The organism is Candidatus Uabimicrobium helgolandensis (genome assembly GCF_041508025.1).
Taxonomy (GTDB): Bacteria; Planctomycetota; Uabimicrobiia; order Uabimicrobiales; family Uabimicrobiaceae; genus Uabimicrobium; species Uabimicrobium helgolandensis.
The window spans coordinates 5,069,917-5,992,662 of the sequence record NZ_CP165719.1; the positions used below are offsets into that span (position 1 = coordinate 5,069,917).

The following is a 922,746-nucleotide window of genomic DNA, read 5'->3' on the forward strand; positions in this document are numbered from 1 at the left end:
CAAACAAGGGATTGTTCATCGCGATTTAAAACCAGGAAATGTGATGCTTGAAGGCAAAGAACCAATGCTGATGGATTTTGGTTTAGCGAAACCTGTAGATGTCGATAATAGTTTTACCCAAATGGGAACAGTACTTGGAACGCCAAGTTATATGGCTCCAGAACAGGCCCAGGGACGTATCGATGAAATTGATGCACGCAGCGATGTTTACGGCTTGGGCGCCATTCTTTATTATATGCTAACCAAAAAAGCTCCTTTTGAGCGCAAGGTTGTTATGGCAACTCTGATGGCTGTAGTACGCGAAGATGTTGTTCCCCCTTCAGCAAATAATCCAGATGTTCCCGAAAAAATAGAGAAAATCTGTTTGAAATCGCTACAAAAAAAACCTAGTAATCGCTTTCAAAGTACCGAAGAGATGGCGAAGTATATTCGTGCTTACCTAGATCCTCAAGGTGCACAAAATCTCGAAATAAATCGCGAAACAATGGTGGAGAAAAGTAGCAAAACACCAAAGACTGGTTTAGCTGGTAAGCGTATAAAAAAAAGCGGTGCTTTAGCAAAATATATTGTAAAAAAAGAGCTTGCTAAAGGTGGTATGGGTGTTGTCTATCTTGCTGAAGATCCACAGCTACAACGTACAGTTGCGATCAAAATCTTACATTCGAGGCAACATGCTTCGGAGAAGGAGAATCAGCGTTTCATTCAAGAAGCGCGTATGGCGGCAAAACTTTCACATGGAAATATTGTTACCGTCTTCGAAGTAGGCGAATGTGAAGAAGGTTACTTCATTGCTATGGAATACTTCCCTGCAAAAGATCTAGAGCAATTGATAAAATCGCGACAAAAGTTTTTTCAACAAGACATTAAATATAGTTGTCAAGTAGCAATTAAAACGCTTGAAGGTATACAACACGCTCACGAGAATAATGTTTTACACCGCGATTTAAAACCCGCCAATATTCTTGTACGCGATAAAGATCTAAAAATCACCGATTTTGGTTTAGCAACAGACGCAACAACTAAAGCTAGTGGCAAAAAAATCTTTATGGGAACACCTGTTTACTGTTCTCCAGAGCAAATTAAATGTCAAAAATTGGATGCTAGGTCTGATTTGTATTCTATTGGTATTATTTTGTACCAAATGCTAACAGGATCAGTTCCTTTTACAGGAAAGTCTTTTGACCAACTATCAGCAAAAATTAGTAAACGTCCTCCAAAGGCACCAACAAAATTAAACGCTAATATTCCGCGTGATTTAGAAAATATAATTTTAACAGCCTTAAGTAAAAAAGCAGAAGAGCGTTATAGTGACGCCAACGATTTTAAATTAGATCTACAGCGCTTTCTGCTTGGCAAACCTATTTTTGCCAAGCCTCCATCGATGGGAGCGCAGATTTCCCGCTTTGTTCAGTCAAGTAAAATAGGTATTATTACTGGTGTTGCAATTGTGACGATTTTCTTTATGATAAGTAGTTTTTTGTCTAACAGCGCTGAAACTCAAAAACGAAAAGATAATCTGGACTCTATGATTGAAAAAGTGGATAGTTGGCTAGAACAAGCTCAAGAATATAAACAAAAAGGAAATTTTTTTGCAGCGATCCAAACGGCAAACAAAGCACAAAAAACAATTTTGTCTGAAGAGTTCGAAATATTAGCGAATGAATTTGTACCTTACATTCCAGATGTCGATGAGTTTTTAAAACCGACAATTTCTTTACGAGATATTCGTTTAAAAAGAGCCTTAAAAAAACTCAAAGAACTGCGTAAGGAAAACCAGTGGGATAAAATAGAGAAACAAGTAGTAAAATTCAAGTTGCTAGATGCACAGCACCCTTACTTAAAAGAGCTAGACACTTTTCTCAACAGTTCTCATGCCGAAATTACTTTTAGTGTAACCCCAAATGACGCTGATTTTAAAATATACGCTGTTAGCGCAGCAAAACTTATTCTTTTCGATAAGGTCATACACAGTGGAAAAGTTAATAGGCCTGTTAATATTACTCAGGATAAGTGGTACTTAATTGAATTTGTAAGAGATGAACATTTCACAGCTCGGCGATTTATATTTGCAGGAAGACAGCATAAAACATTATACGTTTCAATGAATATGCTTTCTAAGCAAGATTATGCCAATTATCGCAATATGATCTATATTCCAACAGCAAAAAATGTCAAACTTGGGCCAAAAAAACCATTGTCTGCTAAACGAAAACTACGCTATCCTTTAGGAACAAATTCTCGCGCAATATCTCATTTTTTGATGGATCGTAGTGAAGTTTCAAATAAAAAATATAGACAATATTTAGTTGAAACAAACAAAATTAGTGATGTGCGTTATAATCCAAAAAGCTGGAAAAAAGGCAAAATTCCACGTGGATTAGAGAATCATCCAGTTGTTGGTATTACTTGGAAACAAGCACGTGAATATGCAGAACACTATCGCAAAGACTTGCCAACTTCAGAACAATTAGAACTTGCTGCACTTGGCACAGATGCAAGACGTTATCCTTGGGGAAACATATCTCCGGTTAAGGAAGAAAACAAGCTTTTTTATAAAAAAGAGTTTATTTTCTTGACACAACCTAAGGAATATACAACAGTTGCAGTAGATAAAACAAACAAAGATGTGAGCCCGTACGGTATTCTTCATCTTGGAGGAAATGTTCGCGAGTGGACAAAAACATTAAGAAAGCAAAAAGTAAAAGGCCGCGGAACTGTAGAATTTTATGTTGCTCGCGGAGGTCATTTTCAAAAAAAGTGTTTTGATACAGATCAATATCCACTATGGAGCCACAGAGGTAAAGACTTTAGTTTATATGTGGGTTTTCGTTGCGTAAAAAATCTTGCAGGAGGAAGGTAACAATGAGATATATATTCTATGCGCTCGTCTGTAACTTGTGTTTATTCTCACAAGCGACAATGGAGTTCTCTAAGGAAAGAGTTGAGCAAGTAAATTATTGGATAATAAACGGACAAGTTGATTTACCAGAGCGAAATTGGGTAAATATTACTTTATACTTAGATAGTTATTTAGTTCCTCGAAGTGAAAAAATGGTATATGTGCGTCAAGGGCGTTTTAGTTACAAATTTCCTATAAAAAAACGTATTTTACCTGGGAATTACGAGATCAAATTAATATATAAAAAGAATAACAAACGACAGATAGAAACACAAAAAGAGTATGTTGGTAATCCTCAAAATGAAGTAAAAAAACGCAAAGAATATAATCTTTTTATTCGTAGTTTTGTCGATCAAGTAAGTGTTTTTCACGAACAGTTGCAACAACAAAGTAGTGAATATCTAAAAGAAAAACCTTCGCCGCCAAAAGTAGACGAGATTAGCGGTTGGCATCAACAAATGGAAGAGCAGTTAGTTGGAATGCAAAAAAATATTCGTCAGCACTCAGCCCGACGTGTTCTTATTCCTTATTCATTTAAAAGTATAAAGAAAATGCAAAATATTCTTACTTACTGCGAAGGGATACTTAATAGCGAGTACCAAAAAATTCTCGTACATCTAAAACTGAGCAAGAGCGAAAAAAAAATATTGAATGATTCTAGAACCAAGTTGTATAAAAATAATATTGTACGGCTTATCAATGAAATTAAAAAAGACGAAGAGTTTGCTGAGTTTCTGGATGAAAAAAGTGTCCAGCAGGATTTGGCGTGGATCAACTCTATTTATGGTAACTTTTCGGATTTATACATCAAGTTACAAACAAAATTTGGTAAAACATTTTGGGAAGAAAAACGTCAAAATTTTGTGGTACAAATACAAAACTTTGAAAAACGATTAAAAGACTATGAAAAATCAATATTTATGAAAAAACATCCGAAAATTCTACAAGACTTTAATGGTCTTGTAAATCTTCTCAATGAAGTAAGCGATGTTTATACTCGAGAACTATACAATAACGCACGTATTAACCTACCTGCAGATATTACAACGACGAGAGACGTCAGTGAGTTGCAAAATGCCATAAAAGATTCTTTTTTTTCTATATTTAACAAGATGCAAGGACTGATGAGCAAAGAAGAAAAAGAAAAAATAAAGTTACTTGCTCAAATGGAAGAAGCGCTTGTTAAAATTTCCAGTATGCAACAAGAAATCCAAGATAAATACATGTTTTTTATCGAAAGTCGCCAGCAAGAAAAATTTGATAAAAGAAAGTTAACACGTTGGCAAAAAAAATGGGAATCTAAGATAATTGGTTTAACAGCAGATACTAATAAAATATTGATTTTACAGAGAACTCATAGATTAAAAAATATCCCTGTTAGTTGGTACTTTTTTATAAAATATCTAAAGAGTATTGATTACAATTTTAAGAAAATTATGGAAATGCAGCAATCTCCAAACATGATGGTTGGAATTAACAAAGATCTCGCTCAAATTCAAAAAATGACAAACTCGATACGTTTAGCAATAGCCAAAGAAAAATAAAATGAAAATATTAACAAATTACATAGATGGTAAACTAGTATCACCTAGTTCTAATGAGTATATTGATATTTTTAATCCAGCAGAAGGAAAAATTTACGCTAAAGCGCCAAGATCTTGCGCAAAAGATATAGAAAATGCGGTAAGTGCAGCGCAAAGTGCTTTTTCTACTTGGTCACGATTGTCGGTGGATGAACGCAGCGGATTTTTACTACGTATTGCGGAAAAAATAGAACAACGTCACCAAGGTTTGGCTCTAGCGGAAACCAATGATAATGGTAAACCACTGTGGCTATCAAAAGCGGTTGATATTCCTAGAGCGGCAGCTAATTTTCGATTCTTTGCTACTGCTGTCGAACATTTTTGTTCCGAGTCGTACAGTAACGAAGAGATAACTAATTATACCCTACGTCAACCTATCGGAGTTGTAGGATGTATTTCACCGTGGAATTTACCACTTTATCTTTTTACATGGAAAATTGCTCCCGCATTAGCCGCTGGTAACTGTGTTATAGCAAAACCCTCAGAAATTACTCCAGTTACAGCTTATATGTTGAGTGAGATTTGTGAGGAAGTTGGGCTACCACGAGGAGTGCTAAACATCGTACATGGTTATGGCGCTGAAGTAGGAGCAGCAATTACTTTGCATAAAAAAATTCCAGTTATTTCGTTTACTGGCGGTTCTAAAACAGGTGCGCAAATTGCACAGTCTGCTGCTCCGTTATTCAAAAAAATATCGTTAGAGCTTGGAGGAAAAAATCCAAATATCATATTTGATGATTGTAATTTTGAAAGAATGATAAGTGAAACAGTGCGCTCTTCTTTTGTTAACCAAGGGCAAATTTGCTTATGTGGATCTCGAATTTTTGTTGAAAAATCAATTTACAATAAATTTATAGATGCCTTCGTCGCAAAAACGAAAGAATTGACTATTGGTGATCCTCTCGATCCAGAAATAAAACAAGGAGCTATCGTTTCCGAAGATCATATGCAAAAAATACTTTCTTATTTTACGATTGCAAAAAAAGAAGGTGGGACAATTCTTTGCGGTGGCAAGACGTATGAAGCCGCAGACCGTTGTAAAGATGGATGGTTTATTGAACCTACAGTAATAACAGACCTTGGCCCGCATTCGCGGATAAACCAAGAAGAAATTTTTGGACCAGTAGTCAGTGTTGTGCCTTTTGAAACAGAAGAACAAGCGTTAGAATTTGCAAATTGTACTCCTTATGGTTTATCTGCAACAGTCTGGACAGAAAACCTAACACGAGCGCATCGCTTTTCACGTGATTTACAGGCTGGTGTGGTGTGGGTAAATTGCTGGTTGGTGAGGGATTTACGCACACCATTTGGTGGTATGAAACAGTCTGGAGTTGGACGTGAAGGTGGTTTAGAAGCACTACGATTTTTTACTGAACCTAAAAATGTATCTATTTATCACGGGCCTTAATTTCGCAAAGATGTAAAAATACGCTTTTGTTGGTGCGTTTCTTGGTATGGATTCACGTAACAGCAGAAGAGGGCGTCATCGTTTTCATTCTTTTTAGGGACACCCATGGCAGGGTGTTCCTAAAATCTTGGTCATTGAATAGTTTTATCACAAATTACCCACCAAATAAAATAAATGGCAAAATACACTATTTTGTTGTACTATTGTAGTAGGAAATATTCTGTCTACTCATAAAAACAAATAATCTCTTAAGCAACATGTTTTAGATGGCTATGAATTCTTTATGACTTACTTGAATTTTTTTCTAAATCAAACCATTAACTTGCTTTATCTCAATATTTATTGCAAAATTTACATGCCTTTACAAATTAACCATGAATATTTCTGTTTGAAATACGTCTAAGTATATACACTCCGACAATTTGTTGGCGAACAACTAGGGCGTTATCATTTTTTTAAAGATAACATCCTAAGCAAACTCCTTCTCAGATTATGGTGAACGCTACTGCAAACCAGGAAGAAAGGAGGAAATATGAGACTAATACAATCTCACACACTCCACTTAGGATCTATATCATGAAAAATGTAGTTAGTATTTTTTCGTGGGTAGCTTCTGCTCTTTTGGAAGGTATAAGTCCTGGGTGTTTGATTATCGAAAATATCGTAGAGGGATTAAAAAAGTATGGTGAAAGTGTTTCTAAAATAGCTGACTCCATGCAACGTTCTTGGAATGAATCCATTCGCACTTTGAAAATTGCTTTGGGTGAAAATGAACTGCTTTCTCCTAAAAGTCGTAAGCAAATAGCTGCAAAATTTGCGCAAGAAGTCATTACGCCTTTTGCTGTTAAGTATGGCTATACAGGTGAACGCTTAGCGGATTTTCGTTCTAAAGTACTTCAACAGTGCCGAGATCTAGAAAAAATTCACGACAAGATAATCGATTTTTCTGCTTACAGTGAAGATCAGTTACTTGAGAATTTAAGTGGAGTAGATAAATTTGCTGCTTCTGGAGAAGAAATTGGTGAGGTAATAATCAACAACATCCAAAATGAACTTCCACAAGCAAAAGAGTTAATACAATTACTGTGGTTCCGCAATTTATTGATGGAAGGTTTAGTAGCACATTTCCATCTGGAAATAAGTTGCAATGTTAATTTATCGTCAGTTGTTAGTCGATTAGATAGAGAACGAATTCAGAAAGATTTGCAAGATGTAAAGCAGCAGATTAACGATTCGATGGAAAATCAAAACTTTGCGAACTTAAGTGTATTGGGAACTCAAGCAACACGTCTCTCAACAATTGATCAAGTTTGTGATTTACAAGAAAAGTACCGCGAGCTTTTAGGCCCTGTTATGTACAAGCTAGACGAGTTGGCGCAAGATCATCGCGATATGAATGCAAAGCTAGATATTATTTTGCGAACTCTTACACAGTTACAAGGGATACAGCGCAATAAAGTTCACGACTTAGAAAATGTATTACTACCAAACCGTTCTAATTCTTCTGAAGAACAACTCATGAAAAGTATTCGTGATGTTGTAGAGTCGATAGAATGGAGTACTTTGCCAGAAAATCATCGTTTACAAATAGTAAATTCTTTGACAATGAGTTTGTACGATCTAGATAAAATAGTTAGTACCATAACTATTGTAGAAAATCTCATCGAAAAAGGTGTACGCGATGCTCGTGTGTATTTTATTTACTTTCAAATGCTACAAGAAAGTGGTGAGCATAAAAAAGCAATTGAGGTTTATAACGAAATGATATTCCTCAATAAAAATTTTGCTCTTTTTCCTCATGAAAAATATAAAATGCTTGAGATTGTTGCTAAAGGTAGAACGGGTTTTGTATATAAAGTACTTCGGCATGCAACAAATGACATTGTTGCTATCAAAGTATTAAGACCCGAATACGATTCAGAAAAAAGAAGAGAAAATTTTTGGAGTGCTGTTGCAACAGCAAAGCGCTTAGATCATTCGCACATTGTTAAAATATATGATGTGTCATTAAAAAATGCGCGTCATTCGTGGGTAGCAATGGAATATCTTGAAGGTCCAAATCTACAGCAAAAAGTACACGAAAAAAATCTGTCTTTTGAAGAGTGTTTGAATATTGCTTATCAAATAGGGCAGGCTGTTGGCTATGCACATAAAGAAGGTGTTATTCACGGAGATTTAAAACCGATTAACTTTTTTTATGTAAACAGTGATGTTATAAAAATTGCTGATTTTGGATTGGCGGACTGGAAAAGCGATGTTCTTTTAGCAAATGAATTTTATTCTTCTGTCTATTATTCTGCTCCTGAAAAGCTAATGGATTCTGAAAAGTCCACTGTTTTTAGTGATGTATATTCTTTTGGTAAAACGTTGTATTATTTGTTTACGGGAGATGAACCCTATGATATGGAATGGGAACAAGTACCTTCAAAGGTAAAAAAAATCTTGCGAAAAGCAACGCGTAAATTACCTGAAAAACGTTATTCTTCATTAGATGAGATGCTTGACGATTTAGAAAAAGTAAATTGTGAAAATCTTATTGAAGATGAGCTAGTAGAGTCAGATGTTTTTCCGATATTTTATGTTCGCGATAAAGCAATTAGTTTGATACCTCAATATGTTCTCGAATATCTTCCTGTGGGATACAAAATAGTAAACGAAGAGATTATTTCTCTTGTGGATAATGCTCCAATGGTGTATATCCCAAAAGGAATTTTTGTTATGGGAGATAGTTCAATAGATGCTGATTTAGAAGAGGCTCCCGAACACAAAGTATATCTCGACGCTTATCTAATAGATAAGTTTCCTGTAACGAATAATCGTTACAAGCTATTTTTAGATGCTATTGGGCAAAATCCACAAACAAATGCGTTAATGGATAATACCCAAAAGTTGCATATTCCACAATTTTGGTATAATTCAAAGTGGAATACTCCTGAACAGCCTGTTGTAGGTATTGACTGGCACGATGCGCAAGCTTATTGTGATTGGTCATCGAAATCTCTACCAACAGAAGCTGAATGGGAGAAAGCAGCTCGCGGTACAGACTATCGTTATTATCCTTGGGGAAATGACATACCTAACCGCGAAAAGTGTAATTTTGACAATTATGTTGGTCAAACTTCACGTGTAGGTGAATATCCTGAAAATTGTTCGTCCTACCGCTGTTACGATATGAGTGGTAATGTTTGGGAATGGTGCCAAGATTGGTACGATGCTCATTATTACAATAAAAGCCCTCTTACAAATCCACAAGGACCGCAATATGGTAAATTTAAAATTGCTCGCGGCGGTTCTTGGCAACAAAGAATACGAAAAATACGAGTAACAACACGTGGTTATATTTCTGCAAAAGAAAGACGCAATCAAATTGGATTTCGCACTGTAAAAAGAATTTGTAAGAAAATATCTGGAAAATAGGGTGCGTCGACATTTAAGTTTTACGTAATACGAGTTGTTTTAGGAAGTTACGAAGTGTTTTAAAAGTGCAAAGTTGCACTCTACATTGGAAAGTAACGAAGCTAATTTCTAAAAGAACCAGGTTACAAGGAATATAAATGTCGGCATGTTCTAAGTGATAACATAAATAGTTATTCAATTGAAATTTGGGAAATACTTTTGTCAAGTCACTTAAAATGATACAATAGGGCGTGGCTACGCGCCCTACAAGATTTATATTTTTACATACTTCAAGTGGGCATCTTTTGATGTCCATTTTTTTTTATCAAGGTAAAAAAATTGAACTCTTTTATCTTAGGCTGTCCTTGTGGACATAAAATCAAGGTGAATGTAAAAGAACAGCGCAAAGAAATTCGCTGCCAAAACTGCAAAAGATACATAAAGGTTCCAGAGTCGCCAAAACTAATGACCACTCAAACACTTTTTTCCAAAAAAAATGACAATATGATTGGTAAAGTTTTAGCTAAAAGATTCAAAATGGAATCATATGTTGCTGATGGTGCAATGGGAAAAGTTTACCGTGGAACTGATTTGATCCTAAAAAAACCAGTCGCTGTTAAAATGTTGAAACTCGATACCTTCCCCAATGACATGCGAGAGCGCTACGAAAAGCGCTTTATCAACGAAGCGCGAATCGGTCTAGAACTACTTCATCCAAATATTGTTCCTGTACGTAGTGTTCATAAAACCAAACAAGGTACAATGTTCTTTGTTATGGATTTTTGTTCTGGGCAGAGTTTGCGCAATATTTTAATACAAAAAAAGCGCCTACCAATTTCTGAAACATTTACAATCGCCAAGCAAATTTTAGCTGCTTTACAGGTAGCACACGATAAGGGAATAGCTCATCGCGATATAAAGCCTGGTAACATAATGATCGAGTACAGCGCAAGTGGAATCAAGGTAAAGGTTCTTGATTTTGGAGTAGCTAAAATCTTTTCAGAAGTTAGTGGTTTAGAGCAGCAAACTCTTACAAAAACAGGATACATTATTGGTACAACTAGATATATGGCTCCTGAACAAATTCTCAATAAAAATGTTGGTGGGCATACTGATTTATATGCAGTAGGTGCTCTAATGTATCACATGATTTGCGGTACAACTCCTTTTGGTGGAACAAGGCAAAAAGTACTGAAATCTATTTTACGCGCTACTCCTATCTCTCTTAAAAAATTGTGTGCTACTCATTTTAAAGTAGACAATGTACCTCATATAGTTGATGCTATTATTTCGAAATCGTTGGAAAAAGATCCCCGAAAACGCTTTAAGAATGCACGTAGTTTTATACAGGCTCTTGACTATGAAAATAAAAATGGCGTTTGGCAATATTCTCTCATTGCTCAAGTCCACGCAAACCGTTTTTTAGGTAAACTTGATAAAAAAGCTCGTGTAGTTTTACCGGTATTTTTAGTGATACTTGTTATGTTTATTACCTATTTTATATTTATTTCTCCCTCATTCCAACGAGAGTACTACGTAGCTGAAGCGCAAAAAATGCTAACATCGCAAAAGTATGTCGCAGCGTTAGATTTCATTATTTCAGCCGAGAAACTCGGAAATGATGACAAAACTAGGCAATTAAAAAAAGAAATACTTCTCGAAGCTTTTATGTTAAGCCTCCAAGAAAAAAATTACAAAGAAGCAAAATACTATGCATATCTTTTGCAACAAACTGATTTAGTATTTCAACAAATATCTATATTCTTGGAAGAAGAAGCTTTTATTGATCAAATTGAAAAGCTTATCAAAAGTAAGTCGTTTGCTGAAGCTCTGGGCTCCCTAAAACAAAAAGTAACAGAAGATAATCGATTACGTAAAGAACGTATTTTGTGGTTGGAAAAGCAATTGCAAAAAAAAGAATAGGATATACGATGAAAAAGTGGTGGTTCTCAATTGTACTAGGAGTTTTATATATTTTAGTTTTCCACGCGTGGATGTTTTGCGAAACAAAATTTCAAGTACAATCAATCGCAATAGGATTATTTTCCGTACTTACTATAACGAGTATTTATTACAGGAAATATTTTGTCAACGGGTGGGATTATTTTGTTCACGCTTCTATTATTATCGATATTCTTTTGGAAGGTGTTCTTATATATCCACATGACAATTACTATTTTTATGGTTGTTTTGCCGCTTTTGCAGTGGTCTTAATCGGGCATCGATCATATTGCACAAAAAAACGAGCATAAGACTTTTACGGACACTTGGAACTTTAAAGAGGTGGGTTATGAAAACATGTCCTTCTTGTAAGCGCACTTATAGCGACCATATTTTATTTTGTCCTTCAGATGGAACAAAGTTAGAAAAAAAAGTGCATCAATCTTCGCCAGGGGTTTTTCCTGGACAAATTTTAAAAGATAAGTATGAAATAAAAGAGGCAATTAATACCGAAGGAAAATGGTTTGTCTACAAAGGTTCCGAAATTTCTACAGCGCGCGAAGTTGCAATTAAGATTTCATGTCAACCTGTCAATAAGGGTTTCAAAGTTCTAGAAAAATCGTTAAAAGAAGCGCAAAAAATTTCTCACCCTGGGTGGGTAAAAACTTTAGATTTTGGTCAAAATAAAGATAATTTTGCTTTTATTATTTCTGAATATATCGAAGGCGAAAGTTTGTGCAAAATAATGAAGGATGTTCCAAAAGTTTCGACAAAACTATGTTATTCTATCATAAAACAAACACTTGATATTATTGAAGTCACACATCAAAAAGGCATACTGCATCAAGGGCTTCAACCTTCCAAAATACTACTTGTAAAAAATGGTGATTCTAGTTCTTTTGTCAAAGTAGTTGGCCTGGGAGAAAGTAATTATACTAAGGAGTATGATACGAATATTCAAGGAGATGAAATTGCTGCGCCAAGACAAGGTAATAACTACACAGCACCAGAGGTTTTTTTTGCAAAAGCCTTAAATGGAACATGTGATGTATATTCTCTAGGCGTTATTTTTTACGAGTTAATAACGCGTGTTCTGCCTTTTCCTTCAGGTATCCTCATTCATCAAAAATCAAATAGTCGCTTTCCTGAAGCACCTCCAATGAGAAAAGTGCGGCCAGGATTAAAAATTTCGAAAAAACTTGAAAGAGCTATCATTAAAGCGATACAATGGAATCCTCTTAAAAGACACAAATCTGCAACAACGTTCTTAAAAACTGTAGAAGCTTCTGAGAAATCGCATATAATACCGTTCATAATTTTCACTACTATTTTTTCAACGGGCATCATTATGTTCTTGCGGCCGCACTTTTTTAACTATTTAGATCGCAATCATCACTATGTAAAAATTGATGTTGATGAGTCAGAATCAAAAAACAAAACAGAAGAAAAAAAAGAACAGCTCTCAGAAAAAGAAGTTTTTAAAAATAAATTAGAATATGTTTTACAACATCGAAAAGAACAAGAGAACTATCCGAATATGGTTGAGATCAGTGCTGGCGACGTTAGTATAGGAAACGAACAAGGTTTTTACGACGAAAAGCCTATAAAAAAACACTACACCAAAGCTTTTTTTATTGACGATCACGAAGTTACCAACGCCGAATATAATATTTTTTTAGAAGATATGGGTTTCGATTCACCGAAACATTGGAATGGGGTTTATCCCGAAAAACTAGCTAATTTTCCTGTTGTTGGTGTTAGCTGGTACGACGCAGCTCTTTATGCTTCTTGGGCAGGTAAACGTTTGCCTACTGAAATAGAATGGGAAAAAGCAGCGCGTTTTCCCGAAAAAGTAGCGCACACAAGTGTCAAATGGTCGTGGGGAAACGATTTTGATAAAAAACGCGCAAATATAGGTCAGAAATTGTTATCACTGGATCGAACATCTTTGAGAAAAACATCTACAAATATTTTCGACATGAGTGGTAATGTATGGGAGTGGACAGATTCGTGGTACGACTCTGAGACAAAAAAAGACAAAGTAATTCGTGGTGGCAGTTTTGAATGTAAAGAGCGGCATACTACGATAAGTTACCGCGAAGGATTCTTCTTGGATTTTTCGCGAAATGATATTGGATTTCGTTGTGTGAAAGATAAGGAGTAATTTGTGCGCCTAGTCTTATTGGTTATTCTTGTAGTGCTTATAGGCTGTGACTCTAATACTGCTGAAGTTGAAGCACTAAGAAAAAGTATAGAAGAAATAAAAATTAGTACTGAAAATATGGTCCAAGAAACAGAAGGGCTACACAAAGAATTGCGCGAAACGTGGAAAAATAGTCTTCGTTATCGCTTCCCAAATATTCGCCAAATTGCTTGGGGACGCGAAATGCATAACGATTTGCCCGATTTAGATTATTTAGCTACGATTAATTTTATTTCAAATAAAAAGCGTACTTTGAAATTAATTTTTAATTACAAAACAGAAAAAGAAAAAGTGCGCCCACATTTTTTCATTTACATATTTGACTCTAGAGGGATTAATATTCACAAACAAGAAGTTAGATATAAAGCTTTTTGGAATCATTATTTAAAGAAAGACAATTTAACGCCCCAAACAGTCAAACTTAAATTACCTGTTACTAAATCAACACCAACATATTTTCTGTTAAAGGAAATTTCTTCATGATTATCCGAGGATTTTTTATACTACTCTTCATTCTTGCTATTATAGGTTGTGAGACAGAACACGAACGTAAAAGAAGACTTCGTAAAGAAGAAGATCGAGTCAAAGTGGAATTTAAAAAACAAGAAAACGAATATAAACGCTATGAAGAACAACAACATCATATGCTGTATTCCACAGCGAAAGAACGTTTTGCATATCTGTACGACTTAAAGAAGTATAATGGAAAACGCTTAGAATATTACGACTATATAAAAAATGTTGAGCTGATAGAAGTGTCAAAAAGTAAATATCGCGCTGTAGTTAAAATGTATTCTGCCCAAGACTTAAAAATAAATTTCTACTTATTTTTACACGATGACAAAGGACTTCTCGTTGGTCAATATCGCTATTACAATAGAGTACCTCTTATGGGACGTTTAAAAAAACTACAAACAACAGAAAAAGAATTCACAGTAAAAACAACCGGTGTGCCTAGTTATTTTCGCGTAGCTTTGGTATACAAATAGGCAAATAAGTAGAGGAGAAAACAAGTGGATCAAGAACAAGAATGGCGCGAAAAATTAACTCCTGAGCAGTATCGTATTTTACGAGAAAAGGGCACTGAGCGACCTTTTGCGAATAAATATTACGACCACAAGGAGGAAGGAATTTACAAATGCGCAGCGTGCAATAATGATCTTTTCAACTCTGAAACCAAATACGATTCTGGCTCTGGCTGGCCAAGTTTTTGGCAGAGCATTTCAAAAGATAAAGTGGCTGTAAAAAAAGACAGTTCTATTCCTAATATACCGCGAGTTGAAGTGTTATGTAATGAATGCAAGTCGCATTTAGGGCATGTATTTGAAGATGGCCCTCAGCCAACAGGTCTTAGATATTGCATCAATTCTGCTGCGCTAGATTTTGAAAAAAATTAGATACACAAATATAATAAAAATATCCCTCGGTGAGTATTGAAATAGAGATACTTTTCGAGGGATATTTTTTTAAATAATCTGGTTTTCAGAAAATACTTTTAGAAAAGGATAATAAATGTTTTTATTCTCTTACTTAAATATGAAATCTGTTCTTTTAAAATTTGTAGTTTTTACTTCTCTCATATTTTCTTTCGTTGCTGCTGATGAAGCGGACAAACAAAAAATTCAAGGAACTTGGTACGCAGCGCAAATTTATACTTTTGATGGCAAAGAGATGCCAGAAGCACTACTTCGAAATGCTAGTGTTATTATAGATGGTAATTCGTTAACACTTCACAAAGGTCAAGATGTGAGGGCAATGACTTTTAAACTCGATCCTAAATCGAAAAAAATAGACATTACAGCGCAAAATTTTCAGTTAAAAGGACTTTATCAAATCAACAATGAAGGGCTAAAAATACACTGGACTATGCAAAACTATCCAGTAAATTTTCCGGAAAGCGCAAAGCCAGGATCTATGACATTGTATCTTAAGAAAGAACCTGTATATAAACCAGCAGTAATCAAACCTGGTTCCGATGAAGACAAATTACAAGGTGTGTGGAAAGCCACCAGTATAAAATCCTCTGGGCAAAACGTTCCAAAATCGTCATATGAAAATCTAAAGCTAATCGTAAAAGCAGATATAATGCTTCTTGATGACGGCCAGAATAAAGAAGAAAGTATATTTCAACTACGAACGACAAAAAAAACAAAACAAATAGATTTTAGAGGAGGCAATGAACACACAGGGAAAAAACAAGTGCTAGGAGTCTATGATTTAAAAGAAAATACACTGAAGATGTGTTGGCGAAAAAACGATGGTGAACGCCCAAAAGCATTTACCACAGATGTCAAAGACCGCAAAGTTATTTTAATGACTTTTACAAGAATGAAACCGCAACAAAAAAAATAAAATTTTGCAGTTTTGCGTATTAAAGATCAAGTTATTGATGTTACTATGGCACTGGCGTGGTGCAATAATTAATAATCATAACAGAGGGTTTTTCTGTGCTGAATTTCTTACGAAATAGAAAATACGATCTTTTTGAAGAAGAAACCTATCATGATTTTACAATAACAAGTTTTGATAGCGCATGCTCTCTACGACAACGAGGAGTAGCAATATGCTCGCATCCATCGCAACCAATATTTGCTGTAATCACAAATAGTAATACAGAGACAAGCAAATGTTTGATTTACCACTCGGAACAAAAAATACTACTTCATACTATCGAACTTGAAGAGGAACCATGTTGTTTAGTATTTCATGAAAATGAAAAGTGGTTACTTATTGGATTGCAAACAATCATTATTCTCTGGGATATAAAATCAGGAATGCGTCTCGAAGATATACATGTAGAAAAAGGTGTAGAAGATATCTATTCTGTGCAAATGGATTGTATTGTTTTTTGCGATATAGCAGGACTCGGTTCGCATACTGAGGGATTCATTGTGAAATGGGATGTTTTACAAAAACAAATTGTGCAAAAATACGCAATTCCAAAAGGCTCAAAATTTAGAAGTTGGACGTATTTAGCAACGAAAAATTTTCTTGCTATTTCTCGTTATCGCGATGTGCAAGGTCAATTTGGCTGCGAAATAGAAATTTATGATTGGAACAAGAACAAGTTAGTACAACTATTTCAGCATACTTTTTATTGTATTAAGATGATTTTTACTCACAACGGGAAATTTTTAATCTCTAGCCATAAACTAGATGGATTAAAAATTTGGGAAATTTCAACAGGAAAATGTACTGCTACCTTTAATGAAGGTCGTTATTCTTGGATATTGCAATTAACAAAAGATGATCGTTATTTATTTGTTCACGGATTGATTCACAATTATGACCTCTATGTTTTTGATTTAGCAAATTATGAACTTGTTTATAATTTTCCTAACAAGTGTTGGTTATTTTGTATCCATAATTTTGGGAAAAAAATAGTTTGTTGGTACTCAGATAGTGTTTATATCGAAGAACAAAACAATTTATTCCAAACGACTATGAAATCATGTAATATAGAAAAAATCGAAAACAATACTGAGTATCTTGGTTGTAGTTTTTATTTAAATGAAAACCTTCAACACGTAGCACAAGGCTGTATTTTTGAGAATTGTAGCTTTCGTTGTAATGTTGTATTTACCGAGTTAACAAGATCTAGGTTTATCAATTGTGGTTTTGGCCGTCAATTTGAATTAGATTTAAGTTGTAAGCACCTAAAGTTTATTCCCCCAGAACTATACATAAGATTTAAATTTCTGACGACTCTTAATTTGAGTAATAATAAATTAAAGAAAATATCTCCACAAATAACAAATCTTACTGCTGTTGTTTCTCTTGATCTCAGTAATAACAAGTTAAAGCATCTCCCTAAAGAAATTGTAAAATTAACATCACTTAGTGAATTAAATATAAAAGGAAACAAGCTATGCAGTAACGAAAAAGAGTTTTTGAAAAGTTCATTGCCAAATTGCCGTATATATTTCTAGTAACTCAAATAAAAAAAGTTATATTTTTTTTATAGCTATTCCATGATTGTTAATGGATACTTTTAAGCTTAGTTAGTTTAAACATGTTGATCTCTTTCAAAAATTTATACATATTAGGAGAAAACTTTGAAAAAAAATATTATTTTTATTCTTATGATGTTTTTAGTTTCTTTTTTATATTCTGATAGAATCAAAGATGCAGATATAAGAAAAGCGATTGAAGATATACCAAAGAAAAAACTTCCAAAAGTATTGACTAAAAAAAATTGGAAAAAAAATAAAGGGTTTTGGGCTAAGGTTTTCAAAAAAAAGACAGGTATTACAGATAAATTAGATGCATTAGAAGATGCATTTGAGCTCATAGCAGATGATAAGCGAGGAGATTTGTATTATCCGAATGTTTTTGATCCAAGTATTCAAAATGCGAGTGATTTCAATAAGCAATATAAAAAATCTTACAAAGCATGGGCTAATCTTGCCGACTTGAAAGATAAAGCTAAAGATTTACGAGAAGCTGCTGAAAGTGTCGAAGAAGATTTTAAAAAAAGCAAAAAAATACCTAAAAAATCTACTAAGCATGCTAAAAAAGTTAAAGAGGCAGCAGGAAAATTATATGATGCTTTGAAAGATGCTAAGCCTAAAAAGTGGCGAAAAAAATTCAAAGCAGAAAAGAAAAAAAGTTTGACAGTTATTAAAGCAATCGATGATTTAAAAGAAGAAGGTCTTAATAATCCGTTGAAAGTTATGCTTGCTGTAGGTGTTCTCGATGTAACTTTTAATGGAGAATTAGAAGACATCTGCGACTCATATGAAAAAGATATTGTTCCTCAGTTGGAAGAATTGAGAAATGACCCTCAAGCATTAGCAAGTAAATTCAATGCAATTGTTGTTGCGCAGGACAATGGTAGTCGACGTATTTCTAATAATACAGGTAATATCAGTACTTGGAATCAACAATTTAACATAGATTTTATCTATCCAACGGATACTATAGACGATGCAATGGCAGCATTTAATGATTGGGGTGGGAATAAAAGATCAGCGACTGCCCAAAATGCAGTAGCGGAATTAGATGATTATATTGAGTATTTAGGTGATTTAAAGGCTTGGGCAGTAAAATATAGTAAGAAGTGGAAAAAAGACAAAGCGCAATAATCACAGCTTTTCTTGTTTACGATTCATCTAAAAGCTCAGAGTTGTTTCTTTGAGCTTTTTTACTGTTTTGTGATATGGAGACAAAATGCTTAATTCGAAACCAAATCTTCCATTTCGTACGCGTATTTTGAACACTATAGGTAAATTACACAAACCAAATATTGATATAAATAAATTACATGCGCAAGCGCAAAAAAAAATTCAGTGGGATAATTTTGGAGATGAGTATTACAAAAAAGGTTTGGAGCGAGTGTTAGCAGAGATACAAAAACCAAACATAAATTTTTTAGGGCGTGAAAGTCTTAAGTATCTTTGCGAAACATCACTAGAAAATAGGTTACTATTAAATAAACTACATAACACTCAACCGCAAATATTCAAACCACTATCAATTCCACCTCTTATTGTATTAGGACTGCCGCGATCAGGTACTACTTTTTTACATCGCCTATTGGCTTTAGATTCACGTCACCGCGCCATTGAAATGTGGGAACTACTTCGCCCAATATCCCTTGAATTATTTTCTTCGAAAAATCGAGATCAACGATTGAAAATTGCGCACCGCGATGTTGATGGCAGCGATAAATATTACCCTGACTTTGATCATATTCATTATATACGTTCCAACTCTTACGAAGAATGTATGTGGCCAATGGGTAGTTCATTTTGTAGTTGGCAGTTTTGGATAACAGTGCCCGTTTATGATTATATGCACTGGTATAATGAACAGGATTTGACAAAAAAGTATTGCGAATATGTAAAGTGGTTACAAGTATTTCAGAACACCACACCTAATAAACGGCTAGTTCTAAAATCACCTTCGCATACAAGATCTATTGGCCATTTAGTTAATGTTTTGCCGAAAGCAATGATTGTACAGATTCATCGCGATCCTAGAGAAGTAGCGAGCAGTTTCAATAGTTTAACCTATTACTCTCATAGCATAGCAACACCACAAATCGAAGTGAAAAAAATGTCTGATACAAACTTATCCATTCTTCAATCAGAATTGAAAGAAAATTTTACTGCACGACAGTACTGTGAAGGTAATATATGTGATGTGTCCTATTCTAAATTTATTGCCAATCCAGTAGCAACAATTCAAAAAATCTATGCGCATTTTGATTTAGAGTGGACTAAAAAATTTTCAGAAACTTTGCATTTGTATATTACCAAAAACAAAAAAGGAAAATATGGACGACATAAGTATTCTTCTGACGATTTTGGCTATACCAATGAAGAAATAGCAGATCGATTTCAAGACTATATAAAATGGATGAAAAATCAACTCGATTCTAATAACTAGTTTTAGTGCAATTTATCAATGAGTGATGGTAAAATAAAAATTCAGTAGCAATTTGAAGTTACAGAAATGAGTAAAATGCGAAGTATAATATTAAATTATGATAATAATAAATAAATTTTTAAGGTATTTTTGTTTTATTTTTATTATTATAGTATATAGCAAATTCTTTATAAACTTTTAAAGGGGAAGAAATGAGTTTTCGTTTACTATCTGTTTTAATGTTAGTTTTGTCTGTGAGCGTATTTGCTGATGGCGAAGCTAAAAGAAGTTGTGGAATGGACCAACATCTACAACACTTAAGTACAATGGACTCCACTGTGTACGCTAGAATGGAACAATCAGAAAAAGAAGCTATGCGTCATCAAAGATTTCGTAGCTTTATGTCTCTTGAACAGCGTCAACAAGTGCGCACCATTCCTGTTGTTGTACATGTTGTTTATCGCAACGAGTCACAAAATATTTCGCAAAAGCAAATTGATTCGCAAATACGCATTATCAATGAAGATTTTCGTAAAAAACAAGGTTCTAAGGGTCATAACAATAACCCTCTTGGTGCCGATACTTTTATTGAATTTCGCTTAGCAACAGTAGATCCGAATGGTAATGCTACTAACGGTATTACTAGAACTCGCACAAATAGAAGTTCTTTTGGCGCTGATGACGCGATTAAATCTTCATCTCGTGGTGGTCAAGACGCATGGGACAGCACTCGTTATTTAAATCTTTGGGTAGGAAATTTATCTGGTGGTTTACTCGGTTATGCTCAATTCCCAGACACAGGTTCTGCAAGCACAGATGGTGTTGTATGTTTGTACAGCGCTTTTGGTGATACAGGTTCTGTTCGCGCACCTTTCGATCTAGGTCGTACCACAACACACGAAATAGGCCACTGGTTAGGACTTCGCCACATCTGGGGTGATGGTTCTTGCTCTGTTGATGATGGTTTTAGTGACACACCGCGTTCTGATTCTCCAAACTTCGGAAAGCCAAGTCACCCACTTCTAAAATGCAATAATGACAACATGTTTGAAAATTACATGGACTACACTGATGATGGTGCAATGAACATTTTTACTATGCAACAATCAGACAGAATGAATGGTGTTTTAGACACTTCGCGTTCTGACTTGTTGGGTTGGAATGCTTTCGGCAATTAAGTTGTAGTTTTGTTAATTTGTCATAAAAGCGTAAATGCGCTTGAGAAAAAGGTATGCATTTAATGCATACCTTTTTTACTTATTTCTAATTTTACTAGAAAACACTTTTTACTTCCAAATCCCCATCACACAAACCTAAACATTACATAGCACGTAAAACAATTACAATTGCACTGAGCAATGAGCCTAAAGCTAAACTCGCAGCTAACAATCTTTTGCCATGTAATCTTGTCCACAGCAATATTCCTGTTAATGATAGTAAAATGAAACTTCCTGCTATAGAGTCAGCGAGCAAAATCCAAGCAATGCTTGCGCCGCTTGCTGTGTGCAATCGATTGAGAATAGCGAATAAATTTCGATCAAAGCGACTTACCGAAGCAAACGAGTCTCCAAGCCAATAATCAGCACTATACGCCATATGCGGCGCTGAAAAACTTACACGCCATCTTTTTGGTTGTATTATAGACCGTCCTCCCCAAGTAATTTCTTTTGCTTCAAAAATTCGTATAGATTCTTTCCAATTGCTTGGTACTTTTAGATCTTTTTTTAACCACTGTGCAAAGATTTCGCTACTTGCACGTGCTTTTTCTGGAATCTCCAATTGCATTTTTGTTTTTTCTGTTTGCGCTGCTGGAATTTTCCATGTTCCTCGGTGATTAAGTAAAATACCAGTGACTCCAAACATTATACCTAGGAAAGCTCCCCACAATCCTAACCAAGCGTGAGTTCGTCGCAACCATTTTAAAAAATTTCCACGGCTAAATTTATAGGGTAAGAATAAGTAATTACTTTTACGGCGTTTTGTTTTCCCTATAGGTTTTTTCTCAACAGATGGATTCTCATTAATGTTTGCTTCTGACACAATATTCTCCTAGTTATTTTTAAATTCAACTGTAGACACAGCTATAATTTCTTTTCCAGTACGAAAAACAAAATAGTTATCGGTGACTGCAACGCCATAAACCAGTGTTTTTCCCACTGACAACTTATTTAACGAAATTTGCTGTAACTTTTCACTATTTTCTTTAGCAATAATGGTAGTGCCATCTTTGCAAAAAAAGTAAACGTAGTCGCCAACATTAATGGGTGATGCCCATACGGAACTTGGTAAGCGCGAAGACCATCGTTTTTTACCAGTAAGTAAATTTAGACAAAATACTATTCCTGCGCGATTGACAAAATAAACATTATCGGTCGTTATCAGGGGTGAAGCAAAAGAAGAAGCCACATTTGCATTCCACATTACTTTTGCTTTTCCTGTTCTACGTATTGCCATACACCAATTTTTGGCTGATGAACCAATAACAATAATGTCTTTATTACATGAAGGTGATGGCACGGTATTTTTCTTTATACCGTTGATAAACCACAACAATTTACCATCGCTAGTAGAGTAAACCTCAACAGATCCATTTGAACTAATAATAATTTCATTTTGAGAAACGAGAGGAGATGTCCACGAAACACGAGCACTGTGATTATTTTTCCAAATATTTTTGCCCGTTTTTTTATCAATACTCATCAAATATGATGGTCCCTCATGCTCAACGAAGACAATAACAGAGTTAGTTGTTTGTGCCAAAGAACTGCCAATTCCATGATTACCTTTGAAACTACCATATTCTTTAGTAAGAATTCTTTGCCATAGAATATTTCCTTCAAAGTCTACAGCAATAAGATCTCCACTTTCAAAAAAAGCATATAGTCCTTTACCATCAACAACAGGAGTTGAAGCAGCCTGAGCCACCATTTTATTGCGTTTACTTTTTACAGAAGAAGGAAATGTTTTTTTCCACAGCAAAGATCCTTTTTTCAAATCTATACAATAAATACAAAGAGTTTCCTTCATATTTCCTTCATTAGAAGTAACAAAGACTTTATCTTCCCAAATAACAGGGCTTGATTGTCCATAGTCAGAAATAGAAAATTTCCATGCCACTCCTTTAGTGTCAGACCAACTAATAGGGAGATTTTTTGCAACAGAGTGACTATTTCCATCGCCGCGAAAACCAGACCAAGAAGTTTGTGCATTTACAGATACTAACAATATACAAAGCATTAATATTTTCATGTTTTTTTCCTGAAACAGAGACTCATTCTCAAATTTTTTTTGAGTTTTACTTTTAATAGAATATATAATAGAATGTTTTTTAAGGAGAAGAAATGTATAAAAAAGCAAATCCAAAAGAGATTATTTGGCGTTGGGGGAAGAAAGCGGAAAAGCTAGTGCACTTGCAACAACTATGCTCGGAAGCTCATAATTTAATCAATTTATACGGTGTTACTGCTTTTTCTAACGAAATAAATGAAAAAGAAGAAATGCCAACTGTTTATGTAAGTGAATTACAGGAATATGGATTCGAAGTATACATAACCCCGATAAAATCAACGCCGGAACATCGAACAATTACTTTTCCTAAACCAATCACACAAAAAACTGTTGATTGTTGGAATAAATTGTGGCAAAAAGTTTAATAGTTGTCCAATGTTCCTGTTTTTTATAACGTACAATTTTTAGCTCAAAATAAATATATAAACAAGTACAACAACAATAACAATACCCAAAAATCCTATACTGCTCATTGCTGCAACTTTCTTTTTGTGTTTTTGTTCTAGCTCTTTTATCTTTTTCTTTTTATCAAGCGCACGTTTTTCAACTTTAGGTAACAATTTACGATTAAAAATAGGATTATTAAACGCTTCGTTAGCTTCTTTCCACTTATTTTGAGATATAAAGTTTTCAATTTGTGTGAGAATCTGATTCGCTTTGTTAGATGGTTGCATTGAGGCAACCATTTTACTAACGCGTTCTATGTCTTGCGATATATCAGTAACAGGGCAACTCCATGATCCCTGCTTTTGCTTGATTTTTTCAAAGGTTTGTAAAGCCTCTTGATAATTTTCTTTATCTTCCAAAAGCTTAGCTGTATACATAAGTTGCATGTATTCTTCTTCATCAGCAACTGTTTGTTTACGCGCGCTCTCAACCTTCGTAATCTGAGCATCAAGAATTTCAGAATGTTGAGGAAAAGAATCTTTTATAGTAAATAAAATATCAATAGCAGCTTGATATTGTTTTTTCTGAATATGATTGTTTACTTGGCCAATAGCTTTCTGAAATTCTTGCTCTTTATCATCTAGTTTACTATAAATTTCTTCATAAAGCCCCTGAACAAAATCATCTTGATTGTGTTCTATAACTTGATCAAGTAATTTTTTAGCTTCCCAAAATTCTTCATTATCTAAATGTTCTTGAGCTATTTCAACAGCCATATCAATAACTTGCATTAAACGCTCTTCAATTTCTACTGGATCAACGATATGGGCCACCTGCATCCATTTGTAAATAGCTTCCTCGAACAAATGGTCCATGGCAAGCTCATCACCTTCGTTGAGAACTTGCTGAATTTGTTTTATTTTGTCGGCATTTTCAGATTCAGACTTGCTGTTTGTGTCAGATTCGCTTTCGTCTTCGGTGTCAGATTCGTTAGACTGGCTTTTGGTGTCAGATTCGCTTTCAGTGTCAGATTTGCTTTCGTTTTTGGTGTCAGACTCGTTTTCGTCTTGGGTGTCAGATTCGCTTTCGGTGTCAGATTCGCTTTCGTCTTCGGTGTCAGATTCGCTTTCGTCTTCGGTGTCAGACTCACTTTTGTCTTCGGCGTTAGACTCACTTTTGTCTTCGGTGTCTTCGGTGTCAGACTCACTTTTGTCTTTGTCTTTGTTTTCGGTGTCAGACTCACTTTTGTCTTCGGCGTTAGACTCACTTTTGTCTTCGGTGTCAGACTCACTTTTGTCTTCGGTATCAGACTCACTTTTGTCTTCGGCGTCAGACTCACTTTTGTTTTCGGTGTCAGACTCACTTTTGTCTTCGGCGTTAGACTCACTTTTGTCTTCGGTGTCAGACTCACTTTTGTCTTCGGTGTCAGACTCACTTTTGTCTTCGGTATCAGACTCACTTTTGTCTTCGGTGTCAGATTCGCTTTCGTCTTCGGCGTTAGACTCACTTTTGTCTTCGGCGTCAGACTCACTTTTGTCTTCGGTGTCAGACTCACTTTTGTCTTTGGTGTCAAACTCACTTTCAGTGCTAGATTCGTTTTCGCCTTCGGTGTCAGACTCACTTTTGTCTTCGGTGTCAGACTCACTTTTGTCTTCGGTATCAGACTCACTTTTGTCTTCGGCGTCAGACTCACTTTTGTTTTCGGTGTCAGACTCACTTTTGTCTTCGGTGTCAGATTCGCTTTCGTCTTCGGCGTTAGACTCACTTTTGTCTTCGGCGTCAGACTCACTTTTGTCTTCGGTGTCAGACTCACTTTTGTCTTTGGTGTCAAACTCACTTTCAGTGCTAGATTCGTTTTCGCCTTCGGTGTCAGACTTGCTTTCGTTTTCCGTTTTGCTTTCTGTGTCAGGTTTGCTCTCAGATTCAGATTCATTTCCGATGTCCGATTCGCTTTCGGTGATAGACATATTTTCTGTGTCAGATTCGTTTTCGGCGCTAAGATTACTTTCTGTCTCTAGTTTGCTTCCATCACTAAGCTCTTTTTCACTTGTTGTGTGATTAAGTTTTTTGGTATCTGTTATATTATTTTTTTTCGGTGCTTGTAGCGACTCTAAATCTTTTTTGTAATCAATAGTTACAGAAAACTTTTTCTTCTTACTGCTTGTAGGGAGATATCTTTTCAATCTGTTATTGTTTGTTGCTTTGATTTCAGACGTTTGTTCTTCTGAATTATCCCCTTCGCTAGTTAGTTCACCTTTGCCTTCTGGTTCTTTTACTTTTTCTAGAATGCTTTGGGCATGAGCAAAGTCTTTTGCTATATTTTGATCTTTTTGTTCTTGAAGAGTGTTTATCAATTGCTTGTTTGTAATATGGCTTTTTTCTCGTTCTTCGTCGGTTACTTTTTTAGGAGTAACACCTGTGGCTTTCGCCCCCGGAAAATATTTCTTTAGTTTTAGTTTTTTAGGTTTATCTAAAAGAGTACCTTCACTTTGTTCTTTGTTTTCATTTTTATTTGCGATTTTGTGTTTTTTTAGATCGATAGTTCCTGTTGGATATTCTTCTGGACCAACAGGAATAGCTTCAAGTGGCCCAATTTCAGAAAGTGCTGGATCTTTTGTTTTTTGATTTTCTTCTGAAAACAGTTGTTCCATTGGGTTATCGGCAGGCTGTTTTTGAATTTGCTTTGAAAGTTCCACCAACTCTTCTTCATTTTTATGCGCTTTTTCCGTATCGTAAAAAGCAGGCGGTTGATCACTTTTCTTAGAAGTCTCTATTATCTTAAAGTGTTCTTGTTTATTTTTTAAAGAAGCATTAAATTCTTCAAATTTAGAAGCAATTTTTTCTTCTTCGCCTTCTGACTCTTCTTTTTGTTTCTCTTTTTCTTTGTATTTTTGAACAATTGCACCAAGTATTTGAGAGGCCTCGTGTAATTTTTCTTTTTCTTTTATTTCTGATTCTTTGAACCGCAATGTTTTTGCTTTGCGAGCGCGTATGTTTTTTTGAAATGTATTTAACTCAAGAGTAAACTCTTCTATATTTGGGTAACGCTCTAAAGGATTTATTTTTGTAGCTTTTGCAATAATATCATCTAAACCCGGAGGTATATCGTAACGAGTGGAGGATAAACGATGATGTTCTTCAAAATTTTGGAAAGTTAATATTTCATAAAAAATAGAACCTAACGAATAAATATCGCAAAGGCGGCCATTTACTGTTGAAGATGCACATTCTGGGGGTAAGTAGTGTTGATAATTTTCATGTATAGATAATGTTTCCCAAGCGTGTTGTGTTAACAATTCTTCTAAGCCTAGGTCAGCAATCTGTAAGGAAATAATATTATCTTCTTGTACGATAATATTATTAGGATGTAGTAACTTGTGTCCACGAGTTTCATGGAAATACTTAACTACTTCGCACAACTGCAAAATCATTTCGCAAGCATCAACAACTGAAACATACTTTCCTATATTTTTTTGCTGATAGAGCCATTCAGAAAGAGCGATACCTTCAATATGCTCCATAATAAAAAAATATAACTTTTTCTGCTTCCATAAATCAATAATTTCAACGTAGCGATTGTGCTCTAGTTGGTAAAGGTCATTAATTAGCGCAATAAAATTATCAACTTTTTCTTGTGTATTAAGATGATGTGGAATAATTATCTTGAGAACAAATAATTTCCCGGAATTTTCGTGATCTTTTACCAGATACACACAACCAATACAACCAGCTCCCAACAAAGTAATAATCTCGTAACGACGAGTATCACCGGTTTTGGGTCCTATAGTTGTACCAGGAGAAAGCTCAATTATTTTAGTCTCATCTAGTGATATATTGTGTATATCAGATAAAATTTTAAAATCTTTCCTCTTTATCATAAAGCATTCCGGAACGAAAACAGTATAAATGGGTTAGCTAAATCAATCTCAACTTAAAATATAAATTATTATGACTAATTTGTAAACCATAAAGTACTCGAACAAAGATTTTCTATCATTTTTTAACAAAAAAACAAGTTGAAATATCTTGTTTGAAATAGTAATTTTAACGTTACAGAAGTAGCATAATACTTAATTATCGATTTTACATAACACCTAAAACTATTTCTAAACAAAGATACTCTCTAACAAATTTTTTAAAAAAATATAAAAAAAGAATTGACATCCATTTCTTTTCTGTTACAATCCCTTCTCGAAACACGCGAGAGTGGCGGAATTGGCAGACGCGCTAGATTTAGGATCTAGTGCCTTCGGGCGTGCGGGTTCAACTCCCGCCTTTCGCACCAAAAGAAATTATAAGATTTTACGAGCATTACAAGTTGTAAAGTCATATAATATAAATGTTAGCGATGGTCGCGCTAACCAAAATCAAAAAAACAGCAGATTCTAACCATTTTAAATATGGTAGTCTGCTGTTTTTTTTTGCCCACATATACCCACTTGGGGTAAGAATGGGGGTAATCCTCTAAAACAGCTATATTTCCTAGAGGCCATAACAAAACTTCTAACTTTTCACCTATTTCTTAGAAGGAAAAATTATGGCAACTATCAAGCCAAAACCCTATCGCCATAAAAATGGATGGCGTGTAAGTTTTTGCTTTTTTGGAAAAAAATATGCAAAATATGTTGGCCAAAATGAGCAGTATGCATATTTTTTTCAAAGCAAAATAAATCATATAGTACTACAATTACGCTATGGATTTATCGAACTTCCTCAAGCGAATATTGGAGACTTTGTATTTTCACAGGTTATAAAAAAGCCCTCAGCCCCAAAGCCTGAATTACTACAAGAAAATATTTCTGTTAAAGAATTTATCAATGAGTGCATCACTGATGCTCGCGAATATGAAGATAATTCTAAAAAAACAGAAATCATTCACCTAAATCACCTAAAGAAATATTTACAACACTGTAAAAAAAATTGTTTTTTAAAAAATATTGATGTTGAATTTTTCATTCAATATAAAAAATTTCGTCAAAAACAAAGTGTCATGGCGAAAACAATCAATAAAGAAATTTATACTTTCCGCAAATTTTTTTATCAGGCAATTGATAAAAAATACATAGAGGAAAATATTGTCGAAAAGATAAAAAAAGACAAAGAAGATGGCAGTAGTAATATATTTCGAACGACAACACAAATCAAAGAACTTTTAGCGCAGGGAAATTACTCTGAAAAAGAAACAAAAAAAATTCAACGCTATCGTTATCTAGACTTTGAAGAAATCAATCAATTCATCGAATCCACCAAAAAACGCATGGGAATAAATCATTGGATTGTTCCCATAATTATAATCTTATCTGATACAGGAATACGCAGATCTGAACTCTTAGAATTAACATGGTTAGATGTAGATTTCGATAAAAATATTCTGTATATATATTCAAATAAACAATCCAAAAAGAGAAATAAAATACGCCGCGAAGTGTATATAACTCAACGGTTAAAGTCTACTTTGCAAAGGCAAAAAGAAGTTGCAAAAGAGCGTTGGGTATTTCCTGGACCAAATGGTGGTAAACTAAGTGTCAATACCTTGCGTACGGCTTTTTTAAAAGTTATTAAAGGTACAGATTACGAAGGCATAGGTTTCCACTGTTTTCGACATTCATATGTAAGTATTTTGGCAGAAAAAGGAGTAAATAAACAAGTAATTGGTGATCTTGTAGGGCACACTTCTCAAGAAATGACAGAACACTACAGACACTTGTTTCCAGGAGTGATAGAGGAGGCTGTAAAAAGAGTGTTTGGTTAACAACCAAGGTAGTGAATTGGAAAAAAGGAAGCTGGGATTCTGCGAAAAATCCCAGCCAAATGAATCTAGATTAATCCAGAGATTTTATTAAAACAAAAACCTCTTGAAAAATCTAGTACTTTTACATTTTCAGGAGAAGTGTTGTGAATATACAAGATTTTTTAACGCAATTACATAAGGTCAAAAAACTAAGTAAAGGTTGGTCTGCATGTTGCCCAAACCACGATGACAAAATTCGTAGTTTGTCTGTTGCTGAGGGCAAAAATGGAATTATTCTTTTAAAGTGTCACGCTGGTTGCGAAGGACAAGATATATTAGAATCAATGAGCCTAACTTGGAAAGATATTTTTCCACAAACATCAGCGAAAAATAAAAATAACACTACGGTAGAGAAATTGGCATTTGATAAAGGCGTTACCGAAGAATTTTTACGCTCTGTTGGCGTAGAAGAAAACGGTAGCGCCTTGCGTATTTCTTATTTTTTAGAAAACGGATCTTTAGCATCACGGCAAAGAAAAAGACGGGCACTTTCTGCCAAAAAAGGAAGTTCTTGGGAAAAGGGAAGAGGTAAGCCGGTTCTTTACGGGCTATGGAAATTAAAAGAGGCAAGAAAAAAGAAATGGATTACTTTTGTCGAAGGCGAAAGTGACTGTTGGAGTATGTGGCAGCATTCGCTGCCAGCTTTAGGTTTTCCTGGTGCTGATATGGCAAGTAAACTTGGTTCGACCCACATTAAGTCATTGAAAAAAATTTACGTGATAAAAGAACCAGATAAAGGTGGCGAAACGTTCATCAAAGGTGTTCGCAAGAGACTCCAACAACTAAACTACAAAGAAAATCTTTTTGTGATAGAAATGTCAGAATTTAAAGATATTAATCAAATGGCCCAAAGATCTTTTGATTTCAAAAAAGATTTTGCAAAACTGAAAAAAGCCGCAAAACCAGTATCTTTAACTGAAGGCGAAATTGTCATTGATTACGGAAACTTAATCCCTGAGCTACCTGCTCCTAAGAACAAAACCGTACTACAACTAATGATGTCAGCCGCAGCAAATGTTAAAGAAAATTTTTGCATCCTTGCCCCTCAAGGAGCAGGCAAGTCTTATGCTAATAGCCATGTTGCTGTTTCCGAACTAAAGAAAGGTAGATCTGTTATTTTATTTTCTCGTTCTCACGATGAACTTAACCAGTTAGGTAAATCAATAAGTACTCTTTTAGAGCAGGAAAAACTACCTTTGTATCACCTTTATCATCTAAAACGTGGTAACGAGAAAAGCGATTTAACAACAGGTATTGTTCCCGATGTAAGACCTATTATCGTCATCGCTCCTCATGCGTATCTAAAATTTAAAGGAGACACTCCTTATCACTATGCAATAGTAGATATGTTTTTCAATAAACAATTTGGAGAAAATCCACTTGTTCTTGTTGATGAAGTTGGATCTCTACTTGAAAGTTGCTTTGTATCGAAGTCTTTAGGATCACGCGAGTCTTTAAAGAAAATGTTCGGCCAAGAGTTGATTATTCGTAATAAATTGTGTCCATTGTTTACTTCCTCTGGAAACTGCACAAATTGCACAGGAAAAATGTTTCTTGTTCTAAGAAGAGGCTCTGGTGGAATGCTCGAATATAAACCGTTATCGCAGCGATATCAAGATGACAAAATTCGCGAAGAAAAAGTAGAGCTAAAACATGTTCGTTGGGATGCAGTTTGCCATGATAACACAATGAGCGTGTATCCAATATTGCCACCTAAAAATAATGAGGAGAGAGTTTGGTCAACTGGTAGTAAAGATGATTTGCAAAAAGAAATGTGCTTGCAGAATTGGTACGATGATATTATAGCGAGGACTCTGGAACCAAGTTTAGTCTTCTTCTATCCGTATAATAGAGAAACGCAAGAAAATTTAGGTCGTCCTCTTGAGGACAAAGAGCTAAAAACAAAAAGAAAAGATATTCTTCCTCCTCGGCAAGTTTGCGGAGTTCCTGTGTTTCAAGGATGGGATATTGCTGTCCTTAAACAAATAAACCAAAATGCACAAATTGGAATTACTGGACCAGGGGCAAGTGAAACAGAACGATATATTCTAAAACAAGTCCTTGATCTCAATAAAAGCAATTTTTACATAGCAGAAAAACCATTTTTTCAATTTAAAAAGGTATTAATTCTTTCATTAGAAAGCGATCTACCCTCAAAGAAATCAAACTTACAAGGTTTTTTTCAACAACTAACTTCTCAAACAAAAGTTTTAGCCTTTTATCCGACATATTTTGAAGCGAAAACCGCGGAGAAAAAAATAAGTAGCGAGGTAAGAACAATGTACTATGATGGAGAGCAAAAAGTAAGTAATGCTCCCATTAAAGGCACATCTATAGAATTCGATCTGTGTATTACTTGTATACATGGACCTCTGGGGCAAGGAATTAATCTTGGGCAGTTTAAAATGGCTGTTGTGTCAACGAACAATGAACGTCCAAAATGTTTATTTGCAAGCCGACCACACGTAAAAACTATTCGCGAGCACATTCTTGACGATGTTGCTGAAAAATCAAGACAAGCAGCTCTACGTATTTTGCGACTTGATGTCGATGAAAAGATAGATGAACCAAGAGTAATTTTATTTTATGGAAGAAACGCTACAGAAGTTTCCCACCGAGTACAAACTGAACTTATAAAAGTGGGGCATAAAATAAAAATAATAGATGCCAATGAAAATATTTCATACTCACAGGAAATTGCCAGTAAGTGGTTGGTGGGTAAAAGTATTACAAAGTTAGAAAAAATAGGAGAAGCAGGTTACCAATCGCAAAGAGACATAAAAAAACTACAGGAAGAAATCTCCAGATATGCAAAATCAACGGTTGAAGAGGTGACTTGGCGAAAAATACTACGTTACTCGAAGTGCATTCGTAGGATGCCTCCTCAAAGTAAAGAGTTAGCAAAAACGTGGTTTGAGAATAATTTCGAAGCAGAACAAAAGCCCAAAACCAATAAACTATTGGCAAAGGTAAGATCTTATTTAAATGAAAATCCAGAGTCAAACTTGCGAGAGATCTCTCGCAAGTTCAATTTTTCAAGAAAAAGTAAACAGCAAATACAATTAATTAAAAAAGAATTGGGATTATAGAAATGTCATCATTTTTGTCACAGCTACCTCTATATATAGAGGTTCTTGCGACAAAAATGATGACATTTATTGCGTAAATCTAGTGATAGGAGTTATTTATGGTGTTTTTTATTTATTCTCTTTTTTATGCTATAAACTGGTAAAAGAGAATTTATTGAAGGTTTTCCACTAAATGCAGACATACTTTTAATCGCAAATATAGACTATGCAGTTTATTAGCAATGACTTTTGGCATAGTCGAAGAAGTAACCTGATTTTAGGTGAACTTTTATGTAAAAGTTCACCTAGAGTTTCAATTATATTGGAATTGTTAAGTGATTAAATTTTTCGCCGATTTTTTAGATCAGTTACTTATATTTTTTCTGTAGTTTTTCCAACACTTTTTCATAGAAATTTTTCAATTTTACGCCGCTCAAAAATTGCGATTTATTTTGTGTAACAGGTGTTGTAAACTCGATAATGGGAAAATCATCCGTGTTTAGATATGTGTTTTGATGTTTCCATTCACCAATATATAAAGAAAAAAATCGCTGCTCGTCCAATAAATTATCTTTGGAAACAATTATTTTTACACGCCCCGCTTGTAATTTAACAGAAAATTTTTGTTTTATTTGTAATTTGCGCATTCGCTTCTTTGTGCTAGGCAAGTCGACAATATCTTGTTTAAAACCTATCAAGGCCATCAGGGGATAATCACTATTTGTTTCCCCGCGCCACAGTGAAGTGTTGGGAAAAATAGATGAAAAGCTATTAGTTATTATTTGAAATTCTCGTTCTCCCATTTGATATAAAGGTAACCACTGACAAAAAACGCCGTCTTTTTTTAGTGCTTTGTAAGCACTTTGATAGTGTTCTACTGTATACAAATATCCTGTATGACTGTGCCATGGAACAAAAAGGTCGGAGATAATTACATCATAAAATTTATCTTTATGATAGAGATGATGTCGTGCATCGTTGACGATAGCATTTACTCGTTTGTCTTCGAATATGTTGTTGCGTTCTTGATGGAAAAACTTTGCAGCACGAACAACTTCGGGAATTAGTTCGATAATGTCGATATGTTTTACTTGTTGATGCTGTAGAGCACCTTTTGCCGTTAGACCGGTTCCCATTCCAAGAAACGCAATACATTGCGGTGATGGATGTAGTAGTAACGGAATATGTGCCTGCCTTTTTTCGCGTATCTCTGCAAAGCTACTTCCTAATATGTAATGGTTGTTTTGCGTTATTTTTAGATTTCCAGAAGACTTTTCTTTGATGACTTTTATCGGACCGTAGAATGTATCTTTTTGCCATATCACTTGATGTTTTTTCTTTTGGTATTGGTGTGGCGGAGAAAAAAGACAAACCGCTAGTGCTAAAAGATTTTTTACAGCAACTTTATTGGTCATATTTTTTGTATTATTAATTCGTAGTCTTGTGTATATATACCCATTAGCTTTTTTGATAATAACAAACAATATACTAAGTTTTGCATTGCTTCTTACAATTGCAATCAATATTTTTTTACAGTTATTCCAACTCCAAAAAGCAAATATCAATGCTCTTGCAGCAGCAATATCTGTTTATTTGATGATAGGATTGGTATTTGGATTCATTTATGCAACAATGCACCATTTAAGCCCATTATGTTTCAGAATCACTCAGCAAGAAAACCATCTCTTACACCATTTTTCTATGTGGCTGTACTACAGTTTTGTAACCCTGACAACTCTTGGTTATGGAGATATAATCCCCTTATCTCCTTTTGCAAAGATGTTACCTTGCCTCGAAGCCATTCTTGGTCAGATGTACCTAGCTATCATTATTGCTTATGTTGTAGGGTTAAGGATTAATACATTGTATGCTCAGAGTAGCTAAAATTTAGCGATACATAAAATTAAGAAAAAACTATTTTGAATAGATTTGGAAAAGTTATTGAATGATTGATGCCACAAAGAATATTATCGTATAATACGAGTATTTATTTATACTTGGTTGGAGTTGAATTTATTGAATTGACATAACCTTCAATTTCAGTAATTGTAGAAAATCCCATTTCTATTGTACTTTCACAGCGCTTCAAAGTACTACCTAATCACGAAGTAGAAAAATTTAGTTTGAATAATTCATTACACTTTGCCAGATAATGAACATGTCAAGGATGCTCTAAAAATGCAACATAAGATTTGGATTTACCGAGTGTTCTCCCAAAGGGAGAGGAATGAGTCTGTAGAGAAACTGTAACCATACCTATCTTACAATAAAAAAATAAGCAAAAATCGAAAGTGATAGAATGATAAAGAAAAAAATCGCTATATTTTCGATTCGAGAATCCGTATCATCACTTTCCCAGTAGTTTTTGGAATAGGGATCATTGTTTGGAATAGTAGCATTTGTTATAGGCATCTCCATGGTCTCGTCATCCGAAACCATATTTTCATAGAAAATGAGTTTACAAAATCCAATAGTAACTTCGTCGCTGTGAGTAAGAATTTTTTTAGTAGTAATTGCTTTGCCATTCAGCATCGAACCATTGCGACTTAGGTTTTGCAAAGACCACTGTTGTGTAGACTCTATTTTAATTACAGCATGCGCTTTAGAGATAGCTGGATGGTGCAAGAGAATCGTATGAACTCCTTGTCCCTGCGAGCGACCAATAATATTATCTTGGTGAGGATCTAAAGTAAATACTTCTCCTGTATTTTGATCAATCAGGTAAACACCTGTATTTAATTTGGTTTTGTACATAATATAAGAACCTCTTTTTTCGTGAGAAAAAAGAGGTATTTCCTTCAAATAACGTAGAGTTTAGTGGTCATGATCATGGTGATGTTCTATGTTTATATTATATTTTATTCCTTTTATGGTAACAGCAATTCTCCCAGTAACTTCTTCCTTAAGAATTTTGTCTGTAGCTTCAAAATGGGAAGACTTATTCTCAGCAGTATTCATGGCAACGGTTTTCAGTTGTTTTTGAGTTCCTTTATACTTTAGATTTAGCATTGGTGTACCTTCGATCACTTCTGCCGTTTTTGCGTCTTTTCCCAAAATATAAAGAGTTATTTTGCCCATTTCTTCATTGTGAATCAATTCTATATGGGCAAGGTGTTCGCCTACTTCCAACAATTCGCCTCCATGAGGTCCATGTTCATCTTCATGTCCATGTTTTTTTTCTTCTGGCGTGTTAGAATTTTTGCTAATTGGAGAATCGCATCCCACAAAAGATAAAGCAATAACAATAAAAATACATGTAATTAGATGTTTCATTTCTTTTTCCTTAAATTTAAGAGTTACTACCATTTGCTGATTGGAATTCAGAAAATAATTTTTCTGTTGCTGCATCAAATTCTTCAGGAATTTGAGTAACGGTTTCTGCTGCATTTTTTCCAAAAAGCCAAAAAATAGCTGGGCGCACTAAAAAGTCCAAAATGGTACTAGATATTAAGCCACCGATGATTACAGTAGCGACAGGATATAAAATTTCGCTTCCAGGTTTATCTGGGTATAAAGCAATAGGTACAAGAGCAATTCCACTCGACAACGCTGTCATCATTACAGGAACCATTCTTTCCTGGCCTGCACGAATGATCATTTCCATGCCAAAAGGAATTTTTTCTTCTCGCATTAAATATAAATAGCGATCAACGAGAAGAATTGCGTTGCGAGAAGCAATTCCCCCTAATGAAATTAATCCCACAAGAGTTGCGATAGAAATAGGTTGCTCACTCCATACAATAAAAAAAACACCGCCAACAAAAGCCATTGGGATGCTCATTAGAATTTGGAGTGATAAATTCACCGATTTGAAATAAATATAAAGAACCATGAACATAATCAAAATGGAGGCAATGCTTAAAATAAAAATCATTCGTGTTGCTTGAACTTGCGCTTCATATTGACCGCCAATTTGAATCGAATATCCAGGTGTTTGTGCAAGCTCTTTACGTATAGGGTCTAATGCTTTGTCTACATCTGCAACCACTTCTCCCAAAGATCTCCCAGCAATATTATGTTGAATGACTATACGTCTGGATACATTCTCGCGATTGATATTGTTAGGGGTTTTGCCAACATAAACATTAGCAATATCAGAAAATAGTACTGATATGCCACTATCACGTTTTATACGAAAATTTCTTATTTTTTCTAGGTCGTTGCGGTCGTTTTCTTCCAACCGTAAAATAATCGGAAAGGTAAAAGATTCTACGCGCATACGAGAAATAATTTCGCCTTCCATTGCGAGTTCTATGAACTCGGAGATATCTTCTACTGTCAACCCCAGACGCGCAAGTTCTTCACGCTTTGGTTCAATAACAATATTATCTACAAGAACTTGTTGCTCAACATACAAATCCGCAATTCCAGGTATGTTCTCTATGGCTGCTTTTACTTTTTTGGCTTGACTTCGCAAAACATCCAAATCAGTGCCGAAGATTTTAATGGCAACCTGAGCGCGAACACCAGACATCATGTGACTTAGTAAATGTGATAGAGGTTGATCGACTTCTGTAGGAATTCCTCGAAAATCTTTTTTAATTTTCTGCCGTACTTCGCCAATAATTTCTTTTCGAGAACGTTTTGAGTTTGAATCAAAAGTTATGATAATCTCTGTGTTATTGACTCCTTCTGCATGTTCGTCACCTTCCGCTCGGCCTGTTCTTCGAGCTATGTGTTTAACTCCCTCTACTTGTGTCAATATCTTTTCTAAACGCCCTCCAAATAAATCCGATGTTTCCAGTCCTACTTCTGGAGGTAAGAACATATTGATTTGAGCAACTCCCTCATTAAAAGGTGGTAAAAATTGAGAGCCGCGTGTCATTAGTAGAAAAATACTGATGATTAGTAGCGATAAAAACAACCCAATAATGATTTTGGTTTGCTTGATACTGAAAAAAATCATTTTTCCAACAATTATTTTTAAACATCTTACGACCCAAGAGTCTCCCTTTTCTTTATGTTCTTCCTTATTTGATAATAAAGTGTAGCAGAGGATAGGAGTAACTGTTAGTGCAACGAAGAGAGAGGCAGAGACGCTCAAAATATATGCAATACCAATGGGAGTAAAAAGACGTCCTTCTAAACCAGATAAGAAAAAAAGAGGCAAATATACAACGATAACTAGTAACGTGCCGATTAAGATAGGCTGTCTAACTTCGCTAGAAGCACGAAAAATTACCCAAAGTTTGTTCTTGGGAAATTTTAATTGGGCATTTTCTTTCAAACGACGATGTACATTTTCCACATCAACAATTGCATCATCAACAAGAGCACCAATGGCTACAGCCAATCCTCCTAAAGTCATAGTATTGATAGATAAATCAAATATAGAAAAGATAATAGCTGTAATTGCGACAGATAGAGGAATTGCTGTGAGGGTTATAAAGGTAATGCGCAAATTCATCAAAAATAACAATAAAACAATAACAACTAAAATACCACCATCACGCACAGCTTCAATTACATTGTCTATAGCACGATGAATAAAAGTAGCTTGTTGGAAAAGGTCATTGACAAGTACAATATCTTCTGGAAATCCTTCTTGCATTAGCTGCAACTCTTTGTTGATACGATTTGTTAGTGTTACGGTATCGGTTTGCGGCTGTTTGAAAATGACCATAATGACACCGCCTTTACCATCGATTCCAGCTTCTCCTGTACGTACTAAAGCTGGTCCGAACTTGATTTCAGCTACATCTTTTAAGCGAATAGGACGTGTGGGGGAAATTTTTACTACAGCATCTTCAATTGCTTCTTCATCAACAGCAAATCCTATTACTGTAATAATCGGACTTTTTGCTCCCATACTTAGGAAGCCTCCTGAGCTGTTGATGTTTGTTTTTTGCACAGCGGTCTGTATCTCATCAAGAGATACATCTAGAAGCCTTAGTTTATCAATGTCGACAATGATTTGTAATTGACGTGGTGCTCCGCCAATAGTCACGATTTGAGCAACTCCCTGAATAGCCAACAGACGATATTTAATCGTATAGTCAGCCAAAACACGTAAGTCAGTAGGATCAATAGTACCGCTTTTACTCTGAACTCCAATCATTTGTATTTGTCCCATAATACTAGAGATCGGAGCCATCTGTGGAGTAATATCTGGTGGGAGTTTACTGGCAATTAATTGTAATTTTTCCTGGACAATTTGACGGTTACGATAAATATCTGTACCCCAATCAAATTCGACATAGATCACTGATAGCCCTAAACCAGAACCTGACCTCACTCTTGTAACACCGGTAGATCCATTGAGCACTTGTTCCATAGGAAGTGTAATCAGACGCTCTATGTCTTCAGGAACCATTGATGGTGCTTCTGTTAAAATTGTAACGAGTGGTCGATTTAAATCTGGAAGAACATCAATGGGCATATAAATAGCGATAATGGTACCGTAAGCCATGACCAAAAGAGCTATTGCCATGACAAATAGACGGTTTTTCAACGAAAATGCAATGATACGATTTAACATGATGAAATCTCCTTTCTAGTGAGCGTGCCCATGTCCGCCAGATTCCTCTGTTCCAGATTTTAGTGCTAGACCTAGTGCAAAAGCACCTGTTTGCACAATCGAATCACCAGGGAAAATATCTGGATTATTAGCGATTACTACTACTTTGTGATCTTGGTACAACACTTTTACCTTTATAGGCTCAAAACTTTTGCCATTCTGTAAAAAAACTATTTTTTCTGGTCCATCTTCTGTTACAGCTTCTTTTGGAAAAACATAAACTTTTTCCATTTTTTCTACAGGAATTTCTAACATGTACTGTTGTCCTTCCTGTACTTGCCACGTGCGAAATTGACCTCGCTCAGGATGTTTTATGATATGAAGAGGTTTATTTTTAACACGCATATATGCTTTCATGCGACTTTGATCATCACCGATAATATTTAAAAATGTCAGGTTTTTTAAATGTGTTCCAACTCCAGGAATTAAAGGAGAAGCTTCCATGCTCAAGTTTTGCGGCAATGTTTTTAAAACGATATTTTTTTCACTGCCTATTGGCTCTACCAGCAAATGCAATTCATAAAGATTTTCTAATGTTAAAAGTGTAGTTCCTTCCTCCACTAGTGAACCAACCTTCACCTCTATTTCATGGCAATCCCAATCTTTTACTAAGGAAGGTGCTTTAACTACTACAACAGGGTCAAAAGCACGTATCGCATATAAAGATTTTATTTTTTCCAGAGTGTTTCCACCTTGCAGTAAACCACCTATTTCCAAAAAATGTTGGCCTGCCTTGGGTTCTGTCTGTAGCCATCTTAAAAGTGCTTTATTTATTAAACCTGCGGCAACTAATTCTCCTATCGTAACAACAGTCCAATGAGTTTTTTGGATATCTTTCGGCAAAACTTTATAAATTTTATCGGCAATGGGCGGCCACAAGCCATTGCGCTTTAAAGGCAGATACCATATTTTAATATCAAGGTCAGGTCTTTCTCCCTTTTTAATATCATTGATTTGCTTTATGGATAATCCGTGCCGTACTAACTCATCTTTAGTTATGGATAGTTCTTGGTTTGCTCTTTCTAATTCATATTTGGCATCGATAAGAGTTTTTTTTGATACCACAGAAAATTTGTCACTTCCTGTGTTTTGGGTATATTGCTTTATACGTTTCAATTCCATTTGCGCAAGTTCAACATTTTTAATAGCTCTTCTATAGCTTCCTATGGCATCATGAACATCTTCTGTGGTCGGTTTTACGATATTCTCGGTCAATGTTAGATTTACTCGCGGAAAGGGATCACGAATAATTGTAACAAGAGCATCTCCTGATTTGACCATAGAGCCAAAGCGAACTTTCACTTCTTTTACATATCCGCGTACAGGAGAAAATACTGGCTGTATGTTTGTTGGAATAGCCTTTGTTGTTGCAGGTATAGAGTAATTTTTGACAAAAGTAGTCTGTTGCACCTCTTGTGTTGTTACTTCCATATTTTGAAGAGCTTCTTCTGAAAACTCTGTTGAATGTTCTCCATGAGATTCTGCTTCAGAGGACTCATTATCGACAGAGGGGCTTTTTTCCATGCCTGCGAACCAACCAGCAGCCAAACCTAAACCAGTACAAATAATGCTTAATAGTACAATCGGCAGCACTTTATATATTATATTTTTAATCATACTTATTCCCTTTCTTGTTGTGATAGGTCTTGGATGTTTTGCTCTGCATCAAACAAAATAATAGGCATACCGATAACTTTTTCTATTTCGAGCCACGCTGCATACATGTCTATTTCAGCTTGAACACTATTGAGTTTTATTCTTTGGCTAGTGCGTTGTACTTCTAAATATCTCAAAAAATCAACATTACCACTGCGAACTGCAATTTCAGTTAACTTAATATTTTCTTCAGCTTTACTCAATACTGTATCTCTTAATAATGAGAATCTTTTTTGGGTCAAGATGTAAGTTTCGTATGCTTTTTGCAAGTCGATTTTCTTATTCTGTAAGGTATTTTGACGTTGGTTTTGAATACTATTGCGATTTCCTTTACTGGCCGCTATTGCCTGTTGATTTCGATCAAAAATGGGCAGTGGAATTTCAACAGAAACACCCCATATTTTTGTGTCCTCGCCAGGATCTCCCTGAAAAGAACTTTGTAGTTTTATGTCTGGATATTGTTTTGCTACTTCAAGTTCCAGTTCTTTTTCAGCTACTTCGTAACTGCCGTATAAACTAACAATATCAGGATTGTTTTTTAGCATTATTTTGCGCAGTTCTTTTATACTGGGAATAGCTTTTAATTCTGGTATTTTTGGTGCTTCTAGCTTTTTTAAAGCGTGGACGTCCATACCCACAATAGCAAACAAATTAGCTGCTATTTTGAGAATTTCTGTTTGCAGTTGTAGCTGTTCATTTTTGCTTTGTTGTAATTCTATTTCCATAATGCTGACATCTAAACCTGTTGCTCCGCCAGCTTCTACTAGTTTTTTCGAGGTAGCAACAGATTTCTCTAAGCTTTTACTGATTTTACTTTGAACGTCATATTGCTTTTGCATTAGTAGCAGTTGGAAATAAAAAGTTCTCAACTGTAAGTATTCTGATCTATATTTGTACAGCAATTTAGTGTAAGCTAATTTTGCCTGCGCTGTATAAACATTATCTTGAGCCTTTAATCGACCTCCCAAAGGAACACCAATACCTATAGCTATATTTGGTTGAAGGCGTCGTTCAGTAGCGCCGTTCAATTCCGCGCCTATCAATAATCCGATTTGAATTTCAGGATTAGGCCAAGGGGTTTTGATTTGCGATTGTCTATGTGCATTTCTGTATTCTATACGCGCTTCTTTTATTCTGGGGTTATTGGCTCCTAACCATTCAACCAATACTGGTAAATCTATTTTTTTTTGCCCTACCTCTTGCTTTGCTATGCTTTGTTTTGTTTCTGGAATAGGTTTTTCTATATGTATTTGTCCTGGCATTGAAAGCATATCAATACGTTCTGGTGTATATGACTGGCAAGAAGTGATAAAAATTATGGCACTCACTAGAAAAAAATTATGGTTCACACCATACTCCTAAAAAGATTATCTTTTTTTATTATTTAGAATATTTCAGCGAATAATGGCTTTACATACTGAAAATACGAAATAATTTCATTGGAATAGGGCATGTTATCAATTAAGTGACTTGACAAAAGTAGTTCCCACTTCAGTGCAAGTCTTTATTTTTATAGCTAGGCGCGACGAGGGCACAACAAAGCTAGAAAATTAAAGAACAAAGTGTCAATGGTGTGAATACTTTTGGCAGGTCACTTAGCTTTATATAAGCTAGTTACATCAAATTTGAAACAACACAGATTAATACTGAGCTAAAACAAAAGCCTCATAACCTAGTTATATTAAATTTGAAATAACACAGATTAACACTGAGCTAAAGATTGGACAAAAGCTAACTGATGACATGCCTTAGATTAAAATATGAAAAGATAATTTTTTTAGATAAGTAAAGTAGTGGATTGCAATAGAGGAGGAATATTCGAGGTATTTGGGGGTGTTTGATAGTTATAAATCGTAGTAAATTGATAAAATATTATGCTCAAAAAATTGTGGAAGAATAGTGCACTTTTAGGTTTAGAAGTGCATAAAAATTGAAAATTCTCTAACTCAATATCTAAGCATTGGTACGGAGCAAACTGCGATGTTTTTTCTCCATGGCTTGGTTCGTGAGAATCATTGTCTGTATTATTATGTTGTTCTGGAGAACAACATAGATAATCTCCAAGATGGATATCGTGACACTGGCAAAAGTTTATGGAGAATCCAAAACATTGCGTCCACACTATAAAAAATAATAAAATCCATATTACTTGTTTTTTCACAATTGTTCCTATTTTTCTTGAGTTAAATGAAAAGTTACTATTATTAGTAATACTAGGTAAAAGAAATCTTGTCAATTTAAAAATAAACAATTTTCAAAAAAAAATTGCAAAAGCATATTCTTTTTTATATTATATGAATAAATTCTCATGTATTTGTTTAAAGGTTCAAAATGTCAAAATCCGAAGAAAAATTTAATTGTAGTGTAAATAAAATACATTATGAAAAGCTAAACCAAGTTAAAGCCAATATGCCATCGTTAGAAGACTTAAATCGTCTCAGTATTATTTTCAAAGCGTTGGGAGATTTGACAAGGTTGAAAATCGTAAATGCTCTTTTATGTGATGAGCTTTGTGTTTGTGATCTTGCTCTCTTACTTGGTGTAACCCAATCAGCAATGTCACACCAACTTAGAATTTTGCGTAATTTAGAAATTGTAAATCACAGAAAAGATGGAAAAGTAGTTTACTACTCTCTAAATGAAGAAAAAATAGATCTATTTAAAAAAGAAGTAGAAAAAGTATTTTCCGAAGAAAAGTTGAGTAGTATTGCTTGATACATAACACACTTTTTAGGCTTACAAATTTGAAAACATATGACAGAATTTTTGGAGCTGGACCAAGAGGCTTGCTGATAAGTTTGTTAGCACTCATAGCCGCTTGGAAATTTGAGTCACTATTAGGATTCTCAACTATATGCGATAATGCATTGGTGCGATGGTTTTTGTTTCTTATTACACTTATTGCGACTTTGTTGTTAGTAATTTGGAGTTTTTGGTCACTACCTCCAGCAATTCGTGGTAAAACATTGGTTACAACAGGTGCCTTTAAATACTTTCGACATCCTTTATATGCCTCGTTTCTCTCGTTTTTTAATTTCGGACTGGCAATCTTACTCAACAACTGGGTTTATATTTTTTGGGCTGTTATGCTGCATGGAGTATGGCACTTGAATATAATAAAAGAAGAAGAGCTCATGATGCAGGAGTTCCCAAAAGAATATGTTGAATACTGTGCTACAACTGGCCGTTTTGTACCAAGATTGTGGTAGTTTCGTTACGCTATAAGTGTTTATAACTAGATAATATTGTGTTTCTTTTCTAATTTTTGAATGTAAGAGTATGTGTATAAAAAAATTTTCTTTCACATTTATTATGATTTTTGCAATAAAGATGTGTTTCTGTACATTACTTTGTGATGAAATGTCTTGTTGTAAAAATTCATGTTCTTCAAAGAAAGAAAGTTGCTGTTCTCACTACCCTTTACTAATAAAAATTTCTGACGATCCCCAAAAATTTAAAATATTACTAGATTTTTATCATTCCAAATCTCATCATAACCCGTTCAGGTTACCTTCTTTTTTTGCCAATAACTTTCTTTTGAATTTTGTCCACCTTTCACCATTAACATTCCGCTCTCAAATTCTCCTTATATAAGCCAAATTAGAACTTAATTAATTATATAAAATATAGTAGTCCCATTTGTTTTACTTATGAGATTACGCTAAGTATGTATAAATTTGGTTAATAATATTAAGGAGATTCTCTGTGAAAAAATCTTTCAATATAATAATTTCTCTTATTGTGGTGGCAGGTGGTGCTATTGCTATTTTGGTTTTGCAGCCATACTATTGGTCGCCAAATTCCATGGAATCAAAAGACAACGTTGAGTTATGTTTAGAGCATGGTTATGCAAAAAATAATTGTTACCAATGTAACCCTAAGTTGGTAGATAAATTTAAAACATCACTGGATTGGTGCAACGAACATTCCTTGCCAGAATCCCAATGTGAATTATGTGATCCTTATGCAAAATTTAAAGCAAAAGGAAACTGGTGCAGAGAGCACGGTGTTCCAGAATCACAGTGTGTAAAATGTAATCCTGAATTGGCAAAAGATCAACCTAAATTTGTAGATTGGTGTAAAGAACATAGTATCGCAGAATCTCAGTGTACAATTTGCGATCCTAATTTAAAAATTTCAATGAAATCAGATTGGTGTCAAGAGCACAACGTTCGTAATTCAGAATGTGTTTTATGCAATCCGAGTCTTAGAAAACAACAGAGACAACCCAATACAAAACAAAGCAATTCTAGCATCTTTTGCGAACATGGTTTTGAAAAAGGAAACTGTTATCAGTGTGATCCGAAACTCGCAGATAAATTCAAGAAAGCTGGCGATTGGTGTGGAGGACATGATGTTCCAGAATCACAGTGTTTTCCATGTAATAGGGGTCTACAAGAAGAAGTAAATAAACGGTTAACTGAGAGTAACGAAAAAAATCACACTCGCCAAAAATGGTGCAAACATGGTTTTGAAAAAGGAAACTGTTATCAATGCGATCCAAAGCTCGCAAATAAATTCAAGAAGGCTGGTGATTGGTGTGGAGGACATGATGTTCCAGAGTCACAGTGTTTTCCATGTAATAGGGGTCTACAAGAAGAAGTAAATAAGCGGTTAGCTGAGAGTAGCGAAAAAAATCGCACTCGCCAAAAATGGTGCGAACATGGTTTTGAAAAAGGAAACTGTTATCAGTGTGATCCGAAACTTGCAGATAAATTCAAGAAGACTGGCGATTGGTGTGGAGGACACGATGTTCCAGAATCACAGTGTTTTCCATGTAACAGTGGTCTACAAGAAGAAGTAAATAAGCGATTAGCTGAAAGTAACACAAAAATTCACACTCGTCAAAAATGGTGCGAACATGGTTTTGAAAAAGGAAACTGTTATCAGTGTGATCCAAAACTTGCAGATAAATTCAAAAAGACTGGTGATTGGTGTCAAGGACACGATGTTCCAGAGTCACAGTGCTTTCCATGCAACAGTGGTCTACAAGAAGAAATAAATAAGCGATTAGCTGAAAGTAACACAAAAATTCACACTCGTCAAAAATGGTGCGAACATGGTTTTGAAAAAGGAAACTGTTATCAGTGTGATCCAAAACTTGCAGATAAATTCAAGAAGACTGGCGATTGGTGTAGAGGACACGATGTTCCCGAGTCGCAATGTTTTCCATGTAATCCCAAGCTTAAAGATCTTGTAACTAAAAGGCTAACAATTTCAGCAGTAAGGCCTGAATTACTCAAAAACGACAGTAATGCTATTGTTTCTTTGGACTCAACATTACCAAAGTCTGCTTTTTGCGGTACACATCATTTGCGTATTAAATTTTCGAGAAAAGAAATTGCTGATCTAATAGGGATCAAAATAGCACCCGTACGCAAAAGAGTAGTAAAAGAAATCTTAACACGTAACGGTGAAGTGATGTACAACTCTACCAGTCAAACAAGAATTGCTTCTAGATTTAGAGGAATTGTACAAAAAGTTAATATTCGTGTAGGACAGAAAATCAAAAAAGGTCAAGTTTTAGCCATAATTGATAGCCCCGATTTAGGACAACTCAGAACAAATATTGCCACCCAGAAAAAACTTTTCCAGAATAAGAGGAAAGTGTACTACAACATAAAGAAAATGTTGGCTTTATTGGCTAAAAGCAATATTTCTTCGAGTCAGGCCACAGAAAAAATGAAAACACTAGAAATTGGTTTAGCAAAATCCTCGCTTTTACAAAAACTTGCAGAACTTGAATTAATTCAATCGGAATTAAATCGTCAGAAAGAGATGGAGAAAGAAGGCGTTGGTCTGAAAAAAAATCTTATTCAAGCGCAAAAAAGATTCGATTCGATTTACACATCATATATTTCTCTACTTGAGCATACAAAAGTATCAGCAGAAAGAGAAATAATCGAAATTCAAGGACAGCTAAATAATGCTTTGCAAAATTTGGGGATTAAGATCAAAAGAATTTCAAAGAAGCCGTCAGAGTATCTAATTCGTGCTCTATTTGATGCAACAGTTATTTCTGTCAAAACTGTAAGAGGAGAACTTGTTGAATACGGAAAGTCTCTTTTGGTAATAGCAGATTTATCTTCTATGTGGGTAAGGTTAGATATATTTGAAAAAGATCTACCGCGATTAGAAAACGGTCAACCTGTTCTTTTTAAAACAGATTCTATCAAAGACGTAAATTTCGAAGGTAAGATATTGTGGCTAGGTTCTGAAGTTCATGACAAAACACGCACAGTTTCTGTTTTAGCCCAGATAGACAACAAAGATAATCTATTACGTGTCAACATGTTTGGAAAGGCCAAGATATTAATACATCAAAATGATAAAGTCGTCGTAGTTCCTAAAAAAGCGATACAGTGGGAAGGGTGTTGCCACATTGTCTTTGTCCAACTGGAAAACGATTTATACGCCCCAAGGAAAATTCGATTGGGATACGAAGGGAAGAATTTTTATGAAGTGAAAGCTGGCCTACTGGCTGGCGAACCTGTTGTTACACAAGGAAGTTTCCTTTTAAAAACAGAAATTCTAAAAAGTAGTATTGGTGCTGGTTGTACAGATTAAACCATTTCAGGCTACGTGAATATTATTTTTATAAGGAATTTTTCCATGTTGAATAAATTAATAGAGTTCTCTTTAGTTAACCGATTTCTCGTAATAACGCTGACGTTGATTCTTGCAGCAACCGGTTTTCTGTCTTTATCGAAACTTTCTATAGATGCTTTTCCTGATACAACTCCTGTACAGGTTCAAGTAAATACTGTTGCTTCAGCTTTAAACCCTGTAGAAATTGAGCAACAAATAACCTTTCCTGTAGAGCTTGCCATTAGTGGTTTACCAAAACTTAAATTAGTTCGGTCTATTTCTAAATTTGGATTATCTCAAGTCGTCGTGATATTTGAAGACGGGACTGATATCTATTTTGCTAGACAACTAGTAATGGAAAGACTTCAGAGTATAGAACTTCCCCAAAATACTCCACAACCAGCATTAGGACCTGTTGCAACAGGCTTAGGCGAGGTTTTTCATTATCTCGTAAAAAGTAAAACGCACAATTTAACGCAAATCACAACTGCTCAAAATTGGGTTATTAAACCACAGTTGCGTATGGTTCCTGGTGTTGCTGAAATAAATACCTGGGGAGGATTTGAAAAGCAGTACCATGTTCTTATCAAGCCAGAGCTTTTAGTTAAGTACGGATTAACATTCAAAGAAATTTTTGAAGCTCTTGAACGTAATAATCGGAACATCGGAGGAGGAACGATCACTCCTCACGAAGGAGAAGCCTTTCTGATTCATGGTTTAGGTTTAGTATCGTCTATTTCTGAAATCGAGAATATTGTCATCGAAGCCAGAGATGGTATTCCTACATATATTCGCGATATTGCAACTGTAGAAATTGGCCATGAAATTAGAAGAGCAGCAGTAACTGCAAATGGTAAAGGAGAGCAAGTTTTAGGGCTTGGTTTTATGCTCATGGGTGAGAATAGCCATGTTGTTACTCAGCGTTTAAAAACCAAATTAAAAGAGGCACAAAAATCATTGCCTCAAGAAATGACCGTCGAATTAGTCTATGATCGAACAGAACTTGTTGATGCTGTATTAAATACCGTTAAAAAGAATTTATTTGAAGGTGCACTTCTAGTTGTTGCGATTCTTTTTATATTTTTAGGTAATTTGAGAGCGGGATTAATAGTTGCTTTGGCAATACCTCTTTCGATGTTATTTGCTTTTAATGCAATGCTATATTTTGGTATTGCTGGAAGCTTAATGAGTCTGGGAGCTTTAGATTTCGGTCTTGTGGTTGATAGTTCTGTTATTATGGTAGAGAACAATGTTCATTGCTTATCTACACAGGATAAGAGATCTCGCTTAAATATTGTACGAGACGCCTCCATCGAAGTTAGAAAACCTACAATGTTTGGCGAACTCATTATAATGATTGTGTATTTACCTATATTATTTTTGGAAGGTGTAGAGGGAAAACTTTTTAGACCAATGGCCTTAACTGTGATTTTTGCACTTGCTGGCTCTATGGTTCTATCTATGACCTTAATGCCTGTTCTTTGCAGCTTGTTTATCAAAAAAAAGGTAAAAACAAAGGAGCCATGGCTAATTCGTGCTCTCAAATGGTTGTATCGCCCCATTTTATACTTGGCTCTGCGTTTGAAACTTCTAATTGTCACAGGGGCGATCTTATTACTCATATTTTCCGGCTGGATCGCTACTCGTCTAGGTTCGGAGTTCATTCCACGCTTAGAAGAGGGCGCTGTAGTTGTCAATACCGTAAGGCTTGCAGGAGTTTCCTTAGGAGAGTCAGTACGTTACGGAACTCGTATAGAAAAAATACTCATTGATGAATTTCCTGATGAAATAAAAAGTATCTGGACAAGAACAGGAACTCCAGAAGTGGCTACAGATCCCATGGGATTGGAAGTGTCTGACATTTTTATTACTTTGAAACCTAAAAAGGGATGGAAACAAGCAAAAACGCAGGAAGAATTAGTAATCCAATTGAGTCGTACTTTGCAAGGTTTACCTGGTATGCGATCCGCATTCACGCAACCAATTGAAATGCGCGTCAACGAAATGATAGCTGGTATTCGTACAGATTTGGGCGTCAAAATATTTGGAGAGGACTTTGACGTTTTAGTTCAATTGGCAGAGCAAGTGGAGGATATATTAAAAAAAACATATGGATCTGCTGAGCCAGTAACAGAACAACTTACAGGTCAGCCAGTTTTACAAATTCGCATTCGTCCAGACGATATTGCACGCTTTGGAATTTCCAGGGACGATGTTCTTTTGGCTGTAGAGTGTATTGGTGGACGCAAAATAGGAGAAATCCGCGAAGGACAAATGAGATTTGCCTTAGTGACGCGATTTCAAAAACAATACAGTCAAAATCCACAAGCAATCAAAAATATATTACTTAGGACTGTTGATGGGAAACAAATTCTTTTAGAAAAAGTTGCTGATGTTGAATTAGTCGAAGGTCCAACGGTTATAAACAGAGAATGGGGACAACGTCGAATTGTTGTATCTTGCAATGTACGTGATCGCGATGTGGGTTCATTCGTGGCTGAAGTGAAAAAAAGGATCAACAAAGAATTAGAATTTCCGCCAGGGTATTCTATAGACTACGGAGGACAATTTGAAAATCTTGAACGAGCGCGTTTGCGTTTAATGATAATTGTTCCACTAGCTCTCTTACTAATATTTATCCTCCTTTACACTACATACAATAGCATACGCGATGCGCTGATTATTTTTACAGGTGTCCCTTTTGCTACCGTCGGAGGTATTTTAGCCCTACATTTACGAGGGATGCCTTTTACTATAAGTGCAGGCGTTGGATTTATTGCTCTTTCTGGTGTAGCGGTACTAAATGGCTTGGTTATGGTTTCACGTATAAGGAAACTATTGGCAGAAAGAAACTCATTGGAAAAGGCTATTACTGAAGCAGCAGAGTCAAGACTTCGGGCAGTTTTAATGACAGCTTTAGTCGCAAGTTTTGGATTTATCCCCATGGCATTAGCCACAAGTGTTGGCGCCGAAGTCCAAAGACCATTAGCAACAGTTGTTATTGGGGGGATTATAACAGCAACAATACTTACTTTAATTGTTTTACCAGTGCTATACTCTTTTTTTGGAAAGGTAGATAATTATGAACCCAAAAATTAATTGCAAAATAGTAAATGGTAAAATAATCATAATTGTCGCTGCCATTTTTGTTATTTCTTGTACAAATTTGGAACCTAAAGAGCTGTTGGAACCAGAAGAAGTCATGTCCAAAGAGAAACTGCTAACAACACAAAGCGCAGAAAAGACAACTATCAAACAAGTAATAGATAAATCAGAATCATTAACTCTTAGTCAAGTACTTGCATGTATAAGAAAATACAATCCTACATTGCAAGCGACCAAAGCAAGAATTCTGGAAACTCAAGGAAAATCACAACAAAAAATGTTATATCCCAATCCTACTTTGGAATTCGAATCAGAAGATATGCCTGTTGATAATTTTGGCGATTTTGGGCGTGCTGAAAATAGTTTTATTTTAAGACAAAAATTTATCATGCCTTGGAAACGTAACGCTACACAGGCAACTTTAAATAAACAAATCGATATCGCAAAGCAAGATTATGTAATTCTTAAAAACAGGGTTTTAACAGAAGGCAAAAGAACATTCTTTCAACTTCTAGCCACACAAGAAAAACTCACCACGACAAGACGGTTGTTAGAGATTGTCCAAACAAGTTTAGATGTAAGTAAAAAACTTGTAAAAACAGGCGAAGCAAGAAATGTAGAATCCATACGTGCTCAGGTTGAATATTCGCAAGCTATTTTGAAAATGCAAGAACTAGAAGGTAAAGTGGATAACACTTATCAAAAATTATTTTTACTAATGGGGACTCCGAATTTAAAAATAAAGAAACTACAAGGAGTATTACTTACACAAATACCTGAATTTGATATGAAAGAATATAATTTAAAAGATCATCCGGAGCTTAAAAAAAATGAACTAGGCTATGATCTTTCACAGTTGAAGTTACAACAAGCTGAAGAAGAACGTTGGCCAGACGTACAGGTTGGATTTGGTGTTGGAAACAATAATAACGAAGATGAAGAGTTCTTTAGATTTTCCTTACAAATTCCGTTACCAATATTCAATCGTAATCAGGGGGGAATCTCTGAAGCAAAAGGGAGTAAACAAAGAGCAGAGAGCGAAACCCAAGCAACTCGTAATGAAATAAAAATAAACATCAATCAATACTTACGTCTGTACCTTGTGGCAAAGAAACAAGTAGACCGTTACAAAAAAGATATCATCCCTGAGGCGAACCAAGCATTTGAGTTAACAAAAAAATTATACCAGTCTAGCGAAGTCGGGCAAATTGAACTCCTTAATGCTCAACAAACACTCATTAAGACAGAGTTAGGTTATACTGATTCACTTGCAAAACTGTGGAACGCTGTAATATATTTGGAGTATTTCACAGGTTCAAGACTACTTCCTAAATCTATCGATAGGCAGTAAAAATTAATGTACTCATTCCCTTTTTATATAAGTTGTTTGCGTAAAAAATATGAAAAGGAGAAATTATGAGTTATTACGATAGCGGCAACACTGGTAGTATGCACTACGGAAAAATTCTGCATTATTCTATTTCTTAATGTGCGAATATTTTTATGTAAGTCATTACTGGTCTCTATTTTGGTTCTATATCACTATTGGCTAATATGTTGTCGATTTCTTTGCTGATGCTGTAACTAATTCACACAAATATTAGGAGAAATAAACGTGGGACACAAACACGATCATGGAGCAGAAAAAATGGGGGATGGCAAGCTTATCACTGCTGTTGGAGTAAATATGCTGTTGACTGTTGCACAAGTAATAGGAGGTATCTTTTCTGGTAGTTTATCTCTTATTGCCGACGCACTACACAATTTGAGTGATGCTGCTTCACTTGGCATCGCATTATTTGCAAGAAAAATTGGGCGCAAACCTGCTGACGAACATAAAACTTTTGGCTACAAACGTGCAGAGATTATTGCTGCACTTATCAATCTCACTACTCTGGTAATAGTAGGTTTATATTTGATTTACGAAGCTTTATGGCGTTTTACTAAGCCAGAGGAAATAGAAGGTTGGACGGTGGTAATTGTCGCAGGTATCGCATTAGCAGTAGATATCATCACTGCCATACTAACTTACACTATGTCAAAAAACAGTATGAATATCAAGGCGGCATTTTTGCATAATGTATCGGACGCGTTGGCTTCTGTAGGAGTTATTATCGCTGGGACATGCATCTTAGTCTATAGATGGTATTGGACTGACACACTGTTGACACTTCTTATTGCTGGTTATGTATTGTGGCAAGGTTTTACAATGTTACCAAAAACAATCCACATTTTAATGGAAGGAACACCAGAACATCTTTCTATTCAGGAAGTAATAACTGCGATGGAAGCAATAGACGGCGTGAAAAATGTACATCATGTCCATATCTGGCAACTAGATGAACAGCACAATGCATTAGAGGCACATGTGGTACCGTCAGACAATAATCCTATCAAAAATGAAAAGTTAAAGACTTTTCTTAAAACTATGCTTTCAGAAGAGTTTGATGTTGGGCATTCAACACTAGAATTTGAATTTAATAATAATTATTGCGATCAATAAAATTTTACTCCTTACTGCTAGCCTCTATTTGAAATTTAACCAAAAAAATTAGTAAGGAAAAATTTCTCCAAGTGATTATTACATGATGCCTTTGCTCAAGGGTGGGAGAATAGGCAAAGATTATTTACGATGGTAATAGCAGGATGTGTCAACCAAAAAATTCGCAGAGAAGATGAGTTACTTGGATGAGGGTGAGATCATTGAATAGACTGGCTACCTTCGAAAAATGGCAACCAACAAATTTGGAAGAAAGAGTGTTGATAATGCGCAAAACAATTTTGCGACTTCATTCATATTAGACCTATTTGAAAAGTAGGCTATTCAAATACTCATTAGAGAAGAAGTCGCATGTATTCGTGCATAACTTTATCATGCTCTTTCCATTGTTCCTCACTTAAATCGTATCTGTTATTATAAAAATTAAGCCAGAGTAACTCTAACTCCTTTATTCGTTGAAGTCTTTCGTTTTCGTTCATATAGTTGGTGTATTGACAAAGTGTAAAAAATATACTATGGTTAAATTCCTTTTAGATGGCGAGTTTCGAAAACACGAGAAAAGGAAACTCCTTTCGTGTTTTAAAATGCCATTTCATGGTAACTATAGCACATTTTGTATGTATAATAATTTTCTTCAACCTATCACTAAATTTAATTCATGTCTATTAAAACCTTCATATATGCTTAACCTTAGCCAAAAACATGTTTTTCGCGAGTTTCCTTTTCTCGTGAAAAGACAATCACATAAATCGCAAAAAAAATCACGCGGTCGTTATTCTCCGCGATGCCACCAAGTATTGAGCCAATTTGAGATATCGTTATTACTTCTTGTAAATTATCTCGAAAAAGAGGAGGCGTTTAAAAATAAAGAGCGGCACCATGTTATTGACTGGATGGTAATAAACACATCTTTGTGGGGTTTTCGAATAGCGGAATCTGCGAATTTACTGTGTGGGCATATTCATCAGTACACATTGTGTGAAAAAAACAGCCCAGTGTTACCGCAATCAGCAGTCGATGTTGTTGAGAAATTTGAAACGCAGAATAAAAAAGAGTTTGCTGATATTTTGCGAAGTACACTTCTTAGTTTGATGATTCAAGATAATCAAAAAATGCCTGCACATATTGGTTTAAAGAATACCAAAGGTAATATACCACGCGATGTTCCTATTTTTGGATGGTCTGCGCAATTTATTCTTCGCGAATATCTACAATGGAAGAAGTTTGCTGGTGAGTCAACTGACGCTGATGCACCGTTTTTTTTCTCACCGCGATCAAAAAATGGCCGTTACACTACTCAGGGACTGCGTAAATGTTTTCGACGTGCAAAGGTTAAGGCTGGTATCATAAAACCTATTACACCGCATTGTGGACGGCACACTATGGGTAGTCACATGACACAAGAGTCTAAATATTTACAGGAAGTAAAAAGTGCTCTTGGGCATGCTTCTATTAGTACAACAAATCAGTATTCACATATGTTTAGCCCTAAAATGTGTGAATTTAGCCGGGAGTATGAAAGAATTCTTTATAATCCTATTATGACAAATATTTTGAAAGCGAAATCGAAGGAAATAGACAAAACTAGTCGTAAATAGTTGTTGATGATGAATCGATAAAGCTATAAAAATCCTTGTCTAGAAAATATTCATTTCGAATTTCCAATTCCTACGCTTATTTGTGTATTTTGTTTTGCATCGCTGGTTGTAGGGAACAGTCCCAAGCTTTTTTTATTGCTATTTGTCAACTATTCTTTAAATGGTATGTATTAGTTGGATGAGCCAATAATAGGCTTCTTTCCGTATATTTTTCTACATTTCCCAATAAAATTTTTTTATCGATTCTTCTTTATTCTCATCAAAATCTCTCTATATTCCTTTATTGCATAAGCAAAAACGCTTTCGCGTTATAAGAAGAAATAGTGGTGTAACACAATATTACATTGTTTATTATTATTCTTTTGAAAGTACAAGACCCACAAATGCAATAAAATATTCACCAAAATTTGCATAAAATCCTACATTGTTGGTATGCTAGGGAAGTAGAATGCAAACTTCTTTAGCATTAACCTGAGACTTTTATGCAAAAAAGATCTTCGATCACTGAATCTATCAATATTCAAGGGGTGACTTATAGAAAAAGAATGAAAATGTGCAATACACCAAATTGTAAAACATGTACAAAAGCAAGATCACCAGAAGAAGCACACGGTCCATATATCGAAAAAGGATCGCGAGAAGGAAAAAAAATGAAGTGGATTCATGTGAGGAAAGACGAAGTGAAAAACAAATGCAGACCAATAAAGCAAATAGCTCATGAAATTCTAGGAGTACAAACAAATTTAATTGGCACTATTCAAAAACATAACATCAAAAAAATGGATGAAATAATTTATTCTTACTCATTGGAAGATGCAGAAAATGACAAACTTCTTTTTAATATCTGTAAAATAAACCCAAAATGGGGAAAAGGACTATTCAACTACATAACCATTAACCTTTTACATAAAAGCTATATTCAAGATACAAAAATAAAAGTAAACAATCTTCTTGATTTATTAAATCAGAGCAATCAAATTGTAAAAAAAAAATCTAAAAACTTTACAAAACCAGATACCTTTTTTTCAGGAGATATAGAACTTCCTTCTGGCTCACAACAAAAAATATTTATTGTCCAAAATGAAACACAAAAGTTTACTATTATGCTTCCAGAAGATTATTAGCATCACCAAAGATACTGCTATACTTCTTCGACATACATACCTTTTTCATGAAATCCCAAAAAAAATCAACTTAATTACGTTTCTCTTTTCAATGGAAAACATTTTATCTAAAAGAAGAGAAAAACTTCGAAGTAAACCAGAATCCTTATATCCTAAAAGTATTTTCTTATAAAGATATTGTTTTCAAATATATGTATGCAAGAAAATACTTTGGAATAAAAACACTAAGACGCATTCACAAAGAAACAAAGCACTCTGCAAGTATTGAGTTAATTTGAAATCGACAAAACTAGTCGCAAATAGTTGTTGATGATGAATCAACAAAGTTGTAAAAATCTTTATCTAGGAAATATTCATTTCGAATTTCCAACTCCCACGCTTGTTTGTGTATTTTATTTTGCATGGCTGATTGTAGGGAACAGTCCCAAGCTTTCTTTAGTGATCTTGGAACTGCTTTGCGTTTGTGGCCAATAATAAAGCGATCAAACTCATAATGAAAGTAGCGATTTTCCCAGTTTATAATTTCTTGGTATAAATTTTTGTCTGTTTTTTTCAAGCTTTTAAGGCTTGTTTGTTTTTTGTAAAGATCATGAAAATCTTTGCGATCTTGGTTTAGCTGGTCAAATCTTTCTTTGTACATCAATTCTATACCTAATGAATTTGTTTTCCAGCCTTGACGTAGTTGGTAAGCGGTAAAGAAAAGACCAGAGGCTATTGCAAGTGATTCTAAATTGTCGAACATATATTTTGGATTATCTGTTTTAGTTATTATATACCGCTATGCCATCATTGTGAATATTAACATTATTATGGTTAGAAGAGAGTAATGTTTCTATAGTTGAAATAATAGTTTCCAGACCACTTTTTCCTAGAGATTTTAGTTTTCTTTGTTGTTGCCTAATAATTTCTGGCCACAGATCCTTGTTTTCTAAAAATTTAGAAGCGCTTTTTTGTAATTGTTTTTGTACGAAAGAATCACAATCAAAACGCTCTATTGCTTTTAAAATAATACTTATCTTTTGTTGGCGCGGCATTGCATCTTTAAATCTTAATCCATAGCACTCTGTCCAAGAGAAGTATGAGCTTGTAACTGCGTGCTTAATAAAAATATCTAAATTTTCTTGATGCGAGTGGTTACTTGGAGGCAAGAAAAAAATGGGTAGTTTGTTTGCTGCATCTAAAAAACTGTGTATGCCAGGTACAGAAAATACGACCTGCGATTGCGATAATTCATAACACATTTCTTTTAAATTAAGCATCGCAAAAGATACGTTCTCTATAGAGAAACGTTTTGAGCACGCACTAATAATACTTTCTCGACCGACTACTAATACATGTTTGAAATAAGAACTTAGTAGAGGTAACAAAACGTGCAGCATAATAAATGGGTAATTGGTATTCTTACCAACAGTGACATGAGAATTACAAATTTTGCCATCACTTCCGCCGAAATTGATTATACATTGCTCTATTTTTTGGCTGTTAAAATCGTTTTCTTCTACAATTGGGCCAATTATATAAGCATTGCTTATGCCGTGTTCTTTTATTTTTAAAGAAGATGAGCGAAAGAAATCCTGCACAAAATAATAATCAGCGTAATCAATATCAGGCCGAAATGGATAAAACCACAGTAACGAATCAACAACTATACATTTACAGTTTGATTTTTTAGCGATGTTTCCCAATTCAAAATCCATCACATTAATAAACACGTCACTTTTATTCAAAATAGAAGAGATGTCAGCATTCTCATTATTTTCGAGATAGTGATATTCATCGAAAATATGAGCTTTGGCAAAGTCGTAGGTAACACCCGAACCAAAAAAAATTTTATATACACCATTTAGTTTTTCAGCAATGGCAATCATTTTACGCACAGGACCAAAGCCAAATGACTGCGCTGTAAAAGCAATTATTTTCATAATCGACACCGAGATTTTTGAAAATCTGGATACATTTTGCGCAATGTCTCATTAATTGTCGGCATCAAAGTGGAAAGATAGATCTGGGTTGTTTTGATATCGGTATGTCCCAATTGTTCTTGAACTGCTTTAATATCTTTGCCACTAGCCAAATAAAAATTAACGGCAAAACTATGACGCAATGAGTGCGGACTCAAGTGATTTCGGATGTTGAGCTTGGTTATTATTTTTTTCATGCAAAGTTGTAACGCCCTTTGAGAATAAGATCTCTCTTTTGTAACAGAGTAAAAAACCCAATCATCAAATTTATTCGGAAGTTTCCACTTCGAAAAAAGAGCGTGCGCATCAATTATTATCGGATTCACAATTGATGGCGAATAATAAACATACCGCGTTTTTTGACCTTTCCCATTACGTACAAATACGCAATTCGAATCAATAACAAAGTCTCCCCAACAAGTACTAGTAAGCTCTGTTATTCTAAGTCCTGTGTTTAGACCAATAATGATAATAAGTGCTTTAACAACAGCAGAAACACCTTTGTATACATTAGAAACTTTATTTGCATAAATAAGCTGCTCATAAGCATATTGCTGTAATTGAAGACATTCTAAGCCTGTTAAGCATTTTCGTGGTGATGCAGCATTCATTTGTGGAAGGCGGCCATTTTTAGGATATGGATATTGAGAAGTGAGGTTTTCGTAATCTGGAGAAAAAGCGAAATGTTTTTGAGTCATATCTCTTATTTTACAAGAGATTTATTTTTTCGTACAGCAGAGGAGAAAAATAGATGTGTGATAAAAACGTTGTATTTATTAGGAAAATAGAAAACAAGGTTTTCGCTTTTTCTCCATAAAGCGAAAACCTTGTATAAAATAATGGAAACATTGCGTGAAGTCAAGCGTCTATTTCGGTGACTTGTACCAAAGTATGCTTTTTATCTAAATTGCTTTTTGTGCGAAAAGTTATCCACAGGCGAGTATTTGACAATCTAAAAAAAGGGTTATAAGCTCCGGACAAGTAAGTTGTAATGTTATGACTTGCAATTGTTCCTTAGAGTTAGAGATAACTCAAAATATAGAATCTAGGAGATTTAGAATGAGTATAGTAGCTACTACTCAAGAAACGCCCACATTTCAACGAGGGCAAATATCCTCTGTCGATTTTGATCGAGTTGTAAAACGTATAGCGAAAGAACACAATTTTAGTTTAGATGAATCGCGCAGAATACTCAACAGCACAATCGACTTTTTGTCTTTATGTGCACACGTAAATAGCTTTGGCCGCAGAAATAAAAAAGGTTTGTCTCCTTCTCGAAAGGTAGATATTGGTTGGCATGAGTTTCTCATGTACACAAAAGCGTATACAAAATTCTCCAAATCTTTAGGAGTACCGTTTATTCACCACGAACCAAACGACAATCCGAATACAGATAAAAAACACTTTGGTGGTAAGCAAGCAACGGTCAACTATATGTTGGCAAATAATATTGTGTTTGATGCTGAAATCTGGGAAGTAAAGTCTAATTGTGATAACGACTGCCATGTTTCGTGCCAAGAAGGATATCCATGTATGTCAAGCATCGATGCCACAAAGAATCAAAATAAAAAAGATGACTGTATTCCTGATCCATGCACATGTTCAGATGACTAAATATAAAAATATTAACAAGTTACAAACAAAATAATTAATACCGAGGAAGGCTAAAATGTCTTCCTCTCTTAATTTTATGACAACAAATTGGAATAAATATTACAAAAAAGATGCTAAATACCTAAAGTTGAATCAAGTGCTTTTTGAGTTGATTACTTACGAAGTGTTGCAAAATTTACAAAAAAATCGTTTTACCAATGCATTGGACTTAGGGTGCGGCCGTGGCGAACTAGTTACGCAGGTTTCTCCTATAAGTGATTTTGTGCTAGGAGTTGATGGAAGTGAAATTGCTTTAGAGTACGCGCAATCACAAAATATTGCCAATGCAAAATTTACCCAAATAAACCTAGATAATATCAACCATTTTTCGCAACGTTATAGCAATCATTTTGATGTAATATTTTGTAAACTGACTTTCCCATTCGTTGAAGACAAGGGTGCTTTTCTTGAATATTGCAAAGAAATGCTCGTTCATCACGGTGCGTTGGTTATTATAAACCCTGTACAAGAAAAAGGAATTGTATATAACGGTAAGCAAGCTAACATATCATTTTCGCACGATAAGATGATGAAAATGTTGAATGTAACCTATGGCAATGCCATTTGTTTTAATAAATCTTTTTATCCAAAAAATGAGACTATTATCGGTTGTTACATTGCTTTTAAATAAAAAATATGCACCAAGGGAAATAAGCTAACAAAAGGCGAAAAATTTTCAGCAAAAAAATACATCTAAAAACAAACAAGCTCGCAAAAAACGATTGAGAACAAGTACACATATAACAAATGTAAAAATTAATAAGAAAATTTTGATTTAACAAATGAAGTTTTTGAGAGCAAAAATATATGATGCTCTCTCAAAAAAAATTATGAATAAAAAAATCAGTAATACCATCGGCAGAAAACCAAAACTCATAACGAAAAAACTTGAGAAACGATTCAACGAAATTGGCTATCAAGAGGAAAATAAAAACCCTATAGTCGTTGTTCGTTTTTTTTCCACATCGGGAGATATTTGGTATGCAACAGAGTATTTTCATGATGTTAAAGATTTCTATGGTTATGCTTCATTAGGCGATAATTTTAAGGAATGGGGGTATTTTTATTTAAAAGAGCTGGAAGATTATGAAAATCAAGGGTTCTATGTCGAACGAGACTTACATTTTAAAGAAGGTCCTCTCAATGAGTGTTTAAAAGCAGATGGTTTACTTTAGATAGGCTATGATTATTTTAACCATCATGTTCAACTCCGAATAAAGCTACCTTAAATAATAAAAAACCTACGATCAAGATGATTGTAGGTTTTTAGGAAAACTATTTCTTTTTATCACGCGCCTGCAAAGCAGCTTTCTTAATTCGCACAAGTTCGCTTTTAGATATCATACTGAGTTCATCATTTGAGTAATTGATAAATATAACAGGTATTTGGGAAGAATTAATACTCTTTGGCGATATGAGAATTTGTTGTCTTTTTTTGTCATTGTCTTCAAACGTATGAATTGGGCTGTATACATAATCATAGTTTTGTAACATTTTTTGATTTTGCGGTGTATTCTTTACTATTCGATTTTCGATTAACGCCTCAAGCGACTTAGGGTATCTAAATCGTTTTCCAAGAGTTTCCTGATAGACCTTACAAAGTTTTGCTATCGCTTTGAGTTCTTTTTGCAATGAATCTAAATCAATAGATTTGACAAAACCTTTTGCAATTTTCTCGACTTCTGACAATTGTTTTTTTTCTAGCAAAACTAATTTTATGTCGTTGAAAGAATAACCATGAGCATTTTTACTCGTGTTAATAAACGCAACAGCAACTACCTTTGTTGAAGATTTTTTGGGATAAATAAGAGCATGTTGCTTTTGCATATCATTATCCAAAAACGGGCTATTTGACGAATTTACATAGATATAATCATCAAACAGATTTTTCCTTAAATTTCGGGACCACCGACCAGCAACATCTTTTAGTTCTTTAGGATAGCCATTGCGGTAAGATGTACATGCTGAAGCAACTTGATAAAGTTCTTGAATTTGATTCCACCTAGAGTCGGTGCTAACTTCTGTTTTCAGGTTAGATTTGTCTATTTTATAGGGGATAGAACTTCCTTGCAAAAGTTTTGTTATCATAGATTGAAAGTTACTTAAACGATTGCTGCTTTTCATTTCCAAATTTACAAAAGAAGCATTTAGCTTTGCTGTTTCTAAGAACAGATAAAATTTATCTAATGATAGTTGCTTCTTTTTGTATAGCAAAGCATTCTCTGCTACGAAAAAATGAAACACTTTTAATTTGCCATCAGCTGCTTGTAAATTACCGCTTTGAAATTTATATTTATTATTATTCAGTTCAAAAAAAACGCTTGGGTCTTCAAGTACAACACCTGATTTTAACTTTGTAATTTGACCTCTTACCTGTACATCTTGAGTCTTTGGCATACTTAATAAAATTTCAGCGAGAAGCTCATCTTCTTGAAAAAAAACTTTAAATTCTTTTGAAACTAAAAAGCGAAAATTTCCTTCTTTTCTATAGCGCTCGTTTAAATCTTTGCGCTTAAAATTCCCTATGAAATTAGCTTTGATACCAAGGTTTTTTAATGGGTTTTGGTAAGGGCTTATATTAAATGTTTTCTTCATCTTTTTAAGTGTTGCTGCTGTTTGCATGTAGGATACGACATCTGAAGTTGTCAGTGTAGAATTTATATCTTTCAATCCCATCGCCGTTTGGTCAAGTCCCTTAACAACATTATTTATTACAAAACGAAAATCGAGATAGTTTTGCCCATCATAAGAATTTTTTTTCATTCGTAGTTTTAAATGACCTAACGCACTAATAAAATTTCCTTTTTCTAATTCAATGACTTTTGATTTGTTTTTTGTTTCCGCAATAAATGAAGAATATGGAAAAGACAAATGAAAGGGAAGATACTTGTTGCCAATAAACAAAGATTGAAATTGTACAATATACTGAGTAATTTTTTCTTCTGGATTTTCAGTATTAGGTATTGTTTCTTCATCAATATTCTTTACAACTCCAAACAACCTTGCTTGCTTTCCATTTGTAATTTTTGCCAACTTTTGTAAAGAGTCTTTTCTCTTCAATTTTGAATTTTGGGAGTTTGCCTGTGTTTGTAATACCAAGAATTCAAACAGATTAGTTTTTCCTACAGGTTTCTTGTTCTCTACCTTGGGTTTTGCAGGAACGTTTTGTTTATTTTGCTGATTTTGCTTTTCGCGATTTTTTTTCTCGTTTTGTTGTTGCGCAATTTTTTCTAAATCCTTGCCCAAATTTTTTGATCGCTCATCTATTTTTTTACGCATCTCTGCCGCAGATTGATGATCATCTTTTGGTTTTTCGTCATTGCATGCGACAAATATCAACATTGCTAAGAGAATTACCATCAAATATTTCATAGTTCTTACCTTTCTGTTGAAGAACTTCCATTACTGGATAAATGATTTTTTCATACTCCTGGCTAAATTCGATCATTTTTGGATTGAACATATGAGTGTATTGATTTGTAGTATTGATAGATGCGTGGCCTAAAGCACTTTTAAGCTCTTGAAGATACTTAGAATGTCTTCCCATATGAGAACCAATGGTATGGCGACCAGAATGCGATGTTATTGGCTTTAAGATACCAGCTTTAGTTTTAGCTCTTCTAAAAGCTTTTGCCAATCCTTGGATAGTGTATCTGTTATTCTTTCCTCTTATGGAGAAAAAAAATGGAGAATCAGGATCTGTAGGTTCACCAATAGCTTTTTTCCACTGCATATAATGGCGGATAATTAGCTCCGCGTTTTTGCCTATAGGAACATCGCGAGGAATACCATTCTTAGTATTCACCAAACCAAAATGAGAAGTTGTTGTTTTCTCATCTTCTTTACACAAAGTCACAAGAGTTGAATATAACGCTTCCGCTAAAATATCTTGCCCATCAGCCTTTAAATTATCAAGGATTTGCTGGACTGCTTTAGGTAGCGTTTGTTGTGTATTTTCAGGTGAACGATCAATGATGTTTATATGTCCGCATAATAGATTAGCAGACTCCGAAACTCTAAGTGTCCACAAAGATGTGTTTACAATCATCCAGTCAATAATCGGATGCTTGATACCTTTTTCTATCGCGTCTAAGTATTCTAAGAAATTCACCAATAACAAAATCGCTATTTCAAATTGAGTTAATACTTTCTGTAGAGGTGGCTTGTATCTATTTCTTTTTTTCTGAGTTTGCTTGAGTTTCATTTCCACAGGTTTTTGAAACTCAGAAAATACTCTTTTTAGGCTAAGGTTAGGCATAGATTGATATTAGTGATTATTAGTTGATTTTCGTGTTGCGATGTGAAAAATATTTGATGGGCTAAGATTAGCGGAAAATAAGGATTGGTGTTAAGAAAGGAGTTTAACTTTCCTGTGTTTTTGAAACTGATCTTGTATAACAATCTACCAATAGTAATTTTAGATGTCAATAAAGAAAAAGCACAAGAAGTTTTGATGCAACTGTATACAACTACATCAAAACTTTCTTGAGAACTGTAAAACATGTATTTAATCGACGTCAGCGTTGTATAAGGAGGAGCGATATTATCGCTTATTCTTCCTATCTATCACAAACTAATAGTTAATTGAAATACTTGATTGAATTTTATTTATTACAGGTGTATATATATCGATGTTTTGATCAGATGTATCAATTGATACTAGCAAAGAATACCTTGTCTTGCTATCCCATCTAACTAATTTTTGTCTTTCACGCCACCAACCTACTGTAGGAAAAATAGCTATCAAGTTGGACATCGCTAACTCAGAAGCCGTTCCTCTCCAGATATCAGAATGAATGGAACCTTTATCTCGCGCATTTTTTCCTATCATCCAGCATTTAGAAGTATCAGTTTTATCAACTATCTCATCTTCTTCACGTGCAGCAAGATTAACGCCTTTTATAAATTCATCTTTAGATTGCCCTGGAGAATTAATTTTAAACCTCAATCCGTGAGAAGGGTAACGATATCGGTCCTTCCAACCGAGTTCACCAGGGCCGGGCTCTATAAAATAGGACAAAGTTATTCTCATGGAGACTTTTACACTATCAGGTAAGCCAAGTAAAACTTCCTTAGGCCATGGTATTTCATGTAAATGCATATCTTTTGTTTTGCAACGGCCATCTTTTTTTTGAAAAGGTTGAATTTCTTCCTGAACTATTAATGTTAAAGAGTTAGAAGCACTATATAGTGCTTTTTCAAGGTTAGGTACTCCATAACCTGCAATCCTAAGTAATTTTTTTAAAGAACTTTTTTTATTATCTTTCAAAAACTGTTTTTTTAAAGATTCTGGCCATTCTGAAGAGTGAACAATCAAAGCACGTACCGTTTCAGGCCAAAAATTAGGATATTCTGCTTGGATTTGTGCTGCAAACCACGCGGCTTTTGCTGTCGCAGCACTAGTCATATTAAATGATGTAAAATATGAAGTTTGAGGATCTTTAGAGGTAGAAAGTATAGATAAATCGTCAAATGTGCTTACAAAATCATTTGTATCTATAGCTAAATTGCCTCCTTCCATTACAATTTCGGGTTTGATTGGCCATTTATCATCCCACATTAAAGAAGTTGTTGTGAAAGGAGATAGTTCTCCTTTTTGTGCTATAGGTGTATAATTTTTTAAACTTGAATCTTTAATTTCGTCTAGCTCAGTATACGCTCCAACAGTCAACACATTCCAAGATTGTGCAGGATCGTGTATTAACTGTTCAATTTGGGAATTAGGATAATTTTTTGCTATTTCAGATGAAATATCAGCATTTCCAGCACTAACTACGATTAATCGTTTTTCTGAAATTTCAGGATTATTACTTTCAGTAAAATCTTTTTTTATTGCTGCTACATCATAGTCAATTCCTGCAGCTAATTGATCTAGTTTTGATGACCAAGACGTAGGACAGCCATCTTCGATCGTATCTTCCGAACTCACAGCCATACACAACAGACGTATTTTGTTTGGTGATTGAATTTCAGCAAGGTTAATTCCTTGAGAAGTGATATATCCCCATAAATCTTGATTATTTTTACCTTGAGGTGGTATAATTTTTACTGACTCTAAAGAGTGTTTTAACTCAATAATATTACTACTTATTAGTTGCTTTTCTAAGTTGCCATATGCAGCAATACCAGCCATACAAGTTCCATGCCCATGAGTAACATGATCATCAGGTCCCCATTCTGGCATAACAGCTTGGCAATCATCTTGATTAAGAATGGGTTTTAGGAGAGGGTGGAGGTTAACTCCACTATCTAAAATACATATAGAAACCTGATCGTTCATTACTTTAACGCGGTCAATTAAATCTTGAGCCCATTCAGCTTGTTCAGAGTTTTTTATGTTTTCTGTCCAAAATGATGCTGTTGTTTTGGCTTTACGATACTCTGCTATATCATCAGAATATATTGTCAAACGCTTTAACTGCTCCATGTTTACTTTAATTATTTTTACAGTTCGTTCGGGGAAACGGATTATACTAGGCTTGGAAATAATACCCTCTTGTTTTAGTAGCTCCTCAAAACGCTCAATAACATAATTTTCATTGCTACTAAGCCAAACTTCGCACCATTCCTTTTCATTCCCAGGAATTAAATCTTCGTGATCTACCCAAAAAGATTTTATATTTAAAGCTTTTTTTATATTAGAAATGCTATTTATTAAATCAAAATGCTTGGGCTTTCCAGATTTTTTATTTATTTCATTGGAATAGCGTTCTATTTTTTTGAAAAAAGAATGTTTCTTACTATTAGGTATAAAAACTGTTGCATATTTGGTTTCAAATTTTTGCTTTTTATTGGTTTTTGGATTAACAACTTCTTTGATTACACTACGAACATTCAGTAAACGAGTCCATTTTTCTGAACTTTTAGCTCGTTTTTCTTCTAAACTCTTTGTAATTAAATCGTAACCTTCTTCTCCTTCGAACTCCAAATATATTCCGCTAGAAGTTGTGTGATGAATGACTTTTTCTTCATTTGCTTTTTCCCAACACTCATCTAACCTATTTCTTAAATATTTTGCATGATCTTCTCTGCTTCTTTTAGGAGTTTCAAACTGCAATACAACTTTTTGGGTGCTAGTAAAATCTAATTTATTGGGTAAAATATTTATTGCTATATGAGGTAATTTTTTCACTGTTCTCCGGCCTTAAAATAAACCACAATAAGCACTCTTTCGCTCATCTATAACTTTTAACAATTTTGTAGCACTGATTTTTTTATTTCCAAACAAAATCGCATTTTTTATCGCATCTCTACAAGCATGATCTATTTCCGCATGACTTAGACCTTCACTTTTAATTAATATTTTTTTCCATGCAAATCTCGATGTTAAATACAAACCTAAAATGTTTTTTATCAGGCATTTTCTTTCTTCTTCTTGAGGAATACCATAGTATAAAACATCATCAAAACGCCGAAACAAAGCAGGGTCAAGCAACTTGGGGTTATTTGTTGCTGCAACAATTATACTGTCAGAGGTATCTTGCTCGATAAACTGTAAAAGCGAATTTAAAACTCTCCGCATTTCCCCCACGTCATTATCTAAAGATCTATTTCCTCCAATCGCGTCAAATTCGTCAAAAAGATAAACACCATGTACTTTTTGTATTAAATCAAAAATTTGCCTTAGCTTAGAACTTGTTTCTCCCATAAATTTTGTCACCATTCTATCTACTTGAATAACATGGAGAGATAAATTTAATTCCGTTGCTAAAACTTTAGCAGTCATAGTTTTTCCAGTCCCAGGTGGTCCAATAAGAAGAACCTTACGGCGATGTTTTAAACCATGAAGTTTTAACTTTTTTTGTTCTCTGTATTCGTGAATAATACGTTTGATACGCGTTTCAATTAAAGATGATACAATTAGAATTGATTTTTTTATTTTTCCATTTTCAATTAGCACTAAGTTTTGCAAATCTTGAGAAAGAAAAATATTTTTAGAATTCTTGTTTTTTTCCTCATTAATACTATCGCGAATTTCTTTTGCTAAATTTATATGCCCTTGTTTAGCTTCATGGGCTGCTACTTGAAGTGCAACTGCGTAAAAACGCTCTTTGTCATCTTTAAAGTGTGATCGTATTAATGCCTTAATTTGATCTGCTGTTGCCATTACAACTCCATTTTCTACAACATGTATTACTCTCCTAGTAATCTTGTTTACTTGCATATATTATACAATACAACTTACGTTTTCGATTAAAAAACGCTATAAATCGATTAATAAAGCTACAATCAAATTGCAAATGAAAGTTAATTTTGAAGACTCTTAACTTTGAGTAATAACAGATGAAAAAGTAACTGATTGAGATCTCTTTTAATTTATTACTGTATAAATCAAATTATCGGCAAAATAATATAAAAAAGCTTTGCAGCTTTATTCTTCGGTTGTGCTCAAAAATTTATTTAAATTTCCCAACTAATTTTTGTCTAAGAAGACAACTATTTACAAAGCGCTATTTGCAACATCAATGGGTTGCATGTTAAAGTAATAGCATTAATCATTAGTCTCCAATAGGCAAGGCTGTTGGTTCTCTAACGTCAAAATAGAAAAACATTCCCAAATAGCTTTTTTTGGCTAGCGTTAGGTCAAAATTTATGTGCCAGTAGCTCAACTGGATAGAGCAACAGCCTTCTAAGCTGTAGGTCGGAGGTTCGAATCCTCCTGGGTACACCTTTTTGGCTAACATTAGCAAATATTCTCACTATTTTCTATTTTTTCTTTTGTTTGAGAACCTACAGCCAAAGACTGTTGGTCTACATTTATGAAAATAGATACACTCCTCGATGCATTTTGCCGCAAGCAAATACTTAAAGGTTGCACACCACGTACAATCAAATGGTATAAAAATTCTTTTCGCTATTTTGCGAACACAACAAAGATTAAAAACATAGAAGACATTTCACAATATCATCTAGAAGTATTTTTTTTTGAAGGTACAACACAGAATAAATGGAAAGATACAACATATTTAGCTTATTATAAAGCCATCAAATCTTTTCTAAAATGGTGTACAGAAGAAGGATACTTTGAAGACAATCCAATTGCAAAAGTAGGAAAGCCTAGTGGTAAAAATCAATATGTACCAGAATACTTCTCTGAGGAAAAAGTAGTGCGCATATTGAATGCCCTGACAAGTCTTTATGAAAATAATCGCTTCTTATTTGTGAGAAACTATGCGATTATTTCAACGTTTGTTCACTCTGGTATAAGAAAAAATGAACTTTTAAAACTGGAAGACTCGGACATTCAAATAGATAATGGAATCATTTTGGTTAGAGCTAGTAAATGGAATAAAGATCGAGAAATTCCAATACCAGATAATTTAGTAGTGGCTCTTAAAAGATACACTATTGAAAAAAATCGAAGACGTTCTTATTCAAATAAATTTTTTATTTCTTATGTAGGAAGAGAATTAACAGAAAGTTGTTTAAGAGGTCTATTTGAAAAACTAAAGAATACATTAGGATTTGGTATATCCTCACATCGTTTTCGACATACATACGCAACTATACTTGTAAGATCGGGCGTAGATTTAAAAACAGTTGCTCGCTTACTCGGTCACTCTAACATTAAAACAACATTGATCTATACGCATATCGCTGATGATCATTTAAAACAAATCATACGCGATAAGCTTCCAAGGTTTGTTTAGTATTCATTTCTAGATCAAGTAGTTGATTTGATTTTTTTCCAATGCTTTTTGCATGTGCTTTACTGTGGTATGCAAATAAATAACCGTTGATTTTATGCTGCTGTGCCCCATAAGAATTTGTAATGTCTTAATATCAACGCCACTTTCTAAGGCTTTTGTTGCAAAGGTATGGCGAAATTTATGAGTGTGAATATGAATTCCTGTTTTTCTTTGAATTCGTTTCAGTAATAGTTTTAGTCCACTGTCTGTGAATTTCGCATCTAAATTATACGATGCGAATAAATACAATGTACTTTTACCAATTCTTTCTCTTTCTGTAATATATTCAAGTAATATATCTTTTAAACGCTGAGGGATTGGTAATATGCGGTCTTTTTTTGATTTTGAGGTTTGTGCACGCACTTTGAGTTTCATTTCACTAAAAGTAATATCCGATAACTTCAAACCCAACAATTCTTCTCGCCTCAACCCTAGCGTCAGTAACATTGAAAGAATAGCGTAATCTCTTCTTCTTAGAAAATCTGAAACATATTGGTATTTTAAAACGGAGAGCATTAGTTTTTCTATTTCGTTGTTGGTGAAATGTCCAGGAATCTTTGATTCGATTTTAGGCTTTCCAATCTGTTCTAATGGATTTTCATTGATCAGCTTTTTTTTCGTGCACCACTTGAAGAAAGGCATTAAATTTTTGCGATGGTGAAGAATTGTATTTTTACTCCAGTGTTTTTCTTGCTGTCCTCGATAAAAAAATTGCCTCAATATTTCTTCGCTAATATCAAAAAGACTTTCAAGTGCAAAAAAACTATTTAAAGACTTCCAACTATATTGATAATTCCTTATCGTTCCACGAGCATAACCTTTTTCAAAAAGGCTATAATCACAAAAATCTTTGTGCAATTTTGTTAGTGTTTTCGATTGATAAACTTGTAGGGGCATTTTTTTTGATTTAATGAGATAGTGTACATCCGTTCCTTTTAAGTATAGACAGACTCTAGTATTCTTGTCATAAATAGATACGGGGGAGAGACATTTGCAATTGCAGCAAGTGTCTTTTTTATGTTATAGCTCTTTTAAAAAGAAACAAAAAGGCAGAAGTGATAATCATAATTGTGCATTTATTTTGGCAATCATCTCTGATTATCACTTTCGACCTTTTGTAAAAACCAAACTTAACCCATACTGAAATAGAACAAAGAAATGTATGACAAACAAATTTAAGAAAATCAGAAAGTCATTAGGGAAAAGTCGTTTGGATGTGATTCTTCTTACTTTAATCAATGGTTCACGTCTCTCTAGACTAGAGAAAGAGACACATATGCCAAAGTTAGTAAGGGATTGTTATAAGCTATGTGTTGTTTATGACAAAACTCTAGAAGACTTCTTTCCAGAAGAAACCCAAGAGATACGAAAGATAATTGAAGAACGGCAACAAATGATGGTGCATAAATGGCGCTGAATTTATCAACAAAATAACCAGGTAAAAACATCAACAATTTACCTGGTTATAATTTTTTACAGTATGAATAAAGTTTTTTACATGCAAAATTTATATATTGATAATTATGCAAAACAATGCTCCAAGGCGAGTTTGGTTTATATGGTGCTTTGCCGTCAATCGAATCGCGAAGGAAAATGTTATCCGAGTATAAAATATATGGCGCATAAACTCGGTGTATCAACAGACTCTGTATCACGCGGACTAAAGACTTTACTTAGATATAACGTTATAAGTCGTAAACTCACTAGAAGCCGAAAAGCTTGGGGGAATTATGAATATCAATTACTCGATCAATCGGTGTGGATAAGAGTGGATTAACTGTGGAAGTTTCGAGTCGAAACAGATTATGGCTTTGTGGAAAAACTATATATCTTTCCACAGCCACGCAGATCAACGTTTTACAGGAAACCGCTGAGACCGATACTAAGGAATAAAAAAATATATATTTATAAAAAATTATAAAAAAGTGCGAATAACACTTATCCCCAACTATATGAATTTACAAACCTACAAAAACAATCTTCGTAAAAAAATTCTCAACAACGATTTATCTAACTTTGATAAAGGTTTAGATCAAAACGGTAAAATTATTGCTGACTACCCTGTAGTAGAAAGAGTTGGTAGTACAAATATTATCGATGCAAAAGGTGATATTGATCGTTTGTATGAAATAAAACAACAACTAGAAAAAGAACAACCCTTCACTAGATTTCAAATCAAATACATACCTCAACGCACAAATATTTACAGTGAACTCTGCAAAGAATTGGGAGTCGTTCCGCGACTATACGGTGAATAGCTTCTAACTTTATGACTTTTGGCTCCTGCCTGTGTTTATGGGAATATATCAAATTCTTGGTCTACGAGTATTTGATTCCTGTTGTTGGTAAATAGACCTCTGCCAAGGACAGGAAGGTAGGAGTGAGGAGTTTTAAGCTGCTCATAGTATTTCTCAAGCAATATGTTCGAGAAATATAACTGAAATGTATTGTTCTTTACAATTTAAGTTAGAAGGAGATGTTTTGAAAACCGATAGACAAGAACTCATCCAAAAAACTTTGCAGTATATCATTCATTTGTTTAGCGAAGGAAACGTACCTCAAGCAATAAAGATAGCTACTTTTCCTAAACTAGATATTCCATCTAGTAATTGGTCGTTATCAAATCGTATCTTAATGTATTTACGTAACACCGAAGATGCTCGTACTTGGAAGCAATGGCAAAAAGCACAACGTCAGGTAAAAAAAGAAGAAAAAGCGTTTTACATTTTTGCACCGCGAAAATACAAAGTCAAATGTAAAGATGACAATGGTGAAGAAAATGAGAAGTATGTATTAAAAGGTTTTTCCGTTGTACCTGTTTTTACCGTAGAACAAACCGAGGGCGAAATTTTAGATTATCAGCAATTAGAGCTGCCTAGATTTCCTCTATTAGAAAAAGCGCAAGATTGGAATATAGATGTTTCAGCAATTGGCTTTTCGAGTGACTACTATGGATACTATCAATCATCAGGAGAGCAAGAAAAAATAAGGTTAGCTAGTCCTCACGAGATTGTCTTTTTTCATGAGTTAGCGCATAGTTCGCATCGTCGCGTTTTAGGCAAGCTCAAGAATGGACAAAATGAAGAGCAAGAGATTGTTGCTGAGTTATCCGCGCAAGTTCTTGCTCAAATTGTTGGTACACAAATAGAAAGTACACTAGGCAATTCATTTTTGTATATCAAATCATATGCTCAGCGTATGGGAAAAGATGTTGGTGTAGCCTGTTTATCAGTTTTATCTCAGGTAGAAAAAGTATTGCACTTAATACTTGATGTTCATACAGAAAAGGAGGTTATCAAACATGAAAGTAATCTCTGTTCGTGATCTAGAGCTTTACATGAGGTGTCCACGAGCTTATAAGTTCAAGGTAATCAATGATGCTATTTCACAGGAAAAACCACTATCTCTTTGTAAATCAATTACTACAAAGCGCGTTATCTTTTGGATGCATGAAAATAAGTTTAAATTGACTAAAGATGATATTGGGCAACAATGTAGCCTCATTTGGGATGAGGAACTCAGTGATCCGCGTGTTAATCAACAAGAACTGCAAGAAGTTGTTATTGCTGAAAAATTGGCAACGAAGAAGACGAAAGGAAAACCATCAATTAGTAAGCGAGAAAAGCTTTTGGAAAGTATTACTGTTTGGTGCCTCAACTATCACAAGATAGAAAAAGACACTAACGTTTTACATTTTAACATTCCTTATGAATGTCAGATCGGCGATGCCAGATTTACAGGAGCAATCGATCTTGTGAGACAAAACGATGATAACACTATAGAAATAGTAAAGCTAAGAACTTCCAGTCAAGCACCAGCCTTAGCATTTATTGAAAGAGATATATCCTTGACTTTGGCAAGTTACGCCTCTTGGAAAGGTAATTTCTTCATAAATGACCAAGGCTCCGATTTACAAATTTCCATAGCACAAATACCTAGAGCTTTTTATTACCATTTGCCATTTTTAGAAACATACAAGCGCAATGCTAAGAATGGAAAAAAAGGAGAAGTAAAAGGTAATCCGTTGATTGAAAGTAGTCGATCACAAGAAAAGCTATTGGATTTTGAATTTGAAATTCTGCAAGTTGTTGCTGGAATCGAAATGAATTACTTCCCAATGCGTATTATACAGCCCTGTGGTTGTTGTCTATGCGCTTTCCGTCATCAATGTGAGTCTTTTGTCGATTCACCAACCAAAGTAATGCTCTAGGAGATTACAGATGAAATTAGAAGAACTACAACAAATTGAAGCGCAAAGAAAAATCGGAGAATCAATCAACGAAGCCATGCAAAGAGTTGAGGAAACAGCTTTACCAGCGGAGATCTCTCAAGAAATAATTCCTGATGAAGAAGGATTTGTCGATTCAGACATAGTTATTCCACGTTATAAAATTTCACAGCCCACCACGAGAATTGAAGATGCACAACCAGGCAATTTTCGAAATATACTAACAGGTGAAGAATTTGCTGAACTAGAAAACGTTATTTTCCTCAAAAGAGCAAATGGCCGAGTTCTCTTTAAGAAAGATGATTACTCGGGTATGCGCGAATGTTGGAGCCACGATGGTGCTGAACCAAGCAATCATGTGTTAGAAAAAACTGGGCAAAGACCAAAATGCGAACGCTGTGTCACCTCAATGACCAATAAAAAAATTGTGCACTGCCATTTTGCCATATGGAAAGACGAACCACCAGAATGCAAAGAAGTGATTAGCTTTTTAGGCTTAGACCAAAGTGGACTACCTTTTTGGATTTGCTTTCACGGCTCAGCTATTCCGATAGTAAAAGGTTTTTTAGGAACGATGTATCTCAAAAAGAAGCAAGGAATCGCACAGGGAAAGAACATTTGCCTGAGAGACTTCAAACTAACAATTGGATTAAACCTTAAAGTTTCTGCTAAAGGAAAGTACTATACTCCTGTGTTCAAATCACAGCAGTATATACAAGATGAAGAAGAAAGAAGCGGTTTGTCGGCATTGTTTTCACAAATATGTGCCAAAACAATGGAAGAAACAATAACTGTTGAAGAAACACTCAATATCTAACTTAAACAAAAAACCATAATAGGGAGAAAACACTCCCTATTTTTTCAACTTTTATTTTGCAGTTTAAGTTACGCTTTTGATAGCGATTAGAAGCGAATGTTTTTGTGCAAAATTTACCACTAACAGCAAACTCGTGTGACCTCAACAAAATAGCCTAGTAATTAGCAAAGTGTTTTTAAGGCGCTTAGTCATAAAATAACTGCTAAATTCAATACCTTTAGCACTAAGAAAAACAAATTACATGTATCAACAAAAGTCAGCAAAATTATCACATAAAATATTAGAGTTTGTTGCGCATAATAAATACCTTTCAAAAACGCTCGCAATCTATCTATTTCCACAGTACTCGCAAAGTCATATTGAAAAAACTCTAAAAATTGTTTTTGATAACAAACTATTACTACGCAAAATGATTGAAAATGAACCGATTAGATCAGGTCGCGAATATGTATACTATCTTTCAAAAAAAGGTGCACAAAGAGTACTATTCGCTTCAGAAAAGTTTGCTGATGTAGAAGAAATGAATGTTGGTAGCGGAAATAGTAACTTTATTTACCATGATTTATCTGTAGCATGGACAGCAGCGATATGGCAAAAGCAAAGCGCAGAGTACAAAGGTGTCTTCTTTGATGAACTTACTATCGAAACAAGACGTAATTTTTTGCAAAACAAAGAACTTATTCCCGATTTAAAAATTGTATCGAAAAAGGGAGATAATACTCTGAAATACTATATCGAAATAGACAACTTCACTGTGCAATCAAAAGAATGGAGAAAGCGTTGTTTATATTATCAAAGCTATCTTACAAATAATACTTATTTGCTAATTGTATTAACGAAATACAATCCTAAACGGCTTAATAAATTGATAGCAATAGCGAGTAATGTAATCTCTAAAAAGAATAGCGTTTTTGGAACCAGCATCAAAGAAATTTACCACTGCACATATGCAGCGAATGTTTGGGTAGGAAAAGATAACGTAGATTTGGGAAATAACAATATAACAATGTATTTGCCTCTCTAGCGCTTATTTTATAACAGTTCTATATTGCGACTAGCTTCATCCGTTTTGCGAATTTTTTTATCTTTTACAAGAGCCTTTAATATATGATTTGCTCGTTCGCGGCTAATATCAAATTCTTTAGCAATTTCTGACAGATAAGGAGCTACACCGTTTTTATTTATGTAAATCTTAAGGTAGTTAAAAATATCGCGTTTGCGAGTGGACAAGTTTTCATATGACATATGAGTTGTAGTTTAATGTAATTTGACAAATTAAACAGAGTGCAGGTATAGTAGAAGTTATAAGAAAATAACCACGATATAAAGTTTTCTATCTAGCAAAGCGTGTGGCCGTGGAGTTTCTTATAAATAAAAGTTTTTTAGCAAATCTGTAGTTGCCCTACAGGTTTGTTACTATTATGATTATCTCAAACAAAGCTAACCAAACAAAGTAATTATTCATAGTTATCACCTCCTTTTAAAGTAGATTTTTTTTATGAGCTAGAACTTCATATACGCTTTGATTGTAGTTTATATCAACGGTCAAGTTCTGTCAAGTTCTGTCAAGTTTTACCATTACTTGTTTAGCGACAGTATTTTTCAGGTTTTTGTGGACGTTTTTTATTTTTTAGACTGATTTTTAAAGTGATGTTAAAAAAATTGCTTGTATACAGAATTGGTTTATGATAATAAAAGAATTGCTTCTGACTGAATTTTCGAACGATACGCTTTCATTTATTTCTATTGGTTTGAATTTTCGCCTTAATTATTTTAGGAAAATTTTTTTAGTAGGTTGAAAATGATTTAGAAACGCGCAAACCGTTTAGATTACTTTTAAAATCTGGGCTGTCAAAGTAGCGTTGCGCAGAGTTAAGAGCTGAATGAAGAAAAGTTAGATTCTCATTGAAACTACAACCTCTGAGAACTTTTGTAGTACTGTTGAACTGCAAATTACTATTATATTGACCGTACCAATCTCTACACCACTCCCAAACATTTCCTATAACGTCATGAAGACCAAACGCATTGGGCTTTTTCTGACCTACCGGATGTGTCTCATCACTACTATTATTTTCATACCATGCGAATTTGTCAGCAATATCACCGTTATCTCCCCAATAGTATTTTGTTACTGTACCTGCACGACAACTGTATTCCCATTGTGCTTCTATTGGTAATTCCAGTCCTACTTTTTGCGTAAATTCTTGAGCATCATACCAAGAAACATATTCAACTGGGAGATCGGAGCCTTCAAAATTGGATGGGTTATTTGGCATAAATTTTTTCCACACTTTTTGAGTTACTTGTGTTTTTGCCATTAGAAAGGAATCCAGAGTAACTTCATGTGCTGGTTTTTCATCATGGAATCCTCTATCATTCCCCATTGTAAAAGAACCAGCAGGAATCAATGCAAATTCTAACCCTGTTTTAATATGACAATATTCGTCAACCACATGCGTTTGGCCACCACAAGAATATTTTTCTTTTCGTAAATATTCAAACCCTTCAAAGGTTAATATTCTTATTTTTTTCTTCCAGAACATATCTCTATATCTCCGTTATTTTCATAAATGTTGGGACATGAAAAATTTAGTTAATAGTGATGCTAGCAACTCAGTTTTTGAAGCAAGACTAGGAAAGCAACAGTATTATCGTTTAGTTATTATCTGAATAAGATTATGGGCTTCGCGTTGTCAAATGCACATAATATCTTTGGTCAAAGAAGACAAACTAAACAGAGTTTACCCTACAACCTATTTGTTTTTTAGCATACCTGTTTTTAATATCGTTCAACAGAAATTTTTAGTAGCAATATTGCACCATATTTCAACTCACCGTCAACTACTCCCTGAATATAATGAATGCCATCTTCTTCTAAAGTTTCGCCTATTTTGACCTGATAACTTCCGACATTATCGTTGTTACTGAAATCGCTATCGGTAATTTTTATATTTAAAATACGGGCATCTACTGGATTTGTATTTTCGACGTTAAATGAAATATCCCAATGAGGAATACAGTCATCTTTGTTTACATATTGTTCTCCGCCATAAAGTGCATCATTAAATGTGATTTCTACGAAACAATCGGGAAGACTTTTTGCGGAATTTGTCCAACTAACGACCGCGTTTGTCACCTCTGAAGCAATAAATGCCTATGGTCCAGATAGTTCTGCGATTTGAGAAATAAAGTAACCTGTATCAACAGTGTCTAACGTTTTCTGTGAAAACCCATCCCAACGTTTACCGCTACTCGGTTTCCACGGCAAAATTACCGCATTGTGCACAGTTACTTTGTAGTTGTAATTGCCTAGACGTACATACTTATTTTGCACATAGTTAGTTTCGATGTTGTGGGTTAGTGCCGAATTGTATTTGTCTCTGGCTGTTGTATGTTCACTGTTGCTTTCGGCAATCTCCGCAGCAAGCTATCATACCACAAGAAAACAACAAAAAAGCTCGTTTTTAATGCGAGCAAGTAGTACATTTATTTTGACTCATAATTCTCTAACCAGGCAATAACATCTCTAAATTTGCGCTGAGGCAAGAAAGAATATCGAGCCACACCGAAATGTGATTTTAATTTTGCCCAAACGCTAATAGGATTGCCTTTTTTCTTTACTTTTGCTTTTAAGACATTTATCTGTTCAGCGGTTACATATTTGTCTGTAGAATAATTTTGGTATTGTTGTTCTAAGCTTTTTATTCTGCTTTTTGTTGCCTGTAAATCAGCATCTACTTTTTTGGTAAAATCGCGATTGGTATAAATCTCATCTACGATAACTTTTATCATGTGGCTTTGAGAGCGCATTTGCTGTGCATGTTCTTTTAACTCTCCTGCTTGATAAGAAAGTTGTCCTGCATTTTTAATCAATTGCTCAGCATGTTGATTTAGTTGCGCGACCATATGTTGTAAAATGTTTTGCGTTGCCGGAGAATAGGATAAATGTTCTTCTACGTTTAACAAATATGAACGAACTAATTTTGCCACAATAGAGTCTCTCAACAACATGCCAACTCTTAAAATGGCCTTGCGAGGAAATAGAGCTATTCCGCGATTGGATATTTCAAAAGATTCATCTTGAAACTTTTGAAAGTCTTTGCTAGAAAAAACTTTATAGCCATCCTCGGTTAATTCATCTCGGTGACGATGAACTATTGTTTTGATAGTTTCAATAGGAATGCCATAAAAATGAGCCACTTGCTTTATTGTTGCAAGATTGCTGTTACCAACAGTAGCTAATTGTCCAGCGTGATCCAGTAGATTTATGTTTTTATCTGTGCACAATTTTGTTCGCAATGATTTGCTTTCTAAGATTACAATTTCATCCATATTTTACCTATCTAGACTCAATTTTATATTTGGAAATCAATTATTTTTCGCATGTTTACAGTATCTTTGTAAAAATTTAAGAAGGCGAATAATTTTGTAAATTTGCCTTTTCTTTTACGCAAATTTTTCTTGTGTTTATTATACAAAAAAATAATATACTTGAAAGACAGAAAAAGTTCATCATAGGAGTACATAATGAATATTCGCGAAATCCAATTAATACAACGATATGATACATAAGAGTCAAAATTAATTGTAAAACAAGATACAAATTCCCAACGAACATCTGTGGATTACGGAGAATGTCATAAAATCCATTGAAGAAAATATTAGATTTAGAAAAGAGACTTAACATGTCTAGAGGATATACGCTAAGTATTAGCGAGCTAGTAAGAAGTATAGATAGAGGAGAATATTCGCTACCTGAATTTCAGCGTGGTTATGTGTGGAGTACAGATAAAGTAAAAGGATTGTTCAGTTCTCTTTACAAAGGTTACCCTACTGGAACTTTGTTGATATGGAAATCTTCGGTTGTTCCGAAAACTAGAAATAATGAAAAATCAGACTTGCTGATTGTCGATGGGCAACAAAGATTAACTACTTTATACGCAATTATCAGTGGCAATGAGCCTTTGTGGTTTGAAGGAAGAAATATCAATCGCAATTTGTATTTTCATCTCGATAAAGAGGAGTTTCGTTATTATCAACCATCTATTATGGAGGGAGATAATAGTTGGATCAATGTTTCTGAATTCTTGCAAATAGGTTTAAGTGAATATATGGGATGTTTGCAAGAGCGAGGTGAAAATGAGCTTTTGATAAAATACTTACGTACATTTACAAAACTAAATGATATTTTGAAATATGAATACTATATTCAAGAGATTAGTGGCATTAACTTGGAAGAAGTTGTGGACATTTTTAACCTTGTTAACAGCCGAGGAACATCACTAACAAATGCTGACTTTTCTTTGGCACTGGTAACAAGTCGTTGGGAAGGCTGTAAGGAAAAAATGCGCGAAGCGGTTGAAAAATATGATCAACAAGGATTTTATCTTTCTATTCCTTTTTTTATGCGTTCTATCTGCGTTCTTGGTACAGGTCGCGGCAAATTTGATTTAATGGATACTTTACAAGAAGAAGAATTAAAGCTTGTTTGGAAACGTGTTATAAGATCACTAGATTACTTAGTACATGTGTTGTCTGAACATGCGTATCTTCGTGATAACAGCGTTCTTAAAACAAGATATCCTTTATTTGTAATGTTGCATTACATTGATCAGCATGACGGGAAATTTCCTAGCGATGAAATTCGAGATAAGTTTTTATTCTGGTTTTTTCAAGCACTTATGTGGGGACGTTACAGTGGAAGCATGGAGAGTAAACTAGAACAAGACCTACGCATACTAAAGGAAAAAAAATCTCCCGATGACTTAATTAAAATCATACAATCTTCGCGTGGAGGCAACCTAGAAGTAGATGAAAAAGATCTTGAGCTACAAGGATACAATGGACGCTTTTTTCAAATATTTTACGCTACTGTTTTAAGCAATCATGCCTTTAACTGGTATGAAAAGTCAATGCCTTTATATCCAAAAACATACTCAAGAGAGCACAAAGTCGAAAAGTATTTCATTTTTCCCAAATCAATGCTCTACAAACAAAAAGATGACTCAGGCAGCAAAAAATACAATTCGAACAACTCGCATGATCAGCACTTAGTAAATGAAATTGCTAATATGTGTTTACAATCTGGCAATGCGGAAAAAAATATGTTTACCACACTTCCTCAAGATTATTTAAAAGAACTTGATATGATGGAACTTCAAAAACAATATATTCCTGAAAATCAAGAGCTTTGGCAAATAGATAACTATAAAGAATTTTTAAAGAAACGTCGTCGTTTAATCGCACGAGGGATCAATTCGTTTTTACATAAAATTTACCACGGCGAGCTATCTGAATACCATCCTGAAACTAAAGTATGGCAAGAACGTATAGATGAAGTAGAGCAAGCGCTGCGAAAATTGATAGCACAAGTAGCAGAAGATCACAAGCAAGACATTGACTCTTCTTTTGTTCCTAAAGATGTTTTGAATAGAACAAAATCGAGAATTGAGAAACATGTAATTGATAATCCCATTGAAAAAGTGGAGAATTTTTCAATGTTGGAAAAAATGGTTGATTTTTTTACCATCGGTGACTATCGCAGGTTAATTTGTAGTGGCAATAACTGGGAATATTTTGAGTCTATTTTTAAATCACGCGAGACTGTTATACAACGATTTGAGCTTTTGGAAAACTTGCGCAATCCTATTGCGCACAACAGAGAATTGCTTGTAACTGCAATTAAAGATGGCGATGCCGCCATTAGTTGGTTTATTGCTATACTTGACAGGTATTTATAGTAAACCTTTAATTCTTTTATAAGAATAGCTTTTATTTTAAGTTTTATTTGACAATGTTAATTAATAAGTTAGATATATGAAATTTTGTTATAGTTTTTTAACAATATGTTCTTGGCGTTTGACATTAGAATTCGAAATTTTTTTTAGATGGTAACTTTTGCGGTTAATCATATGTTTATTACTTTTTTAAAGCTTTATCAATACGATTCTTAATTTTGCCTACGCATTCTACAACAATTTTAGTATCGTTCAGTAAACCTTCTATATTTGTAGAGATGAAAGAGCCTTCTTTAAAATTATTTATATGAACTATTTGGTTTCTTTTACGTACGATTTTCTGAAGTTTCTCTATTTCTTCTCTTTCCAAACCCATTTTAAAGCATTTTGAATATATCCGATGTACTTCTTTAATATTTTGAAAACTCCTAATTTTTTCGATATATGTATCAATACATGTATCTTCGTACTTTTTCCTAAAATCATTAATATCTGTAAAATAGATATCTTTTAACATAATTTTTATTTCACGTTTTTCTATATTTTTGAGTAAAATCTGTCTAATTTTTTTTTGTGAGATCTTTGTTTCGAAAAAATCTTTAAGAAATACTTCTAAAGAGGTTACTAGAGCTATAACCATTGAATTGCATAATGAAATTCTAAGATTTTTATCTAAATTATGTCCTACTGTTTTCACTAGTAATTTTATTTCTTCAATATTTCTCAAAAAAGCCTCATAATGTTTTTTGGAGTTTTGTAGTAGCAAATGCTTTATATTTCTTTTGCACCTAGCACAAAACTGTGTGGAATGAAAACATTCGCAGTTTTCGCATAGTATAGAAACACAGTCTTCACATAGTTTTTCATTGTCATATTCTAGTAATTCTTCAACTAGAAGTCTACTTTTACAAACTGAACATTCATTATATTGGCAACTCTTACAAAATTTCTCATAATCTTCATTACAAAACTTTTTTTTGCATTTCAAGCAAAATTGCTGATGAAACTTATATTCTTCGGGTTCTATATAGTCATTACAAAATGAGCAATATCGACAATTTTCACACAGATCATAACCATCATCTGAACAAAAAGACAAACTACAACCAGCACAAGTTATAGAATGAAGATTGGAGATATGACCACAAATGTAATCTTCGCAATCATTACAAGAATATCCTGTACCGCAGTGCGGGCAATCATTATCTGACATAGTATATCCAATACTTACAAAACTATCTACAATAGATAGTTTCTATTATAGAAAATTTAAAAAAATTAATATAAATAAATATTAGCCTTGCTTTATTTAATTAAGCTCTTCAACAATTGTAAATTGTTTTATAGTCTACTTCAATTTTGCACTTCGAACTTTATTCAAAGTTTTCCACTGTTTGATCTTACGAAACTTAATGCAATTAGTATGAATATCAAATTCAAGATCCTCAATCATTTTAGGCACAAATATTTCATCTTTTGCATCTTCAGTGTTTGTATGTTCAGATACCTCTTCCAATGACTTAAAAAATCGCACTTTCACGCTACAACCTTCAATTGTTTTGGTAATAATAATAAGAAAATAAAATCGATAATCCTCCTCGGTATTACCAATAACATTACCTCTGGCTAAAGCATCAAGAGTATCTAACTTCATTTGTAATTCGCTTGGCAATGGTACATCTTTGGAAGCGGTTTTGCGTTCGCGAAAGATTATGGGAATAGGGCTTTGTCCACTTTGGCAATATTTCATGAATGCCCAGCCATTGTTTGATTCGTTTCCCAATAAAATTTGAATTAGCCTTGGCTCTAGTTTGGGAATCTTCAATGAAATACCTGGTGTAGGGAAGGGCGAAACCTTTTTATTAAAATCGAGCTCTTTATATCTGACTAAGTTTCGTGCAATTTCTTGTGCTTTATCTGGATCGTTTCCTAAAAATTCATTTATAATTTGTGCATCTCTTTTAAACTCTTCTCGCCATAGTTCATCTCTGTAGTTCGATATTTTAGTAATCTCAAATAAGAAGAATCTTTGTTTGTCGGTTTTCTTGGGTAGTTCTGGTAGTGTTTCAAATAAAGGTAAAATCACAAACATTAGGAAACAAATAACAGCGGTATATAGCAATGTAAGAAAAGCTAAGCGAGTGTAATGTAATTTTTTGAAACGCTTTTTAGTAATAATTAATTTTTCTTGTTCGACAAAGAAACCTTTTGTTATGTTCAATGATTCGCACAACACTTTTATATCACTAGGCTTACAGGAAACGATATGCGGTACGTTTTGTTGTTCTATTTGTTTGAATGTATTTTTTTCGAGCTGTACAAACCGGATTTCTTTATCGTTTAGACTCTTCTTAAGCAATATCGCATCTTTTTCGTGAAGTACGAGTACTTTACCGTTGTTATCACGAGTTGCTTGCCATTTTCTTTGAAGGGAATCAATGGCTTTTATGGAGCCGTCTTGACAAAGTGGTTTTATTATCGGATAGAATAGTTCGAGATTTTGTGGTTCGAAATCTATATCTGCGGAAAAAGCGATGAGCAGTGGATTTGTCTCTTGTTTTTTGTAAGACGAAAAGGCTGCTGCTATTGCCATTGCCCAGGCAAGAGAGTCCGATGTTCCGCGCCACGTAACAAAGTCACTGATATCTTCTGGGCGGAGTGGAGCTTCATCAAGGGTTATATCGGCATTGAGAGATTTTCCACTTCTTACAGGATCAAATTGAAAGCTGTATCTATCTTTGTATTGTTCGGAAATGCGTTGCCATAATTTGTATGCTCCTGAGTTCTTGGGTAAATCTGAGGCATAGCTTTTATTGTTTTCGCCCAGACAGAATGCTGTATCTTTGCCGTTACCTTTTATGTAATTGATTTTTACGATATAGGAATCGATATTTTCATCAACTGGAAAAGCAATTGTAATATTCATCGTTATCCTAATGGTTTTGATCTTGGTAGTATATTTCCACTTTATTTACAGGTTTTTTGTTAATTTTCCACGGTCTTGAAATGTTTCTTTTGTTTTTACTCGTTAGACTAATAGAATCTCCGTCCTCAAAAAAAACTTTTACTTGTAAGGATAAATAAATGGCGTAATCTAAATTTTTCAAGGATATATCCAGATATTGATCATTTTCACGGTTTACTCGAATAGTAAAAAGTGAATTTTCTTCTGCAAGTATTCCTTGTGGAATTGCTAAATCTCTTAGTTCATCCTTACTCACACCAGCATAACCAAATTTTGGAATTGAAGATGAGAAAACTGTTTTACCTATAGAGTTTATGATTTCGAGGATAGGGCTCTGAAATTTATCTGAAGTGTTGCTATTCAACAATTTCTCTAAGAATTGATTTTTTGATTCTTGCAATTTACTTTCAGAAATTTTTGGTACTAGTGAATCAAATACTTCATCAGAACAATCAAGAAGGAAAGCGCTATCATCATTCAGCCGTTTTTCTAGATAATGAACATCTTTTAATGAATGCTTTTTCTTACCTAGTATTTTTTTAATTTCATCACTCATCCTTGTTTTCCCCTAGCCATTGTTTGATCTGGTGATATATTTCGGTAATTTTTTGTTGAGGGAGATTGATTTTTCGGTAATCAAATATTTCTTGGAGAGATTCGCCCTGTAATAAGTAAATTGCAATTGCAATACGTTTCTTTATCTCTGCAATTCTTGTACTCAACGTTTTCGGATCTAAATTAAATTGTTTAGCGACTTCGCTTTTTTTTGAATTTTCTTCTATATAGCAAAAAAATATTGTTAACCCACAAGTCTCACTTCCCAAAAACTCCATCTTTTTTATTTTATCCCAATATTCTTGAAAATCTACTGACAATTCTTTTTCAACACGCTCACGAAAATCAAGGTCTGCATTTCCAATGAGAATTTCGCGATTTTTATTGCGCGCGTTTCGAATACAAGTCCATAAATAAGCTTTAGGGTTCTGGGGAGAATTATTGTAAATGTTAGTAAATATTTCTTGGGCTTTATCTTCTGCGCTTGCAATATCACCAAGCTTGTTGGCAAGTATTCTCACAGTTCGTTCATAGTAGCTATTCAAAAAATGAGTAAATGACTCTTCATTCATGGCTTTGGTTTCTATTTTTGGATATTTGCTTAGTTTGGATAATTATTTTCTCGAAAAAAAATATTTTTTTTAGTTTTCTAAGGTTATATATAGCTGATACTTAAGGATATTTTTCTGTCGAAATCAAATTTACTCTCCGCGTAAAACACCTTTTCGCAACTCTTCTTTAGTAGAGGCAAAGAATTTAGTAATCGCTATTGAATGCGTAATTGAATGCTAATTTTTTTTACAAAACTTTACCAAAGATGAAAACGGAAGGAGTTTCCATGTTTAAATCAGGGAAACAAAAAACGACTCCATCAATAGATACTCCACAAAAAGAAATTCCGGCAAAGATTTCTAAAAAAAGAGTAAAAAAATCAAATAAAAAGGAGAAAGATACTCTTAATAGTCGGCAGTTAGATATATTGCTTACGCTTTTTGTTCATCCATTTGTAAGCGAAAAAATAATGTTGGGCTTTATCAACCTGAAGCACAGTGTTAATGCCAGCACTATGCGCCGCGATTTAAATAAATTATCTAAAGAGGAATACTTGGTTCATGTAAACGGAAAAATTTTCTACACAAACAAGGGGATTTCAACTGTAGAGAAACAATTTGGAGTACCAAAAACATATGACATAAAAGAATCTGCTTGTGCATACGATATTGGCTCAAAGATGGCAGAAATTGAATATTATTTTCTTGAAAAGAACCATAGCTTTTACCTTGGTGGATTTTGTTCTTTCCATTATCGGCAGCAAGTGAGTGTTACCGATATTCAAATTGGTAATGAACAAGAACAAGTAGATGGTGTTTTTATGTGTGGAAATAGCAATAAAACGGTTTTGTATATTGTTCATTTTTTCAGCAATCCATTTCATTTTCCATCGTTAGCGAGGTCTTATTTTCACAAAACATCGCAAAGAATATATAAATTCAAAGAATTTCGCTTATCCCCTCAAGACAAAGCAAAATTTGATGCTTTGTTTGTGTGTTCCCTCAACGCAATGAAGTGCCTTATTATTGTTGATTCTGTTAACGAGAAATATATTCCTTCGAACCTCAATTTTTGTAAAATCCTAACGCTTGATGCATTTAAACAAGTAAATTGGGAGGAGTTCTAAAATGAATGTGAATTATTCTCTATTGTTCTTTTATGGCTGCATCGCAATTACATTTTATGTGATTCATTTGCTATGTAGAAATGATGAAAATCACGATATAAATGCGCCAAAACTTCTTATTCAATATTCAAAGCTAAAAACGGAGTTTATCCGTGTGGGACATTTCATTGGGAGAAACGGTACAAAATATCCTGGAGTTATACCAGCAGAATCTCTTCATACATACGCTTGCGGAGAAACTGGTTCGGGAAAGTCAACATATTTGTGTACAAAAGCTATGGGATATCTTTCTTCAAAAACGCCTAATTCGATTTGTGTGATTGAACCTCATTACAGTCTAAGCCGCGATTTGGCGCTGTTAGCACTATGCGAAGAATATGAAGTCTATCGAATATCTCCGTCGTTAGAGGATGGAATAATAACACCGTTCTCACCACAATTTTTATTCCAAGGACTTGATCGCAATTCACAAACAAGTTTTTTGGTGGATTCATTACAACAACACTTTTCAAGTATTAGTAGCAGTAGTCCTGTAATGCTGTTTACTCTTCGCGCTTGCTTAGAATTGCTTGACGATTTGCCGATGTTTCTTTTGCCAGAAATCTATCGCAATGCAGGTTTTCGTAAAAAACTTTTAAGCGAAGCAAAAAATTTAAGTAAATTCACACGGGATTTCTTTAAAGAATTTGAAAATCTCAGTCGTTCACAACGTGAAGCAAAGTTTTTTCCAGCGATCAATAAAATTGAAAACCTTCACTCTGATTTAGGACTTCTTTATTTATTTGGACAACCATCTCCAGCGCGTTATTCAATAGATATTGAAGAAGTTATCAATACGAAAAAGACATTATTAATTGTTGATTTAAATCGCGCATCAAATCCCTCAAGTGCAGCAATTATTGGCACGCTTGTGATGAATATTATTCGCCAAGTAATATTTCGTCGCAAGATAAAAAAGATGGATTATCCAATGTGCCATTTGTTTGCTGACGAATTCCAAGCATATACAAATCCCAATTTATCTATATTTTTAGCAGAAGCTCGAAAATATAAGATAGCAGTTACTCTTAGTAACCAATTTCCTGGGCAAATCGACAATTTGAGATTACGTGAAGAACTACGCGTTAATACTAATATTAATGTTTCTTTCTCACTACCTGAACACCATGCTAAGTTTTTTGGAAATCAGTTTGGTGAAAACACATCGCAGCGAATTGCAAATCTTCCAAAATACAGAGCGCTTCTTCTTGATAAAAGATACAAAAAGCATCCAGTAATGTTGGAAACCATTCCTACAGATTTACCAGATAAAGATCCATTTTTCTTTGGGACTATACCTGTCAAAGAAGCGAAGGAAAATGTAGAACAATTGATAGATGAAGTAGAAGCTTTACAAGAAAAAGTCCAGGTTAGTGTACAGAAGAAAAAAAATAACAAACCGCGAGAACTCCCTAAAGAAAAACCAGTAACTAAAAAAGTGCAAGAAACAACAGTAGATACTAAAAAAAAGAAGAGTATTCCTGATCGATTTTCAGAGCTTAAACAACACTTAGGTAAACGGAAAGGAAAGAAGAAATGAACCTAGACACGCCATTATCCCATTTTATATTACGAGTACTTGAACAGCCTGCTTTTCAAATAGGTCTCAATACAAATGAAGTTACAGAATTGTTTTGCGCAGACCAAGGTAAAGAATACACAGACAGTTCGTATAAAAGTATTTCACGGCGTTTGGGACAAATGCATAAAGCAAAAGTTCTTCAGCGATTTAAGCCCGAAAATAAATACTGTTATTATCTCAACCAAAAAGCTCTAGCGGCTATTCGGCAGTGGGCGCACAATCACGAACTTAAACCAAGACCAAATGTAATCAATACTATTGTTCATTCGCGCCTTGGCGCATCCTCAATTGCCAAAATCGTTTGTGCAAGTTTAAGGTCAGGGGAGATTGATAGTTATTTTGTTCTTGATGGGTTTGATGTTGAGATTTCTGATAACGAAAAGGAAAAAAAGTGTTTGCGTCCAGATGCTCTTTTGCAAATGAACAAACAAACATTCGCTATCGAAATTGATGCCAATACAGAAAGCAAAACGCAACTCGAAGAAAAGTTAATAAAATATCTGATTTTTTTGAATCGAGAGATCAATCAAGAAATTCGTGTTTTGTTTATCGCAACACATTTTCAACGTACAAAAATGATTTTTTCTATTTTGCGAGAAATTTTTGAAGGATTTTCCGAAAGTTCCGTTGCTCAAATTGCAAATCGTATTTATTTTTCTTATCCTCATTTTTTAGATAATAGTTTTCAAAGCGGTTGGGTAAAAGCCAGTATTGAGCGCGATATAACAACATCGGACTTTATTACAGGGATAATGCAATAAGATTACGCGTTACAACCATGTCTTGTACACAAAGAGCAACAAAAGCGACAACGGAAGTTGTTGTTTTTGTTGTCGATCAGGTTGATGATCGATTCATCAACCTGGGTTTTGTAAGTCTTTATTTTGCAGTTATTTAGTTTTTTGGCTATTACGGGGATTATAGAGAAATTTAATAATATTAAATTTCTCGTATAGATAATTGCCCGTTTTTTTAGAAAGGAATATCTATATGGATTTCATCTTTTCAGCGCGTTGCCCCCAAAAGGAATGTAAGGATGCTGATCAAATCAACTGTTTGGTATGCCCTAATTGTGGTTCTAATAAATTTAAGAAATGTAGAGAAACAAATGTTTTGACATGTAAAAATTGCAAAACGAACCTATCTACTATTCCATGTAATGTGTGTGGAACAAAAGTTAAATCCAAAGAGTACGATACATTATTCACTAGACTGGTAGGACTGTTTTTTTCTCTTCCGGTTCTTATTCTCATTGGCGGTATTATTACCGGAGTTGTAGAAAAAATCATTGAAGGAAAAGCACCATCTTGGGTTGCGGTTTTCGTTGGCATATTCTTCTGTATTGTTCTTCCATGTTTTTTGACATACTTCGTATTTCAAGACTATTTACAGCATCGAAAAGCAATTGCTATTTGGAAAAATGAAGATAGCGATTTTTAAAGTTAAATTTCGCTACCTTGGCAATTTCAGAAACATAAATCAGCCTGTTCCAGCAGGCTGGTTGTTATCAGTATCTATAGCACAATATTTCTCCATACAAACATCAAAAATGTGTAATATCCTGAAGATTGTACTTACCATTAAACTAGAAACTGAGAGGCTTAAATGCATGAAGAACAAGAAAAATTAAATGTACAACAAGTTTTAGAAGAACTGAAACGAAGCACCAACGAAATTCAGAAATCAAATCTACTTCTGCAAAAAATTTGTGATTCGTTTCGCCAGCAACTAAACGAACAACACAAAGAATTTCTATCAACAAAAGAAGCAGGAGAGATGATTTCAAAGACTAAATATACAATTTTGCGTTGGATCAAAGCAGGACAAATAGACGCTGTATGTATAAATCGCCGATACTTTATTAACCGATCTTCATTGTCACGATTTATACAACACTCAAAGTAATATTTACATGTTTATTATGGAAGGAGTGCCTATAGGAAATAAGCCATATTTAATATATAGAATCTGCTATTAAAGTAAGAGAAAAAAACGACCAATTTTCAGTCTCTTATTTGTTTTTTAGGGAGAACTACATCAACCAAATATAGTTCTCCCGTTTATCCCCCAAGGCACTTTGAAATCTATTATCGCAAGTCCATATACAACTAGGCAAGATAATTAGTAAATAGGGGTAAGAATGGGGGTAATATTTGCTAACAAAATGTAGTCATTTGTGTTATAATGTTATCATTAAAGAGTAAATCATAAGTACGAAACGCTTATGAATTGGTCTCTAGCTGTTGTTTTACGGGAATGGTGGGGTTTTCGACAGGCTGGCTTTAGGATCTAGTGCCTTCGGGCGTGCGGGTTCAACTCCCGCCTTTCGCACCAAACCAAACAAAAAAATTTTACAACCCAGTAAAATTAAACAAATCGCAGCAAAGCCAAATGCTGCGGTTTGAAAAAAACAACAAAATTTCTTCCCAAAAAACCATACCTTCAAAAATTAACTAATAACCATCATGTGTAATAATAACTCATCATAAACCAATATTCTATCCCCAATATCCCCAATTTTGAAGTAAATTATAAAACGTATAGTTTACACATTAAAAAATATTATTCTAATATTTAGATAAATTACTTTCTTTAAAAATCAAATTATAAACGTTAATTATAACTTCATCAAATGGCATTACGTTTTTTGCTATTAGTTATTAGCTTAAAATAAGGATTCGCAAATGAAAATAAATGAATATCTAATTAGTTTTCTAGAAAAAGAAGATCGTAAAGTTATGATTCTTAAAGGTCCTTGGGGAATAGGAAAAACATACGAGTGGCAAAATTTTATATCTAAAAACAAGGACAAACTTAAACAAAAAAGTTATTCATATGTATCGCTTTTCGGTGTTAATTCAATCGATAAACTTAATAAATTGATATTATCTGGATCTGAGATACTCAACGAAGATAATGTAAGAGGCTTTTTTTCTAAAATGTTAAAATTACCGATTACAGAACTTATAACCAAACATTCTGCTTTAGAAGATATTGCTGGTGTAGTTGAAGGAATGCTATTAAAAAATTACTTAATTTGTTTTGACGATATAGAAAGACGATCTAAAAGTTTTCAACTTGCGGACTTCTTAGGGTATGTATCTGTATTGGTAGAACAAAAAGATTGTAAAGTTGTAATTATTCTGAATGAAGAAGAACTAGAAGATAAAGATTTTGAAAAGTACAGAGAAAAAATAGTAGATATGGAAATCAAGTATATTCCGACTATAGGAGATAATTATAGGAAAATATTTGGCAGTGAAAGTATGTATTTAGATATCTTTCAACAATTAAATGTTAACAACATAAGGGTTATGAAAAAAGCAAATTTAGCGATTAATGATTTTGCTCAAGAAATGTCTACACTTGATAGTCAAATAATTTCAAAATTTAACAAGCAATTAGTATATTATACATCCTTTTATTACGATACATCGAACCCAGTTAAAAAGATAGAAAAAGTACATGATTACAACCCTCTTGTTCACTCAAAAGACAAAGAATTAGAATTCCAAAATATGTTTTTAAGGAATACGCATTTTTGGCCTAGCGACTATGATAGCATTATTGTATTTTTTTTAAAAAATGGCTTTTATAATGCAGATGAGCTCCGTGAAAAAAAACAACTTTGGTGTAAAGATTTAGAAAAAATCGAAATAGATGAGAAGTTACAAAATCTCTGGGGAAAATATAACGCTAGTTTTTGTTCTCAAGATGAATTTATTGCTAAAGCTAAGCAGTTTTTAAAAGAGTACAGCCAGAAAATAGGTTTTCAACAATTAGAAACATTGGTAGATTTTATAAAAAAGTTTGATAAAACGTTTGATGCTTATGCATATAAAGAAAAATATATTGCAGAAAAAATCGAAAATTCTTCAATAGAGAAACTCTCATCTTTCAAAGAAAAACTTAGCAAAGGTGACGTTTTGAACACTTTAGTAGAAGAAATAAATAAAAAGCAAAATAAGTATACTCTATGTGAATTGGTTAATAAGATAATAGACCATAAAGGTTTTAGTACAAAGCACTTTTTGATAATGAATAACTTTACAGAAAAAGACATTATGGCTTGGATAAAAAGCAATGATAAAAATCTTTTTGGTAAAATATCTTTTTTATTAAAATACTCTGTTATGGAAATAAATTCGAACAAAGAATATCCGAATGGATCGGCAGGCAAAGAGGTTTACGACAAAATCAAAGCGTGTTTAGATAAGATAGAAAAAATTGACGAATTTAATAAACGTAGGATACAAAGATGTATTTATCAAAACAAATATGGAGAAGTATAAACATATTAATTACATAAAATGGGCAGCAATATGCTGCCCATAGAAAAGATAACAAATTTTATTATTTATTTATGATAAAAGCTTTCCGATAAGCGTTCCTCCTTTTAAAAATACTAAACTCCTAGCCAAAATTTTTGCGCAAAAATTTATCAATTGATTCTCGTGTAATTAAGTAATGCGACTGTTTAGATTCATCTGACTTCACAGCTAAAATTTGCTGTGACTTGACCAATCGCATTACTGTTGATCTTGATTTTTTTAAAAATTCACAAGCTTCTTTTACTGTCAGGTAGTGTTCTTTTCTTTTACTTTGTGATAGCTCATCATGTATTTTTTCGAGTAAATATGTATGTACTTCTAACATACTGCTGATTTTCTCAAGTAGACGTACCTGCATTTCAAAATTGTGAACCCTTGGTGGCAAAGTTTTCATAAATAATTCCTGTTTGCAGTATCATTGTTGATTTGCTAAATTAGGTAAAAATGAGCCTGTTCCAGCAGGCTCATTTATGTTTATAAAATTGCGAAGGTAGCGAAATTTAACTTTAAAAATCGCTACCTTCATTTTTCCAAATAGCAATTGCTTTTCGATGCTGTAAATAGTCTTGAAATACGAAGTATGTCAAAAAACATGGAAGAACAATACAGAAGAATATGCCAACGAGAACCACAACCCAAGATAGTGCTTTTCCTTCAATGATTTTTTCTACAATTCCAGTAATAATACCGCCAATAAGAATAAGAACCGGAAGAGAAAAAAACAGTCCTACCAGTCTACTGAATAAGGTATCGTACTCTTTCGATTTAACTTTTGTTCCACACACATTACACGGAATAGTAGATAGGTTTGTTTTGCAATTTTTACATGTCAAAACATTTGTTTCTCTACATTTCTTAAATTTATTAGAATCACAATTAGGGCATACTAAACAGTTGATTTGATCAGCATCCTTACATTCCTTTTGGGGGCAACGCGCCGAAAAGATGAAATCCATATCGATATTCCTTTCTAAAAAACGGGCAATTACCTATACGAGAAATTTAATATTATTAAATTTCTCTATAATCCCCGTAATAGCCAAAAAACTAAATGACTGCAAAATAAAGACTTACAAAACCCAGGTTGATGAATCGATCATCAACCTGATCGACAACAAAAACAACAACTTCCGTTGTCGCTTTTGTTGCTATTTGCGTACAAGACATAGTTGTAACGCGTAATCTTATTGCATTATCCCTGTAATAAAGTCCGATGTTGTTATATCGCGCTCAATACTGGCTTTTACCCAACCGCTTTGAAAACTATTATCTAAAAAATGGGGATAAGAAAAATAAATACGATTTGCAATTTGAGCAACGGAACTTTCGGAAAATCCTTCAAAAATTTCTCGCAAAATAGAAAAAATCATTTTTGTACGTTGAAAATGTGTTGCGATAAACAAAACACGAATTTCTTGATTGATCTCTCGATTCAAAAAAATCAGATATTTTATTAACTTTTCTTCGAGTTGTGTTTTGCTTTCTGTATTGGCATCAATTTCGATAGCGAATGTTTGTTTGTTCATTTGCAAAAGAGCATCTGGACGCAAACACTTTTTTTCCTTTTCGTTATCAGAAATCTCAACATCAAACCCATCAAGAACAAAATAACTATCAATCTCCCCTGACCTTAAACTTGCACAAACGATTTTGGCAATTGAGGATGCGCCAAGGCGCGAATGAACAATAGTATTGATTACATTTGGTCTTGGTTTAAGCTCGTGATTGTGCGCCCACTGCCGAATAGCCGCTAGAGCTTTTTGGTTGAGATAATAACAGTATTTATTTTCGGGCTTAAATCGCTGAAGAACTTTTGCTTTGTACATTTGTCCCAAACGCCGTGAAATACTTTTGTACGAACTGTCTGTGTATTCTTTACCTTGGTCTGCGCAAAACAATTCTGTAACTTCATTCGTATTGAGACCTATTTGAAAAGCAGGCTGTTCAAGCACTTGTAATATAAAATGGGATAATGGCGTGTCTAGGTTCATTTCTTCTTTCCTTTCCGTTTACTTAAGTGTTGTTTAAGCTCTAAAAATCGATCAGGAATACTCTTCTTTTTTTTAGTATCTACTGTTGTTTCTTGCACTTTTTTAGTTACTGGTTTTTCTTTAGGGAGTTCTCGCGGTTTGTTATTTTTTTTCTTCTGTACACTAACCTGGACTTTTTCTTGTAAAGCTTCTACTTCATCTATCAATTGTTCTACATTTTCCTTCGCTTCTTTGACAGGTATAGTCCCAAAGAAAAATGGATCTTTATCTGGTAAATCTGTAGGAATGGTTTCCAATATTACTGGATGCTTTTTGTATCTTTTATCAAGAAGAAGCGCTCTGTATTTCGGAAGGTTTGCAATTCGTTGCGATGTTTTTTCGCCAAACTGATTTCCAAAAAACTTAGCATGGTGTTCAGGTAGTGAGAAAGAAACATTAATATTAGTATTAACGCGTAGTTCTTCACGTAATCTCAAATTGTCGATTTGCCCAGGAAATTGGTTACTAAGAGTAACTGCTATCTTATATTTTCGAGCTTCTGCTAAAAATATAGATAAATTGGGATTTGTATATGCTTGAAATTCGTCAGCAAACAAATGGCACATTGGATAATCCATCTTTTTTATCTTGCGACGAAAGATTACTTGGCGAATAATATTCATCACAAGCGTGCCAATAATTGCAGCACTTGAGGGATTTGATGCGCGATTTAAATCAACAATTAATAATGTCTTTTTCGTATTGATAACTTCTTCGATATCTATTGAATAACGCGCTGGAGATGGTTGTCCAAATAAATAAAGAAGTCCTAAATCAGAGTGAAGGTTTTCAATTTTATTGATCGCTGGAAAAAACTTTGCTTCACGTTGTGAACGACTGAGATTTTCAAATTCTTTAAAGAAATCCCGTGTGAATTTACTTAAATTTTTTGCTTCGCTTAAAAGTTTTTTACGAAAACCTGCATTGCGATAGATTTCTGGTAAAAGAAACATCGGCAAATCGTCAAGCAATTCTAAGCAAGCGCGAAGAGTAAACAGCATTACAGGACTACTGCTACTAATACTTGAAAAGTGTTGTTGTAGCGAATCTACCAAAAAACTTGTTTGTGAATTGCGATCAAGTCCTTGGAATAAAAATTGTGGTGAGAACGGTGTTATTATTCCATCCTCTAACGACGGAGATATTCAATAGACTTCATATTCTTCGCATAGTGCTAACAGCGCCAAATCGCGGCTTAGACTGTAATGAGGTTCAATCACGCAAATCGAATTAGGAGTTTTTGAAAAAAGATATCCCATAGCTTTTGTACACAAATACGTTGACTTACCACTCCCCGTTTCTCCGCAAGCGTATGTATGAAGAGATTCTGCGGGAATAACTCCTGGATATTTTGTACCATTTCTCCCAATGAAATGTCCCACACGGATAAACTCCGTTTTTAGCTTTGAATATTGAATAAGAAGTTTTGGCGCATTTATATCGTGATTTTCATCATTTCTACATAGCAAATGAATCACATAAAATGTAATTGCAATGCAGCCATAAAAGAACAATAAAGAATAATTTATGTTCACTTTAGAACTCCCTCCCAATCTAATTGTTTAAATTCATCAAGCGTTAGAACTTTGCAAAAATTGAGATTTGAAGGAATGTATTTCTTGTTGCCTGAATCAACGATGATAAGGCACTGCATGGCGTTGAGAGAACACGAAAACAACGCATCAAACTTTCCTTTGTCTTGAGGGGATAAACGAAACTCTTTAAATTTATATATTCTTTGCGATGTTTTGCGAAAATAAGATCTCGCTAACGATGGAAAATGAAATGGATTGCTAAAGAAATGAACAATGTACAAAACCGCTTTATCGCCATTTCCACAAACGAAAATACCATCTACTTGTTCTTGTTCACTACCAATCTGAATATCAGTAGTGTTCACTTGTTGCCGATAGTGGAAAGAGCAAAATCCACCGAGGTAAAAGTTATGGTTATTTTGAAGAAAATAATACTCAATTTCAGCCATCTTTGAGCCGATATCATATGCGCAGGCAAATTCTTTTATATCGTATGTCTTCGGTACGCCAAATTGTTTCTCTACAGTAGAAATCCCCTTGTTTGTGTAAAAAATTTTTCCACCTACGTGAACCAAGTATTCATCTTTAGATAATTTATTTAAATCGCGGCGCATAGTGCTGGCATTAACACTGTGCTTCAGATTGATAAAGCCCAACATTATTTTTTCGCTTACAAATGGATGAACAAAAAGCGTAAGCAATATATCTAACTGCCGACTATTAAGAGCATCTTTCTCCTTTTTATTTGATTTTTTTACTCTTTTTTTAGAAATCTTTGCCGGAATTTCTTTTTGTGGAGTATCTATTGATGGAGTCGTTTTTTGTTTTCCTGATTTAAACATGGAAACTCCTTCCGTTTTCATCTTTGGTAAAGTTTTGTAAAAAAAATTAGCATTCAATTACGCATTCAATAGCGATTACTAAATTCTTTGCCTCTACTAAAGAAGAGTTGCGAAAAGGTGTTTTACGCGGAGAGTAAATTTGATTTCAACAGAAAAATATCCTTAAGTATCTGCTATATATAATCTTAAAAAACTAAAAAAAATATATTTTTTTGAGAAAATAATTATCCAAACTAAGCAAATATCCAAAAATAGAAACCAAAGCCATGAATGAAGAGTCATTTACTCATTTTTTAAATAGCTACTATGAACGAACTGTGAGAATACTTGCCAGTAAGCTTGGTGATATTGCAAGCGCAGAAGATAAAGCCCAAGAAATATTTACTAACATTTACAATAATTCTCCCCAGAACCCTAAAGCTTATTTATGGACTTGTATTCGAAACGCGCGCAATAAAAATCGCGAAATTCTCATTGGAAATGCAGACCTTGATTTTCGTGAGCGTGTTGAAAAAGAATTGTCAGTAGATTTTCAAGAATATTGGGATAAAATAAAAAAGATGGAGTTTTTGGGAAGTGAGACTTGTGAGTTAACAATATTTTTTTGTTATATAGATGAAAATTCAAAAAAAAGCGAAGTCGCTAAACAATTTAATTTAGATCCGAAAACGTTGAGTTCAAGAATTGCAGAGATAAAGAAACGTATTGCAATTGCAATTTACTTATTACAGGGCGAATCTCTCCAAGAAATATTTGATTACCGAAAAATCAATCTCCCTCAACAAAAAATTACCGAAATATATCACCAGATCAAACAATGGCTAAGGGAAAACAAGAATGAGTGATGAAATAAAAAAAATACTAGGTAAGAAAAAACATTCATTAAAAGATGTTCATGATTTAGAAAAACGGCTGAATGATGATAGCGCTTTCCTTCTTGATTGTTCTGATGAAGTATTTGATTCACTAGTACCAAAAATTTCTGAAAGTAAATTGCAAGAATCAAAAAATCAGTTCTTAGAAAAATTGTCGAATAACAATACCTCAGATAAATTTCAGAGTCCCATTCTAGAAATAATAAATTCTATAGGAAAAACAGTATTCTCATCTTCTATTCCAAAATTTGGTTATGCTGGTGTGAGTAAGGATGAACTAAGAGATTTAGCAATTCCACAAGGAATACTTGCAGAAGAAAATTCACTTTTTACTATTCGAGTAAACCGTGAAAATGATCAATATCTAGATATATCCTTGAAAAATTTAGATTACGCTATTTATTTATCCTTACAAGTAAAAGTTTTTTTTGAGGACGGAGATTCTATTAGTCTAACAAGTAAAAACAAAAGAAACATTTCAAGGCCGTGGAGAATCGACAAAAAACCTGTAAATAAAGTGGAAATACACTACCAAGATCAAAACTATTAGGATAACGATGAATATTACAATTGCTTTTCCTGTTGATGAAAATATCGATTCCTATATCGTAAAAATCAATTACATAAAAGGTAACGGCAAAGATACAGCATTCTGCCTTGGCGAAAACAATAAAAGCTATGCCTCAGATTTGCCCAAGAACTCAGGAGCATACAAATTATGGCAACGCATTCCCGAACAATACAAAGATAGATACAGCTTTCAATTTGATCCTGTAAGAAGTGGAAAATCTCTCAATGCCGATATAACCCTTGATGAAGCTCCACTCCGCCCAGAAGATATCAGTGACTTTGTTACATGGCGCGGAACATCGGACTCTCTTGCCTGGGCAATGGCAATAGCAGCAGCCTTTTCGTCTTACAAAAAACAAGAGACAAATCCACTGCTCATCGCTTTTTCCGCAGATATAGATTTCGAACCACAAAATCTCGAACTATTCTATCCGATAATAAAACCACTTTGTCAAGACGGCTCCATAAAAGCCATTGATTCCCTTCAAAGAAAATGGCAAGCAACTCGTGATAACAACGGTAAAGTACTCGTACTTCACGAAAAAGATGCGATATTGCTTAAGAAGAGTCTAAACGATAAAGAGATCCGGTTTGTACAGCTCGAAAAAAATACATTCAAACAAATAGAACAACAAAACGTACCGCATATCGTTTCCTGTAAGCCTAGTGATATAAAAGTGTTGTGCGAATCATTGAACATAACAAAAGGTTTCTTTGTCGAACAAGAAAAATTAATTATTACTAAAAAGCGTTTCAAAAAATTACATTACACTCGCTTAGCTTTTCTTACATTGCTATATACCGCTGTTATTTGTTTCCTAATGTTTGTGATTTTACCTTTATTTGAAACACTACCAGAACTACCCAAGAAAACCGAAAAACAACGATTTTTCTTATTTGAGATTACGAAGATCTCTAATTACAGAGATGAGTTATGGAGAGAAGAATTCAAAAGAGATGCACAAATTATAAATGAATTTTTAGAAAACGATGATCTAGGTAAAGCACAAGAAATTGCGCGAAATTTGGTGAGATACAAAGAGCTTGATTTCAATAAAAAGGTTTCGCCCTTCCCTACACCAGGTATTTCATTGAAGATTCCCAAACTAGAGCCGAGGCTAATTCAAATTTTATTGGGAAACGAATCAAACAATGGCTGGGCATTCATGAAATATTGCCAAAGTGGACAAAGCCCTATTCCCATAATCTTTCGCGAACGCAAGACCGCCTCCAAAGATGTGCCGTTGCCAAGCGAATTACAAACAGAACTCGATACTCTCGATGCTTTGGCCAGAGGTAATGTTGTTGGCAATACCAAGGAGGATTATCGATTTTATTTTCTTATTGTTATTACCAAGACAATTGAAGGATGTAGTGTCAAGGTGCGATTTTTTAAGTCGTTGGAAGAGATATCCGAACATACAAATACTGAAGATGCGAAAGATGAGATCTTTGTGCCAAAAATGATCGAGAATCTCGAATTTGATATTCACACTAACTGCATCAAGTTTCGTAAGATCAAGCAGTGGAGAACGTCAAGTAAATCTCAAAGTGCGAAATTGAAGTAGTAATAGAATTAAATATGTATTTTTACAAAAAATTCTCTAGAACTAATGGCAAAGATTTGTAAAAACTATCGTGCTAAAATTATAAAGTTTGATGGGTACTACAATACCTAGATAACAAAGTTTTACGTTTACTTTCTTTTATCATTCTTCAAACGGATAAAATATTGATAGCTTTGATTCGATATTCCAAATATCACTGCAATTATTTTAAGGTAAAATAAGAATGATTCGCCTATTCCTGTATGCTCATCTTTTTTTATGTTCTGTGAATTGTTTGAATATATTCTATAGTATATTTGGTAATCAAGATATTATCCATACAGTTTTGCGGTTAACATTTTTACACTGTAGGAACATAATCTATTTTTTAAACGATATATCTTTTTTATTCCCTGTTGCTCTTTTATCAATATACATTACCAAGAGTTGCAGTATAAAAAAGGCCTACTTTTGGCCTATATTAATTTGTGATATAGCAATACTGTACCTTCAAATGTTAGCCTATGACAAAATGTTTGTATAATTATAACTCAATATTTCTTAATAGTTTCAGGCTCAGCAAACAAAAGGTGTTTATAGAAAAAAATTGGTTTACTAAAGCTCAAATGAGAGTAAAAAGCGTATTGCTTTTAACGGTTTTTACTCTCAATACTTACGCTGTTAATGAACTATATTCCCATTTACCAATATTTATGAAAATAACGGAGAGATAGGCATATGTTCTGGAAGAAAAAAATAAGAACATTAACCTTTGAAGGGTTTGAATATTTACGAAAAGAAGAATATTCTTGTGGTGGCCAAACGCATGTGGTTGACGAATATTGTCATATTAAAACAGGGTTAGAATTTGTATTGATTCCTGCTGGTTCTTTTACAATGGGAAATGATAGAGGATTTCATGATGAAAAACCAGCACATGAAGTTACTCTGGATTCCTTTCTAATGGCAAAAACACAAGTAACTCAAAAAGTGTGGAAAAAATTTATGCCAAATAACCCATCCAATTTTGAAGGCTCCGATCTCCCAGTTGAATATGTTTCTTGGTATGATGCTCAAGAATTTACGCAAAAAGTAGGACTGGAGTTGCCAATAGAAGCACAATGGGAATACAGTTGTCGTGCAGGTACAGTAACAAAGTACTATTGGGGAGATAACGGTGATATTGCTGACAAATTCGCATGGCATGAACATAATAGTAGTGATGAGACACATCCGGTAGGTCAGAAAAAGCCCAATGCGTTTGGCCTTCATGACGTTATAGGAAATGTTTGGGAGTGGTGTAGAGATTGGTACGGTCAATATAATAGTAATTTGCAGTTCAGCAGTACGACAAAAGTTCTCAGAGGTTGTAGTTTTAATGAGAATCTAACTTTTCTTCATTCAGCTCTTAATTCTGCGCAACGCTACTTTGACAGCCCAGATTTTAAAAGTAATCTAAACGGTTTGCGCGTTTCTAAATCATTTTCAACCCGCTAAAGAAATTTTCCTAAAATAATTAAAGCAAAAATTCAAATCAATTATTGGGAAACGAATCAAACAATGGCTGGGCATTCATGAAATATTGCCAAAGTGGACAAAGTCCTATTCCCATAATTTTTCGCGAACGCAAAACCGCCTCCAAAGATGTGCCGTTGCCAAGTGAATTACAAACAAAACTCGATGCTTTGGCAAGATAGTGTTGTTGGCAATACCAAGAAGGATTATCGATTTTTTTTCTTATTGTTATTTTATTACTAAGACAATTGAAGATGTAGTGTTAAGGGGCGATTTTTAAAGTCGCTGGAAAAGATATCCGAACATACAAATACTGAAGATGCGAAAGATGAGATTTTTGTACTAAAATCATCGAGGATCTAGAGTTTGATATTTATACCAACTGTATTAAGTTTCGCAAGCTCAAACAATGGAGAACGTCGAATAAAATGAAAGACGTGAAATTGAAGTAAGCCAGATGTATAATAATAAATATGGATTTGTAAAACATTGCAATCAATGACAATTAAGCATATTAGCCATAAGGTATACATGATGAACGAAATTGTTTTGGCAGAAAGTCAGAGTTTACGTTGTAGTTTGTGCACCGATAACAATACTTCTATACTAGACAACGTTGGCACATTAGTAACACTCAATGGCACAGATTTTGTAACAACTGTAAATGTAGCCAAGTTTTATCAGGTTCCGAAAAATACGATTGAATACACTGTGAAAAGGCACTATGAAGAGTTTGTATCTGATGGATATAAGGTATTCAAGAAAAAAGACTTGCAAAACTGGCACAATGCCAGTTTAAAAATTCCCAACCGTGGATTAGCTCTTTTTACAAAACGAGCTGTGTTGCGTTGTGGATGTATTCTCCGCGATAGCATCGTTGCAAAAAATGTTAGAACGTATTTACTAAATGTCCATGATTCGACAATGCAATCAAACGTTCTATCGCAAATAGCGCAACAACTCAATGACAACGCTTTGTGTCTCGCGAAACATACTCAAGAGCTTGTTGATCATTCGCGATTTGTTGTTGCAATTGTTACCGAAGTCAACAAGAATCAACAAGAAATACGTTTTCTTCATGATCAAGTAAAAACAAATTACAACGAAATTCAAAATCTAAAAAAATGTTTGGCACCAGCAGAATGTATAACAACTAACCAGATTGAAATTCTCAAAGCCGAAGTAAAGAAAAAAGGTCACCCCAATCGAATCTGGAAAAGATTAAACAAACACCTTGGTGTTTCTAGTTATAAAAACATCTCCAGAAGTCAATTTAACAAGGCTTTACGGTGGGTGAAATCGTTTTGAAAAGAAAATTTCCAAAATCAAATATTGCTACCTCCAAGGTTACAACACTTTTTTTGTATGGACAAAAATATAGAGAAAATAACGTAAAATGAAAAACGCAAAGAAAAAGAGGAAATGAATTTAGGAATTGTATACCTATTACCTGATTGGCAATACCTTGAGTATGTATTTTCATGCTCAAAGCTACATAAAGATCCTGAAAATTATGAACTTCGTATCGCAAATATGATGCGTACGGAAATCGAAATATGTAAAAAAAATGCTGTTGATGTTTACTATCTTTTAAACGGAAATACTCCACAACAATTTTTCATCGATCAAAACGGGCAGTGTCATGACTATGAATATCAGCTCTTTGATCAAAAGCATAATACGATTATGTCTTTGAATAAGAATCTGTTACTACGAAGTTCTTGTGCCGAAATAGAAAAACCTCTTTCATATTTACAATCATTAGGAAGCTTCAATATTCTTACTTGGAAAGATGAGTGTATTGTTGCAGACTGGCACAAGCATGTATCTCTAGAGTTTACAAAAAGAAATATACTAGAAATTGCAAAGGTAAAATTGAATACCGCGCTTTTGAAAAGTTTCTCGGCAAGAAACCGAGTTTTTATAAAATCAAAAACAAAAAATTTTGGTATTGTTACAGATACAAACATTTCACATTTTGATGTTGCCAATTCCCTCGCTGCGCTTCCGGATGACGAAATTCTTGTTATATCAGAACCTTTGGATCTTTGTTGTGATGAACATGGACCAATAGAATATCGCATATGGGTTTCGAAGTACCAAGCAACGAGCATTTCACGTTATATCGATGAGGCAACCCACTATCAAATTCCTAAAGAAATAAACAAGTTTGCCGAAAGATTTATTAAGGAGTACAAAGATGTGTTTCCAGCGCACTATATTTTGGATGTAGGAGTTAATTATAATATGGAGTTTTCTGTAATTGAGCTAAACGGGATGATCGCTAGCGGGCGCTACTATCGCAATGATTTTGATGTTTTTTTGAAAGTTCTTAGGTATAAGTAAGGTGTTTTTTCTTATTTTAAGTGAGGACATTCATATCAGAGTCAGTTTAAAATTAGTGCAGATCGATATGTTTGACGCTCATTTGTGTAACTATATTCTTTACGGTGTTAATGTCATTATTTGGTACCGCATGTAATAAGTTTTGTTGTGCCATTAGAATCAGCGTAAAAGGTGATAGATGGTAATATCCATATCTTAGAGGAAGAATAATTATGAAAAACTTAATGTTAATTTTAGCTATAATGTCAATTGGCTTTAGTGAAAACATCTATTACTTACCTGAAGATACTTTTTTTGTTGCTACAACAACAAGGAAGAGATTATCAAGTCAATGCGACTCTATAGATCAAATTACTCTTAGATATGATCGCCATTACTTCGATTCTGGAGATAGCTGGTGTGGAAGTATTGGCAATACAAAAATACTATATTACTCAACTAAAAATATGAGAAATTTTCTAGATGAAATCTCTCAGAAATACGATAGTGACGAAAATTTGTATATGTTCTTTTATGATCCGAGTTTTAATATCAAAAAGCACACTTTTGCCAAAAACTATAACCCTAATAATCTTTTTCAAATGAGAAGATATCATTCAAACACTTTAAAACATGACAAGCAGCTTTTACAAAAGGGTAAGTACGACTCGCAAACAGCAGAAAAGATAAAGGAGATGTTAGCTAAATCAGAAAAAAGGTTTCCTCTACCTGATGAAGCACCTCGACCACTAAAAACAGAAAAAATGACAGATGATATGCTAAAAGAACAAGTAGAAAAATCTCTAAGCTTACTAGAAGAAAAAGATTGGCTTGTTGAGGAAGGTTGGGCTGGTGAAGAGGTACGTCGTTTAAGTAAAGAGGAGATGATAGAACAACTAGAATACCGTATACTTAATCAAAGAATTATTGAATTACGCGAAAATTCACCTCATAACATATGGGTCATTTCACATAAGGATTTTACAGACTATAAAGAAGGCAAAGCCACTGTTTTTCATAAATGGGATGGCGAAGAACTTGAAGAAGTTGGTCAGCAACAACCCAAGCCTAGCCTCAATGTCGAACTAGAAAGTACCAAAGACATTATCGAAGGGGAAAAGTTTTCTCTAAATATTTATATCAAGAATAACTCTTATGTTCACATCAAAAAAGTAAAAGTTACCTACAAAATACCTAGTCAATTTAGGTTTGTTCAATCTCTGGATGCTAGAAAAGCAAGATATGTACCTTCAACAAAAGGATCTGGTTTTATACATTGGGAAGTAGAGTGCAACCGTCAAGGTGGTCCGATAATGAAAATAGAACTTTATTGCAAAACAGCGAAATCGAAAATCGAAAATAAATTCAGGCTGCGCTATATGGGAATTCAAAAAATTTGCCAGCAGGAGCTTCGGTTAGTAACGAATAAATAAGGATTGTTAAACGTTTTGCCAAGATCATGCTACTCTTTATAGACTCATCTAGTTCAATAATAGATTTTTACGAACACTAATTTATATAATACAGCGGTCTCCTCATCCACCCTGGGTTAATGGATCGAATATAGCCTGTGGGTAAAGATTCCTCCATAAGAGCGATTAACTGTTAACCAATAAGCTATCTAACATTTAAGAAAAGATCTCTAGGAGGAACTAGCTATAGCATAGAGAATAAACAATAGAAACATTGTCACTACAACAACTATGCCTACAATATTCTCTTTTTTTCTTTGTTGCTCCCAAAGTTTTCGATGCTTATCAAGTAAAGCTAAATCGATTTTCTTAATCTTTTTAGACTCGAGAAACTCTCCATCGCGTAAAAAAGCGGACAAAGCATCCTCTTTATCTTTATAACATTTAAACAATTGCGTAAGACCAAGCATCTCTAACAAATCAAAGTATCTTTCGGAAAATCCCACAAATTTTATTTTTATCCCATCATCAATTAATTTTATCAAAAACCCTAACCTGGTACTGTCAATATACGCAACCTTAGAAAAATCTAATAAAAAAAACATCATACCTTCATTTATCATCTCGGCCATTCTGCGGTATAAAGTATAATCGTTACTAGAATCAACTCCACCAAGTATTTCGATAATGCAAACTGAGTAACCATTTGACAACTGATATTTACTACAATCTAGCAAAATTCTCTTCATTTAGCCCTCCACAACACAGCCACGCAACTTCTGTTAGACAAGAAACTTCATTAGATTAAAGCCTCAGAATTATAGCAGAAACACAACATGTCACACCTGTATCAAGTGCTAGCTTCTCGTGGTTTATTTGCACATCTGTTACAGCAAGAGATATAATATTTTACGTAGCTCCCAAACTTCATCTAACTCTCATTGAACAGTAATCTATTTTTAATGAAGTTGTGAATTAATTTTCTCGTTACACGCTAAACTATCTTTGATTATATCTATCCACAATAATGGTTTTCTTTGGTCTTCCAATGATCCATAGGCCGGAACAATAATATAATTGGATTCCAGCCCATACTGAGTTGCAATTTCTCGGTGATAATCGCTATCATCTACTAAAAAATCAGCTCTTATTTTGCGAATATCTTTCCATTTTTCAGATATTTCGTCCCATGAGTATGTTTCTTCAAAATATTTTGCCATACCATACGCAAGTACTTTATCAAGGTAGACACGGTTGCTTACCGTCCACAAAATAAGCTCATAACAATTACTTAATTGGTCTAAAAGTGTAAAAATGTCGCGCCTAGTATTAAATCCAACTACTTTTTGAGAATCAACGATGGCTGTTCCCAATGTTTCGTCGAGATCAAAAGCAAGTCTTTTTCTTTTTTCCACAGAGGTTCTCCTATATAATTCTCTTATCAACCTTCGTCTTCTCAACAAATTGTTAGACAACGCTAAGAGTCGCTAACTTTATAGTTTTGATTTCAATATTCGTTGATTTTTCGGTACTAATTATTGATTGCCAAGACGATCTACCGCCATATCTTTTTTAAACCAATAATCGGATTTTTTGTAGTTTTTATCAACGCCTAGCCCCTCTTGATACATAAAACCCACAATATAATAGGCTCTGTGGTAACCTTCTTTTGCTGCTTTGTGATAATATTTAAAAGCTTTTATATAGTCTTTCTCTACATGTTGACCGTTGTAATACATATCTCCAAGTTTTTTTGCATAATAATTGTTATTCTGTGCTGCTTTATCAAGCCAAAAAAGAGCTTGTTGATCATTTTTCTTTATGCCGTATTTTCCTTCGCTGTAGATATTAGATAACTTCGACATACTATAATCATTGCCCAAATTAGCAGCTTTTTTTAACCAATACAACCCCTTGAGATCATCTTTTTTTACTCCACGACCTTCAAAGTAAAGATCAGATAATCGCCACATGCCGGCGGTATTTCCTAACTCAGAGGCCTTAAGCCACCACTTGAAGATTTCTTTTGAATTCTGTTCTATTTTATGACGATGTCTTCTTAAGCTAAGTTTTATATAGTAGTGAATCCCCATGTTTACCATTGCATTTGTATCACCGAGATGCACTGCTTGAGATGTCCACTCTAAAGACTTATTATGGTTTTTTGTTACTCCATGCCCATTAAAATACATCCTCGAAATCTGATTCATCGCCCTAGTATCTTGAGCATTAGCAGCTTTTTTATACCAATAGAAAGCTTTTTTGTAATTGCGCTTCCCTTCTAAACCATAGTGATAGTAAAAGCCTATTGCATAAAACGAAAAACCATCGTTGTTATTTTTAAGATTTTCCAAACATTCTTTTGGTATTATTTTTTGTTTATGATTCTGGTACCCGTAGCTTGCAATTATTTTTTGCATTAGATATCGATCATCTTTCACTAAAGTGTATGCCTTAGTCACCAACCGTAAAGATCTGCTCATAATCTGTTTATTGTAGCAATCTAAACTCATTTGAAAAAACTTTTCAGCATCATCTGAGTTTTGAACTTTTTCTTGGCTACATATAAAATGTATTAACATGCACAACAGCACTATTTTAAATATTTGTTGCATCTGTTGCTACCACCCTTCATTACTCACCAGAGTTAAATCAACAATTAAACCTGTAAGAGAATAGAGTTGCATAATCTCTTTTGTGAACAAAACAACATATGAACATTTTTTTTAACACAACAAAACTTTCTTTATGTTATGCGCAAGATATAAAAGAAATGAAAAAATGCTGCCATGAAGTCAATAGTTGAATATTTCTCGATCTTGGATAATAAGTAGTTGTACTATGACAATAAAATTTGGTCATGCCGGATTAATTTATGATACAGTATAAAGTTTGTAATCAATTAACAAAAATTAGAGTAAATTATTTTTGAAGTTTTTTATTGTTTCGTCTTCTTTTGAATCTACGGTAATTATTGGCTCTATTAACAAGACTTAACATAAATGAAGGAGTTTCCCAATAGTACTTCAAAGTCTCAATGGGAGCTTCGCGTAAAAGCTTGATATCTTCGTCATGTAAAGCTAAAAAAGAAACACAGCGTCGAATAAATTTTTTATCCTTTTTGTTAAGCTCACTATATTCCCAAAATACCTCACCGTATTTTTTTTGTTGAGATTGTGAAATAGAAGGTATGATGACAGAGAAAATCAATGGGATACACAAGGGAAAAAGAGGTAGACACAAGATTAAGAATAGTTTAGGAAAAACTTTCCAGCTAATTACCATTGCAACACTATAGACTAAAATCAGAATAGTGATACAAAATCCTTGTTTTTTATTTTCTAGAAAAGTTTCGTAGCAACAAAACAAAAAATAATCCACTATTACTCCGATCTTCGAACTTACAATTTTATCCACTTTTGCAGAATTTTATTTCGATAAACAAATTGATGTCTAAATATATTGAATGTCTCTTTGTTGAAATTGTACTTGATAAAACATCTGAATCAAATACATTCAGAATATAATATTCGCCTAACTAATTTACCTAGACAAAAACTCATCTGCCAAGAACACAGTATATCTAAAATATGACCAGTTCAGTAAGCCTATAGTTGATAAAGAAGTCTCATCAATATACAAATAAAACATGTAAATAAATCAAAAAGGAGAAAGTATGCGCTGGTGCTTAGTTGTTGCCTTGCTTATAGTTGCTATTCCATCCCAGGAAAGCACAGATCAGTTGTTGTTGGAACTTTCACAACACATTGCTCCGCCTCCTGATTGGCGCACGATTGAAATGGATTATCCTCCTAAGAATGAACATAAAATGTTGATAGAGAAATGTCTGTATCAAAAAAATCTCGATGTAGCAACACTGGACTTGTTGTTTGAAGCGTTACAACAATTTCCAGAGGATTTACATTTGTTTCTCAATCGTTTTCCAAATACTCCAAAAGTTCATAAAACAGTGAAGCAGATCATCGACTCGCAGAAACGCAGTAATCGTTCGCATAAAAAAATTCATAAATGGTTAATGTACAATAGTAAATACTACAGAAAAGAGCTAATTACTAAATGTCGTGCAGCAAAAGATGATGATGGTTGGATTACTGGGAAAGATGATTTATGGGCTTTGGCTCGATTGGACTGGGAGACAGCGTTATCGATTTTACAACAGCACATTACAGGAAAATCTGTACGTTTATCTACTTTGGCAATGAGTATTATGTATTTTCATGCGATTGAAGTAAAGGATCTTGTTGAGGTACGTAAATTACGCGAAGAATTTAAATCTATAGTTCTCGATCTTAACAAACCAGGATTGGCGAGGAACATTGCATTTCGCGCTCTTATACAAAGTAAGTGGCCAGGGAAAAAAAAGTGGATTATATCTATACTTCCTAGCAAAGCTATGTTGAATTCTAGAGATGGTTATGTTGCTCTTTCTTACCTCGATAGATTGATACACAAAGAACCGCAAACATGGATTCCTAAAGTGGGAGAGCTCATAGGCCATAAAGATTCTTCGATTCGCAGTAATGCGATCAATAATCTTGCTTCTTATCTTCAATATAGTGTTGAAGATAAAATTGCGTGTCGCCAAGCTATTCTCTATTTACTTCCATGGTTTTCAAATCCTCAATGGGCGGAGCAGGAGTCTACATCTGCTCGGTTAGGAGTAATACGAAAACTCGAAGAAGTATATTTGCCAGAAGCAATACCTGGTATTATTGCGATTTTGCAAAAAGAAAAAGGTTATAGTCTAGCTGCCGCTGCGGATGCTGTGGTTGCTCATCAATATAAAGAAGCCATTTCTGTATTGCAACAAGCGGCAAAGCGCGAAGTAAATGATTCTGTTGTAAAGGCACTTATTGGTTGCAAAGCAATTACTACAGGGGAAATAATTGCTGCTATTGAAGCATATGCTGAATTTAAATCTAAAGGCGGTGTGATTCGCGATCCTCTTTTTAGCAATAAAAAAACAGAAATTTCTACACAAGTGCAGATGGGAAAAATATTAGTTTATCGCAATCTCATCCCCGAAAATTCACTTACTGAATTAATGAATCGTTATAAAGAGATGACAAAGCAAAAACCTGAAGTGGCAAAAATGCTTTTACAGATTTTGGATAGAACGAAACACTCCATTGTAAATATAGTTAAAGTTCGCGATTTTATTGAAAACATTTCACAGCAAAAATGGGATGTAGATTTGATTGTGAGTAGTCTGAAATATCGTGAGAGTATGCAAAAATACGCAGGTGACGACTTGCTATCGTTATACTCTGTCAAAGGCTTTACCAAAGGTCTTGTGGCTATATTACTCGGTGATGAACAACGTAAAAAACAAGTGCTTATGTCCGATGATCTTATTGCGCAAAAAGCCCTATTGGCATGTGCGCGGCTTATTCGCGAAAATTTACCACTCGAAAACGTGGCACAGTTTATAACAAAACCGTCGCCACATAAACAACTTATACATATTGCCAAACTCTATCTAGAGAGTAACGACAGCCACTATGCACGACAAATTTTAATGGAGAACTCGGAACCCAAGATCTGGGGATTACGCCATGCTCATGATCCTGGACATTCTAGTTATAGATCTCTCAACGCTTGGGAAGAAAAATTACTGACGGATGTAAAAAAACAAGATGGTCTTGAAATATATGCTCTTTTAAGTGCCGGATATTTTGGAAGTAATGGACAACGTATTATTCGTGTTGTCAATAACAAAGCCACACTATATCACCGTTATAGCAACCTTGCTCGCTATAGCTATCGCAGTGTTTCGAATGATGAATTGCAAAAAATAAAAACATTTATTGCTAAATATGACATACACAATTTACCGCCATATAATCCCACAATTATGGATGGAATTCAGTACGAGTATGTTTATATTGGAAGAAAAGGTGGCCGTAGAATTTTTATGAACAATCCGCATTCACGCAATATCTACGGTGCTCTTTCGCAAAAATTTATTCAGTTAACGAAAGATAAGCCGATGACAGTTTGCTATCCGGTTATCGATCGTACTCCAGGAGCAAAGTTACTTTTACACAACGAAAATATTTGGGCAGTGTGCCAAGAAAATGGTCAGCTCAAACTTTTTATGGGCAATGATGAATCGCCGCGGTGGCATATTTTTGAAAAGGACAAAATTGGTAAACAAGTTGCTCGTCCACAATATTGTCCATTTCCACAAAAAAAAGATAAAATGCGTGAAAAATTTTATAGTACGGATTACAAAAATAGACCAAGTTGGCAAGTTAAAGTTGGTGATTATGAAGTAGTTATTGGTTGGTGGAAAAAAGGAAAGAATGGAGTATGGTTATACAAAAAAGGTGTAGAACCCAAATTCATTATTGCAGGACACTACTCTGATCCTGTTGTTACTCCCAATGGCAAATGGCTCATCGTTCGTAAAGACGATAAGTCACAGCAAGAACCCAACGACATAATACTCATTAATTTAGAAAATAATAAATCGCAAACTGTTTTTTTCCCCAATGAAGCAAGAGCATACCCTATTATGTATATTGCTGCACACAACAAAATTTTAGTTTCTCATGGGAATGAATACTATCTCGTAAATCCCGCAACAGGCTCATCAAGTTTAGTTTCTGGTGATTTTTCTCCATGGAATGAATTAACATCAAGGTGGAATAGGCGTACAATGCGCCCTTTCCAAAAAACAAAAAATCCTGATGAAGTTTGGGTGGCAATCGTCAAGCAGGACGAAACTAAAATTATGCGTTATAACACCAGAACTTTTGAATTAACACCTCAGATTTCCTTTACAGGAATTCAATTTTATACCATGAATACATGGGTTGATGAGCAACACGGTTTTATTTATGTCGTTTATAATAGAGATTTATTACGTTTTCCTTTAAGGAAGTAAGTTAAATAAATTGCAGACTCGGTATACGGAAACTTTCGCCACATTTTTCAAATGAATTTTTATTTGAATATATTGTCTCTTTTTTTAGAGAACATTCATTTATATTCAAGGACATTTCATATGCAGAATATTTTATTACAAATAACATTTGTGCTTTTCGAATGTACAATATTTCTTTCGGCACAAACTTTTAGTGTTGAAGGACGCATCGAAGAACTGATTCGTATGTTAGATGATGATAGGTTTTACAAAGTGAGGTATGCTGCAGAAGCTCTGGGAAATCTAGCAGGGAAAGATGTAGTACCTGAACTAATTACTGCTATTAGTAAACAAAGAAAAAACAGCATGCATTATGAAGTACCTAACGCTATTGCGACAGCTCTCAAGAAAATAGGCGGAGAACGGGCAACCGCATTTTTAATCGATTTAGCAAAAGAAGATTCCAACATAGTTGCTCTAGAGGCGCTTGGAACATTGTATAAAAACCAAAGAGATTTTGTAGAGCCTCTTCTTATAGAAAAACTTCACTCTAAGTCCATGGCTGTAAGATGCGCAGCTCTAAAATCACTTGGTACCTTGAAAAGTAAAGCAGCGATAAGTAGTATTATTCCTCTGTTAAAAACAAATGATTATTGGTCAGGAGGTGGAGGATGTGGTACATGTGATTTTTCCATAATGTCGCGAAATACTATTGACACCATTGTTGATGTTACTAGTCAATCACCAGAGGTTGCATCTCAACTCTTACCTTTGCTGCAAGAAAGTGATTGGAAACCGAGGTACATATGTACTAAAGTATTGGTAAAAACTAATAATACAGCGATTGCATTGCCAGCGGTTATCGCTAACCTCAGAAATCCTGATCCGGTTATTCGCGCTCGTTCTGCTGAAACTCTGGGGTATCTGAATGCGGATGTCGCTATTTTGGATCTCGCTGACTGTATTACTGATCCTAATCTGCAAGTAAGAGAATCGGTTATTTTAGCACTAAGAAGTATAGGACCTGAAGCAATAGGAAGTGTCGACTATATTATTGCATCTTTATCAAAGCAAACACCAAAGATACGTCGCGAAATTGTAGAAGCTTTTTCACAAATAGGATCGCGCTCTTTGACAAATATATTGCGAGCTTTACCACAACACCAAGGAGAAGCTAAAAAATCCCTTATTAGCATTCTCGGTGAAATAAACGCGGATAGTACGTTAGTAATTTCAACACTTATAGATCACTTAAAAGATTCACAAATGAGATATGAAGTTGTAGAAACGCTAGCCAAACTCGGCCCTAAGGCATTTTCTGCGGTACCAGAACTTTTACTTTTTGCAAATGATAAAGATATCCGCACAAGACAAAAAATTTTGTGGGCTTTAGGAAGGATTAAAAATCCTATTGCGTTACCACAGTTAATAGAAAATGCTTATGACAATGACGAAACCATTCGCAAAAATGCCATTACATCTTTGCGACAAATAGGCGTTTTTTCCACAGATGTTATCGGTGTATTTACTAGAGCCTTAAGTGATCCGAATAGAGATGTCGCAAGTGAAGCAGCAAGAGCATTTGTCGCAGTTCCTCCGCAGCAGGCTATTTCCTCTATACCTGCTCTTCTTAATGCTTTAGAATATCCATATTATAGTGTAAGAGAATATGCGATTGATGCCTTACAAAAAATATCTCCTGATCCACAATTAGTTGTTCCGACTCTTATTGAGGTATTAAACAAAAGACATGAGGTAAGAGAGATTGTGGAATTTTTAGGGGAAATGGGCGACAAAGCTTCGCCAGCAATACCAGAACTCATCGAAATATTGAAAACATATGATTATCATCAAAGAAGTAATAGAAACTTTAGGAAAGATTGGCCCCAAAGCACACTCTGCCCTTCCCGAATTAATACATATTTTGCAAAATAGCAACAATTGGACAAATCAAATCCAAGAAACTATCCAAAAAATTGGATTAAAGGCGAATCCATATTTACTAAAGATGCTTCAACATAAAAAGACAGAAGTGAGACAAAGAGCCATAGTAACGTTGGGAAAATTTGGGCTTGAAAACTCACATCTAATACCAATTCTGACACCTTTTCTAAAAGACGATTCCCCAGAAGTTAGAGAAGTTACTGTTACGGCGCTAGTAAATATGGGAGCTAAAATGTCTAATAGTAATTTTTTTGCGGCAGAAGATGTGAACACCCTATTACAACTTACACAAAATAATGATATTGATATAAAGAAAAAAGCTATTCGAACTTTAGGTAAAATGGGAAAATCCGATTTGATTCTCAAAGCACTGCAAAAAAATTTACAAGACTCATCATATGAGATTCGGTTAATAGCGGCATGTTCTCTTTTCCAACTAGGCGAAAAGGAAAAAACACGTCCAATACTTCTTACAGCACTAGGTTTAGACGAAGATTTGCAGCTTATAGCAATACAATTTTTGGAAAAAATGGGAGCAGAATCTTATTTTGCGGTAAAAGAACTAAGAAAAATTACCAAAAATTTTCGCAGATCAAGAGTATTTTTTACTGCACAAACTGCATTGAAAAAAATCAGGCAAAATTAAGGTGTTTGATTTTTGATTAATAGGATTCAAAATGCAGGAGTTTCCCAATAGTACTTCAAAGTTTCAATGGGAGCTTCGCGTAAAAGCTTGATATCTTCGTCATGTAAAGCTAAAAAAGAAGCACAGCGTCGAATAAATTTTTTATCCTTTTTATATTCCCAAAATACCTCACCGTATTTTTTTGTTGAGATTGCGAAGTAGAAGGTATGATGACAGAGAAAACCAATGGGATACACAAGGGAAAAAGAGGTAGATAACAAATTGGAGGTAAGTATGTTAAAGAGGTTTTGCAATCAAACAGTTTTATTAGTACTAATTTTTGTATCGCTGATCGCAATATATGTTATTAGCAATTATTCCAGATGGACTATTACTAGAGGTGAAAGTTCCGCTTATGAAATCCTAAACGATATAGTACTTTTACAATCAGAGTTTAAAAAACGTGCATTACTTGATCGCAACGGTAATAAAGTAGGCGAGTTTGCTGATTTAGAATTATTGTTAAAATCAAATATTGTTATACGTAATTTAAAATGGGATTCGTGAGCTCGCTCTAGTGTTGCTAGCCCTGGTAGGGTTGTAAAAATCAATGAACTATTAGAATTAAAAAAAAAGTAACGACGGTAAAATTATTGCAACAAATGGCTATTACAACTTCATAATGTACTTACCTCAAAATGCTGAGGAACAAGAAAAATTTTGGTCTTGTTATGCTTGGCCTGTTGAAAGAGGTCATACAGGACTTCGAGCTATGGTCTACACCTCTTATCAACATTTTGCTGCATTTAATAATGTTCAAAAATATTCTGGTGACAAAAAGCCTGATCGTGCAGCGACGATTCATCCTAAACAGAAATACATTCGATCTGGTGAATATGGTCGCGATGGAGAAATGTGGGTTACATGAGGCTAGAACTATACTTAACTGGTTCAGTTAAATGTTAGTTAAATATTCTGCTATATGCGATTACACGATATGAAATCTTTGTAGAGTAGATGGCGAGAGTGATATGAAGAGAATAAAGATTATTTATATGGGTCTAGCGATCACAATGATTATAACAGTTTCGTGTTGTAGTTCAAATGAAGCGAATTTGTACTCGTGCGAAAATAGCAAAATACACTTTGCGCCCCCTAAAAACAGCTATTTAGATCCTATGGTTGGGGTTTATTTGGAGCCTGGAATAGAATCTGCCGTGCAAGTTCCAGACTACCATGTATCAACACTTATTGGCATGGATGATCTCACACGAAAAAGAGATTTAGAAGAAGCAGCACATGATGAAAATTATAGAGCAATGACATTATTGGCGAATTTGTATATTCCACCTGAAAAAATAACTGAACCTAAAGTTTTGTCAGAAAAAAACGTAAAGAAAGGACTTTGTTGGCTTAGAAAAGCGTCTTTTCGCGATGATTACGTTGCTCTATGTCAATTAGCTTATTTCTACAATAACGGTTTATTTGTAGAACAAGATCATAACAAAGCCTTTTATCTTTACAAAAAAGCAGCAAGTTTACTACCTGATCATTCGAGGCAAGTTAGCATCGCAAAAATAAACTTGGCGGTTATGCACTTTTATGGACAAGGAGTGAGTAAAAACTATTCGAAAAGCCTTCAACTACTGCAATCGTCAGATAAGAACCCTTTGGTAATTAAAATGATACGCTACATAACTGAAAATGACTTCTCTCTTAAAAGTAGTTGTAAATTTGACGATTAATAAATCGCTGAAGCTGGATAGGAATACACGAAGTAACCCAAATGCAATGGCATACTATTATGAAAGAAAATCCTTCGTTTTTTCGAAAGAAAGAACACTATCCTGTAGAGAATGTTTCCTGGGAAGATTGTGAAATATAATTAACTATAATCCATACTCTCCTTCACTGAAGCATGAAAAGTTTTTAAATAGTACGCTAGAAGTTGGGGTTTTGCCAAATCAAAATGATTGGGAAAGGTTTTGATTTTCATGGTAATTTATTTGAATGGTCATCGATGTGTTTTGCACCTATTAACTGTAAGTTATATTTTTGATAAACTTAGTACACCTTTGTACTTTCCTCTTCTACTGCTTCTCTGTAAAAATTTTCAGATGTTAGGTGCACTTCAATACGCAAGTCACCTGGCTTAATGGCTCTCGCTTTAATTTTCCATATAATTTTTTTGTTAGGTTGTAAAAGTGCGTACGGAAAAAAACTTACGCGATTATTTTCAATAATGCTTGTTGTAACGCCTTCAGTCCTGATGGGCTGTATTTCTTCGGGAAATACCGCATCTACTTTTATGTTTCGATCTGCTGCCGTACTTAGATTTGTTACCTCAATGATGTAATAAGTTTCCTCATTAACAATCACAGGATCAAGCGTATCAATACATTCAAGTAATAATGTATTGCATCCACCTTTCCAGCTCGTACGACACTCGGCTTTACTGTAAGCGCCTCCCATGCTATTAGCAGTAACCTCAAAACAATACTTGCCACACTGACAAACGATTGTTGCAGAATATTTTTTTACTTCTCCCACAGCCAAGTTACCAATATTCCAAGTCGCCAAATTGGCGGAAATAACAGGATTACCTTCTGCAAAAACAATTTGCGCAACATTATTTTTATAGCGTTCTAAAGCTATAAGACTACCTTCAACATGAACATCTTCTAAATTTGTATTGCCGGCATTTTCGATCGTAATGTGTACTTGAACAGATTTTCTAGAAAATGCTATATCTGGACAGGTTACACTAACACATAGTTCTCTCTTTTGCTTTGCTGTGTTTGACACAACCATCGCTTTTTTCGAACTCTTTAGAAAAGAGGGTTTGGTCATCACATTGATTTTCGTTACATTGTTTGTATGCATTTTGCATGTAACACAACCATATGTTGACGATAATATTAGTATTCCGCAAATCTCTAAGAAAAATTTTACCATTGTGTGCCTTTTGAACATTTTGTTGTACAATTTAAAAAGATCGATCTATTATTCTATTTTACTGTATGAGTTTGGCATCGTAATATAAAAGTGAAGAGGAAAAACAATGAAAAGCGTAAAGTTATCGATATATTTTTTTATGTGTTATATGTTACTCCATGCTCATGAACCTACTTATTTTTTTGTAAAAAGAGAATTTTCTTTCATTCAAGATACGTTGAAATTTTCACATATTTCGAAGTTTATGACTAATGAACAAAACACTTTACGCTTATATATGGCGTGTCGGGAAATTCGCAAAGCACAATTGTATAAAACAAAAATGGCAACAACACTTATTGAAATTAAACAAGACCTTGTTTCTTTTGAAAAATTTTTGACTACCAGTGCAGAAGAACTAAAGCGTTTAGAAAACAATCTACTAAAGCTTTCGAAAAAAATAAAAGGCTTAAAGAAAAAGAATAGACAAAAACTAGTAACCCATTTTATTCGAAAGTATCGTCACTTTAATACAATAACACATTCAAGATATCCCAAAGACTTTGTTAATTTTTCAAATCTCATTGAGATATTTACACAAATCAATACAAAGTACCTACAAGTATCAAAAGATTTAGGTCACCTACTAAAATATTTTGAAAAAATAGAACAACGATTTGTTGCGCATCATCAAATAGAGCAAGAACACAAGACTACACTAGCAAATATTTCATACCTAGCTACTTTGGTTGTGGAGGCGCAAAAAGCTTTTCAAGAAATAGAACAAAAACATCATGGAATAACAAGTTTTCCACAGCGCTATCGCTTTAAGACAACAGTATCTGTGAATGTTGATCTTTACAAAAAAATAACAAGAACAAAAAACTCTTCATACAAAGATGCAACTATAAATCAAACACTTCTTGATAGTTTACTCCAACGATTAGACAAAGATGCGGTTATGAAGTCTAGTTCGATACCAACTAAAAAGGGTATGGAGTGTCAACAACAAATAATAAACAGTCTCCAACCTAAAGAGCTAGCTTTTCAAAAAGAAAAAATTATCCCCCACAGTTTGCCTAGCAACTTAAATCAACAAGAGCTAACTTTTATTGTTGATACTTCTTTCAGATTTCTAAATGCATTTTGTACTGCCGTTGGTTCTTATTCACGTAGTAAACTCAATTTTGCTAAAGACGGATTAAGCGCCTCTTTTGTAATGACTATATTTCACCATAACTATGGTTCTCTTAAATCAGCAGGCACTGCCTACAAGATACGCTGGCAAAAATTAGAGAAATGGTGGTTTATTGTTAGTTTTTCTTCATCCTCGTGGATATCTTAACCTTGTCCATATAGATTTAGAGCCTTTGGGCCAGAATTTTGATTATAGAATTCAAAGTCGAAAAAGAAATAAAATTTGGAAATATTTTTTCTTTTCGATAACCGGGTTTACAGTAAATATTACTAAACTAAGTAATTTAAAAAAGTTGAATAGTTACCAGCCACCGGTTTAACTAGAAAAAAGTTTAGATACAAATAAGAGGTCGCCATGAAAAACATAAGCAAAGAGATTGTAAATGTTCTACAGAAATTACTGCTTACAGGACTTGTTACTTTATTATGCGGACAGGTGCCACTTTCTTCACAAACTAATCCTGAACTCGACAAACTGGTGAGAGAATTTGAAGTCATTGACTTGATTGAAAAGCTTCAAGATGAAAACTGGCGAACAAGAAGAGATGCAGCAAAAGCTCTTGCTTCGATGGGAAAAGATGCACGACCAGCAGTGTCAATATTGATCAAAACTCTTAGGGATAAGAATAAAGAAGTAAGAAAAAATGCTCTATTGGCTCTTCTTTTCATTAAACCACGAGAAGAATCGTTACCAACTCTTATGGAGGTTTTTACAGATCCAGACATAACTATTAAAACTTCTGTAGTACACGTTCTTGGTTCTATAATTCCTAAATTACAAGCAACTATCTCTGCTCTTACTGGGGTTCTCAGTGATAAAAATAAATACGTGAGAAGAGCTGCGGTAGAGACAGTTTTGGAAAACGTAAAAACAAGAAGTATTATCCCTGCTCTTGTTCAGGCTGTTAGTGATAGGGACAGTTATGTAAGTATCACTGCAATTAAGTGTCTTGTCCGTATAGATCCTAAAGAGAAAGTATTAGCTTCTGTTTTAATAAAGACTTTAGGAGACAAAGATCGCAAAAAGCGTATATTTGCAATAGAAACGCTTGCAAAAATAGAGAGTGAAACAGTACTGCTTGCTTTAATTCAAACTCTTGAAGATGGAGACGAAGCTATAGTTTATACTGCTGTGAAAGCTCTAGGCGAAATCGGCGAAAAAGCAAAGATTGCAATACCTCACCTAGTAAAAACTTTTGAAAATCAAAGTTCATTTGTCAAAGAACAAGTTGTTCGTTCACTGGGAAAGATAAGTGCTGAAGTTGCACTGCCTACTTTGGTTCAAGCTCTCAATGATGAAGATTGCGATGTAAAGAGATCAGCAGTTGAAGTTCTTCGACAAATAAGTCGTAATAATCGAGGTGACCTGGGAATACAAGCCCAAAAAACTCTAGACAAATTAAATATAAACAAATAACCATATTTCACTTTGAAGCGTACGATTTTACGAAATAGCCATAAAATGAAAAAAATTTATTTTTCAGATATAGATTTGACAGGATATCTAACTAACAGCAGTTTCGATAACTTGTATAAGATGCCACTCGCTACTTCTCTTTTCCAAAATAAACTCCCACCAACATCCATCCAAGGGACCCCAAATACTGCTACCCTGTAATAGCACTCTATTCTTATCCGCATTAAAAAGCATTTTATCTACTTCAACTCTCATTGAGGACCAACATCCATTTTCTAGATCCCTCAACTTAACCCTGGACACAACTCCGTCTTTCTCAACATTCATAAACAAACTTAAATGTGGTAAATCCTCTAGTTTCACCTCAGACCAAGTGCCGCTATCATAAAAATATGCTCTTTTTTCATCACCGACATTTATCTCAAAATTTCCTGTAGGTATTGCAGATATTGGCCAAAAACCTGACTTTAGTAATCCCATAAAAATACGCTGTTTTTCTCCAGGTAACGGTTTGTAGATCCCTTTTAAATTAACTTTATTACCTGAGAAAAGTAGTAGCCATCTTTCAGTCCAGTAACTGTTTTTTGAGTCGCGATCTCTTATTTGTTCCAATAATATTTTACCTTTTTTTGATTTTCTAAATGCTAAAGCGCAAACTGCTTCTATCGAAAACCGACTATTTACCAGATCACACAATATATCCTCGGTTTCTTCATCTTGAGCATAAGAATATAGATGTAGCAAGGTCAAATCAATGATTGATGTTGTGGGGTGCCTAAGTATCTGTGGATTGTTCATCAATGTTCTTATCTTCAATGCACTGTCTTCGTTGGGAACGTATTTTAAGTTTGAAAAAATAGCGTTTCTAACACGCTGAGAAGAAGTTATTAAAAATCGGTGTAGTAGATCATGTTTGCAGTAATCCCCATAGATAAAACAAAATTTGTGAAAATTTTTAAAGAAATCCTTATCTAAAATGTCCTTCGTTTCAATGTAATACAAAAAAGCATCCAGATACTTTGGCACTTCATCTTCAGATATTGTTTTGTCAATGGATTCCTTCAGCTTTTTTTTACTTACGTACTTTCTATCTAATCTTGTTTCGTCCAACGTTTCAAAATTACAACAGCTAATAGAAGTAAAGCAGCAAATCAATACAAGAAATGTCCATCGATTCATCATTTTTCCTTTGATATGTGCCTCTAAAATACATACGACACTAGCCTCAATAGTAAAATACATATCGTGACCGCGCAAGCAATCGTATTGACAACATCCTAAAACAAATAATTCTAAAAACGCTCTCTATTTTACAACGCGCCAACGAGAGTTTTTTAAGCATAGTTGATAGCTATTTGTATTGGCTACAAAGCTCCGTCTCTTCTTTTTTCCAATAAGTTGCTGCCCACCCTTGACTGTGATTACATTTAGCTTGTCATCAAAGTATGCCTTGTGGTCATGTATCCAGCCAGGCATTTTACCAGAAGTCTTTACAGTATCTATGACCATTGAGTTGATATTCAGACGATATACTGGTGTAAATCCAGGGCGCCGCTCTTCAGGATATCCCAAGTTTCCGATAATATAGATATATTCACCCACTAAGGTTGCGGTATGAAAATCTGTGTCAGGGAACACTTCTTCGGGATAAGTATATATATCTATGTTGTCCTTACCTGAGAACACAAATACATCATTATAGATACAAAAATCTGGATCGTAAAAGTCTTCGTGTTCTCCTGCTATTTCAATAATACGTCCATCTGGTAGAATATTCGTAGACCTCCCAAATCGATCATAGCTCCATACAGTTTCTGATTCATCTTCGTCACCAAACATATCTCTTGGTGTCCAAGCCCAAGCACCCGACTTAATCATTTCAATCCAAAATTTCTGATTATTTTTTTGCGGGTTGCTGATTCCATATACTGGGGATTTTCCTTGATAGTATTCCTCTTTAGTCACTTGCGGTTTTCCATGCACTTCCAATCCGAGTAATAATGCATGTGTTTCCTTGCATATATCATTAATATCATCGCCACACGCAACTAAAATTTGCACAATCTCCACATTCGACGCAACTTGTATCGCACGTTCAGGAATATGATTTTCTTTGTATATGTCCGCACCAATATCAACTAAATATTTTACAATATCTGTATGTCCCCAAGAAGATGCTTCGGTTAAAGGGGTATTTAAAAACTCGTTTGTTGCTTCAATGTCAAATCCTTGCTCGACTAACCACTTAAGCATTTGTAAATTATTTTCTTCTACGGCATACAACAAAGGTGTTCTTCCACAGTGGCCAGTCACATTACGATTTGCTCCTAAACTGAGTAGTAAAGAAACTTTTTCAATATTTCCAACTTGAATGGCAAGAAGTAAGGGTGTTCTTTGCCAAAAATCTTTATGTTCTAAATCATGATGTTCTTCAATACTTTTTTTCAGATCACTAGTGCTTCCAAAGGCTATCTTAAAAAAAGATGGAGTCCATTTGAGCCGACTTTCGTCAACACCGGCATCTAACAACAAACGAACTAGCTCAAATTGACTTCCAGAGGCGTAAAACAAAGCTTCTTCGGCATATTGATTCACTAAGATTTCTTTTCCACTTTCAAGAACATATCGAAGTTCGGTTAAATCATTTTCTTTAGCAATTCGTAAAAGTTTTTCGCGGTCCATAGTGCTACCTCATGAATTTCGTGTTTTTCGAAATATCGAATCAAATTTTCGTCTTTTAGAGTATCTAATTCAATTAGAGTATAACGATATATCAAAAAAGGTAAACCTATAACAACAATAATACTATGGCTATATTGATTGCCTTGTTTTTATTACTCATAGTATTGTCTTTTCCCTATACAATTTTCGCTCTATTAATTCTAAAATCACATAATGATGTTATTCTGGTATATTTGGCATTTTAAAATACTTGTACGATCTGTTCCATTCGCAATTACTAAATTCGATGAAATATGCAGATAATGCAAAGGGTGTGTTGTCATTCTGATTGTCAATTGCGCAAATTTAACCATTACCATACAACAAAAAATAAGTGATAGGTAATTTTAAAGAACCAAGGTACACTCTTTTGGTAATCTATCTTTCAAAAAAGTACACATTTTTCTACTAACAGTGTTTCCAGAAAGCATAAGAGTTTTTAAATTTCGCAGTTGTATAATCTCTATTGGCAGTTCTTGTAAGTTATTTTTGCTTAAGTTCAATTCTTGAAGAGAAGAAAGCAAACTTATTTCTTTGGGAATTTCTTTCAGATTGTTTTGTGCGAGATTCAAAGTTGAAAGCGAAGACATTTTGCCTATTTCACGAGGAATAATCGCTATATTATTATTACTTATGTCTAAAAAAGTCAGTGGTGAATTGGCTATCTGTATGGGAAACTCCGTCAATTCATTTTGACATAAGTTTAGGTGTGTGAGGAAAGGAAAGTTCTCTGTAGAAAATTCCTGTAATTTATTATCGTGTAAATCTATCTTAGTCAGGGAAAATATTTTAGACAATGCCTGTGGTACAGATGTAAGGCTACTGTGAGGTATAGATAAAATTTTCAAAGAACCCAAACGACCTATTTGTGATGGTATTTCTTTTATCAGTGATCTTAGTGGTTGGAAACCGTTAGGTGTTGGAGAACGGGACTCTTTTAGTACCAGTTCTTCCAGTAAAGAAAGCTCGCCTATTTCACAAGGTAAATACTCTAAAAACCCTGCCCCATCAACGACAAATTTCTTCAAGCAATGTATTTTTTTAATTTCAGGCGGTATGACGTTGCATTCGTGGATCGTAATACCCGTTAATGAAGTAAGGGAAAAAAAACTTTTAGGGATTTCTTCATCTACCTCCAGGTAAAAATCACCGCTAAATTTACAATTTACAAACTCGCAATCTTTACAATCTTCGAAAGTAGCACTCGTACAAAACTCACAATTTTCAAAGTAACAATTTTCAAAGTAACAATTTTCAATATAATAAGATTCATTTTCGTCTAAAATAAAACGGCAAGAGTCGTACTCGATGTCAAAATCTACATCATCTAAGGTTTCCTTTTCCACACGAGACATATAGTCAATTCTACGATAGGTTTCGTGATCCGCAGCGGCTTTAGCTGTTTCACTTATATCTTCGAATAAAAATGCCCGTTGCCGATAATATTGCGCTTTGCGTGGTTTCAACTCTATTGCTTTGTTATAGTCCGTAAGAGCTTTGGTATAACACTTTTTTTGGTGATAAATGTAGCCTCGATGAATGTATAGATTAGCATCATCGCTAGATTTCATATTCATTGATTTTTCACACAAAGCAAGAGCTTCATCAAATTCTTCTTTTTCGATGTACACCAACGCCTTGTGAAAATAATTTCCAAAAAACTCAGGACGCATTTTTATTGTCTGCTCAAAATCATCAAGTGCTTGATCAAATTTATCTAGATGGTAATAAGCCATACCTCTATTGCTATATGCATCATAACACATAGGGTCGTACTCAATTGCTTTTGTAAAATCAGAAACAGCCTTATCTTCTCGTCCTGCATCGCTATATGACAAGGCTCTATTGTAATAAGCCATATATCGGTGGGGATCTATTTCTATAGCCTTAGTACAATCTTCAATCGCTTTAGTGTATTCTTTTTTAGAACGAAATATAATACTGCGATTATTATAGGCGCTATAAAAATTGGGTTTTATTGAAATTGCTTTGCTATAATCGCTAAACGCTTCACTGGGCCTGTTTTCGTCATCATGAAGGACACCTCTATTATAAAAAGCGCGGCTCTTTTGTGGGTTTAATTCTATAACCGCTGTGTAATCAGCGATTCCTTTGTCATTTTGCCCTAGCAGTTCATAAAGTAAAGCTCTCTCTAAATAGATATCTTCATCGTTCGGATTTAGCTTTATAGCGGTACAGTAATCCTTCAGGGCATCTTGATGATTTTGAACTTGTTTATATAATTCAGCCCTTTCGCAATAACAATCTATACATGATGGATTTACTTCTATTAGTTTCGTGTAATGTTCAATTGATTTGAGAATTTTCTGTGTTATAGTTCATCTCCTAAAATATTTATAATCACTTTGTGGCAAAACAACGCTTTATGTTTTTTATTAAACTTTATTTTTCGTAACGAAGGAAACTATCCGCATACCACATTTATCATTTGGTTATTCATTTTCTATTTTTCTTATAATCTCTGCCACTTGCTCTCGAATATTTCGATCATGACTATTTAATGCTTGCCTTAAAAGAGGAATAGATTGCTCACCTATATTTTTTAGTCCTTCCGCTGCACAGTCACTTATCCTTGGGTAACCATTTACTTCGGCAAGTGATTTAATCAAATAAGGTATTGCTGCTTGTGTATCTTTTCCCACACTTCCCAGAGCTTCTATGGCAAATAACCTTACCTCATGATCTGTCGAATAATCTAGAATTTCTAATAGCAAAGGAACTACTGTCTTTGGCTTTTTACCTATACGTCCTAGAGCACGTAATGCTTCAGACTTAGTTTCTGGATTATTTTCATTACGTATAATTGTAACAATATAATCTATCGCAGGCTCTGCTTTGGTACCAATCCTTCCCAATGTTTTTAAAATAAAATATTTAGTTTTTTGATCAAGTTTTGGTTTATTGAGAACATGTATAAGATCGGGTATTAACAAGGCAGCTTTTGTACCTAATCCAGCGAGGTACCTTATGGTAACTGTTCTTATTTTTTGATTGTGATGATGAATCGCGTATTGAAGGGCGGGGATAACATCAACATTTTCTTCTGAGATTAAACATCGAATAATATGAATTTTTACAGGTAAAAAAGTTGTGTCTTTTTGTAAATCATCTATAAGCTCTGGTGTTGTTTTTCGGTATGATTTTTTCAATTGTTTTTCAACGAGAATTACTCCTTGTTTTTTGAGTGGATTACTCGATTCGTCATTGGCAAGATATTCGTTTAGTAAATTCGTTAAGTATCTGTCGATGCTCTTATTGTTTTCCTCATTTTCCTTTGAATCTTGGAATGTAAGTTGTAAAGCTTTTGAAAAGTCTCTTTTGGCATTTTTTTCATCATCAAGAAAATAACGCATTGCTCCAGAAATGACTAGCATTTTTTTTTGGATACCTGGACTATCATTCGCAGCCATTATTTTTTTAGCTAGTTGCAAAGCCTTTATTCTAGCTTTTTTTGCTTGTTCATACTTTTCTTCTTCATCCAAATGATATGCTAGTCCCCTGTAAAACTTACACCAAAAAAAGTCATCTTTATTCAACTGCTCATATACTTTTTTTGCGACGTTTAAGCGTGTTACCATCGAAATTTGATGGTAACGCTGTGTATTTTCTCTGGGAATTTCTACGTTTGATAATATATTTTTCAAAGCATCTATTTTATTACTTGGAATTCTTTGAAAATCCCCCATGTAACAAGTTAGGTTGCATTTTTTACAACTATAAAGAACACGTGGATCTGTTAATGGCCAGAAAACATATTGAAATTTTGAAGGGCGATGGTAGATATAACTACCATAACTACTTATGACATTAAAGTGATTTTCTTGCTTGCAAACAAGACACTTCATTTTTTCTAAAGACCACATTATGGCCGATAGATTAACTGAACAGGTAACAATTGCAATAAATGAAAATATCAACCTATAGACTTTCATACCCCTATCCTTTGATCCCTCAAAAATCTGCTAATCACATTGTTGAGTGCATCTATATAAATTTTATCCATGGGTGACGTAACCTTATTTTTTGGCAACCAATGTGTCTGTCAATTCTACCCTATTTCTTGTCGTTACCTCTGATATCATGAAAATTATCATTTATACTCGCCAATTGCTTCTTTGATAAAATTTCGAGTCTCGATCCCAAATTTCTCCTCTATTTGTTTCATTTGTTCACCGCGAATGTTTTTCCAAAGGCTAATAATAGATTCTCTAAGTTCCTGTTTTTGATGCGTTTTTTTACTTCTTGAGAAGACACGCTAGTGGCAATCAATACAAGCATAATTGGTATTGCACAACGCAAATTCATCTTACTCCCCTTCCGTTATTTTTCAATATAAACGAATGTTTAGTTAAATACATCTACTTTCTTTGTAAAGTATCCATCAATTTGCGAAAGTCTTTGCGATTGTTATTTTTCTTTAAATACGCCATCAATATTTGCTGGTCAGCTACTACGCAATTTTGGACCATCTTGCGGAACGAAGATTTTGCGGTAAGCTTTTGCAAAAGCAGTAGCTGTTTTTCTGGAGAGCTTTGGTTCCTTATGCGCTCTAAATGATTTATTAGTCGCGAAATGGCAATATTATCCAGGTGTGGTATTATCCATCTATTTTGTACGGAAACTATTGATTTTTCGGCAAACAAATAACCATGGTAAAAACGTATTTTTTTACTACTCATGGGCATCATAATACGATAATTGTACTTATCTTTTTTGTGTATTTCGATATGATGTTGTTCTACTTTTTTGCCATCAATCGTAAAATCAAAGTCGTATGATATTCCATCAATAACAAATTGATTTTGGCTAATAGAAAAATACAATGGTTGTAAACGTACTAATGGGATTGGGAGTCTTTGCGGTTTTACTCCAGGTACTATTTTCATCTTAAATATAACCGTTGGGTAATTTGTAAACTTTGCGCATAATTCCAACTTTTTTCCTGGTGAGAACTCATCTTTTTTAGAAATAAACTTTTTGGTTTTGAGATTTTGCAGTTTGTAAATGTTAGCTTCCTGACCTATGGCATCTTTCATTGCAAATGCAATTTTACGCTTATGAGCTTTGAGGTTTCCGGTGATAAAAAATACTTCTTCACTTGGTCGAATGTATACTTCTTTATTGATAGAACGGTAGCCCTGTTGCGTAATTTTTATATCATATAAACCTGGATGAAGTTGTGGTGGACCGTGAAACATAAACAATACTCTCGTTTTTTTCGGTATAATCGATACTTGGTATGGTGGTAGGTCACTTGGTGGTGGCACATCGCGCGTAATCATGCACGATAATGGAATTGGTTTAGCATGAAGCTTTTGGTCAATGATATACGGACGATCATCTGGCCATACATGTTGCTTTACTTCTATTGTGTCATAACCATATTGTTTTATAGTCAACAAATATGATCCAGGTTTTATGGAATCCCCTCTCTTTATTTCTCTTTGCTCAGAAAGAAGGCCAAGAGGAGCCATTCTTATGCTACGCACGAATAGCCGTGTTGGAGGCTCAATATCGTAACAGATTTTGACTTTTACTTCGCGCAACTGAGTTACTAGTTCCTCTTTGATTAAAAATGGTGTGTGACTAGGCGGAATTGCAATTTCTTTGGTGAAGGGAACATAACCTGTTTGTTCAATGCGCAGTGTATATCTTCCAGGTACAAACTTATTACTGTCAACAGGTTTTGCATTTAGAGTAATCATTTTCGGTGTTATGATTTCATCTACAGGAAAATCTCCCGTGATATGTAATTTGATTTTTCTCGCAAGAACAGTAAAACGATCCTTTATTTGATAGTCTGTATCATCAGGTTTGATGTTGATATTTATCACTTTGGTTTGGTAACCATCTTTGGCAACAACAACTTCGTATTTTCCAGGTAAGTGACGTTGTCCAGAGCGAACTTTTCGTCCGTTCATGGTAATCGAGTCTGGAGCTACGATCTGTTGGTTTTTATCCACAAATTGATACACCACTTTGCGTGGAATCGCGTCCAGTTGTATCGCTAAAGTCAGAACTTCTTCGTGAGGTCTTACAACTATTGGTTTTCGAATACGACGATAACCGTTATGTTTTACCAATAGTAAGTAATACCCTGGCTTAAGGAATTTAGATTTACCCAAATCAATACCATTTATAGATACATGTTGTGGATGAATTTTCTTTTTGGTGTAGGAACTGACAAAAGAAATTTCCACTAAACGCAGTTTACTTTCTAACTCTTCAAATAAATAAAAATTCGGCGTCATAACTTTTATTTTGCGTTCAATTTTATGAAAGCCACTTTTTTCGATCAATAGTTTGTGAACTCCCTGCGGGATACAACGCGTAACATCCCACTTTTTTCCATTAAGCAATAAAGTGTCGACGCTCATCTCCCCATCAAAATCGCCACGAATAACATGAAATCCTGTTATACCGTGAGCAATCATGAATTCTTTGATGAAATATGGTTCTTTTCCACTGAGAATGGTGATTTGTTTGTTGATGGTAGTGTAACCTTGCTTTGATATCACTAAGCGATACTCCCCAGGTAAAACCGCATCGCCAAGGGGATTGATGGAGCGTTCATTTAAAGTTATCGTATCTGGTGTTATTTTTTGTAAGTTGCGAAACTTCGTAATTTCAAATGAAATTCTCCTCGTCTCCAAAACCTGGGCAAACGATAGACAACTAAAAAAACATAACATGGCAAAACAAAGCTTCATAATAGTTATTTCCTCTTTAGAGCTTGCAATTTACGTTCTTTTATTTCCTTCAGAGATCTCAGAGCATATACTCTTATCTTTTCATTTTTATCACCACAAGCGATTTTCAATTCTTGAACAGCATTCAAATTTCTCAACCCACGCATAATTTGCATGCGAACCTCAAGGTCTTCGTCTTGTGCAAATTCTGACATTATCTTTACAACAGGTGACTCCCATCCATTTAATACTGCTAGTAAAAATGCAACATTTTTTCGCGCTGGATGATCTTTTTTTCTTAATATTTTTGCTAGTTTATGCGCAAAATAATATTTTGTATCTGCGCAGAAACCATCAATACCTATTTTGCGAATTGCTCTTCGAGCTTCCTCACGTACAAGATGATCTTCGTCATCAAGCATTTTTTCTAAACTTAAAATAATCGACAGTGGCAATTCGTCCAAATTTTCAAAAAACTCCTTATTTGAAATATCAAAATCAAAAGTTGCATCACTAAGAGCTCTATGACCATAATATCCTAAAACATTTATACACACTTTTTTTGTGTAAATTATATTAGACTTCAACCCCTCTCTCAATATGGCTATGTGGTTACCTTTGATATCCTTTATTGCGTCTATGACACGAGAATCAAAAAAATAGCCTTTAAATGTAGTCATAAGAGGCTCAGTCGCTTTTTTGTATCTCATCTCTCCAAGAATTTCTAACTCATCCCAAAAAGAGCTCTCATTTTCACGTATAGAACTTAACAAACAAGAAGTTGCTTTCTTTTTAATTTTTTGCAACTCAACAACCACTTTCTTTTTTACATTACTGTTTCCGGTTTTCCACTGCTTTATCAATGCCTTGGCTTTTTCAGTATCAAGATTATCTTGTGTAAATAAGACAGTTACTAAGATAAACACCAATATAATTTTTTTACACATATTTTTCTCCATACATCTACAGAAATTCGGTTCTACGTTTTTTGGCAATCAACAGTTCCTTAATTTTCAAAGATTCTCCTGCAATATATTGTTGTTGAGCAATTTCACTATTTTCCGCGGCATAGGCACACAATAATTGAAATCCACAAAATAATACGTTGCATTTGTAACCTTCTGAATTTGATAAAAACTTTCTTACAAAGTAAGACACATTCTTGCAGAAAAAATTCATTCTAATCGTCATTTTCGCTGTGAAAATGAACATTACTAATGTAGTATAAAATATACATAACTATTTGGCTGTAGGATTTTAATGACATGAAAATAAAGCTGAAGAAACGTTTCTCTATTTGGGAACTCATGGCTATAGTAGCCTGTGCAGTAATATTAATAAGCTTTTTGCTACCAAATATTTTACGAACTTTTATTTTTATTAAGTTAACAATTTTTGATTACATTATCGTAAGTGGTTTGCCTAGTTTTCTTCTGTTTCCAGTCTCTTTTGCTATATGGCACAACTTCAAATTTGCACTGTTTTCTTGTTTTGCGATAGCTGCTTTTTTTAGTGCAATTTCTTTTTGTATCAATACGTTAATAATATCTATAGAATTATACAAATATCACCACAATATCTACTTCAATAAACAAGACCTTTATGTTATCAATTTGCTCATACTTCCATGGATATATTTATGGACAAGGCTTACGATAATAACTGTGCTTGAACCATTGTTGTCGATCAAAAATAAAGCAGAAGTTTAAAACTTGATAGCCTATCAAAGTCAATTAATAAATCTTTAGGTTCTTGAAATATTCTATACTTTGGGCAGTAATAATAAAACACACAACTTTTAGAAAGAACGGTTATCAGAGATGGATTTTGATGATGCAAAAGAAGTTTTAGCTATTCATAGTGGTTTTTCAAAAACATTTGATTATTCTAATGAAACAGATTTTCTTGGAACTTTAAGGCCATATCAAGGCATTGAAGACGAATATTTTCACGAGATAGTAGAAGCTTTATTTTCTATTCAAGATCACTTTAAACAAGATGTTGTGGATAGAGAACTAATGCTATACTTGTGGGAGATATGTTCCTCTACTATATGCCTAGCATTAAGAGAGGGCAGTCTATTAAGAAGAAATAAATTAATTTCAGATGAAGACCTTAAAAAGCTAAATTCTTGGATCCACATAATCGATAGTATTGGTAGATACCTATTAATAAAGTTGAGTTTAGCAGACATTATCTTTTCATATGTTGAATACTTACAAGATAATCATTATGGCGAAAATATTGAAAATATAATACCTTTCTTTTTAAAGGCCCTAGAAGCAATAGACCCAAAGAACGATATTAATGGCATATGTTACGCTGTTTTAGAATTGCTAGCTCAAATTGGTTCAAAAGCAAAATTTTGTTTGCCCTCGTTGCGCAAATTGTCCAAGAAAAAAAGTTTGAAAAAAATATCTAAACAAATAAATTACGCAATTTTAGAAATAGAAAAATCATAAATTATAATGAAAATTTGTTTTAGTATGTACTTGGCAGCAAACCTTTAAGCCATAATTCAGATTGCCTACGAAAGAAAAAAATGAAGACGATACTATTCTGCATATTTACATGCAACTTACTATTTATTAATGCACAAAAAATAAATGTTGCCGTGGACAAACAACTACAATCATTAACAATTCGTATTGAGAATCCATACGGTGATGCATTTGAAGTTGCGGAAACAATTATGTTTTTAACTACTTGTAGTACAACTTATTTACTGCACAGTCCATTTTATAAAGAAATAAGTAGCTATGAACAACATTGGGCAGCTTTAATCTCTTGGAGCCTAAACTCTGTAGGAGAAAAAATCGCAGAGGTGCCAAAGACAAATACGTTACTTATCGAGATATCAGAAGCTTTAGAAAAACAGGATGATTTTGCTAAAAAAGTGTCTTATCGTTTGATGCGTGAAAGTTTGCTTTTGGCGTGGAGTCCTCACATGCAAGATTTTATAGCACGTCATTTGCAACTGCGGCGTTTATCGCAGTTGATCTCACGCAAGGAAAATAAATGCAATGACCTTTACTCGGTGTCCTTTAATGACAAAAAAATCATTTTTACCACTACATTTGCTAATTTGTTATGTGACAAAGATATGAAGAAAATACAATCACTTTTACAGGCATACTACTCCAATATTCCACAAAGTTTTACTCAGTATCCCGACATTACACGGCGGCTAAAGGCATTGTACCCGTATCCTGAAGAAATTCCTGAACAGCAATACCGAAGTGGGATAGCAATAAATACATCTGAGCGAATGTACCAAATCTTTCTGCAATATTCTATGTGGGAGAGACACGTTTTAAATACACATAAAATTGCGCGAATATATTCCACAGTTTTATTGTCATCGCAAGAGTATTCAAAACAAGGACAACTTGATTTGCAAAAAGTAAATGTGGTTGCTAATGCCATAGAGAAAAAACTTTACAAAACCTTCTTGTTTCCCATTGATGTCAAGCGTATAAGCTGGACGGATTTGAATAAAAGACATAGCAGAAAAGATAATGTGTCTTTGGATCTGCAAGCATTTATTGCCGAAAGTAGTCGTCAGTATGGCAATAGGCAAAAAGGATGGCATACCGATGTAGTGCTTTCGATTTCTAACTTGTCGGAAATCCCTATGGAAAAAACAGTGTATGCGGAAGCCAATTTACACTCATATAATCAAAATAGTTACTTCAAAATGCCGTTATTTCAACGTAAAAAAGATAAACTTGTCGCGATGGCGTCCGATGTTGAAGTTAAATACACTGGTTCTCGGTGGTTGATAAAGTTGAAAGACAAGACAATGTACCTTTGGTCATTGGAAGGACATATGCGTTTCTTTTGTGATAACAAGAATGCGAAAAAGGAAATTACACAGCTTGTTATTCATCAAGCACATATTTCCTTGGAAAGTATCCTTGTGTACGAACTAAAGGGACGTCATATAAATCCGCAGCTTGTAAAAAGTACATTTGAAGATCTATCGATTCGCAAACAACGTGATAACGACTATAGTGTATTTTACTGGAATATTGGTTTCGATACGGGAGTCACAATTGTTCCAGTTACATCACAATTACAATTAGGTGGTGCTCCCTGAGGAGGTCTTTATGACTTCCTAGTTTGGGAAGAAAAAAACGACGATATAAATAGCCTTAAGAATTTGAGTAAGGCTTATGATATGGAATTTCTATTGATTGTTGATCAGGAAACCTTACCACAAGATCTATTTACTTATAAAAGTTTTATGGAGATTAAAGAGAAAAGCGATCAACTATCAACTCGCGAAATGTACACAGTGTTAGAGAAAATGTTTATTACAAGACACAAACGCCCCTCTTCTATTTATTTCAAGTGGACCGAAAATTTGTCAAATTTTTATTCGCAAGTTGACGAAGATGAGCGCCGCATACCGATGTTTAAATACTGGTATGATGGTAAACAAAAATTACGCATAGATATTCCCGAAGGATTTACCAAACCTGATAATTATAAATGGAATGACCATCCAAAATTATTTTTTCCATACAGTTTACGCCGAGAAAAATCGGTGAGCATATTATTAAAATTGACAGACAAAGCAAATCGACAAAAAATCAAGTACATCATGCGTGGCAAGAAGGTATTTACAAGTGTCACCAAATAGTCGATTTTTTTATGAAAGTTTAATTACGTGCAACGGCAAGAAAAACATGTAGATCGAATATTGAGAAACAACGTATCAAATAGCATAATCGATTTTCTCAAAGAAAAAAATACTATAGAGTCTTTGAGTTGTAGTGTCGATAAGTCAATTCAGCAAAACAACAGAGACAAATCCCTCAAAGTTATATTGCAGTATTTATGGGTTCAAATACAAATTTTACAGATTGCGGAACCTCATAAAAGTGAGACTACACAAATTAAAATTCATCCATACATATGGAATTTATTTGTAAGAACAGCGTTGTTTCTAAAAACAGACTTCGCAATTGTAAAACAAAAGAAAAAGATAGATAGTTGTGTCCTGGTATTTAGTTTTCCAATACTCATAATTCTTGGTGTAATTTTCAGGGAACTTCATCAGCTATACCTAAAAAATGCAACTATAGCGCTATACGCACTTATCTTTATAACAATACAATCGCTGTTAATGTTTGGAATACTTTTTATACCACAATACCGAAAGAAACATGAACTAATCCGCTATTTTACTAAAGTAGATCAAAATCATATAAACATCAAAAAACTCAGCCAGTTTTCACAAGATTTTTTCCCTTTTAAAAGTGAAAGTACTTGGAACTATTACAAAGAGAATTCTCACAACTTAGATATCTACAAAATAAAAACTTTATATGGTCGTAGTCAAAAATCTGAGCGACAAACGCCAAAAGTAGATACAGGAAAAACTATTCTTCTTCAAGAGGCTTTACTATCAGCTCAAAGTTCTTTTTATGGCTGGGGAAATATACCGGTATTAATTGGGTATTGCCATAAGCTGACTTCTCAAATAGATGAAGTTTGGAGTAAAAATGGGCGACGTTTAGAAGAGAGAAAAGTTCTAGGCTCACCTGATGAGGCTTGGGTATTTTACCACGCAGGCTTTGTTAAGATTCCACTCGAAAAACATGAACTACTTACGAAGAAGTATCGTATCGGTACTAGCTATATCATGGTATTTTTTAAATTTTTTATTGATACTTCAAATAATCTAGTGAAACGCAAAGAAGTACGAGGAAGTCTTGCTGGGCAAGGAGTTGAATATCAAATAATAATCAACAATCAAGAAATGACAATAATTCCCGGTCATTTTTCGATATCGTAAATTGAAAACTTTAGTATGTATATAAATTATTTACTTTAGCTAGCAGAAAGTAAAATTAATATTGTACTATTTGGAGTAAGATTTATTGAGCGTTTTTCTCTTTGGAAAAACAGTGAAACAATACTTTAAGTAGGAGGACTCCAGCTATTTATATACCAAACTACCTTTATAAATTTCGCGAAGTATCAAAAAATTCACTAGACATACTTAGAAATAGTCAAATATATCTTTCTCCAGCAAGTGCTTTAAATGACCCTTTTGAACTCAAAGCTAACTTTTTTTACGGCAAAGGAAATTTTAATACAAGTTTTGCGCAGTATATGAACCAAAAACAGTCTAATATGTCAGAAAAAGATGCCAAAGAATTTGTATCATCGGATCTTTTTAGAACGGATTTAATAAAACGATTGAAGACCAATCATTATATATTTAGCGTAAGCGAAGTTGCAAATGGTGCAGGACTATATAACTATCAGAGTTCACTAACATGTGACGACATAACATTATTTTCATACTATGCAAAAGGTCATACCGGTTTTGCCATTGAATTAGAGACCCGACACCTACCGCAAAGTTTTCTCCAATACTGTAGTCGAGTTCTATACACAGACGTTTATCCTCGAATTGACATGTCATGTACCCAGGAAGAAGTCGATCACAAACTAGTAGAAATAATATCAACTAAACATAGAAACTGGAGTAACGAGAAAGAGTGGCGCTTTGTACTTGATGCTGGCAACCTCGAAAAAATTGACTTAAATATCAAAAGCAAAGGGAAGGGCATTATTTGTGACATTCCGAAAAAAGCTATATCTTCTGTAATTTTAGGCTGCAAAATGTGCGAGCAAGATATCCAGACTATAATTGAGATAATTAAAGATACACACATACGAATATACAAAACACACGAACACAACACTAAGTATCAATTAGATTTAGAGTTGATAAAAAACTACTAAAAAAACACAAGCACAAAGTAAGGCAGACCTTACGCTGTCTTACTTAACGAATAAAATCGATTACATTGGCTAGCTACGCCGATACAAGGTATTGTATCGTTAACAATCTTTAAATACTATGGTCGAGCATTACTTCTGACACTTCTCAAGTTACATTTGTGGCAAAATAGCTTGCAAAAATTTGCTAATAGATGAAGTCCTATCTTGAAGTGATGAGTACGATAACTTTTCTTTAGTCATTCTTCAAAAGAAGACGAAACTTGACAAAACTTGACAGCTGGTATAAGCTGTAATCAAAGCGTATACAAAGTTCTAGCTTATATAAAATCTACTTAAGAGAGGAGGTGACGCATTATGGATAATTACTTTTTTTGGTTAGTTTTATTCGAAGTACTTATAGTAGCAACAAACCTGTAGGGGCACTACAGATTTGCTAAACAATTTCATTATAAGAAACCCCACGTCCACACGCTTTGCTAGATTCACAAAACTTTGTATCGTGGCTATTTCTTATAACTTCCACTATACCTCTACTATGTTTTATTTGTCAAACTACTAACATACAAACCCATGTCATACACGAACATATCTATTCGTAAACGTGATATTTTTGCTTACCTAAAGATTTACATCAAAAAACACGGGATGGCTCCCACACTAAATGAAATTGCGAAGGAATTTGGAATTAGCCGTGAGCGTGCAAACCAAATACTCGACATCCTAGTTACAGACGGAAAGATCCGCAAAACAAATGATGCTGCGCGTAATATAGAACTACTTTAGACCATGTCTACAATGGCAGGTACACAGTAACGTTGTTATTTCCAAGATCAACATTATCTTTTCCTACCCAAATATTTGCGGCAAACGTACAGTGATAAATCGCCTCTACACTTGTTCCAAATATGTCTCTGCTTGAGATTGTATTGTTGGCAATTGTCATGAGTTTACTCAACCGCTTAGGGTTGTATCGCGTCAATATAATCAATAGCTGAGCATCGTTATTTATATAATTTTGATAACTCAAGCAGCGTTTTCTCCACTCTTTTGATTGCACGGTAAAGTTATCCACTTCGATATAGTAATGTAGGGTTTTATCGCTCTTTGTTGATGTGATTTTTAAATCAGGTATCAATTCCTGGTCACGTAAAAAATTACGTCTAGTTTCAATGGTAATTTCGTCAAACAAAACCCCTTGGTACTCCTGGCTTTGTTTCTGCCACATTGCTGCGATCCACGCCACACTTAAGTCGTGGTAAATAAAATTGCCGTTACCACTACCAATGTTCATTTCCTCAACATCGGCAAACTGCTCGCAAATAGATAGAGCTTTTTGCGCTCCTTTTTTTGACAGGTAGTATACATATTCGCGCCCTGATTTAATCGGCTCGTTTTCAATCATTTTACGTAGCAATAGCTTGCGATCAAAGACCGCTTTTAGGGTTTTTTCTATGTGGCTTTGTGAATAGTCTGGGAACAAGTATGTTGCCAGAGTTTTAGATAGGTATTTATTTTGCGCAATAAATACTAATATTTTATAGGATAATTTTATTGTTTTGTTTGTGTGCATGTGTTTGGTGTTGTTAGTGCTTGTCAGTACCTATATTTATTGGTGTTTACGAGGTTGATTATGGAAGTTTTTTTGATAAAAGAGTAGCAGTTTCGCGAAGGTTACGAAGTTGTATTATTTGCTTTACTGTTTGTATAAAAAACTGCACTGGTGATCGTGGTGTTTTACGCTGTAAAACTGCTTTACGTTTGGGTTGAAAAAATAGGGAGTTTTTTTCTCCCTATTTTTGTTTTTTGTTTAAGTTAGATGTCGAGTGTTTCTTCAATAGTGATCGTTTCGGCCATTGTTTTGCTATTTAACTGTGAAAATAGAGCTGACATTGCTTCACGTTCTTCTTTGTTTTCTATGTATTCTTGCGACTTGAACGTTGGCACATAGTATTTACCTTTTGCAGAAACTTTCAAGTTCAGTCCGATTGTCAGTTTGAAATCACGCAGACAGATATTTTTGCCTTGGGCGATACCTTGCTTTTTCTTGAGATACATCGTACCTAAGAAGCCTTTGACAACAGGAATTGCAGAGCCGTGAAAACAAATCCAAAATGGCAAACCGCTTTGATCGAGTCCTAGAAAACTGATTACTTCTTTACATTGTGGTGGTTCATCTTTCCATATGGCGAAATGGCAGTGTACAATTTTCTTGTTGGCCATAGTTGTAATGCAACGGTCGCACTTGGGGTTATGCCCTGTTTTTTCTTTTACTTGAGGACTAGGCACAACTCCGTCATAGCTCCAGCATTCACGAGTTCCTGAGTAGTCATCTTTCTTGAAAAGTATACGACCATTGGCTCGCTTTAGAAAAATAACATTTTCCAACTCCGAGGATTCTTCGCCAGTTAAAACATTGCGAAAGTTACCTGGTTGCGCATCCTCTATTCTCGTCGTTGGTTGCGTAATTTTGTAGCGCGGAATTACAATATCGGAGTCGACAAAGCCTTCTTCGTCGGGTACCATTTCTTGTGCAACTTCTGGTGGCTGATTCTCAGTACGCAACATAACTTCGTTGATCGATTCCCCATTTTGCTTTTGGGCTTGTAGTTCGCGTAATTCTTCTAGCTTCATATCTACCTCCTAAGTAGTAGTCTCGACTTGTACAGACGATGCGCATTGATGGCGAAAAGCACACAAACAACAACCACATGGTTGTATAATTCGCATCGGAAAGTATTTCATTTCAATACCCGCGGCAATCTGCAACACCTCGAACTCAAAATCTAAAAGCATGTTTCTCGGTCTGCTACATTCGATAAGAGGATTGCCTTTTGCTTCACTCTTTTTGCCTTTTTTTGCGTTGCGTTTGTATATATCTAGAAAAGGTAAATGATAGTAAAAAACTTGCGGAACTTGGGCAATAGCAATTTGCAGAGTAGAACCATCCACACTAGGAAAAAAGTTTCCTTTCCATGTTGCATAACTCGCGAGAGTTAATGATAAATCTCTTTGCAAATACGCTTCCCCTGGTGGCTGACTTGAAGTGCGTAATTTTACAAGTTCAATACCATCATCACTGTTCTTGCGAATCAGATCTATTGATCCTGTGAATACGATGTCCCCTATCTGACATTCATAGGGAGTATTAAAGTGTAAAACGTCGCTGCTTCTTTCGGCTTGTTGATAGCGCAAACACCAGGTGGTGATATCTTTGAGGATCTTTTCTCTTTTACTAACAGCAGGCTTGGCTTTTGTTTTCTTTGTAGCGCGTTTTTCCATAACAACAACTTCTTCAAGTTCTTGTTGATTTACGCGAGGATCATCCAACTCTTCGTTCCAAAAAAAATCACATTGCTGCTGGATATCATCCTCGGTAAACTTGAATTTATTTTCGTGCATCCAAAAAATAACTCGTTTTGTAGCGATAGACCTACACAGTGATACCGTTTTCTGTTGCGCAACATGTTCTTCTAGTACTTTGAGTTTGTAAGCGCGTGGACATCTCATATAAAGCTCTAAATCACGAACAGAGATTACTTTCATGTTTGAGAACCTCCTTTTCTACATCGAGTATCAAGTGCAATACTTTTTCTACCTGAGATAACACTGATAAACAAGCTACTCCAATCTTTTCTCATACGTTGAGCATATGATCTGATATACAAAAATGAATTGCCTAGCGTACTTTCTATTTGTGTACCAACGATTTGAGCAAGAACTTGCGCAGATAGCTCAGCAACAATTTCTTGTTCTTCATTTTGTCCATTCTTGAGTTTACCCAAAACGCGACGGTGCGAACTATGCGCTAACTCGTGGAAAAAGACAATTTCATGAGGACTAGCTAATCTTATCTTCTCTTGTTCTCCTGATGATTGATAGTAGCCATAGTAATCACTCGAAAAACCAATTGCTGAAACATCAATGTTCCACTCTCGTGCTTTATCTAGCAGAGGAAATTTAGGCAGCTCTAATTGCTGATAATCTAAAATTTTACCCTCGGTTTGTTCTACAGTAAAAACAGGTAAAACAGAAAATCCTTTTAGTACATACTTCTCATTTTCTTCGCCATTGTCATCCTCACATTTCACTTTGTATTTTCGCGGTGCAAAAATATAAAACGCTTTTTCTTCTTTCTTCACATTGCGCTCTACCTTTTGCCATTGTTTCCAAGTACGAGCATCTTCGGTGTTGTGCAAATACATCAAAATACGATTTGATAATGACCAGCGATTTGATGGAATATCTAGCGTAGGAAAAGTGGCAATTTTTATTGCTTTAGGTACATTTCCTCGGCTAAATAAGCCAATAATATGTTGCAAAGTTTTTTGGATGAGTTCTTTTCTATTTGTTTTCAAAACATCTCCTTCTAACTTAAATTTTAAAGAACAATTACATTTCAGCTGTATTTCTCGAACATATTTATTGAGAAATGCTGTGAGCAGTTTAAAACTCCTCACTCCTACCTTCCTGTCCTTGGCAGAGGTCTATTTACCAACAACAGGAATCAAATACTCGTAGACCAAGAATTTGATATGTTCCCATAAACACAGGCAGGAGCCAAAAGTCATAAAATTAGAAATTACTCATCGTATAGTCGCGGAACGACTCCCAATTCTTTGCAAAGTTCACAGTAAATATTTGTACGTTGAGGTATGTATTTGATTTGAAATCTCGTGAAGGGTTGTTCTTTTTCTAGCTGCTGTTTTATTTCGTGCAAACGATCAATGTCACCCTTTGCATCGATAATATTTGTACTACCAACTCTTTCTACTACAGGATAGTCAGCAATAATTTTACCGTTTTGATCTAAACCTTTATCAAAGTTAGATAAATCGTTGTCGAGAATTTTTTTACGAAGATTGTTTTTGTAGGCTTGTAAATTCATATAGTTGGGGATAAGTGTTATTCGCACTTTTTTATAATTTTTTATAAATATATATTTTTTTATTCCTTAGTATCGGTCTCAGCGGTTTCCTGTAAAACATTGATCTGCGTGGTTGTGGAAAGATATATAGTTTTTCCACAAAGCCATAATCTGTTTCGACTCGAAACTTCCACAGTTAATCCGTTTTTATCCACACCGATTGATCAAGTAATTGATACTCATAATTTCCCCAAGCTTTTCGACTTCTAGTAAGTCTACGACTTATAACGTTATATCGAAGTAAAGTCTTTAATCCACGTGATACAGAATCTGTTGATATACCGAGTTTATGTGCCATGTATTTTATGCTGGGGTAGCACTTTCCTTCACGATTCGATAGGCGACAAAGCACCATATAAACCAAACTCGCCTTGGAGCATTGTTTTGCATAATTATCAATATATAAATTTTGCATGTAAAATACTTTATTCATACTGTAAAAAATTATAACCAGGTAAATTGTTGATGTTTTTACCTGGTTATTTTGTTAATAAATTCAGCGCCATTTATGCACCATCATTTGTTGCCGTTCTTCAATTATCTTTCGTATCTCTTGGGTTTCTTCTGGAAAGAAGTCTTCTAGAGTTTTGTCATAAACAACACATAGCTTATAACAATCCCTTACTAACTTTGGCATATGTGTCTCTTTCTCTAGTCTAGAGAGACGTGAACCATTGATTAAAGTAAGAAGAATCACATCCAAACGACTTTTCCCTAATGACTTTCTGATTTTCTTAAATTTGTTTGTCATACATTTCTTTGTTCTATTTCAGTATGGGTTAAGTTTGTTTTTTACAAAAGGTCGAAAGTGATAATCAGAGATGATTGCCAAAATAAATGCACAATTATGATTGTCACTTCTGCCTTTTTGTTTCTTTTTAAAAGAGCTATAACATAAAAAAGACACTTGCTGCAATTGCAAATGTCTCTCCCCCGTATCTATTTATGACAAGAATACTAGAGTCTGTCTATACTTAAAAGGAACGGATGTACACTATCTCATTAAATCAAAAAAAATGCCCCTACAAGTTTATCAATCGAAAACACTAACAAAATTGCACAAAGATTTTTGTGATTATAGCCTTTTTGAAAAAGGTTATGCTCGTGGAACGATAAGGAATTATCAATATAGTTGGAAGACTTTAAATAGTTTTTTTGCACTTGAAAGTCTTTTTGATATTAGTGAAGAAATATTGATGCAATTTTTTTATCGAGGACAGCAAGAAAAACACTGGAGTAAAAATACAATTCTTCACCATCGCAAAAATTTAATGCCTTTCTTCAAGTGGTGCACGAAAAAAAAGCTAATCAATGAAAATCCATTAGAACAGATTGGAAAGCCTAAAATCGAATCAAAAATACCTGAGCATTTTACGAATGAAGAAATAGAAAAAATGATGTATTTTGTTTTAAAACACCAATACTCTTCAGGCTTTATAAGGAAAAGAGATTATGCGCTTCTTTCGACTTTACTGATGCTTGGATTAAGACGAGAAGAATTATTGAGTTTGAAGTTGTTGGATATCACTTTCAGCGAAATGAAACTCAAAGTGCGTGCACAAACCTCAAAATCAAAAAAAGATCGCTTATTGCCCATTCCACAGCGTTTAAAAGATATATTACTTGAATATATTGCAGAAAGAGACAAGCTAGATAAAAGTACGTTGTATTTGTTTACTTCATATAATTCGGATTCTCGTTTTACTAACAGCGGTTTAAAGCGATTACTCAAAAGAATTCAAACAAAAACAGGCATCTATATTCATACGCATAAATTTCGACATACTTTCGCAACAAAAGCTTTAGAAAGTGGTGTGGACATCAAGACATTACAAACACTTATGGGACATAGTAGTATAGAATCAACGGTTATTTATTTGCACACCACAGTAAAACATATGCAAAAAGAATTGGAAAAAAACCAAATCAACTATTTAATCTAGAAGTCCAAAAAACTGGAGAATTCAGATCAAATAAATTTAGCTATATTGTTTTCATAATAAATTCATTAACCTTACTCTTCAATTCCTCAAATCCATACTCCGTATCAGAAGCTACAGCTTTATTCATGTTATACATCGCCCAACCATAAACGCGCTTAAATTTACGATTTGAAATTTTATATTGAGGGAAATTAGTTTCGAACCATTTACGATATGTTTTCTCGGTTAAGCCTTTAAATTTATAGTCATTAATATAAATAAAATTTAAAAGCAAAGTTAATGCTAAACGCTTATTACCATTGGTAAACAAATGACCACGATTAATTGAGATAAACAAAAAAGATGCCTTTTCAAAAAAACCCTTGTAGTAATTTGTTTGTATTTGAACAAGAATCGACTCAAGACGTGTAATGCCTCGTTTATTAGTAAGATAATGAGGAGTTACTTCTTCTGGAGAAGACGCTAAAGCTATATCAAATAATGAATTTTTACAGTCCTTCAATGTAATATAATTCATATAACTTATTCTTTAGCCAACTGCTTTAAAACATCCCCAAAGTTTTTGCGAATTTTTTGTGCCGCTTTTTGTTTTTTAGCTGCTAGAGATAATTGATCTTTTACTCGCCTCTTTCCAGTTTTTGAATTTATCTCTAATTTCTTTTTGCTAGATAATGTATTTCGCATATTCTTATGAATTTATTTTAGATTAGATTACCACCTATGTCTTTGCTTGTCTATTAAGACAATTATATGATAGAGTAAATCTAATTAATCGTTAGCCACCAAAAGTCTTGGCTGATGGTCCAAAAACAAGAAATTTAAACTTTGTAAAAATAGCCATATATAAGCTAATATTAGCCAAAAAGTGCCAAAAGTGGGAAATAAGCCTAGAGCCAACAGCCTTTTAAGCTGATGGTCGATGGTTCGAGTCCATCTTGGCCCACCCTTTCGCTAACCTTAGCACCGCAGATAGCTAAATTTTATTTTTTTTGTTCTTATAGGACCATTAGCCAAAGGCTGATGGTCTTAATTTATGAATTTACAATTACAAAAACTTCACCAAGATTTTTGCCGTAAACAAATTCTTAACAACTGCACTCCGCGCACTATCAAATGGTATAGAAATTCTTTTGAGTACTACGCCAAAGCTACCAAAACAAGGAAAATCCAAGACATAACACAATATCATTTAGAAATTTTCTTTTTCGAGGGAATAACTCAACGGAAATGGAAAGACACAACTTATATGTCTTATTACAAAGCGATTAAATCTTTTCTTCGTTGGTGTACAGAGGAAGGTTATTTTGAAGTAAATCCCATTGAAAAAATCAGCAAGCGCAAAGGGAAAAATCAATATATCCCTGAATATTACTCCAAAGAAAAAGTGCGAAGTATATTGAGCGCGGTAACTTCTAACTACCAAAATGACCGTTTTCTTTTTGTCAGAAATTATGCCATTATTTCAACGCTGATTCATTCAGGTATTCGTAAAAATGAACTTTTGAGATTGGAAGAAGATAGTTTCGACTTTGAACAAAAAGTACTATCAGTAAAGGCCAGTAAATGGAATAAAGATCGTGAAATCCCAATTACTGATAACTTAGCCATCGCTTTAAAAAGATACGTCATTGAACGAAATAAAAAACAACCATCTTCAAGTCAACTTTTTATATCCCACACCAAAAAGAAAATAACCGAAGATGGTCTTAACCATTTTTTTAACAACTTGAGTGAACTTGTAGACTTTAAAGTTTCATCACACCGTTTTCGCCATACTTATGCCACAATGCTGAGAAGAGCAGGCGTTGATCTAAAGACAATCTCTCGATTATTAGGGCATTCTAGTATACAGGCAACCCTAATTTATTCTCATGTTGTCGATGATGATTTGATAGATACGGTGAATAGCAAATTACCAAAGTTTATTTAGGAATTAGTTTGATCGAATGTGTTAAAAATAGTCTAAAACAATGAGGAATTTGCAACCTAGTACCTGTTTTTTTTATGCAAAGTATCTTACCAAGAACAAAGAAAAATTGACACAACTGCAACTTACTGTTATATTTTTTTCAGTAATAATTTTAGTTTCAGAAACAGGAAAATTAAATTCTTTTCTTAACACCAATCCTTAAAAAATAACTACTTCGTAATCAAAAACATGGTGGATAGACCAAATGAATGAAGATATATTAAAAAGATATGTCCATTTGAAGAGACTTATAAAGAATTTACAAAAAGAGTTAGATGATATATCTCCTAATGTTTATTCGATTGTTTCACCATACAAAAAATTAATAGTAGAAGGTGCAAATTTACAAGCAAATATATGTAAGTCTTGGGTTTACTCTAACGAAGTAGATCTTTTAAAAAAAATATTAGAACAAAAAAAACAAGATGAAATAAAAAAAGGTATCGCCAAACTCAAGAAAGAAACAAAGTTTGTTTCTCTTTTTGAAGTAAAAAAGGAAAGCGACGTCCTCCCCATAAATCAAGAAAAACATGACAATCAAGTCGATTCAGTAAAGCAAGAAAATATTAAGAAATTAGAAATAATAAGGGGGAAATATCCCAAAGCTTACCAAAAATGGTCTTTAGAGGATGATCTAAAATTAGAACAGAAATTCCAAGAAGACACTAATATTAAGAACTTAGCAGAGGAATTTCAAAGACAACCAGGAGCGATAAGAGCTCGTTTGAAAAAGCTGCGTTTAATAGAGTAATAACGAATTCGATATCAGTCTAGATATAAACACTTTATACGCTTGTTATCCTTTTATAGTTTTTTAGCTCTTTTCGAGCAGACAATTCATTTTATTTCTTCGCTTTACATTTTTGACACCGTTTTCATATCTGGTTTGAAGCGGTTTTCAAATTACTTGGCATTGTAGCTTGATAAAATTCTAATCAATGTACACCTTCGAAAACTATTTAAAAGCAATGTAACAACCGATAATAGTATCATTTTTGGGATAATAAGATTTATTAAAACAAATGGCATTGCCATAGGTTACATTCAACATTTTCATCATCTTATCGTGTGAAAATGATATGTTAGCTTGCTTACCGTTGTACATCACTCCTTTTTCTTGCACTGGGTTTATAATGACTAGTGCACCGTGATGAACAAGCATTTTTTTACAATATTCGAGAAAAACACTCTTGTTTTCTACGAATGGGAAAGTCAGTTTACAAAATATTACATCAAAATGATTGCTATAACGTTGCGAAAAATGATTGATATTATCTAGGTTTATTTGGGTAAATTTTGCATTGGCAATATTTTGTGATTGCGCGTACTCTAAAGCAATTTCACTTCCATCAACTCCTAGCACGAAATCACTTATACGAGAAACCTGCGTAACTAGTTCGCCACGGCCGCACCCTAAGTCCAATGCATTGGTAAAACGATTTTTTTGTAAATTTTGCAGCACTTCGTAAGTAATCAACTCAAAAAGCACTTGATTCAACTTTAGGTATTTAGCATCTTCTTTGTAATATTTATTCCAATTTGTTGTCATAAAATTAAGAGAGGAAGACATTTTAGCCTTCCTCGGTATTAATTATTTTGTTTGTAACTTGTTAATATTTTTATATTTAGTCATCTGAACATGTGCATGGATCAGGAACACAGTCATCTTTTTTATTTTGATTCTTTGTGGCATCGATGCTTGACATACATGGATATCCTTCTTGGCACGAAACATGGCAGTCGTTATCACAATTAGACTTTACTTCCCAGATTTCAGCATCAAACACAATATTATTTGCCAACATATAGTTGACCGTTGCTTGCTTACCACCAAAGTGTTTTTTATCTGTATTCGGATTGTCGTTTGGTTCGTGGTGAATAAACGGTACTCCTAAAGATTTGGAGAATTTTGTATACGCTTTTGTGTACATGAGAAACTCATGCCAACCAATATCTACCTTTCGAGAAGGAGACAAACCTTTTTTATTTCTGCGGCCAAAGCTATTTACGTGTGCACATAAAGACAAAAAGTCGATTGTGCTGTTGAGTATTCTGCGCGATTCATCTAAACTAAAATTGTGTTCTTTCGCTATACGTTTTACAACTCGATCAAAATCGACAGAGGATATTTGCCCTCGTTGAAATGTGGGCGTTTCTTGAGTAGTAGCTACTATACTCATTCTAAATCTCCTAGATTCTATGTTTTGAGTTATCTCTAACTCTAAGGAACAATTGCAAGTCATAACATTACAACTTACTTGTCCGGAGCTTATAACCCTTTTTTTAGATTGTCAAATACTCGCCTGTGGATAACTTTTCGCGCAAAAAGCAATTTAGATAAAAAGTATACTTTCGTACAAGTCACCGAAATAGACGCTTGACTTCACGCAATGTTTCCATTATTTTGTACAAGGTTTTCGCTTTATGGAGAAAAAGCGAAAACCTTATTTTCTATTTTCCTAATAAATACAGCGTTTTTATCACACATCTATTTTTCTCCTCTGCTGTACGAAAAAATAAATCTCTTGTAAAATAAGAGATATGACTCAAAAACATTTCGCTTTTTCTCCAGATTACGAAAACCTCACCTCTCAATATCCATATCCTAAAAATGGCCGCCTTCCACAAATGAATGCTGCATCACCACGAAAATGCTTAACAGGCTTAGAATGTCTTCAATTACAAAAGTATGCTTATGAGCAGCTTATTTATGCAAATAAAGTTTCTAATGTATACAAAGGTGTTTCTGCTGTTGTTAAAGCACTTATTATCATTATTGGTCTAAACACAGGACTTAGAATAACAGAGCTTACTAGTACTTGTTGGGGAGACTTTGTTATTGATTCGAATTGTGTGTTTGTACGTAATGGAAAAGGTCAAAAAACGCGGTATGTTTATTATCCACCATCAATTGTAAATCCTGCAATAATTGATGCGCACGCTCTTTTTTCGAAGTGGAAACTTCCAAATAAATTTGATGATTGGGTTTTTTATTCCGTCACGAAAGAAAACTCTTATTCTCAAAGGGCGTTACAGCTTTGCATGAAAAAAATAATCACCAAGCTCAATATTAGAAATCATTTGAGTCCGCACTCATTACGCCATAGTTTTGCAGTTAATTTTTATTTGGCTAGTGGCAAAGATATTAAAGCAGTTCAAGAGCAATTGGGACATACCGATATCAAAACAACACAGATCTATCTTTCCACTTTGATGCCGACAATTAATGAGACATTGCGCAAAATGTATCCAGATTTTCAAAAATCTCGGTGTCAGTTATGAAAATAGTTGCTTTTACAGCGCAGTCATTTGGCTTTGGTCCTGTGCGTAAAATGATTGCCATTGCTGAAAAACTAAATGGTGTATATAAAATTTTTTTTGGTTCGGGTGTCGCCTACGACTTTGCCAAGGCGCACTTTTTTGACGAATATCATTATTTGAAGCACAACGAAGACACAGAGATTCTTTCTATTCTTAACAGAAGTAATATATTTATCAATGTCATGGATTTTGAGCTAGGAGGTACTGCTAAAAAGTCGAGTTGTCAGTGCATTGTAGTGGATTCATTGCTATGGTTTTATCCATTTCGTCCAGATGTAGACTACGCGGACTATTATTTTGTGCAGGATTTTTTTCGCTCTTCTCGCGAAAGGTTAAAACAATATAGTATAAAAAATGCGCGTATCATTGGTCCAATCGTGGAATACAACGAAAAGAAATATAAAATCATAAAGCAGTGCATCATAAATTTTGGTGGAAGCGACGGTAAGGTTTGTAACTCTCATATTGCCGTAGGTAAGAATACCAACTACCCATTTATTATATTGCGCGTTTTGCTTCCATTATTACGCATCTATTTTAAAAACATCTTGGTTGTTGGCAGGCAAAGTGTTGTTGATGCGTGTTCCGAGAGATTTGCGATGAAAAATGTATCTTTTGTGATGCTGAAATCGAAAGACATGCTCAAGGAACTGTCGCGATCACAAGCATTATTTTCAGTGCCAGGTATACACAGCTTTTTAGACGCGGCAGACAAATTGCCTATTTTTTTCTTGCCGCCAAGTAATCATTCGCATCTAGAAAATCTTGATGTTTTTATCGAGCATGCGGTAACAACATCGTACTTTTCGTGGTCTCAGTACTATAAATTGCAGTTTGGCAATACAATGTCTCGCCAGCAAAAAATAGATACTGTTTTGCAGACAATAAATCATTTTGATCGTGATTACCATGCCCAGCAAGAGTTACAAAAAATAGTTCGTAGTTTTATAGAGAATGAGGGTGTATGGTCGCAAACAGTTCTTCAACAGAAGAAAAAACTACAATCTTTAGGAGAGAATGGTTTAGAAGCGATTATCATCACAGTAAAAGAGCTACTGCAATCGTTAAATAACGAGTATGCTCACAATAAGCACGCAGCGGTATAATAACTAAAAACTTTGACAGTCGATAAATAATATAGGCCTCAACGGCTTTAATAAAACTTCATATAAGATATAACAAGAATAACTAGTATTTTATTTTAGAGTGACAAAGTGTCACTTCAATTTCAAGTGCCAAAGTGTCACTTCAAAAATACTCGCTTTTCACACCTAAATATAAGATAATTAATATTTTATTTTAGAGTGACAAAATGTCACTTCAATTTCAAGTGCCAAAATGTCACTTCAAAAATATGATGCATTTTATAGGTAACAAAATGAACAAACCAGCTATTAATATAGAGAATACTTCGTATTCAGTGCTTGAGTTACCAGTAAGGCCAAAAGCTTTATTGGATAAAACTGTAGCAACAATATTCCAAATAGAAACGAAGTACCTCAACAGAATAGTTTCGCGTAACAAGAAAAAATTTCCCGAGGATTTTTGCTTTATACTAACAGACGAAGAAATAGAGATTTTGAAGTGCCAAAATGTCACTTCAAATCCAAGAGCGTTCAATCGAAGTAATCCTAAAGCGTTCACTTGGGAAGGATGCAACAGTATCGCTTTACTACTGCGCTCTGATCAAGCTGCGCAAAAGTCTGTTGAAATTATTCGTGCCTTTACCACTTTTGAAAGACTCAGCCATTCCACAGCGACAGATTTACCACAAATGATTTCATCAGCTGTTGTTCATGATCGACGCTTAATCAAAGCCGTTGTCAATGAAATTGATTTTATCAAAACAGCCATAAACTCTATGCAAAATAGACTTGATAGTCTAGAAGAGTTATTACATACACATACGCCGCAAATAGAAAAAGTAGACACAACATGTATATCTCCAGAGCAAGCAGAAAAACTACGGGAGATAGTTAAACAAAAGACAAAAAATCGCAAGCAAATGTACAAAATTTGGCGTGACTTTAAGCAGCACTTTAACCTGAATCGTTATACGCAATTGCAGACTAACGAGTTTAAAAATGCGGTGTTGTGGTTGAATATGTACAAACTCTAAATGTAAGTTGCTACTACGCTCTAGGTTGAATTTTTAACGTACATAGAGATAAATCGTAAAAGAACTACTGTACTCGTCAAACAACTCCACATGTTCACAATAAGCACGTAGCGGTATATAATATAATAACTAAAAAGTTTAACAATCAACTATATGTTTTATAATCTCGAATTACTTGCCGTAGCTATCGGTTTATTTTTCACTGCTTATCAAATGCGACAAACATGGAAAATGAATTCGCTTAAAATAGAATTGGTATATAAACAACGCTTCGATGAGCTTAACCAAGATCGCCAAGAATTTCATGATCTGCACAAAAAACAAACGAGTCTCAGTAGCCTAAAAAGAGAAGACGAAGAGTTGTACAATAAAATTATCAACTGGGAAAATCGGTACTTTCATTACGAATTTGATCGTTTTATCATTGGACACAAACGTAGAGCAGTCCCAAAATCACTAAAGAAAGCTTGGGATTGCTCTTTGCAATCGGCGATGAAAAACCCCATTCACAAGCAAGCGTGGGAACTAGAAATTCGCAAGGAATACTTCTTGGACAAAGATTTTTACAACTTTGTCGACACTTCATCTAGAAAAATTTGCGATTAATCGCTTGCGATATTTGTCTGTTGAGACTTTGTTTTTAATATACTTGTCATCACCGGATCATAGAGAATTCTTTCATACTCTCGGCTAAATTCGCGCATTTTAGGATTAAACATATGTGAATATTGATTTGTGGTACTAATCGAAGCGTGTCCAAGAGCACTTTTCACTTCTTGCAGATATTTTGACTCCTGCGTCATGTGACTTCCCATCGTGTGACGGCCACAATGCGGCGTAATCGGTTTTTCTATACCTGCCTTAACCTTTGCACGACGAAAACATTTTCGTAGCCCTTGAGTTGTATAACGGCCGTTTTTTGATCGTGGCGAGAAAAAAAACGGTGCGTCAGCATCGATGGACTCACCAATAGATTTCTTCCACTGTAAATACTCATGAATAATAAACTGCGCAGACCAACCAAATATCGGCACATCACGAGGAATATTTCCTTTGGTGTTCTTCAATCCAATATGCGCTGGCATTTTCTTGTGGTCTTGGAGCATAAGACCAAGCAATGTACTACGCAAAACGTCCGCAAATTCTGCTTTATTTTGCGTTTTGAACTTATCAATGATATCCATCGCTGATTGTGGTAATTGCGGTTTTTGTTTTTCACGCAATGCATCATTGTATTGGTGAATGTGACCACAGAGTAGATTAGGAGACTCTGCAATGCGAAATCCCCAAAGAGAGGTATTAACCACCATCCAATCAATAATATGATGCCTGTCACCATTTTTTATGGCATCTTCTTTTTCAAGATAATTTACAAGAAGTAATAATGATATCTCAAATTGACTCAATACTTGGTGGCATCGCGGAGAATAACGACCGCGTGATTTTTTTTGTGATTTATGTGATTGTCTTTTCACGAGAAAAGGAAACTCGCGAAAAACATGTTTTTGGCTAAGGTTAAGCATATATCAAGGATTTAGTAGACATGAATTAAATTTAGTGGTAGGTTGAAGAAAATTATTATAAATACAAAATTTGCTATCGTTACCACAAAATGGCATTTTTCAACACGAAAGGAGTTTCCTTTTCTCGTGTTTTCGAAACTCGCCGTGTAAAGGGACAGTAACCATAGTATATTTTTTACACTTTGTCAATATGTCTAAACAGATAGCCTCAACAGAAGAATTAAATAAAATACAGATGTTAGAATTCATCTGGATTAGTATCTATAACAACAGATACAATTTAAGTGATAAACAATGGAAAGAATACAACGAGTTTATGCACGACTATTTACTAAATGAACTAGAACTGAGATGGCTTGAATTTTATAGAAATAAAGATAATTTAAACCAAGATCAATGGAAAGTTTATGAGAGACTTATACATCAGTACTTACGGCTGGTCTATTCTAAAAGTTAACTTGAAAGTTTTTTATCAAAAGAGTACTAGATACTACTCAGATGTTTTTGTCGTGTAAGAATCGTTTAATCGCTTAATAATTTCTGGAGAGATGTCCATAGTATTTTTCCAATATAAAACTTTTCGATTGTCAAAATACTTCCAAAGCTTTTCAGTAGAAGGATGTCCCCAACTCTTATCTGAAGAAACGTGGGATGTATCAAGATCGTCAACTTTCAAAATAACGCTAATATTATTTATTTTAGCATATAGGTCAACCTCATCAAAAATTTCTTTAAAAATAACTTCTGCTGAACTGTTTAACTTTGTATACAAAATATTTTTTAAACGCTCAAACTCCTTTTTAAATTTTTCTCCAAGTATTTTTCTTTTTTTCCTAATCTCCAAATTGCTATTCACTCGACGAGATGACATCGGGTATATCGGGTATTTTGCTATATCTTTGTCATATTCATTCTTTGCCTTTATGGTATCTTTTTGGTAAGAGTCACGAATTTTATTTTTAATATCAATAGCTTTTTGATATTTAATAAATATCTCTCTTACGTTAACAACTTTAATACTTGGTGATTGTAATAGCTGTAATTTTAATTTGGTAATTTCCTCTTTTAATTTAGCATTTTCTTTTTTTAATTCATCAAAGGTTTGCGCCAAAGCTAATGAAAATAAAAAGTACAGAATAAATATAGATTTCATTTGTTTTTCCTAAAAATATGAACTCCGAAAATAGTATCATAGCTATTTTTTTAGTGGCGATTTTTAATAAGAGAGAATTTTTTGCAATAGAGACGTAATTTTACATTGGTAAAATTTAGCTTACAGGGATAGATTCTAATCTTTTTAAAAGATTATTTATTTTGGCATTCAGCTCGATACAAGGATGAATAAAACTACACTCATTACTTTCGAACTTACAATAAACCTTTATGCCTTGTTCGGAAAAATCAAAAGCGATGTACGGTTGATGTGGTTCCAAACCATACCTTCGCGATCTCGATAACATAAGAGTCCACAGAGATTGCCCTGCACGTAGTGTTTTATCGTAGCCATAATCACGCATCGTTTTAATGAAATTTTCAACTTCTGCAGAACAAGAAAAACTGCTGTGCTCATAAAAGTTTTCTATTCCTTGCCAACTTTTGACAAATTCTCCTTCTACAGGTTTACCTTTCTCGTAATAATCCGCAAGTTCTCCTATTTGAAGCCACGGAAAATTCTTACGCATTACGGAAGGTTTCGCGTTATCATAAATCCACTTCTTCAAAACATTTGCAAAAATCGAAGAGTTATCTACTTGGTATTCAAAAAGTACGCATTCATCCCAAGTAAACCTTGCATCAGGAAACTTATTTTTTCCATAAAATGAAAGATAACATGCGCGGTTTCCTTTTGAAAAGTTAAGATTGTAAATATCTGCTATATGATGTTCTATTTCTGAATGTATTGCATTTTCAATTTCGGGAATACTTACCATTACTTCTTTGCGCAGTCTTATAAAGTCTCGTTTGTGCTGATCAACAAATGGAAAGTTTTCATGTAGAACATTGATACTAGCATTTGTTAGCCAATTATCAACAGCTGCAATAGTTTGATCACTATCATTAATGCGAGATGTAGCTACTGGTTCTTCTTGATGCATAAAATCTGTATAATACTCGGGGTCATCAAAGCAATTAACAATACAAGAAAATTCGTTTCTCTGGACAATACATTCCCAATGCACTCCGGCACCTTTTATTGAGATTTTAAAAGCTTTTGATTTAAAATGCTTGCGCAGTTTTTTATGCATTTTCTTCGCATATACTTCCTCTTGGTATTTCACCGTTCTACACCTACTTTCTCTTCTTCCATCATCGTTCAATCGTTATTGGGAAACTTTGTTGTTTGTCTTTTTCACGTGTAAATATACGATTTTACCTTGTCATCTATTATAGATGCGTTTTCATTGTGCAAGTTCTATCCTTGACAAAATGTTTATTTTACCACTCATCCCACGTATCATCAAATTCTTCCAATGAATCATCCCATGTTGTTTTCTCTTGCTCTTCTGGAGTCAAAAATTTACTTGTATAATCTTTTCCTGTAATTTCATTTAAAGCTTTTACCAGTAATTTTTTTCTATCTGTAGATTTAAAATTCAATTTCAGCAATTCTGGTACTACACTAGATATTTTCTTATTGACAAACGTTAGTAAAATCATTTTTACTAATCGCTTACTATCATCATCTTCGGAATTAGTATACAAGTGTATTTTTTTCATGAATTTTGTAGCAATTTGCTGATCGACGAAATCCATTTTGTCGATTGCTTTGACTACTGAGATTTGAATATCGATACTTTTATGATCCAACAATCGTAAAAGTGATTTGCGCAAAAATGGATACTTTGGAGAGGCAACACGACTAATAAATTCAATAGCTTGCCACTGAATATATTCTTCTTTATCGTATAAAAGTTTGTGTATGAGTCTCATTACAACTTCATTTTCTTTTCCAATTTGTCGCAAAGACTCAAGTATACTAATTTTATTTACTTTTGACATTGATGGATACAAATCAACAAGTAATGAAGTCACAGGCGCTTTGACATTACCTAAAAAATATATTATTCCGTTTGTATTAGGAGAATGGGGTCTTTTCTTTAGTAAATCTATAAATGCTGTTGTTAACTTAGGGTAATTTTCGTGGTGTTTATTCGCAAATTCTAAAATAAGTTTTATTGTATCATCATTCGTTTTTGTTACATCCTTTAAGAAAAATGAAATTTTCTTAGGAAAAATCCATATAACTTCGTTTTGTTTCATTTTTGTATACGAGTTTGGTTGGTGCTTTTCTTTATTTTGTGGAGTTTTGGGATCATAAACAGAAGTTACTTCATAATCGGTAAAAGAGGAATAGACCTTAGTATAACTATCACTAGTGAGTTTCGCAGTACCAACAGCACTACCTACTGAAATAGCACGATATTTGATTTTGTAACTAAGTTTTTCATCTGGTGATAATAAAGAGATTTTCATAAAAGTTATTGTGTTTTTAGCTTGTTGGTAGTTTTTGGGCTCAGCTGCGATAAACTCTAGATGCTCAGAGAGAGTATATACTAAACGTATACCAGTTAAAGCCGACAAGCTATGATTGTGTATAGTTACTACATTCACTCCCTCTTCCCCAATTTTTAGTGGATCTTCAATATCATAAGTGGTAGCAATTGGAAAGCCAGAACAAATTAAGCATCTTATTGGTGAAGTTAGATAATTACGACAAATTAGTGTATTTTCGGAAAAAACTTCTACACGAAAATTGATCAGTGTATTGAAAAAACGATAGTACTGACGAGACCACATTAACGGTATAGCTACTGTTTTGCCTTCTTCAATTTTATCAAAATGCCAGATTAAAGTGCGATTTTTACGATCAAAATCATCAGCTAAGTACGAAACAAATTGTAAAGCAAACGGAACATGTAATACAACTTTTATACCGTAAACATTATAAGGTTGCAAATTCGCAATACGAATTTCCCATGGTGGTGACAATCCAGTACGATTATATTTAAAAAAAGCGTCTAAATCCCCTTGTACTTTTGTACGACTCTTCTCAACATACAAATCAATTTCTAACAACGTGTGTTTAGCAATTGCTTGAACTTGTGTATTTTTATCTTTTATAAGGGAAGATACAAAATGCTTCGCTACATTAGCTAAGTCCATTCGGGCAATATTTACAATCGTGTCAGCGGCAAGCTGTTTGTTTTCTCCACGCCTAACGATATCAACTAGAAGTATAAGTATTTTTTCACAAAGCTCTTGATTTTCTACTTGAAAAAAACGTTGGTACAATTTATGAATATTTTGTTCTTCGTTTTGCAGTAAGCGATTTTCTATTTCTGCTATCTCGTATTTCCATTGCGTTTTCTCATTTTGCGCAAATAGTGCAGCTAGAAATGATAACAGTAAAATCGATATTTTTGTTTTCATCGCTTCTCCCCTAAAAAAAGATCTCACGCTCTTGTACTGATGAAGGTGTCTTCAATTGTGCATACCATGAAATTTATCGTTTAGAACTTAAATGTTAGCTGGTTTTTGTTTGGATATTTTAAATGTGAATAAACAAATTTTTTTGTAAAAATTTCCATTTGCGTTGGACTATAGTCTTTGTGAAGTCATAATTTTTGTTGTAGTTCTAGTATAATCAGATCTTTGTTAGGGGTTTTAACGCGAGACAATATCACATCTATGTAGTTTTCTACACTTTGAAAAATATACCAAAGTTTATAGTAAACTTGTTTTGCCAGTTCTTCTAGTAGTGGAATTGCGTTGGCCAAAATATCAACAATATCCTGTGATATAAAATCACGCGCTAGTGCAAAAGCTGTCAAAACACGAACCATTTCCGAATGATGAGATAAAAAAGAATGTAAATTTAAATCAAGTAGTACATCGGCATCCGCCAACATACCAATTGTAAATATTAGATTAACTATTTCGACTGCATTAGAAGCTTTTGATAGATGTACTGCTAATAAAGGCAAAGTTTTCGCGCTATTTTCAGGGAACAAAGATAAAATATAAATGGTTGCTATTCTAAGTTGAATATCTTCGCTACCTAAGAAAGTTACTAGTATACAAACCCCATTTTGTACTGCGTTATAACATTTAACTTCATGTTCTTGCGAATCTTGACGAAAAACAAAAGCGTTTAAGCCATTTGCTACATATTCATCTGGATATCCTACAGCTAGGTAAGATAGTAACTCTACTATTTCATGTTTATCAGGTGTATCTGTTGAGGATAATAACTGATAGAAAAAAGGAATCGTATAGCTTGTCGCTTCATAACGTGTTCCCTGGTGGATAATATTGCTATAAAGTTTAGATAGAGCTTTTTCACGTAATTCTTTATCTTTACTCGTCAATGCACGAATTTGAAATGGAACATCGTATGCGGAATTATACGCATGACTAAGTTTTTCCCAGTCAATGTACCTTAATGCTTTTTCATTAAGCATTGTTTTCATCCTATTATTTTGCAGTTAGATCATAAATTAGTTGTCTACACAGAGTAACAATTTTACTATATGTAGAAAACAGCTATCTGATTTTGTTTTGAATAACGATATATCGCGTATGTAGATTTTTCAATTATTTCAAGATGCTTCATTGGAAGAAAGCAAAAAATATGAAAGATTGGTTTTTCCCCAAATGTAATAAATGTAAGGCAAAGAAAAATCCCGGCAGCTTGATTCGTTATCTGGACCTCTATTATTGCACAAGTTGTGTAGATGAAAAAAAATGTTGTAACAAATGCTCTCAAGAACATCACTTGGAGCTCTTTCAGTATTGTACTACATGTCATGAAGAATATTGCTATCTTTGCAATTGTAGGTGTGCAGACGAAATGATTTTGAATGCTGAGGAAAAATTTGCTAACTGCCCAAATAAGGGCAATGAAATGGGTAAATATCATGGTACTTTTAGTGGTAGGTGTGACATTTGTTATTATCCTCTGATTATAGAAACTCAAAAGGAAAAAACTTACACAGCAATACATCCAGATCAGATGTACTGTAATTGCGGCTGTAAATTTGATCTTTTACATTTTCCTCGTCGAATTTTTTGCGAAGTTTGCGATGGAACTTGGAAAGTGAAAGGAAATTATTGTGTTGATTGCGATGATGAAATAGACAATAAGCGAAAAGAAAAAAAATGTAATCGCTGTCTAAAATTTTATGAAAAACATGGTGTTTCTTATCTATGTAATTCATGCCAAAAACAATTAGGTGTTAGTTGGCTGAAGGACAAAAACGAATCAATTTGGGTTTGTAACAGTTGTAAATTTCTCCAAAATCAGAGATGGTAAAAAAACAGTTTTCTAGAAAAATCCTTGTTTCTGTGTCATAGATATAGCTACTATAAACAACAACATTAATTTACTACTCATTTCGTTTTACAAAGGCAAACAAATGAAAAACAAAACGAAAAAGATAATTGTTAAAGTTATTTTAGTTATGTCTATTATTGTTTCTGTCTTATCAGCTACCTACATTTCGTTAATTTACTACGGAAGTATAAAATTCAAATGGGAAAAGCAACAGCCCTAGTCACGAAAGATGGTACTTTTAGATGTACCGTGGGTTTAAGCGATAATTACAATTTATCTTTTTGTCAATACAAACCTTGGTGCTATTTTATTTATTTAGCTTTTGATGATGGTAAAACTTGGCAAGTTGTTTGGAGTTCGCTACATAAGTCTTACATTATATTTGAAGGCGGTTTGCCAATTAATTTTGACAATTAAATTTTATCTCGAAACATTGTTGCCATAGACTAATACACATCAGTAACTTCTTCTTCAGTGATAGGTATTTTAAAAAATTCGGATGTCATGTATATCTTTACCCGAGTCTCACCTGGATATACTGCTTTTGCTTGAATTTTCCATTCCTTTTTTTGCTTAGGTTGCAAAATAGGGTAAAAAATCGTAATCCGCTTATCGTTTATGGTGAATTTTGTGTCTCCATCTACATTGATAAGAGACATTTCTCTTGGGAGTACAATTTCAAATTTTACGTTACGAAATGGAGAAATATCTAAGTTTGTTATCTTAATGGTATAAATAGTTTCGTCACCTATTGTCAGCGGATCAATGCTGTCAAAGCATTCTAATAGAAACCTCCCTCCACACCCTTTCCAGTCTGTACAACATTCTGCTCTTTTACTTAAACCTTCCGCAGTTTTTACATTTACTTTAAAACAATGTGTGCAAATGCCAATAACCGTAAGATTGTATTCCTTTTCTTCACCAGGAGCTAACAAACCCACGTTCCAAGTTATTGACTTACCAGATATCGAAGGATTCCCCTCAACAGAAACGATTTTTATCAAGTCAGAATTTCCAGTAATGGTCACATAACGTCCATATATATTTACCCCAGTCAAATCTTTATTACCATTATTTCTAACCGTAACACTAAGGACAGTACGCTTGCCAGAATAAGCGATTCCCGGACAGTCATTGACGCTGATACTCAGTCCTGTATATGCTGTTTGAGTTTTATTCTGCTCGGCTATTTTTATAGCATTATCTATTTTTTCTTGGCTCTGTTCTATGTTAAGGATTTCTTGGTTATTCTCAATGTTATCCGAGATAACATCTATTTGAGTACTTTTCTCAGAGTAAACGTAAGTACTTTCTTCTTCAGTTACTGGTTTCTTCAAATAATCGGAAGTAACATAAACTTTTACTCGCGCATCTCCCGCTTCTATCGCTTTTGCTTTAATCTTCCATTGGATTTTTTGTTTAGGTTGTAAAAGAGGATATGGAACTACCACTACGCGATTACTGTTTATAGTGCATATAGAATCTCCACTAGCACTGATGGGACAAATTTCTTTAGGAAAGACAGCCTCTATCCTTACATTGTGTTGCGGCGAAAATCCTCCAATATTTGTAACTTCAATAGTGTAAACAGTTTCTTTATTTACAGTAAGTGGATCAACACTGTCGAAAACTTCAAGCAATAATCGTTCAGAACACCCAACCCACTGAATACAGCATTTTGCTTTTTGATAAACATCTTCTGTCGTATTTACTACAACTTTAAAGCAATGTTCGCAACCTTTGGCAAGAAGTGCCACAGAGTATGTTTTTTCTTGCTTTGCTTCCAAGCGATCTATTTTCCAAACAATAGAGCGTTGAGAAATAGAAGAATTATTTTCTCCAGAGATGATCACTGCGAGATTGGGATTTCCAATCGAAGTGACAAGGCTTCCAGTAATCACTATATCATTCAAGTTTTTATCACCAGTATTTTTGATAACGACGTCTGCTTTAACTCTCTTTCCTGCCCAAGTCTTACTGGGGCAATTTATTTTAACACTTAACGATGGTGATCTAGCATCGTCGATTTTTTGCTTTGGTATATCAGTAGATTTTTTTCCGTCTTTATTTGATGTTTCAGATACTTTTTCACTATCGACTGTTTTTACCGGCGCTTGCTCGTCTAATCTCAAAAAAATTTTGTTTTTCAACTTAGCACTATCTTGGCTTTGAGCACCTGTCTCTTCAGAATTTTTCTCGTGCTTGGGAATGAACTTACTTACACTTGGACCACGCTCTATGTTTTTATTGCAACCATTCATCAATATAATGGTCACAAAAATTCCCCATACAAATTTTCGCATAGCGTCTACCTCTTTTATTTTGTGTCCTTGATTATTTGAAGTGCCAAAATGTCACTTCAAAATACTGGCTTTTCGCACCTAAATATAAGATAATTATTATTTTACTTTAGAGTGCCAAAATATCACTTCGAAAAACATGATATATTTTGCAGGTAACAAAATGAACAAACCAGCTATCAATATCGAGAATACTTTGTATCCAGTACTTGAATTGCCTGGAAGACCGAAAGCTTTATTGGATAGAACTGTCGCAATCATTTTCCAAATAAATAAGGAAATCAAGGTGAAATACATAATCTTACTTCTCGTAACCCTGGCGTGTTTAAACGCACAACAAGACATCTCAAGCAATAGCTTAATATTATCGCTAACAAATAGTAGCAAAGTAATTTCTCTTAATACACCACTAACCACTACTATGACCGTCAAAAATACATCGTCGCAAGTACTAAGTAACTTGCAATTAGAGTTAAAACTTCCAAATGCATTGCAATCTATCCCCTCACAACCACATCAAAACACAAAGAAAACTTTTCGATGGAAAATTTCCGAACTTGGGGCACAACAAACAAAAGTTTTTAAAATCACCACACGTGGAGTTTTACAAGGTGTTTACTTACTAAAAGCTAGCTTATCGATACCATACAATGGCCTATTGTTAAATATTTGCCAAAGAGATGCATTAATAAAAATTGCTAGTTTTGGTTCACGTGTGGGGCCTCAATACGATACAGATGATCCTGTAGGAGTAGGGCAACAAACTACTTACGTTTTCACTCTAAAAAACGAAGGAACATCAGAAGCTACAATGATTTGGGGGATTGATCATATTCCACAACAAATGGAGTTTGTTAGAGCAGAAGGACCAACAGAGTATTGGTATGATCCACAGAAAAAAACTGTTATTTTTTTCTCCCGTTAAAGTACTTTCCCCTGGAGAAAAATTGGTATATAAAATCTATTGCAAAGCAATTAAACCCGGCTCAGCAACAAATACAATAAAAATATCTTACGACCAATTTTCCAAATTCATCATTTCCGAAGAATCTACATCCATTTACGAGTAAAGCAAAAAGATAGATAATAACAAACAACTTATTTATAGTCAGTATACATTGTGTACAAAACTGTCATGCGATCTTGTGGTTGAAGACATATAACCTATAGATGTTCGGAGAAATTTTTATGGTAAAAGCAAAAAATCCTTGGAAATACACATCATTTACCTGCATTCTAATCATAATAGGTCTGGGTATTACTTTAGTCATTATTTTACGCCAAGAAACCATAGAACACGATTTTGCTCTTGATAAGAACTACACTGTAAAAATTAGAGCTACAGGAAACTCTGTACAAGGCTATATTGTTGATTTTTGCATGCTACACAATGGAAAATATGATTTTATAAAAAAGATAGGTCATATCCAAAAACGTGAAAACTTTGCGAAATACTATAAACTTCTTCAAATGCGACCACACGGATTTTATTTACCCAATTCCCCTATGACAAAATACATCAAGTGTAATTGGGGATATTGGTTAAAAGGTGAATCATTAAACGGATTTCACTGGAGAAAAGGTTCTCCGCTATTAATTTCTATTGCGGACACTAACAATGATGGGATTGTAGATGTTTTATGTTGTAGTTCGTTGATTTTCGATAAAGACGGCTGCTATTTTGATGATTATACACCACCATTTTTCACCGATACAAATCATGATGGATTTTTTGATTTAGAACAGGATAAAGAAGGATGTTTTGGCGGAAGTCTACATCAAAAAGAAATATTACAACCTGTACCCCTTATATACGAGATAATAAAGAAGCGAAAATCAAAAGTGAAAAAAGCTACTATTGCTGCTCTTTTAAAAATGAAAGCTCGTGAAGATGAGGCTAAAAACATTGTTTTTCAATTAGCGCAAGATAAAGATTTATCGATAAGAAAGCTTTCTTTGCAGGCATTAGGGAATATGCCATACAGGGAAAAAACGATTACTGCCACGAAAAAGGCTCTTGTTGATCAGCAATGGGAAGTTCGGGTCGCCGCGATTGTAACTTTGGGGAAAATGAAAACATATTTAGTACGGCACTTATCTCGACGCGAAAGCAGTAGAATAGAAAACGAAGAGCAATATTTATATTCGCCGATAGAAATCATGCGAGAAGTCGATTGTATTGATCTACTAACACTAAGAGCGATAAACGATGATTCTTGGCAAGTAAGAGTTGCTGCTATTCAGGCTCTAGGCAAAATAGGTGTTGAATTTTTAACGTATAGAGGAATAGATTGTAAAAGAACAATACTGCAAAACAAAGTACTGCAAATAAAAAAAATACTTAGTTTATCTCGGCAAGATCAGCATGAATCAGTAGCACAAACAGCGACTAAAATGATTAAACAGATAGGTAATAAATAACCTTGCTGAATCTGGCCAAACTGAGAAATCTATTGTTGTGTTGAGATCTAAGTGTATTTTAGTCGTAGCAGATAGCGAAAGCTATTCCGTGGATTTTACCGCCTCGTAATTAGCAACAAAATCCTCAAATTTCTTTTGAACATTTTCATTTTCAAATCGTATGTCCATGGAGTGGTCATCATAGACTCTTTCAATAACAAAAGGATTATCGGTGTTTTTTGAAAGTTTAACCGCTGTTGTAAGTAAAGATATCGGAACTAGCATAATCAAGAACATATCAAATAACCGAAAATTATTTCCCGCAAAAAATTGAAAATAAATATAATTAACTCCAATAGCGAATAGTACATCTAGCCACGGCCTCAGCAAGTATTTTTTTGGCCTTTTACTACATTCTTCGCAAAGAGCCCATGCCAGATTATAAGAAACGCTTGCTCCTAAAGAAGCAAAAGCGATGTTCCAGCCCACAGGAGTATGAGAACTTTTCACTAAAAATTTAGGTTCTTTACCGCAATAACCACAAAAAGGGAACTCTGCCAACACTCTTGGATCTGCTTTTGTACTTTTGGATGTCATTTTGTACTCCGAAATTTAAATTATAGACTGCACAAATTCCTTTGCTCACGCTCAAGCCTAAAACATGCATCTAAGATTTAGCTACACATTTTTGACCTGTAATTATCCAAATAGCATTTTCTTTTTTTAGAAAATACAATATACATTCACTATTCAAATCGTTGTGGCTTTGATAAACGATAATTGCGGCAAGATTAGATGTCTAACTATATCCCACTCTTGACAAACGAATCAATCCCTTGGCATTGGAATATTCTTCGTAAAATTTTTTCCAATTATCTCCAAGTAGCTTGTCATTTAGAAAAATTTCTTCATGCTTTTTTTTTGAAAGAATATTTTTAGTGATTACATTTTGTAGATTGTACTTTTGCCGACTATTTGTAACTAAATCTTCTACAGCCTCAACATGTTCTTTGGATACAAAACTTTTTAGTAAACCGTTTGCTCCAAGTTCATATACCAAGTTTTCGATCTCTTCTACGCTTTTCCCTTTCAGGTGTGTAATTAGTTTTCTTGTTTCGGTTTTACTTCTGTGCTCTCTTCTTCGGTCATTGGCGGGAAACGGAACTTCTCTAGCGATCCAGAAGTTAAATACACTTTAACACGAGCATCACCTGGAGATATTGCTTTTGCTTTAATGTACCATTGTATTTGTTTTCCAGGTAATAATATAGGATATGGAGTAACTGTTACACGTTGGCCATTGATGATACATTTTCCACTTCCACTTACAGGTGAAATTTCTTTTGGGAATACAACTTCTATTTTTACATTGTGGTGTGGTAAAGTTCCGTGATGCGTTACTTTAATAGCATAGGTAGTTTCTTCATCCACGGCCAATGAATCAATAGTATCAGAGCATTCTAATAATAAACTATATTTTATTAAACAGCCCATCCACTCTGTACAGCATTCTGCTTGTTTATGAATACCTTCTGCCGTATCTACTACAACTTTCAAGCAATGTTTACAACCTCCGCAGAAAATTACTACGGAATATTTTTTCTTTTCTCTAACATTTAATGAACCAATATTCCAAGTTGCCACACGATCAGAAACAAAAGAACTACCTTCAGCAGAAATAAACCGAATAGAATCAGGTTTACCGTAATGTGTGGTAAAGCTTGCGCGAATATTTACATCACTTAGCTTCATGTCTCCAGTATTTTCAATGGTAATAGTCGTTTGTACACGCTTAGCTGAAAATGCGATAGCTGGACAATTTACATTTACGTTTAATCCAGGCTTGCTACCATTCGTAAAGTTGACTATTTGTTGATCATTTGGTTTAGCCAATGCTTCATTGTTTAGATAAACTTTGTTTTCGAGTTTAGTTTGACTATAGTTCACTTGCTGTTGAGTATCTTGTTTTTGTGATAATATAGTAGGTTTTATCTCTTCTGCAGACAGCTTTGTAGTTTTATGACAACTCAATACCATTAAAGTTAGTAATATCGAGAGAATAACGATTACAAATTTTTGCATACTGCTACCTTCTTGCGATGGTTATTTTAAGCAACGTCCATGTATCTACATTGTTTTCTTACAGCTCACTACTACAGTTGGTAACCATTTGTAAACTAGTTTGTGCTTTGCATAGCTTATACAACTGTGGTATTGAGTAGCGCATCTATTGCTTTTCTCACCTATTTTGCCAAGGCATGTAGGGTTTCTATAAAGACTTCCACCAACCTTTAACACCAAGTTTTCTTAAAAAAGAAGAAAAATTTGGTGCCCATTGGGGCCATGTAATACTGCCAGGTGAGTATTTGTTGAAAATGACACGTGGTTTTTGTCGGTTGTATTGGTAATCAAGCATAATAAAAGTATCATCTCCGAACTCATATCCTTCTCCAATTATAATTGCCATATCAGGGTCTATTCCGTCTAGATAGTGGTCAGGCAAACCAAAACAGTCAATATAATCACGTAAAAGACGTACAGAGTGTATGCTACACAAAATTATACTTTGAAGTTGCGAAGTCGACATACTTATAAAGAGTCGTGACGCCGGATCGTTAAATATTTGAGGACCGCTTATAGCCAAGCGTAAACAACTTGGTGGAAGTTGCAGTCCATTAATAGATTCACATGTTTCGATATTGTGACATTGGAAATTTTGAACATCTTCGTGGGTAATATTATTACCAAATAGTTTTAGAGAATCTAACGGTATTGATGATAGTTCGTCTGGCAATTCTTCTAGTAAGTTATAACGCAAGTTGACTTCGCGAAGACTTTTTATATTTACTAACTCAAGGGGAACTTTCCGCAAATTATTAAAGCTGAGATCTAAAGATTTAAGACTATCTCCCAATATAGCGAAGGGTATTTTTTCTAGTTGCATATGTGATTTATTAATCCGCAAACCACTAACGATCGTTTCCTCAATAAAGTCAAAGTTTACATCATCTATTTCTCCTCTTAAGTTCAAGTAAGAGATGCTTCCTTGATAAATTCGGATGTTTTCTAGGCCGTAAATATCAAGTTTATTGAAATTACAGCGTTCAAATACACAATTTTTTATATTGTTAAAGCAAGTATGCTTTTCGCGAAAACTACAGTCAATAAATTCACAATTCTGTATGTCTCTAAATGTATTTTGTAAATAGAAAGTGCATGCGGTGTAACATGTATTACTCTGTACATTATCGAGATTTTTCCTAGTTATTTGTGTTTTCATATTCGATTGATGTTTCTCTTTGACTTTATAGCTACATGTACTTTACTGCTATTTGATGTAATTCGTTGTAAGTTTTTACATACGCTATGGCTGCGAAAAAAAGCTATTTGTGCTTCAATTAATTATCGATTCATAGCTATTGGTTATTGATCTCATTTTATCTTTCGTTTTTGATTTTGTATATCGACTGTAATACAGCTCTACGGACCTCCTCGTGTTTGTCATTCTGCATATGCTCCATCATTGGCAATCCAAGAGATGCGTCTTTCCCGATATTCCCCAAGGATATGACAATTGCCCGTTGTAATCCTTTACCAAAGTAGTACTCTTGGAAAACGCGTAATATTGAAGTTCCACAGGCTCCTCTTGCGATGTCTTTTGGTAAAAAGTAGTCCTTTTGGTATTGTTCTTCTAAAACTTCCAGAAGTGTTGGTAAGGCTAATCTAGCATCCACTTTACTGAGAATTTCAGCGGCATAGTAACGCCTATTCTCGTAAAGTCGTTCTTGCTCCAATACCGCCATAAGAACAGGTACAAGATCCGCTCCTTTACTACACAATGTATCGAATATTCTTCTGTATTTCAGATCATATCGATCTTGTATCTGGAGTTTTTTTAGAAAACTTAGCCATTCATCAGGGTCATCTTTGATCAACAAAAGCTTATTTTGAATGCGAATCAGCGCCTTGCCAATCAATTTTTTGTGTTTTGTTTTTTTTGTTTTTGATAGTAGTTCCTTCAGAGACGGAAGGGCCTCTTGTGCCTTTGTATCTAAACCTCCTAAAGTTTCTACCGCAGTCATTTTGCATTTTTCGTTTTGCAGCATCTTAATTAGAAACTTGATGGCGTTCCCTGCTTGCGAATCTTTTCCTATTGCACGTATAGCAGCACGTCGAACTTTTGTGCTGGAATCGTTCTTTGCGATAGCTATTAATTTTTGTAAATAAGAATTTTTTGTATGCGATAGTGCCTCAGATATAGCTTCTATTGCTCCTAATCTTACTTGAACATTGTCATTCCCCAAAACATCGAACAAAGTGGAGATCATCTCTTTTGGAAAAATATCATCTTCGTATCTAAGTATACGTGATACCGAATCCAGTGCTAAGGTAAGCAACTTCTCGTCTTTCTTTTCGCTTTGTAAAATCTTTCTCAACTCAGGAAGGGCAACTACACCAAAGTTAACAATACGACGAGAAATAACATCACCCATCGTCTCTGAGTCGTCATATTTTGTCCTGTCTCCTAGTCTGGAAATGACATTGGGGATAATGGCGAATTTTTCGGGAGAATCAATGCCTTGCAGAGCTTCTAATATATATATAATGCTAGTGGTATCTTCCTTTTTGTACGCTTTGAGAAGCATGGGAACTACCCATGTACACTGTTCAGGAGTAAAGGTAATGTAATCAGCTGGAATGGCGTACTGCCGCATTTTATGATCTTTGCTGAACAATATTTCTGCAATCATTGGTTGAGCTTTCTTGCCTATTCGGTAAAAAATCTCACATATTTTCCTAGACTCAGATTCGTAATCTTCTTTGTGATAATTTTTATAGAACATCTTCTTGAGATAGGGGATTGCTGGAGCTGCGTGTTCTTTCATCTGATAAAATATGAGCAAAATATTCCAAGTAGTTCTGTAGTTGCAGTCGTCTAAAATCGCAAGCAGGTAAGGAATGGTACGCTGGTCAGAGATGATTCGCGGGTAATCCTCATATTGTTGCTCTCGAATAATATACAATACATAATGTCGTATTTTGCGGTTTGGTTCTTTAATCATCGCCAAAATGGTGTCATTGTCAAATTTTTTGTAATCGTAAAAAATATCACCAATGTAGCCCTCGACATCGTCGCTCGCATTTATAATTAGGGGTAACAGTTCCGTCACAATAAGATGTTTGTTTTTTGAGAAATCTATCGTTAGCAGGGCAGCAATTGCTTGCACTCTTATCTTCACATCCGATTTTTTTACTAGCGATTGCAAAAAAAGCATGGCGTTCTTGTGATGAATATTTCCTAAAACTTCCAGTCCCGCTCTTTTTGATTTGTTGTCCTTTTCTTCTAACAACGCTATTAAATGCGGATAGACAACCTCTTGTCCCATTTCCACTAAAGTATAAACCGCTTGTTGTCGTAGATCCTGGTCTTCAGAGGTAAGAAATTCTTCAATAATTGGCGCTGCGGTTTTGGAGAGATTTGAAATAGAGCGCAATATTTTTAAAGCGCGCTTTTTTACAAATAAACGTTTGTCCTGGCAGCAAGTCAGTAATTTGGGAATCAGCAGCGGATGAAAATGTACTTTGGCTTTTTCTACAAAAGGCACGCGATACTTTTCTCTGTATGATATTGTAGCATGAGAAAACAAGAATAGTGCGAGGTTTTCGCGACTGGAAAGCTTTTTTTTGGCATCATTGTGTCGAACAAGGCCAATTAATTCGCTCACTACCTCGGAAGAACAGATATGTCCAATCTTGCATAGCACGTTTAACTCGGGTGAAGTAATCAGAGTACCTCTTTCCGTAGGTACCAATTGCAATAAAGCTGGTAAAGCCGTTGCTGCTTTTTTTTCCATCTGTCCGATTGCCTTTATGGCAGCTTTGCGAATGTACTTGAGTCCCGTATTTTCTATATAAGCAGGCGCGGATTCCTTTTGCACAAATTCGATCAATTTTGGTATGGCTAAAGATGCTTGTGGACCTATTTCTCCCAATGCTGCAATTGCCGAATAGCGAACCATTAGGCTATCATCAGACAAGAGATTTGTCAGATGTGGAACAGCATTGATGTTAGAAAGTTGACCTAGCTCACGAGCTATACGACACTTTTGTACTGATTGTGCTGTAGGGAGTTGTTCAATTAGCTGATCCACTCGCTTTACAGAAGAACTTTGCGCAACAATAAACGAGAAGTTCAACACAACAATCAATAGAAAATATTTCACACAATTCTCCATAAATAACTTACAGATATTTGTTTTTAACTGTAGCAATGACAGAAACTTATTGAGATCGTAAATAATATTCATTATTCCATACCCCAATTCCAGTCAAAAAAAGGTTTTGTAATTGCAAATGGATATTGCAATGAAATGCGATTTATTACATCTTTACTCATCAAGTTTCCAGAGATGTCCAAAAATGAAAGTTTTCTTTTGCAAGTAAAGTCACGTATTCTGTTATGGCTAATATCAAGATGTTTAATATTTGGAGAAAGTCTATTTGAACAAAAGTGCTCCAGATGGTTACCACAAATCGCAAGTGTATGCAAATTTATCGAACTCGTGTTGGGGAAGTCGCGAAGTTTATTGCCACAGAGATACAACTCCTGTAAGTCTTCTAAGTTAATAATTTCTTTTGGTATCTCTTCTAGATCATTAAGCGCAAGGTTGAGTTTTATTAGTGGTAAGCGTAACAATTTTTGCGGAAAATTTTTAAGACGTGTTTGTGAAAGGTCTAAGAATTGTATTTTACTTTTGTCGCAGACCCAACCCAAACTTTGATCCTCTATATACGCACTACATAAATTAAGAAATTGTATGTGACAACCAATTATTTTCGAATTACTCCATTGTCCCAGTACGTTCAAGTTATTGAAATTGCAATTAATAAATTTACAGTTTTTTACCATCAAAATACTTAGATCATCTCCTCGAAAACTACAGTTTTCAAAAGTACTTTCTTGTAAATCCTCGACAACATTCGTTATATAAAATGTACATGCGCAATAGTTACTGTGACTACGGATTTCTGTTATGTTTTTTTTCTTTTCTGAAATAGAGTTATTGTCTAACGAAGTTTTTGTGGTAAATCGAATAGGAAAATCCCAGTCAATATATAGGTCAAAAACATCGTTAATAGATATTCCCCAAGTATCATCCCCTCCCATATCTTTTTTTCTTAGAGAATGGTTGAGTAACTCCCAATTAATAAGTATTCCCCAAGGGGCTTTACAAATTCCAAAGTCGCTATAGGCTATACAAAGGTCTGATTTTCCTTTGCTCGAAATTATCCAGCATGGATACAATTTTTGTCGGTATATACAATACCAATATTCTAATCTTGGCTCACATAGGCTATCTAAAAATCTATCTCTATCAAAGTTTTCATAACGTGAAAATTCTATTTCGTCAATCAAATCTTCACGCTTTTTACTTACTTCAATGGCGATGAGTTTTTGAACATCTCTCTTGCTCTTAATTCGAGTTGGTTTAACTTTTCAAGAGCTTTTTGATCGTTTCGCATCCTTCGCAACCTCAAGTTATTTATTCATTTTTATATCTGTTGACTTCTTCTTCGATAAAATTTCGAGTTTCCATCCCCAATTTTTCCTCTATTTGTTGTATTTCATCACTACGAATATTTTTCCAAAGATCAATAATCGTCTCTCTCAACTCATTCTTTTGGTATTTTTCTACCAATATTGGAATTAGCGTTATTTTATCATGATACCATAATCGCCATAGCGCTGTTTCCTGAGCTTTTAAATTTCCGCTTTGTAGAACTTTGTAAAGAGTTTTTATTCCAGTTTTACCAAATACAATCAAAGTTTCGCCAGCTTGATATCGAACACCATCATGCTCATGGCTGAGATTTTCAACAATTGTATTGTAGGTAGATTGAGTGATCACATCTTTACTATTTTTGTTTGACAAACGTATATTCATAATGACAACTAAAGCTCCATGTCTAAGACTACCAGTGTTTGACGTTAACGCAAGCTGCAATTGCGGAATAGATTTTTCGCCTAGGTATTGAAGAATAGTAGCAGCAGATATTCTTCTGGTAAAATATGGATCTGCATTTGTACTACAAAAAAATTCAAAACCAGTCCATCCCTCTAAACTATCAACAAGACAGGGAATAGGATCGCCTGACTCGGGAAGAGCATCTAAAATATCGCGATGTATTTCATTTAAAACTATTCGAGATCTTTCGCAAACTTTTGGATTAGAGTGCTGCAGTAATTCAAACAAAGCGAGTGTAATCATTTTTTTATCGGCCAAATAGCAAGTCCACCGCAAACTGCTAAGTGCATTTGCAACTATTTTGTCATTTTGATGCTTGGTTGCGTCAATCAAAAGTTTTACAACTTGCTTTTCTTTGCCTTTGTACACAAATTGGTACTTTGAACTTCTGATAGCGCGGAGCTTAATGTTGAGATCTTCGCTTTGAAGTCGCTTCAATATGTCTACTTGGCCTTGGTGTTTTACTTCTTGAGAATATACATTTGTGGAAATTACTAAAAATACAATTGGTATTATACAACGCAAATTCATATTAACCGCCTTTCATTGCTTTGACTCATAGATAGATGATAAAATCTTGCTTTTATTCAATTTAAAAGCAATTTTTCTAATAGTTTTGTTTTAGCTATGATTCCAAATTTTAAATAGCGATGATAGTAGAGATGGAAAAAAAATAGTGTGTTTATAGCTGTATTTAAGCCCAACTAAAAATTACATAGTGAGGAGACGGGAGTTTTGATATACAGACAAAGTATGAATGTACGCAAAGAGATATTATGATAGGTTTCTAAGCACACTGGTAACCATATTCACGAAGATTATTCCGTAGTGTGGTATAAATGTGAGAGCACTCGATATCGTTTTTAATCATATTCATTACTCGGTCAAGAAGCTCTTTGTTAAGTTGAATTCGCTCAGCTATTTTTTGTTTTTCTGCGACAATGAAGTTGCGATGCTTTTCGCACATTTTTTTGACAGTTTGCGCATATAAATTATCTTCGCTAAGACCAGCAAACGATGCTTCAAAAAGATTGAATACCAAATCACCAGATCCAGTGTAGTAAATGTCCAAATCGATTACGTTTGCATCGAGTATTTCGATAACGAGATGTTCTTGAACAACAAGTCTTTCAATTCTCGTATCCATATCAACCATTTTTTCTGGGTGATTACGGGTATAAATAATATTTCCATCCGTATAAAATATACCCTCTGGAAAATCTGAGACACAAGAGTGTACTAGTAATCCAACCGCTGCTTCTGGCGTATAGTTAATTTGACGGTATCGATTCACTTTGGTTTTAGGAAGATTGTGACTATCGCGAAAATAGCCTAATGTCCTCAAGCCTTCCTCCAAGCTTGAAATTGTGATATAGGTAGTCGTTTTGCCTTTTGTTTCCATCGTTATTCCCCTTATATGCCAGTGTAAAAATCAGATTTAAAATCCAAAATCTCGTTTCTTAAATCAGCATTTTGTAGATATAAACCCAATGGTGTATATCGCCTCTTGAGTACAAGTCCCATCATTTCCCCGATTTGTGTAATTGCGGTATTCATGTTTATTAGCATGCGAATTTCACTAACAGCATCTTTCCAATAATCTATCCCAACTTTCTGTACGACATCACCGATAAACTGCTTTATTTGTGAGCGACTGCATGGTTCCATTCTGTCGAAATCTATGGGAATATGAGCTCCATCTCGCCGAATTACATAATTGTGATCATGCATGTCTGTCAATGCAATTAATAGAGTGGTTGCTTTGAAATAAGTGTACCCTTCTATAAAATTTGCAGATGCAATAAACGTCTCGTACTGATCTCCCAACTCTTGTGGTAGTTGATTTGCAATAATGCCTTTCACTTCCCGCTCCGCAGTAACATGTGCATCGAAAACAAAATCGTATTTTACATTTGGAGGTTTCACGCGGTTAATCAGTGCAAGACCCAGTGGTCGCGGATCATCTACAAAAATACACGGCTTCAAATACATAACCTCTTTGGCATTTCTTATTTTCAATTCGATTTCAAGGGGAGATTTCCCCGATATCATCATCGCAACTTTGACAATTTCTACGTCTGTAACTTCACATTTGTAAAGGGCTGCTGCATATACTGGAATCATATCTTGGAGCGTAGAATTTTTGCACCAATCTAAATCAATTTTTGGACATCCTGGGTTCTCTGCTATCTGGGTATTGATTTTTGAAAGATCTTCTCCTGACAAACAACTTGAAATTTCTAACTCAAGGTTAAATTTTTCTCCTTGTTGGTGAAGAGGTTGCGGTCGAAACTCACCGGTTCTTTCGAAAAAAATTTGCGCTGCTTCTTCTAAATTGTTTCTTGCTATAGCTTTACCAAACGCATTTGTATTCAACTCTTGTAGTCCTGACAAAAAAAATAGATATTAAAATTATACTGTATTTAATAAAAAATCTTCAATAAATTCTCTTTTCTCAGTTTATAGCATGCCAACTGCAACGTGCAGAAATAACATAAACGACAGCTATAAATCCACTTACGTTAGAAGTGTCATCATTTTTGTCACAGCGACCTCTATATATAGAGGTTCTTGCGACAAAAATGATGACACTTATTCTATAACCCCAATTTCTTTTTTATTAATTGCATTTGCTGTTTGTTTTTTCTTGAAAGATTAAACTTGCGACAGATATCTCGCCAGTTTGACTCTGGATTTTTATTTAAATAAGATCTAGCTTGAGTCAATAAAATATTGGTTTTAGGCTTTTTTTCTATTTTAAAATTACTCTCGTACCATGTTTTAGCAACCTCTTTACTTTGAGGATTCATTCTGCGGATGCATTTCGAGTAACGAAGTATTTTTCGCCAAGTCACTTCTTCAGTTGTTGATTCTACATATCTGGAAATTTCATCCTGTAGCTTTTTAATGTCCTTTTGCGATTGGTAGCTTACCTCTCCTATTTTTTCTAACTTAGCGATACTTTTGCCAGCTAACCACTTACTGGCAATTTCTTGAGAGTATGAAATATTTTCATTTGCATCAATCATTTTTATTTTATGACCGACTTTTATGAGCTCAGTTTGTACTCGATGCGAAACTTCTGTAGCATTTCTTCCATAAAATAAAATTACTCTCGGTTCGTCTATCTTTTCATTTACATCAAGTCGCAAAATACGTAGAGCTGCTTGTCTTGATTTTTCAGCAACATCGTCGAGAATGTGCTCGCGAATAGTTTTTACATGTGGTCGACTTGCAAATAAACACTTCGGACGTTCATTATTTGTTGACACTACAGCCATCTTAAACTGCCCAAGGTTAATTCCCTGTCCCAAAGGTCCATGTATACAAGTAATGCACAGGTCAAATTCTATTGATGTTCCTTTAATGGGAGCGTTACTTACCTTTTGCTCTCCATCATAGTACATCGTTCTTACCTCGCTACTTATTTTTTTCTCTGCGGTTTTCGCTTCAAAATATGTCGGGTAAAAGGCTAAAACTTTTGTTTGAGAAGTTATTTGTTGAAAAAAATCTTGTAAGCTTGATTTCTTTGAGGGTAAATCGCTTTCTAATGAAAGAATTAATACCTTTTTAAATTGAAAAAACGGTTTTTCTGCTATGTGGAAATTGCTTTTATTGAGACCAAGGACTTGTTTTAGAATATATCGTTCTGTTTCACTTGCTCCTGGTCCAGTAATTCCTATTTGCGCATTTTGATTTATCTTTTTAAGAACAGCAATATCCCATCCTTGAAAGACAGGAACTCCGCAAACTTGTCGAGGAGGAAGAATATCTTTTCTTTTTGTTTTTAGCTCCTTGTCATCTAGAGGACGACCTAAATTTTCTTGCGTTTCTCTATTATACGGATAGAAAAAGACTAAACTTGGTTCCAGAGTCCTCGCTATAATATCATCGTACCAATTCTGCAAACACATTTCTTTTTGCAAATCATCTTTACTACCAGTTGACCAAGTTCTCTCTTCATTATTTTTAGGTGATGATATTGGATACACGCTCATCGTGTTATCATGGCAAACGGCATCCCAACGAACATGTTTTAGTTCTACTTTTTCTTCACGAATTCTGTCATCTTGATAGCGTTGCGATAACGGTTTATATTCTAACATTCCACCAGAGCCTCTTCTCAGAACAAGAAACATTTTTCCAGTACAATTTGTACAGTTTCCAGAGGAAGTGAACAACGGACATAACTTATTACGAATGATCAACTCTTGACCAAACATTTTTTTTAAAGACTCACGTGATCCCAGAGACTTAGATACAAAGCAACTTTCAAGTAGAGATCCAACTTCGTCAACAAGAACAAGTGGATTTTCTCCAAATTGTTTATTGAAAAACATATCTACTATTACATAGTGATAAGGAGTGTCTCCTTTAAATTTTAGATATGCATGAGGAGCAATAACGATAATTGGTCTTACGTCCGGAACAATACCTGTGGTTAAGTCACTTTTCTCGTTACCGCGTTTCAGATGATAAAGATGATACAGAGGCAATTTTTGTTGCTCTAAAAGAACGCTTATTGATTTACCTAACTGGTTAAGTTCATCGTGAGAACGAGAAAATAAAATAACAGACCTACCTTTTTTTAGTTCGGAAACAGCAACATGGCTATTAGCATAAGACTTGCCTGCTCCTTGAGGGGCAAGGATGCAAAAATTTTCTTTAACATTTGCTGCGGATGAAATCATTAGTTGTAGTACGGTTTTGTTCTTAGGAGCAGGTAGCTCAGGGATTAAGTTTCCGTAATCAACAACAATTTCGCCTTCAGTTAAAGATACTGGTTTTGCGGCTTTTTTCAGTTTTGCAAAATCTTTTTTGAAATCAAAAGATTTTTGAGCCATTTGATTAATATCTTTAAATTCTGACATTTCTATCACAAAAAGATTTTCTTTGTAGTTTAGTTGTTGGAGTCTCTTGCGAACACCTTTGAGGAATGTTTCGCCACCTTTATCTGGTTCTTTTATCACGTAAATTTTTTTCAATGACCTAATGTGGGTCGAACCAAGTTTACTTGCCATATCAGCACCAGGAAAACCTAAAGCTGGTAATGAGTGTTGCCACATACTCCAACAGTCACTTTCGCCTTCAACAAAAGTAATCCATTTCTTTTTTCTTGTCTCTTTTAATTTCCAGAGTCCGTAAAGAACGGGTTTACCTCTTCCCTTTTCCCAAGAACTTCCTCTTTTTGCAGAAAGTGCCCGCCTTCTTCTTTGTCGTGATGCTAAAGATCCATTTTCTAAAAAATAAGAAATACGCAAGGCGCTACCGTTTTCTTCTACGCCAACAGAGCGTAAAAATTCTTCGGTAACGCCTTTATCAAATGCCAACTTCTCTACCGTAATGTTATTTTTATTTTTCGCTGATGTTTGTGGGAAAATATCTTTCCAAGTTAGGCTTATTGAGCCTAATATATCTTGTGCTTCGCAACCAGCATGACACTTAAACAATATGATTCCATCTTTGCCTTCATCAACCGATAAACTACGGACTTTATCTCCATGACTTGGACAACACGCAGACCAACCGTTCGTCAGTTTTTTGACTTTACGTAAAAGTGTTAAAAAATCTTGAACATTCATATTCATCTCCCGAAATATAAAAAAATCTAGAAATTTCAGGAGTTTTTTGTTTTAATAATATCTCCTGATTATAGATTCAAGCTTCTTAATTTTGGGTCAATTTTATTGATCTAACTTGAGAGCTAATCTAGATTTTTTTAGAAGTAATAGCTGGGAGGATTTGGTCGTCGCATCCCAGCTTTTTTATTTAAAAACCTCTACACTTCACCCCAAACGCGATCTATAGCATCCTTTCGTTTTCCACTTGAAAGATGAGTATAATGTTGTCGCATTTCCTCTGTAGTATGTCCAAGTATGCGCGAACTCACCCAACTATCTACACCTGCAAGCGCAAAATTTGTCATTAAAGAATGTCGAAAACAATGAAAACCAATACCTTCAAAATCGCTATTTTTGATTACGCGCAAAAAAGAAGATCTAAGCGTATATTCACTTAATTGTCCGCCTTTTGGACCAGAGAAAACCCACGTTTCTTGACTTCTCAATTTCTGTTGCCAAAGTGTACCGCGTAGTCTTTTTGTCATCTCAATAATTCGACCTTGAGTAACTTTTGACTTGGATTGTTTGCGTGACTTTGCAACCAAAATATTTTGCTCAAAGTCGACATCGATCCACTGTAATCGTAATAATTCACATTGTCTAATTCCGGTATGGCAAAATGTAATTAGTACAGGAATTAGCCAATGATTTTCGGAATAGTGTTTCTTCGCCAACCCTATAAGTTGATCCATTTCTTGAGGTGTGAGATAACGATAACGTTTAACCGATTTTAAATTGTCGGTGTATTGCCCTGTTTTGATTAATTTGATTACTTCGGTGTGGGATTTAAAACGATCAGTAGGAATTTCTATTTGTCCTCGTTTAACATTGCGCACGATATTTTTTTCTATATACTCATGCTTAACCCCAAACTCAAACAAAGTTTGAAATGTACGCAACTCTTTATTGATTGTATTATTTAGAACTCTTTGCTTTTTACGGTGTATTTTGTAGTCGTTAAAAAAAGAAATGCTAATCTCTACAAGATAAGGATCGCAGTTTTTTTCTTTAAGAAATTTACGTAGATGGTTGAAGTGAATTTTTTCTGTAGCAATTGTTTTTGGCGCTTTTTCCTCTAAAGCAGTGGTTTGTTCCTCATACTTGTTCATAAGATGAGATAAACGACTAATCGTTTCATAGCTCATCACTTTTTCTGCATCAGGTTTTTGTAATACTTTAGAAAAAATAAAATTACTCAACGAATTATGAGGTGGTACAGAAACAAGACCACACTTAAATTCAGCAATTAAATTGTTAAGGCGACTTTGTAAAATATAGGCAGTACGCTCATTATTTCCAACATACTTCTTTTTTTGTTGACCGCTATATGAAAAATGTATTTTCCAACCGTTGTTATGACGCAACGGTTTAGGTGAAATTTTTGGAGGTTTCCATTTTGGAATGACCATAACTTTCTCCTTTATTGTAAATAATTACAAATTTGAAGAAGGTACGGCTTTTCGGAAGACTATCCCCATGTCTATCCCCAGAGATGTTCATAGGCATAAAAAAAGACAGCAGACCTCTACCACAAATGGGTAATAAAATCTGCTGTCTTTTCTGCTTTTACTATAAGAAAACTTTTTTGTTCTATCAAGGGAAAAATGAAATATTTTTTGGTTCCCATTGGATTTAGGATCTAGTGCCTTCGGGCGTGCGGGTTCAACTCCCGCCTTTCGCATTTAGGACAACAAGTAAACTTGTCGTCCTTTTTTTATGGGCACTACAATCCTACAACGAGTAAAATAGGGAAGAAACATTGAATTGAAAGCTAGGTTTGTTTGTCTACACCTCCAGAAATACTAATTCAATATATATAATCATCGATCAATATACAACAAAAATTTAACCACCAAATAACCACATCATTTACAATACATTTCCTTACTTTTCTCCAATAACTCATTATCAATCTCATTAATAATAGTCTGTAGTTTACAAATCTTCATATCCAGCTTTTCTAGTTTTTCACCGTAGGAGTTAAATCCCCTTTTATATTTTTTGTATTGCCCTGCGTTTTTTAACTTAGCTAACATGTACAAATTTTCACTGTATTGCAAATCAAGACTCTCTTCTTTCACCACTTCTAATAGTTTCCGTATTTTTTGCCTTTCCCGATCAATGGCCAAAAAACATCTTTCTTGAAAGCATTTTAAAAGTTGATAATAATCCATTTCCTTCTTTTTTATTTCTTCTTTAGTTTTTTGCCAATTGATGTTGTTATCTTCATCTATCAGGGGTCCATCCATTATGGGTTCATTTTCTAAGTTCCAATTTGTCTTTAAAAAAACTTGTGGATTTGATTGTACTAAAATCCAGCCCCATAAAGTAATAGAGGATAAAAAGTCATTTACTTTTTGATTATAGGCAACTTTAATATATTTATCTTCCAACTTTAAAGTAAAGAGGCTTTGTTTGTTTTGGCCTTTTCTTTTTATTCGCCAGCCTTGCTGCTGCTGTTGTTCTATTCGTAAATCTTCTTTTTCAGGAATATTGTTTTTGATTGAACACATGAACTCGTAAAAATCATCAGTAATTTCACCTTGATCCAAAAAGCTGCGATCTATTCTACATATCGTAGAAGGAAGTAAATATGACTTTCTATTTATAATCAGCAATCCTTTTTCTTCCAAGGTTTTTAACCTTTTTCTATTTGTTTTATCAAAGTTTTTTTGCTGCACGTTTCTGGCTCTGCCATAAACAATAGCAAAGTCATTTTCCTCCTCTCGGTTGATAAAGGAAAATAACAAGGATTGTTTTTCTGCAAGACCTAGGCTCCAATCTGTCTTGTCAAACTTTTGTATTTTTCTAGGGCAAAAAGTGCAGGGAAGCAAATCTTGAATGTCTTTATCTTTACCTAGAGAGAATTTCTTTATTAGTTTACATTGAAAATGTTCTGATTGTTTTTCAAAAACTATATTGTGAAAAGATACATTTTCTCCTAGATCGCTCAATGATTGGTAGATAAATTCACTGTAAGCGTCCATTTTTAGTCCTTAATAAAATTTTTTTAGCTATTTCTACCCACGAAGTAACTATCTCAATTACAGAATCAAATGATATAAATTTCGCGAATACTTATTTTACCTGAAATTAACAGAATTTTAAATCTCCATGATTATTTTTTCTAAATGTGGTTGCGAAATGGATATCGTTTTTTATCCTAGTAAAATAAAGCTCAAGAGACTTGCATATTTGCTATTAAGAGTGTACATTTACAACGAAGTACATAATTGATTTTGTTAAGGAAAGTAAAATTCTCCAATCACAACAAGATTTAAATAAAAAAATAGATGATATTCAAAAAAGGCTGAGAGAAATACTTAATATTTTACAAAAGAGAAAAGTAAACAGCGAATTTTTGAGTGTTAGAGAAGCAGCGATACTACTAAAAAAATCAGAAGTTACAATTAGGCGATTAATAAACGATGATTTTTTAAAAGCGGTAAAAATTGGAAAAGGAGGAAGGACAAGTCACTACAGAATATACAAAGAATCATTGGATGAATTAGTAAGGAAATCAAAAGGAGGATTGTAGATAGAAGATAAGATTTGGTTAAGAAAGGTAGCAGGAACTACCTTTCTTTTTACTAACATCAACCTTAACTTTTAAGAAAAGAAGGCATTATGAATATTAAAAGTATACCACAAGAGCCAAAAAATTGCGATAAGATAGTCATTGCAATTAGAGAAAAATTTGTTGGCATAGAAAGCTTATACGGATTATACAAAACGCAACCAAAAGGAACGAAATCTACTCCTATTACAAAGAAGCAAAAGCTTACAGATCAAGTTATAGGAGATCACATAACGGGTGTAAAGACCATAGGAGTTTATCCATATAAAAATAAAAACTCATATAAATGGTGTTGTTTAGATTTCGATGTGAGAAAAGAAATTAAAGGGAATTTGATCAAAAATAACGATGTGACTTCTTTTAAGAGAGAAAAAGATAACCTTTTGCATAAAGTGTCTGCGATATATCGGTTCCTTATAAAGGAAGATATACACTGTCTTTTAGAAGATTCATATGGAGGTTATCATATTTGGATATTTTTAGAAGAGGGAATCTCTTCAGTAGTGGCTTACGATTTTGTAAATGCTATCAAGAAGGATGAAAAGTTTGAACGGTTTCCGAAAAATAGAAGTCATCAAGGAGTCGGCAATTTTGTCAGGCTACCAGGTAAATACCACTCTTGTTCGTTAGGAGGAGAGTACCAGTGGTCTAAATTTTTTCACGGTAAAGAATGGTATTCTTTAGAAGATTTAGAAAACTGGAAATATGCTATTGAAACCACAAAAAATAGCAAAGAGAAAATAGAGCACTTTATCCGTAAGTATGGGAATATTAATGTTTCAAAAAGTAGAGAAAAAAGGAAAACAAGAGAAGTAAAAGAAATTAAGTCCTTGTTAGAGTGTCATTTCAATATTTCCATTACAAATGAGAAAAGCTTTTGTTGTCCTTTTCATCCAGATAAGGAGCCTAGCGGTAGCATCTTCGAACAACAAGGTAGAGAGCTTTTTAAGTGTCATTCCACAAATTGCCGAATGTCTGGCAAGGCAAAGAATTTTCTTCAGCTCCGAAGGCTTTTAAGTGGGAACAAGGTCTTTAAAAAAAGCCTTGCTCAATCACAGGTTAGTTCAGGAAACGAAATTCCAAAATTGACTCCAGACGAAATGATTAGGTTGACTCACGGCGAAATTGTTAGAAAGTTTTGCAAATCTAGGTCGCTTTTGTATACACAGAAATGTTTCTGGCATTATAACTCGGGCATTTGGAGAAAAAAAGGGCAACAGAATGTAAAAGCAGACATACAAGAATTTATTGGTTTAGATTTCGCATCTGTGGCGAAAATAAAAAATCTACTAGATATGATAAAAAATTACCTTACTAGAGAATATGTTCCATTTGATCAAAATAAAAATATTCTTTGTTTGAAGAATGGTGTTTTAGACATATATACAAAAGACTTTTCCGAACAAAATCCAAGATTTTGTTTTACTAAGAAGCTCAATTTTAAATACGATACGAATGCAAAGTATCCTACTTGGATAAGATTTTTGAAGTCTTTAGAATTTTCAGAAATAAAAATAAAAAGACTCCAAGAATGGTTTGGATATTGCCTTACTTCTGAAAGAAAAATTCAGAAAGCTTTGTATCTTTTAGGAAAAGAATCTAATGGTAAAAGCATTGTTCTAGATACCTTAAGAAATCTTTTAGGAGGTTATGCAGCCTGTTGCGATTTAACTAGGCTTATCAATGGACGCTTTGATTCATCATCCTTAGAAGGAATACGTTGCAACATTTCTGGTGATGTAGAAGTAAATAATATACAAATGTACTCTGGTGTTTTCAAGGATTTGATAACTGCGACTAAACACTCCGCTGAGAAAAAAGGAAAAGATCGTTACGAATTTACACCTGAGTTTAAATTGGCTTTTGCAGCTAATGGGCTATTAAACGTTTCAAGAGAAGATGAAGCTTTCTGGCGTAGGCTTGATATCTTTGTTTTTAAGAAAATTTTTCAGAAGGAAGAACAAGATGGGAACCTTCGTGAAAAAATTGACGCAGAACTTTCTGGAATACTAAACTGGGCTATTGAAGGGTTGCATCGTGTAGTTAGAAACGATTGGAAATTTAGTCCTTGTCCAGAAGTTGAAAATATAGATAAAAACAAGATTAGCGCCTTTTCTAAAGTCACAGTTGCAAGTTTCTTAATGGATTTTTGTGAATTCAACGTAAATAAATATACCAAGGCGAAAGAGTTATACAATAAGTATGTAGAAGTTTGTAAAAAACAGAGTACTATTTATTGCGATTCATCTACCTTCGGTAAACAAATAAGCAAACAAAACATAAAGAAAAATAGAAAAAAATTTGGTGACAAACAAGTAGCGGTTTATGAAGGAATAATGATAAAAAATTAGATATACAGGTTGCATAGGTTGCACGGCATTTATACCGCTTATTAAAATAATCTAGCTATTCATCTTCTGCCATGCAACCTATGCAACCTATCAACAGTATGTTAATAATATAGTGTCTATTCGTAACATACTGTTTTTTTAAGGAATTTATACTTATTAATACAACCTATGTTATAGGAGAAGAAATGACAAACAATACTACAAATATTGCAGTGCAAACAAAAAAAACAATCTCATTACAAACAAATCTCAACAACTATATTGTAACTCTTCTAAAAAAACAAAATGCGTTGCTACAAGAAGTCCTCGAAATACTAGACAAAAAAGAAGCAGACGAAAAACAAAAGTATCTAAAGGTAAAAGATGTGGCGGAAATATTAAAAATGTCACCTTCGCGTATTCGTCGTTTAGTAAAGCAAAAAAAATTAATAGGGGTAAAGCTAGGAGAAAGTCCAAAGTCTCACATCCTTATCACTCAAGAATCTATAAATACTCTAGTTACATCATCTCTTACAACATAACTCATGTACTACAGGTTCAGTATATCAGCATTCTTATATAGACCCCTATCTAGCTTTTCTTAAAAGGCTCTGCCACTAGTCGAAAACCGTATGAAAAAGATTACTAATTTGCCATTACCACCCCTATAGCGATATTTTAATTAGTATGAGTAGAGATGTTTTATAACATATGTAAAACATATAGAGAATGTATTGCACATTGTTAACACCACCTTCTGCTACAACATCTCTTAAAATTTAAGTGTTAACGTGGTTCTTTCTTGTTATATCGAGGTAAACTATCAACCTTAAATATCTTAACTCTTTGTATACGTTAATTAAATTTGATATAAAAGTGGCATAGATCCATTGTTTTATATAGGAAGAAACCAACCTTACCAGAACTCAGTTTAAAATTACGAGATAAAAGCCAATAGAAAGACATCTGTCGGTATTTTATTCGCAAGATACGCAGTGTGTCCGAAACTCTTACAATAAAAAAAGCCCGAACCAAACAGTAAAGTTGGTCGGGCTTTATATGTTATATGTCTAGATACCCGTAAGCTAACGAGCTTCTGACTATATCTGTTATATGATTTAAATTACGATGATTGTGCAGTATCATAATCATTGCTACCGCACAAATATGTTCTTCATCCCAATCGTTGGGGAAGAATTTCAAACTGCTATGTAGTTTGCGCTGTAAATTAGCGAAATAGCAGTCAATAAAGTTATCGAGTGAAGTCATATCCATATCCTAATTTTTAATACGAATGGATAGATCATCTTTGCCACCACGAGCATTAGGTTGGTATTCCACTTGCACTTCAGTGTTGGCTTTATAAATTTGAATTGAGAGATGTTCCTTACTGGAGATTGCATCTTCAATTAATTGCGGTATGCTTTTACCAGCAGGTGCAATTTTTTTGTTAAGCCGTTGATGTTTGCTATTAATTTGTCTGTTGTAATGAGACATAATTTTTTCCTTTTAGTTAGAATTAGGTACATCAATAACAAATCCTGATTGATCTAGGCCAGAGTTTCCTTTTGCCTTTAGACCAACAATAACAGGATTGTCTTGGGGATTACTGTCGAGAAATCTCAGGTCGTGTTTATCACCATCGATTACTTGGTACCCCCAAAAGGTTTTAGGTTTATGATTGCGAAATACCACAGCAACATTGACATGTTTACGCTGCAATATTTGCTTACAATAAGAGTCATTTGCTTCCGATTTGCTAAACGTTAAACTGTAGTTATCAGTTAACGACGCAAAATCGCGATCAGACCTCTTAGTATAGTCCCAGAACTGTACGCTAGGAAACATATCAAATATATTGATTACTCCGTAACGTTTAGCATCATTGGGATTCGTTTCTATAAGAACGGAACCACAACGAGGTTTTAGATCTGGATAGAAATATAAACATTCCCATGCCAGATCAGAGGTGCCGTTGAGACGCACTGCCGGTAGCTTTTCATTTTTTTTAGCTTCAGCAATAACGATATGAATGTCTTTAATGATTTGTTGTAAAGCATAGGTAGGATCAACAAGTAGCATACGTGTGCGCTGCATTCTCTTGCGATTAATATGCTCAAACACCTTACTTCTTCCACTGTAGTGTAGGCAATGTTGCCGACAACCACGCGAAGAAAAAGGACAAACATTATAGTAGTTTTTGTAAGTACCAATCCACTTGTGAAAAGTTTTCTTATTCGAAACTTGCACTTGGGATTCGTAATGAGGTGAAAGATTCAAAATAGCAGTAATATACCCAAGTTCAAGATTACATTTCTTTACCTTAGGATTACTACTTCCCCACGATAGGAAAAGTAGTTGCTTTGGCATAGCTTTTTTCCTATATTAAATATTACACATTTTTAATAAAGATAATAAAAAAGGGAGCCCTGGCAGGCTCCCTTACACATTTATACATCAGGAAAACTATTATCGCATCTAAATGTAGACTTGTTCGTTAATAAACCGTAAGTTTAAAAGAATCAATCTATAACTAGTGATTTCTGGTGGGAAATTGTATTGCGAATAGATGAAAAAATAGTTGAAATTTTGCGGTGTGTAGAGGGGAAATCTTCTAGGTTTGTACTTATATTATACAACACTCATGCGCAGTTTGCAACTAATAAATAGATCGTAACCCTTATACAATAAGGATTTTGGCTTTTTTTGTGCGTAGTTTTGAACTAAAAAATTGGTAGGCTAAATGAGTATTATATAACTGTTTTTTTCGCAATTTTTTGTTTAGCAAAAGATTATCATAGATAAACCTGTGTGTTATAAACCCAGATTTCTCAAAAACGATAGTACTATTTTTCTAATATAAAACACATTAAAACGCTTTAATAAATAACAGCAAACTTTTTTGCGAAAAATCAATTTCTAAAAGTGAAAGGACAACATGAGCGATTCCTCTTTTTCCTCCACAGCAGCGTTTATCTGGTCAGTAGCGGATTTACTGCGTGGTGACTACAAACAATCGGACTATGGAAAAGTCATTCTTCCTTTTACCTTACTACGCCGTCTCGAATGCGTACTCGAACCAACGCGCGACAAGGTAAGAGAAAAGCATGAGCAAATCAAAGATTCCAGCATCCCAGCGCATGATTTTCTGATACGCGAAGCCGAGCAGTCTTTTTATAATACGTCAAAACTCACTCTAGCAGCGCTAGGGCAAAACGATATAGGTGAAAACCTAAACAAATACGTAGATTCATTTTCCAAAGATGCTAGAGACGTTTTTGATCGTTTTAAGTTTCGCGATCAGATTGATTTTCTTGCTGATAAAAATCTGCTATATGAAATCGTGGGTAAATTCAAGAGCATAGACCTACACCCAGAAACGATTGACAACTATCATATGGGATTGGTGTTTGAGGAGTTGATTCGTCGTTTTGCGGAAGCGTCGAATGAGACAGCGGGGGAGCACTTTACTCCGCGAGATATTGTGCGTTTGACTACTTCGTTGGTGCTGATGCCAGATGATGAGGCAATTTCTGTTCCAGGAGCGATTCGCACTATTTATGATCCTACTGCGGGAACGGGTGGTTTCTTGTCAACGGCTACCGAGTATGTTCACGAACTCAATTCTGAAGCAGTGATTCGCGTATTTGGTCAGGAACTCAATGACGAGTCTTATGCGATTTGTAAAGCTGATATGTTGATCAAAGGGCAAGGAGTTTCCAATATCAAGCAGGGCAATACTTTGTCTCATGACCAGTTGTATGGAGAAAAGTTTGACTATATGCTCTCCAATCCTCCGTTTGGTGTGGAGTGGAAAAAGGTACAGAACGAAATCAAGCAAGAGCATGTAGAAAAAGGTCATGACGGACGTTTTGGTCCAGGTTTGCCAAGAGTAAGCGATGGTTCTTTGTTGTTCTTGCTGCATCTCATCTCCAAAATGCACGACTCGCGCGATGGGTGCAGTCGCATTGGCATTATCCTCAACGGCTCACCACTTTTTACCGGAAGTGCTGGATCAGGAGAATCGGAGATTCGTCGTTATGTCTTAGAACGCGATTTACTAGAAACGATTGTCGCTTTGCCAACAGATATGTTTTACAACACGGGAATTGCTACCTATATCTGGATTTTGAGCAACAACAAAAGCGAAGAACGTAAGGGAAAAGTACAACTGGTCAATGCCACGGATTTATTTGCCAAGATGCGCAAGTCTTTAGGAAGTAAACGCAATTACCTCACCGAAGAGCATATCGAAGAGATTACGCGTACTGTGGGGAATTTTGCGCAAAGTGAGTCTTGCAAGATTTTTAACAATAACAGTTTTGGTTATCGGCGTATTACTGTGGAGCGACCACTGCAACTCAATTTTATCATTAACGAAGAAAAGATCAACGAACTCACACAGGTGAGCGCTTGGGGAAAACTAAAGGGTGCTATACAAGAGAACATCGTCAACGCTTTAGAAAAACTCACTGGACAGGAATACAATAGCCGCGAGAAATTTATGACTGCATTTGAGCAAGCGCGTGAAAACGAGAAATTATCGGCAGCGCAATTAAAATTTGTTTGGAGTAATTTGGGCGAGCGTTGTGAGGATGCGGATATTTGTCGTGATAAAAAAGGAAAAATCGAGGCAGATAGTGAATTGCGTGATAATGAGAACGTACCACTGACAGAAGAGATCAAAGAATATTTCGCACGCGAAGTCAAACCTCATGTGTCACAGGCGTGGATTGACGAAAAGAAGAAAGATGATAAGGATGGACTTATAGGTATTGTAGGGTATGAGATTCCGTTCAATCGCCATTTTTACAAATATACTCCACCACGAAGTTTACAGGAAATCGATCGCGATTTGGATCAGGTGACCAAGGATATATTGAAACTTCTTAAGGAGGTTCATTCGTGAATTATCCATCCTATCCTGAGTATAAGAACACAAAAGTAAAATGGTTAGAAAAAATACCAAGTAATTGGCATACAAAGAAATTAAAGTATATTGCCAATTGTTATCCAAGTAACGTAGACAAAAAATCAAAAGAAGGTGAAGTACCTGTTCTTTTGTGTAATTACACAGATGTATATTATAACGAAGTAATAACATCTGCGATATCTTTCATGAAAGCCACAGCGACACAAGATCAATTTAAAAAATTTAAGTTACAAAAAAACGACATAATCATAACCAAAGATTCTGAAGATCCAAATGATATCGCCATTCCAAGTATAATTAAAGAAGAAATTGACCAATTAGTATGTGGTTACCATTTAACTATGATAAGAACAAAAAATCAAAGTGCCTTATACTACAAAAAAGTCCTAGATTCGCAATTTGCTAGGTGTAGCTTTGCAATAAGAGCAAATGGTCTAACAAGATATGGAATAAGTACATACTCAATTAATAATATTGAATTCCCGTTCCCCCCTCTCTCCGAACAAAAAGCCATTGCCGCATTTCTCGACAGGGAAACGGCAAAAATAGACAAAATCATTGCCAAACAACAAAAGTTAATCGAACTTTTACAGGAGAAACGCCAGGCAGTGATCTCACACGCCGTCACCAAAGGACTCGATCCCAATGTAAAAATGAAGGATTCTGGAGTGGAATGGTTGGGGGAAATTCCTGAGCATTGGAAAATAGTTAAAGTGAAACATGTTATTATAAAATTTGAACAGGGGTGGAGTCCTCAATGCCATTCAGAACCTGCAGAAAAAGAAGAGTATGGAGTATTAAAAGTTGGGTGTGTGAACAATAGCTTTTTTAAAAGTTATGAAAATAAGGCGTTGCCGAAGAATCTAAAGCCTAAACTTAGATATACTTTAAACAAGGGGGATTTATTAATCTCGCGAGCAAATACAAAAGAGCTAGTTGGTAGTGCTGCGGTAGTTGACAATGATTACAAAAAGCTTATTTTGTGCGATAAATTATATAGAATACGTTTTTCTAAATTAGCAAACAGTCAGTTTGTATCTTATTATTTAGCTTCATCTCCTGTGAGAAGGCAAATCGAACTAGAAGCTACAGGAGCTAGTCATTCTATGCAGAATATTGGGCAGGCAACAATTAAAGAATTAAGAATTCCCTTACCACCACTAACAGAAGTTGCTGGTTTAGTATTAGATATAAAAAAAATAACCAACAAATTAGATTTAGTAATAAAAAAAGTTACGAAACAGATAGAACTCTTAAAAGAAAAACGTACTGCGTTAATCTCCGCAGCCGTCACAGGAAAAATAGACGTAAGAAACAAAGTAACCCCAGAAGAAATCGAGAGTAATCAAAATGATTGACCGCGAAAAAGAACAAGCCTTTGAACGCGAGATAGTCGCCAAACTAACGCAAAACAACTGGCAAGAAGGCAAACCCAGCAACTACGACAAAGACCTAGCACTCTACCCAGAAGATCTCCTCGGTTTCCTAAAAGACACGCGCCCGAAAGAAATCGAAAAACTACGCCAGTTTTACAAAGACGAAACCGAAAATTCCATTTGCAAAATGGTAGCCAAACAAATGCAAACCAAGGGTGCGCTAAAAATTTTGCGCGAAGGTGTCAAAGACAGAGGAGCAAAGCTCAAACTATGCCAGTTCAAACCCGAACATAAAGCTAACCCTGATTTGCTAGATCACTACCAAAAAAACCGCTTGCGTGTGGTGCGACAACTCTATTATTCCAAACACAATAACAACTCCCTGGACTTGGTGCTATTTGTCAATGGCATTCCCGTTGCCACAGTGGAACTAAAGAGCGACATCACACAATCCATAGAAGATGCCATCACCCAATACAAGCAAGATCGTCTTCCCAAAGATGCCAAATCCAAAAAAGAAGAGCCACTTCTCGCATTCAACAAACGCGCACTGGTACACTTTGCAGTGAGTACCAGCGAAGTATACATGACCACCAAACTTTGTGGCAAAGACACGTTCTTTTTGCCTTTCAATCAGGGAAACAAAGGCGGAGCAGGAAATCCTCCCAACCCTAATGGCTATCCCATCTCCTACTTATGGGAAAAGATCTGGCAAAAGGATGCGTGGCTCGATATTCTCGGACGTTTTGTACATCTGAAAACAGAAAAAAAAGAAGACATTGCTGGCAAAAAGGAAACCAAAGAAACGCTCATTTTCCCGCGTTTTCATCAGTGGGAAGCGGTGACCAATGTACTCAACGCGGTAAAAACAGAAAAAGCAGGATACACATATCTCATTCAACACAGCGCTGGCTCTGGTAAATCAAATTCCATTGCCTGGACAGCGCACCAGCTTTCGACCTTGCACGATGAAAACGACCAAAAGATATTTGACGGAGTGATTGTGGTAACTGACCGTACCGTACTCGACAATCAGTTACAAAGCACTATTTCCAATATCGATCACCACAAGGGAGTCATTGCTCATATCAACCGCAAGGAATCAAACTCCAAATCAACACAATTGTCCCAGGCTCTAGGCGAAGAAAAAGCGATTATCATTGTCACTATACAAACCTTCCCGTTCGTTCTCGAAGAGATCCGCAAGAAGGCATCGCTCAAGAAACGCAATTTTGCGATCATTGCCGATGAAGCGCATTCTTCGCAAACGGGCAAAGCAGCCAAAAAACTACTGGAAACACTCACCACGCAAAAGATTGACGAAAACAGCGAGATCAGTGCCGAGGATATGTTATCTATGTCGATTACCTCGCTCAAGAAAGCAAAAAACATCAGCTACTTTGCCTTTACCGCTACGCCAAAAGAAAAAACCATACAACTCTTCGGACGCGCACCACATCCCGACAAGAAAATAGGCGAAGGAAACTTGCCAGCGCCATTTCACGTATACACCATGCAACAGGCGATTGAAGAAGGATTTATTCTCGACGTGTTGCGCAATTACACCACATACAACATGGTTTACCAGCTAGCGCATAAGAATCCTAGCAGAGACAACAAAGAAGTGGAGACAAAAAAAGCCAAGAGCGAAATATACAAATGGGTAAAACTCCACCCATACAATATCTCGCAAAAAATTACCATAATCGTCGACCACTATCGAAAATATGTGTCCAAGCAATTGAAAAACAAACAAGCAAAAGCAATGGTGGTAACAGGTAGTCGTAAAGAAGCGGTGCGCTATAAACTAGAATTCGACAAATACATAGCACAACAAAAATACGATGATGTGCACGCATTGGTAGCGTTTTCTGGCTCGGTGAAAGACGAAGAACTCAGCGACAAGGAATTTACCGAAAGCAATATGAATACGCAGCTAAAGGGACGTAATCTACGCAAAGCTTTCGACTCCAACGACTACCAGGTAATGATCGTCGCTAATAAATTCCAAACAGGTTTTGACCAACCAAAACTTTGCGCGATGTATGTAGACAAAGCTCTTGGTGGAGTTGGTTGTGTACAAACACTCTCGCGTTTGAATCGCACTTTTCCAGGTAAGAACGAAGTGTTTATTCTCGACTTTGTTAATAAAGCACAGGAAGTCAAAGCCGCGTTCGAACCATACTATCGCGCAGCCGAACTCACCGACATCTCCGATCCGAATCTTGTATATGATATGCAAGACAAACTCAACGAATCGCGCATTTATACGCTAGAAGAAGTGGACGAGTTTGCCAAAGCGTTTTACGATTACAAAAATACCACCCAAGAGAAATTAGAATCGGTGATACAACCAGCCGTGGATCGCTTTAAAAATAGATATAAAGAAGCAAAGAAAGATATCGAACACTGGAAAGACAATTTGCGCCACGCAAAACAAAATCAAGACAAAGTTGCGATGGGCAACGCACAATCCGAGATCAAAGAGATCCGAGAAAAAATCGACGAGTTAAAGATATTCAAAAAAGACCTTGGCAGCTTCTCACGCTACTATGACTTTATCTCACAAATCATTGACTTTGACGACGTTGATTTGGAAAAGCTCAATGTATTTAGTCGCTTCTTGTTTCGCCACTTGAAGATAGAAAAGACAAGTAATCCAATTGATTTAAACGATGTGGTACTCAACTATTATCGCCTCAAGAAATTGGATCAATATGCGATCAAACTCAGTGAAGAACAAAAACTACAACCAGCAAATGCCGTAGGATCAGCCAAAGCAAAAGATCCAAAAAAAGACCTACTCTCACAAATCATTTGCCAGATTAACGACTTGTTCAGTGGCGAAAACCTAAACGAGAATCACAAAGTCGACTATGCAACTATGATCAAAAACGAAGTGACAGGTAACAAGCAAATACTCGACGAAATCAAAAACAATAGCAAAGACAAGGTAATGAAGGGGAATTTACCAACTACTGTGGGAAATGCGGTGATGGATAGCTTGAGTGCGCATGGGAAGATGGCTACTTTGGTTTTGCAGGATCCAAATGTGAAGAAGAGGTTTATCGAATTGATTTATGACTTGATTAGTATTGATTTGAAGAGGGTAGAATAGTTTTTATAACAAAGATTCGAAGATACATAGTTTAGTAAGTAGTAGTAGTAGTAGTAATACGTTCGTTTTCACTTAAATAAAACAACCTTATTAAGGACTCAAGATGATTAATCGAATTTCTACTCGACTAACAAAACTTATATTTCGTTTAAGAAATGACTGGGAACCATCTCCTAAAACAGGATTACTTACAGATTTAAAACTAAATGACAAATTTTTGCTAGGGTGCACTTTCAGCTATTCTTTAGTCAGAAATAAATTTGTAGTTACGTGCTGGTCAGAGTTAATTTCCTTTCCAGAAACAGAAAATGTATTTTTAAATAAAGAAATGACATTTGAAGGACGTTTTGAAAATGATATAACAATTTATGGTAAAATATTTGTCACTAACCGAAAAATAAGCTTTAGTAAAAATGAAAGAAGTTGTATTGTACTGACTTCATTTGAATGGGAAATTAAAAAACAGGAAGATACATGTAGTATTTGGGTAACAAAAGTAAATGGTAAATTCCAATATGATGTTGGAAATATTGAATTAGACCATTCGGTCAAAAGAAAAAACAAATTGATATCAAAATATATGAGTAGTAGTAGATGTATATTTTTTGAGGGCGCATACGAACATTACCTGATCGCAGATAAAGATATAGAGACAAAGAAATGGTTTATAATTACAAAAACAAAAAATTTCAAATTTGACGAAAAAATTTACTATCTTGATATTATAGCTATGCAATTTTGCCTAGGAACGGCCATCTCTTCAAATTTAATTTTTAACTTAAATGATTTAGACGAAACAGTCTTTATTAGACCCTACACTATTAAAAACACAGATGGTGATAGTACTTTTTTTAACAAGCCAGTTGTACCAGATGAATACCTTTCCACTTTTTTCCAGCACCTCAGTAAATACCTACACTCTTTACCTAAACACAGTTTTAATATTCCTATAGAATATTATATAAATTCTCTTTCGTCACCTTTATCTGATAACTACTTGAAACTTCATGTAGGAATTTCGTCGTTATCTTTTTTGTTTTTGTCAAGTAAAGAGCTAAAAATAGAAAAAAACCATGACCCTGTTTTTGCGATTTTTGATTATTTTTCTCTCAAACCAGTAAGTGAAATGAAAACTGAGTTAACAAAAGGAAAAATGGAGATATTAAATAAAGGTATTATTGATGGTAGTATGGATGAAAAAATTAGAAAAGTACATGTATTGCAAATGATTTTCGTTTCTTTAGTTTCAAAAATCATTGGATATAAAGAACCTATATATCCATTTGTACAATATAAAAATTGGTTACCCAAGAAGCAAAATACAGAAGTAAAGAAGTACTATTCAACATTAGAAGAGTATCTGCAAAAAGATGAAAAGAAATACACTATTTTTGTTGAAAGCAAAAGCGATGCATATATCGTAAAAGAAGTACTCTCAGCTGCAAAATATCCACTAGAGAGATTATGTGTTGATGAATCGAGTAATTTGAATACAATTTTAGAGGCGGATTGGAAAAAAGAAGATCTTCAAAACACAATATTCCTAATATCTATGAGTGTCAAGAATATCACCGATGCAAAACTTGCAATTCAAAAGTTAACAAAAAATCGAAATCTTAATATTTTTTGTGCAATTCCAAATGTTTCTTCATGGTTATTTGCTGACGATAAGTTATTTATGCAAAAATATAGCGAAAATCAGGAATATTTTTTCAATAGATTACCTCTACCGGAAGAGATTCCAGACCCTGAAGAACTAGCTTTAAAAATATTCGGAGAATACACAAACTGGTCCTTTTTACAAAATATTGACATTGAACATGCTACTTCTCGATCACCATCTTTAAGAATGTTTTTAATTGGTTTAGCAGAATTACTAGATATCCCGTATTTATTTTTAAAAGAAGGTGGGTTTAGAAGCGCTAGTCGTAATTTGTTAGCTAGTTTACTAGATGAAATCCCTTCAGAGACAATTATTTGGCGAACTGTTGACAATCACTCGTTTACAGCAGAGGATTTAAAAAAAGAGATTCGAGCCGGAAGTGAAATTGGTCGTTTGTATGCTTCGGACTTACTCCGTGTTTCTCGCGATCTTTTAAATTACGAAGCTAATAGAGGAGAAAAACGACAATGATTATTTTTGCAACATATCACGATCCTGAAACTATTTCCAACTGTCAGGTTGCAGAAGAATTAACCGAGGAAAACGATATTGCTTTACTGCATAGCGACGCACACTGTGCAAATTTAATTAGCCACTTATCTACGAATGCTGTAGTATTTATAATGGCTCACGGTAACACAAATTTAATTGTAGGACAGCCGCCCACCCCAAGGATTACATTCGAAGATTTACAATTGATTCGGAAAAAAAAATTTTATGTATTTGCTTGTTGTACAGCGGATGAATTAGGGAGAGACCTTTGCCAAAACGATAATCTGTACTTTGGTTATACAGGCTCTATTACTGAACTTGATTTGGAAAAACCAGAGTTTCGAGAAGCATTTTTAGAAATTTTTAAGTATATAAAAGATAATTTTTTTACAATTAATACTACAGCACAATCCGAAATTTTTTTAAATGACTTAAGAAATATGTGTGAGTATTTCCGATCTGAAATTGCTAGTTGCGGAAGTATAAAACTTCATTATTCGATGCGAGATATTTGGCAGCGAATAAGAATTTGGTTACCTAATTCTCAATTACCAGAGAAACATCCTCTTGCAAGAATTGAACCTATAGATGATCCTGAAATGTAGTTTAGTAAAGTTTTTACGGTGCTGTTGCAAAAAAAAAATTTTCCATTCATTTTAAGTTTTTTTTTAAATTTACAATAAAAAATGAATGGAGCAATAATAAACGACTTTAAATGGCGTCACTTTCAAGGTGAAATAATATTATGGGCAGTGCGATGGTACTGTAAATACGGTATTAGCTACCGCGAACTGGAAGAGATGCTTGAAGAACGAGGAATTAAAGTCGATCATACAACGATCTACAGATGGGTTCAAAATTATGCTCCTGAAATCCATAAACGCTTGAAATGGCACACGAAAAATTCCTTCAATGATAGCCGCGTCGACGAAATGTACGTCAAGGTAAAAGGCAAATGGGCTTATTTGTATAGAGCTGTAGATTCAAACGGAAACACCATTGATTTCTATCTCTCCGCAACTCGCAACGCAAATGCAGCGAAACGTTTCTTAGAAAAAATTCTCCGTAACGTAAAGATTGGGAAATGCCCCGCGTAATCAATACTGATAAAGCTGGATGCTATAGCGCTGCTATTAGAGAACTCAAAGAAGAAAGTACACTCCCTCAAGAAACAGAACATCGGCAAGCCAAATATCTCAATAACATTGTTGAATCTGACCACTGAAAACTCAAAAGGCTTATAAAGCCTACTCTCGGTTTCAAATCAATGAAAACAGCTTACCGCTACTATCAAAGGCTTTGAAATTATGAGAGCCTTGAAAAAAGGACAGGCAAAGATCTTTCAGTTACAAAAAGGCATTATTGGCGAAGTGAGACTTGTTGAAAGATGCTTCAAAATTGGCGATTGTGCTATTGCAGAACTGATGAAAATACTCGAATCAGACCTTGAAATACAAAAAAGCTAAGCCAATTCTCAATAGCCCAACTTCGGATTTTTTTTCACCAAGTTTTTTGCAACAGCGCCATTACGAAAGGATGATACTTTCGTTGTTTATAGTTTAGATAGATTAGGACGGTCAGTAAAACAGCTTATCGAATTTGCAAATGACTTAAAAGAAGGAGATGTGGCATTTCGAAGTATAAGAGAATCTATAGATACTGAGACTCTTACAGGTAAATTTTTCTTTCATGTGACAGCAGCATTTGCAGAGTTAGAACGAAATCTTATACAAGAAAGAACAAAGGTTGGTTTGGCAGCTGCTCGAGCTCGAGGACGCAAGGGAGGTCGCAAAAGAGTAATCGATGACAAGACGTTTCAAATGGCGTTGCAACTATACAAAGAAAATAAAACACCTGTAACAGATATCTGTAAAAGTCTTGGAATCGCTACAAGAACTTTTTATCGTTACCTTGATGAACATAAACAGAAAATAAAACAAAATTAAAGATCAGTCGAAATAAACCATGTCCTTGCGGCTCTGGAAATAAATACGAAAATACTCCGGTAAGCAACATTAATGTGTAGTTTACCAAAAATTCATTGCTTTAATAGTGTTATGTGTCAAGAATTCTTTTTAGGTAGTTATTACTGTTTAATAGTATGCTTTGAAATGCTTCTGTACAAATTTCATAGGATATTATTTCCGCATGAACTCCTCCATTTCTGTAATTTTTTGATACGTTTTCTATTATGTTTTGAAATTCTTCAGATAAAATAAAAGATCCATTATTTAATCTAAGCATATTATTTCGCAAATTTGTATGTAACGGTTCTGACTCCTCTCTGAGATTTTTTAATATAGATTTCATCGGGCCAAGCATTAATTTTGCCTCCAGTTTTTTTACTAATTTTTTTTCTTTTTTATTCAAGTTTTTAACATTCGTATTCTTTTTTGTTTCTTTCCAGATTTGCAAGATTAGTTTTTTTAATTCTATTTCGAAAACCTTACACGTTTTCATTGTCGTACCTGCATAATCATAGTTATATTTTTTTTCGATTGCCTCAAATTGCCTAATAGCAGTTTCTAAAATTAACCTACATTTGAATAATAAATGTTCGTATGTATGACCTAGAGAAAACTTTATTTTTGCCTGAATTCTTTTATCTAACCTTTCGTTTACTTTTTTAATGTGATTTTTTATTTTTAATGCAATAGAATCTGGGTATGAGAGATATTCTTTATGAATTCCTAAATCCCCTAGATAACCACATTCTTCTATCTCTAAAGTCATTGATGTTCTATTAATAAAAAATTTCAATAATTCAGAATGTTCTACTTTACAACCATCTAGCAGAACTATCTCCAGTAAATTTTTCAGTGCTGTCTTTCTTTCGGCAAGGATATACTGTTCAATATCTTCATCAAAACCTTTATGCAAGGTGTCTGATTGGGAATGATAAAACCCCTCTATGTTTAATCTAAATTCTTCTGGAAACAACACATGATAAAAATACGAAATGGCATGAAGAATATCCGTAAACACAATCACTTCAAAAATATCACTGTTGCTCATACTTATACCTGTAATTTTATCAAACGCAAAAACTAAATATGAATCAGCCTCAATGTCTTTCAAGGGCTGTTTTTTATAGGTATCTTTCTTTACGAGCTTGTTGATTAATTCTTGTACTTCTTTACGAGAAATAGTGCTTTTCGTTTTAGATAAATGCTTTTTAAGAGGTATTTCTATGCTAGTTTTGAATTGTCTTAGGGTAGGATCAATGGTATTTGGATAATCAACAGTATCTTTTTTGGAGGTTTTTACTGTATTACCAACTTTACATAACCCTCCTTTATTTGTTAATTTGTAGGTGCCCAACACAGTTTTTATGTAATATTTCTCTTTTTCTATAATAAAATAACCTTGTAGATGTCTTCCTAATTCAGGGTTAAGACCTATGTCGTAGAAAGGATAAGTATAAGATATTTCACTTAGAAATAAAAATATGTCATCAATTTCTTGAATTTTATAAGCTGAATTATCCAACCCATAAGATTTAAAAAATATTTCTGCATTTTTTTTACCTGTAAATAGACAATAAGCTCCCATATCTGAGGTATATGGTCCATGCAGTGACGAACCATTTAGAAAAGCACAATGTGTAGTTTTAATATATCCTTTATTTGTAATAGTTATAGCGCAATCTTCTTTGTTTCTAATTACAATAGTAAATAAGTTGTCTTTTAAAGAAAAAGGTATTTCCTTGTGTAAACATCTTCTAATTACTTTATCTATTTTTGAATAATTTTTCCAACTACGAAAAATAATAGGACGGTTAACTTTTCCTAATGCACTTATGAAATGTTCGTAAGGGGTATAAGCAAAAGTAGGTAGTTCTAAATCTATATCCGAAAGATAATTCGCAAAAAAAATCGGAAAATTTTTAAAATACCAAATACCCGTAAATCCCATATTTGCCATATCTCTCATGAAATCATAAAATGACTCAAGGCGAATAATTTCAAAATTACGAATATTCTGACTGGTGTGTTGTAAATATTCTTTAATATCTTTTTTGTATCTGAAAAGCATAACAAAAATGCCGCTCAATTTAGATTTAAAGATGGGATAGTGACTGACTTTACTACAGATATAGTATGCTTTGTTGAGCTGTATAGAAATATCTTTAGCCATAAGTGTTAACTCCTTTTTAAAAATTAGCTACTACTTTTCCTTAAACTACACCGATACTTCGGATAAATACATTTCAATCTTAGTTGAAGAAAAAATATTCTCATCAATAAAAAAAAATCATCCCAGCCTTGTACAGTTTTTTCTAACGCAAAATGAGTATGCCTAGTACCTTTTAAGAGCTCAAGTCTAAATACCATATAATTAGCATCATACAAATCTTTACTCAAGTCACTAAAACTGTTTACGGAAATATATTACGCTGTATTTTTACGATTTAACCCTAGAGTTTCTAGTATAATATTTAAAAGAGATTGAGTTCCAACAAACTGTTGTTTTTTTTCTAATTTTGTATAACCATAGCAAACAAGATCATATCATGTCCTTTGTAAATAACTTATTTCTTCGTCTTGAGCTCCTAATTCCAATGAGCCTTCTATACTTCGATACCGTTCGTCTTGCTATTTGAAAACCTTGGTCTTTAAGACACATTTGAATTTTTTTATCTGAAAGTTTTTCTTCACCTTCATTAGCAACAATGTTTTCAATTGCCTGGATTAAATTGAGTTTTTTTGAGTAATCTTTTGGCTCAATAAAGAAAATAGAGCGGTATACTCTATTGCTAAATGAAAAGGTAATTTTTGAAGACCAGTACTTTATAAATTCGGGGCCACAATTATTATTGTGGCTATATTTGTTCTTGATGTTCGCAGTAAATTTTTCGATATCTATAATGCTTATATTTTGTGTATTTTTTTCTAAAAAAAATGAAGTGTTGTACTTAAATATTTCTTTAACAAGATCGGTTGCTGTTTCTCTAAAAGCCTTGTCTTGCCTTTGAGTAGGATTAAATAAAGTATCACCATTTTCATTAATGAATACTGTTGGTAGCATTAGCCCAACGTATGGATTTTCGTAATCTTCTTTATCCTGAATATGTAGTTGATAAGATGCTTTTGCGTTTTCTATGAAATTTTTAAACCGATTGGTTGTTTTATTTAATTTTAAAGCTTCAAATTCAACGATTAGATCAGAGCGCTCTTCAGAGAGAATACCATAAAAATTATCTATTGGTACAAATTTAACATCATTACGTTTTGTTAATTCGAAATTAGAATCTCCTTGTAAGTAAATAATCTCTAATTTATTTGACCACTCACTATATTTGCGTATAGTTTCTTCTACACCAATACTCCACGGACGAAGTTTAGCATCTATCCATTTCTTTTTATCAATATCATAAAAGTCTGGTTGTAACCGTAGAGGATTTTCTTCTTTACTAGGTCGTCCTAAGTTTTTATTTGTATACTCAAACGTTTCTCGCAATAAGGTTTCAAAAAAATATCCCTTATAAACTTCTCTTGTTCGATTTAAACGTATTTTCGCATAATTTAGACCACTATTTTCAAGAGCTTTTCCCCAACTACCAAAAAGATCACGAGCTGCGGCAAGCAATGCTCTGTCATATTCCACAATAAAGCTGTATTGAAGTGGCTTTTTCCTTTTTTTGAGTTTTTTTATTTTTGCTTTTATTTTTTCCGGATCGGAATATTTTTTTTCAATATTTTTTTCTAACGCTTCATGAGTAGAGTAATCCACTCCTATTATCGAAAAAGCATTTGATAACGTTTCAAAATTTTGAGAAATTTGATCTAATAAAAAAGGGGGATTTTTTTCTATATACCGCTTTGTCAAACAATAGCCCAAAGAATCACGCTTTTTTAAATACAGTAAAATTTTTTCTGAGGACCACTCATCTTTCTTTAATAACCAATTTCGATGACGAAGCTGAATGATATCTTCTTTGCTTTTTCGAAGCATGGAAGCAATTTCATTATCTGAAAGATATCTATGGTATTTTTGCACATACATTTTCTCTTGTAAAGTAAAGCGAGATCTATTGATATTGTATTGTTTTAACAACTTTTTTAGAAGATCTTCGCTACAATCATATTTTAAAACCAAATACTCTAAAGAGTAATACTGGTAATCTTTTCTTAATGTTTTTTCATCTATTTCCATATATACATCCCTTATCTATAAAAAAATAACGTTTTTTTGTATAGATACATTCCGCTATTCTTTACAATATCGCTCTCTCCCAAAAACCACAAATACAAAATAAACACAAACTGTTTTATAAAAATAGGTATTGTAATAACTAAAGTGGAAGTTATTGATTTTACAAATTATTACATTTTACAAATTAGAAATATGAAATCGCGTAAAATTCTATAGAAGTTTACAGCTTATTTTACTAAATTTCTCTTGATTTGCTTACTTGGCGAATACTATAGTATTCGTTAATGATTATACATCTTCGCAACCTATATTGAACATTATTTTAAGTTCTTTGCTCTTGTTCTACTTGAGAAAAAAACTCAGTAATGCTGATTTCTAATGCTTTACAAATCTTTTCAATAGTTCGCAGTGAGGGGCTTTTTAAGCCACGCTCCAACTGGCTGATATAGGTTCGATGAATACCGATGGAAAAACTAAAGGACTCTTGGCTTTCTTCCTTTTCTTTTCGCAATCGTTTCAGTACTGTAGCAAACGCGTTGTCTATAGTCATAGAGATATATTGTGTATGTAAAATTTAACTATAGTTTAGTACTTTGAATACCTTTGGTCTACATACTATAGTATTCAGTGGATTTTTTGAGGTGTATTATGGCAAAATTATCTTTTGTATTTTCGTATCGGAATTTTGCACGTTATCTATTTGGGAACTGCGACTCAGAGCAAATGACAGATGCCGTTGTTAGCGAAAGATGGTTATACAACAATATAGATGAATATGTGAGAAGTAAAGGTCGCCATTGGCCAAAATTTTGTTTTGACCAAATTAAACCTTCTGAGCTTGGAGGAAATAGCGCTTTAGATTTCGTTGCTTTTAAAAAAAACTCAGATCTGTACTCTGTTTGTATGGAAGCAAAAATGATGATTGATGATAACAGACAGTGGACAGAAGAAATTTTAACTGACCTTGTTCGTTTAGAGTGCTTAAAAGAAAACGTAAATTCAAAAACCAAAAGACTTTTTTTCGTTGCTGCACAAAGAAGAATATTTTTTAAAGAGTGGCAAAAAAATGATGGTTTTTTATCCAAAGTACTACCTGTGCCTAAATATTTAGGTGAGATAAAGTGGTGGGGTCGTATCAAGAAAAAACTTGCTATGAACAAAGAAACTAAAATTAATTTTATGCGACTGGGTAATGACAATGTACGCGGTATTTTCAATAAGATAAAGCAAAGGACCAATTTAGATTTTCCTCCCTACGCTAAAGTTAAATGTATAACGCCTTGTGCGAGTTCAAAATACAAAACCTTTAACCTGTAGAACAGGGAGGTCCGATAAATAATTAAGAAAATTAGCTAAATTGAAAGCAGCAATTTTGTTACTAATAGAATTAGCTAATCCTTTTATAGATCGCCTTTTAGTTGCGGAAAGAGAAAATTCGTTAACTAGAAGATTAATGGTAGTTTCAATAATTTTTCGAGCTTTTTGGAGAAGTTGATTAAGAGCACTTCCACGATTATTATATTCGCGCTGCATGGAAAGAAGTTCAACTCCATATTGTTTCTGAATAAATTTCTGAAACTCTTTACCAACGTAACCTTTATCGCTAATACAGAGAGAATGAGTTTTTATAACACGATGTTCTAGCATCTGTTGAACAACAAATTCAAAAGCTTTAACATCAGACATATTTGCTCCAGTAAGACAAGCAAATATAGGAATGCCTCTGAGATCAGAAACAAGATGACATTTGTAGCCATAATAGTTTGACTTTTTAGAGGCACAATGCCCAAAGTTAGCCCCATAATACTCAAATGGTTGCGATGAACTTTTAAGTCTTTGTAGATTACACAAGGAAATTGGAAAAGAATCTACCAAATAGTACTTTCCTGTGTTAGCACCTACTAAATTACAAAGATGCTGCTGAAAAAAACAAATAATTTCGTGCAAGCGAAATGTTCTTTTTACATACTGCGGACGGCAAATAAATTCTGGAAAAAGATACAGGTAATTTTTACGAATATATCTGTGCCAAGCATTTTGTGAATCTTGTTGACATAGCTCTTTGACTATATTGAGTGTTATTATTTCATCATCTGTGAATTTGGGATTATTGTTGTTACTTCTGCGTAATTGTTTTTGGCCGCCAATGCAATTTAAAAAGTTGTTTACTATGAAGTACACGATTATAAATAACTCTTCAACATTTAGTTTTTCTTTTTCTGAAAACTGGCCTAAAGTTGCCTTTACATCATCAATATTAACTTCAACATTTTTTACTAATTCTAATAGACTCTTTTGTTTCTCTTTACTCTGTGGTATCTTTGACATATAGGTATCCTTTAAATTTGTTTTTTTTATTTGGTATATATAGGATACCTTTTTTCTTACTGCATACTACAAATCAAATTTTCTTTACTATTTTGTATTTTTCAACTCGCACAAGGCGTAATGTATAGGATTTGCAACTGGCATCCCATCCAATGAAGAAGAAGAAAAATCGATGATGGTTGTTGGCATCTGGAGAATAACGCCTACAAAAAATTAATAACCTCTGTTTGATTTGTCATCACAATGATGTTGTGAGTAGTATGTAAGCAAGCTACTCACAACATCAGATAAAAAAAAGACAATATTTTCCGCTTCTGGGATTTTTTTATAGGAATCTACTCATCTACTCACAAAATGATGTAAAGTATTGTTAATCAGTAACTAATAGTGTGAGTAACATGTAAATACACTACACACATACTCAAACTTTTGAATTGCGACCTTGTGAGTAGCTGTTTTTTTATTACTCACACTTTAAATCCTTTTAAAATATGTATTTAACAAAGAATGTGAGTTTGTGAGCCATTTTCTAATATAAAAAGTCCTCAAAAACTGTTTCGTGTAGGTAGAGTGTATTTTTTTCATAAATGCCTATCCCTTGCTCAGCAGCCCACTTCAGCAATTTTTTTGCAGGAGTTGCCTTTTGGATTTTCATAAATCGGCTTTGATAGATGTTCTGGGCGGATATAGTTTTCTTGTTTCTCTTTTTAGCATACTCAATAATTTTTCGAATTTTCTCTTCGTGATCTGTTTCATCTAAAATGCCAAGAACTCTTCTTAGGTGTTGCTTGTAATATTCAATTATTTCTATAGCATCCGCAAGGGTGGTAAGAAGTAATTGTCTTTCGTTTTTGATAATAGCAAGTATTAAAGAAATTCTAAGCAGTTGGTTTGGCATTTTGTTTAGTGGATTTTGCAGAATTTCTTCTTGTTCAATAGAATTTCTCTTATGGCTTTCAAACCACTCTACCCATCTCTTTTTAGCCTTATCACTAAACTCTATTACTTGCTCTTTGTTATTGTGGTATAGCTTTAAGAAAAGCTCTTGCATTTCCTTTTCTACTTGCTGAGAAACCTCTTTCTCCGTCCATTTCATTGAACAAATGGGATCAGGGTATGAGAATAAAATACGATCAAGGAAGCCATCATCTTTTATCCCTTTTTTCAAAGTGTCCATTTCTTTAGGAGGAATTGCACCAGTGATAGCCAAAAAAGGTTTAAACAGGTATTGCGGAGCTTTTCCTTTGCGATCCACATGGCAAGATGCTCCTGCCCAGGTAGAAAGAAAGAATTGGCGATCACTACCATTTCCACCTTTGTACTGATTATGCGAATTTGTCCATGCTGTTAATTCGTCGCGTATTAGTATAACTCCCTGTGAGTTATTAGCTAATATTTCAGATATCGACTCGACAGTAGCATCTGAAATGCATGTACGTATATAGTAAAACGACTCCGGTTTTTCTGGAGCTACTTCATCTACACCTTTCTTAATTTGTTTTTTCCATAATTGCAATTTCGCTTCATATTCAATTACATCGTGTTCGTATTGCTGCTGTCTTTTTTTGTTGAGTTCATTATTCTCTTTCTCGATAACATCCAGTAGCTTAGTAATTTGTCCTAGGGCAGGACTTTTCCCAGTTCCAGGAGAAGCTACTATTGCAGAATATAGAGCGCTATTTTGTTGCCACGATCTTTTTATTTGGATTTTTTTATCATTACCAATTACACCTCCTATTACAGTTAAGAGAGGAGTGGCCACAAAATCGATGGGGCATTCTATTGCTTCAGCGACTTCTATGCAGAATTTTTTAAGCAATTCTGGCAGAGCATGAACGGGAAACTTGGGAACTTTATTTCTAGCAATAAGGCTTCTCTGCTCCAGCTCAAATTGCGATACCTGTGCATTTTTCATGTATAGTTCAACAGCTGCTTTAAAATTCTGCTGTTGCTCCTTTAGTAAATCGTTTACATCAAATTTATCATCTTTGGTCTTTTCAAAATAAATTGCCCTTATTTTGGGATACATATCGAGCATCTCTTCTACGAGATCTTCAGTACCTTTATCAAACCATATGTATATTTTTCTTGTGGAAAAAAGTTCTATGATTTGCGAAATGTTTTTTACTATACCAAAAGTAGCTACGCTAGTGATTCCTATGCTAACTAGAGAAATAGCATTTGCAAGAGACTCAACAATAACAATTTCATTACTATGTGTTTCAAAGCAACAGATTCCTTTTTTTGTACCATGAGCTATTTTCGTATTTTTTGCTAGGGAGATTTGTTCTATTCCTACCAAACTATCTTCTTTATATGAATAAATAGGGGCTACTATTGATGTATCATTTTTGTATGTATTTAACCTGAGCTTATTGCAAATTTTCTTTACAGCACTTTGAGCTTCATTATCTGGAAAACAACGTATTGTTTTTAAGTAATGTAAAGCGGTACGTTCATCGAGAGGTGATGAGTTTTTCCAAATGTATTTGTAAGTCTGTTTAGTTTTACTATTTGTACTTTTGACTTTATTCTCGAAAAGTATTTCTTTACCAAGTATTTTGCGGCAGGCTTCGCGAGGTTTACAATTACTATATTTTGCTTCAAAAGTAATAATATCTCCCCCGATATTGCATCCGAAACACCTAAAAAGGCCATTATTTATACTAAACCCTGTTTTATTACCGCAGAAAGGACATTGCTTCGCGCGATAATTTTCTCCAAAATTTTTAAACGCTATACCTGTTCTCTCGTTTATATATTCTTTTAAATCCTTTTGTTTTGCTTTTGAAAAGAAATCACTCATACTTTCTCCTAAGAAAAATATGGTATTTAGAAGAAGATTGTGCTATAAAAAAATATCTCCTAAATACCAGGGGTAATGTATTTAAATTAAAGCCAGAAGAGGTGAAGTCTTCTGGCTTTGCCTTTTTGAAGATATTAAGTATAGTCTAACAGTGCTATTGCTCTTGATTGTTGCTGTGGAAATAGATGCCTGTACCTTTCTCTTACTTGAGCACTTTGATGCCCAAGAATACTATCGATAATCCTCTGGTCTACGCTTTCCGCTGCTAAATTACTAGCCAATGAATGTCGAAATATATGAAGACCTACACCATCAAATTCGCTATCTTTTATAATGCGTTTAAATGAATGGTGTATTTGATTTATTGTTAGTGGTTCGCCATTTTTATTAGCAAAAACCCATCGATTTTCATGATTTTTTTCATAATGTTCTTCTAATTCACGACATAAGAGAGCAGGGATTTCTATTCTTCGTTTTACTTCTTTACGACTCCGCGATTGTTTCTTTGAATAAACCCAAAGTAAGCCTTTGTTTAAATCGACATCTGTCCACTGTAACTTTGGAAGTTCTCCTCTGCGCATTCCTGTATATGCAAAAACAAGAAGAATTAAATACATATCCGTATCTCTTGCTAGGTTAACAAGCTGCTTTACTTCCTCTTGCATAAGATAACGATATCTTCTCAACTCTTTTTCTTCTTGTGGAGTGTATAGATTGTTTTTTAAGGCGAGTAGTATTTCTTTGTTGGTGCGAAAACGAAAGTCTGGAACTTCACTTGGATCTCTTTTTACTTGTTTAACGACGTTTTCTTCTAGGTAAGTATTAGCGACCGCATGTTGTACAATAAGCTGAAAAGTACAAAGCTCTTTGTTTACAGTATCAGTGCGAAGACCTTGGCGATAACGATAGTTTTTATAAAGTTGGAAGAATTTTACGTTGAGGTGAGAAATAGGAATGTCGCCAACAGAATCTAAATATCTTAATAAATGACGTACATGTATTTTTTCTGTTCTTATTGTGCTTTCAGCTTTAGATTTTGGAGTTACTGTAGATAAATACTCATCGGCAAGCTGACTGAAAAGTGTTTCACTTTTTGATAGATTAGATTCTTGAGGAGGCTTGACAACAGTATTGAAAATATAGTTATCAATAGAAGTGTTAGGAGGTATTTGTTTTAAGCCATGCCTTACTAGAGTAACAAGACTGTTGATTTCACTTTGTAGCGCATTAGCAGCATGCTGATTGCGAATATAGTAGCGCCGATATTGTTTTTTGTTATAGCTAAATTGTAGCCTAAAACCATTTCTATGGGGAATAGGGGCTGGTTTGGGTTTTGTCATATTGTTCTCCTAAATAAATGTTTACTTAGGAGGTGTAGATATTACGATAACCACTATTTAACCACATGAGGGTGATTATCTCGATTTGATTTGGCTTATAATTACTCTTATAGCATTAAAAACACTCGGTTACAAGCCTTTTTTTAAAATAACTTTCTTCTTACTTTTCTTACCTTTAGGATCTAGTGTCTTAGGACGTGCGGGTTCAACTCCCGCCTTTCGCACCAAACCAAACAAGGCAATGACTTATACCTTTTAACGAGGTACGAATCATTGCCTTTTTTTATTGCCTAATGCACGCGTGTAGGTTAGTAAACAGGTTAGTTTTAAGAAAACTTATTCCTCCATTTACATTTATTCATCAATCAGGAGGAATGATGACCAAAAAAGTAAAAAAACCCAAACCAGCACCAATCCCCAACAAAAAAAGCGGTAGTTTTCGCTTACATTTCTATTATAACGGTAAACAATATCGATCTCGTTATATTCGTGATGAAAATATTGCAAATGCCTTACAAGGCAAAATCAATTCAATGGTGATCCAATTCAAAAATGGTTTGTTACATATTCCTGAAGAAACATCCATCAAAGATTTTATCTTTGGCTGTGTACAACCACCTAAACCCAAAGAAGAGACGAAACCAAAGTCTATTCCCACCACGACATTGTCGCAACTTCTTGCAGAATACATTGCTATTCTGCAACCACCCATTAAAGCGCAAACTACATGTGATTTAGAAAAAATACATATTCGCCACTTACAGCGATTTGTCAAACAACAAGGTTATAATGATCCATTGTTGACTGAGATTAATGTAGGATTCTTTAATCGTTACAAAATGCAACGTTATAAGAAAGTGCAACCTGATACTGTCAAAAAAGAGCTATTGACTTTCCAAAGTGCTTTTCGTGTGGCTGTTGAAAATAAATATATTGAGCATAATGTGGTAAAAGATGTGCAACGCGAAAAAAGTAATATTCCTTGTGAACGTTTTCGTACTCAAGAAGAAATCAATCAAACCTTACAATCAGGTAATTGTGATGAGAAAAAGAAAAAAGAGATTTGTCGCTTTCGTTATTTAACACCACCAGAAATAAAAGAGCTTACATCTCTTGCTAAAGGAAAATGGTTATACCCTGTTTTAAAAACATTTGCCTACACAGGTATCAGACGCGGAGAGTTAATTGACTTAAAATGGGAAAATGTCGATCTAGAAAGACGCATTATTTATGTAGCTTCAAAGAAGCAATCGAATAAATTGCAAAAAGTAACACGACATATTCCTATCTGCGAAGAATTACACAAAGTGCTGTTATTACAAAAGAGTAAAACAAACTATTGGGTATTTCCTAATCGTAACGGTCAACAATTAAGCAAGCATACTCTAACGAATGCAGTACGATCTCTAGTAAGAGATACTGAATTTGAAGGCATCGGTACACATACATTTCGCCATTCATTAGCTAGTAATTTGGCAAGCATTGGTGAAGATCAAAGGATCATTGATAAAATACTTGGTCATCAAACAGAGGCAATGCGCCAAAGATACCAACACTTATTCCCTAGGCAACTAAAAACAGCAATAGACAATCTTGGTTATATGTAAAGGAATCACAATGGACGAAATGATACTAATAGAAAGTGAAACACTACGGCAAAGATTATGCACAAATAAAAATACCGATTTGCTAGATAGAGTTGGTCAACTTGTAGAACTTCCAGGAACAGCATGGGCAACAGTGGAAAATATTGCAGATTTCTACATGGTCGGTATAGAAGCAATCAAAAGTATTGTAAAAAGACACAGAAAAGAGCTAAAGGAAGATGGTTATAAAGTACTATCACGTAAAGAGTTCGAAAAGGTTCAGCTTGAACCTTTTGAAATTTCTAACCGTGGTATTACAATCTTTCCACGCAGAGCGGTACTAAGAATTGGTATGCTGTTGCGGCATTCACAAGTTGCTCAACTACTACGTTCGTATTTATTGAATGTAGAAAAATCGCAAGCAAACTATGGTGATTCACTCATGAAAATGGCGAATCAATTGGCGCAACATTCATTACAAATAGGCAAAAACGTTGCAGAACTAGGAGAACTTGCACAAATGTCGATTAATCAATCGCGTATTATTTGTGCAGTTGTTGCAGATGTTTACAAGAATAAAGATAAAATTCAGCAAGTGCAAAGTGATGTTGGTCAATGCCTATCCAAAATCGATTTCTTGCATAAACGTGTTGCCACTATCGAAAGAAAAATAACCATTTCTGTATCAGAAGATTCTATATCAAAGGAACAAATTCAAATATTACGTGCCAAGGTTAAATCAAAGCAAGAAATGTCAACAAAGATATGGACAAATTTTCGCAAACATTTTTGCATCAAAAGTTATACTTATCTGCCAAAATCCAAATTTACTAATGCCATTAATTGGTTAGATATTCATTTCAAATAAAACTGCCTTACTATGCAAGCTCACTCTGTGAGCTTGCACCTCTGCCAACGTTACCAATGCATTGTCAACTAAAAGTATAAATCGCTGCTAACTTAATCCTAGTTTTGCTTGAACAAAAAGTTACCATTTCTCATCAATTTGGGTTCTGGATATATTTCATCTTCGCGATAATTTTGCATATTTTAGCTGTTTATTTGGTTTTAGAAATTACTTGTTTTACAGGTACTATTTTCTAATTTACTAAAAGATGAAATTTCAAACTACAATATGCAGACGCAAATTTCTTTGTTTGTAGCTAAAATCACGATCCTTTTATGTTTTTATTTTGTTAATTTAAGGTTTGCTTTTGAGCCTTATATTTTTTTTCGTGGTAAATCTTTTCTTTACAAGTACTTATGTTTCTTCGAACAAAAAACTCAAAAAAAAATGACTATTTTTCGATGTTTAACTATGAGTTATCATTAAATAGTAATAGTAGGGACCGATTATTTAGCTTGGCAAATGTAGAATTAAATTGTCTGTAGCTAAAATCATTATCCTTTTATGTTTTCATTTTGTTGATTTAAGGTTTGCTTTTGAGCCTTATATTTTTTTTCGTAGTAAATCTTTTTTTCAAGTACTTATGTTTCTTAGAGTAAATATACAACCTATGTTGTAACTCACCTTCCACACTTTTTGTCATTTTTTACAATAATACTAAAAACTTATGGCTAATTGTGTACTTCGTTTAGGGTTTCTCTAAATCCAAAGTTGGTAACAATGAAGTGTTTGCGTATTTACAAAACAAATTCTCAAGTGTAGAAAGGAAAAATATGGCAAATGCATTTACAGATAATGGTTATCACATTATCCATTTCTATTACAAAAAAAGACAATACAGAAATAGAACTAAGAATTGTAACCGAGTTAAAGAAGCACAGGAATACACTAATGATTTAATTTATGCTATTAAAAAAGATCTTATAGAGATTCCGCTAAATATGAATATTGACAATTTTATTTGGAGCAAGATTGAAATGAAATTTCCAGAATTTAAAAAAGACAACGGATATGCAAAAACAAACGGTAAAAATTTTCTAGAATTGTTGGAGGAATATCATGTTACTTTGGAATTAGGTAAACAAGCTCTGTCAACAAAAAAAACACAAATAATCCATATGCGACATCTTAAAAAATACTTAAAAGATAATTGCTATAGCAATGTTCAAATAACTAATCTTCCTGAGTACTTTTTTGAAGATTACAAACAACAACGCGAAAACACTGGAGTATGTGAGAATACTGCTCTGAAAGAACTAAAAACGTTTAAATATATTCTAAAAGAATATGACGAAGTCATAGCGAAAAAACTTTTTAAAAGGATGAAGATCTATAGAAAGCCAAATATTCCAAATTTTTTGAGCCACCAACAAGCAATACAAGCACTCAAAGCAAGCGATTTAGATGAAAAAAAAACCAGAGAGATAAAACGATATCGCTACTTTAATATTGACGAAACAAACGAAATTATCGCGTTGGCAAAAAATAGTTACATTTATCCTATTGTAGTGACAGTTGCTACTACAGGTGCAAGACGTGGTGAGCTTGCCAGATTAAGATGGGAAGATCTAAATTTTGCAACACGGGAAATAACGGTTTATTCGAAGAAACAATCTCGCCAATACAACGAAGTTTCAAGAGTAATTCCCATGGATAAATACCTCTACAGTCTACTACTTAAAAATCGAAAGAAACAAAACGGTTGTTATGTTTTTGGAGATGCGAAAAATCAACCATTGTCTGTGGACAAATTAAGTAAAGATTTTAAAAAATTACTTGCAGGAACTAAATTCGAAGGTATTGGGTTTCATAGCTTTAGACATTCGTTATCAAGTAATTTGTATAGAAAAAAAGTAGACCAACGTGCGACAGATGACATTCTTGGTCATAACACAGAGGAAGCGGCAAGAAGGTATCGTCATACATTTCCCCAGCAAAATGGAGACGTTCTCGAAAATTACTTAGGGAGAATTTAATGAATAGTACAGTGAATCAACTAGAAAAAATTACATATTACCTAGAAAAACAATTGTATATATTGGAATGCATATACAAAAAAGTTTGCCTACCAACACAAAATGAATATTGTGAAGAACAACTTTTGACTGTTAACGATGTAGCGAAAATTTTTCGTAATAGTCCTAGTACAATCAGAAGATGGATAAAAACTAACAAGATACGAGCACAAAAACTGCATGATAGTGGAAAAAAAAATCGATATTACATTATACGAAAAGATGTTATGCAGGCGATCAATAATAGTGAAGATGTAAGAATAATACTTTAATCAAACCTAATAAAGCCATTGCTATAGAAGTTGAATATCAAAATGCTCATATAAAAAGGGTATTACAATATTTTATCCAAAATTAAAGAAGCACCTCGCTAAAAGGTGCTTCTTTTCATTACATATCTGATTAATGTTTAAATAGTAATATTGCTTAACAGTCTGCTGATTTCTGCAACTACAACTAAGTACTTATCGATATATACAATTTGTACGCGTTAGTGTTTCGTTAATGTGTAACTAATGATTCAATGAATGATAAATACGTACAAACTGCTTTTTTTGCGTAATAAATTTTGAATGCCATATCTCTGTTCTTGCACAATAATGATTCATTAACTACTGATTAAACTCTATAGAAAAGTTGAAATTTAAATTGCAGTGGCGAACACTTATAGTAACTTAATTGATATTGAAGTAAACACAAAGTCAATCATCATTTATTAGTCAATTGTTTAACAACGGAAAGGATAAATATGAGTATTACGCCTTGTGCGAGTTCAAAATACAAAACCTTTAACCTGTAGAACAGGGAGGTCCGATAAATAATTAAGAAAATTAGCTAAATTGAAAGCAGCAATTTTGTTACTAATAGAATTAGCTAATCCTTTTATAGATCGCCTTTTAGTTGCGGAAAGAGAAAATTCGTTAACTAGAAGATTAATGGTAGTTTCAATAATTTTTCGAGCTTTTTGGAGAAGTTGATTAAGAGCACTTCCACGATTATTATATTCGCGCTGCATGGAAAGAAGTTCAACTCCATATTGTTTCTGAATAAATTTCTGAAACTCTTTACCAACGTAACCTTTATCGCTAATACAGAGAGAATGAGTTTTTATAACACGATGTTCTAGCATCTGTTGAACAACAAATTCAAAAGCTTTAACATCAGACATATTTGCTCCAGTAAGACAAGCAAATATAGGAATGCCTCTGAGATCAGAAACAAGATGACATTTGTAGCCATAATAGTTTGACTTTTTAGAGGCACAATGCCCAAAGTTAGCCCCATAATACTCAAATGGTTGCGATGAACTTTTAAGTCTTTGTAGATTACACAAGGAAATTGGAAAAGAATCTACCAAATAGTACTTTCCTGTGTTAGCACCTACTAAATTACAAAGATGCTGCTGAAAAAAACAAATAATTTCGTGCAAGCGAAATGTTCTTTTTACATACTGCGGACGGCAAATAAATTCTGGAAAAAGATACAGGTAATTTTTACGAATATATCTGTGCCAAGCATTTTGTGAATCTTGTTGACATAGCTCTTTGACTATATTGAGTGTTATTATTTCATCATCTGTGAATTTGGGATTATTGTTGTTACTTCTGCGTAATTGTTTTTGGCCGCCAATGCAATTTAAAAAGTTGTTTACTATGAAGTACACGATTATAAATAACTCTTCAACATTTAGTTTTTCTTTTTCTGAAAACTGGCCTAAAGTTGCCTTTACATCATCAATATTAACTTCAACATTTTTTACTAATTCTAATAGACTCTTTTGTTTCTCTTTACTCTGTGGTATCTTTGACATATAGGTATCCTTTAAATTTGTTTTTTTTATTTGGTATATATAGGATACCTTTTTTCTTACTGCATACTACAAATCAAATTTTCTTTACTATTTTGTATTTTTCAACTCGCACAAGGCGTGAGTATTATATTTTACGCTTATGCACGCGTAAGTACGAAAAGACAAAAAAATGATCTTGAAAAACAAATACAGAAAATAAATTCTTTTACTAATTTTCTTGGTGCGGTATGTAAAAAAGTGCATTCAGAAATTTCATCTGCTGATGCCCAACCTGAACTTAGAAAATTAATGAAGAAAATAAAAAGAGAAAGTAAAAATAATTCATCCAAATGTTTTTTTGTAATTACAAACATAAGTAGAGCTTTTAGAGGAAAAAAGTTAGCATACAAAGTTCAAAGATTTTTGAAGAGACAAGGTATAAAAACTCTATGTGCTAACGAACGTTATAAATACCTCAAACAAGCGCGTTTTCCAAGCGGTGAAGAAATAGAAAAATCTATCAATAAAAAAAATAGTATAAATGCCAAGACACTAGAAGGACGTAGAAGCAAAGTACAAAACGGTGAAATTGTCGGACATCGTATGCCTTTTGGATTTAAAGGTAAATTTGAAGTTGATGAACAACAAGCAGAAGAAGTCCAAAGACTTTTTAATCAATATCTAATATTAGGAAGTATTGCTAAACTTGAGTCATGGGCAAAGCAAAATGATTTGGGTAAGACAAAAAGTTTAGGATATATGCTGAAAAATGAAGCTTATGTTGGTAAACATGGATTTGGGAAATTGATGACGAGGTATTCAGAACCAATTATAAACAAAAATCTTTTTAGTAAAGTACAAAGTATGCTAAGGAAAAATACAAAATCAAAAGAGTAGTTTTACAGTCGTAGTTTTACGATTTGATATCTATGCATCGTCTCTTCTGTGTACATGGACAAATTTCTACTATCAATGTCGTTGGATAATGATAGATTACAAGATGTCTTTTCTTTGAACATCAAATTCTCGGAAAAGCTCTTCTAACGAAATATCCAAAGCATCAGCGATGCGAACAATAGAAACAAGAGTTGGATTTCTTTCTCCCCGTTCTATTCCACCAAAGTAAGTTCTATGAAGTTCTGCATAAGCAGCAAACTTTTCTTGAGAAATGTCTTTTTCTTCACGAAACTTTCTGACCGTAGCCCCAAATATCATACATAATTTATCTTTGTTATCCATAATCAAATTTTATAAAATGATACTTAATAGTCCACAGCCTATGAGTATCATTTTTAAATTATGTGCGACATTTCTTCAATTCAAAATAACTTTCAATTCACTATCACCCATCGTGGATAATTCATAAAGGAAACATAGATGCATAACTTAGATGTTAAAGACATTTCTTTACCTGCAACAATCAATTGTAGCTTTAATGCAGACTCCTACAAACAAATCATCCTTGCTTTATTGGCTTCGATCATCAATACCGACAATCGCATGTTTTTACCAGAGTACAACACATACATAAATGCCGCAGAATCCATTTTAGGAAAAATTGCAATTGAAGATGTCGAAACAAGAATACACGTAGGAGCTTTATTCTTAAATTTTGATAAGCAAACCAAAGACCTAGTAAGTAAGCTCAAAAAATCTGTCGTTTCACAACAAATAGCACTGAATGCACGTAAGCGCGATGTGGAATACATTTTGTCGATATTAGAATCATCCCCGCAAAACAATGAAAAAGGTTTGGATTTAGCAGAAGAAATAATATCTATTCTATTGAGAAAAGACATTGGTGAATATGTTACACGATTAGATAAAATTCGTATTAAAACACGCAAGGTGGTTTCTAATGCTGAATTAGAATCACAAGATTTCTTTTCATTCCTGACATTCTTCGGTTCAAACAATAAAAAAGCTGTTTTAGAGACACCAGTGAACAAGATAAATAACGAATGTGAAGAGTATGCTAAAAAACTTTTGTTCCTAGGAAAACAGATCAATAGTGTGCTTTTAATGGATAAAACAGAGAACTTTTTACAATTGGTAAAACCTCAACCATGTCGTATAGCATTTGTTGGTGAAATGAAGCATGGAAAAAGTACTTTGTTTAATGCCATTATTGAGAGTGAATTTAGTCCCATTGGTGAATCAGTAGCCACAACATCCGCAGTAATAGAACTGTTTTACTCTCCTGAGCCTTGTTATGAAGGAAAATGGTTTGATAATGATAATCTACAAAAAATACGCGATTATATTACCGAGAACAAAAGCAATCCACAAATAGCTGATTATGGGGAATGTCTCGAAAACATTGTCTCTTCTGATGAATTTAAAGAAGGTGGAATCATAGAGGATATCATTTCTCTAGATCAAGTATCATGCTATGTTACTAGTAAAGGCGATTATTCTCCTGGTGTTGAGCGTGTAAAGATAGGTTTGGCTATTCCCGAACTCAAATCAGGTACAGTAATAGTTGATGCTCCAGGTCTTAATGATCCAATGCACATTCGTGATTATTTAACCATTCAAGAGGCGAAGAAAGCCCATTGCGTCGTATTTGTGATGAAAGGTGATAAATTAGGTACACAATCAGAAAAGTCTTTCCTACAGTCGCTTCTTGCGGATGGTCGTGCAGTGGAGTTAATCATAGTTGTTACCCATATTGATCGAATATCCGAAGAAGCACAACAAAATATTGAAAACAATGTAATGAACTGGTTGCAAGGTATCATTGGACAAGACAACAGCCTAATTAAAAAAGTACAAATCTTTCCCATTCATGCATCAAAAGCGATGGATTTAAGGATTACAGGAAAGTACAACAAGGATAATGATATAACTGGTTTTGAAAGTTTTTGGCAAGCTCTGGTATGTGTAAGCGCAGATAAAGAAAGAGATCAACAATACATTGAATGGCTTAACAAAAGCCGTAAAGAGCTAGAGCAAGTTGCCATTGCCGAATGCCAAAACTTTTGGGAAAACTACCAAAAAGAATTCTTTTCATTATCGAAAGTAGATAACATAAAAACACTAGCTGAAAAATTTCATAATCTAGCTAAATCATACAAAAATCAAATCATTAGTCGACTACAGTCCATTAAAGAACGCTTACAATTGGCAATTACAAGATGTGATCAAGATATTCAAGAGTTACAAGAAAACCTACTAGAAGCAATTAGAGCAGAAATAGAAAGCCATGTACGAAAAGTCGGTGAAGAATATGCAGAACAAAAACACTGGCAAGAATTCGATCAAAAGCACATTCCCACAATAATAGATCATAAATGCACCAAGTTTCGTAGCAAATACGAAGAAGATATCCAGTCATGGCATCGAGAATTACAGTTATTTTCAAGAGAAATAAGCGAAAGCGTAGCAAACTGTATAGATAGCCTTAGAACTACCAGAAAAGAATTTACTGATGTGTGTATGGTTGATAGCAAAGTAGCAGCATTAAAGTGCAAAGCTGACAGAATTGTCGCCAGGATTGAAAGTGCGGTAAAAATGGGTGTATCATTCTTAACAGGACGTGCAACCGCTACAGGTATATTCGGTGCTGTGTTTGTTGTTTCTAACGTGTTTACCGTTGGTGGTGTTGCCGTAATTGGCTCAGTTGTTGGAAGTTGGGCATTATGGAAGTCAACATCCGATCCCGAAAAACGAAAAGAAAACTTTATTCAAGCACGTTTGGAAAAAGCAGAGAAAAATTTAGCTGATCGATTTGCTGAATTTATGAAGCTTTACAAGGAAAATCTCGAAAGCATTGGTAATGAGTTTATTGGTATTGCAGAAAGTAAATATGCACCGTTGATACGAGAAGCTTTATTGAGCGAACAGGAATCAAAATTGCAAGTTGATATTATCCAGCGATTGACCAATGATGGAAAAACTTATTATGATGATTTACAAAGGCAGATTTCTTATAAATCATAAATTTTCAAAAAATTTTCAAGAAAAGTTGCAAAAGGCTTACTGATTTCAGTAAGCTTTGTATGGGGGGGTGAATATGCAAAAAGAAAATATGTCAATAAATGAATTAGAATATTATCTTCTTAAAAGAAAAAAAGAAGCCATACGCGGCATGGCAGGCCATCATATTTTAGGTATGAAATTAATTATACAAAAGAACTGTAAGAAAATAGGCCAGCGTAGTTATGAATATGATAGCTTAATTGCATATGAATCAAGAAAAGGAAAGTCGATATTAATTCGATTGGATAACAGTTACGATCTTAATGAGGCAAAAAAAATGCTTGAAGAGAAAATTGAAAAAAAGGAAAAGTATTGGTGGTTGCATGTAAGGAAGGAATTTTGCAATTCATTTGATTATTTAAATTCCCTGACCAGAACAAACAATTTGATGCTTTATTTTGATGACCCAGGTTGTACGCCGACTTCTTTAGATTTTGAAAACCCTATTTTTCTTGAATTACAAAAGAGAATCGACCAGGAAGTAGGTAGTGGATATTGTTTTTGTTACAAAAGTCGTTATTGTGATAGTAATATTTCTAATGAAATGAAAAGAATTGCTGAAGTATTTAGACAAAAAATAAAGTGTTTAGGCGACTATGTAAAGATATTTTGCGAAGATAAAAAAGACTTATGTAGTTGTATTTTTACAGATGGAGATAAAAAAGAATGGTGCTTATACTTATATTTTCAAGATTTACAAAGCAAAATAGCGCTTTAAAAAATAGCTAATATTAAGGTCTAAGAATGAAAAAATACTCAATAATAAAAGTTGTTGAAGCTCTAACTAAATATTTTAGTGATCAAGAGTTAGAAAATATAGCCTCGGAACTTCTTGAAGATTACTCAAGTTTAGTTGGAGGAAAAAGTAAATACGAATATGCAAGCAGTTTAGTTGTTGTTGTTGAGAAGAGATTAAATATTGATTTGTTAGTAAATTTAGCAAAAAAGCTAAACTCTAAATTTAATGTAATAGAGTCCAGTACTTCATCCAATTTTAAATTTACATCAGGGAAGGTTTTTGAAGCAAAAGAAATTCTTACTGGAGATGAAATTACTTTTAGGGAGATTTCTTTTCTTAAAAAAGGCATAGAAGTGGCAGAGAGTGTAGGAATAATTCGTACACCCGAAGGTTTAGGATCGGGGTTTCTCATCTCAAAAAACCTTATAATGACTAACCATCATGTTTTAAAAAATAGAGATATCGCTTTATCTGCAACAGTTGAATTTGACTATGAGCAAGAAGCTAAAAAAACATGTAAAGTCTGTAGAGTAATCGATTATATTTGGTCTAATGAATCTCTGGATGTTGCAATTCTCGAAATTGAACAAAAGTTAGAGATACCATTTGTAAAATTTTGCTTACAAAATGTTAAAGTAGGCCAACAAGCTTTCATAATAGGACATCCCAACGGGGAAACAAAACAGATGTCACTTGGGCATAATGAGATTATCCATGTTGGTTATCCTGAAATTCACTACTTAACTGACACTCTTCGGGGATCTTCTGGCTCACCTGTATTCAATAAAAGTTGGGAAGTAATTGGAATTCACCATCGAGGATACAAAGAAGAGCGAGAAGGAGATTTAAAATTTTATAATAAAGGAAGTTTAGCTACAGCGATTAAAAACCATTGGGCAGACTTTAATAAGTATATAGATAACTAAGTTAAGAAAAGGTTCATTCTGTGCAAAATAAAATTTCAATCCAAAAACTTACTGACTCCTTAACTAGTAAGTTTGGTAGAACGCAATTAGAAAATATTGCAATAGATTTACTCGATAAAGATTCTGCTAAGGTAGGTGGAGTAAGCGATTATGATTATGCTTCAAGTTTGAGTAGAATTGTTGCACAGAAAAATATTATAGACGTACTTGTTAAACAAGCACAGAGTATTTGTTCTTTTCCCGATAGCAATTTTTTTTATAAAAAAGAAATTACTACCAATGTTCAAAGTTATGATAGTGATCATGTATTACAATCTTGTGTAGTCAAAATAACACAGCTTGAGAATGACAAAAAAACTTTTGAAGATAAAATAAATCAAGATTACAACGAAAGTATTGATAGATCCAAAAATCAAATAGAGCAAGGCTTATATTTTACGGCAAAAGAAAATTTACTTTTTATAGAGTCCAAATTAAATCAAGACAAAAGTATAAAAAATCCTTATTTATCTTTTCGAATTTATACCAACCTAGGAGTATGTTATTTAAAGTTAAACGAGATTACAAAATCAATAGACTATTTCAAAAGAGCTTCAACATATCATCCTGAAGATTTAAAGAGTATTACACATTTAGCCCTTTCGCAAATGTTAGATAAAGATTATTCAATGGCAACAAAAACAATCGATAAAGCATTGTCAATAGATCCAAATTGTGTTTATAGCATAAACGTTAAAAGTAATATTTTAGCTAAACAAAAAAAATACAATGAACTTTTTGCTTTCCTCAAAGAAAAAGACTCAGAAGAAAACTTAGTGCTGTTTTCAGCTTTAAAACATAGGGAAGAGGAAGATTATCAAAAAGCAAAAAGTCAGTTTGAAAAATTAGTTAAAAAATGGGGCGAAAATTTGGAGTATCTGTTACTCGCTGCTGAAAACTTAGTGGCAACTAATAGCCGGTTATTAGAAAATGCTTTTTTTTTCTCCTTTAATATGCCAGATGAAGTTTTGAAAAATGCTAAAGATGCAGAAAAGATATTTTCTGTAGTACTCGAAAAGATAAGCAAACATGAACTTTCTAAAACACAAACAATCGTCTATACAAATAGAGCAACTTGCCGCACAATTTTAACAATGTATACAGAAGCAATAGAAGACTGCAACCAAGCTATTTATATAGATAAAAATAATGCGTTAGCTTATCTGAGTAAGGCTATATGCCTAATGAAAAAGCAAAACTATACAGATGCTATTGAAGCTTTTCAAAAATATGATGATTTAGCGTGCATGGATATAAAATATGTTAGTGAATTCCTATATTGTCTTATCCAAGCAAAACAAATTAGAAAAAGTAAGATTCTTATATCTGAATGGCTTACAGACGAAATAGATTATAAACATTTTAAGATAGTTGAGTTAGCTCTAGAAGTTTACTATTCGAATTTTGAGTACGAACTAGCTGAACAATTGATTCAAAAATTAGAGAAACAATATTTTAATGATAGTAATTTTTTAATAGTAAAAGCTAAATATTATTCTCTTATAAAGAAAAAGGGCGTTATAGAGCTACTAGAGAAAGCGTTAGAAAAGTCGACTTGCCATAACCATGATTTTGCAAAAATTACATTAGCGAATCAATTATTTAAAGAAAAAGAATATAAAAAAGCTTCCTTATTTTACAAAGACTTTCTTAATGGAAGAACTGTAAATATTTGTGTTAGAAAGTACCTGATATGCCTTTATGAAATGCGAAAATTTGGTGAATGCTTAAATGTAATTTCTTATTATCAAAACAAAGATCCTAATAAAGATCGTTACTTTCAACAAATTGCAGATATTGAGGCTGAGGTTCACTTTGCTCTTGATAATTTAGCATCAGCATCAGCTCTGTGTTTACAAGTTTACCAAAAAACTTCTCATATCAGGTTTCTTATCTTATATGGAATTTGCCTTTTCCGTCAAAACAAAAAAGAAAAAGCGTTAGCTGTTTTTGAAAGAGTTGAAAGTAACGAATTAGGATTAGATGATACTCTTATGTTATCTGAATGGTATTGCGATATAGGCTTAATTAAAAAGACGGTTAAAATTTGCTATAAAGCATTGAAAAAAAACTATGACAGTGCCCAATTACATTTTTCCTACATAACGTCGTTTCTAGAAGCACAAAAAAATGAAATATCTTTTCCAAATGATTACCTACAACAGTTTAATGAATCTTTAATAAACTACAATAAAAGGTTTCCTGAAGAGAATTCGTTAATCAAAATAGAAAATGACAAAAATGGTACAATTTTATCTAATTTGATTAGTGAATCATCATATTACAGTCGTCGACTTTTGAGTTTATATAAAAGAAAGTCGATTTCTTTAAATGGGTATTCTTTACTCAGCCGAAAGAATGTATTCAAAGTTTGGAAGGATGTATGCCTTTCTGAAAATATTGGAGTTTGGATGTCTTTGGGCAGTATAGAAGAAATAAAAGAAGAAGAGTTGGTACTTGATAACTCCAAAAACATTGTAGTTGACTGGGTTGTATTTTTTACTTTAGCACATATGAATCAAATTAACATATTAACTATTCTATTTGAGAACATCTATGTGGCGCAAGATACTTTCGATCAGTTTACAAAAATATTGACTTCTCTCGCTGAGGTAAAGAATCTTAAGACGAGCACTTCTTTAAATAATTCAAAAAAATTTATAGAAAGAGTTATAGATTTCATAGTAGACGAATGCTTTATAAGTGGTATAAGCAGAGAGTTTAGTGATTATGAAAAACAACATGTTTACTCTCTCGGTACTACATCTCTTTGTTCATTAATACTTGCAGAAGATAAAGGGTTATCTTTATTATCTGATGAGGTGCTCGTTAGAGAATCTGCTAAGCAAAAAAATATAAAAAGTTTTTCAACTCAAAGCCTTTACAATTTCGCTTTAAAGAAATTTCATCTAGAAAAAGAATGCTTTTATGAATTGTTGTTAGGTTTTTCGAAAATTAACTACTACCATATACACTCTATCGACATAAATTGTATTAAGTATTTTGTTGCAAAAGAGGGGTATACTCTTCAAAATAAATATTTAGAACAATTGCTTTTAGAGATTACTAATCCAAAAACACCTACGAAAACAATAATTTATTTTTTATCATATCTTTTAAAAGATTTATGGTTAAGTAACACTCTAAATGTTCAACAAGACGCTATTCTTATTCGTATTCTTTCTTTGTTACACAAAAATCATTCTTTTATAAATGTGATTAGTAGATTACTTGAGAAGTTAAAACTTGATATGACATTGATACCTCACTGCTATCTTGAAATTGAAAATAAAGTGTTCAACTTTTCTCAATCTAAAATACTTTTCTAGTTCATTGATGAGGGTAAGCAATTTTTCTCGAAATTATTGTCTAGTTACTTCTTAAAATGTCAAATGTATATAGTAGGATAATTACTTTATGATTGTATGAGAATATGGATAAACTCATAGGTTATGCAATAAGTATAGTAGAATAATCCCCCTCTGTGCCACGAAAATGAGACAACTTTTTAATATTAAAATAAACTACATATAATCCTTTAAACGCAGTAATCACAATCACTACATTAGATTCTCTGATTTAAATATACTCAAATCCTTCTCTATCCCCGTCGCCATCGGCTTCGGCCCTTACCCTACCTCTAGGGGATGGAGTCGATGGTAGAGGGGATAGAGAAGGTCTATCCCTTGAGCTTGAAGGCGGAGGTCCAAATTATAATGTAAGCTTAATTATGAATTAAGAAGTGTCTCACTTTTTGTGGCACATTCCGCCAAGAGAAACAAAACTCCATTGTTAACACCTCCCATCATATTTTTAAAGCTTATTTTTAAAGGAAAGCAGCAAGCTACTTTAAAATAAAATTAACTTTTTTTTAAAAAGGTAATACATGGCAGAAACAAGAATTAAATTAATTAATGAGTTGTGTAATTATTTTTCAAAAACAGAAATGTCAAATATAGCAGTAGACCTACTTGGTGACAATAAAAAGCTAGGGGGACAAACTCCTTATGAGTACGCAACAAGCTTTGCCAACGAAATTTTAAAACAAAAAGTTTCCTTACAAGAACTAGTTAAAATAGCTCAAAAAGTTAATGGGAAATTTCCAAAGTTATCTAATAATTGTCATTACTCTAGTCTAAATGATTTAACAAGAACAATTCTAGCGAGCGAAGATAATACTATTGAAAAGATTAAGGTTGAAAAATCTAGAAATCCTAAATCAGCTATTTTACTGTTATTCTCAACATTAGAAATGAAGTTGAAATATATGCTAGGAAGTTTAGGATATCTAAAAGTGTATAAATTATGGCCTGCTACAGAGATGATGCTAAAGCAAACGCAAAGGAAAAATCTTTTAAATGACATTAACGAGTTGCGAAAGATACAAAGTTTTGTTGATGATGATAAATTAAATAATAAAGAGATTTCGTTTGTTGTAGATGAAGGGATAAGAATAGTAAGAGAGTTAAGAGATATTCCATATAACACTTATAAAGTTGTGTCTATAAATATTCCGCTATACTCTAATATTGAATGTACTCAAAAAGTGAAAGGTGTTAAGGCAATCATAATTGAAGAAACTTATGCTTCTACAGGAAAAAAAGAAATAGATGTTTGGCCAACTACTAAAAATCATTTCATAGAAGGAGAATTTGTTGCTTATGAAATGGGAAAACAGTGGTCTAAAATGTGGTACAAAAACGTAGAAAATTGTAGTTCAGTTTGTGGAAGTGCACAAGAATTTATAGGAAGAAATTTAAAAGATGGTAAATTTAAATAGTTGTATCTTTATGATCTCAATTTGCAAGTAACGAACACTTTATGTTTAAGATCTGAGGAAATATGACGAAGATAAAAGAATACAAAGTAATCTAACAACTGATGGTTTGGAACGCACGAAATTAAATCGGTTTGTACTCTATGATTCAAATACAAAATTATAGCTACAAGATCCAATCTTAGAAGCTCATGGTATAGATGAAGAAGAAGATTTTTTAGATGAAATAATCCAAACTTTCTATGAGCGTTGGTTCCAAGGGTGGAAACCTCAGAAGATCAGAGAATCAAGTTCGTAAATCTCACCCAACATATCAATTCTCACCCTGATTATCAACTAAAAGTTGCAGATAATACAGATACGCTAAATCGAGATCTTGCTTTCAATAAAATTTTCAATGAAGTTATTTCAAGGTAAAGAAGGCAAGAGCTCGAATTGTATAAGTTATAAGCAAAAGATGATGCTTTACCAAGCATTTTTCAACACAATGAAACGTTTGACTGATAATTCATTGAAATATTTTTATGATTTTAAGAAAATCAGTGTGATTATTTGATTTTCTTGCGACAGCCATATTTTCTCAACCTTATTTGCTCCATCACTTTTGCTATTCCAAAAATGAGACAAAATAGAGTAATGATATTACTTATTTTCTGGAGGCTAAATTTGGTATGGTTTACTGTACACTAAGAATAGATTTATGTTTTTATTATCAAGTCAACAACTTCATCTAATGGGACGTAGCTCTCATCACGAATAACATTAATGTTAAGAAAAGATCTTCTGCCTCTACTTCTTTTCGCAACAAGATGTTCTTTGTGTATTGCTTTTCTCCCATTATTGTCAGTATATACTTCCTCATAAAGTACTATATCTACATCTTGAAGATCAACAACAGTTCCCGATCTCATAATTAGTTTAAAGTCGCCTTGACCAACTGTTTTGTATTTACCGTTTCTTCTCATCTACTTCCTCATTTTCTTGGCTAATTTTTTCTTTTGTTTTTGTAAATTGAAGAACAGCAGCCCCTAGTGAATTACCTAGAAGGCAACCCAAACCGACTAAACAAAAGGCAGCTCCTGTTACATTTAGGGGACCTGGGTTACTCCACATATCCTTAACAAAGGTAGCTGTTCCTAAGGTTCCTAACAACCCGGTAACAATAAGTGTTAATATTGTTGTGTGGTTTTTGCTTGTACCTTCTGAACCTCGCATTCCTATATAAAAACATAGGAAAAAAGCAACTGTTATAAAGCCAATATAAAACCAGTGCATATCTAGTTCTTTTACAGTCACTTGATTTTTTATGGTTATTGGTTTTTCGCCTTGTTTTTGTGTAATTGTTATGGTGTAGCGAATATCCTTAGCTGTTTCTTTTGTTATTTCATTTTTTTGAAATTGATCATACCAAGTTGCTTTTGGCGCTTTTCTTAAGCCAGCTAATAACAAAATAAAGCTAATAACAACAATACAAAGATTTATCCACAATTTCTTATTAAACATTATTTCTCCAAACTATTTTATTTCGATTAGACTGTATTTAAAGTTTAACTCTCTATTATATTTAAAATTAAGAGTACGAATTCTGGTAATATTTTACATTTTTCAAGAAATAAAGTACTTCTAAGACTTTCTTGATTTGATGCATAAATTCATGTTCTAGTCTTATTTATAAATTAACAATTGTAAGTATTTTTTCGATTTTTATTTGAAAAAACACGCTACAGAAACCTATTTCATTTTTTAGCATGCTTTGGCATGCTTTGTCAATCTTTTTTCTTTTTTTTTAGCTGAAATATGTTATAGTGAATGTAATCATTCAAAATATAACTTATTTGTTTCGAGCCCGAATTCGCTAATGAACCTTAGCCCCAAGTGCTTGTTTTTTAGTTTAAATGTACTTGGTAAATATATGTAAGTTCGTAATTGAAATCGTTTGTTACCCCTTTATAAAATTTTTGGAAATGGTCCAGTTGTAGTTTTGAGTGATTTAAGATTTTATGAATCAATATTCATGTAGGTCTGTTATTTTTGCGAACTGAATGATGACAAGCACTAATTTAAAAGTCTAATTTATTGGAGTTGTAAATATGTCTAAACAAGAAGAAAAAGTTAAGAAACAGTTTTCCTTAAACAAAGAGATAGCAGATCTTATTGATTTAGCGTCAGCAAAGACAGGTATTAAAAATTCACAGATAGCCAATAATGCTATAGAGATATATTTATACCTTTTTTATGGTGAAAAAAGTGACTTATTAAGAGCTGAAATAAGAAAAATTTGCGAATCTGGTGGGGAACCTTGGGGTGAAGAAACTGATTATTTGGAAAATTTCTCAGGAGGAGTTGCTAATATTACGAAAGCGCAACCTACACCTGTAGATGAAAAAGTCGTTATTAAGAAAGCATGTCTTTTGTTTACTCGTTTGTACAGAGAGAATTTGATATCAAAGATTGAATCAAAAGCGGCAGAATTAGGCCGTAGTTCATCTGCTACTGTATGCGAAATGATAAGGAGTCACTAAATGCCTATGTTATCTGACGAAACGAGAGATATAAATCTTCCTGATGGATATCAATTTATTGATAGAATCGGTGAAGGAGGAATGGGGGCAGTTTTCTTGGTCAGTAAAGGAAATGAAAAAGTAGTACTAAAAACTGTGAAGGAAGAATTAAAGAATCAAATTAATATACATAAATTAGCAACAGAAGGAAAAATTCAATCATGTTTCAACCATGATAACATAGTAAAAGTTTTTGATATTCTTGATAATGGCGAAATGAAATATGTTGAAATGGAATACGTAGAAGGAAAAAGTTTACACCGGTATGTAGATGAAAACGAACATAAAAATGTTGGTTGTGACGACTATATGGAAATTGTAGTTAGAGGTATTGCAGAAGGTCTAAAGTATTTGCATAACCAAGGCTATATTCATTGTGATTTAAAACCGCAAAACGTACTCATACACAAAAATGGAGATAAAATAATACCAAAAGTTGCTGATTTTGGTTTGGCAAAAAAAGTAAATGAATTCAATGAAAAAACGGAAGTCTCTAAAGTTATTGGTACGGTTCATTATATGTCTGCCGATCGCTTGAAAGGGAAAACTGAAAGTAAAGTGGATGATTTATATTCTTTAGGAGCTATCATATTTTTCTGTGCACATGGTTATCCACCGTTTTTTGGAAAGCATATTGGTAATCTTGTAACTAAAATACTAGATATGAAATATGAATGGAAAGCTGATAATTACTCAGATAAGTGGAGAATTATTTGTTCAAAATGTTTGAAAAAAGAATATAGTGATATTGAAGACGTATGTAACGATATAGAAAAAAATTGCCCTGAACTTCAAGAAAGTACTCCAAAACACAAGGAAATTCTAAAGTTACAAACAAGTAGAGATTCAAATTTATTAAAGTATTCTTTAATGAGATATAGTTTTAACTTGTTAATGGTTTTATTAGTATTGGCAACGTTTTTGTTCATTTACAATGTAGATGTTCGTAAACAACAGTTTAAAGAGGACATCAAAATCATTGCTGAAAAAAATAATATAGAAAAGAGAGCTAAAGCTTTCATACGATTGATACAATACGGAAAACAAAATTTTATGGCTCTTGATCTACGGAGGGCTAGTTTGACTGGGCAACAAATCATAAAAATTAATTTGCCTAATACACTGTTTTCTGAAGCAAATCTACAAGGAACAACTTTGAGACAAAGCAACTTTACAAATGCTACGTTTATTGGTACAAATTTGCGCGGAGTGTATGCTGGAGGAGCAAAATTTCGTGGAGCAAATTTCACTAAGGCTGATTTAAGCGGTGCTTATATGAAAGGAACATTTTTAAAAGATGCTGATTTTACTGATGCTATTCTTGATAATGTAAACTTTACCATTGCCAAACAATTTGATTCTAAACAAATAGCAGCGTGTAAGAGTATGAACAATGCTTTTGGTTTAAGTAAAGAGTTCTTAGAAGAGGTGAAAAAACTCAATCCGAATTTACTAAACGACTGGTGGAATGGTGAATCAACTATACCTAGCTTTCAAAATGTAGAAGCGAAAGATGCCGAATTTTATAATGTACGTCTCGAAGGAGCAGATTTTTCAAATTCTAAATTTATACGCGCAAATTTTAAAAACAATAAATTTCAGAATGTAAATTTTATAAATAGTAACTTACAAGATACAGATTTCACAGGGGCAAATTTAAAGGGGGCAAATTTTAAATTTGCTAATTTACAAGGAGTTAATTTTAATCAAGCTATTTTAGATGGCTCAGATTTTCGTTACACAAAGAATTTAACATCCAAACAGATTGAAAAAGCAAAGAGCGCGAAAAATATTATTCGTTAGACTTAGACGTTTTCTTAAAAGTTGGAACGAAAAATTAAAAAATTAATTCAGTAAATTAATTACTTCAAATTAATACGTTAGTTATCGTGATTATCTAACCCATAGGTTAGAAATATATAGCATAATACGCGATAATGTACTATAATGAGCGAATTATTCTACGAATAAGTTTTCTTGCAAACCTCACGAAAGTCAATATTTGCAATGGTTTTAGCGGAAGTGACCGAAAAAAGGAATCTACCTTTAGGATCTAGTGCCTTCGGGCGTGCGGGTTCAACTCCCGCCTTTCGCACCAACTTGACTTTACTAAATAAATATGGTATAGTCTTGCACAGTCCAGCAAATACAATTACTACAGAAACATAAGTTTCTAAGTAGTAGAAAAAATAACAGATTGCACTTGAAAAAGTCGTGGTCTGTTATTTTTTTTTGTACCCACAAATATTGGCGCTGTTGCAAAAAACTTGGTGAAAAAAAATCCGAAGTTGGGCTATTGAGAATTGGCTTAGCTTTTTTGCATTTCAAGGTCTGATTCGAGTATTTTCATCATTTCTGCAATAGCACAATCACCAAGTTTGAAACATCTTTCAACAAGTCTCACTTCGCCAATAATACCTTTTTGTAGCTGAAAAATTTTTGCTTGTCCTTTTTTCAAGGTTCTCATAATTTCAAAGCCTTTTATAGTTGCATAAGCGGTTTTCATTGATTTAAATCCAAGCGTAGGCTTTATAAGTCTTTTGAGTTTTCCATGATCAGATTGAACAATATTATTGAGGTATTTGACTTGCCGATGTTGTGTTTCTTGAGGGAGTGTACTTTCTTCTTTGAGTTCTCTGATAGCAGCGCTATAGCATCCAGCTTTATCAGTATTAATTACGCGGGGCATTTCCCAATCTTTACGTTTGCTAAGAATTTTTCCTAAAAAACGTTTCGCTGCATTTGCATTGCGAGTTGCGGAGAGATAGAAATCAATGGTGTTTCCGTTTGAATCTACAGCTCTATACAAATAAGCCCATTTGCCTTTTACCTTGACGTACGTTTCGTCGACGCGCCAGCTATCATTGAAGGAATTTTTCGTGTGCCATTTCAAGCGTTTATGCATTTCAGGAGCATAATTTTGAACCCATCTGTAGATCGTTGTATGATCGACTTTAATTCCTCGTTCTTCAAGCATCTCTTCCAGTTCGCGGTAGCTAATACCGTATTTACAGTACCATCGCACTGCCCATAATATTATTTCACCTTGAAAGTGACGCCATTTAAAGTCGCTCATTATTGTTCCATTCATTTTTTATTGTGAATTATACAAAAAAACTTAAAATGAATGGAGAATTTATTTTTTGCAACAGCACCGTTTTTCTAGTGCCCTTGTTTATTTTTGGTTTTCGATAACGGAATGAGCTCTTTATATGGTGGCTATTTCTTTTGAGAACTCTGCTGTTTTGTAATAGTCGTAAAACTGATGTTTTAATCTTATCATTTACATAGATTGAACCAATCATCCAAAGTAGCCACTTTATGCGATTGGTCTAATAAAAATAACATCTGATCGTACTTTTCGTATATCGGTAGCATTTTTTTCGAACTATGCTTATCCCAGTTTTTTACTTCTAATTTTGCAAAATTTTCTAAGAGTTTTGTTTGTTTTTTCGAGAGATTACCAAATCGTTTTTTCAAAACTCTGGCGATATCTCTTTTGTATCTATTTTGAAAAAAAGAAAGATGTATCATCTTCATTTCTAATGCATCTTTAATGTCAACATCTTCCTTTAGCATTAAGTCAATAGCTTTTTGATACCTAGTATGTATCTTTGGATTTGGTAAGTATCCATAAGTAAGAACTTCATCTTTCAAAATAGGTCTTAAATTTGGGTATGATTTGATCATGTAATCAAACGCTTCTTCTTTTTGCGTTTGATGTAACCTATGCCAAATCAAAACTTGATTTGAATCTGAAATTTTATTCTTCTTGTTTTTAGTTAATATATCGTAATATTCTAGTTTTTGGACAAATTCTGCCAAATGGAAATTTATGAAATATTCTAAGTGGTAATTTAAGTAGTCGCTCACTAAAAATGTTTCACCTGGTATTTCTATTTCTAAACTAGGATGTCCATCTTCGTATCTTTGTAAATTTTCAATATAAGCGTTCAGTGACAAAGAAACAGCAGAGTGAAAAAAAGCCATATAAAAATAATGTTTATCTTTTCTTAAAATAATTAATTTTATTTTATCCTGAGAAGTAAGTATTTTTTTTGCTAACGATTTTAAATTTGCATTTTTTAAAAAGAACGAAAGATTTATTTTTGGATCAATAGGCATTTCTGACGAAAAGTAAAATTCTTTTGGGCCAAAATTGACTTTGTTAGAAAGATTATCTACAAAGTCCATAAAATTTTCGTTAATTTCGAAATTACCAATAGGAAATGATAAGATATTTACGTCTTCTTCTTTCAAAAAAGAAACGTAAAGAAAACGATTTTTTTCATCAAATTCATAAAAAAATGATGTATTTTCAAAAAAACGTTTAAGCGTTTGAGAAGGATTATCGGAATCAAAGAAAAACTTCTCTTTCCAATATTTTGATCCAACCTCCACGCTGTATAGTTGAGAATCCATCACAGTTTCATCAGGAGAAACAATAAATAAACTTAAATTTAATTTTTTTGATATATGTCTAAGTTGGTTAACAATATCAAGACTTGGTATTTTGTTTTCTTGTGTGTAGGTAGTACAAGAAATTACAAAAAATATTAAAATTGTTTTTTTCATTTTATTCTCCACTTTATTTTGTATCTGTCACTTCATATTGTAATCTTATTCGAAAGCTACTTACGTTTGGTACAGTTCTAATCCTTCTGTTAATCTCTAATTCTAATTTCTCCAGTTTTTTCCTGGTTTTTTTTGAGATTTTTTTTGTCAGCTTTTTTTTGACTGCAGCTAGTTTTTTTTCCAAAGTTTTAGTTGTTCTTTTTTGTCTACGACTCAAAATAGAAGACCTTACAACATTAAAAAAAGTCACAGTAGCTTTTCCTACCCACACTTCGGCAATTGGTTTTTCTCCTTCAATTGCTGCAAAACCTTTATGAATTATTTCAAAAAAGAATGCATCATCAATATCAGAAATAAATAAATTTATGCTTTTTGCTTTTATATCTGATATATCGAGACTTGCAAAAATGTTGTCCTGTATCAAGTTTCCATTAATTGCACCAATAAATTTCTGAGTTGTAGACTTCTGTTTCTTTATAGCATTAAAAATTTTATTTCTTAACTTTCTAAGACCAGGAGAATTAGGAAGTTTTCCTGAAAGGAATTCTTCTTTTACTTTCAATACTTTACCTCCTCTAAGTGAAAGGTTCATATCAAAACCATCTTGATCATGAATTCGATAAGTGTTACGAATATTGAATAGTAATATCCCATTACCATCTTTACTGCTTCTATCGAATACATCAGTAGTTATTGGAGGTGACTCTTGAGTAATGATAACTGTGTTTCCTCGCTTTTTTGCTATAGTTATAGGTCTTTTTACTGTATTTATATTTTTTTGTGTTCCTATAAGAGCTATCTTACTTTTTCTTTTACTGTTTTTTTTCTTTTTTCCAAATATCCCTAATGATTTATCCTCTGAAATTATTCTGTCTGATGTTTTAGGAATTGTTATTGCAAATTTAGCAGAATCTTCAACTGGTTTTTCTTCACCAGGGCAAGTATATTGAATTGTAACTTCTTTTAAAAGGCCTTGAGGTGTCGGATCTCTTTTGGCATTTTGGGAACTAAATTTAGTATCTTTATTATTGGGAGATCTAAAATTGACAAAGCCTGAATCGTTCTGTATCCATTTGTACTCACCTTTTTTTGGATTTGGGAAACCTTCTGATTCTAATTTATTAAATACACCCCTAAAAAATATTCTTGGAAGCGCTGATTCTCTTGCAAGAAAAATTCTTTTTATTTCAGTATCTACTTTAGCATCTATAGTTTTTTTTTGTCGTTGAAATTGCTTAGCTGCTTCTCTACGAATTTCCTTTAATCGCTTTTTTATACTTTTATCTGGGTCACTTTTTTGTACTGCATCTTCTATTGCTTTTTCTTCGATCTCATTCCTTATTTTTTTCTTAAGTATTTCCCTAAATTCGTTTGTTAATTCTTCTTTGCTTGTTCCTGGACTTTTAGTTATCTGTACGCTACATGCAGCAGTATTAGGAACTGTTAAATCATCACCTGGGTTTGGTTCTAATCTTGAATCAGAATCATCAAATACCTCTGTAAAAAGTACTCTCTTTTTCGCCGGACTTCTTTGGCGCCTTATATTTTCAATTCCAGAATTAAAACTTGTTACTTGTTGTCTTTTATTAAAACTGTAATTTTTAATAAAAGAATCTAAGTTTCTTGTACTGTTTATGATGTTGGAAATTGAACTACTATGGTGCAAAAATTTCGGGCCAATAAACTCTCTCTGATTGCCATCAACGTAATCCTGATTATTATTACTGCTTTGAGCAATCGTTATATTCAATGTAAACAGCAATATCAATAATAAAGATTTTTTGTACATTTTTTTCCCTTTATCTCTAGTAAGTAACCGTCATCCCAAATCGTATAAAAGTACGATCATAGTCAAAAATTTCAAATCCAAACTCTTTTTCACTTGAGTTATGGCTATAACTCAAATCAGAAAAAACTTCAAAATGATCTGTCATTTTTTTATTAACACTGATTGCTACAGTACCTGTTTTATCATCTCGCCCTCCTTCAAGGAGTAAATTTCCATTCTCATACTTTGTAAATGCATAATTAAAACTCCCTAATAATAAGATATCGTAGGGTAATTCAAAACTTAAAGATGCTTGAAGGATATGGGAACGGTATTCTAAATCTTCTCCTTCTGGACTATTTTCTCGATAACTATAACCAAATCCAAAAGTAACAATTGAAAATGTAAAACTCTTATTTATCCCTAATAAATTTCGAGGCCCTGATCTATTAAGTTCAGCAAAAAAATTATTAGTGAAGTCATTACTGTAGGTATGATTGTAAAACCACTCTAGTTTATTCCAAGAAGTGAATTCGTATGCTAACCGAAGAAACATGTTGCCCCTACTTTGGTATGATTCTCCTCCAAGATATATATATTGGTAACTCGCTTCAATATCAACAGATAACTTCTTTCCAAATTTGTACCCTATACCAAGTATAAATTCCATGCTATGAACATTTAGTTCACTAAAATCGTCATAGTATCTCGAAAAATATCTAAATCCCAAGTCGACATAGTTTTTTTCTGTTTCAAGTAATCTATACCCAATATAGAGTTCTAAAAAAGCTGCCCAGGCGGACTCATCGTTATCTTCTACAAAAATATCGACAAAGTCATTTCCAAAGCTGAAAACATTAGTGTCATATTGCCCACCAGTAGTTAATGAAATAAACCAAGGTTTTACTTTTTCTAACTCTCTTAGACTCTGTTGGGAAAAATCTACTAATTCTTTATTTTTCCCTTGTTCTACATATTGTCCAAGATATTTTTGAGCCTCCTCTTTTTTCCGGTTATGTAGAGCTATTATCCCCATTTCAAAATCAATGTCTTCTATGACTCCAAGCTTTTTTGCTTTCTTAAAATGTAATAATGCTCTTGAATAATTCTCAACGACACGATACGTTTTTCCCAAATAGTAGTGAACATAACCGTTCTCAGGATACTCTTTTTCAACTTTTAAAAACTGTTTGAGTGCTTTTTCATAATTTTTCTTTTGAAAGTGTTCTACTCCAGTATTTAGTTTTAAGTACACCTCTTTTTTCTGTTCTTTTTTTATTTGTTCCAGCATATCAGTTGCAAACTGACGTATTTCTGGATCAGGTTCCCTACTAATATATTGATGTAAAGATATCTGTGTTTCTGTTTTATTTCCTAAAGCGTTATAAACCATAGCTTTTTCTAAATAAACATCTAATAAGTCAGGTTTTTTATCTTGAGCTTTATTCAAATATTCTAACGATTTTTGGTATTCTTCTATTTTATGTAGAACCATCCCTCGAGTATAAAAAAAGTACGCTGTCAAATTAATATTTTGAGAATAAGCCTTCTTTTCGGTTTTCTTCAAACAAATGTCTGCTTTGTGATATCGATCCAAGCTAATCAATATCTGTGCCTTTAAATATAAAATTTTGACATTATCACTGTTTTCTTTTTCAAGCTTTTCTAACTTATCTAATGCTTGATCATATTGTTCTTTTTCGAGAAAAATATTGATTTCATTAAGTATTTCGTTAACATTTTCATGCCCCATGAGTAGTGGAGTTAGTAATACCAATAGTGATATAAAAGTATTTTTCAATTTATTCTCCCAAATACAATTGCGCCCAAGAGCAAGAGCAAAAACTAAAGTTGAAAGTTAATACCAGCATAGAACAAAGATCACGCGATCAATATGTACAGAGTATAAACTACAAAGCGACAAAATTTTCTGAAGGAGACAATTGAAAAGCATCTATCCTATTCTAGAAGAATGTTTTACCTTTTTTTGGGCTGTTGATTTTGAAAGAATATAGAGTAGTTTTAGGTGGGAATAAAAACTTTTTCGTAATCAAATGGAGTGAATAATAATGTAGAGAGAGTCTCAGCAACATCTATTTTTCCCTGTATGATTTTTGATAACTAAATCAGGAATATTAGTTTGTAAAACACAAATAAGTAATGGTTTATCTTGGTGTCTAAAAACTGAACTGGATGTCTAAAAATTTGTTGTATGATGTAGTACGATGTCATATGATGTGTGTTCAACACACATTTCGGAATAGTTGCAACGTTATGTTTTATATACATAAGTGCTTGTTTTTGTTATGTTTGCTGGCGAATAAGACCTTCGATTTAGGATCTAGTGCCTTCGGGCGTGCGGGTTCAACTCCCGCCTTTCGCACCAAAACCAAACAAGGCAATGACTTATACCTTTTGACGAGGTACGAATCATTGCCTTTTTTTATTGCCTAATGCACGCGTTTAGGTTAGTAAACAGGTTAGTTTTAAGAAAACTTATTTCTCCATTTACATTTATTCATCAATCAGGGGAATGATGACCCAAAAAGTAAAAAAGCCAAAACCAGCGCCAATCCCCAACAAAAAAAGCGATAATTTTCGCTTACATTTCTATTATAGGCCCTGTTGCAAAAAATATATGCTTCATTCATTTTAGGTTTTTGTATAATAGAAAGTCCAACTGAAACTTAATCAAGAATGGATGGAGCAAGCAATGAGCGACTTTAAATGGCGTCGCTTTCAGGGAGAGATAATATTATGGGCAGTACGTTGGTATTGCAAGTATGGTATAAGTTATCGCGAACTGGAAGAGATGCTTGAAGAACGAGGAATTAAAATCGATCATACAACCATCTACAGATGGGTTCAACATTACGCTCCAGAAATGTACAAACGTCTGAAATGGCATACAAAAAATTCTTTCAATGATAGCTGGAAAGTTGATGAGACGTATGTGAAGGTAAAAGCAAATGGGCTTATTTATATAGAGCTGTAGATTCAAATGGAAACACTATTGATTTCTATCTCTCCGCAACTTGCAACGCAAATGCAGCTAAACGTTTTTTAGGAAAAATTCTCTGTAAACGTAAAGATTGGGAAATGCCCCGCGTAATTAATACTGATAAAGCTGGATGCTATAGCGCTGCTATTAGAGAACTAAAAAAAGAAAATACACTTCCTGAAAAAACACAACACCGACAAGTCAAATATCTCAACAATATTGTCGAATCTGACCATGGAAAACTTAAAAGGCCTACTCTCGGTTTCAAATCAATGAAAACCGCTTACGCTACTATCAAAGGCTTTGAAATTATGAGAGCTTTGAAAAAAGGACAGGCAAAGATCTTTCAGTTACAAAAAGGCATTATTGGCGAAGTGAGACTCGTCGAAAGATGCTTCAAAATTGGTGATTGTGCTACTGCAGAACTGATGAAAATACTCGAATCAGACCTTGAAATACAAAAAAACTAAGCCAATTCTCAATAGCCCAACTTTGAATTTTTTTCACCAAGTTTTTTGCAACAGGGCTATGGATACAAGTGTTTCTACTCTTCTTTCCTTTGTAGTTGCAGCCGTGCATAAGCGCGTAATTCCCACGCTAAAATTCCATCATCGACAATAGCACGTAACCAACTTTTATCTTTCTTTGAGAGTATTAGAATCGCATCTATAACAGAGCATTTCCATTGAGTATCCCCAAAACGCGATCGAATGTTTTTTTTAAGATGTGGTATCGTTGATTGTCCAATTTTTAAAATAGTTTTCTTTGCTATAGTTACTAACGCCATATCTCTTAGTTTTCTTTTGAATATGTCCAAAATAAGGGGAGTATGTAGTGCGGTTGTCATATAAGGAATAATTTTCGCATATACATCGTCGTTAGCTTTGTATAAAAAATATCCCTTATACAGTGGGTGTAGTAAAATTCGAGAATCTTTTTGTACTACTTGGATAAAAATTTTATTGAGTAAACTACGGCTGGTAGAACGATTTAAATCACGATATACAAAAAAAAACATCTTTTTAAATTCCTCTTTAGAAAGAGAGCTTTTCAATAAAATCTCGCAAACAGCACTTTTAATTTTGATACTTTTTGTACTAAAAAGTATCTTCCATAAAGCGGTTTTTGATTCTACCTTAAGAGATTTTATCGCGGTAAGTTGATATTCATTTTGATTTCTTGCTTCCTTCTCCAAATATTGCACCGCAAGTGGTAGATCTATTTTCCCCAGACATTGTAATGCATAAATTTTTATCTCAGAATTCATAGAACGCTGATAGACATCGATTATTAACTGAAGGTCATCTGCATTTTTTGTAAAATTTACATATGCTGTAGCAGCTGCCAATTTCATTTTATCATCTTCTTGATCCAACATTTCCCGAAGTAATTGTACTGTTTTTAGCGTGTATCTTTTTTGTTGTGCGAGAGCTTCTAATATATATACTTGCGGTGTTTTTTTCATATAAGAAAGGACTTCGTCAATTGCATTCAGTTTTAACAGAGTTTTACAAGCTGCTTGAGACTTTTGTATTTGAGTAACAATATATGGAATACATGCTTCGTTATTTATATCTCCCAAGAGTTGTATAACTTCTTCTTTTCTTTGTAACTCTGAAGAAAGTAACTTTGCTAGAGGCAACGCCAAATCGCGATGTTTTACTTGAAGATCAAGGATAATAGGAACAGCAACTTCGTATCGCTCTTGCAGTATGTCTACAAGAAAACCTACTGAGGATTGTAAATTGATGAGTAGCGATGCTCCAAGTGTTACATTTCTTTGACTATCATCAGATACAATTTTTTGCAACTTTGTTATCACTTGTGATTTCTCATCTGTATTTAGAGCAGTGTTTTGTATACAAATAAGAACAGCGTATCGAATATGCTCCTGTTCATGATTTAGCATGTCTATGAGTAAAGGTTTTTTACCTGAAATTTGATTTATGTATTTTTGTAAGCGTTGAGGAGATTTATGAAGTTTATCTAAAAAAACAGGTAACATCTCAGGAGTTTTTGGTGTTGTTAATTCTAGTATTTTTAGAAAATGATAGTTGGTTGTGGTTTGTAATTCTTTTATGATTGTTGGAATATATTCTTCTTTTTGTCCAACACAGATAAGAGAATATGCTGCTTGATCAGAAAGTCGTTTATTGCGCAATTTATTTACGAGAGTAGCGGTAATATCTTTATGTACTGAAAATTTCCAGAGGGAGGTAACGGCTTCCCTTTCTACTATTCTGGATGAGTCTGAACACGCCGCAATAACATAAGGCAGTATTTGCTGACGATTTTTTTTTGAGGTCAAAGCACGTATGGCGCCAATACGTATGCTGGATCGTTTACTTTTTATATACAGAATTAAATTTTCGGTATCAATGTTACTATTGACAATAATAGAAACAATAGCAAGACTAGAAAAAGAATTTCTTTCTAGAAATTGCAATAATTGCGGTGCAAATTTTTTGGGAGGAGTTTTCATCCGTCCTACCAAAAAATGCATAGAGTAGCGCATAGCTGTATGTCTAAGTTTCAAATTTTTAGAAATAGTATTTCGCAATATTTCTCGTGGGGTATTTTCGATAGCATCATCTACTTTTTGTTTCAAATCATAAAATTCTTTATGAAAAGTTGCCATATCGCGATAGAGAACTTTTTTACTAAATTCATATAGTTCTTTTATAACCTGATCAATATCCTGTTGCGAAAAAACTTTACTTGGAATTCTATCAGTTGGGTTCTTAGTTTCTGGTTTTTGATTCGCGGCTTGTGGTTCTTGATTCGTGGCTTTTGGCTCGTGGGAAGATGTTTTCTGAGACGTTTTCTTCTCGGTAATTTTAGAAACATCGGATATTTGCTTAGAGGTTTTTGAAGGTTTGGAACGCGGTTTCTTAGGCCAATAAAATATTACCAAAAAAAGCAATAAAGATAAAATAACAGGAATATAAAGCTTTTTTGTATGAGATGGCTGTTTATAGTGATAGGGACTAATACCCAGCATTTTCGCCAGCGTAGGTAAATCGTGTTCTTCGACGCCAATAATTTGAGGTTCCTCCCCACCGCGCTGAATGACTTCCGACAAATGACACAGTTGTTTCCATTGTTTATTTAGACAATTACCAAGGATCTTTGCATCGCGGATGGGCAATACCAGTGCTGTACTTTTCGCAAATGTTGCTGCTTGATATTTACTTTGTAAACTATTAGCAATGGTATGTTCACGGGCATAAGTAGCGATTTTCGAATCAATAAACGATGGGGCTCCTTCTGGACATTCGATAGCAGCGCTAAACAATATTAAAGGTTGGGATGAATCAACCGGGGCTTTGCTAAATGCAGCAAGAACCAGTGCCAACTGCATAGATTTGCCTTGTCCAATAACATAACCCCGTCTGACTATACTTTTTCTATTGTCGTCTGTTTCTAACAATTCTCCTTTAACACCTTTCGACGAACGATTTAGGATCGCAGGTCCCTCATCTGATTCAACAAGTTTATATACATTGTTATCAGAATGTACATGCTTAAATCCTCTATACTTATTTGCAGAAAGTACTACTACCGCCTCGCGGATCGTTTGAGGATCACTGTTAGCGTAAGGATAGCCTATTCTCACTTTGTGCATAACATCTTCCATTATGATTTATTTTTTTGGATACGAATATGAGTCCATCCACGAATTTTATCAGGGGAGATAAGTTGCTCGGGAATTTGTTCGCTAACCTCGAATCTAAGCAATTGTTGTTTGTCCTTCATAAACAACAAAGTGTATGTCATTGCCGTACTTCCTTGAATACGGATTTCATATCCTTCTTCCAATATTTTACAGACAATGAGGATGTCTTCTTCTAACCCAGATTCATACAGTATACTAGAAGGGATAGTTTGTAATTCGTCAGTAGACCCTGCTGCTGCTGGCAGTTGAGAACGATTAATAACATAGTACTTATAAACGCGAGAAAAAAGGTTTTTGGCATTAGCAACGGATTGTGCAAAATCTTGGGAAGGGATTTTCTTCCATATAGTTGATAATAGTGCATCTGCTGTCAGTGAACTGATTTTAGAGGTGTTTTTTTCGAAAGCAGTATGTATTTCTTTGTCTGTACAATTTATCATTTTTTCTTCAAAAAAATTCCAGCACTTGGTACACTCGTAAAAGTGGTCGTCGGTACTCTCAATGAGTTCTAACATACCTTCTATCGTTTGTAAATATTGTGTAACAGTATCGCAGTTATTCATTTTCCTCTCCTCCAAAACCGCTATTACGCAAACATTGTTGTAGCATTCTTAGCGCTCTATAACGTTGCGTTTTAAGTGTACCAATGCATATAATTTTATTTTGCAAACGAGATAAACGTTCGTGTAACTGCGTAAGTGGCTCTTGGAAATTTTCACTAATCTCTAAAACAGATATAGTTTTTAAAGTTCGATGGAATTTTTCCGTAGAAAACTCACTCCAATCTTTTTCGTTAGGTAAAATCATCTTACATATAAGATCCCTATATTTAGGGGAAAATTTACTAATGCAACCTTGCAAAGTTTCTTTTATTTCATCTTCATAAGAAGAGAAGTCTGAATAGACAAAAACAATGTCTAATTCTTCACCAGTCACAAAATTTTTTCTTTTATTCTTCCTGATAATGTCAACTGCTTTGTTGTGTAAAATGCCGCAAAGCCAACTCCGAAAACTTCCAGAGTAGCTATTAAAATTATATAAGCTATTAAGAACACCCATCCATGCAAGTTGAACAGCTTCTTCGGCATCTTCTTGGTTTCCCAATTGCCAATATGCCCGAGATATCAATAGCTTATGGTAACGATCGACAAATTCACAAAATATATTCTCTTGCAGACTGTTATCGGCAGTAGAGCAATATATTTCTACGAGTTTTTCATCATCTTCATTCATAACTTTTTCGCTTATAGAAGAACAAAAGTTTCAAAATTTTTGAAACTTTTTTATAGGTACCAACGAATAGAAAGAGTATTTTTTCTTTCGGGAGTATTCAGTTTACTGTGTAAAACATAGACTACCATACTCGAAGAAGATCTGTTAGTAAAATTTGATTGTTATGGGTGAAACTCCAATATAATTAGCTAAACTTGGGACAGAAAAAAAATAGGAAAACTAATGTTAAAAACAAATAAAAAAATACAACAAATTATTAGTGGTTGTATCGTAGTATTTTCACTTATTGTATTGGTTTATATCTCTTATCTTTACAATGTCATACCTGATAATATTCCACAAATAGACGCTTCATTAGAAGAAAAACCTCTTCGAGCACAAGTAGAAGAGGTATACCAAGAACATATTCGAAATTTTCATCCGTATGGTTACTTTAGCCAAAGATACAGTAGTTGGACTTATTACACTATAAAGTGGAGTGAAACTCTGAATGCAGCAGTAACAGAACTAAACCAAGATATGGTATACGATTACGATGGTGCACGTACAACTCTAAAATTACTAATTTTTAGCCTTTCTCTCATCTTTTTAGGAGCGATATTAGTACTAATGAATCGTTCATTTTGGTTAGGGGCTATAATTATTTTTGTCAGTCCACTATTTACTTTCCCTCCTGTATCAATTTCACTAATGGAAATAAAGGGGAGCATTTATGGAACTTACTGGACCGTTCCTCACTGTTTTTTGATTTTTGTGGCAATGATTGTTCGTATCTCGCGGGCATCAACTCGGAGAAAATTACAAAAACAAAAAGATGTAGATATCCCAAAAAGATCAGAATTCCGATTTGATCGTCCAGTAACTACTACTCCACAAATTCATCACTTAGAAGAGGAAGCGCGCTTTGCTTATATATCTTTAGGGGTACTTATTGCATTAACTTTTTTCGGAATTCCAATTGCTATTTGGATTTGGACGAGAATTTCAAAAATGAGAGTCGAGTTTACGGAAGATAGGTTGATAGTTGCAGGTGCTCTTGTAACACAAGAATATAAGTTTGACGAAATACGCGATATTGCTATTTTTCAAATTCCTGTAGCTGCAAAAGGAATTGGTGGTTACCTTGCTCGGAAAAAAGTAGGGGGAAGAAGAATGGCCATGAATTTATGTATAAAAAAACAAAATAAAAAAATAGGAGCTTTTATTGCATCAAGTTACCAGAACGAATTAGAGATCATGTCAGGTTTAGAAGAGGCTGTGCAAAAAAGATGCGATATTATTGGTGAAAATAGCTGTTTACTGTGGCAGACAAGGGACTAAGTGACCTGACAAAAGTAGTTACCCGTTGAGTGCAGGGCTTTTATTTTCTAGCGAGGCGCGACGAGGGCACGCAGCTGTAGCTGCGTAACTAAGGAGTAACAAAGCTAGAAATTAAAAGAACAAAATGTCAATGGGTAAATACTTTTGGCGGGTCACTTAATTCAAAATATTAATCTAGGAATAATCTATGGTTAAGTAAAGATTATTCTGATTTTGAAAAATTATGTAAGCAGTCCCAAACTACACTATTTTCGCGATTAGATACTTTATTAATGGGGGATTGTTTATTTTTGTAGTCGTTAAAATTTACCTTATATCCATAAATCTTCGTTTTAAAAATGAATGAAATTTCAAAATTTTTGAAACTTTTGTACAAGTACCTACGAATAGAAAGAAAGTCTTTTACAAAAGAGGTCGTTACTGTACATAACAGACTACCATACTCAAAGAAAATCTGTTACAAATTTTAAAACCAAGAATTTGTAACAAGTTTTTAATAATGAAGGAAACAAATATGAAAAACCTACTTAGTTTTTTGCTTGCGCTACTTTTTCTTTGCTCTCCGTTGTTTGCAAAAGAGTATTATGTGTCAGCAAATCGTGGAAAAGGGAAAAAAGCTAGTAAGAAAAAACCTGCAAAAGACCTTGGTAACATTATCAAGAAATTAAAAGCCGGTGATACAATCAACATTGCTGGTGGTATTTATTATGGAAAAGGGCGCAATGGTTACGATCATATTCAGGTTCCAGTAAAAATTATTGGTGGCTGGAATGATAGTTTTACCAAAAGAGATCCTTGGGGCGAGCACAAAACCGTCTTATCGGGAGACAACAAAAGTCGCAACTTTAAGTCTATGCATCGTTTACATATTGATATCAGCAAATATCGAAAAAGAGAAGTTTCTGACATCGTAGTAGATGGAATCATCGTAGATAATGCTGCTCGCAATCAATACAAAAGCGATAAACAATTAGAAATTATTCGCGTTCATAATCCTAGAACAAAGCAATATGCTACGCCTGAAAGTGGGGGAATATTCATTCGCAGTGGCAAAACCGGGAATTTTCGTACACCAATTAATATTCGCGTTGAAAATTGCATTGTAATGAACACTGCTCCTAATAGAGGAGCGTTGTCAGTTTTTGCATATAAAAATGGAAAAGCAGTTATTCGCAATAATTTAGTGATCAATAATACTGGTACAGGTATTTTCGCAGGAGCCTCTTTTCATTCTCGTAACGAAGAAGGCTGGCCACAATTTACGATCGAAAACAACAGTGTTCTTTTTACCTGGAAACACGATCCTCTAGCCGGTAGCTATAGTGGCGTTGCTCTTGAATTTGATGCTCGGATAAGATGTACAATCACCAATAACGTATTTGCCTTTTCCGATCGTTTTTCGATATCTAATACGAAAAGAACACCTATCTTGTTACAAAATAATTTGTTTGGTATTAGCATAGAAGGTGACTATCTCGAATTTGATACTCGAATTGCTTTAGAAGATATTGAAGACGAAGCAGAATATTTACACGAAGACAGTGAAGAGAATTATAAAGAAAACTTTAAAGTTCACGTCAATAGCGAATGGGCAAAAGTTTACGGAGGTCGGGCATTAGTAGACCGCAATGCAGTTGAGGCAGATGTTTCTGTTCAGAAAACATCTGAAAATAATGTCCGCAGTATTTTGGGATTACCAGTACAAGGAACTAATATCGGAGAAATTGCAACTTCAGGATGGCTAAATCGCATGATGTTAGAAGATGCTATCCAAACAGGCTCAAACAAATTTAAAGATGTACATGGATGTAGTATACCAAAATAGTATATCTGTAACTTCTAAAGAATTCATAACTACAATGAGTAGTTATGAATTTTTTACTTTGTTAAAAATAAGTATATCCAAGAGGATGCCAAGCAATTTTTAGATTGTAATACATTCTCCTGTTTTAAATCTTTGTTACAAAAAGAGTAAAAGTTCAAAATTTTTGAACTTTTTTACAAATAAAAACGAACAATTGTTATTACAAACAAAGGAAAAAGTATGGATCCATATTTTATGATACAAAAACAATTCATAGAGAGTGTTGATCTCAATAGCTACAATCCAGAGTATATTGCAAAAATTACAGGTCTTCCACTACAACAAGTTTCTGATTTTATCTCTCCACAACGGAGATATATGGTGCAAAGCGAAAATCACTATGGTTTTCTTGCGGGAGCAAATGGAAATGGTCGTCCTACTATTCTATTTTGCAGAATGGACTTTTCTATAAATGTAGTTTCGTTTGAAGATAATTGGGAATTTAACTGTTACGAAATACAATTTTCCGAAGGCACTGATTGGAAAGAAATAGAAGAAGAAATTGGTTTTATGCATATGGGAAATGCACCTATGCGCTTTTTTAAACATCCTGAGATTTGGGATTGTGCGATTCTCCCTTTTCCTATGGGAATGCACTATAATGCGATAGGAGAATCTCAAGAAAAAGATGATTTTATATTATTGAAAAAATGGATCGAAGACGAAAGTTATACTCTTTATTGGGGAAATGATTACTTTTTAGATGTAGAAGGTTATGTCACTTCTTCTTAGAGTTATAAAGTGTTGGTCTTGATGAATTAATATTATGGGTACTGCGTGGAGAAAAAATGAAAATAAAAGGGAAGTCTTTAAAAAAAATAGAGAGCAACACAAGTTACTATGGTTGTACTTTTTACTTAGATGAAAAAAAATGGTATAAAATGGCAGACTCTGTTTTCAACAACTGCTCTTTTCGTAGTAGTGTCGGGTTTCAAGGTCTTAAAAATTGTAATTTTATAAATTGTAATTTTAGTGGAGAACTTAGATTAAAAATTACATCTTTTGCAAATTCAGAATATGTGGAAGCCTTCACCAAACTCACCTCTCTTGACCTAGGATATAGATGGATGAGGAATGAAGAATTGTTACATTTAAAATCATTAACAAATCTTCATTCTCTCAATTTGCAGCAGACGCTAATAACCGATGAAGGATTACAGCATTTAACATCGTTAACAAACCTTACTTCTCTTAACTTACAAGATACGGAAATAAGTGATGAAGGATTAAAGCATCTTAAATCTTTATCAAACCTCACTTTTCTTAACTTGAAGGGTACAAAGATAAGTGATGAAGGATTACAGCATTTAAAATCGTTAACAAATCTTACTTCTCTTAATTTGCTTTGTACAGAAATAAGCAATAAAGGATTAAAACATCTTAAATCTTTATCAAATCTGACTTCTCTTCATGTAACTGAGATGAATTATGTAATAGGTACAAGTAATAAACGGCGAAGAATTAGAGTACCTAAAACTATTAACTTAAAGCTAGAGTAAATCAAAACTCATAAGCAATTTCACATATCTGGGATTACATGGAGTAAAAAATGAAAATAAAAGAAAAGTCTCTAAAAGAAGTAGAGAGCAATGCAAACTATGATGGTTGTACTTTTTACTTAAATGAAGAGAAATGATATAAAGTCACGAATTCTACCTTTGATAACTGTTCTTTCCGTAGTAACGTAAGTTTCAAGTCTCTTAAAAATTGCAAATTTATAAATTGTGGTTTTGCTGGAGAATTTAAAACTAGCTCTGAATATTTTGGGGAACAATTAGGAATATTAACAAACCTTACTTCTCTTAGTGTGGGAGACCCAAATTTATATTTTGGAAAGGAAAATATAAGCGACGAGGGGCACACTGCAGTAACGATTTAACTTGTAAAAATCTAAAGTAAGCAGCCATGCAAAAGTTTTCGGATATCATCCGAAAAAGTAATAGAATAGGTAGAGACGGTATTCTTTATCATAAGTTTTATTTTTATACCCGAAAATTTATACTGGAGTACTTAGTAATGCTGAAAACCTAACTTACGGAAAACATACTTTTTTTATTTGAACTTTGTTTTATTATACGTTATAATAGTGTAAAACAAGTGAAATTACTGTGTCAGGAAGAAATAAAATGACATGGATAAGTATTGGGAAAGTAGCAGAGTTTTTTGGTGTAACAACACAGTCAATTCGCGATTGGACAAAACAGGGGAGATTAGAAGCAATACGGACATTAGGTGGACATAGAAGATACAAGCTGGAAGGCATAGAAAAAAAGCTTGGTATTGAAAACGAAAATAAAAAAACAATACTATATTCAAGAGTAAGTGCGCATGATCAAAAAGAAGACTTAGTGAGGCAAAAACAAGAGCTAAAGAATTATAGTGAAAAACACAAAACATCAAATGTAGTAGAAATATCAGAAATAGGATCTGGATTAAATTACGAAAAACGAGGTCTAAAAAAGTTACTAAGCTTAATACTAAATGATAATGTAAAGCAAGTGGTGGTATCTTATAAAGATAGGTTAATGCGCTTTGCAACACAAATATTAGAATATTAGAACAAGTTTGTACAGCGAAAAATGTAGAACTAGTAGTGCTAAATGAAAGACCAGAGAAAAAATTTGAAGAAGTAGTTGTAGAAGATGTTTTGTCAGTGTTAACGGTATATTGCGCAAAAATCTATGGACGGCGTTCGCATGAGCGAAGAAAAAAAAGACAAAATAAAAAACGGACAAGTACTGGCGTTTCCAATTCCAATAAAGAATAAGGAAGTAGCCGAAAAATTACGCGAAACATTGGCTTATGTACAAGAAAAAGCGAATGAGTACTTGGAGTTTGCGCACAAAAACAAGTTGTATAGTGTATTTGATGGAAATAACAGCAAGTATTCATACAAGGTGTTAGAGCCGATATTTGTAAAGTTATACAAAAAAAGTAAAATGCCAAGTCGAATCAATCGTGGGGTGCTGGAGATTGTTGGTCGAACGATGCGCCAAGTACGAGATCGCATGCGAGTATTTAATCTGCTGATGAAGGAAACAAATGATCCGAAGAAGTGGACAAACAAACTACTCATTAAAAACGAAATATTCGAAAAAGCACATTATGTCAAAAACATCAGAGAGCAAGTAATCAATTATAAACGTAAACATCGAAATATTCCTGAAGATTTTTACGCTTTACAGAAACCGCCGAAAGTAAAGAAGAAAATACTGACTTATGCGCCTGATGATGGACAAGCGATAAAACTAACGAAAGATAAAGACAAAATAAAACTCAGTTTCAAAGTGATAGATCGCTGTGGTAAACAAATAAAATGGCGTTGGTTAGAAACAAGTATAAAATTTCCCTCTTTTCTCGAAGAAAAACAAATAACATCTCCCGATCTTCGCTTTGATTGTGTTCATGGTGATTATTTGCCAATTCTTGACTTTAAAATCACTGTCGAAAAACCTAAAAAACAAAAAAGCGAAAATTTTATTACCATTGATTGGGGAGTACGTAAACTTCTTACTCTTTGTGTTTTTAATAACAAAGGCGAACAACTTTCGCAGCCATATTTTGCTAATTTTTGTGGGATACAAAGTAAATTACAACGAATTTACAAAGATATTGATCACTGGAAAAGCAAGCGCGATAAGCTTCTCCACAAAGATTCGTTATTCAAAAAATGTAATAGAGAAATTGCCAAAAGATGGAATAAAATTTCATTGATTAACAAAGAAATCTCACACACAACCGCGAACATCATTGTCTTTTTTGCCAAACACTATAATTGCTCAAAAATCTATTATGAAAACCTAAAATCACTTAAATCTCGTGGTTGCTCTCGTAATAAAAATCATCAAATAAACACCACTGTCCGCCAAAAAATTATTGCTCTGACTGATTATAAAGCCAGTCTGTGTGGTTATTCTTTACAAAAGCCTATTCATCCAGCAGGTACCAGCTCCATTTGCCCAAAATGTTCGCACAAAGGGCAACACTTTTCATCTTCTGATAACCACAAAAAACAACACAAATCTCTTCCTTGGTTTTATTGTCCAAATTGCACATTCTCCGCTGATCGTGATTATGTCGCGTGCTTGAATATTGCTCGGAAAGCCATTTTTAAAAAGAATCTCAAAAAATGTACAAAAACAGTCGTCTATAAGAAGACTCGTTTGCCTGATTCACTGTTCCGTCAGGACGCCTTTGCTACAACCCATTGCAAAGGTCACATTTATTATTTGAAGGGCTGGATACATTCTGTTTCCCTCTCTTCCAAAGTCGTACAAAAGAGTTTTAATTCTTTTAAAGGTACTATCTTTGGAATCCTTCGCGTATGAATGTTATCCACTACTTTGGATTTTTTAGTTTAAAGAGGAACGGTTACTCTATCTTAAATCTCTAACAAACCTTAATCAAACAAATGGTGGTGTCAGACTGACAAATGGATGACGATAATAGGCTATTTATCAAGTACTTATAAAAAACATAGCTTTGGCTCAGTGAAGTTTTTTCAAAATATGACAGATAAAGATATTAAAAACTTAGGAATGTCAAAAGCAGATTTTAGTAATACTCTGAAAGCAGAAAAAAAGAGTCTTCAACAGTTGGAGGGTAGCATATCTCAAAATGTAAAAATGTTTATTTACAGTATCATACATATGAAGATATTTGGGAATCAGCATTGAGAAATGTTGTAAAAACAAAGCGTAACGATCACCATATGCGAAGAACTAGGTTTTATATAGATAGTCCAAATAGTGTATTCTATCCAGATCCAAGTGAAACAATAGTTATGGATGATTATGCTAGTAATACTTTACTTTTTAGGAACGTTGCACATTTTATTAATGAAACAGGTTTCTTTTTTACAACAAAAAATAATAAATATTATTTACACTTAAGAATGGGGAATAAACATTTACTTAATAAAGTAGCAGGTCCAGGTAAAGTAAAACATACGGGAGACCAAACTCAAGTATAGGTACTAATGAATATGAAGGTCATTACGTTTTTGACACTGTTTTTAGTAATAGTTCTAACGTCGAAATTGATAAACTTTCTATCACTGACTTACATGCCAAGTTTAATTTGAAGTTTTCGGAATTGAAGTTTCAAAAATAACTTCACAGCTTGGTAACCAAGACCTTATTTCTTGTTTATGATCCTCAGAAAAATAAGGACCAAACAGAGAAGCAGCGTTGCTAGATAAATTTAAAATTTTAAGCTTTTTTAAATGTGATACTTCATTAGGAATGCTGGTTAATAAATTAAGATGCAAATCCAACACCTCTAAATTTTTTAATCGAATTATTTCTTTCGGTAAAATCTTTATATCCCCCCAAACTATGCGTAAATGAGTAAGATCGGTAATTCCAAATACATAATCAGGGATCTTGCCATTTGTTTCTGATAAGGACAAATGTAACCCCTCAGAAAATCCACAGTTATTAAATCTACAACCCCTAAGATTGCTAAAGCTTGCCTCATTCCTAAAGGAACAGTTATCAAAAATAGAGTCCTCAATAGAGCTATCTACTGAATAAAAAGTACAGCCTTGATAGTGGACATTACTCTCAACCCACTTCAATATTTTTCCCTTTATTACTTTCATTCAAACCTCACTAACTGGAATCGCTATGCCTGATCACCTAACCGGAACTGGAACCATAACTGACTTCTTTCCAGATAATTATATCAATCGGGTTAAGCCAGTTAAAGGAAACTATGAATTTAGTAGAAACATTGATTAGTTCGGGATATGGCAACGATTCGTGTAAAATCTTGTAAATCTGAGTTCAGACCTTGTAATTAAAGACTTTGGTAAACAAATGGTGGTGTCAGACTGACAAATGGATGAACACCTTATTTTATCTTCGATGTTTACATCCTAAACGTGTAGAAATGCAAATAAACACCTATGATGTTCCTCCTGAAAAAGACAGGTTATATCGAGTATTACTAAAGAACGAAATTGCATCTGGAATACCTGTAAAAACAGGAGATCGCATTTTCCCAGAGAGCTACGTGTATGATATTATACGGCCTGGTTATGAATTGGTGTCGCAACAAATGCTTATTATGCCTCGAGAGACACCATATGTTATAGCTCACTGCTTAAAAGCAAGAGAACGCGATGTGAATATCAAAATTTTAGACAAAAACGGTAACCTGATCGCACCAGATACAATTAGAATAGATAACAGAGTCATAAAACAAAACTTTAAAATTAAGCCTGGAAACTATAAAATTACTGTTGAAAAAGAGGGTTATAAGACCCTTTATAAAAAAATAGTTATCTTGGCTGATGATGAGACTTTTGTTATTAGAGAAGAACTTCAAAAATAGAATATAAAAAACAATGGAATTAAGTTTTGCAGGACATCTAGCATTAACTGTTATCTCTTATGCAATATCAAATCCTCTTCGGGAAGAGCCGGTCTAGTGTGAGTTACAAAATATTTTCCATCTATTTGAAAAACTCCTGACGTTTTCCGTAAATTTTGAAACTCTTCCATCAGAATCATGTTCAGATAACTCACATGCCACTTCGATACTTATGCACATTCCATTCTTTTGAACACATTACAACTTCTTTCAAAGAGGCAGAGCGATATGGAGTAAATACTATTTTTGAATGTGTTGGTTCCCAAATTTGAATATCTTTTTTTGTCAACCAATTCAAGTTGTTCAATTTGCGTTGTATAATATGAATAACTTGAGGTAAGTAGTTATTGTGAATGTAATCTTCCACAAAAATTCTCTTTATATTTTTTTTATTCCAAAAGTATAAAATCGTCCAAGATTGGTCTGTTTTTTCGCTATACGATGAATAGTCATCTTTCAAGTAAAACAATCTATGAGTTTTTAATTCGCCTAAAAGTTTTTCTATTTCTTTTTGTGTAATATAAGTGTGATAAAATTTGTTATGATTTCTACTGTAATCCCAAGCACCAAAATCCTCGGTCAATTCATACAATTCAGATGCTTTAAAAATAATTAAACCATCATCATACAAAACAAACATCGGCGCCTCCTTTTTATATTGTCCAAAGGCAAATAAAACCGACAAAGACAAAATAGGACGTCGTTTTCTTTGTGGTAGAAAGATTATAACATCTATGTATTTTACAAAATTTAATTTATTATACCTCACGATAATTCTGTGTCCTACATTAGTATTTACATGGTGGATGACAACTTTTTCTGCGCTAATAATCATTGAATTGCACCTTTTAACTCAAATGATAGACTGATACTGGAAATAGATGTTCCTCAAAGGATTTTTTATATTTTTTTGCCGCAATTATATTTTTCTCTGTTCTAATTATAAATTAGATATCTAGTTTTGTATTACTTTTTTGGCTAGCCGATGACTTACAAATTTTGGAGAAATCATGGACAATGATTTGTTATCACCTACACTAACAATAGAAGATGAATCAATTGGTATTGATGAACCATGGAATCCAAATATCATTTTGTTTATTACGTTCTTTTTCGGTTTGATAACAGGAGGTCTTCTACTCGCATATAACTTCGGGCGTTTAGGAATGGGTAAGTATCTACGCCTTACTATAATTATTACCATATTTTTGGCTACTATAATTTCAGTGTGTACTTTTCTTTTAATAGCGGAAAATATTATAGACGTTAAAAACTCAAAGGAAAAAACTCTTTTACGGGTTGGGCAAAGAGGTCTATCACTATTTATAGCGTTTTGTATTATCAGGAAGCAACGTAAGCGCTACCGATTAGCGCAAATGTGCGATATTGAGAATGGTAGTTTGTGGTCTCCGGCGATCGCGGCCATTGTCGCGGCGATCTTCATAGGTGGCTTTATCAATGGAGTCGTAAAGATTATTGTTATAGGATTACCATAATGGAAGAGAACTGTGATCTTGATCAAAATTTTCAAAAAATTGAAGATTGTCTTAGCATAGGACAATACGACGTAGCAAAAAAACTTATCCACGAGATGTTAAGTTTATTACCTGATAGTCCCAAACTTTACTGTTATTTAACACGGCTATTTTTAGCGAAAAATAACTTAGTTGAGGCGAAAGAAGCATGTGAAACAGCTTTAAGATTAGATCCAGAATATGTAGATGCTAAGTTATATTTAGGTAATATTTACATGTATGATCATCAACATTGTAAAGCAGAAGAAATATATTTAGCAATACTACATCTCTATCCTGAAGAGCCCTATTTATATTTGATGTATTCACATCTCATGTATAAGACAGGGCATCTAGAAAAAGCACAAAAATTGTTAGAGCGCTGTCTACAAATTAATCCAGAGTACGATGATGCGCACGCTGCTCTTGCTTCAGTACTAGCAGAAAGAAAAAATTTCTTTTCTTCGTTACAACACGGAAAAAAAGGTGTCGAGCTATCTCCAACAGGAGATATTTCACATTACAGTTTGGGAATATCTTTTTACTCGATGGGAAGACCGTTCAAGGCACGGCATCATTTACGAGAGGCCTTACGCTTAGATCCCAATGATTCAGGAACAGAAAAAGCCTTTTTACAAGCTGATTTCGCGACAAGATGGCTGTCTCTTCCGGTGTATTACTTTTCTTGGATTTGTGATAAAATCCCTGGAGAACAATTTACTTTATGGGCAATATTTGTTGCCGCATTTTATGTTCTTCCTATGTTAGGTGTGCATGAGAAAGTGGTCATTATTACAGCTTTGGCCTACTTAGGAATTGCTTTATATTCATGGGTATCTTATCCACTAACTAAGCTATGGATAAAACTGAGGCCTCCAAAATGAAAGAAAAAATCATACAGGCATTACAATCTGCAACTGAAAAAGACGCGAAAAATGCATACTTATGGATTCATTATGGCGATTTACTGTTAGAAAGTGAAAAGAGTTTAGAGGCATTAAATGCATATCGCATAGGGTCAGAGCTCATCGATGACAAACGAATGGTATATAAAAAAATGTTGCCTTTATTAAGAAACCAAGGGCATGTCGCAGAAGCGTTAATTCGTGCAGAAGTACTATTAGAAGAAAAAGATGAACCAGACATACGCCATGAATTATTGAAAATTCACCAACTCCGCGATGATGAACAAGGAATAAAAGAACAACAGAAATATTTGGATCAGACATTGCTAAAAAATGGTGAAAACAGCAAAGAAAATGAAGCTCCAGAGATAGAAAATTGCTCTGATGACCAAAAAACGCATGACGAGACAGATAAGTTACCGTCTCTTGCCCCTGTAACTCATGAAGTTTCCAATGACGAATTGGCCGAATTATTTGACTGGGATGATCTACATATTAATTTCGATAAAGTTGCGGGGTTAGATAGCGTAAAAAAACAAATCAACTTGAAAATAATAGCCCCTTTAAAAAATCCCAAAATATATGAAGCTTTCCATCGTCCAGCAGGTGGTGGAATTCTTCTCTATGGTCCTCCTGGTTGCGGTAAAACTTATATTGCAAGAGCAACTGCAGGGGAATGTCAAGCTAACTTTATGGCTGTAAACATTCATGATATTGTCGACAAATATTGGGGAGAAAGTGAAAAAATTATTCACTTTATTTTTGAAAAAGCACGCCAAAAAGCCCCTACAATTTTATTTTTCGATGAGTTTGACGCCTTAGGAGCTTCGCGAGGACAATCGGGCTCACAATTTTGGAAAACACTAGTAAATCAACTTCTTCAAGAAATGGACGGAGTAAAAAAACAAAACGACCAAGTATTACTTTTTGCCGCGACGAATATGCCATGGAATGTCGACACTGCTTTTCGACGTCCAGGTCGTTTTGATCGTATAATTTTTGTCTCAACACCTGATCAAAAGGCCCGCGCTCAAATGTTACGTTATGGTATAGAAAAACTACCAGGTAAAGAAAATATTCCAATAGAAAAATTAGTAAAAAAAACCCCATTGTTTACAGGAGCTGACCTAAAATCTTTATGCGAAAGAGCTTCTGAGAACGCACTAATCAAATCACTCGAAAGTGGAGAAATACATCATGTAAAAGCTGCTGATTTTTATGATGAAATAAAAAAAATGCAAAGTTCTGCAGAAGAATGGATTGCCTCCGGCAGAAACTATGCTCGCTATGCTAACGAAAGTGGTCAGTATGATGACTTATGTGAATTTTTAAAGAGATATAAAAAGTGGTAGTCTTTCTAGACTTGGTAATTTAAGCCATATTACCTCAGTAGCACTTGTGTATAAAATAGTCTCAGGATTGTAAATTAAAACGGAGAAAATAGAGCAAACTAAGTATGGAAAAACATATTTATTTTACTAGACAAATTGATCAAGAAAGCAGTAATAAAAAAACCATTATTTCAATATCTGGTGATAAAGAAGGTTATAGGTATTTTATTGACCTACTAGAAAAGGCGAATACTTCGAAAATCAACTTACATGTAGAAATAAATTCTCAGTCATATAGTATGGAAGTTGTTATTCTACCGACTGCGCCTTTCAGGGCTTATCCTACTGTAAAGCTTTTTGAACGACCTGTAACCAAAAATAAAAATAAAGATACATGGAATATGGAATTAGTAATATGTGGTAGTAAATTTGGATACAACTGCCTAAAAGAAGCGTTTACTCAAGTTCTGTCTAAAGATTTCTCCAGTGGCTGGCATCAACACATAGATGAAGATACGAAATGGTTAGCATTTAACAACATTGATATGATCATTGAAACTCCAATTGAAGATTGGAAACAAAAAAATAGGGATAAAGATGTTAAATATTATAAGAAAATTCCATATTCTAAAGATGAAAATGTTTTACCATCCATAGAATTTAGTGAACAGAGTTATCAAGAAGTAAATCCCAATGATATAGAATTTTAAAATTATTCATAATTTAGCAAAACCGATTCAAACAGATATTCAATTCTCTATTCCCAAAGATTACTTACATCAAATCTGCTTTCATAGGATATTCATAATGCATACTCAACATAGCTATATCCAAAAACTAGGTAACAAGAGTGACGAACAAATTGTGAAAGTAATCACTGATATGGGAAACAAAATGGCTGCTATGCGCTGTTCTATAGCTAATTTAGGAACAGACTTATGTCTGGAATGCATCGAAATTATAGAAAAAAATCAACCATCACAAGAAGCAATTACAAGTCTTCTCCAAATTTTTGAAGAACATGCTATCACAGTGCATCATTTGGATCATGTGCACTATCATTTTTTGGCATGGTGTATTTCAAGAGGACATTTTAAACCAGAACAAAAAATTGAAAAACATCCTGAAGTTAACGAAAAGATCAATGACCAAGTTATCAAAAAAATCTTTATTTACTCTGTATCTTTGCTAATCGTTTTTTCTAGTATTTTATTGTATTTCCTTAGAAAGTAGCTCTAAAAAATTAGGAGTTCACGTTGAATATCGCAGACCAAAAATGTTATAGATTATCCAATAAAATAGGCTTTTCATGGATCTTGGCGACGATTGTGGGAATCACAGTGATGAGTTTTGTTTATGGTTATGTAAGATTTAAAGCATCTTATGTTTACTATACGCTCATCGCTTCCATCGCTTTTCCTGCGATTGTTTGTTATGCATACTCTTTCTCTGGAGCACTAATGGTGGGGTGAATTGGAAACAAAGATTTGCTTACAGGTATACGGCATCTGACAATGCAAAAAATCAACGTACGCTAACTATTTTATTAAAAAATACGGACCGATTCCTGATTTTGAGCAATGTATATATGACTTTAAGTTTGGTGATATACATTTTAATACAATAATCATGAACTGCGATATATACCTCTTAAATTTGATGTACAACAAGAAAGTGGATAAACAGGAATTTTTTGGTGAAGTGTTGAGCATTGTCCCACTACCCCATACAGGATACTATCTAATTGATTTTTGCGATGTTATGGAAGCATTATACAATGTTCATTCTCATCTTCTAATCACAAACATTAAGGTATCTTTATCCAAGCTTTTGACAATATAATGAAATGGATAGACTTTTATCCTGATTATCTACCAGAATTGTTATCATTGGTGGCGATTATTCAGCAGGGAATTGTATTGTCTGATAGATTAAACTTATACAATTTTGACATTCGTAAGAAAAGCCTATGGGTTCAAAATGTCTATGGTTGGTCTAAATAGGAAGGATTATCAACCAAGTTCCCCAGGAATGACAACCTTCGTTAACTCTGCAGAAAGAATATAAATTTTTTCTGATGTCCAGCAACAAACTTGCCACAGATAGTAACATCACTCAAATCTTTTTTTCCGGTATTTTTAATGATAACAGATAACTTTGTGCGCTTACCAACAAATGAAACCAGTATAAGGAAATCAAAGTGAAATACATAATATTACTTATCGCAACTCTAACGTGTTTAAGTACACAGCAAGAAATATTAAACAATAGCTTAATATTATCGCTAACAAATAGTGACAAAGTAATTTATCTTAATAAATCGCTAACCACTACTATAGCCGTCAAAAATATATCGTCGCAAGTACTACGGAACTTGCAATTAGAGTTACAACTTCCAAATACATTGGAATATATATCTTCACAATCACAACAAAACACAAAGAAAACTTTTCGATTTCAATTCTGGTGCCAGACTCAGAAAAAAATAAACCCAAGGCTTTATTTAGCAATTGTTTATCGAAAATATCGTATTAATCTTAAATTTTTTGAACTCATAAAAAAAGCGCAGTTATTTTGTGCGCTTTTTTAGTATTAAGAAAATCATCTTACGTGATAAATGTTTTCTTAAATAAATTTTCTTAATCTTGGTGCCAGATTCAGTGATGGATAATTTCGTAGTATCTACCTCTCCTTTTTCCTACCGCACGTATAATACCCATTTCTGTTAATTTCTTTAAATCTCTTGTAGCTGTAGCAGATGAAACAGATAGTAAGTTTGCGTATTCTTGAGGATAAATGACTTTCTTTTGTTGAATAATTTCTATTGCTTTTTTTAATCTTTTTGAAAGAGAAGTACTGTTTGATGGTTTAAGCTCATTGCTACTACAAGTTATGATCTTGGTATAATCGTTGACTTTATACAACAAATTTCTTCCGTCTTTTTTTTCTAGATATACAAAGTCTAAATTCAAAAAGCTTTTGATTATTCTTGTAATATTTGGACCTTGCATTTTAAATTTTTTCTGCAGCATTGTGTTAGTAAAACTCTTCGCCTCTAAGCAGAATAGAAAAATTTTCCATTCTGTTGATGTCAGGTTATTTTGTACATGTTCCGTGACTAAGTTACGTAAACATTTTTTAGCCTTTTCAACTGGTATTGTTCTTGTTGTTGCAGAGTCAAATTCCGGCAAGATCATATTCATCGCATCCATAATGTATCTTAATTTACCGGAATATAAATCATATAAATATTCAATAAAAACATCTTCTACAGGATATACCACTTGCTTCTTTTTTATTTTCAGAAGTTCGTAGCGTTTATGTATAGCATTTAGAACTTGTTTTTTTGATAGTGGAGGAATTACAATAGGACGTCCGAAAAAGATACTTCTTACTCTTTCCAAAGGACTTATAACTTCTTGAAAGAATCCTTTTTTGGCAACAAACACAAAATAAATGTTTGGAGTTTGAATGCAATCTCTAATTTCTTCGAAAAAAGTTTTTGCTTTTTGTAATTTGTTATTGCTAAAGAGTTCAAGGTTATCAACATGTAAAAAAATACCGCTATACCCTATCCTCTTAATTTCACAAACCGCTTTATGCAAGTATTGCATCAGTTGCATTTCAGGAATAACAGGTGGTATGCTCATCTGATCCGCTTTGCCAAAACCTCCTCCAAAACCAAGAACACTACCTTGGACAGAAAAGTTTGTGTGGTAAAATATTCGCGAAAAAGCGATAAGATCTCTAAATACAGGTATTTTTACAAGTTCCTTCTCTCCTTTTATTTGAAGTAGTTTATCAACTATAGAACAAATTGTGTTAACAAGAAAATGACGTAAACGCCATTCTTCTGTTACTACGATTTCTTTATAAGTTGTAAATAACTTATCTTTCGCATGATTTTCCCATATGTAACGATGGTAATTGATAAAAGTCGTTTTTCCTACTCCTATATTACCTGTAACCATTACTCGTCCACCACCAGGATTTCTTAAAATATTCGTTATTAACTTTGACTCTTTGGTCTCAAAATCTCTACCAACTATTGCTTCAGATATAGGAAGTAGTGAATTTCTATCTTGAGATAGTGGGTTTATATCGAATGGGTTAGCAGCAAAACCATATTTACTCCAAAGGTCTTGCGATAAATTTGGTAGTTTCCAATTCATATTAGTTTCCAAAACACAGTGATAATTTAATCATTTTTGATAATTATATATTTTTGATTGTTAAAGTCAAGCTTCATGTGATTTTATCAATCATTTTTGATAACAATGATAACTATTATGATTAATTTGTATGTGGTTACACGATAGTAATTTGATGAATTCTAATCAGACAATTTAGAACAATAGATTTGATTGTTAAAAGTAACGGTATAACTATGATAACTGTTGAGTTGATTATTGCCGTAATGCAAATTATTACATTGAGTAAACCCAAGGTGTGATTTTAAAAAGAGAGACAGACCTTAATCACGTCAAGATTCTGGAGAATATCGGTGCCAGGCTCAGAAAACAAAGAGAAAAGAAAAATAAATCGTTTCACATCAGTATCTTACGGCAAACAAAAATCGCATATGTAGTGTGTTTTGTCAAACGAACTTGTAAAATGACACAGTTAAATAAAGTTATTTTGCAAAGGAAAACAAATGCGGCCGATTAGAATCTCGATGGTAAATGGTTTATTTCACATAACAACAAGATGCAATAATAAAAACTTCTATTTTAAAGAAGATGCGGATTTCATAGAATATTTAAAGGTAATAGAAAAAGCCCGCGAAAAATACTCTTTTAAGCTACACGCTTACTGTATCACCAGCAACCACACCCATTTGTTAATATCAACTCCAATAGAAGACAATCTGTCAAAGATAATGCAATATATCAATGGAGAGTACGCAAAAAACTACAACCGTAGACACAAACGCACAGGACATTTTTGGGGCGAAAGGTTCTATTCGACTATTATTGACTCCGAAAATCAGCTACTTAATACAATATTTTATATTGAACTTAACATGACGAGAAACAAAGTTACTAAGCACCCAAAAGAGTGGAGGTGGAGCAGCTATAGTCAACATGCGACTGGTAAAGGCCTTATCAATATTGACTATCACGAAATTTATATGAACCTTGGTAAGACTATGAAACAAAGGCAAAAAAAATATATAACAATGATAGAAGAAAGAATGAGAGAAAGAGGCTTACTCGTCAAACAACCACAAATTACTTATGGTTTAGTTTTTGGTTCCGAATCTTTTATCAAAGAAGTCATCACTAAGTACACTTCTCATAAATATTATCAGAAACGTAAAAGTTATGCTCTAGATCAGAGTACATCTTGTTTAAGGAAATTTAAAACCTAAATTTTGACTTATTCACTTAGCCTCTATTTTTTATAGTGATAGCCTACAAGGAAAGTCTGTCTCCATCTCTCAAGTGAGAAAAACATTTCACATTTATCTACCTAAATAGCAATTTTCTTCGCACTAATAATTTTGTGTTTTGTATCATTTTTATTGCCACTACAACATTTGTCTTATCTTGGATGATTATTACGTTTTAAGTTATTACAAGTCTGGCATGAATGTCTTTTCTTTATTATTACAAGTCTGGCATGAATGTCTTAATTTAAGTTATTACAAGTCTGGCATGAATGTCTTTTCTTTATTATTACAAGTCTGGCATGAATGTCTTAATGTCTTTTCTGTATGCTCACTGCTTAGCTCGTTAGAATATTTTATCATTTCAACTAGTTTTCGATTTTGTATGCTGTTTTCATCTTGTCAGAACAGACTCGGCTTTAAAATTTTAAAATTTTGAGTTACATGTGTATTCACTTTCGTTGCGTTTTACTGATTTGCTTGTCATTCTATGACTTTTTCAATGGGCTTTGAATACTTGATTTCTTACATATTCGCTGTTAAGCTACATAGTTATAGTTCTACTATGGAAGGATTTTTAACTTCTAGATAATTACAGCTTTACTAGGCGTTCTCTGATGCTAATTAAATATAATATTGTAGTTTTAACATTTATCGAAATAAATAAAGTTCGACTATAGAGGAAGAAAAATATGTTTAAAGATATGCTTCTTGTATTTTTGTTTGCGTTGTCGCTAGGGTTTTTAGTTTTATATACACCTTTTATCATTGTATGGTTTATCGTAGATAAACCTCCGCAAGAAGCCATATTTCTTTATTATGCGAACGCAGGGGTGGTATTTATTTCTTATTTCTTAATGAATTTATTCGTGCGGCCTACAGAAGCAACGACATCGGAAGATGAATCAGCTTATAATCGCGTATTTCGTATACCGAAGCGCTATAAAATCCCTTTTTTTAACGCCACGACATTATTTTTATTATTTAGTTGTGTTACTGTTACAGTTAATAACTACTTCGAAACTATCCCTATTATTATTGTCATTTTGTGTTGGCATTTTTGGAGGATAGATAAGAAAAATAAACTCAGAAAAATTTTTTCCAACCAGCGGATAGGTCTAAATGACAATGGCGTAACAGATTTAGAAACTCAGAAATTTGTCGCTTGGGAATCGATTGGACTTATGGATAATCACAAGCAAGAACATATGGAAGTTTTTGATCAGAATACGTGTATAAAGATATCTCACTGCATCGAAAATTTATATTTTCTACGTAATACTATTGAAAATGTTATCGAACAACGACGACTGTTATCTATAAAAAATGAAGTTGCATTTGACCTACCGCAAAAACGTATTGTTGGCTGGTCATTCGTAAAAACTATTCTAATGCTAGGTGGAATTGTTGGACTTTTATATGCTATTATCCCTTCCGAAGAGTATTTAGGAATGGCAAGTGTTGCTTTTTTTGCATTACTTTTACTGCTAATGTTGTTTACCACACCATTAGTCATAATTTTAAGCGAAAAGCATATCATTCTCTGGACACTCTTAGGAAAAAAGAAAATACTTTGGGCAGAAGTTGAAAAAATCGAAATAAACAATACTTATGATGATGAGAAATATTGTTTTGATCTATATATTTCAGAGACAAAAAGCTATTCTTTACGAGAATTCGAAGATGGCATGGAGCTTTACAAAATGATGAAATCACTACTGTCAACGTATGGTAAATACAATTCAGAAGAGGTCAAAGAGAACGGTACTCTTTAAAGGTGCGATTCAAGAATTATGAAGTTTTAACTATGAAATGTAAGGTAAACATAATAACATTTCATTTTAAAATACACACCCAAGCCTCTCTGCCTTTAATTTAAAAGAAAATCTAGGTGCTGAAAAACCCTTAAACTTATGATAGATAACTATTCACAAACAATAACGATATTCACGAATCTTTTTTTGAAAGTCATTAGCTTCTTTTAAAACTTCGCATTTATTACTTTGGGAATAAGATTTTTTAAATAAATCAAAAATATCAGATAGATTGATAATTTGCATCCGCGAAAAAGATGCTTTGTTATAGAAGTAATCTTCGTTAACCTTTGCACTACACATATCACTAAAAACTGTAATGAAAATCTCGTAAATTTGTTCATCTTTCAGGATCTTAATTTTTGAAAAATCTATTTCTTCGTTATTGTATACAGCGAACAATATTAATTTTCCAAATAGCTCTGTTATGATATCTTGTTCTTGTTCGTCTCTTATAGATTGTAAAAGATCGATTAATTTAATTACAGAATTATCTATGTGAGCCCGCTTTATCCAACTATATATAAGCTCTTCCTCGTTTTCCCATGAATCTTTTAAATAATATTTTAAAAGTTTTTTTCGGAAATCATTACTTACTCCTTGCGCTTGATTTTCATTCATAGTTTTAATGATTTTACTGGGTTCACCAGATTTGAGCGCTGTAATCAATTCTAATATTTCTTTTGCCATATCTTTATACACTGTAATTAATCTCTTTCCTCTCAAATAAGCGTTTGGTTCTTTTTGGTAATGTTTCAATTTTACGAATCGCTTTCTTTTGCACTTTCCGAGGGCGTGAGATATTCACTTATAGATATTTTATAAAGGTGATATTAAATATTTTTGTTATTTTTATTTAAGATAACTTTTTGATTTTCAGTGACAAGTCTTCGGCCTTATTGCCAGTAGTTAGCAGAGATTTCAAAGATTCTAATTGTGTAATCTCAGGTGGTATTGATGTTAATTCGTTATCAGTAACGTCGAGCTCTTGTAAGTAGTTAAGTAAACCTATTTCTTTAGGAAGTTCTTTGATACTATTACCGCGTAAAATTAAATATCGTAGAGCAGTTAGTTGACCAATCTCTTTTCTTAAAATAACCCAAGTTGCGACCTATAAAAGTTATCGTACAGTCTGGTATAATTACTCTTACAAATTCGATGTGCGCGGTTCGAATCTCGTGAGACGCAGTCGTGGCACATGGCACGAAGTAAGGGTAATGCAATGAATTTTAATCATGAAAAATTAGATGTATATCAAGTATCACTAGAATATACAAAAGAAACATTTAATGTGATGGAGAAAATGCCATCAGGTTACAGCTATTTAAAGGATCAGCTAAAAAGAGCATCGCCTTGAGTCCCTCTTAATATAGCAGAAGGCAATGCCAAATTTAGCAAAAAAGAGAAAGCAAGGTTTTTCTCTATAGCAAGAGCATCAGCAAATGAATGTAGTGCAGTATTCGATGTTGCTAAGATAGCCTAAATAATAGACTCAAAAGAAAAAACTACTCTATAGAATAATTTGTATGTTTTCAAAGTTAATAGTCTAATTTTCGCACATGGAATATCGATCCACGACCACGAACCTCAAAAATCGAATTGCACACATCGTTTTTTTTATACTGCTATAACGACTCTTCTCTTAAAGTAGGAAAAACAATAAGGAGAAAGTCATGGAAAAAGAAATTATAATTGTTTTCTGTATATGTGATGAGATAACACAAGCACTCAAGATTGTAGAAGATCCTCAAGTTAAAATGACTAATTCAGAAATTATGACAACAGCATTAGTTTCTATGCTCTACTTTTCTCGCAACTTTGAAAAAGGACGAAACTTTTTAGCTGAACATGGCTACATCAAAAAAATGCTAAGTAAAAGTCGTTTCAATCGCCGCATACGTGCTATTGGCGAAAGTGTATGGCTTTCTCTTTTTCATTTGTTTGCTGAAATTAGTCAGCGAAACAATCTGCGAGATTATATCATAGATAGTTTCCCTATTCCGGTCTGTGACAATATTCGCATTAGTCGTTGCAAAATATACAATAGAGCAAGTCTTTATGAGAATATAGGTAAATATAATTTAGCCCAAAAAGATTTAAATCAGGCAATAAAATTAGATCCTAATAACTCCAATGCTTATAACTCTAGAGCTATTGTCTACATGATCTTGATTTTGGTAATATTTTGCCCCATCTTAATTTAAGCAGTTTATACCGTCGGCAAAGAAAAGAAAAAATCGCTGAAAAGAAATACAATTCTTTTATAAAAAGTAGCTCTAATAAAGCTAAAGGTTATATGATGAAAGGCTTGTCATATTTTGTTACCGGAAAATATTTACTAGCAGAAAAAGATTACGATAGAGCAATAAAAATAGATCGAAAGCAATCATCTAAATGTTCTGTAGCCTTAGCATATAAAGTAGCGTCTGTAAAAAAATGGATGAACTCTTATAAAAGAACTAATTCAAAAAAATATAAGAACTGTCTATGTATTTTTCAATATTTTAGAGAAAGACGAAATTCTTTAACTTCTGCGCTAAACACTTGTTGTTTTACACACGGGTCGTTATTCATGATTTTTTGTGCTAGTTCTTGTGATTCTACCTCAATAATAGCGATTCCAAGTGAACCATCTTCACATGGTCCAGCCATCAACAATTTTTTTTCTGCTAACAAATTCTGTAAGTAAGCAAAATGCTCACCGAGAACTTGTTCTTCTTTTTTTGTTAGCGAATTTATAAAATTCTCGCGCTGTGGTTTATACATAATCAGATATGTTTGCGGCATAGTTTTTATTTCCTGTTCTACAATATTCTTTTTACCTATTAGAAAACCGATACGCTTTAAGCAAATGATTGTACATGCTCACCGATTGAAATTCAAGTTAGACGTACTTAAATTTACTAGCCTTGAGTAATGAAAACATATCTTGGCTGTGGTATAAAAGGATCAACGTTGGTGCTTTTCTCAATAAGAAGTTTAACTATTTTATCGTAAAGATGTATACTGGAATCTAGAACAAACCTTTTTTAAAACAATTCTCCTCTCAATAAAAATGTCGCATTAAAATTGATGAAAGTATAAGAAGAAAACGAATCTTATACAAAATGTTTTCGCTAAGCACGGTTAATAGAGAAACTCAACCATCCAAATATCATTTCTATTTATGATTGTTGCCGTGGGGGGTAATTTTTTTTATTATGGAGAATGTCTAGGAAATTTTGTTAGTACATCCATATAATTCTAGCATATTTTAAATTAAGATTTTCGCTGGTAATGTGAATAAAATTCTCCATATTCGTATCACGTAATAACGATTGGTTAGTTGCGCAGAGGATAGCATAATTCGCATGTGGCTTTTAACTATTTTGCCTTGAGCAGCGATAGAATACCTATCACTAGTGAAGCAAGTGACAAACGTCAGCGGTTGTTCTTTTTCAAAATATGGGATGCTTCACCTTCTAGATAGGTTTAAAAATACTTTAATTCATTTCAATATACAAGGACCGTAACATGTCAGATAACAATGATTTCCTCTTTGGTAAAAAAGCAGTAGAGTTACATTTACTTGATGAAAAACGTTTAAAAAATTGCTACCTAATCCAAAAACAATCTTTGCAGCAAGGAACAGAGTTATCGATAGCGGAAGTAATGCTAAAACTACGATTTATAAATGATTATCAAGCAGAAATGATCACCAACATAATTGAGCATGAAAACGTTTCTGCGAACTTTGTTCAGGAATATGATGATAAAAGTGTAAATCAAGGTAATTTGGTCCAAGAATATAATAATGGCGGTGTGAACTCTAGTAATTTAGTTCAAGAATACAAGGTGCAAGAAACGAAAACGGATCATTTTGTTCAAGAGTACATCGAAACGGACTTTGTCGAAGAGTATAGTGAAGTTAATACACAAATAACTAACACAGGTCAAAAGACCGGTAGTTCAAAAAAACGAAACCCCCTAGAAACGAAGCAAGACTTATTCGTTGGCAAAGAGACATTTGGAAGATATGTTGTCGAAAAACTATTGGGAAAAGGGGGAATGGGTAAAGTTTGCCTAGCTTATGATCCTCATCTAGACAGAAATGTCGCATTAAAATTGATGAAAGTGGAAGGAGAAGATGATTCTTATACAAAACGTTTTCTCCGCGAAGCGCGCGCAATTGCAAAACTCAATCATCCGAATATTATTTCTGTTTATGATATTGGTTACGACAAAGGGCAGTTTTTTTTCATCATGGATTATGTACGAGAGGGTTGCCTAAAAACTCTTGTTAACGATTCGATTTCTCTTGAAGAAAAAATTAGTCTAGTGATAAAAATAGTTAGAGCTGTAGGTTATGCTCATAGTTTGGAAATGGTTCATCGCGATCTAAAACCAGCCAATATCATGCTCGCCAAAATGAATGAACCGATGGTCATGGATTTTGGCTTGGTAAAGTTATTGCAAAGTAGCACAGCTTTATCGAGAACTGGAATGCTACTTGGTAGCTTACAGTACATGCCTCCAGAGCAAGCTACTGATGCCAGTAGTGTTGATGAAAGGAGTGACTTATATTCTATCGGAGCAATCTTATACGAACTAATTGTCGGGCAACTTCCTTTTCCAACAAAAACAAGAATGAAGTTGCTGATGGAAATCATCAATGATAAACCCAAATCTCCTCATGAAATCAAAGCAGATATTCCTCCTGAACTTTCAAAAATTTGTTTAAGAGCTTTAGAAAAAAGTCCTGATGATCGCTATCAAACAGCCGAAGAATTTGCAGCTGCTTTAGAGCAAGCCCGTGCCACATGCTTCTCAGTGAAAACAAGTTCACCAGGCCTAGAAACAGCAAGACTGTTTACAACGAGTATGATGGGTGATGACCGTAAATCGGATCTTAAACTAGGTGATACTTTTGGCCGTTATGTCATTGAGCAAAAACTCGGAGAAGGCGGTATGGGAGCTGTTTATCAGGTTCGCGATCAACAACTTGGTAGAAGTGTTGCCCTAAAAATTATGATTGGCGATGTTGGAGAAAAGCAAATCAAACGTTTTTTATTAGAGGCACGTGCCACTGCTTCTCTAAAAAATCCCAACATTGTAGAAGTATACGAAATTGGCGAAGTGCCGCAAAATTATTTTACCATGGATTTAATAGAAGGGCGCTCGTTGTCGGCTTTGCTTCGTAGTAAAAATCTTACCGCAAGAAAAGCAGCGATTATCATTGCTAAGTGCAGTAAAGCTCTGGCATATGCACACGAAAAAGGAATCATTCACCGTGATATCAAACCATCCAATATTATGATGGAGAACAATGTTGAACCAAAGGTCATGGACTTTGGTTTGGCAAAAGATGTGCAAAATGACAACAAACTCTCTAAATCTGGAGATGTTGTTGGAACGCCTGTTTACATGTCTCCCGAACAAGCAGATGGTCGAAAAATAGATGCGCGAAGCGATATATATTCACTAGGAGCTTCTCTCTACGAAGTTCTTACCAAAAGACCTCCATTTCAGGGAGAGAGTTCTATGCGTCTTCTGCACCAAATTTTTTCAGAAGACCCAATTGAACCAAGACTGCTAAACCCTGACATACCAAAAGAACTTGAAGCTATTTGTTTGAAGTGTCTACAAAAAAAACCGGAAAAACGCTATCAAACAGCAAAAGAGCTAACAAAAGACTTGACTAATTTTACCAGTAATCGTCCGGTAAGTGCCCAAACGATTACATGGTGGATTCGTTGCAAAAAAACCATAGCGCGGAATAAATTGCTAACGACTTTTATACTCACAATATTCTTTGTGTTAATTGGTGTTATTATTATCATTAACAACGAAATGAATATTACAAAAGAAGCAGAGACCAATGCTAGAAAAGCACAAGAGGAAGAAAGATTAGCGAAAGAAAAAGAAAGATCAGCGAAAGAAGAAGCCCAAGAAGCACAAGAGGAAGAAAAATTAGCGAAAGAAGAAGCCCAAGAATCGTTGTATAAAACAAATATACTACTGGCTGACCAATTTAATGAGAACAATCAAATAAAAGACGTTGAACGGGTACTAAAAAATATCAAAGATAAAAGAAATGATGCTGAGCAATATTGGGAATATCGTTGGCAAAAAAATCGTAAACATTTAGAGCGTAAACATCCTATTTCTAAAGATACTAGAGAAATAGAAGACATGGATATAAGTGCAAATGACTACATTGCTGCAATTGACAAAGAAAATGTCTACGTATATAGTCCTAAAACAAAATCATTTACTAATTTTAAAGATCGCAACAGATGGTTAAGTTGTGCCATTAGCCCAGATGCAAAATTTGTAGCAGCTAGTCATGAACATAATTTGTATATATGGAATAACCAAACGAAGGAAAAAATTTATGAGGAGTCTCTTGCAGCACCAGATTCTTTAATTTCTAAAAGAAGAAAACCAAGAAAAGATCGTAAACTTTATAATCAACGTATTGTAGATATGTGTTTTAGCAAAACCGGAAATAAGTTATTAATTGCTAGGGAAACGATAGACAATTATTCAGATAGTAAACTGTTTGATTCTCTAATATTATTTGATATGAGAAAACTAGAAATTATTAAAAAATACGCTGTTCCGGCGAAAGATAGAAATACTTTTGCTAATAATTTTCATGCTTGCGACATTAGTGATGACGAAAAATATATTATTGCGACACATGAAAATAAAAAAATATATATGTGGAATATTGCAACTAGAAAGCTACGTATTTTTCAACAAAACGAAAATAAGTTTAAACGTATTTCTCCACTTTCTAGGTGCAAAATACATCCTTCTAATAAATGGTTTACAGCATATAGCGGTCGAGAAATATATATCTTTTCTGTAAAAAAATCAAAAATAGTAAAAACCTTATTGGTAAAAGGGTATGTTAATCATTGTGACATTAGTCCTGACGGTAAAACTCTTGTTGCTGGATGCAAAGATGGAACTCTACACTTATGGGACATACAAAATGATATGAAGTATAAAGGAATTTTGACAGGTCACGTTCGAATAAAGTATTGCTTATTCTCACATGATAGTAAAAAAATTTACGCAGGTGGTGAACAAGGAATAAAAGTATGGGACAATAAAATACGCTCTAAACCTATCTCCATAAAATTAGCAAATACTTCAAAATTTTGCGCAATTCACCCAACGAAAAGTATGATTGCTGCATCTCCAATGCATGAAACAGCATTTACTCTCTATGATAGCAATACTGGGGAAAAAATAATCAAAAATGGAAAGGCTAAACTTGTGGGGCATTTTTCAGGAGCTTCTCAAGGAAGGTTTACCAGTACTAATATCTTATATACCTCTGGATATGATGGCTCTATTATTCAGTGGAACCTAGACACATTTGATTTGCAAAAAAGAATCCTCGTGATGTCCGAAATAGAAAACTTCGAACTCATTGATAACGACCAAAAAATTATAGCTATTGGTCGTGTGAAGAAAAAGAAAAAAGAATTTTTTCAAATAAGTATTATTGAATCATTAAATTCGAAACCTAAAAAAACCAATTACCAAATTGAACCGCTTGTCAAAGCTTATCTAGAATCTTTATCAGTGGAAGAAAGAAAAAAAAGAGAAAGAATGTCACAAGGAAAAAATCACAATTTTAATAGCAAAATGCACGCAATTTCATGGGATAAAAAAGATATCGTTGCAATAACAGGTAGAAGCAAGTGGGTATATTTATTTGACGTTAGAAAAAGACAAATCAGCGAAGCTTATTATCTTGGATATAAATCACGAGCATCTTTTATACAGCGGCAAGATAAAGTAAATCACTATATTTTATTTACCAGTAAACTCAAAAATGTCCATCAGTATAAAATCGAAAACGGGAATATATCTTTAATGAAGATTTTCGTAGGAAATGTTAATGATGTTCGCCATATTGATGCCACGAAGCAACGCCTAGTTAGTTGTGCTAAGGACGGTACAATTCGTATGTGGCCATTGACTTCGCAGCCAAAAGAAAAGGATGGTACAATTCACATACAGCCATCGACTTCACAAGTAAAAAAAGTCGATCCATATTTCTCAATAAAAAATTCAGGTTTTTTCGTTTATTTTACCTTCAGCAAAGATGGAAAAACACTTGTTACTAGTGAGGCCGGTAATCAAAACTTAGACAGCGGCTTTTCTTTTCTCAAAATATGGAATTCTTCACCCCCTGAATGATAGACCTACGAAAAGATTTATCAATACATAAGTTTTTTAATTGTTCTTCTTGCAAGAAGAGTATTGACCGCGATTTTAATGGAGCACGTGGAATCTTTCTACGTGCATTGGGAGATAAACCCTGGCTGCATTCTCTGTAGCTTGCATTTGTTAACTTTTGTTAACAAAAATTTATCGGTTCGATTATCTGATAGAATTTCGTACAGTATGCCGCGTTTGGATATTTTTTTTCACTGATCAATAATTTCTAAAGCCTTTTGGGTAAGAATATATCTATTGCAAACTTCAAAATCAAATCGCAATGAATCAGGTCCATCATTTGGATAACTCTGTATAAAATGACCTGCTTCGCTTCGATAAAAATATTTCTGTTGCAAGTTATATAGCGGCAGATCAGGATAAACAATCAAGTCTAAATGAGCAAACTTATCAAAATAGTCAAATTTCTTCGCGCCATAAGCATCACTTATATGATAAGGCGGAGAATTTGGCATTAAAAAATGACAAAGTTCGGCAAAATTTGGCCAAGGAGCTCTGCTGCAAACAACATATAATAAAACTCCCCATTGACAAAAAGTATCCAACCTTCCTTTGGGGCCAAAATCAATGCGAATATGTCGGCCATCTTTGATGTTTTCCACAGAACATTCAGAACTGTGGAACCAATATCGCCATTCCTCCTCCTGCCATGTAATAATACCGTCAAAATTAAAACCTACTCCTGGGTATAAAGACATCCATTCGTAGTAACCGACATTTATTGTGTTTTTTAAATCAGCTGCAATTAAAGGAAACACTTCCTGCTGATAATCAACAACATGTTTACATGCACACAAAAAATTATATTCGCGATCTGTAAGTTGATCTCTCAAATTCACTATCCTTAAGGTATTAATCCATGTTTTTTTCAAGCACCAATCCCCAAGCTTTCCACATAATCCATTTCGATTTTTCTTTCTGTCTTCGATTTTAGCTTCTGGAATCTTGGATAAAATACGCTTGAAAATTTACTGTGGTTGATATTGTTTGCTATTCTACCACCTGCTGTAAGTCGAAACATCGATCCATGCATATTAACTCAGTTCGTATCTCTTGTGTTAGCTACCTTTAAGGAGCTTCGTTATTTCTTCAAAGGCTAGTTTGTGATCTTTTTTTAGCCTTTCTAGGAGTAATTGGTAGTTTCCTTGCATAAATTTTAGAGGGGTATTTTTGTCTATATCCTTGACTTGAGGATTTACTCCTCTTTTAAGAAGGAGACGAACTACTTCAACTCTATATGTCCAACAAGCCATGTGAAGTGCTGTAATACCTCCAACTAGTTTTTCAGGGGCGGCACCAGCGTTTAACAAAATACTAACAACTTTTGTGTCCCCTTCTCTTGCTGATATGATTAGAGGAGAATATCCGTCTATTTTATGATTCAGCAATCTAGGATATTTTTTTATTAAGTAAGAAACATTTTCGTGATTTCCACGCTCAATAGCTTTCTCCCAAGATTCTTCAGGTTTAGGTTCGAAGGTAAAATAAACCGTAATCCCTGTTGCTATCAATACTAATAATCCAACTAGTTTTAGTTTAATGTTACTTTTTGACTCACTCACTACTCTCTCCTTAAAAAAATTAATGCATTTTAATCTAATATTTTGGCGCGAATATTACCTATCATAGTTTATTCAGTTTGTTTAATGTGCTAAGCGATTGAGAAAAAAACAACTATCCTGCACGTTGAACTCCACAGATAAAACAATAAATAAAACGAGTAAGAGACTAGAAGCCTTAATTTAACTGAATGGCTAAAAAAACTATAAAATTGAGTGCAAAAAATAATTTAAGCAAGTCGCAAAAAGTTTTTAAGAGCACGCAGCTTGCCTTTGAGTATCATAGCGGCGTTGAGCCTTCGGTTACATAGCTACAGCTATGTGCCTCTCAGGCTTTCCTTGCTCTGACACTCAAATTCTACGCTGACTTGAAACGTGCTCAAAAACTTTTTGCGACTCACTTAACTTTGAGATGAAAATCGCAATGTTTTTTGTAATAAAACCACAACAGCGAATAGTGCTAAAAATAACCACGACGCAACTGCTGATTTTTTTATCGGACGTTGTGCTCCTCGGTATATTTTGCCTTGACGCGAATAAACTTTTCGCTTTTTATGGAAACGGGTATTATAGTACATGTTGTCGTTTGTTGTCATTGTGTATTTGGAAAATGTCAAATTCTCATTGGCGATAATTTCTCGTGGAAAGTCACCATCGACAACGGTCATTGTCATGTATTTTAGGTCAGAAAGTGTTTGTGCAATGATGGAGGATCGTTCTTTTTGCAGCGCGGTGGCATTCAATGCATCGAGATCTGGGCCGCGTAAATCGAAGGCTTCACCGATATTAAGAAGCTTTTTTTCTTTTTCTTCGTGGCTATGAGAGAGTTTCTTGGTTTTTGCTGCGAGAAGATCTGTAGCAAAAAGTTCACCAGCTATGGCGTTGTGTGGTTTGGGATCACGTTGTTCTATTAAATTTTTCCAATGATCTTCGGTAATATCGTGTACTTCTCCTAAAACACGTAGTGGTAGTAGTTGTGTCAAATTGCGATATAACTCTTCTCCAGAAACTTGTTTAACTACATATTTCTTGGGAATAGAATTAATACGACATGGAATTTTGGTAAGTATGTAGACTATATTACGTAAACTACCTTTATTAAAGGTAGATAAGCGCATCGGAACAATGGGTTTATGGTAGAAAAATCGAAAACCCATTCCCTGTACATTTCCATCAAAAGTAGTGTCTACAGGAAGTTTGGCATCAATGTCGCGCATACCTGGACGTGCAGCAACTCCTTTTTGTTGTCCCACTCGTGTTTTCACTGCGACAAAGCACCAACGCATTTTGATATAATCATTGCACGCCTTATCCATCCCTTTGGGATATTTGTACCCATGGGTGTCCATCCAGTTATTTAACGCCCTGGTACTTCCAGCAGCAAGTACCACAACTTCGTACATACCTATAGCTTCTTCTCTGAGTACTTTTATCGTATTGTATTGTAGTGGTACTTCACCGAAATCATCTCCTGCTTCATCTCCCCACCCGTCTGCATCGTCATCATAAAGACTGGCGAAGACCTCTGGGGGATCAATCGCCGCTTCTATATGGGCAAAAATATCATCGGGAACCTTACGTAGTGCAGGAGGTTTTGGAAAAGGAATTAACATACCGAATTGATCTACTTTACCAGAAAACCCCGGACGAATGACAATTGTTTCTACTCCATTCTTGTAAAAAATGTAGGTTTTTTGTAGTCCAATTCGCGTAATCGTTGCTTTTGATCCTGCATTTATAGGTGGTACCATTCCACATGGATCACTCCACAATATCGCAGAAGTGAGGGCTAAGGCAATAAATAAATGTTTCATTTGTTCTCCTTGGTTTTTTGTTTACCAGTCCTCGTCTGAATCGTTGCTGTCAAAATAATCTTCCAAATCATAACTATGAGGTTTGAGAGGTTGTTGTGGTGATTTGTTTAGGATATAGAGTTTTTCTTTGTCAGCGCCTTGCTGTTTTAGTAAACGCAGTAGCTCATTTTTCCCTACCACTTTTCCCCACAATAACAGCCAATGATCTATTTTGACTTCTCCCGTTATCCAACTCGGATAACCTACGGCATTGGCTAACGGTTGGCTACGAATGTTGTTATGGATTTGCTGTTGTTCAGCCATTTTACCCATACGTTCGCACCATAATAACCACGATATTAAGTTTTCCACGAGTGCTTGTCCTGAAACGCGATCCCAATGTAAACGAGGGAGAAATAGTGGACCGTTTGCCCACGGGACATCTTTTGCTGTGACATCAAATTGGAAAAAATTTGCTACTCTTGTAGAGATTTCATTATTATTTTGCGCCATAGTGGCTAGGTATCCTGCAGCCAAACGCCGCATCTCCTGATTTTTATGCGAGGTCATTACGAGTATTACATTTTGTGGGTTTAGTTGTATAATTGTTTTTGTGAGAACAGGTTGCAATTTGGGAATATGCAGTGCTATGTTAATTAGTGTTTGTGCAGAAAGTTTTTTGTCTCGATCCAACAAAATAAGAAGGCGTTTGCCCATTGGATGGTTTATTACAGGAAACTGTGTAAGATATTGTGACATTTTCATGAGCTCTGATAACAATTGCATATTCTGAATACGTGCAGAAATAGCCCAAGTACGTACCAACGGAGGTTGATTATTATTTTGGTGTATTTTTTGTAAATGTGCGTCAACACGATCACCACCGATCTTAGATAAGCAAAAGATTGCCCAACCACGTCGTACGATATTATGCCCGTGTTTAGCTTCTCTGAGTAAATACGGGATAGCTTTTTGTTTTAATTTTACTAAACGTCGGATGGCGACTTTGGTATATTTAGGATTATCCAACTTTTGAATTATGCCATATACATGATCTTCACCTCCCGAATAACCATTGACTATAAGAGTACCAAAACAAATAATTATAGATGCGACTTGTAGCAGCACGCGTAGAAATTCTCTACCTATTCTTTTATATGAAGAAAACAATAATAACCTCCTCAACTAAAAATGCTTTTATTTTACAATTAGGATATTTAATCTCAGCTTGGTTAACTAATCATAGACCAATATGATCTAATATTTGAAAGAAAATGTAAAAATAAAACGAATTATTACATCTTAATGGTATGATTAAAATTAGTTTAGTGATTATACAAAGAAATGGTTGGTTTTCACAACAATGGAAAACACTTGTTATAAGTGGATACTTCTTACGTCAAGATCGATGACAGGCTCAGAAAAAAACTACAAATAAAGTCAAACTTTTAAGGTTTGATTCATTTATTAGCAGGATAAGTCTAGCTTCACTGGAAGTTGAATACAAATAGGGTTACAGAAAAACGTTTTTCTTGGAACACTTTATTTTGTAAGGATTTCGAAAATGGTTGTAGGTTATAAAAGATTTGTAATATATTTTTTCTTAACACTTTCTCTTCTAGCACAACAAGAACGTGTATTTTCAGGATTGTTGATTCCTTCTCTTGTCGATGAAAAAATAGATGCGTGGCGCAAAGTTCCGTTGGCCAAGTTCCTTCTATTTCTCAGGTTGATTTCGTCACAAGACATCAAATATTTAGCCTAGTGATACTTTTTCGTGATTTTGCCACAGATAAAGAGGATAGTGCAAATATTTCTTTTGAAATGCAACTCGTCTCGCCTGATAAGAATATTCATTCAGCTAAAAAGAATATCTTAGGTTACAAAGAAAAAGTCGCAATCAAAAACACTCTTTTGATGTCGCGCAGTTTGATAAAAATAGCTTTTAAAGAAAACGATCCTGTCGGAGAATATACAATAAAAATCCATGCTCAAGATCACATAGCAAAGAAAGACTGTGTGTTAACGAAGAAGATAACTTTGCGTGAGTGGGAATTGGGAAATGAGCCAAAAGATATAAAAGAATATCAAAATTTCATGTTTAAATACTACGGATCTCCTTCTCCTAATAAAGCCATAAAAGCTTATATAGAATATACAAACCTTATTGATCAACACCAACAACTCAATGTTGCAGAGATATATTTTTTTTACAAGATATTTCAAGAAAATACTTATTTAGTAGACCATTTACATCTCTTAGCGAAAAAATCAGATAATCAAACAAAAATAAAAGCCGCATTTATACTTTATCTCGTGGGAAAAAAGAAAGAAGCTTCATCTCTGTTGATGAAAAAGGATAAGCCGCTGCTAAAACTTTTTGTCTTACCAAACCCGTACCAGGAAATTACGCCTTCAGGATTAGATATGTTATGGTGCGATTTTTTTGCGACAGGTCAAATAAAACCTATCAAAAAACTAGTAGAGGCTCTTAAGTATGTAGATTATGCCGGATCAATCGAAAAGTTTTCCACTTCAAAAAAGACAGAAGAAGATAGAATGAAAGCCATTAAAGAAGCGACATTTCGCGCAGCAAATTGGTCATTAACAAGCAATTGCGAACAACATACTCTTGTACGAAACTACTGTTTGTACATCATACAAAACGAAAAATTACCTGGATTAACAAGAATTTATTTGGGTCTGATAATGCAAAAATTCTTTCCCAATCTTGTGAAAGTTGATATTCCCAAAGGTGGAGGAGAAGCCACCGTCAAGGTTTTTAAGAAATAAGATCTTTGTATCCTTGACCTGAGATACTTAGAACTTGAAATATCGTACTTTTTTTCTTCGTTAAGATAAAAAGTACATCCCAAATATGTAGTTTGGCTTTCTACATTTTGTAAAGATTGTAATTTGATACAATTCTGCATGTTTATATCCTAAAAATACTTATCATTTGTTCAAGAACGCTTTGTATCTTGTTTAGATATTTTATAGTATTATAATAAATAACTGTGGATCAAAATATTGAACTACCATTACAAATAATAACTTTTTTGAGGTAAAGATTATGAAAAAAATGCTTAATATCATTTTCTTAGTTGCAATATGTTATTTTGTTTATGAATCTTTTCAAGTTGAAAAACATTTAGACCAAGGTCATATGTGGATGAAGAAAGGAGAGTATGACAAAGCAATATTTGAATATGATAAAGCGATTGCAATTGATCCAGAAGATATTGAAGCTCTCAACAGTAAAGGAATAGTTTACTACGCCAAGGGTGAATATCGCACAGCGATAAAATTTTACAATCAGGTAGCTAAAATATCCCCAAGTGATAACGTTATTTATCATAATAGATCACTTGCCTACTATGAAATTAACGATTATGATAAAGCGATGAAGGATTGCAATAAAGCAATTCAGCTTAATCCTAACGACCCAGAATTTTATCTTGCCAGAGGAGATGTTTACGAGAGCTTGAAAGAATATAATAAAGCGATAAGCGACTATAATACAGCGATTAAGTTTAATCTTGTCGATAGCAATATTTATTTAGGCAAAGGAATAGCGTGTTATCATATAGGAGAATACGATAAAGCGATCAAAAGTTTGACAGAGGCTATTCGTATAAATCCAGAATGTGCAGAAGCTTACAATGGCAGAGGACTTGTTTGTTATGAAAAACGATTATATGATAAAGCAATGATGAATTATGATAAAGCAATACAGCTCAATCCTGAATATGCCGATGCTTACTACAACAGAGGATTTATCTATTACAACAAAAAAAAATATAACCAAGCGATTGCAGATTATAGCAAAGCTTTGAGACACCGGCCAGATGATGCTAATTTGTATTTTGTAAGAGGGAAAGCATTTATAAATAGTGGCAATAAAAATAAAGCAAGAGAAGATTTGAAAAAAGCGCTTTTTCTAGGTGATAGCGAAATTAAGATTGAGGCGCAAAAATTTCTGAAATCGCTAGGGAAATAATATTGCGCTTTCGTTCTCGTAAGATCCCGACAGACAACATTACTTTACGGTCTGAGGGGAGTAAAATCCTAGTCTGTTTGTTGCTGAATTTTTTGCAGATTTTTTTCCAATTCAAAAACATGTTGATCCACCACTTCCATAGAGCGCAAGCTCTCAGCAAGTTTTAGCAAATATTCACTATTTGTTCCACTTGGGCCTTTGGAGTGATAAATTTGTTTTGCCATATCAAGCATAGGAGCTGGTCCAAGGTAATCTGGATTATCATTAGAAGCTACATATGTATAAACATTATACAACAAATTATCTTGGCTACGAAATTCTAGTTTATAGCGATTAAAGCCACATTTTTCGCGATGATCAAGATAAGAGAATGTCGTGTGATATGAGTCAGCAGAGATTTGATAGGCAACGCCCCAACATTTAGACTGTGATTTTGGCAACAGAGTTACTACACGTCCAGGTGCTCCTGGAATTCCGCGATGATCTGGTGAGCCTTGATAAAAACAACGTACCCAGCCTTCAATATAACCGACTTGACGGTCTATAAAGTTAAACCCAGGCCTCCATAGCAAGGAACCATAACCAAAAACCCAGATATTGTTATCCATTTTGCGTCCCTAAGAATAAGTTATTTGCGATCCTGATTCTTTCTATTCATTATACATCCTAACATAGGATAAGAGCAAGAGCGAGATTTGTTTGGATTTTTGGAGTAACCGCTCCTATTAAAATCCGTCTACGAATTCAACAGATGTTCAAATGGGCGCAAGGAAAGATCTAACAACAGTTTTCTATTTGAATTTATTACTTTTTAACAATGAAAACATCCTCTTTCCATTATTGGCAGCAATTGTGAAAGTACTGTGTAATCTACGATGATTTCCATGATTAAGGACATACCAAAACCATACAAAATCCAAAAATATTACAATAACAAAGTCCAGATATCTCTGCAAGAGTTGAGAACTATCGCTGTAATTATTGAAAAACAACTAAAAGATAAATTCGCCAGATTGAATTAAATTGATTGAGCAATCTCAGTAATATGAGGATAGCTTAGCTTTTTTGTGATTCAAGATCCGGTAGAATATGTTAACCTTTTACCTCTCTAAAGAGGTAGATCAAAAAGGGGAAGAAAACTATGAACAAAATTCCAATGATTATTATTTTGACATTATTTTTTTTATTTATCTCAAAGGTTTTTACAGACGAATCTCAAAATAGTTTACCGATTATTTGGGAATCATCTACTGCATTACAAACTCCTGAAAGCAGTCATTATTCTTTCAAGCATAAGGCTATTTTTGTTTCGAATATGGCTGGTGGACCAACGGACAAGATCGGAAAAACAAAAGGATACAAAGGAGGATGGATTCAAAAAATTCGCTATAATAAAAATAATACATTTGAGATAGAAGCAGAAAAATGGGTAACAGTACTTAATTCTCCAAAAGGAATACACGTTAGTGGCGATTATTTATGGGTAGCTACTGTAGACTCAGTAATAGGAATTCATATTCCAACAGTAGAAAAAAAAATCACTATTCCCATTGTTGGGGCCAAATGTCTAAATGACATAGCAATTTCTACAACAGGAACTCTTTATATCTCTGATGTTTTTTCCGGAAATATATATAAAATAGATAATCCGAGAGATATCAAATTTCGTAAAGTCGAAGTATTTGCCAAATCTCCGGATATAGAGGTTGTCAACGGTTTGTTATTTTCAAATGATTATCTAATCGCTGGTGGTATGGGTAATTTATATCGAGGTGGCAACAAAAAAGGGAATTTTATTAGCATTAACACTATCGATAAGAAGTCGGATATTCTTATACCAGAATTAGGTATGATAGATGGAATAGAGCTCGATAATGATAACAATTATATAGTTTCAGAATTTTCTCAAAATGTGATTTACAAAATAAAAAATGGCCACAAAACGAAATTATTGTCTCTTCCTGGAGAAGGAACGGCAGATTTAGGTTTTATCAAAGAAAGTAATTTGTTGATAGTGCCTAAACTGATGAAAAACAAAATTACTATTTATGATTACAGCAAAATTGTAAAGTAATAGTAATAGTTTCTTTATAACTCGATCCGTTTTGAATATTTACCTGAACTAGGTGGTGCTTTTGAAAGAGGAAAATAAAAAACTATTGAGCTTCTGGGCTTTTCATAATTCGTCTTGCTGCCATACGAGCACCACTTATATTTCTAGAAGCTGTGCCGACTTCTAGTTCTGCGAGTGGACCCATCACAAACAAGCCTTTTTGCCACCTTAAAAAACCATCTACAATAGGGAATCCGTCCTTGGCTGTTTCTAAATCAAGAGTTTTAATGGTATTATCGATGAAGGATCCGCCAGGTCGTTTGTGTTCAAAACCGGTAGCTAGTACTACAGCATCTGCATCTAGTGTTAGAAACATGTTTTGGGTTGAGTTACAGTGTGCATTAAGTATCACTTTTTGGTATTGAGAATCGTAAATGGCATTATCAATTTTAGCCAGTTTCCAGTCTATTTTTTGATTATGTATGGCTATTTGCAAACTATGCATCACTTCAGGTGTTAAGGAGCCGCAGTTACGAGCCTCTTGAATCATCGTTCGGCGCTGAGCATAATCTCGTTCGAGATGAAACCCTTCTAAATATTTTGGCCCTAGCCAGCCTGGATCACTATCGAAATCTGATTCTCTTAGGTTGTGGTGAGAAACGATAGTAATTTGGCGGTTTGGGTTAGTTTCTAAGAGAGTTAATGCAAATTGTACAGCAGAAATACCAGCTCCGATAATCACAACACTGTCATCGTCATCAACTTGATTGCGATGAAAATCTGGATCAAAAATATGATGCACGCTATCAAAGCCACTAGACCGCTTAAGAGTTTTGGCCCACTTAGGCCAATTAGGCTGGTCTCCTATTCCAAGAGCTAAAACCACATTCTTAGTCTGAAACTGTACTCCGTTTTCTGTTTTTACTTTGTAACCATTGCTTGTTAATTCCATTGCTTTTGCACAACCTTGGCGCCAGCTTGACATTAACCCTATCTTGTCTATAATTGACTGAGAATGGTGCATAAACAACCCGAGCGACGGGCGATCACAAGGGAGAATAAAATCAAGTTCTCCCTCTTCTTCGGCATTAAATTTATCCGTTTGGAACTGGATTTCTTTGACGTAACTCTCAAGCTCAAAAGGCTCGATGCCAAGATTGTGTACTAAAGGGGAACGCATATGAGTCATACCAGTATTTGTTGTATGGTGATTCCACCGAGCTAAGGGCACACTGCAGTAACGATTTAACTTGTAAAAATCTAAAGTAAGCAGCCATGCAAAAGTTTTCGGATATCATCCGAAAAAGTAATAGAATAGGTGGAGACGGTATTCTTTATCATAAATTTTATTTTTATACCCGAAAATTTATACTGGAGTACTTAGTAATGCTGAAAACCTAACTTACGGAAAACATACTTTTTTTATTTGAACTTTGTTTTATTATACGTTATAATAGTGTAAAACAAATAAAATTACTGTGTCAGGAAGAAATAAAATGACATGGATAAGTATTGGGAAAGTAGCAGAGTTTTTTGGTGTAACAACACAGTCAATTCGCGATTGGACAAAACAGGGGAGATTAGAAGCAATACGGACATTAGGTGGACATAGAAGATACAACCTGGAAGGCATAGAAAAAAAGCTTGGTTTTGAAAACGAAAATAAAAAAACAATACTATATTCAAGAGTAAGTGCGCATGATCAAAAAGAAGACTTAGTGAGGCAAAAACAAGAGCTAAAGAATTATAGTGAAAAACACAAAACATCAAATGTAGTAGAAATATCAGAAATAGGATCTGGATTAAATTATGAAAAACGAGGTCTAAAAAAGTTACTAAGTTTAATACTAAATGATAATGTAAAGCAAGTGGTGGTATCTTATAAAGATAGGTTAATGCGCTTTGCAACACAAATATTAGAACAAGTTTGTACAGCGAAAAATGTAGAACTAGTAGTGCTAAATGAAAGACCAGAGAAAAAATTTGAAGAAGTAGTTGTAGAAGATGTTTTGTCAGTGTTAACGGTATATTGCGCAAAAATCTATGGACGGCGTTCGCATGAGCGAAGAAAAAAAAGACAAAATAAAAAACGGACAAGTGCTGGCGTTCCCGATTCCAATAAAGAATAAGGAAGTAGCCGAAAAATTACGCGAAACATTGGCTTATGTACAAGAAAAAGCGAATGAGTACTTGGAGTTTGCGCACAAAAACAAGTTGTATAGTGTATTTGATGGAAATAACAGCAAGTATTCATACAAGGTGTTAGAGCCGATATTTGTAAAGTTATACAAAAAAAGTAAAATGTCAAGTCGGATCAATCGTGGAGTACTGGAGATTGTTGGGCGAACGATGCGCCAAGTACGAGATCGCATGCGAGTATTTGATTTACTGATGAAGGAAACAAATGATCCGAAAAAGTGGACAAACAAACTACTCATTAAAAACGAAATATTCGAAAAAGCACATTATGTCAAAAACATCAGAGAGCAAGTAATCAATTATAAACGTAAACATCGAAATATTCCTGAAGATTTTTACGCTTTACAGAAACCGCCGAAAGTAAAGAAGAAAATACTGACTTACGCGCCTGATGATGGACAAGCGATAAAACTAACGAAAGATAAAGACAAAATAAAACTCAGTTTCAAAGTGATAGATCGCTGTGGTAAACAAATAAAATGGCGTTGGTTAGAAACAAATATAAAACTTCCCTCTTTTCTCGAAGAGAAACAAATAACATCTCCTGATCTTCGCTTTGATTGTGTTCATGGTGATTATTTGCCAATTCTTGACTTTAAAATCACTGTTGAAAAACCTAAAAAACAAAAAAGCGAAAATTTTATTACCATTGATTGGGGAGTACGTAAACTTCTTACTCTTTGTGTTTTTAATAACAAAGGCGAACAACTTTCGCAGCCATATTTTGCTAATTTTTGTGGGATACAAAGTAAATTACAACGAATTTACAAAGATATTGATCACTGGAAAAGCAAGCGCGATAAGCTTCTCCACAAAGATTCGTTATTCAAAAAATGTAATAGAGAAATTGCCAAAAGATGGAATAAAATTTCATTAATCAACAAAGAAATCTCACACACAGCCGCGAACATCATTGTCTTTTTTGCCAAACACTACAATTGCTCAAAAATCTATTATGAAAACCTAAAATCACTTAAATCTCGTGGTTACTCTCGTAATAAAAATCATCAAATAAACACCACTGTCCGCCAAAAAATTATTACTCTGACTGATTATAAAGCCAGTCTGTGTGGTTATTCTTTACAAAAGCCTATTCATCCAGCAGGTACCAGCTCCATTTGCCCAAAATGTTCGCACAAAGGGCAACACTTTTTATCTTCTGATAACCACAAAAAACAACACAAATCTCTTCCTTGGTTTTATTGTCCAAATTGCACATTCTCCGCTGATCGTGATTATGTCGCGTGCTTGAATATTGCTCGGAAAGCCATTTTTAAAAAGAATCTCAAAAAATGTACAAAAACAGTCGTCTATAAGAAGACTCGTTTGCCTGATTCACTGTTCCGTCAGGACGCCTTTGCTACAATCCATTGCAAAGGTCACATTTATTATTTGAAGGGCTGGATACATTCTGTTTCCCTCTCTTCCAAAGTCGTACAAAAGAGTTTTAATTCTTTTAAAGGTACTATCTTTGGAATCCTTCGCGTATGAATGTTATCCACTACTTTGGATTTTTTAGTTTAAAGAGGAACGGTATGGCATGGGGATCTAAGACAGCCAAACGACTGGAACAGATACCACCATACCGCAAATGGCTTGCTAAATGGGTACCATGAGGGCCTCCACCAACTATAAGCCAATCTAACATACAAAAAAAACAAGATTTCTTTACTATAAACACAGATAATGGAGAATACAAAAGTAAGTTTGTAATATGGGCCGCTGGAGAATATCAATATCCTAAGAAAATGTCTTTTAAAGGTGAACATCTCTGTACGCACTACTCTGAAATTACATCTTTCTCAGATATAAAAGGAGAAGATTGTATTGTAATTGGTGCATATGAATCTGGTTTTGATACGACAATTAATTTAGTAAAATCACAAAAAAAAGTAATACTTATTGACAGTTCTAATTATTTAGACGTAGTTAATAGCGACTCAAGTTATTCACTTTCGCCATTTACGCGAGACCGAATAAGGAAAGTGGCTAATGGTTATACATATTATAAGAATACTAGAGTAAAAGAAGTTGAATTTGATAAGGGCCTATACGTTGTAAAAACTACAAATAAAACATTTACTTCAAAAAATAAACCAATTAATTGTACAGGATTTGTAAGTCTTTCTCATGTGAAGGAATTATTTGATTTTAAAGAAGGTTATCCCGTATTAAATCATTATGATGAATCTACAAAAACAAAAAATTTATTCTTAGTAGGGCCTCAAGTAAAACACCGAAAAGCTTTATTTTGTGCCTTTGATATTTACCGTGATTTTTATCTTTTTTGTCGCAACATACTATCTAATAAAAATCATCTCGCGAAAATTTACATTATCAAAAAAACAAGAAGTCAGTTTAACGATGACTACAGCTGCAAGAAATGCTCCTTTAATGTTAGGAATAAGCTTAGTGCTTTTCCCGCAAGAAACTATAATTCACTTAGTGCTAGTTATTGGTATGCTTGTAGAATTTCCTCATTTAATTACAATAACTTATTTGCTAAAAAAATGCCCCAAATCTTTTCCATGCATTGTTACAGACTCGTAGTGCTTTAACATAAGGCAATAATATTTAAGTGAGTCGCAAAAAGTTTTTGAGTACGTTTCAAATCATTGTAGAATTTGAGTGTCAGAGCAAGGACAGCCTGAGAGGCGCATAACTGTGGCTATGTAACCGAAGGCTCAACACCACTATGACACTCAAAGGCAAGCTGTGTGCTCTTAAAAACTTTTTGCGACTTGCTTAACGACATCTGTTACTCATCGGAATGATGACAAACCTAATAACAGAGTGGTTATCACTAGGTCATTTTAATTGAGTACCGCAATAAGATCAAGGTGATGTAATTATTATTTGTACTCATTTTTGAGTACAAATAATAATTTTCTATTGAGCACCTGCTGCTAAAAGGATTTTTTCGATATTATCGAGTTTTTGTTCTTTTGCTCTCATAAGAGCAGTTACTTTTTGTGTACTTTTAATATTAACATCTGCTCCTGCCGAAATTAGAGTTTTGACTATATTGGCTCTGTTATTCATTACTGCTAGCATTAATGCTGTACCAGCAGGTCCTGTTTCGTTAATATTTACTTTATTTGCAATTAATACTTCCAGTATTTCTTTATGGCCATTTATCGCTGCTAGCGTTAGAAGAGGGTAGGGACTACTTCTATTTATATTTGCTTTCGCGGAAATAAGCATGTTTGTAATTTCTTTATCCCCATTTACTACGGCAACGAATAAAGCACTATATCCTTCATTATCAGTGTGGTTCACATTTGCCTTCGCTGCGATTAGCATTTCTACAATCTTTCGGTGCCCAAGTTCGCAAGCCAAAATCAAAGCACTTTTCCCAACGTTATTTTTTACATTTGGGTTTACCCTAGAAAGAGCTTCTTTTACTCCAGAGACACTACCTTTTTTTATCATTAGCAAAAGATAGATATTTGCATGTTCTGTTTTTAACGCGGTAGCACTCATATTTTTTTCGCTTAGCAATTGAGCAGTGTCTTTGTCAATTTTTGCACCTGCTTGAATTAGTATGTCTAAGATTTCTTTTTCACCATTCGCCGCTGCCCATTTAAGAGCTGAATTTCCATTATGATCTTTAATATTTACATTTGCGTTTGCAAGGATTAATTCTTTTACTACCTTTTTATAACTATATTTTGCTGAACGAATTAGGGCCGTTTCCATATTTTGGTTTTTTGCATCAATATTAGCGCCGGAAGAGATTAATGCGTTTGTCATTCTGAAGTTTTGAGAATGCATTAACAAGGTGTTTTCAAATGCATCTTGTTGATCTACATCTACTTCTTTTGACATTAATTTTTCAAATAAATCGGTATAATTATTTATAACGGACCACATTAACAAAGTACGTCCTTCATAATCGTATGGTAAAGTATTGGTATCGGCTCCAGAAAAGAGTAATATATTTACAATTTCTTCGCGATTTTCTTTAAATGCCCATGTTAAAGGAGAGTATTTATTTCGACTTCCTTTTAAATTAATATCAGCTTTTGCAGCGATTAGAAGCTGAACTATTTCTACATGGTTATGGACAATTGCAGAGATTAGAGCTGTGGCATAGTATTTACTTTTAGCATTGACATTTATATCTTCTTGAATTAAAACTTCTACAATTTTACGATGTCCATTTTCAACAGCTATGATTAAAACAGTACGTCCATCTTCGTCTGTTAGCTTAAGATTTGCTTTTTTTCGTATTAGAGTCTTAACAAGGTTGAGATGTCCAGCTTTTGCTGCCAGCATTAGCGCGGTATTCCCACAGCCTTCTTTTATATCAAGGTCGGCCTTAGCTGCGATTAATTCTTGTGCAACCTCTAAACGATTATTTTCAATGGCACATATCAAGGCAGTTTTTTTACTCTCATTAACAGTGTTGATGTCTATTTTTTGTGCAATTAATTTTTTTACTATATTTATTTTACCTAATAATGAAGCTGAAAACAGATCTACTTTGACACCAGCGCTAATTAAAGTGTTTATAATTTTCTTGTTCCCATATCTTGTAGCAAGAGAAAAAGGGGTATTTCCATATTTATCTTTACTGTTAATGTCAGCTTTAGCAGCAATTAGTGCCTTCATAATTTCAACATTTTTTCTACTTGCCGCCTTAGAAATAGCGGTTTCCCCATATGTATTCTTTATTTCTAGGTTGGTACCTGCCTTAATTAAAAATTCAACAGTTCTTATATTACCTTTTGAAACTGCAAACATAAGAGCTGTCTGATTGTAGTTGTCACAAAAGTTTACATCGGCTCCGCTATCTACTAATGTTTTTATTATTTTGTGGTCAGAGTATTGAGAGGCTAGAAGAAGAGGTGTATCACGATTGCTATTTTTTGCATTAACATTGGCACCTGCAGAAATTAGAGACTCGACAACCTCTTTACGGTTTTTCTTAATAGCTACCATGAGAGCCGATTCTTTATAAGAAAGGTTAACTGCATTTACATCAGCTCCTGCGGCTAACAAAGTTTTAACAATATCTTTAAAACCGCCTTGGGCCGCTAAAAAAAGAGCAGAATCATTAGGAGTTGCATTTACATCAGTCCCAGCATTTATCAAAATATTGACTATATTATGAAAACCTTTTTCTGCTGCGGATGTCAGAGCAGTTCTTAACTTACCTGTCGCATTAATATCCGCTCCAGCATTTATCAAACAGTTTATTGTCTCTTTAGAACCTGTTTTGGCTGCTACTTCTAACAAATAACCTTCAATTTTTGCTCCTGCAGAAATAAGAGCCTTTACGATCTTTGTATGCCCTTTGCTTACAGCAAAAAAAGTAGCTGTTTTATTATACCTATTCGCGATATTTATATTTGCTTTCGCTATAATTAACATATTAACTATTTCATAATCGCCATTTTGCGAAGCAATTATTAAGGCTGTATCTCCTGAGTTATTTTGAGTATCGATGTCCATCTTATGTTTTAATATAGCATTAACAATGTATGTATCGCCTATGCGGGCGGCTACTAACAGAGAATCATTTTTTGCTTTTGTATTGCAACGCGAAAGGATTGAATTTACAGCCGTAAGGTCTCTTTTTTTGACGAATTGTAGAAGCTCTGTCTCCTTATATTCTTGGACTTTTATAGAGATAGAGAATAGAAATAAAGTGATTGATAATAAAAGTAGCTTGTCCATTTTTTCCTCCTAGATTACTTATTATGTTTAGATGCAAATACAAATGTGGACTCTTCTTCTAAAACGCGATACTTACAAAAATCAGAGAACATCCATATCTTTAAACGGTGTTCCCCTGTTTTTACTGCTAACGCTTTAATTTTGTAACGAACTCCTCTTTTCGCTTCAAGATCTACGGGAGAAAAAACAACTTTGTGTCCTTTAATTAGCCCTTCAGAAGACCCTATTTTGTGGAATTGCGGTCTTTTTTTATATTTTTCTAAGGGATCACTAGGGATAATCGATACAGGAAGTAACCCTTTCGGGAATACTGCTTCAACAACAATATTTTTATCCTTTATTGTCCCAGCATTTGTAATTTCTATAACATATGTAGTCATTTGCCCAATCATAATAGGGTCGGTAGTATCGATAACTTCTAATAAAATTGCAGGGAAACCTTTTGCTTCAGTTTGATAACGCCGTACGGCATTATATTTATTACTTACAACAGAAAACTCTAAAGAATGTTTTTCTGGCACTTTTGTAACAAATGTGAATGTTAGCTCCCTCATTTTATTTGCCTTGAGATTGCCAAGAAGAAAAGTATTCTCTCCAACTGTTTTACCTGTATTATTTTTCGCAATACATGTCAAGTTTTTAGAAGCCTTCATAATTAACTTAGCATTAGAGATGTCAACTTCACATTTTACAGAAACCTTAGCTTTAATCCTTTTTCCTAAGTAAAAAATTTTAGGAACGAAAGCTTCAATACTTACTACCGAGGTATAGTGGTCAATGATGTTTAATAATTGCTTTGCTGATAGAGGTTGGTTAATTTTTTTTACGATTTTACGCATCGGATTTATAATCAAAATAGTCGATGTTTTTATTTTTGCATTCTTACTTTTTAATATAGGTATTTTGACCGCTATATTTTGTTTTAACCAAGACCTAATCTTTGTATTTTTCCACGTACTGTTTAGCATTTTTTTATCAAAGTTAGAGTGCTTTTTGACAAAATAAGCAATGATAAATTTATTACTTTTTTCAGCCTGAACATAGGCCTCGTCTAAACTTATAGATTGAAAAAGATTTTGTGCAGCAAGACTTCCATATAAGGTAAAAGCGATCATAATCATCAATAATATTTTTTGCATTTGTGCTCCTTTGACATTGATATTTCGAAACCTAACATTGTACTTGTAAACATATCCCTTGCGTTGTGTTTTTTTGGTACATTAAATTTCTAAAAATTTTTTAAGGTCTTGTTGGCACCTTAAATTCACGGAAAGAAGAAACAGTTGAGGCAGCAAGAGCTAATTATGAAAGATGTTCTAAAGGAGTGAGTTTGGATTTTATCGTAAATTATGTTGTCAGTGAAATGACAAGAAATGGAGAATAAGAGAAAAGTCTAAACATAAATATAGAAATGAAGTTAGCGCAAATGATAAGATGTACTTTTTGTAAAGTAAAACTTATAGAATACTTCGTGAAATGAGAATTTCATATACAGCTCAATGAATAGTTGAAACGTCTGCGCTTAAAAAGCACATGGCGGTTTTGAGGGGACAAAAGTGGAGATGGAAGAGAGGTAGAGAGCTACTTATCAAACAACCACAGAAAACTTATAGCCTAATTTTGGCTCAAAGTTTTCTATAAAAGAAGTTGTTAGTAAGTATACCTCTCATAAATACTATCAAAAACGCAAAAGTTACATCCTGAATCAAAAGATCTATAACTACCTAATACAGAAATGTCTCTATTAGCTTTATCTTTTTTTACATACATCTCCTCTGACGATATATCCTTCAGTAAACACTCCATTCTGATATTCAATCACTGCATTTATCAATAAATCACCTTTTCCTTTTTCTAGGCAATCTTCTACTGCTGATTTAATATCATATTTTTCTTCACTTTCGAATTTTCCAAGTACTTCGTATTCGCTAGAATCAAAGCTATTCACAGTTAAAGCAGTAAAATCTCCAATTCTTTCTGTACTTGAACAACCAATAACAAAAATAAAGATCAATAAGTAAAAAAATTTCATATTTTGTTTCCTCAATTTAACTACAATATTTAGAACGTGTTGACATCTAGTTTTTTTGATGTCTAGGACAATAGCAAAGCATTTAAAAACATGCAGTATCGTTACTAATAAGGCTTTAATACTCTTGAAAATAAGAGAATCATTTTTGTAAAGTTGGGGTATAGAGCTTTCTTGCCGTTGCGCATTACAGCCAAGAAATAGTAATGTAAGCTTCACTCTCTCAAAGTACAAATTTGCTAAAAAAACACATACCAATGCGCTCTAATAAAATAAGAAATTGCGAAATAATATTACGCAATATAAACTCGTGGAAAATTGCTATATACAAATCAAGGTTTTTAAAGAAGAGATGTAGCAAAGAATAATATACCAAATTTTACATAGAAATTTTATTCATCAGCTAGGTATTTTGAATGCGCATAGCAGTATTCTGTAAGTGAAAAATAACGACGCTGATGGATAAAAAATCATGTAAAATAGTAGATTGTTTTTCGCCGCATTCCTAAGGACTATCAATTCTTTCAAACCATAGATACGCGTTATTGTAAAATATTTTAATGCTTATGGTCAAGATTGTATTATTAATTTTGTTATTGAAATTACTAGTACCATAAAGTTGATGATGAATCTTTTAGCTCAAATTTTCGTTTTGAACTTTACTGTTTCTAAGTTACAGATCACTATACTATTAATTCTTGCATAGATAAATATGCAAAGCTTACAAATGATGTGGTAAAGTAATTGTAAGTGGCCTGACAAAACTGTGGGTCCTAAACATTACATTATTTTACAAAGGAGTGATATTAATGGCAGAAAAAAACTCAGTAGCCCAAAATTGTTATACAATGGCATACTATATACTTCCACCATATATCTTTAACGAAAAAGAAAAAGTTCTTACAGAACTCAAAATAGGTCGACTTGGAGCGATGTTTTTCTATACATTAACTTGCATGCAAGCTAATGATGAACCAACGCCTGAAGCAATGAACGCTTTAGCAGTAGATGCCGGAAGTTTTGAAAATCATGACTATTATGTGATCACCTACCCAACTCCACCTCCAGTAAATATGATGAACTCTGTAGAAGAACTTTTTGATAGCAAAGAGAGAAGTGTTTTAGCCCCTTATTTTTCGGCGGTAATACAAGAAAAAGAATCAAAAAAAATGAGATATTTTATTCTTGGACAATCACCACATGGAATGACCACTTTTCGTTCGGTGACAATAGATGCTGAAGGAATGTGTAATGCAAATTTAGGACCAGGATGCCTACCTGAACTACCACTGTTTTTGGAGATGTTGGACAACCATCTTACAAAATTGTAATTTATTTATTTTGTAGTAAGTTAGTTTGATGTATCAAATGTTTCTTAGTTGTGCACTTTTTTGTTGTCTTTAACTGAGAATACGAAGACAGGAGCGTTGTTCAATTTCTTTTGGTAATTCTGTGATTTTTGTGCCCGACAAATTCATATAAGTAAGAGAAGAGAGCTGGTTAATCTCTTTTGGTAATTCTGTTATTTTGGTGCAATTCAAGTATAGATAAGTAAGAGAAGAAAGTTGTGCAATCTCTTTTGGTAGTCGTGCTATACTTGTCGATTGCAAATTTAAATAAGTAAGAGAAGAAAGCTGGCCGATTTCTTTTGGTAATTTTGTTATTTTGGTCCAATTCAAGTATAAATAAGTGAGAGCATAAAGCTGACCAATCTCTTTTGGTAATTTTGTTATCTTGGTACCACTCAAATCTAGATGATTAAGAGAGGAAAGCTGACCAGTCTCTTTTGGTACTTCTATTACTTTAGTATAATCCAAGTATAAATGAGTAAGAAAAGAAAGCTTACTAATCTCTTTTGGTAATTCTGTTATTTCGGTACCACTCAAATATAGATGAGCTAGAGAAGAAAGTTGGCAGATTTCTTTTGGTACCTTTGTTATTTTTGTGTGTGCCAAACTCAGGTTGGTGAGAAAAGAAAGTTGACTAATCTCTTTTGGTAATTCTGTTATTTCAGTACTACTAAAATATAGATGGACTAGAGAAGAAAGTTGTCCAATTTCTTTTGGTACTTTTGTTATTTGTGTCCTACTCAAATATAGATGAGCTAGAGAAGAAAGTTGCCAAAAGAAGTCTGACAACTCTGTTATTTTAGTATTAATCAAATATAGGTGAGTAAGAGAAGAAAGTTGTCCAATTTCTTTTGGTAATTCTGTTATTTCAGTATTACTCAAGTATAGGTGAGTAAGAGAATAAAGTTGTCCGATTTCTTTTGGTATTTTTGTTATTCGAGTACCACTCAAATATAGACGAATGAGAGAAGAAAGCTGACCGATTTGTTTTGGTAACTCTGTTATTTTGGTCCAACTCACGGAATGTGTCAAGAAAAATGAGACACTAAAAAACAAATTCGTTAAAAAATTCTCCATCATAAGTGATAAGTATTGCGGCCATAAAGCATCTCCGCAACTTTTCGCTGAGTCAAAAATCTCGCCAGAAAATCTGTCAAGATTTTTGCTTTCATCGAAAAGCAGCTACGAACCTTTATTCTCAAAACAAGTAAATAATATTCGTTATTTTTTTCCTTCCCAATAAAAGCAAGGGAAGAAAAAAAACTATATAGAGTTTTGTTTGGGAGGATTAATCCAAACAGCATCAGGTACTAATTTAGGTATAGATATACCTTTTCTAAAACGTCCAGGATTTTGTAAGTATGCCTGATAGAGAGTATCTTTTCTAATATTATAAAAATGCTGAACTTGTCCATAGTGCACCATTTCAGGAGTAAAAAGAGCTATTCCAGTATGCCGATGTTCTTTGTTATACCACAGAAAAAATGTCCGACAAAAACTTCGCGCATCTTGTATAGAACCAAATCTCTCAGGAAAATCTGGTCGATACTTCAAAGTCTTAAATTGACTTTCACTAAAGGGGTTATCATTTGAAACGTAAGGTCTCGAATGTGTTTTTGTTATTCCTAAATCAGAGAGTAAAAGTGCAACATTTTTCGACCTCATTGAGGCTCCGCGATCAGCATGTATTGTAAGTTGTCCTTTAGGGATTTTTTGCTTTACCGTCGTTTCTTCAATTAAATCACTAGCTATTTTTTTACATTCTTTTTCGGCAATTGTCCAACCGACAACACAGCGACTATATACATCCAAAATTACATATAAATAAAAGTAGTTCCACTTTCTTGGACCTTTTAATTTACTGATGTCCCATGACCATAAGCAATTCGGAGCCGTAGCCAGTAGTTCTGGTTTTTCGTAATTACGATGCTGCCTTTGTTTTCTCCTTTCTTGCGAGCTCTCTTGATCGTGCAATAAACGATACATTGTTCTGTAAGAACATAGATATTTTCCTTCATCTAGCAATATCGCATAAACCTCTCGCGGCGACATGTCAACAAAACGCTCTGAGTTTAAAATTTCTAAAACATTTTCCTTTTCTTTTTTTGTTAGCGCATGGGGATAGCAACCCTTTTTCCTTATCTTTTTTCCTCCGTTTTTCCAACGATACCAACTTGCTCTTGCTATGCCAAAACTTTTACAAGCTTCTACTACTCCTATATCGTTCGCTAAAATAGCTACTGCTTTCATTATTTCGTATCGTTCTCTTCCTCTGACAGCTCTAGTATTTGGGATATTTTTTTTTGAGCTTCTATTATTAGCTCTGCTCGTTTTAATTTTCTTTCTAAAGCTTCTTTTTCTTTTTTCAATTTGGTTATTTCTGCTGAAGTGTCTATTTTTCTATCTGTTTTTTTCAACTTTGTTTGCTCCCATTTCCCCGATTCGTAATTGTCTCTCCACTTTTTTACTGCGGCATAATACAAGCCTTCTTTTCTCAAGAATGCTCCTATTTTACCTGTTCCGGCTAATGCATCCACTTTTTTTATTATCTCTTTTTTGTACTCTATTGTTCGCTTTCGTCTTGTAAGCTTTTTTTCTTGGAATTCTGGGTTTGGGATTTCTTCATTTTTTTGCGACACCTGTATTTTCCTTTTTCACCCTACTATTCTAAATTGATATTTTAAGGTGTCTCACTTATTATGGCACAGAGGGCAAGTTTAAATGAATGAGAAAAGAAAGTTGAGTAATCTCTTTTGGTATTTCCGTTATGTTTGTTGAATCTAATCTCAAGTAAGTGAGAAAAGAAAGTTGTCTAATTTCTTTTGGTAGTTCTGTTATTTGTGTGCTACTTAAATTCAGATGAGTAAGAGAAGAAAGTTGTCCAATTTCTTTTGGCAATTCTTTTATTTCGGTATCACTTAAATTTAGGTGTGTTAGGGAAGGAAGTTGACAGATTTCTATTGGCAACTCTGCTATTTTCGTATTACTCAAATCTAGTTCAGTAAGAGAAAATAGTTGACCAATTTCTTTTAATAAACCTGATGTTGAAGATGGATATAAACAAAATCTATTTGAGAAGTTACAATTGATGAATTGACAGTTTTCTATTTGACTAAAAACTACATCTGTTCGAAAACTACAGTTGTCAAAAATACACTCCTTTATTTTATATTTTTTATGGCTACTTAAGAAAAAAACGCAACCGTAGTATGAAGTGTAATTTTCTATTAATTCTAATGATCTAGATTTTACTTCCATTTGAAATTTCCTTGTTTTTCTGGTTATAATAAGACTTGTAGAGCTGACCTGTATAACAAGAATTGCGATTATTTCATAATTGTGGTATAATTATCTTGATATAGAATTTTTTATCAAATGTTGGTAGTTTATTCAAACTATACTTTTGTAAATAGAGAGACATCTAACGATGTCATAGCTCTAAAAAATAAAATGACCGATTTATCTCACTACAATTATCAAGAATCCAGTTATGTTTGGTACAGTGACAAGGCCAAAAAAAACCATCAAAAACACAAAGTTTCTTTTGAGGAAGCTGCAAGTGTTTTTCATCATCCCCTAGCGCAAACAATTGCTGACACGCTACATTCCTTTAATTACGAACGTTTTATTACTGTCGGTTGGTCAAACAAGCAACGTATTATTATTGTAGTTTACCGCGAATGGAACGATGCGATTAATATTATTTCTGCACGACGTGCTACTTCAGGAGAGCGTAAAAGTTATCAAGCAGGTGATGATCGTGCATTTTTATTCAACCGTGGTTAACATACCTATAACATTTTAGCAAAAGGTGTGGTAGGTAGACGAGACTGTGATTTGAGGTTGGGTCGTTTGCCATTTAACTAGGAAATTAACGATAGCATGTGCAATAAAAAGTCGAAAAAATTTCCCAGAAATACCGTATCTACCAGTTTGTTTTACAAATTTGGATAAAGCAAAATCATCTGCTAGTGCACTGTAACATTAATTCGCATTGACTTTGAGGACTAATACTTACAAAGGTTTGCGATCCCCTCCTGCTGGCGCAGCCAGCTGTTCTCCCACGGCAGGACCTACGTATGTTTTTCAGTACTTTTTGATATACGTAAACTCCCCTGTGAGGAGTAATCAGCTTTAGCTGATGTGAGGACATCGCAAATCAACATAATTTCTACTTTTGAACTAAGACAAGAATTAATGTTACAATGTACTAGATGGATTTATCACTCCCAAAAATTTCTATTTAGTTATGAATGCCACCGGAGCGCAGTCCTGTGTAAGCATTTCCTAAATCTAATAGTGGTTCATTGGCAGGTGTCAAAAATATTTCACTAAATACACGGTTGTTGATATAAGTAAAACCTTTTGTTTGTTCGCCTTCGCAAAACCATTGATGGATCTGAGAATGGAATTCATATTCGTTGCGAATAGTATCAACTGCGAGAGATTGTTCAAAATTACTTATTAAACGTGCTAATGGATTTTCGATAAGCGCTTTAGAAGCGGTAATTTTTATGGGATTTTGCCACTTGATAAAATTGAGACTTCCGCTATCAAGCTTTGCATTTTCGCCATGTAAATGCGCCATTTGTTGCCATGTACTTTTTAAGGTTTTTTGGCGTAAAGTAGATATTCCAGGTAATTTTTGAACAATTTGCATTACTGGAATCTCGATACCTCTTTTACTCTTTGTTCTTCTTACCGCTCGCATAGATTTGGAACTACCACTAGGCTTTGATTGAGAAATATTTGTTAAACCTAACTTTTTTAAATCGCGGTTCCAAGCTTTGCGGATTTTTTTAAGACGTACACGATGGTGTGCTTCCAATATTAACTCACGCCTGAAACCACTAACATCATTAACCATATCCCAAAGTCGAAAGCTTTCCGTTAGCACCTGTTGAAAAGTTTTTGCGCTATAAATACCAGGAATAACATCCAGTAGATTCCCTTGACTATCCATTACGTAATGAGCTGCATTACCAGTAATGGTACGTTTAACAATACGGCCATTGCCAAAATCAATTGTAACAACAGGCACAGGACGTTCTGATTGCCAGCATAAAATGAAATTATTGCGAAGATAAGTGGAAAGTCGTTTATTCGCGTACAACACGGTACGCATAAAACGTCCGTTTGCTCAACAAAACTCCTCGTCTAATCTTCCAAGAAGTTGTAGTAGTAAAATCGGTTTATTGTTTTTTTGCGCGATTTTTTTTGCCTCTTGGATGTCTGTGTACCAGTACAAGCCAGAAAAAATGGCATGCTTTTGTCCAGAAACGCGGTCAATAACATCAAATAGACGTTTTTGGGATTTTAATTCTGTAGGCAGACAATGATATTTTTGCAATAGCATTTGTAAGCCGTTATTTCCCATCTTTCGTAGAGTAGTGATTGCTTTTGCATCGTTTTTTTCCAGAGCTAAAGTGGTCAAATCTTGTGCTTGTAAAAGGCAATTTAAAAACAGCATAAAGATTAGTATATTACGCATTGCTTTCTCCCATATCGGAAAAGATTCACTATCAGTTTGAGTACCTGTATGATAGTGTACCACTGTTTTGCTGGTTGCAATGTAACGTGTATGTAACATTTCTGTGCGAAAGTTAAATGGGTAGGCGTATCATCAATTAAAACATTATACTAAAAAACTCGTGAGTCCTATAAAATCTATACTTTATACTTTGAATAGTTTTTACTAATTGATGACAGGCTCTAAATAAATAGGTACATTTTCACATAAAAATCACTTTAATAAAATTTTTAGTGTAACCTTTTGTGCTTCTTCGTCAATAAGAAGTATAAAGCACTCCTGAACCGTCATTAAACTTATGAAATAACCAAGCTGTAAAAGAAAGTATAATTATGAAATCTATGTTTGAACGGAAAATAATAGAAGCCATACCGCATTTGTTGCGTTATGCAAATATTTTTTTGTATGACAAACACCAGGCAGAAGATTTTGTCCAAGAAGTTGTTTTTAGAGCGCTTGAAAAAAAGCGGAGTTTTGATCCTAACAAAGGAAGTGTAAAGGCTTGGTTACGCGGTTTTGCAGTTAGAGTATTACGCGAATACCAGAGAAGCAATCGGACGATTCCCTATGAAAAAATAGAGGTAGAAAAAATATTAGTTACATGGCAGCAAGATGAAGACCATGATCCAATTCTTTTTGTACGCGAGTGTATGGATGAACTGCAAAGTAAGGATCAACACATGCTACACATGCGCTATCGCGAAGATTATTCTATAAAAGATATCGCTACTTTACTACAAAAGACCAGCCAAGCCGTAAAGACAAAATTGCATCGTTTGCGTACTGTACTATCGCGATGTATTACACAAAAACAGACTCGTCAGGATAGAACATGAAACAAGATGACTGGAAAGACAAACGATTAGAACAGATCTTATGGCAATATTTTGCTCATGATCGTAACCAAAGTCAAAAAATTTTTAGCGCTGCTAAGAGAAAACTCCACCGGCGAAAGTTTATTTTTGCCTTTGCAGCTGCAAGTATTTTTATCGTTGTAGCTACACTCAGCACTCTTGTATTTTTCTCGTCAACAAAGACAATCAATTTTGAAGGAGAACTTGCTACATTTGACAAAAAAAATAACCGTTTTGTTGCCACAAAGGAACTTTATAACAACGATCTTAAAAATGTAGGTAGCGAAGATGCAAATTTTACGTGGGGTAGTGGTTTTTTGCGCTTGCAACCTCTTGCCGAGATTTCTTTAGCTAAATTTCATCAAGATAATATCATCTACTGGCAAAACGGTACAGGTACTATTAAAACAACGAAAAAATTACAAGTACAAACGCTACTCTCATTGATTGAGATAAACAAGGGAACTATAAAATTACAACTATCACAAAAAAAGGAAATAGATATGAAAAAGCAATTAATCAGTTTAACATTTTTTCTTGTAGTGCAAGTAATTTCTGGGGAAGGATATGTAGAAGGTAACTACATTGAGTCAACGACAGTAAATACTTACGAAGAGAAGCGTAAAATTACCGTAACAAAAGTAAGTGCTCAACAAGTAACAACCTATTTTAGCTTGTGGAGAAAAAATAATTGGTACCATGGCGTACCAAAAACATTTCGCATAGGAGAAGAGATTCAATTTTTAGAGCAGATAGTTGGACTAGGAAAAGAAGAATGGAATACCGGTTACTACCTTGCAAAGATTACTTCGGAAGAACTGACATTAAAAAGCCATACTTATCCCCATTGGAAACACACTTTAAAACTTATTCCTAAAAAGCAAAAACAAAATATCCCACAAAATTTCCTACAAATAGAAAGTCCAAAGTATCACTCACCACTCACAACGGAAAAATACAAATTTATTGTTATGAACCCAGGCAATACCCAAATGGAAAATGCAAAAATTACCTGGGATTTCCCAGACAACCTACAATATGTCTCGGCAAATCGCGATATTCAAATAGAAGAAAACAACAAAGTATCGACAATAATTTCACTAGCTCCAAAACAATCTATACACATTGAGATGGACATCAAGGCATTAAAAGAAGGCAAAGCGCTAGGTAAAATTGTTTTACAAAGCAATAATGATCGCTACCAAAAAGAATGGGAAGTTTTTTTGTATGACTTAGTAGTTATGCTAGTTGAAGCATACGATACCAACGATCCGGTAGAAGTTGGGCAAGAAACTACGTACATCATCACTCTTAAAAATCAAGGAACAAACACTGCTACAAATGTACAAGTGAAAAATATTATTCCTCAAGGTATGCAGCTTGTAGAGGCAGAACCACAAGAGATAAGCATTGAAAATAATGTAATGACGCTGTTGCCAATAAAACGTCTAGAAGCAAACAAAACGTATACTTACAAAATAAAGTGTATTGCAAAAGAGCAAGGAAGTGTAAAAAACAAAGTCGAAATCTCTTATGATCAATTTAAAGATATAATAAAACTAGAAGAATCAACAACCATATATAAATAATACATACCGCTTAAAATTTTTTCATGCTCTAAAGATGTTATTTAATTTCGCGAGGTCATTCTTAGCTCAGACTATAGCCCATCAGTTGAAATTTTACTGGATGGAGAAAGTTAGGTCCTCGCGAGTTTATTTCCTACATCACCGAATACAAAGCAATTTCACACAATTCTTTAACCAAGTGTTTGTTGAAACTCTCAAATAGCAAAAATTGACATCGCAACGAGTATAAAATCCTTATTTTGCAGGGAGTAAGAGATGAGAAACCTTAGCTTAACTGAATTCATGACAGACCCTAATTTTTACAGAAATAATTTTTTAGAATATAATAGAAATAATTATCTTGTTTTGCTGTAAATAGTTGTCAGAATAACAAACTTTGCCGATGTTTTACCAACTCAGATTACTTTATTCTGCTTCACTAGATTTTTTTTATGAGAGGTATTTCAATGGATGAACAACTTAATCAGCTACGTGCCGAACGAGATATATTTATTTTTCAGCGAAACTGGGAAAAAGCATTGGTTGTTTTAGATGAAATGATTGCGATAGATGAAACAGCTTCTCGATATGTTAGACGTGCTATGCTTTTTATAAAACAAAAAAAATACGATATCGCAATTAAAAATATTCAACAATCATTAAAGCTTGAACCAAAACATGCAAAAGCAAATCATTTATTAGCATTACTACAAAAAAAAATACCAAAAACTTCCTTGAGTGATACAAAAACAGTTATTGAAAATCCCCATTTAGATACTTGGAAAACTCTTAAAATCGATATTGATAATATAAATTGTATGCGTACCTACAAAGGACAATATTTTGAAGAAGAAGATATAACGACCTATGATATCAATCAAGACAAAACGTTAATAGTCTCTAATGATTTAGTAGATCAAAATAAAGAAACTCTTTTAGATGAAATACAAGAACAAACATTTATAATTGATACACAAATATCTAATTCAATAGAAAAAATCAGCAATGAGTATCAAATAAAAAATCTAATTAATCAAGGTGGTATGGGTCTTATTTTTACAGGAATACAAGAAAGTCTGCATCGAAAAATTGCCATAAAAAAACTGAATTGTAAGCAAGATTTAAGTCAAAATTTTGTTTATAAAAAGAGATTTTTATCTGAAGCTATTACAACCGCGTATCTTGATCATCCAAATATTGTTCCTATTTATGATATCAAAGAAGTTGAAAATCGCGAAATTATACTAGCAATGAAACTCGTAAGAGGAACTTCGTGGAAAAAAATATTAGATGGTAAAGATGACCCAACATATTGTCTAGAAAAACATTTAGCAATTTTACTAGATGTTTGTAAAGCTATTTCATTTGCTCATAGCAAAGGAATTACCCACAATGATTTAAAACCTGATAATATTATGGTGGGAGAATTCGAAGAAATTTTAGTTATGGATTGGGGAATTGCGACAAGTGTAGACGAACAACACAACAAATATATAGTTGATAAATCTACAATAAATTTTCCAATGGGCACACCTCACTATATGCCACCAGAATTAGCAAATGGATTTGGTAAAGATATATGTTTTGGAACAGACACTTATCTATTAGGGTCTATACTTTATGAAATTTTAATGGGGAAACCTCCTCACACCGGAGAAAATTCATGGGCTATAATTCAATCAGCATGTTCAGGTAAAGTTCCTAAGTTTAACGACGATATACCTCAAGAACTACAAAATATTTGTACGAAAGCATTACAAAAAGAAATAGAAAAACGCTACGAAACAGTAGAAGAATTTAAATCGGCCATACAAGAGTTTTTACAACATCGCGAAAGTATAATTATCGCAAATGACGCGCTTAAAATTTTTAAGCATTGTCAACAACTTAGCCAAGAAAAAACAGATAACTTTTCATTATATAATAAATATGCAGAGTCCGTTTTTGGTTTTAAACAAGCATTGAGATTGTGGGAAAAAAATTCTTTAGCTTTTGCAAAACTGACAGAAGTTTGTGTCTCTTATGCACATGCAGCTCTACTAAACAAAGATATTGGCTTAGCAAGGTCTCTTATAGTTGATCTAGACAGATCTAGTGATGCAGTGAAAGAACTAGAAAAAGAAATTCAAAACATAGTACAAGCTAAATTTTCTCAAGAAAAAATGATAAAAAAACTACGTGCAGCGGTTGTCATAAGCATCACGATTGTTATTTTTGGGTTAACTTTGGGAATATGGAAAATCAACTTGTCTGCTGAAAGAACAAGAGATGTATTAAAAGAGTTAGCATTAGAAAATGCGAATGCAAAAAAAGGTCTTACTGCGGCAATGAATGCTATTCAATATGCTAATTCAAAAGTAGAAGGCTTACACAAAGATAAAAATTTTACAGAGCCTGCAAGAATTGTATCTTATCACCTTACAAGTATCACAAGGCAATCTAAAAGTGAGATATATTATACAAATCTTATTAAAGAAGGAGTTGAACTAGAAAGCTCTTATACTAAAAGAGGTCAGCAGTATTTTCATCAAGGAAATTTTGTGGCAGCTTTAAATGATTTTAATCAAGCAATATCTATTGCCCCGAAATACATAGATGCCTATATTTGGCGTGGAATAAATTACCACCAAGGTCTAAATGACGCGAATAAAGCTATTGATAGCTTCAACAAAGTTATTGTTTTCGATCCTAAAAGTTCTTTGGCTTATTCTCAGCGTGGAATCGTATACAGGAGTACAAAAGATTACGACAAAGCTTTACAAGATTTTAATAAAGCTATTTCTTTAGATTCAGAGAGTAAAGCAAATGATTATGTTGTAGATACTTCTGTTTTAGACGATAAAGGCCGCCAATATATGTCGCGCGGAATACTATATGATCTAACAAAACAAAAAGACAAAGCATTACGAGATTTTGAAAAAGGTATTTCTTTATCTCCTAAAAACTTACAAATAATTAACTATTACGTTTCATACAGTTATCGAATCGAAAGTAGCAAAGATATAAAAAAAAGTTTTTTAGAAGAATTGGAAAAATTTTCTTCTCTTTATCTAGATACTTTAGCATTGTACTATGCTTGGAAAGGTGAAAAAGAAAAAGCATTTCGTTATTCGCAAAATTTACCTAGAATACGAAAGAAAGTTGAGTTATTACTCTCAGGGAAAACTCCTTCTGAAGTAGAAAAAATAGACTAAGGTAGTTATTTTTAAAAGAATGAATAAAACAAAAGTAGCTTCTGGTAAACCTTTTTGTCAAAGTATTATAGAAAAGTTTCAATTTATTCAAGCAACATTAGCATATCATATTCCACAGCTTAAATAGGGGCGTTGGTAAAATAGTGTATGGTCAAGAGTAATAACTGTTCTTAATGTCGATATTGTAGTAAAAAATGAATAATTTAGTGGTAAGTTGGTGCCGATAATCATTCTTGGAATAGGAAAGAGTTTTTCGAACATAGCGAGAATCTCATTGACCAAGAATACCATTCCAATTTTCGGTATGAGCCGTTTTTCCACTGTTTTTGGAAACTTGAGTATTAAAAGGGAATTTTTTGCACGAGGCATAGAAGTCACTGTAACTACGGCAAGTGAGATAATTGTAAGGTTGATTAACAACTAAGCTAAGGGTAACGAAGGCCATCGCGACTTCCAATATCAAAAGATAAAACTTGCCTTGTCCTTCTACAAAGAGTAACCCATAGCCATCGCTCATTCCCTTTCTTTCCAACAAAAGAATGTAGTTCATCCCACTCGATTACATCTTCTGGTTGCCGATCTAGTAAAGTTCATGAAGTGGTGATCAACAATAAGTAAAGAGGTGATGAGAGTATGCTAAAATTCTTAGAGATTATTGGTGCGGCACTGTTTATTTCGTTGATGGTATGTAGTTGTAGTAAAGCCATAGAACCAAGGACGAAGAATAGCTCTAGTAAACCTTCACTAGTTACACCTATAAAAAGGAAAAACTTTTTAAAGGAAAATACGCAGCAGAAGTCTAATCATCTTCAAATAAAAACTCAGAAAAAGATTTTGTCTAAAACTAACCATCACAAAAAAATAGCGAGTAACGGCATAAAGCCTGGATTAAATGTAAGTGTAAGTTGTCCAGGTATCGCATTTTCAGGTAAGCGTGCTAGAGTAACGATTGTTATCGAAAATACGGGAAACATACAACTAAGCGATGTAACTATCCGTGGAAGTTTTATTACGGTTTATGGAAAGCCTGATTCGATTTCGTTTATCTCTGCCGAAGGTTGCGCTTCTATTTCTGATCGTTTGGCAACTTGGGATGTTGGCTTACTAGGTGTTGGAGAAAAAAAAGAATACCCAGTGGTAATTCTTTGTAAAGGCTGTAAACATTGTTTAAGAGTAACTGTTAATACGGCAGAAGGTATTCATGAGCAAGCAGAGTGTTGTACAAAATGGATGGGTTGCTTATTAGAATATCGTTTATTACTAGAATGCTTCGATACTACCGATTCATTAGCGGTGAGTGAAGAAACTACCTATGTTATAGAAGTAACACATCAAGGAACGTCACTACATCGCAATATAAAAATAGAAGTTATATTTCCCAAAGAAATCTCACCCATTAGTGGAAGCGGTGATAGTACATGCATTATAATGGGTCAACGCGTCACAGTTATCCCGTATTTAGAATTGCTACCTAGAAGACAAATAAAATGGAAAATTAAGGGAAAAGCTATACAACCAGGCGATGCTCGTGTGAGAGTGTATTTAACTTCTGGCTCACTAGAAGAATTGAACTTCCCACCAACAACGGAAGAAGAAAGTACTCATGTTTACTAATAACTTAGTTATCAGGTAATTTGGTCCATTCGAATTTTTGGTGTTCAAATTCAAGGATCGACTAAGAAGCGATGATTGTATACCGAAATTGTTTTTAGGAGTACTACATTGATAAAAGGAAAATCTTTGAGAAGCATAAAAGACAATATGGTTTACAGTGGGTGCGCTTTCTTTTTAAGAGAGTCGAAAGAATATACTCCTGTCAATTGTGTATTTGAAAACTGTAGTTTCCGTACTTCAGTTATTTTCAAGTCAATTGAGAATAGTACTTTCACAAATTGTAATTTTTCGGACAATGTTACTTTACGCTCTATATGCAAAGATTTCGAAAAATTTTCTTTTATTCAAACTCTCGATTTACACGACACAAAGATTAAAAAATTACCTAAACAGATAGTTCAGTTATCTTCTCTTTGTACTCTTAATTTAGCAGGTACTAGCATAAGAAAATTGCCAAGTGAAATAGGACAATTATCATCATTACAAAATCTTAATTTAGCAGGTACTAATATAAGAAAATTGCCAAGTGAAATAGGACAATTATCGTTACTAAAAAATCTTAATTTAGCAAGTACTAACATAAGAAAATTGCCAAGTGAAATAGGACAATTATCGTTACTAAAAAATCTCAACTTAGGGAGGACAGGGGTGATTGAACTACCAAATGAAATAGGTTTGTTATCTTCCCTGCAAGATCTTAATTTGAAATACACACGTATAACGCATCTTCCTAAAGAAATAGAAAAATTATCCTCTCTACAAAACCTAAACTTATATTTCTCTACCTTATTAGAACTGCCAAATGAAATAGGAAAATTATCCTCTCTGCAAAACCTCAACTTAGAGGGAACAAGAGTTCTTGAGTTGCCAAGTGAAATAGGACAATTATCTTCTCTGCAAAATCTTAACTTGGAGGAGACATATATAACATATCTTCCTAAAGAGATAGGAAAACTTACTTCTCTGCGAAATCTCAACTTATATCTTGTACCATTACGAGAGTTACCAAAAGAAATTGGTTTATTAATAGCTATTGAAGTTCTTGATTTATCTTTTGCGCAATTGAGTGAACTTCCGCGAGAAATAGGAAAGCTCACTTCTCTCCGCGAGCTTTCTGTGGGAAGTGAATTACTGCAAGAAAAATTGCTCATACCAAAAGAAATTGCACAGCTATCTTCACTGGAGGAACTTTATATACAAAATGCAAATATTGAGGAATTATTAACAGAAAAGTGGCTATTCATGTCCTTGCATACACTCGGCTTATCCATTATGGAAATACTCGAACTTCCAGAACAAGTATGCGAACTAACTTGTCTATGCCATTTAGATTTATGTGCAACAAAAATTAAGAAATTACCCTCTGAAATCAAGCAACTATCGCAACTGCAAACACTTAATTTATTTCGTACACATATAACAAAATTTCCAAAAGAGATAATACACTTGTCGTCTCTTCAGTATTTAAATTTAGCAGATACAAAAATAAGAACTATTCCTAGAGAAATAGAAAAACTAACACTACTGGAAAAACTAAACTTAAGCGGTACGAAAATAGAAAAACTTCCAGAAGAAATAAGCAAGTTACAATCTCTTCAAGAGATATATTTTGTTAATACAAAAATTAAAATACCGCCACAAGAATTAGATAATCTTCCGCTACTTCGTGTACGAGGTTCTTGGAAAGCTCAATAAAAAGCCACTTTAATTGGAAAGACTTCTCTCAAAGTTATGGTTGGGAATGACAACATCAAATTACGCAATTTTTTTGAATTGTACAACTGTGGTTTATCAAATATAGAAATTGGTGATTTTATCAAATAAAATTACCAACAACAACGTATAACACTACACTAGAACAAACCCACCTATAAAAAAATATGGATATACGATCCTTTATCAACTCTTTTTTGGTGCATTTGTACTTCTCAAAAATTAACAATGTCTATCTTGACAAACTCCCCGATACAAAACCTATTCTCTTTGTAAACTTACACCGTAATGGTGCTTGCGATGGTTGGGTGTATCAAAATAGCTTTTTGCGCAATCGTAGATTTCCCGCTCTCACATTCTCTTCGCAACTAACACGTTATATTATTGGACGTATGTTTTTTCACGGTATTGAATTTATTCGCAAGAAAGATGGCGTAAATCGCGAGAAAAACATACAGGCGCTTCAATATTGCGTTGACCATCTGCACAAAAAAAAAGATCTAGTTATCTTTCCCAGGGGGAACTTGCATGAAGAAACGCAACAACAAATCGCTACAGACGTACTACGCGGAATTCCTGGTAGCCCAGAAATTGTTGAAGAGCAAGTATTTCTATTGTAATCAACAGATGACTTCACGCGTTTTCCTAAAGGTACCATTTTAGTTGCAAGAACAACAAATCCGGCATGGACATCAATTCAAATTTAGTTATCAAATGAAATATTCTTATACGAAACTAAAATGAAAACAATAGTCGCAGAGGTAAGATTCCTTCTGTTTTTGCATTGCTAATGCAGAGCTGTAAATTCAAATCTTGTCACTTGCTCTTAAATGGATTCAACTTGGTCTGGAACGGTTAGATCCACAAATCCTAATGATACAGATGCGTCTGTTTCTGTTAATTCCATGCCCATATGATGGAAGTACCACACCTCTACAGGATCTGCTTGCGAAGCTTCGCATTCAGTTATTAGTTTAGCTAAACGTTCACTATCTTTTGCACGATTGTCCCGTTCGCTCTGTACTCCTGAAGTAATACCAAGTAGTACAGCTAACCCCATCGCTAAAACAGTAGTAAGTCCAAGAAGTATTGCTAATCCTAAAAAGCTCGAAAATGTGCGACTATCTAATGTGAATGATAGAATAGTTATAACGAAGATGAACATAATGAGCCAACAACGCGGTAGAAGAGATAATCTGGATTTTGTAATCATCCAATTTTGGTAGCGTTTACAGTGTGGACACAACGCTTCTCCAAGTTTTTTCTTTTTAGCTAACCTTAAACCACGTTTGTTCATGTGCTTTTTTAAATCGTTATCATCAGGCGCTAAAAAGCGTAAGCTTGTATCTGTTGTTTTACCTTTCTTCGTTACAATATAAGTAAATGGTTTACTACAGTGATGACATGCAATTTTTCGCGCTTGTAAAAATAGTGTTTGGATGGTTGTTTCTTTGATAAGTATCTTTCTAAGAATTCCCATATCTGAACCTTATTGCGCTCTTCAATTGAAGTGGCACTTTGATTTTGTAAATATTACTAGAGCTTGTCATCATTCAAAATATTTTTCCAAGTCCGTTTCCGAGCCCGAGCCCGATCCCGATTTCAAGGCTTTTGATTAAATAAAAAAGTATTTGTTACAACTCACAAAAAGCTCTATTTTTCTACCGCCTTTAGAATGTTTCGGAAGCGGGCTCGGGCTAAGAAACGGGCTCGATACTACTCGCAGTGTCATAATATAAGATAATATTTCAACGACATCTGTTATTCCTGTGAATGATAACACACGTCTAACAACAGAGTGTCATCATTAGGCCACTTTAATTGGGCACCGCAATAAGTAAAGTTTAGTTTTAGAATTTATCTACCACGCCAAGTAAATAACAACCTCAATGGCAAATAACTTCGGTCACTTAGAAATACGTACTACTGTATGTAGTTCGTTTGCAAAAATTTATATAATACTTCGTTTTTGAACTAAATACGGTCTAAATCAATGTCTGAAATGATAATTCGATAGTAATTTTTTTGAGAGGAAATTCTTGCTCAAAGCCCGTACTCCATCTAAGGAAACTGTTTTCTAAATCGCAAGTAACAGATTCAAATTCTATTTTTCTTATTAAATCAAGAGAGGTAGTTTTTTGGGTTCAAATCTTGTACTATTCTACAAACAGACGAGGAATTGTCCGCCGAATTTTGTCAAAGGAGGGTTTGGAATTTGTTGGTTATCGCTTCGATGTCGAGTATCCTGATTTAGATTTTAATTAAATCAGGATACTCGACATCGACTTTATTGACTAGCCATAAACCGATGCTATCCAGCATTTCGGCAATTTTGTTTTTGTCTGAAGTTGGTTTTAATGCTAGTTCAAGTACTTTCTTCATTTCTTCGCACTGTTCGGGATAATACTTAGAAAAAACGTCATAACACAGATCTAAATCTCGCGTGTACTTTTTTTCTCGTTCCATCAATATTTCAAAAGACGTTCTCAGAATGCGTTTAGCAATCCATCTACATTTCTCTTCATAGAAATGATCGTTATTATCTTTTGCCAGCATTTGTCTAAGATATTGAATATCTTTACCCAGTAGTGGAGTATGAACCATTGCGGGTATGCCTATTTTTATATTTTTAAATTCGTTATTTAAATCTTCTCCGTATATGCAAACTCCGTGTACTTTAATCATTAATGGAATATCACTAACATTTCTCTCATCGAAAGGAATGGCGCAAATTTCAACCCCTGTACAAAATGGATAATCTTTCTTTAGTTTTTCGTTGAAATTTTTTTCCCACGAAACATCAATATCTTTTTTTGCTAGTTTAATTATTGCAAGAGTATCTACGTCAGAAATATTTTCAACTGCTTCGCCTCTAACAACAGATCCTCGAATATAAACACTGTGTAAAGATGTGCCATATTGATTCAGGTAAGTATTCTTAACTTCTTCTACAATAGGAAGCCACTGTGATTGAATTTTATCAATGCTTGCTTCTTTTATGATATTTCCTTGTTGATCGACTTTTAAAAAAGTTCCCATATTTAATATTCCGTTGGATTAAAGTGATAAAAACTTGTTTACAGTTATCGCAGCTACGAATACTGCTAATAGTCTAATGAATCTACAAAAGCAAGCCGCTTAGTATCCGAAAAATAAACCTCCACTGCTATCAATATCATTACTATAACCTGATTTTTCCCATAGTTTCCAGGCCTCTTTACGGCTCTTTTCAAATATATCTGTCTTATAATGATCGATGAGTGCTTTTTGCATGGAGAATATATAACTCCTTGAAACCCAGTCTTTCACATCTGAGCTTAGAGACCCAATAATTCGGACCCTTATTTTGTATTTTTCCCATAAAATATTTCGATAGTGTCTATTTTGAGGCCATGAGGATGATACTCCCATCTCTTCTCCCCACCATAAACCAGCAGAAAAATCTTTTTGTGCTTGAGCTTTCCCTAAAAATTCGCAGGCTTCAATAATATTTTTGTAGTGTACGTCAATTAAACAATTTCCAAAGGCATCTTGTAGGAGTAATCTGTTGAGTTTTATTACTTCTTGTGGTGTTAATTTGCTTTGATTTTTAATTAGTTTTTTACATTTTGCGTTTGATATGTCTTTGTGAAATTGAGGATCGTAAAGGTGCTTGTGTTTGATTAAAATGTTAAGTTCTTCAGCTAGATTGTTCAAAGTCTCAATTTTGTTGTGTTTATTTTCTTCAATGTGTTTTATAAAATCTGGAGAGAAACTTTTCTTCAAATGCTGTACCCAAGGAATACTAGGATCATTAAACATTGAGAGTAGATCTTTTGTATATCGAAAGTCATCGGCTGATATGAGATAATTATTTACTCGAGTACGTTTAACAATTTCATTTATACTCACATCATTGTAGCAAGCGGGCAGCCCGTCAATATTCATACCACGAGAGAGTTCTTCTTTTTGCGCTTCATCTAATCCATAGTTTTCCTTATTAAATTTCCATAAACTAGACTTAACTAACTCGAACTTCAAACCGTATTTTTTATTTATATAATCACGAGTACGTTCTATTGTTTTCGGAGAGAAACCCATTACCTTGATTTTATATATGCCTTGCTCAACATCTTTATAGGCTTGTTCTTCTACTTTAGTTTGGGAATCACCATAGCAGTAGCATGATCCTATACACATTAAAACTATCAAAAAAGTATTTTTTGTAAACATATCTAGTGCTCCAATAGAGGTATACTTAAGAATTTTTAATTGTGTTAGAATTATTATTTAGCAGAGTTTTATTGACGAAATGTGCTTTCAAATAACTTTAAATGCGTTATCGCGAAACGTCGATCATCAAAAATGACGTGAGTTTTTATTTTAATGTAGAAACTACCAAAATTTTAACTATCCATTGATATCTCAGATAACTCGCCTAGATTGTTAAAAGTAACAGCCATCAGATAGTCAGTAAAATTTTTTGAGAACTGTATATCAAAAATTGCATAAGATTCAGAATTTTCAGGGTAAATACCAATGCGAGTCAGCACTAGAGTATTTAAAAAAAGAGTTTTATCTATCTCTTTGGTGCCAAAAATTTTATCTATTTCATTTTGACTAAATACGTCTAAGTGATGTTCAAGATAAAATCTTGCTGTTTCTGATTCTTCATCTAAATCCCAGTCTTCTGATATTGCTTTAAACGCTTTTTTTACCTCAGTATCTAATTTTTTGAGATAATTACTTAGTTCAACCAACAAAGAATCTTCAATTTTGTTCGATTCAAAATTTAAGTCAATCTCAACGATATTTCCTGAGATTGATATTTTTTCTTCATAATAGATTTTTGGTTCTAATGAATTTATTTGTCCAAATAGTGGTATTTCCATTTTAATTCATTTTAATATTTTATTCTAAAATGAAAAGAGTGATTCTACTACTGTTAGTGATATAATTATTATTTTAGAGAATAGTGAGACATTTTGAAAGCGCAAAGTTACGTTCTATAATTGAAAGAATAACGATAAAAGTCTCTAAAAGAACTAAATTAGAAGAAAGATAAATGTCGCCATGCGATAATAAAACATACTTTTGTTTTGTTATTTACACATTTTTGGCCATAACTTTTAAGGAACTACATTATGTCTACTCGACAAAACATGATGATCTTATTGATACTATTTACTGCTATTCATGCGCAACAAAAAGCGACACTGGTTCTAATCAATAGCAAAATTGTTACGATGAACTCCAAACAAGAGTCAGCTCAAGCCCTTGCCATTTTTCAGGATAAAATAATAGCTATTGGTAGCGACGAAGAAATAAAGTCTTACATTGATAAAGAAACACAAGTAATCGACTTAAAAGGAAAATTAGTTGTTCCAGGATTTATTGAATGTCATGCTCATCTTTTAAATATTGGTAGAGCTAGGCAACACCTCAATTTAGCGCGCGCAAGAAACTGGGACGAAGTGGTGAAAATTGTTAAAAATGCTGTGGCAAAATCGCAACCAGGACAATGGATTCGTGGTCGTGGTTGGCATCAAGAAAAATGGGACTCAATTCCTTCTCCCAATAAAAATGGGTTTCCTGTTCACGACAGCCTGAGTGCAATTTCTCCGAATAACCCGGTTTATCTAAGACATGCAAGTGGACATGCTGCTATTGTTAATGCAAAAGCAATGAAACTAACGAACATTAACCGCAGAACCCCTAACCCATATGGGGGAGAAATTGTTAGAGACGCCTTAGGTCATCCTACGGGCCTTCTAAGAGAAACGGCAGAATTCGTTATCCATAGACTTTATACATATAGTCAATTGCGTCTTTCAAAAGAGCAGAACGACAAAAAGATGTTACAACAAATTGAACTTGGTATAGAAGAATGTATTTCTAAAGGAATCACTAGCTTTCAAGACGCAGGAGTTTCTTTAGATTATATTGATACTCTCAAACAATTAGCTAACGAAAACAAATTAAAATTACGCATGTGGTTAATGATAGGTGCTTCCAATAAAACACTCGATAAAATTCTTGGAAAATACCGTACAGTAGGTTGGGGAAACAATTTCGTAACTATGAGAGCAATAAAAAGTAACATAGATGGTGCATTAGGATCTCATGGAGCGTGGTTACTAGAGTCTTATACTGATAAAGCGCAGCATTCCGGACTGAATACCACTCCCGCTTTCTATCTCAAAGAAACAGCAAAAATCGCCGCTAAATACAATGTACAACTTTGTATCCACGCAATAGGAGATCGTGCCAATCGCGAAGTATTAAATATTTTTGAAGAAACTTTCAAAAAGCACCCAAAGAAAAAAGATTGGCGCTGGCGTATAGAACATGCGCAGCATTTACATCCGCAGGACATACCGCGGTTTGCTCAGTTAGGTGTAATTGCTTCTATTCAAGGTGTACACTGCACTTCCGATGGATCATGGGTTCCGACGCGTCTTGGGCAAAAAAGATCAGAAGAAGGTGCTTATGTTTGGAGAAAACTTATTGATTCGGGCGCGGTTTTGTGTAATGGCACAGATGCTCCCGTAGAAGATGTTTCTCCTATTGCGAATTTTTATTCTTCTATTTCGCGCAAGCTTAAAAATGGCAAGACTTTTTTTCCTAAACAGTGTATGACACGTAAAGAAGCTCTCGCAACCTATACGATAAACGCTGCTTATGCTGCTTTTGAAGAAAAAATCAAAGGGTCTTTAGAAGTAGGAAAGTTAGCAGACATCGCAATTCTTTCCCAGGATATTTTAACGATTCCGCAAGATGACGTTCCAGCGACAAAAGTATTATATACTATTGTTGGTGGGAAAATAGTATATAAACGTTGAAAAGTAAAAGCGGCCACTATATCTAAATAGAAGGTTAACAGATGAAAAGACTGACAATATCAAATGCCCTTGAATCTCTTCAAGAGGAAAAAAACGTATTTAAAGAGTTATTCAAGCATGGTTCTATGAGTGTTGAAATATATAAACCTGATCAAGTCGACAACCAAAAACCTCATACGCGCGATGAACTTTATGTTGTCGCTTCAGGAACAGGTTATTTTGTAAATGGAGAATCTAGAGAGAAATTCGAAGCTGGCGAAGTTCTATTTGTTCCTGCTGGTGTTGTGCACAGATTCGAAAATTTTTCCCAAGACTTCTCTACTTGGGTATTCTTTTACGGTCCAGAGGGTGGAGAAAAGCCATAAAAACATGATAAACCAAAAGTGAGTTATAATCTTATTCTTATAGCAAAGAGTTCATTTTGTCCACCATTTGCAAAAGTTCTTTTTTAAAGTGATATTTCTCTTCTGGAAGTGTCATGAGATTATCAATAATTATTTTGGTGTTGATTTTTTGTAAAGAATTTTGCTTTAAAAGCATTCCCATCATAGCAATTGCACTAGACAATTTGAACCTTTGCGAAGGATCTTGATTCGTTTTTCCATGCTTCTTTACAGCTAAATTCATTTTTTTACCATTATTGTATGACATGCTAAGATTTAAAATGTTGTACTCGCGATGAGAAGCATTAGGCACGAAAACTCCGTCGATAATAAGAGCAGACTCATTGCGATACTCTGTAAAATCTCCTGAATGCTCAATCTCATAAAGTAGTGTTTTTGTATAGTTGGATTTCACTTCCTTTTCGTGAAAACTACTTAGATTGTCACCATCATTCACTAATCGGTGGCTTATCACATCGGACGCGAATGCAAGATCGATATGCAGGTTTTTAGCTATTATATTGCCTTGATTTTTTCTAGTTCCTTGAATTCCAATGAGAACAAGCCAATTTTTATTATTCCATGGACATTCGATAACTTCTGTATGAACAGAAAAAAGATTTTCTCCCGCTGGCGTCAAATAATCGTAGTAAAAGTCACTTACCATTTTAGATATATTGATTCTATCTTGGGGAGGAAGTTCATTATTATCTAAATACTTTTTTATATCCGAGAAAGAAATGTTTTTTGATGAATGTTCGATTTTTTCTGTATTATTTAGCGCCTGCTTTTGTGGCAAAGATTGGTTTTTTGAAGGTACCTGCGAAATACGATTCGAAGTACAACCAATTATAATTAGCAAAGTAAAAATATAAAATTTCATAGAAGCTCCTTTTGTCATAAAAGTTATTGTACTCTAAATTTTACAACAAAATTGTCATTACTAAGTCACAGCGCCGTCATATTACAGTAATTTTTCGATCAGTAAAGTGTAATATATTAAGAAAACAGCATAAAATCTGTTGTTAGGCAAAGATTCTACTATAACTTCTTACGCTACTAATAGATGTTTCTTTCTACGCACTAGGAAGGTTTCCATTAATAACATAGTCTAAAATATAGACGATTTGTTCTGGGTTCTCAGCAACGGCTAATGCTGCGGCATCCACTTCTTTTAACGCGTGGCGAAGTTGCGGCGAATGCAAAATAACGAGTGGTTTTCCTAAAGCAGAAGCGTAGCCAGCGTCAAAAGCAGCATTCCATTGTTTGTACTTCTCTCCAAATCTTACTACTACTATATCTGCGTTGCGCATTAAAGTTTTTGTGCGTATGGCGTTTAACTTTCCGCCTTTGTGATCAAACCAAAATGGTTTATCTTCTGCACCTAAGATAGCTACACCACAATTGTCGGAATTTTCGTGATTAGTAACAGGACTCGTAAAACAAACTGGTAACTTTTTTTGTTTTGTCATCGTTTCAATCTGCTCGCGCCAATCACTATGAATTTCACCAGATAAATAAACTTGCCAAATTTTAGTCATGTTTGATTTCCTTATTACCAGCGTTTTTTTGAATTATTAGGAGTGTTGAGTTGTTTTAGAAGGGCGTTGTGTCCTGCAATTGTAAATCAACAAAGTTAATCTAAAAGAGCAACCATAAAAAACATTTCTACACTCTAAATACAATAGTGTTGATTCACTAATTTCGATATTTCTTATTCTACAATATAACAAGTAACTGCGGAAGTTAATCGCAGGTAAAAAGTCCCTGTTTTTTTGCCTTACTATGAGAAATCCATGCATCTGTTCCAGCTGTTCCCCAATGTTCTCCATCATTACATCGATGCTTTTCTCTTAAAAAGCAAGCGCGGACAGATGGTTTTTTCTTGCCAGAGTATTGTTGTAAATTATTACCACAAGCATATACCCATCCTTGCTTGTCGATAGCGTAAGCTCTAAATCCTGTTTTACCATATTTTATAGGCCAAGCATAACAAATGAAATTCTTTTTTTGTTCTTTGTTTTTGTAAATGGATATATCACTTTCGTTTGAAAGTAAATATATGTAAAAATGGTATCCGCATAACGTTGAAACCCCATTTTTGATATTTTCTGTTAACCTTTGAAGTAATTTATTTTTTGAGAGTTCTGCTAGTTTATTAAGGCCAAGGTATGAATCCAATTTATCACCATAAAGATGCTGTTCACTCCAAATAGTTCTAAAAATTTCATTTACGCAAAAATGAGTTTTTTGCTTTTGGTATATTGACGATTTTTCTCGGACAACTACAGTTATAGTAATAGAAACAACTAAAACAATAAAACAAATTAATCCGATAATTAATTTTTTATTCATACTTTTCCTATTTAGCTACAGTTATCACTAATTTGAAATGCTACAGAGTTTACTTATTAAATACTTTCACGAATTTCACATAGATCTCTGAATATTTTTTGAATGTGTGGACAGTTGATTTTTTCTATTGCCGACATAAATTCGCTCAAGTCTTTTTTGTATATGTATTCATAAATACTCGCTTGCAAAATCATATCCAAGCGATCCATGTTTTTGACAAACTTGGCTTCTGGTGTTTGCTGCTCTTCGTACTCTTGCCACAATTCAATGTAGTATGCGCCGCGCGCTAATTTTGCTAATAATTGTTCCATTGCTTGTTGTTCTAAGTGTTGTTTTTCTGTTTTGGTGATTTGGTGTTGTGGAGTAAAGTCTCCTGTGTATGCTTCGGCAATATCATGTAGCAGACACATGCGCATAATTTTCTCGGTGTTTAATTCAGGGAACAAATGGTCAGCGACTATCATCGCTAGTGTCGTTAGAGAAAAAGAGTGCTCGGCAACGCTTTCACAGCGCTGGCGAGCAACTCCTCTTTGTAACCATCCTTGGCGATACAGTTGTTTTAGCTGGGCAAGTTCAAAGTAAAATTCGATGATTGGATTGGGTTTTTTGTCTTGTATAAATTGTATAGGTGGATCACCTTTCGTTTCCATTAGGTTCCTTAATTTGCAACGATGGGCTGTGCTTTTAAGCGAGGGCTTATGGTTGTGGTGTTGACAAACAGCGATCCTTCTTCGAACCATGACTTGGGAGCAGCATGTCCCCATAAAGTTTGACGTTGCGCGTCGTGAAGTCCCCAGCGTATAGGTTTAAAGTCAGGGTCGACTGTTAGGTAGTCACTGCTATAGAGTTCAATGCGGTGACCATCTGGGTCGCGGACGTACAAGAAGAAGGCGTTTGAAATTCCATGACGTCCTGGTCCGCGCTCAATGTTATCTACATATCCACTTGTGGCCATAACATCGCAAAGATGAATAATATCCATCGCTGTTGGACACCAAAAAGCTATATGATGTAGACGTGGTCCTATTCCGTTTGTAAGTGCCAAGTCATGAACATTTCCTTTGCGCTGCATCCACACTGCCCATAGTTGTGGATCGTCGTCATCGGTTTCTGTGTACTCAGTGAGATGAAATCCTAACTGTTTACTGTAAAATTCATGTGATTTTTGGACATCGGGCGTAAAACAGTTAAAGTGATCTATACGCATCGGGCGACAACCGCGGTAAGTACTATATTTTTGCAAATTGCGTGCAACTTGCGGCATCGATGCGTAAAACTCGATAGGCATCCCCAAAGGATCGCATGTTTGTAGTGTATGATGTCTATCATTGTTAAAATTCACTGGCAAATTTAGCTGTTGTAGTAATGCTTCTATTCGCGACAAATCTTCTTTGTTTTCTACCTGGAACCCCATTCTTTTCACTATTGGTTCACAAGATTTTGTAAGAACCACACAATGATGACTACTTTCTTCTAAACCTCTTAGATACAAGGAGTCTTCACATTGTTCTGTTTCTATAAGACCAAGTATATTAATGTAGAAATCGCGCGATTTTTGTATGTCTGTAACACCTAGTTCAATGTATCCGCTGCGAATTATATTAAAAGGGGTTTTGCGCGCTGGATGGTAAATAGCCATCAAAAAATCCTTTACTTCGGAATAAATGTATAGCGATTCAAATGTGCTACTGAGCACCTAACTTTGGAATATTGTGTTCGCCCATTGCAATCGCAATATTTTTGGTTTCCATATAAAAATCAAAACTATAATCACCACCATCGCGACCAATACCGCTATCTTTCATACCACCAAAAGGCGTTGGTAAATGGCGTACATTTTGTGAGTTTACCCACACCATTCCGGCATTTATTTTATGAGAAAAAGAATGCGCGCGAGTGATATCTTTTGTCCATAGGTAAGCTGCCAACCCGTAGCGAATGTCGTTGGCGATTTCTAGAGCTTGTTCTTCGGTATCAAAGGGAATGGAAACTAAAAAAGGGCCAAATATTTCTTCTTGAGAAATACGCATTTTGTTATCTACATCACCAAACAATGTCGGGGAAAAGTAATGCCCACTTGATTTGTCCAAATCTGTTGTGTTTTGCGCGAGTAGCTTGGCGCCTTCTTCTTTCCCTATTTGAACATACGATTGGACTTTTTGTAGGTGTTTTTCACTAATAAGTGGACCTATTTCAGTTTTAGGATCAAGCGGATTTCCTATTTTGAGGTTTTTTACTCGTTGTGTAAGTTGCGCGTTAAATTTGTCGTAGATCGAACGTTCAATAAGAACACGGCTACTAGAAGTACAACGTTCACCATTCAAACTATATTTCATAAAAATAACGGCGTCTACGGCGCGCTCAATATCAGCATCTGCGAATACTACTACCGGATTTTTGCCACCGAGCTCAAAATGAACGCGCTTTAAAGTATCGGCTCCTTGGCGCATGATAGAGCTACCTGTTTTCGATTCACCTACAAATGCAATTGCCTTGACATCAGGATGCTCGGAAAGGCTTTTTCCTGCAGTTTCGCCGTAACCATGCACAACGTTTACAACCCCTGGTGGAAGTCCTGCCTCTTGCATTAATAGCGTTAAACATTGGGCTGTCACTGGACTGAGTTCTGCGGGTTTGTGAACAACAGTACATCCGGCAGCGAGAGCAGGAGCTATTTTCCAAGTGCTCAACATAAATGGTGTATTCCATGGAGTAATAATTCCGACAGGTCCTATTGGCTGACGCACTGTGTAGTTAATGTGCTCGTCTGCTGGTAAAGAAAGACCGTTTCGCGCATTGACTATTTTATCAGCGAAGAAACGAAAATTATCCGCGCCGCGAATGGCGGCTTTTTGCATAAAACGTATAGGTTGTCCTGTGTCAAGTGATTCTAATATTGCGATTTCGCGGGCATTTTTTTCTATAATTTCGGCGATGCTATATAATAAATCGCGGCGCTTTTTTATGGAAAGAGTACTCCATGAAGGAAAAGCGTTTTTTGCAGCTTGTGCAGCACGATCGACATCTTGAGATTTACCTTCTGCTACCATGCAAATAAATGAGTTATCGTGAGGGCTGTTGTTGGCAAACATTGTATTGTCTAGTGAGGGTACACATTCGCCGTTAATAATATGAAATAGAGGTTCTTTTTTGAGCTTTTGTCGTAGAACAGAGGCTAAATAGATGTTTTCGTCGTTTGTCACATTTGCTCCTATCTGTTATTGTATAATTTGATTTTCTAATGTTCCGATAGCGTCGATTTGAATGCGGACTGTATCTCCAGCGTGGATATGTGAAATGCCTTTTGGAGTTCCGGTCCAGATCATATCGCCGCGATTTAAAGTCATGAATTGCGAAATGTAAGATACCAATTCTGCTGCACTGTGTCGTAAATTTTTAGTATTGCCTTGTTGACGCAGTTCACCGTTTACATAAGTACGGATTTCGCAATTTAATGGGTCGACTTCGTCAGCTGTTGCAATAACAGGCCCAATAGGACCAAAAGAATCGAATCCTTTGGCTTTAATTGGCGGACGATAATAATTGCCGACAAAATCGCGTACAGTGCAGTCATTACCTATTGTATAGCCAAAAACATAGTTGAGGGCGTCTGCGGTGTCGACTTTGCGACAAGAGCGTCCAATAATAACGACAAGTTCCCCTTCGTAGTGCATATAATCTACTTGTGGACGCGTTATTTTGGCTTGATGTCCAACAAATGTATGTGGCATTTTGTTGAACAAAATAGGTTCAGGTGGCACTTCAAGTTTTAATTCTTCCGCGTGATCTGCGTAGCCAAGAGCAACCCCAAAAGCGGTAGCACCTCGCGGGTCCATAGGAGGTAACCACATAACATCTTGTGGATCATAGGCAACACTACCTACCCACAATTGTTCTTTTTTGTAAACGGCCTCATGTATTTGGCCATTATATGCAAATCGTGCAAATTTCATGTTATTGCTTTCTAGTAAGTAATGACTACTGATTTGTGTTCTGTATAGAGATCAAAAATCTTATTACCGTGTTCTCTACCGATTCCCGATTGTTTGAAACCACCAAATGGCAGGTTGGGATCTGTACGTACAGGAGAATTGACAAATACTGTTCCTGCTTTTATTTGCGGAACTAAGTGGTGGACTTTTGATATATCTTGCGAGTAAATACTGGCAGCAAGGCCATAGCAACTATCGTTGGCCTTAATGATGACTTCTTCTTCATTGTCAAAAGGCATTGCAACGAGAACAGGACCAAAAATCTCTTGTTGTACAGCAGCCATTTCGTGGGTAGTATCAACGAGAATTGTTGGCTCAACAAAAAAACCTTGTTGTGGTAAATTTACACTATCGCCAAGTTTTTTTGCGCCGTTAGCCACAGAATCTTTTATGTACTGCGTTACTTTTTGTTGCTGGTTGCGCGAAATAAGTGGTCCAAGATCTGTGTCGTTGTCCATGCCACATCCTAACTTCATTTTTTCGGCTATTTGCACAACGCGTTCTACTGTCTCATCGAAGATGTTTCTTGCGACGTACAGGCGCGATCCAGCAGCACATATTTGGCCTTGGTTGTAAAAAATACCTTTGGCAATAAAAGCTGGGAGTAAACTTAAGTCTGCGTCTTCGCAGACAATCACCGGAGATTTTCCTCCCAGTTCTAAAGATAAACGCGTCATATTTTCTATGGCGATGTGACCAATTTTTTTACCGGTTTGCGTTGAACCAGTAAAAGTAATTTTGTTGATTCTAGGATGTTCGCACAGAAATTTACCTGCCGTGTGGCCATAGCCAGTAACTACATTGACAACTCCAGCAGGAATTTCAGCTTCTATAATTAATTGCGCTAAACGCAGAGAACTCAGAGGAGCTTCTTCTGAAGGTTTTAACACCACCGTACAACCACATACTAACGCTGGTACGATTTTCCAAATAGCCATCGCAAGCGGCATATTCCAAGGTATAATTGCTGCAACAACGCCGACAGGTTCACGCTTAGTGTAAGCAAAAAACTGCTGACTTTCAGAAGCAAAAGAGACATCGAGTGTGTCACCGGTTATTTTTGTTGCCCAACCAGCCATGTATCTCGTAAAGCGAACACTGTTACTTACCTCGCGCTTGGCATCTTTTAATAATTTGCCATTTTCATGAACAACGAGCATTGCTAATTCTTCTGCATTTTTTTCGAGTAAAGAAGCTAGTTGTAATAGTTTTTCTTCGCGCTGAGTTGCAGTATAGCGCAACCAAACTTTGCTCGAAAATGCTTTATTTGCACTACTTACGGCTTCATCAATATCTTCAATACACGCATCGGGAACTGTTGCAATGAGCTGCTCGTTTGCCGGATTGACAATTTCGATTTTTTGCGTCGCGTTTCCTTGGAATTGTTTCCCGTCGATAAACATGCTGTGGTCGAAGTCTCTCATGAAATTTTCAAGATTTTGTGGTACCATGGTCTATTCCTCTGCAATTAATTGATATTGTAAAGCAATATTGCGCAGTTTAGCATTGTTTTCTTCTGAAACAGCGCTAAGCGGTAAACGAACCTCAGGAGAAATTTTCCCCATCATACCTAGAACTGTTTTTACAGGAACAGGATTGATTTCCAAGAAAATAGCATCGTTAAGTGTCATCATTTCGTAATGTAAGTCCTGCGCTTGTTGCCATTTGTTGTCGCGAACAAAGTTATAGAGGTTGGCAACTTTTGTAGGAAGTAAATTACCTGTAGCGCTTATATAACCAGCGCCGCCTATAGCTAAAATTGGAAAGCATAAAAGTTCAATTCCCGAATACACGCAAAAGTCGCGCCCCATTCGCTGTAGTAAACGATTGATGTGCTCAAAATCTTTATTGGATTCTTTGACACCAATGATATTTTGATGATGTTCTTTTAGCCGGGCAACAGTGTCAATTGCAATATTCACAGCAGTGCGTCCTGGTATATTGTACAGTATAATCGGTAATTCTACTTGGGAAGCTACTTGTGAAAAATGTTGGAATAGTCCTTCTTGACTTGGGCGTAAATAGTAAGGAGCTATTAGCATAATAGCGTTTGCCCCTATCTGTTCGGCGTAACGGCTTAGTTCTATGGTTTCTAAGTGGTTTGCCGATCCTGTACCGGGTATAAAAGGCACGCGCCCATTTACTGTTTCGCACGCGGTTTTCATTACTTGTTTACGTTCCGTTATTGTGAGAGAGCTTGGTTCTCCTGTTGTACCAGTTACCGAAATTCCATGACTGCCACTAGCAATTTGCCACTCAATGAGTTGTGATAAAGAGTTATAGTCAACTTCCCCGTTTTTAAAAGGTGTGACAATAGGAACAATGGAGCCTCTGAAACTACTCATAAAAATTTCCTTAATTGTTGGTGACGGTTTTGTGGTTTTGGATTCCGAATGGTACAACAAAATTGTAACATATAAAATGAAATTTGTATAACGTCTGTTATAATAACTAGCGCTGTGTCGTTTAATTATGAATTTATACGAAAGGAATTTCAATGCGATTGAGATATTTATTATTAGTGATGATTTTTTGCTTACCAGCACTAGCAGATAAACAAAAAAAAGATTTTGATGTGCAGCAAAAACTTGAAGAAGATGTGCGTATGTTGTGCGAAACAATTGGAGAACGTAATCCTTATAAATATGAAAAATTGCAACAGGCAATGAAGTATATCGACAAAGAGGTTCCTGAAAATTTTGTGCGGAAGCATCAAACTTATACCATTAAAAATAAATCGTACACAAATTTAGCTTTTGAAAAAAAGGGTAGCAAAAAAATTATTGTTATAGGCGCGCATTATGATAGTGCCATGGGAACACCTGGAGCAGATGATAATGCTTCTGGGGTTGCGGTTCTTATCGCCCTAAGTCATATGTTGAAAAACTACGAAAATAAATACACTCTGCGATTTGTGGCTTTTACTTTAGAGGAACCACCATATTTTGCTTCAAATAACATGGGAAGTGCGCGTTATGCTGCGCTAATGGCGAAACAAAAAGAACAAGTGCAAGCCATGATTTGCTTAGAAATGTTAGGTTTTTATTCCGAAGAGCATATACAAAAGTATCCAGATCCAGCTTTGAAAAATCTATACCCAGCGCACGCAAATTACGTTGCAGTTGTCAGTAAATTTTCTGACAGTATGATTACTTCTAAGTTTTATAAGTTGTTAAAGAGTAATAATTCTTTATCAACGCAACTGCTTATTGCTCCTCCTCATCTTACAGGTGTTGATTTTTCGGACCACCGCTCTTTTTGGGAATACAACTATCCGGCGTTTATGATTACTGATACCTCCTTCTACCGTAATGATCACTACCACAAAGCAACGGATGTAGCAGAAACTTTAGATTATAAAAAAATGGCTATTCTCACCTCAGCGCTAGCCAAAACTATTCGTACTTTTGATCAAGATAAAACCACAAAGAAGTAGACGTAAACATCTTATTCGTTAGCAGGTCATTATTTGTATTTTTTTGATGTTACAGGAAAACTATTTTTCAAGTACCATGTTAAAATAGAAAGGAACAAAAAATGAAATTATTAATGGTTTTTATTTTGTTTGTAGGAATAACACTGAGCTTTTCGGATGACTCTGTGGAACAAGATTTACACACATTTGTAGATGCTTGGCATCATGCAGCAGCTGTTGCTGATGAGAAAAAGTTTTTTGGGAGTATGGATGAAAATAGTATCTATATTGGAACTGATGCTACTGAACGTTGGACTAAACCAGTGTTTCAGAAATGGTGCAAATTTGCATTTGCGCGTAAATCGGCATGGACATTTATTCCTCTTGAAAGAGAACTTTATATAGCCAAGGACAAAAAATATGCGTGGTTTGATGAAACACTTAATACATGGATGGGAATTTGCCGTGGATCAGGAGTTGTAGAATACAGCGATAACACTTGGAAAATAAAACACTATCATCTAGCAGTTACCATCCCTAATGAATTGATCACCGAGTTTACAGATCTTGTAAAACAAGATCCATATCAGCCTGTTGTTGAATTTGACACGAAAAGATCAGCAAGTAAAGATCTTGCTTATGCTATTTTACATGCTAAGAAAAATAAAAAAAGAATTCTCATTGAAGTTGGTGAAAAAGATTGTATGAAATGCCAAAAGTTTTTTGCATTTATTGACAAACAGCAAAAAATCAAAAACTATATTTCTGAAAATTATGTAGTTCTACGTGTAAGTAACACCGAAAAAAATCGATCTATTTTGGCTAAGTATTCTGCTAATGTTCAAGCTCCATTTTGGTTTACGTTAAATCATAATGCTGAACTTATTAAAATGGCAACTAGCGAAGGCTTTTTGGAACAAGGTGACTACGACGCGAATAAAATCATCTTGTTTTTACGAAATTCCTAAAACACTTCGTGGATAATTGTACAATGTATGTAAGTCGTTACTTAATTGTAGCAGATAGTTTTTGTTTTCAAGATGCGACCATGGCAGTGGTAAAGAGTTTTCTCCTAAGTATACTCCGCTAATAGCTCCAACCATTGCTGCTATCGTATCGCTATCACCGCCGTGAAAACCTGCTTGTAAAATACAGTCTTTGTATGAATGCTGGTTACATAAAAAAGTGTAGAGCGCAAATGGTACTGATTCACTAGCAAGTGTACCTGTTCCTAAACGACGAGCTGCGACAGATGTGTCGTTGCAGTGGCAATAAATGTCTTCGAGAAGTATGAGTTTTTCGATCATTTCTGGCGTGCGTGAAAAAACTTGTAAAGGACGAATAAAGTTATTGATCGTAAGTTCTTCGCGGCGGTAAGCGGCTATTGCGATTGCTTTTGCTATAATTGCAGCGCCATCAATTCCTACTGCGTGAGCGTTTGTAACCGCTGCGCAGTTTTCGACAAGAGAGTACAAGTCTTGGCGATGACCGTATAACAATGCTAACGGTGCGATGCGCATTGCCGCTCCATTTCCATATGAACCTTGTCCACCAAAAAGACTTTGTGCAGCCTTGCGATACGAAAGCCCTTGGTTATTTACTCTTTGAAAAATAATAGGTGGTCCAGCAGCATACCCACGCCAAGGTTCTTTATAAAAATTCGTTGCTAACGTATCTCCTAAATGCTGTTCATCAATTCCTCCATTTGCCAGAATAGACTCACAGAGACCTATGACCATTGCGGTATCATCGGTATATGTTAGGTCTTCCAAAAGGGAAATTCGCTGCTCAAGATCGGTGAGATACTGGTGTTTTGGTATTCCAAGTGGATATGCAAAAGCCATGTTACCAATAGCATCACCTAGCGCACTACCCACAATACAACCACGGAATCTTTGCCGAGAAATTTTTGTGTGCATATTGAAACTCCTAAAGCGACTTATAAACTATCATTTTCTAAGTGACCTGCCAAAAAAAGTTCCCCACTTGGATATGGGATTTAAATTTATATTTTTGGTGGGTTATTTAGTAGACGCGTGAAGGACAGTTTAGTTTAGTTGTTAGTTTTCCTTAACGCTTTGTACACTTAAAATGCAGTTAGATATACCAGCAGTAATTATTGCTAAACCTCTCCAAACAATCGTGCTACGGTTTAAATGCTTTGCGCAATAAATAGGCATTTTCCAGCAAAAAATCGATATACAAGGAACTAATATAGAAAGCATGAACTCTGAAAAATTTTTAGCGTTAATAATAAGAATAGGAAATGCGCCGCCACTACAAAAAGTAGCAAAACGTATAATTTTACTCGTTATTAGAGAACGCGGTGTATTTTGTTGTATTGGGTTGGTATATTCTTCGCTAGTGGTTTTTTCCATGGAATGCTTTCTTTAAAATTAGTGGTTTTTTGTAGAAGACGCCATATTTAAATATACTTAAAAACAAATAGTTTTAAAAGGAATTTTACAAAACGAGAAATAACGTTTCTCCTTGTCAGGTAAGTCAACAAACAACTAGAGAATTTGCAAAAAATGGGCTATAATAAATGCTGACCTAACCCAACTTATTGGTGCTTTCAAGGTGGAATATCTTATGACAACTTGCAGAAGAGCAGAAAAAATAAGTAAATAACCTCTTTTATAAAGTTAATAAATAAAAGAAAACTCCACCTTTAACTTAAAATTTACGGAGTTCATTATGAAAGTTCCTGCTATAAGAGGCTTAATGGATCGAAGAATACTTGCGAACTATCGAGTAGATCCACAGGTAATGGCAAAGGTTTTGCCTGCGCCTTTTCGGCCAAAAGTTATTAATGATTATGCCATTGGTGGTATATGTCTTATACGATTAAAAAAAATTCGCCCAGCATTTTTACCTTTTCCTTTTGGAGGAACATCAGAGAATGCAGCACATCGCATAGCTGTAGAATGGGACACAGATGGTAAAACTCACGAAGGTGTTTATGTTCCTCGTCGCGACACAGACTCTTATTTAAATGCAGTAATTGGTAGCAAGGTTTTTCCTACTTTACTCCACTATGCTGCGTTTGAAACAAAAGAAGAAAATGACAATTACTATGTAGCTATGAAAAGTAAAGATAATACAGCTTTTGTCGAAGTAGAAGGGCACCTCATTTCGGAATTGCCAAAAACATCTGTTTTTAAAAATTTGCAAGAAGCATCTGTTTTTTTTGAAGCAGGGGCTGTAGGATACTCTGACACGCGCCAAAAAGGAAAGTATGATGGTATTGAGTTGCAATGTAAAAATTGGAAAGTTGAAGCTCTGCAAATTGAAAATGTTCGCTCTAGTTTTTTCGATGACATAGCAAAATTTCCTAAAGGAACGGTTGAATTTGATTGTGCTTTACTTATGAGAGATATTGACCATAAGTGGCATAGTCGTAGCGCTATTTGTTGTTAACTACTTCGACTTAAAAAATACAAAATCTGGCATAAGATTTGCATATTTCTCTTAAATGAAAACAAAAAACTCAGAATTGTTAGAACAACTCAGTTGTAAAAAAACACAAAAAAGCGCTGCTCAAGAGTTGAGAAATAGAATTATGTCAGATTTTTTGCAAGATAACGCAAGCCATTCTGGCCTCAAACAACAGGTACATCGTTTAACTTCTCTACTTATTAAGAAGCTGCATGATGACCCTAACTTTTTAACTACAGATACTGCTTTGTTATTGTGGTTGAAAAAAAATATCTATAGCAATGAGAATCCTGAAAATTTAAAACCATTGAACCATGTTTTGCCAAAATGGCATTGGGATGAATGGAGATATAAGGCAAGCCCTATTGTTGGAATAAGTATAAAGAACTCTGTTGTTATCGTTAGTTGGAGCGAAAGTGAATTAGTATTTCACACTAAGACATATCTTATTCCAGATAAACAAAATCTATATAATACGTTCGTTAAAATTCGTAAATTAATTCAAAATCATTTGCATTTTAACTCTGTTAGAGCTGTGATCGCAGTACCTACTTACTTCAATGATAGGCAGCGTTCCTTTGTAAAAGAACAAGCGAAACTTGCCGAAATTGATTGCTGCCGTACTATTAGTAAATCGACAGCAACGCTACTATTTCATCATCTCAATGAATACCAAGAAAATTGCTATGCTATCATTGATTTTGGCTCTGACCGCACAGATATTGCTGTTGTAGATACAGAAGACGAAATTTATGAAACATTAAACCATGTTAATGAAAAGATCGGCATCGAAGATTTTGACCAAGAGATTATTGAGTGGTTGATAAAACGTTTTTATGAGCAAAATAGTGTTGATCTATATAAGGTTGTTAGCGCTGTTGAAAGAATAAAAGGCGAAGTTATTGAAGCTCGCATAAGGTTAATGACAAATATCGAAACTGTGATTTCTGTTCCATGTATTGCTTATGGAGATGGGCGGTTGTTACATTTATATTTTGTTATCAATCGCGCTAAGTATCGTAAATTGACAGCTAGCGTGTCGGAAAAAATTTTAAGCATATATAAAAAAGTCATTGATTCCAATAGAATAGAAGAAATTATTGTAATTGGAAAAATGGCAAACATCTTGAATTTTTGTCTACCTAGTTTTGTTGGAAGTACAGTTTTACCAGATGAAGTTATCGCAAAAGGAGCAGCTATACAAGGTCGCGGTCTTGCTGGCGCTTATTTGCCGTCTATTATCTTAGGAGAAAGAGAAGAACAAGAAACGCCAACCAAAATTTCTAAAAAAATATCAATTGATAAACTCCCTTCACGGAAACTACCACAGTCAGAGTTACAATCAACGGGAGACTTATTATTACTTGACGTAGCTACAAGTTCTGTTGGAATGGAAATTGATGGTAAGATGGAAGTTTTAATTCCTCGCAATTGTGCAATACCAACAGAAAAATTTTACCCGCTGTTTTTAAATAAAAAAAATATCGATATTCACATTCTCGAAGGAGAGCATTCTGATCCTAAAAATAATCTTCACATTGGTACTCTTAAACTTAGGAAACTTGCTAAAAAATCAAAGATAAACATTCGCTTTGTAATAGATACAAATGGCGACACTTGTGTTTATGCTAAAAATATTGATGGTGAATTAAAAGGATTTTTGCGTATTGATAGTGATAGAACCTATCAGAAGACAACACCAATACAACATGATTCTTATTTTGAAAAATACTTAGGTGAAGAAGCTGGTAATCCAGGACCGATAGAGAGAATTTTTTGCAAATCTAAATTTTTAATGAAGTGGTTACAGCAAATTGTTGGTTTTTATTTTATTTTAATTGCCCAGATATTTGATGTTATTATCGATACTGTTGTTGGTTATTTGATGAGAATTTACCACTGTTGGAAAATGTATTCTGCTCTCGAACGTCGTCTTACTAGAGATACGCCTAACAAACAGTTAGAAGCACTTGTCAAAGATTTTACTTGCGTGCGACATCAGCTTTCTAGAGTGTTGCAACTGTGCAACTATCATCCAGAAGATCACTTTAGAAATAGAGAGTTTGAACAAATAAATATTCGTTTTCCATTAGAACTTGCCATTGAAACAAGATGTACTTTAGAAAACATGAAACAAGATCTGTCGCTGGTAACAGATCAGCAAGCCGTTACCTTAGCAAAGCGCACAACAATAGATGTACTGAAGAGTTTTATTCCTAATCCTGTGGAGGCTTTAACTAGATGGAAAGATTTCTTAGTGTTAGTATTTTTTGCAAATTATTCGCGTGCAGATGTGGAAAAATCTTACATTGAATTCGTAGACGTATATCGCAATTTGGTTTGCACAATGAGTTGTTATTGTAATCAACTAGATCTTTATGAACAAAAATGGCGGTTACATCCACATGAAATTGATATTGTACACAGAAGTAATTATGCATTATCACAAAAAAAATCTTTAGAAAATTGCATAGACGAAGCCAAAATAAAAATTCAAAAATTAATATATACACTATTCTGTTCTTACAAGTTTATTTCACCACGTAAATGGAAACGCTTAGATTTAATTAGAGAAATTCAAAAAATGAAAGAATGCGAAAGTTGGCAACCTTTCTGGGTCTTAGAGTGGGAAAGATGGTTGACAAATCAAGTTATGAAGTTGCAAGCAACAAAAATAGACGATATTGAGAAGCAAAAACGTATAAGTGAAAAGAGTAAGTGGTTGAAACGTTATAAATTACAACAAAAAATGTTTTTTAAGAGCTTTTGAATTTGAAATTTTAGTTTTGTAAAGTGCAATTGGTTCTGATTCTCTAGTCAAGGGATGTACTTTAATAATAAGTCTTTTTTATTATAGCGAAATTTACTAGAGATCTTATATGTTGTAATTCGCTATCACTTATTTTTGTGTGGCTTAAATCTAGTGTAGTGAGATTTGTTAGAGATTTTATGTGCTGTAATCCGCTATAACTTATTTTTGTATAGCTTAAATTTAGCTTAGTGAGATTTGTCAGTGATTTTATATGTCGTAATCCATAATCACTTATTTTTGTGTGGCCTAAATCTAGTGTAGTGAGATTTGTTAGAGATTTTATGTGCTGTAATCCATAATCACTTATTTTTGTGTGGCTTAAATCTAGTGTAGTGAGATTTGTTAGAGATTTTATATGTTGTAATCCATTGCTAGTAATGTTTGTATCGTTCAAATAGAGTTCTATGAGATTTGTAAGTAGTTTTATATTTTGTAATTCACTAGCCTTTAAAGACCTACAACAATTCAAATTTAAATATCTGAGATTTTTTAATTTGTCAATATTTTTAATAGTTTTTAAGTTAGAACAAGCCCATAAACTAAGGGTTTTCATCTGTGTATATGCTAGTCCGTCTATACTTTTTAATAATGGACAACAACTTAGCTCTAAACTTTCTAGAACAGTTAAATTTTTTACGCTTCCTAATTTTTCTAGTGAATCCCAATGATGAAGTCTTAGCTCTTTGAGGTTTTTTAGTTGTTTAATAGGAAAAAAAATTTTCAAAGGACCATGGCACAAGTCTAATTTTGTAAGATGTTTAAGATTTGTTATTCCTTGAAAAGAACCACTTTGATAACAACGCATAGTAAGCGATTTTAAATTCAACAGATTTTCTAACCATTTTATATTTTGTACATTATTTACATTTAAAAATTGTAGCTGTTCTAGGTTCTTTAGAGGTTTTGAATCCTCTAGATTCCATGTATTCTCCAAGAAAACTAAATCTTTGAGTTGCTTTAAATTACTTAGCCCCTCTATGTTTGTCAAAGAAAGACAACATTTTATCTCTAGTTTTTTTAAATAACTATGGTTAGTTAAAAAATCAAGATTATTTAACAAACCACAATTCTCTATTTTGAGAGACTGCAAATTTTTCATGTTCGAAAGACCTTGTAAACATGTTAATTTGCGGCAATTTTCAATATTTACAGAAACGACTTGTTTGAGGGGTTGCAATCCGTCTAGGTTTTTTAACTCATAACAATCTTGTAAGTTTATAGTTTTTAAATTAGGAATATTTAAAGAGCCGATTTTCCTTAGATAAAACGGACCGTCTTCCTCTGGTTCAGAGTACCCGTAGATTCCCAAAGTAGTTAAAATTTTTAGTTTTGATAAAACATTATTATCTTTTTCTAAAGATGGGTGACCAATAATTTGTAACTCTTCTAAGTTTTCTAAGTATGCTAGAACATCAATGTTTTCTAACGATAAGCAGTCCCTTAGGTCCAACTTTCGCAATTTAGAAAGTTTTTTTAAGGCGTCCAAGTTTTCTAAGTCGTCACAATCTCTTAGGCTCAATTCTGTTAACTCTGTAAAATTAGCTAATGCATCGATATTTTTCATATAGTTATCAACTAATTTGAGTTTCTGGATATTTTTTAAATTTGGGAAATTTTCTAGGCTTGGTAAACATTGGTGGCTTAGATCTAGCTCAATCAAATTTGGTAATTGTGGGAAACCTAGAAGACTATCTGCGCCTTCTAGTAATTTTAAAAACTGTATGCTTTCTAATTTTGCCGTGCTTGTATTTCGTAAATCACTAATTTTATACTCATATAACTTTCCAAGAGCATTATTTGTCATATATGCGCTCCTTATTTCTGTTTTAAAAGATATGGCTTGTGTTGCAAATAGTACCACTTAGAAATTACTTTCGCTGTTAAATTTTTATTTTTTTGTAACAATGCCAATAGTATTTGGTTATTTTTGCAAGCAGTTGATTAAGGTGTGTCTTTATTCTTATTTCCAATAATTTGGCGCTTTTAAACACTGGTTTTGCTACTTTGAAAGCGCATAGCAAAACTACCACTTTCAAAGTGCCGCTCTACGATTTAAAATAACTCGAATTTTGTAAAATCTAAATAGGGATACGCTCTAAAGTTCTCCACTGGAAAGTTTAGTACACTGAAGTTGTACACATGGTTAATGTTTCGCTTTTAAAATTTCTTAGAGCAACTTTCTAGACCTAATATTTTATTATTTTGTGTATAGGCAAGTTGTTTTTTGATTGATGGTATATGTGACTTTCTGGTATTATTATAAAGTGAGTTGTATTTGTAGAAGTTGTAAATACGAAGGTATTTCGCCAAGTCACTATCAAGTAGTGAATACTTCAGTAGGATATAAAATGACCGAAAAAAAATCCCCCCACAACAAACATGGTGCTGAAGATGGCGACGGCCAAATGCGCCTTGATAAAAGACTTACTGTTAAATTAGAGCCAGGTAAGTCGTTAAATTTTAAAAAAACAACTGATGCCGATTTCAAAAATATATCAGATTTGGATGATGATTTTGATAGAACAATTGCTACTGGTGTAGATTTTAATCAAGCGCTGCAAGATGCTCAAAACGCTTTATCTGATTCTAATGAAAGGCTTGATCAAACTATTGCTACCGATGTAGATTTTGTTGAAGCAGTTCAAAATAATGAGCACACTCCGCCCCGTTCTAACACAGTTTTTGATCAAACTATTGCTACCGATGTAGACTTTGATCAAACAACTCAACATAATCAGTCCACTGAAAATAAACCTGATTTTAATTTATTTGAAAGAACAATAGATGTTGATGTAGATGTTGTCTCGCACAAAGTACAAACTTCAGAGATTAGGCTTATTGGTCGTTATCATGCTACTACTGAGATTGGTAGTGGAGGTTATGGAACTGTTTATAAAGGTTTTGACCCAAAACTTGGTCGCGAAATTGCGATAAAGACGATTAGATTTGATAAAAGTCTTGTAGAAGAAATTGAGTTCTTTGAAAAAGAAGCAAAAACTCTTGCCCAGTGTAATCATCCTAATATCGTCCAGGTTTATGACGTTGGACGACACAATAATAATCCTTACATTGTGATGGAATTTGTAAATGGTCCGGATATTTGTGAATACATGGAAAAACAAAGGGCAGAAAAAGACATAAAGCACATTCAGAAAATGGTTTGTTCGAATATGATGCTTTTAACAGATGCACTAGCGTATTTACACAAACATAAGATATATCATCAAGATATTAAGCCAAAAAATATTCTTGTTTCTTTGAACAATCACTGCGCTAAACTTGTTGATTTTGGTTTGGCAATTGAAAATCCTAACGCGCAACACAGTGAGGATATGTCAGGTACATATGCTTATATGCCACCTGAAAAATTCGAAGGGAAATCCACGGCTAAGATGAATGATATCTACGCTCTTGGAGCTGTTTTTTTTGAAATGTTAACCGGAAGACCTGCGCATCCTGGAAAAACAAATACGGAAGTGGTTCAACATGTTTTAAGCGCAGAGGTAACTTTTACTCATGAGGACGGCATCGATGAGCAGTTAAGAAATATTTGTCTAAAGTGCTTAAAGAATGATTCTCGCGAACGTTACCAAGACATCTCTCAAATATATAATGACTTAGTTCAATATTCGGGAAATGCTGTAGATATAAACGAATATCCTTATTTATTACTAACTGTCGATGAAAAAAAGTTAGTTTTTCCACTTACGTGTGAAAAAAACTTTATTGGTAGAACATTCGTTAATCAAATCGTTATCCCCGACGTAACAATTTCTCGTACACAAGCGCTTATCGAACTAGGCAGTAACAGAATTACAATGAAAAATCTTAGCGAAGTAAATAAAATTAAAGTAAATGACGCGGACATTGGATACGAGAAAGAGATAGAACTAACAGGACACGAGAAAATTGAAATAGCAGGATATACTTTCCACCTTATTCCAAGATCAGAAGTTTCGGAGTACAAAGAAATTGTTGTAGATACAGAAGATGGTTCTGTTGTTGGACATGTTATTTCTCACATTTCTGATTCGCAAAAACAAGCGGAAGATTTAGGTATTTCTCACGCGCAAATGGACAACAAAATGTTCGAACAGACGATATCGGTGCAAAGTAACGAGCCTTGTGTAGAGGAAGATGAAAAAATAGCTTTTGTGGCTGCCCCAAAAAGTAATAAATTGCAAACGCAAGATATACAAAGGCTAGAAGCATCTGTGCGCGAATTACAAGAAACAATTCGCTATTTTACAGAAAAGCTAAAAAACACATAAATTTAAGTTGATGCGCCATTCAAGTAAAATAAAAACGAAGTAGTTCATTATTTAGGAGATATGTTAAATTATTTATCATATCTCCTAAATGGAATATTCTAGTTACGAAAAAACTTTTCTAAAAATCTTTCCCACAATGTTTTGTGAATATAAAGATGCCAATCTAAATTATCATACCATTTCATATCATCATTGTAGAAGCGGATGAAGTACTGTTTTACTTCGCTAGCAGATAATGTGCTTGAACAAATATAAATTTGTTCATTTTTATCATAAAATCTCAAACTAAAATTCTCAAAGTTGTGCCCAGAAATGCAAAATAAAGATGTACAACCTTTAGACAAAGTGTAGACGTTGCCCATTACATCGGCCATATCCCACTTTTCGCGATTTTCAAAAGCTCTGGCAATGTCATCTTCACTAGGATTATCAATATTACCAATTGTATTGGCTTCAAGTCTCATATCAATCTCGCTAATTTGGGCTAGTTAGTTTGCTGTACTCTTTCGGGTGTGTCGATATTTATCTTTTCAATAAATTCGATACTTTGGGAAACTCGTTTCGTTGTTTTTCAATTATAGAAGAATACTATCCGTTTTGAAAATGCTTTGCTATTGTCCAAAATCACTCAAATTTCAAAAAAGCCTAAATGCCGACGCACCCTATTTCAAGATTATTAATCTTCAATTATGTTTTTAACACGACCAACTTCGCCTGACTCCAACATAACCTTAATACCATGTGGATGAAAAGATGAATTTGTTAATATTTTTTTGACCACTCCTTCAGTAAGATTACCGCTTCTCTGGTCTCGTTTTTTAACAACTTCGACTGTTTGTCCAACATGGATAGATGATCTGTTTTGTCCCATTTTCTGTCCTATCTATAGAGTGTAGGTACTGCGCGCTTTAAAATATTTTGATTTGTTATAGCACCGTGTTTTGTTTTTTGAAATAAATGAAATCTTACTAATTGTCAAGCGTCTAACAAGAAATATTGTGATCGGTAATACAAAGGTGTTATAATAAAAATATTCACCAAAGTTAAGAAAAAAATTATGATTATACTGCGTTTTGCGGTTACAACTTCCTTTTTTATTATTTAGTGAGTTTCAAATCACATAAATTACAAATTGCAAAATATAACAGTAGTATAGAAATTGAATATAAAACAACGAAAGAAAGTAAAATGAGTACACTTATTCAAGTAATGAATGTTGAAAAACTATATGGCAACCAAGAAATATTTAAAGAGGCTTCCACGGTAATTAATAGTGACCAAAAAATAGGAGTTATCGGCAGAAATGGCGCTGGTAAATCAACTCTTTTTAAAATTATTATCGGTGAAGAAGATGTCGATGATGGAAAAGTTAAAATACATCCAGACACACGCATTGGTTACTTAGAACAACATGATCCTTATACCCCAGAAGACAAGGTACTTGATTTTTTAGAATCTTATACCCAAAGAGAATCTTGGGAGTGCGGTAAAGTTGCCGCTCAGTTTCAATTGTACGATAAAGAATTAGAATTGCAAATCGGAAGCCTTTCTGGCGGCTACCAAATGCGAGTGAAATTAACGGCAATGTTGCTAAAAGAACCAAATATTTTAATGCTTGATGAGCCTACAAACTTCCTTGATTTATCAACTCTATTACTACTAGAGAAGTTTTTACGCGGTTATAGAGGAGCATTAATGGTTATCTCCCACGATCGCGAGTTTCTTGAGCGCACTTGTAACAGTACGCTAGATGTCGAGCATTGCCAATTATCTTTGCATTCCTTACCGCTGGGAAAATATTTAGATTTCAAACAACAGCAATTAGAAATGTATATAAAACAAAATGAGCAAACAGAAAAAAAGCGCCAACAACTTCAGCAATTTGTAGATCGTTTTGGAGCAAAAAATACTAAAGCGAGCCAAGCACGTTCTAAAGAAAAACAAATTAGTCGCTTACAATTTGTCGATGTTAAACAAGCTTTAAAAACAGTGCATATACATATTCCAGAAGTAAGTTCGCGTAAAGGTCCGGCAATAGAGCTTAAAGATCTTGCTATTGGTTATCCTGAAAAAATGGTGGCAAATGATATATCCTTTACTATAAATCATGGAGAAAAAATTGCTATTGTTGGTGACAATGGTCAAGGAAAAACAACACTGTTAAAAACATTAGTGGGAGAATTAGAACCGAAAGAAGGTTCTTTTCGCTATTTCGCACACATGGATATTGGTTACTATGCACAACATGTTTTACGTAATTTAAACGAAGCACTTAGTATATATGAGTACTTAGACTCTGTTACTGTTGAAACGACTCCGCGCGAAAAAATACTGCAAATGGCAGGAAGCTTTCTATTTCGCAATGATGATCTGAAGAAAAAGATCTCTGTTCTTAGTGGAGGTGAGAAAGCGCGTTTGTGTATGGCGGGACTTTTACTTCAAAAACACAATTGTTTATTTCTCGATGAGCCCTCCAACCACCTTGACTTTGAAACAGTGGAAGCGCTTGCTATAGCTCTAAAAAAATTCGAAGGTACTGTATTATTTGTAAGCCACAATCGCGCATTTGCTCGCTTAGTTGCGACAGAAATTGTCGAAGTCAAACAAGGAAGTGTACTGCGTTACTACGGAAACTACGACAGTTATCTAGAGGATTTAGAGAGAAAACTAGATGAAAAACCGCCAGAAGATGACTATGAAGAAGTAAAAGAAGAAAAGAAACCTGTGCCTAAAAAGCAAATCGACTTTCACGCAAAGCGCAACCTTAAAAAAGAGCTAAGTAAACTAGAAAAACAAATAGAAAAAAGTGAGAAAGAAAAAAAAGAACTGGATGACTGGTTTCACAAAAACGCTGTAATATATGATGAACAAAAAACGCAGCGCTACCAAGATGTAATAGAAGAATTAGAAAAATTAGAAGAAAAATGGCTTGAAATCCAAGAGCAATTATCATAATTCTTACAGTGAAAGACAATGTGGTGAATTCGAATCCCAAATATTCTATACTTGAAATAGAAAGACGTTGGCTGGTAAATGAAGCAAAATTACCGGATCTTGAGTACCTAGTATATTTTATTATAGAAGATTTGTATATTGACAACAGCCGCCTACGACTACGCAAGATGTATAATGATAAGGAGTGCATATATAAATTAGGAAAAAAGTATGGCAAAACTTCTATTATGAGTGAACCCATTGTCAATATCTATTTAAGTAGACAAGAGTATGAGATGTTTTGTGGTATTTTAAGTGGCAAAAAATTAGCACGCAAACGTTACAAATACAATTACAAAGGCCACAACTTTTCAATAACCACATGTGAGAAGTATCCTATTATTGCCGAATGCGAATTTACAAACGAACAAAGTGCTTTGAGTTGCCAAGTTCCACAGTGGTGTGCAAAAGAAATTACAGCTGAATTTGAAGCTATATCTTTTGCACATTGCTAGGTTTCGATAAGAAAAGAGAAGGTAATTGCGAGTAGTTAAAGGAAAAATCTTACAAAAAGTAGAAGCAAATCTAGGATCCTAAAAAAATAAGAAGTTCTCTTCTTAGAGGTTTAAAAGTTGTAGGAAATCCAATAAGTCGCGTTACTTACCCGAGGCACCTTTCTTAATCCACTCTAATCCTTGTGGTGAAAACCACGTCAATTGCCCTAATGAATCATCATTGTCTTTTGCCTCTTGTACTATTGTCGTTTGCGGTGTATTCTGATCTAAAGAAATTGTTTTTCCGGTAACAATTCCGATGCAGAAAATAGTTGATGCGGCAACGATGTAACGAAAATATTTAGGACTTTTACGTGTTGTTATTCGACTTTGCAACTGTCGTTGAAAGGAAAGTACTTCAAAGTCGCTAACTTTTAGAACTTGTAATTCATTTACCGTATTTTTCATATTCTCAAGGATATTGCGACAATTTTGGCAACGATTCAAATGGCTTTTTGTGTTTTCATCAGGTGTTTCATAAACATAGGTCCCAAGCTCTTCTTGAATTTTTTTACAATCGTCCATGACTTTCCTTTCCTAAATTAACAAGTGCTCGACTCAACTGTTTTTTTACTGTGCCTTCTGTAACATGCAACATTTCAGCTATTTTTTTTATAGGTAAGTTTACTTGATGGCGCAACAAAAAAACAGCTCTTTGTCCCTCTGGCAAAGCAATGATTTTTTTTTGTAGTATTTCTAATTGTTCTTGCTGTTCTAATTTATCACAAGCTGACTGCTCTAGTTTTGTTTTTTGGTTTTTTTCACGTGCCTTGCGCGATTGATTTTGCTTATAGAAATTAATTGCGCGGCGAATTGTAGTGCGATACAACCAACCTTCGTAATTGTCGATATTTGGTGTACGCAGCAAAACCATAAACACATCCTGAGAAACATCACGTGCGTCTTCTATGTTATGGAGAACGCCTCTTGCGAGGCGCAAAACCATTGCCGAATATTGCTCTATGATTTTTTCAATGTTCATATTAATCTTCTACAACAGAGACAGCTTGTAGCATTACATTACGGTTGGCTAAAGATTTTCCATTTGTTTCCCAAAAAACACCGTTTTTTTCTATTCTTTCGCCATTGGTAGAAATTATTCTTCCCGGCAGTGTCAGATGCACTTTAAAATTTTCGTCCATGATATCTTCTGAAAGTTGATATAGCTTTTTTGCTTTGTGAATATGCTTTTGAATTTCTGATACAGGATACGATGCAAAGTTCTCATTTAATATTTGGCTGTTGTATTCGTTTATTTTTTGTTCAGACAAGGTAATTTTTTGTGCTTGTTGTTGTTTCGAAAGACTTAAAAATAATTCTATGGTCTGCGCTGAAATAATTTCTCTGTATTTTTCGTCTAATTTTGAAAGAGTATTGTCTATTGCCGATAGCGCAAACTGTTTTTCTATAATCGCTTGTCCTAGCGCATCTTCTATAATTAGGAGGCGCTTTTTTACTTCAAAATTTGCCAAACCATTTAAGAATTTACTGCGCTCTTCTAGAGATAAACTATCAATACCTTTTTTTGAAACGCGTTTGGTTAATTTTTGGTCTATCTCTTGTTTTTTTAATCGTTCAAACTTCCACCAATCACGTCCTTGGTACTCTCGTGAAAAGAAATAATAGGTTTTGGAACCGTTTTTTTCTATACGCAAATTTTGTTCGATTTGTAAATCTTCTTCTGAAAAAGTGAGTGCTTTTGTGTAACTATCGATATTGGCAAACTTTCCTGAAGCCTTATGGACAAATCTTTTTTTATCGTTCTCTACAATTTCTTTTTGTTCTACTGTAAAAGATTTACTAGGTAGCTGTAAACCATTCACTACATCTTGCTTGTCACCTTTTATTTTCCACTTAGCGTATATTGAACCATCTTTGTCAATCTTGACTTCTTCTTTGCGTTCTAAACACCCTGTTAAGCCAATAAATATAAACAGCAATAAATATTTTGTCATGGTGTGATTCCTTTATGTAAACTAGTTAAAATTTTGTGTTGTTTACTATAAAGACAAAGTAATCAATGAAAAGGATGACAAGTTTTTATATTTTTTTTGTTTGCGAAGTTGTGGTAGCAGATTGATACACTAGTTATCTTTTGTATTAACTTTAAAATTATAGATTAAATCTTTTGCTGTTCCCTTTCCTCCTTCTTTGCCATCACTGCCTAGCGAGATTATTTTAAATTTATTTTTTCCTAAATAGACATATTGATATTCGTTTTCCCATGGATCAATTGTTGGAATGAATTTACTTATATGATGGTAATCTTTATCAAGTAATTTCTCTACTTTGTCTGGTATTGCCCTGAATTTTAGATAATAAAATATTACAGCAGCCTGATATGTACGACTTTCTCCATTCACTGTAGCAACTTTTCCATGGTATATATTATCATTCCAAGCGTGCCTAACAAATAAAAGAAAAGCAACAAAATACGCAAAAAACACCCACGTCACAGGATTTTTCATTTTTATACTCCGGATTATATCTTGTGGTTTGACTATCTTTGATTAAAGACGTTATTTTTTATACGTGGTTTAGTGGAAAGGGAAAACGCTGTGGGTTTAATTCATGAAAAAAGCGTGCGAAATTACACGCTTTTTATTTGCGGTTTGTTAATTGGCGATGTCATATTTTTTGAGTAATGCATCTTGTTGAGGACGTCTACCACGGAATCTTTCGAAGAGAACGAAGGGATTTTCGCTACCGCCTTTTTCCAGAATATTTTGGCGAAAACTTCTACCAACTTCGGGATTGAATATTCCTTTTTCTTTGAAAAGTTCAAAAGCATCGGCTTCCCAAACTTCTGCCCATTTGTACGAAAAATAGCCTGCGCTATATCCGCCAGCGAAAATATGATTAAAGGCTGCTAGAAACAAAGTATCTGGTAGCATTGGAAAAAAGGATAGTTTGTTGTGGATTTGTTCTGAGAATTCGAAAAGTGGTGTTCCATCGTAGTCGAAGTGAAGATGCATATCGAGTAGACTAAACTCTAGTTGTCTACGAAGTACAGTGGCGCTGTGAAAATTGCGCGATGCGATGAGTTTGTCACATAAATCATCGGGAATCACTTCTCCTGTTTTGTGATGTCTTGCAAACATTTTAAGCGCTTCTTTGTCCCACGCCCAATTTTCTAAAAATTGCGATGGCAATTCTACTACATCCCAAGGAACACCGTTTATGCCAGCAACACTATACTCATTGCATTTGGTGAACAAAAACTGTGACATATGGCCGAATTCGTGGAAAAGAGTTACCACCTCGCGATGATTTAGTAGTGCAGGAGTGTCTTCGGTTGCACGAGTGGCATTACCACCAATAAGACCAATCGGCATCTCAAAACCATCTTTTGTTCTTGATCGTCCTACCACATCTTGCATCCATGCGCCGCTGCGTTTAGTTTTTCGCGGATGATAGTCGAGAAAAAATTCCCCCAATATTTCGCCCGCACTATGCGCTTGAAAGTAACGTACTTCGGGATGCCAGCATTTTCTCGGCTCAATTTCTTTTACTTGCACTTCGTAGATTTTATCGACGATTTCGAATAGACCTTTTAGTACTGAGTCGATAGAAAAATATGGGCGAAGATCTTCTTCGCTAAAGTCGAGCTGTTTTTTACGTAACTTTTCTAAGTAAAAAGAATAGTCCCATGCTTTTAAATCGCCGCCATCTGTTTCTTTTTTAAATTGCGCAAGATCTTCAAATTCTTTTTTAGCTGGCTGTCTGGTTTTTTCTTCCAAAGAATATAAAAACTCTAGTACTTTTTCTGGTGACTCAGCGGTTTTTTTTGCAAGGGACAAATGAGCATAAGTTTTAAACCCCAGTAGGCTTGCTAATTCACTGCGTAGTTCTAGAATTTCTTTAATTAAAGGACGATTATCCTTGCCTTTACTTAGGCCACGCTTACTGTAAGCCATATGTATTTGGCGACGTATGTCTTCATTGTCGACATATTTGAGTATCGCATTTACCACTGGCATTTGCAAAGTACACAAGAACCCTTGCATATCATTTTTCGCTGCCTCTTCTTTTAAAGAAGTTTTTATTGATTGCGGCAAACCATTTAGTTCGTTTTCGTCGGTAACTAGTAACTGAAATTCTCCTGTAGAATCTAAAACATTTTCACCGAATGTAGATTGTAGATTACTTAACTCAAGAACAATATTTTTGTATTTTTCTTTTTGCTTTTCTTCTAGCGAGGCGCCATGTAAACGAAAATCTCTCACATAGTTTTCTAAAACGGTTTTTTGCTCTACAGAAAGTAATTCTTTCGATAGTTTCTCCAAATGATTATATATGAGAGAATTTGAACGCAAGGTGGTCTCGAACTGCGTTAACAGCTTGCGGCCTTCGTTGTAAGCAACTCTGATTTCTGACGAGTTTGCTAAAAAGTTTAAGATTGTCACAGGGGACCATAGACGATCGATTTTTAAGCTGATTTCATCTAATTTACAAACCAGCGTATTGTAACTATGGTTTTCGCCTTGTGCTATATTTTCTATGATTTGTGTACAATTGTTAATTGTTTCTTTTACTGCGGGAACAATGTGCTCTGTTTGTAGAAGTGAAAAATCAACACAGCCATGTTCAATTAAAAGAGGATTGTTATTCATAAATTTTCAATTCTAGGTTTTATCTAACAAAATATTTTGCTAATTTATATAGGTAACCTCAACTGGTTTTTATTTTGACAGTTGAAGTTTCTAATACACTACTAGGGGTTTCTATTTTTATTTTAGATAACTTAGTTGTTCTAGATTTTGTTACTTTATAAGTACATGTACTTTTGAAAGTACGTTGCTGCGCTCTAAAATAACTTGAGTTTTGTAAAGTCCAAATAGAGATACACCCTAATTATCATAATATATTTTATTCACGTAAGATACAACGATAATATTATCGTTGTAGCCTACAACTCAATATAATCAAGTAGTAGATCGGGGAAACCATGTTTAATTATTTAAGTTTGCTTTTAGTTATTTTGTGCTTGTGTGTTGGTTGTGACAAACCAAATAAGTCTAGCGAACAAACAAAAAATGTAGAGCCCAAACCACAAATGAAGGAGAAAAAAGTGGAATTAACAACTATTTCTCAAGGAGCTAATAGCGGTCACAACGAAAAAAAAGATTACACCATTACTAATGAAGATGATTGGAAGAAGTTATGGGCACAAGTACATGCAAATGTAGAACCGAAACCGGAACTTCCTAAAGTTGACTTTGGTAAAGAAATAGTAATTGCAGCTTTTAAAGGACAACATTCAAGTGGTGGGCATAGTATTACTATTACGGAAGCAATGATCAAAAGTGATGGCTGTACTGTACAAATAAAAGAAGTGAGTCCTGATCCAGGAGGAATGATGTCAATGGGGTTTTCTCAGCCATATCATATTGTAAAAACACCTAAAATAGAGCAAAAGGTAACTTTTAAACACATGCCTTAATCATTCAAAATATGAATTAAGGTATAATTCTATAAATTCAAATCTTGGCTCACTATAAACAAGATTTGAATTTACGGAGAAGTAATACTTTTTTATAGTAAATATAACTTAAGTTGCGACCTAAAAATAACAAGAAAAAGTGAAAGCGAGAACAAAAAGGACAACTTTTAACTCAAATCCATAAGAGGTAACAGCATGAATTTTCTTTGGAAAAAAAGAAGTGATCTGACTAAAAGTAGTTTCAATCCTTTTACGGGTAACCTTTTGAATAAACTCAGTAGCTCGGGAAAAAAACGATGTGTGCAATTCGATTTTTGAGGTTCGTGGTCGTGGATCGATATTCCATGTGCGAAAATTAGACTATTAACTTTGAAAGCATACAAATTATTCTATAGAGTAGTTTTTTGATTTTCTCTTTTTCTTTTGAGTCTATTATTTGGGCTATCTTAGCAACATCGAATACTGCACTACATTCATTTGCTGATGCTCTTGCTATAGAGAAAAACCTTGCTTTCTCTTTTTTGCTAAATTTGGCATTGCCTTCTGCTATATTAAGAGGGATTGAAAGCGATGCTCTTTTTAGCTGATCCTTTAAATAGCTGTAACCTGATGGCATTTTCTCCATCATATTAAATGTTTCTTTTGTATATTCTAGTGATACTTGATATACATCTAATTTTTCATGATTAAAATTCATTGCATTACCCTTACTTCGTGCCATGTGCCACGACTGCGTCTCACGAGATTCGAACCGCGCACATCAAATTTGTAAGAGTAATTATACCAGACTATACGACAAATTTTATAGGTCGCAACTTAAGTTAAATATATTGAAAAGATAAAAATCACCATAAGAAAGATCCTAATAAAAATAGATAAAAGCCATTTTACATCAGAGATCGTTTTTGTATTCTACCTATGACAAATTTACTAACTTCGAAAATTACGCATATTATAAAAAATATCGCAAGCACTGAGCCTACTGGACCCATAACTTCATTGGTTACCTTTATTGTAATTTCATCAGAAGTATCGCTGTGAAAAGTAATTAGTTTATATTTTCCTATCAAAGAAACAGCTCCCTTTTGTTCTTCGCCGTTACCTGCGTAACTAATTATTTTGCGTATAGAAAGTTCGAAGCGATCACTTCCGCTTATTTTTGTTAATTTTACATTGTTAGGAAAAAACAGTGTGCTGCTCAGTCCACTTATATATAAAGCAGGATTCCTTACTGTTTTTGCAAAAGAAATGGAACAACCTTTTTTATCAATATAAAATGAAATGGTGTTGTTTTTCTTATCTACTTGGGTAACATTACCTTGAAAATAAACAGTATTTGTGCCTATTTTCCCTACCACAGTAGAATTTATTTGAGACCATTCTACATCTTCATGGACTGATACTAATGCAACAATAGCGACTATTATTGTCATTAGCATCCCTGCAAAAAATCTGATCTGACCAAACCTGTAATCTTCCATATTTGCACTTTCTCAATTATGTTTATCTGTGCTAAATGTTGAAAAGCTACTAACTACGCATAGTAAAATCAATGGTTATTGTTTCTAAATTGTGGTCTTTGATTCTGCTGCTATCTAGGCCTTTGTAAATGTTTTCAGCATTCTCTCGCCACCATATACGAGCTTTGTTTTGTTCCCAGTCGCTCTTACAATCTTTTAGAAGTTCATAAAGCACTTGTGCATTGAGAGGCCTTTCCCTTGGTTTTTTTTTCAAGCACCTCATTATAATATCCTCAAGTTCTTTATTGACTTCTCTTCCTAATACTTCAGAAGGCAAACGCGGAATTGTTTTAATTTGGTGTCGACATACCTCTGCTGCATCTTTGCTATTAAATACGTGCTTACCTGTTAGTAGAAAATAGCCAACAGCTCCTATTGCATAGATATCACATTTTTGGTCTATCTCTTTAGGATTTAAAAGTGCTTCAGGAGCAATATAATGTGGACTACCGTAAATTGCACCGTTTTCGTGATCAGCATATTCTCTACTAATATCATTAATTTCTCTTGCTAGTCCGAAATCGAGAACTTTGACAAAATCATAAATTCCTCCGCGTTCGCCAATCATAATATTTGCAGGTTTAATATCGCGATGTATTAGACCTATACTGTGAGCTTCTGCAACAGATGAACACACTTGTGTCAAAAAATACATTACGCGCGATTCGTCGACAGCACCATTTTTGTACACAAGCTCGCTTAGAGTAATTCCAGGTAGATATTCCATGACGTAGTAAAAAATGCCTTTTGGAGTACGACCATAGTCATATACAGCAATGGTATTTGGGTGAGTTAAACGGCTTGTTAGCTGAACTTCTTGTTCAAAACGTTTTACATTTTCTTCGCTAATTTGATGAGGTTGAATTAATTTGAGAGCTGTAATACGGCGTAGGGTTGCGTGAGAAGCCTTATATACTTCTCCCATACCACCTTTACCAATCTTATCAATGATTTTATACTGTCCAAATTGCTGTGCAACTTTAGCTTTTTTGTAAAAGTGCATTATTATATAGAGAGAAATTAATAGTACAAAACCTGAAATGGCCAGCAGAAGAAAAAGGTACCAAAATAAACGTCGAAAACTATACAAAGTAGCATATGCTTCATCAAGTTCTATTTCTGTAGCAATGCCAATTTTATAGTCTTCTACCCACATCCATGCTCCAATTACTGGTACTCCTCTAAAGTCGCGATATCCATCGACATTAAAGCCTTTCGATGTTTTTAGAGCGTTTGTAACCAAGTAGGTAAAAGAAAGATCTTCATGAGTTACTTCTTCGCCTTTTAATAGATTACATTTTGGGTCGAGAATTTTTAATTTATATATAGGATGCACATCTTTAGATGTGATAAGGCCTATTTCACGTATTTGATCGTTGTGAACGCTACTTGAGAGCATCCAACCATCTGCATCAAAAGCATAATTATGACTTGTATTATTGACCTGGAAAATAGTAGAAAAATCCATCTGCGGTTGTATACCAAATATTAATGCTGCAATAATATCTCCTGCAGTATTATATAGAGGAGTACCTGATAGAATGAGAGCTTGTTGCTCACTAGAATCCAAATGTAAACTAGAATCTAGGGTTTTAAGAAAATCGCTAAGAAAAGGTGATGTTAAAACTGTTTCTCCTTGTAAAATGCGGTCAAAAAACTTCATTTGCAAAGAGGTTATCGTTGAACCAATTAGATGATCGTTGAGCGATGCGATAATTTTTTTCTGTGGAGTAATAATGGCAAAATCAGTATAGCCGTATACGCGACACATTGGTCGCAAATGCTGACGAATTACATCTAGAAAATTAGACTCTAATATTTTTTGCGATGAGTTTCCACTATCTGTTTCTAAAAAAGTTTGTGTAAGAGAGCGTACTTTGCGTTCTAATCCTTTACTTGTTGCCGCAGATTTTTGCGCTTCAATCCACAATTGCAACATCATATAAGTATTGCCTAGATTAATATCTAAATCCCGAGAAAGTTTATTTTTTATAACGCGGTCAATAAGAGAGTTCATTCCCAAACTGACAACAACCAAAATGAACGACACAACTCCCAGTAACATCCACTTTTGCATTTATATATTACTCCAGTATCCGAGGTGCATAATTTTATACAGGGTGACAATTACGATAACGATTGCGAGATGTTGTATTAGCTGAAAAATATAGAGTATAGGTGAAGTGTACTCTTTCGCAACCGATAACTCGCCCTACATTTATAACAAATAAAGAAACCGTTGTGAAAAATAAAATCAATGAGTGACTATAGATTTGAGCTCTTGCGGAATAGAAACTAGCTTGTTGTTACTAATATCAAATACAGAAAGATTTGCTAATTGTGCTAGGTTTTTTGGTAAAGAAGTTAGGCGGTTATTTGCAAGATTCAATTCACGAAGAGAAGATATTTCACCAAGTTCCTTAGGAAGGTAAGTTAAACGATTGTGTGAAAGATCTAACTCGGTAAGATTGTCTAAATTCCCCAATTCTTTAGGAATCGAAGATAGCTGGTTTTTGTGTAGACTTAGAACACTTAGACATGTGAAATTTTGTAAATCCTTGGTTATGTATGTAAGTCTATTTTCTCCTAGGTAAAGCTCGATAAGAGAAGTTAGTTGCGTTAATGTTTTTGGTATAGAGGATAACTCATTGTCATTTAACCATAGTTCTTCTAAGCAATTTATTTGCTCTAAATTTCCTGGTAAAGAGCTTAATTTATTGTGCGATAGTCGTAAATACATAAGAGAAGATAAATACAATATAGATCTAGGAAAAGATGAAAATTTGTTATTACTAAGGTTTAGATCCTCAATTTGAATTAATTTTTCTAGTTCTTTAGGTAAAGAACATAGCGTATTATCTGCAAAATTGAGGGACTCAAGTTTCTCAAGTTGTAGCAAGGCGCGTGGAAAAGATGAAAAACTATTTTTAGATAGATCAATAGCAGAGAGTGAGGTTAGAAAGCCAAATTCTTTTGGTAAAGATAATAGACTATTTTGCGCTAAACTCAAGTAGCTTAAAGAGTTTAACTCGTTAATGATTCGCGGAAAAGAAGTGATATTATTGTTATTATAGTATAAGCGTTCTAAAGAAGTAAGAGTGGCAAATTCTTTTGGCAAAAATGATATTTTATTATCATCTAGATACAGTTCTAGCAGAGTGCTTATATCGCCAATCTCTTTCGGAAGTATAGAGATATTGTTATTATTTAAGCTAAGAGCAAGAAGAGAGGACAAGCGACCAATTTCTTTGGGTAAAAATGACAATTGATTATCATCGATATTTAAAATGCGCAAAGAGCAAAGTTCACCAATTTCCTTTGGCAAAAATGATATTTTATTGCCGCTTAGTCTTAGTGTTTCCAGTTTATCTAATCTTCCTATTGCGGAAGGTAATTGAGTAATATTTAAATTGCGTAGATCTAGCTCGGTAGATTCATCGCGAATTGCTTGGTCAATAATATAGTGAATATCTTTGCTTTTTGAAACACTCATAAGCTTTCCTTTGTAAAACTTATTACATTTATAAGTTTTGCTATCCTATAGTTGAATATGTTTTTCGCATAGACTCCAATTCTTTACGAAGTCCAGGGCATATTTGTCGTGCAGTTTCAATGCGATATTTATGAGGGTTTTCTTGTGCTTCTCCTAGTAGGGGCATTCTTATGTCGTTAAATAAATCAGCAATAACCCCTGCGTTTTGCCAACGCACATCTGGATCTTTATGTAAGGCTTTCACAAGAACCTCAGATATTTTTTCATATGCAATCTGTTGTTCTGGAGAGGCCTCTGAAATATCAACAACAGTGCACAAATCAATTAGCTTTTCGTCGCGTATTTTTTTTATTGTTGCGTAGATATTATTTGTATAAAAAGGTGAGCGTTCTGACCAAGTAAAAAATTGATATAAAAGAACACCAAGGGAAAATATATCTGTTGACCAACATACTGCACCTTTTGTTTGTTCAGGGCTCATGTATGCACAAGTTCCGATTACAGATCCTGCCGTTGTTATTGAACTAAGTGCTTTGCTTAAACTTTTTGCCGTTCCTAGATCAACAATTTTTATCTCCCCTGTCTGGGGATTTAACATCACATTTTGTGGTTTAATATCGCGATGAATAATTCCGCCCATATTCATCACTTCTATACCACGTGCAATTTGACTAGCAATAGCTAGTTGCCCAACTAGAGTCATACTATACTTATTTTTAACAATGATTTCATCAATAGATTTACCATCAATGAACTCTAAAACCATGTAAGCACGATCGTTAGTAATAAAAAACTCATGGGCTTTCACTAGATTAGGATGATCGATGGTTTGTAAGAACAAGCATTCTCTTTTGAGTCGTTCGACCTGGTCATGTGAGTCTACAAAAATTTTCTTTATCGCCACTTTCCTGTCTAAAAAAGTATCGTAAGCTTGGAAAATAGCCCCAGCACCTCCTAAACCAATTTGTGATATGACCTCATAACGATTATTGATGAGCTCGTTGTCCATGTATATTCCTTCAATTTATATTAATATGTTTTAGGGCGTTCTCGCCATGAGTCAAACATCAAGTTTCTAAAGAAATTACAAACAAAATGATATAACTCCTACATCTTAATTCTATAGAACTAGGGCGTATGGCGCCTAATTCCACTATGCATATTTTTTTAAGTGAGTCGCAAAAAGTTTTTAAGAGCACGCAGCGTAGAATTTGAGTGTCATAGCGGCGTTGAGCCTTCGGTTACATAGCTACAGTTATGTGTCTCTCAGGCTGTCCTTCTTTGACACTCAAATTCTACGCTGACTTGAAACGTGCTCAAAAACTTTTTGCGACTCACTTAAGTGTGTCCTTATTTAAAATTCGCGTTGAAATAATGTGAACAGCGAAGTATTTTTAAGGTGGATAATATTATTATGTCTTTGAAAAAGGAACAAAGCTAGTTTAAAGCATTTAAGGTGTGTCAATGCTTTTTGATAAAATTGTACAAAGAGTACGTTTAAACGAACAATTTTATTCAATGATGGTCAATTTCATTTCTTGATCAACGCCAATAAACTGCCCCTGTTGCATTGGGAGCCAGATATTATCTCCTGCTAATTTTTCGCTAGAAAAAATCAAGTGATTGATATAACCACTTTCAGAAGGATTTTCACATTCAAATGAAAAACATGGGCAAGTATCACGGTCAATACAGTGGCTTTTATAGGTTGTGTAATGTAAATGTTTTCCGCCGTGATGGGCAAGCATTGTCGTACCGTTTGTAAGAACAAATGTCAAATATGTTTTTGTGGAATCTCCGTCTTCTTCTACGCAGCAAGGACCAACAATATCTATTATTTTTTTGACTGCTTGTTTAACAATACTCATTACTTTTTTTATCGATAAGTTATTTGCTGATAAAGAAATATGTTGTCGTAAGTGAGAAAGAATAAAGTAGAACATGATTTCACTATCAGTTTGTCCTAGTATAAAACGACGTAGTTCAGGAGCAACCATGGCTAGAAGTGGACGACGATGCTGAGCAAAATTTTCGATATTACCGTTATGTACAAAAACCCATTTTCCAAATTGAAAAGGATGTACATTTAGAATATTTTTTGACCCCAAAGTGGCTTTACGTATATGAGCAACTACTGTTTCAGAAGAAACAACCCCCGAAATTTTTTGAAAAATGCTATCGTGAACTGCAGCTTCAATTGATTTGATGATATGCGGAACACCTTGAACATAGTAAGCAACACCCCAACCATCAGAGTGGTAATTGCTTTGAATAGATAGCGCGTTTTCTGTTCCAACTAAACTTTTATGAACTTGGCTCTTGATTACGGATCTAAAACTAAATATTCTACACACGGTTTAATCCTTAGTTAATGTACAAAAATCTTGATTCGTATAGAAATTTTTCGCAAAATAAGAATGCTGTGGCATTAAATCACCTGAAATATACTTTTTGGAAAAAAATATGAAAGAATATAATTTGCGATGTCGTTGTGGAAACTCTGTCCGTATTGTAACACCGAAAGAACTACGTGCAAATATTATTTGTCAATTGTGCGGAAAATCTATGTACAGTAAAGGGCCCAAGCAAGACACTAGTAAACACTATCGAAGGATCGGAAACTATTTGTTGTTAAAATCTCTTGGAAAGGGAGGAATGAGCGAAGTTTTTTTGGGATATGATGAAACTAGTCATGAAAAAGTGGCAGTAAAAATGACGGATGTGACTAAAGACGCTCATGCTCAACAACATTTTGATCGCGAAGTAGATGTGCTTAGAAGGTTACATCACCCCAATATTATTAGATTACACCACTGGGGGCAAGATGGCAACAATGTATACTATGTTATGGATTATCATCCAGGAAAAAGTGTAGAAGATATTTTGCAACGTGGATTACCAACTTTAGGCGAAGCACTACGTATTACATACTACACTCTAGATGCCTTACAATATGCGCATAGTAAAAGTATAGTTCATCGCGATATAAAACCAGGTAATATCTATATTACAACAGAAGATCGTACGGTTAAGATTCTTGATCTAGGTATTGCAAAAGCTGGTTATGACAAGGAAAGCTTGGTAAAAACAGGCGAAATGATCGGAACTATTTTTTATATGGCATTAGAGCAATTTCGCGACTCAAAACACATAGACCACCGTGCGGATATATATGCCGTTGGAGCTACATTATTTCGTATTCTATGCCGTTACCCTCCTTTTGCAGAACACGGTCGCGATTTGCAAAAAATATTTCTAAGTAAAGCCGAGGACTCATATGTAAAATTATTAGAACGAAAATCTGACATTCCGCAAAGTGTTGTTGATGTCGTTGAGAAAGCTATGGCTCCAGAAGCGGAAGATCGGTACCAAACTGCGGAAGAAATGAAAGAAGCTGTTTACGAACAACTAACTAACGTGTGCTAATGGCGAGGATACAATGAAGATATATAAAGCTAAATGTGAATGTGGATGCTCTATTCGTATGGAAATGCGCGAAGACTTTTCTGGGCAGATCTTTTGTGGTTCATGTAAAAAACTTATCATGAGCACTCTCGCCAAAAAAAATCTAGAGGAAAATTTACAACGTATTGGAAATTACTTGCTGTTAAAAATACTTGGATATGGTTGTGCTGGGAATGTTTATTTAGCTTATCGCGACGATGATGGAATACAAGTCGCTTTAAAAATGCTTGAAAATGTAACTGAAGAAATTGCTACGCATTTTCAACAAGATATTCAAATTATATCTCGACTCCACCATCCAAATCTGATAAAAATTAAAGATTTTGGTAAACATAATGGCAAACTATATTTCGTTATGGAGTATTTGCAAGGAGAAACATTAGATAATCGTTTAAAAAGAGAAATATTACCTGCGCGACGTACATTAAAAATAGCTTATTACATACTGGATGCTTTAAGTTATTCTCACCGTAAAGGAATTATACACCGCGACGTCAAACCAAGTAATTTATACATTACCAAAGAAGGATTAGTTAAAGTAATTGATCTCGGAATAGCTAAAATTATTGGTAAAACCGTTGTGAAAACCACTCGCGGGGAAATATTGGGAAATATTGAATATACTGCCCCAGAACAAATACAAAACGCAAATCAAGTAACGATTCATAGCGATATTTATTCTGTCGGAGCAACAATGTTTCACTGTCTATGCGGCAAACCACCATACGCAGAATACAATAACAACTTGATGGATATATTTAACTGGAAAAGTCGCAACAAGTATATTTCTCTTCGCGATCAAAAACCTGGTTTACCGCCAGCAGTATTGCACGTCGTAGAAAAAGCAATGTCGCATAATCCTCAAGACCGCTATAAATCATGCGATGAAATGAAGGAAGAAATTTACGAACTCATCACTATTTTACCAAAATAAAACGATATTGCTCTAGTCTGGATTAGACTCAATCCAGTTGCGCATTTTTCTTGGCGTAAGTTTGCGAGGTGTTAGTTTTTTTACCTCGCTATTTTTATTTAGCTCACTTGCAACCTTGCTATAACTTAAGCCTTGTTGTCGCAACTCTTTTATCATAGCGATTATTTTTTGTTTGTTTTGTTGTTTTTCATCATCTTGATGTTTTTTATCGTTATAATACATTTCTTTGCATATATTATGAGCATGGTGTATGGGCAAGGGTTCACGAGTAGAACTTGTTATTTTTTTTACCAGTGACAGTGCAGTAGGGATATCAATTTTATGGCCGATAGACACGTATATCGGGTCTTCGCCTTTTTGACTTTGTAGTGCAACGCCTAAGGATTCTCCCATGTGACGAATTTCAGCAGAGTCACCTTGTTTTTTTAGAGGTTTGTGCTTTCCCATGAGTAGAGATTTTGCGCAACCGATAGTTGGTATATCAAGAGATAATCCTGCATGACAAGCAAGTCCAAAAGAACGAGGATGAAGAATACCATTACCATCGATAACAACTATATCTGGTATGATTTTTAATCGCTCAAAAGCACGTAATACACATGGAATTTCTCGTAAAGCTAGCAAACCAGGTTCGTAGTGAAATTCACATGGTCCTGTCCAAGTGGCTTCTTCTACAATTTTTTGCGAATCAGTATCAATGACAACAACAGCTGCATAAGCGCTATTTCCTTTATCTCCATAGGAAACATCTACTCCTGCAATAGTTGAAATCTTGTCGGCATGATTGTCGCGAATTACTTCAAGTGCATACTTTTCTTGGGCAACAAAAACTTCTTTTTTGTTCTCGGGTATGAATAATTTTCTGGCGATATCCATAAGTATCCTTTCTTTATTTATTTTGTAGCTCTTTTACTTTTTGAGCCATTTCTTTCTTGATACCTGAGCCAAGACCTTTTGGGATTTTTAACTGTAGAGCTTTTTGGTAATCGCGAATAGCAAGGGAATATTTTTGTTGTTTTTCGTATATCAAGCCACGGCTAGCATATGCGATAAAGTAATACGGATTGTACTTAATACTAACAGTATAATCCTCGATAGCCTTTTTCCATTGCCCAAGAACATCATATGTTACTCCACGATTAAAAAAATACGTATATCGCGGACGAATTTTTATTGCAGAATTGTAATCGTCAATTGCTTTCTTGTAACGTTTGAGTTTGCGAAAAACCATACCTCGTGAATTATAACGATCTGCGCTTTTAGGGTTTTTTTCGAGATAATAAGTAAAATCTTTAAGAGATTGTTCTAAATCTTCTGGTTTATTACTGCTAGATAAAATAAGACTTCTTACAGTGATTAATCGATTGTAGTTTAACTGCGTATCTAAATCTTGGTGAAACACTTCTATCATTTTCGAAGAAAATATTGGATCAGCAAATACTTTTGAATGTTGCTTTGTCATGTAATTGAGACTATCAAATATAATATTGGTTACTTTTTGTAACTGCTTTTTTTCCGCTTCTATTTTTTGCAGGTAGCCTAGTCGTTCTTCACTATACTCCATTTTTTGGTAAATAATGTAAATCCATGATAAAGAGAGTAAAATAAATCCAGTAAAAACGCAGCACAAAATCTTATTGCGCACGATATATTTATATAAACGCTGTGCATTAGTTGATGGTTTGGCAATAATTGGTTTTCCAGCCAATTGGTTAAGTAGATCTCTTTCTAAAGCTTTAGCACTGCTATAACGATTTTTTCGTGATTTTCGCATACACTTTAAGCAAATCGCTTCCACATACCGAGAGATATTACTATCATACTGACGAGGAGTAATGAAGTCGTTGCTACCAATTTTTAACATTAACTCCCAATGATCATGAGCGTTAAAAGGACGATGGCCTGTAATACATTCATAAAATACAACACCCAAAGAATAAATATCGCTAACTTTTTCTGGGCGCCCCTTCAACTGTTCAGCAGAACAGTATGCAGGAGTTCCAATGATAACATCGTCTTGGCTCTTATTCTCACTGAGAGTTTTAGCGATTCCAAAATCCATAAGTTTTACAACTTTTTCTTTGGTAACCATAATATTACCTGGTTTAATATCGCGATGAATTATATTTTCCTTGTGAACGTAATGCAAGGCGTTGGCTACACTTGCCAGAAAACGCATTGACTGTTCTATCGAAATACTATTATTTGCGATCAAATCATGAAGTGTATGACCTTCGATATATTCCATCGTGAAATGATACGAAGGTGTTGTACCTACATCGTATATTTTTACTATGTTTTTGTGATCTAGTGAAGCAAGAATCTGAGTTTCTTTAAGCAACGAAATTCTATCTTGTTGCGATTGACTACCATTAAGTATTTTAAGGGCTATAGTACGTTGTAATCTTGTATCGTAAGCTTTATATACAACGCCCATTCCCCCGCGCCCTAATACTTGGTATATTTGGTAATGAGAAAATATCTGACCTGTTTTGAGGTCGGCACCGCCAGGAATAACGGTTGTAACTTCATCGTGAACATCGCTCATATTCTCTCCTTATTTCCAAATAGCTTTTAGATTCTCCACATTGTTACGCATGGTACTCAAATAATCGCGTTTATTCTGTCTATCTTCATCACTGATAAGTTCACAAGGAGAAAATTCAATACTCGTAAGTTGAAATTTTTGTTGAAAAGCTTTAGCTATTTCTTTAGTAGGAGAAGACTCCCACAGAATGAATTTTGCTGGATGCTGTTTTAAAATTTCTTGAATCTCAGAAAATTGCTCTTCTGTTGGCATAACTTCTGGATTTAAGTCTAGATTTTTTATATTCCATGAAAATCGTCTTGCAATATAATTATAAGCGGGGTGAGAAGCAAGTAGCGGTTTGTTTTCATTTTCTTGGTATTTCTTCAATGTAGAAATAAGTTCATCAAAATCTTTTTCCAACATTTTAAAATTTTGCTCTAGTTTTTCTTGATGTTGCGGTAATAACTTCACAAGTGCATTTTTGATTTCCCGCGATTGTATTTTGGCATTGTGCGGATCTACCCAAGTATGCCCGTCTAAACCTTTGTGGCTATGTTCTTTTCCATCTCCGTGGCTATGTTTCGTTCCGCTTTCAATAAAAATAAACTCTTTTTTAAAAGGTTTTGCGGTATTTACAACTTTGTCTTGAGGTAGTGATACTTTGGATACCCACTTTGCAAATTTTGCGCCGTTTAAAATAATTAAATCTGCTTTTTGATACTCCTCAATGATTTTAGGATATTTGTATGCTTTCCAAAAAATAGCGTCTTCGTCTTCGGGAACTGGACAAACAACTTTTGCATAATCGCCAACAATACGCTCCGCAAAATAAGCTGTAGGATAGAAGGTTGTATAAATAACTTTTTGTTTTTGGGAATCTTTTTGAGGAGAATCACAGGAAACTAGAAAAGATAACAGAACAAGAATGTATACTTTTTTCATAATAAATCCTTAGATAAATAATTAGGGCAAGAGAATTAAATTTTTTGTCAGGTCACTTATTAAATCTTATTATCACAAGGGATAACTCTATGAAGGTTATCATAACAAAGAACTCTTTCATCTTTATAATCTATAAAGACATCAGCAAATCGATGATTAAACAGTATATCCTCGTAATGATAAATATGTCTTGCGTAGACCTTTTGCGAATGTTCGCTGTCTGTGCCTTGAAAAAGAACAATAAAATCAATATCAGTCAAGGAGTTATCAAATAACGGACTGCGTTCATCTATTTCATGAAAGATCATCCAAGTAAGTGAGAATATAGGAGTTTGAGAGCGAACAAGTGGGATATCTTTAAAACGGCGAATAGTATCTCCCTCAATTGTGGTTTCTGTGTAGATAAACATGACGCGTATAGATGTTTCTATAATATAATTTGTGCGTATATTTGCTAAACGAAAAATGAAGTGAGGCTTACCGTCGTAATTACGGATAATGGCATTTTTACTAAAGATAATGCGCGCCGTTGGTCGCGAAAATTTTGCAAATATAAGTCCGGTAGCTAGGGCGATAGACAGTAAACCTGCCAAAGATGCCACAGTCACAATAACATGAGCATAAAAAGTTTGTGGTGCCATTCCACCGTAACCGATGGTCGACATTGTTTGTACGCTAAAAAAGAAAACATCTTCGAAGTTCCCCGGTCGCGCGCCTGAAATACAATCACCTCCTAACAAAAATAATATTGTAAGAAGGACATTTAATAGCACATATGACAAGCTAATAATACCAATCATGATCCACCATGACGAGGAAATCAAAAAATGGTAAAGATCACTCATTGGATTCCATTCTCGACCAATACGACGTATTAATAAGTTACCATTTTTGTCAACTAGGCGTTTTCTCATATTTTGCTCGCAAAATTTTATAGTCTTTTAAGTTCGTTACAAAATTAGTGGAGGTAAAAAATTCAGACATTTTCATTTCTAATAAGGTATTTTTTTAGTGTAAAGTAATAAGGCGTGTCATCATTCGGCCCGTGAGAATAAACAGGTGCCATTGCCTTGTGTTAATACTACAAAAAGTATCGAGCCCGTTTCCGTTTCCGAAAACTTTCTAAAGATGGTAAAAAAACAGAACTTTTTACGAATTGTAACAATACTTACTTTCTTTGATTAAAAGCTTTTAAATCGGGCTCGGAAATGGGCTCGGGCTCGAAAAAACACTTTGAATGATGACAGGCCCTAATAAAAAAATAACGAAATTAGAGGTTAAAGGGAACAATTTTACAACTTAAAATAGTTTTACAACAGGTTCTTAGGGATGTGGCGGAAAATAATTTACCATTTTACATAGAAATTTTATCCATCAACGTCGTTATTCTTGACTTACAGAACTAAGGCTATGCGCGCTCAGAATGCCTAGTTGATGAATAAAATTTCTATGTAAAATCTGGTATATTATTTTCAACCATCTACCTTAGAAATAATTCATATTTTATGAAATCATTTATTTTCTTTTATAGTAACATAATTTTCTTTTATAATAAAAACACATAAAAAAATCAATCGATTCTATCGGTTTCTTGTTTCTGAGCGAAAAACCACAAAAGGAAAAGAACATGTATATTTTACAAATAGCACTACTCACTATTTTTTTTACAGTTAGCGTTTTTACACAGGAAATCTCATCACAAGGAGTTGCTATACACGAGCAATTGTTTAGCATGACTGTAGAAAATGAAACGCCTATTTTCCCTGAAGGTGATAATTTTAATACTGTGTTAAAAACATTTACAAATTTGCAATCGTTATCTGCGCAAGGGGATAATAGCGAACAATTACAATTTTCTTTTCCAACATCAAAAACAAAAGCTGTTGAGATCTCTAACCGTGGAGACCTGAATGGCGATGGAAAGTTTGACGAGCTAGAAGTAACTAAGTCAGGTATTCGTATTATTGATGGCGCTTCAAAAAAAACAAGTTTTTACTCTCTACAACCTCCTTACGCAATAAACGGTCAGTATGATCTTGACGGTGAACCAGGGAGTGAAGTAGGAGTGGTTACTCTCGGTAGTTTTGTTATTATCAATCATCGCACAGGTAAAAAGAAGGCTTATTCACTAAGTGGTGACTATGCAATTAACGGTAGTTATGATCTAGATGGTGAGCCTGGAGCAGAAATAGGCATTGTTCAACGCGGAGCTTTTCGCATATTAGACGACCGTGAAAAGAAAATGAAAGCCTATCCACTAAGCGGTGACTATGCCATTAACGGTAATTACGATCTAGATGACAAACCAGGGGCAGAAATAGGAATAATCCAACGTGGTGGATTTCGCGTTTTGCAACACCATACCCAAAAAATGAAAACCTATTCTCTTCACGGTGATTACGCAATTAACGGTAACTATGATACTGATGGACTGCCTGGTAATGAAATAGGTATTGTTCAACGTGGTGCTTTTCGCATCTTGTCCCACACAAATGGCAAAATAAAATCACATGCCTTGAGTGGCGATTACGCGATCAATGGTAACTACGACACTGATGGAAAACCAGGAGTAGAAATTGGCATTGTCCAACGCAGTGCCTTTCGAGTAATTTGTAATGGTCGTTTTATTAACTACCACTTAGATGGTGATTACGCAATCAACGGACAATATGATGCCGACGGGAAACCAGGAGCAGAAATAGGAATAGTGCAACGTGGTGCATTTCAAATTTTGCATCACAGCGGTAATCGCAAATCATTTTATCTACAAGGTGATTACGCTATAAATGGGCAATATGATACTGATGGTAACGCTGGTGTAGAAGTAGGCGTAGTGCAACGTGGCGCTTTTCGCATACTTCATTACACTACGGGAAAAACTAAATCCTACTCACTTTCTGGTGACTATGCAATTAATGGTAATTACGATAGTAATGGTGAACCAGGTAACGAAATAGGAATAGTGCAGCGCGGCGCTTTTCGCATACTAGATGACCGCAATAAAAAGACGCGAAGCTACGGACTAAGTGGTGACTATCAACTACAAGGTGCCTCTAACCAAGACGGGCAACCAGGAGTTGAAATTACAGTACTAAATAACAAGCGCACCGGTCAAATCACTGATCGCATCGGTAAAATAGTCTGGAAATAGATAAATGTACTATTTTTATTTATTTTTGGTGTGGTGGCATATTCTTGGGATAACTGTATGGCTAGGAGCAAATTTTTTCCTCGTACTGGTTTTTTTACCTGTAGCTAAAAAGAAAAAATACCAAGCACTGTATCCGCAATTATTTTCTGATGTAGTAATACGCTTACGCACGATTTCGTGGATGGTATTGAGCAGTGTTGTACTCAGCGGCGTATTTTTGATGTTTTTTCGTTTTGGTAGAGCTGTTGCCTCTTGGAATTTTTGGCAACAGTTCTATGGCGAAACTTTATTCATCAAACTTTGTCTTGTGGTAATAGTAATTATTGGTAGTTTTTTACACGATTTTTATTGGGGAGAGAAAGCGATAAAGCTACTAAAAGAATCACCTAATTCTCCCGTAACTCAAAAAATGCGCCGTTTGTCTTCTTACTTAGGACGAGCAATATTTTTACTTGGTTTAGTTATTGTATTTTTAGCAGTTAAATTTGTTCGTGGAGGTTAGGTTTGTTTAAGGTAAAACCTACGCTAATAATACGTTAATACGCTTTAAAATATCTATCCATTCAACTTTTACTAAAAACAGGTGTTGTAATGAACAAATCGTTATTTTTTATTTATACACTGCTCATCTCGCACATTTTTTGCGAATCTCTTGTTATAGAAAAAAAATTCTTACCACCAAAATCAGCAGATATCTATCGCTACGTCTCCTTTGAAGTCCCTGATAATATTCGTGAAACTCAAGTTAGTTACGAATATGACCGCCAAAAGCATACTGTAGATGTTGGTATTTTTGACAGCAATGGTTTAGGGAAGGAAGGTTTTCGCGGTTGGAGTGGTGGTAGTAAAAGTGAATTTATTATTGCTGAGAACCATGCAACCGCATCCTATTTACCAGGACCTCTCTATAAAGGCAAATGGCATGTCATTTTTGGTTTATACAAAGTCACTCCAACAAGAGTAGATATTACTATAAAAATTGATTTTAAATTGATGCCGACTAATCCTTCTCCGAATCCACGATCTCAATGGAATCCAAACAGGGTATTAGAGGACAATGCACGTTGGTACAAAGGTGACCTTCATATGCATACTAATCACAGTGATGGCAAACAAACAATTGAAGAACTAGTAACATAGTTCACGAAAACATTATCAAATATTACATTTAATGAATTTTCATTTAAAAAGGAGTGATCCTTTTGGGGAATACTACTATGCCCTCTATCCCGTTAGCAAAAGCATTCGGGATTGCTTTTCGAATAATGTTTGCTGCCCCGTTGATATCAGCATTAAACAAAATATTTTGTTTAGGCCTAAATAGACCTCGTTTAACACGGCGTCCCAAATAATTTTGATGTTTCTTAATCGGTTCACTGTCTAAGAAAGAACATTTAGAAGTGTAACTTTCTTCTTGAATAAGAACTTCAATACCAGCAAGTTGGGCTTTGTAGGTAAGTTGGTTAACAAACTGAGAATGGGGAATAGAAACAAAATTTTGATTATTCCTTTTGCCAATGTTAATCTGTTGCTTCCAATCATCGTTTTTGCCAATAACTAATGTTCCAATACTTTTCTCAACTAGCAATTTAATATAGTGCTAACGTTTGTCAATACCATTTTTTGATCTAAAATAAGAAAGAAAGACAGTGCCCTAACTAGCTATTTTTTTATTGTAAAAGCGAAAGTATATTTCGCGAGGGGTGGCATAATCAAGAGACTGATGTATCCTTTCATTGTTATAAAACTGAATATACTCGCGAATAGCAAGTTTAGCTTGCTCAACAGTGTGGTACTCATTGAGAAAGACTTCTTCGTATTTTAGACTCCTCCAAAATCGTTCAATTATAACGTTATCCAAACAGCGTCCTTTTCCATCCATAGATATTTTGATTCCGTTATTTTTGAGTACTTTCGTGAACTCATTAGAAGTAAATTGAGATCCTTGGTCAGTATTGAAAATACAGGGTTTATGTTTGGTATCTAAAGCATCTTGTAAAGCCTGAATACAAAAATCCTGATCCATAGTAGTAGAGATTTGATGAGAAATTACATACCGACTATGCCAATCAATAACAGCGGTAAGATAGACCCATCCCTTGTTTTTGATGCGTATAAACGTAATATCTGTCGCCCACACCATGTCAGAATAATTAATGTCTAAATCTTTAAGTAGATATGGATATTTCTTGTGATCCTTTCTTGGCACTGACAGCCTGGGCTTTGGATACAGCGTTTTGATTCCGAGTTGTTTTTTGAGTCGTCTGACTTTTCTGTAGCCTACATGATTTCCAAGCCTTTTTAGAATCTCTGCTGTTTTACGATAGCCGTAAAAAGGATGTTTTTCCCCTACCCACCGTATTTTCTCAGCTAAATCTAACTCAACTTTATTACATTTTCGTTTGTAGTATAGATTGCCTCTACGGACATCTAGAATTTCACATTGCTTGCGAACAGAGTATTCACTGTCATTTTTATCTACAAGTTCTAATCGGTGTTTACTACTCAACTTCTCCAAGCTTTTTTTTTAACCAGTTGTGCTCTGCCTGTAGCTTCCCCAATTCTCGATATAGCTTTTCAACCGTTTGTTCTTGTTCTTTTTCCTCTGGGCTTTTACCACGCTGAAATATTCCACACATACCTTCTTTTACTTGTTTTTTCCACTTTGATATCAACACTGTTGATACTTCGTATTTGTTGCTCAACTCTTGAATTGTTTTTTCTTCTTTTAAAGCTTCCAGCGCTACTTTAGCTTTAAAATCTTTGCTGTAACTTTTACGCATTCGTCCCATGCTCTTCTCCTAAATTTCTTGTAGCGCTGTATTATATCTTATTTTGCTTTAAATTTTGGCACGATTTTGCGTTACCATTATAGTGTACGGCGAGACGCATTCCTGGTACCAAATTAATATAACGACTTTCGCGATTAAAGCTATACATATAAGGAAGTATCTCTGAGAAAAGCAAAGGCAAAGAAGATGCAATGCGATTGATAGCAAGCCTCAATCCCCCAGGGCGTAAACGCTTATTGTGTTCTAACTTTTCCAAGGTTAGGCAAAACGAATCAAAAGATTCTTTTAACGCTTGTCTTTTTTCTGCTTCGTAAGAGAATATACGCTCTTTTTGCACTTCCACTTGCGCAATGAGATCTTTACCTTTTTTTACCCACGTCAAAGAAAAGTCTTTGTTATTTTCATCACTTTCTTTATCGCCATCTGTAACATCACCGGCAATATCTCTAATGTAAAGAATTAAATTATTCGGATTCTCTTGTCTTTTCTGATATTGCGCCTCTACTGTTTCCAAGGAAAGTTTTCGTCCATCTTTTGTAAAGTTAAGAGGATGTAAAGGAGTATTATCTTTGATATATGGTGGAAATAGAAAGGGGCCAAATTGCTTTCTATCTGCGGTTGAGAACATTATAACTTCATAATCATCATGGGGCATCTTTGTTCCTCAAGTTTGCAAAAATTTTAACCGATTTTGTATTTGAAATTTTATTCTATTTTCTATTTCAAATATAGAAATGATAGTAAATACATATTTCCTGATAACAATTATGATTAATTTAACTAATAATGCATATAATAGCAAAAAGCTAAATTTTTTAAAATTTAAAATTTTAAACATTTGTATTTTTTGGGCTATTGCGCTCTTCAATTGAAACTTTGATTTTATAGTATTAATAGGACTTGTTATCGTTCAAAATGTTGTTTCGAGCCTGAGTCCGATTTCAAAGTTTTTAATCAAACAAAGAAATATTTGTTACAACTCATAAAAGCTCTATTTTTCTACCACCTTTATAAAGTTTCGGAAACGGGCTTGGACTCGGAAACGGGCTCGATATTACTCGCAGTATCACAATATAGGCAATGATATTTCAGCAACTGGCTAGGAAATCCAATTGAAAAGAGAATGGATATTTAAAAATCGTAAGACTTTGGTGGTGATCGTAATCGAAATTATTACTGTGTTTGGTAAATTCTGGGAAGTTCACGAAAACAATAATAGGAGCTCTAAAGCCAAGATTATTGGATCGTAATTGTCACTGTAATAGTTGTTGTATTTCTTTGTAAAGGAATGTTCTTATAGGAGGAAATGAGTTATGTTGAGTGCTACTAAGTGACCTGACAACAGTAGTTGCCCGTTGAATGCAGAGCTTTTATTTTCTAGTGCGGCGCGACGAGGGCGCGTAGCTCTAGCTGCGTAACTAAGGAGCAACAAAACTAGAAATTAAAAGAACAAAATACCAATGGGTAAATACTTTTGGCGCGTCACTTAATACATTGATTCAAAATTATTTATACATTCTAACTTGTACTTTTGAGCGTCGGCGTCGTTATTTTTCAGTTATAAAACTATGGCTTTGCGCCTTCAAAGTGCCTAGCTGAACACTCAAAATTAACTGCGTTATAATGCGTAAAAATTTATGAATCAATGTACTTAATGTAATCATGATGCATTGCAATCCTTGAAAAAGAATTACGATACTTGGAGTACTTGATTCGTGCTACCAACTACCGAAAACGAGTCGTCATACTGAAGTTCTTTGTTTAATAAAGTTCGTCATTCTGTTCTCTTCCTTCTTCTTTTTCTAGAGTTTCTTTTTCTTTTAACTGTGTCGACTTGTTTTTTTCATCGATTTTTAACTTTTTATTATAAGCCTCTAACCATAGTTCGTAGTTTTTGTAGAATTCTCGTTCTTGTTTACTAACACCAAGAAACCTATTTTTATTATCTCTTGCACGCACTACCCGACCATTAATATTTCTGAAAGTGAATCTCTTTCGCCTCACTTAGTCGCATTTGCTGGTCTAATGTTTTCAAGCAGTGTTTTGTTTTTGACTATTTTACCAACACTTCTACGATGAAGTTATATCACATTTATTGTGAAATTGTCAGGTCATCTCCCAAAATTTTAGTTCTAACAGTCTCGGTTTATTGATTTTTTTAATCTGTAAAACAATGTGTATTGTTCTCTAGAGAAAAAGACGGTAAAATAGAACCATGATCTGACAAAATAGATTCCCTCGTAAAATTTCCTTAGGATAAAACAATGACACATAACGCAAATGATAAGACTTACAAATTACTCAAAAATATACCTGAGTCACAACAATCGATAGAGAAAGCTTCAAATAAGGTTGTCGAGGCGTATCGTATTGGACGATTTTTGCAACAGGCAAATGAAGTGTTTGCGGAGTTGAAAAAGAACAAAAATGTTGAGGAGCCTAAAGAGAAGAACAAGCAGGAGTTAAAAGAAGAAATCAAGAAAGAGCCAAAGCAAGAGGTTAGCCAATCAAAATTAAAACTTCAACAAAAACCACAGCTAAAAGTACAAAAATTAAAACTAAAAACAAAGCCCATTAAAAGTTTAAATTTTAAAAATGCAAACTCTAAAAATGCAAACTCTAAAAATACAAACTCTAAAAATACAAACTCTATGAAAGAGCAACTGTCTATTCCACCAATTGAATTGACATGGAGTACTTGGCATAACTGGAATGATCTTAAACAACATTTGCGCAAGAGCAAGATTAAACTACCTACATCCCCTGGTGTGTATCAAGTTAAATTGAAAAAACAAAAAGAACTACTTGCTGTAGGCAAAACTATGAATCTCAGGTCAAGAGTAAAGCAGGGGCTTGTTGTTGGTTCTGTTTCTTTTAGTTTAGGTAAAAAGATAAGAAAAAACGAAAAGTGCTCTGAGCTTGTGGTGCGTTGGGCAGAAACTAATAGAATATCAACTGTAGAAGAGACACTGCATTTAAAATATAAAGAAGATTTTGGGAAATTTCCAAAATATACGAAACAAATCTAAGGTAGGTTCTATAAAGGCCAACGAGGAGAATTGTATTGGAAAGAAAATGGATAGTTACTATACTTGAAAACTGTAAGGCTTTAGCAAGTGGTGATTCTAGTAAGTATTATGAGTGTGTCTGGCAAATTCTGACGAGTTCTCGCGAAGAACTAGAAGAAATTCTCCAACAATTATTAGAAATTTCGCTCTCTAACCTGCCTAATTGTTTAAAAGCATTAGTTAGTCATAGGTATATGTTAATACTACCTGATGGAGATTTTTATTCCTTGGCTAAAGATATTCTAGATAAATACTTGGTCAAACCGCAAGATAAAAGTTTAATAGAAATCTGTAATGAGTTGTCAAAAAGTGACATGGGATTTGCTGAAGAATTTGAGGCGTGCGCATTCTATATTATAACAGCCTCATTTGAAGAATTAGAACATATTGTTTCTATCGTATATGATACTTTTTTTAATGAACTATCAGTGCCTGTTTTATCTTTTATTGGACAAAGATGCGCTCTTATAGGAGGAGATGATGATTATGTTGATCACGCTACTGCTCTAATCACAATGCATTGTAGTCCTGGGGAAGATGACAATGCAATACTTGGAGTTTTTGATTAGCACTGCGATTATCGCGAATATTTTCTTGTCGTTTGAAAAATACTTATTTTTTAAAATGATACGTGTTATTTAGTTTTTACTTTAGGTAGTTTTTGTCTTTTTTGAACAAGAAGTGCGCAAAGTAAAAACAATACTAGATAAGTAGAGGGTTCTGGAACAGCGCTTATTATTAAAATGTCGCTATTAAAATTAGCAAAATCTCCCCCTAAGGCAAACGTTCCATCGAGTATGTCAGGATTGAGTTCTACAAATGCAGCGTCAGAGGGGTCGTATTCGTGAATAGCGTCGAACGTTATCACATCACCTATTGATGCGGTGAATACGTCATCAAAATTAAAAGTCAAGTCATCACCACCTACATTGTCTCCATCACTATCAATAGAGTTATTGTCAATGATGAGATTAACAATCTGCGAAGTTGTTTCATTTCTAACAGTTCCAATCGCTATTGCGTTTAGACCAGGATCTTGTACATTCTCGCTAATCAATTCATTGATTATTCCATTGTTTATAGCAACATCGGCAAATCTATTGGAACTGAAATCTCTATTTATAATATCTGTGCCTGTTATACTTTGAAAAATACCACCATCTCCTCGATCTCTTAGCGTTACAATAATTTCTGCTGTTGTAAAGTGTCCCATCATGAGAATAGTGGTAAATATTAGTATGTTTTTCATTATTTTTTCCCAAAATTTGAAACGTTCAGCGCCAAAGAAATGTACTTATACATATTTTGAGTACAATGGTTAAATAGATTTAGATCCTTTGTTTAGCTCACTCGGTAAATAAAAGTTTCCATCTTGTTGGCAATTAAAGTCAATCACCTTTACCACCACATTAACAGGCAAAGAATCATAAACATGAGGGAATAAAACTTCTCCTCCTTCAAGATTTTCATCTACGACTTTGCATTCGAGTTTTTGTCGTTCTATTTGCAAAATAACTAAATTCTTTTTGCCTTGAAAGAACTTGTTTGCAGAACCTACAATTTGTTGTAAGTATGAGCAGTGAATAAAGCCTTCTTCTGAAAAGCCTTGTGGTAGGTACGTTTCTTTTACTTGTGACCATTCGTCTTTTGAGGTTATGTGGTATAAATATTTTTCCATATCTTAAATTAGCCCTGTCATCATTCAAAATGTTCTTTCGAGCCCGGCTTCAAAGCTTTTACTCAAGCAAAGAAGCATTTGTTACAACTTGCAAAAGCTCTGTTTTTCTACCTTTAGAAAGTTTCAGAAGCGGATTTAATATTACCCGCAATATATAATATAAAGCAATGATATTTTAACGAGATGCCTGAGTCCTACACTGTGTAAAAGATAATCATATGAAAATGACACCAACTTCCACCTAAGACAAACATATGCCACACTGTGTGAAAAAACCGTATGCTATCTTTTACGTAGAAATAAACACCTAATGTATAAGAAGCACCACCAGCAAATAGCCATACTAAAGCGCCTGCAGGTAATACGGCAATCATTGACTTGATCATCACTAGAGCTAACCATCCCATTAGTAAATATAATACTAAACCAAAGACAGCGGTTTTTTCTAGGTGAAAACTTTTGATATATACACCTAAAAATGCCAAGCCCCAAATAACAGTAAGAACGATCATGGCATCGTGGTTTCCTATTTTGAACATCACTGGTGTATAACAACCTGCAATGAATAAATAAATGGCGGAGTGGTCGAGTATTTGGAATATTCTCTTAAGTTTTGGGGTTTTTACGGTGTGGTATAATGTGGAGGCTGCATACAAAAAAAATAGTGTGCTACCATAAACGATTAAACTCAACACTTCACTTTCATTTCCTTGCCAATCGCTAAAAGTAATAAATGCTATGATTGCAATGACCAAACCGATGCCGTGGGTTAAGCTGTTTGCTAGTTCTTCTTGTGTTGTTTGTTCGTTATTAAGTCGTTCGGTCATAATAATCCTCTTGTTTATTTAGATGAAATTTTTTAAAGTGTACTTTGGTTTGATCTTAAGATGAATATTCTAACGATATTTACGTTACCTGTCTAGAAATAAGGCGTTATTTCTAGAAAAACTTTTGGAGTGTACTTTCGTTATTGAGTACTCAAAGTTTTAATATTCGTGGTGCTTTAATTTGGATTATAATTATGCAAAGTAATAAGTTTTTACAATACACTATTGTCGAAAAAATAGGCCAAGGTGGTGTGGGTACGGTTTACAAGTGTATTGAAGATGTCAGTCAGCGCGTAGTTGCTGTTAAATTTCTTTTGCCAAGAGCAGTTCAGAATATCTCTCGCAAGAGATTTCTTCGTGAAGCAAATATACTTGGAGCATTAAACCACCCAAGTATTGTAAAAATTTACAATGCTGGTGAATTTAAAGGTAAATTGTTTATTGTGATGGAGCTTCTCGAAGGAATGACATTAAAGAGTACAGATACTAGTTCATGGTCTTTTACAGACAAAGTTGACATAGTGCAAAAAATTGCACAAGCACTTAACTATACTCACAAGCAACAAATTACTCATCGCGACATTAAACCTGAAAATATTTTTATAACTAGAGATTTAAGACCTATTGTTCTTGATTTTGGTTTAGCAAAAAAGGCAAATATTAAGTCTAAAAAATTAACTAAAACGGGCGATATCATTGGCACTGCGCATTACATGTCCCCAGAACAAGTCAATGGCGAAAAATTAGACGGCCAAACCGATATCTATGCATTAGGAGCAGTTCTGTTTGAATTACTATACGAGAAAAAAATGATCCCTGGAACTACAAATATGGAGATCCTTTTAAATAGTTTAAAACTCAAACGCGCTACTGTTAATAAAAAATTAGTTCCGTATGACTTAGACCTTATTTGTACAAAAGCAACGAGTTCTAAAAAATTGCGTTATGCAACAATGGATAATTTTCTTCAAGACTTACAAGATTTTGCTAAGGGAAACAAAGCGAAAGGATTACGAGAATTTAAATTTAGAATGGTTCTAAAAAAGAGTATTCCTTTTGTTATTGGAATACTCTTTTTTATGAGTATATTTTTTCTCAAAAATCAATCAGTATCTATACAACTGACAACAACAAAAGATTATATTTTATCTATTGAAAATTTATTACTTAACCAACAGTATGAGCAAGCGCGAATATTGCTTAATTCTATCGAAAAGAACAGCGACTCTTATGCTCAACAATTACGTATTCTAAAAGGAAGGACACTTCTTGGCTTAAAAGAATATAGTGCATTTTCTCATGAGTATTCTAACATAGATATATCAACAAATTGGTTGCTAATTATTGCAACGATCGAAATGTACTGTGATCAAGAAAACTACAATTCTGCGCAACTAGCACTTAATAATCTTCCTAATAATTCTTTGCAATACTTACAGGGAATCTCTTCTAATGACATGAAACACTATCTACAAGGTAAAGTGTATTTCTTTACGGAAAAAATGGAACAAGCTTATATTGAATTTTCTAAAATCACAACGCCCAAAAAGTTATTTTCTTGGTATCCATCTCTGTATTACTACCTAGGTATTATAAGCTCTTCAAAAGAAGAGCTACCAAGAGCGTTTTCCTATTTCCAACAAGCATATAAACGCCAACCAAACAAAAGTACCTTGTATGAAATGTCAAAGTGCGTGATTTCTTTTCTTGGCTCACAAGAAAAAATACCAACAAAATTGCAAAAAGAGCAAGTTGAATTTTGCATCTTAGCATTACAGAACACTATTGCTGTGGAGCCTAGCGTTGGCAAGTTATATTATTATTTAGGTGTAATTAAATACAATTACAAGCAAAATGCCTACCAAGATTTAATCCGCGCAGCAGAGTTAGGAGAAAGAAAACAGATATTTGATATACTGTTAAAAATATGCAAAAACGATTTTTATAAATACCAACAATTACTAAAGACATTTCGATATATTTTTCGTTATTATGAACGGTTTGAAAGACCAGATATATTTGAAGAAGTCATTCAAGAAGAGCAAAAGAAATATGAAAGAGATTATTATCGCAATCAGTTAGCTACAAAAACTAACTCTTATAAAAATACAGTTTCTTTATTGAAAAGAGCGCCGGAAGCTACGCAAAAAACGATAGTCGAATCTTTACCTGTTACTGAGAGTATTGCGCGTCTTTTAAAAACAAATTACCCCACTTTGTATAAAGATCACTACCAGCAAAAGTCAAAGAGGCTAATTCGCTATTATCTAACATATTTGTATTTTGTTGATAATTTACAAATGCAAAACGAAATTAAACTTAAAGTGGAGGAAGTTTTAAGCATCGCAAAAGATAAACGCGAAAACGCTATTATTCGTTATTTGGCAATGCGTATGTTATTGCGGGTATATGACTATGAAAACTTACATATGGAAAAGTTTGTGGATGAAACAGGTCAAATCATCAACTCTTTAGTCGCCTTTCGTCATGGTTTAATTAATATCTCAGCACAAGTGGCTAAAGATATGTGGGAGAAATGTAGTGGTTTGCGTTCTACCTTTCTTGGTAATTTATTGATCGATTCGTTTATTGAACGTCATAATACAAGTCTTGTCGGGATTGTTCCTTCTGATTTCAGTGAAGAAGCGTCTGGGATTCTTTATGCTAGTTACTTATACCTACTAAGCGAAAATAGTGGTGCTGAAACACACTTACGTTCTGTAATTGCAAAACAGAAAAACAAAAAACTTACTACGTATGCCTATTACATGTTACTGCAAAAAATAAGTATAAAGGATATCGCAAAGCAAAAAACATACACTCTTGGGTTAAGTACGGAATTATTAACGGATATAGCTTTAAAAGCTATTGTTTACGAGTTGGAAACAATACCTCTACCAAAAAACTCACTTGTTGTAAAAGAAAACGTAGGCGGAATATTCAAAGAAACGTTTTTTAAGAAAACGCTTTCGAAAATCATGCGTGGAGAAAATTTTACAATTACGAGTTTATCAGCGCGTATATGGAGTAAACTGCCTACTGTAAAAGATAATGACTTGCTTTCTTATTTAAACGATGATAATACTTCGATTGTTATGCGTTCTCTAACATATTTTTACTTCATGGAAAGCAATCCCGGTATTTTTATGAACCACTTCTTAAAAAATATAGAAAATATTGGCAAAGTAAAAATACCTGAAATAATCAAAACGTATGGTTTACTTCCAGAAGAGACGCCGATTAATATTCGGTTTTTGCTAGAACATTTGGAAAATCCAACATTAAAGATTTTACTATATCGTCAAATGCAGGAAGTTTTCTTACTTAGTAGTTTTGAAGTTTTACGCGGTTTAAAATTTTCTTATGAAGAGTACAAAGAATTTCTGAGTAGTCATGTGATTCATCCACTATCCGAAGCGATATATGATTTTCATCCACAGGCGGTTTGCGATCATATAGATAAAAATCCTTTCCCTTTTATAAATGATTTCTTTGTGGAAATATGTAAAAGTCTTCCTGATCTACACCGTAAGGAAATCGATTATCGTAAAGAACTGCGCAAAGAAATACTTAAGCAATTGAAAAAGCATTTTAATCGTAAGACGGGGCTTGATGTTTACCTTGCTGGCGTAGCCATTTACACTCCTCAAAATGAATGTTTGGGTATTTGTAAACAAAGCTTAAAGAAACTGTCTATTGAAAAACAAAAGCAAGTGGCTTTAGGTTTTTATATACGAGCCAAGAGAATTATATATAAATTAGATACAAAAAAAATGCGTAAACTTTTTCTTAAAAAAAATCGCTTACAGAGAACTTTTCCATTTCGCGGTAGCAATTTATATAAAGATCGTTATACAAAAGATATTAACTTACTAAAAGCCCAAAGTAATGATATTATCGATACCGTAGCTCAAAATCTTGATTACGCACTAAGCCTTGACCATAATTCAAAATACCTATTTGAACGTGCAGTAGTCTATCGTGCACAAAAAAAATACGAAAAAGCAGTGGAACTATTAGAGAAAGCTCTTTTACTTAGAGCGTCTCCGCACTATTTATTAGAAAAAATTGAAATAAAATCAATGCAAAATAAGCTAACTGACGAGCTTTGTCAGACTTTAACAAAATTAGAAAGTCGAACGACCAATCGCATGTTTCTGAAACGCATCGCCAAAATCTATGCTACGTGCAACAAGAAAAAAAGCCGGCAGTTGTATCAACAGCTTTTTATCGAAGATCCCTATGATATTTCATGTGTTGAGCATCTTATAAATATGTCCTCAACAATTTCGCAAAAACACTGGAGTTTATCTTTGTCTGTTATAAAAGAAAAAATTAAACGTCAAAAACTTCCTTTGGACTAAAATTAGGTCCTGCATACTAAAAAAGCCAATGGTCAAAAACATATTTACGAAAGAACATATTATGTCTAATCAAAGATACCAAGATCGATTAAAGAAGTACCAAGGAAAAAGAGTTGATCTACTTTCGCGAGAAAATGCATTTATGCTAACGCCAAAAGAAGAAGGATATTGGATATTACAAGAAGTGTGTGAGGACCACATTGTTCTAGAATCTAACGACTACCAAGAAATGTACCCACTGAGTTTAATTTTTTTGAGAAAAGCGAAAATGCCTAAAGAAGAAGCAAAGAAATAAAAGCGTAAATGCCGGTGCGTCCTAATAAAACGCAAAAATATATTAAGGCACTAGCCATAAAAGATATTTTTGCGTTTTTAACCGAAAATTTAGCGCTATAAAATTACTACTATTCTAAGATCTCAAATTCTTCATCGGAAAACATATCTATTTTTCCAATAATTACTTTTTTGACTGAATCAATAATATTAAAATAATTATTATCATCACTAACCATAAATTTGGAATTAGCAAAGTAAATTTTGTTAGGGTCTCTTACTTTAATATCCTGAAACTTCATATCTTTTATGTTTACAAGAAAAACTTTCGATTCGGTCCAAGAAGTTAGGGCAAGAGTATTATTTCCAAATGCGCATGATTCGCAATCAAGGTAGTGCTCTATTTCATCAATAAATTTTTGAAGTTCTATTGAGTATATCATCAATTTGTTGGAGCTTGCGATAAGTACTTTGTCTTCTGTTAATTGAAATATACGACCTAAGGTGCTGTCTTCCTCAAAAACACCATCCATTTCTGCAACTAGGCTCTTTTCCTGAAGATCAACAATTAAAATTGTATGATCTTCCATGTCAGAGATTAAGATACTTGCTACATTGTTATAAATTGAAACGTCTAGGGTCCTTCCTCGCCCTTCAAAAGGGCATGTATAAATCTCTTGTAATGTGTTTAGGTCTATAATCGTTATTTTATCAGAGAGCAATGCAAATAGTTTTGCATTACGCACTAAAAAAGCTGTTGGTTTCTCGGCTAATTCTAGTTGTTTTAACGTTTCTCCCTCTGTTACCGATAATATACTACTGTTGAGGTGTTTAAATACAAAGAAATTCTCGCCTGTTGAAATTTCATGCACATAATCTGGAAGATCAATGGTATGACTTTTCCTTTTGTCGATATCAAAAAAATGTGCTTCTTTTTTATTTACACTGACAAAGTAAGTAGAGCTCTTTTTAACTAGTCTACTGGGAATTACATTTTTAACGAGAGTTGTTTCAAAATTTTTAGTATTTAATAGACAGACTTTATCTTTGTAAATCAGACCTAAAGATTTTTCTTGGGAAGAGTTTGAAATAACTGGGGTAGAAGGAATTTCAGTTTCAATGAGTCCTTTTTTCACATCGCACGTATCTAAAAGCATAGTCTTATTAGTAGTGTGTACAAAAAAGTGATCGTGGTGAAAAGAAATAGCTAAATATGTATCCTCTGTCGCAGCTTCGAAAATTTTGCGACGATTGGAAGCATAAAAAACCTGTAATTTTGTTTCAGAAACGAAAGCAATTAATCCATTACCATAAGCAATTCCTATTGGCTTCTCAAGTCCGATAGGAATCATCTCTTTTTGCTGATATTTTCCATCAATTACTGAAAAAGGGACTAAAAAAGATATTCCAAATAAAGGGTTTTTTGCACCAACCCAAAAGTGTCCATTTCCATACGTAACAAAATTTTCGTCTATAATCAATTCTGCTTCTTTTGGCGTTACTTCAGTGAAATTGTCTTCATTTACCCCTTTAAAATGCATTTTGTTATTTTTGGTGTCGGCTAATACTAATGTAGTATCATTGTGTGCGTAAAACTCAAATGAAATATCAGCTGTTTCCTTTGGATTTGTTAGATCGTTTAATGGTATTTCAATTACTGTTCCTTGGTCTATAGAGAAACTTAGCACTATTTTATCTTGTAAAACAATCATGTTATTAAAGTAAAAAGTTTCTATTGAGGTCTCAATGGACGTTTCGCTTTCTATTTTATCACTATTTTCATTGATGGAATACAAAACGAAATTGCCGTTAAAAACATGCTCTCCTAGTACATAGAAAAAGCCATTTCCATAACGAATTGCGATAGGAATACTAGATAGTTGGTCCTCTGATATAATTTTTTTTATTGTATTATCTACAACGTCAAAGAAGTATATATTATCTGTATCTTGCTCTTCATTGTAAATAATGGCAGCAAACATATTTTTACCGTAAGCAATAGCTGTTCGTTCAGTAATGTATCCTTCGGAAAATGTTGTTTTGCTTTCGGGGTTATTTAGGTCGTAAAAAGACAATGCTCTGATTTCATCGTTTTCTGGAATGATTTTAGTAAAGGCAATTTTTTTTATATTCTCTATAATTATTTTGAATTTGACTTTACTAAATCCCAGCTTTTTAACAATATTGCCATTGTTGCGCGCTGCGATTTCAAATTCAGTGATATCTAAATTAGATGTTGGTGTGCCTTGAATAAACAATTTACTTTTGTCTTTTTTTTGCCCTCGAAAAAATGTTAAACCGGCTGGTAAATCAGGAGTAATATTCCATTCTGATGCAATAACTGATCTCCCAGAGTCGGTTTTTGTAGAGATAGTTATAGTTGGTATGGCATTTCCTTTTGAGAACCGAAATAGAGTTTTTTCTATTTCTAAATTTGTGACAGGGGGCGTTCCTGCAAATACAAGTGTTATACTTAAAAAATACAGATATAAAAGTATACGAAACATAACGTTCTCCGTTAATTTTGAAGCTGAGGAGATGTACCACCTATTAAAATGAGTGGTACATCTTAATTTTAATCTAACGCAATATATTCTATGACTTCGTTAAACGTGAAAAGCAAATCACAGCAATAATTCATTATTTCTTTTTTACCATGATCGAAAGATCACAGTCTACAAAAAATTGACTAGTAGACCCTTCTATAACGCTTTTTTCAGCAATAAGTTGAACTAAATCTGATTTCATGAAATCTTTGCGAAGCTTCAAAACCATTTCTTTAACATTACTTGAGATATCTGTCATTTCAACTGTACCTGAAACGAATTCTTTTCCTTGCAGGTCTATTTTGATAGTTTTACCTGTGTAACGTACGCTTTGTATTATTTCTTCTATTTCAAATACATTGTACACCAGTTTGATTTGAATTTTGATGTCAAAAGTACTTTTGCTATCAGCCATTAATACAAGTTGTGGACCAATAATTGGATTAGGAACTATGTGCGAAGTAATCTTGACATTGTTATTGCCGCCAATAATTTCTATAGATTCTTGGCTATCAAAATCATTTGGCAGTTTAACCATTTCAACGCTAGATGAAGAGGTTAATGCTATTTCTTTTTCAAAAACAGCTGTATTTCCCGAAGTTCTTGCAAACTCGAAACTATTTTCAATTTTTACTGCTGCAAGTGAAAAGTGAACTTCAAAAATACCTCTATGTATAAGTTGCTGATTAGTTAGTGGTTTGCTAAATGTACATTGAAAAACAACTTTCGATCCAGGAAGTGATTTTGGAGCTTTGTAGATACGACCTTTTTTCATACGTTGCTTGAAGACAACTTTACCATTAACAGTGATTTTTGCGTTACCATCAGCAACTGCTGATATTCCAAGAATTGGTTTTCCTGCTAACTGAAATAAATTTATAGGATCAATCACTTTTTGTTTCTTTTTTGAAGTAATTATTTTTGGAACAATACTTGTAACGCCATTGAAAGCTTGAGATTTTTGCGGCAATGCTATGTGTTTTGCATTTTCTATATCTTGTCGAGAAATTAACACTGGTCCAAAATATTTCGGAGATAAAGAGATGCAGTATAATTTATCGTTAGTGGTTATTAGAGTTTTAATAAACACTTGTTGGTCTTTTATAAATGCGCCAAAAGCTCCATTTGACTGCTTATGGTCTATTTCCGAGTTTTCCTCGTTTGACAAGTCCTCTATTGTGTAATTTCGAGATAATTCCCAAATAGTACTGAGCACAGAAGCACTATCTCTATGAGAGAGAAGTAAATTTTCATCTTCAGATAATTTATTTAGATGGGAATAGACTGTTTCAACAGATACATTTGCATTTAATGTTAAAATACATACAAATAAACACGCTATATATTTCATTGCGAAAAACCTTTCTTAAACTCTGACTTGATGCTAAAGTGATATACTGTTTATAGACAATATAGTATAACGTAAGTGGTTTATTTTACAATGACTCGCATATAAAACAAATTTAAATAATAAAAAATTAGGACTTGCCAACAAGTCCGCATAAAACCTCAAACAAAAGTGAGAATGTTATGAATACCCACCATAATATTTTGGCTAATTTATTTAGCAATAAACAAATTGATATCTTACATGGAAAATTATTAAATGAAACTCCCACAAAAATCGCTGTTGATTTTGATCGTATTACTGGAATGATTTGGGGAGTTGCTATTGGAGATGCTCTTGGTTTTCCAACAGAAGGCTTGTTACCTGATCGCAGAAAAAAGAGGCACGGTGACATTACTTCTTATACCAAAAACATTGGCTCTGTTTCTGATGATACTCAGCTTACAATGTGGACTTTAGAACAAATGATTGCTGATCAAGAGTTTATTCCTGAAAATATTGCAGCAAAGTTTTGCGAGGGCAATATTATTGGTATGGGGCAAACAGTAAGGGGATTTCGTAAAAATTTTAAACAAGGTTTACCATGGTATGAATGCGGTCCTAAATCTGCAGGAAATGGTGCTTTAATGCGTATAGCCCCTATAATTATTCCGCATATAAACGATAGTGCACTATTGTGGAAGAATACCACGCTGTTAGCAATGATGACTCATAATGATTCCGGCTCTATTTCTGCATGCCTCGCTTTTGTTTATATGCTACGTGAACTATTGCAAATGAGCAAGCCACCTCGAAGTCGTTGGTGGCTAGATACCTATGTTGAAATTGCAAAACAATTTGAACGCGATGCTTCTTATCGACCTCGTGGAGGTTCATTTCGTGGTTATCATGGTACAATTTATAGTTTCGCCAAGAAGCGGATCGCTGAAGCGAAAGAGAAAGACCTTTCGGTGCTCGATGCTTGTAATTCTTGGTACTCTGGAGCATATTTATTAGAAACAGTACCATCAGTAATTTATATTTTAACTAAGTATGGGAATGATCCACAACAAGCGATAACCCGTGCAGCAACAGATACCAAAGACAATGATACTATCGCTGCTATTGTCGGTGCTGCCATGGGTGCACTACATGGAAAAAAGAGCTTTCCACAAAAATGGATTGAGAATCATTGTGGGCGTGCTGATGTACATAGCCCTCTCATTGAAGAAACCCTGCAAAAAGCTCAAGAGCTGTGGACTTTATAGATTAAGAACAGAGGAACAATGATTATAAATAACTTTGAAGCATTTATAGGACAACATTGCGAAACTACAGCAACTGGTAGTCTTTTGAAGCAAAATAAGTTAACTCTTTCGGAACCAATGCTTTTTGGAATTGGTGAAGGATTGAGCTATATTTTTTGGAATATGAAGGGGATGGACTTTCCTTTTATTGGTGGTAGAGTAAAACCAGATCTTCTTACCATTAATATTTGCCGAAATTTAGGCTTGGTTTTGGAAATCAAAGAAACATCTTCCATAAAAAAAGCTTGGAAAAATGTCGCAGAATACTTACAAGTAGGACAAGCTGTTGGACTGAAGTTGGATTGCTACTATTTAGAATATTTCTCGACAAAAGTACATTTTGCAGCGCATTATGTTGCAATATACGGATACGACAATAAATATGCTTACCTTGTAGACACTAAACAGCAAGGAGGCCGAAAAGTGAAAACCTCTCTAAAAAGTCTTGAACTTGCTAGAAGCGAAAAAGGTCCTATGTCATCGAAAAACCGAAGTTATGTAATTAAGCCCAGTGAAAAGAAAATTGATTTAAAAGAAGCGGTCAAGAATGCTATCAAAAATAATACCAAAGACTATCTCAATCCACCCATTCGCAACATTAGTTATAAAGGTATATTTAAGACAAGCAAAGAAATCAAAAAGCTATTTCAGGAAGCTAAAGATATAAAGAAAAATTTTCAAATGACAGCAACCTTTATGGAAAGAGCCGGAACTGGTGGAGCACTATTTCGCAACTTGTACCGAGATTTTTTAAAAGAAAGCTACGAATTGCTCAAAATAGAAGATTTAAAGTTTGTACATCATGAGTTTGTGAAAATCGCAGAAAAATGGACGATTGTGGCAAATTTACTTCATAAAGCAGGTGATACTTTAAATGTCGTATACATAAATCAAGCTTCTGAAATATTGTTAAAATTATCCGAGCAAGAAAAAGATGCAATGGAACACTTGCAAAGTATTTTTTAAGTTTACTTATTAAGTAATTACTTTTGTCAGGTTACTAAGGGAAGTGGCGGAAAATAATTTACCATTTTACATGCTCTTTTATCCATCAACTTCGTTATTCTTCACTTACAGAACTAAGACTATGCGCGTTTAAAATGCCTAGTTGATAAATAAAATTTCTATGTAAAATCTGGTATATTATTTTCAACCACCTCCCTTATTTAGTACTACAGTTGTAATTAAAATAACAAATAGGTAGCTATAAAAATTAGACACTCTGTAGGTCTTATTTTATCGATAGCTCTTCTCAAATAGCAAAAAATACTGTTATTTGTAAACAGCTAGAAACACCGAAAAATAAGGAACTGTACTTAGTTACAACTGTAGTATTAGGGCGTGTCATCATTCAAAATATTGTGTGTTTTTTCGAGCCCGAGCCCGTTTCCGAGCCCGTTTCCGAAACTTTCACTAACAATTTATCAAAGAAGCAAAGTTTCTTTTTCCATCGCAAAAAACTAGTATTGAACCAATAAATCACTTTCTGTCGCTCTCAAAAAGTTTTCGGGCGCGGGCTCGCAAACGGGCTCGGGCTCAATACTACTGGCGTATCATTAAATGAATCCGTTATATTTTTATCTGTATTGAATGATGACACGCCCTAGTAATTTGTCCCTAAATTTTAGAGATTTTTATGATAAACAACAATGATCTATTATTATTTGCTAAAGCTTCGCTGAATACATTTACATTTTCGCATCTGAATATATGTAAAGAGAAGGCTATCTTTTTTCTAAAAGATGAAATAAGCGCAAATATAAACGAACTTAACTTACCAAAAGTGAAAGACAAAAGACACGAGTATTTTAAAATTGATGGCTCTTGTAGCAATGACTACACTGAAAAAATTTTGTCGTTAGGCACTGGAAAAAAAGTTATTTACGGAATTCGTCATTTCGGAGGAAATCGGGATTTTCCTTTTGTTCATTTTCAACCAAATTTCTCATTATCTTCTAAAGAAGAAGTAGTGTATGTTTACCAAAAAGTAAAAGCTGAATTCGAAATGTTTTGCCCTTTGTATGTCAATTTTTGGAGTAATATCCAATTAGAAGGTACCTCTTTAGGTTGTGTTTACATGGTCTCTACATCAAAAAACATGCAAGAACTTCCTCCTTGGAATAAAGAGAAGCAAATAAGTTTTGAAGATATTTGTGATCATTCTTACTATGATTGGTATAAAAAAGGCTATGATGCGTTTCATTGTGATTTTCCGAAATTGAAAGATCGCGTTACTGTTAACGATCTTGATACTATGAGAACTTCGTTAGATCAGGGTCTTCTTAAATTTGTTATTTACAAAGGAGAAAGAATCGGTCTTATTGCGGCAGAAAAAAGTTCTTTTTTAGATCATCCAGGCATTTACTTTAATGAAATTTATATTGAAAAAAAACTGAAAGGGCAGGGTTTAGCTAAAGCTATTCAGAGAAAATTTGTTACTTTGTTTACTAAAAATAGCTTTATTTGGGGAACAATTGACGCCCAAAATCTTCCGTCGTACAAGACAGCGTTAACAAATGCAAGAACACCTATCAGATATGAGTGTTTTGTGAAAATCAATTAGGCCTACGCGATTTATTGCAAACAACACAAATTTCTATTCTTTCTTTTTGTATGCATACAAATAACCATCAGCGCTGGTAATATAAATATTGTCTTTATAGATGACCGGTGAAGATTTATTGTAAGAAGATCGTCTGTCTACTAGGTGATATAATACTATTTCTTCATTTTCTAAATTTACGGAATAAAAACCTTGGTTGCTGTTAATAAATATCTCACCGCCAGCAATTACTGGAGATGACCGCACTAAATTATCTATGTTTTTTTTTATTTTCAGTATCGTTTTTCGCTGTTGTGAATCTATTCGATCTATAACCTTCATTTGTTTTAGATCTACGCTTTGTATAAGACCAGATCTATTTGTAATCCAAATCTTGTTATTATAAAAAACGCCAGTAGAAGAGATCTTTCCTTCCAAAGGACACACTTCCTTCTGTTTGCCGTTTTTGGCATCTAAAACTACAAGTTTGCCGTATAGCGAAATATATATATTGTCTCCTTTAATAATTGGACAACTATAGGTCTTTGCTTTTAAGTCTTTCTTCCACAATGTATTACCGTTATTGATATCTAAGCAGTAAACTTGTCCATCGTATGTAGAAAGAATAATTCCATTTTTGCAAAGAGATGGTGAGGAGTATATTGAGGCACCGTTTAATGGCGCAACCCACTTTTTTTGCGATGTTTTTAAATCTATAGCGTAGAAATAATCTTTTTCTGCGTTTGCGTAAAGGGTATCTTCTATGATCAGAGGAGAATAACGTAGTGACTGTTTTATATCGTAATGAAACAATTTTTGTCCGTTGTAGATATCTAAACCGTAAATACCTCCGCTCTCGTTACCAAAATAGACAATACCATTAGAAATAGACGCAAAGCCTTTAATAGGGGAAACAGAGTTAAACTTCCACAGAAGTTCACCTTGATCGTTTACACAGTAAAAGAAGCCATCGCGACAGCCAAAAAATATACAATCGTCTAAAACTATAGGAGAAAAGGTTATTACCGCATTCTCTACAGAAAACTTCCACTGTAATTGTAATGGAGTTATTTTATTTACTTTAGCCTTGGAAAACCTGGCTGTATTATCAAGAAATAGTGCCAAATTTTTTTGTTGAGTACGATGAATTTTTCGAATTAGTTTGTAATAGCGTTTTGACTGAGTAAATAAAGTTATTTTTAGTGAATTTTCTCCATATTTTAAAGGAATTTCCATACCGAATTGTGTTATTTTGGGATCCCAAGGAAACTGTTTATTTTTTGTATGTATTTCTACGATTCCTGGCGGTAAAGCAATTTTTAGATCGACTTTACTTGTCTTTGCCGAAACCAAAATAGAACTTTTTGTATCTAAAGGTTCGGGTAAAACGATTTTAGTATTTCGCCTTAGTATATCGATGTGCTCTATCAAAGATTTTGATTTTAACACTGCATAGATGTTTCCGATTAAACTAACAAACAATATAGTAAATAAAACAATATAATATCTATGTTGATGTGTCCAAAAAGATATTTTCTTCAAACTAGAAGATGATTGAGGTGTGACAATACTCACTCCATCTAAAAAGCGCTGTAAATCTTTTACCATTTCCTCTACAGACAAAAATCTATCTTTTTTATCTTTTGCGATAGCCTTCATACATATATTCTCAAGATCTTGGGGAATAATAGGGTTGATTTTTCTGACGGGAATTGGCGATGAATTAACCACTTTATGCAATGTACCAAGAGGTGTCGGAGCAGTAAATGGAAGCTGCTGAGTAAGCATCTTATATAAAGTAACTCCTAAAGCATAGATATCTGTTTGCTGATCTATGAGCTTTGTTTTTCCTCGAGCTTGTTCAGGAGCCATATAAGCAGGAGTTCCAATTAGAGAGCCTGTTTGGGTCAGGCGCGATCCTTCGCGAGTAAAACGCGCCAGACCAAAATCAGTAACTACTGGGTCTTTATCATTGCGCATAATTACATTTCCTGGTTTTATATCGCGATGTAAAATTTGTTTTTTATGAGCATGTTGAATTGCTTTTGCAATTTTAATAAAAATTTCTACGCATCGACGAGAACTAAACTTACGACTTTTTAAAAATGTCTCTAGGTCTGTTCCTTCTATACATTCCATAGTAAAAAAATTAATGCCATTATACCTGCCAACATCGTATATCTGAACAATATTAGGATGTTGTAATCTTTGCATCGCAGACGTTTCTACAAAGAAACGATTTTCTTGTTCTTGTTGGGCGTACTCACCAGCTAGCATAATTTTCAATGCCACTTTTGTGTCTCTATCAGGGTCATACGCGAGCAATACGCGCCCCATTGTTCCATTACCTAGTTCATCTACAGTTATATACTTTCCAAAATTTTTAGCTACTGTATTTGAGGTGGATGAATTTTCTGAAATATTTTCTTTAGGAGCCTTATAAAATTGCCTTAGCACGCTATCCAAAATACTTTGGTTTACATAGCTTTTTTCAATACAATGATTGATTAGCCATTTTAAATTTTCTGCGTCCTCTTTATTTGAACACTTTTGGTTCCAAATTGTTTGAATGGGAGCGGTGTCTATCTTATTTATTCTTAGTAAATGAAAAAAATAGTTTTTTAAAGGAAGAGTCATTTATTTATCCCTAGAAAAACATCAAATTTGTGGCCATTTCATAATAGGTTTTATTTTCGAGTGTATACGAAATAAGACGTTTCACCAAGAAAATTTTATTGCAAAAATAGAGCTCTTAATATATAAAATAAAGCGTAATTCTCTTAAAGAATCTTTTGTGTTTCGTTTAAGTAGCCTTTGCGTACTCTCGGTTCGCCTACTATATCCCAGAACGCCCTATCTGTATGTTTAAGCCCACTAAGTTAATGGTCAATTCGTTGAGTAAAGCTCAACTTTGGCATGAGCTAAGCTTTCGGTGCCCGCATGTTTATTGGGAATTTAAGATAAAAGTATTCAAATTACATGTTTAACTTACAAAGGAGAGCGAGATATGCCTGGAAAATGCTTTATTAGGCACGAGGAACATGATTATCCATTAAATAAAACTACTGTTTTTATTGGCGTAGGAGCGGATAATGAATTGATTTTTGGAGGAAATATTTCTCAACGAGTTATGAAAATTGTACAGAAAAAAGATAAGTTTTATGTTTGTCCGCTGTCAGATAATGTTGTTGTTAATAAAAAAGCAACTAACTTTCCTGAAAATCGCCTTCTTTCGCACAATGATACAATTGAATTTAATAATTTATTGCTTATGTTTGTTGACGAGGAAAATAATAGCAATTTACTACAAGAAAAATTCGATTACATTCCCAAAAAATACCAATTACAACGTGTTATTACAGAGCAACAGAATTTTGCTATCATATTTGCTCATGATATAAACGAGAACAGTGAGCTACTAATTAAAGTTCTTACAAGTCAAGGTGAAAAAGACGTAATTGTTACCAATGAATTTCGGCGAGAATGTCGCCTTGTGAGACAAATACAGTTACTACAGCATCCTTCTCTTGCCAAGATCGTGGACGTTGATAATGGAATGTGCCCACAGTATTATGTTATGGAAAACTCAACGGGAATTTCATTAAATAAATACTTAAAAAGACGCCGCACAATACAAATTCCCGTTGCCCTCAATATCATATATCAGCTTGCTGAAATTTTGAATATTTTACATCAAAAATTAGGTATTCTTCATCGAGACTTGAATCTCGAAAATGTTTTTTTATCGAAAATGTTAGTTCCAAAGTTATACAACTTAGAATCAATAAAAGGCGAAAGTGTAACTACTTTGACTGTGAAAGGTGATGTAAAAGGGACTATTTTTTTTACTGCCCCAGAAGTTTATCTAGAGGAAGCATCGTACTCTATTCAAAGTGACATCTATTCTCTCGGACTTATTTTCCTTTGCATGATAAAAGGAGATTTATTTATCCAATCTCCAGATTTAGTTTTTAATTTTGATATTTATCAAGTAGAAGTAGATAATGTTAAGGACATTCTTGTTGGTATGTTAGAACGCTCTCCTGAAAAGCGTTTTGCCACATACAATGATTTGATTTTGGCTCTTAAAGAGAAGATGCCAGCAGAAGCCAAAAAGAAAATGTCAAAAAACGATCAAGAAAATAAAACTACAGAACAACTAATGAAAGAAGTAACCGGTTTACAAAAACAACATGAATATTTTTTAAAATCAGTGCAAGCGGCCTTTGCAGATCTTCACAAAAAGATTCAAACATTAGAAGAAGAAAATATTAAAATAAAACAAGAAAATATTCGCACAAGAGACTTCTTACATTCAATGTACAAAAAGAGCAATAAAAAAAATTAACTGTTTTTTTTGATTAAAGAGTATGTTGGTATAAGTAAAACGATTGGAATTGTAGTAGCAAGTAAGAGAGTGAAAAATGGCCGTTCTTTTCCCCATGCTCCAAGAGTAGAAAATATAAATGCTTGAGGAATACTTCCACATAGCAAAGCAGTAATAAAAAAACTCATACGCATTTTTGCGAGTCCTGCTAAAGTGCACAATACTTCTGGAATAATTGGTAGTATTCGCGTCAAAGCAATTGCCCACATACCTCCTCTATCAAAAAAAATACGTAGTCTAGTGACGTTTTCTCCTGCGATAAAAATCGCAACCCTGTCTCCCATTATTCTGACTAAAGCATATGTGCAAAATCCCGCAAGAATATTACCTATAACTGAGTAGATACCTCCGACAACAGGGCCATATATTTGACCAAGAATAGCCATAATTGTAGTCCCTGGAATAGGCAATAAAATATCAGAGACAAGTAACAGTACACCGTATATTCCCGCTAGATGTCCTTGCTTTTGTATCCACTCTAGACCTTGTTCACTTTGAAACCAAATTTCAATGCTTTCACCAAAAGCAAAGAATGTCGCGAGTGAAAAAATGATAAAAAGGGTAATAAAAATAATTAAACGCATAGCTTCTCTTATAATTAACATATTCGGATAGTTTCATAGCTTTATTATAGTTAATCTTCTCAATAAACAACAAGATTATTTAGCGTCATTTGATCTTGTCTAATCTTATTAACAGTTGACCTTTATAATACTTAGCTTCTTACCAAGATATAAAAAATTAGCAGATTTTTGTCAAGTTCGACCGGAATAGGGAAACTATCTATGATATAATCTCGAGATTGTTTCGCTTACTAATTTCAGCAAACAAATGAAAAAGAGAAAGCCATACACTTTCACCAATAGCACGTATGCGGCGATTGAAACGACTTTTACTTAGCATTTTTTTGATGTAGCCATGTTCAGCTAAAAAATTTCGTCCTTTTCAAAGTTGCCAGAAAAGTAGAGCATAGAAACTAATGCTGTTGTCATAATTTCTGAATTAGTCATTTTAACTTGAGGATCTTCTACAATCTTGAGCGCTTGTGTTATCTCATCACATATACAGAAAACAATTATAATTTCTTTTTCCATGACTTTCTCGTTCTTGTTTTTCCTACTTTAAGAGAAGAGTCGTTATAACAGTATAAAAAAACGATGTGTGCAATTCGATTTTTGAGGTTCGTGGTCGTGGATCGATATTCCATGTGCGAAAATTAGACTATTAACTTTGAAAGCATACAAATTATTCTATAGAGTAGTTTTTTCTTTTGAGTCTATTATTTGGGCTATCTTGGCAACATCGAATACTGCACTACATTCATTTGCTGATGCTCTTGCTATAGAGAAAAACCTTACTTTCTCTTTTTTGCTAAATTTGGCATTTCCTTCTGCTATATTAAGAGGGACTCAAGGCGATGCCCTTTTTAGCTGATCCTTTAAATAGCTGTAACCTGATGGCATTTTCTCCATCACATTAAATGTTTCTTTTGTATATTCTAGTGATACTTGATATACATCTAATTTTTCATGATTAAAATTCATTGCATTACCCTTACTTCGTGCCATATGCCACGACTGCGTCTCACGAGATTCGAACCGCGCACATCGAATTTGTAAGAGTAATTATACCAGACTATACGACAAATTTTATAGGTCGCAACTTGGGTTAATATTAATATTTATCAGTAAAATTTTAACATCTATAGCGAAGATGAATTGAAAAAAGTACTGTTATGGATATAATCCCACAACATAAAACCACACTTCCAAAACAAAAATACGACATAGTAAGATCGGTGTGGTTTATATTTTTATTATTACCAATATCTTCACAAGATGAAGAACATTAGGAATAAATTTATGAATAAATTTATGGTCACTTGTACGTTTGTACTACTAATTAGTTGTAAAACAGCATCAAACAACACAATGCCTGAAAAACCAATAAAAGAAAAAAGTATTGCAGTGGAAAAGATACTTGAAAAAGCTCCTGTGGAAGAACAGCAAGCGAAAAAAATTCAAGAGCGATTTAATCCACAACAATCATTTACCATTAATTACACCGTTCCAGATATAGGATTTGAATGCACAGAAACGATCAAAAAAGTATCGGATATTGATATTATTCCTCCATTAATTGAACATGATGAGCGGTTAGTAATTGAAGGAAAAGTGACTTACAGAGTTTTACATAAAGAACAAGGTTTAATCACTCACTTAGAAGTAATATGCCATAAATTTGAAACGCGGACAAGCCGAGGAGGAAAGATCAAGGTCGTAGATAGCATTCCTGCGGAAAGTAGATTTATTTTTAGTAGTAAGCATCCAATTATGACAGATATAGACGAAAACCCTATCCCAAAACGCAAAGAGCGTTTGTTAAGAAATCTAACGATGCCTCAACTTCTTTTTATTGCTCATGAAAGTAAACAACAAAAATTTTCAGAAACAACTTTTAATTCAGAATCCGAGATTGACTCAAATATTGCCAAAGTTTTTTTGGCAGTAAATTCTGCGGTTGTCATTTTTAAAGGTACAGAAAGAGTTGGTAGCGTAGAGCAAGCTGCTTTTTCATTCGAAACGCAAGACAAGACTGGTTTAGTTTACACAGTTGATGGATTTCCAGTGAAATTAACTGTTTCTGAAAAAGATCAGTTTTTCCGAGGAAATGTAAAAATAAAGATCGCTACGAAAACGATAACTACAATCGTTTATAACGAAAATGAGAATCAATTCTAACACATTTTTACTGTTTGTATGTTAGAGTAACTTTATTTTTATAAGTAGGGATGTCTAAATACATTTAGTGGAGCAGTCCTCAACACCAAGGACTTTATTGCGCTCTTCAATTGAAGTGACACTTTGATTTTATAGATATTACTAAGACTTGTTATCGTTCAAATGTTTTTCGAGCCCGATTTCAAAGCTTCCTATCAAATAAAGAAACATTCGTTACAAGCGCTATTTTTCTACCACCTTTAGAAATTTTCGGAAACGGGCTTGATGCTACTCGCAGTATCATAATATAAGGCAATGATATTTTAGCAACATCTGTTATTCATTTGAATGATGACAGGCCTTTGGCTCAGCAGGAGCTTCGCCCTCCTGGTCTTTGTATCTATTGAATAATACTTTACTTCGGTTATCGCGGGCGGCGGGGTTCTCTGTTTCGGGTTTGCCTTGGTCGTTTGAAAATAAGTATCTCAGCGCGAAAATTTTCTTCTTAAGCCAACAATAGTCATGACACGCCTAATAACAGAGTGGTTATCACTAGGTCACTTTAATTGGGCATCGCAATAAATGGAATGATTCAACAAATTATGTAAAAAAGAGCCTATAAATAGCAAAAGGCCACCAGTGGAGGTGACCTTTTTTTTGTTAGAACTGTGAGTTAGTTTACTTTCATATCTAGGGACATGGAAGACTCTCTGAACTCAACTAGATATAGTGTCTAGTAAGTGTGCGGAACTACGATTGGCGCAGTTGCATCAGCCCGTCGCTTACTAGACACTATATCTAGTAATATGACGTTCTGAAACAGTCTTCCTTGTGCAGGAATGTAAAGAATGCTCTCGAACGGCGCTACGCCGTTCCTGGTAAACTACCAAGCTAAACTTTCAAGTTCTGTTTTAATTATCTAATAAGAGTATACCGGATATTTTTCGTAAGTCAAGTTGTATTTTTATTTTTTTTGTATTTTTTTTAAAGCGCGCTTTAAATAATTTTTTATATATAAAATTTATGAAAGCACGCTTTAATTTTATTCTTAATACTTCAAAAAAAATACAGTATATTCTCCGTATCTTTAATGAGCATTATTCTTTGTTTTTGAGATCGCAGCTTTTTATCTTTTTGAGTAATTCTTTTCCTTTTTGTGGTTGGCTCATGTAGATAAAGGCTATGTATCCTAAAATTTGCTCTATAGTCTCGCCTTCTTTTAATTTTTTACCTTGTTGTAAATTGTGAATAGCTGCTCTTATTTCGCGTTGTTTTTTTCTTGGCACGCGTGGCATTTGTTCACCATTTACAATTAATCCAGTTACGCACTGACGCCCACCTTTTCGCGCAACCCAGGTTTTTTTTCTGTTGATCTCAAAACCTTCATCGCTCACTATGCCTGGCACAGATTTTAATAATACTCCTAGTTGAGAATTACCTTTTTTGTAGCCTATTGGTAAACTAAAAGTCAAGTCATCAGCATAACGACTATAACGCCAACCTAGTTTTTTCACTAAACCACTTAAACGACGATCTAATTTTAGAGTTGCAATATTACTTAACGCTGGACTTGTTGGAGCACCTTGAGGCAGAGAACGAGGTCCCAGAGAAATATAATGCAGTTCATCTTCATGCTTAATTACTTCTCGTGGTGCTTCAGTGCAAACAAGTGCTAGTAGCGTCGCAATTTGTTCGCGATAACCAGCATGGCGAAAAATACCTTTTACTCTTGGAAATGTCAATGTTGGAAAAAAATCTTTTAGGTCCATTCTCACTACCATATGTGAATTACAGTGAACTTGGGCGTTTGATAAAATAGAACGACCAGCTACAAATCCATGGCATGAACCGTGAATAGGTAGCTTTTCTGCTATTTCTCTTAGAACCCATCGCTGTAATTCTTTTAATTTGGGCAAAGGAGCCCAAATACTGCGTTCTCCACCGCTTCGTTTAGGAATAGTGAATCGACGGTAGTGTATTTTTTTGGCATCGTCGCGATGATAAGTAAACCAGCGCAACTCTTCTATTGTTATATTCATTTCTTGTGCTAGCTGTTTTGGGCTATCTATAGGTGGAAGTTCATTGGCGCTTGCTTGTTCTTCTGCACGCGGATGATCCCATTGGTCGAAATTAGCACCATCATTCCAAAAAATACCTTCACCAAGGTGAACGATATGATTTGCCTTATATGCTAACCATGTTTTTTTCTTCAGTTCTTTTTTTGCTTTTGCCTCTTGCTTGAGTTGTTTTTTATATCTTTCTAGTTCACTTTTTTTCATATTTTCAGTGTCGCGGCGTTCGACTAGATAACCATTTTTTACGAGTTGCTTCTCTATGTAATTGTCTATATTTCCCGCCGCTTCGATTTCTTGCCACAATTTAAGAAAATCTGTCATTTTTTACCTCGTTGTATCTAGATAGTTTTTAGATTCTAGTGTTTTGATTTGTTGTCTGTAGACATCTCGTGCTTCTTCTACAGAGTTAAAAACTAGGTTTTGTAAGCGCAATTTCCCACCATCTAAACCCCACCTTTTGCGAACATGCTTGCGATCCAAAGAAACTTGGAATATTTGTTGTTCATTATCAATGCGTTTTGAAAATATTCTCGTTTCCACTGTTATTTTGTCTTGGTTTTTCTGACGACTATCTTCTTCTATTAAGTGTTGCATAAAGAGAGCCACTAGGTGACTACATGGACCATTTTTAAGTTTGTTTTTGCGATAAAAAGCGCAAGTGCACTCAGCCTTTACAGCTCGTCCACTTACATCTAAAAACAGTAGTGGCCGGTATTCTCTTTTTTCATGGGCAACATTTACAAGGCCAACTACCTCCACTCCTTTTGCAAAAATGTGATTTTCTTTTTCGATAGTCACTAGTTTTTTCTTCACAAAATCATGGGCGGTTTTTTCGCTGTCATTTCGATATTCGAGTTTCTCTAGATCAAGATCTTCTTCTGTTAACGGCCGCAATCGGTATTTGTATAAGTCGTACATCGCTTTGCCTTGTTGACATAATAGTTGTAGACCTCGTACAACATCTTTTTCCGATAACTTTGTTTTCTTAACAATTTCATCTTTACTTGCCACAAAGTTTTTTTGAAGAAACGCAACGATTTTTTCCAGCGATTTTATATTTTGATTTTGGCGAGGCAACAACGCATCAAAGTGAACAGATTTTGTCCAATCATTTGTTGTAAAGCCACTGAGCCCCAAAGTAAAACGAAACTGTGGCGCTTTGAGTTCCATGAAGCATGGTAAACCACTACCTATTAAATGCAAGTGAATAGATGATGCAAATGGCAAAATGCGTTGCAACATTTTTAAACGTCGTCGCCCCCACAATTTAACAACCTGCGCCATTTTACCGTCGTAAATTTGTTCAAGATGAATAACTTTTTGCCATGGCTCCATGACTAGGCGGATATTTTCTCCTGGGACCAATTCTATACGGATGGCACGCCCACCTTTTTTCTTGTCTTTATTAAAGCGTAGTTGACGCAAAACATTGTATAGATTGATTGGATCTAATAGTACTCTTTCTTTAACTAATGTTGCAGCGGATTGCACTTGCAAAAATCCACGAATCCATGATAACGGCACCTGTATTTTTTTTTCAATAACAGGATCTTCGTTTTTGGTTTCGACTTTAACTTCGTGTGTTTGTATAGAAATTTTTGTTTCGTGATAACTGCGCATTTTTTGAATAGCAGAGTATAAATTTTCTGAAAAGTCTATATTTGTCGTACCATATTTAGGTTTATCGCTACTTTTAAATAAAGACCAATCCAGCTGAAGATTTGCATAACTTCCTTCATCTTTACTAAACACTTCAAGTAACAAACCATCTGGATGAACGGATATAATTGGATCTAGTATTAAAAAAGCAAGAGGATCATTATGCGAGAGCCAATCAAAATAAGCTTGTTGTGCTTGCCACATATTGGCATTGCTATTTTGACTTCGCATTCTTTGATAAGCTAAATAACTAGAACGATCTTTAGGAACATAACGAAGATCACTACTTACGATCTCGTATAAAGCGCTTAGAGCTTCTCTCACTAGAATAGTTTCTTTGATTTCTCCTGTAAAACTTAAAGGCGTTCTCTTTATGTTACAAGCGAGTTGTAAATCTTGAGACTGCTGATCGTGGATTACATCACTAGTTTGATGATAGCCCATATTCACCTGTAAACGATCAGTTTTACCGGAGTCTTTTTTCTCTTTCATGAAATAATCCTTTACGATGCTTTTTGACGTCGTTTTGCTCTTCGTAGAGCGCGCCACGCAGCTTTACAAACTTCTTTGTCTTGTTTTTTCACTTTTGCTATTTTTTCTAACGCCTTTTGTGCTTTGTCATCTGCAATTACTGCCAATCCTTCGATAGCCCCCAAACGCGCCTGTTCAGAATTGTCTGTGTTTTTTGCAACATCCAGTAGTATTTTTACTTCGCCATGTTGTACAAAGAGTGGTAGTAATATTCCTTGGTAGTGCACTTCGTTAATAAACTCCGTTAATTCTAAAACTTTTTTACCACTACTTTGCAAAATATGGTGAGATGCATTGCGATGATCGATAAGTTCAGTTGCAAGAGTTATGTCTGCTTCTTTGTGCACAGCAAGAGTAAATGAAGCAAAATTCCGAATAAAACTAGCATTGTTTTTCGCTGTATTTATCAATGTTTGCGAAACAGCTTTATCACCAGAAAAATTTTCTAAAGCACAGACACAAATACAATGTAAATGAAACAGTTGTTGGTTTTTTGTTTCTAGAATAGCGCAAATAGTGTCTTTTGCTATTTTAATGCGTCCACAAGCCCAAACCAAGTAACTGCAAGCTAACAATTTTTCCTCTTTATGTAGAATCTTGGCATTAGTTTTCTGCTGATGGTTGAGATCTACAGAAAAGTCTTGCCATAATTTTGCTAAGCTATCAGTCGCTATTTTGTGTTGTGCTTTTGTTAGTTTTGTCCTCGCGATAATATGTGCGGCTAAAGAGATTACATTGTAATCGTTTGTTTTTATTGCGTTTAAAGCATCTTTAGCTGTGAGGTCTTCTCTTTCTAAGACTTTAGAAATTAGAATGTTTGCAATACTTTGGTTTTGAATTTTTGGCAGTACATCAAAAAGCTTTTTAAATGGTGTTTGTTGAGAAAATTTTTCTATTTGGCCGTCTTCAAGCAGATTTTGGCTACACTGTAACAATGCTTCTTCAACGATGAAACTCTGCGCTTTGGTAATTTTTCTCAAAGAAACGTGTGCTTGATTCAGAACATCGTAGTCATTATCTTTACGAATTATTTTTTGCAAGGTATCAATATTGGCGTTATCATCGTTAAACTGCAAGAGCTCAGCTACCTTTAGGCGAACTTCCCAATTGTTATGTTCCATGTAACTACGAATCAAATTCCAGCTGTTGTGATCGTTAAACCACCTAAGACCATGAAGAACTTTGCAAATTAGAGTGGTGTTATAAGTGCTACTCGATAGAATTTTTTGTAATTTTTCAAAGATAACTTTTGCCTTTTTAGATTTACGTAAATGTCCTAGAGCCTCTACCGCTTCTTCGTATAGCGCATGTTCACTATTTGATGTAATATCGTATAAGGTGTCAAATGCGTTGTCATTTGCTAATACTCCTACCGCTTTTACTGCGCGACGTCGATAGTTTAGTTCTGGTAATGTTTCTAAACAGGTTCGTAAGATATTTAATCCAGCAGCATCTTGGTGGAGAGCAAGTGCTTCTGCTGCAAGAAAACGATCAATAATTTCTTGGCTTTGCAAGCATTTTTGCAACATAACATTTGTTCCATCGCGTTTACGTAAACGCCATCCTACAATAGTAATAATTGTATGGCGAACGCGCTCATCAGAAATAGTGCACCAATCTTGAAGTGTACTATCAATTGAATTGTCTTTAATCCAATAAAGAGAATTTTTTTGCGCAACAATACTTTTGTACTTACCAAGATGATACCATTTATCTAACAGTTTTTGAAAAACTTCTAAATGACGTGGATGTTGCTTTTTAAACCAGTCACCATCATGTTCAATGTCTTGTATTTCCTGATCGAAACCACTGATTGTAAGCCACGCATCGCTAGCAGCAGTAAATGTTTTTTTGTGTTCAATAAACGTATTTAAAACATCTATATCTTTAGGGTTGCGGAAGTGTCCTACTGCGTTTAACATTTCTTTTGCTAGAGCAGTTTCCGCTGGATCATTTTCTATACGTTTGACAAAAAGTGTTGTACTTTCAGGATGTTGCAGTTTTCTCAAGGCGTTTATTGTTGTTTTTTGTGTGTAGCGATCATTACTAAAAAGTAGTTTACTCAAAGGTTCAAAAGCATACTCATCTTTTTTCATTGCTAATGAAAAAGCCACTTGTTCTCGAATTTCTTTGTAAGGAGATTGTAAGGCGGAATGCAAAACTTTATGCGATTTTTTATCTTCATCATAGAGTTCAATTAGTTTGTTAACAGCCATTTTACGAAGTGAAGGAGATTTAGCAGTTAAAGCTGCTTCCCAAGTTTTTATTCCTCCTTGTTTATCAACTAAAAGATGAGAAACTTCTACTTCTAAACCATTATCAAAACTCTTTTGAATGTCACTAAGCATTTTGGAAACATCACTCTTTTTTTGTTTATTTATCAGTAGCTCTAGTGCTAGCTTGCATATATCAATATGTCCTGTAACGAAGACTTGCGTTGTTAAATCTTCTATTGCAGTTCCTAGATTTTGTAAACCTGCAAACGCTTGTTCTCGTACTAGTGCACTACAGTCATTGAGCGTTAAAAACATTACCGATTGCACAGATAGTTGTAATGTTTTATCTTTTTGAGCGATATCGCATAGTTTAGAAAGTGCAACTTGACGATAGTGAGCAAATTTCGTTTGATCTCTACGTATACGAGAAAGTCCAACATAGGCTCCAAATATAATTTGCTGTGCTTGTTGTGGCTCAAGATTGTAATCAAAAGTTTCTACTTTTAGTTTTTCAATTCTTTTAGCAAAACGCTTTTCGAATAATAACCAGTTTTGATCGAAGTCTTTTCTTTTTTGATCTTCTAGTCGTGTTAACAAATGCTTGATTACCCACACCGTTAAGTGAGAATCACTACTTGCTAGAACGTTTGTCAGTGTTTGTAGTTTTTGTTCGTCTACTGTCCAAGTTTTACCATCTTGACGTTTATTAATGAAGTCCCATACAAATTGTTGAAATTTACTTTCATCAGCAAGATGTTCAAGAGCTGATATTGCCATCAAGCGTATATGAGGATATATGGAAGATAATAAGGAAATAAGTAGGTCAGGATTACGATACTGAGTCATGTATAATAGTAATGTCCTGAGTGCAAGATTTTGAATTGTGTGGGTGGATTGATTTATCATTGGAGACAGAAACATTTCTTCATTTTTTTGTCGCAAAGAAAAAGCCGCGATTAGATAATTTTTGTCTTCTGAAAATTTCTGTACGATGGCTAAACCACTGCGGTCTTCATAGTAAGCCAAGGCAAAAGCAATTTCGCGTTGTACGTTTTGATCTTTATGACTCAATTTTTCTTGTAAAAATGAGTGATCATTTTGGTTTGAAAGCCAGAACAATGCCTTCGCGCATGTTTCGCGAATAACCTTGTCATCACTATCTAAAAAAGGAATAACTAAATCTAAAGATGAAAATGAAAATAAATTTGCGACACCATTGATAGCAATTATGATTTGTTGCTGCCACTCTTTTTCAGGGTCTCTTTTCGGTTTGGGTTGCTGTAATAGTTGTTGCAATTGAGGAAGAGCTTTATTGTTACCAAACCAAGCAAGCGCCTGTGCGGCGTAGTTGCGTACATCAGAATGTTTGCTGTCTAGTGCAACTAGCAGCTCCTCTTCAGCACCATTAGCAACAAAAGCTTCTATAGCGAGTTGACGAATATTTTTTTGGTTGTCAGAAATCATTTTTAACAGTAAACGCCGAGTGTCTTTTGTTACCTTACGTGCAAGAGCTGTTGTTGCTAACTCTCTAATATCAGCATATGGACAAGCCGAGGCCTTTTCCAAAACCTGCACAATATCGCGTTTTTGTTTTTTGGCCATCTCAAAAGCTTGGTAGCGAATTTCAGCATAGGAATCTTGTTGCATTTCAAGAAGTAAATTCCACGCCCAGTCGTTTTTGAGTTGTGGTTTGAGTTCAATAAGCACTTTTTTGCGTATAGTAGAATCAATTGATTTTAAAATGAGTTGCAAACGTTCTTCCATTGTTAAGAAGTCAAGTGCAAGAATAACTTTAAAAGCTTCATTACTAATTGTGGTATTGTTTAGCGCTTGCTGTAGTAATGATAGGCATTGTGTTTTCTCGTTTTTCTTTTTAGTTTTCTTTAAGTGAGCCACCACAAGGTGTAATGAACGATCGTGTACTATTTCTGGATCAGCGGCTGCAAAGCCTGACTCAACAACCACAAGAGGATTCTTCTCGTAAATTTTCTCTAGTGCCGAAAAAGCTACATCGCGGACTTGCATGTCCTTATCTTGTAACATCATATTGAGCCGTTGTGTGGCATGAGGATCTTTTAATTTGCGAAAAGCAATGCATACTTGAACTCTGATATTCGCAGAAGAAGCGCGGCTTAGTTGTAGCAATGTTCCTAGCGCGCGAGTATCTTCTAACAAAGCGAGATAATATGCACCTTTTAAAGAAGTTTCGATATGGTTACACGCCATCGCTTGAAATAAAACTTGTAGGTTGTTTTCTGTTAGTTTTTTCGTTGTTTTTTTGGCTGCTGGGATTTTTTTACTTTTAGATTCTTTTCCCCAGTTTTCAATTTCGTAGATTTGACGATGAAGATCGGAACTTTTACTACGTAAAACTTCTACTAGTACCAGGTCTTGCAATAAACAAATTACAAAGCCAGTAAAACGTACTGTATCAGACTTGTCTTCGAGAGAAGAGCGAAGTACCGATTGTACATTTAAATCAGAGAGTAGATTTTTTTGTAATAAGCGAATCAATGCGAGACGACGTATATCTTCTTTGTCGCTTCCAAAGGCTATAATTTCTGCTTCGCTAGACTTTTCTCCGTAAATCTCTCCTAGGCTTTTTAAAACTCGTTGACGCACAACTTCTGATTTGTAATTTAAAGTAGCAACAAGAAACTCCATCGCTTCTTCATCTTTTTCGGCGGCAGTTTTTAATGCATCAATTGCCAATATCCCTATATTCTCAAATCCTGTTTTTAAAGCTAGTTGTATTGTAGGTAGTATTTTTTGTGAAGAGGATAGCCCAACAAAAGCAGCAATTCTTACTTTTTCACCTTGCGATTTCAACAGTTCTTCTAAAAAGCGAAAAGCTAGCTGGTGTTCCGTCGAAGCCAATAATTCTGTCGCTGCCACACAAATTCCCACATCGGTATTTGAAGTAACTACCTTGTAAATCAAATCAATGGCTTTTTTGTCATTAAATAATGCTAATTCTTTTAGAACAGGTTCGCATTGACGTGGATCTTTATTTATTTCATGTTCAGCCCAGTTGTAAGCATCTGAAATGGCTAAAGTTGCGCTACCAATATGTTTCTTCTCTTCTAATGGAAAAAAAGCAATGTCATTATTTTTTTTTGCCACAACTAAGTGAGGTTTGTCTTTCCAATTTGCAAAAACAAGTGCTGTAGATTTGGCAGATTTTATTGTACTAAAACGTTTCTTGCCTTTTTCCCAAACTTTGATGTTCCCAAGTGTATCAGTACCGTAGCATTTATTATCTCGTTCAATAATGTTATTGAACGCTGCTTTAGCAGAAGAGTCACTTTTGTCTTCTGGTTCCAACTCTCCGCGCACATGTGTCATAAACAACTTATAGTCATTTCCTGATGACAATACGCGCAACTCGTCGGAATCAAATGCCAAAGAAGTAATGGCTCCTTGGTGGATTTTTTTTGAATCACTAAACACAAATTGATCGCTATCTTCGCGAGAAAAAACAACTATCTCTCCTGCAACATTACCGGTAACAAGCCAATTGCCATCAGGGCTAGATACAAGGTGGCTAGTCTTTTGCTCTAGATCAATTTGCGAAAGAATAGATGCTTTTTTTATGCTGAGAATGTAGATCGTGTTCTCACAAAGTACAGCAAACTCTTTTTTATTTAAATATACAATGCAACTTGCATTAGGTTCTATTTGAGTGTCTAAAGTTTTTAGTTTTAAACTTTTGATATTTAGATGATGAATATAACCATCAGTACCTGTGACCAACAAACTGTCATCATGGACAATAGCATCTGTTGCGCTACAAGGTAAGTTATAAGATTCAAACGAGCCACTGTCTGGATCGAGAATGTAAACAGCAGTGGATTGCCCTTCATCGTGTTTTGTGACAAATAACAATTTTTCATCGTGGTAGCAAAGGGATGTTACCTGTCCGCGGTATTTGTAATATCTTTGTACTTTATCTGACATTTTTATCCTTTAACTAAGCTCTAAAACTTGAAATTCATCAAAAACATGACCTATGCGAGCAAGAGCAACTAGGCATGCTGATTTTTCACTTTGTCCATGAGAAGCAACAAACTCTTCAAATAACGGCACAATTAATTTTGCAAACTCTTTGTTTTTTAACGCAATGTCTCTCATCACTTCAATAATACGCAGTTTTACTTTGCGAAAAGAAGCGTAGTTTAAATTTGTATCTACCGGTGCGTCTTTTGCAAATTTCGCAGGAGAAATACGAAATAACATTCGTCGTAGAAAATCTTTTAACAATTCTTCTGTTGTTGGCAATTTTTGCGATTTGTCTAAAGATTCTTTTTGTTTTACTAAAACTTCTTTTTCCATATGTTGTTTGTAGGTAATTGTCGTGCCTTTTTCGTAATATAATTTCCAGATAACTTCAACAACAAAGGATAAAACACGACGGTCAGGGCTTTCTGTCAAACGAAATAGTTCTTCGGGAATGGCAAGATGAGAATTACTATGAATTAATCTCATACCAAGGGTTCGCGCTTCGTCTTGTGGAGATTCGCATAATTGGTAAACCGCATCAGCCGTGAGTATCTTAGGATCTAAACGATAAGTTTTATGTTCTTTTGTGTCTTCGGCAGTGAGAGCTAAGGTAAAAAAATCAACGACTTCTGAGGATGTATTATCACATAGTTTGACAATTTTGTAGATGTCCGGTTGTAAACGCGCTAATTCCCAGTATAAAATTTCTAAACCTAATGTACGTAAACTTTGTCGCTCATCACTCAAAAGTTGTTGTATACGTTCGAAAGTTAAGAACGTTTCTGGTATTTCGTTACCTGGGTCAACAGGACGATCTGTTAATTTAAGTGAAATTTGTGGATGATGTCTCTCGATGTAAGATTTTGCAAAACGCGCAAGAGGAGAATCTTCTTCTCCTAATAAATATTGCCAAATTATTTCGCAACCAGCAACTGCATCTTCTGCTGAATGATCACTTTTTTTACCCGTTAGCATTTGTAGAAAAGCTGTTTCTGAAATAATTTTTGTTGCAGCACCATCGGCAATGAGTTTTTCTGCTTTTACTTGCTTACTTCCCTTGCGCCCTTCTCCATACAAGGATGAACCTTCATCACCTATAACTAAATAATCCAAATTACCACTTACACCAGAAGCTTTTTTACCGTTGGCAGTTGTGACTTTGTTATTCGCTTCGCTACGCGTCATTGTTTTTAATTTACCAGTAAACAAAAACGTCTGTTCTTTTAGGTTTACTTTGATTTTGGATTTAGTTTTCTTTTCTACTTTTTTCGCTTTTTTAGCGGAAAAATCAGCTGGAACAAAAGCCTTGGTAAGATACTCACTAGCAAAATTGTGATAATGCTCTTCTTTTCGCTGTACTAGCTCAAATAACCACTCAAAACCAATATCACTAGCAGAAAACCTACGAACATCACTTAGCCACTCTTGCGCATTACGCATGAGATACTCATCAAATTCTAAATTTTTACACCACTCTAGGTTTGACTTCTTGAGTTCTTCCACCCACGATGAATTCTCCCATTCAACATGGTAAGCTAGTGTTTTTAAATACGCGACTCCAAGAAGTTCTGGTTTAATCTTCTCTTCTTTTAACCAAGGCAAAATATGAGAAAGAGTTGAAGGGTTTATTAATTGTGTTTTGATAAACTGTAAATCAATTTTTTTTGGGTCAAATTTTTCTAAAGTATACATACAAAAATCAACAGCTCTACCACTTTCGTCGTTTTCATCATTTAATTCTGAAAGCACGTTATAAAAAAAATCCGGCGTTAGAGATTTTAAAGAGTGGATTTTTAATAAATTTTTGCTGACAAAACTACAAGAAAAGTTGTTGTTTCTAAGTAGTCGCTGCTTGAACCACTCGGAAGTCAATTCTTTTGCTCCAAAGTGTTCACGAAGTATTTTTTCTGTGAATTCATTACAAGAATGAACTTCGAGCAATTGTCCCCACGCTTCTAAACCAACTTCATTGCGTGGATGACGATCTTGTAATAAGTCTACGACAAGTTTACATACCTCTTTGTTGTCATGATTTGCCAATAAAATGAGGTTATCTATGGGTAAATCGCGCGCGTATGTTCTTACGTACTTACAAGCGTATTTATTTGCAGAAGATGAAGATGAATGAAGCAAATTTAGCACTGGTTTGTGTAAACCTAATTTGCGAAAAGCACCTTGCTCAAATTTAGGAACATTGGTAAGTATCCACACGACAAATTCGTCTAAAATAGAGCGTTTAGCTTCTAACAAGCGTATGACCCAAATAGCTTCTATGTCTCTTAAATCAGCAACAAAATCTTTTTTAAGTGCAGAAATGACAAATTCACACACATCGTCAGATTTTGCTTCTTCAAGAAGATTAAATAGCGGTCGTGGAGAACGTTGCCATAAATCAGAAAAAGCACGATCTTTTAAAAAATTTTGTTTAAAGTAAGGCTTAAATTTGCGTCGCGTATATTTTTGGCTGTTGTGAAAAAAAATGTGGTTGGCGATCCACGTGCCACGCCAATTTGTATGAGGTGGATAAAATTTTAAAACATCGACAACATAATCCAAGTAACACGCAGGTAAATCCTGACCTATTTTTCTTAAATAGCGCCAACTTCGTCTGACAAGATAACGAAGAGTAGCTCTACTCACCTCATTTGTGTTGGAAAAACAAGCTAGTTCACAGTCAAAACGAGCGCTAAGAGCACCAAATATTTCACTATCTTTTTTAGCTTCCGCTTCTTTAAAGATTTGCTTAAGTCCTCGCCATGGACCCCACACCAAAGGTACATTGGCTATAATTTCGAACAAACACATTCGGCTATAACTACTATTTTCCTGCCATAATTGTAAAAGTAACTTATCTACTTTGAGGCGCTCAGGTAAATGCTCTTCTTCTGACTCCAATAACTTTAGACTTTCTTGACGAAAATGATCGCGCTGTGCTTTTTGTTTTTTAGACTGTAAATCTCTTAAAAAAGATTGGTATGTTAAAGACCCTTCTTTTACAGCCTTTTTAGGTTGTGGATCTTTTCTCACAAGGTGCACAAACATCTTTGCCAAGTCTGGATCTTTAATTTGAAATGCCTTTTCTAATTTTTCAAGTATTTCCACTAACTTACTCCATTCACAATCAAATATTTTTACTTCCCAGACAGACGCATAATCTCCATAAGAATATGGTAAAAAAAGTAATTTGTCAAGAAACATACGGTTTTCTTTTGGTTTTTTTACGCAAAAAATTATTGGTAATAATTAAACTTACACAAAAGATAGTCTGATCTTATAATACTACAAAATAAAAACTTTTATACAACCAAAAGATGTACGCTAGTGATTTTAGGGGTTTGAAGGGTTGGCTGTTTATAGAACTTTATTTTATAAGGCTTTGCGTTATGTGGTTTAGTGCACACAATAACAAAACAAATTAAGAATCAGCGTAACAGTACGCCAAACAACATGTTATAATGGAGATGGTTGTGGTACTGTTGTTTATAAAAATCAAAACACTTGCGAAAATAAAAGTACTAGGAACCTGTTACAAAATAAAAAAGCTTTACGCACATACTACCGGAGAACAGGGTGAAAGAAGAAAAAAAACAATCAAAACCGATGATATCAATAAATGACGATTTGGAGCAACTAAAAAAGTTGGTCACTAAAAGCAGCAATAGTTCATCTCAAATGTTTGGTAAATATCAAATTCTTGGGGAACTAGGTCGTGGTGGGATGGGTGTTGTTTACAAAGCTTATGACACGAAATTAAAAACAACTATAGCTCTAAAGATTATTATGTGCGGTGAGAAAGAACACATTGAACGCTTTTTTCTTGAAACAGCAACGGTCGCTAAACTAAATCATCCAAATATCATCAGATTTTATGAATGTGGGGGCACGCCGCGGCCTTATTTCACAATGGAATATATTGAAGGAATTACTCTTGCTGATTTGATTAAAAACAAAAGCATCAAACACGAGCAGTTAGTTGATTTGATGATTCCTCTTTGCGAAGCTTTACACTATGTGCACAGAAACAAAATTTTACATCGCGATATAAAACCGAGTAATATCATGCTTACAAAGGATGGAGTCCCTAAAATCATGGATTTTGGTTTGGCTAAAACATCAGAAATGACAAAACAACTATCAAAATCTGGTCAAATGCTTGGCACAATTTACTACATGGCTCCAGAACAAGTAGAGGGTCGGGCTAACTACCAAAGTGACATTTACTCTTTAGGCGCTTCGATCTATGAGGCATTGACTTACCGACCGGTGTATCAAGGAGAATTGCAGGTTAATATTCTTATACAGATCGCGACAAGCACACCGATTCCTTTGCGGCAGCTCAATCCAGATATCTCGCCTTTTCTCGAAGCGATATGCCTCAAATGCTTGCAACGAAATCCTCAAAAAAGATATGCCGATTTTAAACAACTAGCCACGGAATTGAAAAACTTCAAATCTAATCAACCAATTATCGCTCGTAAATATAGTTCCTGGAATGTGCTTGCTCATTTCGTGAGTAAACACAAAATAATATGCAGTAGTATTGTTTTTATTTTTGTTATTCTTTCTTGCTCTCTTGTTGTGACACTAAATGCCTTAAATTATGCTGAGGAAGAACGAAATAAAGCTCTAGAAGCTACACAAAAAACAGAAGAAGAAAAAAATAAAACAAAAACCGCACTCAACAAAGTAATGAAAATACTTAATTATTCTGTAAAAGAACATAAAATCCTACGAAGAGATAAAGAATTTGCCAATTTATTTTCGCAAATTTTCGAAGACGTAGAAAACTATGGAGAAAAAGAAGACTGGAGTTTCCTAAAGGGATTTATAACATCTCAAGCTGGAAATTCTTACAAGAGCATAGAATACTACACCTTACAAATAGCAAAGAATCCTCAGCATCCGCATACTTACAGTAACCGTGGACTTCGTTATAAAGATTTAAAAATGTATAAAGAGGCTTTCGCTGATTACAACAAAGCTATACAATTAAACCCCCAATATTTACAAGCTTATTTCAATCGTGGAAGCCTCTACTATAGTTTAAAAATGTATAATAAGGCAATTAGCGACTATAGTAAAGCTATACAGATAAATCCCCAATATTCTGGTGCTCATTCCAATCGCGGAAGTCTCTACCATAAACTAGGGAAGCACAAAGAAGCTCTCGCTGACTATAATAAAGCAATAGAACTCGACCCTAAAGATTCGTTGGTTTATAACAACCGTGGACTTCTTTATAGCGATTTAAACCAGCATAAAAAAGCTCTTGTTGATTACAATAAAGCGATACAACTAGATCCTGAAAATTCATTAGCTTATAGTAGCCGCGCTAATTTTTATAAAGGTTTAAATCGCTATAAGGAAGCTCTTGATGATTGTAATAAAGCGATACAACTCAATCCTAGAGATCCGCTGGTTTATAACAACCGTGGCAATGTTTACAGGAGTTTGAAGAAGTACAAGGAAGCTCTTGTTGATTATAATAAAGCGATACAACTAGATTCTAAATATTCATTGGTTTATTACAATCGTGGATTTTGTTATAAAAATCTGAACGAGTATGACAGGGCTCTTGCTGATTACAATAAATCGATACAACTAGATCCTAGATATTCACTGGCTTATTTCGATCGTGGAAATCTCTATTATAGACTAAAGAAATACAATAAAGCTCTTAATGATTATAATAATGTTATACAGCTTAACCCCAATGATTCAGAAGCTTACGGCAATCGCGGAGGTCTTTACCACCGTTTAAATAAATACAATGAGGCTCTCAGTGACTATAGTAAAGCGATATAATTAAATCCTGAATATTCAAATATTTACGCCAATAGAGGGAATCTTTACAAAAATCTAAATCAGTACAATAAGGCTTTTGCTGATTACAATAAGGCTATACAAATAGATCCTGAAAATTTACGATTCTACATCAATCGTGGACTTCTTTATCACTATTTAAACCAGGATAATAATGCCCTTGCTGATTGGAATAAAGTTATACAATCAAATCCCAAATATCCGTTGGCTTACTTCAATCGTGGAAGTCTTTATTATAAACAAAAGAAGTACAATAAAGCTCTCAGTGATTATAGTAAAGCTATACAATTAAATCCGAGATACGTGGAATCTTACAATAATCGCGGAAATCTTTACTATAATCTGAGAAATTACAGAAAGGCAATCAAAGATTTAACAAAAGTACTATCTCTTTCTCCTAGTATGTGGCAAAGTCATCAACTTTTGCATTTATGTTACAAAAATATAAATGAAATGCAAAAAGCACAGTACCATTTGCAAAAAGCACAACAGCTGCGACAACAGCATTAAAGCTATTGAGAGTAAAGCGACAAAATAAACCTTTGCAGTTAGATTAGCTTATCACTGAATATATTTTGACTCTGATATTTTTTTTAAGCTACAGAAGGTTTTACTGGGTCAAAATAATTGCTTAATGTATTTGCATACGTTTTGCTTTCCCCATCTAGTATCTACTGTACAAACATAAATACACAGATTTTTATCATCATTATACTTTGCAACAATAGAAGCACTATTATCGACTTTTGGGTATAGTAAAATAACTTTTCTACAGTTGTGAATCTTACCATAGGCGTACATTTGATACATATCACTTTGCGAAATACCGTAGTTACGCTTATTCAAATTTAAGTGTTTCCACTTTGTGTCAATGATACAACGTATTTCTTCATTGTTGTAAATAACAATATCTGGACGTAGGGAAAACTCACTTTTGTTATTCTTCGTTAATAAATGTTTATCCGTATTTTGAGTATCTACAATAAATTCGTTATCACATTCTTTTCGTAGTAAATTTGCAATGTACCTTTCAAAAACCACATTCATATCAAAAAGTAGACTATAAGTTTTTGCGCGACCATACAGATTTGGTGATTTACCATGGAGAATCATTGTGGCAAGTTCTATAATAGGAGAGAATCTATGTAGTAAGCGATTTATTTTTAGGTTTTTAAAATGATATTCAGAGATCACCACGTCCGAAATATGTTCAAATTCCTGCCATAATTCTTGGGCCTTTTTACGGCAATTATGCCAAGAGCTTTCTACGAGGCATATTTTTAGCGCTGCTTTTAGAATTTGTGCAAGCTTTACATCTTCTTGAAAAACATCCGTTGTCGTGAAAAAGTGATGTTTGTTAATGGCATTCTTGCGTAAATGTGCTGTTAATTCGAGTTTTCCGCGTAGAGCATGTCTGTTTTGCGACACTTTTTTGTAATCACAAATCCGACCGCGGCGCCATTCAAAAGCTAGTTTTATTACATATTGATACATGTAATGATCAAGAATTGTTGTTGTATAGTTTTCATCTAAAAAAGCTTGCCCTGCTTCTAAGTAAGGAACTTCTTTTGCAATTTGTAGCATGTGTATGAGATTTGCGCGTGTACTGTTATTATCTTTATCAATTTTTGGTAAAATATCGATAGAGTAGTTTTCAACAGCAAGTGTCCCTACAAAATTACATGCCTGAATAGAGTTTCTTGATATATTAAATATTTTTCTTTTAGTTTGTCTTTGGAGTATTTCTAGCTTAGAAACTAATTCATTGGGAATAATTGTTTTTTCTGGATTCCAGCTTTCTCCAATGTCGGCTTTTTGATATTCAGTTAGTACTAGTGGTTTGTACTTACTCATTGTTATATATTTTCTGAAAACTAGCTACAGAAAGCTCCTCAGCAATATGATAAATTCTACAACTTTCGTAGACACCTGTTTTGTAACCGAAAATATCCTTGGGTTTATAAATTTCATGTTCGATAATAGCTTGTTCGTGGCTTTTGTTTTCGCCATCAGAAGCCTTTTCCTCGACAAGATCAGCTAATATCATTTGTATTTTCTGCCAGTCGTTGTAAAAGTATTCTTGTAATAGTGGCAGCACTTTATTGCGAAAAACTTGTTCTAATTGTTCGAACGTTTTTACATCCACAAAGTAAGCATGACCAATGGTGTGGTCTCGATCTAATAAGAATTCAATTCTATTATTCATGTAAGTTAACATCTTGGCTAGATCAATTTCACCATCGTCAGTGCTAATTTTTTGGTTTAGTATTTCTGGCTTTGGAAAAAACTCATAAAAGCTAAATCGTCTGCGTAAAGCTGTATCGAGTAGAGCAATGGAACGATCAGCGGTATTCATTGTTCCAATAATATGCAAGTTATCAGGCACTCCAAACAGCCTTTGGGAGTAAGGAAGTTTTACTCTTACTCCATTAATCCACGTTTTTTGTTTAACACAATATGTCATTCTTTTATTTGCTTCGATAACAGTGATAAGCTCACCAAAAATATTAGCAATATTACCGCGATTAATTTCATCAATAAATAGAGAGTAGCTGTTATATGGATCTGCGATGGCTCGCTTGACTATCTTTTTGAAAATACCATCGACAATATCATAACCTATATCTTTTTGTTCTGAGAATTCACTTGAAATTACTGGCTTGATGCCTTCAACAAAATCTTCGTAACTATATGATTGATGAAAAGTTACAAATTCATAGCGCTGAATGGTAGTTACCTCAGGTTGATAGTTTTTTATTACTGTGGCTATATCATAAAGATCAGGAATAATTTCTTGTGCATTTTTGACTAATGACCAACAAGATTCTTCATTTTTTTCAAAAACCAATATTTGCGAGCGATTTTTGTATTTTACATATTCGCATTCCTCGACAGTATGAGATTGTAGTGTTGCCCACAATATAGCATTTATATTTTTTTCTCTTCCTAAATAACTAACTTTTGATTGAACAATATCGCTTTCTTTTAGATCTTTCACTTTTAAAAGTTGTTCACTAACAATCAAAGCTAGTGCGCAAACTTCAAACCATGTAAGATTCTCCACTAAACTACTCATGTAATCGCTTTTTGATAAAGTAACTTGTTGTTCCTTAAACAATATTGCCTGACTTAAAATTTTATGTGTTTTTCCCGTGCCTGGTGGTCCAGCTAAAATTAGGTTTAAAGGAATGTCATTTCGGTTTAGAACTACATTATTGTTAACAATAGGAGAATCACTTAGTTTTATTTTACTAATGTCACAATCTCGAACAACAAAATAAAAAGTATGTAAGTGTACGAAATCCTTAGGATTCCAATCAGAAATTTGCTGTTTTATTTCATCAAAAATAGCTAGCACTCTTTGATATTCGCTAATCGTTAAATTTTTACCACGCCCTAATTTTTTTTTCTCCAGTTTAGTTAAAAAACGATCAAAAATATCGGGTTTTATAGCAATATGTTTTTCTGGGCTCCAGAGAAATAGAAAGTAAGTAGAGAGAAGCTTACTGATATTTGCTTTGCAGTGAATTTCATTAAGCCACAAAAGTAATCTATTAAAATCCTGTGGCCACTCTGCTGTATGTAAACTTTTGAGGCATACAACTACCAAATTAGCAAACTGTAACCAGTAATCTGATTGCGAAAAGAGGGTTTTCTCAATGTATTGTTGGTCACGCCAATTTAAAAAATTAGTAAATCCCATCGCATCTTTAATAAGCTTTTTTGCTTCGTCATTATCACCGATTACCTTATTTTTTTCGACATAAGGAGCAAAAAGGTTTCTTAAATCTTTAGACGCTTCTCTTTTGTAATTCTCTTCTGTTTCGTAAAATAATTGTCCTGGGTTATTGAAGTCTTTGAAATCTACAAAATGTTGTTTAAAAACGTATTTCATTTTCTCGATAATCTGTTTTTCCATTTATTCTCCAATACCTTCATTGTTTTTTAATAAAATGAGTGAAAAAAATTCCTAAACTTAATTCGCCGCGATATCTTACCAAAGTGGATATTTCCGTTATTGGAAAATCATCTAGTTTGCAGAAACAAATTTTATGATATTTTATGGTTTTGGTACGTTGTAGTAAATCTCAAAAATCGGCAGTAATAAATGATCTTGTTTGTTGTATACTACAATAAACAAAAGTAGAACATATCTAATACATATTGCAAAATAAAATATAAATATTGAGTGCGTTAGGATCAGTTGTACACCTTATTTGGTCAGATGTAGCTTAGGATCTATTTGAGGCTATTAATCGGAGGAGTCTATGAATAAAAGTTTATTCTTACTTTTTATTATTTGTTTGTTTCTCAATAATGAAGCAAAAGCAGACAAAAACAATGATTTTTTACAAGATGTTAGAGAAGGAAATTTTGAAAAAGTTAAAACTCTTCTACCGATTATAGAATCTTTTACTTTTGATAAAGCTCTTGTATTAGCAACGCAAAAGAACTACAAAGAAATTGTTGCTATTTTGATCACAGCGAAATCTAATGTTAATGCTACAGATCAATATGGATACACTGCTTTGATGTTAGCAGCGGAAAATGGCCACAAGGAAATCATTGATATGTTACTCATGGCCAAGGCTAATGTTAATGCTACAGCTAGAACTACTGCTTTAATATTGGCAGCCAAAAATGGTTACAAAGAAATTGTCACTACTTTGATTGCTGCTAAAGCGAATATAAATGCACAAGCTCAATATCAAGACACTGCTTTAACATCAGCGGCAGAAAATGGCCATAAGGAAATAGTTGAGATTTTAATTACTGCTAAAGCTAAACAAGTCGATACTGCTTTAGTGTTGGCAGCGAAAAATGGACACAAAGAAATAGTTGAGATTTTAATTACTACTAAAGCTAAACAGGTCGATACTGCTTTAGTGTTGGCAGCGAAAAATGGACATAAAGAAATAGTTGAGATTTTAATTACCGCTAAAGCTAACGTTAATTCAACAAATCATTATGGACGTACTGCTTTGATAATGGCGGCTAGGAATGGTCACAAAGAAATAGTCAACATATTGATTGCTGCTAAAGCGAATGTTAATGTTAAAGATGCCACTAGACTTGGAAAAACGGCTTTGATTGTCGCAATAGAAAATGAACATAAAGAAATAGTTGATATACTTATCGCTGCTAAAGTTGATGTTAATGTTAAAGGTCGAACAACAGCTTTAATAGAAGCTTCTGTTAGAGGTTATCAAAAAGTAGTTAAAATTTTGATTGCTGCGAAAGCGAAAGTGAACGATAAAGACCATTACAATAACACAGCTTTGATAGCAGCAGCGGGGAAAGGACATAAAAAAGTAGTTAAAATTCTGATTTCTTCTAAAGCGGATGTTAATGTTGGACATAAGTATTCTGCCTTGATGCGAGCCTCAGTAAAAGGACATAAGGAAATAGTTGATATACTTATCGCTGCTAAAACTGACATTAATATGAAGAACCAGTTCAACAGTACAGCTCTTATTCATGCTGCAGGATACGGGCGTACAAGGATAGTTGAAACTTTACTTTATCATGGAGCTAACGTTGATACCAAGGATAGTTATGGAAATACAGCTATTATGTACGCAGCGCTAAATCGACATAAGGAAATAGTTGAAATACTAATAGCCGCCAAAGCTGATATCGACATTAGTAATAAAGAAGGTAAAACGGTTTTAGATTGCGCCAAACAGCATAATTCTCAAGAAGTTATTGAAGTATTAAAAAAAGCAATTCACAAATAAAAGATTTAGTTATAGAGTTAATGAATAGTACTGATATAGAAGTTGAAAAGTGCAACTTCTATAAAATTATTTCAGTTTTTTTTGTGCTCGTAGTATTAGTGGTTTTAATTTATTTGGTTGTGGATAATTTTGGATAATCGCTTCCTCCCAATCTTTTATAGCCAAAGAGTACATCTTAAGGTTAAAATATACACCGCCGCGAGAATAATATACTTTCCAATTCTTCAATCCAAGTGATAGTGCTTTTGTAAAATCATCTAAGGCTTTTTTATATTTCGTTAAATGATTATACACATCTCCTCTGTTAGCATAAGCATTACTGAATTGTGGATCTAATAGAATGGCTTTATTAAAATCATCGAGAGCTTTTTTATACTCTTGTAATAAAGCATAGTTAAGGCCTCTATTTGAGTAAGCATTTGCATATCTAGAATTTAAAACTATTGCTTGGCTATAGTGATTGATAGCTTTGTTGTATTTTTTCGCATGGCTATACAAATTTCCTATCTTGTTATAAGTGACATAACTTTTTTGATTGAGAGAAATTACTGTTTTGTAGTCTTGTAAAGCTTTTTGATGCTCGTTAAATATAAGGTATAAATCTCCTCGGTTGTTATAATCTTTATAATCTTGAGAACCTAAAGAAATAACGGTATTGTAGTCATTTAAAGCCTTAGGGTATTGTTTTAAGGCATTATATGAATAGGCTCTATAAGCATATATTATTATTTTTTTAGTGCCTAAAGAAATAGCTGTATTACAATCATTTAACGCCTTGGAGTATTGTTTTAAAGCATTATATATATACGCTCTACGTACATACGCTTTGGTAAATTTAGGATTTGAAGAAATAGCGGTATTGCAGTCATCTAAGGCTTTGGAATATTGTTGAAAACCAATATATGCACGTGCTCTGTTGTCATAAGCATCTAGAAATTTAGGGTCCAAAGAAATCGCTTTTGTGCAATCATTTATTGCTTCTTTATGTCTTCCTAGAAGGCTATATGTATAAGCTCTATTATTGTACGCTATTTTGTTGCGAGGTTCTTGTTTGATTTGTGCTGTGTATTCTTCAATGGCATGCTTTCTGAACCTACTATCTTGACTAAAAATAATTCCTCTTAAAAATTTGTATTGTTTTGTGTTTTTCATTTTCTTCGATTGATTGAAGAATTCAGCTAAAGGTTTTACAATTTTTGGATCAGAAAGTATGTGATTGTAGTTATTATTTTCTTGGATGTTCTTAGTAAATTCCATCATTGCTTTTGCTAAAGAAGCGAGTTGTTTTTTTTCTTCTTTAACTTGCTGTAAAGTATAGAATGTTACAATGAAAGATAGCGTCAAAATAGAGACTACGGTAGTTATACTAATACACAATGTTTTATGGCGTCGACCAATGTTTTTTAAACTATCCCAGTAAGTATATTTCTTTGCCAGTATAGGCTTGTTATTTTTTAGATTTTTTAACTCGCGTTTTAGTTGTTGAAAATCGTTATAGCGTTTTTTCTCTTTCTTTGATAAACATTTTAGACATATAGCTTCAAGATAAGGAGAGATCTCAGGGTTTAATTGCCGAGGAGGAATGGGATCATCATTTTGTATTTGAAAATACAAATTGTAAAAAGTATCCCCTTCGTGTACCGGTTGATAAGTCAAAGCTTCGTATATCGTTGCTCCAATAGAATAAATATCACTTTTGTTACTAACTTTTTGTTTTAATTGTTCTGGAGCAGCATAAAGAATTGTTCCCACAACTTGCCCTGAAGTAGATAATTCTTGTTCTGAGTCAATTATTTTTGCTAACCCAAAATCCATTACTTTTGGTTCACCGCTTTTAGTAATCATAATATTAGAAGGCTTTAAATCACGGTGCCAAATACCATTTTTATGAGCATGAGCGAGTGCATCGCAGATAGCAATCATAAGATTGATTAAAAATAACGGTTTTATTTTTTTTTGTTTTATTAGATCTTGAAGATTGCGGCCTTCAATATACTCCATCGTGATATGTGGTAGTGGCGAGATTACAAACTCATAAAGTCGAATAATATTAGGATGATTGAGTTGCGCCATTGCTAAAGACTCGGTACGCAATCTATTGGCATCTATATCTCGTAATTGCTGTAAGATTTTCAAGGCTACAGTTCGCTGTAGTTTTTGGTCATAAGCTTTGTAAACAATGCCCATTCCTCCACTACCAAGTTCCTCTTGGATTACATAACGCCCAAAATTTTGGCCAGGCTGTAGTGTTTTGCCATAGTTTATTTGGTTTGGCGAGGTAACTGATTTTGATAAATCAAAGCTATTTGCCATTTGTGTTTTTTGTGTTTTACAATTAGCACTAATATTATTATTTTCAGACATATTATTTTTCCAGCTGAATGACATAATTAATGGGCTTGAACAATGATGAATATCTCTCTGCTTCATAAAATTAGTAAAGTTAAGTAATTGCACTGTGGAGAGTAATATCTATTATAAAACTTTGTATAAATTTTACTTTATTCGAAGCTCTGTCATTAGGTTTATTTACATGGAAGACTTTTACGATACAGTATACAACTTTACCATCTACTATATAATTAGGCCATTCTTATTTAGAATAAAACTTCTATATCTTAAAGTGTTTAGTATAAAACCTAAATCTGACATCAGAATAACGAGATATAGGTTTATTCGTGAAATAGGTCATGGTGGAATGAGTAAGATTTATGCTGTTGAATATCTCAAACTATGACGTATCATTGCTTTAAAAATGATCTAAACTCAAACAAATGCCTGCGATTTAGGAAGAAATCGCAGGCATTTGTAATTCGCAAAGACTCAAAAAAATCGAATACGCAAGTCAATGTCCCAAAAAAACTTACAAGTTCCTTACATGGCTTCTCTTGATCTTGTTGGTTAGGTACTTGTAATGCAGAAACATATAGCAAAAAATTTTCCTCGAAGGTCCTTCGAATGTTTCCGAGAATTTCCGAAATGACTATAGAAATATAGAGGAATGATTATAAAGAGAAACAATATTTGGATGTTGTAACTTTGCTGCTGCCTCTGCTTCTCTTAATAATCTTTTTATTTCTTTTTCTTCAGCTTGTTGACCAGTTATTAAGAATTTCAAAGCGACAGTTCGTTGTAGAATATTATCTTGTGCTTTATAAACTTGGCCCATTCCTCCTTCACCAACTTTTTGAATTATAGTATAGCGTCCAATAACCGAATTTGGAGAGATGCTAAATTCTAACTGTTGCGCAAATGATTTTTGATGCGTATTATTAGAAGGAATATCGCCCATTATCATAGACTCTGGTATTTTTTGATCATCCATCAATTTAACTTTCGTTTTTCGAGCCTGCTTGGTTCCGAAAACACTACATTGCTTGTTGTATAAATTCAACTATGTGATTGTAAAAATCGCTTAGGGATTTTTTGTTTATGTAGTACATATGTCCGGCTTCATATCTATGATAGGTTATATTTTGCTGGCGAGTCTTGTCTAGTCGCATGTGAGAAACGGTGTAGTCCATAGCGAAATAAGGTGTTGCTAAGTCGTAGTAACCAACGCCGAGATATAATTTCATATATGGATTTAGGCTCATTGCTTTTTGAAGTGCTTGACTAGAGTCGTCATGCCCTGTTTCCCATTTCCACGAACTAACACCTGTTAAATTTTGATAAACCAAGTCGCTCTTGTATCCTAACTCTTCAGCTACATATTGATAAAAACAAGTGCTAAATGGTGGAATAATACTTGCTAAACTAGGATCTCCAGTTAAGGTTCCCGCAATATTTTCGTAGGCGTTTAGTCCTACAAATCGCGTATCCAAACGACCAACAATTTTATCTTCTGGCTTCATCAAGTTATAACAAAAGTCTTGTAGAAGAATACGTAAATCAACATTGCGCACAACATCTGATTTTAAGCCTGTGTATAAACACAATTTATCTACAATTTTGTTATACTTATCTTCAGATAGATTACTTCCTTCCATTAGTGCTGCGGCGTATTCAATTTTTGCCCACTGCTCTACCTCGTCTAGTAGATCTGGTAAATCGCGCTGCAGCAAACTTTCATCTAGTTTACGATGATGCCAAGCAGATGCAGTGTACGAAGGTAAAATCAAAATGTATGGTAAATCGTGCAAACGATAACCTAATCCAATATGCAAAGTATAAAAATTCAGAGCGCCTGATATAAGAATAACTCCGTTAAAAGTAATACCTTTTTGAAAAAGATCTCCTGCTAAACCCGATACGCGAAAGGCACCGTAACTCTCCCCTGCTAAAAATAATGGTGATCCCCAGCGTTGAAAACGGATTAAAAACAAACGAATAAATTCTCCCATCGATTCGATATCACCTGCAACATTAAAAAACTTTTCTTCGGTTTTACTGTCTTTTGCTTGGCTATAGCCGCAACCAACAGGATCGACAAAAACTAAGTCGGTTTCATCGAGCCATGTAAAATCGTTATCTATTAATTCGAAAGGAAGCTCAGGGAAAAATCCTTCGTCAGTCATTTTTACTCTTTTAGGACCTAAAGCTCCTAAATGCAACCATATTGACGGTGAGCCAGGTCCACCGTTGAATGCAAAAGTAACAGGACGCTTCTTGTTACTAGGTGTTTTTTGGTAGTATGTGAAAAATATTTGCGCTTCTATTTCTTGCTCTTTGTTTTTCAAAGGTATACGACCACTCGTTACTTGATAACGGAGTACTTGTGAACGAAAGTTAATTTGTTTCTCTTGGCTAATAAACTCTTCTTCACTAAATTTTTGTGCTGGGGTTTCTTTTTTGTCTGTCATAACTTTATATTACCTAACATAGAATGCATAACAAAGCACACACACCCCAAAATTAGTAGTATGTATACTATTGTTTTTTTATCTGTGAGCCTCAAATTCTTTTTGTCGGTACTTGCAAGTAAAATCGCTTCCATATTTTTTGGATTGTACAATATTTTTATTACTCCATTTTTTTGAATATTATTGTACACTTTCGGCGAAATGAAGCGGCTTACAACCATTTGTTGTTGTTGATCTTTCTTCTTATACTCTACTGTTACTAAGTAGCTTGTGTAGATAGAAAAAATACGATGTTGTTGTTTTGCAACAACAGATCCTGTAACTTTAACTCCGTGTTTTTTAAATCGGTATAAAACGCGAGCGTTGTTCTGCGTATAAAAAAATAAAACAATCATCATGAGAAAAGAGATAATACCAATAGTTAATAGCGTTACTTGAAAAATCTTTTTATATATTTGTGTATTTACCATAATAGTAGTTCCATGTACTCTTCAAAATTTTGCCGTACTTTTTCTGCCATTTTTTGGTACTCATGAGGGTTGCGCTCTTTAAATTCTTTTGCTACTTGTAGCATACACTCTGCATATTGAATATCTTGTTCTATTGTTTGTTGAAACAATCCGTCACTAATCATTTGAAAGCACTGAATGCGAATGCATTTTTTGCATACACCATTAATAAATATTATAGGAATTATTTCATCTGTAATCCCACAGTATAGGCACTGCTTTGCCATATAACCTTCTTTCTAAGAGTGTTTTATTGGTAATTGAACATATACTGTTGTTCCTACATTTTCTTTACTTTCGATACTAATCCTGCCGTGCATATTTTCAATGGATCTTTTGGTAATTGCAAGTCCTAAGCCACTTCCATAACTTTTGGTTGAAAAGTTTGGTTCAAACAAGCGTTCTTTGATGTGGTCGGGAACACCGCAACCATTATCTTCTACTTTTATCATTACATAGTCGATCTGTTTTTGCTGTTCATAATAGCAAATTACGTCTATCTGTCCACCAGATTCGCTGTCTTCCATTGCGTGAATTGCGTTGGTTATTAGATTGATAAAAGCACGTTTGGTTTGATGTGGATCAACAAAAACTTGCGGTATTTCATTTTGCAAGTGAAGTTGTATATTAATATCCCGTTCTTTATATTCTTCGAATAAGTTGACGCACGTTACTAAAATTTCTTCTAAGTCACACATTTCTAAATTTGGCTTAGTGAACTTAGCAAATTCTGAAAAACTTGTTGCGGTCTTTGCTAAAGAGTCTATAGCTTCGATAATATTTGACATACCTCTATCGAGAATGATTGGAAATTGTTTTGCTTTGTCGTCATATGCACGTAATATATGTTGAGCAGACAACCTCATTGGTGTAAGTGGATTCTTGATTTCGTGAGCAATTTGTCGCGACATTTCGCGCCAAGCAGCATTTTTTTCTGCTTGTACAAGTTTATGGCGACTGATTTCTAGGTCTTTTGTCATATGATTAAATGCTAAAATTAGGTCACCAATTTCATCGTTAGAACTTCGTGGAATTTCGACAGTCAAATCACCTGTAGAAACGCGCTTAATTCCAGAAATTAGCTTGCGAAGAGGTCGCACTATATGATTGATCAAAAGAAACGCTGCAACAATAATAACGAGTAAACATATCACATAGATGGTAATAATATTGATTAAAATAGAGGTTATTTCTTTCTCTACGCGTGATTTTTCGTAGACCATGGGAATCGATAGTATCAAATTTTGTAGGCGCGCATTGTCGTGAAAAAAAGCGGCCTTGTAACCAACAATAAACCCAGTATCTTGGCTATGTATGAATGTTTCTCTTTTTAACAAAATCAAATTATAGTATATTTCCCCAGGTAATCTCTCATTTAACAACTCTGTTTGAAAAAAATCTCGCCCATTAGAGACAAAAATTTTATTACGCATGTATACATTGAGAATTTGCCTATTTTCCTTATGCCACTGCTCGCAAAATTTACTACCGAGGTTATAGGAAATAATATTGCCATTCTCAGCAAATGGCTGCAACAAATAATCTTCTTCTTCCATCGCAGTGTAAGCGCCATCAAGATAGTTGGTCAAAGTATGTCGATAGTTTTCGTGGACTTTTTGTACTGCATTTTCGCGGCTAAAAATCCCTAGAAGTAAAACTGGTATGCCTGAAATAGTGAAGAAGCTAATAAGAAGCTTTCTTTCAAAAGAAAGTAGGTTGCGAAACTTATTTTCTTTAGTAATTGTGTGAGCACCATTCCATAAAAAATTAGGCATAATTACAAAGATGAGTCCTGAGAAAAACAGTTGCAGGAAGTAAAAAATCATAAAGATGATTGATGGCACAGGATAACCAATTAAACCGATAATTTTTCGGACTTGATACTTTGGTAGCTTGTCATCGTTTTCATCATAATATGGTAGTTGAATTTCATGAGGAAAATAGAAACAATCGTAAGGAGTATTTTCTATGTTTTGCGTTAGCCATACACTTTTATTGTCTTTGCCTACATTTTCTAAAACAATTTGCGGAGGACTAAACGTTTTTGTCATGTAAGGAATACTTGTTTCTATGAGTTTTTCTTTATCAAAATAAGCTCGTAACAATGAGTCGCGTATACTTTCTTGAGAAAATCCATAAGCAAGATAGTTGGTGTGCATCTGGCTAATTTTTTCGTACATAGTTAAAATAGCGACATAACCAATAATCTCTTCTCCGTTAAAAATAGGCTTTCCACCTAAAGTGAGAAGCGATTTTTTTTCTTGAGTAGAATAACCATAGCCACTTACACCAGCTAAAACAAATAGTCTATCATGAGGCAAATCTTTTTTTATCATCGCTTCGTACCACTGCTCTTTAGCTACACCAGATGAAAAGGACGATAGTTCGTAGTAAAGTTCGTCATCTCCCCAATAAAAAAAGCGATTAGTATCAAGCCCTAATGGAAGTGGTTGTGGTACTTTTACATATACTGAGATGTAAATATTTCGAAAATAGCTATTGAGAATTGTATTGTTAGCCCACAGTAAAAATGCAGCATCGTTGTTAAATGATTCTATCGATTTAATAAGTTCTTTGTTAAACCATAGTTGGTTGTCAAGTATCTGCTCTATAAAGTCTTTGCTTTTATAGTTAGATGCTATTTCTGCTTTCTCTTCTTGTTTACTAGAAATACTGTCGCGTATTGTCGCTTTGCTTTCATAGTACATTATTGGATACACTGTTAAACACACAAAAAACAAAATAACGATGCGTCTAATTGTCTGTACTTTGGGAAAATAAAAAACAAGAAGTAACACTGCCCAACAAAAAGAAATGGCCCCACCCATATATGACATAAGTAAATAAAAGTTATTCGTGACAGGAAGAATACTGTAAAAGCAAACAAAAGGAAGAGGAACAAATAAGTAATATTTATCCCAGCCTTCATATAGACATATAGAAGAGCGAATGAGTAGTGCATTAAAAAGAACGAGAGCCAAGCCTAAAAAAATAACTGAAAGCATGAGCAAAATTTGTGGAGATGAAGGTATTATTTCATCATTGATTATAAATTTTATACTCGAATCTTCAACAATAGAGCGCGTTGCTGTATGCAAAAAATAATAAGACCCTGTAAATATTATACAAAATAAACACAGTAAAAATATTTTAAATATGCTACTTGTTGTTAGTTTATTTATACAAATGCGTTGTTTCCAATATTCTTGGGTTGACCTTAGAACAATAAAGAAAAACAAATTTGTGATTAAAAAATCTACGGGTGTTTTACTCAATTCAAAAGGATATATTTGCGAGGAAAAGATAACTGTTGAGCCAGAGCAAAATTCTATAGGAAAGTTAAGTAATTCAAAAAGCCCTACAGGAAAAATAATTATTGAAAATATATAACGTGTTACAAACATTATCATTATGGAAAATAGCATTTTTTGGTAGTTTTTTACTGAGCTATAATAAATCTTATATAAGAACATAAGTAGAAAAATAAATAGGAAACATCCCCACAAAGCATTTTGTTTAGCGCTTCCATTTTTATATATATTTTCAAGTACTGTTTCTTTTGTCATCGGAACTAAAATTACCCAGCCCATATGTTCCATATTTAAATTAAAAAATGGTTGTTGCAAACCTTCTTCAAAAAGATCTGTTTTTTGTGTGAAATGAACTGCAATTTCTTGGATATGTTTGCTAGAGAGATCTTCTTCTAAATCGTTTTCTGTAAAATCTTGTGACTTTATGTAGTGGGATGATAATAAATAGCGTGTGTTTAATCGTGTTGATATGGCAAAAGATCCAATACACTTTCCATCACTAAAGACAGGAATAAAACAACATAGTACAGTATAAATTTTTTCCTGGCTATAAAGAATGTAAGATGTACGAACTCCTGATAATGCCTGGTTCAATACTGGGAAAGGCAAGTCGATTGACCAGTTTTTCCACGCAACGAGTGGCTCGTTTTTGTATGCTGCAAAAACAGCAACGCCGTAAGGTTGTATAGTTCTACTCATATCTTTGCGAAAAAGTTGTTCGAAAATCGCGGTTTTCTTTAGTTCTTTTTCTCGTTGAGATCGAGCTTTTGTGTATTCTTTGAAAGATTCTTTTAGCTGAGTTTTTTTTAATAGATTATCTAAATTATTGCGTAGTTTTTTTTCTAAATCAAAGAAACGGTTTTGTATAGCAAATAAACCGTCGTACAAAAGCTGTTGGCGATATTCTTCCCAGTTTTCATCAACATAAAGCATATCCCAGCTATAAGATATGTAATTTATTGTTGTTGTAAGACATAAACAAAGAACAACAATCCGCAATTTTTTCCAATGCATAACATTCCTGGTCAAAGATTAGGATACGATCACACCCTAAAGTAAAAAAAAAGAGCAACTGTACAAGACAGTTACTCTTTTTGTAGGTCAAGAGAAGTTTACTCTTTTGTCAGTTTGACATCTAAAATAGTTGCTGCAAATTCTTTATCAGCAACCTCTACGCCGCGAATAATTTTTGTTTCGTAGCCTGGTGCAGAAAATTGCAAATCATATGTACCAGGTAGTAGAACGCGATAGTAATCACCATGTAGTTGACTACTTCTAATCGTAGTATTAAGACCGTCAACAGTAACCGACGCTTTTAATTTTTCACCTGTTGCAGCATCTGTGACAATACCTTTTACACCTTTATGTGTTTGTGACATATACCACAGTAGCGATTGTTGATTATCTTTCCAGTAGCCGGCTAGTTCGCTTGCATCTGGCCATTTTACATCGGAAACTTCAAGAGTCAATTCAAGAGTTCCATACCAGTGATAGTTCCAGTCTTGCATACCACCGTCTACTTCGTACCAATTGTAGCCGTTGGTAATTCCTTGCGGAAATGAGCTAGAATTATACATAGGTTGATTGCGAGAAGAATAACCTAAGCTTAGGTATTTAACCAAATCAACATAAGGTGCGTCACCTGATTTAGTATCCCAAGGGTAATTCACTACAACAGCTCCACCATGAAAGTTAATCGACAATACAAAGTTATGTTTTTGATTAAAATGCATAAGCAGTTGTGTTTCTGTAGCACGACCATCAGGGTTATTTTTTTTATCATCCTCTACATCAGGAAAATTACGATTTAAATCAACCCAGTCAGCATTATAACGTCTGTGACTTTCTGTGCCGTCTGGATTCATGCTTGGCATAATCCAAATTTGTGTTTCATTTACCAAGCGAGTAATATCATCGCGTTTACCATAGTTGTTAAGAATATCATTAATGAGATACATCATTAATTCTTTTCCAACTACCTCATCTCCGTGCATGCTGGAAATATATTTAAACTCTGGTTCTGCTTCATTTTCAGTAACGTTATCAGATATTTTGATAACCCACAGTTCGCGTCCTTCTACACTTTTTCCGATAGTGTGTAATTGCGCTATATCACTGTGATCTGCTGCTAATTTTTGTAACTCTGCTGTTAGCGTTTCATAGGTATGATATGCCGCATCGCGGGTATTTTTACCAATAACAACCGGATTTGCTACAACTTGATAACCCTTTGTTTTTAGTAAACCAACTTGATAAGGCGTTGCGTAAACTTGCAGTTTATTATTACGGCAAGTAGCACAATCTAATTCAATACCTTCGCTCACAATTTTTTTAATATCTTTGTTACCTTGGATGGTAACAGCATATCGCTCTTTTAAGCTATTGATATGTACGTCATTGTTGTCAGCAAGAGTAAAAGCAAGAACTGCAATGAACAGTATAAACCCTTTATACATAAATTTTTGACCTCCTTTAGCCAGTAAAAAAATCATGCATTATTTTAGCAAGATTTTACTTTTAAAACCAGAACTGTTTCAATTATTTTTGTACTCTGGCTCTTTTTATATCGGCACTTAGTAGCTAATGATTACAAGTTGTTGAAGTCAATAAAATGGAAAGTAACAAGCTACAGGTTACTTCTATTTAGAGTGATGGTAGCCCAGTAAAAATCTTGCCAATTACGCTTATTTTGCTTACAATTGTTTTGTACCTATACAAATAGGTACTCAAAACATTTGAGTTACTTAGATTCCGGTTACCTAGCCTTTAAAACTATTGGACAATAAATAAGATGAGCAAAAATTTTGCACTTTTACGCAACCTAACAACAAAAGCGAAAAACTCAACGTTTTATTTGTGGGTTCTCAATAAAGTTATGTTGAGCGCTATTCCATTTAACAAACCACATCGATTTACGATCACTGAGGTAAAAAATGAAGAAGTAAAAGTGACCGCTAAATATCGCAAAAAAAATCTAAATCACCTACGCGGAATTCACGCTTGCGCTATCGCAACGATTGGTGAGTATTGCTCTGGCGTTTTATTAATTTCTAATCTTGATCCTAGCGAATATCGATTAATCATGGCGAGAATAGAAATTGATTATCACTACCAAGCAAAAAGTTCGATTACAGCAGTAGCAAGCCTTTCAGACGAAGAAAAAAATAAAAATATTATCGAACCGTTAAAAAGCAAAGATGCGATTTTTACTACAATGGAAGTACCAATCCATGATTCCGAAAATAACTTAGTTGCAACTGTCAATGTAAAATGGCAAATAAAACTTTGGAAATCTGTACGCACAAAATAGGAGATTGTAATGGAGTTTTTCGAAACTTTACAAAATGTTTGGACTGTAGTTTTGCAGTACAAATGGCTGACCGCACTGGTCATATTTGGTGTTACCAGTTTTGTTATTTATCGCTTAGTCGATTTTCTTCAATATTTACATACAAATAAGTTTCCAAAACCTGACGATATAAAAATAACAGACGATGCTTTTAAAGATAAAAAACGGCGTAAAAGTAGTCGTTCAATGAAAACAATATGGAAAGGTGCATCATCTTGGGGGGGACAACTTGTTTTTATCACCTCAATTCCTTTTCTAGTGCACTGGTGCAACCAAAAAGGAATCACTGATGGTTATGTCTACATGATTCTTATGGGACTGAGTTTTCTATTAAACTTGATGTTATCAAAACTTTTCCCTCTATGGACGCCTGTGCGCCCATATGCCTGTCGCGCTTTTCAAAATGAAAAGACATTACAACCAGGAAATATGGCCTTCCACTTTTGGGGAATTGTTTCTTGGAGCGTTCCTGCATACTTTTTTTGGGATTATTTCCAAGTGAATGGTTGGATCGGAAGCGTTTTCTTTATTGTGATTTCGCAATTAATACAGGTAGGACTGTTCATTTATTCTATTAAAAAAGCAGCAATTCCTTATCTAGAGTATCCAGGATTAAGTGACAATTTCAAAAAGAACATGCAAAAGTACTTGAAAGAGCATGGTATGCGCGACAGTGAAGTAGGTGTCTTACGCATGAATATGGGGCCAAATGCTTTCGCCACAAGTTTACTTGGTTATAAACAAATTGTTATTACCGAAGAGTTAATACAGGGTTACAAAGATCCTACAAATCCTGAGTACACTCTACAGTTAAGTGAAGACACCATCGAAGCGATTACCTCTCATGAGGTTGGTCATATTAAACATCGCCATGTTGAAAAAGGAATCACTATGGGGATTCTCATTTCTTCGGCAGTGACTATTGCTGTATACCATTTATTTTCAGCTGATCCATCTAATTATGTTCTTTTTAAAGAAGGAACATCTCAGCAGCTACTTCTATATTGGGGACAAAGTATTTTTAATACAATGTTACTATACCCAATTACTTTTATGATGTTATTTATCAGTCGTCGTAAGGAAACTCAGGCTGATACATACTTATTGAATAGTAATGGTTGCAAAAATGGTAAAGACTTTTTCCACCAAATTCGCCACATTGCACCGGTAAACAACTTATCACTATGGCACAGTTGTAATGGTACACATCCTCCAGCACACGAACGCGAAAAACGTATGTTAGAATGGGAAAAAGAGCACTGCAAATAGCATTGTTTTGAATTATGATGTAGGCATTACAAATGCCTACATCATAAGCTGACATAAACTTATAAATATTTAATTGGCTCTATAGGTGAATTGATGACTCCACAAGAAAAACTTTTTGCTCAAATTGCTATTAGAAAAAACTATATAACCCAAGCAATGGTTGAGAAAGCGCTACTGCTAAAAAATCAATATTCGCAACAAGGATATTCAGTATCTTTGCCACAAATATTATTGCAAAGTAAATCACTTTCTACGCAGCAAATGCAAGACATTGAAGTGGAATACAAATTTAGAACGTCGACAATTCCACCATTAAATTCACCTAGTAGTTCCAATGAATTGAATAATAATCGAGTTTCTAATGCCAATTCGAATACCTCTTCACCCAAACCACCGATAAGCGTTATTGGGTCAAACGAAGAATCAGCTAATGTTGCACCCAGATCATCGATAAGTGCTATTGGATCAAACGAAGAATCACCTAATGTTGTCTCTTCCAGACCACCGATAAGTGCTATTGCATCACATAAAACTGGCATAAGTGCAGGAACTTCGCCGGAAATTGTTGTTCCCGATCAAACAAAGCAATTTAAACCTGGTGACAAAACATTTAATCATTACAACATTGGTAAAGAATTAGGCCGTGGAGGTATGGGAGTTGTTTATAAAGTTTATGATACCAAGCTAAAAAGAACGGTTGCTCTTAAACTACTACTCTCGAAACAAGTTTCAGAAGTGCAACAAGAACGATTTCGTCGTGAAGCAGAAGCTATGGCGCAATTAGAACATTCTAATATTATAAAAGTATATGAAGTCGGTGAATTGCCACAGATGTTTTTGACAATGGAATATATTTCTGGACAAACTTTTTTGGATCATATTCTGCAAAACACAATGGATTTAAAAAAGCGGCTTGAAGTTATGCGCGATACAGCACTAGCAATTCACTTTATTCATAAAAGAGGCTATATTCATCGCGATATAAAACCTGCAAATATCATGATTAACGAAAATAAACAGCCCAAAGTGATGGATTTTGGTCTTGTAAAGTTTGACGATAGTAATTTATCAAAAACTTCTGATGTTTTAGGAACGCCAGTATTTATGCCTCCAGAACAGCTTGGAACAGGAAAAGTAGACCGGCGTTCAGATGTATATTCATTAGGAGCCTCTTTGTACCAAGCCTTGACAGGCAGACCTCCTTTTCAAGGAGATACAGCATTTAATATCATGTATCAAATTACTACTAAGGAACCTATTTCGCTACAGGAACTTAATCCCGATATTCCTCCGCAACTCGAAGCTATTTGTTTGAAATGCTTAGAAAAAAAAATGCATTATCGATACGCGACAGCCAAAGAATTTGCTGATGACATAACTAACTATTTATGTGGTAAACCTATTATTGCCCGTCCACCAACTCGCATGGAGCGAACTCGTAAATGGATTCGCAATAACAAACTGCCATCCTTTATTTTTTTAGTAATAACATTTTTATTAATACTGTCTGCCATACTAGGACGGGCGGCGCAAAAACAAACAAAAATAGCGCATGAAAACTTTGTTAAAGCACAAAAACAAACAAAGATAGCACAAGATCAAACAAAGATAGCACAAGATCAAACAAAAAAAGCGCACAAAAGCCGTTATGATTTAACTGTAACCTTGTTTAATGAGTATTTGAAAAAAGACAATATAAATAGCATCAAAACGCAGATAGAAAGTCAAAAAGATGATTCTTCGGTTACTTCGTATATTCAGGGGCTTAAAAACTGGGAGTGGGGTTGGATTCGCGATGCAACATTAGGACTTAATTTTAAAATTTTAGCTAGAGGTAGTGGAAATTCATTTTGCGCTTTTGGTAAAGGGCGTTATCAAAAATACGTTGCGGTATGTGGAGGAGGAATGAATGCTGGCTATCTTGCTCTTATTGATATTACCACTAATAAATTTTATAGATTAAAAATTACCCATAAAGCAAAGTTTTGTGATTTTACAAATAACGGAGAATATTTACTGTCTGGTGGAGAAGACCTAATACTGCGTTTGTGGTCTGTAAAAACAAAATCTTTACTAAAATACTTTGAAGATGGACGTGATGCCAAAAATGGCAGGCCTATTAGCCACGTCGATGAAATTAATTGTTGTCGGTTTTCGCAAAATGGTAAGTACGTCGTTTCGGGAGGTAACGATGATGAAGTTAAACTTTGGAGTGTAAAAACAGGTAAGAAAATAAAAAGTTTTCCCACGCCTCGACGCATAGAACTTTGTTGTTTTCTTGATAACGACACCAAGGTTCTTGCTGTTCTAGCAAATGGAGTTGTTACTATTTGGGATATAAAAACAGATAAGAAATTTTCTGTTCGATCTTTGCCAATCCTTGACGTTGTTGATTGTCATATTGGTCGCCTGGGTAAGAACCAAGTAATTGTTCTGTGTGGAGAAAAACAGTTACATGTATGGAAAATACGCGATCTTACCACAAAAAATGCGCTTCCTATTTTTTCACTAACTGCAAAACAAGAGTTTACCAGTACAAAAATATTTCAACAACGATTATTTGTTACAGACAATAATATATTAAGTATATGGGACTTAAAAACAAAAACGCTTGTAAAGTCTTTGTTTAATGACAAAAACATAACTCAAATTGCTCTACATAATAATGGCAGGGATCTTATAACACTTTCAATAGAAGGAATTGTTCAGTTATGGAATTTAAATTACCAACGTCCTATTAAACTAAATCGCAGTGAGAATAATAAATACATTTCTTTTGCTAAATTTGTCAAACAAGATGCTCAAATTCTTTTTGGCGAGTACAACAAGGTTAGTGTTTTTAATATTCCTGAGAAACATATTAAAGTTCCCGAAAAAGTTACTCGTGAAAATTTTAAAGAACTGTTGCGATTAGACCCGGTTACTGATGGAGATATTTCTGGTAAGTATAGAGTCAGCACAGGACAAAAAAGCTTGCTAACGGTTTCTGATATAGTTAGCGACGAGGTAATTGAAGCGAAAGAAACAGAAACAAGAAGTGTCACTAAATGTCGATTCTCCCCTATAAATCCTAACGAGATTGCTGCCACAGGTAAAAATATTATTTTCATATGGCAGATGCAAAATAAAAAATTAAATTTAGTATTTCGCAAAAAAATACGAGAGTTATTAAAAAACAAAGTTAGAAATCCAGATGGACGCCATATTACCTATAGAACAGATGGCAAACAAATAGCTATTGCTAGTGAATCTTACGAAATACTATTTCTTGATCCTGAAAAACGAGTTCTAGACTACAGTTTATATATAGAGGAAGACCTTAAAAGAAAACCACGTATTACACACTGCACTTATAGTCGTGATGGCAAAAAACTAGCTGTTTGCTCTGAGAAAAAAACAGTTATGGTATATTTTCTAAACGAAAAAACGAAACGTTTTGAAAGAAATAATAGAATTGTGCTGCGCGGACACTACCAAGAAGTATTGTGCTCATCATTTAGTCCAGATGGCAAAAGACTTATTTCTGGAGGAAATGACAAGCAATTATTGTTATGGAATGTTGATTTTAACAGTGTAAAAGATATAAAACCTCATAACTATTTACCTCTTCTTACTCTTGATACACATAACAAAGGCATTATCAATTGTCAATTTAGCGCAAACGGTAAACGTATACTTTCAGCGGACAAAGAAACTATATACATTTGGGATGTCACTGGTTGGTAGGGTCTGTCATCATTCAAAGCATTGTCTATTTTTTTATTTTTTCGAGCCTTAGCCCCAATTTTGTTAACTTAAGCCTAAGTTATAAAATTAAAAGACTTACAAATCTTGTCATTCCGCACTTGATGTGGGATCCACTACTGGATTCCCGATCAAAGCGGGGAATGACACAATCACTAAGTCTAAATTTATTCCAATTTCTTCTGAAATTTAAATAAAACTATTCTATGTTCTAGTTACTCTATCTTATTCTTTTTAAATTGCGAAGCAATGGCTATACCAAGAACAACAATGCCTGCACTCACAAGAAGTACTCCTTGTAAAATGCCGTGATCAACTCCAAATTTAATTATATAAACGAGTATATCAAGTACTAGGAAAGCAGTCGCAAAGTAGACGTAAAAGATATTGCGCAGAAGAAGACCTACAATAATCCCAACGAAAGAAATACCAGCAAGTAATAGAGCATAAAACGGATTTTGCAACTGCAAGAAAACCTGTGTTAATGATGATCCATAGATAAAAACAATTCCGCAAAACCTCAACCACCCAAAATATTTTTTATCTATTTCTTCACGATGAAATTCTGCAAATGCAAGTAAAGTAATCCCTAGAGGAATTCCATAAAACTGTGGATCGACAATTGCCCGAACTTGCCAATAGTGATATAGAGCAACATCTAAGAATACCAAAGCCGTTAAAAGTTGCCATGTATGTTTACTGTATCTATATATAAATCCAAAATGCGCAGCAAAAAGAAGGTAGAGTATACTTCCATGCGTTTGTAATTCCCATGGACTATAAGCAAAAACCGCGAGAGGGAGAATGTACGAAAATTTTATAAAAGCATTTAACTCTTGTCTTTCTTTTGAAAGCGATCCTATTTGGAAAAAACTCATTGCTAAAATCAATAAAACATGAGTTTCATAACCTCTTAAAAAATACAACCACTCACTGTAATGCTGCATAGATAAATATAGTGTGATAATTAAAATTTGTGAGCAGTAATAGTAAAACGCTTTTTTAGTCTTATTTCCCAATAGAAAAGTTGAACCCACCAAACATACTAATGGCAAAATAGGCACTTTCAGTGAAAATACCTGTAGCACCTCTACAATAGCAACTGTATTTAAAAGCATCGAAATATGAATAAGTAATTTTTTGTTTTCGTTATGTAAATATCTATGCATGGCAAAAACAGCAATACTTGTAAAAGCAGTGGCCAATGAAAATAGCTCCCACATTTGTGCTCTATCTTCGGCATAAAAATAGAGCACACCCAAGTAAAAAAAAGATATACTACTCGCGACTGAAAAATTTAACCACATTTTTTGCTGTTCGCTGTTACTTTTTAAAGTGCGCATTACAAAATAACAAGTAGACAAAAATAATACTATTGGCGTCATCGCATTTGTATAATCAAATTCGGTGCCAATAATAGCAATGCACAAGCAAATAAAACTATAGGAGCGTGTTGTCTTGTGCAAGTTAAAGACAATGGCGAGTAGCACCCATTCTATAGTGGGAATAGGGTTATTTTGAGGAAAAAAATGAGCTATAGGTGTGCTCAAACTCATGGTGAGCATGGCGCTGGTAACGACTAAAAAATTGGAAAAAGTTTGCGGTTTTTGTAGTTTTAAGGAAAGAACAGCAATAATTCCAGTGATAAACCACAGTATGCGATTTTGCGCAACTAACAATTCGACGTAATCATTAGCGTGGGTAGCCGAAATAACAAAGATTGCTGCACCACAAAGTGCTGAAATTGTAACAACATGACGTATCATCAACTCTATTACTTGACGCATTTGAGCATGGTCTATTTTCAGATATTTTAAAATATTTTGCGGTGTGTACGATAAAAAAGCGAGTGTGGTGATTGCAATAAGTGGCCAAAAAATCGTTGAAAGCCACGCACTACTAAAGAGTAACAAACCAGTTAATAAAAAGATTAATACTCGTAATAGTGATTCTGAAGTTTGTGTACGTGCGTACATGATAGAGTGACGTGCACTTAAAATAAGAGCACTTATCCACATAGTTTGAGTTGTAAAAGTAAAGGTGTAAAGCGAAATAATAACAACCGCTAAATCAAGTGTTGAAGCAAAACTTTGCAAGTTATTTGTGGAGAAGAAAGGCTGTTGTTGGCGCGGAGTATACATAGTGGCTACTAAAGCGGTTGTCGCAATATACATTATATACATTGGAAATTGCGCAATTGTGTAAGTTGAGGTAATGAACCACACAAGAATAGATAGTGCCGCAACCAAAGAAAAATTTCCAATAGCACGTTGTAGCCTTTGTTGCTTAATAAAAAGTGTCGATAGTGCTGGTAACAAAGCAATAAAGATATATGCACAGTGGTAAGGATGAATAAAATTGATCCAATTGGTATTTGCATATATAAAGAAAGGTATAAGCGCCCACAGTAGTAATCCCATATAGTACGAAAGCAAGCCAGATTGTTGCCCAGCAATGTAAAAGCATGCGCTAATGCATATAAGTCCACTCAAAATACCGGTAAAAACCATCATTGCAGTGCATTGAGGTAAAATAGAAAGAGTAATAAGCATTGTAACGGTTAAAGTTGTACAAAAATAAACCCCATCTTGGGTGTTTTTATAATTTCGGTTGACAGCAAATCCGCAAGCTGCTGCTGAAAAAACAATTGCTAGCAAAGAAAAATCGACTGAAGTTATCATTTGTAGAGGAGTATAACAAATAAACAAAATGCTAGAAGTAATGAGTAAACTAAAAGTACACAATCGATACCACATAGAATTAAAAAACAAAGAGCAAGCAAGTGCAGTACAAGCTGCGATAAATAGAGTGAAAATAGAAGCAATTTGCCAGAAATATATCAATGAAATGGCAATACTTGCACAAGAAAACAATATTCCCCAATACAAGTAAGATGTTTTACGAGAATAGTGAGCAATAAAAATGCAAAAAATTGCGTATAGAGCCCAATCACAACAAGGAAGACTACTCGTAGTAAATAGCGATGTAACAAGTGCCCAGCTAGTAAAAACTATCCCACCAAGTGCTGCAGAGAAGTGTTCTATTATTTTATTGCGCCGCACAGCTATATTTGCATAAAGTAAATAATAGCTAAGACTCCAAGCAACAATACTTGTCCACATATGTTCTGACTGTAAAAATGAATATCTATTATGAAAAGAGCCCAAATACGAGAGAATAAATATTATAAATACAACTATGGCACTATCAACAACTGCACTGTTCTTATCTCTGTAATCTTTGGATAGAAAAGTTGTGATAACTTTGTATAAGCACAATGTAATAGCTACTCCGCCAAGCAAAGCCAAATTATACCACTGTTCATCGCAGTATATTTGAATAAAACAAGCAAATAACAATATGTAGTAGTAGATAATACTGAGATAACTATACACAGCTGTTCGCAAAATGTAGTGTTTTAAAGCGAAAGATATGCTAAGCATAGCGAGGCCACTTGCCAATATCAAGTGATAACGATATAGTTGTTGGTAATTGTAAAAAGCATGAGCATAAAAATAAACAAAGATACCAGAAGCGAATATAACCAGTATATTTGCAATGTAGCCAATGACTTTGTGTTTTCTTTTGAAAAAATGTAACATCGTGTAGCAAGTTGCGAGGTAAGAAAATGCTACTCCATAGTAAATAAGGGAATATTGTAGGAAATCAACGAAAAAAGTAGTGCAAAGTATACCGCTGGCTAGTAAAAATGATAACGTCATATTACTACGAGTACGTACATAAATATATAAATAAGAGATACTACTTATAACTATAGGTAAGTAAGAAGATAAAACCCAAGAACTAAAACTAAGATCAGGAAACAAGCGCGTGATAATCGCAGTAATTGTTATTGTATGCAAAACAAAAGAACTGTAATCGTAGAGTTCTTTTACGTTGTTGTACCTAGCAACCCACAAAACAAAAAATATTCCGCTAACAAAATAAGTAAGAATATGTGGAAAGGCAATAATGTTGTTAAATAAAAGCATTGCGAAACTGAGTTGGTGAATTAAAAAAGCAAAAATCCACATAAACATTTTACTTCGCATTTGGAATGCAATTAAATGCGAGTATAGAATTGCCAATCCGAGAGCAAGAATAGCCAAAAGGTCTAGTTGCCATTTGCCAAACAGTACTTGTGAACTCAGGCCGTATATCACCATTGTTAGAATCGCAGAATAAGTAATAAAAGCTTTATTTGGTGCCAACAGTAACCTTTGTAATCTCAACCACAAAAAAGCGCATCCACAAAGAGCTAAAGCATGAACTTGCCACATTTGTGGAAAAAAATATTCGCAAAACAAAGTGGTCGTAGCAGCAATACATATAAAAAAGATAAATACCACACCGTTTTCTCGATGTCGTAAATAATGTAAGAAAGCCCAAGTTGTCGTAATAATGGCTGCAATTATTAGGCTAGCAGAGCTATGAAAGCTTTCAACTAAAATTGTTGCTATACCTGCAATGCTCATCGCTCCCATTATAAAACTATACGTTTGAAAACAGCGATTACAGTGTTTGTTTTTTACGAAAAAACACAGAATTGCGTAGAGCAAAGCTAAAAAAGCGCAAAAGATAAGTAATATTTCATATGAAAAATTAAAATGAATTCCAATGCGATAGACAGAAAATACAATTGCTAGTGCTCCTGTATAAAGAGCAGATATATCTGTTAACAAAAAAGCTATGTACGCAAAAGAAATACTTCCAACGCAGAAAAAAATGAGTCCGTACGACCATAAGTTTACGCAAATAGGTAATGCAAAAAATATAAAAAGCACTTGAGCTAGCCATGTTAGATTTGATGAAAACCTAAGAAGAAAAGGCATTGTTAAAGCTAAAATACTCATTGAATAAAAAGTGAGCATCACTGCTAAACTCGGTTGTAAAAAAGCTTTCTCATAAATCAAAATTGACAACGAAATAAGTAGTGCGCTAGGAATTAAATACCAAAGTGGCTTCATTAAAGATTCGCTATTGCGTTTTTTAGCGCGCATTATTCGATCGCGTGCTTTACTTGGTTTTTCAAACAAAAACTTCATAACGTAGCTAATAAATGTTAAACCGTATCCCCAAATAGCAAATGCATAAGCTAACGAATAAAGAGTGCTTTGTGTAGAAACAATTAAGTAGATTCCTGCTGAAGAAACAATAAAACAAGGAAACCATAACCATTCCTGCTGATAAATTAATACACAAATACTAATTAGTAAGCCACTTACCAATAAACTAGAACCTATAGATTGCCATGCATTTAAATTCCAAGCGCTATACACTTGTGAAAACACACAGAAAAATATAAGCAATGTATACACATCAATGAGACATTTACGAATATAGGATTTTCTTTGAGGCAATATCATTGCAGTAAAAAGCCATAGATTCGCTATGAATAAAACGCTATATGTTTGAATAGAGACGATATTTGTGAAGTATGTTGATATATCGTATCCCCAGATACTAATAGTAATGAAAACTAAATAGTAAAGAAAAGGCAATTGCAAGTATTTTGTTGCGAAGAAATACATGAGGGTGTATACCGGTAGAGAGATTATCGCGATCACCAGATCACCACTACCTATTTTTATTAAACAAATCAAACCAACAGAAATCAATACAAACCAAAGTTGCAGGGAAGCAAGATGTTGCGATTTCCCTTGGCGAAAGAAGTTTCCAAGAAAGCAAATTGCAATTAAGTAAGGTATAAAGGTAAGTACTTGATAACTAATTGGAAGTTGTCCTAAAGTCTGACTTAAAGAATTTAACCATGTATTTTGTGTAAATTGGATTACAACTTCTGGGAGTAAGAAATAGCCTATGCCGGATAAAATGAATGCAATGAATGATAGGTATGTTTTTTGAAAAAATTGAGCATATAGACTAAAAAGCCCACAACTTAATGCGACGCAAAAAAATAAAGTGTATATATTTGAAGTAGCAACAGTTAAAGCAAAAACGCAAAAAAGTGCTCCTAGTAAAGGTAATGCTTGTAAAGGAAGGTGTGATTTCAGAGACTTGCGGTCAAGCATTATAGGAAAATAAGCATATAAACCTAAAATAGGTGCACATAAATAAAAATGAATTGCGTTATCTAGGTTATATAGATTATATAACCAGTGACCTGCAAGAGAGAAAATAGTAACAAAACTCAAAAACAATGATGTCATTATAAATGAAAAAGATGTCGACTTTTCTACTATCCGAAAGCGATAACCGTAGACAACGATAGAACTATAAGCAATAAGAAACCAAATACTATAAAATGAACTAGCAAATAGCAAATGTGCACTACTCATAAACACAAAACAACGAACTATGCCTTTTCCATGGTTGCTATCAATAAAATTTCCAACAACATCACCGATAGCTGTAAACGTAATACAGGTGACAATAAAAACACCCATCTGCCAAAATAGCGAAGGTATATATAAAGTTACAACAAAAGTACAAGGCATCAGCAGTAAAGAAAGTAAATAAATAAAAAAGCCGCCACCCGTTACTCGTAACTTATGAACAGTAATATGCCCAATGAAAAAGAAAAATACACTAGAAGAAAATACCAAAAAATAACTACTTAGTATTTGCATAGAACCCGATAAATCAGGCCAAAAATTCGCAATTAAAAACACCTCTCCAGCCATAATCAAAAATAACCCCAAAAACAATAAAATATTGTCTTTAAAATTAATAAACCGAGAGCTGCTGTTGTTAATAGTTTTCGATTCTTCCGGTTTCTTTACTTTGTCAGTGGAAACTTTAACTTTTGGTATAGTTTCTTCTTGGTATAAAAGCTTTTCTGAATCGAATGTTTTTTGTCTTTTTTCCTTTAAATTTCCTACATACTGTGACAAAGAGTGGCTAGAGTGCGCCTGTACAATTTCTTGTTCAATTTGCGAGTCTGGTACCGTTTCGATTGCAATTTCTGTTTCAATTTGCGAGTCTGACACCGTTTTGATTTGCGAGTCTGGCACTTGTGCCTGTACAATTTCTTGTTCAATTTGCGAGTCTGGCACCGTTTCGATTTCAATTTCTGTTTCAATTTGCGAGTCTGGCACCGTTTCGATTTGCGAGTCTGGCACCGTTTCGATTTGCGAGTCTGGCACTTGCGCCTGTACAATTTTTTGCTCGATTTGCGAGTCTGGCACCGTTTTGATTTGCGAGTCTGGCACCGTTTCCAAGTCTGGCACTTGCGCCTGTGCAATTTTTTGCTCAATTTGCGAGTCTGGCACCGTTTCGAGCACCATTTCGATTTGCGAGTCTGACACTTGTGCCTGTGCAATTTTTTGCTCGATTTGCGAGTCTGGGACCGTTTCGATTTGCGAGTCTGGCACTTGTGCCTGTGCAATTTTTTGCTCAATTTGCGAGTCTGGCACCGTTTCCAAGTCTGGCACTTGCGCCTGTACAATTTTTTGCTCAATTTGCGAGTCTGGCACTGTTTTGACCTGTACAATTTCTTGTTCAATTTGCGAGTCTGGCACCGTTTCGATTTGCGAGTCTGGCACCGTTTCCAAGTCTGGCAAGTCTGGCACTTGCGCCTGTGCAATTTTTTGCTCAATTTGCGAGTCTGGCACCGTTTCGAGCGCCATTTCGAGCACCATTTCGATTTGCGAGTCTGACACTTGTGCCTGTGCAGTTTTTTGCTCGATTTGCGAGTCTGGCACCGTTTCGATTTGCGAGTCTGGCACTGTTTGGATAAGATTGGAAGAGCGTGAATTGGGTTCTTGTTCTGTTTGAGGTATATTTTGGGTTATTTTTTTATTTACAAGATTATTTTTTACGATCTCAATTGGTTCATCGTTGATTAATGCTTTTAAGTTTTTTTGGCAAACTGTTTTTATTTGTTGGTATTGTAGATAACTAATCGTTTTTTCTTCGTGGCATATCGAAGCTATTTTTTGTAGTTTTTGTAGGTTGTTTAGCTTGCCTTTTTTGCCTTCTTTGCTTTGCTTATTTTGTTTTTGTTGATCGCTAGGAGCAAATATTGTTGCGAACAATAAAATTATGAGAACAAGTATAAAAATATCCACTGCTCACTCCATTATGTTAAATTACCAATTAATTTTTTGCCCATCATATGCGAAGAATGCTCCGCTGTCGGTTGTTGTTTCTATTACCTTGCACATACCTTCAACGCTTTCTTTTGGTTTTAAAAGAGCGTTACTTCCACCCATGTCTGTTTCTACCCATCCTGGATGAAGTAATAGAACTGTAATTCCTTGTGGTTTTAAATCGCGGCTCATACTTACACCAACCATGTTAACTGCAGACTTACTTGTGCGGTAAACGTAACTACCACCACTTGTATTATCAGAAATACTTCCCATTTTACTTGTTATAATAGCGATCATTTTTTTTTGGCTAGCTGCAACATTATCAACTAGTATTTCACTTAGTTTCAGTGGGGCGATCGTATTGATTTTTAAAGTATTCAACCATGAGTCAACATCTACATTACCAAAACTATTTTTACTTCCGTAAACACCAGCGTTATGAATTAACAAATCTATAGGGGTGTTTGCGATTTCGCTTTTTAGTTCTTTCATATTGTCTAGAGAAGTTACATCTAGCTTATGAACAGTGACATTTTCTTCTTCTATTTGTAGTTGTTGTGGATTGCGACAACAAGCAAAAATGCGATTATTGCTACTCATTTTGTATTGATTGACAAATTCTAGCCCTAGGCCTCTGTTAGCTCCAGTAATTAAAATGTTCATTACAACTCCTTTGAAACTTGTAGTTAATATTGTTATTATGTGCGAAATTGATCTACAGTTAGGGGTGTTCGCGCGCCCTAATTGTGCCGCAAAATTTTTTGAGCTCGTGTTTAAGTCAACGTAGAATTTGGTTGTCAGAGCACAGATAGCCTGAAAGGCACATAACTATATAGCTATGAAGGGTTCATGCTGTTATATGTTTATCAGGTAGTTACGTGTCTCAAAAAAATTTTGTGACTTGCTTAAGATTATAAACCGTAATAATTAGCTTTCAATAAAATAATCGTTTTAGGAATTTAGAGATGCAAGATGTTGATCTATTGGTAAATAACATCGGACAACTTCTAACGGTGCCTTTACGGCCTGCGGAAGAAAATATCGAGTCCAAACTTGGTTTTATTAGTAGGGGAGCCATTGCTGTCAGAGATGGTAAGATCGTATGGGTAGGGAAGCACGAAGATATCCATAGAGAAATTCGCTCATTCCAAAGAGAGATAGACGCTAAAAATCAAGTTGTTTGTCCTGCTTTTATTGATGCACATACTCATATTAGTGGCTACCCTTATGGTCGCGCGGATGATTTTGAAGTACGTGTATTTGGAAGTGAAAACTATGCAGGAATTGCAAAAAAAGGTGGAGGAATTCGCACAACAATTGAACGCACACAAAAAACTAGTAGTGAAGAATTACAAAATCATGCAAAAAGAATTGCAGACGAGTTTATGCGTCATGGAGTTGGTACTATTGAAGCCAAAAGTGGTTACGGGCTCAACAAAGAAAATGAAATGCGGCAGATTCAAATAATAAATAAGCTTGCTTCTTCGCATTCAATGACAATTGTACCTACCTACTTGGCTCACGTTTTGGATCCTAGCCTTTCTCGTAATGAGTACGTTCAAAACATTATCGAAGATATTATTCCTAGTATTTGTGAAATAATTGAGAGTATTGATATTTTTTGTGATACCATTGCTTTTTCTGTAGAAGAAACGCAGAAAATTGTAGAAGCAGCTTTAAATAAGAAGCGTTTTGTTTCCGTACATGCAGACCAAACATCTCCTTTTAAGGGAGCAGAAGTTCTAGCTCCAATGGGAGTTACAAGCCTTAGTCATTTAGAACATATTAATGATAGTGGTATTGAAATGATGAGAAAACACAATACAATTGCCATTATATTCCCTACTTGTTCTCTACATTTGAATGCTCCGTATTCTCCATATGAAAAATTTTCGAAAGCTGGAATACGCGTTGCATTATCTACGGACTGGAATCCTGGATCTTCGCCATGCTCTAATATTCTTTTAGTGGGATATTTTGCGGCTAAATATTTACGTATGCCACTTCACGAAGTCATGAGATCTATCACTATTCATCCAGCAAGCGCATTACATCGAGATTCGAGTTTGGGTTCTCTAGAGGTAGAGAAATATGCTGATTTTTGCATATTTGAGTTACAGGATTGGCGGGATTTATTTACTCAGTGTGGTAATACACCAGGATTAACATTGTTTAAAAAAGGGAATATTGTTTTGCAAAGCTAAAACTTCCTGCCCATTGTTTTAATGATAAAACAATGGGCTGTTTATCATTTTTTGTTAGATGATTTTTGACGAGACCGAGATACTTTTTTAGTGATTTCTGTTTTGCTTTTTTTTGTTGTTGCTGCAGTCTTTGTTTTCTTCTCTACGCGTTTTTGCCCAAAATCACATTCTTTTACAAGAATACAGGAACTACAGTCATAGCCCGTTGATACACAAATATTTTCACCATAGAGAGATAAATAAGCATTGAGCTGTGTTAAATATTTCTCTAGTGCTTTATCAGCGTTTTTATTTAGGGATGAAGGAGTAGTTTCTGTCCATAAACCAATTCTTTTGCCAACTCTAACACATGTTTGTTGTGTTGTTATCAATTTTGAATTTGTTGTGATGTGTAATAAAAGGGTCGGTAGTAGTTGATAACTTGAATTTATTTGTTGTAATTGTTTCTGTACATCAATAAATTCTTGTTCCAGTAAAAATTCTAATCGCAGAGAGTTAAATATGTAATATAATTCGCCCAAAATTTCAGTGATTGTTATTGCTTTTTCGTACACGTTGTTTTTGATACTATTTTTCGTAGCATCTTCTATTTCTCGCGGATGTGTAACGCGTACTTCATTCCAATCAACAAATTCTTCTTTTAAATTGCTCAAAGCTTTTTCTGAATTCTTTTTTGTTTCATCTTTTTGTAAAATGTAATAGATGATCAAATCAAGAATACTGACCTTTGATTTTGTGGTAACACATGCATATTTTTTTTGCAGAAGATTGATTATTTTTGGGATTTTTTGTGTTTTTTTTGTTGTCATCACGCCTCCCAAAGGATTCCAAAAAAAAAGCAGCAAGAAAATCATTTTCTTGCTGCAAAAATCGTTTTATGATTTCTTTTGTTTCTTTGCTTTTTTGCCTTTTGGCTTTGCAGCTTTTTCTTTACTAGCTTTTTTTACTTTAGGCTTGTTAAGTACCACACCTGCTTTTTTAAGAAGAATGCCTGTTTTATGAGTAGGTAGAGCCCCTACTGATAACCAGTGCTGTACTCTTTCTAGTTTTACGCGAAGTTGGTTATCTTCCTCATCACAACAAGGATTATACCAGCCTAGATATTCTAAGCATTTTCCGTTGCGCGGAGCTCGAGAATCATAAGCTCCTATTCTGTAGAATGGAGAGTGTGTACGTCCTATTTTTGTCAATCTTATTCTTACAGCCATATATCTTTTTGTAGTATTCTATGTATAAAATACTACTTCCTCCGTTGAGTAAAAAATTTTATAACATCTCAGGGATATTACTCAATCCCTATCCAAAAACAAATTTTATTTCTTTTTTCTCTTTTTCTTTTTGCGTCGTGAACGTTGTTTAGAGCCGCCACCAAGACCAGGCATCATGTTGCCAAGGTCACCAAGACCACCGCCCATTCCCATACCCGACATCATATTTCCAAACATACCGCTTTTGCTCATGTTTTGCATCATTTTCCGCATCTCGCGAAATTGATTGAGCAATTGGTTTACTTCTTGAACTTTTGTTCCGCTACCTTTCGACATACGGAGTTTGCGACTTCCGTTTATCATATCAGGTGTTTCGCGTTCTTGTGGAGTCATAGAGTGTATGATTGCTTCTATGCGCGAAAATATCGATTCATCGATATCGGCATTTTGCATTTGAACTCCAAGTCCTCCAGGGAGCATTCCCATTAAGTCTCGTAAATTTCCCATTTTCTTGATCATTTGGAATTGTTCTAGCAAATCGTGCATGGTAAAAGAGGCGTCCACCATCTTTTGGTACATTTCCTCGGCTTTTTCTTCATCCATGACTTCTTCCGCTTTTTTTACCAGCGAAACAACGTCACCCATACCGAGAATACGGCTTGCCATACGGTCAGCGTGAAACTCTTCTAGTGCATCTAGTTTTTCACCAACACCAATAAACTTGATTGATTTACCTGTAACTTCTTTGATCGAAAGTGCAGCTCCACCTTTGGCATCACTATCAAGTTTAGTGAGAACAACACCATCAATGTTAATTTGCTCATCAAATGCTTTTGCAGAGTCAAAGGCATTTTGCCCTGTCATCGAGTCCATAACAAAGAAAACGTGGTCAGGTTTTGTTTTCTTGCGAATACTTAGAAGCTCTTTCATCAAAGCATCATCAATATGAAGACGCCCAGCAGTGTCGAGAATCAAAACATCGCAGTTGTTCTCTTTTGCTAAAGAAATGGAGTCTTTGCAAATTTTAGGTGGTGGATCTTGAGGCTCACTGTAGACAGGAACTTCAAACTCGCTTCCTGTTTCTTGTGAAATTTCTTCCCCGAGAGCTTTTCCAAGTACTTTAAGTTGTTCGATAGCAGCAGGTCTTTGCGTATCTGCCCCGACAAGAAAAGGTCGATGTCCTTTTTTGATGAGATATCTTGCTAGCTTACCACAAGTAGTTGTTTTACCACTTCCTTGTAAACCAACCATCATGATAATTGTAAAGTCTTTTGTAATTTCAAGACCTTGCTCATCAGTTTTCATTAATTCAACGAGTTCATCATTCACTATTTTGATGAATAATTGTGAAGGGGTAATGCTTTTTATTAGCTCTTCACCAATAGCTTTTTCTTTTACTCTTTTAACTAAGCCTTTGACAACTCGAAAGTTAACATCAGCATTAATCAGAGCTTTTTCTATTTCCTCAATACCCTCTTGGATATTTTTTTCACTAATCTTACCTGAGGAGAAAAACTTATTTTTTATATCGTCAAATTTGTTGGAAAGAGTCTTAAACATACATCTCTCAATATAATATCAATGTTTTTGAGGGGAAACACTAACAGCCGGACAATCTTAACATGTCTCCTTTGCTATTTCAATGTTTTTTTCTAAGTCAACGCAAAAGTTTTGAACATATTTCAATGTTAGTACCAATATCAGTCCTAGCAAAATGACAATTTTGACAGTAATATGAGCTATAACATTTATATGCGAAGAAAATGACCTGTTCTTAAGGATGAAGTTTATTATGAAACATTACAATGTTGTGGCTGCAATCATTTATAACACTAATAAATACCTCTGCGTACAGAAAGGGAAAAGCCGATATGAATATGTATCTTTCAAATACGAATTTCCTGGTGGAAAAGTAGAAAAAGGAGAAAGCAAAGAGCAGGCTCTACGTCGAGAAATAGAAGAAGAGTTACAAATGGTGATCTCTGTTGAAGATTTATTTACAACAGTGCATCATAAGTATCCTGATTTTGCAATCACTATGGATAGTTATTTTTGCTCTACGTCCTCACCAAGTTTACAATTATGTGAACATGTTTCTTTCAGATGGTTAGAAAAAAAAGACCTACATTTACTCGATTGGGCAGCTGCTGATATTCCCATTGTAAAAAAATTGCAAGTGGGATAATCTACAAACTTTTTACAATGGTATGCTTTTAGACTTCGTGATAAAATAGGGCGTGTCGACATTTTGGTCACTCAATCAAAACTCGAATGTTCTGTTGAAATGGAAAATAAATGAAGAATATATACATTATAGCAATGTTGCTATTGTGCACTGGTTGTGGTTCGTATTGTAATTTAAAATCTGAAGATCCTAATTTCTATGGAGGCTTTGTAAATGCGATTACCTTGCGACACTATGGTAACTCGTGCGAAGATATAAATTTGTATGATTGGGGTTACGCCGCTGCATTTGCCTTACCTCTTATGTTTGTTGATCCGCCAGCGAGTTTTGTCGTTGATACACTTACATTACCATTTATCCCCTTTTGGCAATCAGATGCCAAGCAAAGTGCGAGTGACAACCGAGAAAAGCAGAAAATAATGGCTGTCAAAAAACAGAAATCTAGTAAAAAAACATCTCAACAGTTGATCGAACTAGCTAAAGACAAAAGTGAAAAGAAAAGAATGGCCGTTGCTGCTGCCCCTAACACCCCACCTCAAACTCTAAAGAAACTCGCTAATGATAAGTCAAAGCTTGTCAAAATGTTAGTTGCTGAAAACCCAAGTACTCCAGAAGAAACGCTTATTGAAATGGCAAAAACCGAAGGGGTTGAAGTAAAAGCGCGTTTAGCAGAAAGAAAGAGCGCTAAATTACTAATACGATTAGCTCACGATCGCAATAAAAAAGTAAAGTTACTTGTTGCAAAAAACCCAAATGCTCCTCAAAAAGCGTTAGCAAAGTTAGCAACAGAAGACTATGTTGATATTAGAATATCGGTAGCGTTTAACAGCGCAACTTCCGCGGCAATACTAGAAAAACTTAAAAACGACCCCGAAGATTCTGTCAAAAATGCCGCCAAAAACCCAAATAAAAAATAGGAGAGGTAAATGAAATTTTTTTTATGTTTGATTTTTATATGTGCTGTTTATGCACAACCCTACGGTATTGAATCTCGTGTATCTAACGATATTCTTCTCATTGATGATATACCGCAAAAAAACCCTGGTAGTTTGCAATTAAAACAAGTGTTTACGTCCGCGAGTTTTTCGCAACCAGTTTTTATGACGGAAGATAAGAATGGACGCATTTTTGTCGTCGAGAAAAAAGGACGCATCGTATATTTATCTAAAGAAAATAATTTTACAGAAGCTAAAGTATTTTTAGATATAACAAGTCGCGTTCGCAGTCGTGGTGAACAAGGTCTTCTAAGCATGGCTTTAGATCCTGATTATATAAACAATGGAAAATTTTACGTCTACTATTCTTGGAATAAACACAATCCAGGAACTTCGCGTATTTCGCGTTTTTCGCATAATCTACAGCAGCAAAGTGTTGATAATAGTAGCGAAGAAGTGATACTGGAGATTCCGCAACCATATAGCAATCACAATGGTGGTATGATCGCTTTTGGACCAGATAATTTACTTTATATTGGTTTAGGAGATGGTGGTTCTGGAGGAGATCCATTAAACCACGGGCAAGATACAACGAGTTTACTTGGCAATATATTGCGTATAGATGTGCGCTCTGCACCGGACAAAGGACGAAAATATCATATTCCGCGTCACAATCCTTTTTATGCCAAAGGTCCTTCTGGTAGCTTAACCAAAAAAGAAATTTATGCTTACGGGCTGCGTAATCCATGGCGATTTAGTTTTGACCGCGAAATGGGACATTTGTTCGTTGGTGATGTTGGCCAAGGCAAAATAGAGGAAGTTGATGTCGTTGTATCTGGTGGAAACTATGGCTGGCGAATTATGGAGGGCATGAACTGTTTCAAAAAACCTAACTGCAATGTAAAAGGTTTAGTCACTCCTATTGCTACCTACGGAAGATCTGAAGGGTATAGTATTACAGGTGGCTATGTATATTACGGAAATAAAATACCTGCCTTATACGGAATGTACATTTACGGCGATTATGGAAGTGGTAATATTTGGGGACTTCGTTATGATGGTGAAAAAGTGGAAGGTCCTTTTGAACTTGTGCGTAACTCTTGGGTAAGTATTGCCAGCTTTGGACAAACAAACAACGGCGAAGTGTATGTTGTTGATTTATCAGGAGAAATATATACATTCGCAGCGCAACGCAGCAACGGTTTTCCTAACAAACTCAGTGATATTCCGGCCTTGCTTGAAGCTGGTAAAGGTGTTGACCAAACTCATTCGGGAATCATTCCTTATAAGCCTGTCTCCGAGTTGTGGACAGATGGTATGAAAAAGCAACGTTTTATGGCAATTCCTAATCTTGAACAAGTAGAACTAACAAATAATGGTTGGAATTTTCCGCAAAAGAGTGTTCTCATCAAAAATTTTTCGCTTGTTGCTGACGAAGGGGATCCAGAAAGCGAAGAAAAACGTATTGAAACGCGTATATTATACAAAAAAGGTGAACAGTGGCATGGCTTTTCTTATGAATGGAATGAGCAAGGTACAGATGCTAAACTACTTACAGGAGGAAAAACAAAAGAATACACAATTACCGATGCCAATGGCGTTCCGAAAAAAATAAAACATCTTTTTCCTAGTAGTAGCCAATGTATACAGTGTCACACAAAAGCCAGCAACGGAATTTTAGGACTTAGAACCAATCAACTAAATAGTACATTCCACTATCCTGGTTCTGATGTTGTTGACAATCAAATACGTTCATTGAATCACATTAAACTGTTCACAAAAGAAGTTCCACCGTCGAGCAAATTACCGCAAATGCCAAACCCTAAAGATAAGAATGCATCTCTTGAAAAAAGAGCACGTGCGTATTTGGCTGCAAACTGTGCTATGTGTCATCAACCAAACAGTTCGGCTCCGACAAGTTTAGACCTTCGCTTTGCTACGACAACAAAAGAAATGAGAGCGATAAATGTTATTCCTGGAAATGGTGACCTTGGTATAAAAGATGCACGCATTATATTTGCAGGACAACCGCAAAAGTCTATATTATTTAAACGCATTTCTTCGCGCCATCACGAAACCCAAATGCCTCCAATTGCTACTTCACGTATAGATGAAGAAGCTGTTGAACTTATACGTTTGTGGATAGAAAGTATGGAGTAAAAGCTACGATTTGCGTGTCAACATTTAAAATTTTAAATCGATAAACTCAAGCAATATCGAACTATTGCTACGCTGTACAGAATTTTTAGCGGCTGTAGACTTAGTTTCTTACATTATTTCGTTTTGTTAGTTTGAATGATGACACGCTCTATAAATCCAACTTTATTTGTAAAATATTTATCTGGTGACTTTATTATCTTCAAATATTAATGTTGTCGTCAAGAAATCTCCACCGTCATTATCGTTTTCAAAATTGTTATCATTGCTTTTTTGTGTGGTTACCAAAGAAGTCATCGCTTGAAACTTTCCCCTTGTCAACACCTTTGTTGAAGGGGTCCCACTCGCATAGTCCAAAACAATATAGTGTTAGCGCTGCGTTAAGACGTTGTGCTGTTCGTATGTAAAAACGCTTTGAATGTTGTCGTCGTAGTAATCCATGTAGTTTTCATATATGCTGTTAGAGCCGCAACTATATGGTTTACGCGGGCGACCTCTGTTCGGTTGATTGGCTTGCGGAGTATCGCTTACTTCCTCGTCTTTGGCTGCAACCGGCATTTCCTCAAATATGCTGTAATCCTAACTAATGTCTCACTTCATGTGTAGTTGTTCTTCCTAAATCAAAAGGTTTTTTGACACTTCCACCTATCCTGTAATAATTGGAAACTATATGAGATGCATGGTAATCTGCATGAGTGGTGTAGTAACTGGTATGGCGACTATGATATCTCCATAACAGTAGATTTTATTGCTGCTAATGTTGGTACTTACCGTGTCTTTCGCGGTGGTAGCTGGTTTAGCTTGTCCAGGCAGGTGGGCTCTGCGTACTGCAGCACGCGGCCCCGTCTTTCGCTACGGCGATGTTGGTTTCCGTTTTTGCCTAAGGCCATAATAGACAGCAGAGCTCTGTAAGAGAAACGAATATAAAAGTGCAATTTTCTGAATGAATTTTGGAGTTTGCGATGAAAAAATGTGTAAAAAGTAAGTCGTTGAAGGAAATAGAGCCTAATACTAAGTATATGGGCTGCACGTTTTATTTAGACTCTGCCGATGGCGAAGACTTTGTGGGAACAGAGTTTGACAATTGCTCTTTTCGCGGAAGTTTTTCCAATTGGGGCCGAGATGAATATGGTTTGTGGATGGGTTTTACTTATAAAGATATGCATCAAATAATGAGGTGGATCAGACCAGGAACATTTATGATGGGCTCCCCAGAAACGGAAAAAGGTAGATATGAAAACGAAACTCTGCATCAAGTAACGATTAGCAGAGGGTTTTGGTTGGCAGAAACAGTGTGTACTCAAAAATTGTGGGAAGCAGTGATTGGGAATAACCCAAGTAAGTTTAAGGGGAAGAAGTTTCCAGTAGAGACGGTAAGTTGGGATGACTGTAAGGCGTTTACTAAGAAACTAAACGAGCAAATGAAAGAATGGCAATGTTGTTTGCCAACGGAAGCGCAATGGGAATATGCGTGTCGCGCAGGAACAACAACAGCATTTAGTTTTGGTGATAGTATTACTAAAGATGAAGTGAACTATGACTACAGCTATAATGAATCAGTAGAAACAAAATCGTTACCATGTAATAATTGGGGATTGTATGAGATGCATGGCAACGTATATGAGTGGTGTAGCGATTGGTACCGCCGCGAATATGATATTTCGATAACAGTAGACTCTGTTGGTCCTAATGTTGGTTCTTACCGTGTCGTGCGCGGTGGTAGCTGGTACTACTCGTCCGGGGGCGTGCGCTCTGCGTACCGCTACTGGTTCAAGCCTGGTTACTGCAACCACCGTACTGGCTTTCGTTTTTGCCTGAAGTCACAAAGCTATCCGAAAAACAAATAAGTCTTGAAGACAAAGGGTTTTAGAACGATTTATCTATCAAATCCGTAGCATAGCTGTTACGCTACGAATTGGGTACAAACAGGAGAGTTTCTGGCACAGCAATGCTAAACGCTGTATGCGTAGCCCACTGCTACGCTACAAAAAATTTTAAATTAAATTAAATAAAATAAGAAATAACAAAAAATATGTAATATTCATTATGGTAAATAAGGGCAGACCTCTCCTATGTCTTGAAAAACCAAGGTTCAGATAAAGATACATTAATGAAGTAGACTTAACTCAATAGCTAACTACAGGATTTTAGGAATAATTTTAGCAGCTTTAAAAGTAGTAATTGCACATGCAAAATGCAAAAAAGCAATGTAGTTAATCGACTTCTTTGTCCAGCGGATAAAAAGGCTGCGATAGTTATTTAACCAAGCATGACTACGTTCAACAACCCATCTCTTTGGTTTCAATATTCGATTTTCAGGAGAAAGCTCAGGCTCTTGTTTGCGCCGAATATGAGCAATATAGTTCCATTTTTCAAGTATTTGATCAACTTCCACACAGCTTCACAATAGAGAGCAAGCTCTTATAGGAGACGGTGGACCGTCGACAAGACATTTCGAAGAAGAATTAATATAAAAGTGTAATCTCTTGAATGAATTTTGGAGTTTGCGATGAAAAAATGTGTAAAAGGCAGATCATTGAAGGAAATAGAGCCAACTTCACGTATAGATGAAGAAGTTGTTGAACTCATATGTTTGCGGATAGAAAGTATGGAGTAAACCTTAGGTGGGATTGATCGGGCCAATTTGCAAAATGAAATCAAATCCTATACAATGAACAAGTTAAATTTTACAATAAACAAAAGCGATAACAGCTTGATATAAAACATTATAATTCCATTGGCCAATCAACCTAAACAGTCTTTCATTATGGATTTTTAAAAATGCGAATTGCCATAGATATAGATGATACAATTACCCATGCACCTAAATTTTTCTCTGCTCTTACACAGTTCATAAAAGCAGAAATAATAATTGTAAGTTTTAGAGATAATTTAGAAGAAGCATTGTCGGTACTCCAAAACAGCCAGATATCTTATGATAAAGTTATTCTTTCAAACGATCGGGAGTTAGGACGCGAGAATAGCCAGGGATTAAGTGAGTGGAAAGCTAAAGTGGTGCAGAAAATTAAAGCGGATGTATTTTTCGAAGATATGCCTGAAGTGATTGCTCTAGTAAAGCCTCCGACTAAGGTTTTTATGACAATTGACAAGGTAATGCAGGAATGGGTTCAAGAAAACCTTTCGCGTTAATTATAAGTACTGGAAGTTTTACTTCCAGTACTTGTTTACATAGTTATAACATGTCGATTAAATTTTTTCTAAAATTTGGCAAAATACTTTCCAAAATTCGGCGACGGACTGAATGTGGACGCGTTCACTTGGAGAGTGAGGATTTTCGATTTGTGGACCGATTGATACCATATCCATACCAGGTATTTTCTCACCAATAACACCGCATTCCAATCCAGCATGAATTGCCTTGACTTCCGGTTCTTCGCCAAATGTTTCGCGATATTGTTCTTTTACTTTTTGTAAAATAGGAGAACTAAGATCTGGTTTCCAGCCAGGGTAGGCTTCTTCTTGCTCAACAACCGCTCCAACAAATTGCCCGCTTGCTGCAATTTGCTCGCGAGTGTTTTCCAGTGCTTCTTTCAATGAACTTCTAGTACTTGTTTGCACTAAACATTTATTACCTTCGCAATGTACTTTCGCTAAATTATTGGACGTATTGACTAAATCACCAATATCAGGATTCATCGCGAGTACACCATGCGGCAAAGTCACAAGAAGCATTAGAACTTTGTCACTGTCACCTTCAACTAATACTTCGCTACACTCTGTGTCAGTTATGGTAATCGCCAAATCAGGTTCTATATGTCCGAATTCATCTTTAATATTATTAAGTTTAGTATTACAAGCATCTACAAAAACTGAGCGTTTATCATCAGCTATAGCAACAATAGCAACTGCATTACGAGGAATTGCGTTGTGCTTATCTCCACCAATAAACTTATTTAAATATAAGGAATGCTCTTGACGTAATGACCATAAAATTCGCGCTAATATCTTAACAGCATTACCTTTTCCTACATGAATATCGCACCCTGAATGCCCGCCCTTTAAGCCAGAAATTGTTACTTCCATTGCTGTAAACCCTTGCGGTAGTTCGGATTTTTTAGTGTCGAGAGTCATGATCGTATCACCACCACCAGCGCATCCTACATAAATCATACGATGTTCTTCGGTGTCGAGATTAATAAGTATTTTGCCAGTAACAATAGAAGCATCAAGTTCCTTTGCACCAGTAAGACCCGTTTCTTCGTCGATGGTAAATAAACATTCGATAGGACCGTGTTGCCAATCCTTCTTGTCCATAACTGCAAGTTCGATAGCAACACCAATACCATTGTCTGCTCCTAACGTAGTACCTACAGCGTATAAATACTCGCCTTTTTGTGTTACTTGTATAGGATCTTTATCGAAATCGTGTTCTACACCTGGGTCTTTTTCACATACCATATCTAGATGAGATTGTAAGACAACTATTGGACTATTTTCTTTTCCAGAAGTTGCTGGTACAGTGACAACAATGTTACCAATACTATCTTCTTTGTAACTGAGGTTATTGCGCTCTGCTACTTTTTTAACGTACTGACGCATCGCTTCTTCATTTTTAGAAGTGCGTGGAGTACGTCTAATTTCATCGAAGTGTCCCCATACAGATGATGGCTCCAATGTTTTTAAATCTACCATTTATTTCCTTTCTCACGTTCTTTTAAAATGCTTTTCTAACTCTTTTAGGGTGATTTTTAATGTAGTTGGTCTACCATGTGGACAGTGAAATGGATTATCTGCATCTTGGCGACGTTGAATAAGAGAAACGACTTCTTCTGGCGTTAAATTGTCTCCTGCTTTTATCGCTGCTTTGCATGACATCATTTCAATAAGTGGATCGATAATATCGCTAATATTTACTTTGTTTTTGCGTTCAAATTCTTCGAGGATATCGCGCAGTAAATCTCCAGCGTGAATGTCACTTAGTAATTGTGGTAGTGCTCGAATAACAACATCATCGCGCACCACTTCCATTTCCATACCAAGCTCTTGTAAATGTTGTTGCGATTGATTAAAAGTTGCCATTTCTGTAGCAGTTAAACGCACGGTAACTGGAAAAAGTAGTAGCTGTGATTGCACATTTTTTTGCGCGACTTGCTTTTTTAATTTCGAATAGATAATTCTTTCGTGTAGAGCGTGCTGATCTATAATTTCTATTCCACGTAAAGTTTCAATAATAATATAGCTATCATGGATTTGAAACCAGCGCAGTGGCAGATTTTTTTCTTCTTCGTTAAAAAGATTGTTGGTACTTTGCGATGTTGTTTGTGTTGAAGAATTATTTGTTTTTGTTGTAGAGTAGCGTTCTTCAGAAATATTGTCAAATACCGGAACCTGTACTTGCGAAACTTCATTATAATTTGAAGTTGTTTCATTTATTGTCGACGTAGGAAAACTTGTTGTGGGCATATAGTTTTGCGTATTGCTTGTGTTAACTGTTGGCTCGTATGTTTTTTGAGCTTGTGTTGTAAAAGGTGTATAGTCATTGTTATCGGAAAAAATCGGAATTGAAGGTGTTAAGTCTCCCTTTCTTAGTCCTTCGAGGGTGGCATGATAAACAGCGCTATAAATGCCAGATGAATCACGATAACGAACTTCGGCTTTTGTTGGATGAACATTTACATCAACATCTTCAGGATGCATTTCTAAAAATAGAACAGCAACAGCGTGGCGTCTCATTGGTAAATAATCGCTATAGGCATCCGCAAGTGCACGAATCACGATGCGATCCTTGATACAACGCCCATTAATATACACGTATTGTTGTTTGCTATTAGGCCTATTTATTTCGGGAGGAGCTAAATATGCTTGCACTTCAATACCATTTCTCTCATAAGAGATTTCGAGCATTTCGCATTCTCCAATAGTGAGTAATTGTTCGATGCGCTCTTTTAAAGTCGGCATTTCTGGCACATCGAATACTGTTTTCCCATTATTGGTAAGTTTAAAAGCTGCTTTGTTGTATGAAAGCGCAAGTTTTATCAGGGTATCTGTTATATGTCCCATTTCGGTGGCATTTTTTTTCAAAAACTTACGTCGTGCTGGGATGTTAAAAAAAAGATCGTGTACTTCTATAATTGTTCCACAATTTACAGCAACAGGTTCTATTTCTCTGACTTCTCCACCAAATGATCGAATCTTATAGCCTGTCGTCTCATCTGAGGAACAAGAAGCAATAGACACATCTGCGACTGAGGCAACACTCGCTAAAGCTTCGCCACGAAAACCCAATGTCTTAATTTTTAGAAGGTCATCGACGCTTTGTAATTTACTAGTGGCATGACTAGTAATCGCAAGTGGCAAGTCGTCTTTTGTCATGCCACAGCCATTGTCAGTGATGCGAATAAGGCGCGTACCAGCTTCCTCTACAGCAACTTCTATTGAAGTTGCGCCAGCGTCAATACTATTTTCGACCAGTTCCTTGACTATAGAAGCTGGGCGCTCTATACACTCACCAGCAGCAATTTGATTTACCAAAAGTGGTGGTAACACCTTTATTTTACTCATCGCGTTCGCGGAAATCCCATAAAAAAAACTTTTGCACCTAATTCGAGATTACAACCTTCGCCTTTAGGGTATTTGTTATTGGCGTCAGCGCGTAAAGTTACTGCTCCGCTTTTGATAGGAAAATAGACCGGTAACTTCATTAACTTAGACTCTCCTGGTCGCAGGTTAATATTCGGATGGCGAAAAAAGCGTTTGCCATTAAGCAAAAATAAATTATCAATACCTACTGCTTCACGGAGACCATAATTGCGAATTACGTATTCAACGCGAAATCCGTAGCGTCCTTTTTTCGTAGCTATAGAATCGACTTTTTGCAGTTTCATCATGCCATTAATGGGTACTTTTTCTGCTATACGTAGCGCTTCAATGTGGATATGAGGTTCTTTGGAACTTCCTTTGCGGAACCCTTTAAATGCAATGTTAACCTTTATGTCGTTGTTACTTTCATCGTCCTCTTGGACTCTTGAAAATGCATCTGCTCGCACGATAAGATCACCATCTTTGATGTCTAGAACAGCTGTATCTTTCATTATTTGTGTATCATTAGCCCCTGCTGATAGATTTTTTTGTTGCGCAACAACTTTATCATTAAAGTAACAAAGATTATCAAAATCTTTTACTGCCATAAAGCCGTCGTTGTGAAGGTTATATTGCAATTTAAAATAGCTTTTACCAGCAATACTCTTTTTGGCAATATCATTAGGGGTTAAAATAATGATATCTCTAACCGCTGGTTTACCTGCTATTTTCAGACCATCTAAACGCAAGTCGCGTTTCTTTTTAGTTCCTCTACAGATTTCTTCTTCCATGGTTGTTCCTTTCTACTCTTTACTTATTCACCATTGGTAAATTCTTTAATACGGGATACAACATAAGTCCTGCAAAAAAACCTCCAAGATGAGCATCCCAAGCAATTCCTGTATTAAACATACTAAGTAAAACTTGAATAATCATCCACAAAATAAAATAATCGTAAGCATGCATCTTTATCAACACAAAAAAGACGACGGCTCCTATTTTTGCCTTGCGACATGCGTGAAAATAACCTCCCATAAGTCCACCGACTGCTCCACTAGCTCCCAAAATAGGAACATAACTGGTAGGATTAAGAACTATATGGACTAAACAAGCAACTGTACCACAAATAATATAAAAAAGAATATATTTAACAATACCTAAACGATCTTCGACATTATCTCCAAATACATATAAACAATACATATTACTAAGCAAATGAAACCAGCCAGCATGCATAAACATACTTGTAAGAATGTGACTTGCCTCTATTTGTTGAGGCACTAAACCGTAATAAATTGCTTCGTTATAAGAAAGGCAAATAAAAAACAGTATATTAGCAATGAGAAGTAGTGTTGTTACATATGGAGTTTTTTGTGGTGGAAGATTAATTTCGACAGGCATACCAGTAAAGAGGGAAAATAAATATTCTTTCATATCTATTTCCCTATCTTCTTCATACTTTTCGTAGTATGTGTCGTTGCAAATCATATAGCGACTTTTAAGGTATCTTTCCGTTTCTCCCTTGCGATGATCAGCTTTTTGTTTTTTCTTTAGCCACTTGAATTCTATATGACTAATAAACAGTCCTTGACAATGTACGCAGACGTCGGGATTTACATGGTGATATTCTCCTCCGCCTTCTATATTTTGTAAAGGTGCTTCGCATTCAGGGCAATCCATTTGCAGTACTTTGTGAAGTGACTGTTCGAATTGCCCGGAAGATTTTTCCATTTTGTCGTGCAAGATAAAGTTCCACTTACTCCCTTGATGTAGCCAAAGACCACAACCGTAGATGCAAGTATAACACTCTAACTCGCGATAGGAGTTTTGTCCCATGCTGCTTTTGCACGACGGGCATCTCATAGCTTACCTTCCTTTTTCAATATTGTTTCAACATTGCTAAAAACTTTTTCAGCATGTAACTCTTGCATGCACGCATGATGAGCATATAAACAAACCTTGAGATTACATGGCATGCACTCTAACCCTTCGTTACGAGTTACAATGGTATTTTCGAGCGGAGTATAAGTATGGCGCGGATCATTCGGTCCCATAAGTACTACTGAAGGAGTACGGAAGGCATGAGCTATGTGGCGTGGACCTGTATCATTACATACTACAAGATCAGCTTTGTCAATAAAAGCCTTGAGTAAGGCAAGGCCTTCTGCTGAAGGAGGGTGAATGTGGAACTTACTTTTTGCCAACTGCGAAATTTCTTGAGTAATCGCTTTGTCGTCTGGGCCTGGAACCATCATAATATTTGCTTGATATTTTTCTACCAGTAAGTCAATTAATTTTGCCCAATGTCGTGCTGGCCATAGTTTTGACGAACCAAATTTAGCACCAGGAGTCATTACTATTTTGAAAGCAGAGGAATGTGTTGCCTTGTTCCACGAGTCTTGCGCTTTTTTTTCTGTTTCTGGCAAAATCGGAAGTTCAGGGTATAACGATTCTGGCGTAGCATCAATAAGCTCTAGAAGTTTAGCATAGTATCCACCGGTATAGACAGGCATTTTTTTGCCATTTTCCTTAGGCCGTTTTAAAGTATTTGTGAGAAAAATATTCTTAGCCAAACGTTCATAACCAATGCGTTTCTGAGCGCGTGTTAAAAAACCAATGATTCCTGTACGAATACTATTTGGAAAAATAACCGCTAAATCATATTTGTTTTTTCGCAGCTCTTTAGAAAAACTAAGTAAACCAAAAAGTCCTTTGTGTTTCTTCTTTTTATCGTAGAAAATAAGATGATCGTAGTATTCTGCACCTTCAACTAAATATTTCATTAGAGGAGCCATACACAAAGTAATTTCTGCTTGCGGAAATTTATTGCGCAAAGACCTAATAGAAGGCGTTGCCATAATAAAATCACCTACCCATGTTGGGCATTGTACGAAAATAGATTGTATCTTTAAGTCTTTTATCATAATATATATAAGTAAAAAAGTTTTGTTTTCTATCGAATGTTTTATTATCAAAATATTCTAAATACAGGGGCAGTTTCGTTGCTTTTCTTTTTGCACAGACAACTTGTGCGCTCTCAGAATATCTTACTACTCCCTAAAATATCTCATATTATATAAATGCCAATATCCCTAAACGCAATTAAAATATAAATTTCACTTAAGTGAGTTACACAATTATGTTGTTTTGGGCTTTATAGTATATAACGCCACCTTTTTATTTCCAATAAAAATTTATGCGGAAAAAACGATGAATGTTGAAGAAAAACTTTATAAACTTACCGAAATAGGTATAGCCCTCTCTAGCGAAAGAAATCTAAGAGTACTTTTGGCAAAAATTTTGACGGAAGCGCGTGCATTTACCAATGCAGAAGGTGGAAGTCTTTATATACGCAAGCGAGATAAACTTGTATTCTCTGTTAGCCAAAACGATGTGTTATATTCTCAGCAAGATACTATACGCTGTCAAGTTTTTCGTGGAAAAATGCTAGAAATCGATAGTAACAGTATTGCAGGATATGCAGCCCTTACCAAAGAGACAATTAATATAGCTGATGCTTATCATATTCCAAAAGATGCGCCGTATAACATCGATCGCAGTTTTGATATACAAAATAAATATCGCACCAAATCAATGCTCGTTATTCCCATGGGAGAAACAAATGAGGAACTTATAGGAGTTCTGGCATTAATAAATGCGCGCGATAACGATGAAATCATTCCTTTTTCAAAAGAATATGAATCACTCATTTCTTCTTTGGCATCGCAAGCAGCTGTCGCAATTCATAACGCTCAGTTAAACCAACAATTACAAGATGCTTATCTCGATACAATATTGCGTTTATCGCGCGCAGCAGAATTTCGCGACAAAGATACAGCATTTCATTTGGAAAAAATTAGCACTTACTCTACTATTATTGCTAGACAGCTAGGTTTTTCACAAAAATATATTGATGATATTCGCTATGCAAGCCCAATGCACGATATTGGTAAAATCGGTATATCTGACTCTATCCTTTTAAAACCAGGTAAACTAACAAGCGATGAATTTGAACAGATGAAACAGCACACAATTTATGGCGCTGATATTTTAAAAAATGCAAAGTCAGATGTTCTCGAACTGTCCCTAAAAATTGCTCTGACTCACCATGAAAAATATGATGGAAGTGGTTATCCAACAGGTTTAAAAGGAGATGAAATTCCTTGGGGAGGACGGATTGTTGCCATTGCAGATGTGTTTGACGCTTTGACATCGAAACGTTGTTACAAAGAGGCTTGGGAAACACAAAAAGCTATCGACTATATCACAGAACTTTCTGGTAAGCAGTTTGATCCAAAGGTGGTAGAGGCTTTTCATATATCGTTAGAGAAAATACTAGAAGCAAAAGATACTTATGAATCAAATTGATTCATAATTTCTTTACTTGCGGTGGTTCTTTTCACATTGTTTGATAAGCCACTTAACTTGTTGTGTATTGTCTATACCCAATTGTAAGCTTTTTTCTAAATCAGACTTTGCTTTGCGAAACGACCGTAAACGATATAGCGCGCGCCCTCTTTTAGAATAAGAAACAGGATCATCACCTCGTAATTCAATCGCCTTAGTACAATCATCAACTACTTTCTCATATAAACTCAAAGAGCTATATATACTGGCGCGATTGACATAATAAGAAGCGTGAGATGGATCAAGCATAATGGCACGATCATAATCCTGTAATGCTTTTGTGTACTGAGATAAACGAAAATAAACGCCACCGCGATTGCTATAATAATAGGCATTACTATTATTGATATTGATAGCCTTATTATAAAACTCAAGAGCCGCAGTATAGTTTTTTTGCATTTGAAACAATAAACCTTTTCCAAAATAAGCATCGCTATAACTAGGCAATTTTTTAATAGCAGCATCGAAGTATTTTAGAGCTTGCTGCTGATCTTTATCTAAATAATAATTAGCTTGGATTAAATCCATTTCTACGCGATTTTTACTCAACAAGTCGTTTTTGATAATACGATCTATTAACATCTGACTAACAATAGATTTTTGATTTAGTAAGTCTGAAACTGTTTCTTCAAGTTTAGTTGTTTGCGAGATAAGGGAATTATTTTTACTTTTGAGAATATAGAAAAATACCAGCAATGTAATAATAAGTACAAAACTTACCACTTGCGAAATAACCAGCATATTTTGCACTTTGCGTGCCTGAGTAATCTGTGTGAGATTTTCTTCTTCTAGCACTGGTTCATCAGTTACTTTGTATTCATTAGTCGCTTGGTAACCGACATCCGCATAATCGATATCGCCATGAGAACTCTCGTTTTCCTGTAACGCTTGATAAATTTGTAAAAGCTCAACTCCTAGTTCTTTCGCACTCTTTGTGCGCTGATGCGGATTTTTCTCTAGTGCTTTATCAACAGCAGCGGATAACTTAGCGTAAGCAGAAGGATGTTTCTTATCTTTTACTTTATCTTTTATGAGAGGAAGCCTATCTCCCACAACTTTGTTTAAAGTTCCCGCTAAACTCTTCGTTAAAAACGGTGACTTCTTAAGCCCTAAAATAATTTGATAAATAACCACTCCAATAGAAAAAACATCACTATTAAAACGTTCTTTATCAGTTATTTGTTCCGGAGATATATATTCAGGTGTACCAATAATAACTCCGGTTTTAGTGATACCGCTAAGTTCTTTATTCGTAGTTTTAGCAATTCCCAAATCAAGCAATTTAATAATGCCTTTTTCAGTGACAATAATATTGTCAGGCTTAATATCGCGATGAACAATTCGATTGACATTTAAAGCTGAAACGGCCTTACAAATTTGAATAGCAATCTTTAACCTATGCAAAAGAGACAAAGGGTGTTCTTTCTCCAGTAAATCCCCTAAAGTAATTCCAGGAATGTACTCCATCACCAAAAAATAATTACTACGCTCCTGAAAAAAATCATAAGCCATAACAATATTAGGATGTTTTATAGAGCACAAAAACTTGTATTCACGCTTAAACCGCTCAACAATTTTCTCCGAAGTGTGCTTACACTGCTTAATCGCCACTTCTTGATTACGATGAAGATCCTGAGCCAAATAAACACAACCAATACCACCCTGCCCAATAACTTTCTCTAACCTATAACGCTGCTTTAGCACAAATTTTGTTTGATGTCTATCCGTCATGCTTTACCTTGAAAAGTACAAATGAAATCTCTAACCGCCCCGAAATACCACAAATTATATTATAGCATCTAAAAATAAGAAATAAATATCTAACCGCGAAAACCCATCCAAAAAAACACCAAAAATAAATCCCAAAAAAATCTTGACAATAAGGAAGCTCTGGTATAAACTATTCAACTCAATCGGACGATTAGCTCAGCTGGCTAGAGCGCCACGTTGACATCGTGGAGGTCACTGGTTCAAGTCCAGTATCGTCCATACAATGCTAAATATAAAAAAGACAACAAGTTACACCTGATGAGGGAGTAATCTGTTGTCTTTTTTTTTGCACTAATTTCCGCTATTCGGTTAGTTTTTTCGGTTAGTCGGGCAAAAACCCCAAAAAAAACACCTCAAAACTCCCGCCAAAGTTCACAAAGCATAAAACTCATTTTATAAAACGAAAAGAGGCATATTATGCTTAAAAAATCGAACACCAAACCAATATACGAAGAAAATACTATCGCGATGTGACAAAAGAGTGTTGAGCCTGACAAATAAATACAACACTGAAACTTAGCTTTGCTCCTGTTGAAGCTTTGTGCAAAAAGCAATATTTGCAACAATGATTGAGTTTAAAGCTTATAATATTCTATCTAGTAATTTAGAGTAAAATAATCTCTCCATTTACAACAACAACACCTATATTCATACTTTTTGCAGAAGCAATAGCATTTTCTTTCGTATGAACGATGGGTTCTTCCTTCTTGTTAAACGAAGTATTAATGAGACAAAAAACATTATGTTCTTGTTCTAAATAATCGAGCAAGTCATACATAAAAGGATTTTGATTTTTAGACGTTATAGATTGGATTCGAGCAGATTGATTGGTATGGATTACTCCAGGAATTTGCGCTTTGTACTCTTCTAATATGTGAAAATCTGCCAACATATAGTTGGTGATAATTGGGATGCTAGTTAAACCGGTGATTTTTTTCACATTTCTTTCTAACATAATAGGCGCTACAGGACGATACCACTCGCGTTTTTTATGATCGATACTCACTTTGTCTTTTAATTCTGTAGAATTAGGAAGTGCAATAAGGCTTCTATTTCCTAATGCGCGAGGGCCTATTTCACCGTATCCGTTACAAACCCCCACTATTTTATTATCTATTAAAAGAGACGCTATTTTTTTGATAGTCTCTTGGGAATAGGTTGTCTTGTAATGTTTGATTTTAAAATTATTGAGATATGGACTATGCCGTTTGATGTTTTTATGTTTCTTTTGTTCGACAAAAGAAGCAGCTCCGATTGCCAACCCACTATCACCGCAGCATGGAGGAATATAAATCTCTTTAAACAACCCACTTTGAATGATAGCAGTGTTGGCAATGATATTCAAAGCACAACCACCAGAGAGATACAAATATTCACATCTATGTTGTTCTTGCAATTGTGTTAATTTTGACAAAAACTGCGTTTGGAAATCATATTGAAATGTTGCCGCTATATCCTGTAAAAATGGATCTTTTAAATCAAATTGTTGTTTACACCACTCGAAATTTTTTTGCGCGCCTTGGTAGAAAGGGGTGTTGTCTTGCCAAATATCGCCAAAAAAGTCGTTGTTTTGTAACCATGTGTGGATTTTTGGTGAATGTTTACCATAACAAGAATAACCCATAAGTTTTCCAGGAACCGCCAAATGTTCATAGTGTTTCATTCCCAAAATCGCAAACGTTAATCCATTATCGTTAAAATATTTGGATAATTGCGCGAGTTCCCAGTGGCATTCTAAGAACTTTAATTCATCATTTTTGTATGTCCACGCAGAAAAATTACCTTGGCTCGCTCCACCGTCAAAGTGAATCAACATGCTATTGTCTTGAAAGTTACCATAAAAAGGCAAGCAACTGTATAAATGCGCTAACTCATGATTAAGAACATAAGCTTCTCGCTCTTGATCTTTCCACCAACAGTTACCTAGTTCAACATCTGTGGCCAATGGTCCGCCAATAGGGCCTTCAAAACGAATTTTTCCAGAGTTGGAAATAAAAGATCTTCCGACAAAAGAATCGACAAACACAATATCAAATTCATCAGGTAAATAAAAATCGTGTTCATCTAGTATATCTTCTATACAAATATGCATACGGTTATCATGTTTGCGACGTGTAAGACGTTCTAAATGCAGATAAGTAATTACTTTACCATTCTCCATAAGAACTAATGAATGATCATGAACATAGCCAGGGGAATCATAATTATGCCGATCCTGAATGCCATAAATCGCTAGCGTTGGCTTCATCACGACTCCATATCTTCAACAAAAATAAGTTTTCCATCAACTAAACAAAAGTCTTGCAAATTTAGCTCCCAAATACCAGCGAACGGAGTATGGCACAAAAAAGGACAAGTGTAGAGATAATCTAATACCGTTTTCTGCGGATCAAAATACTGGAGAATCATATTGATCGGTCCACAGTGGCTAAAAATAGCAGTGTTGCTCGTTATCAAATTTGACTTATTCCTAATCCAAGCTGTAACTCTTTCAACAAGGCTTTCATGCGACTCAACCTCTTTTTCTCTTTCCCACAGTGCTTTTTCAATAGTAGGGCTAACTTGTTCTAACCGCGTGTCAAGAAATGGTTGTAGTGTTTGTATTACACGAGTAAAGTTGCTAGTATAAACCTGCTGAATATTTTTATTGCGCAAGTATTTTGCCATCATGTGCGCCTGTTTGATTCCGCGTTGCCCCAATGGAGGACCAGGAAAATAATTTTTATAGTGTAAAGTTTGCGGTTCTGCATGACGAGCAAGATATAACTTTATTATTCTAGACATCATATTACTCCAAAGTTACTTAATCAATGTATTAGGGAATGTACGCACTTACCTTGCTCATCAATAATTACCTTGCTACCGTCAAATTTTTGAACTAAGGCACAGCCATTGTAAAATGGTTCTACAAAAGCATATCTTTCAGAGTAAATACCATCGCCTTCTGTATCGATGTGAAACCAGCCGTTTTCATCTTTGGCAGTTGCAAATCCTTTGTGATACACACCAAGATCTCTAAATGAAGTCTCATAAATAAAATTACCTGATTTATCGATGTGTTTGTAACAACCATTAGCTAACATAACACAAGAGTAATTGTCTTTATAATCTCCAGCATATTTATAGTTTTCTTTGGAGATGCGTTTACCTAAAGTATCTACATAAAAGTAATGCCGGTCAAAATCTCTGATAACACAACGATCGTATTGAAAATTTCCTACAAATGCATACTTGTTTTGATATACAAGTTTTCCATCAACATCGATGTGATACCAATTATTTTCAGACACTACGGCCGCTCTTTTCTGATAAAAACCAAAAGTCCGCTGGTATCGCTGTGAATATATATTCTCTCCGTTGATGTTTATGTGATACCAACCAGAAGTGTCAGACACCGCTGCAATACCTGGCTCATGGAATTTTAAAACTTCAGCAAAGCTTTTAAAAATCAATTTGTCATTGTATATAAATTGAGTATGGTCTTTGGAAACTTTGATTTCTTTCCAATTCATTGTGGTGGCCTCCTCATGTTACAACTTTTACACAACGGTATAGTTTGGTAATTATCGACTAAATTTTGATATTGTTCGCTCTGTAAAACGTCGACAATAGATGTTGTTTGAATATTGCCAAAGTCCCCTAATTGCTGCCTTTGTTCATCGGGAGCACAACAAGGAGAAATTTTTCCTGTCGCAGAAATCCATAACTCTTTATTTAGAAACGGACATTTATAACTTTCAGGTACTTCGAGACTACCATCTTCTACAGGTAATATATTTTCAAGAAGAACTTTTTCTCCGTTAGGTCTTCTATATTTCTCTTGTGCCTTGTAAGCTTCATTCACATAAGAATTCCATTTGGCGATATTCTCACTAGTTGACTTCATAGAAAGCGATTTTATTTCTGAAAAGTGCGCCCATAAATGATGTCCCTTGATTCGATCAACTCCTATTTCTGCGCCTAGCTTGACAATGTTAGCGAGTTCATGCATATTATTTGTCATAAAAGTCAGTTGGAAAGAAACACGACAATAATAATTTGATTGCTGGTAATACTCATCTCGTAGTTTAATAAACTGCTTTACATTGTCTAAAACTTTATCAAATGGAATTTTTAGCATTACTTTTTCTGCGGTCTCCTGCGTAGCTCCGTTCCATGAAAACTTGACATCAGAGATAACCGGAATAAGTATTTCGGCCCATTCTTGCACAGATTTTCGTGGAAATGTTCCATTGGTGGTGAGGTTAAGTTGAATATTATGTTTTTTGCAAAGACAAACTATATCTTCCATTCCCTCATATATAAGAGGTTCTCCCATCGTCGATGGTATAATTTCTTTTACACCAAGTTGCTTTGCTTGGAACATAATACTCTCAATCCAGGTTATAGGCATAACTCGTCTTTTTACACCAGTTTTCTCAAACAATTTTTGTTTAAAATCGCTATAGGGACTGTGCTCTTCACACATAATACACTGAAGATTGCAATCTTCTGGATTGGTGTCGAGTGTTATACGCCAAAGATTTTGCGGTGACATTTATTTATCCTTAACAACGTTTTGATAAAATTTCTCTAAAGCAGTGCAGTGGTTTTGAATGCTTGGTACCTGTCCATCATCAGAAAATAGATAACCTTTTTTTCCAAAATTTTTCATTTCACCTGGATGATCCAAAGCATATTGCATTTGCTCAGCTAAAGATTTCCAGTTGCGATGCGCAAACAAAAGGCCATTTACCTTATGATGCACATACTCTTTCATTCCTCCGTAGTTTGCTGTAATTACTGGTGTATGGCAAGCTTGTGCTTCATGTATCACTAATGGCGAATTTTCTCCCCATATAGAAGGCACAACAATAGCATCTGTAGCTGCAAAAACTTTATGTGCAATATCGCAGTTTGCATACTCGCCCATCCATTCAATTTTTTCAGCCATAGATGACGATAACCCTTTGGCAAGTGCTTGCAATGAAGCTGTTCCCTGGCCGTTGTTTCTCCCCCAAATCTTGAGCTTTGCTTTTCCTTTTAAACGAACAAAAGCCTTGATAAGTAGCGATACGCCTTTCGCAGGTATATGAGTTCCGATGTAGCTAAAAGTAAATTCTTCATTCTGTTTTTCGACAGGCTGTAAATACTCCAAGGGAAATCCGTAGTCTAAATAAACGATCTTTTCTTGAGGTAATTTGAACTCCTCAATAAAACGGCTTTGTAAATAGCGAGAAGGTGCTAAAAATAATTGAATTTTTTTACAAAGCCTCTTTGTTTCTTCCATTCGCGTTTGAATCCACTGTGTCCAGTATTCAACATCTCTCTCATAGTCGCTTTCTTGCCCTGAAAAATAAGCGCGGTAACAATTCTCTGTACACTTACGATTTTCCTGAAAGGAACACAGTTGATAAAAATTAGGATTCGCAAAATTTGTCTGCAAGAATTGTCCTCGCGGACACATCAGCCAAAAATCATGTAAGGTAAATATAATCGGTATTTTCTTTTCATTGAGTTTATCAATGATTCCCGTAGAAAGATGATTTAAATGCCCAATATGCGCAACATCAGGTTTTACTCTATCTAAAAGTTGCGCAAAAGCACTATCCAGTTGCGAATGTCGATAACCATCTTTTTCTCGTGGTAAATTAATAAAATATTTGGTTAGTGAACCATCCGCTTCTTCTCTAATAGAGAAATCTGAGGCAAATATATTTTGCTCGCGTGTAAAAATACTTACCTTATGCGATTTCGCCAATTGATTGCAAATAGACTGACTATAAACCTCCGAACCAGCATTATATTTCGGAGGATAACCATGAATAACTTTTAGTATGTGCATATCTATTTCTTTCTTTTTCCTTTGCGCTTTAGTTTTCTAAATTCATTCCATTGTTAGTTGAAAAGAAATCTCACTGTATTGTGTGTTACACTGCGAGATTTCTTTTTAATATTAATTAGTTTTGAGGGTGTTACAATATTTTTTTCCTAGTTGCACCTAAGCACATTCGTTGATCGATATTATCTCCAATATTTTACTATGTTGCAGCGTACCTATCATTACTTCCCTTTCATCGTTTCTATATCTCGTTTGATAATATCGACACTCAACTCAAAATCTTCCCAAGTCTCATTTTTAAGCGTTTCTACTTCACCAAGATCCACATCTTGTTTGCTATAGTACTGATCATATAACATCCGAAAATACGCGCGATCACTTCGCAGTTTGTTATCTATTTCATTGTTACGTTCGTCTAGTCTCTCTTTAATCGTTGTAAGTGACGACTTGATCAAATACGTTTTTGACGGCTTAGGAACATTGATTTCATCAAGTAAAGACTTAAGTACCTGCTTATCACTAAGACTGACAATATGGGTTACATAAGTCGAAAAAATAAAGCGATCGAGAACATAAATTTTGCCATCACTTTTCTTACTGCAAAAATACATATTTGCGGTAAGAAAAAATAAAAAACGTTCTAGTTTCGGTTTCTCCCAAAAATCAGGTATTATTTGATCAAATGGTGGCGGTGGAGATTTAGCAAAAACAACGCTCGAATCACCATGAAAGTAAGATTTTAATTTTTCAAAAATGGTTGTCTTACCTGTACCATCAATACCCTCAAGAGCAATAATTTTCATAGTAAAACCTTTCTAATATTCATAAAGACCACCGCGTTGACAAAATTTTTCGTGGGAAAACCCTACTTCCCATAGAGCTTTTTCTACTCCGATATTTAAAACTGGTTCGCTGTAAATATATTTGGTGTCGCTGTTGAAAATCTTTGAATTGCTTATTTGTAATAGCTAGCTCTGGATAGTGGTAGTTATTTTCACCATCAATAGGTAAAATTTGCAGCACCTTCCACCTCTCAACAGCGCAGTCCTCTACAAAAGAACTCATATCTTCTTCGTAGTTGTAGCGCGTAATTACCGAGTTGAGTTTTTTGCGAATTTTATGCCGCTTTTGGCGATTAAAGCGTTGTATTATATGGAAGGCTTTTTTTACTTTTTCGACCTGGTCTCCTTTGCCGCGACCAAGGCCTTGCTGCGTCGCTTCAATAGAACTATCACAGCTAATGGCAATCCAATGTAAAAAACGGCCATAGTTTTGCAACCACTCATCTGTAAGAAAATTTCCATTGGTAACAATCGATGTTTTGAGACCTATTTCGTAAGAGTAGCGAACAAGTTCACCGAGATCTCGATAGATAAAAGGTTCACCACCTGCAAAGTTGATTTTTATACATCCTGAATTTTTAAACATAAGCATTAGTTTTTTCATTTCGCATAGCGACAGTGGGTGTTTTTTCTTTACATCATAAAATCTAGCAAAACAGAACTTGCAACTAAGATTACAGTACTTGGTTAAGTGAAAATTTACGGTGGTGATGTTAAGCATAGTAAAACTCCTAAAAAGTCGTTGGGTTCTCTCTGAGGCTTTATATGCTTACTGAAAATAAAATCTGACCTTTTAAAAAAAAATAATGCTAAAATAATGGCAAAACAGTCATCAATGATAGAAAGAAACACATGAACTTAAGAGAATTTTGCGAAGACGAAGATGTGCAAAAAAGCTTTGAACAGCTATCTTTAGGAGCACAGCAACCTCTATATTTCTTACTAGAAAAAATATAAAATTTGGAGGTTGGTTATTTCGAAGTTACTTCAAAACTGGGGGCAAAAAGATTTGACTTGTCGCCAAACAACTGGGAAGAAATAGTGGAATCTATTCGCGATGCTTTGATCGATAAACTACTGGGTAATAAATTAAACTACTATGATCCACAAAAATCGAAGTTGATAACATACCTTACTACGGTTGTTGTAAATATTATTTTGCAAATCAAACGCAGCGAAACACTTCAAGTAGGAGAACGAAAAATAGCAAAAACAATATCGTTTGAGTTGTTCCCAAAACTTGAAAACCTCAACAACATAGCACATGAACAACAAATGGCATATCAAGCGCCATCGATAAAGCTAAAGGATGAAATCTACTATGAAATTCAACGCCTAACATGTTTACGCCGCACAATATTAAAACTATGGCTTCCGTATTTTTTTAACTATCGATTTGATCCCGATGAAAAGCACTTACTAATAAAATGCGAGCAACAAGTTCGTAAAATTCAGCACCAACTACAAGAACTTATTTTAGAGCTAATCAACAACGGAAATAAAAACCCTCATGTTTCGCCTGAAAAAATAGCCAACTGGCTCAAAAAGACGCGAAACGCGATTGATCGTCACTTGACTGTACTAAGAACAAAACTTACTTGGTTACAAAAAGGAAGCTTGAAAAATGCCTTGGCAGAAGAAAATTTTTGAAATTAATGACGGTGAAAAAACCGTTCGAATATCTTTTTTTCCGAATATAGAGTTATTCAAAAACAAATTAGAAAAGCATTTACTATCAGATGGAGAGCCAGGTTGGAAAAAAGTTTTTCCTGAAATTTTGCAAAAATACAATAAAAAAAGTCAGATTTCGCAACAAGAATGTGTAGATATATATGAAGAGGTTGCAAAAAGCGCAGAAAAAGACATTCAATTTATGTGGAAATACCCTTTACGTGCAGAATATCAAAGGCAAGAAAAAAAAGGCACATGGATAGATACTGTTGCAGGTATTTCTCCTTATGGTTTTGCTATTTTTTGTAAAAATAACATTGTTGTATCAATGTACTATGTTTGCCACTCTGAAAATAGCGGAAGTCTGCAAACCTTATTTGCCGCTATTGCAAAAATGCATGAAAAAACGGACAACAACCAAAACAAAGATGCTAAACACCGTAATATTAAGATGTATACAAACGCCACATGGACTTTTCCCTTTAAAAACAAAAACCAGTTCAGTAGTTTTTTTGACGCATATGAGGAAATAGAATCTGACAGCGAGTTAGTAAAAAAAATAGATGACCTACTAGCAAAATACCAGAGGTGAATAACATGCTAAAGCAACTAAAGTTTCAAGAAATTCGTCACTACATAGCCGAATGGGAAAATAACGACAAAAAGCCAAGTAATGCCTTTGGGATACTAATGTGTATTGGCTATTTACGCAAAGAAAGACTCAACCAAGACGAGCTAACAATTCTTCGCGAGATAGAAATTTTGGTAAAAGAGGATTTATCTAATTTTCTAAAACAATATGAATTTTTTATGGATGGATCTTTTTTATTAGATCGTGCACAAGAATTGAAAACAGAACTCGACGAAGAACTCGCCGAAATTTTTTGCCAATTACGCAACGAACAACAAATGGGGTTTAGTCTTATACAAGAGTATGCACAAGAGCTAGATTTACCTTCGACAACTATCCGCAAAGTGCGAGATTTTTTACTACAGTGCGACGAAGAAATTTGTTGGAACAAAGATATCGTTGTGGCAATACAAGAATTTGGCTGTGAAGATCCACTTTTAGATCCAGAAATATATTAATGACATAATAAATCAAATAGCTATGCATGCTGGATTCCAAGTTATATAAAAGAAAAGTGGACAGCTATGGCTTGCGATGATTCACTAACTCTGCAACAAAAAACAACTTTAGAGTGTCATTTACAACAATGCATCAACTGCAACACACAATATGAATGGCTGCAACAACATTTTCAGTCTGACACCAAAAACAACACCAAAAACAATGTGGTGCTAATTCCCCAAGAAGGTCTAATTTTGCCATGTATTTGGTCACCACAAGGTTTAGCCGCTGCTTCGAATGATGACTTTAAAGATATCAGTTTACTCGACGGTGAAATTGTCGGCAATGTAGCAAAAGAATATGATGAAATTGTCTATCGTCTTAGCACTAAAGAGATGAAATTTAAATCAATCAAAGTGATTATTGAAGTAGATAATTCTGAAAAGAAAAGCTGTATTTTTCTACCCTATGGTGATGAGCTAGCTCTTTTTCCTATAGAAAAAGGTCAAGTGAGTAACTTGCCCATCATCGCTTTCCCATACAAGGATAATATTCAAACAGATAAAGTTAAATTATTTCAGGAGTTATAGGCGATATGTCTCATACCCAATACCATCTTCAAAGTTGGACAAATTTTATACACAAAGAATCACATAATATTTTAGTGCCTTGGGTATCATTAGAAGAACTAGTCTGTGCTGAGCAAAGGTTAGAAAATTTTTATCGAGCGTTTTGCAAACCAGCGCAACGAAAAACAACAACTCCAATCAAACAATACGCTATATTTAAAAAGTTAATAAACGTTACCAAACGCTATATAGAAAATGATTTGCATGATGCCGAAGATTTACTAGAGCATGCCTTTCTAAATTTTTTATCAGACAATTATAAAGTGCTGCCCAAAGAAAGTATTGGCATTGCATTTGTGGACAAACAAAAAGGCAATAGTGGCATCACCGGAACACTCAACTTAACAATTGTCGACAACAACAAACAACTTATGTTTTCTTGCCCTAAACATAATCGCTTTCTGATAACCGACGATATATTTCGCCAATCCATAGAGAAAGTAAAACAATTTGCTCTTCAGTCCAAATTATGGAATAAAAATCATAGTATTTTCTGGAGCATACATCGCGATGACAATAAACCTCTTGACGACATACACGGAGCTTCCCTTGGCGGAGCATTTGCTATCGCAACAATGAAACTTCTCAACCAGAATCAAAACTATTGCCTAGATAAAATAGTGTGTTCTGCCACCTTTAGTGAAGATGGTAATTTTAACACAGTAGATTACATCAACGACAAAATAAAGAGCGCAAACAATAACTACTCCACCATAATCATCTCATCACAGCAAGCCTTTGATTTAGATGATAATCACACTAAAAATATAAATATTGTTCGCGTAAAAAATATCAACGAAGCTACGGAAGAAATCATTCGCTACCAAGATTCACGACGACACTTGCTACAAGAAATAGAAGCAAACTGCGAAACAATAAGACTTTTTGATGGTGTAGAGCTACAGATGGCAACAAACTACCAAAATATTCCTATTCTCCAAGAAATAAAAGCGCACAGGTTGCCAAAACAAGATTTACACTCTCAAGCAAGCCATTCCAAATGGGAACGCACAGAAAAAAATAAAGACACACAAACGCAAAAACTAGATATCAAAGACATACTTTTTTCCAAAGATCCCACCCCACGTTTGGTAGTAACTGGTGCGCCTGGCAGTGGCAAAAGTACGATGGTGCGTAATATAGTTTGGACACTTGCTAAAAAATCACTAAAAAATAGTTATGGCAAGATACCGATAAAAATAAAATTAAGCGATTGGGAAAAGTCTGAGGAAAAAAATCTCGAAGTATTTTTATATCAGCACTACTCACATAATGTTCAAAATATTGATAGCAAACAATGGGATTTTTGGCTAAGGCGCGGTGATATATTTTTACTTTTAGACGGTTTAGATGAAGTTGCAAATCCACAATTTTTAGACACGCATATAAAACCTACATTAATAAGAAAGTATCCACATTGCCCTGTGATCATCACATGCCGCACTATTAGTTTTCGGCAATACCAAGGATTAGCCAGCTCTATGCAAGTATACGCAGTTTCAGAACTAAATAACGAAATGCGCAACGACTACATCAAAAAATTTCCTGAATTAAAAAAGTATGAAAAAAAACTAACAAGCCAGCTAGCTACAAACAAAGCGATGAGCGCTATCTCCCGAAATCCTTTACTTCTTAGTATGATTTGTTATCTCGCTACCAAAGACATAAAACTTCCAAAAAAACGTTCAGAATTCTATAAAAAGATGCTCAACAATTTATTCGAGAATTTAGAATCTACAAACACACAAGCAGTAGGGAATAACATTCCATTATCGCCTACTAAAAAAATAATGATACTCGCAGATGCAATTTGGAAAATAGTTTATAACAGCGATATCCCGCAAAGATTCGACGAAGAAGATCTAATCATATCACTAGAAAAATCTTTACAACAGCACAACATATCAGATAGTGGTAGAGAAAGCAGCCGCATGCTTCGCGAATTCATAGGAAAATGCGGTGTATTGCGCAAAGACGAACAGAAATACTATTTTCAACATCTTTCCATCCAAGAATACCTGATAGCAAAAGCGATCGCGAATGACTTTAATAACAACAACGAAAATAAAAATACCTTAACCAAATTAAAAAATAACATGCAACGCAGTCATTGGCATTATCCAACGTTATTTGTTTTAGAAATGACCACAAATGCAAATGTCTTATTCGAGTTACTAAAAGACATTTCTAGATTTTATTTTATATATCCTAACTGGGAAGACTCGGTGTCTATAGCCGCAACAGCACTAAAACAAAAATCCCCCAAGTTATTTTACCGACTTCTCAATAAGATAATAGCGAAGAAAAACCAAGATTTATTTTACAATCAGCTATTTTTTGCGGCAACAATCATAGGTGTAACGAAAAGCTACGACTACAAAAAGCGTAATTACATCATCAAAAAATTACGCAAACTCATTCCTATATCTTACTACACAAAAAAAGTTTGCGATGCCTATGTTGATTTACAAGCCAAGGAATATTTACAAGATATAGTGCCTTTGTTGGATCACGAAGGTTGGGACTACAGAGAACAAGCATGTAAAACAATTGGTATACTTGGCAATCGCGACTATATTCCTTATCTTAGAGAATTGATTGAAGATCGCTACTCTGCGGATGCAGCATTGGATGCCATTTTTAAATGGGCGAATGAAGACGATCTGCAATGGATGGATGAGTTACTTTTGCAACCAAAAAGTAGCATGCTTTCTCCAATGGAAAATAAGATAGATTATGAATTGGTAGATAAGTTTGTAAAGTTTGTAAAAGAAAACCACATACAAAAAATATTACCTCGTTTGTTGTCTTCAGATGACAGGAGCGTACAATATCGCGCTCTCAACATACTCTCTAAGTTAAAAAATAAATCATATATTAAATATTTAGAACCATATTTTGAAGATCCTTGCGACAATATTAGAGAAATCTGTTGCCAAACCATACGTTCTTTAGAAGATTCTTCATATTTAAATTATATAAAAAGGCACCTAGATGATCCATGCGCCAATATCCGAACAATTGCATGTTATACAGTTATGGAGTTAGGAGAAAACAAAGATTTAGACAGTGTTCTACATTGTCGATACGACACTAACTTTTTTACTGTAATTGCTTTTTGTAAATGCATTGGCGAACTCGGCACAAGCAAAGATGTTGAAAAGTTGATGGATATTATCAGAAATCGGGATAAAGTTGCAATAGAACTTCTACAGAAGCACTCAAAACAAGAACTGACTCTAGAAACAATAGAAAAACTACGTTTTCGTCGAATAAAATACGACGATGTTTTAAACGAAACAGGAGTAGCATTAGCAGAAGATTTCTTCAAAGATTACTTATTAGGAGAAACAATTTGCGAAGCGATGATTAACGTAGCTACTCACGAACATGTTGATTTGGTATTCGAAATATTAGAATATTTCGATGATATACACATGACCGGTAAAGCCGCGGAACTTTTCGCGAAAATCGCAAAGCAAGAAGATTGGCAAAAATTAAAGAATCTACAATACGAAAAATCACCTTGCTTGCGTAGTTTTGCATATAGTGCAATGTATGAGTCTGACAAGGCAGAACTCTGTGCAATGTATGAGTCTGACAAGGCAGAACTCTGTGCAATGTATGAGTCTGACAAGGCAGAACTCTATACAAATGATCTAGCCAAAGCACTTTCCGACAATAATGTTATCATTGTAAGAGAAGCGTGTTGGATGCTAACAGAATGGGAAGCAGAAGATAAAATAGGTGATATAGTTAAACTTTTACAGCATTCAGATGAAGACGTGAAAGCTCAAGCATTATCCGCAATACGAATATTAGGTAATCGACAACATCTAAAGCTTGCAAGACCACTATTAGAATCTGAAAACCAACGTATTGCCGACGGAGCTTGGCGAGTATTCGAAAAATTGGCATCAGACCAAGAACTATTGGAATTAAAACCGTCATTTAAAAGTAAACAACAAGGTTCTCGCTCACATTCTGTTGCAGTATATGAGAACAGAGCTTCCCGACAGCATATAGAAGAAATCGTGATACCAAAGCTTAGTAGCGAAAGCGAATATGAGCAAGCTTGCGATGTACTCGCAAAAATAGGCAAAAACAAAGACTTTCCGCACTTGCTACCATTGCTAAGAGATAATGAAAAAGCTTGGGGAGCCTATCATACAGGAGCAAAATTAATCGACGAACACAATATCCCTGATATTTTACCACTATTGAAAAACCCAGGCTGGTATGTTCGACGCTGCGCATGTTGGTTACTAAGAGATCACGGGAAACCGGAAAACATCCCCTATATCTACCCACTAATAAAAGACGAAAATAGCTTTGTGCGTTACAGCGCCTATGATAGTATACAACAAATTGCACAGAGAAGTTTTGGCAAGCCTGTTTTGTTTAAAAAAAGACTAAGGGTCCCCGATTTTGGATCACGCGCAATTCATGGGGAAAAACTCTAGCAAGAGTAATTTCAATCGCTGATATTACGTCAGGCAAATTGGAAGGTTTAGGCCGGTATCCATACTTCAATGACGCGAAAGAAAAAGTGAAAGCTGAATTTTTCAAAATTGTCAGACGTGACGAAAGCGGCCTGTTTATTGAGCAAATTATGCCTATATTCAACATTTGTAGCGATGATGACAAACTTGCTATGGTGAGTTGCCCAAACACCTACAGCTATGGCATGCTTGATTTTTCTCAAACTCAAGTATTTGTAAAATATTTAGGTGCGAATGATTTTTCTAAAATTGTAGCTATAAAGCTTCATTTTTTTCAGGTAAAAAACCATTTTCGTTTAGATAGGTTTGTAGTAAAATAGCTTCCGCAAAAGCAGGACAAAAAGATTTTTCTAAGATAAAATAATCAATTTGTAAGGAGCCATATTTATCTAATAAGCCCTTAAACCAAATATTAGCAGGTGTTTTTTGGCTTCTTTCATTTGTCAGTCTTTTAAATAGCCCTTGTTGCTTAAATGTACCATCATTTTTTACCGTACCAGCCTTACCAATGTAGATAATTTTTAACGTGGTCGCTTGTCTAATAATATATACACCATAACTGTCGCAATACTCTTTTAAATTTTGTCTCGCAACAGCACTAAAATGTTGATCACAAAAATCATATGCAAAACTTCCAAAAGAAGAAGCTCTTTGTTTTACAAGAATTAAAGCTGTCTCGATATCTTCTAAATAGTCCATTTCCGTTTTCCTTTTTGTCATATGTTTTAAGAAAGCTTAAAGACAACAAAGAGTACGACTCTTTTCGCTACTTCCAAAACTTTACAAACCCAGCGGTAAATAATTCAGTTTTTCCTTATAAAAGCGCCACTTAGGCATAAATTTGTCCATGAATTTAATAAAGCGTTTGTTATGGCTTCCTTCAAGAAGATGCACTAACTCATGGACAATAATATATTCTAAGCACTCAATTGGCTTTTTGGCGAGTTCCAGATTTAGCCAAATTCTTTTTGCTTTTGTGTTACATGTTCCCCATTTGGTGCGCATTTTTCTTATTCTAAATTCGCTTGCTTTTACCCCTATGCGTTTTTCCCATTTTTTAAGTAGTTGTGGTATCAATTGTTTTAATTGTATACGGTACCATTCGTCTAGTATTTTTTTCTTTTTGTCGGTTGTTGCTTGTGGGCGGACGCATAGTTGTATTTCGCTGTGTTTTAGAATTACTTGTGGCTTTTTATTGCGTTCGATTACTTTTAGCAGGTATCTCTTTCCCTTAAAATAATGGCTTTCTTTGGTAATATATTCGCGCTTTGGTTCTCTTTTTTGATTTTGGAATTTGTGTTGTTGTTTTTTGATCCAACGCAATTTGGATATCGCAAATATGCGAATGGTATCTAAGTCTATATGAGCAGGTGCAGAGATTGTTACATTTCCTTGCGGCGGATGAACGTTTAAATGGATGTTTTTTATTTTTTTGTGCAGCACAACTATATTGAGATCTCCCAATTTGATATCGCTCATTTAGTATTCTCTCTGTTGACTAATGATTTCAAAAATTTGTTCCACTTTATCTACATCGTTTAGTAACTTAAAAAGTGGCTTTAACCTCTCATTCTTTGGCTTGATTACCGCGCCAATCGTCTTTTTTCACTTTTTTTACGGCGCTGTCTATTTCAATAGCTAGTTGTTCATTGCGCTCTAGATTGTTAAACAGCGCTCTTTGTCCTGCAGTTGTTAGCGAACGGGGAATATTTTCGCTGTTGCGTGTTTGTACTTGTCTTGCTAACTGCGCTATGCGCTGTAAGTATTCTTCGTGGGCAATGGCATTTTCACGCCTTTGATTGATGATCTCGATTAGCAAGCGCGAGATTCTGTCAAAAAATACTGGGTCTGTTGCGCTTTCATTGATAATGCAGCGCCTAATATTGTTTTCGATGGTCTCGGCAATGGCGTTATTATCTCCGTGAATGCTTGGTGGCAAACTGTCTATTGCTGCGGAAATATTTGCGATGGTAATGATCTCAAGCAATGACATTCCGCCAAAATTGGAAATAGGCCGCGGTTCGGATGCCGATATGTAATTGTCAATCAAGTGACGCATGTCGGCTTCATAAGCGCGAAGGTCCAAGGTTTTGCCACTTACTGCGCGAATCTCTGCGCGTACTTTTACATAAAAATCGACCTCTTGTTTTATTTCTTCTATTTGGGTATTACTATAACCTGCTTCGGTGATAGAATCCGCGATGTTTACATATGCACGCGTTAAAGTTACCACATGTTGGTACAAAGCGCTGCGCCTCACCTCTGTTTCTTTCAAATCTTCAGCGATTTCGGGATTTCCGCAAAAGTAGTGGCGATAGTCTTCGCTTGTTGGTGATGAAATTGGCTCGCACAGAAGAAATATCGCATTGCGAGCGACTTCTAAGTTTTCACGGTTTGCTTGCAAACCATCTTGGAGCATAATGTCAATGTCCTCGCGCTCAAAATTCTCGCAATCTAGCGGCGAGGTATAAACGAACATCGCGTCTTGCACAGAAGCAAACAAATTTTTATAGTCGACAATATAGCCAAAATCCTTGTCTTCGCCATCTAAACGATTTACGCGACAAATCGCCTGAAATAAACCGTGGTCGCGCATATTCTTATCGATATACAAATAAGTGCAGCTAGGTGCATCAAAACCGGTGAGTAGTTTAGACACTACAATTAGTAATTTCATGTTTTGTGGTTCATTGCAAAATTTTCGTTTGGCTTCATCTTCATGGTTTTCTGTGGATTTGCCATTTAAAATTTTGCGGTAATGATCATACATAAATTGTCGTTCTGTCTCACTGCCACTGTCTTCTGTTTTAATGTCTTTGGCACTTGGATTGTAAGAGGTAACAATCGCACACTGCGCGGCGAGAGTTGTTTGTAAGAATAACTCATGATAACGACAAGCTTCGTAAATAGACGACGCTACTAGTATAGCATTGCCACTGTCAGAACTAAGCCGTGTCTTTGTCGCAAAGTCGAGAACAATGTCGTCGACGATTCTCTCCATACGCGAGCGACTGCTGAGCACCTTTTGTATTGTTGCCCAACGTTGTCGCAATTGTGCTCTCTGGAAATCGTTGAGCGCTCTGGTTTTTCGATCAAACCAGCTATCGATAGAACTATGCGAAGTGATGATTTGATCGATATCTCTTGCCTCATAAACAAGATCGAGAATAATCCCATCGGCAACACCTTCGTGAAATTTATAGGTGTGGATGTATTTGCCAAAAACCTCCATGCTTGTTTTTTTATCTTCTTGCAACAACGGAGTTCCGGTAAAACCGATAAAGGTAGATTGCGGCAACATCGCCTTCATGGTGCGATGAAGTTTTCCGCTTTGGGTGCGGTGGCACTCATCGACAAACACAAATAAATCTCCGGCAACGATAGGCGGTTGTTGTTTGAGCTGTTTAATAAAACGTTCAAAGTTTTTAACATCCTTGCGTCCAAATTTATGCACAAGCGAGCATATCAAGCGAAATTTAGGGTTGTGCAGTTTGGCGATTAAATCATTGCCACTAGAAGAGCGGTAAATTTGCTGCTTCGCGTCTTTGAAGACTTTTTCAATTTGCTTGTCGAGCTCATCGCGGTCGGTAATAACAACAATGCGTGCATGCGGCTTGTTTTCAAGAATCCATTTACCAAGAAGCACCATGCCCACTTATCACTGATGTATTTAATGAAAAGCATAACCAGTACATAGTCCTTGTACTGACTAGCATCCATACCACCACGTAGTTCGTCGCAGCTCGCCCAAAGGCTACTGTATAACTCGGATTTCTTTATTGCCATGTGTTTGCTTTCTTTCGATTTTTGGTTGCGGAATATCTGTAGTGTCTAGACATAATTCTCTATGTAATTCAAATTTTATGTCTAGAAAATATTTAGATGTACTTGTCTGGTAGTAAACAACTTACAGAATAAATCGTTTATATTCTAGACATAATTCTCTGTGTAACGTATTTTTTTAGATATATTTTATGTCTAGAAAATATTTAGATGTATTTGTCTGGTGGTAAACAACTTACAAAACAAATAGCTTCTGTTCTAGACATAATTCTCTGTGTAACGTATTTTTTTAGATATATTTTATGTCTAAAAAATATTTAGATGTATTTGTCTGGTAGTAAATAACTTACAAAATAAACAGTTTCTGTTCTAGACATAATTCTCTGAATAACGTATTTTTTTAGATATATTTTATGTCTAGAAAATACTTAGATGTATTTGTCTGGTAGTAAATAACTTATTTTTTATGTAAATGTGTTTATCTGGCGTTTTTTATCTGAAAAAACTTCATTACTTTGGTATATTTTTTGTCGCAAATAAACACCATTTTGCCCAGCGATTTGTCCCAGTAGAATAAATGAGTTTTGTTGCTCTCATTCCTTGGAGCAAATTGTTAATTTTGTTTTTCTTTTGTTTACGATCAAGAACATCAGAAATCTTGTCGATAAGAAGTTCTTCAATATCTTTTCGCGTCGCTTCGCCAAACTTTTGGAGATATGAAATGATCATTTGTTCATAATATATTTTATTGAAGGCTTTTTGTTTAATGTAGAGAGCCTTTTTATTAGTCGCAGCGGCAACTTGGGCAGAAACAAATAGGTTTGGACGTCTTCCTTCTACTAGCTTGCGCGATTTTAAAGATTTGAACTCTTGCTGCGAGAGTTTGCGCTTTTTCTGTACTTTATCTAGTGCAATGACATCCCAAAGATCAAGATCTGTTTCTTTGATCAGTAGCTTGGTATAGTTTTCGTCGATTATCTCTCCGAAAAGCTTCGTTTTAACTCGCTCTACTTCGTGTAGTTCGTAGTCTGGCATGGGAAAAAAGCGCTCTTTTTGTTTTTCAAACATGCGCTTTATGCCACTACCGATAGTGTCAATCATATTTAAATTGACCATCGCTTGCGCGAGAAATGGGTTGCGGTATTGTTCTGTGGGAGTATCTTGGCGAATCACTTCTTCTACTGAACTGGGAAGAAAATCACCGCGATTTGTAAAGAGTAAAGAGTCTGGCAGCTCAACAACATTAACACGTGCCGATAAGTCGTAATCCTGGTGAGCAATACAATTGTGCAGCATTTCGCGAATTACCCATGGTTCATATTGCATTACTTCGATGGGAAATAAGGTGCCACTTGGCAGGTGCCTAATCGTTAGATTACGTATTTTTTTTAGCACTTCATCTACTGTGGTAATTAACGGTGGGTAAAAGTGTTGATAGTCTTTTTCTCTTCCTTTTTCATCTTTTAGTATCCACGTAATTTGGGCAATCGCAGGAGAGAGTAACTTGTCGACTCTTCTTTTCCTAGTAGTAACAGAGCGGTATGAGTAATTTTGCCACTAATACATAGTTTTGCTTTGTTGAGAAATGTCATATCATCCCAGTTATCTACCTCCTGAGATCGCTTGCGATTTTTTTCTTTGTACTGCTCTCTTGCGAACAAAATAGCATCAGGGTCAAGATCGTCAATGGTGGCTTGTTCGCAAATTTGCGCGGACCAATCTTGTTTTGCTAGAATTTGCCACAGTTTCCTTTCCTTTTCGGGAAAGTCTTTCAATTTTTTTTTGTAACTTCCTATGCGAATAAACTCTTCGCCTTTAAAGCGAACCGGCATGTACTTCGCAGGCTGTATAGCCATCATAACAATTGGCTTCTTTTTATATTCAAATTCGTGTATGCTAAAATCAATTGAAGGGCTAAGTAGTTTTAATAGCCAGTTTTCTAATTCTTCATTGCCTACTTTTTTTTGGCGTAGACTTTGGTTTGTGCCAACTACTTTGTGTGTGACATCTTCAATTCCCCAAACGATATAACCTTGCTTTTTTTGATAGAGGGTTACAGCATTAGCAATAGCGGAAATATATTCGCCGATGTTCTCTGGCTTTGAGTTATTGTGCTTAAACTCAATCCATTCTGTTTCTTTAGGGAAACTAAGCAGCTCATTCAGTTTATTTTTAGCTTCTATATCATTCACCGAAAATTTCTCCCTATTTTAAAATGAATTTGGTTGCTTTTTTTCGTAGTCAAGATGAAATTATAACTTCATTATAAGGGGAAAATTTGCGGTTCGCTGTAAAATTATCACTTCCCTGTATCTAAGTGACCCGCCAAAAGTATTACCCACTCAAGTTTTGTTCTTTTAATTTATAGTTTTGTTGCTCCTTAGTTACACAGCTACAGCTACGCGCCCTCGTCGCGCCGCACTAGAAAATAAAAGCCCTGCACTGAGCGGGTAACTACTTTTGTCAGGTCACTTAATTTTGAATTTTATTTTACGTTGAATATGTTTCTCTAATATTTTGTTAAGGCATTATTTATATTTACATGTTGTAAAAACTGATTTTCCAAGATGATAGTGACATCATAATTTTCTTTTTTTAACTTAAGAGCTGTTTTATGTTTTGATGTATCTTTTCCACCATCTCCCATAACTAAGTATTGTACATTTTTTCCCATCGAGTTCGTGACTAGCCCTCCGATATCAACAACCGCTTGCATAGCATCTTTTCTTTCCATTGACTTTAGTGTTCCTGTGAAACAAAACTTCTTTCCAAAGTAAACATGATCTTTGTCAAATTTTTCAGCGCGCACTTGAATATCTGAAATTTTGACAGAGTTACCAAATTTACTCTTACGCGGATTTAAAATACTGTAACGTTCATCATCAGAACGTATTTTTTTTACTTCGACACTCAGTTCTTCGGAGAACTGAGCAACGCAATTCATGTTACTTTCAACGCAAAACTTAATGGCCAATTTAGCACACGCTTTTGCGTCTGACAATGCATTATGGTGCTGCAATTCTATGTCATACATTTCCGAAAGAGTGCTTAACTTGTAGTTTTCTGAATTAGGCAAGTATTTTTTGCTCATATTTTTGGTACAAATGTAATCACAATTGGGATATGTTAATTTGTACTCATCAAGTGCTCTGCGAATGGCTGCCATGTCGAAACTTGCGTTGTGTGCAACTACTTTTTGGCCATCGATATAATTTCTTAGGGTAGGCCATAGCTCATTGAGCTTTGGTTGATCCTTTACATCCTCTTCGGTAATTCCGTGAATTGCAGTATTTCGCGGATTGAAAACTAAGCGTTTGGGGCGTATAAAAAAGTGCTTGCTGCTTTGTATGGTTCCGTTTTGAACTTCTACAATGCCAATGGAACAAATACTAGCAGGGTTTGTATTTGCAGTTTCCACATCCAAGAGCTAATTAATGCCTTATAGGCAGAAAAGTAATCAAGTTACATAGTTCTTCAGGATCTGATAATTGTGCAATGAGTTGTAAATCTTCGATCATATTTCTAATGGTAATATCAAGAGGTCTATAGTAAACAATGCCGTAAAAGTATTCTTCACGATTTTGAAAGTCGGAGGCAATTTCAAAGAAATCTTTGTCTGCTGTTATAAGTACGCGTTGCAATTCAGTTGCACGCCTTAAGAGATTTTGATCTGCTGCTTCATCTTTGCCGTCGTCTTGTCCACGTAAAACATCAATGCCTAATCTTGTTAAAGAATCATACACTGGTCCAAATACATGAATGTCAAAGTAGTACGTTATCACTTCTTAATCCTTGCTAATAACTCTGCTCTTGTTATTTGTTTAGAATTTTTTCGTCTACGTTCTATCTCTTCAGTATCTGTGACTATTTGTTCGTGAATTTTTTGTTCGTTATCATGGTAGTAAGCCATCGCAGAACAAATTTGCGATTTTGTTAGAAATGAGTATTGGCGATGTATTTCATCTGGAGACCATCCGTAAGCTAAGTAACATTCAACAATATCAATTACTTTGAAGCGCGTATTTTCGATAATGGTTATACCATTTTTAGTTGTTAGATGAGGATATTCCGTTGCTAACATTGTTTTCTCCTGTGAATTTATGTTATCGTGAAAGACTAATTTTATTATAAGGTGAAAACGCGCAGTTCGCAACTATTGTAAAATTACCTATTTTCCTTTCGGTTAGTTTCGGTTAGAATTGTTACTATAAAGGGATTCTTTATACCATAATCTACCATATATTTAAATACACCGTTCCTATTAAAACGCAAAAATCTAAAAAGATCTAAGACGATCACCAAACAGTGTTGTGATCGATTACCGCTAGAGAGTTGCACTCTAGAGGACAAGTAAGAGGACAAATTCGTTTAAAAAGGAAGATGCCGAGAGCAAAAAAGAAGCTCAACTTGTCGTTCTCTGTCGGAGACGGCGAGTTTGAGAAAAGCTTTCCAGGGTTTCCAGACGTGACAATGTCTATCCACAGGTAAACATCGGGCGGTTCTGGTGGAAAAGCGTTCCGAAAAATTTTGTGCGCGGCGAGCAATAACAAGGCTTGCGGCAAGATGTGTGCTGATTCCAAAGAAATGTGCAAATTTATAACGACCAATAACACTGGTGAAGGCTGGATTTACTTGATAATTTCGACGCCGTTTTTCATAGCTTGACTTTTGATGAGTGCAGCAAATTTGCTATAGGCAAAGGAAGAGACCATTCTTTTATATTTTGTATTTGACGACGAGATCAAGTTACTTTTCTTTTTTGAGAAATCTAGTTTTTCAATAGCAACAGGTTTTTGTTCTTTCACAGCACGTGAAATAATTTGTTTGCAAGCTTCAGCAAGAGTTGCAGTCACTTGATGACAAGTGCGATCTTGAATGAGAGTATGTATTTTTTGATGATGGACCAAGTTGCCATGCCTGTTTGTTTCAGCAACGGCTATATGAGAATGATTTAAGTCAACACCGATAGCTCCGAGATTTTTGTTGGTGATTATGTCGACTTTTTTGTATTTTGTGGTTACAAACAAATACCAATTTTCTTTCTTGCGCACAAAACGGTAGTTCATTGCTTGGTTTTTTTGTAATGCGTAGAAAATAATATCTTGTTTGTAGCTAAACTCTACTGTTACATCAACATGGCTTCCAAACTCTTTTTCTAAAGCAGGAATTACTCTCACCTTTAGTTTATTTCCAACCATCTGACAGTTTTGATTGCCGAATTTCTCATCCTTCGATCCGATAAAGAATATTCTATTTGTTTTCTAAAAGCCTCTCGCCACTCCTGATGGTTTTCGTAGCTATTTTCTTCTAGATGAAACTGCTTTTTTAATAGTTTTCTACCTCCAAGACAGATTCCTCTGTTTTTGAGTTTTTCTATTCTATTTTCAACATTACGCAACTTTCTCTTTTTGTGATGCAGCGCAAACAATATCTTTTCTCGGTTTTGTCTTTCTTTAGCTTTTTTAAAGCTTCTCGCTAGCTTTTTGATGGTGTATTTTAGCGCTTTTTTTCTGCGCTCTGCATCTTGAAGATTTATTTTTCTCAGCTCTTTAACTGACTTTATTATCCCTTTGACCTCTGAATGTAGAGAGTTGAATTGTCTTGCCAATATACCACGCTCTGAGATAAATGTTTTCTTTAATTCATTCAGCTTTTTTTCTTTTAGCAATGCGCATAACAATTCTCCGCGAAGTTTTGCAGTATATTCCCCTGCCTTTTCTAAATACTTCGCTGCTTCTTTATTCAATTTGGTTTGAATTGTTATTTGCATTTTTTTGTTTTCTTCTTCGCTCGTGAGATCTGCGTCCATAGATCTTCGAACAGAACACTGTTAATATTGAAATGATGTCTTGTGATAACTGCTCTTCAAAATTTTGTTCTTTTTTCTCATGAATTACAACTAAGGATATTCCTCTTGATAAGCATATTTCTTCTATTATTTCTCTACCAAACCTTATCAATCGATCTCCATCGCTGATTTAATGCGTTTAGTTGATCAATATATTGATCAATCGGAAGTCGCAGAGGGTTTATCTTTGAATGATAGACGAAGTGATTTATGGCAAATAAAGTTAGATCAGCAGGAAACATATACAGAAATAGTAAATCAAGTACTGCAAAAAAAATTACAAAAACTTTTACAAAAAGATATTTGGCAATATTGTTGTACCACAGCAAATTATCCGTTTTGCCTGCCAAGCAATATGTCCGGAAAAAATTATCTAGGCAATTTTTATTTTGAATTGCGATAATTTGAGAAATGTCAGTATTTCTTCTAACTACTGTATTGATAGTATTACTATATAGAAAACTCGTATTTATTCAACCACTCCACAGCGCTATCAAATTTTCTTAATGGCAAATCACTATATTTGGTCAATTCAAAATGCTGTTTAAATTCCAACCATATTCGATACATCTGCTTGCGATTTTTCGCTTTTGCTTTGACTATTGCTCGCAATTCCTGCGCTCGTTCTTCTGTAATAGCTGTATCTTCACATCTAACTCCCAACAAATTCTCCAAAGCACACAGTCTATTTTGCATAGAATGAATACCTTGCTTTAGGAAGTCTATCTCATTCACAACAGCCCGAATCAAATGTCGTTCACCAACTATCTCAGAAGAGATCATTTGTGGAAGGTTGCTCTCTTGTTGTTTGCCAAATTTCTCATACATAGTAAACGCGCGGATAATTTGTACTGATCGTTTAACAGCTATATCAGAACGAAGAAGCATCGCAACCATGTTGCATCCCTCGGCTGAAAATGCTTTTGGTTTAGCGCGATTGAACTCTCTTGAATTTGAAATCCCAAAATGGGATTTCAAGAAATTTATCTCTTGTTTATTGAGTTCAAAACAGAAATCATCTGGGAATCTTTCTGGATTTCTGGCTACGGCTCGATTCACATAGCGTGTTTCTACTTGAAAGAGTTTAGCAACTGTTCGATCTAGCAGCGCTTTTGGTCTTCCTGGAAAGTTTAGGAGAGTATGTTGTTCTTCATCAACTAGGATCTGCAATGCGTGCAATGTATCGCTCCTTATTTGGCAAATTTATGTTGGGATTTCAAATTGATTATAGCAAACTCTAATCACCACGTGTTAAACAACTTTTTTGAAAAAACTACCAATTTTTTTATATTATTTAATAACAAATTTATACGTTTTTGGTGTAATTATTTCTATTTTGCTATATCACGCTCAATCAATAAATTACTTAGGTAGTGAGAGATGAATTTACATCCTATACTACATATAATATAACTATATAGGAGAATAAGATTCGTTTTTATTAGAGAATGGTTTACCGCATCATATGATCGTAAAACCGACAAAGAAACCATTCCGTTATCATGCGTACTGTCCGTATTGTAAATTTACGGCTTTCTTTTTGAAACTCAATTTGAAGGATTTTTTGCGTAAGAGTTTGAAGTAGAAAAAAGTGATGGATTACAATATGACCAATGAGTACTTGTTTGCGTTTATGGATGTTAACTGTTTTCTTTGTCTGAAAGATTTACCTGTGAAGAAGTGTAAGTCTAAGCATCGGAAAATGGTCTCGGTGAGTTGTAGTGATTGTACTTATTGCTTTTTATTCCGGTGATCTTTTTTGATAAATTTTTTTAGTTGGTTTCTTGAGCGTAGAAGTTTGTGTAGTAGGAAATAGAATGGGAAAAGTATATCAGCTTACGGTGTTGGATCACATTGCCTCTCCTGAGATGTATTTTGTGAAAAGATATCATACCGTAGGAAAAGTTTCGAGAATGTTGGATTTGAATACGGCTACTTTGCAGCGCAAGGTAGAGAGGAATACTGTGCCGTATGCTCTTGTTATGGATTGGGATCGCCATGATACAGAGATGCGTCCGATGATTGAGAGTAAAGTGATTCTGTGGGAGAAAGAAAAGCGTTTGGCTAAGTTGCAGGAGAGAGAACCAAAGTTTAAGAAATATGATGCTTTGAAGTTTAGCAACGCTTTGCGTACGTTTGTTATTCCGCTTATTGATGTTGAAGAATCGGAGCTTGTTCGGATTTTGCGTGAAGAGGATTTTGATGAAGCTAAATATAAGTTCAAATCGCGTGCGATGAATGAAAAGAAGTATGAGCGTTGTGTTGAAATTTACAAAGAAGGTGGTTGTTTGTTGCAGGCGATTCCTTGTGAGATTGCGAAGTATGGTAGCGCTAAACGCAAGTTGAATTATAGTGTTCTATATGTTTTTTGGGAACCAGGTCAAAACACTGTTGTTGCGAGTATGCAAAATGAGAAATGGCTAGATATCCGCGAAGAGATTTTGACTGACAAGAGTTTGCAGTCGCGAAAATCTGAGATGTTTGTGGAGAACGCTATGGATTTTATTCAAAACAAATCTCGTCGAGCTTGATATGGCTAAAGTAGATTACACTAAACGTGAAGTAACGGTCAAGATCGTTTACTGTGGTCCTGATTTTTCAGGTAAGAAGACAACTTTGAAATTAGTTTATAGTAAACACCCAGATTGCATTAAGAGTGAAATGTATCGTACAATTCATGACGATGATGAAATACTACACTTTGAGTTTCGTCCAATAGAGTGGGGAACACTTTCTGGGATGAGTATAAAAGTATTAATGTACGCAATGCCAAATTCCCCAAGTGAGTCCACAAAGAATGTTGTTCTAAACAATATTGATAGTATTATATTCATCGCCGATAGTGGAAAGATACAAGAAAACTTTCAAAGCCTACGTAATTTAGATAATGATCTAAAAGTACGTGGGATAGATATTTTAGATGTCATAACGTCGATTCAATGGAATAAACGAGATATGATTAATGTGTATGAAATTAGCGATCTCCAACAACAAGTCAATTACTTAAACATTCCTTCTGTACCAAGTGTAGCATGTACGGGAGAAGGTTCATTCCCTGCCCTTAAAATATGTAGCCTTGTGACTCTACGATCTTTATATGATCAAAAGGAAGTAGAAAAGCAAGCGCTGGTTCTTGAAACAGAACAACAAGGAAGGTCTTTCACTTATATAAACGACGAAACGGAGTATAATGGTTGTACTTTTTACTTCAAAAAAGACAGTCTATCTTCACTAAAACGTTGTATATTCAGCGACTGTAGTTTTCGCGGTGATGGTGGTAAAATAGAGTTAGTGGAGTGTTGCTACTTTTCTAACTGTGGTTTTTGGGGGGAATTTGTTGTTGATTTGCCTTCTCAAGATATCAAATCTATCCCTGGCTGGATCTACTATACAACCTTTATTTCTACTCTTTCTCTGAAGAATAATAATATTTTAGGCCTTTCTTATAAGATAGGAAAATTAAAACGACTTTCGCATCTCTATCTAGACAATAATCAAATTACCTCACTTCCTAGCACTATTGAAAGACTGGATAGTCTTAAACTATTGAGTTTATCTGGAAATAACATTAACAAAGAACAACAAAATCTCATTCGATTATGGTTACCTAGCTGTGAGATTCTTTTTTAGTTTTTGTTTTAGTAAATTCAAAATTTCATACAATATGTATAAATACATACCAATTTGTTTTCTTTTTCGAATTATTTTCCCAAAATTCTCCTTACAAAATTAATGAAGCAAACTTACTGCTTAGTTACGGCATTCTTGGTTGACATAAGAATACCTAGTCGTTTTTGTACTTTTAAGGAGAAAGTTATCGAGAAAATAATTCGTTGTATTCGCTGTATTGAAGATAATCTAATCTAAATGTTATCAAGGTACAACTCGCTGATAAAACAACTTTTTTCAAGATGGTTATACACTGGAAGATATAGCGAAATTGTCAGGACGTTGTGTACAAACGATTCGCAACCATAGGAAGGCTGGTTTGTTAAAAGCGCGTTATCCTTTGGCAAAGAGAAAATTCCATGCTGATGATGTGGAAAACTACTTGTGTGGTTTAAAGTGAGGTTACTATGGAGGATACACATATTTTACATGCGATTCTGCAGATGCTACTTTCCTCCTTTGTGAAAAAATAAAAACAACTATTTTCACGAACTCGATAATTTTTATCAAGTCTGATAATTTTTGTTACTAACCTCACAGATCCATTCTTATCGATTTTAACATCTTCGTTCATCTCTAATCCTTTAATTAATTAGATTTTTTTTTTATTTGATATAAGGTTTACATTTGGTATGCAAATTGCTTTTGTACATAAAAAAAGGAGAAATAATGAACAAAATACTTCTATACCCATGTAATATTTTAGGCTACATAAGACTGGTTATGTTGCTGTGTGCTGTTGTTTTTCTTTACCTCTACCATCATAATAATTGGACTCTTGGTTATGAGCTGCGTTTTGCTGTTGCCATATGGATTTTTATTGGCCCTGCTGCTATTGATGCGATAGATGGATATTTTGCACGAAAATACCAACATTGTACAAAATTTGGAGCGTTATTCGAACTAACTATAGATATGTTGGTTCATACAGTGGTGTGGTCAATATCAGGCTTGAAAATAGCTCCTTTGATTATTGTTTTTGAATGGGTAGTCGCTTTGTATGTCGCCGCTTTTACTCTTTACAAAGACACAAGCTGGAAAAATATGTTAGCAACTCAAGGCCCGTGGTTACTTCGCGTCTACTATAAACCTATGAAATACAATATCTTTTGCGAATATTGCAATTTGGCGCATTTTGTATTTCCCATAGTATTTTTTGTATGTGGCTCAATGACAACACTTAGCTACATTGCATTGCCAGGAATCATTGTCTATGAAATTGTTAGTTTTGGAATGCTTTGTCTATTCATCAAACTACTTCTAAATGATAATGTGGATGAATTACCTTAGATTGTGAGGCAAAAATGAATAAACAACTTTTTAATTTTGTCGACTATTTAGAATCGAAAAAAACCGTAGACGATCGTGCTTTAAACCGCGTAGTTTTAAATAAAATGTGCGACTATTTACATGAGATGGCTAGGCAAAAACCTCTGCAGATTGTAGAGATCGCCTCCGGTATAGGTACTATGCTAGAGCGACTTATTGATTGGGATCTGTTACCTAGCGCCACATATACAATGGTTGATGTAAACGAAAAATACATTTTATGTGCTAAAGAACACATACAGGCTTGGGCAAAACAGCAAAATATAAAGTTCATTGAATTTGATGATAAATTTTTTCTGCAAAAAGATGACAAAAAGTTTGAAATCAACTTTTGCATTGCTGATGCAACAAGTTTTTTTTCAAAAACACATGAAAAATACGATTTAGTTATCGCACATGCTTTTTTAGATTTAGTTAATAGTGAAGAATTACTACCACTTTTATTTGGTGCTATACAAAAAAAAGGAGCATTTTATTTTTCCATTAACTTTGACGGAGAAACCATTTTTCTCCCGCAAATTAACGCAGACTTGGACCAGAAAATTATCTACGATTATCATCGAGTGATGGATGAACAAAAAGTAGGAGACAAAACGGTATCAGGAACAAAGGTTGGGCGTAATTTGTTTGCTTATATACATAACGCTGGCGGAAAAATCATAGAAGCTGGAAGTTCTGATTGGACGGTATTTCCCCGAGAAAACCGCTACCCTCATCGCGAAAATTACTTTCTTCACTGCATTATAGATACAGTATCTCAAACATTGACAGACCAAATAAATTATAACATAAACTCATGGATTACATCGCGTCATGATCAGATAGAAGATGCGGAACTTGTGTATATTGCTCATCAACTCGATTTTTTTGGCATTATTTAGAATGGCGACGGTGAATACATCGCAAGCCAAAGGAGTCTATATGAATTTACAACGGAAAATAGCTATGATCACAGAAAGAAAGACACTTCCCAAGTGTTTAGTGCAATCGTTAGACTGCCATGGATATAGTTATCAAATAGAAAATAGTATACAAGATGCTGTGCAAAAAAAATATGATGTGTTTGTAATCGATACATCTGTAACAAGTAATAACCTAAAAAATGCCAGATTACAAGTAATACCAACAAGTAAAACTTCTTTTTTTGCATCTCTTGATATTTTTGATATGCCAAATAAATTTACATCTAAGTGTTTAGCGAAGTTCTTGTTGAGAATAGAAATAGATCATTCAATAAACAATGAATTATATTCTTTCTTTGATGAGACTATTTTAAATACCGAATACGGAGATTTTGTTTACTTTGGTTTTCAATCGCGAATATCACAAAGAGAAATACTTGGGGTTCGTACTTCTTTTCTTCCTGAGGTACCGTTGGTACGTGTTCATTCCATGTGCTATACAGGCGATATATTTCACTCGCTACGTTGTAATTGTCGCGAAGAACTGGAAAACTCTCTTAAGGTTATACATAAAAAGGGAGGGATTTTAATTTATTCGCAACAGAGTGGACGCGGTATAGGCGCTCTAAACAAAATAAAAGTCTACGAACATCAAAAAAATGGCGTTGACACCGTGGAAGCGCAGTACCTAGAAAATTTCCCTAACGATTTGCGAACATATAATTATCTTAAGGACGTGTTTTTCCATTTTGACATAACACAGATAAGATTAATAACAAGTAACCCCGCAAAAGTAGTTGCCTGTCAGAATGCAGGTGTTGCAGTTGTTGAAACGGTTAAGTTATTGTCAACAGTAAACGAATACAATCGTGATTACTTGAAAACCAAAATGGAAAAAAATAATCATAATTTCCAGCAGGAATTGTCGATGACCTCCTCTAGATTTTAGGTTTTTATAAGGAATGAAATATGCATAAGAACGAACCCCTTGCGATTGTTGGTATAGGTTGCCGTTTTCCTGGAGGAGCTTCTCATCCTCAGAAATTTTGGGAGCTATTATTAAATGAAACAGATGCGATTATAGACGTTCCTCTAGACCGTTGGGATATGAGAAAATATTACAGTTTGAATACAAATCTACCAGGAAAAATGCGTCAAAAACAAGCGGGATTTTTACAGGAGAAAATCGACGAATTTGATCCTTTGTTTTTCGGAATTTCACCACGCGAAGCTGAATTTTTAGATCCACAACAGCGAATTTTGTTAGAAGTTGCATATGAAGCGATAGAAGATGCTGGAATTAGACTAGAGCAATTGCAGCAAGCAGTGGCAGGTGTTTTTGTTGGAGGATTTTGTTTAGATAATCTATTGCAAAAGACAAATCCTTTAAATCGCGATACTATCGGAGCCATGAGTCCGACTAGTTCATCGATGACAATGCTCTCAAATCGCCTTTCGTACATCTTTGATTTAAAAGGTCCTAGCCTGTCTATTGATACAGCATGCTCATCTTCTCTAGTTGCTTGTAACTATGCTTGTAATAGCATATGGAATGAGGAGTGTGACATCGCGTTAGTAGGTGGTGTTAATATTATGTTTCGTCCAGAATATAGTATTACGATGAGCAAGGGTGGCTTTTTATCTAGCCATAGCCGTTGTAAAGCTTTTGACAGCGATGCTGCTGGCTATGTACGTGCAGAAGGTGCAGGTATTGTAATAGTAAGGAGTTTAGCACAAGCTTTAGAAAATAACGATTTTATCTACGCTGTGGTAAAGGGGGTGGGAGTAAATCAGGATGGGAAAACCAAGGGTATTAGTGTTCCTAATGTAAAATCTCAGGAAGCTCTTATGCGGAAAGTCTACGAAAATGCTGGGGTAAAAGGCAAAGATATTTCTTATGTAGAAGCTCATGGTACAGGAACAAAAGTGGGAGATCCTATTGAGATAGAAGCTCTACAATCGGTTTTGAGCGAAAATCGCGATCACAAATGTCTTATTGGATCGGTAAAAACAAACATTGGCCATCTCGAAGCAGCGTCGGGTATTGCTGGCCTTATTAAAACTTCTTTATCCTTGAGTCACAGTAAAGTACCAGCGAACCTGCATTTAAATGAACGTAATAGCGACCTTTGTTTAGATACCGAAAATTTTGAAATTGTTACTAGTTTACAAACTCTTCCTCAAGATCGAGATTGCTACGCGTCTATTAACTCTTTTGGATACGGTGGTACCAATGCCCATGTATTGTTGCAACAGCACAATAACAAAATAAAAGCTGCTAGTGTGGATAAAGATATGTACTTTTTTGCTTTTTCCGCTGCTAATCAAGAAACATTAAAAAACCTCGCGGCCTCTTACCGAGATTTTTTATCTCTCAACTCAGAAGTTTCAATAGCTGACCTTGCATATTCTATAAACCGTCGTCGTAGTCATCATAACTATCGTCTGACATTAGCTGCGAATTCGCTACAAGATTTACATGATAAACTAGATAGTTATGCCGTAGATGCTTTTGTTGGTCATGGTATGTATGAAGGGTATTGTAAGACGGAGAAACCTGAAGAGGTAGTATTTGTATATACCGGTATGGGACCACAGTGGTGGAAAATGGGACGGCAGTTGTTTACTAATGATATTTTTCGTAGTAAAATCGAAGAGTGCGATCGTTTGTTTACACAAATTGCTGGATACTCGATTTTACCAGAATTTTTTGCTGACGAAGAGAATTCCCATATGGCGGAAACCGAGATTGCACAACCTGCAAATTTTATGCTGCAGGTTGGCTTAACTGCGCTGTGGGAATCATGGGGAATTTTACCTGACGCTGTAGTTGGACATAGTGTAGGGGAAGTAGCAGCATCTTATGTCGCTGGAGCTTTGACTTTAGAGGATGCTATTCTGGTAAGTTATCATCGAAGTCGTTTACAGCAAAAAACAGTTGGTTGTGGAGATATGCTTGCCATTGGCTTGGGGAAAGAAGACGCTACTGTTTTGTTAGAAAAATATCCTGAAATTTCGATCGCTGCGATCAATAGTTTGTTTGCTACTACACTAGCTGGCAGCAAAGAGTCGCTACAAAAAATAGTTGATCATCTCGAACAACGTGAGATATTTCATCGTTTTTTAAATGTTAATATTCCTTACCACAGCTCTGTGATGGAGACAATAAAGGATGATTTGATATCAGCAATTGCGTCTATTAAGCCACAAATACCTAGTATACCAATCTATTCTACTGTTACAGGAGAAATAACATCTACGCAAGGAAGTCGTTACTGGTGGGATAACGTTCGAGAACCGGTGTGTTTTGCAAAAGCAACTCTCAAAATAATTGACGATGGGTACACAAGTTTTCTGCAAGTTGGTCCACATCCTGTACTAAAAAACGCACTTTATGAATGTGCACAACACACACAAACTAAAATTACACAAATGTTTTCTTTGCAACGCAAAAAATGCGAATTTTCATCTATGTACCAGTCTTTGGGTCAGTTGCACTTACTGAATCATTCTTTAAATTGGAACGCTTTATCAGCACAAGGACAGTACATAAAGTTACCTTTATATCCTTGGCAAAAAGAACGCTATTGGCAGGAAACTACTAGGTCGTTAGAGGATAGAATCGGTTCTACGCGCCATCCATTTTTAACATCAAGTTGCCGCTCACCTCACCCTGCTTGGGAAGCGGAGTTAAATGAATACTACTTTCCTTACCTTCGCGATCATATCGTTCAGAATAAAGTTGTATGGCCTGGAGCTGCTTACATTGAAGCTGCTTTAGTTTTGCACAATGAATTGACAAACGAGAAAGTTTGTAGTTTGGAATCTATCCGCTTTCACCAAATACTTACTGTGGAAGATGATTCAATGAACCACATAAGAACTTCGTGGCACGAAAAAACGCAGACATTCACAGTTCATAGTACAACAGACAAAGACAACCCACAATGGCAAATTCATGCCTCTGGACGTATTCTTGACAAAGCAATTGCGACAGAGACACATAAAATTGATATACAACAATTACAACAAGTTTGCCGAGAAACAGTAAGCACTTCTTCTTTATACAATGAACTGGAAAGTCAGGGGCTTGTTTATGGGCCTCATTTTCGCACAATACGATCTCTTAGTCGTTGTAAAAATCAAGTCTTAGTACGATTAAAGGGATACGAGTCACAGCAGTATATGTGTCATCCAACAATGCTAGACGGAGCTTTTCAATCAATGATTGCTGTAGAAGATACAGGAGATAGCAAATTAATGATTCCTGTTTCTGTAGAACGAATGACTTTTTACGAAACGATGGGATCGACATGTTGGTGTCATGTTGTAATAATAGAGGTAAGTGATGATCAAATAAAGGGGAATATACGATTTTTTAGAAACGATGGTACGGTTCTTATGGAAATGCAAGGTGTCGTTTGTCAGGCTATTGCTGAATCTAAAGAGGACAATGCTAATTCATTTTACGAATACAATTGGCAAGAAACACCAGAAGTTTGTGCTGAAGAGCATCCTTCGCATGTAATTGTCTTTGCGGATAAAAGTGAATTGGCGCAAAAACTAGTGACAGAGATTTCTAGTACAGGAGATTGCTCGGTTGTGACAGAAGACGATTATCAAAATAGCTATAATATGTCCGCTTTGTTGGCCAAATTACCATCGTTTTCAAAAATCGTTTACCTCTGGGGACTGAAAGAGCAAGATGTTACGTTTACAAATATCTTGGAGCAAACAACACGATTTCTCTATTTGCTACAGGTACTATCTAAAAAAGGAGATAAATCGCAGGTTTGCATTGTGACGTGTAACTCACAAAAAGTAATCAAAAGCGATAAGGTGACAAATTTAACATCCTCTACTTTGTGGGGTCTAGGATACTTAATTACCAATGAAAATGCACAATTACAAACGTGCTCAATCGATATTCCTCTGAATTATGACGATGCGATGATTGTAAGAGTAAAAGATGAGATAATGGTTAAGGATAACGACACAGATATCGCACTACGCGATAAACGCTACGTTAAACGCTTGGTAAAGAAACAATTGCAAAGAAAAACGCAGCAAACATCTTTACAAGATATGCACAAGGCAAATCTCGAACTCTTTGTTCCGCAAACTGGTAGACTAGACAGCTTACAATATCGTGAAGTGGAACGCCGTGCTCCAGGGCCAGATGAAGTCGAAATTAAAATTCACACCACTGCTTTGAATTTTAAAGATATGTTAAAAGTATATGGACAAATTGATCGCAAAGCGATTGAGAATACATATTTGGGAACAACCATTGGTATGGAGTGTTCAGGAACAATTGTTGCTGTTGGGGAAAATGTTAAGCATTTTCAAGTAGGCGACGCAATTATTGCGACGGTTCCAGGTTGTTTTAAGTCTTACCTCACTGTACCACCGACGTTTGTAGTACACAAACCAGATTACTTGAGCTTTAACGAAGCACCACTCTATGTTTCGTATTTAACTACGTACTACGGGCTTATAGATATTGCAAAGATAAAAGAAGGCGAGACCATTCTTATTCATAATGCGAGTGGTGGAGTCGGGCTTGCGGCTATTCAAGTTGCTAAGTGGAAAAAAGCGAAGATTTTTGCGACAGCAGGCACAAAAGAAAAGCGTGATTATTTGCGTTCTATCGGGATAGAACATGTAATGAACTCGCGTGATTTAAAATTTGCACAAACAATATACAATCTCACTGCAGGTAAAGGTGTTGATATTGTTATAAATGCTATCTCGGGCGAGGCTCTTTTCCAAAGTTTTTCGTTGTTGGCTTCTTTTGGACGTTTCATTGAAATAGGTAAAAGAGATATTACTAACAACAGCTTGTTACCTATGGAGCGGTTTAACTACAACTTGACTTTTGCCGCTATAGATGTCGACAGAATGTTTGCCGAAAAACCTAAACTAGCCCAATCTGTATTCCAAAAAATAAGCCAATGTTTTGCAGAGGGACATTTTTATGCAATGCCTGTGACTGTTTTTCCTGCAGACAAAGCAACAGATGCTTTTCGCTTCTTTTCTCAGAGTAAGCATATTGGACGAGTAGTGATCCAAATGCAAGAACAGCAAGTCCCTGTTGTTAAAAAAGAGGATGTTGATATCGATAGCAAGGGTACATATCTTATCACTGGAGGAACACGGGGTTTAGGTCTTGTCATAGCAAAATGGTTAGCAGTAAAAAAAGCGGGGCAAATCGTTTTGATAAGTCGCAGTGGAAACTCTCCTGAGCTACAAGAAGAGATAGATTTCATAAAGAGCGAAGGTACAAAAGTTCATGTAGAAGCGATGGATATTAGTGATAAGGAAGCTGTAGATCGTATTATACAACGTGTGAGCAGTGAGATGCTTCCCTTAAAAGGGATATTCCATGGAGCAATGGTTTTAGACGACGGTTTTATCAATGATCTTGATCAGGAACGTTTTAGATATGTCATGCAACCTAAAGTCGCAGGAGCGATTTATCTACATAACTCTACGAAAAATATTCCTTTGGACTTTTTTGTGTGCTTCTCTTCTATTTCTTCAGTAATTGGCAACTCTGGTCAGGGAAACTATGTGGCGGCGAATGCTTTTCTCGATGCTTTTGCTTATTATCGGAATACACAACAGTTACCAGCGACGACGATTAATCTTGGAGTACTATCGGAAACAGGAGTTGCAATGCGCAACGAAGATGTGCGCAAAATACTTGAACAAAGTGGTATTCGCGGGTTATCAAATGAAAAATTTCTTGATGGCTTGGAACGTATATTACAAACTTCGCAAAGCGCGCAGTTGGGATTTTTTGATGTGGATTGGCATAAGTGGGCAAAGCTAAATACGCGTATTGCTACGACAACGCGTTTTCGCGATGTTGTTCATCTTGCAAATGAAAACCCCGGTCTAGAAAAACTAAGTAGTGCTATGGCTCATCTTTCACAAGAGCAGTATCAGCAGCATATTGAAAATATTATAAAGAAGATATTGTCGAGGATATTACAACTACCCACAGCGAAAATAGATATTCGTCAAAAACTGAGTCAGTTAGGAATTGACTCTTTGATGACTGTAGAGTTGAAAACTTTTATTGGCGAAGAAACTGGTGTTGAGTTGTCTAATGTAGAATTAATGGGGGCGACGACGGTGGCTGAAGTTTCTAAACTACTTATTTCTAAGATAGATACTTCGCAACTTGTTTACGCCGAAAAGCCACTACCACAAGTGGAAATTGTTGAAGATAAAACAGTAGACAGGCAACAACCGTCTCAAATACAAAACCTGGAAATTGCGAAGAATTTGTACAGTCCTGACCATTTTGAGGAGTGTTTGGATTTAGAAAAACAAAAACTTATTCTGCATGATCTACAAATCAAAAATCCTTATTTTCGTGTAAATGAAACAATTACTGCAGGAACCACACAAATAGAAGACAAAGAGTTGATTAGTTTTTCTAGCTATAACTACATTGGTTTGTCTGGTCATGATTATGTAAGTCAAGCAGCGCAAGAGGCTATCCGTCTTTATGGGACATCACCTTCCGCAAGTCGTATTGCCACAGGAGAGAAGCCTATTCATAAAGAATTAGAATCACAAATAGCGTTTCTTATGGGTACAGAAGATAGCATTGTTTTTGTTAGCGGTCATGCTACCAATGTTACAGCTATTGGCCATTTGTTTGGTGAAAATGACTTGATTATTCATGATTCTTTGGCACACAACAGCATTATTCAGGGATGTTTACTCTCTAAAGCCAAACGTATTCCTTTTGCGCACAATAATTGTGAATCGTTAGAATCTATTCTACGCGAGAATCGCCAAAACTATCAAAGAGTAGTTGTTATTGTCGAAGGAGTTTACAGTATGGATGGAGATATTGCTCCATTACCAAAACTCATCGAACTTAAACACAAATACAAGACCTTGTTGATGGTAGATGAAGCGCACTCGATTGGTACTATAGGAAAAACAGGGCGTGGGATTGGTGAACATTTTTCTATCGTAGCGCACAATGTGGATATTTGGATGGGTACATTGAGTAAATCTTTTGCGAGTTGTGGTGGGTATATTGCTGGTAGTCATCGGTTAATAGAGTATTTGAAGTATACAACACCTGGCTTCTTGTATAGCGTTGGTATAACCCCTGCTAATGCCGCGGCAGCGCACGCTGCAATCAAAGTCATGTTGGAAGAACCACAACGAATAGAAAAGCTACAACGCAATGCTCAGAGGTTTTTGGAAAAAGCAAAAACAAATGGTCTCAATACTGGGGATAGTAAAAATACACCAATTATTCCGGTCATTGTTGGAGATTCTCAAAAAACACTTATACTTGCAAATCAATTGTTTTTGGCAGGGATAAATGTCCACCCTATTCTTGCACCAGCAGTAGCAGAAGACGAAGCAAGATTGAGATTTTTTATCACCAGTGAACATTCGCAGGAGCAACTCGACTACACAATAGAAAAAATAGTTGAATTAAGTAGTAAGGGCTCTGAAAATATACAGATGAAAATAGAATATCAGCAAAATAATTGATTTACTTTGTAGTAAAGCTATCTCTCGCTCAAATGTAGATAATTGAAATGTATTGGAAACCTAAAGTATAGAAGTGAAATAAACTATGGATACTCAGATTTTGTATATGGGACTACTACTATTTGCTGGCAGTGGTATTTTTATTGGTATAATGAGCTTGCTGAAGAGAAAGTTATTCGTGGATATATGGCTCATTTATGTTATTACCGCTTTTACCACTAGTAGTGTAATCGTTCCTGCATATTTTCAAGGTGTAGTACTATTATTGTCACTACTGTTTTTTACAGGTCGCACCACATATGAAATGGCGACTATACTTAAGCTAGGACGACAAAAATTTGTATGCATGTTGTTTATGATGGTGATAATAACTGTTTTGTATTTTCATATGTATCAGATAGCCGTCGCGGCGTTTGTCTTGTATGTAATGTATTGTTTGATCCACTTATTGTGGGATGATACTTTACAATCTATCCATTGCCTTATAGTTGCTGTCTATCCTGGAATATTTTTGAGCTACTTTACCCTTTTAGTGTGTGGAGAGAATGGCTTTTACTATATTGTTTTTTTGTACGCTATTGTAGAAGTAAACGATGCTACTTCATACTTATGTGGAAAATTTTTTGGTCGTCATAAATTGTGGCCTGCGGTTAGTCCTAATAAAACATATGAAGGTATCATTTGCGGAGGAATTGCAGCATTTTGCGTTGGACTAAGTATTGGATTTGTGGTTCCTGAATTTGCATTTTGGGAACAAGTAATTTTAGTATTTATGATTGTTTTATTAAGCCCTTGCGGTGATTTGGTTGCTTCTAAAATAAAGCGTATATGTGATGTAAAAGATTTTAGCACTCTGATCCCAACACAAGGAGGAGCTTTAGATATGATAGATTCATTAATTTTTACAGCGCCAGTGTTTTATTATTTTCTTATTTTTACATCGTAACCACAAACGCAATTACAGAAATTTACAAGGTCGTTCCTTTTAAAACAGGAACTAATAGTATGAAGTAAACTTGTAATTAAGTCAGGGTGCATCATAGGAAAGCTTTCTAGCTCAGGAGAAAAACTATGCATCGCACTAAACTGGAAAGTACCATATTTACAGCAGAAGAGGAAAGCATTATGGCAAAAAAGCATGTATTAATTACTGGAGGTAGCTCAGGATTAGGGCTAGCAATGGCACAACAACTTGCTAAAGAAGATATGAAGGTAACTATTGTGGCTCGTAATCCGCAAAAGCTTAAAAATGCTCTTGAAGAGCTCCATAAAATACACAAGGATATATATGGAGTAGTTGCTGACATTAGCAATAGTAAAAGTATACAGTCTATTGTATCGCATATTAAAGAAAAGGGTTGTGTTGATTTCCTTGTAATGAATGCTGGTGTTGTCCATGTGGGCACCCTCTTAAAAATGCCAGAAAGCGAGCTGCGAGCGGACATCGAAATCAATTTAATTGGTACAATGCTATGTACAAAATACCTTTTACCATTACTTAGAAAAGATGCGCGTATTCTTTTTGTGTCGTCTGTACTTGGGTTGCTGGCTATGGCTGGTTATCCAGCTTATTGCCCAGCGAAAGCTGGTATTATTCATTTTGCTGCTGTTCTACGTAGAGAACTAAAAAACACCAAAATGCAAGTTTATGTGGCGTGCCCAGCAGATATTGATACACCACAGTACGACTATGAATTTGCCCATATGCCAGAGTGGATGAAAGGAGATGGTGGACGTCCAAGTGCGATGACAGCTGCACAAGCAGCAACGAAAATTTTGCGAAAATGTCGCGGCGGACAATGGCTTATTACGATCAACTTTGAGGTACGGTTGTTACTTACATTATCAAAGGTTTTACCACAAAAAATAGTAGATTTTATTTTAGATAGAATGTTTCCTATTCCTTCTGTGCAAGATGTTTTTACTGAGAATGCAATCGACGAGAAAGTCGAATAATGAAAAAAATAGGAATTATCTTTAATGGTAGCAAAAGCAAACGTAGGTTGCAAAAATTTCTCAATTTACTTCCACAAACTTATGAAGCTAAAGTTTTTACAACTAATAGCTGTGATGATATTGCCATCCAAACACAAAAAGCAATAGACTGCAAATGTGATCTTCTTATATCAGCGGGTGGAGATGGTACTCTGTTTTATGTGATCAATGCCTTGAGCGATTTTCAAGTACCACTAATGTCTCTACCTTTGGGAACGGGGAATGACTTTTCATGTATGTTGGGTATTCGTAGTATAGAAGAGGCAATCTCTGCTCTTGAGAAACATACTTTCGCAAAAATAGATCTTGTAGAGGTACGCTACCTAGGATTAAATCAGCAAAAACAAAATAACATTTTTTGCTCTACAGCAGGTATAGGAATTTTTGCAAATCTTTTTCGTCAGGAGAATTTTTTGGTAGTTAAGATGTTGCGCAAAATATTCGGCAATTTGATGAACTATGTATGTTTTGTTGTTAGCTTTTTTATCACACACCGCGTTAAGTGTCGGGTACATTTTAAAAATAAAAAACAAGATTTTCTATTGAAAGTTTTTGAAGTAAGTAATGTTCGCGAATGTGGAGGATTGGCGTTTACACCCTATGCAAGTATCAATAACAATATCTTTGATTTATGGATTGTGAGTAATACAAACGTTTTCGACGCTGTGCGAATTTTTTGTAAGATATTATTACAAAAACATATTGATGATACTAAGGTCGACTATTTTTGCCACACCAAAAAATATAACAACTTTGGACTTTCACACCTTACAAATATTCAATTGGAGATAGCGCAAGACTATCCATTTCACTTACATGGTGAATTTATTGGTTACAGTCCTGAATACTTTAAAATTCTTCCCCATAAGTTATCTTTTTTGTCATTGTTAGATGACTAATTTTTAACCACACGATACTTACTCTCTAATCAATAAGAAATGCTAGAATAAATACATACAATCATAACTGAAAAGTTGTATGCCGTAATTTATACTAGGGCGTGTCATCATTCAAAATATTGTCTGTTTTTTCGAGCCCGAGCCCGTTTCCGAAATTTTCATTAACAATGTTATCAAAGAAGCAAGGTTTCTTTTTCGATCGTAAAAAACTAAGTATTGAATCAATAAATCACTTTCTGTCCCTCTCAAAAGTTTTCGGGCGCGGGCTCGCAAACGGGCTCGGGCCCCATACTACTGGTGTATTATTAAATGAATCATATTTTTATCTGAATGATGACACGCCCTAGAGCGTTCTTCTAAAATTGAGACCTTTCGCAGTTTTTATCGATAAAAATTATCAACTATTATTGTCGTTATTGTTTTATTGATTGCGACTGTGAGTGATCGCAAGACTAATAAAACCAATGTGTTACCCTAATCTTTTTGTTGAATTTTTATTAAAAAAAATATGGTACGGAATTTGCTTTAAACCTACATATAGTATATTGATAGAAAATTTATGGCAAAGCTTTATCCATCAAATGGTCATACTTCTACATGTTAAGGATAAACAATGTTTTCGTTAGAAAAAAAGCAAAAAATGATAGAAAACATAGACCTGTTTAAATCCATATCACCAGAAAAACAAAAGATTATTGCGCAAAGATTGGGAGTAAAAAATTTTGCCAAAGGAGAAGTAATTTTCTCCGAAGGAAGCTGGGGAAATGAGGCTTTTGTTATTTGCGAAGGAGAAACGCAAATTTTGAAGGGTGAAACTTGTCTTGCAACTTTAAAACGAGGTGATATTTTTGGTGAAATGGCTATTATTTCTAAAGAAAGACGCTCGGCAACAGTTGTTGCCAGCCAAAAATTAAAGGTTTTATTTTTAAAAGAAAAAGTTTTGAAAAGCTTGATCCATGAAATTCCAGACCTTTCTTTTTCATTAATGACAGTTCTTGCGAACCGCTTACGAAATCAAAATGACGATATAGCAAGTGATCCTACAGATATTTATGCGACAGCGAATATTCCTAATGGATTAAAATGTTCGAACTGTTTTGAATGGAATACTTCTGACGTTAAGGTCTGTAAATACTGTGGATACAAGCTAACTAAAGATTACTTTCGTCTCTCGATAGTATCAGTGTTGTTTATAATAATAACTTTAGGTAGTTGGGGTGTGTATAAGCAACTCATAAATAACACAAAAAAATTGGTAAAAACATTAAAAGTAAAGATCCCTCTTGTAAGTGTAAGAAAAATTACTTACGAGAAAATCCAGCTACAAATAGAAAAGTATGGCCGTGTACGTGCTTCAAAAACGCTTAAACTAGCTTTTGAACTTCAAGGACGTGTGACAAAATTAAATCCTAAATTAAAAAAAGGTCATATTGTAAACAAAGGCGAACTTCTTGTTGCAATCTCGCAAAGTGAATACAAGAACAAAATAAGAAATATCAAAAATCAAATTCGTTCGATAGAAATTCGTTTAGATGAGTTAACAAATAAAAAAATCAGCATCGCTAATCAAATAAAGATCGTACAGCAGCAAAAAAAACTCGTCGAGAAAAAATTGCGCACAAACTCTAATCTGTACGGAAAACAAGCCGTGAGTGAATCTGTTGTTCTCGAAATTCAAAAAGAACTACTTTCCTTCAAAAAGAGTATTGCTGATCTACAGAGCCAAGAAAAGCAGCTACCCAATCAAGTTTCTGTAATGAAATTGGAACTGGCAGATGTCAAAATTAAACTGAATGAAGCATATACTAACATAGGTAAAACAAAAATTTTTGCCCCATTTAGCGCTCGAATTCGCGAAGTGTATGTTGAAAAAGATTCTCTTGTATCAATACGTAGTCCTATCGTTGTGATCGAGGACCTCAACTATGTAGAGATTCCTACATATGTTCCTTTGAGCCAAATTCCTGATTTGATAGGTAAAAACATGTCTTTAGATAATATTGACAATCTACAATTGGCAGCACAAATTTCGACAACTATTGGTAGCTACACACATAAATGGCAAGGCGAAGTTGTCCGTTTTGAACCAATGAATGAGAAAAATTATACAATTCCTGTTATTGTTCGCGTTAAAAATGCAAAAGGAAAACAAATTTTGCAGCCAGGTAATTTTGTCAAAGTAAACTTGCAAGGTAGAAACATCGAAAAGGCTTTACTATTATCGATAACAACTTTACGAGAAAACAATACTGTACACCTTGTACATAATGGCCGTTTGCAAATTCGTAAAATCAAAGTAAACCCATACAAAAATAAATTTCTTGTTACTGAAGGGCTGCGCGAAGGAGAAATGATTGTTTTACGTCCTCTACCATTTGTTATACCAGGAACACGATTGAAAGCCCACGAAATCGTAGAGGATAAAGGAGTAGTAAATGAATTTCATTGATTGGTGTGTTAAGCATCCTATTTTTTGTAATCTATTGATGATCTTTATTTTATTCTCTGGATTTATTGCTATAACAAATATCCCAAATCAGTCAACTCCTGTATTTAGCCGCGATGAAATCGAAATTTCGGTACTGTACCCAGGTGCCACACCGTTAGATGTAGAGGAAAGCATTTGCATAAAATTAGAAAATGCTCTAGAAGATGTTCCTGAAATTATTGATCTTGAATCTGTTGCTTCCGAAGCTCTAGGAGTGGTAAAAGCAAAGCTTAAAGTTCGCGTAGATCCATACAAGATATTAGAAAAAATAAAGTTACGTGTAGATAGCATTGAGGATTTTCCCTCCGGTGCCTTTGCACCACAAACACGTCTGCGTTTTTTTTCACCGGTTTTAATGCGCTTTGTATTGTTCGGTGACATCTCCAAACGAGAACTCAATAAAATAGCAAAGAACATACGTAGTGAAGTGATGGATTTACCAGATGTCGATTATGTACCATCTCAAGGAAGTGAAAACTATGAAGTAAAGATCGAAATATCAGAACTTTCGTTGCAAAAGTATAATTTAAAAATGTCAAATGTGTCTAATGCAATTAAGGCTCATAGTTTTAGTCGCGCAGAAGGTGAGTTAAAAACCGAAGACCACAATATAAAGATTTACACAGAAAAACGTTTATACTCTGCCAAAGAATATGAAACCATACCAATTATCACTAGCGAAAATGGTATCAAAATTCTCCTAAAAGATATTGCTAAAGTGTATGAAGGGTTTGACAACGACAATTTTTACTACCGCTTTAATGGCTTACCAGCAATTAGCATGAAAATAAAAACTCCACAGGAAGCCGACGCCATTACTGTGTCGCGACGTGTAAAGAAATACTTAGAAGAGAAAAAAAAGCAGTTCCCTGAAAATCTGAAGTTACGTTTATGGTTTGATCGATCGGAGTTCATTGTTGATCAAATAGTAACATTGTCTAATGGTGCAATAATCGGATCCATTTTAGTTATCGTATGTCTTTCTATTTTTTTAACTTTCCGCGTATCTTTTTGGGTAGCATTAGGCATTCCCATCTCATATGCAGGTGGATTTTTCGTACTATTTTTACTTGGCAAAAGTTTGAATCTTATCAGTATGTTCGCCATGATTATCGCTCTTGGGATAGTTGTGGATGACGCTATTATCGTCGGGGAAAATATCACTGCAAACCTGGAAAAAGGTTTATCTGGCCGCGAAGCTGCGATTCAAGGAGCAAATGAAATGTTCTTGCCTATTCTTGGAGCTGTTTCGACAACAGTGATTGCTTTCGTACCCCTGTTCTTTATACCTGGTATGGTGGGTAACTGGATTCGGGAAGTTCCTATTGCGGTAATCGCTACTTTAATAACTTCGCTTATCGAATGCATGTTTATTCTTCCATCGCACTTAAGTAAAAAGCCTAAAAAGCAAAATGTAATTCGCGAAAAAACAAATAGGTTAATTATTTTTTTGATTCAAAAGGTATTCGCAGCAGTATACAAGAAAGTTTTAGACTATAAAATCATTTTTGTTACCCTGATCTTGGGAATATCGCTAATTTCTGTTGGTCTGATACAATCGCGAACAGTAGAGTATATATTTTTTCCAGAAGTAGATAGCCTTCACATAAGAGCAGAGCTGCGTTTCCCATCGGGAACATCCAAAAAATTTATTGACCACCATACGCGTTTTTTAGAAAAAACTGTTGCAAAACTCAATGAATCATTTACTGACAATAAAGTTCCGGTGGTAAATAGTATGTTCGCTATTACCAACGAAAACTATGGATATGTAGAAGTTCAATTGTGTCCCCACAAACTTAGAAGTTACCACAGCCGCGAAATAATTACAAAGTGGGAAGAAATAGTAGGAGAAATTCCCGATGCAATATCAGTCAACTTTTGGGAAGATCAATATGCTCCAACAGGTATACCAATTGAAATAGAACTGCAATCATCAAACAACAAAGAGTTAATGTCTGCTGCCAATAAACTGAAAAAAGAGCTATATCAAATGGATGGTGTTTACAATATTCACGACAATTCTCCTCCACAAAGATTGGTTTTATCCGCAAATCTAAAAGACGAAGGTATTTTCTTGGGCATCACCCAGCAAGATATTTCGCAAAAATTGAGCAGCGGTTTTGGAAGACAAGAAGTTTTTAAACTGCAACGTAATTCAGAAGAAGTTGTAGTCAGACTAGGTTACGAACAGTCGGCACAAGAACTAAACACACTCAACATCCAAGCTGCAGGTAAGTTTGAAATCCCTTTGATGAATGTTGTCGATTTCGTATTAAATAATCGAGCACAGACTATTTTACGCAAAAATAAAAAGCGTTTTTTAGCTATTCGCGCAAATATAAATGACGAACGCATCACAAGTTTCGATGTCATCGAAAAATTAAAAGGACAATTTTTGGCTAATTTACGAAAAATTCATCCAGAAGTTGTTATTTCTATCGCAGGTCAAGAAAAAGAAAATCAGCAAACGATAAACTATCTAGTTTTAGGATTTACCTATGCGATGTTGGCTATTTTTATCATTTTGGCATTGATTTTAAACTCGTACATACAACCTTTAATTATCTTAGTCATTTTGCCTTTTGGTTTTGTTGGAGCCATATACGGTCATTGGATTTTAAACTTACCTATTTCCATAATGAGTCTCTTTGGAGTTGTTGCCCTTTCTGGTATTCTTGTGAACGATAGTTTAGTATTCATCGATCAGATAAACGTAGAAATTCGCAAAGGTCATTTGGTGAATGAAGCTATTTTTCAAGCAGGTATTTCTAGATTTCGTGCAATCGTTCTCACTTCCTTCACAACCATAGCAGGTTTAATTCCCACACTATATGAGACAGATTTAGAGGGATCGTCTATTATTCCGATGGCTGTATCTATTGTTTTTGGACTAGCTTTTGCAACAGTAATTACTCTTTTTCTCGTTCCCATACTCTTTTTGTGCGTAAACTTTTGTCGCCGCGTTATTTATTGGTTATTCAAAGGAAAGTGGGTTAACCGTGAAAACGTAGAGCCTAGTTACAAATTAACAACATTATAAAAGGTAAACACTACTCGTTATAGAACTTTTGGATAGAACGGAGAGAACTTTGGCACATGATAACAACAATTATATTGAAGAACTTGATGGATTACGAGGAATACCGGTTTTACCTGTTATTGCTTATCACTCAATAATTACCTATTTCTTAATTTATCCACAACATGGTGCAAATCTCAGTGTATTATCAAATTTTGTTTTAAAAATTATTAGTTTATTTTGGTGTAGTGTTGATTTATTCTTTGTTATATCTGGTTTTTTGATTACGAAAATACTGCTAAATAATAAAGAAGGAACAAACTATTTTAAGGCGTTTTATGGAAGACGGTTTCTACGGATATTTCCGTTGTATTATTTATTTTTATGTGTACACTTCCTTTTCATTGCTCCTTTACTAATAAAAGGTGGCATCAAAGCAGAATTAACAGGAGCTCCTCATCAATTTTATTATCTGTTCTATGTTTCTAATTTTCTTCGAGAACCAAGTGTTTTGTCTCATTTTTGGTCTCTTGCGGTAGAAGAGCAGTTTTATTGTATTTGGCCTTTTTGCGTATATTTTCTCTCAAAGCGTCAACTAATATGGACATGTTTTTTTATTATTGTGGTATCTATTGTTTCGCGATTTTGTCTTTGTATATTCGGTGATTTTAGCTATGCTTATACTGTAGTTTATGCAAGATCTGATACCATAATGATGGGAAGTTTAGTTGCTCTATTAAGAATAGAGTGGGATAATAAAAGTCTTTTAAAAATTGCTTCGTTTTTTTCTGTGGCTTTACTACTTCTTTACAGTAACTATCTTTTTGATTTTTCGAGACCAATGGTGGCTGATTTTTCCGTAGGTGAAAGAATTTTGCACTCCACATTTCGGCATTTTATTGTGGGAGTAATATTCTCTGTTATATTGATTATTGTGTTAAAAGAAAAGAAAACACGACTGCATAAAGTTTGCACATTGCCATTCTTCAAAATGCTCGGAAAATATTCTTACTCCATATACATCTGCCATGTTTTCATCGTTTTTGCTATTATAAAGTCACCATTGGGTTTTAGCAATTTGTTAGCTCTTGGTATTCCACCACTATTTGCTGTTATACTACAATTTACCATATGCTCATCAGTGTCATTGCTAATAGCTATTTTTACATGGTATTTGATTGAAATTCATTTTCTACGCATGAAAAAAATCTTTGCATACAAGATCAATGAAAAAACATCAACTTAATCTGTCATCATAAGTGTTAGGGCTAAGTTTTGAAAAACTTGTTTTTATTGTGATTTCAGAAGAAGTACACGGCTATGCAACAAGAATCTAGACGCTTGAATTTCGCAGCAAGTGCGGAATGACAAAGTGTTGTAATCGTTAATTTATTTGCTTAGGCTTATTTCAATAGTCTAGCTTGTGTCTGAAATATAAGTCTTTGACATTACGTATTTAAATAATATTCATTGTTCTTCATATACACATCCAAACAAAGAACAATCCCACCGCAAAACACCAGCGTATACATTCCGTCCGAAAAGCCCATGGTTTTTTATCAAAAATAGCAGCGACGGATATAAGCGAAAAAATTACAAAGCCTGCAATGAAAAACTTCTCTGTTCCCAAGTATTTGTAGTGAACAAATAGGAGAATAGCGCATATTGCTGTAATCACAAACTGTACTGATGCGTACATAGCAGCTTTTCGATTGATAGCAGGATTATATTTATATTTAAATCCGTAGTTTTTTTGTTTTTCGATATTCGTTTGTCGTGGCATCCAACCAGGAGGCATTACCCATAATTTAAATTTATCGATCATAAAAGGAGCTTTATAACTTAATTGTAGTAAATGTCCTAAAAACTGGAAGTTTACCGTAAAGGGATTCCATGTATTAATTGGTGTTGTTGTTCCATAAACGACTTCTTCTTTTTCTGGAGCAAAACTACCAAATAGACGATCCCACACAATAAATACTCCAGCGTAATTTTTATCAATATACTGTTCATTTTTACCGTGATGTACACGATGGTGCGAAGGAGTATTTAAAATTTTTTCTATGGGCCCCATTTTGTTTACCAACTTTGTGTGAATCCAAAATTGATATATTGTATTTAGTGATTTTGTGGATGCGTATATAAGAGGATGAAAGCCTATTATTGCTAAAGGAAGATAAAACCAGAAATTAAAAAGTGACTGCAAAATTCCATGGCGAATAGCAACAGCAAAATTAAATTCTTCGCTTTGATGATGAACGCAATGACCAGCCCACCCAATTGCAGTTGTGTGGCTAAAGCGATGTACCCAATAGTAAGTAAAATCTATTAATATAAATGCGATAATCCATGTAAATACATTGTGGGGAAGATAAAACAGTAAAACCCCTTTTGCTTTGCATATTTCGTATACTAAAGTATAAGAACCAAATAACACCGCTTTTACAGTAATGGTACTCAATTGCTCCGCTATTCCGCAGCTTAAATCGCAAATAGAGTCGTTTAAACGATATAAGTTACGCTTCATTATTTTAGCTGCAATTACTTCTATTAGGATAAGGGATACAAATATAGGAACAAACCATTTGACATAATCGGCAAAAAAACCTTGCTCTTTTTCTCGTGCTTCCTGCCAGCTAAGAGTTTGCAACTGTGCGCTGCTAATTTGACTATCAACTTCATGCAATGTTGTGTTAAAGCTATGCATTGCGTAAAGCATTAGAAATACCATGCTAAAAAAAACAATGATGAGTGTTATTAGTTTTCGTTTTGTCATCGTTTCTCACCTTATAATATTTACTGCGTAAACAACATAGAAGATGGATGCGGTTCACTTTTTGTTTTGAGTTACACTATTTATTGAGTTCATCGTTAACTTAAAGCAACTTATATACCAAAACATAAATACTACAGGTATCATTTATGAGAGGTACAAAAAATCTCACTTCTTTTTTACAAATCAACAACAAAACGGTTTGGTAAAAAATTGTTTTATGTGTATAAAAATTATCAAATTTGATAATTTTTATCAAGAATAAGTGATCAATAACGAAGCTTGTTAAAACCAGAAAAAACTAGGAAAGCGTATAAGAAATAGAGGAACTCAAACTTGTAAAAGTTGTTATTGTGATTGGCACATAATGTGCTTAGTATAAGATAGGGGAACCTTATCTATTTGTAATGAAAGTGATGACCAGTGACAAATAATTCCAAGCAACAGTTTAGTATACTATACTTTTCGAGCAGCGACTCTAGCAGTCAGCGCAATAAGTACGAGCTTTTTCAAAAAAGTGCTCAATTTGCAGATAACAATAATTTTTGCGCCGTGTGGATGCCAGAACGACATTTCCATCCTTTCGGTGGTCTGTATCCTAGCCCTGCTATTCTTGCGGCAACTCTTGCGACAACAACGCAAAAAATTCGTTTGCGCGCAGGAAGTGTCGTATTACCACTACACCACCCTGTACGTGTTGCTGAAGAATGGTCAGTAGTTGATAATCTTTCGCAAGGACGTGTAGATTTATCTATTGCGGCAGGATGGAGTAAAAATGACTTTATTTTTGCACCACAAAATTATGCCAAGCGCCATGAGCTTGCTTTGGAAAGAATCGAGAATATCAAGAAACTTTGGGCTGGAGAGTCGGTACTTTTTGAAGATGCCACAGGGAATTTTATTCCGGTCAATATTTACCCAAAACCACAGCAAAAAAAATTAAATATCTGGCTAACCTGTAGTAGTTCTGTGCAACGGTTTATAGACGCCGGAAAATACGGTTACAATATTTTGACGGCTCTGTTATTTCAAAACCCACAACAACTACATAGCAAAATAGTGCGCTATCGTCAAGCTCTACGCGAAAATGGCCACAAAAACGGTCATGTAACTCTTATGTTACATTGCTTTGTAGGAAAAAACGAAAACAAGCTACGTGAAATTGTTCGCCAACCTTTTTGTGATTATCTTAAAAGTTCAGCAGACTTATGGTCTAAAGAGTCAGAAGTTTTACATGATGTCAATCAAAAAAATCAAGAAAAAATGTTGCAATTTGCCTTTGAGCGTTACTTTCGTACTGCTGCGATGTTAGGTACAGTTGACCACTGTGTATCTCTCGCCAATGATTTTTTCCAAGCAGGTGTTGATGAAATAGCGTGTCTGATTGATTTCGGAATACAAACCTCTGTTGTCCTCGAACATTTGCAGTATATCAATGAATTAAAGAATCATTTTATCTCATAGTTAAGGGTTTACTTATCATGATAAAAATTACTCAAGTAGATACAAATATAGAAGAAGAAGCAGAGCGTTTTGTTGAAATTCCTTATCAGTTATACAAGGATAATATAAATTGGGTACCCCCTCTGCGCAATGATATTCGTTTATATTTGAACCGCAAACTTCACCCTATTCATCAATCGTGTATTGTGGATTTTTTTATTGCTTCGCGCGAAGAACGAGATGTGGGTAGAATTATGTTGATAAAAAAACCACAGCAAACATATGGACAGTTTTCTTTATTTGAATGCGAAAATTACGGTGAAACAGCCAAATTACTTTTTTTTGAGGCAGAGAAGTGGGCACAACGCAATGAAGTTAAGCAAATTTCTGGTCCACAACGCCTTGATTTTTTTGAAGGGGACGGTATTTTAATTCAAGGGTTTGAACATTCACAAATAATGGATATGGCTCCGTATCACCACTCTTACTATGCCCATTTATTGGAAAAAAACGGCTTCGCAAAAGAACTAGATTTTACTTCTCATCGTATCGAACGTCGATCGTTCGAGTTGCCAAAGTGGTTGGAAGAATTAGCAGACAAAATAGAAAATGATCAACAGCTTCGCATGCAAAGTTATGATGATGTAAATAGCATTCCTGTAGAGCAAATTTTAAATACTTTGCAACAATCGCTTGCTCAAAACGAAAATTTAGGGCATGCTGATGCACAACAAGTATATTTTTCTACGACACAACGTATAAAAAAAGGATTAATACCTCAATTTATCAAGACCATTTTTTATAAAGACACTATGATCAGTGCAATACTCGGTTTTCCTGATTTTTCCGATGCTTTGCGTCAATGCCAAGGCAATTACAATCACGAAATATTCAGCGAAGCATTACAAAAACCTCATGGCTTAATTATCAATGGTTTTGGTATTGTTCCTAAATTCCACCGAAAAGGAACGAATGCTATTCTTTTTCGCGAAATAAAAGACATGGTTCTTCGCTATAAAAGTTTACAAACGGTCAGCGTTGTGCAGGTAACAGCTACCAATAGTAAAATGCAATCAGAGCTTAATTCGTTAGGTATAAAAACGACACAGATAGCAAGGCGCTACTATAAAACATTCTTACCGCAAACGATTTGCTCTACAATAAAAGAGCGGCAAACATTACGAGATTTAATACAACATGGTGCACTTGAATATCCTGATAAACATGCTTTTGTGTTTCTTGAAGATGGCGAAAATCGCGAGTCGCACTTGAGTTTTCGCGAATTAGACAAGTGTGCACGTCGCATCGCACAAGAATTAATGAATTGCAACCTCACTAAAAAAAATGTTTTACTCGTTTATCCGCCAGGTCTTGATTTTATTAAAGCCTTCGTAGGGTGTATATATGCAAATGTTGTTGCAATCCCTTGCTATCCGGCCACTAAAAGTACTGTAGAAAGATTCAAGGCAATTTATCGTAATTCCAATGCTGTTGTTATTTTGAGCAACACAAAGACTCAGCAATTAATGAAAGTGCAAAAAATTAGTGGCATAGATACATCTTCGTGGCTTTATACAGATGATCTACCTGAGAATATTGCCAGTGGAGTTCTTCCAATAATAGCCAGTAGTGATGTTGCTATGATCCAATACACTTCAGGTAGTACACTTGCGCCGCGAGGTGTTGTTCTACGTCATGAAAATCTATTACATAATATTCGCTTTATCCAAAAACAATTTGGTGTAACTTTGAATTCGGCTGCTTTCACTTGGCTACCTCCTTATCACGATATGGGACTAATAGGCAGTATTCTTGTTCCTCTAGTTAGTTATACGACAACTGTATGCATGTCCCCTCTTGATTTTTTACGCAAGCCTTTGCGCTGGCTCCAGGCTATTTCTAAATACAAAATAGAAATAAGCGGTGGACCTAACTTTGCGTATGAATTGTGTATCGACAACATTAAAGATGAATATTGCCAAAATCTTGATTTGTCATGTTGGAAAGTAGCATACAATGGTGCTGAATTTGTCCAAAAAAATACATTAGAACGTTTTGTACAAAAATTTGCTTCTTGCGGTTTTAATCGTGAATCTTTTTATCCTTGTTATGGTTTAGCTGAAGCGACTTTAATGGTTTGCGGTGGTATTCGCGAACAACAACCAACAATTTGCTACGAAAAAAGTACTGACTTTGTTAGCTGCGGGCAGAGTTCTGATGATACGCAGCTTTATATTGTAAATCCCAACACTCAAGAAATTTGTTCGGAAAACGAGGAAGGCGAAATTTACGTCGCAAGTCCAAGTGTTGCACAAGAATACTGGGATAACTCTTTGGAAACAGCGCGCGTCTTTGCGCAACGTATTCCTGGAATTGCGATGCCAGTAATGTGTACTGGTGACATGGGATTTATCAAAAATGGCGAACTTTTTGTGTCAGGGCGTAGAAAAAATATTATTGTCGTCCGTGGTAAGAATTACTACCCACATGATTTGGAAAATGTTGCCCAGCAAAGCCATGAGACACTTAGGGCTAACACTGGAGCGGCATTTACTATTGATGACAATCAGCAACCAAAGATTATACTTGTCTTTGAGTTTAACGATCGTAGAATTGGTAAAGAGGAAGTCGCAGCAGATATTCGCGCTGCGATATCTAGTTCATTTCAGTTAGATATATACAATATCGTATTCATAAAACCTGGCCAAATGCCAAAAACGACAAGTGGCAAAATACAACACCACATGTGTCGTAAAGCCTATCTCGATGGTACACTCACAATCATTGCCCAAAGCATACGTAATTTTGAGAATTCTACCTCAACTGCACATCAAGGAAACATAGAAAAAGATCTTCGGTTACAGTTAGCGAATTTACTTGCGGTAGATATCAAAGCTATTGACTTTGAGACACCTGTAAAAAACTTAGGATTAAGTTCTCTAACAGGTGTGTCTTTAATCAGTTACATTGAAGAAAAATACAATATTGAAGTTCCAATAGAGCTTTTTTTTAGCGATAAAACGGTACATGAGCTAGTACAAGATATTTCACAAAATATGATGACAGAGGAATAATTTTATGTCAGAAAACGTTGAGAAAGTTATATCGTGGTTAAAAATGTTTGCGCAAACGAGAATCAATTTTCGCTTACAAAATGATCGTAGATGTGTGCAGCCACATGTGATATTAGAATTTGGTCGGCAACGAATTTTTGCAATTCAAATAGAAAAGCAATATGGTGGATTGGGGCTTTGTCATAGAGAGGCCTGTAAAGTAATTGAACAACTAGGAGGTATTGACCTTACTATAGCGTCAATGGTAGGGCAAAACAATATGGGAATACGCCCTATTGCAAACTTCGGTTCACAAGAACTTCGCGATGAATTTTTACCTATTTTGGCTAGAGGGCAAATGTTGACTTCTTTTGCAATGACTGAACCACAAGCAGGTTCACATATTCAAGGAATTACAAGCACAATAAAAAAAACGGCTGAAAATAAATATATGTTAAATGCACAAAAGATGTGGATTGGTATGGGAAGTTGGTCTGGTGTAACATGTGTAATTGCAAAGCAAGAACAACAAATTCCCAATAGTATGACTGCATGTGTTGTTCGTTCGGGAACTCCAGGTTTTAATATCGGCGAAGAGCAATTATCTATTGGAATGCGTGGTGCTGTGCAAAACCATATGTCATTTCGCAATGTCATTGTACCAAGTTCTGATATTGTTGGTAATGTAGAAGAAGGCTATATAATAGCCAATGATATCATGCAGTTTACACGACTAGGTGTCGCAGCAATGAGTTTAGGGGCAATGAAACGCTGTTTGTTGTACGCTACGCGCTACGCATCACGACGCAAGATAAATACTGGGCTTCTTATTGAAAATACCACAACAAAAATGAAAATCAATGCGTCTATTGCTAAAATTTCCGCTGTAGAAAGTTTGGTTTACACAACTTGTCAATTGCTAGAACAGAACATCATCATCCCTGAAATTCACATGGTTGCCAAAATTATGGGAACTGAGTTTTTATCAGAAGTAGTAGACGATGCTCTACAACTTTTAGGAGGAAGGGGTTATAGCGAAAACAATTTACTTGCCTATTTCTTCGTCGACGCTCGCGCGCTACGCATTTTTGAGGGGCCTTCCGAAACTCTACTTTACTATTGTGGGCAACTTATGAAATTACGTAGTCGACGTACAAAAGTATTCACACATCTCGCAGCAACCGATCTCAAAATCTATTTGGAAGAATTAGATTCCATTTTACAAAGCTCTTCACTAAAGAGTGACGAAAATTTTGCCAGTAGTATGCGTGGAAAAATAACATGCTGGTTGGTATTGCTAGCAACTTTGCGTTTTAGCAATAAAACGAAGACTTCACCTGAATTTTCCTTAACTCAGTCATGGATTCTAAGCCATATTGAAATGCAAATGCAACAGTTGCGTTCATTGCCATACAATGAGCTATTGAGGAAAATTGATACAGAAGAGATACTAAACTCTTTTGCAAATGTCGATGTTGAGCAGGTTATCCCCGATGAAGAACGTGATATTGATAGTTTGTTACGTCGAAAGCTCTAACCAAAGCCAAGTGAAAATGTATATTTGAATATTATATTCTACGGACAAGAACATACGCTTTTTTAATAAATAGAGTTTAGCACATCCATACATTTGTCTCTTTATGGTTTTTTAGCTTATTAATATATCCTTCAATAAGACCGCTGCTGTAGTTGCAAACAAGAGCATTATAAACTTCATTATCCTTATTCTCTTTACTCAACTCATTTTCAAATGTTTAGAACTAACTAACTTATCTTTTCACAGTGTTTGATATTCGCAAGATTTATAATTTTGATATTTGCTCTTTACCTTCTTGGGTATTTTTATCTCACAAGCAACCTGCGGTCCAATTTCTTTTTTTATTTTATTGATCCAACGATAAAAAGTTCCATTTATAGGAAAAGTATGATTTTTTTTATCACAAACTAGATCGTATAGAAATTTAAGTTTTATAAGTTCACTTTAAATAAAATAATGCAAGCATCAGAATAGTGCTCTTGCCAGTTTCTTCAGTGCAATTAATCAAACCTTTACAAATTTTCCTAAAAAAACTTGCAAAAACAGAATGAGAATGTTATGTTTCTATTTTGAAAACATAATGCATGTTCAAGCCCTGGAGGAAATCATGTTGAATACAAAAAAAGCTTTCGTATTGTTGTTTGTTACAGTGACTTTAGTTTGGTCTGATACAAATCAATCATTAAAACAACTTTCAGACAACGATCCAGATGTACGTATTTCTGCCATTGTTAAGTTAGCAAAGGTAAAAAACATTGAACAACATGTGCGAAATAAATTACACGAACTATTACACGATCCCAATTTTCGTGTGAGAAAACAGATTATTCAAACGCTACATTCAATAGGAACCCAAAATTCTATTTTACATTTAATCACAGCTTATCTAAAAAAAAACAACCAATCTTTTTCTAAAAATGAAGTGTCTGATTTACGCAAATCCATTCATAAGGCTATAGAAAAAATAGGCGTAACTAAAAATATAGTGAATGATTTAACAAAGTGCCTTGGTGAGTTAAAAAGAAATGAACCAGGTGGGATTGCTCTTGTTGTTGGTTTGTTAGAAAAAGTAGGTACCAAAGAAACTGTTCCACATTTAATTAGTAAGATATCAAACAACTGGTTTGTTAACTTTAGTGTAGAACAAGCGTTAAAAAAAATAGGCTTAGATGAAAAACATGGTGATAATTTGATCGTGGTGCTCAATTCGTTGAGAAAGGATGAGACAAATGGTATTAAGTTTGTCGCTGAATTGTTGGGAAAAATAAAAGCGAAACAAGCTATTCCACACTTGATCAAAAGAATAAACAATGAGTTTATACTACTTTCATCCTTAAATAATGCATTTGATAGTATTGGTGTAAAAGAAATCAGTGTCTCCGATTTAATTGAGGCGTTAAAGTCTCTAAAAGATGACGAAATTTATGCAATAAGGTTTATTGCTGAATTAGCAGGAAAAATAGGACCAGACGCGCAAGTTATCGTTCCTCATTTAGCCAAAAGAGCAACTAGCCATTTTGTAAGGGCGGCTATACGCGAAGCTTTCAAAAATATCTATGTGAATACCGAAGATATAATAGAACTGCTAAACTTCCCCGAACAAAATTATGTGTTCTATTTGGCCGTTAATTTATTAAAGACAAGAAATATTAAATCGAAAATTATCATAACAAAATTGATAAATAAAATTGGTGATGATCAATCTATAAATTTATCTATTGAAGAAATTATCAAGAAAATAGGTTTAGATCAAAGCCATGTTAAGCAACTAATTGAAGTACTAAATACGCGGTCTAACAAAAATAGTACTCTACTTATTGTGGACTTACTAAAAAGTATAGGCCCTGCTGCAAAGATTGCCGTTCCTCATTTAGTAGCGAAAATGGGTGATGAATTATCTTTAAACTTCTCAATAAAAGAGGCTATTGAAAAAATAGGTTTAAATCAAAGCCATGTTGTGCAACTTATGCAAATATTAAAGGCGCAATCTGATAAAAGTAGTGTCAAATTAACAATGGAATTATTGGCCGAAATAGGTCCTGCTGCGAAACCTACTATTCCTCATTTAATTGAACGAATAGGTGACGATTCATTTCTAAATTTGTCGATTCAGAAAACAATTCAAGCAATCGGGTTAGACGAAAGCCATGTTGCACAACTCGTAGAAGTACTTACGAAACAAAAAAGTAAATACGGTTTAGAACTCACTGCTGAACTATTGGCCGAAATAGGTCCTGCTGCGAAACCTGCCATTTCTTATTTAATTGAACGAATAGGTGACGATTCATCTCTGAATTCGTCGATTCGGAAAACAATCCAAGCAATCGGGTTAGACGAAAGCCATGTTATGCAACTCGTCAAAGTACTTACGAAACAAAAAAGTAAATACAGTTTAGAAGTCACTGCTGAATTATTGGCTGAAATAGGTCCTGCTGCGAAACCTGCCATTCCTCATTTAATTGAACGAATAGGTGACGATTCATCTCTGAATTCGTCGATTCAGAAAACAATCCAAGCAATCGGGTTGGACGAAAGCCATGTTGCACAACTCGTCGAAGTACTTACGAAACAAAAAAGTAAATACAGTTTAGAAGTCACTGCTGAATTATTGGCAGAAATAGGCCCTGCTGCGAAACCTGCCATTCCTCATTTACTTGAACGAATAGGTGATGACCTCTATCTAAATTCATTTGTAAAAAAGACAGTTGAAAAAGTAGGTTTAGATAAAAGTCACGTCGCACAACTTATCAAAATATTAGCTACACGAAGTAGCGAGAATGGTAAGCGATTTACTATGAAATTGTTGGCAAGAGTAGGGCCTGCCGCGAAAGTCGCCATTCCGCATTTACTTGAACAAATAGGTGATGACCTCTATCTAAATTCATTTATAGAAAAAACGATCGAAAAGATAGGTTTAAATAAGAGTCACGTCGCACAGCTTGTCAAGATACTACCTACACAAAATAGCGAACAAGGCACGCGACTTATTGTCAAATTATTAAAGGAAATAGGTTCTCCTGCTCAGTCTGCAATTCCAAGTCTAATCGCAAAAATGTCGTTAGATAATTCATCGCTTCATTCGACAATTGAAGAAACGATCCTGAACATCGGGGTCAATAAAACGCATATAGTGAATATCGTTAAAATACTTGATCAATCTCCGCAGAAATACAATGTAAAAACATTCATGAAAATAATTGAACGTTTAAATACTTCTGCAGGAGATACGGTACCTTACTTGATCGAAACAATTTCTCACAAAAACAGAGACAGCAAAAAAGTAAAAAACCTTATCTTAAAAATAGGTATAGACAAAAGCTATCTTCCCGATTTAATGAGTTCTTTTCGCAAGCTAGAAAAAATTGAAAATGACTACCATTATCTTTTTATCGTAGAACTATTAGGAGAAGTGGGGCCACCAGCGAAAAAAGCAGTTTCACCCATTTTAAAGAGAGCCGCGCGCGATATTATAGTCTTAGACGAAGTTAAAATCGCAATTGAGAAGATTGGCGTAGACGCAAGTCATCTTCCCGTTTTAACTGAATGGATCAACTCTAATCACTATGACTTTGCATGTGAATTGATCGTTAAACTAGGAGCAGATGCAAAAAAGACAATACCGCACATTTTAAATAAAATGATGACAAGATACTATTTGTATTCGAGTGTAAAACAAGATATTAGGAAAGTGGGAGCTCTCATCCGAAAAATCGGCGTAGATGAAAGTCATATTGATGATTTAGTTCAGGTATTGAAAACTTGCCAAAAAGGAGGGAGTTATAAGGATAAACTTCGTAACAAATATGCTTCACAACTTACTATTGAATTATTAGGTACTCTAGGCAAAAAAGCCCAAAAATTTATACCTCATATTCTTGAAAGCATTGCTTCGCAAAACATACCTTACCATACAGATATTGTAAAAAGCCTGAATGCAATTGGTGTGACAGTTGAACACCGTAAAAATATAATTCATATGTTTGGTAAACCAAAAAGCTGTGTTCTTTATGCTCTTAGTTTATTGAGTAATCCAAACATAGACAAGAGTTTAGCACAAGAATTATTTCCTCATATATTCAAAGTTTTTGTCGATAGTAATGCAGCAGAGGTTTATAAACACGCAGAGAAATGTCTTTTAACAATCATGTCGGAAGAACAAGTACCATTTTTATTGATAAACTTGCGCGAACAAAATAATTTTTACATCCTCAATTTCGTGATTTACATGCTGCGAAACCTTGAAGTTAAAAATGTAAATTTGACTGATGAATTGATAAAAATTTTACGTAAATCTTCATTGTATCGCGTAAGATATTTTGCTGCGAAAGCAATTTTTTTTATAGACAAAACGGCTTTAGACAAAATCGAAAACTGGGAAAGTTTAATAGGATTGCATAAAAACACAAAAGCGAATGCGCTAATGTGGGCTGTGTACGAGGGGGAAATTGAATTTGTTAAAGCCTTAATTGTTTCGGGAAGCGATGTTTTACATACGGACAAAGACGATGATATTGTTTTAACGTATATACACAATAAAATTTCACAATCTAAAAAGGTAGCTCTTATCAAAATTTTATGCCCTGTAATTTTGCGAAAAGCACAAAGTTGGGATTTGCGCTTTTATGTAGCGAAGAGATTATGCTATGTGGATGTTACATTTTTACAAACAATAGAAGGATGGCCTAATCTAATCGGAACTACGGAAGAAGGAAATACGGCATTGATGGTCGCCGCCAAAGACGATGTTCCTTTTGTGAAGGCACTCATCGAATCTGGGGCCAACATAGAAACCAAAAATCAACATGGAAAAACGGCTCTTGATTTTGCAAAAGAGGCGAAAAAACAAGAGATCATTGAACTGTTACAAAAACAAAGTAAATAAAGATAGTAGATATAAAATGATATTGTAATGCCAGTGGTAAACACTGGCATTATACTTAACAGTATTTCGTCCGGTTCTGTAAATAGTGGCGTGATCGACTTAAACTCCCCATTCTTAAAGCATTTCTTCCAATTCGCGAACTAATTCCATACTTCCGTTTTGTTATTTTAATTTCAGAAGCAGTCAGTGATAAATCCTACAAATTTTTAACTTGTCTGCCAATTCTTTTAACCTACCATCGCTTATTTTTGTACCACTCAAATCAAGTCGAGTAAGGTTTGTTAGTAACTTTATGTATTCTAATCCATTATCACTTATTCCTGTTCCGTTTAAGTTGAGTTGAGTAAGGCTTGTTAGTTTTAAATAACTTTTGCTTGACGTTTGAACAATATAATAGAGAATTCGTATTATTAGGCGAAACCAAAATGGCATATTATCTAAGTGACAGACGCAGACTTGTATCATACAAAGTAAGGTAATAGAGATAATTGTCTGATCTCTTTGGATAATCTCGCAATCTCTGTTTCACTTCAAAGCCTCCTACTAAGCAAATAAATTCCAAGATACAAAGCGCTACTTTTTACTGCGATCAACTATTTCAAATTGATGTCCATTCGCATCTTTAAAGATAACCATTTGAACAGGAAACTGCGAAAATTTTCTTAGCACTGCTTGCTTTTCGTCTAAGCAGAGTTTTTTCAAAGAAGTAAATTTTATCATATCTTCTGGAAGCTCTGTTATTCCTGTATAGTGTAAACTCAAACTAATCAAAGAAGAAAGCTTCGCTAGATCTTTTGGTAATTCTACTATTCTTGTATGATTCAATCTTAGATTAGCCAAGGAAAGAAGTTGGCATATTTCGTTTGGCAATTCTGTTATTTTTATATGACTTAGATTTAAATTCGTCAAAGAAGAAAGTTGGCGTATTTCGTTTGGCAATTCAGTTATTTCTGTATGACTTAAATCTAAATTCGCCAAAGAAGAAAGTTGACTTATCCCCTTTGGTAATTCTGTTATTCCTGTATGACTTAAATTCAAATTCTTCAAAGAAGAAAGTTGACTTATCCCCTCTGGTAATTCTGTTATTCCTGTATGACTTAAATTTAAATTCTTCAAAGAAGAAAGCTGCGTAAATCCTTCTGGAAGTTCGATTATGCCTGTTCTACTTAAATCAAGATATACAAAAGAAGAAAACAAGCCTATTTCTTTTGGTAACTCTGCTATGGCAGTGCTGCTTAAATTGAGTCCTTCTAGAGAGGAAAGTCGACTTATTTCTTTTGGTAATTTCGATATTTTTCTCCCCAATTTTAAGCGTCTTAAAGAATGCAGCTGACCTATCTCTTTTGGCAATTCTGTTATTTCTGTTTCGTCCAAATAAAGATATACTAAAGAACGTAACTGCCCTATCTCTTTTGGTAACTTTGTTATTCCTCCATAACTTAAATCCAAATATGTTAAAGAGGAGAGTTTACCTATCTCTTTTGGTAACTCTGTCAATACAACATTATGCAACCTAAGTTTTTCAAGAGAAGACAGCTGACCTATCTCTTTTGGTAATTCTACTATTCCTGCATAAGATAACGTAAGACGTCTTAAGGAAGAAAGCTGACCTATCTCCCTTGGTAGCTCCGCTATTTGTGTATGGCTTAAATCAAAATCTACTAAAGAAGATAATTGACCTATCTCTTTTGGCAATTCTGCCATTGTTTCTATGGAAGATAAGTTTAATTTTGTTAGGCAAGAAAGTTGACCTATCTCTTTTGGCAATCTTACTATAAATGTACTGTGTAGGTTTAAATGAGTTAAAGAAGAGAGTTGTCCTATCTCTTTCGGTATTTTTTTTATATTTACATAAGATAAATCTAAATGAGTCAAGGATGAAAGTCGCCCTATTTCCTTTGGTAATTCTATTATACTTAGACCAGATAAATTTAGATGAGCCAAAGAGGAAAGTTCCCCTATCTCTTTTGGCAATTCTGCCATTGTTTCTATGGAAGATAAGTTTAATTTTGTTAGGCAAGAAAGTTGACCTATCTCTTTTGGTAATTTCGCTATCAGCGTGTAATGTAAATTGAGTTCTTTTAGAGAAGAAAGCTGACCGATCTCCTGTGGAAGCTCTTCAATGCATACATCAGATAAATTTAAATGCGTTAAAGATGAGAGTTGCCCTATTTCTTTCGGTAAGTTAAAGAACTGGTGTCTTATAGATAAATCCAAATGTGTTAAAGACGAAAGTTGACCTATCTCCTCTGGTAAATAAAACATCTCTACATCAGATAAATTTAGATGAGTCAAAGAAGAAAGTTGACCTATCTCCTCTGGCAACTCTTCTATACCTGTATTCGATAAATCCAAATGTGTTAAAGACGAAAGTTGGCATATATCTTCTGTTAACATTTGTATACTTTGTCCACTCAAATCTAAACAAAACTTGCTTGAAAAATTACAATTGAGAAAACTACAATTTTCAATACGCCGGCAGGTAATATCTGTACGAAAACTGCAATTATCAAAAGTGCAGTTTTCTACCTTGTATTGTTCATCTTCTTTTAGAAAAAAAGCACAGCTATGATATGAAGTATTGTTATCTATCGTAGTTAATGTCTTTAACTTTACTTTCAACTTTAGACTCCACAACTAAGTTAGGATTAAATAGTTACAAAATTCTTAACTGTTTTGAATAGCAACGAATATATGAATTATATTTTAGTAGCGTTCTGATTACACAATACCTAAACTAAGTGACCTGCCAAAAGTATTTACCCATTGGCATTTTGTTCTTTAATTTTCTAGCTTTGTTGCTCCTCAGTTACGCAGCTACAGCTGTGCTCCATCGTCGCGCCTCGCTATAAAAATAAAGACCTTCATTCAATGGGTAACTACTTTTGTCAAGTCACTTACTTTAGTATAACTTCTTTCCATTTGGCATCTTTATATAAAACAAAATATCGTTCGTAGCATTTTTTCACTGGCATTCGTGACAGACTCAAATAAAAGATAACTCAGCCTGGTCTGGTATCCAAACAAAAACAGACTCCTCAATAGGATGTGTAATTGAATAGTTTGAGATTATTGGCATTGGTAGCTTTTCATTTTCACGAAGCATCTTTATTATTGTACTAGTTGTTTGGTAATGAACTGGCCAACGGCGGCGAAAAACTTGATCGTTTATTCGTTCTTCTATATGGTTCCATTGTCTTAGTATTGCATTTCGCTCCATTTTTTTACTTCCCCAATTGACATTTCTCAATGTTTACATCTTTTGTTACTCCACCTTCACTAATGAATAAATTGATGAGACCTCACAAAAGTACCATTTCGTGCTTTATTTCATCTAGAGTCTGGAATTTTCACTTAGTTAGGGCCTGTCATCATTCAAAGTATTGTCTATTTTTTCGAGCCCGCAACTCCGCCGACCTATCCGACGATGCAACAATAGTTAGAGCACACCAACACAGTGCAGGAGCACGAAAAAAAATGGAGAATGCCAGGCAATTGGAAAAAGTGCCGGAGGGTTAAGCACGAAAATCCATGCGACATATGATGCTCTTGGCAACCCAACAGGTTTTCATCTGACAGCTGGTCAAATGCATGATTTAGATGGAGCTGATGAGTTGTTGCCGTGTATTCAGGCAGATGCTTTGCTTGCAGACAAGGCATATTATGCCGAAGAACGTTTGCTGCAAAAATTAGATGGGAGAAAAATTACTCCTGTTATTCCTGCTAAATCTAATGTTAAACAGCCTCGTGAGTACGACAAGCATCTCTATAAAGCCTGGCATTTGATAGAAAACTTTTTCCAAAAATTAAAGCAATACCATGCTATTGCTACACGATATGATAAAACCGCTCAGAACTTTTTAGGGGCTATTTACCTGGCTTCTTGTGTTGTTTTACTTCATTGAATGAGGACAGGCCCTAGCATCCAGATTCGTAATTCAATTTACTTTCATCTGGTTCCTCGTTTTCGCGAGGATGAACCGCTTTGCAATTGTAGTTTCAGAGAATTAGGTAAATTTCTAAAATATGTAGCTTTTATGAAAACAATATATTCAATCTTCAACACTCCTCTTGCTTTTCTTAACGAATAAGGCTAGCAAAGCGAAAACCAACATAAGACATTCCATAATCGGGTCCCTCACTATGGCGATAAGCACTACGACAATTTTCACGATTCCAGTGACCTCCGCGAATGATTCGATACTTCCCTTTTTTGCACACAGGGTTAACTCTACCATTGATATATGTATCAGTATCTGTATTTATTACTGATTTGCGCTTTTTTCGAGCTTGACAGCGATCTTCACACCATTCATAAAGGTTACCACTCATGTCGTGCAAATCCCAACCATTGGGCTTCTTCTCTTTAACTTCGTAAATATTATCACCATGCCAAGCATAGTTATCTATTTGGTCATAATCATGGTCATTTCCCCAATAGAATCTTGCCAAAGTTCCTGCGCGACATGCATACTCCCACTGAGCTTCTGTTGGCAAAACAAATTTTTCCGGTAGTTTTGATAATTTTGACAATTTAGGAAGAAAAATTTGCTTAACATCATCCCAGCTCATAGAACTCGCTGCGTCGCGAGAATTTTCTCGTTTTTCACCTTTCCATGGTTTTTTTCTTGTTACTTTAAACCACTGTTTTTCTGTTACTTCGGTCGTGCATAAATAAAATGCTTTGCTTAGCAATACATCATGCTGTTTTTCTGCATTATTTTTCGATTGAAGTGAACCCATTAGAAATTTTCCCGGAGGAATCAACGCCATTTCAAATTCACAACCATTTACCTCAAACTTTTTGATCAAATCAATTTTCTTGAATTGCGCATACCAATCTCGATAACTTGCAGCATGCTTTACCTGCTCATCATGTGAAAAATTTTTCCAAGTTTTACAAGTAAAATCAAGGAAGTTTTTGTTCGAATTCCAACAAGCTTTCCAATTGCTTTCGCCCCAACCAGCAGGTACAGTAGGTGCAGCAGGTCTTGTTCCTTGACTTTCTTTTACATCATGCAATTTTTTGCTAACTTTGCTATTAGTAGATTTTTCGGTATTACGCATTAAATACATTGCAGAGGTCAGTGTCACGATCACCATCACAGCAGCAATTGCCATAGTATAAACTTTTGTTCGTTGCTGTCCCATCGCACCAGCAATTGGTTTTCCTTCGATATAACTTTCTAAATCTTGGGCTAACTCATTGGCATTTTTGTAGCGATTTTCTTTCTTTTTGGCAAGTGCTTTTAAACATATATAATCTAAAGATTTAATGCCACGGATTTTGACTAATGTGCTAGGTGGTTGAACGGGATCTTGAGTGATTTTTTTTAATACAGTTAGAGTTGTATTGGAGTGATGAGGAACTTTTCCAGTAATCATTTCGTAAATCATAGCTCCTAGCGAATAAATATCACTGCGTTGATCTACTTCACGATGTTTTCCTTCTGCCTGTTCCGGCGCCATATAAAAAAGGGTTCCCATTATGGTGCCTGTTTTGGTGAGTTTTTTATCACTGCTTTTGCTCTTAGCTAACCCAAAATCCATAACAAAGGGTTCTCCTTTTTTATCAACCATAATGTTCGCAGGCTTAAGATCGCGATGGATAATTTCATTTTGGTGCGCATAATACATCGCCTCGCAAACTTTTTTCATTATAGTGAGACCTTTGCGCAGAGGAAGCTTTTTTGACTTTATCTTTTGTTTTAACGAAGCGCCATTAATACAATCCATTGTGAAAAAGATTGTTCCTTTTTCGCTGCCGATTTCATAAACGCGCACAATGTTAGGATGTATCAATTTAGCCGTAGAACGAGCTTCTATTAAAAAACGTTGTGTCTGAATTTCGTTTGCATGACTCTGAGAAAGTAGTATTTTTAAAGCAACAGTTCTCTGTAGTTTTGTATCAAATACTTTATAAACACAACCCATGCCGCCACGTCCAAGTTCAGCTATCATATTAAAATGAGCAAATGTTTTGGCATTTTGTTGAGAGGTAGAATTGTTTTGATCAACCATAAATGTTTTAGCATGTTGTTGTGAAGTAGGATCGTTTTTATCGGCCACAAGCATTTCCTTATTTGGTAGTTGGTATTGCAACGCAAGAATGTAATAGAAAGAATCAAATGATTCTTTACAGTGTACAAAATTGATCGATCGTAGAGTACAACTAATTGCAGTTAATCGATAATTTACATTTTTTTATGTATTTTATTAGGCTCTGCTGACATTTTGTAAAAACAATCTCTGTAAATAGCCCGAAGGGCTTAATTTGATTCGCTGTGGGTGCAACTTCAAGCCTATTAGGTTAGTCCTAAATAATTAATTATAAGAGACTTACAGCTCCGTGTCATCCCGCATTTGATGCGGGGTCCATAAATTAATTTCAACTGCAATGCGTGGATTCCTGGTCGGAGCCAGGGATGACAAATACTATAAGTTTAATGTTCTGAGTATTTTAGAGCTTAACTTAATAGGCTTGGGGTTGCACCCACGGAATGGAGAAAAATAAAAACACAATCGCGAATGGGGTGCAATAAGTTCTTTGTTTGACTCCTTTAGGTCTTTTATTATGGGATATCTACCACCGTGGGCTTACGCCGCACGGCTAAGCGAATTTTTCCCTTGCAGGGAAATGTCAACAGCCCTAGAACCATTTCAAAAATATATGTAACATTTTTCAGATAACCATGATTTGATTTTCTCTTGGTGCTCTTGAGTAATCTGATTGTCACCCAAGTTTAATATAGAGAGATTTTGTAATTGTGCAATTTCTGAAGGTATGCTGCTAATCTGATTACCAGACAAGTAAAGTTCGCGAAGATTTTGCAGCTGTGCAATTTCGGGCATTAATGCCAGACTCATAATAACTTGAAACGTAATAATCTTTCAAGATAAGACAAATGTTATAGTAATAATAAAAAATGATGCGAAGCAAAAAATTATTAGCGCAAAATAAATTGCAATTTAGGTAGGTAAATGTGAAGCGTTTTTCTCACTTGAGAAATGGTGACAGACTTTCCTTGTAGGGTAGGTTTCTTTGTAACCTCCCTGTTATAAAAATTTAAGCGCTAAGTGAATGAGTCAGAATTTAGGTTTTAAATTTTCTTAAGTAAGATGTGCTTGGATTTAGAGCATAACTTTTACGTTTCTGATAGTATTTATGAGAAGCGTACTTAGTGATGACTTCTTTGATAAAAGATTCAGAACCAAAAATTAAACCATAAGTAATTTGTGGCTGTTTGACGAGTAAGCCTCTTTCTCTCATTCTTTCTTCTATCATTGTTATATATTTTTTCTGCCTTTGCTTCATAGTCTTACCAAGGTTCATATAAATTTCATGATAGTCAACATCGATAAGACCTTCACCTGTTGTGTGCCGACTGTAGCTACTCCATTTCCACTCTTTTGGATGTTTGGTAACGTTGTTCCTCGTCATGTTAAGTTCAATATAAAATATTGTATTAAGTAGCTGACTTTCCGAGTCAATGATCGTTGAATAGAACCTCTCGCCCCAAAAATGTCCTGTGCGTTTGTGTCTACGGTTGTAGTTCTTTGCATACTCACCATTGATATATTGCATTATCTTTGACAGATTGTCTTCTACTGGAGTTGATATTAACAAATGGGTGTGGTTGCTGGTTATGCAGTAAGCGTGTAGCTTAAAAGAGTATTTTTCGCGGGCTTTTTCTATTACCTTTAAATATTCTATGAAATCCTCATCTTCTTTAAAATAGAAGTTTTTATTATCGCACCTTGTTGTTATGTGAAATAAACCATTGATCATTGATATTCTCGCTGGGCGCATTTGTTGTTTTCCTTCATAAAATAACTTTATTTAACTATATTATTCTATAAGTTCGTTTGACAAAACATACCGAATGCATCATTTGTTTTTAATGTAAAACACTAATAAAAAACAACTTAAAAACTTCCTCTCCTTTTGCTTTTTGAGCCTGGCACCGATATTATATTAAAAAAGACAACAAGTTACACCTGGCAAAGGAGTAGCTTGTTGTCTTTTTTTTTGGACTTATTTTCGTAATTCGGTTAGTTTTTTCGGTTAGTTCATAAAAAACACATCAAAACTCCCACCAAAGTTTGCAAAGCATAAACCTCATTTTGAATAAAAAAGAGGCATATTATGCTTAGAAAATCAAAAACAAAACCGATATATGAAGAAAAATACGCATATCGAGTTCACTTTTACTATAACAAAAAACAATATCGCTCTTCTTATATTGATAATCATTACGAAGCTAAAGCACTAGAACAAGAAGTTAATGAAATTGTTAGTGCTGTAAAAAGCTACGTAATTCTGTCGCCGGAAGATATTCGTATTGATAAGTATATTTTTTCAACCGCAATTAACCGTTATCACCAAGAATACCCACAACAACAAAACCAACTCTCAATAGGCCAACCTTGGATTTTTTCTTACTTTATTTTTTGCAGCCCTAAATTATTAGTCTTGTATTTCCATTCGTGATTATAGGATCTTTATTTTGTTTTTATGCTTTATTAAAGCGACTTTTGTAAAAAAATTGTCATAATTTTTTTTAGCCTTGGTTCAGCCAAAATACAAACAAATTACAATCGATAAACTTATACCCCTTAGCCAGATAAGAAAACAGCATGCTATAGCAGGTAGCACTATTTTTTATTTTCATTCTTTACAACAGTTGCTTGAACAGCTAGAAAAGTGCCTAACAAATGAATCAAGAAGAAAAATGCTATTGGACCGAAAATGAGGAAAGCGTGTCATTGTGATAAAATATCAATGGATAACAGTCTAAAATTACAGTATTATTAGTAGTTGCTTATGATACAATTTTTCGTTTTGATAAAGAATTTATTATAGCTAGGCAAAAAAGAGGTGTTATAGTCATTTTGCGATAAAAAGTACTTATTTTTTTAAGTTTAATTGTGTTATTAAGTAATATTTTTTGCACAAGATTTTACAAACTTGAAAATTCATTAACATGATTGGAGTATTAATGAGTCCATCACAGAGTAAAACCCCATTTGAAAATAAGATATCCAGTTATCATACATTATTTCCATCTCCAGGGAGTAAAATTTCTGCGAAGTCTCCTTCTGTCTTAAGTCCCGAGGCATATTTCGTTGATTTAATGCGTTTAATTGATCAATATATTGATCAATCGGAAGTCGCAGAGGGTTTATCTTTGAATGATAGACGAAGTGATTTATGGCAAATAAAGTTAGATCAGCAGGAAACATATACAGAAATTCCCTATATAGAAATAGTAAATCAGGTACTGCAAAAAAAATTGCAAAAACTTTTACAAGAAAATATTTGGCAATATTGTTGTACCACAGCCAATTATCCGTTTTGTCTGCCAAGCAATATATTATTAGAAGAAATTCGGTACAGTTTAGAGGCTTTCCAGTTAAGTTTAGCTAAAATTTATAGCTCTCTATATGTCGATTTTGAAGATGTGGCAAAAGAGATATTAAATCTCAGTAATGAGCGTTACGATCTCATTACAACTCCTACTGCTAGCGATATAAGCGACCAAGATATCGCTGATAGATATGGACTCTATTCTGGAGAAAATACTGAAGGACTCAGCAGCCAAACGCTGTTCTGTAAAAAAGCAGGGTTGGATGCAAATCAACTTGAAGAACTTGTTTTACAAAATACTCGGCAAAGTGAGGTAATTATAGGAAAAGATGTAGAGATCTCTGAAAATTTATACCTGCTTTTTATCAATAAGGAACTAGATGATCTCCAATACATAACCTTGAGTAAAGAGCTATTACAAATTACTGATGGTACTAGTACTCCACAATCTCTTGACAATGCAACTCTAGATCGTTTGCAGCGTTTTATTCGTTTAGCACAATCTCTTGAGTGGTCTTTTAGTGATCTCGATTGGACATTGTGTTCACTCAATGCTTCGGACATGGATACAAACTCAACTGATGAATTAGCCAAAATAAAAAAGCTTCAAGATACCTATGGACAATCACTAGAAGTTTTGTGTGCTTTATTCTCGGATATAAAAACCATCGGCATGGGAAAAAGTGGGCGTTCTCAGGCGATGTTTGACAAAATATTCAATCAGCCACAGTTTTTTTACGACCAAAGCCAAGCACCTTATCATCCAAGTTTTCCCGAAGGTGCTAGTAATGCCAATTCTTTATATCAAGATATTCCTTTAAACTTAGACTACAAAGAATCATCCGATGAAAATAGCCAGATTATTTCTAGTTTGTTAGGTTGTTTAAAATTACCAAGCCGTGACTTAGCTCTTATCATTCACCATCTAGTAAGTAACGATGGGTTTTCTGGTGTTGTTGAAACCAGTATACCTTTAACTGTGAAAAACCTTAGTGCTTTATATCGCTATAGCCAACTCCCTAAAATTTTATCTCTATCAATAGTCGACTTTTTAACATGGCTCAAGCTTATTGAAATACCAGTAATACAAAGTTTAAACGATCTTGTCGTTGTTTGTTTGCGTAGCGAGTGGTTAAAAAAATCGAAACTTACCGCTAGTCAAATAGATTATTTGATCAACAGTGTAGAGTCTTCTAGTGACAAAAATTTTGTCAAAGATAAGTTACAACACTTTCTCACAAATTTACAAAAATCTTCTCAATGCTGCCAGTTAAAACCATTAAGTTTTGTCCAATCGCAGATCAGTAAGGCACAATCGTTGCTAATTTTTCAGACACTAGTTGCTGTGCAAGTAATTAGTGAAGATGGAGTGGTTCTAATACCTCATTTAACCGAGCAAAATAAAAGTTATCTACAAAATCTATTTTTAGATATAAACTCCAATAGTGTAATTGAGATACTAAATAGCACTCGGAATCGACAAAATTCTCTGATTATCCAAAGCTTAGCAGACCTATATCAACTCTCGCCACAAGATATGACAGCAGCTAGCGCTGTTATGAAAAAAATGTATCCAGCATATGCAAACTTCAATGGTACAGATGCAGGATTTAGCGTACCTTACAGTACCGATTTACCATCTGACACGTTTTCGATCACCGGTTGGTTTTATTTAAATAAAACGAAACGTTATTTAAATAACGTTTCGTCGCAACAGTATATATTTTCTTGCCGATCCGGTTCTTCAGGCTACGAACTTTACATGGACAATGATGTCATTACATGTGAAGTGGGAAACTTTGGTAGCTTAAGTTGTGGAGAATGGTATCACTTCGCATTTGCATACGATGGTGAAAAAATCTACCTTTTCATAAATGGTGATTCGCGTGGGAATTTTGCAGATGCTTCGTTTACTTCCAATAAGAAGCCTTTAACCTTTGGCTATGACTCTAGTCAAGGAAGCTATTTAAACGGGAAACTTTCACAAATACGTATGTATAGCGACTGTCTTGATCAAGACCAAGTAAAGCAAGATATGAATTCCTTTGATTCTCCACCAACTACTGATAATTTAGTGGCGTGGTGGCCACTCAATGAAGGTTTTCAACAACAAGATTTGCGGGGAAACTTTTACTCGATAATACTTGATGCCAGTGACAATAATCACAACGGAAGATTTGTCGGAACCGATGATAATATTTGGAATAACTGTTACTTAAATCAGCTTCTTATCCAAAACAACACATCAACGCAACAGTTTTTTCTCGCATTAAACCATAGTACAGCATATGTAAAGTGGCTCAATCTTACTTTTACTGAAACAATGAGTTTTCTCGACAACCCTGTTCCTTTTGCTATAGATGTATTTAATCCACTTACAAAGCTAACTCTCAATAACATAACTGCCGTTGTTGATTTTCATCACCTAGTAAATAGTTTTGATGATACAGAGAATGCGCTACTGCAATATTTGGATTCATCGCAAGACGCAACTGACAATGACCAAGTAAAATTACTATCGCAAATAACCCACTGGGATTCAAAACAAATCAAGCTCATTGAAGATGCCATAGATGGCAATGGTAACTCAATATGGCCACAGGACCCATCTCAATATTTCAATACTATAAACGGTTTGTTATCGCTAACAGAAGTTTTTGGTATTGCCAACAAACTAGGTGTTGATATTCCTTTTTTGCTATACTTGAGAGCGCTATATAATTTGTCAGGAGATGATTGGTCGACATTTCAACAAGCCGTACAGATGGTCACTCAAGTAACTCATGCCAATGTCGACTTGAAACAAACTCAAAATATACAAGGATCTCTAGCAGAGAAAAAACGTGATTTACTCTGTGAATTACTTATCTGGGAATTAGGAAAAACATTCTCTGGCATCAATAACCAACAAGATTTATACGAATTTTTATTGATCGATGTACAGATGGCTAGTAATGTACAAATATCTTACTTAAAGCAAGGGTTAGATGCTTTACAATTGTACATCAATAGAATACAAAACAATCTCGAAGCAGGAGTCATAAACAATATTCCACCAGTGTGGTGGTCTTGGATGAGTAGTTACCGTGTATGGCAGGCAAATCGAGAGGTTTATCTAAATCCTGAAAATTACGTTGATCCAACTCTACGACAAGTTCAAAGCCCGCTTTTCCAAGATTTATCCAGTAAACTACTACAAAACTCGCTTGATGAAAAAACTCTAATCCAAATTTATGCCGATTATTTAAATGGGTTAAGTGAAATCGCTCATTTAAGGATTGTTGATAGCTACTGCATCGATATCCCAAGTTTTACAGGCGCAAGCGCAAACCAAGTAACAAAAAACCTATTCTTATTTGGTTGTACTTATTCAGATCCCCAAACATTTTATTTTCGCAATGGATTAATTGTAAATAGTACAAATGAAAGTGATGAAGCAAACATCAGTTGGACTCCTTGGGAGCAAATACCACTCTCGATCAACTCCAGATACATTACTCCTATTTACGCATTCAAAAAACTGTTTGTTTTTTGGGTAGAGCAAACGCAAAAGAATATTAGTAGTGATGGTACTAGTGTAAGCGTGACTGCTACAACTGCTACGATTAAATACTCTTGTCAAAAGGTCAGCCAAGGTTGGAGTCAACCACAAACATTAGCGTCTTATGTAATCAAAGTTACTAGTAATAATGAAACAGAAATGCCTGGTAACGTTTGTTTGTGCGGTTTTGATGCAAATAGTTCCTATGAAGATAGTGAAGAGTGGAATAAAGTTCGTTTGTTTTACTTACCTGCAACTGGAGTAGAAGTCGAACAAATTTTAGTGACTTTGGGAAATTGGGTTACACAAGGTACAACGGCTCTATCCTCAAACACCGTTGGTGATAGCAAGGAAGAAATTCGATTTAGTGATATGCTGAAGCGTGCTTCGACTAACGCTGCTAGTATCAACTCTTCGAACACTACTGGCAGCTCTTCTAATTATACAACCGTTGTTCCTGTTGTTACTTTAAGCGCTTCTTTTGTTAAGGAAGAGAGAGTTCTAAATAGTAGCTCGACTGGAGATCTTTGGTTTCTTTTTTCTCAAAAACCTACTCCTCTTTTTTCGGTAAACATTGAACAGGTTAAAAATCAGTGTAACTGGCTAGTCGCGAATACAACAAAAGAGTCATTTTTATTGCTGATGAGCTCTTCATTTCCACAAACTCAAGAGGCATTGACTCTTTCGTATAGCAATGATCAAGTTGTAATAGAATTATCTTTTCCCAATCAACAAGGAACTCCTAGTTATCAGTGTATTCGTCTATCTACCAGCGTGGTTGAAAATTTACAACAACTTCTATTCGTTGGTGGTATAGACAATATGCTACAATTGTCTTCTCAATTGCTTCCAGAGTATAATTTTGCTAGTTACTCTTATAACAACAACCTGATAAAACCTCCTAAAAAACTAATGAATTTTAATGGAGCATACGGTCTCTATTTTTGGGAACTTTTCTTCTATATTCCATGGTTAATTGCCAAGAATTTAAATGCCCAACAGAACTTTTCTCTAGCTCAGACTTGGTATAAGTATATCTTCAATCCAACCCAAATAGAAAACTTGCCTGAGCCTCCTTTTCCTCCTTATTTCGATGGTAATAACTATGTTGAAATCCCATACAATGATAAACAAAGTACAGAGGTTTTTTCTATTAGTGTATGGTTATATCCAACAAATAAAGACGAAAACAGTGATGTTTACCACTGTGTATACTGCTCTCGTTCGGCTGATTCTTTTTCGGGATTCTGCGTTTACTATCACATTAATGAAAATAATCAAGCACAGATGGAGTTTTGGCTAGGAAGTGGTACTCTATGGTACTCAATGGTTGTTAACTCCGTGGTGCCTACTCAAGAGTGGACTTTGTTTACAGGCGTTTATGATGGAGAATCAATTTATGCTTACATAAACGGTGTTCAAGCTACAGTTAACGGCACGGACAACAACTGTTGGGACATGAGTAATTACGAACCTCTAACCTCTACACACGATACCAATTTTTTTATTGGCTGCATTGATGATCAAACCAATAAATTCATAGGATATATTACCAATGTAGCTATTTATAATAGAGTTCTAAAGCCAACGGAAATCCAACAAATTTATCAAACAAACGAATTACCAATGGAAGATATTACTGGTTACTGGACTCCCCAAGATACAGTTCCACCAACAATCGAGCATACAGTACAGTCGCTAGATCAAACTACATTCTATGATATATCTGAAACTAAAAACAACGGAAGCTGTACAAACCCTAACTTTGTACAAGATCCAAATTGCCTTACATTTCGTCCTCAATTTAATGGCTCAAACTACATTGAAATCCCATACAATGATAAACAAAGTACACAAGCATTTTCTATAAGTTTGTGGTTTTATCCTACGGGCACAGATAATAGCAAAAACTATTGTCTATATTGTTCCGCATCTGAGAACATAGGCTATGCCCTTTACTACCATGATCAATCGTTAGTTCTTGCCATGGGAGAAAGTGCCCCAACTAACAGCTACTTTGCATCGGACACTAGCTATATATCAATCCCTCCAAATCAATGGACTTTTGCCACTATAACTTTTAGTAACTCACAAGCTAATCTTTATATAAACGGTAGCCTTGTAGGATTCGAAAATGGAAACTTCATGAGTGATGCTTACTATCAGCCATTGACAGCAGAAAATGATACCAATTTTTTGATTGGTCTTGATAATCCAACTTACTACGATGGTTATTTTGTTGGTTACATTTGTGGTGTTGCTTTGTATAGCAAGGCATTGAGCCCATCTGAAGTTAAACAAGCTTATCAAGCAGATCCATTAAAGATTGTTGGGCTTGTTGGTTACTGGCCACTGCAAGGAAGTACATCCAATGCAATACAAGTCAACCAAGAACAAAATCTTAGTTCGTTCCAAGATTATCATTTTGGTACAGACAATAAATGCTGGCAATTTGCACCTTTTTTACCGAGTCTGTACCAATTGAAATACATGACTTTAACCGATAATGTACAACTTCTTACTTACGAATATGATCCTTTTCAACCAGATGCCATAGCGCATTTACGTCCTGAGGCGTACCAAAAAACGATCGTCCTCGATTACGTTAACAACCTAATTAACTATGGTGATGCTCTATTTACCGAAGATTCGTGGGAAACTCTTACTGAAGCGACTTTGGAGTATACTCTAGCCAAGGAAATCATCGGCAAACTTCCACCAATCAGTGTTGTTGATATAGAGTCTGCTGTAACTTACCAAGATATTGATGATGCATTAGACCCTGTACCACCATTTTTGATAGACTTAACTAGCGAAAGTGTTAGTACTGATTATCCTAATTTGCCAGAATCCTGGCAAGGAGCTTTACAGAATTGGCTTAGTGTAAACAACGCTTATTTTTGGGTGCCTGGAAACAGACAAGTCGCTATCTACCAGAAGACCATTGCCGATCGCTTATACAAAATTCACCATGGACTCAACATTCAAGGACAACAGGAACAACCGGCTTTGTTCCAACCACCAATCAATCCAGAATCATTGGTTACCTCGGCATCGAGTTATGGCAATTTTCCGAGTACATCGAGCGAGAGTGTTTCTATACCAGCATATCGTTTTAGCTATTTGATTCAACAGGCTAAAAACATAGCAGCTCAAGCCAGCTCATTCGGAAATGCTCTACTCGCGGCTTTAGAAAAACAGGATGCAGAGGGGTTAGCGCAACTTAACGCCGCTAACCAAACGCAAATTTACAGTTTAATGACACAGATAAAAGCAGACCAAATCAATCAACTACAGTGCACCCAACAAAGTTTACAAGCCTCTTTAAGCAATGCGCAACTACAACAACAAACATACAGCCAATGGCTCGAAGAAGGTCTTTCTACTGAAGAGAAAGGATCTCTTGGCTCACTAGAAGCTGCTATGGAATTTATGGCTGCAAGTAATGTAATCTCTTACATTGCTTCTCCCTTGTATATGATACCTAATATTTTTGGCTTGGCAGATGGAGGAATGAACTATGGCGGTACGATTGAAGCTGTGGGAAGAGCATTTGCTGGAACAGCAAATCTTTTATCAACAAGTTCGCAACTTTTTTCAACCGTAGGGCAATTTGATAGAAGAGACGATGATTGGAATTTACAACTACAAATTGCGACAAATAGCATCAACGAAATCAATGCGCAACTAGAGGCAAATCAGTATGCTTTAGAAATTGTACAACAAGACTACAATGTCAATCAAACGCAAATTCAACAGTCGCAAAGCGTGCAAAATTATTTAACTTCAAAATTTACCAACCAAGAATTATATCAATGGATGGCTGGACAACTTTCTACACTTTATAATCAAGCATATCAGTTAGCATGTGATCTTGCAGTTATGGCACAAAATGCTTACCAATATGAATTGAGTAACACCGATAAATTCATCAACACCAGTTCATGGAATAGTCAATACCAAGGATTACTGGCTGCCGATGCTTTATCTCTATCTCTTGATCAACTAGAACAAGCGTACTTACAAAACCACCGTCGCAAATTAGAAATTCACAAAACAGTTTCATTACTACAACTAGACCCGCAAGCACTGCTAACACTCAAATGCTGTGGTAATTGTACATTTGATTTGAGAGAAATAGACTTTGATCTTGATTTTCCTGGTCACTACAATCGCCAAATCAAAAGTATCAGCATTTCGATACCAGCAATTGTTGGTCCTTACCAAAATATTCACGCTACTTTGACGCAAAATTACAATAAAGTTTTAATAAAACCTAGTGAAATAGATGTTAAAAGTCTATTACAAGAAGGCACTGCACAGGAAGGAAATACTCCGCAAGACGCTAGTGTTCGCAGCAATTGGAATTCAAACCAGGGAATTGCGATATCAAAAGGTGTCGACGACAGTGGATTATTTGTACTGAACTTTAATGACGAACGCTATTTGCCTTTTGAAGGAACAGGTGCTATTTCCTGCTGGACTTTAGATATGCCCAAAGCGAGCAATCAAATAGATTTTGAAAGTATATCAGATGTTATCATTGATGTCAGTTACACTGCCGATGATGGTGGTAGTACTTTTCGCAATACAGTGATCGCTACCAATATTGGGGATGAAGATAATCCGGTGTGTCCTCTACAGAATTATAGTGGGTCGAAGTATCTCAGTTTAAAACAAACTTTCGCTAATGCCTGGCACGCTTTTACTACTATGCCGGTAAATGAAGTATATAACTTAAATTTTGCTCTTGCCAATAAGATGTTTCCTCCTAATATTACAGAAATGACTTTAGGAAACAGTGGTCAAGTTTATCTAGTTCCTATTTTTACAGAAGCAACGATCGAACAGATAAAAAGTGGAAACATTTCCCTGCCCACAATTACCTTAAACTCTAATAACTGGAATAGCACGAACAAAACTGTAGCAATAGGAGAAAATGCAAGTCCCCCAACAAAATGGGAAATCCAAGTTTCCAATCTACAGCAGAGTTTATTGATTGCACAAACAGATGCGATCAATACCGAGTTATGGCAAGACATCGTATTAATTATTCCTTATAACGGTGGCTTGGATTGGGGGAGTACCAACAATGGAGAATAATAAAAGTTCGCAAAAAATTGAAGTGCCCTCTGTTTCTATGCCTAAAGGCGGCGGAGCGATGGAAAGCTTAGGTGACAGTTTTTCCTTGCAACAATTTTCAGGAGCAGGTTCATTTTCGATTCCTGTGCCATTGCCATCTTCTCGCGCTTTGACACCAAGTTTAACTGTTGCTTATAGCTCTGGAGGTGGCAACGGCCCCTTTGGTATGGGTTTTGCCATTAACATTGATAGCATTGTGCGTAGAACGAAAAACGGCGCACCGCGTTACGATGATAGTGATCAATTTCTACTGTCTGGCGCTAGTATTGTCGAAAAGCTTGAAAATAACAATGGTCAATGGCAAAAAATTGTTCATAACAAAGAAATCGACAACCAACAATGGCAGAGTAGAAAATACTGCTCACGCCACGAAGGCTCTTTTAGCTCTATAGAATATTGTATAAATCTCACTACATATGAATCATTCTGGATGGTTCTTAGCGCTGACAATATTACCCACGTTTATGGCAAAAGCGCAAACAGTCGTATTGCTGATCCAGCAAATCCACAACATATATTTGAATGGCTACTCGAAGAGATATATGACAGTAAAGGAAATCGCGTTACCTATCAATATAAAGCAGAAGATAACTGTGGATTAGCGGCTCAATGTTTTGAAGTGGGCCGAGAAGTAAGTGCTAATCGCTACCTCGAAAAAATTTGTTATGGAAATTACACTATTTCAGGCGAGGATTCTTTTGCCTTTCAAGTTGTTTTTGACTATGGCGAATATGATTTATCAGATCCAGAGGCTGCGCCGCAAACATGGGATATTAGACCAGATCCATTTTCTTCTTATCGCAGTGGTTTTGAAATACGTACGCAACGCCTGTGCCAAAACATCTTGATCTACCATCAATTTATCGATCAACACTCAGGAGAGCCATTTTTAGTAAAATCCTTGAGTTTTGGTTACGAAATTGAAAGTGGCATGAGTTTTCTAAAGAAAGTGATAGAAAAAGGTTTTCTCAAAAACAACGATGGTAACTACATTCATCAACAAATACCAGCAACGGAACTTACTTACAATAAATTTTCTCCTAAAGGTCATCGTTATGAAGAGTTGCAAGTAGTTGGAGGAAAAAATTTTCCTGGATACTTAGCTACAAGTCAATACCAAACGATTGACTTAAATGGTGAAGGCATTGCTGGTTTATTGAAAATCAATGACGGCACAGCTCTTTACTGGGAACCATTAGGTAAAGGATGTTATGGATTTCCTCAGCCTCTAAAGCATTTTCCGAGTGAACAACAAACGGAGCAAACTCACTTTGCTTCGTTAAACGCCAATGGTGTATTGGATATAGTTGTCAATAAAACCGAGCGTGGAGGTTACTACAGCAATATAACGAAAGAACATTGGGATTCATATCGTGAATTTTCTTCGCGTCCTTATGATATGGCAAATGAAAAAACACAGCAAGTAGACTTAAATGGCGATGGTCGTGCTGACATTCTTGTGTGGCAAGAGAACTATTTAAAGTTTTATCCTTCCTTGGGAAAAGAAGGTTACGGACAAGCGCAGCTTGTACCTCTTAACAACGATTTTCCAGCAGTTGATAGTGAATATAAACAACAGCTCTTAAGTTTTTCTGACATGTTTGGCGATGGCTTGATGCATCGCGTTCGTATTCGTAGTGGTTCGGTAGAAGTATGGCCGAACCTTGGTCATGGTAACTTTGGCGATAAAGTAACCTTTGCCAATGCTCCTCATTTCGGAGATGATTTTGACAGTAAAAGGCTATTTCTTAGCGATATTGATGGTTCTGGTACAACAGATTTAGTCTATGTTAATAACGACTGCATGCATATCTATTTCAATAGAAGTGGCAATAGTTTTAGCAAAGCTGTACGTATACAACTGCCAGCTCCTTTTGACAACTTATCGCAAATCAATTTTTGTGATGTTTTAGGCAATGGCACGAGTTGTTTGGTTTTGACGCGTTTAGAACCGAATGTTGTACATTTTTACTACGACTTTTGCAACAATAGTAAACCTTACTTGCTCAATAACATTAATAACAATCAAGGATTATCAACCTCACTTACTTACTCTACAACTGTAAAACAATATCTTAAAGATAAACGTGATGGACGAACATGGCCAACAAAATTGTTTTTTCCGATGCATATAGTAGAAAAAATAGAGAATTATGATGAAACTACCCAAGCGAAATATGTTAGTAAATATCGCTACCATGATGGCTACTATGATCCCGAAGAAAGAGAGTTTCGTGGTTTTGGCTTTATTGAAAGTTGGGACACAGAACACTATGAAGAGTTTTCGATCGGAAAAACGAATATCTCAAATGCGTTAAACACAGAGCTTCATGTTCCTCCTGTGTATACTAAATCGTGGTATCACACCGGAAATTTTATTGAGTCGCCAGCAACATTAGCACAGTATCGCGAAGAATATTGGCAAGAAGATGATAAAGCTGTTATTGCTCCAGGACAAATATTCTCTAGTGAAATTTTCGGCCAAGGTGGAGAAGTGGTACGTCAGGCTTATGTTGCACTTGAAGGGCAACTTTTGCGCCAAGAAATCTATGGTCTTGACGACTCAGAAGTTGCCAAAAACCCTTACTCTGTATCGGAAACCACGACTAAAGTGCGTATGTTGCAGCCGCGGCAACAAAACTTATACGCTGTTTTTATGAGCTACACACAACAAGTATTGGAATACCATTACGAACGAGATCCTAGTGATCCACGTGTTTCACAGCAAGTTACTCTTGAAGTAGATGGGTACGGAAATGTCAAAAGTAATATAACTGTTTCTTATCCTCGTCGCAGCAATGCGCAAAATGTATACCCAGAGCAAACAAAGCTAAAAGCAGTGTTGACAGAAACATCGTACATCAATCACTTGCAAACTACAGCCGAGCCATATCGTTTATTAGGCGTTGCTTACCAAAGTAAAAATTACCAGATAGGTGGATTGTCTATTCCTGAAGATAGTATTGGATTCTTCGAACAACTAGAACATGCAGCTGTTACAGCACTACAAAATCCTATCAATATAGATGATGTGCTTGGACACACAGCACCTGATGGGCCGTGGAGTCGTTTATTATCGTGGAATCGTTCATATTTCTGGAATGATAACCAAGATGCGGCGCTTGCTTTGGGAGAAATCTCTACTCAGGCACTGCTTCATCATACGGAACAAGCAACGATTACCACAGATATGATTACCGAAGTGTTTGCCTCTAAGGTCACTGATGAAATGCTCAATAACGACTGTGGATATATGTTAGATGGTGATTTGTGGTGGAACCGTGGTTTGATCCAATACTACAACAATACTGATAGTTTTTACTTGCCATCACAAACGGATGGCGCTTTTGATGGTGTTGATGCTGCAAGTCACCTCAATCCGTGCACAATAATAAACTACGACTCTTATTTTCTACTAGCTACTTCTATCTCACAAGTATTGAGTGATGACATCACAATTGAACAACTAGTAGTAAATGACTATCGCGTAATGAGTCCATGGCAAATTACAGACGCAAACCAAAATACCAGTGAAGTGCTGTTTGACTGCTTAGGTATGGTTATCGCCACAAGTTCATACGGTACAGTTGCTGGAAAGCCAGCAGGTGATTACCCTTTAAGTAGTTATAACATAATTGCTGCTAGTTTTAACGAAGTGATTTCTGAACCGCAAAAATATTTGCAAAATGCCACCACTTACTTTTTTTACGATCTTTTTGCGTGGCAGTTACATCAGCAACCTATTTGTGCTGTAAGTTTAACGCGCCAGTTCCACGTTTATCAATTACCACAAAATGGGCAGAGCCCGATACAAATAGCCGTAGCTTACCACGATGGTACAGGGAACGCGCTAGAAACCAAGGCATTACAAGAATCAAAATGGATTGTCAGTGGACGCACTGTTTATAACAATAAAGGAGCAGCTACCCAGCAATATCTTCCTTATTATTCCGATAATCCGAATTATGAGAATCAAAGTGAGATTCAAAATGATACCTCATTTATTCCTCCAAGTATCTTGCATTACGATTCTTTAGGACGCGTAGTGCGTTCTGATAGCCCGAAAGGCTTTTTCTCAAAAGTAGAGTTTTCACCGTGGCAAGTATCTTCTTATGATTACAACGATACAGTAACTAGCTCGTTCTATTTTCAAAACTTTATGCAAAAATACAACGAATTTATGTCCACCTTTCCCACACAGCCAAATCAAAAACAACAAGCGCAGAAGAAATACTTAGACAATGAAAAAAGCGCTCTCGACAAAGCAACTGTTTTTTGTGATACACCAACCACCGCAATTTTAGACAACTTGGGACAAACTGTTCGCACACTGCAAGATAACCTCCAAGAATCCTTACTGACAACACTTTTCACATTGGATATCCAAGGACGAGAAATTTTTGCCGTCGACCCACGTTTGTTTCAAAATGAAAGCGAACAATATAATTTCCACTATGTTTATGACATTATGGGAAATAAAATCTACACAGACAGTGTAGATGCTGGAAAAAATTGGACTTTAGTTGATATTTTTGGCAATCAGATACATACTTGGAACACCAGGAATTTTCACATCACCAAAAGTTACGATCGCTTACAACGTCCTACACAAAAACAAGTTGTTGGTGGAGATGAGTCTGGCATAGAAAATTTGAATTACTTTCCTCAACCAATTGTTCCTGAGCTCATTATATATGGTGAAGAACAAGAAAATGCCATAGAAAATAATCTAATAGGACAAGTATACAAATACTATGACCAGGCAGGATTAAAAATAGCAAAATTATACGAATTACAAGGCAAAACAATTGCCAGTGCTCAATATATTAGAGATGATATTAACGTAGAAGCTAACTGGACATCTAGTGCGCAAAATGATATTGACAGCCAACAATATTTTACCAGTAGGGTAATATACAATGCCTTGGGACAAACAATTGCAAATATTACCCCTGACAATAGTATTCAATACACTAGCTATAACCTCACTGGGCAAATTACATCTGTCCAAGCAGCATTACAAGCAACTATTGATACAACAAAACAAATAGATCCTACACAAATCCCGATGCAGACTTTTGTTAGTAATGTACAATACGATGCTAATGGTCAGTCGATACAAATAGAATATGGCAATGGCATTACTAGCTATTATCACTATGAACCCACTACCCAAAAACTTGCACATCTGATTAGTGAAAAAGACGGTGTTCCTGTGCAAAGTTTATCCTACACATACGATCCGATGGGTCACATGACACTTTTAGAAAACAATACCGAAGCAACTGTATTTTCTAACAATTCGAAAGTAGATGCTTGTAGCGACTATACTTATGATGGTCTCTATCGCTTAATCCAAGCAACTGGTAGGCAACATCCGGCGTTACAAGGAGCTTTCGTAAATGCACAGAAAAAAACAGATAGTTTAAAGAACCTCTTGGGTCAAGAAAATATCAACAATGGACAACAGTTAGAAAACTATACAGAAACTTATCAATACGACGATGCGGGAAATTTGAAAACTTTGAGTCATGTTGTGCAATCCAATGCCAAATCTTTTACCCGAAATCTAGCAATTGCAACAGATTCCAACCGCTTAACGCAAACGACTATTGGGAGCTCTTCAAATACACAGACTGTCGGCTATAGCTATGATGCCAACGGAAACGCACAAAGTTTTGGCAATTCGTGCGACATTATTTGGAATTATCGCGATAACATTGCTCAAATAAATGTTATTACGCGGTATTCTGGTAATAACGACAGCCAAAGTTATCTCTACGATGCCGGTGGTAATAGAATTCTCAAGAGAACAACGCGTGTTATTAGTATCGACAATGAGATCACTGAGACCGAAGATAAAATTTATCTTGGAACTTATGAATGTAAAAAAGTATATAGCGAGCAAGGACTTATTTTACAACGAGAAAGTTTGAACATTGCTACTAAAACAAGGGTATGTCTAGTGCATAGCTGGAACCAAGACGAATTACAACGAGAGACAAATGATATTTCTACAAAAAAATATCGTTACCAATTAAGTAATGACAGTAAATCGGTCAACTTGGAAGTGGATGAAAATGGCTCAGTCATTAGTTATGAAGAATATTTTCCCTATGGAAGAACGGCTTTTCGTTTAGGTAATAATGCTATAGATGTGAAAACAAAGGAGTATTGCTATTCTGGAAAAGAACAGGACGAGCTTACAGGGCTTTATTACTATGGGATGCGGTACTATCCATGTTGGCTAGGACGCTGGATTAATCCAGATCCTGCAAGAACAGTTGACGGTCTAAACTTGTATGCTTTTGTCGGTGGTAATCCAATTGGCTATCAGGATATAGGAGGAATGGGAAAAAAGAAATCGCAGCAAAAGTGTAGCATTTGTCAGCAAAAAGGACATAACAAAAGAGAATGTTCAAATTCAGATTCTGGATATGATGGCGATGTCGAAACTCACGCATTTGGAGGAAACCAAAGCAGAGTAAACCTGAGATTAAAGGAAGGAGAAGCATATGATAAGACTATAAAAAAAACAAAGTGGGTAGTAAGCCGTGGTTATATGCGCTCAAAAAGAAAAATGACAACTGAAGAACAGCTTCCTAGACACATTGCATCAGTATTGAATGCTAACTATAAAGTGACAGAAGTTCAAGCAGCTATCAACTTTCAAGAGAAAAAGATAACAATAGCATCAAACAAAGAAGGAATCTTGATAAACCAACATTTAAGAACCTTAAAAGATATAAAAGAGCTGGCAGAAAAAACACCCAAAAACGGTAAAATTGGACGACATGCAAAAAAATTAGCGAAACTATCTGAAGAATATGAAAAGATCGAATTGGAAATAATAACTGGAAAAGAAGGGCAACATGGAGAAACAAAAATAGCAGATGAATACCCTGAGTTAATTGGTCACATCCATGGTACAATGCGACCATGCTATTGTTGTACGCTTTATCAAATGCATGAATCTTCAGAATTTAAACGTAAAGTACAAGGTGGAAAGATAACCGTCGGGGCTGAATGGCCTAGTAAAGCCAGTAATATGTCAATTGAAGATATGGGCGATCTTAAGGAAGAAAGAGCTATATTAGATAAAATCCTTACTGCTCTTACTGAGAATTTCGAAGAAGATGGAGTGACATTTCCATGGCAAACAAATAGCGATTCAGAGAGTGACAGTGAAAATTTTGGAGGTTACTCAAGCGATGTAGCTTTGAAACTTGATAAGAATAGCTAGAGAGAGCGTTCTACAGATTACACAATGGTAGCAGTTATAAATAAAAGAGTACTACAAAGAATAGAGCAGTTTCACTAGGGAATTTTGCGCTTTTCAAGTAGTAGCAAATAGTTGTGCAATATTAAAAAGAGTGTCGGACTTAGTGTGTCATGAACTTTATCACATCGAAATTAAGATCGCAAGGCTCGACTGCTTTCTCTTTCTTTGCTTTTGATATTTCATTTTTTATTGTATGTAAATTTAAAAGGAGTTTGCGATGTCAAAAAAATTAAGCGGTTATATTCTTTACATTCGTCCGATGTGCCCTTTTTGCTGGAAAGTACTCATAGCAATAAAAAAAAGAGGGCTACACATAGAAACGCGTAATAGATGGATTCCCAAATATGGAAGAGAACTAGTAAAAGGTGGTAGGAAAAAGATGGTTCCTTGTCTCAAGCATCCTAATGGCAATATGAAAGCGATGATATCATTGCTTTTTTAGATAAAAGTTTCGAAAAGAGAGTGTCAGACTTGAATGCCATTCAGTTAAGCTTAACCGAGATTTAGTGTGCGGCTTCTAAGCCGCAATAATAAAAGCTTGAGAGTTAATATCATTTTGAGAAATTTTTGCAAAAATTCGCCGTATATGCCATAAATACTTGCATTTTGGGGTCAGATGAACTTGAAAATTTAGAACATAGTGAATAGAATATTCAGAAAATAAATGATGAAGCGTCATATCAGGTTGAAAATTTTACAAAAAATGGTGGGGAATAAAATGGCTTGGTTTGTTCAATCTCAAAAAGACAAAAGTGTTTTTGGACCATATACAGAAGAAATCTTACAGTATTATATTCTTCAAGGGAAGATAAATCAAAATTATCAGATATCCCAAGACAAAAAAATATGGATTAGTGTTGAAAATTGGAAACAAAATCAACAAAAAAGCATTGGTAAGTACCGAATTATTAATGAACTTGGTCGTGGAGGAATGGGAGTTGTTTATCTTGCATATGATCCAAATTTACAAAGAAAATGTGCTCTAAAAGTAGTTTTAGACCACAATGATAATAGTATAAAACGTTTCCAATCAGAAGCAAAAGCCGTAGCAAAAATCCAGCACCCTAACATTATTCGCATATACGATATATGTGAAACTCCTTGTCACTTTTTTGTCATGGATTACGTTGAAGGACTACCTTTAAATCGATATACCGTCACATTATCTATAGAGGAAAAACTACAATTATTCAAGAAAATATGCGCCGCGATTCAGTATGCTCATGACCAAAATATATTACATCGCGACTTAAAACCTGAGAATATTTTGGTTCGTGATAATGGTGAGCCTGTTATTGTAGATTTCGGATTAGCTAAAAATATAAAAGAAGAAGATAACTTAACAAAAACAGGTGAAATTTTTGGGAGTTTAAAGTACATGGCCCCTGAAATTGCTCGCGCTAAAAAAGGTACAGAGCAAGTAGACGTTTACGCATTAGGCGTGATACTATATGAAATGTTAACAGGGCGGGTTCCTTTTGATGGAGAAAATCGCATAGAACTGTTATATCAATTAATGACATCAGAACCTATCCATCCTTCTCGCCTTAACACATCTATTCCAAAAGAAGGTCCTCTTGAGACCATCTGCATGAAAGCACTTGAGAAACAACCAGAGAAAAGAATTTCATCCGTGGAGTTTTTGCATGAAGAAATACAGCTTTATTTAAACGGAGATCTAATACGTTTAAAACCTCCGACAAAATGGCGAAAAAGTATAAAATTTGTGAAAGAGCACTATGTGGCGATATCACTAACATCTTGTATAATGTTTTGTATTTCCTTTAGTTACTTCTGGTCACTAGAAAAAGAAAAGAAACTGAGACAAAGTCAGGAGATTTCGAGCTCGGAAGAAATTTTTTACGCAAATAACGAACTTCGAAAAAGAAGTAAAGATACTATGAATAAATATTTTTCTTCTCGGAGGCAAGACCAATTTTTTCATTTATCTGTACTGAAAAAATATGAAGATCTTGAAAAAAAAATAAAAACCGAAGGTAAACTACACAGCGAATACGAAAAAAATCGCTTCGCTTATGCCCAGATCTAAAAAGAACCAAAATAAAAGAAATATCTTTTTAAAGAGTAAAAAGCAATGGTTCTCTAACAAAGAAAAATATCTTCAAGAAAATAAGCGTTACTATCGACGTTTAAATAATCACCTGAAGTTTTCTCTTCTACCAAATTTTCCTATACGAAAAAGCTTTTCTCTTATAGAAAGCTCTACGCGCGCATTTTCTTCTAGAAGGGGCAAGTATATAGTCCAAAAGGACCTCAACGAAAATTGGTTAATATGGAAAAGGCCTTTTTCACAATGAAACACAGAGATTTGCTATTGCTGATGAATATGGATATGTTCGGATATATCAAAATTTTAAAGATAAAGAATCCATGATGAGTTTTAAAGTTTATGGGAAACCATTAAAGCTTTCGTTTCATCCTAAAGGGGACTATATTGCTATCTTTACAAATAATGATGTATATATTTGGGATATAGATACTTACAGTCTAGAAAGTAACACCCGGAACGATCTTTTCAAAATATATAAGGGATATCTAAAATACTCTAGTTGTAACTTTACACCTGACTGGAAAAAAGTTTATTTTTCGTCGGCTGGATCAATTATTGCGGTTAATCAACCATACTTCGTAAGCCAAAAGGCTTTTGAAGAACAAATTCGCAAAGTAAATGTTTCAAAATCCGAAACAGGTAGTTTTTTTGAGCATAAAAATGAAATAGAAAATCTATTTAACAAAAAATAAGGGGTGTTAGTAAGAAACTCCTGCAAATTTCTAAGTGACAGACTCAAATAAAAGATAAGTCTGGTACCAGGATTTTTTTTGGAAAACGCTCGCCATACTCTCTTTAGCTTGCTTTTTCCACCTTGAGATTAATATCGTTAACACGTTATATTTATTACTTAGTTCTTACAGCGTTTTTTCTTCTTTTAGGGCTTCCAGTGCTACTTTGGCTTTGAACTCTTTACTGTAACTATTTACTGTAACTATTTCACTTTCTCGCCATTTCTATTTACTCCTCCTTTTTAGCACTGTATTATATCTTATTTACGCTGCTTTTTGGGTTGTATTTTCCGTTACCATTATAAGGATTACGTGTTAGCGAAATGGCTAATCTTGACATTTTATTTATAGCGTTTTCTAATTTATTTGAGAGATTGAAAATGGATAAGCGAGACAATTTACCTACTGGTAATGTCAATTTTGGTAAATATAGGATTGAGAAGGAACTGGGTCGAGGAGGTATGGGGGTTGTATATAAGGCTTATGACACTCAATATGATATCTATGTTGCTTTAAAATTGATTACTAAACAGGGATTCTCTGAAAAAGATTTGAAACAATTTTCTCAAGAAGTGAAGACTTTGGCGCGCTTGAACCATCCTAATATTGTGCGCTTTTATGAGTTTGCTACAGCTCCTAAATTGTACTTTACTATGGAGTATGTAGATGGCCATACTCTTGCGGAATCTATAGAAAACTATCAAGTAAAATCGTTGTGGTTGATCAATGCAATGATTACGGTGTGTCAGGCTTTGGATTATTCTCATAAACAAGGTGTTATTCATCGCGATATAAAGCCTTCTAACATTATGATTGATAACAGTGGTGCAGTAAAAATCATGGATTTTGGTGTTGCTAAACAAGACAATAAGCAAAGTTTATCTAAGAGTGGCCGTATTGTTGGTACAATGCATTATATGGCTCCTGAACAGGTCTTGGGCAAAGCTACTTTTAAGAGTGATATTTATTCTGTAGGGGCAACGCTTTACGAAGCACTGACTTATCGAACCGTTTACGAGGGAGACAGTCAGATGAATTTATGCTATCAAATCATTCGCAATAATTTTATCCCTCCGCGGCGTATTTGTCCTAAGATTTCTCCTTATCTTGAAGCGATTTGTATCAAATGTTTGCAGAAAAACGTTCGCAAAAGATACGACAGTTTTTCGGAGTTAGGGCATGAGTTCAGAAACTTTAAACTCAATAAACCAATTACTGCTAAAAAATACACTAGTTGGGATGCGTTTTGTAAATTTGTGAATCGTCATCGAATTGTATGTACCAGCCTTATATTTACTTTCTTCGTTCTCATTGCATCTCTTGTAATTACAATACATGCGCTTAACAAATCAGATCGTACTTCTAAAGAACTCGAACTTTTAAATAATGCGATGCTTGACTCTTTGTTATATGCTTCAAAAAGAAATATGGATTTTTTTTACGATCCGAATTTTCTAAAACCTGTGCATAAAATATTTAGCCAGTCAGTTTCATTACAGGTCGGAGAGAAATATAGAGGATTACGTGGAAATATACTTTCTGAAAGTCGTCGCAACGAAGATCTTATACAAGCAATTGAGGATTATAGTGTCGCGATTCAACATCAACCGCATTATTTTTTATATACCAATAGAGGAAAAACCTACCAAAAAATAGGACGTAAGAAAGAAGCTCTCGACGACTATAAGAAGGCAATTACGATAGATCCCCGGCGATATTTAGCGTACTTTCGCCGCGCAGAACTCTATTTTGATTCTGAAAAAGAGAAGGCATTGTTAGACTACACAAAAACAATTGAAGTCAATCCTGCGTACCATCATGCTTATTATGGTCGCGGACGTATTTATTACAATCTTAAGAAATATAACGAGGCGATAAAAGATTTCGATCAAACGCTGCGTATTTTTTCTAAACATCGCAATGCCCATTACTGGAAGGGTCTAACATTTAGAATGCAGGGAAAATTGGACCTAGCTATTAAAAGTTTTACGCGAGAAATAGAGCAAAATCGGCAAAGCTCTCAATCCTATTTCAATAGGGGAGCTGTCTATATACTGTTAGAAAAGTTTCGTATGGCAAAGTCCGATTTTGAGACAGCAATTTCAATGAACCCTAAGCTTTACAATGCCTATGTTCAACGTGGAATTTTACGCTATCGCTTTCTTAGATTATTTGAAGAAGCACACAACGATTTTACATTTGTGATAAAGAAAGATCATCGGAATGCACAGGCTTATTTACATCGTGGAGTTTTGTATTACAAAAAAAATCAATTTGTGAAATCTTATAGGGATTTACTCAAATCTTGCGAAATAGATTCAAACAACGCTACGACTTATTACCACTTGAATATTTGTTGTAAAGCACTTGGTAATGATAAGGAAGCGGAGAAATTTTTGCGTAAAATGAAGGTTTTAGAAAAGAAATAATCAAAGATGAATTTAAAATTTGTAAAGTCGTAATTTTTTTGCTGAAGTCATAGTGACTTGCAACTCTAAATTTTAGACTGCTAATCTTTATTGGATTTCTTTGTTTTTACGGATTCCTGATGAAGTCGAGTTCATCAACTCAATCCTAACTATATATAAAAGACTTTTATTTTTGACAGTGGGATTACTTCCTTGTAACTGCAATTTGGGCAGCTCGCGATCTGTGATAGGAGCGACGAACATACTCCCTCCCATTTCTGGCACAGGAATATCATCTTTATCTTTGTGGACGATACCGAAGCGCCATAAAGCGTCTAGTAAAATTGCTGGTATGCAAAAAACGTCTAATTCTTTCATCAACAAATTGGGGCAGTTAACTCTGGACTGCCCCGGCCAGATCGAAACGGAGAACCTAGGGCCTATCTTCTTGTCGGATAAGACACAAAGCAATACAAATATTCTTACTAGAAGACAATAAAATACATTTGGCAAGTATCATTTCAGTACCAACGAATATATATGGTGTGGGTAATATTTTCCGCGATATAAATGTTTGTTAGGATCTGTCTTTACTAAGACAAACTTCAATTTTTGTAAAAGCTTTTGCGAAAAAGTATTGTCTGTAGCAACACAAGCATTTACAGTATGCAGTTGTAAATTTTGTTTTGCATGGTGAAGCACAACATTTAAAGCCTCAGTCATGTATCCTTTATTCCAATGTTGATAAGCTAAATCATAACCAATCTCTGCACTTTTCATTTCGGCATCATATAAGTGAAAACCACAAGTACCAATAGGAATATCTTTTAGAGTAATACACCAGCGTATATGATCTTGAGAATCAAAATCCATAACCCAAGAAAGAAGTTTACTTGCCTCTTCTATACTTTTTAAGGGCTCCTGATCGTAAAGAAATCTAGTGACATTAGCATCTGAAAAATGTTTAAATATAAAATCGATATCACCTTTGTGAAATTTACGCAATAACAAATGTTTTGAAAATAGTTTTTTATAATGCATAACAAATGTTTTCTATAAAAAAGTTTGGTCTTACAAAACCAACAAAAGGAAAAGAGTATGTTCTATAAACATTTTTTGCTAGGTTCTGTTGACATTTCAAATTTCCCTGGAAGGGAAAAATATATTTAGCCGTGCGGCGAAGCCCACGGTATATGTATTATAGCAGTCTACGACCCCGAAGGCGGTCGAACAATGTTTCACCCCTCAGGGGGTTTGTTGTTTCTATTATCATAACCTCCAGGTTGCACCTGGGGCTAATCATGTTAAGCCCTTCGGGCTATTGTGTCAAAGTCTGTTTTTCCAAATGTCAACAGAACCGTTCCTCTTTAAACTAAAAAATCCAAAGTAGTGGATAACATTCATACGCGAAGGATTCCAAAGATAGTACCTTTAAAAGAATTAAAACTCTTTTGTACGACTTTGGAAGAGAGGGAAACAGAATGTATCCAGCCCTTCAAATAATAAATGTGACCTTTGCAATGGGTTGTAGCAAAGGCGTCCTGACGGAACAGTGAATCAGGCAAACGAGTCTTCTTATAGACGACTGTTTTTGTACATTTTTTGAGATTCTTTTTAAAAATGGCTTTCCGAGCAATATTCAAGCACGCGACATAATCACGATCAGCGGAGAATGTGCAATTTGGACAATAAAACCAAGGAAGAGATTTGTGTTGTTTTTTGTGGTTATCAGAAGATGAAAAGTGTTGCCCTTTGTGCGAACATTTTGGGCAAATGGAGCTGGTACCTGCTGGATGAATAGGCTTTTGTAAAGAATAACCACACAGACTCGCTTTATAATCAGTCAGAGTAATAATTTTTTGGCGGACAGTGGTGTTTATTTGATGATTTTTATTACGAGAGTAACCACGAGATTTAAGTGATTTTAGGTTTTCATAATAGATTTTTGAGCAATTGTAGTGTTTGGCAAAAAAGACAATGATGTTCGCGGCTGTGTGTGAGATTTCTTTGTTAATCAATGAAATTTTATTCCATCTTTTGGCAATTTCTCTATTACATTTTTTGAATAACGAATCTTTGTGAAGAAGCTTATCGCGCTTGCTTTTCCAGTGATCAATATCTTTGTAAATTCGTTGTAATTTACTTTGTATCCCACAAAAATTAGCAAAATATGGCTGCGAAAGTTGTTCGCCTTTGTTATTAAAAACACAAAGAGTAAGAAGTTTACGTACTCCCCAATCAATGGTAATAAAATTTTCGCTTTTTTGTTTTTTAGGTTTTTCGACAGTGATTTTAAAGTCAAGAATTGGCAAATAATCACCATGAACACAATCAAAGCGAAGATCGGGAGATGTTATTTGTTTTTCTTCGAGAAAAGAGGGAAATTTTATACTTGTTTCTAACCAACGCCATTTTATTTGTTTACCACAGCGATCTATCACTTTGAAACTGAGTTTTATTTTGTCTTCGTTTTTAGTTAGTTTTATCGCTTGTCCATCATCAGGCGCATAAGTCAGTATTTTCTTCTTTACTTTCGGCGGTTTCTGTAAAGCGTAAAAATCTTCAGGAATATTTCGATGTTTACGTTTATAATTGATTACTTGCTCTCTGATGTTTTTGACATAATGTGCTTTTTCGAATATTTCGTTTTTAATGAGTAGTTTGTTTGTCCACTTCTTCGGATCATTTGTTTCTTTCATCAGCAGATTAAATACTCGCATGCGATCTCGTACTTGGCGCATCGTTCGACCAACAATCTCCAGCACCCCACGATTGATTCGACTTGGCATTTTACTTTTTTTGTATAACTTTACAAATATCGGCTCTAACACCTTGTATGAATACTTGCTGTTATTTCCATCAAATACACTATACAACTTGTTTTTGTGCGCAAACTCCAAGTACTCATTCGCTTTTTCTTGTACATAAGCCAATGTTTCGCGTAATTTTTCGGCTACTTCCTTATTCTTTATTGGAATTGGAAACGCCAGTACTTGTCCGTTTTTTATTTTGTCTTTTTTTTCTTCGCTCATGCGAACGCCGTCCATAGATTTTTGCGCAATATACCGTTAACACTGACAAAACATCTTCTACAACTACTTCTTCAAATTTTTTCTCTGGTCTTTCATTTAGCACTACTAGTTCTACATTTTTCGCTGTACAAACTTGTTCTAATATTTGTGTTGCAAAGCGCATTAACCTATCTTTATAAGATACCACCACTTGCTTTACATTATCATTTAGTATTAAGCTTAGTAACTTTTTTAGACCTCGTTTTTCGTAATTTAATCCAGATCCTATTTCTGATATTTCTACTACATTTGATGTTTTGTGTTTTTCACTATAATTCTTTAGCTCTTGTTTTTGCCTCACTAAGTCTTCTTTTTGATCATGCGCACTTACTCTTGAATATAGTATTGTTTTTTTATTTTCGTTTTCAATACCAAGCTTTTTTTCTATGCCTTCCAGCTTGTATCTTCTATGTCCACCTAATGTCCGTATTGCTTCTAATCTCCCCTGTTTTGTCCAATCGCGAATTGACTGTGTTGTTACACCAAAAAACTCTGCTACTTTCCCAATACTTATCCATGTCATTTTATTTCTTCCTGACACAGTAATTTCACTTGTTTTACACTATTATAACGTATAATAAAACAAAGTTCAAATAAAAAAAAGTATGTTTTCCGTAAGTTAGGTTTTCAGCATTACTAAGTACTCCAGTATAAATTTTCGGGTATAAAAATAAAACTTATGATAAAGAATACCGTCTCTACCTATTCTATTACTTTTTCGGATGATATCCGAAAACTTTTGCATGGCTGCTTACTTTAGATTTTTACAAGTTAAATCGTTACTGCAGTGTGCCCTAGTGTATGCTAGTTTCTTTGTTGACTGAGTTCTTTCGCTTTTTTGAAATCTGCAATTGCTTTTTTCTGCTGTTTTAACTCTTGATAGGCAAACCCTCTCAGATAATATGAGCTTACATTTCGAGGTTGAATTTCAATCGCTTTGGTATAGTCAGCGGTTGCTTTTTCATACTCTTTTAAGCCATGATAGGATATTCCTCGGTTATTGTATGTATCTACATGATTAGGATTCAGTTCAATGATTTTGGTGTAATCAGCTATTGTTCTATTGTGCTCTTTCAAGCCTTCGTAAATCATTCCTCGGCTGTTGTATGCACTGATGCTTTTAGGTTCCAGTTCAATGGCTTTGGTATAGTCAGATATTGCCTTCTCGTATTCTTTCAGTCTCTCATAAACAGTTGCTCGACCATCATATGCGTCTGTATGTTTAGGATTTAACTCAATAGCTTTGGTATAGTCAGCTATCGCTTTACTATACTCTTTTAGATCTTTATAAACAAACCCTTGTGAGTAATACACATTCGCATTTTGAGGTTTCATTTTGATAATTTCGTTATAATCATTGATAGTTTTTTCGTACTCCTTTTCAATATGCAAACAGTGTTCCATTGCTGAGTCTGGCACCAAAACTAATAATATAATCACAGTTGGCCCAAGATGAAGCCTAAGGCTTTAATTTAGAGGCATTTACACTAAAAAAACTATTTGCATTTTGCGATTTAATATAATAGGAAATATTAAAAAAACTTGATAATATTTTACAAAGGAGTTGATATGAAGATTAATCCAAAATTAAAAGTATTACTTAATTCAAAACAACCTTTGTTAAACAAACTAAATCAACCAATTGCAAGTTATGTCGATTCAATCGAGAATTGTGAAAAAATAGCAAAATATTTAATCTATTACAGAGAAAAAAATACGCAAGGCCCAAACGAAGATACGATATTCGCTATTAAGCAGTTTTTTGAAAATAATGAAGTAAGTAATCACCTAACAAAACTAAAAAAATCTTTTGCATTTACGCTCGTCACCCATCTACTTTGGTATTTACCAGACGCCCAAAGGGAAACTTATATTATGGCAATTCTTTATATTAGTATTGCAGGTAAAAATTGGGATTTTTTAAGCAAGAAGAGAGGTCATAGTAGTGAAACGGCAACAAGGAGCCAAGTTAATCAAGCAATTGAAAAAATAGAACTATGGACAGATAAATTACTTGATCCGAAAATTAAACAAAAAAAGGAAAAAACAAATGAATGTGTCAGATCTATTTAGAGAAAAATACACAAGTAACAAAGATGAGATAAAAAAATTGCTACCCAACGGTAATGAAATTGTGCTTGATATAGAAAAGCTAAACACACAAAAAGCAAAGTTAGATGCACAAAAAACACACTTGGATATCCAAAAACTAGAGCTAGATGCACAAAAAGCAGATTTAGCCATTCAAAAGCTAGAATTAAATGTACAGAATAACCAAGCCAAAAAACAATTTGAAAAAATACAGGAAGACCAACTAACGAGAGAAAAGGATCAACTAACGAGAGAAAAGGATCAACTAACGAGAGAAAAAGACCAACTAGCTAGAGAAAAAAAACAACTAGCAGCGCAGAAAACAAACTAAAGTAGTTGATCTATTATAATTCTGGACTGTATATGGTGATTATAGTTATAAGTAAATGGTATCAATATTAATGGCGCTTTTTTCATTTTTTAAGCCACTAATTCTTGTTCTTAAGTGATCTGTCAAAAGTAATTATCCATTGATATTTTGTTCTTTAATTTTCTAGCTTTGTTGTTCTGAGTTACATAGTTATGTCTGTATGCTTTCGCTTCACTAGAAAATAAAGGATCTGTATTTAATGGGGAATTACTTTTGTCGGCAATGAATGCTTGTGTTATAATGTTCCAACACAGCGAAAGCCTAGACAACGTCCTCTAGCATACGGACTACGCCCGCGCCGATAAGAAGAGCGAAGTAAAGAAGCAGAACCAACCCAACTTCCCCCTCTTTCGCTTCTAATTCCGGTATAGCGGTGGTTTTGTGCATTGAGGTTTGTCGATAGCGAGTTTTTATAGAAATTTTCATCATACCAATCGCGACACCAGTTCCATACATTACCAGCCATATGATAAACTCCAAAAGGTGAAACTCCCAATGGGACTGATACATTCACACATTTGTAATCGGCTGCCGTATTATAAGTGCTTTTAAGATCATGTTGAGAGGCACAAGTCAATTCTGGTGTAGGAGAACTATTTCCCCACGGATACTCTTGAGTGTGTTTACCACGCGCCGCATATTCCCATTGTACCTCAGATGGGAGATAGCTATACATGTTTGTGTTTTTGGGTTCTGTTCCTTGACTACCTATTGTTTTTAATTCATCATGAATTTCGCCATTTCCCTTATAATAACGCCAATCATATCCATTAGCCCACAGAGAATAAGCATTAGCTCCATACCAAGATACCATTACAACTGGTTTACTTTCTGTGGAAGAAATTGGTTTCCACAACTTTTTATAGTGCAAACCGAAAGCACCGTGGCGCGTTCCCTTTTTGACCTCGCCACACCAGTCTTCGATAACTAGTTTAGGAATATTATCAATGTAATTTAAAAATCTCGCAAATGACCAATTTGTAATGGGTTCAATGTCTATCAAAAATGATTCAATTTTTACATTATGAATTGGCTTTTCATCATCCATTGCTGAATGATGTTCGCTGCCAATTACAACATTTTCATGCGGAATTAATACGCAAGACATATTATCTTTTTTTCTACGATAAACAGAGTAACCAGCATCGTTATTACCTTCATGCTGATAAATATTGAGTGTATCTTCGAAATCAGAACAGATGGGCAATTGTGTTTGTTGGCTTACCTCGTTTACAACTTTTAATGTTGGCCAACACTCATGTTTGAGTGTTGGCGTTAATATATTTTGTAGTTTTTTTGTTAAGCTATGTACAGATAAGCCCGTCGTGGTAAAAATTTTTTCACTAACGCTAATTTTAAACTGTTTTTCTAGTTGAGATAATAGTTCTAAACCTAATAGTGAATCTAACCCTAAATCTTCGAGTAATAAATCACTAGATAAAATTTTTTCGCTTTCACAATCTAAAACTTCTGCAATAACTCGTTTCACTTTTTGTTCTAATTTATCAATATCTTTCATGTACAAAGAACCTCCTAGATAAAAGAACAAGAACTCTACTTTATTTGAGTATTAATAAGGCAGAGTTCTTATATTTGCTTATTTTAAATAGAACCTACATTGGAAAATGTGTCTGTAGTCTTATATTTTACCAAATCTTATTATAATCGTTTATTCTTTGTCTTCTGGTTTGTTATATTTAAGTATCTGAGTTTCGTATTGCAATTAATCGAGGATAGACCAGGGCCAGTAAACGGTACTTAGATATAGAAAAAACAGGAAATACAGTTAAGCCTTACAATGCCCTGGCCCCTATATTAATTTGCTGAGCCTGTACAGTATGCGTTATACTGTTAACATTCGCCCTTTCGTTATGCGCGCTATTTCTAGTAGCGAAAAAACAAGTGGTGAGTACATTTAGCTTTGTTGAGGATACCAAAAAAAGGTAATTTATATTTAAAAATATTATCTTTTCCAAAATTGAGTTTTCTAGGCGTTGTTATCTTAGATTTGTTTTCTCTGCTAAAGCCACTCTGAAACCCCCCTTCAATAAATATAGATACTTTGGGGTCGATCAAGGTTTTCACTGGTCAGTAGGGATACATGAGTATGATCACATTAGTAAGGGTGTAGCTGTTTGGGGGCTGCGAGAATGGCGTCTAGATCATGACGAAATGAGATTTTATGCTACACACTTCTTTAACTATAGATCTGACGAAGAAGAATTTAGAAATAAGAAGTAAGGCCCTTTATTTAACTATATTATTCTATAAGTTCGTTTGACAAAACACACTACAGCTACCATCTTTATTTGCAGTAAGTCACTAATAAAAATCAACTTACTCTTTTTTATTTCTCTTTATCTGCTGAGGCTGGCACCTATATTGAAGAAATGTAGTAAGATATAAGATATTGTGGCACCGCTGAGAAACTAAGCGGCAAACAGAGAAAACAAACTTTGATCTAAGCTAACGCGCCAGCTCTCGACCCTACCGGAATTGGCAGTATAGGGGAGCGATCCCTTTGCTGACCATCTCATGGCGCGCCTGCTAACTGGTAACAGCTAGCAGGCGCGCCGTATTTATTTCATAATGCATTTTACATTACTTCTTAGTATGCTGTAATTTATATTCTTCGCGAATTCTTTTAGATGATTGCGCACTGCGTGCAAATATAGCGCGGTCCCAAGTATTGCTACGGTCATTATTCAATACTTGTATTTTATAATAATAGCTTTCTGTTTCAGGAAATGCTTGATCATCAAAATGTGTATACTCTCCGTTTGCATTTGTCGGGATTAATAAAGGAGATATTTTTTCGTAGTTTTCTCCTTTTTTTGCGCGCCAAACGTAGTAACCTAAAATATCTTGTCGAGAGTTTGTCCAACGTAATTTCACACCACGCACAGTTCTTTGAAAATTCATATTAGAAAGAGATTGTTTGGCTAATTGTAATTTTTTTTCTGCTTTTGCTACTATAGAGCCAATAATAAAAATTCCAAAAGGTCCGTTTAGCCCAGTATTATTCCCCACAATACTACGTTGGGGAGCAACATTTCCATCATCGTTTTGATTGAATACAGTCACAGTGTTATTGAAATTCGTGTTAAAAATGAGACCACTGAAGACAGATATCCCCTCTGGGCCGCTTATTGTGGTATTAGCCCCTACAATACGGCGTTGAGGAGCAACATCACCATCATCATTTACATTAAACACTGTTATCGAAGAAAGTATTTCGTCAACGACAAAAATTTCTCCACCTGCGACAAATATTCCTGAAGGGTCATTAAGCAGAGTATTGGCACCAATAATTTCTCTCTGAGGAGCAATATCTCCATCATCGTTTACATTAAACACCAATATATTGCCACCGTCATTACCTGCAACAAAAATTTCTCCACCTACGACAAATACTCCTAGTGGGGAATTAAGGTTGGTATTGGCACCACTAATCGTGCGCTGCGGAGCAACATCACCATCATCGTTTACATTAAACACCGTTATGCTATTGCCATCTTGGTTAGGGACAAAAATTTCTCCATTGGCAATGAATGCCTCATCAGGTCTCGAAAGGCCGGTATTAGCGCCAGCAATAGTACGTTGTGGGGCAATATCTCCATCATCATCCGCGTTAAACACTGTTATACTATCATTATTTCGGTTAGCAATAAAAGCCTCATTACCGAAAACAAACACTCCTCCAGCGCCACTAATCTGAGTATTAGCGCCAACAATATTTGTTATAGGAGCTACATCACCATCGTCATCTACATTGAAAGAACTAACGTTATCACTATTCAAGTTAGCGACAAAAAGATCGCCATTTACACCGCCTCCGACTCCACCGCCACCGCCTCCTTCACAACCAACTATGCAGCCAGCCAAAACAAGAAAAAAGGTTAAAAAGCGAAAGTGTTTTAAATTATTTGATTTTTTCATGATTATTCTCCATCAATGTGATAATATCACAAACTATTTTAGTATGTTTTACGGTTTTCCTAATTGATAACATTCCCTAACTAATCAAGAATTAATAATAAAGATCTTATGATTAATTATAATATTTTTATTATTAAGGTGAAAGAGGTTTTTGGAAAACTTTTGAACATAAAGATTGTCTTGTTTGTGTAGGGCGTATCAACATTTAGATATATATGCGTTTTAATTCACAACGATTATAATACTAAACTTTGAAAGTTATTTGCTATGTTGAGATTTTAGAGTAACTTGTAGCGAGTTTTGCGCTCTACTTTTCGTTATAAATTTTTTTAATGTGTATTTTCGATGATGTCAAAAATTTTACAAATGGTTTGCCAATTTCGTGCAGTAACCTAAAAGTAGAAGAGGTAGTGCCACACTAAAACACCTGTGGGAAGCAGCAGTTTCTTTACACGACGACTACAGTGCTCGGGAAATTTCAAAAGGTTTACGAGTAGAGTATAGTAAACTTCAAAGCCTGATTTCAGAAGCGTCAAAAACAAAGACAGGACCAAGTCCGGCTTTCATCCAAATGGAAATTCCTCCCCGATCAACACAACCAAAACAAAACGAATGGTCAATAGAAATGGAAAAAGCCAATGGCACTAAAATGAGAATAAGTGGTAGCGGTTTGCAAATACCTGATGTAGTTCTAATTTGCCAAAGTTTTGTGGAGAAAAAGTGATGCTGCATTTTTCAGTGCCAGGCTCAGTAGGTTTTAATTCAGTGTCAGGCTCAGTAGGAACGTATACAAGATAATGAGTGAAATACTACTTCACTCGTTATCTTGCGAAAATGAGGTAAGGTAATTCAATGCGAGACTCGTAATAACTTAAAACGTAATAATTATCCAAGATAAGACAAATGTTGAAAACATCATACCATCATTTTCTTTCTTCGGCAAATTTTTGCGACAGAACTAGATAACTTGGCTGTCCATAGATAGTTGTTCTGTAAACTGATTTAGTTTTGCAAAATTGTTGCATAAAAAAGCAAAATTTGTTGTAAACTTTGGTGGATTTCAAAGGACTCTAAAATTGTTACCAAACTCCACGATGAATTACTTATATGGAAGGTGTTTTGTATGATAAAGTGGCTTATTGAGAAATTACACTTTGGACCAATAAAGACTGCTCTATGTTTTTTAGTCGGTGGGATTATCATATACATGGGAACGGCAGAGCTGTATATTGCTCTAACAAATGAACAAACCCTTGTTGCAAAATGCAACCAACTCACAAGTGAAAATGCCAAACAGTCTTGGTATACCATTGAAAACTGCCATGTAGACTACACTCTTTCGATTGTTGTTGAAGATAATGTCTACGTTCCGATATACTCTTCTCCAACGAAAGATGTCAAGGTACGGAAAGTTCTAGAGATTACAGATGAAAAGCGCAAAAAGTTTATCATTATGTTTTTGAATAAAAGTGCTGATGAGCGAAAAAAGTTGGTGAAAGAGAACTCATCAGAGTTATCTTACCAAGGAAAATTATCAGGTATGATTTTGTCTAGCTTTGCAGAAACAAGCGAACAGAGACCAAACATTCGCAACAAATTGGCGATGAGTCATGGAAAACAAACGCAAGATGCGTTTATTATTTTTATTGAAAATCAAATTCCAAAACCATTAGAACAAAGCATTTTTCTTGTAGTCGGGATTATAGCATTGTTACTTGGTGTGTTTAACGTTCGTCGTACAATAAAAGCGATCAAGAATGGAAACGAATACAATTCTGATGATGATTCTTCTGACGAATACGAGCATGATGGTGGTTTTGATGATGATGATTCTTCTGACGAATACGAGCATGATGGTGATTTTGATGATGATGCTGATGATTCTTCTGACGAGTACGCTGATGTTGAAGACAATGAAACGAAAGACGACGATGATCCTGATGGCCAAAACATACTAACCAAGTTTTTAGCGAACGGTTTTCTTTTTCTTTTAGGAATTGGGTTGACGATGACAGGAATTGACAGTCTATATGTTGGCTTTGCTAATTTAAAACAAAGTAGTGTAGAGTACTCTACTTTGGTATCTGACAGCGCTCCTGCATGGATAAAAATCACAAATAGTAAATTGGATTATAAAAAAGCTATACTACAAGGTCCAAATGTTTACGTGCCTATTTTCTCTGCCGAGAATGACAAGGATGAAAAAATACAGATTGTTTTGAAACTAAACGATCAAGAAAAAATCTTTCAGGCATTTCATATTTTAAGAAGCGATAAAAAGCAAGATGCTCTGCAGGTAGATTTAGAAGGCTATGTGGTATCTGGATTAGAAGCTTTTTTGGACGATAGTGTAGACCTAGTTAAAGAAACCTTTGTTGAGAAAAACTACAAAATTGCAGATAACTTAAAGATAATACACGAACGGAGAGTACCAACTTGGGAAGGATTTATTAAATTAATTGTGGGAATAGGAATACTATGCTTATTGTGGTCTATTGTTAGAAAATATGGTTTTTTGTAAGACGATCTCCCACAGGAGTTTTACAAAGCTATTGAGAGTAGTTGCAAAATGTTATTTGTAAGGATCATTGATCCACCAAGTAAGACGCAATATCAAAAAAAATCGTACTGCCAATTCGTTTTTATACATTCTATGCTGAAGTAGAGAATGTTGATAATATTCCTATACCCATGGTTGATTAATATAAAGGCTTTAAAATAGATTTTTAGAGCCTTTACAAAAAATGTTTTACTCGAAAAAACAAGCAACTTAATATCCTTTGTAAGGGATTTATATATGAACATGAAAGTGATCCAAATCTTTTTTACAATAGCTGCCTTGTGGAATATTACAGGCGCTGGCGGAGCGCTATTATTTCCTGAATTTCACACTCAATTATTTTTTGAACTATCTAACAGTAAATTTGATATTGTTGCACATGTAAACACCCAAGCATTTTGGGTTTCAGTATTATTCTTTGGCGTTGGTTATGCAATTGTTGCGTACAATCCACGAAAAAATCACGGAATTTTGTTGATTGCGATTTTAGGCAAGTTATATGTCGCAGTACTATGGTCCTATTATTGGTGGAATGGCAAAATCAAGTTCTTTGGTCTTGTCGGAGCAGTTGGAGATTTTGTTTTTGCATTGCTATTCATTGCCTTTTTACTCTGGTTTTGGCAGCGAAGTAAAAATAATGATTGACTAAAGAATGATATTAGCAAAATAGGATAAAAAATTTTATTTTTGAGTCTGGCACTTTTCAAATTGCTAAATAGGATAAAAAATTTTATTTTTGAGTCTGGCATTTTTCAAATTGCTTTATAGCAGACTGTGGTTTAAAATTGCAAGAAATATCTAATAGTTTTATCGTTACCGGAAAGATCAAATGTGGAAATAAGAGGTAAATCTTTAGAAAAAGTAGAAAGCAATGTGAAATATTTTGGGTGCACTTTCTATTTAGAAAAAGATAAAGAATACAATATAAATAATTCATTGATCGATAATTGTAGCTTCAGAGGAGATGTGTATCTTGATTTTGAGAACTGCGATTTTGTCAACTGTGGGTTTTCCGGAGAACTGAAGTTAGGGAACAAGTCAACCGCCCGTTTAGATAAAATTACTCCTTATACAAATCTCACTTCTCTTAACCTTAGTCAGACGAAAATAAGAGATGCTGGGCTACAACACTTGAAAGGCCTAACCAATCTCACTTCTCTTACTCTCTCTGGAACGAAGATAGGGGATGTTGGACTACAGCATTTGAAAGGCCTAATCAACCTCACTTCTCTTGATCTATACGATACAGAAATATCAGATGTTGGACTACAGCATTTAAAAGGTTTGACTAACCTCACTTCTCTGGACCTTGGTTCTACAAAAATAGGTAATGTTGGACTAAAGCATTTGAAAGGTCTGTCAAACCTCACTTTTCTCGACCTTTATTCTACAGAAATAGAAGATGTTGGGTTACATCATTTGAAAGGCCTCACTAACCTTACTTCTCTCAACCTTTGGAGTACAGAAATATCAGATGTTGGACTACAGCATTTGAAAAGCTTGACTAATCTCGCTTCTCTCCACTTTAGTAATACAAAAATAGGCAATGTTGGACTAAGGCATTTGAAAGATCTGTCAAACCTCACTTTTCTCGATCTTTATTCTACAAAAATAGGCAATGCTGGACTACTACATCTACAAGGCCTCACTAACCTTACTTCTCTCCACCTTAGTAATACAGAAATAGGCAATACTGGGCTAAAGAATTTGAAAGGCCTAGCTAACCTCACTTCTCTGGATCTTGGTTCTACAAAAATAAGCAACGCTGGATTAAGGCATTTGAAAGGCCTAGCTAACCTCACTTCTTTGGATCTTGGTTCTACAAAAATAGGCAACGCTGGATTAAAGCATTTGAAAGGCCTAGCTAATCTCACTTCTTTGGATCTTGGTTCTACAAAAATAGGCAACGCTGGATTAAAGCATTTGAAAAGCCTAACTAACCTCGCTTTTCTTAATCTTGATGATATAGAAATAGAGGATACAGAACTAGAAAATTTGAAAAAACTGCTACCAAAAACTGAAATTTCACACAGTCTATAAAAGGAACGTTTTTCAAAATAACGTATAGTAAAGTTTAACATAAATCAATATCAAATATTATCAAAGAATGTCAACTTGTTCTTGTCGAAAAGAAAAACTAAAGTATAATAAAGTAATGAAACTATCAGAATATGCAAAAAAGAATTCAATAACTTATTTAACAGCTTATCGTCATTGGCAAAAAGGCTATATAAAAGGAAAACAACTCCCGTCAGGAACAATAGTTGTTTTCGACGAAAAGGAAAAAAAAGCTAAGGAAGAAAAGCCAAGCGTGATCATTTATGCACGAGTATCATCATCAGAAAATAAAAAAAATCTAGAGTCTCAGTGCAACCGCCTAAGAGATTATGCAAGTGCTAGAGGCTATCAAATAGCAAAAGAAGTCAAAGAAATAGGATCTGGATTAAATGATAAGAGAGCAAAATTAAAGAAAATTTTAGAATCAGATGATTGGGAAATTTTAATAGTAGAGCACAAAGATCGTTTGGCAAGATTTGGATTAAATTACATTGAAATATTATTAGCAAAAGAAAATAAAAAAATAGAAGTAATAAACAAAACAAGTGGTGATAAAGAGGACTTGATGCAAGATTTCGTAAATATAATTACTTCTTTTTGTGCTAGATTATATGGGTTGAGAAGAAACAAGAGGCGAACAGAGAAAATTATAAAAGAGTTAGAAGAAGAAATGAGTAAAACTGAAAAATAAGTGAGTTTAAGCAAAATTATGAAGCTCGTAGAAAAACATAATATAACAAAAAATAATAAAAAATACTCTGAACTGGACGACTTAAGTTTCCGTTCAAAAAATCTATATAATGCTGGATTGTATGTAGTGCGTCAAAATTTTTTCGCAGGAAAAGGTTTTATAGGTTACGAAAATCTTCAAAAAGAGCTACAACAAAGTAAGCAGCCAGACTATTACGCACTACCAACAAAAGCAAGTCAGCAGATATTAAGAGTATTGTGCAAAAACTTCGAATCATTTTTTAGAGGGTTAGAAGGATACAAGATCAATCCAAATAAATTCAAGGCAAAACCAAAATTGCCAAAGTATAAACATAAGAGTAACGGGCGGAATATAGTTTTATACCCAATAGATGCAATAAACAAAAAAGAATTAACAAAGAACAAAATCAAGCTATCAATGTGTAACATAACATTGTCATGTCAACAAAAACACATCAAACAGGTAAGAATAGTTCCTCGATATGGAATGTACAAAATAGAGATTGTTTACGAGAAATCAGTGTATCTACTCAAAGAAAAAGATATCACGTCGGAATTTCTCTTAGAACTACAAAAAGATACACCAATATCATTGTATTTGAGAAAAAAGTGTTCAAAAATATTGCAAGAAAAAATAGAAAACTACAAATGCGATAAACCAGCAAAGTTTTTAAAAAAAGCAATAGCAGATAAATTGAATTCTTTGATCAAAACAAAAATTTATAACAAAGATATTTTTGATTCTGTAACACTATCAAAAGTAACAAAACAAATATTAAGTCAAAAGCCAAAAGAAGAAAAGTTACTTGAGTTCAATAGATTATTATTAGAAGATTGTTACAAACAATTAGGAAAACATAAAGTTCTTAATCCTAACCTTGATAAAAACAAAATCGCTGGAATAGACATTGGGTTAAACAACTTAGCGGCTATAACTTCAAATCAAAAAGACTTCACTCCTGTCTTGATTAACGGTAGACCTCTAAAATCGATTAACCAATTTTTTAACAAAAAGCGTTCTTGTTTAATGTCTTATATCGGTAACAAAGGAACTAGTAGAAGAATTGAAAAACTTACATACAAAAGAAATTGCGTTGTTAGCAACTACCTTCATCAATCTAGTCGCTATATCATTAAATTGCTAGTTGAGAAAAGTATTGGAACATTAGTTATTGGCAAAAACGATGATTGGAAGCAACAGATTAACATTGGCAAAAGGAATAATCAAAATTTTGTTTCTATTCCCCATTCTCAGTTTGTTAACCAACTTACCTACAAAGCCCAACTTGCTGGTATTGAAGTTCTTATTCAAGAAGAAAGTTACACTTCTAAATGTTCTTTCTTAGACAGTGAACCGATCAAGAAACATCAAAATTATTTGGGACGCCGTGTTAAACGAGGTCTATTTAGGTCTAAACAAAATATTTTGCTTAATGCTGATATCAACGGGGCAGCAAACATTATTCGAAAAGCAATCCCGAATGCTTTTGCTAACGGGATAGAGGGCATAGTAGTATTCCCCAAAAGGATCACTCCTTTTTAAATGAAAATTCATTAAATGTAATATTTGATAATGTTTTCGTGAACTATACCTAGTTTGTCAATCGTTTGGTGGAAGGTATATAAGAAATCAAAACTGATAGGAGAGTTTCATGGCTAAAAACCAAACAAGTATTATTCAGCAAATACGGGAATGTATATTGCAATATCCAGAAGTACAAGAAAGTACTGTTTGCAATCGAATTTCATTTAAGGTAAACAAGAAAAATGTTGTATTTGTTGGTGAAAAAAATAATGATCTTATGGTAAAACTCGAATCTTCTTTACCACAAATTGAGAAGCTTGAAAAAAAATACCCGGAAAATTACAAGGTGGGGAAACACGGTTGGACAACCATTGTTTTAAGTGGAGAAAATCCTCCCTCTTTTTCGGTTATTAGAGAATGGCTTGATGAAAGTTATCGCTTGCTTACTCCAAAGAAATTGTTAAAACTTCTTGATGAGAAAAATAGTTCGCCAGATGTAAGATAGCAAACAAAAAGGCTAAACTGAGTGATTTCTTTTGGAAATTCAATTATTTTGTATTGCTGTCTTACATCAAGTTTATGAAGAAGGCCGATTCTACTCTCTTTTATTGTTCTGTTCTTTCTTCGCGTTTTTCGAACGATGTGAGTAAAATAAAAGCAGCAGTAACCAAATATATGACAGAAAATTCGCTTACAAATCCCAAACAAACCGTGGTTGTTGCTTACGAATTTAGTACTCACCACATTCAAAAAATAATTCAAATATTGAAAAGGTTTTTCCTGAATGTGGAATAAACATGAATGATATAATATTACTAAGTGAGGGAGAATCTGCCTGGCCTTTATTCCCGGACGCAAACCCCGCTGTTAACTTCTCTCCGCAACATCATCTCTACAGCGATTGTTTCTTTGCCGTTTTCAAGTTCGTAATCTTTTGAAAGAGTAGAACATTTTTTCCACATCAAGAAAAGCTAAACCATCGTTTTTTGGCAGGTTTTAATTCGTCGATCCAGTAGTCACCCACTCGTTTGATATTGCCTTTGGTAAATTGTACTGGTTTACTAAAGATAGGGCCATCATAGACAAAAGTGTGGTATTCGTTATGTTCTCCTAGAGGATCAATTCCTTTATCTATAATAAACTTCAATAAATCTTTGGTTAATGTTTGTCCAATAGCCTCTTTTCCTAATTTCGAGTTGCTGCAGCACATGATTATACTTTTAAAGCCGAGGTCTAAGAATTCATTAAAGGCTGCGATTGGATCAACTTGCCATAATGGAACCCATGCTTTCATACCTGCTTTTGCGCATGTTGTATTCGTTAAAGATAAACCATATTCGGTATCGCCAAATATTCCTCCTTGGACGCCGATTTTTGATAAACGTAGTAGCTCTGTTAGGAAAGCTTTCTCATAATCACCATAGCGTTTTTCTACAAACGGACAAGGTCTCAAAGGGATGCCCAAGGCTTGTGATTGCGCCTCTATTAAACGACTATCTAATTCATGCGTTTTTGTTAGGTTTGTTTCAGCAGAGAGCATAGTTACAAGATAGCTTGGGATTGCTCCTGTTTGCATAGCTCGATATAGAGAAAGACAGGAGTCTTTACCTCCACTCCACGAACAAAAAAATCTAAAATCTTTATCAAATGGTTTATTTGGACAGTCTTCATCTCTATTAAATTTAATGTCGGACATTTTTCTAATGATATTGCTAACCTGCACTGTGCCTATATTCACAACTTTTGCATGGATACCTGACAAATTGAGCTGCATACCTATTGAAGAATTGACAAACTTGAGAGCTTCCTGTCCAAACTGTTCTGCAAAATTTTCGTATTTGTTGTGTGGTACACTCGTAATTTCAATAATGGCAGTGCCAAGTGCCAGTTGCGTCCCAGGAGGTAAATTTTCGCGACTTAAGTCCATATCAATATACAGCTGGCTTTCGCTTAGAGGCCATCGAGATTTGTCTGGTTCTATAAGTGTCATTAGACGACAATTTACGATGGTTAGTTGGGTATCAGGCTGCGATTTGTCGCTAGTTTTCCAAATGTCACCTACAAGGCCTTCATCTTGATCTAGTTTGGCTTCTTGCAGTATTTCCCATTTTTTTATCACTGATTGTCGAGCAATCAACTCCAATATTCCCTCTTTTTTAGGAGATTGGCGGATTGTGGCCAATCCTATCTCTAAATTTTCCATTGTTTTTATCCTATAAAAATATAAATAATCAGAGTAATTTAAAAGGAATTTGTAAATGTCCCTACTAGAAATATAACATATTTATATTTGTAAATTACACGATTTGATAGTGAATTGTTTCTTTGTTATATGATATTAGACTACAGCATTCGAATCCGTACTTTTTTTAATTCAGTCTTTCACTGTTTTATGTAACCTTAGAGTCATGTTATCTGTCAAGGTCTTGCGAGAGTGGAGTTGATTACTCTCTCATTAATCGACTTCTAGATGTAATACAAAACCTGCTAGTCTGATTAGGTTTTGTGCTATCTTACGACAGTTCAACACATGTTCGTTTTCCTGCCCTTAGTTTTTTACTTACAGGGATTGCTCATGTCAGATTTAAAACTTAACCGTTTTTCACCCATGCTTATATTTACAATTTAGATTTATTTCTGTGGCATCAGAATTTAGGTTGCAAGTTAATAAAAATCTGTAGTAATATACACCATTCGCAAAACACAATTTAAATGTATAAGAACTTTACAAGGAAATGGTATGTCTCAGGAACAGAGTAGCAAATCCAAAGAATCTCATATGTTAGCTGCCATTTTGGGAAGTGAATTAAATGCGGGAGTTTCTTTTTACGGAACCCTGTTACAAAGGGATTTGCGAAAAAATATCAAATCTCCACTTCTTATCCAGCTTGCATAACTAGATAAACATGTAAATGCTACATGACTAGATTACGAGCAAGATTTAAAAGCGAATGATGTATCTTATTCAATGCATGACTACCCAGGAGCAAAACACAGATTTCATAATGATTCTACTGGAAGATATAATGAAAAAGCGGCTGAGTTAACTTGGCAAAGAACCATTGATTTTTTTAACAATCAGCTTAACTAGAGATATTTGAACTTAAGTGAAAAGTGCAGCGTTAGATTCGCGCGGGTTTTCAATCAGATTTAAATAAAGCAAGCAACAGTGATATTAGAGAAGATGAGCAAAATAGATTGGATAGAAGAAGCGAATGATTTGTATATAGACTAAGTTGATATTATAAATCGCAGTGAACGCAAGCAAACTATACTAAAGACGCTTGTAATAAAATGGTATGGTTAGATAGTGTCTCTTTACTACGAACTCAAAGACTTGTATAAAAAGATCTTGATAAACACTCGCTCAAAATGAAAACCTAATCAAGAAGTTTTTCTACTATTTCAGAAATCTTCTATTCAATTTTAAAACTCACTAAATTTTAAAATAAAACAAACATCTCAATTGAATTCTCCGTATTTAAAAACAAAACAAAACCAAAAAGGAATCAAAATAGGAAACGGAGAATAGTCATGAAGGTTTTTGCTAAAGAAACATCACAAAGTTTAGAGAGTAATACTATCTATGATAGTTGTGTTTTTACTTTACCTGAAGAATATTTTTTTGTTAAAAGATCTACTTTTTCCAACTGTAGTTTTAAATCGGATGTGTCATTTCAAAATTTATCTGAGTGTACTTTTGTAAACTGCAATTTTTCAGGTACGGTAACTCTCAAACAACCAGAGAAAAAAATACCAAATAGCCTTGGTAAAAATGTTAATGACCCAGCGATTTCAAAAAAATCTAGCCGTAGTCATTCAATAACTACTGAAAAAAAATCGAGCCGTAGTCATCCAATAGCTACTGAAAAAAAATCTAGCCGTAGTCATTCAACAATTACTGAAAAAAAATCTAGCCCTAGCCATTCAACAATTACTGAAAAAAAATCGAGCCCTAGTCATTCAACAATTACTGAAAAAAAATCTAGCCCTAGTCATTCAACAATTACTGAAAAAAAATCTAGCCCTAGCCATTCAACAATTACTGAAAAAAAATCTAGTCCTAGTCATTCAACAATTACTGAAAAAAAATCGAGCCCTAGTCATTCAACAATTACTGAAAAAAAAATTCCTAGTTCGTTTAGCAAAGATCACTCAGCAATTTCCAAAAGGTACATTTCATGTAAATACAGAACTGCTGATAAATTAGAAACACTCGATTTATCAGGCCGCAGTTTGTCTCATTTTCATATTGCAGTAGCGAACTCTAAATCTCTTGTCAGTTTACGTTTAAGAAACAATAATCTTTTGGAAATTCCTTCAGGAGTGCGCAATTTAAAATATCTAAAAAATTTATGTTTTAAAAATAATAACTTAAAGGAATTTCCTTTAGAGATAATTGATTTGGAATCATTGGAATCATTAAATTTAGACAATAATAACTTGAGTGAATTGCCAGAAAGTATTTCTCAGTTAAAGCAACTTAAATATTTGAGTATAAAAAACAATAATTTAAAGAAATTACCTTTCAGCATAGGTAACATGAAATCTCTTATTGTACTAAATTTACAGGGAAACGAACTAACGGAACCGCCTTTTGGAATAAATAATTTAAAAGATTTGCAAGTATTGTCTTTAAATCATAATAATTTATGTAAACCACCACAAAAAATTTCGCAATTAGCATCTTTAAAGCAACTAAGTTTACAGTCTAACAACTTGAATGCACTTCCTTCTGAAATAAAAAATCTATCTTGTCTTGACAATTCTTACATAGGTGGATTTCAGAAACAAAAGAGCAACTCAAGTCTAAATTTAGATTCAAAGGAGTATTTTCCTAAAAAAGTAATTAGAAAGTTAAGCAAATTAGTGTTGTCTAGTATTGTGTTCTTAAGTAAGTTCTTTGCTAAACTACTATTTCTTGTCTTTCGTTTATTGTCTCGTATTGTTGGGTATCCTGTTGTTTTACTAAAAACAAAATTGTTTTCTTAGATTGAATGTTTTGTACGTTGACTGAATCAAAAAAGAACAGTCAACGCACAAAATATTAAAAGTAAATCTAATAAAAGGTTATCCCTTTGATTTTTCTTGCTCTTCTATTTTTTCTTCCAAATATTTTATAAAATCCCAGGAGAAAGAATTTCTTTCTTTGCTAACTTTGTAAATAAATTTTCTGTTTGTTATTGGTATAACTATTTCAAGATGAAAACCGTTTGCAATTTTTGTATAAGTGAAATCTTGCAATGAGTAAAATTCTATCTGTTGGTTTAAATCGTCTAGCGAAGTAGGAAACTTATTATAGCTGTTATTGTAAGATAGTAATTCTAATAATAATATTGTCATATTTACGTTAGCATAGGCACGTAACTGAGTTTCATATGTTTTCATTGGTGATAAAAAATTGACAAAAAAGTGAGATTTTTCTACCTCTTTTTGGAGTTTGAGATAATTAGTCATTCCTGATTTATAACTGGATTTACAAATGTTTGTCATTTGGTAAGCATGCGCTGTGTACAAATCAAACGCTTGCAATATATACTTGGCAAAGGATTGTTTCGAAGTAAAAAAAGAAGGTTTAGCCTTAAGTAGTAATGCTAATTCTTCTCTATCTTTCTTTGTCGAAAATACTTGCTGTGGCTTTTTTTTAAACAAAGAATCTTGCCCAAAATGTTGTTTTATTATATCCCACGTAGTGCTTATATCGTTTTTTTGAAGTTGCTTACGAAAAGGTTCTATGAAAATCTTTGCTTCTGAATTAAAAGCTTGACCAAGGTGCATTTGAGAACTCACTTGTTTTAGAGTGCCTTTAATTTTTTCGCGAAGAGCATTGGGGAAATCCTTATTAATAATGGTTTTGCGAATAGCAGACAATGACATGCCTATTGTTGCATAACTTACTAAAGAAGTTATGAGAAAAGGATCTTGTCCAAGATGAGAGCTAAAGCGCATAGCGGCAATATAGCATTCAGCTGCTTGTTGCCACTGCTTTTTTAAAGCATAATGTCTGCCGCTGAGAACAACAAAACGACATAGTCCCATCATTTTTCCTAGATGAGGTAATAAAATATTGGGCCCTTCTTCGTATTCACAAGGAAGAATAAACCGACAATACGAAAGTTTAGAAGCTTTGATAACTTCTACGACAACTTGACTATTTTGCTTAAACAGATTATCTAACTTGCCTTCTTCGGTGAGTTTTGCGAATGAAGAGCTGTTGTCGTTTTGTTCCCAAACCTCAGAAGTGGTTAATGCGGACGCTTTCCAGTAAATAATAGCGGCATTTTGTTTAGAATATTGCGCTGTAGCAAATAAAATCATTGACAAAAAAAGTAGTAAATTTTTCATATATCTCTCCATTAATAGTTTTCTATATCTAAAAAGTCTCTAGTAGAAGCGGTAACCGTTGTGTGTGAAGAAAAAGAGTCAATAAGACTTTCTATGTTTACTCCATTTGTGATTATTTGATGGCGAATATGAAGTCTGCGGACTCTTCTAATATGTTCTGGATCTTTATCCACAAATTGCTGCTCTTTTTGCGTTTGTTGCGGTTGTGTGTTTATAAACCCGGAAACGGTCAATATTGCTATTAAAACAGCAGCGGCAGTGGCGCAAAGCATCAATGTTTTTTTATTTGATCTACCAAATATTTTATTATGTAAAGAAGATGATGGTTGTGTGGTAAAACCTTGCAAATATTTTTCAAAGTCTTCGGTCATCGTTGAACTCCTTTGTCATAATTTCTCTTAGATGTTTAATTCCATATTGGTAGCGAGAAGCAGTGGTATTTGGAGAGAGGTGTACTGTTTCTGCAATCTCTTTAAATGTCAATTGCCCCCATATTTTGAGAACAATAACTTCCCTTTGTTCCTGTGGTAAACAAGACAATGCAAAGGTCAATTTTTCGCGTTGTTCTTTTTTTTCTAAAGGTTGATTGAACCAAACGTTAGTGCAATCGTCAAGTGATTTAAGTGATGGAGAACGTTGGCAATTAAAGGCTCTATTTCGTACAGCCTGCATTAGATAACTTTTCGGCTTTTGCGGAACTTGATTGTTGTTCAGTAAATTGACAAAAATTTCCTGTACAATATCCTCTGCCATTTGAAAATCGCGGACAAAAGAACATGCGTATAAAGACATTGCTCCTGCATATTGTTCAAAGATTTTCTCTAATTCTCTCTTCTTGCTTTTCCACCATTTCATAATTATTACTCGCATCTTAAGAGATAAACGATCATTTGGAATGTAATGCTTTACTGAGTGTTTATAAGAGAGACACAAAAATAGAAAATTTTGTCTATAAAAAATTTTTTTTAGTGGAGTGTAGTTTTTTAAAGAAAAATTCTTATGTTTTGGCAAAGCTCAAAATTCTAAAGGATTATGATAAATTACTATAATCGTTGTCGTTCGTTATGATGACTATTTAATTGATGACAGGACCCGTTTGAGTGTCTAATATTTATTGAATATATTCCATTTTAGATATTCGCGTTTGTTGGGAGTGGAGTTAAAAAATTGATGACATTTGCGTGGCGTCATACCAGTGTGTGATTTTAATTCGTGAATGAAATGCGCTTGGTCAAAATAAACTAAAGGAATTTGTTTGTGATTTATAGAACCTGTGAGAAGTTGATATATATAGTACTGTGTGCGTACAATTTTACTATATTTTTTTGCTCCAATGCCAAAATAGGTTTTAAATAGCTGTTGTAGTCTTCTTTGGGAGAGACTGACATGAGTTGCTAACTCTACGATTTTCACATCACCTTTATTTTGTACAATATATAACCACGCAGCTATTACTCTTTTATCAATGGGCTGGTAGCATGCACATTTATGAAAAATGTTTTCAATTTCGAGAAACAGCTGTTCATTTTTTATAGTTTTACTTATTGCGTCTTCAAGTTGTTTTGCAAGATGACTATCAACTAAATGAAGTGGGATTTGACTATCTTGGAAGTGACATGAACTTTGATTAAAAATAAGCTTTAGTGCCCAAGGATGTATTTGAACCGCAACCATCTTGTTAATATGCGAATGAGTTCTCCACTTAAAAGGAGAGACAAACTGACCACAAAGGTAACTATAAATTTGTTTTTTTCGATGTTCTTTCTCTATAGAAACACCTGAATCTATAATTACCTCTATGTACGGATAGCCAATCGGAAATGCGGTGAAAGATGTTTTTCCAACACCTTCAATGATATTAATTTCATCAATGATTGCGCTGCCTAACGGTTTGTAGATTGATTTTTTCACTTTTTACATTTGCCTTTTAGTTTCTTATTTTGGAATATCCTAAACTTACTATAGTATAAAGAAAGAATCCTAAAGGACCAAAGAAAATACAAACAAATAAAATAGGCGAAATAAACCAGCTAGTAATTTTTTTCTCCATCGCATCTAAGTAGATCCATCTACCGACAAATAAGTCAAATGCGCCAGCATAAATCCAGAATAAGCTGCCCCCCCAAGGTTCTGACATAAGTTTAGTGGCTAATTCAGGTGAAGGTCCGTAAAAGATAGACATCGCAGCAGTAATGTTTGGCATAAGAACAATAATATAACAAATTGTTGCTGGCAGAATAATCCAAGGCACTTTTATGATAGATTTTGTTTTTGAGTAGTGAGGAAAAAAAATCATTATTGCCCAAAAAGGCAATACTGAATATGCCGAAAAATGAAATAAGAAATCCATAAACTCTCCTTAGAGTAATTGAAAAAGTTACATTGTGAAAGTATATTTTATAAGGAACTGTTACTAAAATATTGTAAAAAAGCGAAATAGTCTGTGTCTATTTTATAGAGAGATCTTATATGAATAGGTCGCAAGTAGAAAAATCAGAAACATTTATGAAACACTTAGGAAAGTGGTTTATTTTATTGTGGTTTATTTCATTGTCTTTGATTTCGGTATTTTCATTTTTATTGGTATTATTTTTTTTCACGGAACCAGAAATAGAAGTTTTTACTACTTCTGTTTCACCTAGTGGCAAATGGGAATTGACTGTGGAAACTGCTTTACCAAGCGCTGCTTTTGCGCCACAAGAAATGTTTGTCTATGTAAAGAAAAAAGGAAACTATTTTCGAAAATTTTTGATTAATTTTGAAATCGCAAATGATGGTGCAAGTCTTACCCAAGATAACTGTAATGTTATTTGGAAAAATAAAAAAAGCATAGAAATTGCTATTTTGAGATGTATTGGTGAAGAACAAAACTATATGGAGTATACCATTAAATTGGAAAATTGATTTTGTATTTAGGGCGTGTCATCATTCAAAATATTGCGTGTTTTTTCGAGCTCGAGCCCGTTTGCGAGCCCGTTTCCGAAACTTTCACTAACAATTTATCAAAGAAACAAAGTTTCTTTTTCCATCGCAAAAAACTAGTATTGGACCGGTGGATCACTTTCTGTCGCTCTCAAAAAGTTTTCGGGCGCGGGCTCGCAAACGGGCTCGGGCTCAATACTACTGGCGTATCATTAAATGAATCTGTTATATTTTTATCTGTATTGAATGATGACACGCCCTAATGGATTTGAAGGATTAATATCATATTTTTTAAGTCGTTCTCTGTACAGTTAAAACTCAAAAATGCGATATTGACAGGCAACATTAACAATACGACTATTGCCGATTTGCTCTTCTCGTTGTAGAGGGGAATGGATGTGTCCACATAATACTAAATTTGGTTGAGTTTCTTCGATAAAATTGCGAATTCCCAAACTACCACCATCGCTTATTTTTTGGTCTTTTCCAACACTATCTATAGGAGGACAGTGGGTCATAAAAATGTTTATTTTTTTGTGATAAGAAAGTTGTTGTAAGATGCTACTCTTTTCGCGACTTGCTGTAAAACTGCATCCACAGAATACAGTATTTTCTTTTTCATAAAAAGTATTGTCTAAATTTTGGGTAAAAGAAAAGTCTTGAAGTAATTGTGGAAAAAAGGTTTGTGGATATTCTTCGTGGTTACCAGATACAATTAGAGTTGGAATTTCTAACGGAGCAATACGCTTTAAAAAAAGATCACCGAATTGTCGATTAATAGTAAAATCGCCTACGCAGATAAGTAAATCAACGTTTTTGGCTAACTCTATAATGCGTTTGGAGGATTGGTATGAACCATGATTGTCGGCAAAGGCTAGGAATTTCATTTTACGATTCCTCGATATCAATCTTTATGTAAGTGACCAGTCAAAAGTATTTACCCATTGGCATTATTCTTTTCATTTCTAGTTTTGTTGCCTTAGGTTACGCAGTTTCAGTTGCAGCCTTCGTTACATCACACTAGAAAATAAAAGTTGCGCATTCAATAGATAACTATTTTTTTCAGGTCACTTATTCGCTCTAATTCTTAAGAAATAGAGCGAATATTATACGATCATTTCTCCTAAAGAACGTAACATATCAATAGCATCTTGAGGTAGAGTTTTTGGTGGTTTGCCAGCAGCGTAACACACCATTATTTTTTCAGCTGTTTGTTCAATAATATAAGTGAGATCAGCTGCTTGTCTCAAACTACCTGCGGCAACCACTAGACCATGGTTTTGTAATAGCACAGCTGTACCACTACCAATAGCCTTTGCTACTTCTTCTGCTAGTTCTCTACTACCAGGCATAATAAATGGGACTCTTGGAATCTCGCCAACAAACACTGCTTCAGTAGATATTGGCAAAAACGGTAATTCGCTAAGTGCTAGAGCCGTTGCTTTCGGTGCATGGGTGTGAATCACTGCATTTATTTGGGGCCGCTTTTGCATAATGAGAGTATGAAGATGTCTTTCGCTGGAAGGATTATATGCACTTTCTTTAATGGCATTTCCTTCTAGGTCTATGGCAACTATCATTTCACCTGTTAAACCACCTTTGTATACTTGGCTAGGTGTAATCCACACTTGTTTATTGTTTTTTTCATGTCGTACACTTACATTACCTCCTGTCGAAGTAATGAATCCTCCTTGGTACAGTTCGTTAAAGATTTGTACGACTTCGTCGCGTTCATCATTGCATTTCTGAGGCGTTGTTTGTTTAGTTACAGGTTTAGAGCTTGTGTTTTTTGTCGGTTCTTGGGTACTTGTAAGATTACTTAAATCTCCGGGATCACCTACCTGTTGGCGCGCATTTGTATATACGCGAATCATGTCTTTTTCAATTTTTTGTAAGCGCATTGCTTTTAAAGTGTCACCGCTAAATGAAAGTTTTCCGGTCATCGCTGCGCGTACACCGTTGATGTTTCCGGTAAGAATACCATCAAAAGTTGCCGCTTTCATTTTTAAAGTTACATTAGGCCGCTGCTTTGCTTCTCCCCAATGAGTAATAATTTGTCCTTTATTGTAATGAACAACAAACTTATATTCCGCATCAGGTATCACATATTGAACGCAAATATCTTGCTTTGTCGAAAATTTGCAAAGTGCTTCGTCTTTTTCTATGTGTTTGCAAAAGATTTCAACGATTGCTTTTAGTCCTCCACTTTGCGGTTTTTCTTTGGCCGCTGAAATTTGAGTAACAGTTTCTCGCGACACTACTTTAGTGTGAATTGCTTTTACTTCTCTTTTTGTGGTTACGATATCGCGCAGTTTAGAAAACATGCCTTTATTTTTATTGGTGTTTTGCGTTTGTTGTTGTTCTTGTTCTTGATCTAAATCAGTAATAGCAGGTCCGCTACTTGTATTTAGTTTTTGCAGCTCTTTTGCAGAGAGTTTTTTTGCTGTTTTTGTCCAGCTGAAGTTTTGTAACACTTGCGGGTTACGCACATGCTCTGGTTTTTTTCCGCAAAGCAGTTTTTGTAATTCTTGGACGACAATTTCGCCTTGGTGAGCAGAAACTTCATAAGTATTGCCAGCAACGTGAGGAGTTGCGATTACATTAGGAAAAGATAATAGTGGATGATCTGCTCCTGGAGGTTCAACAGCAAAAACATCTAGAGCAATGCCACCAATTTTTTCGTTTTGTAGAGCATCAATCAAGGCTTCTTCATCGATTAAATGAGCGCGCGCAGTGTTTACGATACCACAATTTTTTTTCATTTTAGCTATTTGATCATGAGAAATTAAACCACGTGTTTCTTTAGTAACAGCGGCATGCAAACTGATAAAATCACTATTTTCTAAAAGAAAAGGTAAAGATACCGAAGTTGCTCCTGTTGCAGCAATATCTTCCGCACTTAAGTAAGGGTCATAGACAAACACGTTGACTGAAAAAGGCAATAAACGCTCGACGACCTTGCGTCCAACAGCTCCCATCCCAATAAGTCCAACATTTTTCTCCCAAAGTTCGTGTCCTTGGAGTTGTTTGTGTGCCATACCCATACGCGCAATATCACCAGCCTCAACCTCTGGATCATGTAAAAACTTCACTGCACTTTGTAATTTACGTGCAAGCATTAAAATAAAAGCAACAGTTATGTCAGCAACCGCTACGGCATTACGACCAGGAGTATTGAAAACGGGCACTCCTAACATTGTACAAGCATCAATGTCAATATTGACAGCATTTCCACGGCAAGAAACCACTGCTTTTAAACTCGGAATTCGTTGTAGTGCTTCTGCGTCTAGCACATCTACTTCAGTAATAAATACGTGATAACCCTTTAATGCTTCAACCAGTGCATCACCTGTTAAAAGCTGCATTTCGTCTCGATAGCTACCGTAATGAACATCTGCTATTTTGCGTAATTTTGTCAACGACCTTTCATCAAAGTCAGCGGAAATAAAAACACGTGGACGAAATTGCGATGAAATATCGATAACCTGCGAATCACTTATCTCACTAACTCCTTGCAAGGCAGCTTCACCAGCAAGTTGGTTATACTCATTACTTGCTTTAGTCATTTGTAGCCAGTTTTCGCATAGTGATTGATAAGTTTCGCTGTTATTTGAATCGCTGGAATAAGTTGTTGATTTTGCGATTTTTTTAGCGCCACTAAGTAAGTCAGGAAAAACTCCAACTCCGACTCCAGCACATATTACAGCCCCCAGAGCAGTGGTTTCTTGTATTTCAGGAGTACGAACATCTACATTGTGCAAATCGCTTAGAATTTGTGCACACAATGAGCTACGTGACATTCCTCCTGTAAAAACAATATTTTTGTATTTTTTTGTGAGCTGATGTAAGTTACCACTTATTCCGTAACAAATGCCTTCAAGAATAGCCCGCGCAACATGTTCGCGTTTTGCTGTATTCTTAGGATAAATCATTGGTGCTATTGTTAAGTGCCCCAAAGGAATAGTCATATTTCGCGCATCAAAGATTCCAACTCCCATAGAAGATAAAATTCCGCGCGCTCCACAAATAGATTTTTTTGCTTGACCGCATAGCATTGCAACACCTTGCGGATGATTGTATAGCACATTTGCAATAAAATCTAGTGTTGCCCCTACAGGACCAGCATTGCTTTCTTGTACCCATAGTCCTGGAACAATATGACTTTCTGTCCACAAATTTTCTGTTGTTTTTGCTTTATCCATAACTAGTTGAATAGGGGTGGTTGTTCCACTAACAATGCATACATCTCCAAGTGCGATTGCGCCACTTCCTAACAAAGCACTTTGTGTATCTGCTCCCCCAACAACAACTGGTGTTCCGGCAGCTAAGCCGGTTTCGTTTGCTGCTTTGTTCTGAACTTGCCCGAGTATAGTACCAGCATGAGATATCTTAGGAAAGATATGGGTAGGTAATTGTAGTGATTCAATAAGAGTTTGCGACCAATTATTGGTAGTCAAATCAAAAAGCATAGAGCCGCTAGCGTGAGAAAGGTCTGTTGAAATTACACCGCTTAAGCGCATAGCGAACCAGTCGCCTATGCTCATTACGCGGTGAGCTCTTTGTAAAATTTCGCTATGTTCTTCGTGTAAATGATGTAGCCTTGCTCCTGTAAGAACGGCACTTGGCCAGTGCCCGGAAATTTTAGAGAATTCATTTCCACGTTCACTACCTAACCTTGCACCGTGCATTGCAGCACGCCCATCTATATTGGGAACAGCAAAAATTACGGTTTGGTTTTTATCTACAACGACCAAACCATAACGCACGCTAGTAACAGCTACTCCGATTATTTGTTTAGCTTCTATCGAGGCACTTTTTAGTGATTGGCCAATAACTTTTGCTAATTTTTGCCATATTTCTTGAGTATCAAGATCATAAAACCCAATTGAATTTGCGACCGCTTTGTGTTGCCAAGAAATTTTCTTACATAAGGTTTCACCACTATCAGTGTTGTATAACAAACAGCGACCACCACTACTTCCGATATCAATTCCCATTAAAAAGTTACTTGTCATTTTACTTTCCTATACTAGGTTAGGGCGTGTTCTACTTAGAAATAAAACTTCCCTAGAAAAATATATTGCAAAAAAGTGAAAATATATATATCTTAATATTAGTAAACAAGGTTGGTATAAAATTTAGCACCATCCACTAAAGGCAATTTTATTGCCATGTGAATTATATCAAGTAAAAAAACAACCTTTTTTTGCTGAATACAGTACTTATAGCTGTCTACTATAATATAGTTTAAGCTATTATAAAGCCGCGAAATTCGCGGCTTGTCTTTATTTTTATTTCAATTTCTCGCGTACAATTTCTACTGCTTTTTCGATTGAAATTCTTTCTTGTTTTGTGGTATCGCGATCGCGAATCGTCACAGTATTGTCTTCTAAAGTTTCTCCATCTATTGTCAAGCAGTACGGTGTTCCTATTTCATCATGACGACGATAACGTTTACCAATAGCATTGGCTTCATCATAACGGGCGTTAATTCCTGCATCAAAAAACATTTTTGCCACTTCTCGCGCTTTGCCTGTCATGTCTTCTTTACGTAAAAGAGGTAAAATAGCAACTTTGTAAGGAGCTAAACGTGGATGTAAACGAAGTACAGTTCTTTTTTGTAAAACACCTTTCGAATCAGGTATCTCATCATAGGTTAGCGCATCATTTAAAAAAGCAAGAACGCCTCTCGTTGCGCCTGCAGCAGGTTCAATAACATATGGATGATATACTTCATTAGTTTCATTATCGCGATATTGAAGTTTTTTTCCCGATCCAGCCTCGTGTTTTTTGAGATCATAATCTGTACGACTTGCGATCCCCTCTAATTCATCCCAACCCCAAGGAAAACTGTATTCGATGTCATAACAATTATCAGCATAGTGCGCTAGCTCGCTTTCATCATGTTGACGCAATTTGAAATCATCAGGAGAATTTGCGTATTTTTGCCACCATCCAAGCCTTTTATCTTTCCAATAATCAAGCCATTCTTTTGCTGTGTCTGGTTTACAAAAGAATTCCATTTCCATTTGTTCGAATTCACAAGAACGAAAGATAAAGTAACGTGTGGTAATTTCATTGCGAAAGGATTTACCAATTTGCGCTATACCAAAAGGTACCTTCATACTCATTGATCTTTGGACATTTTGGAACTGTACAAACATCGCTTGTGCTGTTTCTGGACGTAAATATACAGTTGAAGGGTCAATGGCTTTCTTTATTTCGTCGCGTAATTCGCGACCTGATAGTTCTTGTAATTTACCTTGCTCAATTTTTTGAGCAATTTCTTCCATCGGATCAACAGGCCCCAGAAAAGAACGAAACATCAAATTAAATTGACGCTCTTCTGATAAAAATTGTCCAGCCGCACCGCAACCAGGACACTTATAGCCGCGATTATCTGCTTTCGTACCTGACAAAGACTTACCACTTCGTTCTAATTCAATTTCGAAAGTCTCTTTTATATAGATAAGTGCCGCTTTGGCTTTGCCTTTATCTGGAAAAGAAATGACTATATCTTCTCCTTCTTCTGTTTTAGGGGCTTTGTCTGCACGAAAACGTTCTTTGCAAATCTTGCAATCAACAAGTGGATCGGAAAAACCAGAAAGATGACCAGATTCTTTCCATACTTGCGGGTGCATGATAATAGAAGCATCAAGACCTACGATGTCTTCTCTTGTATACACCATCTCATTCCACCATTCATTCATGATATTGCGTTTCAGCTCTACCCCTAAAGGTCCATAATCGTACGCGCTGCGCAATCCACCATAAATTTCACTTGAAGGAAAAATAAAGCCACGATTTTTACAAAGAGATGTCAATTCTTGCAATTTTTTTTCGTTATTTTCCATTGTTGTCCTCTATTTTTTTTAACCGCAATTCATTAATAAGTGAACTACGGTATTTGTATTGGTACTTTTCTTTGAATTTTAATTTTTTTAACAAATCAATTAATTCACTTACAAGTTCGCGTGAAAATTGAAAATCGTCTTTATATACAAAATGTGCTACTTTCTCTAATGTTTTTCCGCTTTCTAGTTGCTTCAAGTAAGTAACGAATTTTTTGTAATCGATATTTTGTAAGGCAATAATTATTCGTTCTTGTTTTGCATTTAATGTCTGTTCCGAAAAGTAAAAATCGTGTTCAACGCGTATTTTTTTTGCTGATTTAAGCAGCGATATTCGAAAGAGTCGCTTTTCATCTATCGCATTCATTTTTATTTTTTCAGAATCTATTTGATTTCCGTCTACTAAAAATATAAAGCTATCACTTTCGCGTTTTGTACATAACAATTCATAGGTTATTTCTTTAACAATTGTCTTTTTGGCAACAAGCGCAAGTTTCACTTTTACAGTAAATATTTTCGTTGATGGCAAAATCATTTTTTCAAGAAGTATACTTTCATAGTCTTCAAAGTCAAGACGTATTACCACTTTACCCGGAGTAATGACATTCTCTTGAAGTGCTTTATTATTAACTATTATTTTTTTAGTAGGAACTGTTTTCTCTGTTTGCAAGTCAACAATAGAAAAATCGATTTTTCTAGGCAAAACCTTCATTTTTTCTTCTATGTGCAGAGGTGACATATCTTTTTTGATTTCAAAGGGCTTTATAATAGTTTCGTAGCCTTGTTTCTCTATTTTATATACATATTTTCCGGGAACAAGGCGAGTCGTATGATTTTTAACTTGTGAAAAATTATTTTTCTCTTCGCGCATAATTGAAATTAAAAATTCTTGTGAAGGAAAAAAAGGATCACTTACTTTGAAATCAACTACATATTTTTGTGGTAAAGTCTTTGTATTACGCGATTTCCATAACTCATTCGCTTTCTTCTTTACAATTTGCCAGTTACTCTTTACTTTTTTAGAAAGCTCATGATTAGGGTACAGTTTTACTCCTGAAAATACGCTGGCGCCGGCGAACAATAATACAAGGAACACCACTTTAACTAATGATTTCTTTTTTTTGGGAGTTTTGTTGATTTTGTAGACTTTCTTTATATCTTGTTCCATATAACCTGTAATGGCTTCAACGATTTGCTTACCGTTTTGAAAACGATCTTCTGGATTTTTTGCCATCATCTTTGCAACAATACTTGCAAGTGCTTCGTCTATTTTAGAATTATACTTACCAATATCAACAGGGTTCTTATGAACATGAGCCATCATGATATTGTATAGATTGTCGCCCTTAAATGGTAGATTAGCACATAGCATTTCGTAAAGTGTGATTCCCAAAGAATATAAGTCGCTGCGATTATCAACAGGCTTTCCTTCTACTTGTTCAGGTGCCATATAAGACGGTGTACCTACAACTTGTCCTGATTGCGACAAAGAAGCAGCTGATGGCATTTTCGCCAAGCCAAAATCGGTTACTTTAGGTTCACTACCTTTTGATACCATTATGTTCGCTGGTTTTATATCGCGATGAATGATTTTTAGTTTGTGCGCTGCATCTAAACCTTCAGCTACTTTTTTGACAATAAGTAAAGCTCTGTCGACGTCTAAAGGAGATTGTGCTCTTATAATGTGCGATAACGGTTCTCCTTCTATATACTCTACGACGAGATAATAATTATTTCCTAGCTTCGAAATATCGTGTATTTGCATTATGTTTGGATGATTGAGACTAGCAACAGTCTGCGCTTCGCGTACAAATCTTTCTGAATGAACAGTATCTATTTGACTGTTAATTAGAACTTTTATTGCAACTGTACGTTTAAGTGTCTCATCTTCTGCTTTATATACAATTCCCATCCCACCGCGACCTAATCGTCCGGTAATAACGTAACGGCCAAGTTTTTGTCCAATAGCATTTCCTAAAAAAATACTTTCCTGGTGTTGAGGCTCTACTATGCTGCTTTCTGGTTCCGCATTTCTTGACATAGAACCAGGAGCTATTGTAAATTCTATTTGCGGTTGATCTTCACACATGGTCAATGTTTTGCTATGTGGTTCTTCATTCACTTGTAAATTTTGGCTAATTCTTGAATATATTTCTGCTATTTTCTCTTTAGAAAATACCTTGTTTTCTACAAGGAAATTTTCTAGAGAAATTGTTTTGTTTTTTTTACGTCGTACAGTCAATTCTTGAGCGTACTGACCTAATTTCTCTTCGCTAATGTATCCAAAAGAAACTGCTGCATGAGCGAATAAAGCATCTTTGGCATCCATATGCTACCTTTTCTCTCAAGAATGTTGTTGTGAGAAGCGTTTGATAAATTTTGTTACTGCGTTTCATGTGCAGTAGCTTTTACTAAGCTTCTTACAGTGTTTTTCGTTTTTGAAAAATAGATTTAGTCTAACACATTCAGCGAAAAACTCCGCGAATTTTATGTTTGTGTTTGTAGAGTTTGCTTTCTCATTACGAATTTGTCAAGAAACTATTGGCTTATTATGGCATAAAAAAATTATCTTGTCCACACTCCTGTTACAATAGCTAAATCAATAGTTATAGAGAAAATAACAAAAATATTTTTGGAGAGTATATATATGAAGATTTCGTCGGAAAAACCATTAAAACAGAAAGATTCATTTTCACAGCACTTACAACTTTTATACGATGAAATGCAAGCCGCGCAATTACAACGAGAATTTATGCGTCTTATAGGGAAACGGCGTCGCTCTCGATGTAAAGTCCGTACTTCTCTTATTTATGTTGGTTTTTTACTGTTGTGGATGATATTTGTTTTGCAAATTTATATTTGGCAGCAGTTTGTCGTTTTGCAAAATTAAGAGTGTTTTACTCTAAAGCTAGGTTTGCAGTAGCTTTTTATTTTGAATGACAACGCGCGCTGTGGTAAAATATATTCCGAAATATAGGGCATGTCCCTAAAGAATTTGTTCAACACCATATTAGGGTGTGTTCGCGCGCCCTAGACTTTTTTAGAGGTTTTTTACTATGTTACGAATAGTATGTATTCTTGCTTTGTCGTTTATTGCTCCATCGTGTTGTTCGCCATATTGTTCTATGAATCAATTTGCAAAAACCTCAAAAACCTTGTTTGCTACACAGTTCAAGGAAAGCCTAGTGAATACGCCAAAAACAGCACGCTTTCTTGCAGGCGTTCTCAGTGGAGATGGCAGATCATTTGCAACCAATGCCAAGTTTTTTTGGGAAGTAGGCAAAGGGGATTTAGGTAGTATGCAAATAGTTGGGCGTGTAATAAAAGAGCAGTGGAATGAATCAATAGAAAATCTTCCTCAACATGCCAAAACAATAGCACGTTATTCTTGTCTTTATTGCGACAAACAAAAATAAAAACGATGGAGGTAGTATGAAACTCTTTTTAGCATTGACACTATTTTTTAGTCTCTTTATCTTTTGCGATGATAGTGAACAAGATACCTCTTCACAAGAGATAAAAGATAATAAAAAATCACAGGAAAAGAAAAAAGTAAGAAAAGAAAAAAGAGAAGCACACATAAAAAAGATGCGCGAGAAATTTGATAAAAATAACGATGGGGAATTATCAAACGACGAAAAAAAGCGTTTTCGCAAGGCGCTGTTACGTTTTGAAATGAAGCGAAAACGTAAACGATTAGAGAAAAAAATGAGTCACGATGGTAAGTTATCTCCGGAAGAAAGAGAAGAAATAGAAAAATCTCTCGAAAAATTTAAGGCTAATTTTTTTAAACGGCAAAAAAACCAAAAACAACAAAATCGCAATAAAGACTTTCGTCGTGCTCCTCGACAACGAATTCTAAAACGTTTTGATACAAATAATGATGGTGTTTTGTCCGAAGAAGAGAAGCAAAAAATGCGTGAAGAACTTGGAGAAAAACGTAGAAGACCTGGTAAACGGGGTAGAAGACAAAACAAATAATCTCCTAAAATAGTCTATATTATACAGCAACCTTGATATCAACACATTTCAGTAAAAAACAAATGACCAACCAAAAATAAATTGCGAAACCAAAGATTGCATAAATATTTTTGCGAGGTCACTTAATAACATTGCAACTTTTATAGAAGTTACTATAATAGAATAGTAACAAGTCCAAAATACTAAACGATTTATATTTTTTTATATGGTCTAAAATCTATGTCTGATACTGGTGAAACAACAAAACGCAAAGTAAAAAACTGGGCTGATTTATTAAAACAAGTGGATGTACAAGGCAAACAAAACATCCAAGATCCCCTAGTTGAACACTTGCAGAAAATAGAGGCTGCTGAACAAAAAGTCCTACAAGAAAGCCAGCGCAAGAGAGAACGTCTAAAGGAATACCTAAAGCAACTCAAAGCCAAGCAAGAAGAGGAAAAAGCTTACAACCATCTAAATTTGTTGGAAAAACGACTATATAAAGCTCTTATTGCTTGGTATAAAGATCAAACGGAGACTATTCCTGATGGAATTTTAGAATTTCATTTTAAAAGCCGTGTATTGCAAAAAATTGATTTTGAGAAAATAGATGGTGATTTTGATTCGACGTTAAAAATCAAAAAACTAAATGCTAGTTCTAAACTAAAAGAAATGCTGTTGGTATTTAAACGCGGAAAAAACATTTTCTTGGAATTTTATAATCGCGATTTACGTAATAATATTTTTACGTTTATGTTTATGGAAGGCAAGGTTATTTCTAACCAAAAGTCTCCAGAAGTTAGCAACGTGATTGGTCACTTCAAAGAGTTCATTCTTGCCAAAAGAACAAAGTAGTCTCTTTATTATTCAAGTAGATTCCGTGGGATAATCCCACGGATTAAAAATTCTCACTGCCATAAATTTTCGACGGTATATGGCGCGCCTTCCATTTCCCAAAATTTACCATGAAAAAAGCGGTAATGCTGATCAATTTTAGCAATTGCGGCCATATTTTCTTCTGTTAACTCCACATCTAAAGATGAAAAATTTTGTTGTAAACGTTCGCTATTTGTCGATTTGGGGATTGTTACAGTCCCGCGTTGAGTAGCCCAACGAATCAAAACTTGCGCAGGGGTACAGTTATGCTCTTCTGCTATATCAGTTATAGTTGAATTAGTTAGTAAATCAGGCTCTTCCTCTTTGATATCACGACCTTTAGAACCTAAAGGAGCATAAGCTGTTAATACAATATTATTTGCATTACAGTACTCCAACATTTTTGGTTGGGCTAAAAGAGGGTGCAGTTCAATTTGATTTACTTGTGGTTTAATTTCAGCAGCTGACTTTATCAACTCTAGTTTAGTTACACTAAAATTAGAAACACCAATGTGGCGACACAATTCTTGGCGTGCGCAGTTTTCCATTCCCAACCATGTTTCTGTCAGAGGCACTTCTGTTAAATTCAAATATCCACTGGCATCTTGTGGAAAAATAGTTTTTGGTTTAAATGCTATCGGCCAATGTATTAAGTATAAATCTAGGTAGTCAAGTTGCAAATCATGTAAAGTTTTTTGCAAAGCAGGTAACACATCTTCTTTCTTATGAGAATCGTTCCATAGTTTTGAAGTAATCCATAGATCCTCACGCTTTACTTCTTTTGCAGAAAAAGCATCGGACAAAGCTTTGCCTATTTCCGGTTCATTTTGATAAATTGCTGCACAATCGATATGACGATACCCAATGCGAATGGCTTCGCGGATAGCGTTATATACCTCTCCAGGAGCAGATTTCCAAGTACCTAATCCTAAAGAAGGTATTTTTTTGCCACTAGATAACTCCATATATTTCATAAATGACTCCATATTTTAAAATTCTAAGTGATTACGTTGTTAGACTATTTATAATAGCATAAAAATAAATGGCTTAAATGAATAAAAATGACTGGCCTGAGAAAAGTAATTACCCACTTAATGCAAGATTTATTTTTTAATACAGCACGTTAAATAGGCTACTGAACTATGTAACTAAGGTAACACTAAGCTAGAAAATAAAAGAACAAAAGTTGGTGATACTTTTGGCACGTCACTTAATTTGTAGTTTTGTTATAATTTTAAAAGTGAATGTTAGGAAAATAATATGCTAATTTCTGTTGTTTCTGGATTTATTGCACTAGCTTCTGTAGGTTTTATCGTGATGTCAGGTATTTTTGCTGCAGGAGGCATGGCAAATAATAAAGGTTGTTCCACAACAAAAGCAAACGCTGTTTTTTATGGAAGTATTTTGTTTGCCATTGCTATTTTTAGTTTACATGTGTATGGGCAAAATACATATAATTCATTAAAAGAAGGACAATCTAATACTATTTCTCTTATATTTTTATTTGCAGGGATTCCGATTAATATAATATGGCTTGCAATTGTGTTCGTTATTTGGCCTAAAAATTAGATGTCGTTCTCACTACACAACAATAAATGTCGATAGCTGTAAATAGGGCGTGTCATCATTCAAAATATTGTGTGTTTTTTCGAGCCCGAGCCCGTTTGCGAGCCCGTTTCCGAAACTTTCACTAACAATTTATCAAAGAAGCAAAGTTTCTTTTTCCATCGCAAAAAACTATTATTGAACCAATAAATCACTTTCTGTCGCTCTCAAAAAGTTTTCGGGCGCAGGCTCGCAAACGGGCTCGGGCTCAATACTACTGGCGTATCATTAAATGAATCCGTTATATTTTTATCTGTATTGAATGATGACAGGCCCTAATTAATTTTATATTTTAGCAAACTTGAATTTTTATATTTCGTACTTAATAGTATAAAAGTAAATTAAGCGAACATTAAAGAATATTTTATGCCTCCTGAAAGGGTTGTTTATGAAAAAAATCTACTATTTCTTTTTGAAAATTACCGGACGAAAAGAAAAAAAATATCGTATTTTTCTAACAATATCTTTATTTTTAGGAATATTCCTACTGTGGAATTTGGCATCTCTATCTAAAGCTCTTTACCACAGCATTAAAACAAGAACTCCTTTAAATGACAATGCTTATGTTAAGCTCCATGTTCCAACTACATATGCTAAGTTTTTTCCTAAGGGAACACACATGTATAGTTATAGCCCAAATTTGGAATTGGCAGGGTTTATTTCTGATATTGAAGATTCTCAAAATGAAGTAGACTACAAGTATTTGAAAATAAGTGTTCTTGATAAACACAAGGGGCGTGTGTTACAAAAAAATACTAAATTTAAACTACTACATGCATCTCCATCTTTTTATACACTTCTTCTTAAATCGCTTAAAGATAATGAGGAAAGTCAACTCTTGTTTTCTCTCTCTCATGATTATCAATCAAAGCTGCAGAAAAATTTATTGACACAAGAAATAATTAAAGAGTTTAGCGCGCGTGGTTTAAGTATTGATGATGCAATAGTAAAGATTGACTCTCCTGATCGTAGATGGAAAATTATTAATGCGGATTCTAACGAGGTCTTATTTTTAATTGTCAAGGAGCAAACAGATCTAAAGGTATATGGAAAATGGCAAGATCTAGCGATGGTAGTGAGTAGTAATCAAAAAGAAAATTACCAAAGAATACTTGATATATTTATGAAAAAGATGGAAGAAAAAGGAATTGACAAGGACAAAGTACAACAAATTCTGAATGATAAATTTATTCAAGATCGCATTTTTGCTACTCTTAATACTGAAATACTACAAAAAATTGATTTCGAGAAAGCGCTGGGAGGAATCAGTAAATCAAAAGAAGTGGAACAATTACTTGGTGATATGCAGTATCGCAACATTCTTTTTGGGGCAATGGAAGGTTTGTGGTTAGGTAGTTCGGAACACCTACAAAAAGAGGCAAATAAGTATGAAAGTCGTTCTTTTTTTGGAAGTGCTTTAAATGGTGCACATCTCATGTATCGTATTCTACTTGACCGTGATAAAATGATGAGCAAGACGTTTTCCAGTGCGCAAGAAAAGGCTTTTGAAATTGGCTGGGGTGAAACATTTCGTTCAGTAAAAGAAACTATTCGCAAAAATGATGACGCTGCTAAAAAGATTCCTGTTGATTTTGCTAAAAAAGTTCAATTGAGCTCAAAACTTGGTATGGGATTACGTGCGATGTGGTATGATAAGAAGTTGAAAAAATATATCCAGGATCGTTATGGAAACGAATCTGCAGAGGCTTTCTTTTCCACACTACAGGGCATGGCAACAGACCCACAAGTTTCCGAGTTGTTACAAGGAACAAAAGACATGGTTGAAAAGCAAGTTGTTGGCATGACATCTAAGGTTTTACTTAATAAAAATAAAACAGGGGTGAATCCTGCGTTTTTGACATTTGCCCGCGAAAGACTTTTAGGCAAAAGGGAACCGCAAATTGTGTTTTTTCCAGAGAAAGATGATGACTTAGTAAATAATGGCTATGAGTATAACTGGCACAATGGACCAGATAGCAATGTAATTTGTTATATTGAGGGTAAGAGCAGTGAGTGATAAAAACATAATAAACATAAAAGACTTAGATATTAATTTACTAGATTTTTCGCAAGATTCTCCTCGCATACAAACTATATTACAAAACATATCGACACATGCAGACACAGAAGATGTTGTTCTACTTTTAGGTCCTAGTGGTAGTGGAAAATCGCTACTTACTAATATTCTACTAGGATTTATCAAGTACGATCATCCACAAATTATGGTAGAAAAAGATCGTGAAAACTCAGAGTTCAAAGTTAAATTACAGCAGGATGCTGATTTTGTGGATATGAAAGAAAATCTTTATCCACAAGTACTTGAAGGTAAGATTGGTATTATGTTTCAGGCTCTTGGTCTTTTTGATGACTTGACAGTAAAAGAAAATATTCGTTTTGCTTATGACCATTCCAAAAATAGCAATCGCAGTGCAAATAATTTCAAGAAATGGTTCAAAGAAACCACAGACAAACTTGGTTTAGAAAAGTTTATTGATCGCTATCCTGGTAATCTTTCTGGTGGCCAAAGGCAGAGAGTTGCTCTTGCGCGTTTGTTAGCGTATGCACCAAGTGTGATGATCTTGGACGAACCGACATCAGCTCTTGATCCAATGTCAGTAAAGGAATCTCTCAATCTCATAAGAGAAGTGCACAAAGAAACATCTTCTCTTACCATTATTATTACTCACGATTACAAAGAACCACCAAAGATCGCCGATCGCATTTGGTTCATTCATGATCATACAATTGAAAACTACTGTTTAAAAGACAAGAGTGAAGAGGAGAAACAATCTATTCTAAAAGAAATAGAAGAAAAGCTTCACGAAAACGCTAATAAAATTTCTCCGCGTATTGTAAAACCAGAAGAAGCAATAAAACGTCAAAATAAAGCTTTTGATGTTAAGTGGTCTAATATGTTTGGCGAGATAGGTAAAACACTTTCACAAGCGAAACACATGTTTTTGTCGCGTCGTATTCAGTGGTTCATGAAATTTTTCAAAAATATCTTTCACCGTTTAGTTACCTTATCACTGCCGTATAACATTATCGCTGGTTTTTTTCTGGGAATTGTGATCACTTATTTCACGCTTAATACCAATTTTGGTGAAATTCACTTAGAGTCGGGAGAAAATGTACAGGTAAAAGACTTTATGCTTCCCGCTTTCTACAAAGAAATGTTGACAGGGCTTGGAATTATAATGTTCAATGCTCTTATTCCTCTTATTAGCTGTATTCTTATTGCTTCGCGTTCTGGGACAGCGATCACCGCTTATCTTTCTGCGATTCACGATAGTAATACCAAACAGTGGGATGCTTTGCGAAACTTTGGGGTCAATCCCACGTTGTTTTTTTTACCACAAGTGCTATTTTCGTTTGTTTTTGGGTGCTTGCTGTTGTCGTATTTATCTTTTCTTGCTGCCGCATGTGGAACATTACTGACTTCTCTAGTTTTAAATCCACTGTGTACTTACTATGTTTGGCAACAAACTTTTTGGGCTAACTTGGGATCTTTTCCGTTTTTTACAGGTTTTGGAATGTTTACATTAAAAACATCGATTACAGGTTTAGCGATAGGTATTATTAGTTTTTATTATGGTACACGCAAAAAAACAAACCCAATGGATACCATAAAATTCTTAACAAGAGCAAATATTTGCAATATGTTGAGTATACTGCTAATTTTCTTTTTGATCCTGTGTTATGAATTTGGAGGGTAAGATTTAAATGACTTTATTACTAGGAGTAATCTCTGCACTTTTTCTTATTACAGGGTTATATGGCTTTTATGCCTATAAAAAATACCGCGGCGAAAAAATAGATGTGGAAATAGCTGTTTTAGGACACAGTGGCGCAGGTAAGACTACTGGTATTGTACAGCTTATTGATAAACTCAATAACAAAAAATGTAAGCGTATTTGGGGAAGTTTTGTTGAGGATAAACAAGAGTTAGAACTTCGCGAGCTTGACACATTTATTGCTGATGAACCTACTCACCGTCATACTTACCACATGGTAGATAAATTTGTTCGCGAAGGTGCAGCTCCTACTCTTGGGCCCGAAGACTGTTTTTTGAATATTCATTATAAACATGTTGAAGAAGCAGATGTGCAAGATGCTAAACACTTAGTGCGAATGTACGATATTCCTGGTGGAGATTTTGAAAAATTTCAAGAGAACAACCAACGTGGTTTAGAATTACAGAAGAAAATGCAAAATTCTTGTGGTGTACTTTTGTACATTGATGGTAAGAATCCTCCGCAAAAAGATCACGTCCACATGTATAACACCTACACACAAGCCATAGAAAAAGCCGCAAAGAATAAGAGTAATTACCCTGTGTGGTTAGCTGTAACCAAAGTAGATCTAATGGATAAAGAACCTAAATCTGCCGAAGATTTTTTAAAGAAAAACGCCAAACGTTTTCAACCTATACTTGAATTTTCATCGCATATAAAACCATACGCGCGTTTACAAAGCAAAACAGAAAATACTAGTCATTACGATGGAGACATCGATGGTTTTCGCGATTTTTATCAAGATGTATATTTATTGATGAAAAAACAAAAGAAAAAAAAATCACGCAAGATGTATTTGAGTTTAGCTATCGGAATTTTAAGTCTTTTTTTTAGCGCAGTCACCGTAACAGAAACATTCGATCATAACAGATATCGCAATTTGAAATTGCATTTTTTTGATGCTGTTACTACGTCAACGATGGATGGTAATATACAAGAAATTGCAGACAAGATAAATCAGATGAACACATTTATCAAAAAATCACCACGTTCTTTATTTGGTTACCATTTGTTTTACAAAGAAAAAGTGACCACTACTTTTGACAAGTTAACTTTACCGATTACAACAAGGCTTAGTTCTCGTCATCTCAACCAAAAAAACCTAGTTCGTAATATCAAACCACAAGTAAATACTAGTCTTGATTTGATTACGAGTATAGAACAACAAACGGATAAGGAAATTCGTAAAAGGCGCAATTGGTTGCGCATTCTAAAAAAGATACAACCGTATGTAGCGGTCACCAAAGAAGAGGTCAATGAATTAACCAATTTTTTAGAGATAACCGAAAATTGCTGGAGCGAATATAAAAACCTCAAAGGTTACGACCCAATAAAGTACATAAATATTGTAGAGATGTTTGTACCTATTTCTTCAAAAGAACACATACTTACTCTGAATATAGCTTTTTTAATCGAATATCGTTGTGCTTTGGGTTTAGAACACGTCAATACTGTTGCATTTAACGAAACATATCCACAGAGACTAGATCCTATCAATAAATGGATTCGCGCAACAAAAGATGCTGGCAACGATAGCAATTCTAATCGTTTATTGTTTAAGTTTATCGAAAAAAAAGCATGGGATGCGCAAGATGTTCATTGGAAAACAGCAATTAACACCTTGCAACAAGAGATTGAAAACAAAATAAAAACGAAAGACAAGCTAGATTTATTACTTGGTTTTTTACGCGAACGTGATCCTCTAAAAGGTTACCGTTTACATACCGATCGCGATTGTATACCTTTTTATGTTGAAAAATATATTTTAACAAAGTTTGTCGAGCAATTTGTTGCACTTCAAGAAGCAAATAGTACGAATGAACTTAGTTTACAACACTATAATAAAGAATATATCTTTTGGTTTAGAAATTTGTTTTTACAGTCACCTTATGCACGATATAAAAATATTCAGACACTCAATGAACTATTTACTGATCTTCCAAATGAGACTTATATTACTCCTGAAATAGCCATGTATTTTTTTAGTGAATATTTTCGATTGCAATTTAGTAAAATCAAAAAATTGCCTTATGAAGAAGTATCGCAACAACTTAAAATCATTAATGCATGGATTAATGCTATTCTTAAGGATGAATTGCCACCAAAAACATATTCCGCTTTTGATTATCGTTTTATCGATAAATACACATGGAATAAGGAATTTATACAACTTTGGCAAGAGCGTTCTTTATACTTGCAAGAAATAACAGAACCTAAAGAAGTGAATATTAATATTGCGAGTTTTGAATTTGATAACGGAGGAGAAAATCCCGATTTTTCTAAAGGGCAAAGCGCAAACGAGTGGAATGACGAATCTTTTGAGCGTTATTATTTATACATTCGTATATCTGTAGGTGAAACTCTTCTCGTATTAGAAAAAAATGCTTCAGGAAGTATCCCCAAATGGCATCCATGGTTGAAATTGTCTTATGTTTGGGCTGATTCTGACGGAGACACCGACGAAAAAGAAATCGTAGATGATGACGTTCTTCAAGAAACCCAAGCAAATTTTTGGGAATTACAAAAAGTGAAGGATAATACTGATGAATACTCAATCACAACGATTTTAAAAAATAATGAAAAGTATAATTTGCATATAAGGTGTAGTGACTTTATTCCTGCGTGGATACATAGCTATTAATTAAGGTGGTAAATGTGGAAGTAGAATTTACAAGTGGGTATACTACTGAAATTAGCAGTACCCAAGATTACGCCATTAAAAAGTTTCCAGAAAATATATCCTCAAAAATAAGAATTTCTTTAGAAAATTTTCTTAAAAAGCAAACGTTTTTGCAAAACCGAGCAGTAAAAACGGAAGCAATACTTGTTTGGGCGTATGATAAAAGTCGCCATATTTGTATTTGGTTTTTAGCTTCTGTAGATTACGATATCGTTGACCATGTACAAAGACAGACATTCAAAGTACAAGGAAATATTTTTGTCAAAAGCGGCAACGAAAATGTGAATTGGTGTATAGCTGTTATTTCCCAAAATAGACTATCTAATCTAAAGTTAGAATCTACAAGTTTTAAACAATTAGATATTTGTGTTCGTAGTTGGCCAGAATTTATAATATCTTCCCATCAATCAGATCAAAAACCTAAAAAACTAAACTCTTTTGCTACTATTAGTATTGGTTTATTTATGGTTGTTTGTATTTTTTATTTGTGCAGCGAAAATCGCAATGCCATCGAAATGTTAGCAAAAAGCAAAGAAAAAATTAGCACTTTAGAGAAGCAAACCCAGCAACAAATTGCTTCTCTTCAAGAAATAGAAAATACACTAGATAAAACGATAAAATCACTATTACTAAAAAAAATACAGGCAAGTGAAGGAATTTCTCAGTGGATAAGTAATCGTTATCCTTCCATTGAAAATGTGTTTAAAAAACTTGCAAAAGAACAAAGTTTTAGCCATGGTTTACAAGTTTTTATGAATATGGAGAAACAAGACAAAAGTGTACTTGAACTACGCAATAATTATGAACCAGGTTTTGAATATAATGCAGTAACGGGTGTATACAAAGAGAATATACAACAAAAGATTATTGCTAAGGAGAAAATAAATCAATACAAAGCCATCGCTTATTATCTTGGAGTGCTACAATTTTATAAAAATACAAAAAAACATTTAAAACACATACTTAAATAATAGGATCATCAATATGATTATATCAAATAAAGCAAAAGGAAATGCCGTTGTACTTCTAATTGTAATTATTGCACTTGTGGCTATGGGAGCTTTTTTTCTTCTAGCACAAGATAAAACTACAGATCTAAATTTTAACGCACTTACAACAAAAAAATACCAAGAAGCTAAAACGGTACTAGAACCTATTTTTGCAGATGAAAATGGTTTTGAGTCATTTAAAAAGGATATTGTTCGCGATAAAGTAAGGTTATATTTAGATTATATCTACCAAAGACTAGAGCCTGTAATAAACAACGAAGCAGAAAAAGCAAAATACGCACAAGAAATTGAGCACTGTTTACAAAATAGAAAGTTAAGTGCTGAGGAATTAATTAGTGTCAAAAAATTTGTTTATGAAACAACAGAAGAAAAAGATTTTACAGATAAGAAACTTGATAAAGAATTCTTTAATCAACATAAAAATATTTATATAATGAAAGTATACGAAAACTTGAACTCGGTATTATCTAAGTAATTTAACTGTAGTACATTAGTTTGTTCAAAAAATTTTGTAGCACTGTAGTTGTGGCTTGAAAAAATTCAAGCCACTTACTTAAATTTTAAAGGAGAGTAAATGAAACAGCTATTTTTAATTTTAGTTGTTGTAGCTTGCAGTATAGCGTGGTGCGATAGTGAAATACAATCGAAAGTTTCACTTACAAGTTCGAGTATTTTTAACAATGATGACCGTGCGCAATTTAAAGATCATCTTGGCGATGTTATCTTTGTTGAAATGTTTGCAACTACCTGAGGCCCTTGTCGAAGTGCCGTGCCGCACTTAAATAAATTAGACAAGAAGTATGGGGAAAAAGGTTTATCAGTGATTGCAGTTACTGCGGAAAATGTTGATATTGTAAAAGCCTTTTCTGTGCACCACACTAACATGGATTATAAAGTTTATACCAAATCTTCTCAGCGTGGTTTTCCAAACATGAGAGGAATACCACAGGCTCATATTATTGCCGCCGATGGTTCTATTGCTTGGTCTGGTCGTCCTTCAGGTGTTAGTGATAAAAAAATAGAAGAACTTCTAAAAGAACGTAGCTTATTTTTCTACAAAAAATTTAAAGGTTGTTCAAAGTCCGCGATTAACAATATATTGAAAAAGAAATACGGCAAAGCTTACAAATACGCTGATAAAAATTCAGAAAAGATAGACACCGCTAAAGATATGGTCAGTTATCTCGCCAAAATAGCTACGCGACAACTTGAACATACAAAGAGTCTTGTAAGTAAAGGTGAGCTAGCTCAAGCTTATATCATGACCTCTAAACTTCAAAAAGAGTGGTCTGGAACAGATACCGCAAAAAAAGCATATGAGATTCAAAAAGAAATAAAAAATAGAGATAATAAAAAAGAATATCGTGCTACAAAACAACTAGCAAAAATGGTATCAAAAATTCCTCGTAAAAGTAAAGATAAAGCACGTTTAGCATTAGTATTGAAAAAATTTGCCAAGAAATATGATGGTACAAAAGCAGCACAGAATGCACTGGATTGGGCAAAAACATTGGAAAGTAGTTGGCCATAAGCCTAATTCGTTATGAACGTGCGATTATTTTGGATTTGATTACTAGTTTATATTTTAGGGATGTGGCGGTGATGGCTAAAAAGTAATGTAAAACGGTAGATTATGTTTTGCTGCATCTCTTAGTTCTAGGTCTGCTAAATTTAACGGACCTAGAACTTTAATTTTACTAAAACTTACTAACAGCTACAATCGTTGGTACAACATTCATTTTTGTCAGCACATTTACTAGTGCAACATTCTTCTTTAGAAGAACACTTGTCATCAGTACATTTGTCATCACAACAAGACTCTGCTTTTTTAGTGCAACATTTATCAGCGCAACATTCTTCTTTACAAGAACACTTACCATCAGCGCATTTGCCATCACAACAAGAATCTACGGCTTTTTTAGTGCAACATTTATCAGCACAACATTCTTCTTTGCAAGAACATTTACCATCAGCGCATTTGCCATCACAACAAGACTCTACAGCTTTTTTAGTGCAACATTTATCAGCACAACATTCTTCTTTGCAAGAACATTTACCATCAGCGCATTTGCCATCACAACAAGACTCTGCGGCTTTTTTAGTGCAACATTTATCAGCACAACATTCTTCTTTGCAAGAACATTTACCATCAGCGCATTTGCCATCACAACAAGACTCTGCGGCTTTTTTAGTGCAACATTTATCAGCACAACATTCTTCTTTGCAAGAACATTTACCATCAGCGCATTTGCCATCGCAACAAGACGCTGCATCTTCTTTAGCACAACACCCATCAGCACAGCACTCAGTATCACAACAACTACTTTCAGTACATTTGCCATCACAACAAGAAGTAGCATCAGCAAAACTAAGTGGAGCAAGGAAAACGACTGTAATTGAGAGTATAAGTATAATTGTATTTTTCATGGTAATTCTCCAAGTAATATCTGTATATAAAATTTACTATAGCATATTCAGTTTCGCAAAATACATACGAGTAGATACGAAATAATAGTTGTAATATGCTGATTTTTAATTGTTATATGAGGTAGATATTTTTTGGATCAACACAAAAGAATAGATGATTGTTGTAATATGTTTGTTGGAGGAAGTATTGGTTGGTATACAAACAAAGTAGTTTTTTTTGTAGGTAAAAAAACTATGTTAGATGAAAGGTGTTTGTAAAAGATAACTCTTTGCTCTAAAACTGTATAATTGATACTGCTGCTGGTATCTTCACAACATATGCAGCACTCTTGAGCATTGTCAGTGTTTGTTTCGCAACATGAAGAGGTGTCGGCGTTACAACAGTCCGACGCTTGAGCTTTGTTGCATTCCTGTGAATTTTGAAGTTGAATGCAGCATGGATTTATATAATGTTGAGTGTTGATAAGTAGTAGCAAAGCTACTACAATATAAACTTTATATCGCAACATCTATTTCTCCTAAAACCGCAAACCTAAAATTACCCTTACAAAAGTACCTAATTCGACTTTACGATATCTTGATTCATATTTCAAATACTTTTTTAATAAACTTGAATTTAAAAACTAATTTAATGGAATTCAACTGATGACAAATCATTCGCTAAATGAGGAATATTACCCCGCGGCAAAAATTGTAAGCATGAATACGATGGAATGCATTCGTAAGCGTCCAGGAATGTATATCGGATCTACTTGTCAAAAAGGTATAGAACATTTGGTAAAGGAACTCGTGGCAAATACAGTTGATTTATTTTTAAGAAATAAAGCACGACGTGTAAAAATAAAAGTAACCAAAAATCAAATTATTGTAGGTGATGATGGACCAGGTCTTCCCTTTTTGGTAAAGGCACCGCAGTCGAAATACAGTTTAGCGCACCAATATTTAACAGAATATCATAATTCTGCGACTAGCGATGGACATGCTCCACACATTCACTTACAGTATACTGGTGCTGGCATGGTTGTTGTAAATGCGCTTAGTGAACGACTTGTGGTAGAAAGCTTTCAGAATAATCAAAAATGGACGCAAATATATAAAAGAGGTGTTATTGAAAACAGTTGCGTAGAGAAGAAAAAAGGCAAAGGTACTACTTTCACTTTCACTCCTGATAGAACAATTTTTCCAATATCTGACATACATAGAGAAAGCTTACGCAGTTCCCTTTTTCAATGTGCTCATCTGTTTCCAGGCTTAGAAATTAATTATAATCGCGAAAAGTTCCTCAGTAAAAATGGTCTAACTGACTTTATTTGTCTTTATGATTTTTATGCTGATCATACTATGCAGTATACACCACCATTTTCTTTTTATAGGGAAACGAAAGATTTCCTTATTCAAGTAGCAGCTATCGGTCAAAGAAAAAGAAAAGGATTATGGCTTTCCTGGGTGAATGGAACATCTACTTGCGAGCATGGTTCTCACGTAAATGCGCTAAAAAAAGCTTTACGCAACTGCAAATGGAAGCCAACAGTTGCTGCCATACATATAATTCTAAAACAACCACAGTTTGCTGGACCAGTGAAAGCCAAACTTTCAAATCGCGAAATTGTATCTCCCATCGTCCAGCTATTAGAAGAACCATTAAGAAAATATTTACACAAAATATCTAAAATATGAAATTTAGTACGACAAATCGGTAGTTGTGAATTGGCATATGGAATTTGAAGTCAAGAGTAGTCGAACGTTCCCTGGTTATTTTCCGCAGCATTTTTTGTATTTTTTACCACTTCCACAAGAACATGGGTCATTACGCCCAACTTTATTTACTTTCATGGCCATTACTTTTCCTTCGTCGAAAAACCACTCTCCTTCAATTTGTTTAAAAGTAGATTTTTCATGATGTTGTTTTTGTATACCTTTTTCGGAAAAGTGAGCAATAAATTCAACATATCCTTCTGAAGAATTTACAATTTCTAATCCACTCCATTTTGCACCTTTGGACCAAGCAAGAATCGATTCCTCATCGCAATCATCGCGATGATCAGGATGAGTTGTATCAATAATGTGTTGTGCAAAACTTTTTACATATGCTGTATATCTAGAGCGCATTAATACTTCTGCAGAGTCAGCTTGTTTCTTTTTTTCTATAATCGGTGCACAACAATCAGCATATGCTGTTTTTGATTGGCAAGGACATTGTTCTGTAGTACCCATAAAATCTCCCAAAATAAACGCTTGCTTTGGTTTAGAAAGCAAGCGTTTTTATTAGAACCAACACACTCTACTCTTCTTCGTTTTGTAAAGCTTGAATAAAGTCGTAACTGTATTTCTCAACAATGGTATTTGCTATAGTTTCAGAAAATCCATTTTTAATAAGTAAATCTTCCCATACACCATCAATAGATTTTACCTCTCCCGCAGTCATTGTACTTTGCATATCCATTTCGCAAATGAGTGGCGCAACTTCTTCCATTGTTTTATATGTTGCAATAAGGAACGATTTGTATTTGTCATCACTTACAGGAGAATTGCTATACAATTCCTCAATAGACCTTTGCAAACAAGGGTCGTTCATTTGGCAATTGCTATCAATCTCACTTGTAATAATATCGTAGGTAAATATTACAAAATTGCTTTTATCTATCATTTATATACTTTCTTTATTCATTTTGCATATACTAAAATTCAAAACTAATGTAACACTGTGCCAAGTACATTGACTCAAAATTCTTTATATTCAAAGTGTCTGAATGAACACTCAAAATTATCCGTGTTATGATACACAAATTAATGAATCGATGTACTAAATTTATTCATCAATAAATTCAGTTATATGATATTTACTCTTTAGTAAATGTGCTAAAGAAGTACTATCCAAATTATCTTTGTTTTCTAAAATATTTTGTATTTTTTCTAATAACGAACTCAGATTTTTTAGCGCTACGCTTTTTGCATCTGCTGGTATTGGCATTTGCATCTCATCATCAAGTAGATAGTATATCCAAAAACTCAAATATACTTGTTGTAGATTGCGACGAAAGCTAGAGATAAGGGGTTCTGAATTGCTATACTTCTTTTCTTTGTCGAATGCGTTTAGTTCAACCCACATGCCGTCTGTAAGGCCATCAAGTAGATCTGCAATGGTGAAAATTTCTTCACCCTTTTTTACCTGTAGTGGTGAGTTGCTTAAACGCATTAAGGTCATAGGCTCTATTAAATTAAATAATATGAGAGTTTGATAAGCGGTTACCATGTCATGTACTGGGTAAGTTGCGATAGCGTCGAGTTCATTAGTTCCCCAATGCCACCAAGTTCCTGGTGCAAGGTGATTTAAAACTTCTGAAGAAAAATTAGGAGAAGTAAAAATCGTCTGGTTTAAAAACTGTAGAGCTTTTCTTTGCTCTTCTGCTTTTACTACTACAAAAGGTGCGCGCGCATTAGGATCTCCTTTGTGATCCCAGTGTAGAAATTGTCCGCCAATGCTACGTGCAACAACAATACAACTATAGGCATTCTCCGCAAGAAGCATATCAAAAGCTTGGCGAACAGGATGAAATTCTTCTCCTTTTGAAACATAGCGCTGCAAAATATCATTCGATAACTGTTGCAGTAGTTTCATATTTTGTTTTGCGTGAGCAATGTGGTCACTACTTAAATCCCAGCGAAAAATAAAAGGATCAGAGTCAACAATCGAAGCGTATAGATCGTTTCCATAAGAAAGACCATCTTCAGCACAGCGCATTGCTATTTTTTGTAGTTCTGCGTCTTTTACTTGTTTGTAACCGTATTCAATAGCCCAATAATCGTAAGGACCAAGAGTAGTCGTTAAATAATTTCCTTGTGTAGTCCCTTTTGGAGCAAAGTTGATTGGATTATAATCCATTACCGAACCAGAAGTGGCTGCTGGCTTATCACTACTATTGATTTTATCAATAGATAACCAACTACTACCTTTAAAATTGTGATACAACCCTAAAGTATGTCCAACTTCATGCATGGTAACTTCTTTTATAAATTGTCCAATAAACGCCAAAGGTACATCTTTTTTACCAGCAGCTCTCATCATGCCATATGCAAGGCGTAACTGTTGACCTTTATGTTCTCCGTGTGTACAAACTGGTATATTGCGCTTGCGCATAACAGAGAGTAAATTTTGTTTGTGTTGTAATCTTATTTGTTCTTTTTGTGGAATTAAATGTTGTAAACGTTTCAATGGACTAAGCTTACCAAGACGCTCAATCATTTTCGAAAATTTTGCATCACTTTTTATAAGAGCAAGAGCATTGTTCATTGAATTATGAGAACTGGCAGCATAGCGTAACATGCTGTCATCGAAAATAATATCGGCATCGAGAATTTGACCTGTCATTGGGTTGACTCGCGAAGGACCAGCTGCAAAACCCAATTCATTTGTTGTCCAACGAAAAAAGTTATAGCGCGCATCTTCGGGATCAAGATCAGCAAATTGTGTCTTTGTTTGTTGACGGACTATTACGGCATCGACGATCCCTATTTTCTCAAAAGCTTTATTCCATTCCAAAATGCCTTCTTTTACATGTTTGCGATAGCGGTAAGGAACTGTTTTTTCAATGTAAAAAATAATTGGATTTTTTGCTGGCGAAAGCTCTAGAGAAGAATCAATTTTTTCTAAATGCCAACGATTGATGTAACGATTAAACTTATTCCGCTCATTGTATTTTTTAGAAAAATCTTTAACCGCAACCCCAAAATAACCAACGCGCGAATCGGCAACTCTTGGCTTGTAACCACTAGAAGGGATACTTGCTAAACTAAAATGGACAGACAAAGGGTAACTGCGTCTTGGATCTGTAGTGTCAGTGAAGTTTTCGTCGCCAGTAAATTTTGTTCCTGTAAAAGCTAATTTTACTCCTAATTCGATATTAGAAGGAAATACTTTTACCTTATTCCATGAGCTTAAAGTAGGGTTTAATTGTAGTCTACCACCTATTAAAAAGGGTGCGACTGCTGATAACCCAGCAATGTCACTTTTGAAAATACCAGCTAAATCAATTAAGTAGTTGCTTCCATTTTTACCAATGATGGGAACTGCGCGAATAATAGTAGCAGGGAAGGTGCGATTAACAACATTCTTCATTGTTGTTTTTTCCGCTCGATAACGTAAATCAGGACGCATAAGGAGCAGTTTTTTTCCTTGTTTTTGCCAGTAAACCATCATGTGATCCCACTGCATTCCGCCGTAAACACCACTAGAAATAGTCATTGCTAGTAAAAACGGTTTATTAAATTTACTTGATGGAACCAAAGCATACAGTTCTTCATTTTTTTTGTATAAAGATAAAAAACCTTTTAACGGTGTCATCTTTTTGACTATTTTATCTACTGATGGAAATTCAGGTTTTTCTTTTTTCTCATCAGCGACAACAATGGTTGCCGTTATAAAAGCAAAAAGTAGTGTTACAACCAAGTATTTTTTCATTATGTTTTGGCAAGGGTTTTGTATTTTGCGTTTAGATTTTCTTTAGAGTTTATTACAAAATTAATGTATAACGCGAAATCCCCCTCACATCTCCTCTCTTAAGGTAAAAATGGTGTTATCCAATTAAAGCTTTTAGCACCTAGCAAAACTTTTTGGCTGGTCACTTTATTCTATGTATTTTGTCGTTATAAAACAACTATCTTTTAAAACATATTGATGGTATTCATTCATTTAGATATACTATTTAGATATGCTATTAAAATACAAAATAATACAAAAAACTTAAATTCTTGAAGAGAGTGCGATGAAAAAAAAACAAATAGTTGCTGTGGTTGGTGGGGCATGCGCTGGTTCTGAAGCAGCACATCAACTGACTTCAAAGGGGATTGACGTTGTTGTTTTTGAACAAAACGCTCTGCCTTATGGAAAAATAGAAGACGGTTTACCACGCTGGCACGGAAAATTACAAGATCGTGAAATAAAGAAAATCGATGAAAAACTTTCGCAGAGCAATGTTCAATTTGTACCGAACTGTAAGCTAGGAAAAGACATTAGTTTACAGCAAATTTTAGATTTTAATTTTTCTGCGGTGGTGTTAGCAAGTGGCGCATGGAAAGATAGACCTCTTTCAGCAGAAGGGTTAGAAGAAATAGAAAACTCGAGTTTTTGTTATCAAAATCCTCTTATTTACTGGTTTAATCACTACCACGAAAAAAACTACGAAGGGGAAACATTCCCTATTAAAGAAGGTGCTGTTGTTATCGGTGGTGGCCTTGCTTCTATTGATGTTGCGAAAGTTTGTCAATTGGAAACGGTAAAGCAAAGACTTTCAGAGCGTGGAATTGAAGCTGATATTATCGAAATGGAACACAAGGGAATTCCCAAATATCTAAGTAATTTTGATATAAAATATGAAGAATTAAATATCAAACCCGCTTGTATCTATTATCGCCGACGTGATATTGATATGCCTCTAGCAGAAATGCCAAAAGGTTGTACTCCAGAAAAGAAAGAAAAAGTACAAAATGTTCGCAAAAAAATATTAGCCAACGCGCATAAAAAATATTTTTTTGAAGTACAACCGCTCTCTTTACCAAAGGAAATACACAATGAAAATGGTAACGTATGTGGAATTACTTTTTTCAAAATGAGATACGATGGTGATAAGCTAGAAAAAACTACCGAAGAAGTGTATGTTGAAACAAACTTTGTGGTGAGTTCTATAGGTAGTATTCCACAGCCAATAGAGGAAATTCCTATGAAATGGGAAACCTATGATATTTCTGATACTGTAACTGGATCCATAACTAAATATGACGGGGTTTACGGTGTTGGAAATGCAGTTACTGGTAAAGGTAACATCATGGTTTCGAATAAACATGCTAAAAATATGGGAGGTTTTATTGCGAGTTCGATCAACCAAGATTCGCAAGAAGAAATCGCTAAAAGCTGGGAAAAAGAAACAGAAGATATTGCAAATAAAATGCAGGAAATATATCAATATTTAGGAAGTAAATCCGGAATAAGTGATGAGGATTATGCGCGAATAACAACGTTCGTCGGAGATCTACAAAATAAATCCGAGTATAGTAGTTATAAAGAATGGAAAGATAGTATTCTTGAAAAGCGTTAATGGCAAAATTTTTTGATATAATGAGCTTACGCAACGATCTCTAAATAGAGATCGTTGTTTTGTAAGGTATGTTTAACCTACTACTTATCTAATAAACTCTTTTTAATAAGTAGGTGGCAACCATTGTATCCAGGAACTCCACCTTTTACAACTATAAGGCCTTTTTCTGTATCAACTTCTACTACCTCTAAATTGCGAACGGTACAGTTTTTATTTCCCATTTGCCCGGCCATTTTCATACCTTTGAAAACGCGAGCAGGAGTAGCTGAAGAACCGATAGAACCACGTGAACGTAAACGATCACCTTGTCCGTGACTTGCCGGTCCACCTTTAAAACCGTAACGTTTTACAGTTCCCTGAAAACCTTTACCTTTAGATACACCACAAACGTCTACTATTTTGAAATCAGTAACATCTGCTGCTGTTATTTCTTTACCTGCTTCTACTTCGCCTTCTCCATTCCATGAAATTTCTCTCACGAATTTTTTAGCAGCAGCAGCGCCAGCCTTTTTAGCATGACCTAGTTCTGCTTTTGTAGAACGCTTTTCTTTTTTATCATTATAACCTAGTTGTAGAGCAGTGTACCCATCTTTTTCTTGGGTCTTTACTTGAAGTACAGTACATGGGCCGACTTCAATAACTGTTACTGGAATACAGTCTCCGCGTTTGAAGATCTGTGTCATTCCGACTTTCTTGCCTAAGATGGCTGAAATCATGACTTTGTCCTTCTTTCTAATAAGAAACAAATTTAGTTCTGAAGTATGTCGTAATTTCCGAAAATTTCAAGAACTCAACTAATAGACTAACAAGCCTATCATTTAATACAAACTCTTAACAAAGAGTGCACGGCAATTCTAGTTTTTATATCTGCTTTGTCAAGAAAAAACATAAATCTATTTTGCACTTAACGAATTACACACAAGGATTACACTAAAACTAATTCATATTGTGGTAGATTACTTTAATTCTCTACAATTTTATCTGTAAGAATCACAAAATTGGAGAATTATTTTAAAATCAAGATGTTCATGGTTGAAATTATTCATCGTTACCGATAAATTTTTGTTAACAAATGCTAACAAATGCAAGCTACAAAGAATGCAGCCAGGGGTTATCTCCCAATGCACGTAGAAAGATTCCACGCGCTCCATTAAAATCGCGATCAATACGTTTCTTACAAGAAGAGCAATTAAAAAACTTGTGTCCACCGATATTTTCTTTAACATAGCCACAAGAGCTACAAGTTTTGGAGGTATATGCTTCGTTTTGTTCGATAACAATAGAAGACAAGAGCTCAGCTTTAGACTTCAAAGTATTTTTGAACTTGAAGTGCGACCAGTTGAGCATTGCTCTGACTGTTTTTGAGCGTATTTTTCGCTTTGAACGTAGCACCATTTGGCTGGTTTCAAAAGGTGGTATAATAATAATTTCAAAATGTTTGCACAAGAAATTGGCAGTTTTGTGATGGATTTCGCTGATGAGATCTTTGATTTTCCATCGCATGCAATCAGCGGCTTTTTTCATACGCTTTTTACGTCGTGATTTTGCTTTCGATATGCGACTGGTAAGTTGATCGAGATGATGACATAGTCGCACAATACGACCAAAATCACCACAGCCGACTTTGCCACAACTGTGTTTGGTGTAAAAAGTTTGAAAAGATCGAACTCCTGGATCTAAGGCAACGATGTCACTCCTTTGATTTTCAGGTTTCATGACAGGTTTGCCTTCAGGCTTAACAAGAAAAAAACGTCCTTGTTGGAAAACAACGCGGCAATCAAAATAAGCTTTACCAACAACTTCGCGAAGTAACAATTTTCCCATTTTGCGTTTATAAAAGGAATCTTGCTTTACAGCACTTTTTGGAATGTAGATGCACTCATCGCGTTTTTTGCGACTTTTGAATTTCACTTCCTGCACTTTACCAGTTTTTGCGAACTTCTTTTTGGCATTTTGTACAGCTTTGCACGCATCTTTAATAGCAATTGATTTGATTTGAAAAGGAGTTTCTTTTGACCACTCAGGTAGATCATCAAGTATTTGTTTCTTGATTTTCATCCAGCTTGCAGTTGTATTTGGCTGTTTTAGATAGTGAATCGTTTTGTTGTAAACAAACCGAGCGCAACCAAACCAGTTACGTAGAAGTTGCCGCTGTTTTTTGTTTGGATAGAATCTTATTTTCCTGCTTCTTTTTACTGCTATACCTTCGCATTCCGTGAAGTTTACACGAGAATACGTATATGATCGACATAAGATCTTCTGTGAGCTTTTGTTGTGCACTACTTTTATCTTCTTCGAGAACCACGACTCGCCCACCACCGATTTCCATAATCCACTGGATAAGTCGATATCCAAATCTACTAAGTCTGTCTCTGTGGGTACAAAGTACTTCTTCGATTTCTCCTCTAAGTCCTTGTTCCAGTACTTTGAGCAGCCCTTTTCGTTTGAAGTTGAGCCCTCATCCAATGTCGGTGATGATTTCATGATTTGGATACTTTTCCTTCATAAACTTCTTTTGTCTTTCCAAGTCGTCTTTTTGCTTACTGCTCGATACGCGACAATAACATACTTTTTTCTTTGGCTTTTTATTACCTAATATACTTTCCAAATTGTATCTTCGTTGGTTTGATTTTGTGCGTATTGTTTTGATAAGTCCTTTTTTGTCCCAGTTTCTTAAAGTATTTGCGTGCACTCCTAATATTTCGCAAGCTACTCGACTTGGTACCCACTGCATTTTTTACCCCTTTTTTACCCCTTTTTCACTCCTATTTTAACCTTTTTAATATTTGTTAGCAAATGTTAAAATAATAATTACTAGTAAACAACCTCTTTTAGAAGATGGAAATGGGCTCAAAGCATTTCCATCTGAATGATGGTATCCCCTAACCTAGTTACAGATTATCTTTTTTCCACTTTCTCACTACACAAGTGACTTGCTCAATAAATTCATTTGGGCGTTCTTTAATGCTCTCGATAATAGGATTTGTAGGAACAGTTACTAAATATTTTTCTGCCCACAAAATTACATCAACCATTATATTAACCATTCCCAAACCTGTTTCTGTCAAATAATACAACTTTTTGGTTTTGTTATCAGGATGTTCTATACAATTGATAACATCCAAAAATGTTAGTTTTTTTAAGCGATCTGTTAGTATATTTGTTGATATTTTTTCTGGCACATTTAAGAGTTCTCCGAATTCATGTTTCTCAAAAAACATCAACTCTCTTATGATGATAAGTGTCCATCGATCACCGATAATATCGAGAGCATGGGCTATTGGGCATTCAGATTTTTTTATGTGTGATTTTTTAGTATCCATAGTATTTATATTTTTTTCAAATTTTCACTTGCGTTTTACAAGTAATATGATTATAGTGTATTCACTTGCGTTTTGCAAGTAGATCTAGGTGTATATTCTATATTATTTTAAGAATGTCACTTGTGTTTTGCAAGTGATTTTTCGAAATCAATTTGAGTATATTTTTGATAGGTAACTTACTTTTAAGGAAGTTCTTAATGGGAAAATTGACACTTCATGGCGTAACTCTTTCACCATTTGTTCGCAAAATTAAAGTACTTTTGATTGAAAAAGGCGTTGAGCACGATCATGTACCTGTTCCACCTTCACAAGAAGCAGAGTTTTTAAAAATAAGTCCTCTTGGCAAAATACCTGTGTTGGTAGATGAAGATGGTCGTGCAATTAATGATAGTTCGGTAATGGTAAGTTATTTAGAAGAACGTTTTCCAAATAATTCGGCTTTACCCGAAGATCCATACGATCGTGCACGCGCAAGATGGTTTGAGGCATACGCAAGTAGTTCTTTTGCACCAGCTTTGGTTTTTGGCATTTTTGGTCAAAGAGTGGTTATGCCTTATTTGTTTGGTACACCTACAGATGAAAAAGTAGTAGAAGAAGCGCTTGCAGCTGCTCCAAAATATCTCGGTTATTTGGAAAGTGAATTAGGGGACAGTGATTATTTTGTCAATAATACTTATAGCTTGGCAGATATAGCACTCGCTAGTAATTTTTGTAATCTTCTTCACGGAGATTATCACATTGATGCAGAAAAATATCCGAAGTTAGCAAAGTGGTTTGCTAGAGTAATTGAGCGTGAGCATTACCAAGAGATACTTAAGCAAGAAAAAGCTTTCGTTGCTGATTTAAAATCAAAAGCCAAGTAAATTGTTGTTAGGGCGTCAATTACGCCCTAACAACAATAAGGCTTTTATCGAGCGTCTGATTGCAAAAAAATAACTAAGTCAAATTAGAAAGTCTATGTTATATTCGACAATGATAACACACCTGAAATCCCAAAAGAGCTTGTTCAATTCTCTTCTTTACAAAAATTAGATCTAAGTGACAATCAAATTTCTGAGATTCCTAAAGAACTTGCCCAACTCTCTTCTTTGCGAAATCTATGTTTACAAGACAATCAAATTTCTGAGATCTCAAAAGAATTAAATCAGCTTAATATCTATTATTTAGAAAACAGCTAACTACTCATAATTCAAGTTGTGAGTAGTTAGCTGTTTTCACAAGTGATGTAGCTTGATATTCGTATTTGTTGTTGATAGTCTTTACTTTAAATCACTCGTTTTCTGCAAAGAATAGTAGCCAAAGCGTGGTGTTCGATCAGTATGTCCAAAAGTTAATTCAGTAATAAAGCGATCACTTTCATAATAAACAATGCTAAAACGAAAATTAGCTTCATGTCTTAAGAAAACAAAATTTTCTGTTTGTGGAATTGTTGCAGGATAAGAATAGAACTGCGTACCGTTTGCCAAAATAGAAATTTTACTTTTTTCGCTCACCATAATACTCGAATCTTTTGCCATTGGCATTCCACCAATGTACTCTATGTTTGCTTGGTCAAATAGCAGAGCGCCATCGAAGCGCCACACAGGGTGGCTTTCTTTTATAAGATCGTTTCCTGGAGTTATTCTTGTATAGTTTTTACTTTTGAAGTCAAAAACAAAAATATCGTTGCGTCCATCGTAAGCAGCAATACTACGATTTCCACAAAATGCAATTTTTTGTTGCTTATGGTGCCAACTAGGTTGCCCTGCAGTGGCAAAAGAGTTAGTAATTGAATGTTCTTTTTGTGTAAGAATATCATACACGAATATTTCAGTTTTTTGGTTACGTGTACTTACATAAGCAATCTTTGTACTATCTGCAGACCAAGTAGGATGACTATTATTTGCCAACGAAGTGATGTATTTCCACTCATTTTTTTTATCAAAAGCGTAGTAGACTAGATCGTAACGTCCGCGTTTGTTGGTCGTGAATGCTAAATATTTGCCATCTGGAGAAGGTGAAGGTGTGCCATAGTCGTGATTGGTACCGCTAAGTACAGATGTAATATCTTTGTCTTCAAGGCAGCAAAAATATATCGACCAAAATCCATCGTCACCTTTACGCGAAAAATAAATACCTTCTTGCAGTTCACTGCAAACAAAACCACATAAAACAAAAATAATTACAAAAAATTTATAAATATAACCGGGCATTTGATTCTCCATTTTTTCAGAACAGCAACTTTTAATACACTTGAACATTATATAATAAAGATAAACAGACTAGCAACCAAAAGATCTGTTCATTGTGAAAATCAAATCGCGTTTTGTAAATTTTTAGTTGTTCTCGCGTAAAGCTGCTTTTAATTCTTGGATTTTTTTCATTAGCTGTTGTGATTCGCTATGAGAAAGTTCGACTGCTTTATTCCAATCGGCGAGCGCTTTGTGATACTTTCCTAATTGTAGAAACAGGTTTCCACGTAGATAATACCCTTCTTTTTGTTGTGGTTCATCGCGTAAGGCTCTTTGGTAATCATCAAGAGCTTTTTCTAGTTTTCCAGCTAATTGTAATAAAATTCCGCGTGATAAACGCGTTCCTGCATCACGCGGATTTAATTCTAGCGCACGATTAAAAAACTTAAATGCTTTTTTCTTGCTTCCTTGCATTTGATATGTCATTCCTGCATAACTGTACGCCATAAAATTTTTTGGTTCAATATTTCTAGCCTGTTCATAGTCGCGATGAGCAAGTGCATAATTTTTTTGTAAGCGGTGTAAATAGGCACGATTGATATAGTACGAATAAATATTAGGTTTTATACCTATTGCTGTAGAATAACTATTTACGGCTTCTTGGAGCTTACCTTGTCTTTCTAGTAAATCTCCTCTTGTTGCGTAAGCGCGGTGGTAATTCGAATTGTACTCAATAGCTCTTTTAAAGTCTTGTGTAGAAGATAAATACTTTTCCTCAAGCATGAATAATCTTCCGCGATTATGATAAGCCTGATAAAATTGAGGATTAATCGCAATTGCTTTAGTATAGTCATTGACCGCTTTTTGGTAGTTCTTAGTTTCTTCACGCATTCTGGCACGATTGTAGTAGGCACGAGCATAATTGGAATTGAGCGCAATAGAGGTATCGTAATCGCGAAGGGCTTGTGTATAATCTTTTCTTTTTTCGTATAATAATGCACGATTGTAATAACTCAAAGCCGATTTGGGATTATTTTTTATTACATTATTATAGTCAGAAATGGCTTGCAATACTTCTTTGTCATTTCCCGTTTGTCCGAGTACTAAACCGCGCAAGAAACCATAATCTTCTGCTGTTTTTAAATTCATAGATTGCTTAAAAATTTCTTTAAGCGGTTTCAAAAAAGAGGCATCAAAAAATAAACTATGATGATCTTCACTGTGTCTTGCATAGTCAAGAGCTTCGACCATTGCGCGATTGAGTTTTCTCAATTCGTTATTGCTTTTGTGCAACTCTATTTCTTTGGTTTGTAACTTTTCGTAAGCCATCGCCAAAAACGCACTAAACCCAATGACCGTTGTAAAAAAGACAATGATAAAGCTAAAAAGTAGTTTATGTTGTTTTATGAGCGTATGTATAGAATCCATTTTTGTGTATTGCCGTGCAATAATCGGGCGTTTATGCTGGTAATTTTTGAGTTCGATGTCTAATTGTCGAAAACTTTCGTAGCGTCTTCTCGGGCTACGAGAAATCGCTTTAAGGCATATAGCTTCCAAATACGGGCATACTTCCGGATTTAGTTGATGTGGAGGAATAGGAGGCTTTTCTAAAATTTGGACAATAATGTTTATATTTGTCGTTCCTTGATAAACAGTACGCCAAGTAAGCGCCTCGTATAGTGTAGCTCCAAATGAGTAAATATCGCTTTTTTTATTGGGATTTCCTTCAAGTTGTTCTGGAGCCATGTAGTAAGTAGTTCCAAGTGCTTCACCGGTATTGGTAAGATCTTGTTGCCCATGTATTGATTTTGCTAATCCAAAATCTAAAAGCTTTGTTTGGCCTTCTTTATCAACAATGATATTTGCAGGTTTTATGTCCCGATGTAGGATATTATTATTGTGAGCATGTGAGCATGCTTGACAAACTTGGCGCAAAATTCCTACTAAAAACGATGTTTTCATGCATCGTTCTTTGATCAAACTTGTGAGGGATACACCTTCAATGTATTCCATGGTAAAATGTAGTTGTGGAAATTCAGCAAACTCATAAAACCTCACAATATTAGGATGATTAAGTTGCGCCATAGTTTGCGATTCTTTAAAAAAGCGCTGGCGATTACCTGCATTTTTATTCATGATCACTTTAAGTGCGATTATGCGCTTCATTTGTGGATCATATGCTTGATAAACAATTCCCATTCCACCACGCCCAAGCTCTTTGTTGACAAGGTAACGGCCAAAGTAACTTCCCTGTGCCAAGGGAGCATAAGCGTCTTGTTCGCGAGTATAAAAATTTTTCTGAACATTAAATCTAACGGTTTTGTCTGGATCTTGGGAGACACTCACATTATTTCCCATCAAGTAATTTAATTGATTTGCGTAAAAATTTTTGTTGGTTTAAACCGAGTGATTCTAGAATAGTAGCTAATTCATCATAGCGCTTTGTTATATTAAAAGGTAAAAACCAGTTTACTTTATTCAAACACATCGGACAAAGCCATAATGGGTGCTTGTCTGACTCGCTGCGATTATTTGAGCCGTTCATACAACAATCAAAAGCAATACAGTGGCGAATACCCAACATGTGGCCAATTTCATGAGTAGCTGTTTTGGCCGTTCTTGAAAAACATAAACGAAACATTTCCTTGGACTCCGCAGGGTCACCATTTCGATACATCGAGAAAACACCTACACGGTTTACCAACGATGCTTGTCCGTAAACAAAGTTCCAACTAGCGCGAGGATAGAGGTCATAACTAGTAAGTGCAATATAAGCAATTGCATCCTTAGGGCGACGCGGCCTCAAAATTTTTCGCAAAATATACTTAGTGTGAATTTGCTTATCTCCCCAAGACGGATGGACACGTCGAGCTTTGGGCGAAATTTTTTCCAAAGGAATTGGTTTAGTAAACTTAACCGGAACCTGAAAAAATGCACCAATATAACGAGTAACAAGCGTAACGATTTTTTCCTGTTCAGGTGAAAATTGTCCTATCTTCTGTATATAAATCGTAGTCCATGCCTCGTTTTTCTTACGTTGTTTATATTCATAGAAGGTTTGCCCAGGCTCCTGTTTATTCGCATACCAATCGCCAGGTCCCCCTGGATGAAAAGTTTGATGTATCTTAACTAAGTCGATAAACGGTTTATGCAGTTCATTTACAATGTCAAAATGGTGTTTTTGTAATTTTTTATCCAAATGAGAAACATTCAGAGAATGCTCATTTTGACCACAGGTAATAATTATGCAAGAAAAAAGTAAAATCACTACAACATATCTATTCATGTAAATCCCCTTCATATGAATTTTCGTAAAAAATATTTGCAAAGCAATTATTCTAAGATAACCAGCGCTAAAAGGTTGTTACTTCATGTTTTTCTAAACTGTAAAAGCTTTTTCAATAAAATTTTGCAGAACTTGTACTTTTTTACTAACGTTTTTATGAGTAACAAAGAAAAAAGTAATGGGAATCTCTTCTTTCCCAATTAAAACGCGTTTCAATTTTCCACTTCTTAGCTCTTCTGTTATTAAGTATTTTGGCATAAAAGTAACACCTAAATTTTCTAACACACATTGTTTTAGAGTATCAAAACTTGTGGTTTCTATTGGACAAAAAGCTTTTTCTAAGTATTTACCATACTTTTTTTCCACTGTTTTGTAGCAGTAATCGAATCTGAGTGGATATGATAAGAAACGTACTTCTTGAAGGTATTTCGCTTCTATATGTTGTGGAATTTCTTTGTTTTTTGTAGAAGCAACGAAGAGTAGTTCATCTTGAAAAAAAGGCTTTATTACCAGTCTATTATCATTGGGAATATCACTAAGCACAGCGCAGTCTATTTGGTATTTTGCTACTTTTTCAAGAATAGTATTTGTGCTTTCGTAAGAATAAGTGATTCTTATATCAGGATAACCATCCAAAAAATCGGCGAGAACTTTTGGTAGTAGGTATGAAGAAATAGTTGTGTAAGTACCTAGATGTAGTGGTCCCTTTACACTATTTTGTAAATTTTGTACAGCTTCAATAGTATTTTCTAAAATGAAATGCATTTCTTGCACTTTTTGTAATAGTAACTCTCCTGTCGGTGTTAGTAGCAATCCTCGATTATGTCGATCAAACAAACGTTCCTCTAAGTAGATCTCTAATTTTTTTATTTGAGAACTTATAGCAGGCTGGGTTATGAATAAAATTTCTGAAGCTTTAGAAATCGAAAGTTGTTCTGCAACAACTTTAAAGCACATTAACAAATTCAAATTTAAATTAGAGAGTTCCATTGCGCACCTTGGTATAACCAAAAATTATATCTAATATAAAATCATATGTTTTGAATAATATTAAAAAGTGTGTTTATCTACAATAAGTTGATTAAAACAGCTCGAATAAAATTTTGAAAGGAAATTAAATGAAAAGATTATATTTTGTACTATTGGCTCTGTTTATTTCGTGTTGTGCTTATACAGAAGAGCCAGCGAAAAAAATACTGATGTTGGTATCAGATGGATTTCATCCTAAAGAATACTACACTCCTAGAGATTTATTTGAAAAATCCAAATACAAAATAGAGGTCGCATCAAAATATCTCTATCCAGTGTTACCTGATAGAAGAAAAATAGCCGAGTATCCTGCGATTATCGCGAACATTACCTTTAAAAAAGTAGATGTTTCTAAATACGACGCGATTGTGTTTGTTGGTGGAAACGGAGCATGGGAAGATTTTTTCCCCAATGAAGATATACACAAAATTCTCACAGATGCGATGAAGCAAAATAAAATCGTAGCTTTGATCTGCTCAGCTACCGGATTACTAGGTGTCGCAAATAATCTCGATGGCAAAGGTAATCCTGTTGCAAAAGGTAAAAAAGTAACAGGATACAAAAGAGTTGTAGGACTGTTAGTTGTTATGGGGAAAGTAAAGTTTAGCCCGGGAAAAAAAGGCAAACCTCATGTGGTTATCGATGGAAATTTAATTACAGCGAGAGATCCTATCTCAGCTAAGCTATTTGCAGAAACTATTGTCAAGCATTTAGAGGTTCGAAATTAGGATTACTATAATAGCAGAACGCTTGATCAAGCGTTCTAATTTTAAATTTGGATTTGATGGCACAATTAACTTGTTGATTTGAATGTATAACATACTATGAGTGAATTGTTTGAAAAACCCTAACTACTTTTTTTATAATAACTAAGGGTCTGTTATAAAATTATTTTAAGGCGCAAAATTATTTTTTTAAACTTTTGATTTTGTTATTTTTTTATTAAAAAATGCTTTATTAGAAGCTAAAATACTCGAATTTTCATCCTCAACGAATTTTGTAACAGGCTCTAAAAGATTTTGAGGGGTTTATTTAAGAATCGCGTTGTAACAAAGATTCAGAAAAAAGAAAAAAAACGCAAAAAAAGAAAAAATTACCAGGACATGTCGATACTCTAGTCTATAAAACGTCGAAACTTGTAACTCCTAATTAAAAGAACAATCAATAGTTTGATTTCTCTATGATTCGGAATACAAGGCTTTTACCGGTAGTGTTTTGATCAATTGGCAGTATTAAGTTTCTTTAGCCATTCTTTTGCAATTATAATTTCATCGTCGCTGAGTTTTATGAGCCATTGTTTTATCATTCTTTTCTTGTTTAAAAATTGCAATATCTTAACGAAATATTTTTGCTTATCTTGTTGCTTTATATCTATACCTAGAGAATACAAGGTAAAATCAACCGTGTTTTTTGAAACCCACCCCTTCGTTAAATCAGCGGCTAAACTGGCTATTTTCTGTTGGCTAAAATTTTCATCTCCGACCTCTAACCATCCGTTTCTTTTGACAAATACAATTCCTTGAGAGTCAAGACTTTCTAAGAAATTATGGAGCTGTCCGCGAGATTTGGTATATTTAATTATTTGCAAGTAGTGGTTTATCAATGAAGTTGTATTTTGTGTTTCTTGTGGCGGTTCTATATTAAGATGCATGATTGTGAATTTTACATTACTTTTTGTTAAACCATTATTTACAAAATCAATAGCCATTTCTTTTATTGTTTTTTCATCAATTAGGTTTTTTGCTTCTTCTGGTGTAGAAAAATTAACCATAAACCACACTAATATGATAATTAAAAAAAGCACACCGAAACAAATAATGTCATTTTTTTTATTCACTGATTGTCCTTTTCAATTGGTTTAGGTTACTATTTTTGAATTAGGGCCTATCATCACTAAAAATGTTTTTCGAGCCTGAGCAGCGCCAGTAAACGGTACTTAGATATAGAGAAACAGGAAATCAGTAACTAGTCGACCTAAGAGATAGTAACTAGAAACATTCAACGCTAATTCAATGGTAAGTCATTGACAAAATAAAGACTTTGTAAAGATTATATTGTTAATCGCTCAATAAAATAAGAAAGAACTCTTATTTTGTTATTTTTAAGTCTAAACTAAGTATAAAAAACGAAAATATTGGCAGAAAAAATCTAAATCGATTATTTATTGAATGGCATGTAATTTAAATAAAGTAAATAGATGTAGTTACTTTTGCAAAGCCTTTATTCACAGTCTTCATAAAGACTACTTGCTTGCAATTGCTTTAAATTAAGCCTTACAGTACCGTTTACTGACATCGATATTAAAAATATCAAGTTATCAATTTTTTTACATCAAAATTGCCTTTTACCCCCATTTTGCAATGGTTTAGGAAGAACGAGTCGCACCAGATAACTACAGCTTTGCTGGACGCTCTCTGGTACCAGAATTATTAGAAGCGATTTCTTTTGTACGTTTTACGCAAACCATCCTTTTGGCCCAATTTTATTTAAAAAACTAGAAAAACTTGGAGCCCACGTTACCCATTTATTCCCTACTAAAGCTCTTACAGATGGACTAGATTTATTTTTTTGATAGTCGAGAATAATTGGAATATCTGAACCAATATCGCATTCTCCAATCCACAATGCCTGATCTAAGTCAATGCTTTCAAACATATTATTAAATGCATATCGAAATTTATAATACTTTTTCACATCTCTAAGAATATAAATTGCTGGCAATGTAAAAATATAAACTTCATCTGCGTAAGAAACTAGTCTTTTAATAAAAAAACGCGATACAAAATCTTTAAATATGGCTCCATCATTTTTACTAGTAAAAACCAATCTTTTAGGTAGCTTTAAATCTAAAATTTCTGTTGTTTTTTCAATTTTGCAATTTTTGTATTTTTCATCTAAATCTTTTAGATCTTCTTCTTGTATAAAATTACCAAATAGTTTTAAAAAACAAAGATTTTTTGGTAATTTTGTTTTTAATGCACTCAGTCTATTATTACGAAGATTTAATATTTCAAGTTTTTGCATTTTTACTATTTCTTCGGGAATATTGGTAATTCGATTACCTCCCAAATCAAGAAAATTTAAGTTTTTGAAGCTAAAGACCTGTTGAGGGATTTGATTAAGTTGTAAAGACAATTTTAATTTTTGTACATTGGTATTAGTAATAAAATTTATTTCATTATCATCTGTTGCTCCTTGAATATTAAGATACTTAACATTACTATTTTTTATAGATATATTCTTGCAATCGAAGAGATTTAATTCGTAAAATTCACATTTTTCAAATACAAGTTCATTAGTTCGTACAAAAGTTAATTGTTCATTTTCAAAAGTACATTCGTGAAACTCACATTTAGAAACATCATTTACAATTTTTTGCAAATTAAACACACATGACTTATAGATAAAATTATTTTTCAATTCTGCTAAATGCAAATTTTCATTTACTTTTGACATGCTTTCTCCATAGCGCGGAATGTGCCTCAAAAAGTGAAACACTTTTTAATTTACAATTAAGCTCACAGTATAATCGGGACCTCTTCCTTCAAGTTCAAGATATAGACCTTCTCAATCCCCTCTGCTATCAACTTCAACCCTTATGAGTAGAGTGAGGGCTGAAATTAATAGCGACGGGGATAGAGGAGAAGAAGGTCAATTTAAATTATAGTTCACTCTCTACATGTAAAAATTGTAGAGAGTTATATTGAGTCTGTTTAAGCACTAAATAGTTAGTGCTCATTTTGTGTCACAGAGGGCCCGTTGTAGTTTTTATATGCGAACGTACTGTTGAATACTATTCATGCGCTACAAGTCTGGTTAATAAAACTTATCTCTCCATTAACGCTATCAGATTTATATATAATATCAAATTTACTTCCCTTGTATTTTTTATTCATTTTTAAGGTAAAAGCTAATACTCTGTTACTTTTGTTTAATCCCATGTGATCATAAATGTAAGCGTGACCTGCAGTATTTGCGACGAACCCATCAGGTGGCACATCTGCTTTTTTTAAACTAGCACCAATGCGAACATGTCCATCATCCAAATGAACAACACCCGACTCGCGCCAGTTTTCCATTGCTGAGTCTGTCTGGCACCAAAACTAGAACTTTTTTAAAAGGCCATGTTTTTGTTGCATCCATTACCAAGTCTGAATATTTAAAGTAAAAATCAGGATTAAAATCTATATTTCCATTTGTCAGTCTGACCCACCATTTTAATTTTGATCCTCAATAAAATCTTTGTATATTTTATTGAGCCATTTTTGATTATCATCTAGGACAATTTGAGGAAATAGATTTTTTATACGATTCTTTCCTTTACACCAAGAAGCAAAATCTGAATTTGTAATCTCTTTGTATGGAAATTGTTTAAGAAATATATTTTCAAAATTTATCTTTTTGCTTTTATATAAAGTAAATAATTTTTTTGTATTTTCTTTTCCGAAAAATTGATAAAAGTTATCAAATTTTTTTATCTTTTTTTCATCGAACTTCATTAACGGATGGTGTTTAGAATAAGAAAAATGTTCTCTATGTATAAAAATATTAGTTAGAGAAGTTTCGTAGCAATGCCAACGATGTTTATGAGATGGAACTATCTGTATGTCAGTCATAAACTTATAAATATCATTTTTTTGCGGTTCTACTTCGGAGAAAAAAGCAATACCAAAACTACCTACTCTATCTATAAAAGCAGTCTCATAACAAATCGAGCAAGCGTAAAATCCAGAAGATTTGTATAACCCAATTAGTATGAATAAAAATAATATTATTATTGTTTTTTTCCTTTGAACAGTCATTTCTCTACCCCTGTTCTATTTAGTACTTGTTGTATCGTAACATTGCGATTAACCAAGCTAAGGTTAATCACAATATAGTTTACGAAAATAAAATAAAACCAAACTATTTCAATAGAATGGTCTTTATGTAGGTTGCGAATATAAACAGTACGCTTCAAGAAATACTACTTCAAATAACAGTATGAACATAACAATTTACGAATTATTTTTCATCCAACATCTCTTTTTGTAAAACTCTTATCTGCTCCTTACTGGATGGTAAATTAATATTGAAAATTTTACCTAGTACTCCGTAAAGTTAGTTTTGAATCTGCCTTGTAAATCTTTTATAATCTAGCTTTTATTACTTTAAGGAGCTAGGAATGCGAAGAAGACAATATAAGATTAAGCTTAGAAAAGCAGAAAAAAAACAATTAGAAAATTATGTAAAGAGTGGAAAGAGATCAGCAAGAGCAATAACAAGAGCGCGTATTTTACTATTGGCCAATGAAGGAAAAACAGTTAACGAAATAGTGAAAGCTCTAAAAAGCAGTAAGCCAACAGTTTATAGAATTCGTAAGCGCTACATTGATGAAGGTTTAGAGTTTATTCTAGGAGAAAAACCTCGTAGCGGTAAACCGAGTAAAATAGATAGTTGTTTAGAAACTCAGTTAGCAACAATAGCGTGCTCAGAACCTCCTGAAGGCTTTAGTAAATGGAGCCTAAAATTATTAGCTAACAAATTAGTAGAGCTAAAGTTGATCGAATCTATTTCACATACGCATGTGGGAACGCTGCTAAAAAAAATGAACTTAAGCCTTGGTTAAAAAAGCAATGGTGTATTGGCCAGATTAATGCAGAATATTTATGGCGCATGGAGAATATTCTAGATTTATATTCACAGCCATACGACCCTAAAAGACCTGTGGTTTGTATAGATGAACGTCCTTGCCAACTTTTAGAAGAGGTTACAAGACCAGTCAAGAGCAAACGAGGTCGACCAAAGCGCGAAGATTCAGAATATCAACGTAATGGTACCTGCTGTGCATTTGTAGCTTTCGAGCGATTATCTGGTTGGCGATATATCGAAATAAAAGAGCGCAGAACAAAAGTTGATTATGCCCATTTTTTGAAAGAACTTACTGATAAGTATTATCCAGATGCTGATAGTATAAGGATAGTTCAAGATAATTTAAATACTCATACAAATGGCTCTTTTTATGAAGCTTTTCCTGCAGAAGAAGCCTTTAGATTAGCAAAAAGATTTGACTATCATTATACGCCTAAGAAGGCTAGCTGGCTTAATATGGTTGCAATTGAGCTTTCTGCTCTTTCTAAACAATGCTTAAATCGCCGTATTCCTACTATTGAAAAGCTAAAAAAAGAAGTACTCTTTTGGGAACGATACCGAAATAAACAACATTGCACTATAAATTGGAAATTTACAAAGAATGATGCTCGTATCAAATTGAATAAATTCTATCCTGACAACATATAGTTTTTATAAACCCTCTCTAATCACAGTTCTTGAAAAACAAAGAAACATGGGAGTTAGAGAGATGGCTCACAATTAACTTTATGGAGTACTAGATTATCAAGGTTTCAATCCTTGTTTTGATGGAAGATGATCATTGAGTTTAGAAAGGTTTCACCATGCAAACCGTGACGAAGTTTCAATCCTTGTTTTGATGGAAGATGATCATTGAGCATTGATATAGAGGATCTTGACGGTATAGGTAATCTGTTTCAATCCTTGTTTTGATGGAAGAGATCATTGAGACTAGTGTCAGGGAATCCGAAAAGCCGCAGCTTTGTTTCAATCCTTGTTTTGATGGAAGATGATCATTGAGTACGAGTACGAAAAGTGGAGAGACAAGAAGCCAACCAGTTTCAATCCTTGTTTTGATGGAAGATGATCATTGAGAATGTCTACGCCATTTATAAGCTCCAGGTATGTTAAGTTTCAATCCTTGTTTTGATGGAAGATGATCATTGAGGATTCTGCAATACCCGCTGAAATTCCTAAGCACACCAGTTTCAATCCTTGTTTTGATGGAAGATGATCATTGAGTTTTAGACGAATAAGCGAAGAGCGGCGGTGAGAGTGTTTCAATCCTTGTTTTGATGGAAGATGATCATTGAGCGGTGCTTCTGTAGCGTCTCGAAGTGTTGCCGGAAAAAGTTTCAATCCTTGTTTTGATGGAAGATGATCATTGAGCGTTACAAAGATAATAACCCTGTGTGCGCAACGCTTAGTTTCAATCCTTGTTTTGATGGAAGATGATCATTGAGAACAAAACATAGAGCGCGACATGTTCTTGTAAGTGAGTTTCAATCCTTGTTTTGATGGAAGATGATCATTGAGTTGGTTTTGTGTATATCTTCTGTCTCTACGCAAATGAGTTTCAATCCTTGTTTTGATGGAAGATGATCATTGAGCCGCGGCGCAGTTCTGGAAAACTAGAGGCTACGGAAGTTTCAATCCTTGTTTTGATGGAAGATGATCATTGAGGTTACAGGGCAAATCGAAAAAATAATAGAAAAAAAAGTTTCAATCCTTGTTTTGATGGAAGATGATCATTGAGAATGCGAAGCGATCGGTTTGGTTTTTGCTTCAATTGCTGTTTCAATCCTTGTTTTGATGGAAGATGATCATTGAGACAACATACCAAGATTACATTGTTATGACTACACTTGTTTCAATCCTTGTTTTGATGGAAGATGATCATTGAGAATTACTACTAAACAAGTCACGGAACCTAGTCTTCAAGTTTCAATCCTTGTTTTGATGGAAGATGATCATTGAGAAAGAAGAGTGTTTGCCAATTACGCTTTAGATAATGTTTCAATCCTTGTTTTGATGGAAGATGATCATTGAGGACAAAGAAATTGTCAGATCTACTTCAAAAGGCAGGTTTCAATCCTTGTTTTGATGGAAGATGATCATTGAGCAGCTATACAACCTATATCTCCAAAAAGCTTCCCAGTTTCAATCCTTGTTTTGATGGAAGATGATCATTGAGTCATGAAATAGTATCCGGCACGATGTAAAGCCTCGCGTTTCAATCCTTGTTTTGATGGAAGATGATCATTGAGTTGATATTCTCTATAGATTCAGCAGAAGCAGTTTTGTTTCAATCCTTGTTTTGATGGAAGATGATCATTGAGTGTACTTCTGCTTTCGCAAGGCAGTAAAGGAAATGTGGTTTCAATCCTTGTTTTGATGGAAGATGATCATTGAGTTTTCGCTCACTTCATCAAGATGTTTCACTCGAGTTTCAATCCTTGTTTTGATGGAAGATGATCATTGAGTGTACTTCTGCTTTCGCAAGGCAGTAAAGGAAATGTGGTTTCAATCCTTGTTTTGATGGAAGATGATCATTGAGTTTTCGCTCACTTCATCAAGATGTTTCACTCGAGTTTCAATCCTTGTTTTGATGGAAGATGATCATTGAGTTTCTGATCTTTTAGATGCGCATGTTGGAATTCTTAGGAACGGTTTCAATCCTTGTTTTGATGGAAGATGATCATTGAGAATATAGTCCTGAGCTGTACAAAAGCCGAATCAAGAGTTTCAATCCTTGTTTTGATGGAAGATGATCATTGAGCTTTTCCGCTAAAGAAATCAACCACAAACCGTAAACCAGTTTCAATCCTTGTTTTGATGGAAGATGATCATTGAGTAAAAGATATACCTATTTTATTTTCTCTGGCAGGAGGTTTCAATCCTTGTTTTGATGGAAGATGATCATTGAGCCTGGGTATTTTTCTTGCGGCACTTTTATTGTTCCCAGGGTTTCAATCCTTGTTTTGATGGAAGATGATCATTGAGCAGGTGTATCGAGATATCAATGCAGGGATTTTGACGTTTCAATCCTTGTTTTGATGGAAGATGATCATTGAGCTTAAGGAGTTGGTGTTGCTAATAGTGTGAGCCAAGAGTTTCAATCCTTGTTTTGATGGAAGATGATCATTGAGAGAAACGTTCGAATATTTTTGCATTGCTGACGATGGAAGTTTCAATCCTTGTTTTGATGGAAGATGATCATTGAGAACGAAATATCCCACGCAAGGCTTATTTGCCTCGTGTTTCAATCCTTGTTTTGATGGAAGATGATCATTGAGAATTGGAAGAAGAGTGTTTGCCAATTACGCTTCAGATAATGTTTCAATCCTTGTTTTGATGGAAGATGATCATTGAGTTTTCAGTCAAACAAATACCCATATCTGGGATTGTGAGTTTCAATCCTTGTTTTGATGGAAGATGATCATTGAGTAGACGCAAGCTCTCCGAAAGCAGTAAAGGGAGAAGTTTCAATCCTTGTTTTGATGGAAGATGATCATTGAGAACGGAGAGACCTTTACTATAGAGAAGATATTCATTGGTTTCAATCCTTGTTTTGATGGAAGATGATCATTGAGAATTTGGATTTGTGGGCCACAATATGAGCTCGCGGAGTTTCAATCCTTGTTTTGATGGAAGATGATCATTGAGGTTTTCGTTTTTCGACGGCTATATCTACTGTAGGGAGTTTCAATCCTTGTTTTGATGGAAGATGATCATTGAGTACCTTGAAGCACTCGTTTTGGTCTCTCGTTTTCTCGGTTTCAATCCTTGTTTTGATGGAAGATGATCATTGAGACCACATGCTTCCCGTTTTTTGCTTCACTAGAAACGTTTCAATCCTTGTTTTGATGGAAGATGATCATTGAGAATATACTTTTTTCTCCCGCAGCAAGATATACTTTCCCTCGTTTCAATCCTTGTTTTGATGGAAGATGATCATTGAGAAGAAAGGCCAATATATTGGGCTGAGTGTATAGGTAGTTTCAATCCTTGTTTTGATGGAAGATGATCATTGAGCGGTTGCACTTTTTATCTTAACCAGAGAGAAATTATCGGTTTCAATCCTTGTTTTGATGGAAGATGATCATTGAGTTAATCAGCTAAACGATTTAGAACATTTCCCCACTTTTGTTTCAATCCTTGTTTTGATGGAAGATGATCATTGAGAAAATCATGTTCATGGCTAGAATATAGCCACCTCCTAGTTTCAATCCTTGTTTTGATGGAAGATGATCATTGAGACATAGTCCGCGCTTGCGGCGTAGCCGCGCTACGTTCTCTAGCCAAGTTTCAATCCTTGTTTTGATGGAAGATGATCATTGAGGCTACAGAGATAATGGATTGTGCGGTGGACAAGAGGGGTTTCAATCCTTGTTTTGATGGAAGATGATCATTGAGTCTACAACAAATTACAGAGAGACGCCTAGAAAAATGTTTCAATCCTTGTTTTGATGGAAGATGATCATTGAGGCTGCTTGGTCTCTAAACGCCTTAGCGCCTTGAGGTCGTTTCAATCCTTGTTTTGATGGAAGATGATCATTGAGCTCTCTGTCCCTAGAGCAACATGAAAAAATAAATATAGTTTCAATCCTTGTTTTGATGGAAGATGATCATTGAGTTTAATGTTGACACCAGCAATTGTACTCATTTTTTGTTTCAATCCTTGTTTTGATGGAAGATGATCATTGAGCTCACGCAACGCGGGAGGGAGGGGAGGCAGAAGTCAGTTTCAATCCTTGTTTTGATGGAAGATGATCATTGAGTCTTTCTTAGTATTAACAATAAAAGTACGTTCTAACATGTTTCAATCCTTGTTTTGATGGAAGATGATCATTGAGATGGTTGTGTTGATTGTTCTGAGGATTCTTTTTGTTGTTTCAATCCTTGTTTTGATGGAAGATGATCATTGAGTAGAAGAGCACGTTAAAAACAATAAATGATTACAAAGGTTTCAATCCTTGTTTTGATGGAAGATGATCATTGAGTCCCAAAACTAAAAACCGGCAAAACTTCCATGTGTACGTTTCAATCCTTGTTTTGATGGAAGATGATCATTGAGATTGACCGAGATCTGTCTGGAAAAGCAATAGCAAGCAGTTTCAATCCTTGTTTTGATGGAAGATGATCATTGAGCATAACACCTACTCCGACAGAATAGCGTTGTCGTAAGTTTCAATCCTTGTTTTGATGGAAGATGATCATTGAGGATGACATTTCGCAGAGAGTCGCCAGATAAGTTTAAGTTTCAATCCTTGTTTTGATGGAAGATGATCATTGAGATATTTGACACAAGAAAATACATTATGGCACTGAGGAGTTTCAATCCTTGTTTTGATGGAAGATGATCATTGAGTACAGCCTTGACAAACAAAACCAAATCGTCGTCGCGCTGTTTCAATCCTTGTTTTGATGGAAGATGATCATTGAGTTTCCTTTGACCAGGTCGTTAGTTTAGATGATGTTCTGTTTCAATCCTTGTTTTGATGGAAGATGATCATTGAGCACAGCCAAGGGTTAGGCATTATGGCGCAGAAAATAGTTTCAATCCTTGTTTTGATGGAAGATGATCATTGAGTAGAAGAGGCATTTGGAAAACTTTCTGATCAAGCGTTTCAATCCTTGTTTTGATGGAAGATGATCATTGAGCGTCTGCTTTTCTGATTTTTATAGTTCCACCATCATGTTTCAATCCTTGTTTTGATGGAAGATGATCATTGAGTCTATCTTCGTACATCTAATGATTCTCTTATCAATGAGAAGCGTGCATTGGAAGAGTTTCAATCCTTGTTTTGATGGAAGATGATCATTGAGATTTTTTTCCTAATGCATCGAGTTGTCCTGCTATGTTTCAATCCTTGTTTTGATGGAAGATGATCATTGAGTTTCATATATGCCACCCATTTCTTCGCGAACATTTTCGTTTCAATCCTTGTTTTGATGGAAGATGATCATTGAGAACAACGTTCCCCCTCCGAAGAAGGGAGAATTAAGTTTCAATCCTTGTTTTGATGGAAGATGATCATTGAGAAAAAAATTTAGAAATTCCCGCACACCCGCACTTTGTTTCAATCCTTGTTTTGATGGAAGATGATCATTGAGTATCAACCAGCGCTGCCAAATAGGCTTCTGCGGGTTTCAATCCTTGTTTTGATGGAAGATGATCATTGAGTTTGAAACGAGACAAAAAGAAGAGTTAGAAGAGTTGTTTCAATCCTTGTTTTGATGGAAGATGATCATTGAGCCGTTTTTTCTAAAGAATGATTGAGTTGTCGCATATGTAGAACGTTTTTCAGCACACATAATCGCATTTTATACATCCGTATAACCTCAAATTTCGACTCAAATTACAAACTAAGATAGTAAGTAAACCTTTTTATTTCAAGCTAAGCAAGTAATTTTTATCATAAATAGAAATAATTTCCGCCTAGGCAATTTATAATTGTCAAAGAACGCAACCACTTACTGTGTGCAGATATTTTTATATGTACAGTCAAAACATCGACTTTTTACTTTTGTTCTTTTAGGATAGTAGTTTTTATCTATTATCTCAAATAGTTTTTCTACAATATTTCTGGCTTCCTTTTTAATTTGAGAAGTTATGGCAATTTTTTCTATATGACTTTTACTTCTAATATAAACTAAATAGGCATTTGGGGCAGAAATACCATAGTGTTCTTCTATAAGCATAGCATACAACGTTTGCTGCATTTTCAGAGTTAGGTATACCTTATTTTCCCAAAAAGTATATTTGTAATCTAACGGAGCTGCTTGCTCATGGAAGAACAATATTTCGTCGACTTTGCCTACCAGTCTTAGTTTTACAGAACTTAGATACACATCTGTTTCTTTTGAAATACATCCTATTTTTTTTCTCAAATATTCTTTATTAGTTGCTAATTTATGCAAATGAATATCGCGCCCTTTGTTTACTAATGTTCTTTTTTCTTCGTGTTGTTTGATTTTTAATACATTCATAAAAAAAGTAAATCGCGGACAATATAGATATTCTATTACTTCGGAAGGCGTAACAAACTCTTTCATTAAAGAAACAATCCTTTTATTTCTGCGCTAATTAGCTTTTTGTCAAATGCTTGGCCCAGAAGAGAGCAGTTATTGAAGTGTTCTTTACACATAGAAAAAATATAAACCGAATCCGTTTCTTTCGAAATTTGATCTTCAATGAAGGTTTGTAAATTTCTTTTTTGCGCTTTGTTTAATTTTCCGACAAAAACAGACTTTTGTACGCGGTATATACCGGCTTCTTCACAAGCTTTAGCAACTTTACTTCGTGCTTTATCTAAAGTGATATCATAAAATACCCATGCTAGCATAATAGTTCCTTAAAACGAGTTGTCAGCGATTAATTCATTTGCAAATGCATGTGCGTCTAGCTGGATTTGATTTATTTGCTGAATATTGCGACTTTTATGTCGCGTTGTTTTGCTGAAATGTTCTAAAAGTTCTGCTACAAAAAATTTCTTTCCTTCCTCGTTTAATTGAAAACCATTCTTTACTTGTTTATAGTGTTGTTTTTTGACTTTGCACCTCGAAAACAAGTAAAAAACAGGTTGTTCTACAAATATTCGATATGATTCTATGAAATCAAAAACTAGAGATTTTTTATTGTAGTTATCGCTGTGAAGCAAGCCTATGTAAGGATCTAATCCCGCAATAATGAGAGCTCTTTCCACCTTGCTGTATAGAATACCATAACCATAGTTTAAAAATGCATTAAAGGTATCCTTAGCTGGCCGACTACTGCGGCCTTTAAAGGCATATCTTTCTGGAAGTAAGTCAGACATGGCTCCAAAGTAATAACGAGAAATATTTCCTTCATATGCCATAATCAGCGCTGAATTTTCAGATAACTTACCTGTTAATGATAATAACTTGGATTTTAACTTTTCCATCGCTACTATCCTTTTATCAAAAGACTGCTTTTTTTGTGGACGTTTTGAAAGAAGCAGTTTGATAAAATCTATTTGGTTATTTACTTTTTGTAGCACCCATTCGAGAACAAATTCCAATCCACAATCATCATTATATATTTCAAGTAAGCGCCTTCTGATATAAGTAGTGCTACCTATTTTGGGAAACCAAATTCGTCCATAAGGATTACCATACTTATCTATGAATATTATATCGATGTTATGTTCCATTGCTAACTGGATAGCATCTGTCGATATTGTTGCTGCACTTGAAATAATAATAGAAGATAATCTCTTGGGAGACATCTTTTTTGTTTTGTCGGAAATTTTTATGAGAAATAATTCTCCTGATTTGTATAAATAACTACCAAATGAATTTAAATATAACTCCATACGCACTCCTACCAAATATAATTACTATCATCTCTTTTCCATCCCGTAGCCTCATCATAGGATTCTTCTATTCCTTCATTTGGAATATATACAACCCAGCTATTTGGATACTCTTCTTCGGGAACATACTTTTTAGGAACCGAAATCACATAATCAAAAAACTCTTTTTTGAACTTCAAAAACTTGATTCTGCGCTCAAATCGATTTTCTTCTTCTTGTAAAGATACAAATTTTTCCCATATTTTCTGCGCATTACTGTCAAGTTCAATAAATATGTCTTTTTTTTCATATCCTTGAGCATCAATCAAACGAAAAGATGAATTTACATCTTCGAACTGTAAATTTTGCATACACTCGATAATATTTAAAGATGTATCTTTGGCCATTTTTTGTTCTAGTTTTTGATAGTAACTGTCCATATTTTTAAGGAATTCTTTTTCTGTAATCTTGTCATTTCCTCCAAGCACATTTTTTGTTTCTATTAAACTTAATGGCGTTCTTCCATATACATAATGTGCATAAGGTTTATTATTGCGCGCTTCATCTACGATTTCGAATATACGTACATTGCCTTTTTTTTCGGAAGAATTGCGATTACATCTTCCACACACTTGATTGATAGATTCAAGAGGACCAAAATCACGCCACACATTTTCAATATCAAAGTCAACGCCCGCTTCAACCATTTGTGTTGAAACGATTATTTTTCGAGATTTACATGTCTTTATTTGGTGGATTCTTTGTAAGCGATGTTTTGGTATTATGTTGGTTGCTAAATAAAAATACTCAGCATCAAACTCGCAACTTTGTAAATGTTTAAATAACTCCAGAGAGCTATTGATAGTATTCATAATAAACAAAAAAGATTCGCTGCTATTTTCTACTGCTTGTTGACAAAGTTCGGTAAATTCGTCGAGAGTCACTTTTTGGGAGTGAAATTGCAGGTTAATTCGATCTAGTTTGTCAAAATAAACTTTTTTGTTCGCTACAAGTTCTGTGATTTCATGATCTGCAAATATTTTTGGTTGTGTTGCAGTGATTAAGACAAAATGTACGTGAAATAATTGTGAGAATTTAAGTATTATCTCACGTAGCAATTCCCAATATTTATATGGGACAGCTTGAATTTCGTCTAACAGAATAATAGAGTTGGCTAAGTTGTGAAACTTCTGAATCATTCGATTGCGATTGGTGAAAAGCGTGTGAAAAATTTGGTAAAACGTGGTAACGACTATTTCCGATTGCCAACTCTCCATCATAAATTTAGACTCGCCTGTTTCAAATTCAGCTTCTAAGTCTGTTATCTTGTAAGAAACCTCTGCTAAGTGATGGTGCTTTAGAAGCACATCAGACGAGGGATTTCCAAGTAGATCGTTAAACACTTGATAATTTTGGTCGATAATGCTCGTAAACGGTAAACCATAAATAATTTTGGGCGATAGACCTTGAGCATGTAGCTTTTCTCTTAATTGCAACGCAACGGCTAATGAAGTAAGCGTTTTACCTGTTCCCGTCGGAACATTAAGAGAAAAAATTTTGTGTGTACTGTTTACCGCCGTTTGTAATGCTTCTTTATAGATTTCTTCGCGCATTGTGTCCATGCTGCTAGAAGAGGATGCAAATTTACCACGCTTATATTCGTCGACTATATCTACAGGCAGCGCAATAGGAGAAGAATATATGGAACGACCAAACACCACATCTTCTTTGTCCGAATGCAGTAGTAAAGAATACAAGTACAGAAACATTAGATAGTAATCCGTTGTTTTGATTGCTTTTTTAAAACGCTTCTTTGCCTGACGTAAAAGATTTTTGTTAAAATACAATACTAAAGATTCTGGTAATAATTGCGCCTTGAAATCACAACTGTGTTTGTCATTGATCATATCAAATAATAGCTGCAACTCTTTTAATTCGAATGATTGCAACTGTTTATCTAAATGTTCAATAGGAATGTTGAGTTCATCGGAATCATTGTGTCTAGTTGGCATTGCATTATTAATATTCCCATGATGCTTTTTTATCGCTAGATATATAAATAAGGGCAATATTTCACTTAAATCGTTTTCCAAATGTGCAACTAGCTGCTTTACCATCCAGTGCGCTAAAACAGCAGAAATAAGCGCATGGCTGGTGAGAGGTCCCTTAAGTTGTTTCCTTTCCTTAGCATTAGTCGAGAGTAAGTATGTTTGGAAATAATTCGTTCCCTTGCCTAAGTCATGGGAAAAACCCATAATCCAAATGAGTTTTTCCCATATTTCCTGTGAAGCGTATTTATCTAAACAATGTTGCGTTTTTTGAAATTTATTTAGACAAGCATCCGCCACTTTCTCTAAGTGAACGCAAAGTAATTTTCCTGGGTGAGAATAAATATTAGAAGAAGACAATCTTCTCTCCTCCACCAGTGACCCAGCACTCTTTTACCTTGCAGCGCATACTTTGCCCGTTTCTTTCAAAAACAATATCTTCTCTTTTGCTAACAACGCGATCAGGTTCCATCCATATAGGATAATTGGTTTTGAAGACTTCCTTATTTGGTTCGAAATCAATTACATTGCTATCGTTTTGCAATTTAGAAAAAGGTACCACCGTTCGAATTTGTTGCCATGTAGCGCTTGTTTCTAATTGCAGTGTCTCCTTACCCAAGTAACTAAAATTAGCAAGCAATTCACTTAAGCCTAAACTAACGGTATATACACAAGTATGTTGCTCTAAATGCTGTTGTAATTTTTTGTGAATATTCTGGTTTTTATGGCGAAAATAGATAACAAATGCTGGGTTTTTTAAAAACTCTATGCGAATTTGTGTTCTGTTATCAATAAGCCAAAAATGCTGCTTTGTATCAATTAAATTTTGCGACCAGCGAACTTTTTTAACTGGGTTTACAATGGCCACAGCAATAGAAAACTCCTCATGGTTTTGAAAAGAATGAAGATACTCTTTTTTATCAAGACCTATTATTGCTGAGATAATGCCAATGATAGTTGCTGGTGGCGGAAATTCAAATGTAAGAGGAGAAGTTGTCGTATAGAATTTTTTAAAATGACCAAAATCTCCCCATAGTTTAAAAGACAAAACCTCCATCTCACACCACATCAATATTTTTAAACTTGTCTATTTGGGCAAGCTCAAGATCTTTTTCAGCATCGCAAAAACTCATTTGATCGCAGTGCGCAAATTCTACCGCTTCGATGTGCTCCTTATTTTTTTCGATTTTGTTTAGCAGCAATGATAGATCGATTTTATACTGAACTGGAGATCTAAGTTCTTCGTCACGCAGTTCACTCTTAAGCTTGATCAAATGGTCTAAATCTCCCATGAAGAAATTTGCTTTTTTGTATTTGATCAACAGTAAAAGACGCGGCATTTGTCCGAACTTGGATCTTGATATCAGCTCTTTTGTGCCGCTCCACAAAGCTTTTTTCAAACTCAAAACATCGTTATCTGACAATAATGTATGTTTTGCGGCATTTTCGTTGATAATACCATGAAAGGCTATCAAGGAATAGGGAAGCATGTATTCTTCGCGAAAGGTTTTCTGAGTACTATTTTGTTTAGAAGCAAATGCACCTGTTCCTTTTATAAAATTTATTTTCACTTTATGCAAAGACCTTCCCATTTTGAACTGCACAGGGCCTGTATAGGTAATAGAACCTTTTTGCGATTTTGATTTCAGCTTGATTTCAAGAGGAATTGTCGCCCCGAATAAACGAACATCTATACAACTTGAAAGAATATTTTTTGCAATAGCACCTTGAGCTTCTCCTATGGATACCTTGCTTAAGTCTAGGTCTTGTGCATAATCATTTGCTCTGAGTTTTGCGTCTTGAATATGGCCCTCTGTGCCATGCGTTTTCTCTTGAACAAAAATATCATTGCCCTGCTGATGTAGGTAATCGCGAATCGTTCTTTTTAACCTAACGTCTGTCACTAAGTTTTGCGATGTTTCTTCATCTATACGCGGTTTGTTTTCGTCGTTAGGATCTCCATTAGGGTTGCCATCTTTGATATCGTATAAAAATAAAATTTCATAGCGGTTTTTAATAGTGTTACTCATTTTTGTTCTCCTTTATTTCTGATTGGATTTTAAAGTGTTTACTTAAATTCATGCCTAGTGCAAAAATATAGTTCATTTCGTCAACCGCAATATTCCACTGGCGATAATCTCCTGCTGATAGTAAATGTTTTGAAATAAGTTCTTCTAAAGATGTATAGTAGTTAGCTCTGTACTGCTCCAATTTTTCTATTAATTGCGGAAGCAAGGTCGCAATATCTCTACTGTCCATTTTTAATCCCTTTAGGCGACTGCGAAAAGGCGTTGCTTGGCGTTCTCTTTTTTGTACATTTAATAAAAATTGAGTAAGGACACCTAATAGGAAGATCGCCTTATGAGAATCTTGAGAAAAAAAGGAGTCAAAGCTGCGAAAAAATAGTTGTACTTTTTCTTCAAATTCATTTTTCGATGTTATGGAAAAAGTAGTAAAAAACTGAATATCCATATTTTCCTTTCTGGTTGAAGAGTCTAGTAAATGTAATTTTCTTAAGAAATTTAGTAAAATAAACCCCTTAATTGTATCGTGCCAAAAAAATTGATCGTGAACAAATGAGTACCGAAGATGTTTCATATAATGTTTTAATAAATATGAGTAACTAATATAGCTACTAGAAAATATCTTTTGCACCATCTCTAAAAAAGCTTTGTTAAAATTCCCTTCTACTTTGTTGTTGGGAAAAAAAGTACGTAAAAAACCGAAATTAAAATTGAAAAGAGGTTGATTGTCTTTTTTCATAAATGCAAATGCATTATCAACATAGTCTTTTGCATTAAAGAGTTTACTGAGTGTTGATGGCAGTAGTTCCTCAATGGAGGCCAAAATACGAAACACAACTTTTTGCGGCTTATCATAGAACAGCAGAGTAAAAGCAATTTGGTTATTATAATTTGTTGCATATTCCAATATTTCACCTTCATCATTTGTTATTCTTTTTTTTAATTTGGCATTTACTTTTTGCTCTTTGCGCATTTCAAGATTCAAGATATCATTTATGATATCTTCTTTGTTTTGGCGCAAAAGTAATTTGGGTATAAAGTAATACTTCAAACCGTAAAACTGAAAATCTAATTTTGCTTCGATTACCTGAATGCCTTTCTCAATGTTTAAGGCGCAGTTTAAACACACAGGGTAATTTTTCCAACTTTTGTCTTGCTGAAATCCGCCGCTGACCATACCAGGTTTATCAACGGTATAAAACTTTAGAGATGTAAAATAACCATACACTTCTTCTTGGTTTTTCTGACAAATAGAACAAACTTTATTTTTAGCACAGGAATATTTATTAAACGTTTTGGAATACATGTAGTCTGCTTTTGATTCTTCAATAATAAATTTACTAAAAAAAGTTTTTTCGCCTACAAAAAAATCGTTACCTCCTTGATTAAACGTGCATGAAAGAACTACTCCGCCTTTAGATAACGTGTTTTGTTTTTCTACCAGCAACTCTTTGATAACTAAAGATTTTTCCGTTATGACATTTGAAATCTCTTGAATAAACAATCTTTCTTTGTCATTTAAAAAATCTTTCGACGATGCACCAGAAAACCAATTTACTATTTTCTGTTGAAATGAACTTTCAATTCCTTTTGCAACCTTACAGGTAGGCGTTTTGTCAGAGCCTCTAGAAGAACCTCGTTTGTATAAAAGTTTTCCTTTTAGTTGGGCGCTATGTTCTCTGTAACTAACGCCTGAAAATTGCCATTTTCCCTTTTCATTTTTTATAAACTCAATGAGTAGTAGATGCGGATAGTTTTTTTGGTGATATGAATCTTCCAACCAAATATCTAACTTACTATTCGAATCCTGTCCTTGATTAAACTGTCCTAACTCTGCAATGGCATTTATCATGCTAACTCCTTCTAATAACTCCAAAACCTCTTGCTGATTGTTTCCCCAAACCAAATAAGTCTGGAATACAAAAATTCGTCATAAAGCTGCCTGTAAAACCTTGCATTTTCACATTCTTAAAATTTACCTTTTTAGGAATAAAAATACCTTCAATACTCACCTTGTCTATATCGTCTATCGTATAATCGAAACCTTTAGCAAGAGTCATAAGATTCCCTTTGAGAATTTTTTTTAGCAATACTTGCTGTTCTAGCAAATCTGTTTTGCGGTATATTTGATAATTCTCTTTGTTGAGAGCTAGCCAAGGTGCAGTAAACGAATACTTATGAACTTCACTAGATTGCCCAAAAAAGCATTCCTTTACTTGAATCATCTTTTGATTTGTGTCAATAGTTTTTTTACTGCCAATAACAAGTTGCTGCGTTTGAAAAAAGACCTCTTCGATTACCTTGACCCCTTCTTCTATTGCAAGAAGAGCTGGATTATTTTCAATAATTCGATATTGAATACGCGGGAATTTATAATCAAATTTATTTCCTGGTAAATGATTGTGTAGCAATGTGTGATGCTTTAAGGTCGAAGCAAAATATCCTCTTAATTTGGGGATTTCGTAAGCTTTTAAAGTAACGTCTTTAAATATTAAAAATAAAATCTTTACCATTTTCATTTGTACAACTCGCTCATTTTTTTGATGTTTTCAATAACCAATGTTTGTAGCTCTAACGGTTCTAGAACCTTTACTTCAGGTCCATGATAAAGAACCCATCGTTTCAACTCGTTTAGGCCTCTAACTTTCATTGAAAGAATAAGAGATCCATCGTCTTGTTCTAATATTTTTTGAGTTCTATGCCATTTTCGTTCGCGAATCCAGTTTGCTTGATAAGCTGAAAAATGCAATTTTACGTTATAAACTTTCACCCCTCTTTCAAAATCAAAACTTTCTTTAATATACTTGTCTAAACAAAAGTTCTCATTTTTTTTGAAATTCTGACATGTTATTTTATATTTTTTTACGCGTGCAAGTGCAAAAGTCCGCATTTCTTGCCTTTTATTGCAAAAAGCAATAACATACCAATTGTCATTGCGTGTGATTAAATTATATGGATCAATCACTCTACTTGTTATCTCTCCATCTTTGTGGAAAGACTGATAAACCATATCTACCTGTCGTTTTTTTGCAGTGGCATCTTCAAAAATTTTTACTTTTTTCTTGCCTACTTTAACAAAAGGTCTTTCTTTAAAAGAAACGATATCCTGCTGCTGAAAAGCCTCTTCTGGCAAATGGTGTAAAACTTTATCGAGTATTTCTTTCGTCTCTTTAAAATAAGGTGAATTTTTGTACTGCGTAAGAATTTTATCTACAACAGACAACGAAAAAATATCTTTGTCGTTCACATATAAAGCAGGAAGAATATAATTAGTTTTGGTGTAATAAAAACCTTTTTTGATGCGATCAAAATCAATTGGTGCTCTTAGCCTATCTCGCATATAATCAAGATCTCTTTGTATCGTGCGAGTGTGAACACCAAAAATTTCAGCTATTTTGGAACGATCAGGATAAAGATTTTGACGAATTTGACTATCAATGTACTTTAATCTTTCAAAAGAGACATACGACATTTGCACCTCCAAATTTTTTATTAGATTGTAGCATCTTGTAGTGACATATAGTGTCACTGCAAGATTTTTGTAAATTTTATGGCTTTTACAAGTATTCAACGCTCTCTAACAAGTATTACTGATATTTTTTTAAAAGCGGCAAATCTAATCAATTTGAAGCAGTCATGGGGTTGTTTTTAGTAATAATTCTATAGATTTAGCTTTAGCTGAAGTAGGAGGTGTTCGGACAGCATTTGGAAGTGTTACAGGTGATGATGTACTTTTGCAGGACAGGCAGATATCGGTTCGTTTCTCCTGTAGAAGGAGGAAATACATTCCTATGGTACTATATCTTTTACTTCACTTTTGAAGCATTGGACAACGATTTAAATGTACTCAAGTCTTGAAATGGGAAAAATCTGCATATCCTACCTTTTATTACAAAAGAATAATCACATGCAATGATAATTGGCATGTAGCTAATATTTTTGCGAACCTATTTTTGTCGTGGCAAGTTCTCTAAAAATATATATTAGCTTTGCGAGCGACGACCTCTACGGTTATAGATTAGCGGCAATCCAATTTTCAATAAAGGGAAATACTTTTGTTGGAGCCGCTAGTCCCATACATAAGTCATTATGCCCGAATTTTTCAAAACATTTGTATTTTTTGTTGTCACTTCCCATTTTTAAAAAACCTTCGCGGTATATGACTGATGGTTTGGCTATTTTATCTTCGGCACCGACTACAATTAAAAGAGGACTGTCTATTTTGGAAAAATGTTCTGCGTATATGTGTGGCTTTTCGTTTCCATTTGGAAAAGAACGAAAGGTGCGGTTTTCAGCCCAATCAGCAAATTGTTCTAGTACTTTAGAGCATACGTCGTTTAGGGATTCTTTCATTAGGGTTTGGATTAAGTGACGGTTCATATTTGGTGGGTGCCAAAAAAGTGAAAATGCTTTTGTTGTGCCTATCTGTGCGAGAGGAAGATGTATGCATTTTCTGATCCATTTTCCGAATGATTTTTCTACAATATCTAGAGCAGAGGAGACGGGAAGGTAGGGAACTTTATTTAGTGTATTTCGCAAAAGTTTACGATTGCTTAGAAAAGACAGTATATGTAAATCTTGGCGTATAGGGTGGTTCATCATTTTTGTTAAAAAAGGGTCGTAAGACCAGGTCATTGCTACGGGAGAACCTACAGTAATAAGACCTCTGAGTTCAGCGTTTCTTTGGTGTGCTTTTTGCTCACAAGCGCTAACACTTATGCTGTGAACATTTTTCCATTCAACGTGGTTACCTAACTTGATAAACTCTTTTGCGACAATACGTTTTACATAGTGCGCGCCCTGTAAATACATGTATGCGAGAGTTCCTCCCATACTATGACCGACCCAAAAAGGATGTTGTTCGGTGGCTTGATACACTTTTTCGATAATAGCTGGAACATCGTAAATCGCTAGATCATCGATGTTCCAACTCCAGTCGGATTTGTTGTCGCTGTGTAAAGCGCCACGTCCATGCCCACGTAAACAAGGTAACCATACATCATAACCTTTTGTGAATAGATATTTTGCAAAACTATGATATTCAACAGGGAAATCCCAAAAATAACTATTTTGGGCAAGCCCATGTGCTAAAATCACTGGAATACCGTGGGAATTTTTGTAACGACCTAATGCTAAGCGTACATTATCTTGTGTGTGTGTGTGTTCTATTTTAGGTTGCATTCAAAAGTGACCATTATTTCGTTTTTTTACGTTTATCTTTGGCGCGAAAATCAAAAATTTGTACATCAATAAAATCAGCTCTACTAGTAGCACGCCGACGGTTATTTAGAACAAAAGCTTTGAAAAATTCACCAGTAGAAGTTACTTTATTGGTATACGATTTAAAAGTATCTTTACGTATTTTAATCTCTTTTCCGCTCGCAAAAAATGAACGAAAACGTCGCGGGCGTTTGAAAACAATGTCTTTGCCATTTACTTTATCTAGTAAAACAAAGTCCATCCCCTTAATATTCATTCCAACATTGCGTTTGCGTGCGTGTAGTAGCACAAACTCAAAATTGCCGTTGCAAAAAAGAATTAGCGCTTTGTTTTCTGTTTCGACAACAACAGCAACATCTTTTGTCTCTTCAGCAATTTGTTTTGCTCTAGAAATTTGTCTGTCTATAAAAAATTGGCGATCAGCAGCGCTGTTTTGCGCATATAGACCAATAGATAAAACAATCAGTAGAGAAATTCTCAGCAACATAACAAGTCCTATTCTTCGCCAAATTCAATGCGAGTAACTTTATATCCCTTTGCTTCTAGTAACTTTATAACACCACTCTCACCAACAAAGTGTCCTGCTCCTACAGCAATAAAAACATTACCTTCTTTAATGTGTTTCTCTATTTTTGGAATCCATTTTTTATTGCGGTTTACTATAACATGCTCTATTAGCTCTGGCGCTTCTTTCACATCTTCAGACTCTATGGTTACTTTTCTTAGTTTCTCTAAGTCTCCACTGCGATATGCTGCTAGCAGTTCTAGTGCTTGTTCTCGTGTACCAGGCAAATCATCAAGCATACGTTTAATTCCATCGATATGCTTTTCTTCCGGTATTGCATCAAGAGCGTTAAATTGATCGTCTACTGTTTCAAGAGCATCAATTTTCATCTTTTTTTCAGATGCTTTTGCTAATAACGTCATTTCTACTGCTGGAGTCATTGGCATGAATTTTTGTGCAGCAATTGTTTGTATAATCCAAGGTTTGAAGCGTTTGTACAGCATCGCTGGTGAAGGCTTTATAAACTCTTCAAATTTTGCCCAATAATCAGCACCAAGCATTTGATCTAGTGACTTGCCCGGTGGCAACTGCATTTTCATCATCATACTAAGTTGATTGACTTTGCTCATATCAATTTCTAAAACTAAAGTCTGGCATTTGTTCAGTTCTTCCCATACTTTTTTAGGAAATTCTTTACCAGCATCAACACCAAGATGTATTGTGCCTAGTAAGTAAACAGGCTTTTCTGCTTCTATTTTCCAAAAGACAGGTGTTGTTTTTTGGCTTTCTTGGGCAACAGTAATCGCAATAAACAGTAGTAGTAAAATTATTTTTTTCATAAAAGAACCTTTTCTAAATTTATATAACTAGATCACGAATTAAAACGCGTAGCTATTTTACATAAAAGTCAATTAAGATGCAAATATGCCAAATATTTAATATATTTGCGACAGAGCTTTAGCATCGCAAACTTCTTGATAAATAATAATAAATGGAATATTATAAGAAGGGATGTGGTCGAAATGAAATGTCCCAGTCTAAAATAGATTATACTAGAAAGGAAGCGCGAGACCAAATTACTTTCTTATATACTACAAATATGTAAAAGAATTATGAGCCGTCTGTTGGTTGCTTAAAAAATACTGAGACGCCCTAAATACAAGATAGGTATACTCGCCATAAAATAATGAAACCCGATTTTACAAAAGTTGAATATAGTACAGAGAATATAAACAGGTATTTAGAAAAATCTGATGATGTAGATGTTGGTGGGGCATGGCAAACTCCAGAGAAAATAGAAGTAAAAAAAATCTATTCTGCTGATGATGTTACTGACGTAGAGCATTTAGATTTTGCCGCAGGTCTTCCACCATTCTTACGTGGTCCATATGCTTCGATGTACACTGTTCGTCCATGGACAATTCGTCAATATGCAGGCTTTTCAACGGCAGAAGAGTCCAATGCGTTTTATCGTAGAAACCTCAAGGCGGGTCAAAAAGGTCTTTCTGTCGCATTTGATTTACCAACGCATCGTGGCTACGATTCAGATCATGCACGGGTAGAAGGAGATATTGGAAAAGCAGGCGTTGCAGTGGACTCTATTGTCGATATGGAAATATTGTTTTCGGAAATACCACTTGATAAAATTTCGGTGTCAATGACGATGAATGGAGCTGTACTACCAATATTAGCTTTTTATATTGCTGCCGCTGAAGAACAAGGTGTTGATCAAAAATTATTACGAGGAACAATACAAAACGACATTCTCAAAGAATTTATGGTTCGCAATACCTACATATATCCTCCAGATCCGTCAATGCGTATAATAGGTGATATTTTTTCTTACATGGCAGAAAACATGCCTAAGTTTAACTCTATTAGTGTAAGTGGATATCACATGCATGAAGCGGGAGCTACTGCTGATATAGAAGTGGCATATACACTCGCCAATGCTCTTGAATACTTGAGACTTGGCCTTAAATCAGGAATTGATATTGATTTATTTGCGCCGCGTATTTCCTTTTTTTGGGCGATTGGTATGAATCACTTTACTGAAATTGCCAAGATGCGTGCGGCGCGTATGTTGTGGGCAAAACTCGTTAAGCAATTTAACCCTAAAAACCAAAAATCAATGGCTTTGCGTGTACACTGTCAAACTTCAGGTTGGAGCCTTACTGAACAAGATCCTTTTAATAATGTCGCTCGTACTTGTATAGAAGCAATGGCAGCGGTGTGTGGTCATACACAGTCACTTCACACCAATGCTCTTGACGAAGCGCTTGCATTACCTACTGATTTTTCAGCACGTATTGCGCGCAATACGCAACTTGTTTTGCAAGAAGAAACAAATATTACTAAAAACATTGATCCCTGGGGTGGATCGTTTTATGTCGAAAAGTTAACCCACGATTTAGCGCATCGTGCTTGGAAGCTAATACAAGAAGTAGAAGACATGGGCGGGATGGCAAAAGCAATTGCCGCTGGACTTCCTAAAAAGCGAATTGAAGAAGCTGCTGCACGTAAACAAGCACGTATAGATAGTAAGCAGGATACGATTGTTGGGGTCAATAAATATAAAGTCGATGAAAAAAGCGACTTACAAATTCTAGAAGTAGATAATTCTTCTGTGCGCCAAAATCAAATTACGCGTTTACAGCAATTAAAAGAAAATCGCAATAGCGAAGAAGTCGAGAAAGCTCTCAGTGATATTACTGAAAGCGCTAAATCGGGAAAAAGAAATCTTCTCGCTTTAGCTGTCGAGGCTGCAAAGAAAAGAGCAACGCTTGGAGAGATTTCTTTGGCGTGTGAAAAAGTATTTGGACGCTACGAGGCACATACGCAAACGATCAGTGGTGTTTATGCTAGAGAAATTGCCGATGACAAGGATTTTATAAAAGCGCAAGAATTGGCAGATGAATTTGCAAAAGTAGAAGGGCGTCGTCCGCGCATTATGGTAGCAAAAATTGGACAAGATGGACATGACCGCGGTTCGAAAGTTGTGGCAACGAGTTTTGCTGATATAGGGTTTGATGTTGATATCGGCCCTTTATTCCAGACCCCGCAAGAAGCAGTAAAACAAGCGGCGGAAAACGACGTACACATACTCGGTATTTCGACACTTGCTGGTGGTCATAAGACTTTGGTACCACAAATTGTTAGCGAACTACAAAAAATTGATCGCGAAGATATTCTCGTCGTTGCAGGTGGAACAATTCCTCCACAAGATTACGATTATTTATATGAAAAAGGGGTTGTTGGGATTTTTGGCCCAGGTACTGTTATTGCTAGTGCTGCGCAAGAAATACTCACTTTGCTTATTGAAGCAACGAAAGAGGATATTGGTGGATGATAAGCGGTTTCATAACTGGCAAAAATCTTTAAAGGCGCGGCGTAAGAAACGCAGTGCTAAAGAATACATAGATAAAATCGTACAAGGTGATCGCTATACACTTAGCCAAGCGATTACCTTGGTGGAAAGCGATAGTTCGCGACATAAAACTCTTGCCGACGAAATTGTAAGTGGTTGTTTGCGTACACAATCCAAGAATACAATTCGCATAGGCATCACTGGAACACCTGGAGTAGGTAAAAGTACATTTATTGACAGCTTTGGCTTATATTTAATCAACCAAGGTTACAAAATCGCTGTTTTAGCTGTTGACCCAACTAGTGATCGCACTAAAGGGAGTATTCTAGGTGACAAAACGCGCATGGAAAAACTTTCCCGGAATGACAATGCTTATATTCGTCCATCTCCTGCAGGAGATTCTCTCGGAGGTGTAACGCGTAAAACCAAAGAATCGATCATTCTGTGTGAAACATGCGGATTTGATATAATTATTGTTGAAACAGTTGGGGTCGGGCAGTCGGAAACGACTGTTCATGGTATGGTTGATTTTTTTCTACTTTTGCTTTTGGCGAATTCAGGCGATGAATTGCAAGGAATTAAGAGAGGAATCATGGAAATTGCTGATGCTGTGGCGATAAATAAAGCAGATGGTGAGAATAAATCAGCGTCGGAGCTCGCAGCAAATAGATTTCAAAGTAGTCTTGATTTGTTTCCTCGTAAATATTCATGGCGGCCACAAGTAACAACCTGTTCTGCACTAAGAAATGAAGGTATTGAAAATATTTGGAGTATTATTTCAAACCATAAAACCTTAATGCAGGAAAACCATTTTTTTCATCATAAAAGGCAGCAACAAGAGAAAAAATGGTTGCACAATTTAATTTTGCAAAAATTAAAAGATGATTTCTATAATCACAAGCTCATCGAACGCGAGTTATCAACTGCAGAAGAAAATGTTTGCAACGGTTCTGCTCTTACAACAACCGCGGTAAAGCAACTAATGGATTTGTATCGTAGTGCAAGTCACGAATCTTAGGTATTATTGCGAAAAACAGGATTGCTTTCTTGATGCCACGGAGTGTACTTCGTCATAACAGATTGAAACAACTCACTTTGCTCATGGTATTCTAGCCATTTTTTCATTTTTTCTAGAGGCAAATTCTCAAAAGCTTGCTTATCTACTTTTGAAAACTGGCGAACAAAAGGAAAAATCGCAACATCAGCGAGAGATAAACTATCTGCAAATAAAAAGCGATGGTACGCTAACTTTTTTTGTAAAACATCTAGAAATTTACAACATTCTGAAAAGTGTATACTTGTATCATTTACTCCATATCTCTGGGGATATTTGTAACGATCAAGATGATGTTTAAAATCTTGGTCATTTGTCGATATAAGCTCATATATTTCTTTTTGAATATTTTCGGCAAAATTTAACCAATTCACAGGTGAGTTTTCAAGAGCCCACTGCATAATTTCAAGGCTTTCTTCGATAACATCGTTGTCATGAACAAGAATTGGTACAGTACCCTTAGGAGATACTTCTAACATTTGCGGTGGTTTATTTTTCAAAACTACTTCGCGAATTTCGAAATTTAACTCACCAGCAAACAAAGCCATTCTTGCTCTTATTGCGTAAGGACAACGGCGAAAAGTATATAAAATTGTAGACATATAACACTTTCTAGATTGTAAGTGAACAATTAAGTGAGTCGCAAAAATTTTTTGAGCACGTTTCAAGTCAGCGTAGAATTTGAGTGTCAGAGCAAGGAGAGCCTTCGGTTACATAACTGTAGCTATGTAACCGAAGGCTCAACGCCGCTATGACACTCAAAGGCAAGCTGCGTGTTCTTAAAAACTTTTTGCGACTTGCTTAAGGGATATTCTTTGTCGTATTCCTAATATTATGCTGAGTTTTACTCATATCGTACAAAAACGTTTTTTTAATTGCGATAAAAAAACGTTTTGGTGTGGTGGCACTTTGGAAGTGTTGTTATTTAAAAAAGTCAATTTTGCAAGGTAATCTATGAATTGTACTGTGTGTGCGAGTGGTGAACACGAATTTATGTTCAGTGGCAAGGATCAAATGCTAAACATCGAAGGCGAATATTCACTATATCGTTGTTGTAAATGCAAATCACTTTTAATAAAGCCTGTGCCTAAAAATCTGGATAAACATTATCCTAGAGAACGTTATTATGCTCTAAAAGGCGAAGATGGAATTCCTGGTTCTGGCGATGCTCTATTCCGCGTATTCTACGCCAAAAATTCTTCGCATATATTAAAACTACTTAGCTGGCCATTACGCAAGGCGTTTCGTTCGACAAAAATAGTTACCAATGGAAATTTTTTAGATGTTGGTTGTGGATCAGGGCATTTTTTAGTGTATATGCAAACACATGGAATGAATTGTTATGGTGTCGATTCGGGAAGGTTTTCTCAGGAATTTGCCGCAAAACACAATCTCAATATATTTCACGGAGAGGTAGCAAAAGCAAAATATCCAAGTGATTTTTTTGATGTCATAACTATGAATCATACACTTGAACACGTAGTAAATCCAAGTGAGACACTTCGCGAACTATGTCGGATTTTAAAGCCAAAAGGCCGACTTATTATAGGTGTTCCACAACTACATTCAATTGCCTACAAAATTTTTCAGCGCCACTGGGCAGAGTTAGATATCCCTAGACATATGTTTGTATGTTCAACTAAGAATTTGAAGAAACTTGTAACGCAAGCGGGGTTTACCACCACTAAAACTCGCTACAATTCAAATCCTGTTTCTTTTATCATGTCGATTATTTATTGGAAAAATTCACGCTCAAAGAACAAAATATTTTTCGAAAATATCGATTGGGGTAAACCATTATACGGTTTACTATTTTTTATATTTTTACCGATGTGTTTTATTTGTGATGTACTGCACCTTGGCGACCAAGTAGAATTATTTGTAACAAAAAGAGACGAGTAACTATGTCAAAATTAGAATTTTCCCCGCAAGAAATGAAAAAAATGGGCTATCAAGTCATTGATATGATCGTTGACCATTGGACTAATTTTCCGCAAAAAAGAGCGGCAACAACAGCTTCCCGTGGTGAAATGCGTAAAAAATTATCTCAATCATTTAGTGAAACTCCTATTCCCTTCGAAGAAATGCTCTCTATACTACAAAGAGATGTATTTTCTAATACTTTAAATTTAATGCATCCAAAGTTTTTTGCTTACATTCCAGGTCCCAATAATTTTATTGGCGTGCTTGCAGAAGCTATGGCCGCAGGATTTAATACATTTTCAGGAACATGGCTCGCTTCGGCAGGTCCTAGCCAAATAGAATGGGATACACTACATTTTTTGTGCAAGCAGTTAGATCTACCGGCTTGTGCAGGGGGGATTTTTGTAAGTGGTGGTTCTGCGGCAAACTTAACAGCTCTTGCCGTTGCGCGTAAACAAAAGTTAAATAATCATATCAACAATGCTACAATATACTACAGCGACCAAACCCACTCCGCAACAGATCGCGCCCTGACAATTCTCGGATTTCACGATAAAAATATTCGCCGCATTACTAGTAACAATAGCCACGTTTTATGTCTAGACACATTAGAACAACAAATAAGTGAAGATAAGCAAAACGGCGACAAACCTTTTTGCATTATAGCGAACTCTGGAACTACCAATACCGGAGCCGTCGAACCGTTAAATGCGATCGCTGATTTGTGCAAAAAATACAAGATGTGGTTCCACATAGATGGAGCTTACGGAGCTGCTGCCGTCTTGAGTGATCAAGGAAAAAAGCAACTCAGTGGCATTGAACGCGCCGACTCGATAGCGCTTGATCCTCATAAATGGCTATTTCAACCATTTGAAATAGGCTGCACCATTGTCCGCGATGTAGAGCACCTTAAGAATACTTTTCAAATCCTGCCAGAATACCTACAAGATGCGCACAAACACGACAAAGAAATCAACTTTTGTGACCACGGTATCCAGCTAAGTCGTAGTTTTCGCGCGTTAAAACTATGGCTTTCTTTGAAAGTTTTCGGTCTTAAGGCTTTTCGCGAAGCCATAGATAGAGGATTCTTTCTTGCCAACTTTGCTGAACAGCAAATACAAAAAAATCCACAATTGCAGCTCATAACTAGTGCACAAATGGCGATTTTAACTTTTCGCTACTACAAAGAAGGCCTCTGTGAAGAAACGCTGAATATTACGAATAGTGCTATTGTAAAAAAAACTATAGCAGAAGGAGTAGCTATGGTAAGCTCCACTGTTCTCAAAGGAAAGACAGTATTAAGATTTTGCACTATAAATCCACGTGCAACAGAAGAAGATATCAGCGAAACATTAGGTAAATTAGTAGAATATGGAGATGAATTTTAGTCAGCACTACCGACGACTTCCGTTTTTTTCACACCAATAAAATCAGTTGCGAGATCTTAGCTAATTATGGACAAAGACAAAATAGAAAACATATGGAAAAAAATAGTTCCTGATTTCGAAAATTCAAACCCAAGTGCTACTTATAAAAGTATTGATCTCGAAAAAGGAACAATTACTTCTCAAGAATTGCCTCTAATTACTCTCACAGGAGGACCAGTTGAGATTGAGAACACACTTGATCAAACAGTAGGTCAAAATGTCGTATCAGGTGATCATGAAAATAAAACTAGAGGTACATTGACTTGCGAATATAAATCAAATGAACCTATAAAAAAGGAGACATCAGCATCTACTTTAAAGTATGGTTCGTATGAAATTGATGGCGATTTCGATGTAGATCCCTCAGCAGAAACCTTAAATTACGAATTACTAGATGAAATTGCGCGCGGCGGTATGGGAATAGTTTTTAAGGGAAAACAAGTTAGTCTGCAACGCGAGGTCGCGATAAAAAAAATTAAAGATACAGGAGAAGATTCTATAAAAAAAGATAAGTTTATTTCTGAATCTTTAATAACGGCCTATCTTGATCACCCTAATATCGTACCAGTTTACGATTTAGGAAAAAATAAAAATGAAGAAGTCTTTTTGGCGATGAAGTTGGTTGGTGGCACAGAGTGGAAAAATTTGCTTAATCCAGAAACAAAAGAAGAGGAAGAGTTATCTGACAAGTATGATATAAAAGCTCATCTTAGTATTTTAATTAACGTTTGCAATGCGATTGCTTATGCTCACAGTAAACAAATTATACACAATGACTTAAAACCTTCTAATGTAATGGTGGGAGAATTCGGTGAAGTATTGGTTATGGATTGGGGTATTGCTGTAGATATTCGTACGAAAGAAGAACGTTCTGCAATAGCGCTGCACCGCTCAATGGTTAAGTCACCAATGGGAACTCCACATTATATGCCGTGGGAATTAGCAGAAGGATCTGGAAAAGATATTGGACCGTGGACTGATGTTTATCTGTTAGGAGGAATTCTCTGCCACATTTTAACGAAAAAACCGCCTCACATGGGGGGAATAGTTGAAGCTCTCGTTTCAGCTGTTACTGGAAAGTTACCAACATTTCCTAGTGATATTCCAAAAGAATTACAACAAATATGTCATAAAGCGCTTTCAAAAGAGATCACAGAACGCTATCAAAATGTTGGTGATTTCAAAAGTGCTATAGAGTCTTATCTCCAACACAGTGAAAGTCTTGTTATTTCGGAAAAAGCGCGCAAGATACTTAACAAATGTCTGGAAGTGAAACAGCAATTGTTGACGGAAAGCGAACGAAATGACCTGTATACTAAGTTTGCACAAGCCGTATCAGGGTTTGATCAAGCTCTTGATTTGTGGAAGGAAAATGAAGAGGCTATAAATGGACAAAAAGAAGCAAGGCTTTCTTATGCGAATGTAGCACTTGAAAATGGAGATTTTGGCTTGGCAAATGCACAAATTTCTCCTATTGCCAAAACAAATGAAATTAGAGAAATTAAAACTAAAATAAATAATGCCCAAAAATCAAAAATGCAAGCTGAGCAAGCGGCAAAAAGATTACGCGGTATTGTATATGTAGCTATTGTTCTTATTATTGTTGGATTGACCGTAGGTTTTTTATTGGTTAGTAAAGCGCAGTATGAATTGGCTGCGCAGAAAAAAACGGTTGAGGTTCAAAAAAACGCTATTGAATATCAGAAGGATGCGATTACCAAACAACTCGCAGAAATTAGCCTCAAAAAAGCAGAGGGAGCATACAAAGAGTCTTTACTTGATAAAGAAGAATTAAATATAAATAGTTACATGAAACAAGAACGAGCCTACAGGGCTTGCGGTGCTTATGCAGGAAAAGCTCTTCGTTACATAAACGAACTAGGAGAGTCAAGTTATATTAAACAGAAAAGCACGGCTTTTATAAAGTTAGCTCTGCAAAAAAGAAAAGAAATTTGGAGATCTCCAACATACGGATATGCACAAGCAGTTAAATTTGTGACTTTTGTTCCCAATACACAAATTCTTAGCTCTGTTTTTGAAGATGATCAAGTAAAATTTTGGAATTACAAAACAGGTAAGGAATTTCTGAAGTTCGCAGAGTACACACGTAAAACTTTCGCAATAGCTTTTAGCTCTGATGGCAAAACAGTTGCTTGTGGAGTAGCAAAATACAACGATGAGAAAGAGCAGTACCAAAACTGTACAATAGAACTACGGGACACAAGTTCTGGTAAAAAGTTGAATACTTTTACAGGACATACAAAGCCAATTAAATTAATTGCATTTAGCGCAAATGGTAAGTTTCTAGCTTCAAGTTCAGGAGAAAAAATTCTAAGGTTATGGGATGTCGAAAAAAATATAGAACTTGCCAAAATTAGTGATCATTCTGGTACAGTAAATTCTATGACTTTTTCTCCTGATAGTAAAATTCTAGCGTCTGGTTCGGATGATTCTATTGTTGTATTGTCAAATGTTCGTACTGGAAAAGTGTTAGCGAAATTTACAGGTCACTCGAATGCTATAACCTCAATCAAGTTTAGCCCAAACGGACAACTTCTAGCATCGTCTTCAAAAGATAAAAGTATAAGGTTATGGAATGTTAAAACAGGAGAAAAAATTACTACGTTGTCTGGGCATACAGACGCTATTAACTCTTTAGCATTTAGCCCTGATGGTAAAGTTATTGCCTCTGGTTCTTCAGATTCTACAGTGAGATTGTGGAATATCAAAATCAGTAAGGAGTTTGCAAAAATAAATGACCATATCGCAAGCGTAAATTCGGTGGATTTTAGTTGTGATGGAAAATTTTTGGTTTCTGGCTCAAGTGATGGAACAATAAGATTATGGAATACAAATACCTATAACCACCATTCAAAAATTCGCGGACATATCGATACAGTTCGCACATTAGCATTTAGTCCTGATGGAAAAATTTTGGCTTCTGGTTCTTCAGATAGAACAATAAGGTTGTGGGACACAAAAACTGGTAAGGATCTTGCTCAATACAGTGGGCATGTGGGTAGTGTAAATTCGATTGCATTTAGTCCTGATGGAAAAATTTTGGCTTCTGGTTCTTCAGATAAAACAATAAGGCTATGGGACACAAAAACTGGTAAACATACCGTAAACGCCTACAATGATAAAATCAATTCTGTAGCATTTAGCCCTGATGGAAAAATTTTGGCTTTTGGTTCTTCAGATAAAACAATAAGATTGTGGGATACTGAAAATCATAAAGATTTATCTATAATAGATGGACATACTGATGCTGTAAACTCGATTACATTTAGTCCTGATGGAAAGACTATTGCTTCTGGTTCTTCAGATACGACGATAAGGTTGTGGAATATTAAAACAGGTAGCCAAATTTCAAAATATACCGGGCACGATTATAAGGTATACTCTGTAGTGTTTAGCCCTGATGGTCAAAAAATTGCTTCAAGTTCTGGTGATGAGTACGGAAATTACAGTACCATAAAATTATGGGCATTAGATTCTAAGGAAGAAGTAATGAGTTTTGCTGGGCATTCTTACAGTATTTATTCCATAGGGTTTAATCCTGATGGCGCAACTCTTGTTTCTGGGTCGTACGACACCACAATAAGACTGTGGGACGTTAAAACGGGAAAGCAACGTTCAAAAATTACTGCGCACAATGATAGAGTGTATTCTGTCTTATTTAGTCCTGATGGCCAAAAATTTGCTTCCGCTTCTAAAGATAATACTGTGAGATTATGGGATTATGCTAGCGGAAAAAAATCTACAAAAATAATACAACTCACTGACAAGATTGATTCTGTAGAATTTAGTTCCGATGGTAAAAAGATTGCTTTTGGAACTCACGACTCGATACTTGGGATGCAAGATGTGTACACGGATAAACCGTTTTCAAAATTAATAGGACATTCAGGGGTTGTCTATTCGGTAACATTCAGCGCAGATGGCAAAATGCTTGCTTCTGGTTCAGGTGAATATAACGATGAAGCTGAAGACGAAGATGAAGAGTATCAAGATTGTAGCGTGCGATTATGGAGTTTAAAAACTCAAAAAGAAATTTTTAAATTTACTGGTCATACAGAACCTGTCAAAACAGTAATATTCAGTCCTGACAGTAAGGTAATTGCTTCGAGTTCTTGGGACAATACCATTCGATTGTGGGACATAGAAACAGGCAAAAATCTATTTGTGATAAATGGTTCATCTAAAAATGTTAGGTCGTTAGCTTTTAGCTCTGATAGTAAATTAATTGCTTCTTCTTGGGATAATATAATAAAATTGTGGGATGCAAAAACAGGTAAGGAAATTACAAGTTTTTCAGGACATTCTGATGACATATCTGCTTTGGTGTTTAGTCCTGATGGTAAAATACTTGCTTCTGGGTCAAATGATAAAATCATAAAGTTATGGAATATAGAGACAAATACTCTCTTTTCTAATTTAATTGGGCACACAAGTTATGTTTTGTCATTGGCATTTAGCTCTGATGGTCGAATTTTAGCTTCTGGTTGTTGGGATAAAACTATTCGTTTGTGGGATGTGGGAACAGGAAAAGAGTTTTTTAAATTTATAGGACATTCTGAAAGTATTAGTTCATTGGCATTTAGTCCTAATGGTGAACATTTAGTTTCTGGTTCTTGGGATAAAACTATTTGTTTATGGGATGTTACTAAAACCCTTACTAAAACAAACCTGTTAGAAAGTAGACAAAAAATAACAAGCCTCTCTTTATTTGACGCTTTAAACAAGAAACCCGAACAGTTGGCGCAACAACTATTTCGCTTAAAAGCTAATAAAAATATGGTACTTGAATCTTATACTCCGGCAAAATTCTTATGGGATTCTTCATTGATAAAGAATAAATAGTGCGATTCTTGTGTTAATGACTAAAAGATTCGTCTTGTATTTGCCTGTTAATTGTAGAAAAAATAAGATAACTGAATTAGGACATTGTCCTTTCGCTTCGTTTTAAATTTACAATAAAGGAACGGTAAAAATGAATAAGTTATGCATTCTGATATTGTTAGTTGCTTGTCCTATGTGCTTTTGTGATGGTCTTTATACTGGCAATGGGTATTATCTTCGAGCTGAATATGGTGGTGGAGACAAAGTAAATGCAAAAGCAAAGAAAAAAGGTGAATGGGAAGACTGGAAATTAGTCTCTTTGGGAAACAATTGGTATGCAATAAGAAGCGTTGGAGGTTACTACTTAAGAGCAAAAAATAATGGAGGAGGGAAAGTTGATGCGTTGAGCCGAAAAATTGGCAAGTCAGAAAAATGGAAACGCGAATCTGTAGGAGATGGTTATTTTACATTTAAAACAAGCGATGGTTATTACCTACGAGCAAAGAATAATGGTGGAGGAAGAACTGATGCTCGCACAAAAAAAGTAGGTGATTGGGAGAAATGGAAGGTCATTAAATAACTTGAAAGTGTTAGGCGTGTCGACAGACCTTAGATATAAATTGCGTAATTCTTTCAAAAAGTTTATACTAAGCCGTGTTGTCTATTAGAATATTCTTCATAGAAAGGTGAGTTATGAACCAAGATCCATTTGTCGGAAAAAAAATCCAAGGTTACACAATTGAATCTAGAATAAGAAGTAGCATCTATAAAGCTGTAGAAGATTTCACTAAGAGAGTTGTTCGTTTAAAAATTGTCCAAAAAAGCGATGATCTTGAAACCCAAAAATTACTTGAATTGGCAACTACTCTAGCAGCAGTAACAAGTGAAGCTATTCCCAAACTCTACACTGTAGTAGAAGACGAAACACATTACTACATGGCTCTAGAGCTTATAGAGGGAAAAACATTAGACAAGTGGTTCGAGGAGCAAAGAAAGTTTTCTCTTGATGAAATATTTCAAATACTATTTTCTATCATGGATGGACTAGACAAAGGACATCGTCTTGGTGTTGTTCATCAGAATATACATCCTAAATCAATTGCGTTGTCAGAAAACAATATTGTAAAGCTAATGACTTATGGTCTTAATCTCAAAATAGGAAAAACAGGCTTTGAGCTAGATGAGATTAAAAAGGGTAAATATGAGCAAGGTAGTGAATTAAGTGTTGATGAACAAGCATTCTACTACTGGTCGCCTGAGCTTTACCATAATAAGCCTCTTGACGCTCGTGCTGACATCTATTCATTAGGTGTGTTGTTTTATTATATGACAACAAACAAATACCCACTTGGCGAAGAACAGGGAATGAAATACTTAAATGCTCTAGACACCGAACAACCTACTCCACCAACAAAGCATAATGAAAGAATTCCGCAACAAGTAGAGCAAATCATTATCAAAATGCTACAAACAAATCCAGAGGATCGCTATCAAAGTGTTTCAGAGCTATTAGAAGATTTTGAAAATTACATGAAAGAACGTAGCAATGACATTCGCTTTGAAGAAAAAGAATACATTGCTAAAGCTTTTATCGCTATGCCATTCATGGAAAAATTTGATACTGTCTATGAACAAATAGAAAGTGCTTGTGAAGAAAACAAGGTACAAGCAATTCGCGTTGATAACATTGTTGATGTCGATAATATTTGGTATGCTATTTTGCGTGAAATAAAAGATTGCGAATTTATGATTGCAGACTTTTCCGGTGATAAGTATGAAGATGTTCCAAATAGCAATGTTGTTACCGAAGCTGCTCATGCCCGAGCCATTGGTAAACCAGTTGTACTTATTTCTCAGCAACCGGAACATATGTTTTTTGATTGGCGTACGCAGCACGCGATAAAATATAGTTTCGAAGAAAAAGATTTAGCTTATCTTAAAAGCAGTCTCTCACGTAAAGTTACTGGATGTCTAAAGTTAGTACAAAAACTAGAAAATGAAGGGACATCTAGTTAAAAAATCGGTAGTTTCCTACGATTATTTGTAGAAGACTACCGACTCTATAACTTTATCTGTTTTTAGATATTGCTATTAAGGGAATAACTATTATTTTGACTAGCGTTAAAGCTCCGTAGCCTAACCAAATAGCATGATTTTGCGATCCTTATATATACTCTATAAACGTTAAGAATTCTTCAAACTCTAGGTCTTTAATTTTTTTTCCATAGTTTCAATTACACTAAGTAATTCATTGTCCTCTTGTGGATTATTAAAATCGAAGGCAGAAACTACAATATAACGATCTTTTTGTTGTTGCCAGTCTATATTGAGAGTTTCTGCTAGAGGATCTTCAACCATAATTACTTTAGAAATGTCGTTATGAATCCAGCGCAAGTCTTTATTGGTAGAGAAATTATTTTCTTTGCGTGGAAATGCGTATATGTGCTGAGTAACATATTCGTCGTAAAGTTCGCCGAGTTTTCTTCTGCATTCTGACTCTCTAGAAAGAGTTAACAATGAAATTGTGGCAAAATTGCTAGCGCAAAATTCAAATAAAGTCTTTAGATGGGGCCGTAATACGGAATCTGGACCACCTAAAATCGTATCATCAACATCCAAAGCTACATGATATTCACTCATCGCAGTTTCCTATCTATTCTTCAGTGGTAATGTCATTACTTTCCGTACCTTCTCTTAACCAAATGGTCTTGTTACCTCTCCACCCTTCTTGGTGTGCATAACCTTCGTATCTATTTGCATGAATTCTCTGTAATTTAAAAAGTGCTACGCCATGCTCTCCCCAATCGGAACAAAAGCTCCATAGGTTACCGTCAAAACAAACATCTGTTAATGCTACGGGGTGAAGGAGGTCTAGATCTTCTGAGCCGTGCACCAATTTCATCTCGTATAGCGTTCCATTTTTTGATACTTCAAAAGTCCCATAGTATTCATAACTAAGAGAGTATTGTTTCCAACGACCGCGCATTTTTTTTCCAAGATCATCTTGCTCTTTCTCTTGTAATCGTTCGATAGTTTTTGCTAAATTTTCAATGGCTTTCAAAGCTTGTTTGTCAGCTTGAGTATCGGCTTTTTTATTGTAAACAAGGTTATTTGTTTTTTTGTGTGTTTTTGGAACAAATTCTAATTCTATGTTCATAGTTGCTCCACATTAAAATGTGTTGGAATAAAAATTGGAGTTATTTGTGGTTTTTTTGTACAATAGGCTCTGTTGAAAAAATTAGAAAACCAACGGGTTGCTTAGCATACCTTAATATTTATTGTACAATTTTTAATGAAGATCTTCTAAAAATTTTTTCAACGATGTTAAATACAATCAATTTTATTTAGGGTGCGAACGTGCCCTACAACCTATTTGGCTTAAATATATAAATATGTCTGAACATATAAGTTATAAAAAATCTAGGTTTTTTACGCGCCTTCCAACAAAGTATATATATACTCCTTCGCATTTTTGGATGTATGAACAGGAAGATAAACAGTGGCGTATTGGCTATACCAAGTTTGCGCTTCGTATGCTTGGAGATATCGTTGAATACGATTTTAGCATGCAAGAAAATGCCCAAATAAATATCGGTAAAGTCATTGGTTGGATCGAAGGGTTCAAAGCTGTTTCTGACCTGTTTAGTGTCGTGGATGGCTCTTTTATTAAACGCAACACCGATTTAGATGAAGATCCATCAGTGATCTATTCTGATCCATATAACCGGGGCTGGTTATATCTTGCAAACGGTAAGCCAGACGCCAATCATTTTGATGTGCACCAATATATAGAGTTTCTAGATAAGATCATCAATAAAATGTTAGAGGAAGGATATGAGGATGAGTAAAGCGCGCTATGTGATGATTGGAGGATTCCTCGGAGCAGGTAAATCCACTTCAATTTTACAAATCGCCAAACAGCTTTCTACGCGCTATAAAGTGGGTCTTATTACCAATGACCAAGGAGCTAGCTTAGTTGATACAGCAACATTTACAGCTGGTGGCTTCGCTGTTGAAGAGATTTCTGGTGGATGTTTTTGCTGTCGTTTTACATCGCTTATGGAAGCAGCGCAAAAATTGCAAAAAGAAACAACACCCGACATCTTTATCGCAGAACCTGTTGGAAGCTGCACAGATCTCATTGCAACTGTTAGCTATCCATTACGGCGTATATATGGCAACGAATTTTCTATTGCCCCACTAAGTGTTGTTGTTGATCCTATCCGCGCTATGCGCATTTTAGATTTACAACCAGGGAAAAAGTTCTCGCCAAAAGTGAGTTATATATATTTGAAACAATTAGAAGAAGCGGATATTATTGTTATAAATAAAACAGACTTATTAGAAGAGCAGCAACTAATATCGTTGCAAAAAACACTAGAAGAACGTTTTCCTAACGCAGAGATAATAAGCGTGTCAGCGCGCCATAGTCATGGGGTGGAACAGTGGATTGAAGAGATGATGAAGCGCGAATTGGGAACGGCAACACCGATGGAAATAGACTATAAAATCTATGCAGAAGGTGAAGCGCTTTTAGGATGGCTCAATTGTAGTGTTAAACTCAAAAGTGATTATCATTTTGATGGCAATGACTTTTTGCAAAAAATATCGCAAAATATAAAAGAAAATTTACCACAAACGGAAATAGCGCACCTAAAAATGACATTACTTCCCGATGGTGGAAATGGACAAATTGGTGTAGTGAACTTAGTGCGCAACGATGGAGTTCCCGAAGTTTCGCAAACATTGTTAGACTATCTAAAAAGCGGTGATCTAACTGTAAATTTGCGTGCCGAAGGTGATGCTCAACTGCTGTATGATACGGTGCAAAAAGTTCTTAGTGAGTACCAGCAGCAAGAGAACATCGAGGTTATTTTTGAACATAAAGAATTTTTTCAACCGAGTGAACCTGTACCTACTTACCGCGATAAACAAGCAAATTAGTGAGATTCTTATGTCTGAAAAAAAAATATTGTATTGCCACTGCGCATATTCGCGTGCTGTTCCCAAAGAAACGAAAATGGAAGTTTTACGCAAACTTTCCGATTGCGGAGCTAATTTTGAAGCTGTACCTGATATTTGCAAACTCTCTGCAGAAAAAAGCCCTTTATTAAAGAAATTTGCAGCAGAAGAAAATTTGCAAATAATCGCTTGCTATCCACGTGCAGTAAAATGGTTATTTACTTCGGCAGACGCTTCACTGGGCGAGCAAAAAATTTGCAATATGCGCGCGCAACAAGCACAGGAAATCATTGATCAAGTAATGGAAAACAAATAGGGAAAAATCATGACAATAACTTTTTATCAAGATGAAGCGAATGATTTAGATAAAAAATATGCCGCTTTGTGTGAACTTTTAGAAGGCGGTCACCACGTTAAGTGTACGGAAGAGACAGAACAGTTGCAAGAAAGTAGCAGTGTTGTCGGTGAATTTTCTGGAAATATTCCAGATAACTTGCAACAGTTATCTTGTCAAGTGATTGACTTGAGTGACACACCACAAGTAACATCAAAACTAGAGCAAGATACAGAGAAACCTTGGAAACCGTGGTTTCCACTTATTGATTACGATCGTTGTACAAATTGTATGCAGTGTATGAATTTTTGTTTGTTTGGCGTATATGGACTGTCGCAAGAAAAAAAGCTAGAAGTACAAAAACCTCACAATTGCAAAACCGAGTGCCCAGCATGTTCGCGCGTTTGTCCAGAAGCTGCAATTATGTTTCCAAAATACAAAGCGGGACCAATCAACGGCGACGAAGTGAGCGAAGAAGATTTACAGCAAGAAAAAATGAAAGTAGACATAACAGCTCTACTTGGTGGAAATATCTACGATGCTCTACGACAAAGATCAGAGCAAGCAAATTCGCGCTTTACCAAGGAACGTGACGAAGAAAGAGCTCTTAAAGAACGCAAGCGCTGTCTGAAAAAACTACAAAAAGATTTAGATATACCCGATGAAGTTCTCAATTCATTGCCAATACCAAAAAACTTGGACATGTAAGAGTATTTGCGTGTTTCAATAGAAAATAGCACAGCCAGAAAGGCAATCACATGCAAAGTAAACCACAGATAGTTCTTGTCGCAGATCGCACCTTAAGCGCTGATTACAAGGTACTTTTCGAAGGAATTTTTGCGACAATGCAAACTACTCAAGTACCTGAATGGGCAATGCGTAGCTTTGTTTCTCCTAAAATTTCCACCGATAAAAATGGGCGCGCTGACGTTGCTCCACTTGGACTGCGAAGAGTAGAGTCGGCACTTATTGATCAAACTCCACTAACAAAAGACGACATTGTTTGCACTACTCCTGAGCGCCTTCCCGATTTGCTAGGGCCGTGGGTCAAAGTTGTTGGGGTAAGTTCCAGTGATCCGTTAGGAAAAGGAATGAGCAATACCACTACCACCAATTTTTGGAAGGGTGAACTCTATACTCGTACATGGATGAATCGCATGATGGATTACATCAAAGAACAGAAGTCTAAATACGGTTATAAAGTAATTGGTGGTGGAGCAGGAGCATGGCAATGGGTACAAAATACAGAAGAAACAGAGCGCCACGGTATTGATGTTGTCTTTGAAGGGTATTTTGAAACCAAAGGCCCACAAGTATTTATGGATCTTCTAGACGGCAAAGAAGTTGAGCCTCATATTTATGAAGCGCAGACATGTTGCAGTTGTGTCGCTCCTCTTAAAGGTGCATCAATGCTCGGAGTTGTTGAACTTTCTCGCGGATGTGGTAAGGCATGTCAATTCTGTACACTTGCTTTCAAAAAAATGGAGCACTTACCAAAAGAAAAAATCATTGCTGATTTAGAGACCAATGTTCGCGGTGGAGTGAGTGCTGTGGTTAGTGGGAGTGAAGATTTTTTTCGCTACGGTGGTTACGGCTCTAAAGTTAGATTTGAAAGGCTACATGAACTGCTTATCGAGATGAAAAAAGTGCAGGGACTGTCTTTCATGCAAATAGACCACGCCAATATTTCTTCGGCTTTGCAATTAACAAACGAACAGTTAAGTGAAGTACGCCGTTTGCTGACATGGGAAAAGCGCAGTGACTACTTATGGGTAAATATGGGTATTGAAAGTGCTAATGGACATTTAGTGCAGCGCAACGGCCAAGGCAAGATGGCTCCTTTCCGTGCTGAGGATTGGGAAGAGATGGTACGCGAAGTCGCGGTACGTATGACACAGTCGGGATTTTTTCCGGTGTTTAGTGTTATACTCGGCCTTCCAGGGGAAACGCCTGATGATATAAAGCGCACTATTGAACTCGTAAAATATTTAGGCACAAAACGCGCTGTGGTTTTTCCTATTTTCCATGAACCAGTACTTATTGATGATCCAAAACGCGGAGTACAATTTAATTTAACGCGCATGCGCGAAGATCACTTGAAACTCTATACCATGTGTTATGAAATCAATTTCAAATGGGTACCACGTCTCTACTGGGATAACCAGCGAGCAGGTGGTGTCGCTTGGTTTAAACGCTCTTTAATCCAAATGTTGGGAAGAGCAGAAATCTTATCGTGGCGAAAACATTTTTCGCAAGCACGCAAAAAAATTACTCGTAGACAAAAAGCTTCGTAGACCAGAATGTTCTTATTAAAGATTTGTCGTTATAAATTGATAAGCACATTCCTGTACAAAAGGGAAAAAAATGTCTGACTCCACAAAATCATTACCAAAACCAGTGTTCGTACAACAAATGCGACCTGTGCAAAAAAATATTCCGCAGTTAAAAGGAGAGCGAGAACATATATGGCGTATTTCCCAAGAATACACCAAAGAAAATAAGGTTGTCTTTCCACTTAGTTTTGAAGATCTCAAGGTACACGCAGAAAAGTTACTAGCCGATTATCATGTCAACCCTGTGTATCGCGATTATACAGCTGTTTTACTCAACAATTCTGCATGCCGCGACATACTAGCGGGTATTCCATTTGAAAGGCGTTTATTACTTTTACCAAAATGCCTGCGCAAAGAAGATAGCTGCAAAGCACCATTTGATGAATTTGGTTTACTATGTAAACATTGCGGACAGTGCTCTATACAAGACTTACAAACAGAAGCTGAAAAACTTGGCTACGCAGTACTCGTTGCCGAAGGTTCACCAATAGTGATGTCCATTATTCAAACTGGAAAAGTAGAAGCTATTGTTGGCGTGAGCTGTTTGTGTGTATTAGAAAGAATGTTTCCATATATGGAAGGTGCCGCAATTCCAGGACTTGCGATTCCACTTTTACAAGACGATTGCGCTAACACCACAGTTGACTTAGACTGGTTATGGGACGTTATTCATCTAACCAGTGAAGACAAAACTTACCGTATGGATCTTGACGGTTTACGCGAAGACATAAAAGCGTGGTTCGCCGAAGAATCTCTTGCGCAAATCATGGGAGAAACCCAAAATAAAACCCAAGAAATAGCCTTTGAGTGGTTGCAAAAAAGCGGAAAACGCTGGCGTCCATTTTTAACAGTGTGTTCTGCGCAGGCTATCCAAGGAACCGATGAGATAAGCGATGATCTAAAAAAATTAGCGGTAGCGGTAGAATGTTTTCACAAAGCTTCCCTAATTCACGACGATATTGAAGACAACGACGCAGTGCGCTATGGCGAAAAAACCCTACACGAAGACTACGGTGTACCTGTTGCCCTTAATGTCGGTGACTATTTAATTGCCGAAGGTTATCGGTTGATAGCAGAGTGCGATATCGACGCTAAATGTAAAAGTGAACTTTTACAACTAGCGATTGCCGGTCACCGCGAACTGTGTATTGGTCAAGGAACAGAACTTTCGTGGATGCGCGATCCTCAACCGCTAAAACCAGTAGCCGTTGTCGACGTTTTCCGCAAAAAAACCGCTCCAGCATTTGAAACCGCTCTACGTATAGGAGCGACATACGCCGGTGCCACAGCAGAAATCCACGAAGTCTTAGAAAAATACAGTGAATCACTGGGGATCGCTTACCAAGTACGCGACGACTTAAATGACATTGAAGGGGAAGCTGATGATATCCACTCAATGCGCTTGTCACTTATTCTAGCAATCGCCCATGAAAAAGCGGTCAAAGATGAAAAACGCCTCCTCGCCGAAGTGTGGACCCAAAAAGCACCAGTAATGGAAAACTGGGAAAAAATCCAAAAAATCATCGAAAAAACCAAAGCCGTAAAACGCGCAACTCAGCTGCTAGAATCTTACAAAGAAGAAGCAACAAATTCTATTCGCAGTATAGAAAATCATACATTAAAAGGCTTACTGCGCCGCGTAATTAGCAAAATATTCAACGACCTAGAGATAAAAGGATGGTGCAGTGAGTTTGAGGCTAGAAATGCTGCAAGTCGCGAGACTAGCGCAGAAACCGTTGCAGGAAGTAAAGAGTCTAATACTTCATTTTCTGTATGATCATCTAAACGAGGATGGTGGCTTTAAAGATCGCTCGGGAAATAGCGATCTTTACTACAGCGTATTTGCCTTAGAATGTATTCACGCTTTACAAGGAGACATCCCAAGGCAAAACATGCAGAAATATTTGTTGTCGTTTAGCGAACTACAAAAGCTAGATTTTGTACATCTAAGCTGCCTAGTTCGCGCTGCGGCAGCAGTGGAAATACAAAACGATCTCGATGGTGAGCGTATTCTAGAATTAATGAAAGAATACCAAGCCGTAGATGGTGGGTTTAACGTAACGAAAGAACAACAATACGGCTCAGCGTACGCCAACTTTTTACTAGTAGGTACGTACCAAGACCTCAACGTAGAAATAGCAAGCGAAGTGCAGAGCGCTATCGTCAGCAACCTAGAATCACTAGTGGCTGATGATGGTGGCTATGCAAATATACCAGAAATGAAAGAAGGAAATGTCACCGCAACCGCCGCGGCGATTTTGGTACTGCGTTCGTGGGATATTCCCTTAGGAAATCACTTGGGGATGTGGCTAATGAACCACTGTATTCAAGGAGGTTTTTGTAATAGCCTAGCATTTCCAGTGCCAGACTTGTTATCAACAGCAACAGCTCTTCACGCTTTGGCGTATTTAAAAACAGATACAAAGGCTATTACCGAGCCAGGGCTTGATTTTGTCGATAGCCTATGGACAAATCGCGGAGGGTTTTACGGCAATTGGACGGATGATATTCTTGACTGTGAGTATACCTTTTATGGACTTCTTGCTTTGGGGCATTTGACTTTATAGATTTTAGGTACAAGGTTTACAATAGTCAATTATCCTCCTGCAAAAGCACATAACTGTCAAGCTAAGAAAGCATAAAATTATACCTTCTTAGCTTGACAGTTATGTGTTTTCCTTCTATTAATGCGGGTGGATGTTCGCCGTCAGTTAGAAAGTGATTCGCGAGGTTATATTAGAGTGCATGAGTACTACCAAATTTGTGAACAAAATAATTTTCATAAGCGTGAAGACCAATTGCAGCTAAGTAGTTATTTGCACTTTCAAGATGATCCGGTGCTCAAACACATTGTAATTCTCAATCCAACTTGGGGAACGGATGCGGTATACAAAGTTTTGGACAATTCCTGAAGTAAACAGAGCTTTAGAAAAAATTGTTAGTCTTGGAAAAATTTCCAAAGCAACAGAGAACGTAAATTATTTTATAAACGAGGCGACATATCTTTTACCTTGCAGGAAATTCAAAGATTGGCTAAGGGAATTATCGCAAAAAACTAAGTATTTGTGGATGAATATTTATAGTCTTGCGCCCATAAAAAATGATTGCAAAAAATGCAAAACAATTGTATCTTAGATAAGCAATCCTAAATTAGGGAGCGTCGACATTTACCTTCCTTATAATTTTGATTATTTTAGAGATTAGTTTTGTTGTTTTTTAGTTGCAGAGTACTATTTTTCACCTTCAAAATATTTCAACTTCTAAAATAACTCGCATTATATAAAAACCTAAATGCCGGCACTCTAGGTAATCAGAAGACTTCAAATTGCAATTTCCAATAGGCTAAGGTAATCTATGGACGATCAAATTTTTAATCAAAGCTCTTTAGCAAAAGCTATTTTCGAACCAAATAGCACCACCGAAAAGCTAAAATTTGGGCACTTGGAAATTTTAGAAGAGCTCGGTCGTGGCGCAGTTGGCATTGTGTATAAGGTTTTGCAAACAAATCTCAATCGTATTATTGCGATTAAAACCATGGAGAAGCGTTGTTTGTCAAAACAAGACATTGCGCGTTTTCGTACAGAAGGCAAAATAGTTGCAAAACTCACCCACCCCAATATTATTCATGTTATTGATTTCCAAGAAACAGAAGATGCTTATTTTCTATATATGGATTATATTGATGGCGAAACTTTAGATTTATATTGGAAAGATCACAAAATAGGGTGGTTGGAAATGGCTGATCTCCTCAGGCAAATCTGCGAAGCTATTGGACACGCACATAGCCGTGACATTGTTCATCGTGATTTAAAACCTTCTAATGTTATAATGACTAAAAAAGGTCGCCCGTATATTATGGATTTTGGTTTAGCAAAAGTGATGGGAAACCAAAATCGTTTAACACAAATGGGTGCAATCATGGGAACGCCAGAATACATGCCTCCAGAACAAGCACAAGGTGGAGATATTGATCACCGTGCTGATATATATTCTCTTGGTGCTATTCTCTACGAAGGATTATGTGGACAGGCTTGCTTTTCAGCAGCAACTAGTCTTGCTCTTATTATGAAAATCGTCAGAGAGGAACCTATTCCTCCGAAAGAAATCAATATCGATGTTCCTGATGAATTGCAAGATATATGCTTAAAGGCTTTACAAAAACAAAAAGAAAATCGCTATCAAACAGCGGAAGAGATGGCTAAAGATCTCCAAGCCTATCTTGATGACGCTACAGAATACCATAAACCTCTTGTCGATATTTTTGAAGAAGAGAATAAAAACTCTTTTCGTGCTAGCCAAATACAGAAAAAAAGACGTCGTGTAAAAACAAAACGCTATCCTCGTACGCGGAAAATTTTTCCATCGTCTCAAGTTGATGACCCAGAGGATGACGATAAAGCTATTACCACAAATAATGGCAAAATTCCCGAGTTATCACAATCGCAAATGGGTGACTTAACATCAAAAGATATGCGCAAAATTAAAAATGCAGCAAGCCGAAGATCACGCCAACATCGGAAACGCAATAGCCAAAAATGGTGGCAAATTATATCTGTGGCGGTGATTGTTGTTATTGTGTTGGTGATATTGAATCAGTAGTTTTAATCATTTATTTTTGATCATAGAATTGAAACAATGATACTTTCTTCGAAATTTGGTGTAACAAAACACAATGATGTAACGGTTATCAAAATGCAGCGTTCATTATTTGGGCAAGATCTTTTGCACGCCTACGCATTCATGTATAAAGATACTCTTATTGATACCGGAACTGATTACAGTTCTACTTTGTTAAAGCAACTTGCACAGCAACAACAAATCCAAAAAATATTCCTTACCCATCACCACGAAGACCACAGTGGTTCAGCGCATTCATTTAATATTCCTGTTTTTTCTTCAGCAAAAACTGCGCAAATCATGCGCAAAGGTTTTAAATTAAAATTTTATCAAAAATTACTGTGGGGAAAAATGCGTGTTTGTGAATGCCAAACATTCAGTAACGAAAACACTATTGGTAATAGTATGGTCAAAATAATAGAAACCCCTGGTCATAGTGACGACCATGTTGCCTTTTTTCTTCCACAAAAAAAATGGTTGTTTAGCGGTGATTTGTTTATTCATCAGAAGATAAAATATTTTCGACGCGATGAAGACTTTTCAAAAACTATTGATTCACTACAAAGCGTATTATCTCTAGACTTTACAACTCTTTTTTGTTGTCATTACGGAATTGTTGAGCAGGGAAAAAAAGCATTGCAAAATAAATTAGATCATCTATTACGCATCGAAGACAAAGTCCGAACACTTCACGCCGAAGGACTTTCCATAAAACAAATTTCACGTAAATTAACAAAGTCAACATCTGTAGTCATTACCTTTGGGGATGTCTCTACAAACAATTTGGTATATTCTATTTTACACGGCGCTAGACCACGCAAAGATATCCACCACATCTTAGAAACGACTTCTAAATAAGTAGGATTTTGATATCATGGAAGACCTTTTTACTCCTATTGACAAACCAAATGAACCGTTAGCTGCGCGAATGCGTCCAAAAACATTAGACGATTTTTATGGACAACAACATATTGTCGGTCCTGGAAGATTGTTACGTCGTGCGATACAAGCAGATCAGCTATCTTCGGTGATCTTCTATGGTCCACCAGGAACTGGGAAAACAACTTTAGCGCGTATTATCGCTCATAATACCAATGCATATTTCATTGCGATTAATGCTGTTCTTGCAGGAATTAAAGATTTACGCGAAGCGATAAAAGAAGCGCAAACACAACGTGAAATTTATTATAAACGAACGATCTTGTTTATCGACGAAGTTCATCGTTGGAATAAAGCCCAGCAAGATGCTTTATTACCTTGGGTTGAAAATGGCACAATTATACTAGTAGGTGCTACCACCGAAAATCCCTATTTTGAAGTAATTAAACCTCTTGTTAGTCGTAGTCGTCTATTCCAACTACAATCTCTGACTTCCGAAGATTTAAAACTAGTAATAGAACGCGCTATTTCTGATCCAGAAAACGGTTATGGTAAACTAAGTATTACCATTGATCCCAGTGCTTTATTGCATTTTGTAAAAATCAGTAATGGCGATGCACGTAGTATGCTCAATGCTTTAGAATTAGCGATAGAAACAACATCACAAAACGAAAAAGGTATAATTCATATTAATATGGAAGTTGCCGAAGAGTCGATTCAGAAAAAAGCTGTCCTTTACGATAAGGAAGGTGATGCGCACTACGACACGATTAGTGCGTTTATTAAGAGTTTGCGGGGCTCTGATCCTGATGCTGCTCTGTATTGGATGGCACGTATGGTTTATGCTGGCGAAGATCCAAAGTTTATCTTACGGCGTATGATTATTTTTGCGAGTGAAGATGTAGGAATGGCTGATCCTTCGGCAGTAAATATCATAATGTCGTGCGCCCAAGCTTTTGATTACATCGGTATGCCCGAAGGACGTTTTCCATTATCGCAAGCAGCTATTTATTTGGCGACAGCCAAAAAATGCAATTCTACTTTGGGATTTTTTGATGCCTTGAAGGCAGTAGAAAATGAACAAGAAGGAAAAGTTCCCAATCACTTAAAAGACCCTAGTCGCGATGCGGAAGGTTTTGGACATGGAACCGGATATATGTATCCTCACTCGTATCGCGATCACTGGGTAGCACAACAATACTTGCCAAGTTCATTGCAAGGACGTATATTTTATGAACCTTCTGACCAAGGTTACGAGCAACAAATACATAATGATGTTCTAAGGCGTAGAGAAGCACAGTTAGCAGCAATTACTGAAAGACAGAGTTCGCCAGAAATTCTAACCTTTACAGGAAAAAACATTCTTTCGCAAAAAGAACGCTGGCTACAAAGAACTATCTCGCAAACAGGTCAATTATTCGCTACGATTCGCAATACTATTTTTATGCATCTTAATTTGCAACGTCACTCTTGTGTCTTAGATCTCAATGCTGCCACAGGTCTTCTTACTTGGGAAGCAATGCGCCAAGTACCAGAAGGAGGAGTGTGGTCTTTTGTCTACCAGGAAGAGCATTCAAAATTGTTAGAACAACAATCACAACGGCTTTTAGAAATCGAACGCCCGATTATTTGGAATGGACAGTGGCAGACATTTCACAAATGTTACAAGGAAAATAAGTGCGAGGTAATATTTGATGCGATTATAGGTCGCAACCCATTTACAGCTGGCGAATGCACTCGTAAAACAGTATCAAATCTTTTAAGTACAGTCAGTAGTGAATGTCGTGTTTCTATTTCGCAAACAGTACCATACTATACACCGCGTATATATACTTTGCTTCGCGACAAATTGACTAAAAAACTTTATGACAAGATAAGTAAAATAGAAGAGAAAATATATGACAATAAACAAGATTCTATGGTGAATTGGAACGAAAACGATTTAAAAAGCGCTTGGGAAAAGAATGGTGTTTGTGAGATAGAAATTGAACTAATTGAGCATGCAATGGACTTATTTCTTTCTCCACAAATTATTAACAATTGGTTTGAAGAAAAAAGTACAGAACACAGACCTAGTTATGGGCAGCATTTAAAAAAGCACCTTACTGCAAAAGAATTCCAAAAAGTAAAGCAGTTGATCCAACAAAACTTGACAAATAAAGTAATTCCATGGTCAACTAGCGTTGTATATATATACAGTACATAGTTTTAAATTCAACTAGGGCCTGTCATCATTCAAAGTATTGTCTATTTTTTCGAGCCCGAGCCCGCTTGCGAGCCCGATCTCGTCTAGCAATTTAAGTCTTACGTTTTTACTTGAACTTTGACCAAACGAGTAAGCATTGCTACAACTCGCAAAAGAAGTTCTCGTCCGTTGGCCAGAAGATTTTGTTTTACTAAGTGACCTGCCAAAAGTATTTACCCATTGGCATTTTGTTCTTTAATTTTCTAGCTTTGTTGCTCCTCTGTTACGCAGCTACGGCTGCGCGCCTTCGTCGCGCCGCGCTATAAAAATAAAGCCCTGCATTCAACGGGTAACTACTTTTGTCAAGTCACTTAGTTTTAAACATCGACAGATATCAATAATAGAAGCACATTCAGTAGCAGATCGGCGAGCAATTATATAAAAACGAGCTTTCTCGGCAGAACTAAATTCACCAGCGCCTTCTGCTATATTTAAAGAAATCGACAAAGCAGCACGCTGGAGTTGATTAGAAAGGTGAGAGTGGCCTTTTGGTAAATACTCTACAATTTTATGCGCAAGGATAAGAAATTGGAGAGCTACTTGATAAACATCAAGACGTTCATGATCGAAACGATTCATTATAACCTCATTTATAAGATTTCGGAAGCGGGCTAGGGCTCGGAAACGGGCTCAAAACGTTCGATCGTATAATAACACGAGGCAACGACATCTTTAGCGAAGATCAATTGAAAAAAGTATTGCTATGGATATAATCTCTTAAAAAGGAGATTGTTAATGAGGTATTGTGTCCTGAGAGATGATCAATGGAAAAAATTAAAACCGTTATTATTAGGAAAAAAGACAGATCCAGGTAGGACAGCAAAAAATAACAGATTATTTATAGATGCTATATTATACAGATATAGAGTAGGTATTCCCTGGCGCGACTTACTTGAAAAATTTGGAGATTTTAGAGTAATCTAGACCTACCGGTGGGCAAAAAAGGGAGTATGGGCAAAAATATTCAAAGCATTATCAGAAGATTCGGATAACGAGTATGCGATGATTGTGCGCCTGAGAGCTTACGAAAGACTGTTGAGAAACCATCTGAGACTACCAGATGCACTCAATCCGAGGGTGAAAGAGGTAACTCTTTGATCTGAAAACTAGGATAAAGTAGCCTTCAAGTAATTGGGAGGTCGAAATCGTGAGAAAATAGACCAACTCTGCTAGATCCAAGCAGAGAGGAGCGAGAGTGAGATTGGCATTGGCATGGCGAACAAATGTGAACAGCAAACGCCTCGTTACGTATGACAGGCCAAAGGATCTGGGCCTGAACCAAAATGGTATAGATCAACAAGAACACAGGCGGATCATTTCTGTGTTAGTAGTTCTTAGATCTCGGGGTACAGGCTGCACCTAACCCAAATCGTATGGCGCAATTTTGTAATTGCGCCACTGATATATCACTGTCATTTACTCTTTGTTTTTACCGTGTTTGTAATATAATTTTTCCCCACACATTCTCTTGGTCCAAAATTTTCTGTTCTTTTCCTACGGAAATAACAAGCTTATCACTATCTACTTGCGTTACAAGAGCATACTTATAACGCTTCTCTTCCTTATACACAACGACATCCCCTGGCATGAATGAATACACCCAGCGCCAGACAAAAACGAGCGAGTCTTTTTGAATTATGGGGCTTATTTTAGCTGTTTTTATGCGCATAAAAAGCCCACACGTCCAAATAATAGCGATTATGGTAATTGGTATCACCCAAGACTTCCAACTTAAAAAACTTTTTTTACAATAGGTTAAAAACTTTCCTTTTGCGCTAGCAATCTCTTCGCCTAATTTTTGTGGATCACCAAATTCTTTTTCTACCATTTTCCACATCTCCTTTTCACTCATTTTGTTGACATTTTTCGCGTTTATGATTTCATAAAGATGGTCTTTGAGTTCATTAACAACTCGTTTTTCATCTTTATAAAATAGATTTGCTGCTTTCATTACTTCTTTTAAATAGGAGTCCATTTTATTCATGATTTAAACCTAATACTAAACGCATACCGTGAACAACTTCTAGCCAAGTATCTTTGTTTTCAGCAAGCATTTCTAATCCTGCGTCCGTAATCTTGTAATATAAGCGTTTACGTCCATTCTTTAAGATTTTTTCATGAGAAGCCTCAATGAGTTTTTTCTTTTCCAAAGAATAAAGCATTGGATATAAAGTTCCTTGTCCTAAGACAAATATATTTTCACTTTGTTTTGCTAACTCGGTGGTTATTTCATAGCCGTACATTGGTTTTTTTGACAGCATATGCAAGACGGACGTTCGCATACATCCTTTTAAAAATTGTGATCTTGAATTCATATTTTTTCTCATTTATTAACTATTGTAATGTATAACATAGTATTCAATGCATAGTATAAGGGCCATATAATTTTTTACAAGTAATTTTATAGTTTTTTGGGAATTGAAAATTGGAAAAAAACAGCTATAGCCTAGATAAAATGGATTAGATTCTAATTAAACTCGTGGCCATTTTTGTTTTTTATAAAAGAGATGTCCTCTCCTATAGAGAGGACAGTTTGCGAAGTAAGGGAGTGGATATCGCAAAAAACACTCGGTAAAATGATGATATTGCCTAGGTTGACATATCAATAGTAATTATAAACTTTATCTTTTTTGTTGAACCTTTAAACGCTTATTTTCTTTAATGCTTCTATATGCACTACGCACAGGACTATCAAGTTGAATAAAGTCTTCTATTATCTTTAAGCGATTTAGTAATCCTGTTATTGCAGAGAGAGAATCGATATAGCCTTTTCCGGTAATATTTCTCTTGGCGAAACCGTGAGATGCGCTTTTTGTTAATATCTTGAACACATTCTTCCCTAATGCTTCTCTTTCTAATTTTTTAACATCTGCGGCTGCGATATCATTCAAAATATTAATAAACTCTAAATATTGAGCGCATATACCAGCCACAATAGGAGCTGATTGAGAAGTACCACTAAAAATAGTAGGGTTATTTGTAGGGTCTAGTGCTAAAGAAGAAATATCTACTCCTGGAGCCATAAAATCTGGACCTTTTGGGCCTCGGGAACTAAAAATAGCGGGCAGTCCAGGAAACTGACCTTCTGTATTTGGTACGTCCAAAGTGAGAGCGCCTACAGCAAAAACTTTAGAAACAAGAGCAGGGCTATCAATTGTCTTTTTATCAGGGCCAGAGTTACCGGCAGCGGCAACTAAAGTACGTCCTAGTTTGATGGCATTTTTACATGCTTTTTCTACTAAGAGGCGTTCTTTGCGATTTTCAGAAAGAGCAGGAATACCCAAACTCATATTTAGTATATCTGCTCTTTCCGCTGCAAATTCTACCCCCAGTGTAATATCAACAATAAAGCCATCGCCAAATTGGTCGAGAACTTTTATCGGTAAAATAGTAGCGTCTTTAGCAACTCCAAAAGTTTCGCTTGCAATTAACCCAGCAACATGAGTGCCGTGTCCTTCTAAATCATTGATAAAAGGCTCTTCAATAACAAAAGAAGTTTCATCAGGATGAATGAAAAACTCTGCGCGCTGCGCATCTGCTAAACCGGTATCTAAAACAGCGACTGTAATTTCAAATCCAGTGGCGAAAAAACCATCCTCATCGGCGACTAAATCTGAATTTACAAAACTACGCGGATCTTTTTTCAATTCTCTTGAGGGTTTAGATAATTTTTGTTTTGGAATGCATTTAATTTTTTCATTTAAAACAATCGCAGCAACATCTTTACGACGTGAAAGTTGTTGAATGAACTTGGCGTCCGTATTCAGAGCAATTGCGTTTACCAACCAAAAGTAGCGTGCATTTTGCGCTCTATTTTGAACTTGCATTTGGTCTATTACTTTGCGAATAGAAGCTTGGTGATAATCAGCATTTTTTTTAATGAGAGTAATTGCTTGATTTTTAGATTGTCGATGATTTAGCGAGCTAAAGCGATTTGCAATTTCGCTAATTCTTAAACTTCCTTTGAGATAAACAACTACTGAAATTTTTTGGTTCCGTTCGTTTTTTAGAACTTGTTGCAATTTGGGGCTAATAGGAGATTCACTTGATAAGCTCACCGCCCCCAAGAAACAAGTCAATAAAAATAAACGCAATATAGCTTTCAACATATACTTCCCTTTAGTAACTTACGCACCTACTTGTAAATTACGAGTAGGTGCGCAAAAGTAAACAATTTGCACTTTGGGATGATTACTTACTCAACCCAACAGAGCCCCAAGTAGTCTCATTTGCTTGAACACTACGTGATGCAGAACTTGTTTTATATCCTGATTTTGAGATGGTGTAGTTATAAGTACCTGGCTTAATCTGAAAACGAAAAACACCGTCGCTACCTGTCACTATTTTTTTGCCATTATTCAAAGTGACGGTCGCTCCAGAAAGGCGTACACTACTTCCTTTTGCAGAATCGTAAACAGCTCCAATTAGTGTACCTGTTTCATTACCACTACCACCGTTTAAGATATTGCGCACATCGCGTTTAATCTGAGGAATACGACTGTATAACCCTTGTCCTGGACATGCAGTGTTAGAAAAATCCTTATGTCCGTATATTTCATTTGGGTTTACATTGTAACGATCACACAACCATGCTAGCACATTGATCATTGCCTTGTAACCATTAGGGTTTACTTTTTCTAAATCGTAATCGCCAATTAGATTTACACCAACGTTATTGGTGTTGGCTCCACCAGTATGCGCTCCTAATACATTTTCAGGACGCCCTTGATAAACAACTGTTTTTCCTGAAGAATATGTTCCTATTAGAAAATGATAGCCAATGTCAGACCAACCATTGCTATCCATATGATAGTTTTGGATAGAGCGTATTGTAGAAGCTCCTTTGAAACTAGACGCAAGTGGACGATATGTATGGTGGATTGTCAAGCGGCGTGGACTGTGGTAACTATAGCCTTTTTTGGCAGGACGTGCTCCCCAATCTCTACGGGAAATAACGCTTGGTTTTGTAACACCACGCACACCCATTCTCGATGGTAAAGCATCAACAGTCATATGAGGAAAGACAAAATCGTAGCATACTTGAACTTCGTTTAGTTGCGGAGACTGACCTTCGCTGTTTGCCTCAAAGATTACGCGGTAACGATATGCTTGGTTTGTTTCTTTAAAATGAACATCCGCTTCTGAAGTGTGGATTTGTTTCCACTCACTCCACTCAAAATTGCGATTTAAAGCGCTAATTTCAAATTGGATTGATGCCCCTTGTGGTATATCTGCAAAATAATTAATTGTTGCTGCGTTAAAAAACATTTTGCTTTGAACGGAGTCAGAAGTCAATTTTCCACTACTGGTTTCTGGGTATAGTTGGATACTTCCATCAATTAATGTTACTTTTTCACATTGGCAACGAGTCATTTTTTGCGCTGTAAAACGATCTGTGTACTGTAATTCATCGTGTGCAAAGATATTGGTGCTTAGTACAAAAAGAAGTGATATAATACAAACTCTCATTTAAACCTCCCATGGTAAAATGTAGTGGCTGAAAGACCACTTAACTAGGACGCATTGACAGGTCCTAATTTAAAATGAGTTAAAACGCGAATAATTGTTAACGCTTGTTACTATCATAGCAATTTGTCAGGAAAAATGCAATCTCAACTAAAGCGCTGAGTATTTTAAGTTTGTTTAGCGAGAAAGTCATTGTAAAATATAGGATGCATTAAGACACTCTAACAAGAAATCGAAATTTTCGCATACATTACGCAAAACTAAGGTAACAATGTAGTAGCTATTACTTGTTAAAAAAAACTTGCTTTGTTTTTATAAACAAGTAACAATTATATTTAACTTCGCGTTGATGTCCTAACTTTAACTACTACTTAATTATAAGGATATTTTTATGATAAAGTCATTCGCCCTACTTACATCGATATTTATATTTATTTCTTGCACATCTTCTCCTTCTAGACAAATGATTGATTTCAACAAGCAAAACAACACATCGACTCCTCAACGAGCGCAACAGCATTCTCAAGAGCAGCATGCTCCACAACAGCATTCTCAATCCCAAAATGAATTTACCGAAGCAGAACCTTTGCCTCAAAATGAGAGTAAAAATACCAACGAACAAGAAACAATAGACTTAAGTAATGAAAAAGATGATGATTATGCGGAAGCAAAGCGCTTTTTTCAAAGTATTGAAGATCATGGAGAAATGCCTAGTGATGAACCAAAATCACTTGACGAACGTTTAGAATACACAGCTTTATTAGTGAAAGAAAAAAGCAATGAAGAAGCCCGTGAAGCTATTCACTTAGTAATGTCTGATACCGGTTTTTCACAACTACCAATACACAAGAAACTATTAGCTTACTCATTAAACGGTCAATTGCAAATGCGCGAATTTAATCATGACAGTGCACTTGCTTCTTTTGATAAAGCATTAAAAGAATTCAATAACAGTGGAAATGTATCAGCAAATAGTATTTCAGTAGTGCGTTTAATAGTTTATTATCGATCACGTGTACACAATAAACTCGCAAATTATGCAGAGTCTGCAGCAGATATGCAGGCGTACGTTACTTTAAGTGAACAGGCAAAGCAGCCAATTACATCTGAAGAATATTCTCGACTGGCAATTGCTTATTATTTGGCTGAAGATCATGAAAGTTGTAAAGCAGTACTTCCAAACATTTCTCAAGAAGACCGCGAGCAATTAGCTGAACAGTTAGAAGACGAAATGTTTTTAACGGAAAAATAAGTTTCTTACAGTAATGGTAAAGTGTAAAAGAAATTCGTTTGCGTTCACGTCTAAATGCCATGAGCATAAGATTTGTTTACTTGAAGTAATAACTTATCTTTGTTGTTCTCTGAAGTCCTCTATCTATTTGCATAAGAGTGGCTTCAGAGAACACTTATTTTTTTTAATCTTCGCGTAATTTATTGCATTTCTCTATAGCAAATTGTGTTGCTTGGTCTTGAGGAAATTGTTTGTTTATTCCTTCAAATATCTCGAGAGCCTTGTTCCAATTATTCTGCTGATAATGGCGCATTGCAATTGTATAATTATCCGCCATGCGTTTTTTAGCGACAGAAAGTTCGTCTTTTTCTGCAAGAAGTTCATATATAGCGACTTCTTCCGTTTTTCCTTTAACAATAACAAAATCAAGTAGGCGCGTTTCGAAGATATCTTTTACTAAGTTATAGGTATTTTCACCAATAACAATATCAGTGCCGTATATTTTATTGATTGCTTCTAAACGACTTGCAAGATTTACGCTATCCCCCACTGCAGTGTAATCCATACGATCGTTACATCCCATGTTTCCAACAATTGCTTCTCCTGTGTTGATACCTATGCGCACTTTCCAGGAGAAGTGCCATTTTTTTGTTAGTTTTTCTGTTTGTCTTTGAGTAAGAAGAGCAGCGCGGCAAGCAAGAATAGCATGATCTTTGACATCGTAAGGCGCTCCCCAAAAGGCCATCACCGCGTCACCAATAAATTTATCTACAGTTCCTTGATATCCATGGATAGTGTTACTTGCTATGTCCAAATATTCACTTAAATGTTGAAGTAATTTTTCGGTAGATATAGCTTCAGCAATTGTTGTAAAGCCGGCGACATCAGAAAAAAAAGTGGTGATATTCTTCTTTTCTCCTCCAAGTGTCGCATCAGTAGTGTTAATGAGAGCATTATTTACTACATCGCTAGGCACGAATTTCTTAAAAGAACGCAACCCTGATTTCATTTTTTCAAAAGCTAAAGCCATGCTATCTACTTCAGTAATTCGCGAGCGCGTTATATTACTTTTAGTGAGTTGTAAATTCTTTACTTTCTCCATTTCTCCTTCTAAAATTTTTAACGAAAAGGAAAGACGTTTGGAGAAGAAGAGACTAACAACAAGCGCAATGATAATACACAAGCCCGCAATAACAAAACTAATAACATTTGTCCAGTGGACAACTGACATAAAGTCATCTTCTGGAGAAAGAATAACAATTTTCCAATTCCACCCCATCTCTTTTGCAAAAGGAGCGTACATTGCGATATAGTTTTGATTATCATGATGAAATGAAACGTTCACTATTTCCTCAGAAAACATTTCATTTGCTTTTAAGAAGAGCGATTTATAATTATTTTTTAATTTGTCAGAAGTATTATCTAAGTATTCTTTAAATCGACTCTTGAGTTTCTGATTGTTTTTTACTTTAAGTTCAAGTGACGCGTAAAATTCCTTTAAAGTTGAACTAGGGGCATCTTTAATGTGAGATAATTTATATGTTACAGTCCCTTTTTCGCTATGGCGCTGAGAAATTTTTTGTAAATCTACTTCATTTTTCGCAGGTAGAGCGATAATTTCGTCTTTGTGATTTAAAATAAAGGCTTTACCATTTTTTCCTATACGTAAATTTCCCAGAAAAAAAGAAAAACCACTAATGCTTATATCGATGCCAACAACACCAATTAATTTTTCATTTCTGTCATAAACAGGTGTCGAACAAGTGATACCTGGTGTCTGATCACTATAGAATAAATAAACGTCTGTCCAACTAATTTGTCGTGATTTAGCCGATTCTTGAAACCACGGTCGGTTACGAGGATCATAAGCTATCTGAGGAGATTCCTCTGTATTAGGATATTCTTTTTCCCACTTAGGGTTTTGATGTACCCAAGTACTATATATAATTTTTGGCGTTCGCCTGATAGTTTTTGTACTAAAAGTATCATCAGGCATACGCTTCACCATAAAAAAATCACCGTCTGTTTTGCCAAATGTGACCATCGCAAACTGTTTATTCACAAGTAAAAGTTGCCGAAAATATTGAAGAAGAATTTCTTGGTTTTGAGTTTGCACTACTTGATTCGATGTTAAATTTTTACTCAATCTTGATGCTGTTTCTGCAGTATGAAGATAGTGAATGCACTTATCGGTCATATGTAAAGAAATATTGCGCATCAAATCTTTTAAAATAAATTGCACTGATATTTTGCTATTAAAATAAAAGACTGTGATAAGCATGCTAGAACAAAGAACAATGAGTAATAACAAAACGACGAGAATGCTGGTGCGTATGCTAAAACGCATTTTATGACTCCTTTGATAAATGTTCTCGGTCAAATAAAATAAGTGCTACAGGTAAGATAGTTACAGAAAAAACAAAACACAAACTTACACCAATTCCAACAAGTATTCCAAGGCCAATAAGACCACTATGATTCGTAAATAGCAAAGCCCCAAAACTAACCAGAGTGGTTATTGTTGTTAACAAAATAGCGCGCCCAGTTTCGCTAATTGTTTTGATGATATCACCATTTTCGCGAAAACGATGGACGATGTGAACTCCATCATCAATACCAATACCAAAAATAAGAGGAAAAGCAGACAACATTAGAATACTAATAGTCGCACCACTCATGCAAATAATTCCCATACTGATAATACCGCTAAACATTAGTGGTAAAATGGAAAAAAATAAGTATTTTGGCTTACGAAAATCTAATAGAAGAATGACAATTAAAACCAAAAGCACTGCAGCGAGAATAATAGGAAAATCACGTAGCCCCCCTGTGACAAATTTTTTGGTTATAACGAGCATTCCTGTCGCTTGGCCTGGCGCTATTTCTTGAAGCTTTTCTTCTATTTCTGTTACGTTTTCAGGATCTAAACTGCTATTTTTTGGATAAGCAAATATTAAAAAAGTATCATCATTCTTACTTTGAAAACGCTCGCGAAAAGAGAGAGGAATGCTTTCTATTTTTATTAGCTCTGTGTTTTTAGTTAAGGCTTTTATCTTTTTGACGATGTTAATCGCTTCTTGCGCAATTATGTATTCAAAATGAGCAAGATTTTCTAAAACAATGTGATCTTTTCGCTGAATATATTGACGTGTAGATCGCAGTAAATTCTCTATTTTGTTTAAAAGAGCGATCGAGTTTTTACTTTTGGCCAATTCCTTTAAAAGGACAACATCAAGTTGCATACGCGACAACAACAATGTAATACGAGTAACGTCAAATTGCGAAACTTCATCGCGAGTGGAAATATTAGGTAATTTAAGTTGTTTTATTACATCATAGATACGATGAACTCTTTTCAAACGTTTGCGTTGTTTGTATGTAGGAGGAATTAATTGACTAATAGACAATATTTCCGCAAATAAACCACTCTCAGCCAAGCGTTTACTAAATTGGCGGTCTTGTTCTAAATCATTAGATATAACCATAACATAATCATTGGTGCGATTGAATTTTTCTTGAACTTTTTGTTTTGTTACAAGTGAAGGTATATCACGCTGAATAATTTTTTCGAGATTATACTCCATGCGAAAATGACGTATTTGGTAACCAAAAAATAGTAATGCACCAAGACAGATAATCAAAAAATTGTATGGATGGTGATTAACTTTTGTTGCCCACCAAGTAAGAAATCGATTTTCTTTATGTCCGTAAAATGTTGTTGTTTTTTTATCCTTCAGAAGAACGTATAGTAATGCTGGGAAGAAAACAATCATCACAATTAGACAGGACAACAGTCCCCACCCAGTTGTGAAACCTAAATGATTTGCTGCTTTGTCTTCAGCAACACACATCGCAAAAAAAGCCATGGAAGAAGTTACTCCTCCAGTTATAATGCCACGGCCACTAGTAATAACTGCTTTTTGAATAGCTGTTTGATAATTATTATCTTTTTTATATTCCTCGTTAATCCGAACCATAATATGGATGGCAAAGTCCACCCCTAGTCCAAACAATAAAACAGCAAAAATCATCGAAGTAATACTGACAAAACCAATGCCTATCTTCACCATGCCAAAAGTCCATATCATTGCCATAATCATAGGAATAGCAACAAGTATTGGACCCATTTTTAATTTTGATATATAAAAAAATAAGAGTGTTACAATAATAAGAGATAGAAATGACAACCATTGAAAACGACTTAAGGTAAAGGCTTGGTCTTCATATCCTGTGGCCATCATTCCACTAAACCCAAAAGTGATTCCAGGAAATTTTTCTGCGGTTTCTTGAGTAATGTTTTTAATATCTTCAAAAAATGATATACCAAAAGGAACCTCGATAAGGTCAACATTTAGACGAATAAAAATCAGTAGCATTTTTTTATCTTGCGAAAAAATAAATCCGTCGTCTACAGAGGTTAGCATTTGATTTTCTGGAGAAAGTAGAGATGATATTTGGTCTTTTATATGCGCTGTGTTTATTTCATCTCCGTTGTGAACGTACGATTGCAATATTTCTAAGAGAGTACAAAACTGTTGTAAATTTTTATCGGAAAATTCCAAATTTTGTATTGCATTTAACTGCAATAAAGCATAGCACCTTTCTAAAAAAGGTGCTAGAGATAGATTTTGGTAAATAGCTTGTAAAGGGTATCTATTTTTCTCTAGAAAAGTAGTCCATTTTTCTAGTTGTTTATTTGGAGTTAGGAGTAAACCATATTCTCGATAAAAATCCAGATCCATTTTGTAACGAAAAGAGCGAACCACAGAAATAATGCCTGCGTCGCGCGCGTCGTCAAAAGCTTTTTCTAAGGCTATAGCAAATTTTTTTGCTTGCTGTGGTTTTGTACTTTCTACAGCAACTAAAAGGTCCGATGACGCTCCAAATTTTGAAGTGACTTGCTTAAAGCGATTTAATTCTTCGTCTTCTGGCATAATCGCCAAGAAACTAAGATTAATTTCTAAATTAGCTGCCAGCGTCCCAAAAACAATAGTCAGTAGTCCGCAAACAACAAAAATTCTTTTGTAGTGCTCTGTAGTACTGTAAGCTATTTTTTGCAATATTTTTTGATACATTTTGTGTCCTACCAAGGGTAAAAAGAAAGAGTTACACCCTGTTCAAAATGATCTACTGCGGAATCTAATTCAACATAACCATCTGTACCGATAAGAGAAGCGTAATCTCCTGAACCAGCTGTTGGAGAAGGAACAGCAAGTAATACACCTTTATCATTTTCTATTTTTACTGGCAAAAAGTAGGTCAAAGATTTGCGAAAATTGAAATTGTTTTTCAGCGTAACAAACGAGGAGGATAGCGTCAAGGCAGAAGCTTTATAAAGGTATGGAAGCACATAATGCCGAAAACAAGTAGTTGCTGTCACTGGATTTCCAGGAATAGCAAACACTGGTTTATTACTTGGACAGTGCACCCCAAAAGTGAAAGGCTTACCTGGACGTTGTTGAACGCGGCGAAATAGAAGTTCTACTCCTAAAGAAGTCAGTACCTCTGGAACATAATCATACTTTCCTTTGGATACCCCACCACTGAGAATAACGATATCAGCTTCGTTAATGACTAGTTGTAATTTTTTTTGTAGCTCACTTTTATTGTCTTTTAAGTGAAAAATTTCCGTATCGGTGAATCCATGTTTATGTAAACCACACTCTACGGCATAAGTATTCGAAATTCGTATCTGGTAGTCTGTGATAGGAGAATCAACAGCGACAAGTTCGTCTCCAGTTGCAATAATAGCAATTTTCGGTATTTTATACACAAGAACATTAGCTTTACCAACAGAAGCAATCACTGAGATGTGATGGGCATCTATTTTTTGTCCTTGATCTATTAGTTTAGTTCCTTTTTTATAATCACTAGCTTTCTGATGAATATTAGTCATTGGTTCGAGTGCAATTTCTTTTACAACATGCGCTACACCATCTTCTACTTTTATATATTCAACAGGAATAACACAGTCACAACCTACTGGCAATACTGCCCCCGTCATAATTTCCCAACATTCGTCTTCTTTTTCTAATGAAACGCATGGCGCTCCAGCACTTTGAACTCCACATATCGCGAAACTCTTTTGTCCTGAAAGCCAGGAAGACAAACAAATAGCGATGCCATCCATAGCAACGCGATGAAAAGGAGGTAAATCGCGATCCGCAATAATATCTTCTGCAAGAATTTTTCCATAACTTTCATTGAATTTACAAAGTTCTCTGGAAAAGCCTTCAGCGTGATTTAAAATAATACTAGAAGCTTCTTCTACTGTAATCATAAGTTTTTCTACTTTTTAGTAAACAAGTAATGGTTTACCATCCACTCATGTCCATTGTTATAAGCAAAGAGTTCAGAACATGCCATAAAGAAAGTACGCCAATATACCCACCATTTGCGTGCATTTTCTTTGCCATAAGTGTCTTGTAAAATAGGGTAAATTATTGGCTTTTGTTTTGTCATCTTTTCTAGCCACGCCTCGAGCGTTTTAGAATAGTGCCTTCCATCTACCTGCCAGTGATTTTTTACAACTAAATCATTATTGAAGTAAAAGAATAAATGGTTAGAAGGCATAACTCCACCAGTAAAAAAGTATTTAGCCATCCAGTCGGTTTCATCATTAACTTCAAATAAATAGGTATATTTGTGGTGAGCAAAAATGTGAACGAATAGTTTACCATCATCTGCAAGCCAGTTATTTATTTTACCGAGAAGTTGTTCGTAGTTACGTATGTGTTCAAACATTTCGACAGATACTACGCGTTCAAATTTTTGCTCAGTTTCAAAATGAGTTACATCTGCGGTGATTACATTTACATTAGTTAATCCCTGTTTCTCTAGCCTAGAGTCAATAAACTTTTTTTGCGATGCCGAATTTGAAACAGCGGTGATTTTCGCATTCGGATATTTTTGCGCCATATAAGTAGTTAGAGATCCCCAACCACAACCAAGTTCTAAAATGTTTTGTCCATCCTTGAGATCTGCACGAGAGACCGTTAGTTCTAACATTTCTTTTTCTGAACTCTCTAAGTCGTTAGAATTTTTCCAGGAACCAGAACTATATTTTAAATATGGTCCAAGTACTTTTTCAAAAAATATGGATGGTAGTTCGTAATGTTGCTCATTTGCTTTGTCGGTTTCTACGGCAATGGCATCTTTTTTTAGAAGAGAGACCATTTTCATGAACGATTCTTGCTCATCTTCAAGCCAACTTTTTTTCAATGAATCTAAGCGCATTTTTAGCAAGTTGCGAATACCTTTACGAATAGCAGCATCAGGTAATATATTTTTTTCTAATAATTTTATTGTAAACATTGGTGTACCTATTAATTGTTTTTAGACATTTTCTTTAGAGTAATTTCAACGGTGTAGCCTTTTAGAACATCTTTTTGCTTTAACATTACATTTCTTGGACTAAACCAAAATTCCCAATTGCGATTTTTGGATTTTAAATAAGAAGTACTTATTCTTTTACCTTGTAAATTGAATGATTTTCCTTTTTTCTGTGAAAAATCTAATAAGGAAATTGTACCATCCTCAGGATTAATCACGTTATATTTTTGGCGATGAATAAACGACACTCCTAAATTCCATGCGTTGTTTGTAGCAATTGGAGTGAGAGTTGTCAATGAGTTTCCATCAAGAGCTCCTATCATCTTTTTTCCTTTGCTCTGCAATTTTAACGCTATTTTTGTGCCATTCTTGACAGTATTTGTTGTTAGAGACTGAAGTTGTCCATTTTGCCAAACTTCCTTACAGAAGTGTTCATAAGTGATTGTGAAAAATAATAATGCGCGAAAAGAAAAATTGATAGTGGATTTAACAACCACTGATCCATTTTCTTGTGGAGTTACTACCATTTTTTGCGACCCACTTAAATTTCCTTCCACATAAACCTCATACTCATAAGTTCCAGCTAAGGCAATAAATTTTTCTTGTACTATTTCATCTGTGGTTTTGGCTTTTACAACGATAGGGGCAATTGGCTTTTCTTCTATTTTTTTTACAGGCGGAATAATCTCTTTAGAAAGAGAGATTTGCTGTTTTTGTGTAGTATTTTCTTTGATAGGGATAGTCTGTTGTTGTGAAGTGATTTCTTTCGGTGGATTATCTTTTTTTGCGGTCTTTTGTTGTGCAGTGATTTCTTTCTGTGGATTATCTTTTTTTGCGGTCTTTTGTTGTAGAGTGATTTCTTTCTGTGGATTGTCTTTTCTTATATCAGTATCTTTTTGGTGCGGAGTTATTTTTTTAATAGATATAGTTTTTTGTTGTGAAGTATCTTTTTTTACAACTTTAGTTTCCACAGAAGCAGATTGTTTTTTTAATGATTTTTCTTTTATGTTCGGTGGGAAAGATCTTAGAACTGAAAATCTAATCGCTTGTGATTTTTGTGTTTCAGGTATTTTCTTTTCCTTGCTCTTAACAATATGATTTTCTTGTGGTTTTTTGTGCGCGAGTTTTGCTGAATATTTTGACTCTTGCGCGGTGATTATTTTTTTGGGCTCTTCCGCAACAAGACTATTTTCATTGTTATTTGTTTGATTAGATTTATCTTCTTTGGAAAGTGTTGTACTCTTTTCTTTTTGTTTTTTGGGTTCAGTAATTAAATTTTCATTTTTTTGTGAAAAAAAAGATTTTTCAATTGTAGAAAGATTTTTTTTAATAGGATTTGGATTATTTTTGTTCGTAGCTTGAGATCTTAATATTTCAGTATTTAACTCTTGGACTCGGATAAGTTGCTTTTGAGAGTCTTTAGAAGAATAATTTGTATTTGCTTTTTGGCAGTGGCACCCTAGTAATACAATTGTAAAAAAAATAATTAAATAGTGCATGGTTATCCCTTTTTAAAAAACCTTGCTTTTCTCTTTCTTTCTGGCAAATCCCAGTTATTGTATCACAGAATCTAGAAACCGTTATCTTTGTTTTTCTCTGACAAAACAAATCCTAAGTCAAATAAAACACTAATAAAAAGAAGATAAAGTAATATAGAAAATATTGATAAAGCAGGGTATATATTCAAATCAATAGAAGCGGCGATTCGATACCCAATTTGTGTTGCAATATTTCCTGCTAAAAATAGAATCATTAGCGATTTATTTCTACCGCTAGGCCATTGCAAAGTTGCTAATAATGCTATAGCAGGAAGAACTATCCAGATGATTCTTATTACAGAGTAGAATTGTTCATTCATTTTTATTTCCTTAATTTTGAGACCAATGATTTTTTGTCGCCCACATCTCTGCTCCCATAAATATAATATCCATTACTGGATCTTTAATACTAAGGTAACCGTTTATATCATGAGGGTACATCATCGCGAGGCGCTTTTTGATTTGTAAATATGCTTCTCTTGTTGTTGCGCAATTTCGCAGATAATCGCGAAATAAAAGTGCATATCTTTGATTTAGCGTTTTATCTTTACGAATGTGAATATTTGCACGACGCTCCCCAGTTCTTTCTTTTGAAAAATATTTGTGCATAGGCTCAATCGAATTTACCAATGAATCGCAAACGACACCTTCTTTGACTTGATAACTATTTTTTTGAAGCACACCTAGGATTTCTTCATCAAGTATTTTAACAGTCACTTGAATATCGATAATATCTTTGGCAGCAAGACCTCGTATAGAAGTGGAACCAATGTGGTCTATGCGCATCACATTTGGCAATATTTCTCGCAAATTAGAAGCAATAAACTCATATTGTTGTGGCCAAAGTTCGTTATATGGGACAATTTTAATTAAACTGTTTGATGCATTATTCACTAATCTTCCTGACTATTCTTTTCTATCGTTAAAAGTAATTGCAAGCGATTTTTTTGCTCACGAAGAAGTTGTTTATCATTAGATTTTTTTAGCACGTTAACATAGAGCTTTTGAGCTGGAATGTGCAGTGGAGCTATAGATAAAGCCCTCTCTACCGTTTTTTGCGCTTTTTTGTATTTGTGATTTTTATTGTAAATTTTGGCTAACCAAAACCAGTAAATGCCAATTTTATAACTAGTATTTGTCGCTTGTTGCATACTAGTTATTGCTGCCTTGTATTTTCCACTGTAGTAAGAAACCATCGCATGGCAAAACCAGTACTCATGAATGTAAGGTGCCAATTTTATTGTCTTATTAAGAAGCTTTTTATATGAGTCTAGTTCGTTACTTTTAACTTTAGATAAAGTAATTGCTAGCCTTGTGCCCCATTTTTGATACGCTAAATTGCGATCCCACTTGCCTATTTGACGTATACCTATATGCATTTTTCCCATATCAATAACGGGAAAAGCATAGCCAAAAGCGGCTCCTTTTTTTGTTGATTTTACCTGTTGGGCAAGCCACGGCTCGACTTCAACAAGACGATGTTTTTCTCTACGCACTATAGTTGTAAACAATGCTCCAGCAGCCGTTTCTTGTAAAATTTCGTCATTTGTGTTGTCAATTGTTTTTCGCAAGTCGTTTATTAAGTCAGGTTGCAAAGAAACAAATGCTCCATAACAAGCAGAGATTTGTACGTCTAAAGAATCAGAAGTTAAAAATTGCCGAATATAGCTTCCTCCGATTTTTTTACTTATAAGCTGAGCAATTGTTGGTATAGAATTGACATTTGCATCAGAAGCTAAGTTTGGGAGCATTACCAAGAATTGCAATAGATCAACTTTTTGTAACAAGCGCTTTAAATCGGCATAGACAAAAGCAGAACGCACAATCTGCGACTCTTTGGGATTAGATATGATGTGCAAACACGAAGCCAATTCTTTTTTGCGCAGTAAACCAAGAACTGCATGTGCGCGAACGACATTGTCATCTTTACTTTTAGCAATTTTCATAAGTTGGCTAAACATATTTGTAAATTGGCTTAGGTAGTATATGCAAATTTGCCGCACGTATACATCGGAATCTGTCAAGCCTTTCTCTAACACAGAAAAGTCTTTCAATACATTTTGCTGTATCATATCGATTGAAACAGAAAAGTAGGCTTTATAAGCGTAACGACGAATGTGAAGGTCTTTGGATGCAAAATAATCGTGAATAATTTTTTTCCCTGCTGAGTTTCCTAATTGCCAAATTTTCTCTGCGCATAAAAGACGGACTTTATCGTGCGATTGTGATAAAAATTGATGATAATTTACCGGAGAATATTGAATAACAAGTGCTATTTCTAAGTAATTTGAAGACTCTATATTGTATGTTTTCACTGCTTGCTGTTTTGCTAGCCCATTTTTGTGAAGCAATGACAAAGCTAAAAGTGCAGTAAGTGTATTTGATGAGTTTGCAATATTTTGTACTGTATTATGCATTTCTGGAACACCCAAATTTATAAAGGTTTCAAGTGTCCACAGATGAAAAATGAAGGAATTTTTTTTTAACAAATCGGGAAGAAATGTTTTTAATCTTTTTCGCGATTTAAAAAGAGATTGTAATGCAAGCTTGTCATTAAAAAAGCGATAGCGCACTATCAAATATTGAAAATAAATAATACTATATTTTTTATAGCGCTTTTGTATTTTATGGCGTAATTTTTTCAAACGCGCGGAAGAATTTTTTTTGAGATAATTGTCGATATCAGTGAGAAGCTGAGGCGAACGATACATTGTTTCTATTCCTTGCATAGCTATTTGTTGCAAAGCGTAAGATTTACTATGAATAATCGTCTGTAAAAAGCTTTGAGCATGTGCTTGAGCATAAGACTGGGTTTTTTCTTTCTGTCTTTCTCGGTAGACACGAATTACATCTAAAGCTACTTTGCGTTTTTCCTCGTTTAAAATATCGATGTTAAAGTTTTCAAAAAAATTAACGAGTGTTCCATCTAATATACAATTTGTCTTGTAATGTCTTAAAATAGGATACCTAGTGCTATTATCATATAATTGTATAATTGCGCGATATTCACGCTGATCTATTTCAAGACAGTGCAAAAAATCATTGCGAGCGTCGACAAATTTTTTCAATTGCGAAGAACATACTCCACGCTCATAAAAATATTTTGCTTCCCAAGGAGAAGATACAATCATTTTGTTGTAGATTTTTTTCGCTGCTCCAAAATTGCTTACAGCTCGGTAACTTTGAGCTAAAAGGTTGAGAATTTCAACATCGTTATTCTTTTTTTCTAGACTGCTACGAATGTGCAATATTGCTTTTTGCCATTTTTTATCCGCAAAAAATATTCTGCCTAAGTAGCTATGCACCTTTTTGCTTTCTTTATAAGATAAAGCCTTACTAAAAAATTCTTTTGCCTTTTCATGATTGTCGTTAACAAAGTTCAGAGCGCCTCGATAATAATAAACCTCTGCTTTTAACAAATTTGTAGAAAGAGATTTAAATTGTTCTAAATATCCCTGCATTTGTTTATACATTTGCAATTTAAGTGTTGTTTTGACAAGAAGAAGTAAACTTTCATTACTAGGCACGTTTTTGTGAATTTGTAGTGCCAGCTCATAGCTTACTTGGTGTTTGTTATGTCTGAACAAACTTTCAGCTTGTAACAACTGAAGCTTTGCTTTTTGATGAAGTTGTTTGTATTTTTTTTGTAAGACTTCCGTTAACTCAATCGTGCGAAGATAATCACTCTTTTTTAATAAACATTGCAATTGCAGTATATGCTTTTCAAAAGAAGCTTTTTTTTCTATTGACTTCATAACTAGCTCAAAGGCTTGGTCATAATTTTGTTTCGCAAATGCTATTTGACTTTTCTCAAACAGCACATTTGCATTTTCTTGGAGTTTTTGTGGTACAGTGTTTTTTGTAGGTTGGTAAACTCTTGCAGTTATAAAGGTAAATGCTAAAACCAAAAATAAACAAACCAATAAAGCCGCGGGTTTCACTATTTTTTTTAGTTGTAAAGTGTATGAAACAGCATTACCCAGTGCTGCTTTTTCTAAATCTTTGGCTAATGCCACTGCCGTTTTATAACGATGGCTTGGTTTTTTTTCAAGTGCATTCAAGCATATCTTTTCCCAAGAAATGGGGATTTCAGGGTTTATTTTTCGTGGCGCTAAAACTTTTTCGTGGCAAATTTTATGTGATAAAGCTACGCGATTTTCAGCAGTGAAGGGTTTTTGGTTAGTAAGTGCTTCATACATCACAACACCCAAACTAAAAACATCGCTTGTATAACTTACTTTTGCCGATTTTGTTTGTTCTGGCGACATATAAAATGGTGTGCCGAGAATATCACTAGTTCGTGTGTACTGTGAGATAGATTCTAGTGACTTAGCTAAGCCAAAATCTCCCAAATAACTAAATCCCTCCTCATCGATTAGAATATTTGAAGGCTTGATGTCGCGATGGATAATTCCCTTCTTATGTGCTGCTGCTAAGGCATTTGCGATAGCCTGAATAATCTCTATTCGCTGGGACAAGTCTGTATGAGTTGACATAAACTCTCGAAATGTGCGACCACTAATATATTTCATAACTAAAAATATACGACCTTGGTGTTCTCCCATATCATATACGGGAATAACATTGGGATGTTCAATTGTGGATGCTAGTTTTGCCTCGCGTACAAAACGCCGTGTTTCTTTTGCCGAGCAGGCACCTAAGAGAATTTTAATGGCTACTTTTCTCTTTATTTTCTCTTGAACAGCTTCATAAACAATTCCCATTCCTCCGCGTGCTATTTCGCGAATGATCAAATACTCTCCCCAACGTTTTCCTGCTGTTGTAGAATGATTTTTCAAAGAAGTGTAAACGCTTTGTAGTTGTGCTGTAGACAACATCTTTTTTTGTAAAAGAAACTGTTCGATACTCAACGAATTCTCATTGCAATACAAAACACATTTTTCTATTATTGCCGCATTCAAAAAACCACAAAAAGTAATATGCCTTGTTATATCAGAATTGCGATTTATTATATTTTTTTCCATTATTATGGCACCAAGCGTAGGTAAAATTTGCGAATATATTGGCATTTATTTTAAGTTGTTACTATTGTGAAGTCAAGTGACACATTGTTTTTGGGTTTTCACAACTGTTGGGTTTTGGCAAGATTTAGTTTTGATGAAATACCAATGAGTATGATTAGGGCGTGCCATTAATTAGATATTAATAACTATCGTAATCGTAGCATCGTAGTGGTGAGCGTGAGCGAATATTTTAAGTATTTCTTGAAAAAAAATCGTAGTTGTTTGGTTATGATTACAGCTAGGCTAGGATCATAGACAAACTACAATAAATTGTAGTTTGTCTATCGATTTGATATTACTGAATGCCTACGCGGTCGTTAAATTCATTGATTTTGTCATCAATTTTTTCTTCCATCGCGTGAATTTTTTTCCAGTAACCTGGATCTTCCCATTGTGCATTTAACTCTTCAACATCACGCTGTTGCTGCTCAATCCATGTATAGTACTTCAACGAGTGAATACGTTTCTTCTCGTAATAGGTAAGCTCTAACATGTTATCTATAGCTGTTGCCATAAGTGAGCCATGGTAATCTTTTGCTGCATCTACTTCTTTGTAATCGCCAAACTCTTTACGTAAATCTTGCAAACGCGTTTCGTATAAATCCATACCATCAGTTGCGACAGTAATAAGCACGTCTTTTTCATTCATTTCGTAGTATTTAGCCATTTTTATTGTCGAAAGCAAGTTGCATATAGAAGAAATACCAAGATAAGGCAGTTGCCCTAAAGTTTCGTCGCTAACTCCTTGTTTTTTCAAGTACTTATGACCTTCTTCTTCGTTGAATAATCGTGCAAGATTCATGCAGTGGTTATCGTCAACAGCAACAACTAAGTCGGTATTGCGTGAGTTGTGAATCCATGGTATATGCTTGTCGCCGATACCCTCTATCTTGTGTCCCCCAAAACCGTTATATAGCAACGTTGGGCATTGTAGGGCTTCAGCAACAGCTATTTTGGATTGAGGAAAAACTTCTTTGATAAAGTCGCCGCACGCTGTTGTTCCTGCCGATCCCGAAGAGGTAATAACACCTTGAAAACGATCTCCTTCGCGCATATTGCCTTTGAGAACATCGACCATTGCACTCCCTGTTACTGCGTAGTGCCATAGGTGATTACCTGGTTCTTCGAATTGGTTAAAGATAACTACGTTTTTACGTTGTTCTTTTAATTCCCAGCATTTGTCGAAAATTTCTTTCACATTACTTTCGCATCCTGGAGTAGCAATGATTTCTCCTGCCACTTTTTTAAGCCATTCAAAACGCTCAGCACTCATTTCTTCTGGCAAGATAGCAATAGACTTACACCCAAGTAAAGCACTGTTGTATGCTCCACCACGGCAAAAATTTCCCGTGGATGGCCATGCGGCTTCATGAAGTGTAGGATCAAATTGCCCTGTTACCAGTTGTGGAACTAAACAACCAAATGTCGCACCTACTTTGTGAGCTCGAATAGGGAACCAGTGGCCAAGTACTACAAAAATTCGCGCTTTTACGCCTGATATTTCTGGCGGAATTTCGACATAGTTTACATTTCCGTATAAACCACCATGTTTTTTAGGCTCGTTCTTCCAAGTAATGCGAAATAAATTACGTGGATGAAGGTCTTCAAGGCCTATGTCCTTTAACTCATCTTTAATCTTTTGTGGAATGAGTTCAGGGTTCTTTTGTTGTGCTAGTGTGGGAATAATGATATTTTTTTCTCTGGCACGTTCAACTACATTTGCCAGTTGTTTTTCATTTAGGGTTAAATCAATCATAGCAAAATCTCTTTATAATAACTTGACACGTTTCTCATTTATCGCTATATTAACTACAAATTTAGCCTGCCAGCCAAATTTTAATTACTTTCCTACAATTTTGGTTACATGTATGTTCATAGCAATCTATTAACAACCAGCTTTCACCGTAGTTTGGGAGTTCCCGATGGCGAATGATGATCACATTCAACAAATGATGAATGTTCTAAAGAACAATCCTCGTGATGCAGAGGCTTTTAAAAAACTAGAGGAAAATTATTTGTTGTCACACAATTGGCGACAATTGAGTGAGCTTTATCAGTTGCGTGCAGATACAATAAGAAATGAAAATCCTTCTGAGGCTGCAAAACTTTATTGGAAATGTGGAGAAATATGCGAGCAACAACTCAACGGAAGAGATGACGCTCTTGCACCATATAAAACAGCATTTGATCTACAACCAAGTTCCGAGTATGCAAATAAGATAGCCAATATCTATTTTCTACAACAAAATTGGCATAAAGCACTTGAAATTCTAAGAAGACGCAGCGATTTGTGTCAAGAAAAAAATGAGAAAGTCGATATTCTGTTACAGATAGCATCGACATATATTGAAAAACTCAAAGATCGCAATCAAGCCAAAAAGTACTACGCGGAAATTCTAAAGATGGCTCCTGAACACGGAGCTGCATTTCATGCTTTGATGCGCTTATTTTCTGAAGATGAGCAGTGGCGCGCTCTGTTAGATCTATATAAACAAAAGCTAGCAGTAACAGAAGATAGACAAAATCTTTTTGAGCTTCTCACGCAAGCAGCAAGTGTTGCTGATAATAAGCTTAAAGATTGGCAATCAGCAATTCAGCTCTATGAAAAAATTATCGCCATATCTCCAAATGATTTCAATACACTTAAAATTCTCGAAGGGCTTTACATAAAGCAAAACAATTGGCAAGGTGTTATTGATATCATGGAAAAACAGGTAAATGCCTGTTCTGAAAACGAGCAAAAAGGGGATGCTCTTTTGCGTATAGCTGTGATATACCGCGATAAACTCGATCAACGTGATGCAGCCATTCGTTGTTGTGAACGTGCTATTGCTGTAGACGAATCAGAAGCTGTTCTTTCTATGTTAGAAGAAATGTATCTTCAAAAAGAGGCGTGGAAAGATCTTGCTGAAATATATAAGCGTCAATCAGCACGTATGAAAGATCCCCAAAAACGTTTGCAAATTTATTGCAAAATAGGCGAAATTGCCAATGAAAAACTCCACAATCCTTCAATAGCAGTACAGTGGTATCAAGTGGCCCTAAAAGAAGATCCTAAAAATTTAGACATATTAAAAAAATCGCAAGGGTTATTAGAGCAACTAGGTCAGACAGATACACTTATCAAAAGTTACCGGCATGAGTTAGGCCTAATATCAGATCGAGAACAAAAATTAGCGATCTATGAAAAAATTGCCAACGTGTACAAGAAAAAAGGTGATTTAACAACAGCTGTTGCTGTTTACGAAGAAATGTATCCCGTATTTCCCAAATATTTACCAGTACTTGAAAATCTTAAAACACTGTATACACAATTGCAAAACTACGAAGGACTTGTCAATACTTTAAAAAGGCAAGCATCTCTTGCACCAAAAGCAAAAGAAACCGTGGCTCTTTATCTGCAAATAGCTAAAATTCATATGGAGCAACTAAAAGACGCAGATAAAGCAATGAAATATTATCATCGTGCTTTAGAGATTGATGACACTCAGACTAAGCTATATCATATTCTCAAAAATCACTATTCAAATAAAGGTGATTATCCAAGTCTTATTGGTGTTATTCAAAATCTTATTCGTTTAGAAAAAGATAAGGTCATTCCTGGATACATGGAAATTGCGGAAATATACCGCGATCGTCTAAGTGATATTAATCAGGCTATTGATACCTATGACAAGGTTCTTTCTATTGATAACAAAAATGTTCCTTGTTTAAAAGAAGTTGCTTTTTTGTATCGCCAACAAAAAAATTGGGAAAAATACCAGGAAATACAACAACGTCGTATTACTGTGAGTTCTAATTTAAAAGAGATTATTGAGTTTCGATTTTCACTTTGTGAATTGTATCGCGCAAAGCAAGATGCAAAAAATTTAGAACGCGAGTTACGCGAAATTCTAAAAATAGACATTAACAATTCTGTTGCCATACAGCAGCTTGAAAAATTGTATCACGGACAGGGAGATTTCAAAAGTTATATTGAAATCCGCAATTTACAAACAGAAGCAATGCAGTGGTCAACTTCGGTATTATTCCAACGTTATTATGAAGTCGCTAGTTTGTACTTGTCAAAACTAAAGGATATAGAAAAAGCTATTTTCTATTTTGAAAAAGCACGACATTTAGAACCTAATAACTGGGATGTCTTGTGCCATTTAGAAAAGTTGTATACAGAAACAAAACAATACGAAGAACTTATCGGGATTCTTGAAGATAAAGCACCTCTTTGCGAAGAAGACAGTGAATGCGTAGCACACTCATTTCGCATTGCTATTACTTGGCAGAGACAACTTAATAATATAGAAGAGGCTATCAAAGCCTTTCAGAAAGTAGTGATCCTTGATATATTCAATGTACAAGCACTCTCTAGTTTAGAAAAATTATATGAAGAGCGAGAAGAATACGCTTCTCTTGCTGAAATTTACAACAGAAAAGCCAAAATCGAAGAAGTTGAAAATACTGTTGAGTTGTATGTAAAAGCGGGTAACCTTTGGGAAACAAAACTAAATAACTCTACAAAAGCACGGTTTTTTTATGAAAAAGTTATTAGCATTGTTCCCGAACACAAAAATACCATCAACAGTTTGTTGCGCATTTATCGCAAGGAAGAACGTTGGGATGATTTAGCTGCAACCTACCGCAAGAAGATTTCAATTTCTCCTGGGCAAGAAGAAAAAATACTATTACTTTTCGAACTAGCATCTTTGTATCGCGAACAATTACAAAGCCCAGAAAAAGCTATTGAAATATACAATGAAATTTTACAAATAGACCCTAAACGTCTGGAAGCTGTCTATCCATTAAAAGAGTTGCAATCTAAGTTAAAGCGATTGGTTTCATTATTTAATACTATCAAAATGGAATGTAGTTTAGTTACAGAAGTTGAAAAACAAAAAAGTTTATTATACCAAATGGCGGAAATTGCAGAAGACAGTCTTTCCAATTTTCCGACGGCCATAGAATGTTTTCACCAAATATCAAAAATAGAACCTAAGCGAGAAGTATATATTTCCTTACGTCGATTATACTATAAAATACAAGACCTTGAAAAAGTTGTATGGAGTATCGACGAAGAAGTGAATATACTTGAAGCAAAAGAAAGTAAAATAAAAATACTTTTTGAAAAAGCAAATTTATGCCAAGGTTATTTAAATAAAACAGAAGAAGCTATAGCAACATATGAAGTGATTATTAATCTTGTTCCTAACAGCATCAAGGCTTACGAAGCGATTAATAAAATCTATCGCCAAACGCAAGATTATGAAAATATAGTAAAAATTAGAACTAGACAAATTGAGGTCACTTCGGTTGGCGACAAGAAAATTATTTTGCTAACAGAATGTGCTAACCTTTGGGAATACAAACTAGATAATGATGAAAAAGCTAAAGAGTGTTTACTTGAAATACTAAAGTTGAAAAGTAATTTGTTCACCGCGCGCCGCGATTTAGAAAGTCTGTATCGCAAAGAAGGAGCGTGGGAAGTTCTTATCCAGTTTCTTTCTGAAGAAATTGGTTTAGTAAAAAATAACGAACGAATAGTTGAGCTTCACAATGCAATAGGAAAAATTTACGAAAAAAGCCTGCAAGATCTCAGCGAAGCTTTGAATTCATATCAGCGAGCAATACAACTAAACAGTAACGATTTAGGTGCAATACAAAGCAGACAGCGTATTTTTCAACTACAAAATAATTTTGCTGAACTTCGTAGTTCTTACGAACAAGAACTGGGTATTCCCGATATAGAAAAGCAACGTCGCATCTACATACATTTAACTTGTGCAGAGTTAGAGCGCCACAAGTTAAGTGATATCGAAGCGGCTGCAGAACATTATCGTTTGACTCTGAATTTTGAACTAGATCCAAACAATCTTGTTGCTATTCGTGGGCTAGAAGAAATATATAAAGAACAAGAAAAATACCCACAACTACAGAACATGTTATTCAAAGAATTAGAATTGCAAAAAAACCCTCATCGTTTAATAGAGGTTCACTTACAACTAGCTTATTTAATGGAAGACAAACTAAACAATATAGATGTTGCTGCAGAACACTTTGCAGAAGCTCATTTGTCGCGCCCTAAAAACCTTGTCATCCTTAGAAGACTAAAGAATTTACTGCGTACACAACAACAATGGAAAAAATACGCAGAGGTAGTTGAGAAAGAAATCAACCTATGTTCTCACAGTAGTGAACTAGTACCACTGCACGAAGATTTAGTCGATATATATCATCAAAGTCTTCATGATTTTGAAAATGCGATTAGGCATGGTGAAGCGATAATTGAATTGGACGATAGTTATTTATCAAATATTCAAAGTTTGCAAATATTGTACAAAGAAACACGTAGTATGTTGAATTTGACAGATATGTATTTGCGCGAAACTAAAATTATCCCTGACACTACTGAAAAAGAACGCTTGACGCATTTATATATGGAAACAGGAAAAATATTTCAAAATGAACTCGATGATCTGGGAAAAGCGGTAGAATGCTACCATAAAACATTGCAACTCGTTCCAGCTCACAAAGAATCTCTATCTACCTTAGTTAAGATTTTTATCCAATATAAAAAATGGGAAGATCTTTTAGCTTTATATCAAAAGACAGTGAAGATCACAAAAAACGAAACCGAAGTAGAAACTTTACATTTAAAAATAGCTGAATTATTGGAAAAACAATTTCAACAAGCAGAACAAGCACTACTCCATTACCAAATTGTGCATAGCATGAATAAGGAAAATGTTACGGCAATTGTTGGTATGCGGCGATTGTTCGAACTGCAAGAACGTTGGGCATCAGCTATTGAATTTTTGAGTTTGGAAGTAGAAGTTACCGAAGAAAAAAAGCAACCTTCTCTTCACCTAAAAATGGGAGAATATTGGGAAGAAAAATTGGGTATGCCTCACCAAGCACTTACTTGCTATCAACAAGTTATGAGCCGTGGTTTTCATCGCCCAACTGCGGAACGCATTATGGCTATTCAAGAGCAAGTCGGTGACTATCAAGGCTTACTTGAAATCATAGAAAAAGATTTACGCGTTACCGAAAATCCCGAACAACTAGTCGATAAACTACTTCACCAAGGAAAAATTCAATGGGATAAATTAAATAATATCGACGACGCTATCGTCTCGTATAGTAAAGTGTTAAAACTGCAACCAAATCAGATGGAAGCGATTGATGCTCTTGTCCAATTATTTGAAGATAAGAGCAAATGGAAAGAACTTATTATTATCCTCAATCGTAAACGTGAAAACACTAACCAACCTGATACATTATGCAGAGTATATTGTAAAATAGCAGATATTTACAACCACCATATGCATGCCGGTAATATGGCAATTAAAAACTATGAGCATGCTCTAGAGATTACTCCTAAAAACATCAATATAATCCATACTTTGCAAAAACTATACGATGAATGGGGATATTCGAAAAAGTTGATTTCTCTATATCAACGTGAAACGCAACTAACAGAAGATGAAGATCGCATAATCTTGTTGCATCACAATATTGCAAAAACTTGGGAAAAACGTTTGTTTGATGATACAGAAGCGATTAAATCTTACGAACACCTTATGGGACTTTCCCCAAACCATTTAGACGCAACAAAAGCTTTAGCACGTTTATATAAACGATATCGATTCTGGGATAAACTTATTCCTATATACAAAATGTTGATAGAACACGCTAAAGAAACGCAAAATATCAAAGAAGAGATTAGCATTTTATTTTCTCTTGGCGAAGTATATCGCGATGAAGTAAAAGACCTGGAAGCTGCTATCCAAATTTTTTCAAATATATTAGAACTCGAAGTTGCTAACAATAGCGCACTGCAAGCTCTAGAACAAATGTATAAGAGCCTTGGGCGCTCACGTGATATGGCAGTACTCATTTCCAAAAAAATATCGCTGTGCGCTACAGACGAAGAACGCATCGAATTGTACATTCACCTTGGTTCTCTTTATGAAAAAGAATTGGGAGATCCAGATCACGCAATCCAGTCTTTTGAATATGCACGCAGTATCCAAGGTGATCGCCTGAATGTTCTCAATGCTCTTGACTGGTTATACTATCGCAAACAAAACTGGCAAAAATTTGCTGAAATTTGTCAACAGGAAATTGCACTTACTAAAAATGTGTACGACAAAGCGGATCTGTACTATCGCTTAGGGAAAACCATGCGCGATCACTTTTCGAGTTTGGACCAAGCGAAGAATTGTTTTCTAAAAGCAATTGAATGCAAACCTGATTTTCGCGAAGCACTCAAATCTTTACGTGGTTTAGCACTTCGCGAAGAAGACTGGACTCAAGCAGTCAAATACATTGCCATGGAAATTAATTACATACAAGATCCAGACGAAAAAATTTCAGCTCTTACTGATCTTGGTTCTTTGTATCAGAATAAACTAAAATTAATCCAAAAAGCCAAAGAAGCATATCAATTGGCTCTTGATATTGATCCAAAATCAGCGTTTGCTGTTCAGGCAATGGCGGATATTCACTATACCCAAGGAGAATGGCAAAACGCCGATGCTCTGTTTGGTCGCCTTATTCTTCTTGTTCACAAAGAAGAAAAAGTCAAGCTATCAAGTATTTATTTTAAATGGGGCTTTATCTCTGAAAAACTCAACAAAAAAGATGAAGCAATCATCCGTTATAACAATGCTTTAAAAGAATACGAAGCTAATCTTGAGGCATTACAGGCTGTTGGTAAACTATATTTCGAACGTGCTCAATGGGGTTTTGATAAAAGTCAGTGGCAAGAAGCGATGGATATCTATAGTAAAGTGCTAGAGCATCCGGAGTTAGAAGATAAAATTGTAGTAATACGTCAATTAGCTATTACGCAAAAAAATCTTGATCAGGTTGATGTAGCAATAGAGAATTACCAAAAAGTTCTAGCTGCATCTCCTGAAGATATAGAAGCGGTTAGCTCACTTGCTAAACTATACATCGAAAAGAAAGATGATCAACAAGCTTTGCATTATCTGGACATGGTAGTAAAAAGTAACGCTTCTTTCGTTGAAAGACGTGATGCTTTACTCATTCTTGCTGAAACCTATGATCGTCTTGAAGATTATCATCGTGCAATCGATTCCAGCTTAAAAGCTTTTTCAATGGGACTTGAAGATACAGAGATTCTCAAAAAATTAGGCGAGCTCTACATTAAAGTCCAAGACTGGGAAAAATCACAGGAGTGGTTAGATAAGCACTATCAATGTTTAGAAGAAAGCGAAGACAAAGCAGAGAATCGTTGCCTTGTTGCACGTATCTATGAAGATGGATTAAAAAAAATAGATATGGCAATTTCTGCGTATAAAGAAGCTTTAGAACACGATTCTACATGCGTACCTGCTATCCAAGGAATGGCAACCATTTACAAAAAGAAACAAGACTGGGAAACGCTCGCTGCAAATTACCAAGAATTTCTAAACAATTTACCTCACGACAAAAAATTCATGGGGTTACCTATACATTTAGCTCTTGGAATGGCATATGCTGATCACTTGAATAATCCAAAATCTGCGATTAGCGAATTATCAAAAGTAATTGCGATAGATCCTCATCACCTAGCGGCGCGAGCAGCTCTCGCAAATATAAAATCACAAGATCCAACTCTTCATTCGGAAGCGATTTCTGAACATATGCTCCTTCTCAGCAAGGATCCAACGCGCGTATCGTCTTATCGTGCTTTGTTTCGTATCTACGAGATGCGCGAACAAAACGATCATGCGTTGAGAGCCTGCCGTGCTTTAAATTTCTTAGGAGAGGTACAAGAGCAAGAACAAGATTACCTAACTTCTTCACAGATAAAAAAAGCAGGCCGTTTGTCTTATAATCATATTTTACAGTATTTAATACCTAAAGAAGTTGGTATTTTACACGAAGTAATGGCACAAACAAATGATTACATGAGTAAAGCTTATCCAACAGACTTAGAAAAAGAGTATGGACTAAAGAAAAAAGATAGATTAGGTCCTGAAAACTCGCAATTACCGATTTGTTATTATGGTGACAAAATGAAGCGTTGTTTTGACATCGAATTTGAAACTTACATAACGCCGAAAAAAGGTTATAAAATATATCTAGAAAATACTCAGCCAGCAAGTTTGATTATTACTCAGCAATTTCTAGAAGCGCTCTCTGATTTAGAATTGAAGTTTATTTTAGCAAAGTACTTGTTTTATATAGCTCAAAAACAAACCTTAGCTATTAAACTACCGAAGACGCAACTGAAAAAACATTTTGATGATTTGCATAAAGCATTTACGAATCAAGCTGCGATCTCATCATTTTCATCGTTGACATCTCTATCGGAAGTTGATAGTGCTCTGAAAAGAATTCGCGGTGGAATTCCACGCAAAATAAGAAAAACTCTAGAAGATCGCGTAGATCTGTGGCGTAATTTACCGAAAGCCAATTTCAATGCCTACGCCACATCTTTAGAGTTTGCATCAAATCGCTGCGCTATGGTCCTCACCGATTCGCTAGAGCTAACTATTAATATGGTTCATAAGTTAGACGTATTAAAAAGTACTGGCAATTGGGAAAAAACTTCGAACGTAGTAAAAAATAGTATATTGCAAAGCAATCCTATTATCGATGTACTGTTATACAATATATCAAATAAATACGGAGAACTACGCAAACTCTCTGGCATGGTATAAATTGTCGTTGTATAAAGTTTAAAAAGCCTCCTCTAAAAAGGAGGCTTTTTTATTAGGAAATGTCGACATTTGAAAATTTTGATTTTATTTTAACAAAATAACGCAAGAAGCTAGAAAAATAGCGCCTAAAAAATTGATAGCTTTTTTATTATATCTGGTTGCAATAGCTCGGTACTGTCTTAGTTTCTCAAAAAAATTCTCAACCAAATACGGTTTATAGAGATGTTTGTCATAACTACGAGGACTCTTGATGTTAGATTTCGCAGAGATAACAGGAGTAACCCCCATTTGATCGAGTTTACTTAGTACTCTTTCTTCAGCATAATATGCTTTGTCTGCAAGTAAAGCATCAGATTTTAACCCAGGAATTAAAGCCTTCACTCCTTCTAAATCATGTGCATTTCCTGGAGTTAAGAAAAAGTTAGTTGGGTTGCCAATAGCGTCACACATGCATGGATTTTGGTAGTTAATCCTTCAACTCCATAACCTTTTAAACCGAAGAGGAATTTTGTCAACATTTCTCTTCGGTACTAAAATTACCTTTGTGGGCTAAAGAATTTCCTAAATCATTACCTTTAGAGTCGTATAAATCTAAATTTGATTTGCGCCAAGATGTACCTAGTTGGTTTATTGAAGGAGTTCTTGATGAATCTCCACAGAAATTAACTGAATTTCTGTTTGCAATAAAAGTAACTTCAGATTTAGAGACAAAGAAGTATTTTAGTCCAGCAAGATAGCAAAAATTTTAAAGAAAAAACTGCAGGTAGCTATTGAAATATATCAGTAGTAAAAAATTACGGTGATATCAGCTTTCATGTTTTAGAAATTTGGTTTGGCATAGAAAGAAAAGAGAAATGCATAATAACTGCGTCAAACAAAATTGCTTTTTCTTTAAGAGAGCTTATTGTTTATGCGATACAGGATAAAGTATGTATTCGTGGATGAATTTTTATTAAAACTCGTTAAATCAAAAAAACAAGAAGAAATACGCAATAATTACGCGAAATGTGAGTGTTCTAGATGAATACGCGAAAAATACAAGGCTAAAAATAAAGCATCGTTTAAAAAAAAATTTCGTGTACCACAAAGCAGTATAAATAATAGCACGCTTTTATCAAAGGAGTAAAAAATTTCACCAAAAAGGTAAAACTAACAAAAATTTTGCCACTGTTTTTTTATCTGGTAGCATTGCTATTGTCAACATTCTTTGATGTCTGGCATTCTCATAAAGAATGTACAATTTTTTTGTAATGCCCTGTTTAAAGGGCACCTTGATTTAAAGAATTATTTATCTTTTTTATCAAAATTACTTGGATCTTTTTCTTTTGTATTTGGCTTTATGATCCATTCTGCTCTATCCCATATTTTTGATGTGTCTGCATGTAGAACTTGTAGTTTGTAACAATAGCTGTTCTTTTCAGGAAAGGCATCTATGTCTAAAAATTCGTACTCTCCATCGTTTTCTATAGGAAAAATAACAGGAGTCGCTAATTTGTACTTTTTCGCATTTAAATCATATCGATATAAATAAAAGCCAAGAATATCAGTGCGCTCATTTTCCCACTTGATTTTTACTCCTCTAATTTCAGCACTCAAGAGCATATTTGATAATTTTGGGCGGATATCTTGATTTTTTTTGTTTTGGATTAAATTTCGCGTCGGGATAGGAACATCTGCATCTATTGGAAAACCAAGTAGAGTTGCAGCTCCTGAGATATCTCTCTGTGGAGCAACATCACCATCATCTCCTTCTAAGAAAGTAAGAATTTTATCATTTACCGAAGAAGAAACTATGATTTCACCTTCATTGACAGTAAGCCCTTGAGCACCGTCTATTTGAGTTGCTGCACCTACAATTGTGCGCTTTGGCGTTACATCGCCATCATCACCTACATTGAAAATTAAAATCGAATCATTAACAAACTCTCCTACAAAGATATCTCCGTTTGCTATAGAAAGACCTATTGAGATGTTAATGCCTGTAGCAGCACCAGTAATCGTACGTTGTGGGGCTACATTTCCATCATCTCCTAGATTGTAAACAGTGATAGAATCTCCGTTCTGATTCATAGCAAAGATCTCTCCCTCTGAAACAAAAATTTCTTCAGGGTTGTTAAGACCTGTCGCTGCCCCAGAAATAACACGTTGCGGCGCTACATCACCATCATCGTTGATCAAAAACACCCTAATGCTATTGTTACTATTACTTACAAAAATTTCTCCACCTACTACAAAAAGACCTTGTGGACCATTAAGACCAGTAGCAGCACCAGCGATAACACGCTGAGGAGGAACATCTCCATCGTCATCCTCGAGAAATACTCTAACGGAATTGTTGCCCTGATTTACTGTAAAAATTTCGTTTCCTACAACTATGACAGATTCTGTTGCACTAAGTCCTGTAGTACCGCCTGTGATACTGCGTAGAGGTGCCACATCTCCAGTTGCATCCCTAGAAAATACGTGTACACCAGGAAGGTTTCGATCTGAAACAAAAATATCGTTAAGTACAACTGGATCTTCTCCAGTATTACCATTGTCATCGTCATCATCGTTAATACATCCTGGGATAACTATCAAAATTAAAACACAAATAGTTAGGAATAGAAGATTTTTTCCTATAGATCGAAGCATATACTTTCCTTTGCTTTTAAAAAGATTAACAAACACTCTATATAATTAGAATAATTTTGACCCGTTGTAAAATATTGGATTTTTTAAATAGCAAGAATTACGTGCATTGATTCAACTCTTGTTCTTCTAATATCCATTTTTTGGTAAAAACGTTTTTTGCAACAGGACCAAAAAACTAACAAAACATTAAAAAAGTTTTTGAAACACATCAAAACCGTATCAAAAAATGTGCCATATGCCGAAAAAATTTTCCTAACGTGATCTTGAATATAAGTATTAGTCAGATATATGAAACGATACAAACAAATATCTAGTTTAACAAAGTGACTTTATAAATATTTAGAAAAGAAAAACAGTAAAATACTTTAGCGTAACCAAATAAACTTGCCTCAAAAAGAGAGGAGAGAAATGGAGCACTAATGCTAGAGGCTTATTAGCTATGGTTTCCGTTTTAAGAATAACGTTAAACGTGATTTTTTTTGCATTTTGTGCTCTTCTACTCTTATGGCCTTGCAATTTCTTTGTCGTATTTTGCACATAAAAGTCCTTGATACGCGATTTACGTGTAAACGTAAGTGTCTAGGTACCGAGTTACGATAATTCACATCTCCTAGTTTTTACTTTATTTTTCCTCGAAAAAATCCCTACAGAAAAAACTTGATTATCGCACTTTTTGGGAATATGCGCGAAAACCACGCAGGCAATCTTTTCTCATTTTTTTATTGCTATTATTGATCGCATTGCTAATAATAATAATAGCTTTAACCCATTAGTATTTAGCTTTTATTAAAGGTTTTTCATGAGAGAAAGTATGACGATTAGTTACATTTTGTCGACTCTAAAAATTTATGCACATGCAAAATCGCAAGAAGAAACTTTTCAGTGTTTTTTGGAATTATTTGCTAAAAAATTTGGTTACTCAAAAGTAGGTATTTGGAAATTAGCAAATAAAAATGGTCAAAAATATACAAAAATACATATTACTTGGGATTCTAATGAGCGAAAATCAACTATTCTGAAGTTAGAAACACCAATATCAAAAAGACATGACAGTGAGTTTGCTGATGTATTAAATCGAATACAATCTTCGACAAAAAAAAATACTTTGATAGAGGCCAATAATAATTCTGGGTTCTACAGTGGTTTGTATATTATTACTTGGGAAGATAGTCACGTACAAAATAAAGATTTACTTCAGATGTTTTGCGAAACAATCACAAATGTCCTGCCTGTTTATTTTCAACTAGCACAGTTGAAAAACAGTGTAATATCATTGCATAATGAGAATAATTTATTAACAAATGTTTCTTCTCAGCAAAATGAAATTTTATCTCGTTCTCAACTAAATTATAGTTACCAAAATATTCGAGGACAAAGTAAGCCTTTACTTCAAGTTTTGCAATATCTAGATCGAATTATTGAGCATTCAGATTGTCAAGATTTGGTTTATATTATTGGCGAATCCGGTACAGGAAAATCTCTTATTGCTCGATCAATTCACCAGTATAGTTTACGTTGTAGCGAACCATTTGTTGAAATAAATTGTGGTTCAATAGTTGAAAACTTAACAGAAGCTGAATTTTTTGGCATTGCTCCTAACTCTGGAATTTCTAATGTTGCAAAAGAAGGTAAACCTGGACTTTTTGAACTTGCTGATAAAGGAGTGCTATTTTTAGATGAAGTATCTGAATTGTCTCTGCCACAACAAGCAGCACTTTTAACCGTAACCGAAGGAAAGCCTTTTCGTCGCGTTTGTGGTAGTGAAAATATTTTTGTTGATATACGTATTATCACAGCGAGTATTCGCGATATAAAAAAATTGCCTCCTTCGCAATTTTTACCAGAGTTAGCTGAAAGACTTGATGGTATTCGCATTCAAGTTCCTCCTCTACGCGAACGTATATACGATATTCCGATACTAATAAATTATTTTTGCAAACAAATTCAACATGAAGAGCGCAGAAATAACATTACATCAGCTATTAAAGAGGTCATGCTTCGTTATAGTTGGCCGGGTAATATTCGACAACTACATAATTGTGTACGCCGTAGCTCTTTTGGCATCATTCCTGAATACTTAGACGTACAAAAAAATGAAACTATTTATTTAAAAACATTCGACGAATCTCTAACGGAAAGTAAAGAAAAAATAATAAAAGTAAGAGCGTCTATTTTGCTAACTGAAAATCCTAAATGCTCGTTTGGAGAACTTGCTGAGAGTCTAGGACTTAATAGAGATTCTTTACGCCGTCGGTTACAATCCATTGATAAAACGTGGGAACAACTTCGTTGTGAGTGTATCAATATACAAAAGAAACCTCCTTAATAAAAGTATTTACGTGCCAGCTATCGTTTACAAAAAAAGATTTACGATACAGCTTTATGCTAAAGGCGAAAATTTAGGTTTTAGTTGTGCTTGTCGCTGAATTGTGTTTTTATAAAAAAGATTTATTATTTTTAGAGCCTGTCATAAATGCCATTCAGTTAAGAGAAAGGATGACTCTATAATATATTGATTTACTTACACTTACATTATTTTCTTGTTTCGGATTTAATGTATATTTAGAACGAAGTATAAATTTAAAATATACATGAGAACTTTCATAAGAGTAAGAAATTCCTCTGCTGTATGAGTGTACTGAATTTAGGGTCAAATGGAAAACGACAATAAAGGTGTTTGCTGATTAACACAAGGTATTTATATCAAAAGACTTATCGTTAGCTTGGTGACGTTCAAGCCTGTCATCAATTAAGAAAAAGTATCCAAATATGGAAAGAATTTGAACTTGATGTCATCCTGAACTTGAATGAATATTCCTGATTTAATGTACAAAAATAAATTTTATTTAATTGATGATACACCTTAGAACACGGAATAGTTTTATCTAAGTTTGAGAAGAAATCTGAAGAAATTTAGAGATCTTCTACTAATAAAAGGTTGAATGTAAGAGTAAAAAATATAAAAATGCTATGCTGGTAAAAATAAATAACCAGAGAGTTATTCAAATAAGAGAATAAAGTAAGACTACTTGCACTAAGTTTTTTTATTAAGTATTTATGGCTGAGGTCGCGTGTGTGTTGTGTAAACTATTCAGTGCTTTAGTGGTGTGTTTCTAGGCTTAATGATTTAACGTAGGTATTTTGAACCCAGCTAGACGCTTTGAACAGTAAAGTTTTAGTTCTGTAACTAGAAAAATGACGCTTGAAAAAGAAAACACACAACTAGTCAGCCTAGGCAATTAGTTTTAGACTTTCCGCAAAAAGGGATGTGTAATGCAAGATTTTTTAGAAAAATATGGTGGTAAAGAACTCGATTCTTCAAAACTCTCTGACTATGAAAAATGGTCATTGAATTTTTTTAGTGATAAAAATGAGATACAAGATTCTTCGTTTGAAATTACTATTCAATTAGATATCACAAAAGCGGATCAAATATATCGTAGTACTTACGCACAAACCCCAGGAGCTTCTTTTACAGCTTACCTAATATGGAATATTTTTGGTACACTAAACAAACATCCATATCTCAACTATCGGTTTTTACGAGGCAAGTGGTACTCATTTGAAAATTTACCTCTTTTTTGCCTAGTAGCGGTAGAAGGAGAAAGAAGATTTGGAGAGGCCCTAGTCGAAAATGTTGCTCATGCTAATTGGGAGCGATTTTGTTTTTTGTATCGTAAAGCGATTGAAGAGGCAAGAAACGGACAAAGAAGTACGGTGGATGAAGACGTGTGGAGAATCGCAGTTGTTGTTGGTAACCTGTATCATTTAAATTTTACAAGTTTACGAAGGCACAAGGATAATGAAAGTATGGCAAAATCTTATTTTTATTTTGGAGCGCGTAATAAAGCATCTGATGGTTCGCTAAGTATGGCCTTTTATACTGGTTTTGATCACTGTACTTGTGACCTTTTTCTACTGAGTAAGTTTCATCAAGACTATTTAGAAAAAATTACCATGAAGAGTAATTTTTGATAGGAGCTTTCTGTGATAGTTGAATTTTTTGTTTCTACCGTGGTGTCATGTGTCGGAGCTGAAGTTATAGAGGCTCTTTCTCCTGAAAAGCTAGAAAAAATCAAGAAGTGGTGCGATGATACAAAAAAGTCTGGACACAAAATAAAAAATGATTTGATCGAAACAGTGTCTGTTGAAGTGACAGAGGCTCTTTCTCCTAAAAAGCTAGAAAAGATAAAGAAATGGTGTGATGATACAAAAAAATCTGGGCACAAGATAAAAAATGATTTAATCGAAACAGCATCTGTTGAAAATTGGAAAAAATTAAAAAAATGGTACGAAAAATCTTCGCAAAAGGATACTACAAGTGTACGAAGTCGACAACTCGATAACGTTTTATCTGAATCAGAAAAAGCGATACGGGCACAAGAAGAAAAAGAATTAAATAGCAATATTAAGATTACCGGGTTATCACTAGCGTTGGCAACAGGTGGTGCTCTTTTTTACTCTCCACTTGGCTTACTTAGTGTTCCTCCTTGTCTTTATAGTAGTATTTACATATTTCAAAAGACTTGGGTGTCTCTCAAAAAAGGTAAAATAGGTACCGAATTTTTAATCACTCTTCTAGTTATAGGAGGGATTATATATGGCTATTTCTTTGCTCTTAGTTTAGCCGCTTTCCTATTCAGTTTATCTTTTAAATGGCTAACGAAACTCACTAGAGATGCAAAGCATCAACTTGTCGATATGTTTAACGAACAACCAAGTCACACGTGGATTGTGGTCGATAACATTGAGATATCAGTGGCAACTGAAAATTTAGAAATAGGGCAAATTGTAGTTGTTAGCGGTGGGGAAATTATTCCTGTTGATGGACAAATTAAAAAAGGGGTTGCAACTCTTAATGAACAACACTTAACAGGAGAAGCTTGTTCTCAGGAAAGAGTGCCAGGGGATTATGTTTTTGCATCCACTGTTGTTTTGTCAGGGAAAATTTATATAGAAGTACAAAAAACTGGCAGTAATACTTCTATTGCGAAAATAGGTAATGTACTAAACAATACTATCGATTTTAAAGCTAATGCACAGCTGAGAGCAGAACATTTATCTGATTCAACAGTAATACCAATATTAGCTACCAGCATTGTTGCATTGCCATTTGTCGGCGCACCAGGATCACTTGCCGTAATTAATTCGCACTTTAAAGATCGCATGACCATAATAGCTCCTATCAGTATAATGACGTTTTTAAATATTGCCTCTGAGAACGGTATTCTTATAAAAGATGGCCGTTCTCTAGATTTATTAAATTCGGTAGACACAGTAGTATTTGACAAAACAGGTACCTTAACAGAAGACCAACCACAAGTGAGTAATATCTATGCTTGTGACAAATACGAAACATCAGATGTTTTACAATGGGCAGCTGCCTCAGAGCAAAAGCAGGAGCATCCTATTGCTAAAGCTATTCTCCAAAAAGCACAAGGACTAAAAATTCCTGAAATAGATGAAACTGAATACAAAATAGGCTACGGCTTATCTGTTCGTTGTGGTAATAAATGGATTCGTACAGGAAGTTCGCGTTTTTTAGAGCTTGAAGGTATAGCAATTCCAAGTTTTTTGAAAGAAAAAGCAGAACATAGCCGTAATCAAGGTTGTTCTGTTGTGTTTATTGCTCTTGATGATTTGGTGATTGGAGTTATAGAGTTAACATTACCTATTCGTCTAGAAACTCAAAAAGTTATTCAACAGTTACGAGAAAACGCATCTATTAAGGAAATTTATATCATTTCCGGTGACCACGAAACAACCACAAGGAAATTAGCAGAATATCTACAAGTAGATCATTATTTTGCCGAAACGTTACCAGAACAAAAAGCAGAAATCATTGAACAACTTCAAAAGCAAGGAAAATCAATTTGCTATGTTGGCGATGGCGTAAATGATTCTATTGCATTAAAAAAGTCACAAGTATCAATTTCTCTGAATAATGCATCGACTATTGCCGTAGATACAGCTCAAATAGTGTTAATGGACGAAAGTTTGAATCAACTTCCTAAAATTTTCGAAATAGCGCAAGACTTTCACCATAATACAAGCGCTACTTTTGCGGCCGTATTACTACCATCTTTAGTTGGTATTGGTGGTATTTTTTTCCTACATTTTGGCATACTGCATACGGTAATACTTAACTTAACAGGTCTAGCTGTTGGAATTGCCAATTCTTCATTACCCTTGCTAATGCAGAAAATAAACAGTGATAACGATGATAGTATCAGTAGCGATAACGATAATAGTATCGCTGAAAAGAAAATGACAAAAGAGATTGCTTAACCGAGAGTGAAATAATGAAGGACAAAAAAAATCTAGCCTCTATCTGGAAGTTGGTAGAACCACCTATTCGCCCATCAAATGGCGTAATGGCGATATATAAGAAGTATTTATTGCAGCAAAAGTCAAAAGGAGCAAAAAACTTTTTATTGTTAGGAGCTACGCCCGAAATTCGTTCTCTTGTAAACCATGAAAGTTGTTCTTTGTTATGTGTTGATCGTAACAAGGAAATGTTTTCTGGGTTAGAGGAATTAGTGACTCATAAGGGAAGAAATACCTTTATTTGCAGTGATTGGCTTGATATAAAAACAAATTCTCCTATAGACATAGTATTTGGAGACGGTGTAGTTAACATGCTTCCTCATGACAAACAGGAACAACTGATCCAAGTAATTCACAAAGTCCTTGCGCCGCAGTGTATGACGATGCTGCGAACAACAACAATAAGTAAACCAATGTTTGAAAGTGCTCAAAAACTTTTTGAATGGTATCGTACAAGCCAACAATACCAACCCGTTTTTACAACAACAAATATTCACTTACGAATGCTGTGGTTGCACGAAACCCAAACAAAAACTCTTGATTATGTAGAGTATTACAACTACCTACATCAACTTCATCAGCAAGGTACTATGAGAGATGAAGAATTTTCGTGCTACCAAAAATTGTACCAAACAAAAGACAAATTGAATGTCTACTATCCAAAAAAAGATGATTTTGAACAACTACTATCTAAATATTTCGAAATAGAAAACATATCCTACGGTAATGATTACTCAGGTAACGAATACAATCCAGTTTACGTTTTAACTAAACGAGTTGCAGCGCCTAATTAGTGGAGATGAATTACAACCAATGGAAAACCAACTACCAAACTGGATAGCTTACCATAACGACGAATTGTACCTAGATAAATTTAAAGCTAGAGACTTAGTTGAGGAATTTGAAACTCCACTTATGGTATACTCACAGAATCGGCTCAAACAAAATGCAATCTCAATTCAAAATGCATTCAGCAACTGCGATCCACGATCAATGATTTACTACGCATATAAAGCTTGTTACTACAAAGAGGTTACCAATACATTTGCCGAAAATAATATAGGTGCTGAAGTTATGTCTCCTATGGAATATCAGCTAGCTATCAATAGTGGATTTGTGGGAAACAAAATCATTGTTAATGGACTTGGTAAAACCGAGCCCGAAATAACTCAAGCGCTACAAAACGATGTTTTCCTTATTAATGTAGATTCAATGGACGACCTAATTCTAGTAAATAAGATTGCCTCCAAAATACATAAGAAAGTTAATATTGGCGTTCGCGTTTACCCTTCTATCACAGACTCTCACTTTTCCCGTACACCCGGAAAATTGGGGTTACATATAAAGTCCGGCGATGCAAAAAGAGTTATACTTGCTGCTAAAAAAATGCCTTTTGTTTCACTTGTGGCTCTTCATGTGCATACATATTCGCTGCAAACAAACCCCACTTTACATCAAAAAGTAGCAGAATCCGTTGCGGAATTTGCTTCACAGTTGGCACAACAAGAAGATATATATTTTAAATATATTGATATTGGAGGGGGGTTAAATTCTCGTTATTTGATCGAACGTAGTGGCTGGAATATAAAAGATTTTGCAAAAAATTTAGTACCCATAGTAAGCAGTATAGCGGGAAATCCAACAGCGATTGTTGAACCTGGCACATTTTTAGTGAATGACGCTGCGGTGGTATTAACTAAAGTTATTTGCGAAAAAATAAATAATGGTAAGCGATGGTTAGTTGTGGATGCAGGAGTAAACGTTTTGAATCCCTCTCCCTTTGCATACTATGAAATTCATCCAGCTTTGCGAGAAGAACACGACAACGATCATTTTGGAATTGTCGATGGTTTATGTTCTCCTGTAAGTATTCAAAAAAAAGCGATCCTGCCACGTACCATAACAAAAGGCAGTATTCTTGCTATCTTAAATTGCGGTGGTTACACTCTTTCCTCTGCAAGAAGTTGGGGATATCCTCTTTTTCCTGTTGTTTTCACAACTAAAGATAAAGCGAAATTGTTAGTTACAAAAGAGCGTGTTTTAAAATTACAAAATATGATGCATGGGATTATATAATGTCAAAACCTTCCTCATTTTCTCTTCCAGGATTGCAAGGTAAAGTTGCGCTTGTTACAGGTCATAAAAAAGGAATTGGTCGTGCAACAAAAACCCTTTTGGAAAACTTAGGGGTAACCGTTGTAGGATTTGATCTACCAGAGCAAGATCTACGTAATCTTGACGCAATTGAAAGCTATGTACAACAAGTAGTAGATGATTATACTCGTATTGATATTTTAGTAAATAATGCGGGAATTACTAAGATTGGAAACTCATTAGAACTTTCTTTATCGGATATGGAAGAAGTTCTTACAATTAACTTTAAAGCTGTTTTTATGTTGACCAAAGCTATTATACCAGTGATGATAAAACAAGGAAAAGGTGTGATTGTCAACAATGCAAGTAGTTTGGGACTTTTTGCCAAACCAAGATGTGCAATCTATGGACCAAGTAAAGCAGCGTTAGTTCAGCTCACAAAAAATCTTGCGATTGATTGGGCAGCTTCGGGAATTCGCGCCAATGCCATAGCACCTTCCAATGTAAATACTCCTATGTTACAGCAAGTTTTAGGTGAATTATCGGATAACGATCCGCAAAAACAAAAAGATATGGAAAGTAGTTGGGCATCAAGTATACCTATAGGTAGATTTGCTGAACCAATGGAAATTGCATGGACGATTGCATTTCTAGCGAGTGATGCTTCTTCTTTTGTAACCGGAGCGATTATAAATGTTGATGGTGGGGAAACAGCACAATGAAACAAAAAGTAGTTTTAGTTACAGGTGGTTCTAAAGGTATTGGTAAAGAGATTGTGCAAAGTTTTTTAGACAGTGGTTGGCAGGTGGCAACTTGTGCTAGAACAAGCGCCAGTCTGGCCGATTCAAAAGCACAATTTACATTTACCTGTGATATACAAAATATCGAGCAAGTAAAAACAGGAATCAAGAAAGTTGTAGAAAAATTTGGCAAGATCGACGTACTTATTAACAATGCTGGTATTGCAGGGACTAATCCATTATCTCCAGAATCAAGTGATGAGTTATGGCACAATATTGTAAATACAAACCTAAATGGAACATACTATATGTGCAAATATGTATTGCCTTATTTACCAAATAAGCAAGGAAGAATTATCAATATTTCATCCGTTCTTGGACTCAAAGGTGTTCCTGATCAAGTAGCATACTGCGCCGCTAAACATGGTGTAATTGGTTTAACACGTAGTTTAGCTTTATATGTTGCTGAAAGAGGAATTACCGTAAACGCTATTTGTCCAGGTTGGGTAGATACAGGTATGGCTCATGAAAGATTTGTTGCACTTAATACAACAAAAAAAGATATTCAATCAGCGATACCATTGAGCCAAATTACTTCGCCACAAGAAATCGCACAGATGGCTCTTTACTTGGTAACTTCATATGCCTCAAATATAACAGGACAAACATTTACTATTGACGGTGGACAATGTTTATAGAAAATTTTTATAGTTGGGAAACTTCATGAAGCTATCAAAAGCTAATGCTTGGCGTACAGATTTGCTTGAAAATAAATGCAATCAACTCATGGCACTAGAAGAGGTTCTAGAAGCGAGTAAAAATAGATTTGGCTACGATAACCTTATACGATTGTATGGTATGTCTTCTTGTGAATACTATGCAAAAGGGATTCGAATATTTGGTCGAACGGCAATCGAGGCCAAAGTAGATAGTCAGGCAAATTTTATCGCGAATAGAGTAAAGGAAACTGTTCAAAACAACTATCCAAACTATGAAATCTCTGTGATAGATCTATTTATGGGATCAGGCAATTTACTTTATCAGATTGCTGAAAGCTTACAATCTCAATCCAAAATTGCCTTTGAACGCGATGAAAACATTTACAATCTAACACGCTCTAATCTCGAATTGATAGATTTTTCTGTTCAGTATCACCTTGGAAATTTCCAAGATTTATTTCCCAAAATTCAACTCAATAATAAAAACCTTAACGTCATTATTATCGATCCTCCTTGGGGCAACAAAGGCGCGTTTAATTTCTCAAAAGGACTGGATTTACGTCTAACAGAACCACCCTTAATAGAGATATTGCATTTTTTAAAGAAACAGATAGCAAAAACACCTGTCATTTACGTTGTACCTGTTTACAAGATTGTTGTAGAAGAATCTCTTTTAAGTATAGCGGAAAACTATTCTATTTATGAGAGAGGTTTAACGTTAACACCTGCAACTAAAATTGGTTATGTAATAGGAAAAATATAGGGTGTATGGTTACACGTTGAAATAGGAAGAAAACAAAATGGAATCTTTTAACTATAGTATTGTAAATTACCAAAGTAATGAATGGATCATGCCACCCTACTTTACCCAAGAGGTACTTGAAAATCTTTACAAAAAATTCACTATTCGCAACGAAGATACATTCATTGTCAGCTATCCAAAATCTGGAACACATTGGGTAAAACAAATTTTGTATATTCTTGTTCATGGAAAAAGCTCACAGAAAGAAATTATTGAAAACTCAATACCTTTTTTGGACGTAGAAGCAGCAAATGTTGGATTATTTGGGTTAGAACATCTTGAAAAAATATCATCAAGACGCTATTTTCACAGCCATCTACCACTAGCTCTTATGCCCAGTATTCTTAACGGAAAAGCAAAATACATTTACATTGCTCGAAATCCGAAAGATTGTGCTGTATCGTACTATCATTTTGCTAGACAGTATCAACGTATGAATTTCCAGGGAACATGGGACGAGTTTTTTACGCTGTATATGAATGGAAAAATTCAGTATGGATCGATCTTCGATCATGTAGTTACTTGGTGGAAAAGAAGTCAAACTGGCAATGATATTTTATTTATAAAATATGAAGATATGCACAAAAATCTTTCCACTGTTGTTGAGAAAATAGCTAATTTTTTGAATGTTCCACTAACTCCAAATCTTTTGAAAACAATATGTACGCAAAGTCAATTTCATAATATGAAGGAAAATGACAAAGTAAACGGGCAATGGATTACAGGTTTAGAAAATACTTCGTTATTGCGCAAAGGTAAAATAGGCGACTGGCAAAATCATTTCAACGAAGAGCAAAATAAAATTTTTGACTCGATCTATCAGCAAAAAATGGTTAGTCAAAGTCTAACTTTCGATTTTAATTGATGATCTTCAAAATTGTAAACTATAAGACAGAACAGCACAAATACTATCTAGATTGAAGGACAAAATGAATAGTGCAAAAATCCAAAGTTTAGTAAAAGAAATGTTATCCGCATTTGGTGAAAATCCTGAGAGAGAAGGATTAATAGACACCCCTAAACGCGTAGCTAAATCATACAATAAATTATTAGAAGGTTACAATCGTAATTTTGCAGATGAAATTACTGTATTCGAAAATACTCATTCATACAATCAAATCATTGTCTCTGGCAAGATTGATTTTGTTTCATTATGCGAACATCATCTTCTTCCTTTTTATGGTTATGCCCATGTTGGTTATGTTCCTGATAAAAAAATTGTTGGCCTAAGTAAACTCTCTCGTATAGTTGATATTTATTCACGAAGACTACAAGACCAAGAAAGAATTACCATACAGGTAACGCAGGAAATCATGAACATACTGCAACCAAAGGGTGTTGCTGCAATATTTGTTGGACAACACTTTTGTAATATTGCAAGAGGTGTTCAGAAAAAAGACTCTTATATGACAACTGTCATTTACAAAGGAATTTTTGAAACAGATCAAAGTCTACAACGTCAATTCCTTGAACTTATCAAAATTTCCGAAAATAGCTTATAAAATGATCAAGTTCATTTTAAACGATCAACAAATAGAAAGTTGCCTCCCACCTCAGACTGTTGTGCTAGACTTTTTAAGACAAACGGAGAGAATAAAAAGTTGTAAAGAAAGTTGTCGTACAGGTGGTTGTGGAAGCTGTTTGGTTTTACTGAGCAATAAAAAAGCGAATCAATATCATTCTGTAAATTCTTGTTTACTAACCTTGGGAGAAGCTTCAGGGAAACATCTAGTAACAATCGAAGGTTTCAAACAAGAAAAAATGAACTATATTCAACAAGCAATGGTAGAACAACATGCTGCGCAATGTGGTTACTGTACAGTCGGTTTTATTGTTGCTTTGGCAGCTTTTTTACTAGAGGCGCAAGTGTTTACTGTAGAACAAGCAATTCGTCATTTGGATGGAAATATTTGTCGCTGCACTGGTTATCAATCTATTAAACGAGCAGTTGCGGCTATCTGCGAGGAATTTAGCACCCTAGAAAATAAGACTTTTGCCCATCGATTGGGATGGCTTGTCGAGAAGCAAATTATACCAAAGTACTTTTTTGGTATCAGCAAAAGATTACAAGAAATACAAGATCAGAGAATAGAAGTTGTTCCGGAGTCGAATTTTGTTTTTATTGCTGGGGGGACAGATTTATTACTCCAAGACAAACTTCCTGAAAACTTAGTTTATCTTTCTAATCGAGATGACTTAAAACAAATCACTAATCAACAACAAACGGTTTATATAGGAAGTGCTGTAACAATTACAAATTTGCAAAATTCGGCGGTTATTCATAAAAACCTCCCAGCGATGAGCACCTATCTTGACCAAATAGCCTCCAAACCCATTCGCAATAGCGCTACCATTGGTGGTAATATCGTAAGTGCAGCCCCAACAGCTGATATTTGCGTTATTTTTTTGGCTTTGCAAACAACTCTACTTTTAAACAATAAACAGAAAACAAGAGAAGTTTTGCTGGAAGATTTTTTTCTTGGAAAACGTAAAGTAGACAAACATCCTCATGAATTATTAGAGCAAATTATTTTTTCTCTACCACAACAAAATACATTTTTTAATTTTGAAAAGATTGCGAAACGATCTTGTTTTGACACTGCGACAGTTAACTCCGCAATCAACATCAAGATGGAGAAAGAGACAATCCGTGAAATAGACATTTCCTTTGGTGGTGTAGCTTCAAAACCTATTCTTCTTCAAAAAACTATGGATTTTTTAAAAAATAAGATGCTTACGGTAAAGTCTATTCAGGAAGCAAATAATATAGCCCAATTAGAAATTTCTCCCACAGATGATATAAGGGGAAGTTCTCAGTACAAGCGGCTACTTGTTCGGCAACTTATTTATGCACATTTCTTAAAGTTATTTCCCAAAAAAATTCAAGGAGTTGATCTATTTTGAAAAATATTGACACGATATTACATGTTAAAGGAGAATCAAAATATATTGACGACTTTCAAGAGGAAGGTTTACTACATGCCGCTGTTTTTTGTTCTCCTATAGCGCATGGCAAAATTGATTATCTAAATTTCGCGCAAGCAAAAAATGTAGAAGGGGTTTTTGCAATACTCTGTGCTAGCGATATTCCTGGTGAAAACCAGATGGGAGAGATTGTAAAAGATGAGCCCTTGTTTGCTGACCAACAAGTCTCTTATGTTGGTCAACCAATAGCTCTCGTTGTCGCCAAAGATTCCAAAACGGCACAACTTGCCATGCAAAAAATAGATATACAATTCCAAGAATTGCCAGCAGTTTTTACTCCCAGAGAAGCACATCAGCAAAATTTATTAATTATGCCTCCACGCACTATACAGTCAGGAAATATAAATAATGCGTGGGAGAAATGCGATATTGTTGTAAGTGGACAAGTAGAAACAGGAGCACAAGAACACCTTTACCTTGAAACTCAGAGAGCTATTGGATACCCCCAAGAAGGTAAAAACCTTAAGGTAATTTCAGCAACTCAATCACCGATGACAGTACAAAAAGCTATTGCAAACGTTTTAAATCTACCAATGAACCAAATAGAGGTAGATGTACCAAGACTGGGAGGAGGCTTTGGGGGAAAAATCAATCAATCAAAAGCCTGGGCCGTTATGGTTGCGTTAGCCGCTTTAAAACTAAAAAAACCTGTGAAACTAATCTTGCAACGCGGCGAAGACATGTGCATGACAGGTAAACGCCACCCATATTCTACAGATTTCAAGATTGGTTTGACAAAAGAAGGAAAAATTCTCGCATATGAAGTGATCTACTACCAAAATGCAGGTGCGATAGCCGATTCATCGCCAGTTGTTTCTGCTGTTACATTGTTTGGTTTGGCAGGCAGTTACTTAATACCTAATGTTAAAGCAACAACCATTATCTGTAAAACCAACTTGATACCAAATACTGCTTGCCGTGGATTTGGAAAACCAGAAGCAATGTTTGTAATGGAAGCAGCCATTTTTAAAGCTGCACAGGAAATGTCGGTCTCTCCTTCGTTTATCCAAAAGCAAAATTTATTACAGGACAACGATATTCTACACTACGGTGCCAAAATTCAGACTTCGCAAGCCCTAAAATGCTGGAAAGAAGCAGTACAAAGATTTTGTTTACCAGACATCGTTCGTGAAATTACTCATTTTAATAGCGAAAACTTTTTGCAAAAAAAAGGGTATGCTCTTACCCCAATTTGCTATGGCATTTCTTTCGATAAAGCATTCTTAAATCAAAGCTATGCGCTGTTACATATTTTTATGGACGGTAGTGTAAACGTAACAACCGGAGCTGTTGAAATGGGACAAGGCGTTAATATGAAAATACGCCAGATAGTATCAAGAATTTTCTCTATCAATTTAGATAAAATTAATGCCAAAACTCCTAATACTTCTCGAATTGCCAATACTTCTCCAACAGCAGCAAGCTTTAGTACTGATTTAAACGGACATGCTGTTCAGAAAGCTTGCGTTGCCATTCTAAAACGATTAACAAAAATGATTGCAGAGGAGTTTGACGTTGATGAATTTCATGTCGAAATTAAAAACGAAAGAGTTTACATAGAAGGAAAAGAAACAAGCAAAGATTGGACGAGTATTATACACCAAGCATACATGAAACGTATATGTCTTGCAGAACAAGCTCATTACAAAGTTCCTAATATTCACTGGGACAATGATACCTACAAAGGAAATCCTTTTAGCTACTATGTTTTTGGTACTGCAATAACTGAAGTAACCATAGATTGTCTTCGTGGCACTTATGTTATCGATTCTGTGAAAGTTGTCCAGGATGCAGGCGAAAGTTTAAACAAAATCATCGACCTAGGACAAGTAGAAGGTGCTATTGTCCAAGGAATTGGGTGGATCACAACAGAAGAGATTATTTATAACGAAATAGGTGAACTACAAACAGATAATTTTACAACTTATAAAGTTCCAACAATTCTAACAGCCCCAAAAGACATACAAGTCCACTTTCTCGAAAATGTTAATAATCCTGCTGGTATTTTCCAAAGTAAAGGTGTAGGAGAAGCCCCTTTGGTATATGGACTCGGAGCCTATTTTGCTCTTTTAAATGCAATAATGGCTTTTCGTCCGCACACAGTAGAACAATTTTCAGCTCCGATGACCCCAGAAAAACTATCCGCTTTTTTATCTTCATTACAAAACTATGGAATTTGCGAAAGTGACTTGCCATTATGATTAAAACTATCATCATTGACAATAGTTTTAAATATTCGTTTTTAGACAGTAAAAAAAGTAGTGTAAAAGATTTTTTAAATAACTTACAGGAAAAGAAGTATTGCAAAAATGCTATGCTTTGAGGTATATAAGTGAATCTGTATAAATTTTTAATGCAAAATAGTGTATGGCGCGACACACACCAAACGATTTTGCTAATAATTCTGTCGGGTATAGCGAACACTGCAACGATTGTAATGATTACAATCGCTGTTGATTCAAAGTCTCGAATAGACCTAGTATTGTTAATCATAGCTATTGGCTTTTACTACATCTCTTCACAAGAGATGTTCCACCACATATCTTGTATTTTTGAGCAGGCTATTTTATCTACAAGAAACGCTATTACGCGTTATATTCATAGCATTGATCTAGAAAAATTTCAACGCATGAGTAAAGAGGAACTCTACGAGATTTATGTACGCGACTTAGAAATTATTTCACAGTTTAGACCTTTAGCCTCTCTTGTTATAACATCATGTGTTTCCCTAGTCGCTATAATAGTATATATTTCTTTAATTTCGCTTAAGGCTGCCGTTGCAGCTGTGCTAATGATATTAATATCTGCCGTTTTTTTTACCTTGATGAATAAAAAAATAAAATACATCGCGAAACAAACGACTCAGGCTGACCATAAAATTATATCTATTATTTTGGACTTGCTTGGTGGATTTAAAGAAATAAAAATGTCTGTTGCAAAAAAAACATCTATTTTGCATGATTTAGAACAAAACACATTGACTTTAAAACAATACAAAGAGCAGTTGTCTAAACTAAATGTTGCGAAAGATACATTTTATAAAATTTTAACACCTTTATTTATTGGTATACTAGTACTTTTTCCTACCTTAATGCCTAGTATAGAAAAAAGAAATTTAATTGTCGTTGTTCTGTGTTTACAGTTTTTACGAGATTTTTTTACACCTATTGTCTTTTACTATTCTTCGATATTAAATGCTGAAGCGACATGTTTACGTCTAAATAATTTTCGAGCATTAGCAGACTTACAAGTACAAGAAAAACAACAAGATATATCTGATATTCCCCTTTTTGCTGATATGAATAGCGATATTATTCTTGAAAATGTTTGCTATTTCTACCCTAAGGCGAACTCTAGCAGAGAAGTGTTTTCTATTGGTCCTATAAACTATACATTTCCACACAACAAAATAACATTTATTGTGGGAAATAACGGCTGTGGAAAATCTACTTTACTAAAAACGCTTACAGGTTTGTATCTACCTAGCGATGGTAAAATAAAAATAGAAAATATCATCATTGACAAAGAAAATATAGAACAATATCGCCAAAATTTTTCTATTGTATTTAACGATTTTCATTTGTTTGATAAAGCATATGGTTTAGAAGTAGATCAACAGCAATGGAATAGTTATTTTCAAACAATGGAACTTCAAGGCAAAGTTGCGATCAAGGACAAATACTTTACAAATTTATCATTATCTACCGGACAAAAGAAACGGTTGGCTCTTGTTGTATCTTTGCTCGAAAATCGCAATATTCTTATATTTGATGAATTGATTGCCGACCAAGATCCTCGATTTAAAAAATTCTTCTACATGAGATTATTTCCATATTTAAAAGCGCAAGGGAAAACGATCATTGCTGTAACCCACGACCAAAGTTATTTTCATACCGCCGATTTCATTTTGAGGCTTGATGATGCTTAAGTTAAATTTCTTAAAAAACACTGATGTTCAATTTGATTACAGATATTTTGTTACTCTAGTTTTTGCCTCAGTAATACGACTGACAACAAGCATTGTAATCGTTTTTATAATCCTGTATGTCAACACCCAAAAACAGTGGTGGTTTTCTTTGTCGCTGCTTTTTTCGTCTATAGCATTCTATGCTTTTTTTTATTATCGGATACACACTAAGACTAACAAAGTAATTGATCAAATGATCTTCTCTCTACGTATGCGCGTTGCACGCAAGATAACAAATATTAACTTTGTTCACTGGAGCACGTTTGAAAAATCTTCGTTTATCGATGCTTTTATCAAAAATTTAACGGTCATTTCTCAAAATAGAAATTTTATTAAAAAATTAATTATCACGACTTCATATGGATTAGCTGGTATATTTTTCTTGGCGTGGTTTTCCTTCTTAACTTTTGTTGTTTTTGTCTCAACAACATTGATTTTCGTATACTTCTACATATTTTCGCTAGAAAAAATGCAGATACAGTCTACACATCAACAAAAATTGGAAGAAAAGCAATTGTCTTATTTTGAAAGTACTCTCAGTGGTTTCAAGCAAATCAAGATGCATAAAAAACGTAGTCAAGAACTACTTGGGGAAACTATACATTGTGCAGAAGAATTAGCACAAAAAAAAATAGAACTAAACACAATTCAGGATACGCAAACAACAGCTTTACGCACATTCATATACCTAATACTAGCTGTAATCGCTTTTCCACCTTTTGAAGTAACACAACAAGATCGAATTGCTTTACTAATTATTACCATATCTTTCGTTGGCCCTTTTATCTGGGCTGTATTTGGATTTATTCCCAATATCACCAAGTTTTTTGTCGCCTTAAACAATATTTATATCATGGAAGAAAAAATCGATTTCTTAGCAGAAAATTCTCCCGACGAGAGTCAAGAGTCACTATTATTTTCAGAAATACAATTACGTGATATTGTTTTTAGCTACCCAGACAAAAATTTTACATTAGGCCCACTGAGCTTAAGTTTTCAAAAGGGAACGATTGTTTTCATTGTTGGTGACAATGGTTGTGGAAAATCGACTCTTGGTAAAATCATACTTGGTTTATTAAGCAGCAATGAAGGTGATATTTTATTGAACAAAGACATTACCATTTGCAAAGAAAATATAACAGCTTACCGTAGTATTTTCTCACCTGTCTTTGTTGACTTTCATCTTTTCTCAAAATTATATGGGGTAAAAAATGAAGATTTCTATAAGTATTTACAAGAAATGGAGCTTGAGCAAAAAATATCTCTAGACGAAGATCAACTCTGTGGGTTGGACTTGTCGACAGGCCAGAAGAAAAGACTAGCATTTATCATCTCTTTATTAGAAAATAACCAGATTTATTTGTTTGATGAGCCTGCGTCAGATCAAGATCCACGCTTTAAGGAATATTTCTACAAAGAGTTCGTTTCTCAACTAATTAGTAATGGTAAAACAGTGATTGTCATCAGCCACGATGAAGAATATTTTGAGGTTGCTGATCAGGTAATTCATATAAACGATGGTAAGATAGTTCTAGAGAAGTAAAAGATTTAATAAAAAAAAAGAAGAATTGTTGGTTAATCAATTAATTTTTGTAAGGAATAATATGTCGGTAATAAGATCACATAATGAATGGGACCCTATTGAAGAAATGATTGTGGGAATTGCAACTGGTGCACATTTTCCAACAAACGATATTAGTTTTTGTTTATCAGTCGATTCTAAAAGCTCTATTCCTGATTATAAAATGGAGGAAATAAAACTTGGTCCTATTCCAGATAAGGTAATAGACGAGACAAATGAAGACTTAGAAGTTTTAGTTGAAACTCTAAAAAAGCTAGATATTGTAGTAAAAAGGCCTAAGCCAATTTCTTCAAAGCAGCAAATACAAACTCCTTACTGGAAAAGTGAACTTTATTTTGCATACTGCCCAAGAGACATATTTTTAGTTGTTGGTGAAACAATCATCGAGACACCTGGTATGCAACGCTCTAGATACTTTGAGAGTTTTTGCTACTCTGATATATATCGCGAGTACCTACAACAAGGAGCAAAATGGATTTCCGCGCCAAAACCTAAACTACAAGATGAAGATTTTCATTTGTGTGGTACGAAGTACTCGGTATTGAAGAACCAAGAGCCGATATTTGATGCCGCAAATGTTATCAGGGCTGGATATGATTTATTCTATTTGGTCTCGGGTGGTGGTAACGAAATGGGTGCTATGTGGCTACAAAATTTTCTAGGTGGAGAATATCGTGTTCATTTATGTAAAAATATGTATTCTGGTTTACACATAGACAGTACGATTAGTTTACTAAAACCTGGTCTTTTATTAGCAAATCCTTCACGTGTTACAAAAGAAAATCTACCACAGCCGTTGAAAAAATGGGAAGTTATATACGCGCCACCTATGCAAAATCACTGTTCTTCTGAAGTGGGTTATATTTCAACCGACTGGATAGGCATGAACTTATTGATGCTACGGCCAGACTTAGCTCTCGTAGATGCTCATCAAACAGATCTCATACACTTATTAAAAAAATATAAGATAGATGTTATTCCTTTAGTTTTACGACATGGAAAAACACTTGGTGGAGGTTTTCATTGTGTCACCTTGGACGTTCGACGCTCTGGACAAAAACAAGACTATTTTAACTAAGTAATCTCGTTTTGAACTACTTGACGGTAAAAATCTGTTGTGTAAAAAGTGATAATTTTCTTATAATTGATGGAAAATAATATAAGTGTAATCTAGTGTAAAAAAGAGTATTTTTTGCTGAAAAAAATAAAGACACACCCGCTCTGCAATGCCTTTATCCTCTTAATTTTGCAAGTTCAAAAAAAATTTATATCTAAATTCACTGTATCGAAAATAAACGAATCTCCAAAAGCATTTACCTTCTTTCTACTACAAAATAATACAATCTAAGGAGATAAATATGCAAAGCTCTGTTTTGGTAACGGGAGCGTCCTCAGGAATTGGTTGCGCAATATGTAAAAGGTTGACTGAAAAAGGCATTTTTGTTTTTGCAGGTATCAAAACACTGAGCAAATCTGAGGATTTCAAAGGTGTAATTACGCAAACTAAAAACTTTGCAACAATACATCTAGATGTGACTGAAGAAGACTCAATTATAAAAGCTGTAGAAAAAATCAACGAGACACTTCGCGAAAAAAATCTAATTTTTTCAGGTGTGGTAAATAATGCTGCCGACGAAAATCTTGGACCAGTAGAAATTTTGCCTGTGGAAGTATTTCGTCATGAAATGGAAGTTGGTTATTTGGGTACTGTAGCTGTAAGTAAAGCTTTTATTCCACTATTACGAAAGTATAGAGGGCGTATTATTAATATAAGTTCAATGAATGGGCGTTTTTCGTTTAAAAATCATTCGACGAGTTGTGCGACTAAATATGCGGTAGAGGCTTTTTCTGATTCTTTACGCATGGAACTAAAGAGGTGGGGAGTACACGTTGTTATTGTAGAACCAGGACTTGTCGATACAGATTTGATGAAAGGCAAAACCATCAATGAGTTCAAAGTTAAAATACCACGTTATAAGGGTAATAAGGCTTTTGATCTATACTTTCCTAATCATGAAAAAACCGTCCAAAATGTAGAAGAGTATGTTCGAGATGCTGAAAATCATCCAAAAAATGCTTGGCAAAAATTATCATTGTTAATGAGAGGACAGTGGTGGCTACTAGCCCCTGATGATATTGCAAAAATAGTAGAGAAAGGTCTATGCAAGAAACGGCCTAAAACTCGATATTTAGTTGGGATACAAGCCAACTGGTGGTATTTTTTAAGATGCATTTTAGCGGATCGTTGGTTTGATTACTTCGTTGCCGAACACGAATTTGACTTTTGATTTTAGTAATAATTGAGATCTTGTTTTACCTGAAATTCTTAGGAGTTTTACTGTTGTGATTGATAATTTTCCTCCAATTCCACATACGACGCTTCATGAAATTTTTTCTGAGCAAGTCAAAAAAAATCCCGACAAAGTAGCGCTTGTCGATAAAGAAATCCAGTTGACTTACAATGAACTAAACCAAATGACAAACTCTTTAGCTCATTATTTGAGTAATTACAAAATTGAAGAAGGTGATCCTGTTGGAATTTTAATGAATAAATCTTACGAGTATATAGTCGCTTGTATTGCTATTCTTAAGGCAGGAGGAGCGTATTTGCATCTAGAGTTAGCGTACCCAGATCAATTTTTACAACAAATATTCGAAGATGCTAGACCTAAAGTAGTTATTACAAAGTTGCTTTACCAAAAAAAAATCATTTCCCATAATATCGAAGCACTGTGCATTGACAATGATTGCTGGCTTGAAGCTGTAAACACAGAAGTAAAAAGGCCCACTTCGAATTCTAGTGTGGCTATCATAGGTTATTCCTCTGGAACAACAGGTAAACCAAAGGGCGTTTGTGTTTCGCATCGCGCCACTATTTATGCCCACTATAAATTCTGGGAAGAAGTTTGGGCCAAAGAAGAAAAGGGCAGATTTGCATATACAACTTTTTTGACCTGGGATGCTGTCAGCCCTATGATTATGGGACAAACAGGATATATTGTTAGAGATCAAACTACTCTCGATCCAAAGCAGCTACTAGAATTTATAGCGGATTATAGAATTAATCATACTATTTTTACTCCTTCTCTGCTTTCATGCATTTTGCAAAATATAGACCCCTCAACCATTCAGAATAAACTAAAAAGTCTCAATATTCTCTGGGTAGGGGGGGAAGTGATGACACAAGACTTAGCTAATCAGATACTAGAAATGCTTCCTGATTTATGGTTAATTAATAATTATGGTCCAGCAGAGTGTTTTGTCATCACACAAGGAAGGCTGTTTGCTAATGACAGTGCTACACCCTCTATTTGTTCTGTTGGACGAGTTTTAGACGATATGAAAGTTGTAATTTGTGACAATGAAATGAATGATTGTCCCAATGGTAGTGTAGGTGAATTGTATGCTACTGGACCATGTCTTGCAGATGGCTATTTAAATAATTCTGAACTAACGAAACGAAAGTTTATTCAACACAACAACAGTATATTTTATAAAACAGGTGACCTAGCAAAATTTTTAGAGGATAATCGATTAGTTATTATTGGAAGATGTGATGAAACAGTAAAAATCCGAAGTTACAATATCAATATGAAAGCTATCGAGAAAATATTAAGAAAAAATTTGCAAATATCTGATTGCGTCGTAACCATAGAGGAAGACAGAGGCGACAAGTACCTGATTGCATATGTGATTCGCAATGCTAGTTCAACATGGGAAATTGACAATAACCATAGCTGCCTATATTTAATAACATATCTACAGAAACATTTACCTTTTTATTCTATTCCTAAAGTTTATATTGAATTAGAAAGTTTCCCAGTTCATCCCATTAGTCAAAAATTAGATAAATCAAGCTTACCAATCCCTCACTATAAAATACAAAAAATAAATCAAAAGTTTGTATTTCACGAAATCCCAGACATAAAACAAAAACAAATATTAGTAATGCTCATAAAGGAAATACTTACGAATTGCTCTGTTATAGATGAGGAAAATGACTTTTTTGAAATAGGCTTACATTCCATACTTGCAGTACGTTTAGCCACAAGAATACGCGAAGTGTTTGACATTGAAATTCCTGTAGCAAAGATATACGAAAATTCTACTGTAAGAAATTTACTCTCGTATTTAAATGATCAAAATGTAAACACTGCAATTCTTTGGGATAAAGAAATAAGTGCTGAATATGATATTTCTAGATGCAAACAAACAAAAGTCTTCTCGCTTGAGAGCGAAGCTGTTTTGTTAACGGGAGCAACAGGCTTTTTAGGAGTATTTTTACTCAAATATCTACTAACAATTCTTCCTAAAGTCAAGGTTTATTGTTTGGTTAGATCAAAAACCTTGGATACAATTATTGACAAGCTACAGCATTACCAACTTTGGGAAGAAGAATTTCATAAGAGAATTTTGGTTGTGGAAGGTGATCTTGAAAAACCTCTTTTTGGTTGGTCGAAACGAGCTTTCGAACAGCGTGCTAAAATCGTGGATGCCGTGTTCCATGCAGGAGCTTGGGTTAATATGGTCTATCCTTATAAAAATTTAAAAAAGACAAATGTAGATGGCACCAAAGAAGTTGTTCGTTTTGCATCTTGTGTCATAAGTAAACCTTTGCACTACATATCCACTTTAGGAGTTTTTCCTTCAGGAGACCCGTCTGTTTATAAAGAGAATAGAAAAATCGAAAAATCGATAGATAAATTGGATATCGGATATTTCCAATCGAAGTGGGTGGCTGAAAGAATCGTTTGGGAAGCCGTAGATCGAAATATACCAGTTCAAATTTATCGTATGAGTAATTTAGGGCCTGATCGTCAGACTTTTCAAGCAAACTCCAATGACTTTATTACTAATTTTATAAGTGCATGTAAAGATTTAAAAATAGCACCTAAAACCGAGAACTGGAAATTTGAATGTACTCCTGTAGATTTTGTTGCAGAGTCTATTGTTAGAATATCTTTATGCAAAGAATATGTAAGCAATGTTTATCACATAGCGGCTCAGAATTTAGTATCAGCGAAAGACGTTTTTAGCAAAATGAAGGAGCAAGGCCATATTAACAACCTTGTTTCTTTTGACTTTTGGATAGACTCACTAAGAGGATTTAATCATAACGCCAAGTATAATGTCCTTGAGCAGATTCTCTTACTAGAGAAGCAATTTTTACTTGAACAAAAAACATTCTCAAATCCATTTTTTTTAAAACAAATTCACTTGTTGGGCCTATCATTTCCAAAAATAGACGAGCAATACTTAATTAATTCGGTGGTACAATGATTTTTGAACAAAGCCATTGTTCAAAAATTTTAGATGTAGCTGAAACTATGCAGTTATAACTAGTTACCAGTCCATAAAGATTATTTTAAGTAAATCTTATTCTTAGGGAATTGGCTTATAGAAAAGGAAATAGCAATGAATCCTTTCAATGAAAAGGTTGCACATCAATATAGCTGTTATGGCCGGTTTCACCAAGATAAAATTTCTTTTGTTGAGAAAGGTGAGAACGCTTCTCCACAAGCAGAAAAAGCTCATGACTTATTCCGTTCTAAAGTACTAAATACCGAGACACTATACAGTTGTTTAGGTGCTACTTCTACGTTTCGAAAAGGTGACTATCGCTTTAGCATGTATCCGAAGATGGCATCATTAGAATCTACAAAAGCTTTTAGCCGCAATTTATACCAGTTCATACAAGATCAAAATAATATGAGTAGTCGGTTATCAACGTATGTCGTGTGTTTTGAACAGCCAATTCCTGAAAGAGAACTTCACTTTGAAACTCTTCTTTGGGAGCAGCTACAAATGTTGCATAATGAAGACCATGGTTACCACACTTGGACACAAAATTTTAGCAGTGACCCAAGTAATCCTAATTTTGCTTTTAGTTTTTCCGAACGAGGTTTTTTTATCGTAGGCCTTCATTCTAAAAGCTCTAGAAACTCACGCCAGTTTGAATTTCCAACTATTGTTTTTAATGCGGAATACCAATTCCAACATCTCTTTGATACTAAACAGTTTGACAACTTTGTACGAATAATTCGCCAACGTGAGATAAAACTTCAAGGTAACATCAACCCTAATTTACCAGATACTTTTTGCTCAGAATCTTCGAGGGCAAAAGAGTATTCTGGCCGAGCTGTACCTCTTGATTGGAAGTGTCCATTTTCTGCAAAGACTTTGGCAAATACGGAATTAAGAACAGATGAGGAAGAAACGAACGACAGCTAAAAATAGTTTACCTTTATCCTATTTTCATTTTTGAGACAAGTAAAAATTCATCACCAATAATGAGTTATTTACATCAACTATCTTTACTCTGGTAGAGTTTTAAACTTTTACACAGATGTTTTTTTCAGCAGCGATAACAAAAAACTATGTTATCACAAACTTGCTCTAACTGAACAAAAATAACGATTAGGAAAACTTTATGTTAAAATTATCTAAATTTTTAGACTCTTTAGACCACATAGCTCAAGAATATGTTGAAAAAACAAGTCAAAAAAAACTTCTAAAACAAACAGGTTTGAGCAAAAAAAATTCGTTTGACTTGGTATTAACTAAGTTAGATAACAAATTACACATTGTTGTGTCTAGTCATAAATATTTACAAGATTGGCTGAAGGCCGATAGTAAAGAAGAGCAAAACAGTAATGAGCGCGTAACTATTGGGGCCACATCTGTGGCATTTATGGTTGCAGGAGGATTATATTACCCACCACTCTTAGTCGTAGGGCTAGGTCCTGCTCTTTACAATTTTATACCTCTCATTCAAACTATCAAGCAACAATCTAAAGAAAAACGCTATTTTACAACTCATACGACTTTCTTTGCTTTTATTCTTGCTAGCCTTGTAACACAGCAGTACTGGAGCTTGTGCTTAGTTTCTTTATTGTTGCCTTTGTCAGAAAAATTGATAATAAGAAGTGAACATCGCGCCGAAACGAACCTAACCTCTTTGTTTTCTCATAGTATCCAAGATGTTTGGATTTTGATTGATAGTCAAGAAGTTAAAATACCGATAGATCAACTAAATCTAGGAGATACCGTCGTTATTCAATCTGGTGAAACAATTCCTATAGATGGCAAGGTTGTATGCGGACAAGCGGTTGTAGATCAACATATCTTAACTGGGGAATCTCAACCTGTGGAAAAGGAAATCAATGATAGTGTGTTTTCTTCTACTTTTGTTTTTTCTGGAAAAATTTACGTTGAAGTTGAGACTATGGGTAAAGATACTATTGTTGAAAAAATTGGTGAAATGTTACACCAAACAAAGAGCTATAAAAATGAAATTATCTCACGCGGGGAAAGAGAGTGTAATCGCGCAGCTTTACCAATTTTAGTGGGAACAGCAGCCTCAATACCTTTTGTTGGTTTGAGCAATGCCTTAGCAATTCTCTGTGCTCCTTTTGGTTTTGCTATGTTTTTTATTGCCCCAGTAAGTATGCTCAATTTTTTAAACATTGCTTCGCAAAGTGGTATTTTTGTGAAAGATGGACGTTCTTTTGAAATACTTTCTGAAGTTGATACGATTGTTTTTGATAAAACAGGTACATTGACAGTCGAAACTCCCACGGTGTATAAGATTCATTTGTATAATGAGTATCAGGAAAATGAGATTTTAGCATATTCTGCGACAGCTGAATTCAAACAAACTCATCCTATAGCAAAAGCAATTATCTCGGAAGCTCATAACAGAGGCTTAACTTTGTTAGATTTAGATGACGTTTATTGCGAACTTGGATTTGGTATTCGTGCTATTGTATCTGACCAAGAAGTTATTGTTGGCAGTTTAAAGTTCTTAGAACAACAAAGTATTAAACTACCAGAAAAAATTTACAACAATATAGATGAATCTTATTCGGTAGTGTTTGTTGCTATTAATGAAGTATTAGCTGGAGCTATTGAGCTCAAAACTCATATAAGGAAAGACGTTAAGGAAACGATTGACTATTTAAAGAGAAATAATTATGATCTCTACATCATCTCTGGGGATCGTGATAAGCCTACCCAAAAAATCGCTAAAGAGTTAGGTATAGAAAACTATTTTGCCGACGTTTTGCCTCAAGAAAAGGCATCAATAGTTACGAATCTACAGCAACAAGGTAAAAAGGTGTGTTTTATGGGAGACGGGATAAACGATGCTATCGTTCTAAAAAAAGCAAACGTTTCTATATCTCTTCGAGATGCTTCAGGGATTGCTGTTGATAATGCTCAAATTATAATCCAAGGAGAAAATTTCAATCAAGTTCGGAAGGTAATAGAATTTTCCAATGAATACAATTCTAACGTTGATCGAACGAGTAGTATTGTAAATACCTTTGGTTGCTTTTCTATCGCAAGTGTATTTTTATTTTCACATGCCCTGATTCCTTCGTTAGTTCTTGCCGAAACAGGTTTTTTTATTGGTGTTGGTAATGCATTAATACCATGGTATAGATTCAACAAAAAAAATCGAAGTAAGTAATTATAAAAAAGGGTAGGTTTTATTATATAAGTAACACTTTAACGTATTTCATTCTAAAGTTTTTTTAACAAAAAACACCATTTCAAGCCATAAAGAACAATTTTTTCGAATACTCTATCTACGATTTATACATATAAGCTTCACCTTTGTGCAGTATGTTACACCAACAGCTATTTGTACCTTTACTAATAAAAATTTTAACTTCTTGCTATAGAACATTAGATAAAATAAAAGAACGACTTTACTCTGTTTTACAGAAAGACAAATAGTTCCATTATAAATTACGTTCTGATTTTTTCGGTTTACTATTTGAATTTACTATTGGGGGTATCAGGCCCATTCGTGTCAAAATTTACGGTTTAAGAAAAAAGTAACCATAAATCACTAACATTCTTCAACGAAGAACGTCTCCCCAAATAACTCCCACCAAAAAAAGTGTTAAACTGAAGTCTACCTCAAAATGATGTCAGGGTGTTCTATAAAATTGTGTCAGATTAGAGTGTTTATTTATCGGAAAATTTTCCTCAAGAGTGTTCATATGTAATTTTAGAAGTCTATCGCAGCATTTACGAATTTGATGCCAAAGCCAGAAAAAATGGTATGTCTGCAAAGAAAAGACTTGAATATCATCAGGAGAAAAGTGCGCCGATAATGGAAGAATTTCGTCTGTGGTTAAAACGACAGTTTGATGAAAAACTTGTTGAGGAAAATTCTGGTTTGGGTAAGGCCTATAAGCCGCCGACTTATTGTAGGGGAAAAAGCTAATATATCGCCATAGAAAAAGAGGAAAAAGTTATTGAGTTCCCTAAAATAAGCAGACAAATCTATGAAGTAAATTGATATCAAGAAACCAACCTCATTACCCCGCTATTTTAAAATAAAAAAAACCCCGCCTTTTTCAAAAATAAAAGACAAAATAAGTTACAATATTTACAGGTAAATGATAATACGGAAACTTGTAAATAAAGAGAAAAAGTGATAATAGTAAAACAAAAAATAAGTGTGAAAGAATATTTAGCACTTGGTTTATATGTATGGTTGGAAAAGCCAAAAAAATGTCCAACATGTAAAACAGAAAACAGCCTAAAAAGAATAGGCTATTACACGCGTTGGATATGCGGAAAATCAGAAGAAATATTAGCGCGGATAGGTCGAGTTCAATGTAAAAATTGTAAAATAAGTCACGGGCTGTTACCATGGTTTTTAATACCGAGAAAGCAAGAGACAACGGAGATAATAGCAAGATTTTTGCAATTTCGGATATTAGAAAATATGACGCTAAAAAAAGCAATGGAAGAGTCGGGATCAAAAAAAGCGTTACGGCAAAAGGGAGCAAAATGGATAACGAAACTTTGGGAAAAGCGCAAGAAATTAAAAAATTATATGGCAAGTATATTTAATAGATTTTCAACAGTGATGAACAAAATATTAGATGAGAAAAGAAAAATATTATACCCGCTGATACATTTGATATTCGAAAAATCTCCAGATATTTCGGTAACGTTATCATATCACAATGAAAGATTTCACAAAGAATTAAACCAGCCTTTAATATAAAGGCTTCCTCAAAAAAAACCAAACCTTTTAGACAATTCAAAATTTAACTCAAAATAGTAAAAAAATAGTGCGTAATTTTTTCCATAGCAGAAAATGAGACAATTTTTTTGCGAAATATTTAAGGAAAAATGGAAGTAAATTTATGTAAAAAGTCGAGAGAAAAAGAAACACACTGCTGTTGCCTTTCAGATTTTGGGAGAAAAGGTTATCTTCTAGCAAAACATTAAATTTGATTTGCAGAAAGGTAAAAATGAAAGAAAACCAACGGCAAAAAATATCGTTTTTTCGTTATCAAGTAATTGCGCCAATTTTGAATTTGCCAGCAGAATGTTCATTACAAGAGGCGATAAAAGAGTTAGCAGAAAAAGAATACAGTGTGCCAGAAAGCCTTTATCCAAAGAAATTTTCAGCTAAAACGATAGAGAAATGGTTTTATGGTTATAAAAAACGTGGTTTAGATTTTTTGAAACCAGCAAAAAGAAATGATAGAGGGGAAAGTAAGACAATTGTGGGTGAAGTAGCAACGGAAATTGAAAAAATGTTACTGGAAAGACCGAGTTTAACAGGAGCAATAGTTCTCAAAGAGTTAGAAGCAAGGGGCTTGGTGAAAGAAGGAGAAATATCACTATCAGCCTTTTATCGTTTTCGTCGAGGAAGAAAACTGAACAAAGAAGATGTTGCGAGACTGAGTAATTTTAAGGCATACGAATTTGAATTCCCTCAAGATTGTTTTCAAACGGACGTAATGTTTGGTCCAAGTTTAGCAACGAAAAAAGGAACAAGAAAAAAGACATATCTAATAGCAGTAATCGATGATTGTACAAGGGTTGTGACTCATGGACAATTTTACTTTGAGCAAAACTTGGCAACATTTGTAGATACATTAAAGTGAATTAGTTATGATTTAATCTGACACTTTTGGAAATATCCTTACAAAGTTAATAGATCTATTACTTTTAATAATATTAAAGCTTATGTTATTGAGTTACTACTCAGTGATCGAGACTCTGATCTCGTTATTGATGAACTTACTCAACTCTTTCTTTCTACTCCTACATGTGTTCGAAAAAATCGTTCTCGACCAAGAGAAACAACTATTCGAAGGCAAGCAAATTACTATAAGAGAAAGCGAAAAAACATTTATTAATACTTCTTATTTCAATGGGCTTGGGCCGTAGTATGGATAAGTATCTACATCTAAATGTTATCAAAAAATTTGATAACCTTGAGCAACTAGCTAATCACTATCGGCTTCCCCATATCTCTATAGACGAAACTGTAAAAGAATATAATCATTTTGTTGATTGTGGTAAAGATAAGCAATTTGGCAAAAATATACCACAATCAGCACAATCAATAACTCCACCATTTTATACAATTCGTTTATGGCCGAAAGTTCACTATGCAATGGGAGGATTGAAAATCAATGATTGTGGACAAGTTTTAGATAAAGATAATCAGCCTATTCCAAAGCTTTATGCTGCAGGGGAAGCCACTGGTGGAGTTCATGGTGCCTCACGTCTCAGTACTTGCTCAATCATTGAATGTTTAGTTTTTGGTAGAATTGTTGGTGCAAATGTTAAAAAGCGTAATTAATTGATATTTGACATTGAAAATTAGAGTATCCACATTTGAATGTGGATACTAATGCGATTTAGAAGATTTTAGACCAAATGTGGGTCAGGCTGTTTTGCTTTCCAGCGTTTATGTAAATCTGGTTTTCCAAGAAACAAATCTCTACATAAAGCATTTTTCATGGCCCATTCATGTCCACATACTTGTTCAGGAAGAGTCATTTGAAAATCATAATTGGCTATTCTCTGAAATAATTGTGTCGAAGCTTCTGTTGCACTTATTTTGTTATTTTTAAAATCGATTATAAAAGTTTCGCAATCCTCGAATAGAGATCTAAATCCAGGATCTTCAAAACGAGAGGTAATTGGGTCATGAACTGGCTGCCATTTAGAACGTTTTCCCATAAACAGATAGCTTCCTAAGTTTGACTCCGTAGTTCCCACACCAATCGCCCAAACTCTCATCCATGCATTCCACAAATCAAAATTAGCCCAAGAAATAAAAGCGCAATGTACAATTCGATCAGTAAAATCTAATATCTTATGTTGTAGAGCATCAATGTGCTCAAATCTTTGCATGCTAAAATCATCTTCTGCCAAAGATTCTAACAGTGTCTCTGCAATTACATCAATGGTCTCTAAAGTACTAGAAAAGCCTCTAGAAAAAAGGGCATCTACAAATCCAGCAGCATGAGGAAGTAAACAGTAACGATGACCAACTGTTGCGTGAGAAGAATATTGCAATCGTCCAGTTTTTATCCATGGTCTAACCGCTGTAGCTTTGGCAAATTGTCTTGCTACAATAGGTATTTTTTGGAGAATTGATTGAAATTCTTCCTCACCGCTTAGATTTAAGTCAGGAAATTTTTTGGAATCTAAAGTAAGTCCAACACTAGTTAGATTGTTGGTTGCTTGGGGATGATTGCCAAATGGAATGACCCAAATCCATCCACTCTCAAATAAGTGATGCAGAGTTCCTTGACACCAAGGAATAGACAAATTTTCATTTTTCTCAAAAGGCAAAACTCCTTGCATATGTGTAAATATACATCGCGAGTGATGCTTAGGTTTTGGAGTCGCATCGCGAAGGGTAAATTTTTCAGCTAATAAGCTCCTATAACCACTACCATCAACAATATACTTGGCGCAAATTTCTTCGCCATTATTAGCGGTGATTTTGACCTGTTCATTAATTTCTACGGATATTACAGGCGTATCTTCTTTCAAAACAGCGCCATAGTTAACCGCTATTTTCGCCAAATGAGTATCTACTTCTTGGCGAAACAAGTGATTTTCGTCGCGCCACACATTGCCAAACTGAATGTCATTATTGGAATTGTAATTTTTATCAAATTGATGATAAGTAAAGCCAAAAATTCTTTTAATGCCACAACAATTACCAACTATCTTTTGAATACCGGCTGGAGAATTGAGTCCGAAGTTGGCTAATTCTGGAATTTCGTACTTACGAGAGAGCAGTGAAAAAAATTGAGATGTTAAAGGAACTGTAGACTCTCCGATTGCAAATCGCGGATGAGATTTGGCATCAATAATCACGACTTTCGCACCTTGTTTAGCAAGAATCATCGCCAAAACAGAACCACCAAACCCACTACCCAAGATCGCAACATCAAATTGAATTTGTTTATGTTCCATTTTTCGCCCGCTCTACTAATAATATAATTTTGTTCACATTTTCAAAATTTTCAACATAGAATTCATTTAGTGGAATTTCAATTGCAAATTCTTTTTCCAAAAAATCAATCAACTTTAAAAAAGCCATAGAATCTAATATTTTCGATAAATCAGTATCTGACGAAAATCCTCGCGAATCGTTATCGAGAAATTTTTCTAAGATGAAATTTTTGATAACTTCTTGCATATTTCTTTATCCTTGCTTTCAACAGGTACGGTTGAATGAAGTAAACCTATCAGTAGTGAAGATTGATTTATAACTGCCGCACCAAGTAAATTTATATTAAAAAACATTAAAGCAGGCAATGTAATAAATCCCGGGGTTATTGATATTTTAAATGATTGCGCCATGCGCTTTTCAAAATCTTTCGATATTTCTAAAAGCAAACGTAGTTTTCCAATATCAGGATCATTAAAAATAATTTGCGCTGTATCTTGAGCAATGCTCGACGCCCCACATAACGAAATAGAAATATTTGCTTGTTTTAGAGCAATGGTATCGTTGATACCATCACCAATAAAGCATACATTTTTACCTTGTTGTTGTAATTCTTTAACGATTTCAGCTTTATTTTGTGGTAAAGTTTCAGCAAAATAATTGTGAATGCCTAAACCATTAGCTAACTTGCGGGTCGTATTTTCTTGATCACCAGATATAATATAGGTGGTTATGTTACTTTGATGTAAATACTCAATCGTTTTTTTAACTCCAGAACGAATATTTGTACATAATTCAATGCCCCCAACAAATTTCTGATTAATGGCAACCATGAGCAAAGAACGATCATCAACTAAATCTCTGATATTTTGTGGAACATCAATTTTCTCTAGATCCATGAAACGCAAACTACCAACTAAAATGGATTTATTACTAACCTGGGCTTTTATACCATAACCTATTTCATAACTCGCATCATCGATAGCGGGAATAATAATTTTACGTAAGCGCGCTTCGTGTAAAATGGCTTTAGCAATGGGGTGGCATTGTTTATGCTCTGCCGCCGCTGTATACATAATCAATGCATCCTCGTCATAATCACTATTTAAGTAAATATCTCCAATGGAAGGTTGTTCAAGAGTTAGGGTTCCTGTTTTATCAAAAATGACAGTATCAATACGATATAAATCTTCTAAGGTACAACCATCTTTGATGAGAATTCCGCAATCTGAAATACTTTGAAGATAAGTAAGAACATTTAAAGGACCAAATATTCGCATATAGTACCCAAAAGATAAAGTTAAAACTACTAATGCTGCGTGAAGGCCAAAAAGAGGAGCGATAATAGCTCCTAAAACTAAAGTTGGAGTAACTGCTTGATCGCTTATTCTTTCGCCTCGAGATTGTTGATTACTGGTATAACTCACTGTTTTTAACAACACTTCGCGAATTTGGGCAGCAGCAACCTCTATTCCAGCTTTTTGCGTTTTGATATAAATTTTACCTGAGAGCACTGTCGAGGACGCATAGACAGTATCTCCAACTTCTTTTTCTAATGGCTGCGATTCTCCTGTAAGTTTATGCTGGTCAACTAAAGACATGCCACGTATAACAACTCCATCTACTGCTATTGTCTCGCCAGACTCTACAATTAAAATGTCGTTCTTTTTTATATCCTCAAAAGGAACACACACCTCAACCTCATCTACGAAAATCCAAACATTGTTAGGCTTTTCGCCAAAAATTTCAAAGAGTTTGCTTTCGCTTTGATCTTTTGTTTTTAGTATTAATTTTTTACTAACAGCACTAAAACACAAAACTATAGAACCTACAATATAAAACTGAAGATACAGTGCTCCTATCCATAAAGTAGTATCCAAAATAGCAGCATTAGAAAAGGAACCATCCTTTATTTTTAAGATAGATTGTTTAAAAAGCGGCATAACTAAATATAACATTGGGATAACAGATACAACAGCTAGTGGTGGAAATACCAAAGTTCCAGTAACTGCCACTGATAATGCCGTAAGCGATATCATTAGGTCTCGATGTGCGATTTTTTCATGTTGACGATAAACTTTATTTTGGATAGGTTTATTATCAATGATGGCGCCAGCGACTTTTATTATTTGTCGTGACCATATATTCGCCTTTTTTTTTATAACACCAATGTTGCTCTTAACAGAAGAATTTGTGTATCTATGCTTTTCCATATAACCAGCAACAGAATTATCTAGTTTTTGTAATGCTGTATCTAACTTGTTTGCCATTAAGGACAACATTGTTTATACCTATCTATATTTTAGAAATTAAATATTCAGCTGTTTTCAAACACCCTTTGTCTGTTAAATGTCCCGGATCTGAAAAAAGCCATTCTGATGAAGTAAAAACTTCAGGTAAATCCAAAAATTCTATTTTCAAATCTTCACATATTTCTCTTAATCCGCCAACATAGCCTTCTTTAACATCACCAAGTATATGCCCAAGATAGTAATTGGGAACTTTAGCGTAGATACTAAAAAGTTTTTTTTCTTCCTGTGATAGTTCCTTGTCTACCCACGCAGCAAAAGGTTGCAAAGCCAAAATTATTTTGAAACCGTAAGTATTTTGTAAAGCCTTCCAAATACTTAAATCTCTTCTGTAAATATTTAATGCCTTTTGGTAGTCAGCTTTTGTATTTATTGTATTAGAACTGTTATTAAGGCCAAGAACATCAAGTTTATCCGATATACCTTGTTCTTTGTCACGAAATACTCTTTGGAAAATGTATTGCCCGTAAAACCACCCCCATGCAGGGTCATATTCTTCAGCGAGAAACAAACCGAAAAGGTTTGATATTCCACCAACAAATACTACATAATCTAAATTTTTTAGTGTTTCGAGATACAACTGCGAAAGAAATAACTCCTGAGTTGAATTGTAACCTCTGCCAGCAAAATTAAACCATGTAACATCACCAATACTATTTAAATAACTTGTAATACTATAGCGATCGTGGGTTGCACCTACACCAAAAGCAGTTGAATTGCCAAGAATAATTCCCTTTGGTTTAGGATGGGCAACAAATTGATCATAAGAAATTCTGTTGTCATTTTTATCATAGGTCCAACGAAAACCACGTTCGTCGGTATTGCATACTTTGGTGCGTAAATTAATTTGGTTAAAATACATCACGTGTGGTTGCCAATAGTACAAAACTTTGTCATAGTGACGCATTTGTGGCGTAATCCGGTAACGAGCAATTTGGTCTAACATATTATTTTCCTAGCAAAAATTTAAGGCCGAATGTTATGGCAACTTGCTATCAACATTATAGCGAGACATATGACAGCCATTTAGATAGCGTGTTCCAGATTCGAGACTGTATGCTGTTCTTCCGTGTACCATACGATGGTTATCTAAAACCATGATCATGCCAGATTCCAAACGAAAACGAATTTCAAAATCAGGTGAGGTAAGAAGCTCAAAAAATTGTTTACGCGCTTGGTAAAAAATGCTTAATATACTGGGATCTAATAACGGTACATAATCAACGCGATCATGAAATGTAATACGTTGATATTTACCGTGTTCTATCTGTATAATAGGTGCCCAATTTTCTAGTTTATAAGAAGAGTCAGAAAAATAGAAACGTACTTTTGTAGTTGTTAAAACCTTAAAACCTTCAGGATTGATTTTTTTCAATTCTTCTGCTACACGAAAGCCATCAACTAGTGTCGAATTTCCACCTTTAACACTATTTTCTACGCTATGCAAAAACTCAATACCAGGTGCTGGTCTTCGATATGGGCTGTCTGTGTGTGGGGCAAGAATTTGTGGTTTGTAAGATAAATCATTACCATCTATTTTAAATTGAATATCAAATACCTTACCGAAGTTAGTATCATCAATAGGACCAAATTTTTGAGCAAAGCGTTCTAGTTCATCCTTATCGCAAGGAGCACCTTTGATCAAAACAAATCCAAAAATAGCTATTTTTTGGGTTAGACGCGATATATCTTCTGGAACATTTATATCGTTATAGTCTTCTTGCGGAAGTTTTTCTATTTTCGCATCCCACAAAAAACTCTTAATAGGTTTGCGCCAGCGATTGCACACTTGATTTTCTTGTATCAATGCATCTGGTTCTAACAAACCTTGGTGACCATCACTAAAGCTAAGCTCAATTTTGTGAGAAGTGTTGAAACAGGCACTTGCAATATTGACATCTAAATCACCACTACTGGGACTATACAATCGTTGTTTTGTTGCCGGATCCAGACATTTTTGACAATTGCAACGTTCACGTAACCATAGAGGATGAATGGCAAAAGATTCATTGCCATTGGAAAAGCTAATTGTATTCTCTTGTATTTCAATACAACAACTGCCATTGCTGTACTTGTTTTCGGATTTTTGTAGTTGGACTCTGTCAGCTTTACCATTACTATTTTTGGGGATTTCATTCATAATTTTAAATGAGCAAGGAACCATATAGTTAGGTATATATTTGGCACAATGCAATTTTAAATATATAGTATTTAAATTTCCCATGTTACCAGATACATATGCTACAAGCCTTGCTTTTCTTTCTTCAAAAAGAACAACACACTCTTTAACATATTCACTTTGTAGTATAGCAGTTTCTACTTCACTTAACTCAATACGATATCCGCGTAGCTTGATTTGGTGGTCTTTACGACCGCAAAAAACATATTCATCTCCTTTTAAAGTTACTAAGTCTCCTGTTGCATGAATTTGTTGGCGATGATTTTGAAAATTTACTTTATCATAGTGTTCCCAGTAACCAGGGGTAACACATTCGCCAGTAACGTATAATTCTCCTTGTTCTCCGGGTTGAATAAGTTGATTGTTTTTACCAAGAGCATATACTTTAATCCCTTCAATAGCTTTGCCTATTGGGATGGTTTGAGCCTTATCTTCGCCAACAGACGAGACTTTGTAGTATGTGCAAACATTGGTTTCTGTTGGTCCATAAAGATTATAAAATTGTGCTGTAGGCAAACACGACTTTAGTTGACGTAGGTACTTTATTGGGAAAACTTCGCCAGCAAATAGTATATAACGTATTGAATTTAAAGGCTTTTCATATATAGCTTTAGAAGAAACAAGCAAAGTCAAAATACTAGGTACACAGTAAAGAATCGAAATACGATGGTCGGATATAACTTGACATATATGATTGGGATTGATAATACTACGAGGAAAGAGAATCAATTTTGCACCTACGGATAAAGTAACGTAGATATCAAATACTGATAAATCAAAATGAAATCCAGCAAGACTAAGTAATGAATCATTATCAGTCACTTGAAACGTTTGTAAACACCAATTGACAAAGAATTGAGCATTTGAATGAGATATTTTAACACCTTTGGGAGTACCTGTTGAACCAGAAGTATAAAGGAGAAATGCTAAATTTTCGTTGTTAGTTTTGGCAGTAACAAATGCACTAGAGTTGCTTATATCAATTTGAAGTTTATTTTCATTAATTTTTATACCTATACAAGCCTCTAGAGAAGGTGGTAAAGATAAGTTTTTCTTACTATCTAAATGAAAAAATAGTATAGAAACACTACAATTTTTTAAGATATAGTTAATCCGGTTATCTGGTTGTTGGTAATCAACAGGGACATAAATAGTCTCACTTTTTAGTGCTGCTAGCATACAAATAACAAATTCTATTGATTTTGGTAAACAAATTGCTACTCGTTGTCCTTTTTTTATCCCTAAATGTTTAATTGTATCAGCAACCAGTGAAGATTTTTTGTCGAGCTCGCCGTAAGTAATGGTTTTATCACCATGAACTAAAGCGATTCCCTGGGGATTATTTTTTGCATAATCTTGAAATTTAGTATAGAGTTTCACTATTTAAGTTCCTTCTTTGAATGTATATTTAGCAGTAGAATTTTATCTTAAATCGAAGAAAATACAAGAACTTTATAGTTCTGTAAGATAGTAATCATCAGTGGGCTGTAGTGTATAATTTAGTTGACAACTTTAATAATAATTAGAGAATAGATCAATAAATTTTATATTTTAACTTCTAGGCTCTGTTGACATTTGATACGAAATATTGTAAAACGCTGTCAGTTAAAGCCTGAAAGGCTAATATAATATAACCCAGGGTAAGCGAAGCGCCACCCTGGGTTGTAAGAATAAAAGAAGCTCTGAAAGAGCGAAATAATCGTTTTATGTAAGCCTTTCAGGCTATTCATTTGGACGATTTTGACTCCCTGGGCGCTACGGTTGACTTAAGGACGTAGTTTTCGAGCGCAAAACATTTTAAATCAGTAACTTATGCCGTTTTAAAAAAGAGTATTTCATGCACGTTGGCAAAATCTCAAGTAACAACATTTTCACTTCAATCTTACTCTTGGCGGACAGCCAAGTATTGCAAAGATCTGAAGCCGAAATCTCTTATTTAGACTTAGCTAAGGTACCTATATAATAAGCGTTTCAGCTCGAAAGCCATGCTCTTAAGTCAACAGTAGTCGGGCGCTACGCTTGCCCTAGGCTGAGATATTTCGCTCCTTCGGAGCTTTAAGACAGCTATGTCATTCAAGACTACAATGAGTCACCTTGTAAGTGCTTAAAACTTTGTTTTTTCTGACTTTCAATTTTATTTGTAACTCTGAAATCTCAGCAGTTTGTCAGATAGCAATTTTCAAAAAAACTTTCTATTCTCTGTTCATAAATTATTTCATCATCACTTTATAACGTTTATGTTATTGACAAGTCAATAACATAAACGTTTAGTCGTGACCTTCTGGATCATTTTTAAAATAAAGGATTCAGATACGTTGATTATTTTTGACTTTTTTGTAAGCATTGATTTTACTGATTATTGAAATTTGCTATCTGGGAGCTTGTAACCATTATGGAAAGTATATTATGAATTTTGAATGGACAGAAGAACAGCAACAATCTTATAGAAATGCAGTATTGTTTGCTCAAAAAAAACTCAATAAAAAGATAAAAAATGATCCAGAAAATTTTATGCGATGTTGGAAGTTGTGTGCTGAGTACGGCATCCAAAGCTTGTTGTTACCAGAGTCAGAGATCGATTCTTTAACAGTAGTTACTATTCTTGAAGCATTGAGTTATGGCTGCGAGGATACAGGCTTTTTATTTTCGATTTGTGCTCACATGTTTGCGTGTATGAAGCCTATTTTGCTACATGGTAGTGAGCAACAACAAAAAAAATACATACCGATGCTAGTAAATGGTTCGTCAATATGTGCCAACTGTATGACTGAACCTGGAGCAGGATCTGATGCGTTTAGCCTTTCAACAATAGCTATTCAAGAAGGAGATTACTACGTCTTAAATGGTAGTAAATCTTACAGTTCCAACGCACCCATTGCTGATTTGTTTGTACTTTATGCTACAACAAATAAAAAAAAGGGTATTCTTGGTATCACAGCTTTCATCGTTGATAAAAATGATAGCAACGTTAGTTGTAGTAAACCCTATAAAAAAATGGGTTTAGAGAGTTCGTTTATGGGTGATGTTTTTTTAGATGATTGTAAAGTACCAGTTGCTAATCGAATTGGTAGAGAAGGAAAAGGCGCACAAATTTTCACAGAATCTATGGAGTGGGAAAGATCCTGTCTTTTCGCCATTTATTTAGGGTCCATGCAGCGTCAGCTAGAAGAGTGTATTAGCTATAGTAAGAATCGCAAGCAGTTTGGAGAAAGTATTTCTAAATTCGATTCTGTGGCACATAAAATTGCTGATATGAAAATACGACTGGAAGCTTCAAGATTACTTTTATACAAAGCTGTTAGTCGTCTTGGTTCAGAAGGTGCGTTACTAGATGCTGCTATTGCAAAACTATTTGTAAGTGAAGCAGCAATCCAATCAAGTTTAGATGCCATTCAAATTCATGGTGCCTATGGCATTATGGACGAATCTGGGATTACACAATATCTAAAAGATTCAATTCCAGCTAAGATTTTTTCTGGTACTTCTGAAATACAGAGAAAAATTATCGCACAAGAGCTTAAATTATAGGTTATTTTCTGAAAGATTTTATTTCAATATTAAATTCTTTTTTTGCTAAATGCTGTGCGGATTGAGAGCCTGTTACAAAATTAAAATAGTAGTGAAATCAATAGATCCATCAATTACTCTATAAAAAAATTAGTCAAAGGAGTAAAGACGATGGATCGCAAACAGTATAAATCAGATTTAAACGGACTACAATGGGAAACCTTATCAAAATATTTTGATAAAGTAGAAGGAGCGGGTAGGAAACCCAAGTATGAACTACGAGAAATAATAAATGCAGTAATGTATATGACAAAAACAGGTTGTCAATGGCGAATGTTACCAAATGATTTTCCACCGTACTACAGGGAAGCATAACTTTCGGGGGCAACATATGTTTTATGAAACAGAGCTATATTTTTTAAAAGTAACTCTGGTATTTTCTACTCTTTCCTGCGGAAATTTTTCAGTAATATCTTGCCGCAGTTTCACGAGATCAATATCGTCTGAAGCTTCGAAATCAATAAAGAATTGGATGAGATCTGAGTGAAAGTCAAGAGCTTCGCGGAATTCATCACAATCCATAGGATCTTCAAATTCCTCCTCGACTTCACGTAAAGACCAATATTCCAATCCGCCCTTTTCTTGATATTCAAAAGTATAGATTTCTTTTACTATATCGTTATTCTTTGGCTCTGATTGATTAACTGCTATGGTTTGCTCGGCCTTTATCTATTATAAGATCGGGATACCAATCTTTAAAGTATCTATCAATTCACCATTTAGGGTTTTTGACCTTATCTGTATTAACAGGTGTACACCTTCTTCTGACCATTGCATTTGTTGTTTTTTAGAAAATCTCTTTGCTAAAAATGAATTTACAGTAGATTCAACAAAAGTAGTAGAAATAGGATACCCAGCCCTCCATATTTTTCCATAGTTCGGAATCATCGGACTATTCCGTTTGATATACGTTAAAAATTCATCAATGAACTTTTCAAGTTTTTTAAACTTTGGATATGTCTCTTCAAAGTTGTATATCGTGTCACCTACGGGCGCATGTAACAAAAGGTGGGGACGGTAAAGTTACGAATACCTAATGGTAAAACGTTGGCAAAAAAGAAGATGGGAAATAATATGAACACGGCACAAAAATGATATCCTAGTTTTACCACAAACAAAGGAGTCAAAAATGCCGTGTCTAAAAAAAATAATAAGCGAAAACGAAGTAGAGATCCAGAACAAATTAGAAAAGATAAAAGTAAGCGTAAAACTTTGCACAGCAGTTTTGGTGGCATTAGAACTGGGACGTTTTTTAGCATGTAAATTATTAGAGATGGAATTGTTAGAACGTAGCAAAGTAAAGTGTGCTTATCAGAATCTTCAATATCGATCAAAAAATTGGCTAATTCAGAGCAAACATTCAGAGCTTCTAAGACGTCGTCAGTAACTTCATTTATCGAATCATCAACCAGAATTTTATTCGAAGATATTAATCCTATCTTCCTCAGTAATAGGTTTTGTAATTGTATTAGATGAAAACGATGCTTTTAATACTGCATTACCACTTTGTATTGCTTCCAAAAGTACGGAAAATACAACTGTATCTTGCGCATCCAATTTTAGATAGTTATTGTAACGAACCGTTTTACCTACAATTTTTACAGAGGTGTTGTCAGGATCACTTACTGGACGTAATTTATCAACACAATCCAAACGTACTTTTATATTGCGATCTGCGGCTGTTCCTTTATTAACGAGAATGATATCATAACGAAACCTTTCTCCTTTTTGTACAACATACCCAGAACTTTTTCCTTCCAACTGAACTGCAGGGAATCCGCGCCACTCGCTGCAACATTGAGCTGTTTTTATTGAAGTTTGCTTACTCACTACTTCGGCGATTATGCATTCTTTATGTTCCTCATTGGATTGAACAATAATTTGCAGTTGTTGTGTTCCTTTTACTGCCAACCGCGGAAAAGACCATATTATACTTTTTCCAACGAGTGCAGCGTTGCCTGCAGAGACAACATCGATCTCCTGAGGAATTTTAACACGCACGCGAATATCATCTAAAGGTAAACCACCGCTGTTTTTTACCTCTATCATTATGGGAACTTTTCGTTTAATATAAGATATATCTCGACACTTTACACTTGCAGAAACTTTGTACTCCGCCACTTTTGTTTTTAACACGCTTTTTGTTGTTTCTGCCCCTTGTGATTGAATATCAACTTTTACTTTGGCAATTCCTACACGAACGGCTTTCATTGGAAGTGGTAGAATATATGACTCCTGGCTTTCCAAATCTCCCACAGGAACGGTAAAAATATTCAAGCCGCTCTCATGTTCAAAATTTGAGGGCAATTTCACAATCGCTACTGTATTTTTAGCAACGATATCCCCAACATTTTGCACTTTTAATTTGTATGAAAAATTGCTGTTAACACTGACAATTTTGGGATGTCGTTGTAATGAAATTTTGGATATTCCCTTTATTTTAGGATATATAGGAATACGCGCTCCGATAAAAATTTGTTGTTGAATATTTTGCGATGGAATAGAGGCAACAAGCACACTTGTATCATTTTCTAATTCAATATTAATCGAACGTTGTGAGTAACGCCCCAATTGTGAACGCCATAGAATTTCTAAGGAGATTTTGTTATTACTCTTTATAAGAGGTGTAACTTCGAGAATTACTTCGCGGGTACTATCTGAAAGTTTTGCACCACTACTCAAAAATAATTTTTCCTCATTTCGTCCTTGCATTACACTCAGTGAATGTGGTTGAATTTCTTTATCGCGTACAAGAAAAGCCCATACAGTCACCGGCTGTAAATTTTTCTGGTACAAATCCTGAATAAAGCGAATTTTTTGAGCTATCATCTTTTGATTCTCAGGCTTTTGTCGCACAATTAAATTACCTTGCCATACTCCTATCCCAAAACGATTATCTTGCCAACTTTCCTTAGGCACCGAATGTTCGACTACATCCATTAATTTACGACTCTGATTTACAATGCTTTCTTTTTGAGCAAAAATAATATCGGTAATGTTGTAAAATTTTAATTGAGGTAGAAGAGGATAGCGACTTGCTGTTGTAATCACCAACACATTTTCACGGCGAATTATACGTAATTTGGTCATACTCACAAGCAAATTTAAAATATTTTCAACTGTAGAAGACTTTACGTGAAATGTTACCCGTAAAGTCTCCTCATCTCCAATAATTTGCGTAAAAATTTGGGGATCAACAACAATATTTGCTCCCGATTTTTCACGTATTTCAGCAATCACTTTTGTTAAAGGATAATCACTATAGCTAAGAGTTAATTTTTTTTGGAAGTTTTCAGGTAAGGGCTTTATTGTATCGCGAACATCTTCTTTTTTTGAACGACCAATATCACTTAGACGCATCACAAACATCAAAGAGGTTGTTTCGCCAAACGGCGAAATACCGACACAAACCTTTATGTTGAGAGGCACGATAAAGGAAGTCGCTTGATTTTGATACACAGTTGCCTGAGATTTTTGGAAATCAGTCTCTTGTTCGACAACAGAGCAAAATTCAACAAGCACCATATCAGATGATAATAGAGTTGGTCGAATGATACACGAGGTTTGCGGATTTTTTTTATTTGCTTCATTACGATCGGTTAAAAATACAAATTGTTGTGTATACTCGACTGCTGAACTTTGCGATAGAATTTTAATTCCTTGGTTTTTTTTTTTGATCAAAGACCGGATCACTTTTGCCGTTAGTTGCGGCGAGTAAAAATTTCTTATCTCTTTTTGTAAAATTTTGTTTTGTACTTCAATAACTTGTAAATCTATCGCAATTAAAGAACGTTTTTGCGACACTGTATTTAGTATATTTTTAATTTCTTGGTGAACTACGCCTTGCTGTGAAATAAACATGTTGTTATTCAAAACAGAAATAGAGTTTTGCTCATTTTTCCACGTTTCTCGTGCAACAACTCCTTTGATTAAATTTTGTAGCTCATCACTGTTTGTACTTCGGTAAGAATTTCGGAGTTTCTCTACGTATGATTTCATTTCTGCTTTTTCACGCAGATCAGGGAATGCTGCTTGTATTTTGGGGATTAATTCGTGAATATTGTAAGACTCAATCAACGGAGCTTTTTTAGTGTAATCAGAATTCGGATATGTGATAAAAACTGCATCATTACGATAAACATAAACAAGATTAAACATATCTAAGAAAATGTTTAGTGCATTGCGTAGTGAAACATTTTGTAATGTAAGATCCACAGTCAAATTGGATTTAACGCGAAAAAGAGTATTTGTTACTTTTGCATCGACAGCTATATTAATACCATTTTCTTTTTGAATATCTTTTACTACTTCTAAAAAAGAAGCTTTTTCATAACTCCAATTTACAACGATCTTATCTAGTAGTTTGTTTAGGCCATCTAGATCTGCTTTAACAAAAGCAGCTGTTATAAATAACAATATAGCAATACAAGCTTTTTTATTCCATTGATTTACTAACATGAAGTACTTGCCTAAAAATGTTTTGATAATAATCTATGTGTACTCACTGTATAAAGAAATTCAAATCATAATGTGAAGAAAACGCACCCTAAATAAAGATGACGAGAACAGCAAAAACTGCGGCAGCTAAATCTGCAACTAAAAGTAGTAACGAAGAATTTTGCAATACAGCAATCGCTAAAGATATAAGAGAAAAGAATAAAGCCCACACTTCGATAATGAGTTTTGTATTTACTTGCTGATCTTTGACAAAGTATCGCTGGAATAATTCCTCCAGTTTATTATCAAATTTCGCAATGATCGACTTTTTCTCCGTTTGTTGTTTTGACTTTGCAACATCGAATATTACTTCGTCAATACAAAACATTAATTTGTTGACTTTAGCAGAAAAAGACATTGTTTTCCTCTTTCATTACCAATTTTTTTGGAAAGATAAAGTTAAAATAACTATGCTGGTTATGCAAATTCTAAAACTCTTCATTTTCGATCTTATCTATCTTCGCGGGCTGTTCCTTGTAAGTTTCCAGATTCAGTATTTAAAATAATAGGTAAATCTTTTGATGTTGTTCCAATAATAACAATTTTGGTGTTAGGAGACTTCGCGATTTCTTTTGTAGCTTCGATTCCTGCCCATTTCAAGATAGGTATTTTACAAATTTCTTCAAACTTCTTTATCCCCTCTGCTTCAAGGATTTTTCGCTCTTTTTCTTGTAAAGCTTTATCTTTACTGTATTGATACTTTAAAAAATCTTGCTCTTCTACTAGTTTTGCAGTAATCGCTTTTTGCATATCAAGAGGCAACTCTAAACGCATAATTACTGCTGTTACAAACTCTACATACTTTTCACTCTGGGGAAATGCTAAATCAATATTTTCTTTTATTGTTTTTAACAGCTCTTGGAGAAGTCCCTTTTCATCTTTTGAATATATTTCCTCTAGTAAATACTTTCCCATAACACGACGCACAGATGTGATTACTTCAGGACGAATTACTTTTTCGACATAGTCTGGGCCAATGTTGTGATGCAACTTTGGTAAATACTCTTCTATTATGCGAAAACGAGTTGAAACGTCCAATCTAAGCATTAAACCGTTTTTAGTTAATACCTCTATTTTTTCGTGTAATTCTTGCACCCTAATATCATAAATATGCATGATATCTAAAGGAGAAACAATTGTTAAGCCATCGCTATATGATTTACTCATTTGGGTTCCTGTGAATCTTCGCCACAGAACTCCACGGTGACCAGAATCTATCGATATAAAAATATAACGCCATAAGTAGACGCTCATGATTGCTACAATAAGCAAACCAAGATATATTTTAAACTTCCATCTTCTGCGCTTATTTTTTTTTTCGCGTTTATCAACATGATTTTTGTTTATTTTACGGTTTGTCAATTCCATAATTTTTCCGCTACCGAATACAAATATTTATAAGTGAACTAATCAGAAGGCGCTACATATTCCGTAAGTGCGAGGATTAAGAGTCCAACCACAGGGGTAAGAATTAAGGATACCAAAAGGAATCCCCAAAATCCTATAAGACGTCTACGTCCTAGTAGACCTATACATACTGATGCAACGCCATACAGAATTTGTGGAGACAAATACACATACAATATTAAAGACATGATTTTACCTTTAAAACAAACCTATCTTATTTTTTAATAATACCCTTGAAGATCAAAACATAATGCTCTACAAATAGAATGTAAATACGCGCGCTCTATCAAACCGCTGTCAACTTAACAAGGGTATATACTATATCCATCAAACAAACCAATAAACAAAAATATCCACTGGTTATAGTCGTTCAGTAGGTTGAATGTATAGCTATGAAAAGTATTAATACAACTTAGGCTATAATCAAACGAAATATCTTGTTTTGTAATATGTAAGCAGTTGTGTATCGATTAGCTAGAAAAAAGACCTTTTTTGGTACTTCGTGCATTGTTGCGATCTTGCACGTGTTTTTCGGCTGTGTTGTGTACTTCTTTCTTTGCTTTTTCAACATCTAGGTCTTCCAAATTACCACCGTCAGCAAAATGCTTAATGAAGACCTTGCCAACGCCATACGTGATTCCAGTCGAAAAAACCGACATAGTTGCAGCTCCAAAAACTGTTCCAACCACAGGAACAACTTTCATAAGAGATCCAGTTGCTATTGCGCCAACCTTGCCATAAGCAAGAGCACTTGATCCGGCCCCTCCTAGTATCGAAGCGATAAGCGAACGTCCCAGTTTCTTAGAAAAAGGTATCTCATATAAATTTGAGAGTTCTTTGATCATTTTTAGCTGGACAGACGTAACAGCAGCTATATCCAAAAAAGGAACGACTATAAGCCCTCCTCCTGCCGCCCACGCCATATTGCGATGTACAATTTCCATCGCCTGTTCTAAACGTTCATCTTTTTCTTCTACTTCTGGCTGAGCTGTTTTTTCCTCGTTTGTAGCTGTTGTCATCTCAACTCCTTAGAATTATAAATATAAAGTATTTCATAGAAACTGGTAGCTTGGTTTACAAGCTACCAGTTTCTATAGTATGTTGTTTTAGATTTTTATACTATCAAAACACGTGATAACAAGCAAAGCTTATCCAAAATTTACTTATATACCATGGTAAGCATTAACTCTATTTTTACAAACTTGATAATCGTGTTATTCAGATGTAAATTGCAATGCCTAGTGATTAAATTTCAGTCAGTACAAATTTTACATATTTTGAATAGATAGCTGAAGAATAGGTGGATTTTGGCTGGGTGCTTGGGTGTGCCAACTTGTTTTAGTTTTATGAGAAACTCGTTTTTATAGAATTGCTCGTCGATCTGCTACTGAAAGTACTTCTATTATTAATATCTGTCGATGTTTAAAACTCATAGAAAAAATTTCCTGACCTATGGACGACAATTTCTTTTGCGCGGGCTCGTAAGTGGGTTCGAAAAAACAAGTAATATTTTGAATAATAACAGGCTCTAACATTAGTAAAAAACGATAATAGATTTACTATATAAAAATATAAAATCATTTTCTTTCTAAAGAGTCATAGAGCCTTTGACTTACAGTTGTTAGAGTGCACTGCGAAAGGTCATCTAATTTGTCATAACTTATCTTAACAACAGTAAAGTTTTCTCCTAAGGGAGTAGCCATTTCTAACTTTTCAATTGCATTTTTATAAGCATTTTGTTCTGTTTTACCAAGTTCCTGTATCATAAGGACATTCTCATTAACTTCACTGGCTGTAGCGTAGACTCCGTAGTGCCATACTCCTTTAGATTCTGATGCCCAGCTGCCACGCACCGCGATTTTGCTTCCCCATAATCGTTTTGCTAAATTAGTCGTTTTCTCCTGTACTAAACTATAATTTTCACCGGAAGTTATTAGCCAATTTTCTCCCTGGGAAAGATCGACAACACTCATTGCTTTAGAACGTTCAACTAGTAAACTACAGATAAAAAAGACCTTCGCATCTCGATATTTTTCTTTGATGATTTTGATATTTTTTCCCAAAAGAGTAATCGCTTTAGAAAAAGCTTTTTTCCGCGCAACATTTCTCACACGATCTACTCCGCGAAATAGCCATGCGCGGTTTTGCGACATTTCAGCATTTCTTGTGAGATTTATTGTTAAGCGGCAAATTACTTTTAGCCTTCCCTGATAGCGCTCGCGAACAACAGTAAAGTTATCTCCATGAAAACGCTGAGCTTTCATAACAGCGTGGCTTCTTGCTTCTTGTTTTGTTGATCCTCTACCAGTAAAAACACGTATTCCTGCGCTATGAGTTTCAGAGCGTAAAATAATATTCACTTGCCAATTTTTTAGCAGTGGTGGAGCGATATACATCTTCTTAACAATAGTATAATCTTTAGAAAAAGCACTGACCTTGCGCATTGCCTCTTCTTGTGCTTGCTCTAGAGTTTGTCCTGTTGTTGACACTACAATTTCTTCGGAAAATATAGGAATCAAAATAGTTAGAGTGATAATAAAAACAGATATCTTAAACATTTTTGACCTCGAAAGTGGAAAGTTATTTTCAATGAGTATATAAACCATTATAAAAAAACTTTCTGTAAAACGCGAAAAAAATGTGTAAGGAGTGTCGTTCATTTAACTAAACGACAAACGTGGGCGAATTTTTTACCTTACCAATGCTTGTAGCATACTATAGTAATTTGGGTTATAATGATAAAAAACAACCACAGATTCACTAACATAAAGAAAATTTAATTTCATTAAGAAATTAATTCTCTTCGCGAGATTCGCGCCACACATCGAGTTTGTAAGAGTAAGCTTTAGCTACCTTCTATTAGTTCAACAGATCTCCCATCTGGGTCTTTCACAACCATCCTCATTCCTCACTCAGTTTTTTTGGGTTTCTTTACGATTTGATAGCCTGCTTTGTTTATCTTCTCCGTTAGAGAATCAATAGATGAGGCTGAAAATCCTAATCTTGTGGTGTGACATCCTGTCTTATTTGTAGGATATATTTCAAAAATACACTGTTGAATTGCGCATGAAAAATGAATTGGGCCGCTACCGTGTTTTTCTTGTTCAAAACTCAATCCTAGTAACTCATAAAAAGCCTTTGTTTTTTTTATGTCTGGTGTTTTTATCACAATTAAATTTATAGATTTTATCATAAATATTCTTTCTAAGTAAACTGACAAGGGATATAAATTCCACTAGTCGATTTTTTTTTGTAATTTATATAACAGAAAATTTACATGGTTGTCGATATTTATTTGATATATTGTACAGAAGTATAGTGATTTGTCACAAACATCTAAAGATGTAACGTAGAGGCATTGAAATTAATTCGCACTTCACTTCTATTAAATTAATAAAAGGAAATTAGATGAATAATTCAGTACTTTGCATATGGATTATTATATCCATCTCGATACTCTATGCAGATGAAAAATGGCATGCATATGGAAAAGATGGTCGAGGAGTTCGCTACTCTTCTCTTGAGCAAATTAACACAAAAAATGTTTCGCAACTAAAGATTGCGTGGAAATATCGGACTGGCGATTTGAAAAACACTGCTAGTTTTAAAAAGAAAGCCGCTTTTGAGTGCACTCCAATTGTTGTTGCAAATACCATGTATATTGCAACTCCTACTTGCAAAGTTATCGCTTTACAAGCAGATAGTGGAAAATTATTATGGTCATATGACCCCAAAGTAAACCCACGAATTTCTTATTCAGAGTATACAAATAGAGGTGTTTCTACATGGCAAGATCCACAGAAAGAAGTTTCTCAGTTTGGATACCGTAGGATATATCTAGGGACACTTGATGCAAGACTAATCTGTTTAGATGCACAAACAGGAGAGTTATGCAAAGATTTCGCACTAAATGGTATTGTAGACTTAAAAGATGGTATTAACCTGAGTAACAAAAATTCGAGAAACTATCAACTTACTTCTCCGCCAGCAATTATTGGCAATTCAATTATTGTTGGTTCTGCTATTGCAGATAATCACAAAGTAAAAACTGAACGCGGTGTCGTACGTAGTTATCATGCAAAAACGGGAAAACTACAGTGGAGTTGGGATCCAATTCCTCGTTCGAAAAGTGCTCTATTTGCCGATACTTGGAGAGGAAAACAGGCTCTATCTACTGGAGGCGCAAATGTCTGGTCTATTATATCTGTAGATCACAAGCGTGATTTGATTTTTTTACCAACATCGTCCGCAAGCCCTGATTTCTATGGAGGCGAACGTCTTGGTGATAATGTTTATGCTAACTGTGTCGTCGCAATAAAAGCTTCTACGGGTAAAGTAAAGTGGCACTTTCAAGTAGTGCATCATGACTTATGGGATTACGACGTTCCTTGTCAGCCTATGCTAACTACTATAGAAAAAAATCAAAAAAAAATAGATGTTGTCATCCAAGGAACAAAAATGGGACATATTTTTGTTTTGGATAGAGATACAGGAGAGCCTATTTTTCCTGTAGAGGAACTAGCTGTTGCAAAAAGTGATATCAAAGGAGAAATCACTTCACCTCTACAACCTTTTCCAACAATTCCACCACCGTTACTCAAAAATCTTACAGAAAAACAAAAATTGTGGGGAGTAAATGAGCAAGACCGCAAATACGCCAAGCAAAGTTTTAATACATTTCGCTATGAAGGTATATTTACTCCTCCTAGTTTGGAAGGTACAATTGTCTATCCAAGTACTGTTGGAGGAATGAATTGGGGAGGAGCTACTTATGATAAACATAAAGATTTACTCGTGGTACCTCTAAATAGTATTGCTCATATTATCAAATTAATCCCGCGCAATAATTATCAAGAACACAATGAAAATAAATTTTTTCGCGCAGAAGTTTCTCCACAACATGGGACGCCCTATGGAATGGAACGTCAGATTTTTTTTCTTCCGAGTGGTTTACCTGCAACCGCGCCACCATGGGGCACGCTTGCGGCAGTACAACTTACTACTGGTAAAATAAAATGGCGCATTCCTCTAGGTTGGATGGTGGACCCAAAAAAAGTGCCTGATTCTCCCAAATGGGGATCTGTTATACTTGGTGGACCAATCTCTACAGCAGGAGGGCTTATATTTATTGCTGGAACATATGATTATCATCTACGCGCTATCGCAAGTGATACAGGACAAGAATTGTGGCGTACTCAACTACCAGCTGGTGGACAAGCGACACCCATGACTTATCAAGTGAACAAAAAACAATATGTAGCAATATGTGCAGGAGGACACGGCAAAATGCAAACAAAACAAGGGGATTATGTGATGGTATATGCTTTGGATGATAAGTAGCCTGTCATCAACCAGAAGATAGTAGGTACAATAAGCTGGAAACGGAAGATTGGAAGGTGTCCCAGCAGTTGTGAGATAGAAAAATATGTACCTTTGGATAGAAGACTAGGTCTAAAATCAAATCAACGTGCGAGTAATGAACTGCGAAAAGTGGGATGTTTATTATCAGTATTTATCCCATACAGTATATCATCATTGATTCTAAAACATTGACAAGAATAAAAATTTGCCCAAAAACAATTTGGAATTGGAGCCAAATATTCGAAAATAAGGCCTCAGAAATAATGGAATATGAAACGCTTCTTTTAGATTCTAAGCTAGGTTTGTCTGTAGAGAAATTGGACCCACAAATTTCCAATTTACCTTTAGCTATAGGAGGTGACGGTGTATTTGTGTCCTTTAGACCTAATGAATGTAGTCCTGATGGCCTGATTTGGACGGAATATTTTTACATCAGATTATCAAGCCACGAGTACGATGTGGTAGTATACCAGTTGTTGCTCGTTAGAAGACCATAATGTCTCTATTCGTCTCTTGTCAAATTAGGATTGAGGTTATTGGGGGAGCAACCAGAGGAATATTCTTGTTATACTTTTTTTAAACATAAAACAAATAAAAAAGTTTTTTTTGAGTTACCAGACCTAGTAAAAAATAGGGATAACTCGATAAAATCTATTTGTCTCGAAATGAATTCTTGAAGAGTTCTTGAGATCTTAGGTTCTCCTGATCATATAGAATCGTTTTCAATAAAAGACCAACGGCATTATGAATAGGGAGAAATTTGGGATTACTACTATGGTGCGTCCCTTGTTAAGGACCATCAAAAAAATAAAAAAGAAGAACTATGCAACTTTAGCAAATCGCTTAGAAAAATAAACTTCAGTAGCATAATCAAGAGATTGGTGTAATCTCTCGTTATTATAAAACTCTATATATTTATAAATAACCTCCTTTGCTTTATTGATAAGTAACCTGACAAAAATAGTTATCTATTAAAAAATTAGGCCACAGAGACGCATGTCCACTGATTCCAAACGTTAATCGTTTTTTGTATATCAAAGTTATATTCAATGTTACCGCTATTGTAATGCCAAAAGAATTTTCGAAGAGTAAAACACAGCTCGTCTAAAGATTCAAAGACCGAATTCTTTACAGTAACATGTTTCACAAAAAGCCAAAACCTCTCAATAGGATTTAGTTTTGCTCCTCTAGGAGGTAAAAAATGTAGAGAAAACCCATCATGGTTTTGCAAAAAATATTCTATTTCAACAGAAGTATGAAAACGAGCATTATCAAGAACTATGTGAATGATTTTATTGCGAAATCTTTGTCGTATCTGGCGAAGAAAAAGAACCATTTCTTCGCTATTACATTTTTTACACATTCGATAATAAAATTTTTTATCGTGGGGATTAAAGCCTCCGAACAACCAGCGCTTTTGTCTAGATCCAGATGCCTGAATCTGATGTTGTTCATCACAAGGAAACCAATATCCACCAGGTAAACCATCAAGATAAAAAGCTGATTGATCAACAAATAAAAGCACTTCTTGATGTTCGTTTAAGTTACGAAGCAATCTCAAAACATCTCGTTGCTCTTTATCCAGTAATGGTTGAATGGGAAACAGCTCTTTCTTACTTCGATGATAACTCCATCCATTAGAATGCAGCCATCTCGAAATCGTTCTTTGGCTTATGAAAATCGAAAAAGATTTTGCCAGATAGTCTCTAATAATTTTCAGTGTCCAGTTACTATGAAAGTAGTGTTTTCCTAGCTTACTGGGTTTACTTGTTTGTATTGTTGTTTGAATCTCTTGGGAGCAATTAGCACTTATCAAGCAAGGTCTTCCTGGCCTTTGTAAATCGAATATTCCCCAGATACCGTTTTCTTTGTATTTACAAACGGTGTTGTACACCGTCTTGCGACAACAGAAACATTGTGCTGCTATTTGATTTCGCGTATAGCTTACTGTTGCACTTGTTGATAACAATATTATTTGGGCTCTATAAGATACTCGACCGATACCTTTTTTATAGATTTTTTTTAGTAATTTACGTTCTTTTCCTGTAAGATTTAGGATACTTATTTTCGCATTCATTGTTTTTCCTTTTTGATAAATAAACAATGAATGCATTATCCTCTTCTTACCTCTAAATTCATCAAAAATTGTCAAAAATCTTTTACAACCCTTTAAAATCAATGGGTAATTATTTTTGTCGCATTACTTATGGCTCAATATAAGCAGAAAATGGTTTACATTAAAAATCGAAAACTTTTCATAAATAACGAAAATGCTGTACGCACAGGTTTTAAACGTAAATCTTTTTCGTTGATTACAATTATAATACGCCAACATTTGTTACGAGATGAACGAGTAATTATCTGTATGAATTTGCCGTCCTTTGTTCTATTCGAACTAGAGTAGCACTTTTTTTTGCCAAACTGTGTGCGACCTTTTTTGAATTTATCTTTTATTTTAAAAACTTCTTGGTAGTGTTTGGCTACTTCAGTAAAAAAAGTAGCTCCTTGAAGTAATCTAGAGCCAGTATCACTAAAAACAAAAACTTGAATTTCTTTTGAGATTAAACTAGTAAGAACCGCGTTATTTTTATCTCTTCCTGCGCGTGCTGTCCAAACGGTATTAAATGAAAATTCTACTTTTTTTCGATCTTTACTATTAAGTTCTTGGTACTCTTTTTCGCTTAGAAGCTTTTCGCCAAAAAAGTAGTATGGTGTACCGTTTTTATCGGCAAACGCAAAAAATGGTAAAAAAAATATGATAAAATATAATGTGTATTTCATGTCTAAATCCTATTCTTCTTCTGATAAAACTTCTTCAGGTATTTCCGATTGTACATATACTACATCCCAAGGTTGTAATTCAAATCCACCGCTTACATCGTAATCTAGATTTACAATGCTGCGACGTCCATTTTGTAGTACTCTATACACTTGGATATTTTTTGTATTTGATGTTTTCAAAAATCCACCAGCTTGGTTTAGTGAGTCTTTTAGTGTCGGTTTATTTTGTCCGTCAAAACTAAAACATACACCACCAGCTTCCGCCTTTACAGCACCAAAAACGTAAATGGGTTGTGATATTCCCGGAAAAATAACTCGGTCGTGTGCGTATAGAAGTAGATTGTCTCCTCCTATTCCTTCCTCAACAGGTAAAGATAGACCGCGTATAAATAAAAATTTTCCTGGGTAGCCCCATGCTTTACGGACGAGTAGATATTCTCTCTGGCCTAAACTTGTAAAACCATCCGTTTTTAAAATTAAATTCATAATATTCCAGTCTTCTCCTGGAGGATATTCGTAGGTGCCAGGAGATTGTACTGCACCACGTACATCAATAGATCTTCTGCCAAAACTAACGATCTTGTACTGATTAAAATCAACGCCATGGTTATAGTTCAATAGTTTGATTACTTCGCGAACTCTCTTACCTACAGCAAAGAATCGTATGTCGCGAATTCCAACGAAATAGCCATCACCATTTACATAACCTACGTCTCCGGTATTTAACGCAATGCGATCTCCGGGGACTAAATAAATTAATTCTGTACCAGCTTCTCCTGTAGAGCGAACATTTAGATCTGTCATATTGCATGCACACAATAATAAACATCCAATGAAAATGCTGTATTTTTTCATCATAAAATTCCTGCTATATAGTTTTGGCAATGACAAACTGCTATTGCTAAAGCATCTGATTCATCATCACCCATCTCTTTATCAATATTTAGTATTCTTTGCACCATAAATTTAATTTGAGATTTATGTGCCCTTCCGCCACCAACAATTGCTTTTTTTACCTTTGTAGCATCGTATTCGAATATTTCTAAATCTTTTTGTGCTGCTGCAAGAAGAACAACCCCGCGTCCTTCTCCTAGTTTTATTGCACTTTGGATATTTTTACCGAAAAATACTTTTTCGACTGCAGCGTGTTGCGGTTCGTATTCTTCTATTACCTGCGAGATCTCGCGATGAATGACTCGTAAACGTTTGGGAATAGGTTCTTTTGTGTTTGTACGAACAGCACCTGAAGTTATGCATGTCAAGCGGTTGCCATTTTTTTCAACAACAGAATAGCCTACGATTCTCGTTCCTGGATCTATGCCCATTACTCTCATTTCTTGCCTTTGCTTTTTTGAACTGTAAGTAAACGTTTTTTAAATTCTAACAAACTGTTTTTAGGAATCTCTTTTTGCAATAAAAAAACAGCATATTCCGCTAAATAAACATCCGTGTGAATGGCCAATTCAAAAAATGTTTTTAATGCTTGTACATAGTTTTTTGAAATTTCGTTACTGTTCGGGTTGCTACTAAGAAGTACCTTGTATTCATTCAGTATGCGATGTAATTTTCTAACAGTTTGATGATTATTCTTTGTTGCTAAAGCCGACTTTATAGACTTTGACAGCTTTTTTTGTATCCGTAAAGTATTATTTACAGATAAATGATTTTCGTATTTGTTATATCCTACAAATATTAATGCCACTAACGCAAAAGTTGTAAGATACAGAATATGATGACGTATCGAGGTAATTAAGGAGTAATACCAAGGGAATGCTCCGCTTGCTAAAGGTTGTTTATTTAAATAACAACGTATGTCCATAGCCATTTTAAAGCCATCAATATAGCGATATTTTTTATTTTTTGCTGTTGCTCGTTTGCAAATCATTTTTACTGATGAAGGTACATCTCGACCATGCCAAGGTAGATCAAAAAATAAAATTTGTATTTTATGCCAAAATTTATTTGGAGTAGAGAAAGGATGTCTGTTCATGAGCATTTCATACAATACAATTCCTAGGGAATATACATCGCTTTGGGCGTCAACATTACTGCTAAACACTTGTTGAGGAGAATGATAAACTGTTGTATTGCTAGGTTTGCCAAAAACTTTAGTGAGTAAAGTGACTTGCCCAAAACCTTTTATATAAGGGTTTCCTGAATCATCGATGATGATGTTTTCTGGAGTAAGTTGCTGATGAATTAAGCGATGACGGTGAGTAATTCCAATTGTTTCCGCTAAGCGAAGCACAATAGCCAGTGCTTGGTGAATTGTAAATTTTTTAGCCGAATCCAGTTCATGTGCTAGAGTATTACCACTAATATACGGCATTGCAATATAATGTTGTTCATCAACAACCCCAATATCGTGAACAGGTATTATGTTTTTATGACGTAGTTTTTTTATCACTTTCATTTCTTTGGAAAACCAGCGAATAGCCATTACTGATTCACTAGATATCGAAAAATTAAACAATTTGATAGTAAAACTTTTTCCAAGTTTTTCGTGCCAAGCCTTATATTCTTTGTATTTTTCGCCTTCGTAGATAGCTTTTTCAATAGTGTAATCACCTATACGCAATAAAGAAGAGTCATATTCTTCGGCAGCGACAAAGCCATTTTTTACTGCTAGGAGATTTTCATCGACTAAACCAGGTACGTCACCACCTTTTTTGCTAAATCCTTTAAAAAAACAGTGTTCCATATCAGCAGTAATAATACCTTGAGAAAGTATAATCGGTTCCCATATTTTTTTGTTGCGTTGAGCATTCTTCATTTCTACAGCCATTATTTTTTCGTATTCTTCTGCTGATAGATAGTTATAACGTACTAGCATTTGCGCAATAACTTTTTCTAAGTATATTAGGCGCACTTTATTCCAAGCCTCTGGCTCTATAACATTTTGTAGATGTTGAGAACACGAAGTTTTTTGACAGAGAGATACCGTTTCATGTAACTGTATTTCAGAGATATAGCCTAATTTATGTGCAATTTTAGCAAATAAACGATGACTTTTGTGAAGTTTCATCCCATTATGGTGAGGTTTAGACTGGTATAGACCTCACGCTTCCTTTCTAGGTTGAAATATCTTGGCAACAAACTGTTGTTTTTTAAGGTCGACGCATTCTAGCTTAGAACGCGGTTTTTCTTATTAAATGATAGGAGAATTACCAATAATAGTCAAAGATAATTATGTTCTCTTGTAGGCGTTATTTAGATTTTTTAATCAATAGATCGATAAACGATTTGTAATTGTCATAATAATCCATGATAAGTGGACGTCCTTGGTGTCCTGCCTTAGATTCCAAATCAGTAAAGATATGATAGAGTTCATTCCAAGAAGAGCGGATATTTTTTAAATCGCGGTTAGTGATGAAAGAACGAAATCTTTGAACGTGCTCGTTATCAATGCCAATGAAATCAAAGTATTCATCGTGAAAGTAAAAAACGATTTCTTCTAACTCTTCTTTACTTTTTTTGTTAAATGAACGTAGGTAATTGTAGTCTAAAAATTTTACAAATAACCAAAGTACAAAAATGACAAAAAATAACGCTTTCAAAAATATGAAAAAAGTTTCCATCTTGATATTCCTCGCTTAACCTTTAATCGTAAAAATAGGTTCTAGTTCTGCAACGGTACCTACAATATTTCCTTGTACTTGGCTGTCAATAACCGCTGAAATATCTTTGTACGCATACGGTGCTTCTTTTTTGATTTCTTCTTCCCATTTTTTGATAATATCAGGGCGTGATTTTAAATCAAGCCTTTGTGGGTCTATAGGAGTAATGATCTTAAATTTTTCCATAAATGCACGAAATTTTTGTTTATCATGACGAATAGCTTGCCCACGTGAAAGACTACGCCCTGCGCCGTGGCTTGCGCTAGATAAAAAAAGCTCACGACCTTTACCGCACATTAAGAAACTTGAAGAGCCCATCGAGCCTGGTATCATCACTGGTTCTCCGTAGTACTCAAACGGCGTGTTATTCATTTCTGCGGCACTTCGTGCAGGATTAGCTCCCTTACGATGAATATAACTGCCGTTTTCTTCATGAACAATATTGTGTCCTGTATCGTACACTAGGTCAAAGTTTACATCACCAATTACTTCGTGGATACATTTTTCTAACATCAACCCTAAGAATAAACGGTTGGCAAATGCAAAATTCGCCGCGTTATACAAAGATGCCCAAAAACAGTTCCAATACTTTTGATATTTTTCTGACTGAGGAAGAACAAATATTTTATTTTGCGGCTGTGCTAAGCTACTAGGATAAATTTCTTGAGCAATTTGACCAAAAAAATTCCCAGTGGGATAACCAATACTAACGCAGCCAGTATGGATCATCACGACCACTTGATCTTTTTTTATTCCCCACTGATAAGCGGTTTTATTATCACATATTTTTTTTACTTTTTGTACTTCGACAAAATGATTACCTCCACCAATAGAACCAATTTGGTCATCATAATTGAGTTCTTTGCGACCTAAAAAGTCTTGTAGCGCAAAAATATCATCGGTAATAAAAGAACCGTTGTCATTTACGCGATTGAGTTCTATTTCCTGTTTATTAGCACAGTAGTATTTCCAAATTCCCTTGTCATTTGCCATTGTGTGAGTATTTAATACTCCGAGTAATCCTTCTTTAAATAGACTCTCACGTTGGACGCGTGTCATTGGTATTTGCCGCCCGCCTTCAAAGAAAACATGGCGTATTTTTTGAGATAACTGTGTGAAGCAATCTGCAATTTTTTGCGGAGAAAGGTCTGTAGTATAAAAACGTATGCCGCAATTTACGTCTTTACCTATCGCTTGTGGTGAAACGAACCCAGTGGTCTTCATTACTGTACCAATGGGAACTCCACGCCCTTTATGGAAATCTGGGGTAATCGCTACTTGCTCTATTTGTGGAGTTATGTCAAAAAAATTATTATCTTCTTTATCGATATTGCGAATATTCTCTGCAAGTTCGAGAAGTTGTAAAAGCTCCTGCACCGCATTTTTTTCAATTTTTACCTGCGAATTTGCACAAATGTTTACAGGAATGTTGTATTTGTTTTTTAAAGTTAATAAACAGTCATTGATTCTCTCCATTACTTCACTCTCTATTATGTAAAGATATTGTACTAGTTACAAAATCGATTGTATAAATATAGTATATTTTTTCTTAATTGATGACTCTTAGTCTAGGGAGTTCTCTTATATTCCATCATTCTGGTAATTGCTTTGCTTGGTCATTAATTTTGCGTATGGTTTCAATAGCAGCTTGCGAAAAATTTTAGTAAACTTAAAAATAAACTTTGCATTCTGCTAATCTAGATTTAATAAGTTTTTTTTGTTCATCGGTACATTTAGCTGCGTATAAATTTAATTCTTGTAAATTTTGTAGCTGACAAATTTCAATGGGAACATTTTTGAGGTTATTATCATAAAGATTTAAACGTTTTAGATTTTGTAATTGAGAGATTTGTGGTGGTAATGTATTTATTTTATTAAAACCCAAGAACATAACTTCTACATTCATCAAATCGCATAGTTCAAGGGGAAAAGATTCTACCATATTGTTGTATAAATTTAATTTGGTAAGAGATTGTAGTTTTCCCAGTTCAGGTACTAGTTTAGTGATTGTATTTGTAGATAAGTCTAGCTTTTCTAAATTGTGTAATTTCCCCAATTCAGTTATTAATTCAACAATTCTATTTTGGGACAAATCCAATATTTTCAAAGAACATAATAGTCCCAATTCAGGTATCAATTTTGTGATTCCGTTATTTGATAGTCCCAGTATATTCAATGATTTCAATGTGCCTAATTCAATAGGTAATCGATTGATTTCATTATAATGTAGTCTTAGTATTTTTAGGCTTTGCATTTTTTTGAACGAGGGCGGTAAACTACTGATATTGTTTTGACATAGTTCTAATATTTCCAAGTCAGGCAAATTTGTCAATTCGCGTAAATTCGTTATACGACAGTTGTTCAAAAATAGCTGCTTTAGACTTTTAAAATTTTCTAATTCGCAGGGCAAGTCTATAATTTCGTTATTGGACAAATCTAGAATCTCAAGTTTGGGTAAAACAAGTAATTCCTCTGGAAAAAAACTAATTTTATTATAACATAATCGCAATTCTTTTAAGTGTTTTAGTTTTGAAAGGTGTTGTGGTAGATCGCTAATGTTATTAAAAGCTAAATCAAGACAAGTTAGATATTCTATATCAAGAACATAGTTTGGGATTTTTTCAAGATCTCTTTCGGAAAGATTTAACCTAAACTCTCCTGAAAACCCACAATTAACAAATGTACAATTTTCAAGACCAGAAAATGCTATATTACCTCTAAAAGAGCAATTTTTGAAATGCGAATTTTCAATACTTGGAAGCTCGTCTTCATAGCCATAGGGAGAGTCGTAGCTTGTGTCATAATCATCATCTGATTCGTACGAATAAGAGTCATAACTGTAATAATCTCCATCTTCTTGGCAATAGGAATACTCATAATCCTTGGACTCACAATAAAATGTACAACCTTCATAGAAGGTGTCTTTTTGGATATTTTTTAATATTTTTTTATTTATTTTTTCCACAGGAGACTCAACTTAACAACGAATGGTATTTTGAAAATTAGCCAAAATAAATTGATTTTGAAAAGTGTATAAAGAAAAATGAATTCCGTAGCAATAAAAGATAAAAGCAAAAAAAAGATATAAAATAACATTACTAAAAATACCAAACGCACTACAACATTTTTTTAGATAATTTTTGTAAATTTCAGAGAAACAGAGCTCCAATCGAAATAATAAAAAGGTACCTTTCTAAGCACTTAATTCTTATCAGGTTGAAAGCCAAGAGTGCTTTCTTTATATTCATTGATTTGAAATAAATCTATAACAACAGTCTCAAATTGTTATAATTACATAAGGTATATTAGTTATTATGCTGTGTTAAAAAAAGCAATCGCCGCCCGTTCGCAAGCAACTTTGCAAAATACTGTAATTTTTTTGTCGGAAATTTATTAGAAGATCCTTGGACAGTTAAACGATGATATTAGAATACAAACTATATAAACCACAAATCAATAAAAGTATACGACGGGAACGCGCTATACAAAAAATAGACTTGAATAAAAAACTTAATGTTGTTTGTGCGCCGGCTGGTTATGGTAAAACAACCGCTGTGATTCAAAAACTTGCGAAGTACAAAAACTATAGTTGGTTTACCATTGATAAAAGCGACAATGCCTTAAAAAGTTTTTTTTCCTACGTAGAAGAAATGTTCGTTCGGGTATTGCGTCTTAATAGAAGTATGATGATTTTGCAATCAGCGAATGCATATTCTCCTGAATTTATTGCTGATACATTACTGCGCAAATTTCGCAAAACGTCGCAACATATATATCTTATTTTCGAAGACTACCACTATATTGATAATAATGATATTCATCGAGCGATGAATTTTTTATTGGAACATCTTTCACCGAAAATACACATAATTATCATTACGCGACACGAATTACCATTTGCTGTTTCCCGTATGCGTGTGCAGGGAGAAGTCGCTGAAATAGACATTAAAGACTTACAGTTTAGTTACGATGAAGTAAAGCATTTTTTCTGCGATCTATATAAAATGAAATGCTCAGACAATGAAATTGCAAATATTTTTAATCTGACAGAAGGTTGGCCTGTTGCCTTAAAGTTAATTACTAGCATTACAAAAAATGGGCAAATACCCAAGTTAGAAAATTCAAAAGAACAGATTATTACTTACCTTTTAGATGAAGTTTTGCATACATGCCCAAAACCCATTTATGATTTTTTGATGTACACTTCAATATTCGAACATTTGCAAGAGGAAGTGTGTTTGGCCGTCGTTTTACATTTAGACTTTTCTTTAGCTGATAAATTACCTTTGCCTATTCTTGAGTATCTTGAAAAACAAAACGTATTTATTGTTGCCGTCGATCGACAAAAAAATATCTATCGCTATCATCATTTGTTTCGCGAGCTTTTAAATGAGCGACTGAAAAAATGGCATTTATCAAAATATACTTCTCTACACACCTATGCTAGCAAGTGCTATGTAGAGCAACAATATTTTTCTCAGGCTATTCATCATGCAATCTGCGCTAAAAAATTTGATCTTGCCGCCGGTTACATAGATAGTATTTATTTAAAGTTACTTTACCAGGAAGATTTCTATACATTAGTTCGCTGGGTAAAACTGCTACCTCACGATACTCTATGTAAATACTCGCGTTTATGCTGTACTTATGTACTTTTGTTGTATGGAAAAGAACAGTTTCTAGAGTTAAAAGTTCTTAGTGAGTTGGCAAAAAACGTAGAGTATACGCTTATACTAAAGGCTTTATACTCTTCATATTCTGGAGACCAAAAAAATTGTATTTCTTTAGCAACGTCTGTCTCTCAAAATGATTGTAACTACATATTTTTAAAAGAATTGGTATTGTTTTTACTTGCGCATGCACATCATGATTTAAAAGAATGGGCTGTTGCTGATGATTACTACCAAGAAGTTTTTAATCTTAATTCACTGACAAAAAATAACATTCTTCGTTGTGCAATTGTTGGTTACTGGAGCGAGTTACAAATAGATATTGGGCATTACCGTAGTGCCTACGAAATATTGGAATTAGAAGCGAAGAAACTTCAAGTATGGAATGGAGAAAGCTGTATTATAAATGAAAAGCTCGGCACACTTCCGGCTCATATTTTGACGAAAATGGCAAATATTTTATACTTACAGAATGATCTAGCGAAAGCACAAGCAATCACCGAGCACATTTGGTTGATTTTTGATTTAGAAGAACAGCAAGGCGATATTTACATTGCTTATCTTTTAAAAATGCAATTAGCATACGCAAGTGGAGAGGTTGAAAAAATTTGTCATTGGATACAAAAAATAGAAAAACTAGATCTATGTATTGAACCAACAGCAACTTGGGCTTATTATACAGTTCTATATTACAAGCTACAGCTAGCACAAAAATTTCCTCACATGAGTTTCTTGTCTGAAAAAATGCAAAAAGTAACTTGTTATATTGATTCAAAACGCGCAAACGATTTTGCGATATTTCTTAACGTAAAACTGTATATAATACGCGGCAAACTAGATGACGCATTGTTACTTGTTAATAAGTTAATCTCGCAATCAGAGAAATATTTGCTACTTTGGAGTTTAATCGTTAAATCTTCTATTCTATATTCGCAAAAAAATATACATCAAGCGACAAAAGTAATGGAGCAAGCAATTGAAATGGCTGCTCCTCAAGGAATTGTACGCCCATTTTTAGAAGAAGGAAATCGTTTTTTAATCGAAAAAGTGCAGAAACATTCGCAATTTGTAAAACTTCTCGTACCAACACCAAATATTTCCAAAAAAACACCAGGGCTATTACAACCACTAAATACAAGAGAACGCGAAATTCTCTTTTTATTATGTAAATCATATACCTATAAACGCATAGCTGAAGAACTTTATTTGTCAATCAATACTGTAAAATGGTATCTGAAAATAATATATGAAAAGTTAATGGTCTCAAATCGCAAACAAGCAGTAAAAAAAGCCTATGAACTAAATCTATTCTAAGTAGCTTTTGTAGGAAATTCTATTTATTTTGCCAACAACCGAAATCTTATGCAAGGTCAAATATTACTAATTGTTTCAAAATTTTCAATATTGCACAAGGCTATTAAAAATTTTCAAAATTTAGTGATTCATTTCTGAAGGGGCTCCATAAAACAAAATCTCCTAACTCTGTTTTATAAATAAAGCAAAAATAAACGGTACCAGAAAATTGTGCTCTAAATTTAAACTCAAACTCTAAAAAAACTAACTGCTCTTCTTGAAAAAGCCCATCATAACTTTTACCATAAGCTAAAATACTACCATTTTTAATTCTGTGCTTTCCATATGAAATTCCGCACATATAAGTGGCTGTTAACAATGAAACAACTGTTCCTAAAACAATGAGATATTTAACTAATTTATTCATAATGCTAAATCCTATCATTCAAAATATTACTTGTTTTTTCGAGTCCGCTAGCGTTGCATGTTTTCCTCATGTGTTACCATTCTTATTCTTTATGTTCCATTTTATAATTTTTGCGCAATTCCTTTACTTTAGCAATGATTATTTTCCAATCTTTTTTGGTCATAAACGTACAAAGACGGTCACTAAATAAATGCAGGATCCGCAGCCACCAATGTTTTTTGTAACGATATAGTCGTTTTACAATAACAACTTCTAACCATTCATTGTCAATTCCAGCCCACACACCAGCAACAGAAAATAAATTAACATAACAAATAGGGGCAACTTCGCGCTTATAAATATGATTTAACTCTTTGATCGTGTATGATGAACTTGCTAGTTCTTTGGCAATACTGTTGTAGTAAAGCGATACATCTGTATCGAGAAATAAATCAGCAATTGAGGACCATACATGTGTGCGTGTTTCCACATTAATTGTTTGTGCAAATTGCTTTTGCTCTTCGTTTAACTTTTCACTATCTGGGTGATGTAACCCCATTGTCATTTCACTTTGCGTTTGAGTTAGGTGAGTCGCTAATGTTTTTTGGATATTGTCGCTATTAATTTGATAATTTGTCGGATAAAGCGCGATTTCATAAATGAAATCAAAGTTTGATAAACGCAGAATATCGCGCCAAAAAAGATTTTTGCGTAGAGGTAAACGCTTGACAACAGTGGGGAATTTTTTAATGTGCAGTTGAATACGGACTCCTATTTCGGAATGGCTAAAGAAATGAAATTTTTCTATTTCATCCCATAGAACTACGCGAAAAATGCCATCTTTGTAAAAAACTCCTTCATTATCGATTTTGATTACTGGACGTTTTGCAATTATATAGAAAGTTTTACGTGTAAATGTTGCGAAGGATGACAAAGAGATAACAATACATAAAAAAGCAACAACAGCAGTAGCGCAAACTTGTAGAGTTTCTAGCCATACTTCCGTGTACACAACTTGTTTGCTTGGTAACTCATAGGCAATCACTACACCTATAGATGTGATTATGCCACAAATAATAGTACTGACGAGAAAAGATTTCCACTTCGATAAAATCCATAAAAATAAAATAATTATCACGGTAGATAATGGCCACGTTTGCAATAAATTGAATTTTGAACTATCTATATTGAGTAGTTCTATACACAAAACAATGCCAAGAATACCAGAAAACATTGCGCCAATAAACCACCACAGAGTTTCTTTGATAACTTTCCAGTGGATTTTTTGTTTTATTTCAATCATATTGTTTCCCTTTGAATTTTTCCTGCAGTACAAAATTATAGCGCTAAAAAAATAACTTTTCCCCTATTCTTTTGTTTTTTGGCGTATCCGCGAGATGCTAACTCTTCTAAGATTACTCGCAGGTAAGTTTCGCCTACTTTTGCTTGTTTTGCAAAAATTTTATCGGAAGGGGAACATGACTTTTTTCGCGACAATAATTTTAGAACTCGTTTCTGAGAATCATTGAGCTTTGTTTTTTGTGTTGAGTCTGTGGGTTTTTTTGTTTTGCTAGAAAGCTGTCTTTTTCCAGGATTACTACTTTTCTTAGATGCTTTTTTGTTTTGCGGTTTTAGTGGCTTTTTATTTGTTTTTTCTTTATGCTTTTCGTGAGTGTCAATCGAAGTAATTTTGCCAATATCAATTCCAAAAAGAAACGATAGATCTGAATCAGCAATAACTCGGGAGCTTTTTTGTTTTGCTTTTTGGAGAAAACTTAATTTCTTATCTTGAACAGCTTTCTTAACTAAGCTATCAATTTCAACATTGCGTAATGTAAAAAATAGAGCCGGTGAAGAATCAAGTCTAACCCCAACTCCATAAAGAACAGCCGTTATGTGTTTACACATATCAGCCCAATCAAGGCAGTTACATCTAAAGGAAATTTCTGATAGAGATGGAAATAATCCTGTTTTTTGTTTGGTAAAAATTTCACCTAAGGATTTTGGAAACTTACCATCTAAAAGATTTTGGAGCGAATCAAATTCTCCTGCACATTCACTTTGAATCTTAAGCCACTTCTCTTGTTGTATAGGTTGTATTTCTATATTAATTTTGTATGTTTCTGAGCCTTGTACTAGAGCATCGATATTGCCAGATCTTATTTTTAAATCCAATACACTGCCTTGGCGAACATAACTCCGGCCTCTACTTATACGATTATCATAATCAGCGTAGTATTCTAAATTGCTATTCCACGCTTTTCCCCACCAAGTGGAAACGAGTTTTTTTCCTTTGACAACAATAGGTTGTATATTGGGATTTTCTTTTCGTAGTTTAGCTAATTTTTTTTGGGCAATTTTTTTCTTTTCAGCAGCTGTTACATAAGGTTTATAATCTCCCCAATAATCCATTTTTATTTCTCCTATAACTGTAACTTAAATAAATCGAGCATCTCTTGGTCATTCATTTTTGTGATCCAATTTTCACCAGAAGTTCCAATGATTTTACGCGACAAAGATAATTTATCTTCAAGCATCGCATCAATTTTTTCTTCGATGGTTCCCTTAGTAATAAACTTGTGCACAATAACTTTTTTTTTCTGACCAATGCGAAACACTCTATCTGTAGCTTGATTTTCAACAGCAGGATTCCACCATCTATCAAAATGAATAACGTGGTTAGCTGCTGTTAAGTTTAGACCCACTCCTCCGGCTTTTACAGATAAAATAAAGTAAGGAGTATATTCGCTACTTTGAAAACGTTCAACAAGACTTTTTCTTTTTTTAACAGAAATGCTACCGTGTAAAACAAGTCCCTCTCTACCAAATACAGAACTCAAAAAGCTGTTTAACCCAGAGGTTATTTCTTTGAATTGAGTAAAAATTAAAACCTTTTCTCTTTTAGATAGGATGGTTTGACAAATTTCGTTTAATTGTGAAAATTTACCACTATCTTTTTCTAAAAATTCGCCATTATCAAGATATTGCCCTGGATGATTGCAAATTTGTTTAAATTTTATTAATGACCCAAGTACCAGGCCTTTACGTTGAATTCCGTCTGTATTTTTTATAGTTTGTTCAAGGTTATCAACCAATTGTTGGTAAAGTAGTATTTGCTTTTTACTTAGCGAAGCATAAACTTTCATTTCTATTTTATCTGGCAAGTCGTCAATGACTGTTTTATCTGTCTTAAGTCTTCTCAAAAGGTAAGGACTAATGATGTTTTTCAGTCGTGTGTAGCCCTCGTTTTTCAAAGTATTGGTAAATTGATTGAATTCACTAATACTTCCCAACAACCCAGGGTTGATAAAATCGTAGAGAGACCATAAATCGCCAAGTTTATTTTCGATGGGAGTACCAGTTAAAGCTATTCGGTTAAAACACTTCAGTTTTTTGATGGCTCTAGTTTGCTTGGTTCCTGGATTTTTAATTGCTTGGGCTTCATCTAGAATTATATATTTCCACTTATGCGACTGTAACCATTCATACCGTTGTACTAATGCATACGTTGTTATTACAAGATCGTAGCCGTTTAAGAAACAACTATCTTTGTTTATTTTTTTTATATTGGGATTAGAACTGGAGTGGGCAATAAAATATTTTAGTGATGGCGCAAAACGATCTATTTCGTTTTGCCAATTGGAAATGAGGGACGCTGGAACAACAAGTAAATGGGCCGTTTTGTTTCCTTTGCTTTTTAAGCTGTTAATAAATGCAATAATTTGAATGGTTTTTCCCAGACCCATATCATCAGCTAAACAAGCTCCAAATTGCAATATATGTAAGAAGTTTAGCCAATTTAACCCATCTTGCTGATAACTGCGTAGTTTGGCTTTGAAATTTCTACCAGGCTTGACTCCTTTGATCAATTTAGGTTTTTGCAATTTAGCAATGGTCGATTGTAACCATTTTCCATTGCTAATAGTTAGTAGATCGTCCTCAGAAGAAACTCCCATGAATTTCTTGGTCCCTAATTGTATTTGCATAACATCTTTGATGCTTAAATTATCGTCTTTTATTGATTGTTGTGCTTGCTCAAATGCTAAAAGAATTTGTTGCAATTTCTCAGGATTAACCTCAACCCACTTTCCTTTGAGATAAGCTAAACCTTGCGCTTCTTCTAATATTTTCCTCGCCTCTTCTTCGGTAATTTCTTCACCATTCAAAAGTAGCTGGGCGTTAAATTTAAGCAGAGATTCCATTCCTACGCACCGAGGTGGAGGATCTCCCACGCTAATATTTACTTTGATGCCAGCCGCTTTTCCTTTCCACCAATTCGGAATACGGCACAAAATACCTGATTCTTCGTAGATGGTAATTTCTTTTAGAAATGTCAATGCTTCATTAGCTTTCCATGCTAATGGATGAAATATTTCCCCTGATTCTAGCAAGTCCATTATTAACTTGCTTTTTTGGGTGGCAGACTCAATGGTTGTTAATAGTTCAAGCATATCACTGTCGCTCTTAGCATATTCTTCTAAGGCAAATTTTAAAGGTAGGTGTTTGGATTCCTCTTTAGTCGCAAAATTTGTAGAATAAGTAGCTAAAAATGCAAACGGATATTCTTGAGAATTCTTGTTTTCAACAAGATGAAAATAAACTCTACCAAGTAAGTTAATATTTGGTTTATAGCTTTTTATTAGCTCTTCAACGCTTCCTTTGTGCTCTTTGATTTCTTTATTAATTTGTTTATTGAGTCTCGACCATAAAAAACGCAAAAGATCTTCGTCTAAATATTCCAAACCAGTCATGAAAGGTGATTTTGCTAAAAGATTCTGTATTTCTTGTTGCGAAATCTCAATTTTAAGGTTTTCTCTTATTTCCTCTAGATTTGGTGTTTGAACTAGTTTTTTTGTAAAAGAAAGACTAAAAGATCTCCAAAATTCCAAAGAAGGAGATAAATAAATATTTTTTTCAGAAAACCCTAACAAAATTAACGCTAAAGCTACATTTTTCTGGAAATTTTTGAATATCTGCTGTTGCAATTTTTTTTTATTTTTATCTATTTTATTATCTACTGATACCCACTCTAATTCGATCGAGCCACCTGAGATAATAACAGCTACAAGCTCTGAATACATTATGGTCTCTTTATTTTATTTGATGGAAATTTATACAAGTCTAACAATGAAATTCGATATTTATGTAGTGATCAATTGTTTTAATTTAACCGAAGTTGCGACCTATAAAAGTTATCGTACAGTCTGGTATAATTACTCTTACAAATTCGATGTGCGCGGTTCGAATCTCGTGAGACGCAGTCGTGGCACATGGCACGAAGTAAGGGTAATGCAATGAATTTTAATCATGAAAAATTAGATGTATATCAAGTATCACTAGAATATACAAAAGAAACATTTAATGTGATGGAGAAAATGCCATCAGGTTACAGTTAATATAGCAGAAGGCAATGCCAAATTTAGCAAAAAAGAGAAAGCAAGGTTTTCTCTATAGCAAGAGCATCAGTAAATGAATGTAGTGCAGTATTCGATGTTGCTAAGATAGCCCAAATAATAGACTCAAAAGAAAAAGAGAAAATCAAAAAACTACTCTATAGAATAATTTGTATGCTTTCAAAGTTAATAGTCTAATTTTCGCACATGGAATATCGATCCACGACCACGAACCTCAAAAATCGAATTGCACACATCGTTTTTTTATACTGTTATAACGACTCTTCTCTTAAAGTAGGAAAAACAAGAAGGAGAAAGTCATGGAAAAAGAAATTATAATTGTTTTCTGTATATGTGATGAGATAACACAAGCACTCAAGATTGTAGAAGATCCTCAAGTTAAAATGATTAATTCAGAAATTATGACAACAGCATTAGTTTCTATGCTCTACTTTTCTGGCAACTTTGAAAAAGGACGAAACTTTTTAGCTACTGAGTTTATTCAAAAGGTTACCCGTAAAAGGATTGAAACTACTTTTAGTCAGATCACTTCTTTTTTTCCAAAGAAAATTCATGCTGTTACCTCTTATGGATTTGAGTTAAAAGTTGTCCTTTTTGTTCTCGCTTTCACTTTTTCTTGTTATTTTTAGGTCGCAACTTAAGTTAATTTACTTAACGGAAGTTTCTGAATAACAAAATGTCTTCTTCAAGAATATCTTCTTCAAAATAACAAAAACGAGAAATAGCTTTTTATTGCGTTGCCCAATTAAAGTCGCCTAATGATAACACTCTGTTGTTAGACGTGTGTTATCATTCACAGGAATAACAGATGTCTTGAAATATTATCTTATATTATGATACTGCGAATAGTATCGAGCCCGAGCCCGCTTCCGAAAAATAGAGCTTTTTGTGAGTTGTAACAAATACTTTTTTATTTAATCAAAAGCCTTGAAATCGGGATCGGGCTCGGAAACGGACTTGGAAAAATATTTTGAATGATAACAAGCTCTAGTAATATTTACAAAATCAAAGTGTCACTTCAATTGAAGAGCGCAATAAAAGAAATAGGCAAATGTACTAGCTGGATCGTCATAATCTGCAATAAAACACCATTTCATCTCGATTTAATCTACTCTCGAACTACCCAAACAAAATTTGGCTACGATTTTATTAAGGAGCGCTTAACATTGATTCTTCACTGTATTTTTTTAAGTAGCGACCAAAGTTTTTCATTACCCATAAATGTATAATTGCTTGGCTAAAATTATATATGTACCAAGGTAGAGTTGGTCGAAAATCGTGAATTGCAGCAAGTATATATTTTCCAGCCATAACTTCCCTAAACTCTAAACGCCCGCGGTCTGTTTTTTCGGCAAGAATACCTCCTGTAATATAAAACAGATAGCGATCCGAACTACTTCTTTCAGGAGATAATGTTATAACAAGAAGAGGCCAACGTTTAAAAAAACGTAATCGGAAGAAACTATTTCCCTTGTCGTCGTTATCAACAACAAGAATTCCCTTCATATAACGACCTAACCACTTAGAATATTCTTGGGCGACAAAACGTGCACTTTTGCCTTTTGGTAAACAAAGGCGTTGTACAGATCGAACATCGCTAACTTGCGGAATAAATTTTTTCCGCGTATATGATTTCGTTGGTTTTGTGTTAATGGCATTTTTAACACAAACTTCAAAAGGAATTTGTGGCAGTTGCAATTGTTTTTTTAAAGGGTGTTCTTTGGCGACCATGCGATGACGAAGACTTTGAATAAGTGGAGCAACAAGTTTGCGACTAGTCCCAGTGACTAAACTTACCCACAAAGTAGAAAGTCTTGCTGTGAAAATAGGAACTGTAATTAGTAAACGTTTTTTACCAAAAGCTTTTGCCATTAGCTCTATTAATCGTTGGTAGTCAAAAACATCGGGCCCACCTAATTCTATTGTTTGATGGAAAAATCGATCGTTACCAAGCATTTGTTCTATCGCAGCAATAACATCTTCCAAAGAAATCGGTTGTGTTTCTGAACGCGTCCACTTTGGACAGATCATAACCGGTAAACGGCGCACTAGTTTTTCGATCATGTGAAATGACGATCCTCCAGGCCCAACAACAATAGAAGTACGTATTGTTGTAAGTGGTACTTTATAGCTAGAGAGTGTTACTTCTACTTCAAGTCGACTTTTGAGATGAAGAGAAAGGTCTTCTTCTTTGTTAGGAACAATACCACCAAGGTAAATAATTTGTTGTACGTTTTGTTTTTTAGCAGCACGTACAAAGTTATCTGCGAGTATGAGGTCTGTATCACTAAAATTACCTTGTGTTAAACGCGCTGAAGGCATCATTGAGTGCACTAGATAAATCGCATAATCGACACCTTCTAAGCCTATTTCAGCATCGCGCATTGAATATAAGTCGCAGCTGCGCCATTCAATATTTTTTTGCTTTTCTTTTGAACTAACATTACGACTAAGAGCAATAATATGATAGTCTTGTGATAGCTTTTCTAAAAGCGCTTGTCCAACAAAACCGTTCGCTCCCGCAATAGCTATTGTTTTCATGTATACTCCTGCATTTTTCAATAAAGTAACTTCTGTGGGCCAAAATGTTGATATTCTTGACTTTGGTCTAGTTTCAGTTTAATAATGAAATTCGATATTTGTGTGGTGATTAATTGTTTTTATTATAGTAATGATTCTACGTTTAGAACATTATTGAATATGACTGTATGTAAAATTTCGCTGCTTTTTAGGTTAGTTTAAAAGAACTAATGTTGTCAATTGTACTACAACTGTTAAAAATGATTGATAAAAGAATAGTTAGCTTCTTCACTTTTTATTTCTAGAAAATATGCTATTACAAAGTAAACCATGCAACGACTTGTTGATCCCATGGAGATGGATTTTTAAATTTTGTTTGTTCGTCATAGTACTGTTTTGCACTTTGCTTTGTCGCATTAGTATTCTTTGGTAAAGGCTGACCATTTTCATCAAAGGAATTATGAGTGCCTACCATGTTTTCAAATTTTACCTTATCTTCTAGTTCTCTATTCAATTCACTTAACGTAAGCTTCTGAATAACATAAACGTGTTGTTCAGGAATATCTTCTTCAAAACAACAAAAACGATAAATAGCTTTTTCAAAGTGGAGAAGGCCGCTAATTGGACCATCATAGTAATTTGCGATAAAACACCACTTTATCTCAGTTTGATCTACTTTCAAACTGTCCAACAAAATTTGATTACGATCTTTATTCATAGTGTTAATCTCATTTCCTAGTCCATCTGTACAACTCAGTTAATAACTATTTGTACGGTTCTTAAATCATTATTCTTAACAATACATTTTCATATGAACTACCGTGGTCTTAGTAAAATTAAATCCAGCCGTAAGCAAAAAATATTGGAAATAGAAAAAAACCTGCCAACATTGCTAAAATGCCATATAAATACATTCGGTCTTTACCGCGAAACAAAAAAGCAAGCAAACGAAATAAAAAACTTTTGTGTATGTGAGTACTGGCAAAAAGTAAAACACCTCCCCAAAACTTTAAGGCTAAAAAACAAATAATCAAACGAACTATACTCGATCGATTAGGAAAAATATAGTATGCTAAAATAAAAAAACACGCCATTACGCAAATGACAAAAAGAGCTAGGCCTAGGCCAGTTTTATTTTCTTCCATTTTCTTGAGCTCCAGTAGCTATTTTGATTTAAGTAATTTAGTACCAATAAAACAGATAATTTGATTATTAACTAATTGTAGAAATTTGCGCAAAACAAAAAATAACTATTCATTAACTTTTACCACTACTCCTGTCACTGTAATATTAATACGAGTAGCATCCCAATCCCAGCCTTGTTCGTGTAATAAACATGTAACATAAAACGATAAAGAACAATTACCAGGTTTTGTCCAAAAATTATGGCTACTAGAACGAAAACCAGACGTCATGGAAAAGTGAATGCGATGTTTTTGACCTGGTTTCAGAGTTAGTCCTGTTCCGCGAAGTAGTTGATCAACGTATGTTGTAGTTGTTGTAATAGATAGAAACCCTGCACCTTTTCCAATAACACTGATATCACCTTTATCCCCACCAAGTTCAAGTTTTATGTCTTTATCTGAGGTATTTGTCAATTCTAACCAAATACGTAGCTTTGTAGGCTTAGTAAGAGGTGTGCCACCACTTATGAAAGCTTTTCTTGAAATAGCCCGCATTTCTTTGGCAAATTGTTGTACAGATCTACCGGCTAAATCGATTTTATATTTACTTTTTTTTATGATAATCTTAGCCATAAGTTTATTGAATGTATCTTGTTCTACTTTCGTTACTGCCCTGTTATTAGGTGCAACGAGTGTTTTGCCAACAATAATGAGAGTTCCCATTTGCGGTTCTTGGTTGGGTGTAATCGATAACTCCGCTCGCACTATTCGTTCAGGTTTATTCACTGAATCTTTTACTTGGCAGTGCAAAATTATGTTTTGTTGGTGTTTGTCGATTGTTAAAGTTTGCGATTTGTTAAAACGTTTATTTTTTTTAGGGGTGCCTATTTTAAATATATGTTTATGTTTTTTTTCTCCTGCAGTTTCAACGTATGCGTTAACAATTAAAGTTCTACTAGCAAATTTCAAATCTAAAGTCGTGCTCGTTTTAGTAAAACTAACCTTTAAAGTAATACCGCTTGTTGTATATTCTCCCTTAAGTGTATTATACGATGAAGCGAATAACACATGAGAATATAAAACTAAAAAAGTAAAAACGATATATTTTTGAACCTTCATGGCTTCTCCATTTTTTTAGAATTAATTAAGGTGCATTGGTATCCTGGATGAGTTGCTAAAACAATGATAGCATTTTTTTAGAAAATCAAGAAGAAATCACGTTGGTTTGTACAAAACACAGAGATCCTGTTACAAAACCAAGAGAAAGAAGAAAGCAAAGATTTATAAAAAATTATTGTCTTACAAGAAATAAGAGAATTGTTGGGGGGATAGGTATCAAGAAGAGTAAATGTATTTTGAAAACAATGAATCAAAAAAAGCTAATTTTCAAAATGAGAGCCTGAAAATTCTTCAATCCACTTGCGTTGTTCTAAAGTATCAGGCACTTCGCAACGTCTGGATTTAGAAATACGCTCCAAAGCCGCTTGAGCTGTTACATCAAATAAAATAAGCACTGACGCTACCACTAGAGTTGCGCGACCAACGCTGCTGCGGCAGTGGACACCAACAGAATGTCCGTTTACGATTAATTTCGCTAGTTTTGCGATAAAATCTGCGGTTGTTTTATCTTGATCTGGGCACTGGCGGTCATAAATAGGAAAAGATATATAATCTATTTTGTTCTGCGAACATATTTCAGCTTGCTGCGTAAGTCCTAACTCTTCTACTTCATAATCTACTAATAAACTAACGACCACGTCGATTTTGCTTTCGCGCCATGATTTTATTTCATCTTCAAGCCAATCACCTGCACGAGGACGGCCTAAAACTGCTAATCGTCCTTTTTTCGTTGTTTCTATCCAGTAAATACTTGCTTTCATAAGAATTTCCATTTGCTTGAGTTTGTTGTTTTTTGTGTTAAACGAAACTGTTAGTAACACATTTTACTCATGATAAAGTATGGTATGTACATTGTCAAGAACTTGGCAATGTACATATTACTAATTAACAGTAAAAGATTTTCTTACTCGCTATTATTTAAAGCAACATTGTAAAATTTTGCCCCTAGAAAACAGAGATCTACCAATCCGTTTCCTCGTCCTCTTCTAATTTCAAATCTAAATTCTTTAAATCTTCGGCGGAAATAATATCTTTTGAGTAGTCGTTACCTGTTATTTTCCACAGCGTAGTAACTAGCTCTCTTTGGTCATACAATGAAGATGGTTTTAGCTTTAACAAAGTAGGTACAACAGAAGCGTCTTTTTTATCTATTAATGCTCGGTAAATTTCTGTTTTGATTTGAGAATATCCCCACGAATCCCAACGGTCGTTGCCTTCTGAAAAAACCTGTTGCAATTTTTGCACTAGTATTTGGATAACCTCGGCGTTAAGTAAATTCATTTTACTCAAAACTCTAACAACATTGTCGTGCATATCTGATTTTTCATAAATGAGTATATCAACTAATAAACCTTGCAAAGAAGGATAACTTCCTTTTGTGTTTTCTGCTAGTTCCAAAGCTTCTTTTTTCATATTTGAATTTTTTTGTAAAGCAATTTCTAGTACGCGTAAAACCATATCATTTTCAACGCCAATACCATTTAGTGTTTGTAAAATACGACGTTGAAGACTTTCTTGAGCCGTTAGAAACATTTGAAGCAGCGCAGGGACAACTTCTTTAGATTCTGCGCGCTCAAATATAGCAATTAAAGTATCTAAATTTTCTGGAGATAAGTTTTTATCAATTAATTTAGGAAGAATGGCAACTAACTTAGAGTAGTCCTTGTAGTAAATCAGCATAAAATACAAAGATTGCTTAATTGTTTCTTCATCAGTGTTCTCTATGTCAGCGAAACAATCAGATACAACTTTGGGTAAAATTTTACGAACTCGAAATTTTGAAGAATGATCTCGACGAGACTGCAATTTTGGTAGACGTAGGTGTTTGACATCTTCTACTGCTGAGTAGTACTCATCAGATTTGTCAGTTTGCACTTTTGCAATTGTAGTAAAATACCCAGGAGCTGTTTTATATCTTATTTTGTATTCTTTTTTTTCTTTAAAAGCTATTTCAGTCGCAGCAAACGCAATCTTATTATTTTTGTAAGTATAATGATTGGGTTCTGCACTGAGAAAGATAAACTCTTTGGGAAGAATATAGGTAACGCGTAAATTTTTTGTTCCGCTGTAATCTCCCAAAATTAGTACTGAGCTTTCCGCTTCCTCTTGGGTAGCTAGATCGCTTTTTATTCTATGCCGAGGGATTGGCAGACCAGAACATTGTAGACACATCAAGTACATTTGCACGTGACGCACAGTGATCATTTTTTCCTGAGAAAAGACTTCAACTCTAAAAGTCTTATTTGTATTGAAATACCGAAAAACGCGACGCGGATAACAAAGTGGAATTTCAAGTTTTTCTTTTGCTTTGATTTGAGTAAAATACCAAGTACTCGTTCGTTCGCTCTCATCCCATTCTCCTAACAAAGATGTTTCGTACTTCATAGAGAATGGTATATGTAACACAACTTTCACATCGTCAATAGGATATTCATTGGGATTCTCGATCACCATTAACCTGTAATTATAGTTATAACGGTGATAACCACTAAAATATACATTTATATTGCCATCAACATTATTTATTGAGTTTTCTTCGTATAAGGCAATCTTGGACTTTACATTATTGACTAACATCTTGATTTTTTCATCTTCATGTTTGTCTAAAGAACTTAAGAAATGTAAAACAACTTCAGGAAGATCTTTTTGGGCAATTTTTACCAACATATTTGCAGCACAAGATCCTGTTTCTTTATTCGACTTTTCGATTAGGCGAACAAAAATAGACAAAATTTCTTCGCAAAGGCTTTGATTTTCCACTTGGAAAAAATATTTATATAATAACCGAGCATTTTCTTTGCTATTTTCCCCTTTAGATAAGCTTTGAGATACTTGCTCAATTTGCTTTTTCCACGCGTCAAAATCTTGCGCTGATAAAGTTACTAAAAGGCAAGTAATCATAAAAACTCTGAACATTTTTTCTCCTTTGATCTAACAAAAATAATAGTATTTTACTCGTACACAGAAGTGCCTTCTTCGTCAATAATTTCTTTGTCAAATTGATCGTATCTGACTCTAGCAGTATTTTTAGCTGATCCGGCCTTTATTGCTTCGCACACTATTTTGTATGTGATTTTATCTCCTGGTTGAAGAATAGGTACGGCTTCGCACTCTAATACACTCTTCTCTTTATCAAAAACAAAATTTGTTGGCCCCTCAGCCTTAATAAATTTCATTTCTTTTGGAATATCATTACGAAATTTTACATTAGTCATAGCAGAAGTGCCTTCGTTGCGAGTTGTTACAACATATATTGTTTGTTGACCCAGTTCCACTGGATCATCCGTATCATATGCGGATACGCGTACAGAGCCTCCCACTCATTCAACTCTTATCCTGGCGGAATTCTGAAACTCTTGGTCTTTAACAGCGGCCACAACAGAGTATTTAGCATAAGCACCATGATAATGACCTGATTCATCGGTGCTACCACCTATTCCACGCGCGACAACTTTTATGCTAACCTCTTCTCCCGGCGCAATCTCAGCAAATTTCCATTTTAATCTAGCCAATCGTTTACCTTTAGGTGGAGAATACGCTGCTTGAGGTTCGGAGCTTATATACTCAAGTCCGCTAGGCAGTATTCCTTTTGTAGGTACGTCGTAAGCAGCTCCGTTACCGCTGTTTTTGATTGTTGTTTTAAACGTAACACTTTTATTTAAAAATATAAATCTGGAGCTCGCTCGAACTTTAAGTTCAATGTTAGACGATACAATTTTGACATTGCCAATTGCTTTGTATGAACTGTTTTTCGTTTTTACTTTGGTAACGAAGTTAAATTCTCCGAGACTAGTTGGTTTTAGTGAACAATGGTAGTTTTTAACCGCTCCAGGTTTTAGTTCGGGAGTTGACCATTTCAGGGAGAATTTACCTGTCTTGCGTCCGCGGTATGTAAATCCAGAAGGCAAGTAGTAGCGCGCCGTTATATCTCTCACAGTTTGATTTCCGACATTTTTAACGCTGACAGAACAATTTAGCGAGTATTCGATGTCTAAAGATTTAGGGCATTGAATCGTTACAATTAGTTCGCCTATTACTAGGCCACTAAATGCAAACATTAAAACTAATAATATGTTGTTTTTCATAAGTGATCTCCTTGTGGTTTTACCTTATGGCAGCGTAGTGTAAGAATGCCGATCGTGTTACGAATATAAAAATAATGTTTGTGATTTTTTGTATCTGTAGTGCCTTAAAATAAGTTTTTACAATGGTTTGAGAAAGCCGGGCGGCACAAGACCGCCCCTACACCGCACTTAATTTAAGTGCATCTTCTAGTACACATGGGTGCTCTCTTCTTCAGTGACAGGTTTTTGTAATGCTCCAGAAGACATATATACTTTTAAACGAGAATCTCCTGGTTGTATGGCTTTTGCGCGGATCTCCCACTTAATTTTTTGTTTTACATTTAGAATGGGGTACGGTTCAACAGTTACGCGTTTGCCGTTTACTGTGCATGGTGTGTCTCCTTTTGCACTAATAGGAGAAATTTCAGCGGGAAATACCGCTTCTATTTTTACATAGTAGTCCGTTCTAAGACCTTGATTTGTTACTTCAATAACGTAGGTTGTTTCTTGATTAACAGTAAGTGGATCAATAGTATCTATAACTTCTAACAATAACCAAGGATAACACTTCCATGATGTACAGCTAACAGATTTAGCCGTTGCGCCTTCATTGCTGCTAACAATTGCTGTAAAACACTGCTTACCGCAATCTCTAGAAGTCATCGTTAGAGAATAGCTTTTTGTCTCTCCTACAGCTAAATAGCCAATATTCCAAATCGCCGATACGCCGGTAATTGCGGGATTACCTTCTCCTGAAAGAATTCGATAGTAAGAACTAAAATTGACTCCTTGTACAACCACGCCACTTAAATTGATGCTTCCGTTATTTTTAACCGTAATTGTTGCTTTAATATGTTTTCCTGGCCAAGCAATCTTTGGGCACACTAAATCAACAGTAATTTTGGGTTTTACCACAGTTGTGGTGAAATCAACTTCGTATTTTTTTTTACCACCAATGTAAAAATATGCCTTGCTGGTAAACCTTCCTTCTTGCTTTGTTTGTAAGGTGTACTTAAAAGAACGTTGTTCGTTAACTTGCAAAGTCTTTATATTCCATCTTAAGACAAATTTTCCAGTATGGCGTTCACCGTATTTGAATCCTGGAGGAATCTTGTCTTTTATTACTATGTTGGATATTGAGGTATTACTGTTATTTTTTATGGTAATGTTGTAAGTCACCAAATTACCTAACTTCACGGATTTTTCACCTGTTTTAGCGATGCTTATATTTGAAGAGCTATATAAGAAACCGAGCATAAATGTTACTAATAGAATAAATCGCATACGAACCTCCGTTTTTTTAAAAAATAAGTATAAAAACCGTAACTCTAGAAAGAAATATGATTTTTATGCGGTACCCTCACCTCGCTTCACAAACTTCCTCTCCCATGGGAGAGGATCCATGCGTCTCTTTTATAAAAAACAAAATGGTTGTGAGTTACGAATCTAGTTGCATCACTTTTTGATGAAATGCTTATTGATTCAAAAACTCACATCAAGTGAATATTTTTTACTCACACGCTCAGAAATATACCACTACAAATCTACTACGCAAAAATTTCGGTCCCATCTGGTGCGGGTTTATTCAACTTAGCAGAACATTTTTGGCAACACTCATTTTGTAAATTGTGTTTTTTATTACAGGAATGACAATGAACAACTGAAAATTTACATATTGATAAAAATGTGAGTAGTCCTGGAATTCCCGAAACAGAACAAATAATCAACCAACATATAGTTTCACGTGTTGACACTGCATAAAATTGCGTGATCAATAAACACATTAATGAAGGAATGATTATCAACCAAAGTAACGAAATTTTATAGTCAGGTAATGATAAATCTGGGATAAAATATCGACACGCAAAATCACTCAAAACTGTCGATTTCAAGAAGTACATTGGCCAGTTGTAATTCTCCATATATTCTAGATTTTTTGGAACAGTATATTCCTTTATAATGTATCCATTTTTTGAATATTCGACTACTTTGTCTTTTTGATTGGTCGCCTTTATGTAGCGAAAAATATATTGTTTTTTATTGGTGACCAAAATTTTGATTTTGTCATACTCTTGCAAAGGAATATGTTCTATTTTCGAAATTGTTTTACCACTTGTGTCGAGAACATACAAATGTCTTTCTGTTACGACGATGATTTCAATAGGAATATTTTTTTCTGATATAACAACACTAAACTTATGTATGATTTCTGGAGAAGAGAAAAGCACATCGATTTTCTTATTGGCACGGTCGAATAAATGCAATTCGCGTTTAGACTGCATGAGTATTTTTTTGTTTAGGTCTTCATAACCAAAATAATCCTCTTTGTGTAAGTTCTTCACTTGTTTGTTATAAAACCCATCTATCCCTATAGAGCCTTGACGTGTTCCATCGCGGTCATAAGCAATGATGCGTTTTTGTAACTTAGAATAGTAAGAACCGGACATCAATCTAACATGGTATCTCTTGAGAAGATATTTAGTGTTAGCGATCGGCTTTTGAGAAAGATACATGCCTAACAACTCTTCATCGAAAATTTTATCCACGTATTTGTCTAAAAGAATGTTGTTGTTTTCATCCTTATAAACCCATTTTGCTTTTTTGCTTTCTAAGCTAATAAGGCCTTGTGATGTGACGCGATAATATATATTCGAATCGTTTTTACTCTTCTTTGTAGAAAGTCGTTTTGCTGCCATCTCTATATTATCAATAATAAAGAGTATTACTGTGGTGTACGAAATTAGCAAAATTATGCTGAGGCTAGTTTTTACAACTACATTAGATAGTTTATCGGAAAATGCTCCCCACGCAGAACTAATAGCAACGAATCCAACGCAGGCCATTAGAAAAATAAGATGTCCTTTTGTGGGAATTTGATAAACCGCATAGTAGCAAATAATGCCAAAAAGAATACCGACTGCGCGACTACCATAAAATCGCGCTTCGCGTAATACGATTGTTATCGTTAAAAAATAAGCCACTAAACCAAACAACATATTGATAACTATTTGTATATTTAGATGATAAATCAACATGCTTATTTCGTCACTTACGATCATAGTAGTAACAAAATACGGAACAATTACTGCAATGCTAAACAAAATAACAGCAGCGATTATTTTTGCCACAAAAATGGATAAGAGTGTTACTGGTCGATGAGTCAAAAATGGCAATAACCTAAGGTGTTTTTCAGGAAGAGTTTGTAATAAACCTAAAATAATCCCTGTAACTACAGATATATGTAAAATGACTTTCGGCATTTGAGTATGACCTCTTATAATATCTGTATACAAATAGAACATAGCTGCAAAAGCTCCGAGCACGAGCCATTTTCCGTGCTCTTTCAATTCTTTGCAAATCATTGTCCATATCATAATGTGGTCGCTCCCAGTTCACTTATATCGAAATTTCTCATACCTTTTCTCCCAAGATAGTCAATAAAAGCATCTTCTAAGGGCATATCGCTACAACGAATATCAACTCCACCTAAGTCTTCGATTATTTTTTTTATTTCAGCGTTATAATTAGCAACGGTTAACAAAATATGTTGCTGCTCTCGTACGCCACGCAAAACACCTGGAATTTGCTCTAACTTTTCCATTTGCGGTGGTAATTGTGAGAAACGAGCTGTCACTTGTTTTATTTGGTTGCGAAATGTATCTAAAGGGCAATTCACGCGTAAAACACCTTTATCAACAACGGCAACGCGATCGGCGATGCGTTCAACGCCTGAAAGCATATGAGAAGAAAACAATACTGAACATTTATGATTTTCAGCTATATAAACGATCATTTCGAGGAAAGAATGACTTGCAACAGGATCAAGTCCGAGCATAGGGTCATCAAAAATAAAGAGATCTGGTTTAGCAGCAAGTGTAAGTGCTAAGTATAGGCCAGCTCGTTCTCCACGTGATAATTTTCCAACTTTTGTTTTGGGTTGCAAATCGAAAAAATCACAGATTTCCTCACATAACTTACGATTCCATTTTGGATAAAATTTAGACTGAAAATAGCAAATTTCTTTTACGGACATCCAAGAATAAAGGGGATGACCTTCCGCTAAATAACCAATACGACTACGAATTTCATTTGTCAACTGTGAAGAACAACAACCATAAATAGAGGCAGAGCCATATGTAGGTTTTATTATTCCGAGGAGCATTTTAATGATGGTGCTCTTTCCTGATCCATTACGACCAAGAAGTGCAAATATACTTCCTTGAGGAACAGAAAAACTGACATGGTCAACGACACAATTGTTGCCAAAATACTTCGTGAAGTTATTGATTTCAATTACGCTATTATCATTCATCTTGTCCCTTTCTTTGTGAAATTTCTTTAATCTTTACACGTAGTTTATTCCATATATCTTTTGCATCAAAATCAAGCAATGCAATTTTATTCACAAATTCGTCAATCGCTGTCTCTAGACGTTTTAATCGCTCTTCTTCGGAGTAAAATTGGACGCGCTCAATGATAAAAAGCCCACGCCCACTACGCGATTCAGCGACTGCCTCTCTTATTAATTCACTATAAGCTTTGGTCACAGTATTTGGGTTTATCGTTAATTTTTTAGATAAGGCTCGAATAGAAGGTAATTGATCTCCTGGAGACAATTCACCTGTAGCAACAGCCCGTTTTACTTGATCAATGATCTGCTGATATATGGGAACAGCACTACCTGTTCTAACTTTAATATCAAGTAACAATATCAACTCCTTAACAATGGTGCACTAGTGTACTAGTTTGAATAGTACACTAGTGCACTTGAAAATGCAAATAATTTTTTATATTTTTATAATAATCACTGTTGGTGGTATAGTGTGGGGTCTAACGTTTTTATGTTTCTGTAGAATTTTTACTTGGTATGAAAATTTTTTATTTATTGGTTATAATAATGAAATAGATGAAACGATAAAATAGAAAGAAACGTTGCAAGCATATGTAGAGAAATATCCAAAAATATCGGCCCAAATTGGAATTGACGAGCAATAATTATGGATAAACAAAAAAAGAAACTTACATATATATTACTGATACTATCAACGCTGTTTTTGATACCAGCAATCGTTTTTTCAGGAATATACTTAAAAGCTAAAATAGACCTAGTAGAAAACTATGATGAGAGTGTTGAAATCAACATATTTTCGTTTTCATATAACGACTTGATTACGTTCTATGGAACCTATTACGAAGTAGAACAAGGATTTGTCCCAATAGTGTGGAGATTAAAAAATAGTGATTTCTTTGACCCTTTTACTAATCATGAGATCAAATATATAGCAACTTTAACCAAAACTAACTTTTTAAATCTGGAGGATCGCGAATTAACAAAATTACCTCTAGAAATAGTTCAACTTTCAAATCTTACTTATTTAGATTTGTCATCTAATAAACTGAAAAAGCTGTCTCCAGAAATAAATCAACTCTCCAACCTAATAACTTTATCTCTGTATGGTAACCAACTAACAAAACTACCTCAAGAAATAGCTCAACTTTCAAATCTTAGCTCCTTGTATTTAAGTAATAATCAACTGAGAAAATTGCCAAAAGAAATAACTCAACTCGCAAATCTTACTCAGCTAGAGTTGTCTGATAACAAGTTAAAAGAACTAGCTGTCGAAGTAGGTCAGCTTACAAAACTTAGTGAGTTAGATTTAAGTAATAATCAATTAAGAGAGCTACCAAAAGAAATAGTTCAAATTTCAAATCTCACTCATTTAGGTTTGGGAAATAACAAATTATCAAAACTACCAAAAGAAATAATTCGGCTTGCAAATCTTACTCATTTAGATCTTCCACACAATAAACTAAGAGAACTGCCAAAAGAAATAGGTCAACTTTCAAATCTTGTTTATTTAGAGTTGAGAGATAATAAGTTAACAAAGTTACCAAAAGAAATAGGCCAACTTTCAAAGCTTGCTTTTTTATATTTAAGAGGAAATGTAATAAGTGAAAAAGAGCAGAAGAAAATAAGGTTATGGTTACCAAAATGTAGTATAGAGTTTGAGTGAGTGAAAAGATACAATACACCCGAAACCGAGATCATTTCCAACTTCCAGAGTGGCTCCGATCCATCTATAGAGGGGCGTAAAACATGGTGGACGGTGAAGAAACAACGTATCAAAATGCTGATTGACCCAAGCAACACTGGGGGTGGTGGGAATCCACTTAGTGCCGAGTCTCTATATTTCCAATAATAGGCTCCCAATTCCTACAAGTAAAAATAATTCGCTGGTGAGTCTTGTTCATTTTGTTATTTAGTCGAGAACATCAGTTTTTTATACATGGGATGCTTTTTTATTGCTTGAAAGAATCTGTCTTGCTGAATAATTCGTTTATAATTTTTGTTGAGCTGCATACACCGCTGTAAATAATTACAGGCTTGTTCCGGTTTATTTGTCATAGAGTAGATACGAGCTAACATATAATGAGCTTTTAAGTGATTTTTTTCCATTTCTATTACTTTAAGATAGTCAGTAGTTGCACTTGAAATTTGATTTAACGCAACATATACCTGGGCACGTTGATAAAAGAAATGGTAGATTAACTTACCATTTTTGATTGCTTTGTTATAATAAATCAGTGCTACCGAAAAATTACGTTGTTTATGTTGTAAAACAGCATAATTGTAACAAGATTTTACATGTTCGCTATCTAGTTTAAGCGCTTTTTCGTAATTGAGAATCGCTTCATTATCCTTTCCCATTTCTTCAAAAAGTACCGCTTTATTGTAGTATATTTTTGCATTGTATGGATCTAACTTCAATGCATATTTATAATCATTTATTGATTTAGAAAACATTTTTTGTTGTTTGTAAAGTATAGCGCGCTCGATATAAGAAAAAAGATATTCCTTATCTAACTCGATTGTTTTACTATGGAAATTAATTGCTAAGTCTATTTGTCCAAGTTTTGCATAGGTTATTGCCAAATTGAAATATGCTTCGATAAATTTTGAGTCTACGGATAAAGACTTTTGATAGTAATCCAGAGCTTGTTGGTACTTATTTTGATCAAAGTAAATATTTCCACAATTACTATAAGATAATGCCTTATATTTTGGATTTAGTTTTGCAGCTTTTTTATAATTGATTATAGCTAATTTCCATTTTTTATCCAATCGATATGCTTGCCCCATTCCATTATATGAACTTGCTAAATGGGGAACAAGCTCTATTGCTTTCTGGAAATCAGAAATTGCTTTCTGGCTGTGTTTTTTATGTATCCAAGTATTGCCTCGGTTATGATAACCCCCAACAAATTTTGGTTCAGATTCTATAACTTTATTGTAATGTTCTTGTGCCTTTGAAAAATTTTGGTAATAGTAATGCAGATTTGCTATATGAAAATGCACCATTGGGTCATTAGGTGCAATTTGACTAGCTTTATATAAATGTGCAAAGCTAAGATCCTTTTCATTCCTCGAAAAAAAAGACATCACAAAATATGGTAATGGATCATGAGGTTTAAGAACAAGACAAGGAGTAATAGCTAACGAGCTCTGTTCCATTTTTCCTTCTTGTGCAAAACGTATACTTTGTAATAGATAACCCCAGTAAAAACCAACATTGTTTTTTGTCGTTTCTTCTACTGCATCCCAGTTTTTGGTAGAAAAATGTAAAATTAATGATAAATGCTCATCTGTTTTTAATTGGTGCTTTGTCAGTATATTTTGAAAAAGAGAGTGTGCGTTTTCTTTTTTTAGTGTGGTTATTTTCTCAATAAGTATTATTTCTGCTTTGCGGTGCTCTAAATACTGAGCGTTAATAAATTGCTTTACTTCTGAGTTACACTTAGAAAGATACTGGTTTATGTACTCTAGTTTTTCCTGTGCTTGTTGACAAATAGTTTTTGGATCTTGCTTTACAGTTAATAAACCATTCTTGATGTTTTCCTCAAGATAATACATATAGAAAAAAGAAAATCGTATTTTGCGCAATTGCTTTTTAAATAATATATATTCTTGTAACACTTTTTCGTTTGCTGTTGTTTTCCATGGGAGAATTGTACTAGCAATGGTATACGCTTGTACAGCTTGATGTGCGTTGTTCATTTTTAAAGCTTTTTGCCCCTGAACCTGTGCTTCAAAATGCCGCGATTGCATAAAATAAGAAGCGGCTAATAGAAATGCCATTAGTAGAACTGAGCAAGCAAAAAAACGCGGATATTTTTTGCACAGAGAGTATATCTTTCTAAATACATTTTGCTTGAATGCAATGCCATCCTCTTGTTTTAAATAGCTTTCTATATCTTGAATTAACTCATTTACGTTTAAATAGCGTTGCTTAGAATTGTAAGCAGTAGCTTTTTTTACGATGCTATACAATTGTTTTGAAATATGAGGAGGCTTTTTTATTGGAATAACATTTTCTGTAGGAGAAAGTACTTTAGATATCGTTTGTTGCGTTGTAAGGCCCATAAGTAGATTTTTTGTTGCAATTGTTTTGTATAGAGTCATTCCCAAACTATAAATATCACAAGCGATACTATACTTTTCAGGATTTCCACTTGCTTGTTCGGGAGACATATACTGTGGTGTACCAACAATTACTCCTAGAGAAAATTTAGTCTTTATATTATCAATATAAGATGATAATCCCCAATCAACAATAACAACTTCTCCATGATGTCCTAGTAAAATGTTCTCACACTTTAAATCGAAATGAATAATTTGTTTTGAATGAGCATAACTAACACCATAGCATACTTGTAGAAATGCTTGTAAAATTTTAATTTGTGATTCATTTCTTAATCCATAAAAATTTGATTTTTCTTCAAATTTTCGCATAACAAAGCACGAACGATCACTACTAGTTCCAATGTCGTAAACAGGAAGAATATTTGGATGCTCTAAAAAACCACCAATACGTGCTTCTTGTAAAAGAATATCATTTCGCATTGATTCGAGAGGGATCTTCACTGCAACTAAACGTGTTAATGTTGTATCTTCAAATTCATAAATTTCGCCGTTGCCACCCGAACCTAACTTTTTCTTAAAAAGATATCTTTTTCCAGAAGTATAATTGTATTTAGGATGAATAATTTTATTTGAGGTAAAATCAGAAATAGTAGCACTGGAAATAGAAGAGCAGTTTGAACATTCGGCCTCTATTTTATAGGCTTGACCACACTTACTACATTTAATTTTCACAAGATTACCCTATGCTATGTTTTTTATATTCATTTAATTTTCGATAAAGAGTTGCTGAAGAAATACCTAAAATAAAAGCTGCTTCCTCTTTGTTTCCACGAGTAATGTCCAAAACTTTTAATATTTGAGCGCGCTCTACCTCTTTTAAACTCATTCCTTTATCTGTATTTTTTGTAATCCATATCGGAAGATGTTTAGGGCAAACCTCATTTTCTCCTAAAGCAAAATACACACACCCTTTAATCGCAAATTTTAATTCGCGTATATTTCCTGGCCAACTGTATCTTTTCAAATAAGCTAAAGTATCCTCACGCATAAGAAGCTCCGATTTTTCTGGAACATAGAGATTCCAAAAGTAGCTAATAAACGTATCTAAATCTTCTAAACGTTCGCGTAATGGAGGGATACGTATGCAAAGAGGCATACGATAAAATAAGTCACTACGAAAGATTTGTGGATTGCGTAGTTCTTCTAAAGATTTGTTAGTCGCACAAATAATACGTACATCTGTTTCAACAACATTATTACTGCCGACGGCATAAAATCTGTTTTGCTCGATTAATCTTAAAAGTTTTACTTGCAAAGATAAAGGAAGTTCAGCAATTTCATCCAAAAATAAAGTTCCACCTTCTGCATGTTTTGCCAAACCAGCATAGTCATTAGTTGCGCCAGTAAATGCTCCTTTTCTATATCCAAACATCTCACTTTCAAAAAGAGACTCAGCAACACCAACGCAAGCTACCTCATAAAATCCTTTTTGCTTTGAAGCGTTATGCATAGCTTGTGCAAGTATATTTTTACCACAACCAGTTTCACCGATAATTAAAATAGGATCTTTCATTGTAGACCATTTTTGAGCAGTATAAAGAGCCTCTTGCATTGCTAAATTTTTTGTATAGTTGCTTAAATCTTCAAATGTAATTTTCCCATCTTTGTATAGACTGGAAATACTCATTTTATTTCTCCAAGATAAGAATAGTTGATCTCGACTCAATTCAATCATTTTTCTCAAATTGAGAAAGTGTTTTCAAATTGAGAAAGTGTTTTCAAAATTGATTTACAAAACAAATTATGTACATATTTTTTTCGCCTGTTAATTATTTAGGGTAACTTGCAAAACAAGTTTTATTGTACTAGTAAATACCAATAATGGCACAAACTTTGCTAATTCTTGAAAATATAAAGAAAATCTATACCTTTTATAATTTTTTTTTAAAAAAAAGCTAATAAAAAAGATAACTGACTATGTCACAAAGTATCTTAATTGTATTTTATTTATAGTAAACATTTTCAAATTTAGGAGATACAGATGAAGGTTGGTTAATATTTACAACAATTATTATAGCCACGATGGCCGGGATGGCTTTGGTAGCCATAGGAAGAAAGGAATTGGGTTTTAGTTTAGAAAGTGGTATTGTAAGAGGTGGAATGATATTTGTTTCTATAACAGGCGTAAGTATTGCAGTAAATATGAAAAATAAAAAAAGAGAACCAAAGCGAATTGATATCTAAGTTTTTATAGTTAGCTATTTTAGGAAACAGTGAAATGTAAACTGTGTACTCTAAAAGAGCTAAATCATAGGAATAAATATTAGTTCTCCTAAGAAAAACATTTTTTTGGATCGGATCGTAATGGATAAAAATTATTTACAAGGCATTATGACTGGAGTTGTCTCTGGAATAGTTCTCTATGTTGTTTTCATATACAGACAATATTTTGTGTTTCTTGATTTTACTACCGGAAATGACTTCAGAGAACCACTTTTATCATTGTTTGCTATAATATGGGGCGGAATAGGAATTCTTTTAGGGGTTCTAAGTATAGTGTATGCAAAATACAATACGCATAAAAAATTTCCCTCTCCGTTGTGGATCTTATCTGCAACAATTATTTTATCGTTAGTAATTATAATACTAGAGTTTTTTGCTAACCCAGAAACAATCATAGCTAGACGCCAAGAAGAAAGTAAAAAAAAATTACAGTTTATATCATTACGCCTTGTGCGAGTTGAAAAATACAAAATAGTAAAGAAAATTTGATTTGTAGTATGCAGTAAGAAAAAAGGTATCCTATATATACCAAATAAAAAAAACAAATTTAAAGGATACCTATATGTCAAAGATACCACAGAGTAAAGAGAAACAAAAGAGTCTATTAGAATTAGTAAAAAATGTTGAAGTTAATATTGATGATGTAAAGGCAACTTTAGGCCAGTTTTCAGAAAAAGAAAAACTAAATGTTGAAGAGTTATTTATAATCGTGTACTTCATAGTAAACAACTTTTTAAATTGCATTGGCGGCCAAAAACAATTACGCAGAAGTAACAACAATAATCCCAAATTCACAGATGATGAAATAATAACACTCAATATAGTCAAAGAGCTATGTCAACAAGATTCACAAAATGCTTGGCACAGATATATTCGTAAAAATTACCTGTATCTTTTTCCAGAATTTATTTGCCGTCCGCAGTATGTAAAAAGAACATTTCGCTTGCACGAAATTATTTGTTTTTTTCAGCAGCATCTTTGTAATTTAGTAGGTGCTAACACAGGAAAGTACTATTTGGTAGATTCTTTTCCAATTTCCTTGTGTAATCTACAAAGACTTAAAAGTTCATCGCAACCATTTGAGTATTATGGGGCTAACTTTGGGCATTGTGCCTCTAAAAAGTCAAACTATTATGGCTACAAATGTCATCTTGTTTCTGATCTCAGAGGCATTCCTATATTTGCTTGTCTTACTGGAGCAAATATGTCTGATGTTAAAGCTTTTGAATTTGTTGTTCAACAGATGCTAGAACATCGTGTTATAAAAACTCATTCTCTCTGTATTAGCGATAAAGGTTACGTTGGTAAAGAGTTTCAGAAATTTATTCAGAAACAATATGGAGTTGAACTTCTTTCCATGCAGCGCGAATATAATAATCGTGGAAGTGCTCTTAATCAACTTCTCCAAAAAGCTCGAAAAATTATTGAAACTACCATTAATCTTCTAGTTAACGAATTTTCTCTTTCCGCAACTAAAAGGCGATCTATAAAAGGATTAGCTAATTCTATTAGTAACAAAATTGCTGCTTTCAATTTAGCTAATTTTCTTAATTATTTATCGGACCTCCCTGTTCTACAGGTTAAAGGTTTTGTATTTTGAACTCGCACAAGGCGTATCATTACTACCTGAAGCAATAAAGAATATTCCTCAAATAGGGCGTGTCATCATTCAATACAGATAAAAATATAACGGATTCATTTAATGATACGCCAGTAGTATTGAGCCCGAGCCCGCGGCCGAAAACTTTTTGAGAGCGACAGAGAGCGACAGAAAGTGATTTATTGGTTCAATACTAGTTTTTTGCGATGGAAAAAGAAACTTTGCTTCTTTGATAAATTGTTAGTGAAAGTTTCGGAAACGGGCTCGGGCTCGAAAAAACACACAATATTTTGAATGATGACACGCCCTAAAGAACAACAAAAAAATTCAATTGCAAACTATACCAAAAATTCAGAATACTGTAGATTCATCAAATTGGCATGGCTTAGGATTTGAATTGTCGGTAAGTAATATAGAACGAGCGGCAAAAGAAGATTTAGAAAAAAATATTTTAATAAGTCTTGGTAAAGTAATAAGCACTCACTTTATAGAAAAATAGATAAATACAGTCACGTATGTGTAATAGAATTTAGAGCGTTTACCAGATAATCTGAAAAGTTACTTAAGAAAGTTAAGAAAAAAAATAGCTTTTGCGGTTGGATTTTTCCCTTTTTTATATGACGCGATTCAAATTTATTCGGAGCTCTAAGAACTGAATCTGTTTTACTTGTTTTGAACATCTTTAAGAAAAGGGAACTTACTTGTGAAAAATTCTTTATTAATATATGGTCTTGCAACTATTTGTCTTCTTCCTAATTTTGCATGCAGCGATTCAAAATCAAATAGAAATTCAAGTTCGCAATTCTCCAATCGCGGCAAAATTGTTCAGCATCATTATCAAGAAAGCTTATCGGAAATTGTAGAACAAAATTTCCAAGGGGAAATTGGGTACTTTATTGTTTCTAGCGATGGTCGTAAGCATGCCTATAAGGCTAGAGATAGAGATAAAAACAAGATCTTTATTGCCCCAGCAGCAAATCCTAAATATTTTAAAGATATGTTATTTTGCGAATTTAGCCCTGATAATCGAAGATTTTCAATTATGGAGAAAGAAGAAACAGAGGTTTTTTTTATTGATGGAAAAAAAATCAAAGAATATGAATGGTCAGGAAAACAGATTGTTTTTAATCAAAACGGAACAAAGTTTGCTTTTAAAATTAGTGCAAACAATAACAGACAAGGAATAGTTATTAATTTTGAAACGCAACAACAAGAATATGCCGCGATTATGGGCTTCAAATTCAGCAATAACGGTGAATTGATATATATAGCCAAAGAAGCCATTGAAGGAAAGAAATATTCAGATCAACCTTGGCAAGCGTTCGTAAATGGCAAAGCAATAAAAGTGAGCAAAAAAAATGAAAATATCTATGATGTAATACTTGATGAAAAAGGTGAAGTCATTAGTTATATAAAAGGTAATGACGAACAACGAATTGTAATTTATAAAGGAAAAGAACTTGGTCGCCATAGATCAGTTAATAAACTCCTTGTAAGCCATGATTACAAAAATATATCTTACATAGCAGAGGATGAGAAGAGAAACCATTTTGTTGTTTGTGATGGCAAAAAAGGTAAGGAATATGAGAGGATTCTTTTTCCCACTTTTTCCCTTGACGGAAAAAAATTGGCATATAAAGTTAGCCAAGGTAGCCCGTTTAGTCAATTGAATCAGTTTATGGTAGTAAATGGCGAAGAAGGCACTAAATACAATTTTGTCGGACCTGCTGTATTTAGTCCAGGCAATAAAATTGCGTATCGCGCGACAAAAAAATGGGGTAATAATCGAACAGAGTGTATCGTCGTTGATGGTAAAGAACAAAAAGAATATAAAGTTGTTAGTGACCCTATTTTTTTTGACAATAAAACTTTACGCTATTTTGCTTTTGATGGCAAAAAAATTTACAAGAATACTCTAGTGATGCAAAACATTGATAATCAGCCAAAATCAGAAATACCTAATTTAGTTATCGAAATGCAGAAAAATACAGAAAAGTTAGAACAGCAACATCAAAGAAATATTCAGGAAATGGCAAAGATAGTCGATCACTTAGAAAAAGTTCACCAAGATTGGTTAAAAGCTTTTAAGCATAACAAGCAAATAATTACCGCTCAAGCTAAACGTGGTACAATTGAAAACGTAATTATTGGCAAAGGAGAACTTGTTAGTCGCGAAATCAAAATTTTTGCTCCAGTTGGAGGACGAGTGATAAAACACATTTCTCTGGGAAAAATGGTGGATAAAGGAGAGATACTCCTGCAAATTGCTGACACAGACCTAAAATTTTTCTTGGATAAAAGCAAAAAAGATATAGATGCTGCAGAAATTAAATTTAAACAAATATTGATGGATAGAAAGCTATTAGAAAAAAAAATTAACCTAGAAAAAAAACAAATTAAGGCGAACTTGGATTTTTTTCGGAAACAAAATTATTTTTTAGAAAAAAAACTTAAACGCGAAAAACGACAAGAAGCAAACAGTTCAACGCAACACGAATATGAAACATCCGAAAATGAATACAATAAAAGTAGATGGAATTACGAAAAAGTGGTCATCGACAAAGAAAGACTTGATTATAAAAAATCAGAGCTAGAGTACAAATTTTATGAGAGTACGTTGGCAAAAATACGGATTAAAGAAGAACAACGGAAGCTAGAGCAAGTTAAAAATCGTCTATCTAATACGACGATTATTTCCTCCTCAAGTGCTCTAATTTTAAAATGCTTTGCGCACAAAGGAGAAATAATCAAAGATAATGCCCAAATATATACATTGCTGGATATTTCTCGAATATTTGTTTCCGCCAAATTTAAAGAAACTGATTTTAAGCAAATGAATTTTAAGTTTGGTCCTTCAGGACAAATAAATTTCAAGCAAAAAGCAATTGTCTCTATTAAAGCTTTTCCGCAAAAAAAATTTCAAAGTAAAGTGATACAAATTATGCCTATAGTGGAAAAAGATTCTAATGGTAATCGTTTGTTTTCTGTAAAATTTGAAATCATAAAAGATACCAACACCGAACTTTTACTACCTGGACTTTCTGCGCAAATACGTATTAGTACGAGTCATCAAAAAAATGCCATTATTATACCTAACACTGCTGTTCATAAAGATGTAACCGGCTATTTTTATGTTTTGATTCCGCAAAAAAATGGATTTTTTCAACAGCGTAAAGTGTTACTTGGTAACAGAAACGAATTGAATTGCTCTATCATTAAAGGTTTGAAAGAAGGAGAAATAGTTATTTTAAGAGAGAAGTAAACATCAAAAAATGATTACAAATTCACTATAGGATTGAAATGTTCTAAGGAACTATAAATATAATGAAATACTTTCTATTATTAATAGGTATTTAAACAATTTTTATTCACTCAGTGCATACCCAAGTAAATATTTTTGCCAATAAACAAAGAAAGAAGATTATTTTTGCCGTAGAAAAACAGCGAAAAATTCAAGGGTTTCCTGTTGATCCAAATGATTATTTAGAATTCAATAGCGATGGAGCACTGCTTTTACTTAGACGTCAAAAACCAACAGCTATTTATAATGTCACCTAGCCAAAAAACACTACTTTCAAGTTCAATGAGAAAGGATATCTTGTACTTTCTACTCAACAGTTATTGTTGAGGGGTTTCCTTGTAAACAAGAAGTCAGTTGGTCTTGTACAGGAAAGCTAGTGAGTTTTATATTGTCAAGGCAACATAAAATTAATGGTTATTTATGTGACACTCATCATGTAGAATTTTTCAACAATGGCCAGATTAAATATTGCAAATTAGCTCAAAATACAAGAATTGATGGCTATACCTGTGCTACAGAATTAGTTAGATTTTCTGAAAATGGTGTAGGAGTAAAGAAAGATGCCAGCTTAGCTATAGAGTATTTCAAAAAAGCAGCTAATTTGGATATTGCAGAGGCGATGTACTATCTTGGAGCTAATTTGGGTATTGCAGAGGCGATGTACTATCTTGGAGAGTGTTATTATAATGGGCAGGGAGTTCTTATAGATCAATACGAAGCTTACTTTTGGTACAAAAAATCGCTAGATTTAGGCTATTTAGATGCTAATTCTAAACTTCCAAAAGAATAGTTATAGTTATTGATGGTTGGGATGTTACGCGAATTATTTTTTATTCCTCTTTTTACTATGTGAGATAGAAACTATAACAGAGTTTCACAGGAAGGTTTAATAAAATGAAAAATATCAAGAAATCACTAATAATATCAGCAATTGCAGCTGTTTTTGGTTTTATTTTTGCCCTTGTTGCTCCAATGATACCAGTGCTCAATACAATTGGATTTATTGATATGGTTGGTCGGTACAACGAATTTTTATATATTTGCCCTCTGGGTTTTGCATTTATTACTTTTTGTACAGTGGGAATAGGACAGGCAGATGAATAAAATTGCTTTTCGCAAAACTAGATGTAAGTTTAACAAACAAAGGAGTTTGTATGAGTAAGATGTTAACATTTCTATTGTTTACATCGGTTTTATTAGTTAGTTGCTCAGATCAAAAATCTAACAATAGCAATTCCGATGAAGTTAAGATAAAAAAAGCAGTAAAAAAAAATATCAAAAAAAAAGAGAACGAGAAGCATTCTTATAACACAACCAAAATAGACAAAAATTTAGTTGAATTGCCAGAAATTCCGTTTGGAAGTTTCTACAAAATAAGCAAACAAGGAAAAATAGAAAAAGAAGAAAAAGTAAGCAGACAAACACTACTACAACCAGGAGAAAAATTACTTTTTAAAGCATCTAAAGCTATAAAGGATGAAAATTTAATTTTACTCAAAAACATGAAACGTCTTAGTTTTTTAGATCTGAGTGGCACAAAAATAACCGGTGAAGGATTCTCTTATTTTCGAAAACTTACTGTTGAAAAGCTATACTTAACCGGAACAGAAATCACTGGTAAACCATTTGAGCATCTAAAATATTTATCTTCTCTTAAGGAATTGAATCTGTCATACAGCGGGGTAGCGAACAGAGATATCAAATACTTATCGAATATTCCAAACCTCGAAGCTTTAAATCTGAGTGGAACAGAAATAGCGGACGAAGGTATCAAACATCTCCAGCACACTCCCACCCTACGAATATTAAACGCCTCTTCCACCAAAATAACAAATGTGGGACTAAAAAATCTCCAGAATCTCTCTCTTGAAGAATTATATTTGGAAGGCACCAAGATAACGGATGATGGACTTAAATACCTTCAAAATTTTTCTAATATTCGAATATTAACTGTATCAAACATAACGAGTAAAGGCCTTAAGCATTTACAAAATTTTTCTACCCTCCAAGAGCTAGACTTGGGAAGTAACGAAATAGAAAGTGGTATCGAACCTTTACGAAATCTTTCTGCACTTCGAAATCTGAATATAGGTAATAATAAAATAACAGATCAAGATCTCAAGCACTTGCAACACCTTTCTGCTCTCCACACTTTGCTTCTACATGAGACTCAAATAACAGATGAAGGCCTTAAATATTTGCGGAATCTTTCCTCTCTTAAAGTACTAATTTTATGGGATACTCAAGTAGATAAAGGATTTGAACATCTACAATATCTTCCTTCTCTCTTAACACTAGGTTTATCGCGAACTCAATTTACTGATGAAGGACTTAAGTACTTACATAACTTTTCGACACTTAGAGAGGTAGATTTAGATGAAACTAGAGTTACAAGCAGTGGGGTAGCAGAACTCAAAAAAGCACTACCAAAGCTAACAATTCACAAGTGAAAGATACATATGAAGTAGAATTGACGCGCCTTGCTATGTTTCGTAGTAGGGTTCGCCAACTTCCTTCTCAAGCCACGGAATGTACGTAGGGTTGGCCGCCAACAATAGTACTTTTCCAACGGCCCCCGAATATTGCCTGAAAATTTCTTTTTCACAATACTCTCCATTTCTCAATCTCTGTGTTTAACATATTTTCTCATTTCAGAAATTTGCATCGAAAGAGTATGTTGATTGTGAGTAGAAACTCGGGAATATAGTACAACTCTCATAAAAATTCTCCCTGGCCAAAAACCCTAAAAAAAGTGCCTTCTGAAAACCTTATTTTCGGAGGGCAGTCCAGAGTAGACAAAAAATCTCAAAAAAATCAATTTAAGTCTTGAAAACAACATACGGCTTTTATACTATATATTATATATAGGATATTAATAACAAAATGTTAAGGAAAAAGTAATGGCAATATGGATAAGTATAGGAAAAGTAGCTGATTTGTACGGCGTAACAGCACAAACAATAAGAAATTGGAAAGATGAAGGCGAATTCAAGGTAACAAGAACAAGAGGAAAGCACAGAGGATACTCAAAAGAAGAGATTGAAAAAAAAATTAGGATTGGAGCTTGAACAAGAAATAACAGTATGTTATTCACGAGTAAGCGCAAATGACCAAAAAAAAGATTTAGAACGCCAAAGACAAGAACTAAAAAATTATTGCGAACAGCAAAAATATACAAATGTATTAGAAATAAAAGAAACAGGGACTTAATTATAAAAAAGAGGTTTTGTGAAGTGTTGCGTTTAATGTTAGCAGGAAATATTGGGCGGGTAATAATCAGTTATGGAGATCGATTGATAAGGTTTGGTAGAGAAATAATAGAAGAAATATGCTTATCAAGAGGAATATCTTTAGTTGTAATTCATGAGAAAAAAGAACAAAATTTTGAAGAGCAGTTATCACAAGACATCATTTCAATATTAACAGTGTTCTGTTCGAAGATCTATGGACGCAGATCTCACGAGCGAAGAAGAAAACAAAAAAATGCAAATAACAATTCAAACCAAATTGAATAAAGAAGCAGCGAAGTATTTAGAAAAGGCAGGGGAATATACTGCAAAACTTCGCGGAGAATTGTTATGCGCATTGCTAAAAGAAAAAAAGCTGAATGAATTAAAGAAAACATTTATCTCAGAGCGTGGTATATTGGCAAGACAATTTAACTCTCTACATTCAGAGGTCAAAGGGATAATAAAGTCAGTTAAAGAGTTGAGAAAAATAAATCTTCAAGATGCAGAGCGCAGAAAAAAAGCGCTAAAATACACCATCAAAAAGCTAGCGAGAAGCTTTAAAAAAGCTAAAGAAAGACAAAACCGAGAAAAGATATTGTTTGCGCTGCATCACAAAAAGAGAAAGTTGCGTAATGTTGAAAATAGAATAGAAAAACTCAAAAACAGAGGAATCTGTCTTGGAGGTAGAAAACTATTCAAAAAGCAGTTTCATCTAGAAGAAAATAGCTACGAAAACCATCAGGAGTGGCGAGAGGCTTTTAGAAAACAACGCAATAATAGAATATTCTTTATCGGATCGAAGGATGAGAAATTCGGCAATCAAAACTGTCAGATGGTTGGAAATAAACTAAAGGTGAGAGTAATTCCTGCTTTAGAAAAAGAGTTTGGAAGCCATGTTGATGTAACAGTAGAGTTTAGCTACAAACAAGATATTATTTTCTACGCATTACAAAAAAAACAAGCAATGAACTACCGTTTTGTGCGCAAGAAAGAAAATTGGTATTTGTTTGTAACCACAAAATACAAAAAAGTCGACATAATCACCAACAAAAATCTTGGAGCTATCGGTGTTGACTTAAATCATTCTCATATAACCGTTGCTGAAACAAACAGGCATGGCAACTTGGTCCATCATCAAAAAATACATACTCTCATTCAAGATCGCACTTGTCATCAAGTGACTGCAACTCTTGCTGAAGCTTGCAAACAAATTATTTCACGTGCTGTGAAAGAACAAAAACCTGTTGCTATTGAAAAACTAGATTTCTCAAAAAAGAAAAGTAACTTGATCTCGTCGTCAAATACAAAATATAAAAGAATGATCTCTTCCTTTGCCTATAGTAAATTTGCTGCACTCATCAAAAGTCAAGCTATGAAAAACGGTGTCAAAATTATCGAAGTAAATCCAGCCTTCACCAGTGTTATTGGTCGTTATAAATTTGCACATTTCTTTGGAATCAGTACACATCTTGCCGCAAGCCTTGTTATTGCTCGCCGCGCACAAAATTTTTCGGAACGCTTTCCCACCAGAACCGCCCGATGTTTACCTGTGGATAGACATTGTCACGTCTGGAAACCCTGGAAAGCTTTTCTCAAACTCGCCGTCTCTGACAGAGAACGACAAGTTGAGCTTCTTTTTTGCTCTCGGCATCTTCCTTTTTAAACGAATTTGTCCTCTTACTTGTCCTCTAGAGTGCAACTCTCTAGCGGTAATCGATCACAACACTGTTCGGTGATCGTCTTAGGTCTTTTTAGATTTTTGCGTTTTAATAGGAACGGTCGACTAACGGCTGTCAATTCTAAAAAATTTACTATCATGAAGGTTGCTTTTATTCAGTTTGTTGAAAACAAAGACGGGACTTTCACTGATTTGATGTTTGAGCAAGGCGAGATGAAGTTTACTTTGAAAAAAATTAAGAATTAAGACATACATTTTGGCAGAGAAAAATTGCCTTGGTTGATCTGAAATAGAGAACTCCCAAACTTACATAGTAAGTTAGTATTTACCAGCTCTAAATCAACTATAAATTCATTTTCTTTCCAGCTGATTTAGAGCTAAAATACATATTTTTGTCTTAAATGGCTCAGTAAACATGTAAGTTTCCAGGTATTTGCCTGAGTGTTTAATCTTAATCTTGCTCTTGATCTTAACCCTTTGTATTTATTGATTAACATTAAGATTAAGAACAAGACGATTACCAAATATTCGAATCCATTTTTTTGCTTTATTTCCCTTTCTCGTGCAGAGCCTTCTTTGAGTAAATTTAAATTGTGCAAATCATTCTTATCTATCTGGTCATCCGCTGTTTTGAGAATTTTTAGATACTAATTGATGATCAACTCATTGTTGAAGTATTTGGTAGTGCGGTAAATCACCGAACTAACAAATACCTCAACAATCTCGTAGAAAAAAGGTTATAGAGCAATTAAACAAAGGTATTATACAATACTTGGATTTGCAAGTTTCCAATCCGCCAACAAAATATGTATTTGCTTGATGAAATTCACCGAAAGCAAAACACTCATTTTTCCTCACCATTTCAACTGCGACTCTTATCTGCTTTGTTCTTTTTATTTATTGAATAATTGCAGCGCTAGTTACTTGCAGTATTTTTTGGATTTGAGGCGAATACAATTACCAGAAACGGTTCCTGAAAAGTCCTTATCAACGTTACCTTTATGCATTTCTCGACGACCTTTCATCACTGCTTGGCTTGTAATATTTAAATATATAGTGCTTCCTGAAGCAGACCAGACACCTTCTCTTATTTCAATGCTACCGTCTTTACGTACTCTTTGCCAGTAAGCATCACCATTATGTCCCAAATCTAGGGTATAAGAGCCAGAACCTCTTGCGCTATAACTTCCTACATAGTCACTGTTGACACTTGCACAAGAAGCTAGTAGTATTGTGCAAATAATCATCGCATAAATTTTTTTCATAATACATATACCTTTCGTAATATTTTCAACAAGTACTACAATTGTATGAAATATGGCGAATCATCAATTGCATTTTGGTTTATAATACCAAATTGTGTAAAGCGGAGTGCAATATAAATTTTATGATATTGTTAGATGTTTCTTTTAGAAAGCTAGTTAGAGGAGAAAATACTGAATAAAATTTTTAGAACAACAATCACAGATGAGTTAAAAAGCAATACTCTTTACAATGGTTGTGCCATTTATACAAAGTATCAAGATAATCTTGAAAATTCCAAATTCAATGACTGCAGTTTTCGCGATCATATTTCGATCAAGCAGCTGTCGGGTTGCGAATTTAATAGCTGTAGCTTTAATAGCTTACAAATCGGAATTATGCAAAGAACTAGGTTTTACGACGGACGCATTGATTTTTTGAGATTAGACAAAGGCAAGGCGGATTATCTACTGGTTAATGCGACTATTGATAGATTTCTTCTCTACCAAACATATGAGTTCTACGAAATAAAAAAAATTTTACAAATAGACATTGTCAATGAAGTAACAGCTAGTAATATACGCGGACTAGTGACTATTCTCTACGATTATTTAGAGTACAAAAACTCAAAAGTAATCATTTGCACCAAGTATCCTTCTCTGTTGACAAACTCGAACATTTTTAATGCTGTATATGACTCTTACATAAAAAAAGGTCGCCATCTTAATTTGGTACAGAAGAGTACTAATATATCTTAAGTTAATTGGTTTTGGTTATTTTTGCATTTTCACATTAAACGAATCAAGGATTCCCAATGCTTTGGAATTGTTTTGCTGTTTATAGTGTTTCTGTAGACGTTCTACTACTTGTTGTTGTTTTTGTATTGCACTTTGCGATTTTTGCATTTGGCTAGCAATTTGCAAAAGCTTTGAAAAATAAAGTTCTAATTGCGAAATAGAAGATGCTAAAAGTGTAAAATCTTTTGCCGTTTTTTCTTCCAAACGAATTGCCTTATAAATTTGGCGATATCCTTGAGAAAGATTATTGTGCTTTTCCTCTAGGAGTCCTATTTTAAAATGAACAATACTATAATAATTTTTTTTATTCAATTCTTTATATAAATCAAGTACTTTCCAATACATCTCACTGGCTTTATAGTAATCCTGCGCTGCTATGCTATCAGCATAAGCTATATACTGTTGCGCGGCTTGCAATTTGCTTGAAATATTGCCTTTTTCATAAAGATTGTTAGCATCTTTTAGTTTATAAAATAAATGCTTCTCAAATAATTTTTGTGATTTGCGTTCATCTTTTTCTATTTCACTTGCTATTTTATAAGTTGTACTACTTTTATCGAAAGTGTCTTTTGATCGTGAGAAAGCTTCTGCGGCTTGAATGACATACTTTATTTTTTGTGTATGTTTGTGTAGTGTTTCGCATATAGAGCCTAGAGCCAACCATTCTTTTCCTTTTTCATAATAATTTGCAGCTTCAATTCCCCATTTTTCATACAACACTTGTTCTTCTCGGTTCCATGAATTTAGTATTTCTCGGTAACAATTCGCGGCTTTAACATATTCACCTACTTGTTTATAACAAAAAGCTGTTCTAATCTGAGCTTTTCTTGTATGTTGGGCAAAACTGGTATAATACTTTGCTGCTAATATCCAGTTTCGTTTGTGTTCCAATTCTTCTCCTATATGCCAAATTTCATGCCAATACTTATCGTGATTTTCATTGTCGCAAGATACAGCTCCTATATAACTTGCTGCTATTTGAATTTTGTCATTAGCTTTGTAATAGCTTTTTGCCGCTTTCAAAAATGCTTGTAATTTAATATCTTTGTCTTGTAACTGTTGTGCAATAGAAAAATATAAATCTCCTGCCTCTTGCCATTTATCTTCTTTTTCTAATTGAGCACCATTTTTCCAAACTTTATCAGCGTTCACGTATATACTAAAAATAAGACATAAAAATATCGAAAGTTTATACATACTACCCCTCCTCTGGTTTTACTACGAGATCTTGAATTAAGCAAGTCGCAAAAAGTTTTTAAGAGCACGCAGCGTAGAATTTGAGTGTCATAGTGGCGTTGAGCCTTCGGTTACATAGCTACAGTTATGTGCCTCTCAGGATCTCCTTCTTTGACACTCAAATTCTATGCTGACTTGAAACGTGCTCAAAAACTTTTTGCGACTCACTTAACTATATTGATTCAAGATGTTAGCACAACAAGCACAATACTGTCAATATTGTACAATCCGACCTTAAGTTTTCTGTATACTACAAAAACATATAATTTTTATAATGAAAATATTTTGAAAATTATATTGCTTTTTTCCTTACAATAGAGTACTCTGTATAACAAAGTACTTTATTATAGGAGGATTTATGAAAAAGCATCAGAAACAGCTAATAGCGGTAATTATATTAACAATGTTCGCTGATTTTTTATTTTATTACCAAGTTATTGGTGGTATGTCTTTGTCTTTGTATAATTTGGCTATTCTTGTTTGTATTGCCTTTTGCGAAGAGAAATTTTATCGCGACAAGAAAGTGATAGCAATCGCACTTATAAATATTACCCTTATTATTGCAAGTATAATTCATGCCAATTTTTGGTCTATATCTCTTAGCGTTTTGTCATTATTCAGTATAATGATCGTAATTCACAGCGGTTGGTTAGCGAGTACTATCAAATGGATTGAGCAGTGGTTTTTCAGCACTCTTTTTTTTCTATTCAGCTGGATTGACGATATGCATTTTTTCGTGAACTGGGTATCCAAACTACCTGAAAAAAATATAATAGGGTGGATAATAGCCATAGTGTTTAGTGGGATTTTTGTATTACTATTTGCTATTGCCAACCCTATTATTGAAGTTTGGGTAAACCACTTGCAAAAAGTTGAATTGTTTGGTACAGATCGTTTTATATTTTGGTGTTTATTTGCTTTGTTTAGTTGGTCTTTTTTAAGATTGACAAAAAAAAGAATGCTACAAGAGTTTATAGACCTCACAGAAGCAAATGACGAAAACGTTGAAGAGAACAACGATCGAATAAACGTCGAAGATAGCAATGATAAAGAAAACGATGAAAACGTTGGAGAGAACAATGATAATAAGGAAGTAGTTCTAGTAACACTACCTATTTTTACACCTAACACTACTGTTCTATGCTTACGTATGTTCAACATTGTTTTTGCCATACAAACAGTTCTTGACATTATCTATTTATGGGGAGGAAGCGCTCTTCCTGAGGGGATGTCTTATGCTGAGTACGCTCATCGCGGTTCGTATCCTCTAATTTTTACCGTGCTACTCGCAGCAGTATTTGTGCTGATAACTTTTCGCAAAAAGCGCGAAGACGATATGGATGCAGCACGTTTTTGGGTGTATATTTGGTTAATACAGAACGTTTTTCTAGTTATTTCGTCTGTGTTGCGTTTAGACCTATATATAGAATTCTACCACCTTACGAGGTGGCGTATTGCGGCCTTAATTTGGATGGGACTTATTGCTGTAGGTTTATTATTTATCCTTATTCGTATTATAAAAGATTATTCTAACCTATGGTTAATTAATATTAATTTTATCGCTGTACTTTGCGTCTTCTATTTATGCGCTTTTGTTAATTTTGATGCTTACATTGCAAATTACAACGTGGCTAATGTGGAAAACACCGATATTGTTGTTGACGTTGAATATTTAGAAAATTTAGGTATTGAAAGTTTACCAGCTTTGTACAATCTCAAGGAAAAAGGGTATAATGTTGAAGAATCGATAAAACGCTTACGAGAAAAACTTATTCTCGAAATGAGCAATTGGCGTAGTTGGTCTTATTACAATGCGTCTGTTTACAATTTACACGTCAAATAAACTAATGGTGTGTCATCATTCAAAATATTGTGTGTTTTTTCGAGCCCGAGCCCGTTTCCGAAACTTTCACTAACAATTTATCAAAGAAGCAAAGTTTTTTTTTCCATCGCAAAAAACTAGTATTGAACCAATAAATCACTTTCTGTCGCTCTCAAAAGTTTTCGGGCGCGGGCTCGCAAACGGGCTCGAGCTCAATACTACTGGCGTATCATTAAATGAATCCGTTATATTTTTATCTGCATTGAATGATGGCACGCCCTAATGGTGTGTTGATATTGTCAAATCGATTGAAAGTAGTTTGATTGATTTGACAATATCTTAACATCAAATAAGGATGTTTTGAATGCAAAGAACAGTGAAATCAAAGATGCTGTGAGAAGCACAACTAAATTTGCGAACTCTCTTTAGAATATATCTAGGCAACAATCCAATTTCTATAAATTCCCAAGGAATTTATCTGACGTGTATTCTAAATTTTCATTTTTTTTTCATAATTCCTTAAGGACTTTTTCATTTTTGCTGTCTACAATAATAAGTGATTCATTGGAAGTTTTATTAGAGAAATCACAATAATTTTGTAGGAGGTAATCATGGTGATATATTTTTTCATAACAGTTTCTGTATTATTTTGCGCATGCCAATCTTACCAACCGCAGCCTATAATTCCAACTCAATCGTTGGAAAAAATTGATTCGTCACGTAAGGCAATGTTGACTGATCGTTTGGAAACGCAGCAACCTGTTCATCAACAATTTACTTTCCTCAAAGCAGTAAAAATTCTTGGAACAAACAGCCCAATCTTAAAAGAAGTGCGTGCAGAGTATAAAAAAATTAAAGACATCGCTGCGATCAATACGCCGCTTCCAAATCCTCGGCTTGAACTTGGAGCTCTTATTGGAACGCAACTTGGAAATGACAGTGGTGGCAGGGTTCAACCCCTTGTTGCATTTGGCTTTACCATACCTTTAAGTAGTCGACTTACTAAACAAGATGAGGTTAATACTGCTGCGGCAAAGTATGCTTACCTACGCTATGTTTTGCAACATCGTAGTGAATACCTCAAATTGCGAAAAATTTATATCGACCTATTATTTTTGGAAGAACATCGCAAACTACATGACCGTATTATAAACACAGTGAATAATAGCTCGTCTATTACTAAAGAACTTGTCGCAGCAGGAGTAACTACCGCCTTCGATGTTGGAATCATTGAGTTAGAAGTTTTACAAAAGAGCGCGCAATTAAAAAAAATTGAACGTCAAATATTGCAGTTAAAAGGAAAGCTTTCTGAAATTTTAGGAATTAATAGCAAATTCTTTCAATTTACACAACCACAAATTTATCCACAATTACCATCAAAAATGCCATCAGTAGAACAATTAAAAAAAATTCTTCTCAGCAACCATCCACAGTTAGCTCTTTTACGCGCCTCTCATGAAATTGTAGAAAAACGATTACACCTTGAAATTACCAAACAAACACCTGATCTTATAGTATCTCCTTCTTTTGAAGGGGATCCTGGAGAAGATCGCAATGTTTGGGGAGTTTCTGTTCGTTTTCCAGTGCCTATTTTTGATAAAAATCAAGTAGCCATAAAATCACAAGAAGGACAACGACGTGTTATTAAAACCAAATACGATAGTACTCTAAACAGGGCTCTTGCAAGAATGGAAGCTTCCCATGCAGATTATGTACTGCAAAAAAATAGGCATAATCAAGCTAAAGTTATTAGCAAGAAAGCGCAAGAAAATGTGGAATTGGCTCTAGAAATATTAAAGCGTGGTGAATTAAATTTTATTCGCTATATTGACACGGAACGTTCTCTTGCTAATTCGTTACTTGAAATGCATTCAGCCAAAAAAGCCATGTACTACGCGTGGATGGAAGTAGAGAAAATTATTGGAATGCCCCTATCGCTTCTTCCCCAAGAACAAGAACAAGAACAAGAACAAGGAGCAACTACAATTAAAGATTTATTCTCTCCAGCGAAAGGAGTTCAAGAATGAAAAAAATACTATCAACTACTCTTTTGAGTTTGCTCTGTGCTAGCATAGGATTAGCAGGAGGCTGGTTTGTAGGAATGGGAAAATCTCAAAGTTTTGAAAGTGAAAAGCACAATGACCATACTGACCACAATGTAGTACCATCCCTTTCAGAAAAAGCTCTTAAAAATATGGGAATCGTCGTTCGCGAAGTTAATTTAACTAGCTTTAGTAAATATGAGAGTATTCCTGCTATAGTCGAAGAACTTCCAAGCACTGAACAACCTATTTTTGCACCAATAAGTGGGCGTATTTCGCGAATATTTATACGCGAACAACAAATGGTTTCGCAAAAACAAACATTATTCTCTTTAGTACGAAGTAAACTTCCGCGTGCAGAACTCAACCTAACACAAGATATTCTTCAGTCAGCAACGAAAGAATTTCATGAATCTTTTATTGAATTTCGCCGGATAATCAAAAGTATAGAAATACTGGAAAAGGAGCGCTCTCGTCTTCAACAATACAGTAACAGTAAAAACAACAAATATCCCCTGATTCCGAAAAAGAAACTCATTGAAATACAATATGAAATTGATCGCGCTAAGAACGAAGAAAATATTATAATCGAAAATTTATTACGGCACGGAATATCACGTCAGCAAATTGAATCAGGCAAATCAGGGGAATTTCCGCATTTTAATGTTAAAGTATGGAAGCAAGCGTTAGAGCACCACGGTTTATGGAATTCTTTGGCAGAAAATTTATATAGTATGCTCCCTAAAAAATTGCAATCCATTCATTGGACAATGGCGACAACTGGTGAATTAGTCGCATCGGGTTTTATTCACAAAAATCTAATTCGATGGTTTGATAAAAATCCCGCTGCCACTAAACATTTTTTAGAAATAGGTGGCTTACTGCAACATGGTTATACATTAGATAAAATTGATTATCTATATAAACACAACATTTTTGTCAATCAAGTTAAAATCATTACTCCTAAGTTTGCAAAGGATTGGGATGTTTATAAAGTTTTAGTTAAAAAACAACAGCTAGTTTCCGAAGGAGAGCGTTTAGCCATTCTCAAAAATAATAGGCAAATGTATTTAGTGATAAAACCACAAGGTAGTGAACGCATTACCATTCTAGACGCTGTAGAAAAAAAACTTACCCTTGTGGGACATCCTCTTTTAGAAGGTGAAGGTCCTAAACTTGACAATTTGATTATTGATAACGCAACAAGTGATCCACAAACAGGGCTTATGAGTGCGTACATTCGTTTACAAAATAAAGAACATGCCATTCGTCGTATAAATAAGAATACAAGTACAAGAACGTGGAAAATACGTGCAAAACAGAAGTATGTAATACGTGTACCAACAAAAGTTTTTGAAAAAGTATATGTTTTCCCCAAAGATGCTCTTGCTGAAAATGGAAATAAAAAAGTGGTTTTTTTACAAAATGGTGATGTCTTTAAGCCCCTAGAAGTAGAAGTTCTTTATCAAGATCATGAAGTTGTTGTGGTGAGTAATAACGCCGATATTTTTCCTGGTGATCCAATTGTTCACTATGGTGCTTTTGCGTTGGAGTTAGCTATTAAATCAGCTGAAGGAACCGATGAAAATGCAGGGCATGGACACGCACATTAGGAGAGTAATATGTTAAATAGAATTATCGCTTTTTCATTAAAAAATCGCATACTCGTTATCTTCGCTTCACTTTTTATCGCGGTTTACGGTACATTTATTGCTTTTACGATGCCTGTTGACGTTTTACCTGATCTCAATCGACCAACAGTTACGGTTGTGACCGAAGTTCACTCCTTAGTTCCTGAGGATGTCGAACGCCTCATCACTATTCCTCTAGAACAGGTTTTTAATGGTGCAACTGGTGTCGAAAGAGTAAGATCATCCTCAGGGCTGGGAATTTCGATTATTATCGTTGAATTTGAGTGGGATACCGATATTTATCGCAATCGCCAAATTGTGCAGGAAAAAATTCAATTAGCAAAGAGCAAGCTTCCTAAAGAGGCAAATCCACAAATGGCTCCTATATCAAGTATTATGGGACAAATTCAACTTGTTGGTATACAAAGCAAGACAATAAAAACTACCGAATTACGCGCTTTAGTCGATTATAAAATCAAATATCGTTTACTTGCCATTCCAGGTATTTCGCAAATCATTTCCATTGGTGGTGCTCCAAGACAATTGCAAGTTATTGTTAACTCTGATCGCATGCGTGCTTTTGACGTAACCCTTGCCGAGGTAGCCAAGGCCGTTGAAAAAGCAAATATAAATTCCGCGGGTGGATTTATAAATATCGGTGCTAAAGGTCCTTCAATTACTGTAACGGGACGTATTATTGATAAAAAGCAACTGCAAAAAGCGGTAGTTCGTTTTGATAAAATACGACCTATTACCATAAACGATGTAGCGATGGTTGAATTTGGGCCTGCAGCTATTCGTGTTGGAGACGCCGGTATCAACGCTTATGAAGGTGTCATTATGGGGATTTTTAAGCAACCTGGAACCGACACTGTCGCTGTTACCGAAAAAATAAACAAGGAGCTACTTTCACTACAAAAAGGTTTATCAAAAGACATTACCATTGTTCCCGATATTTTTCAACAGTCTATTTTTATTGAACGAGCAATACACAATGTTGTCGAAGCGGTACGCGACGGAGGTGCTTTAGTATTTTTAGTATTGTTTTTGTTTTTAATGAGTATAAGAACGACATTTATTACCCTGACTGCGATCCCATTGTCGGTTGCAATAACCACGATTATTTTCGATCTATTTGGACTTTCAATTAATACAATGACCTTAGGAGGTTTAGCTGTCGCGATTGGTGCTCTTGTCGATGATGCTATTGTCGATGTTGAAAATGTTTATCGACGTTTGCGCGAGAATGCAGTTCTTACGCAACCAAAACATCCTTTATGGGTTATATTTCGCGCCTCTAGTGAAGTTAGAAAACCTATTCTTTTCGGAACACTTCTCGTTATTGTCGTTTATTTGCCCCTTTTCTTTCTTGCCGGTTTAGAAGGACGCTTGTTTGTACCAATAGGAATTGCTTATATTCTAAGTGTTGCTTCCTCACTTATTGTAGCACTAACTATAACCCCTATACTTTGTTATTATTTACTATCGACCAAAAATGAAAAAGCAAAAGGCGACACTTGGGTTGTCCGCAAGTTGAAAAATCTAACAGGTACAGTAATATCTTTTAGTATTCGCAACCATAGCAGTGTGTTAGCGGTATTTTTAGTTACAGTGCTTGTTGGCCTCTTTTTACTGATAAATAGTGGTTCGCAATTTTTACCACCATTCAACGAAGGTGTTGCACAAGTAAATATGTATTTACCACCAGAAGTGGCACTTAAAACTTCTAACGATTTTGGAAAACGCTTAGAGAAAATATTAGTATCTGTTCCTGGAGTACACAACATTGGCAGAAGAACAGGTCGTTCAGAGAATGATGAGATTGCTCACGGAGTCAATATCACCGAAATTTTTGTAACATTTGATCCGAAAGCCAATTTATCGCGTAATGAAGTTGTTGCTGATATACGTCAAAAGCTAAAAAAAGAGTTTCCTGGAATTCCTTCAGAAGTTGACCAACCTCTTTCACATATGCTTTCTCACATGCTTTCAGGTGTAAAAGCACAAGTGGCTATTAAAACTTATGGACAAGATTTGGAAACACTACGTTCTATTGCCAAAAAAATTGAAAGTGCTATAAAACCAATACCTGGAGTTGTTGATTTGTACGTCGAGCAGCAAGTTCTTGTTGATCACATAGTAATTGAACCTCGCCGCGAACAATTAACAAAGCTTGGTGTTAGTGTAGAAGAAATCGCAGAATTTGTTGAATTGGCGATGGAAGGCGAAGAAGTATCGCGTATGCAAATAGGCTCATTCACTTATCCTATTATTGTAAGACTCAAATACCAAAAAAGGCAAAATCTAGATGATATTCGCAAGTTAAAGGTGCGCACCGAAAATGGAGCACTGTTACGTCTTTCTGATTTGGCAAATGTTTACCTAGGTAAAACGCCCAATAATATTAACCGCGAAAATGTATCGCGATTAATTGTAGTACAACACAATGTTGCAGGTCGCTCTCTTGGTGAAGTTATTGCTGATATACAACAAGCACTTAAGCCACTTAGAGAAGAGTTAGCTAAAACAACAGGGTACTCTATTCGAATTGGTGGTCAGTACGCAGCGCAAATCAGTGCAACTAAGCGCATTTTTATTCTTAGTTTTGTGTCACTAATTATTATGTTTTTAGTGCTATATGCTCACTTTAAATCGGCAAGTTTTGCCGTTCTTGTGCTTACCAGTATTCCCATGGCTTTTGTAGGTGCAATGCTTTATATTGTTCTTAGTAATCAAGATATTTCTGTAGCAACAATGGTCGGACTCATTTCTCTGGGTGGAATTGCTGCTCGAAACTCAATTCTGTTGTTAGATCGCTATGTGCATCTTATGCGTGATGATAAGATGGCATTTAGCCCACAGATGATTATTCAAGCTGGTAAGGAAAGAATGGTGCCAGTTATCATGACTGCTTTAACAAGTGGAATTGCATTAGTCCCTATAGCTTTGGCTCCAGGAGAACCAGGACGCGAAATATTATACCCTGTTGCCACAGTAATCATTGGTGGGTTAATATCGGCTACTATACTTGATTTTATTGTCGTTCCTGCTCTTTTTTGGATGTTTGGCAAACCAGCAGCGGAAAAAATGGCAATTGTTCCTGAAGTATATGATGCTGCCACCGAAGAGATGTCACTTGCTTTTCAAAATCCACAACAGTAAACTCAATTTTATGACCCAAAATGCGAAAAAAGAATCTCTAGTACAAAAAATCATCAAATCAAAAATATTGCGAGAAATACAACCAAGTACAGTTCATCTTGGTTGTTTCTATCTTGAAGAGATAGGATCATTCTTGACTATTTTTCGAGCTTGTCTACGCTGTAAACTTAGCTTCTTGTATTATTTGGATTGAGTAGTTTGAGTGATGATATGATCGTTTCTATTAAATTCGTAACGAACTTCTATCTATAATTTATTCTCTTAAATTAAAATTGACAAATAGTTTCATTCTGATATAGTTGTGCCATGCAACTGTTTCTTTTTGCAATTATTTAATTGACTATTTTGTTGGAGAAATAAAATGATCGATATGTTAGAAGTTGTTTCCTCTGTGCGCCAATCTTCACGTGGGATGATTAGAGAACTAGGTTTGCTAGCAGGTAAACACCAACAATTAGAAATGACCTATTCCGAAGGGCATGCTCTTTTAGAAGTAGAAAAACACAAAATGCTTACAATTGGCGACTTGGCAAAAATTTTACAACTAGATAAGTCAACGATGAGTCGTGTTGCATATGAGTTGATTCAAAGAAAATGTTTAGAGTATAGTCAAAACCCTAATGATCGACGTCAAAAATTAGTTATTTTAACAGAAGAAGGACAAAATCAAGTTGATGCGATCAATGAAGTGGCCAATAATCATGTACAAAAAGCACTGAATATACTGACAGTACATGAGCAAAAAACCGTGGAACAAGGCTTATCACTTTACGCAAAAGCCCTTGCAAATTGCCGCCAAGAAGAGGAATTTATCGTTCGTTCTCTTACCAAAGAAGATAATGGAGCGATGTCTTCTATCGTTCGTCGCGTTTTAGCTGAATTTGAATTTTCAGGACCAGGAACGGCGGCTGATGACGATGAACTTAACGATATGTTCACAACATATAATAAATCTAGTGCACAATATTTTGTTGCTGAAAAAGAAGGGCGAGTGATTGGCGGAGGGGGTTTTGCAACACTTAAAGGTGAAACAAATATTTGCGAACTACAAAAAATGTACCTGCTTCCCGAAGCACGTGGACTGGGTTTGGGCGAAAAGCTACTGAAGATGTGTTTAGAAAAAGCCAAAGAATCTGGATTTGAAAAATGCTATCTTGAAACGGCTTTTGCAATGGATAAGGCGAGAAATCTATACAAAAAACTTGGCTTTACACCTTTAAAAAAGCCAATAGGAAATACGGGACACTTCCGCTGTGAGTGTTGGTATATAAAGGAACTGTAAAATATGCACTGGATACACTATGCTGTTATTGCTATGGTGAGTCATTCGGTATTGATGGTTATTTTAAAAAAAATAACCATTTCTGGATTACAGACTGAGATTATTAATTTTTATTTTTTGCTATCTACGACAATGATGATGTTTTGTTTTGCAGTCACCAGGAATTCGCGTTTTAAAATACCCACAAATTTAGTAATTTGGTTTGTGGTGTTGGGATTCGTTGCATTTTTTTACAACTATTTTACGATAAAAGCCATTAGCATAGCGCCAAATCCAGGATATGTTGTTGGAATTCTTTCTTGTAATATCGTCATTGTTACAATTGTTGGTTCTGTACTATTTGGTAGTCCTCTAACCGCAACTAAGATCGCTGGTATTACAATGATGTTTTGCGGTTCACTGCTGATTACTGTAGTTTGAGAGTGTTATAAATAGCTCTTTTCTCTTAAAACTCTAAAGTTAAGTTTAGATCTATCTTACAATAATATTTCAGTGATTCCTAGGGGACTTGAGCAACTCTCTTCTTTACGAAGTTTAGATCTATCTTACAATAATATTTCAGTAATCTCAAAAGAACTTGTACAGATCCCATTTTTGGAATATCTATACCTAAATAATAACCAAATTTTCGCAAATTCCGAAAGAACTTGCGCGATTTCCTCCTCTAGGACAACTAAACTTAAATAATAATCAAATTTCCAAGATTCCAGAAGACATTGCTCAGTTGCTTTCTGTACAAAAACTCTTAATAAGAGATCTTCTAGACCCAGAAAACAACTAAATTAAAAAGTAACGAGAACTTTTTGAGCTCTCTTCTTTACAAAATCTTGACCTGAGTCATAATGAAATTCTATTGTTCAAAAGAATTTAGCTCTTTTCTTTATGCTCTAAATTTAAATAACAATCGGATTTCTGTTACTCTAAAGGAACTTGGACTAGAAGTCTTAAACCTAAGTGACAATCAGATTTCTATCATTTCAAAAGGATTTGCGTCGTTCTCTTCTTTAGAAGGGTATCATAAATCAGTTAATTTTCACTGGAAAATTAACTAATCCGCGAAAACCTAAGTCTTTTCGCCACTGCAATTCCGAACAATCTAGCTCTATGTTCTCTATTTTTTGTAGCAGTGTGTTAACAGCATACTTTCCTTCTAAGCGCGCAAGAGCTGCTCCTATACAAAAGTGGCTAGAATAACCAAAAGCCAAGTGTTTGTGCTTCTTTCGAGTAATATCAAATTTCTGAGGGTTTGAAAATTTTTGAGAATCGCGGTTTCCTGAACCGATAACAAGCATAACCGCTTGCCCTTTTTTGATATGGTGACCTGCAAATTCAATATTTTCCTTTGCTATTCGGTTGTTCCACTGCACAGGACTATCAAAGCGTAACATTTCTTCTACTGCAGGTGCGATAAGTGTCGGATCATTGCGCAGTTTTTGCATTTCGCTGTCGTGATTTAATAATGCCAACATACCATTGCCAATCAGATTTGTCGTTGTTTCGTGACCTCCAAACAATAGTAAACTACAAGTAGCTAATATTTCCTCTTCGCCTAAAATTTCGTTTTGCTCTTCGGCATGTATAAGAAGACTGATCAGATCATCTTGAGGATTTTTGCGACGCTCTTTAACAATTTTTCGAAAATATTCATTTTGTTCAGATATATACTTGTTGGCATTTATAGCTATTTGTGAAGTAAAACTTGGTGCGCCGAGAATAGCAGCAATTCCATCCGACCAAACTTTTAATAAATCGCGATCTTCTTCTGGTATTCCAAGTAACCGCGCAATGACAATTACAGGTAGTGGATAAGCAAAATCACCTATGATATCAAATTGACCTTTTTCAACAAATGAATCGACTAATTCTTCAGTAATGATTTTGATATCTGATTTTAATGTATCTATGTACTTAGGGGTAAAAACTTTGCTTATAAGAGATCTTATTCTCGTGTGAGCAGGCGCATCCAAAAACAACATCCATAAAGATAAAGAACTAGATAAAGGATTCATTTTTCCGCGAATTTCTTCAGGAATACGTTTCATTATTAAAGGTACTCGCTGCGATGAAAGACGCTTGTCTTTGTAAAAAGTTATAATATCATCATAACCCATAATCATCCACAGTTTGAACATTTCATTCCAGTGCACTGGCTCGTTGTTTAAAATTCCCTCGTAGCAAGGGTACGGATTAGCGAAAATTTCTGAATCTAGTGGATTGTATTGTATAAATTTAGTCATAGCAAAATCCTAAAAATTATCTTACTTAGGTTGTTTTTTTCGGCCCACAGCAATATCATAAAAAGTTGCAAGTGGTAGAATGTGATTTTTATAAAAACTATTGGCCATTTCAAGTCGAAATAGCCACGCTTCGTCGATAGTGTTCTCTGCCAACAAATATTTTATACGAAGTACTTGCGTTTTTTGTCCAGGCCGGTCCAAGCGACCCTTCATCTGCGGAAGTTTATCAGGTTCAGGAGGTCTTGTTACGATTGTGCTGTAAGAGATTAAGTCGTTAAGTCCGTAAGTACCTTCTGCATATGAGACAACAACATGTTTTTTTGACTTGTCGGGGTAACGAGAAACGTTTGGAATTTTTTCAGCTATATCATTAGCTTCTTCTTTACTTTTAGCATAAATTAGCGCTTTTTCCGTTTTTTCTAGCTGCGATATAATTGAAGAAAAACAATTTATATAATCAAAATGTTTGTGCAAATATTTGCTTAACGCAATATAAACTTGCTGAGAAGAGAGACTTTCAGAGGCAATTTCAGAGTATTCCTGGCGCATTTTTGACGGCAGTGGAAATTTGCGAGTTGCTGTTATCCATTTTTTAGATTCTTTTGGTATATGACAAATAATCGACTCGCTCAGTATTGTATCTAAGTATACTTTTTGTTCTGGAAGTCCGCTACGTAACATTTTTAACATATAAAAAAGTTTATCAAATCGCGAGCGAAAAAAAGTTGCGCTCATCATAATAACACCGTATTGCGACGAAATAACTTGTCTCCAAGCTTCTTCTGTTTGCAAAGCATTCTTATTTTGCACTGATAGACATTCATCGATCACAACTAACTGCCATAAATTTTGTAGTGGGTGATTGCGCATTCGTCCAAGAGTCGTGATCACAATTGAATTTGCTTGAATTTGAGCGCTTAATTTACCATTTGCATCTTGCGCAATATAGTGGAAGTTTTTGGTATGTTTGTAAATCTCATCTTTCCACGTTTTATATAATTTTTCGGTAGGTAGTAGTACTAAAAACCCGCGATAATTGTTTTCCTCAATGTTGTGGTGTAATATTTTACTCAAAACAGCTAAAGCAGTTAAAGTTTTTCCTGCTCCAACGTTTGATGCATCACCGTAACCTTTTTTTCCTGCGTTTATTAATCCATGTGCAATTTCATTACTCGCACTTTTCTGGTGATCCCACAACGTTGTTGTTATTTCAGAAGTTATAGTTGATGTTGTTGATGTTTGTTGTTCTGCAAACGCTAAAGTGTTTAAGCAGCTTTTTAGGTGTAGATAGGCTGAGGTATTTTTATTGATAACAAACTTATATTTTCCTCTAAGAGTGATGCACTCAGGATATAAAAAACTTAGAAAATTGAAAATTCTCAGTAATGTTCCTTCATATAGATAACTGATCGATTCGTGTAGTCTTTTTCCGTTGCGATCAATCGGTCCAATCAGTACTTCATTGTTAAAATTATTATGCATTTTTACAATGACATTTCGCCACACAACAGGAGGAAGTGGGGAACTCAGAGCCAATTGTTTCCAATCATAGACATTAAAATTTTGTGTTTTCTTGCGCGCACGATGGATAGAGCGCAATTTATGATTAATTTTAGAGTTGCTTTCAATAATATATAAACTCTGTTTTACGATTTTTTCAAAGTGATCTGGAAGTTGGTCATGGTTTACACTGTTGAGAGAAACTAAAATCGGTGCTGCATTAAATGCGTTTAATGAGATTCCTTCGACAAAAAACAAAATTTCATTTTCAAAATTTTTGTTATCGCTGTGCTGCAATTCGACCCGAATATTTACTTTGTTTTTATTTTGCCATATCCACTTAAAACCTGGAGGAGCTGCAGGAATTGTAATTTGCCGATCAACTGCCATGTGTTTAACATAGTGTAATTCGGCTTCGAATCTTTGCTTTCCACTAAGAAATATGTTTTTTCTTTTAACCTTACAAGGCTTTTTTGCGCTTCCTGCAACTACAATTTCTGCGGACTTAAATTTGCCTACTGTTGGAAGAGTAACTTTTTGTCCAAATATCATTTGAAAAGCAATACGATTTTCTCTCGCATTTGGCTTCTCACCAGAGCTTTCTTTACTTTTTGATTTTACAAAATCAAATTCGTATTTTGTGGCACAAATTAGATGCTCCTGAGTATCTTGAAGAGTCTTAAGAATTTGAATTTGTTCTTTGTCCACAGGAGAAATCGTTTTATTTCTAACATTTTTAGAAGAAGAATAATCCCAAATAAAATTTACTAACCCCTTTGTTGTATGATTTTTCAAGTGGTGCGGCACAAAAGGAAGATTTGCTTGGACTTGTAAAACAAGACCTGGCAAGCAGTGCATATCATAGGAAGCTCGTTTTGTTTCAAATGCAATTTTTGGACAACTTTGTGTTTGTAATTCTTGCTTATTTAAAAGCATTTTACTTGGCCACTTAGATAAATAGTCTATACTTTTAAGTAAAAGTTTGCGATCTCCTTCCATCATTGGCATTGTTTTGAGGGCAACAATCATACTATTTTCATTGCGATTTAATTCAAAGGTTTTTTGTTCAATATCGACATTCTTTTCCTTGCCATTTTTCCATGGCCAATTTTGCCCTTTGTTATCTTTGTTTTGCACAAGAAGAACTGTATCGGTAATTTTTTCAATAATCGCAGGGATTAATTGTATGCTCGCGTCAAAATGTGTAAGTACAGATAAACAAGCTAAATCTAATAGGCCGAGATAACCATCTCTCTCTTCATAAGGTTCAACATCTTCCAAAATGGTGATGAAAAGTCGCCATACCAGTTGCCGCGAACCACTTACTCGTGCAAATTGATATTCTGGTAGGCTATAGGACGGCGAATATGCGAGTTTATTGGCAACCTCTACGGCTAAATTTGCTGCTCCGCGACCGCGGCGAATAGCTTTTTGTAAAGTAGAAACTAAAAGACCAACATTCTCACTACGTTCGTAAACAGGAGAGCAACAAACTTGTTCTATATCACAAGCAATAATTATTTTTAGAGAGTGATGAGTAATGGCAGGTAAATACTGTGCGCTTCGCGATTTTTGCAACCATAGTTGATATTGTTTTTGCTCTACAAAGTCATGAACTTGTGTTTTTAACTTGTTGTTAACATATGTTATTTCAATAGCTATTTGTGGTGCAAAGTCATATAGAAAATTATTGAGAGTTTGCCAACAGTAGTCTTCGCGAACTCTCATGCTATAACTACAACAAAAGGTAACAGGTGCTTTGCCTTTGCGCCAATCAAGAGTATCCATTTCGCGATGCAAATGTTGTGCATTTACAAAGACACGTTCTAGCCATTCTTCAGGAACAACACTATGTCCAGCTTTTGATTTACCAATAGACTTGACTTTTAAAGGCACATCTATTGGTTGATGCCTCGAACGTAAAACCCATTTTTTTAACTCAGAACACTCTATCCTACAAGATTTTTTTATATACTCTTGCGGAACCACAAATTCGTTTTTTTGTAACCAGATTTTTAGTACTTCGTAGAGGATACCCAAGTGATTTTGTTCTTTTTGCACTTCCTGTTTTAAATTAAGAACAAGTAAAGCGCTGTCAATATCATTGTCAGACAAAAAAAGTATTGCTTTTGCTACACGTATATTGGTAAGAAGAGGTTTTATATCTTCAAGGACTTCTACTGCCACACCATGGAATTCTCCATTTCGCTTGCGAATGGCAACTTGACCTTTTTTCAAACCTTTATTCGCCACGTCATTAACAGTCTTACCATCCTCAGTTGCAGCTTTATAAGTAGGCTTTGTTTCTCTTCTAACAGCTAAAGCGAGTTCTTTTTCTGTCATAAAACTACCTTTCGTATAGTTATTTACTCTGTTTCGTCATCAACATTCGCATTATTTGCGAGAAGTTTTTCACGAAGAACTTCTAGTCCTTGCTCTAGATTTTCATACAGAGGAATGTTGTATCTCGCAGCAACTATTTCTACATTACCACGTCGCCAGAAATTTTTTGAGCAAACCAAAACTATATTGTCGCGGACTGCGTGTAAACCTAACTCTAACAAAGTAATTGGAGATTTGCCATCTGGAGCAAAGTACATTAAGATGTGTGTGGCGCTGTCGAGTTGGTCTAGCTCCCACTCGACTTGTTCTTTAAACTGAGGATCTTCAATAGATTGTTTCCATGAAGAATCCCAATCGTCGCGGCGTGGGTTGAATACAAGTATGTCTAAATCTTTAAGGGCATTTTCTGCGGTAATTTGCCAGTTAACACTTGCACCACCATCAATGCTTCCAGCAAGAAAAACTGATTTTTTATTACTCCACTCAACTTTCTGAGGTGCTTTTATGATTTGTGCCATCGTATATCCTTTTTATAAGTTACTTATAAGTTACGGCAATTGTGTGATCAACGTTATTATTTATTTAGAATAACATTTTTATAGATATAGCGCACATAAAAAAAAACAACCCCTTAAACTCTTGTTTTACAAGGAATAAGGGGTTTATGAATGGTTAATTCAAAGCATGTTTTTCATACCTAATTTTCTCCATAAAATCAGGAAGTCCCTAATCCCTTTTTTTTAAAGAGTTAATTCAATTTGTTGTTGTTTTGTTTACACTATCAAATATCATTTTCCTGTGAAAAAAAAGACATAAATTGTATAATGTGGCTCACATATGGCGCACAAATTTTCACAAATTTCATAGGCAATAGGGGATAGTAAAATGGCGCATAGATTTCGTAGTAAATGGCGTGGCTCAGTACGACACAATGGACAAAAATTCCAAAAGACTTTTTCAACAAAAAAACTAGCTCAAATATGGGAAGGTCAGAAAAAATATGATCTAGAAAAAAAAGAAATTGGAATTGATATTGAAGACTCTCTAAGTATAGATAATTTATCAAATCAGTATTTAAAGTTTTGCCGCGAGTTTAAGAAGTTGCGATCCGCGATAAGAGAAGAGCAGTCTATCAAAAAATTCTTGGAGTTCTGCGGGAAAAAATTGATATTTACTTGTAGTGATATAGAACGAAAAACTTGGAAGAAATACGCAGATTATAGAAAAGACGTTTCTAACACTACTATAAATTTTGACCTCAAAACAATAAACAGAATGTTCAAATGGGCAATGGAAGAAGAATTAGTAACCAAAAATCCATTTGCATCATTTAAAAGTTTGCCTGTAGCACAAGCAAACAAACCACAATATTTAACTCCCAAAGAAATAATCAAGCTTCGCGAATTCATGCAAAATCACAACCATTACAAAACTTTAGATGGTATTTTTTATGTTTTGATAGCAACCGGAATACGTTGCGATGAACTTTGTAACATTAAAGAAAAAGATGTTGATGTTGAAAATAGAAAATTATACATACCTTCAGAAAACACAAAAGCAAACTATGCACGGGTTATTCCTCTTAACGATGAGTGCATCAAGATACTCAATAAAGAAATAGAAAAGAAGAATGATTTTTTGTTTTCTACAAATACAGGCAAGAAAAATGTTAGAACTGGAGTTGGATCGCGTTTTCGCGCTATGATAAAAGCCGTGAAAAAAATTGGATTATTGAGCAAAGATAAAAATTACAAACTGCATAACTGTAGAAGTACTTATATTAGTAATCTATTGATGGCAGGTGTGGAGCCTCAAAAAATTATGAATATCGTTGGCCACAAAAAATGGTCAACGATGCAAAAATATTTGCATCTTGCACCAGAATATGGAATTGATATTATTGAGAAATTGCCCTATTAGAATAAGATAAACTTAATCACAAAAATGGTGAAACAGATTAGAAATCTGTTCTAATTTTGAAACACTGAAAGCCACAAGTAACTCGCGAATAATTACTTGTGGCTTTTTTGTTTTGTCCCATTATATCACTGGTTCCATTGTGGGTCAGTATTTTTATTACTTGGAAATTTTTTGATGCCGAGAATAGCTTCATGTGAGTATAATTTAATGTAAAGATGCATAACGAGGGTGTGTCTCTTTCACTTTATTAACTTCTAGACCTAAAATACAATGAAAGGTTTTTAATGAAACCGATAACGAAAGGAAGCGGAGACGAGATATTTACACTCTACGTTCCTCTTCATGTTAATGATGATGTTGTTTTGGATATTCATATTTTGATAAAGCATTTAAATGAATTAATAAATAACGCTTGTGTAGAAAGTGTTGAAGGTAGAGGAATGAGTATCCTAAAATTCTCAGGTATAACATCTTATGATAGAGCAGATAAATTGTTTCAACAGGTAAAGAGAACATTTTCCTACTTAATAATAGAATGTGATACTTCTATACAGATAGAAGACTCTCTGAGCAATGCTAGTCAAAAATCTATGAGTTTTCATGCCTCTTGGCAGGAAGCAATAGATGCAGGATGGAGTGGTGATAAAGAAACCGCTTCTATAAAAACAGATGGAATTGCCGACATCACGTCTCCAGTGATTGTTTCTGAGCAAAAAAAAATCGTCGACTGGGGAGGATGCGTTGGTCGTATTCAAAAGCCTATCAAATATGAACTTTTACCAAAAGCTATAGAATATTCCAAAGATGAAACTCCAGCGAATGATCAACAAGGTGAGCTTGCGCTACAAGCATATATTAATGCTATTTCAACTGGTAATATACTTTTGAGAATCCTTAGTTTGGTAACATGCTTAGAAATACTTGCAGAATGTAAGGAAAAAAGTGAAAAGCATAAGGAAATGGTAAAGAAAGCTATCAAGGCGATAAAGAATATAGAGTGTTTGAATGAAGAAGACATCAAGATCCGCGAGTCTATCATATCAAGAGTAGGGGTACTAAAAAAACAATCAATTAAAGAAAGCCTTGATAGTATCATTGATACGAACAAAACCTGTATATCTACATCGTTGCCGATTGATCACCCATACAAAAACAATCTTTGTGATGCAGTACGGAATATGTACAAGCTCCGCAGTGAAATTGCTCACAAAGCTAGTTTAGGGAAATACGACCAAAAAGAAGTTAGTAGGCTGTATCAATTTACCCGCTGCGCAGCTAAAGTATTACTGAAGAAAAAATTAAATTTTGTATAGTTCTCAACTGAAAGATACTTTTCCCTATTGTGTATCTTTCGCGAATTCAGTTATAACGATTCAAAAATAAAGCTTTTATTCAAAATTTGAATATTGGGAATTTGAGAGTTATTTATAGAAAGATACCTCAAGTACCCAAACAGGGACTTCTGTATCTTTCAATGGTCTATCGATAAAAATTATTTAAGCGATTTGATACAAAAGAAAATTGACCGTTTTTCTGAACTACAGTTATGGTGTCTTAGGAGATAGCTTGATTACGATATCAAGAGATTAGAGAAACATGTTTCTCTAATTCATAATTTAATTCGAGCTAAAATAACAGTGTAACTACTCTTATACAATTAGTTTAAACCAGGTTAGCGATTCTCTAAAAAACAATAAAAAAGCCCCTTACGGGGCAACAAGTGCTAGGCTATGATTTATTCGTTAACCAAGCTATAAGAAATCCAAATAGAGCAGAGATACCAGCGACTATCATTTTTACAATTTTGTCCACGAGAGTATCTTTAAATTTCTGTTTGAACAGCTCATAGAAAGTCTTTTTTCGTTTGAATTCTCCGAATTCTTTTTCGACTTCTTTTAAGCGAATTAACAATCCTGGCCCAAATTTTTTATCTATTTGATCCATTCTTTCTTCTAGCTTTACTATTTCATTTCCAATATTTTCTTTCGTTTGATGGTCCGCAGATTTTATTTTATAGATGTTAGTCATTTTTTTCTCCACAACTAACAACACAGGGAGACAGGGTACAATGAGCTGTACATGTTGTAAACGGTTTAAAATTTTTAGCATGTCTCCGCCCCCTTTTATGCTAAATAAACGTGCTTTTAAGCATTTGATAAATATGCTATTTGACGTTTAGGGAACATAGCCTCCTGCGGTAAAACGATAAGACATAGGATTGTGTTATTGAGTTATACTCGCTTTTCAGTTTTAGTTTGCATAGATAGAACTTTTGTAATATGCCTGTTCTTTCACTTGCAATCTCTTGCCTAATGTTTCTAAATATTTTTTTCACAAGGGTTTTAATTAGCGACAAAAAGCATTTTAGTAATTGTCGAAGTAGTATTCCAAAACTAAAGAGTACAATGGGTGAATGGAAAAAAAACCAAACTCCTTCAAGGAATATAAAAAAAACTATAGTTGAGATTACAAGCAAAGTACAAGTTATTTTAATTTCTCTTTCGAGCTTTCTATTTTCTCTTTCGAGCTTTCTAATTTCAACTTCAGGTTTCATAGTTTTCTCCTACATATTCAAAAAAAAAGTTACAGGTTGTTTATTACCATTTTCATCAATAATAGTAAGTGTACCATTGTAAGTGTATTTTTTAAGATTGTGCACCAAAGTTAAACAAGCTTTTATCGTGCCAGCAAGACTATCACGCTCAAGAACTTCTTTTAGCTCTTCAAGTCTTTGATTCGATTTTTCATCTAATGTCAAAGTTAAATTTTTCTTTTTCATACTTATCCTTACTAAACGAATTCGTTGACTAAAGAATTATAATGTATAAAAGATGACATTTCAAGTAAAAATCAAGCAAAGATCACGTAAAAAACGTGACTAATCCAACTAAAAAACCAAAGTTCTTATCATAGAAATTTGAGCGAAATTAAGCATTTAGGGCAAAACAGCAACGCTTCGCAGCCGTGCTATTTACAATAAAATAGAATCGTCTGCTGAAAGTTATATCGCAAAGAAAGAAGCAAAAGAGCTACTCAAAGGAGCGGATAGAAGAAAAAAAGTAAAATTAAAATCTACCATTAAGGATAACGATTAAGATTGGTTTGAATACAGGTTTACATGCATCTGAGATAGCCAGAACCTATTGATCTTAAATTACCAATGCACTGCCCATAATATTATTTCACCTTGAAAATGCCGCCACTTGAAATCATTCATTATTCGCTCCATTCTTTTGCTTATTTTTTCTTATTAATTATACAAAATTTAGCTCTAGTATAGAGCTAATATTTTTTCCAACAGGTTTAAATTTCTAGGTTATTCAAGAGATTTTCAGGCTTTGTAATCTATCTTGTCTGTTGGTTGGTCTTTGTACTATTTTAATTTCTCCTTTTGCTGTATATTGAGAGCCGCATAGAGTATTCCTGCAAGTTTTATCCTGTCTCCAAGTCCAATCATCATGCTTTTGTGTTTATTGTAGCAACTTCCAAAATTGTATATAAAAACGCTCATTTTATTAAACAATTGATTTGATACATTTATGATGCAGTACTACCAACCTTTACTCCTCGATATTTCAAATATTTGTAGAGTGTAGCTCTGGAAATGTTTAGTTTCTCTGTAATTTTGCTAATACTAAGTGTTTTCTCTTCATACAATGCCTGTGCTGCACAAGCAGTCGCTTCTGCTTCTTTAGAGAGTCCTTTTGGTCGGCCACCTTTTCGACCTCTCGCGCGAGCTGACTCTAACCCTGCAATTGTTCTTTCTCGAATAAGCTCTCTTTCAAATTCAGCCAAAGATGCAAATATATTAAAAATTAATCTGCCTTGAGCTGTTGTAGTATCTACTGGATCGTTAAGACTCTTTAGCCCTACATCGTTTTTAGTGAGCAACTCTACCAACTCAACAAGATGCTTCAAAGATCTCCCTAGTCTGTCAAGCTTCCAAATAACCAAAGTATCTCCTTTACGAAGATTATCAAGCATTTCTTGAAGTACTTTCCGTTCTGCTTTTGCACCGCTAACAACTTCTTTATATATTCTTTCACAACCAATTTTTTTCAGTGCGTCAACTTGTAACCGAAAACTTTGGTCTTTCGTGCTTACCCTTGCATATCCAATTTTCAATTTTCTCACTCCTACTTGGAAAATTCATTTTAGCTAAGAAAAAAAAATATTTTGAACTTTGTTTTTATGAACCAGTTTATTGTACTTTATGGGCAAGAGTTTTCAAGAATTGTTTTGTTTTTGAGGTAGTTTAATTAAACGAGGGTTTTTGTAAACGTAGAGTTTGTATCGTTTCGTCTCGGTTTATTGTCCAAATGGCTTAAAAGGGTTGTGCGCCCAACGCCTCTAAGCCTAATTAACGACAGCCGTTCTTTACTACATTTAATCGACTGACACTAAATCAATCCAGTGCTATGCTTTTCATGAACTCCTAACAAGAAATCTTAAGTTGTAATTTAGGTGTAAAGTCAATAAGTAGGTTCAGAAGAAAAAATCCTAATGAATGCAATATCTCTTAAAAAATCATCTTGGGTAAGGAGTAAAACATGACACTGCAACAACTTCTTGATACAGCGTTTGCAATTTTACTTTATGTTGTACGCTCATACTTCAAACACAAAGAAATTAAAGTAAAAAAACCATGCGTACCATTACTTGGTGTACTGTGCGATAGGACATATCAAGATGTACTCTTCGTAAAGAGTGGGACTTGTTCTCAATTACACTGTGGATTAAAAACTAAATGGTATTTTTTTGCTGAAGACGGAGAAATCTACGAAATTGAATTATCAAAAAAGACCAACATAAGAAAGACGAATAGTAAAACTAAAGAAACTAAAATCTTTGTCAGAATATAATTGAAAATATTTATTTCTAGTGCTTTGCATTGAACTACGTTGTGCTATGACTTAATATTAAGTCATCTATATGTATAGAAAATAAGTGATCCAGAAGTCAATTGAAGATTTTTGGATCACTTGGAAATAAGCATCATTGATTTATGCACTCTTGAATCTTTTTGTGTTCATTATATTCGCTGGATCAAGGATCTTATTCAAAAAAAATAAAAATTCTTCATAAGAACCTTGCTTTAATTAGCCTACCAGATTTTTTTTAGGCGTAAGGATATCTTATAGAATATTCTACGGAATATTTTTCGAAGAGTACTAGTCTGGAGGTTTACATGAAAAAAAAGAAATGTATAAGAAAAAGATTTAAAGTAGGTGCCAATGAAAAAAAATTGTTGCTTGCCTTAAGCGAAAACAAAAGTGGCGTAACTAGATCAGAAATAACTAAATTACAGTTAACAAACGATAGTTTTAATGTGATATCTCCTTCACAGATTACACAATCTTTACACAGTTTGAAAGAGAAAGGATTTGCACGTTTAAAAAAAGGGAGATATTTCTTCGTCGAGTTTCCTCGTCATAAAGGGAAAGTTCTTACATTCAGTGACTTCGATCAACTTGGATGTTATCTTCACAACTTCGATACTGACTATCTCGATTTCGGCGATGAAATGGTTAAAATAAATTCAATGTGGTATGAAATTCAACAAAATTTTTCTCAACAGCATGAATACCAAGTGGCATTTTGGGTATATCTTTGGAGCAGAAGAAACGATCAAATAGAGGAAACATGTCGCTGTTTAAAAATTAAAAAAAGAGAATTAATTAATAAAGCCAAATTTTGGTGGGAACTATTTAAGAAGAATTTTGCAGAGGAAATTACTACATATGAAAAACGGACATTGTATCCTGCTAACGATTTTATTAATATATTGAATCCTGCAACATTTTCTTCTCCAGAATGTTTACTAAATATTTCTCTCATGAAACCAAATAAAGCATTTTCTATAGTTTTCAAATTCTTTCCTGACGAAATGATAAAATTTAGGGAAATTCTAAAATTTGAAGATGCAATGCTACAGTATGAAAAAATAAAAAACTTAATAAAAAAATCAGAGAAGATTCAACAAGAAGAAAAAGATAGTTACCTTATTGTTCACGATGTCATCGTTAATGCAATGTTAAAATCACGGAGAGAAGAAAAACACAACAAGGATATTTTTATATGAGAAAAAAGCACCATAAAACTGGGACTAACTATGGAGATAATGGGGTTAAAAAATATAGCAAATCTAAACATGGGCCTGATGGTAAAATTTTTCTAGATAAATACTTGACTTCATTACTCAACAAATATAAGAAATCTACAATTCTAGATGTCGGTTGCGGAGTTGGCATTTGGTCTGCGTATATGGCAAATCTAGACAATGTAGTTGTTGGTCTCGACATCCAGAAAAAAATGATTGATATAGCTAAAGGTAAATATTTAAACTTACAAAATTTGAATTTCATAGTTGGTGATACTGAAAAACTACCTTTCCGAGAAAAATATTTTGATTTAATTCTAAGTTTAAACGTTGGGTGCAATTTACCTAGCACTACTTTCCGAAAACATTTTAACGAAATAAGTCGGGTTTTAAAAGATCGTGGTATTGCAATTGTTACATTACCTGACTCTCTGGATCTATTTTTTACAGATAGAAACCACGACAGCGACACACTAAAAAAATTGGTATGTAAAGATATTGAATCTACGAAAATCCAAGATTTGGAAGATGTACTGTCTAAAAAAAGTTATTTTTCAAATATTATGCGTTCAACTTTTATCGTAAGAAATAACAAAGTAATTATTCCTAACAGTTCGAATTCTCCAGTTAACGGAGAAAAAATCTGGAGAAAAATACCTGGTTTGCTAATACCAAATTTTTCTCATTCTTACAATGAATATGTTAAAGTCGCACAAGAGACAAATTTAAAAATAAAGAAAGTATACAGAGAATCTTTTAAAAATCATTTAGAATTAGAAAAACATAACCAAAATAGCCTAGAGAAACTAGGATGTGAATATATTGGAAATCCTGTATTTTCTATTATTGTATTAGAAAGAATAGGAACATAATAAATTTCCGTTGAGAAAAAAATAAGTCAGAGTCTGTTCACATTAGATTTAAAGGCTCTAAACGGTACTTTTTGACTCAGCTTTTCAGCAAACGCCGCAAAAGTAACTTAACAACTCTTCTACAACCCTTGGTAATTGTACCAATTATCAACTTTTAGGTTGAAAGCAAAGAAAATACTATAAGAGAGAGTATCTATTCTACATCATTTATAATTTGTTACTGCTTTTATCCTAGTAAGTGCCTGATCATATATTTTCGAACATTTCAAATTGACTATGTAAAAGAAATTTTATAGTGTGTTCCGGCTTTTTTTAGAATATCTTCAACAGCATCTACCAAGTGTGAAAATGAGAGATAGGCATTAAAAGGTAACCAATAATATGTTATAAAACGCCAAAGGATTTCTATCAAATTAAGTTCTGGAAAATAAGTAGGTAAATACTTGACGAGTAATTTAATAACGACCTTGTTATATCTGAGAATTGGTATTTCCAGCAATAGTAGAGGGGTTTTCTTATAAGAATTAGTTAATATGGTACCTCAAGCTACTTTTGCAGCGGTTGCTTTCAGTTTAGAAAAACGGTCGTTTTTTCATATCAAATCGCTTAAACAATTTTTGTCGATAGAAAGATACATAAGTGTCTGTTTGTCTACTTGAGGTATCTTTCTATAAATAGCTCTCGAATTTTCCAATACTCAAATTTTGAATAAAAGCTTTATTTTTCAATCGTTGCAGCTAAATTCGTGAAAGAGGCATATATCTTTTTGTATCTTTTGTAGTAGTAGATTTACTTTTTCATTCTCGGTTTAGGAATTTCTGGAAGCTTTGGTACTCCTTTTTTATTTCTAGGAAAAAGTGACCAAATATTTAGTTTCAAAGTAACTTGCTTGGAGGCATAGACAAGACCTTTCATTACTACGTCATTTTTCCCTTTTACCAAAAATTTACCATATTTTCTCTTTAATTTGTAAGTATGGTCGCCAATATCTAAAATGACTTCTACATCCTCACTACCGTGATAGTCGTATTCTACCAAGTCACCAGCTAAAAAATAAACATGTCTATCGAAGTATCCTTGTATAGAAAATAACGCTATTCCTTTTTTTTCCGGTGCAGCAGAAATGGCTACAAAATCAACTTCTTTCTTTATTTTTGCTAGATTTTCTACATTATCTTCAATTAACTTGTTATTTCTTTTTTGAAAAAATTCCACTGTAGTCAGAAGTCGTTTATTTTCTTTCCCCAATTTGTTGTTATAACCTTGGAGAAATTTTATTTTATCAAGTTGTTTTTGCTTACTACTTTCTATTTTAGAAAAAAATAAGGTAAATCCGACTATAGAAGTAACAAAAACAATTAATCCTGCCGAAAAATAGTAATGCATTTTCGTTTCTAAACTTTTTATTTGTTCGTATTTTTCAATTACAAAGTTGGGCGAGGCAACTTTACTAAGCTCATCTTTTGCGAAGATAAAACCATCTCTTGCAAGTATTGCTAACCATTTTTCAAAAAGACCATGAGAAGAAAGATACTTAATAACGTTTATCAAATAGGAAACTTCATTTTCGCTATTTTCAATTTTCAATGGATTGATACCTACTTTGTTTAAAAAAAAATCATTTTGGCTTCTTGTTAAATTATTGTTTATACACTTTTCTGCCAACTCCGCTACTTTTTGTGGGCTCACAATACTATTACCTCCAGATGCAGAACGTAGTTGTATATCTTTACATTAAGTTATACTCACATGAAGCTATTTCCGGCATCAAAAAATTTCCAAGTAATAAAAATACTGGCCCCACAAGGGAACCAACAATATAATTGAACAACGCAAAAAAGCCGCAAGTGATTATTTATTAATCACTTGCGGCTTTCAATACTTCAAAATAAGAACAGATTTCTAATCTGAATGATTCTAAAGCGAAAATTTCTGGTCTAAAAGCAGAAAATAACAAACTCAAAAATAAAATAGAGAAGCATAAAGTTATCGATAGCTAAAAAAAATAATGGCTACAGACCTGTAGCCATTGACTGTGTCAGGTATTGTTATACAAGAAGTTTTAACAATTCCCGGAAAACGAATTTTGATACAAAGCTTTCTAAGCGTTCTAAAGCATAATTTACAGTTTTATCTGCAGATGCTTGTGTAAGTTGTTTTAGGGAGTCGGTTATCATTGCTGAGGCGGATCGTGCAAGTATTTTGTCAGCTTCTGTGCCCATCAAAGAATAGAATTTAGCTTTTGCTAAATCTTTTAGCGTGTCTGTAGCAATTCCTTGAATTTCACTCCAAACTTTTTCACCTTCTTCATTTACAAAAGATTTCTTAAGATCTTCGTATATGCTTTGGTGTGTTTCTTTTGTTTCTGGCATAGTCTATTCCTTTTCAACTTTTTTTTGATGTCCTCGTAAAATTTCGTATTGCTTTTCTATATCAAAACGCCAGTTTTTGAACTTTCGTATTAATCCCATCTTGTAAATTTCAATTCCATTTTGAGATGCATTTTTCATCGCTTCTCGGTCTTCTTCCCTAATTGAATCCTGCAGAACTTCAGAATTTGATTTTTCGATTAAATTAATTACAACAGGAAATAACTCTTTTGAAATTTCGTGGCTTGTTTCAACAAATCTTTTTGACGGCCCAACACTTGAAGCACATGCTGTTATTAGTACAGATAAGACAATACAAAGTAAAAATATTACATAAATTCTATAAGAAGTATTTTTAAAGTCTTCTTTTAACTTTCCTATCATGATTTCTCCTTTAAGAATGAATACTTCCCCACGTTGTAAATGGTTTTTCGCGGAGAATTATTATTTTGTTGTTTTCTTCGGCGTGATTTACTATTTGGTCGATTCGCGAACTAATAATTTGTTGATTTCCAAAATTTCTAAAAATTTCTACTGTTTTAACTTCTTGAAAGTTTGAGATAACAAATTTTACCTCTTCAAGAAATATTTCCATCGTCGATGAATCAGTAATATATACTGATCCTATTGGCGAATAAATTATGTCGTCACCTACTGTTACTTTTAGAGTGTTGTTATTTTCGATAACAGCGTCTATGAATCCAACTTTTTTGAGATCTTGTATTGTTTTTGATTTTGGTAAATTGATTGTGTTGATAATTTCTTTTTCTGTTGGCAATATTGAATTTCCATCACCACTACCTTTGTCAACACCTTCATCAGAACTGCCACTACCCTTACTTATACCTACTGCTTCTTGGCTTAGAATTAAAATGAGTGAAAGTACACCACCAATCCATACATATTTTTTATTTTCTGGCGAAAGAAAAGAGGCAGCGATTGAAGCCGTTCCAGTAGAAATAATAGCCGCGCCAATTGCGAACCATTTTTTTGCTCCACTTGGCATAACATAGCCAATCCACGAATTTTTTTCTAAATTATTTAGAGTGTCTTTCGCTTTACTGTGAGCAAGATATGAAGCTGCAAAACCTGAACCAGTAAAAGAAACCTTAGTTACTGCTGAGTCTTTCAAGCTCTCGATAAAATCCATTTTTATTCTTCTTTTTTTGTAAATATTGGATATTCTTTTTTGCCTTTTCCGAAACGATTCTTTTTTGTTCTAGCAATACCATCGCTAACTATTATTTGAACTTGTGGATAATGAACCAAATCTGTCGATCCTTTGTAATCACCTTTTTTCGTAACATGCAAAATATATATAAGTGTTCCAACTCTCTCGCGAAATGACTTTAATTCATTAAGTGTTATTCCTAGATCACTAAGAGAATCTACAATGATATTTGCACTTGAATTCTCAACAAATTTAAGGAATTGCTTTTTGTTTCTTACACTTTCAAAATTAAGTTTTTCGCTTGTTTCGCAGTATTCAAGTTTATTTTGAAAGTCGAGGTTTGTTAATTCTTCTTCAGAAGTTACATAATAAGTCTTGCGCTTTGAAATATTTGCGATTGCATCAGCGATTTTAAAAGCAAAATAACTTTTACCAGCTCCTGGCTCACCATGTATCACCATACTGAATTTTTTAGGCAAGTTACCAATAAATTCAAATCCACTCAAAGGTTTACCAACAGCTTTATTTTTTAGTATCTCTTTGGCTGTTTTTGCTTTGCTTGTGACCTGCATCGATGCCGGAATTTTGACAAGAGAAAAAGGTACATTGCATTTAGTACAGTAATGTACTTTTTCGCTGGTTATATGTTGGCAAATACTACAAAGATATTTATGTTCTACCGTAGAGTACATAATTAAACTCCGTTTGATCTGATCCAGAATTATTAGTGAATACAAAACGCGCGTATCGCCCAATTTTTTCAGCCGTAAATCCAGGTGTGGCACTTGCAGTATAACTTGAGCTATCCGAAGCCAAAACAGTGCTTTTATCATCGCTATATTCAATTTTAAACGTTCCGTTTTGATCAGTTTTTACCATTCCTGATAAATCTTGATATTCCGAAACGTCAAACCAAGAAGAAGTATAACTACTACTATTTGTTATCAAGGTTGTGTGTGTATCTATTTTTTCTAGGTCATGCTTTTTAGTATGTAGCAAATCAGTGTTTCGGTAGTGTAAACTTGCAGCTATCGTTGCTTGTGATCCAGAATTATTGATAATAGTTATTTTTGCATACGATCCAAATAAAACATGATCTATATTTTTTACACTATCTTCATTTATGAGTATATCAGTTGTTTTTATGTATATTTCAGATTGTGGATTTATGCCTTCTTCTATTCGTAAAGTGACTTCTTTGTCAGTTTTTACAATACCTTGTAAAATAAAATTACCTAAGAATGTAAATTGCTTTACTTCCGTCTCACTATCATCGATAGTACTAAAAAATTGAAATCCTGTTTTTGTTTCGGTAAATTTACTTGTGATCACTGGAACACCTCCAAATATCTGGGAGAAAACAGCCACCCCTGATAAGAAACTTCAATAGCGTGATCGTGAAATTCACTTTGATTTTCGATTTTCACATAAACGCTTTTATTCTCATCTACTGATATATACACATCCTCAAAAAGAGGTGAACCATTGTCATGAAATCCTTTACCACCTGATTTTGATAATAAACTATGAGGTCTACCGGAACTAGACGTTGTTTTTGTTTCTTCAATCCACCAAGGATATCGAAAAGGTGTATCGGTTACTAAAGCTGCTGTTGCATCCCATTTTCCAGAAAAAACTTGCGTTGTGGAGCCAACAAAAACACCGGTTCTTAAGTCTTGAGCGGCGTATTGATCATAAACTTGTACTAGTAGTTTTTTGAGTACAAATTTGTAATCTTTTTTACCACCAGCTATCGCAATTATTGCAGTTGAATTTTTAGGTATTTCACGGATCTGTGGCGACATACGATATATTTCAGCATTTGCCGGTGGTCTTTCTGTTGCTTGCCATATAGTAATTGCATGTGGTGATTTATGAGTTCTTTTGGTCTTATCCATTTCTTACAATTCCATAAAGTATGCAATACCGCTGAGCGCAAAATATACGTTATTCGCTGCGCCGCTTAGATTTTTCATTTCTATTTGAATTTTAGTTGTTCTTTCAAGTAAAATACTTTGCTCGAAATCTTCGAAATATTCACCATCTCCACCAAAACACGAAGAATGAACCCAACCATTTGTCATGTCTTTTCGACCATCATCAGAAGCAATGCGAACTAAAAAATCACCATCGCTGTGAAATGTGATTCTTTTTAATTCAAAATCATGATTACTATTAATAGTTATAAAAGCTTTTTTTACATCAGAAGCAGAAGATGCAAGTAGAACGTCATCATCTGTTGTATATATAAAAAAAGAACTTTTTTTAAGTAATTCTCTATAACTTGGTGCCATATGTTCGAAAACATTAAAATAGTACTTAAAGCATTCAAAACATGGCCTAATACTATTAGATGAACCACTAAGATCATCAACAATAATAGTTATACTGTTACTCTTATCAATGAATAGTGGCCAAACGCTGAAAGGTCTTTTACCTGTACCAAGAATGGCGCGTGCGTGAATTCCGCCCGAAGTTATCATTTGATCAGTGTTATTGTTGAGTATTTTTATTTTGTAGTCTTTGCTTGTACTACTTTCCATGAACTTTCTTATATCAATAATACCTGAGCGATTATTTGACATATTGGCTGATGCATTAGAATTTCCACTTACCGTCAAAACACTATCAGCGTTTTGCGGATCAATTACCATTTGGTATATTGAAACTTGTTGACGAATGTTATTTGGTAATATTTTCTCACCTTTTTTTAAAAAAGGTGGTCTATTTTTACCTAGTTTTTCAAGTGGCAAAGGTAATAACAATCTACTCATATCCATAAGTTTTCCTTATTAGAGGTCGCATAAAAAACGACCTCTCAAATAAAAGTTTTTCTTAAGACGATTCGCGGCTTCTTTGTCCAACCAAAAAAGCTGTACCATCAAAAACGGCACTAAAAGCAGCACTTGCGAAAGTTTGAATTTCTAACTCAAAAGTTTGTTGTGGAGCTAATAAAATAGGTGTAGGTTTACCATTTTCACCTTTGCGCCATATTGGAAAATATACCATAGGTGAAGGTATTCCGTTTGTTAGCTCAACAAATTCAGTTGTACTAGAAGCACCATCAAGAGCCGCAAGGCCGGTTAAACCACAACCACTTGGTATCTTCATCATAGGTGTTTTCAGGTAAGTTTTGTCGTGAGTGCGAAATGTAAGAACAGCACTATTGTAAAACTTCAATATATCTGTTTTAGCCATTCCATATTTTAAGCGAAAGCAAAAACCTTCTAGCTCGAATTTTTGATTACTTGGCATTGCTCCATTTGAAACTAAATTTGTATACAATGATGAATTGCTTGTATGATCGCGAAAAAAGTTCACAGTTTGCGCAGCATCTACAGCAAAAGATTTTTTACTGTAAAGTGGCTCACGAATGCGCTCTTTCATAATCATTCCTTGGTTTACATCTTCAAAATAACGTGCATCACCAATGTATTTCGGTTGTTGTCTTCTATTCATATTCAATCCTTTAACATTCAACTTTTATTTTTGTTTTTACTTTTGTTTTTACTTTTTATCCGTAGTAAATTGGTCCAGCTACTTGCTGGTATTCTTCGTACTGTATTCCATTTGTTAAATCCGAATCTGAACCCGAATTTGCATTTAAATCTGGATCACCTGTTGCTTCTTCTTGTTGATTTATATATTTGCTTCCATTTGCATATTGATCGCTTGATACAAGTACTGTTTCAATTGCGCTTTTGTATTCAACTCCAAAATATTCAGGGTTATTTACTGCATATTTTTTTGCTTCTTTTTCAATAACTGCCATCACAGGGTAATCTATACATTTTTTTAGATCACTCCATTTTTCGTAAATCTTAAGCCCTGTAGCAATAGCACTACCAACTGCCACACCTGTAGGACTAACATATTTACCAGCGCGCGTTTTTTGAGATACCTTTGCAATACTCCAATTTGCTATAGTTAAAACTGAACCATTGATTAAATTCTTAGTGATTTGTTTGCCATAGTAACCTTCAATAGCTTCTTTAGGCTTTCCGACATAGTTATCGCCAGCAAGATATTCTTTAAAAGCCTTTACTCTTGTTTTATTATCTAAAAAATGTAAAGTTGCATAGGTTGAAGCGCCCGATATACCACCACTCAATAGTGAAGAAACAGGTGAATTGAATTTTGCGCCTGAAATTGCTTGTTTTACAAATTGCTGCCAGCGGGGAACATTTCCAGATTTAGACTGTTTATATAAACGTCCAAGCTCGCGCATTTTATTTTTAAATGCCACTTGCGCAGGACTTTTTTTGCGTGGTGGGTTTAAAACTACTGCATAACTCATTTTTTCTCCTTTAGTGATGAAGCCAACCATCGTTTTTCATTTTTGTCTTGCCTCGATATATCAACACCTCGCCTTTCGAATCTGTAAGTAAATACTGTTCTTTCGTCGGGTGTACGTAATTAAAATCGCCTTTTCTACTCTTTTTGTTTATTGAGTTATAGAAAATGGCTTTTGATTTACCAATACAAACAAGAAAGTTTATTTTCTTATCTAGCCCTGGTACTTTTTGTAGCTCGGCTTTTTCTGGCCACACTCCATGCTGATTTTTATATTGACGGCAAGAATCAAAGAATTCTTTTTTGTGTTTATCGCTTAATTTGAATTTTTTTTTTACAAGTGGCCACATCTTATGCGGTGTCATCTTGACACCATAAGAGCACCACCCACAACAATAACTACAGCTCCAAGCACGCCAAAAACTACATGGCTTGGTTTTATATTGTTTTGCTGTTGCTGCTGTGGAATTTGCGTTTGTGGCGCGTAAACTTGTGGAACAGCACCCGTTTGATTAATCGTTGCTTGTAAGCTTCTGTTTTCGTTAATAAGCTTATTAATCACTTCGTTGTTGGTGTTCTGTGTTATCGTTGCTTTGACATCATTTGCTTTCGTTGCCAAAAATATTTTTTGAAAGGTGTTTCCACCTGACTCTGCTAGGTGTCCTATCCCTTGAAACAAAGCAGCATAATCTTTTCCAGTCCATGAAGATTCTTGTGGCTGTTGTGCCTGTTCTTGTAAATTGAAACCAAGGGAAAAATCCTCTGGTGGTGAAAGGAGATGCGCGAATGGATCAGCGGCTATTGTCATAGCTTTTTCCTTAACAATAATGTTGTTGATACGATCAAAATAATACCCCCAATTAGTAAATAACTATTATTACTTGTGTTAATGTTATTATTTATGTTGTTTGTACTTTTTACGCCAATAGAACTATTGTTACTACTAATGCTTGTAAACTCATTTTTAATCTTTTGTATTTCAAGATCGGCGCGCGCTTGTTTTATTTGGAGGTCTATTTGATTTGATTTTTTCGCATTATCTTGTTGATCTAAAAATATATTTTTCTGTACGTTGAGAATTTGATTCTCAAGACCTGCTTTTTTATTTAGTATTTCGCCTTGTAGTTTTTGTTGTTTTTCTGCAAGTGCTGTACCTTCAATCGTTCCGTATATTGTGCTAAAAGCACTTGCTCCTGACGAAAAAAGAGCACTTGCTCCTGCTGCAAAATCTAAAAAACCTAGGCTCATTGGTTAATCTCCTAAGTATCTTAATACTATCTCAATAAAGTTTAGATCTCTGCTTTCTGAACGTTTTTTTGATTCGATTACTATTTGTTTTTGATTTTGAATAGGTTCTTGTAAGTTTATATTTATTTTTTTTGGCAGCAAAAATTGCTTTTGAGAACCATTGTTTACTCTTGTTGTCGCGAAATATTGATTTTGAGGATCATTATTTATTTTTTTAGGCAGTAAAGATTGCTTTTGCTGTTTCTGAGGATATAACAAAACCATTTCTTCTATCTCTCTTTTGTGTTGTTCATCTAAAATTACAACCGCATCATTAAATTGTTTATCAAGCTGTTGATCTATAACTAAGAGTTGAGAATTTAAATCAGTTTTATAAACTTGTTCTCTATTTTGCGCTTCTTCTTCAAAATCTCTATTGCGCTTTTCAATTTCTACTTGTGCTTGAAATTCTTGTTGTTTTTCTGACTCAACACTTTTTAGTATTTCTTTTTTTTCTTCTTCTGCATCGGCTAGGTATCCTTTGTACTTTTCTAGTTCTTTTTTCAGAACTTTTATTATTACTTTCATTGCCTCAAGATACTCTTGCCTTGCATATCGATGATCGCGCATTCTTGCATTAAAGTGATTCAACCACTTATCGTAATATTTTTGCACATCTTCAGAAATACCACTAAAAACCTCATCTTCTTGGTGTTTGACGCTTTTTAATATCTCAACGATATCTAATAGGTGCTGTGAAAACTCTAAACGAACTTTTTTTTCGCGTTGATACTCTTTTTCGTACTCTTTGCCTGGGCGAAATTGATAATACACCTCACGGTAATGCTCAAAAACGGGCAAACAAACATCGATGTTCATTATTTTTATTCTTTGACCTTGCAAACACTCAGTTTGAACGCGAATACCTATTTCTTTACGTTGTTCTAGTATTTTTTCAAATGGTATTTTTTCTTCGAGTACTTCTATCTCTTCTAAAAGTTCTTTTCTAGAGTCGTAAAAAATTTGTTCTATTGATTCGCTTTTCCATAAAGTGTGTAGGTCATTTACTTTTTTGCTAATTTCAAAAAATAAACTATCATCAAACAGCAACAGTTTATTATCAATTTCATCAAACTGTTTTTTTATATAGCTGATCGTAGAAAACTTTTGTTTTATATCCGCAAATATTTTTCTTAACTTACTGCGTAGTTTTGCTTCTTTTTCTGCGTTTGGATGTCGAAACATGCCATAACGAATTTTATAATAATGGTTATAAAAATTAGTAACATCAAAAGTGATATCTAGATCGAGCTCGTAAACTATCATGGAGCACCTATAATCGATTGGATTTTCTTTTGGTGATTAAGCTTCATAAGTTCTATCCGCTTTTGATAGTCGATCTTTTTTTGTTTAATACGCTCAGCTAAAATTATTTGGCTTTCTAATTGCTTAATCGTTTCACGTTTTGCGCGTATTTCAACATCAGCAACCGCTTTTAGCCGCTTTAGATCTTTAATTATTTCTTTTCTTTCATCAATTGCGCGCGTAACCTGAACAACACTAACTGCTGCATTAGCAAGTTCCATAATGGAGCCGGCCACAAGAGCAGAAGTCGCACCAGCCGAAACAATAGAAAGAACAATACTTGCAATTGTTAAACCTAACTTTGCGAGTATTAAAAATTCATCAGTGCTCATTTTGAAAGCGTCTAAACTTCCAACACTTAGCGCAAATGTTAGTGGGCTACTTAGAGCAAGTCCCTTTATGCCAACTACAAGGAATTTGCCAAACATACCAAGTTCTCTTTCCCACCTTGCAAACTCTTTCTTAATTCGCTCATTTAGTCTTTCTATTTCATCGCGTATATTTCGCGCTACGCGTTTTATTTCATTTCTAACACTTGATTCAAAACGCTTAAGCTCTTCATATATTTTTGATGGTACTGCTTTACGACCAAATCGCTTAAGCTCTCTAAACGTTTTCCGTATAACTTGTTTCTCTAAGTTTCTTGCAAAGCGCTTAATCTCATCAAAAATGCTATCAAAGAAACCACCGACAAATGGGTCATAATTCTTAGGTGAAAATACGACTTTTTTAAGATGATTATAATGCCATCCAGGTGTTGCGAGTCTCAATGAGGCATCATATGCTTTCCAGAATTTACCAGTCCATACTTCTAAGTAAACGTGATTTAAACGACGTTCATCGTTCATTGCAATTGCAACCAGTCTGCATTTGTTACCACAAGCCATGTTTAGTGATGCAAGAATTGCAAGAAAGTCGTCACAGTCTCCAAATCCATCGCGTAAAAAGTGATCTGGTCTTTTTATGTACTCTACGGTGCTAGGGTCAGGAAAGAAGTCAAAGTTGTTTTTCACATAGTTAAAAAGGGCATTCGCTTTTTCTTCTGACCTATAAATACTTGAGTTAGCGCCTAAAATTATTTTTCTAGATAGGCGAACTATATCAGGCATGTAGCTAGCCATAAATGCCAATTTCCATATAGTTGGCAATGTAAAGTCAGTAACTGCCTTACTTCCGCGAGGCATTTTAACTATTTGCATTTTCATCATTCCAATTCTCACATTAAAATATTTTAATGACAAATATCATAAAAATAGTAAAATACGTAATGTATAATAAAAAAATAAATTAGTATATAATATATTAGGATGAGAAAATGAAAAAGTTGTTAAATAACAAGCAGAAAAAGCTTTATTATAAGTGTCCATGTTGTTTGGATACGGAAAAAAATTTTTACGTACAGAAAACGAAGAACCCTGAAAGAATGCATTGCTTTTGCCCAGATTGTAAACTAACTATTTTTTCGCCAACCAAAAAAATGGATGAAACACTAGAATTTATTGAATACTGGCAGAAAAACGGCAATGGAATAGTAATAAAAAGTAGATACGAAAAAGGCAAATTTAAGGCGATAGGTGGAAAAATTGCTTGCCCTTGTTGCAAGAGTAAACAAACAACGATGCTGCAACGAATTGATAAAAAAGGCTTTTTTCAATTAAATTGCCATTGGCGCGCAGAATGCGGTTTTTCTATTTTTGTACAGTTTGGATATCTGTACTTGATTACTAAATACTCGGAGAACAAAAAAAATGACTAATTTTACAACAGAAAAGCAAATGCAAAAAATTTGCCCACTACTTTGCACATCGCGGATAAACGAAAATAACGATGTAGAACTTGCACAGGTTAATTGCCAAGGCGATTCTTGTGCTATGTGGACAGCAATAAATGAAAACTTCGGCATGTGCTCAATCACAGCGAGTAATGAAGCAATAATTCATGAGCAAATGAATAAAATGAAGGCTGAAAAAAATGGGTGAAGTTAAAGCTGCTTTTAAAGCTGCCTTGATGTCAATACCAGAAGGATCTACGTGTTATTGGCTAATAAAGAAAAAAAGCAGCTTTGGAAAAATGAACAAAATAGATGAAATAGCAGCAAGCTATGAAACAGACATCTATGAAGAAATAATCATAAAACATGGCTCAGGCGAATACTTAGTCTGGCTGTTCGATAATAACGACCAAAAATTAATTAAAATGCCTATTCGCTTTGAAATCCCTGAATTTGAAGAAGACGAGCACGAAGAAGAATTGCAAGAAGAAGATCCAGATGAAGAACTAAAAAAACTTAAAATAGATATGATCAAAAAAGCAAAGAATGATCTAAATATGAGTGAATTATTATCGATAAAAAATCAGATATCACCAAATCAACAAACATCATCTAGTAACAATGAATTCATCAGCGCGTTAGAAAAAATAGAGCGTAGAGCAGAAGAACGTGAAAAACGTTTAGAAGAAAAAATTAACTCAATGCAACAACAAAATCAGCAAAATGGTATGTACTCAATGATTGCCGAAATGCAAAAAAGTAGTTCAAGAACTACTGAGCTAATGATGCAACAGCAATCCGAGAGTCAAAAAATGATGATGAACATACAAGGTGAAAACCAAAAAACACTAATGGCTATATTGCAAAACGACAACAAAAAAGACATTTTTGATTCGCCATTTTTCTTAGAGCTGTACAAAAAAGCTACCGATAAACCTAAAGGCTTATTTGATGATAGTATGGGGAAAATGATGGATATGTTTTTCTCTACTCAGCAGCAAACGATGCAAAGAATGGTAGATATGCAATTTGAAGCTGGGCAAAACGATGTTTTTCTTCATCGAATGAAAATGTTCAAAGATATGTTTGTACAGATGGGGCCAGGAATAAAGGATTTTGCAATAAAGATGGCTTCTATCAATGCCGCAAAAGAAACCGAAAAAGAGAAAATAAAAGCGCAGAAAGGCAAAGAACCAAATAAACAACAAAACTTTACTCAACAGCCACAACCGCAACAAAAACAACAGAAGCCCGCACAAAAAACAAATATAATTACAATAAAACGAAATCCGCAACCGCAACGACAAGAAACAGTTGACAAGGAAAAGATAAAAAAATTCCTTTTTAGTATCTACAACAGAATTATTGAAAACGAAGATATTCAACAAATTGAAAAAGACATCATTGCAATGCCTGGTGCTATTCAAGAAATCAAAAATAGTGCTGAATTGCTACAGTTTGTTGATCAAGAAGGTGGAAAGATAAAAGTACTTTTCGATAAATTACGAAATATGGAGTCAGGTAATGAGCGAAATAATAAAGAATGATGAGCTATTAAAAGCTATTAATCAAAACACAAAGGCAACAAATGAAAACACCGATGAACTAAAAAAAATCAATAAACGTTTTAGTCTTGCAGGTGCTTTAAATTTTTTTAATAAAAAGGAGAATAAGACGTGACATATACAACATACGCGGTAAGTAAATTAACGGGGTTATCTTCACAGAAGCTTCGTTACCGAATAAAAAATGGATCTATAAAAGCTAGAAAATACAAAGGTCGTTATAGAGTATCAGAGGAAGAATTGAAAAAACTATTGCGTAAGCCAAAAAGAAAGTCAAGTAAGCGCAAGGCGACGACAAAAAAGAAACGCACAGCTTCAAAACGTACTACGAAAAAACGCACAGCTTCAAAACGTACAACAAGAAAATCGAATAATATACAAGATCAACTTAAAGCTATACGCAAAAAAGCAAGAAGTAAGGCATCAAAACGAACATCTATAAAAAGATCTTCATCTAAAAAATCAAGTGATGTAATGGGAATGTATATCGTTCATTCTAAAGGTGTTACTCATATACCAAACAATGAAGCAAAAATGATTATGAATTCTGCATCTTCATCGCGACGAAAAAAAAAGAAATCAAAAGCCAAAAGATAATTTAAACCCCCAATTTTTGGGGGAAGGAGAAAGAGATGGTTGTGAAATTGTTTTCAACCGACCAACAACAAGGCGTAAATTTTGCCATTAAACAAGCGATTTTTTCAGAAAGGCAAGCCAACAACACTCCTGGTGGTACCTTTACAAACGGCGCTTACAGAACTAGAGTGTTAAACAATGAAGACTACAATGCTCAAAATATTGCCTCTATCAATACGTCAACAGGTGAAATCACTATAACTCAAACAGGAATTTACAAAGTTACAGCTTTTGCAAATGCTCATGCTGTAGCTGAGCATAAATTACGGCTTCAGTCTACATCAGGCGATTCTATTCAAAAAATTGGCGATACAAAAAGAACTACATCAGGAGTAGCAAATAATTCAAGTGTTACTCATATATTCGAAATAACACAAACAACAGTAATTGTTTTACAACATAGGTGTGTATCTACAAATGGTACTGATGGACTAGGACAAGAAGCAAATTTTGGCGATATAGAAACATATGCAGGATTAACTTTAGAACAACTTTCTACAACTTAAGGAAAGTCAAATGGGAGAGCAAGAAATTACAAAAGACGATTCAACAGTGCAAGTAGCAGCTAAAACAGTCAATAACTTGATATTCTCCAAGGAACACACTGTATCAGGAATACTCTTAATTGTATTAGGAATTATGGTATATGTAACTATGTCTTTATTGCGGATGCACTTTGAAAAGTTTGATAGTTTCACGAGAAAAGTTGATATGTCAAATACAATAATGATTCGAAATAATGACTTGATGGAAGAATCAATAAAATTAATGCAGAAGCAAATACATATTACAGAGAGCAACAACAAGTATCTGGATAGGAATAAGTCAATAATTGAAAGAACAACAAATCAGATACTTGATAGAAACAGAATAATACTTGAAAATCTTCAAAAAATGAAGGAGATAATCAAAAAGTGAACTTATTAAGAATTATTTTTTTCAGTTTTATTTTACTATCAATTGTATTTTTTACATACCCTATTGATAACGAAATAACAAGTGATATCAAAGCTTATAAAATAGAATTATTAGAAAATGACACGGTAGGATACAGAAATAGATTCTTTTCTTTCGAGGAACCTAGAGTAGAAAATGGAGTTATTGAATTCAACTGTGCTGAGCGAGGATGTAAAAATATAATACATCATGATGGGCCTTTTAGAATACATGAGGTTCATATTGACAAAGAGTTTAATGTATTAGAATAGATTTTTCGTAGTCAAAAAATCCGCCCTATAAACTTGTACTTTATCGAAAATAAAGTACAAGAACATTCCAAAAAACAAACCGATTTACCACTTCACCTGTAACAAATAACAAACAAAATCTCGTAAAGCTAAATGTATAATGTACTTACTCTATTTTTACGCAAATTACGTAACAAATTACATGCAAATTAAATTCATGAAAATAAAATTACATGCGAATAGAGGTTAAGTTATTAAAAATAAACGACCTATACGAGTCTACTTTATAGAATTTTATTAAAACTGTAACAAATTCCATGCAAATTGATTTAATTCGCATGGAATTTTTTCCAATTCGCATGTTTTTTGTTCTAACTTGCATGTTTTTTTTTCCAATTCGCATATTTTTTGTTCTAACTTGCATGTTTTTTTTTCTAATTCGCATGTTTTTTGTGACATCCTTGGTTTTAAATATCTGAAGAATATAAACTTATGACTGGCGTAAAGTATTATAAAGTATTGTAAATAAAGGTAAAGTATAGTAAAGGGAAATTTGATCGTTTTGGAAGGTTGATTTTTAAAGAAATTTTTGAGGTGACAAGCAGGCTATTTTTGATAATGAATGCCTGCTTGCTTTGCTTGCTTATGCTTTTTATATAAATTGCTTAAAGAAAAAAGATTATGCGATAGATTTATCAATAGATACAGAATAACTATATGTGAAGGAATAAAGATTGTTCCGCCGGAACTTTAAACATGCGAATAGGAATTAAGTTATTTATAATAAATAACTTAGACTTAAACTGTGAATTTGCCAATTTTACCTTTACGATGAAAATTTCTATCGTTGGCTCTTTTTAATACTGTTTTGTAGCAGGATCTAAAATGGTTTTGGAACTTTTCGCCTTTCATTTCATCGTGTATTTCTTTTATACCTATGTTTATTTCTTTATTGCTAAGTGTATAAGAAAGCTTTTCTTTAAATGAGATGTATGTGTGTTTAAAGCGACTAAAAAGGTTTTGTCTTTTGTTTTTTGAATCTGCTGATGATCTACCAAAGTAAACGATGATATTTTTTAAATCAACATTTCGAACTAAATCGCCTTTGAATTTCATCGGTATTTGATGAATTGTGCCAATTGTATTTTCTACAAGTCGCTTAAATTCTTTACCTGTATATTTTGGTGTGCTTTCTACCAACTCAGCAATTACCGCAGGACTCGAATCGTACAGGTCGATACATGGGATTATAATATTGGGATTTCCTTTTAGTTTTGCCATTTAGACTTCTTCTTTACCTTTTATTTCTTCGATAAAAACGTCTTCTACATCGGGAAGATCACCTAAAAACTTGATAAAGTCTTGATGATTTGTCATATAGTGAAAAACCGCTACATTTTTTTTTCACTTCCCGCATTCATTACGATATCTCGGTTGTTACTTATGCTTATATGCTGTTCCATTTTGTTGATTTTTTCTTTTAAGCTACTGATGTCTTGAAGTTGTTTTTCAAGTTTTAATATTTTTTTCTCTATATCTCGGATTTTCCCAAGAGTATTATTATGCTTTGCGCTTGGCATAAATTCATCACATAAAGCATCTAGTTTACTGTTTACGCTATTTGCAAGGTCTTTCAAATCGTTCATTTCTTGCTGTACAATTTCTTCATCTGAGGGGTCGTCCTCTAGTAGCGCATCTATAAAACCAAGCTTTTTAGCTAGGCGTATCAATACATCTCCTGCGGGTATGTTCATCCCCCGTTCCCAGTTGGATACCATTGAGTTGCTTACAGCACAAAGATCTGCAACTTGCTGAAGAGTTAAGCCTTTTTCTTTTCTTGCTTTTCTAATAAGCTTTCCGATTTTATTTTTCAAATGGATTACCTCCTAATTTTGTTAAGAATTCTTAGTATTTAGTATAAATTATTTAACAAAAAATGAAAAAGTTAAATTTTTTTTATTGATTTTCCTATATATTGGAATAAAATAAATTAAGATTAATTCAAGAATATTGGAGAAATTAATGGTTTTGGGAAATAACATAAGGATAGAACGTGCAAGAAATCGAATAACACAAGAACAACTAGCAGAAAAAATAGGGGTGTCAAAGGCTTGTATTTCGCTTTGGGAAAATAACAAATCATCACCATCAATGCGCGACATGGCGAAATTAAAAAAAATACTAAACCTAAATGTAGATAAAATACTTGAAGAAATGGAAAACGAGGTAATAGACATAGAAAAAACTTGAGATCATTGTTTTAGCTAAAGGGAACCCGTCAAATAGACGGGTAATTTCACGGGGGTGTGATGAAAAGCGTTAAGGTTGTTTGTTGTTTGTCAACGATGTTGCTTAGAGTGCCAACAAGAACTAAAAAAATTTTGTATCGCGGCGCGTGCTTGTTTTGCGGTAAACAGTTTACGAGCCTGACAAAACAAAAAATTTGTAGTAGCTGCTCTAAAAATCGTTGTCGTTGTAAATTTTGCGGAAAACTTGATTCGGAGGTTATCAAGGATGTGTGAACAAAAATATATAAGAGAAAAACTGCAAGCGCTGATTGCTGACGGAGTGAAGCAACAGCATATTGCTGATAAGATTGGTTTGCATCAAGCAAACTTGTCGCGGTTTATTTCAGGTAGACAGGAAATGTCAGAAGAAAATGTTAAGAATCTCTACGAAAAAGAGATCATCAACAAGCCAAATCAGTACGAGCTTAAAGGCATAAAGAATTTGCCAATTGAGATTTGGCACGGCGAAGTAAAAAAAATAAAGGATGTGGCGCACGAAAAAGGCTATAGCGCAGCAACCATTCGAAAATGGTGTAAAGAGGGCAAGCTTAATTACGTTCGTCCTGGCCGCGGTTATTTAGTTGCCATTGATGAGAAATATAACGATGTTGTTATGTCAGAAAAAGCCGCGATGCGTAACAAAATAGAAGAGCTAGAGCAACGCAACGCACAGCTTGAAGAGCAAGTAGCAAAAGCACAGTTGAATTTTAGTTTTGATGCAAACAACCAAGTTGCTGAAGTAAAAGAAGAAAATATCAGTCTTTCAGATGAACTTCGAATTAATAAATTTAAACTCAAGTATGAAGTTGAAAATTTGCAAAAAGAAAACAAGCAGCTAAAAGACGCGCTAGAGCAATATCAAAACACAATAACGCGTTTGACGTCGCAAAATGAAAAAAAATCTATTCTACATATACCAATACGCGAAAAAATAACAAGTAATTCTCATATGCTGTGTGGTTGTTCGTAGCTTACTTAAACTAAATTGGGTGGTTCGATGTTTGTAAAAGTTCCGTTATCAGTCTTAAAATTGCCTTTTTTCCAACTAGGTCACTGTAAGGACTTGCAATTTTCGCTATTCGATAGCGAACAGAAGCAAGAGTTTATATGTGAAAATAAACAAAAATTGCCATCGAGCGCAGAGATGGATTTACTTCTATTTCTAACATACAGAGCGCGTAGAGGTGATAATGATTTTACTACTTCAGATGCCCTAGAATTTTTGGGAAAAAAAGATCGAAATGGTGTGAGACAGTCAATTTTGCGATTAGCGAGCACAAAGTATTCTTATAAGTCTAAAAAATTTAACCTAGTGGAAATAGAAGAATTCGGTACAACGCGCGACAAGTACTACCGTGTAAAGTTTAACGAAGACATCTTGAACGAATCGGAATTCCAAGTGATCAATCTTCAAAAATATTTTTCGCTGCCAGCAGGATACACACGAAGATTTTTCTTGTACTTAGAGAAATATCGCAGACTAACATCATCGCGGCTCAAGTTTGACGTGATCAAGTTTTGGTCAGCAATACTAGAATCAAATGACAAAGCACGAAAGAAAATTAATAGAATTTTCAGCACGCTAGTAAAACATGGATTCTTAACAAAAGCGCAAGAGCTAAAGATGAAGAAAATTCATCAAGTGCATTACAACAAAGACTTTTATAAAGACACAGAAAAACCACAATCTGCTCCGGAAAAAATAGAATCTGTTATAGAAGAACCACAATCTGCTCCGGAAAAAATAGAAGCTGTTGCAGAAGAACCACAATCTGCTCCGGAAAAAATAGAAGCTGTTGTAAAAGAATCACAATCTACTCCGGAGAAATGGAATGATATTATTGAAAATGCTTGGAAGAACAACAAAAATGGCTATGACCGTGAAAAGTTCTATAGGTTATACGGAGATAACTTTTGGACACCTGAGGATGAAGCTGAATATCAATCGCAAGTAGAAACAATCGATCAAAAAAGTGGTGATTTCAATTTGGGCAAGTTGTCATCAGCACCGATCCACAAGAGCGAGCCAACATACGCGGAAAAAAAAGAACAATTTGAAAAGCAGTATCCAATTCTATCTCGCCAACAAATAAAAGAATGGATATCTGAAAATCTAAAAGGCTTTTCGATGCCAATTGAAAAAATCATCAGTAAATACTTTTCCGAGAGAGAGAATGAATTTTGCGAATTTTGGAGCCGAAATATAATTTCGTCATACAAAAATAGAGGTGGTTTTAGTCCAAAAATTGCGATGGTTAAGATTAAAAATAAAGAAGAATTTTGTTTTGTTTCGAAAATAACGATTTTATCTGAAATTTAAAAGCAAGATGTTAAATCAGAAATGGAGGTTTGGAAATGCCAGAAATAAAAATGAATTTAAAACAGTTAACTGACCGCTTAGGTATTTTCGATGGTTATTCAATTAGTATAAACGGTGAAAATTTAAAAGATAAAACTGAATCATTGGAAAATTGTATTCAAAATGCTATTTGGTCAATTGAAGAAGAATTTGATGAATATAATCCAGATGAAGAAGAAATTGAAAATTTTACAGCGGAAATATGGTCAGTTGAAGATGTTACAGTTAAAAGCGTTGCACCGTCTAGCGAGTGTATCATTGATCATATGTGGAGTAATTTTGAATTTGAAGATTTCTTGAAAGATGTTGATGACAGCCAAAAAAAATCTCTAGGTAAAATGATTGAAGAAGCAATATCTAATTGGGTAAAGAAAGAAAAAGTCAACTTTGATTACTATAGTGGAATTAAGAGTAAATCTTTGACATACAAAGAACTAAAACAACTTCTTTCGCAAAGTGTTGATGAGGTCAAAGTATGAGAAGTTTTAATCAAAAATTTCACGATCTTATTAGCAATGAAATACAGCGGCTTCAAAAAGAAAGGAAAAGGCTAAATAACCGTATTAATAAAGAGTTTTTCTATATTGATGATTTTGAAAAACTTGCGGAAGTAGAAGAAGACATTATAAATTATCAAAAAAAACTGTACTTATTAAAGCGAGAAATGGAGAAAGAACGTATCTATGCAAGACTTTGAAACAGAAAATAAGGAACAAGTTATTTGTCCTAATTGCGGTACAGAACTTTTACAGAATCGAAATTTTGTTGTCAGTCTTCTTACGCAAAAAGAATATGAACAAGAGCTGAAGTGCGGCAAAATGCCAAGAAAGTTTTATTTGCAATTCTGTAGTATCTTTTAACTTTACTACAAGAAAAAAAACTATTTGGGAGAAAATCGAATGATTTGGAATATTTTGTATATTAGTTTGGCTATATTGATAGCAATCTTCGCGTTCTTGGAGGTTCTCGTTGATTGCTACCTAGCCTTTACACAGGGTATTACAATTATATCACTTAACGGAATACGCGAAGATTAATAATTGCAAAATGAGGTTGTGTTATTTTTATAAGCATAACCCCATTTTGCAAAAAAACAAGTTTTTTTTAGTGTAGTGAGATGGCTTTAATAGGAAAAATAACGATGTCTGACGTGAAAAAACTAAAAGAAGAAATCAAATATTTAAAGACGCAAAATAAGAATATTATTAGTCGTCTAGAGGAACTTGAAGGTGGAATAAACCTTGATAAAGAATTCTATAGCTACAAAGATGTGGCAAATTTGGCAAGAAAGACAGTGCGTACTATACGAATGCATGAAAAAGGTGGACGAATAAAAGCTAAATTTCCAACATCTGTTAAGAAGTTTGATCGAAAAACTGTTATTAAATATTTGAGGGGAAGATAGATCATAAAAAATTACTTTTTTTGTGAAAAAATGGCTCACATATGGCGTACATTCTCAATGCAACAGCTCGTAGTTCAATAAAAAAGCCCTTTGTGTAAAGGGCTTTAGTGAATGGTTAATTCAGAGTATAGAAGTTTGTATGTGGAGAACGTGAATCTTTTTCTCTTGTATAAAGATAGCATCATATTTGTTAAGTTGCAATATTAAATACGGTTTTTTTACGGTTTTTTTTGCTCGGAATTTATAAATCTTTATTTTGTAAGGTTTTAATGGCAAAAAAATATAGTATGGCAAAGGTCGATATTGAGCACGCTGCAGAATGATTTTATTTATAAAAATCTAAAGTAGCCATTCTAGAAGGAAGAGTGTTTTGCAGAAATAATGTGACAGTTGTACCTTTTCCTCTATTACTTTTTATTGCAATAGTTCCTCCATGCAACTCGATAATTTTTTTTACATGACTTAAGCCTAATCCAGTGCCTTTTTCTCGAGTAGTAAAGAATGGTTCAAAAACATCTTGAATATTTTCAAGAGAAATTCCTTCTCCTTGATCAACTATTTCAATAATAACTTTGGACTCATCTTTATTTGGGAAGGACTTGATCGTAATCTGTTGTTTACACTCTGATGCCTGGATGGCATTTAATAGAACATTTGATAAGGCTTGTTTTAAACGTCTGGTATCTACAGAAATAACTGTAGAGGTTACATCTCGACAAATTTTTATCTCTTTTTGAGATACATTTCCTGAAATACTTTGCAAAGATTCATTTATTAAATCATCAATGTTTGTAACAGTGCGCTTTAGTTCTACTGGTCTACTATAATCTAGTAACTCAGATAGAACGTTTTCTAAATGCTGAACTTCTGTTAGAGCAATATCACCATGCTCACTATATTTAGGATCATCTTGTAATTTTCTCGTAAGAATTTGTACATTCATTTTTACTGAAGATAAAGGATTTCTTACTTCATGTACAATACTGGCTGCCATTTTTCCTATTACAGCTAGTGACTCAATTTGATTGAGTTGGCGCTTGGTGGTTTCCAGATCCTCATAAGCTTCCATAAGTTCCTGATGTTTTTGTTCCATTGTTTTGTTGTTTTCTTGTAAATCATGCACCATGGAGTTAAAGTCTAAAGCTAATGTGGTAACTTCGTCGTGATTTTTTGTATATTGAGGCTCTATTCTTTGTGCTAAATCTCCTTCTGCAACTTTGCGAGCAACTGCTGACATCTGAATAAGAGGAGTACTAATTCGCTTAGACATGATACTTGCGATAAAGAACATAAAAACTAGCGATAGTCCTGCTGTCATGAACGAAAATTTTAGAAACGGAAATAATTCAGACATCGCTTCTCCCCAGGACATTTCAGCAACTACTACCATACCTAAAGGATCAATAGAGTTATAGGCTCCTATTTTTTCGTAATGATGAGGATATGTCCCCATCTTTTTCTGTTTTATAAGTTCTAATATGTATGCACTATTCTTTGTTTTTTCTAGCTTTTTAGGTACAATAAATTCTCCATTTTTATTAACGAGAATTATCTTTCCAGATTTTCCAAGCCATGACTTCTCGGAGAGAAATTTGCTGATAGAGTCTTTTAAATTTAAATGAATTCGAATAATTTGATAGGGCTGCTTGTCAGGCGTATGAATTAGGTAAGCTATTTTAATCTGTGGAAAACCATCATTAAAAAATATTGGGCTAAAAACCGGCGATTTACTTTTTAATACGATCTTGTACTCTGATGTTTGTGAAAAGTTTTCGGTGTATTTATTTTTTCCTTCTTCAATAACTTTGTTCCCTTCTATATCGAAGAGGCATATATTTTCGTAACTAGGCATTCTCTCAATTGTGCTACGAAGTATGTTGCAGACATTTTCGCTATAACCATCATTGCAACAACATGATTGCAAACATGGAATTTCAGATAAAAATTGAATTTCTCTTTCTCTTTCTTGAAGCCAATTTTTTATTTGATTTTTTTTGGCTTCTACGCAAGAAAGTAGATGAGCTTCAGCAGCATTATGTACCGCTAAGTGTGCACAATGAAATCCTTGAGCGGTCATGACAATTAAGGGAATAAGAGTTGAAATTGCAAAAAGTAAAAAAAATTTTTTACCTATTTTGCCTCCAGATTTATGTGTTGTTGTCACTTCTGTTCTCCATGCCTTTAAAAAGTGCTAGAAATAATGGAATTTTTGTAATACATTGTTTTAGAGGGCATAACCTCCTATAAAATAAAACAACAGAGGAAATTATGTTAAAGATTTTAATTTTAGATGATGAAGAAAGCATTCGTAAAACGCTCAGATTACATTTCATAGAACACCATCAGGTAGAAACGGTAGCCTCGATCAATGAGTTTAAGGATACCTACTCTAAGTTTAATCCAGATTTACTATTGTTAGATTTAAAACTTCCTGATGGCAATGGCCTGGATTTGTTGCAAAATTTACGCAATGTTGGAGACACAATTCCAGCCATTATGATTACAGGACATTCTGATATGGAAAGTCCTATATGCGCTATGCGCATGGGAGCCGCAGACTATATCAAAAAACCTTTAGATATAGAAGAAATAGAGGTCGCCATTACTCGTGTGCAAAGCCAAATTATTCAGCAAAAATCTCTACGTGATATAGGTAGTCATAGCCTATTTCAAAAAGGAAGAATTGTTGGTCATAGCAAAGCAATTACTAAAGTACTTAAGCAAATTGGTACAGTTAGTCAAGGAAAAGTAAACGTTTTGATTACTGGAGAAAGTGGTACTGGTAAAGAATTAGTTGCTCGAACAATACATCTTTATTCTTCTCCGAAAGAGCCTTTTATTGCTGTTAATTGCTCAGCGCTATCTCCTAACTTAATAGAAAGCGAGCTTTTTGGTCATGAAAAAGGAGCCTTCACACATGCTATAGGAAAACGCATTGGTCGTTTGGAGTTATCTAAAAACGGCACACTATTCCTTGATGAAATAGGAGAACTTCCGACTGATCTACAAGTAAAGTTACTTCGTGTTATACAAGAAAGAGAATTTGAACGCGTTGGTGGAAATGAAAAAATTCCTTTTCAAGCACGAATACTTAGCGCAACTAATAAAAATCTTCAAAATATGATGAAAGAAGGCTCTTTTCGCGAAGATCTCTATTTCCGATTATGTACAGAAGCCATACATCTTCCCCTTTTGTGTGAACGTATAGAAGATATTCCAGAGTTAGTAGAATATTTGATTCTCAAAATAAATCATGAGTTACATAAAAAAATTAAAAAAGTACCAGAAAAAGTAATAGAAGAACTTCAACATTACTCATGGCCAGGAAATATAAGAGAGCTAGAAAATGTCTTAGTTCGCTCTGCTTTACTTTCATCAAATGAGGTACTTATTCTTCCTCATAATTTGTCTTCTCCATCAGAGTCTGAAGCAAAAAAAGAAATCTTTTTTTCACTGGCTCAAGTGGAAAAGGAACATATTACTAAAGTTCTGCAACGCACAAATAGTAACATCAGTCAGGCCAGCATTATATTAGGAATATCAAGACCAACACTAAGAAAAAAAATTACGGAATACAAAATAATTACGGAAACTGGCTCATAACAATATTGTTGCTAGCTTACAAATAAGTGTAGGACAAATTTTAAGTAAATCTCATCCTCAAAATTGAGTATCAAAACTCTACAAATCACTCCATTTTACAAACCCAAATAACAATTGCTCAGAAATAAACTGGGATTGTAATGTCTAACTTAGCAATAAGTATACCAACCTACCCAAATCTTTATATTTTACTGAAAAGAATCCACTCAAAAGAAAACAGGTGGAAAATTTTGTCTGGTTTTAGATATTAAGTGGAAAGTTTCTTTCCATAGTGGAAAATTTCTTTCCACCTAAAACGTAGATGGATTTTTTTCTACAATTTTAAAGACATATTTTTCCCTGTATTTCCTCACTCAGAAGCCCAAGTGTTATCGTGCGTCATTTTATGGAACGGCTTTTGCTTAAGTCTACAGAAACTTATTCAAACAAATTCTATATTAAGGAATGTGGCGATGAAATATTTAACTGTTTTGGTTTTTATATCCTGTATACCTTTTTTTGTTTCTTGCAATGAAACTCAGGATGGCAACTCTGAAGAAACAACAGAAATATCACAAGGTAATGAGAAAAACAACACCGAAAAACCTGAGGTTGTAGAATGGAACAACACTCACTGTCCTGTAATGGAGGGAAAAGTTAAAGAGGATGGTGGTAGTACAATGTATCAGGGAAAGCTAGTTCGTTTTTGTTGTCCGAAATGTATTAAGAAATTTAATGATAATCCTCAGGAATACCACGAAACCCTCGTTTCATACGCTTCAGGAAAAAAGCCAGGTGAAGATGCTGAAGATCATGGTAGTCACGATCATTAAGTTTTAGTAATAAAAGTCTGTTACAAATTAAGTCTATTGATAATTTGTAGCAGACTTCAATGATGATTTTTCTTTACAGAAAAGAAAAGGGTTAATTATGAGTAATAACCTACTTGAGGACATAAAAAAAGAACTGGCAAAAACAATATCTTCATGGGTGGGACTTTCACCACTATCTCCTGATGCCAGCGAACAACATAAAAAGATATATGAGCAAAAACTAATCAAACGCCTCAGCCGCAAGGGAATGTGGACGATGGTCATTTTGATGCCAGTATTCATAACTACTTTGTGGGCAGGCACTTTACTGGGATCTGGAGAGAAGAAAGATCATAGCAAACACACAAAACAAAGTGGTATAGAAAAAAAACAGGCTAATAAAATTAAGTTTTGGTCTTGCTCCATGCATCCACAAATCAAACTACCAAGGAATGATGCTAAATGTCCTATTTGTTTTATGGATTTAGTACCTGTTTATAGTGGTGGTAATGAAGTGGGAGCAAGTGAGATTAGCCTGACAGAAAGTGCTCTAAAGTTAGCTAAAATAAAAGCTGAGCCTGTTCTTTATCGTAAGTTAATTTATACACTAAGAATGGTTGGTAAAGTAGATTACGATGAAACAAAAGTAACAAATATAAATTTATGGACTCCTGGGAAAAGTAAACTTGAAAAAATGTTCGTAGCTTTTACGGGAGCTAATGTGAAAAAAGGAACACCTCTTGTAGAAGTATACAGTCCAGATTTGATTGCTGCACAAGGTGAGTATTTATCCGCTTACAGTAGTTACAAAACTCTTACCGAAGATTCTCACTTACAAGGAATGGGTGACAACTTAGAAGCATCCAAACGTAAATTAATAGATTTGGGTATGACTGAGACTCAAATTACATCATTAAAAAAGAAAGAAAACTTAGAACAAACAACAATTATTTACTCCCCGGTAACGGGTACAGTAGTTGGAAAATTAGTAAACGAAGGTGAATGGCATAGTCGTGGTATGTCGATTTATCGTATAGCAAACCTTTCAGAAGTCTGGGTAAAACTTGACGCTTATGAAACAGATATAAACTGGGTACGTAATGGACAGAAGGTTGAATTTGAAACGGAAGCGTACCCAGGAAAAATATTTAAAGGAAAAGTTGCGTTTATAGACCCTTTTTTAAATACAACTACAAGAACAATCCGATTGAGAGTTAACGTTACCAATCCACATGGAGAGCTCAAACCAGGCATGTTTGTTAGAGCAAGTATTAAGGTGAGAGTAGCTGAAGGCGGTAATATTGTTACAAAAAAATATAACAAAAAGCCTACAAAAATACGTAGCCGTGTGTTAGCAATACCTCATACAGCACCTTTGATAACAGGAAAAAGAGCTGTTGTTTACATCCAAAAGGAAAAAAAGAAGTACGATAGCAAAGGAAATGCAAAAGTAACGCAAAGGCTTTATTCTGCTGTCGAAGTTGAGTTAGGACCACGCGCGGGCGACTACTATGTAGTGTTATCTGGACTAGAAGAAGGTCAAGTGGTAGTTAGTCAAGGAGCTTTCAAAATAGATTCAGCATTACAAATTATGGCTAAACCCAGCATGATGAATCCTCCTGAAGAAAAAACGAATCCAAAAGAGGACTCTACAGACAAAAATATACCGCCATATGCAATAGCTGACTCTTCTTATCATAAAACGATGAAAATGGTTGTTGATAGTTATTTGGAATTTACAGGAAATTTGGCAAAAGATGATGAGAAAGCTTCTTGTCAATCATTGGTGAAATTTACAGAGATAGTACAGGAAATTTCTCCTGATCGTTTCTCTCTACCACAAATTCCGATGAGTAGAATATCCCAGCACATCATAACTCTAAGTAATTTTTTATCACAAGCCAAAAAGGACCAAAATATTAAAGTTCTTCGTAAGCAACTAAAAGAACTCACGAATATTATAACTGCTTACATCGAGGATTTTGGGCACAGGTATTCAGAACCTGTCTATCGCATGTACTGTCCTATGGCTAAAGCATACTGGTGGCAGTTCTCAGAAGAACTAAAAAATCCATACTACGGAAGTAAAATGCTAAAGTGCGGAAAGAAAAAAATTACTTTAGACCCTTTGAAAAAGAAGCAAATAGGTAAAATTGCAGCTATGTCTGGTAGTTATTGGGACAATAAAGGAGCTTATCATAAGCCCATGAGAGAACTAATAAAAGCATACCTGAGTATGGGCAACATTATGGCAAAAGATAAAGTAGAAAGTCTTCACGAATACAAAAAAACGATGATACGATCGTTGGCGAAAATCAATATCAACAAGATGGTTAAAGATACAAAAACACGTGAAAAGATAAGACCACAACTTGTTGCTTTGAGGCAGGTGCTCATGGAAATGCATGGACATGATATTAAGCAATTGCGACGCGATTACTTTGATATTTCCAATGCACTGATAGCCTATATAAAAGAATTTGGACATCTATACTCTACTCCACTGCATGTTGTACATTGCCCAATGTATCGCTATGACATGGGAGGCTCCTGGCTCCAAGATAACAAAAGGGTAAATAATCCATACTTTGGGAGCGAAATGCTACGCTGTGGTGATATAGAAGGCATTATTCCTGCCATCAAAAAACCTGATGAAAAAGGAGAATAAGAATGTCTGAGTTTAAAGATCGAACCTTCATTGATAAGATTATTTATTTCTTTTTAGTAAATAAATTAGTTGTTTTTCTCCTCGTTATGGCAATTGTTGGCATGGGGTTGTATGTTATGCCTTTTGATCACGGTATAAAATGGTATCCTACAGACCCTGTTCCTGTAGATGCAATTCCCGACATTGGGGAAAATCAACAAATAGTGTTTACTGAATGGATGGGACGTAGCCCACAAGACATAGAGGATCAAATAACTTATCCCCTTAGTGTTTCTTTGCAGGGAGTACCAGGTGTAAAAACCATTCGTAGTTATTCAGCCTTTGGGTTTTCGACTATCTATATTATTTTTAAAGATGATATCGATTTCTACTGGTCGCGATCTCGTGTCTTAGAGAGATTGAGTGTGGCGAGTAAAGATTTGCCTTCTGGGGTAGTTCCGAGTTTAGGACCAGATGCAACTGGACTAGGGCAAATATTTTGGTACACCCTAGAAGGAAGAGACAAAGATGGTAATGTTACCTCTGGGTGGGAACTACAAGAATTACGCAGTATCCAGGATTGGCATGTCCGTTATGCACTACAAGCAACAGAAGGTATTAGTGAGGTGTCTTCTGTTGGTGGCTTTGTAAAAGAATACCAGATAGATGTAGATCCTGATGCGATGTGGGCGCACAAAATTAAACTCCAGGATATTTTTCGTGCAGTAAAAAAAGCAAATATTGATGTGGGCGCCAAAACTATAGAAAATAATGGCGTGGAGTATATCATTAGAGGAATTGGTTTTATCAAAAGTCCAAAAGATTTAGAAAATACGGTTATCACCACTAGAAATAACGTACCTATTTATATCAAAAATGTGGCGAAGGTCGTTATGGGACCTGCTTTACGTCGCGGAGCTATTGATAAAAGTGGTGCCGAAGCTGTTGGGGGAGTAGTTGTCGTTCGCTACGGGGAAAATCCCAAAAAAGCGATCCAAAATATTAAGAAAAAAATAGAACAAATTGCCTCGGGGCTCCCTAAAAAAATTCTAAGTGACGGAACTGTCAGTCAGGTTACCATAGTTCCTTTTTATGATCGTACAGTTCTCATTAATGAAACCTTAGGAACATTAAAAATTGCACTTACCGATGAAATCATCATCACTATTGTTGTTATTGTTCTTTTCTTGATGAATCTAAAAATCTCGATGTTGGTTTCTCTAACTTTACCTCTCTCAGTTTTGATCACTTTCATTCTTATGAGCCACTTTAACATCGACTCTAACATAATGTCTCTATCAGGAATTGCTATCGCTATTGGTACCATTGTTGATATGGGAGTTATTATGTCGGAAAATATCGTCCGCCATTATGACAAAACACCACAGGGACAACGAAATCTCAAAATTGCTTTTGAATCAGCATCAGAGGTAGGCAAAGCTATATTTACAGCTATATCTACTACAATTGTTTCATTCATACCTGTTTTTGCAATGGATGGTCCTGAAGGAAAGTTATTCAAACCACTCGCTTATACAAAAACTTTTGCTCTTCTGGGTAGTGTTGTTTGTGCACTTGCTATCATCCCTGCTTGTTGTCATGTGCTACTGGGAGACTGGAAGCTTTCAAAAAAAGCAAAAGTTTTTCTCCTTTATTTTTCACACCTACTATTTGGATCAATTGGAGTTGTTGCTGCGTATGTCCTTACATGGTGGGTAGGTATCATTGTCGGTACAATGACACTTTATTCATTTATAAAATCTCAGATACCAGAAAAAAATAAACGCTATCTTGATATGTTCATAAATTTTGCAATTGTAGCAGTTGCATTTTTTTTCATGACGAAAAGCATTGCCCCTTTAGGAAAAAGTGCTTCATTTATTACCAATTTTATCGTTGTAGCAGGAGGAACATCGTCTTTAATTCTTATGTTTATGGGGTTCATATGGATATACCGTCCATTATTATCGATTATCTTAAATTTTAAATTGCTCTTTCTCGGTTTTGTTACACTTATTGTTCTTACTGGTATCACGATTGGATTAGGGTTTGAAAGAACATTTCGTCCAGTTGTAAAAGCATGTGGTTTAGTTGGTATGCAAGAGAAAACCATACGCTCTAGTGATATGTGGGTGTGGGGAATTCATACTTTCCCAGGCTTGGGGAAAGAGTTTATGCCTCCACTAGATGAAGGTTCGTATTTGTATATGCCTGTAATCATGCCTCATGGCTCTATCGGTGAAGCAATGGATGTTCTTAGTCAACAAGATATTAGGCTAAGCCAAATTCCTGAAATTGAGACCGTTGTAGGAAAAATTGGGCGCGTAGAAAGTTCTCTTGATCCAGCTCCAGTATCTATGATCGAAACGATTATCCAATATAAATCGGAGTATGCAATAATTAATGGTAAAGAAGTAAGACAATGGCGAGATCACATAAAAACACCAGATGATATTTGGAAAGAAATACTCAAATCAACTGAAACTACAGGTGCCACTTCTGCTCCCAAACTACAGCCAATAGCTGCTCGAATTGTGATGTTACAATCAGGAATGAGAGCGCCAATGGGTATTAAAATTCGACGCTCAAGTAGTGATGAGGTTCGGAAAATTCTCCAAGAAATGGAACAATTTGGATTTCAACTCGAAAAGTTTCTAAAAGAGGTTCCTGGTGTAGAACCCGCATCTGTTATTGCTGACCGTGTAGTGGGAAAACCTTATCTTGAGTTTCATATAGATCGTGAAAAAATAGCTCGTTACGGTGTTAATATTCGTGATGTACAAGACATTATCGAAATTGCAATTGGAGGAATTAAAGCAAGTACTAGTATAGAAGGACGCGAACGTTATCCTATTCGAGTACGTTACAAACGTGAACTAAGAGACTCGATTGATGCTATGGAGAAAATATTAATACCAACAAACGCTGGTACACAAATCCCTATCGTGCAAGTAGCTGAAATTCGTTATATACGAGGCCCGCAAGTTATTAAGAGCGAAGATGGATTTCTTGTTAGCTATGTACTATTTGATAAGAAAAAGGGATATGCTGAAGTTAATGTTGTTGAAGAAGCAAAGAAGTACTTAAAAAAGAAAGAGGATAGTAAAGAACTTATCCGACCAGATAGCACGGAATATAATTTTTCAGGAAGTTATGAAAATCAGGTACGTTCGGAAAAAAGGTTAATGGTTCTCATCCCTATATGTCTATTTATTATCTTTATGATTTTATATTTTAATTTTAACAATCTTCCACTGACTATAGTTGTTTTTATGGCTATTCCTGTAGCCCTCTCAGGTGGATTTATTCTGATTTGGCTGTATGGGCAAAGTTGGTTTTTAAATTTTGACCTCTTTGGAACTTCTGTAAGAGAAATTTTCAATATAGGACCTTACAATTTATCTGTTGCTGTTTGGGTAGGTTTTATAGCGGTCTTTGGAATAGCTTCAGATGATGCAGTGGTTACCGCAACTTACCTGGAACAGACATTCAAAAAGAGAAAAATAACATCTATTATAGACATTCGAGTTGCAACAGTGGATGCTGGAGAAAAAAGAATTCGCCCGTGTTTGATGACAACAGCAACAACTATTCTTGCCTTAATGCCGGTATTGATGAGTTCTGGAAGAGGTTCTGATGTAATGATACCAATGTCTCTTCCAAGTGTTGGTGGAATGTTATTTGCACTTGTTACTCTGTTTGTTGTACCTGTCTGCTACTGTGGAATAAAGGAAATCCAGTGGAAATTGAAGCTATATTCTGAAGGAGAAAAAGATGAATAATGTTTATCTTGTTTATCACAATGCCGGAAAGGAATATCCGCTTAAAGAAACAGAAGCCAATATTATTGGGCGTGGTATCGAAGGAGAAAGTGCCCTTGCTTCAATAGTTTTGCCTCATCCATCTATATCGCGAGAGCATGCTAGCATAACTTTTTACAAGGATGTTAAACGTTGGATATTCAAAAATTTAAGTCGCTATCCTTCGACTGTTTCAGGCACATCTGTTACTGACCAAAAAGAATTAAAACATGGAGATGAAATTCGCATAGGTCCGTTTAGTTTTTCTTTTTTTGAGAAGTCTCTTGCTCTTGAAGATACAATGGAATTACCAATGATGAAACCTCCAGAACAAGGATCATTTGTTAACGGATGGGAGGATGAAGAAAAAACCCCTTTGGGGTCAGCAATTGAAACATTTGCAATCATTTTTTTTATACTTCTCTCTGTATTCCTATTTTATTGTTGTTTTGTATGGTAGAGGAACAGCTATGAATAAACACTATATTTTTTTATTTATCCTAATTTTTCTTTGTAGTTGTTCTACTGTAAAAGAGAACGATGAAGATTTGGAAATACTATTCAAAATAAGTGATTCTCTTGCTTCATCAGAAGTAGTAAAGACAAAGAAAGGGAAAAAAATTACGCAGTTAAAAGATCTTGTTGATTTAGCGCTGAAAAACAATCCGCAGATAAAGTCCGCCAGATACAAGTGGAAAGCCACAGCTGAAAAATATCCTCAAGCTACATCACTACCAGATCCTGTTTTGACATATACTTTTTTCCTGAAAGAGCCAGAAACCCGTGTAGGACCTCAAAGGCACAAGGTGAGTATTATGCAATATATACCATTTCCAAGGAAATTATACCTCAAGGGAGAAATGGTAAAAGATAATACAAAAATAGCACACCTAGCTTACGAACGCACGATTAGAGATGTTCTTACCAAGGTACAAAAACATTTCTATGAACTTGTTTATATTGAAAGTGCGATAGAAATTACCAAAAAAAATGAAGATCTCGTTTCACAATTAATCCAGGTTGCTTCTGTAGAAAATAGTAATGGTAAAGCTCCTTTGTCTGACTTGATGAAAGGCCAGTCACAGTTAGCACAATTGGGTTATGACCGCATTCGCTTAGAAGAGCTGCGGCAAGTAGAAATAGGACAATTAAACGCTCTATTGAGCCAGAATCCTCAGGACGCGATCCAATTAGACAACCTTATTTTTGATGAAGCAGAAGAATTGCAATCATTTGAAGCTCTACAACAATATGCTTTAGTAAATAATCAAGAAATTTTAGCATCCAAGGTTGCTATTACCAAGGCTGACCATCAACTTGCTCTTGCTTTTAGTGAATATTTCCCTGATTTCTCTATTGGCGCGTCATGGACTCAGGTAGACCGAACTCTTTCTGGCTTTAATTTTGATTTTGACGATGATGGACAAGATATTTCAGCAATTACTTTTGGCATTAATCTTCCTATCTGGATACCAAAACGCAGCGCACGTGTAAGAGAATCTAAGTACAATATCAATCATACAAAAGAAACAAGAAAAAATATAGAGAATCAGCTCGCTGCTGAATTAAAAAAAGTATATTACAAGGTAAGTAATTCTAAACGTTTGATAAAACTATATAAAGACAGACTATTACCAGAAGCAAACAACTCTATCCAAATATCAGAAAATTGGTATCGAGATGGAGAAAAAAGTTTATTAACTGTTATAGAAAGTCAAAGTGTGTGGCTTAATTTTTCATTGGCTTTGGCTCGCGCACAGTCAGATTACGCTCAAGGAATTGTAACTCTATCCCAGTTGTGTGGTGGGTCACTTCCCCAAGCTCTAGCAGAGGAGAAATAATTATGAATAACTATAATAAAGTTTTTTTGTTGTTACTGTCAGTCCTCACTGGGTGCTGGAGCTATACACCACAAACAAATATAAGCAAACCTCCTCATATTGAGTCTATTTTCAAAAAGAAAACATTGGCACAAGAAAGTACAGAGCAGGAAAATGTGAAAAAACTGAAAACTCGCTGGCAAGAGTCCTTACGAAAAGATGATGTGCAAAAAATAAATCTGTATGACTTTGATTCTCCAACAGCAAAAAAATATAGATCTTTTGCCGATGCTCCGAATAATAAGTTATCTCAAGATCTGTCATTAGAACTGCTGATACAACTAGCATATGAACGCAACTCAAGTATCAAAGATGTCAAAAAAAGATTGAATTCTGTTAAACAGAGGTACTCTCAAACATTTTTTCTTCAAAACTTGCTATCCCAATACTCTTCATTTACCAGAACAATAAATACAAAAGTAGCTATGCAATCACAACGACCCAAAACTGAAATGAATACACCCCAGCCAGGTAGGCTTACTATCATGGGAGAGATTATCAACACCGAAGTTCAAATAGCAGAACTAGATTACATCATAACCCTGAGAAATCTAATTAATAAAATAACAAAAGACTATGCCGACTTGATTTACGCACGAGAAAGTCTCCATATTCAAAAAGAACACAATGGAATTGTATCCGCGTTAGAAAATACAGTCAGAGATAAATTTCGAGCTGGTTTAGCAGGATATGGAGATGTACTAAAAGCACAAATTCTCAAAGCGAATATTGAGGAGGACATGAAGACATATGAGGAAAGGCTAAAAACAATAAAAATTCGCATTCTTACAACTCTAGAATTACCAACAGACTCTAAGCTAGGCATACCTGCTGAAAAAGAGAAAAACAAACTAGAAATAAAACTTAGCAACCTCTATGAAAAAGCTTTGAAACATCGCCAAGAGATAAAGCAAATCGAGTTAAAAAGCAAAAAAATGGAGCAAATAATTTCACTAGCAAAAGATAAACTATACCCAGATTTTACGATAGGGTTAAGTTATTTCGAAAACAGGAATAAAGAGCGTGTGGGATCAGGAAAACAGGACATACCTTTTCCTGATCGCTCACAAAAAATGCCTCGTTTTGATTTTGGGCAAAGAGATAGTTATATAGAGGAAATGATGATAAAAAATGCTGCTATAAAAGAGAAGTTGCAAAACACAAAGCAAAAAACAATTACTCAAATACGTGATTTATACTTCCAAGTAGATACAAGTTGGAGACAGATTATTCTACATCAGAAAAAACTTATTCCCCTTGCAAAAGAAGCGCTAAAAGTCACTCGTGTTTCTTATCAAGTAGGAAAAAAAGTAGATTTTTTAGATGTGCTGGACGCAGAACGAACACTTCTCAATCTTTCTTTGATGTTAGCAAAAAACAAAAAAGAGTATCTATGGAATGTTGCTGATTTACAAAAAACTATTGGTATTTTTGAATTTTCTAGCTAACAAAGTAAGAAGGTTATTTGAGGAATATTTTGTAAATGAGTTATTGGAGATGGATCTGCGTCAAACTTGAATAACTCAAAGATTTGAAAATTGAACTTTGGCAGGATGATATAGATGTAAAAGCCAAGATAAAATCTGGCAAATCAGATTTCTGCGGCAGCGTAAGTTGTCACTTGGTGTTCAACATTCTCCTTTAGATGGTATACTCTTTTGCTGTGCGAGTGTCTTATTTTCTAGGAAAGTTGGCATAAGAGTTTTCCATAACAATATTTTCCAGAATGTATCTTTGGAATCCTTCGTGTATGAGTGTTAGTTTAGACAGGAACGGTAGCACTTAACTATAGTAATCCCAATTTTGTATTTCGAGAATATTTCCTTCTGGGTCTGTAGCATATACAAAAGTAATTTTGCCAACGTTAGGAATCTCTTTTTCGACAATTTCCCCTAGTAATTTTCCTTTGGCAGAGATAACTTCTTCTAGTTTTTGTTTTACATCTTCTACTTCAAAAGCGAGATGCCCAAAACCTTGTCTATTAGCAGCAGGAGGTTTTGCACTTTCAATCATATTACTATAAGAGTATATTTCAAGTGTTGGACCTATTTCTCCATATCCGGGTAAGCGTAAATGTAAACCTTGTAGGTGTGCATTTGCAACTCCTGTTCCTTTAGAAAGCCAATTCCCTTGTTGATTTCTCTCAGGAGGAACAGTTCGACATTTAAAAACTTCTATGTAAAATGACGCTAAATTTTTCCAATCTTTAGCTATTATATTCGTGTGTACGTATTTCACCATAACAAAACCTATCAGTAAGCGTATAATATGGACTACATTGTAAATTTAATTTTAAGCACAAAGGATACTCATGTTAATTGAAGATGTGTCACAAATCAGCAAAGAGTGGTTACGTTTTGTTCTAGATTCTAATGAAGAGATAAAAAAAATAACAACAGTTCCCTTTTCTTCAGCAAACGCAACAAACGCGATTATACATTTAGAATATGAAAAATCGTTACCAAGATCATTATTTTTGAAAATTTGTAAAAATAATGGTGTTTTTGTCAACAGTTCAGAGTGTAACTATTATACAAAAGACTATAAAAATTTAGTGAATACTCCTATTCCTCTTTGCTACAACGCACATTACACCAATAAAGGTTATCATTTACTGCTCGAAGATTTATCAGCAACACATTATGACAATAAAAATGTTGAACCAACAGAATGTCACACTAAAGAGTTGGCAAAAGCACTTGCTTGTCTACATGCTTTTCACTGGCAAGAAAACAAGTTTAAATTGCAAATGGACAACTACTTTAGCAAAGTCCGACAAGGACTTCCTGCAATTCTGGCAACAACTTCCTTAGCACAAAAAGATAAAGATTTTTGCTGTCGTGTCTTGCAAGAAATACCGCAGATGATGCGCTCAAGATTGCAAGATAATAACGGTTTTACTATGATTCATGGAGATGTTAATCCTAGCAATGTACTCTCTCCTAGGCAAAAAGATGGAAAAACTTATATCATTGATCGCCAACCGTTTTTATGGTCTCTTACCTACTCGCTTGGAGTACATGACTTAGCTTACGCAATAATTCTTTATTGGGATTGCGAAAAACGCCGTCAGTTGGAAAAAATTGCGTTAAAAGCATATCACGCGCAATTGCAAAAATCTGGAATATCGAACTACTCTTGGGAAAAGTGCATTCTCGATTATGTTTTATCTATTTCTCTCACGTTGTGTGTAGGAATTTCATGGGGGCTGTATGAAAATTCATTTACAAAAATGCAGTGGCTGTGGGAAAAACAGCTTCGTCGCTCTTTGCAGGCGTTACAGGATTGGCAAAATTATCAATGATCGCTTTATATTTTGTATACAATAACAGAAAAATCATCTTGGAGTTTCCGCGAAGGAAGTTCTACCAAAGAAAGCAATTGTTGGCCAATATTTTCCATATCGTAAGTTAACGTTTCACGTATGTTGTTTATTGTTGTGTAATCAAATAAACCGTCAGAAGCAATAACAACTTTGTTGTCTATGTGAAATGGTCCAAAGGATATAGCTGTAATTTTTCCTGAGCCTAACAGTGGTTTACGATATTGTAAAGATGTGGCGTGAATGACAAACTCTTTATTAAATAAATAACAATGAGAATCGCCAACACTTGCTCCAAATATAGTTTCTGCATTAATAATAGCGATTATGCTTGTTGTTTCACCATGACCGTTGTCGTGTAAATCGCGATCTATTTTTCGCAATATATTTTCGAGAATATCATTATTTAGTTTTTGTAAGTTTGTTATATGATAATAACTTTGTTCGATAAAAAAATCAGCGGCCTTTCCTCCATCCCCAAAACCACCAGCTCCATCAGCAAGCAAAATTACGATATTGTCTTTGTGATAAAAAAATTTGATACGATCATCACCTCTTTGTGCTGCTTGTTGAACATAAGTCACGATGTTACACTGCAATCTACTTACTCCAAACTAATTACGAGAATAGACAATTTATCGGTGAATAGCATTATCACTAAAAACGTTTTGGTATTTACAATGCGTCTATTTATAAGAGTTAATTTTTTTTAATTTTTTCACCAGTTTTTCAAACCGCGGATGCTTGTGTATACCGCGGAGATCACCATCACTCAATAACCAATCCAAATTGTCATAACCATTATCAATAGCTTTTTCAAGCGCATTTATTCCTTTACTAGCTTCATTATTGAGACTGTAAGCGCACGCCAAATTATAATAGGCAAAAACGTAGTGGGGATCACTATCAATTGACTTGTTAAAATACAATATGCTGTTTTTTATATCACCCACGCCCAAATATTGCATAGCTATTTCGTACAACCATTTAGTATTACCTGGGTTATAGTGTAGTCCCCGTAGTAAAAAACGTAGTTTTTTATCAAATTTTTCTGTGTCGCCAATAGCATACAAAATTTTATTAGTAAGATTCTTTCGGTAACTACCTAGAAGATCGTATGATTTTGCGTTTTTCTTATTGAGTGTTTTCTTTATTTGTAAGCGTAGAGTATCCGTGTACACTTCTTGAAGGTCAAATAGGCCTTCTCCAGCAAGAAGGCTCATCTGAAAGGCTATATCTTCGTTATTATTTATGTGGTCGTGTATATAATGATAATCCTTATTACTAAAGATTTCTAAAAGAGGTAAGATAGCTTTTTCTTTCCATTTTTCTTGTAACTTGCGAAACTGTCCCTTAAAGTATCCAGCGCCTTCATTAGGATCTATATATCGAAGTAGTTCTTGCTCAATATCTTTGTATAATGCGCTGTCGATTTTTTTATTATTCGCATTGACATTTATTACACAAACGCAGCATACAAAAAAGAAAATTACATTTATTTTTATCATTAGTTTCCTAGCGTTTTAAATATCCATACAGTTGATTGTCAATCTTAATTTTGAATGTTTCACAATTGCAAATTACTTATTGTAATAAGTAAAAAAACGAAATACATAACACTAAGTAAAATCAAGACTCTTTAGTCAACAATTAATTCTACGATCATTTGTTTGTATTCTTTTCGTAACAAATTCCCACTGGTATCTATCCAAGCATAAATTACCTCACTCCCAAGAAGAATATCTATTTTCCAAGTATTCACTTCTTTGTTGTTGTGAAATATTTTTTCTTCACCAATAATTTTGCATTTCATTGATACAAATTTGCCGATAGTAGCATTAAATACTTTGGTCACAATGATATTGTTTTTCTTTAGAGGAACAGCGCTCATAAACATTGAGAAAATACCAATATTACTTGCTGAAAACAGATAAATCCCCTCTTGTTTTTTTATTTTTTTTGTTTGTTGCTTTAGATTCTTTGCATATGTTTGGATAATTTCAGTGCTTTTAAATTTACAAGTCTGAGCGTAACTAACACCTTCACCACTTCCTTTTAAATCAAAAAATATAGGTTCTAAATTTGGTTTGACTTGCCACATTGTCGTTGTTTGCAAGCTTTTTATATTTAATTTGGCATGAAATGAATAAGTACTCTTATTTCGGCGAAAAGAAAAAGAATCGTTGCCGATGTCTTTGCCATTGTGAAGATATCGATATTTATAAATTTTATTTTCTTGTAGTGTGGTATTTTCTAAAGATTTAAAGTTTACATAACGAACACTTTTTGGAATAGAAATAACTTTATCTATCACTGATTTACTAGCTAAATACACAGTGCTTGACGATGATTTTGATTTTAGAACTTGGCCTGTTGTAATATCAATCCACAATTTTTCTTGCTCTGCTAAATCTTGATTACTACGCGTAAAAACTGTAGCAGAATACTGCTTGCCACCAGCGGTAATCGTTTCAGTACCTACTTTTTCATAAGAAACAGTATGTACTGCTTTTAATAGATCGTTGAATATAGGATAGCTATGTTTTTTTCCTGAAAATGTACGTAAAAAACTATAATAAGGGTAAACTTCGAATTGTACTTGTGAAGGTAGTTTTAAAGTTTTCAAACCTCCTCCTGATTTAGAGATAATTCGTGCTTTACCTTCTGTAATATAGGTGATGGCTCCGCCTTTCATTTGTCCTTGCTCAAAGTTATTTTCATAAAAATAAGGTCTGTAGTTAGCAGAAAATTTAACCTTTTCATTATGCTTATAATTAGCAAACCCACCCACTAGTGTCATACGAGCATAAACCTCTGATTGACAAAGTGGATTTCCTTGAGGATCTTTACTAATATCTATAGTGGCATATCCAACTAATTGATTGTTCATTTCAACAGCATAATATAGTTTATGGGATTTTCCCCAATCGGCTAAAAGCAGGGCATTGCATATAAAAATAAGAATAAGATATTTCATGTTTGAGCCTTTATCAAAAGTTTCACATTTAGAAAATAACCACCAAGGTATGCTAGCATTTATCTTTTTTAAACATTACGTAAAACCTAAATGCTTACATATATATAATATGTTGGTAGATTTGCAGAAAAAAAGCGAGAATAAAATCAAGGTACATTTACATTCGTTTTCAATTAGTACTTTGAATATGCATATTCTACTAAAATATCTAATTGTTTAAGAAAATGCAATCTTGCTTTAATTCAGAAATATGTTTATATGATATAAGTGACTCGTTAAAAGCATTTACTCATTGGCATTTGTTCTTTTAATTTCTAGTTTTGTTAGGTCACTTATAAACACAAAATAAAGGATGGGAACACTACCGAAAATTCCCAAGTAAAGCAAAGGAAAGCATATGTATAAAATAATTTTATTCACTATTTTGGGATGTTTGTTATCGGGATGTGGTAATCGCTCCATAATTCCTGTCCGCGTAGCAGTCGACGTACCAGCTGAAATTAACTTGATCCCTTATAAAAAGATCAAGTTAGTCATGAAAGAAGGTAAGTATACCAGTCACATTAAGGAAGAACTTGAGGCTCGTCTAAAAGACTCTTTCGAAATTACTGAAGATAATGGTGACGTTGATATTTTTATTTTCTGTAGTGAAAAATTTAATGCTGATAAAGTGGAAGAAATATCAACAACAAAAGTGACGCGTATTGAGACAGATCGCAAAGATGAAACTCAGCCGTACAAAAACAAATTTACCCCTGCTGATGTGGAAAAAACCAAACTTTATACAAGACATAATGTTTTAGAGTTAGATGTAAAATTTGAAATCGTTGCTGACGATAAAGTGATAGCAACAAAAACATACAATCCCAAAAATACCATTAAACAAAAAAAATCTGGTACCCCTCCTGAACCAGTAGATTCTGACCAAGAATTTATCCGAACACTTTTTTATGTACTAAGAGAATTTTCTCGTATTATCGTACCTGGAAAATCATATAAAGAAGTAAATTTGAAAAAAGTTAATCATCCAAATTTCGATGGAGGGTTAAGTTTTGCACGGCAAGGAAAATGGAAAGAAGCGATGAATGTTTTTAATAATATTCGCTTAGAAAATAACTCCGATAAGGAAACGCATGCGAGAAATATCTATAACTACGCAGTGTGTTTACAGTATACGGCAAGTAAAGAAGTGGACACTATTCAGCGTTTAGAAGAAGCTGTAAATATGTACGAAAAAGCCTATCAAACTTTTCCAGAAGAACTATACAAAAGCCAAAAACAGTTTTGTTCGACAGAAATTCAACGAATAAAAAGGCTACAAGCTAAATATTAGATGTTTCATTTACATCGTAAGCTGTCACCAAAAAAACTTGCTAATCTCAAAAACCAGTAGCATAATAATACTAATTATTTAAACAGAATTTTGGAGAGAAAGATGTCTTATTTTAAAATAACGATTGCTATCGCTATTAGTATGATTTTTTGTTGTGGAATTCATGCCGATAGAACAGTTTCTTCAGGCAAATGGGCTGAAGCGTGGTTAAAAGCCAAGAAAAAATACGAAAAAACAACAGGTGAAAAAAAACCAGATAAAAAATCTGGAGTTTTTGGCAAACATTCAACCGGTTTGTATAAAGCTGCAAAAGATGCAGATAAACAGTATGGAAAAATCGACAAAAAAAGAGGCTTGAAAGTAATAAAACAACAGAACAAATTCTTGAAGAGTTCTAAAAAATTTCGCAAAGAAATAATACCTTATGTTAAAGATCTAAAAGAACTAAAAAAAGAAGAAGAGAACAGCAAGAAGAAAAAAGGACTTGCTGTTCTTATTTCTTATCTTGAAGCTATTGAAGCGACATTAGAAAAATGTGAAAATGATATCAAAATAAACAGAAAAGAGCTTGAAGAAGACGAAAAGTGGAGACGGGTCGCAAGAGTAGGTATTAAAGCTGCTGTAAAAAAAATGAAATCTTTTATTGCTAATGTAAACAAAGATGATGATATTAGAAAAAAAATCGCTACATACAACAAATATTATCACAACCATTCGCGCGATCTGGGAATGAGTTTACGAACTAGCGCTAAAAAAGATTACTCACTCAACGAGGTCGACCAAGAGATGCTTATCTCCTTAGATGAAAGTATCTTAGAGGGAGGTTGGGGAATTTCAAATGGTGCAACAATTGAAATTGAAGAAGATGCAACAGATGAAGAACTAGAGGAGCTTTTTGACAGTATTTTTAGTCCTTTAGTTGATATTTACAAAGAAACATCTGCTTTTCTTAAAAGAATGTAATATTTTCATTTGAAAGTAGCAATGCGTCTCAAAAAAAAGTGTTTAATTTGTTAGATTGTTAATTTCAAATTTGCCCGAGAATAGAGTTCTCGGGCTTGCATATAGTTTATTTAAGACAGTTAAGTATCTCATAATCTTTGCTAAAATCGTTTGTTACATTCCACCACTTATTCGCAACTGTAGCATACATGCTACGATAATCGACGTGATAGACAAGATCACCTTTTCGTAAGTTGTCAAGAGCAGGTTGCTTGCCGTATATACCACCACGAACTTTTCCACCCATCATAAAGTGCGGAGCTGCTGTCCCGTGATCAGTTCCTTTACTTCCATTTTCATAAGCACGTCTTCCAAACTCTGAATAGGTCATAACTAGTGTATCGTTCCATTTATTTTTCTGAATTAGGGCGTTACGAAACGCATGTAAACCACTACTTAATTGTTGTAATAAGCGATCATGTTTGTTGCGTTGACCACTATGAGTGTCAAACCCACCATGTGAGACTTTAATAACAGCAACAGGAGTATCGCTTGCGATAATATTAGCAGCAATTTGTAATTGTTTTCCTATCTCAGTTGGAGGAAATGATGTTCCTGCCGAAGAGTTACTGAGTACTTTTTTTTCTAAGTCTTGGGCTGCAGAGTGAATGTCTTGTTGTACCTTGAGTAGATGTTTCAAAGCATTGTTGTTTGTCTTTGCTTGTAATTCGCGCAATTTTTTTGCTTCTTGAAAAAACTGCTTTGGATTGCGCATAAAAATATTACGCATATTAAGTCCAGCTAACGGTCCTCCTTCATTATTGCCAAGAATAATACCATCAGCAAGAAGATCAACACCAGCATTGTCTTCAAACAAACGCGCTACCCAACCATCTTGTAAATAATCGTTGCTATCTGAACCGGTTTCCCAAATCTCAATTGAACGAAAATGAGAACGGTTTGGTTCAGGGTAACCAACACCGCAAATCACCGCAAGTTCCTTTTCTTGCCAAATGGGCATAAATTTTTCCATCACTGGATTTAAGCCCAGTTCAGGTGATAATTGCAATACTTGTTCTTTGCGAACGGCAATTTGCGGACGTAAATCATAGTATTTCTCATTGCTATAAGGAACCACTGTATTTAGGCCATCATTACCTCCCTTAAGTTCTAACAAAACAAGAGTACGATGATTGATCGTTGGGTCTGATTTTGCAGCCAGAAGTTGCGGAGCAAGTAGTGATAAACCAGCTATTTTGATAAAATCTCTTCTTCTCATACGAACATTCCTTTACTTTAGTTGATAGCTTAAATCGAAAACCAAATTTTTGATTGCTGGAAGCAGTTTTTTTGGCTTTTCTATATTATTTACTGGAGCGACAGGTAACAAAAGTTGCTGAATTTTTTGCTCTTTTTCTTGTAAACCTAAACCTGTCCACGATGACATTTTCATATTTTTATCAATATAATGCCAGACCCAGAACCTTTGTAAGAACATATCACTGCCGCGAAGTGCTCTTTCTAACATCTGACGACGTGCAAGTAATGTATGACTGGTAATCCATTCATTTCCTCCTGGCCATCCTTTGACATTTGGAGGATCAAATAAATCTTGCCCTAACTGTTTACTATACTGTACAAGCTGGCGATGATTGGTGATATGGACCTTGAACATGCGAACTGTTCCAACAATGAGCTCTACTGGGGATTTAATTTGCTTTCCGTAGTTTGTTGGTGTGCGGAAATGACTCGACAAAAATAATGCGCGCAACAATGGTAACATCTCATAATCGTTGTCAATGAATAATTGCGCTAATCGCGAAACCTCTTCTTTATCTGGAGTAGGAGAGATAAATTCAATCCACAGTTTTGTCACTAAATAGTTAGCTACTTGTGGATTTTGAAAGACAATATCAATAATATCACTGCCATTAAAATTACCACTTTTATCCATAAAGGTCTTTTCGCCATCATCATGTTGGCGTTTATTAAATTGAAATAACCCATTTTTCTTATTTACCATCCATCCAGTGAATGCTCTTGCTCCTTGTTTTATATCTTGCTCTGTATAGTTCCCTTCTCCTAGAGTAAAGAGTTCTAGTAGCTCGCGTGCAAAATTTTCATTAGGTTTGTCCTTGCGATTTGTTTGATTATCTAAATAGAGTATCATTGCAGGGTCTTTAGCAATCATCTGTGTTAATTCGCGAAAATTTCCTGTTATATATTTGCGAAATAACATATTCTGCTTATAGAGTAAATATGGAAACTTTACTTTTTTGAAACTCGAAGTAAAATGATTGTGAAAAAATAGCACCATTCGTTCAGTAAATGGTGAGTCAGTAGTAATCATTTGTTTGAACCACCACATTTTTAAATGGACACTTTTCTGGCGTCGTTTTTGTCGCATTAACTTGCGATATTCTCTTTTTTGGCCTTCTGACATTACTTGTAGCAAGGCTTTGTTCTTACGCGGTTTTATTTGTGGGCGCTCTTCAGTCCATTCAGGAGCAGAAATCACAGATCCATTCCCTAGTTGTTTAAGTAATTTGTCAACGGCTTCCACGTACGTTAGAGGCAAAATCTCGTCAATTTCAGCGGGCGTACCACCAAAACCTGTACGACTTAACAAGTGTCGCGCTTCTTCATATTCAAGAGCGCTTAGAGTAATACTCAAAATAGTGATTATAACAAAGTGTTTTATGTACATTTTTATTCCTTTACTAAGCGATCCACAAAAGTATTTACAGTCTTTTGACCGGTCACTTATTATAGTGTACATTCTACGAACGACACAGTGAAAATTTTTAGGAAGTTTTTTATGAGTCAGAAATCTTATAGGAAAAAGTTTATGTATATTCTAGCGTCTATCGTGCTACTAATTATTTTCTATGTAGCAATTATTTATTTCTTCTTTCCGCAACAAGTTCTTGATTTCAAACAGAGCATAGATCAAAAAAAAGCAGGGCTAACTGCCAAAAAAGCAGTAATTGATAACTATGAGATTACTTATTATGAAGGTGGAAAAGGAGAAACTCTTGTTTTAATACATGGTTTTAGCGATAGCAAGGCTTCTTTTTTACAGATTTCGAAATGGCTGACCAAACACTACAGAGTCATCTTACCAGAAGTTCCTGGTTTTGGAATTAGTGCGAAAGATAAAACCCGCCACTATGGTATTCGCGACCAAGTAGAATTCCTTGGCAAACTTTTCTCCAAATTACAACTCAAAGAATTTCATCTAGGAGGAAATTCGATGGGGGGTCATATTAGTACAGCCTACACTTTACGATATCCACAGCAGGTAAAATCACTGCTACTACTAAATGCTGCGGGGGTTACTGTGACAGATGGAATTCCTTATGAACTTGTTGAAAAGCCTATTGAGAATGCAGAAGAATTTGATATGTACATGAAAATGCTGTTTGTCAATCGTCCACTGATTCCAGGATCTGTGAGAAAAATGATGATTGCAAATGCCCAAAAAAACTTTGAATGGTTAAACTATTTGCGCACGGAAATTCGCGAACGAAAAGATGTTATTCTCAATGATCGCGTTCCACAAATAAAACAACGCACTCTTATTTTATGGGGAGATGGTGATGCGATAGTTGTGCCGCAAGTAGGAGAGCGTTATCATGAATTATTACCCGACTCTCGGTTAATTGTGATTCCAAATTGCGGACATCTTCCTCAATACGAATACCCTAAAAAAACAAGCGCTATTATGCTAGATTTTTTAAAAGAAAAGCGAGAATAGATGATTGGCCTATGTGAAAACTGTAAATTTGTAAAAAAAATTACCAATAGTCGCGGTAGCACTTTCTATTTGTGTTTACTCGCGCAACAAGATAATCGCTTTCGTAAATATCCACAATTACCAGTTGTAGAGTGCGCAGGTTATGAAAAATGAAAAGCAACAACTTATTTTAAGTTGTTGCTTTTCATACAATTTTTCGATGTGTTTACTATAACACGCTAATTATTTTCTTAAAATTATTCAGAACGACGAGTAAGCGCTATTTTTAATCCAGCAATTGAAAAAGCTATGGCGAGAAAAAGTAAAAAATACAACATTTCCATTGAAGTAGGATCAACAGTAATTTCCTCTACTGTTGCCGGATTATAATATAGCGTAACTTTTTTACTCCTTGGATAAAGTTTAGGAGTTTCTTTACTTTCAGCTTCTGACAACCTATGTTCAATTTTAGAGATATAGGTAAGGCCTTTAATCGAATACTTGTAATCAACATCGGCTACATAACCTCTATAAACGTTACGAACTCTTACCTTTACGATTTCTCCCGTAGTAGAAGGCCATTCTTTCTTAACACTAATTTCTACATAGTTTATATATGTTCCCCAAAAACAGCCAAGACCAACAGACAAAAATACAAATGCTCGAATAAATCTACTCATCTTAATTCCTTTCCAAATAATAGCCTAATGGTTGTTTTAGCATATTATTTAGGTGCGTTAGCATTTTACTATACGGCCTAAATATTGATATCTTAGATACCTTTTAAAATTTCACACATGTTTTTCGATTTCGAGTACTGCGTTTTCTAAATTATCATGTATCAATGAATCTTTCACTGGGCAAAATGCAGCAAACAAACTTTTAAAACCTTTGCGACAAAAATCACCAATAACAAAAATAACGTTTAATTCTGGAACATCATTGAGATAGATCAGATCCGCAATACCATTTCCCCAACTGTAATGAAGATCGCTACAATCCACAATAATATTTCTTGGTTGTACGTTTCTTATATCGGGTATTTCGCCAACAACAACGCGATACATATAGGTGGTATCTTCGTTCCCACGCGAACCAATACCACAATGACCCGAAAATTTTAAAACAATAACTTCAGCATTTTTATTTGGAGTACTCAAAATATATCGCTTGTCTTTACAAATATTGATCTCCGTTTCTTTTTTTCGCTTTTTTTCCAAAACATTACGCACCTAGAATTTTGCGAAGAGTTAAACAAAAATGATCGATATCGTTATTTTGTAAATAATAGTGTGGAGACGCTCGAATTATTTCCACAATATTTGAGAGAGGACTAAGGAAAGAAGGCATAACTGAAACATTGATTTTGTTTTGCAGCAATGCATTTTTGATATTTGTGCAATGATAACCGTCAACTGTGAATGTTACGATCCCACACTTTTTTGTTCCTAAATCGCGAACATAAACACCCTTAATTTGCGATAATTGCTTGCGCAAATAACTACTTAAATCACCAATGCGGCGTTCAATGTTTTCGATTCCTAACTGTAAAGCGTAATCAACAGCAACTCCAAGTCCAAGAATGAGAGCGTAATTTTTTTCTGACAACTCTATTTTTTTCGCTCCACTGCGTATCTTTAAATCGCTAAGAATATTTTGCGGTGATTGCAAGGTATACTGCTCTATTTGCGCAGGGCAAATATAGTTCTCTTTTGATTTACCAATATACGCAAATCCTATTCCTCGCGGACCCCTTAACCACTTTCGTGCGGTAGTTACCAAGGCATCGCATTTTATTGATTTTACATCAATGGTTACTTGTCCTATTGACTGGCAGGCATCTACTAAATAAAAACTAGGTGTCTTGGAAACAATTTCTCCAACTAGAGACACTGGATTTACTAGAGCGTTATTACAGGCGATATGTGTTATAGCGACTAATTTAACTTTCGCATCTAGGTTTTCCTGTAAAGATTGTAAACAAATTTGCCCTTGCGCATCATTTTTTATATAAATAAGTTCAGCTTCTGTTGTCGCACAAATATGACGTAATGATGCTATATTACTGCCATATTCGTGTTGAGATACGAGAATTTTGTCGCCTTTTTCAAAATTCAAACCATAGACAATACTGTTCCACGAATAAGAACCACTATTTGTAATCGCTATTTCTTCTTCTGTGCACCCAAGTAATTTTGCAATACTGGTATATACATTTTTAATACGTTCAGAGAAAAAACTTTCTAGCTCGTAACCTCCGCAGAGAGCTTCTTCATGTAAATAATCGCTGATAGACTTAGTAACTGTTTTAGGCGCGAGAGCAGCTCCTGCATTGTTAAAGTGAAATATGCTCTTTGTTCCCGGTGTATCTTCTCGCAATTGATCAATATCAAACATCACTGCTTATCTCCTAGTTTGTATAAACTCGCACCATATCGCAAATTGGTAGTTTTCTAAGTAAAATACTTCATTGTTAGCTGTAGAAGCTTTCTTCTGGTAGATGTATATGGCGGAAAAAACATTCGCGATAAGTTAAAAAGACGCGACTGGTATAAAACAGCTCGTTCATGTGAAAATGCTTTGAAACCAAACAACCCGTGGCTGCTACCAATACCACTGTTATTTACACCCCCAAAAGGTAAATTGGTATGTGAGAAGTGAATCATCGTATTGTTGATTGCGGTTCCTCCAGCAGATGTTTGCGCAATAATTTCCTTGATTTGTCGTTTATCGCTGCTAAAAATATACATCGCAAGTGGTTTGTGATTATTGTTCACATATTTTAGCACTTCTTTAATATCATTGTATTCCATAATAGGTAGAACAGGTCCGAAGATTTCTTGCAGCATAACAGCGTGATTAGAGTTTACTTCTGAAAGAATTGTAGGAGATATAAAATTATCGTCAACGTTTGTTTCTCCTCCCCATTCCAATTTAGCACCTTCAGCAATAGATTCATCGATAAGATGTTTAACGCGTAAAAAATGTTTATTGTTAACTACTCTACAATAATCGTTATTCTTCTCTATACTTTGCTTTCCGTAGAATTTTTCTAGCGCTGATTTTAATGCGCCAATCAATTCATCTTTTTTGTTTTTTTGCACGAAAATATAATCAGGAGCAATACAAGTTTGGCCATTGTTGGTAACCTTTCCCCACATAATGCTTTCAGCAGCGGATTTGGCGTTGCTCGTTTCATCGACAATAACCGGAGACTTTCCGCCTAATTCTAAGGTAACAGAAGTTAGATTTTTTGCCGCAGCAGCCATAACTATTTTTCCTACCATCGGACTTCCTGTAAAGAAAATATGATGGAAAGGCTGTTCTAATAACTCTGTTGAAGCTTCGACACCACCCTCAATCACTGCCACTTGCTTTTCTTCAAAAAGGTCTCCGATAAAGTTTTTCAAGAAGCTTGAAATATTAGGTGTCAGTTCCGAAGGCTTCAGTATAACAGTATTTCCAGCTGCAAGAGCTGAAACTAGTGGACCAAGAGTTAAATTGACAGGATAGTTCCATGGAGAAATAATGAGAACTACTCCTTTGGGCTCGTAGTGAAGACGAGCCTTTGTTCCAAGCATAGTAAGAGATGGAGATACTGCTTTTGGCTTCATCCACTTTTTCAACTTGCGTATAGTGTGCTTAATTTCGGAAACTACCGGCATAATCTCTGCGAGATCAACTTCCATTTCCCCTTTTTTGTAATCTTGGTAACACACTTTGTAAATTTCAGGTGTTTTTTGATATAAGTGGCGTTCTATTTTCTTTAATAGTTCAATTCTTTGTTTCGCTGTTGTTTTCTTCATTGTTTCGCTGTACTCACTTTGTAAGCGAAATATACGTTCAATCTCAGACATAATGTCATCCCTCTAAAATACTTGCTAAATTTGTCGCTATTTGTCAAACTATAATAAATTATTCTCTGAACTTCCAATAAATTATTCAGCTAACGATGTGTAGGATGTGTATGGTTCGTTATCTTTTACCAAATAGTAGTTTTCCCGATCCTGCCGAAGCCGACGAAAACGGCCTCGTCGCTATTGGGGGACGATTAACAACAAGAACGTTAATAGAAGCGTACAAAAAAGGTATTTTTCCTTGGTTTAACTACCCTCCCATTCTTTGGTACTCATTGTGTCCACGAATGGTTCTTTTGCCCCAAGAATTATATGTGGGGCGTACTTTACGTAACTCAATAAGAAAACAAAGATTCACAATAACTCTCGACACCTCTTTTCGTAAAGTAATTTCTTCATGTGCCCGAAAAAAGCGCCCTGACCAGAATGGAACTTGGATCAATAAAGATATGATTAACGCTTATTCACGTTTACATACCAGTGGATACGCACACTCATGTGAAGCTTGGCTCGATGACAAATTAGTTGGAGGACTATACGGCATATCTTTAGGACGTGCATTTTATGGAGAGTCAATGTTTGCTAATGAAAGTGATGCTTCGAAAATAGCCTTTGTTTACCTAGTTAAACAGCTACAAAAATGGAAATTTCACATAATTGATTGTCAAATGGAAACCGACCACCTAACGCGTTTCGGTGCAAAACTGTATAAGCGTGAAATATTTCAAGCGACCTTACAAAAAGCTTTACAATATACCACTAAAAAAGAAAAATGGAAATTTGACGACGATCTACAAATATTTTAGATTAAAACGCATTTTTATTTCTATAACTAGAACTTTTCAACACTCGCTTTTTTACCTTGAAAGCACATGGCAGTATATTCACTTTAAAAGTGTCTTGCTACTCTGCTTAAATAATTTGAGTTTTGCCTATTTTACTATGAATGAGATCACAAAATGAGAAAATATATTTTAATAGTGTTGGTATCTTTAAATATATGGGCGCAAGAAAATCCATTTTTACATGGACAACAGCAACCGCACAATGTCCTAATAATAGCTCATCGTGGAGCCAGTGCTTATGCACCAGAGAACACAATGATTGCTTTTGAAAAAGCGATCGCAATGGGAGCTCATATGTTTGAGCTAGACGTGCACTTATCGAAAGATGATATTGCAGTAGTGTTTCATGACGATGTTTTAACAAAATGCACAAACGCTGCACAAGTATTTCCTGATCGCAAAAGCTATTTTGTTGCAGATTTCACCTACGAAGAGCTGCAGAAACTCGATGCTGGTTCATGGTTTTTAAAGAAAATACCAAATATTTCTTATACACAACAAGAGCAAAAATTTATTACTAAAGAAGACCTAAAGTTGTATGCTAGTGGTAATGTAAAAATCCCTTCCTTAGAAGAAGTGTTGCGTTTTGTAAAAAAGAAAAATTGTTATGTTAATATCGAAATCAAAGCTGTATCGCAATTTTATCCCAACATAGCTGAAAAAATCGTAGAGCTGATAGAAAAAGAAAAAGTAGAAGCACAAGTTCTCATTTCTTCTTTCGATCACTACCAGTTAGTTAAATGTAAAAAATATAACAAAAAAATAGCGACCGCAGCTTTGTGCGTAGAGCGCATTTTTAATCCAGGTAATTATTGTAAGATGATCCAAGCCGACGCTGCAAATCTAAACTTACGCACTTTTGGTTTTGACTCTATCTCTTTTCGTCATAAAAAAGAACTTCCAATAGAACCTCTTACTAATACTCTAAAAGAAGGTATAAAGACAAATGTTTGGACGGTAAATGATCCACAACAAATGCAGATTCTCATTCATTCAGGCGTCGGAGGAATTATATCCGACCATCCCAATCGAGTTGTCCAAGTGATTAATCAATTATCAAAGGAAAAGGAATAAATATGAAAAAATATTGTTTACTCATATGCGCTTGTGTTTTTTTTACTTCTTGTCAATTACCAACCGCGAACTATCTACGCGATCGTACTTTTCCTGAAAGTGATGCAACAAAATTAGCACTGTCACCCGTTTTATTGCCCACATATATCGTTGCTTGCGTTGTAGACATTGTTTTGGTAAATCCTGCACGAGGAACTCTTAACGTTCCTAGAGTAACCAAACAAATATGGGGATGGCAAAATCGTACTCCTTGGTTAGGCTACGGAGCTTTAATGCCAGTCAAAATAATAGGTATTCCCTTAGCAGCAATTGGTACTACTGCTATGTCAGAACAATTTATTTATAGCGATAAGTAAGTTTGTTCGAGATTAAGGCGTGTTATTGCATCAACTCAGAGGCAGATTACAGCTGTCCACAACTTTGTACGATAAACAGCATGGCTCATAGCTAATAAAATATATCTATAAAAAAGATAAACTCACAAAGCTGCACCACGGAAGGAAAAATCTCTTTGTATCGTTTATGCTTTCTAAGATAACCAAGTCGTTGAGCTATTGCAATCAGAGATAAAAGAACTATCAATTTTTTAGACGCTATTTTTCTAGTTTTTTGCGTTATTTTGTTAAAATAAAATGAAGTTCAAATGTCGACACGCCTAATCTTTTAGGCTAAATTTTTTGTCACAAAGAAAAATTTATGTGACAAACTCTAAGGCAGTAAAAGAATAGTAAAACAATAGCTGAGTCCAAGAACGTGACAAACTCACCAATCACACCAAAAAATCTATGCGTTTTTTACTTGCAGCGCATTAACTCTGGATATAGACTAACAATGCTACAAGGTAGAGAGCAGTTGGTTAGATTCATAACCTGTGTAGGCTCAATACCTCAATCCTAAATCCTGCTCTCTTGCATACAATCTAAGGAGGACTTGTCTCTGAAATTCAACAACATATAACAATTAGCCAAGGGGAACTGGATTTTCTTATGGCGCTAAAAGGTAAACTTAACGAGAAAGAATATGCCTTTTTAATGCGTAGAGCAAAATACGACAAAGAGACGATTGCTCACAGCGCTAAAAAATTAGGAATAAGAGAAGATTACGCTCGACAAATAGCATTTCGATTGCGCAAAAGAGTAGAAATAATTCTCGGTATTAGTAGAAAGAGATAAATTAAGGAATATCTATCTTTGGTAATTTGCGCATAGAAAGAAAATACATAAATGAAATATTTACAATATAAAATAAATTTACAAGAAGTAGCTTTTGTATTAGATGAACTATCACTCTGGTCGTCGCGATTTGGGCATATTTTATTTGATAATCTAGATATACGTGCTTATAAACATATTCTAGATATAGGCTGTGCTACGGGATTTCCTCTTTTTGAGTTAGCACATACCTTTGGTCCAGATTGTGATATTACAGGTATAGATATATGGAAAGACGCATTAGAAAAAGCCCGAGAAAAGCAAAAAATATATGACCTACCTAATGTTCGCATAATAGAACAAAATGCCCAAGAAATGTCTTTTGCAAAAGAAGAATTTGATTTAATTGTTTCTAACTTGGGAATAAACAATTTTGATAATCCACAACAAGTTTTATTAGAATGTTATCGTGTTGCTAAAAAAAATGCAACGCTTGTAATTACCACAAACCTAAAAGGACACATGAAACCATTTTATAATATATTTGCAGAGACTTTACGTGACCTAAGGCTACAAGAAAGTTTAGAAAAATTGCAAAAAAATGAAGACCACCGTGGAACCAGTTTTTCTGTGTCCAGTTTATTGGAAAATGTAGGATTTAAAATAGTAAAGAAAATAGAAGATAATTTTTCTTTGAGATTTTTAAACTCAAAAGCTTTTTTTCGCCACTACCTTGTGAAATGCGGTTTTCTTGAAAGTTGGCTATCCATTGTTCCATTAGAGGAGCAGCAAACAGTTTTTTCTATTTTGGAAACTAAACTAGATAGTATTGCCAGGGAACAAGGGGAGATAAAAATGCCTATTCCCATGTTGTATTTACAAGCAGAAAAACTCTAAAAACCTGTTTGAGACACTAAATGCAAAGCTTTTTTAAAGTTCGTTGAGACCTTGCTCTAGTAGTTTTTAATCACTATATACTATTTTATCAACACTAAAAAAAGAGTTGAATAATATTGAGAGATACTAATTTTCTATCATTTTTAAAACGACTAGAGTAAATCAAACTTTACTATTATTAAATTTTCTCTTTAAAACTATAATTAAAGACATGACTAGTGTCATAGATAGAAAAAAGGATAACAGGAAAAAAAACTTCCAAATTCAAACGTAAGCCTTTATGGATATAGAGAAAATAAAAAACTAAATAAGAATTCCCTTTCCAAATAAAAACAAATTCAAAAAATAAAAAGCAAGCAAGAGAAAGTCATTCTTAAGCATACTTTCGGGTAGGGGTTCCTCCCAGAACCCCCGATAAAGTTCCTCAAGCTCTTGCGATTTTTGTAATTAGAGGTTTATATGCCCATTTGCTATTTTACAAAAGAGTTTCTAATTTGTGATTTCTAATAAAGCGATCCACTGTAAGTCTATAAACACCAAGAATTCTTCCAATGGCACTTATAGAAACTTTATTTTGTAGTAATTCCTGAATAGTATCCTCTTTGCCAGATAATTTAGTTTTGAAAGATAAACGACCTTTCGGCCTACCCAATTTTTTTCCTTCTTTTTTCTTTCTTGCAAGAGCTTCTTTTGTACGTTGAGAAATCAGACTTCTTTCTATTTCCGTGGATAAGCTAAAAGCAAAAGTAAGAACTTTCGAATTAATATTACTTCCAAGCTCATACGCCTCTTTAATGGTGAATACTTTATATCGCGCTCCATAAAATCATGAAGAATGCTCATCACCATAAGGTTTCTCCCAAGTCTGGATAATTCAGTAACATAGGAACAGAAAGATATCTTGCAATAAACTTTGATATTGCGACAGGAGATTTTAACGCAATTACTATCCAAAGCGGACAAAGGGTTTCAGAAGAAATATTAGTTCCTGGTGGAAATAATGAGTTTATCGAAAGTTTCACAGTAAACGACCAAAATGAAGGTGTCGCAGTATCAGTGGCGGTTAATAACGGTGTAGAGGTTATCAACGCCAGAAACTTTGAAAACGATGCATTCTTACCAGTAGAAACAATTGCAAATCCACAAGAAGCAATAACAGGTGGAATAGCAATAGATATAAATGACATTGGTAACATTATTGCGATGTTTGGTCAAACAACAACAAACCCAACTTTTAATTGTTATAGAGAAAATCAAAATCAAGGTGGTGGACTTGACCGCGAAGTAAAAGAAAACGATGGCAGTGTTGTGACCACAGAACATCCATACGACAACCCAGCAGTGAATAACCCAAGTTGTGTAACAGTAGCAATGAACAAAACAGGAAATTCAGCAAACTGTGGATGCAGTACTTGTAAATGCTTTACAGCTGGAACATCAGCAACTATAAATCTTGCAGGTACAGATGCCAACGCTGGAGACCCAATTATCCTGAATTCACTTGATTACATTATGGGGATGAGTGTTCTTGACATAGCAGGTAGAGGGCTAGACTTTGAATTTCAATTAACATATCGCTCGCGTGTCCAATTCGAAGGGCGCTTTGGAAACAACTGGTCTGATAATCACTCGCGAAGAATAGTACCACAACAAGATGGCTCGGTTGTACTCTACAGTGGTCGGTTGCGCGGAGATCAGTATGAAGTTGTAAATAGTGAGTTTGTTTCACCTGATTTCCATTTTAAGAGAATGATAGAGGACGACGACAGTTTTGTATTGTTGCGCGAAAGAGATGGTATGATTTATCGTTTCTTCCCAATAGATGGATCAGCGAAAGAGATGGTATGATTTATCGTTTCTTCCCAATAGATGGATCAGCGAAAGAGGGTTTACTCGAGTCAATAACAACACCTTGTGGTAATAAAATTACTCACTCTTACAGTAATGAAGGGTGCTGTTGCAAAAAATAAATTATCCATTCATTTTAAGTTTTTTTGTATAATTCACAATAAAAAATGAATGGAGCAATAATGAGCGACTTTAAATGGCGTCACTTTCAAGGTGAAATAATATTATGGGCAGTGCGATGGTACTGTAAATACGGTATTAGTTACCGCGAACTGGAAGAGATGCTTGAAGAACGAGGAATTAAAGTCGATCATACAACGATCTACAGATGGGTTCAAAATTATGCTCCTGAAATGCATAAACGCTTGAAATGGCACACGAAAAATTCCTTCAATGATAGCTGGCGCGTCGACGAAAGTGCGCCGTTGCAAGCAGCGTAAGAGATGAGGGTAGGTCCCTCGTAATCGATTTGCAGGAATAGGTTACAAACCACCGTAAGCGGCTGTGATTAAGAGTTATGGTCGTGAGCGTTACGGAAAAGGTACAATTCAATGTATCAGGTGAGGATTGAAAAGGCGAACACAAGTGAACCACCGTTCAAGTGTCGAAAGGCGTAAATGACATCAAAACTGAGGAGTTTTCGTTGCTTCAGGATAAATCTAGCGGAAACCTGTTTACTGGCTAGGTGGTGTCCGGCATAGAGGTGGCGCGAGTTTAATCTGGGCTCTTATGTTGAACAACGGGAACCTGTTATAGCAATGTTAAGAGAAAAGTTCAAGCAGAAATGCAAGGCTGATAATATCAATGTGCTGTGCAGGGGCGGACAAGTTCGTAGTAGCGATGAAACTACTGTAATGGTAGTGGAGCAAAGGGACTTGATCATTCAGCCAGAATCAATTAGCCAACTGAAGACAGGAGGAGCTATTGAGTATGGCAAAGTCATTTGAAATATCCAAAAAATTTATATGGCAAGCATACCTAGAAGTAAAGTCGAAAAAAGGAGCACCTGGAGTAGATAGAGAATCGATTGAAGATTTCGAAAACAATTTGAAGAATAATCTATATAAATTATGGAATAGATTATCGTCAGGTAGCTATTTTCCACCACCAGTTAAAGCTGTATCAATTCCAAAGAAAAATGGTGGTACAAGGATTTTAGGAATTCCAACAATAACAGATAGAATTGCGCAAACAGTAGTAAAAATGGTTATAGAGCCTATTCTTGAACCTATTTTCGATAAAGATTCTTATGGATATCGCCCATGCAAATCAGCACATGAAGCTATTGCAGCTACAAGAAAACGGTGTTGGAATTATGACTGGGTTGTGGAATTTGACATAAAAGGTCTTTTTGATAATATTAACCATAAATTACTTATGAAAGCGCTCCGCTATCACTGTAATTGTAAATGGGTATTACTATATATTGAACGTTGGTTAAAAGCACCATTACAAGAAAATAATGGAATATTGACTCTTCGAAAAAAAGGAACACCACAAGGTGGAGTTGTTAGTCCAGTTCTTTCCAATCTCTTTTTACACTATACTTTTGATGCCTGGGTTAGACGATCATTACCATCAATACCTTTCTGTCGTTATGCAGATGATGGTCTTTTACATTGTAATAACAAGCAACAGGCAGAGTTCATTCTCAAACGTATTACGGAAAGATTTCTAGAGTGTGGTCTTGAAATTAATCAACAAAAATCTAGTATCGTTTACTGTAAAGATAGAAATCGAAGAGAAGAATATTGTAATATCAAATTTGACTTCTTAGGATATACATTTCGTCCAAGACGATGTGTAGATAAACAGGGGAATGTTCATCCTAATTTTCTCCCAGCAATCAGTCAAGTATCGATGAAAGCAATAAATCGGCGAATGCGCAGTTGGCATATACAGCTGAAGAATGAGAAATCATTATTCGACTTATCGAAGATATTTAATCCTATTTTGCGTGGATGGTATGGATATTATGGAAAATTCTATCCTTCTATGATGGAAAGATTGTGGAGAAATTTCAATAATTATCTCATTCGATGGGTACGTAGAAAGTTCAAATCGTTTGCTCGACACAAGATACGTGCTAGTAAATATTTGCGTCATATTGCAAAAACAAATTCAATGCTTTTTATTCATTGGAAATGTGGATATTCACCGTAAGACTTGAATGGTAGGAGCCGGATGAATTGCGAGGTTCACGTCCGGTTCTTGGAGGGGTTGAGGTGAAAATCCTCGATCTACTCAACCGTACGTCAAGGTAAAAGGCAAATGGGCTTATTTGTATAGAGCTGTAGATTCAAACGGAAACACCATTGATTTCTACCTCTCCGCAACTCGCAATGCAAATGCAGCGAAACGTTTTTTAGGAAAAATTCTTCGCAAACGTAAAGATTGGGAAATGCCCCGCGTAATTAATACTGATAAAGCTGGATGCTATAGCTGCCATCAGAGAACTCAAAGAGGAAAGTACACTCCCTCATGAAACAGAACATCGGCAAGTTAAATACCTCAATAATATTGTTGAATCTGATCATGGAAAACTCAAAAGACTTATAAAGCCTACGCTTGGATTTAAATCAATGAAAACCGCTTATGCAACTATAAAAGGCTTTGAAATTATGAGATCCTTGAAAAAGGGACAAGCAAGATTTTTCCAGCTACAAAAAAGGATTATCGGCGAAGTAAGACTTATCGAAAGATGCTTTAAACTCGGCGATTCTGCCTTCGCAGAACTGTTCAAAATACTTGAATCAGACCTTGAAATACAAAAAAGCTAAGTCAATTCTCAATAGTCCAACTTCGGATTTTTTTTATAAGGGTGTCAGACCTTTTTTACGCATCTGGTGGTCTCCAAAAACATTATCATTCATTATTTTCCGTTTTACACTAAATGACATGCTATTGTAAAGGAGTATTACCTATTTTTTCTGACGGTATGAGAAAATTTTTACTGGCGAATTTTTTACTATGACCTAGAATTTTTAATCACAAATAAATGACTGCTGTTGTTTCCCATGTTCAAACCAAAAATCACTTCCTGCTGTTACCCAAAATTCGTTGTCGTTACATTCAAGTTTTTTTCTGCGAAAGCAAGCTTTCGCAAAAGGTTTTTTGTCAGCAGAGTATTTTTGTATAGAATTTCTACACATGTATAGATCCCTACCACAATCAATAGCAAACGCAAATTTTCCTGTTTCACCACGCTTTATCGGCCATGCATAACAAATAAAATTTTTATGTATTGCCTTATTACCAAGCCGTTCCTTACCACTAATATAAATATTGCTTTTTCCAGATAAAAGGTAAATACAAAAATGATAACCATGACGTTTTACAATTCCATTTTCAATATTGTCTGTCAATTTTTGCAATAATTCATTTTTTGTAATTTTACGCAATTCTGAAAAGTCAAAAAACTTATTCGATTTTTGCAGATGAACTGACTGTTCATTCCAAATATTACGCAAAATTTCATGCGCACAGAATACATTTTTCCTTATTTGCCACTCCTGATGCCTATTCCATCGCCATACGCTGACGAAAGCAATACAAAAAAGTAAGCAGGACAACAGGGTTATTTTTTTAGCTTTATCATTCATTTTATCGCCTTGAATTTCCAAACAGTATTACTTTTGAAGATTAATAGAGTTTTTGTTAGCGAGGTTTTTTGAGTGTATGAGCAGCCATATTTTTACTTTGCTTGTTTTACGTATGAATGTCTTGGTTATTAACCTTGTCGAAAGCAAGATTGCGAATAAATTTTTAAACACCTAACACATTTGTAGAAGGTGCTATAACACAATTTATTTTTATTTCACTACCACATGCCAATAGTTGTATTTTAGTGCTCTCCACGAATTCCAATTGAATGCCATCAAAGTACCCAAAGTTGTTAAACATGGTCCAAGACCAGAGTAACGGTTTTCCTAAATATGCCTTCCAAAATTCTAAATTGGCAAGATCAAATTGGTATATATTTTTTTCACAATCAAATTGATTTTCTGAGTGGATTGAAATTGAATCATCATCCTCTGCTTTAATCTGCAATAAAGTATTTTCAAATTTAAAAGAAATAGCAATAAGCATTTGTCTTTCTTTATCAAATTTTTCGAAGTATGCGAAAACGTCTGTCAAAGAAATATCGCGGTCTACAATGTTTTCAATTATGGATTGAAATTTTTTCACCATTTAATATTTTGCTCCTTTTTTAGCAGCTTGTTTTATTATTTTCAATGCGCTTTCAGCAGCCTTATCACCCTCTGAAGCCATTTGTGCAATTTCACCAACAGTTTTTTCTCTTAGATGATTTCCTAATGCTTTATTTACGTTACTAGCATTTCCTCCTCTATCTAAAATAGCTTGGGCAGCGTCTTTGTCTTTAATATTAATTAAGTTACCAAGTTTTCTTTTTGCAGATTTTGTTAATTTTAATCTTGGTTTTCCATCGGTATAATCTCCAACGTCGTTTTCACTAGCATGCATGACTATTTTATAGTGATTTGGTCCTGTAGGTTTAGCCGAAAACTTTTTAATCCATGTAAAGCGTTTTTTTAAAGTATTGAGCGAAGCAAGTAACAGAGGTACAGGGCTATCTTTAGCATCATGTGCTGCTTCTATCGTTTTCGCCATTCCAAGTGCGATAGGTAACTCCGTTGCTTTATCTCCACCACCTATTTTAGTTTTTTTTGTTGGTACCTCAGGATCGGCTTTTTTTATCTTGGATGCAAATTTGTTTTTGAAGAAACTACTCACTTTATTCCACATTTTCTTGACAAAACCGCTTGCTTTTCCAGTTGCATAACGTAATATCTTGGTGATTTTTGTCTTTCCCAAAATCCATTGGACAATTCCCTTTGCCATACGAAGAACTTTTCCCGAAACAAAAGGAATAGGAATGGCCCCAGCTATAGATAGTAAGCGGTCTAAAGCATCGAGCTTTTGGCCTGTTATTGGCGAATAACCAATAATACCGATCATAGCGTCGTAAACATCTCCAATAATTGGAATCAAGCCAATAGCTAGCTCTCCCATATCAGCGGCATATGTTTTAAAAAAGCTCACCGCTTTGTTGACAAAACCTTGGTCTATTGGCGGAGCTTTTTCGAGAAGCTGTTCTTCTTTTTCTACATCTTTAGTCGGCGATTGCTGTTGTTTCTTTTCTTCTACAGCTTTTTTTTGTATAGGTGTTTTTATCGTTTGGCTTTGCAATTTTTGAACTTGAATTTTTGGCAATGTTCGCGAAATATTTGATTGCATCATTTTAGCAAAAGCTCTGTTTCCCATTTTCTTTTGCAAAGATGTAACTCTCGTTTGTTTAGTGTAAGAAGACTTCACTGTTGTATTTAATGCTCTATTTTGTTTTTTGTTAATCTTTTTATACATTTGACCACCGTAAAATATAAAACTTACCTTTTGTTTGTCTTTGCTAAACAACCTTCACCACACTTGTAAGAAAAGAAACAACAAATTCACTATGGGCAAAAAGATACTGAAAAACGTTTTGTTAAAAAACTCTGGCACTTTAGTTAACTTGTTTCTTGTTTTTCTTTTTTTTCGTGTTTTTGTCATCAACAGAAATTTTAGGATAAAACGTATCTCCTGCTTTTTGTACAACAATTCCACTTGGTAATACTATTATGCCTCTTCTCTGTTGAGCATTTTCTAACTCATATTTCAACCTATCTAGGCTCCAGTCCAAAGGAAAAAAAGTACTATTTTTCCATACTTCACCATTCAAACGCCACCGTCCTTCAAAAACACCATTTTTATCCGACTTAGAACCTTGAATTTCTACTTCTTGCTTCCATTTTTCTCGCATACTTGAAACTAAGTGACCTCCAACAAGATCTCCATCTTTGTTTCTTTCTCCAGCAAGATGTTCGAAAGAAGACTCAAATTTCTGCAATTTTTCTTTTTTGTGCTTTCCTGCAGGGTCCATTTTTTGAATAACTTGGCTACTTCCTGAGTGATTTGATTGCATCATTTTAGCAAAAGACCTGTTTCCCATTTTCTTTTGCAAAGACGAAATTCTCGTTGATTTAGTGTAAGAAAACTTCACTGTTGTATTTGAGGCTCTATTTTGTTTTTTGTTAACGTTTTTATACATTTGATTACCGTAGTAAAATAGAAGTGTTATTCCTTGTTCGCCATCAATTCATGGTTAATTAAAACTTATTATCAAATAAAAGCGTGTCCTTTTTTTACTTCTATATCAACTCTTGCATCTGGATACTTTTTATCACGTTTACTCTTATCAGTCGGAAAACTGTCAGAGAAAGGTGCCGGTATCCCTCCCACGCTTTTTGCGCGAGTAATAAACTTCGAAGCTTCCACAAAGCCTGCAACGCGGCGTTTCTTCTCTTTTTCAGTTAAAGATGGTAGCAGGCTTGTTAGTCCTATGTTAGCTTCTTTTGCCGTTGGTGAACTTAACCTTGCCCATGGCCAAGAATCAGCAGTATCTGTTTTTAAACGCTCTTGTATATCAGAGCCTTGCACTTGTAGTCTGCCGCGATGTTGCAATTTTTCTTTTTCTGTTTTAGCTATAACTTTTGGTTCTGCTTTGGCCTTGGCTTTGCTTCTGGTCGCTGTTCGTTGATGCAGCGCGATTCCGACTGAAAGTGTACCTATGGCTAGCAAGGCATATGACACCCATCCAGGAGGACCTAGAACTAAAATAGGGGTTGTGAGTGCTAAACCTGTTGCAGCATTTCTTTGAATAACTTCCTTCGAGACATTTTGTTGCTTATTCCACATTTCAAGAATTGGCTCGGTCGCTGCCACAACTTCTTGATCATTTCCTTTGCTTTTCATCAACATTAGTTTTTCTGCAGCGGTTTCTAAGACCTTTGCTTTTTGTTTGTCCTGTGCAATATCCAAGTAGAAATTTATAATTTTGAGACTATCATTTACACTTTTTTTAGTATCCAGTTTTCTTTGAATTATGTTTGTATAGTAACTGCTATGACTCTGTGTCTTCGTGTTCGATTGCCGTTGAACAATTTTATTTGCCATCAAGTCAGCTTCGTTTTCTAAAGAAGATGCATCATTTATAAACATACTTCCTATTTTTTTTGTTGGACGAACGCGACCTTGTTTTTGCTGAACAACGTGTGTTAACTCGTGTGCGAGTAACTTTTTTCCTTTTTGGTTTGTCGGTTCGTACTGTCCTGGAGCAAAGTGAATATTATTTCCTTGGGTAAAAGCTAGAGCGTCGATATCTACAGCGAGTCTTGATGAATGGTGTATTTTCACATCAGAAAAATCTGTTCCAAATGAATTTTCCATTTCGCGTTTGATTTGATCAGGCATACCTGTTTGATTTACATTACCTTGTAGATGTTTTGCCTGCTTTTTTGCGCTTTTTTTGTTTGCAAATTGTCTTTTATACAGTTGCGCTACACCTTGATTTCCAAGTTTCTTTTGTAACAATTTTAAATGTTTTGTTTTCGCTGCTGAATTATTTATTTGGGATTTTTGATTCGTGTTTTTCTTACGGGTAATTTCTTTATGTATCATTTTTAATCCTTCAACGAGATGTTTTCAAACGACTTTCTGTTTTGTTTCAAGTTTACTTTTAGAACCGCTTAGCCTTTATCTGTCACGAATAAATTTGTTGGTTGAAACTGACCTTTACCACTATACATTGGTGTAGCATCGGGAATAGGGCTAGGTACTGCTGGTTGCTGAGCTGGTGTTGTCACTTGGAATTCCGCTTCAAAAAACTGCCCTTTCAGCATTAATTTCTTTCCCATTACTTTGGTTTTTTGCGAAAGTTGATCAGAGGCTAGTTTTTTGATCTTGAGATTTCCCATTCCTGGAATGACAAACGGCGGTGCAATGTAAGTAGTGGGAACCGATATTTTTTTCTCATCACCATCAAGACAAGCTACTTTTTTAGTTACTTTATAACTACTAGCGCTTCCTGATAGAGTACCAGGTAACACTGTAACAATAGCTGCGCCGAACATCGGCATAAAAATGGCTAAGTCTCCGGTAACTAAAACTTGTTCCATGTTTATTTCTCCAAATTGAAACAAGGACGGAAACCAAGATTAGGTGCACGATATGTTTCACTATAAAAAAAACGGTAGTTTGCCGAGCATAGTTCTTTACTACTAAATACACAACCTCCGCGCACTACTCTATGATCGGAAACCCACGGAGCGATAGGATCTACTTGGTCTGTCGTGTATTTAGAAGAATAATAATCAGCACACCATTCTCGAACGTTGCCAGCCATATTTTTTAAACCAAAGGCATTGCTTTTTATGTTATTATCTACTCTTCGAACGCAGCGATCAGAGCTTTGATCATACCATACATAGCCTTTTGCCGAAAGAATTTGCTGTTGATTTTGGTTTTGATTTTGTTGTTGATTTGGGTTTTGATTTTGCTGCTTTTCTTTTGTAGATTCTTGGTTTTTCTCTTGCCAAAAGTAGGGAAAGGAGTTATTGCCACGATAAGCATATTCCCACTGCGCTTCGCTAGGAAGTTGTAAACCTGTCTTCTTACAAAACAACTGAGCTTGTTTCCATGAAACCATCGTTTTTGGCTCCATCGGATCAGGTTTTTTTGGGTCAGACTTCTTTGAGTCTGATTCTGTACTTTTTATTTTTCGAACCACTTTATCCCATAGTTTTTTAGAGACTTCACGCTTAGCTATTAAGAAGGAACTTACATGAACTTTTTTTTGCGGTGTTTGGTCTCCAGAACCAGTTCCCATTGTAAAACTTCCCTTTGGGATGAGTACAAATTCTAATTGCGTTTTTTCATGTATGTATTCATGAACAGAATGTGTATGTCCTGCAACAGAATATGTTTGGAAGCCAGAATATCGAAAACCATCTACTTCTGGATAAAATAAAGAAAAAGGACGAATTTCTGCGTAGCCGACAACAATTTGTAGCTTTTGATCATCTGTAAATTTTTTGTTAGGTCGCCACATGTAACATCCTAAGTCACTAGATAAGGTCGGGTAGTTATGAGGTAATCCGTAAACAATATAGTGCTTCTTTTTGAGAGAGTGCTTCTTTTCCGTGATAATACACTGAATAAAAATAGCCGCATTCTCGGGAAAATTTTCGGTGCGCCAACGAATAGGGATTGCTTGTTCTTTGTGAAAGGTTTGAACTTTTCCCAAAGAAAGTAGCTTTATTTTGCGGTTATTTTTTTCATTTTGTTGAGCGACAACCACACAACTTAGTATCAAAATAAAAAGAATTGTTGTTTTCATTATTTTTCTTTCATTAATACAGTAACCAAGCCATTTTTAAAGCCGCTTGTAGTGGTAGTTGCGCATGGCGGTAAGACAAAGAAAGCGCAGCAGTTAAAAAAGCATGTTCGCGGTCTATTTGGCTAATTCTTTTTAAGTAATCTAACACCTTTCCTATTTTCCCTATCTTTGTTTCATCTATCTTTGTTTCATCTCTCTTTGTTTCATCTCTCTTTGTTTCATCTCTCTTTGTTTTATCTATCATTGTTTCATCTATCTTTGTTTCATCTATCTTGTCAGCGATACTGTCGCTAATGTGATTTAAGTCGCGACTGATTGCTTCTTGAAAGTTCTTAGTCTGAATTAAAGCACTTACCAGCCAGCTACGGCGATTGATGGCAAGTTTATCTATTTTTTTTACAAAGTTTTGCATATTCTCACAAACATTAGATTTTCGTTGCCATGGAATTTGCTGTAAATGTAGATAATTAGATTGGCGAAACACAAATGATGGTTGTTCTTTAGGGAGAACTAACATTTGCAAATAGTAAGCGTTCTTATAAATGTCTTCGTACTGTGCTTGAAAATACGCATCAAAATCTCTCTTTTGCAAATAAAATTTAGCCTTTGATCCCAGCTCTAACGAATATATTTTTTGCAACACTCCTAGTGCACTCGGACATGGGGTTTTATCCCATTTGATTTCATTAGGTAAACAAAAAGAGAAAGAAGTATCAGCTCCTTTTAATTTTTGTAGTTTCTTATCTATATCAACTGTTGAAAAACTATTTTGCATTTTACTGATATGAAATATCGGAAAATTTTTCCATGTGTTTGATATTTGTATTTGTAGATTATTGTCAATAAGCGGTGGTTCCCATAAGTTATCGTTAAAATAATCTATAATCTTTTGTCTTGCTTGTGAAAATTTAACGAGCTCGTTGTATGGTATTTGTAATTCCTTTTGGGTAGTTGTATAGCTATTTGCCTTTTCGATAGCTTCAAAAGCAGAAACTAACAATAACTCTAACTGGTGAATATGAGTTTGAGCTTGGACTAACGCATCTTTTAAATCTGGATTATTTCCAGCTATTACTTCTATTTTTTGAGCAAAAAGCGCTACTAAATTTTGATTACTTTGGCGAATCTCTTTTTCTTTTTTATTTGCTATTTCAGTCATGATGTTGCGTAGGTTTTCAAGATGAACTATTTTAGAAAATTCACTTTGATCGCAATATAAAGAAGAATAAACATTTAACTTTTCCCAGTATATCTCTGCTTGCAAAATATCATCTGAACTTGCTGAAATGGAACGAGCAATTTTCCGTACAGTCATGCGCCATTTGGCAAGCAAATAAAAAAAACGCTGCTCTGTATCAACAAGCATTTCTTCAAGCCTAGCATCTAAAGAGTTAGCATAATCGTTTAGGATATCTTCATATTTGTTGCTATCAGGATCGTTAGAACGCGCCACAAAACCAACTTTTCTCTGCTGTTGCAATAAAGCAACGTTAGAACGCTTTTTGTATAAACTTTCTAATTTTGTAAAAGAATGAACTTCTTTATCGCTTAATTTTGTAAAAGAAATATCAAATTCGTTTTTTAGCTTTTGATCAAGTTCTTTTTTAAATTGTGCACACTCTTCTATTCTTTCTTTGGATTTTGCATGTTCTTTCCTTGCTTTTTCTTGAAGTTGTATATACTTGTTTTTTAGTTCTTGAAGTTTTTTGCGAAGCTTCTCTCTGGATTTTGCGTGTTCTTTCCTTGCTTTTTCTTGAAGTTGCAGATACTTATTTTTTAGTTCTTGGAGCTTTTTACGAAGTTTCTCTTTGGATTTTGTATCTCTTGTTTTAGTTTCTTGGTACAACTCATTGATACGTTTTTTTTCTGCAAATTGTAAATTAACTATTTCTTGGTGCCATTTTTTCATAAAACACTCACTGAAACTTTTTTTACAACCACAAATTTTCGCATAAGATTCAGTAGTGTAGAGTTTTTCGGTAGAAAAACCTTCAGGAAGCATTTTTTTCTGCTCTCCACGTTGTTCGCGTTCCTCTAAAACAGCAGCTTGACGAGCTTTACGTCTAGCCCAAAGAGTATGCAAGCTCTGTGGAAAAATGCCGACAAATTTTTGATAACTTTCAACGGTGTTTTTTTCTTGCGCTAAGTAAAATTTATGACGCGTCAAACAATGAGCAACAGCAACAACATCGCGTAGCATTTCTTGGTGCAGTGCCGTCACTAACTTTTGATACTTTTTACCACCACTTTTTTCCAATCGCTCATTTGCTTTTTTATAGTTATCGTCTTTTAATAATTCCGTTTGCGCTGGGCTAAAAGCGTAGACCTTATCGATCACAATAGCTAGTCGTTGCGCGCGACAAATTTCGATAAGTGAATCTTTTTGCAAAGAAGTCGTTATTTTCTGCTGCCATAGACGAAGTAAATTTAGACTGCGTCGTTGTTGCCAAGCATCCGAGTCATCAAAACTAGTTGCATTAGCAACTTGCGCTTTTACTAGCTTTTGCTCTTCTTGTATGGATAAATGATAAAGTAGCTTGATGGCTTCATTTATTTGCGGCGCGTCGGGAAATAGTTCGATAAACTTTTCGCAATCATCCACGCTGTTCAAACTGCGAACAAATGAAAATACCGCATTGTAAATATGCTGTTTGGCAAAAAAACAATGAGCTGTGTTTGGATAACGTCTAATAAAGTCTAAATAGCCCGACACGCGATTTTGCTCTTTATAAAGAGCAAATACTTTATCAATTTTGTCGAGTGAAGCGATGTTGTCATAGTAACGCTCTATAAACTTGTTGTACTTATCAATAGAATGACTTAAATCCAAAAAATACTCGCGTATTTCTAAAGCAGCGATAGATGATGAGCTATATGGATGTTGTGCAATGTGATCATCCAAATCTTTTTCGGATTGCCATATAGTATTGATTTCTGTCGATTGATTTTCAGTGAAGCTAAAAAATTCAGAAATCGCTTCTTGTCCGTTTATAAAAGGCACAATCAACCAAAATATCCACCATTTCATTGCTTACCCCTACTTTAGAAAAATTTGAATTGGTTTCGTTGATTCATTATTAATAGTTTGTAGCGCGAACCCAATTATGCGGCTATTTGGAAAAAAAAGACCATTGACAAGTTGCCTACTCGTTTCGTTAAAAGCAATAGGATCGCCGACGTCTATTTTTCCTTTAACTTTAGCAAAACAAGCGCCTGCAAATTGAATGTAAAAACTCTTCGAGACTTGATCGTTATCAAGAGTTTTTCCTTCTTCTTTTGTAATCAGAATACCTGCTATTTTTTTTTCTGATACTGCATGACGAATATAAACTTGTTTTTGTCCATTTTCGTTTGTTTTTTCAAAAAATTCGACAGGGACGCCGTTTTGAGAATTACCATCCAAAGGATAACGAGACTGGTAGATTTTATTTTGCACATAGAGTAAAAGGTTGTCAGCTTTTCTGTTCAGTGTATCATTTATAATTTTACCTATTTTTCCCTCTGGTTTGGCACTGTTTTCTACTTCGGTAGCAATTGTATCTTGTATCTTGTCTACCTGCTCTTTAAATTGAGTTACTTTTGTTTTAAGTTCGCCTGCTGTTTTCTTCGTATCATCCGCTATTTTCTTTGCTTCTGTCACAGAACTGGTCATAGTTTTAATGTTATCACCTGTTTTTTTTACCAATTCCTTCATAGCTTGGCTGGTATTATTGAATTGTTCAACAGCTTCGAATGCTTTGTTTATTTTAGGTTTAACCTCATCTATCTCATCTTTAATGTTGGCAATGCTATTATTGACTTTCATTATTTTTTGTAAGTTTTTATTTATTTCCGCAATACTGCCCTTATTAGTTTCTATATTCCCCGTATTGGTTGTGATATCTCTTTTAATTTCATTTACAAATTCATGAAGGTTTTTATCAAAAATACTTTTGTGTTCAATTCTTCTGCTGCTGCTATTCGCATCTTTTACAATAGTTGCAATCAGAAGGCTTTCTCCATGTTTTTTCGTCGCCGCTTTTATTAGTTTACCTACATGAAAATAAACTATATACCCGCATCGTGTTTCTTCTTGATGATTTCCTATTTTAATTGGAGTCTCACTTCTCCAAGCAATGCTTATTTTTGTATTATTCACGCAGCTATTCAGTTCATCCGCTTCCAGAATCTCTTGATTCTTAGTGTAAATTTCATTTCCTTTTGCATCAAAAGCAAAGCCTTCTGATATAAAAAGTTTACGTTGGTGAATCCTAAAACGAATATTGGTGTAACTCGCATGCGTGTATTGCAAGTATCTCTTGAAGCGATTTAGATAAAAATCTTGTCTTTTTCTATAATCTTGGATATAAAGAAGTTTTCCTGTAGTATAGTCAATTCTGTTAAATGTTTTTTCAAAAGAAACATTCTTGGATAATTCTTGCGATGAGGTCCAACAGACAACTAGCAATAAAAAAAATAAAACTTTCATTTTCTTTACCTCAATTGATATAGTTCATAGCCATTTGCTTTTTTCACAATATAATATGTTTTTTTTGCCTTTACTCCCTTTTCTATTTCCTCTATTATCACTTTTAATCGAAAATTTTTATCATCTAATGATCTTAAAATTTTTCCTTTTTCCTGTAGAGAACCAAGAATTTTATGATAGTCATCCTCAGCCCCAAGGAAAACAGGTATATTAGTGCATACAAGAAGTTGTTCTATGTGTAGAGGTGTTTCTGAATCAACAATACTGGCAACTTTGTTTTCTACACCTTCAGTACGCGATTCAAAAATCATTGGTTTATCCACTACAAAATAATATGAGTGAGAAGTCGCTTCTCTACTACCAAGAATTGTACCTTCTCCAATTTTCGGTGCCAACGCAGATTTATCTTTATCTTTATTATCATATAAAGTAAAAGTGTTTATTTTTTTAAATAAAACTTTACCCTCGGTATAAATCTCTAAATATTTTTTCAATCCTTTTAGAGTGCCTCGCGTACGAAAAATGGGCATAATGGTTGCAATCACTTTTCTTTTTTGATTAATGTTCCAATCCTCTTTTAGAGATAATGCGAGCCATTTTGCCATCCATTGTAAGAAATTTTCAAACCATTCACTTGATTGTAAAAAAATTTGAAAAAGGTCAAGTTTATTGATCGGAAAATCGGGCATATATTCATGAGGACGATCTCCAAAAAGAAAAGAAAGGCGGGGATGAAATAAATCAGTGCTGATATCTAGTAGTTCATGAACGCCCGATATTTGTTTTTGCAAATAAATGCTCACTTTGCCAGAAAGTTCACTGTACAAAATTTCATATTCACCATAATCATTTTTGCGTCGTTGTTTTCTACTTATAATTAATAAGTCTTTAGATAATGAGTAATTATTTTTTTCGTTGCTTCTAGATAAATTTTGCAAGAATTTTCCATCTATTTCTTTTAATGAGAACAAGTATCTTAGTTGTATTTCACCATTCTCAGTTAAACCAACAGCTTCCACATCATACATTGAATTTTTTGATATTTTATATAGAGAACTATTGTTATTGTCTCTAACAAAAATTTCATCAGACATAACTTGCGACTGATCCCACAAAACGTTATTTTCTTTAAAAATTTTTTTCAATGCCTTTTCTGTGATATACCACGATAGTTGCGACGTTGAAAATAAGAATTGAAATGAATCAGGATAACGATAAACACTGTATTGAATGCTCGTTTGCTTTTGTTTTTTTATCGCATAAACTTTTCCACTATTTTTGTCAATAATACGCCACAAAACTTGTTCATCCACCGCCTCTGTAGTTAAATTTTTTCCTAGCTTATGACCGTTTAATTTGAGTTTGTCTAATAATAAATCTAAAGCCAACAAACTAGTAGTTGATTGTTGTAAAAGGGAGATAATATTTTCGTCTCTTTTAGGGTGAAGATAAAAAAGTAATTCTTTGCTATGAGTACGACTTTCTCCACTGAGCAACTGTTCAAAAATCTGTAGGTAATCTTTAAAAAAAGAGTCCTTGGTATTGCGAAATGCTACGGGCAACTTGTTTATGTAACTAGACATCTGTTTAGCCTTCCTCAGTTTCTATTTTTATATCGACCAAACGAATCACTCCATTTACATTTACAGATTTTTTTTGCTGTTTATACTCTTTTATATTCAAATTTAAAAATAACGAATGTTCTTTTATTTTCATCACTATTTCGCTGAGAATTTTGATATTAAATTGCTTAATTTTTATGGTACTAAATTCCAGTTTTGTATTCTTTATGGGTAATAACAGAAAGTCATCATAATCTTCTAGAATACTATTTAAAAATTCTACAGAGGTGCTATGTATTTTTATTACAATCACAGGAAGAATCAACGTAACTTCAGTTTTGATTACTCCATTTATTTGTTGGATGCGATTTTGTATTTCGTAAGTATAAAGCTTTTTATTGTACTCTCTTCCTCTATTGTTGGTTCCTCCATTATGTGGATCTAGATAGCGGTAAAGATTTTTTTCGATTTGTTCTTGTACTTTATTTGTATCAACAAACGTTTCGTATTGAACTTTCAAATAGATAAACAAAAATGTTTCAGAACAAGGTTTTACAGAAATCTCTGTCCCTAAAAGCATACGTGGTTTAAAAAAATCATGAGCATAAGTACATAAATAATTGAGAATAAAAACAGTTGCTAGGTATTTCCTAGCAAATCTTTCTCTTTGTTCTGTCTCATGAGCTATTTTTAACGAATCTATTTTAAATGTTATTGCGCCTAAAAAGTTAAGAAGGTGCGGTGCTAGTTCATTTTGTATATATGGCTCTCCGCTTAGCCATTTTTTTTGATATAACATTTCTTCTTTGAGATTTTTAGTTAAAGGAGTTCTCTTTGTTGCAAAACCATAATTATCCCCCAATTTGGTTACAATAACCAAAGCAATTTCCCATTGAGAGTTACCTTGCTCTACTTCTACTCGCTCTAAGTTGATTGTTTTAATACCACCTTGTTCATTGTAATAAGATATTTTTTGGGCTAGTAGTTGGATGTCTTGTTTGGTAATTGTTCGGTATGGCGTTTGCCAAAAGTCAACAACTTGTTTCTTTATTTGTTCTAAGTTTTTTTTCTCAAGTGGACGAATTTGTTGTGGATACTTTTGTTCCAGAATCGAACGATTCAAAAACATGATATCTTTTAAAGACTTTTCGCGCTTAGCAATGAGAGAATACAATTGGTCGTTGCTGTTTGAGAAAAACGCCTCATTGTGTAAAGAGCCGCTTTGGATAATATTATTCAGTTCTTGAACAAAACTGTAGCGGTAATCCATACTTGCAAGAAAATTACCATTTTTATAATACGCTTGGCTAAATTCTTCGCGAAAAATTTCTTGTGGATCTCCGCACTCTAACCATAGACTAAACCTATCTAACCATTTATGAATTTGATCAGAAGCGCTATTGATGTCTGATTTTTTCTTTGTCCAATCGCAAATGCGTAGAAAGCATTCCTCTTTACCACTATTTTGAGATTGCTTTTCAATAAAAATAGAACGTATTTCGTTGTAACCTTTAAACCTAAGTCTTTGTACTTTACCGTTGTCATCAAACTTAAATTCGATTTTACGAATTATAAAATTTACAGTAGGTAAACAGCTTTTAATTTCATTTACAAACCTAGAAAAACTATCGACGTCATTTATTAATGTTTCTGCTAACAACATAAGGTCTTTTTGGAATTCTTTTGATAACTTTTGTGGTTTGTTATTTTGAGTAAATTCAAAAAGATCTTTCTGTAATTCTTGCCATAGTTTTTTAAGCTTGTTTGCTAAATCACTATTTTGGGCTAATTCAGAAAGATCTTTTTGTAATTCTTGCGATAGCTTTTTGAGCTTGTTTGTTAAATCATCATTTTGAGTAAATTCAAAAAGATCTTTTTGTAATTCTTGCCATAGCTTTTTAAGATTGTTTGCTAAATCATCATTTTGAGTAAATTCAAAAAGATCTTTTTGTAATTCTTGCCATAGCTTTTTAAGATTGCTTGCTAAGTCTTTAAAGACAAAAACCTCTTTTTTATCTGTTACTTGTAAAGTAAAAGACGTTTCTTTATAGAGCACCACTATTTTTTGCGTTTTTTCTGGTATCCTAGTTTGCTGTTTTTCTTGAAGTGAGCGAAAATTTTTACCAATGTTAATAATGTCTATATTTTTTATTATTATTTCGGGTGCCTTGATCACAACCCTATTGTCTATGATTGCGATTTCAAATTTATGTTTGGTCTCAGAGAAAAGGGTTTGGAAATTTCCTCGAACTTGCATTGTCTGTTTCTGTGACATCCATATCAATGTTGCCATTTGAATAAGACCATTAGGATAAAAACTACCTAGATGAAAGTAATGTTCAACATCACCTAAAAATTGTAGAATTTTATAATGCGCTTCATCGATATCCTTTTGACTCAAAATTTTGGCGAACTCTTCTTTTGAGCTTTTCTCCGCAATTAATTTGTTATAAGTATCCGCAAGATCTCTTTGGCCTAAGATTTTATTGATTTCTTCACCGGTTGCGCCCGCAACTAATCGTAAAAAATTAACGTGCAAAGCATGTGGGATGGCATCAATTCGATACAACGTTGATTCTGCCAAATAAGCTAAGAGCTCTAAAATAACAATCCCCGGATCAGAAGGATTAAAGTTTGTCCACTGAGAAGTATGCTTAGGAATCGACGACAACAAATACTCTCTAAAGTTATCATAACGCTTATCAAAAATTTTTGGCAGTTTATTTGACATTACTTAAACTCCAAAGTTATAGTTCGTAAAAATGGTAGAGCTTTTAAACTGTCTTGCCCATCTATATTTATTATGGTTATTTCGCAATCTTTTACATTACTTATTTGCATTACAATTGCAATGATACTTGTGTTAAGCAATAAACTAATGCTTTTATTTTCTATTAATAGCTTATTCCCTTGCGATGTGTATTTTCCAAATTCCCATCCTTTACCATCTCTACCAAAAACTGGATGCATAAATGACCGAATCAAATTCTCTATCTTTTTGCGAATTTGCATGTTTGTCGCATCCTTTAGCGTAATTTTAACTTTAAAATCAATATTTACATAATCAGGATTTACTACGCGGATAGCACTTTGCAATGAGAGTAAAGCTCGCTTGCGTAAATATGACTCTATAATGCGCTTGAGCTCAGCATTTGGTTTGGGTTGTTGTTCTTGATATTTTGGTAAAACAACGATGTTTATGTTGTTCAAGACATTATCTGTAATAGGTTCGACAATACATTTTACACGTGCAACATCTTGCGATGCATTGTAAGTCAACTGTTCAAAATCATCGACAGTAACAGCTCGATCTCTATTTTTAATACGATAGGGTACTCTTTCAATAAAAGAGTTGACGTTTTCTTCATCGTTACCACCATAAGCACGTACAGTATTTGTTACCTGAGTAATATGAGGGATAGTTGTCTTTAAATCAGTTATTTGATGAGGCAAAACATTTCCGTTCGCTCCTCCACCACTGCGATAATTACGCATCACAATATTGTTCTTTCCTTTGGGGACAACCATGCCTTGGCTTCCGTTGCCAAAAGTAATCACTCCTGTTGGATAATGCAAGGTGTAGTGTCGACTCATTTGCGTTGATTGCGCGAAAGTTTCTACTCGAAACCATTTTATCCAAATTTTATCTTCGTCTTCCTCTTGTTGTTTTCGAATGATTTTTTTTCCGCTTATCGTCAGCATATCAAGTAACTGTTGTTGGGAAAGACTTTCTATTTCTAATCCTTGTAAAAAGTATTCTTTGCGTTCCCACTTTATCAATTCGATTAGTTCTTCTTGAGATGGAATGTTCGATTCTTGTATCTCCAGCCACTCATTTTGTAGAACAGGGCTTTGCGAAAGAGATACCACTGCATTAGTTTCTCCTGTTCCCGATCCAATAATTTCATCTTGTATTGTAATGGCGTTTTGCGCTAAGGTCGTATTAGGATGAATTCCTTGTAGACGTAATAGCTTCTTAAAAAATTCGGGCGCGTTCTCTTTCAAATTTGTGTCAAGCTGCTTTAGTTGTTCTGGCGACCAGTGTAATTCTCCACGTAGCCAGTACATAGAAGACTTGTTAAATAGAGAGCATTTTTTTATGTCTTTTAGAATAGGAATTTTTGAGATACTACCACTTGTAAATAGCTCTATTTCATCCTGCTTTACCGATGGTATTTCTTGCCACTCAAACAAATTATCTTGTTTTTTTTGGGGATAAAACCACCGTAAATTTGGTATTGCATCAACTTTTATCTCTTGCTTTTGCAAATGATGATTAAAAAACAAGGATATAGTTTCATCTTCTGAAGCTCCTGTAAAACCAAGATACAAAGAACGTTCTTGTTTAACTGGTTTATAAGGAGTAATTTTTTTTGCCCAAGGTGTTGTGTCAAAAAAGTTATGCGTTTGAAGCCAAACAGAAGCCTTGTGTACACAGTTAATAGTTATTTTTTTGACATAGGGTGATAGATTTTCACCAGGATCATAACTATACTTTTCAGTCTTGTTTTTTTCCACTGTTGGTTGAGTAAAATATTTACCTTGAGTTACTTCAAATTTAATCCAATAGTTTTTTTGACCATCTATTTCCGTAGGATTCATATTGGAAGGACGTTTAATCGCAACTGTTACATTATCTTTTTGCAAGAAGTTAATAGTACCTTCTACATTGATATTATTTTCTCTGAGCTCTTCCCAATTATTTTCTTCCCAATAGTAACAAGAGACTTTTGGTAGAGAGAATTTTTCTGGTAATTGTTGTTCTCGTTGTTCTCTAAGTTCGAAATTAATGGATATTTGGTCTTGGGAGAAAGCTTGCGAACCGATATACAAGGTATTCCCTTTTTTAGCAAATTCACCAAAAGCATAAAATCCTTTAGTCTCGCTAACACTAAAATCATTGACAATAATATTTTTATCAGTAATATTTTGCATTGCTATATTTGCAAAGACGCTTTCGACTTTAACATTTTGTTGATCAAACTCTTTATTAATTATTCCTTGCTCTGGAATAAGTGTTAGTTGGTTGCTATCGCGAGCTATTTTTTCAAAGCTACTACGAGTAGACTGCGATAAATTTATTATCAAAGGGTGTTTGAGCCACTTGCTCCATGTCCCATTTTGTTGTCTATACGAGTGGAGAGAATTTTGTTGTAATACATGAATAAAATCTTCAAATAGCGATAGCTTTTGTGCTCCATCGTGAAAAATTTTAACAATGTTTTCACCATCAATAACCATAGAGAGTTTATCTCCTGTCGCAATTCTTATTGTTCGTAAATCTCGAATGTTACCTTCTTCTAATTTATTTTGACTGAAAAGAGTTTTTATTTTTTCTTCGCTAACTACAGATATAGTTCCTTCTTTAGTTATGACTGCACTTGAAAAATCAATTTTTCCTTCTAGATCACGAATCTTACTGTTAGATATTATTTTTAATTCATTACTCTCTGTTTCTAAAAGAATATAGCTCCCGTTACTGCTCATCATCATGTTCTTTACACTTACAGAAAACTTTTCGCGTTGTTCCCAAGTTGTGTTTTTTGTGTAGGTATATAAATGATCGTGAGTTGCAATAGCTACAGCGCTTGTATCTTCACTTATAGCAATTATTCTTGACTCTTTTTCTACTTTTGATGGAGCATTGTGTAATGCAACAGGTGAAGCACTCCAACTGTTTTGTTCTTTTGAAATGCGAAAAACGAGATGTTCATAATGGCTTGTTTCCCGCTTTATCGTATAAAAAATATTACCATTTTCATCAATGGCAAAATCGTGAATATGTGCATCTATACCTGTTGAAATTGTTTTTACTTTATTTTCCTTATCATTTTCTTCTCTAAGCTCTGGTAGAAATGCACATAAGCCTCTAGAGTCTGTTTTAATTGCTATATTCCATCCATTTTTAACCGCGACAGAATGTCCATCTTTTTTTAATATATTGCTTTTTTCAACGACAACACTTGTATCTTCTATACGGTCAATAAATTTTAGTTTTTCGTTTTCTTTTTTTACTGATAACGAAAATTTAATGTTGTGTTTTTTCCATAAGCCCCCCTCATCCTTAGAATAAATGTAACTTACATCTTGGTCTTGATTATTTTTACCCCAAACCACAATTCTGTTGTTCTTAATCAACACATCTTTCGGAGTACTTATATGCTTGTACCGCGCTATTTTTCCCCAATGTTTTTCATTTTTACTATAAACATGAGTGGCAACATCAGAAACAATCACAAGAATATCGTCATCGATAGAGATGTTTTTGCCAAAATTTTCTTCATTTACGGTTATTTCAATTACCGGAAATTTAAATATGGTGTTGTCGGCTACTTGATGAATATAAACTTTTTTTTGCTCAGGAACTCCGACAACTACAATGTTTTGAGAAATAGCGATTGATGGCTTTAATTCTTGAGCATTAGGCTTTTCTAGTGGCAGATTTTGAGTTTGTGGACTTTGGTTTTTGTCAAAAATGATAATCTCTTCTTCAGTATCTATAACAGCCACATCTCTATTTGAAACCATTGATTTTACTTTTGTTTGGGGAGAAAAAACGGCTTGTTTTTTCCATTTTCGATCTGAAAAATGATATAGGTAAAGATAATTCGTTCTTTCGGTAATTAGAAATTTTTTATCAAAATGGATAACATTTTTAAATGAAGTATAACATTCGCTCTTGACATGCTGCGGCGTATTAAAATACTTTTCTTCTAAACCTCTCCCCTGTATAGTAATTTCAAATTCTGATATCTTCCCTGCGTTCACCGGAAGAAATTCTCTAAAATCTAGGGTTAAAGAATGAGGGATTTGTTGCGGTGTTGCAAATACATGACCATAGTCTTCTTCACTAACTTCATCTTGATTGTCATCAAAAAAATAAGAAAAGTCACCGTATTTTCCGGTATGCGAATCGACAAAATATCCTGCTGATAACTTCATATCACTTGCTACGAGTTCTTCCATTGTTTCAAAAACCACTGCTGGATTGTTTTTTGCTGCAACTTGCGTGAATTTTGGTACGGTTATTGTCAATGATTTTTGGTTATTTTTCACTACCGAAAACGTTAAAGGAACTGTCGCAGGCTTTGCGGGAAGTATGTCAATTGCCAAAAAATCGTAAAAAGCTAGCTGATATTTATAGGGCATTTGATTGAGACGATGACGAACGACGTCTAATAAATTCGCGTATAGCTTTAAGATAACAAGCCCTGGGTCATCTTCATCAAAGTGGTCTTTGTCCCAATCACTGTCAGCCCACTGAGGACAATATTTCTTTGCTAGAGCCACAGCTTGACGATATATAAGTACAGAGTTTCTATTATCTAAAAGAGGTGGCTTCATGAGTTATTTTCCAAATAAAATGGATACACAATATTGGCTTTGGTGTTATCAGAAATAATAGTGTATTCGATTAAGATGCTCAGTGTGTTGCTTTGCGTTGCTGTAGCAACCACATTGTCAATTACAATACGTGGTTCCCATTTTTCTAATGCTTGCTTAACATAATAACTTGCGATGGCCGCCGTTTCTGTATTGTTAGGGGCAAACACCAGTTGTTCGAGTTCGCACCCAAAATCAGGACGCATTACTCGTTCTCCTGGAGAAGTTTGCAAAATCATTACTATTGATTCTTTAATAGAATCATTGCTTTCCGTCCACTCTAATTTTTTTGTAGATGGATTTAACTGCAATGGGAATTTTATTCCTTTTCCTAAAAAATCGACCATTGTTTCCCCTATTAATTCATCTCGATTTTTGTGCCCTTGATAACAACATTACCAGAGGCTTCCATTTTAGTATCTGCAGTGCTTGTCATTATTATTTCTTTTGCTTCTAGGGATATTTTTCCCTGCGGAGCTTTGTATTCTATATCTTTGTCTGAAATGATCGAAATTTTTTTATCTTTAATACTCATCTCAATTTTAAATTTCTTTTCCTTATCGCAAATAAGAATTTTCTCTTCACCTTGTTTATCATCCATATCGATAGTTAAACCGCTACGCGACTGTATGCGTTTGATATTATTTTCACCATTGCTATTGTCTTCTGGAGGAAGGTCTTTTCCGTTCCATAAACTTCCCATAATGTAGGGACGAGCAATATCTCCGTGTTCGAAAGCGACCAACACTTCATCCTCTACTTCTGGAAGGATAAAAGCTCCTTTTGCAGGGCCCGCCATCCACGAAGCGACGCGCGCCCAATTCGATTCGTCTTTAGCGCTCAACCATGGAAATTTTACTTTGACTCGCCCCAATTTATCAGGGTCTTGATTGTTAGTAACTATCGCTGTAACAACACCATAAATTTTGCTGGTATCGTTATTTGAAAACATATCTGTAAAACTCATATCCCTGTTCTCCGCACACCAAAAGAGGTAGTATATCCGCTATCATCAATACGATGCGTAGTCGAAAAAACGTAGTATACACCGCTCAAACGTCCTATTCCTAATAACTCAATTGTCTTTCCTATACGAATAACGGGATTCCCCATACAGTGACCTTCTCCTTCTACTGTCTCAATTAAAGACGCGTTGTACTGAGCTCCGGCAATGGTTTTTGCCTCGGTAGCGTCAATGATGTTTTCACCGACAATTGTTGTGGATGATTTTTTGAACGCTTTTTTGGTTAAACTATCTCCAGCCGACTTAGCTCCCATCTGTGAAACTTTTTGTCCACTAGACGATTGTCCTGAAATAACCGCTTTGTTTTTTACATCCCATCCTTGAACCTTTACCTTAGAGCCTCTATATACGGTACTAAGAGTTGGAGAAAAGTTACTAAAATGCACTTTATATTCTAGACTTGCTACAGAGCCACTGTTTTCCTTACTTTTACGAAAGAAAAGTTTTTTATCATCGACTCCCAATTCATAGCGAATGCGTTTTGCTCTTTGCAAAAGAAATTCAAGATCATGTTGGTTGTTCTGGCATAAATAAGGATAGACTGTTTGCGTGCTCTCTACTTGGTTACTTAATCCCCAATCTCCCGCGATTTTCTGAGCAAGATCACTGTCCTTTATTTCTGTAAATGTTCGCGTTTTGTCTTCTAATTGCAATCGATGTAAGCGATCGTAACCACGAATACTAATTGTCGAAAGATTTTCAGAAAATTCAAAGTCTATCGCAACTATTTCTCCGGAGAATACCGGTTGTATAGCGTCAATTCCCATAGAAATTGTGATTTCATCTCCTAAGTTCAAAATCTTTGACTCCATATACTTCCAATTTCCTTTTTCGGTATCGATATTGGAAATTTTAATAACACACATCGCAGGAGTGTTAATTTCTTCGTCAATTTGCGCGCTTTCGATTTCGGAAAAAGGCAGCAATGTATTATTGATTTTAACTTCTGCATTAGGAACAGGTGTGTTGTTACTCATAATATTTTTTCATTTACGTCAGGAATAATAATTGTGCGACCAATATCGTTCTCCTCTGGAAAAAAAAAAGGATTTTCAATATTGTTTACCTTTGCAATCATAGGCCATAAATTCGCATCTTTCATTTCCTGCGCAGCAATAAGATCTAAACGGTCGCCCTCTTTTATAACTCTCGCTTTTCGACAAGCTTCTACCCCAAGCGAACGTCTAATTTCGCGCTGATCAGGAAAATGCTTGAACGTTAAACTCAACTTTGCGCGCACGGGAATACCGTCTTCGGTAAACATCGTAAAGTTTTGCTTAATTTCTTGCACGTGACCAGTAAAACTAAAATTTCCCCATGTAAAAATACAAGGAGGTGGTTGCTTGGTCAGTTGCCCAGAAACCGAAGGATAAACAAGACTCGCAAAGCGCTTCGTTCCAAATATTTTTTTTGATGTTGAATCTGTATAATCTTCGCGAACATCATGCCCTGCTTGATAACTATCAAAAAACAAATCCACAGAGAAATTATCACGAGTTGTTTCTATAAATTGATCGTTTTGCCAATTACTGCGAAAAGAATCGGTATATTCAGTGGGATTAAACTGAACTTCAAAAACATCGCGACTGTCGTTTAGTACGCGAATTTTGGCGCGTTTCATTTCAAACCTCTACGTTGTTTTTCAATGCGAATTTTTTGGGAAATTTTCTTGTATATCTTATCGACAAAAACATCGAGTTCGTTTTGTTGTAGTTGATGTTTTACTGTCTTGCGAATTTGATCGACAACAAAAACTTCAATCTCTTCCATATTTGATTCGTGCACAACTTTCGGAATTTTATTGTGAATGCGGTGTACTATTTTTTCCACACTCTCTTCAGTGGTAAATTGCGATTTGGGTAGTATAAAAGAATAATTTTGCGTTGCTGATGCAAAAGTTATTTGTTTTATTGAATCTTCTCCGACCATCTCATCTACAATATTTTGAACATAGCTGGTTTTTGATTTTCTATTTATTATTTTGCGTTTTAGCATTGACTGCAAACTGTCGGTTTGCATAGACAAAAACTGCTTACGGTTATTTTTTTGGGTAAAATATTGCTGCTCCATTGTTACAAAAGTTTTATCCATAGACTCCAATGTAATAAAGTCTTGTTGTTTGTTGCGAAGATAAAGCTTTGTTTGCTGTATTTTACTTAGAAAAAAAGTCTTAGATTCCGTGGAAACACTATTGCGAAAAATAAACGCTGATTTATTGTTTTGTTGTAGATAAAAACTTTTATCTATCGGTTGCAAATAAAGCATTGTGCTTTTCTCTGTTTGTAGTACAGACGTATCTAATTTCATCGTTGGTAGTGTTGTTTTCTGAAAAAATAACTTGCGTAAATTTTTCTGGTTAAAACTTTGAGTAGACGTTCGTAAAACTTCAAAATGTACTTCTTTTTGATGCTGTATATTGCGTTGAATTTGTTCCTTATATGACTTCGTATTTTCAACACTAACAACTTTGCGACGCTCCTCTTTTTCAATAGAAGAAACAACCGCTTTTGAGATTTTCTGCTGTTGCTGAGAAACGATTTTTTCTACTTGTTCTATCGTTTTCTGCACCAACGGTAATTGCTGAAACGAGCTATTTGGTTCTTCGCTTTTTGGTGGCAGCAATAAGTTCAAAGGAGAGTAAACTAGTGTTTTATTGTCAACAGTAATGTGATTCGATTCTTCATGATCTATTTGCGTAAAATTTTTATTACTATCCTTGTTTACCTCAACATTTTTAATGTGCGCAGTTTGTTGATAATTTTTTAGCTCGACGGATACAGATTTATCTACCTGTTTTTGCTGTTGTAACTTAGTTATCTTCTCTACTGTTTTTTGTAGTATTGGTAGCAAACGTATGTTGCTATCGTTGTTTTGTTGTTTTCTTGATGGTAACAATAAATTCAGCGAAGGAGATGTTGTTCTTTGGTTATTAAAAGTCGTATGATGAGCATCGTTATTAATAAAGTGATTGGTCAAGTTTTGGACTACAGTTTCTTCATTTAACGCAGGTAAAACGTTAACCATCTCGTTAAGAATTTTAGTAAGCGTTATAAACTGCCGCTGATAATTGAAAACTTGACTCAACTGAATGTTGAGAGGCTGTTTAAAATACTGGCTATTTGTCATTTGCGAAGTTACATGTTTATGGTAGTGCGAAGTATTTGCCTCTTTTTTGCTGCCAGATATTAACGGCAAAATCATATTAACCGGCATATAGCGTAAGCGTAGCGGCAAATTATACACTTCGTCAAACGTAGCAAATAGAGGCTTATGCATCCGTTTATTTGGCCATAAAGTTTGTATATTTTGTGTTTTTATTTTTGCAGCAATCAATTTTTATCCTAGATATTAATACCGTGATGTACCAAAGTCAATGATTCTGTAGCAACAGCGCTACTTGATGCATTGAATTGCGGGCCTTCCCATTTTACAGGGTAGGCATCAATGATATTCCACTCCATCGCTCTTTCACCGCTGCTATTTAGTAGACAAATACAACCATTTTGCTTTTGAATTTTACCAGTAACAACTTTGTCGTACCAAGTCCATATCTCGGTGTCAATAACACCGCGTTTAAGAACTAAATCTGAGTACTTTGTTCCTTTGGGAAGTTTATACTCAAATAAATTGTTTCCGCCTTCGCGAATAGTTTCAACTTCTGTTTCGCGACTCAAACCACTTACCTCAGAAAATCCCCCAAGAATAATCTCATCGAATTCAACCACAAAGCGAAAAGCCATAAACGGATTTTGTATCATTCTACATCTCCAATATCGACTTTTCTTTTTTTCCTTGCGATTGGTTCATTCGTGCGTGAAGATCACTCACTTCTCCCACCCATTTCTGCCTTTCGCGATGGTCCATATGAATGAGAGTTTGGTAGTCCCAATGCAAGAAGTAAGCGAGATAAGTGATCTCTTTATAGATATGATCCCACCCTGGCGATTCTTCTTGGTTTTCCATCGGACTACCTGGTTGATTTATCTCCACCGCTTTTGCTTTTAGAAAATGAAAGTCTTCTAAAAAAAGCTTGGAGATGATATCAGTATTTACTCGTGGTAAACTCCCTAATTTTGTTACAACGCGAGCAATAAAAATGACATCAAAAAAGTGTTCGTTATTTCTCACACGAGGGTCTTTTTTGGGGCGAATTTCATCTTCTGCTGTTGCTAGACGCATAAGTACTTTTCTGTGAAGATTTCCTTCTGCATCGACATAACCTCTTGGTAGTGTAAACTCGTACTCTGTTTGTAAAATCCCCATATTTTCCCTAACTTACGCGGTCCATTCTCTCGTGAGTAATTTCTAAAGTTTCAATAAGAACTTCATTTCCTTTGGCACTTAACCCGGAGTATTCTATTTTAGAACACCATGCTTCGATGATCTCCCAACGCGACTTCTCTGCCCCTTCCTCATCGATTAAAATAAGCGAAATGTTTTTGCGCAGGTCTTTTGCTCCTGTATCTTCTATTTGTTCGCGCCATTTATAAAGCTCTAGAGAATCGGTAATTCCTTTTTTTAGAGTTAAAACACCATATTTGTTAAGACCCGAAAGTTTGCGTACATAAGGAGGTTCCGTTCCCTCGCGATACTCAACGACATCACTGCTAGAATCGGGAATGGTAACATCAGAAAAACCACCTATTTCAATATCCTCTATTTCTACGCGGAAACGAAAATTGCGGTATGGATCAACTAATCTTTCACCTGTAGCCACTGAACTTCTCCTTTATTATGACTCTAATACTTTTTGACTAATTCTAATAATAACAAATTCCGCTGGTTTTACCGGAGCAATAGCAATGTCGACAATTAATTCTCCTGCATCTCTTCTTGGTTGAGGGTTGTTTTCCTTATCAACTTTGATAAAGAACGCCTCATCTTCTGTTTTGCCAAACAACGCACCGTCTTGCCATACACGCCATAAAAAAGCACGTATGTTGCGCTTTATGCTTCCCCACACTCTCGGTGAATTTGGCTCAAAAACAGCCCACTGCATACCGCGCTTCAAAGATTCTTCAACATAAATAAACAAGCGGCGAACGTTGATGTACTTCCATTCAGCATCTGTTGTAGTTGCAAGTGTTCTTGCTCCCCAAACCACAATTCCCTTTCCTGGAAATGAACGTATCGCATTAATACCGTTCGCGTTGAGGTTTTCTTGTTCGCCATGGGTCATTGTATATGCTAAACCTCTGGCGGTTCTAACATTCGATTTTAAGCCTGCGGGAGCTTTATGTACCCCTACAGTGCTATCGGCCCTTGCATAGATGCCAGCGATTGCACCTGAAGGAGGTAGCATTACTTTAATTTTATTTTTTACCTCTTGGGGAGTAATGAGTGAGTGAATCCATGGATAGTAAAGAGCACCATAACTAGAGGTGCTAAATGCTTCTGCATATTCTTGTTGTACACTTTGCGCATCTAACAATTCAGGGTTAGAATCAGCAATGAAAACGCAATTTTTGCGTTTAGCACAATAGCTAATCCCTTCCATCATCAGAGACTTTTCGCCTTTGGCATCTGGTGTAGCAATCATGTTCACATCTTCGATAGGATCTAGGGCTTTCAATCCTTTTTTGGGTTCTGCTTGCGTTGCTTCACTTGCATCACTTATACCAACGATGTAGCACTTGCTTCCACCTTCTGCGAAAAACTGATACACGGCATATGGTAATAGTTTTTCGGGAACATAGGGGTTGTCCATTTCCTCGGGCTTATTTGGCAGTTCTTTAGGTAGACCACCAAATTTTTCCGAAAATTGCGACCAGCTCGTTACGAGTGTCGGCGTATGTAAAACAGCTCCTTCTTTGGTAGGAACTCCTAAAAATGCGGCTGTGGAAGTACCAACGGATTCAATTGGTTTTGATCCCGAAGAAACTTCTTGTATATACACACCAGGGGTTAACGGCATAATATTTATCCTTACAGAAGTTAATTACTTTAAAAATTGCAATTGAAGTTGATTTTCTGGTTTTTCCATAACTTCAATAATTTCATTTCCATTTTGATCTTGTACTTTGAGAACATAGTATTTATGTTTTTTCAAATCTTCTTTTAATGGTTCAATTAAATCTTCTCGGTATTTCTCGATTGTTTCTCGATAAACCTCTAAAACATTCTCTCGCTTACTTTCATCTTGATAGTACTTGCCTTCAGTATCTTGATAGTAGATGCCAGGAAATATGTAGTAGTGTATTTGCACTTTTTGTTTTTCGATAGTTTCTACAATCTCAATTATTTGCCAGTAGCGCTCTTGTTCATTATGTATAACGCGCCATTCGCTAAAAGCACTATGACCATTGTCCTTAAATTCTTTTACTAAATCGGATGATAAATTGATGTTATGTTGAAGATCTTGCTCAAGTTTTTTGTCAAACCGAAATAAAAAATCTAGTGGAGCAAGCCGTTTACTCCTTAGAGAGATCTTTTTGATCGGCGTTGTATATTCTGAGACCACTTGGCTTTCTATACTAACAGGAGAAACCAAATACGATGCACAAAGTTTAATGTTGTCGTTGTTTAAACGCCAAATATGAGTCCACTCTTCAAGATTTAAATCTTGATAAATAACTTTGATTTTCTCATTGCCAATAGTAAATGACGGCTGATCATGGAAAAGACGAGCAATACGTCCAAGTATTTCTAATTCAAGCTCTATAGTTCCTGCATTAGGGGCAATCAAATAATGTAGATCGAAAAACAATGGTGATAACACTCTATCCACTGCGGGTAAAGTATTACTAAGGTGCTCGTTTTTTACCATTTTATATGGAACAATAGCTACAGAACCTTCTCTTGATCTTTCAGGTGGAAACTTAAACTTAACATCTATTTTTAGGCGTTGCTCAATAACATCCTTGAGCTTTTGATTTACTTTTCGCAGAGCGCTGTCGTTCATATTATATTGCCTTCTAGGTACGGCAAGACTTCTTCTTCACTAAAAACTTTGCCGAGTTTTTGATATTCTCGTTTTAAAGCTGTACATATATGATGCATCTGAATTGCTGATTTTTCACTAGCGGCAAGAAAAGCAGCTCCAATGACAACGTTTTTGATATTACCACCGCACAAATCAAACTCACGCGCCAAAAAAGAATAATCGATTTTATTTACAGGAACTTGTGGCGGAAACATTTTTCTCCATAACGCAATGCGCTGCTGTTCATTTGGAAAAGGGAACTCAATGACAAATGCCATGCGTCTTAAAAAAGCGTCGTCGATGTTAGTACTAAAATTAGTGGCAAGTATAACGACACCATGATGTTCTTCTAATTTTTGTAGCAGATAGTTCGTTGAGATATTTGCATAGCGGTCGTGAGCATCTTTTACTGTCGTTCGTTTACCAAAAATGGCGTCAGCTTCATCGAAAAACAAAATAGCATTTGTCTGTGCTGCAAGATCAAAAACATAACGCAAGTTTTTTTCTGTCTCACCAATGTACTTTGAGACCAAACGCGAAACATCTATTTTATAAATATTCTGACCGATTTCACGTGCCAACACTTCAGCAGCCATTGTTTTTCCTGTTCCGGAAGCACCAATAAACATGATATTGCTTCCAGGCTGCACAGAGAATTTCTCACTAAATTGCCATTGTTCATATACCTGATGTCGATATTTTATGTGGTGGCTAATTTCATTCAAATGAGCCTTTTTTTCTTTAGGTAAAACTAAATCGTCCCATGAATAAATACATTTTAACTTACGCGCATATTCTACAGGCATTACTCCGTAGTAAGATTTTAAAACAAAACGAATAGCTTTTTCATCTAAGACATCGCCTAGTTTTTTTGCATGTTCTATCACTTCGCAAATTTGTTGCTTACTGAGAGATGGGTAATCTTTTGCAATATTTTGCGTTTGTTGATTTGCATCTAATTTGTCCATCCAAGTATCCATATTGTCGTAAGCATCATTGAATTCAAAATAGAAAATCGCTACACTTTGCCAATATGAGTTTTTATGAAAAGGCTTTTCATCGCAAATAAAAACGGGTGTATGTATTTTCGAAGCCCATTTTTTGTAAGCACGCACAAAAAAAACACTTCGATTTTCTAATTCTAATGCTTGAGGGTGATAAAAAACAATACTCACTTTTTGCAGCAATGCCTCGCGAAAAATGTCTTCAAAAAGATGCTCCGTTGTTTTTTCGATTGACATGTGAGCTAAGTTTATCACAAGTAAGCGACAACTTAATTCGTTGCATACTTGAGAAATACAATACTTTTTAGCTGTATCATTGCCTCCGTATAACGAATATATCTTTTGAGGTACACAGCAAATTTGCGCTGCTTGCTTTGTTAATGACACTTGTTGGGAAACATCACAATCTTCTATACTACTAAAAGAGGCTATACTAAAAGCAACATCATTATTCTTTAATAAAAAACGTTTAATTCTCTCTGCTACGACAATAGGAGAATCAAATTGTCCAGCATCAAACTGTAGTAATCTATTTACAATCAAAGGAGAGCATGGAGCAAGTAAGTTCCAAATCTGCCCTTTAAAAGCAAATAGATCACTTAACAAATCAACGGCCAAAGAAACGGTCGCGGTCTTTTGTCCCATATCATCATGTAAATAACCGTATATGCGCATATAGCGTCTATCTAAATCAGGTGCTAACGCGACCAGCAAAATATTCATTTCTGGAGAAGAAAGCCCAAACATCTGTTGCAGTTGCAAAAGCGGTAAGTCCTCTTTGCATGATTTCAACTTGTTTACTATTTGCTGGTGTAGACTTTGTATTTCATCCTCCATGGATTCGATTTCTACCGACTCAACGCAGGCTCCGTTAAATAGCTGTTCAAAAATAGAAACAATCTCATTTGGATTTGCAAAGAAAGGACTATTCTCTTCTTCTGCTTCACTAGCTTGGCGCACATAGAACTCACGTTGCAAACGCTTAGTTAGCAAATGCAATTCGTCTTGTAAATGTTGTTGATGTGTGTAGGACAATTTTTTTACCTATACCTAAACAGTGGTTACTTTGAAAGACCCAATTGTGTTTTTAGTTTAGTAACATAAGCTTTGGCTGCTTTCCCTCCATCAGCATCAATTTTAGCAAAACTTGCTTTAAGGTCTGTTTTCTGGCCTGTACTTAAGTCATCATTAGCAAGAGAGGTTTTAGTGACAATAGCATCTAATGAGTGTAAAAGAGCTGCGGACTTTAATAAGGTATCAGGTGCAGGACTTTTACTTACTAGTAAGAACTTATCTAACACTTTTTTTGCCGTCACTTTTGTTTCCAAAATACCTAGTTGAGTTCTTAGTTTGCGAACATAAAATTTTGCTCTTGCTTCACCATCAGTACCGATGTTATCAAAACTTATTTCGAGATCTGTTTTCTGATCTACACTTAAGTCACTATTAGCAAGAGAGGTTTTAGTGACAATAGCATCTAACGAGTGCAAAAGAGCCACGGCCTTTAACAAGTCATCAGGTGCAGGACTTTTACTTACTAGTAAGAACTTATCTAACACTTTTTTTGCCGTCACTTTGGTCTCTAAAATACCTAGTTGAGTTCTTAGTTTGCGAACATAAAATTTTGCTCTTGCTTCACCATCAGTACCGATGTTATCAAAACTTATTTCGAGATCTGTTTTCTGATCTACACTTAAGTCACTATTAGCAAGAGAGGTTTTAGTGACAATAGCATCTAACGAGTGCAAAAGAGCCACGGACTTTAACAAGTCATCAGGTGCAGGACTTTTACTTACTAGTAAGAACTTATCTAACACTTTTTTTGCCGTCACTTTGGTCTCTAAATTGAGAAGTCTTTTTAATTCGCTAACGCGGTAAAGAGCTGCTTGGTCTAAGTTACCAGCACCTTCGATATCTCCGAAAGCTTTTGTTAGATCATTCCCTTGGTTATCGCTAAGATCAGCATTGACAAAAGAAGTCTTTTTCACTAGTTCAAGTAAAGAATGCAAAACGTCGGGATGAGGTGCACTTGCGTTGTTTTGATCAATAAACCAATGCAAAACAACTTTCGTAGATTCTTTAATTGGGTTTTGCAAAAGATATTTTGTGATAAATGAAAAATTCGAACCATTGTTGAATTTTGTCAAATGAGCGATATGGCTTACACTACTTGTAAAAGCGCGTATTACCAAAAGCTGTTCGCATTTTTTTAGATTATCAGGGGCCGCTTTGTGGCGATTTTTGAGAACATCTTCAACCGCGATATCCAAACCATCTTGGTCTAGCTGCATCGAGTAGTATTGAATTAATTCATGCAATGAATCCATTTTGCCTAGAGCGATTGCTGCTATCGGAGAACTCACTTTATCAGCGTAATCTTCTGGATATTTGCGCGCGGCTTGGATAAAGCTTTCGATACTGGTTTTGTCATCAGGAGAAATGAAGTCTATTCCTTCTAAAGCAACGCGCGCAACATGTCGATCTTCGAAATGACTGTATATATGAGTGAGAACTCTACATAAATTTGCTTTATCGGTGCCTAGAGTAGCACTTTTCGCTGTATTAAGAAGAATTTGCACCGCTACATAAGAACGGTTTTCAAACTTACTATCGTCTTTGTCTTTTTGCCATTCTTGTAAATAACGAAATGTTTCCCAAATAACTTTATTTGCATCTAATTGTCCAATTGTGGTTAAGGCTTCGGCAGCAGAATCTTGCAAATCAGCAAATTGCAAGTTGTTTATAAGAGCGTTGATCGTTGCAGTTACAGGAACTCTCCTTCTTGCAGCTAGAGTATTTAAATATTGCATTACTTCTACTTTTACAATCACAAGTTCTTTTTCATTTTTTAAAATAGTCAATAAAGAATTGGCGTCTTCAAGTTCACCCAGAGTTTGCACTATTTTTAGTTTGACCGCTTCAGGATGCCCAGCTTTATCATTTTTCCAAGATAAAATTAAAGCGCGTGCTATATCTTTTTTTAGACTCTGACTCCCTGTAGTAGCTTTTCTACTTAGCTCTTCTACGGCATAAATTCGGTTGTTAGAATTAGCACTGTTATTCAAAGTATCTACCCGAACTTGGATAAACTGGCGCTCATCAGCATTTGTTGCAAACAAGGAGCCGACCATTAACATAGATAAAAAAAGTAAACGTTTCATTTTTTTCCTCAATCGATCAAAAATAAATTCAAAAGTAAGAATCAAAGACGTTTAAATCTGTGTATAGCGAACAGGAAAATGTCTTCATTCTATTTGCCAAAAAAATCTTTACTAGGTTTTACATGTTTCGGATTCCAAGGTGGCATAGTTCCTATTTTGAGAATGTGCTCATGTCGATAGTATTCTTGGTTGTTGTAAATAAGAGAGGGTGTGACGTCTGCTTCATTATTACGAGTGTAAATAAGAAATGCTCCAATTGCGTTGTTGTTTTTCCACTCACCGACAAGAATAATATATTCACCATAGTATGATTTTAAACTATGTGGTTTTTTCCATATATATGTAGCTGGTGACTTACCAATAGACTTTACCCACGACTCCTTCCAATCAAAGATTTTTTCGGTATCATCAAACCACTGTCCGTGTTTTGTTTCATCGCAATATGGCCCAAAATAGCTTAGGTTTTTCTGTTTATTGTTTCCTGCCAAAACAACAGCAATAAAACAAATAAATACTATAATCACCTTACTTTTTTTGAACAATCGGGCGAAATCCAATAGCATCTTCTTCTCCCCTAAATTCTGGTGCATAGTCGCTAGTACAGTTTTCGATTTGATCGCGATAAGAACCTCCACAGTGTTTTTTTTCTAAACACCATTCAGAAACATTTCCATGCATGTTGTGTAATCCAAAAGCATTCGCTTTTCTTTTTTTTACATCTGAGCCCACAAACTTATCAAACCACACATAGTCGATCTTTTTATCGATTTCAAAAGAATATTTGCCAACAGCACCTGCACGACAAGCATATTCCCACTGTACTTGAGAAGGTAGTTGCATACTCAATCCTTTGGGAAGTAATTGGATACTCCATGTTTGGCAAAGTTGGTTGACTTTGGAAAAAGAAATATTAGTTTGTGGTTTACTGTTGTCTTTCCTCGCTATCTCGTATTTCGCTATTCTAAAATGTTGCCAACAACCTTTGGTTGGTGCAAATCGTCCTGGAGGAATCAATACCATTGGAATCTTTCCTCGATCAGTATCGTATTCTTCGATTACTTTTAATTTCTGAGATTGAGCGTAAGCTTTCTGATACATCGCTGCGATTTGCCGCTGTTTTTTTATCGAGTAATCTTTCCAGGTTTGCTTCGTCATATCTAAAATTTTTCGACCGTTTTTTTCAGTAGATATAAGGTGCCAGTATTCTTCAGAGAGATTTGTTTTTTCTAGAGCAGGATATTTAGAGAAAGTGCTTTTAGCAATAAACTTATCTTGATGAACAATAACTTGAATAACACCTGATGTTTTGTAATTTATTGGATAGTAGCTGAGCTTATAGTTGTAACTATCTATTTGTTGAACAGCATCAACCTTCTTAAGCTTATCTTGCTCCCATATGTAAACATGATCGCGATTTAGCGGTTGTTTTGGTGGTGTTGTTATTTTGACTTGTAGGTCTAATTTATAGCGTTCCATCTTTTCATTGAAGCGCGGTAGATCAATAGGACTGACATCTATTTTACTAGTACATCCAGGAAGATAATCTATAGCCATTGGTTCGTTTTTAACCAAAGAACTTTTTCCTCTTCGTCCGTTGTTATCTGTTACGTGTAGTTGTAAGTTATTGCCAATACCAACGGAAACATAGTTGAAAAAATAGGTGTCTGTTTTAGGGCAATACGTTGTATTTTTAGGTATGGTTAGTTCCGTTGTTCGCTCCTTGTTGTTTTCAAAAATGCGAAAATTTTTCTTTTTGAGGTTATCAACAGTGTTATCATCCCATACTTGAAAAGCAATTGTTATTTGTTTGCTTCCTGACATAGTTGAATATAATTGAATATTCTTAAATGTTAATGAACAGCCAGGAGAATAAACATTGTCTATAGTCGGATAAAACACCGAGCTTAGTCCACTGTATGCTCGCCACTTGACTTTCAATTGAAGTTTGGAATCTTGCATAACTGACTTATAAGCAAAAAAGTAGGTATTGGGGAGAGAACAAAACTTATTCTCTTTGAGAGGAAAAGGTTTTAGCGGATATTCTTTATTATTTTCAATTATTGCAAATTGAGTAGAATTTAATCCTTTCAAAGGAGCATTCTCTTTCCACAGCTCAAAACTAACAATAGAGCCCGTAGAATTTTGATTTTTATATACGACCACTTGCTTAAATTTTAAACTACAAGCACTGCAAAATATAAAAAAAGCGATTATTACAATGTGAATATTTGTTTTCATACAAAAACCCGGCGAAAAAGTATTTTTTCTTGCTTTATTGCAATTACAGCATCTATTAATACTGAAATAACTTATTTTTTTTATTATAATTATTTTACTGTTAATTGTATATTTAATTTTTAGAAAAAATCAATGTTTATTATTTTTAAACTACCGAAAACTAAAAATATATGTTGAAATCAAAGGAAAACGTATGAAAAAAGTTATGATGATATTTCTTTATACTAGTTTATTGTTCGCAGACAATGTAGGCATTCCTAGCTATAAATTAGAACTTACATATTCGGAACAAAAAGCAAGCCAGTGGTGTTGGGCAGCGTCTATTCAAATGGTAATGGATTATTATGGTGTTTCTATAGAACAGGAAGAAATAGTTCAAAGGTCTTATGGGAGAGATCCATGGGGGAGATTGCCCAATTGGGCCGGAAGTTTTCAGGTCATCACTCAGAATCTAAATGGTTGGGGAGTTGGTCGTTATGGCAAGCGATATACGGTAGGCGCAGTTTTTCGAAGTGGTGCACCCAACCCAAGAGTTTTAATTCAAGAGTTGCGAAAAGGTCACCCTATTATTCTCGGTTATAAAACGGGTCCTTCTAGTGGACATGCTGTTGTGTGCACAGCAGCAAATTATAATGATTATGGGTATGGACCAAGAATCAATTATATTACAGTTAGAGATCCCTTTCCTAGCTGGGAAAACAAAAAAACAAACGGGAAACGTACATACCAAGGTGCTCAGTTGGCTAGTGTAATACAAGGCTATTGGATTATCAGAGTTGAAACTCAAAAAAATAACCATATAAAACAACGAGTCAAAATAAATTGCCAACATAAGGTAGCTTGCTCTCACAAAGCACATCCTTTTGATACAGCACATCCTTTTGATGTAGACGCCTATGGTAGAAGATATAATTGCATTCACCGCGTTCCATGCAGACATACACTACACCCATACGATACATTACACCCCTATGACTATATAACTAAATAACTTTAGTGCGCGGCTTATAAAGCTACATTTCAACACCAAGCCGCGCAATTTTTTATCTTTAGACATTATTTTCATTCTTATATTCCTGCAACTGCAACTTCAACTTCAGTCAAGAGTGTACAGCATTACTCATTTTACATTTTCGTCAAATATACAGAGTTTCTTGTATTTATAGGTCGCCACTTAGTTAGCTAATTATTAATAATCTTTTCAATAATACCACTTAGTTTTTTCGTCAATTCATCCATTCCTTCTTGTGTATTTTTATAAGCACTCACACGTTGTCATTTAAAATCAAAAGGAAGTTTTTCGATATCCTGAGTTAACCGAGATTTGGTAAATCGTTTTTAATGGAGAAAATAAAAAGGAAAGAGTATAAAAGTATTTGGAAGGAAAAAGTTATAATAGTTCCCTAACCCAAGAATAAAAAGCCTTCGGCAAGGAAGGCAACTTTGAAGGGAACTATCAATGTCTAATATAACAATATGTCTACCAATAATGCTATATATTTCTAATTTATTGCTGGAGAGCGAAGAGGAAGTAAATAAATATTTAGAAGGTCCATGTAAATATCTAAAGATTAGAAGAAGAATAGATTTTTTGATGACGTTTTTAGTGATGCATATAACTGGATATCGATGTATTTACGAGTATGAAAAAAGTTATCAAAATGTGAAAAGTATTGGCTTCTCAATATTCGGATCAGGAAAAGCAAGATCCATTTTGAAATCAATAAGTAATTCAATGCTAAGTTGGAAATTATTACTTTTGCAAAGAGCAATAGTTGAAAAAGTTTGCCCAGAACTCACAAAAGATAAGAAAATAAAAGTAAAAGGCGAAAAAGCAATAGAAGAAACACTTGGTGTCGATGGGTTTTCAGTTGTCTCATTTTCAGACAAAAGAGAAGGATCTCTGTTGGGTCATCACAGAAGATATCGAGGAAAACCAACTTTGCAATCATCTGTGGCATTTATTGGAAAAATTTTTGTGGATATCAAGTTGTTTGCTGGCAATGTGAATGTTTGCGTTTATTTCCAAAAAGCGGTAAAGAGAGTACGATCTCTAGGTTACGCATTTTCTGCTGTTAGAGCAGATACTGCTTATGGCAAAGTAGAGAACCTGCTGTTTCTTGAAAAGCTTTCTCTTTCTTATGTCTTAGGCATTCGTACCTCTCTTATCTCTTTGAAGAAAGCTAAAGTAAAATTCAAAAAGTTAGCGGCAAAACGATCTGCAAAAATTGTTCATATTGACAAAGGTAGTGCAATTCTTGACTTGGGATTTATTAATGCTTCTGCTAGAAATGAACCTGTTTATCGACGTGTTGTTTTGTGCAGAAGAATACATCGCAAGAAAAAGAAAGGCAAGTGGAAGATTAAAACCTATTTTTATGCACTTGTTACTGATCTAGAGTGGTCTCCGCGCAAAATTTTCTCTTTTTACCATCAGCGCCAAAACATTGAAAATGCACTTAAAGAAGCTCAACACCATTATTTCTTTGCTAAGCTTTGTTCTCATACTTCTATCAAAGCTAATGAGTTTTGGATGACTACTAAGGTTTTTGCTATGACTATGGCTAAAATTTTTGCTTATTGCATTTTGTCAGTTCGTTTTCAAACTATGTATTTGAGAAGTATTATTCGTAAATTTTTTGCAAATTCTATTCACTATGTTCTAAATTTTCAAGTTCATCTGACCCCAAAATGCAAGTATTTATGGCATATACGGCGAATTTTTGCAAAAATTTCTCAAAATGATATTAACTCTCAAGCTTTTATTATTGCGGCTTAGAAGCCGCACACTAAATCTCGGTTAAGTAAGTCGCAAAAAGTTTCTATGCAGTAAGCAACTACTTAAATAATAATGACTCTGTTGAAACACTGGTGATATCTAACCAATAACTGGATGATTTTTCCAAATTCCAATAAGACTAGTAAGACCAAAATTGTAACGGATTTTCTTCTCGCGATATTGCTAAATGAACTTTTGAAAAGAAGACTTTATGGCATCAAGATTTGGATAAAGATAGTTACTAAAAATTCTTTTTTTCAGAAATAGCCAAAAGCGTTCAATAGGATTAAGAATAGTAGCCCTTTTAGGAAGAAAGTGAATGAATATGTGTTCACTAAACTTATCTCTAAATTTTTTAAAAAGTTTAGTTTTTTTTACTGTGTATAGAAGCATTATCGACAACAATATGAATTTTTTTCTTCTTAAATTGAGCGCGAATCTGATGGAGTGAAGCAATAAAATTTTTAGCCATTTTTTGCTTTCGACCATTAACAAATTTATGAAAAAATTCTCTTGTGTGAGGATTAAAAAAGCCAAACATGCAGAGTACTTGATTACAGCCTGGTGTGGAAATTTTCTTTAGTAATAAATTAGAAATATATAGCATTATTGGTAGGCATATTGTTATATTAGACATTGATAGTTCCCTTCAAAGTTGCCTTCCTTGCCGAAGGCTTTTTATTCTTGGGTTAGGGAACTATTATAACTTTTTCCTTCCAAATACTTTTATACTCTTTCCTTTTTATTTTCTCCATTAAAAACGATTTACCAAATCTCGGTTAAGCATGCTTTCAAGTAGAGTCTTATTTATAAAAACCAGAATGGAAAAACTAACAAAAGCAATTAACAATAAATAAAACCACCAACTAACTCCTTTGAACCAACTAATAAAAACAAATCCCGACATCAATCCAAAAATCCCACCTGCATATCTAGGACCTGACTTTATAATAATATCTATTAGAAGTGACATCATTTATTAAATCTCCAGTCTAGTACAACAAAACCTCAAACTGATAATTAAATATCAAATAATGATTATTGAGAGAAAACCATTTACTAAATCAAAAACAGAGTTAAAAATGAACTATACACCAAAAAATATTTGTGCACTTTAATTTATCTAGTTTTTTGCTTGTTCACTTTTTTAGATCGCTTGGCTGCTTTTATGAATTGAGAATATAATGTATTATTTCTTGAGGATTTTCTTTATCGAGAACTTCTTCTAAAACACCAAATTGGTTGCTATATAACAAAAGCCCCCATTCATTTCTATCTTTGCCTTTATTTCGCTTTAGATTTGCAAGTTGTGTCATTTCTATTGGTAATTCTTTTAATTCATTGTTCCATAGGTTGAGTTTTCTAAGCTTTGTCAGGTGTCCAATCTCTGCTGGTAATTCTCTTAAATAGTTTGCTCTCAAATTAAGCTCTCTAAGGCTTATAAGTTTCCCAATCTCTGCTGGTAATTTTTTTAAGCGGATGCCTCTCAGATTAAGTTTAGTGAGATTTGTAAGCATTCCAATTTCTGTTGGTAATTTTCCTAAATTGTTGTATCTCAGGTTAAGTGATGTAAGATTTGTAAGTTGCCCAATTTCTGCTGGTAATTCTGTTAATTGGTTTTCTGATAACCAAAGCTCTCTAAGATTTGTAAGTCGCCCAATTTCTACTGGTAATTCTCTTAATTGATTTACTTCCAAATAGAGCTCTCTAAGGTTTGTAAGTTGCCCAATTTCTGCTGGTAATTCTTTTAATTGATTGCCGTACAAATCAAGTTTTGTAAGCTGAGTAAGCTGCCCGATTTCTGCTGGAAGTTTCTTTAATTCGTAATTTGAGAGATCAAGTGATTTGATATTTTTTTTTAGAGCCTCGTCAAGAACTTTAAATAATTCTTTCTTATCTAGAGCCTTATCAAGAAGTTTAAACAATTCTTCCTCGTCCATATTCTTTAGTCTCTCCATAATTTAACTAGTAAACTATTCGTTTACATCTTTGAAAATAAGCGTGAGAGTACAACATTGTTAATGGTTAATCTTTATAATTTTGAATAAAAAATGGCAGAGAACTAATTTGTATTCGAAGTTTCAATTAACCAGTCCTACTTTTTGGGATTTAAATCCTGGAAATATTTGCGCTATTTTAGGACTGTGTAGTGCTCCTGTTAGAATTTCACTTAATACTGAGCGGTAGTCGTATTGTACTTTCAGTCCTCCTGGCCCTTGTTGCTCTTCGTCATAATCAAGTCCTGGCCATTTGCCAATAACTTTGCCACCATTGATTTTATCTCCTAGAGCAAAAAAAGTAAATGCGCGCCCATGATCTGTACCCATTGAGCTATTTTCATAGACTCTTCGTCCAAATTCGGTCATGACAATTGTGGTTACTGAGCTTCTGTAACTTTGCAAGTCAGCGTCAAATGCTGCTAAGCCTTTTGCGAGTACATCAATGTTGTTTGCTTGAAGTCCGCTCTCTTGGCCTTGAAAAAAATGTGTGTCCCAACCATCTAAGTCTACACAGGCCACTTGCAATCCTAGTTGTGCTTTGACAATGCGCGCAACTTCACGTAATTCATTTCCGAATTTAGTTTGCGGATATTCAGCATTATTTTCGGGAGTATAATTATTTTTTTGTAGGTTTTCTATTTTTTCAAGTAGGCGCAGAGTATCTTTTCCTTGTTGATTTAAAACATTAGCTTGATTACCATACATTTTTGCAATAGCGTCGATAGCTGACTTACTGTTACCACTAGCAGTTTGAATTTTTAGGTCACCTAGGTTTTGGATTACGTTAATATTGGGGGCACCACGTAAACATTCAGGGATTGTTGTTCCCATGGCCACCGCAGAAATAGCTTTTTTGTGTTCGTCATTGTGTAGACGCAGGTGCCTACCTAGCCAACCACTTCCCAAATCCTTCTCTTCGCTGCTACCGTGCTCCATTTGATCTTGCGCTTCGAAATGCGAACCGCTGGTATTGTCAGAACCGACGGCTTGTACCATCCCTAGTCTTCCTTCGCGAAATAGCGGATACAAAGGAGATAACTTAGGATGTAAAGCGTAAAAATCGTTTAAACGTACAGAGCTTTCAAGTTTATTTTTTACGGGCGCGGCGATGTGGATAGTTGGACGCAATCGATAGTAGTCATCATCGCCAAAAGGAACGACAAAATTGAGCGTATCTGCTCCACCGCGCAAAAATATGCACACAAGAGTTGTGTTGTCTTGTTTATTTTTAGCAAATAATAATTTGCGTAAAAAATTGCGACGTACTAAATTCATGTTTTAATACCTCTGAAAAGCTGGTGAACACAAAATAAGACCAACAAACTCTTGTTGGTTTGCCATTTTTTTCATGTCTTTTTGTTGCATGTAATCTGTAAATATTTGTTGTTCTTCTTTAGAGGGTAAACGACCAATAAAATGAGCAACGAGCTTATGAGTATCTTTTTTATCGTCTATACTTAGACTAGACAAAAGTTTTTTGAGTCGTATACGCGTACCACGTATCTTATTTGCAGTAGCTGCGTGCGCAAAATTCCAACGCCACAGCAGAGTTCCAAGCCACGGTTGCATTTCATCGGGGTAACCATCAGGAGTTGGGTATTGAAATGGAACTTGCCCCATGCGTTCTAAATAATTAATTTGCGGTTTGTCCGCATAAGTATCCGCTCCTAAGAATCGCAAACAACTGACAATAAAGTGGAATGGTCTTTTAAATTTCTGAGCGACAGTTTCTGGTTGATAGAATTCTTCACTTAAGAAAAGACAACGCAGGACAGACTTAATATCACCTTTGGTATCTATAAAAACTTGGCTCATCTTTTCGACAATTGATTTTGGAGGCGTTGGTGAAATAAAACGTTTGGCTAGTTTCAGGCATATATACGCTGCTGTTGAAGGATGATTACATACAATGTCAAGAACTAGCTGTAGATCTTCCTTACCACCATTTGCTGGTAATACTTGCCCTAGTATTTTTTTTGAACCTTGGTCATGTAAGTTTTTGTTAAAAAATACCTTGCGTCTATTATAACGCCACCCGGTTAATGCGCGTGCTACTTCAAAAACATCTTTTTGGCTATAACCCCCGTGAACACCTAATGTATGGAGTTCTAGAAGTTCTCGCGCATAGTTTTCGTTGGGTATGTCTTGTGCTTTTTCTTTTTTGTTCGATTTGCCGTCTAGATACACGAGCATTGCAGGTGAAATTGCAGAAGCGTGCACTAAATCCCGAAAATTTCCCAAAGCATGTTTGCGGATTACTTCGCGATCGTCAGTTGCTTTTAAATA

Annotated in this window: 735 protein-coding genes, 4 tRNA genes, 16 pseudogenes and 1 CRISPR repeat array (2 of these 756 cut by a window edge); of the genes and pseudogenes, 363 read left to right on the top strand and 392 right to left on the bottom strand. The window is 34.7% G+C overall.

Going from position 1 to position 922,746, the window contains the following annotated elements:
- The 15 genes from UABHE_RS18515 to UABHE_RS18585 all read left to right on the top strand — a co-directional run.
- Nucleotides 1-2,860: the 3' portion of a protein kinase gene (locus tag UABHE_RS18515; RefSeq protein WP_372364728.1), read on the top strand. 479 nt of this gene lie to the left of the window's left edge; the window shows 2,860 of its 3,339 coding nt (coding positions 480-3,339); its start codon lies off the left edge, out of view; the stop codon is at nucleotides 2,858-2,860.
- 2 nt (nucleotides 2,861-2,862) lie between these two features.
- Nucleotides 2,863-4,443, top strand: a complete 1,581-nt coding sequence (locus UABHE_RS18520) for a hypothetical protein (protein WP_372364729.1) — start codon at nucleotides 2,863-2,865, stop codon at nucleotides 4,441-4,443.
- 1 nt (nucleotide 4,444) lies between these two features.
- Nucleotides 4,445-5,890 (top strand): aldehyde dehydrogenase, encoded by a 1,446-nt coding sequence (locus UABHE_RS18525; RefSeq protein WP_372364730.1) that lies wholly within the window; start codon nucleotides 4,445-4,447, stop codon nucleotides 5,888-5,890.
- 576 nt (nucleotides 5,891-6,466) lie between these two features.
- Nucleotides 6,467-9,307, top strand: coding sequence for an SUMF1/EgtB/PvdO family nonheme iron enzyme (locus tag UABHE_RS18530; protein WP_372364731.1), 2,841 nt, complete (start codon nucleotides 6,467-6,469; stop codon nucleotides 9,305-9,307).
- A gap of 318 nt (nucleotides 9,308-9,625) precedes the next feature.
- Entirely contained in the window at nucleotides 9,626-11,209 is a 1,584-nt protein-coding gene (locus UABHE_RS18535; protein ID WP_372364732.1) for a serine/threonine-protein kinase, read from the top strand.
- Between the two features lie 8 nt (nucleotides 11,210-11,217).
- On the top strand, nucleotides 11,218-11,538 hold the full coding sequence (locus UABHE_RS18540) for a hypothetical protein (protein WP_372364733.1): 321 nt from the start codon (nucleotides 11,218-11,220) through the stop codon (nucleotides 11,536-11,538).
- A gap of 38 nt (nucleotides 11,539-11,576) precedes the next feature.
- A complete protein-coding gene (locus tag UABHE_RS18545) occupies nucleotides 11,577-13,391 on the top strand; it encodes an SUMF1/EgtB/PvdO family nonheme iron enzyme (RefSeq protein ID WP_372364734.1) in 1,815 nt (604 codons plus the stop codon).
- Between the two features lie 3 nt (nucleotides 13,392-13,394).
- A complete protein-coding gene (locus tag UABHE_RS18550) occupies nucleotides 13,395-13,913 on the top strand; it encodes a hypothetical protein (protein WP_372364735.1) in 519 nt (172 codons plus the stop codon).
- On the top strand, nucleotides 13,910-14,419 hold the full coding sequence (locus tag UABHE_RS18555; RefSeq protein ID WP_372364737.1) for a hypothetical protein: 510 nt from the start codon (nucleotides 13,910-13,912) through the stop codon (nucleotides 14,417-14,419). Before UABHE_RS18550 ends, UABHE_RS18555 begins: the two co-directional genes overlap by 4 nt.
- Before the next feature lie 24 nt (nucleotides 14,420-14,443).
- Nucleotides 14,444-14,827, top strand: a complete 384-nt coding sequence (gene msrB, locus UABHE_RS18560) for a peptide-methionine (R)-S-oxide reductase MsrB (RefSeq protein ID WP_372364738.1) — start codon at nucleotides 14,444-14,446, stop codon at nucleotides 14,825-14,827.
- Nucleotides 14,828-14,942: 115 nt separating this feature from the next.
- Nucleotides 14,943-15,782: a TIGR03067 domain-containing protein gene (locus UABHE_RS18565; RefSeq protein ID WP_372364739.1), complete on the top strand. Its 840-nt coding sequence runs from the start codon at nucleotides 14,943-14,945 to the stop codon at nucleotides 15,780-15,782.
- 95 nt (nucleotides 15,783-15,877) lie between these two features.
- Nucleotides 15,878-17,359, top strand: a complete 1,482-nt coding sequence (locus UABHE_RS18570) for a hypothetical protein (RefSeq protein ID WP_372364740.1) — start codon at nucleotides 15,878-15,880, stop codon at nucleotides 17,357-17,359.
- Nucleotides 17,360-17,485: 126 nt separating this feature from the next.
- Complete coding sequence (locus UABHE_RS18575) at nucleotides 17,486-18,514, top strand: hypothetical protein (RefSeq protein WP_372364741.1); 1,029 nt, start codon at nucleotides 17,486-17,488, stop codon at nucleotides 18,512-18,514.
- Nucleotides 18,515-18,599: 85 nt separating this feature from the next.
- Complete coding sequence (locus tag UABHE_RS18580; RefSeq protein WP_372364742.1) at nucleotides 18,600-19,820, top strand: sulfotransferase; 1,221 nt, start codon at nucleotides 18,600-18,602, stop codon at nucleotides 19,818-19,820.
- Nucleotides 19,821-20,011: 191 nt separating this feature from the next.
- The gene (locus UABHE_RS18585) at nucleotides 20,012-20,977 is read left to right on the top strand and encodes a zinc metalloprotease (protein WP_372364743.1); all 966 of its coding nucleotides are present in this window, start codon (nucleotides 20,012-20,014) and stop codon (nucleotides 20,975-20,977) included.
- 142 nt (nucleotides 20,978-21,119) lie between these two features.
- On the opposite strand, the gene UABHE_RS18590 is transcribed toward UABHE_RS18585, so the two are convergent.
- Nucleotides 21,120-21,839, bottom strand: a complete 720-nt coding sequence (locus tag UABHE_RS18590) for a PepSY-associated TM helix domain-containing protein (protein WP_372364744.1) — start codon at nucleotides 21,837-21,839, stop codon at nucleotides 21,120-21,122.
- Nucleotides 21,840-21,848: 9 nt separating this feature from the next.
- Nucleotides 21,849-23,048 carry a PQQ-binding-like beta-propeller repeat protein gene (locus UABHE_RS18595; RefSeq protein ID WP_372364745.1) on the bottom strand — a complete coding sequence of 400 codons (1,200 nt, stop codon included), beginning with the start codon at nucleotides 23,046-23,048 and terminating at the stop codon, nucleotides 21,849-21,851.
- Nucleotides 23,049-23,140: 92 nt separating this feature from the next.
- On the opposite strand from UABHE_RS18595, the gene UABHE_RS18600 reads away from it, so the two are divergent.
- Nucleotides 23,141-23,452 carry a hypothetical protein gene (locus UABHE_RS18600; protein ID WP_372364746.1) on the top strand — a complete coding sequence of 104 codons (312 nt, stop codon included), beginning with the start codon at nucleotides 23,141-23,143 and terminating at the stop codon, nucleotides 23,450-23,452.
- A gap of 39 nt (nucleotides 23,453-23,491) precedes the next feature.
- Here the strand turns inward: UABHE_RS18600 and UABHE_RS18605 are convergent, their stop codons facing one another.
- Nucleotides 23,492-27,352 carry a protein kinase gene (locus tag UABHE_RS18605; RefSeq protein ID WP_372364747.1) on the bottom strand — a complete coding sequence of 1,287 codons (3,861 nt, stop codon included), beginning with the start codon at nucleotides 27,350-27,352 and terminating at the stop codon, nucleotides 23,492-23,494.
- A gap of 322 nt (nucleotides 27,353-27,674) precedes the next feature.
- On the opposite strand from UABHE_RS18605, the gene UABHE_RS18610 reads away from it, so the two are divergent.
- From UABHE_RS18610 to UABHE_RS18620, 3 genes are all read left to right on the top strand, one after another.
- Nucleotides 27,675-27,759: transfer RNA gene (locus tag UABHE_RS18610), tRNA-Leu, on the top strand.
- A gap of 252 nt (nucleotides 27,760-28,011) precedes the next feature.
- Entirely contained in the window at nucleotides 28,012-29,226 is a 1,215-nt protein-coding gene (locus tag UABHE_RS18615) for a tyrosine-type recombinase/integrase (protein ID WP_372364749.1), read from the top strand.
- Between the two features lie 143 nt (nucleotides 29,227-29,369).
- Nucleotides 29,370-32,354, top strand: a complete 2,985-nt coding sequence (locus tag UABHE_RS18620; RefSeq protein ID WP_372364750.1) for a hypothetical protein — start codon at nucleotides 29,370-29,372, stop codon at nucleotides 32,352-32,354.
- A gap of 347 nt (nucleotides 32,355-32,701) precedes the next feature.
- Here the strand turns inward: UABHE_RS18620 and UABHE_RS18625 are convergent, their stop codons facing one another.
- Nucleotides 32,702-33,748 (bottom strand): hypothetical protein, encoded by a 1,047-nt coding sequence (locus tag UABHE_RS18625; protein WP_372364751.1) that lies wholly within the window; start codon nucleotides 33,746-33,748, stop codon nucleotides 32,702-32,704.
- Between the two features lie 28 nt (nucleotides 33,749-33,776).
- Between UABHE_RS18625 and UABHE_RS18630 the strand changes: the two genes are divergently transcribed.
- On the top strand, nucleotides 33,777-34,217 hold the full coding sequence (locus UABHE_RS18630; RefSeq protein WP_372364752.1) for an ion channel: 441 nt from the start codon (nucleotides 33,777-33,779) through the stop codon (nucleotides 34,215-34,217).
- Between the two features lie 372 nt (nucleotides 34,218-34,589).
- Here the strand turns inward: UABHE_RS18630 and UABHE_RS18635 are convergent, their stop codons facing one another.
- The 6 genes from UABHE_RS18635 to UABHE_RS18660 form a co-directional block, all read right to left on the bottom strand.
- Complete coding sequence (locus UABHE_RS18635) at nucleotides 34,590-35,087, bottom strand: FHA domain-containing protein (RefSeq protein WP_372364754.1); 498 nt, start codon at nucleotides 35,085-35,087, stop codon at nucleotides 34,590-34,592.
- Between the two features lie 60 nt (nucleotides 35,088-35,147).
- A complete protein-coding gene (locus tag UABHE_RS18640) occupies nucleotides 35,148-35,606 on the bottom strand; it encodes a hypothetical protein (RefSeq protein WP_372364756.1) in 459 nt (152 codons plus the stop codon).
- 16 nt (nucleotides 35,607-35,622) lie between these two features.
- A complete protein-coding gene (locus tag UABHE_RS18645; RefSeq protein WP_372364757.1) occupies nucleotides 35,623-38,811 on the bottom strand; it encodes an efflux RND transporter permease subunit in 3,189 nt (1,062 codons plus the stop codon).
- A 15-nt stretch (nucleotides 38,812-38,826) separates the two neighbouring features.
- Nucleotides 38,827-40,467, bottom strand: a complete 1,641-nt coding sequence (locus UABHE_RS18650; protein ID WP_372364758.1) for a hypothetical protein — start codon at nucleotides 40,465-40,467, stop codon at nucleotides 38,827-38,829.
- Nucleotides 40,468-40,469: 2 nt separating this feature from the next.
- Nucleotides 40,470-41,855 carry a TolC family protein gene (locus UABHE_RS18655; RefSeq protein ID WP_372364760.1) on the bottom strand — a complete coding sequence of 462 codons (1,386 nt, stop codon included), beginning with the start codon at nucleotides 41,853-41,855 and terminating at the stop codon, nucleotides 40,470-40,472.
- A gap of 428 nt (nucleotides 41,856-42,283) precedes the next feature.
- Nucleotides 42,284-42,667 carry a hypothetical protein gene (locus UABHE_RS18660; RefSeq protein ID WP_372364763.1) on the bottom strand — a complete coding sequence of 128 codons (384 nt, stop codon included), beginning with the start codon at nucleotides 42,665-42,667 and terminating at the stop codon, nucleotides 42,284-42,286.
- A gap of 170 nt (nucleotides 42,668-42,837) precedes the next feature.
- On the opposite strand from UABHE_RS18660, the gene UABHE_RS18665 reads away from it, so the two are divergent.
- The 8 genes from UABHE_RS18665 (at nucleotide 42,838) to UABHE_RS18700 (ending at nucleotide 55,421) form a co-directional block, all read left to right on the top strand.
- Nucleotides 42,838-43,221, top strand: coding sequence for an ArsR/SmtB family transcription factor (locus tag UABHE_RS18665; protein ID WP_372364764.1), 384 nt, complete (start codon nucleotides 42,838-42,840; stop codon nucleotides 43,219-43,221).
- A 29-nt stretch (nucleotides 43,222-43,250) separates the two neighbouring features.
- Nucleotides 43,251-43,715, top strand: coding sequence for an isoprenylcysteine carboxylmethyltransferase family protein (locus tag UABHE_RS18670; RefSeq protein ID WP_372364765.1), 465 nt, complete (start codon nucleotides 43,251-43,253; stop codon nucleotides 43,713-43,715).
- 496 nt (nucleotides 43,716-44,211) lie between these two features.
- Nucleotides 44,212-47,073, top strand: coding sequence for an efflux RND transporter periplasmic adaptor subunit (locus tag UABHE_RS18675; RefSeq protein WP_372364767.1), 2,862 nt, complete (start codon nucleotides 44,212-44,214; stop codon nucleotides 47,071-47,073).
- 45 nt (nucleotides 47,074-47,118) lie between these two features.
- The gene (locus tag UABHE_RS18680) at nucleotides 47,119-50,193 is read left to right on the top strand and encodes an efflux RND transporter permease subunit (RefSeq protein WP_372364768.1); all 3,075 of its coding nucleotides are present in this window, start codon (nucleotides 47,119-47,121) and stop codon (nucleotides 50,191-50,193) included.
- On the top strand, nucleotides 50,177-51,550 hold the full coding sequence (locus UABHE_RS18685) for a TolC family protein (protein WP_372364769.1): 1,374 nt from the start codon (nucleotides 50,177-50,179) through the stop codon (nucleotides 51,548-51,550). The genes UABHE_RS18680 and UABHE_RS18685 overlap by 17 nt, the downstream gene beginning before the upstream one ends.
- A 264-nt stretch (nucleotides 51,551-51,814) precedes the next feature.
- Complete coding sequence (locus tag UABHE_RS18690) at nucleotides 51,815-52,702, top strand: cation diffusion facilitator family transporter (RefSeq protein ID WP_372364770.1); 888 nt, start codon at nucleotides 51,815-51,817, stop codon at nucleotides 52,700-52,702.
- 614 nt (nucleotides 52,703-53,316) lie between these two features.
- Nucleotides 53,317-54,297 carry a tyrosine-type recombinase/integrase gene (locus UABHE_RS18695; RefSeq protein ID WP_372364771.1) on the top strand — a complete coding sequence of 327 codons (981 nt, stop codon included), beginning with the start codon at nucleotides 53,317-53,319 and terminating at the stop codon, nucleotides 54,295-54,297.
- Nucleotides 54,298-54,779: 482 nt separating this feature from the next.
- Nucleotides 54,780-55,421 carry a hypothetical protein gene (locus UABHE_RS18700; protein WP_372364772.1) on the top strand — a complete coding sequence of 214 codons (642 nt, stop codon included), beginning with the start codon at nucleotides 54,780-54,782 and terminating at the stop codon, nucleotides 55,419-55,421.
- Between the two features lie 289 nt (nucleotides 55,422-55,710).
- Here UABHE_RS18700 and UABHE_RS18705 read toward each other — a convergent pair whose 3' ends face one another.
- The 3 genes from UABHE_RS18705 to UABHE_RS18715 are packed head-to-tail and all read right to left on the bottom strand — an operon-like array spanning nucleotide 55,711 to nucleotide 58,080.
- On the bottom strand, nucleotides 55,711-56,163 hold the full coding sequence (locus tag UABHE_RS18705) for a hypothetical protein (RefSeq protein ID WP_372364774.1): 453 nt from the start codon (nucleotides 56,161-56,163) through the stop codon (nucleotides 55,711-55,713).
- A gap of 19 nt (nucleotides 56,164-56,182) precedes the next feature.
- Nucleotides 56,183-57,343 (bottom strand): hypothetical protein, encoded by a 1,161-nt coding sequence (locus UABHE_RS18710; RefSeq protein WP_372364775.1) that lies wholly within the window; start codon nucleotides 57,341-57,343, stop codon nucleotides 56,183-56,185.
- Nucleotides 57,340-58,080, bottom strand: a complete 741-nt coding sequence (locus UABHE_RS18715; RefSeq protein WP_372364776.1) for a tyrosine-type recombinase/integrase — start codon at nucleotides 58,078-58,080, stop codon at nucleotides 57,340-57,342. Before UABHE_RS18715 ends, UABHE_RS18710 begins: the two co-directional genes overlap by 4 nt.
- A 361-nt stretch (nucleotides 58,081-58,441) precedes the next feature.
- On the opposite strand from UABHE_RS18715, the gene UABHE_RS18720 reads away from it, so the two are divergent.
- The 3 genes from UABHE_RS18720 to UABHE_RS18730 all read left to right on the top strand — a co-directional run bounded on the left by UABHE_RS18720 (nucleotide 58,442) and on the right by UABHE_RS18730 (nucleotide 60,210).
- On the top strand, nucleotides 58,442-58,996 hold the full coding sequence (locus UABHE_RS18720; protein WP_372364777.1) for a hypothetical protein: 555 nt from the start codon (nucleotides 58,442-58,444) through the stop codon (nucleotides 58,994-58,996).
- A gap of 55 nt (nucleotides 58,997-59,051) precedes the next feature.
- Nucleotides 59,052-59,666, top strand: coding sequence for a methyltransferase domain-containing protein (locus tag UABHE_RS18725; protein WP_372364778.1), 615 nt, complete (start codon nucleotides 59,052-59,054; stop codon nucleotides 59,664-59,666).
- A gap of 199 nt (nucleotides 59,667-59,865) precedes the next feature.
- Nucleotides 59,866-60,210, top strand: coding sequence for a DUF2958 domain-containing protein (locus UABHE_RS18730; RefSeq protein ID WP_372364779.1), 345 nt, complete (start codon nucleotides 59,866-59,868; stop codon nucleotides 60,208-60,210).
- A gap of 100 nt (nucleotides 60,211-60,310) precedes the next feature.
- Here UABHE_RS18730 and UABHE_RS18735 read toward each other — a convergent pair whose 3' ends face one another.
- The 4 genes from UABHE_RS18735 to UABHE_RS18750 all read right to left on the bottom strand — a co-directional run bounded on the left by UABHE_RS18735 (nucleotide 60,311) and on the right by UABHE_RS18750 (nucleotide 67,142).
- Nucleotides 60,311-62,407, bottom strand: a complete 2,097-nt coding sequence (locus UABHE_RS18735) for a hypothetical protein (protein WP_372364780.1) — start codon at nucleotides 62,405-62,407, stop codon at nucleotides 60,311-60,313.
- Complete coding sequence (locus tag UABHE_RS18740; RefSeq protein ID WP_372364781.1) at nucleotides 62,352-63,239, bottom strand: tyrosine-type recombinase/integrase; 888 nt, start codon at nucleotides 63,237-63,239, stop codon at nucleotides 62,352-62,354. Before UABHE_RS18740 ends, UABHE_RS18735 begins: the two co-directional genes overlap by 56 nt.
- Nucleotides 63,240-63,608: 369 nt before the next feature.
- On the bottom strand, nucleotides 63,609-66,167 hold the full coding sequence (locus UABHE_RS18745; RefSeq protein ID WP_372364782.1) for a S8 family peptidase: 2,559 nt from the start codon (nucleotides 66,165-66,167) through the stop codon (nucleotides 63,609-63,611).
- A 12-nt stretch (nucleotides 66,168-66,179) separates the two neighbouring features.
- Entirely contained in the window at nucleotides 66,180-67,142 is a 963-nt protein-coding gene (locus UABHE_RS18750) for an AAA family ATPase (RefSeq protein WP_372364783.1), read from the bottom strand.
- Nucleotides 67,143-67,629: 487 nt separating this feature from the next.
- Here UABHE_RS18750 and UABHE_RS18755 point away from each other — a divergent pair.
- Nucleotides 67,630-67,703, top strand: a tRNA-Arg gene (locus UABHE_RS18755).
- A gap of 91 nt (nucleotides 67,704-67,794) precedes the next feature.
- On the top strand, nucleotides 67,795-68,685 hold the full coding sequence (locus UABHE_RS18760) for a tyrosine-type recombinase/integrase (RefSeq protein ID WP_372364784.1): 891 nt from the start codon (nucleotides 67,795-67,797) through the stop codon (nucleotides 68,683-68,685).
- A 9-nt stretch (nucleotides 68,686-68,694) separates the two neighbouring features.
- Here the strand turns inward: UABHE_RS18760 and UABHE_RS18765 are convergent, their stop codons facing one another.
- Nucleotides 68,695-69,621: a tyrosine-type recombinase/integrase gene (locus UABHE_RS18765; protein ID WP_372364785.1), complete on the bottom strand. Its 927-nt coding sequence runs from the start codon at nucleotides 69,619-69,621 to the stop codon at nucleotides 68,695-68,697.
- A 265-nt stretch (nucleotides 69,622-69,886) separates the two neighbouring features.
- Between UABHE_RS18765 and UABHE_RS18770 the strand changes: the two genes are divergently transcribed.
- The 7 genes from UABHE_RS18770 to UABHE_RS18800 all read left to right on the top strand — a co-directional run bounded on the left by UABHE_RS18770 (nucleotide 69,887) and on the right by UABHE_RS18800 (nucleotide 74,793).
- On the top strand, nucleotides 69,887-70,141 hold the full coding sequence (locus UABHE_RS18770) for a hypothetical protein (protein WP_372364786.1): 255 nt from the start codon (nucleotides 69,887-69,889) through the stop codon (nucleotides 70,139-70,141).
- 81 nt (nucleotides 70,142-70,222) lie between these two features.
- A complete protein-coding gene (locus UABHE_RS18775; protein WP_372364787.1) occupies nucleotides 70,223-70,501 on the top strand; it encodes a helix-turn-helix domain-containing protein in 279 nt (92 codons plus the stop codon).
- 148 nt (nucleotides 70,502-70,649) lie between these two features.
- Nucleotides 70,650-70,982: a hypothetical protein gene (locus tag UABHE_RS18780; RefSeq protein ID WP_372364788.1), complete on the top strand. Its 333-nt coding sequence runs from the start codon at nucleotides 70,650-70,652 to the stop codon at nucleotides 70,980-70,982.
- Between the two features lie 223 nt (nucleotides 70,983-71,205).
- Complete coding sequence (locus UABHE_RS18785; RefSeq protein WP_372364790.1) at nucleotides 71,206-72,048, top strand: ArdC-like ssDNA-binding domain-containing protein; 843 nt, start codon at nucleotides 71,206-71,208, stop codon at nucleotides 72,046-72,048.
- The gene (locus tag UABHE_RS18790; protein ID WP_372364791.1) at nucleotides 72,026-72,934 is read left to right on the top strand and encodes a PD-(D/E)XK nuclease family protein; all 909 of its coding nucleotides are present in this window, start codon (nucleotides 72,026-72,028) and stop codon (nucleotides 72,932-72,934) included. The genes UABHE_RS18785 and UABHE_RS18790 overlap by 23 nt, the downstream gene beginning before the upstream one ends.
- Nucleotides 72,935-72,944: 10 nt before the next feature.
- On the top strand, nucleotides 72,945-73,769 hold the full coding sequence (locus tag UABHE_RS18795) for a hypothetical protein (protein ID WP_372364792.1): 825 nt from the start codon (nucleotides 72,945-72,947) through the stop codon (nucleotides 73,767-73,769).
- A 241-nt stretch (nucleotides 73,770-74,010) separates the two neighbouring features.
- Complete coding sequence (locus tag UABHE_RS18800) at nucleotides 74,011-74,793, top strand: hypothetical protein (protein WP_372364793.1); 783 nt, start codon at nucleotides 74,011-74,013, stop codon at nucleotides 74,791-74,793.
- An 8-nt stretch (nucleotides 74,794-74,801) separates the two neighbouring features.
- Here the strand turns inward: UABHE_RS18800 and UABHE_RS18805 are convergent, their stop codons facing one another.
- The 5 genes from UABHE_RS18805 to UABHE_RS18825 form a co-directional block, all read right to left on the bottom strand.
- Nucleotides 74,802-75,014: a LexA family protein gene (locus tag UABHE_RS18805; RefSeq protein ID WP_372364794.1), complete on the bottom strand. Its 213-nt coding sequence runs from the start codon at nucleotides 75,012-75,014 to the stop codon at nucleotides 74,802-74,804.
- Nucleotides 75,015-75,556: 542 nt separating this feature from the next.
- Nucleotides 75,557-76,315: a formylglycine-generating enzyme family protein gene (locus tag UABHE_RS18810; RefSeq protein WP_372364795.1), complete on the bottom strand. Its 759-nt coding sequence runs from the start codon at nucleotides 76,313-76,315 to the stop codon at nucleotides 75,557-75,559.
- A gap of 236 nt (nucleotides 76,316-76,551) precedes the next feature.
- The gene (locus tag UABHE_RS18815) at nucleotides 76,552-76,908 is read right to left on the bottom strand and encodes a hypothetical protein (protein ID WP_372364796.1); all 357 of its coding nucleotides are present in this window, start codon (nucleotides 76,906-76,908) and stop codon (nucleotides 76,552-76,554) included.
- 18 nt (nucleotides 76,909-76,926) lie between these two features.
- Nucleotides 76,927-77,106, bottom strand: coding sequence for a hypothetical protein (locus tag UABHE_RS18820; RefSeq protein WP_372364797.1), 180 nt, complete (start codon nucleotides 77,104-77,106; stop codon nucleotides 76,927-76,929).
- Between the two features lie 152 nt (nucleotides 77,107-77,258).
- On the bottom strand, nucleotides 77,259-78,104 hold the full coding sequence (locus UABHE_RS18825; protein WP_372364798.1) for a hypothetical protein: 846 nt from the start codon (nucleotides 78,102-78,104) through the stop codon (nucleotides 77,259-77,261).
- A 353-nt stretch (nucleotides 78,105-78,457) separates the two neighbouring features.
- Between UABHE_RS18825 and UABHE_RS18830 the strand changes: the two genes are divergently transcribed.
- Nucleotides 78,458-80,512 carry a DUF262 domain-containing protein gene (locus tag UABHE_RS18830; RefSeq protein ID WP_372364799.1) on the top strand — a complete coding sequence of 685 codons (2,055 nt, stop codon included), beginning with the start codon at nucleotides 78,458-78,460 and terminating at the stop codon, nucleotides 80,510-80,512.
- 178 nt (nucleotides 80,513-80,690) lie between these two features.
- Here UABHE_RS18830 and UABHE_RS18835 read toward each other — a convergent pair whose 3' ends face one another.
- From UABHE_RS18835 to UABHE_RS18850, 4 genes are all read right to left on the bottom strand, one after another.
- Nucleotides 80,691-81,722 (bottom strand): HEPN domain-containing protein, encoded by a 1,032-nt coding sequence (locus UABHE_RS18835; protein WP_372364800.1) that lies wholly within the window; start codon nucleotides 81,720-81,722, stop codon nucleotides 80,691-80,693.
- 135 nt (nucleotides 81,723-81,857) lie between these two features.
- Complete coding sequence (locus UABHE_RS18840) at nucleotides 81,858-83,435, bottom strand: hypothetical protein (protein ID WP_372364801.1); 1,578 nt, start codon at nucleotides 83,433-83,435, stop codon at nucleotides 81,858-81,860.
- A gap of 7 nt (nucleotides 83,436-83,442) precedes the next feature.
- Nucleotides 83,443-84,030, bottom strand: coding sequence for a hypothetical protein (locus tag UABHE_RS18845; protein WP_372364802.1), 588 nt, complete (start codon nucleotides 84,028-84,030; stop codon nucleotides 83,443-83,445).
- Nucleotides 84,023-84,601, bottom strand: coding sequence for an RNA polymerase sigma factor (locus UABHE_RS18850; RefSeq protein ID WP_372364803.1), 579 nt, complete (start codon nucleotides 84,599-84,601; stop codon nucleotides 84,023-84,025). Before UABHE_RS18850 ends, UABHE_RS18845 begins: the two co-directional genes overlap by 8 nt.
- Nucleotides 84,602-84,867: 266 nt before the next feature.
- Here UABHE_RS18850 and UABHE_RS18855 point away from each other — a divergent pair, with 266 nt between their 5' ends.
- From UABHE_RS18855 to UABHE_RS18880, 6 genes are all read left to right on the top strand, one after another.
- On the top strand, nucleotides 84,868-85,707 hold the full coding sequence (locus UABHE_RS18855; protein ID WP_372364804.1) for a hypothetical protein: 840 nt from the start codon (nucleotides 84,868-84,870) through the stop codon (nucleotides 85,705-85,707).
- Between the two features lies 1 nt (nucleotide 85,708).
- Nucleotides 85,709-87,286, top strand: a complete 1,578-nt coding sequence (locus tag UABHE_RS18860; protein WP_372364805.1) for a hypothetical protein — start codon at nucleotides 85,709-85,711, stop codon at nucleotides 87,284-87,286.
- Nucleotides 87,283-88,089: a replication-relaxation family protein gene (locus UABHE_RS18865; RefSeq protein WP_372364806.1), complete on the top strand. Its 807-nt coding sequence runs from the start codon at nucleotides 87,283-87,285 to the stop codon at nucleotides 88,087-88,089. The genes UABHE_RS18860 and UABHE_RS18865 overlap by 4 nt, the downstream gene beginning before the upstream one ends.
- A 229-nt stretch (nucleotides 88,090-88,318) precedes the next feature.
- Complete coding sequence (locus UABHE_RS18870) at nucleotides 88,319-88,768, top strand: hypothetical protein (RefSeq protein WP_372364807.1); 450 nt, start codon at nucleotides 88,319-88,321, stop codon at nucleotides 88,766-88,768.
- A gap of 165 nt (nucleotides 88,769-88,933) precedes the next feature.
- A complete protein-coding gene (locus tag UABHE_RS18875) occupies nucleotides 88,934-89,233 on the top strand; it encodes a helix-turn-helix domain-containing protein (protein WP_372364808.1) in 300 nt (99 codons plus the stop codon).
- A 779-nt stretch (nucleotides 89,234-90,012) separates the two neighbouring features.
- Complete coding sequence (locus tag UABHE_RS18880; protein ID WP_372364809.1) at nucleotides 90,013-91,620, top strand: hypothetical protein; 1,608 nt, start codon at nucleotides 90,013-90,015, stop codon at nucleotides 91,618-91,620.
- Between the two features lie 121 nt (nucleotides 91,621-91,741).
- On the opposite strand, the gene UABHE_RS18885 is transcribed toward UABHE_RS18880, so the two are convergent.
- The 6 genes from UABHE_RS18885 to UABHE_RS18910 form a co-directional block, all read right to left on the bottom strand.
- Nucleotides 91,742-92,053, bottom strand: a complete 312-nt coding sequence (locus UABHE_RS18885) for a helix-turn-helix domain-containing protein (RefSeq protein ID WP_372364811.1) — start codon at nucleotides 92,051-92,053, stop codon at nucleotides 91,742-91,744.
- A 112-nt stretch (nucleotides 92,054-92,165) separates the two neighbouring features.
- Complete coding sequence (locus UABHE_RS18890) at nucleotides 92,166-92,615, bottom strand: hypothetical protein (RefSeq protein ID WP_372364812.1); 450 nt, start codon at nucleotides 92,613-92,615, stop codon at nucleotides 92,166-92,168.
- Between the two features lie 228 nt (nucleotides 92,616-92,843).
- Nucleotides 92,844-93,650, bottom strand: coding sequence for a replication-relaxation family protein (locus tag UABHE_RS18895; protein WP_372364813.1), 807 nt, complete (start codon nucleotides 93,648-93,650; stop codon nucleotides 92,844-92,846).
- Nucleotides 93,647-94,744 carry a hypothetical protein gene (locus UABHE_RS18900; RefSeq protein ID WP_372364814.1) on the bottom strand — a complete coding sequence of 366 codons (1,098 nt, stop codon included), beginning with the start codon at nucleotides 94,742-94,744 and terminating at the stop codon, nucleotides 93,647-93,649. The genes UABHE_RS18895 and UABHE_RS18900 overlap by 4 nt, the downstream gene beginning before the upstream one ends.
- 90 nt (nucleotides 94,745-94,834) lie before the next feature.
- Entirely contained in the window at nucleotides 94,835-95,224 is a 390-nt protein-coding gene (locus UABHE_RS18905; protein WP_372364815.1) for a hypothetical protein, read from the bottom strand.
- Nucleotides 95,221-96,066: a hypothetical protein gene (locus tag UABHE_RS18910; protein WP_372364816.1), complete on the bottom strand. Its 846-nt coding sequence runs from the start codon at nucleotides 96,064-96,066 to the stop codon at nucleotides 95,221-95,223. The genes UABHE_RS18905 and UABHE_RS18910 overlap by 4 nt, the downstream gene beginning before the upstream one ends.
- Nucleotides 96,067-96,332: 266 nt before the next feature.
- On the opposite strand from UABHE_RS18910, the gene UABHE_RS18915 reads away from it, so the two are divergent.
- The 8 genes from UABHE_RS18915 (at nucleotide 96,333) to UABHE_RS18950 (ending at nucleotide 104,331) form a co-directional block, all read left to right on the top strand.
- Nucleotides 96,333-96,911, top strand: coding sequence for an RNA polymerase sigma factor (locus tag UABHE_RS18915; RefSeq protein ID WP_372364817.1), 579 nt, complete (start codon nucleotides 96,333-96,335; stop codon nucleotides 96,909-96,911).
- Complete coding sequence (locus UABHE_RS18920) at nucleotides 96,904-97,491, top strand: hypothetical protein (protein ID WP_372364818.1); 588 nt, start codon at nucleotides 96,904-96,906, stop codon at nucleotides 97,489-97,491. The genes UABHE_RS18915 and UABHE_RS18920 overlap by 8 nt, the downstream gene beginning before the upstream one ends.
- 7 nt (nucleotides 97,492-97,498) lie before the next feature.
- Nucleotides 97,499-99,079, top strand: coding sequence for a hypothetical protein (locus UABHE_RS18925; RefSeq protein WP_372364819.1), 1,581 nt, complete (start codon nucleotides 97,499-97,501; stop codon nucleotides 99,077-99,079).
- 717 nt (nucleotides 99,080-99,796) lie between these two features.
- Nucleotides 99,797-100,555: a formylglycine-generating enzyme family protein gene (locus UABHE_RS18930; protein WP_372364820.1), complete on the top strand. Its 759-nt coding sequence runs from the start codon at nucleotides 99,797-99,799 to the stop codon at nucleotides 100,553-100,555.
- Nucleotides 100,556-100,632: 77 nt separating this feature from the next.
- Nucleotides 100,633-100,755, top strand: a complete 123-nt coding sequence (locus UABHE_RS18935) for a hypothetical protein (protein WP_372364821.1) — start codon at nucleotides 100,633-100,635, stop codon at nucleotides 100,753-100,755.
- Nucleotides 100,756-101,104: 349 nt separating this feature from the next.
- A complete protein-coding gene (locus tag UABHE_RS18940) occupies nucleotides 101,105-101,881 on the top strand; it encodes an ORF6C domain-containing protein (protein WP_372364822.1) in 777 nt (258 codons plus the stop codon).
- A gap of 114 nt (nucleotides 101,882-101,995) precedes the next feature.
- Nucleotides 101,996-102,919, top strand: coding sequence for an ATP-grasp domain-containing protein (locus tag UABHE_RS18945; RefSeq protein ID WP_372364823.1), 924 nt, complete (start codon nucleotides 101,996-101,998; stop codon nucleotides 102,917-102,919).
- A 212-nt stretch (nucleotides 102,920-103,131) separates the two neighbouring features.
- Entirely contained in the window at nucleotides 103,132-104,331 is a 1,200-nt protein-coding gene (locus tag UABHE_RS18950) for a hypothetical protein (RefSeq protein WP_372364824.1), read from the top strand.
- Between the two features lie 209 nt (nucleotides 104,332-104,540).
- Here the strand turns inward: UABHE_RS18950 and UABHE_RS18955 are convergent, their stop codons facing one another.
- The 4 genes from UABHE_RS18955 to UABHE_RS18970 form a co-directional block, all read right to left on the bottom strand.
- Nucleotides 104,541-105,059 carry an STAS domain-containing protein gene (locus tag UABHE_RS18955; RefSeq protein WP_372364825.1) on the bottom strand — a complete coding sequence of 173 codons (519 nt, stop codon included), beginning with the start codon at nucleotides 105,057-105,059 and terminating at the stop codon, nucleotides 104,541-104,543.
- Between the two features lie 210 nt (nucleotides 105,060-105,269).
- The gene (locus UABHE_RS18960) at nucleotides 105,270-105,725 is read right to left on the bottom strand and encodes an NIF family HAD-type phosphatase (protein ID WP_372364826.1); all 456 of its coding nucleotides are present in this window, start codon (nucleotides 105,723-105,725) and stop codon (nucleotides 105,270-105,272) included.
- A 120-nt stretch (nucleotides 105,726-105,845) separates the two neighbouring features.
- Nucleotides 105,846-106,925, bottom strand: a complete 1,080-nt coding sequence (locus UABHE_RS18965) for an SEL1-like repeat protein (protein ID WP_372364827.1) — start codon at nucleotides 106,923-106,925, stop codon at nucleotides 105,846-105,848.
- 307 nt (nucleotides 106,926-107,232) lie between these two features.
- Nucleotides 107,233-107,691: a hypothetical protein gene (locus UABHE_RS18970; protein ID WP_372364828.1), complete on the bottom strand. Its 459-nt coding sequence runs from the start codon at nucleotides 107,689-107,691 to the stop codon at nucleotides 107,233-107,235.
- A 295-nt stretch (nucleotides 107,692-107,986) separates the two neighbouring features.
- Here UABHE_RS18970 and UABHE_RS18975 point away from each other — a divergent pair, with 295 nt between their 5' ends.
- From UABHE_RS18975 to UABHE_RS19000, 6 genes are all read left to right on the top strand, one after another.
- Nucleotides 107,987-111,220 (top strand): hypothetical protein, encoded by a 3,234-nt coding sequence (locus UABHE_RS18975; RefSeq protein WP_372364829.1) that lies wholly within the window; start codon nucleotides 107,987-107,989, stop codon nucleotides 111,218-111,220.
- Nucleotides 111,221-111,340: 120 nt separating this feature from the next.
- Nucleotides 111,341-113,134: a HEAT repeat domain-containing protein gene (locus tag UABHE_RS18980; protein ID WP_372364830.1), complete on the top strand. Its 1,794-nt coding sequence runs from the start codon at nucleotides 111,341-111,343 to the stop codon at nucleotides 113,132-113,134.
- Nucleotides 113,040-113,789: a HEAT repeat domain-containing protein gene (locus tag UABHE_RS18985; protein ID WP_372364831.1), complete on the top strand. Its 750-nt coding sequence runs from the start codon at nucleotides 113,040-113,042 to the stop codon at nucleotides 113,787-113,789. Before UABHE_RS18980 ends, UABHE_RS18985 begins: the two co-directional genes overlap by 95 nt.
- A 273-nt stretch (nucleotides 113,790-114,062) precedes the next feature.
- Nucleotides 114,063-114,335: a hypothetical protein gene (locus UABHE_RS18990; protein WP_372364832.1), complete on the top strand. Its 273-nt coding sequence runs from the start codon at nucleotides 114,063-114,065 to the stop codon at nucleotides 114,333-114,335.
- Between the two features lie 115 nt (nucleotides 114,336-114,450).
- Nucleotides 114,451-114,696, top strand: coding sequence for a hypothetical protein (locus tag UABHE_RS18995; RefSeq protein WP_372364834.1), 246 nt, complete (start codon nucleotides 114,451-114,453; stop codon nucleotides 114,694-114,696).
- A gap of 103 nt (nucleotides 114,697-114,799) precedes the next feature.
- A complete protein-coding gene (locus tag UABHE_RS19000; RefSeq protein ID WP_372364835.1) occupies nucleotides 114,800-115,513 on the top strand; it encodes a tetratricopeptide repeat protein in 714 nt (237 codons plus the stop codon).
- A 319-nt stretch (nucleotides 115,514-115,832) separates the two neighbouring features.
- Here UABHE_RS19000 and UABHE_RS19005 read toward each other — a convergent pair whose 3' ends face one another.
- Nucleotides 115,833-116,723, bottom strand: a complete 891-nt coding sequence (locus UABHE_RS19005) for a hypothetical protein (RefSeq protein WP_372364836.1) — start codon at nucleotides 116,721-116,723, stop codon at nucleotides 115,833-115,835.
- A gap of 106 nt (nucleotides 116,724-116,829) precedes the next feature.
- Here UABHE_RS19005 and UABHE_RS19010 point away from each other — a divergent pair, with 106 nt between their 5' ends.
- Both UABHE_RS19010 and UABHE_RS19015 read left to right on the top strand, forming a co-directional pair.
- A complete protein-coding gene (locus UABHE_RS19010; protein ID WP_372364837.1) occupies nucleotides 116,830-118,047 on the top strand; it encodes a hypothetical protein in 1,218 nt (405 codons plus the stop codon).
- A 207-nt stretch (nucleotides 118,048-118,254) separates the two neighbouring features.
- Nucleotides 118,255-119,316 (top strand): HEAT repeat domain-containing protein, encoded by a 1,062-nt coding sequence (locus tag UABHE_RS19015; protein ID WP_372364838.1) that lies wholly within the window; start codon nucleotides 118,255-118,257, stop codon nucleotides 119,314-119,316.
- Between the two features lie 87 nt (nucleotides 119,317-119,403).
- Here UABHE_RS19015 and UABHE_RS19020 read toward each other — a convergent pair whose 3' ends face one another.
- From UABHE_RS19020 to UABHE_RS19055, 8 genes and pseudogenes are all read right to left on the bottom strand, one after another.
- Entirely contained in the window at nucleotides 119,404-120,558 is a 1,155-nt protein-coding gene (locus UABHE_RS19020) for a hypothetical protein (protein ID WP_372364839.1), read from the bottom strand.
- 63 nt (nucleotides 120,559-120,621) lie between these two features.
- On the bottom strand, nucleotides 120,622-121,998 hold the full coding sequence (locus tag UABHE_RS19025; protein WP_372364840.1) for an ankyrin repeat domain-containing protein: 1,377 nt from the start codon (nucleotides 121,996-121,998) through the stop codon (nucleotides 120,622-120,624).
- A gap of 386 nt (nucleotides 121,999-122,384) precedes the next feature.
- Entirely contained in the window at nucleotides 122,385-123,896 is a 1,512-nt protein-coding gene (locus tag UABHE_RS19030; protein WP_372364841.1) for a tetratricopeptide repeat protein, read from the bottom strand.
- Nucleotides 123,897-123,914: 18 nt separating this feature from the next.
- Nucleotides 123,915-124,373: pseudogene (locus UABHE_RS19035) on the bottom strand (tetratricopeptide repeat protein); the annotation flags it as partial.
- A 117-nt stretch (nucleotides 124,374-124,490) separates the two neighbouring features.
- Nucleotides 124,491-125,990 (bottom strand): HEAT repeat domain-containing protein, encoded by a 1,500-nt coding sequence (locus UABHE_RS19040; RefSeq protein WP_372364842.1) that lies wholly within the window; start codon nucleotides 125,988-125,990, stop codon nucleotides 124,491-124,493.
- 229 nt (nucleotides 125,991-126,219) lie between these two features.
- Nucleotides 126,220-126,363 (bottom strand): hypothetical protein, encoded by a 144-nt coding sequence (locus UABHE_RS19045; RefSeq protein WP_372364844.1) that lies wholly within the window; start codon nucleotides 126,361-126,363, stop codon nucleotides 126,220-126,222.
- Between the two features lie 53 nt (nucleotides 126,364-126,416).
- Nucleotides 126,417-128,768 carry a hypothetical protein gene (locus tag UABHE_RS19050; RefSeq protein ID WP_372364845.1) on the bottom strand — a complete coding sequence of 784 codons (2,352 nt, stop codon included), beginning with the start codon at nucleotides 128,766-128,768 and terminating at the stop codon, nucleotides 126,417-126,419.
- 5 nt (nucleotides 128,769-128,773) lie between these two features.
- Complete coding sequence (locus UABHE_RS19055; RefSeq protein WP_372364846.1) at nucleotides 128,774-129,694, bottom strand: HEAT repeat domain-containing protein; 921 nt, start codon at nucleotides 129,692-129,694, stop codon at nucleotides 128,774-128,776.
- Nucleotides 129,695-130,567: 873 nt separating this feature from the next.
- Here UABHE_RS19055 and UABHE_RS19060 point away from each other — a divergent pair.
- The 6 genes from UABHE_RS19060 (at nucleotide 130,568) to UABHE_RS19085 (ending at nucleotide 136,292) form a co-directional block, all read left to right on the top strand.
- On the top strand, nucleotides 130,568-131,209 hold the full coding sequence (locus UABHE_RS19060) for a hypothetical protein (RefSeq protein WP_372364847.1): 642 nt from the start codon (nucleotides 130,568-130,570) through the stop codon (nucleotides 131,207-131,209).
- 80 nt (nucleotides 131,210-131,289) lie between these two features.
- On the top strand, nucleotides 131,290-132,846 hold the full coding sequence (locus UABHE_RS19065) for a hypothetical protein (RefSeq protein WP_372364848.1): 1,557 nt from the start codon (nucleotides 131,290-131,292) through the stop codon (nucleotides 132,844-132,846).
- An 81-nt stretch (nucleotides 132,847-132,927) separates the two neighbouring features.
- Nucleotides 132,928-133,392 (top strand): hypothetical protein, encoded by a 465-nt coding sequence (locus tag UABHE_RS19070; protein ID WP_372364849.1) that lies wholly within the window; start codon nucleotides 132,928-132,930, stop codon nucleotides 133,390-133,392.
- A 60-nt stretch (nucleotides 133,393-133,452) separates the two neighbouring features.
- On the top strand, nucleotides 133,453-134,550 hold the full coding sequence (locus UABHE_RS19075) for a hypothetical protein (RefSeq protein ID WP_372364851.1): 1,098 nt from the start codon (nucleotides 133,453-133,455) through the stop codon (nucleotides 134,548-134,550).
- Between the two features lie 341 nt (nucleotides 134,551-134,891).
- Nucleotides 134,892-135,509: a DUF2971 domain-containing protein gene (locus UABHE_RS19080; protein ID WP_372364852.1), complete on the top strand. Its 618-nt coding sequence runs from the start codon at nucleotides 134,892-134,894 to the stop codon at nucleotides 135,507-135,509.
- 570 nt (nucleotides 135,510-136,079) lie between these two features.
- The gene (locus UABHE_RS19085; protein WP_372364853.1) at nucleotides 136,080-136,292 is read left to right on the top strand and encodes a LexA family protein; all 213 of its coding nucleotides are present in this window, start codon (nucleotides 136,080-136,082) and stop codon (nucleotides 136,290-136,292) included.
- A 7-nt stretch (nucleotides 136,293-136,299) separates the two neighbouring features.
- On the opposite strand, the gene UABHE_RS19090 is transcribed toward UABHE_RS19085, so the two are convergent.
- The 7 genes from UABHE_RS19090 to UABHE_RS19120 all read right to left on the bottom strand — a co-directional run bounded on the left by UABHE_RS19090 (nucleotide 136,300) and on the right by UABHE_RS19120 (nucleotide 141,184).
- Complete coding sequence (locus tag UABHE_RS19090; RefSeq protein ID WP_372364854.1) at nucleotides 136,300-136,989, bottom strand: hypothetical protein; 690 nt, start codon at nucleotides 136,987-136,989, stop codon at nucleotides 136,300-136,302.
- 332 nt (nucleotides 136,990-137,321) lie between these two features.
- Nucleotides 137,322-138,140: a hypothetical protein gene (locus UABHE_RS19095; RefSeq protein WP_372364855.1), complete on the bottom strand. Its 819-nt coding sequence runs from the start codon at nucleotides 138,138-138,140 to the stop codon at nucleotides 137,322-137,324.
- A gap of 9 nt (nucleotides 138,141-138,149) precedes the next feature.
- Nucleotides 138,150-139,052: a PD-(D/E)XK nuclease family protein gene (locus tag UABHE_RS19100; RefSeq protein WP_372364856.1), complete on the bottom strand. Its 903-nt coding sequence runs from the start codon at nucleotides 139,050-139,052 to the stop codon at nucleotides 138,150-138,152.
- The gene (locus tag UABHE_RS19105) at nucleotides 139,049-139,864 is read right to left on the bottom strand and encodes an ArdC-like ssDNA-binding domain-containing protein (protein ID WP_372364857.1); all 816 of its coding nucleotides are present in this window, start codon (nucleotides 139,862-139,864) and stop codon (nucleotides 139,049-139,051) included. Before UABHE_RS19105 ends, UABHE_RS19100 begins: the two co-directional genes overlap by 4 nt.
- A 224-nt stretch (nucleotides 139,865-140,088) precedes the next feature.
- Nucleotides 140,089-140,421, bottom strand: coding sequence for a hypothetical protein (locus UABHE_RS19110; protein ID WP_372364858.1), 333 nt, complete (start codon nucleotides 140,419-140,421; stop codon nucleotides 140,089-140,091).
- Nucleotides 140,422-140,569: 148 nt separating this feature from the next.
- Complete coding sequence (locus UABHE_RS19115; RefSeq protein WP_372364859.1) at nucleotides 140,570-140,866, bottom strand: helix-turn-helix domain-containing protein; 297 nt, start codon at nucleotides 140,864-140,866, stop codon at nucleotides 140,570-140,572.
- 63 nt (nucleotides 140,867-140,929) lie between these two features.
- The gene (locus tag UABHE_RS19120) at nucleotides 140,930-141,184 is read right to left on the bottom strand and encodes a hypothetical protein (RefSeq protein WP_372364786.1); all 255 of its coding nucleotides are present in this window, start codon (nucleotides 141,182-141,184) and stop codon (nucleotides 140,930-140,932) included.
- 265 nt (nucleotides 141,185-141,449) lie between these two features.
- Between UABHE_RS19120 and UABHE_RS19125 the strand changes: the two genes are divergently transcribed.
- Entirely contained in the window at nucleotides 141,450-142,376 is a 927-nt protein-coding gene (locus tag UABHE_RS19125; RefSeq protein ID WP_372364860.1) for a tyrosine-type recombinase/integrase, read from the top strand.
- A 40-nt stretch (nucleotides 142,377-142,416) separates the two neighbouring features.
- Here the strand turns inward: UABHE_RS19125 and UABHE_RS19130 are convergent, their stop codons facing one another.
- Nucleotides 142,417-142,893 carry a type II toxin-antitoxin system death-on-curing family toxin gene (locus UABHE_RS19130; protein WP_372364861.1) on the bottom strand — a complete coding sequence of 159 codons (477 nt, stop codon included), beginning with the start codon at nucleotides 142,891-142,893 and terminating at the stop codon, nucleotides 142,417-142,419.
- A 5-nt stretch (nucleotides 142,894-142,898) separates the two neighbouring features.
- Nucleotides 142,899-143,060: a hypothetical protein gene (locus tag UABHE_RS19135; protein ID WP_372364862.1), complete on the bottom strand. Its 162-nt coding sequence runs from the start codon at nucleotides 143,058-143,060 to the stop codon at nucleotides 142,899-142,901.
- A 181-nt stretch (nucleotides 143,061-143,241) separates the two neighbouring features.
- Here UABHE_RS19135 and UABHE_RS19140 point away from each other — a divergent pair.
- The 3 genes from UABHE_RS19140 (at nucleotide 143,242) to UABHE_RS19150 (ending at nucleotide 145,096) form a co-directional block, all read left to right on the top strand.
- Nucleotides 143,242-143,319, top strand: a tRNA-Lys gene (locus UABHE_RS19140).
- A 90-nt stretch (nucleotides 143,320-143,409) separates the two neighbouring features.
- Nucleotides 143,410-144,306 carry a tyrosine-type recombinase/integrase gene (locus UABHE_RS19145; protein WP_372364863.1) on the top strand — a complete coding sequence of 299 codons (897 nt, stop codon included), beginning with the start codon at nucleotides 143,410-143,412 and terminating at the stop codon, nucleotides 144,304-144,306.
- A 244-nt stretch (nucleotides 144,307-144,550) separates the two neighbouring features.
- Nucleotides 144,551-145,096, top strand: a complete 546-nt coding sequence (locus UABHE_RS19150) for a hypothetical protein (RefSeq protein ID WP_372364864.1) — start codon at nucleotides 144,551-144,553, stop codon at nucleotides 145,094-145,096.
- Nucleotides 145,097-145,300: 204 nt separating this feature from the next.
- On the opposite strand, the gene UABHE_RS19155 is transcribed toward UABHE_RS19150, so the two are convergent.
- Together UABHE_RS19155 and UABHE_RS19160 are read right to left on the bottom strand one after the other, a co-directional pair.
- Nucleotides 145,301-145,915: a methyltransferase domain-containing protein gene (locus UABHE_RS19155; protein ID WP_372364865.1), complete on the bottom strand. Its 615-nt coding sequence runs from the start codon at nucleotides 145,913-145,915 to the stop codon at nucleotides 145,301-145,303.
- A 55-nt stretch (nucleotides 145,916-145,970) separates the two neighbouring features.
- Nucleotides 145,971-146,525: a hypothetical protein gene (locus tag UABHE_RS19160; RefSeq protein ID WP_372364866.1), complete on the bottom strand. Its 555-nt coding sequence runs from the start codon at nucleotides 146,523-146,525 to the stop codon at nucleotides 145,971-145,973.
- Nucleotides 146,526-146,886: 361 nt separating this feature from the next.
- On the opposite strand from UABHE_RS19160, the gene UABHE_RS19165 reads away from it, so the two are divergent.
- The 4 genes from UABHE_RS19165 (at nucleotide 146,887) to UABHE_RS19180 (ending at nucleotide 150,391) form a co-directional block, all read left to right on the top strand.
- On the top strand, nucleotides 146,887-147,627 hold the full coding sequence (locus UABHE_RS19165; RefSeq protein ID WP_372364867.1) for a tyrosine-type recombinase/integrase: 741 nt from the start codon (nucleotides 146,887-146,889) through the stop codon (nucleotides 147,625-147,627).
- The gene (locus tag UABHE_RS19170; protein WP_372364868.1) at nucleotides 147,624-148,772 is read left to right on the top strand and encodes a hypothetical protein; all 1,149 of its coding nucleotides are present in this window, start codon (nucleotides 147,624-147,626) and stop codon (nucleotides 148,770-148,772) included. Before UABHE_RS19165 ends, UABHE_RS19170 begins: the two co-directional genes overlap by 4 nt.
- A 272-nt stretch (nucleotides 148,773-149,044) precedes the next feature.
- Nucleotides 149,045-149,785, top strand: a complete 741-nt coding sequence (locus tag UABHE_RS19175; RefSeq protein ID WP_372364869.1) for an ORF6N domain-containing protein — start codon at nucleotides 149,045-149,047, stop codon at nucleotides 149,783-149,785.
- A gap of 153 nt (nucleotides 149,786-149,938) precedes the next feature.
- Nucleotides 149,939-150,391 (top strand): hypothetical protein, encoded by a 453-nt coding sequence (locus UABHE_RS19180; protein WP_372364870.1) that lies wholly within the window; start codon nucleotides 149,939-149,941, stop codon nucleotides 150,389-150,391.
- Here UABHE_RS19180 and UABHE_RS19185 read toward each other — a convergent pair.
- The 5 genes from UABHE_RS19185 to UABHE_RS19205 form a co-directional block, all read right to left on the bottom strand.
- Entirely contained in the window at nucleotides 150,388-151,260 is an 873-nt protein-coding gene (locus tag UABHE_RS19185) for a tyrosine-type recombinase/integrase (RefSeq protein ID WP_372364871.1), read from the bottom strand. The genes UABHE_RS19180 and UABHE_RS19185 overlap by 4 nt on opposite strands.
- Nucleotides 151,261-151,798: 538 nt before the next feature.
- Entirely contained in the window at nucleotides 151,799-152,461 is a 663-nt protein-coding gene (locus tag UABHE_RS19190; RefSeq protein WP_372364872.1) for a hypothetical protein, read from the bottom strand.
- A 115-nt stretch (nucleotides 152,462-152,576) separates the two neighbouring features.
- Entirely contained in the window at nucleotides 152,577-153,587 is a 1,011-nt protein-coding gene (locus tag UABHE_RS19195; RefSeq protein WP_372364873.1) for a hypothetical protein, read from the bottom strand.
- A gap of 157 nt (nucleotides 153,588-153,744) precedes the next feature.
- Entirely contained in the window at nucleotides 153,745-155,739 is a 1,995-nt protein-coding gene (locus UABHE_RS19200; protein ID WP_372364874.1) for a hypothetical protein, read from the bottom strand.
- Nucleotides 155,740-155,924: 185 nt separating this feature from the next.
- Nucleotides 155,925-156,770, bottom strand: a complete 846-nt coding sequence (locus UABHE_RS19205) for a hypothetical protein (RefSeq protein WP_372364875.1) — start codon at nucleotides 156,768-156,770, stop codon at nucleotides 155,925-155,927.
- A gap of 389 nt (nucleotides 156,771-157,159) precedes the next feature.
- Between UABHE_RS19205 and UABHE_RS19210 the strand changes: the two genes are divergently transcribed.
- Nucleotides 157,160-157,621 carry a hypothetical protein gene (locus UABHE_RS19210; RefSeq protein WP_372364876.1) on the top strand — a complete coding sequence of 154 codons (462 nt, stop codon included), beginning with the start codon at nucleotides 157,160-157,162 and terminating at the stop codon, nucleotides 157,619-157,621.
- A gap of 103 nt (nucleotides 157,622-157,724) precedes the next feature.
- Nucleotides 157,725-157,862, top strand: coding sequence for a hypothetical protein (locus UABHE_RS19215; RefSeq protein WP_372364877.1), 138 nt, complete (start codon nucleotides 157,725-157,727; stop codon nucleotides 157,860-157,862).
- 226 nt (nucleotides 157,863-158,088) lie between these two features.
- Here the strand turns inward: UABHE_RS19215 and UABHE_RS19220 are convergent, their stop codons facing one another.
- The gene (locus tag UABHE_RS19220) at nucleotides 158,089-159,945 is read right to left on the bottom strand and encodes a hypothetical protein (protein WP_372364878.1); all 1,857 of its coding nucleotides are present in this window, start codon (nucleotides 159,943-159,945) and stop codon (nucleotides 158,089-158,091) included.
- Nucleotides 159,946-160,105: 160 nt separating this feature from the next.
- On the opposite strand from UABHE_RS19220, the gene UABHE_RS19225 reads away from it, so the two are divergent.
- Both UABHE_RS19225 and UABHE_RS19230 read left to right on the top strand, forming a co-directional pair.
- The gene (locus tag UABHE_RS19225; RefSeq protein ID WP_372364879.1) at nucleotides 160,106-160,867 is read left to right on the top strand and encodes a hypothetical protein; all 762 of its coding nucleotides are present in this window, start codon (nucleotides 160,106-160,108) and stop codon (nucleotides 160,865-160,867) included.
- Nucleotides 160,868-161,130: 263 nt separating this feature from the next.
- Nucleotides 161,131-162,363, top strand: coding sequence for a HEAT repeat domain-containing protein (locus tag UABHE_RS19230; protein ID WP_372364880.1), 1,233 nt, complete (start codon nucleotides 161,131-161,133; stop codon nucleotides 162,361-162,363).
- Between the two features lie 81 nt (nucleotides 162,364-162,444).
- Here the strand turns inward: UABHE_RS19230 and UABHE_RS19235 are convergent, their stop codons facing one another.
- The 12 genes from UABHE_RS19235 to UABHE_RS19290 all read right to left on the bottom strand — a co-directional run bounded on the left by UABHE_RS19235 (nucleotide 162,445) and on the right by UABHE_RS19290 (nucleotide 178,977).
- The gene (locus tag UABHE_RS19235; RefSeq protein WP_372364881.1) at nucleotides 162,445-162,939 is read right to left on the bottom strand and encodes a hypothetical protein; all 495 of its coding nucleotides are present in this window, start codon (nucleotides 162,937-162,939) and stop codon (nucleotides 162,445-162,447) included.
- Nucleotides 162,940-163,141: 202 nt separating this feature from the next.
- Nucleotides 163,142-163,402, bottom strand: coding sequence for a hypothetical protein (locus tag UABHE_RS19240; RefSeq protein ID WP_372364882.1), 261 nt, complete (start codon nucleotides 163,400-163,402; stop codon nucleotides 163,142-163,144).
- 41 nt (nucleotides 163,403-163,443) lie between these two features.
- Nucleotides 163,444-164,424 carry a hypothetical protein gene (locus UABHE_RS19245; protein WP_372364883.1) on the bottom strand — a complete coding sequence of 327 codons (981 nt, stop codon included), beginning with the start codon at nucleotides 164,422-164,424 and terminating at the stop codon, nucleotides 163,444-163,446.
- A gap of 187 nt (nucleotides 164,425-164,611) precedes the next feature.
- Nucleotides 164,612-165,622 (bottom strand): hypothetical protein, encoded by a 1,011-nt coding sequence (locus UABHE_RS19250; protein ID WP_372364884.1) that lies wholly within the window; start codon nucleotides 165,620-165,622, stop codon nucleotides 164,612-164,614.
- A gap of 157 nt (nucleotides 165,623-165,779) precedes the next feature.
- Nucleotides 165,780-168,566 (bottom strand): HEAT repeat domain-containing protein, encoded by a 2,787-nt coding sequence (locus UABHE_RS19255; protein WP_372364885.1) that lies wholly within the window; start codon nucleotides 168,564-168,566, stop codon nucleotides 165,780-165,782.
- An 83-nt stretch (nucleotides 168,567-168,649) separates the two neighbouring features.
- Nucleotides 168,650-169,759: a leucine-rich repeat domain-containing protein gene (locus UABHE_RS19260; protein WP_372364886.1), complete on the bottom strand. Its 1,110-nt coding sequence runs from the start codon at nucleotides 169,757-169,759 to the stop codon at nucleotides 168,650-168,652.
- 127 nt (nucleotides 169,760-169,886) lie between these two features.
- The gene (locus UABHE_RS19265) at nucleotides 169,887-170,900 is read right to left on the bottom strand and encodes a HEAT repeat domain-containing protein (RefSeq protein ID WP_372364887.1); all 1,014 of its coding nucleotides are present in this window, start codon (nucleotides 170,898-170,900) and stop codon (nucleotides 169,887-169,889) included.
- 256 nt (nucleotides 170,901-171,156) lie between these two features.
- Nucleotides 171,157-171,771, bottom strand: coding sequence for a hypothetical protein (locus UABHE_RS19270; RefSeq protein WP_372364888.1), 615 nt, complete (start codon nucleotides 171,769-171,771; stop codon nucleotides 171,157-171,159).
- Nucleotides 171,772-171,782: 11 nt separating this feature from the next.
- Nucleotides 171,783-172,745, bottom strand: a complete 963-nt coding sequence (locus tag UABHE_RS19275; RefSeq protein WP_372364889.1) for a hypothetical protein — start codon at nucleotides 172,743-172,745, stop codon at nucleotides 171,783-171,785.
- Between the two features lie 221 nt (nucleotides 172,746-172,966).
- Nucleotides 172,967-175,951: a hypothetical protein gene (locus UABHE_RS19280; protein WP_372364890.1), complete on the bottom strand. Its 2,985-nt coding sequence runs from the start codon at nucleotides 175,949-175,951 to the stop codon at nucleotides 172,967-172,969.
- A gap of 197 nt (nucleotides 175,952-176,148) precedes the next feature.
- Nucleotides 176,149-177,399 carry a tyrosine-type recombinase/integrase gene (locus UABHE_RS19285; protein WP_372364891.1) on the bottom strand — a complete coding sequence of 417 codons (1,251 nt, stop codon included), beginning with the start codon at nucleotides 177,397-177,399 and terminating at the stop codon, nucleotides 176,149-176,151.
- A gap of 456 nt (nucleotides 177,400-177,855) precedes the next feature.
- Nucleotides 177,856-178,977, bottom strand: a complete 1,122-nt coding sequence (locus UABHE_RS19290; RefSeq protein WP_372364893.1) for a hypothetical protein — start codon at nucleotides 178,975-178,977, stop codon at nucleotides 177,856-177,858.
- 374 nt (nucleotides 178,978-179,351) lie between these two features.
- On the opposite strand from UABHE_RS19290, the gene UABHE_RS19295 reads away from it, so the two are divergent.
- From UABHE_RS19295 to UABHE_RS19305, 3 genes are all read left to right on the top strand, one after another.
- The gene (locus UABHE_RS19295; protein WP_372364894.1) at nucleotides 179,352-179,528 is read left to right on the top strand and encodes a helix-turn-helix domain-containing protein; all 177 of its coding nucleotides are present in this window, start codon (nucleotides 179,352-179,354) and stop codon (nucleotides 179,526-179,528) included.
- An 89-nt stretch (nucleotides 179,529-179,617) separates the two neighbouring features.
- Nucleotides 179,618-181,918 (top strand): phage/plasmid primase, P4 family, encoded by a 2,301-nt coding sequence (locus UABHE_RS19300; RefSeq protein WP_372364895.1) that lies wholly within the window; start codon nucleotides 179,618-179,620, stop codon nucleotides 181,916-181,918.
- A gap of 185 nt (nucleotides 181,919-182,103) precedes the next feature.
- Nucleotides 182,104-182,439 (top strand): helix-turn-helix domain-containing protein, encoded by a 336-nt coding sequence (locus UABHE_RS19305; protein WP_372364896.1) that lies wholly within the window; start codon nucleotides 182,104-182,106, stop codon nucleotides 182,437-182,439.
- A 520-nt stretch (nucleotides 182,440-182,959) separates the two neighbouring features.
- Here the strand turns inward: UABHE_RS19305 and UABHE_RS19310 are convergent.
- The 3 genes from UABHE_RS19310 to UABHE_RS19320 are packed head-to-tail and all read right to left on the bottom strand — an operon-like array spanning nucleotide 182,960 to nucleotide 184,267.
- Complete coding sequence (locus UABHE_RS19310; protein WP_372364897.1) at nucleotides 182,960-183,166, bottom strand: hypothetical protein; 207 nt, start codon at nucleotides 183,164-183,166, stop codon at nucleotides 182,960-182,962.
- 9 nt (nucleotides 183,167-183,175) lie between these two features.
- A complete protein-coding gene (locus UABHE_RS19315; RefSeq protein ID WP_372364898.1) occupies nucleotides 183,176-183,394 on the bottom strand; it encodes a hypothetical protein in 219 nt (72 codons plus the stop codon).
- A 12-nt stretch (nucleotides 183,395-183,406) separates the two neighbouring features.
- On the bottom strand, nucleotides 183,407-184,267 hold the full coding sequence (locus UABHE_RS19320; RefSeq protein ID WP_372364899.1) for a hypothetical protein: 861 nt from the start codon (nucleotides 184,265-184,267) through the stop codon (nucleotides 183,407-183,409).
- A gap of 568 nt (nucleotides 184,268-184,835) precedes the next feature.
- Between UABHE_RS19320 and UABHE_RS19325 the strand changes: the two genes are divergently transcribed.
- The 9 genes and pseudogenes from UABHE_RS19325 to UABHE_RS19365 all read left to right on the top strand — a co-directional run bounded on the left by UABHE_RS19325 (nucleotide 184,836) and on the right by UABHE_RS19365 (nucleotide 195,505).
- Nucleotides 184,836-186,806 (top strand): N-6 DNA methylase, encoded by a 1,971-nt coding sequence (locus tag UABHE_RS19325; protein ID WP_372364900.1) that lies wholly within the window; start codon nucleotides 184,836-184,838, stop codon nucleotides 186,804-186,806.
- Complete coding sequence (locus UABHE_RS19330; protein WP_372364901.1) at nucleotides 186,803-188,188, top strand: restriction endonuclease subunit S; 1,386 nt, start codon at nucleotides 186,803-186,805, stop codon at nucleotides 188,186-188,188. The genes UABHE_RS19325 and UABHE_RS19330 overlap by 4 nt, the downstream gene beginning before the upstream one ends.
- Nucleotides 188,181-191,324: a type I restriction endonuclease subunit R gene (locus UABHE_RS19335; RefSeq protein ID WP_372364902.1), complete on the top strand. Its 3,144-nt coding sequence runs from the start codon at nucleotides 188,181-188,183 to the stop codon at nucleotides 191,322-191,324. The genes UABHE_RS19330 and UABHE_RS19335 overlap by 8 nt, the downstream gene beginning before the upstream one ends.
- Before the next feature lie 103 nt (nucleotides 191,325-191,427).
- A complete protein-coding gene (locus UABHE_RS19340; RefSeq protein WP_372364903.1) occupies nucleotides 191,428-193,458 on the top strand; it encodes a hypothetical protein in 2,031 nt (676 codons plus the stop codon).
- A complete protein-coding gene (locus tag UABHE_RS19345; protein WP_372364904.1) occupies nucleotides 193,455-194,084 on the top strand; it encodes a hypothetical protein in 630 nt (209 codons plus the stop codon). The genes UABHE_RS19340 and UABHE_RS19345 overlap by 4 nt, the downstream gene beginning before the upstream one ends.
- 96 nt (nucleotides 194,085-194,180) lie before the next feature.
- A pseudogene (locus UABHE_RS19350) lies at nucleotides 194,181-194,945 on the top strand (IS6 family transposase).
- A 72-nt stretch (nucleotides 194,946-195,017) separates the two neighbouring features.
- Nucleotides 195,018-195,248, top strand: a pseudogene (locus tag UABHE_RS19355) (recombinase family protein); the annotation flags it as partial.
- On the top strand, nucleotides 195,231-195,425 hold the full coding sequence (locus UABHE_RS19360) for a helix-turn-helix domain-containing protein (protein ID WP_372371643.1): 195 nt from the start codon (nucleotides 195,231-195,233) through the stop codon (nucleotides 195,423-195,425). The pseudogene UABHE_RS19355 and the gene UABHE_RS19360, both read left to right, overlap by 18 nt.
- 2 nt (nucleotides 195,426-195,427) lie before the next feature.
- Nucleotides 195,428-195,505, top strand: a complete 78-nt coding sequence (locus UABHE_RS19365) for an SEC-C metal-binding domain-containing protein (protein WP_372371644.1) — start codon at nucleotides 195,428-195,430, stop codon at nucleotides 195,503-195,505.
- A gap of 29 nt (nucleotides 195,506-195,534) precedes the next feature.
- Here UABHE_RS19365 and UABHE_RS19370 read toward each other — a convergent pair whose 3' ends face one another.
- The 3 genes from UABHE_RS19370 to UABHE_RS19380 all read right to left on the bottom strand — a co-directional run bounded on the left by UABHE_RS19370 (nucleotide 195,535) and on the right by UABHE_RS19380 (nucleotide 200,185).
- On the bottom strand, nucleotides 195,535-197,616 hold the full coding sequence (locus tag UABHE_RS19370; protein ID WP_372364905.1) for a hypothetical protein: 2,082 nt from the start codon (nucleotides 197,614-197,616) through the stop codon (nucleotides 195,535-195,537).
- A gap of 369 nt (nucleotides 197,617-197,985) precedes the next feature.
- Entirely contained in the window at nucleotides 197,986-199,635 is a 1,650-nt protein-coding gene (locus UABHE_RS19375; RefSeq protein WP_372364906.1) for a hypothetical protein, read from the bottom strand.
- A gap of 322 nt (nucleotides 199,636-199,957) precedes the next feature.
- Nucleotides 199,958-200,185 carry a helix-turn-helix domain-containing protein gene (locus UABHE_RS19380; protein WP_372364907.1) on the bottom strand — a complete coding sequence of 76 codons (228 nt, stop codon included), beginning with the start codon at nucleotides 200,183-200,185 and terminating at the stop codon, nucleotides 199,958-199,960.
- Nucleotides 200,186-200,283: 98 nt separating this feature from the next.
- Here UABHE_RS19380 and UABHE_RS19385 point away from each other — a divergent pair, with 98 nt between their 5' ends.
- Entirely contained in the window at nucleotides 200,284-200,952 is a 669-nt protein-coding gene (locus UABHE_RS19385; RefSeq protein ID WP_372364908.1) for a hypothetical protein, read from the top strand.
- On the opposite strand, the gene UABHE_RS19390 is transcribed toward UABHE_RS19385, so the two are convergent.
- From UABHE_RS19390 to UABHE_RS19400, 3 genes are all read right to left on the bottom strand, one after another.
- Entirely contained in the window at nucleotides 200,926-201,963 is a 1,038-nt protein-coding gene (locus tag UABHE_RS19390) for an IS982 family transposase (protein ID WP_372364909.1), read from the bottom strand. The genes UABHE_RS19385 and UABHE_RS19390 overlap by 27 nt on opposite strands.
- 529 nt (nucleotides 201,964-202,492) lie before the next feature.
- Nucleotides 202,493-204,769 carry a DUF3987 domain-containing protein gene (locus UABHE_RS19395; RefSeq protein ID WP_372364910.1) on the bottom strand — a complete coding sequence of 759 codons (2,277 nt, stop codon included), beginning with the start codon at nucleotides 204,767-204,769 and terminating at the stop codon, nucleotides 202,493-202,495.
- A gap of 134 nt (nucleotides 204,770-204,903) precedes the next feature.
- The gene (locus UABHE_RS19400) at nucleotides 204,904-206,109 is read right to left on the bottom strand and encodes a tyrosine-type recombinase/integrase (protein ID WP_372364911.1); all 1,206 of its coding nucleotides are present in this window, start codon (nucleotides 206,107-206,109) and stop codon (nucleotides 204,904-204,906) included.
- 374 nt (nucleotides 206,110-206,483) lie between these two features.
- Between UABHE_RS19400 and UABHE_RS19405 the strand changes: the two genes are divergently transcribed.
- The 4 genes from UABHE_RS19405 to UABHE_RS19420 all read left to right on the top strand — a co-directional run bounded on the left by UABHE_RS19405 (nucleotide 206,484) and on the right by UABHE_RS19420 (nucleotide 210,889).
- On the top strand, nucleotides 206,484-207,716 hold the full coding sequence (locus tag UABHE_RS19405) for a tyrosine-type recombinase/integrase (RefSeq protein WP_372364912.1): 1,233 nt from the start codon (nucleotides 206,484-206,486) through the stop codon (nucleotides 207,714-207,716).
- 10 nt (nucleotides 207,717-207,726) lie between these two features.
- Nucleotides 207,727-208,563: a hypothetical protein gene (locus UABHE_RS19410; protein WP_372364913.1), complete on the top strand. Its 837-nt coding sequence runs from the start codon at nucleotides 207,727-207,729 to the stop codon at nucleotides 208,561-208,563.
- 812 nt (nucleotides 208,564-209,375) lie between these two features.
- Complete coding sequence (locus UABHE_RS19415; protein ID WP_372364914.1) at nucleotides 209,376-210,578, top strand: tyrosine-type recombinase/integrase; 1,203 nt, start codon at nucleotides 209,376-209,378, stop codon at nucleotides 210,576-210,578.
- A complete protein-coding gene (locus tag UABHE_RS19420; protein WP_372364915.1) occupies nucleotides 210,578-210,889 on the top strand; it encodes a helix-turn-helix domain-containing protein in 312 nt (103 codons plus the stop codon). Before UABHE_RS19415 ends, UABHE_RS19420 begins: the two co-directional genes overlap by 1 nt.
- A 500-nt stretch (nucleotides 210,890-211,389) precedes the next feature.
- On the opposite strand, the gene UABHE_RS19425 is transcribed toward UABHE_RS19420, so the two are convergent.
- Complete coding sequence (locus UABHE_RS19425; RefSeq protein WP_372364909.1) at nucleotides 211,390-212,427, bottom strand: IS982 family transposase; 1,038 nt, start codon at nucleotides 212,425-212,427, stop codon at nucleotides 211,390-211,392.
- Between the two features lie 117 nt (nucleotides 212,428-212,544).
- Here UABHE_RS19425 and UABHE_RS19430 point away from each other — a divergent pair, with 117 nt between their 5' ends.
- Nucleotides 212,545-213,303 (top strand): recombinase family protein, encoded by a 759-nt coding sequence (locus tag UABHE_RS19430; RefSeq protein WP_372364916.1) that lies wholly within the window; start codon nucleotides 212,545-212,547, stop codon nucleotides 213,301-213,303.
- A 96-nt stretch (nucleotides 213,304-213,399) separates the two neighbouring features.
- On the opposite strand, the gene UABHE_RS19435 is transcribed toward UABHE_RS19430, so the two are convergent.
- A complete protein-coding gene (locus UABHE_RS19435) occupies nucleotides 213,400-213,645 on the bottom strand; it encodes a helix-turn-helix domain-containing protein (protein WP_372364917.1) in 246 nt (81 codons plus the stop codon).
- A gap of 138 nt (nucleotides 213,646-213,783) precedes the next feature.
- Here UABHE_RS19435 and UABHE_RS19440 point away from each other — a divergent pair, with 138 nt between their 5' ends.
- From UABHE_RS19440 to UABHE_RS19460, 5 genes are all read left to right on the top strand, one after another.
- Complete coding sequence (locus tag UABHE_RS19440) at nucleotides 213,784-216,348, top strand: dynamin family protein (protein WP_372364918.1); 2,565 nt, start codon at nucleotides 213,784-213,786, stop codon at nucleotides 216,346-216,348.
- Nucleotides 216,349-216,421: 73 nt separating this feature from the next.
- Complete coding sequence (locus tag UABHE_RS19445; RefSeq protein ID WP_372364919.1) at nucleotides 216,422-217,105, top strand: hypothetical protein; 684 nt, start codon at nucleotides 216,422-216,424, stop codon at nucleotides 217,103-217,105.
- A 26-nt stretch (nucleotides 217,106-217,131) separates the two neighbouring features.
- Nucleotides 217,132-218,052 (top strand): serine protease, encoded by a 921-nt coding sequence (locus UABHE_RS19450; protein WP_372364921.1) that lies wholly within the window; start codon nucleotides 217,132-217,134, stop codon nucleotides 218,050-218,052.
- A 20-nt stretch (nucleotides 218,053-218,072) separates the two neighbouring features.
- Nucleotides 218,073-221,420 (top strand): hypothetical protein, encoded by a 3,348-nt coding sequence (locus UABHE_RS19455; RefSeq protein WP_372364922.1) that lies wholly within the window; start codon nucleotides 218,073-218,075, stop codon nucleotides 221,418-221,420.
- Between the two features lie 557 nt (nucleotides 221,421-221,977).
- Entirely contained in the window at nucleotides 221,978-222,871 is an 894-nt protein-coding gene (locus UABHE_RS19460) for a hypothetical protein (RefSeq protein WP_372364923.1), read from the top strand.
- Between the two features lie 695 nt (nucleotides 222,872-223,566).
- Here the strand turns inward: UABHE_RS19460 and UABHE_RS19465 are convergent.
- Together UABHE_RS19465 and UABHE_RS19470 are read right to left on the bottom strand one after the other, a co-directional pair.
- Complete coding sequence (locus UABHE_RS19465; RefSeq protein WP_372364924.1) at nucleotides 223,567-223,833, bottom strand: hypothetical protein; 267 nt, start codon at nucleotides 223,831-223,833, stop codon at nucleotides 223,567-223,569.
- A complete protein-coding gene (locus UABHE_RS19470; RefSeq protein ID WP_372364925.1) occupies nucleotides 223,817-224,371 on the bottom strand; it encodes a hypothetical protein in 555 nt (184 codons plus the stop codon). The genes UABHE_RS19465 and UABHE_RS19470 overlap by 17 nt, the downstream gene beginning before the upstream one ends.
- A 587-nt stretch (nucleotides 224,372-224,958) precedes the next feature.
- Here UABHE_RS19470 and UABHE_RS19475 point away from each other — a divergent pair.
- Nucleotides 224,959-225,390: a hypothetical protein gene (locus tag UABHE_RS19475; RefSeq protein ID WP_372364926.1), complete on the top strand. Its 432-nt coding sequence runs from the start codon at nucleotides 224,959-224,961 to the stop codon at nucleotides 225,388-225,390.
- On the top strand, nucleotides 225,391-227,232 hold the full coding sequence (locus tag UABHE_RS19480) for a serine/threonine-protein kinase (RefSeq protein ID WP_372364927.1): 1,842 nt from the start codon (nucleotides 225,391-225,393) through the stop codon (nucleotides 227,230-227,232). It begins immediately after the preceding gene.
- Between the two features lie 505 nt (nucleotides 227,233-227,737).
- Here UABHE_RS19480 and UABHE_RS19485 read toward each other — a convergent pair.
- The 4 genes from UABHE_RS19485 to UABHE_RS19500 all read right to left on the bottom strand — a co-directional run bounded on the left by UABHE_RS19485 (nucleotide 227,738) and on the right by UABHE_RS19500 (nucleotide 233,573).
- The gene (locus UABHE_RS19485) at nucleotides 227,738-228,505 is read right to left on the bottom strand and encodes an IS6 family transposase (protein WP_372364928.1); all 768 of its coding nucleotides are present in this window, start codon (nucleotides 228,503-228,505) and stop codon (nucleotides 227,738-227,740) included.
- A 203-nt stretch (nucleotides 228,506-228,708) separates the two neighbouring features.
- On the bottom strand, nucleotides 228,709-230,004 hold the full coding sequence (locus UABHE_RS19490; RefSeq protein WP_372364929.1) for a hypothetical protein: 1,296 nt from the start codon (nucleotides 230,002-230,004) through the stop codon (nucleotides 228,709-228,711).
- A 13-nt stretch (nucleotides 230,005-230,017) separates the two neighbouring features.
- Complete coding sequence (locus tag UABHE_RS19495) at nucleotides 230,018-231,793, bottom strand: hypothetical protein (protein WP_372364930.1); 1,776 nt, start codon at nucleotides 231,791-231,793, stop codon at nucleotides 230,018-230,020.
- A 16-nt stretch (nucleotides 231,794-231,809) separates the two neighbouring features.
- Complete coding sequence (locus UABHE_RS19500; RefSeq protein WP_372364931.1) at nucleotides 231,810-233,573, bottom strand: tetratricopeptide repeat protein; 1,764 nt, start codon at nucleotides 233,571-233,573, stop codon at nucleotides 231,810-231,812.
- 912 nt (nucleotides 233,574-234,485) lie between these two features.
- Between UABHE_RS19500 and UABHE_RS19505 the strand changes: the two are divergent.
- Nucleotides 234,486-235,243 (top strand): annotated as a pseudogene (locus UABHE_RS19505) (IS6 family transposase).
- Nucleotides 235,244-235,317: 74 nt separating this feature from the next.
- On the opposite strand, the gene UABHE_RS19510 reads toward UABHE_RS19505, so the two are convergent.
- From UABHE_RS19510 to UABHE_RS19520, 3 genes are read right to left on the bottom strand one after another with little or no spacing between them, the layout of a single operon-like run.
- Entirely contained in the window at nucleotides 235,318-238,398 is a 3,081-nt protein-coding gene (locus tag UABHE_RS19510) for a HEAT repeat domain-containing protein (RefSeq protein ID WP_372364932.1), read from the bottom strand.
- An 11-nt stretch (nucleotides 238,399-238,409) separates the two neighbouring features.
- Nucleotides 238,410-239,012 (bottom strand): hypothetical protein, encoded by a 603-nt coding sequence (locus tag UABHE_RS19515; protein WP_372364933.1) that lies wholly within the window; start codon nucleotides 239,010-239,012, stop codon nucleotides 238,410-238,412.
- The gene (locus tag UABHE_RS19520; protein ID WP_372364934.1) at nucleotides 239,005-239,682 is read right to left on the bottom strand and encodes an RNA polymerase sigma factor; all 678 of its coding nucleotides are present in this window, start codon (nucleotides 239,680-239,682) and stop codon (nucleotides 239,005-239,007) included. The genes UABHE_RS19515 and UABHE_RS19520 overlap by 8 nt, the downstream gene beginning before the upstream one ends.
- Nucleotides 239,683-239,904: 222 nt before the next feature.
- Here UABHE_RS19520 and UABHE_RS19525 point away from each other — a divergent pair, with 222 nt between their 5' ends.
- The 7 genes from UABHE_RS19525 (at nucleotide 239,905) to UABHE_RS19555 (ending at nucleotide 247,838) form a co-directional block, all read left to right on the top strand.
- Entirely contained in the window at nucleotides 239,905-241,002 is a 1,098-nt protein-coding gene (locus tag UABHE_RS19525) for a hypothetical protein (RefSeq protein ID WP_372364935.1), read from the top strand.
- A gap of 514 nt (nucleotides 241,003-241,516) precedes the next feature.
- Nucleotides 241,517-242,827 carry a hypothetical protein gene (locus UABHE_RS19530; protein ID WP_372364936.1) on the top strand — a complete coding sequence of 437 codons (1,311 nt, stop codon included), beginning with the start codon at nucleotides 241,517-241,519 and terminating at the stop codon, nucleotides 242,825-242,827.
- A 219-nt stretch (nucleotides 242,828-243,046) separates the two neighbouring features.
- Complete coding sequence (locus UABHE_RS19535; RefSeq protein WP_372364937.1) at nucleotides 243,047-243,598, top strand: hypothetical protein; 552 nt, start codon at nucleotides 243,047-243,049, stop codon at nucleotides 243,596-243,598.
- A 56-nt stretch (nucleotides 243,599-243,654) separates the two neighbouring features.
- Entirely contained in the window at nucleotides 243,655-244,365 is a 711-nt protein-coding gene (locus tag UABHE_RS19540; protein WP_372364938.1) for a hypothetical protein, read from the top strand.
- Nucleotides 244,366-244,992: 627 nt separating this feature from the next.
- Nucleotides 244,993-245,424 (top strand): IS607 family transposase, encoded by a 432-nt coding sequence (locus UABHE_RS19545; protein WP_372364939.1) that lies wholly within the window; start codon nucleotides 244,993-244,995, stop codon nucleotides 245,422-245,424.
- Between the two features lie 138 nt (nucleotides 245,425-245,562).
- Entirely contained in the window at nucleotides 245,563-247,194 is a 1,632-nt protein-coding gene (locus UABHE_RS19550; protein WP_372364940.1) for a zinc ribbon domain-containing protein, read from the top strand.
- Between the two features lie 344 nt (nucleotides 247,195-247,538).
- Nucleotides 247,539-247,838: a hypothetical protein gene (locus tag UABHE_RS19555; protein ID WP_372364941.1), complete on the top strand. Its 300-nt coding sequence runs from the start codon at nucleotides 247,539-247,541 to the stop codon at nucleotides 247,836-247,838.
- A gap of 102 nt (nucleotides 247,839-247,940) precedes the next feature.
- Here UABHE_RS19555 and UABHE_RS19560 read toward each other — a convergent pair whose 3' ends face one another.
- The gene (locus UABHE_RS19560; protein WP_372364942.1) at nucleotides 247,941-248,444 is read right to left on the bottom strand and encodes a hypothetical protein; all 504 of its coding nucleotides are present in this window, start codon (nucleotides 248,442-248,444) and stop codon (nucleotides 247,941-247,943) included.
- A gap of 266 nt (nucleotides 248,445-248,710) precedes the next feature.
- Between UABHE_RS19560 and UABHE_RS19565 the strand changes: the two genes are divergently transcribed.
- Nucleotides 248,711-249,202, top strand: coding sequence for a PEGA domain-containing protein (locus UABHE_RS19565; protein ID WP_372364944.1), 492 nt, complete (start codon nucleotides 248,711-248,713; stop codon nucleotides 249,200-249,202).
- A 190-nt stretch (nucleotides 249,203-249,392) separates the two neighbouring features.
- On the opposite strand, the gene UABHE_RS19570 is transcribed toward UABHE_RS19565, so the two are convergent.
- Nucleotides 249,393-249,881 carry a hypothetical protein gene (locus UABHE_RS19570; RefSeq protein WP_372364945.1) on the bottom strand — a complete coding sequence of 163 codons (489 nt, stop codon included), beginning with the start codon at nucleotides 249,879-249,881 and terminating at the stop codon, nucleotides 249,393-249,395.
- A gap of 370 nt (nucleotides 249,882-250,251) precedes the next feature.
- On the opposite strand from UABHE_RS19570, the gene UABHE_RS19575 reads away from it, so the two are divergent.
- The 8 genes from UABHE_RS19575 (at nucleotide 250,252) to UABHE_RS19610 (ending at nucleotide 255,581) form a co-directional block, all read left to right on the top strand.
- Nucleotides 250,252-250,737 carry a hypothetical protein gene (locus tag UABHE_RS19575; protein WP_372364946.1) on the top strand — a complete coding sequence of 162 codons (486 nt, stop codon included), beginning with the start codon at nucleotides 250,252-250,254 and terminating at the stop codon, nucleotides 250,735-250,737.
- Nucleotides 250,737-251,639: a tetratricopeptide repeat protein gene (locus UABHE_RS19580; RefSeq protein ID WP_372364947.1), complete on the top strand. Its 903-nt coding sequence runs from the start codon at nucleotides 250,737-250,739 to the stop codon at nucleotides 251,637-251,639. The genes UABHE_RS19575 and UABHE_RS19580 overlap by 1 nt, the downstream gene beginning before the upstream one ends.
- A complete protein-coding gene (locus tag UABHE_RS19585; protein WP_372364948.1) occupies nucleotides 251,636-253,012 on the top strand; it encodes an AAA family ATPase in 1,377 nt (458 codons plus the stop codon). Before UABHE_RS19580 ends, UABHE_RS19585 begins: the two co-directional genes overlap by 4 nt.
- A gap of 104 nt (nucleotides 253,013-253,116) precedes the next feature.
- Nucleotides 253,117-253,701, top strand: coding sequence for a hypothetical protein (locus UABHE_RS19590; protein ID WP_372364949.1), 585 nt, complete (start codon nucleotides 253,117-253,119; stop codon nucleotides 253,699-253,701).
- A 97-nt stretch (nucleotides 253,702-253,798) separates the two neighbouring features.
- Complete coding sequence (locus UABHE_RS19595) at nucleotides 253,799-254,224, top strand: hypothetical protein (protein WP_372364950.1); 426 nt, start codon at nucleotides 253,799-253,801, stop codon at nucleotides 254,222-254,224.
- Nucleotides 254,225-254,247: 23 nt separating this feature from the next.
- Nucleotides 254,248-254,463, top strand: a complete 216-nt coding sequence (locus UABHE_RS19600) for a hypothetical protein (RefSeq protein WP_372364951.1) — start codon at nucleotides 254,248-254,250, stop codon at nucleotides 254,461-254,463.
- A gap of 369 nt (nucleotides 254,464-254,832) precedes the next feature.
- A complete protein-coding gene (locus UABHE_RS19605; protein WP_372364952.1) occupies nucleotides 254,833-254,994 on the top strand; it encodes a hypothetical protein in 162 nt (53 codons plus the stop codon).
- 197 nt (nucleotides 254,995-255,191) lie between these two features.
- Nucleotides 255,192-255,581, top strand: a complete 390-nt coding sequence (locus tag UABHE_RS19610) for a hypothetical protein (RefSeq protein ID WP_372364953.1) — start codon at nucleotides 255,192-255,194, stop codon at nucleotides 255,579-255,581.
- A 67-nt stretch (nucleotides 255,582-255,648) separates the two neighbouring features.
- On the opposite strand, the gene UABHE_RS19615 is transcribed toward UABHE_RS19610, so the two are convergent.
- A complete protein-coding gene (locus tag UABHE_RS19615; RefSeq protein WP_372364954.1) occupies nucleotides 255,649-257,163 on the bottom strand; it encodes a DeoR family transcriptional regulator in 1,515 nt (504 codons plus the stop codon).
- A 482-nt stretch (nucleotides 257,164-257,645) separates the two neighbouring features.
- Here UABHE_RS19615 and UABHE_RS19620 point away from each other — a divergent pair, with 482 nt between their 5' ends.
- Both UABHE_RS19620 and UABHE_RS19625 read left to right on the top strand, forming a co-directional pair.
- Complete coding sequence (locus tag UABHE_RS19620; RefSeq protein WP_372364955.1) at nucleotides 257,646-258,362, top strand: transposase; 717 nt, start codon at nucleotides 257,646-257,648, stop codon at nucleotides 258,360-258,362.
- Nucleotides 258,363-259,072: 710 nt separating this feature from the next.
- Nucleotides 259,073-260,155 (top strand): hypothetical protein, encoded by a 1,083-nt coding sequence (locus tag UABHE_RS19625; RefSeq protein ID WP_372364956.1) that lies wholly within the window; start codon nucleotides 259,073-259,075, stop codon nucleotides 260,153-260,155.
- A gap of 153 nt (nucleotides 260,156-260,308) precedes the next feature.
- On the opposite strand, the gene UABHE_RS19630 is transcribed toward UABHE_RS19625, so the two are convergent.
- Nucleotides 260,309-260,896: a hypothetical protein gene (locus UABHE_RS19630; protein WP_372364957.1), complete on the bottom strand. Its 588-nt coding sequence runs from the start codon at nucleotides 260,894-260,896 to the stop codon at nucleotides 260,309-260,311.
- 154 nt (nucleotides 260,897-261,050) lie between these two features.
- The gene (locus tag UABHE_RS19635) at nucleotides 261,051-261,290 is read right to left on the bottom strand and encodes a hypothetical protein (protein WP_372371645.1); all 240 of its coding nucleotides are present in this window, start codon (nucleotides 261,288-261,290) and stop codon (nucleotides 261,051-261,053) included.
- A gap of 126 nt (nucleotides 261,291-261,416) precedes the next feature.
- Between UABHE_RS19635 and UABHE_RS19640 the strand changes: the two genes are divergently transcribed.
- The 3 genes from UABHE_RS19640 (at nucleotide 261,417) to UABHE_RS19650 (ending at nucleotide 262,398) form a co-directional block, all read left to right on the top strand.
- A complete protein-coding gene (locus UABHE_RS19640; RefSeq protein ID WP_372364459.1) occupies nucleotides 261,417-261,551 on the top strand; it encodes a hypothetical protein in 135 nt (44 codons plus the stop codon).
- Between the two features lie 12 nt (nucleotides 261,552-261,563).
- Nucleotides 261,564-261,677, top strand: a complete 114-nt coding sequence (locus UABHE_RS19645; protein WP_372371647.1) for a four helix bundle protein — start codon at nucleotides 261,564-261,566, stop codon at nucleotides 261,675-261,677.
- Between the two features lie 190 nt (nucleotides 261,678-261,867).
- Nucleotides 261,868-262,398, top strand: a complete 531-nt coding sequence (locus tag UABHE_RS19650; protein ID WP_372364958.1) for a tetratricopeptide repeat protein — start codon at nucleotides 261,868-261,870, stop codon at nucleotides 262,396-262,398.
- A 292-nt stretch (nucleotides 262,399-262,690) separates the two neighbouring features.
- On the opposite strand, the gene UABHE_RS19655 is transcribed toward UABHE_RS19650, so the two are convergent.
- The gene (locus UABHE_RS19655) at nucleotides 262,691-262,981 is read right to left on the bottom strand and encodes a YciI family protein (protein WP_372364959.1); all 291 of its coding nucleotides are present in this window, start codon (nucleotides 262,979-262,981) and stop codon (nucleotides 262,691-262,693) included.
- Nucleotides 262,982-263,707: 726 nt separating this feature from the next.
- Between UABHE_RS19655 and UABHE_RS19660 the strand changes: the two genes are divergently transcribed.
- Nucleotides 263,708-268,393, top strand: a complete 4,686-nt coding sequence (locus tag UABHE_RS19660; protein WP_372364960.1) for a serine/threonine-protein kinase — start codon at nucleotides 263,708-263,710, stop codon at nucleotides 268,391-268,393.
- 230 nt (nucleotides 268,394-268,623) lie between these two features.
- On the opposite strand, the gene UABHE_RS19665 is transcribed toward UABHE_RS19660, so the two are convergent.
- From UABHE_RS19665 to UABHE_RS19680, 4 genes are all read right to left on the bottom strand, one after another.
- Complete coding sequence (locus UABHE_RS19665; RefSeq protein ID WP_372364961.1) at nucleotides 268,624-269,265, bottom strand: hypothetical protein; 642 nt, start codon at nucleotides 269,263-269,265, stop codon at nucleotides 268,624-268,626.
- A 225-nt stretch (nucleotides 269,266-269,490) separates the two neighbouring features.
- Entirely contained in the window at nucleotides 269,491-269,994 is a 504-nt protein-coding gene (locus tag UABHE_RS19670; RefSeq protein WP_372364962.1) for an ankyrin repeat domain-containing protein, read from the bottom strand.
- Between the two features lie 398 nt (nucleotides 269,995-270,392).
- Nucleotides 270,393-271,805, bottom strand: a complete 1,413-nt coding sequence (locus UABHE_RS19675) for a DUF2330 domain-containing protein (protein ID WP_372364963.1) — start codon at nucleotides 271,803-271,805, stop codon at nucleotides 270,393-270,395.
- Nucleotides 271,806-271,826: 21 nt separating this feature from the next.
- Nucleotides 271,827-272,954: a HEAT repeat domain-containing protein gene (locus UABHE_RS19680; protein WP_372364964.1), complete on the bottom strand. Its 1,128-nt coding sequence runs from the start codon at nucleotides 272,952-272,954 to the stop codon at nucleotides 271,827-271,829.
- A gap of 516 nt (nucleotides 272,955-273,470) precedes the next feature.
- On the opposite strand from UABHE_RS19680, the gene UABHE_RS19685 reads away from it, so the two are divergent.
- Nucleotides 273,471-274,577 carry a hypothetical protein gene (locus tag UABHE_RS19685; protein ID WP_372364965.1) on the top strand — a complete coding sequence of 369 codons (1,107 nt, stop codon included), beginning with the start codon at nucleotides 273,471-273,473 and terminating at the stop codon, nucleotides 274,575-274,577.
- A gap of 280 nt (nucleotides 274,578-274,857) precedes the next feature.
- The gene (locus UABHE_RS19690) at nucleotides 274,858-275,784 is read left to right on the top strand and encodes a tetratricopeptide repeat protein (RefSeq protein WP_372364966.1); all 927 of its coding nucleotides are present in this window, start codon (nucleotides 274,858-274,860) and stop codon (nucleotides 275,782-275,784) included.
- 68 nt (nucleotides 275,785-275,852) lie between these two features.
- On the opposite strand, the gene UABHE_RS19695 is transcribed toward UABHE_RS19690, so the two are convergent.
- Nucleotides 275,853-276,392, bottom strand: coding sequence for a gamma-glutamylcyclotransferase (locus UABHE_RS19695; RefSeq protein WP_372364967.1), 540 nt, complete (start codon nucleotides 276,390-276,392; stop codon nucleotides 275,853-275,855).
- Nucleotides 276,393-276,925: 533 nt separating this feature from the next.
- On the opposite strand from UABHE_RS19695, the gene UABHE_RS19700 reads away from it, so the two are divergent.
- Entirely contained in the window at nucleotides 276,926-277,858 is a 933-nt protein-coding gene (locus UABHE_RS19700; RefSeq protein ID WP_372364969.1) for a hypothetical protein, read from the top strand.
- Between the two features lie 82 nt (nucleotides 277,859-277,940).
- Here the strand turns inward: UABHE_RS19700 and UABHE_RS19705 are convergent, their stop codons facing one another.
- Nucleotides 277,941-279,068 carry a SidA/IucD/PvdA family monooxygenase gene (locus UABHE_RS19705; RefSeq protein WP_372364970.1) on the bottom strand — a complete coding sequence of 376 codons (1,128 nt, stop codon included), beginning with the start codon at nucleotides 279,066-279,068 and terminating at the stop codon, nucleotides 277,941-277,943.
- Between the two features lie 265 nt (nucleotides 279,069-279,333).
- On the opposite strand from UABHE_RS19705, the gene UABHE_RS19710 reads away from it, so the two are divergent.
- From UABHE_RS19710 to UABHE_RS19720, 3 genes are all read left to right on the top strand, one after another.
- Nucleotides 279,334-279,966, top strand: coding sequence for an IS607 family transposase (locus tag UABHE_RS19710; RefSeq protein WP_372364971.1), 633 nt, complete (start codon nucleotides 279,334-279,336; stop codon nucleotides 279,964-279,966).
- Nucleotides 279,896-281,527 carry a zinc ribbon domain-containing protein gene (locus UABHE_RS19715; RefSeq protein WP_372364972.1) on the top strand — a complete coding sequence of 544 codons (1,632 nt, stop codon included), beginning with the start codon at nucleotides 279,896-279,898 and terminating at the stop codon, nucleotides 281,525-281,527. Before UABHE_RS19710 ends, UABHE_RS19715 begins: the two co-directional genes overlap by 71 nt.
- Before the next feature lie 155 nt (nucleotides 281,528-281,682).
- On the top strand, nucleotides 281,683-282,594 hold the full coding sequence (locus UABHE_RS19720) for an NAD(P)-binding domain-containing protein (RefSeq protein ID WP_372371649.1): 912 nt from the start codon (nucleotides 281,683-281,685) through the stop codon (nucleotides 282,592-282,594).
- Between the two features lie 331 nt (nucleotides 282,595-282,925).
- Here the strand turns inward: UABHE_RS19720 and UABHE_RS19725 are convergent, their stop codons facing one another.
- The 3 genes from UABHE_RS19725 to UABHE_RS19735 form a co-directional block, all read right to left on the bottom strand.
- Nucleotides 282,926-285,718: an ankyrin repeat domain-containing protein gene (locus UABHE_RS19725; RefSeq protein ID WP_372364973.1), complete on the bottom strand. Its 2,793-nt coding sequence runs from the start codon at nucleotides 285,716-285,718 to the stop codon at nucleotides 282,926-282,928.
- A 14-nt stretch (nucleotides 285,719-285,732) separates the two neighbouring features.
- The gene (locus tag UABHE_RS19730) at nucleotides 285,733-286,857 is read right to left on the bottom strand and encodes a hypothetical protein (RefSeq protein WP_372364974.1); all 1,125 of its coding nucleotides are present in this window, start codon (nucleotides 286,855-286,857) and stop codon (nucleotides 285,733-285,735) included.
- 611 nt (nucleotides 286,858-287,468) lie between these two features.
- Nucleotides 287,469-287,750 carry a hypothetical protein gene (locus UABHE_RS19735; RefSeq protein ID WP_372364975.1) on the bottom strand — a complete coding sequence of 94 codons (282 nt, stop codon included), beginning with the start codon at nucleotides 287,748-287,750 and terminating at the stop codon, nucleotides 287,469-287,471.
- An 806-nt stretch (nucleotides 287,751-288,556) separates the two neighbouring features.
- Between UABHE_RS19735 and UABHE_RS19740 the strand changes: the two genes are divergently transcribed.
- Nucleotides 288,557-289,078: a hypothetical protein gene (locus UABHE_RS19740; RefSeq protein ID WP_372364976.1), complete on the top strand. Its 522-nt coding sequence runs from the start codon at nucleotides 288,557-288,559 to the stop codon at nucleotides 289,076-289,078.
- Nucleotides 289,079-289,147: 69 nt separating this feature from the next.
- Here the strand turns inward: UABHE_RS19740 and UABHE_RS19745 are convergent, their stop codons facing one another.
- The 4 genes from UABHE_RS19745 to UABHE_RS19760 form a co-directional block, all read right to left on the bottom strand.
- Nucleotides 289,148-290,116, bottom strand: a complete 969-nt coding sequence (locus tag UABHE_RS19745; protein WP_372364977.1) for a leucine-rich repeat domain-containing protein — start codon at nucleotides 290,114-290,116, stop codon at nucleotides 289,148-289,150.
- Between the two features lie 243 nt (nucleotides 290,117-290,359).
- Nucleotides 290,360-291,433: an IS3 family transposase gene (locus tag UABHE_RS19750; RefSeq protein ID WP_372371650.1), complete on the bottom strand. Its 1,074-nt coding sequence runs from the start codon at nucleotides 291,431-291,433 to the stop codon at nucleotides 290,360-290,362.
- Entirely contained in the window at nucleotides 291,346-291,735 is a 390-nt protein-coding gene (locus UABHE_RS19755) for a hypothetical protein (RefSeq protein ID WP_372364978.1), read from the bottom strand. The genes UABHE_RS19750 and UABHE_RS19755 overlap by 88 nt, the downstream gene beginning before the upstream one ends.
- 58 nt (nucleotides 291,736-291,793) lie before the next feature.
- On the bottom strand, nucleotides 291,794-292,354 hold the full coding sequence (locus UABHE_RS19760) for a leucine-rich repeat domain-containing protein (protein ID WP_372364979.1): 561 nt from the start codon (nucleotides 292,352-292,354) through the stop codon (nucleotides 291,794-291,796).
- Between the two features lie 192 nt (nucleotides 292,355-292,546).
- Between UABHE_RS19760 and UABHE_RS19765 the strand changes: the two genes are divergently transcribed.
- Nucleotides 292,547-292,882 (top strand): BrnT family toxin, encoded by a 336-nt coding sequence (locus UABHE_RS19765; protein WP_372364980.1) that lies wholly within the window; start codon nucleotides 292,547-292,549, stop codon nucleotides 292,880-292,882.
- 457 nt (nucleotides 292,883-293,339) lie between these two features.
- Here UABHE_RS19765 and UABHE_RS19770 read toward each other — a convergent pair whose 3' ends face one another.
- Together UABHE_RS19770 and UABHE_RS19775 are read right to left on the bottom strand one after the other, a co-directional pair.
- Nucleotides 293,340-294,221: a hypothetical protein gene (locus UABHE_RS19770; RefSeq protein WP_372364982.1), complete on the bottom strand. Its 882-nt coding sequence runs from the start codon at nucleotides 294,219-294,221 to the stop codon at nucleotides 293,340-293,342.
- Nucleotides 294,222-294,236: 15 nt separating this feature from the next.
- Nucleotides 294,237-294,587: a hypothetical protein gene (locus UABHE_RS19775; RefSeq protein WP_372364983.1), complete on the bottom strand. Its 351-nt coding sequence runs from the start codon at nucleotides 294,585-294,587 to the stop codon at nucleotides 294,237-294,239.
- Nucleotides 294,588-294,958: 371 nt separating this feature from the next.
- Here UABHE_RS19775 and UABHE_RS19780 point away from each other — a divergent pair, with 371 nt between their 5' ends.
- From UABHE_RS19780 to UABHE_RS19790, 3 genes are all read left to right on the top strand, one after another.
- Nucleotides 294,959-295,462 (top strand): RNA polymerase sigma factor, encoded by a 504-nt coding sequence (locus tag UABHE_RS19780; RefSeq protein ID WP_372364984.1) that lies wholly within the window; start codon nucleotides 294,959-294,961, stop codon nucleotides 295,460-295,462.
- Nucleotides 295,459-297,069 (top strand): DUF11 domain-containing protein, encoded by a 1,611-nt coding sequence (locus UABHE_RS19785; protein WP_372364985.1) that lies wholly within the window; start codon nucleotides 295,459-295,461, stop codon nucleotides 297,067-297,069. Before UABHE_RS19780 ends, UABHE_RS19785 begins: the two co-directional genes overlap by 4 nt.
- A gap of 446 nt (nucleotides 297,070-297,515) precedes the next feature.
- Nucleotides 297,516-300,242, top strand: a complete 2,727-nt coding sequence (locus UABHE_RS19790) for a tetratricopeptide repeat protein (protein ID WP_372364986.1) — start codon at nucleotides 297,516-297,518, stop codon at nucleotides 300,240-300,242.
- A gap of 425 nt (nucleotides 300,243-300,667) precedes the next feature.
- Here the strand turns inward: UABHE_RS19790 and UABHE_RS19795 are convergent, their stop codons facing one another.
- The gene (locus UABHE_RS19795) at nucleotides 300,668-300,802 is read right to left on the bottom strand and encodes an IS1 family transposase (protein WP_372371651.1); all 135 of its coding nucleotides are present in this window, start codon (nucleotides 300,800-300,802) and stop codon (nucleotides 300,668-300,670) included.
- A 73-nt stretch (nucleotides 300,803-300,875) separates the two neighbouring features.
- On the opposite strand from UABHE_RS19795, the gene UABHE_RS19800 reads away from it, so the two are divergent.
- From UABHE_RS19800 to UABHE_RS19810, 3 genes are all read left to right on the top strand, one after another.
- On the top strand, nucleotides 300,876-301,856 hold the full coding sequence (locus tag UABHE_RS19800) for a hypothetical protein (RefSeq protein WP_372364987.1): 981 nt from the start codon (nucleotides 300,876-300,878) through the stop codon (nucleotides 301,854-301,856).
- 108 nt (nucleotides 301,857-301,964) lie between these two features.
- Nucleotides 301,965-303,551 (top strand): leucine-rich repeat domain-containing protein, encoded by a 1,587-nt coding sequence (locus UABHE_RS19805; RefSeq protein WP_372364988.1) that lies wholly within the window; start codon nucleotides 301,965-301,967, stop codon nucleotides 303,549-303,551.
- A 185-nt stretch (nucleotides 303,552-303,736) separates the two neighbouring features.
- Complete coding sequence (locus tag UABHE_RS19810) at nucleotides 303,737-304,189, top strand: hypothetical protein (protein WP_372364989.1); 453 nt, start codon at nucleotides 303,737-303,739, stop codon at nucleotides 304,187-304,189.
- Between the two features lie 206 nt (nucleotides 304,190-304,395).
- Here UABHE_RS19810 and UABHE_RS19815 read toward each other — a convergent pair whose 3' ends face one another.
- The 4 genes from UABHE_RS19815 to UABHE_RS19830 form a co-directional block, all read right to left on the bottom strand.
- Nucleotides 304,396-305,049, bottom strand: a complete 654-nt coding sequence (locus UABHE_RS19815) for a hypothetical protein (protein ID WP_372364990.1) — start codon at nucleotides 305,047-305,049, stop codon at nucleotides 304,396-304,398.
- Nucleotides 305,050-305,819: 770 nt separating this feature from the next.
- Nucleotides 305,820-306,608, bottom strand: a complete 789-nt coding sequence (locus UABHE_RS19820) for a hypothetical protein (protein ID WP_372364991.1) — start codon at nucleotides 306,606-306,608, stop codon at nucleotides 305,820-305,822.
- Nucleotides 306,609-306,707: 99 nt separating this feature from the next.
- Nucleotides 306,708-307,781 carry a hypothetical protein gene (locus UABHE_RS19825; RefSeq protein WP_372364992.1) on the bottom strand — a complete coding sequence of 358 codons (1,074 nt, stop codon included), beginning with the start codon at nucleotides 307,779-307,781 and terminating at the stop codon, nucleotides 306,708-306,710.
- Nucleotides 307,782-307,954: 173 nt separating this feature from the next.
- Nucleotides 307,955-308,440, bottom strand: coding sequence for a DUF2004 domain-containing protein (locus UABHE_RS19830; RefSeq protein WP_372364993.1), 486 nt, complete (start codon nucleotides 308,438-308,440; stop codon nucleotides 307,955-307,957).
- Between the two features lie 252 nt (nucleotides 308,441-308,692).
- Here UABHE_RS19830 and UABHE_RS19835 point away from each other — a divergent pair, with 252 nt between their 5' ends.
- The gene (locus tag UABHE_RS19835; protein ID WP_372364994.1) at nucleotides 308,693-310,390 is read left to right on the top strand and encodes an amidohydrolase; all 1,698 of its coding nucleotides are present in this window, start codon (nucleotides 308,693-308,695) and stop codon (nucleotides 310,388-310,390) included.
- A 41-nt stretch (nucleotides 310,391-310,431) separates the two neighbouring features.
- Nucleotides 310,432-310,755, top strand: a complete 324-nt coding sequence (locus UABHE_RS19840; protein WP_372364995.1) for a cupin domain-containing protein — start codon at nucleotides 310,432-310,434, stop codon at nucleotides 310,753-310,755.
- Between the two features lie 37 nt (nucleotides 310,756-310,792).
- On the opposite strand, the gene UABHE_RS19845 is transcribed toward UABHE_RS19840, so the two are convergent.
- The 9 genes from UABHE_RS19845 to hpaI all read right to left on the bottom strand — a co-directional run bounded on the left by UABHE_RS19845 (nucleotide 310,793) and on the right by hpaI (nucleotide 319,465).
- Nucleotides 310,793-311,656, bottom strand: coding sequence for a von Willebrand factor type A domain-containing protein (locus tag UABHE_RS19845; protein WP_372364996.1), 864 nt, complete (start codon nucleotides 311,654-311,656; stop codon nucleotides 310,793-310,795).
- Nucleotides 311,657-311,849: 193 nt separating this feature from the next.
- Complete coding sequence (locus UABHE_RS19850) at nucleotides 311,850-312,314, bottom strand: YtoQ family protein (protein WP_372364997.1); 465 nt, start codon at nucleotides 312,312-312,314, stop codon at nucleotides 311,850-311,852.
- 205 nt (nucleotides 312,315-312,519) lie between these two features.
- The gene (locus UABHE_RS19855) at nucleotides 312,520-313,128 is read right to left on the bottom strand and encodes a hypothetical protein (RefSeq protein WP_372364998.1); all 609 of its coding nucleotides are present in this window, start codon (nucleotides 313,126-313,128) and stop codon (nucleotides 312,520-312,522) included.
- A 56-nt stretch (nucleotides 313,129-313,184) separates the two neighbouring features.
- Complete coding sequence (locus tag UABHE_RS19860; protein WP_372364999.1) at nucleotides 313,185-313,778, bottom strand: HD family hydrolase; 594 nt, start codon at nucleotides 313,776-313,778, stop codon at nucleotides 313,185-313,187.
- A gap of 8 nt (nucleotides 313,779-313,786) precedes the next feature.
- On the bottom strand, nucleotides 313,787-314,767 hold the full coding sequence (gene hpaD, locus UABHE_RS19865; protein WP_372365000.1) for a 3,4-dihydroxyphenylacetate 2,3-dioxygenase: 981 nt from the start codon (nucleotides 314,765-314,767) through the stop codon (nucleotides 313,787-313,789).
- 46 nt (nucleotides 314,768-314,813) lie between these two features.
- Nucleotides 314,814-316,331 (bottom strand): 5-carboxymethyl-2-hydroxymuconate semialdehyde dehydrogenase, encoded by a 1,518-nt coding sequence (gene hpaE, locus UABHE_RS19870; RefSeq protein WP_372365001.1) that lies wholly within the window; start codon nucleotides 316,329-316,331, stop codon nucleotides 314,814-314,816.
- Nucleotides 316,332-316,346: 15 nt separating this feature from the next.
- Complete coding sequence (locus UABHE_RS19875) at nucleotides 316,347-317,081, bottom strand: fumarylacetoacetate hydrolase family protein (protein WP_372365002.1); 735 nt, start codon at nucleotides 317,079-317,081, stop codon at nucleotides 316,347-316,349.
- Nucleotides 317,082-317,092: 11 nt separating this feature from the next.
- The gene (locus UABHE_RS19880) at nucleotides 317,093-318,571 is read right to left on the bottom strand and encodes an aldehyde dehydrogenase (RefSeq protein ID WP_372365003.1); all 1,479 of its coding nucleotides are present in this window, start codon (nucleotides 318,569-318,571) and stop codon (nucleotides 317,093-317,095) included.
- A gap of 3 nt (nucleotides 318,572-318,574) precedes the next feature.
- Nucleotides 318,575-319,465, bottom strand: a complete 891-nt coding sequence (gene hpaI, locus UABHE_RS19885) for a 2,4-dihydroxyhept-2-ene-1,7-dioic acid aldolase (protein ID WP_372365004.1) — start codon at nucleotides 319,463-319,465, stop codon at nucleotides 318,575-318,577.
- 152 nt (nucleotides 319,466-319,617) lie between these two features.
- On the opposite strand from hpaI, the gene UABHE_RS19890 reads away from it, so the two are divergent.
- Nucleotides 319,618-320,556 carry a M28 family peptidase gene (locus tag UABHE_RS19890; protein ID WP_372365005.1) on the top strand — a complete coding sequence of 313 codons (939 nt, stop codon included), beginning with the start codon at nucleotides 319,618-319,620 and terminating at the stop codon, nucleotides 320,554-320,556.
- A 101-nt stretch (nucleotides 320,557-320,657) separates the two neighbouring features.
- Nucleotides 320,658-321,503 (top strand): nuclear transport factor 2 family protein, encoded by an 846-nt coding sequence (locus UABHE_RS19895; protein WP_372365006.1) that lies wholly within the window; start codon nucleotides 320,658-320,660, stop codon nucleotides 321,501-321,503.
- Here UABHE_RS19895 and UABHE_RS19900 read toward each other — a convergent pair.
- Nucleotides 321,489-322,454 carry an ADP-ribosylglycohydrolase family protein gene (locus tag UABHE_RS19900; protein WP_372365007.1) on the bottom strand — a complete coding sequence of 322 codons (966 nt, stop codon included), beginning with the start codon at nucleotides 322,452-322,454 and terminating at the stop codon, nucleotides 321,489-321,491. The two genes, UABHE_RS19895 and UABHE_RS19900, sit on opposite strands and share 15 nt — an antisense overlap.
- 141 nt (nucleotides 322,455-322,595) lie before the next feature.
- Entirely contained in the window at nucleotides 322,596-322,913 is a 318-nt protein-coding gene (locus UABHE_RS19905; RefSeq protein ID WP_372365008.1) for a hypothetical protein, read from the bottom strand.
- A 319-nt stretch (nucleotides 322,914-323,232) separates the two neighbouring features.
- Between UABHE_RS19905 and UABHE_RS19910 the strand changes: the two genes are divergently transcribed.
- Both UABHE_RS19910 and UABHE_RS19915 read left to right on the top strand, forming a co-directional pair.
- Nucleotides 323,233-323,955, top strand: a complete 723-nt coding sequence (locus UABHE_RS19910; protein WP_372365009.1) for a DUF2071 domain-containing protein — start codon at nucleotides 323,233-323,235, stop codon at nucleotides 323,953-323,955.
- A 142-nt stretch (nucleotides 323,956-324,097) separates the two neighbouring features.
- Nucleotides 324,098-326,743: an Hsp70 family protein gene (locus tag UABHE_RS19915; RefSeq protein ID WP_372365010.1), complete on the top strand. Its 2,646-nt coding sequence runs from the start codon at nucleotides 324,098-324,100 to the stop codon at nucleotides 326,741-326,743.
- 61 nt (nucleotides 326,744-326,804) lie between these two features.
- On the opposite strand, the gene UABHE_RS19920 is transcribed toward UABHE_RS19915, so the two are convergent.
- Entirely contained in the window at nucleotides 326,805-328,589 is a 1,785-nt protein-coding gene (locus UABHE_RS19920) for a leucine-rich repeat domain-containing protein (protein WP_372365011.1), read from the bottom strand.
- 544 nt (nucleotides 328,590-329,133) lie between these two features.
- Between UABHE_RS19920 and UABHE_RS19925 the strand changes: the two genes are divergently transcribed.
- Nucleotides 329,134-331,056 carry an FHA domain-containing serine/threonine-protein kinase gene (locus UABHE_RS19925; protein ID WP_372365012.1) on the top strand — a complete coding sequence of 641 codons (1,923 nt, stop codon included), beginning with the start codon at nucleotides 329,134-329,136 and terminating at the stop codon, nucleotides 331,054-331,056.
- 98 nt (nucleotides 331,057-331,154) lie between these two features.
- On the opposite strand, the gene UABHE_RS19930 is transcribed toward UABHE_RS19925, so the two are convergent.
- Complete coding sequence (locus tag UABHE_RS19930) at nucleotides 331,155-331,520, bottom strand: hypothetical protein (RefSeq protein ID WP_372365013.1); 366 nt, start codon at nucleotides 331,518-331,520, stop codon at nucleotides 331,155-331,157.
- Between the two features lie 212 nt (nucleotides 331,521-331,732).
- Nucleotides 331,733-331,927: a YwbE family protein gene (locus tag UABHE_RS19935; protein ID WP_372365014.1), complete on the bottom strand. Its 195-nt coding sequence runs from the start codon at nucleotides 331,925-331,927 to the stop codon at nucleotides 331,733-331,735.
- Between the two features lie 317 nt (nucleotides 331,928-332,244).
- Here UABHE_RS19935 and UABHE_RS19940 point away from each other — a divergent pair, with 317 nt between their 5' ends.
- Both UABHE_RS19940 and UABHE_RS19945 read left to right on the top strand, forming a co-directional pair.
- Nucleotides 332,245-334,011 carry an ABC-F family ATP-binding cassette domain-containing protein gene (locus tag UABHE_RS19940; protein ID WP_372365015.1) on the top strand — a complete coding sequence of 589 codons (1,767 nt, stop codon included), beginning with the start codon at nucleotides 332,245-332,247 and terminating at the stop codon, nucleotides 334,009-334,011.
- A 23-nt stretch (nucleotides 334,012-334,034) separates the two neighbouring features.
- Nucleotides 334,035-334,505 (top strand): hypothetical protein, encoded by a 471-nt coding sequence (locus tag UABHE_RS19945; RefSeq protein ID WP_372365016.1) that lies wholly within the window; start codon nucleotides 334,035-334,037, stop codon nucleotides 334,503-334,505.
- A 141-nt stretch (nucleotides 334,506-334,646) separates the two neighbouring features.
- Here UABHE_RS19945 and UABHE_RS19950 read toward each other — a convergent pair whose 3' ends face one another.
- The 5 genes from UABHE_RS19950 to UABHE_RS19970 form a co-directional block, all read right to left on the bottom strand.
- Complete coding sequence (locus UABHE_RS19950; protein ID WP_372365017.1) at nucleotides 334,647-335,069, bottom strand: hypothetical protein; 423 nt, start codon at nucleotides 335,067-335,069, stop codon at nucleotides 334,647-334,649.
- The gene (locus UABHE_RS19955) at nucleotides 335,056-335,526 is read right to left on the bottom strand and encodes an RNA polymerase sigma factor (RefSeq protein WP_372365018.1); all 471 of its coding nucleotides are present in this window, start codon (nucleotides 335,524-335,526) and stop codon (nucleotides 335,056-335,058) included. Before UABHE_RS19955 ends, UABHE_RS19950 begins: the two co-directional genes overlap by 14 nt.
- Nucleotide 335,527: 1 nt before the next feature.
- Entirely contained in the window at nucleotides 335,528-336,499 is a 972-nt protein-coding gene (locus UABHE_RS19960) for a hypothetical protein (RefSeq protein ID WP_372365020.1), read from the bottom strand.
- 129 nt (nucleotides 336,500-336,628) lie between these two features.
- Nucleotides 336,629-337,012 carry a type II secretion system protein GspG gene (locus UABHE_RS19965; RefSeq protein WP_372365021.1) on the bottom strand — a complete coding sequence of 128 codons (384 nt, stop codon included), beginning with the start codon at nucleotides 337,010-337,012 and terminating at the stop codon, nucleotides 336,629-336,631.
- A gap of 147 nt (nucleotides 337,013-337,159) precedes the next feature.
- The gene (locus UABHE_RS19970; RefSeq protein ID WP_372365022.1) at nucleotides 337,160-339,157 is read right to left on the bottom strand and encodes a M3 family metallopeptidase; all 1,998 of its coding nucleotides are present in this window, start codon (nucleotides 339,155-339,157) and stop codon (nucleotides 337,160-337,162) included.
- A 335-nt stretch (nucleotides 339,158-339,492) separates the two neighbouring features.
- Between UABHE_RS19970 and UABHE_RS19975 the strand changes: the two genes are divergently transcribed.
- Nucleotides 339,493-339,987 (top strand): protease complex subunit PrcB family protein, encoded by a 495-nt coding sequence (locus UABHE_RS19975; RefSeq protein ID WP_372365023.1) that lies wholly within the window; start codon nucleotides 339,493-339,495, stop codon nucleotides 339,985-339,987.
- 355 nt (nucleotides 339,988-340,342) lie between these two features.
- Here the strand turns inward: UABHE_RS19975 and UABHE_RS19980 are convergent, their stop codons facing one another.
- The 6 genes from UABHE_RS19980 to UABHE_RS20005 form a co-directional block, all read right to left on the bottom strand.
- Complete coding sequence (locus tag UABHE_RS19980; RefSeq protein WP_372365024.1) at nucleotides 340,343-340,684, bottom strand: four helix bundle protein; 342 nt, start codon at nucleotides 340,682-340,684, stop codon at nucleotides 340,343-340,345.
- A gap of 190 nt (nucleotides 340,685-340,874) precedes the next feature.
- Complete coding sequence (locus UABHE_RS19985) at nucleotides 340,875-341,420, bottom strand: hypothetical protein (protein WP_372365025.1); 546 nt, start codon at nucleotides 341,418-341,420, stop codon at nucleotides 340,875-340,877.
- Between the two features lie 97 nt (nucleotides 341,421-341,517).
- Nucleotides 341,518-343,584, bottom strand: a complete 2,067-nt coding sequence (locus UABHE_RS19990) for a protein kinase (RefSeq protein ID WP_372365026.1) — start codon at nucleotides 343,582-343,584, stop codon at nucleotides 341,518-341,520.
- A 177-nt stretch (nucleotides 343,585-343,761) separates the two neighbouring features.
- Nucleotides 343,762-345,000: a leucine-rich repeat domain-containing protein gene (locus tag UABHE_RS19995; protein ID WP_372365027.1), complete on the bottom strand. Its 1,239-nt coding sequence runs from the start codon at nucleotides 344,998-345,000 to the stop codon at nucleotides 343,762-343,764.
- Nucleotides 345,001-345,040: 40 nt separating this feature from the next.
- Nucleotides 345,041-346,009: a serine/threonine-protein kinase gene (locus tag UABHE_RS20000; RefSeq protein ID WP_372365028.1), complete on the bottom strand. Its 969-nt coding sequence runs from the start codon at nucleotides 346,007-346,009 to the stop codon at nucleotides 345,041-345,043.
- Nucleotides 346,010-346,511: 502 nt separating this feature from the next.
- Nucleotides 346,512-347,354: a class II glutamine amidotransferase gene (locus UABHE_RS20005; protein WP_372365029.1), complete on the bottom strand. Its 843-nt coding sequence runs from the start codon at nucleotides 347,352-347,354 to the stop codon at nucleotides 346,512-346,514.
- 109 nt (nucleotides 347,355-347,463) lie between these two features.
- Here UABHE_RS20005 and UABHE_RS20010 point away from each other — a divergent pair, with 109 nt between their 5' ends.
- Both UABHE_RS20010 and UABHE_RS20015 read left to right on the top strand, forming a co-directional pair.
- The gene (locus UABHE_RS20010) at nucleotides 347,464-348,426 is read left to right on the top strand and encodes a serine/threonine protein kinase (RefSeq protein WP_372365030.1); all 963 of its coding nucleotides are present in this window, start codon (nucleotides 347,464-347,466) and stop codon (nucleotides 348,424-348,426) included.
- Nucleotides 348,427-348,439: 13 nt separating this feature from the next.
- Nucleotides 348,440-349,399 carry a serine/threonine protein kinase gene (locus tag UABHE_RS20015; protein WP_372365031.1) on the top strand — a complete coding sequence of 320 codons (960 nt, stop codon included), beginning with the start codon at nucleotides 348,440-348,442 and terminating at the stop codon, nucleotides 349,397-349,399.
- A 12-nt stretch (nucleotides 349,400-349,411) separates the two neighbouring features.
- Here the strand turns inward: UABHE_RS20015 and UABHE_RS20020 are convergent, their stop codons facing one another.
- The 4 genes from UABHE_RS20020 to UABHE_RS20035 are packed head-to-tail and all read right to left on the bottom strand — an operon-like array spanning nucleotide 349,412 to nucleotide 353,785.
- Nucleotides 349,412-350,275, bottom strand: coding sequence for an endonuclease V (locus UABHE_RS20020; protein ID WP_372365032.1), 864 nt, complete (start codon nucleotides 350,273-350,275; stop codon nucleotides 349,412-349,414).
- A 13-nt stretch (nucleotides 350,276-350,288) separates the two neighbouring features.
- Nucleotides 350,289-351,947 (bottom strand): protein kinase, encoded by a 1,659-nt coding sequence (locus UABHE_RS20025; RefSeq protein ID WP_372365033.1) that lies wholly within the window; start codon nucleotides 351,945-351,947, stop codon nucleotides 350,289-350,291.
- Nucleotides 351,948-351,956: 9 nt separating this feature from the next.
- Nucleotides 351,957-352,871, bottom strand: coding sequence for a metal ABC transporter substrate-binding protein (locus UABHE_RS20030; protein ID WP_372365034.1), 915 nt, complete (start codon nucleotides 352,869-352,871; stop codon nucleotides 351,957-351,959).
- A gap of 59 nt (nucleotides 352,872-352,930) precedes the next feature.
- Nucleotides 352,931-353,785: an ion channel gene (locus UABHE_RS20035; protein ID WP_372365036.1), complete on the bottom strand. Its 855-nt coding sequence runs from the start codon at nucleotides 353,783-353,785 to the stop codon at nucleotides 352,931-352,933.
- A gap of 713 nt (nucleotides 353,786-354,498) precedes the next feature.
- Between UABHE_RS20035 and UABHE_RS20040 the strand changes: the two genes are divergently transcribed.
- The 3 genes from UABHE_RS20040 (at nucleotide 354,499) to UABHE_RS20050 (ending at nucleotide 357,162) form a co-directional block, all read left to right on the top strand.
- On the top strand, nucleotides 354,499-356,022 hold the full coding sequence (locus UABHE_RS20040) for a hypothetical protein (RefSeq protein ID WP_372365037.1): 1,524 nt from the start codon (nucleotides 354,499-354,501) through the stop codon (nucleotides 356,020-356,022).
- A gap of 4 nt (nucleotides 356,023-356,026) precedes the next feature.
- Nucleotides 356,027-356,524: a hypothetical protein gene (locus tag UABHE_RS20045; protein WP_372365038.1), complete on the top strand. Its 498-nt coding sequence runs from the start codon at nucleotides 356,027-356,029 to the stop codon at nucleotides 356,522-356,524.
- Nucleotides 356,525-356,613: 89 nt separating this feature from the next.
- Nucleotides 356,614-357,162, top strand: coding sequence for a hypothetical protein (locus UABHE_RS20050; RefSeq protein WP_372365039.1), 549 nt, complete (start codon nucleotides 356,614-356,616; stop codon nucleotides 357,160-357,162).
- A gap of 43 nt (nucleotides 357,163-357,205) precedes the next feature.
- Here UABHE_RS20050 and UABHE_RS20055 read toward each other — a convergent pair whose 3' ends face one another.
- The 4 genes from UABHE_RS20055 to UABHE_RS20070 all read right to left on the bottom strand — a co-directional run bounded on the left by UABHE_RS20055 (nucleotide 357,206) and on the right by UABHE_RS20070 (nucleotide 359,469).
- Complete coding sequence (locus UABHE_RS20055) at nucleotides 357,206-357,610, bottom strand: IS200/IS605 family accessory protein TnpB-related protein (RefSeq protein WP_372365040.1); 405 nt, start codon at nucleotides 357,608-357,610, stop codon at nucleotides 357,206-357,208.
- Nucleotides 357,611-357,676: 66 nt separating this feature from the next.
- A complete protein-coding gene (locus tag UABHE_RS20060) occupies nucleotides 357,677-358,531 on the bottom strand; it encodes an IS3 family transposase (protein ID WP_372365041.1) in 855 nt (284 codons plus the stop codon).
- Nucleotides 358,524-358,814 (bottom strand): transposase, encoded by a 291-nt coding sequence (locus tag UABHE_RS20065; protein ID WP_372365043.1) that lies wholly within the window; start codon nucleotides 358,812-358,814, stop codon nucleotides 358,524-358,526. The genes UABHE_RS20060 and UABHE_RS20065 overlap by 8 nt, the downstream gene beginning before the upstream one ends.
- Nucleotides 358,815-358,845: 31 nt before the next feature.
- On the bottom strand, nucleotides 358,846-359,469 hold the full coding sequence (locus UABHE_RS20070; protein WP_372365044.1) for a hypothetical protein: 624 nt from the start codon (nucleotides 359,467-359,469) through the stop codon (nucleotides 358,846-358,848).
- 457 nt (nucleotides 359,470-359,926) lie between these two features.
- On the opposite strand from UABHE_RS20070, the gene UABHE_RS20075 reads away from it, so the two are divergent.
- Complete coding sequence (locus UABHE_RS20075) at nucleotides 359,927-360,064, top strand: hypothetical protein (RefSeq protein WP_372365045.1); 138 nt, start codon at nucleotides 359,927-359,929, stop codon at nucleotides 360,062-360,064.
- 511 nt (nucleotides 360,065-360,575) lie between these two features.
- Here the strand turns inward: UABHE_RS20075 and UABHE_RS20080 are convergent.
- Entirely contained in the window at nucleotides 360,576-360,773 is a 198-nt protein-coding gene (locus tag UABHE_RS20080) for a hypothetical protein (RefSeq protein ID WP_372365046.1), read from the bottom strand.
- A 305-nt stretch (nucleotides 360,774-361,078) separates the two neighbouring features.
- Here UABHE_RS20080 and UABHE_RS20085 point away from each other — a divergent pair, with 305 nt between their 5' ends.
- Nucleotides 361,079-361,843 carry a hypothetical protein gene (locus UABHE_RS20085; RefSeq protein WP_372365047.1) on the top strand — a complete coding sequence of 255 codons (765 nt, stop codon included), beginning with the start codon at nucleotides 361,079-361,081 and terminating at the stop codon, nucleotides 361,841-361,843.
- Between the two features lie 35 nt (nucleotides 361,844-361,878).
- Nucleotides 361,879-362,451, top strand: coding sequence for a hypothetical protein (locus UABHE_RS20090; protein WP_372365048.1), 573 nt, complete (start codon nucleotides 361,879-361,881; stop codon nucleotides 362,449-362,451).
- Nucleotides 362,452-362,516: 65 nt separating this feature from the next.
- Here the strand turns inward: UABHE_RS20090 and UABHE_RS20095 are convergent, their stop codons facing one another.
- The 3 genes from UABHE_RS20095 to UABHE_RS20105 all read right to left on the bottom strand — a co-directional run bounded on the left by UABHE_RS20095 (nucleotide 362,517) and on the right by UABHE_RS20105 (nucleotide 364,387).
- Entirely contained in the window at nucleotides 362,517-363,131 is a 615-nt protein-coding gene (locus UABHE_RS20095) for a PEP-CTERM sorting domain-containing protein (RefSeq protein ID WP_372365049.1), read from the bottom strand.
- Between the two features lie 69 nt (nucleotides 363,132-363,200).
- Nucleotides 363,201-363,560 (bottom strand): DUF952 domain-containing protein, encoded by a 360-nt coding sequence (locus UABHE_RS20100; RefSeq protein WP_372365050.1) that lies wholly within the window; start codon nucleotides 363,558-363,560, stop codon nucleotides 363,201-363,203.
- Nucleotides 363,561-363,754: 194 nt separating this feature from the next.
- On the bottom strand, nucleotides 363,755-364,387 hold the full coding sequence (locus UABHE_RS20105) for a hemolysin III family protein (RefSeq protein WP_372365051.1): 633 nt from the start codon (nucleotides 364,385-364,387) through the stop codon (nucleotides 363,755-363,757).
- 194 nt (nucleotides 364,388-364,581) lie between these two features.
- Here UABHE_RS20105 and UABHE_RS20110 point away from each other — a divergent pair, with 194 nt between their 5' ends.
- Nucleotides 364,582-368,751 carry a protein kinase gene (locus tag UABHE_RS20110; RefSeq protein WP_372365052.1) on the top strand — a complete coding sequence of 1,390 codons (4,170 nt, stop codon included), beginning with the start codon at nucleotides 364,582-364,584 and terminating at the stop codon, nucleotides 368,749-368,751.
- A gap of 61 nt (nucleotides 368,752-368,812) precedes the next feature.
- On the top strand, nucleotides 368,813-369,046 hold the full coding sequence (locus tag UABHE_RS20115) for a hypothetical protein (protein WP_372365054.1): 234 nt from the start codon (nucleotides 368,813-368,815) through the stop codon (nucleotides 369,044-369,046).
- Nucleotides 369,047-369,155: 109 nt separating this feature from the next.
- Here UABHE_RS20115 and UABHE_RS20120 read toward each other — a convergent pair whose 3' ends face one another.
- Both UABHE_RS20120 and UABHE_RS20125 read right to left on the bottom strand, forming a co-directional pair.
- The gene (locus tag UABHE_RS20120; protein ID WP_372365056.1) at nucleotides 369,156-371,531 is read right to left on the bottom strand and encodes a hypothetical protein; all 2,376 of its coding nucleotides are present in this window, start codon (nucleotides 371,529-371,531) and stop codon (nucleotides 369,156-369,158) included.
- A 133-nt stretch (nucleotides 371,532-371,664) separates the two neighbouring features.
- The gene (locus UABHE_RS20125; protein ID WP_372365057.1) at nucleotides 371,665-372,921 is read right to left on the bottom strand and encodes a hypothetical protein; all 1,257 of its coding nucleotides are present in this window, start codon (nucleotides 372,919-372,921) and stop codon (nucleotides 371,665-371,667) included.
- A gap of 179 nt (nucleotides 372,922-373,100) precedes the next feature.
- Between UABHE_RS20125 and UABHE_RS20130 the strand changes: the two genes are divergently transcribed.
- From UABHE_RS20130 to UABHE_RS20140, 3 genes are all read left to right on the top strand, one after another.
- Nucleotides 373,101-374,165, top strand: coding sequence for an ADP-ribosylglycohydrolase family protein (locus UABHE_RS20130; RefSeq protein ID WP_372365060.1), 1,065 nt, complete (start codon nucleotides 373,101-373,103; stop codon nucleotides 374,163-374,165).
- An 18-nt stretch (nucleotides 374,166-374,183) separates the two neighbouring features.
- Entirely contained in the window at nucleotides 374,184-375,170 is a 987-nt protein-coding gene (locus UABHE_RS20135; RefSeq protein WP_372365061.1) for a BtrH N-terminal domain-containing protein, read from the top strand.
- Between the two features lie 670 nt (nucleotides 375,171-375,840).
- Nucleotides 375,841-376,767, top strand: a complete 927-nt coding sequence (locus UABHE_RS20140) for a hypothetical protein (protein WP_372365062.1) — start codon at nucleotides 375,841-375,843, stop codon at nucleotides 376,765-376,767.
- A gap of 33 nt (nucleotides 376,768-376,800) precedes the next feature.
- Here UABHE_RS20140 and UABHE_RS20145 read toward each other — a convergent pair whose 3' ends face one another.
- A complete protein-coding gene (locus tag UABHE_RS20145) occupies nucleotides 376,801-379,383 on the bottom strand; it encodes a PQQ-binding-like beta-propeller repeat protein (RefSeq protein ID WP_372365063.1) in 2,583 nt (860 codons plus the stop codon).
- A gap of 370 nt (nucleotides 379,384-379,753) precedes the next feature.
- Between UABHE_RS20145 and UABHE_RS20150 the strand changes: the two genes are divergently transcribed.
- Nucleotides 379,754-381,094, top strand: coding sequence for a serine/threonine-protein kinase (locus tag UABHE_RS20150; protein WP_372365064.1), 1,341 nt, complete (start codon nucleotides 379,754-379,756; stop codon nucleotides 381,092-381,094).
- Here UABHE_RS20150 and UABHE_RS20155 read toward each other — a convergent pair.
- The 4 genes from UABHE_RS20155 to UABHE_RS20170 all read right to left on the bottom strand — a co-directional run bounded on the left by UABHE_RS20155 (nucleotide 381,091) and on the right by UABHE_RS20170 (nucleotide 382,677).
- The gene (locus tag UABHE_RS20155; RefSeq protein ID WP_372365065.1) at nucleotides 381,091-381,717 is read right to left on the bottom strand and encodes a TVP38/TMEM64 family protein; all 627 of its coding nucleotides are present in this window, start codon (nucleotides 381,715-381,717) and stop codon (nucleotides 381,091-381,093) included. The two genes, UABHE_RS20150 and UABHE_RS20155, sit on opposite strands and share 4 nt — an antisense overlap.
- A gap of 342 nt (nucleotides 381,718-382,059) precedes the next feature.
- Complete coding sequence (locus tag UABHE_RS20160) at nucleotides 382,060-382,227, bottom strand: hypothetical protein (protein ID WP_372365066.1); 168 nt, start codon at nucleotides 382,225-382,227, stop codon at nucleotides 382,060-382,062.
- Between the two features lie 156 nt (nucleotides 382,228-382,383).
- Nucleotides 382,384-382,530 (bottom strand): four helix bundle protein, encoded by a 147-nt coding sequence (locus UABHE_RS20165; protein WP_372371576.1) that lies wholly within the window; start codon nucleotides 382,528-382,530, stop codon nucleotides 382,384-382,386.
- Between the two features lie 12 nt (nucleotides 382,531-382,542).
- A complete protein-coding gene (locus UABHE_RS20170) occupies nucleotides 382,543-382,677 on the bottom strand; it encodes a hypothetical protein (protein ID WP_372364459.1) in 135 nt (44 codons plus the stop codon).
- A 318-nt stretch (nucleotides 382,678-382,995) separates the two neighbouring features.
- Between UABHE_RS20170 and UABHE_RS20175 the strand changes: the two genes are divergently transcribed.
- The gene (locus UABHE_RS20175; RefSeq protein WP_372365067.1) at nucleotides 382,996-383,874 is read left to right on the top strand and encodes a hypothetical protein; all 879 of its coding nucleotides are present in this window, start codon (nucleotides 382,996-382,998) and stop codon (nucleotides 383,872-383,874) included.
- 1,076 nt (nucleotides 383,875-384,950) lie between these two features.
- Here UABHE_RS20175 and UABHE_RS20180 read toward each other — a convergent pair.
- From UABHE_RS20180 to UABHE_RS20195, 4 genes are read right to left on the bottom strand one after another with little or no spacing between them, the layout of a single operon-like run.
- Nucleotides 384,951-386,249, bottom strand: a complete 1,299-nt coding sequence (locus tag UABHE_RS20180; RefSeq protein WP_372365068.1) for a retron St85 family RNA-directed DNA polymerase — start codon at nucleotides 386,247-386,249, stop codon at nucleotides 384,951-384,953.
- A gap of 3 nt (nucleotides 386,250-386,252) precedes the next feature.
- Entirely contained in the window at nucleotides 386,253-388,079 is a 1,827-nt protein-coding gene (locus UABHE_RS20185; RefSeq protein ID WP_372365069.1) for an SWIM zinc finger family protein, read from the bottom strand.
- An 11-nt stretch (nucleotides 388,080-388,090) separates the two neighbouring features.
- The gene (locus UABHE_RS20190) at nucleotides 388,091-394,291 is read right to left on the bottom strand and encodes a HEAT repeat domain-containing protein (RefSeq protein WP_372365070.1); all 6,201 of its coding nucleotides are present in this window, start codon (nucleotides 394,289-394,291) and stop codon (nucleotides 388,091-388,093) included.
- A gap of 9 nt (nucleotides 394,292-394,300) precedes the next feature.
- Nucleotides 394,301-397,531, bottom strand: coding sequence for a BRCT domain-containing protein (locus tag UABHE_RS20195; protein ID WP_372365071.1), 3,231 nt, complete (start codon nucleotides 397,529-397,531; stop codon nucleotides 394,301-394,303).
- 372 nt (nucleotides 397,532-397,903) lie between these two features.
- Here UABHE_RS20195 and UABHE_RS20200 point away from each other — a divergent pair, with 372 nt between their 5' ends.
- Both UABHE_RS20200 and UABHE_RS20205 read left to right on the top strand, forming a co-directional pair.
- Entirely contained in the window at nucleotides 397,904-400,138 is a 2,235-nt protein-coding gene (locus tag UABHE_RS20200) for a tetratricopeptide repeat protein (protein ID WP_372365072.1), read from the top strand.
- A gap of 21 nt (nucleotides 400,139-400,159) precedes the next feature.
- Entirely contained in the window at nucleotides 400,160-400,666 is a 507-nt protein-coding gene (locus UABHE_RS20205; RefSeq protein ID WP_372371652.1) for a tetratricopeptide repeat protein, read from the top strand.
- Nucleotides 400,667-400,774: 108 nt separating this feature from the next.
- On the opposite strand, the gene UABHE_RS20210 is transcribed toward UABHE_RS20205, so the two are convergent.
- Together UABHE_RS20210 and UABHE_RS20215 are read right to left on the bottom strand one after the other, a co-directional pair.
- Nucleotides 400,775-402,010 (bottom strand): McrC family protein, encoded by a 1,236-nt coding sequence (locus UABHE_RS20210; protein ID WP_372365073.1) that lies wholly within the window; start codon nucleotides 402,008-402,010, stop codon nucleotides 400,775-400,777.
- On the bottom strand, nucleotides 402,003-404,075 hold the full coding sequence (locus UABHE_RS20215; RefSeq protein WP_372365074.1) for an AAA family ATPase: 2,073 nt from the start codon (nucleotides 404,073-404,075) through the stop codon (nucleotides 402,003-402,005). Before UABHE_RS20215 ends, UABHE_RS20210 begins: the two co-directional genes overlap by 8 nt.
- A gap of 349 nt (nucleotides 404,076-404,424) precedes the next feature.
- Here UABHE_RS20215 and UABHE_RS20220 point away from each other — a divergent pair, with 349 nt between their 5' ends.
- Nucleotides 404,425-405,894 carry an ankyrin repeat domain-containing protein gene (locus UABHE_RS20220; protein ID WP_372365075.1) on the top strand — a complete coding sequence of 490 codons (1,470 nt, stop codon included), beginning with the start codon at nucleotides 404,425-404,427 and terminating at the stop codon, nucleotides 405,892-405,894.
- Between the two features lie 66 nt (nucleotides 405,895-405,960).
- Here the strand turns inward: UABHE_RS20220 and UABHE_RS20225 are convergent, their stop codons facing one another.
- The 7 genes from UABHE_RS20225 to UABHE_RS20255 all read right to left on the bottom strand — a co-directional run bounded on the left by UABHE_RS20225 (nucleotide 405,961) and on the right by UABHE_RS20255 (nucleotide 416,972).
- Nucleotides 405,961-408,258 carry a tetratricopeptide repeat protein gene (locus tag UABHE_RS20225; protein ID WP_372365077.1) on the bottom strand — a complete coding sequence of 766 codons (2,298 nt, stop codon included), beginning with the start codon at nucleotides 408,256-408,258 and terminating at the stop codon, nucleotides 405,961-405,963.
- A gap of 619 nt (nucleotides 408,259-408,877) precedes the next feature.
- On the bottom strand, nucleotides 408,878-409,219 hold the full coding sequence (locus tag UABHE_RS20230) for a protein kinase (protein WP_372365078.1): 342 nt from the start codon (nucleotides 409,217-409,219) through the stop codon (nucleotides 408,878-408,880).
- Nucleotides 409,220-409,262: 43 nt separating this feature from the next.
- Entirely contained in the window at nucleotides 409,263-410,696 is a 1,434-nt protein-coding gene (locus UABHE_RS20235) for a S10 family peptidase (protein WP_372365079.1), read from the bottom strand.
- Nucleotides 410,693-411,166 carry a hypothetical protein gene (locus UABHE_RS20240; RefSeq protein ID WP_372365081.1) on the bottom strand — a complete coding sequence of 158 codons (474 nt, stop codon included), beginning with the start codon at nucleotides 411,164-411,166 and terminating at the stop codon, nucleotides 410,693-410,695. The genes UABHE_RS20235 and UABHE_RS20240 overlap by 4 nt, the downstream gene beginning before the upstream one ends.
- Nucleotides 411,160-411,432, bottom strand: coding sequence for a hypothetical protein (locus UABHE_RS20245; protein WP_372365083.1), 273 nt, complete (start codon nucleotides 411,430-411,432; stop codon nucleotides 411,160-411,162). The genes UABHE_RS20240 and UABHE_RS20245 overlap by 7 nt, the downstream gene beginning before the upstream one ends.
- Nucleotides 411,433-411,444: 12 nt before the next feature.
- Nucleotides 411,445-415,530: a PAS domain-containing sensor histidine kinase gene (locus UABHE_RS20250; protein WP_372365085.1), complete on the bottom strand. Its 4,086-nt coding sequence runs from the start codon at nucleotides 415,528-415,530 to the stop codon at nucleotides 411,445-411,447.
- A 98-nt stretch (nucleotides 415,531-415,628) separates the two neighbouring features.
- A complete protein-coding gene (locus UABHE_RS20255) occupies nucleotides 415,629-416,972 on the bottom strand; it encodes a DUF2817 domain-containing protein (RefSeq protein ID WP_372365086.1) in 1,344 nt (447 codons plus the stop codon).
- Nucleotides 416,973-417,307: 335 nt separating this feature from the next.
- Here UABHE_RS20255 and UABHE_RS20260 point away from each other — a divergent pair, with 335 nt between their 5' ends.
- From UABHE_RS20260 to UABHE_RS20270, 3 genes are all read left to right on the top strand, one after another.
- A complete protein-coding gene (locus UABHE_RS20260; protein ID WP_372365088.1) occupies nucleotides 417,308-417,826 on the top strand; it encodes a DUF4442 domain-containing protein in 519 nt (172 codons plus the stop codon).
- Between the two features lie 9 nt (nucleotides 417,827-417,835).
- On the top strand, nucleotides 417,836-419,134 hold the full coding sequence (locus tag UABHE_RS20265) for a M48 family metallopeptidase (protein WP_372365089.1): 1,299 nt from the start codon (nucleotides 417,836-417,838) through the stop codon (nucleotides 419,132-419,134).
- Nucleotides 419,135-419,227: 93 nt separating this feature from the next.
- Nucleotides 419,228-422,860, top strand: coding sequence for a protein kinase (locus tag UABHE_RS20270; protein WP_372365090.1), 3,633 nt, complete (start codon nucleotides 419,228-419,230; stop codon nucleotides 422,858-422,860).
- Between the two features lie 233 nt (nucleotides 422,861-423,093).
- On the opposite strand, the gene UABHE_RS20275 is transcribed toward UABHE_RS20270, so the two are convergent.
- Together UABHE_RS20275 and UABHE_RS20280 are read right to left on the bottom strand one after the other, a co-directional pair.
- Complete coding sequence (locus UABHE_RS20275; RefSeq protein ID WP_372365091.1) at nucleotides 423,094-430,908, bottom strand: hypothetical protein; 7,815 nt, start codon at nucleotides 430,906-430,908, stop codon at nucleotides 423,094-423,096.
- Between the two features lie 21 nt (nucleotides 430,909-430,929).
- Nucleotides 430,930-431,595: an SDR family oxidoreductase gene (locus tag UABHE_RS20280; protein ID WP_372365092.1), complete on the bottom strand. Its 666-nt coding sequence runs from the start codon at nucleotides 431,593-431,595 to the stop codon at nucleotides 430,930-430,932.
- Between the two features lie 302 nt (nucleotides 431,596-431,897).
- Between UABHE_RS20280 and hutI the strand changes: the two genes are divergently transcribed.
- Nucleotides 431,898-433,136: an imidazolonepropionase gene (hutI, locus tag UABHE_RS20285; RefSeq protein WP_372365093.1), complete on the top strand. Its 1,239-nt coding sequence runs from the start codon at nucleotides 431,898-431,900 to the stop codon at nucleotides 433,134-433,136.
- 44 nt (nucleotides 433,137-433,180) lie between these two features.
- Here hutI and UABHE_RS20290 read toward each other — a convergent pair whose 3' ends face one another.
- The 3 genes from UABHE_RS20290 to ffh form a co-directional block, all read right to left on the bottom strand.
- Nucleotides 433,181-433,945 carry a hypothetical protein gene (locus UABHE_RS20290; protein ID WP_372365094.1) on the bottom strand — a complete coding sequence of 255 codons (765 nt, stop codon included), beginning with the start codon at nucleotides 433,943-433,945 and terminating at the stop codon, nucleotides 433,181-433,183.
- 66 nt (nucleotides 433,946-434,011) lie between these two features.
- The gene (rpsP, locus tag UABHE_RS20295) at nucleotides 434,012-434,344 is read right to left on the bottom strand and encodes a 30S ribosomal protein S16 (RefSeq protein WP_372365095.1); all 333 of its coding nucleotides are present in this window, start codon (nucleotides 434,342-434,344) and stop codon (nucleotides 434,012-434,014) included.
- A gap of 105 nt (nucleotides 434,345-434,449) precedes the next feature.
- Nucleotides 434,450-435,904 carry a signal recognition particle protein gene (gene ffh / locus UABHE_RS20300; RefSeq protein WP_372365096.1) on the bottom strand — a complete coding sequence of 485 codons (1,455 nt, stop codon included), beginning with the start codon at nucleotides 435,902-435,904 and terminating at the stop codon, nucleotides 434,450-434,452.
- A 232-nt stretch (nucleotides 435,905-436,136) separates the two neighbouring features.
- On the opposite strand from ffh, the gene UABHE_RS20305 reads away from it, so the two are divergent.
- The 3 genes from UABHE_RS20305 (at nucleotide 436,137) to UABHE_RS20315 (ending at nucleotide 439,624) form a co-directional block, all read left to right on the top strand.
- Nucleotides 436,137-436,529, top strand: a complete 393-nt coding sequence (locus tag UABHE_RS20305) for a (deoxy)nucleoside triphosphate pyrophosphohydrolase (protein ID WP_372365097.1) — start codon at nucleotides 436,137-436,139, stop codon at nucleotides 436,527-436,529.
- Nucleotides 436,530-436,639: 110 nt separating this feature from the next.
- Complete coding sequence (locus tag UABHE_RS20310; RefSeq protein ID WP_372365098.1) at nucleotides 436,640-437,446, top strand: hypothetical protein; 807 nt, start codon at nucleotides 436,640-436,642, stop codon at nucleotides 437,444-437,446.
- A 9-nt stretch (nucleotides 437,447-437,455) separates the two neighbouring features.
- Nucleotides 437,456-439,624 (top strand): PQQ-dependent sugar dehydrogenase, encoded by a 2,169-nt coding sequence (locus UABHE_RS20315; protein ID WP_372365099.1) that lies wholly within the window; start codon nucleotides 437,456-437,458, stop codon nucleotides 439,622-439,624.
- A 366-nt stretch (nucleotides 439,625-439,990) separates the two neighbouring features.
- Here UABHE_RS20315 and UABHE_RS20320 read toward each other — a convergent pair whose 3' ends face one another.
- Nucleotides 439,991-440,179 (bottom strand): hypothetical protein, encoded by a 189-nt coding sequence (locus tag UABHE_RS20320; RefSeq protein WP_372365100.1) that lies wholly within the window; start codon nucleotides 440,177-440,179, stop codon nucleotides 439,991-439,993.
- Nucleotides 440,180-440,287: 108 nt separating this feature from the next.
- Between UABHE_RS20320 and UABHE_RS20325 the strand changes: the two are divergent.
- Together UABHE_RS20325 and UABHE_RS20330 are read left to right on the top strand one after the other, a co-directional pair.
- Nucleotides 440,288-440,533, top strand: a pseudogene (locus UABHE_RS20325) (SUMF1/EgtB/PvdO family nonheme iron enzyme); the annotation flags it as partial.
- A 50-nt stretch (nucleotides 440,534-440,583) separates the two neighbouring features.
- Nucleotides 440,584-441,468 carry a formylglycine-generating enzyme family protein gene (locus tag UABHE_RS20330; RefSeq protein WP_372365101.1) on the top strand — a complete coding sequence of 295 codons (885 nt, stop codon included), beginning with the start codon at nucleotides 440,584-440,586 and terminating at the stop codon, nucleotides 441,466-441,468.
- A gap of 290 nt (nucleotides 441,469-441,758) precedes the next feature.
- On the opposite strand, the gene UABHE_RS20335 is transcribed toward UABHE_RS20330, so the two are convergent.
- Nucleotides 441,759-442,016, bottom strand: coding sequence for a hypothetical protein (locus UABHE_RS20335; RefSeq protein ID WP_372365102.1), 258 nt, complete (start codon nucleotides 442,014-442,016; stop codon nucleotides 441,759-441,761).
- 386 nt (nucleotides 442,017-442,402) lie between these two features.
- On the opposite strand from UABHE_RS20335, the gene UABHE_RS20340 reads away from it, so the two are divergent.
- Nucleotides 442,403-442,771, top strand: a complete 369-nt coding sequence (locus UABHE_RS20340; protein WP_372365103.1) for a hypothetical protein — start codon at nucleotides 442,403-442,405, stop codon at nucleotides 442,769-442,771.
- 57 nt (nucleotides 442,772-442,828) lie between these two features.
- On the opposite strand, the gene UABHE_RS20345 is transcribed toward UABHE_RS20340, so the two are convergent.
- The 5 genes from UABHE_RS20345 to waaF are packed head-to-tail and all read right to left on the bottom strand — an operon-like array spanning nucleotide 442,829 to nucleotide 449,085.
- Nucleotides 442,829-444,274: an aminoacyl-histidine dipeptidase gene (locus tag UABHE_RS20345; protein ID WP_372365104.1), complete on the bottom strand. Its 1,446-nt coding sequence runs from the start codon at nucleotides 444,272-444,274 to the stop codon at nucleotides 442,829-442,831.
- Between the two features lie 12 nt (nucleotides 444,275-444,286).
- Entirely contained in the window at nucleotides 444,287-446,143 is a 1,857-nt protein-coding gene (gene mutL / locus UABHE_RS20350; RefSeq protein WP_372365105.1) for a DNA mismatch repair endonuclease MutL, read from the bottom strand.
- A complete protein-coding gene (locus UABHE_RS20355; protein WP_372365106.1) occupies nucleotides 446,140-446,952 on the bottom strand; it encodes a CARDB domain-containing protein in 813 nt (270 codons plus the stop codon). Before UABHE_RS20355 ends, mutL begins: the two co-directional genes overlap by 4 nt.
- Nucleotides 446,953-446,971: 19 nt before the next feature.
- On the bottom strand, nucleotides 446,972-448,024 hold the full coding sequence (locus tag UABHE_RS20360; RefSeq protein WP_372365107.1) for a rhomboid family intramembrane serine protease: 1,053 nt from the start codon (nucleotides 448,022-448,024) through the stop codon (nucleotides 446,972-446,974).
- A complete protein-coding gene (gene waaF, locus UABHE_RS20365; protein WP_372371654.1) occupies nucleotides 448,021-449,085 on the bottom strand; it encodes a lipopolysaccharide heptosyltransferase II in 1,065 nt (354 codons plus the stop codon). The genes UABHE_RS20360 and waaF overlap by 4 nt, the downstream gene beginning before the upstream one ends.
- Before the next feature lie 286 nt (nucleotides 449,086-449,371).
- Here waaF and UABHE_RS20370 point away from each other — a divergent pair, with 286 nt between their 5' ends.
- Nucleotides 449,372-450,529 (top strand): HD-GYP domain-containing protein, encoded by a 1,158-nt coding sequence (locus tag UABHE_RS20370; protein WP_372365108.1) that lies wholly within the window; start codon nucleotides 449,372-449,374, stop codon nucleotides 450,527-450,529.
- Nucleotides 450,530-450,541: 12 nt separating this feature from the next.
- Here the strand turns inward: UABHE_RS20370 and UABHE_RS20375 are convergent, their stop codons facing one another.
- Nucleotides 450,542-452,299 (bottom strand): protein kinase, encoded by a 1,758-nt coding sequence (locus UABHE_RS20375; protein ID WP_372365109.1) that lies wholly within the window; start codon nucleotides 452,297-452,299, stop codon nucleotides 450,542-450,544.
- A gap of 184 nt (nucleotides 452,300-452,483) precedes the next feature.
- Between UABHE_RS20375 and UABHE_RS20380 the strand changes: the two genes are divergently transcribed.
- Nucleotides 452,484-452,557: transfer RNA gene (locus UABHE_RS20380), tRNA-Val, on the top strand.
- Nucleotides 452,558-452,942: 385 nt separating this feature from the next.
- On the opposite strand, the gene UABHE_RS20385 is transcribed toward UABHE_RS20380, so the two are convergent.
- From UABHE_RS20385 to UABHE_RS20415, 7 genes are all read right to left on the bottom strand, one after another.
- The gene (locus UABHE_RS20385) at nucleotides 452,943-454,586 is read right to left on the bottom strand and encodes a carbamoyltransferase C-terminal domain-containing protein (protein WP_372365110.1); all 1,644 of its coding nucleotides are present in this window, start codon (nucleotides 454,584-454,586) and stop codon (nucleotides 452,943-452,945) included.
- Complete coding sequence (locus UABHE_RS20390; RefSeq protein WP_372365111.1) at nucleotides 454,586-455,125, bottom strand: phosphoglycerate mutase family protein; 540 nt, start codon at nucleotides 455,123-455,125, stop codon at nucleotides 454,586-454,588. The genes UABHE_RS20385 and UABHE_RS20390 overlap by 1 nt, the downstream gene beginning before the upstream one ends.
- Nucleotides 455,126-455,145: 20 nt before the next feature.
- A complete protein-coding gene (locus UABHE_RS20395; RefSeq protein ID WP_372365112.1) occupies nucleotides 455,146-455,850 on the bottom strand; it encodes a WG repeat-containing protein in 705 nt (234 codons plus the stop codon).
- Nucleotides 455,847-456,875, bottom strand: a complete 1,029-nt coding sequence (locus tag UABHE_RS20400; protein ID WP_372365113.1) for a radical SAM/SPASM domain-containing protein — start codon at nucleotides 456,873-456,875, stop codon at nucleotides 455,847-455,849. Before UABHE_RS20400 ends, UABHE_RS20395 begins: the two co-directional genes overlap by 4 nt.
- Entirely contained in the window at nucleotides 456,876-458,162 is a 1,287-nt protein-coding gene (locus UABHE_RS20405) for a glycosyltransferase (RefSeq protein WP_372365114.1), read from the bottom strand. It abuts the gene before it with no gap.
- A 218-nt stretch (nucleotides 458,163-458,380) separates the two neighbouring features.
- Nucleotides 458,381-458,962 (bottom strand): dTMP kinase, encoded by a 582-nt coding sequence (locus UABHE_RS20410; protein WP_372365115.1) that lies wholly within the window; start codon nucleotides 458,960-458,962, stop codon nucleotides 458,381-458,383.
- A gap of 19 nt (nucleotides 458,963-458,981) precedes the next feature.
- On the bottom strand, nucleotides 458,982-459,722 hold the full coding sequence (locus tag UABHE_RS20415) for a viperin family antiviral radical SAM protein (protein ID WP_372365116.1): 741 nt from the start codon (nucleotides 459,720-459,722) through the stop codon (nucleotides 458,982-458,984).
- Nucleotides 459,723-460,042: 320 nt separating this feature from the next.
- Between UABHE_RS20415 and UABHE_RS20420 the strand changes: the two genes are divergently transcribed.
- The 5 genes from UABHE_RS20420 (at nucleotide 460,043) to UABHE_RS20440 (ending at nucleotide 466,836) form a co-directional block, all read left to right on the top strand.
- A complete protein-coding gene (locus tag UABHE_RS20420; RefSeq protein ID WP_372365117.1) occupies nucleotides 460,043-460,651 on the top strand; it encodes a hypothetical protein in 609 nt (202 codons plus the stop codon).
- Nucleotides 460,626-461,264 carry a hypothetical protein gene (locus UABHE_RS20425; protein ID WP_372365118.1) on the top strand — a complete coding sequence of 213 codons (639 nt, stop codon included), beginning with the start codon at nucleotides 460,626-460,628 and terminating at the stop codon, nucleotides 461,262-461,264. The genes UABHE_RS20420 and UABHE_RS20425 overlap by 26 nt, the downstream gene beginning before the upstream one ends.
- Before the next feature lie 5 nt (nucleotides 461,265-461,269).
- Nucleotides 461,270-461,761 carry a hypothetical protein gene (locus tag UABHE_RS20430; RefSeq protein ID WP_372365120.1) on the top strand — a complete coding sequence of 164 codons (492 nt, stop codon included), beginning with the start codon at nucleotides 461,270-461,272 and terminating at the stop codon, nucleotides 461,759-461,761.
- A 66-nt stretch (nucleotides 461,762-461,827) separates the two neighbouring features.
- Nucleotides 461,828-462,334: a hypothetical protein gene (locus UABHE_RS20435; RefSeq protein ID WP_372365121.1), complete on the top strand. Its 507-nt coding sequence runs from the start codon at nucleotides 461,828-461,830 to the stop codon at nucleotides 462,332-462,334.
- 5 nt (nucleotides 462,335-462,339) lie between these two features.
- Nucleotides 462,340-466,836, top strand: coding sequence for an NACHT domain-containing protein (locus tag UABHE_RS20440; RefSeq protein ID WP_372365122.1), 4,497 nt, complete (start codon nucleotides 462,340-462,342; stop codon nucleotides 466,834-466,836).
- A gap of 294 nt (nucleotides 466,837-467,130) precedes the next feature.
- Here the strand turns inward: UABHE_RS20440 and UABHE_RS20445 are convergent, their stop codons facing one another.
- The 11 genes and pseudogenes from UABHE_RS20445 to UABHE_RS20495 form a co-directional block, all read right to left on the bottom strand.
- Entirely contained in the window at nucleotides 467,131-467,574 is a 444-nt protein-coding gene (locus UABHE_RS20445; RefSeq protein WP_372365123.1) for a hypothetical protein, read from the bottom strand.
- A gap of 81 nt (nucleotides 467,575-467,655) precedes the next feature.
- Nucleotides 467,656-468,354, bottom strand: coding sequence for a M48 family metallopeptidase (locus tag UABHE_RS20450; RefSeq protein WP_372365124.1), 699 nt, complete (start codon nucleotides 468,352-468,354; stop codon nucleotides 467,656-467,658).
- An 88-nt stretch (nucleotides 468,355-468,442) separates the two neighbouring features.
- Nucleotides 468,443-470,524, bottom strand: a complete 2,082-nt coding sequence (locus UABHE_RS20455) for a type I restriction endonuclease subunit R (protein ID WP_372365125.1) — start codon at nucleotides 470,522-470,524, stop codon at nucleotides 468,443-468,445.
- Nucleotides 470,524-470,661: pseudogene (locus UABHE_RS20460) on the bottom strand (type I restriction-modification system subunit M N-terminal domain-containing protein); the annotation flags it as partial. The pseudogene UABHE_RS20460 and the gene UABHE_RS20455, both read right to left, overlap by 1 nt.
- Nucleotides 470,662-471,168: 507 nt before the next feature.
- Complete coding sequence (locus UABHE_RS20465; RefSeq protein WP_372365126.1) at nucleotides 471,169-472,053, bottom strand: ATP-binding protein; 885 nt, start codon at nucleotides 472,051-472,053, stop codon at nucleotides 471,169-471,171.
- A 68-nt stretch (nucleotides 472,054-472,121) separates the two neighbouring features.
- On the bottom strand, nucleotides 472,122-472,850 hold the full coding sequence (locus UABHE_RS20470) for a helix-turn-helix domain-containing protein (protein ID WP_372365127.1): 729 nt from the start codon (nucleotides 472,848-472,850) through the stop codon (nucleotides 472,122-472,124).
- A 317-nt stretch (nucleotides 472,851-473,167) separates the two neighbouring features.
- On the bottom strand, nucleotides 473,168-474,076 hold the full coding sequence (locus tag UABHE_RS20475; RefSeq protein WP_372365128.1) for an exonuclease domain-containing protein: 909 nt from the start codon (nucleotides 474,074-474,076) through the stop codon (nucleotides 473,168-473,170).
- Between the two features lie 13 nt (nucleotides 474,077-474,089).
- The gene (locus UABHE_RS20480; protein ID WP_372365129.1) at nucleotides 474,090-474,440 is read right to left on the bottom strand and encodes a DUF5615 family PIN-like protein; all 351 of its coding nucleotides are present in this window, start codon (nucleotides 474,438-474,440) and stop codon (nucleotides 474,090-474,092) included.
- Entirely contained in the window at nucleotides 474,437-474,739 is a 303-nt protein-coding gene (locus UABHE_RS20485) for a DUF433 domain-containing protein (RefSeq protein WP_372365130.1), read from the bottom strand. The genes UABHE_RS20480 and UABHE_RS20485 overlap by 4 nt, the downstream gene beginning before the upstream one ends.
- 547 nt (nucleotides 474,740-475,286) lie before the next feature.
- Nucleotides 475,287-475,835 (bottom strand): hypothetical protein, encoded by a 549-nt coding sequence (locus UABHE_RS20490; RefSeq protein WP_372365131.1) that lies wholly within the window; start codon nucleotides 475,833-475,835, stop codon nucleotides 475,287-475,289.
- A gap of 2 nt (nucleotides 475,836-475,837) precedes the next feature.
- On the bottom strand, nucleotides 475,838-476,467 hold the full coding sequence (locus UABHE_RS20495) for a hypothetical protein (protein WP_372365132.1): 630 nt from the start codon (nucleotides 476,465-476,467) through the stop codon (nucleotides 475,838-475,840).
- 172 nt (nucleotides 476,468-476,639) lie between these two features.
- On the opposite strand from UABHE_RS20495, the gene UABHE_RS20500 reads away from it, so the two are divergent.
- Nucleotides 476,640-476,909 carry a hypothetical protein gene (locus UABHE_RS20500; protein ID WP_372365133.1) on the top strand — a complete coding sequence of 90 codons (270 nt, stop codon included), beginning with the start codon at nucleotides 476,640-476,642 and terminating at the stop codon, nucleotides 476,907-476,909.
- 47 nt (nucleotides 476,910-476,956) lie between these two features.
- On the opposite strand, the gene UABHE_RS20505 is transcribed toward UABHE_RS20500, so the two are convergent.
- Nucleotides 476,957-477,685 carry an ORF6N domain-containing protein gene (locus UABHE_RS20505; RefSeq protein ID WP_372365134.1) on the bottom strand — a complete coding sequence of 243 codons (729 nt, stop codon included), beginning with the start codon at nucleotides 477,683-477,685 and terminating at the stop codon, nucleotides 476,957-476,959.
- 638 nt (nucleotides 477,686-478,323) lie between these two features.
- Here UABHE_RS20505 and UABHE_RS20510 point away from each other — a divergent pair.
- The 13 genes from UABHE_RS20510 (at nucleotide 478,324) to UABHE_RS20570 (ending at nucleotide 500,588) form a co-directional block, all read left to right on the top strand.
- Nucleotides 478,324-479,037 carry a hypothetical protein gene (locus UABHE_RS20510; protein WP_372365135.1) on the top strand — a complete coding sequence of 238 codons (714 nt, stop codon included), beginning with the start codon at nucleotides 478,324-478,326 and terminating at the stop codon, nucleotides 479,035-479,037.
- A 1-nt stretch (nucleotide 479,038) separates the two neighbouring features.
- Nucleotides 479,039-480,136 (top strand): hypothetical protein, encoded by a 1,098-nt coding sequence (locus UABHE_RS20515; RefSeq protein ID WP_372365136.1) that lies wholly within the window; start codon nucleotides 479,039-479,041, stop codon nucleotides 480,134-480,136.
- A 292-nt stretch (nucleotides 480,137-480,428) separates the two neighbouring features.
- Nucleotides 480,429-480,575: a helix-turn-helix domain-containing protein gene (locus UABHE_RS20520; protein ID WP_372371656.1), complete on the top strand. Its 147-nt coding sequence runs from the start codon at nucleotides 480,429-480,431 to the stop codon at nucleotides 480,573-480,575.
- A 269-nt stretch (nucleotides 480,576-480,844) separates the two neighbouring features.
- A complete protein-coding gene (locus UABHE_RS20525) occupies nucleotides 480,845-481,465 on the top strand; it encodes a CDP-alcohol phosphatidyltransferase family protein (RefSeq protein WP_372365137.1) in 621 nt (206 codons plus the stop codon).
- Nucleotides 481,466-481,479: 14 nt separating this feature from the next.
- Complete coding sequence (locus tag UABHE_RS20530) at nucleotides 481,480-482,385, top strand: hypothetical protein (RefSeq protein WP_372365138.1); 906 nt, start codon at nucleotides 481,480-481,482, stop codon at nucleotides 482,383-482,385.
- Nucleotides 482,386-482,425: 40 nt separating this feature from the next.
- Nucleotides 482,426-483,355: a GTP cyclohydrolase II gene (locus tag UABHE_RS20535; protein WP_372365139.1), complete on the top strand. Its 930-nt coding sequence runs from the start codon at nucleotides 482,426-482,428 to the stop codon at nucleotides 483,353-483,355.
- Nucleotides 483,356-483,375: 20 nt separating this feature from the next.
- Nucleotides 483,376-490,938 carry an aminotransferase class I/II-fold pyridoxal phosphate-dependent enzyme gene (locus UABHE_RS20540; protein WP_372365140.1) on the top strand — a complete coding sequence of 2,521 codons (7,563 nt, stop codon included), beginning with the start codon at nucleotides 483,376-483,378 and terminating at the stop codon, nucleotides 490,936-490,938.
- 85 nt (nucleotides 490,939-491,023) lie between these two features.
- The gene (locus UABHE_RS20545) at nucleotides 491,024-491,884 is read left to right on the top strand and encodes a phosphatidate cytidylyltransferase (protein WP_372365141.1); all 861 of its coding nucleotides are present in this window, start codon (nucleotides 491,024-491,026) and stop codon (nucleotides 491,882-491,884) included.
- 125 nt (nucleotides 491,885-492,009) lie between these two features.
- Nucleotides 492,010-492,894, top strand: coding sequence for an SDR family NAD(P)-dependent oxidoreductase (locus tag UABHE_RS20550; protein WP_372365143.1), 885 nt, complete (start codon nucleotides 492,010-492,012; stop codon nucleotides 492,892-492,894).
- Nucleotides 492,894-493,832 carry a diacylglycerol kinase family protein gene (locus tag UABHE_RS20555; protein ID WP_372365144.1) on the top strand — a complete coding sequence of 313 codons (939 nt, stop codon included), beginning with the start codon at nucleotides 492,894-492,896 and terminating at the stop codon, nucleotides 493,830-493,832. The genes UABHE_RS20550 and UABHE_RS20555 overlap by 1 nt, the downstream gene beginning before the upstream one ends.
- Nucleotides 493,833-494,445: 613 nt before the next feature.
- Nucleotides 494,446-496,281: a cyclic nucleotide-binding domain-containing protein gene (locus UABHE_RS20560; RefSeq protein WP_372365145.1), complete on the top strand. Its 1,836-nt coding sequence runs from the start codon at nucleotides 494,446-494,448 to the stop codon at nucleotides 496,279-496,281.
- The gene (locus UABHE_RS20565) at nucleotides 496,268-499,363 is read left to right on the top strand and encodes an efflux RND transporter permease subunit (RefSeq protein ID WP_372365146.1); all 3,096 of its coding nucleotides are present in this window, start codon (nucleotides 496,268-496,270) and stop codon (nucleotides 499,361-499,363) included. Before UABHE_RS20560 ends, UABHE_RS20565 begins: the two co-directional genes overlap by 14 nt.
- A 49-nt stretch (nucleotides 499,364-499,412) precedes the next feature.
- Nucleotides 499,413-500,588 carry an acyltransferase family protein gene (locus UABHE_RS20570; protein WP_372365147.1) on the top strand — a complete coding sequence of 392 codons (1,176 nt, stop codon included), beginning with the start codon at nucleotides 499,413-499,415 and terminating at the stop codon, nucleotides 500,586-500,588.
- Nucleotides 500,589-500,819: 231 nt separating this feature from the next.
- On the opposite strand, the gene UABHE_RS20575 is transcribed toward UABHE_RS20570, so the two are convergent.
- Nucleotides 500,820-502,118: a sterol desaturase family protein gene (locus UABHE_RS20575; protein WP_372365148.1), complete on the bottom strand. Its 1,299-nt coding sequence runs from the start codon at nucleotides 502,116-502,118 to the stop codon at nucleotides 500,820-500,822.
- Nucleotides 502,119-502,538: 420 nt separating this feature from the next.
- Between UABHE_RS20575 and UABHE_RS20580 the strand changes: the two genes are divergently transcribed.
- The 4 genes from UABHE_RS20580 (at nucleotide 502,539) to UABHE_RS20595 (ending at nucleotide 513,030) form a co-directional block, all read left to right on the top strand.
- Nucleotides 502,539-503,579 (top strand): MupA/Atu3671 family FMN-dependent luciferase-like monooxygenase, encoded by a 1,041-nt coding sequence (locus tag UABHE_RS20580; RefSeq protein ID WP_372365149.1) that lies wholly within the window; start codon nucleotides 502,539-502,541, stop codon nucleotides 503,577-503,579.
- Nucleotides 503,580-503,596: 17 nt separating this feature from the next.
- Nucleotides 503,597-506,632, top strand: a complete 3,036-nt coding sequence (locus tag UABHE_RS20585) for an AMP-binding protein (protein WP_372365150.1) — start codon at nucleotides 503,597-503,599, stop codon at nucleotides 506,630-506,632.
- Between the two features lie 4 nt (nucleotides 506,633-506,636).
- On the top strand, nucleotides 506,637-508,148 hold the full coding sequence (locus tag UABHE_RS20590) for an acyl-CoA dehydrogenase family protein (protein WP_372365151.1): 1,512 nt from the start codon (nucleotides 506,637-506,639) through the stop codon (nucleotides 508,146-508,148).
- A gap of 607 nt (nucleotides 508,149-508,755) precedes the next feature.
- The gene (locus tag UABHE_RS20595) at nucleotides 508,756-513,030 is read left to right on the top strand and encodes a HEAT repeat domain-containing protein (RefSeq protein WP_372365152.1); all 4,275 of its coding nucleotides are present in this window, start codon (nucleotides 508,756-508,758) and stop codon (nucleotides 513,028-513,030) included.
- A gap of 183 nt (nucleotides 513,031-513,213) precedes the next feature.
- On the opposite strand, the gene UABHE_RS20600 is transcribed toward UABHE_RS20595, so the two are convergent.
- The 3 genes from UABHE_RS20600 to UABHE_RS20610 form a co-directional block, all read right to left on the bottom strand.
- The gene (locus UABHE_RS20600) at nucleotides 513,214-513,495 is read right to left on the bottom strand and encodes a hypothetical protein (RefSeq protein ID WP_372365153.1); all 282 of its coding nucleotides are present in this window, start codon (nucleotides 513,493-513,495) and stop codon (nucleotides 513,214-513,216) included.
- A 108-nt stretch (nucleotides 513,496-513,603) separates the two neighbouring features.
- Nucleotides 513,604-515,652: a hypothetical protein gene (locus UABHE_RS20605; protein WP_372365154.1), complete on the bottom strand. Its 2,049-nt coding sequence runs from the start codon at nucleotides 515,650-515,652 to the stop codon at nucleotides 513,604-513,606.
- Nucleotides 515,653-516,016: 364 nt separating this feature from the next.
- Nucleotides 516,017-516,250 carry a hypothetical protein gene (locus UABHE_RS20610; protein WP_372365155.1) on the bottom strand — a complete coding sequence of 78 codons (234 nt, stop codon included), beginning with the start codon at nucleotides 516,248-516,250 and terminating at the stop codon, nucleotides 516,017-516,019.
- 206 nt (nucleotides 516,251-516,456) lie between these two features.
- On the opposite strand from UABHE_RS20610, the pseudogene UABHE_RS20615 reads away from it, so the two are divergent.
- Nucleotides 516,457-516,935: pseudogene (locus UABHE_RS20615) on the top strand (IS5 family transposase); the annotation flags it as partial.
- A 175-nt stretch (nucleotides 516,936-517,110) separates the two neighbouring features.
- Here the strand turns inward: UABHE_RS20615 and UABHE_RS20620 are convergent.
- From UABHE_RS20620 to UABHE_RS20630, 3 genes are all read right to left on the bottom strand, one after another.
- Nucleotides 517,111-519,099 (bottom strand): bifunctional serine/threonine-protein kinase/formylglycine-generating enzyme family protein, encoded by a 1,989-nt coding sequence (locus UABHE_RS20620; protein WP_372365157.1) that lies wholly within the window; start codon nucleotides 519,097-519,099, stop codon nucleotides 517,111-517,113.
- 591 nt (nucleotides 519,100-519,690) lie between these two features.
- Nucleotides 519,691-519,882, bottom strand: a complete 192-nt coding sequence (locus UABHE_RS20625) for a leucine-rich repeat domain-containing protein (protein ID WP_372365158.1) — start codon at nucleotides 519,880-519,882, stop codon at nucleotides 519,691-519,693.
- A gap of 241 nt (nucleotides 519,883-520,123) precedes the next feature.
- Nucleotides 520,124-520,840: a transposase gene (locus tag UABHE_RS20630; RefSeq protein ID WP_372365159.1), complete on the bottom strand. Its 717-nt coding sequence runs from the start codon at nucleotides 520,838-520,840 to the stop codon at nucleotides 520,124-520,126.
- 336 nt (nucleotides 520,841-521,176) lie between these two features.
- Here UABHE_RS20630 and UABHE_RS20635 point away from each other — a divergent pair, with 336 nt between their 5' ends.
- The 7 genes from UABHE_RS20635 to UABHE_RS20665 all read left to right on the top strand — a co-directional run bounded on the left by UABHE_RS20635 (nucleotide 521,177) and on the right by UABHE_RS20665 (nucleotide 543,593).
- Nucleotides 521,177-521,521 (top strand): hypothetical protein, encoded by a 345-nt coding sequence (locus UABHE_RS20635; RefSeq protein WP_372365160.1) that lies wholly within the window; start codon nucleotides 521,177-521,179, stop codon nucleotides 521,519-521,521.
- A gap of 508 nt (nucleotides 521,522-522,029) precedes the next feature.
- The gene (locus tag UABHE_RS20640) at nucleotides 522,030-531,041 is read left to right on the top strand and encodes a LamG-like jellyroll fold domain-containing protein (RefSeq protein ID WP_372365161.1); all 9,012 of its coding nucleotides are present in this window, start codon (nucleotides 522,030-522,032) and stop codon (nucleotides 531,039-531,041) included.
- On the top strand, nucleotides 531,031-538,323 hold the full coding sequence (locus tag UABHE_RS20645; RefSeq protein WP_372365162.1) for a SpvB/TcaC N-terminal domain-containing protein: 7,293 nt from the start codon (nucleotides 531,031-531,033) through the stop codon (nucleotides 538,321-538,323). The genes UABHE_RS20640 and UABHE_RS20645 overlap by 11 nt, the downstream gene beginning before the upstream one ends.
- A gap of 256 nt (nucleotides 538,324-538,579) precedes the next feature.
- Nucleotides 538,580-538,804, top strand: coding sequence for a glutathione S-transferase N-terminal domain-containing protein (locus UABHE_RS20650; protein ID WP_372365164.1), 225 nt, complete (start codon nucleotides 538,580-538,582; stop codon nucleotides 538,802-538,804).
- Between the two features lie 276 nt (nucleotides 538,805-539,080).
- Nucleotides 539,081-540,412 (top strand): serine/threonine protein kinase, encoded by a 1,332-nt coding sequence (locus UABHE_RS20655; protein WP_372365166.1) that lies wholly within the window; start codon nucleotides 539,081-539,083, stop codon nucleotides 540,410-540,412.
- 341 nt (nucleotides 540,413-540,753) lie between these two features.
- Nucleotides 540,754-541,125 carry a hypothetical protein gene (locus UABHE_RS20660; protein WP_372365167.1) on the top strand — a complete coding sequence of 124 codons (372 nt, stop codon included), beginning with the start codon at nucleotides 540,754-540,756 and terminating at the stop codon, nucleotides 541,123-541,125.
- Nucleotides 541,126-541,544: 419 nt separating this feature from the next.
- Entirely contained in the window at nucleotides 541,545-543,593 is a 2,049-nt protein-coding gene (locus UABHE_RS20665; protein WP_372365169.1) for a protein kinase, read from the top strand.
- 87 nt (nucleotides 543,594-543,680) lie between these two features.
- Here UABHE_RS20665 and UABHE_RS20670 read toward each other — a convergent pair whose 3' ends face one another.
- The 5 genes from UABHE_RS20670 to UABHE_RS20690 all read right to left on the bottom strand — a co-directional run bounded on the left by UABHE_RS20670 (nucleotide 543,681) and on the right by UABHE_RS20690 (nucleotide 548,083).
- On the bottom strand, nucleotides 543,681-543,950 hold the full coding sequence (locus tag UABHE_RS20670) for a hypothetical protein (RefSeq protein ID WP_372365170.1): 270 nt from the start codon (nucleotides 543,948-543,950) through the stop codon (nucleotides 543,681-543,683).
- Between the two features lie 138 nt (nucleotides 543,951-544,088).
- Entirely contained in the window at nucleotides 544,089-544,613 is a 525-nt protein-coding gene (locus UABHE_RS20675) for a GNAT family N-acetyltransferase (protein ID WP_372365172.1), read from the bottom strand.
- A gap of 359 nt (nucleotides 544,614-544,972) precedes the next feature.
- A complete protein-coding gene (locus UABHE_RS20680; RefSeq protein ID WP_372365174.1) occupies nucleotides 544,973-546,604 on the bottom strand; it encodes a zinc ribbon domain-containing protein in 1,632 nt (543 codons plus the stop codon).
- Nucleotides 546,534-547,166, bottom strand: a complete 633-nt coding sequence (locus UABHE_RS20685; RefSeq protein WP_372365176.1) for an IS607 family transposase — start codon at nucleotides 547,164-547,166, stop codon at nucleotides 546,534-546,536. Before UABHE_RS20685 ends, UABHE_RS20680 begins: the two co-directional genes overlap by 71 nt.
- A 281-nt stretch (nucleotides 547,167-547,447) precedes the next feature.
- The gene (locus UABHE_RS20690; RefSeq protein WP_372365178.1) at nucleotides 547,448-548,083 is read right to left on the bottom strand and encodes a tetratricopeptide repeat protein; all 636 of its coding nucleotides are present in this window, start codon (nucleotides 548,081-548,083) and stop codon (nucleotides 547,448-547,450) included.
- Nucleotides 548,084-548,212: 129 nt separating this feature from the next.
- On the opposite strand from UABHE_RS20690, the gene UABHE_RS20695 reads away from it, so the two are divergent.
- Both UABHE_RS20695 and UABHE_RS20700 read left to right on the top strand, forming a co-directional pair.
- A complete protein-coding gene (locus tag UABHE_RS20695; RefSeq protein ID WP_372365180.1) occupies nucleotides 548,213-548,716 on the top strand; it encodes a hypothetical protein in 504 nt (167 codons plus the stop codon).
- Nucleotides 548,694-549,065 (top strand): hypothetical protein, encoded by a 372-nt coding sequence (locus tag UABHE_RS20700; RefSeq protein ID WP_372365181.1) that lies wholly within the window; start codon nucleotides 548,694-548,696, stop codon nucleotides 549,063-549,065. The genes UABHE_RS20695 and UABHE_RS20700 overlap by 23 nt, the downstream gene beginning before the upstream one ends.
- Nucleotides 549,066-549,339: 274 nt before the next feature.
- Here the strand turns inward: UABHE_RS20700 and UABHE_RS20705 are convergent, their stop codons facing one another.
- On the bottom strand, nucleotides 549,340-550,623 hold the full coding sequence (locus tag UABHE_RS20705; RefSeq protein WP_372365182.1) for a formylglycine-generating enzyme family protein: 1,284 nt from the start codon (nucleotides 550,621-550,623) through the stop codon (nucleotides 549,340-549,342).
- Nucleotides 550,624-551,705: 1,082 nt separating this feature from the next.
- Nucleotides 551,706-553,043, bottom strand: coding sequence for a hypothetical protein (locus UABHE_RS20710; protein WP_372365184.1), 1,338 nt, complete (start codon nucleotides 553,041-553,043; stop codon nucleotides 551,706-551,708).
- A gap of 571 nt (nucleotides 553,044-553,614) precedes the next feature.
- Between UABHE_RS20710 and UABHE_RS20715 the strand changes: the two genes are divergently transcribed.
- From UABHE_RS20715 to UABHE_RS20745, 7 genes are all read left to right on the top strand, one after another.
- Nucleotides 553,615-553,767 carry a hypothetical protein gene (locus UABHE_RS20715; RefSeq protein ID WP_372365186.1) on the top strand — a complete coding sequence of 51 codons (153 nt, stop codon included), beginning with the start codon at nucleotides 553,615-553,617 and terminating at the stop codon, nucleotides 553,765-553,767.
- A 399-nt stretch (nucleotides 553,768-554,166) separates the two neighbouring features.
- On the top strand, nucleotides 554,167-555,564 hold the full coding sequence (locus UABHE_RS20720; protein ID WP_372365188.1) for a hypothetical protein: 1,398 nt from the start codon (nucleotides 554,167-554,169) through the stop codon (nucleotides 555,562-555,564).
- 276 nt (nucleotides 555,565-555,840) lie between these two features.
- On the top strand, nucleotides 555,841-556,248 hold the full coding sequence (locus tag UABHE_RS20725) for a hypothetical protein (RefSeq protein ID WP_372365190.1): 408 nt from the start codon (nucleotides 555,841-555,843) through the stop codon (nucleotides 556,246-556,248).
- A 186-nt stretch (nucleotides 556,249-556,434) separates the two neighbouring features.
- Entirely contained in the window at nucleotides 556,435-557,643 is a 1,209-nt protein-coding gene (locus UABHE_RS20730; protein WP_372365192.1) for a leucine-rich repeat domain-containing protein, read from the top strand.
- Nucleotides 557,644-557,758: 115 nt separating this feature from the next.
- A complete protein-coding gene (locus tag UABHE_RS20735; RefSeq protein ID WP_372365194.1) occupies nucleotides 557,759-558,352 on the top strand; it encodes an IS607 family transposase in 594 nt (197 codons plus the stop codon).
- Nucleotides 558,353-558,370: 18 nt separating this feature from the next.
- Nucleotides 558,371-559,915 (top strand): RNA-guided endonuclease InsQ/TnpB family protein, encoded by a 1,545-nt coding sequence (locus tag UABHE_RS20740; RefSeq protein ID WP_372365196.1) that lies wholly within the window; start codon nucleotides 558,371-558,373, stop codon nucleotides 559,913-559,915.
- Between the two features lie 109 nt (nucleotides 559,916-560,024).
- On the top strand, nucleotides 560,025-560,402 hold the full coding sequence (locus UABHE_RS20745; protein ID WP_372365198.1) for an MmcQ/YjbR family DNA-binding protein: 378 nt from the start codon (nucleotides 560,025-560,027) through the stop codon (nucleotides 560,400-560,402).
- Between the two features lie 456 nt (nucleotides 560,403-560,858).
- On the opposite strand, the gene UABHE_RS20750 is transcribed toward UABHE_RS20745, so the two are convergent.
- Nucleotides 560,859-562,100 (bottom strand): hypothetical protein, encoded by a 1,242-nt coding sequence (locus tag UABHE_RS20750; RefSeq protein ID WP_372365199.1) that lies wholly within the window; start codon nucleotides 562,098-562,100, stop codon nucleotides 560,859-560,861.
- A 579-nt stretch (nucleotides 562,101-562,679) separates the two neighbouring features.
- Between UABHE_RS20750 and UABHE_RS20755 the strand changes: the two are divergent.
- Together UABHE_RS20755 and UABHE_RS20760 are read left to right on the top strand one after the other, a co-directional pair.
- A pseudogene (locus tag UABHE_RS20755) lies at nucleotides 562,680-562,988 on the top strand (dienelactone hydrolase family protein); the annotation flags it as partial.
- Between the two features lie 443 nt (nucleotides 562,989-563,431).
- Nucleotides 563,432-564,889, top strand: a complete 1,458-nt coding sequence (locus tag UABHE_RS20760) for a hypothetical protein (RefSeq protein ID WP_372365200.1) — start codon at nucleotides 563,432-563,434, stop codon at nucleotides 564,887-564,889.
- A gap of 78 nt (nucleotides 564,890-564,967) precedes the next feature.
- Here the strand turns inward: UABHE_RS20760 and UABHE_RS20765 are convergent, their stop codons facing one another.
- The 5 genes from UABHE_RS20765 to UABHE_RS20785 form a co-directional block, all read right to left on the bottom strand.
- Entirely contained in the window at nucleotides 564,968-566,242 is a 1,275-nt protein-coding gene (locus tag UABHE_RS20765) for a hypothetical protein (protein ID WP_372365201.1), read from the bottom strand.
- 11 nt (nucleotides 566,243-566,253) lie between these two features.
- Nucleotides 566,254-566,613 carry a hypothetical protein gene (locus tag UABHE_RS20770; protein WP_372365202.1) on the bottom strand — a complete coding sequence of 120 codons (360 nt, stop codon included), beginning with the start codon at nucleotides 566,611-566,613 and terminating at the stop codon, nucleotides 566,254-566,256.
- Nucleotides 566,597-567,097, bottom strand: a complete 501-nt coding sequence (locus UABHE_RS20775; protein ID WP_372365203.1) for an RNA polymerase sigma factor — start codon at nucleotides 567,095-567,097, stop codon at nucleotides 566,597-566,599. Before UABHE_RS20775 ends, UABHE_RS20770 begins: the two co-directional genes overlap by 17 nt.
- 249 nt (nucleotides 567,098-567,346) lie before the next feature.
- Nucleotides 567,347-568,153 (bottom strand): helix-turn-helix domain-containing protein, encoded by an 807-nt coding sequence (locus UABHE_RS20780; protein ID WP_372365204.1) that lies wholly within the window; start codon nucleotides 568,151-568,153, stop codon nucleotides 567,347-567,349.
- Nucleotides 568,154-568,169: 16 nt separating this feature from the next.
- On the bottom strand, nucleotides 568,170-568,592 hold the full coding sequence (locus UABHE_RS20785; protein WP_372365205.1) for an ABA4-like family protein: 423 nt from the start codon (nucleotides 568,590-568,592) through the stop codon (nucleotides 568,170-568,172).
- Between the two features lie 119 nt (nucleotides 568,593-568,711).
- Here UABHE_RS20785 and UABHE_RS20790 point away from each other — a divergent pair, with 119 nt between their 5' ends.
- The gene (locus tag UABHE_RS20790) at nucleotides 568,712-569,146 is read left to right on the top strand and encodes a hypothetical protein (RefSeq protein WP_372365206.1); all 435 of its coding nucleotides are present in this window, start codon (nucleotides 568,712-568,714) and stop codon (nucleotides 569,144-569,146) included.
- 329 nt (nucleotides 569,147-569,475) lie between these two features.
- Here the strand turns inward: UABHE_RS20790 and UABHE_RS20795 are convergent, their stop codons facing one another.
- The 4 genes from UABHE_RS20795 to UABHE_RS20810 form a co-directional block, all read right to left on the bottom strand.
- On the bottom strand, nucleotides 569,476-570,051 hold the full coding sequence (locus UABHE_RS20795) for a metallophosphoesterase (RefSeq protein ID WP_372365207.1): 576 nt from the start codon (nucleotides 570,049-570,051) through the stop codon (nucleotides 569,476-569,478).
- A gap of 219 nt (nucleotides 570,052-570,270) precedes the next feature.
- Nucleotides 570,271-574,179 (bottom strand): NAD(P)-dependent oxidoreductase, encoded by a 3,909-nt coding sequence (locus UABHE_RS20800; protein ID WP_372365208.1) that lies wholly within the window; start codon nucleotides 574,177-574,179, stop codon nucleotides 570,271-570,273.
- Nucleotides 574,180-574,455: 276 nt separating this feature from the next.
- A complete protein-coding gene (locus UABHE_RS20805; RefSeq protein ID WP_372365209.1) occupies nucleotides 574,456-576,018 on the bottom strand; it encodes a glycine--tRNA ligase in 1,563 nt (520 codons plus the stop codon).
- Entirely contained in the window at nucleotides 576,008-578,344 is a 2,337-nt protein-coding gene (locus UABHE_RS20810; RefSeq protein ID WP_372365210.1) for a serine/threonine-protein kinase, read from the bottom strand. The genes UABHE_RS20805 and UABHE_RS20810 overlap by 11 nt, the downstream gene beginning before the upstream one ends.
- A gap of 318 nt (nucleotides 578,345-578,662) precedes the next feature.
- Between UABHE_RS20810 and UABHE_RS20815 the strand changes: the two genes are divergently transcribed.
- The 4 genes from UABHE_RS20815 to UABHE_RS20830 all read left to right on the top strand — a co-directional run bounded on the left by UABHE_RS20815 (nucleotide 578,663) and on the right by UABHE_RS20830 (nucleotide 580,830).
- Nucleotides 578,663-578,905: a hypothetical protein gene (locus UABHE_RS20815; protein WP_372365211.1), complete on the top strand. Its 243-nt coding sequence runs from the start codon at nucleotides 578,663-578,665 to the stop codon at nucleotides 578,903-578,905.
- 295 nt (nucleotides 578,906-579,200) lie between these two features.
- The gene (locus UABHE_RS20820; RefSeq protein ID WP_372365212.1) at nucleotides 579,201-579,431 is read left to right on the top strand and encodes a hypothetical protein; all 231 of its coding nucleotides are present in this window, start codon (nucleotides 579,201-579,203) and stop codon (nucleotides 579,429-579,431) included.
- Nucleotides 579,432-579,447: 16 nt separating this feature from the next.
- Complete coding sequence (locus UABHE_RS20825; protein ID WP_372365213.1) at nucleotides 579,448-579,996, top strand: hypothetical protein; 549 nt, start codon at nucleotides 579,448-579,450, stop codon at nucleotides 579,994-579,996.
- Between the two features lie 219 nt (nucleotides 579,997-580,215).
- Complete coding sequence (locus UABHE_RS20830; RefSeq protein ID WP_372365215.1) at nucleotides 580,216-580,830, top strand: hypothetical protein; 615 nt, start codon at nucleotides 580,216-580,218, stop codon at nucleotides 580,828-580,830.
- A 53-nt stretch (nucleotides 580,831-580,883) separates the two neighbouring features.
- Here the strand turns inward: UABHE_RS20830 and UABHE_RS20835 are convergent, their stop codons facing one another.
- Nucleotides 580,884-581,825 carry an aldo/keto reductase gene (locus tag UABHE_RS20835; protein WP_372365216.1) on the bottom strand — a complete coding sequence of 314 codons (942 nt, stop codon included), beginning with the start codon at nucleotides 581,823-581,825 and terminating at the stop codon, nucleotides 580,884-580,886.
- Between the two features lie 286 nt (nucleotides 581,826-582,111).
- Between UABHE_RS20835 and UABHE_RS20840 the strand changes: the two genes are divergently transcribed.
- The 9 genes from UABHE_RS20840 to UABHE_RS20880 all read left to right on the top strand — a co-directional run bounded on the left by UABHE_RS20840 (nucleotide 582,112) and on the right by UABHE_RS20880 (nucleotide 592,452).
- Nucleotides 582,112-582,420, top strand: a complete 309-nt coding sequence (locus UABHE_RS20840; protein WP_372365217.1) for a hypothetical protein — start codon at nucleotides 582,112-582,114, stop codon at nucleotides 582,418-582,420.
- Nucleotides 582,421-582,844: 424 nt separating this feature from the next.
- Nucleotides 582,845-584,473: a hypothetical protein gene (locus tag UABHE_RS20845; protein WP_372365218.1), complete on the top strand. Its 1,629-nt coding sequence runs from the start codon at nucleotides 582,845-582,847 to the stop codon at nucleotides 584,471-584,473.
- Nucleotides 584,466-586,172 (top strand): ATP-binding cassette domain-containing protein, encoded by a 1,707-nt coding sequence (locus UABHE_RS20850; protein WP_372365219.1) that lies wholly within the window; start codon nucleotides 584,466-584,468, stop codon nucleotides 586,170-586,172. The genes UABHE_RS20845 and UABHE_RS20850 overlap by 8 nt, the downstream gene beginning before the upstream one ends.
- Nucleotides 586,173-586,179: 7 nt before the next feature.
- Nucleotides 586,180-588,891, top strand: a complete 2,712-nt coding sequence (locus tag UABHE_RS20855) for a hypothetical protein (protein ID WP_372365220.1) — start codon at nucleotides 586,180-586,182, stop codon at nucleotides 588,889-588,891.
- Nucleotides 588,892-588,905: 14 nt separating this feature from the next.
- Nucleotides 588,906-589,901, top strand: coding sequence for a hypothetical protein (locus tag UABHE_RS20860; RefSeq protein ID WP_372365221.1), 996 nt, complete (start codon nucleotides 588,906-588,908; stop codon nucleotides 589,899-589,901).
- 13 nt (nucleotides 589,902-589,914) lie between these two features.
- Nucleotides 589,915-590,415 carry a hypothetical protein gene (locus UABHE_RS20865; protein WP_372365222.1) on the top strand — a complete coding sequence of 167 codons (501 nt, stop codon included), beginning with the start codon at nucleotides 589,915-589,917 and terminating at the stop codon, nucleotides 590,413-590,415.
- Between the two features lie 99 nt (nucleotides 590,416-590,514).
- Nucleotides 590,515-590,691 carry a hypothetical protein gene (locus tag UABHE_RS20870; RefSeq protein WP_372365223.1) on the top strand — a complete coding sequence of 59 codons (177 nt, stop codon included), beginning with the start codon at nucleotides 590,515-590,517 and terminating at the stop codon, nucleotides 590,689-590,691.
- A gap of 18 nt (nucleotides 590,692-590,709) precedes the next feature.
- Entirely contained in the window at nucleotides 590,710-591,471 is a 762-nt protein-coding gene (locus tag UABHE_RS20875) for a TlpA family protein disulfide reductase (RefSeq protein ID WP_372365224.1), read from the top strand.
- 255 nt (nucleotides 591,472-591,726) lie between these two features.
- Complete coding sequence (locus UABHE_RS20880; RefSeq protein WP_372365225.1) at nucleotides 591,727-592,452, top strand: hypothetical protein; 726 nt, start codon at nucleotides 591,727-591,729, stop codon at nucleotides 592,450-592,452.
- Between the two features lie 52 nt (nucleotides 592,453-592,504).
- On the opposite strand, the gene UABHE_RS20885 is transcribed toward UABHE_RS20880, so the two are convergent.
- The gene (locus UABHE_RS20885) at nucleotides 592,505-592,876 is read right to left on the bottom strand and encodes a hypothetical protein (RefSeq protein WP_372365226.1); all 372 of its coding nucleotides are present in this window, start codon (nucleotides 592,874-592,876) and stop codon (nucleotides 592,505-592,507) included.
- Between the two features lie 136 nt (nucleotides 592,877-593,012).
- On the opposite strand from UABHE_RS20885, the gene UABHE_RS20890 reads away from it, so the two are divergent.
- The gene (locus UABHE_RS20890; protein ID WP_372365227.1) at nucleotides 593,013-594,044 is read left to right on the top strand and encodes an ATP-binding protein; all 1,032 of its coding nucleotides are present in this window, start codon (nucleotides 593,013-593,015) and stop codon (nucleotides 594,042-594,044) included.
- 75 nt (nucleotides 594,045-594,119) lie between these two features.
- On the opposite strand, the gene UABHE_RS20895 is transcribed toward UABHE_RS20890, so the two are convergent.
- The 3 genes from UABHE_RS20895 to UABHE_RS20905 all read right to left on the bottom strand — a co-directional run bounded on the left by UABHE_RS20895 (nucleotide 594,120) and on the right by UABHE_RS20905 (nucleotide 597,825).
- Complete coding sequence (locus UABHE_RS20895) at nucleotides 594,120-594,581, bottom strand: YchJ family protein (RefSeq protein WP_372365228.1); 462 nt, start codon at nucleotides 594,579-594,581, stop codon at nucleotides 594,120-594,122.
- Between the two features lie 67 nt (nucleotides 594,582-594,648).
- Complete coding sequence (locus UABHE_RS20900) at nucleotides 594,649-595,014, bottom strand: hypothetical protein (RefSeq protein WP_372365229.1); 366 nt, start codon at nucleotides 595,012-595,014, stop codon at nucleotides 594,649-594,651.
- Nucleotides 595,015-595,176: 162 nt separating this feature from the next.
- Nucleotides 595,177-597,825, bottom strand: a complete 2,649-nt coding sequence (locus UABHE_RS20905) for a zinc-dependent metalloprotease (protein WP_372365230.1) — start codon at nucleotides 597,823-597,825, stop codon at nucleotides 595,177-595,179.
- A gap of 304 nt (nucleotides 597,826-598,129) precedes the next feature.
- Here UABHE_RS20905 and UABHE_RS20910 point away from each other — a divergent pair, with 304 nt between their 5' ends.
- Nucleotides 598,130-599,458: an FAD-dependent oxidoreductase gene (locus UABHE_RS20910; protein WP_372365231.1), complete on the top strand. Its 1,329-nt coding sequence runs from the start codon at nucleotides 598,130-598,132 to the stop codon at nucleotides 599,456-599,458.
- A gap of 80 nt (nucleotides 599,459-599,538) precedes the next feature.
- Here UABHE_RS20910 and rplC read toward each other — a convergent pair whose 3' ends face one another.
- The 5 genes from rplC to UABHE_RS20935 form a co-directional block, all read right to left on the bottom strand.
- Entirely contained in the window at nucleotides 599,539-600,171 is a 633-nt protein-coding gene (gene rplC / locus UABHE_RS20915) for a 50S ribosomal protein L3 (RefSeq protein ID WP_372371657.1), read from the bottom strand.
- Between the two features lie 376 nt (nucleotides 600,172-600,547).
- Nucleotides 600,548-601,660, bottom strand: coding sequence for an RNA-guided endonuclease InsQ/TnpB family protein (locus UABHE_RS20920; RefSeq protein ID WP_372371659.1), 1,113 nt, complete (start codon nucleotides 601,658-601,660; stop codon nucleotides 600,548-600,550).
- On the bottom strand, nucleotides 601,593-601,892 hold the full coding sequence (locus UABHE_RS20925) for a recombinase family protein (RefSeq protein ID WP_372371661.1): 300 nt from the start codon (nucleotides 601,890-601,892) through the stop codon (nucleotides 601,593-601,595). Before UABHE_RS20925 ends, UABHE_RS20920 begins: the two co-directional genes overlap by 68 nt.
- Before the next feature lie 24 nt (nucleotides 601,893-601,916).
- Nucleotides 601,917-602,192: a recombinase family protein gene (locus UABHE_RS20930; protein ID WP_372365232.1), complete on the bottom strand. Its 276-nt coding sequence runs from the start codon at nucleotides 602,190-602,192 to the stop codon at nucleotides 601,917-601,919.
- A 157-nt stretch (nucleotides 602,193-602,349) separates the two neighbouring features.
- The gene (locus UABHE_RS20935) at nucleotides 602,350-602,781 is read right to left on the bottom strand and encodes a winged helix-turn-helix transcriptional regulator (protein ID WP_372365233.1); all 432 of its coding nucleotides are present in this window, start codon (nucleotides 602,779-602,781) and stop codon (nucleotides 602,350-602,352) included.
- A gap of 197 nt (nucleotides 602,782-602,978) precedes the next feature.
- Here UABHE_RS20935 and UABHE_RS20940 point away from each other — a divergent pair, with 197 nt between their 5' ends.
- Complete coding sequence (locus tag UABHE_RS20940; RefSeq protein WP_372365234.1) at nucleotides 602,979-603,644, top strand: glutathione S-transferase family protein; 666 nt, start codon at nucleotides 602,979-602,981, stop codon at nucleotides 603,642-603,644.
- 126 nt (nucleotides 603,645-603,770) lie between these two features.
- Nucleotides 603,771-603,959 (top strand): leucine-rich repeat domain-containing protein, encoded by a 189-nt coding sequence (locus UABHE_RS20945; RefSeq protein ID WP_372371663.1) that lies wholly within the window; start codon nucleotides 603,771-603,773, stop codon nucleotides 603,957-603,959.
- 81 nt (nucleotides 603,960-604,040) lie between these two features.
- On the opposite strand, the gene UABHE_RS20950 is transcribed toward UABHE_RS20945, so the two are convergent.
- The 4 genes from UABHE_RS20950 to UABHE_RS20965 all read right to left on the bottom strand — a co-directional run bounded on the left by UABHE_RS20950 (nucleotide 604,041) and on the right by UABHE_RS20965 (nucleotide 609,228).
- Complete coding sequence (locus tag UABHE_RS20950) at nucleotides 604,041-604,973, bottom strand: TolB family protein (RefSeq protein WP_372365235.1); 933 nt, start codon at nucleotides 604,971-604,973, stop codon at nucleotides 604,041-604,043.
- Between the two features lie 123 nt (nucleotides 604,974-605,096).
- Nucleotides 605,097-607,298: a tetratricopeptide repeat protein gene (locus UABHE_RS20955; protein WP_372365236.1), complete on the bottom strand. Its 2,202-nt coding sequence runs from the start codon at nucleotides 607,296-607,298 to the stop codon at nucleotides 605,097-605,099.
- A 1-nt stretch (nucleotide 607,299) separates the two neighbouring features.
- The gene (locus UABHE_RS20960) at nucleotides 607,300-608,238 is read right to left on the bottom strand and encodes an archaemetzincin (RefSeq protein WP_372365237.1); all 939 of its coding nucleotides are present in this window, start codon (nucleotides 608,236-608,238) and stop codon (nucleotides 607,300-607,302) included.
- Between the two features lie 93 nt (nucleotides 608,239-608,331).
- On the bottom strand, nucleotides 608,332-609,228 hold the full coding sequence (locus UABHE_RS20965; RefSeq protein ID WP_372365238.1) for a LysR family transcriptional regulator: 897 nt from the start codon (nucleotides 609,226-609,228) through the stop codon (nucleotides 608,332-608,334).
- Between the two features lie 128 nt (nucleotides 609,229-609,356).
- On the opposite strand from UABHE_RS20965, the gene UABHE_RS20970 reads away from it, so the two are divergent.
- Nucleotides 609,357-609,995, top strand: coding sequence for a DJ-1/PfpI family protein (locus UABHE_RS20970; protein WP_372365239.1), 639 nt, complete (start codon nucleotides 609,357-609,359; stop codon nucleotides 609,993-609,995).
- Between the two features lie 491 nt (nucleotides 609,996-610,486).
- Here the strand turns inward: UABHE_RS20970 and UABHE_RS20975 are convergent, their stop codons facing one another.
- The 4 genes from UABHE_RS20975 to UABHE_RS20990 form a co-directional block, all read right to left on the bottom strand.
- The gene (locus UABHE_RS20975; protein WP_372365240.1) at nucleotides 610,487-611,104 is read right to left on the bottom strand and encodes a hypothetical protein; all 618 of its coding nucleotides are present in this window, start codon (nucleotides 611,102-611,104) and stop codon (nucleotides 610,487-610,489) included.
- A 617-nt stretch (nucleotides 611,105-611,721) separates the two neighbouring features.
- Nucleotides 611,722-612,723 carry a leucine-rich repeat domain-containing protein gene (locus UABHE_RS20980; protein ID WP_372365241.1) on the bottom strand — a complete coding sequence of 334 codons (1,002 nt, stop codon included), beginning with the start codon at nucleotides 612,721-612,723 and terminating at the stop codon, nucleotides 611,722-611,724.
- 341 nt (nucleotides 612,724-613,064) lie between these two features.
- Entirely contained in the window at nucleotides 613,065-613,346 is a 282-nt protein-coding gene (locus tag UABHE_RS20985) for a hypothetical protein (RefSeq protein ID WP_372365242.1), read from the bottom strand.
- Between the two features lie 138 nt (nucleotides 613,347-613,484).
- Entirely contained in the window at nucleotides 613,485-614,069 is a 585-nt protein-coding gene (locus UABHE_RS20990; RefSeq protein WP_372365243.1) for a hypothetical protein, read from the bottom strand.
- A gap of 362 nt (nucleotides 614,070-614,431) precedes the next feature.
- On the opposite strand from UABHE_RS20990, the pseudogene UABHE_RS20995 reads away from it, so the two are divergent.
- A pseudogene (locus UABHE_RS20995) lies at nucleotides 614,432-615,546 on the top strand (IS630 family transposase).
- Nucleotides 615,547-615,647: 101 nt separating this feature from the next.
- A CRISPR array of direct repeats spans nucleotides 615,648-621,136; the repeat unit is 37 nt; unit sequence GTTTCAATCCTTGTTTTGATGGAAGATGATCATTGAG.
- 218 nt (nucleotides 621,137-621,354) lie between these two features.
- Here the strand turns inward: UABHE_RS20995 and cas4 are convergent.
- The 12 genes from cas4 to UABHE_RS21055 all read right to left on the bottom strand — a co-directional run bounded on the left by cas4 (nucleotide 621,355) and on the right by UABHE_RS21055 (nucleotide 633,831).
- Nucleotides 621,355-621,936: a CRISPR-associated protein Cas4 gene (gene cas4, locus UABHE_RS21000; protein WP_372365244.1), complete on the bottom strand. Its 582-nt coding sequence runs from the start codon at nucleotides 621,934-621,936 to the stop codon at nucleotides 621,355-621,357.
- Complete coding sequence (cas2, locus tag UABHE_RS21005; protein ID WP_372365245.1) at nucleotides 621,936-622,226, bottom strand: CRISPR-associated endonuclease Cas2; 291 nt, start codon at nucleotides 622,224-622,226, stop codon at nucleotides 621,936-621,938. The genes cas4 and cas2 overlap by 1 nt, the downstream gene beginning before the upstream one ends.
- A gap of 9 nt (nucleotides 622,227-622,235) precedes the next feature.
- Nucleotides 622,236-623,216, bottom strand: a complete 981-nt coding sequence (cas1, locus tag UABHE_RS21010; protein WP_372365246.1) for a CRISPR-associated endonuclease Cas1 — start codon at nucleotides 623,214-623,216, stop codon at nucleotides 622,236-622,238.
- Nucleotides 623,217-623,224: 8 nt separating this feature from the next.
- The gene (gene cas3, locus UABHE_RS21015) at nucleotides 623,225-625,603 is read right to left on the bottom strand and encodes a CRISPR-associated helicase Cas3' (RefSeq protein WP_372365247.1); all 2,379 of its coding nucleotides are present in this window, start codon (nucleotides 625,601-625,603) and stop codon (nucleotides 623,225-623,227) included.
- Nucleotides 625,590-626,300: a type I-B CRISPR-associated protein Cas5b gene (gene cas5b, locus UABHE_RS21020; RefSeq protein WP_372365248.1), complete on the bottom strand. Its 711-nt coding sequence runs from the start codon at nucleotides 626,298-626,300 to the stop codon at nucleotides 625,590-625,592. Before cas5b ends, cas3 begins: the two co-directional genes overlap by 14 nt.
- Nucleotide 626,301: 1 nt before the next feature.
- Nucleotides 626,302-627,273: a type I-B CRISPR-associated protein Cas7/Csh2 gene (gene cas7b / locus UABHE_RS21025; RefSeq protein WP_372365249.1), complete on the bottom strand. Its 972-nt coding sequence runs from the start codon at nucleotides 627,271-627,273 to the stop codon at nucleotides 626,302-626,304.
- On the bottom strand, nucleotides 627,266-629,119 hold the full coding sequence (locus UABHE_RS21030) for a TIGR02556 family CRISPR-associated protein (RefSeq protein WP_372365250.1): 1,854 nt from the start codon (nucleotides 629,117-629,119) through the stop codon (nucleotides 627,266-627,268). The genes cas7b and UABHE_RS21030 overlap by 8 nt, the downstream gene beginning before the upstream one ends.
- Nucleotide 629,120: 1 nt before the next feature.
- Nucleotides 629,121-629,786, bottom strand: coding sequence for a CRISPR-associated endonuclease Cas6 (locus UABHE_RS21035; RefSeq protein ID WP_372365251.1), 666 nt, complete (start codon nucleotides 629,784-629,786; stop codon nucleotides 629,121-629,123).
- Nucleotides 629,783-630,739: a helix-turn-helix transcriptional regulator gene (locus UABHE_RS21040; protein WP_372365252.1), complete on the bottom strand. Its 957-nt coding sequence runs from the start codon at nucleotides 630,737-630,739 to the stop codon at nucleotides 629,783-629,785. The genes UABHE_RS21035 and UABHE_RS21040 overlap by 4 nt, the downstream gene beginning before the upstream one ends.
- A 539-nt stretch (nucleotides 630,740-631,278) precedes the next feature.
- On the bottom strand, nucleotides 631,279-632,448 hold the full coding sequence (locus UABHE_RS21045; protein WP_372365253.1) for an alpha/beta hydrolase: 1,170 nt from the start codon (nucleotides 632,446-632,448) through the stop codon (nucleotides 631,279-631,281).
- Nucleotides 632,449-632,461: 13 nt separating this feature from the next.
- Entirely contained in the window at nucleotides 632,462-632,974 is a 513-nt protein-coding gene (locus tag UABHE_RS21050) for a hypothetical protein (RefSeq protein WP_372365254.1), read from the bottom strand.
- Between the two features lie 8 nt (nucleotides 632,975-632,982).
- On the bottom strand, nucleotides 632,983-633,831 hold the full coding sequence (locus tag UABHE_RS21055; RefSeq protein WP_372365255.1) for a TraB/GumN family protein: 849 nt from the start codon (nucleotides 633,829-633,831) through the stop codon (nucleotides 632,983-632,985).
- 347 nt (nucleotides 633,832-634,178) lie between these two features.
- On the opposite strand from UABHE_RS21055, the gene scpA reads away from it, so the two are divergent.
- On the top strand, nucleotides 634,179-636,341 hold the full coding sequence (gene scpA / locus UABHE_RS21060) for a methylmalonyl-CoA mutase (RefSeq protein WP_372365256.1): 2,163 nt from the start codon (nucleotides 634,179-634,181) through the stop codon (nucleotides 636,339-636,341).
- Nucleotides 636,334-637,377, top strand: a complete 1,044-nt coding sequence (gene meaB / locus UABHE_RS21065) for a methylmalonyl Co-A mutase-associated GTPase MeaB (protein ID WP_372365257.1) — start codon at nucleotides 636,334-636,336, stop codon at nucleotides 637,375-637,377. Before scpA ends, meaB begins: the two co-directional genes overlap by 8 nt.
- Here meaB and UABHE_RS21070 read toward each other — a convergent pair.
- On the bottom strand, nucleotides 637,374-638,015 hold the full coding sequence (locus UABHE_RS21070; RefSeq protein WP_372365258.1) for a glutathione S-transferase: 642 nt from the start codon (nucleotides 638,013-638,015) through the stop codon (nucleotides 637,374-637,376). The two genes, meaB and UABHE_RS21070, sit on opposite strands and share 4 nt — an antisense overlap.
- Before the next feature lie 352 nt (nucleotides 638,016-638,367).
- Between UABHE_RS21070 and UABHE_RS21075 the strand changes: the two genes are divergently transcribed.
- From UABHE_RS21075 to UABHE_RS21095, 5 genes are all read left to right on the top strand, one after another.
- Nucleotides 638,368-639,315: a class I SAM-dependent methyltransferase gene (locus UABHE_RS21075; RefSeq protein ID WP_372365259.1), complete on the top strand. Its 948-nt coding sequence runs from the start codon at nucleotides 638,368-638,370 to the stop codon at nucleotides 639,313-639,315.
- 2 nt (nucleotides 639,316-639,317) lie between these two features.
- Nucleotides 639,318-640,724, top strand: coding sequence for an aspartate aminotransferase family protein (locus UABHE_RS21080; RefSeq protein ID WP_372365260.1), 1,407 nt, complete (start codon nucleotides 639,318-639,320; stop codon nucleotides 640,722-640,724).
- 66 nt (nucleotides 640,725-640,790) lie between these two features.
- Nucleotides 640,791-645,626: a protein kinase gene (locus UABHE_RS21085; protein WP_372365261.1), complete on the top strand. Its 4,836-nt coding sequence runs from the start codon at nucleotides 640,791-640,793 to the stop codon at nucleotides 645,624-645,626.
- Between the two features lie 130 nt (nucleotides 645,627-645,756).
- Nucleotides 645,757-646,185: a hypothetical protein gene (locus UABHE_RS21090; protein WP_372365262.1), complete on the top strand. Its 429-nt coding sequence runs from the start codon at nucleotides 645,757-645,759 to the stop codon at nucleotides 646,183-646,185.
- A 113-nt stretch (nucleotides 646,186-646,298) separates the two neighbouring features.
- Entirely contained in the window at nucleotides 646,299-647,621 is a 1,323-nt protein-coding gene (locus UABHE_RS21095) for a serine/threonine-protein kinase (protein ID WP_372365263.1), read from the top strand.
- A gap of 186 nt (nucleotides 647,622-647,807) precedes the next feature.
- Here the strand turns inward: UABHE_RS21095 and UABHE_RS21100 are convergent, their stop codons facing one another.
- Nucleotides 647,808-648,245, bottom strand: a complete 438-nt coding sequence (locus UABHE_RS21100; protein ID WP_372365264.1) for an NIF family HAD-type phosphatase — start codon at nucleotides 648,243-648,245, stop codon at nucleotides 647,808-647,810.
- A gap of 13 nt (nucleotides 648,246-648,258) precedes the next feature.
- Entirely contained in the window at nucleotides 648,259-648,762 is a 504-nt protein-coding gene (locus UABHE_RS21105; protein ID WP_372365265.1) for a hypothetical protein, read from the bottom strand.
- Nucleotides 648,763-648,997: 235 nt separating this feature from the next.
- Between UABHE_RS21105 and UABHE_RS21110 the strand changes: the two genes are divergently transcribed.
- From UABHE_RS21110 to UABHE_RS21160, 11 genes are all read left to right on the top strand, one after another.
- A complete protein-coding gene (locus UABHE_RS21110) occupies nucleotides 648,998-649,453 on the top strand; it encodes a glycine cleavage system protein H (RefSeq protein ID WP_372365266.1) in 456 nt (151 codons plus the stop codon).
- A complete protein-coding gene (locus UABHE_RS21115; RefSeq protein ID WP_372365267.1) occupies nucleotides 649,446-650,549 on the top strand; it encodes a GTP-binding protein in 1,104 nt (367 codons plus the stop codon). Before UABHE_RS21110 ends, UABHE_RS21115 begins: the two co-directional genes overlap by 8 nt.
- Before the next feature lie 10 nt (nucleotides 650,550-650,559).
- Nucleotides 650,560-650,883 carry a hypothetical protein gene (locus UABHE_RS21120; protein WP_372365268.1) on the top strand — a complete coding sequence of 108 codons (324 nt, stop codon included), beginning with the start codon at nucleotides 650,560-650,562 and terminating at the stop codon, nucleotides 650,881-650,883.
- 9 nt (nucleotides 650,884-650,892) lie between these two features.
- Entirely contained in the window at nucleotides 650,893-651,609 is a 717-nt protein-coding gene (locus tag UABHE_RS21125) for a ferredoxin family protein (protein WP_372365269.1), read from the top strand.
- 50 nt (nucleotides 651,610-651,659) lie between these two features.
- The gene (locus UABHE_RS21130) at nucleotides 651,660-653,195 is read left to right on the top strand and encodes a radical SAM protein (protein ID WP_372365270.1); all 1,536 of its coding nucleotides are present in this window, start codon (nucleotides 651,660-651,662) and stop codon (nucleotides 653,193-653,195) included.
- Nucleotides 653,196-653,265: 70 nt separating this feature from the next.
- A complete protein-coding gene (locus tag UABHE_RS21135) occupies nucleotides 653,266-655,011 on the top strand; it encodes a polyprenyl synthetase family protein (protein WP_372365271.1) in 1,746 nt (581 codons plus the stop codon).
- Entirely contained in the window at nucleotides 654,920-655,801 is an 882-nt protein-coding gene (locus tag UABHE_RS21140) for a prenyltransferase/squalene oxidase repeat-containing protein (protein ID WP_372365272.1), read from the top strand. Before UABHE_RS21135 ends, UABHE_RS21140 begins: the two co-directional genes overlap by 92 nt.
- 120 nt (nucleotides 655,802-655,921) lie before the next feature.
- A complete protein-coding gene (locus UABHE_RS21145) occupies nucleotides 655,922-656,146 on the top strand; it encodes a COR domain-containing protein (protein ID WP_372365273.1) in 225 nt (74 codons plus the stop codon).
- A 442-nt stretch (nucleotides 656,147-656,588) separates the two neighbouring features.
- Nucleotides 656,589-657,833 (top strand): serine/threonine protein kinase, encoded by a 1,245-nt coding sequence (locus UABHE_RS21150; protein ID WP_372365274.1) that lies wholly within the window; start codon nucleotides 656,589-656,591, stop codon nucleotides 657,831-657,833.
- Between the two features lie 36 nt (nucleotides 657,834-657,869).
- Nucleotides 657,870-658,709, top strand: coding sequence for an MBL fold metallo-hydrolase (locus tag UABHE_RS21155; RefSeq protein ID WP_372365275.1), 840 nt, complete (start codon nucleotides 657,870-657,872; stop codon nucleotides 658,707-658,709).
- Nucleotides 658,710-658,725: 16 nt separating this feature from the next.
- The gene (locus UABHE_RS21160) at nucleotides 658,726-660,936 is read left to right on the top strand and encodes an AAA family ATPase (protein WP_372365276.1); all 2,211 of its coding nucleotides are present in this window, start codon (nucleotides 658,726-658,728) and stop codon (nucleotides 660,934-660,936) included.
- A gap of 321 nt (nucleotides 660,937-661,257) precedes the next feature.
- On the opposite strand, the gene UABHE_RS21165 is transcribed toward UABHE_RS21160, so the two are convergent.
- Nucleotides 661,258-661,554: a four helix bundle protein gene (locus tag UABHE_RS21165; protein WP_372365277.1), complete on the bottom strand. Its 297-nt coding sequence runs from the start codon at nucleotides 661,552-661,554 to the stop codon at nucleotides 661,258-661,260.
- Between the two features lie 156 nt (nucleotides 661,555-661,710).
- On the opposite strand from UABHE_RS21165, the pseudogene UABHE_RS21170 reads away from it, so the two are divergent.
- Nucleotides 661,711-661,983, top strand: a pseudogene (locus UABHE_RS21170) (transposase); the annotation flags it as partial.
- 421 nt (nucleotides 661,984-662,404) lie between these two features.
- Here the strand turns inward: UABHE_RS21170 and UABHE_RS21175 are convergent.
- The 4 genes from UABHE_RS21175 to UABHE_RS21190 form a co-directional block, all read right to left on the bottom strand.
- Nucleotides 662,405-662,959, bottom strand: a complete 555-nt coding sequence (locus tag UABHE_RS21175; RefSeq protein WP_372365278.1) for a hypothetical protein — start codon at nucleotides 662,957-662,959, stop codon at nucleotides 662,405-662,407.
- Nucleotides 662,952-663,290 (bottom strand): PadR family transcriptional regulator, encoded by a 339-nt coding sequence (locus UABHE_RS21180; protein WP_372365279.1) that lies wholly within the window; start codon nucleotides 663,288-663,290, stop codon nucleotides 662,952-662,954. The genes UABHE_RS21175 and UABHE_RS21180 overlap by 8 nt, the downstream gene beginning before the upstream one ends.
- Nucleotides 663,291-663,596: 306 nt before the next feature.
- Nucleotides 663,597-665,084 (bottom strand): S8 family serine peptidase, encoded by a 1,488-nt coding sequence (locus UABHE_RS21185; protein ID WP_372365280.1) that lies wholly within the window; start codon nucleotides 665,082-665,084, stop codon nucleotides 663,597-663,599.
- Nucleotides 665,085-665,166: 82 nt separating this feature from the next.
- Nucleotides 665,167-666,444, bottom strand: a complete 1,278-nt coding sequence (locus UABHE_RS21190) for an N-acetylmuramoyl-L-alanine amidase (RefSeq protein WP_372365282.1) — start codon at nucleotides 666,442-666,444, stop codon at nucleotides 665,167-665,169.
- A 388-nt stretch (nucleotides 666,445-666,832) separates the two neighbouring features.
- Here UABHE_RS21190 and UABHE_RS21195 point away from each other — a divergent pair, with 388 nt between their 5' ends.
- Nucleotides 666,833-667,693 (top strand): hypothetical protein, encoded by an 861-nt coding sequence (locus UABHE_RS21195; protein WP_372365283.1) that lies wholly within the window; start codon nucleotides 666,833-666,835, stop codon nucleotides 667,691-667,693.
- A gap of 163 nt (nucleotides 667,694-667,856) precedes the next feature.
- Here UABHE_RS21195 and UABHE_RS21200 read toward each other — a convergent pair whose 3' ends face one another.
- From UABHE_RS21200 to UABHE_RS21240, 9 genes are all read right to left on the bottom strand, one after another.
- On the bottom strand, nucleotides 667,857-670,019 hold the full coding sequence (locus UABHE_RS21200; protein ID WP_372365284.1) for an adenylate/guanylate cyclase domain-containing protein: 2,163 nt from the start codon (nucleotides 670,017-670,019) through the stop codon (nucleotides 667,857-667,859).
- Nucleotide 670,020: 1 nt separating this feature from the next.
- Nucleotides 670,021-672,747, bottom strand: coding sequence for an RND family transporter (locus UABHE_RS21205; protein WP_372365285.1), 2,727 nt, complete (start codon nucleotides 672,745-672,747; stop codon nucleotides 670,021-670,023).
- A gap of 8 nt (nucleotides 672,748-672,755) precedes the next feature.
- Nucleotides 672,756-673,952, bottom strand: coding sequence for a molybdopterin molybdotransferase MoeA (locus UABHE_RS21210; protein ID WP_372365287.1), 1,197 nt, complete (start codon nucleotides 673,950-673,952; stop codon nucleotides 672,756-672,758).
- A gap of 8 nt (nucleotides 673,953-673,960) precedes the next feature.
- Complete coding sequence (locus UABHE_RS21215) at nucleotides 673,961-674,986, bottom strand: cyclopropane-fatty-acyl-phospholipid synthase family protein (protein ID WP_372365288.1); 1,026 nt, start codon at nucleotides 674,984-674,986, stop codon at nucleotides 673,961-673,963.
- Nucleotides 674,987-674,997: 11 nt separating this feature from the next.
- The gene (locus tag UABHE_RS21220) at nucleotides 674,998-676,503 is read right to left on the bottom strand and encodes a DUF6134 family protein (protein ID WP_372365289.1); all 1,506 of its coding nucleotides are present in this window, start codon (nucleotides 676,501-676,503) and stop codon (nucleotides 674,998-675,000) included.
- Between the two features lie 71 nt (nucleotides 676,504-676,574).
- A complete protein-coding gene (locus tag UABHE_RS21225) occupies nucleotides 676,575-676,862 on the bottom strand; it encodes a hypothetical protein (protein ID WP_372365290.1) in 288 nt (95 codons plus the stop codon).
- 10 nt (nucleotides 676,863-676,872) lie between these two features.
- Complete coding sequence (locus UABHE_RS21230; protein ID WP_372365291.1) at nucleotides 676,873-677,436, bottom strand: GrpB family protein; 564 nt, start codon at nucleotides 677,434-677,436, stop codon at nucleotides 676,873-676,875.
- The gene (locus UABHE_RS21235; protein ID WP_372365292.1) at nucleotides 677,436-681,527 is read right to left on the bottom strand and encodes a protein kinase; all 4,092 of its coding nucleotides are present in this window, start codon (nucleotides 681,525-681,527) and stop codon (nucleotides 677,436-677,438) included. The genes UABHE_RS21230 and UABHE_RS21235 overlap by 1 nt, the downstream gene beginning before the upstream one ends.
- Before the next feature lie 334 nt (nucleotides 681,528-681,861).
- A complete protein-coding gene (locus UABHE_RS21240; RefSeq protein ID WP_372365293.1) occupies nucleotides 681,862-683,322 on the bottom strand; it encodes a pyridoxal-phosphate dependent enzyme in 1,461 nt (486 codons plus the stop codon).
- Between the two features lie 166 nt (nucleotides 683,323-683,488).
- Between UABHE_RS21240 and UABHE_RS21245 the strand changes: the two genes are divergently transcribed.
- Nucleotides 683,489-692,233, top strand: a complete 8,745-nt coding sequence (locus tag UABHE_RS21245) for a tetratricopeptide repeat protein (RefSeq protein WP_372365294.1) — start codon at nucleotides 683,489-683,491, stop codon at nucleotides 692,231-692,233.
- A gap of 84 nt (nucleotides 692,234-692,317) precedes the next feature.
- On the opposite strand, the gene UABHE_RS21250 is transcribed toward UABHE_RS21245, so the two are convergent.
- A complete protein-coding gene (locus tag UABHE_RS21250) occupies nucleotides 692,318-692,683 on the bottom strand; it encodes a transposase (RefSeq protein WP_372365295.1) in 366 nt (121 codons plus the stop codon).
- A gap of 92 nt (nucleotides 692,684-692,775) precedes the next feature.
- Between UABHE_RS21250 and UABHE_RS21255 the strand changes: the two genes are divergently transcribed.
- The gene (locus UABHE_RS21255) at nucleotides 692,776-692,970 is read left to right on the top strand and encodes a hypothetical protein (RefSeq protein WP_372365296.1); all 195 of its coding nucleotides are present in this window, start codon (nucleotides 692,776-692,778) and stop codon (nucleotides 692,968-692,970) included.
- A gap of 547 nt (nucleotides 692,971-693,517) precedes the next feature.
- Here UABHE_RS21255 and UABHE_RS21260 read toward each other — a convergent pair.
- A complete protein-coding gene (locus tag UABHE_RS21260; protein ID WP_372365297.1) occupies nucleotides 693,518-694,867 on the bottom strand; it encodes a hypothetical protein in 1,350 nt (449 codons plus the stop codon).
- An 811-nt stretch (nucleotides 694,868-695,678) separates the two neighbouring features.
- On the opposite strand from UABHE_RS21260, the gene UABHE_RS21265 reads away from it, so the two are divergent.
- The 23 genes from UABHE_RS21265 (at nucleotide 695,679) to UABHE_RS21375 (ending at nucleotide 725,706) form a co-directional block, all read left to right on the top strand.
- Nucleotides 695,679-697,193, top strand: a complete 1,515-nt coding sequence (locus tag UABHE_RS21265) for a sigma 54-interacting transcriptional regulator (protein ID WP_372365298.1) — start codon at nucleotides 695,679-695,681, stop codon at nucleotides 697,191-697,193.
- 947 nt (nucleotides 697,194-698,140) lie between these two features.
- Entirely contained in the window at nucleotides 698,141-698,842 is a 702-nt protein-coding gene (locus UABHE_RS21270; RefSeq protein WP_372365299.1) for a hypothetical protein, read from the top strand.
- 12 nt (nucleotides 698,843-698,854) lie between these two features.
- Entirely contained in the window at nucleotides 698,855-701,155 is a 2,301-nt protein-coding gene (locus UABHE_RS21275; protein WP_372365300.1) for a heavy metal translocating P-type ATPase, read from the top strand.
- 14 nt (nucleotides 701,156-701,169) lie between these two features.
- Nucleotides 701,170-701,988: a class I SAM-dependent methyltransferase gene (locus UABHE_RS21280; RefSeq protein ID WP_372365301.1), complete on the top strand. Its 819-nt coding sequence runs from the start codon at nucleotides 701,170-701,172 to the stop codon at nucleotides 701,986-701,988.
- A 19-nt stretch (nucleotides 701,989-702,007) separates the two neighbouring features.
- Entirely contained in the window at nucleotides 702,008-703,270 is a 1,263-nt protein-coding gene (locus UABHE_RS21285) for a hypothetical protein (protein WP_372365302.1), read from the top strand.
- A complete protein-coding gene (locus UABHE_RS21290; protein WP_372365303.1) occupies nucleotides 703,270-704,010 on the top strand; it encodes an SDR family NAD(P)-dependent oxidoreductase in 741 nt (246 codons plus the stop codon). Before UABHE_RS21285 ends, UABHE_RS21290 begins: the two co-directional genes overlap by 1 nt.
- Entirely contained in the window at nucleotides 704,007-704,726 is a 720-nt protein-coding gene (locus tag UABHE_RS21295) for an SDR family NAD(P)-dependent oxidoreductase (RefSeq protein WP_372365304.1), read from the top strand. Before UABHE_RS21290 ends, UABHE_RS21295 begins: the two co-directional genes overlap by 4 nt.
- Before the next feature lie 25 nt (nucleotides 704,727-704,751).
- A complete protein-coding gene (locus tag UABHE_RS21300; protein WP_372365305.1) occupies nucleotides 704,752-705,510 on the top strand; it encodes an RsmD family RNA methyltransferase in 759 nt (252 codons plus the stop codon).
- Nucleotides 705,511-705,547: 37 nt separating this feature from the next.
- A complete protein-coding gene (locus tag UABHE_RS21305; protein ID WP_372365306.1) occupies nucleotides 705,548-706,414 on the top strand; it encodes a sulfotransferase domain-containing protein in 867 nt (288 codons plus the stop codon).
- A 64-nt stretch (nucleotides 706,415-706,478) separates the two neighbouring features.
- A complete protein-coding gene (gene folE / locus UABHE_RS21310) occupies nucleotides 706,479-707,051 on the top strand; it encodes a GTP cyclohydrolase I FolE (protein WP_372365307.1) in 573 nt (190 codons plus the stop codon).
- A 1-nt stretch (nucleotide 707,052) separates the two neighbouring features.
- Nucleotides 707,053-708,453: an FAD binding domain-containing protein gene (locus UABHE_RS21315; protein ID WP_372365308.1), complete on the top strand. Its 1,401-nt coding sequence runs from the start codon at nucleotides 707,053-707,055 to the stop codon at nucleotides 708,451-708,453.
- Entirely contained in the window at nucleotides 708,450-710,735 is a 2,286-nt protein-coding gene (locus tag UABHE_RS21320) for a molybdopterin cofactor-binding domain-containing protein (protein ID WP_372365309.1), read from the top strand. The genes UABHE_RS21315 and UABHE_RS21320 overlap by 4 nt, the downstream gene beginning before the upstream one ends.
- Before the next feature lie 131 nt (nucleotides 710,736-710,866).
- Entirely contained in the window at nucleotides 710,867-712,462 is a 1,596-nt protein-coding gene (locus UABHE_RS21325) for an ATP-binding cassette domain-containing protein (RefSeq protein WP_372365310.1), read from the top strand.
- Nucleotides 712,452-714,044, top strand: a complete 1,593-nt coding sequence (locus tag UABHE_RS21330; protein WP_372365311.1) for an ATP-binding cassette domain-containing protein — start codon at nucleotides 712,452-712,454, stop codon at nucleotides 714,042-714,044. The genes UABHE_RS21325 and UABHE_RS21330 overlap by 11 nt, the downstream gene beginning before the upstream one ends.
- 61 nt (nucleotides 714,045-714,105) lie before the next feature.
- Nucleotides 714,106-715,161, top strand: a complete 1,056-nt coding sequence (locus UABHE_RS21335; protein WP_372365312.1) for an inosamine-phosphate amidinotransferase 1 — start codon at nucleotides 714,106-714,108, stop codon at nucleotides 715,159-715,161.
- A gap of 280 nt (nucleotides 715,162-715,441) precedes the next feature.
- Nucleotides 715,442-716,371 carry an SDR family NAD(P)-dependent oxidoreductase gene (locus tag UABHE_RS21340; protein ID WP_372365313.1) on the top strand — a complete coding sequence of 310 codons (930 nt, stop codon included), beginning with the start codon at nucleotides 715,442-715,444 and terminating at the stop codon, nucleotides 716,369-716,371.
- 55 nt (nucleotides 716,372-716,426) lie between these two features.
- Nucleotides 716,427-719,363 (top strand): thioester reductase domain-containing protein, encoded by a 2,937-nt coding sequence (locus tag UABHE_RS21345; RefSeq protein ID WP_372365314.1) that lies wholly within the window; start codon nucleotides 716,427-716,429, stop codon nucleotides 719,361-719,363.
- 135 nt (nucleotides 719,364-719,498) lie between these two features.
- Entirely contained in the window at nucleotides 719,499-720,314 is an 816-nt protein-coding gene (gene gntA / locus UABHE_RS21350; RefSeq protein WP_372365315.1) for a guanitoxin biosynthesis heme-dependent pre-guanitoxin N-hydroxylase GntA, read from the top strand.
- A 199-nt stretch (nucleotides 720,315-720,513) separates the two neighbouring features.
- Nucleotides 720,514-722,553 (top strand): heavy metal translocating P-type ATPase, encoded by a 2,040-nt coding sequence (locus UABHE_RS21355; protein WP_372365316.1) that lies wholly within the window; start codon nucleotides 720,514-720,516, stop codon nucleotides 722,551-722,553.
- A 600-nt stretch (nucleotides 722,554-723,153) separates the two neighbouring features.
- Nucleotides 723,154-723,318 (top strand): hypothetical protein, encoded by a 165-nt coding sequence (locus tag UABHE_RS21360; RefSeq protein ID WP_372365317.1) that lies wholly within the window; start codon nucleotides 723,154-723,156, stop codon nucleotides 723,316-723,318.
- A 210-nt stretch (nucleotides 723,319-723,528) separates the two neighbouring features.
- Nucleotides 723,529-724,110, top strand: a complete 582-nt coding sequence (locus UABHE_RS21365; RefSeq protein ID WP_372365318.1) for a DUF6431 domain-containing protein — start codon at nucleotides 723,529-723,531, stop codon at nucleotides 724,108-724,110.
- Between the two features lie 250 nt (nucleotides 724,111-724,360).
- Nucleotides 724,361-725,002: a helix-turn-helix domain-containing protein gene (locus tag UABHE_RS21370; RefSeq protein ID WP_372365319.1), complete on the top strand. Its 642-nt coding sequence runs from the start codon at nucleotides 724,361-724,363 to the stop codon at nucleotides 725,000-725,002.
- 287 nt (nucleotides 725,003-725,289) lie between these two features.
- Nucleotides 725,290-725,706 carry an FAD-binding protein gene (locus UABHE_RS21375; protein ID WP_372365320.1) on the top strand — a complete coding sequence of 139 codons (417 nt, stop codon included), beginning with the start codon at nucleotides 725,290-725,292 and terminating at the stop codon, nucleotides 725,704-725,706.
- Nucleotides 725,707-725,774: 68 nt separating this feature from the next.
- Here the strand turns inward: UABHE_RS21375 and UABHE_RS21380 are convergent, their stop codons facing one another.
- The 5 genes from UABHE_RS21380 to UABHE_RS21400 are packed head-to-tail and all read right to left on the bottom strand — an operon-like array spanning nucleotide 725,775 to nucleotide 733,185.
- A complete protein-coding gene (locus UABHE_RS21380) occupies nucleotides 725,775-727,340 on the bottom strand; it encodes an NAD(P)/FAD-dependent oxidoreductase (RefSeq protein WP_372365321.1) in 1,566 nt (521 codons plus the stop codon).
- A complete protein-coding gene (locus tag UABHE_RS21385; RefSeq protein WP_372365322.1) occupies nucleotides 727,330-727,566 on the bottom strand; it encodes an acyl carrier protein in 237 nt (78 codons plus the stop codon). Before UABHE_RS21385 ends, UABHE_RS21380 begins: the two co-directional genes overlap by 11 nt.
- Nucleotides 727,536-729,599 carry a heavy metal translocating P-type ATPase gene (locus UABHE_RS21390; protein ID WP_372365323.1) on the bottom strand — a complete coding sequence of 688 codons (2,064 nt, stop codon included), beginning with the start codon at nucleotides 729,597-729,599 and terminating at the stop codon, nucleotides 727,536-727,538. Before UABHE_RS21390 ends, UABHE_RS21385 begins: the two co-directional genes overlap by 31 nt.
- A gap of 13 nt (nucleotides 729,600-729,612) precedes the next feature.
- Entirely contained in the window at nucleotides 729,613-730,572 is a 960-nt protein-coding gene (locus tag UABHE_RS21395) for a hypothetical protein (protein ID WP_372365324.1), read from the bottom strand.
- Between the two features lie 33 nt (nucleotides 730,573-730,605).
- Nucleotides 730,606-733,185: an amino acid adenylation domain-containing protein gene (locus tag UABHE_RS21400; protein ID WP_372365325.1), complete on the bottom strand. Its 2,580-nt coding sequence runs from the start codon at nucleotides 733,183-733,185 to the stop codon at nucleotides 730,606-730,608.
- 1,026 nt (nucleotides 733,186-734,211) lie between these two features.
- On the opposite strand from UABHE_RS21400, the gene UABHE_RS21405 reads away from it, so the two are divergent.
- Together UABHE_RS21405 and UABHE_RS21410 are read left to right on the top strand one after the other, a co-directional pair.
- Nucleotides 734,212-735,333, top strand: a complete 1,122-nt coding sequence (locus UABHE_RS21405; RefSeq protein ID WP_372365326.1) for an acyl-CoA dehydrogenase family protein — start codon at nucleotides 734,212-734,214, stop codon at nucleotides 735,331-735,333.
- A gap of 150 nt (nucleotides 735,334-735,483) precedes the next feature.
- Nucleotides 735,484-735,687, top strand: a complete 204-nt coding sequence (locus UABHE_RS21410; RefSeq protein WP_372365327.1) for a transposase — start codon at nucleotides 735,484-735,486, stop codon at nucleotides 735,685-735,687.
- Between the two features lie 21 nt (nucleotides 735,688-735,708).
- Here the strand turns inward: UABHE_RS21410 and UABHE_RS21415 are convergent, their stop codons facing one another.
- Both UABHE_RS21415 and UABHE_RS21420 read right to left on the bottom strand, forming a co-directional pair.
- Entirely contained in the window at nucleotides 735,709-735,942 is a 234-nt protein-coding gene (locus UABHE_RS21415; RefSeq protein WP_372365328.1) for a hypothetical protein, read from the bottom strand.
- A 102-nt stretch (nucleotides 735,943-736,044) separates the two neighbouring features.
- Nucleotides 736,045-736,260, bottom strand: a complete 216-nt coding sequence (locus UABHE_RS21420) for a hypothetical protein (protein WP_372365329.1) — start codon at nucleotides 736,258-736,260, stop codon at nucleotides 736,045-736,047.
- A 241-nt stretch (nucleotides 736,261-736,501) separates the two neighbouring features.
- Between UABHE_RS21420 and UABHE_RS21425 the strand changes: the two genes are divergently transcribed.
- Nucleotides 736,502-736,759, top strand: coding sequence for a hypothetical protein (locus UABHE_RS21425; RefSeq protein ID WP_372365330.1), 258 nt, complete (start codon nucleotides 736,502-736,504; stop codon nucleotides 736,757-736,759).
- Between the two features lie 29 nt (nucleotides 736,760-736,788).
- Here UABHE_RS21425 and UABHE_RS21430 read toward each other — a convergent pair whose 3' ends face one another.
- From UABHE_RS21430 to UABHE_RS21460, 7 genes are all read right to left on the bottom strand, one after another.
- On the bottom strand, nucleotides 736,789-739,830 hold the full coding sequence (locus UABHE_RS21430) for a hypothetical protein (protein WP_372365331.1): 3,042 nt from the start codon (nucleotides 739,828-739,830) through the stop codon (nucleotides 736,789-736,791).
- Between the two features lie 88 nt (nucleotides 739,831-739,918).
- On the bottom strand, nucleotides 739,919-740,227 hold the full coding sequence (locus tag UABHE_RS21435) for a hypothetical protein (RefSeq protein WP_372365332.1): 309 nt from the start codon (nucleotides 740,225-740,227) through the stop codon (nucleotides 739,919-739,921).
- Nucleotides 740,228-740,319: 92 nt separating this feature from the next.
- Nucleotides 740,320-741,237 carry a prohibitin family protein gene (locus UABHE_RS21440; RefSeq protein ID WP_372365333.1) on the bottom strand — a complete coding sequence of 306 codons (918 nt, stop codon included), beginning with the start codon at nucleotides 741,235-741,237 and terminating at the stop codon, nucleotides 740,320-740,322.
- Nucleotides 741,238-741,275: 38 nt separating this feature from the next.
- The gene (locus tag UABHE_RS21445) at nucleotides 741,276-741,464 is read right to left on the bottom strand and encodes a hypothetical protein (RefSeq protein ID WP_372365334.1); all 189 of its coding nucleotides are present in this window, start codon (nucleotides 741,462-741,464) and stop codon (nucleotides 741,276-741,278) included.
- 282 nt (nucleotides 741,465-741,746) lie between these two features.
- Nucleotides 741,747-742,295: a YcjF family protein gene (locus tag UABHE_RS21450; protein WP_372365335.1), complete on the bottom strand. Its 549-nt coding sequence runs from the start codon at nucleotides 742,293-742,295 to the stop codon at nucleotides 741,747-741,749.
- 558 nt (nucleotides 742,296-742,853) lie between these two features.
- On the bottom strand, nucleotides 742,854-743,834 hold the full coding sequence (locus tag UABHE_RS21455) for a hypothetical protein (RefSeq protein ID WP_372365336.1): 981 nt from the start codon (nucleotides 743,832-743,834) through the stop codon (nucleotides 742,854-742,856).
- 350 nt (nucleotides 743,835-744,184) lie between these two features.
- The gene (locus UABHE_RS21460) at nucleotides 744,185-744,469 is read right to left on the bottom strand and encodes a VOC family protein (RefSeq protein ID WP_372365337.1); all 285 of its coding nucleotides are present in this window, start codon (nucleotides 744,467-744,469) and stop codon (nucleotides 744,185-744,187) included.
- 215 nt (nucleotides 744,470-744,684) lie between these two features.
- Between UABHE_RS21460 and UABHE_RS21465 the strand changes: the two genes are divergently transcribed.
- Nucleotides 744,685-746,616, top strand: a complete 1,932-nt coding sequence (locus tag UABHE_RS21465; RefSeq protein ID WP_372365338.1) for a pyrroloquinoline quinone-dependent dehydrogenase — start codon at nucleotides 744,685-744,687, stop codon at nucleotides 746,614-746,616.
- Nucleotides 746,617-746,771: 155 nt separating this feature from the next.
- Nucleotides 746,772-747,134, top strand: coding sequence for a hypothetical protein (locus UABHE_RS21470; RefSeq protein WP_372365339.1), 363 nt, complete (start codon nucleotides 746,772-746,774; stop codon nucleotides 747,132-747,134).
- Nucleotides 747,135-747,458: 324 nt separating this feature from the next.
- Here the strand turns inward: UABHE_RS21470 and UABHE_RS21475 are convergent, their stop codons facing one another.
- From UABHE_RS21475 to UABHE_RS21515, 9 genes are all read right to left on the bottom strand, one after another.
- On the bottom strand, nucleotides 747,459-747,605 hold the full coding sequence (locus tag UABHE_RS21475; RefSeq protein ID WP_372371664.1) for an IS3 family transposase: 147 nt from the start codon (nucleotides 747,603-747,605) through the stop codon (nucleotides 747,459-747,461).
- An 11-nt stretch (nucleotides 747,606-747,616) separates the two neighbouring features.
- The gene (locus UABHE_RS21480; RefSeq protein WP_372365340.1) at nucleotides 747,617-748,714 is read right to left on the bottom strand and encodes an IS630 family transposase; all 1,098 of its coding nucleotides are present in this window, start codon (nucleotides 748,712-748,714) and stop codon (nucleotides 747,617-747,619) included.
- A gap of 155 nt (nucleotides 748,715-748,869) precedes the next feature.
- Complete coding sequence (locus UABHE_RS21485) at nucleotides 748,870-749,418, bottom strand: hypothetical protein (protein WP_372365341.1); 549 nt, start codon at nucleotides 749,416-749,418, stop codon at nucleotides 748,870-748,872.
- Nucleotides 749,419-749,427: 9 nt separating this feature from the next.
- Nucleotides 749,428-750,276 carry an SLBB domain-containing protein gene (locus UABHE_RS21490; protein WP_372365342.1) on the bottom strand — a complete coding sequence of 283 codons (849 nt, stop codon included), beginning with the start codon at nucleotides 750,274-750,276 and terminating at the stop codon, nucleotides 749,428-749,430.
- Nucleotides 750,273-750,752, bottom strand: coding sequence for a crossover junction endodeoxyribonuclease RuvC (gene ruvC / locus UABHE_RS21495; RefSeq protein WP_372365343.1), 480 nt, complete (start codon nucleotides 750,750-750,752; stop codon nucleotides 750,273-750,275). The genes UABHE_RS21490 and ruvC overlap by 4 nt, the downstream gene beginning before the upstream one ends.
- Nucleotides 750,749-752,443 (bottom strand): serine/threonine protein kinase, encoded by a 1,695-nt coding sequence (locus UABHE_RS21500; protein WP_372365344.1) that lies wholly within the window; start codon nucleotides 752,441-752,443, stop codon nucleotides 750,749-750,751. The genes ruvC and UABHE_RS21500 overlap by 4 nt, the downstream gene beginning before the upstream one ends.
- 181 nt (nucleotides 752,444-752,624) lie before the next feature.
- Nucleotides 752,625-752,996, bottom strand: a complete 372-nt coding sequence (locus UABHE_RS21505) for a hypothetical protein (protein WP_372365345.1) — start codon at nucleotides 752,994-752,996, stop codon at nucleotides 752,625-752,627.
- A gap of 15 nt (nucleotides 752,997-753,011) precedes the next feature.
- Complete coding sequence (locus tag UABHE_RS21510) at nucleotides 753,012-754,511, bottom strand: RtcB family protein (RefSeq protein ID WP_372365346.1); 1,500 nt, start codon at nucleotides 754,509-754,511, stop codon at nucleotides 753,012-753,014.
- Nucleotides 754,512-754,704: 193 nt separating this feature from the next.
- Nucleotides 754,705-756,000 carry a leucine-rich repeat domain-containing protein gene (locus UABHE_RS21515; RefSeq protein ID WP_372365347.1) on the bottom strand — a complete coding sequence of 432 codons (1,296 nt, stop codon included), beginning with the start codon at nucleotides 755,998-756,000 and terminating at the stop codon, nucleotides 754,705-754,707.
- Nucleotides 756,001-756,454: 454 nt separating this feature from the next.
- Here UABHE_RS21515 and UABHE_RS21520 point away from each other — a divergent pair, with 454 nt between their 5' ends.
- Nucleotides 756,455-759,019 carry a LuxR C-terminal-related transcriptional regulator gene (locus tag UABHE_RS21520; RefSeq protein ID WP_372365348.1) on the top strand — a complete coding sequence of 855 codons (2,565 nt, stop codon included), beginning with the start codon at nucleotides 756,455-756,457 and terminating at the stop codon, nucleotides 759,017-759,019.
- A gap of 103 nt (nucleotides 759,020-759,122) precedes the next feature.
- Here the strand turns inward: UABHE_RS21520 and UABHE_RS21525 are convergent, their stop codons facing one another.
- The 4 genes from UABHE_RS21525 to UABHE_RS21540 form a co-directional block, all read right to left on the bottom strand.
- Nucleotides 759,123-759,425: a hypothetical protein gene (locus tag UABHE_RS21525; protein WP_372365349.1), complete on the bottom strand. Its 303-nt coding sequence runs from the start codon at nucleotides 759,423-759,425 to the stop codon at nucleotides 759,123-759,125.
- Nucleotides 759,426-759,507: 82 nt separating this feature from the next.
- Entirely contained in the window at nucleotides 759,508-760,707 is a 1,200-nt protein-coding gene (locus UABHE_RS21530; protein WP_372365350.1) for a hypothetical protein, read from the bottom strand.
- A 35-nt stretch (nucleotides 760,708-760,742) separates the two neighbouring features.
- Nucleotides 760,743-761,816, bottom strand: coding sequence for a hypothetical protein (locus tag UABHE_RS21535; RefSeq protein WP_372365351.1), 1,074 nt, complete (start codon nucleotides 761,814-761,816; stop codon nucleotides 760,743-760,745).
- Nucleotides 761,817-761,827: 11 nt separating this feature from the next.
- Nucleotides 761,828-764,485 carry a DEAD/DEAH box helicase gene (locus UABHE_RS21540; RefSeq protein ID WP_372365352.1) on the bottom strand — a complete coding sequence of 886 codons (2,658 nt, stop codon included), beginning with the start codon at nucleotides 764,483-764,485 and terminating at the stop codon, nucleotides 761,828-761,830.
- Nucleotides 764,486-764,845: 360 nt separating this feature from the next.
- Here UABHE_RS21540 and UABHE_RS21545 point away from each other — a divergent pair.
- Nucleotides 764,846-764,995 (top strand): annotated as a pseudogene (locus tag UABHE_RS21545) (four helix bundle protein); the annotation flags it as partial.
- 122 nt (nucleotides 764,996-765,117) lie between these two features.
- Complete coding sequence (locus tag UABHE_RS21550) at nucleotides 765,118-765,447, top strand: hypothetical protein (protein ID WP_372365353.1); 330 nt, start codon at nucleotides 765,118-765,120, stop codon at nucleotides 765,445-765,447.
- A gap of 520 nt (nucleotides 765,448-765,967) precedes the next feature.
- Here the strand turns inward: UABHE_RS21550 and UABHE_RS21555 are convergent.
- The 12 genes from UABHE_RS21555 to UABHE_RS21610 form a co-directional block, all read right to left on the bottom strand.
- Nucleotides 765,968-767,359, bottom strand: coding sequence for an NAD-dependent epimerase/dehydratase family protein (locus UABHE_RS21555; RefSeq protein ID WP_372365354.1), 1,392 nt, complete (start codon nucleotides 767,357-767,359; stop codon nucleotides 765,968-765,970).
- A 295-nt stretch (nucleotides 767,360-767,654) separates the two neighbouring features.
- Nucleotides 767,655-768,056: a hypothetical protein gene (locus UABHE_RS21560; protein WP_372365355.1), complete on the bottom strand. Its 402-nt coding sequence runs from the start codon at nucleotides 768,054-768,056 to the stop codon at nucleotides 767,655-767,657.
- Nucleotides 768,057-768,174: 118 nt separating this feature from the next.
- Nucleotides 768,175-768,483, bottom strand: a complete 309-nt coding sequence (locus tag UABHE_RS21565; protein ID WP_372365356.1) for a hypothetical protein — start codon at nucleotides 768,481-768,483, stop codon at nucleotides 768,175-768,177.
- Between the two features lie 105 nt (nucleotides 768,484-768,588).
- Complete coding sequence (locus UABHE_RS21570; RefSeq protein WP_372365357.1) at nucleotides 768,589-769,581, bottom strand: hypothetical protein; 993 nt, start codon at nucleotides 769,579-769,581, stop codon at nucleotides 768,589-768,591.
- 260 nt (nucleotides 769,582-769,841) lie between these two features.
- Entirely contained in the window at nucleotides 769,842-770,342 is a 501-nt protein-coding gene (locus tag UABHE_RS21575; protein WP_372365358.1) for a hypothetical protein, read from the bottom strand.
- A gap of 199 nt (nucleotides 770,343-770,541) precedes the next feature.
- Nucleotides 770,542-772,497 (bottom strand): hypothetical protein, encoded by a 1,956-nt coding sequence (locus tag UABHE_RS21580; protein ID WP_372365359.1) that lies wholly within the window; start codon nucleotides 772,495-772,497, stop codon nucleotides 770,542-770,544.
- 35 nt (nucleotides 772,498-772,532) lie between these two features.
- The gene (locus tag UABHE_RS21585; RefSeq protein ID WP_372365360.1) at nucleotides 772,533-772,856 is read right to left on the bottom strand and encodes a hypothetical protein; all 324 of its coding nucleotides are present in this window, start codon (nucleotides 772,854-772,856) and stop codon (nucleotides 772,533-772,535) included.
- 45 nt (nucleotides 772,857-772,901) lie between these two features.
- A complete protein-coding gene (locus UABHE_RS21590; RefSeq protein WP_372365361.1) occupies nucleotides 772,902-773,666 on the bottom strand; it encodes a hypothetical protein in 765 nt (254 codons plus the stop codon).
- Nucleotides 773,667-773,852: 186 nt separating this feature from the next.
- Nucleotides 773,853-774,929 (bottom strand): hypothetical protein, encoded by a 1,077-nt coding sequence (locus UABHE_RS21595; RefSeq protein WP_372365362.1) that lies wholly within the window; start codon nucleotides 774,927-774,929, stop codon nucleotides 773,853-773,855.
- 263 nt (nucleotides 774,930-775,192) lie between these two features.
- The gene (locus UABHE_RS21600) at nucleotides 775,193-777,019 is read right to left on the bottom strand and encodes a hypothetical protein (RefSeq protein WP_372365364.1); all 1,827 of its coding nucleotides are present in this window, start codon (nucleotides 777,017-777,019) and stop codon (nucleotides 775,193-775,195) included.
- Nucleotides 777,016-777,957, bottom strand: a complete 942-nt coding sequence (locus UABHE_RS21605) for an ABC transporter ATP-binding protein (protein ID WP_372365365.1) — start codon at nucleotides 777,955-777,957, stop codon at nucleotides 777,016-777,018. The genes UABHE_RS21600 and UABHE_RS21605 overlap by 4 nt, the downstream gene beginning before the upstream one ends.
- Nucleotides 777,950-778,354 carry a GntR family transcriptional regulator gene (locus UABHE_RS21610; protein ID WP_372365366.1) on the bottom strand — a complete coding sequence of 135 codons (405 nt, stop codon included), beginning with the start codon at nucleotides 778,352-778,354 and terminating at the stop codon, nucleotides 777,950-777,952. Before UABHE_RS21610 ends, UABHE_RS21605 begins: the two co-directional genes overlap by 8 nt.
- A 288-nt stretch (nucleotides 778,355-778,642) precedes the next feature.
- On the opposite strand from UABHE_RS21610, the gene UABHE_RS21615 reads away from it, so the two are divergent.
- A complete protein-coding gene (locus UABHE_RS21615; protein WP_372365367.1) occupies nucleotides 778,643-779,659 on the top strand; it encodes a leucine-rich repeat domain-containing protein in 1,017 nt (338 codons plus the stop codon).
- A gap of 242 nt (nucleotides 779,660-779,901) precedes the next feature.
- On the opposite strand, the gene UABHE_RS21620 is transcribed toward UABHE_RS21615, so the two are convergent.
- Both UABHE_RS21620 and UABHE_RS21625 read right to left on the bottom strand, forming a co-directional pair.
- Nucleotides 779,902-782,799 carry a tetratricopeptide repeat protein gene (locus tag UABHE_RS21620; RefSeq protein ID WP_372365368.1) on the bottom strand — a complete coding sequence of 966 codons (2,898 nt, stop codon included), beginning with the start codon at nucleotides 782,797-782,799 and terminating at the stop codon, nucleotides 779,902-779,904.
- A 4-nt stretch (nucleotides 782,800-782,803) separates the two neighbouring features.
- Nucleotides 782,804-783,754: a sigma 54-interacting transcriptional regulator gene (locus tag UABHE_RS21625; protein WP_372365370.1), complete on the bottom strand. Its 951-nt coding sequence runs from the start codon at nucleotides 783,752-783,754 to the stop codon at nucleotides 782,804-782,806.
- 404 nt (nucleotides 783,755-784,158) lie between these two features.
- Here UABHE_RS21625 and UABHE_RS21630 point away from each other — a divergent pair, with 404 nt between their 5' ends.
- From UABHE_RS21630 to UABHE_RS21690, 13 genes are all read left to right on the top strand, one after another.
- Nucleotides 784,159-784,311 (top strand): hypothetical protein, encoded by a 153-nt coding sequence (locus UABHE_RS21630; protein ID WP_372365371.1) that lies wholly within the window; start codon nucleotides 784,159-784,161, stop codon nucleotides 784,309-784,311.
- A 120-nt stretch (nucleotides 784,312-784,431) separates the two neighbouring features.
- Nucleotides 784,432-784,839: a hypothetical protein gene (locus UABHE_RS21635; protein ID WP_372365372.1), complete on the top strand. Its 408-nt coding sequence runs from the start codon at nucleotides 784,432-784,434 to the stop codon at nucleotides 784,837-784,839.
- Between the two features lie 73 nt (nucleotides 784,840-784,912).
- Nucleotides 784,913-785,950, top strand: a complete 1,038-nt coding sequence (locus UABHE_RS21640; RefSeq protein WP_372364909.1) for an IS982 family transposase — start codon at nucleotides 784,913-784,915, stop codon at nucleotides 785,948-785,950.
- A 331-nt stretch (nucleotides 785,951-786,281) separates the two neighbouring features.
- Nucleotides 786,282-786,449: a hypothetical protein gene (locus UABHE_RS21645; RefSeq protein WP_372365373.1), complete on the top strand. Its 168-nt coding sequence runs from the start codon at nucleotides 786,282-786,284 to the stop codon at nucleotides 786,447-786,449.
- A gap of 204 nt (nucleotides 786,450-786,653) precedes the next feature.
- On the top strand, nucleotides 786,654-789,212 hold the full coding sequence (locus tag UABHE_RS21650) for an efflux RND transporter periplasmic adaptor subunit (protein WP_372365374.1): 2,559 nt from the start codon (nucleotides 786,654-786,656) through the stop codon (nucleotides 789,210-789,212).
- A 113-nt stretch (nucleotides 789,213-789,325) separates the two neighbouring features.
- Complete coding sequence (locus UABHE_RS21655; RefSeq protein ID WP_372365376.1) at nucleotides 789,326-789,508, top strand: hypothetical protein; 183 nt, start codon at nucleotides 789,326-789,328, stop codon at nucleotides 789,506-789,508.
- A 119-nt stretch (nucleotides 789,509-789,627) separates the two neighbouring features.
- Complete coding sequence (locus UABHE_RS21660) at nucleotides 789,628-790,041, top strand: tetratricopeptide repeat protein (protein WP_372365378.1); 414 nt, start codon at nucleotides 789,628-789,630, stop codon at nucleotides 790,039-790,041.
- A gap of 104 nt (nucleotides 790,042-790,145) precedes the next feature.
- The gene (locus tag UABHE_RS21665; protein WP_372365379.1) at nucleotides 790,146-790,355 is read left to right on the top strand and encodes a hypothetical protein; all 210 of its coding nucleotides are present in this window, start codon (nucleotides 790,146-790,148) and stop codon (nucleotides 790,353-790,355) included.
- A 50-nt stretch (nucleotides 790,356-790,405) separates the two neighbouring features.
- On the top strand, nucleotides 790,406-791,701 hold the full coding sequence (locus tag UABHE_RS21670) for a leucine-rich repeat domain-containing protein (protein ID WP_372365380.1): 1,296 nt from the start codon (nucleotides 790,406-790,408) through the stop codon (nucleotides 791,699-791,701).
- A 450-nt stretch (nucleotides 791,702-792,151) separates the two neighbouring features.
- Nucleotides 792,152-792,319 (top strand): MerR family transcriptional regulator, encoded by a 168-nt coding sequence (locus tag UABHE_RS21675; protein WP_372365381.1) that lies wholly within the window; start codon nucleotides 792,152-792,154, stop codon nucleotides 792,317-792,319.
- A complete protein-coding gene (locus UABHE_RS21680; protein WP_372365382.1) occupies nucleotides 792,291-792,461 on the top strand; it encodes a recombinase family protein in 171 nt (56 codons plus the stop codon). Before UABHE_RS21675 ends, UABHE_RS21680 begins: the two co-directional genes overlap by 29 nt.
- A gap of 35 nt (nucleotides 792,462-792,496) precedes the next feature.
- On the top strand, nucleotides 792,497-792,766 hold the full coding sequence (locus UABHE_RS21685) for a hypothetical protein (RefSeq protein WP_372371665.1): 270 nt from the start codon (nucleotides 792,497-792,499) through the stop codon (nucleotides 792,764-792,766).
- Nucleotides 792,696-794,144 (top strand): IS200/IS605 family accessory protein TnpB-related protein, encoded by a 1,449-nt coding sequence (locus tag UABHE_RS21690; RefSeq protein WP_372365383.1) that lies wholly within the window; start codon nucleotides 792,696-792,698, stop codon nucleotides 794,142-794,144. Before UABHE_RS21685 ends, UABHE_RS21690 begins: the two co-directional genes overlap by 71 nt.
- Nucleotides 794,145-795,079: 935 nt before the next feature.
- On the opposite strand, the gene UABHE_RS21695 is transcribed toward UABHE_RS21690, so the two are convergent.
- Nucleotides 795,080-795,424: a hypothetical protein gene (locus UABHE_RS21695; protein WP_372365384.1), complete on the bottom strand. Its 345-nt coding sequence runs from the start codon at nucleotides 795,422-795,424 to the stop codon at nucleotides 795,080-795,082.
- A 375-nt stretch (nucleotides 795,425-795,799) separates the two neighbouring features.
- On the opposite strand from UABHE_RS21695, the gene UABHE_RS21700 reads away from it, so the two are divergent.
- Nucleotides 795,800-796,159 (top strand): hypothetical protein, encoded by a 360-nt coding sequence (locus UABHE_RS21700; RefSeq protein WP_372365385.1) that lies wholly within the window; start codon nucleotides 795,800-795,802, stop codon nucleotides 796,157-796,159.
- Nucleotides 796,160-796,174: 15 nt separating this feature from the next.
- Here UABHE_RS21700 and UABHE_RS21705 read toward each other — a convergent pair whose 3' ends face one another.
- A complete protein-coding gene (locus UABHE_RS21705; protein WP_372365386.1) occupies nucleotides 796,175-797,395 on the bottom strand; it encodes a hypothetical protein in 1,221 nt (406 codons plus the stop codon).
- Nucleotides 797,396-797,792: 397 nt separating this feature from the next.
- Here UABHE_RS21705 and UABHE_RS21710 point away from each other — a divergent pair, with 397 nt between their 5' ends.
- From UABHE_RS21710 to UABHE_RS21745, 8 genes and pseudogenes are all read left to right on the top strand, one after another.
- Nucleotides 797,793-799,277, top strand: coding sequence for a DUF4173 domain-containing protein (locus UABHE_RS21710; RefSeq protein ID WP_372365387.1), 1,485 nt, complete (start codon nucleotides 797,793-797,795; stop codon nucleotides 799,275-799,277).
- Nucleotides 799,278-799,867: 590 nt separating this feature from the next.
- Nucleotides 799,868-801,283, top strand: a complete 1,416-nt coding sequence (locus UABHE_RS21715) for a TolC family protein (protein ID WP_372365389.1) — start codon at nucleotides 799,868-799,870, stop codon at nucleotides 801,281-801,283.
- Nucleotides 801,280-802,911 (top strand): hypothetical protein, encoded by a 1,632-nt coding sequence (locus UABHE_RS21720; protein WP_372365390.1) that lies wholly within the window; start codon nucleotides 801,280-801,282, stop codon nucleotides 802,909-802,911. The genes UABHE_RS21715 and UABHE_RS21720 overlap by 4 nt, the downstream gene beginning before the upstream one ends.
- Nucleotides 802,912-802,920: 9 nt before the next feature.
- Nucleotides 802,921-806,091, top strand: a complete 3,171-nt coding sequence (locus UABHE_RS21725; RefSeq protein ID WP_372365391.1) for an efflux RND transporter permease subunit — start codon at nucleotides 802,921-802,923, stop codon at nucleotides 806,089-806,091.
- Nucleotides 806,092-806,452: 361 nt separating this feature from the next.
- Nucleotides 806,453-807,373 carry a GNAT family N-acetyltransferase gene (locus UABHE_RS21730; protein WP_372365393.1) on the top strand — a complete coding sequence of 307 codons (921 nt, stop codon included), beginning with the start codon at nucleotides 806,453-806,455 and terminating at the stop codon, nucleotides 807,371-807,373.
- Between the two features lie 3 nt (nucleotides 807,374-807,376).
- Nucleotides 807,377-807,793, top strand: coding sequence for an EamA family transporter (locus UABHE_RS21735; protein ID WP_372365394.1), 417 nt, complete (start codon nucleotides 807,377-807,379; stop codon nucleotides 807,791-807,793).
- 54 nt (nucleotides 807,794-807,847) lie between these two features.
- A pseudogene (locus UABHE_RS21740) lies at nucleotides 807,848-808,060 on the top strand (leucine-rich repeat domain-containing protein); the annotation flags it as partial.
- A 155-nt stretch (nucleotides 808,061-808,215) separates the two neighbouring features.
- Nucleotides 808,216-808,425, top strand: a complete 210-nt coding sequence (locus UABHE_RS21745) for a hypothetical protein (protein ID WP_372365395.1) — start codon at nucleotides 808,216-808,218, stop codon at nucleotides 808,423-808,425.
- Here the strand turns inward: UABHE_RS21745 and UABHE_RS21750 are convergent.
- The 3 genes from UABHE_RS21750 to UABHE_RS21760 are packed head-to-tail and all read right to left on the bottom strand — an operon-like array spanning nucleotide 808,396 to nucleotide 813,971.
- Nucleotides 808,396-809,610 (bottom strand): cytochrome P450, encoded by a 1,215-nt coding sequence (locus UABHE_RS21750; protein WP_372365396.1) that lies wholly within the window; start codon nucleotides 809,608-809,610, stop codon nucleotides 808,396-808,398. The genes UABHE_RS21745 and UABHE_RS21750 overlap by 30 nt on opposite strands.
- A 21-nt stretch (nucleotides 809,611-809,631) precedes the next feature.
- The gene (locus UABHE_RS21755; protein WP_372365397.1) at nucleotides 809,632-813,453 is read right to left on the bottom strand and encodes a DEAD/DEAH box helicase family protein; all 3,822 of its coding nucleotides are present in this window, start codon (nucleotides 813,451-813,453) and stop codon (nucleotides 809,632-809,634) included.
- Between the two features lie 23 nt (nucleotides 813,454-813,476).
- Nucleotides 813,477-813,971, bottom strand: coding sequence for a nucleoside 2-deoxyribosyltransferase domain-containing protein (locus UABHE_RS21760; protein ID WP_372365398.1), 495 nt, complete (start codon nucleotides 813,969-813,971; stop codon nucleotides 813,477-813,479).
- A 367-nt stretch (nucleotides 813,972-814,338) separates the two neighbouring features.
- On the opposite strand from UABHE_RS21760, the gene UABHE_RS21765 reads away from it, so the two are divergent.
- Both UABHE_RS21765 and UABHE_RS21770 read left to right on the top strand, forming a co-directional pair.
- On the top strand, nucleotides 814,339-815,373 hold the full coding sequence (locus tag UABHE_RS21765) for a tyrosine-type recombinase/integrase (protein ID WP_372365399.1): 1,035 nt from the start codon (nucleotides 814,339-814,341) through the stop codon (nucleotides 815,371-815,373).
- 284 nt (nucleotides 815,374-815,657) lie between these two features.
- On the top strand, nucleotides 815,658-816,686 hold the full coding sequence (locus tag UABHE_RS21770; RefSeq protein ID WP_372365400.1) for a hypothetical protein: 1,029 nt from the start codon (nucleotides 815,658-815,660) through the stop codon (nucleotides 816,684-816,686).
- 415 nt (nucleotides 816,687-817,101) lie between these two features.
- Here UABHE_RS21770 and UABHE_RS21775 read toward each other — a convergent pair whose 3' ends face one another.
- The 3 genes and pseudogenes from UABHE_RS21775 to UABHE_RS21785 all read right to left on the bottom strand — a co-directional run.
- Nucleotides 817,102-817,401, bottom strand: a complete 300-nt coding sequence (locus tag UABHE_RS21775; RefSeq protein WP_372365401.1) for a hypothetical protein — start codon at nucleotides 817,399-817,401, stop codon at nucleotides 817,102-817,104.
- Nucleotides 817,402-817,936: 535 nt separating this feature from the next.
- Entirely contained in the window at nucleotides 817,937-818,152 is a 216-nt protein-coding gene (locus UABHE_RS21780) for a hypothetical protein (RefSeq protein ID WP_372365402.1), read from the bottom strand.
- Between the two features lie 770 nt (nucleotides 818,153-818,922).
- Nucleotides 818,923-819,498: pseudogene (locus tag UABHE_RS21785) on the bottom strand (recombinase family protein); the annotation flags it as partial.
- Between the two features lie 425 nt (nucleotides 819,499-819,923).
- Between UABHE_RS21785 and UABHE_RS21790 the strand changes: the two are divergent.
- From UABHE_RS21790 to UABHE_RS21800, 3 genes are all read left to right on the top strand, one after another.
- Nucleotides 819,924-820,235 (top strand): hypothetical protein, encoded by a 312-nt coding sequence (locus UABHE_RS21790; RefSeq protein WP_372365403.1) that lies wholly within the window; start codon nucleotides 819,924-819,926, stop codon nucleotides 820,233-820,235.
- 326 nt (nucleotides 820,236-820,561) lie between these two features.
- Complete coding sequence (locus tag UABHE_RS21795) at nucleotides 820,562-821,455, top strand: hypothetical protein (RefSeq protein ID WP_372365404.1); 894 nt, start codon at nucleotides 820,562-820,564, stop codon at nucleotides 821,453-821,455.
- On the top strand, nucleotides 821,452-822,345 hold the full coding sequence (locus UABHE_RS21800) for a class I SAM-dependent methyltransferase (RefSeq protein ID WP_372365405.1): 894 nt from the start codon (nucleotides 821,452-821,454) through the stop codon (nucleotides 822,343-822,345). The genes UABHE_RS21795 and UABHE_RS21800 overlap by 4 nt, the downstream gene beginning before the upstream one ends.
- A gap of 789 nt (nucleotides 822,346-823,134) precedes the next feature.
- Here the strand turns inward: UABHE_RS21800 and UABHE_RS21805 are convergent.
- The 15 genes from UABHE_RS21805 to UABHE_RS21875 all read right to left on the bottom strand — a co-directional run bounded on the left by UABHE_RS21805 (nucleotide 823,135) and on the right by UABHE_RS21875 (nucleotide 833,969).
- The gene (locus tag UABHE_RS21805) at nucleotides 823,135-824,034 is read right to left on the bottom strand and encodes a hypothetical protein (RefSeq protein ID WP_372365406.1); all 900 of its coding nucleotides are present in this window, start codon (nucleotides 824,032-824,034) and stop codon (nucleotides 823,135-823,137) included.
- 359 nt (nucleotides 824,035-824,393) lie between these two features.
- Nucleotides 824,394-824,717 (bottom strand): hypothetical protein, encoded by a 324-nt coding sequence (locus UABHE_RS21810; RefSeq protein WP_372365407.1) that lies wholly within the window; start codon nucleotides 824,715-824,717, stop codon nucleotides 824,394-824,396.
- Between the two features lie 3 nt (nucleotides 824,718-824,720).
- Nucleotides 824,721-825,098 (bottom strand): hypothetical protein, encoded by a 378-nt coding sequence (locus tag UABHE_RS21815; protein ID WP_372365408.1) that lies wholly within the window; start codon nucleotides 825,096-825,098, stop codon nucleotides 824,721-824,723.
- A gap of 10 nt (nucleotides 825,099-825,108) precedes the next feature.
- Entirely contained in the window at nucleotides 825,109-825,864 is a 756-nt protein-coding gene (locus UABHE_RS21820; RefSeq protein WP_372365409.1) for a hypothetical protein, read from the bottom strand.
- Between the two features lie 2 nt (nucleotides 825,865-825,866).
- Nucleotides 825,867-826,577, bottom strand: a complete 711-nt coding sequence (locus UABHE_RS21825) for a DNA/RNA helicase domain-containing protein (protein WP_372365410.1) — start codon at nucleotides 826,575-826,577, stop codon at nucleotides 825,867-825,869.
- On the bottom strand, nucleotides 826,555-827,217 hold the full coding sequence (locus UABHE_RS21830; protein ID WP_372365411.1) for a hypothetical protein: 663 nt from the start codon (nucleotides 827,215-827,217) through the stop codon (nucleotides 826,555-826,557). The genes UABHE_RS21825 and UABHE_RS21830 overlap by 23 nt, the downstream gene beginning before the upstream one ends.
- The gene (locus tag UABHE_RS21835; protein WP_372365412.1) at nucleotides 827,214-827,783 is read right to left on the bottom strand and encodes a hypothetical protein; all 570 of its coding nucleotides are present in this window, start codon (nucleotides 827,781-827,783) and stop codon (nucleotides 827,214-827,216) included. Before UABHE_RS21835 ends, UABHE_RS21830 begins: the two co-directional genes overlap by 4 nt.
- Before the next feature lie 3 nt (nucleotides 827,784-827,786).
- Nucleotides 827,787-828,665 carry a hypothetical protein gene (locus tag UABHE_RS21840; RefSeq protein ID WP_372365413.1) on the bottom strand — a complete coding sequence of 293 codons (879 nt, stop codon included), beginning with the start codon at nucleotides 828,663-828,665 and terminating at the stop codon, nucleotides 827,787-827,789.
- 55 nt (nucleotides 828,666-828,720) lie between these two features.
- Nucleotides 828,721-829,344, bottom strand: a complete 624-nt coding sequence (locus UABHE_RS21845) for a hypothetical protein (RefSeq protein ID WP_372365415.1) — start codon at nucleotides 829,342-829,344, stop codon at nucleotides 828,721-828,723.
- 55 nt (nucleotides 829,345-829,399) lie between these two features.
- Nucleotides 829,400-830,182: a hypothetical protein gene (locus UABHE_RS21850; protein WP_372365416.1), complete on the bottom strand. Its 783-nt coding sequence runs from the start codon at nucleotides 830,180-830,182 to the stop codon at nucleotides 829,400-829,402.
- A gap of 10 nt (nucleotides 830,183-830,192) precedes the next feature.
- Nucleotides 830,193-830,543 (bottom strand): hypothetical protein, encoded by a 351-nt coding sequence (locus UABHE_RS21855; RefSeq protein WP_372365417.1) that lies wholly within the window; start codon nucleotides 830,541-830,543, stop codon nucleotides 830,193-830,195.
- On the bottom strand, nucleotides 830,540-830,986 hold the full coding sequence (locus UABHE_RS21860; protein ID WP_372365418.1) for a hypothetical protein: 447 nt from the start codon (nucleotides 830,984-830,986) through the stop codon (nucleotides 830,540-830,542). Before UABHE_RS21860 ends, UABHE_RS21855 begins: the two co-directional genes overlap by 4 nt.
- Nucleotides 830,983-831,426, bottom strand: coding sequence for a hypothetical protein (locus UABHE_RS21865; protein ID WP_372365419.1), 444 nt, complete (start codon nucleotides 831,424-831,426; stop codon nucleotides 830,983-830,985). Before UABHE_RS21865 ends, UABHE_RS21860 begins: the two co-directional genes overlap by 4 nt.
- Nucleotides 831,427-831,429: 3 nt before the next feature.
- Nucleotides 831,430-832,731 (bottom strand): hypothetical protein, encoded by a 1,302-nt coding sequence (locus UABHE_RS21870; protein WP_372365420.1) that lies wholly within the window; start codon nucleotides 832,729-832,731, stop codon nucleotides 831,430-831,432.
- Nucleotides 832,728-833,969 (bottom strand): transglutaminase-like domain-containing protein, encoded by a 1,242-nt coding sequence (locus UABHE_RS21875; RefSeq protein ID WP_372365421.1) that lies wholly within the window; start codon nucleotides 833,967-833,969, stop codon nucleotides 832,728-832,730. Before UABHE_RS21875 ends, UABHE_RS21870 begins: the two co-directional genes overlap by 4 nt.
- A 116-nt stretch (nucleotides 833,970-834,085) precedes the next feature.
- Here UABHE_RS21875 and UABHE_RS21880 point away from each other — a divergent pair, with 116 nt between their 5' ends.
- The 8 genes from UABHE_RS21880 to UABHE_RS21915 are packed head-to-tail and all read left to right on the top strand — an operon-like array spanning nucleotide 834,086 to nucleotide 837,950.
- Nucleotides 834,086-834,526: a hypothetical protein gene (locus UABHE_RS21880; protein ID WP_372365422.1), complete on the top strand. Its 441-nt coding sequence runs from the start codon at nucleotides 834,086-834,088 to the stop codon at nucleotides 834,524-834,526.
- Nucleotides 834,519-834,749 carry a hypothetical protein gene (locus UABHE_RS21885; protein ID WP_372365423.1) on the top strand — a complete coding sequence of 77 codons (231 nt, stop codon included), beginning with the start codon at nucleotides 834,519-834,521 and terminating at the stop codon, nucleotides 834,747-834,749. Before UABHE_RS21880 ends, UABHE_RS21885 begins: the two co-directional genes overlap by 8 nt.
- The gene (locus tag UABHE_RS21890; RefSeq protein ID WP_372365424.1) at nucleotides 834,742-836,088 is read left to right on the top strand and encodes a hypothetical protein; all 1,347 of its coding nucleotides are present in this window, start codon (nucleotides 834,742-834,744) and stop codon (nucleotides 836,086-836,088) included. Before UABHE_RS21885 ends, UABHE_RS21890 begins: the two co-directional genes overlap by 8 nt.
- The gene (locus tag UABHE_RS21895) at nucleotides 836,066-836,221 is read left to right on the top strand and encodes a hypothetical protein (protein WP_372365425.1); all 156 of its coding nucleotides are present in this window, start codon (nucleotides 836,066-836,068) and stop codon (nucleotides 836,219-836,221) included. Before UABHE_RS21890 ends, UABHE_RS21895 begins: the two co-directional genes overlap by 23 nt.
- Nucleotides 836,218-836,703 carry a helix-turn-helix domain-containing protein gene (locus tag UABHE_RS21900; RefSeq protein WP_372365426.1) on the top strand — a complete coding sequence of 162 codons (486 nt, stop codon included), beginning with the start codon at nucleotides 836,218-836,220 and terminating at the stop codon, nucleotides 836,701-836,703. The genes UABHE_RS21895 and UABHE_RS21900 overlap by 4 nt, the downstream gene beginning before the upstream one ends.
- 35 nt (nucleotides 836,704-836,738) lie before the next feature.
- Complete coding sequence (locus UABHE_RS21905; protein WP_372365427.1) at nucleotides 836,739-837,248, top strand: hypothetical protein; 510 nt, start codon at nucleotides 836,739-836,741, stop codon at nucleotides 837,246-837,248.
- 10 nt (nucleotides 837,249-837,258) lie between these two features.
- The gene (locus UABHE_RS21910) at nucleotides 837,259-837,660 is read left to right on the top strand and encodes a hypothetical protein (protein ID WP_372365428.1); all 402 of its coding nucleotides are present in this window, start codon (nucleotides 837,259-837,261) and stop codon (nucleotides 837,658-837,660) included.
- Nucleotides 837,657-837,950, top strand: a complete 294-nt coding sequence (locus UABHE_RS21915) for a hypothetical protein (protein WP_372365429.1) — start codon at nucleotides 837,657-837,659, stop codon at nucleotides 837,948-837,950. The genes UABHE_RS21910 and UABHE_RS21915 overlap by 4 nt, the downstream gene beginning before the upstream one ends.
- Before the next feature lie 777 nt (nucleotides 837,951-838,727).
- Here UABHE_RS21915 and UABHE_RS21920 read toward each other — a convergent pair.
- Nucleotides 838,728-839,210 carry a hypothetical protein gene (locus tag UABHE_RS21920; protein ID WP_372365430.1) on the bottom strand — a complete coding sequence of 161 codons (483 nt, stop codon included), beginning with the start codon at nucleotides 839,208-839,210 and terminating at the stop codon, nucleotides 838,728-838,730.
- A gap of 110 nt (nucleotides 839,211-839,320) precedes the next feature.
- A complete protein-coding gene (locus tag UABHE_RS21925) occupies nucleotides 839,321-839,803 on the bottom strand; it encodes a helix-turn-helix domain-containing protein (protein WP_372365431.1) in 483 nt (160 codons plus the stop codon).
- A gap of 148 nt (nucleotides 839,804-839,951) precedes the next feature.
- Between UABHE_RS21925 and UABHE_RS21930 the strand changes: the two genes are divergently transcribed.
- From UABHE_RS21930 to UABHE_RS21955, 6 genes are all read left to right on the top strand, one after another.
- Complete coding sequence (locus tag UABHE_RS21930; RefSeq protein WP_372365432.1) at nucleotides 839,952-840,179, top strand: helix-turn-helix domain-containing protein; 228 nt, start codon at nucleotides 839,952-839,954, stop codon at nucleotides 840,177-840,179.
- A gap of 264 nt (nucleotides 840,180-840,443) precedes the next feature.
- A complete protein-coding gene (locus tag UABHE_RS21935) occupies nucleotides 840,444-841,187 on the top strand; it encodes a hypothetical protein (RefSeq protein ID WP_372365433.1) in 744 nt (247 codons plus the stop codon).
- Nucleotides 841,188-841,214: 27 nt separating this feature from the next.
- Complete coding sequence (locus UABHE_RS21940) at nucleotides 841,215-842,537, top strand: hypothetical protein (protein ID WP_372365434.1); 1,323 nt, start codon at nucleotides 841,215-841,217, stop codon at nucleotides 842,535-842,537.
- A gap of 35 nt (nucleotides 842,538-842,572) precedes the next feature.
- Nucleotides 842,573-843,055, top strand: coding sequence for a hypothetical protein (locus UABHE_RS21945; protein ID WP_372365435.1), 483 nt, complete (start codon nucleotides 842,573-842,575; stop codon nucleotides 843,053-843,055).
- The gene (locus UABHE_RS21950) at nucleotides 843,052-843,273 is read left to right on the top strand and encodes a hypothetical protein (RefSeq protein WP_372365436.1); all 222 of its coding nucleotides are present in this window, start codon (nucleotides 843,052-843,054) and stop codon (nucleotides 843,271-843,273) included. Before UABHE_RS21945 ends, UABHE_RS21950 begins: the two co-directional genes overlap by 4 nt.
- A gap of 444 nt (nucleotides 843,274-843,717) precedes the next feature.
- Complete coding sequence (locus tag UABHE_RS21955; RefSeq protein ID WP_372365437.1) at nucleotides 843,718-843,981, top strand: hypothetical protein; 264 nt, start codon at nucleotides 843,718-843,720, stop codon at nucleotides 843,979-843,981.
- Nucleotides 843,982-844,306: 325 nt separating this feature from the next.
- Here UABHE_RS21955 and UABHE_RS21960 read toward each other — a convergent pair whose 3' ends face one another.
- Nucleotides 844,307-846,145, bottom strand: coding sequence for an ATP-binding protein (locus UABHE_RS21960; RefSeq protein WP_372365439.1), 1,839 nt, complete (start codon nucleotides 846,143-846,145; stop codon nucleotides 844,307-844,309).
- A 104-nt stretch (nucleotides 846,146-846,249) separates the two neighbouring features.
- Between UABHE_RS21960 and UABHE_RS21965 the strand changes: the two genes are divergently transcribed.
- The 7 genes from UABHE_RS21965 to UABHE_RS21995 all read left to right on the top strand — a co-directional run bounded on the left by UABHE_RS21965 (nucleotide 846,250) and on the right by UABHE_RS21995 (nucleotide 858,150).
- Nucleotides 846,250-847,584 carry a sigma-54-dependent transcriptional regulator gene (locus tag UABHE_RS21965; RefSeq protein WP_372365440.1) on the top strand — a complete coding sequence of 445 codons (1,335 nt, stop codon included), beginning with the start codon at nucleotides 846,250-846,252 and terminating at the stop codon, nucleotides 847,582-847,584.
- Between the two features lie 452 nt (nucleotides 847,585-848,036).
- Nucleotides 848,037-848,396 carry a hypothetical protein gene (locus UABHE_RS21970; protein WP_372365441.1) on the top strand — a complete coding sequence of 120 codons (360 nt, stop codon included), beginning with the start codon at nucleotides 848,037-848,039 and terminating at the stop codon, nucleotides 848,394-848,396.
- Nucleotides 848,397-848,493: 97 nt separating this feature from the next.
- Nucleotides 848,494-851,043: an efflux RND transporter periplasmic adaptor subunit gene (locus UABHE_RS21975; protein ID WP_372365442.1), complete on the top strand. Its 2,550-nt coding sequence runs from the start codon at nucleotides 848,494-848,496 to the stop codon at nucleotides 851,041-851,043.
- A gap of 2 nt (nucleotides 851,044-851,045) precedes the next feature.
- Nucleotides 851,046-854,804, top strand: coding sequence for an efflux RND transporter permease subunit (locus UABHE_RS21980; protein ID WP_372365443.1), 3,759 nt, complete (start codon nucleotides 851,046-851,048; stop codon nucleotides 854,802-854,804).
- Nucleotides 854,797-855,282, top strand: a complete 486-nt coding sequence (locus UABHE_RS21985; RefSeq protein ID WP_372365444.1) for an FHA domain-containing protein — start codon at nucleotides 854,797-854,799, stop codon at nucleotides 855,280-855,282. Before UABHE_RS21980 ends, UABHE_RS21985 begins: the two co-directional genes overlap by 8 nt.
- Before the next feature lie 10 nt (nucleotides 855,283-855,292).
- Nucleotides 855,293-856,663 carry a TolC family protein gene (locus tag UABHE_RS21990; RefSeq protein WP_372365445.1) on the top strand — a complete coding sequence of 457 codons (1,371 nt, stop codon included), beginning with the start codon at nucleotides 855,293-855,295 and terminating at the stop codon, nucleotides 856,661-856,663.
- Between the two features lie 2 nt (nucleotides 856,664-856,665).
- A complete protein-coding gene (locus tag UABHE_RS21995) occupies nucleotides 856,666-858,150 on the top strand; it encodes a TolC family protein (protein ID WP_372365446.1) in 1,485 nt (494 codons plus the stop codon).
- Nucleotides 858,151-858,484: 334 nt separating this feature from the next.
- Here UABHE_RS21995 and UABHE_RS22000 read toward each other — a convergent pair whose 3' ends face one another.
- Nucleotides 858,485-858,943 carry a VOC family protein gene (locus UABHE_RS22000; RefSeq protein ID WP_372365447.1) on the bottom strand — a complete coding sequence of 153 codons (459 nt, stop codon included), beginning with the start codon at nucleotides 858,941-858,943 and terminating at the stop codon, nucleotides 858,485-858,487.
- Between the two features lie 70 nt (nucleotides 858,944-859,013).
- Between UABHE_RS22000 and UABHE_RS22005 the strand changes: the two genes are divergently transcribed.
- Entirely contained in the window at nucleotides 859,014-860,006 is a 993-nt protein-coding gene (locus UABHE_RS22005; protein WP_372365448.1) for a hypothetical protein, read from the top strand.
- 5 nt (nucleotides 860,007-860,011) lie between these two features.
- Here the strand turns inward: UABHE_RS22005 and UABHE_RS22010 are convergent, their stop codons facing one another.
- The 3 genes from UABHE_RS22010 to UABHE_RS22020 form a co-directional block, all read right to left on the bottom strand.
- Complete coding sequence (locus UABHE_RS22010; protein ID WP_372365449.1) at nucleotides 860,012-860,623, bottom strand: hypothetical protein; 612 nt, start codon at nucleotides 860,621-860,623, stop codon at nucleotides 860,012-860,014.
- An 87-nt stretch (nucleotides 860,624-860,710) separates the two neighbouring features.
- Nucleotides 860,711-861,532: a tetratricopeptide repeat protein gene (locus tag UABHE_RS22015; protein ID WP_372365450.1), complete on the bottom strand. Its 822-nt coding sequence runs from the start codon at nucleotides 861,530-861,532 to the stop codon at nucleotides 860,711-860,713.
- 131 nt (nucleotides 861,533-861,663) lie between these two features.
- Entirely contained in the window at nucleotides 861,664-863,001 is a 1,338-nt protein-coding gene (locus UABHE_RS22020) for a hypothetical protein (protein WP_372365451.1), read from the bottom strand.
- 397 nt (nucleotides 863,002-863,398) lie between these two features.
- Here UABHE_RS22020 and UABHE_RS22025 point away from each other — a divergent pair, with 397 nt between their 5' ends.
- Nucleotides 863,399-864,334, top strand: coding sequence for a hypothetical protein (locus UABHE_RS22025; RefSeq protein ID WP_372365452.1), 936 nt, complete (start codon nucleotides 863,399-863,401; stop codon nucleotides 864,332-864,334).
- 102 nt (nucleotides 864,335-864,436) lie between these two features.
- Nucleotides 864,437-865,297: a hypothetical protein gene (locus UABHE_RS22030; RefSeq protein WP_372365453.1), complete on the top strand. Its 861-nt coding sequence runs from the start codon at nucleotides 864,437-864,439 to the stop codon at nucleotides 865,295-865,297.
- A gap of 106 nt (nucleotides 865,298-865,403) precedes the next feature.
- Here the strand turns inward: UABHE_RS22030 and UABHE_RS22035 are convergent, their stop codons facing one another.
- Together UABHE_RS22035 and UABHE_RS22040 are read right to left on the bottom strand one after the other, a co-directional pair.
- Entirely contained in the window at nucleotides 865,404-866,555 is a 1,152-nt protein-coding gene (locus UABHE_RS22035; protein WP_372365454.1) for a DUF1501 domain-containing protein, read from the bottom strand.
- 12 nt (nucleotides 866,556-866,567) lie between these two features.
- Nucleotides 866,568-867,983: a DUF1800 family protein gene (locus tag UABHE_RS22040; RefSeq protein ID WP_372365455.1), complete on the bottom strand. Its 1,416-nt coding sequence runs from the start codon at nucleotides 867,981-867,983 to the stop codon at nucleotides 866,568-866,570.
- 141 nt (nucleotides 867,984-868,124) lie between these two features.
- Between UABHE_RS22040 and UABHE_RS22045 the strand changes: the two genes are divergently transcribed.
- Nucleotides 868,125-869,033, top strand: coding sequence for an alpha/beta fold hydrolase (locus UABHE_RS22045; RefSeq protein ID WP_372365456.1), 909 nt, complete (start codon nucleotides 868,125-868,127; stop codon nucleotides 869,031-869,033).
- Entirely contained in the window at nucleotides 869,034-869,186 is a 153-nt protein-coding gene (locus tag UABHE_RS22050; RefSeq protein WP_372365457.1) for a hypothetical protein, read from the top strand. It begins immediately after the preceding gene.
- 83 nt (nucleotides 869,187-869,269) lie between these two features.
- On the opposite strand, the gene UABHE_RS22055 is transcribed toward UABHE_RS22050, so the two are convergent.
- The 4 genes from UABHE_RS22055 to UABHE_RS22070 form a co-directional block, all read right to left on the bottom strand.
- Nucleotides 869,270-869,692 carry a DUF3592 domain-containing protein gene (locus UABHE_RS22055; RefSeq protein WP_372365458.1) on the bottom strand — a complete coding sequence of 141 codons (423 nt, stop codon included), beginning with the start codon at nucleotides 869,690-869,692 and terminating at the stop codon, nucleotides 869,270-869,272.
- Nucleotides 869,693-869,803: 111 nt separating this feature from the next.
- Nucleotides 869,804-870,232 carry a hypothetical protein gene (locus UABHE_RS22060; protein WP_372365459.1) on the bottom strand — a complete coding sequence of 143 codons (429 nt, stop codon included), beginning with the start codon at nucleotides 870,230-870,232 and terminating at the stop codon, nucleotides 869,804-869,806.
- 4 nt (nucleotides 870,233-870,236) lie between these two features.
- Nucleotides 870,237-871,409, bottom strand: coding sequence for an aminotransferase class V-fold PLP-dependent enzyme (locus tag UABHE_RS22065; RefSeq protein WP_372371666.1), 1,173 nt, complete (start codon nucleotides 871,407-871,409; stop codon nucleotides 870,237-870,239).
- Nucleotides 871,410-871,465: 56 nt separating this feature from the next.
- Nucleotides 871,466-872,869, bottom strand: a complete 1,404-nt coding sequence (locus UABHE_RS22070; RefSeq protein WP_372365460.1) for an aldehyde dehydrogenase family protein — start codon at nucleotides 872,867-872,869, stop codon at nucleotides 871,466-871,468.
- A gap of 110 nt (nucleotides 872,870-872,979) precedes the next feature.
- Between UABHE_RS22070 and aat the strand changes: the two genes are divergently transcribed.
- The 5 genes from aat to UABHE_RS22095 all read left to right on the top strand — a co-directional run bounded on the left by aat (nucleotide 872,980) and on the right by UABHE_RS22095 (nucleotide 876,836).
- Nucleotides 872,980-873,675 carry a leucyl/phenylalanyl-tRNA--protein transferase gene (aat, locus tag UABHE_RS22075; protein WP_372365461.1) on the top strand — a complete coding sequence of 232 codons (696 nt, stop codon included), beginning with the start codon at nucleotides 872,980-872,982 and terminating at the stop codon, nucleotides 873,673-873,675.
- Between the two features lie 153 nt (nucleotides 873,676-873,828).
- On the top strand, nucleotides 873,829-874,788 hold the full coding sequence (locus tag UABHE_RS22080) for a glycerophosphodiester phosphodiesterase (protein ID WP_372365462.1): 960 nt from the start codon (nucleotides 873,829-873,831) through the stop codon (nucleotides 874,786-874,788).
- A gap of 2 nt (nucleotides 874,789-874,790) precedes the next feature.
- The gene (locus UABHE_RS22085) at nucleotides 874,791-875,144 is read left to right on the top strand and encodes a hypothetical protein (RefSeq protein ID WP_372365463.1); all 354 of its coding nucleotides are present in this window, start codon (nucleotides 874,791-874,793) and stop codon (nucleotides 875,142-875,144) included.
- A 630-nt stretch (nucleotides 875,145-875,774) separates the two neighbouring features.
- Nucleotides 875,775-875,960 (top strand): hypothetical protein, encoded by a 186-nt coding sequence (locus tag UABHE_RS22090; RefSeq protein WP_372365464.1) that lies wholly within the window; start codon nucleotides 875,775-875,777, stop codon nucleotides 875,958-875,960.
- 51 nt (nucleotides 875,961-876,011) lie between these two features.
- Nucleotides 876,012-876,836, top strand: a complete 825-nt coding sequence (locus tag UABHE_RS22095) for a class I SAM-dependent methyltransferase (protein WP_372365465.1) — start codon at nucleotides 876,012-876,014, stop codon at nucleotides 876,834-876,836.
- 475 nt (nucleotides 876,837-877,311) lie between these two features.
- Here UABHE_RS22095 and UABHE_RS22100 read toward each other — a convergent pair.
- Nucleotides 877,312-877,715, bottom strand: a pseudogene (locus UABHE_RS22100) (recombinase family protein); the annotation flags it as partial.
- Between the two features lie 177 nt (nucleotides 877,716-877,892).
- Between UABHE_RS22100 and UABHE_RS22105 the strand changes: the two are divergent.
- The 4 genes and pseudogenes from UABHE_RS22105 to UABHE_RS22120 form a co-directional block, all read left to right on the top strand.
- Complete coding sequence (locus UABHE_RS22105) at nucleotides 877,893-878,684, top strand: DUF6531 domain-containing protein (protein WP_372365466.1); 792 nt, start codon at nucleotides 877,893-877,895, stop codon at nucleotides 878,682-878,684.
- A 182-nt stretch (nucleotides 878,685-878,866) separates the two neighbouring features.
- Nucleotides 878,867-879,103, top strand: a pseudogene (locus UABHE_RS22110) (IS6 family transposase); the annotation flags it as partial.
- 511 nt (nucleotides 879,104-879,614) lie between these two features.
- Entirely contained in the window at nucleotides 879,615-880,847 is a 1,233-nt protein-coding gene (gene ltrA, locus UABHE_RS22115) for a group II intron reverse transcriptase/maturase (protein WP_372365467.1), read from the top strand.
- 73 nt (nucleotides 880,848-880,920) lie between these two features.
- Nucleotides 880,921-881,464 (top strand): annotated as a pseudogene (locus tag UABHE_RS22120) (IS6 family transposase); the annotation flags it as partial.
- A gap of 204 nt (nucleotides 881,465-881,668) precedes the next feature.
- On the opposite strand, the gene UABHE_RS22125 reads toward UABHE_RS22120, so the two are convergent.
- The 26 genes from UABHE_RS22125 to UABHE_RS22250 form a co-directional block, all read right to left on the bottom strand.
- Complete coding sequence (locus tag UABHE_RS22125) at nucleotides 881,669-882,286, bottom strand: hypothetical protein (protein ID WP_372365468.1); 618 nt, start codon at nucleotides 882,284-882,286, stop codon at nucleotides 881,669-881,671.
- 163 nt (nucleotides 882,287-882,449) lie between these two features.
- Nucleotides 882,450-882,875, bottom strand: coding sequence for a DUF6334 family protein (locus UABHE_RS22130; protein WP_372365469.1), 426 nt, complete (start codon nucleotides 882,873-882,875; stop codon nucleotides 882,450-882,452).
- Nucleotides 882,876-884,069, bottom strand: coding sequence for a pre-toxin TG domain-containing protein (locus tag UABHE_RS22135; RefSeq protein WP_372365470.1), 1,194 nt, complete (start codon nucleotides 884,067-884,069; stop codon nucleotides 882,876-882,878).
- 139 nt (nucleotides 884,070-884,208) lie between these two features.
- Nucleotides 884,209-884,793 carry an EndoU domain-containing protein gene (locus UABHE_RS22140; protein ID WP_372365471.1) on the bottom strand — a complete coding sequence of 195 codons (585 nt, stop codon included), beginning with the start codon at nucleotides 884,791-884,793 and terminating at the stop codon, nucleotides 884,209-884,211.
- A 71-nt stretch (nucleotides 884,794-884,864) separates the two neighbouring features.
- Nucleotides 884,865-886,202, bottom strand: a complete 1,338-nt coding sequence (locus UABHE_RS22145) for a DUF4157 domain-containing protein (protein WP_372365472.1) — start codon at nucleotides 886,200-886,202, stop codon at nucleotides 884,865-884,867.
- A gap of 68 nt (nucleotides 886,203-886,270) precedes the next feature.
- Nucleotides 886,271-886,699 (bottom strand): hypothetical protein, encoded by a 429-nt coding sequence (locus UABHE_RS22150; RefSeq protein WP_372365473.1) that lies wholly within the window; start codon nucleotides 886,697-886,699, stop codon nucleotides 886,271-886,273.
- A gap of 2 nt (nucleotides 886,700-886,701) precedes the next feature.
- On the bottom strand, nucleotides 886,702-887,919 hold the full coding sequence (locus UABHE_RS22155) for a formylglycine-generating enzyme family protein (protein WP_372365474.1): 1,218 nt from the start codon (nucleotides 887,917-887,919) through the stop codon (nucleotides 886,702-886,704).
- A 13-nt stretch (nucleotides 887,920-887,932) separates the two neighbouring features.
- Nucleotides 887,933-890,947: a hypothetical protein gene (locus tag UABHE_RS22160; RefSeq protein WP_372365475.1), complete on the bottom strand. Its 3,015-nt coding sequence runs from the start codon at nucleotides 890,945-890,947 to the stop codon at nucleotides 887,933-887,935.
- A gap of 9 nt (nucleotides 890,948-890,956) precedes the next feature.
- The gene (locus tag UABHE_RS22165) at nucleotides 890,957-892,057 is read right to left on the bottom strand and encodes a hypothetical protein (RefSeq protein ID WP_372365476.1); all 1,101 of its coding nucleotides are present in this window, start codon (nucleotides 892,055-892,057) and stop codon (nucleotides 890,957-890,959) included.
- A 335-nt stretch (nucleotides 892,058-892,392) separates the two neighbouring features.
- Nucleotides 892,393-893,970 (bottom strand): phage tail protein, encoded by a 1,578-nt coding sequence (locus UABHE_RS22170; protein ID WP_372365477.1) that lies wholly within the window; start codon nucleotides 893,968-893,970, stop codon nucleotides 892,393-892,395.
- Nucleotides 893,971-893,974: 4 nt separating this feature from the next.
- Complete coding sequence (locus UABHE_RS22175; RefSeq protein WP_372365478.1) at nucleotides 893,975-896,680, bottom strand: hypothetical protein; 2,706 nt, start codon at nucleotides 896,678-896,680, stop codon at nucleotides 893,975-893,977.
- The gene (locus UABHE_RS22180; RefSeq protein ID WP_372365479.1) at nucleotides 896,680-901,293 is read right to left on the bottom strand and encodes a baseplate J/gp47 family protein; all 4,614 of its coding nucleotides are present in this window, start codon (nucleotides 901,291-901,293) and stop codon (nucleotides 896,680-896,682) included. The genes UABHE_RS22175 and UABHE_RS22180 overlap by 1 nt, the downstream gene beginning before the upstream one ends.
- Nucleotides 901,290-901,679, bottom strand: coding sequence for a GPW/gp25 family protein (locus tag UABHE_RS22185; RefSeq protein ID WP_372365480.1), 390 nt, complete (start codon nucleotides 901,677-901,679; stop codon nucleotides 901,290-901,292). The genes UABHE_RS22180 and UABHE_RS22185 overlap by 4 nt, the downstream gene beginning before the upstream one ends.
- Before the next feature lie 11 nt (nucleotides 901,680-901,690).
- Entirely contained in the window at nucleotides 901,691-902,299 is a 609-nt protein-coding gene (locus UABHE_RS22190) for a phage baseplate assembly protein V (RefSeq protein WP_372365481.1), read from the bottom strand.
- Entirely contained in the window at nucleotides 902,296-903,333 is a 1,038-nt protein-coding gene (locus tag UABHE_RS22195; protein ID WP_372365482.1) for a phage late control D family protein, read from the bottom strand. The genes UABHE_RS22190 and UABHE_RS22195 overlap by 4 nt, the downstream gene beginning before the upstream one ends.
- Nucleotides 903,330-903,977: a peptidoglycan-binding protein LysM gene (locus UABHE_RS22200; RefSeq protein WP_372365483.1), complete on the bottom strand. Its 648-nt coding sequence runs from the start codon at nucleotides 903,975-903,977 to the stop codon at nucleotides 903,330-903,332. The genes UABHE_RS22195 and UABHE_RS22200 overlap by 4 nt, the downstream gene beginning before the upstream one ends.
- Nucleotides 903,974-905,689, bottom strand: coding sequence for a hypothetical protein (locus UABHE_RS22205; protein WP_372365484.1), 1,716 nt, complete (start codon nucleotides 905,687-905,689; stop codon nucleotides 903,974-903,976). Before UABHE_RS22205 ends, UABHE_RS22200 begins: the two co-directional genes overlap by 4 nt.
- 8 nt (nucleotides 905,690-905,697) lie before the next feature.
- A complete protein-coding gene (locus UABHE_RS22210; RefSeq protein WP_372365485.1) occupies nucleotides 905,698-906,114 on the bottom strand; it encodes a phage tail protein in 417 nt (138 codons plus the stop codon).
- 1 nt (nucleotide 906,115) lies between these two features.
- Nucleotides 906,116-906,619 (bottom strand): DUF6760 family protein, encoded by a 504-nt coding sequence (locus UABHE_RS22215; protein WP_372365486.1) that lies wholly within the window; start codon nucleotides 906,617-906,619, stop codon nucleotides 906,116-906,118.
- 7 nt (nucleotides 906,620-906,626) lie between these two features.
- Nucleotides 906,627-907,073 (bottom strand): phage tail protein, encoded by a 447-nt coding sequence (locus UABHE_RS22220; protein ID WP_372365487.1) that lies wholly within the window; start codon nucleotides 907,071-907,073, stop codon nucleotides 906,627-906,629.
- Nucleotides 907,074-907,088: 15 nt separating this feature from the next.
- Nucleotides 907,089-908,270, bottom strand: coding sequence for a phage tail sheath family protein (locus UABHE_RS22225; protein WP_372365488.1), 1,182 nt, complete (start codon nucleotides 908,268-908,270; stop codon nucleotides 907,089-907,091).
- Nucleotides 908,271-908,294: 24 nt separating this feature from the next.
- Nucleotides 908,295-909,257 carry a Pvc16 family protein gene (locus UABHE_RS22230; protein ID WP_372365490.1) on the bottom strand — a complete coding sequence of 321 codons (963 nt, stop codon included), beginning with the start codon at nucleotides 909,255-909,257 and terminating at the stop codon, nucleotides 908,295-908,297.
- Nucleotides 909,254-911,317, bottom strand: a complete 2,064-nt coding sequence (locus tag UABHE_RS22235) for an ATP-binding protein (protein WP_372365491.1) — start codon at nucleotides 911,315-911,317, stop codon at nucleotides 909,254-909,256. Before UABHE_RS22235 ends, UABHE_RS22230 begins: the two co-directional genes overlap by 4 nt.
- 26 nt (nucleotides 911,318-911,343) lie before the next feature.
- Entirely contained in the window at nucleotides 911,344-913,443 is a 2,100-nt protein-coding gene (locus tag UABHE_RS22240; RefSeq protein ID WP_372365492.1) for a hypothetical protein, read from the bottom strand.
- 89 nt (nucleotides 913,444-913,532) lie between these two features.
- The gene (locus UABHE_RS22245) at nucleotides 913,533-914,006 is read right to left on the bottom strand and encodes a hypothetical protein (protein WP_372365493.1); all 474 of its coding nucleotides are present in this window, start codon (nucleotides 914,004-914,006) and stop codon (nucleotides 913,533-913,535) included.
- Nucleotides 913,969-915,681, bottom strand: coding sequence for a formylglycine-generating enzyme family protein (locus UABHE_RS22250; protein WP_372365494.1), 1,713 nt, complete (start codon nucleotides 915,679-915,681; stop codon nucleotides 913,969-913,971). The genes UABHE_RS22245 and UABHE_RS22250 overlap by 38 nt, the downstream gene beginning before the upstream one ends.
- A gap of 193 nt (nucleotides 915,682-915,874) precedes the next feature.
- Between UABHE_RS22250 and UABHE_RS22255 the strand changes: the two genes are divergently transcribed.
- Both UABHE_RS22255 and UABHE_RS22260 read left to right on the top strand, forming a co-directional pair.
- Nucleotides 915,875-916,672, top strand: a complete 798-nt coding sequence (locus UABHE_RS22255; RefSeq protein ID WP_372365495.1) for a C39 family peptidase — start codon at nucleotides 915,875-915,877, stop codon at nucleotides 916,670-916,672.
- A gap of 468 nt (nucleotides 916,673-917,140) precedes the next feature.
- Nucleotides 917,141-918,460, top strand: coding sequence for a transposase (locus UABHE_RS22260; protein ID WP_372365496.1), 1,320 nt, complete (start codon nucleotides 917,141-917,143; stop codon nucleotides 918,458-918,460).
- 364 nt (nucleotides 918,461-918,824) lie between these two features.
- Here UABHE_RS22260 and UABHE_RS22265 read toward each other — a convergent pair whose 3' ends face one another.
- From UABHE_RS22265 to UABHE_RS22285, 5 genes are all read right to left on the bottom strand, one after another.
- Entirely contained in the window at nucleotides 918,825-919,097 is a 273-nt protein-coding gene (locus UABHE_RS22265; protein ID WP_372365497.1) for a transposase, read from the bottom strand.
- 117 nt (nucleotides 919,098-919,214) lie between these two features.
- On the bottom strand, nucleotides 919,215-919,436 hold the full coding sequence (locus UABHE_RS22270) for a hypothetical protein (RefSeq protein ID WP_372365498.1): 222 nt from the start codon (nucleotides 919,434-919,436) through the stop codon (nucleotides 919,215-919,217).
- 190 nt (nucleotides 919,437-919,626) lie between these two features.
- Entirely contained in the window at nucleotides 919,627-920,385 is a 759-nt protein-coding gene (locus UABHE_RS22275) for a leucine-rich repeat domain-containing protein (protein WP_372365499.1), read from the bottom strand.
- 156 nt (nucleotides 920,386-920,541) lie between these two features.
- Complete coding sequence (locus tag UABHE_RS22280; RefSeq protein WP_372365500.1) at nucleotides 920,542-921,735, bottom strand: DUF1501 domain-containing protein; 1,194 nt, start codon at nucleotides 921,733-921,735, stop codon at nucleotides 920,542-920,544.
- A 3-nt stretch (nucleotides 921,736-921,738) separates the two neighbouring features.
- Nucleotides 921,739-922,746: the 3' portion of a DUF1800 domain-containing protein gene (locus tag UABHE_RS22285; RefSeq protein WP_372365501.1), read on the bottom strand. 471 nt of this gene lie beyond the right edge of the window; the window shows 1,008 of its 1,479 coding nt (coding positions 472-1,479); its start codon lies beyond the right edge, outside the window; it ends in the stop codon at nucleotides 921,739-921,741.

Bases quoted from the DNA above. Each gene is read 5' to 3' on its own strand.
- UABHE_RS18520 (WP_372364729.1), top strand. From the start codon at position 2,863: ATGAGATATATATTCTATGCGCTCGTCTGTAACTTGTGTTTATTCTCA.
- UABHE_RS18525 (WP_372364730.1), top strand. From the start codon at position 4,445: ATGAAAATATTAACAAATTACATAGATGGTAAACTAGTATCACCTAGT.
- UABHE_RS18530 (WP_372364731.1), top strand. From the start codon at position 6,467: ATGAAAAATGTAGTTAGTATTTTTTCGTGGGTAGCTTCTGCTCTTTTG.
- UABHE_RS18540 (WP_372364733.1), top strand. From the start codon at position 11,218: ATGAAAAAGTGGTGGTTCTCAATTGTACTAGGAGTTTTATATATTTTA.
- UABHE_RS18545 (WP_372364734.1), top strand. From the start codon at position 11,577: ATGAAAACATGTCCTTCTTGTAAGCGCACTTATAGCGACCATATTTTA.
- UABHE_RS18555 (WP_372364737.1), top strand. From the start codon at position 13,910: ATGATTATCCGAGGATTTTTTATACTACTCTTCATTCTTGCTATTATA.
- UABHE_RS18565 (WP_372364739.1), top strand. From the start codon at position 14,943: ATGTTTTTATTCTCTTACTTAAATATGAAATCTGTTCTTTTAAAATTT.
- UABHE_RS18580 (WP_372364742.1), top strand. From the start codon at position 18,600: ATGCTTAATTCGAAACCAAATCTTCCATTTCGTACGCGTATTTTGAAC.
- UABHE_RS18585 (WP_372364743.1), top strand. From the start codon at position 20,012: ATGAGTTTTCGTTTACTATCTGTTTTAATGTTAGTTTTGTCTGTGAGC.
- UABHE_RS18595 (WP_372364745.1), bottom strand. From the start codon at position 23,048: ATGAAAATATTAATGCTTTGTATATTGTTAGTATCTGTAAATGCACAA.
- UABHE_RS18600 (WP_372364746.1), top strand. From the start codon at position 23,141: ATGTATAAAAAAGCAAATCCAAAAGAGATTATTTGGCGTTGGGGGAAG.
- UABHE_RS18605 (WP_372364747.1), bottom strand. From the start codon at position 27,352: ATGATAAAGAGGAAAGATTTTAAAATTTTATCTGATATACACAATATA.
- UABHE_RS18615 (WP_372364749.1), top strand. From the start codon at position 28,012: ATGGCAACTATCAAGCCAAAACCCTATCGCCATAAAAATGGATGGCGT.
- UABHE_RS18625 (WP_372364751.1), bottom strand. From the start codon at position 33,748: ATGACCAATAAAGTTGCTGTAAAAAATCTTTTAGCACTAGCGGTTTGT.
- UABHE_RS18635 (WP_372364754.1), bottom strand. From the start codon at position 35,087: ATGTACAAAACCAAATTAAATACAGGTGTTTACCTGATTGATCAAAAT.
- UABHE_RS18640 (WP_372364756.1), bottom strand. From the start codon at position 35,606: ATGAAACATCTAATTACATGTATTTTTATTGTTATTGCTTTATCTTTT.
- UABHE_RS18645 (WP_372364757.1), bottom strand. From the start codon at position 38,811: ATGTTAAATCGTATCATTGCATTTTCGTTGAAAAACCGTCTATTTGTC.
- UABHE_RS18650 (WP_372364758.1), bottom strand. From the start codon at position 40,467: ATGATTAAAAATATAATATATAAAGTGCTGCCGATTGTACTATTAAGC.
- UABHE_RS18665 (WP_372364764.1), top strand. From the start codon at position 42,838: ATGTCAAAATCCGAAGAAAAATTTAATTGTAGTGTAAATAAAATACAT.
- UABHE_RS18680 (WP_372364768.1), top strand. From the start codon at position 47,119: ATGTTGAATAAATTAATAGAGTTCTCTTTAGTTAACCGATTTCTCGTA.
- UABHE_RS18685 (WP_372364769.1), top strand. From the start codon at position 50,177: ATGAACCCAAAAATTAATTGCAAAATAGTAAATGGTAAAATAATCATA.
- UABHE_RS18695 (WP_372364771.1), top strand. From the start codon at position 53,317: ATGTATAATAATTTTCTTCAACCTATCACTAAATTTAATTCATGTCTA.
- UABHE_RS18700 (WP_372364772.1), top strand. From the start codon at position 54,780: ATGCAAAAAAGATCTTCGATCACTGAATCTATCAATATTCAAGGGGTG.
- UABHE_RS18705 (WP_372364774.1), bottom strand. From the start codon at position 56,163: ATGTTCGACAATTTAGAATCACTTGCAATAGCCTCTGGTCTTTTCTTT.
- UABHE_RS18710 (WP_372364775.1), bottom strand. From the start codon at position 57,343: ATGAAAATAATTGCTTTTACAGCGCAGTCATTTGGCTTTGGTCCTGTG.
- UABHE_RS18715 (WP_372364776.1), bottom strand. From the start codon at position 58,080: ATGACTCAAAAACATTTCGCTTTTTCTCCAGATTACGAAAACCTCACT.
- UABHE_RS18720 (WP_372364777.1), top strand. From the start codon at position 58,442: ATGAGTATAGTAGCTACTACTCAAGAAACGCCCACATTTCAACGAGGG.
- UABHE_RS18725 (WP_372364778.1), top strand. From the start codon at position 59,052: ATGTCTTCCTCTCTTAATTTTATGACAACAAATTGGAATAAATATTAC.
- UABHE_RS18730 (WP_372364779.1), top strand. From the start codon at position 59,866: ATGAATAAAAAAATCAGTAATACCATCGGCAGAAAACCAAAACTCATA.
- UABHE_RS18735 (WP_372364780.1), bottom strand. From the start codon at position 62,407: ATGAAATATTTGATGGTAATTCTCTTAGCAATGTTGATATTTGTCGCA.
- UABHE_RS18740 (WP_372364781.1), bottom strand. From the start codon at position 63,239: ATGAAACTCAAGCAAACTCAGAAAAAAAGAAATAGATACAAGCCACCT.
- UABHE_RS18750 (WP_372364783.1), bottom strand. From the start codon at position 67,142: ATGGCAACAGCAGATCAAATTAAGGCATTAATACGATCACACTTTAAA.
- UABHE_RS18760 (WP_372364784.1), top strand. From the start codon at position 67,795: ATGAAAATAGATACACTCCTCGATGCATTTTGCCGCAAGCAAATACTT.
- UABHE_RS18765 (WP_372364785.1), bottom strand. From the start codon at position 69,621: ATGCCCCTACAAGTTTATCAATCGAAAACACTAACAAAATTGCACAAA.
- UABHE_RS18770 (WP_372364786.1), top strand. From the start codon at position 69,887: ATGACAAACAAATTTAAGAAAATCAGAAAGTCATTAGGGAAAAGTCGT.
- UABHE_RS18775 (WP_372364787.1), top strand. From the start codon at position 70,223: ATGCAAAATTTATATATTGATAATTATGCAAAACAATGCTCCAAGGCG.
- UABHE_RS18790 (WP_372364791.1), top strand. From the start codon at position 72,026: ATGAAAGTAATCTCTGTTCGTGATCTAGAGCTTTACATGAGGTGTCCA.
- UABHE_RS18795 (WP_372364792.1), top strand. From the start codon at position 72,945: ATGAAATTAGAAGAACTACAACAAATTGAAGCGCAAAGAAAAATCGGA.
- UABHE_RS18800 (WP_372364793.1), top strand. From the start codon at position 74,011: ATGTATCAACAAAAGTCAGCAAAATTATCACATAAAATATTAGAGTTT.
- UABHE_RS18805 (WP_372364794.1), bottom strand. From the start codon at position 75,014: ATGTCATATGAAAACTTGTCCACTCGCAAACGCGATATTTTTAACTAC.
- UABHE_RS18810 (WP_372364795.1), bottom strand. From the start codon at position 76,315: ATGTTCTGGAAGAAAAAAATAAGAATATTAACCTTTGAAGGGTTTGAA.
- UABHE_RS18825 (WP_372364798.1), bottom strand. From the start codon at position 78,104: ATGGATGAAATTGTAATCTTAGAAAGCAAATCATTGCGAACAAAATTG.
- UABHE_RS18830 (WP_372364799.1), top strand. From the start codon at position 78,458: ATGTCTAGAGGATATACGCTAAGTATTAGCGAGCTAGTAAGAAGTATA.
- UABHE_RS18835 (WP_372364800.1), bottom strand. From the start codon at position 81,722: ATGTCAGATAATGATTGCCCGCACTGCGGTACAGGATATTCTTGTAAT.
- UABHE_RS18840 (WP_372364801.1), bottom strand. From the start codon at position 83,435: ATGAATATTACAATTGCTTTTCCAGTTGATGAAAATATCGATTCCTAT.
- UABHE_RS18845 (WP_372364802.1), bottom strand. From the start codon at position 84,030: ATGAGTGATGAAATTAAAAAAATACTAGGTAAGAAAAAGCATTCATTA.
- UABHE_RS18850 (WP_372364803.1), bottom strand. From the start codon at position 84,601: ATGAATGAAGAGTCATTTACTCATTTTTTGAATAGCTACTATGAACGA.
- UABHE_RS18855 (WP_372364804.1), top strand. From the start codon at position 84,868: ATGTTTAAATCAGGGAAACAAAAAACGACTCCATCAATAGATACTCCA.
- UABHE_RS18860 (WP_372364805.1), top strand. From the start codon at position 85,709: ATGAATGTGAATTATTCTCTATTGTTCTTTTATGGCTGCATCGCAATT.
- UABHE_RS18865 (WP_372364806.1), top strand. From the start codon at position 87,283: ATGAACCTAGACACGCCATTATCCCATTTTATATTACGAGTACTTGAA.
- UABHE_RS18870 (WP_372364807.1), top strand. From the start codon at position 88,319: ATGGATTTCATCTTTTCAGCGCGTTGCCCCCAAAAGGAATGTAAGGAT.
- UABHE_RS18875 (WP_372364808.1), top strand. From the start codon at position 88,934: ATGCATGAAGAACAAGAAAAATTAAATGTACAACAAGTTTTAGAAGAA.
- UABHE_RS18880 (WP_372364809.1), top strand. From the start codon at position 90,013: ATGAAAATAAATGAATATCTAATTAGTTTTCTAGAAAAAGAAGATCGT.
- UABHE_RS18885 (WP_372364811.1), bottom strand. From the start codon at position 92,053: ATGAAAACTTTGCCACCAAGGGTTCACAATTTTGAAATGCAGGTACGT.
- UABHE_RS18890 (WP_372364812.1), bottom strand. From the start codon at position 92,615: ATGGATTTCATCTTTTCGGCGCGTTGCCCCCAAAAGGAATGTAAGGAT.
- UABHE_RS18895 (WP_372364813.1), bottom strand. From the start codon at position 93,650: ATGAACCTAGACACGCCATTATCCCATTTTATATTACAAGTGCTTGAA.
- UABHE_RS18910 (WP_372364816.1), bottom strand. From the start codon at position 96,066: ATGTTTAAATCAGGAAAACAAAAAACGACTCCATCAATAGATACTCCA.
- UABHE_RS18915 (WP_372364817.1), top strand. From the start codon at position 96,333: ATGAATGAAGAGTCATTTACTCATTTTTTAAATAGCTACTATGAACGA.
- UABHE_RS18920 (WP_372364818.1), top strand. From the start codon at position 96,904: ATGAGTGATGAAATAAAAAAAATACTAGGTAAGAAAAAACATTCATTA.
- UABHE_RS18925 (WP_372364819.1), top strand. From the start codon at position 97,499: ATGAATATTACAATTGCTTTTCCTGTTGATGAAAATATCGATTCCTAT.
- UABHE_RS18930 (WP_372364820.1), top strand. From the start codon at position 99,797: ATGTTCTGGAAGAAAAAAATAAGAACATTAACCTTTGAAGGGTTTGAA.
- UABHE_RS18935 (WP_372364821.1), top strand. From the start codon at position 100,633: ATGAAATATTGCCAAAGTGGACAAAGTCCTATTCCCATAATTTTTCGC.
- UABHE_RS18940 (WP_372364822.1), top strand. From the start codon at position 101,105: ATGATGAACGAAATTGTTTTGGCAGAAAGTCAGAGTTTACGTTGTAGT.
- UABHE_RS18945 (WP_372364823.1), top strand. From the start codon at position 101,996: ATGAATTTAGGAATTGTATACCTATTACCTGATTGGCAATACCTTGAG.
- UABHE_RS18950 (WP_372364824.1), top strand. From the start codon at position 103,132: ATGAAAAACTTAATGTTAATTTTAGCTATAATGTCAATTGGCTTTAGT.
- UABHE_RS18955 (WP_372364825.1), bottom strand. From the start codon at position 105,059: ATGAAGAGAATTTTGCTAGATTGTAGTAAATATCAGTTGTCAAATGGT.
- UABHE_RS18965 (WP_372364827.1), bottom strand. From the start codon at position 106,925: ATGCAACAAATATTTAAAATAGTGCTGTTGTGCATGTTAATACATTTT.
- UABHE_RS18975 (WP_372364829.1), top strand. From the start codon at position 107,987: ATGCGCTGGTGCTTAGTTGTTGCCTTGCTTATAGTTGCTATTCCATCC.
- UABHE_RS18980 (WP_372364830.1), top strand. From the start codon at position 111,341: ATGCAGAATATTTTATTACAAATAACATTTGTGCTTTTCGAATGTACA.
- UABHE_RS18985 (WP_372364831.1), top strand. From the start codon at position 113,040: ATGATTATCATCAAAGAAGTAATAGAAACTTTAGGAAAGATTGGCCCC.
- UABHE_RS18990 (WP_372364832.1), top strand. From the start codon at position 114,063: ATGTTAAAGAGGTTTTGCAATCAAACAGTTTTATTAGTACTAATTTTT.
- UABHE_RS18995 (WP_372364834.1), top strand. From the start codon at position 114,451: ATGTACTTACCTCAAAATGCTGAGGAACAAGAAAAATTTTGGTCTTGT.
- UABHE_RS19000 (WP_372364835.1), top strand. From the start codon at position 114,800: ATGAAGAGAATAAAGATTATTTATATGGGTCTAGCGATCACAATGATT.
- UABHE_RS19005 (WP_372364836.1), bottom strand. From the start codon at position 116,723: ATGGTAAAATTTTTCTTAGAGATTTGCGGAATACTAATATTATCGTCA.
- UABHE_RS19010 (WP_372364837.1), top strand. From the start codon at position 116,830: ATGAAAAGCGTAAAGTTATCGATATATTTTTTTATGTGTTATATGTTA.
- UABHE_RS19015 (WP_372364838.1), top strand. From the start codon at position 118,255: ATGAAAAACATAAGCAAAGAGATTGTAAATGTTCTACAGAAATTACTG.
- UABHE_RS19020 (WP_372364839.1), bottom strand. From the start codon at position 120,558: ATGTATTTTACTATTGAGGCTAGTGTCGTATGTATTTTAGAGGCACAT.
- UABHE_RS19025 (WP_372364840.1), bottom strand. From the start codon at position 121,998: ATGGACCGCGAAAAACTTTTACGAATTGCTAAAGAAAATGATTTAACC.
- UABHE_RS19030 (WP_372364841.1), bottom strand. From the start codon at position 123,896: ATGGCTTATTACAATAGAGCCTTGTCATATAGCGATGCAGGACGAGAA.
- UABHE_RS19040 (WP_372364842.1), bottom strand. From the start codon at position 125,990: ATGAAAGTCTATAGGTTGATATTTTCATTTATTGCAATTGTTACCTGT.
- UABHE_RS19045 (WP_372364844.1), bottom strand. From the start codon at position 126,363: ATGAATTTGCGTTGTGCAATACCAATTATGCTTGTATTGATTGCCACT.
- UABHE_RS19050 (WP_372364845.1), bottom strand. From the start codon at position 128,768: ATGAAGCTTTGTTTTGCCATGTTATGTTTTTTTAGTTGTCTATCGTTT.
- UABHE_RS19055 (WP_372364846.1), bottom strand. From the start codon at position 129,694: ATGTGTAAAAAAATTATATTGGTGTTTATCTTAGTAACTGTCTTATTT.
- UABHE_RS19060 (WP_372364847.1), top strand. From the start codon at position 130,568: ATGGATTTTGATGATGCAAAAGAAGTTTTAGCTATTCATAGTGGTTTT.
- UABHE_RS19065 (WP_372364848.1), top strand. From the start codon at position 131,290: ATGAAGACGATACTATTCTGCATATTTACATGCAACTTACTATTTATT.
- UABHE_RS19070 (WP_372364849.1), top strand. From the start codon at position 132,928: ATGGAATTTCTATTGATTGTTGATCAGGAAACCTTACCACAAGATCTA.
- UABHE_RS19080 (WP_372364852.1), top strand. From the start codon at position 134,892: ATGTCAGAAAAAGATGCCAAAGAATTTGTATCATCGGATCTTTTTAGA.
- UABHE_RS19085 (WP_372364853.1), top strand. From the start codon at position 136,080: ATGTCATACACGAACATATCTATTCGTAAACGTGATATTTTTGCTTAC.
- UABHE_RS19095 (WP_372364855.1), bottom strand. From the start codon at position 138,140: ATGAAGCTAGAAGAATTACGCGAACTACAAGCCCAAAAGCAAAATGGG.
- UABHE_RS19100 (WP_372364856.1), bottom strand. From the start codon at position 139,052: ATGAAAGTAATCTCTGTTCGTGATTTAGAGCTTTATATGAGATGTCCA.
- UABHE_RS19115 (WP_372364859.1), bottom strand. From the start codon at position 140,866: ATGAATAAAGTATTTTACATGCAAAATTTATATATTGATAATTATGCA.
- UABHE_RS19120 (WP_372364786.1), bottom strand. From the start codon at position 141,184: ATGACAAACAAATTTAAGAAAATCAGAAAGTCATTAGGGAAAAGTCGT.
- UABHE_RS19125 (WP_372364860.1), top strand. From the start codon at position 141,450: ATGCCCCTACAAGTTTATCAATCGAAAACACTAACAAAATTGCACAAA.
- UABHE_RS19130 (WP_372364861.1), bottom strand. From the start codon at position 142,893: ATGAATTATATTACATTGAAGGACTGTAAAAATTCATTATTTGATATA.
- UABHE_RS19135 (WP_372364862.1), bottom strand. From the start codon at position 143,060: ATGCGAAATACATTATCTAGCAAAAAGAAATTAGAGATAAATTCAAAA.
- UABHE_RS19145 (WP_372364863.1), top strand. From the start codon at position 143,410: ATGAATTTACAATTACAAAAACTTCACCAAGATTTTTGCCGTAAACAA.
- UABHE_RS19150 (WP_372364864.1), top strand. From the start codon at position 144,551: ATGAATGAAGATATATTAAAAAGATATGTCCATTTGAAGAGACTTATA.
- UABHE_RS19155 (WP_372364865.1), bottom strand. From the start codon at position 145,915: ATGTCTTCCTCTCTTAATTTTATGACAACAAATTGGAATAAATATTAC.
- UABHE_RS19160 (WP_372364866.1), bottom strand. From the start codon at position 146,525: ATGAGTATAGTAGCTACTACTCAAGAAACGCCCACATTTCAACGAGGG.
- UABHE_RS19165 (WP_372364867.1), top strand. From the start codon at position 146,887: ATGACTCAAAAACATTTCGCTTTTTCTCCAGATTACGAAAACCTCACC.
- UABHE_RS19170 (WP_372364868.1), top strand. From the start codon at position 147,624: ATGAAAATAGTTGCTTTTACAGCGCAGTCATTTGGCTTTGGTCCTGTG.
- UABHE_RS19175 (WP_372364869.1), top strand. From the start codon at position 149,045: ATGAACAAACCAGCTATTAATATAGAGAATACTTCGTATTCAGTGCTT.
- UABHE_RS19180 (WP_372364870.1), top strand. From the start codon at position 149,939: ATGTTTTATAATCTCGAATTACTTGCCGTAGCTATCGGTTTATTTTTC.
- UABHE_RS19190 (WP_372364872.1), bottom strand. From the start codon at position 152,461: ATGAAATCTATATTTATTCTGTACTTTTTATTTTCATTAGCTTTGGCG.
- UABHE_RS19200 (WP_372364874.1), bottom strand. From the start codon at position 155,739: ATGAAAACAAAAATATCGATTTTACTGTTATCATTTCTAGCTGCACTA.
- UABHE_RS19205 (WP_372364875.1), bottom strand. From the start codon at position 156,770: ATGCTTAATGAAAAAGCATTAAGGTACATTGACTGGGAAAAACTTAGT.
- UABHE_RS19210 (WP_372364876.1), top strand. From the start codon at position 157,160: ATGATTTTGAATGCTGAGGAAAAATTTGCTAACTGCCCAAATAAGGGC.
- UABHE_RS19215 (WP_372364877.1), top strand. From the start codon at position 157,725: ATGAAAAACAAAACGAAAAAGATAATTGTTAAAGTTATTTTAGTTATG.
- UABHE_RS19220 (WP_372364878.1), bottom strand. From the start codon at position 159,945: ATGCGAAAATTTGTATGGGGAATTTTTGTGACCATTATATTGATGAAT.
- UABHE_RS19225 (WP_372364879.1), top strand. From the start codon at position 160,106: ATGAACAAACCAGCTATCAATATCGAGAATACTTTGTATCCAGTACTT.
- UABHE_RS19230 (WP_372364880.1), top strand. From the start codon at position 161,131: ATGGTAAAAGCAAAAAATCCTTGGAAATACACATCATTTACCTGCATT.
- UABHE_RS19235 (WP_372364881.1), bottom strand. From the start codon at position 162,939: ATGACATCCAAAAGTACAAAAGCAGATCCAAGAGTGTTGGCAGAGTTC.
- UABHE_RS19245 (WP_372364883.1), bottom strand. From the start codon at position 164,424: ATGCAAAAATTTGTAATCGTTATTCTCTCGATATTACTAACTTTAATG.
- UABHE_RS19250 (WP_372364884.1), bottom strand. From the start codon at position 165,622: ATGAAAACACAAATAACTAGGAAAAATCTCGATAATGTACAGAGTAAT.
- UABHE_RS19265 (WP_372364887.1), bottom strand. From the start codon at position 170,900: ATGAATTTGCGTTGTATAATACCAATTGTATTTTTAGTAATTTCCACA.
- UABHE_RS19270 (WP_372364888.1), bottom strand. From the start codon at position 171,771: ATGGAAACAAAAGGCAAAACGACTACCTATATCACAATTTCAAGCTTG.
- UABHE_RS19280 (WP_372364890.1), bottom strand. From the start codon at position 175,951: ATGAATGTTCAAGATTTTTTAACACTTTTACGTAAAGTCAAAAAACTG.
- UABHE_RS19285 (WP_372364891.1), bottom strand. From the start codon at position 177,399: ATGGTCATTCCAAAATGGAAACCTCCAAAAATTTCACCTAAACCGTTG.
- UABHE_RS19290 (WP_372364893.1), bottom strand. From the start codon at position 178,977: ATGGACGCTTACAGTGAATTTATCTACCAATCATTGAGCGATCTAGGA.
- UABHE_RS19300 (WP_372364895.1), top strand. From the start codon at position 179,618: ATGAATATTAAAAGTATACCACAAGAGCCAAAAAATTGCGATAAGATA.
- UABHE_RS19305 (WP_372364896.1), top strand. From the start codon at position 182,104: ATGACAAACAATACTACAAATATTGCAGTGCAAACAAAAAAAACAATC.
- UABHE_RS19310 (WP_372364897.1), bottom strand. From the start codon at position 183,166: ATGACTTCACTCGATAACTTTATTGACTGCTATTTCGCTAATTTACAG.
- UABHE_RS19315 (WP_372364898.1), bottom strand. From the start codon at position 183,394: ATGTCTCATTACAACAGACAAATTAATAGCAAACATCAACGGCTTAAC.
- UABHE_RS19320 (WP_372364899.1), bottom strand. From the start codon at position 184,267: ATGCCAAAGCAACTACTTTTCCTATCGTGGGGAAGTAGTAATCCTAAG.
- UABHE_RS19325 (WP_372364900.1), top strand. From the start codon at position 184,836: ATGAGCGATTCCTCTTTTTCCTCCACAGCAGCGTTTATCTGGTCAGTA.
- UABHE_RS19335 (WP_372364902.1), top strand. From the start codon at position 188,181: ATGATTGACCGCGAAAAAGAACAAGCCTTTGAACGCGAGATAGTCGCC.
- UABHE_RS19340 (WP_372364903.1), top strand. From the start codon at position 191,428: ATGATTAATCGAATTTCTACTCGACTAACAAAACTTATATTTCGTTTA.
- UABHE_RS19345 (WP_372364904.1), top strand. From the start codon at position 193,455: ATGATTATTTTTGCAACATATCACGATCCTGAAACTATTTCCAACTGT.
- UABHE_RS19370 (WP_372364905.1), bottom strand. From the start codon at position 197,616: ATGGCTAAAGATATTTCTATACAGCTCAACAAAGCATACTATATCTGT.
- UABHE_RS19375 (WP_372364906.1), bottom strand. From the start codon at position 199,635: ATGGAAATAGATGAAAAAACATTAAGAAAAGATTACCAGTATTACTCT.
- UABHE_RS19380 (WP_372364907.1), bottom strand. From the start codon at position 200,185: ATGACTATAGACAACGCGTTTGCTACAGTACTGAAACGATTGCGAAAA.
- UABHE_RS19385 (WP_372364908.1), top strand. From the start codon at position 200,284: ATGGCAAAATTATCTTTTGTATTTTCGTATCGGAATTTTGCACGTTAT.
- UABHE_RS19390 (WP_372364909.1), bottom strand. From the start codon at position 201,963: ATGTCAAAGATACCACAGAGTAAAGAGAAACAAAAGAGTCTATTAGAA.
- UABHE_RS19395 (WP_372364910.1), bottom strand. From the start codon at position 204,769: ATGAGTGATTTCTTTTCAAAAGCAAAACAAAAGGATTTAAAAGAATAT.
- UABHE_RS19400 (WP_372364911.1), bottom strand. From the start codon at position 206,109: ATGACAAAACCCAAACCAGCCCCTATTCCCCATAGAAATGGTTTTAGG.
- UABHE_RS19405 (WP_372364912.1), top strand. From the start codon at position 206,484: ATGATGACCAAAAAAGTAAAAAAACCCAAACCAGCACCAATCCCCAAC.
- UABHE_RS19410 (WP_372364913.1), top strand. From the start codon at position 207,727: ATGGACGAAATGATACTAATAGAAAGTGAAACACTACGGCAAAGATTA.
- UABHE_RS19415 (WP_372364914.1), top strand. From the start codon at position 209,376: ATGGCAAATGCATTTACAGATAATGGTTATCACATTATCCATTTCTAT.
- UABHE_RS19420 (WP_372364915.1), top strand. From the start codon at position 210,578: ATGAATAGTACAGTGAATCAACTAGAAAAAATTACATATTACCTAGAA.
- UABHE_RS19425 (WP_372364909.1), bottom strand. From the start codon at position 212,427: ATGTCAAAGATACCACAGAGTAAAGAGAAACAAAAGAGTCTATTAGAA.
- UABHE_RS19435 (WP_372364917.1), bottom strand. From the start codon at position 213,645: ATGGATAACAAAGATAAATTATGTATGATATTTGGGGCTACGGTCAGA.
- UABHE_RS19440 (WP_372364918.1), top strand. From the start codon at position 213,784: ATGCATAACTTAGATGTTAAAGACATTTCTTTACCTGCAACAATCAAT.
- UABHE_RS19445 (WP_372364919.1), top strand. From the start codon at position 216,422: ATGCAAAAAGAAAATATGTCAATAAATGAATTAGAATATTATCTTCTT.
- UABHE_RS19450 (WP_372364921.1), top strand. From the start codon at position 217,132: ATGAAAAAATACTCAATAATAAAAGTTGTTGAAGCTCTAACTAAATAT.
- UABHE_RS19460 (WP_372364923.1), top strand. From the start codon at position 221,978: ATGGCAGAAACAAGAATTAAATTAATTAATGAGTTGTGTAATTATTTT.
- UABHE_RS19465 (WP_372364924.1), bottom strand. From the start codon at position 223,833: ATGAGAAGAAACGGTAAATACAAAACAGTTGGTCAAGGCGACTTTAAA.
- UABHE_RS19470 (WP_372364925.1), bottom strand. From the start codon at position 224,371: ATGTTTAATAAGAAATTGTGGATAAATCTTTGTATTGTTGTTATTAGC.
- UABHE_RS19475 (WP_372364926.1), top strand. From the start codon at position 224,959: ATGTCTAAACAAGAAGAAAAAGTTAAGAAACAGTTTTCCTTAAACAAA.
- UABHE_RS19480 (WP_372364927.1), top strand. From the start codon at position 225,391: ATGCCTATGTTATCTGACGAAACGAGAGATATAAATCTTCCTGATGGA.
- UABHE_RS19485 (WP_372364928.1), bottom strand. From the start codon at position 228,505: ATGAGCGACTTTAAATGGCGTCACTTTCAAGGTGAAATAATATTATGG.
- UABHE_RS19490 (WP_372364929.1), bottom strand. From the start codon at position 230,004: ATGAAAAAAACAATTTTAATATTTTTTGTAATTTCTTGTACTACCTAC.
- UABHE_RS19495 (WP_372364930.1), bottom strand. From the start codon at position 231,793: ATGTACAAAAAATCTTTATTATTGATATTGCTGTTTACATTGAATATA.
- UABHE_RS19510 (WP_372364932.1), bottom strand. From the start codon at position 238,398: ATGCACAAAGTGAGAATAGGCTATCCTTACGCTAACAGTGATCCTCAA.
- UABHE_RS19515 (WP_372364933.1), bottom strand. From the start codon at position 239,012: ATGAATAACTGCGATACTGTTACACAATATTTACAAACGATAGAAGGT.
- UABHE_RS19520 (WP_372364934.1), bottom strand. From the start codon at position 239,682: ATGAATGAAGATGATGAAAAACTCGTAGAAATATATTGCTCTACTGCC.
- UABHE_RS19525 (WP_372364935.1), top strand. From the start codon at position 239,905: ATGTTAAAAACAAATAAAAAAATACAACAAATTATTAGTGGTTGTATC.
- UABHE_RS19530 (WP_372364936.1), top strand. From the start codon at position 241,517: ATGAAAAACCTACTTAGTTTTTTGCTTGCGCTACTTTTTCTTTGCTCT.
- UABHE_RS19535 (WP_372364937.1), top strand. From the start codon at position 243,047: ATGGATCCATATTTTATGATACAAAAACAATTCATAGAGAGTGTTGAT.
- UABHE_RS19540 (WP_372364938.1), top strand. From the start codon at position 243,655: ATGAAAATAAAAGGGAAGTCTTTAAAAAAAATAGAGAGCAACACAAGT.
- UABHE_RS19545 (WP_372364939.1), top strand. From the start codon at position 244,993: ATGACATGGATAAGTATTGGGAAAGTAGCAGAGTTTTTTGGTGTAACA.
- UABHE_RS19550 (WP_372364940.1), top strand. From the start codon at position 245,563: ATGAGCGAAGAAAAAAAAGACAAAATAAAAAACGGACAAGTACTGGCG.
- UABHE_RS19565 (WP_372364944.1), top strand. From the start codon at position 248,711: ATGAACACCTTATTTTATCTTCGATGTTTACATCCTAAACGTGTAGAA.
- UABHE_RS19570 (WP_372364945.1), bottom strand. From the start codon at position 249,881: ATGTTTGTTTTGTATGATGATGGTTTAATTATTTTTAAAGCATCTGAA.
- UABHE_RS19575 (WP_372364946.1), top strand. From the start codon at position 250,252: ATGGACAATGATTTGTTATCACCTACACTAACAATAGAAGATGAATCA.
- UABHE_RS19580 (WP_372364947.1), top strand. From the start codon at position 250,737: ATGGAAGAGAACTGTGATCTTGATCAAAATTTTCAAAAAATTGAAGAT.
- UABHE_RS19585 (WP_372364948.1), top strand. From the start codon at position 251,636: ATGAAAGAAAAAATCATACAGGCATTACAATCTGCAACTGAAAAAGAC.
- UABHE_RS19590 (WP_372364949.1), top strand. From the start codon at position 253,117: ATGGAAAAACATATTTATTTTACTAGACAAATTGATCAAGAAAGCAGT.
- UABHE_RS19595 (WP_372364950.1), top strand. From the start codon at position 253,799: ATGCATACTCAACATAGCTATATCCAAAAACTAGGTAACAAGAGTGAC.
- UABHE_RS19605 (WP_372364952.1), top strand. From the start codon at position 254,833: ATGAAATGGATAGACTTTTATCCTGATTATCTACCAGAATTGTTATCA.
- UABHE_RS19615 (WP_372364954.1), bottom strand. From the start codon at position 257,163: ATGAATTGGAAACTACCAAATTTATCGCAAGACCTTTGGAGTAAATAT.
- UABHE_RS19620 (WP_372364955.1), top strand. From the start codon at position 257,646: ATGCGGCCGATTAGAATCTCGATGGTAAATGGTTTATTTCACATAACA.
- UABHE_RS19625 (WP_372364956.1), top strand. From the start codon at position 259,073: ATGTTTAAAGATATGCTTCTTGTATTTTTGTTTGCGTTGTCGCTAGGG.
- UABHE_RS19640 (WP_372364459.1), top strand. From the start codon at position 261,417: ATGAATTTTAATCATGAAAAATTAGATGTATATCAAGTATCACTAGAA.
- UABHE_RS19650 (WP_372364958.1), top strand. From the start codon at position 261,868: ATGGAAAAAGAAATTATAATTGTTTTCTGTATATGTGATGAGATAACA.
- UABHE_RS19655 (WP_372364959.1), bottom strand. From the start codon at position 262,981: ATGCCGCAAACATATCTGATTATGTATAAACCACAGCGCGAGAATTTT.
- UABHE_RS19660 (WP_372364960.1), top strand. From the start codon at position 263,708: ATGTCAGATAACAATGATTTCCTCTTTGGTAAAAAAGCAGTAGAGTTA.
- UABHE_RS19675 (WP_372364963.1), bottom strand. From the start codon at position 271,805: ATGAAACATTTATTTATTGCCTTAGCCCTCACTTCTGCGATATTGTGG.
- UABHE_RS19690 (WP_372364966.1), top strand. From the start codon at position 274,858: ATGAAAAAAATGCTTAATATCATTTTCTTAGTTGCAATATGTTATTTT.
- UABHE_RS19695 (WP_372364967.1), bottom strand. From the start codon at position 276,392: ATGGATAACAATATCTGGGTTTTTGGTTATGGTTCCTTGCTATGGAGG.
- UABHE_RS19700 (WP_372364969.1), top strand. From the start codon at position 276,926: ATGAACAAAATTCCAATGATTATTATTTTGACATTATTTTTTTTATTT.
- UABHE_RS19710 (WP_372364971.1), top strand. From the start codon at position 279,334: ATGACATGGATAAGTATTGGGAAAGTAGCAGAGTTTTTTGGTGTAACA.
- UABHE_RS19715 (WP_372364972.1), top strand. From the start codon at position 279,896: ATGAGCGAAGAAAAAAAAGACAAAATAAAAAACGGACAAGTGCTGGCG.
- UABHE_RS19725 (WP_372364973.1), bottom strand. From the start codon at position 285,718: ATGGACAAGCTACTTTTATTATCAATCACTTTATTTCTATTCTCTATC.
- UABHE_RS19730 (WP_372364974.1), bottom strand. From the start codon at position 286,857: ATGCAAAAAATATTATTGATGATTATGATCGCTTTTACCTTATATGGA.
- UABHE_RS19735 (WP_372364975.1), bottom strand. From the start codon at position 287,750: ATGAAATTTTTTTACTTATTGATCTTTATTTTTGTTATTGGTTGTTCA.
- UABHE_RS19740 (WP_372364976.1), top strand. From the start codon at position 288,557: ATGGCAGAAAAAAACTCAGTAGCCCAAAATTGTTATACAATGGCATAC.
- UABHE_RS19760 (WP_372364979.1), bottom strand. From the start codon at position 292,354: ATGGAAGTAAAATCTAGATCATTAGAATTAATAGAAAATTACACTTCA.
- UABHE_RS19765 (WP_372364980.1), top strand. From the start codon at position 292,547: ATGACCGATTTATCTCACTACAATTATCAAGAATCCAGTTATGTTTGG.
- UABHE_RS19770 (WP_372364982.1), bottom strand. From the start codon at position 294,221: ATGCGTACCGTGTTGTACGCGAATAAACGACTTTCCACTTATCTTCGC.
- UABHE_RS19775 (WP_372364983.1), bottom strand. From the start codon at position 294,587: ATGCGTAATATACTAATCTTTATGCTGTTTTTAAATTGCCTTTTACAA.
- UABHE_RS19780 (WP_372364984.1), top strand. From the start codon at position 294,959: ATGAAATCTATGTTTGAACGGAAAATAATAGAAGCCATACCGCATTTG.
- UABHE_RS19785 (WP_372364985.1), top strand. From the start codon at position 295,459: ATGAAACAAGATGACTGGAAAGACAAACGATTAGAACAGATCTTATGG.
- UABHE_RS19790 (WP_372364986.1), top strand. From the start codon at position 297,516: ATGGATGAACAACTTAATCAGCTACGTGCCGAACGAGATATATTTATT.
- UABHE_RS19800 (WP_372364987.1), top strand. From the start codon at position 300,876: ATGCTAAAATTCTTAGAGATTATTGGTGCGGCACTGTTTATTTCGTTG.
- UABHE_RS19810 (WP_372364989.1), top strand. From the start codon at position 303,737: ATGGATATACGATCCTTTATCAACTCTTTTTTGGTGCATTTGTACTTC.
- UABHE_RS19815 (WP_372364990.1), bottom strand. From the start codon at position 305,049: ATGGGAATTCTTAGAAAGATACTTATCAAAGAAACAACCATCCAAACA.
- UABHE_RS19820 (WP_372364991.1), bottom strand. From the start codon at position 306,608: ATGGGAACTTTTTTAAAAGTCGATCAACAAGGAAATATCATAAAAGAA.
- UABHE_RS19825 (WP_372364992.1), bottom strand. From the start codon at position 307,781: ATGTTTACAAAAAATACTTTTTTGATAGTTTTAATGTGTATAGGATCA.
- UABHE_RS19830 (WP_372364993.1), bottom strand. From the start codon at position 308,440: ATGGAAATACCACTATTTGGACAAATAAATTCATTAGAACCAAAAATC.
- UABHE_RS19835 (WP_372364994.1), top strand. From the start codon at position 308,693: ATGTCTACTCGACAAAACATGATGATCTTATTGATACTATTTACTGCT.
- UABHE_RS19840 (WP_372364995.1), top strand. From the start codon at position 310,432: ATGAAAAGACTGACAATATCAAATGCCCTTGAATCTCTTCAAGAGGAA.
- UABHE_RS19845 (WP_372364996.1), bottom strand. From the start codon at position 311,656: ATGAAATTTTATATTTTTACTTTGCTAATTATAATTGGTTGTACTTCG.
- UABHE_RS19850 (WP_372364997.1), bottom strand. From the start codon at position 312,314: ATGACTAAAATTTGGCAAGTTTATTTATCTGGTGAAATTCATAGTGAT.
- UABHE_RS19855 (WP_372364998.1), bottom strand. From the start codon at position 313,128: ATGAATAAAAAATTAATTATCGGATTAATTTGTTTTATTGTTTTAGTT.
- UABHE_RS19860 (WP_372364999.1), bottom strand. From the start codon at position 313,778: ATGGAAACGAAAGGTGATCCACCTATACAATTTATACAAGACAAAAAA.
- hpaD (WP_372365000.1), bottom strand. From the start codon at position 314,767: ATGGCTATTTACCATCCAGCGCGCAAAACCCCTTTTAATATAATTCGC.
- UABHE_RS19875 (WP_372365002.1), bottom strand. From the start codon at position 317,081: ATGAAATTTGCACGATTTGCATATAATGGCCAAATACATGAGGCCGTT.
- UABHE_RS19880 (WP_372365003.1), bottom strand. From the start codon at position 318,571: ATGGTACCACAAAATCTTGAAAATTTCATGAGAGACTTCGACCACAGC.
- hpaI (WP_372365004.1), bottom strand. From the start codon at position 319,465: ATGAGTAGTTTCAGAGGCTCCATTGTTCCTATTGTCACACCTTTTAAA.
- UABHE_RS19890 (WP_372365005.1), top strand. From the start codon at position 319,618: ATGCGATTGAGATATTTATTATTAGTGATGATTTTTTGCTTACCAGCA.
- UABHE_RS19895 (WP_372365006.1), top strand. From the start codon at position 320,658: ATGAAATTATTAATGGTTTTTATTTTGTTTGTAGGAATAACACTGAGC.
- UABHE_RS19900 (WP_372365007.1), bottom strand. From the start codon at position 322,454: ATGCACACAAAAATTTCTCGGCAAAGATTCCGTGGTTGTATTGTGGGT.
- UABHE_RS19905 (WP_372365008.1), bottom strand. From the start codon at position 322,913: ATGGAAAAAACCACTAGCGAAGAATATACCAACCCAATACAACAAAAT.
- UABHE_RS19910 (WP_372365009.1), top strand. From the start codon at position 323,233: ATGAAAGTTCCTGCTATAAGAGGCTTAATGGATCGAAGAATACTTGCG.
- UABHE_RS19915 (WP_372365010.1), top strand. From the start codon at position 324,098: ATGTCAGATTTTTTGCAAGATAACGCAAGCCATTCTGGCCTCAAACAA.
- UABHE_RS19920 (WP_372365011.1), bottom strand. From the start codon at position 328,589: ATGACAAATAATGCTCTTGGAAAGTTATATGAGTATAAAATTAGTGAT.
- UABHE_RS19925 (WP_372365012.1), top strand. From the start codon at position 329,134: ATGACCGAAAAAAAATCCCCCCACAACAAACATGGTGCTGAAGATGGC.
- UABHE_RS19930 (WP_372365013.1), bottom strand. From the start codon at position 331,520: ATGAGACTTGAAGCCAATACAATTGGTAATATTGATAATCCTAGTGAA.
- UABHE_RS19935 (WP_372365014.1), bottom strand. From the start codon at position 331,927: ATGGGACAAAACAGATCATCTATCCATGTTGGACAAACAGTCGAAGTT.
- UABHE_RS19940 (WP_372365015.1), top strand. From the start codon at position 332,245: ATGAGTACACTTATTCAAGTAATGAATGTTGAAAAACTATATGGCAAC.
- UABHE_RS19950 (WP_372365017.1), bottom strand. From the start codon at position 335,069: ATGGACGATTGTAAAAAAATTCAAGAAGAGCTTGGGACCTATGTTTAT.
- UABHE_RS19955 (WP_372365018.1), bottom strand. From the start codon at position 335,526: ATGAACATTGAAAAAATCATAGAGCAATATTCGGCAATGGTTTTGCGC.
- UABHE_RS19960 (WP_372365020.1), bottom strand. From the start codon at position 336,499: ATGACAAAATATTTATTGCTGTTTATATTTATTGGCTTAACAGGGTGT.
- UABHE_RS19965 (WP_372365021.1), bottom strand. From the start codon at position 337,012: ATGAAAAATCCTGTGACGTGGGTGTTTTTTGCGTATTTTGTTGCTTTT.
- UABHE_RS19970 (WP_372365022.1), bottom strand. From the start codon at position 339,157: ATGAATAACAATCCTCTTTTAATTGAACATGGCTGTGTTGATTTTTCA.
- UABHE_RS19975 (WP_372365023.1), top strand. From the start codon at position 339,493: ATGTTTAATTATTTAAGTTTGCTTTTAGTTATTTTGTGCTTGTGTGTT.
- UABHE_RS19980 (WP_372365024.1), bottom strand. From the start codon at position 340,684: ATGAATTTTAATCATGAAAAATTAGATGTATATCAAGTATCACTAGAA.
- UABHE_RS19985 (WP_372365025.1), bottom strand. From the start codon at position 341,420: ATGACAATAATAGTCGCTATTGTTGCATTAGTATCAGTCCATGAAGAT.
- UABHE_RS19990 (WP_372365026.1), bottom strand. From the start codon at position 343,584: ATGCAAAAGTGGATGTTACTGGGAGTTGTGTCGTTCATTTTGGTTGTT.
- UABHE_RS19995 (WP_372365027.1), bottom strand. From the start codon at position 345,000: ATGAGTGTTTCAAAAAGCAAAGATATTCACTATATTATTGACCAAGCA.
- UABHE_RS20000 (WP_372365028.1), bottom strand. From the start codon at position 346,009: ATGGACAACGAGCTCATCAATAATCGTTATGAGGTCATATCACAAATT.
- UABHE_RS20010 (WP_372365030.1), top strand. From the start codon at position 347,464: ATGAAAGAATATAATTTGCGATGTCGTTGTGGAAACTCTGTCCGTATT.
- UABHE_RS20015 (WP_372365031.1), top strand. From the start codon at position 348,440: ATGAAGATATATAAAGCTAAATGTGAATGTGGATGCTCTATTCGTATG.
- UABHE_RS20020 (WP_372365032.1), bottom strand. From the start codon at position 350,275: ATGGATATCGCCAGAAAATTATTCATACCCGAGAACAAAAAAGAAGTT.
- UABHE_RS20025 (WP_372365033.1), bottom strand. From the start codon at position 351,947: ATGAGCGATGTTCACGATGAAGTTACAACCGTTATTCCTGGCGGTGCC.
- UABHE_RS20030 (WP_372365034.1), bottom strand. From the start codon at position 352,871: ATGAAAAAAGTATACATTCTTGTTCTGTTATCTTTTCTAGTTTCCTGT.
- UABHE_RS20035 (WP_372365036.1), bottom strand. From the start codon at position 353,785: ATGAGAAAACGCCTAGTTGACAAAAATGGTAACTTATTAATACGTCGT.
- UABHE_RS20040 (WP_372365037.1), top strand. From the start codon at position 354,499: ATGTATATTTTACAAATAGCACTACTCACTATTTTTTTTACAGTTAGC.
- UABHE_RS20045 (WP_372365038.1), top strand. From the start codon at position 356,027: ATGTACTATTTTTATTTATTTTTGGTGTGGTGGCATATTCTTGGGATA.
- UABHE_RS20050 (WP_372365039.1), top strand. From the start codon at position 356,614: ATGAACAAATCGTTATTTTTTATTTATACACTGCTCATCTCGCACATT.
- UABHE_RS20065 (WP_372365043.1), bottom strand. From the start codon at position 358,814: ATGGGACGAATGCGTAAAAGTTACAGCAAAGATTTTAAAGCTAAAGTA.
- UABHE_RS20070 (WP_372365044.1), bottom strand. From the start codon at position 359,469: ATGCCCCATGATGATTATGAAGTTATAATGTTCTCAACCGCAGATAGA.
- UABHE_RS20085 (WP_372365047.1), top strand. From the start codon at position 361,079: ATGACACATAACGCAAATGATAAGACTTACAAATTACTCAAAAATATA.
- UABHE_RS20095 (WP_372365049.1), bottom strand. From the start codon at position 363,131: ATGAAAAACATACTAATATTTACCACTATTCTCATGATGGGACACTTT.
- UABHE_RS20100 (WP_372365050.1), bottom strand. From the start codon at position 363,560: ATGGAAAAATATTTATACCACATAACCTCAAAAGACGAATGGTCACAA.
- UABHE_RS20105 (WP_372365051.1), bottom strand. From the start codon at position 364,387: ATGACCGAACGACTTAATAACGAACAAACAACACAAGAAGAACTAGCA.
- UABHE_RS20110 (WP_372365052.1), top strand. From the start codon at position 364,582: ATGCAAAGTAATAAGTTTTTACAATACACTATTGTCGAAAAAATAGGC.
- UABHE_RS20115 (WP_372365054.1), top strand. From the start codon at position 368,813: ATGTCTAATCAAAGATACCAAGATCGATTAAAGAAGTACCAAGGAAAA.
- UABHE_RS20120 (WP_372365056.1), bottom strand. From the start codon at position 371,531: ATGTTTCGTATACTTTTATATCTGTATTTTTTAAGTATAACACTTGTA.
- UABHE_RS20125 (WP_372365057.1), bottom strand. From the start codon at position 372,921: ATGAAATATATAGCGTGTTTATTTGTATGTATTTTAACATTAAATGCA.
- UABHE_RS20130 (WP_372365060.1), top strand. From the start codon at position 373,101: ATGAATACCCACCATAATATTTTGGCTAATTTATTTAGCAATAAACAA.
- UABHE_RS20135 (WP_372365061.1), top strand. From the start codon at position 374,184: ATGATTATAAATAACTTTGAAGCATTTATAGGACAACATTGCGAAACT.
- UABHE_RS20140 (WP_372365062.1), top strand. From the start codon at position 375,841: ATGATAAACAACAATGATCTATTATTATTTGCTAAAGCTTCGCTGAAT.
- UABHE_RS20145 (WP_372365063.1), bottom strand. From the start codon at position 379,383: ATGACTCTTCCTTTAAAAAACTATTTTTTTCATTTACTAAGAATAAAT.
- UABHE_RS20150 (WP_372365064.1), top strand. From the start codon at position 379,754: ATGCCTGGAAAATGCTTTATTAGGCACGAGGAACATGATTATCCATTA.
- UABHE_RS20155 (WP_372365065.1), bottom strand. From the start codon at position 381,717: ATGCGTTTAATTATTTTTATTACCCTTTTTATCATTTTTTCACTCGCG.
- UABHE_RS20160 (WP_372365066.1), bottom strand. From the start codon at position 382,227: ATGGAAAAAGAAATTATAATTGTTTTCTGTATATGTGATGAGATAACA.
- UABHE_RS20170 (WP_372364459.1), bottom strand. From the start codon at position 382,677: ATGAATTTTAATCATGAAAAATTAGATGTATATCAAGTATCACTAGAA.
- UABHE_RS20175 (WP_372365067.1), top strand. From the start codon at position 382,996: ATGAATAAATTTATGGTCACTTGTACGTTTGTACTACTAATTAGTTGT.
- UABHE_RS20180 (WP_372365068.1), bottom strand. From the start codon at position 386,249: ATGACAGATTTTCTTAAATTGTGGCAAGAAATCGAAGCGGCGGGAAAT.
- UABHE_RS20185 (WP_372365069.1), bottom strand. From the start codon at position 388,079: ATGAAAGAGAAAAAAGACTCCGGTAAAACTGATCGTTTACAGGTGAAT.
- UABHE_RS20190 (WP_372365070.1), bottom strand. From the start codon at position 394,291: ATGTCAGATAAAGTACAAAGATATTACAAATACCGCGGACAGGTAACA.
- UABHE_RS20195 (WP_372365071.1), bottom strand. From the start codon at position 397,531: ATGTTTCTTGACAAATTACTTTTTTTACCATATTCTTATGGAGATTAT.
- UABHE_RS20210 (WP_372365073.1), bottom strand. From the start codon at position 402,010: ATGAGTAAGTACAAACCACTAGTACTAACTGAATATCAAAAAGCCGAC.
- UABHE_RS20215 (WP_372365074.1), bottom strand. From the start codon at position 404,075: ATGGAAAAACAGATTATCGAGAAAATGAAATACGTTTTTAAACAACAT.
- UABHE_RS20220 (WP_372365075.1), top strand. From the start codon at position 404,425: ATGAATAAAAGTTTATTCTTACTTTTTATTATTTGTTTGTTTCTCAAT.
- UABHE_RS20225 (WP_372365077.1), bottom strand. From the start codon at position 408,258: ATGTCTGAAAATAATAATATTAGTGCTAATTGTAAAACACAAAAAACA.
- UABHE_RS20230 (WP_372365078.1), bottom strand. From the start codon at position 409,219: ATGGATGATCAAAAAATACCAGAGTCTATGATAATGGGCGATATTCCT.
- UABHE_RS20235 (WP_372365079.1), bottom strand. From the start codon at position 410,696: ATGACAGACAAAAAAGAAACCCCAGCACAAAAATTTAGTGAAGAAGAG.
- UABHE_RS20240 (WP_372365081.1), bottom strand. From the start codon at position 411,166: ATGGTAAATACACAAATATATAAAAAGATTTTTCAAGTAACGCTATTA.
- UABHE_RS20245 (WP_372365083.1), bottom strand. From the start codon at position 411,432: ATGGCAAAGCAGTGCCTATACTGTGGGATTACAGATGAAATAATTCCT.
- UABHE_RS20250 (WP_372365085.1), bottom strand. From the start codon at position 415,530: ATGCATTGGAAAAAATTGCGGATTGTTGTTCTTTGTTTATGTCTTACA.
- UABHE_RS20255 (WP_372365086.1), bottom strand. From the start codon at position 416,972: ATGTATAAAGGGTTTATACTGTTCATTGCAGTTCTTGCTTTTACTCTT.
- UABHE_RS20260 (WP_372365088.1), top strand. From the start codon at position 417,308: ATGAGCAAAAATTTTGCACTTTTACGCAACCTAACAACAAAAGCGAAA.
- UABHE_RS20265 (WP_372365089.1), top strand. From the start codon at position 417,836: ATGGAGTTTTTCGAAACTTTACAAAATGTTTGGACTGTAGTTTTGCAG.
- UABHE_RS20270 (WP_372365090.1), top strand. From the start codon at position 419,228: ATGACTCCACAAGAAAAACTTTTTGCTCAAATTGCTATTAGAAAAAAC.
- UABHE_RS20280 (WP_372365092.1), bottom strand. From the start codon at position 431,595: ATGAACATTTTAATTACTGGAGCTAACAGAGGCCTAGGGCTAGAATTT.
- hutI (WP_372365093.1), top strand. From the start codon at position 431,898: ATGCAAGATGTTGATCTATTGGTAAATAACATCGGACAACTTCTAACG.
- UABHE_RS20290 (WP_372365094.1), bottom strand. From the start codon at position 433,945: ATGACAACAAAAAAAACACAAAAAATCCCAAAAATAATCAATCTTCTG.
- rpsP (WP_372365095.1), bottom strand. From the start codon at position 434,344: ATGGCTGTAAGAATAAGATTGACAAAAATAGGACGTACACACTCTCCA.
- ffh (WP_372365096.1), bottom strand. From the start codon at position 435,904: ATGTTTAAGACTCTTTCCAACAAATTTGACGATATAAAAAATAAGTTT.
- UABHE_RS20305 (WP_372365097.1), top strand. From the start codon at position 436,137: ATGAAACATTACAATGTTGTGGCTGCAATCATTTATAACACTAATAAA.
- UABHE_RS20310 (WP_372365098.1), top strand. From the start codon at position 436,640: ATGAAGAATATATACATTATAGCAATGTTGCTATTGTGCACTGGTTGT.
- UABHE_RS20315 (WP_372365099.1), top strand. From the start codon at position 437,456: ATGAAATTTTTTTTATGTTTGATTTTTATATGTGCTGTTTATGCACAA.
- UABHE_RS20320 (WP_372365100.1), bottom strand. From the start codon at position 440,179: ATGCCGGTTGCAGCCAAAGACGAGGAAGTAAGCGATACTCCGCAAGCC.
- UABHE_RS20330 (WP_372365101.1), top strand. From the start codon at position 440,584: ATGAAAAAATGTGTAAAAAGTAAGTCGTTGAAGGAAATAGAGCCTAAT.
- UABHE_RS20340 (WP_372365103.1), top strand. From the start codon at position 442,403: ATGCGAATTGCCATAGATATAGATGATACAATTACCCATGCACCTAAA.
- UABHE_RS20345 (WP_372365104.1), bottom strand. From the start codon at position 444,274: ATGGTAGATTTAAAAACATTGGAGCCATCATCTGTATGGGGACACTTC.
- mutL (WP_372365105.1), bottom strand. From the start codon at position 446,143: ATGAGTAAAATAAAGGTGTTACCACCACTTTTGGTAAATCAAATTGCT.
- UABHE_RS20355 (WP_372365106.1), bottom strand. From the start codon at position 446,952: ATGGAAGAAGAAATCTGTAGAGGAACTAAAAAGAAACGCGACTTGCGT.
- UABHE_RS20360 (WP_372365107.1), bottom strand. From the start codon at position 448,024: ATGAGATGCCCGTCGTGCAAAAGCAGCATGGGACAAAACTCCTATCGC.
- waaF (WP_372371654.1), bottom strand. From the start codon at position 449,085: ATGATAAAAGACTTAAAGATACAATCTATTTTCGTACAATGCCCAACA.
- UABHE_RS20370 (WP_372365108.1), top strand. From the start codon at position 449,372: ATGAATGTTGAAGAAAAACTTTATAAACTTACCGAAATAGGTATAGCC.
- UABHE_RS20375 (WP_372365109.1), bottom strand. From the start codon at position 452,299: ATGACGGATAGACATCAAACAAAATTTGTGCTAAAGCAGCGTTATAGG.
- UABHE_RS20385 (WP_372365110.1), bottom strand. From the start codon at position 454,586: ATGAAGCCAACGCTAGCGATTTATGGCATTCAGGATCGGCATAATTAT.
- UABHE_RS20390 (WP_372365111.1), bottom strand. From the start codon at position 455,125: ATGATGTCTAGAATAATAAAGTTATATCTTGCTCGTCATGCAGAACCG.
- UABHE_RS20395 (WP_372365112.1), bottom strand. From the start codon at position 455,850: ATGAATTGGAAAGAAATCAAAGTTTCCAAAGACCATACTCAATTTATA.
- UABHE_RS20400 (WP_372365113.1), bottom strand. From the start codon at position 456,875: ATGTCACCGCAAAATCTTTGGCGTATAACACTCGACACCAATCCAGAA.
- UABHE_RS20405 (WP_372365114.1), bottom strand. From the start codon at position 458,162: ATGCACATACTAAAAGTTATTCATGGTTATCCTCCGAAATATAATGCT.
- UABHE_RS20410 (WP_372365115.1), bottom strand. From the start codon at position 458,962: ATGAAAATTATTGCTCTTGAGGGTATTGATGGTACAGGTAAGACAACC.
- UABHE_RS20415 (WP_372365116.1), bottom strand. From the start codon at position 459,722: ATGCTTAACATCACCACCGTAAATTTTCACTTAACCAAGTACTGTAAT.
- UABHE_RS20425 (WP_372365118.1), top strand. From the start codon at position 460,626: ATGCCTTGGCAGAAGAAAATTTTTGAAATTAATGACGGTGAAAAAACC.
- UABHE_RS20430 (WP_372365120.1), top strand. From the start codon at position 461,270: ATGCTAAAGCAACTAAAGTTTCAAGAAATTCGTCACTACATAGCCGAA.
- UABHE_RS20435 (WP_372365121.1), top strand. From the start codon at position 461,828: ATGGCTTGCGATGATTCACTAACTCTGCAACAAAAAACAACTTTAGAG.
- UABHE_RS20440 (WP_372365122.1), top strand. From the start codon at position 462,340: ATGTCTCATACCCAATACCATCTTCAAAGTTGGACAAATTTTATACAC.
- UABHE_RS20445 (WP_372365123.1), bottom strand. From the start codon at position 467,574: ATGGACTATTTAGAAGATATCGAGACAGCTTTAATTCTTGTAAAACAA.
- UABHE_RS20450 (WP_372365124.1), bottom strand. From the start codon at position 468,354: ATGAGCGATATCAAATTGGGAGATCTCAATATAGTTGTGCTGCACAAA.
- UABHE_RS20455 (WP_372365125.1), bottom strand. From the start codon at position 470,524: ATGGTGCTTCTTGGTAAATGGATTCTTGAAAACAAGCCGCATGCACGC.
- UABHE_RS20485 (WP_372365130.1), bottom strand. From the start codon at position 474,739: ATGTTAGCAACGGAATATCCTCATCTAACAACTAAAAATGGTATAACC.
- UABHE_RS20495 (WP_372365132.1), bottom strand. From the start codon at position 476,467: ATGGACGCAGATCTCACGAGCGAAGAAGAAAACAAAAAAATGCAAATA.
- UABHE_RS20500 (WP_372365133.1), top strand. From the start codon at position 476,640: ATGCGTTTAGTTGATCAATATATTGATCAATCGGAAGTCGCAGAGGGT.
- UABHE_RS20510 (WP_372365135.1), top strand. From the start codon at position 478,324: ATGGGAAAAGTATATCAGCTTACGGTGTTGGATCACATTGCCTCTCCT.
- UABHE_RS20515 (WP_372365136.1), top strand. From the start codon at position 479,039: ATGGCTAAAGTAGATTACACTAAACGTGAAGTAACGGTCAAGATCGTT.
- UABHE_RS20525 (WP_372365137.1), top strand. From the start codon at position 480,845: ATGAACAAAATACTTCTATACCCATGTAATATTTTAGGCTACATAAGA.
- UABHE_RS20530 (WP_372365138.1), top strand. From the start codon at position 481,480: ATGAATAAACAACTTTTTAATTTTGTCGACTATTTAGAATCGAAAAAA.
- UABHE_RS20535 (WP_372365139.1), top strand. From the start codon at position 482,426: ATGAATTTACAACGGAAAATAGCTATGATCACAGAAAGAAAGACACTT.
- UABHE_RS20540 (WP_372365140.1), top strand. From the start codon at position 483,376: ATGCATAAGAACGAACCCCTTGCGATTGTTGGTATAGGTTGCCGTTTT.
- UABHE_RS20545 (WP_372365141.1), top strand. From the start codon at position 491,024: ATGGATACTCAGATTTTGTATATGGGACTACTACTATTTGCTGGCAGT.
- UABHE_RS20550 (WP_372365143.1), top strand. From the start codon at position 492,010: ATGCATCGCACTAAACTGGAAAGTACCATATTTACAGCAGAAGAGGAA.
- UABHE_RS20555 (WP_372365144.1), top strand. From the start codon at position 492,894: ATGAAAAAAATAGGAATTATCTTTAATGGTAGCAAAAGCAAACGTAGG.
- UABHE_RS20560 (WP_372365145.1), top strand. From the start codon at position 494,446: ATGTTTTCGTTAGAAAAAAAGCAAAAAATGATAGAAAACATAGACCTG.
- UABHE_RS20565 (WP_372365146.1), top strand. From the start codon at position 496,268: ATGAATTTCATTGATTGGTGTGTTAAGCATCCTATTTTTTGTAATCTA.
- UABHE_RS20575 (WP_372365148.1), bottom strand. From the start codon at position 502,118: ATGACAAAACGAAAACTAATAACACTCATCATTGTTTTTTTTAGCATG.
- UABHE_RS20585 (WP_372365150.1), top strand. From the start codon at position 503,597: ATGATAAAAATTACTCAAGTAGATACAAATATAGAAGAAGAAGCAGAG.
- UABHE_RS20590 (WP_372365151.1), top strand. From the start codon at position 506,637: ATGTCAGAAAACGTTGAGAAAGTTATATCGTGGTTAAAAATGTTTGCG.
- UABHE_RS20595 (WP_372365152.1), top strand. From the start codon at position 508,756: ATGTTGAATACAAAAAAAGCTTTCGTATTGTTGTTTGTTACAGTGACT.
- UABHE_RS20600 (WP_372365153.1), bottom strand. From the start codon at position 513,495: ATGATACAAGTCTGCGTCTGTCACTTAGATAATATGCCATTTTGGTTT.
- UABHE_RS20610 (WP_372365155.1), bottom strand. From the start codon at position 516,250: ATGGAGCGAAATGCAATACTAAGACAATGGAACCATATAGAAGAACGA.
- UABHE_RS20625 (WP_372365158.1), bottom strand. From the start codon at position 519,882: ATGCCCGAAATTGCACAGCTGCAAAATCTTCGCGAACTTTACTTGTCT.
- UABHE_RS20630 (WP_372365159.1), bottom strand. From the start codon at position 520,840: ATGCGCCCAGCGAGAATATCAATGATCAATGGTTTATTTCACATAACA.
- UABHE_RS20635 (WP_372365160.1), top strand. From the start codon at position 521,177: ATGCTTAGAAAATCAAAAACAAAACCGATATATGAAGAAAAATACGCA.
- UABHE_RS20640 (WP_372365161.1), top strand. From the start codon at position 522,030: ATGAGTCCATCACAGAGTAAAACCCCATTTGAAAATAAGATATCCAGT.
- UABHE_RS20645 (WP_372365162.1), top strand. From the start codon at position 531,031: ATGGAGAATAATAAAAGTTCGCAAAAAATTGAAGTGCCCTCTGTTTCT.
- UABHE_RS20650 (WP_372365164.1), top strand. From the start codon at position 538,580: ATGTCAAAAAAATTAAGCGGTTATATTCTTTACATTCGTCCGATGTGC.
- UABHE_RS20655 (WP_372365166.1), top strand. From the start codon at position 539,081: ATGGCTTGGTTTGTTCAATCTCAAAAAGACAAAAGTGTTTTTGGACCA.
- UABHE_RS20660 (WP_372365167.1), top strand. From the start codon at position 540,754: ATGATGAGTTTTAAAGTTTATGGGAAACCATTAAAGCTTTCGTTTCAT.
- UABHE_RS20665 (WP_372365169.1), top strand. From the start codon at position 541,545: ATGGATAAGCGAGACAATTTACCTACTGGTAATGTCAATTTTGGTAAA.
- UABHE_RS20670 (WP_372365170.1), bottom strand. From the start codon at position 543,950: ATGAAAGAATTAGACGTTTTTTGCATACCAGCAATTTTACTAGACGCT.
- UABHE_RS20675 (WP_372365172.1), bottom strand. From the start codon at position 544,613: ATGCATTATAAAAAACTATTTTCAAAACATTTGTTATTGCGTAAATTT.
- UABHE_RS20680 (WP_372365174.1), bottom strand. From the start codon at position 546,604: ATGAGCGAAGAAAAAAAAGACAAAATAAAAAACGGACAAGTACTGGCG.
- UABHE_RS20685 (WP_372365176.1), bottom strand. From the start codon at position 547,166: ATGACATGGATAAGTATTGGGAAAGTAGCAGAGTTTTTTGGTGTAACA.
- UABHE_RS20695 (WP_372365180.1), top strand. From the start codon at position 548,213: ATGAAGATTAATCCAAAATTAAAAGTATTACTTAATTCAAAACAACCT.
- UABHE_RS20700 (WP_372365181.1), top strand. From the start codon at position 548,694: ATGAATGTGTCAGATCTATTTAGAGAAAAATACACAAGTAACAAAGAT.
- UABHE_RS20705 (WP_372365182.1), bottom strand. From the start codon at position 550,623: ATGAAAGATATTGATAAATTAGAACAAAAAGTGAAACGAGTTATTGCA.
- UABHE_RS20710 (WP_372365184.1), bottom strand. From the start codon at position 553,043: ATGAAAAAATCAAATAATTTAAAACACTTTCGCTTTTTAACCTTTTTT.
- UABHE_RS20715 (WP_372365186.1), top strand. From the start codon at position 553,615: ATGGAAATTCCTCCCCGATCAACACAACCAAAACAAAACGAATGGTCA.
- UABHE_RS20720 (WP_372365188.1), top strand. From the start codon at position 554,167: ATGATAAAGTGGCTTATTGAGAAATTACACTTTGGACCAATAAAGACT.
- UABHE_RS20725 (WP_372365190.1), top strand. From the start codon at position 555,841: ATGAACATGAAAGTGATCCAAATCTTTTTTACAATAGCTGCCTTGTGG.
- UABHE_RS20735 (WP_372365194.1), top strand. From the start codon at position 557,759: ATGAAACTATCAGAATATGCAAAAAAGAATTCAATAACTTATTTAACA.
- UABHE_RS20740 (WP_372365196.1), top strand. From the start codon at position 558,371: ATGAAGCTCGTAGAAAAACATAATATAACAAAAAATAATAAAAAATAC.
- UABHE_RS20745 (WP_372365198.1), top strand. From the start codon at position 560,025: ATGGCTAAAAACCAAACAAGTATTATTCAGCAAATACGGGAATGTATA.
- UABHE_RS20750 (WP_372365199.1), bottom strand. From the start codon at position 562,100: ATGGAAAATTTAGAGATAGGATTGGCCACAATCCGCCAATCTCCTAAA.
- UABHE_RS20760 (WP_372365200.1), top strand. From the start codon at position 563,432: ATGAAGGTTTTTGCTAAAGAAACATCACAAAGTTTAGAGAGTAATACT.
- UABHE_RS20765 (WP_372365201.1), bottom strand. From the start codon at position 566,242: ATGAAAAATTTACTACTTTTTTTGTCAATGATTTTATTTGCTACAGCG.
- UABHE_RS20770 (WP_372365202.1), bottom strand. From the start codon at position 566,613: ATGACCGAAGACTTTGAAAAATATTTGCAAGGTTTTACCACACAACCA.
- UABHE_RS20775 (WP_372365203.1), bottom strand. From the start codon at position 567,097: ATGAAATGGTGGAAAAGCAAGAAGAGAGAATTAGAGAAAATCTTTGAA.
- UABHE_RS20785 (WP_372365205.1), bottom strand. From the start codon at position 568,592: ATGGATTTCTTATTTCATTTTTCGGCATATTCAGTATTGCCTTTTTGG.
- UABHE_RS20790 (WP_372365206.1), top strand. From the start codon at position 568,712: ATGAATAGGTCGCAAGTAGAAAAATCAGAAACATTTATGAAACACTTA.
- UABHE_RS20795 (WP_372365207.1), bottom strand. From the start codon at position 570,051: ATGAAATTCCTAGCCTTTGCCGACAATCATGGTTCATACCAATCCTCC.
- UABHE_RS20800 (WP_372365208.1), bottom strand. From the start codon at position 574,179: ATGACAAGTAACTTTTTAATGGGAATTGATATCGGAAGTAGTGGTGGT.
- UABHE_RS20805 (WP_372365209.1), bottom strand. From the start codon at position 576,018: ATGGAAAATAACGAAAAAAAATTGCAAGAATTGACATCTCTTTGTAAA.
- UABHE_RS20810 (WP_372365210.1), bottom strand. From the start codon at position 578,344: ATGGATGCCAAAGATGCTTTATTCGCTCATGCAGCAGTTTCTTTTGGA.
- UABHE_RS20815 (WP_372365211.1), top strand. From the start codon at position 578,663: ATGAAGATTTCGTCGGAAAAACCATTAAAACAGAAAGATTCATTTTCA.
- UABHE_RS20825 (WP_372365213.1), top strand. From the start codon at position 579,448: ATGAAACTCTTTTTAGCATTGACACTATTTTTTAGTCTCTTTATCTTT.
- UABHE_RS20830 (WP_372365215.1), top strand. From the start codon at position 580,216: ATGTCTGATACTGGTGAAACAACAAAACGCAAAGTAAAAAACTGGGCT.
- UABHE_RS20835 (WP_372365216.1), bottom strand. From the start codon at position 581,825: ATGAAATATATGGAGTTATCTAGTGGCAAAAAAATACCTTCTTTAGGA.
- UABHE_RS20840 (WP_372365217.1), top strand. From the start codon at position 582,112: ATGCTAATTTCTGTTGTTTCTGGATTTATTGCACTAGCTTCTGTAGGT.
- UABHE_RS20845 (WP_372365218.1), top strand. From the start codon at position 582,845: ATGAAAAAAATCTACTATTTCTTTTTGAAAATTACCGGACGAAAAGAA.
- UABHE_RS20855 (WP_372365220.1), top strand. From the start codon at position 586,180: ATGACTTTATTACTAGGAGTAATCTCTGCACTTTTTCTTATTACAGGG.
- UABHE_RS20865 (WP_372365222.1), top strand. From the start codon at position 589,915: ATGATTATATCAAATAAAGCAAAAGGAAATGCCGTTGTACTTCTAATT.
- UABHE_RS20870 (WP_372365223.1), top strand. From the start codon at position 590,515: ATGAAACAGCTATTTTTAATTTTAGTTGTTGTAGCTTGCAGTATAGCG.
- UABHE_RS20885 (WP_372365226.1), bottom strand. From the start codon at position 592,876: ATGTTGCGATATAAAGTTTATATTGTAGTAGCTTTGCTACTACTTATC.
- UABHE_RS20890 (WP_372365227.1), top strand. From the start codon at position 593,013: ATGACAAATCATTCGCTAAATGAGGAATATTACCCCGCGGCAAAAATT.
- UABHE_RS20895 (WP_372365228.1), bottom strand. From the start codon at position 594,581: ATGGGTACTACAGAACAATGTCCTTGCCAATCAAAAACAGCATATGCT.
- UABHE_RS20900 (WP_372365229.1), bottom strand. From the start codon at position 595,014: ATGATAGATAAAAGCAATTTTGTAATATTTACCTACGATATTATTACA.
- UABHE_RS20905 (WP_372365230.1), bottom strand. From the start codon at position 597,825: ATGAAAAAATACTTGGTTGTAACACTACTTTTTGCTTTTATAACGGCA.
- UABHE_RS20910 (WP_372365231.1), top strand. From the start codon at position 598,130: ATGAAAAAAAAACAAATAGTTGCTGTGGTTGGTGGGGCATGCGCTGGT.
- UABHE_RS20930 (WP_372365232.1), bottom strand. From the start codon at position 602,192: ATGCAGTGGGTACCAAGTCGAGTAGCTTGCGAAATATTAGGAGTGCAC.
- UABHE_RS20935 (WP_372365233.1), bottom strand. From the start codon at position 602,781: ATGGATACTAAAAAATCACACATAAAAAAATCTGAATGCCCAATAGCC.
- UABHE_RS20940 (WP_372365234.1), top strand. From the start codon at position 602,979: ATGGGAAAATTGACACTTCATGGCGTAACTCTTTCACCATTTGTTCGC.
- UABHE_RS20950 (WP_372365235.1), bottom strand. From the start codon at position 604,973: ATGCCCGGTTATATTTATAAATTTTTTGTAATTATTTTTGTTTTATGT.
- UABHE_RS20960 (WP_372365237.1), bottom strand. From the start codon at position 608,238: ATGAATAGATATGTTGTAGTGATTTTACTTTTTTCTTGCATAATTATT.
- UABHE_RS20965 (WP_372365238.1), bottom strand. From the start codon at position 609,228: ATGGAACTCTCTAATTTAAATTTGAATTTGTTAATGTGCTTTAAAGTT.
- UABHE_RS20970 (WP_372365239.1), top strand. From the start codon at position 609,357: ATGAAAAGATTATATTTTGTACTATTGGCTCTGTTTATTTCGTGTTGT.
- UABHE_RS20980 (WP_372365241.1), bottom strand. From the start codon at position 612,723: ATGTCAAAAGTAAATGAAAATTTGCATTTAGCAGAATTGAAAAATAAT.
- UABHE_RS20985 (WP_372365242.1), bottom strand. From the start codon at position 613,346: ATGGAAAACTGGCGCGAGTCGGGTGTTGTTCATTTGGATGATGGACAT.
- UABHE_RS20990 (WP_372365243.1), bottom strand. From the start codon at position 614,069: ATGACTGTTCAAAGGAAAAAAACAATAATAATATTATTTTTATTCATA.
- cas4 (WP_372365244.1), bottom strand. From the start codon at position 621,936: ATGAAAGAGTTTGTTACGCCTTCCGAAGTAATAGAATATCTATATTGT.
- cas2 (WP_372365245.1), bottom strand. From the start codon at position 622,226: ATGCTAGCATGGGTATTTTATGATATCACTTTAGATAAAGCACGAAGT.
- cas1 (WP_372365246.1), bottom strand. From the start codon at position 623,216: ATGGAGTTATATTTAAATTCATTTGGTAGTTATTTATACAAATCAGGA.
- cas5b (WP_372365248.1), bottom strand. From the start codon at position 626,300: ATGGAGGTTTTGTCTTTTAAACTATGGGGAGATTTTGGTCATTTTAAA.
- cas7b (WP_372365249.1), bottom strand. From the start codon at position 627,273: ATGAGTAACACTATTAAAAACCGCTATGAAATTTTATTTTTATACGAT.
- UABHE_RS21030 (WP_372365250.1), bottom strand. From the start codon at position 629,119: ATGATAAATGCCATTGCAGAGTTAGGACAGTTTAATCAAGGACAGGAT.
- UABHE_RS21035 (WP_372365251.1), bottom strand. From the start codon at position 629,786: ATGAAAATGGTAAAGATTTTATTTTTAATATTTAAAGACGTTACTTTA.
- UABHE_RS21040 (WP_372365252.1), bottom strand. From the start codon at position 630,739: ATGTCGTATGTCTCTTTTGAAAGATTAAAGTACATTGATAGTCAAATT.
- UABHE_RS21045 (WP_372365253.1), bottom strand. From the start codon at position 632,448: ATGCAACCTAAAATAGAACACACACACACACAAGATAATGTACGCTTA.
- UABHE_RS21050 (WP_372365254.1), bottom strand. From the start codon at position 632,974: ATGTTGCTGAGAATTTCTCTACTGATTGTTTTATCTATTGGTCTATAT.
- UABHE_RS21055 (WP_372365255.1), bottom strand. From the start codon at position 633,831: ATGAAAAAAATAATTTTACTACTACTGTTTATTGCGATTACTGTTGCC.
- scpA (WP_372365256.1), top strand. From the start codon at position 634,179: ATGAAACCCGATTTTACAAAAGTTGAATATAGTACAGAGAATATAAAC.
- UABHE_RS21070 (WP_372365258.1), bottom strand. From the start codon at position 638,015: ATGTCTACAATTTTATATACTTTTCGCCGTTGTCCTTACGCAATAAGA.
- UABHE_RS21075 (WP_372365259.1), top strand. From the start codon at position 638,368: ATGAATTGTACTGTGTGTGCGAGTGGTGAACACGAATTTATGTTCAGT.
- UABHE_RS21080 (WP_372365260.1), top strand. From the start codon at position 639,318: ATGTCAAAATTAGAATTTTCCCCGCAAGAAATGAAAAAAATGGGCTAT.
- UABHE_RS21085 (WP_372365261.1), top strand. From the start codon at position 640,791: ATGGACAAAGACAAAATAGAAAACATATGGAAAAAAATAGTTCCTGAT.
- UABHE_RS21090 (WP_372365262.1), top strand. From the start codon at position 645,757: ATGAATAAGTTATGCATTCTGATATTGTTAGTTGCTTGTCCTATGTGC.
- UABHE_RS21095 (WP_372365263.1), top strand. From the start codon at position 646,299: ATGAACCAAGATCCATTTGTCGGAAAAAAAATCCAAGGTTACACAATT.
- UABHE_RS21100 (WP_372365264.1), bottom strand. From the start codon at position 648,245: ATGAGTGAATATCATGTAGCTTTGGATGTTGATGATACGATTTTAGGT.
- UABHE_RS21105 (WP_372365265.1), bottom strand. From the start codon at position 648,762: ATGAACATAGAATTAGAATTTGTTCCAAAAACACACAAAAAAACAAAT.
- UABHE_RS21110 (WP_372365266.1), top strand. From the start codon at position 648,998: ATGTCTGAACATATAAGTTATAAAAAATCTAGGTTTTTTACGCGCCTT.
- UABHE_RS21115 (WP_372365267.1), top strand. From the start codon at position 649,446: ATGAGTAAAGCGCGCTATGTGATGATTGGAGGATTCCTCGGAGCAGGT.
- UABHE_RS21120 (WP_372365268.1), top strand. From the start codon at position 650,560: ATGTCTGAAAAAAAAATATTGTATTGCCACTGCGCATATTCGCGTGCT.
- UABHE_RS21125 (WP_372365269.1), top strand. From the start codon at position 650,893: ATGACAATAACTTTTTATCAAGATGAAGCGAATGATTTAGATAAAAAA.
- UABHE_RS21130 (WP_372365270.1), top strand. From the start codon at position 651,660: ATGCAAAGTAAACCACAGATAGTTCTTGTCGCAGATCGCACCTTAAGC.
- UABHE_RS21135 (WP_372365271.1), top strand. From the start codon at position 653,266: ATGTCTGACTCCACAAAATCATTACCAAAACCAGTGTTCGTACAACAA.
- UABHE_RS21145 (WP_372365273.1), top strand. From the start codon at position 655,922: ATGCGGGTGGATGTTCGCCGTCAGTTAGAAAGTGATTCGCGAGGTTAT.
- UABHE_RS21150 (WP_372365274.1), top strand. From the start codon at position 656,589: ATGGACGATCAAATTTTTAATCAAAGCTCTTTAGCAAAAGCTATTTTC.
- UABHE_RS21155 (WP_372365275.1), top strand. From the start codon at position 657,870: ATGATACTTTCTTCGAAATTTGGTGTAACAAAACACAATGATGTAACG.
- UABHE_RS21160 (WP_372365276.1), top strand. From the start codon at position 658,726: ATGGAAGACCTTTTTACTCCTATTGACAAACCAAATGAACCGTTAGCT.
- UABHE_RS21165 (WP_372365277.1), bottom strand. From the start codon at position 661,554: ATGAATCGTTTCGATCATGAACGTCTTGATGTTTATCAAGTAGCTCTC.
- UABHE_RS21175 (WP_372365278.1), bottom strand. From the start codon at position 662,959: ATGAATAAAATGGACTCCTATTTAAAAGAAGTAATGAAAGCAGCAAAT.
- UABHE_RS21180 (WP_372365279.1), bottom strand. From the start codon at position 663,290: ATGAATTCAAGATCACAATTTTTAAAAGGATGTATGCGAACGTCCGTC.
- UABHE_RS21185 (WP_372365280.1), bottom strand. From the start codon at position 665,084: ATGTTGAAAGCTATATTGCGTTTATTTTTATTGACTTGTTTCTTGGGG.
- UABHE_RS21190 (WP_372365282.1), bottom strand. From the start codon at position 666,444: ATGAGAGTTTGTATTATATCACTTCTTTTTGTACTAAGCACCAATATC.
- UABHE_RS21195 (WP_372365283.1), top strand. From the start codon at position 666,833: ATGATAAAGTCATTCGCCCTACTTACATCGATATTTATATTTATTTCT.
- UABHE_RS21200 (WP_372365284.1), bottom strand. From the start codon at position 670,019: ATGCGTTTTAGCATACGCACCAGCATTCTCGTCGTTTTGTTATTACTC.
- UABHE_RS21205 (WP_372365285.1), bottom strand. From the start codon at position 672,747: ATGTATCAAAAAATATTGCAAAAAATAGCTTACAGTACTACAGAGCAC.
- UABHE_RS21210 (WP_372365287.1), bottom strand. From the start codon at position 673,952: ATGATTACAGTAGAAGAAGCTTCTAGTATTATTTTAAATCACGCTGAA.
- UABHE_RS21215 (WP_372365288.1), bottom strand. From the start codon at position 674,986: ATGTTTACAATAAAATTATTAGAAAAAAATATATTACCTGATGCTGCT.
- UABHE_RS21220 (WP_372365289.1), bottom strand. From the start codon at position 676,503: ATGCACTATTTAATTATTTTTTTTACAATTGTATTACTAGGGTGCCAC.
- UABHE_RS21225 (WP_372365290.1), bottom strand. From the start codon at position 676,862: ATGAATGAACAATTCTACTCTGTAATAAGAATCATCTGGATAGTTCTT.
- UABHE_RS21235 (WP_372365292.1), bottom strand. From the start codon at position 681,527: ATGGAAAAAAATATAATAAATCGCAATTCTGATATAACAAGGCATATT.
- UABHE_RS21240 (WP_372365293.1), bottom strand. From the start codon at position 683,322: ATGATTGATTTAACCCTAAATGAAAAACAACTGGCAAATGTAGTTGAA.
- UABHE_RS21245 (WP_372365294.1), top strand. From the start codon at position 683,489: ATGGCGAATGATGATCACATTCAACAAATGATGAATGTTCTAAAGAAC.
- UABHE_RS21250 (WP_372365295.1), bottom strand. From the start codon at position 692,683: ATGTGTGACGCTATTGGCAACCCAACTAACTTTTTCTTAACTCCAGGA.
- UABHE_RS21260 (WP_372365297.1), bottom strand. From the start codon at position 694,867: ATGCTTCGATCTATAGGAAAAAATCTTCTATTCCTAACTATTTGTGTT.
- UABHE_RS21265 (WP_372365298.1), top strand. From the start codon at position 695,679: ATGACGATTAGTTACATTTTGTCGACTCTAAAAATTTATGCACATGCA.
- UABHE_RS21270 (WP_372365299.1), top strand. From the start codon at position 698,141: ATGCAAGATTTTTTAGAAAAATATGGTGGTAAAGAACTCGATTCTTCA.
- UABHE_RS21280 (WP_372365301.1), top strand. From the start codon at position 701,170: ATGAAGGACAAAAAAAATCTAGCCTCTATCTGGAAGTTGGTAGAACCA.
- UABHE_RS21285 (WP_372365302.1), top strand. From the start codon at position 702,008: ATGGAAAACCAACTACCAAACTGGATAGCTTACCATAACGACGAATTG.
- UABHE_RS21290 (WP_372365303.1), top strand. From the start codon at position 703,270: ATGTCAAAACCTTCCTCATTTTCTCTTCCAGGATTGCAAGGTAAAGTT.
- UABHE_RS21295 (WP_372365304.1), top strand. From the start codon at position 704,007: ATGAAACAAAAAGTAGTTTTAGTTACAGGTGGTTCTAAAGGTATTGGT.
- UABHE_RS21300 (WP_372365305.1), top strand. From the start codon at position 704,752: ATGAAGCTATCAAAAGCTAATGCTTGGCGTACAGATTTGCTTGAAAAT.
- UABHE_RS21305 (WP_372365306.1), top strand. From the start codon at position 705,548: ATGGAATCTTTTAACTATAGTATTGTAAATTACCAAAGTAATGAATGG.
- folE (WP_372365307.1), top strand. From the start codon at position 706,479: ATGAATAGTGCAAAAATCCAAAGTTTAGTAAAAGAAATGTTATCCGCA.
- UABHE_RS21315 (WP_372365308.1), top strand. From the start codon at position 707,053: ATGATCAAGTTCATTTTAAACGATCAACAAATAGAAAGTTGCCTCCCA.
- UABHE_RS21330 (WP_372365311.1), top strand. From the start codon at position 712,452: ATGATGCTTAAGTTAAATTTCTTAAAAAACACTGATGTTCAATTTGAT.
- UABHE_RS21335 (WP_372365312.1), top strand. From the start codon at position 714,106: ATGTCGGTAATAAGATCACATAATGAATGGGACCCTATTGAAGAAATG.
- UABHE_RS21340 (WP_372365313.1), top strand. From the start codon at position 715,442: ATGCAAAGCTCTGTTTTGGTAACGGGAGCGTCCTCAGGAATTGGTTGC.
- gntA (WP_372365315.1), top strand. From the start codon at position 719,499: ATGAATCCTTTCAATGAAAAGGTTGCACATCAATATAGCTGTTATGGC.
- UABHE_RS21355 (WP_372365316.1), top strand. From the start codon at position 720,514: ATGTTAAAATTATCTAAATTTTTAGACTCTTTAGACCACATAGCTCAA.
- UABHE_RS21360 (WP_372365317.1), top strand. From the start codon at position 723,154: ATGTCTGCAAAGAAAAGACTTGAATATCATCAGGAGAAAAGTGCGCCG.
- UABHE_RS21370 (WP_372365319.1), top strand. From the start codon at position 724,361: ATGAAAGAAAACCAACGGCAAAAAATATCGTTTTTTCGTTATCAAGTA.
- UABHE_RS21375 (WP_372365320.1), top strand. From the start codon at position 725,290: ATGGATAAGTATCTACATCTAAATGTTATCAAAAAATTTGATAACCTT.
- UABHE_RS21380 (WP_372365321.1), bottom strand. From the start codon at position 727,340: ATGGAACATAAACAAATTCAATTTGATGTTGCGATCTTGGGTAGTGGG.
- UABHE_RS21385 (WP_372365322.1), bottom strand. From the start codon at position 727,566: ATGCAAGAAGTTATCAAAAATTTCATCTTAGAAAAATTTCTCGATAAC.
- UABHE_RS21390 (WP_372365323.1), bottom strand. From the start codon at position 729,599: ATGTTGTCCTTAATGGCAAACAAGTTAGATACAGCATTACAAAAACTA.
- UABHE_RS21395 (WP_372365324.1), bottom strand. From the start codon at position 730,572: ATGTTAGACCAAATTGCTCGTTACCGGATTACGCCACAAATGCGTCAC.
- UABHE_RS21405 (WP_372365326.1), top strand. From the start codon at position 734,212: ATGAATTTTGAATGGACAGAAGAACAGCAACAATCTTATAGAAATGCA.
- UABHE_RS21410 (WP_372365327.1), top strand. From the start codon at position 735,484: ATGGATCGCAAACAGTATAAATCAGATTTAAACGGACTACAATGGGAA.
- UABHE_RS21420 (WP_372365329.1), bottom strand. From the start codon at position 736,260: ATGATTCCGAACTATGGAAAAATATGGAGGGCTGGGTATCCTATTTCT.
- UABHE_RS21425 (WP_372365330.1), top strand. From the start codon at position 736,502: ATGCCGTGTCTAAAAAAAATAATAAGCGAAAACGAAGTAGAGATCCAG.
- UABHE_RS21430 (WP_372365331.1), bottom strand. From the start codon at position 739,830: ATGTTAGTAAATCAATGGAATAAAAAAGCTTGTATTGCTATATTGTTA.
- UABHE_RS21435 (WP_372365332.1), bottom strand. From the start codon at position 740,227: ATGTCTTTTTCTGCTAAAGTCAACAAATTAATGTTTTGTATTGACGAA.
- UABHE_RS21440 (WP_372365333.1), bottom strand. From the start codon at position 741,237: ATGGAATTGACAAACCGTAAAATAAACAAAAATCATGTTGATAAACGC.
- UABHE_RS21445 (WP_372365334.1), bottom strand. From the start codon at position 741,464: ATGTCTTTAATATTGTATGTGTATTTGTCTCCACAAATTCTGTATGGC.
- UABHE_RS21450 (WP_372365335.1), bottom strand. From the start codon at position 742,295: ATGACAACAGCTACAAACGAGGAAAAAACAGCTCAGCCAGAAGTAGAA.
- UABHE_RS21455 (WP_372365336.1), bottom strand. From the start codon at position 743,834: ATGTTTAAGATATCTGTTTTTATTATCACTCTAACTATTTTGATTCCT.
- UABHE_RS21460 (WP_372365337.1), bottom strand. From the start codon at position 744,469: ATGATAAAATCTATAAATTTAATTGTGATAAAAACACCAGACATAAAA.
- UABHE_RS21465 (WP_372365338.1), top strand. From the start codon at position 744,685: ATGAATAATTCAGTACTTTGCATATGGATTATTATATCCATCTCGATA.
- UABHE_RS21470 (WP_372365339.1), top strand. From the start codon at position 746,772: ATGTTTATTATCAGTATTTATCCCATACAGTATATCATCATTGATTCT.
- UABHE_RS21480 (WP_372365340.1), bottom strand. From the start codon at position 748,714: ATGAATGCGAAAATAAGTATCCTAAATCTTACAGGAAAAGAACGTAAA.
- UABHE_RS21485 (WP_372365341.1), bottom strand. From the start codon at position 749,418: ATGAAATACACATTATATTTTATCATATTTTTTTTACCATTTTTTGCG.
- UABHE_RS21490 (WP_372365342.1), bottom strand. From the start codon at position 750,276: ATGATGAAAAAATACAGCATTTTCATTGGATGTTTATTATTGTGTGCA.
- ruvC (WP_372365343.1), bottom strand. From the start codon at position 750,752: ATGAGAGTAATGGGCATAGATCCAGGAACGAGAATCGTAGGCTATTCT.
- UABHE_RS21500 (WP_372365344.1), bottom strand. From the start codon at position 752,443: ATGAAACTTCACAAAAGTCATCGTTTATTTGCTAAAATTGCACATAAA.
- UABHE_RS21505 (WP_372365345.1), bottom strand. From the start codon at position 752,996: ATGGAAACTTTTTTCATATTTTTGAAAGCGTTATTTTTTGTCATTTTT.
- UABHE_RS21510 (WP_372365346.1), bottom strand. From the start codon at position 754,511: ATGGAGAGAATCAATGACTGTTTATTAACTTTAAAAAACAAATACAAC.
- UABHE_RS21520 (WP_372365348.1), top strand. From the start codon at position 756,455: ATGATATTAGAATACAAACTATATAAACCACAAATCAATAAAAGTATA.
- UABHE_RS21525 (WP_372365349.1), bottom strand. From the start codon at position 759,425: ATGAATAAATTAGTTAAATATCTCATTGTTTTAGGAACAGTTGTTTCA.
- UABHE_RS21530 (WP_372365350.1), bottom strand. From the start codon at position 760,707: ATGATTGAAATAAAACAAAAAATCCACTGGAAAGTTATCAAAGAAACT.
- UABHE_RS21535 (WP_372365351.1), bottom strand. From the start codon at position 761,816: ATGGATTATTGGGGAGATTATAAACCTTATGTAACAGCTGCTGAAAAG.
- UABHE_RS21540 (WP_372365352.1), bottom strand. From the start codon at position 764,485: ATGTATTCAGAGCTTGTAGCTGTTATTATCTCAGGTGGCTCGATCGAA.
- UABHE_RS21550 (WP_372365353.1), top strand. From the start codon at position 765,118: ATGGAAAAAGAAATTATAATTGTTTTCTGTATATGTGATGAGATAACA.
- UABHE_RS21555 (WP_372365354.1), bottom strand. From the start codon at position 767,359: ATGAAAACAATAGCTATTGCGGGAGCGAACGGTTTTGTTGGACAAGCG.
- UABHE_RS21560 (WP_372365355.1), bottom strand. From the start codon at position 768,056: ATGAATAAAGATCGTAATCAAATTTTGTTGGACAGTTTGAAAGTAGAT.
- UABHE_RS21565 (WP_372365356.1), bottom strand. From the start codon at position 768,483: ATGGAAGAAAATAAAACTGGCCTAGGCCTAGCTCTTTTTGTCATTTGC.
- UABHE_RS21570 (WP_372365357.1), bottom strand. From the start codon at position 769,581: ATGAAGGTTCAAAAATATATCGTTTTTACTTTTTTAGTTTTATATTCT.
- UABHE_RS21575 (WP_372365358.1), bottom strand. From the start codon at position 770,342: ATGAAAGCAAGTATTTACTGGATAGAAACAACGAAAAAAGGACGATTA.
- UABHE_RS21580 (WP_372365359.1), bottom strand. From the start codon at position 772,497: ATGTTCAGAGTTTTTATGATTACTTGCCTTTTAGTAACTTTATCAGCG.
- UABHE_RS21590 (WP_372365361.1), bottom strand. From the start codon at position 773,666: ATGAAAAACAACATATTATTAGTTTTAATGTTTGCATTTAGTGGCCTA.
- UABHE_RS21595 (WP_372365362.1), bottom strand. From the start codon at position 774,929: ATGCGATTTATTCTATTAGTAACATTTATGCTCGGTTTCTTATATAGC.
- UABHE_RS21600 (WP_372365364.1), bottom strand. From the start codon at position 777,019: ATGATATGGACAATGATTTGCAAAGAATTGAAAGAGCACGGAAAATGG.
- UABHE_RS21605 (WP_372365365.1), bottom strand. From the start codon at position 777,957: ATGAATGATAATAGCGTAATTGAAATCAATAACTTCACGAAGTATTTT.
- UABHE_RS21615 (WP_372365367.1), top strand. From the start codon at position 778,643: ATGGATAAACAAAAAAAGAAACTTACATATATATTACTGATACTATCA.
- UABHE_RS21625 (WP_372365370.1), bottom strand. From the start codon at position 783,754: ATGAGTATTTCCAGTCTATACAAAGATGGGAAAATTACATTTGAAGAT.
- UABHE_RS21630 (WP_372365371.1), top strand. From the start codon at position 784,159: ATGGCTTTGGTAGCCATAGGAAGAAAGGAATTGGGTTTTAGTTTAGAA.
- UABHE_RS21635 (WP_372365372.1), top strand. From the start codon at position 784,432: ATGGATAAAAATTATTTACAAGGCATTATGACTGGAGTTGTCTCTGGA.
- UABHE_RS21640 (WP_372364909.1), top strand. From the start codon at position 784,913: ATGTCAAAGATACCACAGAGTAAAGAGAAACAAAAGAGTCTATTAGAA.
- UABHE_RS21665 (WP_372365379.1), top strand. From the start codon at position 790,146: ATGAAAAATATCAAGAAATCACTAATAATATCAGCAATTGCAGCTGTT.
- UABHE_RS21670 (WP_372365380.1), top strand. From the start codon at position 790,406: ATGAGTAAGATGTTAACATTTCTATTGTTTACATCGGTTTTATTAGTT.
- UABHE_RS21675 (WP_372365381.1), top strand. From the start codon at position 792,152: ATGGCAATATGGATAAGTATAGGAAAAGTAGCTGATTTGTACGGCGTA.
- UABHE_RS21685 (WP_372371665.1), top strand. From the start codon at position 792,497: ATGTTAGCAGGAAATATTGGGCGGGTAATAATCAGTTATGGAGATCGA.
- UABHE_RS21690 (WP_372365383.1), top strand. From the start codon at position 792,696: ATGGACGCAGATCTCACGAGCGAAGAAGAAAACAAAAAAATGCAAATA.
- UABHE_RS21695 (WP_372365384.1), bottom strand. From the start codon at position 795,424: ATGAAAAAAATTTATGCGATGATTATTTGCACAATACTACTAGCTTCT.
- UABHE_RS21700 (WP_372365385.1), top strand. From the start codon at position 795,800: ATGCAAAGAACTAGGTTTTACGACGGACGCATTGATTTTTTGAGATTA.
- UABHE_RS21705 (WP_372365386.1), bottom strand. From the start codon at position 797,395: ATGTATAAACTTTCGATATTTTTATGTCTTATTTTTAGTATATACGTG.
- UABHE_RS21710 (WP_372365387.1), top strand. From the start codon at position 797,793: ATGAAAAAGCATCAGAAACAGCTAATAGCGGTAATTATATTAACAATG.
- UABHE_RS21715 (WP_372365389.1), top strand. From the start codon at position 799,868: ATGGTGATATATTTTTTCATAACAGTTTCTGTATTATTTTGCGCATGC.
- UABHE_RS21720 (WP_372365390.1), top strand. From the start codon at position 801,280: ATGAAAAAAATACTATCAACTACTCTTTTGAGTTTGCTCTGTGCTAGC.
- UABHE_RS21725 (WP_372365391.1), top strand. From the start codon at position 802,921: ATGTTAAATAGAATTATCGCTTTTTCATTAAAAAATCGCATACTCGTT.
- UABHE_RS21730 (WP_372365393.1), top strand. From the start codon at position 806,453: ATGATCGATATGTTAGAAGTTGTTTCCTCTGTGCGCCAATCTTCACGT.
- UABHE_RS21735 (WP_372365394.1), top strand. From the start codon at position 807,377: ATGCACTGGATACACTATGCTGTTATTGCTATGGTGAGTCATTCGGTA.
- UABHE_RS21745 (WP_372365395.1), top strand. From the start codon at position 808,216: ATGAAATTCTATTGTTCAAAAGAATTTAGCTCTTTTCTTTATGCTCTA.
- UABHE_RS21750 (WP_372365396.1), bottom strand. From the start codon at position 809,610: ATGACTAAATTTATACAATACAATCCACTAGATTCAGAAATTTTCGCT.
- UABHE_RS21755 (WP_372365397.1), bottom strand. From the start codon at position 813,453: ATGACAGAAAAAGAACTCGCTTTAGCTGTTAGAAGAGAAACAAAGCCT.
- UABHE_RS21760 (WP_372365398.1), bottom strand. From the start codon at position 813,971: ATGGCACAAATCATAAAAGCACCTCAGAAAGTTGAGTGGAGTAATAAA.
- UABHE_RS21765 (WP_372365399.1), top strand. From the start codon at position 814,339: ATGGCGCATAGATTTCGTAGTAAATGGCGTGGCTCAGTACGACACAAT.
- UABHE_RS21770 (WP_372365400.1), top strand. From the start codon at position 815,658: ATGAAACCGATAACGAAAGGAAGCGGAGACGAGATATTTACACTCTAC.
- UABHE_RS21775 (WP_372365401.1), bottom strand. From the start codon at position 817,401: ATGACTAACATCTATAAAATAAAATCTGCGGACCATCAAACGAAAGAA.
- UABHE_RS21780 (WP_372365402.1), bottom strand. From the start codon at position 818,152: ATGAAAAAGAAAAATTTAACTTTGACATTAGATGAAAAATCGAATCAA.
- UABHE_RS21790 (WP_372365403.1), top strand. From the start codon at position 819,924: ATGACACTGCAACAACTTCTTGATACAGCGTTTGCAATTTTACTTTAT.
- UABHE_RS21795 (WP_372365404.1), top strand. From the start codon at position 820,562: ATGAAAAAAAAGAAATGTATAAGAAAAAGATTTAAAGTAGGTGCCAAT.
- UABHE_RS21800 (WP_372365405.1), top strand. From the start codon at position 821,452: ATGAGAAAAAAGCACCATAAAACTGGGACTAACTATGGAGATAATGGG.
- UABHE_RS21810 (WP_372365407.1), bottom strand. From the start codon at position 824,717: ATGCCAGAAACAAAAGAAACACACCAAAGCATATACGAAGATCTTAAG.
- UABHE_RS21815 (WP_372365408.1), bottom strand. From the start codon at position 825,098: ATGATAGGAAAGTTAAAAGAAGACTTTAAAAATACTTCTTATAGAATT.
- UABHE_RS21820 (WP_372365409.1), bottom strand. From the start codon at position 825,864: ATGGATTTTATCGAGAGCTTGAAAGACTCAGCAGTAACTAAGGTTTCT.
- UABHE_RS21825 (WP_372365410.1), bottom strand. From the start codon at position 826,577: ATGTACTCTACGGTAGAACATAAATATCTTTGTAGTATTTGCCAACAT.
- UABHE_RS21835 (WP_372365412.1), bottom strand. From the start codon at position 827,783: ATGGATAAGACCAAAAGAACTCATAAATCACCACATGCAATTACTATA.
- UABHE_RS21840 (WP_372365413.1), bottom strand. From the start codon at position 828,665: ATGGATATGAGTAGATTGTTATTACCTTTGCCACTTGAAAAACTAGGT.
- UABHE_RS21845 (WP_372365415.1), bottom strand. From the start codon at position 829,344: ATGAATAGAAGACAACAACCGAAATACATTGGTGATGCACGTTATTTT.
- UABHE_RS21850 (WP_372365416.1), bottom strand. From the start codon at position 830,182: ATGAGTTATGCAGTAGTTTTAAACCCACCACGCAAAAAAAGTCCTGCG.
- UABHE_RS21855 (WP_372365417.1), bottom strand. From the start codon at position 830,543: ATGACACCGCATAAGATGTGGCCACTTGTAAAAAAAAAATTCAAATTA.
- UABHE_RS21860 (WP_372365418.1), bottom strand. From the start codon at position 830,986: ATGACAATAGCCGCTGATCCATTCGCGCATCTCCTTTCACCACCAGAG.
- UABHE_RS21865 (WP_372365419.1), bottom strand. From the start codon at position 831,426: ATGAGCCTAGGTTTTTTAGATTTTGCAGCAGGAGCAAGTGCTCTTTTT.
- UABHE_RS21870 (WP_372365420.1), bottom strand. From the start codon at position 832,731: ATGATAGTTTACGAGCTCGATCTAGATATCACTTTTGATGTTACTAAT.
- UABHE_RS21875 (WP_372365421.1), bottom strand. From the start codon at position 833,969: ATGCAAATAGTTAAAATGCCTCGCGGAAGTAAGGCAGTTACTGACTTT.
- UABHE_RS21880 (WP_372365422.1), top strand. From the start codon at position 834,086: ATGAAAAAGTTGTTAAATAACAAGCAGAAAAAGCTTTATTATAAGTGT.
- UABHE_RS21885 (WP_372365423.1), top strand. From the start codon at position 834,519: ATGACTAATTTTACAACAGAAAAGCAAATGCAAAAAATTTGCCCACTA.
- UABHE_RS21890 (WP_372365424.1), top strand. From the start codon at position 834,742: ATGGGTGAAGTTAAAGCTGCTTTTAAAGCTGCCTTGATGTCAATACCA.
- UABHE_RS21895 (WP_372365425.1), top strand. From the start codon at position 836,066: ATGAGCGAAATAATAAAGAATGATGAGCTATTAAAAGCTATTAATCAA.
- UABHE_RS21905 (WP_372365427.1), top strand. From the start codon at position 836,739: ATGGTTGTGAAATTGTTTTCAACCGACCAACAACAAGGCGTAAATTTT.
- UABHE_RS21910 (WP_372365428.1), top strand. From the start codon at position 837,259: ATGGGAGAGCAAGAAATTACAAAAGACGATTCAACAGTGCAAGTAGCA.
- UABHE_RS21920 (WP_372365430.1), bottom strand. From the start codon at position 839,210: ATGGCAAAACTAAAAGGAAATCCCAATATTATAATCCCATGTATCGAC.
- UABHE_RS21930 (WP_372365432.1), top strand. From the start codon at position 839,952: ATGGTTTTGGGAAATAACATAAGGATAGAACGTGCAAGAAATCGAATA.
- UABHE_RS21935 (WP_372365433.1), top strand. From the start codon at position 840,444: ATGTGTGAACAAAAATATATAAGAGAAAAACTGCAAGCGCTGATTGCT.
- UABHE_RS21940 (WP_372365434.1), top strand. From the start codon at position 841,215: ATGTTTGTAAAAGTTCCGTTATCAGTCTTAAAATTGCCTTTTTTCCAA.
- UABHE_RS21945 (WP_372365435.1), top strand. From the start codon at position 842,573: ATGCCAGAAATAAAAATGAATTTAAAACAGTTAACTGACCGCTTAGGT.
- UABHE_RS21950 (WP_372365436.1), top strand. From the start codon at position 843,052: ATGAGAAGTTTTAATCAAAAATTTCACGATCTTATTAGCAATGAAATA.
- UABHE_RS21955 (WP_372365437.1), top strand. From the start codon at position 843,718: ATGTCTGACGTGAAAAAACTAAAAGAAGAAATCAAATATTTAAAGACG.
- UABHE_RS21965 (WP_372365440.1), top strand. From the start codon at position 846,250: ATGTTAAAGATTTTAATTTTAGATGATGAAGAAAGCATTCGTAAAACG.
- UABHE_RS21970 (WP_372365441.1), top strand. From the start codon at position 848,037: ATGAAATATTTAACTGTTTTGGTTTTTATATCCTGTATACCTTTTTTT.
- UABHE_RS21975 (WP_372365442.1), top strand. From the start codon at position 848,494: ATGAGTAATAACCTACTTGAGGACATAAAAAAAGAACTGGCAAAAACA.
- UABHE_RS21980 (WP_372365443.1), top strand. From the start codon at position 851,046: ATGTCTGAGTTTAAAGATCGAACCTTCATTGATAAGATTATTTATTTC.
- UABHE_RS21985 (WP_372365444.1), top strand. From the start codon at position 854,797: ATGAATAATGTTTATCTTGTTTATCACAATGCCGGAAAGGAATATCCG.
- UABHE_RS21990 (WP_372365445.1), top strand. From the start codon at position 855,293: ATGAATAAACACTATATTTTTTTATTTATCCTAATTTTTCTTTGTAGT.
- UABHE_RS21995 (WP_372365446.1), top strand. From the start codon at position 856,666: ATGAATAACTATAATAAAGTTTTTTTGTTGTTACTGTCAGTCCTCACT.
- UABHE_RS22000 (WP_372365447.1), bottom strand. From the start codon at position 858,943: ATGGTGAAATACGTACACACGAATATAATAGCTAAAGATTGGAAAAAT.
- UABHE_RS22005 (WP_372365448.1), top strand. From the start codon at position 859,014: ATGTTAATTGAAGATGTGTCACAAATCAGCAAAGAGTGGTTACGTTTT.
- UABHE_RS22015 (WP_372365450.1), bottom strand. From the start codon at position 861,532: ATGATAAAAATAAATGTAATTTTCTTTTTTGTATGCTGCGTTTGTGTA.
- UABHE_RS22020 (WP_372365451.1), bottom strand. From the start codon at position 863,001: ATGAAATATCTTATTCTTATTTTTATATGCAATGCCCTGCTTTTAGCC.
- UABHE_RS22025 (WP_372365452.1), top strand. From the start codon at position 863,399: ATGTATAAAATAATTTTATTCACTATTTTGGGATGTTTGTTATCGGGA.
- UABHE_RS22030 (WP_372365453.1), top strand. From the start codon at position 864,437: ATGTCTTATTTTAAAATAACGATTGCTATCGCTATTAGTATGATTTTT.
- UABHE_RS22035 (WP_372365454.1), bottom strand. From the start codon at position 866,555: ATGAGAAGAAGAGATTTTATCAAAATAGCTGGTTTATCACTACTTGCT.
- UABHE_RS22040 (WP_372365455.1), bottom strand. From the start codon at position 867,983: ATGTACATAAAACACTTTGTTATAATCACTATTTTGAGTATTACTCTA.
- UABHE_RS22045 (WP_372365456.1), top strand. From the start codon at position 868,125: ATGTATATTCTAGCGTCTATCGTGCTACTAATTATTTTCTATGTAGCA.
- UABHE_RS22050 (WP_372365457.1), top strand. From the start codon at position 869,034: ATGATTGGCCTATGTGAAAACTGTAAATTTGTAAAAAAAATTACCAAT.
- UABHE_RS22055 (WP_372365458.1), bottom strand. From the start codon at position 869,692: ATGAGTAGATTTATTCGAGCATTTGTATTTTTGTCTGTTGGTCTTGGC.
- UABHE_RS22065 (WP_372371666.1), bottom strand. From the start codon at position 871,409: ATGTTTGATATTGATCAATTGCGAGAAGATACACCGGGAACAAAGAGC.
- UABHE_RS22070 (WP_372365460.1), bottom strand. From the start codon at position 872,869: ATGTCTGAGATTGAACGTATATTTCGCTTACAAAGTGAGTACAGCGAA.
- aat (WP_372365461.1), top strand. From the start codon at position 872,980: ATGGTTCGTTATCTTTTACCAAATAGTAGTTTTCCCGATCCTGCCGAA.
- UABHE_RS22080 (WP_372365462.1), top strand. From the start codon at position 873,829: ATGAGAAAATATATTTTAATAGTGTTGGTATCTTTAAATATATGGGCG.
- UABHE_RS22085 (WP_372365463.1), top strand. From the start codon at position 874,791: ATGAAAAAATATTGTTTACTCATATGCGCTTGTGTTTTTTTTACTTCT.
- UABHE_RS22090 (WP_372365464.1), top strand. From the start codon at position 875,775: ATGGCGCTAAAAGGTAAACTTAACGAGAAAGAATATGCCTTTTTAATG.
- UABHE_RS22095 (WP_372365465.1), top strand. From the start codon at position 876,012: ATGAAATATTTACAATATAAAATAAATTTACAAGAAGTAGCTTTTGTA.
- ltrA (WP_372365467.1), top strand. From the start codon at position 879,615: ATGGCAAAGTCATTTGAAATATCCAAAAAATTTATATGGCAAGCATAC.
- UABHE_RS22125 (WP_372365468.1), bottom strand. From the start codon at position 882,286: ATGAATGATAAAGCTAAAAAAATAACCCTGTTGTCCTGCTTACTTTTT.
- UABHE_RS22130 (WP_372365469.1), bottom strand. From the start codon at position 882,875: ATGGTGAAAAAATTTCAATCCATAATTGAAAACATTGTAGACCGCGAT.
- UABHE_RS22135 (WP_372365470.1), bottom strand. From the start codon at position 884,069: ATGTATAAAAAGATTAACAAAAAACAAAATAGAGCATTAAATACAACA.
- UABHE_RS22140 (WP_372365471.1), bottom strand. From the start codon at position 884,793: ATGTATAAAAACGTTAACAAAAAACAAAATAGAGCCTCAAATACAACA.
- UABHE_RS22145 (WP_372365472.1), bottom strand. From the start codon at position 886,202: ATGATACATAAAGAAATTACCCGTAAGAAAAACACGAATCAAAAATCC.
- UABHE_RS22150 (WP_372365473.1), bottom strand. From the start codon at position 886,699: ATGGAACAAGTTTTAGTTACCGGAGACTTAGCCATTTTTATGCCGATG.
- UABHE_RS22155 (WP_372365474.1), bottom strand. From the start codon at position 887,919: ATGAAAACAACAATTCTTTTTATTTTGATACTAAGTTGTGTGGTTGTC.
- UABHE_RS22160 (WP_372365475.1), bottom strand. From the start codon at position 890,947: ATGAAATGGTGGATATTTTGGTTGATTGTGCCTTTTATAAACGGACAA.
- UABHE_RS22170 (WP_372365477.1), bottom strand. From the start codon at position 893,970: ATGTCTAGTTACATAAACAAGTTGCCCGTAGCATTTCGCAATACCAAG.
- UABHE_RS22175 (WP_372365478.1), bottom strand. From the start codon at position 896,680: ATGTCAAATAAACTGCCAAAAATTTTTGATAAGCGTTATGATAACTTT.
- UABHE_RS22180 (WP_372365479.1), bottom strand. From the start codon at position 901,293: ATGAAGCCACCTCTTTTAGATAATAGAAACTCTGTACTTATATATCGT.
- UABHE_RS22185 (WP_372365480.1), bottom strand. From the start codon at position 901,679: ATGGTCGATTTTTTAGGAAAAGGAATAAAATTCCCATTGCAGTTAAAT.
- UABHE_RS22190 (WP_372365481.1), bottom strand. From the start codon at position 902,299: ATGAGTTTTACAGATATGTTTTCAAATAACGATACCAGCAAAATTTAT.
- UABHE_RS22195 (WP_372365482.1), bottom strand. From the start codon at position 903,333: ATGAGTAACAACACACCTGTTCCTAATGCAGAAGTTAAAATCAATAAT.
- UABHE_RS22200 (WP_372365483.1), bottom strand. From the start codon at position 903,977: ATGAAACGCGCCAAAATTCGCGTACTAAACGACAGTCGCGATGTTTTT.
- UABHE_RS22210 (WP_372365485.1), bottom strand. From the start codon at position 906,114: ATGATACAAAATCCGTTTATGGCTTTTCGCTTTGTGGTTGAATTCGAT.
- UABHE_RS22215 (WP_372365486.1), bottom strand. From the start codon at position 906,619: ATGGGGATTTTACAAACAGAGTACGAGTTTACACTACCAAGAGGTTAT.
- UABHE_RS22225 (WP_372365488.1), bottom strand. From the start codon at position 908,270: ATGCCGTTAACCCCTGGTGTGTATATACAAGAAGTTTCTTCGGGATCA.
- UABHE_RS22230 (WP_372365490.1), bottom strand. From the start codon at position 909,257: ATGAACGACAGCGCTCTGCGAAAAGTAAATCAAAAGCTCAAGGATGTT.
- UABHE_RS22240 (WP_372365492.1), bottom strand. From the start codon at position 913,443: ATGAAACGTTTACTTTTTTTATCTATGTTAATGGTCGGCTCCTTGTTT.
- UABHE_RS22245 (WP_372365493.1), bottom strand. From the start codon at position 914,006: ATGCTATTGGATTTCGCCCGATTGTTCAAAAAAAGTAAGGTGATTATA.
- UABHE_RS22250 (WP_372365494.1), bottom strand. From the start codon at position 915,681: ATGAAAACAAATATTCACATTGTAATAATCGCTTTTTTTATATTTTGC.
- UABHE_RS22255 (WP_372365495.1), top strand. From the start codon at position 915,875: ATGAAAAAAGTTATGATGATATTTCTTTATACTAGTTTATTGTTCGCA.
- UABHE_RS22260 (WP_372365496.1), top strand. From the start codon at position 917,141: ATGTCTAATATAACAATATGTCTACCAATAATGCTATATATTTCTAAT.
- UABHE_RS22265 (WP_372365497.1), bottom strand. From the start codon at position 919,097: ATGTCTAATATAACAATATGCCTACCAATAATGCTATATATTTCTAAT.
- UABHE_RS22270 (WP_372365498.1), bottom strand. From the start codon at position 919,436: ATGATGTCACTTCTAATAGATATTATTATAAAGTCAGGTCCTAGATAT.
- UABHE_RS22280 (WP_372365500.1), bottom strand. From the start codon at position 921,735: ATGAATTTAGTACGTCGCAATTTTTTACGCAAATTATTATTTGCTAAA.